Below are 904,226 nucleotides of genomic sequence, written 5' to 3'. Positions count from 1 at the left end.
GCCACGTCCGACTTGAACGATCTCTATCGCCGCGTCATCAACCGCAACAACCGCCTCAAGCGCCTGATCGAGCTGCGCGCGCCCGACATCATCGTGCGCAACGAGAAGCGCATGCTGCAGGAGGCGGTCGACGCCCTGTTCGACAACGGCCGCCGCGGCCGCGTCATCACCGGCGCCAACAAGCGGCCGCTGAAGTCGATCTCGGACATGCTGAAGGGCAAGCAGGGCCGGTTCCGCCAGAACCTGCTGGGCAAGCGCGTCGACTACTCGGGCCGTTCGGTCATCGTGGTGGGCCCGGAGCTGAAGCTCCACCAGTGCGGCCTGCCCAAGAAGATGGCGCTCGAACTGTTCAAGCCGTTCATCTACGCCAAGCTCGACATCAAGGGCATCGCCACCACCATCAAGATGGCGAAGAAGATGGTCGAGAAGGAGCGGCCGGAGGTGTGGGACATCCTCGAAGAGGTGATCCGCGAACATCCGGTCATGCTGAACCGCGCGCCGACCCTGCACCGCCTGGGCATCCAGGCGTTCGAGCCGACGCTGATCGAAGGCAAGGCGATCCAGCTCCACCCGCTGGTCTGCGCCGCCTTCAACGCCGACTTCGACGGCGACCAGATGGCCGTGCACGTCCCCCTGAGCCTCGAGGCCCAGTTGGAAGCGCGCGTCCTCATGATGTCGACCAACAACATCCTGAGCCCCGCCAACGGCAAGCCGATCATCGTGCCGTCGCAGGATATCGTGCTGGGCATCTACTACCTGTCACTGGATCGCCCCAACGAGCCGGGCGAGGGCATGGCCTTCGCCAATCTCAACGAGATCCAGGCCGGCCTCGACAATGGGTCGGTCACCCTGCATTCGCGCATCAAGGCGCGCCTGCACACGGTCGATAGCGAAGGCAAGCCGATCGTCGTCCGGGTCGAGACCACGCCGGGCCGCATGCTGCTGTCCGAGATCCTGCCGCGTCACCCCCAGGTGCCGTTCAGCCTGATCAACAAGCTGCTGACCAAGAAGGACATCTCGACCGTCATCGATATCGTCTACCGCCACTGCGGCCAGAAGGAGACGGTGATTTTCGCCGATCGCCTGATGGCGCTGGGCTTCAACCGCGCCTGCCGCGCCGGCATCTCCTTCGGCAAGGACGACATGGTCGTGCCGAAGGCGAAGGACGCGCTGGTGGCCGCGACCCAGGAGCAGGCCAAGGAGTACGAGCAGCAGTACCTCGACGGCCTGATCACCCAGGGCGAGAAGTACAACAAGGTCATCGACGCCTGGGCCCAGTGCACCGACAAGGTGGCCGACGAGATGATGAAGGAAATCTCGTCGATCGTGATCGACGAGACCACCGGCCGCGTGAAGCCCGTGAACTCCATCTACATGATGGCCCATTCCGGCGCCCGCGGTTCGGCCGCCCAGATGAAGCAGCTCGCCGGCATGCGCGGCCTGATGGCCAAGCCGTCGGGCGAGATCATCGAGACGCCGATCATCTCGAACTTCAAGGAAGGCCTGAGCGTGCTCGAGTACTTCAACTCGACGCACGGCGCCCGCAAGGGCCTGGCCGATACCGCGCTGAAGACCGCGAACTCGGGTTACCTCACCCGTCGCCTGGTCGACGTGGCCCAGGACTGCATCATCATCGAGGATGACTGCGGCACCTCCGAAGGCCTGACCGTGACCGAAGTGGTGGAAGGCGGCGACGTCATCGAGGCCCTGGGCGACCGGATCCTCGGCCGTACCGCGGCCGTCGACATCGTCGACCCGGCGACCTCGGAAGTCATCGTGCCGGCCGGCGACATGATCGTCGAAGACCATATCGACAATGTGAACGCCGCCGGCGTGCAGTCGGTGCTGATCCGTTCGGTGCTCACCTGCGAGTCGGACGGCGGCTGCTGCGCCAAGTGCTATGGCCGTGACCTGGCGCGTGGCACCACGGTGAACATGGGCGAGGCGGTCGGCGTCATCGCGGCGCAGTCGATCGGCGAGCCGGGCACCCAGCTCACCATGCGTACCTTCCACATCGGCGGTGCGGCGCAGTTCTCGGAGCGTAACAGCGTCGAGGCGTCGATCGACGGCACGATCAAGATCACCAACTACCACACGGTGACCGACAGCTCGAAGCGCCTGATCGTGATGGGCCGCAACTGCGAACTCATCCTGACCGACGCCAACGGCCGCGAACGTGCCCGCCATCGCGTGCCCTACGGCGCCCGCCTGTTCTTCGACGACGGTAAGTCCGTGACCAAGGGCGCCAAGCTGGTCGAGTGGGATCCCCGTACCCTGCCGATCATCTCGGAACGCGAAGGCTTTGCCGCCTACATGGACCTGGTGGAAGGCGTCTCGGTCCGCGAGACCACGGACGAGGCCACCGGCATCGCCAACAAGGAAGTCATCGACTGGCGCAGCCAGCCCAAGACCTCCGACCTGCGGCCGCGCATCAGCCTGCGCGACGAGCAGGGCGCTCTGATCCTCCAGCCCAACGGGCTCGAGGCGCGCTACTTCCTCCCCGCAGGCGCCATTCTCTCGATCGAGGACGGCGGCCGCATCCATGCGGGCGACGTGCTGGCGCGTATCCCGCTCGAGTCGGCCAAGACCCGTGACATCACCGGCGGTCTGCCGCGTGTCGCGGAACTGTTCGAGGCACGCCGGCCCAAGGATCACGCGATCATCGCCGAGCGTTCGGGCCGGGTCGAATTCGGCAAGGACTACAAGAACAAGCGCCGCCTGATCCTGCACCCGCTCGATGGCGACACCAGCGAGCCGCAGGAATACCTGATCCCGAAGGGCAAGCACATTGCCGTTCAGGAAGGCGACATCATCCAGAAGGGCGACTACCTGCTGGACGGCAACCCGGCGCCCCACGACATCCTCAAGGTCCTGGGCGTTGAGGCCCTGGCTCGTTATCTCGTGAACGAGATCCAGGACGTCTATCGTCTCCAGGGCGTGAAGATCAACGATAAGCACATCGAGGTGATCGTTCGCCAGATGCTGCAGAAGGTCGAGATCGGGGATTCGGGTGCCACCACCTTCCTGCAGGGCGAGCAGGTCGACCGTGACGAGTTCGAGGAAGAGAACGCGCGCACGATCGCCCTGGGCCTGCGGCCGGCGACCGGCAGCCCCGTGCTGCAGGGCATCACCAAGGCCTCGCTGCAGACCCGCTCCTTCATCTCGGCGGCGTCGTTCCAGGAGACCACCCGCGTGCTGACCGAGGCGGCGACCGCCGGCAAGGTCGACACCCTGGTCGGCCTGAAGGAAAACGTCATCGTCGGCCGCCTGATCCCGGCCGGCACCGGCGCCATGATGAGCCGCCTGAAGGAAGTGGCGCAGACCCGCGACAAGGAAATGGCTGCCCTGGAGAAGAGCGGCCAGGCGATCGGCGACAATTCCGACGCCGCCTGATCGGCTGCACAATCAAGGAAAAGCCCGGGACGGCGACGTCCCGGGCTTTTTTGTTGGCTGGAAGGGCGTCATCCCCGCGAAGGCGGGGATCCACCGCCGGGGCATACTCGAACGGACCCGGCCTGTCACAGCCGTGGATCCCCGCCTTCGCGGGGATGACGGATCGATGTTTCAGCTTGTGGGAGAAAGCGATCTAGAACAGTTTCTTGGCCACGTCCAGAACGCCAGCCAGGCCGCCGGTGGACTCGAGCAGGTTTCCGCTGCTGCTGAACTTGTCGATCATCTGCGGGATCGCCGCGGCCAGACCGCCTGCCGCTGCATCGGTGCTGACGCCAACTTCCTGGGCGAAGCTGCCGACCTTGTCGCCGCCGAAGATCGACAGGATCTGGGACGCGTCGATGCCCTGGTTAGGCCCGTCGCCCAGCCAGGAGCCGACCAGCCCCTGAAGGCCGCCATTGCCGGAAAACCGGCTGACCAGCCCGGCGAGGTCAAGCTTGCCGTCGCCGCCGCCAAGCAGCTTGCCCAGTGCGCCGCCGATGGCGTCGGCATTGACCTGGCTGCCGAAATGCTCCTGCAGCAGCTTGATGCCCAGTTGAATGATGTCCATGCGCCTTGCTCCTCAGGCCCTGATCGCCCTGTCGACCCTATCCGCCGTGGATGACACTCGGATTACCTGTCGTGCTAGTCCAGCAGGCTCACATGGGCCGATACCACGCGCCAGCCGTCCGGGAGGTGGGCCCAGACCTGGGTCTGGCGGCCGCGCTTGCCGGATTTCAGGCGGACATATTCGGTGTTGGCGACGCCGAGGTCCGGGCCGAAGGCGGTGATGCGGGTGTTTTCCAGGCGGCGGGCGAGATCTGCCACGCATCCAGCGCCGCCTGATCGGTCAAGGAAAAGCCCGGAACGGCAACGCCCCGGGCCTTTTCTATCCGGCAGCGTCGTAGCGTCACCCACCCATCGTCATCCCGGCGAAGGCCGGGATCCACTCTGAGGCTAGGTAGGGTCTACCCGTATCGCCAGACCGGTGGATCCCGGCCTTCGCCGGGATGACGCATGAGGTTTCGTCCAAAGTGCGCTATGGCGCCGCGCGGAAAGTGACTTCGCCTACCACCTGAAGGCAGAGAAGGCTATTCGAGTTGACAACCGTATTCAGCGTAGTTGCCTTGGATGAAACTCGCTGCTTCTCCCGAGAGCACGCGCTCTGCCCGTTCACGAATCTCTTTATTGGCGGCGGGCGAGTCCCGTAGGGCTTCCAGCATCGACTTAACCCGAAGGTCTTGGTAGTTGCGATCCATCGGCGGCCACTGCGAGGTCGATAATATCGTCCGGATCAGGGTACCGGCCGCGCGTATTGTTCGGCCTTCGCGCTGAAGGCGGGCGACTAATGCCAGGTAGTCGTCCAGCGATAGGCATTCCGCGACGATAAGGGCGACTTCCTGAGCCTTCTCATCGAGGTCGTCATCGAGGAGTGCGAGGGCGATCGACTCCTTATATTGGTCGGCAATGTCCTGAGCCTGCCTGATCGACCCGACTTCGTAGGCGGGGTTCGTGCCATCACGAAAGGGCGCGATGATGCGGCGGGCAAAGTCAGCTTTCTTGGTCCAAGAGCGGAATTCGTCGTAGCCGCCGGCGATAGAGGGGGCATCGAGGTGCTCAACATAAAAATTCGCGCCAAACGGACCGGCCACGACAAACAAAAGCCCAAGAAGCGCTGCGACTCCGCCAAGTCGGTAGGCCCAGCGCGCAATCTGTGCCATCCCGCGCCTCCTTCTTGTCGTATCTCCTAGGTCACTCCAGCAGGCTCACATGGGCCGATACCACGCGCCAGCCGTCGGGGAGGCGGGCCCAGACCTGGGTCTGGCGGCCGCGCTTGCCGGATTTCAGGCGGACGTATTCGGTGTTGGCGACGCCGAGGTCCGGGCCGAAGGCGGTGATGCGGGTGTTTTCCAGGCGGCGGGCCAGGTCGGACACGTCGCGCGCGCTGCGGTAGTTGGCGATCGCCTCCGGGCCGTAGAGGTTTTCCGTCGGGCCAAAGCGCAAGACCCGCGGGTCGTTCCAGAAGAAGGCGCCCAGGGCCGCCGTGTCATTGGTCATCAAGGCCCGTTCATAGGCCTCGAAGGCGGCCTTGATCTCGGCCACGGCATTGGGGTGGTCGATCCAAAGGTCGTCCGCGGTCGCGGTGGACATGGGAAAGCTCCTACCAGGATCATGCTGCACATTTCGCCAGCATACGTGATTGAAAATTGCGTGCATGCGTAAAAAACAGGCAGAAAATCGATCCGCCGATGTCTGTTGCTGCACCGCACTTTCCCACCAAAACCGAATATTAACAAATAGATAGCCTACTAGAACCGTGGGCGTTGCAGTTGGTCCGCCTTTTGCAGTGCATACAAGGCGGGACAGAGACAGGGGGCCGGGTATGACGATGGCGGTCATTGAGGCGGAGCCGGGCGCGATCCGGATCGATGTGGGGCGCACGGCCCTCGTCATCATCGACATGCAGCGCGACTTCCTCGAACCCGGCGGCTTCGGCGAGACTCTGGGCAACGACGTCTCGCTGCTGGCCAAGGCGATCGGGCCGTGCAAGGCGGTGCTCTCGGCGGCGCGGGCCGCGGGGATGCTGGTCATCCACACGCGGGAAGGCCACCGGCCCGACCTGTCGGATGCGCCGCCGGCCAAGGTCAACCGCGGCAGCCCCAGCCACCGCATCGGTGCGCCGGGGCCCATGGGGCGCATCCTGATCCGCGGCGAGCCCGGCCAGGACATCATCCCCGAACTTTACCCCATCGCCGGCGAGGTCGTGATCGACAAGCCGGGCAAGGGCGCCTTCTACGCAACCGACTTGGGGCTCGTGCTCCAGAACAAGGACATCGACACCCTGCTGGTGTGCGGCGTGACCACCGAGGTCTGCGTCCATACCACGGTGCGCGAGGGCAACGACCGGGGCTTCCGCTGTGTCGTCGTCGGCGATGCCTGCGGCTCCTATTTCCCCGAATTCCACGAGGTTGGCCTGCGCATGGTCAAGGCCCAGGGCGGGATCTTCGGGTGGGTCAGCGATTCGGCGAAGGTGGCGGGTGCGCTGGCGCCGGCCGACGCCGTGGCGGCGGAATAGGGCGAGGGGAGACCACACAGATGACGGCGACGACTAAACCCAAGATCTGGACACCGGGCGACTGGAACGCCTTTTTCGGCTTCGGCACCAATATCCTGGTCAACATGCTGGTGCTGACCGGGCTGCTGCGCTTCGTCCTGAAGATGCCCGACGACATCGTTTTCGGTCGCATCCTGCCCGCCATGGGCCTGATGATGTGCCTGTCGACCGGCTACTATGCCTGGCTGGCCTATCGCCTGGCCCTGAAGACCGGGCGGAGCGATGTTTGCGCGCTGCCCTCGGGCATCAGCGTGCCGCACATGTTCGTGGTCACCTTCGTGATCATGCTGCCCATCGCGCTCACCACCGGCGACCCGGTCAAGGGCTGGGAAGCGGGCCTGACCTGGGTCTTCATCCAGAGCTTCGTGTTGATGGCCGGCGGCTTCGTCGCCCCCATCATCCGCAAGATCACGCCGCGCGCCGCCCTGCTTGGCACGCTCGCCGGCGTCTCGGTCGCCTTCATCTCGATGAAGCCGGCACTCGAGATGTTCATGACCCCGGTGATCGGCCTGGCCTGTTTCGGCGTCATCCTGATGAGCTGGTTCGGCGGCCTGAAATATCCCAAGGGCATCCCGGCCGGCCTAGTCGCGATCATCGTGGGCATGATCATCGCCTGGGGCTCGACCCTGTTCGGCTTCAATTTCGGCGGGCTGACCGGCGAGGGCTTCCTGGGCTCCTTCGCCAACTTCGGCTTCTCGGTGCCGCTGCCGGCCTTCGATCACGTCTTCGGCGGCTTCGAGTTCCTGGGCGTCATCCTGGTCACGGCCATCCCCTTCGGCATCTACGACCTGGTCGAGGCCATGGACAACGTGGAGAGCGCCGAGGTGGCGGGTGACGTCTACCCCACCACCCGCGTGCTCACCGCCGATGGCGTGGTCAGCCTGATCGGCTGCATGATGGGCAATCCCTTCATCAATGCGGTCTATATCGGCCATCCCGGCTGGAAGGCCATGGGCGGGCGCATCGGCTATTCGGCGGCGACCGGCCTGATGGTCATCGCCCTGTCGTGGTTCGGGGTGATCGCCCTGCTGCTGGCCGTGGTGCCGGTGGTCGCGATCTCGCCCATCCTGCTCTATATCGGCATGCTGATCGGGGCCCAGGCGTTCCAGGAAACCCCCAAGTCCCACGCCCCGGCGGTGGTGCTGGCCCTGACCCCGCACCTGGCGGCCTGGGGCAAGCTGCAGATCGACTCGGCACTGGGCGCGGCTGGCACCACGGCGGCGGCGGTCGGCTTCGACAAGCTGGGGACCAACGGCGTGCTCTACCACGGCCTGGAAGTGCTGGGCGGCGGTGCCATCCTGGGCGGCCTGGTCCTGGGGGCGATCGGCGTCTTCATCGTCGAGCGCCAGTTCATGAAGGCGTCGTTCTTCGCCATCGCCGGCGCGGTCCTGAGCTTCTTCGGCTTTATGCATGGCGAGGCCATCGGCATCGCGCAGAGCCCGGCGGTGGTGGTAGGCTACCTGCTGTTCGCGGGTGCCCTGGCCTTGGCCGCCCGCCGGGTCGTGCCAAGTGCGGTGCCGATGGGCAGCCATCACGCGGTGCCGGAGCCGGCGGAGTGAGAGTGACGGAGTAAGAATGACGGCGGATTTCGATCCCGCGCGCCACATCGATGCCTGCGCGGCGCTGCTCGGCCTGACCATTACGGCCGAACAGCGCCCCGGGTATCGCAGTTCCTGACGCTTGCGGCCGCCATGGCCGCCCTGGTCGAGGCGGCGCCCCTGGGCGATGATGTCCTCGACCTTGCCGGCATCTTCTCGCCCATCACCCCGGCCTGAGCATCGTGAGCATCGACCCTTTCGCGCCGGCGCACGCGATCGCCGACCAGGTTCGCCGTGGCCATGTCACCGCCAGCGCCGTGACCCGCCTGTTCCTTGACCGCATCGCGGCCGCCAACGGCAAGCTGAACGCCTTCACCGACGTTCTGGCGGCGCGGGCGCTGGAGACTGCCCGGGCGATCGACGAACGCAAGGCGCGGGGCGAGGCGCTGGGGCCGCTGGCGGGCGTGCCCTTCGCGGTCAAGAACCTGTTCGATGTGGAAGGCCTGCCGACCCGGGCGGGCAGCCTGATCAACCGCGCGCGGGCGCCGGCGACCAGGGATGCCGTGCTGATCGAACGCCTGGCCGCGGCCGACGCCGTGCTGATCGGCGCCTTGAACATGGGCGAATACGCCTATGACTTCACCGGCGAGAATGTCCATGACGGGGCCTGCCGCAACCCTCATGCGCCGGACCATATGGCCGGCGGCTCCTCGTCGGGCTGCGGCGCGGCGACCGGGGGCGGCCTGGCGCCCATTTCCCTGGGCTCCGACACCAACGGCTCGATCCGGGTGCCGTCCTCCCTGTGCGGCACCTTCGGCCTGAAGCCGACCTATGGCCGCCTGCCGCGCAGCCGCAGCTTTCCCTTCTGCGACAGCCTCGATCACCTGGGCCCCTTCGCCCGCTCAGCCCGCGACCTGGCGCTGGCCTATGACCTGATGCAGGGCCACGACCCGCAGGATCACGCCTGTGCCGAGCGCCCGGTCGAGCCGACGCTGCCCGGCCTGGGGCAGGGCATCGACGGCTTGCGCATCGGCGTGCTGGGCGGGCATTTCTCGACCGACGGCATGCCGGTGGCGGCCAAGGCCGTCGCCCTGGTCGCCGCGGCCCTGGGCGCCGGCACCACCGTCGACCTGCCGGGGGCCGAGGCGGGGCGGGCGGCCGCCTTCCTTATTACCAATGCCGAAGGCGCCACCCTGCACCTGGACCGCCTGCGCACCCGGGCCAACGATTTCGATCCCGAAACCCGCGACCGCTTCCTGGCCGGGGCCATGCTGCCCGCGCCCTGGCTGGTCAAGGCCCAGGCGGTGCGGCGCTGGTACGCCGCCCAGGCCGCCCGGCTATTCAAGGACTTCGACCTGCTGATCGCCCCCTCGACGCCCATGCAGGCGCCCCGGATCGGGCAGAAAACCATGGAACTGCGTGGCCGGACGGTACCCGTCCGGCCGATGTTCGGCCTGTTCACCCAGCCGATCTCGGCCATCGGCCTGCCGGTCTGCGCGGTGCCGGTGCCGGGGGCCGATCCCGGCGGCCTGCCGATCGGGGTGCAGGTGATTGCCGCCCCCTGGCGCGAGGATCTGGCCCTGCGCGCGGCGGCTTTCCTGGAGGCCCGGGGCGTGGCAGGGGCCCCGATTCCCGTGCTATAGCGCTCTGCGCGGGGCGCATGGCCTGGGCGGTCTGAAATCAGGAAGGGGGGTCCCTTTCCCCTTGACGACTCGAACCCTCGCCAATATGGTGCGCCCCTCACTCGGACGGCGGTGGTAGGGGTTCAACCTAAACGCGGCGTCGACGAGTATCGAGTACCTGTTACATCGGTCAATGGTTCGCCATTGGCCACGAGATTTGGTCGGCGGCAGCGCCGGGTGCGCTGTTGGCCGGCTTTGTTGCGTGGGGCCGCTCTTTGACATTGTCAGCGGACTTGCGTGGCTTGAACGAGGGAAGAGAAGGCAGGACTGATGCCTACTATCAACCAACTGCTACGCCATCCGCGGCAGAAACCAGCGTTCCGCAACAAGGTGCCGGCGATCACCGGCAACCCGCAGAAGCGTGGTGTTTGCACCCGCGTCTACACCACCACCCCGAAGAAGCCGAACTCGGCGCTTCGCAAGGTGGCGCGCGTGCGCCTGGTCAACGGCTTCGAAGTCACCTCGTACATTCCGGGCGAGGGGCACAACCTCCAAGAACACTCTGTGGTGCTGATCCGCGGCGGTCGCGTTAAGGACTTGCCGGGCGTTCGCTATCACGTCATCCGCGGCGTCCTCGATACCCAGGGCGTTAAGAATCGTAAGCAGCGCCGGTCGAAGTACGGCGCGAAGCGTCCGAAGTAAGGAGAGCCTTCATGTCTCGCCGCCACAGTGCCGAGAAGCGCGAAGTCCTGCCGGATCCCAAGTTCGGCGACATCGTCGTGACGAAGTTCATGAACAGCCTGATGTACGACGGCAAGAAGTCCGCAGCCGAGACGATCGTCTATGGCGCCTTCGACCGTGTGCAGTCCAAGACCGGCCAGGATCCGATCCGCGTGTTCCACGACGCCCTGTCGAACGTCCGCCCGGCGATCGAAGTGCGCAGCCGCCGTGTCGGTGGCGCGACCTACCAGGTCCCCGTCGAAGTCCGCACCGAGCGCAGCCAGGCCCTGGCGATCCGCTGGCTGATCGCCTCGGCGCGCAAGCGTTCCGAGCACACCATGACCGAGCGCCTGTCGGGCGAGCTCATGGATGCCGTGAACAACCGCGGCACCGCCGTGAAGAAGCGCGAAGACACCCACCGCATGGCGGAGGCCAACAAGGCCTTCTCCCATTACCGCTGGTAAGGGGAGCGCGCAGACATGCCTCGCACAACCCCGCTCGAGAAATACCGCAATATCGGCATCATGGCCCATATTGACGCCGGTAAGACCACCACGACCGAGCGCATCCTCTACTACACCGGCCGTTCGCATAAGATCGGCGAAGTGCATGATGGCGCCGCCACCATGGACTGGATGGAGCAGGAGCAGGAACGCGGCATCACCATCACCTCGGCAGCGACCACCTGCTACTGGGGTGAAAACCGCATCAACATCATCGACACCCCCGGCCACGTCGACTTCACCATTGAAGTCGAGCGTTCGCTGCGCGTGCTCGACGGTGCCGTCGCGGTGTTCGACTCGGTTGCCGGCGTCGAGCCGCAGTCCGAGACGGTGTGGCGCCAGGCCGACAAGTATGGCGTGCCGCGCATCTGTTTCGTCAACAAGATGGACCGCACCGGCGCCAACTTCTATCGCTGCGTGGACATGATCATCGACCGCCTGGGCGCCAAGCCGCTGGTGCTGTCGATCCCGGTCGGCTCGGAAGCGGAATACGCCGGCATCGTCGACATCGTGAAGATGAAGGCGATCATCTGGCGCGACGAGAGCCTGGGCGCCAAGTTCGACATCGTCGACATCCCGGCCGACCTGGTCGAGAAGGCGAACGAGTATCGCGCTGCCCTGGTCGACACGGCCGTCGAGCAGGACGATGCCGCCATGGAAGCCTACCTCGAGGGCACCGAGCCCGACGAGGCGACGCTGAAGGCCTGCATCCGCAAGGGCACCATCTCGGGCGTGTTCGTGCCGGTCATCAACGGTTCGGCGTTCAAGAACAAGGGCGTGCAGCCCCTGCTCGACGCCGTCGTCGACTTCCTGCCGTCGCCGCTCGAAGTGCCGGCGATCAAGGGCATCGACGTCAAGACCGGCGAAGAGACCGAGCGTCATTCTTCGGACGAAGAGCCGACCGCCGTGCTCGCGTTCAAGATCATGGACGACCCGTTCGTCGGCACCATCACCTTCTGCCGCATCTATTCGGGCAAGCTCGAAGCCGGCATGAACCTCAGCAATTCGACCAAGGACAAGCGCGAGCGCGTCGGTCGCATGCTGCTGATGCATGCCAACAGCCGTGAAGACGTGAAGGAAGCCTTCGCGGGCGACATCGTCGCCCTGGCCGGCCTGAAGGACACCCGCACCGGCGACACGCTGTGCGATCCCGTCAAGGCCGTCATCCTCGAGAAGATGGAATTCCCCGAGCCCGTCATCGAGCTGTCGATCGAGCCCAAGTCCAAGGCCGACCAGGAGAAGCTGGGCATTGCCCTGTCGAAGCTGGCCGCCGAAGACCCCTCGTTCCGCGTCTCGACCGACAGCGAGTCGGGCCAGACCATCCTGAAGGGCATGGGCGAACTGCACCTGGAAATTAAGGTCGACATCCTGCGCCGCACCTACAAGGTCGACGCGGCGGTCGGCGCTCCCCAGGTGGCTTATCGCGAGACCATCACCAAGCGCGCCGAAGTCGATTACACCCACAAGAAGCAGACCGGTGGTACCGGTCAGTTCGCCCGCGTCAAGCTGGTGTTCGAGCCGCTTCCGCCGGGTGGTGGCCGTGTCTTCGAAAGCTCGGTCGTCGGTGGTTCGGTGCCGCGAGAATTCGTGCCCGGCGTCGAGAAGGGCATTGCCTCGGTCTCGGACAACGGCGTCATCGCCGGCTTCCCGATGATCGACTTCAAGGCCACCCTGATCGACGGCGCCTACCACGACGTCGACTCGTCGGTCCTGGCCTTCGAAATCGCGTCGCGTGCGGCGTTCAAGGAAGGCATGGAGAAGGCGGGGCCGAAGCTGCTCGAGCCGATCATGCGCGTCGAGTGCGTCACGCCTGAAGATTACGTGGGTTCGGTTATCGGCGACTTGAACAGCCGCCGTGGCCAAATCAGCGGCACCGAGACCCGTGGCAATGCCACGGTGATCAATGCGATGGTCCCGCTGGCCAACATGTTTGGGTACATCAACACCCTGCGGTCGATGACCCAGGGGCGTGCGTCGTACTCGATGGTTTTCGATCACTATGAGCCGGTGCCTCAGGCTGTCGCGGACGAAGTCCGCGCCAAGTACGCCTGAGTCAGTCACCGCTAGCGTTACGGAGAGCCGAGATGGCCAAGGAAAGTTTCAAGCGGACGAAGCCGCACTGCAACATCGGGACGATCGGACACGTCGACCATGGCAAGACGTCGCTGACGGCGGCGATCACCAAGGTTCTGGCGGAGTCTGGTGGTGCGACGTTCACGGCGTATGACCAGATCGACAAGGCGCCGGAAGAGCGGGCTCGTGGCATCACGATCTCGACGGCGCACGTCGAGTACGAGACCAAGAACCGGCACTATGCCCACGTCGACTGCCCCGGCCACGCCGACTATGTGAAGAACATGATCACGGGTGCGGCGCAGATGGACGGCGCGATCCTGGTGGTGTCGGCGGCCGACGGCCCGATGCCGCAGACGCGCGAGCACATCCTGCTGGCGCGCCAGGTCGGCGTGCCCTCGCTGGTGGTGTTCCTGAACAAGTGCGACATGGTCGACGACCCGGAACTGCTGGAACTGGTCGAGCTGGAAGTGCGCGAACTGCTCTCGTCCTACCAGTTCCCTGGCGACGACATCCCGGTGGTGAAGGGCTCGGCCCTGTGCGCCTTGAATGACTCGGACAAGAAGCTGGGCCATGACGCGATCATCGAGCTGATGGCGGCGGTGGATGCCTACATCCCGCAGCCCGAGCGTCCCAAGGACCGTCCGTTCCTGATGCCGATCGAAGACGTGTTCTCGATCTCGGGCCGCGGCACCGTGGTGACCGGCCGTATCGAGCGCGGCATCGTGAAGGTGGGCGAGGAAGTCGAGATCGTCGGCCTGAAGGACACCAAGAAGACGACGGTGACCGGCGTCGAGATGTTCCGCAAGCTGCTGGACCAGGGCGAGGCGGGCGACAACGTCGGTGCGCTGCTGCGCGGTGTCGGCCGTGACGACGTCGAGCGCGGCCAGGTCCTGGCCAAGCCGGGCTCGATCACGCCGCACACCAAGTTTAAGGCCGAGGCCTATATCCTGACGAAGGAAGAGGGCGGCCGTCATACGCCGTTCTTCACCAACTATCGTCCGCAGTTCTACTTCCGGACCACGGACGTGACCGGCGTCGTGACCCTGCCCGAGGGTGTCGAGATGGTCATGCCGGGCGACAACGTCGCCATGGAAGTCGAGCTGATCGCGCCGATCGCCATGGACGAAGGCCTGCGTTTCGCGATCCGCGAGGGCGGCCGTACCGTCGGCGCCGGCGTCGTCGCGTCCATCGTGAAGTAAGACGCGGAAGCGTTCGAGGATTTACGCAAATGGACAGCCAAAACATCCGCATCCGCCTCAAGGCGTTCGATCATCGCGTGCTCGACCAGTCGACGAGTGAGATCGTGAACACCGCAAAGCGGACCGGCGCGCGCGTTCGGGGTCCCATCCCCCTGCCGACGCACATTGAAAAGTACACGGTGTTGCGGGGTCCGCACATCGACAAGAAGAGCCGCGAGCAGTTCGAAATTCGGACTCACAAGCGTCTCCTCGACATCGTCGACCCGACGCCGCAGACCGTGGACGCGCTGATGAAGCTCGACCTCGCCGCGGGCGTCGACGTCGAGATCAAGCTCTGAGGGTGATGCCATGCGTTCCGGTGTGATCGCCAAGAAAATCGGGATGACTCGGCTCTTTGCAGCCGACGGTGCCCATGTGCCGGTGACGGTGCTGCAGATCGACAATCTGCAGGTCGTCGCGACCCGCTCGGTCGAGAAGGAAGGCTACACGGCCCTCCAGCTCGGTTCGGGCAAGGCGAAGGTGAAGAATGTGACCAAGCCGCAGCGCGGTCACTATGCCAAGGCAGGTGTCGAGCCGAAGCTGAAGCTGGTCGAATTCCGCGTAACGGAAGATGCCCTGCTGAACGTCGGCGACGAGCTATCGGTCGAGCACTTCGTGCCCGGCCAGAAGATCGACGTGACCGGCGAGAGCAAGGGCAAGGGCTTCCAGGGCGTCATGAAGCGCTGGAACTTCGCCGGCCTGCGCGCCACCCACGGCGTCTCGGTCTCGCACCGCAGCCACGGGTCGACTGGCCAGCGCCAGGACCCCGGCAAGGTGTTCAAGGGCAAGAAGATGGCCGGTCACCTGGGTGCCGAACGGGTCACCGTTCAGAACCTCGAGGTCGCCAAGATCGATAGCGGTCGCGGCCTCATCCTGGTGAAGGGTGCCATCCCCGCGCCAAGGGCTCTTATGTGCTGGTCCGCGACGCCATCAAGGTGAAGCAGGACGGCCTGCCCCTGCCGGGTGGGGTAAAGCAGGCGCCGGCGGCTGAAGCCGCTGCGTCGTCGGAGGGCTGATTGAGATGAAGGCCGACGTCACTACGCTCGACGCCACTGCAGCGGGTTCGATTGAACTCGCTGACGAGGTGTTCGGTCTCGAGCCGCGTGCGGATATCCTGCACCGCATGGTGCTTTGGCAGCTTGCCAAGCGCCAGTCGGGCAATCACCGGATCAAGACGGTGAGCGAGGTTACCGCCACGACCAAGAAGATGTACCGCCAGAAGGGGACGGGTCATGCCCGTCACGGCTCCAAGAAAGTGGGCCAGTTCCGTGGCGGTGCCAAGACCATGGGCCCGGTTGTCCGCAGCCATGCCTTTGACCTGCCCAAGAAGGTTCGCCAGCTCGCGTTGCGCAGCGCCCTCTCGGCCAAGGCCAAGGCCGGCCAACTCGTCGTCCTCGACTCCGCCGCTTTCGAGCAGGCGAAGACCGGCGCGCTGAAGGCCAAGTTCGCCACCCTGGGCTGGACTTCAGTGCTGGTGGTCGACACCGTGCTGAACGAAGGTTTCGCCCTGGCGGCCCGTAACATTCCGCACGTCGACGTCCTGCCGACGGTCGGTGCCAACGTCTACGACATCCTGCGTCGCGAGAAGCTGGTGCTCACCAAGGCCGCCGTCGAAAGCCTGGAGGCGCGCCTGAAATGAGCTCGCTGAAGCATTACGACATCATCCTGTCGCCGGTCATCACTGAGAAGTCGACCCGCGGTTCGGAATTCAACCAGGTTACCTTCAAGGTGCCGCTGACGGCGACCAAGCCCGAGATCCGGGCGGCGGTCGAGTCGCTGTTCCGGGTCAAGGTGACGGCCGTCAACACCATCCGCGTGGAAGGCAAGGAAAAGCGCTTCCGCGGCCGGCTGGGCAAGCGGTCCGATTTCAAGAAGGCAGTCGTCTCCCTGGCCGACGGCCAGACCATCGACGTGACGACGGGGATCTGATCCATGGCGTTGAAGACATTCCGTCCGATCACGCCGTCGCTTCGCGGCACGGTGCTGATCGATCGTTCCGGCCTCTACAAAGGCAAGCCGGTCAAGACTTTGACCGAAGGCTTGAACAAGAACGCCGGGCGCAACAATCACGGCCGCATCACCATGCGGCGCGTGGGTGGCGGCCACAAGAAGGCCTACCGTCTGGTCGACTTCCAGCGGCGCAAGTTCGATGTCCCGGCGACGGTCGAGCGGATCGAATACGATCCCAACCGCACTGCCTTCATCGCGCTGATCCGCTATGAGGACGGCGAGCAGTCGTACATCCTGGCGCCGCAGCGCTTAGGGGTGGGCGACAGCGTCGTCGCCGGCGAAAAGGTCGACGTGAAGCCCGGCAATGCCGCGCCCATGAAGAACCTGCCGATCGGCACCATCGTGCACAACGTCGAGCTGAAGATCGGCAAGGGCGGCGCGATTGCCCGTTCGGCCGGGACCTACGCTCAGATCGTCGGTCGCGACGGCGCCTATTGCATTCTGCGTCTGTCGTCGGGTGAACAGCGTCTGGTCCGTGGCGAGTGCATCGCTTCGGTCGGCGCGGTTTCGAACCCCGACAATCAGAACACCAAGGTCGGCAAGGCAGGCCGTAACCGCTGGCTGGGCATCCGCCCGTCGGTGCGCGGCGTCGCCATGAACCCGATCGATCACCCGCATGGTGGTGGCGAAGGCCGGACTTCCGGTGGTCGTCATCCCGTGACGCCGTGGGGCAAGGGAACCAAAGGCAACAAGACCCGCTCTAACAAGCGGACTGATGCCTTCATCCTGCGCTCGCGTCACGCCAAGAAGTAACGGAGACCGCCGTGACTCGTTCAGTATGGAAAGGTCCGTTCGTCGACGGTTATCTGCTCAAGAAGGCAGAGACCACTCGCGCGTCGGGCCGCAAGGAAGTCATCAAGACCTGGTCGCGCCGCTCGACCATTCTGCCCCAGTTCCTGGGGCTGACGTTCGGCGTGCACAACGGCCACAAGTTCATCCCCGTGTTGGTGAACGAGGACATGGTTGGTCACAAGCTCGGCGAATTCGCGCCGACGCGGACCTTCTATGGCCACGCTGCCGACAAGAAGGCGAAGAGGAAGTAAGGCGATGTCGAAGCCTAAGAATTCTCGTCGCGTGGGCGAAAACGAAGCGGTTGCGATCGGCCGCATGCTGCGCTCGTCGCAGCGCAAGCTGAACCTCGTCGCCGAGCAGATCCGCGGCAAGCCGGTCTCGACCGCGCTGGCCGAGCTCGCCTTTTCCAAGAAGCACATCGCCCGCGATGTGAAGAAGGTCCTGGAGAGCGCGATCGCCAACGCCGAGAACAATCACCAGCTCGACGTCGACACCCTGTTCGTGCAGCAGGCGGCCGTCGGCCGGGCCCTGACGATGCGCCGCTTCCACGCCCGTGCGCGTGGCCGGGCGGCCGGCATCGTCAAGGAATTCTCGAACATCACGGTCGTGGTTCGCGCCCGTGAAGAGGCTGAGGAGAAGGCCTGATGGGTCAGAAGGTTAATCCAATCGGCCTGCGCCTGGGTATCAACCGCACCTGGGATTCGCGCTGGTATGCCGACAAGAAGGACTTCGCCGGGCTGCTGCACGAGGATCTGAAGATCCGTGCCTTCCTGGAGAAGAAGCTCGCCTCGGCCGGCATCGCGAAGGTGGTGATCGAGCGTCCGGCCAAGAAGTGCCGGGTGACGATCCACACCGCCCGTCCGGGCGTGGTCATCGGCAAGAAGGGCGCGGACATCGAGAAGCTCCGCTCCGAGCTCGCCAAGATGACCAAGTCCGAGGTTTCGCTGAACATCGTCGAAATCCGCAAGCCCGAGATCGACGCCAAGCTGATCGCCGAGAACATCGCGCAGCAGCTCGAGCGCCGCGTCGCCTTCCGCCGCGCCATGAAGCGCAGCGTGCAGTCGGCCATGCGTCTGGGCGCCGGCGGCATCCGCATCAACTGCGGCGGCCGTCTGGGCGGCGCGGAAATCGCCCGTATCGAATGGTACCGCGAGGGCCGCGTGCCCCTGCACACCCTGCGTGCGGACATCGATTTCGGCCGCGGCACCGCACACACCGCCATGGGGACCTGTGGCGTGAAGGTGTGGGTGTTCAAGGGCGAGATCCTGGCCCACGATCCGATGGCCCAGGACAAGCGCCTGGCCGAGCAAGCCAACCAGGCGCGCCCCGAGCGCGAGCCGCGCGAGAACCGTGGCGATCGTCGTGATCGCCGTGGCGACCGTGGCGGCCGCGACGCTCCCCCGCGCGATCAGGCGGAGTAATCCACCATGTTGCAGCCGAAACGTACTAAGTTCCGCAAGGCCTTCAAGGGCCGGATCCATGGCAATGCCAAGGGCGGCACGGCGCTGAACTTCGGCGCCTACGGCCTGAAGGCGATGGAACCGGCACGCGTGACGGCGCGGCAGATCGAGGCGGCCCGCCGCGCGATCACCCGCCACATCAAGCGCGCCGGCCGTGTCTGGATCCGCATTTTCCCGGACGTGCCGGTGTCGAAGAAGCCGACCGAAGTGCGCATGGGTAAAGGTAAGGGCGCCCCTGAATTGTGGGTCGCCCGTGTGAAGCCTGGTCGCATCATGTTCGAGATGGACGGCGTCCCGGCCGATCTGGCGCGCGAAGCGTTCCAGCTCGGCGCGGCCAAGCTGCCCATCCTGACCAAGGTCGTGACCCGTCTGGGCGAAGGAGCCTGATCATGGCGAGCGTTAAGCCCGCGGACCTGCGGCTGAAGACGGCCGACGAGCTCGGCGACCGTCTGGCGGTTCTGAAGAAGGAGCAGTTCAACCTGCGCTTCCAGAAGGCCACCGGCCAGCTCGAGAACACCGCGCGTCAGGGTACTGTGCGTCGCGAGATCGCCCAGATCCTGACCGTTTTGAAGGAAAAGGCGGCTGCCTCGGCCTGATGCCGAGGAACGCGCCTTAGGAGAAGCAAGATGCCGAAGCGACTGTTGCAGGGCGTCGTGGTCAGCGACAAGAACGACAAGACTGTCGTCGTGAAGGTCGAACGCCGCGTGCTGCACCCGGTGCTCAAGAAGGTGGTACGCCGGTCGAAGAAGTACCACGCCCATGACGAAGCCAACCGGTTCAAGGTCGGCGATGTCGTGACCATCCAGGAATGCCGTCCGCTGTCGAAGCTGAAGACTTGGGAAGTCGTCGGCGCCGTCGGTCGGGATGGCAAGCCCATCGTTCAGGCCGAAGCCTGAACCCGGGCGATTGAGGAGTAGCGAAACATGATCCAGATGCAGACGAACCTGGACGTGGCCGATAATTCAGGCGCGCGTCGGGTGATGTGCATCAAGGTGCTGGGCGGTGCCAAGCGCCGGTACGCGAGCGTCGGTGACATCATCGTCGTTTCGGTCAAGGAAGCGATCCCCGCGGCCGCGTGAAGAAGGGTGACGTGCATCGCGCCGTCGTCGTTCGCACGGCCAAGGAAGTGCGTCGGGCCGATGGCACGGCGATCCGCTTTGACCACAATGCGGCCGTTCTGATCAACAAGCAGAACGAGCCGATCGGCACCCGTATCTTCGGGCCGGTCGTGCGCGAATTGCGCGCCCGCAATCACATGAAGATCATCAGCCTCGCGCCGGAGGTGCTGTGATGACGAACGTTAATCCCGATCATCAGAAGCTGCGGATCCGCAAGGGCGACAAGGTCGTCGTGCTGACCGGCAAGGACAAGGGCAAGCGCGGCGAAGTCGTGGCTGTTCTGCCGGCCGATGCGCGCGTCGTCGTCGCCGGCGTGAATATCGTCAAGCGTCACACCCGCCAGACCCAGACCACCCAGGGCGGCATCGTCGAGAAGCCCGCGCCGATCCACGTGTCGAACCTCGGTATCGAGGATCCGCGCGACGGCAAGCCGACCCGCGTCGGCTTCAAGGTGCTGGAAGACGGCCGCAAGGTCCGTGTGGCCAAGCGTTCGGGAGATTTGATCGATGGCTGATACCGAGCTCCAGCCGCGCCTGAAGCGGCAGTACAACGACGTCATCCGGGCCAAGCTGAAAGAGCAGTTCGGTTACGGCAACATCATGCAGGTACCGCGCCTGGAAAAGATCGTCATCAACATGGGCGTCGGCGAAGCCGCGACCGATGGCAAGAAGATCCAGGGCGCTGTCGAAAACATGACCGCGATCGCCGGCCAGAAGCCGGTGATCACCCGTTCCACCAAGGCGATCGCCGGCTTCAAGCTGCGCGAAGGGGCCCCGGTGGGCGTGAAGGTCACCCTGCGCGGCGAGCGCATGTACGAATTCCTCGATCGCCTGGTCACCATCGCGCTGCCGCGCGTTCGTGACTTCCGCGGTCTCAACGGGAAGAGCTTCGACGGCCGTGGCAACTACGCCATGGGCCTGAAGGAGCAGATCATTTTCCCGGAAATCAACTACGACAAGGTCGACACCGTTCGCGGCATGGACATTGTCATCTGCACGACGGCCAAGAAGGACGACGAAGCCAAAGCGCTTCTCGCCGCCTTCGAGCTGCCGTTCATCAACTGAGGACAGGCACATGGCGAAGACGAGTGCCATCGAAAAGAACAACCGCCGCGCCAAGCTGGCCGCGCAGCACGCTCCCAAGCGTGCCCGGCTGAAGGCGATCGTGATGGATCAGAGCGTCTCCGACGAGGAGCGTTTTGCGGCGACGTTGAAACTGACTGAAATGCCGCGCAACGGGGCAAAGACCCGCGTGCGGCTGCGTTGCGAAGTCTCGGGGCGGTCCCGCGGCAACTATCGCAAGCTGAAGCTGTCCCGGATCGCGCTGCGTGATCTGGCCTCGAGTGGCCAGATTCCCGGCATGGTCAAGTCGAGCTGGTAAGGAGAACCGCGATGGCACTGAGCGACCCGCTCGGCGATATGCTGACGCGCATCCGCAACGGACAGTCGGCCGGCAAGGCCACCGTGCGAAGCCCCGCGTCGAAGTTGCGTTCCCGCGTTCTTGATGTTCTGGCTGCCGAAGGTTACATCCGCGGCTGGCACGACACGCCCAGCGAAGGCGGCGGCGCGGAAATCGAGATCGAACTCAAGTATCATGAGGGGCTTCCGGTCATTCAGTCGATTGACCGTATTTCCCGCCCCGGTCGCCGCGTTTATTCGTCGATCAAGGATCTGCCGACGTTCCGTAACGGTCTCGGCATCCAGATCCTGTCGACGCCGCGTGGCGTGATGTCGGATGCCGCTGCACGCGCTGCCAATGTTGGTGGCGAAGTGCTGTGCCGCGTATTCTGACCTGACGCGAAGGACGATAGATCATGTCGCGCATCGGCAAAAAGGCAGTGTCCGTACCGTCGGGGGTGAATGTCACCGTCGATGGTCAGGACGTTGCAGTGAAGGGGACGAAGGGGCAGCTCGCGCTGCGCGTCGTCGAGGACATCGTGGTCAAGTTTGAGGACGGCCACATCAGCCTGAAGCCGCGCGAGGATACCAAGCGCGCGCGGATGATGTGGGGCATGAGCCGCACGCTCGTGTCCAACATGGTCAAGGGCGTGACCGAGGGCTTCAAGGTCAATCTCGAGATCAACGGCGTCGGCTATCGCGCCGCGGTTCAGGGTCGCAATCTGAACCTGAACCTCGGCTACAGCCATGACGTGGTGTTCCCGATTCCCGACGGCATCGACATCAAGTGCGAGAAGCCGACCCTGATCGCCATCTCGGGCATCGATGCCCAGCAGGTCGGCCAGGTCGCGGCGGAAATCCGCGAGTGGCGACGGCCGGAGCCCTACAAGGGCAAGGGCATCAAGTATTCGACCGAAACCATCTTCCGCAAGGAAGGTAAGAAGAAGTAATGGCCATGAAGGACACCTTCGAGCGGCGCAAGGAGCGGACCCGCATCCGCCTGCGCAAACTGTCGAGCGGCCGGCCACGCCTCAGCGTGTTCCGCTCCTCGCAGCACATCTATGCGCAGATCATCGACGACGCCTCGGGCAAGACCGTCGCGGCGGCGTCGACGATCGACAAGGAGCTGAAGGGTCAGCTCAAGACCGGCGCGGACCAGGAAGCGGCCAAGGCGGTCGGTCTTCTGGTCGCCAAGCGCGCCAAGGAAGCGGGTATCGGCCAGGTCGTGTTCGACCGCGGCGGCTACCTCTATCACGGCCGTGTAAAGGCGCTTGCCGACGGAGCCCGCGAGGGCGGCCTCGAGTTCTGAGCGCCGAAGGAAGGACATAAGACATGGCACGGCACAATGAAGGCGATCGCCAGCAGGCTGACGAACTCGTCGACAAGCTGGTCCACATCAACCGCGTCGCCAAGGTGGTGAAGGGCGGCCGGCGCTTCGGTTTCGCGGCGCTCGTCGTCGTCGGCGACCGCAAGGGCCGGGTCGGCTTCGGCCACGGCAAGGCGCGCGAGGTTCCCGAGGCGATCCGCAAGGCGACGGAAGCGGCCAAGCGCAAGCTGATCCGCGTCCACCTGCGCGAGGGCCGCACCCTGCATCACGACATCGAGGGCCGTCACGGCGCCGGTCGCGTGGTGCTGCGCGCCGCCCCCCGGGCACCGGCATCATCGCCGGCGGCCCGATGCGCGCCGTCTTCGAGACCCTGGGCGTGCATGACGTGGTCACCAAGTCGCTGGGTTCGTCGAACCCGCACAACATGGTGCGCGCCACGTTCGACGCCCTGCAGAACAGCCTGTCGCCCCGTTCGGTGGCGGCGAAGCGCGGCAAGCGCGTCGCCGACCTCGTCGGCCAGGGCCGTCGCGGCGATGCCGACGCGGCCGAAGCCCAGCCGGAGTGATGTAAGATGAGCGCCAAGGTCAAGCTTACTCAGATCAACAGCCCGATCCGCCGCCCGAAGTACCAGGAAGCGACGCTGATCGGTCTGGGCCTGAACAAGCTGCATCGTGTGAGCGTGCTGGAGGATACCCCTTCGGTCCGCGGCATGATCGAGAAGGTCAAGCATCTCGTGAAGGTCGAAGCGGCCGAATAACGGCCGTTTCGAAACCGCAGAGGTTGAGGATTTCGAAATGAAACTGACAGACATTGCCGACAATCCCGGGTCGCGTCCTGCGCGGATGCGCGTCGGCCGCGGTATCGGTTCGGGCAAGGGCAAGACCTCCGGCCGTGGCGTGAAGGGCCAGAAGGCGCGCTCCGGCGTGGCCATCAAGGGCTTCGAGGGCGGCCAGATGCCGATCCATCGCCGGTTGCCCAAGGGCGGGTTCGTGAACCTGTTCCGCACGGAATACCTGGCGGTCAACCTGGGCAAGATCCAGGCCGCGGTCGAGGCCGGCCGCCTGGCTGCTGGCGAGACCGTGACCGTGGCGCGCCTGGCGGAAGCCGGCGTGCTGGGCACCCGTCGCGGCATGCCCGTGCGCCTGCTGGCGCAGGGCACCCTGACCACCAACCTGACGATCGAAGTCGACGCGGCGTCGGCCAAGGCGGTCGAAGCGGTGGAAGCCGCCGGCGGCAAGGTTGCCATCATTGCCAAGCGCGAAGTGCCGCGCAAGGAAGGCAAGAAGGTCGCGCGCCGCAAGGCGCAGATCGCGAAGCGCGAAGCCCGGGAAGCGGCGCGCGCCTGACGACGAAACCGAACCCGCGGACCAGGCACCTTGGCCTTTAGTGGCGAGGCGTTTGGTCACGCGGGTTTTCGTCCCTCGTATGCGTAAAGTCCGGCCTCGGGCGCAGCCCTGACGGCGGCTTTTAGGAGAACTGCGATGGCATCCGCGGCCGAACAGCTCGCAGCGAACCTTTCCTGGAGCTCGTTTTCCAAGGCGACGGAGCTCAAGCGCCGGCTGTGGTTCACGCTGGGCGCGTTGATCGTCTATCGCCTGGGGACCTATATTCCGATTCCGGGTGTCGACCCTGGGGCTCTTGCCGCGATCTTCGCGCAGAACCAGGGCGGCATTCTTGGCATGTTCGACGTGTTCGCAGGCGGTGCGCTGGGGCGCATGACGATTTTCGCCCTGAACATCATGCCTTACATCACCGCCTCGATCATCGTCCAACTCCTCACCACGGTGTCTCCCACCATGGAGGCGCTGAAGAAGGAAGGCGAGGCGGGGCGCAAGAAGCTCAACCAGTACACGCGCTACGGCACCGTGTTCCTGGCCCTCATCCAGGCCTACGGCATTGCCGTGGGGCTCGAGGGCATGAGCGCCAACGGCCGCGGCGCCGTGCTCGACCCGGGCCTGGGCTTCCGCATCGAGGCCGTGATCACCCTGACCGGCGGCACCGTGTTCCTGATGTGGCTGGGCGAGCAGATCACCTCGCGCGGGGTCGGCAACGGCATTTCGCTGATCATTTTCGCCGGTATCGTCGCGGCCCTGCCGACCGCGCTGGTCAAGACCCTGGAACTGGGCCGGACCGGCGCCATCTCGGCCTTCGTCATCGTCGCCATCCTGCTGCTGGTGGTCGTGGTCGTCGCCTTCATCGTGTTCTTCGAGCGCGCCCAGCGGCGGATCCTGGTCCAGTACCCCAAGCGCCAGGTGGGTAACAAGGTGTTCGGCGGCGAGTCCTCGCACATGCCGCTGAAGCTGAACACCGCGGGCGTCATCCCGCCGATCTTCGCCTCGTCGCTGCTGCTGCTGCCGACCACGGTTGTGAATTTCGCCGGGACCGGCGGGCCGGAATGGCTGCAGACCGTCACCCGCCTGCTGGCCCATGGGCAGCCGCTCTATATGGCGCTCTACATCGGCGGCATCGTGTTCTTCTGCTTCTTCTATACCGCGATCGTCTTCAACCCGACCGAGACCGCCGAAAACCTGCGCAAATACGGCGGCTTCATCCCGGGGATCAAGCCGGGCATCCGCACCGCCAATCATCTGGACCATATCCTGACCCGCCTCACGGTGGTCGGTGCGGCCTATCTGTCGGCGGTCTGCATCCTGCCCGAGATCCTGATCACCCAGTACTCGGTGCCGTTCTATTTCGGCGGCACCTCGCTCCTGATCGTGGTGAGCGTGACCATGGACACGGTCGCCCAGATCCAGAGCCACCTTCTGGCACACCAGTACGAGGGCCTGATCCGCAAGTCGAAGTTGAAGGGCAGGGGCAAATGAATCTGATTCTGCTGGGGCCGCCAGGGGCCGGCAAGGGCACCCAGGCACAGCGTCTGGAGCGTGCCAGGGGGCTGGTACAGCTTTCGACCGGCGACATGCTGCGCGCGGCCGTTGCTGCCGGTACCGACGTGGGCCGTAAGGCCAAGGCGGTGATGGAGGCGGGCCAACTCGTTTCCGACGATATCGTGGTCGGCATCATCGCCGACCGGATTGCCCAGGACGATTGCAAGGGTGGCTTCATCCTGGACGGCTTCCCGCGCACCGTGGCCCAGGCCGAAGCCCTGGACAGCATGCTGGCCACGCGCGGCTTGGCGCTCGACGCCGTCATCGAAATGCAGGTCGACGACGAGGTCCTGGTCGAGCGCGTGTCGGGCCGCTACACCTGCGCCAAGTGCAATGCCGGCTATCACGACAAGTTCCAGCAGCCCAAGGTGGCCGGGGTTTGCGACATCTGCGGCTCGACCAACTTCAAGCGCCGGGCCGACGACAATGCCGAGACGGTGCGCAGCCGCCTGGAAGCCTTCCACGCCCAGACGGCGCCGCTGCTGCCCTACTACCGGGCGCGCGGCGTGCTGCGCACGGTCGACGGCATGGCCCCCATCGACGACGTGACTCGCCAAATCGAGCGAGAACTCGACGTCGTGGCGGCTTGAGTGATTGACATGGACCTGCCGACTCATATAATCCGCCCTTCTCGTCGGCAGGGCATGCTCTGCGGCGCGCTTGTCGTTTGCGCGTCCGCCTGGCAGGCGTCGGGCGAACAAGTTCTGGTTTCGACGAAACGTTTGGCACGAAGAGGTTAGCGGTGGCTCGTATCGCAGGCGTCAACATTCCGACCAATAAGCGGGTCGAGATTGCTTTGACCTATATCCATGGCATTGGTCAGCAGAAGGCCAAGGAGATCGTGACGAAGGTCGGCATCGCCGACGGCCGCCGGGTCAACCAGCTTTCTGAATCCGAGGTCAGCCAGATCCGTGAAGTGATCGATCGCGACTATCTGGTCGAGGGCGATCTGCGGCGCGAAGTGGCGATGAACATCAAGCGGTTGATGGACCTGGGCTGCTACCGCGGCCTGCGTCACCGCCGTGGGCTGCCGGTGCATGGCCAGCGCACCCACACCAACGCGCGGACCCGCAAGGGCCCGGCGAAGCCGATCGCGGGCAAGAAGAAGTAATTCGGGTGGGGCGCGCCGGTCGCGCCCCGTCCCCTGAGACAACACGGGCGCCGGGCGCCCTGGAGAGGTTATTGAGATGGCGGTTGAAAAGGCACGGGTGAAGCGCCGCGAGCGCAAGAACATCACCTCGGGCGTGGCGCATGTGAACGCCAGCTTCAACAACACGATGATCACCATCACCGACGCGCAGGGCAACGCGATTTCGTGGTCCTCGGCCGGGACGATGGGCTTCAAGGGCAGCCGCAAGTCGACCCCCTATGCCGCGCAGGTCGCCGCCGAAGACGCTGGCCGCAAGGCGCAGGAACACGGCGTGCGCATCCTCGAGGTCGAGGTGACCGGTCCGGGTTCGGGCCGCGAGTCGGCCCTGCGCGCCTTGCAGGCGGTCGGTTTCCAGATCACGTCGATCCGCGACGTGACCCCGATCCCGCACAACGGCTGCCGTCCGCCCAAGCGTCGCCGCGTCTGAATAGCATTGAGCCCGTGCCGCTCGTGGCGGCACGGCATTCCGCCCCGCCGGTATGGACTGGCCGGGGCGTGGGGTAGGGCACCCTATTTTGCCGATGGTGTCAGGGGATCCGATGATCCGACGCCGCCGGCAAGCCAAGGATGAGGTCGAAGACGTGATTCAGGACAACTGGAAGAACCTCAAGAAGGCCGAGATCGAAGTGGTCGGCGGCGATGATCCCAAGCGGTTCGCGACTGTCGTCGCGCAGCCGCTGGAGCGCGGCTTCGGCCTGACGCTGGGCAACTCGCTGCGCCGGATCCTGCTGTCGTCGCTGCAGGGTGCTGCCGTGACCGCGGTGAAGATCGACGGCGTTTTGCACGAGTTCTCGTCGATCCCGGGCGTTCGCGAGGACGTGACCGACATCATCCTGAACATCAAGCAGATCGCCCTGCGCATGCATGTCGAAGGCGCGCGCCGCATGACCCTGAAGGCCCAGGGCCCGGGCGAGGTGACCGCCGGCCAGATCACCGTGCCGTCGGACATCGAGATCCTGAACCCCGACCTGGTGCTGTGCTCGCTCGACGACGGCGCCAAGATCCACATGGAATTCACGGTGCAGAATGGCAAGGGTTACGTCCCGGCCGACCGCAACCGTCCCGAGGACGCCCCGATCGGCCTGATCCCGGTCGACAGCCTCTATAGCCCCGTCCGCAAGGTCGCCTACCGGGTCGAGAACACCCGCGAGGGCCAGAACCTCGAACTCGACAAGCTGGTGATGCAGGTCGAGACCAATGGCGCGATCGAGCCCGACCGCGCGGTCGCGATCGCCGCCCGCATCCTGCAGGACCAGCTCCAGCGCTTCATCTCCTTCGAGGAGCCGCGCCAGGAGATCCGCGAGTCGACCCCGCTCGAGCCCAAGTTCAACCGCAACCTGCTGCGCAAGGTCGACGAGCTGGAACTCAGCGTCCGTTCGGCGAACTGCCTGAAGAACGACAACATCGTCTACATCGGTGACCTGATCCAGAAGTCCGAGGCGGAAATGCTCCGCACCCCGAACTTCGGCCGCAAGTCGCTGAACGAGATCAAGGAAGTTCTGGCGCAGATGGGCCTGCACCTGGGCATGGAAGTGCCCGACTGGCCGCCTGAGAACATCGAGGAGCTCGCCAAGCGCCTCGAAGAGAACAATTTCTGAGGCTGGCCCACAAGGCTCGCCCTACTGGATAGAGAAACGGGAGAGGTCCCATGCGTCATCGCGTTGCCCGAGTGAAGCTCGGCATGGACAATTCGCACCGCCGCGCCGTGTTTGCGAACATGGCTGCGTCGTTGCTCAAGCACGAGCAGATCACCACGACGCTGCCGCGCGCCAAGGCGCTGCGGCCGTATGTCGAGAAGCTGATCACGCTCGGCAAGCGCGGTGGCCTGCATGCCAAGCGCCAGGCGCTGGCCCATCTGTACGACGAGAAGACGGTCGGCAAGCTGTTCGAGGTCATCGGGCCGCGCTACGCCAACCGCGCCGGCGGCTATACCCGCGTGCTGAAGGCCGGCTTCCGCCGGGGCGATGCCGCGGCGCTGGCGGTGATCGAACTGGTCGACCGCGACATCTCGGCCAAGGGCCTGGACTCGGGCCCGGTGCAGGTCGCCGACGACACCGAGGAATAAACGGGCTTGCCCCTTGGGCATAGTTTCGACACGGATTGAGGGCAGCCTTTCGGCTGCCCTCTTTTCATTTGGGGATCGATCGTGCTGATGGCCTTGCGCAGAACAAATGCCCTCTCCGCCGCTTGCGGGGGAGAGGGAGGGGACCCGTCGCGAAGCGATGGGGAGGGTGAGGTGGTGGCAGGGACTGCCGCCGCCCTTCGCCGCCGACCCACCTCACCCAACCCTCTCCCCCCTGAAGGGCGGAGAGGGCTTGCCGCGGCGCTGGTCGCGGCCTGTCTGTTCACGGCACCGGCAGTGGCCGAGGAAGTCGCCGTGCCCTCGTCGCAGGAACAGGTCCAGCTCAGCTTCGCCCCCGTGGTGAAGGGGGTAACCCCGGCGGTGGTGAACATCTTCACCCGCAAGACCGTCAGTGTGCGCAACCCGATGATGGACGATCCGCTGCTGCGCCGGTTCTTCGGCGATCGCGGCATGGGCGTGCCGCGCGAGCGGGTCGAGAATTCGCTGGGCTCGGGCGTGATCGTCGGCAGCGACGGCACCATCGTCACCAACAACCATGTCATCGAAGGCGCCGACGAGATCACCGTCGCCCTGTCTGACGGCCGGGAATACGAAGCCAAGCTGCAGATAGCCGATCCGCGCACCGACTTGGCCGTGCTGAAGATCGACTCGGGCAAGGAGAGCCTGCCGATCCTGACCCTGGCGGACTCCGACGCGGTCGAAGTGGGCGACCTTGTGCTGGCCATCGGCAACCCCTTCGGTGTCGGCCAGACGGTAACCTCCGGCATCGTCTCGGCCGTGGCGCGGACCCAGGTCGGCGTATCCGACTATCGCTTCTTCATCCAGACCGATGCCGCCATCAACCCGGGCAATTCGGGCGGTGCGCTGGTCGACCTCAAGGGCCGGCTGGTCGGCATCAATTCCTCGATCTATTCGCGTGACGGCGGCTCGCTGGGCATCGGCTTCGCCATCCCCTCGGCCATGGTGAAGAGCGTGATCGCGGCGGCGCGCAGCGGCGGCCGCATCATCCGGCCGTGGCTGGGCGCCGGCGGCCAGCCCGTCACCCCTGATCTCGCGACCGGCCTGGGCCTTGACCGGCCGCGCGGCGTCCTGATCAACAGCATCGTCGACGGCGGCCCGGCCGCCAAGGGCGGCATCCAGGTGGGCGACGTCATCCTGCAGATCGACGGCCACGCGGTAACCGACGAGGATGCCCTGGCCTTCCGCTTGGCGACCCACGACGTCGGCGGCAACATCACCCTGGGGATTTGGCGCAAGGGCAAGGCGCTGGACGTCACGGTGCCCCTGGAAGCGCCGCCCGAGAAGCCGGCCCGCGACACCCGCGTGATCGAGGGGCGCAATCCCTTCACCGGGGCCACCGTGGTCAACCTGTCGCCGGCGGTGGCGGAGGAACTGGGCCGCATCTTCAGCGGAACCGGGGTGGTCATCGCCGAGATCGCCGGCGGCGCCCCGGCCGACCGCGTCGGCTTCAAGGTGGGCGACCACATCCTGAAGCTCAACGATGTCGACATCAACAGCACCAAGGAACTGGCCGAGGTGATCGCGGCGCCGTCGCGCGCCTGGCGCATCACGATCGAGCGCGGCGGCCGCGAAATCTCGACCGTCCTGCCCCGATGAGCGACCTGTTCGAGGCGGCCGGCCTGGGTCCCAAACCCAAGGGTGCGGCCGGCGAACCGGCGGCGGTCGACGACCGCGCCCGGCCGCTGGCCGACCGCCTGCGCCCGGCCCGCCTCGAGGATGTCGTCGGCCAGGATCACCTGGTCGGGCCCGACAGCCCGCTGGGCCGGATGATCCGCGCGGGACGCCTGTCGTCCCTGATCCTGTGGGGGCCGCCCGGCACCGGCAAGACCACCATCGCGCGCCTGCTGGCGGCCGCGGCGGGTTACGACTACGAGCAGATCTCGGCGATCTTCTCCGGCGTCGCCGACCTCAAGAAGGTGTTCGAGGCCGCCCGCCAGCGCCGGCGCATGGGCCGGCGCACCCTGCTGTTCGTCGACGAGATCCATCGTTTCAACCGGGCCCAGCAGGACGGCTTCCTGCCTTTCGTCGAGGACGGTACCGTGGTGCTGGTGGGGGCGACGACCGAGAATCCGTCCTTCGAGCTGAATGCAGCGCTGCTCTCCCGCGCCCAGGTGCTGGTCCTCAACCGCCTGGAAGCGCCGGCCCTGGAACTGCTGCTGGCCCGGGCCGAAGCCTTGCTGGGCAAGCCGTTGCCGCTGACGCCGCCGGCCCGCGCCGCCCTGCTCGACATGGCCGACGGCGATGGCCGCTACCTGTTGAACCTGGCCGAGGAACTGCTGACCCTGGAGGTTACCGATGCCCTCGACATCGAAGGCCTGACCGAGATCGTCCAGCGCCGCGCGCCGCTCTACGACAAGGCACAGGAAGGCCACTACAACCTCATCTCGGCCCTGCACAAATCGATGCGCGGTTCGGACGTCGATGCCGCCCTCTACTGGTATGCGCGCATGCTGGCGGGCGGCGAGGGGCCGCTCTATATCGCCAGGCGCCTGGTGCGCTTCGCGGTGGAGGATATTGGCATCGCCGACCCCCAGGCCCTGGTGGTCGCCAATGCCGCCAAGGACGCCTACGACTTCCTCGGCAGTCCCGAGGGCGAACTGGCCATCGCCAATGCCGTGATCTACCTGGCGACGGCACCCAAATCGAATGCGGCCTATACCGCCTACAAGGGGGCCGTGGCGGCGGCGCGCGAGACCGGCAGCCTGATGCCGCCCAAGCACATCCTGAATGCGCCGACCCGGATGATGAAGGACATGGGCTATGGCGCCGGCTATGCCTATGACCACGACACCGCCGACAATTTCTCCGGCCAGGACTATTTCCCGGAATCGATGGAACGCCAAAAGTTCTATGATCCCAAGGGGCTGGGTTTCGAATCCGAAATCAACCGCCGCCTGGAGCGCTGGGCCGACCTGCGCCGCAAACGCCGGGAAGAGAAGTAGGCGTATTGGGCGGGCACAAAGGCTTTCCACATGGTGAGCCTGTCGAACCACGCAACCAGCTTCGTCCCAAGTAGCCCTCTCCGCCCTTCAGGGGGGAGAGGGTTGGGTGAGGTGGGTGGTCGGCATAAAGCGGGATCTTTTCCATCGACCACCTCACCCTCCCACCGCTTCGCGGCGGGCCCCTCCCTCTCCCCCGCAAGCGGCGGAGAGGGGAAGCAAAGGCGCTGTGCGTCCTTCGACAGGCTCAGGATGAGGCGAGTCTTTGTGGCAGAAAGGCTTTCCTCATGGTGAGCCTGTCGAACCACGCAACCAATTTCGTCCCAAGTAGCCCTCTCCGCCCTTCAGGGGGAGAGGGTTGGGTGAGGTGGGTGGTCGGCATAAAGCGTGATCTTTTCCATCGACCACCTCACCCTCCCATTGCTGGCACAACGGGCCTCCCTCTCCGACGCCAAGCGGCGGAGAGGGGAAGCAAAGCTGCTCTGTTGTCGTCATCCCAGCGAAAGCCGATCAGCAGCCGCTGGCACAGGTGCTGTGCGTCCTTCGACATGCTCACCATGAGGCGAGTCTTTTTGGCAAAAAGATTCTCCTCATGGTGAGCCTGTCGAACCACGCAACATGGTTGATCCCATGTAGCTCTCGCCGCCCTTCTGGGGGTGCGGTGGACAGGAACCGGCATAGGATGAGACCTGTCCCTCCGACAGCCTCACCACGTCAATATGATTGAACAATGGATTTTGTCTCGAAGCAGTCGAAGCAAAGGAAGACGTAGATCATGCCGCAATCGGCAATCACGAACTCATCGTTGATTGAGTCCAACTGGGCATAGAAGGTCATCCTTTTCCCGCAGGTGCATTTCGGTACTTCGTCTGCCTGCAAGAATTGGGGCTTGCCGCCGAGTTGGTGGCGATGACCGATATCTTTGCCTGCCCATTTGAAGGGCGGTAGCGCACCGGCCTCCGCATCGAGCGGGAGGGGCTTGAGCCTGAATGGCGGGATTTCACGCATGACCGGCCTCTCGGGTAACGCAAATGCGCCTCCCTGGAAGTTATCCGACACAGCGCTTCGAGGCGATAGGGCCGCCGATTATGCCGCGCGGACGCGGGTGATGAAGCGGTCGACTTCCTGTTCCAGCATGGCCGATTGGCGGGCGAGGTCGGCGGCGGCGTCCAGGACCCCGCCGGCGCTGTGGCCGGTCTCGGTCGCGGCGGTCTGAACCGTGACGATGGTGCCCGAAACCTGGGCGGTGCCCTGGGCGGCCTCGGCGACGTTGCGGGCGATTTCGGCCGTGGCGGCACCTTGCTGTTCGACCGCGCCGGCGATGCCGGTGGCGATCTCGCTGATGGTGCCGATGGTGCGGCTGATGCTGCCGATGGCGGTGACGGCCTGGTCGGTCTGGGCCTGGATCATCTGGACCTTGGCGCCGATCTCCTCGGTCGCCTTGGCGGTCTGGTTGGCCAGGTTCTTCACCTCGGCGGCGACCACGGCGAAGCCCTTGCCGGCCTCGCCCGCCCGGGCGGCCTCGATCGTCGCGTTGAGCGCCAGCAGGTTGGTCTGGTTGGCGATCGCGGTGATCAACTGCACCACGGCGCCGATCTCGTTGGCCGACAGGGCCAGGCTGCGCACCGTCTCGTTGGTGCTGTCGGCCTCGCGCACAGCCAGCGACGCGGTCTGCGCGGACTGTGACACGCGCCGGGCGATTTCGCGCACCGAGGCTGACAGTTCCTCGGCCGCGGTGGCCACGGTCTGGACATTGACCGTCGCCTGTTCGGCCGCCGCGGCAACGATGCTGGCCTGATGGCTGGTGCCGTCGGCGGTGTCGGACATCTGTGCGGCACTGGCCTGCAATTCGCCGGCCGCGGACGAGACGGCGTCGACCACACCCTTCACCGTCGCTTCGAAGGCCTGGGCCAAAGCTTCCATTTCATGCCGTCGCTGCCGTTCGGCCTGCTGGCGCTGGCGGGTCTCGGCGTCATGGCGGGCAGCCTCGGCGGCATGTTCGGCCTCGCGCTGGCGCTCGCGCTCGGCCTCGGCGGCCAGACGCAGGCGCTCGCTTTCCGCGGCCAGGCGGGTGTTCTGGAGGCCGGCCTCCTTGAAGACCTGGACCGCCTTGGCCATGTCGCCGATCTCGTCCCGGCGCTCGCGCGAGGGGATCTCGACCGCATGGTCGCCGGTCGCCAGGCGTCCCATGACCGCGACCATGCGGCGCAGCGGCCCGGCGACACCGCGCCCGGTCCACAGGCCCGCCCCCAGGATCAGCAGGGTGGAAGCCGCCAGGGCAAGAATCATCAGCAGTTTCAAGCGGTCCAGGCTGGCGAAGACCTGGGTCGCATCGACCCGGATCATCGACGACCAGCCCAGCCCCGGAAAGCGGTTGGCGCCTTCGGCATGGGCAAAGCCGACGATTTGCCCGCTGTCCACGACGGCACCGCCTTCGCCGCCGATCGCCCGCGCCACGGCCGCGTCACCCGACAGATCGCGCTTGCCCACCACCGCGGGGTCGCGGACGTAGGTGCCGCCGGTGCGGGCAGGGGTATAGTCGATGATGACGCGGCCTTGAGCGTCGACCATGGTCAGCTCGGCCGACGGCAGGCCGTCCTGGGCCAGATGCTTGTAGAATTCCTCGACCGAGCCTTCGACGAAGGACAGGTTGGCGAAGTTGATCCAGGCGCCGATGATCGGCGTGCCCGGCGGCCGGAACGGGGCGGCGAAGATCAGGGAATAGCCGTCGCCCTTGGTGACGGCGGCGACTTCCGGCACGAAGGCGGGGCCTTCGACATAGGTGCCGGTCAGGCCGTCGCGCCCTTCCAGGAACCGGCGCTGGGTCACGCCCTTGAACCAGCTCGCCTCGGCGAAACTCTTGCCCAGCAGGCCCAGCGTGTCGATGTCCTCACCCTTGGCGTTGCGGGTGTTGACCCCGATCACCGTGCCTTCGGTATCGACCAGCAGCATCAGGTCGTAGATGCCGTAGGCCTGGACATAGCCATTGATGGCGTCGGTCAGCGGGTTGCCCATCTCGGCATTGCCCCAGTTGTCGGCATCATAGGCGGCGGTGTTGAGGCCGAAGGCCTGGACGTCGCCATAGCGCTCGGCCAGGGTGCGATCGACCGCGTCGGTCATCTCGCTGGCCAGGTTGCGGAAGCGGCCGTAGAGGGCGGCGCGGGAATCGCCTTCGCCGGAAAGATAGATCGCGAACAGCACGGCTGCCGGCACGAGCCCGAAGGCGGACAGAAGCAAAATCAACTTGCGCTGAATGGACATGGGGCGCTTTCTTCCCTGCGTTTGGGCAAGGTTGCCGTCCAAGAGTAAATTTCGGGTAACCTTGGTCCTCCTGTTTGGGATGGCGGCGAGGTTTCTTTTGATGTGGGGTAGCTATGTCGCCGTGGCGGTCGGTGGCGCGATCGGATCGGTGGCGCGCCTGGGTGTCACGCGGCTGTGCCAGGCCTTGTTCGGGGCGGGGTTTCCGTGGGGCACCTTTGCCGTGAATCTGCTGGGCTGTACCGCCATGGGCGTGCTGGCCGGCCTGCTGGTCGAGCGGCCGGCCGACGATCCCTGGCGGCTGTTCCTGCTGACCGGCATCCTGGGCGGCTTCACCACCTTTTCGGCCTTCTCGCTCGATGCCTACAGCCTGTGGACCCGGGGTGAAACCATGGCCGCAGCAGGCTATGTCCTGGGGTCGGTATTTCTTTCTCTGGTTGGGGTCGTCGCGGGTTCGTCCTCAGCCGGCCATGGGTAGCGGCATGAGCAGCGTCGAGATTCGCAAGGTCGAAGCGGCCGACACCGAAATGCGGCTGGACCGCTGGTTCAAGCGGCACTTCCCCGCCTTGAGCCATGGCCGTCTGGAGAAATTGTTGCGGACCGGCCAGATCCGGGTCAACGGCGGGCGGGTGAAGGCGGCCGATCACGTCGCGACCGGCGACGAGATTCGCGTGCCGCCCCTGGGCGAGGCGCCCAAGCCCGGCAGGGAGACCGCCGCCGCCAAGGGCATGTCGCCCAAGGTGCTGGAGATTGCCGAGGCGCTGCGCCGGGCGATCATCCACCGCGACCAGGACGTCATCGTCGTCAACAAGCCGGCCGGCCTTGCCGTGCAGGGCGGCAGCGGCCTGGACGATGCCCATCTCGATGCGGCCCTCGATGGCCTGATCTTCGACGGGACCGAGCGGCCGCGCATCGTCCATCGTCTCGACAAGGATACCTCGGGCGTGCTGGTGCTGGCGCGCACCCGCCTGGCCGCGGCGGCCCTGACCAAGTCGTTTCGGGCGCGCGACGCGGTCAAGACCTATTGGGCACTGACCGCCGGCACCCCTAAGCCGATGCGCGGCAAGATCGACCTGGCCCTGATGAAGGACGGCCCGTCGGGGCATGAGAAGATGCGCACGGTGTTGGCGCAGGACCGCGAGGAAGATGACGACGCCAAGAAGGCGGTAACCTATTACGCCGTGGTCGAACATGCCGCCCAGAAGGTGGCCTGGATAGCCATGCGGCCGCTGACCGGGCGCACCCACCAGCTGCGCGCCCATGCGGCGTTCCTGGGCACCCCGATCGTGGGCGACGGCAAGTATGGCGGGGCCGAGGCGTTCCTGACCGGCGGGGTCAGCCGCAAGCTGCATCTCCATGCCCGGTCGATCGACATCGCCCATCCCGCCGGCGGCCGGCTGCGGGTGAAGGCACCCCTGGCGCCCCACATGGCCGAGAGTTTCAAGATGTTCGGCTTCGAGGAGCGGGACGGCGACGACGTGTTCGCGGAATTGGATGAATGAAACGCTTCTGGAAGCAGGCGGTGGTGGTCGAGCAGGCGGACGGGTTCGCGGTGGCCCTGGATGGCAAGCCCATGCGCACCCCGGCCAAGCGCTTGCTGATCGTGCCCAAGCGGCCGCTGGCCGAGGCGATCGCCGGTGAATGGGATGCGCTGGGGCCGGAATTCGACCCCCAGGTGCTGATCCTGACCCGCTTTGCCAATACCGCGATCGACCGGGTGCAGGACCTGCGTGACGAGGTCGTGGAGGAACTGACCGGCTGGGGCGGTTCCGACCTTGTCTGCTACCGCGTCGAGGTGCCGCTCGAATTGGCGCGGCGCCAGGCCGCGTGCTGGGACCCGGTGATCGAATGGGCGCGGGGCCGCTTCGACATTCACCTGAAGGTGACGACCGGCCTGATGCCCGTGCGCCAGCCAGACGAGGTGGCCGAACGCCTGCGCGCGGCCCTGGCCTGGCGCCCGGATGCCGATCTGGCGGCCCTGCACACCATGGTCAGCATGCTGGGCTCGCTGCTGCTGGGCCTGGCCGTGGCGGAAGGGTTCCTGAGCCTCGAGGACGCCTGGACGGCGAGCCGGGTGGACGAAGACCACCAGGCCGCCCAGTGGGGGGCCGACAGCGAGGCCGAAGCCCGTACCGCCAAGATGAAGGCGGAGCTGGAGGCGGCCCATCGCTTCCTGATCCTGGCGGCCGCCTGAGCCCGTGGAAGCCGCGTTTTCCTGAGTGCGGCAGATCGCGCGCGCCCGGGCGGCGCCAAATCGCGTCCAATACCCCTATCCGATGGACTGGAACCTCGCGCGGAATGGTGATAGGAGACCCCGGTCCTTCGCGTCTGCGGTAGAAGGCTTGGGCCGCCTGCCGCAGGTTCACACCGTCTTGTTTTAAGACGTCATTTAATTGGACCGAGTCGCCGCTGCCGTCGCGGTGCGGCTCCAGGGGGTCTGATGCATCATATTCTGCGCCAGCTTGAGAAGAAGCGTGAGGAAGCCCGCCAAGGCGGCGGTTCCAAGCGCGTCGAAGCCCAGCATTCCAAGGGCAAGCTGACCGCCCGCGAGCGCATCGAACTGCTGCTCGACGCGGAATCCTTCGAAGAATACGACATGTTCGTCGAGCACCGCTGTGCCGACTTCGGCATGGACGAGCAGAAGATCGCCGGCGACGGCGTGGTGACCGGCTGGGGCACCATCAACGGCCGCCAGGTCTTCGTGTTCAGCCAGGACTTCACCGTGTTCGGCGGCTCGCTGTCCGAATCCCATGCCGAGAAGATCTGCAAGATCATGGACATGGCCATGAAGGTCGGGGCCCCGGTGATCGGCATCAACGATTCGGGCGGCGCCCGCATCCAGGAAGGCGTCGCCTCCCTGGCCGGCTATGCCGAGGTGTTCCTGCGCAATGTCGACGCCTCGGGCGTGGTGCCGCAGATCTCGCTGATCATGGGGCCCTGCGCCGGCGGTGCCGTGTACTCGCCGGCCATGACCGACTTCATCTTCATGGTGAAGGACAGTTCCTACATGTTCGTCACCGGCCCCGACGTGGTGAAGACGGTGACCCAGGAAGTGGTGACCCAGGAAGAGCTGGGCGGCGCCGTGACCCACACCGCCAAGTCCTCGGTCGCCGACAATGCCTTCGAGAACGATATCGAGGCGATCCACGAGACCCGCCGCCTGTTCGACTTCCTGCCCCTGTCGAACAAGGAAAAGCCGCCGACCCGTCCGGTCTATGACGAGCCCGGGCGGCTGGAGACGAGCCTGGACACGCTGGTGCCGGCCAACCCGAACAAGCCCTATGACATGAAGGAACTGATCCTGAAGATCGTCGACGAGGGCGATTTCTTCGAGATCCAGCCGGCCTATGCCAAGAACATCATCACCGGTTTTGCCCGCATGGAAGGCAGCACGGTGGGCGTGGTCGCCAACCAGCCGATGGTGCTGGCCGGTTGCCTGGACATCGACAGCAGCCGCAAGGCCGCGCGCTTCGTGCGCTTTTGCAATGCCTTCAACATTCCGATCCTGACCCTGGTCGACGTCCCCGGCTTCCTGCCCGGCACGGCGCAGGAATACGGCGGCATCATCAAGCACGGCGCCAAGCTCCTGTTCGCCTATGCCCAGGCGACGGTGCCCAAGGTCACCGTCATCACCCGCAAGGCCTATGGCGGCGCCTATGACGTCATGAGTTCCAAGCACCTGCGCGGCGACGTCAACTATGCCTGGCCGACCGCGGAAATCGCCGTGATGGGCGCCAAGGGCGCGGTCGAGATCATCTTCCGCACCGAGATCGGCGACGACGAGAAGATCGCGGCGCGCACCGCCGAATACGCAGCCAATTTCGCCAGCCCCTTCAAGGCGGCGAACCGCGGCTTCATCGACGAGGTGATCATGCCTCATTCGACCCGCCGTCGTGTGGCGCGGGCCTTTGCGATGCTCCGGAACAAGGACGTCGCAACGCCCGCGAAGAAGCACGACAACATTCCGCTCTGACGACGGCTGGTGAGTAAACAGATGTTCAAGAAGATCCTGATCGCCAATCGTGGCGAAATCGCCTGCCGCGTCATCAAGACCGCGCGCAAAATGGGCATCAAGACCGTGGCGGTCTATTCCGACGCCGACGCCGATGCCCTGCACGTGGAAATGGCCGACGAGGCGGTGCATGTCGGCGCGCCGCCGGCCGCCGAGTCCTACCTGATCATCGACAAGATCGTGAAGGCCTGCCTGGACACGGGGGCCGAGGCGGTCCACCCGGGTTACGGCTTCCTGTCCGAGAAGGCGGCCTTCTGCGCCGAGTTGGAGAAGCACGGCATCGCCTTCATCGGCCCCAATGTGCGCGCCATCGGCGCCATGGGCGACAAGATCGAGAGCAAGAAGCTGGCTGCCGCGGCCGGCGTCAGCACCGTGCCGGGTTACCTGGGCGTCATCAAGGATACCGACGAGGCGGTGAAGATCGCCGGCGAGATCGGCTTCCCCGTGATGATCAAGGCCTCCGCCGGCGGCGGCGGCAAGGGCATGCGCATCGCCTGGAACGAGGCGGAGACCCGCGAGGGCTTCCAGTCCGCGACCAACGAAGCGCGCTCGTCCTTCGCCGACGACCGGGTGTTCATCGAGAAATTCGTCACCTCGCCGCGCCACATCGAGATCCAGGTGCTGGGCGACAAGCACGACAACATCATCTATGTGAACGAGCGCGAATGCTCGATCCAGCGCCGCAACCAGAAGGTGATCGAGGAGGCCCCGAGCCCGTTCCTGGACGAGGCCACCCGCAAGGCCATGGGCGAGCAGGCCGTGGCGCTGGCGCGCGAGGTCGGCTACGACAGCGCCGGCACGGTCGAATTCATCGTCGACGACAAGCGCAACTTCTACTTCCTGGAAATGAACACCCGCCTGCAGGTGGAACATCCGGTGACCGAGCTGATCACCGGCATCGACCTGGTCGAGCAGATGATCCGCGTCGCCGCCGGCGAGGTCCTGTCGATCAAGCAGTCGGACGTGGGCATCAACGGCTGGGCCATCGAGTCCCGCGTCTATGCCGAGGATCCGATGCGCGGCTTCCTGCCCTCGATCGGCCGCCTCACCCATTATGCCCCGCCCGCCGAAGGGCCGGACGGCAACGGCGCCGTGGTGCGTAACGATACCGGTGTCTTCGCGGGCGCCGAGATCTCGATGTACTACGACCCGATGATCGCCAAGCTGTGCACCCATGCGGCAACGCGCGAGGCGGCGATCGATGCCCAGCGCACGGCGCTCGATGCCTTCTACATCCGCGGCATCAGCCACAACATCAGCTTCGTCTCGGCGGTGCTGGGCCATGCCCGCTTCCGCTCGGGCAATATCACCACCGGCTTCATCGCCGAGGAATTCCCCGACGGCTTCCATGGCGCGACGGTGGACGCCGAGGCGCTGGACGCCCTGACCGCGGTGGCGGTGGCCCTGCATCGGCGCACCCAGGAGCGCGAGACCCAGATCTCGGGCCAGATCCCGTTCCACGGTCGCAAGCTGCAGAAGAAGTACGTGGTCAAGGTCGGCGATGATATCCGCGATGTTGCGGTCGACCTGACCGTCGGCGGCTACAACGTCATCCACCAGGGCAAGAAGCTGGCCATCCGCACCGACTGGAATCCCGGTGCCAAGCTGCTGCGGGCAACGGTGAACGAGCGGCCGGTGACGGTGCAGGTCGAGGCCAAGGGTGACGGCTTCCGCCTGTTCCATGCCGGTGCCGAGGTCGTCGCCGTGGTGCGCACGCCGCGCGCCGCGGAACTGGCCAAGCTGATGCCGGTGAAGCTGCCGCCCGACACCTCGAAGTTCCTGCTCTGCCCCATGCCGGGCCTGATCGTCTCGATCAACGTGGTCGAGGGCGAAGAGGTCAAGGCCGGCCAGACCCTGGCCGTGGTCGAAGCCATGAAGATGGAAAACGTCCTGAAGGCCGAACGCGACGGCACCGTGGCCAAGATCAAGGGCAAGAAGGGCGACAGCTTCTCGGTCGACCAGGTCATCCTCGAGTTCGAGTGAACCCGGAACCCTCTCCGCCCTGAAGGGTGGAGAGGGTAACCGATGGGGTGATAGCATGGAAACGCTACGCCTGATCATCCACGGCCGCGTGCAGGGTGTCGGCTACCGCGCCTGGGCGGTGGGCGAGGCAAGGCGCCTGGGGCTGGCCGGCTGGGTCCGCAACCGGCGCGACGGCACGGTCGAACTGCTGGCCAGCGGCCCGGCCGAGGCCGTGGCGACGCTCGTCGAACGTTGCCGCCACGGGCCTGCCTTTGCCGACGTGATCAGGATCGACCAGGTCCCGGCCGACGCCCCGGCGGGGCCGGGCTTCCAGCAGGTGCCGACGGCCTGACGCCGGCCGCCCCGACGCCCCAGGATTTGACCAGGGCGTAGATCGCCGGGATCACCACCAGGGTAAGCACGACGGACGACGCCATGCCCCCGATCATCGGCACCGCGATGCGTTGCATCACCTTTGAACCGGTGCCGTGCGCCCACAGCAGCGGCAGGAGACCGGCGAGGATCGCGGCGACGGTCATGGCTTTCGGCCTGACCCGTTCGACCGCGCCCTCGATCACGGCGGCATGGACATCCTCGCGCGTCAGCCGCATGCCCTCGGCCTGGCGCCGTTCGCGGATGGCGCCCAGCGCATTGTCCAGGTAGATCAGCATGACCACGCCGGTCTGCGCCGCAACGCCGGCCAGGGCGATGAAGCCGACCGCCACCGCGACGCTCATGTTGAAGCCCAGCCAGGCCATCAGCCACAACCCGCCGACCAGCGAGAAGGGCACCGAGAGCATGACGATCAGCGTCTCGGTCAGGCGCCCGAAATTGAGGTACAGCAGCACGAAAATGATCGCCAGGGTGACCGGCACCACGATCGTCAGGCGGGCTTGTGCCCGTTCGAGATACTCGAACTGGCCGCTCCACTCGATCCGGTACCCCGGCGGCAGGTGCAGGCGGTCCGCCACCGCCCGGCGGGCTTCCCGCACATAGCCGCCGATATCGCGCCCGCGCATGTCGATAAAGACATAGGCGGCGAGCTGGGCATTCTCGGTACGGATGGTCGAAGGCCCCTGAGCGGTTTCCAGGCGTGCCACGGCCCCCAGCGGGATCTTCAACCCCGACGCGCCTTCGACCAGCACCTCGGTAGCGATGGCCGACGGGTCCGAGCGCAGGTCGCGGGGGTAGCGGACATTGACGGTGAAGCGCCGTCGCCCTTCTACCGTGGTCGCCACGGTCTCGCCCCCCAGGGCCGAGCGGATCGTGTCCTGGAACTGTTCGATGGACACGCCGTAGCGTGCCAGCGCCTCGCGGTCGGGCACGATGTCGAGGTAATAGGCGCCGGTGACCCGTTCGGCAAAGGCGCTGGTGGTGCCCGGCACCTCGCGCACGATCGCCTCGACTTGGCCGGCCAGGCGTTCGATCTCGCCCAGGTCCTGGCCATAGATCTTCACCCCCACCGGCGTGCGGATGCCGGTCGAAAGCATGTCGATGCGGGCGCTGATCGGCATGGTCCAGGCATTGCTCACGCCCGGGAAGGTGACAGCCCGGTTCATTTCGTCGATCAGGGCGTCCAGGGTCATGCCCGGCCGCCATTCGCTTTCCGGTTTCAGGGTGATCACGGTCTCGGTCATCTCCATGGGCGCCGGGTCGGTGGCGGTATTGGCCCGGCCGGCCTTGCCGAGGACCGAGGCGACCTCGGGGAAACCCGCCAGGATACGGTCCTGGGTTTGCAGCAACTGGCTCGCCGCGGTGATCGAGATGCCCGGCAAGGTTACCGGCATGAACAGGAGGGTGCCTTCGTTCAGCTTGGGCATGAACTCGCTGCCGATCTGGCGCAGCGGCACGATGGCGGTTGCCATGACCAGCAGGGCGAGCACGATCGTCAGCCCCTTGACGCGCAGCACCGTGGCGATGATCGGCCGGTAGAGCCAGATCAGGGCCCGGTTGATCGGGTTGCGCCGTTCGGGAAGGATGCGCCCGCGCACGAACAGCACCATGAGGGCGGGGACCAGGGTCACCGACAGGAAGGCCGCCGCCGCCATGGCGAAGGTCTTGGTGAAGGCGAGCGGGCGGAATAGCCGGCCCTCCTGGGCTTCGAGCGTAAACACCGGCAGGAACGAGACGGTGATGATGAGCAGGCTGAAGAACAGGGCCGGGCCCACTTCCGCCGCGGCGCGGACCAGGACCTGGAGACGGGGCTCGTCCGGGCTGCGCTCGAGCTGCTTGTGGGCATTCTCGATCATCACGATCGCCGCATCCACCATGGCGCCGATGGCGATCGCAATGCCGCCCAGGCTCATGATGTTCGAACTCACCCCCAGCAGGCGCATGACCAGGAAGGCGATCAGCACCCCCACCGGCAGCATCAGGATCGCCACCAGGGCGCTTCGGACATGCAGCAGGAAGATCAGGCAGACCAGCGCCACCACGGCGCTTTCCTCGATCAGGGTCCGCCGCAGGGTGTCGATCGCCCGCTCGATCAGTTCCGAGCGGTCGTAGACCGGGGTGATTACCGTCCCCGGCGGGAGGCTCGCCTTGGCATCTTCGAGCTTGGCCTTCACCCGCCTGATGACGTCGAGTGCGTTCTCGCCGTCGCGCTGGATCACGATGCCGCTGACCGCTTCGCCCTGGCCGTTCAACTCGGCGACGCCGCGGCGCTCGTCGGGGCCCAGTTCGACCCGCGCGACATCCCGCACAAACACCGGCGTGCCGTTCACCGCCTTGAGCATCACCCGTTCGAGGTCGGCCAGGCCGGTGACATAGCCGCGCCCGCGCAGGATGAATTCGGTCTCGGCCATCTCGATTACACGGCCGCCGGTCTCGTTGCTGCTGGCACGCACCGCATCGCGCACCTCGGCCAGGGTCAGGCCATAGCTGCGCAGGCGCACGGGATCGACCACGATCTGATACTGGCGGACGTAACCGCCCACGCTCGCCACTTCGGCAACGCCCGGCGTGGCGGCGAGGCGGTAGCGCAGGTCCCAATCCTGCAAGGCACGCAGCTCGACCAGCGATTCCCGGTCGCTCTGGACGACATACTGATAGATCCAGCCCACCCCGGTGGCATCCGGGCCCAGCGTCGGCGTCACGTCGGCGGGCAGCTTCGCGGCCACGCCGTTGAGGTATTCGAGCACCCGGCTGCGCGCCCAATAGATGTCGGTGCCGTCCTCGAAGACGATATAGACGAAGGACACGCCGAAATAGGAGAAGCCGCGCACCGCCTTGGATCTGGGCACGCTGAGCAGCGCCGTGGTCAGGGGATAGGTGACCTGGTCTTCGATCACCTGGGGCGATTGGCCCGGCATCTCGGTATAGACGATGACCTGGGTGTCGGAGAGGTCGGGAATGGCGTCGAGCGGTGTCGAGCGCACCGCCCAGATGCCGGCGCCGACGGCAAAGGCGGTGACGAACAGCACCAGGAACAGGTTGCGGCTGGACCAGGCGACCAGGCGGGCGATCATGGCCTGGCCTCCGGCGCGCTGCCGGCGGAGAAGGCCGCCAGCGCCGCCTTGATGTTGCTCTCGGCATCGATCAGGAAGTTGGCGCCGACGACCACGCGCTCCCCGCCGGCGAGGCCGGTAAGAACCTCGATGTAACCCTCGCTGCGCCGGCCGGTGCGGATCTCGGTCGGGCGGAAGCTGCCGGGGCCGGTCTCGACGAAGACCAGCTTGCGCCGGCCGCTGTCGATGACTGCTGAATCCGGCACGGCAACAGCGTCGCCGCCCAGGATCGCCGTGATCTCCGCGGTTGCCAGCATGCCGCCGCGCAGGCGGCCTTGCTGGTTGTCGAGGGTGATGCGAACCCGCACGGTTCGGGTTTCGCTGTCGAGTGCCGGATAGATGCGGTCGACCCGGCCCTTGAAGGCCTCGCCGGGATAGGCGGTGACGGCGATGGTGGCATCGGCCCCCTCGCGCAGGACCGAGATATCCTGTTCGAAGACGTCGATCATCACCGTGACGACAGACAGATCGGCGATGGTGAAGAGGGGATCGCCCGGGCGGAACATCATGCCTTCCAGCGCGGCCTTCTCCAGCACCGTGCCTGACGCCGGCGCCGGGATGGTGATCGTCCGCTGGATGCGGCCGGAGATCCGCAGCCGTTCGACCTGCGCCTCCGACAGCCCCAGGCTGATCAGCCGCAGGCGGCCGCCGTCGAGGTCTTCCGGCCGGTCGCCCGTGATCGCCAGCAGGTAGTTGGCCTGTGCCCGCTGCAGTTCGGGACTGTAGACGTCCATCAGCGGCTCGCCCTGGGCGACATCGCGGCCGGTCTCGTTGACATGGAGCCGTTCGACCCAGCCCTCGACCCTGGGGGTCACCATGGCCATGCGCCGCTCGTCGGGCTCGATAGTCGCGACCGACCGGATGGTCCGCACCATCGGCCGACGCACCACGGGCTCGGTGCGAACCCCCAGGGTCTGGATCCGGGCCGGGCTGACCGTGACGCTGCCGGCATCGTTCGCCTCGTCGGCATAGACCGGCAGGTAATCCATGCCCATCGAGTCCTTCTTGGGCTCGTAGGAGATGTCGGGCAGGCCCATGGGGTTGCGGTAGTAGAGGATCTTGCGCTCGCCTGGCGCAGGGGGACCGCCGAGCGCGACCTCGACGCCGGCCGGTTCGTCGAGCAGGGCCACCCGGCCGAGGGCCAGGAACGCGGGCAGGTCCGGCTTGCCGGCGCCGGCCCAGAAGCCGCCGGCCACACTTACAGCGGCGAGCACCGCGGCGCCCGGAACGAGCAGGAACTTACGCATGGCGCGCAGCCATGACAGATGACCGCGTCATGCGGCCCATTGCGGTAAACATCGCCTTTTCCTCACCGGGAGTGCCGGCCGTGGCCGGGCGCTCAGGCTTCACCCGCGAACGGCGCCCCCAAGAAGAAGCCGTCCGGCTGCATGCCCCTCGAGAGGGGCCGGGAGCACCTGCAATTGCAGGCGCTCGCTCTCAGGCGAGGTGGATGGGCGGAAAGATCGCGGGCTCGATGGCGCGCCCCGCCATGGTTGCCTGAAGGTCGGCGAACCAGGCCCGGGACCAGGCAACATTCGCCACGGCGGCCGTGACCGGCACCGGCAGGGACGCCGGCGCCAGGGCGCAGCCGAGCAGCGGCACGCACAGGGCCATGTCGGCCTTGCCTTGCCGGCACGGCATCCCGTCGCCCGTGGCCGGCATGCTCATCGCCATGTCGCAAGGCGCGGCCGCGGACATGGCGAGCGGCATCGCCTGGGCCATCGTTCCGCCCAGGAACGAGACGACACAGACCAGGGTCAGCAGGCGTTTGAAAAGTGCGACGGCCATCTTCCAGCATTACCGCAAGCGCGGGGTGCCTTCAACAGCCTCCCGCGACGGGCTCCGCCGCCTCGGGCGATCAGGGCGCCTTTTCGAATTCCGTGTCGACCACGATCTCGATCGGGTCGACGAAGAATTGGTTGAGGCCATAGTCCTGCGGGTTGATCGTCGCCCGCGCCTGCACGCCCATGCGATAGGCGCCGCCGAACCAGGGGCCGGCGCCGATCAGGGTGACATCGAAGGTGACCGGCCTGGTCTTGCCCATCAGGGTGAAATTGCCGTCGACCTGGCCGTGGGCGGCGTCGGTCTGGCGGAAGGCGGTGGCGACGAAGGTGGCTTGCGGGTGGGCCTGCGCGTTCAGGTATTTTTCGCCGGCCAGTTCCTTGGCGAAGCCTTCGACATTGCTGGTGATCGAGGCGGTCTCGACCGCAATCGACAGGGTCGACTTGGCGACCGCCTTGGGATCCCAGTTCAGGGTTCCCTTCACCCGGTCGAAGCGAAAGACGCTGCGGGAGAAACCCAGGTGCGAAACATAGGCCATGACGCCCGCATGGGCGGGATCCAGGGCATAGGTGCCGGCCACCGCGAGGGTACCGTCCTTCTCGCCATGGGGCAGGGGGCCGGGCGGCGGTTGCGGGGCATCGGTCTGCGCGAGGGCGCCGCCGGCAAGGGATTGTACCAGGGCCAGGGCCAGCAGGGCGGTGCGGAGGCGGTTGCTCGAAATCAACATCTGCTTGCTTCCTGTCATTGCGCCGATTGGACAAGGTAGGCGTCGAGTCGGTCGAAGGTGCTGCCCCAGCCGCCCCGGTGGCCGTCGCGTTCGCCGATCGACTGGAACGGCACCTGGCGGAAGTGCATGTGGGTCTTGCCGTCCTGTTCGGTGAAGGTCACGGTCACCTGGGTTTCCAGGCCGCGCTCGCCTTCCTCCTCCCAGACGAAGCTGAAAACCAGGCGTTCGGGGGGCTTCACCTCGTGGAACAGGCCGTGTTGCCACAGTTCTCGCCCGTCGGCGGTGGAGCGCAGGCAGCAGCGCCAGGCGCCGCCGGGCCGCACATCCAGTTCCAGGTGGGTGGCCGGGTAGTCGACCGGCCCCCACCAGCGCACGGCATGGGCCGGATCGGTCCACAGCTTGAAAACCAGGGCCCGAGGGGCGGCGAAGGTGCGCTCCATGACCAGTTCACGGTCGGACGTCGGCGCGGGTGCGGGGCGGGAAGACGAGGCGGTCATGGCACGCGATCCTTGTTCAGGCGTCTTTCTCGCAGTTGATCATCCAGGGCGTGCCGAAGCGGTCGGTCACCATGCCGAAGCGGAACGCCCAGAAGGTTTGTTGCAGCGGCATGCCCACGTTGCCGTCCTGCGCCAGCTCGGCGAACACCCGCTCGGCTTCCGCCGCCTTGTCGATCGTCAGCGAGACCGAGAAGCCCTGCATGGGCTTGAAATATTCGGGCGGGGCATCGGAGCCCATCAGCACGAAATCACCCACCGACAGGGCGACATGCATGATCTTGTCGCGCCAGCCGGGCGCGGTCTGATCGGCCATGGGCGAGGCGCCGTGGGTCATCATCATCTCGATCTTGCCGCCCAGGGCCTTCTCGTAGAATTCGAAGGCCGCTTTGCAGTCGCCGCCGAAGCTCAGGTATGGGTTGATCTTCATGACTGTCTCCCTTGATTTCTGGCTCGGGTTCAGTTGCCGCTGCTGCCGGGCTCGCCCTTTTGCAGGTCCAGCAGGTAGTCGTCGAGGCGATCGAAGCTCTGCTCCCAGAAGCGGCGATAATGCTCCAGCCAGCCGGCGACGTCGCGCAGGGGGCCGGCCTGCAGGCGGCAGGGGCGCCATTGCGCCGCCCGGCCCCTGGTGATCAGGCCGGCCCGCTCGAGCACCTTCAGGTGCTTCGAGATCGCCGGCAGGCTCATCTCGAAGGGCCCCGCCAATTCCGTCACGGTGGTCTCGCCCTGGGCGAGACGCGCCAGGATCGCGCGCCGCGTGGGATCGGCGAGGGCCGAGAGGGTGGTGCTGAGGCGGTCGACAGACATGTTGCAATAAACCGTTCGGTTAACTAACCTGTTGGCTAAATACGGCAACGCCAAGCCATGGTCAAGCCCGGCGTGTCCAGGTGAGGCAGATTATCGACCACGGAGGAAACCCATGGAAACGCATCGGATCGTCTCGCGCGATGCCTGGCTCACCGCGCGCCGGGAGCTGCTGGCCAGGGAAAAAGAACTGACCCGGCAGCGCGACGCGCTGAATTCTGCGCGGCGCAAGCTGCCCGTGGTCGAGATCGACAAGGATTACATCTTCGACGGGCCCCGGGGGCCGGTGCGGCTGCTCGACCTGTTCGACGGCCGCCGGCAGCTCATCACCTATCATTTCATGTTCGATCCGGGGCCGCCGCCGGCCGGCCGGTCAGGCGCGCCCTGGGACGAGGGCTGTCCCAGCTGCTCCTACCTCGCCGACAGCATCGGCCATCTGTCGCACCTGCATGCGCGCGACACGTCCCTGGTGCTGGTGTCGCGGGCGCCACTGGCCAAGATCGCCCCGTTCAAAGCGCGCATGGGCTGGGGCGTGCCCTGGGTCTCGTCCTTCGGCAGCGATTTCAACTACGATTTCCACGTCACCACCGACGAGGCGGTGGCCCCGGTCGAGTATAATTTCCAGGACAAGGCGACCCTGGTCGCCAAGGGCGAGACCTATCACCTGGCCGGCGAGCAGCCGGGCGTCAGTGCCTTCCTGCGCGACGGCACGCGCGTCTTCCACGCCTATTCAAGCTATGGCCGCGGCCTGGACCTGCTGCTGGGCACCTATAACTGGCTGGATCTCACGCCGCTGGGCCGGCAGGAAGGCTTCGACGGGATGCCCGATGCCGAGAACCACGGCATGGCCTGGACCCGGCATCACGACAAATATGCTGACGAAGGCGCGTCCTGCTGCGGCGCCTAAGGTGGTGCTACCCCGGCCGCGGCTGGGCCGGGGTAGGTTCGGGTTACTTCTTCTTTGGCCCTGCAGGGGCGGCAGCCGCCTTGGCGAAGGGCGACGGGGCCGCCGCTTCCTTGGCCTTTTCCTTCTTGGGCTTCTTCACTTCTTTGTTGCTGCGCATCTGACCTTTGGCCATGACGGTATGCTCCGGTTGAATGGTGGCCGCGAACGGCACGGTCCAGCATAACGCCGATCAGGCCCGGCTGCGCGGGCAAAAGCGGGCCGTTCTAGCGCCGGCCGGCGATGTCCACGGTCACCCGGGCGCGGTCCAGGGCGCGGGCCAGGGGGCCCTCGGGCGGGGCATCGGTGATAAGGCGCGAGATCTGCGACCAGCCGGCATAGATCGACAGGGCCGTGCGGTCGAACTTGGTGTGGTCGGCGACGATGGTTACCTCGGCCGCGCGGTCGACCATGGCGTGGTAGACCGCCGCCGCATCGACATCGGCGTCGTTGGGGCCGTCGACGGTCAGGCCGGTGGCGCCCAGGATGGCGTGGTTGGCGTGGAAGCCGCGCAGATAGTCCAGCGTCTCGGCCCCGAAGACGCAGCCCTCGCGGCCGTTGTAACGGCCGGGGCACATGATCACGGTGATGGTCGGGTTGGCGGCCAGCACCGTGGCCACGCCGAAGGAATGGGTGATCACCACCAGGTCCTTGCGCTCGGCCGCCAGGCGGCGGGCGACATGGGTGGTGGTGGCGCCGCCGCCGATCAGCAGGGCATCGGCATGGGCGACATGGCGGGCGGTGGCGGCGGCGATCGACTCGCGTTCCGCCACCATCAGGCGGTGCCGCTCGGCAATCGCCGGTTCCGGCTCGAAGCCGCGCACGGCGCCGCCATAGGTGCGGTTGATCAGGCCGCGGGCCTCGAGTTCGTCCAGGTCGCGGCGGATGGTCTCGGTCGAGACCGACAGGTCCTCGGCCAGTTCCGAGACGCGCAGGGTGGGGGTGGCGCGCAGTTCGGCGACGATCCGCTCCTGCCGCGCCGCCTTGGACAGGCGCACCCTGGTCAGCGGCGCATCATCTTCCATCACCTGCCCCCTGGAGCAGCCCCGAATCGCGGGCGATATCGAGGATGGTATAGCGATCGCGGATGTCGCGCGCGTCGTGAACCGCCCGGGCATAGAAGGCGTCGGGGACATGGATCGCCGATGGCACGCGCGGGGCGCCGGCCGCCTGCAGGGCGCGGTCGATCTCCGCCCGGGGCCGTGCCACCGCGGCCAGCCTGGCGCGGATCTCGGGCCAGTCGGACCCCAGGCGGGCATTGAGCGCCTGGGCCTTTGCCGCGTCCACCTGCTTGCCCTGGTATTCGGCCCAGCAACTGGCGCCCAGGGCCTCGCCATAGCGGTGGATGAAATCGGCCCGGGTCTCGGTCGACGGGCGCAGGACCGGCGCGTCGCCCGCCAGCAGGCGTTCCTGCAGGCCGGCGATGGTCAGGGTGGTAACGGCGATGTGCTCGCCGTGCAGGCTCTCGCCCCAGGCCGGATCGCCCAGCATGTCGATATAGTGGCTGATCAGGTGCTCGCCCTGGCTGGCCGGGTTGGAGGAGCCGGCGATGACCATGCCGAAGCCCGACAGCACCAGGGTGCGGGCCAGGGCGGCCAGCGCCGCGCGGTCGCCAGCGCCGATGCCCGCCGCCTTGTCGAACAGCGGCGGCTCGTCCTGCGCCAGCAGGGCGAAGGGGGCCTGGCGATAGGGCCGGTCGAGCAGCAGGTGGCTCAGCAGCCAGTCGAATTGCGCGGTCGCCCGGCACACGGAATCGCCCAGGCCCGCGCGGGCCAGGCGCGGTGGTGCCGCGGCCAGCACGTCGAGGTCGAGGAAGATCGCCACCGGCGCGGTCGAGGGCAGGCTCTTCTTGTGGCCATGGACGGTGATGGCGGCATTGGCGGAACCATAGCCGTTCATCGACAAAGCGGTGCCGAACACGGCATAGGGCCGGGCGCTGTGATGGGCGACATGCTTGGCCAGGTCGCTGACGGTGCCGCCGCCCACGGCGATCAGGCCGGCGGCACCGGCGGCGCCGGCCTCGACCCGGGCCACGGCGGCCTCGTCGGCATGGGGTGGGGCGTCGAAGATCACCGGGCGCAGCGTGTAACCCGCCGCCTCCAGCCTGCCCGCAACCTTCTGGCCCATGGCGGCCCAGCAATTGGCATCGCTGACGAGGCACAAGTCGCGCGGCATGCCGGCACGCTCGAGGAGGGACGCGGCATAGACGCCCAGGCCGCTGGCGATGAGCACCTGGCGGGTGGAGACCGACAGGGTGCCGGGGCCGTCCGGGTCGCTGAGCCGGCCGTCGAGCAGGCGGTCGAGGACGGAGAGGGTCATGGCCAACGCGCCTTAAACAGCGGATCCAGGTGATCGAACAGGCGCCGAGCCCGGGCCCGGGCGGCGCGGTAGGCGGGGACATCGGCCGCGACGGGCTGGACGGTCTCGACCACCCGGTTGACCAGCCGGGCGCCGGCCTCGATCGAGGGCAGGGCCCCGCAGGCGACGCCGGCCAGGACAGCGGCGCCCAGGGCGGCGCACTCGACCTCCGCCACCAGATCGACCGGGCGGTTGGCGACGGTGGCGCGGATCTGCGCCCACAGCCGCGACCTGGCCCCGCCGCCGGCCAGGCGGATGCGGCCGGTGGGCACGCCCAGGGCATCCAGGCGGTCGACCACATCGGCCATGGCAAAGGCGATGCCTTCGAGGGTGGCGCGGGCCAGGTGGCCGCGGCCGTGCATGGGGGCCAGGCCATAGATGGCGCCGCGCGCCTCGGGCAGCCAGCGCGGCGTCATGGCGCCCGACAGCGTGGGCAGGACGACGACCCCCTCGCTGCCCGGCGGCACCAGGGCAGCGGCGATATCCAGCCCCTCGCCGTCGGCGAAGCCTAAGAGATCGCACGCCCACAGGATGGCGCCGCCCGACAGCCAGCCGGGATTCTCGATGAAATAGCGCCCGCCCGGAAAGCCGTGGGTCTCGACCATGGCGGCGTCGTCCAGCACCGGCCGGTCGGCGATGGCACCCACCACCTCGGCCGTGCCGATGCAGACCACGACGGTGCCGGGCGTGACCGCGCCGGCGCCGATCGGGTTGGCGAAGTCGTCGCCCGTACCCACCGCCACGGGCAGGCCCTGGGCCAGGCCGCACAGGGCGGCACCGCGGGCGGTGAGGTGACCGGCCAGGGCAGCGGCGTCGTCCAGCGCGGGCAGGGCGGCCGCCTCGATCGCAAAGGCCCGCAGCAGGTCGTCGTCCCAGGCCCGGCTCTCCAGGCCATAGACCATGGAGGTGGAGGCCAGGGCGTGATCCATCACCGCCCGGCCGGTGAGCTGTTCGACCAGGAAGCTGACCGGCTGGTGGAAGCGGGCCAGGCGGTGACCCGGCGCGTGACGCTTCATGTGGCGGATCTTGGCCGCCATGTGGCCGGGATCGGCGACCACGCCGGCACGCCGACGCACCATCTCGCCGTCGATGCCGCCCAGGGCATCGGTCGCCCGGCGATCCATCCAGATCATCGCCCGGCCCAGGGGCTCGCCGGCACGGTCGACGCCGACGCAGCCGTCGAGCTGGCCGGTCACGGCCAGGGCGAGGACGTCCGCGGGCATGGCCCCGGCCTGGTTCAGCGCGGCGGCGATCGCGGGTGCCAGGGCGGCCAGCCAGTCCTCGGGATTCTGTTCGGCCGCGGCGGGGCCGGGGTGGAAGGTGGGATAGGGGACGGCCGCGGTTGCCCGCAGGCGCAGGCTGGTGGCGTCGACCGCCGCAACCTTCAGGCTTTGGGTTCCAAGATCGATCCCGAGCAGGATCACCGCCGGCCCCCGGCCCGTTGCGGCGTGCCTTGGGCGACGGCCCGGCAATCGGCCTCGATCGCGCGCAGCTGCGACAGCAGCGAGCCCATGGTCGGGGCATAGCCGCCGTTGAAGGCGGCGGTGCCGACCGTGAAGGCATCGGCCCCGGCGGCGGCGATGTCACGGATGCGCGCGGCGGAATCGACATTGCCGGCGACGATCAGCCGGCCGTTCGCGCCCAGCCCCTGGCGGGCGGCGGTGATCAGGGCCAGGGGATCGGCCTCGGTCGCGCGGTAGGCCAGCAGGTCGGCCCCGGCACAGCCCCGGGCGACGAAGCCGGCGCAATGGGTGGCGACGAGGTCAGGTGTCCCGTCCAGCCTGGTCGGGTGCCCGTGCGGGCGGCCGGGGAAGGGGTAATAGGCCATGCCCGATGGCGCGATGATCGCCATGATCGCCTCGACATCGGTCCCGCCCAGCAGGCAGTCGATGCCCAGGCTCACCGCATTGCGTGCCGATGCCAGGCAGGCCTCGGGCGTGGTGCTGACCACCTCGAGATAGACGGTGGCGCCGTCGGCCTTCAGGCGCTGTGTCAGCTTGGCCAGGATGGCGGGTTCCACCCCCACATCCTTGAAGCCGACGTGGCGCAGGCCCAGCGGCCGGATCTCCTCGGCCAGCGCCAGGCAGTCCTCGACCGTACGGTCCTGGCGGGTCAGCATGAAGATGAAATCCATTGGCGCGAATCCTGGGGCCGTTGGCGCGTTGCCGCCGTTATATGTTGTAAGTTAAAAACCGAATGTTGGATCGTCAACATTTTGGTTGGCAAATACCACAAATGAATGTTGGAGCTGCCCATGCCCTCCTGGAAGACCGCCTATCGCTCGCTCTATTACCAGGGGGCGCCGGCACCGGATGATCCGGTGCTGGAGCAGGGCAAACTCGCCCTGCTGGTGATCGACGTCCAGAACACCTATCTGGAGCGGCCGGACCCCAGCGGTTTGAGTGGTGAGGAACTGGACCGCTATCACGCCTGGACACCGTTTCACGAACGTATGCAGGGGGTCGCGATTCCCGCCATCGCCCGCTTGATCGCCCGCTTTCGCGAGGGGGCCACGAGGTGCTGTTCGCCCGCATCGCCTGTCTGGGCACCGATGGTCGCGACCGCTCGCTCAGCCAGAAGAAGCCCGGCTGGAACAATCTGCTGCTGCCCAAGGACGCGCTTGCGTCGCAGATCGTGCCGGCACTGGCCCCCCTCGGCGACGAGATCGTGGTGACCAAGACCACCGACAGCGCCCTGACCGGCACCAACCTGCGCCTGATCCTGAACAACCTGGGCATTGTCCACGTCGTCTGCGCCGGCATCTTCACCGATCAGTGCATCTCCTCGACCGTGCGCAGCCTGGCCGACGAAAGCTTCGACGTGATCGTGGTCGAGGATGGCTGCGCCGCCGCCAGCGAGGCGCTGCACACGGCGGAACTCGAGATCATCAACATGATCTACTGCCACGTGATGAGCGCGGATGAGCTGATCGGGTATCTGCCCTGATGGATACCTCCGGCGTCATCCCGGCGAAGGCCGGGATCCATTGCGACATCGCGCGCTGCCCCAGAATGGATCCCGGCCTTCGCCGGGATGACGATCGTGGTTACGCTGCCTTCTTCGCCGCCTGCATGATCTCCTTGGCGCGGGGCATGGCCGCCTCGAAGCGCTCCAGGATCTCGGTGACCAGGCCGGGGGAGGCCAGCACGCCGGGCTTGAACTGCAGCACGCGCGGGTCGAGCGAGGAGAAGATCGCCCAGATGCCGTTCTCGTAGAGCGCGCGCGAGACGAACTTGGCGCCTTCGGGATGGTCGAACTCCAGGCCCATGATCAGGCCGCGCTTGCGGATGCCGGTGAAGAAATCGCCGTGGCGGGTGCGGATATCGGCAAGCCCTGCGTCGAAGGCGGCCGAGGCCGCCGCGACATTGGCGACCACTTCCGGCCGCTGGCAGATCTCCAGCACCTTCAGCGCCACGATGCAGCCGATCTCGCCGCCGCCGCCGGTCGACATATGGGCAAAGCCGTCCTCGTTCAGCCAGCCGCCGGCCTTGTCCGACACCAGCACCACGCCCAGCGGGTAAAGCCCGCCGCCGATACCCTTGGCCGAGACCAGGATGTCCGGCTCGACACCGTAACCGGTGATGCCCCACAGGGTGCCGGTGCGCATCAGGCCGGTCTGCACCTCGTCGCAGATATAGAGGCTGCCGAAACGCTCGCACAAGGCCTTCACGGCGGGTAGGTAGCCCTGCGCCGGCATGGGGAAGCCATAGGTCGCCGGGATCGTCTCCATGATCACCGCGGCCACGTCGCCGCCCGCCAGGGCCGCTTCCATGGCGCCCAGGTCGTTGAACGGCACCTGGATGAACTCGTCCGGCCGGTCGGCCAGGAAGATCTTGGAGAAGCGGTCGTCGCCGGTGCAGACGGCAAGACCCGTGTGGCCGTGATAGGCCTTGATCACGCTGACGATCTTGCGCCGCTTTGTGGCGTGGCGGGCGGTCTTCAGGGCGATGTCGATCGCCTCGCCACCGCCCGAGCCATAGATGGTGTGGCAGGGCGAGAAGGGCACGGTACCCGCCAGCACCTCGGCCAGGGCGGTGCGGGCGAGTGCGGGGAAATGATGGTTGCCCATGTCGAAATGGTCGAGGCCGGCCTTCAGGGTGGCAACCAGCTCGGCATTGCGATGGCCCAGGTTATAGGTGCCGCCGTTCAGGTGCACGTCGATCAGGCGGTGGCCCGACATGTCCCACAGGAAATAGTCCTCGCGCTTGTCGATCACCAGGTCGACGCCCAGGTCCTGCCAGAACTGGGTCTTGCCCGGGTTCCAGTAGGTCTTGGACTTCTCGATCATTTCCGCCTTGGAGGCGTATTTGAAGAAGCCGTAGTCGAACATCTCGAGGTCTCCTAGGCGGCGCGGCGCCGCCTGACGATCAGCATGACGAGGCCGCCCAGGCCCAGGACGCAGACGGCGCCCAGCGTGCTCATGGTGCCGAGCGTGGGCACCATGGGCGTGTAGCCGGCGACCATCTTGGCGTAGAGCCATTCGGGCACGGTCGAATCGGCGCCGGTGGTATAGAGCGAGAGCGGGAAATTGCCCCAGGACAGCAGGAAGGCGAACAGCCCGCCCGACCAGATGCCCGGCCACAGGATCGGCAAGGTTACCTCGCGCAGCACCTGGAGGCGGGTGGCGCCCAGGTCGAAGGCGGCCTCCTCGACCGTCGCATCGAAGCCATAGACCTGGATCGCCATCACCAGCGTCACCACCGGCACGATCCACACCAGATGGGCGATGATCGCGGTGTGCCAGCTCATGGGCAGGCCGACGGCGTTGAACCACAGCAGCAGGGCGAGGCCCAGCACCGGCTGGGGAAAGAAGATCGGCAGCAGCACGATCTTCTGGTAGAGCCGGCGGCCGCGCCAGTTGTAGCGGGCGAAGGCCAGCGCCCCGAAGAAGCCCAGCACCACGGCGACCGCGGTCACGCACAGCGCCACCGCGACGGAGGTTTGCACCAGCATGCCGATCTCGATCGAATCGAGGGTCTTCTGCCACCAGTCGAGCGACCATTCGCGCACCGGGAACTGGAAGTAGCGCGATTTGGAGAACGAAGCGAAGACGCCGCAGGCGACCGGCAGGTAGATGACCACGGCGACGAACAGGGTCCAGGCCCAGATCAGGCCGTCGCGGCGGCGGCGGGCCTGGCGCAGGGCGCCCATCACTTGCGCCCCAGGATGCGGTCGAGGTCGAGCTTGGAGAGCGCGAACAAGGTCACGGCGCCGATGATGACCATCAGGATGACGGCCAGCGCCGAGCCCAGCGGCCAATTCTGCGAATAGGTGAAGGCGATCTCGATATCGTGGGTGACGACGATGATCGACTGGCCGCCCAGCACCTTGGCCTCGGCCACGGCGCCGACCGCCAGCACGAAGGTCAGCAGCATGCCGATGAGCAGGCCCGGCATGGCCAGCGGCAGTTCGACCTCGCGCCAGACCTGGAAGCGGCTGGCGCCCAGGTCCTTGGCGGCATCCATGACGTCACGCGGCACCAGCGACAGGCCCAGTACCATGGGAAACAGCATGAACGGCAAGTAGCTGTAGACCATGCCGAACATGATCATGCCGGGCGTGAACAGGACATCGGGCCCGCCACCGCCCAGGACCTTCAGGCTGCCGTCCAGCACACCGTTCTTGATGAAGAACAGCACCCAGCCGTAGAGGCGGACATTCTCGGAGATGAACAGCGGGAAGACGAAGGCGATCGAGACCAGGCCCGACCAGCGGCCGAAGACATGCACCAGGCCATAGGCGATGGGATAGCAGACCAGGGCCAGCACCGCGACGGTGAAGAAGGCGAAGGCCAGGGACCAGGCAAAGGACATCCACACCGTGTTGGCCGGATCGAAGATCGCTGCGTAGTTCTCGATCGAGAAGCTGGTGAAGGCATCGAAGCTGCGGGGGCTGGCCAGGGAGAAGCCGACGACCGACAGCAGGGGCGCGGCAAAGCCGACAAGCAGCAGGATCAGCACCGGCAGCGAACAGCGGGCACCCAGCGACAGCAGCCACAGCCGGCGCTCGTGGCGGGGGCGAGCGGGGGCGAGGGCCTGGACCGCCATCGCCTCAGTCCGTCACGAAGATGGCATCGGCCGCGTTCCAGCCGACCAGCGCCATGCCCTGCGCGGGCAAGCGCCGCCGCGGCTGCTCGACCAGCAGGGTCTTGGTCTGGGTGCGCACCTGGTACTGCATGCGCGAGCCCAGGGAATACTCGTTGTAGACGGTACCGGTTACGTGGTTGTCGGTCTCGCCGGCGGTGGCGATCAGGCGCAGGAACTCCGGGCGGATGACCAGGGTGCCGGGCACCTGGGGCGCACCGGGCGGGGCCTTGAAGATGCCCGGCAGGTCGACCCCCTGGAACAGGCCGGGGCCGATGGGGTTGACGTCGATCGTGTTCACCTCGCCCATGAATTCGGCGACGAAGCGATTGCTGGGCCGGCTGTAGATTTCCTCAGGCGTGCCGACCTGGACCACCGAGCCGGCACGCATCACGCCGATCCGGTCGGACATCACCATCGCCTCCTCCAGGCTGTGGGTGATGTAGAGGAAGGTCTTGCCGGTTTCCCGGTGCAGGTCCTTCAACTCCTTCTCCAGGGTCTTGCGCAGCTTGTAGTCGATCGCCGACAGGGGCTCGTCGAACAGCAGGATTTCCGGGTCGTAGGCGAAGGCCCGGGCCAGGGCCACGCGCTGGCGCTCGCCACCCGAACACTTCATCACGTTCTTGCCGTAGTAGCTCTCGGGCAGGCGCACCATGCGCATCAGATCGAGCGCCCGGGCCTTGCGGGTGGCGGCATCGATGCCCTTCATCTTCAGGGCGAACTCGATGTTCTGGCCGACCGATTTGTGCGGGAACAGGGCCAGGGACTGGAATACCAGACAGGTCGGCCGGCGATTGGCCGGCATGTCGTTGAGCCGTTCGCCGCGCAGCAGGATGTCGCCGCCACTGGGCACCTCCATGCCCGCCAGCATGCGCAGCAGGGTGGTCTTGCCCGAGCCCGACGGGCCGACGATGGTGAAGAATTCGCCGGCCATGACGCGCAGGTCGGTCGGCGCCACCGCGACGAAATTCTCGAAGACCTTGGTGACACCGATCAGTTCGAGGAGGAGTTCGCTGCGTGGCCGGGACGCGGCATCGATCGCCTTTTCCGAAAACACCGCGTTCATGCCCAACCTCGCATAGGCCTGCCTCGCTACTCAGATACACTACCCTAATTCGTCATGGCCGGGCGAAGTCCCGGCCATCCACGTCGGCAAGCTGCCTAAACATCGACGGGCTTGGCTCGTCCCGACGTGGATGCCCGGGACAAGCCCGGGCATGACGGTTGGGGGGTGTTACCCCCGCGCCCGCTTGGCGGCAGTCATCAGGTCCAGGGCCTTGTCGTAGTCGGGCACGATGTCGTATTCGATCGACCGGGCCATTTCCTCTTCCAGGCTGTCCCACTGGATGGCATCGAGCTCTTCCTTGGTGAACAGCTTGAAGCACTCGGGATTGCCCATCTGGGCCACCGGGTTGAAGGTGCCCTCGGCGAAGGCGACGGTGTGGGCGACATCGGGGGCCTGGACATAGGCCAGGAAGTCGGCGGCCCGGGGCGACAGTTCCGGATTGTTCACGGTCGAGGTGACCTCGATCCAGGAAATGCCGCCCTTGCCCCCCATCGGGCCCTTGGCGGGCGTGATGCCACGAAGATTGGGATGCCCGTCGGCCCGGGCCGGCGAGACCGAATAGGTGCCACCGGTCAGGTGCAGGTCGATCTCTCCCGAGATCAGCGCCTGGTTCATGGTGGCGATGTCGCCGATCAGCTTGGCGCCCTTGAAGACCTTCTTGGCGGTGGTCTCGAACAGGGTAAGCTCTTCGGCCGTATGCACCTTGAACGGGTCCATCCCGGCGATCACGAAGATATTGAAGACGTTCCAGTCGTCCGATTCCAGGATGCCGTACTTGCCTTCCAGCGCCTTGTCGTTGAACAGGTCCCAGCCCACATCCTCGGCGCTCTTGCGGCTGACCTTGTCGGTGTTCACCACGAAGCTGTAGGGCCCGAAGCGCTGACACATGCCGAGCAACTCCTTGCCGTCGTCGCTCATGGCCCATTTATAGGGCGGCTTGAAGTCGGGCATCATCTTCTCGAAGAACGGCTCGAACCGGGCCTTGTCCAGCGGCTTGATCAGCTTTTCCGGGTACATGACCTTGCGCGCCCAGGGATTGTTCACGTTGATCAGGTCCCAGACCTTGATCTCGCCTGCGCGCAGGCGGTTGATCATCGTGGGGTCGTTGGTCAACGATTCCGCCTTGACCGTTGCCCCGCTCGAGCCACGGAACGGGTCGAGGACCTGGGCCGAGTTGTAACCTTCCCAGCACAGGATGTTCAGTTCCTTCTCACGCGCCGCAAAGGCCGCGCGCGATGTCGCCATCGGCCCGCCCAAGGCCAGGGCGCCGGCCCCCATCAAGTGAAGGACGTCGCGCCGCGAAAATTGCGTCATGCCCATTGCTCCCCGTTTCATGGGCCCCCGCGCCATGGTCGATAGGGCCGCTCCGCCAGTCCCGTCGGCTGCTAAGTCCCACACTATATGTGGTACTTGCCGCAATGATTGGCGAGGTTAAACGGATTTGTGTGGGCTTTACAACATGAAATGACGACTTCATGATGGAAGTCACAGAGTTTGGGCGGGAGTGGCGATGCCTGGGGAATATGGCGACGCGGTGCTGGCGGACCTCGACGCCATGGTGCGCGACGGCCTTCACCGCTGGGGCCTGTCACCCGGCGCCAGCATCAGGCTCCTGAACATTTCCGAGAACGCGACCTATCGGATCGACGACGGCACCCGCTGCATGGTCCTGCGCCTGCACCGCCTGGGCTATCGCACGGTGCCGGAGATCGAATCCGAACTGCACTGGATCCAGGCCCTGCGCGCCGGCGCGGTGGTCGAGACGCCGGCGCCGATCCCCGCCGCCGACGGCCGACTGGTGCAGTCCCTGCCATCGCCCGGCGGCCTGCCCTCGCGCTTCGCCGTCGGCTTCGAACTGGTGCCGGGGGCGGAACCGGCCCAGGGCGCCGATCTGGTCGACTGGTTCCGTATCCTAGGCCGCCTGACCGCGGCCATGCACGGCCATACCAAGGCCTGGACGCCGCCGCCGGGCTTCACCCGCAAGGCCTGGGATTTCGCGGCGATCTTTGGGCCCGAGCCGATCTGGGGCGACTGGCGGTCGGGCCTGGGGCTGGACGATGCCGGCCGGGCCCTGGCGGCCCGGGCGGTCGATGTGATCGAACGGCGCTTGCTCGCCTTCGGCAGGGGGCGGGACCGCTTCGGCCTTATCCATGCCGACCTGCGTCTGGCCAACCTGCTGGTCGACGGCGCCCATCTGCGGGTGATCGATTTCGACGATTGCGGCTTTGGCTGGTACGCCCATGATTTCGCTACCGCGGTCAGCTTCTTCGAGCACGAGCCGATCGTGCCTGAACTGATGGATGCCTGGGTCGGCGGCTATCGCGGGCGTGCCCATCTCAGTGCCGAGGACGAGGCCGAACTGCCGATGTTCGTCATGCTGCGCCGCCTGATGCTGGTCGCCTGGGTCGCCTCCCACGCCGAGACGCCGACCGCGCAAGCCATGGGCACCGCCTATACGCAGGGCGCGCTCGACATGGCGGAGAATTTCCTGGCCCGGTTCGGATGATGGATCAAAACCCTCTCCTCCTGGGAGGAGAGGGTTGGGTGAGGAGGGGGGCGAGCGCGCACTGCCCCCGACCACCTCACCCTCCCGTCGCTGACGCGACGGGCCCCTCCCTCTCCCCCGCAAGCGGCGGAGAGGGGTTACGCAACTGTTGGAAACGAGGCCTACCCATGTTCAATTCACTCGCCGGCCGCAGCGTCATCGTCACCGGGGGCAGCAAGGGCATCGGGAAGGGTATTGCCGCGCGCTTTGCCGCCGTCGGCGCCAAGGTGCTGGTGGTCTCGCGCAAGCTGGGCGAGGCGCAGGCGGCCGCCAAGGCGATCGGCGGGACAGCCCAGGGCTTCGCTGCCGACCTGTCGACGCCTGAAGGCGCCGATGCCATGGCGGCGGCGGCGATCGCCGCCCATGGCGGCATCGACATCCTGTGCGCCAATGCCGGCATCTTCCCGGCGGCCAAGCTGGGGGTGATGACGGCGGCCGATTTCGACCATGTCATCGGCACCAACCTGCGCAGCACCTTTCTCTGCGTCTCGGCCTGCCTGCCGGCGCTGAAGGCGGCGGGCAAGGGGCGCATCGTCGTGACCTCGTCGATCACGGGGCCGATCACCGGCTATCCCGGCTGGTCGCACTATGGCGCCTCCAAGGCCGGGCAACTGGGCTTCGTGCGCACCGCGGCGATCGAGCTGGCGCCCTATGGCATCACCATCAACGCGGTCATGCCGGGCAATATCAAGACCGAGGGGCTGGATGGCCTAGGCCCCGACTATTTCGCCAAGATGGAAGCCTCGATCCCCATGCGCCGCCTGGGCGGGGTCGAGGACATCGCCAATGCGGCGCTGTTCTTTGCGACCGATGAGGCCGGCTACATCACCGGCCAGAACCTGGTGATCGACGGCGGCCAGGTGCTGCCGGAGTCGATGATGGCCCTGGATGAAATGGACGCGGTATGAGTCCGCTGGCGTTTCGTTAGACGAAAGTCCTAGGCATTGCCTCGAAAAATTTATCGCGCGATGGCTGGACAATCCAAGGGCAGGGGCTCTAGCCTGACTTGGACGTTCCGTTCGCATCTGCGTAACAGATGCGGGCCAAGGGGGTGATCTTGGGGATGGCGTAGTTCCGGCACGCCCGGCGATCGAGGCGTGCAATGTGGTCAAGGCCTTCGCCGGAGGCACTCGGGCGCTCGACCAGGTGTCGCTGTCCATCCGGCGGAATGAGTTCTTCACCCTTCTCGGCCCTCGGGCTGCGGCAAGACCACGCTGCTGCGCCTGATCGCCGGCTTCGAACAGCCGACCGAGGGCGAGATCCTGCTCGACGGCGAGCAGATCGAGCACCTGCCGCCGTTCCAGCGCCCCGTGAACACCGTCTTCCAATCCTATGCCCTGTTCCCGCACATGACCGTGGGCCAGAACATCGCCTTCGGCCTGGAAATGCAGCGTGTCCCGCGCGACGAGATCAAGAAGCGCGTCGCCGAAATGCTGGGCCTGGTCAAGCTGGTCGGCTTCGAGCACCGCAAGGCCGACCAGATGTCGGGCGGGCAGCAGCAGCGCGTGGCCCTGGCCCGCGCATTGGCCAACCGGCCCAAGGTGCTGCTGCTCGACGAACCGCTCTCCGCGCTCGACTTGAAGCTGCGCAAGGAAATGCAGATCGAGCTCAAGCGCCTGCAGACCGAGACCGGCATCACCTTCGTCTTCGTCACCCACGACCAGGAAGAAGCCCTGACCATGTCGGACCGCATCGCGGTCATGTCGGCGGGCAAGGTGCTGCAGGTCGGCACCCCGCGCGAAATCTACGAGACGCCCGAACACCGCTTCGTCGCCGACTTCATCGGCGAGACCGACTTCATCAATGCGACGGTCGAGGCCAATGACGCGGGCGTCGCCCGCTTCCGCCTGACCTCGGGTGCCGTCATCGCCGGCACGGCGCCGGTGGAGGTGCCGCCCGGCACGGCCATCGTCGTCTCGACCAGGCCCGAGCGCCTGTCCTTCGATGCCCTGCCGGGGATGCGATCCTGGAAGGCACGATCGAAACGGTGGTCTATTTCGGCACCGACACGACCTTCCACGTGGTGCTGGACGACGGCGGCGGCCGCATCCGGGTGCGCGAGCAGAACCTGCCCGGTGCGCCCTTCGCCCATGCCCAGGGCGACCGGGTCAAGGTGGCGGTGCCCGCCGCCGCGATCCGGGCCTTCACGGATTGAGCGGGCGGGGGCGGGGACGATGATCGGATACTTCCGCCGCTCTCCGGCCGCCAGGCGGGCGGCACTGATCACCCCCGGGGCGGGCCTGATCTTCGTCTTCATGGTCCTGCCGCTAGGCCTGATGCTGATCTACTCGTTTCTGGAACGGGCAACCTATGGCGGCGTGATCTGGACCCTGTCCTTCGACAGCTACATCCAGTTCCTGTTCGACCACGACCTCGACGACAGCCTGATCTTCAACGATGCCTATCTGCAGATCTATGGCCGCTCGTTCTTCCTGGCCGGGGTGACCACGGCGATCTGCCTCCTGATCGGCTTTCCCACCGCGCTCTACATGGCGCAGCAGGAGAAATCGCGGCGCGACCTGCTGGTGTTCCTGGTCACCATCCCGTTCTGGACCAACCTGCTGGTCCGCACCTATGCCTGGATCCTGCTGCTGCGGCGCGAGGGGCTGGTCGACAGTGCCCTGCAGGGCATCGGCCTCACCGATGGGCCGCTGGGCCTGCTCTATACCGACACCGCCAACCTGATCGGACTGGTCTATTCCTTCCTGCCCTTCATGGTGCTGCCGATTTATTCGAGCCTGGAGAAACTGGATTTCCGCCTGGTCGAGGCCGCCTACGACCTGGGCGCCAACAAGTTGACCGCCCTGCGCCGGATCGTCATTCCCCTGTCCATGCCGGGGATCGCGGCGGGCTCGATCCTGGTGCTGGTGCCCTGCCTGGGTGCCTATGTGACGCCCGAGGTGCTGGGCGGCGGCAAGGCCTTGATGATCGGCAACCTGATCCAGCAGCAGTTCGGCGCCTCGCAGAACTGGCCCTTCGGCGCCGCCCTGTCGTTTGCGCTGCTGGCGATCGTGATGCTGGCGCTGATGGCCTATTCCCTGCGCTATGGCCGCGCCGCCGTGACGGAGGGCCGCTGACATGGCGACCAACACGCTGCGGCGGTTTCCCGGGGCCGGCCTGACCGCGCTGGCCTTTTTCATTTTCCTCTATTTGCCGATCATCGTGCTCATCGGCCTGTCGTTCAATTCGGGCCGTTCGGCGACGATCTGGGAAGGCTTCACCTTCGACTGGTATTACCGGGTGATGGACAATCCCGACATCCTGCGCGCGGCCCAGAATTCGCTGGTGGTCGCAACCGTCGCGACCATCTTCTCGACCATCGTCGCGACCGCGGCGGCACTGGGCATGGACCGCGCCCGCTTCAGGGGCCAGAACGCCATAACCTCGCTGATTGCCTTTCCGCTGATCGTGCCGGAAATCGTCACCGCGGTTGCGTCGCTGATCTTCTTCATCTCGATCGGCCTGTCGATCGGGTTGTTCACCGTCATGCTGGCCCATGTGGTGTTCTGCATCCCCTTCGCCTATCTGCCGATCAAGGCGCGGCTGGACGGCATGCCGCCGGCCTACCGCGAGGCCGCGGCCGATCTCTACGCCAATGAATGGCGAACCTTCACCCGGGTCACCCTGCCCTTGCTGTGGCCGGGCGTCATCGCCGGCGCCATGCTGGCCTTCATCACCAGCCTCGACGATTTCGTGATCACCTATTTCGTCGCCGGGCCGGGCGCGTCGACCCTGCCCATCTACATCTTCACCAGCCTGCGTATCGGCATCTCGCCCGAGGTCAACGCGATCTCGGCCCTGATGCTGGTTGTGTCCATCGCGTTCGTGTCGCTTTCGGCCTGGCTCGGCCGGCGTTCCGCGCGTTCGGCCGACTGAAGCCCCCACCTCGTTCCCAAGGAGATCTGGTCATGACGCTAAGCTTGTTGAAACGCATCGCCGGCCCCGCGCTGATCGCGGCCATGGCCGTCGCGGCCCCGCTCGCCGCCCAGGCCAAGGAACTCGTGCTCTACAACTGGACGGATTACATCCCGCCCGACCTGCTCAAGCGCTTCACCGCCGAGACGGGCATCGCCGTCACCCTTGACCAGTACGATTCGAACGAAACCCTGCTGGCCAAGCTGAAGGCCGGCGGCACCGGCTACGACGTGATCGTGCCGTCGGACTACATGATCAAGATCATGATCGACGAGAAGCTGCTGCAGGAAATCGACACCCCGTCGATGCCCAACTTCAAATATGTCGAAGGGCCGCTGAAGACCCCCTATTACGATCCGGGGCGCAAGTATTCCTCGCCCTACATGTACGGCACCACGTCCTTTGCCTATGACACGGCGGCGGCGCCCAAGCTCGAGGATAGCTGGAAGGAATTCTTCGAGCCGCGGGAGGAGTTGCGCGGCAAGATCGGCGCCATGAACGACATGGTCGAGATGATCAACAATGCCTCGCGCTATGTCGGCGTGCCGCTGTGCAGCGAGAACCCGGCCGAGATGAAGAAGGTGCAGGAACTGCTCTTGAAGCAGAAGCCCTTCGTCGCCCTCTATAATTCCGATGGCATCATCGAGCGCATGACCGCCAAGGAAGTGGTGCTGCACATGCAGTGGAACGGCGGCGCCCACCGGGTGAAGGCCGACCTGCCCACCGTCACCTATGTCTACCCCAAGGAAGGCATGAGCCTGTGGGCCGACAACCTGGCGATCCCGGTCGGCGCCAAGAATGTCGAGGAAGCCAAGATCTTCATCAACTGGATGCTGGAGCCCAAGAACATCGCCGAGGCCTCCAACTTCACCGGTTACATGAGCCCGATCACCGCCTCGTCGGAGTTCCTCGAGCCGACGATGAAGACCGATCCGGCGGTGGTGCCGCCCGAAGGCGCCGACAAGCTCTTCGTCATGGCGGCGCCCTGCAGTGCCAAGGCCAAGGAACTGATGGACAAGGTCTGGACCAACGTGAAGAAGTAACCGGGTAGTCCCTCTCCGCCGCTTGCGGGGGAGAGGGAAGGGGCCCGTCGCGAAGCGATGGGAAGGGTGAGGTGGTGGCCGGTAACAGGCGTGCTTTATGCCGACGACCCACCTCACCCAACCCTCTCCCCCCTGAAGGGCGGAGAGGGCTTTGCTGTAAAGGCCTATGGCTGTGACCGATACGCTGACCATCGCCCTGTGGGCGACCAATCTGGAACCGGCGCTGGCCTCGCTCGACGACTGGGTGGCGGGTGTCGAGACCATGCTGGTACGGGCGGCGGGCGACGGTGCTGCCCTGCTGGTCATGCCCGAATATGCCTGCGCCCAATGGCTGGGCTTTGCCCCTGCCCTGGCGGCTGCCGCTGAAATTCCGTGGCTGGCGGCGCAGGAGGCGGCGGCGATTGCCCTGCTGAAGCCCCTGGTGGCGCGCCATGGCGTCGCCCTGGTCGCGGGTACGATCCCCCATGACGGCGGCGATGGGCGCTACACCAACCGCGCCCATATCCTCCATCCCGACGGCCGCCACATCACCCAGGACAAGCTGGCGCTGACGCCCGGCGAACGTGATCCCGCCGCCTGGTGCCTCGCCCCCGGCGCGGCGCTTAAGGTGCAGCGGATCGGGCCGTGGCGCTTTGCCGTGGTGATCTGCCTCGACATCGAGTTGCCGGCCCTGTCCAGCCGGCTGGCGATCCTCGACCTCGATTTCGTCGTGGTGCCGTCGATGACCCGGCTTGCCTCGGGCAATGCCCGGGTCTTCGGCTGCGCCAAGGCGCGGGCGGTCGAATTGATGACCGTGGTTGCCGCCGTCGGCTGCATCGGCGAGCGGCCCACCGGCGGCCTGCCCCATGCCAACACTTCGGGTGCCGCGATCTACCTGCCCTGCGAGGAAGCGCTGGGTTACCTGGGCCTCGGCCCGGCCACGCGGATCGGCGACAAGGCCGACGGATTGGGCCCCTATCTTCTCTGCCAGGATCTGCCGCTGGGCTTTGTGCGCGGCTTGCGCCGGGCCGGGGCCGAGGTCTGGCCCGGCGCCTGGAACGCGGCGCATCTTGTCATCGAGGACTTGCCATGAAGACGATCTACACCGCCGACCACAATCTGCACCACGCCGCCTACGAGCTGATCGGCGGGCAGATGACCCCGGCCTTCGAATGCCCGCGCCGCGCCGAAATCGTGCTGGAGCAGGTGACGGCGGCCGGGCTGGGGCCAGTGATCGAGCCGACCCGCATGGGCATCGCCGCCGCGGCCAAGGTTCACGACCCGCGCTTCATCGCCTTTCTCGAGCAGGCCTGGCCGGCCTGGTTGGCGGAGCATGGCGACAGCGACGCCCTGCCCATGACCTGGCCCGCGCGCTCGCTGCGCCAGATCGAGCCCGACTCGATCGACGGCAAGCTGGGCTTCTACTCCTTCGATGCCGGCTGCGCCTTGACCCGCGGTTCGTTCACGGCGATCACCTCGGCGGTCGAGGTGGCGCTGACCGGGGTCGACCTGATTGCGGCCGGCGAACGGGCGGCCTTCTCCCTGTGCCGGCCGCCGGGCCATCATGCGACCGCAGACCAGATGGGCGGCTACTGCTACCTCAACAATGCGGCGATCGCGGCCCAGGTGCTGGTCGAGGCTGGCGCCCGGGTGGCGATCCTCGATGTCGACTATCATCACGGCAACGGCACCCAGGCGATCTTCTATGGCCGCCCCGACGTACTGTTCACTTCGATCCATGGCCACCCCCGGCAGGAGTATCCCTATTTCCTGGGCTATGCCGACGAGCACGGGGCCGGCCAGGGCGAGGGGGCGAACCTGAACCTGCCGCTGGTCTGGGGCTCGGCCTGGGATGCCTATGGCCCGGCGCTGGATGCCGCCTGCGAGAAGATCACTGCCTTCGGCGCCGACACGGTCGTGGTCTCCCTGGGCCTCGACACCTTCGAGGAAGACCCGATCTCGAAATTCAAGCTGAAGTCGCCCGACTATCTGCGCATGGGCGAGCGGATCGCCGGGCTGGGCCTCAAGACCCTGTTCATCTTCGAGGGCGGCTATGCGGTCGAGGCGCTGGGGGTCAATACGGCCAATGTGCTGACCGGTTTCGAGGGGGCCTGACCACCCCAGATTACGAGTAAACCCGTATTCCAGCTCATATCATGACGGGTACGCCGGCTCTGGGATTGCGCTAGAAACCCAACCTTTCCGCCACTCTCCGGCCCTGGCCGGCCAACCCCCGCTGGCGCCAGGAACCCGAGTTCACATTTACATTCGCGGCCGTCACCCTTGTGACCAAGAAATCCCGATAACGGGGATCCAGGGTTACAGGGGGAGAGCGCATGAAGGCGGTGGCGGTAACGCTGGCCGGGCTGTTGGCCTTGGCTGTCGCGGGCGGGGCACAGGCAAAGGTTTCACAGGCCGAGGCCGACCGGCTGGACAAGGACCTGACGCCCCTGGGCGGCATCCGCGCCGGCAATGCCGACGGCTCGATCCCGGCCTGGGACGGCGGCCTGACCGCGCCGCCGGCGAGTTACGTGCCGGGCAAGCACATGACCAATCCCTACCCGGACGACAAGCCGAAGTTCACCATCACCGGGGCCAATGCCGAGCAGTACAAAGACAAGCTGACCGCCGGGCAACTGGCCCTGCTGAAGCTCTATGCGACCTACAAGCTGCCGGTCTACCAGACCAGGCGCTCGTGCGCGCTGCCCGAGCGGGTCTACGAGGCCAACAAGAAGAACGCCGTCACGGCGACCATGACCGAGGACAACAACGGCCTGAACGATGCCCTGCTGGGCAACCCGTTCCCGATCCCCAAGGCCGGCGTCGAGGTGATCTGGAACCACCGGCTGCACTACCGCGGCTTCAAGTTCCGCCGCTATTTCGCCGGCGCCCTGGTGGCCCGCGACGGCAGCTTCGACATGGTGAGGGGGCGCGACTTCGGCATCATCCACTATTCGGGGCCGGGCCTGACCGAGGTGGGTGACGTCAGCGATATCAAGCAGCTCAAGAACATCTTCGTCTCCTACCTCAATTTCATCACCTATCCGCCCAAGGCGGCGGGTGCCATCGTGCTGGTGCTCGACACCATCAATGCCAAGGAACTGCCGCGCCAGGCCTGGATCTACAATCCCGGCACCCGCCGCGTGCTGAAGGCCCCGGACATCTCCTACGACAACCCGGCGCCGCAGACCGACGGCCTGGCCCCGGCCGACACCTTCGACATGTATAACGGCGCGACCGACCGCTACACCTTCGACCTGAAGCCGATGCGCGAGGTCTACATGGGTTACAACGCCTATGAGCTGAATTCGCCCGCGCACAAGTACAAGGAACTGCTTATCCCCAATCACCTGAACCAGGATTTTGCCCGCTACGAACTGCACCGGGCCTTCGTGGTCGATGCCAAGCTGAAAGAGGGGACACGCCACATCTACGGCCGGCGCACCTTCTTCGTCGACGAGGACGGCTTCAACATCTCGCTGGTCGACATCTACGACACGCGCGGCGCCTTGTGGCGGGTGCAGGACGGGCCGGTGCTGAACTACTACGAGGTGCCGCTCTGCTCGTCGGCGGTGGAAATCTCCCACGACCTGCAATCGGGCAAATACTTGGTGTTCGGCCTGAAGGGCGAGGAAAAGCCCAGCGAGAGCAAGCCCTCGGGCATCGACAATTCAATGTTCACGCCGGATGCGATCAGGCGCATGGGCCAGCAGTAAGCCGATCGTCAGCATCGGCAAGGGGGGGATTGCCCATGAAGATCAGGTTGCCCGCTGTTCAGCGGCGTGGCCGGCGTGGGCGGCTGTCCGCGTCGCACGCCTCGGTCATCGTTCTTTCCGCCGCCCTGCTGGGCGGGACCGCCGCCGCCTATGATTTCGAGATGGGCGAGGAAGTCACCGGGTCGATCGTCACCACGCTGTCGGTCGGCTTGCAGGTGCGCATGGCCGATCGCGACCCGCGCAACGTCGGCTTCTACAACGGCGGCAGGGCGACGGCGGCGGATGCCGACGACGGCGACCTGAACTACGACAAGTACGATCTGACGTCACAGGTTACATCGGTCAGTTCCGAGCTGCGCCTGAAGTGGCGCAACTACTTCGCCACGGTCAGCGGCACGGCCTTCTTCGACTCGATCGCCGCCCGCAACGACCTGGCGGAAAACGGCCCCGAGGAACGCCCCTACAATGGCCGCTACTCGCCGACCGGCAAGGACGAGGCGGAATGGGATGCCGAGTTCCGCGAATACTACGTGGGTGGCAACTTCACCGTCTTCGACCGCAATCTCGCGGTGAAGGTGGGCAGCCAGATCCTGAACTGGGGCGAGGCGCTGTTCACCCTGAACGGCATCTCGGTGATCAATGGCCTGGACGTGATCAAGATCCTCACCCCCGGCGCCGAGCTGAAGGATGCACTGATCCCGGTGCCGATGCTCAAGCTGGACTATGAAGTCGCCGAAGGCCTCACCGCCGAGGCCTTCGTCGGCTTCGGCTTCGAGCCGGCGCGCCTGCCGGCCTGCGGCGCCTTCATGAGCTTCAACGACAATGTCTGCGAAGGCTCGACCGGCACCTCGGTCTATACCGATTTCGGCGACCGCCGCGCCTACACCGTGGGGCGCGATAACTTTGCCGATTACAACAATCCGGCCCCGCCCTACGGCACCGGGCCGCAGGCGATCTCGGTGGGGATTCCCCTGGAGGAGCTGGACGATCCCGCGACCACCGACTGGGGCGCCTCGCTGCGCTATTTCTCGCCCGACCTCAACAATACCGAGTTCCAGTTCTACTACGTCAAGTATCGCAGCCGGCTGCCCTCGGCCTATTTCAAGGCGCCGGAGCACTATGCCGAGGGTACCGGCCAGAGCAATTTTCTCCAGGCATCGCAGAGCGTGCTGGGCACGGCGCTCGCCCAACTGGGCCTGGAAGGGCAGCAGCAGGTGATGGCCGCGCTGGAAGCCCTGGCACCCGGTTTCCAGTCCAGCGGCGACCTGCTGACCGACCTGCTCAGCCCGGCGCTGGCGCCGGTCACCGCCCAGCTTTTCGATCCGTCGCTGGGCACGCTGCCGCGCAGCGTCGTGTTCGAGAACATGGACCACAGCAAGATCTATCAATACTACCCCGACGATATACAGATGCTGGGCTTTGCCTTCAGCACCACCGAGAATTACAGCGGCATCGCCATCAACGGCGAGATCTCGTTCAAGCACGATGTGCCGGTGCTGATCGCCGCGCCGATCTTCTTCGGCCTGGCGCTGGACCAGTTGGGCGGCGTGCCGATCGACCAGGGCACGGCCCAGGCGCAATTGCCGCTGGGGCCGCTGTCCTTGAACAATTTCGGCGTGGCGCCCTATATCGAAGGGCCGGACCCTTACAAGTTCGACGACCAGTTCATTCCCGGGCGCATCATCCGTGCCGACGAGCGTCACGACGTCTGGCAGGCGGCGCTGCGCTTCACCAAGATCTTCGGCGGCACCGATCTGATTACGATGCTCAGCGGGGCGACCCAGGTCATCGGCCTGATCGAGTTCGGCGGGCTGCATGTCGACCTGAACGACGGCACGCCCTATGCGGCCTATGGCCAGAACGGCTTCTCGGGCTTCTACAGCCGGCCGGTGCTGGTCGCCGGGCAACAGGTCTCGCCGGCGGTGCCGGCAACCGCGCTGGGCCCGCCGTTCAATCCCACCGGCCGCCTGCCCACCGAGTGGTCGGGCGGGGTCCAGGGCATCTTCTTCTTCGACTATCCCGACCTGATCGACGGGGTGAAGCTGACGCCGTCCTTCGCCTTTTCCCACGGCCTGGTCGGCATCACGCCGGCGCCCCTGCCGGGCTTCACCAAGGGCATGACCTCGATCCTGGTGGGCCTCAAGGCGGAGTTTTCGCAACGGTTCTCGGTTAGCGCCAGCTACTTCAAATCGTTCGGCGCGGGCGGCGGTCCCGGCGGCTCGCGCAATCCCTTCATCGACCGCGACTTCGTCGGTGTCGCGGCAACCTATCAGTTCTAGGCCGGCATCCCCTCGGTGGCGTTGCCGACCATGATGCGGACGATGAAATCGGCGATGGTCTCTTCGACATCGCGCCGCTTGAGGTGAGGGGGGCAATGCAGCACCGCTTCGATGATCGAGGCCCGGGCCATCACCATGATCACGAAGGTCGCCGCCTCGGGCCGGGCGAAACGCATGCGGTTGCCCACCGAGGCATAGGAGCGGACGGACAGGGCCAGCAAGGTGGGTGGCAAGGCCTGGATGGCCGGGATCTGGGCCGCGAAGGGAATCCCTTCCAGGATGAGCTGCACCTGGGCCCGGTGGCGATCGACGACATCGAACAAGGTCGAGACGATGGCCAGGGCCGCCGCCGCGATCTCGTGCTGGACCGAGGCGTCGAGGGCGGCGCCCACCTCCGCCACCATCTCGTCGACCCAGGCTGCAACCACCTGGGTCACGATCGCTTCCTTGTTGGGGAAGTACTGGTAGAGCGAGCCGATGCCCACCCCGGCGCGGTCGGCGATGCGGTTGGTGGTGACGCTCTCGTAGGGCATGGTCACCAGCAATTGCGACGCTGCTTCGACGATCGCATCGACCGTCGCCAAGGCCCGGCGCTGGACCGGGCGCTTTTTCATGTCGAGATCGATGGCCTTGGCCAAGTGGCGTCTCCACGACGAGCTTTATGCGAGCCTACAAGATAAGATGCTCGCATTATAGCTTAATCGTGAGAGTGTCGGGCTCGATAGCAAATAAAAATGTCACTACGGCGATGCCCTTGTTTCCGCTGTTGTGGGCGAAATCGACACGTCTACAGTATCTCTACACCGTCATTCCGGCGAAAGCCGGAATCCATGGGCTTGGCGCGCGGATTGTGTGTCGCCATGCTGGATCACCGTCCCAGTCCCGCACGGCAATGGATTCCGGCTTTCGCCGGAATGACGCGCGAAGGTGATGACGCACGAGGGTCGTGCGGCCAAGACGTGGCTGCGGCGACGTCGCTGATTTCTAGCGTTCGTCGGGAGACCATGGCGGGGGCCAGGCCTTGCCGAACAGTTCTGTATCCGCCTCGTCGGCTGCCCGGTTGAGCGCCAGTTCCGAGCCGCCGTCGACGGCAAAGCTCTGCCCGGTCACCCAGGCGGCATCGGCGAGATAGCGCACCGCCTCTGCCACCTCGGACGGCTCGCCGGGGCGGCCCAGGGGGATCAGCTCGTGAGCACGCTCCTGCATGATCCTTGCGCCGAACATGGATTGCACGCCGGCCGCCCGCGTCATGCCCGGGCGGATGGCATTGACGCGCACGCCCAGCCGCGCACATTCCTTGGCGGCCCCCCGCACCAGCGCTTCCAGCCCGCTCTTGGCCGAACAATAGGGGGTCAGGTGCGTCGACGGCAGGCTGGCGCAGACCGACGAGATGCAAATGACGCTGCCGCCGCCGGTCATCAGCGGAATGCCGTAACGCAGGGCGATGAAGGCACTGGTCAGATTACGGTCGATGACTTGGCGGAAACTGTCGATATCGTGCAGCAGCAGGGGTTTCAGGCCCAGGCTGCCGCCGACCGTGGCGACGATGATGTCGAGCCGGCCCTGGAGGGCATGGGCCGCGGCCAGGGCGCGTTCGACATCGTGGACGTCGCCGGCATCGCCGGCGCAGATCTCGACCCTGGCCCCGGGATGGGCAGCCAGCAGGGTGGCCCGGGTGGCTTCCAGTTCCGCCTCGCGCCTGGCCATCAGCAGCACGGCGGCCCCATCGCGCAGCAGGCGCCCGGCGCAAGCCGAGCCGATGCCGCCGCTGCCGCCGGTGATGAAGGCCGTGCGGCCCGCGAGGGATGATTGACCGGTCATGACGCCCGCCCTGGCTTAAGGTTCCAGGCATCAGACTCGGGCATCGACCTGATGGCGGCATCCCCCGCGTGGACTAGCGCCGCCCGGCCTGGGCGGGTTGGATGCGACGAAAACGGCGAGCGGGTGGCAATTCTGGTGCTAGGAGCGTCGATGCCGGGGCCAATCGGGGCGTTGCGGCGGCGTTGTGCCTTGTTCACTGTCCCATTGCTCGATCAGCTTGCTCAATGCCGCGGGGAGCGGCTGCGCCTTCAGGTTGTCGAAGTATTGCCGCAGCAGCAGGGTAAGCCGCGCGTCGCCGGCGGGCGCTTTGGATCGGGGCGGCGATGCGCCTGAGAATCTCGTTCGAATACGCAACAAAACCTCCTCGCCGGTCACGTTGCCACGCTGCTGCCGATGTTTCCGAAAACCCTGCCGGCAAGTGTGTCACTCCGTGCGTTGCATGACGGCAAATCCTCGTCCCACACCCGGGTATTCAACCCGATAACGCGCCGGCGGCCTTTTGGGTCCGCGGGCGAATAATGCAGGACTACGCGGGCGGTGTATCGACAGGCATTACGATACCGCGCGTCGTTCCATCCCGTTTTTCGATCGCCCGTGGTGCGCCGCAGCGAGCCGGGCAGGGAACCAATCGGTGCGCAGCTCATTGTATTCTGCGTGGCGCCGCCGATGGCCCACACCTCGTGCGCGAGATTTCTGTGCAGGAGAGTCGATCGTCGACTGAACGGGCGATTGCGAAAAGTCCTATGAGCCGCGGTTAGCGGCTCCTTCGAGGTGCTTCCCTCGACAACCCGAACGGGAGGACCAATGACAACGGACCCATTCAACTGGCGAACGGAGATCATTCGGGTGATGCCCCCCTTGCGGGCATTTGCGCGTTCGCTGGCCAAAAATCTGGCCCATGCCGACGACCTGGTCCAGGATACGCTGACCAAGGCCTGGGCCAAACGACAGCAATTCGAGCCGGGCACCAATCTGCAGGCCTGGTTGTTCACGATTCTGCGCAACACCTTCTACACCAATGTTCGCCGCCGGCGCTGGGAGGTGGAGGATGTCGACGATCTCCAGGCGGCTAAGTTGACCGTAGGGCCGCGGCAGGAATGGAGCCTTGCCCTGCGCGCGCTGGAGCGGGCCATTCAGCGCCTGCCCCCCGAACAGCGCGAAGTGCTGATCCTGATCGTCGGCGCCGGTGTAACATATGACGAGGCCGCGCGGATCTGCGATTGCGCCGTCGGCACGATCAAGAGCCGGCTGGCCCGGGCGCGTGCCCGCCTGGCCGGCCTGATGGAAATGGAGTCGGTGACGGATCTGGGGGCGATATCGCCCATGGCCGCCGCCGAGTGACCCCTGAAGGTGGGCCGGGTCGCAAGATCCGGCCCGTTTCGGTTTTGTGCCTCACCCCCTTGACAGGCCGCTTTACAAGGGGTTGAAGCGAGCCGCCGCCCCACCATATGGACGGCGCAGCATGAACAGGACCGAGGCGTGAAATGGCGGTAGAGGCAAAGGCGGCTGAAGGCGTCGAAACCCGTGGCTTTGAAGCGGAAGTGGCGCGGCTTCTGCACCTGATGGTGCATTCGGTCTATTCCGAGAAGGAAATCTTCCTCCGCGAGCTGATCTCCAATGCCTCCGACGCCTGCGACCGTTTGCGCTATGCCGCCCTGACCGAACCGGCGCTGACCGCCGATGACCCGGGCTTCCGGGTCGAACTCGCGATCGACAAGGACGGCCGCCGCCTGACCATCGCCGACAACGGCATCGGCATGAGCCATGACGAGCTGGTCGCCAATTTAGGCACGATCGCCCGCTCGGGCACCTCCGCCTTTGTCGAGCAGCTCTCGGGCGACGAATCCAAGGACGTCAACCTGATCGGCCGCTTCGGCGTCGGCTTCTATTCCGTGTTCATGGTCGCCTCGTCGGTCGAGGTGGTCTCGCGCAAGGCGGGCAGCCCCGAGGCCTGGAGCTGGACCTCGGACGGGGCCGGCACCTATGCCATGCGTCACGCCGTCCGCGAGGGCCGCGGCACCACCATCACCCTGACCCTGCGCACAGGCGAGGATGAATTCCTCGACGCCTGGCGCCTGAAGAAGATCGTCAAGACCTATTCCGATCATATCGCCCTGCCCGTGATCCTGAAGGGCGAGGGCGAGGAGGGGGCGGACGAGACGCTGAATGCCGCCTCCGCCCTGTGGACAAGGCCCAAGGCGGAGATCACGCCCGAGCAGTACGGCGAATTCTATCGCCACGTCGGCCATGCCATGGACGAGCCCTGGGCCACCGTTCATTGGAAGGCCGAGGGCACGATCGAATACACCGGCCTGCTGTTCATCCCCACCAACCGGCCCTTCGACCTGTTCGATCCCAAGCGGGAATCGCGGCTTAAGCTCTATGTCCGGCGCGTCTTCATCACCGACAATTGCGAAGCCCTGCTGCCCGGCTATCTGCGCTTTGTCCGCGGCGTCGTCGATTCGGCCGACCTGCCCTTGAACATCTCGCGTGAGATGCTGCAGGAAAGCGCCCTGACCGCCAAGATCCGCGCCGGCCTGATCAAGAAGATCCTGTCCGAGCTCGACAAGCGCGCCGCCGACGCCGAGGCCTACAAGGCGTTCTGGGATGCGTTCGGCGCCGTGCTGAAGGAAGGCCTCTACGAGGATTTCGAACGGCGCGAGCAGGTCCTGAAACTGGCCCGCTTCCGCACCACCAAGTCGGGCGAGGGCGTGATCAGTCTGGCCGACTATGTCGCCCGCATGCGGCCCAACCAGACCGCGATCCATTTCATCACCGGCGATGCGGCCGGAGTCGGCCATTCGCCGCAACTCGAGGCCTTCAAGGCGCGCGATATCGAAGTCCTGCTGCTGACCGACCCGATCGACGATTTCTGGACCGGGGTGGGCCTGGATTTCGACGGCAAGCCGTTCCAGTCGGTCACCCGCGGCGACATCGACCTGTCGCTGATCCCCGAGGCGGCGGGCGGGACACAGGCCGAGGCCGCGCCGGACGCCGACATCGCCACCCTGATCGCCGCGGCCAAGCTGGCCCTGGGCGAGCAGGTGAAGGATGTCCGCGTCTCCAAGCGCCTGACCGACAGCCCGGTCTGCCTGGTGGCCGACAGCGGCGACATGGACATGCACCTGGCCCGCCTGCTGCGCGCCCACAAGGGCGCCGATGCGGCTGGCGCCAAGGCCGTGCGCATCCTGGAAATCAACCCGCGCCACCCGCTGGTCAAGGCCCTGGCCGAACGGGCGACCCGGCCCGGCGCCACCGACGCCCTGGAGGACGCCGCCCACCTGCTGCTCGACCAGGCGCGCATCATCGAAGGCGAGGGGCCAAGCGATCCCGTCGCCTTCGCCCGCCGCCTGTCGGACGTGATGGTGCGCGCGGTGGCCTGAGCCTCGCGGGTTTCAGGCCAGCAGGAAGCCGCTGGCGTCGAGGGCGATCGCGCCAAGCAGGACGATGGTCAGGGGATAATCCTCATGCCAGGTCGATCCCTTGATGATCGTATTGCCCCCTTCGGCGTAGTAGCGAAGCTCGCCGACCGCGCCGCTGAATTCGGCATTGCCGATCCAGGCGAAATTCTCGTGCGAGCCGCCGATCCCGTCCATCGCGTTGGGGGCCGTCAAATCGATCTTGTCGTAGCCCTTCTCAAAATCTGTAATCGTATCGATATCATAGATCCAGGCTTCCTGCCCGATATCGGCCCCGAACACGAAGATGTCGCGCCCGGTCCCGCCCGTCATCCTATCGTCGCCGCGGTTGCCCTCGATCGTGTCGCGGCCGCCGCGGCCGTCCAGAATGTCGTTGCCACCGCCACCGCCCAGGTAGTTGTTGGCGCCGTTGCCAAAGAGCGTGTCGTTGCCGTCTGTGCCGGTCAGGCCCTCGATATTGACGAATGTGTCGTAGTTTCGGGTGACGAACGCACCGGAATCCTGCCCCAGTTTCTGGGCCCCCTGATGGCCAGGTCCACCGTCGCGCCAAGGGCACCGCCCAGGAAGGCGATATCAAAGCCGGTGCCGCCGTCCAGGCGGTCCCGGCCTTGCCCGCCGCACAGAACGTCGTCGCCGGCGCCGCCCATGAATGTGTAGTCGCTGTCGAGCAGGTAGTAGGCCTGGATCTTGTCGTTTCCTGACCCGCCGATGATCTTTTCGACATAGTTCACCTTCACGACCTCGCTGCCGAACTTGAGCGTCGCGTAGTAAAAATCGATGCCTTTGGTGAGGGTTGAGAGGTCGAGCGTGTCGATGCCGGCCCCACCGTCGAGCGTGTCGCGCCCGGTGGGAACGCTAAAGATATCATCTCCGGCCCCGCCGAACAGCTTGTCGCCGCCCAGGCCGCCGTTCAGCACATCGTTGCCGTCGTCGCCATAGATCTTGTCGTTGCCGCTGCCACCGTCGATACGGTCGGCCCCGCCCAGGCCGTGAATCGTGTCGATGCCTTCCTTGCCATCAATGATATCGATCGCAGAAATGCCGAGGATGTAGTCGTCGGCCGATCGGCCGACCTGCGTCAAGGTTTGCGCCGTATCATTCCATGACCAGGAGGCAATATTGCTGGCGTCGTTCGCGTTGCTGCCGTACATCGCGGCAACGGCCTGCAAATCGAAGGGACCGAGGCTCGAATCCTCGCCATTGTAACTCATGACCGTATGCCTGGTGTCGTCGAGGGACGCGGCAAGGGTCTTGCTGTTGTAGTCGCTGGCTTCGAACGGATGCTTCAGGCCGATGGCGTGACCGATCTCATGCAACAGCACGTGCATGAGGTAATCCCGGTCCTGGAAGTCCGTATTCCGCAGATCCCTGGACAGGAAAACATCGCTGCCGACCGGATGTACGCTCAGCGAGCCGTCGAGGCCCCCGGCGATATCGGGATAGTAGGCATAGGCCGCGGCGTCGGAGGCGCCGACAAGATCGAAATCCAGCCAGTTGAAGGTAATGTCGCCCTTGCCGACCTTCGTCTCGATGAAGGTGATACCGCTGGCATCGCCCCAGGCCTTAAGGGCTGCGCGGGCAAAAGTGATCTCCGCGCTGTTGAAAGCCGCCCAGGTGTATGCGGCACCGGGGTCGGTGAGTTTCACCTCGTCAGTGACAGTCGTCGGAAATGAATAGGTGACGAATACCGGGGCGCCCGTTGCCAGGGTTCGTGCTTTTGCATTCAGCGTATAGCCGGACAGGAGTGCGCTATAGTCCCGGACTTCGCTCATGATATTCCCCGCCTGTGCCCAGTCTGGCACTGGTTATGGTAGTTTTCTGGCTGGCGGAATACAATCCTGGATCATGTCGGCTTCGGCTCGCGCCGGTCCCCTTCAGATAATGGAAACCTTCAGCGCTCGGCTGTGTTTAATTTCACATTCTCGCGGGGGCGAGGCTTGGGGACTCGACAATGCTCTGGCGATTTCTGCCGGTTTTGTTCGCCGGCGTCGTGCTGGGCGGCTGCACCACCTGGGTGAAACCGGGCGCGACCGATCTGGACCGCGAGCGCGATTCCAGTGCCTGCGAAGTCGACTCCTACAATCACTATCCGCCGCGCCTGCGCCAGGTGCTGGTCGAACCGGCCCATTGGGAGCCGATGGTCGAGGACTGCTACACCGACAAGAAAGGCCGGCGCCGCTGCACCCGCAGCGGCGGCTATTTCGTGCCCAACCGCTATGGCACGGCGGACGAGAACGACGCCCCGCGCCGGTCCGTCTACGAGGCCTGCATGTACAAATACGGCTGGCAGAAGGAGTAGCTCAGCCCTTTATCGGCGTAGCCGTGGCCAGCCTGGCCAGATCCGGCCGCGGGATGGCCAGCGCGCTGTCCCCCGCAATCACCTCTTCCAGGGCCAGGGCGACCTCCAGCACCTTTCGGTCCGATCCCCGCGGGCCGATGATCTGGAGGCCGAAGGGCAGGCCGTCGGCGCCCAGGCCGCAGGGCAGGCAGCAGGCGCAGGCCTCCATCATGGTGACGCCGTAAGTGATGGCCAGCCAGGTCATGTAGGTGGGCATCTCCCGGCCCTCGACCTGGGTGGGATACCATTGCGCGTGGGGGAAGGCGGCGACGCTGGTGGCGGGCGCGATCAGCACGTCGAAGTCATCGAAGAAATGATTGAAGTGGCGGTAGAGCCGGGTCTGCCGGGCAAAGGCCGCCGCGATCTGCTCCACCCCAGGGCCATGCCGCGGGTGGTGTTGTCGCGCATGTTCGGGCCCAGGCGGTCGGGCGAATGCTTCAGGTAGTGGCCATAGCCGCCGACCATGAACAGGGCCCGCAGGGTCTCGAACACCTCGTGCACGCCCGACAGGTTGGGCTGGGCCTCCGCCGCATGGGCGAAATGGGGCCACAGCCGGGCCACGCGGTCGGCAAAGCTGCTGCGGTTGGCGGGATCGACGGCCGCGATCCCGAGGTCACTCGAGAAGGCGACGCGGGTGGCGCCCAGGTCCGCCGGGGTCAGCGGCTTGAGCAGGCCGGGATCGAGCAGGCCGGAGAAGGGATCGTCAAGGCCGTGCCCGGCCATCGCCCCCAGCAGCAGATGGGCGTCGGTCACGTTGCGCGCCATCGGCCCGTCGACCGCGAAGGGCGACAGGCCCGTCACCTTGGTCTCGTCCGGGATCACGCCGGGCGAGGGGCGGAAGCCGACCACGCCGCAGAAGGCCGACGGCGTGCGCAGGCTGCCGCCGAAATCGGAACCCGACGCCAGGGGCACCATGCCGGTTGCCAAGACCACCGCCGAGCCGCCCGACGAGCCGCCGCTGGTGAGCACGGGATCATAGGGGTTGCCGGTGGGGCCGAAAACGGCATTGCGGGTATTGCCGCCGGCGCCGAATTCCGGGGTGTTGGTCTTGCCCACCACGATGGCGCCGGCCCGGCGGATCGACGCCACCGCGCACTCGTCCTGCTTGGGCACATTGTCGGCGAACATCACGCTGCCGAAGGTGGTCAGGATATCGGCGGTCGAACTCAGGTCCTTGATGCCGATGGGCAGGCCGTGCAGGGCCCCAAGGCCTCGCCCCGCGTGACCGCCGCCTCCGCCGCCTTTGCCTCGATCAAGGCCCGCTCGAAACTGCGCGTGACCATGGCATTGACGGCGTGATCGACCGCCTCGATCCGGGCGATGCAAGCCTGCGCCAGTTCCACCGGCGAGATCTGGCGTGTGGCGATCAGGCGGCGCAGGTCGATAGCACTCAGGTCACACAGGTTCGCCATGGACGCCTCCTTTCGACAACAGGTCGAGATAGGTTTTCAGGATCAGGTTGGGCCGCCCGCCCTTGCGGGTGACGACGCGGAATTCGGTCAGGTAGCGGTATTGGCCCGGGCGGACCGCGCGCATGCGCCCCTGGTCGACCCAGAGCTGGGCATAGTGGGTGGGCAGGTAGCCGATGTAGCGTCCGGTCAGGATCAGGAAGGCCACGCCTTCGCGGTCGGTCGCGGTCGCCGTGTTGTTCAGCGGCTGATGCAGGGCGCGCGCCTCCAGGGTCTGGGCATAGATCGGCGCGACGGCCTCGGCGCCGGCGATGGTCTCGTCGCTGATGCCACGGTCGGCCCGCTTGAACAGGGGGTGGCCCAGCCCGCAATAGAGCAGGGATTCCTCGTCGTAGAGCGGGCGGTAGTCGAGACCGGGCAGGTTGCGCAGGGCCGGCGTCACGCCGATGTGCAGGCGCCCGTCCAGCACGCCCAGCTCGATCTCGTTGGGCGGGATCATGCGGATGTTCACCTGCACGTCCGGCCCCACGGCCTTGAGCCCGCGCAGGGCCTCGGTCACGTTCATGCGCGGCATGGTCACCAGGTTGTCGATGATGCCGATGTCGAGCGCACCGCGCAGCCTGGCGTGCAGGGTGTTCACCTCGGTGCGGAAATTTTCCAGGGAGGCGAGCAGGCGCAGGGAGGCGTCGTGCACCTGGCGGCCCTCGTCGGTCAGCGAGAAGCCGGCCCGGCCGCGCTGGCACAGGCGCAGGCCCAGGCGCTTTTCCAGATCCGCCATGTGCATGCTGATGGCGGCGCGGCCGATGTTCAGCTCGACCTCGGCCGCGGTGAAGCCGCCGCAATCGACCACGGTCTTGAACACCCGCAGCAGGCGGATGTCGACATCGCCGATCGGCCCGACCTGGACAGGGCGCCTGCGCGGCATGGGTCAAGATTCCTTGAACTGAATATAAGACAATATGGATATGAGCAACGTAAGCGCAGGCGCATGCTTCAGGCAACAGCGATCGCAAATTCCGTGGAGTACGCTCATGCCGCTTTTCGAACCGGCCCAGGCGGCTGGTCTCAGCCGTGACGAGCTTGAAGCCTATTGGATGCCCTTCACCGCCAATCGGGAGTTCAAGGACAACCCGCGCATGATCGTGGCCGCCGAGGGCAGCCACTATATCGATGCCAAGGGCCGCCGGATCTATGACAGCCTGTCGGGCCTGTGGTGCACCGGCTCGGGCCACCGCCGGCGCGAGATCATCGACGCGGTCTCCAAACAGATTGCCGAACTCGACTACGCCCCCGGCTTCCAGTTCAGCCACCCGGGCGCTTTCAAGCTGGCCAACAAGGTGGCGGGCATGATGCCGGCCGGCCTCGATTATGTCTTCTTCACCGGCTCGGGCTCGGAATCCGCCGATACCTCGCTCAAGATGGCGCGGGCCTATTGGCGCCTGAAGGGCCAGCCGGAGAAGACCAAGCTGATCGGCCGGGTGAAGGGCTACCACGGCGTCAACTTCGGCGGCGTCTCGCTGGGCGGCATCGGCGGCAACCGCAAGCTCTATGGCACCCTGCTCGATACCGATCACCTGCCCCACACCCTGATCAAGGAGAACGCCTTCTCCAAGGGCATGCCCGAGAAGGGCGCCGAACTGGCCGATGCGCTCGAGGAACTTGTGGCATTGCACGACGCCTCGAACATCGCCGCGGTGATCGTCGAGCCGTTCTCGGGCTCGGCCGGCGTCATCGTGCCGCCCAAGGGCTATCTCCAGCGCCTGCGCGCGCTGTGCGACAAGCATAACATCCTGCTGATCTTCGACGAGGTCATCACCGGCTTCGGCCGCACCGGCCATGCCTTCGGCGCCAATGCCTTCGGCGTGACGCCCGACATCATGAACATCGCCAAGGGCCTGACCAACGGCACCGTGCCCATGGGCGCCGTGGTCGCGTCGAAGGAAATCTACGACACCTTCATGGCCAAGGGCGGGCACGAGTACCTGGTCGAATTCACCCATGGCTATACCTATTCGGGCCACCCGGTTGCCTGCGCCGCCGGCCTTGCCGCCATGGAGATCTTCGAGAAGGACAGGATGGCCGAACGCGCGGCCCAGCTCGGCGCCTATTTCGAGGAGGCGATCCACGGGTTGAAGGGCCTCAAATATGTCACCGACATCCGCAATTTCGGCCTGGCCGGCGCGCTTCAGATCGAAAGCGCGCCCGGCGAGCCGGCACGGCGGCCGTGGGAAATTTCCATGAAGTGCTGGGAAGCGGGTTACTATGTCCGCTATGGCGGCGACACGATCCAGCTTGCCCCGCCCTTCATCTCGGAACACGAGGATATCGACGGGCTGATGAACGTGCTGGGTGACGCCATCACCAGTCTGAATTGAGGGTTCGATGGCGTTCGACTGTACCATCCCTGCCGTGCCGAGCGTGCAGCAGGACGATGACGATGTCCGCATCACCCGCTGGGATTTCCAGCCCGGCGCGGTGACCGGCTGGCACGAGCACGGCTGGCCCTATTTCGTGGTCATGCTGATGGCCGGCACCCTGCGCATCCACAACGGCGAGACGGTCAGCGACGTGCCGCTGGCCCAGGGCCAGGCCTACAAGCGCCCGGCGGGCATCCGCCACGACGTGATGAACGGCTCCCAGCACCCGATCGCCTTCGTCGAGATCGAGATCAAGCGGCCCGAGGCGGTGTTCCATTCGGCGGTCGCATAACCTATATCGTCATCCCGGCGAAGGCCGGGATCCACTGTCGTGGAACACTGGGACAGACCCGTATCGCCACCGCCGTGGATCCCGGCCTTCGCCGGGATGACGATCGATATCTATCGGCCCAGCCGATCCTTGATGCCCAGCCCGGCATAGGCGGCGCGCAGGTAGGTCTGGCGCAGGGCGGGGAAGGGGAAGCGGGGAATGGGCTGCGCGATCGGCGCCGGCAGGTCCAGCTTCTGGCCGGCCAGGCGCCGGCCGATCAGGCTGCCGCCCAGGGAACCCATGGCGACGCCGTTGCCGTGAAAGGCCAGCAGGTAGTGGACGCTGCCGTCCTCGGTCGTGCCCAGGTGGGGCAGCAGGTCGAAGGACAGGTCGGTCAGGCCGCGCCAGAAATGGCTGATCTCGACCCCGCGCCACACCGGAAACATCCGGCCCAGATCACCGATCAATTGCGCCCGCATCGCCGCCTGCGCCGCCGGGGTGGCCGAGATGCCGCCGCGGGCGCCGAACATCATCCGGCCGTCGGGCAGCAGGCGGAAGTAATGCAGCAGGTTGCGGGTGTCGGCGCACATGGTCAGGCTGTCGAAGCCCTGGGCGGCGCGCTCCGGCGCGGTCAGCGGGCGGGTCGTGATGATGTTGGTCAGCACCGGCAGCAGCCGGCCGCTGAAGTCCGGGTGCAAGGCATCGCGGGTGAAGCCGGCGGTGGCGACCACCACCCGGTCGGCCAGGACCGATCCCTTGGGCGTCGCCAGACGATGGCGCCGGCCTTCGCGGGTCCACTGCACCACCGGGCTTTGCCCGTGCAGACGGGCGCCCGCCGCCTGGGCCAGGCGGGCCAGGCCGTGGACATATTTCAGCGGGTGGAGGGGGAAGCCCAGCGGCTCCAGCAGGGCGCCATGCGCCTCGGCGCTGTTCAGGCCGCGCGCGCGCAAGGCCTCTTTGGGGACGATTTCACAGGTTACACCGAACAGCTCGCGGTAGAGCGCGGCATCGGCCACGAAATCGGCGGCGGCGCGGGGATGGTGGGCCAGCCTGGCCTCGCCGTCGGGGCCTATGTCGGCGTCGATGGCATTGTCGCGCAGCAGGCTGCGGACATGCTCGATCGCCGCCACCTGCAGGCGGAAGAAGCCCTGTGCCTCGGCCAGGCCGAAGCGCTTGATGATGGCCGACCAGGGCAGCTTGGACGAGCCCAGGCAGCAGAAGCCACCGTTGCGCCCCGACGCGCCCCAGCCGATGGCGGCGGCATCCAGCACCAGGGCGCTGGTCTTGGCCTCGCGCCCCAGGGTCAGGGCGGCGTTGAGGCCGGTGTAACCGCCGCCGATGATGGCGACATCGGTGGTGACATCGCCGTCGAGCGGCGGCGCCGCAGGCCCCAGTCCCGCCGAGGCCGCCCACCAACTATCCACCGGGCGGTCATAGGCATGGATCGAAGGGTGATGCAGATCGCTCAGTGGACAACTCCCGTACCGTCACCCACCGCGCTGAAGCCGGCCCAGAACAGCGGGTGCGACCACTCTAGCGGGCCGGCGCCGTCGATCAAGGCCAGTTGCGCGCGCCGCAGCGCCTCGGCCCCGCCGGTGCCCTCGGCCGAGGGGTGGAACAGCCGGGTCATCAGGGCCGCGGTGGAGGCGTCGGGCACCGGCCAGTGCGACACCACCAGGCGCCGCGCCCCGGCATAGAAGAAGGCGCGGGCCAGGCCCGACAGCGCCTCGCCGCCGTTCTTGCCGTCGGTGCCGCCGGTATTGCAGGCCGACAGCACGACGAGATCGGCATCCAGCTTCAGGTCGAGAATGTCGCTGAGCTTGAGCAGCGCACTGTCGGCCCCGCCGGCCTGGTTCGGCGTGACCAGCAGCGCCGGCTCGGCAAAGCAGCGGATCTCGCTGGCCAGCACGGCATGGGTGGCGAAATAGACGATGCGGTAATCGCTCAGCGGGCTGCCGGTGACCGCCGCCTTGGTAAAGCTGTCGCCCAGTTTCAGGGCGCCGCTGCCGGCCCCGACCAGGTTGGCGACCCCGCGCAATTCCGCGGCGGTGCCGGGCAGGGGGCCCAGGGCGCCGAGAACCTTGCGGTCGCGCGCGCAGCCGGCAGGCAGGTCCGAAAACAGGCCGGCGACGTCGCGCGGTGGTTGGTAGTTGCCAAAGCCGATCATCGGCTGGGTGCCCCCCGATACCGCCGTCGCCCGGCGCAGATCGGCAAAGGCGCGCACCGACGGCACCACCGCCAGGGCGTGGTGGCGGACCAGCCAGTCGACCCCGCGGTAGTCGCCGCCGGCAACGCTGGTGCCGTCGCGCACCAGGATCCCCAGGGGGATGCTGGCCAGCGGCCCGTTGGCACTGGTGACCAGGGTTTCGACCCCGTCGAGATCGGCCTGGGCCGGGCCGAACAGGGCGGTGTAGAGACCGTGCGCGGTATCGACGGGGAAACGCGGCAGCTTGCCGTCCCTGGTCGGTATCGTGGCCTTGCGCAGGGTGATGATGGCATCGCCCAGGGCCTTGTCGCCGGCGTCGATGCGCCAGACCCGCAGGCGGTCGGCCCGCACCAGGAAGCCATAGGTCGCATTCTCGGCCGAGGCGAAGGCCACCAGGGCCTCGTCCGGTTTCAGGATGCCCTGCAACTCGGCCGCGGTAACCGGGGTGGCCAGAAGCTGGCGGTAGCCCGACGAGGCCGCCTGCACCTGCTCGTCGAGCTGGCGGCCCTGCGCCTCGGTGGCGGTCAACTGGTCGCGCAGGCCGGCGATCGCCTTGGTGTCGCGCAGGTCGACGGGCACGGCCAGGGCCCGGTTCAGGCTGGCGACCAGGCTGTAACGCTTGCGATCGTTCTCCTGCTGGGCGCGGATGACCGCCCCGACGGCCTGGTCGCCCGCGGCCAGGCGCGCGGTCGCCAGGCTGACGGTGCGGCTGGTCACGCCCGAGCGCATCAACTGCATGGCCTCGAACATTTCGACCGACAGGGCCGCGCGCTTGTCGGGTTCGGCCGTTGCCACCGCCTCGGCCACGTCGAGGAACCCGACGAGTTCCCGCGGGCGGATTTCGGCATTGCGCGCCTTCAGGATGGCAAAGCCCTGGCGATAGGACTCGATCGCCGCCGTCGCCTCGCCATTGGCGTAGAGGCTGCGCCCCAGCCCCAGCCGGGCCAGGCCCTCGGGCACGGACTGGGGCAGGATGTTCACCCAGATGCGCACCGCTTCGCCTTGCAGGGCCACGGCGGTCCCGGCGTTGCCCTGGGCCCGGGCGATGGTCGCCCGGGTTTCCAGGAATTGCGGCAACCACCACGGGGGCGCCGTGCGGTTGTTGCGGGCGATGGCGATGGCTTCATCGGCGGTGCGCGCGGCGGCGTCGAGATCGCCCTGGCGCAGATAGAGCGCTGCCTGGGTGTGCAGGCTTTGCGCCACATCGACCGCCAGAACGGCCGCGGAAACGCCGCCGTAGGCGATCAGGTCGTTGCCTTCGGCGGCGCTGCCCAGGGCCGCGCCCGGCGGCAGGCCCGCCTCGCGCTCGGCCAGGCGGCGGCGTTCGGCGGTCGCCTTCTCGGCAAAGGTGATGGCGATGGCGAGCTTGCCCTGGTTGGCCGCGTCGATCGCCCGGTAGCTGAGCAGGCGCGGCAGATCGCCGGGATTGATGCTTTCCGCCGCCAGGCGCTGCGCCTCGTCGAGCAGGGGCGCGGCCTCGTCATAGCGGCCCTGGTTGGACAGTTCCAAGGCCACGTGCATCAGCGGATCGGCGGCGCTGGGGTCGTCGTTGCCGATCGCCTCGGCCTGGGCCAGCAGGGCCCGGCGATAGGCTTCCTCCGATGCGGCGAAGTCCTGCACCGTGTCCTTGTACTGGGCGTCGGCCATGGCGGTGTAGTAGGTGTCGATGGTATTGGCCCCGGTCAGGGGCCGCCCGGTCGCCGCGCGGACCATGGCGATGGCACGGGACTCGGCGGTCTGGCCGCCCAGCGTGCCGCGGCCCAGGGCCGCCAGGACCGCCTGCTCGACCACCGGCAAGGCGGCGGGAATGCCGTCGGCCAGGAACAACCGGTCGCCGCTGGTAATCGCCAGGGCCATGGTCGGGAAACCGCCATTGATCAGCCGGCAAGCCATCAGCACGCCCGGCAGGTCGCCGGCGAAGGTGGAGGCCTGGGGGTCGGCGCAGCGCATCCGGCCGTTCAACTCCTCGCGCCAGGGCCCGCCGGCGATGGCCGCGGCCGCGTCGCCGCTGGTCGCGACCAGGCGGGCCGAAGGCTGCGCCCAGGTCCCGCAATGGATCTCGTAGCGTGACTCCGACCCGCCGGCTGCCTTGCGGGTTACCGTGCAGCTTTCCCCGACCAGGTTGTTGCCGGCGGTGCGCGGCTCGCCGGTGGTGAAGTCGCCGCCGCCCGCACAGCCCGCCAGCAGCAGCGCGGCGAGGACCAGAAGATGGCGCCCGGTCATTGCGCTTTCTCCTCCTCGGCGGGGGCGGATTCGTCGAGATCGAGTCGCCACAGGGCATCCTTGCCGGTGTTGGAGAAGACGAAGCGGGGATCGTCGATGAAGGCGTCGCCGGCGGCGACGATCAGCGGCGGCGCGGAGAGGACCAGCACCAGCGGTGGATCGGGCAGGTGGAAATCGATCTCGCTGCGCGGGATATCGTCGATCGAGAAGCAGCCCACGGCCATGACGCAGCCGTTGAACAGATAGGTATCGGCGATGCCGTCCGGCCGCAGGACCGCCCGCGCCGCATCCGATCCGCTGGCGCCGCCAATGGTGCCGCCCATGGTGGCCGAGCCGGTGACATGGAACACGGTCAGCGAGGTGAAGGCGACGTCGAGCCCCGTGATCGAGGCTTCGCCCGCGTCGATGATCACGTCGTTGCCGGTGACGGGACCGTCGAGCAGGATGTCGCCGGCGGTCGAGGTCAGGATATTGGTGTTGAGGGTGACCGACGGGGCCGACAGGGTGAGGGCGCCGATGGTCGTGAACGAACCGCCGTTGGTACGATAGAGGTCCCCCGTCAGCAGGATGGTCGGCGCGCGGTAGAACTGCGGCCCGAAGGTGGTGACGGACGGCGGATCGATGGCATTGCCGGCGGTCAGGCTGAAGCCCGCCAGGGGCTCTTCCTGGCCGACCTCGCCCAGGATGGTGATGTCGCCGCCGGCATTGAACGTGGCGAGGCCGCGCAGGCCGTCGCCGCCGTCCGAGCCGCTGTCGATGGTGCCGGTAATCGTCAGGTCGTCCGCGGCATCGATGCCGACCTCCCCGACCAGGAACAGGTCGCCCTCGACGGCGATGTCCCCGGCTTCGCTGTCGTAGTCGCCGACGGCCATGAGTATCGAGGCGGCCGTATAGCGCTGGTCGCCGGTCGTATGGACCCCGGCCTCGAGCCCGATCTCGCCGGCCGCGTCAACCTCGAGGCTGCCCAGCCGGCGATTGCCGCCCACCTCCCCCAGCAGGCTGACCGAACTGTCGCTGGAGCTGATGTCCAGGTCGGCGGGTGCGGCGGCATCGTCATCGGTGTCGAGGGTGCCGGCGATGGTGACCGTATCGGTGGCACTGATGCTCGTCGCCCCGGCGACGGTGGTGTCGCCCGACAGCAACAGGCCGCCGCCGGCACTATAGGTCGATCCGGTCAGGGCGATGTCGGGTGCTCGTACGATCAGGTCCCCGTTGACGGCGATATCGGCTAGGAAGGCGTTGACGTCGCCGTCCACCGTGAGGTCGCCCAACCGGCGGGTCTGGCCGACCGGTGCATTCAGCACCACGCCGCTGTTTTCCGAGGTGATGGCGAGGTTGGGGGCCCCCGCGGCGGCGGGCGAGCGGTCGATCGAGCCGGTGATGATCACCGCGCCGGCGCCTGTCAGGTCGGTATCCTGGGTGATGCCGACCGCGCCGGTGAGCTTCAATTCCGTGCCGGCGGTGTAGGTGCTGCCGTTCAGCTCGATTGCCTCGGCGATCAGGGTGATCTCGTCGCTCGAGGTAATGCTGGCGGTGGCAAGCGTGGTTGCCGCCGTCGCCCTCAGGCCGTCGATCGCCGTGGTGCCGCCGACGATACCGGCGAAGGCAACGCTGCCGGCCTGCGCGGTGACGGTCAGGCTGTCGCCGCCGCCGGCGGCGGCATCGACGGTACTGCTGAACGAGGCCGAGTCCCCGGCGGTGATCGTGACCGGCCCCTCGATCGTCGCCGGGCCGACAACGGCCACATTGCCGGTATCGCTGTCGTAGTCGCCCGCCAGGGCGACGCCGGCACCGGCAAAGCGCTGGTTGCCGACAGTGTTGGCGCCGGCGACCGTGACCTGGTCGCCCGCGGTCAGCGAAACCGACGCCAGCCGGGCGACGCCGCCGATCACGCCCCGGACCGTGACATCGCCCGTGCTGCCGGCGGTTGCCGTCAGGCGGGCGATCGCCGCACCGGCGGCGTTGATCGTGCGGGTGAACAGGATCGAGCCATCGGCATCGACGGTGGTGACCCCGTCCAGCGTCGCGGCGCCGCTGACGGTGAAGTCGCCGCCGGCGTCATAGGTCTCGCCATTGAGGGCGACGGCCGGGCCGGTATAGGTCTGGCTGCCATTGGTCCGGGCATCCTGCACGGCGATCGAGGTCGCGGCATTGACGGCCAGGACATCGATGGCCTCGGAAGCGCCGATCGGGCCGGTAACCTCGACGCCGGCCTCGTTCGAGGTGATGGTCAGGTCGGTGCCGTCGCCGTTGATGCTGCCGTCGATCAGGACGGCGTCGTCGGCCTCGATCAGCGTGTCGTTGCCAAGCTCGACCGCGCCGGCGAAGGTCAGCAGGCCACCTGCGATATAGCGGCTGCCCGTCAGGTCGATGACCGGTGCGGCCAGGCTGATGAAGTCGCGTGTCGTGATGTCGGCGGCGCTGATTTGCGTCGCGGCGGTCGCTGTCACGCTGTTCGGCGCCTGGGTGTCGCCGATCGCCCCCGTGAAGGTGATGCCGCCATTCTCGGCGGTGACGACAAGGCTGTGGCCAGGCCCCGTCGCGGCATCGATCGTCGCGCTGAAGCTGACATTGTCGGCGGCGGTCACGCTCACCGGGCCGGTGATGGTGGCGGGGCCGACCACGTCGATGTCGCCGCCGTCGGCGTCATAGGCCCCGGCCAGCAGGACCGAGGCACCGGCATAGCGCTGGTCGCCCCTGGTGTTGGCGCCGACGGTCGAAACCTCGCCGCCCAGGGCGGTGAGGTTGACCGAGCCCAGGCGGTTGATGCCGCCGATCACGCCTTCGACCGTCACGTCGCCGGCCAAGCCGGCGGTGGCGACCAGGCTGCCCAGGCCGGCCTCGCGATCGATCGTGCCGGTGAACAGGATCGAGCCGCCGGCATCGACCGTCGTCACCCCGTCCAGGCGCGTGGTGCCGTCGACGGTGACGTCGCCGCCGGCGTCGTAAGTGGCCCCGCGCAGGGTGACGAGGGGGGCGGTGAAGCTCTGGTCGACGATGGTGGTGGCATCGCCGACGTCGATATCGGTCGCCGCCGTCACCACCAGATTGTCGGGGGCGAGCGTGCCGCCGATATTCCCGGTGACCAGGACATTGGCGGTGGTCGACTCCAGGGTCACGTCGATGCCGAAATCGGCGCCGCTGGAACGGTCGATGTTGCCGTCGACGGTCAGGGCATCATTGGCCGTGATTTCCGTGTCGACCAGCATTTCGACATCGCCAGTGACATCCAGCGCGCCGCCGATGGTGAACTGACCGCCGATCAGGTCGACCAGCGGCGCCGTCACGGTGACATCGCCCAGTGTATTGATGCCGCTGAACACGGCCTCGGCGCTGGCGGTGACCGTCAGGGTGTCGAACGGCGTGGTGCCGCCGATGTCGCGGAAGAAGCCCGCCCGGCCGCCGCGGGCGATCACCGTCAGGGTCTCGTCGCCCGTCACCCCGTTGACGGTGCCGGCGAATTCGGCGTTCGTTCCCGCATCCACGGTGACGTCGCCGTTGATGATGTTCGTGCCGGCCGAGGCGCTGTCGAAGGCGCCGGCCGAACTGACGTAGTCGCCGGCGCCGAAGTCGACGACCGGGGCAAAATAGACCTGGTCGCTCGACGTGCGCACGCCGGCGACCTCGATGCGGGTACCCCCGTGGCGCGGAAGCTGCTGAGTGGTGCGGTACTCCCGATCGGGCCGGCGATGAAGACGCCACCGAGGGAGCCGACCAATTCGAGCTTGGAATCGAAGGTGAATGGGGACGCATCAACCGGGCCGGTCATGCCGACAGAAACCGCTGCCGTCATGTTTGTCGCGCGATTGATCAGGGCGGGGCCGTTGACGCCGATGCTGCCGCCCGTGGTCGAGATACTAGCAGCGAAGAAGTTGGTACCGCCCAGCTTGGTGGTGAAGCCGATGTCATCCTGGCCTGTGATCGCGATGCCCTGTACGGCCGAACCCGCCAGGATATCGCCGGTGCCGAAGCTGCCCACGGTGGTGAACTGGGTTTCGACGGGCAGGTTCAGGGGCGGCGTGGCGACATCGAACTGCAGGATCACGTCGCTGTCGCCGCCGGCCAGGCCGGCGCCGGTGTTGATCACCGAACGGCTGGTGATCGTCAGGTCGTCGGCGGTGGCGAAGGCGTCGATGTCGGCCTGGTCGTACATGGCGTTGACGCCGCCCACCGTCACGCCGACGGTGGTGTTCTGGCCGCGGAAATAGGCCATGAAGGTGACGTCGTCGCCCTGGGTGGTGCCATTGATGCTCAGTTCCCCGTCGGGGCCCAGCGCGATGTTGAAATCATTCCCCGCTGTCAGGCTGGCGGTGTCTTCGATGAAGATGCCCTTGGCGCGGGCGTAGAGGTTGATGTCGTGGGCATCGGCGGTCACCGTCCCGGCATCGGACGAGCCGATGGAGATTGCATCGTACTCCAGCGACAACAGGCTGTCGGCCAGGCCGTCGAGCAGCGTATTGCCGGCAAAGCTGCCGTCGGTCGCGTCGATGCGCGCCTCGCCGAAACCGGCGCGGCCCTGGGCGACGAAGCGGTGGAAGCCCTGGATCGTGGTCTGCGTCGGGCCGCCGATGTCGAGGCTGTCGCTGAAGATGACGATGTCGTCCACGGTCATCGTGACATCGGCGCCCTGGCCGATCTGGGTCCGGCCGACCGACTGCTCGAAGCTGATGGTGCCGTCGGGCGCGGTGGTGGTCCGGCCGATCCGCAAGCTGTCGGCTGTAATCTGGACCGGGGCATCGGCACCGATCAGCACCTCGGGCGGCGAGGCGGACGTGGTCAGCGTGGGGGCCAGGCCGATCTGGATCGCGTCGGCGACGATCTTGGTATCGACTGCGCTGCCCAGGCGGATGCTGGCGCTTGAATCGTCGCCGGTGAACAGGTTCAGGGTGCCGACGCGCAGGTCGGTCGGGATCGCGGCGACGCCGCCGGATGGCTCGCCGACCAGGATCAGGTTTTGCGCGAAGACGGTGAAGGTGAGATCGGCATTGCCCATGGTCGTGGCATTGAAGCCGCCGCCGATGCCGACCGTCGTCGTGTCCGCCAGCCGGCCCAATTGCAGGGTGTCGACGGTCGAGAAGTCGAAGGCGAGCAACTCGTCGGTGAAGAAATTGAGGCCCGCGCCGGGAACGGCGGGGTTCATGAAGACGCCCTGCCCCGGGCCCCTGACAGGACGACGGTCGGCGCCCTGATGGTGTTGGGGAAGGTATCGCCACTGTCGCTGGCCGCAAGGCTCAGATTGCTCGAGGCGATGGTCAGGACGGCGGGCGTGCCGTCGGCGCCGTCGCGCACGTCGATCGAGGCCAGTTCGCCCGTGACGAAGCTGGGATCGAATTCGTCGCCGCCGCTGCTCACCGCCGGGGCGATCGCGTCGAAGAAGGCGCCGGCCGGCAGGTCCAGGCCGCCCAGGCCCAGGGGGCCGAGATCGACATCGGCGACCGAGCGGGCGGCGATATCGATGGTGCCGTCGACCTCGATCACGTTGCCGTGGGCATAGATGGTCGCGGCACCGCCATTGACGGTCGAAAAATCGCCCGAGAAGAACACCCGGCCGCCGCTGTCGCCGACATAGGAGGCATCGGCCACCAGGAAGATATCGCCGCCGTCGGCGGTGACGTCGCCGATATTGATGTCGCGGGTCACGCTGGGTGGCGTGCCGGCCGGTGCCTCGGCGATCTGCAGGTCGAGGATCAGCAGGCCTTGTTTGTTGGTGATGCCAAAGCCGTTGTTGAGCGAGATGCCGGCATTGGCCTCCAGGCTCAAGGTCGCCTGGCCGTCGCCGCCGGTACTGCCGACGGCGGTGTCGAGATCGGCCAGCAGCGTGATCGTGCCGGTGCCGGGCCCCGCCGCCGTGGTCGTGATCGAGACATCGGTACTGCCGTTCAGGCTGGCGGCGATCGCCGCGACATCGACGAAGGATTCGCCGGCGCCTGCGTCGGCGGGATTGCCGGAGATCACGACATCGGTCGGATCGAGCAGCCAGTTGCCCGCCAGGCCCAGGGGCGCGCCGGCGTCGACCCGGCCGCGGGAGACGGTCAGCGTGCCAAGGGACGAGGTTTCGACAAAGCCGCCGTTGCCCCCGCCGAACCGCCCCGGGCGGTGGCAAGGCCATCGAAGACCGTCGAGCGATCGGACCAGACGATGATCGAGCCGCCGTCGCCCTTGTCCCTGGCCGAAACGTTGATGGTCGCCCCCTGGGCAACCGAGGCGACCTGCGCATGGGGTGTCGTGCCGCCGCCCTTCTTGTCGCCGCCGATCCGCACCTTGCCGCCGCCGGCACTGCCCGAGGCATCGACCTTGGCGCTCGAGGTCAGCGCCACCGTGGCACCGGTAACCTCGATCGTGCCGCCCTTGGTGCCGGCCGCGGCACCCGAGGCATCGAGCGTGCCGGAGACCACGGTGGTGCCCTCGCCGCCCGACAGCACGATGGTGCCGCCCTCCAGGCCGACGCTCTGCGCGGTGATCACCCCGCTCATGTCGATGGCCTTGTCGACCACCGAGGCGGCCTGGCCGGCACTGAGGATGACGGTGCCGCCGGCGGCATCGATGGTGCCCGAATTGCTGACCTGGGGGTTGCCGGGGGTGCGGTTGACCGGCTGGCCGGTATCGAAGGAAATCAGGCCGTCGCCGGCGAGATCGACGGTAAAGGTCTCGGCACTGCCCAGGGCCACTGTGCCCAGTTTCGCGTTGATGACGTGGTTATTTTCGACGGTCGGTCCGACCAGGACGGCGAGGCCCTGATCGGCCGCGGTGATCAGGCCGTTGTTGATCACCTTGGCATCGGGATTGCCGGTCGGCCGATCGAAGTGATAGATGCCGTCGAGGAATTTCTTGTCATCGATGTCGGTGGTGGTGGCGACCAGGCCGCCGACGTTCACCTTGGCCCCGGCGCCGATCATCACGCCGTTCTGGTTGATCAGGAACACGTTGCCGTTAGCGGTCAAGGTGCCGTTGATCATCGAGGCTTCGCTGCCGGTGACACGGTTCAGCGCCACGGCATTGGCATTGGGCTGGACGAAGGTCGTCGTCTCGCCTGAATCGATCGAGAAGCCTTCCCAGTTGATGACGGCGCGGTTGCTGGTCTGGTTGATCGTGGTGGTGCCCGGCGCGGCGGTGATGGTGGCGCTGCCGCCCACCACCGTGCCGCCCGTGGGGTTGGCCCGCGCGGTCGGCGGGGCGGCAAGGGTTACCACCAGGCCCAGGGCCGTGGTCGCGAGCAGCCGGATCTTGGCGGACGGGCTCATGTGCAGGTTCAACATCGTTGCCTCCCCGTTCCGCCTAGAAGCTGCTGACTAGCCGGAAGTACACCGCCGGCTGGCGTCCGGCATCCTCGCCCTCGCGATCTGACCGGTCGCGCGTCAGCGGCTTCGCCACCTCGATCTCGGCCAAGGCGATCTCGGCGATATAGAGGCGCACGCCCGCGCCGGCCGAGGTCAAGGCGTCCGAGTCCGCTTCGCCGCTGGCTTCGTCGTTCCAGACCTGGCCCGCGTCGTAGAAGGCGTAAAGCTGGTAGGGCAGGTTGAAGCGGCCCTGCTCGGTGGTTTCGTCGATCACGCCGCTGAACTGCAACTCGATGGTGCCGGCCAGGGCATTGTCACCGGCCAGTTCGCCCGGGGCATAGCCGCGGCCGAAACGATAGCCGCCCAGGCGGAATTCCTCGTCCGCCAGCAAGGGGCCGTCGGATAATTGCCCCGCCGCCGCCAGATAGAGATCGAGCGAGCCGAAATCGAAGCTGACCAGGTGTTGCAGGCGCGAGAGCTCCAGCGTCGCCTTGGTGAAGCTGCCATCGGCGCCCGCACGCGACAGGTTGGAATCGCTGTCCTTGGAGGCGCCGAACAGATCGAGCCCGGCGTGAAGCCCCAGGGTGGCCCGGGTGACGCCCGCCAGGCTGTCGCGGAATTCGCCCTCCAGCGTGCCACGCAGCACCCGCAGGCGATCTTCGGTGATCGGGGCATCCAGGGCCGCATCGTCTTCGTCCAGGTAGTCGAAGGCGACCGCGCCGGTCAGCGACAGGCGCCGGCTGCGCAGGATGGGGTAGGACAACGACAGGCCGAACCGGGTGGCCTCCGTCTCGACGTCGGCGACGCTCAACGCCTCGCCCGGCTGGCCGACGGCGTAGGAGGCGTAGGCGCGCAGGCGCAGGCCATCCTCGTTCAAGGTCGTCTCGCCCGAGAGCTGGGCCAGGCGTTGCTCGTCGTCGAGCAGGCTGTCGTTGAACAGGCTGGAAAACACCACCAGCTCCAGCCGCTCGGCCAGCGGCGTGAAGCTGTTCATGCCGGCGCCCAGGGTAAGGCCCCAGGGCCCCAGGAATTCCGACCCGCGATTGTCGATGGCGGCGAAACCGTCGAAGGCCTTGCGCACCACCTCGATCGTCAACTGGCTGGCGCCGCGCTCGCCGGCAACCGGGCTCAGCGTGCCGCGCGCGGTCAGGCCCGGCAGGTCGTTGATCAGGAGGAGCTGGCGTTCGACGGTGTCGAGCCGGGCCGGGCCGCCGTCGGTGACACGCTTCGCCATCGCCTCGACCAGGTCGCGGCTGCCGCCGGTATCGCCGATGACCGAGACCGTCTTGATATAGCCCTCGACCACGGTCAGGCGCACGCGGCCGCCGTCGATGCGCTGGGCTGGCACCACCACGCGGGTGAGGAAATAGCCGTCGTCGCGATAGTGCGCCTCGATCGCCGCGGCGATCGCGAAGATTTCGGCCAAGGAAACCGTGGTGCCGATCTTTTCGGCATAGAATGGGGCGAGTTGTTCGGGCGTGTAGACCGTGCCGCTGTCGATGTCGAGGCCGGCCAGGCTGAAGGTCACGCTTTCGGCCCCCGCCGGCGGGGCGCCTGCCGGGGCCGGCGCCAATTCAAGCCCGGGCGCTGCCGGGGCGGGCGGCGGCGTCAAGGCTTCGGGGGCAACGTCGGGGCGCGCCGAACTGGGCAGTGGCGGGGTCTGTGCCCAGGCCGGCGACGCCAGGGCAGCCAGCGCCATCACGCCTGCTGCCATCGCCGCTTTCGATCGGCGTCGCGCGGGGCGGGTCAGGTCACCCGATGTGCCCATGCGGCCGAAAGAACGGCACCATACGGATATCGCCATTACGCCCCCCTCGGCGGCACGCGGCGATTGTTACGCCCGCCGTGCCGTCAGAGTCTCAAGCCCTGCAATCGCTTGCCGTTTATCCCCCGGCAGCGGCCGCAGGGTAGCATCATCGCGAACGGGAAAGAACCCACCGCGTGGCCTGGACCGGGCCGGCCGACGCGCGATCTCGCAGGCTGAAATCTGCCTGATCGGAAGGGGCGGGAATATCCTTCACATGAAGGATCGGGCGCAAACAACCCTGGCAGGCAGGCACGGCGGTCAGAAATCCGCCGGGTTGGGCACGGCCTCGCGGAAGCGGGCGCGCAGATCGGCCAGGGTCTGCTCGGAGACGCCGAGCTGGCGGGCGCCGAACAGGGCGGCCGACGGGGTAAAGCCCAGATAGGCCTGCATCTCGTTGATCACCAGGGGTTCGTTCTTGGTGTCGTAGCCGGCCTTGTCGAGGAAGCGGGTGAACAGCTTGCGCTCGGCGGCGCTCAGGCCATTGCGCCAGAAATCGTCGCAGGCGGCGCGGAAGAACACCTGGGTGAAGAATTCGCCGTGCGCCATTTCGTGGCGCAGGATGTCGCGGCGCAACTCGATCGCCTTGTCCTCGTCGGTGGCGATGCCGGCGACGCTGATCACGGCCTGGACCGGCTCCCCGGCGCTGAAGCCCTTGTCGGCCACCCGCAGCACCTTCTGCTTCAGCAGGATTTCCAGCACCTCGCCCTCGGCCACGGTGATGCCCACCCCTTCCGCCAGGGTGAAGAAGCGCGCCAGCGCGGTGCCGTCATAGTCGTGGCCGCCGTAATAGGTGTCGTAGTTCTTGCCGGCAGCGCTGATCAGCCCGCGCAACTCGCTGTCGCTCAGCACCCGGTCGTGCGGCGCATCCTTCTTCTCGGTCAGGGCCGCGACCCGGTTCAAGGCCACGGCCTGGGCGTGCAGGGACGGGAAATCCAGGATCAGCACCCGCGGGTTGTGCGCGGCACGGTAGACCGTCAGCTTTGTCGGCTGGTTGGTGGCGATCTGTTCCAGGGTCGCGCGCGGGATGGCGGCGGGCGTGGCCGTGGGCGGCGGCGCGATGATGGTCGCCGGGGTCGGCGGGGTTGCGGGCTCGGGCGCTGGTGTCGGCGCCAGATCGGGCAGGGCGGCCGATCCCTCCGGCCCGATCGTCGTGAAGGGATCGGGGGCCGCCGTCGGCACCGGGGGCGGCGCCGGCGTGGGCGCCGCGGCGGCGACCGACGGGGACGGCTGGCCGGCCAGGCCCCGGCTTGGGCCTGATTGGGCATCGAGCCAGAACAGCCCGCCCACCAGCAGGCCGGCCACCCCGGCACCCAGGAAACCCCACAGCACGCCGTGGCCGCGGTTGGCGCGGCGGCGCGGCGGCCGGTCGGCGGTCACGGGCAGGCGCCGCGCCATTTCTATCCCCCCAGCCTTGCCAGGGCTTGTATCGCTTTGGCGTTCCCCTGGGCGGCGGCCTTGCGATACCAGGCCTTGGCTGTCGCCCGGTCGGCGGGGACCCCGCCCAGGCCCTTTTCATAGATGATTCCGAGGTTGTATTGGGCCGAGGCGACATTGTCGTCGCTGGCGCGTCGGAACCACTCGAGGGCGGTCCGTTCGTCTTTCTCGACGCCCTTGCCAAGAAAATAGAGCAAGCCCAAATCGCTCTTGGCGACCGCGTGGCCGCTCTCTGCGGCGATGCGCAACTGCTCGAAGCCTGCGTTATCGTCGCCGGCGGCGACATAGGCGCGGCCGAGTTGGAAGCGGAAGCGCACGACTTCGGGGAAGTCGTGCACGGCCTTCTTGCAGGCGTCCACGGCCCGGGCGCTTTCGATCGCTTTGGGATCGGCGATGCCGGCGATCGGCTGGCCGGCTTCCCTGGCTCGCTCGCGGTCTTCCGGATCGGCGGCCAGCCGGTCGCAGACGGTCACCGGCACGATCACCTCCGCCGGCGGCGGGGGCGGGGGCGGCGGCGATACTGGCGGCGGCGGCGGTGAAACCGGCGGCGGCGGCGGGCTGGGCAGGTCGGGCAGAGTCGGTGGCGGCGGCGGTGATGCCGGCGGCGGTGGCGGCGACACTGGGGGCGGCGGTGGCAGAACCGGCGGCGGTGGCGGCGATACCGGCGGTGGCGAAACCGGCGGCGGTGGTGGCGGCGATACAGGGGGTGGCGGCGGCGGTGGCGGCGACACTGGGGGCGATACCGGGGGCGGTGGCGGGCTGGGCGTGTCGGGCAGGGCCGGCGGCGGGGGCGGGCCGTTGGCGACCACGGTGGTCTTGCCGAACAGCAGTTCGGGCTTCACCACGGCGACCGTGCCGACGCCGCCGGCCGCGATCACCAGGAGGCCCAGCCCGGCCCACAGGGCAACCCGGCTGGCGCCGCTCTTGGGCGTCGCAGCGGCGGACTTGCTCTTGGTCGTCTTGGTAGGCACGCCGATGATCGGCGGCGGCTTGGCATCACCCGCCGCGCGGGTGATCTCGGCCTCGACCAGTTCGCGCATCGATTGCGGGCGCTGGGCGGGATCGGGCGCCAGCATGGCACCGATCTCGTCCCGCAACGCCGCCGGCAGGGCCGAAAGGTCGGGCACCGCGCCGCGCTTGGCCACCGCGGTCTGCAGCGAGAAACCCATGTCCAGCTTTTGGCCCAGGGCGCCGGCGGCCAGCACCAGGGCCAGGCTGTAGATGTCCGACCGGCCGTCGACCTGGCCGCCGTAAAGCCCGAACTGCTCGGGCGCGACATAGGAATACTTGCCGGCGAACTGGTCGCCCACCACGGTCTTCTCGGTCGGGTCGGACAGCTTGGCGATGCCGAAATCGATGATCTTGGGATGGTCGATCTGGCCGTGTTCGAAGATCACATTGTCGGGCGACAGGTCGCGGTGGAAGACGCCTTCCTCGTGGGCGACGGCCAGCGCCTCGGCGGCGCGGCGCTTGACCATGCGCACTTCGTCGACGGTCAGCGGGCGCTCGCGCATGACATGGCCCAGCGACGGCCCGTCGACATATTCCATCACCAGGTAGGTGCGGCCCTGCTCGTCGCGGAACAGGCCGTCGTAGGAGACGATGCCGCGGTGATGGATCCGGCGCAGGGTGATCGCCTCGCGCCGGAACAGCTCGACCACGTCGGGCACGCTGGCCAACTCAGGCCGGATGATCTTGATCGCGTGTTCGGTACCCAGCGTGTCGTGGCGGGCGCGATAGACCTCGCCCATGCCGCCGCGTGCCAGGAAGGCGATGATGCGATAGGTATGACCCAGCACCGTGCCCGGGCCAGCGCCGAACCCCGTCGGGCGCCGCCGGCGGCACCGGCCGGCCGCCGGTCACCTCGGTGGGTGGTTCATCCTTGTCCGCCGCCATGCCCCTGGATCCGTTCCTAGTCGATCAGGCCGAGATGGCGCCAGATTCGCCGCCGGTCGGCAACCATGGCGGCCAGGCGCTCGGTCGGGTTTGCTGCCGCCTGGCCGCCGCCCGCCGTCTCGAGTTCGCCGGGGTCGGCAAGATCGGCCAGTGCCTGGACCAGCCCGGCATCATCCAGGTTCGGCAGATTGTTGAGCAGGGCCACGGCGATCAGGTCGACCGGGGCCATATAGCCGGCGTTGCGCACCGCCGGCACGGCGACCGGCACGCCAAAGCGGGTCGCCAGTTCGGGGATGCGCTGGGCCGCCCGGCTGTTGATCCTGCGGCAGCGCGCCACCATGGCGGCGTCCGTGATCGGCGCCGCGGCTGCCACGCGCCTGGTGGCGAGCAGCACGCCCACCGCCTCGGCCATGGATTTGGGCGGCTGGCCGGGCCAGCCGGGCTGCCGCAACAATTCGCCCAGCGTCATCGGCCCCTGCTCGGCCAGGGCCTCGATGATCGGCTTGAAGATCTCCTCGGGCAGGGTGACCAGGCCCTCGGGCGCGCCGAAGCGATAGGGAAACTCCGCGGTATCGCCGGACAGTGCCAACGGCACCGAGGCCAGGCCCGCCTCCTGCTCGCGCGGCGACAGGCGGCGCAGGCCCTTGACGTGGATGTCGGCCCGGAATGTCCGCACGCGGCAATAGTCGCGCAGCGTCTCGGCCACCACCGGGTCGGCGACCGCCCCGATGATCTCGGCCTGGGTCGGGGTGACGAAGAACTTGTCGAACATGTCGATCGCACGGGCGGCGCCGACGTATTCCAGCTTGGCCCCGGCGAAGTCGCGGGCGACGTCGGCGAAGAACAGCGGCCGCCAGTAGCGGTTCAGGTATTCGTGGGCGACGTAGCTGGGATTGTGGTCCTCTTCGAACAATTGCTTGGCCAGTTCGTTGCCGGCCAGGTGCACCGCGCCGGCATCGAACAGGCGCTTCATCATCTGGAAGCCTTCCGCCATGCGCTGGACCGGGGGCCGGCGCTCAGGCCCGCCACCTCGGACAGCAGGCGCTGGATGGCAAAGCCGCTGCCCCAGCCCGGCATGGCGTTGTAGCTGGTATAGACCAGGCCGCCGGGATTGAGCTTGGTCGCCAGCAGGCGGATGATCGCCTCCTGGTTCTCGCGGCTGATCCAGCTATAGACGCCGTGCATGGTTACATAGTCGAAATTGGGCAGGGCAGGGCCGCGGCCGGCGGCGAGGTCGTCGAAGCTTGCCTCGTGGAACGAGACGTTGTCGATGCCAAGGCCGGCGGCGAAATCGCGCGCGCGGGCAACCTGGGCCGGCATGAAGTCGATGGCGTGGACGTCGATGTCGGGATTGGTCGCGGCAATCATCGTCGCCGTCATGCCCTGGCCGGCGCCCAGCTCGCAATAGCTGATGCGGCCGTGGGGCATCGGCGGTTCCACAGCGTGCAGCAGGGCCATCAGGTCGAGATGGTTAGGCCCCTGCTCGGGATAGCAGGCGGTGACGTATTCGATGCTGGTGACGTAGCCGGCGGACCAGTCGGACATGGGAATGGTTCCTTACACCGCGTCGAGATCGAAGATCGCGTCGTCGGGATCATGCGAAAAGGGCGTGCTGGCCAGCCAGCCGTTCCAGCCCAGCCGGCTTTCCCCGGCCAGGACGGGCGACGGCACTTGCGTACGGTCCAGCGACAATTGCAGGTCGAAGCCGAAGTCGGGCCCGACGGCCAGGCGGGTGATGTCGGTCAGGGCCTTTACCTTGGGCCCGTCGGGCAGCCAGCTTCGGAAAGCGTCATAGGTGAGCGGCCCGATGCGGATGCGGAACCGCCCCTGGACATCGACCACCTGCACCCGGCCACCGCATCGAGCCCCAGGCGGCAGAAGGTGCCGTCGGGATTGGCGCGGGTGGGCAGGCGGCTTTGCTCGTCGACCGGGATCGGGATGACGTTGCGCACGAAGGGAATGATCTCGACCGCGGTCTCGAAAATATTCGACAGCATGGCCGACAGGGCCACCAGCGGCATCTGCCGGCGCGACAGGAAGCCGGCGTGATGGATCGCCATCTCGTCGGGCACGGCCAGCCGGTCTTCCAGGAACGGGCTGCCCAGGCCGATCATCGCCTTCAGCGCGATGGTGACGTTGTCGGTCTCGCCCGCCTCGCGCGCCTCATAGGCCAGCGGCAGGCGGTACTTGCGGGCCGAACGCACGAAGTGCGAGACGAAGCGGTGCAGAAACAGGTCGAGGAAGGCGTGGTAGGCGGGCTGGCGGCCGCGCTCGGCCTGGATCGCCATTTCGGCATAGGCCGGGGGCAGGGCGCCGGAGACGCCGTCCAGGGTCATCGCCTCGACGGTCAGGCGCGGCGGCAGGCCATCGGCAAAGCCCGCGATCTCGCCGGCCGGGAAGGCGACACCGACGGCGCCGGAAAACCGCACCGGCTCCAGCCTGGGGTCGCCGTCCTGGCCGATCAGGGTTTGCCCGGCCAGGCGCGGGTCGTCCTGGGCAGCCTCGCGCGCCGCCCGCTCGAGCAGGCGCACCGCCTGGACGAGCGAAAATTCCTCGGGCGCCTGGCGCAGCGCCGCGATCACACTAGCGGCTTCAGTCCTGCCCGCGGCGGCCATTTTTTGAGTATCCGGTCTTGTCCCTTCACCGCGACGGTGAGGCGGGTGAAGGCGTTGATCGAGGCATAGAGGCCGAAGAAGCGGTCGAGCACGCAGGCGAGCAGGAAGGCCCCGCCGCCACCCAACTGGTTCTCGCCAGATCCAGGCGAACGTCAATGCCGCGGCAGAAGGCGGCGACCCCGCCGCCGTCGGGCGCGCGCGCCGTGCCCCGGCTCGACGTGATATTGGCGATGGCATCGATCAGGGCCGAGGTTTCGCGGCTGTCCTTGAGATCGTAGAGCTTCAGGATCTCGCGCAGGGCGTCCGCCCTTCCAGGGCATCGGTCAGCGACAGGTGATTGAGCAGCAGGTGCGAGACCAGCCGCCAGCGCCCCAGCTTGCCCAGTTGCGGCCGCAAGGGGGGGTGTGCGCGGTCAGCAGGGCCAGCGACTGCACCCCGGCGGTGTTCTTGGCCAGTTGCAGGCGCGGCCGGCCGGTGCCGAAGGGCAGTTGCGGCGGCAGGTCGCGATTGAACGCCAGGACCTTGACCGAGGTGGTCCAGGCGGCCGGGGCGTTGGTCTCGAACGCGGGCGAGACCAGGCCCAGGAACACCTCGCTGCCGCCGACGCTCTCGGCGCCGGGCGACGGGTGGTGTGCCAATAGGATTGCGCCTTGAGCCCCAGCCCGTGGCGGATCGAATAGAACGGCTCGACCTCGACCTCTTCGCCCGCCGGGCTGGTCAGGCGTACCTGCTCGACGGCATAGATCTCCAGGCCCCGGGCGCGCCGGGCGTCGGGCACGATGCGGTACTCGAAGCTCCGCTCGGCCAGGTGGATCGGCTCGGCCCGCATGGGGAACAGGTTGACGATGGGGGTGCAGCCCAGGGCGAAGCTGTCGCCCGAAACCGTGCGCTCCAGCTCGGTCACGCTGCGCGACAGGTAGATGAAGACTTCCAGCTTGTTGCCGGCGCCGACCAGGGTCTTGCGCTCGATATGGTCGAGGTCGAAGAACAGGAATTTCTCGGGGAAGGCGAACAGTTCCGAGAGCAGGCGGTAGCCGATGAAGGAGCGGTTGGGATAGGGCAGCAGGCCCTCGTCGGGCTCGAAGCCCACCGGCCGCAGGGCATCGGTGTCCAGGATCACCGGGTTGGGGTCGTTCACGCCGTCGGCCAGCGCGATCGACAGGGTCGAGGTGAACAGCAGCTCATAAAGCGCCTGTGCCACCTGGGTGGTGCCACGCAGGTGGAAGCGCAGGCGCGACAGGTCGAGCTTGTCGAAGGTCAGGTCCGGCTGCGTGGTCTTCAAGGTCAGGCGCAGGACCGAGGCGGCGCCGGCACCGCGCGGGTTGGCCGGGGCGTTGATCGGCCGGCCGGTCAGGGTGACCGCCTCGATCCTGATCGGGTGCAGGGTGACGGGATAGGCGGTGCGGAAGCGGCACTCGCCCTCCCTCATGCCCTCGACCGTTTCGATCTCGGTGCCCGCGCCCAGCGTCAGGCTGGCCCCCAGGTCGTCGGACGGGCGCACCTGGGCGATCGCCAGCGACGGGATGGGCGAGATCAGGTGCGGGTAGAGCACGCCCAGCAGGCTGTCGGTCAGTTCGGGGAATTCATCGTCCAGCTTCAGGCGGACGCGGGCGGCGAGATAGGCGAAGGCCTGGATCAGCCGTTCGACATGGGGGTCGGCCACGGCATCGGCCGAGACGCGCAGGCGCCCGGCCTCCTTGGGGTGGGCTTCGGCAAACTCCCCCGCCAGGCGGCGGATGTGCTGCAGTTCGCGATTGAAGTAGGGAAGCAGGTCGTCACTCATGCTCGTTCTCGACGACCGCGAAGGTCCGCGTGGCCGACTCGAGCACGGAATCGAGGACGATCGGCTCGGGTGCCGGATCGGCATACATCATGGCGTTGACGCGGATGCGGAAGGTCCGGTCGGCGGTATCGTCCTGGCCGGTAATCTCCACCGATACGCTTTCAAAGCGCGGCTCGAAGCGGCGGATGGCCTCTTCGATCGCCCGGCGCAGCGCCTCGATCCGGGTTTGCGAATCGAAGGTGCCGGCGGTGAAATCGGGAATGCCGAAATTGATCAGCGAGGCTTCCAGCTCGGCCAGGTCCGGCGCCCAGGAGCGACAACGCTGGCGGGCATTGAGCAGCACTTCGAGGTCGCGGCGGACCGCGGCCTTCAATTCCCGCAGCGAGGCGCCGCGGGTCCGCACGACCTCGCCACTGCCGGTTGCCGGCTCGACCAGGCGGTCGAGCACGGAAATCGTCAGCGGCTGGTCGATGTAGGTGGCGTCGCTCACGCGGCCGCCTCTTGGGTCAACTCGATGACGCCCAGGTCCATCGCCGCCACGGCATCGTCGCCGATCAGGAAGGTGCGCTGGCCGACCCCGCGCACCGGCGTGCCGTCGCCGCCCAGCCAGTCGCTGGCCCGGCCCAGGCGCACGGCCGGGGTCGCCGGGGCATCCTTGGGCGGGACATAGAGCGTAGGGATGAACACCTCGCCCTCCGGCCCGTCCTTCACCGCCAGCAGGGCGCGGCGGAACAGGAGGTCGCGGGCCCGCTCGGGCGCATGGAACTCGATCCGTATCACCCGCTCGATCGCCACCCAATAGCACTTGCCGGTCGAGGTCAGCACTTCCAGCGTGCCGCCCAGGATATCGTCGAGATCGCGCCAGTCCTCGAACGGCGTATCGTCATGGGTGCCGGCGACGCGCGGGCTCTCGGCCGCGGCCAGGGTGGCCTGGGCGGCGGCAAGATCGCCGGCGCGCGCTTCCGCCAGCGCCCGCAGCCGGGCCGACAGATGGGCCGGCGGCTCGCCCAGCAGTTCGGGCACGCGCCCGGCGTTCCACACCTCGTGGCGGGTGATCTCGGCGCGGATGATCTGGCGGAGCAGGGCCAGCGGCATGGCCGCCTTGGGCTCCTGCGTGGTCAAGACGTCGAGCTGCTTGTCGGCCCGGGCATAGTCGCCGGCGAAGCACAGCAGCTCGGACAGGAACACCCGCTCGCCGACTTCGGCCGGCTTGGCCTTGACGATGGCGACCTGGGCTGCGACGGCGGCCTCGATATCGCCGGCATCGAAGGCATCCTGCGCGGCCGTCCTCAAATTCGCCATGGTCTTGTCTCCTGGTCTTATGGGTCTGTCAGGCTGCCTGGCCCGAGGGAAGCGCCGTCACCAGGCGGAAGGTCGACAGCACTTCATCGAGCTGGAAATGCGGCTGCAGGTGAATGACGCAGTGGAAGTCGCCCGGGCGCCCGGGCAGTTCGCTGACCTCGACCCGGCCGTCGCGCAAGGGATAGCGCGCGCGCGTCTCGGCCGGCAGGTCGGTGGTGGCGGTGGTGTAGCGGGTCAGCCAGTTCGCGAGGTAGCGCTCGCAATCCTCGGGCGTCATGAAGCCGCCGATCTTGTCCCTGGTGATCACCTTCAGATAGTGGGCGAAGCGGGAAATGCACAGCATCGACTGGACCATGGCCGACAGCCGGGCATTGGTCGTCGCCAGGGTCTCGCGATAGGTCTTGGCCAGTTGGGTCGACTGGTTCGACTGGAACACCGAATAGCCGGTATAGGCGGCGCGCTTCAAGGGGATGAAGCCCAGTTCCGCCAGTTCCCGCTCCATGATGTCGCCGATCGCCACTTCCATCGACGGCTTGGGCGCCACGCCCGGCCGGTCGGTAGGGAAATATTCGACGTTCAATTCGGTGACCAGGCCGCCGGCCTCGCCGTCGCGGTCGGCGCCGCGGATGTCGCCGAACCAGTTGTAGTTGGCATAGGCGCGGATCACCACGGCGGCAAAGGCAAACCCGGCACTGCCCCACAGGTAGCTACTGGCGTTCAGCGTCGAGGCTTCTTCCTTGTAACGGAAATTGTCCCGCCTCGAACCGTCGTCGCGATGGGGCAGGCGCATCAGGATGCGGGGCATGGCGACGGCGATGAAGCGCGCATCGTCGGTGTCGCGGAAGGCGCGCCAGCGGGTGTATTCCGGCTGGGCGAAGCCGGCGGTCAGATCGGTCGCCAGGCCTAGGTCGCGGAAGGTGTCGACGCCGAACAGGGCGGGCGCCGCCGAAAAGATGAACGGACAGAACGAGGCCGCGGCAACACCCGAGAGGTGGCGCAGTACGGTAATGTCGTCGGTTGCCTGGCCGGGGCGGGGGCGGTGGCTGATCTCGTGGTCGACCAGCATCAGGCCGAACGGCTCGCCACCCGGCATGCCGAATTCCTGGGTATAGACCTTGTCGAACATCCGGCTCTGGTCGAAATCCGCGGCCTGGTCGGCGTCGCGGCCGATCTCGTGCCAGCCGATCGACAGGATGCGCACCTTGATGCCCTTGTGCCCGGTCGCATTGTCGACCGTGAAGGCCGTCCCGCGCCACAGGCCCTCCAGCCGCTGGAAGGCCGGGTTGTGAAGGATGGCATCGACCATCTGGCCCAGCAGGGCGTCGATCGCCGCGACATCGCGGTCGATCCGGGCGGCGAGGCGCTTGGCGCTGCCGGCGATATCATCCGCCACCGTGGGCCCGTACCAGGCGACCAGGGCCTCGGCCAGGTCGCCTTCGACCAGCCATTCGGCGAGGCGACGGGCTTCGCGCCCGTGCGTCTCGCCGAACCAGCCGGCAGACAGCGCCGGGACCCCGGTGCCGAGCACGATTTCGCGTAGGCTCGGCTCCGGCGTCGTCGGCATCAGGCACTCCCGCGGCGGCTCAGGTGCCGACCTGCGGGATACGCGCGACCATGCGCATGGAGGTGGTGAGTTCCTCCATCTGCAGCCAGGGGCGCATGTAGGCGACCGCGTTGTAGGAGCCGGGCTTGCCCGGGATCTCCTTGACCTCGACCCGGGCCTCGCGCAGCGGGAAGCGGGCCTTGGCCTCGGGCGAGGCGCCTTCGCTGGCGTTGGTGTAGTTGCTGATCCAGCGGTTGAGCCAGGTCTCGCAATCGGACGCTTCCATGAACGAGCCGATCTTGTCGCGCGCCATCACCTTCAGGAAGTGGGCGAAGCGGCAGGTCGCCATGTTGTAGGGCAGGCGGGCCATGATCGAGGCGTTGGCGGTCGCGTCCGGCCGGTCGTACTTCTTGGGCCGCTGGGCGGTCTGCGCGCCGAAGAACACGGCGAAGTCCGTGCCCTTGTAGTGACACAGGGGCAGGAAGCCGCACTTCGACAGTTCCGCTTCGCGGCGGTCGTGGATGGCGATTTCGGTGGGGCACTTCTGGTCGGGATCGCCGTCGTCCGAAATCACGTTGTGGGTGGGCAGGCCCTCGACCTTGCCACCGCCTTCGGCGCCACGGATCGTGGTGCAGAAGCCGTTTTCGGCAAAGGCGGTGGTCATGCGCACGCCCATGGCATAGGCCGCGTTCATCCAGCAGTACTGGTCGTGGTCCATCGCCTTGGCGTTGCCGCGGGCGTCGAACGGGGCCTCCTCATAGGTGAACTCGTCGATCGTCTTGGTCGTCGTGCCATAGGGCAGGCGGGCCAGGACGCGCGGCAGGACGAGGGAGACGAAGCGGCTGTCTTCCGAATCCCGGAAACCGCGCCACTTCGAGTACTCGGTCGAGTCGAAGATCTTTTCCAGATCCCGCGGCTTGGACAGTTCCTGATAGCTGTCGAAGCCGAACATCTTGGGCCCGGCCGCCGAGACGAACGGGGCAAAGGCCGCGGCCGCCACGTTGGAGGTCAGCGACAGCAGCTCGATGTCCTCGGGGTGGTTGGTGAATTCGTAGTCGCCCAGCAGCAGGCCGTAAGGCTCGCCGCCCGGGGTGCCGAACTCGTTCTCGTAGATCTTCTTGAACAGGCCCGACTGGTCGAACTCGACCGCCTTGGTCAGATCCTTGTACAGATCGCGCTTGGTCGCGTTCAGCATGCGGATCTTCAGCGAGGTGCCGGTTTCGCTGTTCATGACCAGATAGTTCAAGCCACGCCACGAGCCTTCCAGCTTCAGGAAGTCGGGGGCGTGCATGATCTCGGCGAGCTGGGCCGAGAGCATGGCGTCGAGCTTGCCGATCGCCTGGTTGAAGGTGACCGTCAGGTTCTTCGAGAAGGTGACGGTACCCTTGAGCGCCTGTTCCGTGAGGTTACGGATCAATTGCTCGGCCTCGGAACGCTCGGTCTGCTTGGTCGCTGAAATCGCCTGGTCCAGCAGGCTGACCTCTTGCGTTGCTGCGCCGGCTACGGCGCCTTGAGCTTCTGCTTCAGCCATCACGCATTCCCCTTGTCGCCAAGTTCCTTGGACAGCTGGTCGAGTTCGCTCTGGTTCTGCAGAACTTTCTCGAGCAGGCCTTCGAGGTCTGCCGACCGGTCGGCCTTGGCCATCAGGTCGCGCAGCTTGTTGCGGGTTTCGAGCAGGGCCTTCAGTGCCGGCACCTGCTCGACGATCGAACCGGGTTCGAAATCGGTCATCGAGTTGAACTTGAGACCGACGGACATTTGCCCGCCCTCCTCGGTCAGCTTGTTGTCGACCTTGAGGTTCAGGGCCGGGGCGAGACGCGCCATGACATCGTTGAAGTTGTCACGGTCGATGGTGATGAACTTGCGCTCGGCCAACGGCGCCAGCGGCTTCTCGGGATTGCCCGAGAAATCGCCCATGACGCCGACGACGAAGGGCAGTTCCCGTTCGACCATCGCCCCGCCGGTTTCCACTTCGTACTTGATGTGGACGCGCGGCTTGCGTACCCGCTCGAGCTTTTCATTGATGCTTGCCATGGTGACCTCCCGATCTCCTGTTCAAGAAACAGACTCTGCCAATGCTTGACGTGGCCCGCGCGGCGCGGTGCAGCGCGATCGACGTGGTGCTTCGGACCTTGTGGCGCCCTGTGCCGCAGCGCAGTGACGGTGATCACGTTCGCGGCAACTGACGGGGCGCTGAATGCTCTAAGCAAACTCAATAACTGCTGCTGCCGTCCCCGCTGGGATCCGGCAGCTTGAAGCCCGCATGGGCGAAGAACTGCTTACGCACGCTGTCGTCGCTCAACAGCTCGGCCATCAGCTCAGGCAAGCTCAGACGAGCACGGCGCACCGCATCCTGCAAGGTATAGGAAAGGACCGAGTGCGGCTCGGTCCGGCGGAAGAAGTCAGCGATCTGTTGCAGCGCGCCCAAGGCCGCCTCGCGGTTCTTCAAGGCATCGCCCGAGGCCAGCGAAAATCCCCCGCCGCCGCCCGCGCCCACGGCCGCCTCGCCACCGGCCTGGGTACCGGCATCGCCCGTCTCGGCTGGCGGCGGGGGCAGGACGTTGCGCCCCAGACTTCGGGTGGTTTCCTGCAATTGCTGCAGAAATTCCCGCAAGCGCGAAAACGAGGGGGCGGCCGAGCCGGCCTTCTCGGTCAGGATGGTGTCGAGTTCGGCGACCGCCGCCAGCGCCTCGGTGGTCCCGGCGATCAGGTCCAGGAAAAAGGCGACCGGGGTCGCATTCCCGCTCTGTTCGATGGTCTCGATCGTCAAGGCACCTTCGGCGATACGCTTGTCGCGTATCTCGGCCGGTTTTTGTGCAAGTGCGAAGGCGTTTTCGTGCTGCCACACGGCATAGCTGATGCCGGTGGATGCCTTGGTGATCGTCAGGCGCCGCAGCGGCGCGAACAAGGTGCCCTCGGCGCTTTCGCCGTTGAGCTGGGCGATCGGCCGGACCATTTCGTACTGGTCGCCGTCCTCGGCGGGCGGAAAGGTGGCCGGCCAGAAGCTGGTGACCAGGCCCGATATCAGGCGGAAACCGTGGGCCAGCCCCGGCAGGCCATTGGCGCGCAGCAGCGCCTCGCTCAGCCACGCCGCGAGTTCCAGATCCTTCGACTTGGTGGCGATCAGATTAGGCACCTGATCGAGGATGATCTTCCATTCGGGCACAAGGCCGGTCTCGACCTCGGACTCGTCCAGCCCCTCGCGCCGCCGCTCCGCCTGGGTGGCGGTCTTGCGGGCGTCACGCAGGTTGCGGATGGGCGCGGTCGGGGATTCGTCGGCACGCAGATCAACACCCGACGGGGCTTCTCCCTCGATCGGTACCAGCATGGCCCCCAGGTCGGGCAAAGCTTCCATGACGACCGTCCCCCCAATCGCCCCACGAACGGGGGCAGACGTTAACACAGGTGCCTGGCCGGTAACAGCGCCAACAGCCCTGGCACCGACCGGCAATGCCCGCCGATTCAATGGCTTCGCGCAGCCCGGTAGCGGCAGAACCCGGGGCGATGCGCGCCCGGCAGCCAAGTTAACGATCTGCCGTTTGCCTGCCTGTGACGAATGACACAGTGTGTACCATTGGCGCCTACGGTCACAAGATCGGGCTGCCGTCTGCCGCTATGGCATTGATCGCACTAGGTTAGGGGCGCGGCGACATCCGGGGTATCCTTCGAATGAAGGATGCGTGCCCGCAGAATTTTGCAGTAGCTTGCCGTGCGTAACCTGCCTAGGCTGCTGCCGATCAAGCGTCTCAAATTCGGGCGCTGGCATGTCGCGGCAGCGAACAGAAATTGCTGCGCCGCCGCAATATTTGCCGCGCCGGCAGTTCGGGGGGACAGAATGGCGGGGATCGACCTACGCGCGCTCATCAGCAAGCTTGACGACACCTGCCGCCGCGCCCTCGAGGGGGCGGCGGGCCTGGCCATGTCGCGCAGCCATTATGATGTCGAGATCGAGCACTGGCTGATCAAGCTGCTCGAAGTGCCCGACAGCGACCTGACGCTGCTGGTTCAGCGCTTCGAACTCGACCCCGCGCGCCTGACCGCCGAACTCAACCGCGTTCTTGACAAATTCAAGACAGGCGGCAGCCGGGCACCGGCCCTGTCCCAGCACGTCGTGACCCTGGCGCGCGAGGCCTGGACGACGGCGTCGCTCCAGCTCGGGGCCAACCTGGTGCGTTCGGGCCATCTGCTGATCGCGTTGTTATCTGATGAATCACTGATCGGCTTCGCGCGTGACGTGTCGCAGTCGCTGGCCAAGATCCCGGTCGAGGTGCTGCGGCGCGAACTCGACACCCTGACCCAGGGCGGCGCCGAGACGCGCGCGTCGGCGGGCGGCGGTGGCGGCGGTGGTGCTGCCGGTGGCGACGGTACCCCGGCCATGGGCAGCGGCAAGACGCCGGCGCTGGACCAGTTCACCATCAACCTGACCGAACGGGCGAGGGCCGGCAAGATCGACCCGGTGCTGGGCCGTGACGCCGAGATACGCCAGGTGGTCGACATCCTGACCCGGCGGCGCCAGAACAACCCGATCCTCACCGGCGAGGCCGGCGTGGGCAAGACCGCGGTGGTCGAGGGCTTTGCCCTGAAGATCGCCACGGGCGACGTGCCCCCGGCCATCCAGGGGGTCGAGGTGCGCACCCTCGATCTGGGCCTGCTGCAGGCCGGGGCCGGGGTGAAGGGCGAATTCGAGAATCGCCTCAAGCAGGTGATCGAGGAGGTCAAATCCTCGCCCACGCCGATCATCATCTTCATCGACGAAGCCCATACGCTGATCGGGGCGGGTGGCCAGGCCGGCCAGGGCGATGCCGCCAACCTGCTGAAACCGGCCCTGGCCCGTGGCGAGCTGCGCACCATCGCGGCGACGACCTGGGCCGAATACAAGAAATATTTCGAGCGTGACGCCGCTCTGGCCCGCCGCTTCCAGGTGGTCAAGGTCGAAGAGCCCAACGAATTGACCGCCTGCGCCATGATCCGCGGCCTGGTCGGCACCCTGGAGAAGCACCACAAGGTGCGGATTCTGGAAGAAGCCGTGGTCGATGCCGTGCGCCTGTCGCACCGCTACATCGCCGGCCGGCAGCTTCCCGACAAGGCGGTCAGCCTGATCGACACCGCCTGTGCCCGCGTCGCCATGAGCCAGAACGCGATTCCCGCCGCGATCGAGGATCGGCGCCGGGTGATCGAGCTGACCGGGGTCGAGATTTCGATCCTGGAGCGCGAATCGCTGTCGGGGGCCGACCATGCCGAGACCCTGGGCAAGCTCAAGCTGCGCCGGGACCAGGCGGCCGAGGACCTCAAGACGCTGGAGGCCCAGTGGGAAGAGGAAAAGACCCTCGTCCCCGAAATCCGCCGCCTGCGCGAGGAAATCGAGAAGCTGGGCGCGGACGGCGGCGAGGCCGCGGCCCCGTTGCGCGAGCAGTTGCTGGCAGCCGAAGGCAAGCTCAAGGCCCTGCAGGGCGAGCGTCCGCTGCTGAAACCAGTGGTCGACGGCCAGGCCATCGCCGAGGTGGTGGCGGCCTGGACCGGGATTCCCGTGGGCCGCATGGTCGCCAACGAGATCCAGGCAGTCATGAAGCTGGAGCAGCGCCTGCAAGAGCGCGTGATCGGCCAGGATCATGCCTTGAAGGCGATCGCCCAGGCGATCCAGACCTCGCGCGCCAAGCTGACCGACCCGCGCAAGCCGATCGGCGTCTTCCTGATGGCCGGCACCTCGGGCGTCGGCAAGACCGAGACGGCGCTGACCCTGGCGGAAGCGCTCTATGGCGGCGAACAGAATGTGACCGTCATCAACATGTCCGAATTCAAGGAGGAGCATAAGGTCTCCCTCCTGATGGGCTCACCGCCCGGCTATGTCGGCTATGGCGAGGGCGGCGTGCTGACCGAGGCGGTGCGGCGCAAGCCCTATTCGGTGGTCTTGCTGGACGAGATGGAAAAGGCCCATCCCGGTGTCCAGGACGTGTTCTACCAGGTCTTCGACAAGGGCCAGTTGAAGGACGGCGAAGGCCGCGACATCGACTTCAAGAACACCGTCGTGATCATGACCTCGAACGCCGGTACCGAAACGATTTCAAAGCTTTGCGCCGATCCCGAGACCATGCCCGATCCGGAAGGCCTGGCCGAGGCGGTGAAGCCCGAACTGCTCAAATTCTTCAAGCCGGCGTTCCTGGGCCGCTGCACCGTGGTGACCTATTACCCGCTGGCCGACGATATCCTGCGCAAGATCATCGAGCTGCAGATCGGCCGCATCCGCCGCCGGGTCGAGGACAACTACGGCGCCGTGTTCAGCTATGTGCCCGAACTGGTCGATCACATTGCAGTGCGCTGCAAGGATCCGGCCTCGGGCGCACGCAATATCGAGAATATCCTGTCGCGCGGGCTGCTGCCGGACCTCTCCGCGCGCCTGCTGGCGCGCATGGGTGAAGGGGCCCCAGTCGAAGCGGTTCGCGTCGGGTTGGATGGTAATGGCGGGTTCCAGTTCGACATCACTTGAAACCGTGACTGGCGTCACAGCCCTGAAACGCCGGGGGGACTAAATACTAGGGGCGACGAAGGGGACTGGTTCCGCACCCAAATACAGGAACGGTCCTTGAGTTCGCGGCGATGCCGTCCCGGCGCCGCCGAGTTCATCCAGAGGCGATCGGCCAAGTTACAGGGACGACGGAGGATAAAATGGCGCTGTACATGAAATTCGACCCCATCAAGGGTGACGTTACTGAAATCAACCACAAGGACTGGCTGTTGATCCAGGCGATCAGCAACGGCTTCTCCCGCTACCTGACCAGCGCGGTCGGTGCCGGTCAGAACCGCGAAGGCTCGACCCCTGATTTCCAGGACGTGCACATCACCCGGACGACCGACAAGGCGACCCCGGAACTGATGAAGCTCGCCCTTGACGGCGGTCGCGGCAAGGAAGTGATCTTCGAGTTCACCACTTCCGACCAGACGCCCTTCGTGTACTACCAGATCAAGCTGTTCGACGTGATGATCTCGTCCTATCAGCAGTCTGCCGCGGGCGGTGGTGCCGGTAACATCCCGACCGACAGCATTGCGCTGAACTTCCGCAAGTTCGAAGCGAAGTACATCCAGCGCAAGACTGACGGTTCGCCGGGCGAATCCAAGCTCGCCGGCTACGACCTGTCGACGGCGAAGGCGCACCTCTGACGCGCCGGACGGCAGCGGCCCGATCGTGGCGACAGGATCGGGCCCTCGTCTTTAAGTCAGTGTAATGCTTCCCGGCGCAGCCTCGGCTGCGCCGGGGCCCTTTCAGCCGGTACGCCGCGCGCCGAGGGATCCATTGGAGGCCACCATGTTCCGCAGCAAGTCCTTTCTGAACCGGGGTATCGCAGCCTTGCCGCTGTGTTTGCTGTTGGGCGCCGGTGCCGGCGCGCAGTCGCGAGTCGACATGCGTGGCGTGGATCCGTCGCAGTGCGACGTCTACCTGGCGATCGGCCGGGCGCTGCCGCCCGAATGCCAGAGCGCCGCCCCCTCGACCGGGGTCACCACCCGCGGCCTGGGCCTCGATATCGAGGAAGGCGGGGCGCCGGGCACCGCGGCCGGGGTTGCCCCGCCGGCGGGCGGCACGCACACCCCGCCCGATGTGAAGGAAGGCGTCTTCACCCTGCAATTCGCCCTGAATTCGTCGGTGCTGACGCCGCAGGCCCGCGCCGTGCTCGACAAGGTCGCGGTGGTCATGAACGACCCGGCCAGCGCCGGCGCCAAGTTCGTCGTCAAGGGCTTCACCGATGCCAGCGGCTCGGGCGAGACCAACATGCAGCTCTCCATGGCCAGGGCCCGGGCAGCGCGCGACTATCTGGTCACGGTGCGCGGCGTCGCGGCCGCGTCGATCACGGCCGAGGGTTACGGCGAGACGCAACTGCTTTCGGGGATCGGGCCGAATTCGCCCTGGCACCGTCGGGTCGAGATTCTGGCCGATTTCCGCGGCTGATCGCGGGGACGTGAATCATGAGCGCGCGTGACGACGCCAAAGAGGCCGAGCGACCGTTCCGCCTGACCACGCCGCTGGGCAAGGATACCTTGATCGGGGTCGGCCTGTCCGGCCGCGAGGCGGTGTCCGAGCCCTATCATTTCCGCATCGAAGTGGTCTCGAAGCGCGACGATATCAAACCCAGCGACCTGCTGGGCAAGCCCTTCGGCTTCGAGGCCAAGATGGCCGCCGGCCGCCAGTTCCACGGCCTGGTCAAGAGTGTCGCCCCCGGCATGATGGCCGACCGGCAATTCAGGGCCTATTCGGTCGAGATCGTGCCGTGGTTCTGGTTCCTGAAGCTGACCAACGACTGCCGGGTGTTCCAGAAGCAGACGGTGAAGCAGATCCTGGAAAAGGTGTTCGGCGACTCGGGCTTCAAGGACTATGACCTCTCGGGTATCAAGGGCACGCACCCCAAGCGCGAATACTGCGTGCAGTACCGCGAGAGCGATTTCGACTTCGCCTCCCGCCTGATGGAGGAGGAGGGGATCCACTATCATTTCGAGCATTCGGCGGGCAGCCACAAGATGATCGTGGCCGATTCCAACGATGCCTTCGGCACGGTTGCCGACCCCAAGAAGCCGCTGACCGGGGCGACCCGGGAATGGCTGGGGTTGCAGTCGTTCCGCACCGAGGGCGAATACCGCCCGACCAAATATGTCCAGACCGACTACAATTACGAGACCCCTAGCCAGTCGCTGGAAACCAATGCCCCCACCCTGGCCGACCTGCCGGGCAGCCCGGTCTACGAGATTTTCGACTTCCCCGGCCTCTACCCGGTGAAAGCCGATGGCGAGGCGCTGACCAAGCTGCGCATGGAAGCCGAGGAGTCGGCCCAGGCCGGCGCCTGGGGCGACGGCGGTGCGCCCGACCTCTATGCCGGCGGTTCCTTCGAGATCGATGGCGACATGGCCGGTGCCTCGGGGCGCAAATGGGTGGTGGCCGAGATCGAGCATGCCGGCAGCGACCGCAGCCTGTTCGGCTCGCTGGGCGCCGGCTCGACCACGACCTATTCCAATCGCTTCAAGGCCTTCTCCAAGGCGGTGCCGTTCCGCCCGCCGCGCAGGACGCAGCAGCCGGCCATCGCCAGCATCCAGACCGCGGTGGTGGTCGGCCCGGCGGGCGAGGAAATCAACGTCGACAAGATGGGCCGGGTCCTGGTCCAGTTCCACTGGGACCGCTACGGCGACCGCAAGGGCTCGACCTCGTGCTGGGTGCGCGTGGCCCAGCCCTGGGCCGGCAACAAGTGGGGTACGGTGTTCACGCCGCGCATCGGCGATGAGGTGGTGGTCAGCTTCATCGAGGGCAACCCCGACCGGCCGCTGATCACCGGCAGCGTCTACAATGCCGAACGCATGCCGCCCTATTCCCTGCCCGACGAGAAGACCAAGACCGGCATCCGCACCCGCTCCAGCAAGGGCGGTGGTGCTGCCGATTTCAACGAGCTGACCTTCGACGACAAGAAGGGCCAGGAACAGGTCTATTTCCACGCCCAAAAGGACATGGAGCGCAAGGTCGAGAACGACGAGAAGATCGACGTCGACAACGACCAGACCGTGACCATCGGCAACAACCAGAAGATCACGGTCGAGAAGGCCAATCGCGAGATCAAGGTCGAGAAGGGCAACCAGAAGACCGAGATCAGCATGGGCAACCTGTCGATCAAGGTCTCCATGGGCAACATGGATACCAAGATCGACCTGGGCAAGCAGGACACCGAGGCGTTGCAGTCGATCGAGATGAAGGTCGGCCAGTCGAGCGTGAAGCTCGACCAGACCGGCGTCACCATCAAGGGCATGATGATCACGATCGAGGGCCAGGTGATGGTCCAGACCAAGGCACCCATGGTGCAAGCCCAGGCGGATGCGGTTCACATCGTGAAGGGTGGTATCGTCCTCATCAACTGACGGGACGGCACGAACGAGGGGTTTTGAGGGAATGACGGCGGCGACACTGGCCAAGATCGCGACGCTGCGCAGCGGCGACATCGCGCGCCGGTATCAGCCCAGCGAGCGGGTGATCAAGGCGTTGCAGGCGGCACCGACGGCCGATGGCGCGGTGCGGGCCCTGCTCGACGGGGATTCGCCGGAGGCGACGATCGAATTGCTGGCCCATGCCCTGCCCAAGCGCGAGGCCCTGTGGTGGGCGGCGACCTGCGTGCGCGAACGCCTGCCCGACCCCGCGCCCAAGGGCGAGGTGCAGATGCTCGACGCCGCCGAGGAATGGGTGCGCAAGCCGACCGACGAGGCGCGCCGCGCCACCTATGCGCTGGCCACCGCGAACGGCATGGACAGCCCCGCCGGGGTGGTCGCGGCCGGGGTGTTTTTCGCCGGCGACAGCCTGGCGCCCGCGGGTCAGCAGGCGGTACCGCCGCCGGGCCACCTCGTCGGTGTCATGGTTTCGAATGCGTTGAGATTGTCGGCCGTGCGCCGCGAGCCGGAACAGGCCCGCCAGTGGCTGGCCCGTTTCGTGGAGATCGGCGTCGATATCGCGTCTGGCGGCTCGGGCCGCAAGCGCGAGGCTTGAGAGGAAAGGAACCGGCCATGCCGCCCGCTTCCCGTGTCGGAGATATGCATGTGTGCCCGATGGTGACACCGGGCGTACCGCCGATCCCCCACGTCGGTGGGCCGATCCTGCCGCCCTGCGCGGTGACCGTGATCACCGCGATGATGCCCCAGGCGCGCGTCACCGACATGTGCCTGTGCGTCGGGCCGCCCGACATCATCGTGCTGGGCAGTTTCACCGTGCTGGTGAACAGCCTGCCGGCGGCGCGGATCGGCGATATGACGGCCCATGGCGGCACCATCGTTTTGGGTGCGCCGACTGTAATCATTGGCGGTTGAGGAATTCATGCCCCTGGTCCTGACCTTTACCGGAACACCACCCGACGGGTTGCCGCCACGCTATGTGGTGCCGCCGTCGGGGGCTGCGATCGGTCGGGGCCAGGCCAATGACTTCGTCCTGCCCGACCCCGAGCAGAAACTCTCGCGCCGTCATTGCGAGGTCCGGCCCGAGCGCGGCGGCTGGCTGCTGTTCGACAATTCGACCAACGGCACCTTCCTGAACGACCAGCCCGAGCGGCTGGACCCGCGGGTGCCGGTGCTGCTGCAGAACGGCGATTCGATCATCCTGGGCGGCTATGTCCTGGTGGTGGTGATCGAGCCCGATCCGGTGGCCGAACCCGACTATCCCATGCCGGTCGAACAGGCCGCCGCCGACCTGAATGCCGGCCGCTTCGATGATTTCGATCGCTTGCGCAACGATCCCGGCGGTGGCGCCGGCCCGGTCGACGATCCTTTTGCTGCCTTCGACATCGAACCGCCGCCTGGCGGTGGCAGTGCGCCGCCATCGGATTTCCGCCTGGACAGCGCCGTGTCCCAGGACCCGCCGCCGTCGCGCCAGTCCGACCTCTACCAGGTGGGCCGCGTCGATCCGGCCGCCGATTTTTCGGCCGAGACGGAAGATCCCTTCGCCGCCTTCGATCTCGAGGCGCCGCCGCCCGGCAGCGGCGCCCAGGCCGATCACGCCGATCACGGCGCGGTCCAGTTCAAGCCGCCGCCCGCCCGCCGCGACGTCATCCCGAAGATTGGCTGGACCAGCCCGAACCGGTCTCCCCGCCAGTCTCCCCGCCTGTCGCCCAGCCCATCACCGCCGCGGTGTCGGTGCCGGGCGGCGGCCGCGACGACAACGGCTTCGATGCGGTGGACGAGGCGCCGCCCCTGCCGCCGCCGACACCGGTGTCGCCGGTGGTGCCGCCGGTCTTGAGCCACGCCGGTCCCGTGGCGGATGCGGGCGACGCCCTGGCCGTCTTCCTCGCCGGCGCCGGCATGACGGCAGCCGATCGGCCCGGCGGCGAGTCGACTGTGGCGATCCAGCTTGCCGGGCAGATTTTCCGCGTGCTGGTCGAGGGCGCCCGCGACCTGATCCAGACCAGGGCCAAGCTCAAGAACGAATTCCGCATCGAGCAGACGATGATCGGCCAGGCCAACAACAACCCGCTGAAGTTCGCGGTGACCTTGGAGGAGGCGCTGGCGGCCATGCTGCAGCCGCCGCGCCAGGGCTATCTGGGGCCGGTCGAGGCGGCGCGCGAGGTCTTCGCCGACCTGCAAGCCCACGAGATCGCGGTCATGGTGGCCTTGCAGACGGCGATGAAATCGGTCCTCAAGCGCCTGGACCCGGCCACGATCAAGACCAAGGTCGATGGCGAGGGCGGCGGCTTCTCGATTGGCGGGGGCAAGAAGAACAAATACTGGGAACTCTACGAGGTCCTGTTCGGCGAGGTCGTCGGTGGCCTCGACGAGGATTTTGATAAGATATTCGGGCGCGCTTTTGCTGCGGCCTATGAAGACCAGATCCGGCGGCTCTGATTCTCGTAATCGGGGGGCGCCTCGCGGGAGTGGATAGATGGGGTGGAACGACAAGGTCGTCTGGTCGGAGGGGATGTTCCTCCGGACCCAGCATTTCCAGCAGTTCGATCGCTATGTCGAACGGCTGGTGCGTGGCCGGGTCGACGGCTTGCGGCCCCATGCCTGGGGCCTGACCGAGTTCGCACTGAACCGCGACATGCTGAAGACCGGGCGGCTGGCGCTGATCAATGCCGCCGGCGTGTTCGAGGACGGCACGCCCTTCGCCATCCCCGACGAGGCCGATCACCCGGCCCCGCTGGAAGTGACCGAGAGCGTGCGCAACCAGGCGGTATTCCTGGCCATCCCGCTGCGCCAGCCGGGCGCCCCGGAATTCACCCTCGATCCCAAGGCCGAGACCCCGGCACGCTATGCCGCCCATGAATTCGAGGCGACCGATGCCATCCACGGGGCGCCGGGCATCGCCGGCCTGAACGTCGGCCGGCCACGCCTGCGCTACCTGCTCGAATCCGATGACCGTGCGGGTTACGCCTGCATCGGCCTCACCCGCATCGTCGAGGTCCAGGCCGACAAGCGCATCGTCATCGACGAGCGCTTCATCCCGCCGGTGCTGGCCTGTGCCGCCTCGCCGCAACTGATCGGCTTCGTTACAGAGATTTTAGGCCTGCTGCACACGAGGGGTGAGGCCCTGGCGGCCCGTGCCTCGGCTTCCGGCACCCGGGCCGGCGTCGGGCAGTTGTCGGATTTCCTGCTGCTGCAGATCGTCAATCGTTACGAGCCGCTGTTTGCCCATTATGGCGCCGGCAACCTGATGCACCCCGAGACCTTCTACATGACCGGGCTGGAGCTGGCCGGCGAACTGGCGACCTTCACCGCGGCGGCCAAGCGCCCGCCGACCTTCCCGACCTATCGCCACGAGGATCTGCAGCGCACCTTCCACGCCCTGATGACCGAGTTGCGCCAGTCGCTGTCGGCGGTGCTGGAACAGACCGCGATCAACATCCCGCTGCAGGAGCGCAAATGGGGCATGCGGGTCGGCGTCATCGCCGACAAGAGCCTGCTCAAGACCGCGACCTTCTGCCTGAGCGTGAAGGCCGACATGCCGCCCGAGGTGCTGCGCCGCAACTTCCCCAGCCAGGTGAAGATCGGCCCGGTCGAACAGATCCGCGAGCTGGTGAACGTGCAGTTGGGCGGCATCGGTGCCCGGCCCCTGCCGGTCGCCCCGCGCGAAGTGCCGTATCATGCCGGTGCCAGCTATTTCGAGCTCGATCGTTCCAGCCCGTACTTCGGCCAGCTCGCCACCTCGGGTGGCATCGCCATCCATCTCGCCGGCGATTTCCCGCAGGTGGCGATGGAACTCTGGGCGATCAAGGCGTGAGCCGGTAGGGGGGAGGCGCCGCCATGGCCGACAAGGACAATCCCTTCGCTGAACCGGGCGACGAAGAACGCACCCAGATTCAGCCGATGCCCGGCGGCCGGCAGCCCGATACGGTCGCGCCGCAAACCCCGCGCCCCGGCGTGCCGCCCCAGCAGCCCTATCAGCAGCAGCCCTATCCGCCCCAGCCCGGCGGCCGCCCGATGCCGGGCGGCGGCGCGCCGCTGGCCGGCCGCGGGGCACCGCTCGCCGGCGGTCCCATGGCGGGTGCGCCGGGGGCGCCGCCGCCGGCCGATCCCGATGCCCCGCGCGAGGTGGTGGCGACGGGCATGAATCCGCTGGTCGCCGCCGCCTCGCCGGTGCTGGGCCTGTGCACCAGGGTGCGCGGTGCCGCCCGGCAATCGGACGTCGACGGCCTGCACGCCCGCACCATCGACGCGATCCGGCAGTTCGAGGTCGGCGCCCGTCAGACCGGGTTGCAGCCCGATGCCCTGTCGGCCGCGCATTACGCCCTGTGCGCGACGATCGACGACCTGGTGCTGTCGACGCCCTGGGGCGGGCACGGGGCCTGGGCGCGCCGCTCGATGATCTCGATCTTCCACAACGAGGTGACGGGCGGCGAGCGCTTCTACGACATCCTGCGCCGCTGCGAGCGTGATCCGGGCCGTTTCATCGACGTGCTGGAACTGATGTATGTCTGCCTGTCCTTGGGCTTCGAGGGCGAGATGCGGGTGCTGCCGCGCGGCGCCTCGGAACATGCCAAGATCCGTGAGGGCCTCTATGCCCTGATCCGCCGCATCCGCGGCGAGGTCGAGCCGGAAGTCTCGCCCCATTGGAAGGGCCTGGACGCGTCGGATGCCACCATCCGCGGCGCGATTCCGCCCTGGGTAATCGCCGCCGGCGCGCTGCTGTTCCTAGGGCTTTCCTATTTCGGCCTGTCCTTCGTGCTGAACGGCCAGACCGATCGTGCCCTGGCCTCGATTGCCGAGATGTCGCCGACCGCGCCCACCCGCATCGTGCGGCCCGAGCCGGTCCGGCCGCCGCCCCCGCCACCCCCGCCGCCGCCGGCGAACGTGGAAAGCCGGGCCGAGGTCATCGCCCGCTTTCTCGAGCCCGAGATCAGGGAAGGCATCGTCGAGGTGGTGGAGACCGCCCAGGCGATCCGCGTCACCCTGCGCTCGGCCAAGGCGCGGGGCATGTTCGCCTCGGCCAAGGCCGACCTGCTGGAAGCCTATGTGCCGATCGTCGACCGGGTCGCCAAGGCCCTGGCGACCGAGCCCGGCGACATCATCATCGAAGGCCACACCGACGCCGACCGCCTGACCCGGCCGCCCTACAACAACAACTATAACCTCTCACGGGCCAGGGCCGAGGGGGTGCGCGACATCCTGGTGGGCCACGGCGTCGATGCCGCGCGCATCACCATCATCGGCAAGGGGCCGGACCAGCCGGTCGCGCCCAACGACACGCCGGAGAACAAGGAACGCAACCGCCGCATCGAGATCATCCTCAAAAAAGTCCAGCAGGAGTAGCGGGCCGTGTTGAAGCGCATCCTCACCTCGACCTGGCTGTGGACCCTGTTCGGCATCATCCTGCTGTCGATCTTCGCCTGGGTGCTGGGCCCCTATATCGATATCGGCGGCGTGCGCCCGCTGGGCAGCGAGATCAATATTCTCGCCATGTCCTTCGCCCTGACCCTGATCTGGGGTGCCTACTACGGCATCCAGTACCGGGCCTTTCTGATCGCCGAGAAAAAGCTCGAGAAGGGCCTGACCGAGGAGGGGGGCGAGGCCGCCGCGGCCGATGGTGCCTCCGCCAAGGGCAAGGGCAAGACCAAGGGCGCCGCCTCGAACGCCGAAGTGCAGATGCTCAAGGGCCGTTTCGAGGAAGCCCTGGCCCTGCTGAAGAAATCGGCTGCGGCCGAGGGGCGGGGACGCCACTATCTCTACGAATTGCCCTGGTACGCGATCATCGGGCCGCCCGGCTCGGGCAAGACCACGGCCCTGGTGAATTCCGGCCTGCGCTTCCCGCTGGCCGACAAGCTGCAGGATGGCCGGCCGGGCGCGGTCGCGGGCATCGGCGGGACCCGCGCCTGCGACTGGTGGTTCACCGACGAAGCGGTGCTGATCGATACCGCCGGGCGTTACACCACCCAGGACAGCGACAGCGCCGCCGATGCCAAGGCCTGGAGCGGCTTCCTCGACCTCCTTAAAAAGAACCGCCCACGCCAGCCGATCAACGGCGTGATCGTCGCCATCGGCATCCTCGACCTGCTGTCGGCCACCCATGACGAACGCCTGGCCCATGCCGCCGCCGTCCGCGCCCGCATCGCCGAACTGCACGACCGGCTGAACACGCGCATGCCGGTCTATGTCCTGTTCACCAAGGCCGACCTGCTGGCCGGCTTCGTCGAATATTTCGACGAGTTGGGCAAGACCGAGCGCGAACAGGTGCTGGGCTTCACGCTGCCGCTCGATACCGGCAAGGGCGAGGCGGCGGTGACCGGCTTCTCGGGCGAACTCGACTTGCTTGTGGCGCGCCTCAACGAGCGCATGGTCGACCGCCTCCAGGCCGAGCGTGACATCGAACGCCGCACCCTGGCCTATGGTTTCCCCAGCCAGCTCGCCTCGATGAAGGACACCTGCCGGGAATTCCTGGAATCGATCTTCCTGCCCACCAGGTTCGAGGAGCGCCCGCTGCTGCGCGGCGTCTATTTCACCTCGGGCACGCAAAGCGGCACGCCGTTCGACCGGCTGGCCGCCGCCATGGCCGCCCAGTTCGGCGTCGACCGCCAGCGCCTGCCGGCCTTCACCGGCCCGGGCCGCAGCTACTTCCTCAACCGCCTGATGCGGGTGGTCATGTTCAACGAGGCGGGCCTGGTGGGCCAGGACGCCAAGTCGGAACGCCGGCGCAAATGGACGGCGCGCATCGTCTATGGCCTGACCGGCCTCGTCACGGTCACCCTGCTGGGGGCCTGGGCGCTCTCCTACATGAACAACCGCAAGCTGGTCGCCGAATATGACGCCGCGATCGCGGCCTATAATGAAACGTCAAAAAGCGTCGACCTCACTGTGGTCGACGAGCCGACGGCCGAACAGAACATGAGCCGTCTCCTCGACCTGCTGAACCGGCTGCGCGCGCTGTCGGGTCTCGACGTGGCGGGCCAGGCGACGCCGATCACCTATGGCTTCGGCCTCTACCAGGGCGAGGCCCTGCGCGAGCAGGCCAACGAGGCCTATCACCGTGCCCTGGAAGGCGCGTTCCGGCCGCGCCTGCTGCTGATCCTGGAGAAGCGCCTGCGCGAGTCGATGAACGACCCGGAAGCGCTCTATGCCGTGCTGAAAGCCTACCGGGTATTGGCCGGCACCGGCCCGTCCGATCCCAAGCTGATCCACGACACCTTCGATGCCTATTGGAAGAAGACCTATGCCGGGGCGCAGTACCAGGACGCGGTAACCCGTCTCGTTGCCCATGCCGATTCGCTGATGGAACGGCCCTTGGGCGCCGTCACGGAGAACACCGACCTGACCCAGCAGGCGGGCGACGTGCTGACGCGCGAGCCCCTGGCCAAGCGCATCTATTTCCGCATCAAGCAGGCCAGCGCCGTCACCCAACTGCCGTTCTGGAAGCTGGGCGACAAGGGCGGGCGGCTGCTCGACGATGTCTACGACACCTTTGCCGGCAACCCGCCGTCCAAGGTGACCATGCCCGGCTTCTACACCTATGACGGCTTCTACAAGGTCTTCCTCACCCTGGTGCCCAAATATGTCCGCGAGGCGACGGCCGATAGCTGGGTGATCGGCCTGCCGGTGGAAACCGCGCAATCGCCGGCCGCACTGGCCAAGCTCGAGGGCGAAGTCGTCGCCCAGTACGAGGACGAGTTCATCGCCAAGTGGGACGAGCTGCTGCGCGGCCTGCGGCTGAAGCCGCTGGACGGCGGCAGCGACGCGGTGGTGCCGATCCTGGCCAAGATGTCGGCGCCCGACAGCCCGATGAAGCTGGTGACCGCGGCGGTTGCCAAGGAAACCGACCTGGGGTTGGTGCCGCCGGCGCCGGCCGCGGCACCCGCCGGCGGCATCCCCGGCGCCCCGCCGCTGCCCGACGCTTCCGCCCTGCCGACCGAGGGCGTGGCAGGCCAGGCGGCCGGCGCCGTGGGCGGCCTGCTGGGCACGCCGACGGTCGGCCCGGCCGACGGGCCCAAGCCCGGCGAACGGGTCAGCGATCATTTCCGCTTCCTGCGCGACCAGGTCAAGGCCGGCCCCGGTGGTGTTGCGCCGGTGGACGAAGCCATTGCCGGCCTCAAGGAACTGTTCGACCAGCTCAACCAGTTGCGGGCCGGCGGCGGCAGTGCGTCGGGCGGTGCCGCCGCCGCCCAGCAGGTGCAGATCCTGGCCGATCGCCTGGGCCCGCCCCTGTCGAACTGGCTGTCGGCGGCGGCGGCCGGCGGCCAGGCGGCCCAGGTCTCGACCACCAGGGCCCAGATCAACGAAAGCTGGAGCGCCACGGTCGTCAACCGCTGCACCACCGCGCTCAAGAACAAGTATCCGTTCACGCCCGGCGCCTCGACCGATGTCCCGGTCAGCGATTTCCAGGCCCTGTTCGCGCCCAACGGCCTGATCGACGGTTTCTTCAAGCAGAACCTGGCCGGTTACGTCGATACCGCCGGGTCGACCTGGGCCCTGAAGCAGGGGGCGGCGCAAAACTTAGGCATTGCCGCCACCACATTGGCTCAGTTCCGTTCGGCCGCAAGGATCCGTGATGCCTTCTCGCCCGCGGGCCAGGGCTTGCAGTTCCAGTACACCGTTGAGCCGATCGCGCTCGACCCATCGGTCGCCGAGGCCAAGCTGGAGATCGACGGCGTGGCCATGACCTATAACGGCAGCGCGGGGCGGCCGACGATCCTGACCTGGCCGGCGGCGATGGGTGGTGGTTTCGCCCAATTGACCCTGACCCCGGCCAGCCTGGATCCGGCCCTGCCGGCGATCCCGGAGACGATCAGTGCGCAAGGATCGTGGGCCGCCTTCCGCCTGTTCGACAAGGCGTCCATGTCGGGATCGGGCGACAACCCGACCCGGACCTTGCGCTTCACCGTCGGCGGGCGTTTCGTCAGCTACCGAATTACCGCGAGCGGCAGCCTTTATCCCTTCAAGCTTCCCGATATCAGGAGCTTCAAGTGCCCCTCGAGCCTGTGATCGTCCCAGGTTCCCAGGTCGAACCGGCGCCCGCCGCGCCGGCCGTAACGTCTGACGTCGTGCCGGCCGAGGAGGGCCGGCCGCCGCCCATCGCAGGCCTTTATGGCAAGCTGCCGGCGCGCGGGGATTTCGTGGAACGCCGGTTGTCGAGCCAATTCATCGATCGCTGGGACCGCTTCCTCAACGAAGGCATGGTTGCCGCGTCGGGGGTTCTGGGGGAACGCTTTACCGATCTTTATCTGGTCAGCCCGTTCTGGCGCTTTGCCTTGGGCGCAGGGGTCGCCGGGGATGGCACGGTGGTCGGCGTCTTCGCCCCAGCGTCGACCGGGTCGGGCGCTATTTCCCCCTGACCATCGCCACCGAACTGCCGGCGCAGACCAGCCCGCTGGCCGCCCTGGCCGCCGCCGAATCCTGGCTGCCCGGGGCCGAGGCGCTGATCTTCGATGCCCTGGGCCCCGAGGGCAGCTTCGAGGCGCTGGATGAGGGCGTGGCGGCCCTGGCGGTTACGGAACCGCCCCCGCCGGCGCCGAGTAATCATTTCATTCCCGCCGTCAGCCTGTCGCAGGCCCTGGCGGTTCTGCTGCCGCTGCCCCCCGTCGCGGCGCTGTTCTGGACCCTGGGGTCCGCCACCATGTCCCCCGGCATGATAACCTTCGGCGATTTGCCGGCGGCGGCGCGTTTTGCCGCCTTTCTCGATGGCGCCTGGGAGGGCACGTCATGACGGGGCTGGTCACTGTTTCGGCCGGGGCCAGCCACGTCGGCTGCCGGCGCAAGCTGAACGAGGACGCCTATCTGGTGCGTCCGGAAGCGGGCATGTGGGCGGTGTGCGACGGGGTCGGCGGCCATGACGCGGGCGAGGTCGCCAGCAGCAGCATCGTCGCCTCCCTCGCCGCCCTGACCCCGCCGCCCAGCGCCAGCGCCCTGCTGGCCGAGGTGCGCGCCGCGGTCACCCGGGTGAATTCGCAATTGCGCTACAAGGCCGGGCCGGACCGCACCATCGCCTCGACTGCCGCCGTCCTGCTCGCCTTCGGCGATCATTTCGCCTGCCTGTGGGCGGGCGATTCCCGGGTCTACCGCCTGCGCGGCGACCAACTCGAACAGGTGTCGCGCGACCACAGCCTGGTCCAGGAGATGGTCGACAAGGGCATGATCACGCCCGAGCAGGCCGAACACCACCCGCGCGGCAATGTGGTGACGCGGGCGGTGGGCGCCGCCGACCGGGTGATGCTGGACAAGGTGAACGACCGCATCCAGCCCGGCGACATCTTCCTGCTGTGCTCGGACGGGCTCAGCAAGGTGGTGGAGGCGGCGCACATCGTCGCCGCCCTGGCCGAACACCCGGTCGATGTCGCGGTCAACAAGCTGATCGACCTGGCCCTGGAGGCCGGCGCCCCGGACAATGTCACCGTGGTCGCCGTGACCTTCCGCGATGCCAGCACCGAAGAGACGATCCGGCCGGCCTCGGCCGCCTGAGACGGGGCATGGCACCGGCGTGGTGCGTCCTTCGAGACGGGCGCTATGCGCCCTCCTCAGGATGAGGACAGTCTTTTTGCCATAACAATTTTCCTCATCCTGAGGAGGCCCGCAGGGCCGTCTCGAAGGACGCACGATAGGCGTGCGGCTACCCACGGCCTCTTGTATGGTCGTCGGCCCATGGACCTTCTGCCCATCGACGATGTCCTGCCCTCGCTGCTCGACGCCCTGGCGCGCGAGCGGGCGGTGGTGCTCGAGGCGCCCACGGGCGCCGGCAAGACCACGCGCGTACCCTTGGCGCTGCTGGAGGCCGGCTGGGCCAAGGGCCAGCGCATCATCATGCTGGAGCCGCGGCGCCTGGCGGCCCGGGCCGCCGCGCGGCGGATGGCCCAGCAACTGGGCGAAAATGTCGGCGAGACGGTCGGCTACCGCGTGCGCTTCGATACCCAGGTTGGCCCCAAGACCCGGATCGAGGTCGTCACCGACGGCCTGTTCACCCGCCTGATCGCCGACGACCCCGGCCTTGAGGGGGTCGTGGCCGTCCTGTTCGACGAATTCCACGAGCGCAGCCTCGATGCCGATTTAGGCCTGGCCTTCGCCCTCGAAGCCCAGGAGGCGCTGCGGCCGGACCTGAAACTGCTGGTGATGTCGGCGACCCTGGACGGCGACGCGGTTGCGGCCCTGCTGGGCGGCGCGCCGGTGATCCGCTCGCAAGGCCGGGCCTATCCGGTGACGGTCGAATGGCTGGAACGGCGGGAGGAGGGACCGGTCGAACCCCTGGTCGCCCGCGCCGTGCGGCAGGCCCTGGCCAAGGCGCAAGGCGACATCCTGGCCTTCCTGCCGGGCAAGGCCGAGATCGAGCGCAGCGCGGCCCTGATCGAGGACGGCCTGCCGCCCGGCGTCGTCCTGCACCGGCTGCACGGCGACCTGGATCTGGCGGTGCAGGACCGTGCCCTGGCGCGGGCGCCGGCGGGCACGCGCAAGGTGGTGCTGGCGACCAATATCGCCGAGACCAGCCTGACCATCGAGGGTGTGACCGTGGTCGTCGATTCCGGTATCGCCCGGATCGGCGCCTTCGATCCCGGCACCGGCATGGGCAGGCTTGTCACCACCCGCATCTCGCAAGCCTCGGCCGAACAGCGGCGCGGCCGCGCCGGGCGGCTCAGCCCCGGCCTGTGCCTGCGCCTGTGGACGCAGGCGGAACACCGCGCCCTGCTGCCCCACACGCCGCCCGAGATCGCCCGCGCCGACATGGCGCCGGTCGCCCTCGACCTGGCCCTGTGGGGCGTCGAGCGTCCAGGCGACCTGCGCCTGCTCGATATGCCCAACGCCGGCGCCTTTGCCCAGGCACGCGGCCTGTTGCAGGGCCTGGGCGCGCTCGACGCGCAGGGCCGCGTGACCGATCACGGCCGCGCCATCGCCCGCCTGGGCGCCCATCCGCGCCTGGGCCACCTGATGATCGAGGGCCGCCGCCTGGGGCTGGGCGCCATGGCGGCAAGGCTCGCCGCCCTGATCGAAGGGCGCGATCCGGTGAAACGCGGGCGTGACCAGCGGGACGGCGACCTTGTGCTGCGCTTGGACGCGCTCTCGGGGCGGGGCGGCAATGACGTCGATCGCGGCCTGGTCCGTCAGCTGGCCCAGGCCGCGGCGCAATGGTGCCGGCGCCTCAAGATCGATGCCAGGGCGCCCGACGACCGGGCGGCACTGGGCCGGCTGGTGGCGCTGGCCTATCCTGAGCGGGTGGCGCGCCGGCGGCCGGGTGGCGGCGGGCTCTACCTGATGGCCTCGGGCCAGGGGGCGAAGCTCGACCCCGGCGAGCCCTTGGCAGCCCAGGAATGGCTGGCGATCGCCAGCCTGGACGGTGCCCGTCGCGACGGCCGCGTCTATCTCGCCGCCGTGCTGGACCACGCGCTGGTCGAGGAAATCTTCGCCGATGATATTGCGACCGAGGCGGCGGTCGCCTTCGATGCCACGGTGGGCGGCGTGCGGGCTCGCCGTCGCCGCCTGCTGGGGGCCATCGTCCTGGATGACACGCTCTGGCCCGACCCGCCGCGCGACGCCGTTGCCGCGGCCCTGGTCGAGGCTATCCGGGCCCGGGGCCTCGATTGCCTGGATTGGTCGCCGGCCGCGCGCTCCCTGCTGGCGCGCGTCCGCTTCCTCCACGCCCAGGACGCGGCGCGCTGGCCGGACTGGTCGGCGGCTGCCTTGCTGGCGGGCCTGGAGACCTGGGCAGGCCCCTATCTGGACGGGGTGACCAGGCTCGACGCGGTGCGCCGGCTGGATCTCGAGGCGATCTTAAGCGGCAGCCTCGACTGGCCGCAGCGCCAGGCCCTGGAAGCCGAAGCCCCCAGCCACCTCACCGTGCCGTCGGGCAACCGCCATGCGCTGGACTACGGCGACGGCACCGCCCCGGTGCTGGCGGTCAAGCTGCAGGAAATGTTCGGGGCGCAGGTGACACCCACCGTGGCCAGGGGGCGGGTGCCCGTCACCCTGCACCTGCTGTCGCCGGCCGGGCGGCCGGTGCAGGTGACGCAGGACCTGGTCAGCTTCTGGGCCAACGGCTATGGCGCGGTCCGCTCGGACCTGCGCGGGCGCTACCCCAAGCATCCGTGGCCGGAAGATCCCCTGACCGCCGTGGCCACCGCCAAGACCAAGCGCCACCTGCCGCCGGCCTGATGCCCTCCCACCCCGGGCGGGATGGGAGGGCAAGGGCTCAGTCGGTCAGGTTGGTGGTGTAGGACTTGCCGTCCGCGCCCGTGTCGACCTCCGAGAACCCCTTGGTCTCGAAGCCGCGGCGCTCGCAATTCTCGTTGCCGCGGATGGTGAACTCGGCCTGCTTGACGCAGAAATTCGAGTCGCCGCTCCAGCCGCTGCCGTCGGGATGCTCGGCATAGACATAGACGTAGCGGACCTTCAGCGGCCCCTTGATCAGGTCCGCGCACTTGCCGGCCTCGACATTCCACCAACCCTCGGAGACCCAGACGCCGTCCTCGACGCCGTTAGCGGTCTTGTCGTCGTAATAACCGACCGCGACCGAGGTGGTCAGCTTGGTCTTGTTGCAAACCTTGTATTCGGCGAAGGCGGGCGCCGCCGCCAGTGCCACGCCCGTGGCCATCAGTGTCGCAATCGCGACCGCTCCGATGCGCATTCTTGCTCTCCCCCTCATTGACGTTCATGGGATGAACGTCAGTAGACCACACTGCCCCATTCCCCAGATATGATCGGCGACACACCACGGCACAATCGCCGCGTCCGAGCGGGCCATGCGTCAGCTTATGGACCGTCGATATTTGCCGTCAAGCGGCCGTCGCTGGTCGGCCGGGACAATATTGCCCGAGCATGCCATGATCATGGAAATTCGTTGCTGGATCGGGCACATAGCAGGGTGTGTAAGCGTCAACCATGGGGTGTGGAACCTTGTCGCGACGAATGTTACAGAGAATCACCGGCCCCCTGGCGCTGACGGCGGTCCTCGCGGCAGCACCGCTGGCCTGGGCCCAGGGCGGGTTTCTGGGCGGCATGTCGGGAAGCGGGGCCAAGCCGGCCCCGGCGCCCGAGGTTGAGCCGGCCCCCGAACCGGCGCCGCCGCCGCCGGCTGCTCCCCCGTCGGCCGGCCCCCCGCCGGCCACCACCCCCATCAAGCCCGATCGCTCGACGGGTTTCGTCGGCTCGTGGCGGGGCGTCTATACCTGCGCCCAGGGCAAGACCGGTGTCGATCTCGATATCACGCCGCCCTCGGGCGGGACGATCGGCGGGATCGTCCATTTCTATGCCATGCGCGGCAATCCGGGCGTGCCCTCGGGCAGCTTCAGCGTGTCGGGTGCGGCCCCACAGCCGGGCGACCGCTATCTGTCGCTGTACCCGGAGGCCTGGATCGAGCGGCCGCCGGGCTATGTCATGGTGGGCGTCGATCTCGAGGTGACGACCGACGGCAAGGCCATGGGCGGCCGGATCACCGGTGCCCCGGGCTGCACCACGGTCATTCTGGCGCGCCAATAGGGGTTCAGTTCGCGTGCTTTGCCGCTTCGCGGGCGAAGGCGCGGGCGCCCACGGCCATGTCCATGCCCTTGGTCTGGTCGGTGTCGATCTCGGCCGATTCGATGCCGATGATCGCCCATCGGCCGTCGATCAGCGCCAGGTCAGGGCCGCCCGAGTCGCCCTGCACGCTGCCGCAATCGTGGCCGAAGGTATTGTCGTCCCAGGCCTCGATCACGGTGCAGCCGCGGCGGATGGTGACCCGGTCGCCGTCCTCCTCGCCATAGCCGATCTGGACGAAGACGCGGGTCCCGCCGCTATAGGCTTTCAGCGCCGAGCGGTCGAAGCCGGCCACCGGCACGATGCCGGTGACATCGCCGACATCCCGGTCCAGTTCCAGGATCGCCCAGTCGAGGCCGTCGATCTCGTTGGTGTCGTTGAAGCGGTCGAGGTTGAAGCTGGGCGGGACGAAAGCCTCGACGATTTCGGCCTCGATCACGTCGCCGTTGTCGCCATGGCCGGCCATGAAGCTGTCGGGCGTGCGGACGTTGCCGTAATGGTCGAAGACGCAGTGCGCCGCGGTCAGGACGGCGCGCCGGCCGATGACCGTGCCGGTGCAGAAACTGTCGGGCGAGTCGACCACGCCGATGGCGGCCAGCGGCAGGGGGACGGCGTCGACCTGGCCTTCGGGCTGGGGCCGGGCGCGCTGGTCGGGCCGGCCGGCCGGCGGGGCGCCGCGCCCGGGAAACTTCGGCAGCGGTGCCTGGTCGATTGCCGGCGCCGCCCCCCAGCCGGCCCCGCGGGACCCGCGTTCATCGGCCTGGACCGGTGCCATCAGGCCAAGAACCAGGATCAGTGCCAGGGAAGTCGACCGAGCGCGCATGGACCTCAATCCGCGTGACGCAATCAGAAAATCATGGGCGGCATGTGCCGTCTATGATCGCCGCCACACCCAAGGGCTTGCGGCGCAGGAGCCTAGTCCCCAAGATCAACCCTTCAACGGCGCCACCAGATGCGCCATGACATAAGGGGAAAAGCCCATGGAACGCAGTGTAATCGATCGGCGTATCCTGCTCGGCGCCGGGGCCGGCCTTGTCACCCTTGGCGTGCTGGGCCTGCGCGGTGCCCGGGCCGAGACCTTCGTGAACATCCTCACCGGGGGCACATCGGGCGCCTATTACCCGATCGGCGTCGCCCTGGCCGGGGCGATCGACAAGACCGTCGCCGGCGCCAAGAGCAGCGTCCAGGCGACCAAGGCCTCGGTCGAGAACCTTAATCTGCTGCAGAAGGGCCAGGGGGAAATCGGCTTCACCCTGGCCGATTCCGCGAGCCAGGCCTTTGCCGGCAATGAGGAGGCGGGGTTCAAGGCCAAGCTCGACAAGCTGCGCCTGATCGCCGCCATCTATTCCAACTATGTCCAGATCGTCGCCAGCGCCGAGAGCGGGGTCAAGACTCTGGCCGACCTGAAGGGCAAGCGGATTTCGGTCGGCGCGCCCAAGTCGGGCACGGAGTTGAACGCCCGCGCCATCCTGAAGGCGGCCGGGCTCACATACGAGGATTTCGCCAAGGTCGAATATCTCGCTTTCGCGGAATCGGTCGACCTGATGAAGAACCGCCAGATCGACGTCACCCTGCAATCGGCCGGCCTGGGTGTCGGCTCGATCAAGGATCTTGCCGCCTCGATCGCGATCGTGGTGGTGCCGGTGCCGGCCGATATCGTGGCCAAGGTCGGTGACCCGGCCTATCAGGCGGCGGAGATTCCGGCCGGCACCTATACCGGGCAGGACGCGGCCGTGCCCACGGCGTCGATCCAGAACCTGCTGGTGAGCCACGACGGCGTCTCGGAAGACCTCGCCTACGGCATGACCTCGGCGCTCTACGGCAACCTTGAGATGCTGGCGGCCGCCCATGCCGCGGCCAAGGGCATCAAGCTCGACGCCAATGCCGCCAAGGGCCCGCTGCCGCTGCATCCGGGCGCCCTGAAGTTCTTCAAGGAGAAGGGGTTCGCGTGACCGAGGCATCGGCTGAACGGGATAAGGGCGGCGGCGACCTCCACATCGTCGATCGCGAGAACCCGGCAGCGGGGCACGGCACGCTCGGGGGAAGGCGGCACTGGCGGCGGCTGCCATCGGTGTCGCCTTCTCCTTGTTCCAGATCTGGACCGCGGCGCTCAGCCCGATCTCCAGCCTCGCCCTGCGTTCCATCCATGTCGGCTTCCTGCTGCTGCTGGTGTTCCTGCTGTTCGGCTGGACGCCGCAGGCCGGCGGCGAGCGCAAGGTGCCGTGGTACGACTGGGGTTTCGGCATCCTGGGCTTCGCCCTGGGGTTCTATCACCTGGTGTTCGAGCATGACCTGATCATCCGCTCGGGCGATCCGATCCCGGCCGACATCGTCGCCGGCTGCCTGACCCTCGTGCTGATCTTCGAGGCCTCGCGGCGGATCATGGGGCTGGCCCTGCCGATCATGTGCGGCGTGTTCATCCCCTATGCCCTGCTGGGCCCGCACCTGCCCTTCGGCCTCGCCCATCGCGGCTTCACCTTCGAGCAGGTGGTCGATCAGCTCTACCTGGGCACCGAAGGCATCTACGGCACGCCGACCTTCGTGTCGGCGACCTATATCTTCCTGTTCGTGCTGTTCGGTGCCTTCCTCGAACATGCCGGCATGATCAAGCTGTTCAACGACGTCTCCATGGGCCTGGTCGGGCGGGCCAAGGGCGGGCCGGCCAAGGTGGCGGTGATCTCCTCGGGGCTGATGGGCACGATCAACGGCTCGGGCGTCGCCAATGTGCTGACGGTGGGGCAGTTCACCATCCCGTTGATGACCCGCTTCGGCTATCGCCCGGCCTTTGCCGGCGCCGTGGAGGCCACGGCGTCGATGGGCGGGCAGATCATGCCGCCGGTGATGGGGGCCGTCGCCTTCATCATGGCCGAGACCTTGGGGGTGGCCTATGCCGAAATCGCCACCGCGGCGATCATCCCGGCGATCCTCTACTATGCTTCCGCCTTCTGGATGGTGCACCTGGAGGCGGGCAAGCAGAACCTGCGGGGCTTGAGCGGGGCCGAGATCCCCAGCGTGCTGGCCGCCCTGCGCAAGGGCTGGTACCTGCTGCTGCCGCTGGCGGCCCTGGTCACCTTGCTCTTTTCCGGTTACACGCCGCTGTTTGCCGGCGTCATCGGCCTGTTCGCCACGGTGGCCCTGATCCTGGGGCAGTCGGTGGCCAAGGGGGCGCTGGGCAACATGATCCAGCGCGTCGCGTTCTGGATCAGCCTGGGCCTGCTGGCCGGCTGGGCGGTGGAACAGGGGGTGGCGGCGGAGGCGGTCGGCGGCATCGCCATTCTGGTTCTGGGCCTTGCCGCCTTTGCCCTGCGCGACGGCCGGGCGACCTTGGCGCTGATCCTCAGCAGCCTGGCCGATGGTGCGCGCAATGCCCTGGGCGTGGGCGTCGCCTGCGCCCTGGTGGGCGTGCTGATCGGCGTCACCACCCTGACCGGCATCGCGTCGAGCCTGGCGGGCAGCATCGTGGCGCTGTCGGGCGGCAACCTGTTCTTCGCCCTGGTGCTGACCATGATCGCCTGCCTGGTGCTGGGCACCGGCCTGCCGACCATCCCCAACTACATCATCACCTCGTCGATCGCCGCCCCCGCCCTGCTGCAGATGGGCGTGCCGCCGATCGCCTCGCACATGTTCTGCTTCTATTTCGGCATCATGGCCGACCTGACGCCGCCGGTGGCGCTCGCCGCCCTGGCGGCATCCTCGATCGCCAAGGCGGGACATATGGAGATCGGCTGGATCGCCACGCGTATCGCCCTGGCCGGCTATGTCGTGCCCTTCATGGCGGTCTATGACACCGCCCTGCTGCTGCAGACCACGGACCCGGTCGCCATCGCCTATGCCAGCGTGCGGGCGCTGGTGGCCATCGGCCTGTGGGGCGGCGTTGCCATCGGTTACTTCTTCACGCGTGTGCCGGTGTGGCAGATGCCGATCGCCATCGGCGGCGCCCTGGGCCTGATCCTGTCCAGCCCGCTGACCGACGAGATCGGCTTTGCCCTGGCGGCTGTGTTCATCGTGCTGCAGGTCATGGCGGCACGGCGGGCCGCGCCGCCGATGGCGCGGGCATGAGCCGGGCCTTCGTCCGCGAGGACGACACCGCCACGGGCGATGCCGAGCGTCCGCCGGTCGCGCCCCATCGCATCACCCCATCCGGCCTTCAGGCGTTACAAGCCCGCCGGCTGGCATTGGAAGGCGCCGAGGGGATGGAGGCGGAGAACGAGCGATCCCGCCTCGATGCCCTGATTCAGGTGGCCGACGTCGTTCCCGCCCTGACCGTGCCGCCCGAGACGGCGCGTTTCGGTGCTCGCGTGGTCGCGGTCGACGAGGATGACGAGGAACTGGCCGTGACCCTGGTCGGCGAGCACGAGGCGGATCCGGCGGCGGGCAAGATCAACTATCTGTCGCCCCTGGGCCGGGCCCTGATCGGGGCCGCGATCGGCGACACGGTGATCTGGCAGCGCCCGGCCGGAGCCCGCGGCCTGGAAATCATCGACCTGACCCTGCCGTCGGCGTGATGGCCGCCGTCCTGTGCATCGCCCTGCTCAGCGGCACGGTGATGGCCCGGCTGGAGGTTGCTGATTTCACCCTGAGCTGGCGCCATTCGATCGAAAAGATCGAATGGCAGGAGGATTGGCACCTGGACCCCGCCGGCCTCGAGCTGGTCCGGGCCAGGGTTCGCGGCTCGGGCGCCGGCATGGACCCGCCGGCCGATGCCGCAGCGATCGACGGCTGGTGGCAGTACGATCCGCATCTGGCCCCGGTGGCCCGGCTGACGCTGGCCCGCTCGGGCATGGTTCCCGATCATCTCCTGTGCATTGCCGGCGAGTGCCGGCCGCTCGGCACCGTGGCCGGTAATGTCGCCGATGACGTTCCGCTGGTGCTGTCGCCTTGCGGGGCCGGCCCATGACCGCGACGGGCTGTTTCCCTTGCATCGGTTTTCGCGCAGGCTTGGCGCCAGCAGAAAGGTAAAGTCATGAGCGAAGGGACCGAAGCACAAGTCTTGGCGGCCAATCGCGCCTTCTATGCCGCCTTTCACCGGCGCGATGCCCGCGCCATGGCGGCCTTGTGGGCGGTGCGAGCGCCGGTTGCCTGCATCCACCCCGGCTGGCCGCCGCTGACCGACCGCGAGATGGTGCTGAAATCCTGGGCCGACATCCTGCGCAACCCGGCCTCGCCCAAGATCCAGCCGCGCGGCGAACAGGCCATGATCCTGGGGCCTTCCACCGCCATGGTGATCCTGGTCGAGGTGATCGACGACCAGGCCCTGGCGGCGACCAATGTCTTCGTGCGCGAAGACGGCGACTGGCGCCTGGTCCACCACCAGGCCAGCCCCCTGGCCGGCACGCTGGAGGCCGGCGGCCCCGAGATCGAGGCGGACGACGAGGAAGACACGCCGCCCAGCACGCTGCTGCATTAGGCGGCTATGCCGGGCGGAACGTCGTCTTGTGCCCGAACCCCGCCTGTGCCGCCTCCAGGCGCAGCGGCACGGTGATATAGGTCCCGCCGGCCCAGCGTGCGACCTGGTCGGCGAAATTGGCGCTGCCGAACCAGCCGTCCTGGCCGCCCAGCAGCAGGAACTGGTTGGCATCCGGGTCGCCCAGGTCGGAGATATGGCGCGCGGCGGCACCGAAGCCGGCCCAGTGCGCCTTGTCGGAGAGGCCGTGGGCCGCCTTGTTCACGGTGTCGTTGCAGCCGGCGGCGGGGATGTCGGGCGCGCCGAAATATTTGCCGATCCGGGGCAGGGCCCCCAGGGCATGGCGCAAGCGCAGGCGGTGCACCTGGCCCCAGCGCGGATCCCGGGGCCAGCGGCGTGCCAGGCGCGCCAGGGCCTTGTCCAAGGCCCGTGCCAGAATTTCCGGCGGCAGGGCTTCGAGGTCGGCCTGGATCAGCGGGCGGGCGCGGCGAACCGCGTCGTAGGGACTGAGCGCCGATCGCTTCCACAGGGTGAACACGGTCCGCGCCAGAAGGAATTCGAAGGCCGTGGCGCCCGCCGATTCTGCGCCATAGCAACCGTCCCATTGGGCCAGCAGGGCGACGATCCGCTGTTGCGGCGCCGGCCTTGGCGCCTTGCCCAGGCCGGCCAGCAACAGGTCGCGCAGGGGCAGGGCCGGCGCATGATCGACGTCCTGCTGCAAGGCAGCCAGATCGCCCGGCGTGATCGGTCCCCCGCCGCCCAGCAGCAGGCGCAGGCGCGCAATCCGGTCGTCGGGCGCATAGAACAGGCCCACCCCCTCGGCGCCGGCCGGCGGCCGGTCGTTGGCGGAGGCGACGTAGCCCGCCGCCGGGTCGCATCGCACCGGCAGGTCGGCGCTGGTCAGCCGGTCCGCCGGGTCCCAGGGCTGTCGCCAGGGCACAACCAGGTCGTGCCCGAGGCTGCGGCGCTGCCGCGGCACGTGGGTGGCCAGCAACTGGCCCACCCGGCCGTCGACACCGGCGAAGGTCAGGTTCAGGCCGGGCACGGCGATGCCCTCGACGGCCCGGCTGAACTCGTCAAAGTTACGCGCCCGGGCGACGCCTAGCATGGCGCTGAGTTCGTCAGTCGGCTGATGGCCGATCCAGCGCAGGGCCAGCGGCCGGTCATGCCGCAGCATTCGGCCGTCCGAGACGATCGGCCCCAGCGGGCAGCGGCGCAGGCGCAGCGTCCTGGTGCCGCCGCCGCGCACCTTGATCGTCTCGTGCCGGGTCGAGATCTGCCCGGCGGGCAGGCCGGCGAGATCGAACAGGTCGCTGGTCTGGGCATAGAGATTGGTGCCGCCCCAGGCGATCCAGCGGTTGCGGCCGACCGGCATGAACGGGATGCCGGGCATCATCAGGCCGACGGCCTGGGTCTGCGGCGAATGCAGCCCGGCGATCAGGCACGGATTGGGCAGGCCGATGGCCAGGTGCGGGTCGCTGGCGATCAGGGCGCCGGCGCCGCCGCTGCGACCCGCGGCGACGGCGACCGAATTGCTGCCGCCGCGGGCGAGCGCTGCCAGTGCCTGCTCGGTCAGGCTGGCCGGCTGGTTGCTCAACCCCGCTGCCGCCCCGCCGGCGACCAGGCGTTGCCACAGCGCGGCCCAGGCGGCGGGGGGCATGGACGCCCTGGCGCGCAGCAGGCGGCCCCAGGCAACCCAACTGGCATCCACGGCCATCAGCCGGGCATGGGTGAACAGGTCGACCAGGCTCCAGGGCTCGCGCGCGAGGCCCAGGATGGCGAATTCGGGCGGCAGTTCGGCGACCTTGGCGAGGTAATGATTGTAACCCGCGACGAAGCCTTCGGCCCAGTCGCGGGTCGCCTGCGGCAGGGTGTCGATGATTGCCGGCACCGCGCGGCCCAACTCCAGCAGGCGGAGGCTGCGGTCCATCTCGATGCCCAGGGGGCGATCATCTCCGCAACCCGGCCCAGGGCGACCCGGCGCATGATCTCGATCTGGCCCAGGCGCAGGTGGGCGTGGACAAGGCCCAGGCCCACGGCCAGGTCGCGATCGGACTGCGCCTCGATGAAGGGGATCTGGTGCTCGTCCCAGTGGATGGTCAGGGGGGCTGCGAGCGGGGCATCCGCCGGCATGGCCGCCAGCCGCTCCGGCATCGACACAGGCCGGGGCGGCTTTCGCAGCATGGTGCGTCCCACAACCCCCAAGGCGACCAGGGTGCCCCATAATTTGTCGATCACGCGGTCCTCCGGAAAGCGGTGCCTGCCCGGACCTGGGATTGTTTCCTGTGATCGACCGGGTCTTGCGCAGCCTGAGATCAGGCCACGGTCTGGTTACACCACTTCCGCCGGCTCGAGGCGGCAAGGGGTGCCATTGCCCTGTTCGACCTGAATTGTGACATGACCGATACGGAACAGGCGCGCCAAATCATCGGCAATTTGCCCCAGAAATTGATCGTCCATGGGAATAGCCCGCCTGATCAGATGGACGGTCGGCCAGCTGCTATGCGCAGCACGGCCGCTGGGGCGGAAATGACGATCAGCAGCGGTATCTTTCCAAAAAAATTCGTCAAATTGACTGCTATATTGGCTCCGACTCAACACGTGGTCGCGCAGAATATGTTCTTTCCCTTATTCGATATTGAGCCAGAGGTGCTCATGGCGGACGACCCCCGCATTGGATGCGATATCCAGCGGCCGGTCGCGCGCAGTGTCGAGACCCAGCAAACGGTCATGCTCCATACGACCCTGCTATGCATTGACGAGACGGATCGAGTCTTTGAATTCTCATTTGGCATTGTCGTCATCTCGGACGACGACACGATGGAGACGTTCGAAACCCAGGATCCGCTTATGAGCCGTCCATATTTGCCGGACGAAATCCGGTCCAAGGTTATGGATCTTGTACTCTTGGATCTGGTTTATATGGTGCGGCGATTTAGACCACAGCACATCATTCGCGTTCGAAAGATCAATAACGGGCCTCCAAAAACTGACGGAAAGCACAATCTTATAAGTGAAGTGTTGACGGGAATGGATTACCCCGTTGAAGAAACCTTCGTTGACAAATTGGGCCGCAAAACGTGGTATCATACGCTCCATTCGGATGATGAAGCGTAGCGATGGAGGTGACGGTGAGCGCGAAGAAGGCGACGTTCGACCCCCGCAAACACGACAGCAAGCTTGTGTTTGCAGGGAAGCGAAGCGTGGATCCGCGCATCGTGGCTAAGGTGCGCGGGAAGTCCAAATTCTATGATGACCGGCTAGCGGCACGGCAGGAGCTTGATAGCATCCTGCACAAGAAGGCCGCTGAATAAGAGCTGCGTGTGGGAGATCGAGAAGAACGAGGCCGCCTCCGGGCGGCCTTTTTCATGCGGCAACGTTTGCGCCTCAGCCCATTCTGGGCCCCGCCGCTTCAATCTTGCGGCGGTGGTCCGCAATGATCTGCGGCAGCCAGGTATCGTGAAACCCGATCATCGGTGCGGGCCTCACACCACCTCGGCCGGCTCCAGCCGGCAAGGGTCACCGTTTCCTGCCTCGATCTGAATGGTGACATGGCCGATGCGGAAACGGCCATGGAGTTCGTCGGCGACCTTGCCCAGAAAGAGGTCGTCGACAGCGTGGCCGGGCCGCACCAGGTGGGCGGTCAGGGCGGTTTCAGTGGTGCTCATGGCCCAGATGTGCAGGTCGTGGACGGCGGTGACGCCGGGCAGGGCGGCGAGATGGGCTTTGACCGCCTGCTCGTCGATGCCGGCTGGTACCGCGTCGAGGGCGAGGTCGATCGATTCCCTGAGCAGGCCCCAGGTGCCCAGCACGATCACCAGGGCTATCCCTAAGCTGACCAGCGGGTCGAGCCACAGCCAGCCGGTCGCCATCATGGCGAAGCCAGCGACGACCACGCCCAGGGAGACGGCGGCATCGGCTGCCATGTGCAGATAGGCGCCGCGGATGTTGATGTCACCCTTGCGGCCGCGGGCAAAGAGCAGGGCCGTGCCCAGGTTGATGGCGATGCCGATGGCGGCGACCACGATCACCGTCGTCTCGGCCACCGGGGCCGGGTTGTCCAGCCGGCGCACGGCCTCGAACACGATGGCGCCGACGGCGATCAGCAGCAGCACGGCATTGGTCAGCGAGGCCAGGATCGAACTGCGCTTCATGCCGTAGGTCCGCCGCGCCGAAGGGCGGCGCCTGGCCAGCGTCGCGGCGATCCAGGCGATGACCAGGCCCAACACGTCCGACAGGTTGTGGCCGGCGTCGGCAACCAGGGCGAGCGAGCCCGCGATCAGGCCGTAGGCGGCCTCGACGATGACGAAGCCCAGGTTGAGCGAAATGCCGATGGCGAAAGCCCGGCCGAAGTCCGCCGGAGCATGGCTGTGGCCATGGCCACCGTGGCTATGGTCGTGATGATCGTGCCCATGGTCATGATCGTGGTGATCATGGCCGTGATGCGCGTGATCATGGTGACCGTCGGCCATCTCAACTCGCCATGACGTAGCGACCGTCCTGGTAGATCAGGGGGCGATTTCGCCATGCAGGCGAACCTCGTCCACCCGGCCGACGAAGATCGTGTGGGTGCCGTAGAGCATGAGGGCGTCGACCCGGCAGAACAGGTTGGCCTGGGCATCGACCAGATAGGGCACGCCCTGGTCGTTCTGCGCCCACTCGCCGGCGCTGAAGCGCGCCGCGCCGGTCAGCTTGCCGCCGAAGGCGCTGGCCACGTCGGCGTGGCCGCTGTGCAGCAGGTTGATGCAGAAGCGGGTGCCCGTCGCCATCACCGGGTGCAGGCTGGCCGATTGGTTGACGCACACGAGCAGCGCCGGCGGGTTGGTGGTGACCGAGGTCACGGCGGTGGCGGTCATGCCGTGACGCTCGTCCGCATTGCCTGTGGTGACCACGGTGACCGTGGCCGCCAGGCGCCGCATCGCGGCCTTGAAGGCAGCGGCAAGTTCGGCGGGAACCGTCTCTTCCAGGGCCGGGGTGGCGGGCAGGGCGCAGGTGTCGGTCATCGCAGGCAAATCCTCGAACTGATGCGGCGCCAAAACCTTGCGCGAGCCGCACCTGGAGCGAAATAGAGCCGATCTTGGGCCATCTGGGCAAGTGTGCATCGTCTGCTTGCAGGGGATGCACTGTCCCTTGCCATCTTCTATCCGCAGGGGTGTGATAGCTTTCCAGGAGAGCGAGGCGCCATGATCTGGAAGCCTGGCCCAGACCGCCGGGGGAAGGAACTTGGCAGAAATCGGGTACGATCTGCTCGGGGCAGGTTTCGAAGATCGCGTCCACCCGCCGGCCAAGGTGGCGGTGACCCTGGATCTCCTGACGGCTGCGGGAATCCCGGCGCAGGAGGTTCTGCGCGGCACCGGCATCGCCGTTGACGACCTGGCGTCGCCGTCGACACGGATTTCCCTCAGCCAGTTGATGTCCTGTTACGGCAATGCCATGCGCCTGTCCCACGATCCGCTGCTGGCCTTCCGCATCGGCTCGAAGATCCATATTTCGGCCTATGGCATGTATGGCTACGCCATGCTGTGCAGCACCAACACCCGGCGCACCATGGAATTCGCCGCCCGGTATCACCTGCTGGCGACACCGGCGACCAGCATCTCGTTTGCCGAGCGTGACGGGACGGCGCTGTGGACGATCGAGCCGGTGCCCCACCCCCGGCTCGACCCGCCGCTCTATGCCTTCGTGGCCGAGCTGCAGATGGGCATCCATCTGTCGCTCCACCGCGACATCATCGGCGAGCAATTCACCCCCGCGACATCGGCCTTGCCTGCCCCGCGCCGGCGGGACCCCCAACGCTCTCGACAGCGGTGGGGTGCCTGGTGCGCTACGGCCAGCCGACGAATACCCTGGCCTATGATGCAAGCTGGCTGGACGTGCCGCCGCCGCTGGGCAACCGGCAGACCTATGCCACCCTGATCCCGCTGTGCGACGACCTGCTGGCGGATCTGATGCAGCGCCAGGGCATCGCCGGCAAGGTGCGGTCGATCCTGCTCCAGGATCTCAGCAACCCGCCCGGCCTCGAGGCAACGGCAGGGGCGCTGAAGATGCCGGCGCGCTCGATGCGCCGGCAGCTCGGCCTTCAAGGCACGACGTTCCAGAAAGTGCTGGACGAAGCGCGCTCCCAGATCGCCGCCAAATACCTGCGCACCACCGCCATGACGGTCGAGGATATCGCCGCCGCGCTGGGCTTCAGCGATGCCGCCAATTTCCGCCAAGCGTTCCGCCGCTGGACCAGCCGGTCGCCGCGCGACTTCCGCGCCACCCCCGACATGGCGGCCGTCCCGCACCTCCAGGGCGCCGCTGGCCAGATACAACCCTAAAAGACGCCGGTCGGCACCTTTCTGGGCCCGCCCGAAACCGGCAATTTGGCGTCAGGTAAGCGATGGCCGGCAAGCCTCGCCCTTCAACACCAAAAGAAACGGCAACGACCATGATCAAACGGAAACGCCCAGCCCCCGCGCCCGACGACGACACGCCGGAGCGGGCATCGCGCCACACCCTGGCGCTCAACCCGCTCATCAACCTGCGCCCCGAGGATTTCGTCCAGGGCGCCAAGGCGATCCTCAAGGCAGTCGCCGCCAACCCGGCGATCGCCGGCCGCCAGGCCGGGCGCTTTGCCGGTGACTTGCGCAAGGTCATCGGCGGGAAGTCGGACAAGGCGCCCGCCTCGGGCGACAAGCGCTTCGCCGACAAGACCTGGACCGCCAGCCCGCTGCATCGCCGCCTGATGCAGGGCTATTTCGCCATGGGCGACGCCGTCGGCGGTTTTGTCGAACAGACCAGCCTCTCCGATCTCGACAAGAGCCGGGCGCAACTCGTCACGACCATGCTGATCGATGCCGTCGCCCCGACCAACGGCCTGCTGACCAATCCCGCCGCCCTGCGGCAGGCCCTGGACACGGGCGGCGTCAGCGTGTGGGAAGGCGCCAAGAATTTCGCCCGCGACCTGGCCAAGAATCGCGGCCTGCCCTCGCAGGTCGACCTGACCGCCTTCAAGGTCGGCGAAAACCTGGCCAATACCCCCGGCGCCGTGGTGTTCAAGAACCAGTTGATCGAGGTGATCCAGTACGGCTCGCTGAGCGAGACGGTCAAACAGCGCCCGCTGGTGATCGTGCCGCCGCAGATCAACAAATATTATGCCGTCGACCTCTCGCCCGATAAGAGCATGGTGCGCTACCTGCTCTCCAGCGGCATCCAGACCTTCTGCGTCTCGTGGCGCAATCCCACCGCGGCCGAGCGCGACTGGGGACTGGATACCTACGTCGCCGCCCTCGACGAGGCGATCGACGCGGTGTGCGAGATCACCGGCAGCCCTGATGTAACCTTGATGGGCTCGTGCTCGGGCGGGATCACCGCGGCCTCCTACGCGGCCACCCTCGCGGCGCGCCGGCAGGCAAAGGTGAAGAACATCGTGCTGGCGGTCTGCGTGCTGAACTACCAGACGATGGGCGATTCGACCCTGGGCGTGCTGATCACGCCGCAGACGGTCGCGGCCGCCAAGAAGGCCTCGAGCCTGCGCGGCGTGCTGGACGGCCATGACCTGGCGCGGATGTTCGCCTGGATGCGGCCCAACGACCTCATCTGGAACTACTGGGTGAACAATTACCTGATGGGTAACAAGCCGCCGGCCTTCGACATCCTGTACTGGAATGCCGACACCACCAGGCTGCCGGCCCGGCTGCATGCCGACTATCTGGATTTCTATTTCTCCAACCCCTTCGTCAATGCCGGTGCGCTGACGCTGAACGGCGCGGCCGTCGACATGGGCAAGGTCGAGGCCGACAGCTATGTCGTCGCCGGCGTAACGGATCACATTACGCCGTGGAAATCCGTGTTCCAGACTGCCAAGATCCTGGGCGAGAAGACCACCTTCATCCTCTCGAACAGCGGCCATCTGCAAAGCCTGCTGAACCCGCCGACCAACCCCAAGGCCTCGTTCTCGACCGGCACGATCGCGCACAAGGATGCCGACCAGTTCCTGGCCGATGCCGAGCGCCGTGGCGGAAGCTGGTGGCTGCACTGGCGGGAATGGCTCGAGACCAGGTCGCGCGAGACGGTCGCGGCGCCGTCGCGGCTGGGCAGTGACGCACACCCGGCCACGACACCGGCACCGGGGACCTATGTCTACGAGAAATAGCCTGTGCTGCCGATGGCGCGGGCACGATAAAGGAAAGGCGGGGCGGCGTGGACGATGTAGCAGCGGGTGAAAGCGAAATCGAGGTTCGCGAAATCGACGTGGGCGGCCAGAAGCTGTGTGTCGCCGTCAAGGAGGGGGCATCCGGCCAGCCCCCTCTGCTGCTGTTCAACGGCATCGGCGCCAATTGGGAATTGGCCCGGCCGTTCCTGAATGCCCTGACCGGGCGGACGGCGATCATCTTCGATGTCCCCGGCATCGGCAAATCGCCGCTGCCCCTTTTGCCCTATCGCCCGTGCAGCATCGCCAGCCTGGGCGCGCGGATCGTCCAAAGGCTGGGATTTGACCGGGTCGATGCCGCCGGCGTGTCCTGGGGCGGGGGGTGGCCCAGGAATTCGCCTTCAACCATGCCCGGTTGTGCCGCCGGCTGGTGCTGGCGGCAACCTCGCCCGGCGTCCTGATGGTGCCGGGGTCGCTCTCGACGATGCTCAAGCTCGTCACGCCGCGGCGCTACTACGACAGGGATTACCTGCGCCGCAATGCCGCCAAGATCTATGGCGGCGCCTTTGGCCGGGATCTGGGCCTGGTCGACCAGCATTTTCAGGGGATGACCGGCACCGGCGGGCTCGGCTATGCCTTGCAATTGCTGGCCATGAGCGGCTGGACCAGCCTGCCCTGGCTGCCCCTGATCAGGCAGCCGACGCTGGTGCTGATGGGCAGCGACGATCAACTGGTGCGGCCCATCAACGGCCGGATCCTGGCCTCGCTCATCCCCCGGGCGCACCTGGAGATGATCGAGGACGGGCACATGTTCATCGTTTCGCGGCCGCAGGAGACCGCCGCGGTCATCGAAGCGTTCCTGTCCCGGCCCTGACAGCCCCATTGGCGCGGGAATCCTCGGTTAGTCCGGTTAGACGATGTAGCCCCCGACCCCGGCGACCATCATCCGCCACAACAGTTAAAGGCCGGCGGTGTTGGCGTCGGCAGGGGACCGGAAAGATCGAGGACTGGCTATGGACGGTAGCAGCGAAGCTGAAATCATCGCAATCGTGCCGACGGCGGAGGAAATCCTGCGGCGGGCGCGGGCGTTGATCCCGGCCCTTAAGGCGCGCGCCGAGGAATCCGGCCGGCAGCGCCGTCTCCCGGCGGAAACCATCGCCGAAATGCAGGCCGCCGGCCTGTTCCGGGTGCTTCAGCCCAAGCGCTGGGGCGGCTACGAGATGCATCCCAATGTCTTCTACGACGTGCTGATGGCGCTGGCCGAGGGCGACATGTCGGCCGCCTGGTGCTACGGCGTGATCGGCTGCCACAACTGGCAGATGGCGCTGTTCGACGATCAGGCGGGGCAGGATGTCTGGGGCAAGGATACCTCTGTCCTGATCTCGTCCACCTACATGATGACGGGCAAGGCCATGCCGGTCGAAGGTGGTTACACCTTCAACGGCCGCTGGCGCTTTTCGAGCGGTTGCGAGCATTGCGACTGGATTTTCTTAGGGGGCCTGGTCGACCCTGAGTCGGGCAACCTGGACGCCCGCACCTTCCTGTTGCCGCGCAAGGACTACGAGATCGTCGATACCTGGGACACTCATGGCCTGCGCGGCACCGGCAGCCACGACATCGTGGTGAAGAACGTCTTCGTGCCGGAATATCGCACCCACAAGATGGCCGACGGGCTGATGTGCAACAGCCCGGGCAATGCGATCAACACGGCCTCGTTGTTCCGCATGCCGTTTGCCCAGATCTTCATCCGCTCGGTCTCGACCGCGGCGATCGGCGCCCTGCAGGCGATGCTGGACGCCTTCCTGGAATATGGTGCCAAGCGCACCACGGTGACCGGTGCCAAGACCGCGGAAGACGGTTCGGCCCAGCTCGTCTGTGCCGAGACGGTGGCCGCGATCGACGAGATGAAGCTGGTTCTGCGCCGCAACATGGACGTGATGTACGACCAGGCGGCACGCGGCGAATTCACCGAAATCCCGCAGCGCATGATGTATCGCTTCCAGTCGGCCGAAGTGCCCGAGCGCTGCTCGAACCTGGCTCAGCGCCTGTTCAAGGCCGGCGGCGGCGCCGCGGTGTTCCACAGCAAGCCCTTCGCGCGAATTTTCGCCGACATTTCCACCGCGCGGGCCCATGCGGCCAACCAGATGGACTCGATCGGCCGCAACTGGGGTGGGGTGATGTTGGGGCTCGACAACACCGACTTCTTCATCTGATCCTCGCCCCTGTTCGAACCATGTGATGGGCCGCCCGCAAGGTGCGGCCCCGGATAGCGGGCCTTTAATGCAGCCGATGCAGTATCACTCCCTCAAGGTCGCCGAGGTCATCACCGAGACCCCGGATGCGAAGTCGATCGTCTTCGCGGTGCCGGCCGACCTGCACGAGCGTTTCGCCTACAAGCCCGGGCAGTTCCTGACCCTGCGCATCGGCGACGCGGAAGGCCATGTCGCGCGCTGCTACTCCCTGGCCTCCTCGCCCTTCACCGGCGAGGCGCCCAAGGTTTCGGTCAAGCGGGTGAACGGCGGCATCGGTTCCAACTGGATCTGCGACCACCTGAATGTCGGCGACACGGTCGAGGTGCTGCCCCCGGCCGGCGTGTTTGTGCCCAAGAACCTCGATCGCGACCTGATGCTGTTCGCCGGCGGCAGCGGCGTCACCCCGGTCATGTCGATCCTGAAATCCGCCCTGCTCAAGGGCAGGGCCAAGATCGCCTTCGTCTATGCCAACCGCGACGAGCGTTCGGTTATTTTCGCGCAGGAGCTGCGCGATCTGGCGGCGCGCCACGCCGACCGTCTCACCGTGCTGCACTGGCTGGAAAGCGTGCAGGGCCTGCCGACGGTCGAGCAGCTCGCCGGGCTGGTGAAGCCTTATGCGGCGACGCACGAAGCCTTCATCTGCGGCCCGGCACCGTTCATGGACGGTGTCGTGGCGGCCCTGCAAAGCCTGAAGGTCGAGCGTTCGCGCATCCATCTGGAGAAGTTCATCTCGCTCGACGGCGATCCGGTCGCCATCGTCGCCGCGATCGAGGCGGAAGCGGCCGCGTCGCCCGAGGGCCAGCCGCACACCGCGGTCGAAGTCCTGCTGGACGGCGCCACCCACACGGTCGACTGGCCGGCCTCACGCCACCTGCTCGACGTGCTGCTCGAGGCCGGCGTCGATGCGCCCTATTCCTGCCGGATGGGCAGTTGCAGTGCCTGCATGTGCAAGCTCGAAGAGGGCGACATCCGCATGTCCAAGAACAGCATCCTGGACAAGAACGACCTGGCCGAAGGCTGGATCCTGGCCTGCCAGTCGCTGCCGCTGACGCCCAAGGTCAAGGTCAGCTTCCCGGAATAAATCTCCCCTCCGCCCGCTTGCGGGGGGAGGGGTTGGGGGAGGTGGGTCGGGCCGCTTCGCGCTGTCGACGCCCTGCCCGGCGACCTCCTCACCCAACCCTCTCCTCCCTCGGAGGAGAGGGCTTATTTCCCCGTAATCCAAGTGGACGATGATCGTTTTGACCTTTCGTCTAGGGTCCTAGAGACGAGAGGGGTAACGAGCCCCGAGTAATGTCCGGGAGGGCAGCGTGCACATCCGTGAGTTGGGTTACGTCGTCGTCGGGTCGACCGACAAGGAAAAATGGCGGCAGTTCGCGACTGAAGTGCTGGGCCTCATGGCGATCGATGCGCCCGATGGCCGCCTGCACCTGAAGATGGACAGCCGTCAGTTCCGCTTCCTGATCCTGCCCGCCGAGCAGGACGGCCTGATCGCCTCGGGCTGGGAATTGCAGGACGAGCCGGCCTTCACGGCGGCCCGGGACCACCTGGTCGCTGCCGGCGTGGCGGTCGAGGATGGCAGCGCCGAGGACGCCGCCATCCGCCATGTCCAGGCCTTTTTCAGCTTCCAGGATCCGGTCGGCAACCGCCACGAGGTCTACTGGGGCCCGATTTCCGATTTCGGCCGCTTCATCTCGCCCATCGGCGTCTCGGGCTTCGTGACCGAGGGCATGGGCCTGGGCCATGTCGTGCTGCCGGCCATGGGCGAATTCGATGCCGCGCACCAGTTCTGGACGCAGGTCGGTGGCTTCGGCCTGTCCGACATTCTGAAGATCTCGATGGCGCCGGGCATGCCGCCCATGCGCATCCAGTTCTATCACTGCAACCCGCGCCAGCATTCGTTGGCCCTGGCCGAAATGCCCAGCCCCGCCGGCTGCATCCACGTCATGATCGAGGTCAACAGCCTCGACGAGGTCGGCCGTGCGCTCGACCGGGTTTCTGCACACCAGGTGCCGGTATTGATGGGCCTGGGACGGCATGTGAACGACGACATGGTGTCGTTCTACATCTTCACGCCCGGCGGCTTTGCCCTGGAATACGGCTGGGGCGGGGTGGTCAAGGACTGGACCAATCACCAGGCCTTCGAAACCACCTTGCCCAGCCATTGGGGCCACCGCCTGGGCGGTTGAAAGCTCGGGCCATGCCGGCCTTTGGGCCGGCACGGTGGACGGGAAGTGGCGGCACGCACCGGTCATTCGAGCCTCGGCCGGCGGCGTCCACGCTTCCCGTTCCATCCATTACCGCCAGTTTTGTACGAACGCTGCTTGGGTTGGGCCGGTCAAGGCGATAAGCATTAGCAAAAGCCGGGCGCGCAGGCGCACCGGCGGGGCCAGCGCAAAGCCGCAGCCCACACGGGGAGAGGACTTAGGGTAGATGGCCAATCGCGCGCTCGGAATCTTGATGGCGGTCTTTGTGGCCGTCGTCGCTGCCTATGCCTTCTATCCCCGGTCTCTGCCTGAATTCCCGGCCACCGCGACCCAGGCCGACCGGCTGCGCATCAACGGCCTGGCCATGGCCGGCCAGCGGATCGTCGCCGTCGGCGAAAGCGGCCATATCCTGGTCAGCGACGATCGCGCGGCCAGCTGGCGCGATGCCAAGGTCAACGGCAATGCCGAGGTGGCTCGGGTCGAGCAGACCCTGACCCAGGTCGCCTTCGTCGACGATCGGATCGCCCTGGCGGTCGGCCACGACGGCCTGATCCTGCGCAGCGAGGATCGCGGCGACACCTGGGCGCCGGTGCGCTTCGAGAAGGAATATTCCGATCCGCTGTTTTCGATCTGCGCCGGCCAGAACGGCCAGGTCTTCGTCTCGGGCAGTTTCGGCCGCCTGCTGGTGTCGCGCGATGCCGGCAAGAGCTTCGAGGCCGTGCCGATCGACCTGCCCGACGGGCCGCACCTGAACGCGGTCTCCTGTTCGTCCCAGGACGGGCGCATGATGGCGGCGGGCGAGATGGCGCAGGCCCAGCGCTCGCCGGACGGCGGCCAGACCTGGACGCCGATGAAGATCGACTACAACGGCTCGCTCTACGGCGTGGTGCGCCTGTCGGATGCCCGCTGGGTCATCTACGGCATGCTGGGCCATGTTTTCCGCAGCGAGGATTTCGGCGCCACCTGGGGCGAGGTTGCGACCGGGACCGAGGCATCGTTCTTCGGCCATGTCCTGCTGGCCGACGGCAAGCTGGTCCTGCTGGGCCAGGGCGGCACGGTGATGGTGTCGGCCGACGGCGGGGCCACCTTCCGCATTGAACGTTCGGGCGGGCGCGAGGCCTTCGTGGCCGGTGTCGAACTGGCGCCGGGGCGCCTCCTGACCGGCGGCGAAAAAGGCATTTCCGAGATTACCCTGGGCCGGCCGGTGGCCGCCTTGGCAGGGGGGCAGTAAGATGGCGACCACGACCCACAGCGCATCCCTCTCGCAACGCCTGGTCGAGACCTGTTCGAACCTGCTGCTGCGCTTCCGCGTTCTGGTGGTGGCCCTGGCGATCGCGATCACCGGCTTCCTGGGCTACGAGGCGCGCAACGTCCAGCTCGACCCGGGCTTCATCAAGCTGATCCCGTTCGATCACCCCTTCATGCAGGCCTTCGCCAAATACGCCCTGATCTTCCCCGGCCATAACCGGGTGGTGCTGAACATTCACTGGAAGGGTGAGGGCGATCTCTACAACAAGGAATTCATGACCGCGATGGGCAACCTCGCCAACGAGGTCTACTTCATTCCCCATGTCGATCGCACCCGTGTAACCTCGATCTTCTCGCCCAGCCAGCGCTATACCAAGATCACCGAGGAAGGCTTCGTCGGCGCTCCGATCATCCCCGAGACCTTCAACGCGACGCCGGCCGAACTCGACCAGGTCCGCCGCAACGTGGGCGACGCCGGCATCATCGGCCGCCTGGTCGGCAACGACGGCCGCGACGCCATGATCATGTTCGAGATCCAGGAGAACGTCGCGGGCGAGCGTATCCAGGTCAATTACTACGAGCTGGCGCACAAGCTCGACGAGATGCGCGCCAAGTACGAGAACCAGAACATCGAGGTCAACGTCATCGGCTTCGTCATGATCGTCGGCTCGATCGTCGACGGCCTGCTGGGCGTCATGGCCTTCTTCCTGATCTCGTTCGCGATCACCGGCCTGCTGCTGTACCTCTACTGCCGCTCGGTGAAGCTCACCTTCCTGTCGCTGGCGGTCGCCCTGCTGCCGGTGATCTGGCTGGGCGGCCTGCTGCCCATGGTCGGCGCCGGCATCGATCCGATCTCGATCCTGGTGCCGTTCCTGATCTTCTCGATCGGCGTCAGCCATGCCGTGCAGATGACCAATGCCTGGAAGCAGGCGTCGCTGGCTGGGGCCGAACCGGTCGAGGCCTCGCGCCAGGCCTTCCAGCAACTGTTCGTGCCCGGCGCCCTGGCCCTGATCACCAACGGCCTGGGCTTCCTGGTGATCATGCGCATCCAGATCGACATCGTGCGCGAACTGGGCATGACCGCCTCGATGGGCGTGATGCTGATGATCGCGACCAACAAGCTGATCCTGCCTGTGCTGCTGTCCTATACCAGCCTCGAGAAATCGGCAAAGCGGGGTGCCCACACGGTCGACGACGGCGAAGACGTGCGGCGCTCGTGGTGGATGCTCTCGCGCCTTGCCCTGCGCAAGCCCGCCGCCATCGCCTTCGCCATCGCCGCCGTGCTGTCGGTCTTCGCCGCCATCGATGCCCGCGGCCTGAAGACCGGCGACGTCGGCCAGGGTGCGCCCGAGCTGTGGCCGGGCGACCGCTACAATGTCGACAACGGCGCGATCCTGTCGCGTTACGACATCGGCACCGACATCCTGACCGTGATCGTCGAGACCACGGGCTTCAACGAGGCCTGCCTCGACCATTCGGTGATGACGGCGGTCGATCGCTTCGACCTGTTCGCCCGGGGCATCTCGGGCGTGCAGTCGGTGCTGACCGTGCCGGCCATCGGCAAGATGGTCATCGCCGGCATGAACGAGGGCAACCCGCGCTGGGCCAACCTGCCGCGCGATTCCAATGGGCTCGCGGTCGGCGGCTATGGCTACAATCCCGACATCGGCCTGAACACCGAAGGCTGCAAGGCCATGAAGGTCGATATCTTCCTGAAGAACCACGACGGCGCCCTGGTCGCCCATGTGGTCGAGGAGATCCAGAAGTTCATCGCCGGCGACCAGACGCCCAACGTCGCCTTCCGCATGGCCAGCGGCAATATCGGCGTGATCGCGGCCACCAACCAGGCGGTCGAGGAGGCCGAGCTGGAAATGCTGCTGTCGATCTTCGGCGCGATCTCGCTGCTGTGCTTCCTGACCTTCCGGTCGTGGGAGGCGGTGGTCTGCATCATCGTGCCGCTGACCATCGTCTCGATCTTCTGCAACGCGCTGATGGCCAAGCTCGGCATCGGGCTCAAGGTCTCGACCCTGCCGGTGATCGCGCTCGGCGTGGGCGTGGGCGTCGACTACGGCATCTACATCTACGAGCGGATGATCCACCAGATGCGCCACGAGGGGCAGGGCGTGCGCCAGGCCTTCTACGAGGCCATGAAGCAGCGCGGCACCTGCGCCCTGTTCACCGCCGTCACCATGGCGGTGGGCGTCGGCACCTGGGCTTTCTCGGCGCTGAAGTTCCAGGCCGACATGGGCTTGCTGCTGTCCTTCATGTTCCTGGTGAATGTGCTGGGGGCGATTTTCCTGCTCCCCGCCCTGGCCGCCTGGCTGCTGCCGGAAAAGGGCTTCGCCAAGGAAAAAGCGGGTGCGGCGGCGGCCGATGCGGCCATCGTGTCGGGCCGTTAACCATGAATAGGAACGGCGGATTTCCACGGGTTTGGGCTGCCTAGTCTGTACGGACCATGCGGGCCGTCGCCCCTCGGGCGATGTTCAACCCAAGTCGGGGACAACCCGAAATCCAGTGGAGGGAAGGCGTGAGCGAGAAGACGGCGATACCGGTCGGCAAGTACCTGGAACTCGAGGCGGGGCGCAAGCTGCACTACCACGAGGCCGGCACGCGCAGCGCGGCCAAGCCGACCATCCTCTTCCTGCATGGCTCAGGCCCCGGTGCGAGCGGTTACTCCAATTTCAAGGGCAACATGCCCGCGGTGGCCGGCGCCGGCTTCCATGCCCTGGTGCCCGACTACCTGGGCTACGGCCTGTCGTCCAAGCCCGAGGACCTGGAATATTCGACCGACCTGCATGTCGCCGCCATCAAGGCGCTGCTCGACAGCCTCGGCATCACCAAGGTCGTGCCGGTGGGCAATTCGCTGGGCGGCGCAATCGCCCTGCAGTTCACCCTGACCTATCCCGACATGGTGCCCAAGCTGGTGCTGATGGCGCCGGGCGGCCTGCAGGAACCCCAGGAATACGCCTTCACCATGGCCGGCGTGCTGCGGATGATGCAGTTCATCTCGACCCGGCCCTACGAGCTCGACGGCTTCAAGGATCTCCTCGCCCATCTCGTGCATGACCCGCGCCACGTTACCGACGAGGCGGTCGCCGAGCGCTGGCCGGTGGCGTTGGAGCAGCCCATGGGCGTCTACGCCACCATGAAGGTCGGCGTCTATGCCGATCGCCTGGGCGAGATCAAGTGCCCGGTGCTGGCCTTTTGGGGCAGCCACGACAAGTTCCTGCCGGTGGCCCATGCCCAGATCCTGCTGGAGCGTGTCCCGCAGGCCAAGGTGATCATCTCCAACCAGTGCGGCCACTGGGTGATGATCGAGGACCGTGACTACTTCAACAGTGAGATCCTGGCGTTCCTGGCCAGGGATGTGGCTTAAGCGCGTACCCGTCGGAGCCGTGCCGGGGTGGCGGATATTCGCCACCATGGTGCAAAAAGTCTCTTGGCAGAAGAGACCAACGGCGACTTGATCGAGCGATAAAGGGGCAGCGCCGGCACAGCGGCGCGCCTGACGCCGCCAAAGGTGCGGCACAAATCGGGGGCGAAGGTCACATGGCAAGCAAGGGGTATCGCTTAGGCGACAGGCGGTTGCGGCAATCGGTGAGCCAGGTCGCGCTGCGCGCCAGCGTCATCGCCGGCGTCCTGGCCGGCACCACCTCGGCCCTGTCGGAGGTCTATGATTTCGACAGCGGCGCGCAACTGTCGGTCAATGTGACCACGACCTACCAGGCCGGTATCCGGGCCGAGGATGCGAGCCCGCGCTCGTTCTCGCCCGACACCGATGCGGCCTATATCGTCCTGGTGCCGCAAGTGCCGTTCCTCCAGCCCTACTATCAGTCGACCAACACGCCGCGCAGTTACAATTTCGACGATCCCAACCGGAACTTCGAGAAGGGCGACTTCTTCACCAACGGCTTCAGCGCCCTGGCCGAGGCGAACTTCAAATACGAAGACTACGGCTTCAAGCTGAGCGGCAACGGCTACTACGATTTCGTCTATCACATGGCGAACTCGAACGAGGTCGACTATCCCGACGGCATCAACAAGAGGGGCGGCGCCGCCGATCATTTCCCCGGCCAGACGCGTTATGCCAACGGCGGCCGCTTCCGCCTGCTCGACGCCTTCGCCTATGGCACCTTCGACGTCTTCGATACCTCGCTCAGCGTTCGCGTCGGCAACCAGGTGGTGGCCTGGGGCGAAAGCCTGTTCTTCGGCAATATCTCGCTGTCCCAGGCGGTGGTGGATACCACGAGGGCCAATACCCCGGGTGCCGAGGTGAAGGACATCCTCCTGCCCATACCCCAGGCGTCGGTCAACTGGGGCTTGACCGACCGGCTCAGCGTGGTCGCCTATTATCAGCCCGACTGGGATTACAACCAGCTCGACGGGGTGGGGAGCTATTTCAGCCGCGCCGACCTGATCGGGCCGGGGTCGGAATTCGCCTATGGCTCGACCAATCCCTTCCCCGACATCATCGGCCACTACGCCAATGCCTGCACGCTCAGCGCCTCGATCCCGGAGTGTACCCAACTCGGCCTGCCGGCGCAGGTCTCGCAGATCCTGTCCGATATCATCAGCAACAATCTGGCCGGCATCGGCGATCCCGCGACCGGCCGTTTCGACATCAACTACATGGGCGAGAAGAAGCCCAACAACACGGGGCAGTTCGGCGTCGGCTTCACTTATGCGGTGACCGACGGCCTCAACACCGGCTTCTACTTCCTGAAATATCACGAGAAGAATCCGCTGCCGGTCTTTGATATCTCCCATGTCCAGACCGATCCGACGCGGGCGAGCACGGTCGGCAGCGCTCTCATCCAGGCCTGCGGTGTGCTGGGCATCTGCGGCAACCTGGAACAGCAGATAGCCGATGGCGCCGACGCCGTGGTCGCTGTCATGGCGCCCCTTTATCTGCCCTACAACTACGTCGCCAAATATTTCGAGGACGTAAAGCTCTATGGCGCCAGCGCCTCGACCTCGATCGGGCCGATCAATTTCGGCTTCGACTTCGCCTATCGCCAGGATGCCCCCATGCTGGTCGACGGCAATATTTCCGGCATTACCGCGCCCCAGCCGGTACTGGGCGACGTGATCCAGGCCAATCTCAACGGCCTCTACGTCGGCGGCGCCTCGGATTTCTGGGATTCGATCACCGTGGTCTTCGAGGTCAGCTACAACCGGGTGATCGACCACGAGACGCTCTATCTCTACGACGTCAACGGTCAGCCCCTGAAGGACGGCCAGGGCAACAACATCAACAAGTTCGACGAGCTGACCAACGACACCAGTTCCTGGGGCTATCAGGGCATCGTCGAGCTCGGCTATACCGACATCTTCCCGGGCGGCTGGGACATGTCGGTTCCCATCATCTTCGGCCAGGCGATCGGTACGCCGGCCTACAACGGCTCGCTGGGCGCCTTGACCGGCAACGGCGATGTGCGCCTCGCCAGCGGAGTCAAGTTCCGCTACCTGAACAATCTGGAACTGTCGGTCATGTACAGCGCCTTTCTCGGTTCCTATCACCGCACCGAGCGGCCCCTGGCCGACCGCGACTATGTCGTCGCCACCGTCAAATACACGTTCTGAGAACAGAAAACATACAAGGAGGATAGCGATGGATCGCAGGACTTTCGTCAAGGGTGTCGGTGCCGCCGCGCTCGTCGCCGCCGCCGGCCCCCGCCTTGGCTGGGCCAAGGCGACAGCCGACGAGATCGCCAAGCTCGGCACGTCGCTGACCCCGGTCGGCGCCGTCAAGGAAGGCAATGCCGACGGTTCCATCGTGCCCTGGGCCGGCAAGTGGCTGGGCACGCCGGACGGCGTTTCCTTCGCCGGCACGGGCAAGCCGCTGGTCAGCCCCTATGCCGGCGACAAGCCCCTGTTCACCATCACCGCGCAGAACTACAAGCAGTATGCCGACAAGCTGTCGGCCGGCCAGCAGGCGATGTTCGAGAAATACGGGGCGACGTTCAAGATGAACGTCTACCCGTGCCATCGCGATTTCCGCTTCTCGGACTGGACGCACGAACAGTACAAGCTGAACGCCCAGAACGCGGAACTCACCCCCAGCGGCGAGGGGGTGACCAACGTGTTGGGCGGCTGCGCCTTCCCGTTCCCCAAGTCGGGCCTGGAGTCGATCTGGTCCTCGATCACGGCGCCCAAGGCTTTCACCGAGCGCGGCACCTATGACGAGGCGGTGGTCTACCCCGACGGCAACATCGCCTGGGGCGGCCAGCAGTGGGACATCTATGCGCCGCCTTTCGACCCGAATGTGCAGCGCTCCACCGGGGTCATCGAATCCGCCTTCCTGTTCCGCTCGACCACCAAGCCCGAACGCGAGCGCGGCACCATTACCCTGGTACGCGAATGGTGGGACTTCGAGAAGAGCCCCACCCAGTCCTATCAGTACATCCCGGGCACCCGCCGGGTGAAGCAGGTGCCGGAAGTGGCCGGCGACTATCCGCTCGGGCCGGGCGGCTTCCACACCGTGGACGACACCCGCCTTTGGACCCAGTCGCCCCGGCGCTATGACTGGGAACTGGTGGGCAAGAAGGAATTCTATGTCCCCTACAACAACTACGAGGTCGACAGCCCGGATATCAAGTACAAGGACCTGCTGGGCAAGTCGCACCTCAACCCGGAATTCGTGCGCTGGGAACTGCACCGCGTCTGGGTGCTGAAGGCCAAGCTGAAACCCGGCATCCGCCACATCTATGCCGCCCGCACCCTCTATGTCGAGGAGGATTCGGGCCAGCCCCTGATGGCCGACATGTACGACGCGCGTCAGCAGCTCTACCGCTTTGCGCTCAACACCGTGTCCTACGACTATGCGGCGCAGGTCTTCGTCACCCGCATCACCTGCTATCACGACCTGATCTCGGGCGCCTACATGGCCGACCGCCTCACCAACGAGGTGTCGGACAAACCCAAGTTCAACCAGGGCGGCCGCAAGCTCTCCGATTACACGGCCGAGGAGCTGAAGCGCAAGGGCGTTTAATCACATAGATCTTCCCGGGATCCCGGCTTCGGGATCCCGGGTGCAGACACAACTCGCATCGTCATCCCGGCGAAGGCCGGGATCCACTGTCGTGGAGCACTGGGGCAGACCCGTATTGCCATAGCCGTGGATCCCGGCCTTCGCCGGGATGACGACAGGGTCCCTGTAGAGAGTAGGCGCGATGGACCAGAGCAAGATTGAAGAGCTGGGGCTGGAACTTTACACGGCGCTGATCGGGCGCCGGACCTTGTCGCCGCTGACCGATCGCGGCCTGGGCCTGACGGTCGACGATGCCTACGCCATCCAGACCGAATTCGTCGGCCGCCGCCTGGTCGGGGCGAACAAGATCGTGGGCAAGAAGATCGGCGTCACCTCGCGCCCGGTGCAGTCGATGCTGGGCGTGACCCAGCCCGATTTCGGCATCCTCCTGGCCGACATGATCGTGCCCGAGCGTGGCGACATTCCCATGTCGGCCATGATCCAGCCCCGGGCCGAGGGCGAGATCGCCTTCGTGCTGAAGCGTGACCTGATCGGTCCCGGAATCACCAATGCCCAGGTCCTCCAAGCGACCGAAGGCGTGATGGCCTGCCTGGAGATCGTCGATTCCCGCATCACTGACTGGAAGATCAAGATCGAGGACACGGTGGCCGACAATGCCTCGTGCGGGGTCTTCGTGCTGGGCGACCGCTTGGTCTCGCCCGAAAGTCTCGATCTGGCCCTGGCCGGCATGGTGATCACCAGGAACGGCCGCATCGTCGGCACCGGGGCCGGGGCGGCGACGCTCGATTCGCCGGTCAATGCCGTGGCCTGGCTGGCCAACACCCTGGGCGCCAAGGGCATCCCGCTGAAGGCCGGCGAGGTCATCCTCTCGGGCTCGCTCGCCGCCCTGATCCCGGTCGTGGCCGGGGATGCGATCGGCGTGACGATCCAGGGCATCGGCACCTGCCACTGCAATTTCGTGGCCTGAGGAAGAACGATGAGCGAGCAGGATTTCGCCGGCCGGGTCGCGCTCGTCACCGGCGGGGCCTCCGGCATCGGCTTTGCGACAGCGCAGGCCTTCGTTGCCCGCGGCGGTGCGGCCGTCATCGCCGACATCAACGAATCCCTCGCAAAGCGCCGGGCCGACGCCTTGGGGGAACGGACCATAGCGGTCGTGCTCGACGTGGCGAGCGAGCCCGGCTGGGTCGCCGCGATCGAGGCGACGAAGGGCGCCTTCGGCGGGCTGGACGTGGTGGTGAATGCCGCCGGCGTCGCTCACACCTCCAGCGTCGCCATCACCGATCTCGAAGATTGGAACCGCGTCGTCGGCATCAACCAGACCGGCACCTTCCTCGGCTGCAAGCACGGGATGCTGGCGATCGCCGAGACCGGGCGGGGCGGCGCCATCGTCAACATCTCGTCGGTCCAGGGGGTTCACGCCCACGCGGCCAGCCTGGTCTACAACACGACCAAGGCCGCGGTGCGCATGATCTCCAAGTCCGTGGCCCTGTCGGGGGCCCTGTTCCGGCCGTCCATCCGCTGCAACACGGTCATCCCCGGCTATGTCGACACGCCGATCCTGGACCCGGTGGCGGAAATGTTCGGCGGGCGCGAGGCGCTGGTCGCCGGCATGTCCAGGGACGTGCCCCTGGGCAGGCTGATCGAAGCGCGGGAGATCGCCGAGGCGATCCTGTTCCTGGCCTCGGAGCGGGCCGCCATGATCACGGGCACGGAAATCGTGGTAGACGGCGGCCTGACGGTGCCGATGCACATCACCTATGCCCAGGCGATGTAACTGCGGATTTCCCTTTCCGGATTGTTCGCGAGCGTGAACGGAGAATTCGTGCCCCGGGCCTTCTGCATGGCCGGCCAAGGGCTTAGGGTCTAGGGCATGAGCAAGCCGCCGAAGTGCGGCGGTGCAACGATATGGAGGACGAGATGGACCGGTATCTGGTGATTTCGGGCGATGGCCATGCGGGTCTGCCGCCGGAAGGGTATCGGGATTATCTCGAAGCCAAGTACCACGCCGAATTCGACGAGCGTCTGCCCAAGGAAATCGCCTTCCGGGCGATGATGGAAGAAAAGCTGCTGGTCAGGGAATTCAACGAAAACTGGCGCGCCGCCTGCGGCAACGACATCTACGGCGTCTGGGACAGCGTGATCCGCGACAAGGTGCTGGACGGTGACGGCGTCGCCGCCGAGGTCCTGTTCCCCGACGGCATCACCGAGCGCAATGCCCCGCCCTTCGGCGCCGATGTCGGCCTGCGCTGCCTGGGCGCCGACCCCGAACTGCTGTGGGCGGGCGCCCATGCCCACAACCGCTGGATGGTCGATTTCGTCGCCATGTCGCCGCTGCGCCGCATCGGCCTGGCCGTGATCCCGGTCGTCTTCGACATCGACAAGGCGGTTGCCGAGATCAAGTGGGCGCACAAGAGCGGCTTGAAGGGCGTCATGTTCCCCTGCATGACCGATGGCTTCGATCCCTACAACCACCCCAAGTACGATCCGGTGTGGGCGGTCTGCGAGGACCTGAACATGGGCATCCACTTCCATTCGGGTGCTGCCCCGCCGATGGCGCCGGTGCCGGGCGCGATTGGGACCTTCCTGATGGAATACCCGTTCTGGATGACCCGCTCGATGTGGCAGATGATCTTCGGCGAAGTGTTCGAGCGCTTCCCCAGGCTCAAGGTCATCTACACCGAAGGCAGCGAGTTCTGGTTTACCTGGATGATCAAGATGATGGACATCCGGGCCAGCGTGAAACATACGAGCGGCAAGCTGGGCGATTTCCGCGCCAAGCTGACCATGCCGCCGTCGGGCTATTTCAACCGCAATATGTGGGTCGTGGCCTCGGCCCTGGCCGACCGCGACACCACCATCGCCTGCCAGGAACTGGGCCTTAGCCGGGTCATCTGGGGCTCGGACTACCCGCATCCGGAAGGCTGCTGGCCCAAGACCCAGGCCAAGATGCTGGACAGCTTAGGCGGCTTGCCGGAAGCGGATCTGGAGCAGATCTTCTGGAAGTCGGCAGCCGACGTCTACGATCTGGACCTGCCCGCGCTCAACAAGATCGCTGCCAAGATCGGCCCGCAGAAGCAGTGGCTGGCCACCCGGCAAGCGGCGGAATGAGGTGCGCGTGAGAGGGTGACGGCCATGGCCGGCACAACCATACCCGGCTGCGTCATCGCCGCGGCGGCTCGCTGGCCCGAGCGCGCGGCGATCGAGGACGGCGGCGCAGTCTTGAGCTTCGCGGCGCTCGAGACGGCCCGCCGCACCGCCGCGCGTGCCTTCATCGCTGCTGGGATCGAGCCGGGCGACCGGGTCGCCATCTGGGCGCCCAACATGGCGGAATGGATCGTCGCTACCGTCGGCCTGCAATCGGTCGGCGGGGTGATGGTGCCGCTGAACACCCGCTTCAAGGGCAAGGAAGCGGCGCAGATCCTGCGCGCCAGCCGCGCCCGCCTGCTGTTCGCCGTGCGCGGCTTCCTCGATTTCGACTACCCCGCGATGCTGGCGGGCGAGGATGTGCCGGACCTGGAGCGCATCGTCATCCTGCGCGGGGAGGTCGGCGCCGATCTCTCCTGGGCCGATTTCCTGGGCGGGGCCGAGATGGTGGACGAGGGCACGGCCGAGGCCCGCTACGAGGCGGTGCGGCCGCAAGACCCGTCCGACATGCTCTTCACCTCGGGCACCACGGGCCTGCCCAAGGGCGTGGTCTCCACCCATGCCCAGAACGTGGCGACGGTCGAGACCTGGGCCGGCGTGGTCGGCCTGGCACCCGACGACCGCTACCTGGTGGTCAATCCCTTCTTCCACTCCTTCGGTTACAAGGCCGGCTGGCTGGCCTGCCTGATCGCCGGCTGCACCTGCCTGCCCGAACCGGTGTTCGAGGTCGGCCGGATTCTCACCCGGATCGAGATCGACAGGGTCAGTGTGCTGCCCGGCGCCCCCACCCTCTACCAGTCGATCCTGGGCGAGGGCAGCTTCCGCACCCGCGATCTCTCGTCCCTGCGCCTGGCCGTGACTGGGGCTGCGGTAGTGCCGGTCGAGCTGATCGAGCGGATGTTCAGCGAGCTGAAGTTCGAGACCGTGCTGACCGCCTATGGCCTGACCGAGGCGCCGGTGGTGACCATGTGCGTGCGCGATGACAGCCCGCAGACCATTGCCAATACCTGCGGCCGGCCGATCCCCGGGATCGAGCTGGCCTGTATCGACGAGGCGGGCCATCCGGTTCCCGCCGGCACCGCGGGCGAGGTGGTGGTGCGCGGCTTCAATGTCATGGCCGGTTACTTCGAGAACGAAGCGGCCACGCGCGAGGCGATCGATTCGCAAGGTTGGCTGCACACCGGCGATGTCGGCGTGGTCGACGAACGCGGCTACCTCAAGATCACCGATCGCAAGAAGGACATGTTCATCGTCGGCGGCTTCAACTGCTATCCCGCCGAGATCGAGAACATCATCCTCAGCCGGCGCGATGTCGCCCAGGCCGCCGTCATCGGCGTGCCCGACGCCCGCATGGGCGAGGTTGCCAAGGCGATCCTGGTGCCGGCCAAGGGGGCGGCGATCGACGCGGCGGAATTCATCACCTGGTGCCGGGCGAACATGGCGAACTACAAGGCGCCGCGCTTCGTCGAGGTGCGGGACAGCCTGCCGCTGAATGCCAGCGGCAAGGTCCAGAAATTCATGTTGCGGTAACCTTGGCCGTTCAACCGGCAGGGTGTGGGAGCAAGGTATGGACAAGCGGTTGAGCGTTGCCGACATCGTCGCGAACCTGCGCAGCGGCATGACCTTAGGCGTCGGCGGCTGGGGCGCCCGGCGCAAGCCCATGGCCGTGGTGCGCGAGATCCTGCGCACCGACATCACGGACCTGACCGTGGTCTCCTACGGCGGCCCCGATGTCGGCCTGCTGGCCGCGGCGGGCAAGATCAGGAAGCTGGTCTTCGGCTTCGTCACGCTCGACTCGATCCCGCTCGACAATCATTTCCGCAGCGCCCGCCAGGCGGGTGCGTTCGAGACCTTCGAAATCGACGAGGGCATGCTGCAATGGGGCCTGCGCGCCGCCGCTATGCGCCTGCCCTTCCTGCCCAGCCGGGCGGGCATCGGCAGCGATGTCGAGCGCCTGCATCCGGACTTGAAGACCGTCCGCTCCCCCTATGACGACGGTGAACTGCTGATCGCCGTGCCGGCCCTGACCCTCGACGCCGCCATCGTCCACGTGAACGCCGCCGACAAGCTGGGCAACACCATCGTGACGGCCCCGATCCCTTCTTCGACGAATGGTTCTGCCGCGCCGCCGACAAGGCCTATGTCACCACTGACCGGCTGGTCAGCACGGCCGCGTTGGGCGGCCTGAGCCCCTTGCGCCATTCCCTGGTCGAGCGGAGCTGCATCACCGGCGTCGCCCACGTACCCTTCGGCGCCCACCCGACGTCGAGCGGCCCGGACTACGGCTTCGACCTGAAGCACCTGAAGGATTACAACGAGGCCGCCAATGTCGAAGGCGGTTTCGCCGCCTGGCGCGCCCGCTTCATCGACGGCATCAGCCACGACGACTACCTGGCCGCGGCCGGTGGCGCTGAGAAGCTGGCCACGCTGCCCCTGCCGGTGTTCTGAGGGAGAACGGACATGACCTATACCCTCGCAGAACTGTGCATCACCGCTGCGGCCGAGGCCTGGCGCGGCAATGGCGAAGTGCTGGCGTCCGGCATCGGCCTGATCCCGCGCTTGGGTGCAAGCCTCGCCAAGGCGACCTTCGCGCCCGAATTGATGATGACTGATGGCGAGGCCTACCTGGTCGAGGAGCCGGTGCCGGTGGGCAAGCGTGGTGGCTACGTACCCAAGGCCGAAGGCTGGATGCCCTATGCCCGCGTCTTCGACGTCGTCTACCGCGGCCACCGCCATGCCATGACCGGGCCGGTGCAGATCGACCGCTATGGCCAGCAGAACATCAGCTTCGTCGGCAAGGACGCGAAAAAGCCCAAGGCCATGCTGCTGGGCGTGCGCGGCATTCCCGGCAACACCGCCAACCACATCAATTCGATGTTCGTGCCCAATCATTCGACCCGCGTCTTCGTCGAGGGCGAGGTCGACATGGTGTCGGGGGTCGGCCACAACGCCGCCCGCTTCACGGACGGCCGTTCCGACCGTTTCCTCGATCTGCGCCTGATCGTGACCGACCTGGCCGTGCTAGACTTCCTAGGGACAAACAAGGCGATCCGGGTTCGCCACCTGCATCCCGGCATCAGCTTCGAGCAGGTCCAGGCCGCCACCGGCTTCCCGCTCGAAGGCAAGGCGACGGCGACCCAGACCCCGGCACCCACGGCAGAACAGCTCGAGGTGATCCGCACGGTCCTGGATCCCCATAATATCCGCGCGACGGCCTTCAAGGACGACCCGCCCGGCGACCGGAGGGAAGCGGCATGAGCGACAAGGCAGCCAGCGGCCGCGACCCGGTCGAGATCGTCTACGAAACGCAAGAACCGGTGCATTACAAGGTCGAGGATGGCGTCGCCACCCTGACCATGGACCGGGTGCGCTTCAACAATGTCCAGAACAGCCAGATGACCTACGCGCTCGACGCCGCCTTCCGCAAGGCGGCGGACGACGACGCGGTGAAGGTCATCGTGCTGGCCGGGGCGGGCAAGCATTTCTCCGCCGGCCACGACATCGGCACGCCCGGCCGCGACATCAACAAGACGTTCGACCGCGTGCATCTGTGGTGGGACCATGTCGAGCGCGAGGGCGGCGAGAAACTGTTCGTGCGCGAGCAGGAAGTGTATCTCGGCATGTGCCGGCGCTGGCGCGACATCCCCAAGCCGACCATCGCGATGGTCCAGGGCGCCTGCGTCGCCGGCGGCCTGATGCTGGCCTGGGTCTGCGACCTGATCGTCGCCGCCGACGATGCCTTCTTCGCCGATCCGGTGGTGCGCATGGGCATCCCCGGCGTCGAATACTTCGCCCATGTCCACGAACTGAACGCCCGCATCGCCAAGGAGTTTCTGTTCCTGGGCGAGCGCATGTCGGCCGAGCGCGCCTATCAGATGGGCATGGTCAACCGCGTGGTGCCCCGCGCCTCGCTCGAAGAGGAGACCTATGGCATCGCCAAGCGCATCGCGGCGATGCCGCGCATGGGCCTGGCCCTGGCCAAGCAGGTGGTCAACCACATCGAGGATCTCCAGGGCAAGCGCGCCGGCATGGACAACGCCTTCGGCTATCACCACTTCGCCCACGCCCACAACCAGCTCGTCCAGGGCGACACGCTGGCCGGCTACGACGGCAAGGCCATGGCCAAGTCGCAGAAGAAAGCGGCGGAGGGGGCGGAATGACAAGCTCCCTCGTCATCCCGGCGCAGGCCGGGATCCATTCTGGGCCAGCGCGCGATGTCGCAATGGATCCCGGCCTTCGCCGGGATGACGACAGGGGGAGACGCGCATGACCCATCCCGCGCTCTCCACCCCGCTCACCGAGCGCCTCGGCTGCACCTACCCGATCCTGCAAACCGCCATGGGCTGGGTCGCGACGCCGAAGCTGGTCGCCGCGACCTGCAACGCGGGCGGTTTCGGCTTCCTGGCCGGGGCGGTGATCCCGGCCGAGCAGATCGAAGAGGAAATCCTCAAGGTCAAGGCGCTGACCGACAAGCCCTTCGGCCTGAACCTGCACATGTTCCTGCCCGGCGCCGACCACATGCTGGACATGGCGATCAAGCACGGCCTGCGGGCCGTCTCTTATTCCCGCTCGCCCTCGGCGGCGCTGGTCTCCAAGCTCAAGGATGCGGGCCTCGTCTGCATCCCGACCGTCGGTGCGGTGAAACATGCCGTGGCGGCGGTGAAAATGGGCGCCGACATGGTCACCGTGCAGGGTGGCGAGGGCGGCGGGCACACCGGCTCGGTCCCCACCTCCCTGCTGGTGCCCCAGGTGCTGGACGCGGTGAAGGTGCCGGTGGTGGCCGCCGGCGGCTTCCGCGATGGGCGCGGCCTGGTCGCGGCCCTGGCCTATGGGGCGGCGGGCATCGCCATGGGCACCCGTTTCCTGATGACCAGCGACAGCCCGGTGCCCCGTGCCACGCTGGAGCGATACCTCACCAGCGAGGTCACCAATATCATCGTCTCGACCCGGGTCGACGGCGCGCCCATGCGCATGATCCTGAACGAGACCCTGGGGCGGCTGGAACAGGCCGGGCCGCTCTCGCGCCTGATCACCGCGCTGAAATCAGGCCTCGCCTTCCGCAAGCATGCGGGCCTGGGGATCGTCGAGATGCTGAAATCGGCGCTGGCCAATGCCCGCGCCAACAAGCTGACCCTGACCGAGACCATGATGGCGGCCAATTCGCCCATGCTGATCCAGCGCTCCATGGTCGAGGGCCACCCTAGCGAGGGCGTGCTGCCCTCGGGCCAGGTCGCCGGCCTGATCCGCGACCTGCCCAGCGCAGCGGAAGTGATCGACAGCATCATCGCCCAGGCCGAAGCCCGCCTGGCGGCATTGAATCCAGGCGCGCGCGCCGTCGCCGCGGCCCAGTGAGGTAACCCCATGGAATTCACCTACACCGTCACGAACCGCGTCGCCGAGATCGTGATGAACCAGCCGCCGGTCAACGCCTTCAACTCGACCGGCTGGTTCAATCTGGCCCGGACCATCCGCGCCGCCGGCGAGGATGCAGGCGTCAGCGTCCTCATCCTGCGGGCCGAAGGCCGCGGTTTCTGCGCCGGCGTCGACATCAAGGAACTGGCCAAGGATGGCAGCAAGATCGTCGCCGTCAACAAGGGCTGCTACGAGAGCTTCGAGGCGGTGCACCGCTGCAAGGTGCCGGTGATCGCGGCAACCCACGGCTTCGTGCTGGGCGGTGGCATCGGCCTGTCGGGCGCGGCCGATATCATCATCGCGTCGGAAGACAGCTATTTCGGCCTGCCTGAGATCGACCGCGGCGCCATGGGCGGCGCCTCCCATTTCCTGCGCATGCTGCCGCTGCAGAAGGTGCGCCGCCTGTTCTACACCGGCGAATCGATCACCGCGGCCGAGATGGCGAAATGGGGCGCGATCGAGGAGGTGGTGCCGCGCGACAAGCTGGTCGAGGCCGCCTGGGCGCTCGCCGCCAAGATCGCGGGCAAGAGCCCCAAGGCCCTGCGCCTGGCCAAGGAAGCCCTGAACGGCATCGAGCCCGTGGATATCGAGCGCAACTACCGCTTCGAGCAGGGCTTCACCCTGGAACTCTATACGTCGCCCGACAGCCAGGAAGCGCGCGACGCTTTCGTCGAGAAGCGCGACGCCAAGTTCGGGTAAGGCCATGGACCTGACCTATACGCCGGGCCAGCAGGCCTTCCGGGCGGACGTCCGGGCCTGGATGGCGGCGAACGTGCCGGCGCACAAGCTCAAATCCTACGACACGCGCGAAGGCTTCGAGGAGCATCGGGCCTGGGAGCGGACCTTGAACGAGGGCCGCTATGCCATGATCACCTGGCCGGAGATCCTGGGCGGGCGCGGCGCCAACCTGATCGAATGGCTGATCTTCGAGGAGGAATACTACCGCGCCGGCGCGCCCGGCCGGGTGAACCAGAACGGCATCTTCCTGCTGGGCCCGACCCTGATGGAATACGGCACGCCGGAGCAGAAGGCGCGCTTCCTGCCGCGCATGGCGGCGGGCGAGGATATCTGGGCGCAGGGCTGGTCGGAACCGGGTGCGGGCAGCGACATGGCGGCGATCCGCACCAAGGCGGTGCGCGACGGCGATCATTACGTCATCAACGGCCAGAAAACCTGGTCGACCAGGGCGGCTTTCGCCGACTGGTGCTTCGGCCTGTTCCGCACCGATCCCAATTCCGAGCGCCATCACGGCATGAGCTTCATCCTGCTGCCGCTCGATACGCCGGGCATCACAAGGCGCCCGATCCCGCAGCTCGACGGCGAGCCGGGCTTTGCCGAACTGTTCTTCGACGATGTCCGCGTGCCGGTGGAAAATCGCTTAGGCGGCGAGGGCGAAGGCTGGAATATCGCCATGGCGACGGCCGGCTTCGAGCGCGGCCTGATGCTGCGCTCGCCCGCGCGGTTCCAGGAAACGGCGAAGCGCCTGGTCACGCTCTATCGCCGGCACCAGGCGAAAGTCTCGCCCGCGGTGGGCGAGGCGGTGCTGAAGGCCTGGATGGACGCGGAGGCCTATTGCCTCAACACCTACATGACCGCCAGCCGCCTGATGGCCGGCGGCAAGATCGGCCAGGAAGCGAGCCTCAACAAGATCTTCTGGTCCGAACTCGACCGCTCGATGCACGAGACCGCCCTGTCGATCCTGGGCGCCCGCGCCGAATTGCTGGCCAACGGTGTCGACGACCCGGACGAGGCGACGCGCTGGCTGAAAGGCTTCCTGTTCTCGCTGGCCGGGCCGATCTATGCCGGCACCAACGAGATCCAGCGCAACGTCATCGCCGAACGCCTGCTGAAGCTGCCACGATGATCGAGCCCCCGCCGACACCGCTGCCCGCTCTCCCTCTCCGCCGCTTGCGGGGGAGAGGGAAGGGGCCCATCGCGCCAGCGATGGGAAGGGTGAGGTGGTCGCGGGGCCAGGCCTCGCCCTACGCCGTCCACCCACCTCACCCCACCCTCTCCCCCTGAAGGGCGGAGAGGGCTACCAAGCTGAGAGGCTCGGGGAGTACGCCATGAATTTCGCCTTCACCGCCGACCAGTTGCTGTTCCGCGACACCGTCCGCGACTTCCTCGCGGCGGAATGCACCCCCGCCGATGTCCGCACCCTGGCGGCGGGCGAGGGGCGTTCCGCGGCCCGCTGGGGCAAGCTGGCCGAACTGGGCCTGACCGGCCTGACCGTGCCGGAAGCCCAAGGGGGCCTGGGCCTCACCCTGGTTGATCTCGTGCTGATCGCCGAGGAAGCGGGGCGGGCCGCGCTGCCCGAACCGCTGATCGACCAGATCGGCATCGTCGTGCCCCTGCTGGCGCGCTTTACCCATCGGCCGGAGGTCGCCGCCGTCCTGGAGGGCATCGCGGCGGGCACGGTGACGGTGGCGGTGGGGCATCCGGCCGATCCATACGTCGCCGATGCCGCCGATGCCGATTGGCTGCTGCTGGGCCGGGACGATGCCCTGCACCTGGTGCCGCGCGGTAAAGTCACGCTAACGCAGGAGGTCAGCGTCGATCCCCTGCGGCACATCGCGGCGGTCGCGTGGGCGCCCGACAATACGACCTTGCTGGGCGAGGGACTTGACGACCTGCTGGACCATGGCGCGCTCTGCGCCTCCGCCCAGGCGCTGGGCCTGGCCCAGGCCATGGTCGAGCTGGCGGCGGACTATGCCCGCACGCGCAGCCAGTTCGGCAAGCCGATCGGCTCGTTCCAGGCGGTAAAGCATCATCTGGCCAGCGTCCAGGTGGCGATCGAATTCGCCAAGGCGCCGGTCTACAAGGCGGCCTTTTCGCTCGCCCAGGGCCTGCCCCGGGCGGCGCGCGACATCGCCCACGGCCGGATCGCGGCGATCGACGCCGCGGCAGCGGCCGCGCGCACGGCGATCCAGGTGTTCGGCGCCATGGGCTATACCTACGAGGTCGACCTGCACTTCTTCATGAAACGCGCCTGGGCCCTGGCCGGGGTCTGGGGCGACCGGCACTTTCACGTTAGCCGCCTTCAGCATCTGGTCCTTTCGGACGATGCGCCGACCGGTGCCGATGCCACTTTTGGCCCCAAGTAGATCTGAGGAAACGTACCATGGCCGAGGCTTATATCATCGATGCCGTCCGCACGCCGGTCGGGCGCCGCAACGGCAGCCTGTCCAAGATGCACCCCGCCGATATTGGCGCCCATGTGCTGAGCGCGCTGATGGACCGCACCGGCATCGACCCGGCGGCCGTGGAAGACGTGGTCATGGGCTGTCTCGACACCATCGGGCCCCAGGCAGGCGACATCGCCCGTACCTGCTGGCTGGCCGCCGGCCTGCCTGAGGAGGTGCCCGGCACCACCGTGGATCGGCAATGCGGCTCGTCCCAGCAGGCGGTGCATTTTGCGGCGCAAGGGGTGATGAGCGGCACCCAGGACCTGGTGGTCGCCGCCGGCGTCCAGAACATGAGCCAGATCCCGATTTCCGCCGCCATGCTGGTGGCCGACCGCTATGGCTATACCGATCCGTTCTCGACGTCCGTCGGCTGGCAGAAGCGCTATCCGGGCGAGGAGATCAGCCAGTTCCGCGCCGCCGAGATGATCGCCGAGAAGTGGCAGTGCAGCCGCGAGGAAATGGAGCGCTTTGCCCTGACCTCGCACCAGCGCGCCGCCGCTGCCATCACAGCCGGCCTGTTCGACGGCGAGATCGCGCCCGTGGGCGACTTCGCCCGCGACGAGACGGCGCGTCCCGACACCAGCCTGGAAAAAATGGCGACCCTGAAGACCTTGACGCCCGGCGGCCGGCTCCACGCCGGTGTCTCGTCGCAGATCTCCGACGGCGCCGCCGCGGTCCTGATCGCCTCGGAACGGGCGGTGAAGGAACACAACCTCAAGCCCCGCGCCCGCATCCATCACATGAGCGTGCGCGGCGCCGATCCGGTGTGGATGTTGACCGCGCCGATTCCGGCCACTGCCTATGCCCTGAAAAAGGCCGGCATGACCATCGGCGATATCGACCTGGTCGAGATCAACGAGGCCTTCGCCAGCGTCGTCCTGGCCTGGATGAAGGAAACCGGCTGCCCCCACGAGAAGGTGAACGTCCACGGCGGCGCCATCGCGCTGGGCCATCCCCTGGGCGCCACCGGCTGCCGGCTGATGACCACCCTGCTCAACACCATGGAGCGCAACGGGGCGCGTTACGGGTTGCAGACCATGTGCGAAGGCGGCGGCCAGGCTAATGTCACCATCATCGAGCGCCTGAACTGAGATGATCTGCGAAAACCGTATCGTCGTCGTTACCGGGGGCGCCCGCGGCTTGGGCCGTGAATATGCGCTGGAATTCGCCCGCCAGGGTGCCCAGGTGGTGGTCAACGACCTGGGGGTTTCCCGCGATGGCACCGGCGGCGGCTCGGAAGCGGCCGATGCCCTGGTGGACGAGATCCGGGCCCTGGGCGGCCAGGCGGTCGCCAACTACGACGATGTCGCCGATTGGGACGGTGCCGGTCGCATCGTCAACACCGCGATCGAGGCCTTCGGCGGCCTGGACGTGGTGGTAAACAACGCCGGCTTCCTGCGCGATCGCATGTTCGTCAATGCAACGGTGGAGGAATGGGACGCGGTGATCCGCGTCCACCTGCGCGGCCATTTCTGCGTCTCCAACCATGCCTGCCGGTTCTGGCGCGAACGCCAGAAGGCGGGTGCGCCGGTCGATGCCCGCATCATCAACACCTCCTCGGGCGCCGGCCTGCAAGGCTCGATCGCACAATCGGTCTACTCCGCGGCCAAGGGCGGCATCGCCTCGCTCACCCTGGTCCAGGCGGCGGAGCTGCGCCGCTACGGCATCACCGCCAACGCCCTGGCCCCGGCGGCGCGTACCCGCATGACGGAGGAAGCCTTCGCCGCGGCGATGGCCAAGCCGGAGCAGGGCTTCGACGCGAACGCGCCTGAAAACGTGGCGCCGCTCGTGGTCTGGCTGGGCTCGGCGCACTCGGCCCATGTAACGGGTAAGGTGTTCGAGGTCGCCGGCGGCAGGATCTCCATCGCCGACGGCTGGCGCGAAGGCCCGGTCGTCGACAAGGGCGCCCGCTGGGACCCCGCGGAAGTGGGCGCGGCGGTAGACGGCCTGCTCGCCCGCGAAGTCCCGGCGCAGAAGGTCTACGGGACCTAAACGATAATCCCTCTCCGCCGCAGGCGGGGGAGAGGGAAGGGGCCCGTCGCGCAGCGATGGGAAGGGTGAGGTGGTCGCGGGGCCGGGGGAGCTCTATGCCGGCCACCTCCTCACCCAACCCTCTCCTCCGGGGGAGGAGAGGGCTTTTGACAAGAGAGGCTTGGAACACGGTGAATTTCGCGCCGACCGACGACCAGGTTCTGATCCGCGAGGCGGCACGTGGCTGGCTATCCCAGCATGTGCCGATGGCGGCGGTGCGTCGGGACATGGCGAGCGACACCGGCTTCGATGCCGGCCTGTGGCGCGTGGCCGCGGCGGAGATGGGCTGGGCCGGGTTGATCGTGCCGGAAGAACAGGGCGGGTCGGGCCTCGGCTTCGTCGAACTGGCGATCCTGATGGAGGAGATGGGCCGCGCACTCTATCCCTCGCCCTTCGAGGCGACGGTGGTGCTGGCGGCCAATGCCCTGCTGGCGCTGGGGACGGACCGCTATCTGGAGCGGATCGCGGCGGGTGAATTGACCGCCACCCTGGCCGGCCCCAATGCGCAAGGCCAGGTCGAATACACGCGCGATGGCGAGGATTACATCCTCTCCGGCACCCTGCGCCATGTCCCCGACGGGGCACGGGCCGATCTGATCCTGGTGGCCGCGACATCGGGCGACGGCGTGGTCAGCCTGTTCGGCGTCGAGGGTGATGCCGCCGGTCTCGTCCGCCGCGCCCTGCCGACCATGGACCAGACCCGCCGCCTGGGCGAGTTGCAATTCGACGACCTGCGCTTGTCCGCCGATGCCTGCCTGGGCGAGGCGTCGGCGGCGCTGGCTCTGGCGCTGGACCGGGCGGCGGCGATGCTGGCGGCCTGGGCGGTGGGGGCGGCGGAACGCTGCCTGGAGATGACCGTCGACTATACCAAGGGCCGGGTGCAGTTCGGCCGGCCGGTCGCCAGCTTCCAGGCGGTGAAGCACCAGGCGGCCGACATGCTGGTGGCGGTCGAGACATCCCGCTCCGCAGCCTTCTGGGCGGCCTGCGTGGCGGACGAGACCGGGCACAACGGCGACCGCCAAGCCTTGTCGCGGGCGGCCTCGGCGGCCAAGGCCTGGTGCGGCCGGGCCTATTTCGAGTGCGCGGCCATGGCGATCCAGCTTCACGGCGGCGTCGGCTTCACCTGGGAATACGACGTCCACCTCTATTTCAAGAATGCCCGCGCGCTGGAGCAGGCGCTGGGCGATCCCGCCTATCACCGCGAACGGGTCGCACGCCTGATCGGCCTCGACGATCTGGCGGAGGCGGCGCAATGAAACTCGCCTTCAGTGCCGACGACGAGAAATTCCGCGCGCAGATCGCCGGCTGGATGGCCGATAACCTCACCGGTCGCTTCGAGGTCCTGAAAAATCGGGGCGGGCCGGGCGACGAGCACGCCTATTTCGACCTGCGCTGCGAATGGGAAAAGCATTTAGGCGCCGCCGGCTGGACCGGCGTGGGCTGGCCCCAGGCGGCGGGCGGGCGCGGCGCGCCCCTGTCCCACCAGGTGATCTTCTACGAGGAATATGCCCGTGCCGGCGGCCCGGCCGCGTCGGCCATATCGGCGAGGGCCTGGCCGGCCCGACCATCATCGCCTTCGGGACGGAGACACAGAAGCAGCGGTTCCTGCCGCCGATCCTGAAAGGCGACGAACTGTGGTGCCAGGGCTATTCGGAACCCAATGCCGGTTCCGACCTGGCCAATGTCCGCACCCGTGCGCGCCTGGTCGGCGACCGCTGGGTGATCGACGGCCAGAAGGTCTGGACCTCGCTGGCCCATGTCTCCGACTGGTGCTTCGTCATTGCCCGGACGGAGGAGGGCAGCCAGCAGCATCGTGGCCTCTCCTACCTGCTGGTGCCCATGCGCCAGAAAGGCATCACCGTGCGCCCGATCCAGCAGATGACGGGCACCAGCGAATTCAACGAAGTCTTCTTCGACGGGGCGGAAACCGCGGCGGAAAACATCGTCGGCCAGCCTGGCGAAGGCTGGAAGGTCGCCATGGGCACGCTCGCCTTCGAGCGCGGCGCCTCGACGCTGGGCCAGCAGATGGCCTTCCACAATCAACTGGCGCAGGTGATCGCCATCGCCAGGCGCAACGGCAAGGCGCGCGATCCCCTGATCCGCCAGCGCCTGGCGGAGGCCTGGATCGGCCTCCAGATCATGCGGGCAAACGCTCTGCGCATGCTCTCGCAAGCAGACAAGCCGGAACTCCCGCGCGAGGCCTATGTCTCCAAGCTCTATTGGGCGACCTGGCATCGCGATCTGGGCAAGCTCGCCATGGACGTGCTGGGGCCGGAGGCGGAAATCGCGGACGCGGGGGATTACGCCCTGACGCCCCTGCAGCAATTGTTCCTGTTCACCAGGTCCGACACGATCTATGCCGGGACCAATGAAATCCAGCGCAACATCATCGCCGAACGCGCCCTGGGGATGCCCCGGGAAGCGCGCGGCTGAAGGTATTTGAGATCATGGCCGTGCCACCTCCCGCCTATCCGCCCGCCCACGGCCTGCTCAAGGGCAAGACCGTGCTGATCACGGCTGCCGCGGGCACCGGCATCGGCTTTTCCACCGCCAAGCGCTGCGCCGAGGAAGGTGCGGCGATCTTCATTTCAGACGTGCACGAACGCCGCCTGGGCGAGGCGGTCGCCAAGATCGAGGCGGAAACCGGCGTCAAAGCCTTCTCGCATCTGTGCAACGTCACCAAGGAGGATCAAGTCCGCGCCCTGGTCGCCGCCGCGGTCGAGCAGATGGGCCATGTCGATGTCCTGGTCAACAATGCCGGGCTGGGCGGCTCCGCCCCCCTGGTCGAGATGACCGACGAGCAGTGGAATATCGTCATGGACGTCACCTTGACCGGCACCTTCCGCATGATGCGCGCGATGCTGCCGCACATGATGGAGCGCAAGGCCGGCATCATCGTCAACAATGCTTCCGTGCTCGGCTGGCGGGCACAGAAGTTGCAGTCACACTATGCGGCGGCGAAGGCCGGGGTCATGGCGCTCACACGCTGCGCTGCGGTAGAAGCGGCCGAGTACGGCGTTCGCATCAATGCGGTTTCCCCAGTCTGGCGATGCACGAGTTCCTGAACCGGGTCACCAGCGACGAGTTGCTGACCCAGTTGACGTCGCGTGAAGCTTATGGTCGAGCGGCCGAGACCTGGGAAATAGCCAATGTGATCGTGTTTTTAGCTAGCGAATACGCCACTTACATGACGGGCGAAGTGGTGGCAGTTTCTAGTCAGCGCGCTTGACGAAGCCCGTCAAACGTCATAACCCCAAGCGTCGTTCTGTGGAGGAGAGAGACAATGGCTACTTTGGAAGAAATCACTGAGCAGATGAAGACCCGCGTCGGCGACAACTCGGGCCTCGGCGCGAGCGTCAAGTTCGACTTCAAGGGCGAAGGCATCGTCTACGTCGATGGCAAGTCGACCCCGAACACCGTGTCGAACGAAGACAAGCCGGCCGACTGCACCATCAAGATCGCCAAGGACGACTTCGTCGCCCTGGGCGATGGCAAGCTCAACCCGACCACCGCCTTCATGATGGGCAAGCTCAAGGTCGAGGGCAACATGGGCGTCGCCATGAAGCTGCAGACGATCTTCAAGTGATCGCCTGACGCCTGAAGCGTCCGATTGAAGGCCGCCGCGGTTTCCGTGGCGGCCTTTTTTCTTGGGCTTTGATCCGAGGTCAGGCGCCGGGCTGCCAGGGGTTGTGCAACGTCACGCCGAAGACCTCGAAGTCCTTGGTGTTGCGAGTGGCAACCGCCAGCCCACGGGAGATCGCCGTGGCGGCGATCAGCGCATCCAGCGGATCGGCCGGTCTGCCTTGCGCATCTGCCGCCGCTCGCAACCGGCCTGCAGCCTCCGCCAGGTGGCGATCGAGATCGATGATGCGCGGGCCGAAGCGGGCGCTGATCTGGGCTGTCCAAACCAGCAGTTTCGAACGTTGCACCGGGTCGGGCGCGCGCTCGGCACCGTAGGTCAATTCGTGCAGGCTGATGACGCTGAGCCACAGATCCGTTTGGTTGCGCAGATACGCGACCACGCTGGGCGATGGCCTGGGCCTGACGAGTTCGGATACCACATTGGTATCGACCAGCATGCCTGTCATGCCGCCGCCGTGTCGTCGTCAGTGGCGAAAGGATCACCCCGGCGCGATTTGCGCGACGGCAGATCCATGGCGATGCCCTTGGGCGCGCTATCGACCAGGAATTGCCCTAGATGAACCCCCTCGAGGTCCTGGCTGTAGGCCGCGGCCGAGATTACCACGCACGGATCCTGCGTGCCGATGACCTGCGGCTTGCCGGACCGAGCCAGCCGAAGCACTTCCGACAGCTTGGATTTGGCATCTTGTACCGACCACATCGTGCATTTCCTCATCTGGTCCAGACCAGTCTAGTATGTCCGTTGCCTTCTCGCAAGAGGTTGCCCGTCCGTTTGGATGTGGCGCGCGTGATCCGTCCCGGCTATCAGGGGGGCGGGAGGACACGCCAATGACCCCTTGGGACGGCGTGCATGAATTCGTGCATGTGGTCGAAATCGGCTCGTTCACGCGCGCGGCGGATGTGCTGGGCGTGTCGAAGTCCTTCATTTCGAAACAGGTCACCGACCTCGAGAATCGCCTGGGCGTCCGTTTGCTGCAACGCACAACGAGACAGGTCTCGCTGACGCCCGAGGGCGAGGTGTTCTACCGCCATTGCCGCGAGATGGCCGACGCCTTCACCCGGGCCCAGGGCCAGGTCTCGGAAATGCAGGAGAAGCCCACCGGCCTGCTGCGCATCGCCTTGAACAATACCTACGGCGTCGAATTCATGGCGACCTCGGTCGCCGAATTTGCCTCGACCTACGACAAGCTGACCGTCGAGGTCGTCACCTCGCTGACCGACAGCGACCTGGTGGGCGATTCCTATGACGTCATCATCCGCTATGGCCAGCAGGAGGATTCGAGCCTCTACGCCCGGCCGATCGGCCACCAGTCCTTCTGCCTGTGTGCGACCCCCGCCTATTTCAAGAAGCATGGCCGGCCCAAGAACCTGGCCGACCTGAAGGAACACAACTGCCTGACCAACCGCACGGGTTACTGGCAGTTCAACTCGGCCGGCGGCACCATGAAGGTGCGGGTCAACGGCACCTGGAAGTGCGACGACGGCTCCGGCATCCTCGCCGCCGCCCGCTGCGGCCTGGGGCTGGCACAGTTGCCCGTGGTCTTCGTGCGCAAGGAGCTGCGCACCGGGCAACTGGTCGCGCTGGACGAGGACTGGACCTTCTACGACCGCGACGTCTGGGTCGTCTATGGTCACAAGCAGAACCTGTCCCTGAAGGTCCAGCTCCTGCTCAACTTCCTGACCCAGCGCTTCGAGAAGATGCAGCAGCGGCCCCAGCGCTTCGTCCTGCCCGCCGAATGGCAGGATTTCGAGTGAGCCGATGGCGTGAGAACAATTGCCCCCTGATGCAATTTCCTTGGACGGTGGCGGTTTGGTTTGATTCCAAACCGGAGGCAATTTCTCAATCTCTTCAGGTGTATCGGCTGCAGCATCATGGTTAACCTTCTCGCCGGCTGAGGGGTGGCGCATAACACGGCCGCCCGCATACGGAGGCGATCGTGACAGTAATTTCGGGCACGACGGGCGACGACCGTCTGGTGGGTGGCGCTGCGGCGGATCAGATCGACGGCCTTGAAGGCAACGATCAGCTCTATGGCAAGGATGGCAACGACACGCTGACCGGCGGGTTGGGCGCCGATCACCTCGACGGCGGCACGGGTGCCGATGCCATGTCCGGCGGGGCCGGCGACGATACCTATGCGGTCGATCACAGCGTGGACGCGGTCCACGAACTGGCCGGCGAAGGCGCCGACAGCGTCACCGCCAGCATCAACTGGATCTTGACCGCCGGTGCCGAGGTGGAACGCCTGGTGGTGGGCGGCACGGCCGCGATCAGCCTGACCGGCAACGAATTCGCCAATTCGATCTATGGCAACGACGCCGTCAATACGCTGAAGGGCGAGGCCGGCCAGGACATGCTCTATGGCCGCGACGGCAACGATCGCCTGTTCGGCGGCGCCGACAGCGACCGGCTCTCCGGCGATGCGGGCGACGACCGGCTGGACGGCGGCACGGGCGCCGACACCATGACGGGCGGCGACGGCGACGATGCCTATGTCGTGGACGATGCCGGCGACGTGGTGAAGGAAGCGGTGGGCGGCGGCACCAATGACGTTGCCACCGTCTCGGCCGCCAACTGGACCTTGAGCTCGGGCAGCGAGGTCGAGCGGGTGGTCGCGGCCACCGGCGGCGGCGCGATCAACCTGACCGGCAACACCCTGAACAACCGCCTGTTCGGCAACAGCGATGCCAACACCCTGAACGGTGCCGCGGGCGACGACATCCTGTTCGGCCGCGACGGCAACGACACCCTGGTGGGCGGTACCGGCAACGACATTCTCTACGGCGATGCCGGGGTCGACAGCATGACCGGCGGCGCCGGCGACGATTTCTATAATGTCGACGATGCAGCCGATAGCGTGGTCGAGGCTTCGGGCCAGGGCAACGACACGCTGGCCAGCACCGTCACCTATACACTGGCGGCAGGTGCGTCGATCGAGACCCTGAACGCGCAGGGGACCGACGACATCGACCTGACCGGCAACGAGATCGCCAACACGATCCTGGGCAATGCCGGCGCCAACGTGCTGACCGGCGCGGGCGGCGACGACCTGATCCATGCCGCGGCCGGCGATACCGCCCAGGGCGGCATCGGCATCGACAGCCTGATCGTCGCCCAGAACGGCGAGGCACTGGACCTCAGCGCGCTCGCCGCCATCGGCGGGATGGAACAGGTCGACCTGCGCACCCAGGGCAACAATGCCCTGACCCTGGATTCCGCTGACGGCGCCGGCTTCACCGGCGGGACGATCCGCATCCGCGGCGACGCGGGCGACAGTGTCGCCTCCAGCGATGCCGACTGGATCCTGGTGGGCACCGAGACGGTGGGCGGCGTCGACGTCACCCGCTTCGAGAAGGACGGCACCACCCTGCTGGTCGATGTCGGCGTGGACACCACGGGCATCCAGCTTTTAATCGTCGACTATGATCTGCGCGGCGGCGGGGCGGAGGCGCTGGATGTCGACGCGGCGACGGCCGGCGCTGCGCCCAACGGCGAGTTGCGCATCCAGGGCGATGCCGACGACGCCGTGACCACCAGCGATGCCAACTGGGTGGCGGGCGGCCAGGTGCTGCTGGACGGCGTGCTGGTCAACCGCTTCGTCAACGGCACCGCCACCCTGCTCGTCGATGCGGTGGTGGATACCTCGGGCATTCAGACCGTGCCCGTCTTCGGGGCCGACGTCGCCGGGCGCCAGGTGATCGACCTCACCAGCCTGCCCGGGGATCGCGGTTTCATTATTCAGGGCGATGCACCCAATGACGCGGCCGGCTACAGCGTCTCGTCCGCCGGCGATATCAACGGCGACGGCTACGGTGACCTGATCGTCGGCGCGCGTGCCAACGACGACGGCGGTGACCTGGCGGGTGCCGCCTATGTCGTGTTCGGGACGAACAGCGGCTTTGGCGTGGATGTGGGCGGGCGCCAGGTGATCGACCTCGATACCCTCTCGGCCGCCCAGGGCTTCGTCATCCAAGGCGACGCCAATACGGATTTCGCCGGTTGGAGCGTTTCATCCGCCGGCGACGTCAACGGCGACGGCTACGACGACCTGATCGTCGGCGCGCCGCGGGGCGACGACGGCGGCGCCGACGCGGGCGAGGCCTATGTGCTATTCGGCGGCGCCGGCACCTTCGGTAGCGATGTCGGCGGCCGCCAAGTGATCGACCTGACCGGCCTCTCGGCCGCCCAGGGCTTCGTCATCCAGGGCGACCTGGGGGCCGACAGCACCGGCTACAGCGTCTCGTCCGCCGGCGACGTCAACGGTGACGGCCTGATGGACCTGATCGTCGGGGCGCCCGGCGGGATCTCCGCGCCCGGCCAGACCTTTGTCCTGTTCGGCACCACCGGCAGCTTCGGCGTGGACGTCGGCGGCCGGCAGGTGATCGACTTGACCACGCTGTCCGCCGCCCAGGGCTTCATCGTCACAGGCGATGCCGCGGGGGACCGGTCGGGGGAGCGCGTCTCGTCGGCGGGCGACGTGAACGGCGACGGCTATGATGACCTCATCATCGGTACCCCCGCCGGCGACGACGGCGGCACCGGTTCGGGCGAGGCCTATGTGCTGTTCGGCACGGGGGCCGGCTTCGGCAGCGACGTGGGCGGCCGCCAGGTGCTCGGCCTGACGACGCTCAGCGCGGCGGAGGGCTTCATCATCCAGGGCGACGCGGCGGGCGATGCTACCGGCTACAGCGTGTCGTCGGCGGGCGACATCAACGGCGACGGGCTCGCGGACCTGGTCGTCGGCGCTCTCCTGGGCGACGACGGCGGCGACCTGGCGGGCGAGGCCTATGTGGTATTCGGCACGACCGCCGGCTTCGGCACGGACGTGGGCGGCCGGCAGGTGCTCGATCTGACCACGCTCTCCGCGGCTGAAGGGTTCATCATCCAGGGCGACGCGGCCCTCGACTATGCGGGCTACAGCGTCTCTGCCGCCGGCGATATCAATGGCGACGGCATCGGCGACCTGATCGTCAGCGCCCGCGGCGAAGACGGCGGCACCTATGCCGGCGAAGCCTATGTCTTGTTCGGCACGACCGCGGGCTTCGGCGTGGACGTGGGCGGCCGCCAGGTGGTGGACCTGACCACGCTGTCGGCGGCCGAAGGCTTCGTCATCCAGGGCGACGAAGCTTATGACTATGCCGGGCACAGTGTCTCGGCGGCCGGCGACATCAATGGCGACGGCTTTGCCGATATCATCGTCGGCGCGCCCGACGGTGATGACGGCGCCGAGGATGCGGGCGAGGGCTATGTGATCTTCGGCGGGCCGGCCGGCTTCGACCTGCCGCAGATCGTGGGTGACGGCGGCGCCAATTCCCTGTCGGGCACGACGGCGTCCGAGCGCTTCATCGGCGGCGGCGGCGACGATATCCTGGGTGACAGCGCCATCGGTGGCGACACGCTGACCGGCGGTGCCGACGTCTTCCTGGGCGGTGCCGGCAACGACTTCATCGATATCGGCATCGGCAGCTTCTTCCGGGTCGACGGCGGCACCGGCAGCGACACGCTGAAGACCCTGGCCGACCTGGACTTGACCCAGCTCGACGATGTCATGATCAAGGGCATCGAGGTCATCGAGATGACCAACAACGGCGGCGCCCGCACCCTGACCATGGATGCGCTGGACGTGCTGGGCTTCGAGGCGTCGAACCAGAACGTGCTGGGCACGACCAACGACAATGTCCTGATCGTCCGCGGCGAATCCGACGATACCCTGGCCCTGACCGGCTTCGGCGCCGCGACCAGCACCGTCTCCTTCGGCGGCATCGACTACGATCTTTATGAAATCGACGGCAAGGTGGTCCTGGCGGTCGACACCGAGTTCACGGTGACCGGTGTCACACCGGCCGATCCCTATGACCTCAGCGGCGGGGGGCCGGCACGCTCGAGGTCGACGTGGCCGAAGCCGCCGCAGCGCCCGATGGCGAGCTGCGCATCAAGGGCGATGCCGACGATGCCGTGACCACCAGCGATACCGGCTGGCTGGCGGCCGGCCAGGTCCTGCTGGAAGGCGAATTGGTCAACCGCTTCGTCAACGGCGCCGCCACCCTGCTGATCGATGCGGAGGTCGACACCTCGGGCATCCAGACCGTGCCCACCTTCGGTGCGACAGTGAATGCCGGCGGCTTCGACCGCCAGGTGATTGATGTCGTCACGCTGTCGGCGGCCCGGGGCTTCGTCATCCGCGGCGACGGGCCGGACAATGACACCGGTTACAGTGCGGCGATCGCGGGCGACGTGAACGGCGACGGCTTCACCGACATGATCGTCGGCGCCTTCAGGAACAGCACCGTTGCCCCCTCGGCGGGCGAGGCCTTTGTGGTGTTCGGCTCGGGCAGCGGCTTTGGCACCGATGTGGGCGGCCGCCAGGTGGTCGACACCGCCACCCTGTCCGCGGCTCAGGGCTTCGTCATGCTGGGTGCCGCCACCTCGGACGGCGCCGGCTGGAGCGTCTCGTCGGGCGGCGACATCAATGGCGACGGCCTGGACGACCTTGTCGTCGGTGGAGTCAATGTCGATGACGGCGGCGCCGACGCGGGTGCTGCCTATGTCGTCTTCGGCACCGCCGGGACCTTCGGCACCGCGGTCGGCGGCCGCCAGGTGATCAACTTCGCCACGCTCTCGGCGGCCCAGGGCTTCATCGTCCAGGGCGATACGGCGGGCGACCAGGCCGGCTTCAGCGTCGCCTCGGCCGGCGACATCAATGGTGACGGCATCACCGACCTGATCGTCGGTGCCCATGTGGGCGATGACGGCGGCTTCAACGCGGGCGAGGCCTATGTGGTCTTCGGCACCACCGCGGGCTTCGGCATCAACGTCAGCGGCCGCCAGGTGCTGGACCTCACCAGCCTGAGCGCGGCCCAGGGCTTCATCATCCAGGGTGACAGCGCGGTCGATTACGCGGGCGAGAGCGTCGCCTCGGCCGGCGACATCAACGGCGACGGTTTCGACGACCTCATCGTCGGCGCCCGCAAGGGTGACGACGGCGGCACCGATGCGGGCGAGGCCTATGTGCTCTTCGGCGGCGCCGGCACCTTCGGCACCGATGTCGGCGGCCGCCAGGTGATCGACCTGACCACGCTGAGTGCTGCCCAGGGCTTCGTCATCCAGGGCGACACGGCGGGCGACGATACCGGCCGTCGGGTCTCCTCGGCCGGCGACGTGAACGGCGACGGCATCACCGACCTTATCGTCGGCGCCACCAACGGCGATGACGGCGGCAACGGCGCCGGCGAGGCCTATGTGATCTTCGGCACCACCGCGGGCTTCGGCACCGATGTCGGCGGCCGCCAAGTGATCGACCTGACCACGCTGAGCGCGGCGCAGGGCTTCATCATCCAGGGCGATGCGGACTTCGACGGGGCCGGCCGCGCCGTCTCCACGGCCGGCGACGTGAACGGCGACGGTTACGGCGACCTGATCGTAGGCGCCCCGGCCGGCGACGACGGCGGCAACATCGCGGGCGAGGCCTATGTGATCTTCGGCACCGCCGACGGTTTCGGCGTCGATGTCGGCGGCCGCCAGGTGATCGACTTGGCCGCGCTGACCGCGTCCGAAGGCTTCATCATCCAGGGCGAATACGGCGACCTTGCCGGCCGCAGCATCACCTCCGGGGCGACATCAACGGCGACGGCTTCGACGATCTCATGGTCGGGGCCGAATCCAACTTCGACGAGGATGCGCCCGGCCAGGCCTATGTCATCTACGGCGGCCCGGCCGGCTTCAGCCTGCCCCAGATCGCCGGCACCGCCGGTGCCAACACCCTGACCGGCAGCAGCCAGTCGGAGCGCCTGATCGGCGGGGGCGGCGACGATATTCTGACCGGCAACGGCGGCGCCGACGTCTACCTGGGCGGCAGTGGCGGCGACACCATCTTCATCGGCACGGGCAGCTTCTTCCGCATCGATGGCGGGACCGGCGAAGACAGCCTGCTCACCAACGGCAACCTGGACTTCACCCTGATCGACGATGCCGCGATGAAGAGCATCGAGGCCATCGACGTCACCGGCAACGGCGCCCAGGCGCTGGTGTTCTCGGCCAGCGACGTGCTCGCCATCGAGGCGTCGAACAACAATCCCCTGGGCTCCGGCCTCTACAATGTCCTGTTCCTGGCGGGCGACGCGGCCGACACCCTGCACCTGACCGGCGGGCTGGTCGACACCGGCACCGACTTCAACTTCGGCCCGCTGAGCTTCGATCTCTATGCCGTCAACGGCCACGTCGTGCTGGCGGTCCAGAGCGAGTTCGCGCTGGTGTGACGGACCGGGACACCGATCCGCGCTAGGGGCGCGGATCGGCCGGGGCGGTCACCTCGTAGATGCCTTCATCGAGGCATTCGTTGAAGAAGCGCTGGGTCTCGATGTCGAGCTCGGCCAGCAGCCCGCCATAGATCGGCCCCTGCAGGGCGCCCGGGCGGAGAATATAATTGCCGTCCTCGCGCCGGTCGATGATCCCCAACTCGACCAGGCGTTTCAGCTTGCGGCGCACGGTTTCGCGCGGCAGGCCGGTGGCCTCGGCGACTCCCAGGCCCTTGATGCCGATCTGGCGCTCCGCCCCGACCAGTGTCGACAGCGAGCGGAACTGGTCCTTGAACGCGGGGTCGCGCAGCAGGGCATCGATGCCGACAAGCCCCACCGCCTCGGCGATGACCGCCAGTTCCAGATCGCCGCCGAACAGTGCCATCTTGCGCTGGCAGACATTCAGGAAGTAGCGAATGCAGGCGACGGCGAAGAGGCGCGAATTGTCAATTCCCTGTGGCCGGTCGATATGCGGTGTCAATATTCCCTCTCCTGACGCGCGGGTGTTCGTGGCTCTGAAAGTCGCTTTACGGGCGCCTGTTTGACAAGGGCAATCGTCGGTGGGTGCCGGGACGAGGCATCGATCCGGTTGTGGTGGTCCTGGCAAACCGCGTGCTGGTATGGTCCATCGGATTTGTCGAGCGGAGGATCGATGTCGGTAGCTGAAACCACGGCGGCAACGCCAGCGCCACGGGCGCCGGCCTTCGAGATCAGCACGTCGCGCCAGTTCTCGGCCTGGCTGGCCGAGGTGGGCGCCTCGCTGGCCTTCACCACCTACCAGGCGGGCAAGCTGTTCTTCATCGGCCTGAAGCCTGACGGCAAGCTGTGGGTGCACGAGCGCACCTTCGAACGCTGCATGGGTCTGGCGGCGTCGGACAACGGCCTCCTGATGGCCAATCTGTGGCAGCTCTGGCGCTTCGAGAATACCTTGTCCGCCGGCCAGCGGACGGCCGAGGGCGGCGACCGCCTGTTCGTGCCCAAGGTCGCCTGGGTGACCGGCGACCTCGACGTTCACGATGTCGCCTTCGACGGCGAGGGGCGGCCCATCTTCGTCAACACCCTGTTCTCCTGCCTCGCCACGGTCAGCGAGACGGCGAGCTTCGTGCCTTTGTGGCGGCCGAAATTCGTCTCAAAGCTGGCGGCCGAGGACCGCTGCCACCTGAACGGCCTGGCGATGGCGCAGGGCAAGCCGGCCTATGTCACCGCGGTCGGGCCGACCGACGTGGCCGATGCCTGGCGCGACCACCGGGCCGGCGGCGGGATTGCCATCGACGTGGCCAGCGACGAGATCGTGGCCGCGGGCCTTTCCATGCCCCATTCGCCGCGCGTCCATGACGGGCGGCTGTGGCTGCTCAATTCCGGTGCTGGCGAGTTCGGCCATGTCGACCTGGCCACGGGGAAATTCGAGCCGGTCTGCTTCCTGCCCGGCTATGGCCGCGGCCTGGCCTTCCAAGGCCGCTTCGCCGTGATCGGCCTGTCGAAGTCGCGCAACCGGACCTTCTCGGGGCTGCCGCTCGATGCCGCCCTGGCCGAGAAAAAGGCCGAGCCGCGCTGCGGCCTGTTCGTGGTGGATATGGTGACGGGGGACATTGTCCACTGGCTGCGCATCGAGGGCATCGTCGAGGAACTCTACGATGTGGTGATCCTGCCCAAGGCGAAAATGCCGGCCGCCATCGGCGTCAAGTCGGACGAGATCCGCCGCGTGATCTCGATCGGGTGAGTGGCCGGTAATCGTCATCCCGGCGAAGGCCGGGATCCATTCTGGGGCAGCGCGCGGCGTCTCAATGGATTCCGGCCTTCGCCGGAATGACGGCTCTGGCTGGATGACTACCAGGCAATCGCGTGGAAGAAGGAACCTGAGGCATTGCCCCGGGCGGTGCCGCCCTCGGCCACCGGCTTGCCCTCGGCATCCTCCAGGGCAAAGAGCGGGGCATCGTCGCCGGTGGTCAGCACCCGGGCATAGTGGAATTCATGCCCGCGCAATAAGGTCCCCTGGGGACCCAGCGGCGAGGCGCGCAGGCTGCGCGCCAGGCGGTAGCCCAGGTGCAGCTTGCGCTGGGAGAAATCGGTTTCCAGGCCCAGCAGGCCGGCCATGGCGTGGCGCGTGCCCGCGGCATCGATCAGCCCCTGGCCCAGCACCATGTAGCCGCCGCATTCGCCGTGTACCGGCCGGCCTTGGGCAAATCGGCGTAGGCCGTCGAGAAAGTGTGTGTTGCCGGTCAGCTTGCCGGCATGAAGCTCGGGGTAGCCGCCGGGCAGCCAGGCCAGGTCGGCGCCGGGGTCCGGCGCCTCGTCGGCCAGGGGCGAGAAGGGCAGGATTTCCGCCCCCGCCGCGCGCCAGCCGGTTGCCAAATGAGGATAGAGGAACGAGAAGGCATCGTCCCTCGCCAGTGCAATGCGCTGCGCCGGCGGGCGAATGTCGACCGCTTCCTTGGCCAGGGCGTGTTCTACCGCCAGGGCGCGGATGGCGCCCAGATCGCAGGCCGCGCCGATCGCCTGCGCCAGCGTATCGAGGTGGGCGTCCAGCGCCGGCACCTCGCCGGCCTGGACCAGCCCTAAGTGCCGCTCCTCGAACACCGGCATGGCGTCGCGCCGCAGGACTCCCAGGGTGGGCAGGTCGATCTGGGTCAAGGCCGTGCTGATCAGCCTGGCATGGCGATCGCTGGCGACCCGGTTCAGGATCACGCCGGCCACGCCCACGTCCGTGCGCATGCGGGCAAAGCCCAGCGCCGTCGCCGCCGCCGATTGCGCCTGGCCCGAGACATCCAGCACCAGGATCACCGGCCAGCCCAGATGGGCGGCGAGATCGGCGGTGGCGCCGTGGCCGGCGGCCCCGGGCCTGGCACCACCGTCGAACAAGCCCATGGAGCCCTCGGTGATGGACAGATCACTGCCCTGCGCCTGGGTGGCGAGGAACTCGATCAGGGGCCAGCCCATGGCCCAGCTATCCAGGTTGAAGCCCGGCCGGCCGGTCGCCACGCCGTGGAAGGCCGGATCGATGTAGTCGGGGCCGTTCTTGAACGCCTGCACTTTCAACCCGGCGCGGGCATAGGCGCGCATGAGCCCGAGGGCGACGGTGGTCTTGCCGGCGCCGGAGCGGGGGGCCGCGACAATCAATCCGGGGGCATTCTGGGCGGGGGCAGGCTCATCGCCCCATGCTATAAGCGCGGCCATGAGCGAGGCCAAGCCCCCATTGCGTTACGGCTGGACCACCGGCGCCTGCGCCGCGGCGGCGGCCAAGGCGGCTTTCACCGGCCTGCTCACCGGCGACTTCCCCGATCCGGTCGAAATCACCCTGCCCAAGGGCCAGCGCCCGGCCTTCGCCCTGGCCACCACGGCCCTTGCCGACGGGGCGGCCACGGTTGGCATCGTCAAGGATGCAGGCGACGATCCCGATGTGACCCACGGCGCCCTGATCCGCTCCACCGTGCGCCTGGGCCCGGCCGGCACGGGCGTGCAGTTCAAGGCGGGGCCGGGCGTGGGCATGGTCACCCGCCCCGGCCTGCCAGTGCCGCCGGGCGAACCGGCGATCAACCCCATGCCCCGGGCGATGATCCAGGCCGCGATCGCGCAGGTCGCGGCAGCCCACGGCATGGCCGGCGACGTGATCGTCGAGGTCTCGGTCGAGGGCGGCGAGAAGCTGGCGCTGAAAACCTTGAACCCGCGCCTTGGCATCGTCGGCGGCATCTCGATCCTGGGAACCACGGGCATCGTCGTGCCCTTCTCCTGCTCGGCCTGGATCCATTCGATCCATCGCGGCATCGACGTCGCCCGTGCTGCCGGCCTCAATCATGTCGCCGGCGCCACCGGCTCGACCTCGGAGGCGGCGGTGGCAGCGCTCTATGGCCTCAGCGAGGTGGCCCTGATCGACATGGGCGATTTCGTCGGTGGCATGCTGAAATACCTCCGCCGCCACCCGGTCGACCGCGTCACCGTCGCCGGCGGCTTCGCCAAGATGACCAAGCTGGGCCAGGGCCTGCTCGACCTCCATTCCCGCAGCGGCGCCGTCGACCTCGACTGGCTGGCCGGCCAGGTCCGCGTGGCGGGCGGGGACGAGGCGCTGGCCACGGCGGTGGCAGGCGCCAACACCGCGCTCGAGGCCCTGTCCCTGTGTCAAGCCGCCGGCATCGACATCGCCGCGACCGTCGCCCAGGCTGCCCGCCGCACCGCCGCCGCCGTGGTCGAAGGTCACCCCGTCACCGTCGACATCGCCGTCTTCGACCGCGACGGAAAGTTACTAGCACAGGCCTGAAAGCCCTCTCCGCCGCTTGCGGGGGAGAGGGAGGGGACCCGGCGCGTGAGCGTCGGGGAGGGTGAGGTGGTGGGTCGTGCCAGAGCGCACTCTATGCCACGGACCTCCTCACCCAACCCTCTCCTCCCGCGGAGGAGAGGGCTCTTGTAGTTACTCGCCGCGTCCGCGGAACCGGCGCTGATAGCCGGCGTCGTAAAGGGCGCTGTTGCGAAAATCGCTGGCGGTCAGCACCGGGCCGACCAGGATCAGGGCGGTGCGCTCCATCGGGTTCGCGGCAACCTCGGCCTCGATCGTCGCCAGCGTGCCGCGCACGATGCGCTCGTCGGGCCAGCTGGCGCGGTAGACCACGGCGACAGGGCAATCGGGGCCGTAATGAGGCATCAGGTCGGCCACCACCTGGTCCAGGACATGGACCGACAGGTGCAGCGCCAAGGTCGCCCCGGTGGCGGCGAAGGCCGACAGCTTCTCGCGCGGCGGCATGGCTGAGGCGCGGCCCGAGGTCCGGGTCAGCACCACCGATTGGGTCACTTCCGGCAGGGTCAGCTCGCGGCCCAGGGCAGCGGCGGCGGCGGCGAAGGACGGCACGCCGGGCGTCACGTCATAGGCGATGCCCAGTTCGTCCAGCCGGCGCAACTGCTCGCCCATGGCGCTCCAGATCGACAGGTCGCCCGAATGCAGGCGGGCGACATCCTGGCCCGCGTCAGTCGCCTTCACGCAGGCTGCGATGATCTCGTCCAGCGACAGCGGCGCGCTATCGATGATGGTGGCGCCCGGCGGGCAATGGGCCAGGATGCCGGGGTTGATCAGCGACCCGGCATAGAGGCAGACGGGCGAGGCGGCGATCAGGTCGCGCCCGCGCAAGGTGATCAGGTCGGGCGCGCCGGGGCCGGCCCCGATGAAATGGATGGTCACGGCTCAGGCTCCATGGGCCAGGGCGCAGGTGGCCCGGGCATTGGCGATGCGCGGCACGATCAGGCGGGCACCGAAGCCGGCCCCGGCCAGGGCCGCCGCCTCGGCCACGGATTCAAGCCCGGTCAGGCGCTTCACGCAGGCCGAACGCATCGAGATGCTGGCGGTTACCGCTTCGAGTGCTGGTTGCGAGAACAGGCGCAGGGGCAGGCCCAGCGCCGCCGCCGCCTGGGCCAGGCCGGCCTCGTTGGCCTTGAGGTCCGCGCTGGCCAGCAGGTCGATGCTCTCGATCCCCGCATCGGCCATGGCCTCGCGCAGCAGGGCGAGGATGTCTTCCGCCGGGCAATCCTTGCGGCAGCCGATACCGGCGACGATCATGGTTTCACCACGCTCCATTGGGTGATGGTCATGGCCGGGCGAAAACCGTGCAGCCGGCCGATCGCCTCCAGCCGCTCGATCCCGATGCGGGTGAGCGTCCCGCCCAGCCGGGCACAGGCCGCGATCAGCACGGCATCGCTCTCCACCGTGACACTGTTGGCGACCAGCCGACCGCCGCTGCGCAACCCCGCCCAGGCGGCATCGACCACGCCGTCCCCGGTGACGCCGCCGCCGATAAACACGGCATCGGGTGCGGGCAAGCCCTCCAGGCCCTCCGGCGCGGCGGCGGTGACCAGTTCCAATCGCGGCACGCCCAGCCGGGCGGCATTGCGCGCGGCCCGCGCTGATCGTTCGGCATTGGCCTCGACGCCGATGGCCCGCATCGAGGGGTGGCGCAACAGCCATTCGATGGCGACCGAGCCCGAACCGCAGCCGATGTCCCACAGCAATTCGCCGCCACGGGGGCTGAGGCTGGACAGGGTAACCGAACGGATTTCGCGCTTGGTGATCTGGCCGTCGTGCTCGAACAGATCATCGTCCAGGCCGGTGCCGAGCGGGATCACCAGCGCGCCGGGACCGGCCACGACCTCGATCGCCAGCAGGTTCAAGGGCGCGATGTCGTCCTCGACGAAATCGGCCGCGGTGGTCCGGTTCTGGCGCTCCATGGGCCCGCCCAGGGCTTCGAGCACATGCAGGATCGACGGGCCGAAGCCGCGCGCCCGCAGGGCCGCCGCGACCAGGCCCGGAGTCGCCGCATCGGCCGACAGGGCGATCAGGCGGCTGCCGGGCTGCAGCAAGGGAAACAGCGGCTCGAGCGGCCGGCCGCACAGGCTGACCGTGGTCACCGACGCCTGGGGCCAGCCTAGCCGGGCGCAGGCGAGCGCTACCGATGAGGGGGCGGGCAGGGTCAGGGTCTCCTCGACGGGCACATGGCGCAGCAAGGTGGCGCCCACACCATAGAAATGCGGGTCGCCGGAGGCCAGCACCACCACCGCTTCGCCCCGGCGGGCGAGAATCGCCGGGATGCCTTGGGCCATCGGGCTGGGCCAGGCCATGGACTCGCCTCTGATCGCCGGCCCCGCCAGGGCAAGGTGGCGCGCGCCGCCGACCACCAGGGTGGCGGTTTCGATCAGGTCGCGGGCGGCGGGCGAGAGGCCCTCGACACCGTCTTCGCCGATCCCGATGATGCGCAGCCAGGGTGTCATGCGGGTGACTTTAGGCGATGGCGGCGTTGAAGGTACTGATTCTGGGCGGCACGACCGAGGCCTCGGCCCTGGCCCGCCTGCTGGCGGGTGATGCGCGCTTCGACGCCACCCTGTCCTATGCCGGCCGCACCAGGGCGCCGGTGGCCCAGCCCATCCCCTGGCGCGTCGGCGGCTTCGGCGGCCCGGCGGGCCTCGCCGATTACCTGCGGGGCGAGGGGATCGAGGCCCTGGTCGATGCCACCCATCCCTTTGCCCAGCGCATGTCCTGGAACGCGGCCGAGGCAGCGGCGATCACCGGCGTTCCGCTCCTGGCCCTGCGCCGCGGCCCCTGGACCGTGCAGCCGGGCGACCGCTGGCTGCCAGTCGCCGACATGGCCGCCGCTGCCCAGGCGATCGGCGAGGCCCCGCGCCGGGTCTTCCTGACCGTCGGCCAGCAGGAACTCGCCCCCTTCAAGGCGACCGCTCAGCATATCTATCTCATCCGCAGCGTCGATCCCCCTGCGCCCGAAACCCTGCCGCCCCAGGCGGAAGTGTTCACCGCCCGCGGCCCCTTCGAGGCGACCGCCGAACAGGCCCTGCTGACCGACCATGCCATCGAGGTGATCGTCACCAAGAATTCCGGCGGCAGCGCCACGGCAGCGAAGCTCGCCGCCGCCCGCGCCCTGGGCCTGCCGGTAATCATGGTCGACCGCCCCAGGGTACCCGAGGTCGAGGCGGTCGAAACCGCAGAAGCGGCGCTGGATTGGCTTATCTCCATCCGTCATCCCGGCGAAGGCCGGGATCCATTGTGACGTCGCGCGCTGCCCCGGAATGGATCCCGGCCTGCGCCGGGATGACGACGGTGGGGGCGTTGGCGCACGCATCACATCGCCCGCCGGGGCGTGTAGACCACCGGGTTCCCCGCCCGGGGATCAGGCGGGTGTCGGCGGTGCCGATCATCACCAGGGTGCGCATGTCGGCCTGCTCGGGCCTGGCATCGGCGATCGTGCCGATCACGATCTTCTCGTCAGGCCGGGTCACGGCGGTGGCAAAGATCACCGGCGTGGTCGCAGGCAGCAGGGGCCGCAGCAGGTCGAAGGCCGCGCCCAACTGCCAGGGCCGGGCCTTGGAAATCGGGTTGTAGAGCGCGATGACGAACCCCGCCTGGGCCACCGCCGCCAGCCGCCGGGTGATGACCTCCCAGGGTTTCAGATTGTCCGAAAGCGAAATCGCGCAGAAATCATGGCCCAGCGGCGCGCCCACCCGGGCCGCGGCCGCGAACATGGCGGATATGCCGGGCAGCACCTGGATGTCCAACGCCGCCCATTCGGGCGGGCCGTTCTCCACCGCCTCGAATACCGCACTCGCCATGCCGAAAACACCAGCATCGCCGCCCGAGACCATCGCCACCTGATGGCCCTGTTCGGCCAGCACCAGGGCATGGCGCGCCCGGTCCAGTTCCACCCGGTTGTCGCTGCCGTGCCGGCGCAGGCCCTCGCGCTCGGGCACCCGCGCGACATAGGGAAAATAGCCCAGGATATCGGTTGCCAGGGCCAGTGCCGCCGAAACTTCTGGCGTCACCTGGGTCTCGCTGCCCGGCCCCAGGCCCAATATCCACAGCTTGCCCGTCATCGCGCCCGCTGCCGGCCTGGCACCAGGACCAGGGCGAAATAGGGCGCCACCGCCTCGGTCATCTCGCTCAGCGCCATGATGCGCTCTTCAGCCATGGTGCCGCGCTCGACATAGATCGCCCGCTCGGCCAGGCCGGCAGTGGCGAGGGCCGCCCGGATCTTGGGCAGGTTGCGGCCCACCTTCATGATCACGGCGGCATCCGCCCCGGCGAGGCGTGCCGCCATCGCCTCGGCCGACAGGGTGCCGGGCAGCACGGTCAGCACGTCGTCGCCATGGGTGATGGGGGCGTGCGCCCTGGTCCAGCAGCCGCCCATGCCGGTAATGCCGGGGATTACCTCGGTCTTGTGGGCCTGGCGCAGGCGGTCGAACAGGTACATGAACGAGCCGTAGAAGAACGGATCGCCCTCGCAGATCACTGCCACGTCCTGGCCGGCGATAAGCCGCTCGCCCACCTGGATCGCCGCCGCGTCATAGAACAGGCCGATTTCGGCCAGATAGCGCGGGTCTTCCAGCGACAGTTCGGTGGTGAAGGGATATTCCAGGCGCAGCAGCTCCGCCGCCGGGTTCAGGTGGCCGTCGGCGATCTGGCGGGCATGGCCGGGCCGCCCCGCCTTGCAGAAGAAGGCGATGACCGGGGCGGCGCCAATGATCCGCGCCGCCTTCAGGGTCATCAATTCCGGGTCGCCCGGGCCGATGCCCACGCCATAGAGAGTGCCGCCCATCATTCCGCCTCGCTGCCCAGGGCGTTCACGGCGGCCACCGTCATGGCGCTGCCGCCGCGCCGGCCGGGCAGGGTGACATAGGGCAACTGCCCATGCCTTGCCAAGGCTTCCTTGGATTCAGCCGCCCCGACGAAGCCCACCGGCAGGCCGATCACCGCCGCCGGCCTTGGCGCCCCGGCGTCGACCAGTTCCAGCAGGCGGAACAGGGCGGTGGGGGCATTGCCGATGGCGACCACCGCGCCGCCCATCCGCTCGCCCCACAGGTCGAGCGCCGCAGCCGAGCGGGTATTGCCGATTTGCGCAGCCAGGGCGGGTACGCGCGGGTCGTCCAGCAGGCAGATGATCTCGTTCCTGGCCGGCAGCCGCGCCTTGGTGATGCCGTTGGCCACCATCTTGGCATCGCACAGGATGGGCGCGCCGGCCTGCAGCGCCGCCTTGGCGCTGTCGGTGAAATCGGCCGAGAAGACCACGTCGGGCGCGATCTCCACCATGCCGCAGGCGTGGATCATCCGCACCACCACCTTCTCCTGCGCCGGGGTGAAACCATCCAACCGCGCCTCGCGCCGGATGGTGGCAAAGGACTCGGCATAGATGGCAGGGCCGTCGTGGATATAGTCATAGCGGGTGGTCATAAAACGCGGCTTTCAAGAAGCGATGTCAGCAAGTCCCCGGCCTCTTCCATGGAAAGGCCGGTGGCGAGCGGGGCGCCATCGGCCCGCCCGCCCAGGATCAGGTCATAGAGCCCGCCGCGCCCGGTCAGCACCGCTGTGGCGGGGTTCGGGTGGGCACAGCCCTTGGGGCAGCCCGACAGGTGCAGCGTGGCGCCCGCGGGCACCAGGTCCATATGGGCGGCCCAGGCGGCATCGGCCCTGGTCGGCACGCTGCCATTGGGGCAGCCCGGCTTGCCGGTACAAGCGACGATGCGCAGGCGCGGGTCGGCGGCATCGGTGACCAGGCCCAGCCGCCGTGCCCCCTCGATCAGGGCCGGGACATCGCCCCGGATCGCGATCGCCCGCCAGGGGCACAGGTGCAGCATGCTGTCGCCCGCCAGATCCGCCAGCCGGGCCAGGTCGCGCACGGTGATCTGGCCGAACGGCAAGCCGACGACCACCGCGCCATGGTCCGGCAGGGCACCGATGGCTGGGATCGCCCGCTTGGTGTCGTTGGGTGCCGGTTCTAGGCCGGCAAAGGCGAAAACGCGGTTTGCGTCCACCTGGCGCATGCGCCGTGCCGGGGGCGCCTCGCGGAGAAAGGCGCGCGCGAGGCGCAGGGCTACTTCACTACCGTCATCCCGGCGAAGGCCGGGATCCATTGTGACGTCGCGCGCTGCCCCGGAATGGATCCCGGCCTTCGCCGGGATGACGATTGTGTTGGAGTCGAGGTCGACGGTGACGTCCGCCGTATCCAGGGCAATCGGCAAGCCACCGTCGCCGGTGACGGCGAAGCCGAACTTAGGCGGCAACGCCTGGAACACCGGATCGGCCGCCAGGCCCGCCTCGATCGCTTTTGCAACCGACAGCGCCCGTTCGCCGGCCAGCGGGGCGACCATCACGCTGCGGATCTGCTCGACGGCCACCGCCGCGACGCCCAGTCCCCGCGCCACCACCAGCGACGCGAAATCGGCGATGGCCTCGCGGCGGAAGCCGCGGAACTGGATGTTCGAGCGCCCAGTCAGGTCGACCAGGCCATTGCCCGCCGCGGCCCCCGCCAGCGCCCGGACATCACCGGCGCTCAGGCGCGAGCCCGGCGGTTTCACGCGCACGATCCAGCCGTCGCCCGATTCCATCGGGGTCCCTAAGCTCGGGCACCAGCCCTTGACCAGGGTCGCGGTCATGCCGCACCCCCCAGCCTGGCGGCGACCGCGTTGCGCCGGGGCTGCCACAGGCCGCGGCGCACGGCCTCGGCAAAGCGCTGCTCCATGGCGCGGCGGGCGTCGGGATTGGCGCTGTTCAGGAAGCCGTCCACCCGCTCGTCGCCGATGGTGGCGTCGAACAGCAGGTCGAACTGCCGGTCCAGCCGGTCGGGCAGGGTGGCGGCGAAGGCGAACAAGGGCTCCACCGTGCGGGCGATTTCCGCCGCCCCGCGATAGCCGTGCGCCATCATGCCCACGATCCAGGCCGGGTTCGCCGCCCGCCCGCGCACGATCCGGGTGACTTCCTCGATTACGCCGCGGGTCTTGGGGGTGTCCGGCGCGGTGGTGTCGGCATGGTAGAGCGCCGGCACATTGCCCAGGCTGGCCGCCGCGGCGGCAAAGCCGCCGGCATGGACGGCAACATCCAGGCTTTCGAAAATATCGATCTCGGGATTGTCGTGGACATGGACGAAACCATCCGCCCCCGCCACCCGCTGGGCGAAACCGGCCGCATCCGCCGTGCCGTCCAGGTCGCGGCCGAAGGCGGCGGTGGAGGCGGCGAGATAGTCACGGCCGAGGTCCGCGCGGGTCTGCCAGTCGCCGTGCTCGACCCGTTGGGTGACGCCGCTGCCATAGGCGCCGGGGGCGGCGCCATAGATGCGGGTGGTGGCGCGGCGGAAATCATCGCCGTCTAGATCGCGGGTCAGGGCCGCCAGCGGGTTCCACTCGGCCGTCTCGTCGCGCCTTGCGATGGCTTGCACCGCCTGGTCGAACAGGGTGATCTGCGCCTCGAAGGCATCGCGGAACAGGCCTGAAATGCGCAAGGTAACATCGACGCGCGGCCGGTCGATCTCGGCGATGGTCAGGATTTCGATGCCGGTCACCCGGGCGGAGCCGTGGTCCCAGACCGGCCGCGCGCCCATCAGCACCAGGGCCAGGGCCAGTTCCTCGCCGCCGGTGCGCATGGTGGCGCTGCCCCACAGGTCCAGGACCAGCGACCGGGGCCAATCGCCGTGATCCTGCAGGTGCCGGCGCAACAGGTCCTCGGCCGCCTTCTGTGCCAGCACCAGGGCCGACCGGCTGGGCACGGCGCGCGGATCGATGGCATAGAGGTTGCGGCCCGTCGGCAGCACGTCGGCCCGGCCCCTGGTCGGCGCGCCGGCCGGGCCGGGGGCAATGAAACGGCCGTCCAGCGCGGCCAGCAGGGCCGCCGCCTCGCCCGGTGCCGAGCGGTCCAGGTCTGCCCCCAGGGCCTCGCGGTCACTGCCTGGGCAGGAGCGGATCAGGGCATCCAGCAACGATTCCCGTCGTTCGGGCGTCGGCGCCTGGCCGAAGATGTGCAGGCCCTCGCGGATCTGGAGATCCTTGACATCGCACAGATAGGCATCGAGGCGGGCCAGCGCCGTATCCTCGTCCATCTCACGTGTGACGCCGCTTTCCTCCAGCAGGCCGGTGGCACCGGCGCGGTCGAGGATTTCGCGCTTCAAGATCGCGGTGCGCCGGCGGTCCAGGCCGTCGGCGGCGGCGAATTCGTCGACCAGGCGGTCGAGTTCGGTCACCGCGCCATGGCTGCCCGCGGCACGCAGGGGCGGGGTCAGGTGGCCGATGGTGACGGCGCCCAGGCGGCGCTTGGCGGCCGCGGCCTCGCCTGGGTTGTTGACGATGAAGGGATAGATCACCGGCAGGCCGCCGACCAAGGCGGCCGGGTAGCAGGCGGGCGACAGCGCCACCGCCTTGCCGGGCAGCCATTCCAGGGTGCCATGGGTCCCTAAATGGATCATGGCATCGATCCGTTCCACCAGCCGCAGCCACAGGTAAAACGCGACATAGGCATGGCGCGGCGGCAGGTCGGGATCATGGAACGTCGCCTTGCGCTGCGCACTGCGCCCGCGATCGGGCTGGATCGCGACGATCACGTTCCCCAAGCGGGCAAAACGGCAGGTGAGTTCCGCCTCGGTGGGCTCGCCCCAGGCGGCCAGCACACGCGCCTGTGCTGTTTGGGGTAACATCGCAAACAGGCGGCGATAGTCATCGAGGTTCAAGATCGCTTGCGGCGGGTCCTGGGTCAGCGGCTCGACCAGTTCCGCCTCATGGGTATCGTAACCGGCCTCGTGCAACAGGCGCAGGATCGACGCGGTGGAGGCGATGGCGTCCAGGCCCACCGCATGGGCGACCTGCCCGGCGGCCCCGGGGTAATCGGACAGGACCAGGGCCAGGCGCCGCTCTTCCCGCGCCCTGCGCCCAAGCCTGGCCCAGCCAACGGCGCGGTCGGCCACCAGGGCGATCCCATCGGCATCCGGTGCATGGATCGTGCGGGCGCCGGCCTCTTCCTTGAAGGAAATGCTTCCGGCCAGCAGGCGCCCGTCCAGTTCCGGCAGCACCACCTGCATGGCCAGGTCGCTTTGGGCGAGCCCCCGGGCGGAAGCCGCCCAGGCCGGCTTGGTGCTGCCCGCCAGCGTCACCTGCAGCACCGGCACCCCGGCAGCATCGAGCGGCGAGGCCTGATTGTCCAGCCGGGCGGAAAAGGCCGTGGCGTTGACGATCACCGCCGGCCGGGTGTCGCGCAGGTGCCCGGCGATGAACGCGGTACAGGTCGCGTCCTTCAAGCTGGCGACATAATAAGCCCGAACGCCCAAGCCCCGCGCCCGCAACGCCGCCGCCAGGGCGTGAATCGGCGCGATGTCGTCGGCCAGCAAATGCGCCCGATAAAAGACGATCGCCACCCACCCGTCATTCCGGCGAAGGCCGGAATCCATTGCGACATCGCGTGCTGCCCCAGAATGGATCCCGGCCTTCGCCGGGATGACGGGTGGGAGGGGGAGTTCGCCACACAGCGGCAGCGGCGCCGGCTCGCCGGCCGGCATCTCTCCCCGGCCGCCGAGATATGCCATGAGTTCCACCGCCAGGCGCATGTTCGCCGCGCCGCCATGGCGGAAGCAGCCATCCAGCTTGTCGACGATCTCGGCCGGCGCAGTTGAGAGCGCCGCCAGCCGCTCGTCCGGCCGCCCGTCGCCGGGGATCAGTACCAGTGCCACACCCCGCTTGCGCGCCAGCCCGGCCAGTTCCTCCGCCCCGTAACGCCAATAGTCCAGCCCGCCCAGCAGGCGCACGACGATGGCCCGGGCGTGGGCGGCGGTCTTCTCCAGGTAGAGGTCGACCGACAGGGGATGGCGCAGGCGGGCGAGACTCGCGGTCTGCACCGGCGTGCCGACGAAGGCGGCAAGGTCGCTGTCGGTGAAGGACAGGAACAGCAGGTCCGCGGGCGCATGGTCGAGGTCGACGGCGGCATCCGCCTCGTCCAGGCCATGGGTCTCGCGAACCAGGATGTGCATGTCAGGCCTTCAGCGCTGCTTCGATGCCGGCCCGGTCCAGGCCGCGCTCGCCGATCACCACGATGCGGCTGATGCGCGCCTCCTCCGGGTTCCAGGCCCGCTCGAACTGGTGGCGGAAGCGGTTGCCCACGCCCTGGACCAGCAGGCGCAGCGGCTTGCCCGCCACGGCGGCGAAGCCCTTCATGCGCAGCACGCCGAAACGTTCGGCCGTGGCGGCCAGACGGGCGACGAAACCGTCGGCATCGGCGGCGGGGGCGAGATCGACCACGAAGCTTTCGAAATCGTCATGCTCGTGCGCGCCGTCTTCCGCGTCGTGGTGCGACGGGCGGCTGGCCAGGTCGTTCTCCGCCTTGGCATCCAGGCCCAGCAGGACGTTGAGATCGACCCGGCATTCCTGGGTGCTGACCATGCGCGGCCGCCGCGTGCCGGCCTCGCCGATGCGGATCTTCAGCTCGCTGATCACCTCGGCCGAGAGCAGGTCGGCCTTGTTCACCAGGATCAGGTCGGCGGCATTCACCTGGTCCTCGAACACCTCGGCCAGCGGGTTGTCGTGGTCGAGGGAGGGGTCCGCCGCCGCCTGGGCGGCCAGGGCAGCGGGATCGTCGGCAAAGCGGCCGTCGGCCACCGCCGGGCCGTCCACCACCGCGATCACCCCGTCGACGGTGACGCGCGAGCGGATCGCCGGCCAGTCGAAGGCTTTCAGAAGCGGTTTCGGCAGGGCCAGGCCGGAGGTTTCGATCAGGATGTGCTGCGGCGGGTTTTCCCGGTTCAGCAAGGCTTCCATCGTGGGCACGAAATCATCGGCCACGGTGCAGCACAGGCAGCCGTTGGCGAGTTCCACGATGTTCTCCTCAGGGCAGACATCGATGCCGCAGCCGCGCAGCAGGTCGCCGTCGACGCCGACCTCGCCGAATTCATTGACGATGACCGCGATGCGCCGGCCTTGCGCATTCTCCAGCACATGGCGCACCAGGGTGGTCTTGCCGGCACCCAGGAAGCCGGTGACGACGGTGACGGGAATCTTGGGTGAGGTCAGGTTCATTGCGCGGCATCCTTGAAGACGGGGGCCAGTGCCGGGACACGGGCGATGATGTTGTGGTGGAGCGAGGCCGGCCTCCCTGAGCGCAGCACGATGCCGGCACCCGAGGCGCCATAGGCGCGGGCATAGGCGATCAGGTCGGCGGCGTGATCGGCGGTAAGCTCGCCGACGATGTAGGACCATTTGCCGGCTTGCGAGAGCACGGCGGTGCAGGCCCGCTCGCAACTGGCCAGGCACACCACGGGGTTCAAATGACAGGCGGCGTCCGCTTCGGCCGCGAGCAGGTCGGCCACCGCCTGCGCCAGCAACTCGCCGGGGCGAGGTGCATCATCCGCCAATTCCCCGGCCGGGCGGCAGGTGGTGCAGATGTGCAGTGTCGGCAGATCGCTCAAAGACCGGACCCCTTCAGGCGCGTCAATCACCGGGGGCAAGGTCTGGCACGGGCCGGCATGGCCGATGCCCGGCACCCGAACACCGGGTGCCGCCGCCGCCAGGGCACCCCGCCCGGCGATCGGAAAAGCAGTGGGACGGCAGGTCTCCTGGCTCGCGGATCGTCGCCATCGCGTCGCCTTCCCGGGCTCACCCAGTGGCATCCTGACGCGCGGCTGGCCGCCTACAGTTGCGGGGGCAGTTGCGGAATGGGGCCTTTGGGACCCGCCACCGCATTCCCTTTTCACCATGCCGCAAGGCACGGACCGTCGCCCTTTGAGTATGTCGCGCCGCCCTGCCTGTCAATCATGGTCGCCGATCGCCGCCTTGCGGGCGGCGCGGCATTCATGCTTTTCATGGGGTCATGACCGATTCCATGACCCCTGATGAGGCCGAACGCCACCGCGCCAAGATGGCCAGGCGCAAGGCCGTGCAGGACGCGGAAGTGGCGTCCAAGACCCTGGAGAAGGGCCTGCTGATCGTCAACACCGGCCCTGGCAAGGGCAAGTCGACGGCGGCCTTTGGCCTCGCCCTGCGCATGATCGGCCATGGCCGCAAGGTGGGCGTGGTGCAGTTCATCAAGGGCGCCTGGGCGACCGGCGAACGCACCACCTTCGAGCGTTTCGGCGACCTTGTTGAATGGCACAGCATGGGCGAGGGCTTCACCTGGGAAACCCAGGACAAGGCCCGCGACATCGCCGCCGCGGCCAAGGCCTGGGACAAGGTTCTGGCCATGCTGGCCGATCCCTCCTTCTCGCTGCTGGTGCTGGACGAGCTCAACATCGCCCTGCGCTATGACTATCTGGATCTGGGCCAGGTGGTCGCTGCGCTGAGCAACCGGCGCGCCGGCCTGCACGTCGTGGTCACCGGCCGCAATGCCAAGCCCGAGTTGATCGCCGCGGCCGACCTGGTGACCGAGATGGGCCAGGTGAAGCATCACTTCGCGGCAGGCGTGAAGGCGCAGGCGGGCATCGAATTCTGATGGCCGCCCGGGCGATCATGTTCCAGGGCACCGGCTCCAACGTCGGCAAGTCCCTGCTGGTGGCAGGGCTGGCCCGGGCCTGCGTGAAGCGCGGCCTGGTCGTGCGGCCGTTCAAGCCGCAGAACATGTCCAACAATGCGGCCGTCACGCCCGACGGCGGCGAGATCGGCCGGGCCCAGGCCCTGCAGGCCCGCGCCGCCGGCATCGCTCCCTCAGTCCACATGAACCCGGTGCTGCTGAAACCGCAAAGCGAGACCGGCGCCCAGATCGTGGTCCAGGGCAGGGTCTTCGGCAACGCCGGCGCGCGGGATTACCAGGCCCGCAAGTGCGACCTGCTGCCCCATGTCCTCGATTCCTTCGGGCGGATGAAGGCGCAGGCCGACATCGTCCTGGTCGAGGGGGCGGGCAGCGCGTCGGAGGTCAACCTGCGCGCCCACGACATCGCCAACATGGGCTTTGCCCGGGCCGCCGACGTGCCCGTGGTGCTGATCGGCGACATCGACCGGGGCGGCGTCATCGCCGCCCTGGTCGGCACCCACACGGTGATCGAGCCGGACGATGCCCGCCAGATCGTCGGCTTCATCGTCAACCGGATGCGCGGCGATCCCACCCTGTTTGCCAGCGGCATGGAGTTCATCGCCCAGCGTACCGGCTGGGCGGCCCTGGGCCTGGTGCCCTTCTTCGACGGCGCCCGGGCCCTGCCGGCGGAAGATGCCTATGACCTCGCCGAACGCCCCCAACGGGCGGGCGGCAGCTTGCGCATCGTGGTGCCGGTCTTGCCACGCATCGCCAATTTCGACGACCTCGATCCCCTGGGTGCCGAGCCGGGCGTCACTCTGGTCATGGCGGAACCGGGCAAGCCCCTGCCGCCGGCCGACCTGATCGTGCTGCCGGGATCGAAGGCCACGATCGCCGACCTGGCGGCCTTGCGTGCTTGGGGCTGGGACATCGACATCCTGGCCCATCACCGCCAGGGCCGGCCGGTGCTGGGCCTGTGCGGCGGCTATCAGATCCTGGGGCGCTCCATCGCCGATCCCGACGGCATCGAGGGCCCGGCCGGCGCGGTGGCTGGCCTGGGCCTGCTCGAGGTCGACACCGTGCTGACCGCCGACAAGCGCTTGGTCGAGGTGCAGGGCCACAGCCTGGCCGACGGCAAGCCGTTCCACGGCTACGAAATGCACATGGGCCGCACCGATGGTCCGGACACGGCGCGTGCGGTCGTGGCCTTCGCCGACGGCCGCCGTGACGGCGCCGCCTCGGCCGACGGCCTGGTCACCGGTACCTATGTCCACGGCTTGTTCGCCGACGACGCCCAGCGCGCCGCCTGGCTCACCCGCTTAGGGAGCACGGCCTCGGGCCTTGATCACGGCCACCTGATCGAGGCCACCCTCGACGCGCTTGCGGCGCACCTGGAAAAGCACATCGACATCGACCGGCTGCTGACCCTGGCCCGGTAACCTCCGTCGTCATCCCGGCGAAGGCCGGGATCCATTCTGGGGCAGCGCGCGATGTCGCAATGGATTCCGGCCTTCGCCGGAATGACGATTAGGGCAATGACGGTTTGGGTTACGCCGCCTTGGCCGTAGCCGTCCGCAAGACGTCGAGGTAACCGGGCGCCCGCGTGATCGCACCCCGTTCCACCATCAGCCGGTGCATCTTCGGCAGCTTGTGATAGGCGACCGAGGGCATCAGGTGGTGTTCCAGGTGATAGTTCACATTGATCGGCGCCACCGTCAGGCGGGCTAGCACGCCGGCCCGTGTCGTGCGGGTGTTGCGCAGCGGGTGGTCGGACATTTCCGTGCAGGCATGTTCGGCGATCGAGCGCACCCGGATGAACAGGCTGTAGGTGGTCAGGTAGGCCGCGATCCAGGCCAGGTACAGCCAGGCATGGCCGGTGGCCGCCAGCACCCCGAACAGGGCGAGGTTGGTCAGCACCATGCCGTACATGTTGCGCGCACCTTCACGGGCATAGTCGGTCCAGCGGCGGCCGTCGCGCGGGCGGTACTTGGCCCCGCCCGAGACGGTGTAGGTAATCACCCCGATATCCATCAGGATCAGGCCGTAGACCCGCTTGATGCCGGTCTGGCCGGTCAGGTCGCGGGTGAATTTGCGCCGCAGTGAGGCGCGGGTGGTGGGGAAGGGCAGCACCAGGCTCAGGTCCGGATCCAGCGCGTCGCCGGTGTGGGAATGGTGCTGGACGTGATGCTTGCGGTAGCGTTCGACATCGGACCAGACCGGGGCGGCGCACAGCCAGCGGCCGACGATATCGTTGAGGCGCCGGGTCTTGAACAGGCTGTAGTGGGCGGCCTCGTGCATCAGGATCGACAGCGCCAGTTGCCGCCCGCCCAGCACGATCAGGGCCAGCAGGAAGGTCGCCGGGTTGGGCCACCACGCCAGCGCCGCGAAGGCCAGGGCAACGATGCCCCAGGTCGAGGCGACCGCCCACCAGCCGGCCAGGTCCGACTTGGCGGCGAAGCCGCGCACCTCCTCAGGGGTGAAGACATCGGTCAGCTTGAAACGGGCGGTGGTCATGTCGCTCTTCCGGTCGATCTAGTGGGCCAGGGGGACTGGCAGGGGTTGGGGGGCGGCCGGCGTCATGTCGCGCGAGGCGAAGAAGCGCTGCCAGATGGCGCGGCCGGCCTGCTCGAACTGGCGCACGGCGGCGACGAAGCCATGGCGCTCATCCACGTCAACCAAGGGCTCGGGCAGCAGCGGGTCGAACACCACCTGGCGGATCGCCCGGCTGCCCAGCAGGAACGCCTCGCGTGCCGCCACGTCCGGCTCCAGCTCGCCGGCAGCGTCGAGCCAGCGTTTCAGGTGCTGGCGGGTCTGCCGGTAGGAGGCGGTCAGGGCCTGGCCATCCCACAATGCGCGGGCGCGTCCCTCGCGCGCGGCGTCGAACTCATTGGCCAGGAAGATATTGGCCGCCGGCTCCAGGCCCAGGACATGCAGGCGCTTTCGGATCGCCTCGATCCCGCCGGCCAGGCTGTCCGGGCGAATGTGCAGGCCGCGCTCCAGCTCCTCGAAGCCCAGCATGTGGAAGGCCCTCGTGCGGGCCCGCAGGGCGACCCGGTCGCTGCGCCCCAGGGCGGCGCAATGCACGGCGATATAGCCGCCCGCCCAGGGCCGCACGCGGGCCTCGGCCTCGCGCCAGGTGGCGACATCGCCGGCCAGTTCCACCGCCTGTTCGCCTAGCCGGTAGGAGCCGCGCCCCGCGCCCTCGATCAGCCCGGCCGACGACAGCCGCACCAGGGCGACGCGCACATTGCTCTGCGCGATATCGAACAGGGAACAGGCCTGGATCGCGTCCTGCGCCGACAAGGGGGCGCCGCGGGCGGCCAGCAGCAGCTCCAGAATCAGATTTTTCGGTTTCGGCGGCGCAGACACATTACGACCTTGAGCATTTCCGGTATTCTATATGTAATGATACATCATAAAACATAAGTTGCCGTCAAGTGTAATGAACGGTGACGGAGGGAGCGTCGCGTGGAAACCTTGAACACCATGACCTATGAGCGCACCGGCCGGGTGGCGCGGATCACCCTGAACCGGCCGGCGCGGGGCAACGGCATCACCCTGGAGCTGCCGCGCGAACTCGCCGCCTGCGTCGAGCGGGCGAACCTGGATCCCGAGGTTCACGTCATCGCCCTGTCGGGCAACGGCAGCGGCTTTTGCGGCGGCTACGACCTGGTCGAAAGCGCCGAGACCATGCTGGATCCCGCGCGGCTGAGCACGGTGCCCACCGGCTCCCCTATCGATCCCCTGGTCACCATGGAAAACCACCGCCCGGACGGGGTGTGGGACCCCATGGTCGACTACGCCATGATGAGCCGGAACGTCCGCGGCTTCATGAGCCTGTTCCACAGCGACAAGCCGACCTTATGCAAGGTCCACGGCTTCTGCGTCGCCGGCGGCACCGACATGGCGCTGTGCTCCGACCTACTGGTGATCGCCGACGATGCCAAGATCGGCTACCCGCCGGCCCGCGTCTGGGGCTCGCCCACCACCTCGGTCTGGGCCTACCGGATCGGCATCGAGAAGGCCAAGCGCCTGCTCTTCACCGGCGACTGCCTGTCGGGCAAGGAGGCCAGGGAATGGGGCCTGGCGATCGAATCCGCGCCGCCCGACAAGCTGGACGAACGCTTCGAGATCCTGGTCGCGCGGGTGGCGCGCATGCCCGTCAACCAGCTCATGATGATGAAGCTGCTGGTCAACCAGACCATCACCGGCCAGGGCCTGGCCGGCACCCAGGTGCTGGGCACGGTGTTCGATGGCATCACCCGCCACACCAAGGAAGGCTATGCCTTCCAGCAGCGGGCGGCGGAGGCGGGGTTCCGCCAGGCGGTACGCGAGCGCGACGAGCCCTTCGGCGATTTCGGCCTGTCGTCCTTCAAGGGGTGAAGCCATGCGCAATATCAACAGCTACAAGGACCTGGCGGGCGACATCGCCGGCCGCTACCGCGCCACCCCGACCGAGGGATTGGGCGGACTCGATCCGCTGCAGGTCGACGCCGACTTCGCCCATCTGAAGGCCGAAGGCTATGTCATCCTCCGCGGCCTGCTCGATGCCGAGGCCCTGGACCGGATCCGCGCCGCGGTCGATCCGCTGCTGCGCCTGACCGGCCGCAACAATTTCGAGGGGATGAAGACCCAGCGCCTCTACGACGTGCTGTCCAAGACCATGGCCCTGAACGGCCTGATCGAGCATCCCCGCGTGCTGGCCCTGATGGACCGGATGCTGGCACCCAACTACCTGCTGTCGCAGACGCAAGCGATCAACATCCTGCCTGGCGAGGCGGCACAGATGCTGCACACCGACGACAGTTTCTATCTGGCACCGCGCCCCCGCCCGCCGCTGGGCATGGCGACGATCTGGGCGATCGACGAATTCACGGCCGACAACGGCGCCACCGTCGTCATCCCGCGCAGCCACCTATGGGGCGACGACCGCGAGCCGCGGCGTGAAGACACGATCCCCTGCGTGATGCCGGCGGGTTCCGTCGTCCTGTTCATGGGCACCCTGTGGCATGGCGGCGGCGCCAATGCGACGGACAAGCCGCGCTTGGCGGTGACCAGCCAGTATTGCCAGCCGTGGCTGCGCCAGCAGGAAAACTACACCCTGGGGGTCTCCAGGGAGGTGGCCGGCAGTTGCCGGAAAACATCCTGCGCATGATCGGCTACAGCATCCACCCGCCCTTCATCGGCATGGTCAACGGCATGCACCCCAAACGGTTACTGGAATAGGGACGCGGGAATGGGGCAAATTAATTTCGTCTTTCCGATCATCGGATCTTGACCAAACGGTCAGGTTTTGATCAGCTTCGACAAACGGGGAAATTCAGGAACGGTACGGGGCGAGGTTTTCCACGCAGTGGAGGGGTGACCATGGCAGGGACCAGCGGGGTGCAGGGCGCATGTCCCAAGAGCACCAACCACGGCGACATCTTCCCCGACCTGCACCGGCCCTTGAGCGCCCATGAGGCGATCGTCGACGCCGAACGCTGCTACTTCTGCTACGACGCGCCCTGTGCCACGGCCTGTCCCACCTCGATCGACATCCCGCTGTTCATCCGCCAGATCTCGACCGGCAACGACCTGGGCGCCGCCCAGACCATCCTGTCCCAGAACATCATGGGCGCCATGTGCGCCCGGGTCTGCCCCACCGAACAATTGTGCGAGGAGGCCTGTGTCCGTAACAGCCCGGCCGAGGAACAGCCGGTGCGCATCGGCCTGCTCCAGCGCCACGCCACCGACCGCCTGTTCGCCGACGGCCGCCAGCTCTTCACCCAAGGCGCGCCGACGGGCCGGCGGGTCGCCGTGGTCGGCGCCGGGCCGGCGGGCCTGGCCTGCGCCCATGCCCTGGCGGTGATGGGCCATGTCGTGACCGTGTTCGAGGCGCGGGAGAAATCGGGCGGCCTCAACGAATACGGCATCGCCGCCTACAAGGCGCTCGACGCCATCGCCCAGCGGGAGGTCGACTATATCTTGGGCGTTGGCGGCATCGCGGTGGAACACGGCAAGCGCCTGGGCCGGGATATCACGCTCGACGAATTGCGCGGCGATTTCGACGCGGTGTTTTTAGGCGTGGGCCTGGGCGGCGTGAACGGCCTCGGGCTTCCCGGCGAAGACCTGGCCGGTGTCGTCGATGCCGTCGATTTCATCGCCCGCCTGCGCCAGGCCGACGACCTGGGTGCCCTCGAGGTCGGCCGCCATGTCGTGGTCATCGGCGGCGGCATGACCGCGATCGATGTCGCCGTCCAGGCCCGCCTGCTGGGGGCCGAAGACGTCACCATCGTCTACCGCCGGGGCCAGGGCGAGATGAAAGCCAGCCCCTATGAGCAGGAGGTGGCGCGCACCCGCGACGTCCGCATCAAATGCTGGGGCCGCCCCGCGCGCCTGTTGGGCGAGGGCGGCAAGGTGACCGGCGTCGAATTCGAATACACACGAGACGCGGGGGGCAGGCTGGCCGGCACCGGCGAGTTCTTCACCCTAGGCGCCGACCAGGTGTTCAAGGCCGTGGGCCAGGCCTTCCTGCGCGACGAGGCGGCAACCCTGGCCCTCGACAGCGGCCGCATCAAGGTCGACGCCACCCGCGCCACCTCGCTGCCCGGGGTCTTCGCCGGCGGCGACTGCATCGCCGGCGGCCAGGACCTGACCGTGGCGGCGGTCGAGGACGGCAAGGTGGCGGCCCGCGCCATCGACCAATATCTGCGCGCCTGAAGGGGAGATCACGCCATGGCCAGTCTCGTCTCCACCTTCGCCGGCATCAAGTCGCCCAACCCGTTCTGGCTCGCCTCGGCCCCGCCCACCGACAAGGCCTATAACGTCGTCCGCGCCTACAAGGACGGCTGGGGTGGCGTGGTCTGGAAAACCTTGGGCGAAGCCGGCCCGCCCGTGGTCAATGTGAACGGCCCGCGTTACGGTGCCATCCACGGGCCCGACCGCCGCGTGCTGGGCTTCAACAATATCGAGCTGATCACCGACCGCCCCCTGGAGGTGAACCTGCGCGAGATCAAGCAGGTGAAGCGCGACTGGCCCGACCGGGCCCTGGTCGTCTCCCTGATGGTGCCGTGCGAGGAGGAAAGCTGGAAAGCCATCCTCCGCGATGTCGAAGAGACCGAGGCCGACGGTGTCGAACTGAACTTCGGCTGTCCCCATGGCATGTCGGAACGTGGCATGGGCTCTGCCGTCGGCCAGGTGCCCGAATATGTCGAAATGGTCACCCGCTGGTGCAAGCAGCACAGCCGGATGCCGGTGATCGTGAAGCTGACCCCAATATCGCCGACATCCGCGGCCCGGCCCGCGCAGCCAGGCGCGGCGGGGCCGATGCGGTCTCGCTGATCAACACCATCAATTCGATCGTCGGCGTCGACCTCGACACCATGGTCGCGGTGCCGGCGACCGACGGCAAGGCAACCCACGGCGGCTATTGCGGCCCGGCGGTGAAGCCCATCGCCCTCAACATGGTGGCGGAGATCGCCCGCGATCCGCAAACCCGCGGCCTGCCGATCTCGGGCATCGGCGGCATCACCACCTGGCGCGACGCGGCCGAGTTCATGGCCCTGGGCTCGGGCAATGTCCAGGTCTGCACCGCCGCCATGGTCTACGGCTTCCGCATCGTCCAGGAAATGATCACCGGCCTGTCGGCCTGGATGGACGGCAAGGGTCACAGCAGCATCGATGATTTCGTCGCCGGCGCGGTGCCCAACCTGACCGACTGGCAGTACCTGAACCTGGATTATGCCGTGAAGGCGCGCATCGACCAGGACCAGTGCATCAAATGCGGCCGCTGCCACATCGCCTGCGAGGATACCTCGCACCAGGCGATCACGGCCATGGTCGATGGCCAGCGCCAGTTCCAGGTGATCGACGAGGAATGCGTGGGCTGCAACCTGTGCGTCAACGTCTGCCCGATCGAGGGCTGCATCACCCTGGAGCCGGTGATGGGCCTCGACGTCCGCACCGGGCGCCAGGCGGGCCTGAGCTACAGCAACTGGACCACGCACCCCAACAACCCCAATGCCAGGGCGGCGGAGTGACTTGTCTCCCCAACCGTCATTCCGGCGAAGGCCGGAATCCATTGAGACGTCGCGCGCTGCCCCGGAATGGATCCCGGCCTTCGCCGGGATGACGGTAGCGGGGCGCGAAACCTGTTGCCAGCAACCTGACCAGGCGGTCAACTTGACGCTGTTGGATTGAGGAGCGAAAGCATGGCCGACAATCGCAATCTCTCGATCAATGGCGACCGTCTGTGGGAAAGCCTGATGGAGATGGCCAAGATCGGCGCGACGCCCAAGGGCGGCGTCTGCCGCTTGGCCTTGACCGACCTCGACAAGCAGGGCCGCAACCTGTTCGTGGATTGGTGCCGCGCGGCCGGCTGTACCATCTCGGTCGATAAGATGGGCAACATCTTCGCCCGCCGCCCCGGCCGCAACAATGACCTGCCCCCGGTGATCACCGGCAGCCACCTGGACAGCCAGCCGACCGGCGGGCGCTTCGACGGCGTCTACGGTGTCCTCGCCGGCCTTGAAGTGGTGCGCAGCCTGAACGACCTGGGTTACGAGACCGAACACCCGGTCGAGGTCGCGGTGTGGACCAACGAGGAAGGCTCGCGCTTCGCCCCGGCCATGGTCGCCTCGGGTGTCTTCGCCGGCGTCTTCGATCTCGACTACGGCCTCTCCCGGGCCGATACGGAAGGCAAGACGATGGGCCAGGAACTGGCCCGCATCGGCTATGCCGGCGAGGCGCCGGTGGGCGGCCGCCCGGTCCATGCCTATTTCGAGGCCCATATCGAACAGGGCCCGATCCTGGAGGCCGAGGGCAAGACCATCGGCGTGGTCACCGACGCGCAGGGCCAGCGCTGGTACGAACTGACCATCACCGGCGTTGAATCCCACGCCGGCCCCACCCCCATGACCAGACGCAAGGATGCCCTGCTGGGGGCGGCGCGCATCGTCGACCTGGTGAACAAGGTGGGGCTGGCCAATGCCCCGCGCGCCTGCGCCACCGTGGGCATGATGCAGGTCTATCCCAATTCCAGGAACGTGATCCCCGGCAGGGTGTTCATGACCATCGACTTCCGCCACCCGGAAGACGCGGTGCTGGCCGGCATGGACCAGGCGATGCGCGAAGGCGTGGCCAGGATCTGCGGCGAAATCGGCCTGGATGTCCAAATCGAGCAGATTTTCTACTACAAGCCCGTGCATTTCGACGACGACTGCATCGAAGCGGTGCGCAAGGGCGTGGCCGAACATGGCTTCGCGGCGCGAGACATGGTGTCGGGGGCAGGGCATGATGCCTGCTATCTCGCCCGTGTGGCGCCGACGGCCATGATCTTCATCCCCTGTATCGATGGCATCAGTCACAACGAGATCGAGGACGCGACCCCCGAATGGGTCGCCGCCGGCGGCCAGGTGCTGCTGCGCGCCATCCTCGAGAAGGCGGGCCAGGCGAATTGAGTCTGCCGGGGCAGGGGGCGGCAATGGCGGGAATGGCCCTGAGAATGACGCAAACCCTGGCGCCAAGCCCCAAGGCGGTGGTGGATATCGAGGGGCTGTCGCTGACTTTTCAGACCAATGACGGCCCGGTCTATGCCCTGTCCAACGTCGATCTGCGTATCGCCCAGGGTGATTTCGTCTCCTTCATCGGGCCGTCGGGCTGCGGCAAAACCACCCTGCTGCGGGTCATCGCCGATCTCGAGAAGGCGACATCGGGCAAGATTTCGGTCAATGGCCTCAGCCCCCAGGAAGCCCGGCAGAAGCGGGCCTACGGCTATGTCTTCCAGGCCCCGGCGCTCTATCCGTGGCGCACCATCGAACGCAACGTGACCCTGCCGCTGGAGATCATGGGATTGCCGGCGGCCGAGCGGAAGGAGCGGGCCAGGCGCTATCTCGACCTGGTCAACTTGAGCGGCTTCGAGCGGAAATTTCCCTGGCAACTGTCAGGCGGCATGCAGCAGCGCGCCTCGATCGCCCGGGCCCTGTGCTTCGAGCCCGACCTGCTGCTGATGGACGAGCCGTTCGGCGCCCTGGACGAGATCGTCCGCGACCATCTGAACGAGCAATTGCTGGGCCTGTGGGACAAGACCGGCAAGACCGTGGTCTTCGTCACCCATTCGATCCCCGAGGCGGTGTTCCTGTCGACCCGCATCGTCGTCATGTCGCCGCGCCCGGGCCGCATCATCGACGTGATCGAGAGCCATTTCCCGCGCGGCCGCGGCCTCGACATCCGCGAGACGCCGGAGTTCCTGAAAATCGCCCACCGCGTTCGCGAAGGCCTGCGGGCCGGTCACGCCTACGAGGATTGAGCGCGATGGCGGCGGCGATCACGGCACCGGGACTGCGCGGCATTTCGGCCGGCGATGCCGTGCCGGTGGCGGTGGTTTCACTCGGCCTGCTGGTCCTGTGGTACGCCGCGGCGGTGTGGCTGAATGCCGACCTGCAGATCGATGCCTTCGCTCGCCAGGGGGCGGACTGGACCACCGGCGACCTGATCGCCGGCACCTGGGCCCAGGAACGCCCGCTGTTACCCGCCCCCCACCAGGTGGCGGCGGAGATGTGGGCGACCATCGTCGATACTGCCATCACGTCGAAGCGCAGCCTCGTCTATCACGGCTGGGTGACGCTCTCCTCGACCCTGCTGGGCTTTGCCGCCGGTACGCTGCTGGGCATCGTGCTGGCGGTAGGCATCGTCCATGTCCGGGCGCTGGAGAAAAGCCTGCTGCCCTGGATCATCGCCTCCCAGACCATCCCGATCCTGGCGATCGCGCCCATGGTCATCGTGGTGCTGGGCGCCGTGGGTCTCAAGGGCCTGATCCCCAAGGCGGTGATCTCGACCTATCTGTGCTTCTTTCCCGTGGTCATCGGCATGGTCAAGGGCCTGCGTGCGCCGGACCTTTTGCAGATGGACCTGATGCGTACCTACAACGCCTCGGGCGCGCAGACCTTTTTCAAGCTGCGCTGGCCCACCGCGCTGCCCTTCCTGTTTGCAAGCCTCAAGGTTGCCATCGCCATCAGCCTGGTGGGCGCCATCATCGCCGAACTGCCCACCGGCGCCCAGGCCGGCCTGGGTGCCCGCCTGCTGGCCGGTTCCTACTATGGCCAGACCATCCAGATCTGGTCCGCCCTGATCACCGCCGCCCTGCTGGCCGCCGCGCTGGTCGCGCTGATGAGCCTGATCGAGCGTGCGGTGCTGCGGGCCATGGGAGGGCGGCCATGAAGACCCTGCGGGCCGCTGTCGCCTTCCTGCTCTTCGCCCTGGCCGGGGCGATCGTGGCGCTGTTCAGCGTTCACACCGGGCCGGACGTCTGGCCCTTCAGTTCAGGCCTGTGGCTGTCGGTGCTGGTGCTCACCGTCATCGCCTGGCAGGGCCTGAGCACGCTCGCCGCCTTCCGCAGCCGCAATGCGCGTCACCAGCGCCTGGCCGACCTGGCGGTGCCCGCCATCTTCGGCCTGTGGCTGGTCTTCCTGTGGGAGGTGGTGACGGTGGGGGCCAATGTGCCCCAGGTCCTGTTGCCGTCGCCGGGCCTGATCGTGGCGCGGCTCTTCACCTCGGCCGATGTCCTGCTGGCCGATTTCCGGCAGACCTTCCTGCAGGCGGTCCTGGCCGGTTACGCCCTGGGCTGCCTGGGCGGCTTCCTGGTCGCCATCCTGGCCGACCGGGTGCCGTTCCTCAAGCGCGGCCTGTTGCCCCTGGGCAATCTCGCCAGCGCCCTGCCGATCGTGGGCGTCGCCCCGATCATGGTCATGTGGTTCGGCTTCGACTGGCCGTCCAAGGCGGCGGTGGTGGTCATCATGACCTTCTTCCCCATGCTGGTGAACACGGTCGCGGGCCTCGCCGCCGCCAGCGTGCAGGAGCGCGAATTGCTCGACACCTATGCCGCGTCCTATTGGCAGAGCCTGGTCAGCTTGCGCCTGCCCGCCGCCATGCCCTTCATCTTCAATGCGCTGAAGATCAACTCGACCCTGGCCCTGATCGGCGCCATCGTGGCGGAGTTCTTCGGCACGCCCATCGTCGGCATGGGCTTTCGCATCTCGACCGAGGTCGGGCGCATGAACCTCGACATGGTGTGGGCTGAAATCGTCCTCGCCGCCGTCGCCGGGTCCGCCTTCTACGGCCTGGTCGCGATGGCGGAGCGGCGGCTTACCTTCTGGCATCCATCCTATCGGCAACGGGGAGTTTAGGCATGAAACGGTTGATCGCGGGGGCGGCCATTCTGGCCATGGGGTTGACGGCGGGCGTGGCCCAGGCCGCCGACAAGGTGACCCTCCAGCTCAAGTGGGTGACCCAGGCGCAGTTCGCCGGCTATTACGTCGCCAAGGACAAGGGCCTGTACGAGGCCGCCGGCCTCGACGTCACCATCAATCCCGGCGGCCCGGACATTGCGCCGCCCCAGATCATCGCCGGCGGCGGCGCCGACGTGATCATCGACTGGATGCCCTCGGCGCTCGCCTCGCGCGAGAAGGGCGTGCCCCTGGTCAATATCGCCCAGCCGTTCAAACGCTCGGGCATGATGCTGACCTGTCGCAAGGAAACCGGCATCAAGACCCCGGCCGACTTCCCCGGCAAGACCCTGGGCGTCTGGTTCTACGGCAACGAATATCCGTTCCTGTCCTGGATGGCCAAGCTCGGCATCCCCACCACCGGTGGCCCCAAGGGCGTTACGGTCTTGAAGCAGGGCTTCAACGTCGATCCGTTGCTGCAGAAGCAGGCCGACTGCATCTCGACCATGACCTATAACGAGTACTGGCAGATCATCGAGGCCGGGGTGAAGCCCGAGGAGCTGATCGTCTTCAAATACGAGGACGAGGGCGTCGCGACCCTGGAAGACGGCCTCTATGTGCTCGAGAGCAAGCTCAAGGACCCGGCCTTCGTCGACACCATGGCCCGCTTCGTCAAGGCCAGCATGGCCGGCTGGGAATGGGCGCGCCAGCACCCGGCGGAGGCGGCCAAGATCGTCCTCGACAACGACGCGACCGGGGCCCAGACCGAAGGGCACCAGGTCACCATGATGGAGGAGATCAACAAGCTGACCGCGGGTTCCACCGGTGCCCTGGACCCGGCCGATTACGAGCGCACGGTGAAGACCCTGCTCTCGGGCGGTTCCGACCCGGTGATCACCAAGGCCCCGAAGGCGCCTGGAGCCACGCGGTGACGGACAAGATGTAAAACCTTTTGCGTCATCCCGGCGAAAGCCGGGATCTCGTGACCAGAAGGTACCGAGCATGTCACTACAAGATCCCGGATAGCCGCTGCGCGGTTTCCGGGATGACGAGGATGGGAGACCAGACCATGACGCTGTTGATCAAGGGCGGTACTGTCGTCAATGCCGACTTCACCCTGCGCGCCGACGTGCTGATCGACGGCGACAAGATCACCGCCGTCGGCCCTGACCTCGACGCGCCTACGGGGGCGGAGGTGCTGGACGCCGGCGGTGCCCTGGTCATGCCCGGCGGCATCGACCCCCACACCCACATGGAACTGCCCTTCATGGGCACGGTGGCGTCGGAGGATTTCTTTTCCGGCACCACGGCGGGGGCGGTGGGCGGCACCACCATGATCATCGATTTCGTCATCCCCAGCCCCAGGCAGGATGTGATGGAGGCCTATCACACCTGGCGCGGCTGGGCGCAGAAGGCCGCCACCGACTACAGCTTCCACGTCGCCATCACCTGGTGGGACGAGAGCGTCAAGGCGGCCATGGGCACGCTGACCCGCGACCATGGCGTCAACAGCTTCAAGCACTTCATGGCCTACAAGGGCGCCATTATGTGCGACGACGAGGTGCTGGTGAATTCCTTCACCCGCGCCCGCGACCTGGGCGCCATCTGCACCGTCCATGCCGAGAACGGCGAATTGGTCGCCCACCTGCAAAAGGAGCTCCTGGCCAAGGGCATCACCGGGCCGGAGGGACATCCCCAGTCCCGCCCCACGGCGGTGGAAGGCGAGGCGGCGGACCGGGCCATCCGCATCGCCCAGGTGCTGAACGTCCCGCTCTACATCGTGCACAATTCCTGCATCGAGTCGCTCCAGGCGATTACCCGCGCCCGCAACGACGGCCAGCGCGTGTTCGGCGAGGTGCTGGCCGGCCACCTGCTGGTCGATGACAGCGTCTATCGCCATCCAGACTGGGACGTGGCCGCGCACCACGTCATGAGCCCGCCCTTCCGCCCCAAGGCCAACCAGGAGGCGCTGTGGCGCGGCCTGCAGGCCGGCATGCTGCAAACCACGGCGACCGACCACTGCTGCTTCTGCACGCCGCAGAAGCGCATGGGCCACAACAATTTCACCCAGATCCCCAACGGCACCGGCGGGGTCGAGGACCGCATGCATGTGCTGTGGCATCACGGCGTCAACACCGGCCGCCTGACACCCAGCGAGTTCGTCGCCATCACCTCGGCCAATGCCGCCAAGATCTTCAACATCTACCCGCGCAAGGGCGTGGTGGCCGTGGGCGCCGATGCCGACGTGGTGATCTGGGACCCCGCGCGCCAGCGCACCATCTCCAAGAACACCCACCACCAGAACATCGACTACAACATCTTCGAAGGCATGACCGTCACCGGCGTGAACACCACGACGATCAGCCAAGGCCGGGTGGTCTACCACGACGGCGACATCCGCACGGTGCGCGGCGCCGGCCGCTATGTGAACCGGCCCACGTTCCCCTCCTATTTCGATGCGGTGAAGCGGGTGGCCGAGGTCAACGCGCCGTCAGCGGTCGATCGGATGGGGGTTTGAAGGGCACGCCCTATCCGTCATCCCGGCGCAGGCCGGGATCCATCGTGATCGAGATCGAGATCGCGGGCGAGCCTGCACCGATATGGCTCGCTTGCTCCCCCAATGGATCCCGGCCTGCGCCGGGATGACGTTTTGCGAGGAGTTGGCAGACTCACCCCCATCCGCCAAGATGTCCTGAGGGAACGCTGAGGGGAGCGCGATGGGCGCATTGCGGGGCTTCGTCCGCGGGGCGGAGCGGTTGAACGGTGCCGTCGGCAGCGTTCTGTCCTGGGCGACACTGGGCTGCGTCCTGATCTGCTTTTCCGTCGCTTTCCTGCGCTACTTCGCGGGCCTGGGCTATATCTGGCTGCAGGAACTCTATGTCTGGCTCCATGCCCTGGTGTTCCTGGTCGGCGCGGGCTTCACCTATCAGCTCGGCGGCCATGTCCGGGTCGACATCTTCTATCGCGGCGCCGGCCCGCGCGGCCGTGCCTGGCTCGACCTGTTCGGCGTCGTCGTCTTCCTGTTGCCCTGGCTCGCGGTGATCACCGGTGCCTCCTGGCGCTTCTTCGTCGCATCCTATGCCGTGGGCGAACACTCGCCCCAGCCGGGCGGCATGCCCGGCCTGTGGGTGCTCAAGGGCTCGCTCTTCGTCTTTTGCGTCCTGGTCGGCTTGCAGGGTCTGGTGGTCATCGCCCGCTCCCTGCTGGTGCTGAAAGGCGACCTCGCCTATGCCACCCGCCTGGAAGGCGAAGAGGTGGCGCCATGACCCCCATGAGATCGGCGAGGTTCTCGCCGTCCTCCTGTTCCTGTCGACCATCGGCGTGGTCATGCTGGGCTTTCCCGTGGCCTTCACGCTGGGCGGCACGGCGGTGCTGTTCGCCCTGCTGGGCGAGGCCTTCGGCGCCTTCAATTTCGACTTGTCGAGCCTGGCGGAGCGTTATTTCGGCACCATGACCAACGAGGTTCTGGTCGCCGTGCCCCTGTTCGTCTTCATGGGCGTGGTGCTGGAACGCTCCGGCGTGGCCGAGCAATTGCTGATCGCCATGGGCCGCCTGTTCGGGCGCCTGCGCGGCGGCCTGGGCGTTTCCGTGGTGATCGTCGGTGCGCTGCTGGCCGCCTCGACCGGCATCGTCGGCGCCACCGTGGTCACCATGGGCCTGCTCAGCCTGCCGGCCATGCTGCGTGCCGGCTACGATCCCAAGCTCGCCACCGGCGTCATCTGCGCGTCGGGCACCTTGGGCCAGATCATCCCGCCCTCGACGGTGCTGATCTTCATTGGCGACATCCTGCAAGGCGCCAATGCCACGGCCCAGATGGCCAAGGGCAACTACGCGCCCGATCCCGTCTCGGTCGGGCAGTTGTTCGCCGGCGCCTTGATCCCCGGTGTCATGCTCGCCGTGCTCTACCTGCTCTGGGTGCTGTTCAAAGCCTGGATCAGCCCCAAGTCGGCACCGGCGCTCGAGCCTGACATGCTGGCCTCGACCAGCGGCCGTGGCGTGGTGCTGGAGGCATTGATCGCGCTGGTCGCGCCGATCCTGCTGATCCTGGCGGTGCTGGGCTCGATCATGGCCTCGATCGCCACGCCGACCGAATCCGCCTCGGTCGGGGCCGTCGGCGCGATGATCCTGGCGCGGGTCAACGGCACCTTCGATTTCGCCCGGCTGCGCGCGGTGATGCGCTCGACCCTGACCATCTCGTCCATGGTCTTCGTCGTGCTGATGGGCGCCTCGGCCTTCAGCCTGGTGTTCCGGGGCCTGGGCGGCGACACGCTGGTCGAACAGGTCCTGGGCGATCTGCCGGGCGGCGCCTTCGGGGCGATCTTCGCCGTGATGCTGGTGATGTTCATCTTGGGCTTCTTCATCGACACCTTCGAGATCATCTTCATCGTGGTGCCGATCGCCGGCCCGGTCCTGCTGGGCTTCGACATCAGCCCGGTGTGGCTGGGCGTGCTGATGGGCGTGAACCTGCAGACCTCGTTCCTGACCCCGCCCTTCGGCTTTGCCCTGTTCTACCTGCGCGGCATCGCACCGGCCTCGGTGCGGACCTCGGATATCTACCGCGGCATCGTGCCCTTCGTGGCGATCCAGGTGGTGGCCATGGGCGTGGTCTGGGCCATGCCGGCGCTGGCCACCTGGCTGCCCGCCCAGGTCTTCGCCGCCCGCACGCTGGACGCCGACGGCAACGCCCGCCCGGCCATGTCGAGCGAGGACGCCCTGAAGGGCTTCATGAACGATTTCGATGGCGACCCCGCCGATGCGGGGCAGTGAGGCTGTCCATCCCCCCGTCATTCCGGCGAAGGCCGGAATCCATGGATGAGGCGCGCGGGTCCTGGGTGGTGTATTCCCGACGGCTATCCCGCGCTCCATGGGAATGGATTCCGGCCTTCGCCGGAATGACGAAATTGGTTACTCGACATATTTGTACGCCAGTGCCCGGGCGTTGGTCATCGCCTGCTCGCCGATGCGGGTATAGGCGCTCAGCGGTGCCCGATACTTCAGGTAGGATTCGAAGATCTTCTTGCCCACGGCATCGGCCTTGTCGCGTTCCTCGGCCAGCAACTCGCCCGAGGCATTGCCCAGCGCCACCATCAGCTCGTTGGGCACGCGGCTGACCTTGGTGCCCTTGGCGATCAGGTTCGCCAGGGCCTCGCCGTTGCGTAAGCTGTATTCGGCCCACTGGTCGTCATAGGCGGCCTGGGCGGCAGCAGCGACGATCGCCTGGAGATCCTTGGGCAATTCCTCGTACAGCTTCTTGTTGATCAGCAGTTCGAGCGCCGCGCTCGGCTCCTGGAAGCCCGGGCCGTAGTAATATTCGGCGACCTGGTTGAGGCCCAGGGCCTGGTCGTTGTAGGGCCCGACCCATTCGGCGGCATCGACCGTGCCGTTCTGCAAGGCCTGGAAGATCTCGCCGCCCGGCAGGCCGACGACGGTTGCCCCCAGGCGTTTCACCACCTCGCCGCCCAGGCCCGGCATGCGCACCTTCAGGCCCTTGTAGTCGTCGGCGGTCTTCAGTTCCTTGCGGTACCAGCCCAGCATCTGGGTGCCGGTATTGCCGGCCAGGAACGGCTTCAGGCCGAAGCCGGCGTAGAGCTCGTCCCACAGGGCCTGGCCGCCGCCGTAATTGACCCAGCCCGACATCTCGTTGGCGGTCAGGCCGAAGGGCACGGCGGTGAAGAAGGGCGCCTGCCGGTGCTTGCCGATGTGATAGTAGGATGCGTCATGGCCCATTTCGGCCTTGCCCTCGGCCACCGCCGAGAAGCATTCCAGCGCCGGCACGATCTCGCCCGCGGCATAGACCTTTACCGTCAGGCGTCCACCCGACATGTCGGTGATGCGCTGGGCCAGGCGCTCGGCCCCGGTGCCGACCCCGGGCAGGCCCTTGGGCCACGAGGTCACCATCTTCCATTCGCGCTTGTCCTGCGCGATGGCAGGGCTCGGGAAACTGGACGCGACGCCGGCCGCGGCCGCAGCCCCCCCAGGGCGGCCGTCTTCAGGAAGCGGCGGCGCTTCACGTCCATGCGAACCTTCATCTCACTATTTCCCCGTTGCAGGCGATCAGTCCGTCGCCTTGATCTCCAGCGGCCTCCAGCCATCCGGGCCCAGGCCCTCCAGCGGCTGATAGCGCGCCTTATAGACCATTTTGCGGCAGCCCTCGATCCAGTAGCCGAGATAGACGTAAGGCAGGCCCAGTTGCCTGGCCCGCTCGATCTGGCCCAGCACCATCATGCTGCCCAGGGAACGGCCGGCATCGTCGGGGTTGAAGAAACTGTAGACCAGGGACAGGCCATCGCCCAGCCGATCCACCAGGCAGGCGCCGTAAAGTCTGCCCGCGCCGTTGCGATATTCGGCGATGTGGGTGTCGATCGGGCTGTCCTCGATCATCGCCGCGTAATCCAGGGCGTCCATCTCGACCATGCCGCCGCCGGGGTGGCGGGCCTCGAGATAGTGGCGCAACAGGCCGAATTGTTCCTCGGTGGCGAAGGGCGGCGCCTGGCTCAGGGTCAGGTCGATGTTGCGGGCGATGATCTTGCGCATGCTGCGCGTCGGCTGGAAGCGGTCGACCGGAACCCGCACGGACACGCAGGCCTGGCAACCCTCGCACGCGGGCTTGTAGGCGATGCCCTGGCTGCGGCGAAAGCCGGCATGGGTCAGGGCATCGTTGAGGGCAATCGGGTCGTCACCGGTCAGACGCGTGAAGACCTTGCGTTCCAGGCGGCCGGGCAAATAGGGGCAGGGCGCCGGAACGGTCACGAAGAAGTACGGAAAACGAACCGTCGAATGCTCGGTCAAGGAAAGTCGATCTTTCTTCTGGTCTGACCGCATGATTCCACGTCCCTTTGGTGGTCCAAGTCAATGCACACTGTGAGGCTCAGGTGGGATTGGCGATCACGATCATGAATTGCTCGCCCCCCTGCGGCTCCCAGCCCTCGCCGAGCTGGTCGGCCAGGAAGCCGATGCAGGTATTGGCCTGATACTGGTGATCGGCGCGAATTTCCTCGCTCATATCCTCGGCAAACAGGCCGCGGACCCAGACCTGAAGCTCGGTCTCGCCGTTCTTCATGCCGATCGCCCATTCGATTCCCGGCTGGCTGGGGCCATCGTCGACATGGAAATGGGCATGGAAGGCGTCGGTCACGCGAAACATCCAGCCGTCATCGGACATGGCAGTTCTCCGGCGGTCGCGCTTGACGGGACGGGGGTGCCCCGGCGAGCTTGAGCCCATGACAGGATATGAGCCCTCGTATTACGCCGCCACCGCAAACCCAAGTCCCGATCGCCCCGCGCTGATGGGCCGGGCCTCTGCCGATGTCGCCATTGTTGGTGCCGGCTATACCGGCCTCTCGGCCGCCTTGGAACTGGCCGAGCGCGGCTACCGCGTGATCGTGCTCGAGGCGGAAAAAGTCGGCTGGGGCGCCTCGGGGCGCAACGGCGGCCAGATGCTGAACGGGCTGAACCCCGGCATGGGCACGGTCGAGAAGCTGGCAGGGGAGAGCGCCGCCAGGGCCCTGTGGCAGATGACGGTCGAGGCGACCGATATCGTCCGGGCTCGCATCCAGCGCCACGGCATTTCCTGCGATTGGGAAGAAGGCTACGTCCACGCCGCGACCAAGCCCAGCCACTTGGCGGCCATGGTGGAAGACAACGCCATAATGGCGGCCAGGTACGGCTATGGCGCGTCCCGGGTGCTCGACCGCGCCGAGCTGGCCCGCCATGTGCGATCCGACCGGTTCCATGGCGGCACCTTCGACCCTCAGTGTGGCCACCTGCATCCCCTGAATTATGCCCTGGGCCTGGCCGCCGCCGCGGAAGCGGCGGGGGTGGTGATCCACGAGCACAGCCGGGCGACCGCCATCGTCGACGGGCCGCGCCCGCTGCTGCGCACCGCGACGGGCGAGGTCGACTGCGCCCATCTGATCCTGGCCGCCAATGCCTATGTGGGCGGGCTCGCGCCCAAGGTGGCCGACACTATCATGCCGGTGGCGACCTTCATCATCGCGACCGAGCCGCTGGGCCTCGAGGCCGCCGCCGCGCTGCTGCCGTCCAATGCCTGCATCTCGGATTCGAATTTCGTGCTCGACTATTTCCGCCGCTCGGCCGATCACCGCATCCTGTTCGGCGGCGGTGCCGCCTATTCCGGCCGGCCGGCACCCAACCAGCCGGCCTTGATGCGCCGCCGTCTGGCCAAGACCTTTCCCAGCTTGGCCGAGGTGAAGATCGAGCATTTCTGGGGTGGCCTGGTCGACATCACCATGAACCGCCTGCCCGATTTCGGGCGCCTGGCGCCCAATGTCTATTACGCCCAGGGCTTCTCGGGCCATGGCATCGCGCTGACCAACCTGGCGGGCAAGCTGCTGGGCGAGGCGATCGCCGGCCAGGCCGAGCGCTTCGACGTCTTCGCGAAGCTGCCGCACGCACCCTTCCCGGGGGTAAGTACCTGCGCACCCCGATGCTGGTCGCCGCCATGCTGTGGTTCAGGCTGCGGGACCTGCTGTCGTAGCGCTGCGTCGGCGCTGTGCGTCCTTCGAGACGGGCGCTTCGCACCCTCCTCAGGATGAGGAAAATCTTTGTGGCATAAAGACTCTCCTCATCCTGAGGAGCCACCAAAGGTGGCGTCTCGAAGGACGCACCATGCTGCCCCAGGTGGCTAACCGCCTGTGACTGGCGGAAAGATCGCAACCTCGTCGTGGGGGGCGACGGCGGTTTCGGGCGTGGCGAAATCCTGGTTGACCGCGATGCGGATCGCCGAACGGTCGGCCAGGGCAGCCGCGTGACCCGCACTGCGGGCTTCCAGCAGGTCGAGCAGGGCGCCGACGGTGCCGACAGCGGCCGGCAGGGCGAATTCCTCTTCCGGCACGCCCACGCGCTCGCGGACCCAGGCGAAATAGAGCACGCGCATCTCAGGCAGACCCCGCCATGTGCTTCAGGCCCACGCGCAGATAGTCGTAGCCGGTGATGATGGTCAGGATCGCCGCCAGCCACAGGGCATAGAAGCCGATCTCGACGCTGGGGATGGCCGCGGGCGAGGCGCTGCCCACCATCAGGAAGCCCAGCGCGAACATCTGCACCGTGGTCTTCCACTTGGCCAGTTTCGAGGTCGGCAGGCTCACCCGCAACTCGGCCAGGAACTCGCGCAGGCCCGAGACCAGGATCTCGCGGCACAGGATGATCACCGCGGCGACCACGGCCAGGCCGGTGATCTGCGCCGTCGCCACCAGCATCAGGATGGCCGAGGAGACCAGCAGCTTGTCGGCCACGGGATCGAGGAAGCGGCCCAGGGCCGAGACCTGGTTCCAGGCCCGTGCCAGATAGCCGTCGAAGTAATCGGTGATGCTGGCGGTGACGAACAGCCCGAAGGTCACCCAGTTGGCGGCCGGGAAATCCAGGAAGAAGGCGGCGACCATGGCCGGGATCACCACGATCCGGAACAGGGTGAGGAGGTTGGGCAAATTCGTGATCATGATCGGGCGGGCATCATCCTTTTTCGTGGAAGTGATCGTATACGAGCTTTGCGACGGTTTTCGAGATTCCTGGGACTTTTTCGAGGTCGCTCAGCCCGGCCCGCGCCACCGCCTTGGCCGAGCCGAAATGGTGCAGCAGGGCGCGCTTGCGCGCCGGCCCGATGCCGCCCACCTCGTCGAGCGCCGAGCGGACCGCCTCCTTGCCGCGTTTGGCCCGGTGGGTGCCGATGGCGAAGCGGTGGGCCTCGTCGCGCAGGCGCTGGAGGAAATAGAGCACGGGCGAGCGCTGTTCCAGGATGAACTCGCCCTTGCCCTCCATGAAGAAGCGCTCGCGCCCGGCGTTGCGGTCGGGTCCCTTGGCGATGGCGACCAGGGGCACGTCGTCCACCCCCAGTTCGCGCATGATGCCCAGGGCGGCGCTCAACTGCCCGGCGCCGCCGTCGATCACCACCAGGTCGGGCCAGGCGCTGTCGGTCGCGCTGCGGTCGGGGTCCTCGTCGACCAGGCGCTTGAAGCGCCTGGTCAGCACCTCGCGCATCATGCCGAAGTCGTCGCCCGGGGTGATGCTCTCGTCCTTGATGTTGAATTTGCGATAGGCGTTCTTCATGAAGCCTTCGGGCCCGGCCACGATCATCCCGCCCACCGCATTGGTGCCCATGACGTGGCTGTTGTCATAGACCTCGATGCGCCTGGGCGGCGCCTCCAGCCCGAAGGCATCGGCGACCGCGGCCAGCAGGCGGCCCTGGCCCGAGGTTTCGGCCAGGCGCCGGCCCAGGGCCTCGCGGGCATTGGTGATGGCGTGATCGACCAGGTCGCGCTTGGCGCCGCGCCGCGGCTCGGCGATTTCGACCTTGTGCCCGGCGTGGGCCGACAGCGCCTCGGCCAGCAGGTCGAGTTCGTCGACCGGGCCGTCGACCAGGATCAGGCGCGGCGGCGGGCGGTCGTCATAGAACTGGGCCAGGAACGCGGCGCGGATCGCCGGCGCTTCGTCGGCCTTGTCGATGCGCGGGAAATAGGCGCGGTTGCCCCAGTTCTGCCCGGCGCGGAAAAAGAACACCTGGACGCAGGCCTGGCCGCCGTCGACATGCAGGGCGACGACATCCGCTTCCTCGACCGCATCGGTATTGATGTCCTGGTGGGCCTGGATCGCGGTCAATGCCCGGATGCGGTCGCGGAACATGGCCGCGCGCTCGTAATCGAGCGCTTCCGCCGCGGCTGTCATCTGGGCGGAGAGGTCGCGCTGGATGGCCTGGCTGCGCCCGCCCAGGAAGGCCTCGGCCTGCTCGATCAGGCCGTCGTATTCCGCGCGGCCGACCAGGCCGACGCAGGGCCCCGAGCAGCGCTTGATTTGATACAGCAGGCAGGGCCGGCTGCGATTCTCGAACACCGAATCGCTGCACGAGCGCAACAGGAAGGCGCGCTGCAGGGCGTTCAGCGTGCGGGTGACCGCGCCGGCCGAGGCGAAGGGGCCGAAATAGCTGCCCTTCTCGCCCCGTGCGCCGCGATGCTTGCCAAGCCTTGCCCAGGCATGGCCCTTGGCGATCAGGATATAGGGGAACGACTTGTCGTCGCGCAGCAGCACGTTGTAACGCGGTTTGAGGCGCTTGATCAGATTGGCCTCGAGCAGCAGCGCCTCGACCTCCGTATGCGTAACCACCACCTCCAGATGGGTGGTCTCGGCGACCATGCGGGCAATGCGGTTCGACGGATGCACGCCGTTGGCGTATTGCGCCACACGACGCTTCAGATTACGCGCCTTGCCGACATAGAGCACCTCGCCGCCGGCATCGAGCATGCGGTAGACACCGGGCCCGTTGCTCAAGGTCGCCAGGTGGGCGCGGATCACGGCGCGGCCGCGTTGATCGCCCGGCCGGGCGGCGCCCGACTCGGGGGCCTGGGGGGCGAGGGGCCGGAATCGTCAATCATGAGTCATTGGACCCAGTTTGGTTGGAGCAGAAATACGAATGCGGTGTGGCAAACTGATTGCTGCGATTGCAAATCGGGCAAATTTCTGTGTGCAGCGCACCATGATGACAGTCGCCTCAGCCGCGGATTCCCTGGGCAAATGCCCGATTCGTGGGCCCCTGGTGAAATACTGTCGACATCGTTCTGACACTTTCCACGGATGCTGTGGAAAACCCTGTGGGCAAGTGTTCGGTCAACCTCGCTCCCCGCGCAATTGCTGGCCTCGGGCGTCCTTGCCCATTTTTTATGCACGCATTCTCTATATCAATAAAATCAATGACTTACGACGAACACCCTTGTCACTAGTGATTCATATGGCGAAAATTTCCCTTGACGCAGGATCGCCCACGGCGCAGGCCGGGCCTGTGAACAAAAGGCGTCTGCGCGGGCGGCGGATCGGGATGGAAAACCGCCGGTTTCGCCGCATTCGCCCGGCCAAGGCCGCCCGTCTGCACCCGATCAGAGGGGTGTTTCCGGGTTCGGCGCCCGCAGACGGACGATCTCGATACCGGCCGCATCCGCCCCGCGGATCGCGCCGGGTTTCTCGACCCGAATGCGCACCGCGTGAACCCTGGCATCGCTCAAGAGACGCTCGGCGAGGCATTCCGCCAGGCGTTCCACCAGGTTGAAATGCCCTGTCGCGACAATGTCCCGTACCTCGTTGGAAGCCCACTCGTAACACACGACCTTCTTGTGATCGTCGCCGGCGGCACGCGGGTCGTCCACGGCCAGGTCGAGGTCGATACGGACGATCTGGCGGCGGCCCTTCTCATGCGCCCAGACCCCGATCTCGGCCTCGACCACCAGGCCGCGCACGAAAAGGTGGGCCAGGCCCTGCTGCGCATCGGCAAAGCCGACGGGGGTTACAAAACTCTTGGTCATCGGCGGCGGGCCTCGGGGGTTGACATGCGGGCAGGGCGGCGGCTCAGCGCCGGGGTCTCATTTTCGGGCCGCGGGAGCCTGGACGGCCGCCGCTGGAACGGCCCTTGGGCGCCACCCGTTCCGCGATCTGGTGCGGCCGGGCGGTCGGGTCGCGGGCGATCTCCAGTTCGGTCGCCTCCAGGCGCCTGATCTCGTCGCGCAGGCGGGCTGCCTCCTCGAATTCGAGGTCGGCGGCGGCGGTGCGCATGCGCTTGTCGAGGTCGGCCAGGTGGGTCTTCAGGTTGTTACCCACCAGGTTGCGGCGGTCGTCGCCCAGGTCGACCGTCGTATGGTCGGCCTCGTAGACCGATTCGAGAATGTCGCCGATCGACTTGCGGATCGATTCAGGGGTGATGCCGTGTTCGAGATTGAACGAGCGCTGCTTCTCGCGCCGGCGATCGGTCTCTTCCATCGCCCGGCGCATGGACTCGGTGATCTTGTCGGCATAGAGGATGACCCGGCCGTCGAGATTGCGGGCGGCGCGGCCGATGGTCTGGATCAGCGAGGTTTCCGAACGCAGGAAGCCTTCCTTGTCGGCGTCCAGAATGGCGACCAGGGCGCATTCGGGAATATCCAGGCCCTCGCGCAGCAGGTTGATGCCGATCAGCACATCGAACGTGCCCAGGCGCAGGTCGCGCAGGATCTCGATCCGCTCCAGGGTCTCGATGTCGGAGTGCATGTAGCGGACCTTGATCCCCGCTTCGTGCATGTATTCGGTCAGATCCTCGGCCATGCGCTTGGTCAGGGTGGTGACCAGCACGCGGTAGCCCTTGGCGGTGACGGCGCGGCATTCGGCGACCAGGTCGTCCACCTGTTTCTCGACCGGGCGGATGAACACCGGCGGGTCGATCAGGCCGGTGGGGCGGATCACCTGCTCGACGAAGACGCCGCCGGTTTGTTCGATCTCCCATTTGCCGGGGTGGCCGAGACGAAGACGCTTTGCGGGCGCATCGCTTCCCATTCGGCGAATTTCAGCGGCCGGTTGTCGATGCACGAGGGCAGGCGGAAGCCGTACTCGGCCAGGACCGACTTGCGCCGGTTGTCGCCCCGTTCCATGCCGCCGATCTGGGGCACCGTGACATGGCTCTCGTCGACCACCACCAGGGCATTGTCGGGCAGGTATTCGAACAGGGTCGGCGGCGGCTCGCCCGGCCGGCGCCCGGTCAAATAGCGGGAATAGTTCTCGATCCCGGCGCAGGCGCCGGTCGCCTCCATCATCTCGATGTCGAAGGTGGTGCGCTGTTCCAACCGCTCGGCCTCCAGCAGGCGGCCATCGCGGCGCAATTCGTCCAGCCGGTGGATCAGCTCGACCTTGATCGACTTGACCGCCTGGGTCAGGGTCGGCCGCGGCGTCACATAGTGACTGTTGGCATAGACCTTGATCGCGTCCAGCGGATCGGTCTTCTCCCCGGTCAGGGGATCGAACTCGGCGATGCCGTCGACATCGTCGCCGAACAGGGTGATGCGCCAGGCCCGGTCCTCGTAGTGGGCGGGGAAGATCTCGATATTGTCGCCGCGCACCCGGAAGGTGCCGCGCTGGAAGGCGGCGTCGTTGCGCTTGTAGTGCAGGGCGACCAGGTTGCGCAGCAGGTCCGAGCGGTCGATGGTCTGGCCCAGTTTCACGCTCAAGGTCATGGCCGAATAGGTCTCGACCGAGCCGATGCCATAGATGCAGCTCACCGAGGCGACGATGATGACGTCGTCGCGTTCCAGCAGGGCGCGGGTGGCCGAGTGGCGCATGCGGTCGATCTGCGCGTTGACCGACGATTCCTTCTCGATATAGGTGTCGGTCCGCGGCACGTAGGCCTCGGGCTGGTAGTAGTCGTAATACGAGACGAAATATTCGACCGCGTTGTCGGGGAAGAAGGACTTCATCTCGCCGTACAACTGGGCGGCCAGGGTCTTGTTGGGTGCCAGCACCAGGGTCGGGCGCTGGGTGCGCTCGATGACATGGGCCATGGTGAAGGTCTTGCCCGAGCCGGTGACGCCCAGCAGCACCTGGTCGCGCTCGCCGGCATCGACGGCGGCGACAAGCTCTTCGATCGCCGCCGGCTGGTCGCCCGCCGGGACATAGTCCGAGACGAGCTTGAAGCGCCGGCCGCCCTCGGATTTCTCGGGTCGGTCAGGGCGGTGCGGCACCCAGGCCGCAAGATCGGCGACGGTCGGGGCGTCAATCGATGTTGCCATGCCCTGTTTATAGGGCGCCCGCCGCCCGCCCGCCAGAGCCGGGCGCAGGGGCCGGGCATCCACACGGTGCAGGGCTCATGCTGCCAAAATCGGGCCGCTATTGCCGGGCATCCAGCCGGCGCAGGGCTCCCGGCCAGGCGAGAATGCGTTCGTCTGCGGTCATCAGGACCGCGTCATGGGCGAGGGCGGTCGCCACCAGGAAGCGATCGGCGGGATCGCCGTGCATGTTTTCAAGCTGTGCCGATGCGATAGCGATCGTGCCGGTAAGGGGGAGCTCTTCGAGACCGAGACCCAAAGCCGCCTGGCGCCATGCCAGAACCGTCGGCAGCAGCTTCAATCGATTCTTGGTGTCGAGCAATGCGGCCTCCCAAAAGGTCACCGCACTCACCGCCAGTTGCTCGTTGTCCAGGGCGGCATCGAGTGCCAGTCGAGACTTCGGCCCGAGTTGATCGATGCCTTGGGTCCACCAGATGAGAACGTGGGTGTCGAGAAGAATCATCAGTCGGGCAGCAATTCCCAGCCCGCATCCTCAATTGGCGACACGATATCGCCCAAGATGACAGCGGTGCCCTTCATGGAACCGAATAGCGATTTCCTGGGTTCCGAAGACTGTTTTGTGCCGGCCGAAGGCTCGATCGTCGCGATCTCGGCCTCACCGTCCTTGACGGTCAGCACATCGCCATTCGCGGCCGCCTCGGCGACGAGGCGGTCGAAATCGGCGAGCAGTTCCGTTTTCGAGACGATCTTGTTCATGGCCGCAGCATAGCACGTTTCCGTTGCACGCGGGTGCGCGATGCTTGAAGGGCAGGCGGCGCGGGGCTAGGGTTTGCGCGCGTTTCAATCCTTAAACCCCCTTGGTGTCGTCATGGCCTTCATCGCTACCTCCCTCGCGCGCATCAAGCCGTCGCCGACCATCGCGGTGACCCAGAAGGCGGCCGAGCTGAAGGCGGCAGGCCGCGACGTCATCGGCCTGGGCGCCGGCGAACCCGATTTCCCCACGCCGGACAACATCAAGGCTGCGGGCATCCGTGCCATCGAAGGCAACGACACCAAGTACACCGCGGTGGACGGCACGCCCGCCCTGAAGAAGGCCGTGTGCCTGAAGTTCAAGCGCGAAAACGGCCTCGACTATACGCCCGACCAGGTCCACATCGGCTCGGGCGGCAAGCAGGTGATCTTCAACGCCATGATCGCGACGCTGGATCCCGGCGACGAGGTGATCATTCCGGCACCCTATTGGGTGTCCTATCCCGACATCGTGCTGCTGGCGGGCGGCCATCCGGTGTTCATCGAGACCACGCTCGAATCGGGCTTCAAGGTCACGGCGGCGCAGCTCGAGGCGGCGATAAGCCCTAAGACCAAGTGGATCATGCTGAACTCGCCGTCCAACCCGACGGGCGCCGCCTATAGTTACGACGACCTGAAGCCGCTGACCGATGTGCTGGTCCGTCATCCCCATGTCTGGGTGATGACCGACGACATGTACGAGCACATCGTCTACGACGATTTCAAGTTCGTCACCCCGGCACAGATCGAACCGGCCCTGTATGCCCGCACCCTGACGGTGAACGGCGTCTCCAAGGCCTATTCGATGACCGGCTGGCGCATCGGCTATGCCGCGGGCGACGCGGCCCTGATCAAGGCCATGGCCAAGGTGCAGAGCCAGTCGACCTCCAACCCCTGTTCGATCAGCCAGGCCGCCGCGGTCGAGGCGCTGACCGGGCCGCAGGATTTCATTCCCGTGCGCTCGGACCGCTTCAAGGAGCGGCGCGACCTGGTGGTCTCGATGCTGAACCAGGCCACCGGGCTGAAGTGCCCGCGGCCCGAAGGCGCCTTCTATGTCTATCCCTCCTGTGCCGGGTTGATCGGCAAGAAGACGCCGGACGGCAAGGTGATTGCGACCGACGGCGACTTCGTCACCTATCTGCTGGAATCCGAAGGGGTCGCGGTGGTGCAGGGCGCGGCCTTCGGCCTGTCGCCCTATTTCCGCATCTCCTACGCGACCTCGGACGAGGCGCTGAAGGAGGCCTGTACCCGCATCCAGCGGGCCTGCGCCGCGCTGGTCTGAGAGGCCCGATGAAAATAGCGGTGATCGGGGCCGGCGGGGTCGGCGGTTATTTCGGTGCCAAGCTGATCCAGGCCGGTCACGATCTCGCTTTCGTGGCCAGGGGCGCGCATCTCACGGCCCTGCAGACCCAGGGCCTGAGCGTCGAGGGGGCGGCCGGCGAGTTCACTGTGCGGCCGGTCAGGGCGGTGCGTGATCCGGCCGCCATCGGCCCCTGCGACATCGTCCTCTTTGCCGTGAAAATGTATGACGTCGATGCCGCCTCGGCCCTGATCGGGCCGCTGCTGGGCCCCGACACGCTGGTCCTGACCCTGCAGAACGGCATCGATGCGCCCCATCGCCTGAGCCGCGGCCTGGGCGCGCGGCGGGTGCTGGGCGGGGCGGCCTATATTTCCGCCGTGATCAGCAGGCCGGGCGTGATCCGGCTCGCCGCGCCGAACGCCCGGATCGAATTCGCCCCGGTGGAGGCCAAGCTGGCGCCGCTGGCGGCGGAATTCGCCGATGCCGGCAACAAGGCGGGCTTCACGGTCGATGTCGGCGACAATGTCGATGCCGTGCTGTGGAAGAAATTCTGCATGCTGGCCTCGCTGTCGGGCGTGACCGGCCTGACCCGCAGTGCCGTCGGCCCGATCCGCGACAATCCGGTGACCGCCGCCTTCCTGGCCGACGCGGTGCGGGAGTGTGTAGCCGTGGCCCTGGCCCGCGGCGTCGTGCTGCCCGATGGCCTGGCCGACGGGATCATCAAGACCTTCTCGCGCCTGCCCGCCTTGATGAAGTCGTCGCAGCTCGAAGACCTGGAACGGGGCCGGCCCCTGGAGGTCGAGGATCTGTCCGGGGCGATCGTCCGCCTGGGTGCCGAAAGCGGGGTGCCGACCCCGGTGCATCGGGCAATCCTGGCGGGCCTGATCCTTCATGCCGGGCGGGTGGCATGAGTCCGGAACAGGCCTGGTCTTCGCGAGTTTGTTTAGAAAGATTCTAAACAGCCTTGTCCGGCATTGGCACTTCACCCATATTCGAAAAGACGATCACGAAGGAGCATTCCGATGGCAGCGAAGAAGACCACCAAGGCAACGATAACCCCCGTTCGCCGCAACGAGCCGGGCATCGATATCGGCCTGAGCGACGCGGCCCGGAAAAAGGCGGCGGCGATCCTGACCGGTGTCCTGGCGGATACTTTCGCCGTCTACCTGAAGACCCACAATTACCACTGGAACGTGACCGGCCCGGACTTTCCGCAGCTCCACGCCCTGTTCGACGCCCAGTACAACGAGTTGCACGACGCGATCGACGGCATTGCCGAGCGCATCCGTGCCGTCGGCTACAAGGCGCCGGGCTCGCTGGCGGCCTTTGCCAAGCTCACCTCGATCAAGGAATCGGACAGCGAGCCGGCGGCCGATGAAATGGTCCGCAACCTGCAGCTCGCCAACGAGGAACTGGTGCGCATCCTGCGCAAGGCCGAAACCGAGCTGGGCGAGCTGGGCGACATTTCCTCAGCCGACCTGATGGTCCAGCGGACCACCGCGTCGGAAAAGCACGCCTGGATGCTGCGCTCGATCAACGGCTGAGCCGCGCCGGTAACAGCTTGACGATCCGATCGGGCTCCCGTCGCGTAACTTGTGGCGGGGGCCCGACGAATTTACAAGGGTACCCGCGCTGTAGGAGCTCGCCATGCTGATCCGGATCCGCAAACCCTGGGATGTTCTGCGCGAGTCGGACGCGACGCCCGAGGCGGTGTTCCTCGATCGCCGGCGCCTGATGAAGCTGGCGGCGGCCGGCAGCGTGCTGGCCATGGTCGGTTGTGACGACAAGGCCAGCGGCGCGGCCGAGGCGCCCGCGGTCAGCGACCCTTCGGCGGCTCTTTACCCCGCCAAGCGAAACGAGGGCTATACCCTCGACCGCCCCCTGACCGATGAGAAATGGGCCTCGACCTACAATAATTTCTACGAGTTCGGCAGCGACAAGGGGATCTACGAGGCGGCCCAGAAGCTGAAGGTCCGGCCCTGGACGGTGACGATCGACGGCCTGGTGGCTAAGCCCCTGACGCTGGGCATCGACGACCTCTTCGCCAAGGTCAGTTTCGAGGAGCGTCTGTACCGCCACCGCTGCGTCGAGGCCTGGTCGATGGCGGTGCCCTGGACCGGCTTTCCCCTGAAGAGCCTGCTGGCCCTGGCCGAGCCCCAGTCGGGCGCCAGATACGTCCGCTTCGAGACCTTCAAGGATCCCGATATCGCGCGCGGCCAGCGCCAGGGCCTGTATCCCTGGCCCTATGTCGAGGGTCTCACCATGGCCGAGGCGCAGAACGACTTGGCCTTCCTGGTCAGCGGCGTCTACGGCAAGCCGGCGGCGGCGCAGTTCGGCGCGCCGCTGCGCCTGGCCCTGCCCTGGAAATACGGCTTCAAGTCGATCAAGTCGATCGTCCGCATCACCCTGACCGACGAGCGGCCGCACAGTTTCTGGGAAGCGCTTGGCCCCGACGAATACGGCTTCTGGGCCAATGTGAACCCGCTGGTTTCACACCCGCGCTGGTCGCAGGCTTTCGAGCGGGTCCTGGGCACCGACGAGCGCAAGCCGACCTTGCTGTTCAACGGCTATGGCGACATGGTCGCCGGCCTCTACAAGGGGCTCGAAGCCGAGCCCCTGTATATGTAATCGAGGTCAGCGCCAGATCTGCGCCAGGCGCTCGATGCCGCGGCGGGTCAGCGACAGGCGGCCATAGGCGGCCTGGCTGTCGATGTAGCCGCGCTGCCGGCCATGGCCGATGACGACCTCGAATTCCGCGTCATTGAGGCCCAGTTCGCGGCGGCAGCTTTCGCGGTCGACCAGGCCGTAGGTCTTGCCGCGGGTCACCCGCTGCACGATCACCAGGAGGTCGGTGACGAAGCGGTCAAGCTGGGCGACAGGCAGCATGGCCGGGGCATCCATCATGTTATCGATACGATAGCTGAGGTTCATGATCCTGGTCTCTCACTTGAAGCTGGGCGACGTGCCGGATTGCTTGAGCTGGCCGACGATCTGCGCGGTCAGCGACAAGCCCTCCTTCAGGACGCAGGCAATCTCGTTGGCGAGGACGAAATCGGCCTGCTTGAGTTGCTGGTCGATGAACTTGCGGTTGGCGACGATCATGGTGTCGAGCACGCTGCTCTGGATCTCGCTGCGCATGAATTCGATCTGCTGCAGGGTGGACGACAGCGTGGGCGCCTGATCCGGCGCAAAATCCCATCTCGCCCTTTCGCTCATCGTGCCCCCGCTTAATCCAACAAACCTGCGCTTTCAAAATGGCGTCTAAACAGCCCCGGAATCGATTCATAAAGACTTCAAAATGGGAGGTTGAAGTGGGGGCAAAGTGCCTCTTTCGCTGCCGCCGACAGCGGCGCCAGACGAAAAAATATAGCTATACCAATATATTAAGTGGGGTTGCGTGGGATCGTCGCCGATCGGCCGCGGCTTTCGGTGCCCGGAAAGCATCCAATTTGGAGTAAATGCGCGACAGGTTGCCCCGTCGCGCCTGGAACCGATCAACCACGAGCGGCCTGGGCCGCCTGCGCCTGGGCCTGGCGCGGGTATTTGAGCGCCGCCATCATGTCCTCGACCAGGGCCAGCACGGCCGGTGGCGCGGTCTCGGGCCGGCCGGCATTGAAGGGCGGGGCCGGGGCATATTCGATGCCCAACTGGATCGCCTGGGCGACGGTTTCGCCGGCGAGTTCGGCGGCCACGGTCAGGGCAAAGTCGATGCCGGCCGTAACCCCGCCGCCGGTGATGATCCGGCCGTCGCGGACCACCCGCCCGGGGTCGGGAATGGCACCGAAACTGGGCAGGAGATCGCGCCACGCCCAATGGCAGGCGACACGCTTGCCCGCCAGCAGGCCGGCGGCGCCCAGGATCAGGGACCCCGTGCAAACCGAGGTGACATAGCGCGCATCCGCCCCCAGGCGGGCAACGTCGGCCATGAAGCCGGGATCGTTGATCGCCTCGATGGTGCCCCGGCCGCCGGGCACGCACAGCATGTCGCAGGCGGCGATATCGGCCAGGCGGGCCGTCTGGGCGAAGATCAGGCCGCCTTCCGCGGCGATGTTGCCGCCCGGGGCCGAGGCGACGGTGACCGTGGTGCCCGGCACCTGGGAGAGCACCTGGTGCGGCCCCGTGAAGTCGAGTTGGGTCACATCGGGATAGATCGCGAAGACGATATGGAATGGGCTGGTGGACATCGGCGCCTCCCGGGCTATTGACCGGCTCAGGTTGACGTGTCTAGGCTTTGTCTTGAATGACAATGTTTCCTCTCTTTCTGCCATGACCCGCACCATCGGCCTGCTGATCTTTCCGGATTTCCAGCTCCTCGATGCCGCCGGCCCGATCGCGGCCTTCGAGATCGCTGCGCGCGCCAGCAAGCCGCCGGCCTATCGCCTCGTGGTGATGGCCCGGGCGGCGGGTCCGGTCGCCAGTTCCTCGGGCGTTGCCATGATGGCGAGCGATTTCGCCGCAGCCGGCCCGCTCGACACGCTGATCGTGGCGGGTGGTTGGGGCACCAAGGCGGCGCTCGATTGCGTCGAGACCGACCGCTTCGTGCGCGCGGCGGCGCCCCGGGTGCGGCGCCTGACCAGTGTCTGCTCGGGCGCCTACCTGCTGGCGGCGGCGGGCCTGCTGGACGGCCGGCGCGCCACCACCCATTGGCGGCGGGCGGCGGATTTTGCGCAGCGCTACCCCAAGGTCGTGGTCGAGCCCGACCGCATCTTCGTGCGCGACGGCAATCTTTGGACCTCGGCCGGGATCACCGCCGGCATCGACCTGGCCCTGGCCCTGATCGCCGAAGACCTGGGCGAGGCGGTGGCCAAGCGCACGGCCCAGGAACTGGTGGTCTATCACCGCCGGCCCGGCGGCCAGTCGCAATTCTCGGCTCTGCTCGAGTTGGACCGGCAGGGCAGCCGGTTCGGGCCGCTCTTGGGCTGGGCGCGGGAGCGGCTGGGCGAGCGGTTGTCGGTGGAGTGCCTGGCCGATCGCGCGGCCATGAGCCCGCGCCATTTCGCCCGCGCCTTCACCGCCGAGGTGGGGGTGACCCCGGCCAAGGCGATCGAGCGCCTGCGCCTGGAAGCGGCCCGCGAGCGGGTGGAGGAAGGAACCGTGCCGATCGACCGCATCGCCGTCGATGCCGGCTTTGGCGACTCCGAGCGGATGCGCCGCGCCTTCCTGCGCGCCTTCGGCCAGCCACCCCAGGCATTACGCCGCGCGGCGCGGATCTGAGCACCCGGCAAAAAGGCAAAAAAAAGCCGGGCCCGAGGGCCCGGCAAGTCTTACAGGGAGGCTTCACGTCAAACGATCGTGAAGTTGGTCAGGGGAATGGGGGGCAAACCACCTGACCAGGATGCCGGCACCGGGGGAGGGGTGGCCCGGCATCAAGAGCCACTGCCAAGCAGCGGCGTCGAAACAATAGATAATCTCGCAAGCGCGAAGAGACCATTGCTTTTGAGGGCGGCGGCTGTTGCAGTTTTTGCATGGAGTAGAACTTTAGTAGAAGATCAAGCGGAACAATGGGTTGCGGCAAAATGAGTGGGCAAGCCCGGGCGGTTCCGGGCAGGTGCCTGCGATTTGCGGCGCGGCAGTGCACACAGCCATACCGTGCCGTTCGGGGGCAGGGGCCGTTTACGCCGCTGCCAGTGCCCGCCTTACGGCTTCCGGCTCTTTCTCGACCACCCGCAGCAGGGTACGGGCAGCGCCCGCGGGCTGGCGGCTGCCGCTTTCCCAACCCTGCACCGTCTTGCAGCTTGCGCAGATGGTAACATTTATGGCACCATTTGTCTGAATGGAAGTGCTCGAATATCTCGACGGCCGGGCTCTGAGCCCGTTTGGCATCTGGTTCGATACGCTTGACCCGCAGGCGGCGGCCAAGGTGACGGTAGCCATTACACGCCTTACGCTCGGCAACGATTCCAACGTGAAGGGTGTCGGGGCGGGCGTGCTGGAACTGAAAATCGACTTCGGCCCCGGCTACCAGGTCTATTTCGGCCGGGACGGCGAGCGGCTGGTGATCCTGCTCGCTGGCGGCACAAAGCAACGGCAGCAGCGCGACATCGCTGCCGCGCAAGAGCGCTGGCGGGACTACAAAGACCGCAAGAAAGGCAAGGGGTGAGATGGCACTCACACGGGCATTCAAGGAGACGGTCCAGGCACGCGCGGCACGCGATCCCGTCTTTCAGGCGGCGCTGCTGACGGAAGGCGTCGAAACGCTGCTGGCGGGCGATGTGGACACCGGCAAGGCGATCCTGCGCGACTATATCAACGCCACGGTCGGCTTCGGCCCCCTGGCGACCGCGACCGGCACGCAAGTGAAGAGCCTCATGCGCATGTTCGGCCCGAACGGCAATCCGACGGCCAAGAATCTGATGACTATCATCGGGTATCTGCAACAGGCATCGGGGATCAGCTTGCAGGTACGAAGCCACGGTTGAACCGCCATCTCGTCTCTTGGGTCATCAGTTCTCCTCTTCCAGAACTGTCCCCGATTTAACTGGCTCAGTTTAGGGGTTCACTCCACTCCGATCTGGACTGCACCCCCTCGGTGAGTCAGTCAAATCAGGGACAGTTGGTTGTGACCAAGCCCTCAGGCTGCTGCGCAGCAGCCTGAGGGCTTGACCGGGTTTCGAACTCCACCGGCGAGGTATAGGCCAGCGCCGAGTGGAGCCGTTGCCGATTGTAGACCGCTTCGATGAATTCGCCGATAGCGGCCGTGGCGTGCCCGAGGTCACGGTAGTCGCCGCCGTCGACCTCTTCCTGCTTCAGCGTCTTCATGAAACTCTCGGCCATGGCATTGTCGTAAGGGCAGCCGGCCCGGCTCATGCTGGGCTGGATGCCGTGGGCTTGCAGGCGCTCGATGTAATCACCGCAGGCATATTGGACGCCCCGGTCGGAATGGTGCACCAGCCCGCCGGGAAGCACCTCTCGGCCGTCGAGCGCCATCTGCAAGGCTGCCAGGGCCAGTTCGGCCCGCAGGTGGTCGGCCATCGCCCAGCCCACGACCTTGCGGCTGAAGGCATCGAGCACCACCGCCAGGTAGACGAAGGCCTCGGCCAGCCGGACATAGGTGATGTCGGCCACCCAAAGCTGGTTGACCGCCAGCGGGACCAGCCGGCGCGCCAGGTTCGGCCAGAGCCGCCAGTCGTGTCGGGAGTCCGTCGTCGCCGGCTTGAACGCTGCCTTGCGCAGGCACAGCAGATTGTCCTCGCGCATCAGGCGCACCACGCGCTTGTGGTTGACCGCCCAGCCCTCACGTCGGAGCAGGGCCGTGAGCCGCCGGTAGCCGTAGTGACGGTGGGTCAGCGCCAGGTGCTGAAGCACGTCGCGCAGCGCCGTTTCTTCACGGCCGGGACAGTTCTCGGCCCAGCCCCGGTAGTAGGCGCCACGGCTGACATCGGCCAGGGCACACATCCGCTCGACCGTGGCCGTCACCCCGGCCCCTCGCCTTGCCGGCGCGTCATCGCTTGGATATAGGCGAAGACGCCGTCGCGCCAGGCGCGTCGCTCGCCTGCCGTGACGCCTCGAGATGCCGCAAGGCGTGCTTGAAAAAATCCAGGTCCAGCTGCTGCTGGCCGACCTTGCGCTCGAGCGCGGCGATCTGCCGGCGCGCCTGCTCCAGGTCGCTGGCGCTCGACGCCGGCCCCCGCGCCGCCGCCAGGATCCGCGCCTCCGCCTGCTTCGGCCGTCCCGGTCCCGGGCGCAGCGCCAGTTCACCGCCCGCGCGGAAATGATCCCGCCAGCGGTACAGCAGTCCTCGCTTGATCGACAACTCCCGGGCCAGTGCCGAACCGCTCTCGCCCGCCGCCAATCGTTCAACCACCGCCAGCTTGAAGGCCCGGCTGAACCGCCGCCTCGTCTCTCGGGTCATGCGTTCTCCTCAGCGAGAACTGTCCCCAATTTAACTGACTCAATCTAGGGGTTCACTCCAGATCTGTCCCCAACTGCGCCCTCCCAACTACGCCGCGGTCATTGTGCACCAGTCACCCCGCCCGTCCCAACCGTTCCTGCAGGATCCGTCGAGTAGGCCACATCGGCACCGGTCGCCGGTTCGCCGCATGTTTCGCAGGTCAGGATGGCGACCAACGGGCGGCCGCATGGATTATGTCTGAGGTGGGTGCCTTGGCGGCCGGGTGAAAGCCATCGCTCGCCCCAGGTCAGCATGGCGAGCGGCACGGCATAGAGATCGAACCCCATCTCCGTCAGGCGATACTCGTAGCGTATCGGATTGGTCTGATAGGGCCGTTTGACCAGCGCACCCAAGGTCACAAGGCGATCGAGCCGGCTGGTCAGGATGTTCGGCGCGATGCCCAGGTGTTCGGCGAATTCGCCAAACCGGCGCGTGCCGAGGAAACACTCCCGGATCACCAGCGCGCTCCAGCGATCGCCGACGAATCGCAGGGTGCTGACCATCGGGTTCGCGGCACTCTGATCCAGCAAATCCAGATCCGGCGTCCGCTGCCGCTTCGCCCCGATCAACGCCGAGGAAGCCCGATGCATCGATACCACGCTGACATCGTGGGCCTGGATGGGCTTGGCGCAATGTGCGCAGCACAGCACAGCCCGAAAGGGATGCTGAGGTTCGCGATGGAGCGCGTGAACAGGAGGCGCCGCTTCGCCGAACCATCGTTCGCCCCACCGCATCGCCACGGCCAGACAGGGGAAGAAGTCCCAGCCCCGCGCCGTGAGCACGTACTCCAAGGTCGCGCCGCCACCTTTCAGCGCGCGCCGGTCGAAGAGCTCGCTTCGGGTCAGGATATCGAGGCGGTTGGCAAGAACCTTGCGCGCGATGCCCAGACGCTGCTGGAAATCGTTGAAGCGCGTCGTGCCATGAAACATCGCCTCCTGGAGGATCATCCAGGACCAGGCATCCCCCACCGCCTCCATGGCCCCAAAGATCGGGTCGTGCGGCACCTCGCTCGTCATCGACGTCATGCCCCGATAGCCGCGGGTTCGCGGCTGGCGACAAATGAACACTTGCATAAGGAGACTAAATTTGCCATTAGTTCCCTTACGCAAGTCACAATTGCGAACCACCAAGGGGAACCGCCATGGCCTACGAGAAACTGATTTTCGACCGAAAGGGCGAGGTCACCACCATCACCCTCAACCGCCCGAGCGCGCATAACGCCCTCGACAAGGAACTGTCGGCCGAACTGAACGCGGCAGTGCGGGAGGTTCGGGCCGACCGGGACTGCCGCATCCTCGTCATTCGCGGGGCCGGCGATACCTTCTGTGCCGGTGACGACGTCAAGGAATTCAATGACTGGACCCCTGAAGACCCGTATTGGCAGATCGAGCTTTACCAGGAAACCGTCAACCTCATCGAGGATCTGACGCCGGTCACGATCGCCGCGGTCGACGGTGTCTGCACCGGCGGCGGCCTGGAACTGACGCTGGTTTGCGACTTTGTCATCGCCACCAACCGCACCCGCTGGGGCATGCCGGAGATCGACTGGGACATCACGCCGGGCTGGGGCGGCATCTCCCGCATCTCGCGTTTCGCCGGCCGCCGCAAGGCCAAGGAATGGAACATGATCGGCGCGCTTTTCGACACCGAGACGGCCGAGCGCTACAACCTGGTCAACAAGATCTGCGCGCCCGAGGATCTCGACAAGGAGGTCGCTGCGTTGAGCGAGGTGATGCTGGCCAAGAACCCGATCGCGCTGCGCCGGACCAAGTTCGCGCTCAACAAGAGCGCCGACATGACGGTGCATCAAGCCTTGTCGCTCGAGCGCCCGATCGATCCCTACCCGCCCGCAAAGGCGGGGATCGCCGATTTCCAGAGCAAGGTGGGGCGTGACAAGCGACGCAATCTGTCGAGGGGCTTTTGGCAGGCTTAGAGCCCGACCCGGGGACATCGAGACGCGGGCGAAGCCGAATGGGGCTCAAAAGCCCCATTCGGCGACCTTGCGCAGCATGAAGTCGCGGAACACCGCGATACGCTTGGTGTCGCGCAGTTCTTCGGGATAGACGAAATAGGTGTCGAAGGTGGGGCCGGCATAGTCCGGCAGCACCTGGGTCAGCTTGGTATTGCCGCGCGCCACGTAGTCGGGCAGGGCGGCGACGCCCAGCCCCGACTCGACGGCCAGCATCAGGGCATAGATGTTGTTCACCGTGAAGATCGGCTTGCGCTGCTTCGACAGGTCGGCGGTCTTGTTGAGCAGCCAGTTCACGTCCGCCAGCGGCTGGGGCACGGCCGCGCCGTAGACCAGGATGGCGTGGTTGTCGAGATCCTCGATGCTCTTGGGCGCGCCGTGGCGCTTGATGTAACTGGGTGCGGCATAGAGGTGATTGGTCACCTGCACCAGGCGGCGTTGCACCAGGTCGGCCTGGACGGGGGCGCGGAAGCGGATGGCGATATCGGCCTCGCGCATGCCCAGGTCCAGCTCGTCGTCGTCCAGGATCAGGTGCACCCGGATATCGGGGTAGAGATCCGCGAATTCCTTGATGCGCGGGGTCAGCCACAGCATGCCGAAGCTGACCGTGGTGGTGACGCGCAGTTCGCCGCGTGGCTTGTCCTTGGAATCCGCCAGCATGGCCTCGGCCATGGCCAGCTTGGCAAAGACGTCGTGGGCGGTGCGGAACAGCAACTCGCCCTGTTCGGTCAGGATCAGGCCGCGGGCATGGCGGTGGAACAGCGAGACCTTGAGGCTTTCCTCGAGCGCGCTGATCTGCCGGCTGACCGCCGATTGCGACAGGTTCAGCACTTCGCCCGCATGGGTGAAGCTGCCGGCCTCGGCGACGGCGTGAAAAATTCTGAGCTTGTCCCAATCCATCATCGCGCGTCCCCCTGTCGCGCCCGATCCGCCCGGCGGCTGGTCGTGCCTCGAGGCTTCTCTTGCCTGTTCACTCGGCTGCTGCCGCCTGGGCTTCGTGCTCGTGCTCGCCCAGGAAGCGCTCGGCCTCCAGGGCGGCCATGCAGCCCATGCCGGCGGCGGTTACGGCCTGCCTGAAGATCTTGTCCTTCACGTCACCCGCGGCGAAGACGCCGGGCACGGCGGTTGCCGTCGAGTCCGGCGCGGTCAGCAGATAGCCCTGCTCGTCCATCGGCAGCTTGCCCTTGAACAGCTCGGTCGCCGGCGTGTGACCGATGGCGACGAAGACGCCGTCGGTTGCCAGGTCCGAGATCGCCCCGGTCCCCACATTGCGCAGGCGCACGCCGGTGACGCCCGGCGGATCGTCGCCGCCGACGATCTCGGCAATCTCGCTGTTCCAGGCGACCGAGATCTTGGGATGCGCCAGCAGGCGGTTCTGGTTGGTCTTGTCTGCCCGCAATTCGCCGCGGCGGTGGATCAAGGTCACCTTGGTCGCGTGGTTGGTCAGGTACAGCGCCTCTTCGACCGCCGTGTTGCCGCCGCCCACCACCACGACCTCCTTGCCGCGATAGAAGAAGCCGTCGCAGGTGGCACAGGCCGAGACGCCAAAGCCCTGGAACTGCTGTTCCGACGGCAGGCCCAGCCATTTGGCGCTGGCCCCGGTCGCGATGATCAGGGTGTCGGCCGTGTATTCGGTGCCGGAATCGCCTTTCAGGCGGAACGGACGGCGCGACAGGTCGACCTCGGTGATGATGTCGTCGATCAGGGTGGTGCCGACGTGGCGCGCCTGCGCCTCCATCTGCTCCATCAGCCAGGGGCCCTGGATCACTTCGGCAAAGCCCGGGTAGTTCTCGACCTCGGTGGTGATGGTCAACTGGCCGCCCGGAGTCAGGCCGCGGACCAGCACGGGGTCCAGGCAGGCGCGCGCGGCATAGATCGCCGCGGTGCAGCCCGCCGGACCGGAACCAATGATCAGCACCTTCGCATGGCGGCGCTCGGACATCGTCTACACTCCGAAATTCGATACCCCGGGATCGGGGCCGCCGCCGGCTCCTGGCGGACTGGGCGAGAGAATCGCTTATATGGGACGCTCTGCACAGACTATGATATGCGCTAGCCGCATGGCCCGCCAAGAGGCGCCGCGCGCCTTCCGCGCAATCGCTTGACGGCGGCGGATTCTGGCGTCTAATCCCCCGCGCGTCGACGAAATCTCGACGCATTGGGCAGGCAAAGTGAAATTTTCTTTCGTCCAGCGGTCCTCGGCACAATAATGGCGGTGCCGCAGGGGGAGTTCATGACCAAGGTAAAGCTCGACGACATCGATTTGCAGATCCTCGAGCATTTGCAGGCAGACGGCCGCATGACGAATGTCGATCTGGCCCGCCAAGTCGGGATTTCCGCCCCGCCCTGCCTGCGCCGGGTCCGCGCGCTCGAGGAGTCGGGCTTCATCAAGGGCTACCACGCCGAGGTCGATGCCGAATCGCTGGGCTTCGAGGTCACGGTCTTCGCCATGGTCGGCCTCGCCTCCCAGGCCGAGACCGACCTGGTCGCCTTCGAGGAGCGGGTCCGCGCCATGCCGCTGGTGCGCGAATGCTGGATGCTGAACGGCGAAATCGACTTCATTCTGAAAATCGTCGCCCGCGACCTGGCGGAATTCCAAGGCTTCCTGACCCGCGAGCTGACGCCCGCCCCCAATGTCGCCAGCGTCAAGACCAGCTTCACCATTCGCAACGGCAAGCATGCGCCGGGCGTGCCCTTCGGCCTGTCGCCCCGGCCGCCGCACCGCGGCCGCTGATGTTTCTCGACCGGCTGGAGACGCCGATCGGGCAAGCCCTGCTGGTGACCGATGGCGAGGGGCGCCTGTGTGCCCTCGACTGGGCGGATTACGAGGCGCGCATGGTGCTCCTGCTGTGCCGGCAGGTCGGTCCGGTGGCGATCGAGCCGGGTGCCGCCCCCAAAGCCATCCGCCATGCCCTCGAGCGCTATTTCGCCGGCGACCTGGGCCGGCTCGACACCGTTCCCTACCACCTGGGCGGCACGCCGTTCCAGCGCGAGGTCTGGTCCGCCCTGCGCACCGTCCCGGCAGGCGAAACGCTGACCTACGGCGCGCTCGCCGCCCGCCTCGGCCGGCCCCGGGCCATGCGCGCGGTGGGCCACGCCAATGGTGCCAACCCCATCAGCGTGGTCGTGCCCTGCCACCGCCTGATTGGCGCCGACGGTTCCTTGACCGGCTACGGCGGCGGCATCGCCCGCAAGCGCTGGCTGCTGACCCACGAGGGCGCTGCCCTAAGCGCTTAACCTCCACCGTCATTCCGGCGAAGGCCGGAATCCATTGAGACGTCGCGCGCTGCCCAGGAATGACGGCTGGGTCAGACCCCCAACCGCTCCTGAAGGCGGCGCAGGGCGCGCTCGAATGTGCCGGGATCATCCAGCGCCCGGGTCAGCACCAGTGCGCCCTGGATCGCCAGGACGGTTTCCTCCGCCTGGTCGCGGGCGGTCTCTTGGGCCCGGCCCGCCCGCACCAGGGCCTCGGCGAGCGCCTCGCCCCAGGCCGCGAAATAGGCATTGATGCGCGCTGCGAAGCGATCGCGCACGTCGCTCAGGGCAAAGGCGCCCACCAGGCACACGCGCCGGCCCGAGCGGAAATAAGCGTCGACCGACGTGAACATGTCAGCGATGGCCCGCGCCGGATCGGCCGCCTCGCGCAGGGGGCGATAGACCTGGGCCTCGAACCAGCCGTCGATCTCGTCCAGCACCGCCGCCGCCATTTCCTCTTTCCCGCCGGGGAAGAAGTTGTAGAGGCTGCCCTTGCCCAGGCCGGTGCGGGCCGTAATCAGGGCAAGGCTGGTCCCCTCGAAGCCATGCTCGCGAAAGACTTCGGCCAGGGCGGGAATGACATCGGCGCGTTCGGCGACGGTTTTCGGCATCAAGGCTCCTGTCGGGAATCAGATCAGCGCGCCGTCCTCGTACCTGAAACGATAGGCGGCGTTGTTGAAATCCCGCGCTTCGATACATGCTGGCCTCAACGCAAACTCGCCCGTGAAAATATCTCGCCCGCCCGCCTGCCAGAGGATGTCGCCGTCGGCCGACAGCCGGGAGATCTGCAATTCTCCGTGGCAAATCAGGGCACTATGTGCCGTGGAAAAATGCAGGCCGAAACACATGACGGCATCAGCCTCGACCGCCCGGAGCATTACGAAGGGGTTTAGGGAAAAGCAGGCAATCCTGCTGCCGAGAGCGATATGCAGGCGGTCTCCCCAGACAAGGGCTGAATGTGAATGAATAGGCATCGCTCGATCAACGCCAATAACGACGATGGGATCGCCATCGACGATTATCCCGTAGCTGGCGCGCACCGATCCGTCGCACAGATTGTGCTCGCGTCGATAGGCTCGGGAATTATCGGCCGAACCGAATGAATGCATTGGCTCGTTCACGATCTGGATATCGCCGATGGGGGACGAGAGCGTCAACGGAGCCATAGCGCAAGTCCTTGCCTCGGATTGTTGTCTTTCGGGGTTTGTGCTTGCCCGCTAAAGACCCAACTCGGTCAGGCCGGGATGATCGGCCGGGCGCGGTCCCGCCGGCCACAGGAATTTGCGCTCGGCTTGCGTGATGCGGACATCGTTGATGCTGGCCTCGCGCCGGCGCATCAGGCCCCGTTCGTCGAATTCCCACTGCTCGTTGCCATGGGCGCGGAACCAGTTGCCCGAGTCGTCGTGGTATTCGTACTGGAAGCGCACGGCGATGCGGCTCTCGTGGAAGGCCCACAATTCCTTGATCAGGCGGTAGTCGAGTTCGCGCGCCCATTTGCGGGTCAGCAACTCCACGATGGCCGGGCGGCCCTGGATGAATTCCGCCCGGTTGCGCCAGCGGCTGTCCGGCGTGTAGGCCAGCGAGACCCGGAGCGGATCGCACGTGTTCCAGGCATCCTCGGCCAGGCGGGCCTTCAGCGTGGCGGTCTCGACGGTGAAAGGCGGCAGGGGCGGGCGTTCATCGGCCACGGCGCAGCTCCATGTTTGTACCAATCAGTACATAATTTACTGGTCGGTACAAACATGTCAAGCAAGCAGGTGCGAGCCTGCCGAGAATCAGCCGGCGGCGGTGGTGCTCGCCAGGGCCAGGCTGTGGGTCAGCAGGCTGCCATCACCGACCGGGCCATGGCCGGGCACCACGATGGCCGGGTGGCCGAAACGGCTGACCAGGTTGCCCAGGGCGTTGGGCCAGGTGGCCAGGTCGGCATCCGCCAGGTGGCCCAGGGTGCTGGCACTGGCCGGGCGGACCATGCAGCCGCCGTACAGCAGGTCGACATCCTCGAGATAGACCACCGTGTTGTCGCGGGTGTGGGCGCCACCGGGGTGGAACAGCTCGATCTGGCGGTCGCCGATCTCGAAGGCCATGGCTTCGCCGATCCAGCTTTCGGTCGGCACGGCCAGGCCGCGGCTCATGGCGGCGGCGACCGTGGTTTCGTGCGCCATGCTGCGCTCGCCCCGCCGGTTGATCAGGCCGAGCCCGCCCAGCCGGTCGACATGGGCATGGGTCGCATAGACGAGGAGGGGGGCGCCGCTGGTCAACTGGTCGATCCGCTCGATCAGCAGGGCGGTGTCGGCTTCGGTCCAGGCGGTATCGATCATCAGCGCGCCGTTGCGCCCGACCACGACCAGGCCGTTGGACGGCACCAGGCCGTCGGCGGTCACCGCCCAGGAGGTATGAAGATAGACGCCGTCGGCGATCCGCTCGATGGTCGGGGCCGGGGTCTCATCGGCCGCGCGCAGGGCCTCGGCCGCAGTACCGGCGAGCACGACCCGGCTGGTCAAGGCCGCGCCGACGCAGCACAGGCAGCCGGCCAGAAAGCGCCGCCGCAAGGGCTCGTAATAGGCATCGCCACCATGGCGGACACGCTGTTTCATGGCGATTGCCTCCCCTTAGCCCGGTTGAGAGCGGCCGCAACCTGATCCGCCCATCGGGCGCTGGTCGGGCGAGAATGGGGCAAGATCGTGACGGTGCCGGGGTAAGCACAAAGACAAGCCCTCTCCTCCTGGGAGGAGAGGGTTGGGTGAGGAGGGTGGTCGACATAGGGCGCAGTCTCGCCCGCGACCACCTCACCCTTCCCATTGCTGGCGCAATGGGCCCCTTCCCTCTCCCCCGCAAGCGGCGAAGAGGGATCATGTTGGGGACCGGATCAAAGCGGCGCGGTGGCCGCCTCCAGCCAGGCGTGCGCCTCGCCGTCCACCAGCGGGCCGACCTCGGCCAGCACCCGGGCGTGATAGGCGTTGACCAGCGCCTTCTCGCGGTCGTCGAGCAGGGCGGTGTCGATCAGGCGGCGGTCATAGGGCACTACGGTCAGGGTCTCGAAGCCCAGCATTTCGCGCTCGGCCCCCTGCACATCAGGCAGGCGGGTGACCGCGATCAGGTTTTCGATGCGGATGCCGTAGGCCCCGGTCTTGTAGTAGCCCGGCTCGTTGGAGACGATCATGCCCTGCTGCAGGGCGACGGTGTTGGCGACCTTGGAGATCCGGTGCGGGCCTTCGTGGACGCACAGGAAACTGCCCACGCCATGGCCGGTGCCGTGGTCGTAATCGAGGCCGGCCGCCCACAGCGGCGCGCGCGCCAGCACGTCGAGCTGGCTGCCGGTGGTGCCCTGCGGGAAGCGCGCCGACCCCAGCGCCAGATGACCTTTCAGCACGCGGGTATAGCGGTCGCGGTGCTCCGGGCTGGGCCTGCCGATCGCCATGGTCCGGGTGATGTCGGTCGTGCCGTCGGGATACTGGGCACCGGAATCGAGCAGCAGCAGGTTGCCCGGTTCCAGGGTCTTGGCCGTTGCCGGCGACGCCCGGTAGTGGACGATCGCGCCATTGGCGCCGAAACCGGCGATGGTATCGAAGCTGGGGCCGCGGAAGTGGCCGTGCGCCCGCCGGAACGAGGCCAGGCGGTCCACCACGTCCAGCTCGTCCAGCCTCTCGCCCGCCGCCACGGCACCGTCCAGCCAGGCCAGGAAGCGCACGATGGCGCCGGCGTCGCGGACATGGGCGGCCCTGGTGCCGCGCAGTTCCGCCTGGTTCTTCAGGGCCCGGGGCAGGGCGCAAGGGTCCAGCCCCAGCGAGACCTTGCCGCCTGCCGCCTCGACCCGGTCCGCCAGCCAGGCGGCGCCCGTCGCCTGGTCGATGCGAAGGGTGGTGCCGCCCTGCGCCAGCCTGTCCAGCGTCGGGCCCAGGGCGTCGGGGGTGGCCAGGGTCACCCGGTTGCCGAGATGGGCGCGGGTGGCCGCGGTGATCTTGGCCGGCTCGACGAACAGCCGGACCTGGCCGCCCTCGGCCGTGTCGAGGATGGCAAAGCCCAGGCTGAGCGGGTTGTTGGGCACGTCCAGGCCGCGCACGTTCAAGAGCCAGGCCAGGCCGTCGGGCGCGCTGATCACGGCGGCATCGACACCTTCCGCGGCCAGGCCTGCGGCCAGGCGGGTGATCTTCGACTCGTGTGCCTCGCCCGCGAAGGCCAGCGCGTGGGGGCGCATCACCGACAGGGGCGCCGGCGGCCGGTCGGCCCAGACCGCATCGATCGGGTTGCCGTCGGTCGGGACCAGCCTGGCGCCGACCGCGGCCAGCGCCTTGCTCAGGGACGCGGCGCTGCCGCGGGTGTGCAGCCAGGGATCGTAACCGATGATATCGCCGGCCTTCACCGCGCCGGGCAACCAGGCTGCGGGCGGCTCCTCGATCAGGTGATGGGGTTCGAACAGGGCGATGTCGACCTGGTCGCGCACCTGCAGGGTATAGCGGCCATCGACGAAAATTGCCGCCCGCTCGGCCAGGACCACGGCCATCCCGGCCGAACCGCCGAAGCCGGTCAGCCAGGCCAGGCGCTGGGTGGCGGGCGGGATATATTCGCCCTGGTGCTCGTCGGCCATGGGCACCAGAAAGCCGGTGAGGCCGCGCCGCGCCATCTCCGCGCGCAAGGCGGCGAGACGGGCGGCCGAGGCGGCCTTGCCCGCCTCGATCGAGGCCAGCAGGCGCGGCCGGGCGCTGCCCACCAGGGCGGCGATCGAGGCGATCTCGTCGCCCCGTGCGTCAGGGGCGACTGCCGCGGCGATCTCGTCGGGATTGTCCGACGCGGCGGCTGCCGCGGCGGCGAGCCGATCGGCCAGGGCCTCGGGCGCGTGCAGCCGGCCGGCCAGGCTGCGCAGCGCGGCGGGATCAAAAATGACGTCGGTCAAAAGCTTCATGTGAGCGCCTCATGGCAGGTCGGCGTTAGAGGTATGCGTGTAGTGGGACGATAAAAAGTTTCCAATGCGCCTGGCGCATAGCTCTCCTGTCCGGCCCCCCTGCCTGAAGTCGTGCTGCACTGCCATATTCCTTCTCGACGGTAACGCCAACCAACAGGAGTAACAAATGGCTTACTTGCTGACGGGTACGGCGTCACGGTCGCATGTTGGGCATGGGCTCAATGGCGCTCCTGAGTACACCGCGGATCTGACGCTTGTGACAGCGCGGATTGCACCGCTGGTTGGACTTGGCATTTTCATCTCGGAGGTTCTGATGCTTGTCGCGAAGGGTCCCATGATGGTTGTGCAGGCGCTGAAGAGCTTGATCGCGCGTCAGCGCGTCCATGCCGAGTTGACAGCTCTCGATGACCGCCTCCTTGCCGATATCGGCATCGATCGCGGCCAGATCGACCGCGTCGCCGCCGGCCTGGTCCGGCGTGGTGCTGCTGTGCCGGCGACGGCGAAGGTGGCGATCAATGGTGTGGCGAACGAGAATTCGCCCCGTCATCTCGCGGCCTGAAGCACCCGGTGCATCCGACGATGCACCGAAACATTGTGACGTGATGCCGGTCTGGGCGATCCTGACCTCCCCGCCTCAGCGGGCGAGGGTCAGGGTCGCCCAGCCCTCTTTTACCGTCCGCTCCACCAGGTAGAGGCCGCGCGTCCGATAGGCGGACAGCACCATGGCCTCCTGAGTCGCGAGCAGCCCCGACAGAACCACCACCCCATTGCCCGCCAGGGCGCCCTCGATCTGGGCTGCCAGCAGCATCAGCGGCCGCGCCAGGATGTTGGCGATGATCAGGTCGAAGCGGCCCGCCGCCTTGACCTGCCGCTCGGTCATGCCGTCCGCGGTGGTGTAGAGCGCCGCGTCCCACAGCCCGTTCTTGGCCGCATTGTCCCTGGCGGTTTCGACCGCCACCGGGTCGATATCGGTCGCCCACAGCACGGCGGGATGCCACAATTTCTCGGCCGCCATGGCCAGGATGCCGGAGCCGCAGCCGACATCGATGACCTTGTCGAACCGCCGCCGCCGGGCCAGGCGCTCCAGCGCCAGGACGCAGCCCGAGGTGGTGGCATGGCGGCCGGTCCCGAAGGCGAGGCCCGCCTCGATTTCCAGCGCGATCGCCGAGACCGGCGGGACCTCGGGCGCGTCGGGGCCATGGATCCAGAAGCGGCCAATCGGCAGGGGCTTCAGGATCTTCTGGGTCTCCGACACCCAGTCGACATCGGGCAGCACCCGCCACTCGATCTCAGGCAGGTCGATGCCGGCGATGCCGGCGGCCTGTTCCAGCGCCTGCGCCAGGGCGCCGTCGTCGCCGCCCGGCGCCAGCAGGGCTTCCAACTCCCAGGTGGCGCCGTCGTCGCGGGTGATGCTCGACAGCGCAACCACCACATCCGACAGCATCAGTTCGAACGCCGCCACGGCCTCCGGCGGCAGGATCAGCCGCGCCTCGATCAGGCCTGCGGAGTCGCTCATGCCGGCACCCCAAAATCGTCATCCCGGCGAAGGCCGGGATCCATTCCGGGGCAGCGCGCGATGTCGCAATGGATCCCGGCCTTCGCCGGGATGACGCTGAATGGAGATCTCATGATCCTCACGCCTTGGTGACGAAGCTGGCGATCACCTTCTTCGTCCCCGCTTTCTCGAAATTGATGTCCAGCTTGTTACCGTCGATATGGCTGATGCGGCCATAGCCGAACTTCTGGTGGAACACCCGTTCGCCCGCCTTGAAGTCGCCGCCGGCATCGCTCGACGTCACATAGTCGGCGTTCAGGTCCAGGGTGCGGGGGCCGACGCGCGGGGCCGGGCCGGCGGCCCGGTTCTGCGCCGCCCGCTGGAACCCGGGGCTGAGTCCGCGTGAGCCGAACAGGTCGCTGTCGTTCATCGCCGGGGTGAAACCGCCGCGCTCGGACAGGCCGCCCCACAGGCCGGGCCGGGCCTCCACCTGGGCATGGTCGCCCGGCAGCTCGTCGATGAAGCGCGAGGGGATGGCGCTCTGCCACTGGCCGTAGAGGCGGCGGTTGGCGGCGTGGCTGACGATCGCCTTCTCCCGCGCCCGGGTCAGGCCGACATAGGCCAGGCGGCGCTCCTCTTCGAGGCCAGCCAGGCCGTTCTCGTCCATGCTGCGCTGGCTGGGGAACAGGCCCTCCTCCCAGCCGGGCAGGAAGACCACGGGAAATTCCAGGCCCTTGGCGCCGTGCAGGGTCATCAGGGTGACCATGTCCTGGGTGCCGTCGCCGCGCTCGATCTCCATGACCAACGCGACATGCTCGAGGAAGGCGGTCAGGTTCTCGAAGCCTGCCAGGGCATCGATCAATTCCTTGAGGTTGTCCAGCCGGCCCGGCGCTTCGGCCGACTTGTCGGCCTGCCACATCGCGGTGTAGCCGGATTCGTCCAGAATGGTCTGCGCCAGTTCGGTATGCGGCAGGTCGCCGCCGATGGCGCGCCAGCGCTCGAAGCCGGTCATGAGGTCGCGCAGGGCGCTGCGTGGCCGGGGCTTCATCTCGTCGGTCTCGACGATCAGGCCGGCGGCCCGGTGCAGCGAGATGCCCCGGCCGCGCGCCAGGACGTGCAACTGCTGGATCGTAGCGTCGCCCAGGCCGCGCTTGGGGACATTGACGATGCGCTCGAAGGCCAGGTCGTCGTCGGGCTGCACGGTGACGCGGAAATAGGCCAGGGCATCGCGGATTTCCTGGCGCTCGTAGAAGCGTGGGCCGCCGATCACCCGGTAGGGCAGGCCGACCGCGACGAAGCGCTCCTCGAAGGCGCGGGTCTGGGCGCCGGCGCGTACCAGGATCGCCATCTCGGCCAGCTTGCGGCCATGGCCGCGCATGCCCTCGATCGCGTCCGAGATGCCGCGCGCCTCTTCCTCGCCGTCCCAATAGCCGGTGACCTGGACCTTCTCGCCCAACGCGTCCTCGGTCCACAGGGTCTTGCCCAGGCGCCCCTCGTTGGCCTTGATCAGGCCGGACGCCGCCCCCAGGATATGCCCGGTCGAGCGATAATTGCGCTCCAATCGGATCACCTTGGCACCGGGAAAGTCACTCTCGAAACGCAGGATGTTGCCCACCTCGGCGCCACGCCAGCCGTATATCGACTGATCGTCATCGCCGACACAGCAGACGTTACGCCAGCGCTGGGCCAGCAGGCGCAGCCACAGGTATTGGGCGACGTTGGTGTCCTGGTATTCGTCGACCAGGATGTATTTGAAGCGCCGCTGCCACTGTGCCAGGATCTCGGGCTCGCGCTGGAAGATCGTGATGTTGTGCAGCAGCAGGTCGCCGAAATCGGCGGCGTTGAGGGTCGCCAGGCGTTCCTGGTAGGCGGTGTAGAGTTCCCTGCCCCGGCCGTCGGCGAAGCTGTGGTTGTCTTCCGGGTTCAGCCTGTCGGGGGTGAGGCCACGGTTCTTCCAGCGGTCGATCAGGCCGGCCAGGGCACGGGGCGGGTTGCGCTTCTCGTCCAGGCCCGCGGCACTGATCAACTGCTTGAGCAGGCGCAACTGGTCGTCGGCGTCCAGGATGGTGAAATTGGGTTTGAGGCCCACCAGCTCGGCATGGCGGCGCAGGATGCGCGCGGCGATCGAATGGAAGGTCCCCAGCCAGGACAGGCCGTCGGCCACGCCGCCGATCAGTTGCGCGATGCGGTGCTGCATCTCGCGCGCCGCCTTGTTGGTGAAGGTCACCGACAGGATCTGGCCCGGCCAGGACTTGCCGGTGCCGAGCAGGTGGGCGATGCGCGTGGTCAGCACCCTTGTCTTGCCGGTGCCCGCCCCGGCCAGCACCAGCACGGGGCCGTCGGTCGCCTCGACCGCGGCGCGCTGCTGCGGGTTCAGGCCCTCGAGATAGAACGGCTCCAGGATCGGCGCCGGGGCGCCGGGCGCCGCCGACGGCTCGGTGTCATCCCAGTTGGCGGGATCGAACGGATCATTGCTCATGGCGGCTGACGCTCAGGCCGCCGCAGGCTTGCGCAGGCGGATGTTCCGGCCGAGGCCGTCGGGCAGGGGCAGGGCGCCGTGATCCTCGGCGATCTGCGCGAACAGGGCCTGTTGCTGCGGCGGCATGGCGGCGGACCGGCGGTCTTCCAGGTCGACATGCAGGGCGACCTGTTCCGAGGTCGCGGCCAGGAAGCCCAGTTCCGCGTGCCGCATCTCGACGAAATAGTGCAGCCGCTTGGCGTCGTGGTCGATCAGCTGGAAGGTGAAGGCCAGGGGGTCGCCCTGAGTCACTTCCTGCAGATAGCGGACATGGGCCTCGAGCACGAAGAACGAGTGATTCGAGCGTGCGACATAATCCTTGCCGCAGTCGAAGCGGTCAAAGACCCGGTCCAGCGCTTGATCGAACGCCAGCACGTAATAGGCGACATTCATGTGGCCGTTGTAGTCGATCCATTCGGGCAGAACGACGGCCTGGCCGCAATCCAGGGGAGCTTCAAATGACATGGGCCGGATCATAGAGGGTCGGCGCAGGGGTGGGAAGGGTGCGAGCGGAGCTTGATCCGGAACCCAATGGCCGTCACGGTGTTTCTCGATTTACCATCAGAACCGGAGAATGCGGCCATGCAACGCAATCTTGCTAAAGGGCTCGCCGCCCGCGTGCTCGCCTTGGCGATTGGCGCTTCCAGCCTGGCGCTCGCGCCGGCGATGCTCGACCTCACCGCGGCCTATGCCAAGGGCGGCGGCAATGGTGGCGGTGGCGGAAACGGCGGCGGCGGAAACGGCGGTGGTCATGGCGGCGGTCACGGCGGGGGCCACGGTGCCGCGGCCGATGCCGGGGGCCGCGGCTTGGGCCACGACAAGGCCGCGGTGGCCGACAGCAGTCGCGGCAGCGCCAAAGCGGTCGGTGCCAAGGAAACCGCCGACGCCCGCGTGCGTAGCAAGGCGCTGACCGACGCCGCCCGCACCTATGCCAGTGCCAGCGAGTTGGGTCCCCTCAACGCCGCCCATGCCTCTCTTACGGCCTTCGAGCACGCAGCCCCGAATTCGACCGTCGGGCGCATCGCCAGCTACGATGCCGCCCGTCAACGGGCACTCAGCCTCGTCGACCCGGTGGATCGGCGCCGGGCGCTTCGCTTGGCCGAGCGACGCTTGGCCCTGGATTTCGACCGGACCTTGACCCGTGCCGAAATCAATGCGGTGAACGCGATCCTGGACGACAAGCGCTGACCGGCCGGGCAGCCGGGCAAAGCGCCCGGCTGCCGAAGCCCCGCCTTGTCTCAGCGGCCTAGGATATCGGCCCGCCGTAGAAGAAGCGCTCGTCGACGATCTTGCCGTCCTTGACGGTATAGACGCCCAACTCGTCCATCTTCATGCGCTGGCCGTCCTTCGGCGTGAAATCCATCAGGAAGCGCACGGCGAACTCGTGGCCGAAAACGTAGGGCCCTTCGACCTTAACCTCGTGGATGGTGTTGTTGGCGTACCACCACTGGCCCTTGGCCTCGACCGCCTGGCGGCCCTTGACCTCGGCCATGTCGCCCGGCATCGGCTCGCGGCTGACCACGTCGTCGGACCAGTACTTGGCCCCGGCTTCGTCGAACTCACCCTTGGCGCACATCTCGGTAAAGGCCTTCGCCACTGCCTGTGTGTCCATCGTCGCCTCCCGCTGGTTTGATTTTGCCGGCCATCATAGCGCCGGGAGGTGACAAGCCCAAGAAAAGGGGGACAAAATTGATCAGGGCAGCCAGGGCCCCGCGTTGATATCATCGAGCAATGGAGATGACGATGGCGACGCTGACAATCCGCCTGCCCGACGACCAGCACGCCCGCCTCAAGGCGATGGCGGAGCGGCGAGGGCTCAGCCTCAACAAGCTCGTAGAGGAATGGAGCACCCGCGGCATCGCCGAGTTCGACGTCGAGACCAGGTTCATGGCCTTGGCTGCCCGTGGCGACAAGGCTGCGGGGTTGGCCCTTCTGGATCGGCTCGATGCGCATTTCGCGCCTGGCTCTTCGACCTCCAAAGGCTGAAAACGGGCGCCGGAAAAACCCGGCGCGGACGTTTCATCTGCGTGAGGGCTGATTCACTGGCACAGGAATCGGTCATGATGTCGAAGAAACTTGCTTTCGCCTTTGCCTTCGGCCTGCTGACGGCCGGGGCCGCGACCGCCGCCCAGGCGCGCGACATCGTCATCTACGAGGCGCCGCCGCCGCCCCGCGTCGAAGTCGTGCCGCAGGTGCACGAGCGCGAGATCTGGGAGCCCGGCCACTGGGCCCGGCGGCACCACGACTGGGCCTGGATCCCCGGCCGCATCCTGGTGGTCGATCAGCCGGGCCGTCATTGGGAGCCCGGCCATTGGGATCCGCGGCCGCGCGGCTGGATCTGGATCGAAGGGCACTGGAACTGATCCTGCCCGCCCGTCTGGCCAAATCGTGACGGCGGTCACGGAACTGCGCAGGCCCCCAGACCATTGATTTCCCGGTTCGGTCCCGGCGTGACGCATGACATTGGCACGCCGGGGCCGGTTTGTTAGCGTCCATGCCGACGCTTGCTTGTATAGAAGCAGCGTCGGGGGGCGATGCGAGGGGGATCCGGCAAGAGGCCGGTGGCCACCTTCGCGCCGCCTGAACCGCCAAGCCGGGATCGTCGTTCATGTCCACACCCACGCCGCCCGCCACCCCCGAAACCGCGCCCCCGGCCCCGGCGCGTGCCTCCCGCTGGTGGTTACTGCCGGCCGGCGTCGCCGTGGCCCTGGTGTTTCTGGCCCTGGGTGTCTGGCTGGGCTGGGCCCTGCTGGCCGACAAGCTGGACGGCATGGAAGGCCGCGCCAGCCTGATCGACGAAGGCCGCACGCGCGAGGAAATCGCCCTCCAGCGCGCCAACAACGAGGCCTTGGAAAAGCGCATCGCCGAGGCCAGGAAGGTCCTGGAAAGCGACGTCTGCACCCTGGAGAATCCGTTCGGCAGCCTGCCGCCGCTGCCCGAATCATCCGCCCCGCCGCCCGAGGCGGTGCCCACCCCGCCGGGCGGGCAGGCGTTCGAAGGCACGCTGATGGACCTGATCGACAGCGCCACGGTGTTGGTCCTGGGGCCGTCGCAAGGCAATGTCGAAATCGGTTCGGGCTTCTTTGTTGCGCCCGGCATCGTCGTCACCAACAGCCATGTCATCGCCAGCGTCAGCCCCGATTCGATCTATGTCTCGTCCAAGCCCCTGGGCGGGGCCAAGAAGGCGACCCTGATCGCCACCACCAATGCGACCCAGCCGGGCCAGGTCGATTTCGCGGTGCTGAAGGTCGACGGCGCCCCGGCCTCGATCCAGCCCCTGTCGCTGACCACCACGGTCGCCAAGCTGGACCATGTGGTCGCCGCGGGCTTCCCCGGCATCATCATCGAGGGCGACCAGAATTTTCAGCGCCTGCTGCAGCAGGGCGATGCCTCGGCCATCCCCGAGCTGGCGGTCACCAGCGGCGAGGTTTCGGTGCTGCAGAATCTCGAGGGCAATGTCCCGGTGGTGGTGCATACCGCTGGCATCTCGCCCGGCAATTCCGGTGGGCCGCTGGTCGATCGCTGCGGCCGGGTGGTGGGGGTGAACACCTTCCTGCGGGTCGAGGCCAGCCAGGCGGTGCGGGTGAACTACGCCCTGGCCAGTTCTGCCCTGATCCAGTTCCTGAAATCCAAGAACATCGCCTTCAACGAGCTGACCGGCCGCTGCGTGCCCGCGAACCCGCCGCCCGACCGGCCCGGCCAGGCCCCGGGCGCTACCCCCGGCGCGACGCCGCCCGCCGGCGGGGCCACGCCCGCGCCGGGTGGCGCGGCCGGCGGTGGCGCCGCCAGCCCCGCGACGCCCGCGCCCTCGAAGTAAGGCCGGGTGATGACCAGCCAACTCGTCGCCACCACGCGGGCCGGGCAGGTCCATGCCCTGGGGGCGGGCGGCCAGCCTGTCACCCTGGCCTACGACCAGATCGCGCAATACCTGCGGCGCAACCTGTCGCCCGACCATGCCGCCCTGCTGGCCGAGCCGAATTTCGACCCCGGCCGCGGCCAGATCGACTGGTATGCCCCCGGCGACGGCCCGGTCCGCCGCCTGATCGACTTGGGCCCCGAGGAACGGGCGCCGATCGAAGACCGGCTGGCCACCCTTTCGGGCGAGATCCGGGTCAAGGGCGAGGCGCTGGCCGCCTCGCGCGATTCGGGCGAGCGCCTGATGGGCCAGATGCTGGCCTCGGCCCTGGAAATCCCGTCGCCCGAACATGTCCTGGTGGTGGGTGACAAGCCGGTGCTGACCGGCTGGGGCAATGTCACGGAAGGGGTGGGGGCTGCCCGCGGCGTGCTGACCCGCTTCCGCAAGGGCGTGGTGCCGCCGCCGGCGCCGCCCCTGCCGCCGACGCCGCCGGTCGCCCCGGTGATCGTGGCGCCGCCGCCGCCGCCCGGCCGGTTCCCCTGGTGGCTGGCCGCCCTGTTCGCGCTTTTGTTGCTGCTCGCCGTGCTGCTGTGGTGGCTGTGGCCGCGCATCCTGGCGTTCTTCGTGATCCCTGAGCCGGTCTGCGGCATCAATCCCGATGAGATCGCCCTGATCGAGGAACGCGACGCCGAGGCGGCGCGGGAAGCCGTGCTGCAGCGGGAATTGGCCGATCTGGAACGCCGGATCGCGGAAAAGCGCCTGGCCTGCGAGCCGCCGCCCCCCCCGCCACCTCCGCCACCCCACCACCGCCACCGCCACCACCGCCACCACCGCCGCCACCCCCGCCGGTGCCGCCACCCCCACCGCCGCCTCCACCACCCCCGCCGCCTCCGCCCCCACCGCCGCGGACCGAAGACGACCGCCGGGTCGAACGTGACGGCGGCCAGCAAGGCAAGATGCAGGTGATTCTGGCCTGGGACGACGCCAACGACGTCGATGTCCACGTGGTCTGCCCCAACGGCACGCGGATCTATTGGGACCATCCCAACGGCTGCGGCGGCGACCTGGACATCGACCACAACCGCTATGACGACCGGGTGATCATGGATCCGGTCGAGAACGTGGTGTGGCTGGACGATCCGCCGCCGGGCCAGTATCGGATCGAGGTGCAATTGCCCAAATCGCGCGGCATTCCGCGCTCGCACTACCGCATCACCCTGCGGCGCGCGGGCAAGCCGGACCAGGTCTTTGAAGGCTCCGTCGATCAGGCACGCAACCGCAACGACACCAAGATCGTTCATGTCTTCAATGTGCCGTGATGCGGAAATCTCCTGGCCGTCATCCCGGCGAAGGCCGGGATCCACGGTCGAGCCTGGTCGGATGGTTCCGGGTACGCCCCGCCGGTGGATCCCCGCCTTCGCGGGGATGACGGGGTGGAAGGGCCATCATCCCGCCAAGGATGGCCAGCCCGCGGTTCCATGTTACAAATGCGGCCCTTAGGGCGGACAACGGTTCTGATGCGATGCTGAAACGCCTGACTACGTTCCGCCGGCTGGTAAGCCTGGTGCCGTCCAGCGGCCTGCAGTTCCTCGACTTCGGCTTCGATGCCGAAGCCTTGCCCAAGATCAACCGCGCCTTCTGGGAAGAACCCGTGGCCGGCGCCGCCCTGTCCCAGGACGGGCGCCAGCAGGTGGTCCTGCGTTGCCTGGTGCCCGACGAGGGCGAAGACGGCGGCCTGGTCGATCCCAAGACCGGCACCCGCCCGCCCCAGGAGGCGATCTACGAGCTCAATCGCCAGAAGGGCCTGGAGACGTTCCTGGGCCGCTGGGTGCCGCTGCCCTATCTGCGGGTGAAGGCCAAATCGGGCGACGGCGACGATCTCTACGATACCGGCCCCAGCAACTGGGCGCGCCTGCGCGTGGTCGAACTGCCCGAGCGTGACCGCGAAGGCTACACCCACCGCGCCACCTTGATCTTCGACACCGCCCTGGCCAACCGCATGCCCGGGCGGCCCTATGTCATGCCCAGCCCGACCGATGCGACCGAGGAGCAGGAATTCGCCCTGGTCGCCGACGACGACAAGAATGCCTGGTTCCTGGAAGAGGCCTGGGTCGACCAGTGGCTGGACGAGAGTTTCCGCGAATTCAAGCAGGCCCAGCGCCCCGGCCGGCCCTTGCGCGAAGACGACTTTCCCCATGCCTGCGAGCATTGGGCGCGCTACCTGACCTTCCTCGCGGTGATCGAGGAAGCGGCGTTCATGCCGCGCATCCGCCTGATCGACACCCTGTCCGACGCCGGCCGCCATGTGCCGGTCGAGGTCGACCTGGTGCTCGATATCGGCAATTCGCGCACCTGCGGCATCCTGATGGAGTCCCATGCCGACGACCGCATGGACCTGAACGATTCCTATGTCCTGGAACTGCGTGACCTCGCCCGTCCCGAACAGGCCTACGGCAAGCCATTTGAAAGCCGGGTGGAATTCGCCCGGGCCAGTTTCGGCAAGGACGCGGTCTCGCGCCGTTCCGGCCGGGCCAACGCCTTCTGGTGGCCCAGCCCCGTGCGCATCGGGCCCGAGTCCATGCGCCTGGCCGGCGATGCCCTGGGCAACGAGGGGGCGACCGGCCTGTCCAGCCCCAAGCGTTACCTGTGGGATACCCGGCCGCTGGCGCAAGGCTGGCGCTTCAACGGTGTCGGCCCCGACGGTGTGACGACCGAGCCGCCGGTGTCGGGCCCGGTCATGGGCCTGATGACCGAGGACGGCGAAGTGCTGCGGCAACTGCCGGGGGCCAGGGCCAGCCGGCGGTACGCGCCAAGTTCTCGCGTTCCGGCATCTACAGCCTGATGCTGACCGAGATCCTGTTCCAGGCCATCGCCATGATCAACGCGCCGGAAATCCGCCTGGCGCGCCGTCACGGCGACGTGCCGCGCCGCCTGCGCCGGATCGTGCTGACCATGCCGCCCGCCATGCCCGTGGCCGAACAGCGGATCATGCGCCGCCGGGCCGAGGGTGCGGTCAAGCTGGTGTGGGATTTGATGGGTCTCGCCGCGGTCGACGGCAAGCTGCCGCGCGAGCCCGCCGTGGTCTTGAATCTCGACGAGGCCTCGGGCACCCAGCTCGTCTATCTCTATACCGAGATCACCCAGAAATTCCGTGGCGACTACGGCGCCTTCTTCGGCCTGAAAGGCAAGCTCCGCGCGGCCGAGGGCTTCGGGCCGGAGCCGGCCCTGCGCATCGCCTCGATCGACATCGGCGGCGGCACCACCGACCTGATCGTGACCACCTACACGGTGGAGGGGCAGCGGGCGATCAACCCGACACAGAATTTCCGCGAAGGCTTCAAGCTGGCCGGCGACGATATCCTGGCGGCCGTGGTCGAACGCCACATCCTGCCGGCGATTTCCAAAAGCCTGAACGCGGCGGGCATCGGCGATCCCCGGGCCATGCTGCGCAAGCTGTTCTCGGGCAACCGCGGCTCGGAGACCGAGTTGGAACGCCACCTGCGCCGGCAGTTCGTGACGCAAGTGCTGGAACCGGCCGGGTTGTCCCTGCTCCATGCCTACGAGCAGGGCGGGGCGGGGCCGCAGGCCGGGGTCGAGGTCAAGCGCCTGGACGCCCTGTGGGACAAGAGCCTGCCGCCCTCGGGCCGGGTGCTGGAGTTCTTCACGGACGAGGCGCACGAGCACGGCGCCACCGGCTTCGATATCGCCAGCGTACCGGTCGAGATCGATCTCAGCGCGATCGAGGCCACGGCGCTGGGCGTGATCGGCCAGACCCTGGCGGATCTGGCCGAGATCATCCACGCCTATGATTGCGACATCCTGCTGCTGTCGGGCCGGCCGTCGCGCCTGCCGGCGATCATGAAGGTGATGCTGGCCAAGCTGCCGGTGATGCCCGACCGCATCGTGCCCATGCACCAGTACGGGGTCGGCACCTGGTATCCGTTCCGCGACGTCAATGCCCGCATCGAAGACCCCAAGACCGCGGCCGCCGTGGGCGCCATGCTGTGCGGCCTGGCCGAGGGCCATCTCGAGGCCTTCCTGATGCGCACCTCGCGCCTCGCCATGAAATCGACCGCGCGCTTCTTCGGCGAGATGGAGATTTCGGGCCAAATCAGGCGGCGCAACGTCTTCCTGGCCGATCCCACCTTGAACGCCAAGACCGGCGAGGGCGGCGGCGAGAGCTTCGTACTGAACTTCTACGCCCCGATCTTCATCGGCTTCCGCCAGCTCGACCTGGAACGCTGGCCGGCGACGCCGCTCTACTACCTCGAATTTACCAACCCCTCGGCCACCGCCGGCATGGCGCTGCCGTTGAAGGTGACGATCGAGCGGGCCGAGGTCGACATCGACCACATGGAACGCTGGGAAGAATTCCGCATCACCGAGATCGAGGATGCGGATGGCAATTCCCGGCGTGGCCAGGTGAGCCTGCGCCTGCAGACGCTGAAATCGGCCCAAGGCTATTGGCGCGATACCGGCGTCTTGAACGTGATGTGAGAGACGGGTCATGACCATCGACCAACAGGCCGAAAACGAGAAGGTCCGCGTCCTGGCCGCCAATACCACGCAGGCGGCCCTGGGCGCGCTCGACTGGTTCGGCGCCAATCCGGACAAGCTGCGCCAGGACGAGGCGGCGCTGCGCCGCGACTTCCGCCGTTACGTGGTGGGCGCGCGCAAGCTGGAGGTGGCGGCGACGCGGCCCATGTGCGTCTCGGTCTTCGGGCCCAGCCAGGCCGGCAAGTCCTATCTGATCTCGGCCCTGGCGCGCAAGGGCACCGATCGCCTGATGGCGGTGTTCGAGGATCGCGAGCTGGATTTCGTCGCCGAGCTGAACCCGGAAGGCGGGCAGGAGGCGACGGGCGTCGTCACCCGCTTCACCATGAAAGGCCGGCCGGCGCCCAAGGGCAAGCCGGTCGCCCTGCGCCTGCTGTCGCAGACCGATGTCGTCAAGATCATCGGCAATGCCTACTATTCGGACTTCAACCTGGAAGACGAGGAGCCGCCGGGCCCGCGCGAACTGGCCGAGCTCATCACCAAACTCGAGCCCCGCGCCGCCGCCGGGCCGGTCGATATCCTGACCCCTGAGGATATCTACGACCTGCAGGAATATTTCGAGAAATACTTCAAGCCCCAGGCGGGCATCCGGGCGCTGGCCGCCAGCTATTGGGCGCGGGCGGCGGAACTGGCGCCGCGCCTGGGCCTGACCGACCGGGCGGAACTGTTCGCCGCGATCTGGAATTTCATCCCTGATTTCACCAGGCTCTACCTGCGCCTCGCCCAGGGGCTGGAGCGCCTGGGCCATGCCGGCGAGGCCTGGGTGGGGATCGAGGCCCTGGTGCCGCGCGAAACCTCGATCATCGACGTGCGCACCTTGGGCGAACTGGGCCAGGACAATGCGGCCGCCGGCACCCTGACCCTGGTCACCAAGGACGGCCGCCAGGCCCAGCTTGCCCGGTCGGAGGTAACCGCGCTGATTGCCGAGCTGACCATCGTCATGCGCGATCAGCCCTGGCCCTTCTTCGATCACACCGACCTGCTCGATTTCCCCGGCGCCCGCAGCCGCGAGAATTTCCCCGATCCGCGCGGCTTCCTGGAACAGGCGGGCGCCCTGCGCTCGGTCTATCTGCGCGGCAAGGTCGCCTATCTGTTCGAGCGTTATTGCGCCGAGCGGGAATTGACCGCCATGCTCTTGTGCATCGGCCCGTCCAACCAGGAAGTCCGCACCCTGCCGGCCATGGTGAAGGACTGGATCGACGCCACCCATGGCGCCAGCCCGCAGGAACGCGAGCGGCAGGAAAATGCCCTGTTCCTGATCCTGACCAAGTTCGACCAGGAATTCGAGGAGAAGGCGGGCCAGGCGGCCTCGACCGAGGGGCGCTGGACGATCCGCCTCAACGCGTCCCTGCTCGATTTCTTCGGCAAGGCCCACGACTGGCCGCGCAACTGGACGCCGGGCAAGCCCTTCGACAATACCTATTGGCTGCGCAACCCCAATTTCGTCGCCAAGCACATCCTCGATTACGGTGCGGACGGCGGCGAGGCGGGCATCCGCCCGTCGGAGGCCGAACGCATCGCCCGCGCCAAGTCGGAATTCCTCTCGAACGAAGCGGCGCGCGCCCATTTCCGCGACCCCGAGAAGGCCTGGGACGAGGCGTTCCGCCTGAACGACGGCGGCATCTCCTATCTCGCCGCCTCGCTGGCGCCGGTGTGCAACCCGGCGATCAAGCGCCGCCAGATCGAGGAACAGTTGCGCTCCCTGCGCCACGCCATGAGCGAACGCCTGGGCCGCTACCATGTCTCGGGCGACCTGGCCGAGGAATTGGAGAAGCGCCGCGCCGCCGCCCGGGCCTGCGGCCGCCGGTTGGTCGCCTGCGCCGGCGACCAGAAGTTCGGCCTGCTGCTGCGCGCCCTGCATATCCGGCCCGAAGCGCTGATCGACCTCTATTACCGGGTCGAGTCCAATGCCCCGGCCGAGGCCGACGCGCCGGCCGGGGCCAAATCGGCGAACGGGGGGCGGCCCTGGGCCGGCGGCCGGATGCGCAGTCGATGATGGATGCGCTGTTCGGCGACAGCCCGGTGGACGAAGCCAAGACCCCGGTGCGCCAGCAGGCGCGCGACCAGGCGGAACGCTTCGCCGATGCCGCTCTGGAACACTGGATGGAACAGGTCCACGCCCTGGCCGACAACGGCCCGCTGCGCGACGACCTGGGCCTGGACGGCGATGCCGCCAATACCCTGGTCGAGGAACTGGGCATCGGTGCCCGGCGCCTGGACATCGCCGGCACGATCGCGGCCGAGGTGCGCCGCCTGGCGGCCTACCGCGCCAAGCTGGGCGAGGCGGTGGCCAAGCCGGTGGCCGTGGCCGAGACGGCGATCAACGCCTATGTCAACCACCTGGGTTTCGACATCCGCCCGCCGGCGGAGCGGCCGGTCAACCGCTCGACCGGCAAGCCCCTGTTCGCGCCCCGGCCGGTGGCCGGCGCCTATCCCGCCCTGGCCGAGGAACCCGCGGCCTATGACCAGGCTTTCTATGTCGACTGGATCGCCGGCTTCATGGGCCTGACCGAAGAGAACGTCGCGTTCAAGGATGGCGAGGCGGTCGATGTCGAGGCCAATGCCCGCCTGGGCGGCTTGATCAGGACGTTGACGTAATGGCCGGGCCGCAGATCCGCATCGTCGAAGACAAGGCCCAGGTCGACGGCGGCTGGGCGATCGTCATCGTCGACCGCATCGGCCAGTATCTGGGCGACGGCACCATCGGCATCCGGCGCCTGGGCTATGACGCCAGCCACCTCTCGCCCGCCGGCTGGCGGGTCGCCGACGCGAGGCTGCCGGCCGAACGCTGGGAACTGCGCGACGGCGCCCTGCATCTCTACCTCGGCCCCGACGTCACGGAATTCCTGACACCCGACGATCATGTAACCGTCGATGTCCAGGGCATCGCCGGCCAGGCGACCGTGGCCTGGCCGTCGATCACGCCGCATTATGGCGGCAAGACCCAGTTCCGCAGCTTCGCCCGAAGCGTCGCCCCACCGCCGCCGCCCCCGCCGCCGGTGGGGAAGAGCCGACGGTGATGGTGCCCTTGCCGCCGCCGCCCCCGCCGGTGGTGGAGCCCGTGCGCGAGGAAGAAACCATCCGGCCCGAACGTATGGTCGATGCGCCGGCCCCGCCCCAGCGCCTGAATCTGGGCTGGCTGGGACCGTTGCTGTGGTCGCTGCTGTGCCTGGCGATCGGTGCCGCGGCCTGGTCCAACAAGGCGCCGACGCTGGAGATCGCGCTGCCCGGGCGCGTGACCCCGGGTACCCCGCCATCGCTGCCGCCCGTTCCACCAACGCTGCCCGAGGTGCCGACGTTGCCGGCGCCGCCGCCGCCCAGTCCGCCGACCCCCAGCCCGCCGACCCCCAGCCCGCCAGCCCCGCAAGGCGATCTCAGCATCGTCGACATCGTGCGCCAGGCGGCGAGCGCCCAGGAAATCTACGACTGGGCGCACAAGTTCCGCGACAAGGGCGATTTCCAGGGCATGTTGCTGCTGCTGGAAAACGCGGCCGAACGCGGTCATGGCCAGGCCATGTTCGAGATCGCCCAGCTCTACGATCCCGCCACCTTCATCGCCGGCAAGCCGTTCTCCAAGGCCAACCCGAACAGGCGGCGAAATTCTATCGCAAGGCCGAGGCCGCGGGGGTCCTGGAAGCCAAGGCGGCCCTGGCCACCCTGAAACCCGTGATCGAGAAACTGGCCGCTGCCGGCGATGCCCAAGCCAAGGCGGCCCTCGCCACCTACTGGCCCCGGGATCGCCGCCATGAGCCATCTTTTCCCGTCATTCCGGCGAAGGCCGGAATCCATTGCGACGATCGCGCGCTGCCCCAGAATGGATTCCGGCCTTCGCCGGAATGACGATTTGTGGCGCGTTCTGAGTGCTCTCCTGGTTGCGCTCGCTGTTTTGTTCTCCGCCACCGTCCCGGCCTTTGCCCGCGACCCCCTGCTGATCGAGGGCAAGAAGACGCTGTTCCAGCGGGTGCTGGCCAGGCCCGGTGCCGTGCTGCTGCATGATCCGGCGACGGCCGGCGGCGGCCAGCCGGTCGCGGCCTTTACCGTCTATTACGTCTATGGCCGGCAGTCGGCGGGCGGAGTCGACCTGGTGCAGGTCGGGCGCAACAGCCGGGGCGACGTCGATGGTTATATCCGCGCCGACCAGGTGATCGACTGGAAGCAGAGCCTGACCGTCGCCTTCGCCAACCCGGCAGCGCGCGAACGGGTGCTGTTCCTCAAGGACAAGGACGCCGCCGCCAGGCTGATGGCGGCGCCCACCAGGGCCACTGATGCCCGCACCATGCGCGACGCCGCGATCGGCGACCGGCTGCCGGCCGACAGCCCGGTGCTGGCGATCGAACCGCCGACCTTCGTCGATGTGACCAAGCAGTTCTACCTGCTGCCGATCCTCAGCACCGATTCCGTGCTGACCGACGACGGCTTCGCCGCGCGCCTGCTGGAGGTTGCCTCGGTCCCCGCGACCAAGACGCCGCTGCCCGGCACCGGCCAGGCACCCCCGGCGGTCGACCCGGCCGACGCCTTGCGTAACTTCAAGGTCGGCATCACCGTGGTGATCGACAATTCGACCTCGATGCAGCCGCATATCGAGCGCACGCGCGAGGCGGTTCGGCGCATCTACGACAAGATCAAGGGCACGCCCTTTGCCGACAACGTCCGCTTCGGCGTCGTCGGCTTTCGCGACAACGCCAAGGTGACACCGGCCCTGGGCTATGTCTCGCGGGTGTTCTCGCCCCTGTCGATCGACACCAGGCCGGAGGAGACGCTGGCCGCGCTCGATGCGATGAAGGCGGCGGATGTCTCCAGCCCCAATTTCTACGAAGACAGTTTCGCGGGCATCAAGACCGCGATCGACAGCATGGATTGGGCGCCTTTCGGCGGCCGCTACATCGTCCTGATCACCGATGCCGGCAGCCGCGCCGGCAACGACCCCTTGAGCGAGACCGGCCTGGGGCCGGCGCAGCTCAATCAATTGGCACACAGCAAAGGCATCGCCACCTTCGCCCTGCACCTGCTGACCCAGGCCGGCGTCAACGACCATGCAAGGGCCAAGGCGCAGTACGAGGAACTGACCCGGTTCCCCGGCGCCGGCAGCCTCTACTACGGTGTCCCTGGCGGCAGTGCCGAGGCGCTGGGCAGTGTGGTTGACCTGCTGGTCGACGACCTGACCCGCCAGGCCGAGGCGGCGGTGGCCGCCGCCGGTGGGACGGCAAGCCCCGCGCCGCCGCCCACGCCGCCGGCGCCCAGCGGCAATGCCCTGTCGGACCAGAGCCAGATCGTCGGCTATGCCATGCGCCTGGCCTATCTGGGCCGGGTGCAGGGACGCGGGCGCCTGACGTGTTCAAGGCCTGGACCTCGGACCGCGACACCACCAATCCCACCTTGCCCGCGCTCGACGTGCGCGTGCTCCTCACCAAGAACCAGCTCTCGGATCTCGCCGCGGCCTTGAAGGTGATCCTGGAGAAGGGCGAGCAGAGCCGGCTTTCCCCGCAGGATTTCTTCGGCCAGCTCCGCTCCGCCGCCGCCGCCATGGCGCGCGATCCCTCCCAGGTGCGCACTGTCGGCAACCTGGGCGATCTCATGGGCGAATATATCCAGGACCTGCCCTATCGCAGCCAGATCTTAGGCCTGGGCGAGGCCGAATGGCTGGCCATGGGTCCGTCCGCCCAGCGCGAGATCCTCGACACGGTCGAGGCCAAGCTGCGGCTCTATGCCGAATACGATGCCTCCAGCCAGTTGTGGGTCTCCTTCGGCGAGGGGGCGGCGCCCGGCGACAGCTATTTCCCGGTCCCGCTCGAGGCCTTGCCGTAATGGGTTTGATCGCCGCCGCCGGCGTCAGCCATCGCTGGCAGGCGGAAGGGCGGCACTACGCCGTCGAGCTCGAGCGGCTGGACCTCGAGCCCGGCGCCCGGATCGCCCTGACCGGGCCGTCCGGTGTGGGCAAGAGCACGCTGATCGACCTGCTGGCCCTGGCCCTGAAGCCCGACACCGCCAGGCGTTTCACCCTGACCATCGCCGGCGAGGCGATCGACCTTGCCGCGCTGTGGCGCCACGGCGCCCGCGGGCGCGAGGCCCTGGCCGGGCTGCGGGCCCGGATCATCGGCTATGTGCCGCAGACCGGCGGCCTGCTGCCCTATCTCAGCGTCGAAGCCAACATCGCGCTGACCCAGGACCTGTCGCGCCGGCCCGATCGCGCCCGCATCCTGGCCCTGGCGCAGCGCCTGGAAATTGACGAACTGCTGGCGCGCAAGCCGGCCAGCCTGTCGGTGGGCCAGCGCCAGCGCGTCGCCATCGCCCGGGCACTCGCCCACAAGCCGCTGATCGTGCTGGCCGACGAGCCGACTGCCTCAGTCGATCCGGTGCGTGCGGCGGCGATCCTGGGCCTGCTGTTCGAGGCCACCACCGAGGCGGGCGCCGCCCTGATCATCGCCAGTCACGATGCCGAGGGCCTGGCCGCCTATCGGCCCACCCGCCTGGCGCCGACGGTAACCCAGGTCGAAGCCGGCACCAGGGCGGTGTTCGCGCCATGTTGAGCCTGCGCCTCGCCCTGGCCGACCTGTGGCACGAGCGTGGTCTCGCCGCCTGCTTCATCGTGGCGCTGGCCGCGATCATGGCGCCCTTGCTGGTCCTGCTGGGGCTGAAGACCGGGGTCATCGACAGCCTGCGCACGCAACTGCTGGAAGACCCCCGCATTCGCGAGATCTCCTCGCTCGGCAACCGTACCATCTCGGCCGAAGAGATCGACGTCCTGGGCAAGGTGGACGGCATCGTCTTCATTGTCGCCCGGACCCGGCAACTGGCGGCCACCGCCAACCTGGCCCGCGCCGACGGCACCGGCGCCCTGACCGCAGAATTGATCGCGACAGGGCCGGGCGATCCCTTGATCGCCCCGTTGGCGGCACCCGCCGGCGACGACCGGCTGATCCTGTCCAGCACCGCCGCCCAGCGCCTGGGCCTGAAGGCCGGCGACACCATGCGTCTCGTCGTCCAGCGCAAGCTCGATGACAATATCGAGGGCAAGAGCCTGACCGTGACGGTCGAGGGCATCGCCGGCCCCGCCGCCTTCGGCCGCGACGGGGCCTTCGTCTCGCTCGGCCTGCTCGAAGCGCTGGAGGACTACCGCGACGGCCGGCCGGTGCCGCGCCTGGGCTGGGACGGCCCCAGTACCCCGGCCAGGCGCGCCTATGCCGGTTTCCGCGCGGTGGCGCGCGGGGTCGAGGATGTGGCCCCCGCGGCCGCGGCGATCGAGGCCAAGGGCTATACCGTCACCACCCGGGCCGACGAGATCCAGACCGTGCTCAGCCTCGACCGCAATCTCAGCGCCATGTTCACGATCGTCGCCGTCATCGGCGGCGTCGGCTTCGCGCTCAGCTTAGGGTCAAGCCTGATCGGCCATGTCGCCCGCAAGCGGGGTGAGCTGTCCTTGCTGCGCCTGATGGGCCTCTCGTTGCGCGGCATGGCGGGTTTCCCGCTGTTCCAGGCGGTGGCGATCGCGCTGGGCGGCTGCGCGGTCGCGGTCGGGGTCTTCTTTGGCGCGGCGGCGGTGATCAACAGCACCTTCTCGACCGGCCTGCCCGGCGGCGAAGCGCTGTGCCGGCTGGCGCCCGCGCAGATCGGCATGGTGGCGGGCCTCGCGATCGTAACGGCGATCGTCTCGGCCCTCGCCGCCGGCATTTCGGCATCCCGCATCGAACCGGGGGAGGGCATCCGCCATGGTTAGATCTCGGCTATCCTCCTCACCCAACCCTCTCCTCCTCGAAGGAGGAGAGGACTCAAAGCTCCCCTCCGCCCCTAGGAGGGAGGGGCTGGGGGAGGTGGGTCGCTGGCTACTCGCGGCGCTGTTCGTCCTGGTCGGCTTCCCCGCCCTGGCCCAGACCCCGCCCACCTGGGACGAGAAGAACTGGAACCCCAAGGCGGCGGACGGCGACATCGTCATGCCCATGCCGTGCGGCGGGCGCATGGTGTTCCGCACCGTCGAAACCCCCACCGGCGACGGCAGCAGCGGGCCGCTCGACGATCGCCAGGTGACCTTGGGCATCACCGATCCCGAGACCGATTATATCGAGCACAGCCGCAAGGATTACCTGGCCGGCGGCCTCACCAGCCGCGACGGGCGGCGGCAATTCCTGATCGGCAAATACGAGGTCACGGCCGACCAGTATGCCGCGGTGATGACCGAGCAATGCCCGGTACCGGCCGCCGCCGGCCGGCTGCCCCAGGTGAACCTGTCCTGGTACGACGCCACGAACTTTGCCGAACGCTATACCGAATGGCTGCTGCAGCATGCCAAGGGCACGCTGCCCCGGCAGGGCGACACCACCGCCTTCCTGCGCCTGCCGACCGAAGCGGAATGGGAATATGCCGCGCGCGGCGGCACCGCCGTCTCCGAATCCGATTTCCGCGCCCGCACCTTTCCGGCGCCCGACGGGATCGAGGCCTATGCCTGGGTCGATGGCCCACGCTCGGCCGACGGGCAGTTGCGGCCCGTGGGCCTGCTGAAACCCAACCCGCTGGGCCTCTACGACGTGCTGGGCAATGCCGCCGAATGGGTGCTGGAGCCCTACCGGCTGGTGCGGGTCGCCCGGCTGCACGGCCAGGCCGGCGGGCAGATCGCCCGGGGCGGCGACTTCCGCACCGCGGGCGGGCGCCTGCGCTCGTCCCTGCGGGTGGAGATCCCGCCCTTCGATCCGGCCACGGGCAAGGCCACCCGCCTGCCCACCATCGGCCTGCGCCTGGTGGTCTCGGCCCCGGTCTCGGCCAGCCTGGCGCGGATCGACGCCCTGCGCGCCGCCTTTGCCGCGATCGAGAAGGGGCGGGCGGGGGAGACCGACCCGCTCGACCTGCTCTCGCGCCTGGCCGAGGAATCGACCGATCCCGATACCAGGCGCGCGGTCGAGGCGATCGCCCAGGCCCTGACCACGGAACGCACAGCACGGGACGAGGCCGATGCCCGTTCGGCCAAGTCGGCGATCTACGCGGCCGCCACCATGATCCGTTCGATCCGCGACCTCGACCGGCGCTTGGGCCCGGTCAAGGCGCGCTGGGAACTGGCCGAGAAGACGCGGTCGCAGAACCCGGCCGATGCGGACGAGTGGAAAACCCTGTACGACTCCACCCAGCAGGCCCTGGACATCTCGAAACGCGCCTACCGCGACATCCTGGTGCAGACCGCCGACGACTACGATGCTGCCCGGCTGGCCAAGGCGCGCGACGTGCTGGTGGCGGAGTTCGAGGCCCAGGGCTTGCCCAGTTTCGTGCGCTTCGCCAAGCTGTTTGTGGCTCAGGTCACAGACTATGCCAAGACCAGGCGGGATGATGATGCCGGCTGGTACCGTCAGTTGGTAGAGTGACGGCCGCGGAACCGGATCCCGGCGGCATGGTTTATAGAGCGGGCCAATCAGTTCCGGCCCCTGAGGAGGATTGGATGCTTCGGCGGGTCACGCGCCCCACGCTTCGTTTCGGCACGGTCGTGCTGCTGGTCGGCGCGCTGGGCTTGGGCGGTTGCGTATCCAACAGCTACAGCCTGGGCGGCAGCGACTATGACGAGCCGCTGACCCCGGCCCAGGCGGCCCTGCGCGACCAGACCGACCGCTTCAACGAGACGGTCGGCACCGGCGTTGCCGCCGGCGCGATCCTGGGCGCCCTGCTGGGCGCGGCCGTCGACTCCGATGACCGGGGCCGGGGGCGGCGATCGGCGCGCTGGCCGGCGGTGCCCTGGGCGGCGTCTCGGGCTATTACATCGCGACCGAGAACGAGAGCTATGCCAATACCGAGCAGGCGCTGGACGCCCGCATCGCCGCGGCCCAGCGCGAGGCCGACAGCTACCGCAAGATCGCCTCGTCCTCGGCCCGGGTCGCGGCCGATAATCGCCAGCGCCTGATCCAGCTCGAGCAGCAGTATCGCAACGGCCAGATCTCGGGCAAGCAGTACCGCGACCGCACCGCCTCGATGCAGGACGACCTGCGCCTGATGGACGAGGCGCTGGCCAATGCCAACGACGTGCGCCAGAAGATCGGCCAGGATGCCGGCTATGCCGGTGGCTATGGCCGCCAGTCGCTCAACCAGTCCGGCGCCGACATTGGCCGTTCCGCCGCCCAGATCGCGCGCAGCCGCGACGAACTGGCCCGTGCCCTGGCCGCGGCCCCCGACGCCTGATCATGAAACACCTCCTGCTCCTCACCGCGGCCGGCCTGCTGCTGACGGCTTGTGCCCGCGACCCCAACCCCGGCAGTGCCGGCTATTTCTCCGGCCTGGGCAACCTGCTGGACGGCACCTATGACGACCGGGTGGCCCAGCGCGAAGCCCAGGCGACCAGTTCCGAACAGATGGCCCAGCAGATGCAGGCCCGGGCCGCCGCCGCGGCCACCGATGCCCGGCGGACCCAGGCCGATGTCGCGGCGGTGGAGGCCCGCAACCGCAAGCAGAAGGCGGAACTGGCCCGGCTCGACGCCTCCTACCGGCGGGCGCTCGCCGACCGCAATGCCAAGCAGGCCGAACTCGATGCGGCCAAGGCCCGCCTGGAAGACGCCCGCCGCCGCCAGGCGCAACTGGAAGCCAGCCCGCCGGCCGATCCGGCCGAACAGGCCCGCCTGCAGGCGGAACTCGATGCTGAACTTCGGGCTTTGGACGATATGATCCTGCGGTCGACCAGACCGGAGTGAGTTCATGGCCAAGCAGTTTCCGCGTATCGAGCCCGGCCACCGCGACTTCATCACGCGCCAGCGGGTGTTCTTTACCGCCTCGGCCACCGCCGACAGCCGGGTGAATATCTCGCCCAAGGGGCTCGATGCCCTGCGGGTGATCGACGACAGCACGGTCGCCTATCTGGACCATACCGGCAGCGGCAACGAGGCTTCGGCCCATCTCAAGGCGGATGGCCGCCTCACCATCATGCTCTGCGCCTTCGAAGGGCCGCCCCTGATCCTGCGGCTCTATGGCCGTGGCACTGTGCTGCTGCGCGGCACGTCCGGTTACGGCGAGCTGCTGGGCGCGCATTTCGGCGGCGAGGAACCCGCGGGGCACGCCAGATCGTGCGCCTGGATATCGACCTGGTGCAGACCTCCTGCGGTTACGGCGTGCCCCTGTTCGACTATCAGGCCGAACGCCCCTCGCTGCCGCGTTGGGCCGAGACCAAAGGCGCCGACGGCCTGGCCGCCTATCGCCGCGAAAAGAACGCGCTCAGCCTGGACGGCCTGCCGACGGGCATGTTCGACGAGGTGTAAGAAATTCCCTCTCCGCCGCTTGCGGGGGAGAGGGAGGGGCCCATCGCGTCAGCGATGGGAGGGTGAGGTGGTGGATCGGGACAGATCACGCCCTACGCCTTCGACCCACCTCACCCTGCCCTCTCCCCCTGAAGGGCGGAGAGGGTTCCAAAACGAAAAAGGGAGGATGCATCGCATCCTCCCTTTTTCTTCAGGCTGTGAAGCCTGCGATCAAGCCGCTCTGGCCTGCGGGCCGGCGTTGCCGCCGAAGGCACGGGCGTGGTGGTTCAGGCGGAACAGGCGCTCGGGCGTGTCGCTCGAGACGCGGCCGTCGTCCAGGCGGTAGACCACCACATGGGCGATACGGCCGGCATTACGGCCCTGCATGGTCGCGAAGTCGATCACGGTACCCAACTGCTCGCCCCACAGGCCGGGGACGGTGATCCGCTCGCCAACGCGGAAACCCCAATGTTCGTTGATCATCAGTAGTCTCCCTATCAATCAGATGCAGATGGTGTTCAGCGGCGCGAAGCCGTTGAAGTTCACCGACGAATAGCTGGTGGTGTAGGCACCGGTGGCCAGGATCTCGATCTTGTCGCCGATCTGCAGGGCAACCGGCAGCTCGTAGTTGGTCTTCTCGTAGAGAATGTCGGCCGAGTCGCAGGTCGGGCCGGCCAGCACCACGGGGGCGGTGGCGCCACCGTCGTGCGGGGTGTGCAGGCGGTACTTGATCGCCTCGTCCATGGTCTCGGCGAGGCCGGAGAACTTGCCCACGTCCAGGTAGATCCAGCGCTTGTCTTCGCCGGCTTCCTTCTGCGAGATCAACACGACCTCGGTCTGCAGGATCCCGGCGTCGCCCACCATGCTGCGGCCCGGCTCGATGATGATGTCGGGGATCGCATTGCCGAAATGGGTGCGCACGGCCTCCATCACCGCGTCGGCATAGGCCTCCAGCGGCGGCACGTCGGCGCGGTACCTGGCGGGGAAACCACCGCCCAGGTTGATCATCTTCAGTTCCACGTCCCGCTCGCGCAGGATCGAGAACAGCCGGGCGACGCCGCCCACGGCCTTGTCCCACTGGCCGAGGTTGGTCTGCTGCGAGCCGACATGGAACGAGATGCCATAGGGGTCGAGACCGAAATCGCGGGCCTTGACCATCAGGTCGGCGGCCATCGCCGGCGCGCAGCCGAACTTGCGCGACAGCGGCCATTCGGCGCCTTCGCACTCGACCAGGACGCGGCAGAACACGCGCGAACCGGGGGCCGAACGGGCGATCTTTTCCAGCTCGGCGTCGGAGTCGAAGGCGAACAGGCGAACACCCAGGGCATAGGCGGCCGCGATGTCGGTTTCCTTCTTGATCGTGTTGCCGAAGGAGACCATGGCCGGATCGGCGCCTTCGCCCAGAACCAGTTCGATCTCACCGCGGCTGGCGGTGTCGAAGCAGGAGCCGAGCGTGGCAAGACGCGACACGACCTGCGGCATCGGGTTGGCCTTCACGGCGTAGAAGATCTTCGCCGCCGGCAGCAGCCGGGCCAGGTTGCGGTAGTTGTCCTCGATCACGTCCAGATCGACCACCAGGCAAGGGGTGGCAGGGCGGCGTTCGTCGAGGAAGCGACGGATCTTCTCGGTCATTGTCGTGGACCCCAGGTGTGCCGCATTTCCATGCGGCCCAAAGCAAAAGACGGATTTTGGTGGTTCGGAGGTGCGGTCGGCCCGAAGGGGCCGGGTGCCGGAAGTCAGTCCGGCGCCCGCATACTCGAGCGGGGGGCCCTGAAGCCGCAAGCCACGGCCAGTACCTGCCGGCCTCCCATCATCTGGGCGGCCGCCTGGAGGCGGGTGTATCGGGGGCTGTGCCTGCCTTGCGGCCTTCACGGTCCAACATGTTGGTTCCCTCTCGGGTTTCGGGGCGAGCCCGGAAATTCCAAAAAGGACGCCTAACGTCGTTGCTGTACCACCGTGGGCCAAGGGCACGTGCGGGTGCGTCTTCGCGGCGAGATATAGGGCAAAATCCCAGGGGTGCAACAAAAAATTTGTGACCGTTTCGCCCTAATTGCGCGCTGTGTGCGCAAAGTCACTTAATCAAGTCTTAAGGCATTCCAAACCAAGCAGAAATAGTCGGTTTTGGGGACCCCGTCCGCGCGCCTCAACAGCATCGAACTGCCGTTGCGAGACCAGCGGAAACTAAGCCTTTCCGCGCCGTCGTCGGGCCAGCGCAGACTGATTCGATGGCTCCCCAGGGACTTCTCGCAGCACTCCTCCTGGCCGCAGCCGGCGACGCAGCAGCCCCAGGGCTTCGCAGGGTCGGCAAGGCAGGCATGCAATTTCTCGGGCAATAGAACCTCGGCCGTGGGGCTGCCCAGGCTCCGGACCGCGCCGTCGGCTTCGATCGCCAGCAGGGTCACGGCCCTGAATCGGTCGGCGATGGCGGCCTGCGCCGCATCGTGGGGCAGGGTTTGCGACAACTGCCGCATATCCTCGTCGCCCATGGGCCAGCTCATCAGATAGGCGCGCCGGGGTGTCCCCAGGAAGGCGTGCTTGTAGTACTTGGGGCCGGTCAGGACATCGGCGTCGCCGCAGGCGATGACCCCGGTCGTCACGCAGTCGGGGCACAGCGCGCCGATCCGCTCGACCAGGGCCGGGGCCAGGTGCAGCCGCTCGGCGGCGAGCGCGGGCCGGGCCAGCGTCAGCAACCCCATGATCGCGAAAAGCATTCGGGCAGCGGCAAGCGGGCGCATCATCACTTGGCCTCAATCGGGCGTATAAGTCTCACCATGCTACGCCAAATTCGCCTGACCTTCCTGTTCCTGTCGCTGTTGGGCGTCCTGGCGCTTGCCGCCGTGGCACCGCTGCGGCCGGCCCAGGCGGCGGTCAAGACCGAGAATGCGACCGTCGAACTGGTCGCCGACCGCCCCGCCGTGCCGGGCGGCACCGTGACGGTTGCGCTGCGCCTGGTCGCCAAGCCCCGCTGGCATACCTATTGGCAGAACCCGGGCGATACCGGCCTGCCCACCACGATCGCCTGGACCCTGCCGGAAGGTGTTACCGCCGGGCCGATCCAATGGCCGTTCCCCAGCGCCCTGCCGGTCGGCCCGTTCGTCAACTACGGTTACGAGGGCGAGGTCTGGCTGCTGACCGAGATTGCCGTGCCGGCAGGGTTCACCGGCGCTACCCTGTCCTTGAAGGCCCGGGCGGACTGGCTGATCTGCGAACAGATCTGCGTGCCCGAAGGCGCCGACCTCGACCTTGCGGTGCCGGTCCTGGCGCCGGGAACGGCGGCCGAACCCGATTCCCGTGTCGCCCTGGGTTTCGAGCGCAGCCGGGCCGCCCTGCCGCTGCCGCTGGCGGCACCCGTCATCGCCAGCCGGGCAGGGGACAGGCTCGAACTCCTCCTGCCGGGGGATCTCAAAGTGGCCTCGGCCCGCTTCTTTCCCTTTGCCGACGACGTGGTGATCGCCGCCCAACCGCAGCCCTTCGCCGACGGCCGCCTGGAGGTGGCCCTCGAGAAGACTTTCAAGGGCGACCGGCTGGCCGGCATCGTCGTGGTCGAAAGCGACGGCTGGCGCCGGGCCTACATCGTCGACCAGGCCTTGAGCATGGTGGCGGGCGCCGCCATGGCGGCCGAGCCGGCGGCGCCCATCGGCCTGCCGCTGGCCCTGCTGTTCGCCTTCCTGGGCGGGATCATCCTGAACCTGATGCCCTGCGTCCTGCCGGTCCTGTCGATCAAGGCAATGGCCTTTGCCGGTCGCGACAACCCCGCCGCCGTGCGGGCCGACGGCCTGGCCTATACCGCGGGGATCCTGGCCTGTTTCGGCGTCCTGGCCGCGCTGCTGATCGGCTTGCGCGCCGGGGGCGAGTTGATCGGCTGGGGCTTCCAGTTGCAGTCGCCGCTGGTCGTCGGCCTGCTCACCTACCTGTTCTTCGTCTTAGGATTGTGGATGCTCGACGTCGTTGCCCTGGGCGGCGGTGTCGCGGGGCTGGGCGATGGCCTGGCCCGGCGCGGCGGCATCGCCGGCTCGTTCGGCACCGGCCTGCTGGCGGCCGTGGTGGCGACGCCCTGCACGGCGCCGTTCATGGGCGCGGCCCTGGGTTTTGCCCTGGTCCAGCCGCCGGTGGTGGCGCTGGCGGTCTTCATGAGCCTGGGCCTGGGGATGGCCTTGCCCTTCCTGATCTTGAGCTTCGTGCCGGCCCTGGCCCGCCGCCTGCCCAAGCCGGGCCAGTGGATGGTGCGGCTGAAAAAGCTGCTGGCCTTCCCCCTCTTCGGCTCGGTCGTGTGGCTGCTCTGGGTCTTGGCCGTGCAGGCCGGGCCCATGGCGGTGGCAGCCGCCGGCGCCGGCCTTGTCCTGCTGGCCTTCGGCGCCTTCATGGCACGGGAATTCGCCGGTCCTGGCGGCCGGCTGACGGCGCTGGCCGCCATCATCGTCGCCATCGGCCTCGCGGCCCTGCCGTCGCCGCGCAGCGACGGGGACGGGCTGGCCGCCCAGGCCGGTGCCGAAGCCTACAGTCCCGAGCGCCTGGCGGCGCTGCGGGCGGAAGGCCGCGCCGTGTTCGTCAACCTGACGGCGGCCTGGTGCATCACCTGCCTGGTGAACGAGCGGGTGGCCCTGGACCGGCCGGCCGTGACCCAGGCCCTGCGCGACGGCAAGGTCACCTATCTGCTGGGCGACTGGACCAACCGGGACCCGGCGATTACCCGGTTGCTGGCGGAACACGGCCGTCCGGGCGTGCCGCTCTATCTGTTCTATCCCCCGGGCGGCGGCGCGGCGCGGGTACTGCCCCAGCTCTTGACCGAGGGGGTGGTTCTCGAGGCGCTGGCTCAACCCTGATCGTCGTCGTCGCGGCGATGGCCGTCCAGGCGCTTGGCCTCCAGGGCCTTTTGGGCGGCACTTTGTTTCTTCTCCTGGGCGGTGCGGCCGAACTGGATCCGATTCTCGGCCGCGGTCGCCTGCGCCTCGGCACGGGCCTTGGCTTTGCGGGCGCGGCGTAAATTGACGATTTCGGCCATGTGGCGGTTCCCGTTGTCACCGATGGGCGGCTAAACTGCTGGCGATAGAATTGGATGGAGGCGGGGCTTGCGCAAGCTTCTGATCGGTGTGGGGCTCTTCGTCGGGCTGGTTGTCGGCCTGGGCTTTGCCGCGCCGCTGCTTGTCGACCTCAACGACCAGAAGCCACGTATCGTCGCCCTGATCGAGGAGGCCACCGGCCACAAGGTGACCCTGGGCGGCGACATCCAGTTCAGCCTGCTGCCCGCCCCGGCGATGTCGGTGCGCGATATCCGCGTCGACGGCACCGGCACCGATGCCGCGACCCTGGCGACGGTCGACGCGCTGGACCTGCGTCTCAGCTTGTTGCCCTTGCTGGGGGGCAATATCGAGGTCGCGGAGGTGCGCCTGTCGCGGCCGACGGTGGTCATCACCGATCAACCCGGTCCGGGGCGCCCCGATGCCGCCCCGCCCGCGACGGGGGCCGCCCCGCCCGCCACCGCGCCGGCCGCGATTGCGGTGCAACGGGTGGTGATCGAGGAAGGCACGGTCGAATACCGTCCCGCCGGTGCCCCGCCGGTCAAGATCGAAGCGATCGAGGCCAGCCTGTCGGCCCCCACGTTCGCCGGTCCGTTCACCGCCACCGGCGGGGCCAGCGTGCGCGGCATGCCCGTGGCGCTGGACCTTGCTGTCGGCCGCCTGGTGCCGGGGCAGCCGATCGGCGTCGATGTCCGGGTCAGCCTCGCGGAAGCGACGCTGAAGCTGGCCGGCACGCTGACCCTCGAGCAAAAGGGGCCGGCCTTCGCCGGCAAGCTGGCGCTCAATGCCGACGATGCGGCCGCCGCGCTGGCCCTGGCGGGGGTCGATCTGCCGCTGAAGGCACCGCTGGCCGTCGAGGGGACGGTGGCGGCCTCCGCGACGGCGATCGCGGTCGACCAGATGGCGGTGGCTCTGGGCGAATCCCGGGGCACCGGCAGCCTGATACTGAACCTCGAGCCCGGCCTGTCGGGCTCCCTGAAACTGCGCCTGCCGCGCCTCGACGGCGATGCCCTGCTGGCTGCCGTCGCCCCCTCGGGCAGTGGGGCCGCGCCCAGTGCCATGCCACCGACCGCACCGGCCGGCAGCGTTGCCCTGCCTGCCGACCTGGCCTTTACCCTCGATCTTGGCGTCGATGTCATCCAATGGTCCGGCGGGATCGTGCAGAAGGCGGCCCTGCTCGCGACGCTCGAGAACGGGCGCGTTACCCTCTCCACCGTCAGCGCGGTGCTGCCGGGGGGGACGGATGTCGGGGTCTCCGGCGCTGTCTTCGCGCAGGACGGCCGGCTGGTTCTCGACGGCACCGTCGATGTTGCATCGGACAACCCCCGCGCCCTGGCCGACTGGCTGAAGGTAACGCCCCAGGGGCTGCCGTCCGACCGCCTGACCCGGCTGGGCCTGACCGCGAAGGTGAAGGGTGGCGCGGCCGGCGTCGATCTCAGCAACCTGGTCCTGCGCCTGGACGGCATCAGTGCCCGGGGCAGTGCCGGTTGGCGCCCCGGCCCTCGGCCCTCGGCCTCACTGGCGCTGGCGGTCGATCGCCTGAACGTGGATGCCTATCTCCCGGCCGCCGCCCCGGCGACGCCGCCGGACAAGAACCCCTTGGCGGAAATCGGCGCCGGCGGCGGGGCGCCCAGCCTCGACCCCGGCCTGGATGTCGCCCTCAGCTTCACCGCGGGACAATTGACGGTGCGCGGCGCCGACCTGCGGCGGGTCGAGCTGGACGGCACGCTGACCGGCGGTTCGCTGCGCCTCGCCCAACTGTCGATCGGCGACTACAGCGGGCTCAGCCTGACGGCCAGCGGCACGCTGGGACTCGCGGCCGGCGCCCCCGATGCCAATCTGGCCTTCAAGGTCGCGGCCCCTTCGATTGCCCCGGTGCTGGTGCTAGCCGGCGTCGATCCGTGGGCCGGGGCGGGGCAGATGGGCAAGGTGACGATCGAAGGCACCCTGGCCGGCCGGCCGGAAGCGCCGGTGATCGACGCCGCTGTCGCCGTCGGCGAAACCCGCCTGTCGTTGAGCGGGCCGATCGGGGCGGTCGCCAAGCCGGACCTCGACCTCAAAGGCAATCTGGCGGCGCCCGAGCTGGTGGCCTTTGCCCGCCAGCTCGGCGCCGACCCGCCGGCGAACGGGGCCGGGCTGGGGCCGATCGACCTGGCGCTCTCGATCAAGGGCACGCCGGCCGCGGCGGATGTGGCGGCGAAGGGCAAAGTGGGGCCGGCCTCGGTCGACCTGTCGGCCGGCCTGAAGGGCGATGACCTGGTGCTCAAGGGCCAGGTCAGCGGCGAGGCCGCGGCCGTGATGCTGACCAGGCTGGGCCTGTCGGGGCCGTTGTCCGGTCCCCTGTCGGTGCAGGTCGATGCGGCGCGCAAGGGCAATGTTATCCAGCTCGTTACCTTCAACGGCGGCGTGGGGGCCACCCGCTTCGATGCCACGGGCACCATTACGACGGGGGCCAGGACCCGGGTCGACGGCCGCCTGTCCGCGACCTATCTCGACCTCGCCCTGTTCAGCGGCGGCGGTGGCCAGGCGGGGACGGCCGGTGGCGGTGCGGGTAGCGGCCGGGCCAGTTCGCGCTGGTCGACCAAGCCCATCGACCTGGCGGCGCTGCGCTCCCTGGACGGCGGCATCGATATCCAGGTCGAGCGTCTGGTCAGCGGCAGCCTGACCTTGGCCGGCCTTTCCGGCCGCCTCGAGGCGGCGGGCGGGCGGGTCACGTTGGCCAACTTCAAGGCATCGATGAGCCCGGGCGACATGGCGGCCTCGGTCACGCTGGACGGCACCGGGTCGACCCTGGCCCTGACGGTGGCTTTCCGGGGAACAGGCTTCGACCTCGACGCGTTGACCGGGCGGAAAGGCAACGAGTCCGGTCTTTCGGGTACCGGCGAGGTGACGTTGAACGTGACGGGACAGGGGCGCAGCGAGTTTGAACTGGTGTCCAGCCTGAAGGGGCAGGGCGGCATCGTCGCCACGGCGGGCAAGATTCACGGCCTCGACCTGCTGACCCTGTCGGAGGGCTTGAAGACGGTGAACCAGCCCGGTGACATCCTCAATCGCCTGGCCAAGGCGATCAAGGTCGGCAGCACCAACTACCGGCGCATCGCCACCGACCTGGTGATCGAGCGCGGCGTGGCCAAGCTCGCCAACATGACCTCGGATGTCGACGGCGGCACGATCGGCGGCGACGGCACGATCGACCTGCCGGCCTGGACGACGCGCCTGCGCCTGGGCGTGAAACTGATCGACCCGGCGGACCTGCCGGCCCTGGGCCTGGATATTTCCGGCCCCATCGACAACCCCAATGCCGAGGTGAAGACCCGCGACATCGAGAATTACTATCTGAGCAAGTTCATCGGCTCGAAATTGCCGGGCCTGGGTGGCGGGTCCGGCAGCAACAGTGATCCCGGCAAGGCGGTCCTCGACCAGATTCTGAAGGGTATCGGCGGCGGTAATTGAGACCGCTGCCCAAGGAGTAGTCATGGTCAAGCAATTGACGGTACAGCACACCACCCGTTACACCTACGCCAAGCCGGTGACCCTGGGCACGCACCGCCTGATGATGCGCCCGCGCGACAGCCACGACCTGCGCCTGGTCGACGCCACGCTGACCCTGTCGCCGCCGGGCGCGGTGCGGTGGATTCACGATGTCTTTGGCAACTCGGTGGCGCTGGTGGATTTCGCCGATCCCACCAGCGAGCTGACGATCGAAAGCGTCCTGGAAATCGACCGATATCCCTATGTCCCGCCGCGCCTCGATCTCGACCCCGACGCCCTGACCTATCCCTTCATCTATTCGCCCGATGATCGCCGCGACCTAGGCCCCCTGTGCGAGAACCACTATCCCGATCCCAAGGGCCGCCTGGCGGAATGGGTGAACGGCTTCGTGATGGCCAAGGGCACCGACACGCTGGCGCTGCTGGCCGACATCAATGGCGGCATCAAGGACGGTTTCGCCTACCAGACCAGGATCGTGGAGGGCACGCAAACCCCGATCGAGACACTGGAGCTGGGCAGCGGCACCTGCCGGGATTTTGCCCTGCTGATGATCGAAAGCGCACGGCTGCTGGGGTTCGGCGCCCGCTTCGTCTCGGGCTATCTCTATGATCCAGCCCTCGACGCCGGCGCCGACGAGGTCGTCGTGCAGGGGGCCGGGGCCACCCATGCCTGGGTCGAGGTCTACCTGCCCGGCACCGGCTGGGTCGAATACGACCCGACCAACGGCCTGATCGGCAGCGAGGCGCTGATCCGCGTCGCCGTCACCCGCGACGCCGCACAGGCGGTGCCCATCATCGGCAGTTTCGTGGGCGACACTGGTGATTACCTGGGGATGACGGTCGAGGTCTCGGTGACCAGCGGCAGCCGCCAGCCGGCCCGCGTGCCGGTGCTTCAGCCGGCCTGATCGTCCCGGCCGGGCAGCCGCCCGGCCCGGGCGGCGGCCAGCAGGGTCTGGCGGATGGCGCTGGAGAGGTTGGTTTCGCCGTCGCGCGCGGCATCGATATCGGTCACCACCATGTTGACGGTGCGGCCTTCGATGCGCGCGAGATCGGCCAGCGCCGACCAGAAGGAATCCTCCAGGCTGACCGATGTGCGGTGCCCGGCGATTTCGATCGAGCGCTTCTGCATGGGGCCTAACCTTCTCCGCCAGGGCCGATCATGGTCCGCGCATCGACCAGGACATCGAAGCGCTCTGCCGAGATCAGCCCCAGTTCAAGGGCGGCCTCGCGCAGCGTCTGTTCATGGGCATGGGCGTGCTTGGCGATCTTGGCGGCGTTGTCATAGCCGATCTCGGGGGCCAGCGCGGTCACCAGCATCAGCGAGCGCTGCACCGATTCATCCAGCCGCCGCTGGTTGGCCAGCGCCCCGGTGACGCAGCGATCGGCGAAGGAACGCGCGGCATCGCCCAGCAGGGCGATGGACTGCAACAGGGCGGCCGCGATCACCGGCTTGAACACATTGAGCTCGAAATGGCCCTGGGTCGCGGCAAAGGCGATGGTGGCGTGATTGCCGATCACCCGCGTCGCCACCATGGTCAGGGCTTCGGCCTGGGTCGGATTCACCTTGCCCGGCATGATCGACGAGCCCGGCTCGTTTTCCGGCAGCGACAACTCGCCGAGCCCTGAGCGCGGGCCCGAGCCCATCAGGCGGATGTCGCTGGCGATCTTGAAGCAGGCAATGGCCGCAACCTCGATCGCGGCCGACAGGGCCGCCGCCGGCTCGTGCCCGGCCAGGGCGGCGAATTTGTCGGGCGCGGGGCGGAAGGGGATGCTGGTGACCTTGGCAATCTCGGCCGCCACCTTCTCGTCGAAGCCGGCGGGCGCGTTCAGGCCGGTGCCCACGGCGGTGCCACCCTGGGCGAGGTCCAGGATCCCGTCCAGGGCATGTTCGACGCCGCGAATGGCAAAGGCGACCTGTGCGGCATAGCCGCCGAATTCCTGGCCGAGTGTCAGGGGCACGGCATCCTGCAAATGGGTCCGCCCCATCTTGACGATGGCGGCCCATTCCTCGGCCTTGGCGTGCAGCGCCTTGTGCAGGTGGTGCAGCCCGGGCAGCAGGCGGTGCGTCACCTGCTCGGCTGCCGCGATGTGGATCGCGGTCGGGAAGCAGTCGTTGGACGACTGGCCCTGGTTCACATGGTCGTTGGGATGCACCGGTGCCTTGGCCCCGCGCGGGGCGCCCAGCATCTCGTTGGCGCGGTTGGCGACGACCTCGTTCACATTCATGTTGGTCTGGGTGCCCGAGCCGGTCTGCCAGATCACCAGGGGGAATTCGGCCGCGTGCTTGCCTTCGGCCACTTCCTCGGCCGCTTCGGCGATGGCGGCGGCAAGATCGGAATCGACCTTGCCCAGGGTGCAGTTGACCCGAACCGCGGCGATCTTGATCAGGGCCAGGGCCCGGATGATGGCGGCGGGGATGCGCTCTTCCGGACCGCCGATGGGAAAGTTCTCGATGCTGCGCTGGGTATTGGCGCCCCAAAGCCGGTCCGCCGGCACCTCGATCGGGCCGAAACTGTCTTTTTCGGTGCGGGTCTCGCCCATACCTTCCTCCATATGGATGGTGTCACGGTAGCGTTCATAAGCGACGCTGTGATGTCAGCAAAGAAGGGTAAACCCATGACGCGGCATGTGCAGATCGTCTTGTCCAATCCCGTCGAGACGGCCCGAGAGGCGGAATTCAACGATTGGTACACCAATCAGCACATTCCCGACCTGATGACTCTGCCCGGCTTCGTCCGGGCCCAGCGGTTTCGCCTGGCCAATAGTTTCCGCGATCCCCGGGGCGGGCCGACCTGGCGCTATATGGTCTATTACGAACTCGATACCCCGGACCTGGGGCAGATGCTCACTGACCTGGTCGATGCCCACAGCGACGGCCGCATCACGGTCAGCGACGTGCTCCACAACGAAACCCTGACCGCCCTGGTCTACAGCCCGGTGGCCCCCTTCCATGGCGAGGCGGGCCGGCGCCGGCAGATCTTCGTCGCCCTGTCCAATCCAAGCGAAGGCCGGGAGGACGACTTCAACATCTGGTACGACAACCAGCATGTCCCCGACGTGGTCTCGATCCCGGGGTTCAAGGGGGCCGAGCGCTTCAAGCTGGCAATCCCCTTCCTCGACCCGCTGGCCGGCGGCCAATACCTGGCGATCTACGACGTCGACACCGACGATATCGACGCGCTGGCGGCCCTGGTGCGCGAGAATGCCGTGACCGGCAAGACGGTGATGTCCGATGCGATCGACATGAAGACGCTGACCGCCCTGTTCTTCGAACCGGTGGGCGGAGTCATCACGCCGCTGTAATTCAAGTACCCCCCTCCGCCCGCTTGCGGGGGGAGGGGTTGGGGGAGGTGGGTCAGGCCGCTTCGAGATGCCGGTGCTTTGCCCCCGCAACCTCCTCACCCAACCCTCTCCTCCCTCGGAGGAGAGGGCTTTTCGCGTTACATCAGATTGGCGAAGAAGTCGTTGCCCTTGTCGTCGACGACGATGAAGGCGGGGAAATTCTCGACTTCGATCTTCCACACCGCTTCCATGCCCAGTTCCGGGTATTCCAGAACCTCGACCTTGCGGATGCAGTTCTGGGCCAGGATCGCGGCCGGCCCGCCGATCGAGCCCAGATAGAAGCCGCCGTGCGCCTTGCAGGCGTCGGTGACCTGCTTGGAGCGGTTGCCCTTGGCCAGCATGACCATGGAACCGCCGGCGGCCTGGAACTGGTCGACGTAACTGTCCATGCGCCCCGCCGTGGTCGGGCCGAAGGAACCCGAGGCATAACCCGTCGGCGTCTTGGCGGGACCCGCGTAGTAGACCGGGTGGTCCTTGGCGTATTGCGGCAGGCCTTGCCCCGCATCCAGCCGCTCCTTGAGTTTTGCATGGGCGATGTCGCGGGCGACGATCATCGGGCCCGTGAGCGACAGGCGCGTGCGGATCGGATAGCCGCTCAGCGTCTTCAGGATGTCCGCCATGGGGCGGTTCAGGTCGATCTGCACGACCTCGCCCTCGAGGTCTTCATGGCCGACTTCGGGCAGGTACTTGGCGGGATCGGTCTCGAGCTGTTCCAGGAACACGCCGTCGCGGGTGATCTTGCCCAGGATCTGCCGGTCGGCCGAGCACGAGACGCCGATGCCGACGGGACATGAGGCGCCGTGGCGGGGCAGGCGGATGACACGCACGTCGTGGCAGAAATACTTGCCGCCGAACTGGGCGCCGATGCCGGTCATCTGGGTCAGCTTGTGGATCTGCGCTTCCATCGCCCGGTCGCGGAAGGCGCGGCCCTGGGCGTTGCCGGTCTCGGGCAGGTCGTCGAGGTAGCGGCACGACGCGAGTTTCACGGTCTTCAGGGTCAGCTCGGCCGAGGTGCCGCCGATGACGATCGCCAAGTGATAGGGTGGGCAGGCCGAGGTGCCCAGGGTCTTGATCTTGGCCTCGACGAATTTCAGCAGGGAGGCCGGGTTCAGCAGGGCCTTGGTCTCCTGGTAGAGATAGGTCTTGTTGGCCGAGCCGCCGCCCTTGGCGACGAAGAGGAAATTGTACTCGTCGCCCGGGGTCGCATAGAGGTCGATCTGGGCGGGCAGGTTGTTGCCGGTGTTGGCCTCCTTGAACATGTCGAGGGGGCCATCTGGCTGTAGCGCAGGTTGGTCTCGGTATAGGTGCGGGCTATCCCAGAGGAGATCGCCGCCTCGTCCTCGCCGTCGGTCCAGACATACTGGCCGCGCTTGGCCATCACGATCGCCGTTCCCGTATCCTGGCACGAGGGCAGCACCATGCCGGCGGCGACATTGGCGTTCTTGAGCAACTCCAGCGCCACGAAGCGGTCGTTGGGCGACGCCTCCGGGTCGTCCAGGATCAGCTTGAGCTGGGCCAGGTGGCCGGGGCGCAGCAGGTGCGAGACATCGCGGTAGGCCTGGAAGGTCAGTTTTTCGATCGCTTCGGGCGCCACTTCGAGAATGCGCTTGCCGCCGACCACGATTTCCTTGACGCCGTCGCCGGTCAGTTTCTTCCAGGTCGTCTCGGTGTGGTGGGCCGGGTCGTGTTCGAACATTTCCTGATAGGCGAACGCCGTCATGGCCGGGACCTCTGCGATCAAATAGGGTTGGGCGCGGACCCAGGGGCCCGCACCGGCGCGTAAAGACACGCTTATTTCTTGCGGAATGCGTCCAGCGTCAAGACTTCGCCGCGCTTCTCGCCGGCCGGCGGCTCGGCCGGCTTGTCCTCGCCCTTGGACGCGGTTTCGGTTTCGGCGGGCTTGGACGTCACCAGCGGGGTCGGCTCGGTGGTGGTGCGGGCCGATGCCGGGGTGGCGCTGATGGCGGGGCGTACGGTCTGGGCATCGCCCTGGTTGGGCTGAAACTGCAGGCCGAATTGCACGGAAGGGTCGAAGAAGCCGGTCATGGCGGCATAGGGGATGACCAGCCGCTCAGGCATCTTGTTGAAGTTGAGCTGCACCTCGAAGCCGGTGTCCGACACCTTCAGGCCCCAATACTGGTGCTGCAGGATGATGGTCATCTCGTCGGGATAGCGGTCGCGCAGGTGTTCGGGAATGTCGACGCCGTCGGCCCCGGTCTTGAACGACAGGTACAGGTGGTGGTTGCCGGGCAGGCCCTGCGTCGCCACACGGGTCAGCGCCTGACGCACCACGCCGCGCAGCGCGTCCTGCACCATGCCGCCGTAATTCATATAATCCTTGGCCATGCCACCAGACTCGTCGTCATACCGTGATCAACATCATACGAGCGTATCGTCTCAACCCGTACAGTCAATCATAGTGGCCTTGGGGCGAGGGGGCAAACATGGTCGATGTGCATCGCCAAATGGGGGCAAAACTGCCGTCGCCCTGGGCCGGGGCCGTGATCGGTCTGTTCACGGGGCTGATCAGCGCGGCCGCGAGTTTAGGCTTGACCACTGGCGAGACCCAATTCGAACTGCTGACCCTGCTGCCGGGCATCGGTTTTGGCATCGCCTTCGCCGCCTTTCTGCTGGGGCAGCGGCTGGTGGGCCCTGGTGGCGCCGTCGCCATTGCCCTGGCCAATGCGCTGGGCAATTTCGTGGCGATGCGTCTGGCCATGGCCATTGCCGACGTGCTCGATGATCCCATCGGCCTGTTCGAGGGCAGCCTGATGATCGGCCTGCCCGCGGGCCTGGTCGGCGGCGGGCTGGCGGCGCTGGTGTTCGGCCGGGTGATCGGCGTGGGCCGGCCCTGGCAGCCGGTCGTGGTGGGCGTGGTGCTCGGCCCCCTGGGGCCGCTATCGTTGACGATCGACGCGCTGATCCCCTTCTTCGGCCTGTGGCAGGCCGGTTTCGGCGCGGCGCTGATCTGGACGCTGCACGCAGCAAGGACAAGGACGACAGCATGAATGTTCAGGTAACCGCGCGACCCTTCGGCTTTCCTCACGAAGGCGCGCTCGATCCGGCAAGGGTCGCCTTGCTGGTGATCGACCTTCAGGTCGATTTCCTCGGTCTCGACGGCTACTTCGCCCGCATGGGCTACGACCCGGCGCCCTTGCGCGCCATCCTGCCCGCGATGAACAGCGTGATCGAGGCTGCCCGCGCCGCCGGCTGCCTGATCGTCCACACGCGCCAGGGCTACCGCCACGACCTGGCCGACCTGACGCCCTACGAGCAATGGCGCCGCCGCCGGTCGGGCATGGCAGGCACCACCGCCCTGGTGCGCGGCCACCCCGGTTTCGAGATCGTGCCGGAAATCTCGGTGGCTCCCCAGGACGTGATCGTCGACAAGACCGCCAACAGCGCCTTCACCTATACCGACCTCGATCATATCCTGCGCGCCCGCGGCATCACCCACCTGATGTTCACCGGCTGCACCACCGACGTCTGCGTCCACACCACCCTGCGCGAAGCCGCCGACCGTAACTACCAGTGCCTGCTGATCGAGGACGCCTGCGCCAGCGGCGACGCCTATGCCCACGCGGCCGCTGTCTACATGACCACGATCGAGGACGGCCTGTTCGGCGTGGTGGCAGACGCGGCCGCCGTGGTCGCGGGGTTGAAGGGCGCCCGAGGTTAGGCGCCGGCCTGCCATGTTGCCGCGAATTTCGGCGCGACCTTTTCGAGCAGGGTCACGATCTCGGCAACACTCATCGGCTTGCGTTTCAAGCGCGCCGACTGGGCCTGGAGGGCTTTGCGCAGCAGATTCGGCGTGTCGGTCAGCAGCCTCGAGAGAAAGTCGTCGGGTGTCACGGCAAGGATCCCATGGGGCAGGCGCGCAAAGTCCTTGATGTTGGAGGTTACGATCAGATCAGCCTTGCCGGCGACGGCGCAGGCTGCCACATGGCGATCTTTGGGATGGTTGTGCATCCGGCCGACAAGTGCCTCGTAGCCCGTGACACGGGCATCTTCGAAATGTGCGTCGAGGTTCCGCCGCAGGGCAATGGCACCGTCGGGCGTCATCCGCTGGGCCTTGACGAGATTGCGTATTGCTTCATCCAGGATCGCGGCGCTCCACAAGGGCTGAAAGCATCCCTCGACGGCGGCCGACAACAACGTGTCTCGCAGGGGCAGAGGGTAGAGAACATCGGCGTCGAGGACGGCGCGGATCGTGGAAACAGTCATTCTCCCCATCGTGGTTCCGCATCGCCTTGGTTGCGTTTATAGCGAATATTGGCTATGGTGCCGGTCAGGCCGCTTTCTGCTCACCTGACAGGAACAGTCTTCTCATGGCTGATCAATCAAAAGTTGCATACCCTGGCGATCGTCGCGCGGCCGCGCAGTTGTCCACCCTGCTTCGCGAGCGGGAGGGAGGGCGCGAAGTTTCCGTGGTGACCAGCGCTGGGGAGCAGGTGGCCCTTACGCCGGCCTTGCTGGATTTGCTCGCCCAGGCGGCGGGGATCATGGCCGATGGCGCGGATGTCGCGGTCTTCGCCCATGAGGTGCTGCTGACCAGTCAACAGGCCGCCGATCTGTTGAACGTCTCGCGCCAGTACATGGTCCGCCTGCTGGAAAGGGGGATATCCCTTCGAGCAAGGTTGGCACGCATCGGCGCGTCCGTGCCGAAGACCTGGCGAACTATCGACAGCGCCGAGACGAAGGACGTCATGCGGCTCTCGCGGCGTTGACCGATCAGGCGCAAGCAGATGGTGGTTACGACGCCCCGGCGACGTTTGGACCACGCCGCCGGAATTAACGAGGCCTTGAAGCCACTTTCTGGGTTACAGCAGGAAATCGGAGACGGCGAGGGCGTGGGCGGCGTCGATGCCGGCCAGGGTGATCGCGAAATCCGCCGTCCCGTCGCCGTTGATGTCGCCCGAGACCGTGGCGGAATCCGTGCCGTAGGCGATGCGCAATTCGCCCCGGTTGCCGCCGAAGGCCGCCGTGTTGATGAAGCTGAAGGACTGGTCGCCGGCCAGCACCGTGTTGGCATCGATCGCCGTCACGTCGATCTTGTCGTGATGCGAGCGGTGGAAGTCGGTGATGAGGTCCTGCGCCGAAACCGCGCTGTCGGCTGCCGCGACATAGATGAAGAGGTCGGCGCCCGTGCCGCCGATCAGCGTATCCAGGCCGGCCCCGCCGGTGAGCAGGTCGTTGCCGATATCGCCGTCGAGCGTGTCGTTCCCGCCCAGTGCGCTCAAGGCATCGTTGCCCTGCCCGCCGTCGAGCAGGTTGACCCCTGCCGAGCCGGTAATCGTATCGGCAAGGTCGCTGCCCAGGACGTTCTCGAAACGGGCGATGGTATCGCTGATCGCATCGCCGCCGGTCGCCGTGTTCAGCCGGATGTCGATGGTGACGGCGTCGGCCGACTGGCGATAGTCCAGCGTGTCGATTCCGGTGCCACCATCCAGGTTGTCGGCGCCGGCGGCGCCGATGATCACGTCGTTGCCGGCGCCGCCGATGATGATGTCGTTGCCCGTCCCGCCATCGAAAATGAACTGGCCGCCGTTCGCCGCCGGCGCCGTCGCCGACAGGAAGTCGACCCCGGAGTCGCCATTGACGAGGATCTGGTCCCCAGCCTCGGCATGCGTGATCGCGACCGCCGCCGCCAGGCCCAGCGCGATCACCCCGCCGCCCTCCGCGCCCAGTTCGACGACGTCGTCGCCCACGGTGCCGTTGATCGTGATCCGGTCCACCTGGCCGTCGCCCAGCGCGCCGCCGGGGGTGGCCGCAAGGTCGATCGCAACCCTGGTCACGTCAGTTCCCGCGAGGTCATCGACCGTGACCGTATCCGGGCCGCCCAGAAGGGTGAGGGCGACCGTCTCGATGTCATCGATATCCAGGATCGCGCCTGCGTTGTCGTCCTGGACGACGACCCGTCCGCCATTGGCAAACAGGCCGAAGGCCTGGGCCGGCGCCGACCCGCCGAGGTCGAGCTGGTCGGCGCCGGCCTGGCCTTCGACCGTGTCAACGCCGTCGCCCACCGACCAGGCGAAACGGTCGTTGCCGGCACCCAGGAAGGCCAGGTCGTTGCCGCGCTTGCCGGTCACGATATCGTCGCCGTCCCCGCCCAGCAGGAGGTCGCCGCCGCCGCCGCCGGTCAGGGTATCGTTGTCGGCCCCGCCGTCGAGGGTCAGCGCGATGGCGCTGGCGGTGAGCGAGGCCGCATCGAGCGTATCGGCACCACCCAGGCCGTTGACCACCAGCCGGTCGATCGCCTCGGCATGGCTGACGGTGATCGAAGCCGCAAGGCCTTCGGCGACGGCCGTGCCGTTGTTGCCGTGCAGGTCGACCGTATCGTCGCCCGCCGAGCCGTTGGCGATCACCGTGTCGGCCAGCCCATCGCCGGCCGAGCCGCCGATCGTGCCCGCGAGATCGATGGCAACCTGCGTCACATCCGTGCCGCTCAGGTCGTTGATCACGGTGCTGTCGGTACCGCCCAGCGCGTGCACGGCGATCCGCTCGATATCGTTCATGTCCATGATGATGTTGCCGATATCGCGGAACAGGCGGACGCGGCCACCGTTGGCGGCGATGTCGATGTTCTCGTTGGCGGCGCTGGCGAAGAAATCGAGTGTGTCGGTGCCGTCCTGGCCTTCCACAATGTCGCTGCCGTCGCCCGGATCCCAGTGGAAGACATCATTGCCAGCACCCAGCAGGGCAACGTCATTGCCCTGCTGGCCATCGATGAAATCGTTACCATCACCGCCCAGGATCACATCGGCGCCGTTGCCGGCCAGGATCGTATCGTCGCCGGCACCGCCGTCGATGGTCAGGCTGATGAGTGCGGCAAGGTTGCCGGCGGCGCTTATCAGGTCGCCGCCGCCGCCGGCGTCGAGCACGAGGCGCTCGGTCGTGCCGATATCCAGGCTGAACGGGGCCGCATCGACCCGGTCAAAACGCACCCTCGTGCCGTTGGCGGTGATCGTGAAGCTCTCCGCCCCGTCGCCGCCGTTGACCTCGGCCGTGTCGGCGCCGTCGCCGCCTTCCATCAGGTCGGTGCCGTCGCCGGGGTTCCAGATCATGCGGTCGGTGCCGGCCAGGCCGAAGAGCTGGTCGCTGCCGCCGCCGCCCACTAGCACGTCGTTGTCGTCGCCGCCGAACAGTTGGTCGGCGCCCCCGCCACCGGTCAGGGTGTCATCCCCCGCACCGCCGTCGAGGATCAGCGCCATGGCACTGGCGGCGAGCGAGGCGGCGTTCAGCGTATCCGCCCCGCCCAGGCCGTTGACGATGATCCGGTCCGCCGCCTCGGCGTGGGCGACGGTGATCGAGTAGGCGAGGCCTTCGACGATGGCCGTGCCGTTGCTGCCGCGCAGGCTGACGGCATCGTCGCCGGCCGTAACATTGGCAATGACGGTATCGATCTGACCGTCGCCGGCCGTGCCGCCGATGGTGCCCGCGAGATCGATGGTGAGTTGGGTTATATCGGTGCCGCTCAGGTCGTTGATCACGGTGGTGTCGACGCCGCCCAGCGCGTGCTGGGTGATCCGCTCGACATCGTTCATGTCCATGGTGATGTTGGCGATATCACGGAACAGGCGGACGCGGCCGCCGTTGGCGGCGATGTCGATGTTCTCGTTGGCGGCACTGGCGAAGAAGTCGAGCGTGTCGGTGCCGTCCTGACCCTCGACCGTGTCGCTGCTATCGCCCGGACTCCAGGTGAAGACATCGTTGCCGGCCCCCATCAGGGCGACATCGGTGCCCTGCCGGCCACTGATCAGGTCGTTACCGTCGCCGCCCAACAGAATGTCGGCGCCGGCGCTGCCGATCAGCGTGTCGTTGCCGGTGCCGCCGTCCAGGAGCAGGGAGGTGTTGCCACCGGGCAGGGCCGCCGCCGTGACGGTGTCGCTGCCGGCGCCGGCTCTGATGGTCAGGCCGTCGATCGCCTCCGAATGAGCGATGGTGACCAGCGCCGACAGGCCGGCGACGCTGAGCGTGCCGCCGCTGCCGGCGACCGAGATCGTATCGTTCCGCGTGGTGCCGTCGATGGTCACCTGGTCGGCCAGGCCGTCCGCCGCCGTACCGCCCGAGGCCGCAAGCTCGATCACCACTTGGGCGACGGGCGTGGCGGAGAGGACCCCGACCGCGATCGTATCGTTGCCGCCAAGGGCATCGATGTTGATCGTCTCGACGTCGAGCAGGTCCATCGTGATCGCGCCGATGTCGCGGGTGATCAGGGTGCGCCTGCCATCGGCCGAAATGGCGATATTCTCGTTGCCGTTGGAGGCGTTGAAGTCGAGGGCATCGACGCCGTCCTCCCCCTCGACCGCGTCGCTGCCGTCGCCCGGATTCCAGACGAAGCGGTCGTCGCCGGCACCCAGCAGGGCATGGTCGTTGCCCTGGACACCGGTCACCACATCGTTGCCGTCGCCGCCGATCAGCAGGTCGGCGCCGTTGCCGCCGGCCAGCGTATCGTTGCCGGCGCCGCCGTCGATGGTCAGGCCGATGAGCGCGGCGAGGTTGCCGCTGGCGGTCACGCTGTCGTCGCCGCCATTGGCATGGACGACGAGATTTTCGGTCGTGCCGATATCGAGGGCGAAGGGCGCGGGATCGACCCGGTCGAAGCGCACCCGCGTGCCGTTCGCCGTGATCACGAAAACCTCGGCGCCGTTGCCGCCGTTGACCTCGGCCGTGTCGGTGCCGAGACCGCCCTCGAACAGGTCGGTATCGTCGCCGGGGTTCCAGATCATGCGGTCGTTGCCGCCCTCGCCGAAGAGCTGGTCGTCGGCGTCGCCGCCGGTCAGGGTGTCGTTGCCGTCACCGCCGAACAGCAGGTCGAAGCCGCCCTTGCCCAGCAGGATGTCGTTGCCGCTGTCGCCAAGGAGCGTGTCGCTGCCGCTGCCGCCGGCCTCGGTATCATGGCCGCTGCCGGCCACCAGGGTGGCCCGGGGCAGGGCGCCATTGGATTCGTCCAGCGCGACGGTGTCGTTGCCGACGAGGCCGGATACCTCGATCAGGGCGGTATTGGCCACGGTGGGCGTGCCGCCGGTCACCACGATGGCGCCGCCGTTGACCAGGATAACGCCGGCGGCGTCGCGGCTGATGGTGATGCTGTCTGCCGCCGACCCGCCGGTCACGGTGAGGACGCCGGATGCGGGGTCGAACGAGGCGGTGGTCATCGTTGCGTCCTTCGGTTTGTCGTTGACCCAGTCCTGGAACGCCGTGCCTACCGGATTTTGAGGCCGGGATTTTCATCCCGCCCTTTCGCGGCGACAAGGGACAATGCAAGTGCAGGCAGCCGTTCACCTGTCTTGACGGCAACCAGGCGAATGATGGATGGTGCGCGCATGATCCGCTGTTACGCCCGACACATCACGTTGAAAAAAGTCCCCTTGCCGGGGCCTTGGATCTTCGCGTGCCCTAAAGGCAGCGCATACGGATCGAGTTGGACCCCGCCGGTTGGACGGGGTCTTTTTTTGTCCTGTCTCCGGCTTTTTCAAGGAGATGGACATCATGGAAACCAATCAGACGGCGTTGCAGGGCCTGTGGCTGCCGCTCGTCACCCCGTTCCGCGACGGCGCGCTGGACGAGGTCTCGCTGCGCCGCCTGGTGCGGCATTTCGCATGCGAGCCGGTCGACGGCTTGATCCTGGGCGCCACCACCGGCGAGGGTCTGACCCTGGAGGAGGCCGAGGCCGAACGCCTGATCAGGGTCACGGCGGATGAACTGGCCGCGATCGGCCGGCGCCTGCCCTTGTACCTGGGCCTTTCGGGCAGCGACACCCGCAAGGGCGTGAAGGCGCTGGCGCGCACCGCCACCTGGGGCGCGGACGGCTACCTGATCGCCTGCCCCTATTATACGCGGCCCTCGCAGCAGGGTTTGGTGGCCCATTTCGAGGCCCTGGCCGACAGCACGCAGCGGCCGATCCTGATCTACAACATTCCCTATCGCACCGGCGTCAACCTGGGCAACGAGGCGATGCTGGCGCTGGCAGGCCATGCGAACATCGCCGGCGTCAAGGATTGCTGTGCCGATCCGGCCCAGTCCTTCGACCTGATGCGCCGCAAGCCGGCGGGTTTTGCCGTGCTGACCGGCGAGGATGCCTTCTTCTATGGGGCGCTGACCCAGGGGGCCGACGGCGGCATCCTGGCCTCCGCCCATGTCGAAACGCGGGCTTTCGTCGAGGTCCGGGACAGGCTGGCGCGCGGCGACCAGGCCGGGGCCCTGTCGGCCTGGCACCGCCTCTGCGACCTGCCGCGCCTGCTCTTCGCCGAGCCCAGCCCGTCGCCCATCAAGCACTGGCTGTGGCGGGCCGGGCTGATCGACAGCCCGGAAGTGCGCCTGCCCATGACCCCGGTCAGCGACACGCTCGCCGCCCGGATCGACCAGGCCGTCGGCGCGGCGAAGGCCGGCGCACACCGAAGTCCCACCACTTGAACAACCTCGGTAGTGCTGTCGGAATGGAAAAGGAGCCTGGCGCTTCAATCGCCAATGCTAGTGACCGAATGCCGTTGAGGCCGGCTTTGCGGCTTAGCAGGGTGGTCCGCCACAGCAGAGGGCAGATACTTCTGAGTTATTTCTTGATCCAAGATCAAGTTTTTGCCAACATCCACGTGGATGCTGCTAAGGATGCACCATGGCTAAACCGAGTGAGGGGCACAAACGGAACCTGCAGCACGGTGTGTGGGCTGAGGAAATCTGGATACGAGAATTTTTCAGTCACTACCGGACTGAGAATATCTTCAGGTTCCATGCAGGCGACCTTAACGGGGTCTCGATCACACGGATAGTTGAGGCACTTTCGTGTGGGTCCGTGGTTTCCTCAGAGAAGTGTGAAGACGGTCCTGGGGTGGTTTGCATATTGGCGCATCTCTCAGACGACGATCTCGTAGAGGTCACCGTCTACTTTGATGCCGGCAGCATGGTGCTGGAAATACAGATGGCGAAGACAATTAAGGGAGTCGGGCAGTGAACCAGATGCAGAGTGATACTGCGTGTGGTCCTGTTGTGGATCGGGACTACAGCGAAGTGCTCGGGACACCCTTCAAGGTCATCCTGGCCAATGGTGTCACCGAATACTTCGACTCACACTCCAAAAAAATGAAAATGGAGATTAAAGATGTGCCCGGCCTCATCGCTGCTATTGTGCAGTCAAGGGCCGTTCATCCGAGGAAGCTTTCGGGCGATGATCTAAAATTTATAAGGTCTGCACTTCATATGAAGTCGTGGGAGGTCGCGTCTGCTGTCGAACTTTCGGCCGAACATTATAGTCGGTGTGAAGCAGGTGTTAAAATAATGTCATCTGATAAAGAAAAGTTCTACCGGATGTTTGTTTTCCTTGCTTCATGGTACAAGGACAAAGGAGCCAAGAGAATTTCTGCGAAGAAAATTCTTGAAACTACCCAAGATCCTTCGTCGCATCATGAGGCTAGTGAGGCTATTTCGGCATTCGGGAAAATATTCTTTGGTTTGAAGCTTAATAGTGTTTACCCGGTTGACGAGGAGCTTGTGCTTCATTTTTATAGAAATGCTCGCCCGCCAGAATGTCCGACATGTACTGATGACGAGAAATGGCAAAAAACAGCCGCCTGAATACAAGGCCCCTCGTGCTGATCGGCGCGAGGGGTGCTCGGTGTTGTTATCCCGGGCCAAGTCAATAGTCCTGTCGATTTTGCTAGCTACAACGGTGCCAGCGGCGATGATGCCGGCGTCATCATCGAGCCCGTACTTATCCTGAGCACAATCAAGTAATAGCGAGAGAGCCGAAACCTGGGATCGCGCAGCGGCTATTCGAAGGCGCCTAGGGGACCGACGGTTGCTCTTCGCTGAGCCCAGCCCGTCGCCCATCAAGCACTGGCTGTGGCGGGCCGGGCTGATCGACAGCCCCGAGGTGCGCCTGCCCATGACCCCGGTCAGCGACACGCTCGCCGCCCGGATCGACCAGGCCGTCGCCGCGGCCTACCGATTGCCAGCATCGACTTGACGGCCAGGCAAAGTGACGGTCATGTCTGCGAACAGGTGGCGATCAGCTCTCCGGATCGAACAATGGGGCGCCTCATGAGCAACGACACGGCCAGCTTCACCGGCAATATCCCGCAGGAATATGACCGGGGCCTAGGCCCCGCGATCTTCGTGGACTATGCCGCCGACATGGCGCAGCGTCTCGCCACCCTGGCGCCGCCACCCGCCCGCGTGCTGGAACTGGCGGCCGGCACCGGCATCGTCACCCGCCGGCTGCGCGACGCGCTGCCGCCCGCCACGGCCCTGACGGCCACCGACCTCAACCCGCCGATGCTCGATGTTGCCCGCGCCCGCTTTCGGCCCGGCGAGGCGGTGGATTTCCAGCCCGCCGACGCGACCGACCTGCCGTTCGGCGACGCCACCTTCGATGCCGTCGTGTGCCAGTTCGGGGTCATGTTCTTCCCCGACAAGGACCGTTCGTACCGCGAGGTCCACCGCGTCCTGGCGCCCGGCGGCCGTTACCTGTTCAGCGTCTGGGATTCGCACCGGCACAATCCCTACGGCCGGATCGCGCACGAGGTCGTCGGCAGTTTCTTCCCGGCCGATCCGCCGCGCTTCTATCAGGTGCCGTTCGGCTATCACGCCATCGACCCGATCAAGGAAGCCCTGATCGGTGCGGGCTTCGGCGAGATCAAGGTCCACGTGGTCGCGCTGAAAAAGGAAATCCCGGACGTTGCCGCTTTCGCGCGCGGCCTGGTCTATGGCAATCCGACGATCGAGGAAATCCGCACCCGCGGCGGCGCCCAGCCCGACCAGATCGTCAGCGCCCTGGCCAAGGCCCTGTGGCGCGAGTTCGCCGCACCGGGCTGGATGCCGCTCCAGGCCATCGTGTTCGACATGGTCAGGCCCTAGCCGGGTGGCCCCTTACATCTTGAACGCCTGCAATTGCTGGGCGCCCCGTTCCCCCAGCATGTAGTCGATCTTGGGCAGGCGGCGCAGCGTATCCGACACGTTGTCGGACCAGGCGATGGCGATGTCGTCGTCTTCGAGGGTCACGTCACCGATCCTGCCGTCGGCCGTCGGCGGGTTGCGATTGGCCGGGGCCGTCGTGAAACCGCGGGCCGAGCCGCGTTCAGGCAGGTAGACGAATTCCTTGGTCGGCCCGACTTCGAAGCGCCACCAGCCGATCAGCCATTTGGGCGCCTTCCGCCCCAGTTTCATCAGGATCTCGATGTCGACCCAGCCCTGGAGCTTGCTGGGGTCCCAGGTCTGCTGCTTGCGTTTGACGATGTCGAAACCCTTGGTGTAGTCGACACCCGGGCCGCCCTGGCCGGATTCCGCCGTGTTCCACAGGTCGCCGACGAAATCGAGCGAGACGCCGATATGGAAAGTCAGTGGCCTGAAGACATCGCCGTAGCCGGGTCGCTTGCCGCTGCTGGCCGGGATCCAGGCGTCACCCATGCCGGCGTCCTTGAGTTTCTTCTCGATGTCGAACTGGCTGAGCGCGATCGGCGCGCCGATAGCGATGCCCACCTGGCCGGCCAGGCCATTGCAGGTTGTCGTGGTGGGAAGTCCCTTCGTGCTCTGTGGCGGAACGGCATTCCGCCGCTTCGCCTTTTCGACGTCTTCGGCCTTCCAGCGCTCCTGCAGCCAGGTATGCGACGAGCCGGTCAGCGTCGTGAACAGCGCGCCCGTGCTGCCATTGGAGGTCACGGGCACATCGGCCGGCAACTGGTCGAGAAGCGTCTTGGCCTTTGCGCGAACATCAACCATGCGTCATTCCCCCGGTATTGACGACGATCAGAACGCCAACCTGTTAGCCAATCTCATACCACATTGCTCGATTGGGCGGTGAACGGCCGCTAGACCCGCCCGCCGGCGTGCCGCATGAACAGGGCAAAGCCCAGGCACGCCACCGCGATGACCAGGGGCAGGCCGTGCATGGTGGCACCGATCACCGCACCGGTCAGAATCGGGCCGGCAAAGGCACCCAGGCCCCAGGTGATGCCGGTAACCGCATAGATCCCGACCAGCTCGGTGCCCTGGTAGCGGCCGCCCAGCACGGTGATGATCAGGCCGTAGATGCCGACGAACAGCCCGCCCCACAGGAACATCACCGGATAGGCCGTGTAGGGATTGGCCAGGGCCAGCGGCCAGCACAGGGCGCCCAGGCCGGTGATCACCGCCAGGACCAGGGCCAGGCGCATCCGGTCGGTCTTGTCGCCCAGCCAGCCGATGGGCAGGGGCAGCACGATGGCCCCCACCATCATGGCCGAGATCAGGCTGGCGCCCTGGGTCTCGCTCCAGTCGAGGCTGACGGCATAAAGCGCGAGGAAGGAGAAGCAGGCGGTCTCGATCGCGGCGTTCAGCGCGGTCACCACGGCGGTGACCGGGGCCAGCCTGAAATAGCCCCAGGGGTTGCGCTGCGGCCCTTCGGCAAAGACCGGCGCCACCACGCGGGGCGAGACGATCAGGCCGATCGCGGCGAGGGCGAGGCCGGCGCCGACGAAATAGGCGGTCGGGCCATCGGTGCCGATCACGCTCAGGATCAGCGGCCCCAGGGCGAAGCCCAGGGACATCGAGGCGATGTAGCTGGCCATGGCCCGGCCCCGGCTGCGCTCGTCGCTGAGCTCATTCACCCAGGTCTCGGAGATGACGAACAGCACGTCCGAGGCCGCGCCCATGACGAAGCGCAAGGGAAACCACAGCCAGATCGCCGGCATCAGGGGCAGGGCGGTCAGCACCGCCGCCCCCGTCGCCAGCGCGCCCACGATCATCGCCCGCGGCCCCAGGCGCGTGACCAGGCGCGGCAGGGTGAGCGCGATCGCCAGCACGCCCAGGGCATGCATGGCGGCATTGGCGCCGATCATGGTGTCGGACACGCCGCGCCGGGCAAGGTCCAGCGCGATCATGGCGGCGCTCAAGGAATAGGTCAGGCCGAACATGGCCGCGACGGTGACGGCGGCGGCCTGCGACAGCAGCCGGGTGCCCGGCGCCAGGGCGGGTGCCACCTGTTCAGCCATGGGATCCTGCCGGCCTGTCTCGTTCATGCAACTGGGGTAGGATGACCTAACACGCTACAATCACGGCCGACAGGGGGCTGGTTGCGGGCTTTGTTACCCAAGGAACAGGCCGCCCGGGTGCCAAGCGCCTATACCAAGGCGGCGAGACCGATTGGGACGAGGACAATGACCGCAAACAAATTCGATTGCCGGGGCAACCCGGTTTCCAATGCCACCCAGGCAGCGGTCGAGGGCCTCGACCGCGCCATCGACAAGCTGCGCCTCTATCAGGCCGATCCGCTGTTCGAGGTCGACGCCGTGCTGGCCGACCATCCCGACCTGGCGATGGGCCACGCGTTCCGCGCCGGCCTGCTGGCGACCACGGCCGACAAGGCGTTCGAGCCGGAACTGGCCAAGTCGGTCGCGGCGGCAGAGGCCCTGATGCCCGGCGCCAACGAGCGCGAGCGCGGCCACATCCAGGCAGTCGGCGCCTGGCTGAGCGGCGATGTCGAGGCGGCGACCGAGCACTGGGGCCGCACGGCCATGGCCTATCCGCGCGACTTGACCGCGGTGCAACTGGCCCAGGTGACCGATTTCTTCCTGGGTTATTCCACCATGCTGCGCGACCGCGTCGCCCGGGTGCTGCCCCACTGGGACACCTCGGTACCGGGCTACGGCTCGATCCTGGGCATGCATGCCTTCGGCCTGGAAGAGGCGGGCGACTACGCCCAGGCCGAGGCGGCCGGCCGCGAATGCGTGGAGCGCGACCCGCGCGATGCCTGGGGCGTCCATGCGGTGGCCCATGTCATGGAGATGCAGGGCCGCGCCCACGAGGGCATCGACTGGCTCGCCGGCACGGCAGCCGCCTGGACCGGGCCGGCCGGGCTGTTCTCCTATCACAACTGGTGGCACAAGGCGCTCTTCCATCTGGACCTGGGCGAGACGCAAGCCGCGCTCACCCTGTTCGACGAGCAGATTTCAGCCGGCGGCTTCGGCCAGGCGCTGGAACTGGTGGACGGTGCCGCCCTGCTGTGGCGGATCGCGGCCCTGGGCCATGACGTCGGCAATCGCTGGACCCTGGTGCACGACAATTGGGCCGCCCGGGCCGATGACGGCTTCTATGCCTTCAACGACATGCACGTGATGATGGCGGCGGCGGCGACCGGCGACGACGCCATGGCCCACCGGGTGGTGGCCGCGGTCAGGCGCGCGGCGGCCGGCAGCGGCACCAACGCGATGATGAGCCGCGAGGTGGGCCTGCCCGCCGTGCTGGGCCTGGCCGCCTTCGGCCTGGGCGAATACGCCGCCGCCCTCGACCTGCTGCTGCCCTTGCGGGGCAAGGCCAACCGCTTTGGCGGCAGCCATGCCCAGCGCGACGTCATCGCCTGGACCGCAACCGAGGCGGCGGTGCGCCTGGGCGACCGGGCCCTGGCCGACGCCCTGATCGCCGAACGCCTGGCCGCCAAGCCGCAAAGCCCGCTCAACCGTTTGTGGCAGAGCCGCGCTTCCGGACTGGCGGTGGCGGCCTGAGATTGGTGAAGTGGGGGGCTTCTGTTGCCCGGTGCCCCCCGTACCGCGCTTGCCTAACTAATTAGGCAGCGAGCGCCATTTCGTTGTCGTTGGCACTTGTGGTTTTGACCCGATAACGGCGGTATCATGCCGGGCGAAAGAGCATCCCTTTACTACGCACGTCGATCCTGTTTCGCCCCCAGCATCTACCGACCAGCCTGGCAGCCGATCGGTACATGGTGGAGGCGCCGGGTACCGCCCCCGGGTCCGTAACGTCTATTCCGAACTTCGTTTATCGCCATAGTCGGTTACCCGACGCCTCAACATATAGGGTATCCCGGGCCGGATTTGAAGCTAGGATCGCTATAAAGCGATTCGAGAGATTCAGTCATGACGCCCGACCAGAAGGCTGAGATAGACGCCCTGCGCGCCCAAAGCTTCACCACCCGCCGCGCGACGGTGCCGGCCCTGGAAGAAATCCTCTACGACGTCATCCCGGTTCTCGACCACGGTTTCATCCGCGTCATCGACTATATGGGCGACGATGCCGCGGTGGTGCAGGCCGCCCGCGTCTCCTACGGCAAGGGCACCAAGAAGGTGCGCGAGGATGCAGGGCTGATCGCCTACCTCATGCGCCATCGCCATTCGACGCCGTTCGAAATGTGCGAGATCAAGTTCCACGTGAAGCTGCCGATCTTCGTCGCGCGCCAGTGGATCCGCCACCGCACCGCCAACGTGAACGAATATTCCGCGCGCTATTCGATCCTCGACCGGGAATTCTATGTGCCCAAGCCGGAGCATATGGCGGCGCAGTCGGCCTCCAACCGCCAGGGCCGCGGCGACGTGCTGCCGGCCGACAAGGCGGCGGCGGTGATGAAGCTGCTGCGCGACGATGCCGAGCGGTCCTACGACCACTACCTGGAAATGCTGGGCACCGGCGACGAACGCTCGGAGGAGGATCGCGGCCTCGCTGCCGCGGCCGAGACGGTCGCGGTTACGGGCCTGGCGCGCGAGCTGGCGCGCATGAACCTGTCGTTGAACTTCTATACCCAATGGTACTGGAAGACCGACCTGCACAATTTCATGCACTTCCTGTCGCTGCGCGCCGATCCCCACGCCCAGTACGAGATCCGCGTCTATGCCGAAGCCATGGCCGACGTGCTGGCGCGCTGGGTGCCCGCGACCCATGACGCCTTCACCAACTATCGCCTGGGCGGCGCCTTGCTCTCGGCCAAGGCGCTGGCCGTGGTGAAGGCCATGCTGGACGGCCAGGCGGTGGACAAGACCGCCAGCGGCATGTCGGCGCGCGAGTGGGCGGAAGTGATGGCAACGCTGGGACGGTAGGGATACGCTGGAACTAAGCCCTCTCCTCCTGGGAGGAGAGGGTTGGGTGAGGAGGGATGTCGGCGTATAACGCGATCTGTTCCCACCACCACCTCACCCTCCCGTTGCTGGCGCAACGGGCCCCTCCCTCTCCCCCGCAAGCGGCGGAGAGGGGGTTATTGAGCTGGCAGTACCAACGCCGGATCGAGCTGGGTGCCGTACCAGGCGACGCCGAAGTGCAAATGCGGGCCGGTAACCCGGCCGGTGGCGCCGATGGCGCCGATCACGGTCTCGGTGGTGACCGCGTCTCCCGCCTTCACGTCGACCCGCGAGAGGTGGGCATAGAGCGTCTGCACGCCTGTGCCATGATCGATGATGATCGTGCCGCCGGTGAAGTAGAGGTCCTTCTGTGCCAGTACCACCACGCCGGCGACCGCGGCATGGACCGGCGTGCCGGTGGGCTGGGCCACGTCCAGCCCCAGGTGCGGCTGGCGCGGCTGGCCGTTGAGGATGCGCTGGCTGCCGTAGACGCCGGAGATGCGGCCCTTGGCGGGCCAGGCAAAGCCGGCCTCCCATTCGAAGGCGGCGCGGTCGGTGGCGCGGGCGGCAGCGATTTGCGCACGTTCCTCCTTGATGCGGGCGAGCGTCGCCTCGTCGGGCGTCACCTGCTTGTCCGGCAGGCCGTCGATACGCTGAACGTCCCATTCGCCTTTGGCGACCGTCTGGCGCACGGTTTCGTGCCCGCCGCCGGGCAAGGTGATGTCCAGGACCGCATCACCCTCGAAATCGCGCCCCAGCCCGAAGGCGAAGCGCCCGTCCGGCGCCACGCGCAGGGTGCGGTCGGCAAAGCGAACCGTGGCCGCCGGTTCGGTCCGGCCGATCACGAGCGCCCCCTGGCGGAAGCTGCCCTCGAAGCGGGTGTCGGCGAGGGCGGGCGTTGCCAGGAACAGGATGGCGCCCAAGCTGAACAGTTTCACGAGCATGAATCACCGTCATCCCGGCGCAGGCCGGGATCCATTGCGACATCGCGCGCTGCCCCAGAATGGATCCCGGCCTTCGCCGGGATGACGAGGAGGTGGGAGGGCATCAAGCCTTCGCCGCCGCCCGTTTCAGCGCCGCTTCGGGCGAGGCGTAGGGTTCCTGCAACTCGACCGACCAATAGCGCAGGTCTTCGAGCGGGATGCGCACGCCGGTGACGGCGCAGATCACGTAGGAGCCGGGCCACAGCACTTTGAACTGGCCGTGGTCGTAGAGAAGTTTGGCCGGGGCGGCGCTGTCCATGGGTCTGCCTCGTCAGATCAAGCTGCCCTGTTCGGGCGGGGTGTCGTCGCTGCGCGCCTTGGCGCGGCGCTTGAGGGCGGGGGCCTCGCTGGTGGCGATCGCGGCCACCCGGCCGTCGGCGAATTCGATGTCCAGCACGTCGCCAGCCCCCACGCTGGCCGCCTTGGTCGTCAACTCGCCGGCTCGGCGCACCACGGCATAGCCGCGCGAGAGGACGCGCTGGTAGCTGAGGCTTTCCAGCAACTGGCCGGGGGCGGTCAGGCGCTGGGCGGCATTGTCCAGCCGGCGCAGGGCCGCGGGCGCCAGGCGCTGGGTGACCTGGGTCAGGCGCTCGCTCTTCTGGCGGATCTCGCTGAGCAGGACGTTGGGGCGCAGGCCGCCGGCCGCCTCGGCCAGGTCGCGCCGGCGTTCGGCCGTAAGGCCCAGCAGGGCGCGGGGCAGGCGTTCGCCCAGGTCGTCCAGGCGCTGTTCCGCCGGCTCGATCAGGGTGCGGGGATGGCGCAGGCCGCGAGCGAGGCCGTCCAGCCGGGTCTCGCGCTCGGCCACCAGGCGGCGGGCGCCCTGGCGGCCGCGGCTGCCGTATTCCTCCACCCGGTCCAGCAGTTCGGCCCGCACCGGCACGGCCATTTCCGCCGCCGCCGTGGGCGTGGGCGCGCGCCGGTCCGAGGCGAAGTCGATCAGGGTGGTGTCGGTCTCGTGGCCGACGGCGGAAATCAGGGGGATGCGGCTCTCGGCCGCCGCCCGCACCACGATCTCCTCGTTGAAGGCCCAGAGGTCTTCCAGACTCCCGCCGCCGCGCGCCACGATCAGCAGGTCGGGCCGGGGCACCCGGCCGCCCGGCCGGATTGCATTGAAGCCGCGGATGGCGGTGGCGACCTGCTCCGCCGCCCCTTCGCCCTGCACGGCCACGGGCCAGACCAGGACATGGCGGGGGAAGCGATCGGCCAAGCGGTGCAGGATGTCGCGGATCACCGCACCGGTGGGCGAGGTGACGACGCCGATGACGTCGGGCAGGAAGGGCAGGACCTTCTTGCGCTCGGGCGAAAACAGGCCCTCAGCGGTCAGCTTGCGCTTGCGCTCCTCCAGCAGGGCCATCAGGGCGCCGGCCCCGGCAGGCTCGAGGGCTTCGACCACGATCTGGTATTTCGAGCGGCCGGGATAGGTGGTCAGGCGGCCGACCGCCACCACTTCCAAGCCGTCCTCGGGCCGGAATTTCAGTTTCGAGGCGACGCCGCGCCAGGCGACGCCGTCCAGCACCGCATCGGCGTCCTTCAGGGCGAAATAGAGATGGCCTGACGAGTGCCGCTTCACGCCGGACAATTCGCCGCGCACCCGGACCAGGGCGAATCGGTCCTCGACCGTGCGCTTCAGCAGGTTGGACAGTTCCGAGACCGAGAATTCCGGCAGGTTGGGCGCGGTCGCGGGGTTTGCAGTGTCTTCCATACTCATTCCGGCATGATACAAGCGGGCCCGAAAGTTGGGCCCAAAGAAAGTTGCTCGAGGTGTTTAGGCGATGAACGTTCTGGTGATCGGTGGCGGTGGCCGCGAACATGCCCTGTGTTGGGCCTTGGCGAAATCACCTTCTGTCGGCCGTCTGTTCTGCGCGCCGGGCAATGGTGGCATTGCCCAGGTCGCCACCTGCATCGCCCTGGACTTCAAGGACACCGAACGGGTGCTGGCCCTGATCCGCTCGGAAAAGATCGGCTTCGTGGTGGTCGGGCCCGAGGCGCCGCTGGTCTTCGGCCTGGTCGACAAGCTGATCGAGAAGGGCATCAAGGTCTTCGGCCCCACCGCCGCCGCCGCCCAGCTCGAAGGTTCCAAGGGCTTCACCAAGGACCTGTGCGCTCGCCACGACATTCCCACGGCCGCCTATGGCCGCTTCCATGGCCGTGATGCGGCGCTCACGTATCTGGCCAAGCAGTCGGTCCCCATCGTCATCAAGGCGGACGGGCTGGCGGCCGGCAAGGGCGTGGTCATCGCCACCTCCATGGCCGAAGCGGTCGAGGCGGTGAACGACTGCTTTGCCGGGCGCTTCGGCTCGGCCGGGTCGGAAATCGTCATCGAGGAATTCCTGGCGGGGGAGGAGGCCAGCTTCTTCGCCATCGCCGACGGCCGCCACGTGGTCGCCCTGGGCAGCGCCCAGGACCACAAGCGCGCCTTCGACGGTGATACCGGCCCCAATACCGGCGGCATGGGCGCGGTCGCGCCGTCGCCCCTGATGACGCAAGCCATGGTCGACGAGGTCATGGCCCGCATCATCGTCCCCACCGTGAAGGCGATGGCGGCCGAGGGGCGGCCGTTCAAGGGCGTGCTCTATGCCGGCCTGATGCTGACGGCCACAGGCCCGCAACTGATCGAATACAATGTCCGCTTCGGCGATCCTGAAGCCCAGGTCCTGATGGCGCGCCTGAAGTCCGACCTGCTGCCCGTGCTGGTCGCCGCGGCCGACGGCGTGCTCGACAAGCTCGACATCGAATGGGACGACCGCCCGGCGGTGACCGTGGTCATGGCCACCAACGGCTATCCCGGCGATCTGGCCAAGGGCGGCGAGATTCGCGGGTTGGCGGCGGCCGCGGCCAGCGACCCGGACGTGCTGGTGTTCCATGCCGCGACCAAGGCGGCGGGCGATCATTTCGTGCCCAACGGTGGCCGGGTGCTGAACATCACTGCCCTGGGGGAGACGATCGACGTCGCGCGCGCCAAGGCCTATGCCGCCATCGCCCATGTCGATTGGCCGGGCGGCTTCTTCCGCCGGGATATCGCGCTCAAGGCGATCGCAGCCGAGGCTTGATGAAGCCGATGTGATTTCCGACTATGCCCCGTCTTGCGAACGGGCTAAGGGCGGATCCTTCGGGCTTGAATGAAAGACCCGCACAGAACGGGATAGTGGGAGACGAGCACAATGGTTGTCATGGCGGCTGGTGATCAGGGCAGCGAGGCAGGGGCCGTGCGCGAGGCGCACCGTTTTGACGAAGGGCGGCTGGCCGAATACCTGAAGGGCGCCGTGCCGGGCTTTGCCGGGCCGCTGACCGTGACCCAGTTCAAGGGCGGCCAGTCCAACCCCACTTTCCTGCTGGCCACACCGGCCAGGCGCTACGTCCTGCGCAAGAAGCCGCCGGGCAAGCTGCTCGCCTCCGCCCACCAGATCGAGCGCGAATACAAGGTGATCGAGGCCCTGGCCAAGACCGACGTGCCGGTCGCCGAAGCCGTCCTTCTTTGCGAGGACCCGGAGGTCATCGGCACCGCCTTCTACGTCATGGGCCATGTCGACGGCCGGGTGCTGCGCGATCCCCAATTGCCGGGCATGACCCGCGACGAGCGCGCGGCGATCTATGATTCGATGAACGATGTCATGGCGCGCATGCACAAGGTCGACGTCAATGCCGTGGGCCTGGGCGATTTCGGCAAGCCCGGCAATTATTTCGACCGCCAGATCGGCCGCTGGTCCAAGCAGTACGAAGCGGCCAAGACCGACGACGTGGCGCCGATGGACGCCCTGATGGCCTGGCTGCCGGCGAACATCCCGCCGGGCGACCAGGTCACCATCGCCCATGGCGACTACCGCCTGGAAAACACCATCTGCCATCCGACGCAGCCGCGCATCCTGGCGGTGCTGGACTGGGAACTGGCCACCCTGGGCCACCCGCTGGCCGATGTCGCCTACAACTGCATGCCCTATCACATTGCCGATCCGACCATGGGCAATCTGATGAATGTCGACTTTGCCGCGACCGGCATCCCGACCGAGGCGGAATACCTGGCCGCCTATTGCCAGCGCACGGGCCGTGACGGCATTCCCAGTTGGGAATTCTATCTCGCCTTCGCGATGTTCCGCCTCGCCTCGATCGCCCAGGGCGTCTACAAGCGCGGCCTGGACGGCAATGCCAGTTCGGAAAAGGCCATCATGTACGGCGCCGTCGCCCGCTTCCTGGCGGAACTCGCCTGCGGGACCCTGGCAAAGGCCGGCGTCAAGCTCTGACCCTAAACCGTTGAGCCCGGGACGCCGGGCTCAATTTGTTCTACTGTACGTCCTCTGGATCCGGCCTGGGATTTGCCCAGGGCCGGTCCGAAGGAGGCCGAATGGCCACGCTGACCGGTACCGACGGCTCGGATTCGATCACCGGCACCCCGGAAGACGACGAGATCTTCGCCGGCCCTGACTCCGGGCCGTTCGCGGCCAATGCGTCCGGCGCAGGCGCGGGTGACGATTTTCTCTACGGCCTGGGAGGCAACGACAAGCTTTTCGCCGGCGAGGGCAACGACTATGCCGACGGCGGCGAGGGCAACGACTTTCTCTACGGCGACTTCATCAACGAATACCCGCATGACGGGGGTGACGATTTTCTGTTCGGCGGCGCCGGAACCGACCGGCTGCAAGGCGGCGCCGGCGACGACATCCTCGAAGGCGGCGCCGGCAACGATTTCATCGTCGGCGGCCCGCCCAGCGCCAACAGCAGGGTGTTCTACGACACGGCGCGCTATGCCACGGCGACCAGCGGCGTCGTGGTCGATCTCAGGATCACCACGGCGCAGAATACCGTCGGGGCGGGGACCGACACGATCACCGGCGTGCTCAACCTCACCGGGTCGTCCTTCGACGATATCCTGACCGGCAACAACAGCTCCAACACGTTGATCGGCGGGCTCGGCAATGATGTGCTCGACGGCCAGGGCGGCAACGACACGGTCAGTTACACCGACGCCGGCGGCGGCATCAATGGCGTCAATGTCAATCTGGCGCTCGCCGGGGCGCAGAACACCGGCACTGCCGGGATCGATACCCTGATCGGCATCGAGCATCTCATCGGCTCGGCCTACAACGACAACCTCACGGGCAACGACGTCGGCAACAGAATCGATGCAGGTGCCGGCAGCGACACGCTCAACGGCGCCGGCGGCAACGACCGGCTGGACGGCGGCGGCGATGCGGACAGCCTGGCGGGTGGAACCGGTGACGACACCTACATCCTCGCCGATGTCTATCTCAGCTTCAGCTTCGACACGGTGACCGAGAATGCCGGCGCCGGCACCGACACGGTCGAGGTCAGGCGCGTCGGCAAGGTGGGCAGCTACACATTGGGAGCGAACGTCGAAAACGGTCGCGTTGCCGGCAGCGGTGCGTTCAACCTGTTCGGCAACGATCTCGGCAACTCGCTGACCGGCAACGCCGTCGCCAATCTGCTCGATGGCGGTGCCGGGAATGACGGCCTGTTCGGCGGCGACGGGGCCGACGTTCTGACCGGTGGTCTCGGCGACGATGACTTGAACGGCGGCGCCGGCTTGGCCCAGGGCGGGGATACGGCCAGCTATGCCTCGGCTGCCGGTGCCGTCACGGTCGATCTCGGCCTTGCGGTTTACCAGGACACGGGCGGCGCCGGCATCGACAGGCTCGTCAACATGGAGAACCTCACCGGTTCCGCCTTCGACGACACGCTGATCGGCAACAACTTGGCCAACAAGTTCGACGGCGGCGGCGGTGTCGATCTGGTGAGTTACGCGGGCGGCGCCACCGGCGCCGTGGTCTATCTCGACGGCACCGGCACCAACGACCGCGACGCCCTGGGCGACAGCTTCGTCAATGTCGAGAATATCATCGGCAGCGCCGCCAAGGCCGACCGGCTGATCGGCGACGGTGCGAACAACGGCTTCACCGGCCTGGGCGGCAACGACCGGCTCGACGGCGGCGACGGCAAGGACAATCTCGACGGCGGCGACGGCGACGACGTCCTGTTGGGCCGGGCCGGCGCCGACCAGGTCACCGGCGGCCTCGGCGCCGACATCTTCGCCTTCGTCGAAAAACCCTCTGCTGCCGGCGGCCACGACCGGGTGATGGATTTCGAGCACGGCATCGACCAGCTCCAGGTCGACGCCTCCCAGTTCCAGGGCGGGCTCGTGGCCGGCGGCACCGTGACCCTGCGCACGGGCAGTGACCCCGGCACGGTGGGGCTGGCCGGCGGCACCTTCCTCTACGACACCGACGACGGCTATCTGCGCTACGACATGGACGGCGCCGGGGCGGCGTCGGCGGTCCTGCTTTGGGTCCTGCAAGGCGTGCCCAGCCTGACGGCGAGCGATTTCCTGATCGTTGCCTGAGCCGGGTGCGCCCGTAGGATGTCGGCGGCAGGACTTTGACTGCAAATTGTTGTAGCCTGCCGCCGCCAAGAAAAGTTCGGCTTGGCCGAACGCAGGGAAAGCTGATCGGGTGCGGCGGCAGGCGCCGCAGCCGGATTTCTGCGTCGTCTCCATTCATTTGGCCGACCGCCCACGGCGGTTCGGGGGGAGACCATGGCGAAGATTTTTGGTACCGACGGGGACGACATCCGCTCAGGCACGAGCGTTGGCGACACCATGTATGGCGGCCCCGACACCAATGTCTTTGGTGATGAGGCGGGCAATGACAGCCTGAGCGGCGCCGGCGGCGACGATTTTATTCACGGCATCGGCGGCGACGACCTTTTGGACGGTGGCGCCAACAATGACAGGCTCTATGGCGGCCTGGGCGACGACGTTGTCTATGGCGGCGACGGCAACGACATCGTCAATGGCGGCCGAGGTGCCAATGGCGTCGCTGATTTCTACGTCAATGATGGCAGGGACTATCTTAACGGCGGCGACGGCGACGACATCGTCGTCGGGCGCAATGGCGACGACATCCTGGATGGTGGCCCAGGCAATGACGCGATCTATGGCGGAGATCAGGGCACCGACACCTCAGGCAACGAATTTGGCCGCAACGACCTGGTGACCTACGCCTGGGCGCCAAGTGCCGTCTTTGTGGACCTGGCGCTGACCGATTGGCAGAACACCGGCGGTGGCGGCATCGACCTGCTGATCAGCATCGAGAAAGCCGTTGGTTCCGCCTTCGGTGATATCCTCAAGAGCGGCAGCAGCCCGTCGCGCAATGGTTACGTCGAGGGTCTGGGGGGTGACGATGTCCTGATCGGCGGTTCCGGCGACGACGTGCTGGACGGTGGCGCCGGGGCTGACACGCTGTGGGGCGAGGGCGGCGGCGCCGATACCTTCATCCTGCTGGATGTTCATCCAACCGGCCCGGGCGGCTCTTATGTCTATGACACGGTGATCGAGACAGCCGGCAGCACTCATCGCGATGTCGTCCAGATTGCACGGGTCGAAGGATCGGCCGTCAGCAGCTATGTCCTCCCGGCCAACATCGAGGATGGCAAGGATGTAGGCACCGGCGCTTTCGATCTGACAGGCAACGGCCTTGGCAATCGATTGACCGGGGGACAGGGCGTCAATTTGCTGACCGGCGGCCTTGGCAACGATACAATTGAAGGGGGATTGGCCAAGGATGTCTTGATTGGTGGTGTCGGTGACGACACCTACGTCCTCAGGGATGTCAATCCGATCGATCCGCTCATCAACAGATTCGTCTATGACGCGGTCGTTGAAAATCCGGGGGAGGGCTTTGACGAGGTCATCATTTTCCGTGCCGGCGGCGTCAGTGCTTATACCTTGGCGGCCGGCGTTGAAATGGGCGATTACCGGGGATCGGGCAATTTCAACCTGCGGGGCAATGATCTCGACAATCGGCTTTTGGGCAATTTGAATGTCGATACGCTCGAGGGCGGCGCGGGCAATGATTGGCTTTTGGGTTATTCCGATTCGGACATCCTGATCGGCGGCGCGGGCAATGATCACCTTGACGGCGGCGGCAACGCCAGTGGCGGCGGCGACACCGCCAGCTATGCCGATGCAACAAGTGGCATTACGGTTGGTCTCGGGATCGCAACGGCACAAGATACGGGCGGCGCGGGCGTCGACACGCTGATCGGCATCGAGAACCTGACTGGTTCCTCGTTCGGCGATGTGCTCAGCGGCGACGCGGCAGCCAACAGGTTCGATGGCGGTGCGGGCATCGACCTGGTCAGCTATGCCGGAGGGGGCAGCGGCGCGGTCGTCTATCTCGACGGCTCGGGAACCAACGACCGCGATGCGCTGGGCGACAGCTTCGCCGGCATCGAGAATCTCATCGGCAGCGCCCTCAGGTCGGACCGGCTGGTCGGCGACAGTGCCGACAATGTGCTGACCGGCCTGGGCGGCGCCGATCGGCTGGACGGCGGTGGCGGCCGGGACAAGCTGGACGGCGGCGAGGGCGACGACGTGCTTCTGGGGCGGACGGGGGCTGACCAGCTGACCGGCGCCGCCGGCGCCGATATCTTCGCCATCGTCGACAAGCTGCCGGCGGCCGGCGAGCACGACCGCGTCATGGATTTCCAGTCCGGTATCGACCTGCTGCAAGTCGATGCCTCCCAATTCGGCTGGGGCCTGGTCGCCGGCGGCCCGGTCGATCTGGTCATGGGCAGCACCCCCGATCCCTCCGGCCACACCGACGGCGTCTTTCTCTACGACACCGACGATGGCTACCTGCGCTATGATATGGACGGCAGCGGCGCCTCGTCGGCGGTCCTGCTTTGGGTGTTGCAGGGTGCGCCGGTGATCTCGGTCACCGATTTCCTCATCGTTGCGTGAGGAAGGCGGCCAGGGCCAGGCGCAGTTCGGCGACCAGCGGGGCCACGGCGGTTTCCTGCTGGATGGCTGCCCAATAGGCGACGACGCGGGGGTGCGTCCTCAGCAGGTCGGGCGCCACCTGTTCCAGGAACTGCACGGTGAACAGCAGGATCGGCACCAGGGCGCAGTCGGCGGTCGAAAAGCCGCCGTCGACCGCCGTGCCGGCGGTGCCGATGAAGGCTTCCAACTGGTCGAGGCCGTAAGCCAGCTCCTCGACCTTCCGGGAAATCACCGCCGGATCGCGCCGGGGCGAGCCCATCTGGGTGAACAGCGCGGCCAGCGCCGGATAGACATAGAGATCGCCGATGCGGGCGAGCAGCCGCGCCATCGCCCGGCCTTCCGCGCTTGCGGGGCGCAGCGGCGGCTCGGGGAAGCGGTCTTCCAGATATTCGACGATCACCTCGGATTCAGGCAGCACCAGCCGGCCGTCGACCAGGCAGGGCACCTTGGCGGTGGGGTTGATCGCCTGGAAGTCGGCCGGCGGGTTTTCGATATCGAGCTCGATGCCCTTCCTGGCCGCATACAGGCGAACCCGGGCGCCATAGGGCGACAATGTCGAATCGTAGAGTTTCAAGATGCACCCCCTGGATAGGGGCGAAGCTTACGTCGGCCGGATCTGCCTTGCACGGGCGCCTTGCGTCCTTCGAGACGGGCGCTTCGCACCCTCCTCAGGATGAGGAAAATCATTATGGCACAAAGACTTGCCTCATCCTGAGGAGCCCCGCAGGGGCGTCTCGAAGGACGCACCACGTCTCCCCGGGGCTCCTTACTCCGCCGCTTCGTTCAGGACCGGATAGTCCGTGTAGCCCTCCGCGCCGCCGCCGTAGAGCGTCTCGCGCACGACCTGGTTGAGCGGCGCGTCGGTGCGCAGGCGCTCGACCAGGTCGGGATTGGCGATGAAGGGCTTGCCGAAGGCGATCAGGTCGGCGTGGTCGGCGGCCAGGGTTTGCTCGGCAAGCGCTTTGTCATAGCCGTTGTTGGCGATATAGGCGCCGCGGAAGCGCTTGCGCAGGGCAGCGAAATCATAGGGCTGGCCATGGTCGCGGGCGCCGCCGGTGGCACCCTCGATAATATGGATATAGACGAGGCCGCGGGCATCCAGGCCGTCGACCACGGCGTTGAACAGGGCGGTGGGGTTGCTGTCGGCGATATCGTTGGCCGGGCTCACGGGACCAAGCCGGATGCCGACGCGTTCCGCGCCCCACACGGCGGTCACCGCGTCCACCACCTCGAACAGGAAGCGGGTGCGGTTGGCGATCGGGCCGCCATAGGCATCCTCGCGCTTGTTGCTCGAATCACGCAGGAACTGGTCGATCAGATAGCCATTGGCGGCATGGATCTCGACCCCGTCGAAGCCGGCCTTCAGGGCCAGCCGGGCGGCCTCGCCATAGGCCTGGACGATGCCGGGGATCTCGGCCAGGTCGAGGGCGCGGGGCTGCGAGACTTCGACGAAGCCGCCGTTCAAAAAGGTCTTGGTCTTGGCGCGGATGGCGGAAGGAGCGACCGGCGCGCCGCCGCCCGGCTGGAACGCCGTGTGCGAGATGCGGCCGACATGCCAGAGCTGCAGGTAGATGCGCCCGCCGGCGGCGTGGACGGCGTCGGTGACCTTGCGCCAGCCGGCCGCCTGTTCCTCGCTGTGGATGCCGGGCGTGGCGTCATAGCCCTGGCCTTCCGGCATCACCTGGGTCGCCTCGGCGATGATCAGGCCGGCACTGGCGCGCTGGGCATAGTACTTTGCCATCAGCTCGGTCGGCACGTTGCCGGGGCCGGCGCGGTCGCGCGTCAGCGGCGCCATGACGATTCGGTTGGGCAGGTCGATCGCGGCCAGGCGATACGGCGAGAACAGGCGGGAACTCCAGGTCATCGGCGTCACTCTCGCAAGATAAGGGATTTGTCTTACGATGGGCGCCGCATCCGGGGGGAGCAAGGCCGCCCCGGGCATGCTCCCCCGCGCCGGGCGCAGACATGGCAGGTCAGCGCACCCTTGACGGAACGTCGCCCGAGGGCTAGAAAGCCCGTCTTCCGCGGGGGGTATCGCCTCCTGTGACACGTAACTATTGCGCGAAGCAAATGGAGATTCTCATGGCTCGGCGCTGCGAACTGACCGGCAAGGGCGTTCTCGTTGGCAACAACGTCAGCCATGCCAACAACAAGACCCGAACTCGCTTCCTGCCGAATCTGGTCAATGTGTCGCTGATCAGCGAGTCGCTGAACCAGTCGATCCGCTTCCGCATTTCGGCCAACGCCCTGCGCTCGGTCGAACACAACGGCGGCCTGGACCGCTTCCTGCTGCGCGCCCGCGACACCGAACTGTCGCTGAAGGCCCGCCGCCTGAAGAAGCTGGTCGAGAAGCGTGCCGACACCGCAGCCGCGGCGGCCTGAGGGCTCCAAGCCCGTGACTGTCGTGGCGCGCCGCGACCGGGGATTTTTCCTCGGCGCGATTGCCGCCATGACCGTGGTCGTCGTCGCCTCGAATATCGCGGTTCAGTACCCGTTCGAGCCGTTCGGCCTGGCCGACTGGCTCACCTGGGGTGCCTTCACCTATCCGCTGTCCTTCTTCGTCACCGATCTGACCAACCGGCAGATCGGCGCCCGGGGCGCCCGCCTCGTGGTCTATGTCGGCTTTTTCGTGGCCGTCATCCTGTCGGCGCTGCTGGCCGAGCCCCGCATCGCCGCCGCCTCCGGTCTGGCCTTCCTGGTCGGGCAATTGCTGGACGTCACCGTGTTCAACCGCCTGCGCCGGCAAAGCTGGTGGCGCGCGCCCCTGGTCGCCTCGGCGCTGGGCTCGGTGGTCGATACAGCGGTGTTTTTCACCGCCGCCTTCGCCCTGACCGGCCTGCCCTGGCTTGGCTGGGCTGCCGGCGACCTCGCCGTGAAGCTGATCTTCGCGCTGGGCCTGCTGGCCCCCTTCCGCCTGTTCATCGCCTACGCCCGGCAGCCCCGGGCCGCTTGAGCACGGTGCGCAAAGCCCTCTCCGCCCTTCAGGGGGAGAGGGTTGGGTGAGGTGGGTTGGTGGCGTAGAGCGAGATCTGGCCCAGGCCACCACCTCACCCTCCCATCGCTGACGCGGCGGGCCCCTCCCTCTCCCCCGCAAGCGGCGGAGAGGGGAGCTACGGCAGCTTGAATTCCATCAGCAGGGTGCGCTGGACGGCACTGAAATTGTCATCGGACAGGATGACGGCGTATTGCCCGCCCTTGGCGTCCTGCCAGACCCCCAGGGCCTCGAAATTGTCGACGGTGAGATTGGCCGGGATCTGGGCCAGTTCGCGGCTGTGGATGGGCTTGGCGCCGTCGAGCGCGGCGGCGTCGATGATCGACAGCCGGGCGCCCGGGCCGCCGGCCACGGTATAGCGCCGCTCCAGCAGCAGGAGGTCGCCTGAGGGCAGCCGCTTGAGGTCGGTCGGCTTGAGGATGCCGATCGCGTCCAGGCGCAGGGTGCGCGGCTGCGCCGCCGCAGGGCCGCCGAAGATCCAGCCGGTATGGTGCCCCTTGCCGTCGGGCAATTCCTCGGCAAAGCCGACGAGGCTGCCGTCGGGCAGGGCCTCGAGCGCTTCCAGGCCGCCGTTGGATTCGGCCGCGGTCAGCGCGGCGGGGGTGTCGATCGGCACCGGCACGCCCAGCAGGGCATCGCCACCGTCGCGCGCGGCCGGGTAGTGCCAGACCCGGTGCTGGCGCTCGAAGGCCACGGCGATGCCGCCGTCGGGCATCACCGCCATGCCCTCGGCATCGGCGGCTTCCTTGTCGCCGGCGATCGGCTTGCCGTCGGGGCCGGCGAGTGCGGCCAGATCGACCTCCATCAAGCCCACGATGCGGCCGTCCTGCCGGGCGATGGTCGCGGTCATGCGCCAGCCGATATCGGAAATCGCCGTCAGGTGGCTGCCGTCCGCACTGATCACCATGGCCGACCAGCCGCCGAAGCGCTGATCCGGCGACAGCAGCGAGACGCCGCCGGCATAGGTCAGCTTGCCGACGGTTTCGCGCTCGGGCCGGTCGGGATCCAGCCGCACCGCCGCGGCATCGATCGGAATCGGATCGGCCAGGGCCGGGCCGGCAAGGGCCAGCGCCAGCAGCGCTACCCCGAAATATCCCTCAACGCCGCGCAGCAGCACGCCCACGTCCCTTCGCCGGTGCCTGCTGATCGTCGAACAGGGAGGCCAGTTGTTCCATCATGGCGCCGCCCAACTGCTCGGCCTCGACGATGGTCACGGCGCGGCGGTAGTAACGGGTGACGTCATGGCCGATGCCGATCGCGATCAGCTCGACCGGCGAACGGGTCTCGATCCAGTCGATGACCTGGCGCAGGTGCTTCTCCAGGTACGAGCCGGAATTGACCGACAGGGTCGAATCATCGACCGGCGCACCATCCGAGATCACCATCAGGATGCGACGCTGCTCGTCCCTGGCGATCAGGCGGTTGTGGGCCCACAGTAGGGCCTCGCCGTCGATGTTCTCCTTCAGCAAGCCCTCGCGCATCATCAGGCCTAAGTTCTTGCGGGCCCGGCGCCAGGGCGCATCGGCATTCTTGTAGACGATATGGCGCAGGTCGTTCAGGCGGCCGGGCTGCGGCGGCTTGCCGTCCTTGAGCCAGCGCTCCCGGCTCTGCCCACCCTTCCAGGCGCGGGTGGTGAAGCCTAAGATCTCGACCTTGACCGAGCAGCGCTCGAGCGTGCGCGCCAGGATGTCGGCACAGGTCGCCGCCACCGTGATCGGCCGGCCGCGCATCGAACCTGAATTGTCGATCAGCAGGGTGACGACCGTGTCGCGGAAATCCGTGTCGGTCTCGTGCTTGAAGGACAGCGGGTGCATGGGATCGGTGACGACGCGCGAAAGGCGCGCGGCGTCCAGGATGCCCTCGTCGAGATCGAACACCCACGAGCGGTTCTGCTTGGCCATCAGGCGGCGCTGCAGGCGGTTGGCGAGTTTGGAGACGACGCCCTGCAAGGACAGGAGCTGCTGGTCGAGATAGGCGCGCAGGCGCGTCATCTCGTCGGCGTCGCACAGGTCCTCGGCCTCGGTTTCCTCGTCGAATTCGGTGGTGAAGGCGCGGTAGGGCGGCTCGCCCGGCTCGTTGGTGATCGGGCCGTTGGGCCGCCAGGGCCGCATGGCTTCCGAGGAATCGTCGCCCTCGGCCCCGTCCATGTCGTCTTCGGAATCGACGTGGACGGCGGTCTCGGTCGAATCGTCGGCGCTGGGGTCGTCGGATTCGACCATTTCGGTGCTCGAGCCTTCGGGGGCGACGCCGTCGCCCTGGTTCTCGTCGCCGTCGCCTTCCTGGTCGTTCTCGTCCTCGCTGTCGTCCTTGTCCTCGTTCTCCTCGGGTTCGGCGCCCATGTCCTCGGACAGGCCGAGGTCGGCGATCAGCTTGCGCGAGGCACGGGCAAAGGCGGCCTGGTCGCCCTGCACGGCGGCCAGCCGGTCGAGGTCGCGGCCGCCCTTCTCGTCGATCCAGTCGCGCCACAGGTCGACCATCTTGGTCGCGGAGTCGGGCGGCCGGCTGCCGGTCAGGCGCTCGCGCACCATCAGGGCGACTGCCTCCGACAAGGGCGCGTCGGCGCGTTCGGTGATGCGGGCATAACCCCGCGCCTTGCAGCGCTCTTCCAGCATGGCGCCCAGGTTGCCGGCGACGCCCAGCATGTCGTTGGCCCCGATCGACTCGCAGCGCGCCTGTTCGACCGCGTCGAACACGGCCCGGGCGGTGGTGCCTTCGGGCACGAACTGGCCGTGCAGCTTGTCGTCGTGGTGGCGCAGGCGCAGGGCCATCGAGTCGGCCTGGCCACGCACCTGGGCGACCTCGGCCGGCGTCAGCTCGCGCGAGGGCAGGGGTAGTCGCGCGGCCGCGCCTGGGCTGGCGGCGGCACCCGACACGCCGGCAAAGCCGCTGCCGGGGCGGCGGCATTGGGGCGATTGCTCATCCCCTCGGCGCCGAAGGCGACGGTCAGCTCGGTCTTCTCGGCAATCGCGCGCATGGTCGCGGCGACGGCGCGCTTGAAGGGTTCGACAGGACTCTCGGGCCTGGACATCGAAGGATCAGGACATGCGGATGTTGGCGGCGGACTCGGGCAGTTCCTTACCGAAGCAGCGCTGGTAGTACTCGGCCACCGTCGCCCGTTCGACCTCGTCGCACTTGTTGAGGAAGGTCACCCGGAAGGCGAAGGCGATATCGTTGAAGATGCGCGCATTCTCGGCCCAGGTGATCACGGTGCGGGGCGACATCACGGTCGAGATGTCGCCGGCGATGAAGCCCGCGCGCGACAACTCGGCGACGCCGACCATGGCGTTGATCGACTTGCGCCCTTCCGCCGTGTCGAAGCTGGGCGACTTTGCCAGGACGATCGCCACTTCCTGCTCCTTGGGCAGGTAGTTGAGCGTCACCACGATGTTCCAGCGGTCCATCTGGCCCTGGTTGATCTGCTGGGTGCCGTGATAGAGGCCGGTGGTGTCGCCCAGGCCGACCGTGTTGGCGGTCGAGAACAGGCGGAAGCCCGGGTGCGGGCGGATGACGCGGTTCTGGTCCAGCAGGGTCAGGCGGCCTTCGACTTCCAGCACGCGCTGGATCACGAACATCACGTCGGGCCGGCCGGCGTCGTATTCGTCGAACACCAGGGCGGTCGGGCTTTGCAGGGCCCAGGGCAGGATGCCTTCGCGGAACTCGGTGACCTGGCGGCCTTCCTTCAGCACGATCGCATCCTTGCCCACCAGGTCGATGCGGCTGATGTGGCTGTCCAGGTTGATGCGGATGCAGGGCCAGTTCAGGCGCGCCGCCACCTGCTCGATATGGGTCGACTTGCCGGTGCCGTGATAGCCCTGGATCATGACGCGCCGGTTATAGGCAAAGCCCGCGAGCACGGCCAAGGTGGTCTCGCGATCGAAGCGATAGCTCTCGTCGACGTCGGGAACATATTCGTTCGCCGTCGAGAAGGCAGGCACTTCGAGGTCGCTGTCGATCCCGAACAACTGGCGCGCCGACACCTTGATGTCGGGCATGCCTTCGCGGGGCGCAGCGGTGGCGGTTGCAGTCATGTTCGATCCTACTCGCGGGCTTAAATACCGGTTACCTGGTTGCTTCCTCACGCATGAAGCCCTTGGTGCGCAGGTGCCGATAGGCATCGATCACTTCGCGCAGCCGGGCTTCGGCGGACTTGTCCCCGCCGTTGCGATCAGGATGGTAGCGTTTCACAAGCGCCTTGTAGCGCGACTTGACGTCCGGGGCACTGACGCCGGCGTCAAGTTCCAGCACGGCCAGGGCATGCTTGTCTTCGGGCGAGATGCGGCGGGCTTCCGGCACGGCGCCCGCCTTGGCCTTGCCGTCGAAGCGATAGCCGGCCTCGCCCAGCAGGTCGAAGGGGTCATGGTGGCTGGCCGTGTCGCCGTTGTTGGCGCGGCTGCCGGCCGAGCGCTCGCCCAGGCGCCAGGTCGGCCGCTGCCAGGTGGAGTTCTGGCTCTGATAGCGTTCGATCTCGTCCTGGCCCATGCCGTCGAACCAGTTCCACGACTTGTTGTATTCCCGGACATGATCGAGGCAGAACCACAGCGGCTCGTCGGCCGGATCGCGGGAGCGCGGCGCCCGGTATTCGCCCGGGCAAGCGCAACCGTCCGCTGCGCAGACGCGCAGCGCCGGGGTTTCGCGGGGGCCGTTCGCGGCCCGGCGCGGATATGCGCTTTCCTTCCGGGACATTCAGGGATTATGGGTGCGGCGCAAACGTGAAACAAGCGCGGCCGGCAGGTGATATGTCGACGCGGCGTCAGGACGGGAATTCCCAATGCGCATGGCCGATCGAATCCGCGAAAAACTCGAGCAGGCGCTGGCGCCGACCCTTGTCGAAGTGGTCGACGATTCCGCCCGTCATGCAGGTCACGCCGGCCACCGCGAGGCAGGCGAGACCCATTTCAACATCAAGGTCGTCTCGGCCGCCTTCGCCGGCCAGGGCCGGGTCGCCCGCCATCGCCAGGTCAACGCCCTGCTGGCCCAGGAATTCGCCGACGGTCTGCATGCCCTGCAACTGACGCTGCTGGCGCCGGGGGAGCGTTAACACCGTGACGGATGAACATTTTGGCAGGACTGCCTTTGCTTGCATCCGGGCCGCTCGGCTATAGACGGGCGGCCCAATCCAGGGGATCGAGACGACATCATGGACTTCGTAGGCACCAACAATAACGACACCAAGCAAGGCACCATCGACCCCGATACCTTCGACATGACCCAAGGCGGCGTCGACACGGTCAACGGCAACGGGGGCGACGACAAAATCGATTTCGGCGCCACCTTGATGGCTGCCGACAAGGTCAACGGCGGCGACGGCGTCGACACGCTGACCCTGAAGGGCGATTACGGCGCCGGTCTGACGTTCAATTCGACCACGGTTCGCTTTGTCGAAAAGCTCGAAATGACCACGGGCTTTTCCTACGACATCACGACCAGCAACAACACGGTCGCCGCCGGCCAGGCGATGACGGTCAGCGCCTATGGCGTGGGCTTCGGCGGCACGGGCCATTACCTGCATTTCAACGGTTCGGCCGAGACCGACGGCGGCTTCAATGTCTCCGACTCCTACGGCGACGACATCCTGATCGGCGGCCAGGGCGCCGACGCCATGTCGATGTCCTATGGCGGCACGGACTTTGTCGACGGCCAGGGCGGTAACGACGTTCTGGTGGCCGAGAACAATTTCGGCGCGGGCGACGTGTTCGACGGCGGCGCCGGGTCGGACGTCGTCTACTTCCGCGGGGTGCAGCCGGCGACCGTCCAGCTCACCGGCGCCAATTTCAAGAATGTCGAAACACTGAACGTTACCGGCGACTTCGGCGCCTCCTTCCAGGCGGCCGACAGCCTGCTGGCCGCTGGGCAGATGCTGAATATCGACGTCCGTTCGCTGGCTCCCGGCCTCTCGGTGGTCTTCAACGGCTCCCAGGAGACGGACGGCTGGTTCGACTTCTATGACGGCGCCGGCAACGAGGTCTTCACCGGCGGCCAGTCGGGCGACCTGTTCCGCGCCGGCTATTCGGGCAGCGACTATTTCTCCGGCCTGGGCGGGGACGACTCCTTCTATTTCAACGGCGGGCTCGACGCCTCGGACCTGGTCTACGGCGGCAGCGGCTATGACACGCTGGATCTCACCGGCGACTATAGTGCCGGCGTCTATTTCGCCGACGACGGCCTGGCCGGGCTCGAACGGGTGGTGCTGCGGTCGGGCTTCACCTACAAGCTCTTCTTAGCCGACGGCAACCTGAACACGGGCGAATCCCTGCTGGTCAGCGTTTCCAGCGCCCTGGGATCCGGCAATTACGCCTACATCGACGCCAGCGCCGAAACCGATGCCGCCTACACCATGTATGACAGCGCCGGCAACGACACGCTGATCGGCGGCGGCGGCAACGATGTCTTCTGGCTGCTCGAAGGCGGCAAGGACAAGGTGGTCGGCGGCGGCGGCAGCGACACGTTCGTCGTCGACGGCCCCTTGAGCAGCGGCGACAGCTACAACGGCGGCACGGGGATCGACACGCTCACCATCTACAACGCCGATGGGCCGGCGGTGGTCAACCTGACGCTCGGCAAGTTCAGCATCGGCGGGGTGCAGGGCGGCACTCTCACGCAAATCGAAAACATCAGCGGTTCGTCCTTCGACGACACGCTGACCGGCAACAACGCGGCCAACTATGTGACGGGCGGCCTGGGGGCCGACACGATTTCGGGCGGCCAGGGCCTCGACTGGCTGCGCGGCGAGGACGGCAACGACACCATCAACGGCGATGCCGGGGCCGATGCCCTGGAAGGCGGCGAGGGCAACGATACGCTGGACGGCGGCACCCAGAACGACAGCCTGTCGGGCGGCAACGGGACCGATACGCTGACAGGCGGTGCCGGCAACGACACGCTCCACGGCGGTCTGATGAACGACCAATTGTTCGGCGGCCTCGATCTCGACGCCCTGTTCGGCGACGAGGGCCACGACCGGATCGACGGCGGCGCCGGCAACGACACGCTGCAGGGCGATGCCGGCCGCGATACCTTCGTCTTCGCGACGGGCACGGGCGTGGATACGGTGAAGGACTTCACCAACAACTACGACTACCTGGACTTCACGGGCAGCGTCGCGAATTCCTTCGCCGACATCCAGTCGCACATGTCGCAGGTCGGGGCCGATGTGGTGATCGCTTTCGGGACCGACAAGTTCATCCTGCAAGGCGTGAACCTGGGCGTGCTCGACGCGAGTGACTTCCTGTTCTGACGCCCGCCACGGGGGTATTTGCCGGCGGCACAACTTTTTTGATGTGCCGTCTGCCACTTGTGCCATGATGCTGGCCATGCCGATCGAGCGCGGCGAGGCAGGCATGCAGGTGCGCAACGTCAGAATTCAGGGCCGGCGGACGAGTATCCGTCTCGAACCCACCTTGTGGGAGGCGGTCGAGGAAATCTGCCATCGCGAGCAGGTCGATCTCGCCGGCCTGTGCGAGCGGGTTTCGGCCGGGGCGCGCGGCGGCAATTTCACCTCCGCCCTGCGCTGCTGGGTGGTCGACTACTACCGCCGCCGGCCGGCGCGTGCCGCGGAATAGGGCGGGGCCGGCCTCATCCCCGCGCCGCCCGGTAAATCGCGCCGCGCTCCGCCTCGGTCAGTTCCAACTCGGCCAGTTCCTCGTCGAGCAGGATCGGGTAGCCGCTGAGGTTCAGCAGCGCCAGCGCCCATTGCTTGTCCGGCGCCGCGCCAGGCGGCGGCGCCACCAGCAGCGGCCCGCCTTTCGGGAACGACCTCATGCCCTGGCCCTTGCCGTCGGGCTTGCGGAACCAGATCTCCAGCCGGTTCTGCCGGCGCACCGCCCGCTCGATGGCAACGATGGCCGGCCGGGGGGCCGCGGCGGCCTTGACGAGCGCGCCCTTGCCGGTGGCAAACCAGACGAGCAGCGCCAACAGGGGCATCAGCGTGAGCAGAGCCGTGGGGATGGCGATGTCGACGATGCGATCGTCCTGCTGGACGGCGCGCTCGGTCATCACCCGGCTGGGGTCTTGCGGATCGTAGAGAACGCTCGGGGCGAAGACGAGCGGCGGCGCGCCCGGCAGATAGACGCTCGCCTCGCGCTCGCCGCCGCCATGCTCGGGCCGGACGGCATAGCGGATGTCGTAATCGCAGCCGCGCGGGGTATCGCCGCTGACACCGCGCCGCGACAGGCAGCTTCCTTCCGCGTTCAGTACCTCGGCCGTAACACCGCGCTCGCGCAGGTCGGCCCGAAGCGACCAGCGCTGCAGCGTCGAATTGCCATACCAGACCAGGGGCAGGAACAGCAGCAGGGCGCCGACCAGCATCAGCCTGCGGCGCCGGACGTCGGCTGCCACCACCTTGATCGCGATGGGCCGCTTGGGAAACGCCTGAACGACAGGTACGTCACTCATGCGTGGCCCCCCGGCTTGCATTTTGCGGCGACAAATCCTAACGCGCCCGCCGCAGCCTTACAAGGCAGCGCGACAACGCCTCAGGCCGCCTTCAGGACGGCATCTACAGCCTCGATCGGCACGTCCTGGGTGATGAAGGCATCACCGATGCCGCGGGCCAGGATGAAGGTCAGCTTGCCGTCCAGCACCTTCTTGTCCTGCGCCATGTGGCCGATCAGGGCCGCCGGTGCCAGAGCCGGGCCCAGGCCGGCGGCGCCTTCGATATCGGCCGGGGCGGTGGGCAGGCCGACGGCGGCCATGTGGCGGCGCGCCCGCACGGCATCCTGGCCCGGGCACAGGCCCAGCCGCACCGAGAGGTCGAAGGCCAGGCGCATGCCGATGGCAACGCCTTCGCCGTGCAGCAGGCGCGGGCCGAAGCCGGTCGCCGCTTCCAGCGCGTGGCCGAAGGTGTGGCCCAGGTTCAGCAGGGCTCGCTCGCCGGTCTCGCGCTCGTCGGCGGCGACGATGCGGGCCTTGGCCACGACCGAGCGGCGCACCGCCTCGATGCGCGCGGGCCGGTCGCCGTCGACCAGGGCGGGGCCGTGCACTTCCAGCCAGTCGAAGAAATCGGCGTCGCCCAGCAGGCCGTACTTCACCACCTCGGCATAGCCGGCCAGCAATTCGCGCCGGGGCAGGGTTTCGAGCAGGGCGATGTCGGCCAGCACCAGGCGCGGCTGGTGGAAGGCACCGACCAGGTTCTTGCCGTGGCTGGTGTTGATGCCGGTCTTGCCGCCCACCGAACTGTCGACCTGGGCCAGCATGGTGGTCGGCACCTGCACGAAATCGACGCCGCGCTTGGCGATCGACGCGGCGAAACCCGCCAGGTCACCGATCACACCGCCGCCCAGCGCCACGACGGCGTCGCGCCGCTCGATCCGGGCATCGAGCAGATGCGCCATCAGCCGTTCCAGCATGGCGAAGGACTTGCTGCCCTCGCCGGCCGGCAGGACGATGGCCTGGTGGCGCACGCCGGCACCGTCGAGGCTGGCCTGGGCCTTGGCCAGATGCAGCGGGGCGACATGCTCGTCGGTGACGATCAGGGCCCGGCCGCGCGGAAACAGCTCGCGCACCCCGGCGCCCAGCCGCTCGACCACGCCGGCGCCGATGAAGATGTCGTAGGCGCGCTCGCCCAGGGCGACAGGAACGCGGACAGTCTCGCTCATGATGGGGTTCCCGGTGTGCCGCGGCGCAGCGATGCGATCTTCTCGATCACGGCCTCGACCACCTGCTCGTGGGGCCCGTCCAGGCTCTCGACGGTCAGGTCCGCCTGGGCATAGACGGGATAGCGCGAGGAGATCAGCCGCTCGAGGATCTCGCGCGGATCGCCGCGTTTCAGGAGCGGGCGGTTGTTGCGTTTCTTCACCCGCTTCAGCAGGACATCGAGATCGGCGCGCAGCCAGATCGAGGTGGCGGCGGCCTTGATCGCGGTGCGGGTCTCGGGGTCCATGAAGGCGCCGCCGCCGGTCGCCAGGATATGGGGCGAATGGTCGGCCAGCAGGCGGGCGATGACCCGGCGCTCGCCGTCGCGGAAGGCGGCTTCGCCGTGGCGTTCGAAGATCTCGTCGATGGAGCAGCCGGCGGCGGCCTCGATTTCGGTGTCGGCATCGATGAAGGGCACGTGCAGGCGCTGCGCCAGCCGCCGGCCGATCGAACTCTTGCCGGCGCCCATCAGGCCGACCAGCACGACGGTGCGGTCGAGGGGGAAGGGCGGGGGTGCCGGGTGAGGGGCATCGTTGAATTGAAGATCGTCGTCCACGGCGCGGAATGTGCCCCGTGGGCGCCGATCTTTCAAGCCGTGCCCTTATGGGCCCAGGCCCTTGTGATGCGCAGGCGCGGCTCCTAGAGTGCCTGCATCTTGTCGGCGGGGCGATGGATTCGCGCGGCGCAACAGCGACGCGAACGATCCGCACCCCGCCATAATCCTGCCCAGGGCCATACATATTCTCGCGCCATGCCGAAATTGATCATCATCTTGACCGGGGTCGTGCTCGCCGCTGTGGTGGGTGGCGCGATCTACCTCGCGACCTTCGATCCTCCCATTCAGCGGGAGCGGGTGGAACAGGTTCTGCCCAATGACCGGTTCCCGGAGTAGGGGCCACCCCCTCCGTCGCCTTCTCGCGACCACCGCCGTCGCGCTACTGCCTTTTGCGGCACAGGCCCAGTCGCCGCCTGCCGCCGGGCCGCTGAGCCTGCTGCCGCCGGTGCTGGACCCGGCCTCGCCGGCCGGCCAGCCGCCGGTGCCGATCCCGGACGTGCCGATGCCCATCGCCGGCGGGCCGATCGAACTGACCCCGCCCGGCATGATCGATCCCACGCCCAGCATCAGCCGCCCGGGCGGCCAGCCCGGGGCGCTGGGCACGCCGCTCTACGGCACCGATCCGCGCGGTGCCGCCTTGCCCGGTGCCATCGAGATGGTGCCCCTCGATCCGCCTGCGGTGGCGGCAATGACCGAGCCGCTGCCGCTGCCCGTCGTTCCGGGCGGGGAGGTTTTCGGCCGCACCCTGTGGCTGAACGCCGACAAGGCCCTGGTCGAGCAATTGGTGCCGCGCCTGCCGGCCCCGGCGCGCAGCACGGTGGCCCGTGATCTGACGCGCCGTCTGTTGACCGTCGAGATGCCGTTTTCGTCGGTGCGCGCCGAATCGGTCCAGCGCCTGGCCAAGGCCGGCGAGGCCGAGGCGCTGGGTGCGCTGGCGCAAGCCGGCCTGGCCAAGCTGCCGATCGACGCGCTGAGTGCCGTGGTCGACGGTCTCGCCGCCCTGTCCGACCGTCAGCGCCTGTGCACCGCCGGCCTGGACCGCCTGGACGGCGAGGCCGGCCGGCAGGTCGACGTGCTGCGCGCCGTGGCCCTGTGCCGGGCGACCAACGGCGATTCGGCCGGGGCCCAGATCGCGCTGGAACTGGCGCGGGAACGCGGCAACGTCCCCGAGGGCTTCGGGCAATTGATCGCCGGCCTGACCGGCGGGCAACGGCCGCCGGCCGCCGTGGTCGATGCCGCCGACACGCTGAGCCTGTGGGCGGCCGAGGCGCAGGGCATCGCCCTGACCGCTGACGGCTACAAGGCGATGGCGCCGCTCAACTTGGCCTTGCTGGCTCGCGCGACCGGGCCGCTGGAAGATCGGCTTGCCGCCGCCGAACGGGGCGAGGCGGTGGGTATCGTGCCGGCGTTCACCTTGGCCGAACTCTACTCGACCGGGCCGACGCCGACGGGCGCGGTGGCGGGCCTGGCGCCGTCGCTGCGGCGGGCCTCGTTGCACCGGGCGGTGGTCGAGGCCTCGGGCCCGGCGGTGCGCGCCCAGGCCGTGGCCACCCTGATCGAGGCCGGCGCGGGCGAGGAACTGTCCGGCACCCTGGCCCGGGTCGAGGCCCAGGCCATCACCGATGTTGCCGGCCAGTCGCTGCCGCCGCCCATCGGGGCGGCCCTGGCCCGGGCCGCCCTGTGGGCCGGCGACGAGGCCGCCGCCCTGGCCCAGATCATGCGCCTGGGCCAGGCCGCGGGCGGTCGGCCCGCCAAGGCGGTTACCCTGCTCTGGCTCCATCAGGCGATTCTCAGCGGCAGCGGCGGCAAGCCGCCGCCCGGCGGGGTCGACGGCTTCATCGAGGCGACCAGCGGCGGGGCGGCCGGCGCGCGCCGGCTGGCCATCGCCGCGGCCCTGCTCGACGGCCTCAACCTGCCTGTCCCGGCCAAGCTGGCCGATGCCGGGCGCGCGGGCTATGACGGCAGCGCCAAGGTACCCGAAGGGGTCAGCCGGCAGCTTGAGGACATGATCCTGTCCAGCCGGCGCGGCGAGGCCATTGCCATCGTCCTGGTCATCCTGGGCGACCGGCCGCTGTCGGCCGTCGGGCCGGCGGAACTGAATGTCGCGGTGACCAGCCTGCGCCGGGTCGGCCTGGACGGCGAAGCGACGGCGCTCGCCATCGAGGCCGCGCTCGCGGCCGGCCTGTGAGCACGCCGGCACGCCGTCGCGGCCGGCCGCCCAAGGCCGCGCCATCGCTGGGCGAGGCCGACAGCCTGATCGAGACTTTCCTCGAAATGATGACGGCGGAACGCAACGCCGCCGCCAATACCATCGCCAGCTACCGCCGGGACCTGGCCGACTATGCCGGCTTCCTTGTCCGCCAGGGGCGCACCTTGGGGCAAGCGGCGCCTGAGGATGTCGAAGCCTATTTCGCCAGTGTCGAGGGCCGGGGCCTGAAGCCCGCCACGGCGGCGCGGCGGCTGTCGGCCCTGCGCCAGTTTCATCGCTTCGTGCTGGCCGACGGCGTGCGCACCGACGATCCCACCAGCCGGATCGAGGCGCCGCGCCGCGGCCGCCGGCTGCCCAAGTACCTGAGCGAGGAGGAGGTCGAGGCCTTGCTGCAGGCGGCGGTCAAGGGCATCGAGACGGCCGCCGGCCTGTCGCGCCAGCGCCGCGCCCTGCGCCAACTGGCCCTGGTCGAAATGCTTTATGCCACCGGCCTGCGGGTGAGCGAACTGGTCGGCCTGCCGCTGGCAGCCCTCGCGCACGATCCCCGCTTCGCCCTGGTGCGGGGCAAGGGCGGGCGGGAGCGCCTGGTGCCGCTGTCGCAGCCGGCCCGGGCAGCACTCAGCCGCTGGCTGGAGGTGCGCCCCGCCGCCTTGCTGCCCAAACAGGCGAAATGGCTGTTTCCGGCCGGCACCGCCACCGGCCACATGACCCGCCAGCACTTCGCGCAGGGCATGAAGGCCCTGGCCATCGAGGCGGGGATCGAGCCCGAGCGGGTCTCGCCCCACGTCCTGCGCCATGCCTTTGCCAGCCACCTGCTGGCCCACGGGGCGGATTTGCGTGTGGTCCAGACGCTTTTGGGCCATGCCGACATCTCGACCACGGAAATTTACACCCATGTGCTCGACGAGAAGCTCAGGACCCTCGTCAACCGGCACCATCCGATGGCAAAATTGCCGCGCCGCACAAATTGAGCCCGCGGCGCGCGTTGACAAGCTCGGCACTGCTTTCTAGGGTCGCGCGCCGCCACCGGAGACGCCTGATGAGCTTCAAGATCGTCGAACAAGCCCCCGCCCGCCTGAACCGCTGTGAACTCGCCGTCCCCGGCTCGAGCACGCACATGTTCGAAAAGGCGGCGAAATCGGCCGCCGACGTGATTTTCCTCGACCTCGAGGATGCGGTCGCCCCCGACGACAAGCCCAAGGCGCGCGAGAACATCATCCAGGCCCTGCACGACGTGGACTGGGGCGACAAGACCATCGCCGTGCGCATCAACGGCCTCGACACCCACTATGCCTACAAGGACATCGTGGAAGTGGTCGAGCGGGGCGGCGAGCGCCTGGACCTGATCATGATCCCCAAGGTCGGCACCGCGTCGGACGTCTATGCCGTCGACATGATGCTGACCCAGATCGAGGCGGCGATCGGCCGCAAGAAGAAGATCGGCCTGGAGCACATCATCGAAACCGCGCTCGGCATGCAGAACATCCACGAGATCGCGGCCGCTTCCAAGCGCAACGAGTCGCTGCATTTCGGTGTTGCCGACTATGCCGCCTCGACCCGGGCGCAGACCACCCAGATCGGCGGCCCCAACCCGGGCTATGCCGTGCTGACCGACCCGGACGAGGCGGGCGAGCGCTTCCGCCACTGGGGCGACATGTGGCACTACGCCATCGCCCGCATGGTGGTGGCGGCCCGCGCCAACGGCCTGCGCCCGATCGACGGCCCCTTCGGCGACTATTCCGACTCGGACGGCTACCGCGCCCAGGCCTTGCGCGCCGCCGTTCTGGGCTGCGAAGGCAAGTGGGCCATCCATCCCAAGCAGATCCCGGTTGCGAATGAGGTCTTCACGCCGCCTGAAAAGGAAGTTACCAAGGCGCGGCGCATCCTCGAAGCCATGGCCCAGGCCCAGGCCGAGGGCAAGGGCGCGGTGTCGCTGGACGGCAAGCTGATCGATCTCGCGTCGATCCGCCAGGCGCAGGCACTGGTCACCCAGGCGGATCGTATCGCCAACAAGTAGGCAGAGCCCGGTTCAGGGGGCTGGTGGGGCAAGGGAAGAGGTCGGTCAATGGTTACGTTCCTCGACTTCGAGAAGCCGATTGCGGAACTCGAGGCGAAGATCAAGGAACTGCAGGCCATGCCGGCGACGCAGGGCATTTCGATCGCCGAGGATGTCGCTCGGCTCGAGGTGAAGGCCGACCTGCTGCTGCGCCAGACCTACGGCAAGCTTTCCGCCTGGCAGAAGACCCAGGTGGCGCGGCATCAGTCGCGCCCGCGCTTCAACGATTATGTCCGCATGCTGATCGAGGATTTCGTGCCGCTGGCGGGCGACCGGGCCTTCGGCGACGACAAGGCGATCCTGGGCGGCATGGGCCGCTTCCGCGGCCGCCCCGTGGTGGTCATCGGCCATGAAAAGGGCTCGGACACCGAAGGCCGCCTGCGCCACAACTTCGGCATGGCCAAGCCCGAGGGCTACCGCAAGGCGATCCGCCTGATGGACCTGGCCGACCGCTTCGGCATGGCCGTCATCACCCTGATCGACACCCCGGGCGCCTTTCCCGGCGTCGAGGCCGAGGCGCGCGGCCAGTCGGAAGCCATCGCCCGCTCGACCGAGCAATGCCTGCGCGTGGGTGTGCCCAATGTCGCGGTGATCGTGGGCGAGGGCGGCTCGGGCGGCGCGGTCGCGCTGGCCACGGCCAACCGCGTGCTGATGCTCGAACACGCGGTCTATTCGGTGATCTCGCCCGAAGGCTGTGCCTCAATCCTGTGGCGCTCGGCCGAAAAGGCCCAGGACGCCGCCGCGGCCCTGAAACTCACGGCCCAGGACCTGATCCGCCTGGGCGTCATCGACGCCGTGGTCTCGGAGCCTCTGGGCGGTGCCCAGCGCGACCCCAAGGCGGCGATCGCCTCGGTCGGCCACGCCATCTCGACCGCGCTCGACGAATTCAAGGGCAAGGACGCCGCCACCATCCGCCGCGAACGCCGCGAGAAATTCCTGGCGCTCGGCCGCACCGCGATCATCTGACCTCCTGTAATCCAAAACGTCATTCCGGCGAAGGCCGGAATCCATTGGGACATCTCGCGCTGGCCCAGAATGGATCCCGGCCTTCGCCGGGATGACGATCAAGGTGGTTTCCTCCTTTGCCCGGCCCTGCCATCCTTCGCCCAAGACCCGCGCATGACGGGTCAAGGACGGGGGAGCGGGATGCGGCAGCGGAAATTCTGGGGCTGGGGCTTTGCCGACGAGGGGGCGAGCGAGGCGGAGGTCGGGATGCTGGCGGGCCTGGCCGCACAGCGTTTCGGGGTCGACAGCTTGGGCGTCGTGCCGCCGCCGGCGCCTGAAGAAATCTCGCTGGGCCGGCCGCGGGTCCAGGTGCCGGCGTCGCTGGCCGGCATCGTCACCGCTGATCATCACGCGCGGCTGGTGCACGCCCTGGGGCGTTCCTTCCCCGATCAGGTGAAGCCGTTCCTGCGCGATTTCACGACGGCGCCCGACCTGGTCGCCTTCCCGCGTGACGAGGCCGATATCGCCGCCCTGATGGACTGGGCCGGGGCGCAGGATGTGGCCCTGATCCCGTTCGGCGGTGGCTCCAGCGTGGTGGGTGGGGTTACACCGCCCGGCGACCGCGCAGCACTCAGCCTCGACATGGGGCGGCTGGACAGGATCCGCGAGATCGACCGCACCAGCCGTGCCGCGCTGATCGAGGGCGGCATGTTCGGCCCGGCGCTGGAGGCGGGCCTGAAGCCCCATGGCCTGACCCTGCGCCATTTTCCCCAGAGCTTCGAATTCTCCACCCTGGGCGGCTGGATCGTGACGCGTTCCGGCGGCCACTACGCCACCGGTCCCACCCATATCGAGGAATTCGTCGAGGCCGTCACCCTGGTGACGCCGGCGGGCCGGATCGAGACCAGGCGCCTGCCGGCCTCGGGCGCCGGCCCCGACACCAATCGCTGGGTCGCCGGGTCGGAAGGGGCTTTCGGCATTCTCGCCAGCGCCTGGATGCGCCTGCAGGATATCCCCAAGCAGCGCCTCGGCACCTCGATCGCCTTCGACGGTTTCCATCGTGGCGCCGAGGCGATCCGGGAGATCGTGCAGGCCGGATTCCAGCCGGCTAATTGCCGCCTGATCGATGCCGGCGAAGCGTTGGCCACCTTCGCCGGCGACGGCAGCGCCGACCTGCTGGTGCTGGGCTTCGAAAGCGCCGGTGCCCCGCTCGATGCGCTGATGGCCGGCGCGCTCGAGATCTGCCGTGCCCATGGCGGCCGCTTTGCGCCGCCCAAGGCTTCGAGCACCGGCGGCCAGCGCGAGGGGGCGGCCGGGGCATGGCGCAACGCCTTCCTGCGGGCGCCCTATTACCGCGAGGTGCTGGTCGCCCGCGGGGTCATGGTCGACACGTTCGAGACCGCGATCACCTGGGACCGCTTCGACGATTTTGTCGACACGGTGAAGGCCCGGGTGCGCGACGCAATCCTCAGGGTTACGGGCCGGCCGGGGCAGGTGACCTGCCGCCTGACCCATGTCTATGCCGATGGCGCCGCGCCCTATTTCACTTTCTACGGCCTCGGCCGTGGGGATCTGGCCGATCTGATCGGCCAATGGCAGGTGGTGAAGCAGGCGGCCTCCGATGCCCTGATCGAGCTGGGCGGCACGATCACCCATCACCATGCGGTGGGGCGCGATCACGCGGCGCATTATGCCCGCGAGGTGCCGGGCCTGGCCGTCGCGGCGCTTCAGGCGGTCAAGCGCCGGCTCGATCCCAAGGGCATCATGAATCCCGGGGTTCTGCTGCCGGGGTGATGTCGAGGTAGAGGCCCTGGGCCTCGGGCGCCGGGCCGCGGCGCACGCCCAGGCCCAGCACGCGCACGACGCGGACCTGGGGCAGGAAACCCAGGGTCAGCACGTCGCCGATCCGGATCGCCTGATGGGCCTTCAGGGCCGGCTGGCCGTTCAGGCGCACCCGCCCGCGTTCGGCATGATCGGCGCCCAGGCCGCGCGTCTTCACGAAACGCGCGTGCCACAGCCATTTGTCGAGGCGGAGCGAAGGCCCCGCGCCGTCAGCCATCAGCGGCCGAGTTTTTCGCGCAGGGCGGCCAGGGCCGCGAAGGGCGAATCGGGATCGATCTTCACCGGTGCGGGATCGGGCCGGCGGGGGCGATTGTTGTCCCGGTGCGGTTGGCCCTGATGCTGGGGCTTGGGCCCGGCATGCCGGCCGTTGCCGCCGTCGGGCCGCCCGCCCTCGTGCCGTCCACCTTCGTGCCGCCCGCCGTCGGCCCGCTTGGTTTCGTGCTGCTGGGCACCGTCCTGCTGGGGCCGACCCGGCTTGGGTCCGTGCTTGTGCTTGCCGCCGCGGCGACGGCCCTCGCGCGGCGGGCGCTGGCCCTCGGGGCAGGGGCGGGCGCAGCAACATCGGTGGCCGCGACCTCGCTCGCGGCAACGGGAGCGGCGGCATCGACCTCGCCGGCGGTTTCGACAGGGGCGGCGTCGCCCGGCGCCGGCTCGGCCGCCGTGGTTTCGCTCGGGGCGGCTTCGCCCTCCGCCGGCGGGGCGGCACCCTCAAGCGGGGCGGCCGCGTCGGCCGGTGTCGGGGCGGCAGCGGGCTTGGCTGCCGGGCGTGGGCGACCCTTGCGGCCGCGCACACGGTAGCGCACGGCGCCGTCTTCCAGGGTCAGCTTCTCATAGCCCAGCGCACGCATGACGGCGACGAACTCGTCGTTCGAGCAGCCGACAAGCCCGGTCAATTCGCCGGTCGGCGTGATCGCATCCTCGCCCTGGCGGTCGCGCAGGGTCTGGTCCAGGCGCTCCAGCATGTCGATGCGGATGGCCTTGGCGCCGCAGCGGCGGAAGCCGGCAACGGTCAGCCATTCGTCCGGCGTCTGGCCGTCGAGCAGATAGGCGACATGGCCCGCCGGCGGCGGGGTCACCGAACCCTGGCCCAGCAGCACGGCGCGCAAGCTCAGCTTGAGCTGGGTGGCCTCGGGCTTCAGCAGGCCCGGCAGATAGATCGTCAGCTTGCCGAATTTGACGCCCAGGCGGCGCAGTTCGGCCCGCGCGGGCTGGGGCAGGGCGTCGAGTTCGCCGGCAATGTCGCGCCGGGGAATGGCGCCCAGGGCTTCGCTCAGGCGGAAGGCCAGGCCGCGGGCGGGGCCGGGCAGTTCCTCGGCCGATTGCAGCTTGGTCAGGGCGCCCAGCACGGTCTCGACCCGGGTTGCCACGAACCGCTCCAGCCGGTGCAGCACGCGGTCGCGCTGCGCCCCGTCCAGCAGTTCATGGGGCAGCAGGTGAACCCGCGGGTGCAGGGCGTCGCGTCCCGGCACCAGCCGGGCCAGGACATTTCCATCCCAGACGATCCGCCCTTCGGGGTCGAGCTTGAAGACCTCGTCGCCGGCGGCTTCGAGTTCGTCGGTGCGGCGGGTCACTTCAGGGCCGAGGGCGCGGTTCGCGGCCGCCAGCACTGCCTTCCCGTCGACGCCTTCCGCATCGGGGTCGGGGATGAATTTCAGTCCAGACATGCGTCCCACATACTCCCCTTCGACCAGCACGTCACCTGCGGAGTCGACAGCCCCCAACAACTCGGCCTCGCCGGCGAGGCTCCGGATCAGTGCCGAGGACCGCCGATCGACGAAGCGCTGGGTCAACCGCTCGTGCAGCGCGTCCGACAGGCGATCCTCGATTGAACGAGCCTGGTCCTGGATTGGTTCCGGCGCATCCAGCCAATCGCCGCGATAGGCGACGAAAGTCCAGGTGCGGATATAGGCGAGCCTGGTCGCCAGGGTATCGATATCGCCCTGGGTATCGTCCAGGCGGTTCAACTGCTCCTCGACCCAGGCCTGGGGCAGGCGGCCGTCCTGGGCCAGGTGGCGGAAGATGCGGCCCAGCAGGCGGACATGGACATCGGCCATGGTCTTGCGGAAATCAGGGATCTGGCAGACCTGCCACAGCAACTCGACCCGGGCGCGGCCGACCACCAGGGGCGCCAGTTCCTCGTCCGTGCCCAGGGCCTTCAGGGTCGACTGGTCGTCGGCGTCCTTCACCCGCATCAGGCCGGGCAGCGGCGGCATCCGCTCCAGGGTGCGGAGCAGGGCCGCGACGCTGGAGAAATCGAGATCGGACGAGCGCCACTGCAACTGCCGCACCGGCTCGAAGCGGTGCTCCTCGACCCGGATCACCACGTCGGGGTCCAGTTGCTCGGTGCCGGCGGTGGTGCCGAAGGTGCCGTCGCGCATGTGGCGGCCGGCGCGGCCGGCGATCTGGGCCACCTCGCCCGGCGTCAGCGGCCGGTGGCGCTTGCCGTCGAACTTGTCCAGGCTGGCGAAGGCGACGTGATCGACGCCGAGGTTGAGCCCCATGCCGATGGCGTCGGTCGCGACCAGATAGTCGACCTCGCCCGCCTCGAACATGGCGACCTGGGCATTGCGGGTGCGCGGGCTCAAGGCGCCCAGCACCACCGCCGCCCCGCCGCGCTGGCGCCGCACGGCCTCAGCCAGGGCGTAGACCTCGTTGGCCGAGAAGGCGACGATGGCCGAGCGCCGCGGCAGCCGCGCCAGCTTGCGGTAGCCGGCATGGGTCAGGGTGGACAGGCGCGGCCTGGTGATGAAGGTGGCCTCGGGGATCAGGCGCTTGATCACCGGGCGCATGGTCTCCGAGCCTAGAAACAGGGTTTCCGACACCCCGCGGGCATGGAGCAGGCGGTCGGTGAAGACATGGCCGCGCTCCAGGTCGGTGGCGAGCTGGATCTCGTCGACCGCCAGGAACTCGAACAGCCGGTCCTTGGGCATGGCCTCGACGGTCGCCACGAAATAGCGCGCCTCGCGGCCGATGATCTTTTCCTCGCCGGTGATCAGCGCGGCGGCGGCCTCGCCCTTCAGCCGCACCACCCGGTCATAGACCTCGCGCGCCAAAAGGCGCAGCGGCAGGCCGATGATGCCGGTGCGATGGGCCAGCATCCGCTCGATGGCGAAATGGGTCTTGCCGGTGTTGGTGGGGCCCAGAACGGCCGTAACCCGCCCCTGGGCGACCACGGAGGTGGTCGAGCGGGCAGCATGACTCGGGCGTTCTGACATAACCTGCCCAACATCGGGCGGCCGCGGCGGAATCTCAAGGCCTTTGCGCTCGGCCGGGGCGCTGCTCCCTCCATTGAGGGCGTTGCATCCAGGGCACGATCAGGGCGCGGTCTTCGCGGCGCGCCGCAAGAACGGTGACGCGGCGAGAGGGAATGTGGTTCTATCGCTTTAAGGGAAGTGCCGGTGACAATACCCGTTTGCGGGAAGAGGGAAGCGTGTTGCGAGTGTCGAGAATATTCCTTGCGTTCCTCTTGCTGTTGCTCGGCGCTTGTCAGTCCGGCCGCCCGTTTTCGCCGCCCAGTGCGGGCGATCTCCAGCTTGGCCGCACCACCGAAGCGGAGGTTCGCCAGCGCTTCGGCGAGCCGACCCGGATCGCCCGCCAGGTGACGCCCAAGGCGACGGAGACGGCGCTGCCTGCTGGCGGTACGCCATTCGATCCGGTCATGCTCGAGGGCAGCTATGCGCTGCTGACCTATGCTCTCGACAATGCGCCACAGGTCAGGATGCTTGGCGGTGACCCGAAGGCAAAGAGCCTGCGCCTGCTGTTCCTGGACAATGTCCTCATCGATTACATGTTCATGAGCAGTTTTGACGCCGACGCATCGGACTTCGACGAAAGCCGCATCCCCGACATCGTGAAAGGGCAGACCATCGAGGCGCAGGTGGTGAGCCTGCTTGGCCCGCCTGCCGGCAAGGGCATTTTTCCCATTGTGCGCGACCCGGGAACGCACGTGCTTCACTACGGCTTTCACCGTATCGACACGGGCTTCTTCGTCTGGGACACCACGGTCGAAAACAAGCAGGCGGATGTCCTGATCGACGCCCGCGGCTTCGTTGTCGACTATCGCGCGACAGGGCTTGCGCCGGTGCCGGCCGGTCCTGGTCAGCCGCCCAACCCGCAACCCAAATGATTCGACGACAATCCAGGGGTTCTTCCATGCGTGCTGTCTTCTTCGTTTTGGCCGCCTGCCTGCTTGCGGCCTGTTCCAGCGGCCGCGATTTCGCGAGGCCGACGATGGCGACGATCAGCCCCGGCGTGGCGACGGAACAGAGCGTCGTCGGCCAGTTCGGTACCCCTCAACAACGTCGCCAGCAGATCGCGCCAGTGCCCAGTCCGGAACAGGTAGCGACGGCGCGTTCGGGCTTCGATTCGATGCCGGTCGAAGGAGCCTATGTTCGCCTGGACTACGACTATTCGAAATCCGACGGGTTCGGCGGGACCAGCCACAAGAATCTGTTTTTCATCTTTTGGAACGACCGGCTTGTCGCCTACGACCTCATCAGCGACATGGAGGGTGCCTCGACCAAATTCGACGAAAGCCGAATCGCCGCGCTTCGGCGTGGGGTGACCACCAAGCAGCAGGTGATCGAGCTGCTCGGGGAACCGTCCGGCCAGGCGATCTACCCGATGGTCAAGGACAAGGGCAATCAGCTCCTGAGCTACAGCTTCGTCGGGATCGGCCGGAGCCAGTTCTATACCGGCCAGCGCGACATCAGCATCTCGTTCCTGCAGGTGCTGATCGGGCCGGACGGCAAGGTGGTGGATTTCCAGTCGAAGTCGGAGGTGAAGACCTTGACGCCCCAACCGTCCCCCGCCCCCACGTTCATGCCACTTTTCATTCCGACGAAATAATCGGCGGCCGGGGCCGGCATCTCAGAGACTGTTTCGAAAGGTTCGTTTCGGTCTGCGGTTGGGTGACCCGGCCGAGCAGATTGCGTGGTTCGACAGGCTCACCATGAGGAAAGTCTTTTTGCCACAAAGATTGTCCCCATCCTGAGCCTGTCGAAGGACGTACAACGTCTCTGCAAGGTACGGCTTTTGAAACAGTCTCTCAGGGCTTTCAGGCTGGCTGGCGATCCTTCCGAATCATGGCGGCGAGAGGTGGAATCAGGCCTTTTCGGCCGCAACCACCCTCTGCACGGCCGGGCGGTCGGCCATGCGCTGGCGATGTTCCAGGATCTTCGGCGTCTTGGCCGGGTCGACCCCGTCGCCCTCCATCCAGTTGCCGAGCGTGAACAGGTAAGGGTCGGCGATCGTGTAGGTCTCCCCCATCACCCACGGCCCCTTGAACATTTCCCGCTCGATCAGGGCAAAGCTCGCCCCCACGGTTTCCGGCACCTTGCGCTTCATATCGGCGATGGCGATGGGGTCGTCGGCCCAGCGGGTGCCGCGCACCCTGTGGGCGTGGTTCACGTGGACGGTCGAGGCCAGGTAGCCGTTGAACGCCTGGATGCGGGCGAAGGCGAAGGGGTCGTCCAGCGGGGCGAGCTTTGCCGCGGGAAAGCTTTGCGCGATATAGGCCAGGATCGCCACGTTCTCGGTCAGCACGCCCTGGCCAGTGACCAGCGCCGGGACCCGGCCCTTGGGGTTGATCGCCAGGTATTCGGGCTTGGTCTGCTCGGCTTCCCTGAAGTTCAGGCGCACCGCCTCGTAATCGGCGCCGGCCTCTTCAAGCGCGATGTGACAGGCCAGGGCACAGGTGCCTGGGGCATAGAACAGCTTGAGCATCTCGATCTACCCCATGTTACGCGCCGATTCCTAGCCAAGTCTGCCCCGCATTACCCCTCCAAAATACGCGGGGCTCGCACGCGATTTTGGTCGTGCGGAGTCCCGCCATGGATTGAGGCTCGTTTGAGCCACAATTCCTGGTTATCGTTTGGCGGGGTCGTTGGGAGGCAGGCATGATCCGTTGGCTGTCGGGCGTGGTGGGCCTTGTCGTCGGCCTAGGTACGGCCGATCTGCGAGCGGAGGTCTACCCCCTCGATTTTCGCCTGCCTGTCCCGGCCGAGCTGGTGCTGGGTCAGACGACCGAGGCGGATGTCATCCGGCTCTATGGCCGGGCAGACAAGATACAACGCATCGTGCTGGCCTATCCGGTCGACCAGTTCCTGTCGCCGCTTGACGTCGCGAGCGGGGACCGCCCGCTCTCGATGTTTCGTTACCGGCACGAAGGCCAGTACGAATCCCTCGGCATCCTTTACTTGAAGACGGCCGACTATCTCTTCCTGGACGGGAAGCTGATCGATTACACATTTCAGAGCAGCTTCAAGGGCGAGGCGATCACCTTCGATCCCCTTCGCCTTGAATCGGTGGTCAAGGGTAAGACCACGGAAGCCGAAATCGTCGCTCTTATGGGTCCCCCGACCGGAATGGGCATCTATCCCGCTGTCCGTGATCCTGGCTTCCGCGTCCTGCACTACCGGATGCCTGCACGGACCGAACTTCCGCTTCAGGCCCCTGCCTCAAGCATGCCAACCATCTTCGCCGATCTGCTGATAGATCGGGACGGAAAGCTGCGCGAAATCCGCGTCGAGACGACGCACATCCCGCGCGAGCGGCTTCCAAGTTTCGATGACGAACACGAGCTTCCCTGGTGAGGCACCCTCAACGAGGTAACCGAATGCGCCTTGTCCTCGTCGTCTTTTTCGCCCTGGCCGGCTGCCAGGCGGGCAAGGATTTCGCGCCGCCGGATCCCACGCGCCTCACCCTCGATGTGACGACGGAGACCCAGGTGGTTGCAGTCACGGGAACGCCCGGTGCGCGGGCTGAGCGCATCCTGCCAGAACCGACCGCGCAGCAGCTTGTCGAGGTGAAGACCGCCTTCGATTCCGTCCCTGTGGCTGGCGCCTACCGCCGCATCGGCTACTATCATGATGCCAGCGGTATTCGTTCGCGGACCGTCAAGAAGGCCTATTTCACGTTTTGGAATGGCGTACTGGTTGAGTATTCTTACGAAGCCAGCACCCCCGGCTTGGCCGCGAGCTTTGCGCAAAACAGGGTGGCGGAACTGAAGCGTGGTGTCACGACACGGTCGGATCTGATCAACCTGTTTGGGCAGCCGACAGGCGAGGCCACCTACCCGATGATCCGGGACCGGGGCAGCCGGCTGCTGTCCTACAGTTACTGGGGCTATGCCGATCAGGCATCCGGGGAAGTGGTCGGGGGCGGCAGTTTCACCCGGCGGACCTTGGAGGTCCTCCTTGGCGAAGACGGCAAAGTGACGGCCTTCCGCTACAAGTCCGATGTCACCTCTAGCTTCATGACACCCTGGGAGGTGCGGCGCTAAAGTCGGGATTGGCCGTGACCCTTTGGAACAGGACCGGGCCCACGGTGAGAAGCCCGGGCGCCCAGGTCCGGGAAACCTCCAGGCAGCGGCCCTGTTCATGGCCTCCCCGACCGCCAAAGCTCTTGCTTCATTTTCCAGACAAAAAAGCCGTATCGCCCATAGAGGATGTTCTCAGAATCTTTGGGGAGCCGTCAGGGTATTCTGTTTTCCCGATCCTTCGATCTTCATCCCGCAATAATCGACGGACCGGATCCAGACAATAACGGCTGGATCCGGTGGTAGACCGTCGGGCTGGCCTTCATCAGAAGTTCCAGGAGAGGCTGACCGAGCCGAATTCGGAATTGCCGGACTGGCCCTCGAACTCCTTGGTTCGGAGAACATAGCTGTAGGTCAGGCGGGTCGAGCCGACGAAGACCGAGGCGCCGGCCTGGAGGTCGCCGACCAGGATCTTCTTGTCGATATCAGGCGCGTAGCCGGGATAGTTGTTGGCGTCGAGGAACTTGTCGATCGCCACGGCCCGGCCTTCGACACCCGCGAACAGGTACCAGCCGAAGCCGTCGCGCTTGTCGTAAAAGCCCGACCCGGCCAGCGCCGGGCGGATGCGCGGCGCGCCGAAGTCCGAGCTCAGGTTCTGGCCGAAGCGGAACATGGCGCCGGCACCGGCATAGGTCGAGACATTGCCCAGCGACACGGTCACGCTGGGGGTGACGTCGACGCCCAGGTCCCAGCCGGTCACCAGCAGGCTTTGGGCGCGCCATTTGCGGTCGAACACCAGGTTGATGCCCGGCTCATCCTTGATCTGGTAATCCCAGCCTTCGGCGTTGTCGTCCTTGATGACGCGGTGGACATTGTTCTGCACCTCCTCGCCCAGGGCCGAAGGGCCGACCACGCCGACCTGCAGCTCGATGGTGTTGAGTTCCTTCTCGCTGTAGGACACCAGCGACATGGCGCCGAACAGGAAGGCCGCATAGGGGCGATCCTTGGGATCGGGAATCCGCGTGTCGGTGTCCTGGGGGGTGTAGATCGTCTGGCCCAGCGACAGGCCCCAGCGGATCTGCGAGTCGGCACCCAGGAAGTACGAGGCGGCGTCGGCCACGGCGCCCAGGGTTGCCGGCGGCGCCGACGAGGACAGCCACGACAATTGCAACCCATTAGTGTAGTAGCGGTCGGTGCCCGCGAAAATGTCGTTTTCCCACTGGAGGGAGAAGGTGCCGTTGGGATCGCGCGGGGCAGCGTCCCAGCCCGCATTGGCCGGCACCGGGGTGGCCGGCGGTGGCGTTGTGCCGGTGCCATCCTGGGCCCAGGCACCCGATCCCCAGGCACCGGTGGCCACCATGGCGGCCAGGGCGACGCGACGTCCGGTCTTGTTGCAAAGCGGCATGCTACATCCTCACGAGAGACAAATCCGAAAGGGAAAGCGCCCTGCGGACAGATTTGTTCCGGCTTATACCGCACTGCGGCTCGATTGACTTGGGGCCTTGTGAGACCCTATTACGACAATGGATTTCGATGTTTGCGACAGACGGACGTGGCAGGGGTGGCGGGCGATGGTTGACTTTCCCAAGCGGAGCCTCGAGGACTGGCAGGCGCTGACGGCCAAGGAGCTGGGCGGCAAGGAGGCCGACAGCCTCACCTGGAACACGCCTGAAGGCATCCCTGTGAAGCCGCTCTACACCCAGGCCGATGTCGAGGGCCTGGAAACCGCCGATACGCTGCCGGGCTTTGCCCCTTTACCCGCGGCGTGCGCGCCTCGATGTTTGCCAACCGGCCCTGGACCATTCGGCAATACGCCGGCTTCTCCACCGCCGAGGCCTCCAACGCCTTCTACCGCAAGAACCTGGCGGCCGGGCAGATGGGCCTGTCCATCGCCTTCGACCTCGCCACCCACCGCGGCTATGACAGCGACCACCCCCGCGTCACCGGCGACGTCGGCAAGGCCGGTGTCGCGATCGACAGTGTCGAGGATATGAAAATCCTGTTCGACGGCATCCCGCTCGACAAGATGTCGGTCTCCATGACCATGAACGGCGCCGTGCTGCCCTGCCTCGCCAATTATATCGTGGCGGCCGAGGAGCAGGGGGTTTCCCAGGACAAGCTATCGGGCACCATCCAGAACGACATCCTCAAGGAGTTCATGGTCCGCAACACCTATATCTATCCGCCCGAACCCTCGATGCGGATCATCGCGGACATCATCGCCTACACGTCGCGCAACATGCCGAAGTTCAACTCGATCTCGATCTCTGGCTATCACATGCAGGAAGCCGGGGCGACCCAGGTCCAGGAACTGGCCTATACCCTGGCCGACGGCCTGGAATATGTCCGCGCCGCCCTGTCCAAGGGCCTGGACATCGACGAATTCGCCGGCCGCCTGTCGTTCTTCTTTGCCATCGGCATGAATTTCTTCATGGAAGTGGCCAAGCTGCGCGCCGCCCGCTTCCTGTGGGCCGAGCTGATGGCGCCGTTCAAGCCGAAGAAGCCTTCGAGCCTGATGATGCGCACCCATTGCCAGACCTCGGGCGTCTCACTCACCGAGCAGGACCCCTACAACAACGTGGTGCGCACGGCCTATGAGGCGATGGCGGCGGTGCTGGGCGGGACCCAGTCGCTGCACACCAATTCGCTCGACGAGGCGATCGCCCTGCCGACCGAATTCTCGGCCCGCATCGCCCGCAACACCCAGTTGATCCTGGCGGAGGAGACTGGCGTCACCCACGTGGTCGATCCGCTGGGCGGCTCCTACTATGTCGAGGCGCTGACCGCCGATCTGGTGCGCGAGGCGCGCAAGCTGATCGAGGAGGTCGAGGCGATCGGCGGCATGACCAAGGCGGTGGAAACCGGCCTGCCCAAGCTGCGCATCGAGGAGTCGGCTGCCCGCCGCCAGGCCGCGGTCGACCGTGGCGACGAGGTGGTGGTCGGCGTCAACAAGTACCGCCTGCCCGACGAGGCCCCGGTCGACATCCTGGATGTCGACAATGTCGCCGTGCGCCTGTCCCAGATCGAACGGCTGAACAAGATCCGCGCCACCCGCGACGAGGCCAAGCTCCAGGCGACGCTCGACGCCCTGACCCAGGGGCCATGAACAACGAGGCCAACCTGCTGGCCCTGGCGGTCGACGCGGCACGCGCCCGGGCCACGGTGGGCGAGATTTCCGATGCGCTCGAGGCGGTCTTCACCCGTCACCGCGCGGTGATCCGCTCGATCTCCGGCGTCTATGGCGCGGCTTACGAGGGCGACGAGGGCTTCGACCGCATCCGCAAGGATGTCGCCGCCTTTGCCCGCGAAGAAGGCCGCCGGCCGCGCATGCTGGTCGCCAAGATGGGCCAGGACGGCCACGACCGCGGCGCCAAGGTGATCGCCACCGCCTTTGCCGACATCGGCTTCGACGTCGACGTCGGCGCCCTGTTCCAGACCCCGGCGGAAGTGGCGCGCGACGCGATCGAGAACGACGTCCACGTCATCGGTGTCTCGTCCCAGGCGGCCGGCCACAAGACCCTGGTGCCGGAACTGATCAATGAGCTGAAGGCGGCCGGCGCCGGCGACGTGCTGGTGGTCTGCGGCGGCGTGATCCCGGCCCAGGACTATGATTTCCTCTACAAGGCCGGCGTCGCCGCGATCTACGGCCCGGGCACCAACATCCCGGCCGCCGCGGCCGAGATCATGTCGATCATCGCCAAGAAGCGCGAAGCGGCGTGAGCGGTAGCGATAGCAGGGAGTGTGCTCCCCGCTATCGTGCGTGCTCCTCGATCCAGCCTGCGTAGCGCGAAACCCGGGTATAGACTCCCGGATACCCCTTGACGGCACAATGGCCGGGAAGGCCGAAGCTTACTAGGCCGACCAGCGTGGGGGATAAGTTCCCTCGCTGAACACTCCTCCTCCGCTATCACCGTTGCAGGTGTCGACATCATCCCCGCCCGCGCAAACCATGTTGATGGATATTTTGCCCTTGTACCCTTCAAGGTTAGCGCAGGTGGAGAGCGGCTGTACTTCGATATCGGCATACAAAAGATCCTGGCTGGCCTGTCCGTCGTCCGTAATGCCCCAGCCTACCGCCCGGATGATCTGCTGCGGGGCGAGAAGTGTCTCGTCAGTTGTCGGCGTACTGATTTGGATCGGGCCAATATGGTCGTCGAAGACCACAGGTGATGCCAATTCCAGCAACGCGATGTCATGGTCGAGCGGGATGATCTCTTTCTTCCACCGATTGTGGGGATGATCCTGCGGATTGGCAGCAAGGGTGTATTGCGTCCCAACTGGCGCTGGCCGACGGCGATCATTAGGCTAGTTACCGGAACAAGGCGCCGCTGACGATAAGTGTCATAGACGCAGTGAGCGGCCGTCAGGATCCACCGATCGCTGATCAACGCGCCACCGCAGAACACGCCTTCCGCAGGATTCCTGTAAGACGTTCCGATCAGTGCCACCTGCCAGGGAAACTGCCCCGCATCGCACTGCCTAAAGGGGCAATGATCCGGCCGGGCGAGTCAATGCCGGCTAGCGTATCGCCGAGCTTGTCGATCATGGCGGAGGAGCCACGGAAAACCTGTGCATCGCCCACGCTGGTGGCCGTCAGTGCATCGGGCTGAGCCGGGTCCAGTCTCTCTAATCCTGGCGGGTTCCCATGGACGACGATAGTATTCCGGTCGACGCGATCAACGGTCCAGGGCTCTGGTGTTTGGGCCTGAGCTGCGAGGGGAAACAGTGCCAGGGCGACCATGGCAAAGTTACGTAGGCACATGATACTTCCCCTGTCATGCGAGCGGGCGGGACTGGTTGTATTCAGCACTTCTCAAGAGCGTCGAGGGCGGCCTTAAGTGTGTCGGAAATCTGCTTGAGGCGCGCGGCCGCCAGGATTGCATCGTTGATGGTCTCATTTGGAGCAGGCTGTGCCCCTGCGATGAGGCTTCTTGCACCGTTATCTCCTGAGCTGTCGTCTGTCGTTTCAGTAGGCGGCTTCGAGGGTAATTGTGCCTGGAACGCCGCGGTTACGTCTTGGTAGTTAAACCTTCCGCTGATTGCAGCCTCCCTCGTCGTTGTAGTCAGCTTGGCGATTTCAATTGATACCCGGGAAGGCGCTTGGTCCAGCCGGAACACGACATCACGGCCGGCGGCCAGAGCGGTCTCAAGCTGGGACGTCGCGGTCTTTAGCAATTTGGCATCTGCCGCCGGGTTGCTATCCAGCCGTTTCAGATCGGCCATGAGGTACTCGGCCTGTTGGATTTCGGCGTCGATGTCGCTGCCGCGGGCAAAGTTTGCAATTCCGCCCGTCGTGACTTCAGCACATTGGAATCTTTTTGCCGCGCCCTCGTAGATTGCCGCCCGTTCCAATGGTCCGAGATATGTACGGGCTCCGGTGAGAAAGCCGGCGCCCGATGCGAGGGCTAGCGGGACGGCGCCTTCACCGCCGAAAGCCACCGTCGCCAGGGAGCCGATCGCCAAGCCCAAGATCGGGATATCGAGCAGGCCCGAGCCGCGGCGGAGGGTGTCCGCCGAGTCTAGGAGCGCATCCTGGCCGATCACCAAACTCTTGGAGGCCTGTATCTGCCATTTGATGAAATGCTCATTTCTTTCGAGCGGCGTTGCGGTGACGTCGCTGGTGTACTGATCGGCTGCCACTGCCAAGCCTCTGGCGACGCAATCCACGGGCAGTGGCGCGGGATCGAAGAAGTCGAAGCCCCGTGATTTGATCTGACTTGCATTCTCACCACAGGAGGTCTCGCCGCTCACCTGATCCAGCCGAGCCGCCCGACAGCCGGCCAGAGCAATCGATAGTGATACTACAAAGAGCGGAGCAGACCATTTTAGAGTATTGCACATAAATTATCCCCCAAGATTGTTTATGCAAAGCAGAGTATAAAAAATGGGGAATTATATAAATCAATACTTTTTTTGAGAGCCCTCTCCTGGAACCGCCGCGGATTGAGCTGCCGAAATCATCCTGATTGTCGTGGGGAGCGGCGGCAGGATGAATGAGGCGGGACCGCCCCGACAATGGCGAGGTGGAACGAACCCTGATGGCAGCGGTAGAGCAGACAAGCAGAGCTGGCGACTGCGGTCGTTGCCAGCGGCCGACCGCACGGGCGATAGGGCATCGGCGGCGGGAAGGCAGGTGCATTGACTGGCACCATAAACATGCCAATATGAGTGCGGCCAATGGCTGAGAAGCGCAAATCGACACACAGCCTCGCGGCCTTCAAAGCGGCTGTTGTGGCGGGGAAGGTCGAGATGACAACGGCCGCCGTGAAAGGTGGCCTTGATATCAGTTTCGATACGGCTGCCATCAGCGGCGTTCTGGGCAAGCTGACGGCCAAGCATTTCTTCAAGTCGGTGAATACGTTCAACGACCCGAAAAGATGGATGGATGTCTATCATTTCCAAAACAGTATCGAATTGACGATCTACATCAAATTCGTCGATGAAAACGACCCTGCAACGACGACGGAATTCGTCCTGACCTCGTTCAAGGAGAAGTGACATGCAGGCCACGAGAATTCATCCGGAAACCGGCGCGGTCTTGACCCGCGGCGAAAGGCCGGTCGTGGTCCGCTGGGCTGGCGAGGAGAAGACCGTGATGCTGCCCGGGTGGTACCCGAGCGACGACGGCGACGGTTTGCATTCGATGGTGGATCTGGCGGTGACCGACGCGGTGTTGCGGGAATTGAAGGCCAAGGTCGCCGCTGAGGTTACCGCTGTGCGAAAGGCGCTGAAACTGAGCCAGCGCAAAGCTGGTGAACTGCTTGGCGGCGGCGCCCGCGCCTTTCAGAAATATGAAAAGGGCGAAGTCGCGCCGGCCCTTTCCATGTGGCATCTGCTCAAGCTGTTGAAGGCCAATCCGGCGCAACTGGCGTTGCTGGTCAAGCCCAAGCCCCGCCAAGCCGCATCAGCGCGGCGCCACGCCGCCTGATGGAAGGGGCCGTGCCGCCCCGAACTTGTGCGGCGCAGCACCGATGTCTGGACCGACCGGGGGTGGTGTGGCTTACTAGCGATGTTCACCATGTTGCGTGCGTATCCTCAATGCCTGTTGACCGCGGGGGGCGGTAAGGCTCGATGGATCGTCTGGATCTCTATCTGCTGAAACCCACCCGCTATGACGACCTGGGCTATCCGGTCCAGTGGTGGCGGTCGCTGATTCCGTCCAATTCGCTCGCCTGCGTCGCCGGCATCGTGCAGGACGCCATCGACCGGCAGGTGCTGGGGGCGGACGTGCAGATCCGCTCGGTGGTGATCGACGAAGTGAACGCCAAGATCGATCCGGCCAGGATCATCCGCGAAACCAGGCGCGCGGGCGCCCGGCTGCTGGTGTTCCTGGTCGGCGTGCAGTCGAACCAGTTCCCCCGCGCGGTCGACCTTGCCCGGCCGTTCTGCGCCGCCGGTGTCCAGGTCTGCGTCGGCGGCTTCCATGTCTCGGGCATTCTCTCGATGCTGAAGGACCTGCCGCCGGACCTGATCGAGGCGCAGGCCATGGGCCTGTCCTTCTTCGCCGGGGAGGCGGAGGACGGGCGCATCGACGAGGTCATCCGCGACGGCTATGCGGGCGCGCTCAAGCCGATCTACAACCATGTGAAGGACCAGCCCAACCTGGCCGGCGCGCCCCTGCCGCTGCTGCCGCCGGCCGAGATCGCCCGCAACATGAGCGGTTATACCAGCTTCGATTTAGGGAGAGGCTGCCCGTTCGAATGTTCCTTCTGCACCATCATCAACGTCCAGGGCCGCAAGAGCCGCTTCCGCACGCCCGACGACCTGGAAGCGATCATCCGCACCAATGCCGCCAACGGCATCCACAAATTCTTCCTGACCGACGACAATTTCGCCCGCAACCGCAACTGGGAGGCCTTCGCCGACCGCCTGATCGCGCTGCGCGAGGAGGGGCTGAAGGCGCATCTGGTGATCCAGGTCGACACGCTGGCCCACAAGATCCCGCGCTTCATCGACAAATGCTTCGCCGCCGGCGCCGACCAGATCTTCATCGGCCTGGAGAACATCAATTCCGACAGCCTGGAGGGGGCCAAGAAGCGCCAGAACCGGGTCGAGGATTACCGCGAGATGTTCCTGGCCTGGAAGCAGCATGCCGTCGTGATCATCTGCGGTTACATCATCGGCTTTCCCAACGACACCAAGGAATCGATCCTGCACGACATTGCGGTGATCAAGCAGCAGTTTCCGGTCGATTGCCTGTACCTGAACTATCTCACCCCGCTGCCGGGCTGCGAGGATCACCGCAAGCTTCACGAGGCCGGGGCGTGGATGGACCCGGACATGGGCAAGTACGACCTCAATCACCGCGTCACCCACCACCCCCGCATGTCCGATGCCGAGTGGGAGGAGGCCTATGTCGCCGCCCATCGCAGCTTCTATAGCTGGGAGCACATGAACACGGTGATGAAGCGCATGGTCGCCTTGCGCTCCCACAAGCCGCGGATGACGGTCAACCGCCTGCTGGGCTACCGCGAGGCGGTGCGCATCGAAGGCGTCGCCAAGCTCGAGAGCGGCGTCTTGCGCATCCGCCGTCGGCAGCAGCGCCGTCATGGGCTGCCCGTCGAGACGCCGCTGGTGTTCTATCCCAAGCACTGGTTCAAGACAGGTTCGGCGCTGGCCCGCATGTTGCTGACCCATACGCGGCTGAACCTGATGATGCGCCATGCCCGGCGCGCAAAGGACCGCCTCGCCTATACCGATGCCGCCATCTCGATGGATCACGCGGCGGAGAGCAACGACGCCTTCATCGCCGAGACCCGGGTCACCAGCTATGCCGACCGCCGCATCCACGCCGCCAAGGCGCATGCCGGCGCAAGGGACTAGCAGGCGAACTACTTGCGGTCGCGCATGGATGACAGGGCTTCCTCGAGCACCCGGCGAACGCGGTCGGCGGCCGTGGAATCGATCGTCCCGACGTCGAGGAAAAGGTCGAAGCCGGGGCTGCGCTCGCTGTAGATCGCCGCATGCCGGGCTTTGTCGCGCGCCTGGATCGCGTAGGGGACCACCGGGTGCGAAATCCCCTTCAGGGTGATGGGCTCCAAGGCCGTGCCATCGACCTCGTTGCTGACCAGCATATAGGTCTCGTAACCGGCTACGATGCCGCCTGGTTGCGCGATCGACTGCAGCCGGGCGGCGAGATTGGCTTCCGCACCGATGATCGTGTAGTCCATGCGATCGTCGCTGCCGAAATTGCCGACGTTACAATAGCCGGTATTGATGCCGATGCGGATCTGGAACGGTTCCTCGATGCCCTGGTTGCGCCACTTGGCATTCAGGTCGGTCAGGCGCGCCTGCATTTCAAAGCTCATGGCCAGGCACGCCCGGGCATCCTCGACCACGCCGCGTGTCGCAGGATCGCCGAAGAAAATGAGGATGGCATCGCCAATGAACTTGTTGACTGTGCCGCCGTGCCTGGCCGCGATCGTCGACATTTCGGTCAGGTATTCGTTCAGCAGCGCGGTCAAATCTTCGGGCTGAAGCCGCTCGGTCGTCGCGGTGAAGTTGACGATATCCGAGAAGAAGATCGTCAACTTCTTGCGCTCGGTCGAGATGGTGACGTCCTTCTCGCCGCTGAAGATGCTGAGGTAGTGCTGCGGCGAGAGGTATTTGGCGATTTTCCTGGAGACCGTCAGCAGGAAGGCGTTGGTCCGTCCCAGTTCCTGATTGACCGCCTGGATGATCCTGGCCTGATGGCGCTGCTGGACGATGAAGGTGACCCCGATGATGGTCACCAGCGCGAAGTAACCGATCAGATACTTGAAGGCCAGGATGTTGGCCGCGATCGGCTGTTGGATCGTAACCTCCTCGATGCCGCGCACATCGCCCACCTTCCAGTCGCGCTTGGGGCTGTCGGGATGACTGTTGTGGCAACTGACGCAGCCGGCAGCCATGATGATCGGCGTGACCAGGCGGACATTGCGGTTGAAGATCGAGCCTGAAACCTCGTTGGTATCCGCCTTGGGATCGGCGCGCAGGATGGCCAGGGCCTGGCGCTCGAAATCGTCGAACTGATGGGGGCCCGGTTGGCAAAGGGCCAATCGGAGAAGAAGCGGAACTTCAGGCTGCCGTTGGCGTCGCTGATGACGTCGCTCAGCTCCAGCGACAGGGTCGCGGGGATCGGGATGGCGCCGGGGACCGTGGCGTAATTGGGCAGGACGCTGGTCGGGGTATCGTGGGCCGCGAGAATGCGGCCGACCACATTGGTGGCGTAGTAGCCGCGCACACTGTCGATCATCGAGGTGAAGGCGTGGGCCTGATCGCGCAGCGAGCGGTCCGAGAGATCGCGGAGATCAAGCCATACGGCGATCGGCAGGCCGGCCAGGATGATCAGCAGAAAGCCGACGCTGACCGAGATGTGGCGGGCCAGATAGCCGGGGATGCGTTGGGTCAGGGCGCGTCGTGGGTTTTCCGGGGGCCGTGCGTCGGCTTCCGGTTGTGCCTCATCGACAAGCTCGACCATACAGCACTCCCCCTAAGCCTTCGGGATTGTGCTCGTCGCGATGCAGGGGCACAAGGTGGCTTCACCCGCCCATCTTGTCGCGATCGGGCGGCGGCAGCACCGAGGCCGCGTCTTCCAGGCTGTCGGTCTTGGTGACGCCGTGGGCAATGAGCTGGGCGATGATCACGCCGTAGTCGGAGGTGACCTGCACCCTGACCGGGATCGGCCGGGGCAGGCCGTCGAAGCGGGCGAACCAGATATCGAGTTCGTTGGGAAATTTCTTGGCGTTCTGGCGCTCCCAGTCGGGATCGAAGCCTTTCACCCGGCGATAGCGGATGACGCAATGGGTGGCTTCCCCTGAAAAGAAGCGCTCGTCCTGGGCTTGGATCTGCGTCGGCCCGCGGTTCTCGAAGGCGACGTCATAGCGGCGGCGGCCATCGAAGACCTTGAACTCGCGGGTGCAGATATCGGCCCCGTCGCCGCTGCCGGTGGCCAGGATCGCGGCACTGGCCGGATCGATGGTGCCCAGCAGGAATTCAGGCTCGACCGGGCGGCGGTTGTCGTCGGCATTCTGGGGCTCGACGCTCACGTTGCTGGGCCCGGTCTTGTCGAAGGTGACGTTGATCGAGCGTTTGCTGCCGATGTCGCCGTCATAGCGGGTCTGGTACAGCATGGGCCGGGCGTCGCGATCGGCAGCGGTGAAGCGGCCGTCGACCCGGCTCATCATGCGGGCCTCGAACAGGCTCTCCCACAGGCCGACGGTGCGGGCCAGGCCATCCATGCGATAGCGCTCGCCGTCGATCGTGGTCTTGGTGTCGACCTCGACGACGGGCAGGCCGCCGACGAAGACGCGGTAGGTGAGGTCGACCCGGTCGGCGCCGGCCGCCTGGGCGGCACCGCCCAGCAGGATCGCAAAGGCGCCCGCCACGGTGGCGGTGGTCAGGTGACGAACGATACGCATGGTTCATCCCTCTCGATGACGCCGCGCGGGGCTTTGCCTGCGGCGTCTGCCCTGATAAATCCAAGAGATGATTGCAGGTTCCGGGCTGATCGGCCAGTCGCCGCCGATCCGCGCGGAGACGGCCCCGGTCTGTGTGGGCCACGCCCTATGCATGGTTGCTATCGAGATAGAAGAGTGCGACCGTGGGGTGTGCCGAGAGCGGTGGCCGATGCGAGCGTCGTGGGGGAAATCAGTCGGAAAGCGTCTGTCGGCGATCGCCTGCCTGATGCTGACGGCCGTGGCTATGAGCGGCTGTTTTACGACGGCGTTGATTCACCGCTCTGTCTGTTGCGAAGCTTCGAACGACGATTTTCGCGCGGTCGTGGAGGTATCGGTCGAAGGCCCGGATGGTCTGCGCTCGGTGAGCGTGGACTTGGTTGCCAGCCGCAAAACCATTCCGAATGGGATGTATGGCGTTGCCGACAAATGGACTTACGACAGCGAGTGGGTCGATATCCCTCTCACGGGGGACATGTCTGTCGCTGTGCCTCTAGACATAGATCCGGCCCGAATGGCGAAATCGGAAATAGGCGAGGTCTATGATGTCGAAACCCTGGATATAGCCGTCACGACATCATCCGTAACTCGCGAATTCTTGTTCCCGGGCTGGCATTGTCCGGCGAATTTTCCCGTCAAGGGTTGCAAGGCGAAGCTTGCCATAAAGAAGGTCGAAGGGCCAATGCTTGGGTGGCTCCACGACCGTCAGTTTACACCTCCCGTCTATCCCTTCGCGCAGCGCGATCCCGGCTCCACCGACATGGCGGTGGTGGTCAGCCTGAGATTCGATGTGTGTGAAAAGAGCCAGTGGCAACAGGTAGAAAGCATCCATTCAAGAATATCGCCGGCGGGCCAACCGAAATATATCGCCGTGAGTCGTGATGAATTGGACATGCTGGCTTCCGTATGCGACTTCGGTACGAATTTCCCAAATTCTGCGCATGGCCCCAGAAAATTCAATTATGGAAGGGATGTTCTTGAAGGGAAATATGGCGCCTCTTATCTGGGAGAGGGGATTTGGTCGGTTACAAATCGCGATGAGATTTTGCGATTCGTCGACATGAGTGATATTGCTGCCGAATCCCAGGCGCCGGGCGCAAGCATGAGTAACGGTTCGATCGTCGAGATATTGTTGCCAGACCATCCAGTTTCCTTAACCTATCCGATAGGATATCCGCCCAAATACTTCGTAATTTATGATCCGGCTGGCGGCCTCTATATCTTGGATTCGGCTGTGAAGCATTTCGCCTGGGAGCTTCTGAGTTCTATGCCCAAGCCGCGACGGGCGGCTGCAGCGGAGCGGTAGGCCAATGGCTCTCGCTGCGCGGGGCTTTGCCTGCGGCGTCTGCCCTGATAAATCCGTAACATGATTGCAGGTTCCAGCCCCGCCGGCCAGAAGGCGCCGATCTCCCACCACACTGCGTCGCTTGCCGATGGCATTCTGGCCGGACAGCGCCGCGCCCTGGCCCGGGCGATCACCCTGGTCGAATCGACCAGGGCCGATCACCGCGCCCAGGCCTCGCGCCTGCTCGAACGGCTGCTGCCGGCCACGGGCAGGTCGATCCGCGTCGGCTTCTCGGGCCCGCCCGGGGTGGGCAAGTCGACCTTCATCGAGGCTTTCGGCACCCATCTGGTGCGGGCCGGGCACAAGGTGGCCGTGCTGGCGGTCGATCCGTCGTCCAGCCTCTCGGGCGGTTCGATCCTGGGCGACAAGACGCGGATGGAAACCCTGGCGCGGGAGGCCAATGCCTTCATCCGGCCCAGCCCCTCCAGCGGTACCCTGGGCGGGGTTACCCGGCGCACCCGCGAGGCCATGCTGCTGCTCGAGGCGGCCGGCTTCGACGTCGTCTTCATCGAGACCGTGGGGGTGGGCCAGTCGGAAACCGCGGTGGCCGACATGGTCGACCTGTTCGTGCTGCTGGCCAGCCCGGCGGGCGGCGACGATCTCCAGGGCATCAAGCGCGGCATCATGGAACTGGCCGACCTGCTGGTGGTGACCAAGGCCGACGGCGACCTGGCCCAGCCGGCCCAGCGCGCCGCGGCGGAACTGCGCGCGGCCCTGCACCTGATGCGGCCCAAGGTTTCGTGCTGGCGGCCCAAGGTGCTGACCGTGTCCTCGGTCGCGGCCAGGGGCCTGGACGAGGTCTGGGCTGTGATCGGCGAATTTCGCGCGGCCATGGACGGTGCGGGCGAACTGGCGCGGATGCGCGCCGAACAGGCCCGTGCCGCCCTGTGGCGCGAAATCGAGGATGGCCTGGTGACGGCCTTGAAGGACAATCCCGCGGTCGCCGCCGAAGCGCCGGCGCTGGAGGCCGCCGTGGTCAGCGGGGCCACCACGCCGACCCTGGCGGCCGAGCGGCTGCTGACGGTATTCCTGGGCCGCCCGGTGCGGCCGGATTGACGGGTGAGGGCGATGTATTCGATCGGCAAGGAATTCGAGCCATTCGTCGAACGGCAACTGGCCGCCGGCCGCCACGGCACGGTGACCGACCTGGTCCATGCCGCCCTGCGCCTGCTCGAAGATCACGAGCGGCGCTTTGCCGTGCTGGACGAGGCGGTGGTGCAGGGCATGGGCGATGCCGCGGCCGGCTCGGTCGAGGCGCTCGATCCGGCGTGCGAGGCCCTGCTGGCCGAACTGGCGGCCATGCCGGCCGCGAAGGCCGCGCCGTGACCGTCATCCTCTCCGCCCAGGCCTGGGCCGGCGTGCGTGCGGTGGCCCGCGAGATCGCCCAGCGCAACAAGATCCGCGCCTACAGCTTCGTCATCGAATTCCAGGACAAGCTGCGCGAGATCGCCGCCGATCCGCACGCCTTCCCGGTCACCGCGCGCTACCAGGGCTCGGAGATCCGCCGCGCCAACTACGCCCGCTGCCTGATCCTTTACCGGGTGCAGCCCGCGGGCATCACCGTCGTCACCTTCCTGGAAGACACCGACGATTACGACCGGCTGCTGTTCCCAATTTAAGTAGCCCTCTCCGCCCTTCAGGGGGAGAGGGTTGGGTGAGGTGGGTCGGCGGCGTAGAGTTCGCTCGTTCCCGACCCACCACCTCACCCTCCCCATCGCGTACCGCGACGGGTCCCCTCCCTCTCCCCGCGAGCGGCGGAGAGGGAAATGACAGGTTACTCCGCCGCCTTGGCCATGTGGCGGGCCAGTTGCTTGCCCAGTTCCAGCTTGGCGATCTGGGCGCGGTGGACCTCGTCGGGGCCGTCGGCCAGGCGCAACGTCCGGATCCCGGCATAGGCATGGGCCAGGCCGGCGTCGGTGGTGACGCCGGCGCCGCCCCAGGCCTGGATGGCATCGTCGATCACCTTCAGCGCCATCTTGGGCGCCGCCACCTTGATCATGGCGATCTCGGCCCGGGCCACCTTGTTGCCCACCGTGTCCATCATCCAGGCCGCCTTCAGGGTCAGCAGGCGGGCCATGTCGATGGAGATGCGGGCGTCGGCGATGCGCTCGTGCCAGACCGACTGGTGCGCCACCGGCTTGCCGAAGGCGACGCGGGTGGCCAGGCGCTCGCACATCTTCTCCAGCGCCCGTTCGGCTGCCCCGATGGTGCGCATGCAGTGGTGGATGCGGCCGGGGCCCAGGCGCCCTTGCGCGATCTCGAAGCCGCGGCCTTCGCCTAAGATGATGTTCTCGACCGGCACGCGGACATTCTCGAACAGGATCTGGGCATGGCCGTGGGGCGCATCGTCATAGCCGAAGACGGGCAGGAAGCGCTCGATGGTGATGCCGGGCGTGCCGGGTTCCACCAGGACCTGGGACTGCTGGCCGTGACGATCGGCGTCGCGATTGGTCTTGCCCATCAGGATGTAGATCTTGCAGCGCGGGTCCATGGCGCCCGACGACCACCACTTGCGGCCGTTGATGACATAGGTCTCGCCGTCGCGGCGGATGTCGCATTCGATGTTGGTGGCGTCGGACGAGGCCACCGCCGGCTCGGTCATCAGGAAGGCCGAGCGGATCTTGCCGTCGAGCAGCGGCACCATGTATTTGCGCTTCTGCTCCTCGGTGCCATAGCGCTCCAGCACTTCCATGTTGCCGGTATCGGGGGCGGCGCAGTTGAACACCTCGGCCGCGAAGCCCACCCGGCCCATGATCTCGCACAGGGGCGCGTATTCGACGTTCTTGAGACCGGCACCGCGCTCGCTCTCGGGCAGGAACAGGTTCCACAGGCCGGCCGCCTTGGCCTTGTCCTTCAATTCCTCGATGATCGCGGGGACCTGCCAGCGCTCGACCCCGAAGGCGTTCATCTGGGCGTGATAGGTCGCCTCGTTGGGATAGACGTATTTGTCCATGAAGGCCTGGACCCGTTCCATCAGGTCCAGGGTCTTGGGCGAATAGGCGAAATCCATGTCTGTCTCTCCCGCTGGCTTGTTGTTTTGGCGGCAGTCTAGCCGCCCGCCTCAGCGGATGCAGCGGATTTCGACGCTTGCGTTCAAAGTGTACGAGGCCACCGACGCGCGCTCATTCACGCTCGGCCTCGCGGCGGCGCTCGGCGATGAACTCATCCACGATATTGCGATCTGGGCCGACCAGCGCCCGGCAGTGCGCCTGCAATCGGGCGATCGCCGCCGCTCTCGTTTCGTCGTCCGTGGCTGCGGCCACGCGATTCGTGCCTGGCTCTTTAGTACCTTAACTATCGCGACTGGACACGATGACGCTCCTTTTCCGAGTAGGTGCGGAGGAGATGCCCTTAAAACTACCGCTTCTGGCGGAAAAAGTCCCGCAACAGGTCACCAGCCGCTTCCGCGCCGATGCCGTCGTAGAGTTCTGGCGCGTGGTGGCAGGTGGGTTGGCTGAAAAAGCGCGGGCCGTGGGCGACGGCGCCGCCCTTGGGGTCGTCGGCGCCGTAGTAGAGGCGGCGGATGCGGGCGAACGAGATCGCGCCGGCGCACATGGCGCAGGGCTCCAGGGTCACGTAGAGATCGCAGCCGGCCAGCCGCTCCTGGCCCAGGCCCTGGGCGGCGGCGCGGATGGCGAGGATTTCGGCATGGGCGGTGGGGTCGTTCAATTCGCGTGTGCGATTGCCGGCGCGGGCGACGATCCGCCGCTCGGCGTCGGTGATGACACAGCCTACGGGCACCTCGCCACGGGCGGCGGCGGCCTGGGCCTCGAGCAGGGCGGTTTCCATCGGCGTCTTGGTCATGGCGCGCAGAAAATACACGACTATGATCCGCCCATGTCGAGAAACGAGAAATCACCCAACCCTGCCCCCGCCGCGGACAAGTCCGAGGGCGAACGCATTGCCAAATACCTGGCCCGGGCCGGGGTCTGCTCCCGGCGCGATGCCGAGCAGATGATCGTCGCGGGCAAGGTCGCCGTCGACGGCGTCACCCTGGCCAGTCCCGCCTTCAAGGTGACCGGCGCGGAACGGATCACGGTCGACGGCCGGGTCATCGGCGCGCCCCAGCGGCCCAAGATGTGGCGCTTCCACAAGCCGCGCGGCCTAGTGGTCAGCCACAAGGACGAGATGGGCCGGCCCACGGTGTTCGATTTCCTGAAAGACGCGGGCCTGCCCCGGGTGATCTCCATCGGCCGCCTCGACCTCAATTCCGAAGGCCTGCTGCTGCTGACCAACGACGGCGAGTTGGCGCGCAGGCTGGAACTGCCCAGCACCGCCTGGGTGCGCCGCTACAAGGTGCGGGTGGCGGGCGAGATCGATCCCAACCGCCTGGAAGCCCTGAAGCACGGCATCACCGTCGACGGTGTCCGCTACGGCGCGATCGAGGTCGAGATCGACCGGGTCGGCGGCCTCAACGGCTGGCTTTATGTCTCGCTGACCGAGGGCAAGAACCGCGAAATCCGCCGGGTGCTGGAGCACCTGGGCCTGTCGGTGAACCGGTTGCAGCGCGTCTCCTACGGCCCCTTCGATATCGACCGGCTGGCGCCGGGCGACATCGTGCCGATCGGCCAGCCCCATGTGGATGCCCTGCTGCGCGGTGACGAGGTCTTCCTCGACAAGCCGCCGCCCAAGGCGCCGAAGAAGCCCCGCCGCGACGAAGCGGTCGAGCCGCCGCCGCGCGAGCAGGTGCCGCCCCGTCGTGACGGACCGCGTGCCGCGTTCGGCAAGGCGGGGACACGCCCACCGGCCGGTGCCCCGTCTCCCCGGGGCCGGGCATCGCGCCCGGACGAGGAATTGCGCCCCTTCAGCAAGGCGGGAAAGCGGCCCGCCGTTGGCGCGGCGGCACCCCAGCGCGAGACCGAATACAAGATGGGACCGCCGGGCCGGGCCAAGGGCCGCCCGGGCGGCGCGCCACCGGCGCCGGATCGGGCCGGCGGCCGGCCGGCATCCCGGCCGCCGCGGGATGACGCCCCGCGCGCCAAGGCCGCGCCCAAGGATCGGGTACCCAGGCAGGGCGAGGAGCGGCCGGTGTCGGACCGCCCCACCGGCCGGCTGAGTTCCCGTCCCGCAAGCGGGGCGACCCAGCCGCGCCACAGCCCGGACCAGAAGGCGCCGCCTGCCGCGGCCGGGCGGGCCAGCGCGCGGTTGAGTTCCCGCCCGGCAAAGCCCGAGGCCGAGCGCAAACCGGCACCGGCACCCAAGGGAGCGCCATCGCGGCCCGGGGCCAAGCCGGGAACGCGGCCCTCGGGGGGTGCTGCGGCGCCGAAGGGGCGCGGCAATGCGAATCGTCGCCGGCCGTAATCGCGGCCGTATCCTGGCAACGCCCGAGGATCGCGGCGTCCGCCCCTCCAGCGACCGTCTGCGCGAAGCAGTGTTCAGCATCCTCGCCTCGCGCAATCCGCCCCTGCCGCAGGACGCGGTGGTGCTCGACGTCTTCGCCGGCACCGGGGCGATGGGCCTGGAGGCCCTGTCGCGCGGGGCGGTCCAGGTGACTTTCATCGAGAAGGATGCGGCCGCCCTGCGCCTGGTCGCCGAGAACATCGGCCGGGTGAAGGGCGAGGCGGCGTGCAAGGCGATCAACCGCGATGCGACCGATCCCGGCGTGCCGCCCGCCGGCAGGCCTGCGGCTGATCTCGTGTTCCTCGATCCGCCCTACGGCAAGGGCCTGTGCGAGGCGGCACTCGCGGCGCTGGCGGCGCGGGGCTGGCTCAAGCCCGATGCGCTGGTCGTCGCCGAGCATGACGGCCAGGAAGACCCGGCGTGGCCGGCGGGCTTTGTGGTGCTGGACCGTCGGCGTTACGGCAAGGCGGCGGTGACGTTTCTGATGCGGGGATGACTCAGCCCCAGGCGCCGGTGTCCTTCACCACCACGGCGAAGCCGTCGGCCAGCTCGGTCAGGGCGGTCTGGCGGACCGTCTCGGCCGCGACCACGCCGCCCAGCGGGTTGGGCAGGTCGCGGGTGGCGGTCGCATCGGCTACCACGGTGACGCGGTAGCCGTATTGCTCGGCCGCGGCGCGGGCGGTGGCCGAGACGCAGAGATGGGTCATGTTGCCCGCGATGATCAGTTCCGAACGGCCGGTCGCCTTCACCTTGGCGTCGAGTTCGGTGCCGATGAAGGCATTGGCGAAGGCCTTGCGCAGGACCGGTTCATGGCCCTGCGGGGCAACCTCGGCCAGCAGGTCGATGTTGCGCGTGGCGGGGTTGAACAGGGGGCCGCCGTCGGCCTCGGCATGGACGATGTGGATCACGGGCACGCCGTTGCGTCTGGCCAGTTCCAGCAGTTTTGCCGCTTCGCCTGCTGCCTCGCGCACCTTGTCCAGGGGCAGGGCGCCGTCGAGATATTCCCGCTGGATATCGATCAGCACCAGGGCCGACTGTGCGAGCGGCGAGGGGTGGCCAGGGGCGCCGACCAGTTGCAGCAGCGATTGCGGTTTCGTCATGTGCCGTACTCCTTAACGCCGACCGAACAGGCGTTCCACATCGGCGAGCTTCAGCTCGACATAGGTGGGACGGCCATGATTGCACTGGCCGGAATGGGGCGTCGCCTCCATCTCGCGCAGCAGGGCATCCATCTCAGGATAGGTGAGGCGGCGGCCGGCGCGCACCGCCGAATGGCAGGCCAGGGTGCCGCAGACGTGCGCCAGTTTTTCGTCCAGCGCGAAGGCATCGCCCAGCTCGGCGATCTCGTCGCCCAAGTCGCGGATCAGGCCCGGCACGTCGAGCTTGCCCAGCAGGGCGGGGACTTCGCGCACCACCACGGCGCCGTGGCCGAAGGCTTCGACCACCAGGCCTAAGCGCGCCAGGTCGTCGGCCTTGGCGGCGATGCGGGCGGCGGCGCCGTCGTCGAGCTCGACCACCTCGGGGAGCAGCAGCACCTGGCGCCGCACCCCGCCATCGGCCGCCATTGCCTTCTTCATGCGCTCGTAGACCAGGCGTTCGTGGGCGGCATGCTGATCGACCAGGACCAGGCCGTCGCGCGTCTCGGCCACGATATAGGTCAGGTGCAACTGCCCGCGGGGTACGCCCAGGGGCCGGTCGATGTCGTCGTCCTCATGCGCCACGGCGGTGGTGGCGACGCCCGGGTTGGCATCCATCGGCGCCTGGAAGGCATAGGCGGCGGTGCGCTCGGCCAGGCTCGACCGGGCCGGCGCGGTGAAGCCGTTGCCGAAGGGCAGGGCATAGCTGGGCCGGGAAAGCTCGGTCGGCCGGAACGCGCCCAGGGCGGCACCGGCGACCGTGGTCGAGGCGCGGTGGCCGGCCGCGCCCAGGGCATGGCGCAGGGCGCCGACGATCAGGCCGCGCACCAGGCCGGGGTCGCGGAAGCGCACCTCGGCCTTGGCCGGGTGGACGTTCACGTCGACGCTGCGGCCGTCGATCTCCAGGTACAGGGCGACGGCGGGGTGGCGGTCGCGCGCCAGGAAATCGGCATAGGCCCCGCGCACGGCCCCGGTCAGCAGCTTGTCCTTCACCGGCCGGCCGTTGACGAACAGGTACTGATGGGCGGCGGTCGCCCGGGCATAGGTCGGCAGGCTGGCAAAGCCGGTGAGGCGGATGCCCTCGCGGTCGGCCGCGATGGCCAGGGCATTGTCGGCGAAATCGCGCCCGATCACGGCGGCGATGCGGTTGCGCCGGGCGGTCTCGGCATCCAGGGTATTCTCGGCCGTCACCCGCAAGGCCGTGCGATTGCCGTCCGACAGCGAGAAGGCGACCTGCGGGTGGGACAGCGCCAGCCGGCGCATGACATCGGCGATGGCCTGGAACTCGGCCTGTTCGGATTTGAGGAATTTCAGGCGCGCCGGCGTCGCATAGAACAGGTCGTGGACTTCGACCCTGGTGCCGGCATTGATCGCCGCCGGTTCTATTGGCTGGACGCGCCCGCCGTCGACCCGGATCGCCCAGGCCTGAGCGCTGCCGCGCGCCCGGCTGACGATCTCCAGCCGGGCGACCGAGCCGATCGAGGGCAGGGCCTCGCCACGGAAGCCGAAACTGGCGATCGCTTCCAGGTCGTCGTCGGGCAGTTTGGAGGTGGCGTGGCGCTCGACCGCCAGGGCCAGTTCGTCGGCATCCATGCCGAAGCCGTCGTCGGCGACACGGATCAGGCCGCGGCCGCCGCCTTCGACCACGACATCGACACGGGCGGCCCCGGCATCGAGGGCATTCTCGGCCAGTTCCTTGACGGCGCTGGCCGGCCGCTCGACGACTTCGCCGGCAGCGATACGGTTGACGGTCGACTCGGAGAGGCGGCGGATACGCATGGGGCCATCATGCCCCATGCGCGGTGCCGATGGCAGTCAGAGCGTGTTGTTGCTCAGATACTGGCGGGTCAGGATCTTGCCGTCCTCGACCGCGGGCTGGTCGAACGGGTCGACCGCCAGCAATTCAGACGCGATCAGGGTCTCGAGCGTGAAGTGCATGAACAGCCAGCCCAGCGCCGCCTCGTCGAGGTGGGGGATGGTCAGGCGGCGCACCGGGCGCTTGAACTTGACCAGGGTGTCGCCGGTGGCGCGGGCCTGGGCGGCGACGATGTCGCCGATATGCCGCCCGGCCAGGAAGGCCAGGGACGGATCGTCGGCCAGGTCGGCGCGCAGCAAGGGGCCCTGGCCCTGGGTGGCCAGGTCGACGACGGTATAGAGCTTGTCGTCCGGGCCATCGAGGTAGAGCTGCAACTGGCTGTGCTGGTCGACCGGGCCGACCGCGGTGATCGGCGTCGTGCCCTTGCCGTGCTTGCCGAGCGATTCGGCCCACAACTGCCGCCACCAGGCGGCCAGGCGCTCCAGCCGGTCGGCATAGGCGAGCATGACGGTCTGGTCGAGGCCGGCATCGTCGGCGGCGACCGAGACCGCGGCGCCCACCGCGGCGGGGGCGTCAGTGGGGTCCTGCGCCTGCAGATTGGCTTCCAGTGCCGCGGCAGCGCCGCGGCGCAGGGCGCGCGCATCCAGCCCCAGGATCAGCGCCGGCAGGGTGCCGATCACCGAGAGCACGGCATAGCGGCCGCCCAGGTTGGGATCATGGTCGAGGATCTGGGCGCCATAGCGGGTGGCCAGGCGGCGCAGCAGGTTGTTGCCCGGCTCGGTCACCACGGTCAGCTTGGCGCCCAGCTTGGCGCCGGCAAAGCCGGCCTTTTCCAGGGCGTCGATCACCACCAGCAATTGCGCGATGGTCTCGGCCGTCGACCCCGACTTGGACGCGATCAGGAAATGGGTGCGCGTCAGGTCGATCGAGCCCAGGGCGGCGGCGAGGCCCACCGGGTCGAGATTGTCGAGGAAGCCCAGGCGCGGCCGGTCGGCCGGGCCGCCGAAAGGCGTCTGCACCAGTTGGGCGATGGCCTGCGGGCCCAGCGACGAGCCGCCCGTGCCCAGCAGCACGACATGATCGGCCGTGGCCGCGATGCGGGCCGCCACGGCTTCCTGTTCGGCCAGGTCGTCGGTGCGATAGGGGATCGAGAAGTGCGGCAGCGTGCCGCGGGCCGCCTGGTCGCGGAACTTGGCCAGCGCGGCCGGCGTCTCGCTCAGGCGCTTGGCGATCTGCTCGCCCGTGAGGCGGCCGATGCGGCATTCCTCGATCGACTGGCGGAACGGATCGGCCACCTTGGCGGCCTTCGCGGCGGCGGCGACGATGCTCATGGCGCCACCGTCACGGCGTCGACGAGCCTTGGGGAAAGCACGAAGCAGGGGATTGCGCGAACCCGGACGAAGATTGAGCGCGACGTCGATAAGGGCCATTAGGGCTCTCGAAGGTGACCATGTGCCGATTGCACACGATCAGAAAACACCTTCGAGTAGTCCCGGTTCCCCGCGCTTGATTTGCGGCGTGTCGCCGCTGGTCGCCGGCAGGCCCTGGTTGGCGTTCTGGCGCAGGCGCTGGGCCTCGGCCGGGGCGTCGACCACGATGTCGGTCGGGTCGGTCTGGATGCCCAGCACGGCCTGGGCGAAGCTGTTGCTCTTCTCGACCAGGGCGCCCGATTCCCGGTTCAGGGTGGCGCGGATGTCCGGCTCGGCATTGGCCGCGCCGGCGCGGCTGAGGAACAGGGTTTCCAGCGAGCCCGGGGCCATGCCGGCGCCGGTGCCGACCGGCGCGCCGGCGGCCGGGCCGGTCGCCAGCGAGGCGCCGAACACGGCTTCCGAGGCGGCGCGTTCGGGATTGGCCTGCTGGGTCGGCGGGGCGCCCGGCTCGGGCGGGCGCAGGCTGTAGTCGGGCGGCATGACCAGCGGGGCCTGGGTCACCACCGAGAATTCGTCCGGCGCGGTGCGCGACAGGCCCATCTGGGCGCGAATGTCGCCGCCGCCGTCGCAGGCCGCGAGCAGCAGGCCGGCGGCGGCCACGCCGGTGAGCGCCAGGGCGCGGCGGCCATTGGTGCGGATGATCAGGCTCATCTTCACTGCTCCTTTAGCGACGGGGCGACCTTGGCGCCGCCGCGGAAGGCATCGAGCAACAGGAAACCGACGCCGATGGTAATCGCGGCGTCGGCAATGTTGAACGCCCAGAAATGAAAACCGAAGAGGTGGAAGTCGAAGAAATCGGCCACCGCCCCGTAAACCACGCGATCATACGCATTGCCCAGGGCGCCGCCAGCCACGAAAGCCAGGCCGGTGACCGCGATCCTGGCGGCATTGCGCCACATCCAGGCAATGAGGACCAACGCGACCACGACGGCAAAGCCGGTCAGCAGGTAGCGCCCGGCAGCGTCGCCCTGCTGGAACAAGCCGAAGCTGACGCCGCGGTTCCACACCATGACCAGATTGAAGAAATCGGTCACCGTGATCGCATCCTGCCCGTCCAGCCGGCCGATCAGCGCTTCCTTCGAGACGCGGTCGGCGACCAGGGTCAGGGCCAGCAGGATCAGCCCCAGGCCCCGATGCCGCACGGCGCCGGCCTCAGCCATGGGCGACGACCCCATAGCAGCGGTGGCACAGGCCGGGATGATCGGCATGGGCGCCGACCTCGGGCAGGACCATCCAGCAGCGGACGCATTTCTCGCCCGTCGCATTGCGCGGCACCACCGCGACGCCCGGCACGTCGGGCAGGCGGAAGGCACCGTCCGGCCCCGGGCCGGCGGCCAGTTCCAGGCCTGAGGTGATCAACAGCTCGGCCATGTCGACCGACTGGGCCAGCGCCAGCAGGCCGGCATCCTCGATATGCACCACCGGGTTGGCCTGCAGGCTGGCGCCGATCCGCTTCTCGCGCCGTTCCACTTCCAGGGCGCCGGTGATCACCCGGCGCAGGTCGCGCAGGCGCTCCCACTTGGCGGCCAGGGCGTCGTCGGCCCATGTCGCCGGGATGGGGGCGAATTCGTGCAGGTGGATGCTCTCGCCCTCGTCGTCGGGGAAGCGGGTCAGCCAGGCTTCCTCGGTGGTGAAGCACAGCACCGGGGCGGCCCAGGTGGTGAGGCAGGTGAACAGCGTGTCGAGCACGGTGCGCACGGCGCGGCGGCGGATCGAATCCGTCGCGTCGCAATAGAGCGCGTCCTTGCGCACGTCGAAATAGAAGGCCGAGAGGTCGGAGATGCAGAATTCCGCCAGCGCGGTGAAGGCGCGGTGGAATTCGTACTCGCCGTAGCCCGCCCGGATGTCGCGGTCGAGCTCGCTCAACCGGTGCAGGACCCAGCGGTCCAGCTCGGGCATCGCCTCGGCGGGGAGTTTCTCGGCCGCGGTGAAGCCCGCGATATTGCCCAGCACGTAACGGATCGTGTTGCGCAGCTTGCGATAGATCTCGACCTTAGCCTTCAGGATGTCGTTGTCGATCTTCAGGTCTTCCGAGAAGTCCGACGTCGCCACCCACAGGCGCAGGATATCGGCGCCGTTCTGGTCGATCACGTTCTGCGGCGCGATGGTGTTGCCCAGCGACTTGGACATCTTGCGGCCCTGGCCGTCGACCACGAAGCCGTGGGTGACGACCGCGTCGTAAGGCGCCCGGCCGCGGGTGCCGCAGGCCTCCAGCAGGGAGGAATGGAACCAGCCGCGATGCTGGTCCGAGCCCTCAAGGTACAGCGAGGCCGGCCACATCAGCTCTTCCCGCTCTTCCAGCACGAAGGCGTGGGTGGAACCCGAATCGAACCAGACGTCGAGAATGTCGGTGACCTGCTCGTAATCCGCCGGGTCGTAACCCTGCCCCAAGAACCGTTCCGGCTTGCTGGCGAACCAGGCATCCGCCCCTTCGGCCTGCACCGCCTCGACGATGCGTTCGTTGACTTGCCCGTCGCGCAGCGGCTCGCTGGTCGCCTTGTTCACGAACACGGTGATGGGCACGCCCCAGGCGCGCTGGCGCGAGATCACCCAGTCGGGCCGGCTGGCGATCATGGCATGGATGCGGTTGCGCCCGACGCCGGGCACCCACTGGGTCTCGTCGATCGCGGCCAGGGCCTTGTCGCGCAGGCCGTTGGTGGTCATCGAGATGAACCACTGCGGGGTGGCGCGGAAGATCACCGGCGCCTTGGAGCGCCAGGAATGCGGGTAGGAATGGGTGAGCCGGCCGCGGCTGAGCAGCCCGCCGGCCTCGTCGATCGCCTCGCACACGGCACCGTTGGCGTCGCCGTCCTTGCCGTTGGCGCGCAGCACCCGGCGGCCGGCGAACAGCGGCACATGGGGGGCATAGACGCCGTCCGGCCCGACATATTCGGGCACTTCCAGGCCATGCTTGCGGCCCAGCTCGAAATCGTCCGGGCCGTGGGCCGGCGCCATGTGGACGAAGCCGGTGCCGGTATCCATGGTGACGAAATCGCCCGCCAGCACCGGCACGTCGAAGTCATAGCCTTGCCCGCGCAGCGGATGGGCGCAGATGGCGTGGCCGGCGATCTCGGCGCCCGCCAGGCGCGCCTCGACCGCGTAATCGGTGATGCCGGTATCGCGCAGGACCTGGGCCAGCAGCGGTTCCGCCAGCACCAGCGATTCGCCGACCTTGGCGCGGCTGGCATCGGTCACATCGGTCACCTTGATGCGGACATAGTGCGCCTCGGCCCCGGCGGCGATGCCGCGGTTGGCCGGCATGGTCCAGGGCGTGGTGGTCCAGATCACGATCGCGGCCCCCAGCAGCGCCGCGGGGCCCGAGACCACGGGGAAGCGGACATGGATCGTGGTCGAGGTATGGTCGTGATATTCGATCTCGGCCTCGGCCAGGGCGGTCTCCTCGACCACCGACCACATCACCGGCTTGGCCCCGCGATAGAGGCCGCCGTTCATCAGGAACTTCAGGCACTCCTGAACGATCCTGGCCTCGGCCGGATAGGCCATGGTGGTATAGGGGTTCGACCAGTCGCCCTCGACGCCCAGACGCCGGAACTCCGCCTTCTGCACGCCGATCCAGTGTTCGGCAAAGTCGCGGCATTCCTGGCGGAATTCGACCACGGGCACGGCGTTCTTGGACTTGCCGGCGGCCCTGTACTTCTCCTCGATCTTCCATTCGATCGGCAGGCCGTGACAATCCCAGCCCGGCACATAGGGCGCGTCCTTGCCCATCATCGACTGGCTGCGGTTGATCACATCCTTCAGGATCTTGTTCAGCGCCGTGCCGATGTGGATGTTGCCGTTGGCATAGGGCGGGCCATCGTGCAGGACGAATTTCTCGCGGCCCTTGCGGCTGGCGCGCAGCTTCCCGTAGATGTCGAGCCGGTCCCAGCGTTCAATCAGCGCCGGTTCTTTCCGCGTCAGCCCGGCCTTCATCTCAAAGCCGGTCTCGGGCAGAAAAACGGTCGCTTTGTAATCGGTGCTCATCGCGGGAACGGGCCAAAATGTAAGGGGCAAGCAAAGGTTCGTGGTTGTATCAGGCTGTTTCCAGCCCGTCCAGCCATGGGGCCGCCGCGAATCCGCCCCTCGATACCCCGTCATTCCGGCGCAGGCCGGAATCCATTGGGACGTCGCGCGCTGCCCCAGAATGGATCCCGGCCTGCGCCGGGATGACGGCGGGGGCTCACAGGCCGGGAGTCCTACCGCCGCCGCGCGATGAAAATCGCCACCAGCCCGGCCACGGCCAGCAAGGCGCCGCGCCAGATCCACGGTGTCTGCGAGATCATGAAGCTGCTCTCCGGCCAAGGGATATAGCCGCTGCCCTGGCCCATCCACAGCCCACCCATGAGCAGGGCGAGGATGCCGATGACGAGCAGGATGGTCTTTGCGATCTTCACGACGCGGCCCTTTCCATGGACGATGGCCGCCACCTTAGCACCGGGAGCGACGTCATGGCGGGCCAGAACAAGACGGGCAAAGTTGGGGCGGGCAAGATCAGGGTGGGCATCGGCGGCTGGACCTTCGAGCCCTGGCGCGGCGTCTTCTACCCCGACGACCTCACGCAAAAGCGCGAACTCGAATACGCCTCGCGCCGGCTGACCTCGATCGAGATCAACGGCACCTATTATTCCAGCTTCAAGCCCGACACCTGGGCCAAATGGCGCGACGAGACGCCCGACGGCTTCGTCTTCGCGGTGAAGGCCTCGCGCTTCACCACCAACCGCCGGGTGCTGGCCGACGCCGCCGAATCGGTGGGGAAATTCGTGGGCCAGGGCCTGAGCGAACTGGGCGACAAGCTCGGCCCCATCAACTGGCAGTTCATGGCGACCAAGAAGTTCGACCCCGCCGACTTCGGCGCCTTCCTCTCCCTCCTGCCCAGGGAGCAGGACGGCCTCCCCCTGCGCCACGCCGTGGAGGTGCGCAGCCCCACCTTCCAGACCCAGGAATTCTACGACCTCGCCCACCGCCACAATGTGGCGATCGTCTATGCCAAGGACGAAGACTTCCCCGAAATCGACCAACCCACCGCCGATTTCACCTACGCCCGCTTCATGTCCAGCCACGAGGACCTGCCCAGCGGGGTGACCGATGCGGAACTGGCGGGGTACACGAAGCAGGCCAAGGCCTGGGCGAAGCGGGGGGACGTGTTCGCCTATTTCATCGCCGGGGCGAAGGTGCGCAACCCGGCGGCGGCGATGGCGCTGATTGAGAAGGTGGGGTGAGGGGATGGGGGCAACCATGGCTTGGTCGATCGATCTTGCACTAAGACGACGGCCCTTGGCCGAGAGTGGTCCTTCCATAGAGCTTGGTCTCACAGCTGCTCAGCGCCCAAGAACGGACATTGATGTCAGTTCAGACAGTGAGCCGTCCATATGCTGCCCCTACTATCCGCCGGTGCGGACACGCTGATGCGTCCTCAAGTCCTCTAGCTGAACGCGGCTGGTTTGCAGCGAACGTCGCAGTTGCTGGAAAATGGGTTGCACGCCGCTAGGGTCACGGATTGTTACTACGAGGCTGAAAGGTACACCTTCGATCGGGAACGGCGCTTCGGCCCGTCTGAGCGCAGACACCTCAATGCGCCACTCTGAGCTTTCGCCAGCACCAACGGCGGCAAAGCGCGTCCTATAGCGCTTGGTAGGCCACCACTTCAGACCTTGCTTGATCAGTTCCTTTTCTGGCACTGGCTGCTTTGAGGTTTTGGGCAGAAAGCACTGCTCAAACCGATCATGGAAACTGGGGCTTCCGTCCTTGCAGTTCTCCAATTGGCGCTGTTGTAGCTTGGCATCCAGATTGATCCGCACGAACTCGGCGCCAAACGCCCGATCAACCGGCGGTTCATACACAAGCGTCGCGGTCGCTTCCCCAAGGCAGGCGCCGGTACTTGGATCGACAAGGGCCTGCGGCCACTGAAAGGGAAAACGCAGAACTTTCGGGCGCTTCTCGTCGTCCGGAAGGCGGCTCGTGAATACCAAAGTGATCGAGCTGTCATCCGTGAGGAGCATCTGCGATGTCGGACAGGGCACCCCGAAACCAACGAACTGACGCGCCAGATGTGCGAGCCGCTTGTCCTGGAGCGCCTCCGGTGTGAAACAGTTGTGGATCAACAGAGCGCGCAAGGCATGGCTAGGCATCCGCCCTTCAATTCGGCTTTCCAGCGAAGCCAAGGACTTGGCGACCAGGGGAGCTGCGAAGCTGGTGCCACAGTCGGACATTAGCGCCCCGTCCGGAGCCAGCGAAACCAAGCCGTGGTGGCCACTTGGACCTGCGCCGTCGTTGCCCCCGTAGTGCGCCACATCAGGCTTGCAACCGACCCGCAAGCCAGGCCCTCGGCGCGTGTAAGTGGTCGGTAGTCCTTCGTTGTGAACCGTGCAACCAGGTGGGTTCAGAGCCCCAACGGAAATAGCCCGATAGCTTTCTGTCGGCTTGTGGATAGTGTCCGGCTCGACCCTGGCCGCGAAATACTTAATCGCGTCGATGGGCTTTTTCGGCCAAGGAGCGCGGCGCTCGCTTCCGTCGAGATTGCCAGCCGAGTTGACAATGACCACATCATGTTTGGCCGCGATCTCGTCCATGCGCGCGGCATAATAGCTGTAGTGGTCAGGCTCCACCGCGCTGACAGCGTTGATGCTCAGGTTAAAGACGCGAACGCCATGGCTCTCCGACGCCTCCTTGATCGCCTGATCCATCTCGTGAAGGAAATCGATGAAGCCACCTGGATAAGTGCTCATAAAGTCGCCCTGCGGGAAGAGCGCAAGATCAACCAATTCACAACCGTCGTCCTCGAGTCCTGGAATTGCAGGGTTCAAGGCCTTGGCGCCGACCAGCAGCCCCCCTACAAAGGAGCCATGTTCGCCGTCGACTTCGGTTTCGTCCAGATAGTCGTGTCTGCCGATCACCCAGTCGTGGAGTGCAGGGCCAAGACCAGTGTCGATCACGCCTATTTTTGGGTAATTGACCTCGGGGTTAGGCACTGGAACCGCAGGGGTTCGAGAAAGAGGGGCGCTGTCAGCGGTGGACAGTTCAAGCCGGAGCGGTAATGAAATTCGCCGGACTGCCGGATGGCTAGCCAAGTGCTGCAAGGCCTGCTCGTGACGAGCAGGATTGGGGTCGATCTCGACGGGAAGCCCCTCGTTGCTCGGTGCGCTGACGAGCCTTGCCACATCCTGGCTAAGCGTCAGACGCAAGGCTAAGGGTAGTTCACCACCCGCCGCAGGCATGGGCCAAGCAACAACGCCAGCGCCAAGTTGACTGAACAGGCTCTGAACACTTTCGGCGAGGCGACCACGGCTGCGTCCAGTGCGACGTTGGGCCAACACCGGGTTCTCGAACAACTCGACAATGTAGAAGCCGCCAGTCCTCGGATCCGAGAGCCAACTTACAGCCGTCTTCGCGTCGAAATCGCGCTTGGCTATGGGGTCGGGAAGGCTCACGTCCTCGATCGCACCGACATCCGACCTGACCTTTGACGGCTGAGCGCGCACCTTTCCATCGCGGCCTTCCACCCAGTTGGTGGTCAACTCGGCTTCGGCAACCACGTTGATCAGGCCGCCGATATTCTTCGCACTAGCCAAGTAGAACAACTCGCCAAGTCCCGCAGCCCCCACGCATGGAAACTCCGAAGGGACGAACATCGATCGAATGGGACGGTGTGACTTGGCGAGCGCCTCCTCGCGAAGACGCACCTTGATGTAGCCTTGGCCATCAACGCCGACTTTCTCTAGCGTTTTAGAAACCTCTGACAACCGGCCGGCCAACTTGGCCTTATGCTTAGCAAACGCCGCATCACGCCCAGCAAAAAAGTCGAACGGCGGCCCGGACCGGCCTGGCTCCGGGGCGGTAATATAGTCGTTGTCATTGAGGACGATCTGAACCGGATTGTTTTCCGCCATCTACATCCCGGCAACTAAGCCGGCTCCTCCCGCATCCACCGGCTGATTGTGCCCTGATCACGACCGAGCAAATGCGCAACCGTTGACTGGGTGAACTTTCCGTCCTCGCTGGTCAGCAGCGCGCGGGCTAGGCTCTTAGGATCATCACGCAGCGTTCCAAGCCGCGAGCGATCTTCCAATTTGGCACTGGTAATATAGTAGCGCTGCAATGCAGCCAGGATGTCCTGAGGATCCAGTTTGCCGCGTTGTTCGCCCGTCTTCTGTAGGACGCTGTAACGCTTGATGGCGTTTACCATTGACCTGACCTCGGCGCCCGTAGCGCCCTCAGAGGCCCACGAGAGCAAGTCCACGCCGCTATCCTGCACCGAAAGAGGCCGCAGGAAGCCGGCGATGAGCCGCTCGCGCTCGTCAGGCGGCGGCAAAGGCATTTCGATTTTCACCTCGAAGCGTCGCCAAATCGCTGGGTCGAGGAGGTTTGGGTGGTTGGTGATGGCAATCGTCAAGCCAAGGTCCGCGCGCGTATCGAGACATTGCAGCAATGTGTTCACTACCCGCTTAATCTCTCCGACTTCCTGCGGGTCGTCCCGCAGCTTTGCAAGCGCGTCGAATTCGTCGAGTAGCAACACGCAACGGTATCGGTTCGCAAACTCAAACAAGGCACCGATATTGCGCGCTGTGGTGCCAAGGAATGAACTCATCATGCCGTCGAGCCGGGCGAGTACTACTGGCAGCCCAAGTCTTGTGGCGATGTACATGGCGGTCACGGTCTTGCCGGTGCCGGGTTCTCCGAAGATCAGGCAAGACTGGGTCGGCGCCACCCCTAAAGTGCGTAGTTCGTCGTAGTCGACCCACTCCTGGAGCAAACTGTCCAAGGCACTTTGCAAGTCTGGCGTCAGGACTGGTGGCGGAGTTTCGCTCCCAGGATCCATGATAATCTGGGCCAACGGGGAACTGCTCTCGCGATCGTGGGGCGGGTTAACGGAATTAGTGAGCCGCTCGCCAACGGCGGCGCGCGAGAGTTCGACCTTGCTAGGCTGCAGCGCGAGCGATTGCTGCTGAGCCTCAAGGAGGCGGTCTAGGCTCTCGGCCGATTCGGCGTCCCCAGCCTTCTTCAGCCGCTCAAGCAGCCTCTCGACCTGTTTGCGGAACTTGTCGTCCTGCGTCGCCAAGCCGACGCGGCAAAGCGACTGAATGACCGCAAAATGCTCCATGGGCATGCAAACCTCTAACAAATTCATGCGAATTTATGGCATATTCATGCGCAATAGCAAGAAAAATATGCACTTTGCCCCCTGGGGATGCGCTTCAGTATTGAGCCGCCTGACGGTATCTTGCTCGGACCGCCATCGAAATTTGCGGAGACACAGTATGCGAGGATTCCGGGAAGATTCCCGGGACACAGCATGTATCTCACTGCTCATCCCACAGCCGCTTCGGATTTCCACACAGCAGTTCGTCGATCAGCCGCTCCCGCTCCGTCACTAGGCCATAAGCGGTCAAGCCCCGATCCTCCACCGCCCCACCATCCCCGCCCGCCGCCAGCCGCCGCTCGGCCACCGCGGCAGCCCGCGCCTCGATCATCGCTTCCAGCGGTTGGTTGGGCACCAGCGCGTAGACCAGGGTGCAGTTCATGGCTTGGGCCGCCTCGCGCAGGGAGTTCAGGGTGATGCGGCCTTCGGTTTCGGCTTTTTCGAGGGCCGGGATGCGGGGTTGGGAGACGCCCAAGCGTGCGGCAAACTGCCCCGTGGTCATGCCCAGGGCTTCGCGCACCGCCTTGACCCAGCCGCGGGGCGGGCGGGCCAGGGCTTCACTGCCGCGAAGCGCGGAAAGGCGCTGGTCCAGGGCGCGGCGGGCGAGAACATGGCTTTTCATGATAATCTTTGGGTTATTGGTTTGGCCGAAAAAATAACCCATGGATTATGGGCGGGCAACTTTTCGATAACTTTTGGATTATCGTCTGGCCGGTTTCCGGCGGCTTGAGGGGGCGCCCGTCACGGCCCCCCGCCGCCGCACCTTCACCCCTGGCGCTGCCGGTGCTATCCCTAGCCATCGCCCCTCCCTCCTGATCAGCCAAAGGGCGGCCTCCTGGCCGATTGAACCATGCGCCGTCATCGCCGAGCCAAGATCGTCGCCACCGTCGGGCCGGCGAGCAATTCGCCGGCGATGCTGAAAGCGCTGTTCCTGGCGGGGGTCGATACTTTCCGCCTGAACTTCAGCCACGGCACCCACGAGGATCACGCCAAGGTCCACGCCGCCATCCGCGCGCTGGAACAGGAGACGGGGCGGCCCATCGGTATCCTGCAGGATCTCCAGGGCCCCAAGATCCGCGTCGGCACGATCAAGGACGGCAAGATCGAGGTCGAGGCCGGCGAGACCATCCGCTTCGTCCTGGCGGGGGCGGAGGGCGACAGGTCGGCCATCCCGCTGCCGCACCCGGAAATCTTCGCGGCGGTGGCGCCGGGCCACGACCTGCTGATCGACGACGGCCGCGTGCGCGTGCGCGTGACCGGCTTGGGAAGCGATTTCATCGAGGCGCGCGTCATCGTCGGCGGGGTGATTTCCAACCGCAAGGGCGTGAACCTGCCCGGTACCATGCTGAACCTGTCGCCCTTGACCGTGAAGGACCGGGCCGATCTCGCCTTCGGCCTGGAACTGGGGGTCGACTGGGTGGCGCTGTCCTTCGTGCAGAAGCCCAGCGACATGATCGAGGCGCGCGGGTTGATCGGCGAGCGGGCCGGGCTGGTCGCCAAGATCGAGAAGCCCCAGGCCCTGGCCCATATCGAGGATATCATTCTGCTCTCGGACGCGGTCATGGTGGCGCGCGGCGATCTGGGGGTCGAGATCCCGCACGAGGATGTGCCGGGCCGGCAGAAGGAGCTGGTGCGGGCCTGCCGCCTGGCCGTGAAGCCGGTGATCGTGGCGACACAGATGCTCGATTCGATGGTCGCGGCGCCCACGCCCACCAGGGCGGAGGCTTCGGACGTGGCCACCGCCATCTATGACGGCGCCGATGCGGTCATGCTGTCGGCCGAATCGGCGGCCGGGCGCTACCCGGTCGAGGCGGTCGAGATGATGGACCGCATCATCCGCAGCACCGAACAGCACAAGCTGTATCATTCGATCGTCGCCGTCTCGCAGCCGGATGTGGAGCACACCCCGCCCCACGCTGTCGCCGCCGCCGCGGCCGACCTGGCGGTGGCGATCCAGTGCCCCGCCATCGTCGCCTATACCTCGAGCGGGACGACCGCGGCGCGCATCGCCCGCAAGCGCCCGGCCGTGCCGATCCTGGCGATCACGCCCAGCGAGAAGGTGTCGCGCCGCCTGTGCCTGCTGTGGGGCGCGCACTCCGTCCTGGCCGACAATGTCCACACCTACGAGGAAATGGTCGAGCAGGCGGCGGCCCGCGCAAGGGTCGAGGAATTCGCCAAGCCGATGGACCTGATCGTGGTCGTCGCCGGCATCCCCTTCGCCCAGGCGGGGACCACCAACAACCTGCGCGTGGTGCAGGTCGGCGCCTGATCGGCATCGTGCGTCCTTCGAGACGCCACGCTTCGCATGGCTCCTCAGGATGAGGAAAGTCTTTTTGCCATTAAGATTTTCCTCATCCTGAGGAGGCCCGAAGGGCCGTCTCGAAGGACGCAGGGCGTCTCCGCAAGGAACGCGCTAAGGCCGCCCCGGCCGGGTCACCACATAGGCGCCGCAGGCAGCCAGGCCGGCGGCGACGGCCACGGCCAGCAGGGGGGCGGGGTGGACGCCCAGCCAGAACAGGCAAAAGCCCAGCACCATGCCGGCGCAGGCGGCGATCTTGGCCCGGCGCGGGATGGCACGGTAGTCGCGCCAGTCGCGCAGCAGGCCGCCGAAGCGGGGATGGTTCAGCAGCCAGGCTTCCAGCCGGGGCGAGGAGCGGGCGAAGCACCAGCCGGCCATGATCAGGAAGATCGTGGTCGGCATCAGCGGCAGGAAGGCGCCGATCACGCCCAGGGCAACCATGACGAGCCCCGCGGCAAGCCAGATCGCCTGTTTCACCTTGTCCGTGTGCTGAGCCACCGCAACCGTCCCGGCCAGAGAACGCGCCACCCTCATGAAAGCGGAAAACGGCCCGGCCGCGCCAATCATTTTAGCCGATGGCGATCAGGCCAGGGCGCCGCCCGTGCCATAGAGGGCGCGCATTTCCTTGAAGGAGATCAGGCGGCGCTGGCTCTCGTCCCACAGGGTCAGGCGCACGCACTTCAAGCTCTGCCACAGGGTCAGGCGCGAGACATTGTTGGGCTCGGGATGGTCGCGCAGCACTTCGGGCAGGCGGTAATAGGGGATCCGGCTCGAGAGGTGGTGGACATGGTGCATGCCGATATTGGCGGTGAACCAGCGCAGGATCCGCGGCAGGACGTAGTAGGAACTGCCGTGCAGCGCCGCGTCGTAGAAATTCCAGTTCTCGCTGCCCGACCAGTGGGTGCCCTCGAACTGGTGCTGGACATAGAACAGCCAGACCCCGGCCGCCGCCCCCAGCAGCACGACCGGCAGGTGCACCATCAGCAGGGCCGCCGGCCCCAGGGTCCAGACGATCAGGCCGGTGCCCACGGCGATCGCCAGGTTCGTCGCCATGGCCGACAGCCACGGCGTCCAGCCCTTGCGCATGAAGCCCAGGGGCACCCGGCTTTGCAGGATGAAGAGGTAGATGGGCCCCAAGCCGAACAGCACCGCCGGGTTGCGGTACAGGCGATAGGCAAAGCGGCCCCAGCGCGAGCGGGCCTGGTATTCCCGCACGGTCAGGGTATCGACATCGCCGATGCCGCGCCGGTCCAGGTTGCCGGCGGTGGCATGGTGGATGGCATGGGCGCGGCGCCACACGTCGTAGGGGGTCAAGGTCAGCACGCTGATGACGCGGCCGGTCCAGTTGTTGCCGGCGGTATTGGGGAAGAAGGCGCCATGGCCGCAATCGTGCTGGATCATGAACAGGCGCACCAGCAGGCCCGCGGTCGGCGGCAGCAGCAGGGCATAGAGCCAGTATTGCTCGAAATCGACGGCCAGCAGCATCGCCACCCAGGCCAGGGCGAAGGGCACCACGGTGATCACCAGCTCGAAGGTGCCGCGCCAGGGGCTGGCCTGGCGATAGGCGTTCAGCTTGGCGATCCAGCTTTCGGGTTCGGTTTTCGGGGTCTTGGCTTCGACTGCCGGCATGGCCGCCTCTCCGTCTCTCAGCGCACCTGGATCGCGCGTCGTGGGCGGATCTTCGATGTTCAGGGGGTAAATTCGCAGCGCCCCAATAATGCGCCGAAGTGTCTAAAATTGGATGAACGGCGTCGGCCGACTTGGGATCAATACGCGCGGCGGACAGTAAGCTGTTTGTCGCGCGAAAGCACGATCGTTACTTGGGCGGGCTTGCGACAAATTACGCGGTCAGCCAGTCCGTCGCCTCGATCGTGCCCCACAGGGCGACGCCGCCCACGGCGAACAGCACCAGCGCCGCGGCCAGGCTCAGTGCCAGCAGCACGCCGTCCTCCTCGAGATAGGCGAAGGCGACCAGGATGATGGTCAGGCCCACCGGCACGTTGCTCAAGGGGATGGGCACGAACAGGCCCAGGCCCAGCAGCAGGACGACCACGCCGATCACCCGCTTGGTGGCCTGGAACGGCGTCGGCCAGCGCGGCCGCACGAAGCGTTCGAGCCAGCGCAGCGCCGGGATTAGGCGCGCCAGCAGGGCGGCCAGCTTGTCGGTCGGCACCGGGCGCTGGCTCAGTCGGCGCGGGAAGATCGGCCCGGGATCGGCCCGGATCATCTGGAAGGCGGGCACCGCCAGCAGCAGCCCGGCGACGGGCGAGAGCAGCGGCAGCATGCCGCACACCCCCAGCAGCAGCAGGATGATGCCGAACGAGCGCGGGCGAAGCTGGTTCATCAGCCAGGCAATGGTGACGTCGCCGGCGGGGGCCTCGCTGATCAGCCGCTCCAGGATGGTGGAGGTCGGGGTGTGCGGCCCGGTGCCGGGCGCGGTCGGCGCGCTCATCGCTGCTCCTGGCTGTCCCGCGGGCTACCGGCCTGCGAGCATCTGCCTTGCGGTCGCGCTGTCGGCGGCGATCTGGGCCTTCAATTCGTCGAGGCCGGCGAATTTGCGCTCGGCCCGCACATGGCCGATCAGGCGCACCTCGATGGTGCGGCCGTAGAGATCCTCGGCGAAATCGAACAGGTGGGCTTCCAGGTTCACATCCTCTTTGCCGAAGGTCGGCCGGCGGCCGATGTTGGCGACCCCGCCCACCGTGCGGCCGTCGTCCAGCACCGCCTCGATCGTATAGACGCCGAGCGCCGGGCGCAGGTAGTCGCCCATGGCGACATTGGCGGTGGGAAAGCCGATGGTGCGGCCGCGCTGGTCGCCCTGCATCACCGTGCCGGTGATCGACCAGGGGCGGCCCAGTTGCGCGGTCGCCGACTTGATATTGCCGGTCTCCAGCGCGCGGCGGATGCCGCTGGAGGAATAGCTTTCGCCCGGGCTGCAGTCGTTGTCGCCGATGGGGTCGACCACGGTCAGGCCGAAGCCCTCGATCTCGGCCATGTGGCGCAGCAGGGGGACATCGCCGCCCCGGCCCCGGCCAAAGCAGAAGTCGAAGCCGATGACGATGTGCACGACGCGCAGCCGGTCCACCAGCAGGTCGATGACGAAATCCGCCGCCAGCATGTTGGAAAGCTGCTCGTCGAACGGCTGCACCACCATCACGTCGAGGCCGCAGGCGGCAAACAGGCGCGCCTTGTCGGCCAGCGGCGTCAGGCGGAAGGGCGGGGTGTCGGGGCGGAAGAACTGCCGGGGGTGCGGCTCGAAGGTCATCACCCCGGCCGGCGCGCCCATGGGCGCCGCGATCTGCTGGACCCGGGCGATCAGGCTCTGGTGGCCGCGATGCACGCCGTCGAAATTGCCGAGCGCCAGCACCGCCCCCTGGGCCGGGGGCGGGATGTCGTCGCGAAGATCAACGGTAAGCACGACTGCTTGAGGGATCAGGCGGCCACGGGCCGGCCGGGCACCATGATCGTGGCTTCACCCTCGACCACCACCTTGCCGCGCACGGTGCAGGTGGTGGCGAAGACGGCGCGCTTCTTGTTGGGGTCGAGCTCGATCACCTTGGCTTCGGCCACCACGGTGTCGCCGATCTTCACCGGCGCCTTGAACTTCAGGGTCTGGCCGACATAGACGGCACCCGGGCCGGGCAGCTTGGTGCCCAGCACGGCGGAGATCAGCCCGGCCGACAGCATGCCGTGGGCGATGCGCTCCTTGAACGGGGTGGTCGCGGCATATTCGGCGTCCAGGTGCACCGGGTTGGTGTCGCCCGAGACGCCGGCGAACATCAGGATGTCGGCTTCCGACACGGTCTTGGAGAAGCGGGCGGCCTGCCCGATGGTGAGGTCTTCGAAATAGATGCCCTGATACTGCGACATCATCCGCCCTTCATCTGCGTGTGCTCAAGGTGGGCGACCTTAATGGCGCCATAGGGCGGGTGCAAGGGCGGCCCCGCCTCACGCGCCGATATCGCGAAGCACGCCCTCGATTGCGTCGCGGTAATCGCGCGGCAGGACCCGCCGTCCCCATTGCGCCAGCCGCTTCCAGCGGCTGAGAGGGACACCGAGATCGGCCAACATCTCGTCGATGTTTCGAATGGAGAACGGGATGACGCTGGTTCCGCGGGCGTGATTGCCGTTGGTCCGAGCTTTCATGTATGCGAGTTCGAGAGCGACCTGCTCTCGCCGCTGCTCGACTGGCGGGAGTTGTAGCGCACCTGCCAGATACGCGGCGGTCCATACTGCGCCGATTTCGGCGTTGATGGTGCTGAACACAGACGAGTTGTAGCCGCAGAACGTCAGGTTCGGAACATCGTGCGGCAGAATCCGCCGGAACAACTCGAAGTTGCCGTCTTCATCATGGATGTTTACCGCCCCATCGAGAAACGGCACGGCCTGTTCGAATCCGGTCGCGGCGACAACTAGGTCAGCAGGAATGACTGCTCCGTCGTCGAGTTGTGCATTTCGCCCGGCGCCCAATGAGACGACTGCTCTGTCACGTTTGACGACAATAGCACCGGAGCGAACAGACTGAATGAAGCCGTCCGACATCATGCTGCTGGTGCTTTGGCCGATGTCCTCGAACCGTCCATCCGGTATCAAGCCCACATCACCGAGATGCTGGTCCGCGATCGTCAAGCGGCGGATGAGGGACCACGCCGGCCGGAAGACGCCGGGGTGAGCGAACATCGTTTCCGTCATGCGAGTCATTGCGATGTCTTCAATGTCTCGGCCCAGCATCCGCTTGGAACCCTTCCACAAGAGGCGCCGCGCAACGATCGTCACCGAGTCAGCGACCGTCGAGAGGGAGACAGCAACGTCGCACGCAGACTTGCCGTAGCCGACCACGATCACGTTCCGGCCGCGCGCCTCGTCCAGCGTCAGGCGCTGCGATGGCGCCTTGACGATGCCGCCAGACGCAGCGTAGGTGTCGGCGCCTGGCCACTGTAGAATCCGCGGCACGGAGAAGACTCCGTTGGCGACAACGAGGTGGTCTATACCGTGATTCTCGCCGGCTTCGGTCGTCAGCGTCCAACCGTCGGCGGTTGGCGCAGCATGCGCGATGCCCGTGCTCAACTTCAGGCTGTCAGCGAGGTCGAAGCGCTCGACATACGCCGCGATGTGAGACTGCCATTGCGCGGCTGACGGGAAGTCGGGCCATGAGCTCGGCGGCTCGTGATCGGTGAACGTATAGGTGTGACGGGTGTTTTGGGTCTTCAGGCCTGGATAGTGCCTCATCGTACTCCACACACCACCGACGTCAGGCGTTCGGTCGAAGGTCAAGACCTCATGGCCGACACGCCGCAACACTTTGGTCGCGACGAGTCCTGCAATGCCGGCTCCGACAACACCAATTCGCGCGGATCGAGTACCAGCCGCTGCCCTGCGCATCGATCGTCCGTTCAGCCTTTCCGGAGCATCGGGCAGCCCCGCTCGGTACGGAGGAAGCCTTCCAGCTCACATTTACCGGCACCTAGCGTCTCGTATCCGACATAATAGGCACGGATTTCAGCAATCTTCCCATCCCTGAACAAATACCATTCAGCGCCACGGATGGCCGGCGAGATGATGCCAAGGCGGTCCGGCAGCGGTGGCAACGGGGTCGAACCCCCCGCGAACAGTTTACCGTTTCTCAAGCATCAGCGGCGACGATCACCCTCAGTCGCCGCATCCGCGGCCCATGTTCGTGACAAAGCACAGGACCAGAAGCACATGTCCGTCGACCTGCAAATGCCGATCCTGATCGTCGACGACTACAAGACGATGCTGCGCATTATCCGCAACCTGCTGAAGCAGCTCGGCTTCGATAATGTCGACGAAGCCACCGACGGGCAGCAGGCGCTGTCCCGCCTGAAGGCCAAGCCCTACAGCCTGGTGATCTCGGACTGGAACATGGAGCCGATGACCGGCTACGACCTGCTCAAGGAAGTCCGTGCCGACGACCAGCTCAAGAAGACGCCGTTCATCATGATCACGGCGGAATCGAAGACGGAAAACGTCATCGCGGCCAAGCAGGCGGGCGTGAACAACTACATCGTCAAGCCGTTCAACGCCGAGACGCTCAAGACCAAGATGCGCGCCGTCCTGGGCGATTTCTGATGCTGGCCGACGCCCTCCATACCAAGGTCGGCGATCTGGTCGATCACCTGCGCAACACCCGGGCGACGCCGCCCAGCCTGGTCGACATCGCGGCGGTGACCGAGGTGCTGATCGGCACCATGCAGGCCTATTTCCGCTCGATCGACACCGAGATCTACCGGGAATTCCGCAATCTCTCTGACTATATCGCCCGGGCGCGGGGCGAGATCGCCTCGCTGCGTCCCAGCGACCTGAAGAACGAGCGGCTGCCGCGCGCCGGGCGCGAACTCGAGGCCATCGTCCGCTCGACCGAGGATGCGACCAACACCATCATGGCCGCGGCCGAGGCGATCATGGCCAGCGACCCGGCCCCGGCCGTGAGCGAGCGCTGCATGGAAATCTTCGAGGCCTGCTCGTTCCAGGACATCACCGGCCAGCGCATTTCCAAGGTGGTCGAAACCCTGACCTATATCGAGGACCGGGTCGCGCGCCTGAAAGACGCCCTGGGCGCCGAGCATGATGCACCGCCCCCGGAGGCCCCGCCCACCGGCGACCGCGCCCTGCTGAACGGCCCCGCCCTCGAGGGCGAGGGCATCGCCCAGGACGAGGTCGACCGCCTGATGGGGACCCCGGCGCCGGCCAAGCCCCAGGCCAGCCAGGCCGATATCGACGCGCTGTTCGACTGATCCCGCCGCCTCGACTATCCTTGGCGTCTTCTGGCCGGGGAGAATCGGGTGGCGGTTGATTTGACGGGCGTTTCGGAAACGCTGCTGATCCCGCTCTATGCCCAGTGGCGCGAGAACCGTCGCCGCCGGCCGGTCCTGCAGGACCCCAAGGTGGACGAGATCGTCGAGCGCCTAGGGGTCAGCTTCGCCAAATTCATGCCCAGCGCGGTCGAGCGCATCCTGATCGTGCTGCGCAAGAAGATCATCGACCGGCTGGTCGCCGATCACCTGCGCCGCCACGCCGGCCGCGCCGCGGTGATCAACCTGGGCTGCGGCCTGTGCAGCCGCTTCGACCGCCTCGACGACGGCAAGGTGACCTGGATCGACATCGACCTCGCCGCGGTCGAGCCGATCTGGCACGAGGCCTTTGCCGGTCACGACAGCCGGCGCCGCTTCGTGCGCGGCTCGGTCGAGCAGGCCGACCTGTTCGACACGCTGGCGGTGCCCCAGGGCGGGGTGCCCATCGTCATCCTCGAAGGCGTCTCGATGTATCTGTCGGAAGACAAGATGCGCGACCTGGCCGCTCGCATCGCCGCGCGCTTCCCCGGCGCCACCTTCGTCTTCGACATTCTCGCCTCGTGGATCGCCCGCGGCTCGGCCCTCTATCCCTCGATCGCGGTCACCGGCGCCCGCTTCACCTGGGGCCTGGACAAGCCCAAAACGGTCGAGTCCTGGGGCCCGGGCTGGCGCCTGATCGAGGATGTCTCGCTGGCCCGCCACCTCAACGCCGTCTATGGCCCGCTGGGCTGGCTCGGCCGCCTGAACCCGGTGCTGCGCAGCGCCTACCGGGTCCTGGCGCTGAAGCTCGGCCGCTAAAAGCCCTCTCCGCCCTTTGGGGGGCAGAGGGAACTACCACCTGAACCGATCGATCGCGGCGGTTACGTGGATGCCGTGGCTGTCGAGCACCTGGCCAAGCCGTGCCCCGTCCGGCGGGTCGTTCCACAGGTCGGCATGGACGCCGCCGGTCACCAGGATCGCGGGGATGCCTTGGGCATTGGCGCCGGGAATATCGGTCTCGATCCCGTCGCCGATGGCGATGGTGTCGGCCGGCAAGGTGCCCAGGATCGCCAGGGAGCGGTCATAGACGGAAGGATAGGGCTTGCCGTGCCAGTCGACCCGGCCGCCCAGGGCCTCGTACAGCTTGGCCACAGCCCCGGCGCAGGGAATGACCTTGTCGCCGCGCATGACGATGCGATCGGGATTGGCGCAGACCAGGGTCAGGCCGCGGGCCTGGCAGGCTTCGAGCTGGTCGCGGTAGGTCTCGGCCGTCTCGGTATCGTCGTCGAACAGGCCGGTGCAGACGATCAGGTCCGCCGCCTCGGCCGTCTCGACCAGGTCCATCTGAAGGCCGTCGAACAGGGGCCGGTCGCGCTCGGGGCCGATGTGCAGGACGGCGCCCAGGCCCTGCGCCTCGAGCGCCGTGCGCGCCGCATCGCCCGAGGTCACCACGGCATCATAGAGGTTGCGCGGCACGCCCAACCGGTCCAGTTGCAGATAGACCAAACTCGAGGGGCGCGGGGCGTTGGAAAGCATGACCACGCGGCCGCCCTTCGCCTTGAACCGGGTCAGTGCATCGAGGGCCTCGGGAAAGGCGGCGATCCCGTTGTGGACCACGCCCCACAGGTCGACGACGGCGCCCTCGGGCTTCTCGAGCAGGGGGGCGAGGTGATCGACAATCGTTACAACAGGCATGCTTCAGTCGTCCTTGGCGACCCGGCGCGCCAGCATCAGTTTCAGTTCGGCCAGTTCCTTCAGGGTTTCACCGTGGCTGCGGCGCAGAAGGTCTATTTCGGCCAGGAAATCGGCGCGGTCGCCGGCGCGCAGGAACAGCACATGGCCCTGCAGGGCCGCGAAGAAGACGCCGATCCCCACCACCGTCCCGTTGACACCCGGCCACAGGTCGTGGGTGGCAAAGCCGGCCGCGGCGGCGACCAGGGCATAGGAGATGATGGCCAGGATCTGGATGGACAGGGGCATCGGGGTCACATGGGTTGGGTATGGGCGCGCTTGGCAAGATGGCGCCAATGATAGCGGAACAAGGCGCCGGGGCGGCGGGCGATCGGCCCGTCCTCGGCAATGCGGGTCCAGCGGGCCAGGGCATCCTCGGCCACCGTCCAGGCAGCCTGGCCGACCTGGGACAGCAGATGGCGCCGTTCGGCGGCAGGCCTGTCGGCCGCCGCCGCGCGGGCACGCTCGATTTCGGCCATCAGGGCCACTTCCAGCGCGTCGCGGGCAGGGGCATAGAGCGCCAGCCGGCTGCCGTGATCCTGGATCACCGCGCGGTGCAGCCGCTCCTGCCGCCACCACAGGCACGCGCCGTCCGCCCGGTCGGTCGGCGCCGGCTCGGCGACGGGCAGGCCGGTCTCGATGAAGAAGGGCCGGAACAGGGCGGTGCAGGGGGCCGAGCCGCCGGTGGCCCAGATTTCGCTCAAGGCGCGGTCCAGGGCGGCGACCAGGCTCATGGTGGTCTGCGCGGCGCGGCGCGCCGGTCCGTGGCCGCCATGGGCGCAGATGCTGGACGGCAGCAGGCCGTCCGGGCGCCAGCCGGCACGATGGCCGCGCGGCCCGTGGTCGCGCAGCACGCCCATCAGGTCGCGCAGATGGACCGAGCCCTTGGCGGCCTGGGCGTCGATCAGGCCGCGGGCCCGGCAGGCGCGCTGGCGACCGCGCGCGGCAAAACTCCTGAACGGGTCGGCGAAGGCGCGGGCGAAGTCGAACGGGGCGTCGGCCCTGGCCCAGCCGCGCTCGACGGCAAAGGCCTTGGCATTGCCCGACAGGCGTTCGAAGCGGCCATGAATCGAATAGGCGTTGGAGATCGCCCGCGCACCGGTCACCCGTTCCACCGCCCAATGCTGGCCGGCCGTCTCCACCACGAAGGCATCGCGGCTGTCGGCGATCAGGAAGGCGCTGTCATAGTGGAAGGGCCGGCTGTGGCCGCCATCGGCACCCTGGCCATAGCGCTCGACCAAGGTGGTGATCACGGCGACCGCGGATTCGGCCGAGCGGGCGCGCTCGAGGCCCAGGCGCACCAGGTCCATGCCCGACAGGGCAGGGGCGGCGTCCTTGGCCGGCCTGACGCGCGAGAACACCGCCTCGTTGCCGATCGCCAGGCCATGTTCGTTCACGCCCATTTCGGCGCCCCACATCCAGTAGGGGCGGCAGATCAGGACGGCGGCGGTCTCATAGACCTCGGGCAGGCTCAGATAGGTGGCGTGCAGCATCGCACCGGGCGCCGCGCGGCGCCGCCGATGGACTTCAATGACCTGTGCTTCGCTGCCCTCACGGTCGCTGTTCTTGGCGAACAGCATGGCGCCGCCTGAGACCGCGGGCGGCACGACCATGGTGTCGCACATGCTGCCTTCTCCTTATGGGCTTGAAATAGCAGGAGGGAGCCCCCCTTTCTATGGTGGCGAGGCCCAATCCGGGAGGATGTCATGGCAAATGCACACGATTTCAGTTTTCCAGGGATCGACGGCGGGGAAATCCGCCTGAGAGATTTCGCCGGCAAGCCGGTCCTGGTGGTCAATACCGCTTCGGCCTGCGGGCTGACGCCGCAATACGCGGGGCTCGAAGCCCTGTGGAAGAAGTACGGCGGCGAGGGCCTGGTGGTCCTGGGCGTGCCGGCCAACGACTTCGGCGCCCAGGAGCCGGGGACCGAGGCCGAGATCAAGACCTTCTGCGAAACCCGCTTCGCGGTCGACTTCCCCATGGCCGCCAAGCAGCCGGTGATCGGCGGCAGTGCCCATCCCTTCTATGCCTGGGCGGCGGCGGAACTGGGCGAGGCGGGCACGCCCAAATGGAATTTCCACAAGTACCTGATCGCGCCCGACGGCACGCTCGCTGCCTCGTTCGGCTCGCGCACGGCGCCTGAGGCACCCGAAGTGGTCGAGGCGATCGAGGCGGCCTTGGCGACCCCCACCGCTTGATGCTTAATGCCGCGGTCGGCGCCGATCGGCGCCCGGCCCAGATTCCCAAGGAGAGATCCCATGACGATCCAGGTTGGCGATAGCGTTCCCGAAGCCACCTTCATGACCATGACCGACAAGGGCCCGGCGCCGGTGCCCTCGGCCGAGCTGTTCGGCGGCAAGACCGTGGTGCTGTTCGGCCTGCCCGGTGCCTTCACCCCCACCTGTTCGGCCAAGCATGTGCCGGGCTTCGTCGGTCAGGCCGATGCCCTGAAGGCCAAGGGTGTCGACACCATCGCCTGCATCTCGGTCAACGACGCCTTCGTGATGGGCGCCTGGGGCAAGGACCAGAAGGTCGAGGACAAGGTCCTGATGCTGGCCGACGGCAATGCCGACTTCACCAGGAAGGCCGGCCTCGACCTCGACCTGGCCGGCTTCGGCATGGGCACCCGCTCCAAGCGCTATGCCGTCGTGGTGAAGGACGGCAAGGTCGCCGCCCTGGCGATCGAGCCCAACCCCTCGGCGCTCGACGTCTCGTCGGCCGAAGCGGTGCTGAAGCTGCTGTAAGGAAAAGCCCTCTCCGCCCTTTGGGGGAGAGGGTTGGGTGAGGTGGGTCGGCGGCGTAGAACGCGTTCTGTCCCGGCCACCACCTCACCCTCCCGCTGCTTGGCAGCAGCGGGCCCCTCCCTCTCCCCCGCAAGCGGCGGAGAGGTGTGACTGGAAAGGCTTCCCATGAACCTCAGAGAGTATCAGGCCTTCACGCCGACCACGGCGGTCTATCCGGCCGAGCGCGAGCTCGAATATCTGGCGCTGGGCCTGGCCAGCGAGGCGGGCGAGGTGGCCGGGGTGGTCAAGAAGTGGATCCGCGACGGCGCTGCACCGCCCGTGGTCGCGGACAAGATCGCGGCAGAACTGGGCGACGTCTGCTGGTACCTGGCGCAGTTGTGCAATGCCACCGGTCTCGATCTCGAAGCCGTCTTCGCCGCCAATATGAAGAAACTCCAGGACCGCAAGGCGCGCGGCGTGATCGCCGGTTCGGGCGACAATCGCTGAGCGCGAGCCGCCGCCGCCGGCTTCAACGGAAACCGTATTTTAACGACTCCCGCGCTACAGCGTAACGCGGCGAGACCGGCGCGCTGCCCAAGCCTTGGGCAATTAACCAAGCGTTAGCCATACCCCCGCCGAAGCGGTTCGGAAAGACCGCTATTCGCCTGAAAAACGGGTGGTCTTACGGCTGAATCTGTCGCCGTTCCGAGGCAGATTGAACCCACATCGGCGGTTCAAGCCGTTCAGACTTTCCCAGTAGGAGTAATTGCCATGATCGCAGTGCGCGCGGTCGGGAACGGGATGTTTTTGTCTTCATCGGCGGCGGCCTTGCTCGTCGCTGCCTTCGCCACTGCCGCTGCCGATACCGCGCGGGCGCAGGCCGACGCCCCCGATCTGCAGGCCGCCGTGCTGGCGTCCCTGACGGTGCCAGCACAAGCGCCGGCCCAGGTCACCGCGACCGCCGGCGAGGATCCCACCGACGACAGGGGAACCCTGTCGCTGCAATGGGAGAATGACCAGTTCGGCGGCAATACCGATCAGCACTATACCAACGGCCTGCGCGCCAGCTATCTGCTGTCCTCGCACGATACGCCGGTGGCGGTGGTGGAGATCGCGCGCGGCCTGCCGTTCTTTCCCGAGGAGGGCGATGTCCGGCTGGGCTTCTCGATCGGCCAGAGCATCTTCACGCCCCATCACGGCGAGGTCTGGCGCCATGTCAACAAGGGGCGGCCCTTTGCCGGCTGGCTCTATGGCGGGGTGCAACTGACCAACGATACCGGCAAGCAGCTCGACGGTTTCGAGATCCAACTGGGTGTGGTCGGGCCCAGCGCCGGCGCCGAGGCGGTGCAGGACTTCTATCACGATACGACCGGGTCCAATCGGTTTCGCGGCTGGGATTACCAGCTCAGCGACGAACTGGGCGTGGTCGTGGCCTACGAGCGCAAATGGCGCCTGATGGCGGAGCGGGCACCCGGCGACTTAGGCATCGCCTTCGAGCCGTCGGTGGGGGCGGCGATCGGCAACGTCTTCACCTATGCGGCGGTCGGCGGCATGCTCAAGGTCGGCAGCGACGTTTCCAGCGATTGGGGCCCGCCCCGGGTTCGCCCGGCCCTGTCGGGTACCGGCGCCTTCAAGCCGGTCGACGATTTCGAGTGGTACGTCTTCGCCGGGGTCGAGGGCCGCGCCGTGGCCCGCAACATCTTCCTCGACGGCAATACCTTCTCGGACAGCCAGCACGTCGACAAGAAGACCCTGGTCGCCGATTTCCAGGCCGGTGCGGTCGTTACCATCGGCAAGGTCCGGCTGACCTATACCCAGGTCTACCGGACCGAGGAATATGTCGGCCAGAAGAAGCGCGACCTGTTCGGCGTCCTCTCGGCATCGTTCAGGCTCTAGGCCCGGCCTCGATCCGCGGGATTTTGTCGCGGATTCAGGCCTGTGCTAGCTTGCCGTCCCAGGGCGGCCGCCCCATCGTCTCGATTCGGCCGCCCGGGCTGGATCGGAGGCATCGGTGAGAGTCTTTCTGGCGGCCGTCGCGGCACTGATGCTGCTGGTGGCGGTTGGCGGCGGCGAGCTGGCGGCCCAGCCGGCGGCGGCAACCACCGACTATCACCAGCGCGTGCTGGCCAACGGCCTCACCGTCCTCAGCGCCCCCGACCAGGACACGGCCACTGTTACCGTCCAGGTCTGGTATCGGGTCGGCTCGAAGGACGACCCGCAGGGCCGCTCGGGCTTTGCCCATCTGTTCGAGCACATGATGTTCAAGGCCTCGCGCAACCTGCCCGACGGCATGCTCGACCAGTTGACCGAGGATGTGGGCGGCACCAACAACGCCCAGACCTGGAACGACTTCACCGATTACTACGCGGTCGTCCCGGCCAACCACCTGGAACGCATCCTGTTCGCCGAGGCCGATCGCATGGCCTCGCTGGTGATCGACGAGGCGACCTTCAACGCCGAGCGCAACGTGGTGAAGGAGGAGTACCGCGAGCGCATTCTGGCCGATCCCTATGGCGCGCTGTTCGGCCTCTACATGTCGCAGGAGAGTTTCCGAGGGCATCCCTATGGCAGGCCCAGCATCGGTTCGATCGTGGACCTCGATGCCGCCACCCTGGACGAGGTGCGGCGGTTCCACGCCACGTTCTATCGCCCCGACAATGCCGTCCTGGTGATCGCGGGCCGCTTCGACCCGGCGCAACTGGACGCGCTGGTCGATCGCTATTTCGCCCCGATCGCCAGGCCCGCGCGGCCGATTCCGGCCAATGATGCGCCCGTGCCGGTGCGCACCGCAGCCTCGGTATCGACCTATTACGCCCCCAACCTGCCGTTTCCCGCGACGGTCCTCTCCTATCCCGCGCCGGGCTACGGCGATCCCGACCGGCCGGCGCTCAGCGTGCTGAACGCCATTCTCTCGGCCGGCGGCTCGTCGCGCCTCTACAACCACCTCGTCTACGAGCAAAAGCTGGCCAACAGCGCCAGCGCGAGCCTGCAAACCATGCGCCTGGGCGGCTGGTTCGCGCTGGTCGCGGTGATGACCGGCGGCCATACGGTCGCGGAAGGGGAGGCGGCGCTGGCGGTGGAAGTGCAGCGCCTGCGCGACGAACCGGTGACCCCCGCGGAACTGGACGAGGCCAAGAACGAATTGATCGCCTCGATCCTGCGCAACCAGGAAACCGCGGTCGACCGGGCCTTCCAGCTCGGCTATTCGACGATGATGACCGACGATCCGGCCTATGGCGACGGCGAGACCGCGCGCCTGAGCGCCGTGACCGCCGCCGACGTGCAGCGCGTGGCGCGAAAATACCTGGTCGACAGCCAGCGCGTCACCCTGCGCTACCTCGACGAGAGCAGCCGCGCGGGCCAGGCGGCGACACCCCCACCTGGCCGGGCCGTGATCACCCTGAGTGACCTGGATGCGACGGCCCCGGTGGTCACGCTGGCGCCCCCGGCGTCCCGTCTCCCCCTGCCGCCGGCGGGGCCGGTGGTGGCGGTGCCGACACCCGACGTGGTCAGCCGGACCCTGGACAACGGCCTGCGCATCGTCGTGGCGCCCTCGTCCCGGGTGCCGCTGGCCTCGGCCTGGATGGTATTCGACGCCGGCAGCAGCTTCGATCCGGCCGACAAGGCGGGCCTCGCCATGCTGGTGGCGGAACTGGTGACGACCAGCACGACCGACAAGCCGGCGCCGGTCCTGGCCGCCCAGACCGAACAATTGGGCGCGGTGGTCGGGGCCGAGACCAATTCGGATTTCGCCTATGTCTATGCCAATGCGCCGGTCGGCGTCTTCGAGCAGAGCCTGGACCTGATGACGCAGATGATCCGCAGCCCGGCCCTGGGCGCGGACGATCTCGCGCTGTCGCGGTCACAGGCGATCGACGGGGTGCAGTGGGCGCGGACCGATCCCGGCATGGTAACCCACTTGGTTCTGAAGCGGCTGCTGTACGGCACCGGCCGCTACGGTGCCTCGACCGACGGCACGGCCCAGTCGCTGGCACGCATCGGCCGCGACGATGTCGTGGCCTTCTATCGCGCGCATTGGCGGCCCGCGACCGCCACCCTGATCTTTGTCGGCGACATCGAACCCGATCGGGCCTTTGCCCTGGCCCAGCGCAATTTCGGCGATTGGCATGATACGCAGGCCGTGGCGGCGCCGCCGGCGGTCGATCCGCAGCCGGGCCCGCGGGTGGTGGTGGTCGATCAGCCCGGGGCGGGGCAGGCGGCGGTGATGGCCGGGGTACCCGCGGTCAAATACAACGACGACAGCTATTATCCCCTGCTGGTCACCAGCGCGATCCTGGGCGGCGGCACCGGCGCCCGCCTGAACAAGGCGATCCGGATCGAGCGCGGCCTGTCCTATGGCGCCTGGGCTTCCCTGGCCTCGGGCAGTGCCGGCGGCTCGCTTTCCGCCTATGCCCAGACCCGCAACGATGCCGCGGCCGAAGTCTCGACCCTGATGCTGGGGGAATTCGCGCGGCTGGCGGAAAGCCCGGTGCCGCAGGCCGAGATCGACGCGCGCACCGAACCGCTGATCGGCGGTTTCGCCCGCAGCCTGGAAACCGCCGACGGCCTGGGCGGTACGCTGGCCGCCATGGTGTTCTATGGCCGGCCCCTGAGCGAACTGGCCGATTACGCGCCCAAGATCAGGGCGGTTACCCCGGCCCAGATCCAGGAAGCCGCCCGCCGCTTCTTCGGACAAGACCGCATCGACCTGGTCTTCTACGGCGATGCCAAGGCCTTCATCGAACCGCTCAAGGCCCGCTACCCCAAGCTGACCCTGATCCCGGCCGACAAGCTCGATCTGGACGGCAAGGTCGCGCCTTGAGGGATGGGGCGGTAGGAGTCCCTACCGCCGCGGCGTGGCGGCGCGGGCGATTTCGTCGACGCGTTCGTTCAGGGGATCGCCATTGTGGCCCTTGACCCAGCGCCAGTCGATCTTGTGGCCGGCGGTGGCGGCGTCCAGGCGGCGCCACAGGTCCTCGTTCTTCACCGGCTTCTTGTCGGCGGTCTTCCAGCCGTTGCGCTTCCACCCCAGGATCCACTTGGTGATGCCGTCCATCACATAGCGGCTGTCGGTGAACAGGCGCACGCTCGATGGCTTCTTCAAGGCCTCCAGCGCCGCGATCGCGCCCATCAGTTCCATGCGGTTGTTGGTGGTCGCCGCCTCGCCGCCCGAAAGTTCCTTCTCGGTGCCGCGCCAGCGCATGATGGCGCCCCAGCCGCCGGGGCCGGGGTTGCCGGAACAGGCGCCGTCGGTGTGGATCTCGATCAGCTCGGCGGTGTCAGGCGCTGGTGATGCCATAGGTCTCGGGTCCTGACGCCTGGGCGTGAAAACGCAGCTTGTTGAGATACTCGATCGGGTCCTTGGGCCGCACCAGGGCGCCGGGCACCTGGTTCAGCCAGTCGTAGAGGCGGGTCAGCAGGAAACGCAGCGCCGCGCCGCGGGCCAGCACCGGCACCGCCGCGGCCTCCGCCACCGACAGCGGCCGCGCCGCCGTATAGCCGCGCGACAGGGCCATCGCCTTGGTCGCGTTGAAGGCGCCGTCCGGCTCGAAACACCAGGCATTCAGGCAGATCGCCAGGTCGTAGGCATAGAAATCATTGCAGGCGAAATAGAAGTCGATGATGCCGGAGACGTCGTCGCCGATGCAGAAGACATTGTCGGTGAACAGGTCGGCATGGATCACGCCGCGCGGCAGATCGGCCGGCCAATGGGATTCGAGGAAGGCCAGTTCGTCGGCGATGGTCCGGCCCAAGCCGTCGCGCACCGAGTCGGCCCGGGTGACGCAATCGGCCACCAGGCGACGCCAGCCGGCCAGGGACAGGGCATTCTCGCGCGTCAGGGCAAAGCCGCGCCCGGCCTCGTGCAGGCCGGCCAGGGCGGTGCCCACGCTGGCGCATTGTTTCACCGTCGGCCGGCGTGGCGACATGCCGGTCAGGAACGAGACGATCACCGCCGGCCGTCCGGCCAGGCGGCGCAGGGCGCGGCCGTCGATGCCATGGATCGGCGTGGGGCAGGACAGGCCGGCCAGGGCCAGGTGATCCATCAGGCCGATGAAGAAGGGCAGGTCGGCCTCGGCCACGCGCTTCTCGAACAAGGTCAGGATGAAGCGGCCGCGCGTCGTCTCCAGCAGGAAGTTGGAATTCTCCACGCCTTCGGCAATGCCCTTCATGGAGAGCACTTCGCCCAGGTTATATTCGGTCAGGAACTGGGCGAGCGCGTCGTCGTCGACATCGGTATAGACGGCCATCAGGGGCTACTCAGGCGGACAACGCGCGCGGCAGTTTGAACTGGATGTGCTCCTCGGTCACCGTCACCAATTCGACCGTGACGGCGAAACGCGCGCGGAAACCGTCGATCAGCGCCTCGACCAGGCTTTCGGGGGCGGAGGCGCCGGCGGTGATGCCCACCACCTTGGCCCCTGCCACCTGGTTCCAGTCGAGTTCGCCGACATGCTGGATGCGCAGGGCTTTCTGGGCGCCGGCACGGGCGCCGACCTCGACCAGACGGACGGAATTGGACGAATTGGGTGCGCCGATCACGATCAGCGCGTCGCAGCGCGGCGCGATCGCCTTCACCGCCTGCTGGCGGTTGGTGGTGGCATAGCAGATGTCTTCCTTGTGCGGCGCCCGGACTTCGGGGAAGCGCTGCTGCAAGGCGGTGACGATGCTGGCGGTATCGTCGACCGACAGGGTGGTCTGGGTGATGAAGGCCAGGCGGCCGGGGTCGGCCGGGGTGAGCCGCGCCACATCGTCGACGGTTTCGACCAGGGTGATCGCCCCTTCGGGCAGTTGCCCCATGGTGCCGACCACTTCCGGGTGGCCGGCGTGGCCGATCATCAGCAGGTGCATGCCCTGCTCGTGCAGCCGCTCGGCCTCGACATGAACCTTGGAGACCAGCGGGCAGGTGGCATCGAGATAGAACAGGCCGCGCCGCGCGGCTTCCGCCGGCACCACCTTGGGCACCCCATGGGCCGAGAATACCACCCGGGCGTCGGCCGGCACCTCGTCCAATTCCTCGACGAAGACGGCGCCCTTGGCTTCCAGTGATTCGACGACGGTGCGGTTGTGGACGATCTCGTGGCGCACATAGATCGGCGGGCCGAACCGCTCCAATGCCAGTTCGACGATCTGAATCGCCCGGTCCACCCCGGCGCAAAAGCCGCGCGGCGCCGCCAAAAGGATGGTCAAGGGGGGCTTGCTGCTGCCGTCCATCAGGGTTTCCGGGATCGCCATGGGGTCGCCTTGTGCCCGCCCGGCTGCTTGTCTAGAGTGCGGCCGGCGGCGCCTGTATCCGCGCCGCACCATAATCCGTCAGGCCTGCGAAAGGGAAGCAAAGTGATGGGCATTGTGCCGCAAAGGTTCAGCCAGGCCGCCGCCGTCGCCCTGCTCGCCACCGTCCTGCTGGCCGGCTGCTCGTCGAGCAAGGAAGCCGAGACCGCCAAGGCCGAGTGCCCGGCCATGTCGGTCCTGAGCGATGCCGCCAGCCTGCAGCAGTTCCGCGACGGCCCCGGCCGCACCCCCGACGACGTGGTCTACGACGTCGAGGTGCTGGACGCCAAGCTGCTGTGCGACGGCCCGCAGGGCGGCCAGGTGACGGCCCAGGTCGGCCTGTCGATCTATGTCCGCAAGGGCCCGGCCGGCAAAGGCCTGACCGAGGTCACCGTGCCCTATTTCGTCACCGTGACCGAAACCAACACCCGGGTCCTCAGCCGCGCCACCTACAACAGCCAGGTGGAATTCGGCAATGGCAAGTCGAGCGGCGGCGTGATCGAAAACGTGACCGTGACGGTGCCGCTGGAAGGCAAGTCGCCTTATGCCTTCGAGGTGCTCACGGGGATTCAGCTCACCCCCGCCCAATTCGCCGAAAGCCGCAAGCGCCGGGGACGGTAGACGCCCAAGCTTGGGGCTGGCGCCGCCCCGCGGCCGTGCTATCTCTCGGTGAAAACCGGGAGGAGACGGGTAATGGCCTATGAGGCGTTCGAACTGACGGTCAAGGATCATGTCGCGCATCTGGCGCTGAACCGGCCGGGCAAGCTCAACACCATGATCCCGGCCTTCTGGACCGAGATCGTCGAGATCTTCAAGACGCTGGAGCAGGATCCTACGGTCCGGGCCGCGGTCATCTCGTCGACCGGCCGCCACTTCACCGCCGGCATGGACCTGTCGGTATTCACCAGCCTGGTGCCGGCCACGGGCGACCAGGGCCGCCTGCGCGAGCAACTCCGCCGTATCGTGCTGACCATCCAGGAATGTTTCAACGTCATCGAGAAGGCGCGCTTTCCGGTGCTGGCGGCGATCCAGGGCGGCTGCATCGGCGGTGGGGTCGACATGGTGACGGCCTGCGACATGCGCTATTGCAGCGCCGACGCCTTCTTCCAGGTGGCCGAGATCAATATCGGCATGACCGCCGATGTCGGCACGCTGCAACGCCTGCCGCATGTGCTGCCGTCGGGCATGGTGCGGGAATTGGCCTATACCGGCCGGCGCCTGTCGGCCCGGCAGGCCCTGGCCTTCGGCCTCGTCAACGAGGTGTTCGAGACGCATGATGCGCTGGTCGACGGCGTGTTGGCGATCGCGGCGGAAATCGCGGGGCACAGCCCGCTGGCCGTGGCCGGCACCAAGGAGATGCTGAACTACGCCCGCGACCATTCGGTGAGCGACAGCCTGAACTATATCGCGACCTGGAATGCGGCGATGTTCATCGGCAACGACATGGCGGAGGCTTTCGCGGCCAAGGCGGCGAAACGGCCCCCGGTCTACGAGGACCTGCAGCCGGTGACCGGGCGCCTGTTCGGCTAGGGGATGGAGGCAACCATGCGAAGCCCGGCCGGCCTGTCGACGATTGTCGCCGTTCTCGCCATGGCATCGACGGCGCATGCGGATACCGCCACCGCGGTGATGACGCCGACCATGACTGTCGCGGCCAACTGCATCGTCACCGCCAGCGATCTCGATTTCGGCGCCTACAACCCGTTGGCGCCGGCGCCGGGCGACGCCGCGACCACCTTGCAGGTGACCTGCACCAATACCACGACCTATGCGGTGAAGCTGGGGCTGGGGACCGGGGCCGGGGCGACGTTTGCCCAGCGCCGGATGACCGGACTGACCTTTACCACCCAGACGCTGATCTATTCCCTCTACACCGATGCGGGACGCTCGCAATTGTGGGGCGACGGAACGGGCGGCTCCGGCACCGCCGCCGGGACGGGAAGCGGCACGGCCCAGACTCTGACCGTCTACGGGCGGATCCCGATCGGCCAGTTTCCCCGCGTCGACAGCTACAAGGATACGGTCAACGTCACGATCAATTATTGAATGGCCGATCCTGGATGGGCTGTATGTCCCCGGCCATCCGAATAGATGAACGGTGCTGTCAGCCTATTCGGGACTCTATTGCGGACTTTACCCGATTTTAACTTTATGCGCAGAGGCTGCGGAAAGGTGGCTGGGCATGCCGTCATTGGCGGCCTGGGCTACACTATGGGAGACTAAGCGCATGCGTTCGGCATCAGCGGTTATCGGGGCCTTGGGCCTCGCAGCCTTGGCGATCGGCGCGGCCCAGGCGGCCAGCGACCACGCCGGTCCAAGCTTCCAGGTCACGGCCTCGGTGGCGGCGTCCTGCAGCACGTCGATCGGGAACCTGGCCTTCGGCGCCTATGACCCGGGGTCGGCCCGCAGCGGTTCGACCACCCTGGTGGTGACCTGCACCAATGGCACCGCCTACCGGGTCGGCGCCGATGAAGGCGTCAACGGCGCTTCGGTGACCACGCGCCAGATGGAGTTGACCACCGGCACCGACCTGCTGGCCTACTCGCTGACGATCGGCACCAATGGCGGCTCCCATCTGGGCAGCAACTGGGGCAACGACACGACGGGCGGCACGGACACGGTCGACGGTACGGGCACCGGTGCCGCGGTCAACGTCACGATCAACGGCTCGGTTGCTGCAGCGCAGTATGTGGCCCCCGGCAGCTATGCCGACACCGTGACGGTCACGGTCTGGTATTGATGTAACCGGCACATCCTCTAACCTTCCATCGGGGATGCCGTTCGAGGAGGGGATGTGATGAGTCGGTTGTGGCGCCTGCCGCTGGTGCAATGGCTTGCCGCCCTTGTCCTTTGCGGCGCTGCCTTCGCCAGCCACCCGGCCTCGGCCAGTTCGATTCAGGTCTCGCCGGTGCGGGTGGAGCTTTCGGGCGATCAGCCGGTCATGGCGATCTATGTCACCAACAACGGCCCCGCCGCGCTGCTCGTCCAGGCCAGCGTGATGAGCTGGGCCCAGGCAGCGGGCGAGGATGAATATGCCGCCACGCGCGACGTGCTGGTCAACCCGCCCCAGTTCCGTCTGGAACCCGGCCAGCAGCAGCTTGTCCGCTTTGGTCTCGCCAATCGCCAGATCCTGGGGCCGAACGAGGGCAGCTATCGTGCCTTCCTCCAGGAAGTCCCCGAAACCCCGCCGCAGGGCGCAACGGCGCTGCAAACCGTCCTGCGCATCTCGGTGCCTGTCTTCATTGCCCCCAACGGCGGTGCCCGGCCGGGCGGTGCGTGGGCGGCCGCCAAACAGGGCGGCAGTGTCGTGTTGCGTTTCCAAAACACCGGTAATATCCACCTGCAGCTGGGCAAGATGCGCGTCGTCGACGGCGAGCGGACCCTGGCAACGATCGAGGTTGGGGGCTATGTCCTGCCGGGACAGACACGCGACTGGCCGCTCGCCGGGGTCGGCTCGCTGCCGGCCGGGGCCAAGATCGCCGCCGAAAGCGATCAGGGCGGCGTCGAGCAGGTCATCGGCGGGCATTGAGCGATTGTCCGCCGCCAGGGCCGCCGTGCTTCTGGCCGCGTTGGCCATGCAGCCCGGCCTGTCCCGGGCACAGCAACCGCTGCCGGCCGGCGACGGTGCGGCAGCGGACGAGACCCTGTTCGTCGGCTTCGAGATCAATGGCCGGCCCAGCGACCTGGCCGCGGTGGTGCGCCGCCGGGGGGGCGACTACCTGATCCGCGATGCGGACCTGGCCGCCCTGCGCCTCAATATCCCCGATGGTGTGGCGCTCGAAATCGATGGCGATGTCTATCGGCTGTTGTCGGCGTTGCAGCCGATGGCCGTATCGCTGGACGAGGGGCGGCAGGTCTTGCTCTTGAGCCTGCCCCAGACGGCCATGCAGGCGACCAGCGTGAACTTCGGCCGTGGCCCGCTGGTACCGCCCACCAGCCGCGACTGGTCCTTGTTCCTCAATTACGATGCGGCACTTGCCACCACCGAGACCTACGCGCTGGGCAGCGGCGCGGTCGAGGGAGTACTGTCCGGCCCCTACGGCTCGCTGACCAACAGCGGGTTGGGGCGGATGCGGCTGGATGGCGGGATCGGGGGCGGGGCGCGCAGTGGCGATACCCAATCCACCGACAGCGCGGTACGTCTCGAGAGCACTTATACCTACGACAATCCCGACAACCTGACCCGGCTGCGGGTGGGCGATTCCGTTTCCGGCTATTCGAGTTTTGCCCAGCAGGTCCGCTTCGGCGGCATCCAGTTCTCGACCGATTTCAACCTGCGTCCCGGGCAGTACAAGTTCGGCGCCCCGGGCCTGGCCGGTTACCTCGACAACGACGCGTCGGTGGCGCTCTACGTCGATAATGTCTTGCGTTACACGGGCAGCCTGCCGGCCGGCCCGTTCTCGTTCAACGATCTGCCGGTTACCACCGGGGCGGGCGAGACGCGCCTGGTGGTGCGCGACCTGCTGGGGCGTGAGCAGGTCATCACCTCGTCCTACTATGTCAGCGGCGACGCGCTGGCGGCCGGGACGCAGGAATATTCCTACGAGCTGGGTGCCCTGCGCGACGACTATGGCCGCCGCAGCTTCGACTATGGCGACGCCTTCCTGTCGGGCACCCACCGGCTGGGACTGACCGATTGGCTGACCGCCGAGGTACATGGCGAGCTGCAGGCCGACCGCTACCAGCTCGGCGGGGGGCCGTGCTGATCCTGCCCCGTATCGGCCAGCTCTCGGGAACCTATGCGATATCGCAAAGCGATCGCTTCGGCGACGGCTGGCTGTGGAATGTCGGCTTTCAGCGCCTGGGCAGCATCGGCTCGGTCTCGGGCGTGTGGGAACGGGCAAGCGAGAATTTCACCCAGATGGACGCCAACCCGGCGGAGCCTGACGACCGCCGCCTGATCGGGCGCGCCCAGGCCAATGTCGGGGTCAATCTGGGCACCCTGGGCAGCCTGTCGGTGGGCTATGGCCGGCTGCGCTTTTCCGATGGATCGCTGCCCACGGTTTCAACCGCCACCTATGCCGTGCGCTTGACCGATCGCACCACGCTCAGCCTGATCGCGGCGGAATCTCAGCCCAACGATGTCGGCAACAGCGATGATCAGCGCACGCTCGCCTTGCTGTGGACGACGGTGTTCGGCTCTCGCCGCAGCGCCACGGCCCAGGTCGGTCACGACAATACCGGCACCTATGGCAGCGTCGACCTGCGCCAGCAGCGCGACGGCCTCTACGGCTTCGACTACGAGCTTCGCGCCGACCTGGGCAACGGCGACCTGCTCGACCGCGGCATCGGCCGGGTCGACTGGACCACGCCGCACGGCGCCTTCGATGCGACGGCCAGCATCGACGGCGACCAGTATGGGCTGCAGCTCGCGGCCTCGGGCGGGGTTGTCGCCGCGGGTGGCGGCGTCTTCGCCACCGAACAGATCCATGACAGTGTTTCGGTCGTCACGGTGCCGGGCTACGGCGATGTCACGGTCTATCGCGACAACCAGGCGGTGGGCAAGACCGATGCCGACGGCCGTTTGCTGATCCCCAATGTCCGCGCCTATGAACAGAACGACGTGCGCCTTGAACCGCGCGACCTGCCGATCGATGCCACGGTCGATTCCGACCGGGTGCTGATCGTGCCGCGCTCGCGCGGGGCGGTGGTGGCGCGGTTCCCGGTCAAGCGCCAGTCCAGCGCCATCGTGATCGTCAAGCGCGCCGACGGCACCTGGCCGCCGGCCGGCGCCGAGGTGACGTTCGAGGGCGGCGTCGACGCCTCCTTCACCGGCTATGACGGCGAGGTTTTCATCTCGGATCTGTCGCAGGCGGTGGCGGGCAGCATCGCCTTCGGCGGTGGAACCTGCCGCTTCACGGCCCCGGCCAAGCCTGCGGACTCCGAAGCCCTGCCCAAGCTCGGGCCGGTGACCTGCGTGGAGGGGCCGCCATGAGCCTGCACGCCCTCAAGCGGCTGGCCGGTTTCGCGATCCTGTGCGCGGGTGCGCTGCTGTTCCAGGCGCGTGACGCCCAAGCGATCATCTGCGGCCTGCTGACCACCTGCACCTGCACGCTCTCGACGGCCAGCAGCCTGAATTTTGGCGCCTATGACCCGTTCTCCCAGACCGATGCGACAGTCGGCGGGACCATAACGGTCGCCTGCCAGGCAACCGGCATCCTCTCGACCAGCTTCCCCTACACCCTCAGCCTCAATGCGGGCATCAATTCGAGTTCCAGTTTCACGCCGCGCAAGCTGAAGCTCACGACCGGCAGCACGCTGGCCAACTACAATATTTTCAAGGACACCGCCGGTACGCAGATTCTGGGCAACGGGACCTCGTCGACATCGACGGTGACCGGCACCTGCGACATCGGCTCCATCCTCATCCTGGGAAAATCCGCCTGCAGCATCGTCCACAATTTCTACGGCCGCGTTTTCTATGGCCAGACGAGCCTGGTGCCAGGCACCTATAACGACACTCTCACCTGGACCTTGAGCTACTGATCATGACCGCGGCCCGCCTGCTCGCCATTCTCTTCATCGTCGGGGTGCCGCTTGCCGGCGCGCTGGGCGACGAGGTGATCGGCCCGCGTGACCGGTTGTCGGCCGGCAGTGCCGTCGACGGGATCGACCAGGCGGTGCGTTTTCGCGCCACCACCTTCAGGGTCACGGCCGAGGTGGCGCCGCGCTGCGGGGTCTCGGCCGATGTGACGACCGGCCAGTTCGCCGGCCTGGGGGTCGACTGCTCGTCGAGTGTCGCCTGCCTCGCCACCGTGGCGGTGGTACCCAGCGCGCAGGTGGGCAACGGCGCCCACGCCGCCACGCGTCACACCGCCTGCCGCTTCACCCAAGTGGTCGCGCTGGCCTCGGCCGTCCGCGGCGAGCCGATGACGGTGCTGGTGGACTTCTGAGCCTCAGGCCCTGACCTTGTCGCCCTTGGGGTCGTAGAACGGCTCCAGCGAAACGCGGGCCGGGAACCGCTCCGTCGCGATTTCCAGCTCGTAGCTGCCCGACAGGACATGGCCACGGTCGACCCCGGCGGCATCGCGGACATAGCCGTAACCCACTGCGTGGCCCACGGTATAGCCGAAGCCGCCGCTGGAAAGCCAGCCCACCCGCGCGCCGTTGCGATAGATGGTCTCGCGGCCCAGCAGCACGGCGCGCGGGTCGTCGACGGCAAAGCCGGCCATCAGGCGGGGCAGGGGCTTGTCCTTCGCCGCAATCAGGGCCTCGCGCCCCAGGAAGGGAATGCCGGATTTGAGCTTCACCGCCCAGCCCAGGCCGGCCATCTGCGGCGAGTGGTCGGGCCCGATGTCCGAGCCCCAGGCGCGGTAGCCCTTCTCCAGGCGCAGGGTTTCCAGCGCGCGGTAGCCGGCATCGACCAGGCCCTGGTCGGCGCCGGCCCTGGTCAACGCCTCGTAGACGGTCACCGCGAATTCGGCGGGCACATGCAGCTCCCACCCCAATTCGCCGACATAGGTGATACGGATCGCCAGCACCGGCGCGCCGGCGATGCGGATTTCCCGCACGCAAGCAAAGGGGAAGCCGGCATTCGAGACATCGTCCTGCGTGATCTTTTCCAGGATGCGGCGGGCGTTGGGGCCCATCAGTACCAGGGTCGCATAGGCCGAGGTGACCTCGACCAGGGTCGCGTCCAGCCCGGCCGGGATATTGCTGCGGATCCAGTCGAAATCGTGGGTAACGAAGCCCGTGCCGGTGACGACGTAATAGCGGTCAGGGCCCAGCCTGGCGACGGTCAGGTCGCATTCGATGCCGCCCCTGGCGTTCAGCATCTGGGTATAGATCACCTTGCCCACCGGCTTGGCGACATCGTTGGCAGCGATCCACGACAGCGCGGCTTCCGCCCCGTGGCCCACCAGCATGGCCTTGGCGAAACTGGTCTGGTCGAACAGCACGGCCGCCTCCCGCGCCGCCTTGTGCTCGCGCCCCACCGCCGCAAACCAGTTGGGCCGGGTGAAGGAATATTCGTCCCCGGGCACCTCGCCGGGGCCGGCGTACCAGTTGGGCCGCTCGAAGCCCATCTTCTCGCCGAAGCAGGCGCCTTTGGCCTTCAGGATCTCGTAAAGCGGGGAGCGGCGCAGCGGCCGGCACGAGCGATACTCCTCCGCCGGCCAGGCGATGGTGTAGTGCTTGCCATAGGCTTCCAGCGTGCGGTTGCGCACGAAATCCGTGTCCAGGTGGTTGCGGCCGAAGCGGCGGATGTCGACCGGCCACAGGTCGTAGGGCGGCTCGCCGTCCGCCACCCATTCGGCCAGCGCCATGCCGGCCCCGCCGGCCGAGGCGATGCCGAAGGCATTGAAGCCGGCGCCCACGAACAGGCCCTTGCGCTCCGGCGCCTCGCCGATCATCCAGTTGCCGTCGGGCGTGAAGCTTTCCAGCCCGTTGATCATCTGCTTGACGCCGACCGTGCTCAGCGCCGGCACCCGGCCCAGGGCCAGTTCCATCAAGGGCTCGAAATGGTCGAAATCGTCGTCGAGCAGGCGGAACGCGAAGTCGTCGGGCGCGCTTTCGCCCTTCCAGGGGATCGGGTTGGCCTCGTAACCGCCCATGACCAGGCCGCCGACTTCCTCCTTGTAGTAGGTGAGACGGTCGGGATCGCGCAGGGTGGGCAGGCTGCCGGTGACGCCGGCGATCGTCTCGGTCATCAGGTACTGGTGATGAACCGGGGCCAGCGGCACGTTGACCCCGGCCCTGGCGGCCAATGTGCGGGTCCACAGGCCGCAGCACAGCACGACCTTCTCCGTGCGGATGGTGCCCTGGTCGGTGACCAGGCCCGCCACCCGTTCGTTCTCGATCACGAAATCCTGGGCCGACACGCCTTCGACCAGCTTGGCCCCGGCCATGCGGGCCCCCTTGGCCAGGGCCTGGGTGATGTCGGACGGGCTGGCCTGGCCGTCGGTCGGCAGGAAGGCGGCGCCGACCAGGTCGTCGATGGTCATCAGCGGCCACAGGTCCAGCGCTTCCTTAGGCGACAGCAGGTGCATCTCCAGGCCGAAGCTGCGCGCCGTGGTGGCCTGGCGCTTGACCTCGATCCAGCGATCCTGGTTGCAGGCCAGGCGCAGGCCGCCGTTCATCTTCCAGCCCGTGGCCTGGCCGGTCTCCGCTTCCAGCTTACGGTAGAGATCGACGGAATAGCCCAGCAGGCGGGTGATGTTGGCGCTGGTACGCAATTGCCCGACCAGGCCCGCCGCATGCCAGGTCGAGCCGGCGGTGAGCTGGTGGCGCTCGATCAGCAGCACCTCGATCCCGCGCTTGGCCAGGTGATAGGCGGTGGAACAGCCGACGATGCCACCCCCGACGACGACGACCTTGGCACTCGAGGGCAACAAACTCATGACTTGTCCATTTCCGTGAAGCTGCCCCAGGCAGCATTGAACCGGGCAAGGTTCTCGGCCGTGTAGGCGACATAATCGAAGGCGAGGGTGGAATGAAGCTCGGACACCATGCTCCACATCGCCTCGCGCAGCAGCGAGGCGCATTGCACGGCGCGCAGGCGCCGACGCAGGTCGTCGCCGGGCGGGCGGGCGAAATAGCGGGTCAGCATGGCCTCGTCGTCGGCGGCGCTGAAGCCGTTGTTGGACGACAGGCCGCCCAGATCGAACAAGGGCGTGTTGAAGCCGGCATAGTCCCAGTCGACCAGCCACAGCCGCCGGCCGTCATCGATGAAATTGGCCGCCAGCAGGTCGTTGTGGCCGAAGACGAGCTCGATCGCCCCGACTGCTGCTTCCAGCATCGCCGCCTTGTGCAGCAGGGCCGGCAATTCGCCCAGCAGGCGGTGGCCGCCGTCGCGCAGGGTGTGGCCATAGTCGCGCACGACGTGGAAGACGTTGAACGACAGCACCGGCCCGCGCAGATGCTGCGGAATCTCGCGATGGGTGCGGGCGACCAGGTCCAGGCAATCGTCCCGCCGGGCCCTGACCATGGCGGCATCGAAGGTCTGCCCCTCGATGAATTCCAGCACCAGGAGGCCCGGCGCCGTCGCCAGCACCTGGGGCGAGATCCCGGCGGCGGCGGCGGCAATGCTCGCCGCGTGCTCATTGAAGCGCATGATGCCATGCACGGGAATATCCCCGCCCACCCGCACCACGGCGCGCCGCGCCCGATCCTTAACCACGTAGTTGCGATTGGTGATGCCGCCCGACAGCGGCCTGATCTCGATCGGCCCCTGCCACAGGAGAAGGCGATGGATCGCGTCTTCGGGCGAGGCCTGATCGGATTGGCTCATCCGGCCAACCCCAGGAAAACGGTCAGGGCGCGGTCCAGACGCTTGATGTCCTGATCGGAAAGGCGTCCGACATGTCGGCCCAATTTGGATTTGGGAACGGTCGTGGCCTTGTCGGCCATCACGCGTGAACTGAGCCGCAGGCCGTTGCTTTCGGATGGCTCCACGGTCAAGCGGAACAAGGGCAAATCCGTTTGGTCGGTGGTAAAGGGACAGATCGTTACTGAATCAAGCTGATCGAAATTGGCGCTTTGAATGATCACCACCGGCCTCGGCTTGCCGGCATAGTCGGCACCGCCGGCAATCGTCCAAATCTCGCCGCGGGCGATCAAAATTTCAGTTCGGAGATGGAATCAACGAAGGCCTGATCATCTTCGGCATGCGGGCTCTGCGCCGCCAGGATCGACTGTCGCCGCGCCTCGGCGATGAATTCGGGCGAGCGCACGTCGGGGACCCAGATCTGCACCGGGCGCAGGCCCTGCGCGCGCAGGCGCTCGCGGTAAGCCTTCACCTTTTCCCGGGTGGTCTTGCGGCTGGTGGCCGACATCCGTGCCTCCATCATCGATTACATGTAACTTATGTCCGGTGGCCGCCACACGCAATCCCCTCTTGACCAACACCCCCGGAAACCGCCAAGGTGCTGGCATGATGACCTACTCGATTGGGCTCCTCCTCGGCCGACTTATCTGACCGGCGCTGTCAAGCGTCGGATAGGGCTTTTTGTCCTCAAGTCGTGCCAATCCCGATCGTAGAGTTTTCTTCCATGTTTGATGATCACTGTATGCCGCAAGCCGGCCATCACGCCTTGGGTGTCGTTTCGCGTTCGCTCGCACGACTTATCCCGGCTGTGGCGCGCAAGCCCGCGCCGCCGCAGCCGCAAGCCTGATCGAACCCGCCAAACGACACACTGATTTCAAGGATTTCCCCCATGCCGACGATGCCGATCGAAAAATACAGGGCGTTCCAGCAGATCGACCTGCCCAACCGGACCTGGCCGTCCAAGACCATCACCAAGGCGCCCCTGTGGTGTTCGGTCGACCTGCGCGACGGCAACCAGGCCCTGATCGAGCCCATGGGGCACGAGCGGAAATTGCGCATGTTCCGCGCCCTGGTGGCCATGGGCTTCAAGGAGATCGAGGTGGGCTTCCCCTCGGCCTCGCAGACCGATTTCGACTTCACCCGCTTCCTGATCGAGGAAGGCGAGATCCCCGACGGCGTCACCATCCAGGTGCTGACCCAGGCGCGCGAGGAACTGATCACCCGCACCTTCGAATCGATCAAGGGCGCCAAGCGGGCGGTCGTCCACCTCTACAATTCGACCTCCACCTTGCAGCGCCGGGTGGTCTTCGGCCTGGACCGCGAGGGCATCAAGGACATCGCCGTCCAGGGCACGAAGGTGGTCAAGCGGCTGGTCTCCACGGTGCCTGAGACCGAGATCGTCCTGGAATACTCGCCCGAGAGCTTCACCGGCACCGAACTGGACTTCGCCAAGGATGTCTGCGAGGCGGTGATGGATGTCTGGCAGCCCACGGCGAGCAAGCCGATGATCATCAACCTGCCGGCGACGGTCGAGATGGCGACGCCCAACATCTATGCCGACCAGATCGAATGGTTCGCCCGCAATGTGAAGTGGCGCGAGCGCTACCTCTTGTCGCTGCACCCGCACAACGACCGCGGCACCGGCGTCGCCGCGGCCGAACTGGGCGTGATGGCCGGCGCCGACCGGGTGGAAGGCACCCTGTTCGGCAATGGCGAGCGCACCGGCAATGTCGACGTGGTGAACCTGGCGCTCAACATGTTCACCCAAGGGGTCGACCCCGAACTGGTGATCGACGATATCGACGAGTTGCGCCGCACCGCCGAATATTGCAACCAGTTGCCGGTCCACCCGCGCCATCCCTATGCCGGCGACCTGGTGTTCACCGCCTTTTCGGGCAGCCACCAGGATGCGATCAAGAAGGGTTTCGCCGCCCGCCGGTCGCAGAACGACGTGGTCTGGGAAGTGCCCTACCTGCCTATCGACCCGGAAGACCTGGGCCGTTCCTACGAGGCGGTGATCCGCGTGAACTCCCAGTCCGGCAAGGGCGGCGTCGCCTACCTGCTGGAGGAAGACTACGGCCTGCACCTGCCGCGCAAGCTGCAGATCGAGTTCAGCCGAGTGGTTCAGAACTTCACCGACACCACCGGCAAGGAAGTCTCGGCCAAGGACCTGTTCGACATGTTCCGCAAGGAATATCTCGAGGCCCGCTACCCGCTGGAATTCGTCGATCACGTGACCCTGCCCGACAGCCACGCGACCGAGAAACGCACCATGACCAGCCATGTGAAGCTCTACGGATCGTCCAAGGAGGTGCACGGCCACGGCACCGGCCCGATCGACGCCTTCTGCGACAGCCTGGCCAAGGAACTGGGCATCGCCCTGGAAGTGGTCGATTACAGCCAGCACGCGGTGGGCAAGGGCGCCGACGCCGAAGCGGTGACCTATGTCGAGATGAAGGGTTCGGGCACCGCCACCCTGTTCGGCGTGGGCCGCGACCGCAACGTCACCGTCGCCTCGCTGAAAGCCGTCGCCAGCGCCGCCAACCGCCTGCACGCCCAGGCGGCCGGCGCCAGCGTCGCCGCGAAGTAGGCAATGTAACCCCCTCCGCCCAAACGGGGGGAGGGGGATTGCACCGGCACCCTGCGTCCTTCGAGACGGCCCTTTGGGCCTCCTCAGGATGAGGAGAATCTTTATGGCAAAAAGACTTTCCTCATCCTGAGGAGCCATGCGAAGCGTGGCGTCTCGAAGGACGCACCGCGCCTGTCCAAGGAGCGGTCAGGTCCCCGTCTCGGTCCCGCTCGCGAACGGCAGGCCTTCGTCGGCCCAGCCGGTCATGCCCCCGATCATGATCTTCACCGGCCGGCCCAGCGCGGCCAGGGCGAGCGCGCCGCGGTCGGCGCCGTTGCAGTGCGGGCCGGCACAATAGGTGACGAAGACGGTCTCGGCCGGCCAGGCCGCCAGGCGCCGCTCGTCGATGTCGCGGTGGGGCAGGCTGACCGCGCCCGGCACATGGGCCTTGGCATAGGCGGCGCGGCCACGGACATCGAGCAGCACGAAATCCGGCAGCCCCCGGCGCAGGGACTCATGCACATCCCAGCAGTCGGTCTCCAGGCTCAGGCGGCGGCGGAAATGCTCGAGGGCGGCTTGCGGGGCGGCGGCGGGTGTTTCGGTGACCAGGCTCGGCATGGTGATCCTCGCAGAAGGCGGGGCGATCATCGCCCGGCGCAGGAAATGCTGGTAGGCGGCAGGATTGACACCTATCGTCAAGATCATGCCAAAACACCCGCCCAACCGCCTGGTCGTCACCCTTGCCTATGATGGCCTGTGTACCTTCGAATTCGGCGTCGCGGTCGAAGTCTTCGGCCTGGCCCGGCCGGAGATAGGGGACGACTGGTATCGCTTCGCGGTGGCCGGCGTGGACGATGGGCCGATGCGGGCCACGGGCGGGGTGCGCATCCTGGCCGACGGCGGGCTGGACCTGCTGGCCCAGGCGGGCACGATCATCGTGCCGGGCTGGCGCGGGGCAGCGGTAACGGTGCCGGCGGCCCTGATCGCGGCGCTGGCGGCCGCCAGGGCGCGGGGTGCGCGGATCCTGTCGATCTGTTCGGGCGTCTTCGTGCTGGCGGCGGCGGGCCTGCTGGACGGCGGCCGGGCGACCACCCACTGGCGCTATGCCGGGCTCCTGGCCGCGCGCTATCCGGCCATCACCGTCGATGCCGACGTGCTCTATGTCGACAACGGCCAGATCCTGACTTCGGCCGGCAGCGCCGCGGGCATCGACCTGTGCCTGCATCTGGTGCGGCGGGATTTCGGCGCCGAGATCGCCAACAAGGTCGCCCGGCGCCTGGTGGTGCCGCCGCACCGTGACGGCGGCCAGGCGCAGTTCATCGAACGGCCGGTGCCCCGGCCGGCCGAGGGCGCGCGCCTGGCCCCGCTGCTGGACCGGGTGCGGCAACGGCTGGACCGCGCACATTCCATTGCCGCCCTGGCCGCCGAGGCGGGCATGAGTGTCCGCACCTTCCTGCGCCGCTTCGGCGAGGTGACCGGCTCGACCCCGGGCGAATGGCTGCTGGCCGAGCGGCTGCGCCATGCCCGCGACCTGCTCGAGGCGGGCGACAGTTCGATCGAGGCGATCGCCCAGGCATGCGGCTTCGGGGCGGCTGCCACGCTCCGGCATCATTTCCGGCAGCGGCTGGGCACCACGCCTTCGGCCTATCGTGCCCGTTTCGCGGTTGGTGACAGCGGGAACCTCGAGGCCCCGGGTTCGTTAGAATTGTAAGCGTCGCTTGCCCCGATGGGGGCGCGACCCTACCTTTAAGGACATGGATGCACCCCGATTCCGGGGCCACCGGCGCACGGCCACGTGCGCAAGGAGCAGGGTCATGGCCAAGTATCGTTTAGCGGCCGCCGTCTGTGCGGCCTTGTCGCTGTCGCTGGGATCCTTCGCGTCGATCGCGCTCGCCCAGACCACAAGCCCGGAGGATGACCGGCCGCCACTGCTGTCGGCCCCGCCGCCGCCGGAAGAGGCGCCCACGGGCGCTGCCGCCGCGGCCCGCCGCACGCCGGGTGCTGCCGGTCAGCCCGAGCCGGGCACCCAGACCGATTTCTTCACCGACGCCTTCACCCAGTATCCGCCCGAAGTGGTGCCGCCCGGCGCCACCCAGCGCCCGGTCACCACCGAGGGCTCGTCGGCGATCAAGTGATGACCCGCGGCATCAGCTCACAGGCTTGATGCCGCAGCCCTTCAGGACGATCCGGGTGATCGTGCGCGTTGCCGTCTCGAAATCGGCATCGCTCAATTTCTTGCGGCCCAGCACCGCGGTCATCTGGGCCGCGAAATCGGCATAGGTCTGGGTCGCCGCCCAGACCAGGAAGAAGAAGTGATGGGCCGGCACCGGGTCCATCTTGCCCTGTGCCGCCCAGCGCTCCAGCACGCCCGCCTTGGCCTCGACCCAGGGCTTCAGGTCCGCCTCCAGGAAGGGCTTGAGGATCGGGGCGCCCCGGATGATCTCGATCGCGAAGATGCGTGAGGCCAGCGGGCGTTTGCGCGAATAGACCAGCTTGCGCCTGATGTAGTCGGTCAGGGCCACCGCCGGGTCGTCGTCCTGGGTGATGTCGCCGAAGGCCTTCAGCCACAATTCGACGATGCCGGCGACCACGGCGCGATAGATCGCCTCCTTGGTGCCGAAATAATAGTGGACGTTGGACTTGGCGAGGCCCGCGGCCTCGGCGATCTGGGCCGTGGTGGCGCCGTCGAAGCCGCGTTCGGCAAAGACCTTTTCCGCCGCGGCGATGATGCGCAGCCGGTTGCGTTCGCGAATGCGCCCGCCGCGCGGGCCGTCGCCGTTGGCCGCCTCGATCTCCACCGTCTGCTCCATGCCACCTCGCCGTGCCGCACCACCATGGCTATCGAATGCGAGGACGCTTGGGAAGACAAGCACGGCTGATCGCCGGGCGGCGAAAACCTGACCGAACGGACAGACCGGTTGCAATCGCGCCCGCTTGCCTCGAACCTGATCGCCGTGCCTGATCTGTGCCCGCGTGTCCCGCAAGGAAGAGAGATGAGTGTCGACCTGCTGATCCGCAACGCCACCCTGCCCGACGGGCGCACCGGGCTGGATATCGCCATCGAGAAGGGCCGCATCGTCGCCGTCGAGGCCGGCATCGCGGCGGCGGCGGGCAGGGTCGTCGATGCCGCCGGCTGGCTGGTGACGCCGCCCTTCGTCGACAGCCATTTCCACATGGATTCGACGCTCAGCCTGGGCAATCCCCGCCTGAACCAGAGCGGCACCCTGCTGGAAGGCATCGCCATCTGGGGCGAACTCAAGCCGTATCTCACCGTCGAGGCGATCAAGGCCAATGCGCGCGAATTCTGCAACTGGGCGATCGCCCGGGGCACGCTCGCCATCCGCAGCCATGTCGACATCTGCGACGACCGCCTGCTGGCCGTCGACGCCCTGCTCGAGATCCGCGAGGAGCTGCGGCCCTATATCGACCTGCAACTGGTGGCGTTCCCCAGGACGGCTACCTGCGCTATGCCCGCTCGCCCGAGAACCTGAAGCGCGCGCTCGACAAGGGCGTCGACGTGGTGGGCGGCATCCCGCATTTCGAACGCACCCAGGCCGATGGCGCGGCCAGTGTTGCCGCCCTTTGCGAGATCGCCGCCGACCGCGGCCTGATGGTCGACATGCATTGCGACGAGTCGGACGATCCCTGGTCGCGCCATGTCGAGAGCCTCGCGGCCGAGACGACGCGCCTGGGGTTGCAGGGCCGGGTCACCGGCTCGCACCTCACCTCCATGCATTCCATGGACAATTACTATGTCAGCAAGCTGATCGGCCTGATGGCGGAGGCGCGGCTGAACGTCATCGCCAACCCGCTGATCAACATCACCTTGCAGGGCCGCCACGATACATATCCCAAGCGCCGGGGCATGACCCGGGTGAAGGAATTGATGGCGGCCGGCCTCAACGTCGCCTGCGGCCACGACTGCGTGATGGATCCCTGGTATGCCATGGGTTCCCACGACATGCTGGAAGTGGCCAATGTCGGCCTCCACGTCGGCCAGATGACCGGCGTTGGCGAAATGCAGGCGATGTTCCAGTCGGTCACCGCCAACGGCGCCCGCACCCTGAACCTCGACGGCTATGGCCTCGACGTCGGCTGCCACGGCGACCTGGTGGTGCTCCAGGCGCGCAACCCGATCGAGGCCCTGCGCCTGAAACCCGCCCGTCTATGGGTTGTGCGCCGCGGGCGCGTCATCGCCCAGACCCCGCCGGTCGAGGCAACGGTGCACCTGGGCAACGAAACCGTGAAGGTCGATTTCACACGCCCTCTCTGACTCGTCATCCCGGCGAAGGCCGGGATCCATTGCCCTGGCAGGCGTCGTGGCTGGTCTCAGGTCTCGCTGCACATCCATGGATCCCGGCCTTCGCCGGGATGACGCATGGGGCGGGCATCAGGGCAGGGCGACTCTCCCTGGATATCTTATTGAAGGCGCCCGGTTGGCGACTGGCACTCGCGGGCACCCAAGTCGCACGCCGGATCATCGGGAAACCGCCCGGCCTTGTCGGGCCAATGCACTTGAAGGCAACTGAACTGTCGGGGTGTAAGTCCCTGCGAGGCGGCGAACCAGATGGCCCAGCCCAGGTGCTCCCGGTAAAGAGACGGCGAGAATTCCACGAGCCGCACCGGCCCGCGTTCAAGTACCTGATCAAGCTGAACGCCGGGGGCCGGCACTTGCCCCTTGCTCTTGAGCTCTGCCACCGCGTTGTTGATGACCTGCCCCAAATACTCCGTGCGAAGGCCGAAGCAGATCAACTCAGGCCAGCCAAAGGTAACAGCCAAGCCGACAGTGTAGGCGAAGGGAGGTAAATTCGGGTCGTCGTTCTCCCCTGAAATGATCAGTTTGACCTGCCAGCCCACCCGCTTGACCGTGTCGATTACATCTTGCTCGGCTCTGTCGAATTCCTGAGTCACAGGCCAGCCCCTTTTCCACCCTGGGATGGTGCCTTTGCACCCCTAGAACAAATGCCCGATCCAGCCTGACATGGCGTCCCACGAGATGACGCTCATGTAGACCAGGAAGCTGATCGCGGCGATGCCGCCGACGACGCCGATCAGGGTCATCAGGCCATCCTGTTCGATCAGGCCGAGCGCCAGGAACACGATGGCGATCGACAGGGGAATGTTGGTGAAGGGGATGGGGCTTGCCAGCATCAGGCCGAGCGTCGCGACCAGCAGGCCGACGAGGCGTTCCTGGGTCCAGCCGGTGAGGAAGGCCAGGCGGGGTTTCAGCACCCGCTCCAGGCGGGTGACGACGCCCAGGCTGCCGCGCACCACCCGCTGCAGGTCGCCGGTCAGGATCGAGCGCCGCCGGACCCGCTGCGGCAACCAGGGCCGGGGCAGGCCGATGGCCATCTGCAGGGCGATGAAGGCGATGGGAAAGCCGGCGATGGCCGAGAGGCCGGGCGGCGTGATCGGCAGGGTGGTGGGCAGGGCCAGCAGCAGGATCAGCAGGCCGAAGCCGCGTTCGGCCAGGGGATCGACGATCTCGCCGATCGAAATGCGCTCGCCCGAATAGCCGAAGGCGAGGGTGACCAGGGCTTCCGCCGCGGTCGGCTCGCGCAGGGTGTGCTTGTCCTTGTGACGCGCCACGAAGCCTCGCTTGAGCAACTAACTATGGTCGAGCCGGCGCGCCAGCCGGCGTTCGCGGTGGACCGAGACCGACAGGATCAGGCCCACGCCGATCATCAGGGTCATGGTCGCCGAGCCGCCGTAGGAGACCAGCGGCAAGGGAATGCCCACCACCGGGATCAGGCCCATGACCATGGAGAGGTTGATGAAGACATAGAGGAATAATTGGGTACCGATGCCCAGCGCGACAAGGCGCCCGAACTGGTGACGTGAACCAAGCCCGATCGCCAGGGCATAGCCGAAGACGCAGACGTAGAGCAGGATCAGCAGCAAGCCGCCGATCATGCCGAATTCCTCGGCCAGTTGCGGGAAGATGAAGTCGGTATGCACCTCGGGGACAAAGCGCAACTGGCTTTGCGTCCCCAGCAGGTAGCCCTTGCCGAACACCCCGCCCGAGCCCAGCGCGATCATCGATTGCAGGATGTTGTAGCCGGCGCCCAGCGGATCGGCTTCCGGGTTGAGGAAGGTCAGCACCCGGCGGCGCTGGTAGTCGTGCAGGAATTCCCAGGCAACGGGCAGGGCGCCGATGCCCGCCGCGATGATGATGCCGAATTTCCACAGGCGCACCCCGGCCAGGAAGAAGATCGCGCCCGAGCCCAGCAACAGCAGGCTCGCGGTGCCTAAGTTGGGCTGCTTCAGCACCAGCGCGACCGGCAGCAGGACCATGAGCAGGGGCACGATCAGCACCGTCGGCCGGCCGATCTGTTCGGGCATGACGCCGTGGAAATAGCGGGCGAGGGCCAGCACCAGGGCCAGTTTCATGATCTCGGAGGGCTGGATCTGGAAAAACCCCAGGTCGATCCAGCGTTGCGCGCCCATGCCGATCGAGCCCATCACCTCGACGCCGACCAGGCCCGCCAGGGTCACGCCGTACAGCACATAGGCGTAGCGGGCATAGAGCGAGACGTCGATCACGGCGACCACGACCATGACGCCCAGGCCGACGACGAAGCGCGCCAACTGCCGCCCCGCCCAGGGATCCCACTTGCCGCCGGCGCTGGAATAGAGCATGGCGACGCCGATCGCCGCGATGGCGATCACCAGCAGCACGAGGCCCCAGTTGATCGACAGGAGGCGCGTCCCCAGGGACGGGTTTTCGTCGCGGCTCGAATAGAAGCTCAACGCTCGGGTCTCGAAATCATGGTGTGCAGATGCCCCGTTCTAGCCCGGAACAGGCGCCAGGGCAAAGGCGCTCACGCGCGCCGGAATACCGCAGCGATGAGCAGCCAGGCCCAGCCGACCAGCATCAGGGTGCCGCCGATCGGGGCGACCAGCCCCAGGCGCAGGTCGGCCAGCGCGATGCCGTAGAGGGCGGCGGCAAAGAGCAGGGCGCCGGCGGCCAGGCAGAAGGGTGCCGCGGCCCAGACCCAGCCCTTGTCGACCAGCCGCAGGCCTGCTACCGCCGCCGCCCCGTGGATCATCTGGTAGAGGCTGGCGGTGCCGACCAGGGCCAGGGCCTCGGGCGTGGCGGTCGCTTTCAGGGCATGGGCGGCAAAGGCGCCGAGCCCCACGCCCACCAGGCCGTCGAGTGCCGCGATGACAAGGGTGAGGCGGTACAAGGCACCCTTCAGGCGACCGCCATGGCGCCGGCGAAGGCATCGGCCAGGACGTTGGCGATCCTGGCCCGGCTGTTGTCCGAGGTCAGCAGCTTTTCGTCGGCGACATTCGACAGGAAGCCGGTCTCGATCAGCAGGGCCGGCACGTCGGGCACCTTGAGCACGGCGAAATTGGCGGAACGGCGCGGGTTGTCGAGCAGGCGCAGCTTGGCGCCGGCGGTCCGCACGATGTGCGCCTTGCGCGCCAGCGCGGTGTTCAGGGAGTGGCGCCGGGTCAGGTCGAACAGGATCGCGGCCACTTCCGGGTCGGCGACGCCGATGTCGATGCCGTGGATCAGGTCGGCGGCGTTTTCCCGGTCGGCGATGGCCGCGGCGAGGCCGTCCGACGCCTTTTCCGACAGGGTATAGGCCGACAGGCCGCGGGCATCGGGGTTGGGCGCCGAATCGGCGTGGATCGAGACGAACAGGTCGGCCTGCACGCGCTGGGCGACGGCAGCACGTTCCTGCAGGGGCACGAAGACGTCCTTGCGCCGGGTCAGGACCACGCGGTAGGTGCCGCCGGCCTCGATCCGGGCGGCGATGCGCCGGGCCAGGTCAAGCGTGATGGTTTTCTCGAAGGCGCCGCTGGGGCCGATGGCGCCGGGGTCGCGGCCGCCGTGGCCGGGGTCGAGCACGATGATCGGCCGCTGGTCGATGGGCGTGGTCGCCGCCGGCGCCTTGGGCTTGCGGCCCGGCATGGGCACGCCGCCCGCCAGTTTCGCGGCAAGCGCGTCCCCCGCCCCAGCCGACAGCAGAAAGGGGAGCGATAGGCCAAGTTTCAAGACCGAGCGACGATCCACCGACGGGAACTCCGCAGCACGACGAAGAACAGGCCACCCCCGATTTCCCCATCGGCCCGATGCCTGCTCCAAGCCTGCGAAAATGCCAAAGAAATCACAGTAAATCAAGAAGTTGTCGCGATTCACTCAGATTCCGATCGAAGCCAGGTTCCATGCTGCACTGCCAAATTGCGGATTTCATTGTGAAATTCGCCCTGGCGTTCTTGACAGCGGCAGGGGCGAAGCCTAAGTCTGCGCGGTCCGCTGGCACTCGCCACTGAGGAGTGCTAGCAACGCGGCCCCCATAGGCCTTTGTCTACATCCGGAGGAGGTTTCCATGAAGTTTCGGCCGTTGCACGATCGCGTCGTCGTCCGTCGCATCGAAGGCGAAGAGAAGACCAAGGGCGGGATCATCATCCCCGACACCGCCAAGGAAAAGCCGCAGGAAGGCGAAGTGATCGCCGTCGGCGCTGGCGCCCGCAACGAGAACGGCGAAGTCGTGCCGCTCGAAGTGAAGGCCGGCGACCGCATCCTGTTCGGCAAGTGGTCGGGCACCGAGATCAAGCTGGAAGGCGAAGACCTGCTGATCATGAAGGAATCGGACATCCTCGGGATCATCGTCGCCACGAAGGCCGGCAAGAAGGCCGCCTGATCTACGCCCCGGCATTAGAATTCAAGGAGTAAGCCAATGGCTGCCAAGGAAATTCGCTTCAATACCGATGCGCGCGCCAAGATGCTGCGCGGCGTCGAGATCCTCGCCGATGCGGTGAAGGTCACGCTCGGCCCCAAGGGTCGCAACGTCGTCATCGAGAAGTCGTTCGGCGCCCCGCGCATCACCAAGGACGGTGTGACGGTCGCCAAGGAAATCGAACTCGCCGACAAGTTCGAGAACATGGGCGCCCAGATGGTGCGCGAAGTGGCCTCGAAGACCAACGACATCGCCGGTGACGGCACCACCACCGCCACCGTGCTGGCCGCCGCGATCGTGCGCGAAGGCTGCAAGGGCGTTGCCGCCGGCATGAACCCGATGGATCTGAAGCGCGGCATCGACCTCGCGGTCGAGGCCGTCGTCGCCGACGTCAAGAAGCAGTCCAAGAAGATCGCCGGCTCGGCCGAGATCGCCCAGGTCGGCACCATCTCTGCCAATGGCGAGAAGGAAATTGGCGCAATGATCGCCAAGGCCATGGAGAAGGTCGGCAAGGAAGGCGTGATCACGGTCGAGGAGGCCAAGGGCCTCGACACCGAACTCGACGTCGTCGAGGGCATGCAGTTCGATCGCGGCTACCTGTCGCCGTACTTCGTGACCAATGCCGAGAAGATGACCGTCGAACTCGACAACCCCTTCATCCTGCTGCACGAGAAGAAGCTCTCGGGCTTGCAGGCGATGCTCCCCGTCCTCGAGGCGGTGGTGCAGTCGGGCCGTCCGCTGCTGATCATCGCGGAAGACGTCGAAGGCGAAGCGCTGGCCACCCTGGTGGTCAACAAGCTGCGCGGCGGCCTGAAGGTCGCGGCGGTGAAGGCGCCTGGCTTCGGCGATCGCCGCAAGGCGATGCTGGAAGACATCTCGATCCTGACCGGTGGCCAGGTCATCTCGGAAGACCTCGGCATCAAGCTCGAGAACGTCAACCTGAAGATGCTCGGCTCGGCCAAGAAGGTGTCGATCGACAAGGAAAACACCACGATCGTCGACGGCGCCGGCAAGAAGGATCAGATCCTCGGCCGTTGCAACCAGATCCGTGCCCAGGTCGAAGAGACCTCGTCGGATTACGACCGCGAGAAGCTGCAGGAACGTCTGGCGAAGCTCGCCGGCGGCGTTGCGGTGATCAAGGTCGGCGGTTCGACCGAAGTCGAGGTGAAGGAGCGCAAGGATCGCGTTGACGACGCGCTGCATGCGACCCGCGCCGCGGTCGAAGAAGGCATCGTCCCGGGCGGCGGTTCGGCCCTGCTGTACGCGTCGCGTGCTCTGGACAAGGTCGTCGTCGCGAACGAGGACCAGCGTCACGGCGTCGACATCATCCGTCGCGCCCTGCTGGCCCCGGTCCGTCAGATCGCCGAGAACGCCGGCAAGGACGGCGCGGTGATCTCGGGCAAGCTGCTCGAGCTCAAGGACAACAAGCAGGGCTACGACGCCCAGACGGACGTCTACACCGACATGGTGAAGGCCGGCATCATCGACCCGACCAAGGTCGTTCGTACCGCCCTGCAGGACGCCGCTTCGGTCGCCGGCCTGCTGATCACCACCGAGGCGATGATCGCTGATCGTCCCGAGAAGAAGGCCCAGCAGATGCCGGGCGGCGGCGGCATGGGCGACATGGGTGGCATGGACTTCTGATCCAGCCACACAAGTCTGCAGCCAAAGAGACGGGGTCGGCGCAAGCCGGCCCCGTTTTTCTTTGTGCGCACGGGTGGCGTGATGGCCGGATATGCTATCACTCGGTCAGTGCTGGCATCGGGAATTGCTTCATGAACAAGACGCGCCTCGGCATTGTTGCCGTCCTGGTCCTGGGGCGATCGGCCTCGCCGGCTGGCTCCTGTCGGGCAGCGGCGAGGCGCCGCGGGTCGCGGTGCTGAACTGCGACACGATCCGCGCCGATCTCGATGCCGTGATCGCCAAATTGGCGCCCGACCGCAAGGTGACGGTCTCGGGCCTCGAATGCACGCAAACCCGCCTGGCGCTGGCCGAACTGCGCCTGATGCCGGCCGATGTCTCGCTCGATGCCTCGACCATCACGCTGACCGGCCTCGTCCTGACCGGGCTCGACATCGAAAACATCAAGGCGTTCCTGGCCCCGGCCGCGCCGGGGACAGCGGCGCCGGATCGTCTTTCCCTGGCCGGCGAAATCACGGCGGCCAAGGTGCGCTTCGAGGGTGCTGCCAGCAGCGTTGCCTTCGATGATGCGCATGTGGCCGGGATCAGCGGCCGGCCACTGGCACAGGAAGGCACCCTGCGCGACTGGCTGAGCGCCCTGGCGTTCGACAGCGCCGCCGCCCGGGAAGTGCAACTCGATCCGCCGGGCACGACCCAGCCGACCGTCAGCTTCCACGCCGTCGCCGTTTCGGCCTTCGACGGTGCCAGGGTCGGCAGGATCGACCTCCATGGCTGGGCCTCGGCGGCACCCGACGGCTCCGTCCGCGTGGGCTGCGACCGCGCGACCTACGATGGCATCAGTGCCAGTTCCCTGGCCCTCATGACCGGCTATGGGCCCGATATGCCGGCCTCGACGCCCGAGCAGATCCAGGCTGACCCGAAAGCAGCCTTGGGCGAGATGGCCCGGATGCTCGAAGCCATGGGCAAGGATGTTTCGGTCGATCAGGCGAGCGGCGAAAACTGCGTCATCTCGGGCAAGACCCCGGCTGCTGCCTTCGACGGCAAGATCGCCAAGTGGACCGTCACCAGGCAGGTCGGGATCAGCTTTGCGCAGATGGCCTATGAAGGGTCCGAATTCACCATCCGGCCCGGCGACGAGAAGATCGTCGTCACCCTGGGCCGCTTTGCGATGTCCGGCGTGGATCTCGGCGGGTTCTTCAAGCCCTGGGCCGACGGAACCGGCATGGCGCCCGATTTCGGCGGCTTCCGTGTCGAAGGTTATGAACTGGCGGATCTCGCGGTCGCCCGGGAGGGGCTGCCGCCGGTGAAGCTGGGAAGTTTCGTCGTCAAGGGCAGCGACTATGTCGACAATATCGCGTCGGCCGGCTCGGTGCGGCTGTCGGGCTTCGTCTTTCCGATCGCGATCATCGACTCGCAAGAAGCCCGCCGGCCGCTTGCCGACCTCGGCTACGACGAGATCAAGCTGGACGCCAACATCGCCTACACCTACGACCACAAGACCAAGTCGCTGGAAATGAAGCAGTTCGAGATTGCCCAGGCGGACGGCGGCACATTTTCCCTGACGTTCAAATTCGTCGACTACGACATCAAGGCCCTTTACGAGGCCATGAGCGCCATGCGGCCGCCGTTATCCCTGGCCGGCGCCAAGCTGGAGGCGCTGACCGCCAGCTACGAGGACCATTCGCTGTTCGGCCGCCTCATCAAGGTCATGGCGGGGGAGCAGGGTATCTCGCCCGAGGATCTGGTTGCCCAGACTCAGGAAGACCTCGCCAATGCCTCCCTGTCGGCGCCGGGGCCGATCACCAAGGCAGCCGTAACCGAGGTGACGCGCTTCTTCGCCGACCCCAAGCGCATCGTGCTGACCCTGGCCCCGACCCGGATCGCCACCTTTGCCGAGATCGGCGGCCGGATCGAAGACATGGAGGGGCTCGCCAAGCTGTTGGGCCTGAACGTCAAGGCGGACTGAGCGTGCCGCTCGCCGCCGGGGTGCGCAGCGACAGGCCCTCCCAGATCCCGACCGCGACCAGGACCACGGTGGTGGCGGCGCTGAGCAGCAGCGGCGAGGTGAAGAAACCGGCGGGAACGAGCAGGGCGAGCAGGCCCAGCCCGACCAGGTGCGACAGCGGCAGGTTCGGGGCGCTCAGGCGCTTGAACAGCATGTTGCCCAGCAGGTAGAGCGCCGGCCCGCCGATCACCACCGCGGTTACGCCCGGCTCGCCATGGCCCGTGGGATGGGCCAGGACGAATTCGTCCGCCACCGCCGTCACGATGATGCCCGCGACCAGCAGCAGGTGGATATAGGTATAGCCCAGCCGGGCGATGCGGCCGGGATCCTCGGCGCTGGCGATATGGTGGCTGCCGCGTTCGGCGCCGATGTTGAAGTAGATCCACCACATGGCGACGCTGCCGATGAAGGAGGCCAGAAAGGCGCTGATCGTGACCGGATCGGCTGCCAGCTCGGCAAAGGTGGCGCCGGTCACCAGGATCGATTCCCCCAGCGCGATGATCACGAACAGGGCGCAGCGCTCGGCCAGGTGCCCGCCCTCGACGTCCCAGTCGCTGGTCATGGAACGGCCCAGGCCCGGAACCCTGAAGCCCTGGGACGGCCCGGCATATTCGATCGCCAGCGCCACCACCCACAGGGCCAGCCGCGTCTCGCCTTCGGCCAGGCCGCCGGCAAGCCACACGGCACCGGACACGGCCAGCCAGATCGAGATACGCTGAAAGTTACGGAAATTGCCCGGGCTGTGCGGCTTCAGCGCCCACAGCATGAACAGGCTGCGGCCAAGCTGCATGGCGACATAGGCGCCGGCAAAGAGCAGGCCGCGCGCCTCGAAGGCTTCCGGCAACGAGGTCGACAGCAGCAGGCCGGCCAGCATCAGGCCGAACAGCATCAGCCGGACGGCGGGCTTGTCGGGATCGAGCCAGTTGGTGACCCAGGAGGTGTAGATCCACACCCACCAGACCGCCATCAGCAGCAGCGCCGTCTCGAGCGCGCCCAACGGGGTGAAATGCTTCAGCAGCGAATGGGAAAGCTGCGTCACGGCGAACACGAAAACCAGGTCGAAGAACAGCTCGACGAAGGTCACCCGGCCATGTTCGTGCGGCTTGCGCTGGCGCAGTACGCTGGAATGCTCGCCTGATCTGCCCATTACCCACCCCGATCGCCTAACCCTTGGTGGTGCAATGGTAATCAGCCGGGCGGGGCGGTGCACCGCGTAAATCGTGCAGGCCCCGTGCAACCCGGATCAGGGATGCCGTGTTTCTCCACTGCATGGCTACAATAATCGGCGGCCGACGATCGTTCCGGCTGCCTATCGAGGGCCATTGTCCAGGAGGACAAGAAGATGGCACTGCATCGGGTGAAGGTGTTGAGGGGCGGCATTGCCGCCGCGGCCTTGGCACTTATGCTTGGCGGTTGTGTCGCCTATCCGGTGGATAGCGGGTCGCGGTACTATAGCCGGCCGTCGACATCCTATTACTCGGCACCAGCCCCGCGCTATTACTCGGCACCGGCGCCGCGCTATTATTATGCGCCCGCCCGCCCGCGCCATTACGACAGCTACCACCGTTACGACCGGCGCGACGACGATGACGACCGCCGCCGTTATCGGCGCTACACCGACGACGACCGTCGCCGCCACGATCGCGACGACGACGACCGCTCGCCCTACTATCGCTATCGCTACGACAAGAACCATTGACGCCTTTTGACCCCGGCATATTGCCGGGGAATGAAACCTCCGTCGCTGCCGGGGCGTTGTCCTTTCAGAAGCCCGACGAGCCTTTGCCCCGGCAAAGGTCCGTCGGTGCAATTTCGGAGGACAGGCAGATGAAACGACTACAGGCCAAAATCATCGGCGGCGGCCTGGCCGCGATCGCCCTGGCGGCCGCCCTCGCCGGTTGTGCCCAAAGACGTGTCGAGCAGGTCGACGCCGGCGGGCGAGCCTATTATTCAGGCAGCACCGATCCGACCTACTATGGCGAACCGACCTACTATCCGGTGCGCACGGTACCTGCGCGCGCCGTGCCCGCCTATACGCCACCCGGATACTATGTCGTCCCGTCGTATTACGCGCCCACCCCGGCGCCGGCGCCAACGGGTGTCTACTATGTGCCGGCGGCGCCGCCAACGCGCTACTACGACGCCGCGATCCCCGATGATCGCTACTACTACCGCAGTCCCGACGATGGCCGCTGGTACGTGAGCTACGACTCCACCCGCTTCCAGCGGGGCAAGGACGACCGGTAGCGAACCTTAAGGCGTTGCGGCGCGTTGAATCCGATGAGTATGGATCGGAGGACGAAAAATGACCGGATTGAGGCCAAGAATTCTGGCCGGTGCTTTGCTCGCCGCCGTCGCGCCGCTCGGCGGCTGCATCGTGTTCCCGGGGACAGCGGGCCGGACTACTATGCGGGTTCCGGTCCCGCCTATTATAACTACTACCCGCCGCCTTACTATCAGGAGCGCCCGGAGCAGTATCCGCGGGAACGCTGAGCGTTATAGGATGGAATCGAGCGGCACCGGGCGCCCGATGAAATAGCCCTGTGCCTTGTCGACGCCCATTTCCCGCACGATGGCCAGGGTTTCGGCATCCTCGATGAATTCCGCGACCGTGGTCGCGCCGAACCGGTGGCCCAGGTCGTTGATCGCCTCGACGATCGTGCGGTCGGCCATGCTGGTCTTGAGCTGGCGGATGAAATTGCCGTCGATCTTGATCTGGTCGACCGGAAACTGCCGCAGATAGGGGAACGAACTGAGGCCCGAGCCGAAATCGTCGAGCGTGATGCTGCAATCGGCGGCCCGCGCGGCCGAAACGAACTGGCTTGCCGCCTGCAGGTTGTTGATCAGGGCGGTTTCCGTGATCTCGAAATGCAACCGCCCGGGCGCCAGGCCCGAGGCGTGCAATTCCGTCTGCATGAAGGGCCACAGCGAGGGATCGTTCAGCGAATTGGCCGACAGGTTGATCGCCAGGGCCAGGTCGTGCGCCCCGCGCAGCCGCGGGCCGTAGTCGCGCAACAGGGTGCGCACCACCCAGCGATCGACGTCGCCCATGAGGTCGTAGCGCTCGGCGGCGGGGATGAAGCCGCCCGGCGCGATCATCTCGCCGGCTTCGTTCTCCAGCCGGAGCAGGATCTCGTAGTAGGGCCGGCGCCGCCCGTCCTGGCGCAGATCGAGGATTTCCTGGGCAAACAGGCGGAAGCGGTTGGCCGTGATCGCCGCGCGGATGCCGGCGGCGACATGAATGTCCTGGTGGTGACGCTTGGCATCACTTTCACCCGGGCGGTAGAGCGAGACCCGGTTCCGGCCGGCGGATTTGGCGGCATAGCAGGCGACGTCGGCCTGGCTCATCAGGTCGCCCAGGGTCGCGGTGGGCGAGATTTCGCAGATGCCGATGCTGGCCCCCGGGGTATAGATCTTCTCGTCCCAGACGAAGGACATCGCCCCGATCGCCTCGACCAGCTTGTTGCCGATCCCTTCGGCCTGCTCGATCGCGCAGTCGGCCAGGATGACGGCAAATTCATCGCCGCCCAGGCGTGCCGTCAGGTCGCCGGTGCGGACATTGGCGCGGATGGTTCTGGCCACCTCGCGCAGCAGGACATCGCCGGCGGCGTGGCCGGCGCTGTCGTTGATCACCTTGAAGCGGTCGAGATCGATGAAGCACAGGCTGTGTGCACGGTTCTGCTGGCTCGCCTGCTGGCAGGCCGCGGTCAGCCCCTGTTCCAGGGCCTTGCGATTGGGCAGCCCGGTCAGGGCATCGTGCAATGCCGAATGTTCCAGTTCGCGCTGCAGGGTCTTGGCCTTGGTGACATCCTGGAACACCAGGACCGAACCGATGATGTCGCCCGATGCCTTGCGGATCGGGGCGGCGGAATCCTGAATGCTGCGGCGTTCGCCGTTGCGCGCGATCAAGACCAGGTCGCCGTTGATGTAGTAGGGGGCCAGGCTGCGCAGGCAGGCTTCGACCGGGCTGGGGGCGGGCTTGTCCGTACCCTGTTCGACCAGCCTGAAGACGTCGGTCAACGGCCGCCCCGAGGCCTCGGCCATCAGCCATCCGGTCAGTTGTTCGGCGATCGGATTCATGAAGGTCACGCGCTGCTCGGCATCGGTGCACATGACGGCGTCGCCGATCGAATAGAGCGTCGTGCGCAGCCGCTCCTTTTCCTCGTACAGGGCTTCGGTCAGGGAGCGTTGCTCGTCCTCGGCCTGCTTGCGCTTGTCGATGTCCTCGATCTGCGAAATGAAATAGAGCGGCACCCTCGAACGCGGATCGCGCATGATCGACACGGCGAGCAGGGCCCAGATGATGCTGCCGTCCTTGCGGATATAGCGCTTCTCCATCCGGTAGCTGTCGATTTCGCCGGCAATGACGCGCCCGACCTCGTTCAAATCCGAGGCGAGGTCGTCTGGATGGGTGATCGCCTGGAATGTCGTGTGAAGCAGCTCGTCCGGGCTGTAGCCGAGCATCTCGCAGAGCGATCGATTGACCCGGTTCCAGGAACCGTCGAGGCCGACCAGCGCCATGCCGATGGCCGAATTGTCCATGGCGTTGCGGAAGCGCGCCTCGCTCTTGCGCAGGGCATGCTGGTCGACCCGCTGGCGGCCGATCACCAGGGCGACACAGAACGCCGGCAGGATCGCCAGCCCGGCCGAGAGTTGCAGCGATGTCCCCAGAAAGCCTGCCTGGCCGGCCACGCTGATGATGTTTCCCGTCAGGCCGGTGGCGATGACCGTGCTGATCTTGATCAGGGCGAGCAGGGCGATCGCCAGGGCATTCAGGCGCAGCGCCATGAACACCAGGGGCAGGGCCACCACGGCCAGCGGATAGTGCAGGTGGGCCAGGGCGTAGTTGACCAGCGGTACCGACAGCAGGGCAAAGGCCAGCGCTTCCCATTTCCGGCTGCCTTCGAGCATTTCCTGCCAGGCGGCTTTCGAGGCCGCGACGGCCAGGGGCAGGGCCATCAGGGCGCCCGTGCTGCTGCCGCTCCACCACGGCCACCAGCTCAAGGTGAAACCGGCCTGCCCTCTCAGGGCGAGAAACAGGGAGCCGCAGGTCGCGCCGACGGCGGCGGCCGCCAGCGCGATGCTGATCAGGATGAAGTAGGAGGCGGGGGTCGCTATGCGTTGCCCGATCGGGCTGAGCCAGTTCAGCAGGGTGATGGCCAACGCGATCTCGATCAGGTTGGCGGCGGAAAGGCCCAGGGCCAGTACGATATCGGCACCGGTGACGAGGTTCGCGGCCGTGGCGGCGAGGAATATGCCGCCCAGGAGATAGCGGCCATGCCAGGCCGGGTTGCGCCAGACCAGCCCGATGACGACGGCATTGCCCAGCCACAGGTTGGCGATCTCGCCCACCTGCAATCGCGACAGGGCGATGCAGGCCACCGCCAGGATGAAATAGAGCCAGGCGACGATGGCGCCTTGCCTGACATGGCTGTTCGCCGATGCCGCCGCCAGCGCCGGAGAAGGCTGGGCGGGGTGGGGCCAGATCCTGTCGCCGGCCGCGATCGGCGCGGCGGCGATCTCGCGGGCCTCGACGCGTTGTGTCGCGGGAGCGGTCACGACAAAGCCTGCTGCCGGCGACAACGCAGTCCGGCGTGGGCGCTGCACGCTTGGGACTTGGTTGGGTCTGCCGGCTTCTTGGGGGCCATGGTCGCCTTGTCACGCACGAGCGGTGAGGGGATAGGTGGCCAATTATGACGGTCCGCAGCCTTAAGCTTCAGTTAATCGGCCGCCGGCCTGTCCTTCACCGGCCCGTCGCCGGTATTCGTTGGGCTGCAGGCCGGTCCATTTCTTGAAGGCGCGGTGGAACGAGCTGGGGTCGGCGAAGCCCAGTTCCTCGGCGATGGCGGCGACGCTTTGCTGCCCGCGGCCCAGGCAGCGCACGGCATGGTCGCGGCGCAGGCTGTCCTTGATCGACTGATAGCTCTGGCCCTCGCCGTCCAGGCGCCGGCGCAGGGTGGAGGGGGACATGTGGAGGGTGCCAGCCAGGCTGTCGAAATCGGGCCAGGCCGTGGGCAGGCTTGCCCGCAGGAGGCGGCGCACCCGCACGGTCAGGCTGTCGTTGGAGCGGTACTTGACCAGGATGTTGGCGGGTGCCTTGCGCAGGAAGGCCTTTACCTCGGGCGTCGAACGCTTGACCGGCAGGTCGAGGAAGGCCGCGTCGAAGACGATGCGGGTACGGGCCCGGCCAAAGCGCAGGTCATGGGTGAACAGGGTCTGGTAGTCGTCGATGTAATCCGGCGCCGGACAGCGGAAATCGGCGGCGATGATGGGGATGCGCCGGCCGGCCAGCCAGCAGGTCAGCCCATGCAGGATCAGCCAGAAGGTACAATAGGTGAAGGCGCGGCGCGGGGCGCCCGGCTCGGCCAGGACGACCTCGGCCCGGTCGCCTTCGCGGGTGACCTGGCCCTGCATGTCGTCGAGCACCGCGCCCAGGAAACGCAGCGCCCGGCCTAAGCCCTGGCCAACGGTCTGGGCCTGGGCCACGGCGTGGGTCATCAAGGTGAAGCTGCCGGGCTTCATCCGATGGCTGTCCATGCCGAAGAATTCGTCGTCCATGGCCCGCACCAGGCCCAGCCACAAGGCGCCGTAGTGGGCGGCCGGCACGCGGGCGGCGGGGTCTGCCATCAGGGCCGGCTCGATCCCCGCCGCGGCCAGCAGGGCGTCCGTGTCCAGCCCGCGGCGGCGCGGCTCCACCAGGGCCTCCTCGATGAGGCGCACGGAGATCGTGCCGCGCAGCATGCCGGTTCACCTTCCCGATTCGTTCAATCGACCCATGTTGCAAAATCGATCGGGCAATTTGGAGCCTGCTGCCATTGTAGCTTGGCCGCAATGGGGTTAACCCCAGGGCAAGGGCCAGGAAACGACCGCGGAAAAGGGTAAGGCGCGATGAAGCGACCATATGAAACCGTTGCGAAGGCTTTCACCGTGTCCGCGCTGGAAGCCGAACTCGGCATCGACCCGAAGGCGGGCATGAATGCCTGCATCGAATGCTGCGACCGCCACGACCAGGGCGCGCTTGCCCTGCACTGGGAAGGCCGCGACGGCGCCAGCGCCGATTACAGCTTCGGCCAGCTCAAGGCGCTGTCGGCCAAATTCGCCAATTTCCTGGTCGCCCAGGGGGTGAAGCCGGGCGACCGCATCTCGGGCCTGCTGCCGCGCACACCCGAACTGCTGATCACGATCCTGGGCACCTGGCGCGCCGGCGCGGTCTATCAGCCGCTGTTCACCGCCTTCGGCCCCAAGGCGATCGAGCATCGGGTGGCCAGCGCGCAGAGCCGCCTGGTGGTTACGGATGCAACCAATCGGGGCAAGCTGGACGAGGTCAAGGATTGCCCGCCAGTCGTGACCATCACCGACGACCTGCGCGCCGGCGATTTCGACTTCAAGGCGGCGCTGGCCGGCCAATCGGCCGAATTCACGCCGGTCCTGCGCGGTGCCGACGATGCCTTCTTGATGATGTTCACCTCGGGCACCACGGGCCTGCCCAAGGGTGTGCCGGTGCCGCTGAAGGCGATCTTGAGCTTCATCGTCTACATGCGCGACGCCGTCGGTCTGCGGCCGGACGACAAGTTCTGGAACATTGCCGATCCCGGCTGGGCCTACGGCCTCTACTACGCGGTTACCGGGCCGCTGGCCATGGGCCATGCCACCACCTTCTATGACGGTTCGTTCACGGTCGAGAGCACCTATGGCCTGATCAAGAAGCTGGGCATCACCAACCTGGCCGGCTCGCCCACCGCCTACCGCCTGCTGATCGCGGCCGGGCCACAGGCCGCCGCCGCGGTGAAGGGCCAGTTGCGGGCGGTGAGCAGCGCCGGCGAGCCGCTGAACCCCGAAGTGATCCGCTGGTTCGCCGAACATCTGGCAGCGCCGATCCATGATCACTACGGCCAGACCGAACTGGGCATGGTGGTGAACAACCACCACGAGCTCGAGCATCCGATCCGCCTAGGGTCCGCCGGCCTCGCCATGCTGGGCTACCGTGTCTGCGTGCTCGACGAGGCCAACCGGGAACTGCCGCCGGGCCAGCCGGGTATCCTCGCCGTCGACCGCTCGAAGTCGCCGCTGTTCTGGTTCCCCGGTTATCTGAACCAGGAAACCCCGTCCTTCGTCGGCCACTATTACCGGACCGGCGACACGGTCGAACTGAACGATGACGGCAGCATCAGCTTCGTCGGCCGCTCGGACGACATCATCACCTCGGCCGGTTACCGCATCGGTCCCTTCGATGTCGAAAGCGCCCTGATCGAACACGCGGCGGTGGTCGAAGCCGCGGTGGTGGGCAAGCCCGATCCCGAGCGCACCGAGATCGTCAAGGCCTTCGTCGTGCTCGCCAAGGGTTACGAGCCGACGCCGCAACTGGCCGAGGAACTCCAGCAGTTCGTCCGCCGCCGGCTCTCCACCCATGCCTATCCGCGCGAGGTCGAATTCGTCACCGACCTGCCCAAGACGCCCAGTGGCAAGGTCCAGCGTTTCATCCTGCGCAACCAGGAAGTGGCCAAGGCGAGTGCCGCCTGATTAATCCCTCTCCGCCGCTTGCGGGGGAGAGGGAAGGGGCCCGTCGCGTCAGCGATGGGAAGGGTGAGGTGGTTCCGGGGCAGCGCGGCGCTCTTCGGGACCACCCACCTCACCCAACCCACTCCCCCCTGAAGGGCGGAGAGGGCTACCAAGTCGAAGGAACAGTGAAGAATGCAGATCGCAGGTAACACTTTCATTGTCACCGGCGGCAGCTCGGGCCTGGGCGCCGCCACTGCCCGCATGGTCGTCGCGGGCGGCGGCAATGCCGTCATCGCCGACGTCAACGACAGCGGTCTGGCGGTCGAACTTGGCGAACGCGCGGTTTTCGTGCGCACCGACGTGACCAGCGAGGGCGATGCTCAAGCTGTGGTTGATACCGCAATCTCCCGCTTCGGTACCCTCCACGGCCTCGCCAACTGCGCCGGTATCGTCATCGGCGAGAAGGTCGTGGGCAAGGCCGCGCCCCATCGCCTGGACAGCTTCGCCAAGGTCATCGGCGTCAACCTGATCGGCGCCTTCAACATGATCCGCGTTGCCGCCCAGGCGATGTCGACGGGTGTTGCGGGCGAAGACGGCGAGCGTGGCGTGATCGTCAACACCGCCTCGATCGCCGCCTTCGACGGCCAGATCGGCCAGGCCGCCTACGCCGCCTCCAAGGCGGGCGTGGCCGGCATGACCCTGCCGATCGCGCGTGAACTGGCGCGTTCCGGCATCCGCGTCGTCACCATCGCGCCGGGCACCTTCGAGACCCCGATGATGGCCGGCATGGCGCCCGAGGTGCGGGAATCCCTGGGCAGGCTGGTGCCGTTCCCCTCGCGCCTCGGCGTGCCGGCGGAATTCGCCGCCCTGGTCAAGCACATCTGCGAGAACCGCATGCTGAACGGCGAGGTCATCCGCCTGGACGGTGCCCTGCGCATGGCCGCCAAGTAACCTGGAAGGACAACACCATGGCTGAAGATCCCATCGTCATCGTCGGTGCCGCGCGCACGCCCATGGGCGGCTTTCAGGGCGACCTGAAGGACATGACCGCGGCCCAGATGGGCGCCGCCTCGATCAAGGCGGCGGTGGAGCGCGCGGGCCTTGCCCTCGATACCGTCCAGGAAGTGGTGTTCGGCTGCGTCCTGCCGGCGGGGCAGGGCCAGGCCCCGGCCCGCCAGGCAGCACTGGGTGCCGGGCTGCCGCTGTCGGCCGGCTCGACCACGGTCAACAAGATGTGCGGCTCGGGCATGAAGGCGGCCATGTTCGCCCATGACCTGCTGGTCGCCGGCAGCGCCGATGTGGTGGTGGCCGGCGGCATGGAAAGCATGACCAACGCGCCCTATCTGCTGGAAAAGGCGCGCGCCGGCCTGCGCATGGGCCATGCCAAGGTGATGGACCACATGTTCCTCGATGGGCTCGAGGATGCCTATGACAAGGGCCGCCTGATGGGCACCTTCGCCGAGGATTGCGCGCAGGCCTATCAGTTCTCGCGCGAGGCGCAAGACGCCTATGCGATCGAATCCCTGACGCGGGCGCAGAAGGCCATCGGCGACGGCAGCTTCGCCAAGGAAATCGTCCCGGTTACGTCCGGTTCGGGCAAGGCGGCCCGCGAAATCTCCCTGGACGAACAGCCGCCCAAGGCCAAGCTCGACAAGATCCCCACGCTCAAGCCGGCCTTCCGCGAGGGCGGCACGGTGACGGCCGCCAATGCCAGTTCGATCTCCGACGGCGCCGCCGCCCTGGTCCTGCTGCGTCAGTCGGAAGCCGAGCGCCGCGGCCTGACCCCGATCGCGGCGATCCGCGGCCATGCTACCCATGCCCAGGCGCCCAGCCTGTTCGCGACCGCGCCGATCGGCGCCATCGAAAAACTCTACGACCGCACCGGCTGGTCGAAGGCGGATGTCGATCTCTTCGAGATCAACGAGGCTTTCGCGGTCGTCGCCATGGCCGCCATCCGCGATCTGGGGCTGGACCCTGCCACGGTGAACGTCCACGGCGGCGCCTGCGCCCTGGGCCATCCCATCGGCGCCTCGGGGGCCCGCATCATCGTGACCTTGCTCGCCGCGCTGGAGAAATACGGCCTGCGCAAAGGCGTCGCGTCGCTGTGCATCGGCGGCGGCGAGGCCACCGCGCTGGCGGTCGAGCGGTTGAATTGAGGCAGAACCGATGATCCTCAGCCAAGAACAGGTCCAGATCCGCGACGCCGCCCGGGCCTTCGCCCAGGGCAGCCTGGCACCCTTTGCCGCGCAATGGGACCGCGACCATCGCTTCCCTGCCGAAGCGCTCAAAGAGATGGGCGAACTGGGTTTCCTCGGCATGCTGGTGCCCGAAGAATGGGGCGGCGCCGATACCGGCCAGGTCGCCTATGCCCTGGCGCTGGAGGAGATCGCGGCGGGCTGCGGCGCCGTCTCCACGATCATGAGCGTGCACAATTCCGTGGGCTGCATGCCGATCTACAAATTCGGCAACGACGACCAGAAGGAACGCTTCCTCAGGCCACTAGCCGCCGGCCAGAAGATCGGCGCCTTCGCCCTGACCGAACCCCAGGCCGGCTCGGACGCCTCCAGCCTGAAGACCCGTGCCCACCGGGATGGTGATCACTACATCCTGTCGGGCACCAAGCAGTTCATTACCTCGGGCAAGAATGCCGGCGTTGTGATCACCTTTGCCGTGACCGACCCGGCGGCCGGCAAGCGCGGCATCTCGGCCCTCATCGTGCCGACCGACCTGCCCGGTTACCAGGTCGCCCGGGTCGAGGACAAGCTGGGCCAGCATGCCTCCGACACCTGCCAGATCAGCTTCGACGACATGCGCCTGCCCGCCGACCTGTTGCTGGGCGAGGAGGGCGAGGGCTATCGCATCGCCCTCTCGAACCTGGAAGGCGGGCGCATCGGCATCGCCTCGCAGGCCGTGGGCATGGCCCGTGCCGCCTTCGAGGCCGCCCGCGACTATGCCCGCGAACGGGTGGCCTTCGGCAAGCCGATCATCGAGCATCAGGCGGTCGCCTTCCGCCTCGCCGACATGGCGACCCAGATCGCCGCCGCCCGCCTGATGGTGCACCACGCGGCCAGCTTGCGCGAAGCCGGCCAGCCCTGCCTGACCGAAGCCTCCCAGGCCAAGCTCTTCGCCTCGGAAATGGCCGAGAAGGTCTGCTCCGACGCGATCCAGACCCTGGGCGGCTATGGCTACTTGGCCGATTTCCCGGTCGAGCGCATCTACCGCGATGTCCGCGTCTGCCAGATCTACGAAGGCACCAGCGATGTCCAGCGCATGGTGATCTCGCGCAGCCTGTGATTTTTGCCATCAGGATTGGCCTCATCCTGAGCCTGTCGAAGGACGCGCCACGAGCCTGCCAAACATCTGGCAGCGTCCTTGCGCTCGACCTATGCGGCGAATAAATCTCCCTTTCACCGCAGAATATGCGGCGATTGTCGACACTACCCTGGCAGGGGGCATCCATGACCGTCACGATCTATCACAACACCAAGTGCAGCACGTCGCGGGCGGCGCTGGCGGTGCTGCGCGACAAGGGTGTCGAGCCGGTGGTGGTCGAGTACCTCAAGACCCCGCCCAGCCGGGCCGACCTGGGCCGGCTGGCCAAGGCAGCGGGGGCGCGGGAGTTGCTGCGGGCCAAGGAACCGCTGGCCAAGGAACTGGGCCTCACCGATCCCAAGGCCAGCGACACCAGGATTCTGGACGCCATCGCCGCCAACCCGGTCCTGCTCAACCGCCCGATCGTCGCCGGCCCCAGGGGCGTGGTGGCGGCGCGGCCGCCCGAACGGGCGCTGGAAATCCTGTGATCCGTCAAGGATTCCTTCAGCATTTTCCCCGATGCTGGCGCGGTGATTGACGCCGTGACGGCATTGCGGGAACAGGTCTATGAGCGCGCCGGCTGAGGTTCATTTCGAGGTTTCGGTCCTGGATGGCAACGGCGACTGGCAGGTCGTCGAGATTCAGACCGACGAAGTCGCTGCCCGGGCGGTTGCCAAGGATCTGCTGGCCAAGGGCGGCATTGCCGGGGTCCGGGTGGCGATGGAAAGCTTCAACGGCGACACCCAGCGCTTCCACGGCCGCCTGCTGTGGGAAACCCAGGTCCAGCGCCCTCGCCATCCCGCGTCGATCTATCAGGCCGCGAAAGCGCCGGCCGCCGCCGCGCCGATCAAGAACATCCGCGATTTCGCGCCCGGCACCCGTCGCCCCGTTCCCGTGCGCTCCTCCTGGTGGCGCCGCCTGCTCGGCCTGGGGCCGGCCACGCGCTAGCCGCTTCAGGCGCTTTTCGTCAGCAGGGCCAGCAGGCCGCCCAGCAAGGCGGTCGGCGTCGGCGGACAGCCGGGGATATGGATGTCCACGGGGATGACGGCGCCAACCCCGCCCACGCAGGCATAGCTGTCGGCAAACAGGCCGCCGTCACGCGCGCAGGCGCCGGCCGCGACCACCCATTTGGGCCCCGGTGTCGCGTCATAGGTGCGCTGGAGCGCTTCCCGCATGTTCCTGGTCACCGGGCCCGTCACCAGCAGCACGTCGGCATGGCGGGGCGAGGCGACGAAGCGCAGCCCGAACCGTTCCAGGTCGTAGAAGGCGTTGCCCAGGGCGTGAATTTCAAGCTCGCAGCCGTTGCACGAACCGGCATCGACCTGACGGATGGACAGGCTGCGGCCCAGGCGGGCGCGCGCGGCCCGGTCGACCCGGGTCGCGAGTTCGGCCAGCGCCACCGTGTCGGCCTGGGGCGCGGGTTCGGTGAACGGGGCCTTGATCAGGCTTTCGAGCAGCAGCTTCTGCATGGCGCGGCGCCTAGAGATCGTGCCCTGAATAAGAGCAGTTGAAGGATTTGTTGCAAAGGGGGAAGTCGGCGACGATGTTGCCCTCGATCGCGGCCTCCAGCAGCGGCCACTGGAACCATGACGGATCGCGCAGGTGGCAGCGCCCGACGCGGGCCCCGGCATCCAGGCGGACCCAGGCCAGGATATCGCCGCGGAACCCTTCGACGAGGCCCACGCCTTCACTCGGTCCGTCAACCTCGGCCAGCGGGATGCGCGTCAGCCCGTCGGGCGGCAGGGCCTTCAGGATCTGGCCGACCAGGGCGAGGCTTTGTTCGACCTCGCGGATGCGGATCCAGACCCGGGCATTGACGTCGCCTTCGCGCAACACCGGCACCTCGAAGCGCAAGCCGTCGTAGGGCGGGTAGGCGAGCTGCCGGCGGGCATCGAAGGCCAGGCCCGAGGCCCGCCCGACATAGCCGCCGCAGCCGTATTGTCGCGCCAGGGCGGGGCGGACGATGCCGGTGCCGACCGTCCGGTCCTGCAGCGAGGCCTTGTTGTCATAGAGCTTGACCAGGGCCGGAAAAGCCTTGGTCGCGACATCGATCAGGTTACGGATGGGCGTGGTGTCCAACGGGCCGGGGGCGACCTCGACGCCGCCGGGCACGACGCGGTCCATCATCAGGCGATGGCCGAAGCAGGCATTCGCCGCGCGCAGGACCTGCTCCCTTAGCACGCCGCAGTGGGCCAGCATCAGGGCGAAGGCGGCATCGTTGCAGATCGCCCCGATATCGCCGAAGTGGTTGGCCAGGCGTTCGAGTTCGGCCATCAGGGCCCGCAGCCAGACGGCGCGCTCGGGCACGGTTGCGCCCAGGGCGGCCTCGACGGCGCGGGCGAGGGCCCAGGCGTAGGCGACAGTGCTGTCGCCCGAGGTGCGGCCGGCGAGCCGGGCCGCGCGCTCGATCGACGCCCCCGTCATCAGCGCTTCGATGCCCTTGTGGACATAGCCCAGGCGCTGTTCCAGCCGGACCACGGCCTCGCCGTTGGCGGTGAAGCGGAAATGCCCGGGCTCGATGATCCCGGCATGGACCGGGCCGACCGGGATCTGGTGCAGGCCCTCGCCGTCGGCGGTCAGGAAGGCGTAGGGCGGCACCTCGGTCGCGGCGGGCAGGCGTTGGCCCAGGGGATGGCGCAGGTCCCAGCGGCCGTGGTCCAGCCAGGGCCGCGCATCGGGCGCCGCCGTCGCGGCCAGGCCGGTGAGATCGCACAGGGCACGCTCCAGGCGGCTGGCCGGCGGATGATATTGCGCGACCGAGGGAAAGGTCCCGTCCGGGCAGGCGAGGCTGGCCACCGCCGGCAGGCCCGCGGCCTCGTCCAGCAACGCCATGTGTACCGCCGCCGGCTCGCCCCACAGGCCCAGCAGGCGCCAGTGCCCCTCGTGCAGCCCGGCGCCGAGCGCCTGCCACAGCGGCGCGTCCACGATCCGGCGGGGGTAGGGCCGGTGCGCCTCGACCAGGTGGCCGCCGGCGATGGTATCGAGCAATGTCGCCATGGCATCTCCCTCCCGCGCCTAGCCCAGCATCCGCGCGACGTGCTGGAACCATTCGACCAGCGGCGGCGGCAGGTAGATGCCGGCGGTGAAGACCAGGGCGAGATGGGCCGCCAGGGGCAGATAGGACGCCTCCACCCGGGCATTGTTGCCGCTGGGCTCCCCGAAGGCCAGGCCGTGGAGGCGCAGCATCAGCGCGCCGAACGCGACCAGCAGGCCCAGGACCAGCGGCAGGGCCAGCAGCGGCTCGCGGGCGAAGGTCGAACTGACCACCAGGAACTCGCTCATGAAGATGCCCATGGGCGGCATGCCGGCGATCGCCACCACGCCCAGCACCAGGCCCCAGCCCAGCAGCGGATGGGTGACGGTCAGGCCCCGGATGTCGGCGATCTTCTGCGAACCCTTGGCCTGGGCGATATGGCCGACGGCGAAGAAGATCGCCGATTTGGTCAGGCTGTGCATGGTCATGTGCAGCAGGCCGGCAAAATTGGCCAGCGGGCCGCCGATGCCGAAGGCGAAGGCGATGATGCCCATGTGCTCGATCGACGAATAGGCGAACATCCGCTTGATGTCGCGGCGGCGATACAGCATGAAGCCGGCAAAGATCACCGAGGTCAGCCCCATGGTAACCAGCAGCGGCCCGGGCGCCAGCGCCCCGGGATTGCCGGCCAGCAGCAGCTTGAAGCGCAGCACGGCATAGAGGGCGACATTCAGCAAAAGGCCCGACAGCACGGCCGAAATGGGCGTCGGGCCCTCGGCATGGGCATCCGGCAGCCAGGCATGGAGCGGTGCCAGGCCGACCTTGGTGCCGTAGCCCAGCAGCAGGAACACGAAGGCGACATTGAGCAGGGCCGGGTCGAAGGCCGCGACCTTGGCCATCAGCGAGGTCCAGACCATGCCGTCGAAACCCTCGCCCACCACCGGTCGCGCGGCCATGTAGACCAGGATGGTGCCGAACAGGGCCAGTGCGATGCCGACGCTGCCCAGCATGAAATATTTCCACGCCGCCTCGATCGCCTCATGGGTGCGATAGATGCCGACCATCAGCACCGTGGTCAGCGTCGCCATCTCGATCGCCACCCACATCAGGCCGATATTGTTGGCGATCAGGGCCAGGTTCATGGCGAACAGCAGCACCTGGTACATGGCATGGTAGAAGCGCAGGTGCAGGGGCGTCAGCCGGCCGGTCTCGATCTCGTGGGCGATGTAACTTGCACTGAACGCGCTGGTGGTGAAGCCGACGAAGGTGTTGAGGACGACAAAGACGATGTTGAGGTCGTCCACCAGGATATAGGGGGTCGGCGCCGGCTTCTCGCCCAGCAGCGAGAGCGCCGCGGCCAGGGTGAGCAGGGCCGAGAGCACGTTGAGCCGCGCCGAGAGGCGGTAGCCCGGCAGCACCACCAAAAGGGCAGCGGTAACCGCGGGAACCCCCAGGATCAGGCCGATGGCATCGACCGGCAGCCCGTTCATTGGCGCTCCCCCCGGAACCGGTCGAGGGCATTGACGTCGACGGTGTCGAAGCGCTCGCGGATGCGGAACAGGAAGATCCCGATGACGATGAAGGCCACCAGTACCGAGAAGGCGACGGAGATCTCGACCACCAGCGGCATGCCCTTGGCGCCGGTTGCGGCCAGGATCAGGCCGTTTTCCAGCGACATGAAGCCGACCACCTGGCTGACCGCGTTGCGCCTGCTCACCATCATGAGAAAGCCCAGCAGCACCACCGACAGGGCGAAGGCGAGATCCTCGCGCGCCAGGGGGTCGGCGTCGGGCGTTACGCGCAGCATCACCACCATCGACAGGGCGACCAGCGCGATGCCCGCCAGCATGGTCGGCCCGACGCTGACCGCGGTCTCGATCTCGCGGTGGATGCCCAGTCGGGCGACGATCCGGTGCAGCGCCACGGGGATGACGATCGCCTTGAACACCAGGGCGATGCCGGCGGTGATGTAGAGGTGCGGCGCATCCTGGCCGTAGGCTTGCCAGGCGACCGACAGGGCGAGGAGGACCGCCTGCAGGGCAAAGGCGTTCAGCAGGGCATAGAGGCGGTCCTGGTAGAGCAGCATGAAGCTGCCCAGCACCAGGCCGCCGGCGAGAAGGTGGGCGACGTCAAATACGAAACCACCCATCAGAGGCTCCGTGAAACGAACAGCAGCAAGGTGCCGAGCAGGCCGAGCATGAGCGCCACGCCCAGGAAGTCGGGCACGCGGAAGACCCGCATCTTGGCGATCGAGGTCTCGAACACGGCCAGCAGGAAGCCGCCGACCGCGAGCTTGGCGACATAGAGGGCGGCACCGGCGAGCAGGGCGCCCAGCGTGGCCCCGGCGGGCGCCAGGCCCCAGGGCACGAAGACGCAGGCGATGAGCGAGACATAGAGCAGCAGCTTCAGCGCGGCGGCGAGTTCGATCACCGCCAGGTGGCGGCCGGAATATTCCAGCACCATGGCCTCGTGAACCATGGTGAGTTCCAGGTGGGTTGCCGGGTTGTCGATGGGGATGCGGGCATTTTCGGCGATGGCTACCAGGATCAGCGCGATCAGGGCAAGGCCCAGCGAGACGCGCAAGCCGATCGTGGGCGACAGCATGACGCCGGCCACGGTGGAAAGCTGGGTCGAACCGGCCAGCAGCGCCAGGGTGAACACGATCATGATCATCGCCGGCTCGGCCAGCGAGGCGATCATCACCTCGCGGCTGGAACCGATGCCGCCGAAGCTGGTGCCCACGTCCATGCCCGCCAGCGCCAGGAAGAAGCGGGCGCTGCCCAGGAGCGCGGTGATCGCGATGAGATCGGCCGTCCAACTGAACATGAGGCCGGTGGCGAAGGTCGGGATCAGGGCCGCCGCGACCCAGGTCCCCGCAAAGATCAGATAGGGGATGATGCGGAACAGCCACGAGGCATTGTGCGCCAGCACGACTTCCTTGCGCATGAGCCGGATGAGATCGCGGTAAGGCTGGAGCAGGGGCGGGCCGCGGCGGCGCAGGAAGCGGGCCTTCACCTTGCGCACGAAGCCGGTGAGCAGCGGCGCCAGCAGCAGGACCAGGGTCATCTGCGTGCCCTGAATAAGGAGATCCGCGATCATGGCCAGATCGCCAGCATGAGCAGCAGGGAGATGAGCGCGAAGAACACCAGGCTGAGATAGCGGCGAATGGTGAGGAACTGGAGATGGTTCAGGCGCTCGGCCAGGAAGGCAACCGCCCTGGCGATCGGCGTATAGATCAGCTCCCAGGCGAAATCGCGCAACTCGACCGTGAAGCGCGCCGGCCGCAGGTCGCCGGGCGGCGGCATGTCGACCGTCTCGCGCGCGCCGAATACCGACGAGCCGAAGACCCGGCGGATCGGTTGGGCGAAGCTGCTGGCGGTGTACTGCGTTGCCGGATCGGCATTGGGAAAGCCGCAGTCCCAGGCCGGCGCGCGGCGCACGGCGCGCGAGGCCAGGCGGTGAATGACGAAGGCCGCGATGGAGGCCGAGGCGGCGATGAAGACGAGGACCAGCAGGCCGTTGTAGGAACTGCGGCTCTCCATCACCGGCACGATCGAGAGCCAGGCATCGCCGAGTTGCCGCGGCATGCGCTCGCCCACCAGGCCCTGCACCACCGGGGCAAGGCCGTCGATCACCAGGCCCGGCAGCAGGCCCGCGATGACGCACAAGGCGGCCAGAATGAACATGGCCGACAGCGACCAGCGATCGACCTCGCGGGCGGCGGCGGCCACCGGGCTGCGCGCGCGGCCCAGGAAGGTGATCCCGAAGACCCGCACGAAACAGGCCGCCGCCAGGGCGGCGGACAGGGCCAGCAGCGCCCCCACCGCCGGCACCATCAGCTTCAGGCCCCACTGGGAGAGTTCGGGGCTGAGCAAGATCGCCTGGAACGCCAGCCATTCCGAGGCGAAACCGTTGAGCGGCGGCAGCGCCGAGATGGCCATGCAGGCGACCAGGCAGGCGATGCTGGTCGCGGGCATGCGGTGAATCAGGCCGCCCAGGCGCCCCAGGTGGCGCTCGCCGGTGGCGCTCAGCACGGCGCCGGCGCCGAAGAACAGGATGCTCTTGAACTGGGCGTGGTTGAAGACGTGGAACAGGGCGGCGGTCAGGGCGAGCGCGCCGGCCGCCGGCAGGCCGTTGGCGTCGAAGGCCAGCGCCAGGCCCAGCCCGACGAAGACGAGGCCGATGTTCTCGATCGTGCTGTAGGCCAGCACGCGCTTGAGGTCGTCCTGCATCAGGGCATAGAGCACGCCCAGGACCGCGGTCGCGCCGCCCACGGCGAGGACCGGCACCCCCCACCACCATGCCGTCGGGCCGAGCAGGTCGAAGACGATGCGCACGAAGCCATAGACCGCAACCTTGGTCATGACCCCGCTCATCAGGGCCGAGACATGGCTGGGCGCGGCCGGGTGCGCCAGGGGCAGCCAGACATGCAGCGGCACGAGGCCGGCCTTCGAGCCGGTGCCGAGCAGGACAAGGCCGAGCACGAGACCGGCCAGGACGGGCGGCGGGTGGGCGGCGCGCATGGTGTCGAAGGCATAGCCGCCCTCGGGCCCGGCCAGCAGGCCGAAGGCCAGCAGCAGGGCCAGCGTGCCGAAACTGGCCATCAGGATATAGACGAAGCCCGCGCGGGCATTGCCCGCTTCGCGGTGATGCGCCATGACCAGCGCCCAGGACGACAGCGACATGAACTCCCAGGACAGCAGGAAGGCGAAGGCGTCGTCCGCCAGCACCACGAGATTCATGCCCGCCAGGAAGGCCGGGAAGAACGGCAGCACCCGCTGCGGCTCGTGCTCATGGGCGCCATAGCCGATGCCGTAGAGGCTGGCGGCCGCGCCACCCAGGTTGACCACCACAAGGAAGAAGGCGGCCAGGGCGTCGAGCCGGAAATGGGCACCCAGCCAGGGCAGGCCGACGGGCAGGGTCACCTGGCTCGGCCCGCTCGCGAGGGCAAGGAGCGCCACGCCAAGCCCGGTCGCGGTAACAACCAGGGTGGCGCCATAGACGAGGCGCGTGGCCGCGCTCATGCGCCCGCAGGCGACCGCCAGCACCGAGACGGCGAGAAGCCCCGCCACACAGCCCAGCGCGGCGATCACGGGCACGGCGTCACCGCGTGGATGCCGGCGCAGCCCTCGACGGCGAGGGCGACGGCGACCCGGCATCGGCGGTCTTGAGGCGCACGCCGCGGCCGCCGCCATGGCTGACGGCATCGCCGTCGATCAGCTCGATGCCGGCCGCATTCAGGGCGCCGACCAGTTTCATGAGCGAGTCGACATTGCCCCGGACCACGCCGTCGCTCGCTTCCATGCGCTGGATGGTCGGCACGGAAAGCCCCGACAGCCCGGCAAGGCCACGTTGGTCGATCCCCAGAAGGGCGCGGGCGGCGCGAAGTTGAGAGGCGGTGATCATCGACCCTCCGACACAAGCAGAATTCGACTATCCGTGTCGATTCTTAGGCTCAGTGCGGAGGGATTTCAACGATGTAATTTGATGTATAAAACATCACTTGTCAGGCGAAGGCGCTGACTATGGCATCCTGGCGCCTTATTTCTCGGGCGGCGGCTGGGTCTGCAGGGCCAGGGCGTGCAACTCGCCGCCCATGGCGCCGCGCAGGGCCTGATAGACCATCTGGTGCTGCTGGACCCGGCTCTTGCCCTTGAAGGCGGACGAGACGACCTGGGCGGCATAGTGGTCGCCGTCGCCGCGCAGATCCTCGATCGTTACCTTGGCATCGGGAAAAGCCGCTTCGATCAGGCTCTTGATCCGCCCCGCTTCCATCGGCATTCGAGTCTCTCCAGGCTTGCTGACCAGGCATCACGCTACAGTATCGCCCGGGCGCTCTCAACGAGTGCCGGTTCCTTGACCTCGTCGGTGATGATGGTGAAGCCGGCGAGGACATTGGCGCCGAAGCTGTTGCTGAGCGGCACGTCCGAGGCATCGCGCCCGCGCGCCATCAGGATGCGGCCGATGCGCGGCCTGTTGTGGCGGGCGTCGACCGTGTACCAGCGGCCGCCCAGGTAGACGTCGATCCAGGCGCTGAAGTCGCCGGGGTTTACGTCGGGCGGCACGCCGATGTCGCCCAGGTAGCCGGTGCAATAGCGCGACGGGATGTTCATGCAGCGAATCAGGGTCACCGCCAAGTGGGCATAGTCGCGGCAGACGCCGACCCGTTCCTGGAAGGCATCGAAGGCCGAGCGGGTGGACCGCGCCTGCATGTAGTCGAAGCGGATATGGCCGTGGACGAAGTCGAGGATGGCCTTCACCCGGGGCCAGCCCAGCGGCGTCTTGCCGAAGGTCGCCCAGGCGAAATCCGACAGCTTGTCGGTCTCGCAATAGCGGCTGCCCAGGAGGTAGACGATGGTCTCGTCGGGCAGGTCCTGCACGGCGATCTGCGGCGCGTCATAGGGGATGTAGTCCAGCTGGCCGCTGTCGGTGATCAGGGTCCGGCCCGACAGTTTCAGCCGGCCCTTGGGGGCATGGATGCGGGCGCAGCGGTTGCCGAAACCGTCATAATAATAGTGTACAGGCAGTAGCGGGCTGGTGTGCATCTCGTCGGGTTCGAGCAGGTCGCCCATGCGCGAGGCATGGACGCTGAGCATCAGGACCATCGGCGTCGGCTGCGGCAGGTCGTAGCTGATCTCGTAGCCGAGGCGGATCTTCATCGGTCAGTCCCTTTCGTTCGGTCGCTCGCAAAGACCGAACGCCAGGGACGACCCGATGGGTCCTTCGAGACGGCGGATTCAGGCTTGTTGGGCCATGTAGGCCGGCAGCCAACCCTCGTGGGCGGCACGCATGTCGGCCAGTGTAGCCTTATTCGCGCCGTCGATGGTGAGAGAATTACCGCCCGTGGTGCCCAAAACGCTGACCGGCACGCCGGCAGCGCGGGCGCGGTCGATCACGCTCTCCACCCGGTCGGGCGTGAGACCCAGGACATAGCGGCCCTGATCCTCGCCGAACCAGAAGGCGTGAAGCTGGCCGGCGCCGTCCGGCGTGGCCAGGGTGGCGCCCTCGTTGCCCGCCAGGGCCATTTCAGCGACCGCGACCAGCAGGCCGCCATCGGCGACGTCGTGGCAGGTAACCACCTCGCCCGCCTGGATCAGGCCGCGCACGAAGTCGCCGTTGCGCTTCTCGACGGCCAGATCCACCGGCGGCGGGGCACCGTCTTCACGGCCGGCGATTTCGCGCAGGTAGATCGAGGCGCCCAGCCAGCCGGCCGTCTCGCCGACCAGCACGATGGTCTCGGCCGGTGCCTTGAAGCGGACCGAGGCGAAGCGGTGGTAGTCGTTCAGCAGGCCGATGCCGCCGATCGCCGGCGTCGGCTGCACACCGGCGCCCATGGTCTCGTTGTAGAGCGAGACATTGCCCGAGACGACGGGGTAGTCGAGCGCGCGGCAGGCCGCGGCGATGCCTTCGATGGCGCCCACGAACTGGCCCATGATCTCGGGCCGCTGCGGGTTGCCGAAATTCATGCAGTCGGTGATCGCGAGCGGCGTGCCGCCGACCGCGGTGATGTTGCGCCAGGTCTCGGCCACCGCCTGCTTGCCGCCCTCGACCGGGTCGGCGAAGACATAGCGCGGGGTGCAGTCGGTGGTGACGGCCAGGCCCTTGTGGGTCTCGCGGATGCGCACCATGGCGGCGTCGCCGCCGGGCCGCACCACGGTGTCGCCGCCGACCAGATGGTCGTACTGCTCGATGATCCAGCGCTTGGAACACAGGTCGGGCGTGCCCAGCAGCTTGACCAGGGTGTCCCCTAAGTCGCGGCTGGCCGGCACGTCCTCGGCCGCGATCGCCGCCGACTTGGGCGTCGGCACCCAGGGGCGGTCATACATCGGCGCCCGCTCGGTCAGCGGCTCGACCGGGATGTCGCCCACCACGTCGCCCTTGTGGCGCAGCACCAGGTGGCCGGTATCGGTAACCTTGCCGATCACGGCAAAGGCCAAGCCCCATTTCTCGAAGATCGCCAGGGCTTCCTGCTCGCGCCCGGGCTTGAGGATCATCAGCATGCGTTCCTGGCTTTCCGAGAGCATCATCTCGTAGGCCGTCATGCCGGTTTCGCGCTGGGGCACGTCGTCGAGGGTCAGTTCCAGGCCGACACCGCCCTTGGAGGCCATCTCGACCGAGGACGAGGTGAGGCCGGCGGCGCCCATGTCCTGGATCGCGACGATCGAATCGCCCGCCATCAGTTCGAGGCAGGCTTCCAGCAGCAGTTTTTCGACGAAGGGGTCGCCCACCTGCACGGTCGGGCGCTTCTCTTCCGAGTTCTCGTCGAATTCGGCGCTGGCCATGGTGGCGCCGTGGATGCCGTCGCGCCCGGTCTTGGAGCCGACATAGACCACGGAATTGCCGATGCCCGCCGCCGCCGAATAAAAAATCTTGTTCGTCTGAGCGAGACCGACGGTCATGGCATTGACCAGGATGTTGCCGTCATAGGCCGGATGGAAGGTGCATTCGCCGCCGACGTTGGGAATGCCCATGCAATTGCCGTAACCGCCGATGCCGGCGACCACGCCCGAGACCAAGTGCCGGGTCTTGGGGTGTTCCGGGCTGCCGAAGCGCAGGGGATCGAGGATCGCGATCGGCCTGGCACCCATGGTGAAGACGTCGCGCAGGATGCCGCCGACCCCGGTCGCGGCGCCCTGGTAGGGCTCGATGTAACTGGGGTGGTTGTGGCTTTCCATCTTGAAGACGGCGGCCAGGCCATCGCCCAGGTCGACCACGCCGGCATTCTCGCCGGGGCCGCAGATGACCTGCGGGCCGGTGGTCGGCAGCTTCTTCAGGTGGATGCGCGAGGATTTGTAGGAACAATGCTCGGACCACATGACCGAGAAGATGCCCAGTTCGGTCAGGTTGGGTTCGCGCCCCATGATATCCAGGACGCGGGCATATTCGTCGGGGGCCAAGCCATGCTCGGCGACGATCTCTGGCGTAATCTCGGTCATTACGGAAGGGCCTTGACGAGGCTTTCGAACAGGATGGCGCCATCGGTCCCGCCGATCACGTCTTCCGTCATGTTCTCAGGGTGAGGCATCAGGCCCAGCACGTTGCGGGTCTCGTTGAAGACACCGGCGATATTGCGCGAGGCCCCGTTGGGCGAGGAGTCGGGCGTGATCTGGCCAGCCGGATCGCAGTAGCGGAAGGCGACGAGGCCTTCGCCTTCCAGGCGATCGAGCGTCGTGTCATCCGCGAAATAGTTCCCCTCGGCATGGGCGACCGGCACGCGGATGACCTGGCCCGGCTGGTACAGCGAGGTGAAGGCGGCGTTGGTCGCCTCGACCCGCAGGTGCACGTCGCGGCAGACGAATTTCAGCGAGGCGTTGCGCATCAAGGTGCCCGGCACCAGGCCGGCCTCGGCCAGGATCTGGAAGCCGTTGCAGATGCCGATCACGGCACCGCCGCGGGCGGCATGGTCCTTGACCGCGCGCATGATCGGCGAGAGCGCCGACATGGCGCCGCAGCGCAGATAGTCGCCATAGGAGAAGCCGCCGGGCAGCACGACCAGGTCGGTGCCCTCGGGCAGGTCGGTGTCACCGTGCCAGACATAGCTGGCGGGGCGGTGCGCGGCCCGTTCGATGGCCAGCGCCACATCGCGCTCGCGGTTCGATCCGGGGAAGACGACGACGGCCGCCTTCATGGTTACACCAGCTCGATCGAGTAGTTTTCGATCACCGTGTTGGCCAGCAGCTTCTCGCACATCGCCTTGACCGCTGCCTGTGCCTTGGCGGCGTCGGTCTCGGCCAGTTCGAGTTCGAGGTATTTGCCCTGCCGGACATCTTCGACACCGCCAAAGCCCAGCGAGGCTAGGGCGCCGGCGATCGCCTTGCCCTGGGGATCGAGAACGCCGTGTTTCAGCGTGACGTGGACGCGCGCCTTCACTGGATCACCTGTTCGTTGCTTTAAGCTCTGAATCGTCATCCCGGAAACCGCGACAGCGGTTATCCGGGATCTCGTCGGGACGGGCGCAGGTGCTTTTTCGTCACAAGATCCCGGCTCGAGGCCGGGACGACGCCTTCCCTTTACACCTACCTACTGCATCACCTCGGGCCTTTCATGTCGCGGGGGCCGCCTTCGGGGAGAATCCCCAGGCGACGCGCCACTTCCTGATAGGCCTCTTCCGAGCCGCCGAGGTCGCGACGGAAGCGGTCCTTGTCCAGCTTCTCGTTGGTGCGGATGTCCCACAGGCGGCAATTGTCCGGGCTGATCTCGTCGGCCAGGATGATGCGCATCTCGTCGTTCTGCCACAGCCGGCCGAATTCGACCTTGAAGTCGACCAGGCGGATGCCGACGCCTAAGAACAGGCCGATCAGGAAATCGTTGATCCGCAGCGCCAGGGCCATGACGTCGTCGATGTCCTGGGGCGAGGCCCAGCCGAAGGCGGTGATATGCTCTTCGGTCACCATCGGGTCGTTGAGCTCGTCGGCCTTGTAGAAGAACTCGACGATCGAACGGGGCAGTTGCGTGCCCTCGGGAATCCCGAGTCGGGTCGAGATCGAGCCGGCGGCGACATTGCGCACCACGACCTCGAGCGGAATGATCTCCACTTCCTTGATCAACTGCTCGCGCATGTTCAGCCGCCGGACGAAATGCGTCGGCACGCCGATCTCGTTGAGCAAGGTCATGATATATTCGGAGATGCGATTGTTGATCACGCCCTTACCCGTGATCGTCCCCTTCTTCTGATTGTTGAAGGCGGTCGCATCGTCTTTGAAATATTGCACCAGGGTGCCAGGCTCGGGCCCTTCGTAAAGGATCTTCGCCTTGCCCTCGTAAATCTGCTTGCGGCGGCTCATGGGTGATTAAGTCCTCTGGCGGGGCCAGATCGAGAAAACGAAGCCGGCGCGGTCAAGCCCATAGGGCTCCGCGCGAAGCGGGACCATACAGGATGGTCCCCGATAAACAATCCGCCCATGAAAGCCCGGGCGCGGCCGATCGCCCCTTGCCAAGAAGGCCGCTGATCCCCTTATATCCGGGCAAGATTTCGCTACTTCAGGGGATGCGTAATGGTCGATTTCAAGGATCGCGAAACCGGCTTCGAGGCCAAGTTCGCCCATGACGAGGACAAGCGATTCCGCGCCGTCGCCCGGCGCAACAAGCTCCTCGGCCTGTGGGCTGCCGGCAAGCTCGGCATGTCCGGAGATGCCGCCGAGGCCTATGCCAAGGAAGTGATCGTCGCGGATTTCGTCGAGGCCGGTGACGAGGACGTCGTCCGCAAGGTTCTGGCCGACTTTGTCGGCAAGGGCCTGGATCTGACGGACCGCCACATTCGGGCCGAGATCGAGCTGCTGAACAACAAAGTCCTGTCCGAGATCGAGTAGGAACCCCGGCGATGGCGACGATTTCCATCGCGCTCGAGCCGCCCGATCAGCCCGATGTGCTGGCGCTGATTCGGGCCCTCGACGATTTCCACGCCGGCCTCTACCCGGCCGACAGCAATCATTTCCTGGATGTCGAGAGCATGAAGGGGCCGGCGGTCTCCTTCGTGGTCGCGCGCCTGGATGGGGCGGCGGTGGGCTGCGGCGCCTTGCTGCGTGACCCCCGTGGCTTCGGCGAGATCAAGCGCATGTATCTGACGCCGGACGCCCGGGGCCAGGGCATCGGCCGCAAGATTCTGGACCGGCTGATCGCCCTGGCCGAGGAAGCCGGCCTTGCCCCGCTTCGGCTGGAGACCGGCATCCACAACCTCGAGGCGCTCAGCCTCTATCGCTCGCTCGGTTTTGCCGAGCGGGGGCCGTTCGGCGATTACGCGCCGGATCCCAACAGCGTGTTCCTGGAGCGGCGCGGCTAAAGCCCGCGCCGGACATCAACGCAGCGGCCTGCCCTCAGCGATTCGGGGAACGCGGCTCGTCGGCCACGATGACGACGCCGGTGCAGGCGCCGGTGCCGCCGCTGCTGGCGGCCTGAACCAGGCGGAAACAGCGCTTAGGGGCAGGTTCGGTAGTGGTGGTCTCGGCCGGTCGCGAAGCAGTCTGCTCGGGCGCGGTGGCTTGGATAGCGGGGCTCATGATGGAACTCGTTTGCCTTTGTTGGACGGTATCGTCCGGACAAGAATGCAACATTCCGCGTTTGGGATCCGTGATCTGAATCACATCGGGGTGTGTTGTGGCATTTTTGTCACGGGTTCGGGGGCCGCAGGCCATGCACCCGACGCAGCCTGCCATCTGCGTCCCCGGCATTATCGGGTTGCCGGGCCTCGGCTAAGCTTGGCCCATGACCAGCCCTGTATCGACGCTTGAAGCCGCCCCGCCCGTGGGGCGCCTTGTCATCTTTGCCATGGCGATCGCTTGCGGCATCGCCGTCGCCAACCTCTACTACAGCCAGCCGCTGCTGGGCCTGATCGCCGCCGACCTGGGCTTGAGCGAGGGGGCCGTCGGCATCGTGCCGATGGCGACCCAGATCGGCTATGCGCTGGGATTGTTCCTGCTGGTGCCCCTGGGCGACATGCTCGATCGCCGCCGGCTGATCCTGATCCAGGCGGGTGCGCTGACCCTGGCGCTGGTCGGGGTTGCCCTGTCGCCCAATCTCGTGGTGCTGATCGTCGGTTCGGTAGCCATCGGCATCGCCTCGTCCATCGCCCAGCAGATCATTCCCTTTGCCGCGGAACTGGCCGACGACGGCAGCCGGGGCCGGGTGGTCGGCGTGGTGATGAGCGGCCTGCTGGCCGGCATTCTGCTGGCCCGGGTCTTTTCCGGCCTGGTCGGGGAACATTTCGGCTGGCGCACCACCTATTGGCTGGCGGCGCTGCTGACCATCGGCCTGGGCGTCATGCTGGGGCGGATATTGCCCAGGGGCCGTGCCCGTCCCGACACGCGCTATCTGGCCCTGCTCGCCTCGATCGGTGCGGTGGCAAGGCGCAACCCGCTGCTGATCAAATCGGCCGTCGTCCAGTCGACCCTGTTCTGGGGCTTCTCGGTGTTCTGGTCGACCCTGGCGCTCTACCTCGCCAGCCCGCGCTTCCTGCTGGGGGCCGATGTCGCCGGGCTGTTCGGCATCCTGGCGCTGGTCGGTGTGTTCGCCGCCCCATTGCCGGGCGCCTGGCCGATACCCGTGGCCCGGCGGTGACCATCGGCGCCGGTGTCGCACTGGTGGCCGTGGGTTTCCTCGATTTCGCCCTGCTGCCCAACCTGACGGGCCTCATCATCGGCGTGATCGTGATCGATTTCGGGGTTCAGCTCTCGATGGTCTCGCACCAAGCGCGGATCTTCGCCCTGGAACCGGCGGCCCGCAGCCGCATCAACACGGTCTTCATGACCGCGCTGTTTTCGGTCGGGGCCATGGGCTCGGGTGCCGCCAGCATCGCCTGGGTGAACGGCGGCTGGCTGGCGGTGTCGCTACTGGGGCTGGGTGCTGCGTTGCTGGGCCTCGCCGTACACTTGTTGTGGCATCCGCGCCGCTAGGCCGGCTCGCGGCCGGCGTGTGGAACTGGACCTGGCCTGCAACTTTCGGCATGATGCTGCCGCTCAGCCGCAAGGCTGCAACAACAGGCGGGTATAATCGCCGTATGTGCTGCATAGCGTTCGGGGGACACATGCCGGCTTTTCCGTCCACGATCGATCTGGCTGCCCTGAACGGCTCTGACGGCTTCGCCCTTGTCGGGCCTGGCGACTATCAGGCGGAATTCAACGGCGACCATGTGGCCGGCGTCGGCGATATCAACGGCGACGGTTTCGATGATGTCCTGTCCGGCGCCACCCGCGTCGGCGCCTGGTACGACGGCGCCGTGCAACTCATCCGGGGCACGGACGCGCCGCATCCGGCCCTGGGCAGCCTGGGCGGCTTCGAATTCGTCCCCGAAGGCGGCGAGTACGAATATTTCGGTCGCGTCCAGGGGGCAGGCGATGTCAACGGCGACGGCTTCGCCGATTTCATCGCCAGTGGGGGCGGCGGCACCCTTTACTATACGCCGGCGAACTATGTCGTCTTCGGCTCGGATGGGGCGTTGCCCTACAGTCTGGTGACTGTCAACGGCACCAACGGCTTCAAGGTGCAGGACGGCACGGTCAGCGCCGCGGGCGACGTCAATGGCGACGGCTTCAGCGACCTGTTCCTGGGCACCAGCGTCGTCTTCGGCAAGGCCGGCGGCTTCACTGAATTCGTCGATGCCACGGGCCTTGATGGCACCAACGGCTTTGCGCTGACCGGCGTCGTCGGCCCTTACACCTCTGCGGGCGACGTCAACGGCGACGGCTTCGGCGACCTCATCATCGGCAACAGCCAGGCCGACACCAACGGCACCAATTCGGGCGAGGCCTATCTCGTCTTCGGCAAGGCCGGCGGCTTCGCGGCCAGCTTCGACCCGGCCACGGTTGATGGCACGACGGGCTTCAAGATCGTCGGCGCGGCAGCCGGCGACATGGCCGGCAGGTCGGTCGCCTCGGCGGGCGACGTGAACGGCGATGGCTTCGACGATATCGTGGTCTTTGCCTCGGGCGCGGCCACCTCCTATGTCGTGTTCGGCAAGGCTTCCGGTTTCGGTGCCGGCATCAATCTCGCCTCGATCAACGGCACCAACGGCTTCCGCATCACCGGCTCGACCACGACCGCCAAAGCCGCCGGCGACCTGAACGGCGACGGCCTGGGAGACCTCGTCCTGAACAGCGGCCATGTCGTGTTCGGCCAGGCCGGCTTCACGGTTCCCGACATCGACGTCAGCACCCTCGACGGCACCAATGGCTTTTCTGTCGTCGGCACGGGGATCGACATCAGAAGCTGGAACTTCACCGCTGCTGGCGACATCAACGGCGACGGCTTCGACGATCTCGCCGTCGGCACGCCTTTCGCCGATGATCCGGCCGGCGAGTACAGCTACGCACAATATCCCAATGCCGTGGGCATGGTCTTCTTCATCTTCGGCCACGTCGGCCCGGCGCAGAACTGGGTGGGTACCTCGGCCAATGAGCTGCATGTCGGCAGCGGCGACGACGACATCCTGAACGGCGCCGGCGGCAAGGACCACCTCAAAGGCATCGGCGGTGACGACACCCTGATCGGCGGCCCCGGCGGCGACATCCTCGACGGCGGCGAGGGTATCGACACGGCCTCTTTCGTGGGCGCCCTGGGCGGTGTGAACGTGCAGCTTCTGACGGGAGGCGCGACCGGACCCGGCATCGGCAACGACACGCTGTTCAGCATCGAGAATGTGATCGGCAGCCAATTCGACGACTTCATCATCGGCAGCTTCGGCAACAACCGCTTGGACGGCGGGGCTGGCGCCGACCTGATGGACGCGTCCCTCGGGGACGATACCTATGTCGTCGACAATGTCGGCGACACCCTGGGCGAAGACCCCAACGAGGGCAACGATACGGTGGAGACGAGGTTGGCCGCGCTGACGCTTTTCGCCAACGTGGAAAACCTCACCTATGTCGGCTCGGGCAATTTCAGCGCCACCGGCAACAAGCTGGCGAACAACATCGAAGGCGGCAGCGGCGACGACGCCTTGAACGGCAGCCTGGGTAATGACGTCCTGTACGGCGGCGCTGGCCATGACGAGCTGAACGGGGGCCGTGGCACGGATACGCTGCACGGCGGCACGGGCGACGATACCTATATCGTGGATCATCCAGGCGATGTGGTCGAAGAGGCGGTTGGCGAGGGCCTCGACACCGTCGAGACGACGCTGAACTACACCCTGGGCGACAATGTGGATGCCCTGCTGCTGCGTGGCACCGGCGCGTTGTCGGGCACCGGCAACGGGCTTGCGAACACCTTGACGGGTAATGCCGCCAATAACACGCTGAGCGGCCTCGGCGGCGATGACACCCTGCTGGGCAAGGGCGGCAACGACAAGCTGCTGGGCGCCGAGGGGGCCGATCTGCTCGATGGCGGCACCGGCGACGACAGCATGCGCGGCGGCCTGGGCGACGACACCTATGTCGTCGACTCCGTGGGGGACGTGGCCAGCGAGGCCAACGGCGGCGGCGTCGACACGGTGCGGACCAGCGTGTCGTTCACCTTGGGCTCGGGCCTCGACAACCTGATCATCACCACGTCACAGGCGGCAAACGGGACCGGCAACAATCTGGCCAACATCCTGACCGGCGGCAACGGGGCCAATGTCCTGACCGGCGGCGGCGGCAACGATACCCTGACCGGGGACAGCGGCGCCGATACCTTCGTCTTCGGCACCGGCTTCGGCCATGACCGGATCACCGATTTCGCCGCCAACGACCTGATCAGGTTCGAGGACGGCTTGTTCACCGATTTCGCCGATGTCATGGCCCATGCCAGCCAATCGGGGGCCGATGTGGTGATCGACCACGCTCACGCCCACACGATCACGATCGAAAACTATGTGCTCGGCAACCTGAACGCCGGCGACTTCCTGTTTGCGTAAACCGCGGACTGCTTACCATCGTGGGGTACCGGAGTCGCCCGGCACCCCACGATAGTATATAGTGGCCCTGCTGCTACCTGTTCCCGGGGGAGGGACGAATGCCAGCCTTTGCAGAGACCTTCGACCTCGCCGATCTCGACGGCGAAAACGGTTTCCACCTTGTCAGCGAAGCCGGCAGTTACAATTTCGGTTACTCGATCGCCACCCTGGGCGACGTCAATGGCGACGGCTTTGATGACATTGCCGTCAATTCCTTCGACGGGCCAACCATCTTGCTCGGGGGGCAGGGGCCATTCGCGCCGTCGACCACCGTCAGCAACGAATTTCCTTTCGAAACCCGCACGGCCACGCTGCCCGACGATCTCACCGAGTATGAGAGCTGGATCGTGGGGATCGGCGACGTCAACGGCGACGGCTTCGCCGATTTCGACCACCATGCCTTCTACGCAACGGAAACCTACTACGAATACGAATACGGCGATTCCTGGACAGAAATATTCTTCCATGACTACGGCCGCATCCAGTATGGCGGCGGCAGCGCGGCGACGACCGGCAAGCGCTTCGGCGACCGCGGCCTGGAGGACGTCGACCCATCGTGGCTGGTGCCGCTCGGCGATGTGAACGGCGACGGCTTTGACGATGTCGTCGTCTATGTCCAGGACGGCTCCCACCCCAAGGTGGTCTTTGGCAGTGCCACGGGCCTTCCCGACAATGTGAACCGCGGCAGCGCCCCGAGCCTCGCCTTCACGGGGGCGTCGCCCTTTGAAATCAATGGGGCTGGCGACGTCAACGGCGACGGGATCACCGACGTGGTGGTGGGCGTCAGCGATTCCAGCGGCGTCGACCACTATGTGGTCTACGGCGGCGCGGGCCTCGCGCCCGGATTCTTCGACCTCACGTCTCTTGACGGCACCAACGGCTTCAAGCTGACCGATGCGAGGACCGTCGGTACGGTCGGCGACGTCGACGGCGATGGGCTGGACGACCTCGTCGTCAGCATGTCGGGCCGGACGAGCAGCGATCCGTATTATGTCGTCTATGGCCGGGCGGCCGGCCCCGCCGCGATCGACGCGAGTGCCGTGGACGGCAGCGATGGCTTCCAGATCGTCAATGCCGGCACGCGCTGGGTAGGCCGGGCCGGCGACATCAATGCCGACGGTCTGGACGATTTCCTGATCGGCAATGATTACGTGGTCTTCGGGCGGGCGGATGTCGGCACGGGGGGCCTCGATGCCACCAGCGTCGACGGCGACAATGGCTTCCAGATCGTGGCCACAGGCATAGACACCACCAGCAGCTGGGGCGGCTTGATCGTCCAGGCCGCGGGCGACGTGAACGGCGATGGGGTCGACGACCTCGTCGCCGGCACGCGGCTGGAAAACTCGGTCCACGTCATCCTGGGCCATGCGGCGTCAGCCGTGAACTGGGTCGGTACCTCGGCCCGCGAAAACCATGGCGGCAGCCCGGAGAACGACGTCCTGAACGGGGCCGGCGGCAACGACTACCTCCGGGGCTGGGCGGTGACGACCTGCTGATCGGCGGCGGCGGCGGCGACCTTCTCGACGGCGGCGCCGGCAACGACACGGTCGGCTTCGGCAATACCATCAATGCCGCCACCGTCGATCTTGCCGCGGGGACGTCGTCGGGCCACACCCTGGGCAACGACACGCTCGTCGGCATCGAGAACGTCATGGGCACGAACGGGGCCGACGACATCAGCGGCGACGGCGGCGACAACCGCCTCGACGGCGGCCTGGGTGCCGACCGCCTGACGGGGCGCCTGGGCAACGATACCTATGTCGTCGACAATGTGGGCGATGTGGTGGTGGAGACGCGGAACGCCGGCCACGACACGGTGCTGACCTCGCTCCATGCCTATGTCCTGGGGGCCGAGCTGGAGGACCTGACGTTCGTGGGCACGGGCAATCTCGACGCGACCGGCAACACCCTGGCCAATGTCATGACCGGCGGTGCGGGTGACGACGATCTGAATGGCGGGCGCGGCACCGACACGCTGCGCGGCGGCCTGGGCAACGACACCTATGTCGTCGATCATCCAAGCGACGTGGTGGAGGAGGCGGCGGATGCCGGCTTCGACACGGTCGAGACCACGCTGAACTACGCGCTGGGCGCCAATGTCGAGGGTCTGCTGCTGCGCGGTACCGCTGCCTTGTCCGGCACCGGCAACAGCCTTGCCAACACGCTTACCGGCAACGGCGCCAACAACACGCTCGAAGGCCTCGGCGGCGACGACACGCTGCTGGGCAAGGGCGGCAGCGACAAGCTGCTGGGCGGTGACGGGGCCGACTGGCTGGACGGCGGCACCGGCGACGACAACCTGCGCGGCGGCCTGGGCAACGATACCTATGTCGTGGACTCCGTGACCGACCTGGTCTCGGAAGCCAACGGCGACGGTGTCGACACGTTGCGGACCAGTGTCTCCTACACCCTGGGCTCGGGCCTGGAGAACCTGATCGTCACCACGTCGCAGGCGGTGACGGTCACCGGCAACAGCTTGGCCAATGTGATGACCGGCAGCAACGGTGCGAGCACCCTGGCCGGCCTGCGTGGCAACGATATCCTGACCGGCGGCGGCGGGGCGGACACCTTCGTGTTCGGCGCCAACTTCGGCAAAGACACGATCACCGATTTTGCCTCGGCCGACGTGATCAGTTTCCAGGATGGCTTGTTCACCGACTTCACGGATGTGGTGATGCATGCCGTCCAGGTCGGGTCGGATGTCGTGATCACCTACAACACGGCCAATACCATCACGCTTCAAGACTATGGGGTGGGCCTGCTGAACTCCGGCGACTTCCTGTTCGCGTAACCACCAATGTCATGGGTGCCGACGACCCTGTACTTTGCCAATGGAGATATCCTTGTGACGCAGGCCTACTGGAGTTCCACCGGAGGTCCATCCGCCGACCATATTGAAGGCGGCTCGGGTGATGACGTCCTGAATGGCGCGGGCGGCAATGACGAACTCGAGGGATGGGGCGGCAATGACACGCTGATCGGTGGTGCCGGCGGCGACAGGCTTTATGGCGGCGACGGGATCGATACGGCCAGCTATGCGGCCTCGTCCGCGGGGGTGACCGTCAACCTGACAACAAGCCGGGCCACCGGCCATGGCCTGGGCAATGACTACCTGCACAGCATTGAAAACGTCATCGGCACGCAGGGGGCTGACGACATCACCGGCGATGGTTTGGCGAACACGCTGGATGGTGGTGTGGGCGACGATCATCTCAAGGGCCTGGGCGGCAACGATATCCTGATCGGCGGCCTGGGCTCGGACAGGCTGGATGGCGGTGATGGTGCCGACACGGCCAGTTATGCCAATGCCTCGAGCCCTGTCACCGTCAATCTGCTGACGGGCACGGCAACCGGTGACGGTTCGGGCACCGATACGCTGATCAGCGTCGAGAATGTGACCGGCACCGTCGGTGCCGACGATATTACCGGCGATGCGGCCGCCAATCGCCTGGAAGGCAGGGGCGGGGCCGATTTCCTGCGTGGCGGCCTTGGCGATGACACCTATGTGATCAACGACCTCCGGGCCACGATCGTCGAAGCGCCCGGCGGTGGCATCGACACGGTGCTGACCGCGCTGTCGACCTACACGCTGGGCGCCGGTGTCGAGAACCTCACCCATATCGAGACCGCCTATCTCTCCTATTTGCGCGGGACCGGCAACGAGCTCGCGAATGTCATCACGGGGGCAAACAGTACTGAATGGGGCGACGTCCTGACGGGCGCCGGCGGCGATGACGATCTCAGGGGCCTGGCCGGCGACGACATGCTGATCGGCGGTTCAGGCGGTGACCGGTTGGATGGCGGCGATGACTATGACACCGCCAGTTTCGCGACCGGCTCGGGCGGTGTCGTCGTCAATCTCGTGACCGGCAAGGCAAGTGGCCGTGGCCTGGGCAATGACACGCTGATCCGGATCGAGAATGTGATCGGCACCAGCGGTGCCGACGACATCACCGGCCACAATGGCGCCAACCGCCTGGATGGCGGGGCGGGGGCCGACATCCTGCGGGGCGGCCTGGGCAAGGACACCTATGTCGTCGACGATGCGGGCGACGCCGTGATCGAGGCGCGCGACGCCGGGGTCGACACGGTGCAGGCCAAGCTGGCCGCCTACACGCTGAGCGCCGACGTGGAAAATCTCGCCTACATCGGGACGGGCAGCTTCGTCGGCGGCGGCAATGGCCTCGCCAATCTCATCACCGGCGGTGCCGGGGCGGACAGGTTGAGGGGTGGGGACGGCGACGACGAGCTGCGGGGCCTGGGGGGTGACGACAGTCTGGCCGGCGATGCGGGCGATGACCGGCTGGACGGCGGCGATGGGATCGACACGGCCAGTTATGAGGCGGCCTCGGCCGGTGTCACCGTCAATCTGGCCACTGGCAAGGCAAGTGGCCAGGGCAACGACACGCTGATCCGCATCGAAAACGTGATCGGTACCAGCGGTGCCGATGTGATCACCGGTGATGCACGCGACAACCGGCTGGATGGCGGCGCCGGCAACGATATTCTGCGCGGCGGCCGGGGCAATGACACCTATGTCGTCAATGCCGCGAATGACGTCGTTTCGGAGGCCGATGGCGATGGCATCGACACGGTGCGGGCCAATGCGTCCTGGACCCTGGGCTCGGGCGTCGAGAATCTGGTCCTCACCGCCGCCTGGGCGAACGGTACGGGCAACAGCCTGGCCAACAAGCTGGTGGGCGGTGACGGGGCCAATGTCCTGACCGGGCTGCGCGGCAACGACACGTTGATAGGTGGCAATGGCGCGGACACTTTTGTCTTCGGCACTAGTTTCGGCCGCGACCGGATCACGGACTTTGCCGACAATGATATGATCCGAATGCAGGATGGCCTGTTCACAAGCTTCGCCGATGTGCAGGCTCACGCGGCTCAGGTGGGGGTGGATATTGTCATTACCTTGGACAGCGCCAATATCATTACCATCCACAACTATGCGCTGGCCAACATGAACGCCGGCGACTTCCTGTTCGCGTAACCATCGCTCGGCTGCTGCCGGGTCCGGGGGAACTGATGCCAGACTTTCCAGCGCAGTTCGACGTGGTCGTTCTGGACGGCAGCAATGGTTTTCGCCTGATTGGCGGCGGAACCTATGATCATGGCGGCAGCGGCTATTCGGTGGCCGGACTGGGCGACATCAACGGCGACGGTTTCGACGATGTCGCCATCGTAGCCCCCTTCGCGGAAGGCTGGTCGCAATACACCATCGGCACGGTGAATGTCTTCGAGGGCAGGGCTTCGCCTGCGGCTGACATCTATCTGTGGGACGGCGGGCCAAGTTTCATGGGCCGCTATGAGGAGAACTTCGGCCAGCGCGTCGCGGGTCTGGGCGATATCAACGGCGATGGCTTCGCCGATTTCATGATCGAAGGCTCTGGCTCCTACTACCAGATCGATGTGACCGATCCCTATTCCTATGTCTGGGTCGACGTGCCGCATACCTATGTCATCTATGGCGGTGGGGACCACCTGACCGGCGGCACCACCTCCGACTATTCAGGCTTTGCGGCGGCAGGCGATGTGAACGGCGATGGGTTCGCGGATGTCACCGTGGGCACCAGCACGATCGTGTTCGGCAGCGCCACGGGTATTCCCGATGATGTCGCGCCGGCCACGATTGATGCCGCCACGGGCCTGAAGGTGACCGGGGCGACGTTCCGTTCGATCGATGCCGCCGGTGATGTCGATGGCGATGGCTTCGGCGACGTCGTCGCTCGTGACGACAATAACGATGCCTATGTCGTTTTCGGCCGCGCCCTGGGCGGCAGCGTCGATGTCGGGCAGTTGAACGGTGCCGATGGATTCAAGCTGGACCTGCCAGTCGGCGACCTCAGGGCTGTTGTTTCCCTGGGGGACGTCAATGGTGATGGGCTGGACGATGTCGCCCTTGATGCCATGATCCAGGGACCGCAGGCCGTACCAATCATCTACGTCGTCTTTGGCCGGGCGGACGGCGTCGCCAGCGTGGACCCCTCGGCGCTGGACGGCACCAATGGCTTTTCGGTGCTTGGCGGCAACACCCTCGTCGCTGCGGCGGGCGATCTCAATGGTGACACGCTGGCCGACCTGATCGTCAGTGGACGATATGTGATTTTCGGCCGTTCCGACGCCATCCCCGCCAGTGTAAATGTCGGCGCGCTGAACGGCAGCAATGGGTTTGAAGTCATCGCGGCGGGTCTTCACAACCTTCAGGGTGCGGGCGATGTGAATGGCGATGGCATCGGCGATCTCGCGGCCGGTACCCCTGGAACGCCGACCCTCTCGATCCGAGCTGGACGCCGGGGGTTACGCACATCATCTTCGGCCAGGTCGGACCGGCGCAGAATTGGACAGGCTCGGCCAGCGATGATTTCCACGTCGGCAGCGGTGTGGATGACGTCCTCGACGGCGCCGGCGGCAAGGATCACCTGCGCGGCGTGGGCGGCAACGACCTGCTGACCGGCGGGCCGGGCGGTGACATCCTGGATGGCGGCGAGGGTGATGACACCGTCAGCTTCGCCGGGTCCACGCGCGGCGTGGTCGCCGATCTGGTGGCCGGCACGGCCACGGGGCCGGGCCTGGGCAACGACACGCTCATCAGCATCGAGAACATCATCGGCACGGCCGGGGCCGACGATTTGAGCGGCACCGACGGCGACAACCGCATCGACGGCGGCCTGGGTGCCGACCGCATGGCGGGCCGCCTGGGCAACGATACCTATGTCGTCGACGACGCGGGCGATGTGGTGGTCGAGGCGCCGGGCGCCGGCACCGACACGGTCGAGACGACCCTGGCCGCCTACAAGCTGGGCAACGACGTGGAAAACCTCGTCTATGTCGGCACCGGCAATTTCATCGGCACCGGCAGTGTGGGCGTAAACCTCCTGGTCGGTGGGGACGGCGACGACACGCTGAACGGCGGCTTCCGCCACGACACGCTGCGGGGCGGCCTGGGCAACGATACCTATATCGTCGACGAGGACACGGTGGAGGAGGCGGCCGATGCCGGCTACGACACCGTGGAGGCCACCTACGACATCGTCCTGGGCGACAATCTCGAAGCGCTGCTGTTCCGCGGCACGCGTGCCAACGTCGGCACCGGCAACGCCCTCGACAATGTGATGACCGACAACGGCGCCGCCGGCGAGTTGAACGGCGAGGCGGGCAATGACCAGTTGTTCGGCCGCGCCGGCAACGACATCATGCGGGCGGGCACCGGCAACGACCTGCTGGACGGCGGCACCGGCGACGACTTCATGCGCGGCAGCGAGGGCGACGATACCTATATCGTCGATACCCTCGGCGATGTCGTCACCGAAGCCCATGGCGATGGCTACGACACGGTGCGAAGCGCGGTCTCCTTCACCCTGTCGGGCGGGTTCGAGGAACTGATCATCACCACCCGCAGCGCCGCCAACGGCACCGGAAATAACCTAGAGAATTACATCCAGGGCGGCGGTGGGGCCAATGTGTTGCAGGGCCTCACCGGGGATGATCACCTGGTAGGTGGTAGCGGGAATGACACGCTGGACGGCGGCACCGGCATCGACTGGATGACGGGCGGTGCCGGCAACGATAGCTACGTCGTCGACAATGCGTCGGATGTGGTTGACGAGGGCAGCTTTGCCGGTGGCCCGGTTTCCGGCTCGGGCAACGACACTGTCCAGACGACGCTTCAGGCCTATTCGCTTTCGGCCGTTTACGGAAGCGCGAGCGGCACGCCGGGAACCTCGACCAACGATATCGAAAACCTGGTCCTGCTCGGCACCCGCAACAGCACCGCCACCGGCAATGCGCTCAACAACCACCTGACCGGCAATGTCGGCAACAATACGCTGACCGGCCTGGGCGGGGCGGATACGCTGACCGGCGGCGTGGGGCGCGACACCTTCGTCTTCGGCGCCGGCTTCGGCAAGGACACGATCACCGATTTCGAGGCCGATGACGTCATCCGTTTCCAGGACGGCCTCTTCGCCGGCTTCGCCGATATCATGGCCCATGCCGTGCAGTCGGACACCGCGGTGGTGATTACTTGGAGCGCCGGCAACAAACTCACCTTGGCCGATACGCTGCTGGGTGATCTTCAGTCGGACGATTTCTTGTTCGCGTAACCTCGAAGAACTCGGCGCGCCCTTTGAAACCCTCGTCATCCCGGCCTTGAGCCGGGATCTTGCGACGGTTCAAGCACCGAGAACACCGACGCCAAGATCCCGGATCTGCGCTTCGCTCCGTCCGGGATGACGATGTGGGAAGGGGGCTATGCCTCGCCGAACACCCGCCTGAAGATCGTATCGACATGCTTGGTGTGGTAGCCGAGGTCGAACAGGCTCTCGAGCTTCGCGTCCGACAGGGCGTCGGTCACCTTGGGGTCGGCCTTCAGGAAATCGAGGAAGGCGCCCTCGCCGCGCCACACTCGCATGGCGTTCTCCTGGACGATGCGGTAGCTGTCCTCGCGGGAAACGCCCTTCTGGGTCAGCGCCAGGAGGACGCGCTGGGAATGCACCACGCCGCCCAGGCGGTCCAGGTTCTTTTGCATGTTCTCAGGATAGATCACCAGCCCGTCCATCAGGCCGGTCAGGCGCGCCAGGGCGAAATCCAGGTGCACGGTCGCATCGGGGCCGATGCCGCGCTCGACCGACGAGTGGGAAATGTCGCGCTCGTGCCACAGGGCGACGTTTTCCATCGCCGGCACCACGGCGGAGCGCACCAGGCGGGCGAGGCCGGTCAGGTTTTCCGAGAGCACGGGGTTGCGCTTGTGCGGCATGGCCGACGAGCCCTTCTGCCCCTTGGTGAAGGCCTCCTCGGCTTCCAGCACTTCGGTGCGCTGCAAGTGGCGGACCTCGGTCGCCAGGCGCTCGATCGAGGAGGCGACGACGGCCAGGGCGGCGAAGAAGGCGGCATGGCGGTCGCGTGGGATGACCTGGGTCGAGACTGGCTCGACGCTCAGCCCCATCTTTTCCGCGACATAGGCTTCGACGCTGGGGTCGACATTGGCGAAGGTGCCGACCGCGCCGGAAATGGCACAGGTGGCGACTTCCGCCCGCGCCGCGACCAGGCGGGCGCGGCCGCGGGCAAACTCGGCATAGGCCTGGGCCATCTTCAGGCCGAAGGTGATCGGCTCGGCATGAATGCCGTGGCTGCGGCCGATGCAGACCGTGTCCTTGTGCTCGAGGGCCCGGCGCTTGAGCACCGTGAGCAGGGCATCGATATCCTCGATCAGGATGTCGGCGGCACGCGACAGTTGCACGGCGAGGCAGGTATCCAGCACGTCGGACGAGGTCATGCCCTGGTGCATGAAGCGGGCCTCGGGCCCGACATGTTCGGCAACCGAGGTCAGGAAGGCGATGACGTCATGCTTGACCTCGCGCTCGATCTCGTCGATCCGCGCGACGTCGAAGGCGCCGCGTTCCCAGATCGCCTTGGCGGCTTCCGCGGGGACGATGCCCAGCGGCACCATGGCGTCGGCGGCATGGGCCTCGATCTCGAACCAGATGCGGTAGCGCGCCTCCGGGGTCCAGAGATCGGCCATTTTCGCACGGGAATAGCGGGGGATCATGTGTCGGTGCCTGAGAATGAGCTTTTGATCCGCCGTCACTAGCGACAGAGACAGGCCAAGGCAAGCAGGACATGAGCGGCCTGCGCCAGACGGATGACGGTGGAGGCCGCCGGTTCAAGCTGATAGCCTTGCCTGATGCCGACACTGATCCCCAAGACGCCGGTCCAACAGCGCGTCCTCGCCAACTTTCAGCAGCAGAATTTCCTCGGCCTGATTGGCGCCGAACTGACCCTGGTCGAGCCGGGGCGGGTGGTGATCGAAATGCCCTTCGATCCCAAGTTGACCCAGCAGCATCAGGCACTTCACGCCGGGGTGACCTCGACCATCGCCGATACCGCCGCCGGCTATGCCGCGCTGACCACCATGCCCGAAGGGGCGGACGTCATGACCATCGAATTCAAGGTCAACCTGATGGCGCCGGGCCGCGGCGTGCGGTTCAAGGCCGATGCCAGGGCCGTGCGTACCGGGCGCACGGTGACCGTGGTCGAGGCGCGGGTCTCGGCCCTGCAGGAAAGCGGCATCTGGGTCGAGACCGCCAGTTTCCTGGGCACCATGATCTGCCTGATGCCGAAGTAGGGCCGAGCCCTACAGTTTCCGCCGCAGGGTCAGGGCGGTGAGGGCCACGATCAGCAGCATGGCGGTGGCCTGCGTCAGCCCGATCCACCAGGGGGTGCCCTCGAACCAGCCAGTGGGCAGGTCCGGTTGGGCCCGGGCCGCGGTGGCGCCCAGGAAGGTGGCGAGGGTGGCGAGGGTGGCGAGAGCCGGAACCATTCTGGTCATGGCGGCCTCCAACAGTGATGAACGCTCAATCATGAACGCGGCGGCCATGGGCCGGCATTGATCTGGATCAGCGCTGGCCGGCGGTCGGCGCCAGTGCGACGTCTTCCCCGGCACCGGATTGATCCGCCTCCAAGCGCAGGCGGGCAGGCAGCCAGATCAATGCCGCCGGCACCTCGATGGCATCGGGCCGCATCGCAAGGTCGACCAGGGTGCCGTCGAAATCGAGAAAGAAGGCGGCGCGATCGGGTGGAGGCAGTAACCGTTCGAGATCGCCCGTCACGCCGCGTCCCCCGCCGGCTGGCCCAACCGGACGGATGGGGGCGGGACGAGGGCGATGGCTCTTGGACGATGGGCATGGCTGCCTCCATTCGATCAGGTGCAGGGCTGGTACGACGTACCCCCTGCGGCAACGCTTCAGCCCCGACCTGGGGTCCGCCGGGCGCGCTGCACGCTGGAATGGGACCGGGTCACAATCCCGGCCGATGAGCGGGCCAGTCTGGCCCAACCGAGCGGCGATTGCAAAGCGGTAGGAAAATCAATGAGTTAGAGTGGAGTGGACGTGGCAGACGCCGCCGCCACTCCCCTCCGCCCGCTTGCGGGGGGAGGGGCTGGGGGAGGTGGGTCGGGCCGCCTCGAGATGCCGGTATTTTGTCCCCTCGACCTCCTCACCCAACCCTCTCCTCCCGCGGAGGAGAGGGCTTTGTGCGGCGCCGATTCAGTTAAAGCAGCCCCAGGCTCTTGAAGCTGGCGTGGCCCTGGCGGCCGATTACCAGGTGGTCGTGCAGGGCGATTCCCACGGTCTTGAGGGCGGCGGCAAGGTCCTTGGTCATCTCGATGTCGGCGCGGCTGGGGCTGGGGTCGCCCGAGGGGTGGTTGTGGACCAGGATCACGGCCGAGGCGACATGGTCGAGCGCCCGCTTCACCACCTCGCGGATGTAGAGCGGCGCCTGGTCGACCGTGCCCTTGCCGTGAACCTCGTCGGCCATCAGGACATTCTTGCGGTCGAGATAGAGGACGTAGACCTCTTCGCGCGCCTCGCGCGCCAGGCGGGCCTTGCAATAGTCAAGCAGGGCGGTCCAGGACGAGATCACCGGCCGCTTGGCGACGTCGGCCTTCAGCAGGCGCAGGGCGGCCTCCTGCACCACTTTCAGCGCGGTCGGGGCGATCTCGCCCATGCCGTCCATGGCCTCGATCTGGTCCAGCGGCGCCGCGATCACCCCGGCGAAGGAGCCGAAGCGGGCAATCAGGTCCTTGGCCAGGGGCTTCACGTCCCGGCGCGGGATCGCCAGGGAGAGCAGGATTTCCAGGATCTCGTAATCCGGCATGCCCTGGCCGCCGGCCTCCCGGAACCGGGCGCGCAGGCGCGCCCGGTGGCCGTGGTAGTGCGGAACCTCCGCCGGCTCAGACGGCATAGGGCGGCTTGGTCAGGCCGGCCGGGGAAGTGGTGAAGATTTCGACGCCGGTGTCGGTCACGCCCACCGAATGCTCGAACTGGGCCGAGAGCGAGCGGTCGCGCGTTACCGCAGTCCAGCCGTCGGCCATCATGCGCACGTCGGGCTTGCCGATGTTGATCATCGGCTCGACCGTGAAGAACATGCCGGCCTCAAGCATCGGGCCCGAGCCGGGCCGGCCGTAGTGCAGCACGTTGGGGGCATCGTGGAACACGCGGCCCAGGCCGTGGCCGCAGAAGTCGCGCACCACCGACAGGCCGAAGCCCTCGGCATGTTTCTGGATCGCCGCACCGATGTCGCCGAAGGTGGCGCCGGGGCGGATCACCTCGATGCCCTTCATCATGGAATCATAGGTGACGTCGATCAGGCGGCGCGCCTTCACCGGCAGGTCGCCGACCGGATAGGTGCGGTTGGTGTCGCCGTGCCAGCCGTTCAGGATCACGGTCACGTCGATATTCAGGATATCGCCGTCCTTCAGGCTCTTCTCGCCCGGGATGCCGTGGCAGATGACATGGTTCACCGAGGTGCAGATCGAGCGGGGGAAGCCGCGATACTGATAGGGCGCCGGCCAGGCGCCATGGTCGAGAATGAATTCCCGCGCCACATCGTCCAGCTTGGCGGTCAGCGCGCCGGGCTTCACCAGGGGCGTGAGCATGTCCAGGCATTCGGCGGCAAGCCTGCCCGCCGCCCGCATGCCGTCGAAATCGGCCGCGCCGTGGATCTTGATCTTCTCCGTCCGGCGATTCACATAGGCGTCGACTTCTTCCATCACCGGCGCCTGCGCTGTCCTGTTCATTGGTGTTCCAGGGATAGGGTCATTCCAGGGATATGGGTATGGGGTGGCCCAGCGCAATGCCGTCCAGCCCGACACTGCAAACATAGCACAGCGCCTCGACGCCGCGCGCCATGGCTTTTTTGAATGCCAGGGCATAGGCCGGGTCGATATCGGCGGCCAGGGCAAGGCGGTCGCAGTCGGTCCGCTGCACCAGGTAGAGCATGACGGCCCGCCGGCCTGCCGCCGCCGCGTCGCCCAACTCCTCCAGGTGCTTGGTGCCCCTGGCGGTGACGCTGTCGGGGAATTCGGCCAGGCCCGGGCGGCGGCTCAAGGTCACGTTCTTGACCTCGACCAGGCAATCCGGGCGCCCGCGACTGTCCGACAGCAACAGGTCGATGCGGCTGTTGCGGCCATAGGCCACTTCCCGGGCGTGGCGGTCATAGCCGGCGAGGGCCGCGATCTGCCCGGCCGCCAGCGCCTCGGCGACGAGGGCGTTGGGCAGGCTGGTGTCGAGGCCGACCAGGCCGCCGTCGATCTCCACCAGCCGCCACGACCAGCGCAGCTTGCGCGCAGGGTTTTTGGCGGCGGCCAGCCAGACCCGGGCGCCCGGCGGGCACAGGCCCATCATCGAACCGGGATTGGCGCAATGCGCCACCACGACCTCGCTTGTGCCATCCAGGATGACGTCGGCGAGGAAGCGCTTGTAACGACGGACCAGGCGCGCGGGGACCAGTGGACTCTCAAACTTCAACGAGGCAGACCATCCCAAAAATGCGTCATCCCGGACGAAGCGCAGCGCAGATCCGGGATCTTGCGACCAGTGTTTCCGATGCATAAGCGTCACAAGATCCCGGCTCAAGGCCGGGATGACGAGTTTTCAAAAGGCGAGCCCTACTTGACGCCCATTCCGGCCAGCAGCTTGGCCAGCACGGGCTTGGTGAATTGGTTGTCGGTGCCGGCCACCGCGACGATGGCGGTGCCGCGTTCAGGCAGGCAGTAGATCGCGGCTAGTATATCGGGATCGGCCGTGCCGAAGACCGAGAGCGGCGATTCCGGCAGAGCCTTCAGGCCGGCGTCCGAGATGGCTTTCTTGCCCGCCGCCTTGCACTGGTCGAGCGTGGTGCCCGCCGCCAGCGGGGCCTCGTTCATGCTGAGGCCGGTGGCCCAGGCGGGTGCGGCGGCGAACAGGAAAGCGGCGGCGGCCCAAAGGGCGAATGTCTTCTGGCGCAACATGGTTTCCCCCTGACGTTGCGGCGGGAACCATAGCACGTCCGCCGACGCTCAAAAATGAGCTTGCGCACAGCAGCGATCGTATTCCGTGGTGTCGTGGGCGCAGAAGATCGCGATTTCCTTGCCCTTGGTGCGGTTGAGCTGGCGCAGGCGTTCCTGGTTGCGCTTGCGGGTCGCGCTGATCGTGTCGGTCACGCGCTGGAAGAAGCGCAGGCCCGGCGGCGTGTAGGCTTCCTCCGCGACCGAGCCATGGAAGAAATAGGCATCGCCCGCATGCAGCAGCCAGCCCTCGGGTGTGTTAACGGCGACGCCGCAGTGGCCCGCGGTGTGGCCGTGCAGCGGGACCAGCAGGACCTCGGCATCGCTGTACACCAGGGCGCGCACGCCATCGAAGCCGAACCATGTCTCGCCGGTGGCATCGTAGAGCTGCCAGTCCGGGCCGTGGGCCCATTGGCCGGGGATGTAGCGGCTCTTGGCCTGGATCGACTTGCGCGCCATGGCCGCCTCGTGCTCGCGGGCATGGACATGCACCTTGGCCTTGGGGAAATCGCCCAGGCCCCCGGCGTGATCCAGGTCCATATGGGTCAGCACGATGTGGCGGACATCGTCGGCGGAAAAGCCCAGGGCCTTCACCTGGGCGACGGCCGTCTCGGCCGGGTCCAGCTTTGCGCCCAGAACCTTCACGAAAGCGCCGCCCAAGCGCTTGGGATCGGCAATGTCGCCGGTGCCGATGCCGGTATCGACCAGCACCAGCCCGTCATCGGTCTCGATCAGCAGGACGTGGCAGACCATGCGTGCCCGCTCGAACAGGCCGCCGGTGCCGCGGATCAGCTTGGCCCCGATCGGGCACATGGTGGCGGCATTGAGGTGATGGACACGCATCGTCGGCTTTCCCCCGCAGTCGGTGCCGGGATGATAGCCGGCTTCACCCGCCGAGCGACTGGGCTTTGCGCAGAACCGGGAACAGGCGCATCCACAACAGGGCCACCAGGACGGTGCCGACGCCGCCGACGATGCCGGCCGGGACCGCGCCGATCAGGCCGGCCACCATGCCGGATTCGAACTCGCCCAATTGGTTCGAGGTGCCGATGAACAGGGAATTGACCGCGTTCACCCGGCCGCGCATCTCGTCCGGGGTCGAGAGTTGCACCAGTGAGTTGCGAATCACCACGCTGACATTGTCGGCCGCCCCCAGCACGAACAGGGCGGCGATCGACAGGGCGAGATTCTGTGAGGCCGAGAACACGATGGTGGCAAGGCCGAAGACGATGACCGAGGCGAACATCTTGGCGCCCACCTGATCGCCCAGGGGTACCCGCACCAGCGCGAAGGACATGGCCAGCGCACCCACCGCCGGGGCGGAGCGCAGCAGGCCCAGGCCCCAGGGGCCGGTGTGGAGGATATCGCTGGCAAAGATCGGCAGCAGGGCGGTGACGCCGCCCAGCAGGACCGCAAACAGGTCCAGCGAGATGGTGCCCAGTACCAGGGGCTGGTTGCGGATGAAGGTAACCCCTGAGAAGACCGAGCGCAGGGTAACCGGCTCGCGCCGGGGCGGGGTGCGCTCCAGCCGCAGGGCGGCCATGGACAGGCTGGCGCCCAGGAACAGCAGGGCCGAGAGGGCCATCGGCACCTCGACCCCGGCGGCATAGAGCAGGCCGCCCAGCGACGGGCCGACGATGGTCGCCGTCTGCATCGCCGACGACGACACCGCCAGCGCCTTGGGCAGCAGGGCGGCGGGCATCAGGCCCGGCAGCAGGGCGGAATTGGTCGGGTGCTCGAAGGCGCGCGCCGCGCCGATCGCGGCAAGCCCGGCGAAAATGCCGGTGACGCCCAGCCAGCCGCCCCATTCGCCCAGCAGCAGCAGGGCCATGGTCAGGGCCTCCACCAGTTGGCAGACGAAGACGATGCGCCGCCGGTCGAAGCGGTCGGCGACATGGCCGACGACGAAGGTCAGGGTGACCATGGGCAGGAACTGGAACAGCCCGGCCAGGCCCAATTGGTAGGCGCTGCCGGTCTTCTCGTAGACCAGCCAGCCGATCGTTACGGAAGCGATCTGGAAGGCAAGGGAGGAGAGGACGCGCGAGGTCCAGAACAGCCTGAACGACCGGTGCCTGAGCAGGCGATCGGATTCGATGGGAATATCGGCCACGGTGGACGGGAACCTCGCGCAGGGCGTCGCGACGCTAGCACGGGTCCGCCATCCCTTGAATCCGTCCGCTGCTCAAGGCCCCATGCGCCTGTGCCGGGGCTCAGGCCGTCTTCTGCCGGGCCTCCTGGCCGAAGGAGGAGAGGCCCAGCGCGCCCTCGGGCAGTTTTATCTCGCCGGCTTCCAGCTTGCGGCGCAGGTAATTGAAGGTCTGTGCGGTCTGGGCGAACAGGTGCTCGCCGGCGCTCAGGCCCACCCGCATCGGCTGGCCGTCCTTCACGAAGCGGGGCAGCGGCGCCACATGGGTGTGATAGTCGACATTGAAGAACAGGGGGAAGGAATAGCGCTCCTCCTTCACCTTGCGCACCCGGTGCGAGGTCGCCACGAATTCGCCGTTGGTCCAGGTTTCCAGCATGTCGCCGACATTGACGATGAAGGCGCCCGGCACCGGCGGCGCGTCGATCCAGGTTCCCGCGCCGTTCATCACCTCGAGGCCCGGCTTGGTCGCCAGCAGCAGGGTGAAGACCTCGTAATCGGTATGGGCGCCGATCCCCAGGCGGTCCTCCGCCGTGGGGTTGAACGGGTAGTGGACCAGGCGCAACTGGCTGGGCGGCTTGGTCACATGGGCACGGAACACCGCCGGTTCCTCGCCCAGCGCGATCGCAAAGCCGTCGAGCAGGTCGAGGCCCAGCGCGAAGATGGCCTGGTAATAGGCGCTGACCGCCTCGGCGAAGCCGGGCAGGGGCGGCCACTGGTTGGGGCCCAGGAAGGGATTGCCGGCGACATAGTCGGGATCGTCGTGGGCCAAGTCGATCGAGAGGTCATAGGCCTCCTTGATGTCGGCCGGGTTGCCGTAGAAGCCTTCCTCGCCCTCGGGCACATAGCCGCGGTGGTTGGTGGAGTTGCCGATGTAGACCTTCATCTTCTCGGCCAGGGGCAGGGCGAAGAAGCGCTCGCTCGCCCTCAGCAGGCCGTCGATCAGGGCGGGGTCGAGGCCGTGGCCGGTGACATAAAGGAACCCGACTTCACGGGCGGCGGTCCCCAGCGCCTGCGCCACGCGGGCACGGGCGTCGGCATCGCCGGACCGCAGGCCCGCGATGTCGACGATCGGGATATGGGCGAAATCGCCGGGGACGGCCATGCAATTATTCCTCAACAATCGTCATCCCGGCCTTGAGCCGGGATCTCGTGACCAGAAGCCAATCCCCCCGAGATCCCGGATCTGCGCTGCGCTCCGTCCGGGATGACGAGGGAAGTATGGTGTTACAATTTCCCTTCGGCGGCGAGCGCCGTGAAGGTGTCGTCGTAGCGCAGCTTGACGTTCTTGGGATCGCCCAGGATCTTGCCGCCGGGGATTTCGATGCCCACCACGTCAGGGCTCGCGGCACCGTTGCCCAGCAGGCCGTGGTCGAACGAGAATTTCGAGACCAGGGCCAGGCTTTCCGCCAGGGTGGGCGCGCGCAGGGCCTCCAGCGCCGCCTGCGGCGTGTAGTACATGTGCGTGGTGGCAAGCTGGGTCTTGAAGCCCGGCACGTCCGTGCCCGAGGCCTTGGCCATGTATTCCAGGATCTCGGTGCTGGTCGCATCGCCCTTCTGGAGCAGCGCCAGGGTCTCGTACCAGGCGCCGGCCAGCACCTTGCCCAGGGCCGGGTTCTCCTTCAGGGTCGCGGTGTTCACGGTGACGATGTCGAGGATCTCGCCCGGGATCTTCTCCGAGGCGAAGACGGTGGTCGACTCCATCTTCTCGATATCGCTCAGGCCCGGCTTCCAGGCCACCAGCGCCTGCACGTCAGGGGTGGTGAAGGCGGCGACGAAGTCGGCGTCGGAGATGTTGACGGTCTTCACGTCCTGCTCGCTCAGGCCTATCGACTGCAGCGCGCGGGCCAGCAGATAGTGCGAGACCGAAAACTGCACGACATGGACGGTCATGCCCTTGATGTCGGCCAGGGTCTTGCCCTTGCCCTTGATCACCAGGCCGTCGTTGCCGGCGGAATAGTCGCCCAGGATAACCACCGAGGTATCGACGCCGCCGGCGGCGGGGATGGTCAGCGAGTCCATGCTGGCGGCCAGCACGCCGTCGAACTGGCCGGCGGTGTACTGATTCATCGACTCGATGTAGTCGTTGACCTGCACCATTTCGACCTTGATGCCGTACTTGTCGGCCCACTTCTTGACGATGCCCTTCTCCTGGGCATAGGCCCAGGGCATGAAACCGGCATAGATCGTCCAGGCCACCTTGAACTCGGTCCTGGGCGCGGCATGGGCCCAGCCCGGCAGCAGGGTCAGGCTAAACATCAGGGCAACCGCCAGGGCGGCTAGGCGTCGGAACATTTAACGTCTCCTCGTGACAGATCAGCGGGACAGGGCCGTGGCGCGCGGCAGGGTGAAGGCTAGCAAGTCGTCGAAGGCGCCCTGGAGGGTCTCGACCCGCCAAGTCCGCGTCGCGGCGGTGCCATCGGGGGCGGTATCCAGGGTGACGAGGTCTCCCGGCCCGCCCGCCGCCATGGGGTTCAAGTCGGCGCCTTCCCGGAAGGGCAGGCTCGAATGGCGGATGGTCCAGCCGTCGGGGCCGATGTCGCCGAAGGATAGTTCGCAATCGACCAGAGCCCGTGCGGTGTCGAGATCGGCCGCGGCCTCGACCGCGTCGCCCAGGCTGGGCAGGTCGGGCAGGGCCAGCGCCCGGTCGCGGGCATACATGAAGCGTGGGCCCGAGCGCACGATGAAGCCGCGCCGGCCGTCCTGGGTGTTGGCCAGGCGCGCCGCCGCACAGGGCGCCGTGGCGGCGGCGTCGCGGTGCCAATGCTCGATATAGGGCAGGTCGCGGCCTTCCTCGACCAGGGTATCGCCCTCGAACCGCAGGCTCCCGGCGTCGGAATAGACCGCCTGGGGCTGGAAATCGATCAGCCGCTGCCATTCGAAATGGCTGCCATCGAAGACGAGTTCGCCGGCAAAGCCTTCCTGGCCCGCCAGCCAGCGGAGCTGATCGGCATCGAGGTCCGCCAGCCCGGCCACGCCGGCGAAGTCGGGCCGGCCGGCGGCCTGGCGCAGATCGATATAGAAACCGGGCCCCTGGAGCCAGCGCACCGCGGTCGTGGTGTCACGCCGGCCGTCTGGCCAAGCGATCAGCGAGCGCTGCCACAAACCTTTTAGCGATGCGATCGTCGGCACTCTTGGCTCCAGTGTCGGGTCCCCTCACTCAACGATGCTGGGCAATGTTGCATTGCGGTAGGGGGTAGTTGTCAATGGTGGTCATAGATTTGACCTATGACCTTCGACTGCCGCCCCTCCCTTTCCGTTCGGGTTCGAAGCCCTATAATGCGGCGTCATGACCCCATCAACCGACTCGCCCCCCCGGATCTATACGGCCGCCCTTGCGATCATCGGCAACGAGATCCTCTCGGGCCGGACCCAGGATGCCAACCTCAACCACCTGGCCAAGACCTTGAACGGCTGGGGCGTGGAAATGCGCGAGGCGCGGGTGGTGCCGGATATCGAGAGCGAGATCGTCGCCGCCATCAATGCCCTGCGGGCGCGCTACGACTATGTCTTCACCACCGGCGGCATCGGCCCGACCCACGACGACATCACCGCGGATTCGATCGCCAAGGCCTTCGGCCTGCCGCTGGTCGAGCATCCGGCGGCGATCGCCCTGCTGGAACACTACTACCCGCCGGGCGAGCTGACCGTGGTGCGCCGGCGCATGGCCCGGGTGCCCGAGGGCGCCGACCTGATCGAAAACCCGATCTCCAAGGCGCCGGGCTTCAAGATAGAGAATGTCTTCGTGCTGGCCGGCGTGCCCTCGATCATGCGCGCGCAGTTGCAGGGCGCGCGCGCGTTCATTGCCGGCGGGCGCAGCGTGCTGTCGCGCACCGTCTCGGTGCTGGTGGGCGAGAGCAAGATCGCCGAGCTGCTGGAGACGGCGCAGGGGCAGTTCCCCGATGTCGACATGGGCAGCTATCCGTTTTTCAAGCGCAACGCCCTGGGCACCGCCCTGGTGCTGCGCGGCCGCGAGGAGGCCCGGCTCGAGGCGGCCTACGACGTGCTGGTGGGCGCGCTGAGCGCGGCGGGGATCGAAGGGCACCCCGGCGAACTGCCCGATTGAGTGGCCGGCCTGCGACATTCGCGGCTTTTGTGACGGCCGTCGCAACTAGGTGGGGGCGCCTGGGTTATACTGGATCGGTACGGTGCGGCCCGGGGCGGGCGCGCCGGCCGCGCTCAAGGAGATTGACGTGAAGAAAGCTGTCGCCGTCCTCATGACCTTTGCCATGGCAGGCTGTGCCTCGGGCTATCGGCCGGTGATCGACCCGCAGACCTCCAAGGCCCCGCCGGGCTATTACGACCGAGACATCGCCTACTGCCAGAACCTGGCCGACCAGGTGCCGACCGGCAACGAAATGGCCTCGAACGCGCTGGGGGGTGCCGCGCTGGGCGCCATCGCCGGCGGCATCATCGGTTCGTTCTCGGGCAATTTCGGCTCGGGCCTCGCGGCCGGCGCCGGTCTGGGCGCCGCGGGCGGCGCCGCGCGCGGCGGCGTCTCGGCCGAGGCCGAGAAGCGCCGGGTGATCGACAACTGCATGCGCAACCGCGGCTATTCGGTGTTGAGCTGAGGGCTGCGGACAGTATCCAGGCGTGCTAGAAGGCGGACCGGCCGACGGGCGTTCCCCGTTCCGGCTGGCCTCCCGATCCTGGCCCGCTTGGCGGAATTGGTAGACGCAAGCGACTTAAAATCGCTCGACTCATGTCGTGCCGGTTCGATTCCGGCAGCGGGCACCATCGGGAGGAGGGCGCCAATGGAACACAGATCGCTGATCCTGGGATTGATCGGCCTGGGGCTTGCCGCCACCGGCCTCGCCGGCTGCGCCAATCCCCGTGCCGAGGCGGCGGCCCAGGCGCAGACCAGCCTGGTCGGCCTGCGCAAGGCCGATCTCCTGTCGTGCGCCGGGGCGCCGGCGGCGGCCATGCAGGCCAATCCGGGGGAAGAAGTGCTGACCTATGAAAGCCGCAAGGTCAGCGGCTATGCCTCGGGCCCCAGCTTCGGCCTGGGCTTCTTCGGCGGCGGCGGCAATGTCGGCTATGGCCTGGGCCTGCCGCTGGGCGGCAGTTCCTATGTCGACGACGACAATTGCCGGGCCAGCTTCACCATCCGCAACGGCGCGGTGACCCGGATCGTCTACGGCGGCTCGGATGCCAGCTACACCAGCCGTCTGGCCCAGTGCTACCAGATCGTCGAGAACTGCCTGCCGCGCGGTTGAGGGCTGCGAGGCTCCAGACGCAAGGAAGCCCGGCCGGAGGGGGACGGCCGGGCTTCGCGGTACTTTTGGGGCTGCAGGCCGTCGGGGCTTGAGGGGGGAAGACGACCTGCGTGTACCGCGCCTCGTCTGCGAGGCCATGTCTGCCGCCTAGCCATAGGCGACGTATTGGTGGAACGGCCCGGCCGGCAGGAAGTTCCGAAAAAATTGATGACACCTCCGTGACGCGCGCGCCGGTGTGATCCCGCTCACATAGGGGCTCGAGGCATCCGTGCTGTGATCCGCGCCCCAATTATGCCGGGTTTCTGGCATGCTCTGCCGCGTTCGCGGAGGAGCGGGGGCGATTCCGCCAATTGACGAGGGGCATATGAAAAAGGCCTGGACCTTTCTGAAACAGCTTTGGGCCTTGACCGCGCCTTATTTCAAGTCCGAAGAAAAATGGAAGGCTCTCAGCCTTCTGGGTGTCATCATCGGCCTGAACCTGTTCCTGGTCTACCTGACCGTCGTCCAGAATTCCTGGTATCGGCGCTTCTATGATGCGCTGGAACAGCGCGACCAGCCGGCATTCTGGTCCGAAATCCTCTTCTTTTCGGGTCTTGCGGCGATCTTTATCAGCGTCGCGGTGTTGCAGTTGGCACTGAACCTCAAGCTTCAGATCAATTGGCGCGAATGGCTGACCAAGCGCTATCTCGGAGAATGGATGGAGGCGCGGTCCTATTACCGGCTTCAACTGGCTGACTACGGCACCGACAACCCCGACCAACGCATCGCGGAAGACCTGCGCGAGTTCGTGTCGTCGACACTGGGGCTCACCCTTGGCCTGATGAACTCCGTCGTAAGCTTTGTGTCGTTCGCCGGGATCCTCTGGACCCTTTCGGGTAATTTCCCGCTGGGTATCGCCGGCTACGAATTCCAGGTCCCGGGCTCCATGCTCTGGGTTGCAGTCATTTACTGCCTGGTCGGCTCGTTGATCACCCACTTCATCGGGCGTCCTTTGGTCAGTCTCAATTTTCGCCAGGAAAAGGTCGAGGCGAACTTTCGCTATGACCTGGTTCGCTTCCGCGAAAATGCCGAAGGCGTCGCCCTCTATGCAGGCGAGCGCAGCGAACAGAAGCACCTCCTTGGCCGCTTCGGCGACATTCACGACAATTGGAACGCGATCATTCGCCGGCGCATGAAGTTGCAGACGTTCGTTTCCGGCTTCAATCAGGCCGTGGTCGTCTTTCCGTTCCTGATGGGGGTGGGACAGCTTTTCTCGGGCGCCATCCAATTGGGTGGATTGATGCAGATCGTTTCCGCCTTCGGGCGGGTCCAGGACGCCTTGTCCTGGTTTGTAGACGCCTACACCGCGCTTGCGTCATGGACCGCAAATATTCAGCGTCTGACCAGCTTCCGTGCGGCGATCGATCGGGCCAAGGCGCTTTCGGAAGACGTCATTCACGATGCTGCCGATGCCGGCTCGACGGACTTCAAGGTCGAGGATCTCGCCTTGTCGCTGCCTGACGGCACGCCCCTGCTGAACGCTTCGTTCCGGCTGAAAGCCGGGGAGGATGCCTTGATCACAGGCCCGTCGGGTTCGGGCAAGTCGACCTTGTTCCGGGCGATCGCCGGCATCTGGCCCTTTGGCAAGGGGCATATCCATATGCCCGCCTCGCTACCCTCGCAGCGCGTCCTGTTCCTGCCGCAGAAACCCTATGTGCCGGTCGGCACCCTGCGTGCTGCTGTAACCTATCCAGCCCTCGAGGGATCGATCGATGACGCGACCCTTCGTCGGGCCCTGGCCGACGCCAGCCTTTCCGGCCTGGTCGACCAGTTGGACGAGGAGGACAACTGGCAGATGCGCCTGTCGGGCGGTGAACTTCAGCGTTTGGCCGTGGCTCGCGCCCTGGCGCAGAAGCCCCATTGGCTGTTCCTGGACGAGGCCACCTCGGCGATGGACGAAGGGATGGAGCGGGATCTCTACGCGATCCTGAAAGAGCGTCTGCCCGACACCACGATCATCTCGATCGGCCACCGCTCCAGCCTCAAGGCCTTCCACCAGCGTGAGATCAATCTGGCGACCACCGGCGATGGGGTCAGCACCATCGCTGCCGAATAAGCCCGGCCGCGCGCCGCTACAGCCCGCGGGCGGCGGCGCGTTCGGCCAGGGCGACCATTTCGGGGTTGCGCCAGTAGCGGACCTTGGCGATCTCGCCCCGGATGGCCGTGGCGAAGCCGGTGCACATGCGGATCCCGGCCGGGGACAGCGGCGCGGGGTTTTCCAGCCTGGCGGCCATGATGACCTGGGTGTGGCGGCTGGTCGGTTGCAGGTCGGCGGCGATCGAGCGGCCGACGGCCTGGGCCAGATCCTCGATCCGTTCCAGATGGGCAAAGCGGTCGGCGAGATTGTCGTCGGCCTCGCCGTCCAGCCGGGTCGCCCGGTGGACAGCGAATTCGATGTCGGAGGCGGCCCGGTCGCGCCAGGTCGTGAACTGGCCGATGGGCAGGCCGGTCGGCAGCAGGGCGGCGCGCAGGCGGGCGATCAGGGTGACGATGAGGCGGACGTCGTCATCGTCGATCGCGGCGTCGTGGCGATGGTTCAGCGCCGCCGAAAACCGGTGGGCGACACGTTCGAAAGCGGTGCGGGCCAGGGCGGCGGCACAGTCCATCACCGCGTCGCGCAGCACCGGCATCAGGGCCGGGGCATCGACCAGGCCGGCCCGCCGGATGGCGCCGACTTCTGCCTCGAGGTGCTGGGTCAGGGTGATCAGCCGGGTGCGGATGGCGTCGCTGAGGCTCAGCGGCAGATCCTCGCGCCGCTCCTGTGGCGCGGCCACCGCCAGGGTCTGGGCGAAGGCGCGCAGGTGATTGGCGAAGTGGGCGACCAGGGCGCCGCCGACGCGGCCGTTGCCCCGCTCGCCCCGCCGGCGCAGGTAAGCCGCGACCCCGGCATAGGCGGACAGGCGGTTGAGCGCGGCCAGGGGCAGCGCCTCGGCCGCGGCCGCGGGCAGGCCGGCGGCCTTCAGGGCGCCGGCGATCTCGCTGGTGCCGGCGGCCAGCGCCGCACCGACGGTCTCGCTATCGGCACTGGTCTTCAGCCGCGGCAGATAGCCAGCCAGGGCCGGGGTGAGGACCGGCGCCGCCATCAGGGCCTCGATGAAATCGGCCAGCAGGCCGAGGCCCATCGGCGGCAAGGGGCCGGCATCGATCGGCGCGATCCGGGCATGCTCGCGGTCGCGCAGGTTATTGGCCGCTTCCAGGAATTTCTCGCCCAGGTGCCGGTCGGCCAGGATACGGCCCAGGCTTTCGATCGTCGCCAGGCGCAGGCGCTCGCGCACGGCCACCGCCGCCGGCTCGGCCATCGCCGCATCGATCAACTGGTTCTGGCACAGGCGGTCGAGGGTCTGGGTGACCTCCAGCGCCAGGTCCGGGAAGGCGCGGCGCGCCAGGGCCTGCCAGATGCCGCCGATGTCGGCCCGCGAAAAGGCGTAGGCGACGTGGGCTTGGTCTTCCGCGCCCAGGGTCTCGCCGACCAGCATGGACTCGACCAGGCTGGTGAACAGGCGGCGCGCGCGCTGCGGCCGCAGGCGGTTCAGGCGGTCGACCAGCGCCCGGCGGATGGGCGCCACCTTGCTCTCGGCCTCCCCCTCCTGGGGCAGGCCGGCCAGCAATTGGGCCGCCTTGTCGGGCGCCAGGGAATCGGCAAGGGACGTCGCCTTGGCGATCGGGTCTTCCGGCTGATCCCTGGTGTTTCCGCTCATGATCGCAAGTATTTAGAGGGATTGGTTAACGTCTGGTTCCCGTGTCATGCTAGGCTCGAAGGCCATTCGAGCCGTCAAATCCTCGGGGGAGGGCTTCCATGAGATCCGGTAATCCGACGCTGCGTGAAACCACTTTTACCAATGCCGCCACGAAGGCCGTGGCCGCCGGCATGGGCGCCGTGCCCGCAGTGCCGAGGCGATGAGCCTGAACGGCACCGTCAACAAGACCGGCATCCTGCTGCTCGCGGTGATCGCGCCGGCGGTCTACGTCTGGTACGCCTTCGCCAACGCGATCGCGATCCAGGACGAGGCGCGCATCGGCCTGCTGACCGGCACCATGATCGGTGCGGCCATTGTGGGCCTGGTGGTCGGCCTTGTCACCAGCTTCAAGCCGACCTGGGCCGGCGTTAGCGCGCCGATCTACGCCGTTGCCGAAGGCATCTTCCTGGGCGGCATCTCGCTGCTGTTTGAACTGCAATATCCCGGCATCGTGCTGCAGGCGGTGATGCTGACCATCGGCGTCTTCGGCGTGCTGCTGTTCTGCTACCGCTCGGGCCTGATCAAGGCGACCGAGAATTTCAAGCTGATGGTGGTCTCGGCCACCGGTGCCATCGCCCTGGTCTATCTCGTCAACATCGTGATGATGATGTTCGGCACCCGCATCCCCATGATCCATGAGGGCGGCACCATGGGCATCATCTTCAGCCTGATCGTGGTCGCCATCGCCGCGCTCAACCTGGTGCTCGATTTCGATTTCATCGAAAAGGGCGTCGAGGTCGGCGCGCCCAAGTACATGGAATGGTACGCCGCCTTCGGCCTGCTGGTGACCCTGGTCTGGCTGTACCTGGAGATCCTGCGCCTGCTGGCGAAGATGCGTTCCAGCAATTGAGCGGGGCGGGGCATTGAGCGTTTCGATCGTCAAGCTGGGCCTGTGCAACGGCCCCGGCGAGGAAGGTGCGCCGGCGCACGTCCTCGCCGGGTCGCCGGCCACCCGCCTGTGGAACGAACATGCCGACAAGACCGGCAAGTTCTTTGCCGGCATCTGGACCTCGACCGTCGGCAGTTGGACGGTCGACTACAGCGAGGAAGAGGTCTGCACCATCCTCGAAGGCCGGGTCCGCCTGGCCGCGCAGGACGGCACCGCCCAGGAATTCGGCCCGGGCGACAGTTTCGTCATCCCCAGCGGTTTCAAGGGCACCTGGGCCACGATCGAGCCGGTGAAGAAGGTCTATACGATCTACGAACCGTAGCTCGTCATCCCGGACAAGCGCAGCGCAGATCCGGGATCTCGGGACCAGTATTCTCGGCGCCTGACCATCACAAGATCCCGGCTCTGCGGCCGGGATGACGATGTATGGGACTCACCGATCCAACGTCTTGTGCAGGTTGACGAAGGCCTGGGCGAACATCGGGTAGATCAACTGCTGGATCAGCCAGCCGGTGAAGGGCAGGCGGCCGTCGAAGGTGACGGTGTATTCCAACCTCGTGCCCTCGACCACGTCGGAGAAGCGCATGATGCCGACATGGTTCTTGATCGGGCCGCCGCCGATCACCCGGTATTCATAGCGCTCGTAGGGCGCAAACACCGTGACCTGCTCGACCACCGGCGGAAAGGGGCCCATCTTCACGTGCCGGATCGAGCCCAGCCCGTCGGGCCAGTCGGGATCGGTGGAGGGCCTGGCATTGGTGCTCTTGCCGGGGAACATGGCGCCCATGCTCTCGTGCCCGGCACACAGGCGGAAGACCGCCTCGCGCGGGGCCTTGAAGACATGATCGAAATGCATCGCGTTGCGCGCCATTGCCGTCCCCGGTCGGTTTCCGGCTAAAGTTACGGGGCGGGCAGGGCTGTCGCCTCTGCCAAACGGACGAGGTGCCAATCCCCATGGCAAGTGCGCGACCATGAAAGTCTCGCTCGGCGCAGCACTGGCGCTGGCGTCGGCCGCGCTGTTCGGTGCCAGCACGCCGGCGGCCAAGCTGCTGCTGGGCGATGGCCTCGACCCCTGGCTGCTGGCGGGGCTGCTCTACCTGGGCGCCGGGCTGGGCCTGGGCGCCGTGGCCGGGGTTCGGCACCTCTCCGGCCGGGCCGCGGGCGAGGCACCGCTGGCGTGGCGGGACCTGCCGTGGCTGGGTCTCGTCTGCCTGGCGGGCGGGGTGATCGGGCCGCTGTTGCTCATGCTGGGGCTCGCCCGCATCTCGGCCTCGAGTGCCGCCCTGCTGCTCAATCTCGAAGGTGTCGCGACGCTGGCCATCGCCTGGGTCGTGTTCAGGGAGAATGTCGACCGCCGCCTGGTGCTGGGCGCGGCCGCGATCCTGGGCGGGGCGGTGCTGCTGTCCTGGCGCGACGGGCCGGTCGATGCCGGCCTGGGCGCGCTGCTGGTTGCCGGCGCCTGCCTGGCCTGGGGCATCGACAACAACCTCACCCGCAAGCTCTCCGCCTCGGACCCGGTGCAGATCGTGGCGGTGAAGGGCCTGGTCGCCGGCGGCGTCAACCTGGCCCTGGCTTTGACCGCGGGGCCGGGCTGCCGTCCCCCGGCCTGATCGCCGGCGCCGGCCTGGTCGGGCTGTTCGGCTATGGTGTAAGTTTGGTCCTGTTCGTGCTGGCGCTGCGCCATCTGGGCACGGCCCGGACCGGGGCCTATTTCTCGACCGCCCCGTTCCTGGGGACGCTGCTGGCCCTATGGTTGTTCGACGAAGCGGTGACCTTGCCGTTCGTGGCTGCCGCCGCGCTGATGGCGATCGGCCTCTATCTCCATCTGGCGGAGCGCCACGAGCACGATCACGCCCACGAACCGCTGGCGCATGCGCATCGCCACAGCCATGACGCCCATCACCAGCACGACCACGCCGCCGACGATCCGCCGGGCGAGCCGCACAGCCATCATCACCAGCACCGGCCGCTGGTCCACCGGCACCCGCATTATCCCGATCTGCACCATCGCCACGGCCATATCGGCCACCGCTGACGGTCAGCCCCGCAGGTGGCTCCTGACGGCGTCGAACACGCGCTCGAACATCGGCGCGGTCAGGCGGCCGGTATTGGTGTTGTAACGCGAGCAGTGATAGCTGTCGAACAGGGTGACCGTGTCCAGGCAGTGAACGGCGCCGTGGCCGAAGCCGGCGGCGGATGCCTTGTGGCCCAGCGCGCTCAAGGTCGCGCCATGGGCGACACGGCCCAGGGCGACGATGGCGCGCAGGTCGGCCATCGCCGCGATCTCGCGCGCCAGATGGGGGCGGCAGGCAGCGATCTCGCTGCCCGTCGGCTTGTTGCCCGGCGGCAGGCAGCGCACCGCATTGGTTACCCGGCAACCCTCCAGCGCCAGGTCGTCGTCGCCGTCGGCCGCATAGGTGCCGGTGGCAAAGCCTGCCTTGCGCAGGGTGGCATAGAGGAAGCCGCCCGCATCGTCACCGGTGAAGGGCCGGCCGGTGCGGTTGGCGCCCTTGAGGCCGGGGGCGAGGCCGACCACCAGCACCCGGGCCTCGATCGGCCCGAAGGCGGCGACGGGGGCGTTGTGCCAGCCGGGCTGGTCATGGCGCAACTGGCGGCGCAAGGCCGCCAGCCGGGGGCACAGCGGGCAGTTTGCCGGCGGCTCGACGCCCTTGGTCAGCGGCGGCCCACCAGGCCGGGCGGCAGGGCGTTGCCGGTGTCGTCCTCGGCGATCATGATGCGCTCGCGCTGGTTCTGCTCGCGGATCGCCGGGTCGCGCATGATCGAGGGGGCAAGATCGGTCAGTTCGAGGAAACTGTCGGCCTGGCGGCGCAATTCGTCGGCGATCATCGGCGGGCTGGAGCGCACGGTCGAGACCACGGTGACGCGCACGCCGCGCATCTGCATCGCCTCGACCACGCGGCGATAGCCGCCGTCGCCCGAGAACAGCACGGCATGATCCAGCCGGGGGCTCAGGTCCAGCATGTCGCAGGCCAGTTCGATGTCCATGCTGCCCTTGATCCGCCGGCGCCCCTGGGCATCGGTGAATTCCTTGGCCGGCTTGGTGACGACCATATAGCCGTTGTAGTCCAGCCAATCGACCAGCGGCCGGATCGGCGAATATTCCTCGCCCTCCAGCAGGGCGGTGTAGTAGTAGGCGCGCACCAGGTGGCCGCGCTTGCCGAACTCGGTCAGCAGGCGGCGGTAGTCGATGTCGAAGCCCAGGTTACGAGCCGCCGAAAACAGGTTGGCGCCGTCGATGAACAGCGCCAGGCGCTCGTCAGCATAGAAAGTCATGAGTGAAATGGTCCTTGGAAAAATGGTCGCGCGATCAAATCCAGCCATGTTGCATGACTGTTTCACTATTCTAGGTCAAGTGTCCCAGCCTGAGAAGACGGCGTGTCCATGATCCTGGTCGGGCTGGGCGCCAATCTCCCCGATGCCCAGGGCCGCGGCCCGCGCGAGACCGTGACCGCGGCGATCGCGGCCCTGGCCGCGGCCCCGGCCTGCACCTGGTCGCCACCTCGCGGCTGTGGGAAAGCGCGCCGGTCCCGGTCTCGGACCAGCCCTGGTTCGTGAACGCCGTGGCCCGGGTCGAGACCAGCCTTTCGCCGCAAGCCCTGCTCGAGCGCCTGCACGCGATCGAGGCCGGCTTCGGCCGGGTCCGCCGCATCCGCTGGGAGGCGCGCGTCCTCGACCTCGACCTGCTGGCTTACGGCGACCTGGCCTGCGGCGGCGAGCAACTGGCCGGTCTCACCTTGCCCCACCCGCGCATCGCCGAACGCGCCTTCGTCCTGCGCCCCCTGTCGGACATCGCCCCCGCCTGGCGCCACCCGGTCACCGGCGAAGACCTCGCCACCATGGTGGCGCGGCTCGATGCGACGCAGGTGTGCCGGCCGGTCGCGGATTAACCCGCCTTGCGCTTGCCTTCCCGCACATAGATCGTCTTCGAGCGGCCGTCAGGGTTGGGGCGCTGGTCCAGCTCGAACAGGCCGATCGCCGGGACCAGTTCGCCCAGGCGCTTGTAGCCGTAGTTGCGGGGGTCGAATTCCGGGGCCTGCTTGCCGATGAAGCTGCCGATGGCGCCCAGGGGCGCCCAGCCGTCGTCGCCCGCGGTGGCATTCAGGGCTTCGCGGAACAGGTGTACCAGCTTGGCGTCGCGCTTCAGGGCGGCGGCCACCTTGGCCGGGGCGGGCGGTTCCTCGTCGGGTTCGGGCGCGCGCAGGACTTCGACGAAGATGAATTTGTCGCAGGCAGCGACCAGCGAGGCCGGTGTCTTGCGCTCGCCGAAGCCGTAGACGGTCTGGCCTGCTTCGCGCAGGCGCGAGGCCAGGCGGGTGAAGTCGCTGTCGCTGGAAATCAGGCAGAAACCGTCGAAGCGGCCGGTATAGAGCAGGTCCATGGCATCGATGATCAAGGCGCTGTCGGTCGCGTTCTTGCCGACGGTATAGCGGAACTGCTGCATCGGCTGGATCGCGTGCTGGATCAGGACATCCTTCCAGCCCTTCAGGTTGGGCTGGGTCCAGTCGCCGTAGATGCGCTTGACGCTGGCGACACCATATTTGGCGATTTCCGCCAGCAGCGCCTCGGCCAGGGAAGGCTGGGCATTGTCGGCGTCGATCAGGACCGCCAGTTTGGCCTGCTGGATGCTCATGGGATGGGTCCTGGTGCCTGCTTCAAAGGACAATCCTACCCCCGCAAGATACGCAGGGGCGAGCCCCCGTCACCAAATGTTGCGTTTGCGGCGTCAACTCCCTATGTTCACTGTCCGCTTTAAATTCTACGGGAGTTGCCGCGTATGGCTCGCGTCACCGTTGAAGACTGTGTTTTGAAGGTTCCCAACCGGTTCGAGCTCGTTCTGCTCGCCGGTCATCGCGCTCGCGGCATCTCCGCCGGGGCGCCGCTGACCGTGGCGCGCGACAACGACAAGAACCCCGTCGTCGCCCTGCGCGAAATCGCCGACGAGACGATCCCGGTGAAGAACCTGCGCGATAATCTGGTCGGCTCGCTCCAGCATCATGTCGAGCGCGACGAGCCCGTCGAAGACGACATGCCTCGCCTGATGGCCGGGCATGAGGCCGGGCTCGATGGGATGAATTCCGAGGCGTATGCTGATTCGATGTCCGATCTGGCGGCGGAACTCGATGCGGCTCTCGGTGGCGAAGACGAAGGCGACGAAGAATAAGGCGGCCGCGCCTCTGACGCTGGGCCGCCGCGACCGCGCGCGGCCCGTTGCCCGCCGTGATCGGCGGGGCCTATCGCCCAAGGGTACCCGCCCGTGATCCGCCAATACGAACTGGTCGAGCGGGTCCGCGCCTACGACACCCACGCGGACGAAAACCTGCTCAATCGTGCCTATGTCTTCTCGATGAAGGCGCACGGCAGCCAGAAGCGTGCCTCGGGCGATCCCTACTTTTCCCATCCCCTCGAAGTCGCCGGCATCCTGACCGAGATGAAGCTGGACGGCGACACGATTGTCACCGCCCTGCTGCATGACACGCTCGAAGACACGATCGCCACCTACGAGGAGATCGAGAAGCTCTTCGGCTCCAAGATCGCCCAGCTCGTCGACGGCGTGACCAAGCTCTCGAAGCTGGAACGCCCGGCGTCGGAATCCGCGAGGCAAGCCGAGAATTTCCGCAAGCTGCTGGTGGCGATGTCGAACGACATTCGCGTCCTGCTGGTCAAGCTGGCCGACCGCCTGCACAACATGCGCACCCTGGGCTTCATCAAGGATCCCGAGAAGCGCAAGCGCATCGCCGTCGAGACGATGGAGATCTATGCGCCGCTGGCCGAGCGCATCGGCATGCAGGACATGAAGGAGGAGCTCGAGGACCTCGCCTTCGCCCAGATCAACCCGGATGCCCGTGAAGGCATCATCGCGCGCCTGGGCTTCCTGCGCTCCCAGGGCGGGCGGCTGATCCCCAAGGTTTCGGAGCAATTGCGCCGCACCCTGGTCGCCGCCGATATCGAATGCACGATCCTGGGGCGGGAAAAGCGGCCGTTCTCGATCTGGCGCAAGATGGAGAACAAGAACATCTCCTTCGAGCAGCTCTCCGACATCATGGCCTTCCGCATCGTCGTGGCCGATATCGGCGAATGCTACCGGGCGCTGGGCGTCATTCACGGCGCCTATCCGATGGTGCCGGGCCGCTTCAAGGATTACATCTCGACGCCCAAGCGTAACGGCTACCGCTCGCTGCATTCGACGGTGATCGGGCCCGAGCGGCAGAAGATCGAAGTCCAGATCCGCACCAGCGAAATGCAGGAGGTGGCGGAACTGGGCGTCGCCGCGCACTGGCGCTACAAGCAGGTGCCCGCCGGCGCCAACGGCGCGACCGTCCCGGCGCCGACCGACGGCATGCAGTACCGCTGGCTGCGCGAACTGCTCGAGATCCTGGAACACGCCTCGACACCGGAGGAGTTTCTCGAGCACACCAAGCTCGAAATGTTCCAGGACCAGGTGTTCAGCTTCACCCCCAAGGGCGACCTGATCGCCCTGCCGCGGGGGCGACGCCGCTCGACTTCGCCTATGCCGTCCATACCTCGGTCGGCCATACCTGCGTGGGCGCCAAGATCAACGGCCGGCTGCAGCCGCTGCGCACCGTGCTGCAGAACGGCGACCAGGTCGAGATCGTCCGCTCGAAGGCGCAGACGCCCAGCCCCGACTGGGAGCACCTGGTGGTCACCGGCCATGCCCGCTCGGCCATCCGGCGCTATCTGCGCGGCCAGCAGCGCGACCAATATCTGGCGCTGGGCAAGGAAATCGTCGCCAAGGCCTTCCAGCAGGGCGGCCACGAGGCGACCGAAAAGGCGCTCGAAGCCGTCATCAAGAATTTTCGCCAGAAGTCGATCGACGATCTCTATGTCGCGGTCGGCCAGGGCCTGGTCACCGGTCGTTCGGTGGTCGAGGCGGTGTTCCCGGGCGAGAAGCTGAAGGAGCAGGCCAAGGTCGTGCCCATCGGCCGGGCCAAGGCCAAGGCAGGTGCAGCCAAGGGCGTGCCGATCAAGGGCCTGATCCCGGGCATGGCGATCCACTATGCCGGCTGCTGCCACCCGCTGCCGGGCGACCGCATCGTCGGCATCGTCTCGACCGGGCGCGGCGTCACCGTGCATTCGATCGACTGCAAGATGCTGGAGCAGTACAACGACCAGCCCGAGCGCTGGCTGGATCTTGCCTGGTCGGACGATCAGGTGGACGGGCCCCATACCGGCCGCATTTCGGCGGTAGCCTCCAACGAACCCGGATCCCTGTCGACGGTGGCCAATGTCATCGCCAAGAACCACGGCAACGTGATCAACCTGAAATTCACCGACCGCACCACCGATTTCGTCGAGATGATGATCGACATCGAGGTGCGCGACCTGAAGCATTTGACCTCGATCGTCGCCGCCCTGCGGGCCAATCCGGCGGTCAGCTCGGTCGAGCGGGCGAGGGGTTAGTTTACTTAGCGACGAAGGCAGTGCGGCCCACCTCCCCCGACCCCTCCCCCCAAAGGGCGGAGGGGGATCAGAGCCCTCTCCTCCTGGGAGGAGAGGGTTGGGTGAGGAGGGAAACACCGGCATCAAGGGTTAGCGGAATGGACAAGGCACAGGTACTCGACGAGTTTCGCGCGGCGCAGGCGCTGCTCGAGGGCCATTTCATCCTCACCTCGGGCCTGCGCAGCCCGATGTACCTGCAATGCGCCCGTGTCCTGATGGATCCGGAGCGGGCCGAGCGGTTGTGCAACGCCCTGGCCGACAAGGTCCATGCCGCTGTTGGTAACGGCATCGATCTCGTGGTCTCGCCGGCCATGGGCGGTGTCGTGGTCGGCTACGAGATGGGACGGCAACTGGGCGTGCCGGCGATCTTCGTCGAACGGGTCGACGGCAAGTTCGCCCTGCGCCGCGGCTTTGACATTCCCGAGGGCGCTCGCGTGCTGATGGTCGAGGATGTGGTGACCACCGGTCTTTCATCCCGCGAATGTATCGCCGTGATCGAGGAATTGGGTGGCAAGGTCGTCGCCGGTGCTTCGCTGGTCGACCGTTCCGATGGCAAGGCCGATATCGGCGTGCCCCTGGTGGCGCTGGTGCGCCTTTCCGTCCCCGCCTATCCGGCGGATCAATTGCCGCCCGACCTGGCTGCGATCCGGCGATCAAGCCGGGCAGTCGCGGCCTGAAATAATCGCGAGGTTGCCCATGACCAAGGCCCTGCTGCCACTTCGTCTCGGCGTGAACATCGATCATGTCGCCACCATCCGCAACGCGCGCGGCGGCCGGCACCCCGATCCGGTGCGGGCGGCCCGCCTGGCGGCGGCGGCCGGGGCCGACGGCATCACCGCCCATCTGCGCGAAGACCGGCGCCATATTTCCGACGACGACATTTCGCGCCTGGCGCGCGAGATCGACCTGCCGCTGAACCTGGAAATGGCCGCGACCGACGAGATGCTGGCGATCGCGCTGGCCCATCATCCCCATGCCTGTTGCCTGGTGCCGGAAAAGCGCGAGGAGAAGACCACCGAGGGCGGCCTCGACGTCGCCGCCAGCCACCGGGTGCTGGCCCCGTTCATCCGTGCCCTCAGGGAAGCCAGGATCCGCGTCTCCCTGTTCGTCGACCCCGAGGAAGTACAGTTGGCGGTGGCCAAGGCCCTGGGCGCCGACATCGTCGAACTGCACACCGGCGCCTATTGCGAGGTCGAGGGGGCGGCCCGGGCCGGCGAACTGGCGCGCCTGGTCAAGGCGGCCGAGGTCGCCGAGCGCCTGGGCCTGGAATGCCACGCCGGCCACGGCCTGGCCTTCGACACGGTGAAGCCGGTGGCGGCGATCGCGACCATCGTCGAGCTCAACATCGGCCATTTCCTGGTCGGCGAGGCGATTTTCACCGGGCTCGATGCTTCGATCCGCCGCATGCGCGCCCTGATGGACGAGGCCCGGGGCGAGGCGGGGATCGCCGCGTGATCCTGGGCCTGGGTTCCGACCTGGTCGACATCCGGCGGATCGAGAAGACGCTGGCGCGGTTCGGCGAGCGCTTTATCGAGCGCATCTTCACCGAGACCGAACGGGGCAAGGCCGAACGCCGCCTGCGCACCCGTGTGGCCACCTATGCCAAGCGCTTCGCCGCCAAGGAAGCCTGCGCCAAGGCCCTGGGCACCGGCTTCAATCGCGGCGTGTTCTGGCGCGACCTAGGCGTCGTCAACCTGCCCGGCGGCAAGCCGACGCTGTTGCTGACCGGCGGTGCCCTGGACCGGCTGAAGGCCATTACCCCCAAGGGCATGCGGGCCGTGATCGACCTGACCATTACCGACGAGCCGCCGCTGGCCAGTGCCGTGGTCATCATTTCCGCCTTGCCCCTCGACGGCGGGCAGGGGTGAGTCCCGGGCCTGGCAACCGCCGGCCCAGTTGACATTGCACGGTCGCCTCGGCTTGATGCCCCGGCATTTCTGGAGATGGTGCGTGGCGAGTTTCGAGGAAGACGTGATGAAAAAGGCCGGCCGGTCCTCGTTCTGGGAGACGGTCCGTACCGTCATCTATGCGGTTTTGATTGCCATCGTGATCCGCACCACCTTGTTCGAGCCGTTCAATATCCCGTCGGAATCGATGCGGCCCACGCTCGAGGTCGGCGACTACCTGTTCGTCTCCAAATATTCCTACGGTTATTCCCGCTACTCGATCCCCCTGGGCCTGCCCCTGTTCGAAGGCCGGATCATCGAAAACGCGCCCGAGCGCGGCGATGTCGTCGTCTTCCGCAAGCCCAGCGAACCCAATGTCGACTACATCAAGCGCATCGTCGGCCTGCCGGGCGACAAGATCCAGGTCACGGGCGGCGTGCTCATCGTCAACGGCACCCCGGTGAAGCGCGAGCGCATCGAAGACTATATCGAGGCCTTCCCGGGCGGTGGCGTGCGCCGGATCGAGCAGTTCCGGGAGACGCTGCCCAGCGGCAAGACCTACATCACCTTCAACCTGACCGACGCCAACACGCTGGACAATACCGGCGTCTACGAGGTGCCGGCGGGCCATTATTTCGCCATGGGCGACAACCGCGACAACTCGATCGACAGCCGGGTCAATCCCAAGGAGAACGGCGTCGGCTTCATTCCGGCCGAAAACCTGATCGGCCGGGCCGAGGTGATCTTCTTCTCGACCGATGGCACGGCCGGCCTGTTCGAACCCTGGAAGTGGTTCGGCGCGATCCGCTACGGTCGCCTGCTGCAAGTGATCCGGTGAGCGCCAACGACCTTCTGAGCAGGGCGCTGGGCCATCAGTTTGCCGATCCCGTCCTGTTGCAACGGGCCTTGACCCACAAGAGCGCCGGCACCGAAAATTCGAACGAACGCCTCGAGTTCCTGGGCGACCGGGTGTTGGGCATGGTCGTCGCCGAAACCCTCTATGCCGCCCATCCCGGGTGGGACGAGGGGACGCTGGCGGTTCGCCTGAACGGCCTGGTCCGGCGCGAGACGCTGGCCCAGATCGCCGGCGACATCGACCTGGGCCGCCACCTTCGCCTGGCCAAGGGCGAGGAGGAGCAGGGCGGCCGGGCCAAGCCGGCCATCCTTGCCGACGCGATGGAAGCGGTGATCGCCGCCGTCTATCTCGACGGCGGGCTGGCCGCGGCCCGCGGTGTCGTCGGCCGATTGTGGGTGGATTACCTGGCCAATCGCCTGACCCCGCCCAAGGATGCCAAGACGGCCTTGCAGGAATGGGCGGTCGGCCGCGGCCTGGGCCAGCCCCGCTATGAACTGGTGACCCGGTCCGGCCCCGACCACGCCCCGATCTTTGCCGTCGCCGCCGTGCTGCCGGCGGGCGAGCGGGGCGAGGGCCGGGGACCGTCGAAGCGTGTCGCCGAACAGGAGGCGGCCCAGCGGCTGCTGGATGCCTTGAAGGGGGAGCCATGACCACCGAGCCGACCGAAAGCGCGCCTCTTGGCGGCCCTGCCGCGGGCGGCCCCACCAAGGCGGGCTTCGTCGCCATCGTCGGGCCGACCAATGTCGGCAAGTCGACCCTGACCAATCGCCTGGTGGGGGCCAAGGTCTCGATCGTCACCCAGAAGGTGCAGACGACGCGCACCCGCGTCACCGGCATCGCCACCCGCGGCGCTTCGCAGATCGTCTTCGTCGATACCCCGGCGTCTTCGCGCCGCGCCGCCGCCTGGACCGGGCGATGGTGGCGGCCGCCTGGTCGGGGGCGGCGGACGCCGACCTGGTGGTCATGGTGGTCGATGTCGAGCGCGGCATCGACGACGGCGTCGAGGCCTTGCTCAAGGGCCTGAAGGGGGCGGGCGCAAGGTCCTGCTGGCGCTCAACAAGATCGACCTGGTGAAACGCGAGACGTTGCTGGTGCTGGCCCAGGAGCTGAACACCCGCATGGATTTCGATGCGACCTTCATGATCTCGGCCCAGGGCGGCAGCGGCTGCGACGACCTGCTGGCGGCGATCGAGGCGCGCCTGCCCGAAGGGCCCTGGCTGTTCCCGGAAGATCAGCTCTCGGACCTGCCCGAGCGGATGCTGGCGGCCGAGATCACGCGCGAGAAGATCTACCTGCGCCTGCACGAGGAACTGCCCTATTCGATCCACGTCGAAACCGAATCCTGGAAAAGCCAGAAGGACGGTTCGGCCAAGATCGAGCAGGTGATCTATGTCGAGCGCGACGGCCAGAAGGCGATCGTCCTGGGCAAGGGCGGCCAGACGGTGAAGATCATCGGCAGCATGGCGCGCGAGGAGATGGAAAAGCTCTTCGGCCACCGCATCCACCTGTTCCTGTTCGTCAAGGTGCGCGCCAAATGGGCCGACGACCGCGAACGCTACAAGGCCATGGGCCTCGACTGGCAGGAGTGAGGGGCGGGCGTCGGCATGCCACCCCTCTTCACCATCGGCCATTCCAATCACGGCATCGAGACGTTCCTCGATCTCCTGATCCGCCAGGGTGTGACCGTCTTGGCCGACGTGCGCTCGCATCCGGTCTCGCGCTTTGCCCCGCACTTCTCGAAGGATCGCCTGCGGGCCAGCTTGGGCGCGGCGGGCATCGGTTACCTTTGGTTGGGCGAGGGCTTTGGCGCCCGGCCCAGGGACCCCGCCTGCTTTGAGGCGGGGATCGCCCGGCATGCCTTGATTGCTGCCCATCCGGCCTTTGCGGTGGCCAAGGCGGCGCTGGTCGGCGCGGCCGGGGCGGGGGCCACCGTGTGCCTGATGTGCGCCGAACGCGACCCGCTCGGGTGCCATCGCACCGCCCTGGTCAGCCGCCGCCTGCGCCCCGACTTTGCCGACATCCGCCATATCCATGGCGATGGCACGGTCGAGGACAACGCCGCCTTCGAGGCCCGGCTGGTGGCGCAGGATGATGCCGGCGGGATCGGCGACCTGTTCGCCGACAGCCCGATCGAAGCCGCCTATGACCGGCAATCGGCGACGATGGCGTGGCGCGGCCACCGATAAAATTTTGTCAGGCGATAAAACCTGTTGACGCGATGGGGCGAAGCTGACATTTATGTCAGTAACAAATGTCGCCGTGTCGCAAAATGGGCCTCACGGACAAACGATCAAGGGACGCGACCATGGCCAGCCTGACCACGATTACCCCGCGCAATATCCTGTTCAAGGTCGACGGCACCAAGGAATTGTGGTGCGCCGGGGATCCGGTCCGGACCGCGTTCTTCGACGGCATGTCGATCATGTTCCCGAGGGCGAGAAGTTCTTCATGGACGCCGTCCGCGACAATTCGGGCGAGATCACCGACCCCGTGATGAAGGCCGAGATCCAGGGCTTCACCACCCAGGAAGCGATCCACAGCCGCGAACACCTGCGCTACAACCGCATGGTGACCCAGCGCGCCGGGGCCGTGGTGACCCGCCTGGAAGAGGGCGTGAAAAACCGTATCGCCTTTGCCAACAAGATGCTGAGTCCCAAGCGCCGGCTGGCGGTGACCGTGGCGTTGGAACATTTCACGGCGATCCTGGCCGACTACCTGATGAAGAACCCCAAGACGCTCGAGGGTGCCGACCCGGAGATGGCGCGCCTGTGGCTGTGGCATGCGATCGAGGAGAACGAGCACAAGGCCGTGGCCTTCGACGTCTTCAAGTCGGTTGCCCCGGGCTTGCGCGGCTACCTGCTGCGCACCCGCACCATGCTGCTGGTCACCATGACCTTCAGCTTCTTCATGTTCCAGCACGTCGCCTTGATCCTGAAGGCCGACGGCCACAGCAATTTCCGCAACTGGATGCGGCTTATTGCCCTGTTCTGGGGGCTGCGCGGGGTCATCACGCGCACCGCGCTGCCCTGGTTCGACTTCTTCCGTCCCGGTTTCCATCCCTGGGACCATGACAATCGCGCCTTGCTGGAGACCCAGCGCGCCGTACTGCAGGCGGCCTGACGGCCAGCAGGCCTGCCGGCGGAGGAGGGAAGAGGGCGGTGCCGGTGGCACCGCCCTCTACCTTTTGTTAACCACTTGTCCCCGTGCTCTGCTATTAAGACAGGCATGTGGGGACAATCGTGATCGGCGCGATGGAAGCTTTGGCGTCGCAGTTTTGGGGTGTCGGACTGGTGGTGGTGGCGGTCGCCGCCTTGATCCTGTTCTGGGGGATCGCCCGCCGGCCCGATTTCATTCGCCTGCCGCGCAGCCGGCGCTTTCGCCGGGTGATCGCCCCGGGATTGAGCGTCGCCGTTGCGATCAACCGCCTGCGGCGGCTGGGGCGGCCCTATCAACTCTACCAGGTCGACGAGGCGCGCGGCGTCCTGGTGATCATGGACGGGCCGACCCTCGTTTCGCTGGGCAACTTCTATCCGCTCTATATCGATCCCACGGTCCAGGGCGTGCAGATCCAATGCTCGGTCGTGCCCAGGATCCCGATTCCCGGCCTGACCGGCGCCCGCCGCCTAGCCACGATCCAGCGCGCCGTCGCCCACGCCCTGGACGGCATCGCGGTCTGAACGGCTGCCCTACAGCTTGCGCAGGGCGACCGACTCGACCCGGTGATTCTCGCCCTTGCGCAGGATCAGGTCGGCGCGGAAGCGGGCCGTGCGGATGTTCTCGATCAGGTTGCGCTCGTTGATGCGGGTCCAGATCGACAGGGCGGTTTCCCGTGCCTCCTGGTCGGACAGGTTGGCATAGCGCTGGAAATAGGCGCCGGGGTTGCGGAACGCCGTCTGCCGGAAACTGAGGAAGCGCGCGACATACCATTCGCGGATCATCTCGGTCTCGGCGTCGACATAGATCGAATAGTCGAAGAAGTCCGAGGCGAAGATGACGTCGTCCAGGCCGGGCGCGGTATTCACCTGGAGCACGTTCAAGCCCTCGACGATCAGGATGTCGGGCTGGTCGATCTCCTGGAATTCGGTGGGCACGATATCGTAGGTGATATGGCTATAGACCGGTGCCTTGGCGCGGCGCTTGCCCGCCTTCACGTCGGCCAGGAAGCTGAGCAGGGTTCGCACGTCATAGCTTTCGGGAAAGCCCTTGCGTTCCATCAGGCCGCGTTCGGCCAGCACCCTGTTGGGGTGCAGGAAGCCGTCGGTCGAGATCAGCGAGACGTTGGGATGGCCCGGCCAGCGCGCCAGCAGCGAACGCAGGATACGGGCCGAGGTGCTCTTGCCCACGGAAACCGAGCCGGCCAGGCCGATGATATAGGGCACCTTGGCCTGCGCCGTGCCGAGGAACCGGAAGGTCGAGCGGTAAAGCTCGATGGTGGCGCTGACGTGCAGGTTGAGCAGGCGCGACAGCGGCAGGTAGATATCGGCCACTTCCTCGAGCGAGATCATCTCGTCGGCACCGCGCAGGCGGACCAGATCCTCCTGCGACAAGGTCAGCGGTGTATCTGCCCGCAGACCGCGCCATTCCTCTCGACCAAACAGCGTAAACCGCTGTTCGATCGAAGGCTTCAACTTGCCATCGGGCATGCCCAACCCTCGCGAACCCAGGAACCCTCACGCAATTCCGGGACGTCGATCGGCCTGAACTACCGCGGCGCGCCCTCGATTTTCGTCCTGATACCACGGGGGTAACCAGGGCAAAAGCCCGCAGCGCAAGATATTTGTCGCTTTGGCGTCATCGGCGTATCAACAAAATTGTCGATGTCGGCGGAACGCGGTCGGGCATCGATCATTTCTTATCCCAGACGGGCAAACGCGGCATGCCTGCCCCGGACCGTCGACGGAGATTTCACATGCACAAGCGTGGACTGCGCGTCGTGGGCGGCACCCTGGTGTCGCTGGCGTTGATCGGCTTTGCCCAGATCGCTTCGGCGCAGGAAGCCGGGGGCTCGCTGGGGGTGCGCGTGCAAGGCCCGCTGGGCCTGGGCGTCGACGTCGATGCCGACACCTATGCCTCCAGCCGGCAGCGCGGCGGTTATTATGTCCCCGATGCCTATCAGGATTATGACCGGTCGTACCAGGACGATGACCGGCCCTACGCCGGTCGCCCGCGTGAACGCCAGCCTCTGGTCGGCGGGATCGTCGACAGTGCCCTGGGCCTCGCCGGTGCCACGACGGGCGCCGCCCTGGACACGGCGGGCGTGGCCAGTCATGGCGCTCTGGGCCTGGCAGACGGCATCGTCGATTCGTTGCTGGGCTCGCGCTGATCGCGCCCTAGCGCTGCGGGTATTCGAGCTGGAGTGCCACGAAATTGCTGGTCGCCGCGCCATAGCGCGCGGCGATGGCTGCCAAGGCGGCGTCGATCGCGCTACCGGGCGTGCCGTGAAGGGCGAGGTGGTGGCGGTCGGGTTCGGTCTCCGCCGTGGTTTCGAGGACGAGACCCCGGCGGCTCCGCACACTTGCCGTTCCTTGGGTCGCAATGGCGCTCGAGCGGTAGGTGCGCGACCAGGCATCGGCGGTCAGCGCCAGCACAATCTCGTCGACGCCATCGGCGACCGGAACCCCCACCGTTTCATGATCCCAGACCGCCAGCCAGTTCCAGGCCGCCGTCCCCATCCGGCCGGCCGTCAGCGTAAACGCGGCGGTCTTGTGTGCCGGTGCCCAGGCGGCGACACCCAGTCGCCCGGCCGTGGCGGCTGCGGCGTCGTGGCCCGCGATCGCTTCGATCAGGGCCAATGATGCCGGGATGGAGGCGCTGACGCCGGTTGTCGTCATCACACCGGCTTCGGCGACATAACGGCGGTCACGGACCCAGGCCGTGCCCGGATAGGCCTGCGCGATCCCTTCCAGCGCATGCCAATGCGTGGTCGCGGCCTTGCCGTCGAGCAGCCCGGCCCCGGCCGCGACCCAGGCCCCCTCGCAGATGGCGACGATGGTGGCGCCCTTGTCGTGCTGGCCGCGCAGCCAGGCGCGCAGGATTTCGTTATCGGGATCGTGCAGCGCCGGCACGATGACGATGTCGGCCCCGGCCGGCTGGGCGGCGTCGAAGGCGGCCAGGGTCATGTCGGCGCGCGCCGTCAGGGCGGGCATCAGCGCGATCGGGCCGGCGCCGGTCGATAGCGCGACGACATCGGCCACGCCCGATTCCTTCAGCACGCCGTAGGGGACGATGAAATCGGTCGTCTCGGTGCCGGCATTGTCGGCCGCCACGGCCACCAGCGGGCGCGTCCGGCCGGCCTTGGGTGGCGGCAAGGCCAGCGACTGGGCGGGGCGCAAGGCGGCGGCCTGGGCGGCGGCCGTGGGCGGGTTCTGAGGCGACAGGACACCCGTGGCGGCCAGCCCGATCCCGGCCGCCGCGGCCGCGATCAATCCAACCCAGAACCGTCGCATGATCTGTCTCCGCCAAGCCGTGCGTCCGCCGGTGAAGATGGGTGCTGAATCTTTTGGCCGAAATGTCAAAGATCCCGCGTTTTCAGCCAAGCGTGACATTACTGATCGGCCGCCCGTGATCGCCTAGACTGGGACCGGCGCTGCGGTGGAGGCGGGTTTGGAGTGGCATGATGCGGGGGTGGTGCTGTCGTCGCGGCCCTTGGGCGAGCGTGATGCCGTCGTCACCCTGCTGACCCGCGATCACGGCCGCCACCCGGGCCTGGTGCGGGGCGGGGCAGGGCGGCGCATGACGCCGGTCCTCCAGGCAGGCAACGAGGTGCAGGTACAGTGGCGGGCGCGTCTGTCCGATCATCTGGGCAGCTTCACGCTGGAATTGCTGCGCCCGCGGGCGGCGGCGGTGCTCGATTCGGCGCGGCGGCTGGCCGCCTTGAGCGCCGTCTGCGCCCTGGTCGAACAGTGCCTGCCGGAACGCGAGCCCCATGCCAGGCTATTCGACGGCCTGGCCGTGGTCTTCGACGTGATCGAGGCCGATGGCCCCTGGGCGCCGCTGATGGTGCGCTTCGAGGTCGAACTGCTGGCCGAATTGGGCTTTGGCCTGGACCTGGCCAACTGCGCGGTGACCGGCTCGCCCGACGACCTCACCCATGTCTCGCCGCGCACCGGCCGGGCGGTCAGCGCCCGCGCGGCCGAGCCTTACGGCGACCGTTTGCTGCGCCTGCCCCGCTTCCTGCTGGGCGCCCAGGCAGGCAATGACTACCCTGCCGAGGTGGCCGACGGCTTCGCCCTGACCGGCCATTTCATCGAGCGCCACATCCTGGGGCCGCAGGGACGCAATCTGCCCCCGGCCAGGGCGCGGCTGTTGAACCTGCTGTTGGGGTGAATCACTTCGTCTGCTAGGTTCCGGCCATGACCGACATGACTTTCGATCCGGGCGAGATTCGCGACGTTTCGCTGTCCAGCGCCCTGGGCGAGCGCTATCTGGCCTACGCCCTTTCGACCATCATGGCCCGTTCGCTGCCCGACGTGCGCGACGGCCTGAAGCCCGTCCACCGGCGCCTGCTCTATGCCATGCGCCAGCTCAAGCTGGACCCCAAGTCGGGCTACAAGAAATCGGCCCGCGTGGTCGGCGACGTGATCGGCAAATACCATCCCCACGGCGACCAGTCGGTCTATGACGCGCTGGTGCGCCTGGCCCAGGATTTCGCCGTCCGCTATCCCCTGATCGACGGCCAGGGCAATTTTGGCAATGTCGACGGCGATAACCCGGCGGCCATGCGCTATACCGAGGCGCGCCTGACCCGCGTCGCCGAACTGTTGATGCAGGACATCGACGACGACACCGTCGATTTCCGCCCGACCTATGACGGCGAGGAGAAGGAGCCGGTGGTCATGCCGGGCGCCTTCCCGAACCTGCTGGCCAACGGCGCCCAGGGCATCGCGGTGGGCATGGCGACAGCGATCCCGCCGCACAACGTGGCCGAACTGTGCGCCGCGATCCAGTTGCTGATCGCCAGGCCCGAGGCTTCGATCGACGAGATCGTCGCCCTGGTGCCGGGGCCGGACTTTCCCACCGGGGGCATTCTGGTCGAATCCCCCTCTGCCATTCGCGAAGCCTACGCAACAGGTCGCGGTTCGTTCCGGGTTCGTGCCCGCTGGCACCAGGAAGACCAGGGCCGTGGTACCTGGAATGTCGTGGTCACCGAGATCCCCTACCAGGTGCCCAAATCGCGCCTGATCGAGAAGATCGCCGAACTGATCGAGCAGAAGAAGCTGCCCATGCTCGAAGACGTGCGCGACGAGTCGACCGACGACGTCCGCGTGGTGCTGGTGCCGCGCAGCCGCACGGTGGCGCCTGAAATGCTGATGGAAGGGCTGTTCAAGCTCTCGGACCTCGAGGTCCGCGCCCAGCTCAACCTCAACGTCATCGACAAGGGCCAGATGCCGCGGGTGATGAGCCTGAAGGAAGCCCTTCAGTGCTTCATCGACCACCGCATCGAGGTGGTGGTGCGACGGGCCAATTTCCGCCTCGCCGAGATCACCCACCGGCTGGAGATCCTGGGCGGCTACCTGATCGCCTATCTCAACCTCGACGAGGTGATCGCCATCATCCGCGAGGAGGAACAGCCCAAGCCCGCGCTGATGAAGCGCTTCGAGCTGAGCGACGTCCAGGCCGAGGCGATCCTCAACATGCGCCTGCGCTCCCTGCGCAAGCTCGAGGAATTCGAGATCCGCAAGGAATTCGACGGCCTGACCAAGGAGCGCGCGGCGCTGGAAAAACTGGTGGCCGAACCCGCCCTCCAGCGCAAGGCGGTGGCCAAGGCGGTCGGCGAAATCGGCAAGGAATTCGGCGAGGACACGCCGCTGGGCAAGCGCCGCACCAGCTTTGCCGAGGCGCCCCAGGCGATGGACCTGCCCTCGACCGCCTTCATCGAACGCGAGCCCATCACCGTGGTCTGCTCCTCCAAGGGCTGGATCCGGGCGCTGAAGGGCCATGTCGACAGCGACGCCGACGTGCGCTTCAAGGAAGGTGACCATGGCCGTTTCATGGTCAAGGCCGAGACCACCGACAAGCTGCTCGTCTTCGCCACCAACGGCCGCTTCTTCACACTGGGCGGCGACAAGCTGCCGGGCGGGCGCGGCCATGGCGAGCCGATCCGCCTGATGGTCGACCTCGCCAACGACCAGGATATCGTCGCCATCTTCGTCCACAAGCCGGGGCGCAAGCTGCTGCTGGCGGCCAGCGACGGCAAGGGTTTCATCGTGGCGGAAGACGAGGTCATCGCCCAGACCCGGGCCGGCAAGCAGGTGATGACCCCGGGCGAAGGCGCCGAGGCGATGATCTGCACCGTGGTCGAGGGCGACCATGTCGCCGTCGTGGGCGAGAACCGCAAGCTGCTGGTCTTCCCGCTGGCCGAGGTGCCGGAGCTGGCCCGCGGCCGCGGTGTCACCTTGCAGAAGTACAAGGACGGCGGCCTGGCCGACACCAAGGTGTTCACCTTGGCCGCGGGCCTGTCCTGGCCCTACGGCACCGGCACCAAGGTCGAGACCAACCTGGCCGACTGGATGGGCACGCGGGCCGGCGCCGGCCGCCTGGCACCGCGCGGTTTCCCCAAGGCTAACCGGTTCTCGTGAGGAGCCAGGCTCTTCGGCAGCGCTACTGCACCGCTATGTCCGCTTCTGCGACCGCGCCCCAGAAGGCATAGCGCAGGCGGTAGCGCCCGCCGGCGGTGAGGCTGTCGCCCGGCACTTCGATGCGGTCGCGTGCCACCAGGATTTCGCCCGGGCGCAGGGTCGATTCGGCGACGACCTGGGCGCAGATGGCCGGCTCCTTGGACAGCAGGACCTGGTTGGCGCGGTCGACGATTTCCCAGGCCACGACATCGCAGGCCGTCGGCACCGACAGCAGGGCGTCGAGGTTGCCGTCGTTGCTGAGCTTGGCCTCGATCGCCAGGGTCACGGTGCCGGGCACCTTGGGCAGCAGCGAGGGCGTGCGCAGCGACAGGTTGATCCCCGGCGGGGCGGAGCGCGGCCGCACCCGGCTCGGGGCGGGCGGGGCCGCGGCTGGCGGTGGGGGCGCCGTGGCGGCCAGGCGGTCCTCGACCGGGGCGGGGCTCGTCAGCGGGGCGGGGGCGGGGACCGCCGCCGCCGTGGCCGGTGCCGGCGACAGGGTGACCGGCTTGGGCGCGGGCCGGCGCGTGGGCATCACCGGCGGCTGCTGCGGGACGGCCGCTGCCGGTGTAATGCTGGCGGCCGGCGCGCCTGGTTCTTCCAGGGCACAGCCGGCCATGGCCAGGAGCAAGACCAATCCATAAAGAGGCGTGACGCGATCCATGGCGACAAGGGAACGTGCCGCCGGTTGCGGGTCAAGACCCATTGTGCAGCGCGGTTGCTCAGGTCGCCTGTCCAGCCTCGAAACCCGCGCGCTGGATGGCCTGGGCGACCAGATTGGCGTCGACGCCGTCGGCAAAGCTGACCTCGCCGGCCGCCAGATCAACCTTCGGGCCGGCATTGGGGGCGACGGTGCCCACCGCCCGCTCCACCGCCTTGGCGCAGCCGCCGCAGGTCATGCCGGTCACTTTCATCGTTTGCATCGCTCAGAACTCCGTTGCGCTCGCCCACGAAGATGGGGTTTCCCATCGTGGGAAGGTCAAGAGTGGAAATTTCCGCTTGACCTTCCCATCTTTGGAAGGTGTCCGCTGAGGCCATAGGTAATCGAGGCATGACATGACCACGGCGAGCATCACCCTGAAGATCGACGGCATGACCTGTGCTGCCTGCGTGTCGCGAATCGAGAAATCGCTGGCGGCTGTCCCCGGGGTTGCCCGGGCCGACGTCAACCTGGCGACGGAAACCGCCCGGGTGGAGGGCTCGAGCGACAAGACGGCCCTGGTCGCCGCGGTCGAGGCCACGGGTTATGGTGCCCGGGTGGTGGCGGATGCCTTCGACCCGGCCCTGGAGACCGGGGCCGGTGCCCCGCGCCTGGCCGAGGTCGCGGCCGCGGTGCTCCTGACCTTGCCGCTGGTCCTGCCGATGTTGCTGGCGCCGTTCGATCTCGGCCTGATGCTGCCCGGCTGGTGGCAACTGGCCCTGGCCAGCATCGTCCAACTGGGCCTGGGCTGGCGCTTCTATGTTCATGGCTACAGGGCCCTGCGCGCCGGGGCCGGCAACATGGACCTGCTGGTGGCGCTGGGCACCACCGCGGCCTATGGCTTGAGCCTTTACCTGCTGCTGACCCACGGCGACCATCACCTCTATTTCGAGGCCTCGGCCGCGGTCATCACCCTGGTCCTGCTGGGCAAGCACCTGGAGGCCCGGGCCAAGCGCGAGACGGGGGCGGCCCTGCGCGCCCTGGCCGCCCTGCGGCCGGACCGCGCGCTCCGCCTCGATGCTGCCGGCAACGAGGTCGAGGTCGCGGCCGACGAGTTGCGGCCGGGCGATCTGGTGGTCGTGCGTGCGGGCGCGCGCCTGCCGGCCGATGGCACGGTGCAAGCGGGGGCGAGCGCCGTCGACGAGGCCCTGCTGACCGGGGAGAGCCTGCCGGTGCCCAAGCACCCCGGCGACACGGTCGTGGGCGGCGCGGTGAACGGCGAGGGGCGACTGGTGGTGCGGGTCGGCGCGATCGGCGAGCAGGCCTTCCTGGGCAGCGTCATGCGCATGGTGGCCGCGGCACAGGGGGCCAAGCCGCCGATCCAGCGCCTGGTCGACCGGATCTCCGCGATCTTCGTGCCCGTGGTGGTGGTCATCGCCCTGGCTGCCATGCTGGCCTGGCTCGTCGCCGGTGCCTCTGCCGAGGACGCCATCATCCACGGCGTGGCGGTGCTGGTGATCGCCTGCCCCTGCGCCCTGGGCCTGGCGACGCCGGCCGCCTTGATGGTCGGCACTGGCCTGGCCGCGCGCAACGGCATCCTGATCCGCGACCCGGCGGCCCTGGAGGCGGCGCGGCAGGTCGATGTGGTGGTGTTCGACAAGACCGGCACCCTGACCCAGGGCAAGCCGCGCCTGGTGGCGGTCGAAGCCGCGGACGAGGCGCATGCGCTGGCCATCGCCGCCGCCTTGCAGGCCAGCAGCAGCCATCCGCTGGCCCGGGCCCTGATCGAGGCCGCCGAGGCGCGCAACCTCAAGATCCCCAAGGTTGCGGAAGGGCGCGACCTGTCGGGGCGCGGCGTCACCGGCACGGTCGAAGGCGCCGACTATCTGCTGGGCAGCGAGCGCGCCGCCCTGGAGGCGGGCATTCCTGCCGCCGCGCCGCTGCGGCCCGGCGCCAGCGAGAGCGTCCTGGTCCGGCGCGATGCCGCGGGTGCCGTCATGCTGGCGCGCTTCGCCTTCGAGGATGCGCTCCGGCCCGGCAGCGCCGCGGCCATCGCCGAGTTGCATCGGCGCGGCATCGCCACGGCCCTGATCTCGGGCGACCGGCGGGCGGCGGCGCAGGCCATCGCCGGCCGCCTGGGGATCGAACAGGTCGAGGCCGAAGTTTTGCCGGGCGACAAGGCGGCGGCGATCGACCGCTTGCGCGCCGACGGCAAGGTGGTGGCCATGGTCGGCGACGGCCTGAACGATGCCCCGGCCCTGGCCGCGGCCGATCTCGGCATCGCCATGGCGGGCGGTGTCGACGTGGCGATGGCAACCGCCGGCATTACCCTGATGCGGCCCGACCCCCTGCTGGTGCCGGCGGCGCTCGACCTGGCCGCGGCGGTGGCGGCCAAGATCCGCTCCAACCTGTTCTGGGCCTTTGCCTATAATGTCGTCGGCATCCCGCTGGCCGCCCTGGGCCTGCTCTCGCCCATCGTCGCCGGCGTCGCCATGGCGGCCTCCAGTGTCAGCGTGCTGGGCAATGCCCTGCTGCTGCGCCGCTGGCGCGCCCATCTCACGGAGGTTGCCCCATGAATATCGGCCAGGCGGCCGACGCCTCGGGCGTTTCGGCCAAGATGATCCGCCACTATGAGTCGATCGGGCTGCTGGCCGCGGCGCCGCGCAGCGATGCCGGCTATCGCCGCTATCAGCCGCGCGATGTCGAAAGCCTGCGCTTCATTCGCCGGGCCGCGACTTGGGCTTTTCGCTCGAGGCGATCGGCGGCCTGCTGGACCTGTGGCGCGACCGGGGCCGGGCCTCGGCCGAGGTGAAGCAAATGGCCCTCGACCATGTCGCGGCGCTGGAGCGCAAGATCGCGGAACTCCAGGCCATGAGCCGGACGCTGAGCCACCTGGCCGAGGCCTGCCACGGCGACGACCGGCCCGATTGCCCGATCCTGGACGATCTGGCGGGGCAGGGGCCGGGCGGGAATTGCGGCAAACAGTGACGGGCGCCACTTGCCCCGACCCCTGTTTCGCCCAATGCTGAAGCGGCCTTTGGGGGAGGAAGACAATGGCCGCGACGATGCCCGGCAAAAGCTGGGAATACATGATGTTCGTCACCAAGGTCGAATCGAGCGGGATCATCAACCCGGTCGGCCTGGCCCTGGCCAAATGGAAGGGCTGGCGGGGTGCCAACGACGACAGCGGCCGCGATGCCGGCCTTGCCCTGCTCCTGTCGATTTTCTGGGAAGAGTCGCTGTTCAACAATATTCCCCAGACGGGCGCCGGCTCTGCCGTGGGCTTCGGCCAGGTGGAACCGGCCGAGATGTACAAGTTCGACGCCGCTAACGTGAACAGCCCGGATCCCTCCCTGCGTGAAGCGGTGAAGTCGGCCGAGACCCACAACTATCTCGTCTACCACCTGCCCAAGCGGACGAAGGTCGGCAGTCAGACCCGGCTGGCCGCCCCGCTTGGCGACATCACGGCGGCCACGGTCTCCGCGGCCACGCTGCGCCATGTCTACGAGAGCAAGAGCCGGAACATCCAGACCGCGCTCGACGCCTATGCCGGCGTCGGCTTCAAGGGGCAGACGCCCAAGCACCTGGCGACCGACAAGGACCGCCGGGCGATCATCGAGGACTGGCTGGCCTGCGCCAAGGATCTGTTCGAGAAGGGCCTGGTGGTCGACAAGCCCGCCGCCGATCCGGTGCTCGACGCCCTGAACAAGTCGCGGCCCTTTTCGGACATCCGCGCCGCGGTGAAACCCATCCTGTTCCCGGGGCAATAGGGGCTGGGACGGCTGTGGTTGCGTCCTTCGAGACGCCACCTTCGGTGGCTCCTCAGGATGAGGAGAATCTTTATGCCATTAAGATTTTCCTCATCCTGAGGAGGCCCGCAGGGCCGTCTCGAAGGACGCACGATGCCTGTGCAAAATAACTACTTCGTCTCCAGCACATAGCGCCCGTCCCAATCATCGGGCGGCGGTTCCAGGCGGAAGGCGAAGGCGCGGGCGTGATAGAGGGCGGCGACCGGGTCGATCTGCGCCAGTTCGGCAAAGCCCGCCTGGGCGCCTTCGAAATCGCGGGCCAGGAACTTGTCCAGGGCCTGGTCGAAGACGGCGAGTTGCGCCTTGCGCTCCGGCGTAACCTCTCCCGATCGGCCGACCAGCTCGAAGATCGGCACCGCCTGCGACTTGCCCTTCACCACCAGCCGGTCGAGGGTGCGCAGGACGAAGCGATCGCCCAGGTGCTCGGCCGTGGCGCCTGAGACGATCACGCCGGTGCCGTAGTGCTTGTTGGCCCCCTCCAGGCGCGAGGCGAGGTTCACCACGTCGCCGGTGACGGTGTAGTTGAGCCTGGTGCGCGAGCCCATGTTGCCGACGATCGCCTCGCCCGTGGCGATGCCGATGCGGGTGCCCAGCGGCGGCAGGCCGTAGACCGGCCCGATGACCTCCCGATTGAAGGCTTCCAGCGCGGCCTGGGCATCGAGCGCCGCCTGGGCCGCCAGGCGCTCGGCTTCCGCATTGGGCAGGGGTGCGCCCCAGATCGCCATCACCGCGTCGCCGATGAACTTGTCGATATAGCCGTCGTGCTGCTCGATCGCGCTGGTGATCACGGTCAGGTACTGGTTGATCACCTCGATGAAGCGATCAGGCTGGTCGGCCAGCTTCTCGCTGAGCGAGGTGAAACCCACCATGTCCGAGAAGAACACCGTCAGGTCGCGCCGGTCGCCGCCCAGGCGCAGGGCGTCGGGATCCTCCGCCAGGCGCTCGACCATGGCCGGGGCCAGGTAATGGCTGAAGGCGTGGTGGATACGCCGGCGGTCGCTGTCCTCGATTACGAAGCGATAGGCATAGAGCCCGGCGAACAGCACGATGCCCCCGACGGCCATCGACAGGATCGGCAGCACCGTGCCCCCGGTAAAGACGAGCACGGCAACGCCGAAGAGAAGGGCGGTGGCCGCCCCGCCGGCGGCGGCCCCGCCGGCCGGCTTGAGCTGGAAATAGCTCAAGCCCAGGCCCAGGAACCAGGCAAAGCACAAGGCGGCTTCGGCGGGCATGGCCAGGCGGTTCAGCCAGGCCTGCTTGGTGATGGTGTTGATGGCGGCGGCGTGGATCAGCACGCCGGGCATCGAGCTGCGGCTGCCCAGCGGGCGAAAGCGGTCGGGATCGGCGGCGATCTTGCAACGGGCCGGGTCGCCGCTGGTATCGCCTTCGGTCAGGGCGTAACGCTTGGCGGAGCGGAAGCGGTCCTCGATATCCAGGACCTCGCCGATCAGCACGATCTTGCCCTTGAAGGCGCGGGCCATGTAGTCGGTGTCGACGCAGGCATAGATGTCGGCCAGGCTGTAGACGGGAACGTCGCCCGGGCCGGTGTTGAAATTGATCAGGAAATCCTCGTCGGGCACCTTGGCGCCGGCCCGCGCGGCCAGTTCCGCGCCGAAGGAGGGCACGGTGCCGGCCCCGCCTTCCAGGCGGTAGCGGGCGGTATAGGCCCGCACCACGTCATCGGGATCGAAGCGCAGGTTCAGCAGGCGGATATTGCCGTCGCCCTTCACGGCCAGGCGCTGGGCCGGGTGCGGGCGCAGCACCTCCCGCGACAGCCGGGCCTCGCCCAGTACCACCTTGCCCGCCTCGGCGGCCCGGCGCAGGCTGACCAGGAAGGGCCGGTCGCGGCCCGCCAGCATGTCCTGCCGGTCGAGGGTGACGGGGAACACCACGTCGAAGCCCATGGCCACCGCGCCAGCGGCGGTGACGGCGTCCAGCACGGTGGCGAGCTGCGGTGTCCAAGCAACCTTTGGCGTCTCGCCGAAGGGCGGGACGTGATAGGTCTGCTCGTCGATCGCGATCAGCACCACGTCCGACTGTTCGGGCGGGAAGATCGGCCCGAACAGGGCGTGGCGGGCCGGTATCATGAAATCGATGCCCGCCCGGCCCAGAAAGTCGAGCGGGCCCGAGACCGCCAGGGCGGCTAGGATCAGGGCAAGGGCGCCGGAAAGGCCCAGGCGCCGCGCCCAGAGGCGGCGGCGGCGATGCGTCGGTTCACGGCTTGGCAACCGGCACCAGACGATTGGCCAGGGTGTCGGGCACGCTCAAGGTAGGATCGATCGAGAAGCGCGCCTCGCCGATGACGGCACCGCCGGCCCGGATCTCGACCCGGTAGGGCACGTTCGGGGTCAGGCGCGGGGCGCTGGCCGGATATTCGGCATGGCCGTTGTCGCCCTGGCCGGTCCACACCAGTTCCGCCGGCACCTTGCCGATATTGTAGACGCGCACTTCGCCCGCCCCGCCGGCCAGCCAGCGGAACGCCGGCTCGCTGGAACGGATGATGCGGTCTTCCCCTTCGCCGCCCATGACGTCGCCGGTGCCGCGCACGGCGACCGCCCCCGCCTCGGTCGAATCGGGCGCGATCTCGGCCGACGCGGTCTGGCAGTTGGGGTGAGGGTGGGGGTTACCTTGCCGCCTTCGGCCTTGGCACCGCCGGCCTCGAACACCACCTTGCCGCCGACGATCGTCTCGCTGCGGCAACCCGACAGGTAGGAAACCACCAGCTTGCCGTCGGCCCCCAGGTCCACGGTCTGGCCGGCGAAGATGAAGTCCATGAAACTCAGGCCGCTCGCCGGCGCGGTGACATCCTCGACCACCGCGATCGCGTTGGTGCCCAGATGGGCCAGCGGCGCCTGGGCGCGCGCCACATGCAGGGCGGCGCCGGCAAAAGCCATGGCGACGACGGTGCCGACCGCGATAGCCGCGGTGGTGCGCACCGACTTGACCGAGAGCGAATTCATGACAGCCTTCCAATTCTCAAAGGCGCCGAACCCGCTTGAGGATCGGCGACACGAGTGGACGATAGGACGGCGCGCGACGCAAGGCTGTGATCTCGATCACGAGTGATTGAACAGTGCGCGCCGCCCCATTACGCTGCGTCAGGTAAAAGGCCTCAAGGGCGCACCCAGCGCCCAATAAGCAAAATAAGGGAGTTACCCGACATGCCCCGTATCAAGTTCTTGCGCCACGTCGCCGTGGCGCTTGCCGCGCTCGTGGTCGGCCTCGGTGGCCCGCTGGCCTCGGCCCGGGCCGAGAGCCTGCCCGAATTGACGGTGATGGCGCCGGCCAAGCCCGGCGGCGGCTGGGACCAGACCGCCCGGGTCCTGCAGGAAGTGCTGCTGGCGACCGGGGCGGCCAAGACGGTGACGGTCGAGAACGTCGCCGGCGCCGGCGGCACCATCGGCCTCGCCCAGTTCGCCGGCAAGAAGGGCAGCGGCGATGCCCTGATGGTGGGCGGCCTGGTGATGGTGGGCGCGGTGCTGACCAACCAGTCCCCCGTGACGCTCAAGGATGTCACGCCGATCGCCCGCCTGACCGGCGAGTTCGAGGTGATCGTGGTCCCCGCGGCCTCGCCCTTCAAGACCATGGCCGACCTGGTCGCGGCCTTCAAGGCCGACCCCGGCAAGACCACCTGGGCCGGCGGATCGGCCGGCGGCACCGACCAGATCCTGGTCGGCCTGATCGCCAAGGCGGTGGGTGCCGATCCGACCTCGGTCAACTACATCGCCTATTCGGGCGGCGGCGAGGCCTTGGCGGCCCTGCTGGGCAACAAGGTCTCGGCCGGTGTCTCGGGCTATGGCGAATTCGCCGGCCAGATCGCTTCGGGCGAATTGCGTGCCCTGGCGATCTCTTCGCCCGAGCGGGTGGCCAGCATCAACATCCCGACCCTGCGCGAACAGGGCGTGGCGGTCGACCTGGCAAACTGGCGCGCCGTCTTCGCCCCGCCGGGCATTGATGCAGCGCAGCGCACGGCCCTGATCGCGGCCATCGATACGGTGCACAAGAGCACGCAGTGGCAGGACGTGCTGAAGAAGCGCGACTGGACCGATCTCTACCTGTCGGGCGACGACTTCGACAAGTTCCTGGGCGAGGAAGTGGCCAGGGTCGAGACCACGCTGCGCGAGATCGGCTTGGTGCAATGAAGGGCGAAATGATGCCGCCGGCGGGGGAACTCCGCCGGCCATCCATCGCCTGGCCGGAACTCGGCGTCGCCCTGCTGTTTCTCGCAGCGGCGGCGGCGCTGCTGTCGGGCCTGTTCGAGATCAAGGTCCCGCCGATTCACCGCAAGAGCCTGCCCACGGTCATCCCGATGATGGTGATCGGTGCCGTGGCGCTGGTCAGTTTCGGCCTGCTGCTCAAGGCGATCCGCGGCGGCTGGCGCTCGGCCGACGATATGGGCGAGAAGATCGACTGGCCCACCCTGGCCTGGGTGATCGCCGGTATCGTCCTGGGCATCCTGCTCTATCGCCCCGGCGGCTTCATCGTTGCCTCGGTGGTGATGTTCATGGGCGTTGCCCGGGGCTTTGGCTCACGGGCGATCCTGCGCGATCTCGTCATCGCAATCATTCTGGCGGTTGGCGTCTATTACGGCTTTACCACCGGCCTTGGTCTTCCCCTGCCGCAGGGCGTGCTCGCTGGATTGCTCTGAATGGATACTTTCCAACTGCTCGCCAACGGCTTCCTCGTCGCCCTCTCGGCCGAGAACCTGTTGTGGTCGTTCCTGGGCGTGACGCTTGGTACCGCCGTGGGCATCCTGCCCGGCATCGGGCCGGCGCTGACCGTTGCCCTGTTGCTGCCGGTGACCGCCAAGCTGGACCCGACCGGTGCCTTCATCATGTTCGGCGGCATCTACTACGGCGCCATGTACGGCTCCTCCACCACCTCGATCCTGATCAACACGCCGGGCGAGTCCGGTTCGATCATCACGGCGATCGAGGGCAACCTGATGGCACGGGCGGGCAGGGGCGCGGCGGCCTTGGCCACCGCCGCCATCGGCTCGTTCGTCGCCGGTACGCTCGCCACCATCGCGCTGTCCTTCGCCGCCCCCTTTGCGGTCAAACTGGCCGTCTCGTTCGGTCCGGCCGACTATTTCGCCCTGATCGTGCTGGCCTTCCTGACCGTCACCGCGGTGCTGGGCAATTCGATCCTGCGCGGCCTGGCCAGCCTGTGCTTAGGGTTGGCCATGGGACTCGTCGGTATCGACAGCCTGACCGGCACCTCGCGCTTTACCGCCGGGGTTCCGGAACTGCTGGACGGCATCGACGTGGTCGTCGTCGCGGTCGGCCTGTTTGCCGTGGGCGAGGCCTTCTACCTTGCAGCCCGCGCCTCCTTGCGGGTCGAGGAGATCGTACCGATCCGCGGCTCGATGTGGATGACGCGCGAGGAATGGGGACGCAGTTGGAAACCCTGGCTGCGCGGCACCGCCCTGGGCTTTCCGCTGGGCACCCTGCCGGCCGGCGGCACCGAGATCCCGACCTTCCTGTCCTACCTGATCGAGAAGAAGCTGTCCAAGAGACCTGAGGAATTCGGCAAGGGCGCGATCGAGGGCGTGGCCGGGCCGGAAGCGGCGAACAATGCCGCCGTGGCCGGCGTGCTGGTGCCCCTGCTGGCGCTGGGCCTGCCCACCTCGGCGACGGCCGCGATCCTGCTGGCCGCGTTCCAGCAGTACAATCTCCAGCCCGGGCCGCTGCTGTTCGAGAACGGCGGGCCGCTGGTGTGGGGCCTGATCGCCAGCCTCTACATCGGCAATGTGATGCTGCTGGTCCTGAACCTGCCCCTGGCCGGCCTGTGGGTGCGCCTGTTGCACATCCCGCGTCCCATCCTCTATGGCTCGATCGTCATCTTCGCCACCTTGGGCGTCTACAGCGTCAACCAGTCGGTGTTCGACCTGTGGCTGCTGCTGGCGATTGGCATCGTCGGTTTCCTGCTGCGCTGGTTCGATTTCCCCATCGCGCCGGTGATCGTGGGCTTGATCCTGGGCCCCATGGCCGAAGAACAGTTCCGCCGCGCGCTGCAGATGACCCAGGGCGACATGAGCGTGTTCCTGACCGAGCCGATCTCGGCCTCGATCCTGACCATCGCCGTACTGGCGATCGTGGTGCCGCCGATCTGGCGCCGGGTCAGGCGCTGAGGCCGGTGAAACGCCGGTCGTAACCTGCCCCTGACGCCGCCTTCGCCCCTTGCGCGAAGGCGGCGAAGGTCTGCGCCACCACGGCCTCGTCGATATCGCGGGTGATGAAGACGATGCGGCTGCGCCGGTCGTCGCCCGGCCACGCCGGCAGTTCAACCGCCGGATGGAACAGGTGCTGGACGCCGTGAATGGCGACCGGGCGCTCGTGCCCGGCCAGGTTCACGATCCCCTTGATGCGCAGCAGGTTCTCGCCCCGGAAGCTGGTCAGCACATTGAGCCAGGATTCGAAGGCCAGCGGCTCGATCGGCTCGTCGACCACGAAGCAGAAGGCGCGGATGTGATCGTCGTGCCTGTTCACATCTTCATGATGCTGGTGATGATGATGATCATGACCATGGTCGTGATCGTCGCCGTGGTGATGCTGAAGATAGGCCTCCTCGCGCAGCCACCCGGCGACATCGATGGTTTTGGTCGCGGGATCGTACAGGCCGACATTGAGGATCGCCACCGGATCCAGCACGCCGTGCGCCACCTTGATCCGCGGCGCGGCGGGATTGAGTGCCGCCAGCCGACGTTCCAGCAGCGCAAGCGTCTCAGGCGCCGCCAGGTCGCCCTTGGTCAGCAGGAGGCGGTCGGCCACCGCCGCCTGCTTCACCGCCTCGGCATGGGCGTCCAGGGTGGCAAGGCCCAGGACGCTGTCGACCGTGGTCACCACGCCGTCCAGGCGATAGCGCGCCGCGACCACGGGATCGCTCATCAGCGTGTGGATGATCGGGGCGGGGTCGGCCAGGCCGGTGGTCTCGATCACCACCCGGTCGAATTCCGGCACCTCGCCGCGCACCCGTTGCAGGAACAGCCGGCGCAGGGCCTCGATCAGGTCGCCCTTCACCGTGCAGCACAGGCAGCCCGACTTGAGCAGGACCATCTCGTCCTTGGCCGACTCGACCAGGTCGTGGTCCAGCCCGATCTCGCCGAACTCGTTGATGATCACGGCGGTGCGCGCCATGCCCGGCGAACGCAGCAGGCCGTTCAGCACGGTGGTCTTGCCGCTGCCCAGGAAGCCGGTCAGCAGGGTGACGGGGATGCCGGCATCGCCGGAAGGGGTGGGGGCGGGAATGTTGCTCATCATTGATGTGATAATATAACATTCCCGCCCCGGCAAGCGGGCGAGGTCAGACCAGGACGAAGTCCGTGTCGCTCAGGCCGGCGGGACGGGCGGTGCCAAAGCTCGCGAAGAGGGTAAGCGCCTCCGTGTCGCCGTCGTGGAAATAGAGGCGGCCGGTATTGGTCTGATAGAACAGGACGTCGCCGGAAAGGCCCTGGGACGAGGTGCCGTTGACCACGGTGACCGGGCCGACGGCCAGGCCGAAGCCTGTGGCGTTGAGGTCGATCTTGTCGATCCCGGCTTCCCAGTCGCCAATGGCATCGGCGCCCGAGCCCGGTGAGTCGAACACGAAGTGGTCGGCACCGGCCCCGCCATACAGATAGTCCTTGCCGGCCCCGCCATTGAGGATGTCGGCCCCGTCCATGCCCTTCAGGCGATCGACCCCGATCCCACCGTTCAGCACATTGTCGGCGCCGTTGCCGGTGATGACATTGTCGAAACCGTTGCCGTCGCCCTGCACGGCAGTGCCGGTCAGGAACAGGTTCTCGAGCTCGGCACCGTCCAGCGAATAGGAGACGGCGGCATAGACCCGGTCGCTGCCTTCGCCGGCCGCTTCGGTGACGATGTCGCCGGCATCGTCGACGAAGTAGGTATCGTCGCCCAGCCCGCCGGCCATGCTGTCGGCGCCGACACCGCCATCCAGGCGGTCGTTGCCCTCGTTACCGGTCAGCGTGTCGGTGCCGTCGTCACCCTTCAGGACGTCGTTGCCGACGCCGCCGGTAAGATTGTCGGTGCCCACGCCGCCCAGCAGGGTATCGGCGCCGTCACCGCCATTCAGCAGGTCATCGCCGTCCAGGCCGTAAAGCCGGTTGTCGCCGGCATTCCCGGTAAGGCTATCGGCAAAGTTGGAGCCGATCACGTTTTCGATGCTGCTCAAGGTGTCGCCCTGGGCGTCGCCGCCCGATGCGGTGCTCAAGCCCAGATCGACGGTCACCCCGACGCTCGAGGCGCTGTATAGAATCATGTCCAGGCCGTCGCCGCCGATCAACTGGTCGCCGCCGGCGCCGCCGGTCAGGCGATCGTCGCCCAGGCCGCCGTTCAGCCCGTTGTTGGCGCTGGTGCCGCCCAGGACGTCGTTGAAACCGGAGCCGACAAGGTTGGTGATATCGGTCAGCTGGTCGCTTTGGGCGTCGCCGCCCTGGCCGACAACAGTGGTACCGGTGCTAAGGTCGATCTGAACGCCCGCCGACGAGGTATCGTACACTGCGGTGTTGGTGCCCGCCCCGCCATTGAGGATATCGGCACCCGCGCCGCCAATCAGAACATCGTCGCCGCCGACGCCATTCAGCGTGTCATCGCCGCCCAGGCCTTGCAGAGAATTGCTGTTCGCGTCGCCGGTGATGACATCGATAAAGGCCGAACCGACCACATTTTCGATGCCGGTCAGGGTGTCACCCTGGGCATCGCCGCCCAATCCGGTGCCCGTTGTCAGGTTGACCGTCACCCCGGAAGGCGAAAAGCCGTAGAGTGCGCTGTCGAGAAAGGCGCCGCCTTGCAGGGAGTCGGCCCCGGCCCCGCCGGTGAGCAGATCGAGGCCGGCGCCGCCGAGGAGGATGTCGTTGCCGCCGCCGCCATTCAGCGTGTCGTCACCGCCCTGGCCGTTCATCGTGTTGGCGGCAGCCGAGCCGGTCAGGGTGTCGCCGCCGGTGTTGGAGCCGATCAGGTTGACGATACCTACCAGGTAATCGCCCTGGGCGTCGCCCCCGAAGCCCTGGCTTGCACCGTTCAACTGAATATTGATGCCGAGCCTCGGCAAGGTCTGGCTGATAAGGACGCTGAGGTCGATCGTCACCCCGTCCACCGAGGTGGTGTAGTCCGCGGCATCGATCCCCGAGAGGGTTATGATCCCGGCCGCGTTGAGAAGCCCGCCGATGATGACGTCGCCGCCGGCGCCGCCGCGGATGACGTCGTCGCCCGACCAGCCGATGGCGATATCGTCGCCGCCAAGGGCGTCGACGAAGTCGTTTCCGATGCCCTGCACCGGCCCGATGATCAGGTCGGGGATGACCTCGGCGCTGTTGCTGCCGGTGAAAGTCGCCATGGGAGACTCCTTCTGGATTTCCGGTTGGCGTCACTGGCGACAGCGACGGCCGTGGCCTCGTTTGGGCACGATATGCAACCATCGATTTGGAAGTAGGGCCAGACCAACATTATTTTTGGGTCCAGGCCTTCGGCAGTTCCGCCAGGAAGACCGGCCGATATCGGTCGTGTCCGGCTCAGACCAGGATAAAGTCCCCGGACGCCAGGCTGGCTGGATGGTCGCCGCCCAGGTTGGCAAAGCGAATCAAGCTGTCGGTCTCGCCATCGTGGAAGTAGAGGCGGCCGGTACTCGTCTGGTAGAACAGGACATCGCCGACAAGCCCGTGGGCCGAGGTTCCGTTGACCACGGTGACCGGGCCGGCGGCAAGGCCGAAGGCAGCCGCATCGAGCGCGATCTTGTCGATGCCGGCCTCCCAGTCGCCGATGGTGTCGGCGCCCGTGCCCGGCGTATCGAACACGAAGCTGTCGGCGCCATCGCCGCCGAAGAGATTGTCGTCGCCGGCCCCGCCATCGATGACATCGGCGCCGGCCAGGCCCTTGAGGCGATCGGCCCCATCGCCGCCGTTCAGGACATTGTCGGCATCGTTGCCCGAGAGCACATTGTTGAAGTCGTTGCCGTCGCCCTGGATCGCGCTGCCGGTCAGGATCAGGGTCTCGACCTCGCGGCCTTCCAGCGAATAGGAGACCGAGGCGTAGATCCGGTCTTCGCCCGCGCCGGCGAGTTCGGTAACCAAGTCGCCGGCATCGTCGACATAGTAAGTGTCCGCGCCGTCGCCGCCGGCCATGATGTCGGCGCCGCTGCCGCCCTCGAGGCGGTCACGGCCGTCGCCACCCGTCAGCGTGTCATCGCCGGCGTCTCCCTTCAGGACGTCGTCGCCGACGCCCCCGGTGACCTGGTCGGACCCGTCGCCGCCCAGCAGGACATCCGCGCCCTCGCTGCCGTCCATCACGTCGTCGCCGCCCAGGCCGTAGAGGCGGTTGCCGTGGCTGTCGCCTGTCAGCCCGTCCGCCAGGTCGGAGCCGGTGACGTTTTCGATCCCGCTCAAGCTGTCGCCCTGGGCATCACCGCCCGACAGGGTGCCGAGGCCAAGGTCGATGATCACCCCGGCCGATGAATCCCGGTACTGCGCCGTGTCGAGGCCAAGGCCGCCGATCAACTGGTCGGCGCCCGCCCCGCCGACGAGGACGTCGTCGCCGTCGCCGCCGGTCAGGATATTGGCATTGCCGTCGCCGACCAGCGTGTCCGCGAAGGCCGATCCCGTCAGGTTCTCGAACCCGCTCAAGGCATCGCCCTGGGCGTCGCCGCCGAAGCCGGTGCCGTCGATGACGACATAGATCCCGGCCGCGGAGCCGCTGTAACTGGCCGTATCGCTGCCTGCCCCGCCCGCCAGCGTATCGGTGCCCGCGCCGCCCGTGATGACATTGTCGTCGCTATCGCCCGTCAGCGTGTCGGCGAAGCCCGAGCCGGTCAGATTCTCGATTCCCGTCAGGATATCGCCGCTGGCGTAACCGGCAGAGGCTTGCACCCCGGTCAGCGCAAGGTCGACCGTAACCCCGTCGGTGGAACGGCTGTAGGAGATGGTATCGGTTCCATTGCCGCCGTCCAGGGTCTCGGCATTGGCGCTGACGATCAGGGTGTCGTCGCCGCCGTTGGCGAGAACGACCTGCACATCGCCCAGCACGTAGAAACTGTCGTCAAAATCCGTACCACGGATCTCTTCGAAGCTGCCTCCTGCACCCGGCCAGTAACGGGCGATCTGTAGGCCCGTGGCCAGGGCCAGGATCGCGGCTTCAGAACCCGGGGGCGCGTCGACCAGCGCAATGCCTTGGGTGTAGGCGGAATAATCCAGGAGGTCATAGCCGTCGTAGGCGACGTAGAGGTTGCCGTCGCCTGCACCGATGAAGATGTCGTCGCCTTGAAAGGCGTACATGACGTCGCCCGGCTGATAGGGCGTGTCGATGTAGCCGGCCGGCGCTACTTGCCCGTCACCCAGGGGATGAAAGAACTCATTTCCGTCGGTCCCAAAGATGGCAACAGGCACACCACTCTCCATCCCGGTGGGGCCGCGGTGGCCCTGAACCGGATGAAGGGTAAGGGAGTGCTAGATCGCCCACAATGGGGATGATTGCCCCCGTACCGGGAATTTTCCGCCTGTGTCCCTATCGGCACGGAAGCGGCAAGCCGCTTCCGTGCCGCAAAGGTGTGATCAGACCAGGACGAAGTCGCCCGCGTCCAGGCTGGCCGGACGGTCGCTGCCCAGGCTGGCGAAACGGGTCAGCGTATCGGCGTCGCCGTCGTGGAAGAAGATACGGCCGGTGTTGGTCTGGTAGAAGAACACGTCGCCCACCAGGCCCACGGCCGAGGTGCCGTTGACCACGGTCACCGGGCCGGCGGCAAGGCCGAAGACATCGGCATCGAGAGCGATCTTGTCGGGGCCGCTCTCCCAGTCGCCGATCGTGGTGGTGCCGGCACCCAGCGAGGAGAACTCGAAGGTATCGGCGCCAAGGCCGCCCAGGACGCGATTGTTGCCAATGCCGGCGTCGATCAGGTCGTTGCCGTCCATGCCCTTGATGCGGTCGACGCCGCCGGCGCCGGTCAGCACATTGTCGAGTTCGTTGCCGACGATCGTGTTGTTGAACTCGTTGCCGTTGCCGTCGGTCGCCGAGCCCCTCAGGACCAGGATCTCCACCGCGCTGTTGCCCAGGGAATAGCTGACCGAGGCATAGACGCGGTCGGTACCTTCGCCGACGAATTCGATCACCGTGTCGCCGGCATCGTCGACGAAGTAGATGTCGGAGCCGGTGCCGCCGGTCATGGTGTCGTTGCCGCCGCCGCCGACCAGGCGGTCGCGGCCGTCGCCACCCGACAACCCGTCATCGCCTTCGTCGCCCTTGAGGGCGTCATCGCCGGCACCGCCGGACAAGGCATCCGCGCCGAAACCGCCCAGCAGCACATCCTTGCCGCCTTGCCCGTCGAGCACGTCACTGCCGCCTTCGCCATAGAGGCGGTTGGCGACGCTCGATCCTTTGATCGCATCGTCGAAGGAAGAGCCGATGACATTCTCGATGCTGGTGATGATATCGCCTGCGGCATCGCCGAGGGCGGCGGCACCGGTGCTCAGGTCGATCGCGACGCCCGCCGACGAGCCTTCATAGGAAATGGTGTCGATGCCGCTGCCGCCGTTCAGCGTGTCGCCGCCGACGCCGCCATGCAGGGTGTCGTCGCCCAGGCCGCCGATCAGCGTGTTCGCCAGGGTGTTGCCGCCCAGTTGGTCGTCGAAGTCGGAGCCGGTCAGGTTGGTAATGCCGGCCAGCTTGTCGCCCTGGGCGTCACCGCCCGAGCCGACGGTCGTATTGGTGAGTTCGACCAGGATGCCGCCGAGATCGAGAACGAAATTGTTCACGGTGCCCAGATCGACGATCACGCGCTTGGAAGAATCCACATAGGTGGCGGTGTCGAGGCCGGTGACCGTCAGGGTCCCGACGTGGCCGGCGATGTTGATGATGCCGCCGATCAGCGTGTCCACACCGGATCCGCCGTTCAGGACGTCGTTGCCTGTCCAGCCGACGAGCGTGTCGTTGCCGGCCAGGCCGTTCATCGTGTCATTGCCCAAGGCGAACAAGGTGTCGGGCAGGAGTGCCGGGATTAAGTCGTTGCCTGCCGTTCCATTGAAGGTTGCCATGCAAGTCTCCTATTTCGAAAAATGCCGTGTCGTGACGAACCCTGCACCATTACCGGGTATTGTCGGCCGTCACTGGGTCAGGGCCCGGTAACGCCCTGCTTGACGAAACTGCTTTGGAGCCCGAGCGCTCGATACCCTGACGCGCCACAGATCGGCCCCGATTCGGCTATGCGGTGCTAAGGCCAAGTGAGATTTCTGCTGTAAGACACTCTTTTGTGGTGTCTTCCTCGTCCGTGGGGAATTGAGGGGGTTTTCCCGCCGTGCCGCGGAGCGGTGTGACGAACAGATCGGCCCGACGGCCGGCGGTTCCTCTCCCGCGTTCCGGCGACGAGCGGGCGGTCGTCGCGCACAAGACCCCTACAGTTCCCTGATTCCGGACGAAACCCTCATGTAAACGATAGCAACAAATCCGAGATGGATTGTTCAAACTGATTCCGAATTGGTTGGAAGCCCGCTCGATTGCTCCCTTTCCAAGGCAAATGCGCCCAGTTGGGTGGCAGTCGAATTCGTGCGGCACTCGAGTAATCTCGCGCGCGACTTCGGCCTGGCTGTTAACCATAAATATGCAGCGGCCGTGCGGCCAGATTCAGCCTCGGCAACCTGGGGCGACCCAAGGGCGCTGCCGCCCTTTGCGCCGAGGCATGCGGTGACGATTCGGCGAGAATCGACCGAGAATACAGCCTATGGCTGCGCCCGCATCGCCGATACCGTAGAGATCTCCGACCCTGTAGCGATTCAGATCGTCAGCGCGAACGGGCGTTCATCGGCGGTATCTTGTTACCCCATCCGGCTCTGCATCCGCTCGACCAGGGCGGGCCAGCGGCGCAGCGAGATGAAATGGGCGATGGCGGCGGTCATGAGACCGCGCTTGTGCCATTCCAGCACCGTCTCGTCGGAGAGTTTGCGGAACTTTTCCTCGTCGATCACCTGGAAACCGCCCAGGGCATAGCGGCGGCCCTTGCGGTCGGTCAGGTCGATGGTGCGGGGACGCAGCAGGTCCATCTTCACCAGCAACTCGCCGAAGGCGCGAGTGGCGAGCAATTGTTTCTGATAGGCCTCGCAAAAGGCGAGCGCGGTCTTGGCGAATTCGCTCGCCTGGCCCTGCTCGTCGAACACGGCCTGGCCGGCGGTGCCGCCCTCGACCACGTTGGCGGCGGCGCGGTCGATGCACAGGGTCAGGCGATCGTTGTCGGGCAGTTCCACGAAGATGAAGGGATAGCGGCGGACATAGGCCGGCACCGGCAGGCCGGGCAGCCAGCGGCCCTTGAGGTCCAGGAACAGGTTCTCGTTGTCGCGCAGGCCCAGAATGGCGACGGCGGACGGCGACGGCCCGGCGGTGAAGACGATCGGGTAGGCCCCGGCGCAGTCGAGGAATTCCTCGGCGACCAGGGGGACCGAATTCGACTTGGCGGCGAATTTCAGGTTGTCCGCCGGCAACACCCTGAGGCTGGCATGCAGGCTGGGGTTCAGCACCTCGGGCCTGGAATAGAACAGGGGCAGGAGGGGGGCGTCTTGCTTGGCGGTCTCGCTCACGGTCACGGTCTCGACTCTGTGCTGATTTCCTGGGATCGGGCGCCACTATAGGGGGCGTGGCTACACTCTGCCAGTGGCGGAAAGCCGGTCCAGATCGCGACGCAGCAAGGCCAGGTTGCGGCTGTTCACCCGGTAGAGGATGTCGGCATAGTCGCCGATCACCGGCACCAGGCCCAGTAACAGATCGATGACAACATTGGCCGCCATGCGCCAGATCGTGCGCCGCCGGGCGCCCAGGCGGGCCCCTTCGACGACGATGCCCGCGGCGATGACGGCGCAGATCACATCGCCGGCCACCGGGATCAGGCCGATCAGGCCGTCGAGGCCGATCGGCTTGGCGACCAGGGGCAGGGTCCAGCGCGCCTCGAGCAGCCGGGCCAGGCGCTCCAGGCGTCGCAGCCGCCGCTCGGTGCGGTCAGTCTGGGCGACGGTCATCGGGCAGGTCCGGCGAGCCGACCACCCAGCCCGAGGGCAGGGCCGGATCGTCGGCCTGGGGTTTGCGCAGCAGCGACAGGGCGATCGAGCCGAAGACCAGGACCGCGGTGGCGATCAGGGCATATTCGGTGGGCACGGCATGGCCGCCCAGGATGCCGTTGGCAATCATCTTCGCCCCCACCAGCACCAGCACCAGCGCCAGCGCATATTTCAGATAGTGGAAGCGATGGACGACGCCCGCCAGGGCAAAGTAGAGCGCGCGCAGCCCTAAGATGGCGAAGACATTGGCGGTGAAGACGATGAACGGGTCCTGCGACACCGCCAGGATGGCCGGGATCGAGTCGACCGCGAAGACCAGGTCCGACGCCTCGACCACGACCAGCGCCAGGAACAGCGGGGTGGCGAGCAGGGCGCCATTGCGGCGCACGAAGAAGCGTTCGCCCTCGTAATCCGGCGTCACGCGCAGGCGGCGCTTGACGAAGCCGATCAGCCGGTTGTTGGCCAGGTCCGGCTTGGCATCGGCCGCTTTCAGCATCTTAAGGCCGGTGATGACCAGGAAGCCGCCGAAAACGTAGATCAGCCAGTCGAAGTTGGCGATCAACTCGACGCCGGCGAAGATCAGCACGGCGCGCATGGCCAGGGCGCCCAGGATGCCCCACAACAGAACCCGGTGCTGCAAGGACGCCGGCACGGCGAAGTGGGTGAAGATCAGGACGAAGACGAAGATGTTGTCGATCGACAGGCTTTTCTCGATCAGGAAGCCGGTCAGGAAGGCCCAGCCGTCGGCCTCGCCCCGGAAATAGAACACGCCGCCGGCGAAGATCAGCGCCAGGGTGACGTAGAACAGGCTGGTCCACAGCGCCTCGGACACGCGAACCTCGCGCGGCTTGCGGTGGACGACGCCCAGATCGAAGGCGATCAGCGCGAAGACGAAGACGAGAAAGCCGAGCCAGGCCCAGATGGACGTTTCCACTGCGGGAACCCTCCAGATGTCGCGGCGGCCACAGGGCCGTCCGGCAGGTGAAGAATCCGACATCGCAGCGACCGTCGCTGCCAGAGGGGCCCGGACCCAGAACAGCCATAGAGATGGTGCGGTGTCGTATTGTTGCAAGGGACGGGTCATCGCCCGGCTGGAAAAAGCCGCCAAAAGCATCCATATTCAATTCATGAATCGTACTGGCGAAAAACCATCGACCAAGTCTGGAGCGGAAAAGCTCGGACGGTATCGCATTGTGACAGCGCGACAGGCAGCCAATGCGGGGCCGGACGAACTCGTGCTGGTCGAACCGGTGCTGAGGCCCTCACCGGCGCGGCGTAAGCTGATCCGCGAAGCGGTGGAGGCCGCGGTGGCGCAGCGACTCGATGCCGCGAAAGCAGGCTGAGCAGGCCGATAAGGCCGAGGTTTTTCTCAACTGTCCATTCGACGGGGCGTATGAGCCGATCTCTCGTGCCATCATCTTCGTGGTGATGGCGCTTGGTTACAAACTGCGCTCCGCGCGCGAAGTTGAAAATTCCGCGCAATCTCGTCTAGCCAAGATCAACTCGATCATTCGTCAATGCCATTTCGGCATTCACGATATCAGCAGGGCGGGCGCTGACCCGGCCTCGGGGCTTGCGCGGTTTAATATGCCGCTGGAGCTTGGCCTATTTCTTGGTGCCAGAGAATTTGGCTCCGGGCGCCAAAAGGAAAAGGTCGCCCTTGTGCTTGATAGCGAGCCCTACCGTTACCAGAAGTTCATTTCGGATCTGGCGGGGTCCGATATTCAAGCCCATGGCGACTCGCCCGAGCGGGCAATCAAGGCAGTAAGGAACTGGCTGGCAACCAATGGTGGCCGGACCCCGATCGGCGGCGAGGCGCTGTGTGATCGTTACCAGATTTTTCATAAGATTGATTTGCCGTTGACTCAGAAACATCTGTCTCTGGTGGATGAGGATATGACGTTTACCGACTACGTCTTGATTGTCCGAGACTGGTTGGAGGCTTTCGAGCCAACGGAGCAAGACGGTCCTTCCGCGACCTAAGGATAAGCGGCCTTGCATCCCAGCAGGTTTTGATATTAAGAATGCCTCGCAAGATAAACTGGACCTGCAACCGCGCCGGTGGGGCCGGCCGTGCGGGACCTGAAGGAGGCATTCGAATGATCGGCAAGCGCTGGGTGGCGGTGGCAATGGCCGGGGCCATGGCCTTGGGGGTGTCGGCGGTGGCTGTTGCCAAGACCGACAAGAAGGCCGTGATCAAGACCTATGAGGACATTGCCGAGGCGACCTATGGCGACGCGCTGACCGAGGCCAAGGCCTTGCAGGCGGCGATAGACAAGCTGATCGCCGCGCCGTCGGCCGAAACGCTGGCGGCCGCGCGCCAGGCCTGGATCGCCGCTCGCCCGGCCTACCAGCAGACCGAGGTCTACCGCTTCGGCAATGCCATCGTCGACGACTGGGAAGGCAAGGTGAATGCCTGGCCGCTCGACGAGGGCCTGATCGACTATGTCGCGGAAAGCTATGGCAAGGAATCGGATGCCAATCCGTTCTATGCCGCCAATGTGATCGCCAATACCCAGATCAAGGCCGGCGGCGAGACCATCGACGCCACCGTGATCAATACCGACCTGCTGCAGAAGCTGCAGGAAGTGGGCGGCGTCGAGTCCAATGTCGCCATCGGTTACCACGCGATCGAATTCCTGCTCTGGGGTCAGGACCTGAACGGCACCGGCCCGGGCGCCGGCAACCGTCCCTTCACCGATTACGCCCAGGGCGATGCCTGCACCAACGGCCATTGCGACCGGCGTGGCGCCTACCTCAAGGCGGCGACCGAACTGCTGGTCTCGGACTTGGCCTGGATGGTCGCGCAGTGGGCGCCCGGCGGCGATGCCCGCAAGCAGCTCGAGGAAAAGGGCGAGGGTGGCGGCATCACCACGATCCTCACCGGCCTGGGCAGCCTGTCTTACGGTGAACTCGGCGGCGAGCGCATGAAGCTGGGCCTGCTGCTGCACGACCCGGAGGAGGAGCATGACTGCTTCTCGGACAATACCTTCAATTCGCACTATAACGATGTGATCGGCATGGTTTCGGTCTATCACGCCAGCTACACCGGCCTGGACGGCAAGAAGGTGACGGGCCCCTCGCTGGCCGCCCTGGTCAAGGAAACCGATCCCAAGCTGGCCGCGGAAGTGGAGGCCAAGCTGGCCGCCACGGTTGCCGCCTTCACCGCGATGAAGGCCCGGGGCGAGACCAAGGAAGCCTACGACCAGATGATCGGCGCCGACAATGCCGAGGGCAATGCGGTGGTGCAGAAGGCGATCGACGGTCTGGTCGACCAGACCAAGTCGTTCGAGCGTATCGTCGCGGCCCTGAAGCTGAAGCCGGTGGAATTCGAAGGCTCGGACAGCCTGGACGACCCGTCGAAGGTCTTCCAGTAAGCTCCGACCGCGTTCTACGATGATGGCGGGGCCGGCATTGCCGGCCCCGTCGGGCCTTGAGAGATTGCTTCGAAAGATTCCCTCGTCATCCCGGACGGAGCGGAGCGTAGATCCGGGATCTTGCGACCAGGGTTTCCGGTGCCCGGGCGTCACGAGATCCCGGCTCGAGGCCGGGATGGCGAGGTTTCAATTAGTCTTGAGTGTTGCGGCATGTTCGTCTTCAAGCGCATGGCGATATGTTTGAGCTTTGTCGGGTTCTTCATCAGTGAAGCGCTGGCGCAGGACGACACTGCCCGCATTGCCGCGGTGACGGCACCCGTGACCAGCTTCGACAAGGCCGAGCCCTTCGAGGAAAATTCGGCTGGGGCGGCAACGTCATCAGATGCAGCCGGGGCCAATGCCTTCATCCTGCCGTCGGCGAACATGGCCTTCGCGCGGCGCATGGATTTCGAACTGGGCAATGCCCTGTTCATGAAACTGTGGGCGTCCTCGCCCAGTTCGACCACGGCCTCCGACGGGCTGGGCCCGCTCTACAACGCCCGTTCGTGCCAGAGTTGCCATCTCAAGGATGGCCGCGGCGTGGTGCCGGCACCGGGCCAGCCGGCGGTATCCCTGTTCCTGCGCCTCAGCGTGCCGCCGCGCACCCCTGCCGAGGAAGCCTTGCTCCGCGCGGGTGAGGTGAACGAACTGCCCGAGCCGACCTATGGCATCCAGTTGCAGAATTTCGCCGTGACCGGCATCGCGCCCGAGGGGCGCATGACCGTCGCCTACCAGGAAGTGCCGATCACCCTGGGCGATGGCGAGATCGTCTCGCTGCGCCGGCCCAGCTATGGCGTGGCCGCCTTGCAATACGGGCCGATGGCGCCCGACGTGATGCTCTCGCCCCGAGTAGCACCGCCGATGATCGGCCTGGGGCTGCTGGAGGCGATCCCGGCCGAGGCCATCCTCGCCCACGCCGATCCCGACGATCGTGACGGCGACGGCATCTCCGGCCGGCCCAACCGGGTCGGGCCGGAGCGCCGCCTGGGGCGGTTCGGCTGGAAGGCCGGGCAGCCTGACGTCGCCTTGCAGACCGCCCATGCCTTTGCTGGCGACCTGGGCCTGTCGACGCCGCTGGTCGGCCGGTCCCACGGCGATTGCATGCCGGCGCAGGCCCAATGCCTGGCGGCGGCAACCGGCGACGATCCGGCGGCCGGCATCGAGGTCACGACGCCGATGTTCGACCTGGCGGTGTTCTATGCCCGCAACCTGGCGGTGCCGGCGCGGCGCGGCGCCGGCGACGCGCAGGTGCTGGCCGGCAAGAAGCTGTTCTATGAGATCGGCTGCATCTCGTGCCATGTGCCGAAATTCGTTACCGCGCGTGACGATGCGGCGCCCGAACAATCGTTCCAGCTGATCTGGCCCTACAGCGACCTGCTGCTGCACGACATGGGCGACGGCCTGGCCGACAACCGGCCCGAGGGCGCGGCAAATGGCCGCGAATGGCGCACGCCGCCCCTATGGGCCATCGGCTTGACCGCCCAGGTCAGCGGCCGTACCGAATTCCTTCACGACGGACGGGCACGCAGCCTGCTCGAAGCAATCCTGTGGCACGGCGGCGAAGGGCAGCGCAGCCGTGACGCGGTGGTGGGCCTGTCCCGGGCGCAACGCGAGAGCCTGATCGACTTCCTCAATTCACTGTAATGGAGCGCGTCCATGCGCGACTGGTTGAAAGCCCTGAGCCTCGTCGGCCTGATCGCCGGCGTCCCGCTTGCCCATGCCCAGGAAGAAGGCGAGGGGGAGGTCCCGGTCCTGACCGATGCGGACCAGGCCGCGCTGGCGGTGATGAACGCGGCCATCATCAACGGCCACATCCTGCCCGCCTATCGCGCCTTCGCCGCCGGCGGTGCCGCCCTGGCCGCGGCGGCCAAGGCCTATTGCACGGCGCCCGATGCCGCGGGCCTGACCAAGCTGCGCGCCGCCTTCGGCGATGCCTCCGATGGCTGGCAGGGGGTGCAGCATCTGCGCTTTGGCCCGTCGGAACTGTTCATGCGCTCATCGCGCCTGTTCTTCTGGCCCGATCCGCGCGACAGCGTGGGGCGGCAATTGAACGATCTGCTGGTCAAGAACGATGCGGCGGCCTTCACCCCGGCCAATCTCGCCAAGCAAAGCGTGTCGGTGCAAGGGCTGCCGGCCCTGGAACGCCTGCTGTTCGGCGACGAAGCGGCGACCCTGCAATGTGCGGCGATCCAGGGCATTGCCGACAATATCGCAGGCCTGACCGCCGACCTGGCCACCGATTGGACGGCGGCGCCCATCGACTATGCCCGGATCCTTCTGGCCCCCGGGCCGGACAACGAGCGCTATCGCAGCCCGTCCGAAGTGACGATGGAACTGTTCAAGTCGCTGCATCTCGCGGTCGAGGTGGTGGCCGACCGCAAGCTGACCAAGGCGCTGGGCGAGAATGCCGCCGCGGCGCGCCCGCGCCTGCTGGAACAATGGCGCAGCGGCCGCCCGCTGCGGAACCTCGAGCTCGACCTCGCCGCGGCCAAGGCGCTGTGGGGCAGCGGCATGTCCGCCGTGGTCAAGCAGCGCAACGCCCCGCTTGCCGCCCTGGTCGACAAGGCCCTGGCCCAGACCATTGCCAGCGCCGGTGCGATAACGCCGCCGCTGGAAACCGCCCTGGCCGATCCGGCGCGGCGCGCGGCGGTCGAGACCGTGGTGAACGAGGCGGTGGCCCTGAAATCGATCATCGCCCAGCAATTGGCGCCGGTGCTGGGCATTCCCCTGGGCTTCAACGCCCTGGATGGTGACTGACATGGTGATGGGTGGGATCTCGCGCCGCGCCGCCATGGGCTGGGCGGCGGGCGCCGTCGCCGTGCTCGGCGGCCGGTTCGGCCGCCGCGCGCTGGCGGCGCCGTCGCCCCTGTGGATCGGGACGCGTCTCACGGCCGACGGCAAATCCTTTGCCACGGCCTTCGATGCGGCGGGCGCGGCGGCCGTCGACATCGCCCTGCCGGCGCGGGGCCACGGCATCGCTGTTGCCCCCGACCAGCGCACCGCGGTCGTGCTGGCTCGCCGCCCGGGTTTGTTCGCCTTCGCCGTGTCGCTGCCGGGCGGCGCCGTCACCCATCGCTTCGAGCCGGGGGCGGGGCGACACTTCTGCGGTCACGGCCTCTATGCCCGGGGCGGCGCCCTGTTCCTGGCGACCGAAACCGACTGGGAGGGCGAACGCGGCCTGATCGGTGTCTATGACGTCGCCGCCGGCTATCGCCGCGTGGGCGAATGGGAGACCGGCGGCCTCGATCCTCACGATGTGCGCCTGCTGCCGGACGGCGCGCGAATCGTCGTCGCCAATGGCGGCATCCTGACCCATCCCGATGCCCCGGGGCCAAGCTGAATCTCGACGAGATGGATTCGTCGCTGTCGGTCATCGATGTCGCGAGCGGGCAGATCGTGCGCCAGCATCGCCTGGACCCGGCGCTGTTCCAGCTTTCCATCCGCCATCTGGTGGTCGGCCGCGACGGGACGGTGGCCTTCATCATGCAGTACGAGGGCGCGTCGGACGAACTGGTCCCCCTGGGCGGGCTGCTGCGGCCCTCGGGCGAGGTGACCCTGCTCGACATGCCGCGCGACGGCCTGGCCGACCTGCGCAACTATTGCGGCAGCGGTGCCGTGGACGCCGCAGGCGAGACCTTCGGCATGACCAGCCCGCGGGGCGGCCATGCCGCCTTCTTCCGCTTTGCCGACGGCCGGTTCCTGGGCAGCGTCGGCCTGTCCGACGTCTGCCCCATCGCCGCCGACCCTGCCGGTGCCGGCCGCTTCTACCTGGGCGGCGGCCACGGCGGGATCGAGCGGGTTACCCCGGAAAGCGGCAGCGTCGAGGCCCTGGCCTCGGACCTCGCCCGCAAATCCCTGTGGGACAATCACATGGCGGTGGCGATACCGGCCTGAGGCGGCGGAAACGCCGTGCGTCCTTCGACAGGCTCAGGATGAGGGGAGTCTTTGTGGCACAAAGATTTTCCTCATGGTGAGCCTGTCGAACCACGCAAGTTGCCGATCCCGGCTCAGCGCCAGCCGGCGCGGTCGAGCAGTTTTACCGCGGCGCCGTTGTTCTCGCCCAGCTTGGCGATGGGCAGGGTGTCGCCCTTGAAGGGGCCGAACTGCTGCACCACCGACGAGGGGGCGACGCCGGCGACCACGGGGAATTCGTTGTTGGCCTCGGCGAAGATGGCTTGCGCCTCGGGGCTTGCCAGATATTCCAGGAACTTGATGGCCGCCTCCTTGTGCGGGGCGTGAACGGTGACGCCGGCACCCGAGACGTTGATGTGGGTGCCGAAGCCGTCCTGGTCGGGGAAGAACAGGCCGACCTTCTCCACCACCGCCTTGTCCTCGGGCTTGTCCGAGGCGACGATGCGCGCGAAGTAGTAGTGGTTCACGATCGCCACATCGGCCTCGCCGGCGGCCACAGCCTTGACCTGGTCGGTATCGCCGCCCTTGGGCTGGCGGGCGAAGTTGGCGACGATGCCCTTGGCCCAGGCTTCGGTCTTCTCCTCACCCAGGTGGGCGATCAGGGCGGCGGTCATCGACTGGACATATTCGTTGCTGGACGAGCGCGATAGGACGCGGCCCTTCCATTCCGGCGCCGTGAGCGCCTCATAGGTCGAAAGCTGCTCGGGCTTCACCTTGTCTCTGTTGTAGACGATCACCCGGGCCCGGGTGGCAAAGGCGTACCACAGGCCGGTCGGCTCGTGCAACTGCGCCGGGATCACCTTTTTCAGATGGTCGGAGGTGACGGGCTGGAACAGGCCGGCCTCCTGCGCGCGCCACAGGTTGGCGGCGTCGGTCGTGATGAAGATGTCGGCCGGGCTGTTCTGGCCCTCCAGCTTGATCCGCTCGACCAGTTCGGCCGCCTTGCCCTGGATCAGGTTGACGGTGATGCCCGTCTCCTCCTTGAACTTGCCGAACAGCACGTCGTCGGACGGATAGTGGCGCGAGGAGTAGATGTTCAATTCCTCGGCCAGGGCGGGGGTGGCGGCAAGGCCCAGCCCTAAGGCGAGTCCGGCGATAAGGCGGCGCATGGAAGTCTCCCTGAGAAGTCGCGCTATTGCGACTAGGTTGCAATAGCGATCGCAATATGGTGGGAGACTGGTGGCCTTTCAAGCTCTCTCGGCGGTGCGCGGCAAAAGGCGTCAGTCGCCGAAAAAGCCGACTTGAATCCCTTCGGGAATGCGTGACTTCTTCGGGCCGCTGCGCAGTGAGGCCAGCGACCAGTCTACCCGGTTACGCAGGATGGCGTTGATCGCCTGAAGGTTACCGCGGTGGGTATAATAGACCCAGTGGTCGAGGATACCGGTTGGATCGTCGCCCAAGATGCTCACCTGCCGGTTCTTGAGCAACCACTTGGCGAGTTCGCCGCTGTCGAGCTGCAGATCGATCCAGCGCGGCTGGCCGACCGGCGCTTCGAGGCCATTGTGGCCGATAACCTGGGTGCTGGGGCCGAGGGTCTTGGGGCCAAGTTCTCGGCCATCAGGTCAAGCACTGAATTCTCGCGGCTGCCCAGATTGTAGACCATGGGACCTGTGCCGACATCCCAGCCATTGGTGTTGGCGGTCGCGAGCAGCCGCCCGTTGGTCAAGCGCGCCTCCGACGTATATTCTGAGCCACCCATAATGATGACGCGGCCGATCCGTCCGAGGACCGGCAGATTGTATTTGGCCATGCGCGACAGGGCGCGGATGACCAGGGCCGATCCCAGACTGTGGCAAACGATATCGATGGGCGTTGCCTTGATCTTAGGGATGCCGGCGATTACGCGTGCCAGGGCGTCGAGTGCTGCGACGAACGGCCAGGAGGACTCGTCGGCGTAGCCATAGGCCGCCCGATAGTGCAGGCGGCCCTCGTTGAGCAGGGTAGGCAGGAAGCCTGGCCAGCTATACCAGCCGAAGGGCACGACCAAGCCACCACCTCCCTGGTCGTCGGCGGCAAAGCCCAGGTGTGCCGGCCAACCGGTCGAGTGATGCCGGGTTTCATTGGAAGGGTTGCCAGCGAGGAAGTGGAAGATCCGCTGATGAGGATTGTCAGCGTCGTGGTAGGACTCGACCAGGGCCTCCTGCGGCCGGAACATGAAGCCGTTGACCAGGACCGCAATCGGCGCGCCCGCTTTCGCCTTGGCCACCAGCGGCGGGATCAGGTTTGCCAGGGCCTGGTCAAGGATGGCCGATTGATGGGGCGGTGCCTGTTCCACCGACTGCGTAGGATGAGCGAATGTCGCGATGGCGCCGCTGCCGCGATCGAGGTCGAAAGGCTCGGGATCCAATACGCCGTCGAGCTTTCCCCCGCCGGGGACCACATAGAGGCGAGACCGCATGGCGGTCAGTCTTAGGATCGACACGTGGCACTCCCCCGCTTCGTTTTCAGGTTGCGTGATAGTGCCTCATTAGCGCTTTGGCTGCCAGCCCCCGCCATTGCGGTCGCCGGGGCCGTGGGCTAAAAGGACGCTCATTCCGATCAGGCGCGCACGATTTCGCGAAGGGCATGCCCATGGCTTCGTACCAGTACGTTTATGTGATGAAGGACCTGTCCAAGACTTTCCCGGGCGGGAAGCAGGTCTTGAAGAATGTCTGGCTGTCGTTCCTGCCGGGCGCGAAGATCGGCGTGCTGGGCGGCAACGGCGCCGGCAAGTCGACCCTGATGAAGATCATGGCCGGCATCGACAGCGAGTTTCAGGGCGAGGCCTGGCCGGCTGACGGCGTGAGGGTCGGCTATCTGTCGCAGGAGCCGCACCTGGATCCCAAGCTCGACGTGCTGGGCAACGTCATGCTGGGGGTCAAGGCAACCAAGGACCTGCTCGACGAGTTCGAGGCCGTCTCGGCCCGCTTCGGCGAGGAACTGACCGACGACGAAATGGACCAGCTCATCACGCGCCAGGCCGAGCTGCAGGAGCTGATCGATTCCAAGGATGCCTGGGAACTTCAGCGCTATGTCGAAATCGCCATGGACGCGCTGCGCTGTCCGCCGGGCGATTCCGAAGTGACCACCTTGTCGGGTGGCGAGCGCCGCCGGGTGGCCCTGTGCCGCTTGCTGCTCGAGAAGCCCGACATGCTGCTGCTCGACGAACCGACCAACCATCTGGACGCGGAATCGATCGCCTGGCTGGAACACTTCCTGGAGAAATATCCGGGCACCGTGGTGGCGGTCACCCACGACCGCTACTTCCTCGACAATGTCGCCGGCTGGATCCTCGAGATGGACCGTGGCCAGTGCCTGCCCTTCGAGGGCAATTACACCGGCTGGATGGAGCACAAGCGCAAGCGCCAGGAAATCGAGAAGAACCAGGAAGAATCGCGCCAGAAGGCGATCGAGCGCGAGCTGGAGTGGATCCGGGCCAGCCCGCGTGCCCGCCAGGCCAAGTCCAAGGCGCGCATCACCGCCTTCGATCAATTGGTGGCGCAGCAGGGCGACCGCGACATCGGCCGCAGCACCATCGTCATCCCGCCCGGCCCCCGCCTGGGCGGCCTGGTGGTCGAGGCCAAGAAGATCAGCAAGGCCTTCGGCGACCGCCTGCTGATCGACGACCTGTCGTTCAACCTGCCGCCGGGTGGCATCGTCGGCATCATCGGGCCCAACGGGGCGGGCAAGACCACCTTGTTCAAGATGATCACCGCCGTCGAGAAGCCCGACAGCGGCGAGTTCCGCCTGGGCGACACCGTCGTGCTGGGCTATGTCGACCAGTCGCGCGACACGCTCGACCCCACCAAGACCGTGTGGGAGGAAGTTTCGGGCGGCTACGAGATGCTGACCATCGGCAAGCGCGAAATCCAGAGCCGCGCCTATCTGGGCAGCTTCAACTTCCGCGGCGTCGACCAGCAGAAGAAGGTCGGCATGCTGTCGGGCGGCGAGCGTAACCGCGTGCATCTCGCCAAGATGCTCAAGTCGCAGTCGAACTTCCTGCTCCTCGACGAACCGACCAACGACCTCGACGTCGATACCCTGCGTGCCCTGGAAGAGGCGCTGCTCGACTTTGCCGGCTGCGCCATGGTGATCTCCCACGATCGCTATTTCCTTGACCGCATCGCCACCCACATCATGGCCTTCGAGGGCGACAGCCACGTCGAATGGTTCGAGGGCAACTACCAGGAATACGAGGCGGATCGCCATCGCCGGCTCGGCACCGACGCCGACCAGCCGCACCGCATCAAGTACAAGCCGCTGTCGCGCGGCTGACGCTTAGGCGCAAGGCGACCAAGCACACATATCGTCATGGCCGGGCTTGTCCCGGCCATCCACGTCGGGCCGCTTGTAACTATTCTCGACCAGTTTACGTCGTCTCTACGTGGATGCCCGGACAAGCCCGGGCATGACGGTGAGGGGATGGCTTGGCTTCAACGCAGCAGCGGGATGATCAGCGGCACCAGGGCCGCCGTGGCCAGGGCGTTCAACCCCAGGCCGATCGCGGCGAAGCTGCCGGCGAGCTGACTGTCCTGGAAGGCGCGGGCGGTGCCCATGCCGTGGGAGGTGACGCCGATGGCGAGGCCGCGCGCCCGGTCGTCGACCAGGCCGAAGCGGGCCAGCAGCGGAAAGATCAGCATCGAGCCGGGAATGCCGGTGGCCGAGACCAGGGCCGCGGCCAGCGACGGGATGCCGCCGATCCGCTCGGCGATGGCCATGGCCACCGGCGTGGTGGTCGAGCGCGGCGCCAGCGACATGGTGACCTCGTCCGTCGCCCCCAGAAGCTGGGCGATGACCACGCCGCTGACGATGGCGACGACCGATCCCGCCAGCAGGGCGGCGACGGTGGGCAGGGCGGCGCGCCTGATGATGTGGCGATTGTGGAACAGCGGCACGGCCAGTGCCACCGTTGCCGGCCCCAGCAGGAAATGGACGAACTGCGCACCCTCGAAATAGGTGTCGTAGGGGGTCTGGGTGACCAGCAGCAGGGTGATCAGCATGATCACGGCGAGCAGGGTCGGGTTGGCGATCTGCCGCCTGCCCGTACGCTCGAAAATGAACATGCCGAGCGTGCCCGCGAACAAGGTCGCAAACAGCCACAGCAGCGGCGAGGCGGCAAGATAGACCCACAGATCGGTCATGCCCGCACACCCTTTTCCGTCAGGCGGCTGACCCAGGTGAAGACGAAGGCCGTGGTCAGGCTGGTGGCGACGATGCCGCCCAGCGAGGCGGCCAGGATCGCCAGCCATTGCCCGGCCAGGCGATCGATATGGGCAATGATGCCGACCATGGCCGGCACGAACAGCAGCAGGAGATATTGCAGCAGGCCCTGCGCGACCCGCTCGGTCTGCGCCGGCACCTTTCCGGCGACCAGAAGCCCGGCCAACAGGTAGGTCATGCCGATGACGGGGCCGGGGAAGGGCAGGTGGAGGAGGTGGACGGTCAGCTCACCGGCGAGCTGACACCCGAGCAGAAGCGTAAAAGAGGCGATCATCAGGCACCCGGGCGGCTTGGGAGCAAGACTCTAGGAGAGCCCAGCTGCCGCCCGGTATGCAAAATCTGCTGCATGGGGACTTGCCGCCGAATGACAGTCCACGCCCGCCGCTCCTCTCCAGCGCCGGCCATGGCCTCACAATCGCCTGGTTGGCAGTATGCGACTAAAAATAGAATCATATTGATGAATATGATCTAAGGGATTATTCGTATGATAATTTCTCTTTAAGAATGTGTGCGTTGATTTCAGTCGCATTGTCCCGGAAGGCAATCGGAGCCGGCCGCGAGGTGTTCTCGTTGGCGGGGTGTGCAATCGGAAAAATCCCGCCGTTGACTCCGTTTGATTGGAATTGCCTGCGATGTTGCCGGGAGCTGTGGCGGATGACGGTCAGTATTCCTGGTTCGGCAAACGAAGGAGAAGGCGGCAGTGTCCCAACCATTTTCGGAGGTGAGCCTGGAGGCGATCGTTGGACTAGTCCTGTCGGTCAGTATCGCGTCGGAGCGTCTGGTCGAGATCATCAAGAGCATGATCCCCTGGCTCAATCAGATGCATGCGGACGCGGCCGTCGAAGGCCGGCGGAGGGCCTCCCTACAGGTTCTGGCGGTTGTGTCGGGGGTGGCGACGGCCTTTCTGGCGGAGCCAATCCTGGCTCCGAGCCTTGGAAATATGGAAAACCATCTTGTCGGCATCATAGCGATCGGCTTGCTGGCAAGCGGCGGCTCCGGGTTCTGGAACGTCATCCTGACCTATCTACTGCAGTTGAAGGACCTAAAGAAGCTGCAGGTAAGCGAAAGCAGACCAGCTATGGAGGGCTACCCGGATCCAATCATGGGCGGGGAGCAGGTGACTTCGAACGAATGCTATGACGTGGGAGAAAGATGAGATGGCATGGCGCGTTGCGAAGAGCCTTCTTCAACTCCGCGAGCAGATTAACGAAAGTGCCCCCGATCGCAGCAAGGCGAGCGACGGTACCATCGGTGACGCGGCGCATGCATCCCACCAGTCCGATCACAATCCATGGATTCAGGATGGCGGTATCGGGGTGGTAACGGCGATTGATATCACCAACGATCCGTCAGGCAAATGTGATGCCGAGAGAATCGTTCAGGCGCTCGTTCAAAGCCGCGATCTGCGGATCAAATACATCATCTGGAATCGGAGAATTATCAGCGCCTCCGTCCAGCCGTGGGTGTGGCGTGACTACAGCGGCAAGAACCCGCACACGCAGCATTTCCACCTTTCGGTAGTGCGCGACAAAACCTTGTTCGACTCGACGAATTCGAAGTGGTCGATCTCGTCAACGGGTCCTTAGCGGTAGCTTCCGGCGGTTCAGAACATTCTTTTTGGGCGAATGCAAATCTGGGGAGAGGCCAGTTGTCTAACGTGGATCTGGTTTCTGCCATTGGCCGCTGGACGACGGCGTTCGTGGCGGTCGTTGGTGCCGGCCAAGCACTGACGACTTGGATTGACGGGCGTGTTGCTGTCCAGCAGGAGGCCGCTCGCGCTGCCGCTCAGGCGGAGGCGCAACTGACAGAGCAATTCTTCGCAATGGCCTTCAAGGACGATGTCGGAATCGATGAGCGCGCGATGCTGTTGAGCGCCTTGGCAACCCTGCCCCATCATCCGCTGAAGACCTGGGCTCAAGATCGCTATGACAAGGATATGAAGCTCCTCAACAAATATTTCGACATCTATCAAAGGCAGGCCGAGGCGGCGGCAATTCAGGATGCGGCAGAGCGTGAGATTGCCGCGAAGAAAGCCGAGATTGAAGAACTCACTCTCGAAATGGAAAGAAATAGGGAAAACCCCGCATCGCTGACGGAATTGAAGAACAAGAGGAATGCCGCGACAAAGGCCCTCGCCCAACTCGAGGCCGCACGATCCGTCGCGGCGGCCAACAGTCAGATGCCGCCGATAACACTTCTCGAGGCTTCGCGTTCGGGCGTGCCTGTTCCGCCGCTGAAGGGAGCCGTTATAGATATTGTATCGGAAAGTACTACCGTCGAGCTTCTGAAGAAGATTGCGCCGGCCACGGCCGCGGAAGGAATCGAATTGCACCTCCCCTATCTGCAATCGGCCTTCAAGGAGTTTTCGATCGCCGATGAATCGACGGTTGCCGCTGTCCTCGCCGAGATCGCCTACGAGACCCACTGGTTCTCGATGCTGGAGGAGCCGGATCCCGCTACTGAGCGTTACGAGGGGCGAATCGAGCTTGGAAATACGCAGGCGGGAGACGGGCTTCGGTTCAAGGCGCGTGGATACATCCCTATTGTCGGCAGAGCAGCCTATACGAGGATGAGCGCGCGCCTGGGGCTCGGTCAATTGCTGACCCTCTCGCCCGAGGAGGTTGTGAGGCCCGAAATTGCCGCTCGAATAGCGGTGGCCTTTTTCAAGGACCAGGAGAGTAGTCTCAACCCGTATCTGGAAAGGGATGATCTGTCCGGCTTTCATCGGGCGGTGACAGGAGGGGCGACGGGGGCGGAAGAGGTCGCCGAAATCTATCGCAAGATTGTAGAGGCACTTCCCGCCCGCCCTGCTGACTACCGCGTTTTCGTACAATTCGCCGGCTCCATCGACCGGGACAAGATTCGCGAGATGATGCGGAGCTTGTCCGATCTGGGATGGAATGTGCAAGGCACCGCCGCCGGGGGAGAGCGAACTGAAGCCGCGCTGGGTACGGGTGAGGTGCGCTACAGCCGGACGAAGGACAAACGGGCCGCTGAAGAACTGGCGAGGCAGGTCCAGCAGCAGGGAGTCACCATGCGCGATATCAAGGCGGTGCTCGTCAGTTCGATCCACCTCGGCACGCTGGAGGTCTGGGTCAGCACAAAATAGCAGAGCCTTGGCCTGGCAGGCAGCCGGCTCTTCCCCGCCATGCTACTCCGAGCACACGAAGCAGGTGACGCCGCTGGGAATCAACCTGGAATCCGAGCTGAGATTGGCGCGGATCTGGCCGCCCGCCTCGTAGGAACCGTTGTCGAAGATCGCCTCGAAGGTCTGCTCTTCCGAGCGGCCGTCGGGGCTGACCAGACGCAGCCGGTAGTTCACGGTCGAGCAGCGCTTGTCGGTCGAGGTGATCTGCAGCAGGTAGGCGACGTCGGCGCCATAGGCATCGCGCCGGCGGCCGACGTCGGTGACCTGGACATTGGCGGTGCAGGCGCCCTGGGCGATCGCGCATTCGCAGGGCCGGTCGGGCACCGTGCTCTGGCTCGGGGCCGGCTGAGCACCCGGATAGGTGGTGGTCGGGGCTTGCGGAATGAAGGGTGCTTCGGCCGGCTGCTGTGCCAGCGCCGGGCCGGTGCAGGCAAGGGCGGCCATGGTCATCAGCGCAAGACGCATCGAAGTCTCCCAAAAGTACCCGGCATCGGGGCCCCCAGCGTAAGGCCCCGTTGTTTTAACGCCCCGGCACGGGCCGGGGTTCCTGGCCGCGCCGATGCTAGCCCAAGGCGGGGGCGGGGCGAAAGGGCGGGGTCGCCCCGGTCTATTCGACCAGGGCGCCGTGGCAGTGCTTGAACTTCTTGCCCGAGCCGCAAGGGCAGACCGCGTTGCGCGAAATCTTGCCCCAGCTTGAAGGATCGCGCGGGTTGAAGCCGGCGGCACTGCGGTTGACGACGGGGGCCTGGCGCGGCGCCGGGGCGGGGGCCGCCTCGCTCTCGATGCCATCAGGGTCGGGGTGGACCGCTTCGAGCCGGGCGGGCTCGACGCGGGCGAACTGCTGCTCCACTTCCTGCGGCGGCTGCTCGACCCGGACCTCGACATGGGCGAGGACGCGGGTGACCTCCTCGTTGACGTGATCGAGCATGGCCTCGTAGAGGTTGAACGCCTCCTGCTGGTATTCGCGCAAGGGGTCGCGCTGGCCATAGGCGCGCAGGCCGATCGCCTGGCGCAGGTAGTCGAGTTGGAGCAGGTGCTCCTTCCAGCACTGGTCGAGGATCTGGAGCAGGATGCTCTTCTCGATCATGCGCATGATCTCGGGGCCGAAGCGGGTCGCCTTGGCCGCCATGTAGCGGTCGACCTCGTCGGTCAGGCGGTGGCGGATCTCGTCCTCGGCGATGCCTTCCTCGGCCGCCCAGGCGCCAACCGGCAGCTCCAGGCCGAAGATGCGCTGGACCGCCTCCTCGAGCCCCTTGGCATTCCAGGCTTCGGCATAGGAATTGGCCGGGATGTGCTCGGCCACCAGGTTGTTGACGGTATGCTCGCGCATCGACGCCGTGATATCGGCCACGTCGCTGCTGCGCATGAATTCGATCCGCTGCTCGTAGATCGACTTGCGCTGCTGGTTCATGACGTCGTCATAGCGCAAGACGTTCTTGCGGATATCGAAGTTGCGGGCCTCGACCTTCTGCTGTGCCTTCTCCAGGGCCTTGTTCACCCAGGGATGGATGATCGCTTCGCCTTCCTTGAGGCCCAGGCGCTGCAGCATGCGGCTCAGGTTCTCCGAGCCGAAGATGCGCATCAGGTCGTCTTCGAGGCTCAGGAAGAACTTCGAGCCGCCGGGATCGCCCTGGCGGCCGGCGCGGCCGCGCAACTGGTTGTCGATGCGCCGGCTCTCGTGCCGTTCGGTGCCGATGATGTAGAGACCGCCGGCCGCCAGCACGATTTCCTTGTCCTTGGCATGCCGGGCCTTGAGTTCGGCCGCCTTGGCGTCACGCTCGGCGCCTTCGGGCATGGCGGCCAGCTCGTCTTCCAGCAGCATGGTGAGATTGCCGCCGAGCTGGATGTCGGTGCCGCGGCCGGCCATGTTGGTGGCGATGGTGACGGCGCCGGGCCGGCCGGCCTGGGCCACGATATGGGCTTCCTGCTCGTGGAAGCGGGCATTGAGGACGCGGTGGGGCACCTTCTTCTTGGTCAGGTGCTCGGACAGCATTTCGGACTTCTCGATCGAGACCGTGCCGACCAGCACCGGCTGCTGGCGGGTGCTGCACTCGGCGATCAGGGTCACGATGGCGTCGAACTTCTCGCGCATCGAGAGGTAGACCTCGTCGTCGAGGTCCTTGCGCTTCACGCCTACATTGGTCGGGATTTCCAGCACGTCGAGCTTGTAGATCTCGCCGAATTCGGCCGCCTCGGTCGCCGCGGTGCCGGTCATGCCCGACAGTTTGGGGTAGAGGCGGAAATAATTCTGGAAGGTGATCGAGGCCAGGGTCTGGTTCTCGTTCTGGACCGTCACATGTTCCTTGGCTTCCAGGGCCTGGTGCAGGCCCTCGGAATAGCGCCGGCCGGTCATCATGCGGCCGGTGAATTCGTCGATGATGATGACCTTGTCGTCCTTCACCACATAGTCGCGGTCGCGCCGGAAGATGATGTGCGCGCGCACGGCCTGGTGCAGGTGGTGGACGATGGTGACGTTGTCGATATCGTAGAGATTCTCGGACTTGAGCAGCCCGGCCTCGAGCAGCAGCTTCTCGAACTTGTCCTGGCCCTCCTCCGAGAGCGAGACCGTGCGCTGCTTCTCGTCCTTCTCGTAGTCGGGCTCTTCGAGCTGCGGCATCAGCAGGTCGATGCGGCGATAGAGGTCGGAATTGTCTTCCGTCGGCCCTGAGATGATCAGCGGCGTGCGCGCTTCGTCGATCAGGATCGAGTCGACCTCGTCGACGATCGCGTAGTTGAAGGGCCGCTGAACCATCTGGTCCAGGCGGTACTTCATGTTGTCGCGCAGATAGTCGAAGCCGAATTCGTTGTTGGTGCCGTAGGTCACGTCGCAGGCATAGGCCTGGCGGCGTTCCTCGTCGGTCAGGTCGTGGACGATGACGCCGGTGGTCAGGCCCAGGGCGCCATAGACCTTGCCCATCCAGCCGGCGTCGCGCGCGGCCAGATAGTCATTCACGGTGATGACGTGGACGCCCTTGCCTTCCAGGGCGTTGAGATAGGCCGCCAGGGTGGCGACCAGGGTCTTGCCTTCACCGGTGCGCATTTCCGAGATCTTGCCGGAATGCAGCACCATGCCGCCGATCAGCTGGACGTCGAAATGACGCTGGCCCAAGGCCCGCTTGGCCGCCTCGCGCACGGTCGCGAAGGCTTCCACCAGCAGGTCGTCCAGGCTTTCGCCGGCGGCCAGGCGAGCCTGGAACTTGTCGGTCTGGCCTTTCAGTTCAGCATCGGAAAGCGTTGCGATCTGGGGTTCCAAAGCATTGATCGCCTCGACCCGGCCGCGCAATTGCTTGACGGTACGATCGTTGGCGCTGCCGAACAGACGTTTGGCGAGCGAGCCGAAACCGAGCATGAGCAACCTTCTTCTGCCGCGCGGGCCAATCCAGGGGCTGCCGCAGGCGTTTGAGGGTAAAAGCGAGTGCGAACACCCGCACAAAGTCATTTTCGCGGCCGCGGTGATGCGGTCGCAAGGCATGGGACAGATAAGGCTCGCCCAAAGGGATGTCAACGAGCGCCGGTTCGCTGCCACACGGCTGCCTGAATCTGGGGCGAGTTTGCCCGCAAGCCTGGATCAGGGCCTGCCCCTGCGGCGTCGTAGACGGCTTGCGGACCGTCGCACGAAGCCCCATGATCCGCGCCACTTTCGCTTGCCGCGGGCTCGTCTGCCCGGTCCCAACCTGGGGTAATCATGTCTCGCCTGACGATTCCTTGCCTCCTCGCTGTCGCCCTGGCTGCCGCCCTACCGGCCCTTGCCGAGGAGGCCAGGCCGGCCGCCCCGCCGGCCCCCGCCGCGGCAACCCCGGCCCCCGCCGCGACGGCGGCGACCCCGGCCGCCGACGATCCGGTCGTGGCCAAGGTCGGCGACGAGGAAATCCACCGTTCCGAGGTGGCGGAGGCCTACAAGACTCTGCCCGAGCAGTTCGCCCAGATCCCGCTGGACGCGATATTTTCAGACCTGCTGAATCAACTGGTCGACCGCAAGATCATCGCCCTGGCCGCCAAGAAGGCCGGCCTCGAGACCGATCCCGAGGTTGCCGCCAAGGTCGAGCTGCTGAAGGAGCGGATCCTCGAGGAAGTCTATGTGAGCCGTACCATCGAGGCGGCCATCAACGACGCCACGCTGAAGGCGAAATACGACCAGATCCTGGCCCAGAACCCGCCCGAGGAAGAGGTTCACGCCCGCCATATCCTGGTCGAGTCGGAAGAAGAGGCCAAGAAACTGAAGGCGGAGCTCGACAAGGGCGCCGACTTCGCCGAACTCGCCAACAAGAACTCGAAGGATTCCCGCGACGGCTCGGGCGGCGACCTCGGCTATTTCACCCGTGACCGCATGGTGCCGGAGTTCGCCGAAGCCGCCTTCGCGGCCGAAAAGGGCAAGGTCGTCGGCCCGATCAAGACCCAGTTCGGCTGGCACCTGATCCTGGTGGTCGACAAGCGCAAGGCCGAGCCGCCGCCGTTCGACCAGGTCAAGGCCCAGCTCAAGGACATGGTCACCCAGGAACTGACCACCGCCAAGATCGAGGAACTGAAGAAGGGGATTCCGGTTCAGATCATGAACGCCGACGGTTCGACGCCACGCCCCCAGATCGCGCCGGCCCCGGCGCCCGCGCAGTAGTTCCCGCCATCATCATCAGCCAAACCCGAGGAGACCATATCCATGGCCGGGGGTAAGTCCCATCCTGTGTCGCCGCTCGCACCTGAAGGCATGCCCGAGCTGCCGGCGATCGCGGGCATCGAAGTCGGTGCCGTCGAAGCCGGGGTGCGCTACAAGGGCCGCACCGACCTGATGATGATGCGCTTTGCGCCGGGTACCGTGGCGGCGGGCGTCTTCACCACGTCGAAATGTGCCTCGGCGCCGGTCGACTGGTGCCGCTCGATCCTGGGCAAGGGCGGCGCCCGCGCCCTGATCGTCAATTCCGGCAACGCCAATGCCTTCACCGGCAAGGCCGGGGCCGCTGCTGCCAAGACCACGGCGGTGGCCGCCGCCAAGCTGGTCGGCTGCAAGGCCGACGCGGTGTTCCTGGCCTCGACCGGTGTAATCGGCGAGGTTCTGCCGGCCGAGAAGGTGACGGCCGCCCTGCCGCGCCTGGCGACCACGCTGAAGCCCGACCGCTGGGCCGAAGCGGCGCGCGCCATCATGACCACCGACACCTTCCCCAAGGCGGCGGTGCGCAAGACCGATATCGACGGCAAGCCGGTGACCATCGTCGGCATCGCCAAGGGCTCGGGCATGATCGCTCCCGACATGGCGACCATGCTGTCTTTCGTCGCGACCGACGCGACCCTGCCCGCCGACGTGCTTCAGGCCTTGCTGGCCAAGGCGGTGGACAAGTCGTTCAACGCCATCACCGTCGACGGCGATACCTCGACCTCGGATACCCTGCTCGCCTTCGCCACCGGCAAGGGCACGACCCACAAGGCCGTGACCAAGGCGACCGATACCCATCTGCGCAATTTCAAGGCGGCCTTCGAAGACCTGCTGATCGAACTGGCCCAGCTGGTGGCCAAGGACGGCGAGGGCGCGCAGAAATTCGTCACCATCACCGTGACTGGCGCCCAGAACCAGAAGGCCGCGCGCAAGATCGCCCTGACCATCGCCAATTCGCCCCTGGTCAAGACTGCGATCGCCGGCGCGGACGCCAATTGGGGCCGGGTCGTGATGGCCGTGGGCAAGGCCGGCGAAAAGGCCGACCGCGACAAGCTGGCGATCAAGCTGGGCGGGCGCCTGGTGGCCGAGAAGGGCGCCGTGCATCCCAAGCACGACGATGCCGCGGCGACCGAGCACTTCAAGGGCAATGACGTGAAGATCGAGGTCGACGTCGGGGTCGGCACCGGCAGCGCCACGGTGTGGACCTGCGACCTGACCCACGGCTACATCGACATCAATGCGGACTACCGTAGCTGATTTGGGGATCGTGGCACTGCGTCCGCTGCGGGCGGACGACAGTGCCGCGATCGCGGCGCAGGTGTCCGATTTCGAGGTTGCGCGCTGGACCGCGCGCATTCCCCATCCCTATCCGCCCGGCGCCGCCGATGCCTTCCTGCTGGACGCGGCCGCCACCGATGCCGCCGGGGCGACCTTGCACCGCGCCGTCACCCGGGCCGGCGACGACAGTCTGGTCGGCATCGTCAGCCTGGTGATGATCCGCCCGGGGGTTGCCGAACTGGGCTATTGGGTGGGCCGGGTGGCCTGGGGCCAGGGCATTGCGGGCGCGGCGGCGGCGGCGATGATCGGCATCGCCCGCGACCAGGGCATCTACCGCCTGCTGGGCAAGGTGATGGACGGCAATCCGCGCAGCATGGCGGTTCTGGCCCGCCAGGGCTTCGTCACCGATCACGAGGCGCCGCCGGAAGAGGTTGTGCGTGACGGCCAGCGGACGCTTCTGCACAGTTTCGTGCTGGATCTCACCGCCGGGGGGCAGGGGGCATGACCCGCATCGTTCTGGTAACCGCCGTGGTCCTGGTCGATCCCGATCGCCGGGTACTGCTGGCCCAGCGCCCCAAGGGCAAGTCGATGGCCGGCCTATGGGAATTTCCCGGCGGCAAGGTCGAGGCCGGCGAGAGCCCCGAGGCGACCTTGATGCGCGAACTGGACGAGGAACTGGGCATCGTGGTGCGCGAGCCGTGCCTGGCGCCGCTCACCTTCGCCAGCCACGCCTATGAGACCTTCCACCTGCTGATGCCGGTCTATGTCTGCCGCAAGTGGGAAGGCGTGCCACAGCCGCTCGAACATGCCGAACTTGCCTGGGTCAATCGCATGAAACTGGGCGACTATCCCATGCCCCCGGCAGACCTGCCCCTGATCTCGGTCATCCAGGACCGGATCTGACAACAGAGAGATCGCCATGTCCCTTTCCATGTACCAGGCCTCGGTCCCCGTCTTCACCCGGATCCTGGGCAACCTGTCGAAGATCCTCGACAAGGCCGCGGCCTTTGCCGACCTGCGCGGCATCGAACCGTCGGTTCTGATCACCGACCGGCTGGCGCCCGACATGCTGCCCCTGTCGCGCCAGGTGCAGATCGCCGCCGACAGCGCCCTGCGGGGATGTGCCCGGCTGGCGGGGGTCGATTTCCCCAGCAACCCCGATGTCGAGACGACCTTTGGCGAATTGCAGGAACGGCTGGCGAAGACCCTGGCCTTCCTGGCAACCCTGTCGGCGGGGCAGATCGACGGGGGCGAGGAAAGGGTGGTGATGTTGCCGATGCGCGGCGGCGAGGTGACCTTCACCGGCCAGACCTTCCTGCTGAACTTCGCGCTGCCGAACTTCTATTTCCACGTTACGACCGCCTATCTGATCCTGCGTCACAACGGGGTCGAGATCGGCAAGGCGGATTACATCGGCGGGCTCTGAGCCATCCGGCGCGTCAAGGGTTGACTCTGAAGGCCAATCCCCGATCTGTGGCAGGGGCTTGGCCTTCAGGAGATGCTTGAATGTTCGATGCAAAATCACTGCTCGACCGGGTGCTCGGCTCGGACCTCGGCCGTCAGGCCGCCGGCCTGGGCGGGCAAGCCAGGGACAGGCTGGACGGCATGAGCGGCAGCGGCGGCTTTGCCAGCGGTGCCGCGGCCGGCGGCATCCTCGGCCTGCTGCTGGGCTCCCGCGGCGGTCGCGGCCTGCTGGGCGATGTGGCCAGGATCGGCGGCACCGCCGCGGTCGGCTACCTTGCCTACAAGGCCTATCGCAACTGGCGTGACGGCGCCGCCCCGGCGCCGGGCGAGCAGGCGCAGGTGCCGCCCCCGGAATTCCGCGCCGATGCGCTCTCGTCGAGCGACGGCAAGCCGTTCACCCTGGCCCTGATCACCTCGATGGTGGCGGCGGCCAAGGCGGACGGCCACGTCGACGCGACCGAGCAGCAGCGCCTGTTCGGCGAAATCGAGCGCCTGGGCCTGGGGTCGGAAGAAAAGGCCTTTGTCCTCGACTTGCTGGCGCGCCCGATCTCGCTCGACGAAGTCGCCCGCACCGCCTCGACCGAGGAACAGGGGGCCGAGCTCTACCTGGCCGCGCGCCTAGTGATCGAACCCGACCAGCCGGCCGAAAAAGCCTTCCTCGAAGGCTTGGCCGCGCGCCTGAAGCTGCCGGCCGGCCTTGCCGCCCATCTCGACACCCAGGTCGTCTCCGCCACCGTCAAGACCTAGGCGGCGGCCATTGGGTTGTCTGCCGCGATGTTTTCCCAGATGTCAGCGCGATCCCGCTCTGCCTCCGGCGTCCATATGACGATCACGTCTGGTCAAGGATCCGGGTGCGCTTGGCGGCGAATGCTGCTTCGACCTCGGCATCCGGCCTGCCGTGGCCGGCTTTCATCGAGGCGCGGCCGGCCTCGACCTTGCGCCGCAGGTAGTCGTCGTATTCGCGGGCTTGGCGACGCTGCTCGATATAGCTGCGCATCAGTTCGCGCATGATCTGGGACGCTGGCCGGTCTTCGCCAGCAGCTTCGGCCATGAACTGGGCACGCAACTCGGGTTCGAGCTTCATCGTGAAGACGGCTTCCTTCGACATACGCGGCCCTTCCACGACAGAATATACTGACGATATATATACGTTGTTGGCACTTTCCTGCATAGAGGCCGTCAGCGGCCGGGCTTCTCGCCGGTGCCTACCTCGACGGTGCCCAGGGCGTCGGCCAGGCGGCTCTTGGCCGAGCCGGGGCGCTTGGGCACCGGTTGATCGGGCCCCGGCGCCCAGCCGGTCAAGGTGACGATCTCGAAGGTCGCCGGGATGCGGCCGTCGGCCAGCGCAAAGCGCGCCTGATATTCCTCGGCCAGGGCGAGCAGGGTCTCCCGGCGCAGGGGCTTGCGCCGGCGGGCGGCCAGGGCATTGGCCTCGCCCATGCCTTTCAGGTCGCGCATCAGGGCGAAGACATCCGCATAGGTAACGGTAATGGTCTCCAGGTCGACCACCGGCATGGCAAAGCCGGCCCGCTGCATCAAGCCCGCCGCATCGCGCAGGTCTACGAAGGGCGAGACGTGCAGCGACGCGGCACCTTCGACGCGCGCCTCCGCGGCCAGGAAGGCCTGGCGCAACTCGATCAAGGTGCCGCCGCCGATCAGCGACGCCATGAACAGCCCGTCGGGCTTCAGCACATCGCGGATCTGGATCAGGGTGCCCGGCAGGTCGTTCACCCAATGCAGCGAGCCGGCCGACAGCACCAGGTCGAAACTCTGGTCGGCGAAAGGCAGCCATTCCTCGTCCGCCACCAGGCGCAGGCCCGGCGCCCGGGCCACCAGGTGCTGGGACAGGTCGGTTGAGACCAGCCCCGTGCCACGCCCGCCGGCGGCGACGAGGCGGCCCAGGGCGCCGTCATGCGCCCCCAGGTCGAGGATCAGGGGGAACTGCCGGTTGATGTCGTCCAGCCGCTCGGCCAGGCGCAGGGCGATCTCCTCGAACAGGAAGCCATGCCGGCCCAGGGTCGCGGCGGCGCGCTCGCGGTGGCGCGCCACGGCCCGGCGATCGAACACCAGCATGTCGTTGGGGGCAGGGGGGGCGGGGGCGCGTGGCGTCATGGTCCTGATATGGCATGACTGCGGCGCGATCGCGAGCGCCAAGGGAGTGCCATGCCAGGACCGTGACGCCGGCCGCACAGCAAACTCGCCAGTTCTTTCGATCGCGCTTAGACTGAAAATACAGCCGCGTTGTAAGGGGTTTGGCGATGAATGCTCGCGAATCGCGCGAAGAGCCGAGGCCGGTAACAGCCAGTCCGGCCGTCCTGGACACGGATCGCTATCTACGCGGTATGGAGCGGTTGCTTCACGCGGTACAGGAGCTGTCCCTGGCCCGCACCTTGCCGGATGTCCAGGTCATCGTTCGCACCGTGGCCCGAGACCTCACCGGTTGCGACGGTGCCACCTTCGTCCTGCGCGACGGCCCCTATTGCCACTACGCCGACGAGGATGCCATCGAACCGTTGTGGAAGGGCAAGCGCTTTCCCCAGGAAATCTGCATCAGCGGCTGGGTGATGACGAACAAGTCGCCGGTCGTCATTCCCGACATTTTCGCCGACGAGCGCATTCCCCAGGAAGCCTACCGCCCGACCTTCGTCAAGAGCCTGGCCATGGTGCCCATTCGCACCCTCGACCCGATCGGGGCGATCGGCAACTACTGGGCCGACCATCGCCAGCCATCCGCCGAGGATCTGCGGCTGTTGCAGGCGCTGGCGGACTCGACCTCGATCGCCATGGAGAATGTCCAGGTCTATGCCGAGCTCGAGCAGCGGGTGCAGGAACGCACCCTGGCGCTGGCCCGGGCCAACCAGGAGATCGAAATCCTGTCGGTTACCGACGAACTGACCGGGCTGCACAATCGCCGCGGCTTCTACAAGCTGGCCGAGGAGGTCCTGAGCAGCGGGCAGCGCTGCCTGCTGGCCTTCATCGATGTCGATGGCCTGAAGCGGGTGAACGACACGCTGGGCCACGCCGCCGGCGACGCGCTGATCATCGGCGTGGCCGAGACCCTGCGCCAGGGGTTCCGGCGCAGCGACATCATCGCGCGCATGGGCGGCGACGAGTTCTGCGTCCTCGCCATCGACCCGGTGGCCGGGGCCGACGAACTGCGGGCCGCGTTCCAGGCGCGCATCGACGACTTCAATGCCCGCTCGAACGCGCCCTACCGGCTTTCCGCCAGCATCGGCATGATCGAGCCGAGCGCCGCCGATGCCGGCACGCTCGATCGCCTGATCGCCGAGGCGGACAAGCTCATGTACAGTGAAAAACAAGGCAAGCGGCGCCGGCATTGACCTTCGAGCCGGCCGGGAGCGGGGCGTGAACGCAGGCGGCTGGGGGCGGATCGCGGTTCGGGGGGCAACGGCCTTCCTCGATTTCCTGTTGCCGCCGGTCTGCGTCGCCTGCGACCAGCCGGTCGATGCGCCGGGCCGCCTGTGCGCCGCCTGCTGGCCCGCCGTCTCGTTCATCACCGATCCGCGCTGCACCTGCTGCGGCCTGCCGTTCGAGCTGCCGGTCGGCGAGGGGGCCCTGTGCGGTGCCTGCGTGGCCGCTCCGCCGCGGTTCACCAGGGCCCGGGCCGCGGCCCGCTATGTCGGGCCGGTGCGCGACCTGATCCTGCGCTTCAAGCACGGCGATCGCCTGGACCTGACCCCGGCGCTGGCGCGCTGGCTGGTGCAGGCCGGCGGCGATTGCCTCGACGGCGCCGACGCGCTGGTGCCGGTGCCGCTGCATTGGCGCCGTCGCCTGGGCCGGCGCTACAACCAGTCGGCCGAACTGGCGCGGGCCGTGGGCGGGCTGGCGGCTGTTCCGGTCCTCACCCAGGCGCTGGTGCGCCGGCGCGCGACGCCCAGCCAGGGCCGGCTGGGCCGCCTTGCCCGCCTGCGCAACGTGGCCCATGCCTTCGAGGTGCCGGTGGCCGCGGCCGTGGCCGGCAAGCACCTGGTCCTGATCGACGATGTCATGACCACCGGGGCGACGGTGGATGCCTGCGCCCGCAAGCTGCTCGCCGCCGGGGCGGCCCGGGTCGATGTCCTGACGGTGGCGCGGGTCATACATGCCGGTGAAGGCTCTTGAGGATCTTTCCGCATTGCACCACGTTTGTGATTGGGAATAGCCGGAGTATCCACCGTGACCGACGTCACCATCTACACCACCATGATCTGCCCCTATTGCTACCGGGCGAAGCAATTGCTGCAGAAGAAGGGCGTCGACTACACCGAGATCGACGTTTCCATGGACGCCGCCAAGCGGGCCGAGATGACGCAGAAGGCCGGGGGCCGCCGCACCGTGCCGCAGATCTTTGTCGGCGCCACCCATGTGGGTGGCTGCGATGACCTCTATGCGCTTGATCAGGCAGGCAAGCTGGATACGCTCCTGGCATCTGCCTGAGCCCGGAGCCTGCCCATGACCACGTTGCGTGTCGCCTGCGTTCAGATCACGGCCGGCCGCGACGTTGCCGCCAATATCGAGACGGTCTCGGGCCTCATCCGCCAGGCCGCCGCGGCCGGCGCCAAGCTGATCGCCACGCCCGAGATGACCTCGCTGATGGAGCGGGACAAGCGCGCGATGCGGCCCAAGATCCGGGTCGAGCAGGATGACCTGGCCCTGGCCGCGCTGCGCAAGCTGGCGCAGGAACTGGGCGTCCACCTGCTGATCGGCTCCCTGCCGATCGACGCGGGCGAGGATCGCCTGGCCAACCGGGCCTTCCTGATCGACCCCGGGGGGAGATCAAGGCGCGCTACGACAAGATCCACATGTTCGACGTCGACCTGCCGGGCGGCGAGAGCTTCCGCGAAAGCGCTGCCTATCGCCCGGGCGAGGAAGCCGTGGTGGCCGATGTCGACGGGGCCAGGCTGGGCCTGACCATCTGCTACGACATCCGCTTTGCCGCCCTCTATCGCCGGCTGGCCCAGGCCGGTGCCCAGATCATCGCGACACCGGCCGCCTTCACCAGGATCACCGGCGAGGCGCACTGGCACATCCTGCAGCGGGCCCGCGCGATCGAGACCGGTTGCTTCATCATCGCCCCGGCCCAGACCGGCACCCACGAAGACGGCCGCCAGACCTTCGGCCATGCCCTGATCATCGACCCCTGGGGTGTGGTCCTGGCCGATGCCGGGACCGAGCCCGGATTCATCGTGGCCGACCTGGACCTGTCCGCGGTCGAAGCGGTGCGGGGCAAGATCCCGGCCCTGAAGCACGACCGGGCGTTCGTCGGGCCATGATCCGCCTCAGTCTTCTCGCCACCGTGATCCTGCTGGGCACGGTGCCGGCGGCCAACGCCTTCGACTGCGCCAAGGCCACCACCGCGATCGAGCGGACGATCTGCGCCAATCCGGCGGTCAAGGCCGCCGACGACGCCATGGGCGAGGCCTATGCCGCCCTGCGCAGCCGTCAGGACGAGGCGCAACGCGCGGCGTTGAAGGGCGACCAGGTCGACTGGCTGAAGCGGCGCGAGAACCTGTGCCTCAATTACGGCGACAAGGCCCCGCCACCGGCCGATCCCGCTTGCCTGCGGCGTGAGACCGAGCGGCGCACCCGCCTGCTCAGCGGCACTCCGGAATACGCCGGGCCTGGCGCCCCCAGCTTCGCACCCGTGTTCTATCGCAAGGTGGACGAAGGCCGGCAGATCGAGATCTCCCTGGTCTGGCCCCAGGTGGACGGCCCCGGCATGGGACCGCTGAATGGCCTGGTCGCGCGCGCAACCTCAGGCGGCGAGGTGAACCGCGACGCGGTCGAGGGCCCCTATGGCAACACCATGGGCTACCGCATCGGCTATGCCTCGGACCGGCTGATCTCGATTGCCTTCGACGGCTACGAATTCACCGGCGGTGCTCATGGCATGGGCTATGCCAGTGCCGTGAACTACCTGCCCCAGGCCGGCCGCGCCCTGCAACTCGACGATGTTCTCGATGCCCGCGGCAAGGCGGCCCTGATCCCGCTGTGCCGGGCCTCGATCGCCGCCGAGAAGCGCGCCCGCGCAGTGCCCGAGGAACTGATCGACTCTTCCATGAGCGACGAGGCGCTGGCCGACAGCATCAATTCGATATCCGCCTGGAGCTTCGGCCAAGATGGCGCCCAGATTCACTACGACGCTTATGCCCTGGGCTCCTACGCCGAGGGCGCCTACGACTGCGCCGTCTCCTGGGCCGATCTGAAGGGTATCGTGAAATGGGGTGCGCCCCTGCCGTTCTAAGTGGGCTTCGCTGGGTGGGTGCTCTTTTGATCATCGCCGCGGGTGCTGGCACTGCCTGCGCCGCGGACTGTGCCCCGGCGGCAACTCTGGTCGACAGGGCGATTTGTGCCGATCCGCAGGCAAGGAAGGCGGAGGAGGAACTGGACCGTGCCTATGCGGCCCTTGCCGGTCGCCTGGGTGAGACTCAGCGTGCCGCCCTGCAGGGTGACCAGGCGGTCTGGCTCGAGCGGCGGCAGCGCTGCACCAATTACCGCGAGGACACCGAAATTGTTGATGATGTCTGCGTCGTGCGCGAAACGGGCGAGCGGATACGGTTGTTGAGGGGCGAGCCGGAATTCAGCGGCCCGGATGCCCCGCGGTTTCTGCCGGTATTTTACTATCGGAAGGCGCCGGAGGTTTTGATCTCGATGGCTTGGCCCAATGCTGACGGGCCGGGGATGGCGCCCTTCAACGAACTTCTGAACAAGTCTACTGCGGAGATGAAAGTACTGCCTGGTGTGGTCGACGGGCCTTATAGCCTTGATGAGGTGCCCGCGCTCGAAATGGTCGAACGCTATCGCATCCAACATGCCTCGGCCCGATTGATCTCCGTCATTTTCAGCGGTTACGAAGACACCGGCGGGGCCCACGCTTTCGGCAGCTACTATTCGGTGAATTACCTGCCGGTCGAGGGGCGGCCGCTGTGCCTCGACGACGTCGTCGATCCCGAGGCCCTGGCCCGGCTGGTACCGATCTGCCGGGCGGATATCCTCGCCGAACGGGAACGCCGCGGCGACGGGCCTTGGGAGGCGGAGCCTGCTGTCAGGGATGGCTTCATTTCGGGCGCCATCATCGAGATCGGCGGTTGGTCCTTCGATCGCGACGGCGCGGTCATCCGCTACAATTACGACAGCTACGGGCGGGATGGCTATGACTGCCGGATCCCCTGGGCGGAGCTCAAGGCTGTGGCAAAAATGAACGCCCCGCTGCCGTTCGAGTGATCGGCGGCGGTTAACCCCTTGTCAAAGCGACACGTGTTAGTCACATCAAGATCATGATCGTCTATGACCTAAGCTGTGCGCAGGCTCATGTCTTCGAGGCATGGTTCAAGGACAGCGCCACCTTCGAGAAGCAGCAGAAGCAGGGCAAGGTCGCTTGCCCGGTCTGCGGGTCAGCCAAGATCGTGCGCGGGCCGCAGGCGACCAATATCGCCACCGGCGTCAGCCGGGAGAAATCGGTCAAGGCCGCCGAAAAGCAGGCCGAGGTGCGTGCCGCGCTGAAGGAAATCCGCCAGAAGGTCGAACAGAACTGCGACTACGTCGGCCCGAATTTCGCCGAGGAAGCGCGCAAGATCCACTATGGCGAGACGCAGGCGCGCGGCATCTACGGCGAAACCACGGCCGAGGAAGCCAAGGCGCTGGACGATGAAGGCGTGCCGGTGGCGCGCATTCCCTGGATCGAGCGCGAAGACGCTTGACTGGAGGTCGGCGCCGACCACCTCCCCCAACCCCCTCCCCCTGAAGGCGGAGGGGGCTTGATGAACCCTCTCCTCCTGGGAGGAGAGGGCAGGGTGAGGAGGGATCCTCGCTCTCAGGCGAACTTCACCTGCAGGATTTCATAGGATTTGTGGCCGCCGGGGGTGGTCACCTCGATGGCGTCGCCGATGGTTTTGCCGATCATGGCGCGGGCCACGGGGGAGGAGACCGAGAGCCGGCCTTCCTTCACATTCGCCTCGTCGACGCCGACGATCTGGAACACCTGTTCCTCGTCCGTGTCGGTGTCGACCAGGGTGATGACCGCGCCGAACTTCACCACCGTACCGGACAATTTGCTGACATCGATCACCTGGGCGCGGGAGATCTTGTCCTCGAGCTCGATCACGCGGGTTTCGATGAAGCTCTGCTTTTCCTTGGCGGCGTGATACTCGGCGTTTTCCGACAGGTCGCCGTGTTCGCGCGCCGCCGAAATGGCCTGGATCACCGCCGGGCGGTCCACCTGCTTCAGCCGCTTCAATTCGGCCTCGAGGGCTTCATAGCCCCCGGCCGTCATGGGCACTTTTTCCATCGCCCCTCTACCCGAAAATAAGGCCAGCCCCGGAACTGGGGGGCTACCAGAGCCACACGATACCCCGCCGGCCGTTCCAGGCCGGCCGGGCATCGGTGGGCACTAAGTGTAGGATTGCAGCGGGGCTACTTCAAGCCGACCGAGGCGCAAGGCCGCGATCGCTTTTACCACCGCGTTCGCCCCCGCGGTGGTCGTGTAGTAGGGAATCTTCAAGGTCAGGGCCGTGCGGCGGATCTCGAACGAGTCGGCGATCGATTTCGACCCTTCCGTGGTGTTCATCATCATGGCGATTTCGCCGTTTTTCATCGAATCGACGATGTGCGGCCGGCCTTCCAGCACCTTGTTCACCCGCGTGCTGGGGACGCCGTTCTCCTCGAAGAAGCCGGCGGTGCCGCGCGTCGCGATGATCTCGAAGCCCATTGCGACCAATTGGCGCGCCGGCTCGAGCAGGGCATCCTTGTCGGCGTTGCGCACCGAAATGAACACCTTGCCCGACTGCGGCAGCCTGGTGCCCGAGGCGAGCTGCGACTTGGCGAAGGCCAGTTCGAAATTGCGGTCGAGGCCCATGACCTCGCCCGTCGACTTCATCTCCGGCCCCAGCAGGATGTCGACGCCGGGGAAGCGGGCGAAGGGGAAGACCGATTCCTTCACCGCGACATGGGCCAGCTTGCGCTGCACCAGGCCGAAACTGGCCAGCGACTCGCCGGCCATGATGCGCGAGGCAATCTTGGCGACAGGAATCCCAACGGCCTTGGCGACGAAGGGCACGGTGCGCGAGGCGCGCGGGTTGACCTCCAGGACGAAGATCTCCTCGCCCTGGATCGCGAACTGCACGTTCATCAGGCCGACGACGCCCAGCGCCTTGGCCATCTTCTCGGTCTGCGCGCGCAGCTCGGCGACGGTCGCCTCGCTCAGGGAATAGGGCGGCAGCGAACAGGCGCTGTCGCCCGAATGGATGCCGGCCTCCTCGATATGCTCCATTATGCCGGCGACGAACACGCTCTCGCCGTCGGCCAGGGCGTCGACGTCGACCTCGGTCGCCTTGTTCAGGTAGCCGTCGATCAGCACCGGGTTGCGGCCCGAGACCACCACCGCCTCGGTCATGTAGCGGTTGAGGCCGGCGATATCGCGCACGATCTCCATGGCCCGGCCGCCCAGGACATAGGACGGGCGGATGACCACGGGGAAGCCGATCTGCTCGACCACCGCGCGGGCCTGTTCGGCCGAGGTGGCGATGCCGTTGCGCGGCTGCCTGAGGCCCAGGCGCTTCAGCAGGACCTGGAACCGCTCGCGGTCCTCGGCCATGTCGATGGCGTCGGGCGAGGTCCCCAGGATCGGGATGCCGGCTTCTTCCAGGGCGTGGGATAGCTTCAGCGGCGTCTGGCCGCCGAACTGGACGATGACGCCGTGCAGGGTGCCGTTGGCCTTCTCGGTCTCGATCAGTTCCAGCACGTCTTCCGCGGTCAGCGGCTCGAAATACAGCCGGTCCGAGGTGTCGTAGTCGGTCGACACGGTCTCGGGGTTGCAGTTGACCATGATGGTCTCATAGCCCGCCTCGGTCAGGGCGTAGCAGGCATGGACGCAGCAATAGTCGAACTCGATGCCCTGGCCGATCCGGTTGGGGCCGCCGCCCAGGATGACGACCTTCTTCGCCTGTGTCGGCTGGGATTCGCACTCGGGCGCGCCCATGTCGGCCGACTCGTAGGTCGAATACATGTAGGGCGTGCGGCTGTCGAATTCGCCGGCGCAGGTATCGATGCGCTTGAACACCGGGCGCACGCCGGCGGCGCGACGCGCGGCGCGCACCACCTTCTCGGTCGAGCCGGTCAGCTTGGCGATGCGCTTGTCGGAGAAGCCCATGGCCTTGATCCGGCGCCACGCCGGCGCCGAGGCCGGCATGCCCGCCGCCGCGATCGCGGCCTCTTCCTTCACGATCGCCTCGATCTCGCGCAGGAACCAGGGGTCCATGCGGGTAATCTCGGCGATCTCCTCGACGCTCATCCCGACGCGGAAGCCGTCGGCGACGACGACCATGCGGTCGGGCACCGGCTTGCCCAGTTCGACCTCGATCGCGTCGCGGTCGCCATGCAGCCGCTCGACCGGATCGAAGCCCGACAGGCCGGTTTCCATGCTGCGCAGGGCCTTCTGCACCGACTCGGCAAAGGTCCGGCCGATCGCCATGACCTCGCCCACCGATTTCATCGCGGTGGTCAGCAGCGCCTCGGCGCCCTTGAACTTCTCGAAGGTGAAGCGCGGGATCTTGGTGACGACGTAATCGATGGTCGGCTCGAACGAGGCCGGTGTCACGCCGGTGATATCGTTCATCAGCTCGTCGAGCGTGTAGCCGATGGCGAGCTTGGCGGCGATCTTGGCGATCGGGAAGCCGGTCGCCTTGGAGGCCAGGGCGGACGAGCGCGAGACGCGCGGGTTCATCTCGATCACGACCATGCGGCCGTCGGCCGGGTTGATCGCGAACTGCACGTTCGAGCCCCCGGTCTCGACCCCGATCTCGCGCAGGACCGCGATCGAGGCGTTGCGCATGATCTGGTATTCTTTGTCGGTCAGGGTCAGCGCCGGCGCCACCGTGATCGAGTCGCCCGTGTGGATGCCCATCGGGTCGATATTCTCGATGGAACAGATGATGATGCAGTTGTCCGCCTTGTCGCGGACGACCTCCATCTCGTATTCCTTCCAGCCGGCGACCGATTCCTCGATCAGGACTTCGGTGGTGGGCGAGGCGTCCAGGCCCGACGTGACGATGCGGTCGAATTCCTCGCGGGTATAGGCAATGCCGCCGCCGGTGCCGCCCAACGTGAACGACGGGCGGATGACCGCGGGCAGGCCGATCTCGGCCACCGCCTGCGCCGCTTCGGCATGCGAATGGGCAACGCGCGAACGCGGCGATTCCAGGCCCAGCCGGTCCATCGCCTCGCGGAACCGCAGGCGATCCTCGGCCATCTCGATGGCTTCGCGGTTGGCGCCGATCAGCTCGACGTTGAACTTGGCCAGGGTGCCGTCATCGGCCAGCGCCATGGCGGTATTGAGCGCGGTCTGCCCGCCCATGGTGGGCAGCAGGGCGTCGGGCCGTTCCTTCTCGATGATCTTGGCGACGATCTCGGGCGTGATCGGCTCGATATAGGTGGCGTCGGCCTGGCCGGGGTCGGTCATGATCGTCGCCGGGTTCGAGTTCACCAGGACGACGCGGTAACCTTCGGCCTTCAGCGCCTTGCAGGCCTGGGTGCCGGAATAATCGAATTCACAGGCCTGACCGATGACGATCGGGCCGGCACCGATGATGAGGATCGAGCTGATATCGGTGCGTTTAGGCATGGGCCTTCACAAGGTCGATGAAGCGGTCAAACAGATAGTGGCTGTCTTCGGGGCCGGGCGAGGCTTCCGGGTGGTACTGCACCGAGAACACCGGCCGGTCCAGCATGCGCAGGCCCTCGTTGGTGCCGTCGAAGAGCGAGACGTGAGTCTCCTCGGCATTGTTGGGCAGGGTTTCGGGCATCACCACGAAGCCGTGGTTCTGGCTGGTGATCTCGACCTTGCCGGTGGTCAGGTCCTTCACCGGGTGGTTCGCCCCGCGATGGCCCTGGTGCATCTTCTTCGTCTTGGCGCCTAAGGCCAGCGCCAGCATCTGGTGGCCCAGGCAGATGCCGAACACCGGCTTGCCGGTGTCGATCAGGGCGCGGATGGTCGGCACCGCATAGGTGCCGGTCGCGGCCGGATCGCCCGGGCCATTCGACAGGAACACGCCGTCGGGCTTCAGCCGCAGGATGTCGTCGGCCGGCATGTCGCCGGGGACCACCGTCACCCTGGCGCCGGCCGCGGCCAGGCAACGCAGGATGTTACGTTTGACGCCATAGTCGACGGCGACGATGTGGAACTGCGGCGCGGTCTGGCGGCCATAGCCCTTGCCCAGCGACCACAGGCTCTCGTCCCAGCTATAGGACTGGCGGCAGAACACTTCCTTGGCGAGGTCGAGGCCTTCGAGGCCGGGGAAGGCGGCGGCCTTGGCCTTCAGCGCCTCCAGGTCGAACTTGCCGTCGGGGGCGTGGGCGACGATGCCGTTGGGGGCACCCTGGGCGCGGATCAGGCGGGTCAGGCGGCGCGTGTCGATGCCGGCGATGCCGACCAAGCCGCGCCGCGTCAGCCAGGCGTCCAGATGGCTGGCGGCGCGCCAGCTCGACGGCTCGGTGATGGCGCTGCGCAGGATCAGGCCGCGGGCGGCGTTGCCGGTCGATTCGAGATCCTCGAAATTCGTGCCGACATTGCCCACATGGGGGAAGGTGAAGGTGATGATCTGGCCGGCATAGGACGGATCGGTGAGGATCTCCTGGTAGCCGGTCATGGAGGTGTTGAAGCAAACCTCGCCGACCGCGTCGCCGGTGGCGCCCAGGCCCTGACCCCAAAGGGTGGTGCCGTCGGCGAGCACGATGACTCCGGTGGCCTTGCCGCCGAACGCCGTCACGGCATCCAGGCGCGCGTCGTCAGGAATGCCGCCCCGCGCGTGGTGCGGGGGCATCGTGTCTGGCGTCGTGGGCATCGGGGAACTCCGCGGCAGGGGATACCTGCCGGTCAAACCGGGCGGACCATAAAGCTGTGACAGTTTCCCGTCAAGCCATGGGGCCGATTTGAAATCCCCATTTTGCTCAACGGCTTATGGTCAGTGCATGGCAGGTGCGCTAATGTGCGCGGCCCGGAGGTAGAGACAATGCTGCGTGAGAAATTGAGCGAGGCCCTGAAGGACGCCATGCGCGCCAAGGACATGGCCCGCGTGACCACCATCCGCATGACCCTGGCGGCGATCAAGGACCGCGACATCGCGGCCCGCACCGATGGCCCCGACGGCGGCGTGGGCGAGGCGGAAATCGTGACCGTGCTGCAGAAGCTGGTGAAGCAGCGCCGCGATTCGATCGAGGCCTACGAGAAGGGCAACCGCATCGACCTGGCCGACAAGGAACGGGCCGAAATCGCCATCATCGAAAGCTTCCTGCCGCAGCAGATGGGCGAGGACGAGGCGAAGGCCGCGATCGCCGCGGTGGTGGCCGAATTGGGCGCCGCGGGCATGAAGGACATGGGCCGGGTGATGGCCGCCCTGCGCGAGCGTCACGGCGGCGTGATGGACTTCGGCAAGGCCAGCCCCTGGGTGAAGGCCGCCCTTAGCTGATTACCATCGTTTGACGAGATCTCGGCGCACGCGCCGGGATCACTCTTTCCCACGGAGAAACAGTCCCTTTACGAAGGTCAGGGTTTTTTCGGAACACCGATTAACCAACGTTAATAGGCCCGAAACGGACACGGCGTCCGTAGACCTTCTTCCAAGGACCTGTTCATGAAGAAAGCCGCTTTCCTCGCCGCCGCGCTGTTTCTCGCGCCGCTGACCGCTGTCGCCCAGGACATGACCCCGCCGGCCGCCATGCCCGCCGGCACCTACAAGGTGGACCCGACCCACGCCAGTCTGATCTTCAAGATCAACCATTTCGGCCTGTCGAACTATGCCGCCCGCTTCAAGAGCTTCGACGCCGCGATCGAGTTCGATCCCAAGGACGTGACCAAGAGCAAGGTCACCGCCAAGATCAAGGTGCCCTCGCTGGAGACCGACTTCCCCAACCCGGAAAAGCTCGACTTCAACAAGGAACTGTCGGGCGAGGAAAAGTGGCTGAACGACGGGAAGTTCCCGACCATCGGCTTCGTTTCGACCAGGCTGGAGTTGACCGGCGCGACCACCGGCAAGATGCATGGCGACCTGACCATGCTGGGCGTGACCAAGCCGGTCGTCCTCGATGTCACCTTCAACGGCGGCTATGCCAAGCACCCGGTGTCGGGCCAGCCCATCATGGGCTTTTCCGCGACCGGCAGCCTGAAGCGTTCGGACTGGGGTCTCACGACCTTCCTCCCGGCGCTGGGCGATGAGGTCAGCTTCGCCATCGAGGCCGAATTCCCCAAGGCGAACTGACGCTGCCATGACCGATGCGTCCGACCGCTATACCAGCGTCGCCATCACCCTGCACTGGGTGATGGCGATCGCCTTCTTCCTGATGCTGGGCAGCGGTTTCGCCATGGCTTACGGCGACCTGTCCCAGGCCCTGAAATTCAGGATGTTCCAGTGGCACAAGTCGCTGGGCGTGCTGTTGCTGCTGACCTTCGCCCTGCGCCTTGGCTGGCGCCTGTTCAACCGGCCGCCGGTGCTGCCGCCCAGTCTGCAAGGATTGCAGCGGCTGGCGGCCAAGGGCGGGCACTGGCTGTTGTACCTGTGCATGATCGCCCTGCCGGTCAGCGGCTGGGTCATGGTTTCGGCCTCGGTCTATGGCCTGCCGACCATCGTCTTCGGCTGGTTCGAATGGCCCCATATTCCGGGCCTCGCCGGTGACGAGGCGGTCAGCGACGGTGCCAAGACCGCCCATTTCTGGCTGGCGCTGCTGTTCGCCCTGGCGATCGCCGGCCACATCGGCGCCGTGATCAAGCATTTCATTGTCGAGCGTGAAAACTTCATGGCCCGGATCTGGTGGACCGGGAAAGGGACCACACGATGAAACAGTATCTGGCCGGCCTGCTGCTGGCCCTGGCCGTCGCCGCCCCGGCCTTGGCCAAGACCTACAGCGTCGACTACAGCGCCAGCACGGTGGCTTTCGCCGGCACCCATGCGAGCGGGCCGTTTACCGGCAAGTTCGGTGCCTGGCAGGCCGAAATCGACTTCGATCCGGCCAGCCTTGCCCCCAGCCGGCTGAAGGTCAGCTTCGATCCCGCCAGCGCCACCACCGGCAATGCCATGTATGACGGGACGCTGCCGCAGGCGGACTGGTTCGATGTCGCCCGCTTCCCGGCCGCGACCTTCACCTCGACCGCGATCGCGGCCAATGCCGACGGCAGCTACACGGCGACCGGGCAACTGACGATTCGCGACGTGACTCGCGAGATCAGCTTTCCCTTCACCCTCAGCGGGCTGGACAAGGCACCGGTGAAGGCGACCGCGACATTCCCGCTGGACCGCCTGGCCTTCAACCTGGGGGCAAAGTCCGATCCCAAGGCGGAATGGGTCGGCCAGCAGATCCAGATCACCATCGACCTGGTCGCCAGCCCCAACAGTTAGCGCGTGCTTGCAGGGCCAATGGCGGGGCATCATTATCCCTCGCCTTTGCCCCGGCCGCCGCCGGGGGTGCGAGCCGGGGCGCCGATGTCCGACGACGTCACCAACGAGATCAAGAATCGCCTGCTGCTGTCGACCATCGTCGGCCGGCGGACCAAGATCACGCGCAAGGGGCGGGGCGATTTCATGGCGCTGTGCCCGTTCCACAGCGAGAAATCACCCTCCTTCCATGTCATGGACGACCGGGGCGCCTATTATTGCTTCGGCTGCGGCGAGAAGGGCGATGTCTTCAGCTTCGTCCAGAAGACCGAGAACCTGAGCTTCCGCGAAGCGCTGGAGAAGCTGGCGGGCGAGGCCGGGGTGCAATTGCCCGCCGCCAACCCGGAAGCCAAGGCCCAGGCGGAAAAGCGCCAGACCCTGCACGAGGTGCTGGAAGCGGCTTGCACCTGGTACGAGGCGCAGTTGAAGACCGGGGCCGGGCAGGCGGCTCGCGACTATTTCGCCCGCCGGGGCTTGAGCGCCGCCACCATTAAGAAATTCCGGCTGGGATTCGCCCCTGCTGCCAACACGCAATTGAAGGACGCGCTGATCGCCCGCGGCATCAAGGACGAGATGCTGGTCGAGGCCGGCCTGGTCCGCCGCCCGGACGACGGCCGGGCCACCTACGATTATTTCCGCGACCGGGTGACCTTCCCGATCATGGACCCGCGCGGCCGGGTCATTGCCTTCGGCGCCCGCACCATGGGAGATGCCGAGCCCAAGTACCTGAACTCGCCCGAGACCGCCCTGTTCAAGAAGGGCGAAACCCTGTTCAACCTCCACCATGCCCGCGACCCCGCCTATAAGGCCGGCCGTGTCGTGGTGTGCGAAGGCTATATGGATGTCATCGCGCTGGACCAGGCGGGCATCCCCGAAGCCGTGGCGCCCCTGGGCACCGCGCTGACCGAGCCGCAGATCGAGGCGCTGTGGCGGGTGGCGCCCGAGCCGACCCTGTGCTTCGACGGCGATGCCGCCGGCCAGCGGGCGGCCAGCCGGGCGCTGGACCGGGCCCTGGCGATTCTCAAACCCGGCCATTCCCTGCGCTTCCTGACCCTGCCCGACAAGCTCGACCCTGACGAGTTGATCCGCCGCGACGGCACGGCAGCCATGCGGGCGCTGCTGGAAGGGGCCGTGCCGCTGATCGAATACCTGTGGTCGCGCGAACTCGCCGCCGCGGATTTCGCGACGCCTGAGCGGCGCGCCGCCTTCGAGGCGCGCATCGGCCAATTGAGCCGCGACATCACCGATACCCGGGTTCAGGCCTATTACCGGGACGATCTGCGCGCCCGCCTGCGCGCCCTGATGCAGCCGGTCCGGCCGGCCCGGCAACGCCAGCAAAACCGCGGCCCCGGCCGCCCCGGCGAGCGTCGGCCATGGCATGACGCGCCGCTGGGGGCGACGCAGGCATTGCGTGCGAATCAGATGGCGCGCGGGCAGGATATGGGGGTGGCGCGGGTGGAAGGGCTGCTGGTGCTGACCCTCCTCCGCCATCCGAGGTTGCTCAACCATGTGGAGCATGAGGTGATGGACCTGCACCTCACCTCGCCCCTGCTTGACAGGCTCCGGGGCGAGCTTCTACGAATGCCGGTTGGCGGCGCGGACCTTGACAGCGAGGCAGTCAAAGGCCACTTAGGCGCTGTGGGCATGGCCGACACGGTCGCCTCACTCGAACAGGATTCATTTCTGCGCACGGTCGAATTCACAAGGACCGAAGCTGCGCTTGATCTTGTCGAGGAAGGCTGGCGGCACGTTTTGGCCTCTCACCGCAGGCAAACAGCACTGAGAGCGGAGCTGAACGAAGCGAAGGCAAGTTACGAAGCTTCGCCCACGGATGCTGGAATACAGCGGATCCAGGCGATCAGGGATGAATTGACCCGCATCGAAGCCCAGGTGACCTCCGCCGGGGCCGAGGGCGGGTTTTCGGCGTAGGCACGCCGAGGTGAAATCTTGTTCAGGCGGCGGCTGCGATCTAGCGGCGCCGGCCTAAGGGGCTAACGGCATGGCGAGCAAGAACGCGGAAGCAGCAAACAGCGAAGAAGCCCGTGAAGAGTCGGCGGACGGTCCGCTGCTCGATACCGCCGGCCAGGCGGTGAAGCGCATGATCGCCCGCGCCAAAGAGCGCGGCTATGTCACCTACGACGAAATCAACGCCGTCCTGCCGCAGGAGCAGGTTTCCTCGGAGCAGATCGAGGACATCATGTCCATGCTCTCCGAGATGGGCGTGAACGTCATCGACGGCGAAGAGACCGAGGACGCCGAACGCGCCAACGCGCCCAAGGAAGAGGGGGCCGAGGAAGAGGGCAGCGGCTTCACCCCCGCCGCGGCCGAAGAGCTCGATCGGACCGACGACCCGGTGCGCATGTACCTGCGCGAGATGGGCTCGGTCGAGCTTCTGTCGCGCGAGGGCGAAATCGCCATCGCCAAGCGCATCGAGGCCGGTCGCGAGACCATGATCGACGGGCTGTGCGAAAGCCCGCTGACCTTCCAGGCCATGATCGGCTGGCGCGACGAATTGCTGGCCGGCAAGATCCTGCTGCGCGACGTCATCGATCTGGATGCGACCTATGGCGCCGGCCCCGAAGCCGTCGCCGATCCCGCCGCCGTGCCGGCCGTGCCCGCCGAGGAGGCCGAGGCCGACCCGGACGCCGAGCCCGAAATGCCGGCCAACGGCGAGGGCGAGGACGAAGAGGACGAAGGCGGCATCTCGCTTGCCGCCATGGAACAGGCGCTGCAGCCGGTCGTGCTCGAAATCTTCGACAAGATCGCCGTCGCCCACAAGAAATACGCCAAGCTGCAGGAAAGCCGCCTGGCCGCCGCCATGGGCAATGGCGAGGAGCCGGCCAACACGGCCGAGAAGCGCTTCCAGAAGCTGAAGGCCGAACTGGTCGAGCTGATGAAGTCGATCCACCTGAACAACGGGCGGATCGAGGCGCTGGTCGACCAGCTCTATGGCATGAACCGCCGCCTGATCGGCCTGGAAGGCCGCCTGCTGCGCCTGGCCGAGAAGTACAAGGTCCAGCGCGAGAGCTTCCTCCAGCACTACATGACCCACGAGCTGATCCCCAACTGGCTCGAAAAGGTCGGCGGCCTGCCGGGCAAGGGCTGGAAGGATTTCGCCAAGGCCGAAGTACCCGAGATCGAGAAGATCCGCGGCGGCATCGCCGGTGTCGCGACCGAGGCCGGCCTGACCATTCCGGAGTTCCGCCGCATCGTCACCACGGTGCAGAAGGGCGAACGCGAGGCCCGCCAGGCCAAGAAGGAAATGGTCGAGGCCAACCTGCGCCTGGTGATCTCGATCGCCAAGAAGTACACCAACCGCGGCCTGCAGTTCCTGGACCTGATCCAGGAGGGCAACATCGGCCTGATGAAGGCGGTCGACAAGTTCGAGTACCGCCGCGGCTACAAGTTCTCGACCTACGCCACCTGGTGGATCCGCCAGGCGATCACCCGCTCGATCGCCGACCAGGCCCGCACCATCCGCATCCCGGTGCACATGATCGAGACGATCAACAAGCTGGTGCGCACCTCGCGCCAGATGCTGCACGAGATCGGCCGCGAGCCGACCCCTGAGGAACTGGCCGAGAAGCTGGGCATGCCGCTCGAGAAGGTGCGCAAGGTCCTGAAGATCGCCAAGGAGCCGATTTCCTTGGAGACCCCGATCGGCGACGAGGAAGACAGCCACCTGGGCGACTTCATCGAGGATAAGAACGCGGTCCTGCCCCTCGATGCGGCGATCCAGTCCAACCTGCGCGAGACCACCACGCGGGTCCTGGCCAGCCTGACCCCGCGCGAGGAGCGTGTGCTGCGCATGCGTTTCGGCATCGGCATGAACACCGACCACACCCTGGAAGAAGTCGGCCAGCAGTTCTCGGTCACCCGCGAACGCATCCGCCAGATCGAAGCCAAGGCCCTGCGCAAGCTCAAGCACCCCAGCCGCTCGCGCAAACTGCGCAGCTTCCTGGACAATTGAGTTCGCACCATCGCTGAATTGATGACGGCCGCCGGCAACCCCGGCGGCCGTCTCTATATGGGGCCGGTTCTCCGGTCAGGCGTCGGCGATCACCTGGAGCGCGGCCTGCCCGCCCTTCACCGCCTTCACCGACAAGCGGCGATCGAGCGTCGCGAGGCGGCCGCCATGGGCAACGGTGAGGGCCAGCAGATAGCTGTCGGTGACCTGCGCCGACGTCAGCACCTGGGTGGCGTCCACGTGATCGTCCGCGACCAGGCTGATGTCGTCGGGCCAGAAGACGTGGCCGGGCAGCGTTCGGAGCTGGGCGACGATGGCGGCGACTGCCGCGGGAGAACCGGGCGAATTGGGGTATTTGGGGTGACCGGCGATGCGGATGACGCCGTTCTCGGTCAGCGGGCAGGTCGCCCAGGAAGCCCGCCCTTCCTTCTCGAACCAGCGATGTGCCGCATCATGGCCGACATGGCTCGGATCGATCAAGGCGATGAGGACATTGACGTCCAGCAGAAACGTCACGGCAATTCGTCACGCAGCGTATTGACGATATCGAGTGTGACGACCGCTTGAGTGTCGCGCACCGGCAGAAGGGGAATGCCATTGCGGACGGCCGGCGCCTGGGGCCGATGGAGCGCACGGCGCGCCAGATCGGACACGACTTCGCCGATGCTCTTGTGCTGCTGCCGGGCGATTGCTTTGGCGGCGATCAGCACATCATCGTCTATGGCGAGGGTCGTCCGCACAATGGAAGCTCCGCCTGCGCATCAATCATCACGCATCAAATAGCCGGTTCGGGCGCAAATTGCAACAAACCGGACTGTCGTTGCCCTGACGGACGTACCTACGCAGGATCTGTTTCGAAGAGATGGCCGTGGTTTACCACTCGAAGATTACCCTCGGTGCTTCGGTGCCGGGGGAATTCCTCTTCGGACTCCGCCAGTCTCAAAAATATTGCACTGCCGCAAAGCACTGGACAGTTGCCGCTGGGCGGGCCATCGTCCCGGCCCGAACGTGATCGGCAAACCCAGGGGTTAACGGTGCGGCAGCTCATCGACGGTTATCGGCGCTTCCGGGGCAATCACTGGCCGGAGTACCGCGACCTCTACCGCGAACTGTCCCGCTATGGCCAGAAGCCGCCGACCCTGATCATCGCCTGTTCCGACAGCCGGGTCGATCCCGGCTCGATCTTCGATGCCCAGCCGGGCGAGATCTTCGTGGTGCGCAACGTCGCCAACCTGGTGCCGCCTTACGAGGAGGGCGACGGCCTGCACGGCACCTCGGCGGCGATCGAATTCGCGGTCAAGGTGCTCAACGTCGACATGATCCTGGTGCTGGGCCACGGCGATTGCGGCGGCGTCTCGGCCGCGCTGAAGGGCGATCCGCTGGGCGATTCCGAGTTCCTGGCCAAGTGGATCGAATTGATCAACCCGGCGCGCGCCAAGCTCGCCCATCTCGACCCCGCCGATCCGGCCGCCAAGGAGGCGCTGGAGTGCGAGTCGATCAAGCTGTCGATCGAGCGGCTGATGACCTTCCCCTTCGTGGCCGCGGCGGTCGCCGCCGGCGGCCTGGTCCTGGAGGGCGCGCGCTTCCGCGTCTTCGACGGCCGCCTGGAGTGGCTGGACAAGACGACAGGCGAATTTTCCCGGGTCGAGTAGGGCTTGGGCGCGCAAGGCTTGGCAGGGGGCGGCGCCTCCTGCTAAACCTCGCAGCCCGGTGGGCCTGTAGCTCAATGGTTAGAGCCGGCCGCTCATAACGGTCTGGTTGCAGGTTCGAGTCCTGCCAGGCCCACCACGCATTCTCCGGCGAACAAGCCGCCGGGTTCCGTGATCGCAGCAGTTACCACAATCGCGGGGCAGCGCCGTCCCTCCGGGGCCGTCTGCGTTGCGCCTGAACGGCAACCATTTCCGGTCGTTCCACGACCATTTGCGCACGCTCTTGCCGGAAGGCGCGAAGTACTGTGAATTTTTTTTGAAACTCAGAAGGATGTTCATCATTTGACTCGCCCTGCCGAGGCATTCGACGGCAGAAAGCGAGCGAAGCTCAGGCTTCGATTGTCATTTAATTGAAACATAAATAACAATGAACACTTCTCGTTGCCAGATATTAACGGACCTGCCAGGGGTGTGCTGAATGGACATGGCGCTCGCAGGTAGCGAGCCGAGGCTCACGGTCGATCTGGCTGCGCTGCTGCTCGACCGCGATTTGCTGGCGGCCGAAACGCTGGTTCGCGCCCGTCTCGTCCAGGCCGAAACGAGAGAACCCCTGGATGCGGTGCTCACCAGGCTCGGCATGATCTCCGAGGATAACCTGGCCCGCGCCGTCGCGGTCGCGCTGGATCTGCCCCTGGCGGGCCCTGCCGAGTTTCCCCGCGCCGCCCTGGCCGCCGATCGGCTCTCGCCGCGGTTTTTGCGCCGGGTCCGCGCCCTGCCGTTGCGCGAAACCGACACAGGCGTGGACGTCGCCTTCGTCGATCCGTTCGACGACTATCCCCGGGCAGCCCTGGCTTTTGCGCTGGAGCGGCCGGTGCGCCCCTTTGTGGCGCGGGCCGGCGATGTCGAACAGGCGATCGACCGGCTCTACGGGGCGGCGGAGGACAGGGCGGCCGAAACCGGCGACGAGGCGGCTGACGACGCCGATGTCGAACGCATGCGCGACCTGGCCAGCGACGCCCCGGTGGTGCGGGTCGTCAACAGCCTGATCATGCGCGCGGTCGAGGCGCGCGCCTCGGACATCCACCTCGAACCGACCGAGGACGGCCTGAAGCTGCGCCTGCGCGTCGATGGCGCGCTGATCGAGCGGGACATGCTGCCGGCGGCGATGAAGAACAGCGTGGTCTCGCGCATCAAGGTGATGTCGAACCTCGATATCGCGGAACGGCGCCTGCCCCAGGACGGCCGCCTGCGGCTGGCGGTGCGAGGCCAGGAGATCGATTTCCGCGTCGCCACCTCGCCGGTCATCCACGGCGAAAGCGTGGTCTTGCGCATTCTGGACCGCTCGCACCTGTCGCTGGACTTCGTCGCGCTGGGCTTTACCGACGACCTGCTCGACCCCTGGCTGAAGATCCTGCGCCGGCCCCACGGCATCGTCCTGGTCACCGGGCCGACCGGCAGCGGCAAGACCACCACGCTGTACGCCTCGCTGGCGGCGCTCAACACGGCCGACCGCAAGATCCTGACCATCGAGGATCCGATCGAATACCGCCTGCCCGGCATCAGCCAGACCCAGGTGAAGCACAAGATCGGCCTGAGTTTCGCCGCGTCCCTGCGCTCGTTCCTGCGCCAGGATCCCGACGTCATGATGGTCGGTGAAATCCGCGATCTCGAGACCGTGCAGGTCGCCATCCAGGCCGCCCTGACCGGCCATACGATCCTGTCGACCCTGCACACGAACGACGCCCCCAGCGCGGTCACCCGCCTGCTCGACATGGGGGCCGAACCCTATCTCATCGCCTCCACCCTCAACGCGGTTCTGGCCCAGCGCCTGGTGCGGCGCCTGTGCCCCGTGTGCCGCGAACCCTACCACCCGACGGCGGAGGCGCTGGCGGCCCTGGGCCTCGAGGCGGTCATGGAGCCGGGCGTCACCTTCCACCGGGCGGTGGGCTGCGAGGCCTGCGGCGGCAGCGGGTTCCGCGGCCGCCTCGCCGTACTCGAACTGCTGCCGATGAGCGAGACGGTTGCCCGCTTGGTCCTGGCGCGGGCCGAGGCGCGGGAAATCGCCCGCGTCGCCGTGGCCGAGGGGATGCGCCCGATGCTGGCCGACGGCCTGGCCAAGGTCGCGGCCGGCCTGACCACGGTCGACGAGGTGCTGCGCGTCACGCGGGAGGGGGCGTGATGAAGACCTTCCGCTACCGCGCCATCGTGCCTGCCACCGGCGAAATCCGCGTGGGCACGGTCGAAGGCCGCGACCGCGACGCCGTGGTCGAAACCCTGCGGGTCGCCGGGCTGGTCACCATCGAGGCCGCCGAGGGCGGCGCGCGCGCAGCCGGGCCGGTGCAGGTGCGGGTGAGTGGCGCCCTGCGCAAGGCCCTGCCCGATGTCATCGGCCAGATCGCCGTCCTGCTGGAGGCGGGCCTGCCGCTGGACCGGGCGCTGGCGATCACGGCCGACAACACGCGCGAGGCCGGTCTGGCCACCGCGGTCCAGGCCCTGCGCGAACGGGTCAAGGGCGGTACGCCGCTGGCCCGCGCCATGGCGGAGGCGGGCGGGTTGTTCTCGCCCATGGCGATCGCCCTGGCCGAGGCCGGCGAGACCAGCGGGCAACTGGGCCCGACCCTGTCCCGCCTTGCCGCCTCGCTGGAGCGGCAGGAAGCATTGCGCCAGACCGTGCGGTCGGCGCTGTTCTATCCGGCCATGCTGCTGGTGGTTGCCGTGGGCGTCATCCTCATCATGCTGCTGGTCGTGGTGCCGCAGTTCGAGACCCTGTTCGCCGACCTGGGCGGCAACCTGCCGCCGATGACCGCGATCGTCGTCGGCATCAGCCAGTTCGTCCGCGCCTATGGCCTGGTCGCCCTGCTCGGCGGCGCGGCGGCGCTCGTGCTGGTCTACCGCTGGTTCCGGCGGCCGGAGATGCGCGCGATCATCGATCGCCGCATCCTGCGCGTGCCGCTGTTCGGCCGCCTGGTGGTCGAGGCCGAGACGGCGCGCTTCTCGCGCACCCTGGGCGCGCTGGTCGACAGCGGCGTGGCCCTGCCGGTGGCCCTGGCGATCGCCGCCCGCACCTTCGCCAACAGTCACATGGCGGGCGCGGTCCACCGCGTCGTGGCCGGGCTGCACGAGGGCGGCGGCCTGGCCGGGCCGCTGGCCGCCACCGGGGTGTTCCCGCGCCTGGCGATCGGCTTCCTGCGCACCGGCGAGGAGACCGCGCAACTGGGGTCGATGCTGGGCCGTCTCGCCGACGTCCTCGACCGCGAGGTGCGCAACACCACGCAACGCCTCATCACCCTGATGACCCCGCTCCTGACCGTGGTTCTGGGCGTCATCGTCGCCGGCGTCATCGCCGCCATCATGTCCGCCATTCTTGGCGTCAACGATCTGGCCCTGCAATCATGACCCTCAATGCCCGCCGCCGTCGCGCCCAAGCCGGCTTCACCTTGATCGAACTGCTCGTCGTCCTGGCGATCCTGGGGCTGCTGGCGGCCGTCGTCGGGCCGCAGGTGCTGAAGTACCTGGGCTCGTCGCGCACCCAGACCGCCAAGGTCCAGGTGCAGAACATCACCGCCAGCCTGGAACTCTACCGCCTCGATGTCGGCCGCTACCCCTCGCAGCAGGACGGCCTGGCCGCCCTGGTGGCAGCGCCCAAGGCGGCGCCGGGATGGAACGGCCCCTACCTGCGCCGGGCCGAAGCCCTGCGTGATCCTTGGGGTAACAGCTACCTCTACAAGGTGCCGGGCGAGCACGGCGAGGTCGACGTCTATTCCCTGGGCAACGATGCCGCCCCGGGCGGGGCGGGCGAGGCGCAAGATGTCGGCAACTGGTGAACGCGGCGCCACCCTGATCGAGGCCATGGTGGCGCTGGCCATCCTGGCGCTGGTCGGCACGATCATGTTTCCGGCAGTGGAACGCGGCTATGCCCAGCTCGAGCTGCGCCGCGCGACCGAGCGCCTGTCCGCCGACCTGCGCCTGGCCCGTGCGCAGGCCCTGCAGAGCGGCCGGCCGGTCGCCCTGACGCTTGCGGCCGACGGCACCAGCTATGCGGTGGCCGCGCTCGGCTCGCGCCGGGTAATCGCAAGCATTACCTACGGGGGCAGCCCGCAGATCGTCTTTTTCGGCGACGGTTCGACCACGGGCGGGCTGGTCACCGTTGCCGGCCGCGGTCGCCATGCCGAGGTCGCGGTCGACCCGGTAACCGGCGCGCTGGGCGCCCGGGGCTGTGATGGGAACCGGGCAGCGGCACGGCCAAGCGGGCATGGGCCTGATGGAGGTCCTGGTCGCGCTCGGCATCGTGGGGGCTGGCCTGGGGGTGCTGTTCAACGTGGTGGGCGACAGTGCCCTGCGGGCGCGGCACGGCGCCGACAAGCAGGCGGCCTTGGTGGTGGCCCGCTCGCAGATCGCCGCGGCCGGGATCGCCTATCCGCTCGACGGGCGGGTGGTCAACGGCCTGGCCGGGCCGCTGGCCTATTCGATCGAATCCCGCCCCTACGGCGACGATGCCGCCAGCGAGGCGGGCACGCTGTGGCTGGTGACGGTATCGGTGCGGGCCCGCGCCGGCGGTCCGGCACTCGCGGAATTGAGGAGTCTGCGTCTTGCGCCGCCGTAACGCCGACCATCAGCGCGGGGTCTCGCTGGTCGAGAGCATCGTGTCGCTGGCGCTGCTGGCCTTCCTGGCGCTGCTGATGCTCCAGGGCCTCGCCGCCGGCCAGAACGTCTGGCGCGGTGCCGCCGCGCGGGCGGCGACGGCTGAGTCGATCGAGGGCGCACAGGCCGTGCTGCGCGAACGCCTTGCCCGCGTCTACCCGGCCACGCGCTACGACGCGCCGCTGCCCTATCCTGATTTCGACGGGACGGCGACCGCGCTGGGCTTCAACGCGCCCTTGCCCGAGGCGGCCGGGCCGGGGGCGACGCAGCGCTATGTCCTGTCGGTGGGGCCGGGGGGCGACCTGACGCTGGCCGGCCACAGCGACCTTTGGGGACGGGCCGACGGGCCGGCGGTGGAGCAGGTTCTGCTGCGCGGCGTGCAGGGGCTGGACATCGCCTATCTGCCTGCCGGCGAGGCGACCGCCGGCGTCTGGACCGACCGTTGGTTCAAGGAGCCGGCACTGCCGGCCCTGGTCAAGCTGCGCGTCCGCTTCCCGCCCGGCGATCAGCGCTGGTGGCCCGATCTTCTGGTTCATCCCATGGCGACGACCGACGGGGACTGTGTCCTCGATGACGGCGGCGCCCGCTGCGCGGGGCGTGGCTGATGGACGTCAAGGCCATCCTCAACATGGACATGGCGTCGCTGGGGCAGGCGTTGCAGCGCGGCCTCGCCTGGTGGCTGGCCGAATTGCGCGGCCTGATGCCACGGCGCTGGCGCGAACGGTCGCAGGGCCGCAGGCTGTTTGCCTCCCTCGACGGCGACCATCTGGCGGTCCATCGGCGCACGGCCCAGGGCTGGCGATCGGTCGCCCCGGTGCCGGCGGGGAAGCTGGACGGCGCGGTCTTCGTGCTGCCGCCCGCCACCGCCCTGGTGGGCGAGTTCGACTACCCGGTCCCCTCCGAGGCCGAACTGTACCGGATGGTCGCGCTCGATCTCGATCGCCTGACACCGTTCCGCGCGGACGAGGTGGTGTTCGACGTCGAGGTGCTGGGCGAGGCGCCGGCCAAGGGAGTCATGCGGCACATCGCGGTCGCGGTCGTGCGGCGCACCGTGCTGGCGCAGATCCTGGCCAAGCTTCACGGGCTGGGCTTCCGGCCCACCGCCATCGGCCTGGCCGCGGACGACGGCCGCCTGCGCTTCGATTTCGCCCGGCGCCTGCACGGCGCCAACCCGCGCCGGGGCGGCATGCTGGGCCGGGCCCTGCGCCTGGCCGTGCCGGCGTTGCTGGTGCTCAACCTGGGGCTCTTGATCCTGCGCGAACAGCTTGCCGTGGAGAGCCTGCGCGAGGCGGTGGAAAGCCAGCGCCTGCAGGTCCAGTTGATCGAGCGCCTGCGCAAGCGCGTCGAACTCGAGGAAGCGCGGCGCGTAGACATTCTCGACCGCCGGGGCCGTCAATCGCCCTTGCCGGTCATGGATGCGGTGACCACGGCGCTGCCCGACGGCGTCTGGGTGACGCTGCTGGACTGGAACGGCGTCGAACTGCGCCTGTCCGGCATGGCATCGGCCGGCGCCGATCTGCCATCGCTGTTGAGCGCGACCGGCCGCCTGCGCAACGTCAGGCCTGCCGACGGCGCGGCCGGCGGCGAGGGCGCCTTCAGCGTTATTGCCACCGCGGTGACGACACCATGAAGCCGTTGTCGCCGCGGGAGCGCCGCCTCATCGCCGTCGGCCTCGCCGTGGCGGCGGTCGTCCTCGTGCTGGGGTTCGTGGTTCAGCCGATCGTCGAGGGTTTTGTCGATCGCGCCAGCGCGCGCGAGGATCTCGAGGCTGAATATCAGCGCAACGCCCGCATTCTCGACGGGGCCGTCACCTGGCGCGAGCTGGCCTCCCGCCAGGCCGAGACGATGCCCAATTTCGCGCTCGTCGCCGACGACGCCGCAAGCGCGCTGAACATCCTGCAAACGCGGCTGAGCGACGTGCTGTCGCAGGAAGGCGGCACCATCCGGTCGGTCGGGGAACGCGAGGCATCGCGCGCCGACAGGGTCGGCGTCGGTGCGGACGCCGAGATGACGCTGCCACAACTCTATCGCAGCCTGGCACGGCTCGAGCATGAGGATCCCTATGTCCTGGTTGAATCCCTCGCTATCGCGGCAGTCCGTGAGGGTGGAACCGACGGCGCCAACCGCCTCTCGGTCCGCCTCGAAATCTCCGCGCCCATCCTGGTTCGCCCGCCTGAAGCCGGCGAAGCGCCGGGGACCGCGCCGGCCGCGCCTGTTCGAGATGGTGGCTAGCATCCTCATGCTCGGACTTGTCGCCTTGCAACTGACCCTCCCCGTGGCCGACGACCTGCCGCCGGTGGCACCGCAGGCGGTGCGCCGGCCGGTGCTCGTCAATCCGCCCCAGAGCGCTGATTTTCCCGGCATCCTGGAGCGCCCGCTGTTCGACCCCGACCGCCGGCCGGACGCCGGCGCGGCGCCGGCCGACGACATGGCGCGCTATACGCTGCTGGGCATCGGCACCGCGGCCGGTGCGGCCACGGCCCTGCTGGTCACCCCGGAGGGGACCGCCCTGCGCATCCTGCCGGGGCAGGCCGTCGGCGACTGGGAAGTGACGGCGATCGAGCCGGGCCGGGTGGTGCTGTCACGCGGTGACGAGCGCCTGGAGTTACGCCTGGGCAATGCGCCGCCGGCTGCGCCCGGCGAGAGTGAAAAGGTCGTGCCGTGAAGAGTATCGCCTTGCGTCGCCTGACCGCCGCCCTCGTCCTGCTGCTGCTGGCGGGCTGCGAAACGGCCTCCGATCAGCCGCCGCGGACCCAGGTGCAGGGTGCGACGGTGGTAGGGTCGACGACCCCCTTGACCCCGCCGCTGCCAAGCTATCGCCCGCCGGATCGGCCAGCGGACGGGGTGCCCACGGGAACGCGCAGCCGGATCGTCCGGGGCACCGAGACCTTCATGGCCGAGGCGCCGCCGGCGGCAGCGCCGACGCCGGGCGGCGATGTCAGCCTGAATTTCACCAATGCCGAAGTGCGCGACGTGGCCAAGGCGGTGCTGGGCGACATTCTGGGGCTGACTTATGCCGTCGATCCGGCGGCGGAAGGGCAGATCACCATCGAGACCGCGCGGCCGATCAGCCGGGACCAGGTGCTGAGCACCTTCGAGGTCAGCCTCCAGGCAGCCCGGCTGGGCCTGGTGCGCGAGGGCAATCTCTATACCGTGGTGCCCGTCGGCGATGCCCAGCGGCAGACCGGGCTGGTCGGGGCGGGCCAGGCCGGGTTCGGCACCGAGGCGATCGCGCTGCGCTATGTCAGTGCCGATGAACTCAAGAAGCTGCTCGATCCCCTGATCCCCACCGGGGCGATCGTCCAGACCGACCCGGCACGCAACATCCTGTTCATCTCCGGCAGTTCGACCGACCGGCGCAACCTGCGCGACCTGGCGGGGCAGTTCGATGTCGACTGGCTGCGGGGCGTGTCCTTCGCGCTGATCGTGCCGCAATGGACCAACAGCCGGAACCTGGTCGAGCAACTGACCCAGTTGCTCAATGCCGAAGGGGTGCCCACCGCCGGTACCGTTCGCTTCGTGCCGATCCAGCAGGTCAACGGCATCCTGGCGATCTCGACCCGGGCCGCCTACCTCGACCGGGTCCGCAGCCTGGTCGAGATGCTCGACCGGGAAGCCCAGGGTTCCAGGCGGCGCCTGTTCGTCTACCGGGTGCAGAATGGCCGTGCCGCCGACCTGGCCAAGGTCCTGACCTCGGCCTTCGGCGGGGAGAGCGGCAAGCCGTCGAGCAGCACGCCGCCGCCGGCCGGCCTCGCCAACGCCGGCGGCCAGGACATCGCGACCCCCGGCGCCGCCGTCGAAGACGGCTCCTTGCCGGCACCGCCCGCCATGCCGACGATCGAGGGCCAGTCCGCGACCGGCACCTCGATGACCCTCGACCTGGGCGAGGCCGAGGAGCCGATCAAGATCACTGCCGACGAAACCACCAATACCATCGTCGTCTATGCCAAGCCGCAGCAGTACGAGATCATTGCCGATGCCCTGCGCCGGCTGGATATCCTGCCGCTCCAGGTCATGATCGAGTCCGCGGTGACCGAGGTGACGCTGAACGAGGAACTGCGCTATGGCGTGCAGTGGTTCTTCAGCACGGGCAACAGCAGCTTCTCGCTCAGCGAAATCGCCACCGGCGCGGTCAGCCAGGTGTTTCCCGGCTTCTCCTACCTGCTGACCAACGGCGACACCATCGCCGCCGTGCTCAACGCCCTGTCGGGCATCACCAACATCAACGTCGTGTCGGCCCCCAAGCTTCTGGTGCTGAACAACCAGACCGCGACGCTGCAGGTCGGCGACGAGGTGCCGATCGCGACCCAGTCGGCGGTCAGCACGGACAATCCCGATGCGCCCATCGTGAACTCGATCGAGTACCGCAACACCGGTGTCATCCTGAAGATTACGCCGCGGGTGAACGACAACGGCGTGGTCCTGCTCGACATCGCCCAGGAGGTCAGCAATGTCGTGGAGACGACCACTTCGGACCTCGATTCGCCCACCATTCAGCAGCGCCGCATCGCCAGTTCCGTCGCCGTGCAGGACGGCCAGACCATCGCCCTGGGCGGCCTCATCACCGAGAACCGGCAGGACGGCAATTCCGGCATTCCCGTGCTCAAGGACATCCCGTTCCTGGGCCCGCTGTTCGGCACCACCGAGCGCAAGCGCGACCGCACCGAACTGCTGATCCTGCTGACCCCCGGGTGATCCGCAACGCCGCCGATGCCCGCAAGATCACCGACGAACTGCGCGAGAAGATCCGCGGGGTGGAACCCTTGCCGCCGCCCAAGGACCCGGCGCCGTGAACCCGAAAGGCACCCGCCAGCGCGGCTTTGCGTTGCCGGCGGCGGTTGCCGGGATCGGGATTTTTGCCTTGGTCGCGGTCAGTATCCTGGAATGGGGCAGGGGCACCACGGCCCTGCTGCGCGGGCAGGCAAGCCAGGCGCGGCTGGAAGCGGCCGCCGACGCCGGCCTGATGCTGGCCATCCACGGCCTCGGTATCGACGACCGGGCCAGGCGCTGGCCGATCGGCGGGCCGCCGCGGACGCTCGGCTTCGACGGTGTCGCCGTCACGGTCACGGTCGAGGACGAGCGCGGCAAGGTCCCCATCAACGCGGTGGATACCGAGATCATCCGCGCGCTTCTGGCTCATGCCGGCGCCGACGGCCAGAAGCTCGACGAGCTGACGGACGCGGTCGAAGACTGGATCGACGAGGACGACCGGCCGCGCCTCCATGGCGCCGAGCGCGAAGACTACGCGGCCCGGGGCATCGTGCCGCGCAACGGCGGCTTTCGCTCGGTCGACGAGATCGCCCTGGTGCGCGGCATGGATCCTGCCATCTTTGCGGCGATCGCGCCCCTGGTCACCCTGGTGCCGCGGGCCGATGTCGGCGTGATCGACGGGCGCCACGCCAGCGCCGCGGTGCTCGAGATCATGGCCGGCACCGGCCCCGATAGTATCGCGCTGATCGGCCGCCAGCGCGAGGAGCAGGGCCAACAGGTCGCCATCGCCCTGCCCGACAATGAACCGCTGGCCCTGCAACTGGTCACGATCCGGGTAAGCGCCAGACTGGGCCCCGACGCCGGCCTGACGCGGGCGACCATCGTGGAGTTCACGGGCGATCGGCGCCGGCCGTATTGGATCCGCTCGTATCGGTAGGGGCCGTCCCGCGGAACACACCCGGGCCGAACAGCGCCGTGGCCTTGCCCGCGACCCGGCTGATGTAGCGTCCCGCCCGTTCGGCATTGTTGGGCGCGTGATAGCAGCCGACGCCTTGCCAGAAGTCGCCCCGGCGCTGGATGCAATCCGCTAGGATCCAGGTGCCGACTGCGATATTGGTGCAGGGCTTCGAGCGCAAGGCGGCCTCGGCCGTTGCCTGGTCGACACCCCAGCCTTGCGCCAGCGGCGCCAGCCAAAGGCTGTTCACCTGCATGGGGCCGATGTCGTAGCTGCCGTTGTCGTTGGGGCTGACCGCGTCCGTCCGGCCGCCCTCGGCCGCCAGCACGGCATAGATCCCGGCAGGCGGCACGCCATAGAGCTGCGAGGCGTTCATCACGCAGGCCATGATCAAGGGGGTGAAGTCCATGCCGAAACCTGTCGAGGCCTGCCTGCGCGGGCGGATGGTATCATCATGCCGCAACGGGCAGGGTGCAATCTGCGGCCGGCCCCCACGAAACTGACACAACGACAGCCGCTCAAATGCCCGAACTATGCAATTTGGTCAGTTTCAACCTCGTGACGGTTCGGGATCTGGGCGCGGCGCTGCCACCGTGGGCGGGCTGGGTGAGCGCTGTTCTGTGGGGCCTGATCATCGGCAGCTTCGCGACCGTCGCGGTCGAACGCTGGCCGGCCATCATCGAAGGCCGCATGGCGGCATCGGCATTGTGGTTCCCGGGCTCGCGCTGTCCGCCCTGCGGCCGCCCGCTCGGCCCGGTGCAGCGCCTGCCGCTGGTCGGCTGGCTCGTGCTGAAGGGGCGGTGCCGCTGCGGCAAGGCGCCGATCCCGCTGCGCTATCCCCTGCTCGAGATCGGCGGCGGCCTGGTGATGGGCGCGATGGTCGCGATGGCGCCCGGGCCGCTCGACCACACCCTGCTGATGAGCGTTGTCGCCGCCTTCCTCTACCTCGCCGCGGTCGTCGATGCGCGCAGCGGCTATCTGCCCGATGCCTTGACCTTGGGGTTGCTGTGGCTGGGCCTGCTCGCGGCGGCCTTTGCCCCCTGCGGCGTGCTGGCGATCGGGGCGGCGGAGGCGGTCCTGGGGGCGGGGGTGGGCTTTCTGCTCATGGCCGCGGTCGCGGGTGCCGGGCGCCTTGTCCTGGGGCGGGAGGCCCTGGCCCGCGGGGATTGGAAACTGGTCGCGGCGATCGGGGCCTGGGGTGGCATCGAGGCCGTTACCCTGGCGATCCTGTTCGGCGCCCTGGCGGCCCTTGCCCTGTCGCCGTGGCTTCGCCGATTTCACGTGGCGGAGGCGGACGTGGGCCATGCGGCGGGCATCCCGCTCGGGCCGGGGCTGGCCCTGGCAGCCCTGCCGATCATCGTGCTGGGGCTCACGCCCGGGCAGATGTTCAACTGATCCCGCGCGGGGCTGGCACTGCGACGATGGATCGCCGACACTGGGATGTGACCTGAGGGATGGGAATTCCTGTGCCTGCGACCCGCCGCACTTTCGTGGCCACGGCCATTGCCGCCGCCTTCCTGCCCGCCGTGCGTGCGCGGGCGCAGGATAACCCGGCGACCCTCGCCATCCCGCGGCCGGAATTCCCCTGGTGGCTGGAGCGGCACCGGCAAAAGCTGCGGGAACTGGCGCAGGCAAAGCCCCGGCTGATCTTCATCGGCGACTCGATCGTTCACGACTTCGAGCTCGGCAGCCCTTACCCGCAATACGATTTTCTCTCCCTGTGGCAGCGCTACTATGGCGATCGCAACGCGGTGAACCTGGGCTTCAACGGCGATTCCACGGCGAATGTCCTGTGGCGCCTGGCCAATGGCGAGATGGCGGGGATTGCGCCGGCCGTTGCCGTGCTGCTGATCGGCACCAACAACACCGTCCAGGGCCAGACCGCGGAACAGACGCAGGCCGGCATCGATGCCGTGATCGCGACGCTGCGCACAGGGCTGCCGGCGACCAGGGTGCTGGTGGTCGGGATCCTGCCCAGCGGCGTCTCGCCGCTCAAGTCCGCGGCGGATGGCGCGGTCAACGCCTACCTTGCGGACAAGTACGCCGCGGCGCGCGATGTAACCTTTGTCGATGCCAGCTTCGGCTTCCTCAAGGACGGCCAGGTGGATGTCGGCCTGTTCATGGACCCGCGCAATACGCCGCCCGGCCCGGCGATCCATCCCGATGCCTTCGCCCAAGCCCGCCTGGCCGAGGTGATCGAGCCCGCCTTGGCGCGCCTGCTGGGCGACCGGGCCAAGCCCGGCACGCTTACGGTGCCTTAGCCGCCAGGTCGCCGTCCCATGACTGTTCGGCCGCCGCGGCCGGCGCATCGATCACCCGCTCGGGTATTTCCCAGATGACGATGGCGGGCGGGGTATCGCGGAAGGCGGCATTGGCGAAATAGGCCCGCGCGGCGCCGTCGAAACCGGCGCCGTCCCGGGCCATGTCGCCCACGGGCACGCCCAGCGCGGCGGCCAGGAAGCCGATGAAATTGGCATTGCGCGAAAAGGAACTGCCGATCATCACCACCGGCGGGCCGGGCGCATCGCCCAGCAAATCGTCGCCGCCGAGGCTGGGCTGGACGATATTGGTCGAGGCCGCGACATCGCCCGCCGGGCGGAAGCCGGCCGGCACGTCGCCGAGCCCGGCCAGGCGGATCAGGTCGCCGATCCGCTCGACGGGGGCGCCCGGTGTCAGCGTGGCTTCGCCCGCCCGCGGGGGGGCTCGCCCTGAGGAGACGAGGCGGGTGGCAATGGCTTGCGCCGCGGCGCGGGCGCCCCGTTCGTTCCAATGGGTGTCCGTGCGGTAATAGCGCTCGCCGTCGAGCGGGCGCAGGGCCGCGGCAAGGTCGGCGGTTTCGACGCCGCGGGCGGTCAGCAGGGCATTGAAGCCGGCCAGCCGGTCGTCCAGTATCGCGGGCCGGGCCAACCCGCACAGATGCCGGCTCTCGATCCGGCTCTTGTCCGGCGCCACGGCGATGACCAGGCCGATCCCCCGGGCGCGCAACTGTGTCGCCACGCGGGCCACGAGGTCGGCGCGCCGGGCCATGGCTTGCGCCGGGTCGGCATGGATTTCCAGCTCCTCGCGCAGGAACAGCCAGCCGTCGCAGCCGCGCCGGACCGCCGCCCCCAGGTCGCCCACCGCAAGCCAGTCGATCGCACGCGCGGCCTGCGCCAGGGTCGCACCGGCCAGCAGGTCGTCGTTCAGAAGCCGCGACAGCTCCCCGGTGGTGCGCCCCGCCGCGACATCGGCCAGCGTGGCGCGTTTCAGCAAGGCCCCGCCCTGGGGCGACAGCAGGCTCGACAGGCCGGAGATCAGGCCGGCGACCAGGACCAGGGCGAGAACGAGGCCGGGCAGCGGCCCCGTCTCGCGATTTTCACTGCCCTTTTCGCTCAACGCGTCGCCTCCCTAGAACTGGAAGTAGAGGAAGGGCACCGTCTCGTGCCCTTCGAGCACGGCCAGCGCGTAGATGAAGCTGGCAACCGGCCACAGCGCCTGCCACCAGCGCGGCAGGGCCAGGCCGCCGCCTGGCAGGCGCGCCGCCAGGGCAGGCCACCAGACCGTCGCCAGGCCCAGGCACAGCCACAGCACGACGACCGGGTGAAGCGCCAGCGACAGTTGGGCGCTGAGGCCGATCCCGTGCAGGCCGAACTGGCCCATCAGCATGGTCTGCGCCGCCGACCAGTCGCTGGCCCGGAACAGGGTCCAGGCGACCAGCACCACCGCCATGGTCAGCGGGTAGGAAAGCAGGTTCGGCAGGCGGACGCCGCGATTGGCCGCCAGGCGTTCCACGACCAGGGCCAGGCCGTGCAGCAGGCCCCAGGCGACGAAGGTCCAGGCGGCGCCGTGCCACAGGCCGCCGATGGCCATGGTCAGGATCAGGTTGAGATAGGTCCGCGCCTTGCCCGCCCGATTGCCGCCCAGGGCGATGTAGAGATAGTCGCGCAGCCAGCCCGACAGGCTGATGTGCCAGCGGCGCCAGAAGTCCTGGATGCTGGTGGCGAGATAGGGATGGTTGAAATTCTCGGGGAAATGAAAGCCCAGCATCAGGCCCAGGCCGATGGCCATGGCGCTGTAACCGGCGAAGTCGAAATAGAGCTGCAGCGCATAGGCCCCGGTGCCGACCCAGGCATCGGCCAGGCTCGGGCGGCTCAGGGTGAAGGCGGCATCGACCAGCGGCGCCAGCGAATCCGCGATCAGCACCTTCATCGCAAAGCCGATCATGAAACGCCGCGCGCCCGTCGAGAACCCGCTGAAATCGAGGCGGCGCGACGCCAGTTCCTTGTCGACCCAGCGATAGCGGATCACCGGGCCGGCGACCAACTGGCTGAACATGGCGATGTAGACGCCGAAGGCGACCAGGCTGGGCTCGGCCTTCACCACGCCGCGCCGGATGTCGTAGAGATAGGAGATGGCGTGCAGGATGTAGAACGACAGGCCGATCGGCAGGATGACCGGATCCCAGGCGATGTGTCCGGCGTCGAGCAGGGAAAGGCCGTCGTTGGCCGTGCCGATCGCCAAGTTGGCGTATTTGAACCAGGCAAGCAGGGCAAGGTTGACGGCAGCACCCCAGGCTAGCAGGCGCTGCTTGCCCTGGTCGGTGGGTGCGGCTTCGATCGCCCGGCCGAAGGCAAAGCCGACCAGGGTCACGCCCCACAGCAGCAGCAGGAAGACCGGCTTCCACCAGCCGTAGAAGACCCAGCTCGCCAGCAGCAGGACGAGGTTGCGGCCTCGGCCCGGCGTCGCCAGATAGGCGATGAAGAACAGGGGCAGAAACAGCGTCAGGAATTCGACGGACGCAAAGACCATGATGGCGTCCCTTGCCGTCAGTACCGGGCGCGCTCGTCCTGGCCACCGATCAGGACATGCCCGCCTGCCCCGTCGGGGACCACGACCACGCTGTAACGCTTGCCGGCTTCCAGCAGACCCAGGTCCAGCACGCCGCCAGCGGCGGCCTCGCCACAGCCGGCCTCGATGAGCGCCGCTACCGGGTTGACTGATCGCCGCGCCAGTTGCCCCGGGGCCACCGCGCTGAACACCACGGTCTTCTTGGCCCCGGCGCGCATGACGCCGCCGGCGCAGCCCGGATCCGCGTTGAGGAAGGCGATATCGGCCTTCAGGGCATTGAAGTCCTGCGGCTGGTCGCGCAGCACCAGGCTGGCGGCATCGTCCAGCACGGCGATGGTGACGAACTCATCGGGCAGAAGCGTTACCGAGACCTCGGCCGTCTTGCCCGCCACGGCCAGCGTTGCCGTCAGTTCCTGCCGGGCCGGGACGGCCTGGAAGCGGCCGATCATGCCGGTCCCCAGCGCCAGGGCGCCGCTGCCGCCGGCGGTGATGGCGACATCCGCCCGGGCGGCGTTGACGAACCGGACATAGCCCGAGATCACGTCCGGGCCGGTGTCGTAGAGCTTGGTCTGTTCCTCGGCCGCGGCCAGCCCGCCGAGGGCGAAGAGGCCCAGGCACGCGCCGGTGGCCAGGTGTCGCAGCTTCACCATGGTTCGGCCCCCGTCGCCGGCGTGGCCGCCCCTGGCGGCGGTGCCGCAGGGGCCGCGGTCACGGCCTTGGTGATGCCCGCCGCCCAGGCCTTGTAACCGATGGCATTCAGGTGCTGGCCGTCGATGGTCTTCCACTCGCCCGGCCTGGCAAAGCCGGTCGAATCGATATAGCGGCAGGGGGCGACCACCTGCGACAGATAGTCGGACAATTGCTTGACCTTGTCATAGGTCTTGCCGAAGCTGCCGCCCTCGGTGCCCCAGGGCGGGCCGACCCAGTCGCATGAGACACTGGCCGACTTGATTTCGCCGGTCAGTGAACTCACCTGGTCCCAGATCCAGGCCTTGGGGAAATCCGCCTGCTTGTAGGCGCCCATGGTGTCGCCCATGACGATGATGATGCGGCCGGGTTTATACTTGGCGATCAGTTCATGGGCATTCCAGACCGGCACCGCCGGGCCTTCCTCGAGCTTCTGCGGCGCGCCGGCAAGGCGCGAGGCGCGGCCGCAGTCGGTCGTGTGGGGGACCAGGAAATCCGTCGGGGTGGTGCCGCAGGCGCCGAAGGAATAGACGGTCGCCCCCTGGGCGGTCAGCGCCTGGTGCAACTCGTCGATCAGGTAGTTCTTGTGAACCATGTGGCTGTCGCCGATGACGAGAACCACCAGTCCGGCCAGGAGGGCGCTCATGTTGCGGTGTCCTTCAACGGTATCGGCCCTGCTCGGCGGCGGCGAGCGCGGCCAGCAGGGAAAGCATTGTCGAATAATAGCTATCGGTCGCCGGCAGGTCGGTCGTTGCGATCGCCGGCGTGCCAAGCGCCAGCAGTTGCACCATGACGTAGCCGCGCGGGCCGGGGTAATCGGCCACCTGCCCGTTGCGCAGGTCGACCCAGCCCGGCAGCGGCTTGCCCTGGGCATTGAGGCCCGACCAGAATTGCGTGAAGGGGGCCAGCATCTCGGCCCGGCCTTCGCCACCCCAGACCAGGTAGAGCGGGATGCGCACCGCATCGAAGCCGAAGCGGGGCGGCGGTGTCGCGGTGGCGGCCAGCGATCCGTCCACGCCCAGGCGCAGCCAGTCGGGATTGAGGCCGAAGCGGCCGAACCGGGCATCGAGCAGCAGGGCGAGACCGTCGCTGATCAGGACATCCCAGCCGCCGGCGGGATCGGCCTTGGCGAAATCCTTGAGCGCCGGGAAAATCAGGTAGGAGAGATTGAGCGTGACACCGTTGTCGTCGCTGAAGCCGTCCAGCCCGGGCAGCAGCACCGTGCGCCCCGCCACCCGGCGGACCAGGTTGTCGTGGATGCTTGCGCGGATTTCCGCCGAGGCGGCGGCATAGGCGGGGACACTCCATTGCCCGGCGGCCCGCGACAGGGCCCAGGCGATCATGATGTCGCCATCGGTGGCATTGTTCGGATCGGCGACGGGCGGATTGGCCGCGGGATCGTATTTCCACGAGAACAGGCGGCGGTCGGCACGCGCCAGGTGCTGCGCGGTCCAGGACCACAGCAAATCGAAGGTCGCCCGGTCGTCCATGGCCACGGCGGCCACCATGGCATAGCCCTGGCCTTCGGAATGGCTGATCCCGCCGTTGTCGGCATCGACCACCCGCCCGTCGGCCTGGACCAGCCGCGCCTTGGCCTCGCCCCAGGTGGTGGCGTCGAGCGCCATGGCCCGCGGGCCCAGCCACAGGGTCATGACGGCAGCGATGGCGAGCAGGAGGCGCAAGGGCGGTCCTAGCGGCCGTAGCGCAGGTGCAAGGGTTCGGCCCGTTCGCCGACCAGCGAGACGGCGAGGTGCGAAGGCCCCTGCTGCGCCGCGAACCATTCGGTATAGAGGCCTTCGAGCAGCGGCACCGATGCCCGGCCCCAGGTGCCGCCGGTGTCCTCGGCAAAGCCGGTGGGCGTTGCGCCATGCACGATGCCGACATCGCCGGTGCCTTCGCGCAGGCGCACCCAGCCCCAATCGAGATCGGCCCATTTGGCGTTCATCGCCGCTTCCAGTTCCTCGAGCGTGGCAACCTGCGGCAGCGGCAGCGCGCGTGCCATGTTGGTGCCGACCTCGCGCAGGAAGGCATCCGCGTCGCCGTCCTCGGCATTGTCATAGAGCGTGCGCGCCAGTGCCGCGACGAAGGCGCGCCACTGGAGGCTGGCATGCCGGCCGGCGTGATAGGCGAGCGACCGTCCCGGTGCCTCGGCGAGCAGGTGGTCCATGGCATGTTTCGACATCTGCAACATCCCTAATCGACAAATTGGTAGCGCAAGAAGACTTTCCCGCTCGACTCGCTGTAATCGCCAAAATTACTGAAGCTGAGCGAGCCGCCGACCGTGGTCGCCGGCGTCAGGGCATATTCGAAGCCGCCCTGGGCGCTGACGCCAAAGCCGCTCTCTGACGATTCCGCATAGGCCGTCGGGATGTCGTTGCCGGGATTGGCGGCCGCGTTGGCTTGCAGGCTGGCCTGCAGGTCCGGATCATTGGGGAAATAGGGTGCCGCCTCCTGCCGGAAGTTCTGGTAGCCCACCGCCCCGCCGATGTTGTAGGTCCACTTTTTCACCGTCGCGCGATAGTCGACGGGAATGGCGATGGCGAAATAGTTCTGCGGGCTGAAGTAGCCGCCGTGGCCCAGGGTGAACTGGCTCAGGTTCTTGTCGAAGTTGAGGTAGCTCAGCGCCACGCCGACCTGCAGCCGCGAGGTTTCGGTCCGGTAGGGGCGCAGATAGGCGCCGAAATCGGCGCTCCAGGCCGCGTTGTCGGCGACATTGGTGCCGTCATAGACGTGGTAGCCGACCGAACCATAGGCGCCGCCTTCCGCCACGTCGTAGGACAGGCCGATCTCGCCGCCGGTGCGCATGACGCCGCCCCATTCCTTGCCCGACAGCGGATCGCGGGTGCCGGCATAGGATAGAACACTGTCCGTTACCGCACGGCGATCCGCCGTCAGGCGCAGGCGCAGGGCATCGGTCAGGGCCGGCTGCCACTGAATGCCGCCTTGCAGGGACTCGAGCTGGAAGCCCAGCGGCGTGGTGCCGACATCCACCTTGACGTCGGCGATCGCATAGCTGGCGGAAAGGCCGAGGCCGGTATCGGTCTGGTCGGCGGGGCGAAGCGGCCTTGCCGGGGCCAGCAGCGGGTTGGTGCCGAACCGTTTCGCGCCGCCCAGATCGGGCTTGCCCGCGGCGACGTGGACGGGGTTGGCCTGCACGGTCAGGCGGCCGGTATTGGCCGGCGAGAAGGTGAAGGAGGTGGTGTTGTCCAGCTCGAACAGGCGCCCCAGGCCGACCTCGCCATCCCGGTAGCGGAAGCCGAGATCGGCATAGGCGACGGGGGCCACCTCGCGCTGCAATTCGCCCAGGGCGGTGCCGATGTCGCGGGCCAGCGGGTCGCTGACGGGCGGGGCGCCGGGCGCGCCGAAAGCCACCTGGCGGGTGGGGCGCGCCGGGGCCCCGGCCGGGGTCAGGGCCTGCACCGGGGTGATGCCCGGGCTGTAGACCGGGGCCGGCGCGGTGCCGAACTGGTTCACGGTGGTCTGGCCCGAACTGGCGCCGGGCGTGGCACCCGTGTTGGCGGCCGGCAGGTAGACCATTGCATCTGCCTGCGCGGTCGGCGCCGGTGCCGCGGCAACGGGGGCTGCCTGGCCCGGGTCCAGCCGGCTGCGGAAGGGGTTGGGGGCCAGCCCGGGTGCCGACGGGGGGGCGGGGATCCTGCCGGCGGCGCAACCATATCGGTTTCGGCGATGCCCAGCTCTTGCGCTCGCAGGCTGCGGGCGTGTTCCAGCGCCTCGATCGCCCCGCCGGTATCGCCTTCCGCCCGGGCCAGTTGGCCGGCGACGAAATAGGTCTGCGCGGTCGGCTGGCCGCCGTCGAGCAGCGGATCCAGCAATTCGTGGGCGCGGCCGTAGTCGCCGCTGGCGATGGCGACATTGGTCGCCTGCAGCACCATGGTCTGATTGTTGGGCATGCGCGCCATCAGGCCGTCGTAGAGCGATGTCGCTTCCGGGTACATCTTGCCGGCGGCATACAGATTGGCCAGTTCCGCCAGCAGGACGGGGTCGTTGGGGTCGCTGCGCAGGGCCTGGGCCAGCAGGTCGTAGGCGGGCGCCAGCTTGCCTTCCAGGCGCAGTTGGCCGGCCCGTTGCACGGTCATGCTGTTGCGCAGGTCCTGAAGCCCGCGCTGGTCGCTGGGACTCTTGACCAGGGGCTGAAGCTGGATCAGCAGGGCGCCGGCCTCGGCGTCGTTGCCGCTGCGGGCGAGCACCGCGGCCAGGGCCGCATAGTCCGACACCTGGCCGCCCGCCGGGATCCCCTTGGCCAATTCGGTGCGGGCGAGGGCCAGCGCCGCCTCGGTATCGCCCATGTCGTACAGGGCCGAAGCCAGCTCGCCCCGCGTTGCCGGGGACAGGTCGCCGCGCGCGGCAAGCGAGCGCATGGCGGCGATCGCCTGGGTGCGGTTGCCGCCGTCGAAGGCGGCGCGCGCCTGGGCGATCGTGTGGCGCACGGTGATCTCGCGCGCAAAGGCTGTAATCGCCGGCGTCCGCTGCGGGCCGGGAATCCGATTGACCTGGGCGATCGCCTCCTGGAAGCGATTCTGGTCGACCGCGAACAGGGCGGCGGCATAAAGCGCATCGGCGCCGGGCGCAGCAGGCGCGGTCAGCGGCGCCATCAAGCCCTGGGCCTGGGCGCTGTCGCCCTGGCGCAGCAGAAAGCGGGCATAGGACAGCCTGACCCAGGGGTTGCCGGCATCCGTCGCCAGGGCCTTCTGGTAGACCGCCGAGGCGGCGTCGGGCTGGCCGGCCAGCGCCAGCCGTTCGGCCTCGCTGCGATAGCGTCCGGCCTCCGCTGCGTCGACACCGCCTTCGAAGCGGGCGCGGTCCTGGGCCGGGATGCGCGCGGCCAGGGCATTGGCCTCGGCCACCTTGTTCTGCCGGATCAGCACGCCGTAGAGGCCCAGCAAGGCCTGGCGACTGCCGGGGTTGCCTTGCAGGACCTGGCGATAGACCTTCTCGGCCTCGGCGTCCTTGCCCTGCTTCGCCAGGGCATCGCCCAGCAGGGCCAGGGCATTCCGGCGATCCTTGTTGCCGCCGTAGGCGATCGGCCGCAGCAATTGTTCGGCGCGGGCGGGGTGGCCCGCCTTCATCGCCGCGACCGCCGACTGATAGGTCACCAGGAAGGCGGCCGAGTCGTAGGCTTGCGCAAATTCTGCCCGGCGGTCGGGTGCCGCGGCGATCGCCTGCTTCAGCAAGGCCAGGGCATCGCCCGGCCGGCCCTGGCGCAGCCGCAGGCTGGCCAGGCTGGCCAGGGCATTGGCATTGCCGGGGTCGAGCCGCAGCGCGGTGTCGAGGTAATCTTCGGCTTCCCCAAGCTTGCCGGCATTAATGGCGGCCAGGCCCAGCATGAAGGCATGCTCGGTCGTATCGGCCGTGACCGGGGCCGTCAGCTTCCGGTAGGCTGCTGCCACTTCCGCATCGTCGGGATAGGCCTTGAGATAGTCCTCGTAGAGGCCGGCTTCGCCTGCCTGCGCCTCGAGCCACAGCAGGCCCGAGCGCCAGAACTTCAGCGCCGTCTCGTCCCGCCCGGCATAGCGCGCCAACAGGGCGATGCCCTCGCGGCGGGTGACCTCGCGGTAGGTCAGGACCTGGCCATAGGCGATCTGGATGCCGGCGTCGTTGGGTGCCCGGCGGGCCATGCTGGCCAGGCCGTCCCGGGCGATCTGCCAGCCGCGTTCGGTGCCGGCGACGGTCATATAGTATTCGTAGGCGAACTCCAGCGGCGGCGGCAGGTTGCCGAAGGCCTGCTGGTAGACTTGGCCCGCCTGTTCCGCCTTGCCGACCGCGGCAAGGCTGCGTGCCTGGGCGATCAGGCCGGGCGAGATCACGCCCCGGTTGATGGCCAGGCGCAGCCGTTCGGTGCGCGGGTCCGCCGGGGCCAGGGCTGCCAGCCTGGCCAGATGCCGGTTTGCCTGTTCGACCTGCCCCCCTCGGCGGCGATCAGCCCGGCCTGGAACAGCGCGTCGAGATTGGCGGGGTCGACCGACAGCGCCTGGTCGACCGCCTTCTGGGCCATCTCGTTGCGCCCGCGCTGGCGCCAGAAGGTCACTTGTTCCAGCAATTGCTCGACCGTCTGCGCATTGGCGGCAGGTTTTGCAGGCGCCGGCACCGCTGCCGCGGCCGGGGCAGGCGATGCGGCAGGTGCGACAGGGGCAGGGGCGGCCGGCGCCGTGTCCGACAGGAACATCGGGATCTCGCTGCCGGCCGCCGGCTGGGCGCCGGCCGTGTCGGCGGCAGCCAGCAGCATCAGCCCGGCGACGAGATTGGCCTGAACGATCCCCCGGTCACGCTTTGCCATGTCTAGCCCCTCGGGTGGCGCAGGCGCCGGCGGGCCAGCGACCGCAGCGCCGCATAGACCGGGACGGTCAGCAACAGCATCGCCACCAGGATGACGGCGATCATCAGCAGCGGGCGATCGCTCAGGAACCACCGGACATGGGTGAAGAAGGGCAGGTCGCCGCGCCAGAAGGTCTCGCCCGCGCTGTAGCTCGTGTAGCCGTCGCTGCCCAGGATGGCGAGATCGCCGCCGATGCGGGCGTTCTGCTCGGTGTCGCGAAGGCCGTAGGCCACGGCCGGGAGGGCGGCGGGGCTGGCTGCCAGGACGGCGACGACGACGCGGTCGGCGGCGTAGGGCGAGCGGAAGCTGAGCATGCCGGTGAAATTGTTGGGCTCGACCAGAACCCTGTCCGCCTGGCCGCCGCCGGTGCTGTCTTCGCCGCCGTCGAAGTAGGTGAAGAGGCGGTCGAGCGCGCCCGTGGCCTTGACCCGCAGCATGTCGCCCTCGATCTGGAACGGGGCATTGGTCATCAGGCCGCCCAGCGACCCGGCAAAGGCGGTCGAGCCGATGATCAGGACGTCGCGGCCCAGCATGCGGCTGACATCCTTGGTGTTGCGCAGGATGGTCAGCTTGGTCGCAATGTTGCCGGTCGCATCCGCGGCCCGGCCCATCAGCACCAGGAAGGTCTCGATTTCCGGCGCCGTCGCCTGCTCCCTCAAGATGACCACGGTTTCCGAGAGGTCGGCCAGGCGGGTGAACGGATAGCCGGCCCCGGCAAAGAAGCCCAGATTGGGGAACCGCGCAAAGTGATGGATGTCCGAGAAATCGACGGTCGAATCAGGATCGATCGACGTGCGCACATCGTTCGGCAGGTAACCTTGGCATTCGCCCCGCTTGTTCGATTTCAGGTCGAACAGAAACTGCAGTTGGTTCTGGCCGAAAACCTCGTAGGGCGGGATATTGACCGTCGCCTCGTTCTCGATGAAATCGGTGCCGACGGCGTCGCGAATCCGGTCGAGGTCGCTGGGCTGCGTGGTCGGGAAGGACTTCAGGAATTTGCCGTTGACCGCCACGTCGAGGCGGGAGAGGTCGCGGTCCAGCCATTCCCCGTCGGGATAGCGATAGCGAAGCTGCAAGGGGATGCCGTCCTTGCCCCAGGTGAAGAGGTCGGGCGCCGACCTGAAATTGGCCGCGAGCACGCCGGAATACAGCCCCAGGCCCTGCAACAGCGGCGGCTCGACGAATTCGCCCAGCTTCACCGGGCGGTCGGACGGGATCCAGCGCGTGGCGTCGTAGGGTACCCGCGGCAGCAACTGGGGCATGCCGACGGCGGCGGACGGGCCGCTGAGCGCCTGGCTGCCGATCCCCAGCGTATAGGCGGCGGCCTGCAACTCGTCGCCGTTGCGGCCCAGGACCATCAGCAGCTTGTGATCGGGATCGGCCGGGTTGGGCGTTACCGCCAGGGTCGGGCCCTTGATCTCGGGCAGGGTCAGGCCCGGAATGGCATCGCCCGGCGTCGCCAGGACCACCGCGTGGCCCTCGGGCATGTGGTCATGGACGACGGGGAAGCCGAAGCCGCGCTGGCCGGCGCGCGAGCCGAAATAGCCGGCCACGGCCGCCGCTGCCCGCAAGGTTTCGGCCGAGGGCTTGCCGGCCATGACGAACGGCAGCGACAGCGGCCTGGTATCGCCCAGGTCGAAGAACGGCGCCGGCAGGCTGGCCAGGTCGTCCTGCTGGGGCAGGCGCTGGACCGTCAGTTCCAGCATCGAGTTCACATTGCTGACCACGCCCCACAGGGTCGAATGCAGGGGATCTTCGCATTCGCGGGTGTAGTGCGCGATGAACTGGAGGTTCAGCTTGCTTTCGGGCAGGAACAGCGCCGGATTGATCGGCAGTTCGACGGTAACCCCGCCCGACCGCTCCTTGATCAGTTGAATGGAACCCGTGAGTTCGCCATTGATGAAAATCGACAGGTGGCTCAGTTCGGGGATCAGCGCAGGCGAATAGCCCAGGGCCAGGGTCATCTTCGCCGCGGTCACGACCTCGTCGCGGCGCAGGCTGACCGGCAGCCAGGCCTCGCCATGGACACCGATCAGGCGCAGCGGGCCGCTCGCCCCCAGATCCTTCAGGCTCAGCACCAGCTTACGGGTGGCGCCCTGGGCCGCGGGGGCCTGATCGAGCAGGGCCGGCGGGGTCGGGGCCGCCGCCGCCGCGGGGGGCGGCTCGATCGTGGCGGGCGCCGTTTGCGCCCTGGCATCATGCACGACACCGGGAAGGAGGCCGCCCAGCGCGAGGAAGAGGGCGGCGATAACCGCCACGGTCGGCGACGAGGGATAATTCTTTCGCCGCGTGAACAGGCTCAGGAGCACGCGGGCGATCAGGACCAGCGAATGGAACACCGGCGGCGGCACCATCGTCGCCTGGGACGGGGTCCAGGCATCGGACCGGCCCAGCACCGATTTGACCAGTTCGCGCCGCTGGTAGAGCGGCATGTCGCTGAAATGCAGGCCGATATTGCCGCCATTGCCGCGCCGGGCGACCACGACGGGGAAGATCTCGCTCGCTTCGCCGCAGGGCAACTCGACATCGGTAATCGTCGCCTCGCCCAGGGAAACGCCTTGCGGCAATACGACGGCCACCCCGCCCATCGACAGGTTTTCGGTCTCGCAAGCCAACGTGTGTCCATCCTCGAGAAAGATTGTCGCGGGTTGTCGGGAGTCGACCCTGAAGGCCCGGCGGATCTGGCGGGCCTCGCGCCCGACGGCGATCGCGCAAAGCAGGATGACGAGGCTGAAGACCGCCCACACGACGTTGAGCGCCACGGACAGCCAGTCGACTCCGAAGGTCGCGGGGAAGGCCAGCTTGACGAAGCCGAAGGCGCTGCCCAGGACCAGGAGCGTGGCGACGACCATGTGCGGCCGCAGGATCCGGGCATCGAAATAATCGTCGGGCAGCAGGCCGCCCTTGTTGGTGACGTTGAACTTGCCGGCGCGCGGGTCCAGGAAGGTCCGGATCGTGATGCCCGCCAGGTGGAAGGCGAGCACGGTCTCGTAGATCTCGCCCCAGAAGGTCAGGCGCTGGCGGCCCTGGATGCGCCGCGTGGTCATCACCGAATGGAAGAGATGCGGGATGGCATAGGCGACCAGGCTGGCGGCGCTGGCGGTGATCAGGCTCTCGCCCAGCAGCAGGTAGACCAGCGGCGCGGTCAGGAACACGATGCGTGGCAGGCCGAACTGGAAATGCAGCATGGCGCTGAGATAGCAGAGCCGCTGGGCCCAGGTCAGGCCCGGCCCGAACAGCGGGTTGTCGCGGCGCAGGATCTGCGTCATGCCGCGGGCCCAGCGCATCCGCTGGCCGATATGAATGGCCAGGCGCTCGGTTGCCAGGCCGGCGGCGAGGCGGATGTTGAGATAGGCGGTGTTCCAGCCGCGCCGCTGCAATTTCAGCGCGGTGTGGGCGTCTTCGGTGACGGTTTCGGTGGCAAAGCCGCCGATTTCGTCCAGCGCGCCGCGCCGCAAGAGTGCGCACGAGCCGCAGAAGAAGGCGGCGTTCCACAGGTCGTTGCCTTCCTGCACCGGGCCGTAGAACAGCTCCCCCTCGTTGGGCATGTGGTGGCCGGCCTTCAGGTTGCGCTCGAAGGGATCCGGCGAATAGAAATGGTGCGGCGTCTGGATCAGGGCCAGGCGGGGATCTTCCAGAAACCATCCCGCGGTCAACTGAAGGAAGGCCCGGGTGGCCACGTGATCGCAATCGAAGATCGCGATCAGCTCGCCCGAGGTTTCCTGCATGGCATTGTTCAGGTTGCCGGCCTTGGCGTGCAGGTTGTCCGGCCGGATGATGTAGCCCACGCCGGCCTCCGCCGCGAATTCGCGGAACTCCTCGCGGCGGCCGTCGTCCAGCAGGAAGACCTTCATCTTGTCCGCGGGTAGTCGATCGACAGGGCGCCCAGGACGGTATCGCGGACGATCGCCAGGCTTTCGTTATAGGTGGGGACGAAGATATCGACGGTGGGCCAGGCCTCCGGCGGCTCGTGGAGCGGGCGGATGGGGCGTGCCAGCGGCCAGATCGTGTGCAGGAAGCCGAAGAACAGCATCAGCCAGGCATAAAGCTCGGCCAGATAGAGGCTGATCCCGAAGATCCACCCGACAACGCCGGTGAAGCCCAGCGTCTCGGTCGTGCGCCAGTAGATGTAGCGGCTGGAAATGGCGAGGGCGAGCAGCGACAGGAAGATGGTGGCCCAGCGCGCGTGGACCTGCCGGAACGATATGAGCAGCACCATGGTGACGGCGGCGAACAGCAATTGGTGTTCGAGCGACAGCGGGGTCGTGACGATCAGGGCGCCCAGGGCAAGGCCGGCCAGCGTCAGCAATGCCAGCAGGGCCTGCCGCGCCAGATCGCGCATCAGGCCCCTGTGCTTCGCGCCCGCACTGTCTTCGCTGCCGTGGTGCGACGCCATCAGTTATGCCCCGTGTTTGCCCGGGGCACGGTTTCGTGATCGGGGAACAGCATCCGGTCGAGCCGCTGCGCGATGGTCGCGATGTCCTGCGCCGCGCCGGCATGGGCGGCGTAGGCGAACACGCTTTCCTGCTGTGCGACCGCCTCGGCCAGCGACTCGTCCTGGCGCACTGTCCCCAGGAGGGCGGCCGCGGCCCGTTGACGAACGAAGGCGGCGACATCCCGGTTCAGCCGCCGCCGCAGGTCGATCTGGTTCAGAATCAATTGCGGCGGCCGGCGGTCCCGGCGGGCCGGTTGTTCGGCCTCGAGCACCCGCGGCAGTAGCGCCAGCGACGTGGCATCGCTGAGCAGCAGGGCAATGCGCAGATCCGCCAGTGTTTCCAGGGCCTCGAGCGCCGGCGTCGGCCCGGGCGCGGTGTCGGCCAGGATGATGCCGTCGCGCTCCGCCAGGATGGCGCCCAGATGGTTGCGCAGGAAGCCGGCGCCGTCGGCGACCAGGGCATTCTCCAGCGCGCGCCGCTGCGCGGCATCCGCAGTGCCATAGGGCAGCAGCCGGATGCCGTCCGCCACGGCCACGATGTTGCGGCGCCAATCGGCCGTCTCGACGGCGCGGGCGACATAACCTGACCGGTTCTTGAGGGCCAGGCCGAAATGCAGTTGCAAGGCATTCTGCACGTCGAAGTCGATCAGCGTCACCTGTCGCCCCTGGCGCGCCAGGGCGACGCCCAGATTGGCGACCAGTGTCGTCTTGCCGACACCCCCCTTGGGCGATGAGACGACGATCAGCGGCATCTAGCCCAGTCTCTTGAACAGTTGTGCCAGGGCGGTGCCGGTGGTGGCGGGGGCTTCTTCCACGGGGGCGCGCGCTTGAACATGGCGCGGAGACGCTCCGGCCGGGCATGGAGGCGATCGCCAACCAGCGGCGGCGCGTTGTCCAACTGGACGACCGCGTGCTCGGTATGCGCCATCGGCAATTCTTCGGTGGTGACGATTTCCAGATCCGAATCGATTTCTTCCGGCAGCGCCGGTTCGCCGTCGTCGGGCGCGGCGTCGATCGCCTCGAACAGCTTCCAGCCGGCACGGGCCTCGTTCGGCATGGGGGCTGCCTCGAAGTTCAGGTACTTGACGTCGCCCGCCCCCACCCGCGCCAGCAGGATCGCCGCGTCATCAACCTTCTTCATGACTCACCTCGATTCCCCCTCAAAATGGTTCAGAAATTTCCGGCGGAGTTTGATTCAGCTCAATTCAGGTCGTCGTCTTGAATTTAAGAGGTCTGCATCAATCGTAGGGATACCGCTAAAAACCTCATGTTTCGTTAAGATTTTGCGGCCAGACGGCGGATTCCAGGCGGAATTCCGGTGTCTAGCGAAATCGCTCCCGAAATGGAGGATTGGTTTGCGGCAAAATACAGCCGAAGATTGTTCTGCAGGCGGCCGGCCGTCTTGAATTGGCGTGGCTGGTACCACCGCGAGAATCACCGGGCGGTCGGACCGGCCGGGTGAGTCGCCGGCGCTAGGCGCGGTTGTCCGCCCTCATGGGCACGCGGCGGCCGCCCAGGGCATAGGCGAGGCAGGCCATGGCCACGAGGGTCAGCAGGGCGGCGAACAGGAAGGCGGCGCCGGGCAGGTGGAGGGGCGCATCGGGGGCGGCGAAGTAGCTGAAGATCGCGGCGCCCAGCAAGGTGCCGGCGATCGCGCCCAGGCTGGTGGTGGCGGTGATGGTGCCCTGCAACTGGCCCTGTTCGCCCTTGGACACGGCGCGGGTGATGATGGCCTGGGCGGCCGGCCCGGTGATCACAGCGACGACGATCAGGCCGGTGACGGCATAGATGTGCCAGCCCTGGGTCGCCTGGGAATAGCCGATGCAGGCGGCGACGGTGCAGGCCAGGCCCAGCAGCATGGCCGCCGGTTCACCGATCCGGCGAATGGCGGCCGGGGCCACCACCACTTGCGACAGGGCCGAGGCGACCCCGAGGAAGGCGAGCGACAGGCCGGTCTCGCCCGGCCCCCAGCCCAGTTGCATGGCTGTGAACAGCACCCAGGTCGCCTGCACCGCCGATTGCGCCAGCATGTAGCAGAAGATCGCCCCCAGCAGCCCGGTGATCAGGCGCGAGCGCCGCCAGCCGATCAGGCCGGCCAGGGGATTGAGCGCGCCTAAGGTGAAGGGGCGGCGCAGCGCCGGCGCCAGGCTTTCCGGCAGCACGACCAGGCCCCACAGGAAATTGAGCGCGGTGAGACCGGCCGCGACCCAGAAGGGCACCCGGGGGCCCAAGTCGCCCAGCATGCCGCCCAGGGCCGGGCCTAGCACAAACCCTAGGCCGAACATGGCCCCGGCCAGGCCGAAGGCCTTGGCGCGGTGCTCGGGCGGGGTGACATCGGCGACATAGGCGCTGGCCGCCGCCGCATTGGCACCGCAGGCCCCGGCCAGCGCGCGCGCCACCATCAGCAGCCACAGCGAGCCCGCGGTGGCGGCCACCACCTGGTCCAGGGCGGCGCCGGCCAGGGCCAGCAGGATCACCGGCCGGCGGCCGAAGCGATCCGACAGGCGGCCGATCACCGGCGCACACAGGAACAGCATCGCGGCATAGAGCGCCACCAGTATCCCGAAGGCATTACCCGCCGCCGCCGGCCCTTGCCCCAGCAGTCTTTCGACCAGATGGGGCAGCACCGGCACGATCAGGCCGAAGCCCATGGCATCGAGCAGGATGGTCACCAGGATGAAGCCCATGGGGCGCGTCATGACGATGCCCCCTCGGCCGGAACCTCCATGGGCAGCCAGCGCGAGCGCCGCCGGCCGCGCAGCTTGTCGACGGCGAGATAGACCACCGGCGTCGTATAGATCGTCACGACCTGGGCCAGCAGCAGGCCGCCGACGATGGCGATCCCCAGCGGCTGGCGCATCTCCGAGCCGGCGCCGACGCCGATCGCCAACGGCAGGGCGCCGAACACGGCGGCCAGCGTGGTCATGGTGATGGGGCGGAAGCGCAGGCGGGCGGCACGGGCGATCGCCTCGCGCGGGGCAAGGCCCAGTTCGCGTTCGGCGACCAGGGCGAAATCGACCATCATGATGGCGTTCTTCTTCACGATGCCGATCAGCAGGATCAACCCGATCACCGCGATCAGCGAGAATTCGACGCCGGTCACCATTAAGGCGACCAGCGCCCCGATGCCGGACGACGGGATGGTCGACAGGATGGTCAAGGGATGGGCATAGCTCTCGTAGAGGATGCCCAGCACCAGATAGACCGCGACGATGGCACCCAGCAGGATCCACACCTGGGTGGCGATCGCATCCGCTGCTGCCTTGGCATCGCCCGCGAAGCTGCCGGTGATGTCGGGCGGCAGGCCGGCCTCCTGCGCCGTACGTTCGATCAGGGCCATGGCGCTGCCGATGGGCAGGCCGGGTGCGGTGTTGAAGCCGATGGTGATGGCCGGCAACTGCCCCTGGTGATTGATCTGGGCCGGGGTCAACCCTTGCGCCTGTGTGGTGACCACCGACAGGGGCACCGGCGTGCCCGACGCGGTGGGCACGAACAGTTGCGCCAGCGCCGTGGGATCGGTCTGGTAACGCGGGTCGACCTCCAGCACCACCTTGAACTGGTCGAACTCAGTATAGACCGTGGCGATCTGGCGTTGGCCGAAGGCGTCATAGAGGATCTGGTCGATGGTCTGGGGCGAGACGCCGAGGCGCGCGGCCGTCACCCGGTCGACGTCCAGGTGCGCGCGCAGGCCGTTGGCATCCTGGTCGGTCGAGACATCGGCCAGGTCGGGCAGGGCGCGCAGCTTCTCGCGCATGATCTCCACCCAGTGGGCCAGCTTGTCGATGTCGGCGCCTTGGAGGGTATACTGATAGCGCGCCTTGCCCGCCCGCCCGCCGACGCCGAAATCATCGACCAGCGACAGATAGGTATCGATACCCTGGATGCGCGCCAGTTGCGGGCGCAGCCGCTCGATCACCTGGTCGGCCGGGAGGCGCTGCTTCAGCGGCTTCAGGTTGATGGTGATATTGCCATTCTTCAGCGAATTCCACAGGCCGACGCCGACGAAGGAACTGACCGTCTCCACCGCCGGATCGGCCAGCAGCACGCGGGTCACCGCCGCCTGCCGCTCACTCATCGCCTCGAAGGAGATGTCCGCCGGGGCATCGGTGACGGCGCGGATCACGCCGGTATCCTGCTTAGGGAGAAACCCCTTGGGCACTGCCGCGAACAGCACCATGACCACGACCACGGTCAAGCCGACCACGCCCAGCATCAGGCGCGGCCGGGCCAGCGCCCAGTCCAGGCTGGCGCCGTAAGCCTCGGTGGTGGCAGCGATCGCCCGCTCGATGGCGCGGCCGATCCGCCCCTCGGGCCGTTGCAGGTCCTGCCTTGTCAGCAGCCGGCCGCACAGCATCGGCGTCAGGGTCAGTGAGATGATCGCCGACAGGGCGATGGCGACCGCGAGCGTCACGCCGAATTCGCGGAAGAAGCGGCCCAGCACGTCGGGCATGAACAGGATCGGGATCAGGGCGGCGAGCAGCGAGACGGTGAGCGAGATCACCGTGAAGGTGATCTGCCGGGCACCGCGCAGGGCTGCCTGCAGCGGCGTCTCGCCCTGTTCGATCAGGCGCACCACATTCTCGATCATCACGATGGTGTCGTCGACGATGAAGCCCACGGCGATGATCAGGGCCATGATCGAGAGATTGTCCAGGCTGTAGCCCGCCACATACATGACCGCGAAGGTGCCGGCGATGGCGACCGGAATGGTCACGCTGGGGATCACGGTCGCCCAGAACCGGCGCAGGAACAGGGCGATGACCATCACCACCAGGGCGGTAGTCAGCAGCATGGTCAATTGCAGGTCGGTGATGCCGGCGCGGATGGTGCGGGTGCGGTTGGCCACGACATGGACTTTGATCGCCGGCGGCAGCCAGGTTTCCACCTGGGCCAGCGCCGCCTTCACCCGGTCGACCACGTCGATCGTGTTGGCGCCGGGCTGTTTGCGCACCTCGATCAGTACCGCGCGCTCGCCGTTCAGCCAGGAACCGACCTTCACGTTGCTGACCGCGCTGCTGACCGTGGCGATGTCGCCCAGGCGCACGGGGGCGCCGCCGCGCCAGGCGATGATCTGGCGGCTGAACTCGGCCGCGGTCATCAACTGGTCGTTGCCGGTCACCGTGATGCTCTGGTCCGGCCCGTCCAGGCTGCCCTTGGGGCCGGCGGCGGTCGCCCCGGCGATGGCCAGGCGCACATCCTCCAGGGTCAGGCCCAGGCTGGCCAGGGCGGCGGGGTTGACCTGGACGCGGATCGCCGTCTTGTCGGCCCCGCTGATCTCGACCCGCGAGACGCCCTGGATCTGTGAGAGGCGCTGCGACAGCAGCTTGTCGGCGTAATCATAGACCTCGCTGGCCGGCAGCGCGTCGCTGGACAGGGCCAGGGTGATCACCGGGAAGACGTTGGGATTGGCCTTGATATAGATCGGCGGCGAGGGCAGGTCGGTCGGCAGGCTGGAGGCGGCGGCATCCAGCGCCGCCTGGACGTCGCGGGCGACGCCGTCGATATCGCGGGCGATGTCGAACTGGGCGACGATGGTGGTGCCACCCACGGCATTGATCGAGGTCAGCTCGGTCAGGCCGGCGATGACACCCAACTGCCGCTCGATCGGCGTCGCCACGGCCGCCGCCATGGTGTCGGGGCTGGCGCCGGGCAGGCTGGCGCGCACCACGATCGTGGGGAGGTCGACGATCGGCATGGTCGACACCGGCAGGTGCAGATAGGCGGCGGCACCCAGCAGCATCACGCCTATGGTCAGCAGCATGGTTGCCACCGGCCGGCGGATGAAGGGCGCCGAAATGCTCATGGCCTATTCCGCCGCCGGTGCCGGGCGGGCAAAGGTCCGGTCGACCCGCCGCTGCAGCCGGTCGAAGGCGAGGTAGATCACCGGCGTGGTGTAGAGGCTCAGGAACTGGCTGACGATCAGCCCGCCGACGATGGCGATCCCCATGGGCGTGCGCAGTTCGGCGCCTGCCCCGGTGCCGAAGGCCAGGGGCAGGGCGCCCAGCAGGGCGGCCATGGTGGTCATCATGATCGGGCGGAAGCGCAGGCGGCAGGCCTGGTAGATCGCCTCGGCCGGGGCCAAGCCCTGGTTGCGTTGCGCGTCCAGGGCGAAGTCGATCATCATGATCGCATTCTTCTTCACGATGCCGATCAGCAGGATGATGCCGATCAGCGAGATCACGCTGAGCTCATGGCCCCCCACGATCAGCGCCAGCAGGGCGCCGATGCCGGCCGACGGCAGGGTGGAGAGGATGGTGATCGGGTGGATGTAGCTCTCGTAGAGGATGCCCAGCACGATATAGACGGTGATGATCGCCGCCAGGATCAGGATGCCCTCGTTAGCGCGGGAATAGCCGAACTCGGCCGCGCTGCCCAGGAAGCTGGTCGCGACCGAGGCCGGCAGGCCGATCGCCGCCTCCGCCTCGTGGATCGCCGCCGTCGCCTCGCCCAGCGAGACGCCTGGCGGCACATTGAAGGACAGGGTGACGGCCGGGAACAGGCCGTGATGCATCAGGGCCAGCGGCGCGCTCTTCAATTCAAAGCGGATGAAGGACGACAGGGGCACGAGATCGCCCAGGGCGGATTTCACATGCAGGTTGCCAAAGGCCTGGGCATCGTCGCGAAAGCGCAGATCGACCTCCAGGATCACATGATACTGGTTGGTCTGGGTATAGATCGTCGCGATCTGGCGCTGGCCGAAGGCGTCATAGAGCGCGTCGTTGATGGTGCGGATGCCTACCCCTAAGCGCGCTGCCGCGTCGCGGTCGATCGCGAGGACCGCCTGCAAGCCGCCGCCCTGGGCGTCCGACGCCACATCGGCCAGGGCCGGGGAACGCGCCATGGCCGCCAGCAGCTTGCCCGACCAGGCGGCCAGTTCCACCGGATCGGCGCTTTGCAGCAGGTACTGGTACTGGGTGCGGGAATAGGCGCTGCCGATGGCGATTTCCTGGGCCGATTGCAGGTACAGCTCGATGCCATGGATGCCGGCCACCGCCGCCTTCAGGCGCAGGGCCACCGCATCGGCATTGGCGCTGCGCTGCTCGACCGGTTTCAGGTTGATGTAGAGTCGGCCGGCATTGCCGGTGGTGTTGATCGTGCCCGTGCCGACGAAGGAACTGACCGCGACCACATCGGGGTCGCGGCGGATGATTTCGGCAATCTCCTGCTGCTTGGCCGCCATGGCGGCAAAAGAAATGTCGGGCGCCGCATCGGTCACGCCGACGATCAGGCTGGTGTCCTGCTGCGGCAGGAAGCCCTTGGGCACCACGACGTAGAGCGCGACGGTGGCGAGCACGGTCGCCACGGTGAAGGCCAGCATCGGCCGCTGGTGGCGCAGCACCCAGCGCAGGCTGCGCTCGTAGTGCCACAGGATGCGGTCGAACTGGGCCTCGCTCCAGCGCGCGACGGCGCCGGGCGGGTGCTCCTCGGCGCGGGGTTTCAGCAGGCGGGCGCACATCATCGGCGTCAGGGTCAGCGAGACCACGGCGGAGATCGCCACGGCGGCCGACAGGGTGATGGCGAATTCGTGGAACAGGCGCCCGACCACGCCTTCCATCAGCAGCAGCGGGATGAACACCGCGATCAGCGAGACGGTGAGCGAGACGATGGTGAAGCCGATCTGGCGCGCCCCCTTCAAGGCGGCGGCGACCGGCGTCTCGCCCGCCTCGATATGGCGCACGATGTTCTCGATCATCACGATGGCATCGTCGACCACGAAGCCGGTGGCGATGGCGAGTGCCATCAGCGACAGGTTGTCGAGGGTGAAGCCCGCCAGGGCCATGATGCCGAAAGTGGCGATCAGCGAGACCGGCAGGGTGACGCTGGGGATGACCGTCGCCCACAGCCGGCGCAGGAACAGGAAGATCACCAGGACCACGAGCACGGTGGACAGCAGCAGGGTGAATTCCATGTCGTGGATCGAGGCGCGGATGGTCTGCGTCCGGTCGGTCAGCACGGTCAGCTTCACCGCCGGCGGCAGGCTGGCCTGCAACCGGGGCAGCAGGGCATGGATGGCGTCCACCACAGCGATCACGTTGGCGCCGGGCTGGCGCTGGATGTTCAGGATCACGGCCGGCTTGCCGTCGTACCAGCCGGCCAGGCGGTCGTTCTCCACCCCGTCGACCACGCCGGCCACATCCATCAGGCGCACGGGCGCGCCGTTGCGATGGGCGATGATCTGCTGGCGATAGGCTTCCGCATCCAGCAACTGGTCGTTGGCGCTGATCTGGAACGACTGGCGCGGCCCGTCCAGGGCGCCCTTGGGCATGTCGACGGTGGCGGCCTGCACCGCCTGGCGCACATCGTCCAGCGACAGGCCCAGGCCGGCCAGGGCGGCCGGGTTCACCTGAAGCCTCACCGCCGCCTTCTGCCCGCCCTCGATGGTGACCAGGCCGACGCCCTCGACCTGGGAGAGTTTCTGCACCACCACTGTGTCGGCGAAATCATTGATCGCGCGCAACGGCAGCTCGTCCGAGGTCATGGCCAGGATCAGCACCGGCGTGTCGGCCGGGTTCACCTTGCTGTAGGTCGGGCGGTTGGGCATCAGGTCCAGCGGCAGCAGGCCCGAGGCGCCGTTGATCTGGGCCTGGACATCCTGGGCCGCGGCATCGATGTCGCGCGAGAGGTTGAATTGCAGGGTGATCTGGCTGGTGCCGAAGGAACTGACCGAATTCATCGAGGTCAGGCCGGCGATCTGGCCCAGTTGATGCTCCAGCGGCGTGGTGATCAGCGAGGCCATGATGTCGGGCGCGGCACCCGGCAGGCGCGAGGTCACCTGGATCGTGGGGAAATCCACCGCGGGCAGGGAGGTGACCGGCAGCAGCCGGTAACCGAGCAGGCCCAGCAGCACGATCCCGACCATGATCAAGGTGGTCGCGATCGGCCGCAGGATGAAGGGCCGGGAGAATTCCATTTGTTCCTGCTCAGGCCCCGGCGGCGGGGGCGGTCATGCTGCCCGGTTGCAGCTTGTACTGGCCGTCGATCACGACCCGTTGCCCGGCTTCCAGTCCGGCCTGGATCAGGGCCTGGCCATCCTGGATCTGCAACACGGTGACCGGCCGCATCTGCGCCGTCTGGTCGCGGGCGATGACCCAGGCATAGGTGCCGTTGGGGCCGTGCTGCACGGCCGTCGCCGGCACGGTCAGGCCTTCATGGACCGCGACTTGCAGCCGGGCATTCACGAACTGGCCGGGCCACAGGCGGTGATCGGCATTGGCAAAGCTCGCTTTCAGCTTGACCGTGCCCGTGGCCTGGTCGATCTGGTTGTCGACCAGGTCGAGGCGGCCCTGGGCCAACTGGGTCGAATTGTCCTTGGCAAAGGCATAGACCGTCAGCGGGCCGCGCGCGGTCCCACCCGTGATCACCGGCAGGTGGTCGGCGTTCAGGGTGAAGACCACCGAGATCGGCGTGAACTGGGTCACGGTCACGATCGGGCTGGTATCGGCGGCGTGGACGACATTGCCGACATCGATCTGGCGAATACCCGTGCGGCCATCGATGGGGGAGCGGACGGTGGTGTAATCGAGCTGGGTGCGGGCATAGTCGACCTGGGCCTGGTCCGCGGCCACCAGGGCCTCGAACTGGGCGACACTGGCCCGCTGGGTGTCGACCGATTGGCGCGAGGCGAAGTCCTTGAGCTGGATCAGGCGGTTCAACTGGGCCTTGGCATCGACCAGTTGCGCCTTGTCGCGCAGCAGGTTGGCCGCCATCTGCTTGAGGTTGGCCTCGAACGGCCGCGGGTCGACCATGACCAGGACATCGCCGGCCTTGACCTCCTGGCCCTCGCGGAAGCGCACTTCCAGGATCTGGCCGTCGACCCGGCTGCGGATCTGCACCGTGTTCGATGCCTGGACCGTGCCGATGCCGTCGAGATAGATCGGCACGGTCTTGATGGTGACCAGGCTCACCACCACCGGCACGGCAACCTCGGCGGTGCCCGGCTGGGCCGGGGCCGACGCCCCGCGCAGCAGGAGGAACGCCACCAGTACCACGGCGCCCAGGCCGGCGCCGATCACGACGCGGCGGGAGCGCCAGAGGGAGGAGATCTCAGCCACCGGCAGCCTCGGCCGCGAAGGCGGGATAGGCGGGCGCGGGCGGGGCCTCGCGGGCCGGCGACAGCAGGCCCCAGTCGGCCAGTTGCCGGATGGCATTGTCGATGCCCCGTTCGGCGGCGACCTGCACGCCCACTTCCGCTGCACGCTTGATCATCATCGGCTCGCGTGCCTTGGCGATGGCCTTGGCCATCTGGGTGGGTGTCACGGTCTTGCGGTCGAGATAGGGCGGGGCGGTGCCCAGCCGCTGCAAGCGGTCGGACCAGAAGGCCTGTTCGGTGATGAAGGGCATGATCACGGAAGGAATGCCGGCGCGCGCCGCCGCCGTGGTGGTGCCGGCGCCGCCGTGGTGGACGGCGACCTCGCAGCGGGGGAACAGCCAGTCGTGCGGGGCCTGCTGCAGGATGAAGATGTTCTCGTCCCTGGCTGCCTCGTCGGCCTTCATGCCGCCCCAGCCGGTGGCCAGGATGGCCCGGCAGCCGACCTGTTTCACGGCCTCCAGGACGATGCGGGTGATCCGCTCGGCATCATTGCTCAGCATGCTGCCGAAACCGATATAGACCGGCTTGGGCCCGGCGTCGAGGAAACGGGTCAGGTCCTCGGGCGGCTGCCATTCGTCGGCCTCGTCCAGGAACCAATAGCCGGTGACGCGCTGGTTGTCGGTCCAGTCGCGCGAATGGGGCAGGATCACCGCGCTGTAACCATACAGCACCCGCCGGCGCGTCTCCGGCCCGCCGTAGTAGGGCCCGCGCCAGCTATAGGGGGCAAGCCCCAGGTCCTTGCGCAGGATGCCGTTGATCGCCGGGCTCAAGACCTTCCAGGTGAACATGCGCAGGGCATGGTAGAGGCCCAGGTTGACGATGCCCGGGATCTTGAACTTGGGCGGCGGCAGCATCATCGGCGGGATGTCGCTGCACGGCGTCATCGGCTGCAACTGCGCCTGCACGCAGGGAATGCCCAGCGCGTCGGAGAGCGAGGCCACCAGGATGGTGGCCGGCCCGGCGCCGATCAGCAGCTCCGCGCCAGCCGCCGCCGCCCGGCCTTCCTCGGCCCAGTGGGAGGCCATCTCCGACAGGTGACCGCGCATGATCCTGGCCACCTTGACCACGTTCATGCCGTTGTTGATCATCTCAGGGTCCGAGAGCATCAGCTTCTCGTAATCGGCGGTCAGCGGCGCGAATTCCAGCCCTGCCCGGGTCACCAGGCCCTGGAAATTGGCGCTGGTCGCCAGGCGCACCTGGTGGCCGGCGCGCTTGAGGCCGCGGCCCAGCGCGCTGAACGGGCGGATGTCGCCCTGGGTGCCGATGGCGAAGATGGTTATGCGCATGATGCGATCTCGCTATCACAAAAGCCCTCTCCGCCCTTCAGGGGGGAGAGGGTTGGGTGAGGTGGGTTGGCGGCGTGGGGCGTGGTCCGGCCCGACCACCACCTCACCCTTCCCATTGCTTCGCAACGGGCCCCTTCCCTCTCCCCCGTAAACGGCGGAGAGGGAATATTTCCTGCGGACCTCACGCCGTCACCAGGTCTTTGGTGGTTGCCTGGGTGTGCGCCAGGGCGGCGGCGACGATCGGGCCGATCTTGGCCAGGACCGGCGGCTCCATCATCGCCTGGTGATGGCAGGCGATTTCGTGCAGGTCGATGGCACCGGCGATGTGGCTGCTCCAGGCATGGGCCTGGTGATGCAGGATCGAGTCGAGATCGGCGCCCTTGCCCTCGGTCGCGCGGATGAAGGTGACGTCGATGTCGATCCGGCCGGGGTGAAGCCGCGGGCCAGGCGCATGTTGTTCTCGATCACCGCGCTGATGCAGGCGAACAGGTCCTTGTGCTTGCGCTGCATGTCCTGGACCACCGGGATCGCGAAGACGTCGTATTGCGCGCAGATGAAGTCCGCCAGGGCCGCCATGGTCAGCGGTGCCTCGCCCAGCTCGGCCTTGTCGTAACCAAGGAAGCTCAGGGCGCTCGTCACCTGGGCCGCCTCGCCGGGTTCCTCGTCCAGTTGCGTCACGAAGGGATAGGCGTCGAGCAGGCCCAGGAACGCGACCGCCTCGCCGCCGTCGCGCAGGCGGCGGGCGATTTCGTGGGCGACGAGGCCGCCGAAGGACCAGCCCAGCAGATGATAGGGGCCGTGCGGCTGCACGCCGCGGATCAGGCCCAGGTAATTCTGGGCGATCGCCTCGACGCTTTGCGGCAGGGCTTCGAAGCGCGTCAGGCCATGGGATTGCAGGGCATAGAGCGGCCGGTCGGCCCCCAGATAGCGCAGCAGGCCGGCATAGCCCCAGCCCAGGCCCAGCACCGGGTGGATGCAGAACAGCGGGGCCGCGCCGCCGCCGGCCTTGACCGGCAGCAGGGGGTGAAGGGATCGCTCTCGTTGCTCTTCTCCAGGTGCTCGGCCAGGCCTGCGATGGTCGGCGTGCCGAACACCGCGCCCAGCGGGATCTCGAAGGAGAAGCGGCTGCGCAGGGCGGCGATCATGCGGGCGGCGGCGAGTGAATCGCCGCCCAGGTCGAACAGGCTGTCGTGAATGCCCACCCGCTCCAGGCCGAAGGTCTCGGCCCACAGCGAGGCGAGGATTTCCTCGGTCGGGGTGCGTGGGGCGACATAGCCCGAGGTCTGCTGCCATTGCGGGGCCGGCAGGGCGCCGCGGTCCAGCTTGCCGTTGCCGTTGACCGGCAGGGCATCGAGGCTGACGAAAGCCGCCGGGATCATATAGTCGGGCAGGCTGCGTTCCAGGTGGCGGCGCAACTCGCTGCCGTCGGCGGTCTCACCGGCCGCCGGCACGACATAGGCGACCAGGCGCTTGTCGCCATTGGTCTCCTCGCGCAGGACGACGACCGCCTGGGCGACCTGCGGATGGGTCAGCAGGGTGGCTTCGATCTCGCCGGCTTCCACGCGGAAGCCGCGGATCTTGATCTGGAAATCGCTGCGCCCCAGGAATTCCAGGACGCCGTCGCCGCGCCAGCGGGCGAGGTCGCCGGTGCGATACAGGCGGCCATCGCCGAAGGGATTGGCCAGGAACCGCTCGGCCGTCAGATCGGGCCGGTTCAGGTAACCGTCCGCGACACCAGCACCGCCGATGTAGAGGTCGCCCGGCACGCCCACGGGCACGGGGTTCATGGCGCGGTCCAGGACATAGACCTGGGTGTTCCAGATCGGCCGGCCGATCGGCGGGCTGTCGAGATCGTCGCCGTCCAACTCCATCAGGGTCGACCAGATGGTGGTTTCGGTCGGGCCGTAGAGGTTCACCACCTTGTGGCCCAGGCGGCGCATGGCGCGCGCCAGCGTGCCGGGTAGGGCCTCGCCGCCGACCAGCGGGCGCAGGCCGCGCAGGGTGTCGCCATGGTCGGCCAGCAGGGCCTGCCACAGGGACGGCGTCGCCTGCATGATCGTGGCGCCGGTCCTGGTGATCAGCCCGGCCAGTGCGGCCGGGTCGCGGACGGTATCCCTGGTGGCGATCACCACCTGGGCCCCGGTCAGCAGCGGCAGGAACAGTTCCAGGGCAGCGATGTCGAAGGCGATCGTGGTCACCGCCACCAGGCGGTCCTGCGCACTCAGTTTCAGCATCGCCTGCATCGAGAGCAGGAAATTGGTCAAGGCGCGGTGCGGCAGCACCACCCCCTTGGGCCGCCCGGTGGATCCCGAGGTGTAGATGACATAGGCCGGCAGGTCCGCGGTCAGCGGGGCTAGGCGGTCCGCGTCGGTCGGGTTGACCGTATTGCCGGCAAAGACGTACTGGTCGAGCAGCAGGACGGCGGCGATCACCGGCGGCAGGGTCGGCGCGATCCCCGTGGTGGTCAGCAACAGGGCCGGCCGGGCGTCTTCCAGGGTCAGCGCCAGCCGGGCAGCGGGCGCCCCGGGATCCAGCGGCAGATAGGCGGCGCCGGTCTTCAGAATGGCCAGCAGGGCGATCACCAGGCGCTCGCCCCTGGGCAGGGCCACGGCCACCAGGCTGCCCGGGCCGATGCCCCGGCCGATCAGCGCATAGGCCAACTGGTTGGCCTGTTCATTGAGCGTGCGATAGGTCAGCGCCCGCTCGCCGGAAACCACCGCCACGGCGCCGGGATTTGCCGCGACCTGGGCCTGGAACAGGGTCGTCCAGGGGCGGTCCGGCACCTCCTGGGTGGTCTCGTTCCACAGCCGCAGCACATTGCGGCGTTCCTGCGGATCGAGCAGATCGATCTCGCCGATCGGCTTGGTGGGATCCGCCAGGACCGATTCGATCAGCCGCAGCAGCCGGTGCTGGTGCTCGGCCAGTTCGGCATGGCTGTAGAGGCCGGGATTGGCATCGAAATCGATGCGCAGGCCCTGGCCGTCGTCCCGGTCGTAGATGAAGATGGTCAAGTCTTCGACCGAGCCGTTGGACAGGTTGTGCGCGGTCGAGGGCAGGCCGGCAAAGCGCAGGTCGTAGTCGAAGGGTTCGATATTCACGCCGACCCAGGAAATCTGCTGGTCCTGGCGCAGCAGGCCCAGATCCTTGCGCAGATCCTCGTAGCGGTACTGCTGGTGGCGCAGGGCCCCCATCAGCACGCTGCCCACCTGCGGGATCAACTGGGCCAGGGTCAGTTCGGGCGCCATCTTCAGGCGGATGGCGACCGCATTGGCCATCATGCCCGGAATGCGCCGCATCACACCGCTGGTGCGCCCGGTGACCGGCATGCCGAACACCAGGTCGTCGGCCCCGGTCAGGCGGAAGATATAGGCCGCGAGCAGCGAGATCAGGGTCTGCGGCAAGGTGCCCGAGGCCTGCTTGGCAATCTCGTGCAGGCGCACCGTGCTGGCCGGCGACAGCCGGGCCGTGGCGCGCAGCAGCCCGCCGGTCGGCGTGCCGCGGCGCTTGGCCAGCGAAATCGCTTCCGGCAGGTTGGCCAGGCGCTCGCGCCAGTATTCACGGTCCTTCTCCAGCCGGGGCGAGGCGCGGTAGCCGGCCTCGCTCTCGACGATGGTGGCGAAACGCCCAAGGGTGCAGGGCTCGGGCTCGCGGCCTTCCACTAGGGCGCTGTAGATCTCGGCCATGCGCCGGGCCAGCAGCCCGCCGCCGAACCCGTCCAGCACGATGTGGTGGCAGCGGTGATACCAGAAGAATTGCTCGGGCCCGGCCTTGAACAGCGCGACCTTCCACAACGGATCGTGGGCCAGGTCCACCGGGCGGCCCAGTTCCGCCATCATCCAGGCTTGCGCGACGGCGCGCGGGTCGGCCTCGGCACTGATGTCGAAATAGGGGATCTCGCCGGTGAAATGGGGCTCGATCACCTGGCGCGGGGTGTTGTCGATATCGACGATGCGGGTGCGGGTGGTTTCCGCCTCGTCGGCCAGTTGGCGCAGGGCGGCCAGGAACAGGGGCACGTCGAGCGCGCCGTGGATCTCGATATATTCCGCGATGTTGAAGACGGAATCGGGCGGTGCGATCTTCTGGCTGACCCACATGCCGCGCTGGGGGACGGAGACGGGCAGGATCTGCGCCACCGGACCTTCCGCCGCCGCCTCGCGGGGAGCATCGACAATGCGGATGCCCGCGGCTTTGACACGCTGCATATCGCTCATGGCTGAACTCCGATCGGTTGGATGTGAGTCCGTCCAAGCATTTCCGCCCCCCTGGTAGCCGGCCGTTTCGCCCGCCAGCCGTTCCATCGCGCGCCGTCTTCGGCGTCGTCTTGCCGCTCCATGACCCGAAGGGTCCGGAGCGGAGTCGTTGCGGCCAGCGCCATGGCATAGCCGGGTAATGCGTCAACGGCGTGAAGCGACCAGGCCTCGCCGCCGGGCACCGCGGCCGGCGGGCGCAGCAGGCCGGCCGGGCCTTCGGGTCGACGGCGACCTCGAACTGGTCGAGCGGCAGCGACAGGCCCAGGCCGCAGGCCTTCACATAGGCCTCCTTGGAAACCCAGCAGCGATAGAAGGCCTGGGGCCGCAGCCGGTCCGGGCAGGCCGCCAGGGCCGCCTGTTCGCCGGTCGAAAAGAAGCTCGAGGCAACCTCGGCCACCGCGACGGCGGGGCGGATTTCCTCGATATCGAGGCCGACGGGCAGGCGCGAGACGGCGATCGCCATCTGGCCGCCGGAGCGCGAGAAGCTGAACTCGATCCCGCCCGAACTTTCTGCAGTCGGCTTGCCAAAACAACCATATTGAAAGCGAATATTTGCACTAGAAGTGCCGATATAATCGGCCAGGGTCACCCGCAGGAAGGCGCGGCCCTGGAGGAATTTTTTTCGATCGGATATGAAATGAAATTGATTTGCGCGGGTTATTTCATCATGACTGCAAATAAGAGAAAGCTCGGCGACAGTCAAATCGAACGACTTAAAGCTCGATATCCAAAGATGAACATCTCCTGGATCGACGCGCATGACTTTCTTCCGACATGGTACGCCAAGCAACCGGCGCAAAAGCACAGGGAATACTGAAGGGAAGAAAACACAACCCCCGCCAGTTGAGCAGCGGGCCCATTCAGGTAACCCCATTTCCGGGTGGTATTTCGACCCAGAGTGCATTCATTTTGGTGGCTTATGCTGCAGATTGAGCCGTTATGGTGTCATCGCGGCGCGCATGCGATACCCGATTTCCGCGCTGCAGCAAGCGGAGCGGCGGCGCCGGCCCCAGGTCAAGGGGCACAACCCTCGTTCGTCATGGCCGGGCGCAGTCCCGGCCATCCACGTCGCCAAGCTGCCTATACCGTCGACGGATGTGGCTCGTCCCGACGTGGATACCCGGCACAAGGCCGGGCATGACGATTGGGGGGAGTGCGCAGGCGAGCCCCCGGTCAGTTCGACCAGTAGATATACGCGTCGTCGGCCTGCCAGGGCTGATTCAGGGGATGGTCGAGCGCGACGGGGGCCTCGATCAGCGCCGGCCACAGGGGTGCCACCTGCTCCTTTTCGAACCCGGCAATCATGGCCTTCAACTCGGCGACCTTCGCCGGCTGGGCCGGGGCCAGGTTCTGCCGTTCTGCCGGATCGTCCTTGAGGTCGTAGAGCCAATCCTGATTGGGGGTTTGCGTCACCTGCAGTTTCCAGTCGCCGGCCTGCACCACCCAATAGGGGCCGGAGCGCCAGAACAGGCGGTCGTGCGGGCGGCCGCTGCGGCTGCCGGTCAGGAACGGCAGCAGGTCGACGCCGTCGATCGTCCGGTCGGCCGGCAGGGCGGCGCCGGCGGCGCTGGCGGCGGTGGCAAAGATGTCGAAATGGCTGATCGGCGCGGCAAAGGTGGCACCGGCCGGCAGAACCCCGGGCCAGCGCATGAAGAAGGGCACCCGCACGCCGCCTTCGAAGAAGGTCGCCTTCCAGCCGCGATAGGGCCGGTTCAGGTCGTCGAGCCCGACATAATGCGCGCCGCCATTGTCGCTGGTGAAGACGACCAGCGTGTTCCTGTCCAGGCCCTGGGCCTTCAGGGCCTCGAGCACGCGGCCGACATTGCGGTCGAGCGAGCGGATCATCGCGGCATAGACGCGCAGGGTGTGATCCTCGATCTGCGGCAGGGCGTCGTAGTCCTCCCTGGTCGCCTGCAGCGGCGTGTGCGGGGCGTTATAGGCCAGGTACATGAAGAACGGCCGGTTGCGGTTGGCCGCGATCGCCTTGATCGCCTCGTCGGTCAGGTAATCGGTCATGTGGCCCTTGGGCCGGAACATGTCGCTGCCGTTGTAGCGCACGCCGTAGGGCAGGGCGGCCCACAGGAAGCGGTCGATGGGATCGAAATCCTGCTTTGCGTTGACCACGTCCGGGTCGTTCTTGTCCATGAACAGCGAGGCGCCGGAATAGAAGCCCAGGGATTCGTCGAAGCCGTGCGCCTCCGGGCGGTATTGCGGGGTCTCGCCCAGGTGCCACTTGCCCAGATGGATGGTGTGATAGCCGGCACCTTGCAGCAGCTTGCCGATGGTGATCTCGCTGACCGGCAGCCCCTGCTCCTCGAAGGGCGGCACGGAGGCTTCGCGCTCGGCGTGATAGATCGGGTGTTGCGGCGCCTCGCTGTCGAAATGGCCGACCAGACGGGAAAACTCGACCGGCGTCGGCGTGAATTCGAAGCCGAACCGCGTGGGATAGCGCCCAGTCATGATCGCCGCCCGCGACGGGGCACAGGTGGCGTTACCGGCATAGCCGGCGGGGAAGTTCACCCCGTCACGGCCGATCTGGTCGATATTGGGCGTCTTGACCGCGCCGTGGGCGGTGCCGCCGCCGTAGAAGCTGACATCGTTGAAGCCCAGGTCATCGGCCAGGATGACGATGATGTTGGGGCGGGCCGGCGCGCCCGCGGGGGGCGCGGTGGGTCCTTGCGCCCAGGCGACATCGTGATTGGGTCCGACATGGGGGGCAAGCCAGGGAATGACCAGCAGGGTGATCCCGTCGCGCCCGCCGAGCGCAAAGAAGGCCACCGTCCCGAGCGCCACGAAGGCCGCGATGCCGATGGCAAGTTTCTTGATCATGGCAGGGGACTTTCGCTGGGCGTGGAAGCAAGACGTTCCTGGCGGAACACGGTGCGGAAGCCGATGTGGGAGGCGCCGCTATCAGGGGCGGCGTCGGTGCGGGCGGCCGGCCGGAAGCGGTAGCAGAAGCTGTCGGAACACAGGAACGAGCCGCCCTTGATCACACGGGCGCCGGTGCCGCCATCCGCGGTGGAGAGGTCCCTGGTCCACTGCCAGACATTGCCGGCCATGTCGTAGAGGCCGTAGCCGTTGGCCGGGAAACAGCCGACGGGCGAAGGGCGGGCGGTGAAACCGTCAGTGCCATCGTCCTGCAATGGAAAGAGGCCCTGCCAGGTGTTGGCCCGGGCGCGGCCCTGGCCGGGCGGGGCCTCGCCCCAGGCATAGCGGGCATCCCCGATGCCGCCGCGCGCGGCAAACTCCCACTCGGCCTCGGTCGGCAGGTCGCGGCCCAGCCAATGGGCATAGGCCAGGGCATCATCGTAGGCGACATGGACCACCGGCAACTGGTCGAGGCCGGCGATCGAACTGCCCGGGCCCAGCGGATGGCGCCAGTCGGCACCCGGCACCAGCCGCCACCACTGGCCGGGATCGTTGAGATCGACCGATTTCCGGGCCCCGACGAAGACCAGCGAGGCAGGCGCGGCCCCGCGCTCCGCCAGGGTGACGTAACCTGTCGCGGCAACGAAGGCGGCGAACTGGCCGTTGGTGACATCGGTCTGGTCGATCCAGAAGCCTGCCACCGAAACGGCGCGCGGCGGCCCTTCCTCGGGCAGCATGGGCTGGGCCCCATGATCATGGAACCGCCGTCGAGCCTGATCATGCCGGCCCAGGGCGTCGCCGGATCGGGCGTCGCCAGCCTGGCCAGACAGCGCGTGACGGGGGGATCACCCCCGCCTGGGGCCCGCAGGCGGCCAGTACCATCACGGCGGCCAGGGATGCCAGGCGCCACATTTCAGAGGTTCGCCGCGGCATCGATCATGGCGGCCTCGATCCGCCACAGGCGGTCCTGGCCCCAGGTCGAAACCTCGCCGAAGCGCAGCGACGGCACGCCCCACAGGCCCAGGTCGATCATCGCCTGGCGATTCACCTCGGCCGTGCCACGCCAGGCATCGCTGGCCATGGCGGGCCGCGCGACCGCCCAGTCGAGGCCGGCCCGCTCGACGATCTGGCGCAGGCCCTTGTCGCTGGCCGCGTCGATGCCGTCGGCAAAGACGCCCGAGAGGAAGGACAGGGCAAAGTCCTGCCCGGCGCCGGGGCCTTGCCCGACGGCGTGGTGCAGGATGGCCAGGCCGCGTTCGACCGCCTTGCCCAGCGGGTCGACGATCCGGCCGAAGGGCAGGCCCTCGCTGACCGCTTCGCGCTTGGTATCGCGCACGATATACAGGCGCTTTGCCGCCGGCACCGGCAGCCCGCGCGTAACCATCGGCAGGACGAAGCGCAGGCGCAGTTCGGCACCATAGTGCGCCGCCAGGGCATAGACCCGCGGCAGCACGATGTAGCTGTAGGGCGAGCGGAACGAGAAGAAGAGTTCCAGCGGGCGGCCGGCCAGGCGTCCGGCCAGTTCGGGCATCAGGCGCAGGCGGGTGCGTGGAAACTGCGGCGAAGGTCCGCCGTCGCGGCGGCGGGCATCCAGGCCGTCCAGCCGCGACTCCAGGTAATGCAGCCGGTCGAGGCCCCAGTACCATTCGCCGGCATAGTGGAAGGTGGCACCCAGGTAGTGGCCCAGTTCCTGGCGCAGGGCGTCGCCGGCGCGCAGGCTCTCGGTGGGGTCGGCCGCCGGTGCGGCCACCGCCGCGCCGCCCCAGGTGGCAGCGGTGATGGCGGCCGCGTCGGCGACGAACCGGCCCTCTGCTATCGCGGCGGCCAGCTTGCCGGCGGCCTCGTGTGCTTGCGCCGGTGCGGGCGGCCGGCCGAAATCCTGCCCGGCCAGGCCCAGGTGGCCGGCGAGATCGGCCGCATCCCGCCTGGCGAAGGTCTCCAGCATCCGGCGTTCGGGGGCTGCCCAGTCGGGTGGCGGCGGCACCAGATGCGGCACGATCTCGACGCCGGCGCGGGCGGCGAGGGCGGGCAGCGCGCCGGCCGCCAGCAGCGAATAGGGATCCTCCACCTGATGGAAGTAGTGGATCTCGTGGGGGCGGCCCCGGCGCGCGCGCAATTTTTCCGCCCGGCCGGCCCGGCGGGCGCGCAGGCGCTCGCTGGTGATCAGGGTCGAGACGACGGGGGCGATGACACTGCGAAGCGACATGGGCCGGCTCACATCAGGCTGTCGGTGTCGATCGCGTCGCTGCCCTTGGGCAGCGAGATCATCGTGCCGTCACGGGCGATGGCGGCAGGGCCGTTATAGGCGTCGCTTACCCCTTCCAGGAACAGGCCGTGCAGCAGGGGGGTCGGCAGCGGCGGCACGATATGGACGAACAGCAGGTAGCGCACACCGGCGCGCTGGGCGATCGCCGCCGCTTCGGCCGGCGAGGTGTGGTAGGTCAGGATGTCCTTCATGATCTGGGCGAAGTTGGCGCGCCCGGCCGCCGCGGCGGCATCGCTCATGGTCATGATCAGGTTGCGCGCCAGGGCCTCGTGGGCCAGCAGGTCGACGCCCTTGGAGAATTTCTCGACATTCGGGTTGGCCTTGGTATCGCCGCTGATCACCAGGCTGCGGCCGCCGTAGTCGAAGCGATAGCCGACTGCCGGCTCGATCGGGGAATGGTCGACATGGAAGGCGGTGATCTTCACCCCGTCCTGCTCGTAGACGACGACACCCTGGTCGCCCTGCGGGGCCGCGAAGGGCATGGCGGTGCCGCCGTTGCCCTCGGGCGGGACCAGGGTGGCGCCGTGGTGCGCGGTGCGATAGGTCGCGTCCAGGGCATAGGCCTCGTTGAAGCCCGCGACCACCCGCTCCACCCCTGGCGGGCCATAGACCGGCGTCGGCTGCTGGTGGGCGGCGGTGGCCCAGCGCAGCATCAAGGTCTCGCCCAGGCCGTCGATATGATCGGAATGGAAATGGGTCAGCAGCACGGCGTCGAGGCCACCCAGGCGGAAGCCCATGCGCGTCAGGTTGCGGGCGCCGTTGGTGCCGGCGTCGACCATGAAGCTGTGCTTGCCCGCCACCACCAGCATGCAGGGGCCCGAGCGGACGGCGTCGGGCATCGGCCCGGCCGCGCCGCACACGACCAGATGAAGGCCGTCGGGCAGTTCGGCACCGCGATCGGCCGCGAAATTGGCCCGGGCGACACGCTCGGCCACCATCAGCATGATCTGGTTGCCCCAGACGAGGTAGATACCGGTGACGACGACCGCCAGGCCGACCAGGACAAACAAAAGCCTGCGCAGAATCTTCACGATCAACTCCTCGATCAGCGTGTCCCCAGGGAACGCAGGGCGTCCGGGGTGAAATTGTCGGGGTTCACCTCGGCCTTCCAATCGGGCATCTTTTCCTCGTTGGTCATGACCGCGGCGAGGTAGCGTGCCGATTGCAGGTCGTTGCTGATCTCCAGCGCCGTCCCGCAGAACGGCACGTCGTAGGAATTGACCACCGGCGCTTCCTGGAAGCGCCAGACGGCGCCGCGCGTGTCGTACAGGGTGGCGGCGGCGAAGGACCAGCTATCCTCGTCCTGGAAGAACACCCGCCGGGCATAGACGTGGCGGGCGCCCGGCTTCAAGGTCGCCTCGACCACATGCACCCGGTGCCGCTCGTAACGCATGGCATCCTGGTTGATGTGCTGGCCGGTCAGCAGCTCCTTGTAGGGCATCAGCTTGGCGCGGTAGGCGTTGTAGCCGATGATCGCCTCCTGGTCGCCCAGGTGCTTGAAGCTGTAGCGCTCGGGCGAGCCGTTCATCATGTCGAACTGGTCGACTGTCCCCAGGCCGTCGGCATTGGTGCCGGGCGCGTCGAAGGCCAGGTCGGGCGCCCGCAGCACGCGCCTGGTGCCGGGATTGTACTGCCAGGCCTGGCGCGGGCCGACATCGTCGTTGATGTTGTCATAGACCAGGGTGATCTGGCCCGACAGGCGCGCCGGGGCCGTCGTGGTCGCCATATAGGTGATCCAGACATTGTTCAGCTTGGCGATCGTGTCGATATCGCCCGGCGCCTTCAGGCCCGGCCCCATCAGGTGGATGATGCCCTCGTCGCGCACCTTGACCAGCTTGTAGTCGCCGGTGCGCGAGACCGCGGCCAGGGCGAAATTGCGCCGGAAGGTGAAGCCGCCGCGTGGCCGCAGGCGATGGTTCCAGAACATCTCGATGCCGCTCGCCGCCATCGGGAAGGGGATGCCGATGGTGCCGTCCAGCAGGCCGTTGCCGCTGGCGCTCAGCTTGGCGATCTCGGCATTCTTTTTGGTGCCGTCGTACACCTTCTGGACATTGGCGCAGGAACGGTGGCTGGGATAGACCGGCACCTTGTAGCTGGGATAAAGCCGCAGCATCTCCTGCTGCCCTGCCGGCAGCAGTGCCGCATAGGCGGCGGCATTGGCCGCGGTGATGGTGACGGTCGGGGCCTCGCCCGCGAAGGGGTCGACCAGCGGGCCGCCTGGCTTGTAGCCGGCGGGCGGCGTGGTGATGCCGCCGTCCCAGGCCGGGATGGAACCGTCGGCATTGCCGGCCTTGATCGCCCCCATGGGGGTCAGGTCGCGGCCCAGCCGGCCGGGGTCGCCGGCATGGGCCGTGGCGGCCAGCAGCAGCGTGCCCAGGAAGACAGGAAGGATCGGCGTCATGGCGTGGTTCTTTCCCGGGGCATCAGAATTGATAGCTGAGCGAGACGCCGACGAAGTCGCGGTCGGACGTGATGTTCTGCCGCCCGCCGCCGAACGACATGGCGTAGTTCACCTGCAGGCGCCAATCGATCAGGTAGTCGAACTGCACGAAGAAATTGAGACTGTTGACGTGCTCGACGAAGCCGCCGGGCAGGGGCGTGTTGCCGCCCAGGCCGATGGTGTGGGCAAAGCCCGTGGTGAGGTTCAGGTTGGGCATCACGTCGGGATAGGCGACCTGCAACAAGGTGGTGAGGCCGCCCGACCAGGCGGTGGCATAGTCTTCCTTGAACTTCAGCCCATCCTCGGGCTGGCCCGTGCCCGGCGTGCGATAGGTGCCCGGCGCGTCATAGGCCAGCACCGAGGCATCGGGGATATCGACGTGGATCAGGCCGGCCTCGGCCACCAGGGTGCCGCCGGCGGCACCCAGCAGGCGGGGGATGAGGTCGGTCTGGGTGAAAAACTGGGTCGCGCGCAGGATGAAGGTGAGGACATCGTGCGGCCGCCCGGTCGAGGATACCAGGCCCGGCCGGTTGACGTTGGTGCCCAGTTGCGTCGGCCCCGCCAGCGGCAGTTCGGATAGGCCATTGATGAAATCGCTGATGACCGTGGTCTCCTCGACCACCACCGGCACGTCCAGCTTGTAGGAAACCTCGCCGTTCAGGGCGGTGCCCGTCGCCTCGAGCTTGGTGTTGAAGCTGACGCCGAAGGCATCGATGCCGGTCGGATAGGTATTGACCACCTTGCTGTTGCGGGCATTGGCCTGCAGCGGCGCCAAGGGGGAGAGGCCGGGCAACTGGCCGATGATGTCCTGCAGGGGCGAGCCGCCGCCGGCACCCACGCCGCCTTCGGGAATGAAGGGGCTAAGCAGGGCGGGTACGCCGGGCGGTAGGCGCTGGTAGTCGCTGCCGCTGGGCGCCGTGAACACCGGCACCGGCGTCCGGCTGGTGTAACGGATGTAGTACAGGCCGAATTCGGTATCGTTCAGCGCGGGCGAGTAGTAACGCAGGGCGGCGCCGAAATTCTCCCAGGCGTCGTCGGGCCGCTCGTCCTCGTGGCGGGGGATCGACAGCAAGGTGCCGTCGGGCGCCATGTCGTCATAGTCGCCGCCCACACCCACGCCCCGGCCGCCCTGGCCGACGAAGTCGTTGGTCGAGAAATAGGTGCCCGGCACTTCGAGGCGGAACGGGCGGAACTTGAACTGGTAGAAGGCCTCGGCGCTCAACCCGTCGCCCAGGTTGTAGCTGGCGAACAGGGCCGGCACCGGGATCAGGGCGTCGCGCAGTTCCGCGCCGGGGACGCGGATCTTGGCGACATCCAGCGGATTGATGACGTTGATGCCGTTCTGCGTCACCAGTGCCTCGCCCCAGATGATGGTCTGCTGGCCCAGGCGGACATTCAGCGTGCTGCCGAAAACCTGGAAGCTGCCCTTCACATAGGCGTCCTGCAATTCGATGGTCTTGGCCGCGGCGTCGCGCGCCGTGGGCGCCAGCGCGCCGCGATAGTCGCGCGTCGCCGGGCCGTTCACCGCCAGGTCGTTGTTATCCAGTATGGCATCGTAAAGCGCCGTGCCGCGGACATAGACGCCGAAGTTCGCCCATGTCGCGGTCAATTCGCTGCTGACGCGGGCCGGGGTCGAGACGACATCGCCCTTGTCGAAGTTCAGGTTGCCGTCATCGGTGTTGCAGCTCGTGGTCGGGTATTGCCCGCCGTTGGCGACGCAGACATTGCGCGGGCTGCGGTCTTCCATCCGCATCTGCGCGCCCACCGAAAGCGAGGTCACCAGGGTTACCGCCACATCGCCGAACTCGGCCTCGTAAGCCCCCGCCGCCAGCGGCGCCAGGGCGCACCCGCCCATGACGCCCACCACGGCCCGCCAGCCCGTTCCCCGCCCCATATCGCCTCTCCCCGGAGGTGCCCGGCATTTTAATGCCTTTCATTTAATCGTGGACATTAATGGAATCCATCACCCGGCGCAAGCCGAACTGCATCCGGGCTTGATCTTGTTAATGGGAGTCATTAGGTTCGGTAAATCGCAAGGCGACGATGTGATTTGGGGGAAGCGATGAGCAAGGCCGGCGCCCGCGACGCGATCCTGGCAAGCGCGCTGAAGCTGTTCGGCGAACGCGGCTTCGACGGCGTGCGCACGGCGGAGATCCTCGATGCCGCCGGGCAGAAGAACCAGACCGCGCTGCAATACCACTTCGGCTCACGCGAGGGGCTCTACAAGGCCATCCTCAATCAGCACCTGAAGCAGATCGATGTCCGGCGCCTGGCGATCATCAATCCGCGCGGCCTGGCCGACCCCCGGCCCAGCTTCGTCACCTGCCTGCGCGGCATGATCGATCCCTTGATCGACGAGGTGGGGGAGGGCGACGGGGGCGTGGCCTATCTGCGCTTCCTGCGCCAGTTCACCTCGCGTCCCGGCTTCAATATCGTCGAGGTCTCGCGCGCCCTGAAGTTCCCGGGCATGAGCCTGCTCATCACCTGTGTCGACGCTCACCTGGCGCCGATGCCGGCACCGCGCCGCTCCTTCACCATCAGCCTGATGCTGCAGGTCTCGATCGCCATGCTGGCGACCTGGAAGCTCGAACATCCCGAACAGTTCGATCGCGCGTCCTTCGTCGCCGCCGCCGTCGGGACCTGCAAGGCGATCCATCGCAGCCTGGTCCATGTGCCGGTGCCGGTCGCGGCGGCCCGGATCAAACGCAACGCCGTCTAGAAAATCCACGGCAGCGCCCATGAGCGGTGCGGCCGGCCAACGCGAGGGGGGATGATGCTTAAACTCTACGGGGCCCTGGCCTCGCCCTATTCGATGAAGGTGCGGGCGGCCTTGCGCTGGCTGCACTTGCCGCACGTCTGGGTGCCGATGGGCATGGAACATGCCGAGGTCATGAACCGCATCAAGCCGGCGGTCATCCCGATCGTCGAATATCCCGACGGCCGCCTGGCCAACGATTCAACCCCGCTGCTGCTCGAGTTCAGCGCGGCGGCACCGGCGCGCAGCCTGCTGCCGGAAGACCCGCTGCTCCGTTTCCTGGTGCTGTTGATCGAGGATTTCGCCGACGAATGGCTGACCAAGGTGATGTTCCACTATCGCTGGGCGGCCGAGGAAGACCAGCGGGTGATGAGCAAGGCGATCATCTATGACCGCCTGCGCGGCAACGGCCTCGACCTGATCGGCCTGGCCGCCCAGCAGTTCCGCGATCGCCAGGTGGGCCGCATGACCCTGGTCGGCTGCGGCCCTGAACATGCGCCCCAGATCGCCGCGACCTACGCCCGCGTGCTGGCCCTGCTCGAGGCGATGGTGCCCGACCGCGCCTTCCTGTTTGGTTCGCGCCCGTCGCTGGCCGATTTCGGCCTGTTCGGGCAACTGTCGCAACTGGCCGTGGATCCCACCTCTTGTGCGATCATGCGCCGGGATGCGCCCTTGACCTGGCGCTGGCTGATGCTGGTCGACGATGCCGCGGGCCTCGACGGGGAATGGCTGTCCGCCGACGAGGCGGGGGAGGATCCGGCGATCGCCGGCCTGCTCGGCCTGGTGGCGGAGGTCTATCTGCCCTTCCTCGCCGCCAATGCCGCCGCGATCGAGGCCGGGGCAGCCGATTTTGCCGTGAAGGTCTTAGGGCAGGTGCATCGCCAGCCGGTGTTCCGCTACCAGGCCAAGTGCCTGGCCTCCCTGAAGGCGGCCTTCGCCGGCCTCGATGCCGCGGTACAGGACCGCGTCCGGGCGCTGCTGGGCCGCCCTGCCACCGCCATTCTGGGCGCCTGAGAGGAATTGCCATGATCGATCTTTACACCGCACCCACCCCCAACGGCTGGAAGGCCTCGATCACCCTCGAGGAACTGGGCCTGCCCTATACGGTGCACCCCGTCAACATCATGGCGGGCGAGCAGAAGACGCCGGCGTTCCTGGCGATCAATCCCAACGGCCGCATCCCGGCCATCGTCGATCGTGACGCCGGTGATTTCGCGGTCTTCGAATCCGGCGCCCTGATGCTCTATCTGGCCGAGAAGACCGGCCGCCTGCTGCCGGCCGAGACCAAGGCCCGCTCGCGGGTCATCCAATGGCTGATGTTCCAGATGGGCGGCGTCGGCCCGATGATGGGGCAGGCCAATGTCTTCTTCCGTTACCTGCCGGAGAAGATCCAGGTCGCCATCGACCGCTACCAGGGCGAGACCCGGCGCCTGCTCACCGTGCTCGATACCCAACTCGCCCGAAACGAGTTCCTGGCCGGCGACTATTCGATCGCCGATATCGCCAATTTCTCCTGGGCCCGGATCCACGCCTGGGCTGGGGTGAGCATCGACGGCCTGCCGTCGCTGCAGCGCTGGCTGGCGGCGATCGAGGCGCGCCCGGCGGTGGAACGCGGCCTGAAAGTGCCGGTCGATATCTCTGCCCTGTTCAAGAGCGACGAGGCGCAGAAGACCTTCGCGGAAAATGCCCGCACCATCGTGAATACGGGGGACAAGGCATGAGCCGGGCCACCGCCCCCTACGTCGTCTACGGTGCCCCGCCGTCGCTCTATACCGGCAAGACCAGGTCCTACATGCGCAAGATGGGCCTGCCCTATGTCGAACGGCTGCCCTCCGATCCGGCCTATGCGGAACGGGTGATGCCGGCGGTGGGCAAGCTGTGGCTGCCGGTCCTCGAGGCGCCGGACGGCACCCTGGTGCAGGACACGACCCAGATCATCGACTACCTGGAAGCCTGCGAGCCGGTGGCAAGCTGCTATCCGGCCGGGCCGCGACAGTTGGTCGCTGCCCTGCTGATCGAGCTCTACGGTGACGAGGGCCTGACCCGTCAGGCGATGCATTTCCGCTGGAGCTTCCCCGACTACAACGGCCGCTTCATGGCCATGAATATCGGCCGCCTGTTCAGCCCCACGGCCAGCGAGGACGAGGCCAGGGCGGTCGCCGCCGGCACCATGCGCCATCTTGCCGGCTACCTGCCGGCAATCGGCGTGACGCCGGAGACGATCCCGGTGGTCGAGGCGCAGTATTTTGACCTCCTGGCTGTACTCGACGCGCATTTCCTGCACCATCCCTACCTGTTCGGCGGCCGGCCCTCGATCGGCGACTTCGGCCTGATGGGACCCCTCTACGCCCATCTGGGCCGCGATCCCTATCCGGCCATGCTGATGGCCAAGCATGCCGACCGGGTTCAGCGCTGGGTGGAACGCATGAACGCGCAAGAGATCGACAGCCCGGAATTTCCAGGCCTGGCCCCGGCCTTCCTGGCCGGTGACGAGATCCCGCAAAGCTTGCAGGCCTTGCTGGCCCTGGTCGCCCGCGACTATCTGCCCGAACTGCAGCAGAGCGTCGCCATGCTGAACGACTGGCTGACGGTCAACGCGGTCGAGGAAGGCGCCCCCATCGTCCCGCCCGGCACCCGCAACACCCTGGGGACGATCGCCCCCGTCATCCGTGGCGTGCCGCACCCCCAGCGAATGCGCCATTATCCCTTGTGGATGCTCCAGCGTGTCACCGACGCCTACGACCGGCTCGCCGCGCCCGACCGCCAGGCGGTCGATGCGCTGTTCGCCGGCGTGGGCCTCGGGGACCTGCCGCGCCTGCGGACCACGCGACGGATCGAGCGTCGCAATCACCAGGAAGTATGGGGCGCGCCGGTCGAGAGCCGTTGAGCGCCCGGCCAGCCCCATTTCGGTGTGAACTCGGCCTTGCGAGTAGCGATATCGCTGCGCGGTTCTGTGGTAATCTGCTAGGGGATCGTCCTGAACGTGAATTCAAACGGGGGCACGGAACGTGCGGCCAGTTCGTCAAATGGCGCTTGTCGGCCTTGTTATCCGGCACGCGCCCTCCGCCAGCGTAGCCATTCTGCTTTCGAGCTTTTTCGTCAATCTGCTGACGCTCGTAAGCCCGCTCTACATGTTGCAGGTCTATGACCGCGTCCTGCCCAGCCGCAGCGAGGAGACCCTGCTGCTCCTGACGATCCTCATCTGCGGCCTGCTGGCCGTGATGACCATGCTCGACCGGGCCCGCTCGCGCATCCTCAACCGGATCGCCCTGCGTGTGACCGTGGACATGTCGGTAAAGGCCTTCGATTCCGCCTTCCGCCGCAACCTGCGGCGGCCGACCGGCGGTGTCGCGGCCCGTCTCTCCGCCGATGTCGACATGGTTCGGCAGTTTCTGTCGGGCCCGGGCGTCCCGGCCTTCATCGACCTGCCCTGGGCGCCCTTGTTCATCGTTGCCGCCTATCTGATGGCTCCCCTCATCGGCCACCTCACCCTGGGCGCGGCGGTCATCCTGCTGGCCCTGACCGCCCTGTCGGAGATTGCCTCGCGCAAGCCGACGCAGGCCGGCGCCATGCACGGTGTGAAAGCGTCGTCCTTTGCCGAGACCAGCCTGTCCAATGCCCAGACCATTTCCGCCATGGGCATGCTGCCGGCGGTACGTGAACGCTGGTACAAGGCGTTCGAGGATGCCCTGGCGTTCCAGATGCAGGCCGCCGACCGGGCGGCGACCCTCAGCTCCATCTCCCGTTATGTCCGTATCACGGTACAGAGCGTGGTCCTGGGCGCCGGCGCCTGGCTGGCGATCGAACAACTCATCACGCCGGGCGCGATGATCGCGGGCTCGATCATCCTGGGCCGGGGCCTCGCCCCGATCGAGCAGGTGGTCGGTGCCTGGCGCGGCTTTGCCGGTGCCCGGGCCGCCTATGGCCGGATCCAGGGCCTGATCGAGGAATTTCCTCCGTCCAAGACCGGCGGCGTGACCTTGCCGGCGCCGCTGGGGGCGATTGCCCTGGAAGGCGTGGTGATCGCGGCCCCGGAAAGCGGGCAGCCGATCATCAAGGGGGTTACCCTGGCCATTCCGGCTGGCCAGACCGTCGGCATTGTCGGGCCCAGCGGGGCCGGCAAGTCGACCCTGGCGCGGGCGCTGGTCGGTGCCACCATTGCCGATCGCGGCACGGTGCGGGTCGATGGTGCCTCGATGAAGGACTGGCCATCCGAGATCCTGGGCAAGCATGTCGGTTACCTGCCGCAGGAGGTGGAACTGTTCGACGGCACGGTGGCCGAGAACATCGCCCGCTTCGGCACGCTCGATTCCGAAAAGATCGTGCGCGCCGCCAAGATGGCCGCGGTCCACGACCTGATCCTGCAATTGCCGCAAGGCTATGAAACGCCGATCGGTGCCGCCGGCCGGGTCTTGTCCGGCGGCCAGCGCCAGCGCATCGCCCTGGCGCGGGCGCTTTACGATGATCCGGTTCTGCTGGTTCTCGACGAGCCCAATGCCAATCTGGATACCGATGGCGAGGCGGCCCTGGTGCAGGCCCTGCGCCAATTGCGCCTGCGCCGGGCGACGGTGGTGCTGATCAGTCACCGGGTTTCCCTGATCGGCCTGATGGAGCGGATCGTGGTCATGCGTGACGGCACCATCGAAACCCACGGCCCGGCCGAGGAGGTCATCGCCAAGCTGCAAGGCAAGGTTGCTCCCGCTGCCCAGCCGGCCATGGCCCGGGCATGAGCGCTCCCGCCGCAATCCCCGCCGGGCTGGCGGGCACCGTCCGGCCGCCGCTGCACCGCAGCCTGGGCGGGCCGATCCTGTGGATCTATGCCGTCGTCGTGCTGGGCCTGGGCGGCTTTACCTTCTGGGCGGCCTCGGCCCCGCTGTTTGGTGGCGCCATGATGCCCGGTCGGGTGGCGGTCGACACCAATCGCCAGTCGGTGCAGCACCTCGAGGGCGGCATCATCGACGAGATCCTGGTGCGCGACGGCAGCGTCGTCGCTGCCGGCGATCTCCTGATCCGCCTGCACGATGTGCGCGCCCAGGCCAATCTGCAGGTGCTGCGCGACCGCCTTCATGCCTCGCTGGCCCAGCGGGCGCGGCTGTTGGCCGAACGCGACCATGCCGAGACGATCGAGTTCCCCGATCGCCTGCTGGCCCAGGCGACCGACCCGGTGGTGGCCGAGCAGATCCGGTCGCAGCAGATTGCCTTCACCAGCCGGCGCGATACCCGGGAAGGCCAGGTGTCGATCCTGTTGCAGCGGATCGAGCAGTTGGGGCGCCAGCGCGAGGGCCTGGTAGCCCAGCAAAAATCCATCGACCTGCAACTGGCGACGGTGCAGAAGGAACTGGCCGGGGTCCGCCGCCTGTTCGCCGAAGGCCTGGCGGCGCAGACGCGCCTGCTGGCCCTCGAACGGACCGCGGCCGATCTGGCCGGACGCCGCGGCCAGGTGATCTCGGAGATTGCCCGCAACGACGTCGCGGTGGGCGAGGCGCGTTTGCAGATCGATCAGGTCGGCAATACCTTCAACAGCGACGTGGTGCAGGACCTCGAAAAGGTCGAGCGCGAGATCGCCGAGATCGACGAGCAGATTTCCGCGGCCCAGGACCAGGCGGATCGCACCGAAATCCGGGCGCCGGTCGGCGGCGTTGTCGTCGGCATGACCATCCACACCCGCAACGGCGTGGTGGCGCCGGGTGCCCGGCTGATGGACATCGTGCCGCAGAACCAGCCCCTGGTGATCGAGGCCTTCGTCAGCCCCACCGACGTCGACAAGGTCATCACCGGCGAGGAAGCCGAGATCCGCTTCACGACCTTCAGCGCCCGCAAGACCCCGTCGGTCTTCGGTGCGGTCAGCATCGTGTCGGCGGATGTCCTCAACGACGACAAGGAACAACAGGCGTTCTATCTCGCGCGCATCACGGTGCCCGAGGATGAGATTGCCCGGCTGGGCGGGGTGCGCCTGCTGCCAGGGATGCCGGTCGAGGTGATCGTCCGCACCGACGAGCGCACCGCCCTCGACTATCTGATCCGGCCGATGATCGACATGCTGACCCGTTCGTTCAAAGAGGACTGAGGATGTTCCGCTTTCGCGGCATGGTTCTTGCCGCCGTTCTATCGCTCGCGGCGATCGCCGCCGCCGGTGCCGCGCGGGCGGAAACGCTGACCGAGGCGCTGGTCTCGGCCTACAACACCAACCCGCAACTGGCGGCGGCGCGTGCCAGCCTGCGCGTGACCGATGAAGACCTGGCCGAGGCGTTGTCGGGTTTTCGTCCCCTCATCGAACTCCAGGGTTCGAACGCGAACACCATCGGCAGGGTTCAGCAAGGCCGTGCCACTTCCCGTGAGCCGGTCAGCGGCCAGGCGCAGATCGTCCAGCCCTTGTTCCCCTTGAGCGGCTTTGCCGCCGTCAATAGCGCCGACGCCAGGATCGAGGTCGGGCGGGCCAGCCTGGCCGCGGTCGAACAGCAGGTGTTCGTCGCCGTCGTCGCCGCTTATGTCGACGTGATCAGGGACGAGGCGCTGGTGGCGATCACGCGCGATATCGCCGCCAGCCTGCTGCGCGAACTGGAAAGCAACAAGCGGCGTTTCGAGGAAGGCGACATCTCGCAGACCGATATCGCGCTGACCCAGACCCGGCTGTCGCAGGTCCAGGCCGATCAGGTCACCGCCGAACAGAATTTGCGCCGGTCGCGCAGCGCCTACGAGGAAGTGGTCGGCCATCCGCCGATGGACTTGGCCAACCCGGGCCTGCCGCCGTCGTTGCCCGCGACCAGGGAGGCTGCGACCGCGGTGGCGATCGACGGCAACCCGGGCTTGTTGCAGGCACGGCGCAACGAAGAACTCGCCAGGGTGGATATCGACCGCGCCCTGGCCGGGTTCGCGCCGACGCTCAATCTGGTCGGCTCCGGCCTCTATGCCGAGAATCAGTCCTTCGACGGCGAGCAGGAGGAGCAATATTCGTTGCAGTTGCAGCTTCGCGTGCCGTTGTACGAGGGCGGCGCCACGCAGTCGCGGGTCCGCCGCGCCAAGGAATTGTGGAGCCAGCGCCGGGCCGAGACGATCACGACGGAACGCGCCACGGTACGCCAGGTCGCCGACGCCTTCGATGCCCTGACCACCACCAAGGATGTCATCAGGTACGCGCAGGAAGGCGTCGATGCCGCAAGGGAGGCCTTGGACGGTGTGCGCAAGGAAGCAGTGGAAGGCTTCCGCACCACCTTCGACACCCTGCAAAGCGAACAGAATCTCCTCGACGCCCAACGCCGCCTGAAGATCGCCGAACGCAACGAGCTGTTCGCGGGCTGGCAGTTGCTGGCCGCGATCGGCGCGTTCAATGCCAAGGAGACCGGCCTGGAGACGAAGATCTACGATCCCAAGCCCCATGCCGACGAGGCCTGGGGGGTGGGCGGCGCATTCTCGATCGCACCGCTGGACGGCGACCCGGTGCCGCAACCCACTTCGACAGCGCCGGGTGTCCTGATCCCGGCCGAGGCCGGGCGGGCGGCGGCACCGGCGGCGCCGGCCGAGCCCCCGGCGCCGGACTTCTGGGACGAACTCTTCGGAAGCCCGGCGGAAGAGCCGCAGGCCGCCGTGCCCGTCGCGGCGCCGGCTCCTGCGCCGGCGGCCGCACCGGACGAGACGGGCGGCAATTTCTGGACCGACGTGCTGGGCATCCCGGCGGACGAAATCCAGCCGCCCTGATCCTCCCGCCCTGATCGTCACTGGGCCAGCACGGCCACCGTGGCATCGACCAGCCGGCGGGTCTTGTCGTTGATCAGCTGCTGTCGCGCCGCCTCGTCCGGCTGCTCCAGTTCCAGGTCCATCTCGGTCATCGCCAGGGCGTGGAAGATCATGCCCAGGCACAGCGACAGCCGCTCGCTGCATTCCCCGGCCGGCAGGTCGGCGCGAAGCTCGCGGTAGCGCCGGCGGGCGAGGCTGACCCCCTGGATCAGTTCCAGCGGCAGCTTCAGGCGGCGGAAGCTCTGGTCGGTGAAATACTGCAGCAGGAAACGGACGTAATAATTGCCCTCGGGCCGCGGCAGCAGTTCGCGCGCCAAGGGTTCGATCAGCACCCGGGCAATGCCGCGAATATCCAGCGCGCCGGCCTGGTCCAGGGCCGCGTACAAGGCCATGCGCCGTTCGTTGATCGCGCCCATGCGCAGCGAGAAGACATCGAGCAGCAGGTCGTCAAAGGACTTGTAATGATAGGTCACCACGGCGGCGTTGCGCTGGCCCGCCTCCTTCTGGACCATGCGCTGGCTGACATTGGCAAAGCCGCGCTGGCCCAGCAGTTTCTCGGCGGCAAGGATCAGCTTGCGCTTGGTCGCCTCGGCCCGGCCCAGGCCGGCCTCGGCATTGCCGGCCGGCACCGGTCGCGATCGGCTCTTGGTGGCGCTATCGGTCATGCGGGGGCCTCGGACGAAAGGGCAGGAGTTCAAAAGCCCAGGGCACAGCCATCCTTGCGCTGGTCGCAATCATTGCATCATACGCCCCTGCCAAGACCGATCCAGATCGCTGGCATACGCTTGCCGGTGGTTTTATTGGAACGCCGCTTCGAGAAAGCCGCGCAGCTTGCGTGAATGCAGCCGCTCGGGCGCCATGGCCCGCAGCTTCTTCATGGCCAGCATGCCGATGTCCAGGTGCTGGTTCACCTGCCGGCGATAGAAGGCGCTGGCCATGCCCGGCAGCTTCAACTCGCCGTGCAAGGGCTTGTCCGAGACGCACAGCAAGGTGCCGTAGGGCACGCGGAAGCGGAAACCGTTGGCGGCGATGGTGGCCGATTCCATGTCCAGGGCGATCGCCCGCGATTGCGAGAAGCGCTGCACCGGCTCACGGTGATCACGCAGTTCCCAGTTGCGGTTGTCGATGGTCGCGACCGTGCCGGTGCGCATGATGCGCTTCAGCTCCCAGCCCTCCAGCCCGGTGACCTCGGCCACCGCCTGTTCCAGGGCGACCTGGATTTCGGCCAGCGGCGGCACCGGCACCCAGGTCGGCAGGTCGGCGTCCAGCACATGGTCTTCGCGCACGTAACCATGGGCGAGCACATAGTCGCCCAGCTTCTGCGAATTCTGCAGGCCGGCGCAATGGCCCAGCATCATCCAGGCGTGGGGGCGCAGGACGGCGATATGGTCGGTCGCGGTCTTGGCATTCGACGGCCCGACGCCGATGTTGACCAGGGTGATGCCGGAATTGTCGGGCCGCACCAGGTGATAGGCCGGCATCTGCGGCAGCAGGGGCGGCGGCAGGCCCACGGCGGCGCCGTCGCCCGCCCGGGTGACGACATTGCCGGGTTCGACGAAGGCCGTGTATTCGCCGTCGCCGCTGGCCATCAGGGCGCGGGCCCGGGCGGTGAATTCGTCGACATAGAACTGGTAGTTGGTGAACAGCACGAAGTTCTGGAAATGCACCGGCGAGGTGGCGGTGTAGTGACGCAGCCGGTGCAGCGAGTAATCCACCCGCGGCGCCGTGAACGGCGCCAGCGGCAGCGGTGCACCGAAGGGGAACTGCAAGGTGCCATTGACGATGGCATCGTCGGTGATCGACAGGTCGGGCACATCGAAGACATCGCGCAACGGGCGGGGCAGGGCCTCGGCCACGGCACCTTCCACATGGGCGCCTTCGGGCAGGGCGAAGTGCAGGGGGATGGGCACCTCGCTCTCGCTCACCTCGACCGGCATGCCGTGATTGCCGACCAGCAGCGCAAGCTGCTCGGTCAGGTAATTGCGGAACAGGTCGGGCTGGGAGATCGTCGTCTCGTAGACGCCCGGCGCCGGGACATGGCCATAGGACAGGCGCGAGTCGACCTGGCCGAAACTGGTCGTGGTAAAGCGCAACTGGGGATAGCAGGCGCGAACCCGGCCCTGCGGCACCTCGCCCTTCAGGAAGGCCTCGAAATAGCCGCGGATGAAGGCGGTATTGCGGGCGTAGATCGCTTCGAGCCGGGCCACCGCCGCCGCGGCATCGGTGAATTCGCCAAGCTCGATGGGTTCGGGCGAAATGCACACTGCCGGACTGATTCTGTCGTTCATCGTCGGGACCCTCGCCAACCCGCTTTAGGCTGCGGGCCGCGACAGGTCAATCATCGTCCGGCGTTCAGGCCTGCTTGGGCTTCAGCAAGTCCAATGCCTTGAGGGCGAGGGGATCAAGGCCTTCACCCCCAGTGGCCTCATGGGCAAGGATGGCCTTGCGCATCCGGGGATCCCAGAATTTTGCCATATGGTCGGCGATCCCGGCCGGCGCCTTGGCCTCGCCCTGGGCCTTGAAGAAGGCGGCGATCTGGTTGGCCATGTAGACGAGCTTTTCAGCCTGCATGGCAAGGCCCTCCAAAACGGCGGTCATCCCGGCGAAGGCCGGGATCCATTGCGACATCGCGCGCTGCCCCAGAATGGATCCCGGCCTGCGCCGGGATGACGGTCAGCAAACTTGATTTTCTACTCCCCTCCGCCCGCTTGGCAGGCGAGGGGTTGGGGGAGGTGGGTCGGGCCGTCTCGAGATGCCGGCATTTTGCCCCCACGACCTCCTCACCCAACCCTCTCCTCCCGTGGAGGAGAGGGCTTTGTGTAGCGGGGCCGGGGAGCTTAACCATCCCGATCACTCCGCCGCGTCCCGGCCCGGGATGATCCGGCGGGCCTGCGCCGAATGCTCGCGGTATTGCTCCTGCCAGTCGGTCGGGCCGTTGGAGGGCGAGACCTGCACCGCGGTCACCTTGTATTCGGGGCAGTTGGTGGCCCAGTCGGAGAATTCGCTGGTGATGACATTGGCCTGGGTGTCGGGGTGGTGGAAGGTGGTGTAGACCACGCCCGGTGCCACGCGGTCGGTGATCAGCGCGCGCAGGGAGGTCTCGCCCGAGCGGCTTTGCAGCTTCACCCAGTCGCCCTCCTTCACCCCACGCTGCTCGGCGTCGTGGGGGTGGATCTCCAGGCGGTCCTCGCCGTGCCAGACCACGTTCTGGGTCCGCCGGGTCTGGGCGCCGACATTGTACTGGCTGAGAATACGGCCGGTGGTCAGCAGCAGGGGGAAGCGCGGGCCGGTCTTCTCGTCCGTGGGCACATATTCGGTGATGACGAACTTGCCCTTGCCGCCGGCAAAGCCGCCGATGTGCATCACCGGCGTGCCTTCCGGCGCCTTCTCGTTGCACGGCCATTGCACCGAGCCCAATTCGTCGAGCTTGGCATAGGAGACGCCGGCGAAGCTGGGCGTGGTGGCCGCGATCTCGTCCATGATCTGCGACGGATGGGCATAGTCCATCCTCATGCCCATGGCCCGGGCCAGGGCCTGCGTCACTTCCCAGTCGGCCAGGCCGTTCTTCGGGCTCATCACCTTGCGCACGCGGTTGATGCGCCGCTCGGCATTGGTGAAGGTGCCGTCCTTCTCCAGGAAGCTCGAACCCGGCAGGAAGACGTGGGCATAGTCCGCGGTCTCGTTCAGGAACAGGTCGTGGACGACGATGCATTCCATCGCGCTGAGCGCCGCGGTGACGTGGGTCGTGTTGGGGTCGGACTGGACGATGTCCTCGCCCTGGATGTACATGCCCATGAAAGTGCCTTCGAGGGCGGCATCGAACATGTTGGGAATGCGCAGGCCCGGCTCGTTGTTGAGCGTAACCCCCCACAGCTTCTCGAAGATGTCACGGGTGGCATCGTCCGAGATGTGGCGGTAGCCGGGCAGCTCATGCGGGAACGAGCCCATGTCGCAGGCGCCCTGGACATTGTTCTGGCCGCGCAGCGGGTTCACGCCGACACCCTCGCGGCCGATGTTGCCGGTCGCCATTGCCAGGTTGGCGATCGCCATCACGGTGGTCGAGCCCTGGCTGTGCTCGGTTACCCCTAAGCCGTAATAGATCGCGCCGTTGCCGCCGGTGGCAAACAGCCGCGCGGCCTGGCGGATCTCGTCGGCCGGCACGCCCGACAGCTTCTCGACCTCTTCCGGGCCGTGGCGCGGGTCGGAGACGAAGGCGGCCCAATCCTGGAATTCCGACCAATCGCAGCGCTCGCGCACGAAGGCCTCGTCGACCAGGCCTTCCGTCACCACGACATGGGCCAGCGCGGTGACGACCGCGACATTGGTGCCGGGGCGCAGGGGCAGGTGGTGCGCCGCCTCGACATGGGGCGTGCGCACCAGGTCGATGCGCCGGGGATCGACGATGATCAGCTTGGCACCCTGGCGCAGGCGCTTTTTCAGGCGCGAGGCGAACACCGGGTGGCCGTCGGTCGGGTTGGCGCCGATGATCATGACCACGTCGGCATGTTCGACCGAGTCGAAATCCTGGGTGCCGGCCGAGGTGCCGAAAGTGGTCTTCAGGCCATAGCCGGTGGGCGAATGGCAGACCCGGGCGCAGGTATCGACATTGTTGTTGCCGAAGCCCGCCCGGATCAGCTTCTGAACCAGGTAGGTCTCCTCGTTGGTGCAGCGTGACGAGGTGATGCCGCCGATCGATTCCTTGCCGTACTTGGCCTGGATGCGCTTGAACTCGGCGGCGACATGAGCGAAGGCCTCGTCCCAGGTCACTTCCTGCCAGGGATCGGTGATCTTGGCCCGCACCATCGGGTTCAGGATCCGCTCCTTGTGGGTCGCGTAACCCCAGGCGAAGCGGCCCTTGACGCAGGAATGGCCGCGATTGGCCTTGCCGTCCTTGAACGGCACCATGCGGACCAGTTCCTCGCCCCGCATCTCGGCCTTGAAGGTGCAGCCCACCCCGCAATAGGCGCAGGTGGTGACCACGGAATGCTCCGGCTGGCCGATCTCGATCACCGATTTCTCGGTCAAGGTCGCGGTCGGGCAGGCCTGGACGCAGGCCCCGCACGAAACGCACTCGGAATCGAGGAACTGCTCGTGCATGCCGGGCGACACCCGGCTCTCGAAACCGCGCGCCTCGATGGTCAGGGCAAAGGTGCCCTGGACTTCCTCGCAGGCCCGCACGCAGCGCGAACAGACGATGCACTTGGACGGGTCGTAGTCGAAATAGGGGTTGGACGTATCCTTGGTCATGCCCAGGTGATTGTCGCCGGCATAGCCGTAGCGCACGTCGCGCAGGCCGACCGCGCCGGCCATGTCCTGCAATTCGCAGTCGCCATTGGCGGCACAGGTCAGGCAGTCGAGCGGATGGTCGGAGATATAGAGTTCCATCACGCCCTTGCGCAGACGCTTCAGGCGATCGGTCTGGGTGCGCACCACCATGCCGTCCATGACCGGCGTGGTGCACGAGGCCGGGGTGCCGTTGCGGCCCTCGATCTCGACCAGGCACATGCGGCACGACCCGAAAGCCTCGACCATGTCGGTCGCGCACAGCTTGGGGATCTTGGTGCCCATCTCCTTGGCGGCACGCATGATCGAGGTACCGGCCGGCACTGTCACGGCGTTGCCGTCGATGGTCAGGTGGACGGTGGCCTGGGCCTTCGAGGCCGGCGTGCCGTAGTCGATTTCTTCGACGAGGGACATGGGCTGTCTCCTTACTCGGCGGCCTGGGCGCGGGGTGGCGCCACGAAGTCGTCGGGAAAATGGTTGATCGCGCTCATCACCGGATAGGGCGTGAAACCGCCCAGGGCGCAGAGCGAACCGAATTTCATGGTGTTGCACAGGTCTTCGAGCAGGGCCAGATTGGCCGCCGGCTCGATCCCGGCCATGATCTTGTCCACCGTCTCGGCCCCGCGGGTCGAGCCGATGCGGCAGGGCGTGCACTTGCCGCAGCTCTCGATCGCGCAGAATTCCATGGCGAAGCGGGCCTGTTTAGCCATCTGCACCGTGTCGTCGAATACCACCACGCCGCCGTGGCCGATCAGGCCGTCGCGGGCGGCAAAGGCTTCGTAGTCGAACGGCGTGTCGAACAGGGCCGGGGGAAAATAGGCGCCCAGCGGGCCGCCTACCTGCACCGCCTTCACCGGCCGGCCGGTGGCCGTGCCGCCGCCGATCTCCTCGACCAGGTCGCCCAGCGTCACGCCAAAGCCGACCTCGTAGAGCCCGCCATGACGGATGTTGCCGGCCAGTTGGATCGGCATGGTCCCGCGCGACCGGCCCATGCCGACGGCGGCGTAGGCTTCCGCGCCCTGGTCCAGGATGAAGGGGACCGAGGCCAGCGAGATCACGTTGTTGATCACGGTCGGCTTGCCGAACAGGCCCTGGTGGGCGGGCAGGGGCGGCTTGGCGCGGACCTGGCCGCGCTTGCCCTCCAGGCTCTCCAGCAGGGCGGTTTCCTCGCCGCAGACATAGGCGCCGGCGCCGACCCGCACTTCCATGTCATAGGCCCGGCCGCTGCCCAGCACGTCCGGCCCCAGGATGCCGGCCGCGCGGGCGATCTCCAGCGCCTGGTTCATCACCGCGATGGCATGGGGATATTCCGACCGGGTGTAGATGTAACCCTTGGTGGCGCCCACGGCGAGGCCGGCGATGGCCATGCCCTCGATCAGAACGAAGGGATCGCCCTCCATCAGCATGCGGTCGGCGAAGGTGCCGCTGTCGCCCTCGTCGGCATTGGCGACGATGTATTTCTGGGCGCCCCTGGCGTCCATCACCGTCTTCCACTTGATGCCGGTGGGAAAGCCCGCCCCGCCGCGCCCGCGCAGGCCCGACCGGGTGACCTCCGCGACGATTTCCGCCGGCGTCATCGCCACCGCCCGCGCCAGGCCTTTGAGGCCGTCATGGGCGCGGTAGTCGTCCAGCGACAGGGGATCGGTGATGCCGCAGCGGGCGAAGGTGAAACGGGTCTGGCGCTTCAGGAAGGGGATCTCTTCCGTCAGGCCAAGGCTGTCGCCGCGGCCCTGCGACAGGCCCTGCTCGAACAGGCCGGGGATGTCACGGGCCTGCACCGGGCCATAGGCGACACGGCCCGCCAGGGTCTCCACCTCGACCAGGGGTTCCAGCCAGTAGAGCCCGCGCGAGCCGTTGCGCACCAGGCGAACGCTGATACCCCGGGCTGCGGCTTCCTTGGTGATCGCCGCCGCCACCGCGTCGGCGCCGACGGCCAGCGCCCCGGCGTCGCGGGGGACGTAGATGGTGACGGTCATCGCGCCACCTCCGCCACGATCGCATCGGCGGCGTCGCTGTCCAGCCGGCCGATCAATTGCCCGTCGACCATGGCCGAGGGGGCGCAGGCGCACAGGCCCAGGCAATAGGTCGCCTCGAGGGTTACCCGGCCATCGGGCGAGGTCTCGCCCCAGCCGACACCCAGTTGGCTTGCCAGGCGCGCGGCAACGGCCTCGCCGCCCATCGACTGGCAGGCCTCGGCCCGGCAGACCTTGACCACGTGGCGCCCGGCCGGCGCCTCGCGGAAATCGTGATAGAAGGTGACGACGCCGTGGATCTCGGCGCGCGAGCGGTTCAATGCCTCGGCCACCATGGGCACGGCAGCCTCGGGCACATGGCCAAAGCGCTCCTGCAGGCCATGCAGCATGGGCAGTGCCGCGCCCTCCATGTGAGCGTAGTGCTCGATGACCTCGGCAATGCGCTCGGCATTGACCAATCCCGCCTGGGGCATTGACTCTCCAGCCTCAACTTGACGCTTCCGACCCCTAGGCTGGGTTGATCAGCCATTGAGATCAAGGGGGTAAAACGCGTGTTGCGATAGAACGCCTCTATCGATCCTGCCGGGCCTTCAGGCTGGCGGCCAATTCGGGTGTCCATCTTGCGCTGGTATTTTTGATCAGAAAGATTAACGCCAGAATATCACCGCCCACGGCGATCACGGTGAGGACGGCGGCAAGGACGACATCGACCATGTCGCCCGTGAACAGCACCAGCCAGATGACCAGCGGCACGGCGATGATCGAGGCGATGAAGGCGCCCAGCAGCACCCAGCCCATGGGCCACACCGGCAGCACCACGACCTTGCCCCGCGAGTGCGCGCCGGCCCGGTGCCAGGGTGACCCCGGCAGGTTTTCGTCACCGGGCTTCAGGATCAGGAACCAGGGTGTCTGCTGGGTCATGGGATGTCCCCCTATCACGCCGTCGAGGATAACAGATGGATCAGCACTGTGCGTCCTTCGAGACGCCGTCTTCGACGGCTCCTCAGGATGAGGTAAGTCTTTAATGTCAAAAAGATTTTCCTCATCCTGAGGAGGCCCGGAGGGCCGTCTCGAAGGACGCACCGTATCGATGCCATTACCCCACGTCGTCATCGGGAATGGTCGGCGCGATCACCTGGGCCTGGTGCACCAGGGCGGCGGTCAAGGGCGTCATCGGCTCGCGGTGCGGCACCACCAGGCCGATGGTATGGGCGGCATCGGGGCTGATGATGGGGATCGAGCGCACATGATCGGGCAGCCCCAGGGCATCCGCCAGCTTGGCCGGCATGACGCTGGCCCATTGGCCGGTGCGGACATGGGCAAAGAGCACGATCATCGAATTGGACTCGAGTGTGGGCGAGGGGACGCTGCCTGCCGCGCGCAGCAGGCGGTCGATGATGCGCCGGTTCTGCATGTCGGGGGTCAGCAGGCACAGCGGCACCTGGCCGACCTCGGCCCAGGTGACCCGTTCGCGGTCGCCCAGGGCCGCGTTCGGGGCGGTCAGCAGGCGGTAGTGCTCGTCATAGAGCGGCACGGTGGTGACCCGGCCCAGCGGCTCGTTGTCGAGGTAGGTGAGGCCGGCGTCGATCTCCAGGTTTTCCAGCAGGCCCAGGACCTCGACCGAGGTGCGCGACAGGATGGTGAAATTCACCTTCGGGTACAGCGCCCGGAACGGCGTGGTCAGCAGGGGCACCATCGGCAGGGCGGTGGGGATCGCCGCGATCTTGATGTGGCCGGCCAGGCCCTGCTTCATCGCCGCGACCTCCTGGAACATGGCCCGGGAATCGGCCACCAGCCGGCGCGCCCATTCCAGCACGCGCTCGCCCTCGGGCGTGAAGCCCTGGAAGCGCGAGCCACGCTGCACCAGCAGGACGCCCAATTCGCCCTCGATCTGCTTCAACCCCGCCGACAAGGTCGGCTGGGTGACGCCGCAGGCCTCGGCGGCACGGCCGAAGTGGCGTTCCCGCGACAGGGCGAGAAGAAATTCCAGCTTGTTGATCATCAGCCCTGCCGGCGGTGTCTTCGCCATTTCGCACTGTCTCGTGCGAAACTATAAGGGCGCGCAGCCAAGCTGGAAGTCTCCATGTCGATTCCCCTCACGCTCGTCCTGGGCGGCGCCCGATCGGGCAAGAGCCGCTATGCCGAGGGTTTGGTCACCGCCGGCCCGGCGCCCTGGGTCTATGTCGCCACGGCCCAGGCCTTTGACGACGAGATGGTGGCGCGCATCGCCCGGCATCGGGCCGATCGTGCCGACGGCTGGCAGACGGTCGAGGCCCCGCTCGACCTGGCGGGCGCGCTCGATGCCGCGCCTGCCGGGGCCACGGTCCTGGTCGATTGCCTCACCCTCTGGCTCACCAACCTGATGCTGGGTGAGCACGGTATCACGGCGGCCATCGAAGCCCTGGAAGCGGCGCTCGACCGCCGCGCGGCGCCGGTGGTGCTGGTCGCCAACGAGGTGGGGCTGGGCATCGTGCCCGACAACGCCCTGGCCCGCGCCTTCCGCGACGAGGCGGGGCGCCTGAATCAACGCCTGGCCGCGCGCGCCGGCAGGGTTCTGTTCCTGGCGGCCGGCCTGCCTCTTACGCTGAAGTGACGGCCGGGTTTCGCATTTGCGTTACCGGCCCCTGGCAGGGTAGAAGAGCGGACAAGCCAAGACACCCTTCACTGTTCGGACAGGCCATGAAGTTCCTTTTGCGCGCCTTGACCTGGTGGCACGATTCGACCCTGGGGACCGCCTGGTTCACCAGCCGCAAGGGCGAGGCCGTCGGCAAGGACGATCAGGGCAACAAATATTACCGCGAGCGTGGCGGCGATCGCCGCTGGGTGATCTACAACGGCGAGATCGATGCCACCCGCATCCCGCCGGAATGGCATGCCTGGCTCCATGGTATGAGCGCGCTGCCGCCCTCGGAACAGCCGCTGCCGGTGAAGACCTGGGAAAAGCCGCACCAGCCCAACCTGACCGGTACGGCCGCGGCCTACCACCCCCCGGGAGCCTGGCGACCGCGGGTCATCGCGCCCGCGCCACCGGCGACTACGAGCCCTGGACGCCGGTCTGATCGGCCTCGAATCCGCCGCAAAGCCGAGGGAAGTTCAAGTCCATGAGTTCGAACCTGGTCGAAACCCTGATTGGCGCCGTCGTCATCGGCGTGGCCGCGGTGTTTCTCATTTTCGCCTATACCAATGTCGGCGCCAGGACCGGTGGCGGTTACGATGTGGTGGCGCGCTTCGATCGGGTTGACGGCCTGCCGACCGGGGCCGACGTGCGCATCAGCGGCATCAAGGTCGGCAGCGTGACCGCCCAGCTCCTGGACCCCAAGACCTACCGCGCCACCGTCCACCTCAGCATCTCCGCCGGCATCGAACTGCCTGACGACAGCTCGGCCAAGATCGCCTCGGAGGGCCTGCTGGGCGGCGCCTATATCGCGATCGAGCCGGGCGGCAGCGACAAGCCGCTGCAGGCCGGCGGCGAGATCAAATACACGCAGAGCTCGGTCGACCTGATGGGGCTGATCAGCCGTGCCGTCTTCGGTTCGGCCGACGGCAGCAACGCCGGCGGCGGCAGCCCGGCCCCGGCGCCGGCCAACCCCTAAGGCATCATTGTGCGCAGCAGGCGGCCGACGACCACCTTTGCCCTGGTGACGGCGATTGCGCTGCTGGGCGCCGGTTCCGGCTGGGCACAGGCCCCGGCACCGGGCGATGCCGCGCCGCCGGCCGAACCGGTCGAGCCTGCCGACCCGGCCCCGCCGGTCGAGGATGTCCCCAGCGACGCCGAGGTGCCGCCCCCGCCGCCGCCCGCCGCCGGCGGCGTCGCCGTCCCCGTGCTGCCCGCTACGCCCGGCCGCGTCGTCGGCGTCGTGCTGCAGGGCCTGGACAAGGTCACCGCCCGTATCTCGACGATCGAGGTGCCGCTCGACGGCACGGCGACCTTCGGGACCCTGACGATCCGCGTGCGCAAATGCGTGATCCCGCCGCCCGACGAGAAGCCCGAGGCTTCGGCCTTCCTGGAAATCGCCGATACCCCGCCCGGCCAGCCGGCGGTCGCCGTCTTTTCCGGCTGGATGTTCGCGTCGAGCCCGGCCTTGTCGGCGCTCGAGCATCCGGTCTATGACGTCTGGGTCACCGCCTGCAAGACCGCGGCCCCCGGCAGTCCCTGAGGCATCGCGAAGAACTCGCCGGGCGAACCGCCGACGGCGTCGGCCAGGCGTTTGCGATAGGTCTCGCGCGGGACCTCGACCGCGCCGAAGCGCATCAGGTGGCTGGTGACGAACTGGGTATCGAGCAGGCGAAAACCGCCGACCTGCAGGCGCGCCACCAGATGCACCAGCGCGACCTTCGAGGCATCGGTCTCGCGGCTGAACATGCTCTCGCCGAAGAAGGCGGCGCCCAGCCGCACGCCGTAGAGCCCGCCCACCAGGCGGCCGTCGAGGCGGGTTTCCACGCTGTGGGCATGGCCCTGTTCATAGAGCGCCTCGTACATGGCGCGAATGCGGTGGCTGATCCAGGTCGACCGGCGCCCGGGGCCGAGGCCGCGCAAGCGGCGATGACCGCGGCAAAGTCACGATCAATGGTGACCTGGAACTGGTCGCTGCGCACCACCTTGGCCAGGCTGCGCGGGATATGGAAACGGTCGAGCGGCAGGACGCCGCGCCAATCGGGATCGACCCAGAACAGCTCCTGATCCTTGACGTGGTCCGCCATCGGGAAGATGCCGGCGGCATAGGCACGCAGCAATAGGGCGGGGGTGAGTTCTGTCATCGGCCGCAAGCGTAGCGGAGCCCTTGTCGCATTTACAGCCGAAGGATGCCGCAGGACCCACCAGGGCGGCCCGTTGGGTTGAGGCCATCGGACAGTGGCGTACAATGTCGGACATTGTCTGACGCTTTAGACCAGCGAAGGAAGTCGGTCGCAATGTCCAGTTCCCGCTTCTCTTTGCGCCTTGATCCTGACCTTAAGGCGTGGCTCGAGCGCGAGGCCGAACGGCAGGACCGCTCGGCCGCCTGGATCGCCACGCAGGCGATCGAGAATCTGCGGGCCAGCACGGAAGCTAAGCGCCAGATGGCCAAAGACGCCGTCGCGAAGGCCGACGAAGGCATGTTCGTGTCGCAAGGGGCCGTTCACCGGTGGATGGAAAGCTGGGACACCCCTGGTGAAGTGCCGGCGCCCAAGCCCGCCATCTCGCTGAAGCGCCGTTGACGGATGGAAGTTGTCTACCTCGACACCGCCCTTGAGGATATGGGCTGGTTCCGCCGCTATTACGCGGCTGTCTTTCTGGAAGGCCGAGGCAACGCGCGCGGGCAACTTGAGGAGAAAAGAGATGAACACCGAAAGGGCGACTACCGACAGCAAGCCAAGCATTTCACGTCGGAGACTTCGCCTAGGCGTCTCTGCTGCGGCCGCAAGCGATTTGGCAGCCGCCCAAAATCGGATCCGCGCAGCCATCGTTCGCACAGATGTAGCTACCTTGCCGCCCTACGGAAATTCCACGCTCCCGTCCGGTGTCCGCTCCCGCATTGTCACCAACATCAATGGTCTTGCGATGCACGTACTAGAAGCCGGTTTTGAGACCAAGGAACGCCAGTGTATCCTGCTCCTGCATGGCTTCCCGGAGCTCGCCTACAGTTGGCGCAAGGTAATGCCGCCTTTGGCCGCCGCCGGGTATCACGTCGTTGCCCCCGATCAACGGGGCTATGGACGCACCACGGGGTGGGATGACGCGTATGATGGCGATCTCGACTCGTTTCGCATTCCGAACCTTGTCAGAGATGCATTGGGATTAACTTCGGCACTGGGCTATCGCTCCGTGGCCGCGGTTGTTGGACATGACTACGGTTCACCAGTCGCGGCATATTGCGCAATTATCCGCCCCGACGTGTTCCGTTCGGTAGCCCTGATGAGCGCCCCATTTGGTGGCTCGCCTCCACTACCGTTCAATACGGCCGATACAACGGCACCGGCCGTTGCGCCCGCTGCCTCAAAAATCTTTGAAGACCTCGCAAAGCTAGACCGACCGCGAAAGCACTATCAACAATATTTCCGAACACGCGAGGCCAATGAAAATATGTGGAGAGCCCCGCAAGGAATCCACGCTTTCATGCGCGCATATTATCATTTCAAGAGCGCCGATTGGAAAAAAAACCAGCCGTTCAAACTAACCGCGTTCACGGCCAGCGAGCTGGCAAAAATGCCCACCTATTACATTATGGATCTCGGGAAAGGGATGGCTGAGACGGTTGCAGAAGAAATGCCATCAGCTCAAGAAATCGACTCATGCAAGTGGCTCACCGAGGGCGAATTGGACGTGTACGCTCGCGAATTTGGTCGGACCGGATTTCAGGGTGGACTGCAATGGTATCGCTGCGCTGAAGGCAAATACACGGCGGAGCTCGAGATGTTTTCGGGCCGTACGATCGATGTGCCCGCTTGCTACATTGCTGGCAAGAGCGATTGGGGTATCTACCAAAATCCGGGTGCCTTCGAGAGAATGCAAACCGTGGCGTGTACTCGTTGGCGGAGCACTAATCTGGTTGATGGTGCCGGACATTGGGTACAGCAGGAGCAGCCGGAGGAGGTCAGCCGCTTGCTTCTACAATTTTTGCAGGGATGAGGACTCCGGGTCAATCGCGTCAGTTGCCGGGCCCTCGGCGTTGGTCTGGTCTACCAGCGTTCGCTTCGGGCGGATATCGCACCGCCCGAAACCGACGAGGGTTGAGCCTGCGCCTCACTCCGCCTTGGTGGTGCGGGCGATGAATTGTTCCAGCCAGTGGATGTGATAGTCGCCGTTCTGGAAGTCGGGCTCGCCGATCAGGCGCTGGTGCAGCGGGATCGTCGTCTCAATGCCGCCCACGACATATTCGTCCAGCGCCCGGCGCAGCCGCATCAGGCATTCGTTGCGGGTCTTGCCGTGGACGATCAGCTTGCCGATCAGGCTGTCGTAATAGGGCGGGATGCGATAGCCGGTATAGGCGGCCGAATCGATGCGCACGCCGGGGCCGCCGGGCGGGTGATAGTCCAGGATCTGGCCGGGCGACGGGGTGAAGGTCACCGGGTTCTCGGCGTTGATCCGGCACTCGATGGCGTGGCCGGCGAATTCGATATCGCTCTGGCTGAACGACAGGGGCGCGCCGGCGGCGATCCGGATCTGCTCGCGCACCACGTCGATGCCGGTTACTGCCTCGGTGATCGGGTGTTCGACCTGCAGGCGCGTGTTCATTTCGATGAAGTAGAACTCGCCGTTCTCGTACAGGAACTCGACGGTTCCCACGCCCAGATAGCCCAGCTTACGCATGGCGTCGGCGACGACATTGCCGATGCGGTTGCGCTCGTCGACGTTCAGGGCGGGCGAGGGGGCTTCCTCCAGCACCTTCTGGTGGCGGCGCTGCAGCGAGCAGTCGCGCTCGCCCAGATGCACGACATTGCCGAAGCTGTCGGCGATCACCTGGATCTCGATGTGCCGGGGCTGCCCTAAGTACTTCTCGATATAGACCGCGTCGTCGCCGAAGGCCGCCTTGGCCTCGGACCGCGCGGTCGACAGGGCGACGGCCAGTTCGTCGACGCTGCGCGCGACCTTCATGCCGCGGCCGCCGCCGCCCGAGGCCGCCTTGATCAGGACCGGGAAGCCGATCTCCCTGGCGATCTCGATCGCCTGTTCCTCGGTGGTCACGCCGCCTTCCGAGCCCGGCACCACGGGGATGCCCAGTTCCTTGGCCGTCTTCTTGGCGACGATCTTGTCGCCCATGACGCGGATGTGCTCGGGCTTGGGGCCGATGAAAGTGATGCCGTGCTCGCCCACGATCTGGGCGAAGTTGGCATTTTCCGACAGGAAGCCGTAGCCGGGGTGGATGGCGTCGGTATTGGTGATCTCGGCCGCCGAGATCAGCGCCGGGATGTTCAGGTAGCTCTTGTTCGACGGCGGCGGGCCGATGCACACGCTCTCGTCGGCCAGGCGGACATGCATGGCATCGGCGTCGGCGGTCGAATGGACCGCCACCGTCGAGATGCCCATTTCCTTGCAGGCCCGATGGATCCGCAAGGCGATCTCGCCACGGTTGGCGATCATGACTTTATCGAACATGGGGTGTCCTCAACCTCACTCGAGGATCACGAGGATCTCGCCATATTCCACGGGCTGGCCGTTGGCCACCGCGACCTTGACCACGGTCCCGGCCTGGGGCGCGGGAATCGGGTTCATGGTCTTCATGGCCTCGACGATCAGCAGGGTCTGGCCCTTCGAGACCCGGTCACCCGGCTTGATGAAATCGGGTGCGCCGGGTTCGGGCGCCGTATAGGCGGTGCCGACCATGGGCGAGGTCACCGGCGTGCCGGCGGGCTGGGCCGGCGGATTGCCCGCCCCGGTCGAGGCCGCGACCGCGGCGGCAGGCGCCATGGCGGCAACCGGCGCACCGGCGATGACCGTCACCTGGCGGGCGACACGGATGGAACGGCCATTTTCACTGACCTCGATTTCGGTCAGATCGGCTTCTGCCAACAACTCGGCCAGCTCGCGGATAAGCGTCTTGTCGAGCGACATTTTCGCCATCAAAAGGAATCTCCGATTTTAATCCGGCGTGTGGTGCCGGTTAGTTCCGTGGGGGCGGATCCTGGCCGATCAAACCCTTCACTGCCTCCAGAGCCAGCAGATAACCCTGAACGCCGAGGCCACATATCACACCCTTTGCTGCAAGTGCGATATAAGAGTGATGCCGGAAGGCCTCGCGCTGGAAGATGTTGCTCAGATGTACCTCGATGGCCGGTACTTCGGACGCCAGCAGCGCATCCATCAGGGCGATCGAGGTGTGGGTGAAGGCGCCGGCATTGATGATGATTCCCGCCGCGCGGCCGCGCGCGGCATGGATCCAGTCGATCAGCTCACCTTCATGATTTGATTGGTGAAATTCGACCTCGAGGCCGAAGCTTTCGCCCCAGGCTTCGACCATGGCCTTGATCCCGGCAAGGGTGTCGCGGCCATAGATGTGGGGTTCCCGGAGTCCCAACAGGTTGAGGTTGGGTCCATTCAGCACCAGAACGATCGGCCGCATCGCCCCCCCGGCTTGTTAGTGGCAAGTCCGCCGGGAATCGCCATGCCCGCGGCGATGGCACCTTACAGCCAGCGGCCAGCAGGTGCAAACCCGGCAGTTGCCGCCTCAATCGGCCGGGACCGGCACCCGCCGGTGGCGCTCGAGCACCTTGTCGATCAACTGGGACAGGGCAGCGAAGTCCACCGGCTTGGAAATGTAATCGTCCATGCCGGCTTCGATATAGCGCTCGCGGTCGCCCCGCATGGCGTGGGCGGTAACGGCGATGATCGGCACGGCGCCGAAGGGATGCGGCAGCTTGCGGATATGCGACGTCGCCTCGATGCCGTCCATTTCCGGCATGCGGACATCCATCAGGATCAGATCGTAGGTCTCGTTGCCCGCGCGTTCGACGGCCTCGACCCCGTTGTTGGCCACGGTGACGCGATGCCCGGTGCCGCCGAGCCGTGCCACCATCAATTTCTGGTTATAGGGGTGATCCTCGGCGATCAGGATTCTCAACGGGCCGGTCGCGGCGGGGGCGAACGCCTGGCGCGAGGGAGCGCCGGCGGCGGTGTTCTCCGGGAACGCTTCGACCTGAACCATGTCGAACGGCAAGGTTGCCCAGAAGGTCGACCCCCGGCCCGCCTGGCTGGTTACGCCGATGTCGCCGCCCATCAGCCCGGCGATTTCCCGGCAGATCGCCAGGCCCAGGCCCGACCCGCCATAGGTGCGGGCGATGGCCGCATCGGCCTGCTCGAACTTGCGGAACAGGCGACCCTGTACCTCCTCGTCGATGCCGATGCCGGAATCCTTTATCTCGAAGCGCAGCAGCACCTTGGGGCCGATGCCGGTCTCGCGCTTCACCCGCAGAGCGACGAAACCGGCCGAGGTGAACTTGACCGCGTTCGAGACCAGGTTGACCAGGATCTGCCGCAGCCGATCGGGGTCGCCGACGAGTTGGTGGATGCCGCGCAGATCCTTGGAAACGAAGAAATCCAGGCCCTTGCGCTGGGCCTGGGTCTCCCAGATCGCGGCGATCCCGTCCAGCACGTCGACCGGGTCGAACGGCCGATCGTAGAGCTCGAAACGCCCGGCCTCGATCTTGGACAGATCCAGGAGGTTGTTGAGCAAGGTCATCAAGGTCTCGCCCGAATTCTGCACCGCCTCGGCATAGCTGCGCTGTTCGGTGCTCAGGGGCGTGTCCAGCAGCAATCCGGTCATGCCCAGGATGCCGTTCATGGGGGTGCGCAGTTCATGGCTCATGGTGGCCAGGAAGTTGGACTTGGCCCGGTTGGCCTCCTCCGCCTGCCGGGCCGAGGTCACCGCCTCGATCGCGCGAATGCGTTCGGTGATGTCGCGAATGATGCCGACGAACAGCTTCTCGCCCTCGGCGAATGTCTCGCCGACCGACAGTTCCATGGGGAAGGTGGTGCCATCCTTGCGCTGCCCGACCACCTCGCGGCCGATGCCGATGATCTTGCGCTGCCCGGTGTTGTGGTAGTTGTCCAGGTAGGCATCATGTTCAGCACGGTAGGGGGCGGGCATGAGCATGCGCACGTTGTTGCCGATCACCTCCTCGGCGGTATAGCCGAACAGGCGCTGGCAGGCCGGGTTGTAGATCCGCACAAGGCCCTGGTCGTCGATGATCATCACGCCGTCGACCGCGGTATTGATGAGCGCGCGCATGGTTTCTTCCGAGGTGCGCAGGGCTTCCTCGGCCTTCTTGCGCTCGGAAATGTCGCGGATGATGCCGACATAGAGCTTGGCGCCGTCGGCCACGGCCTCGCCCACCGACAGCTCCATGGGGAAGGTCGAGCCGTCCTTGCGCTGCCCCATCACCTCGCGGCCGATGCCGATGATCTTGCGCACGCCGCTGGTGCGGTAGTTGTGGAGGTAGCCGTCGTGCTCGCTGCGATAGGGCGCCGGCATCAGCATGCGGACGTTGTGGCCGATGGTCTCGGCCGCCGGGTAGCCGAACAACTTCTCGCACGCAACGTTATACAGTTGGATCAGCCCGTTCTCGTCGATGATGACGATGCCGTCGACGGCAGTATCGATGACTGCTTTCAGTTGTATGGCGTTGCGTTCCACGGGTTCCAGCGGCCGCTTGGGCCGTCCCTGCTGTCGGCGATGGGTAAGCTATGCGTTCTACCTCACGACAGCGTCGCCGAAAGACCTGACCGGAAGGTTAACTCGGGCGGCGGGATCGCTTATATGTGGCGCCAGGAGTCGATAGGGGCGCAGCAGATGATGAATATCACGGTCAACGGCGACGCGATGGCGTTGGATGGGCCGGTGACGGTTGCCGGGCTGATCGGGCACCTGGGCCTGGACCAGGTCAAGGTGGCGGTGGAGCGGAATCTGGAAATCGTGCCGCGCTCGACCTTTGCCGCGGTCGAACTGGCCGAGGGCGACCGCCTGGAAATCGTGCATTTCATCGGTGGCGGCAACCTGTCCGTCGCCGCCGATCAGGACAGCTTCGTGGTCGCCGGGCGCCGCTTTAGCTCGCGCCTGCTGGTCGGCACCGGCAAGTACAAGGATTTCGACGAGACAAGAGCCGCGATCGAGGCATCGGGCGCCGAAATCGTCACGGTCGCCGTGCGCCGGGTCAACCTGGCGACGCCGGGGGCGCCCATGCTGGTCGACTACCTGGACCCGCGTGTCTACACCTTCCTGCCCAACACGGCCGGCTGCTATACCGCCGACGAGGCGGTGCGAACCCTGCGCCTGGCGCGCGAGGCCGGCGGCTGGAAACTGGTGAAGCTCGAGGTGCTGGGCAACATCAAGACCCTCTATCCCAACATGGTCGAGACCCTGGCGGCCGCGCAAACCCTGGTCGCCGAGGGCTTCGACGTGATGGTCTACTGTTCCGACGACCCGATCATGGCCAAGCGCCTGGAGGAGATCGGCTGCTGCGCGATCATGCCCCTGGCGGCGCCGATCGGCTCGGGCCTGGGGGTGCAGAACCCGGTCGGCATCCGCCTCATCATCGAGGAGGCCAAGGTGCCGGTGCTGGTCGATGCCGGCGTCGGCACGGCATCCGATGCGGCGGTCGCCATGGAACTGGGCTGCGACGGCGTCCTGATGAACACGGCCATCGCCGAGGCCAAGGACCCGATCCTGATGGCCCGGGCCATGAAGGCCGCGGTCGAAGCCGGCCGCCTGGCCTACCGCGCCGGCCGCATGCCCAAGAAGCTCTACGCCGACCCGTCGTCGCCTTTGGCGGGGTTGATTTGATAGCTTTTGGGACTGGGGCGGCAGGTTTGCGTGGTTCGACAGGCTCACCATGAGGAGAGTCTTTATGCCAAAAAAAGCTTCCTCATCCTGAGCCTGTCGAAGGACGCAAGGCGGATCTGCCAGCCCGGCAGCCCGGCAATCAGCACCCCGTCCAGACCGGCTCGCGCTTGTCGATGAAGGCGCCGACGCCTTCCTGGGCGTCGCGGGCCAGCATGTTCTGGGTCATCACCGCCGAGGCGTATTCATAGGCGGCCGACGTGGTCTTGCCCGCCTGGGTATAGAAGGCTTCCTTGCCGATCTTCAGGGTGAGGGGGGATTTGCCGGCGATCTTCGCGGCCAGGGCCATGATCGCCGCGTCGAGCTCGCCCGATGGTACCGCATGGTTGATCAGGCCGTAGCGCTGCGCCGTGGCGGCATCGATCGCCTCGCCGGTCAGCAGCATTTCCATCGCCTGCTTGGCCCCCACGTTGCGCGTCAGCGCCACCATCGGGGTCGAGCAGAACAGGCCGATATTGACGCCCGGCGTGGCGAATTTGGCGTTATCCGCGGCGATCGCCAGGTCGGCGGTGGCGACGAGCTGGCAACCGGCGGCGGTGGCCATGGCATGGACCCGGGCAATGATCGGCTGGCGCAGCGACTGCATGCGCAGCATCAAGCTGCTGCAGCGGGCAAAGACCGCGGCCAGCGCCGCGCCGTCGCGGCCGATGGCGCGCAATTCCTTGAGATCATGACCGGCGCAGAATGCCGGCCCTTCCGCCGCCAGGACCACGACCTTGACGGCATGATCGGCGTCCACCGTATCGAGCGCCTCGATCAGCGCCGCCATCATCGCCATGGACAGGGCATTGCGCGAGGCTGGCCGGCTCATGGTCAAGGTGGTGATGCCGCCGGCATCGTGGCGCGTCACCAGGGGTGATTCTACCGCTGCATTCATTGCATAAGCCTCCCTTATCGCTTTTGACCTTGGCGGCACGATCCGCATCGGGCAAGGCTTAGCGCCTGTTCGCTCACAGTGGAATTAGCCGATGATCGATCTTTACACCGCCAAGACGCCCAACGGCCGCAAGGTCTCGATCATGCTCGACGAATGCGGGCTGCCTTACGAGGTGCATTCGATCGATCTTGGCCAGAACGAACAGTTCAAGCCGGAATTCCTCGCCATGAACCCCAACAACAAGATCCCCGTGATCAAGGACCGGGACAATGGCCAGGTGGTCTTCGAATCGGGCGCCATCCTGATCTATCTGGGCGAGAAGACCGGCAAGTTCCTGAGCCCCTCGGGCCCGGCGCGGGCCGCCCAGCTCGAATGGCTGTTTTTCCAGATGGCCTCGATCGGGCCGATGATGGGCCAGCTGTTCCATTTCCGGAACTATCAGGGCGAGCCCCAGGTCTATGCGGTCGAGCGGTTCACCAATGAGGTGGCCCGCATCTTCAACGTGCTGGAAAGCCGCCTGTCCCAGGTGCCCTACCTGGGCGGGGACGACTATTCGATCGCCGATATCGCGGCCTTCCCCTGGACCAAGCTGGGCGGCTTCCTGGGGGTCGACATGGACGGGCTGAAGGGCGTGTCGGCCTGGCTGGAGCGGGTATACGCCCGCCCGGCGGTGCAGAGTGGTATCAACGTACCGGCCTGAGGGCGCCCTATAGAAATCAACCACTTGGGCAGCGGTATTATAATACCGTTGCGATAAGTGGCTGATTTTGTTGACGCCAAGGCGCTTGATTTCGCGCCGCTACTCTGTCTATATGCCGGCCTCCCGCCGGGCCTGCGCCCGGCTACACGAGGTTTGGTATAAATGAAGACCTTTTCCGCAAAGCCTGCGGAGGTAACGAAGAAGTGGGTGCTGATCGACGCCGAGGGTCTCGTCGTCGGCCGTCTCGCCTCGATCGTCGCCAACCGCCTGCGTGGCAAGCACCTTGCCACCTTCACGCCCCATGTCGACATGGGCGACAACGTCATCGTGATCAACGCCGACAAGGTCGCGTTCACGGGCCGCAAGCGTGAGAACCGCGAATTCCATTGGCACACCGGCCATCCCGGCGGCATCAAGTCCCGCACCATGGGCCAGATCCTCGACGGCAAGCATCCCGAGCGGGTGCTGGTGAAGGCCGTGGAGCGCATGGTCCCCCGTGGCCCGCTGGGGCGCCAGCAGATGTCCAATCTGCGCGTCTATGCCGGTACCGCTCATCCCCATGCCGGTTCGCAGCCCGAAGTCCTGGACGTCGGCGCCCTGAACCCGAAGAACAAGAGGTAAGCCATGGCCGAGAACCAGGCTCCCCATCAGTCCCCGCGCACGCTCCAGGATCTGCGCACCCTGACCACCGGTCAGGCCGCGGCCCGTCCCGCCGACAGCAAGCTCGAGGCCAAGAAGGCCGTCGACGCCAAGGGTCGCACCTATGCCACCGGCAAGCGCAAGGACGCGGTCGCCCGCGTCTGGGTGAAGCGCGGCACTGGCAAGGTCACGGTCAACGGCCGCGACATCCAGACCTACTTCGCCCGTTCGGTCCTGCGCATGCTGCTGAACCAGCCGTTCCAGGTGACCAACCGCGTCGGCCAGTACGACATCGAAGCCACCGTCTCGGGCGGCGGCTTGTCGGGCCAGGCGGGCGCTGTCCGTCACGGCGTCTCCAAGGCCCTGACCTACCAGGAGCCGGAACTGCGCGGCGTGCTGAAGGCCGGCGGCTTCCTGACCCGCGACAGCCGCACCGTCGAGCGTAAGAAGTACGGCAAGGCCAAGGCCCGCCGCAGCTTCCAGTTCTCGAAGCGCTGACCGGCCGCAAGGCTCATCCGATCAAGGCCCGGCAGGCAACTGCCGGGCCTTTTTCATGGCCGCGGGTGCCGGCCGCGGCGGATGGTGGCGATGTCGTCGAGAATCTCGAATTTCGAGCCCGCGAGGAGTCCACGGAAGCCGGGGAAGGTGTAATCGTCAGGGATCTCTTCACAAATGGCTTCGGCTGCCTCGATCTCGCCCAGCAAAAGATGGCATTCAGCCTGCATCAGCGCCGGGTACGACTCGAACCAGCCGGTATGGTCGAGAGCCGAAACGGCTTTCCAAGCCTCAATCGCCTCGCGCCAGCGCCGCAATTCCATCAGTAGCCGGCCGCGTGACGAGTAATCGCCCGCAGCCGGTGCGCCGGCACGCAAGCGGATGGCACGATCCCGATCCGCGAGCGCGCTCATGGGATCCTTTTTCATCGAAAGAAGAATTGACCGCGCAGAGTAACCATTTGCGTCGGTTGGATTGTCGTTGCAGTAGCCATCGCAAATAATCAAAGCTTCATCGTACAGTTTTGTCTCGCGGGCAGAGCGCAATGCGCGATCAAGCACCGGCACGATAGAATATGGAAAAGACATTGCGAGTTCCCTGATGAAGGCGCGTCATCCCCGCGAAGGCGGGGATCCACCGCAGGGGCATGCTGGAGCGGACCCGGCCTGTCACAACAGTGGATCCCCGCCTTCGCGGGATGACGTATCGATGTTTTTGCCTTTCGGAAAACAGATCCGGAACAAAGATAGAACCTGTGAGCCAGGATAGCAATCTTTAGGTGTATTCAGCGGATTGCTCCCTTGATGATAGAGCGCGCTATCCTGAGTGGGGCGCGTGGCGTTCCGCCGAGACGCCATCTCCATCCGGCTGAGTGATCTTCATCACCTTTTGTGGCGCTCTCCCCTTATTCCCGCGCCCGATTTCGCCTAGACTTCGCCTCAATCACAGGGGTAGGGGCACAAAATGACCAAGCCGAATGTTGTCGACGCCGCCGTCGGGGCTACCGCGAACTGCTGGCGCATGTGAACGACTGGGTAAAGGTGGCGATCGTGCCGGCCCTGATCGGCGGTGTCATCGCGATCGTCGGTACCTATGTCGCCGGCCTCATCGGCGGCTTTGTGGGCTCGCTCGTGGGGATCGTGTTCTCGCTGGCCGCGGGGGCCTTCGCCTATTGCGTCAATATTGCCTGGTTTCGGGCGGTCAACTCGGGCTTTACCCGGGTGGCCATGGTCCTGCCCCTGGCGCCGTCGGCCAGCGAGCGGCTGTTCCTGATCTGGGCGCTGGGCATCGGCATCCTGCCGGGCGCCGTGGTCAGCCTGCTGGTCGGTGCCGGCGATGGCGGGGCCAGCGCCGGCGCGGTCGCCGGCATGGGGCTGGTCGGCCTGATCGTCAGCATCGCCATCATCATCATCGCTGTCCGGCTGTCCTTCTTCTTCGAGGATCTGGCCCTGGGCAAGATCACCACCCCGGCACCAGCTTCAATGCGACCGCACCCTATTTCGGCAGTATCGTGGGCAGTGTCATCCTCATCATCATCCCGATCGTGATCGTGATGATGATCGTGGGCCTGATTCTGAGCCCGCTGATCGTCAGCCTCGGCATCGTCGGCCTGGCGATCTTCCAGTTGATCGCGGTGCTGGTCGGGGCGATCGGGGCGGCGCTGATGGCCTCGGTCGTGAATGCCTATTACACCGCCACTTGACGTAACAGCGATCTGAAAGGGGAGATCTTCATGTTCGACATCAACACCTGGCTGCGCTTCGACGAGTTCATCACGCCGAAAGTGGTCAAGTTCTTCTACTTCATCGGCCTGGTGCTGGTGGTGCTGGGCTTCCTCTTCACCCTGGTGACCGGCCTCGGCATCACGGGCATGGGCTTCAGCCTGCTGACGCTGGTGCTGGCCTTCGTCTACCTCGTCCTGGGGATCATCGGCGTGCGCATCGGCAGCGAAATGGTGCTGCTGGCCTTCGAGACCTTCCGCCGCCTGGGCGAAATCCGCGACCGCCTGCCGCCGCGCTGACGAAAAAGGGCCCGGGGTTTGCCCGGGCCCTTTCGTCGCGGGAACCGCCGCGTCTCAGCCGACGCGGATGTTCTTGAACTGCCAGGGGTCGCTGGGGTCCAGGTCTTCGGGGAACAGTTCGGCCCGGTGGTCGAGCGGGGTCCAGTCGGTGAAGGCGCCCACGCGCGGCCCCCAGTATTCGCCGGCGATCTCCAGGCAGCGGCGGAAGTCCATGTCCTCGGGCTCGACGATGCCGACGTGCGGGTTCTCGATCGCCCAGACTACGCCGGCCAGCACCGACGAGGTCACCTGCAGCGAGGTCGCGCTGTTGTAGGGGGCGAGATCGCGCGCGGTCTCGATGTCGAGCTGCGAGCCCAGCCAGTAGGCACCCTTGGCGTGGCCGGCGAGCAGGACACCCAACTCGTCGATACCGGAGATGATCTCGTCCGACATCAGGCGCCTGGTGGCCTGCATCTGCCAGTTCTTGCCGGCGATTTCGTGGACCGAGAGCACGGCATCGTCGCAGGGGTGATAGGCATAGTGGCAGGTCGGCCGGTAGGTGACCTTGCCGGCTTCCTCGACGGTCAGGAAATCAGAGAGCGAGATCGCCTCCGAATGGGTGATCAGGAAGCCGTGGAAGGGGCCTTCCTTGGGCGTCCAGGTGCGCACCCGGACCGAGGCGCCGGGGCGATGCAGATAGATCGCGGCACCCTTGCCGATCTCGTGGCGGCCACCGTCGATGGGGAAATGCCGCTCGTGCGTGCCCCAGCCCAGTTCGGCCGGCTGGCAGCCTTCGCCGACGAAGCCGTCGATCGACCAGGTGTTGACGAATTCGCCGATCGCCTTGGGAATATTGGCCTTCTGGGTGTCGCGCTCGGCCACGTGGATGACCTTCACGCCCAACTTCTGGGCCAGCAGGCCCCAGCCGGCGCGGTCCTTGGGGGTCGACGGGGGCGCCGGTGGCGGCGGCAATGTCGAGCAGGCCCTGCTTGACCAGGTGGCTGACATGGCCGGGATTGGCGCCGTGGGTCAGCACGGCGGTCGGCCCGCCGGGCGCGAACCTGGCCTTCAGGGCCAGCGCCCCCTCGCGCAGGCCGTAGTTCGAGCGGGCCGAGGCGCTGAGCGAGGTATCGGTATAGCCGCCCAGCCAGGGCTCGATGCAGGTATCGAGATAGAGCGCGCCGCGCTCGTGTGCCAGTTCGATCAGGGCCAGCGACGAAACGTCGACCGACAGGTTCAGCAGAAAATCGCCTTCGCCGATCATCGGCTCCAGCACGCTGCGGTAATTGTCGCGGGTCAGGATCTCCTGCAGGAAGGTGACGTCCATCGCGTCGGCGATCTTCTCGCCGTGATCCTCGGCGGTGACGATGGTGATGCGGTCCTTGGGCATGTCGATGTGGCGCAGCAGCAGGGGCAGCACGCCTTGGCCGATTGATCCAAATCCCACGATCACGAGCCGGCCGGCAAAGGCGACGTGCTTCTTCTGGTGGTCCATGGGGGTAGTTCTCCTAAATCTCGAACGTATCGCGCGAAGGCTATACTCGGTAACGGCCTTGAATGTAAGGCCGCCCTTGGGCAGGGGAGGTATCGAAGGCTCGATTCTGAACAGGGCGACGTTGAAATGGGCGCCGACCAAGAGAAGCGTGGCGCTGGCATAGAAGAATACCAGGACCACGACAATGGAGCCGAGGCTGCCATATGTGACGCTGTAGTTACCGAGATTTCGCAGGAACAGCGAGAATAGGCTGGCGAGGCCGATCCAGCCCAATGTTGTCAAGGCGGCACCGGGCAGGATAAGGCGGAATTTCAAATGCCGCGCCGGCAGCAGCCAGTGCATGAAGACCAGCGAGGCCAGGACCATGAAGGTGCCCGTGCCATAGCGGGCGACATCCCACAGGGGCCGGCCCCAGGATTTGGGCGCATAGGGCTTGACCAGCCAGTCCCACACCTGCGGCCCCAGGATGACGGCGAAGGACAGCCCGATCATGACCACGGCGCCCAGCAGCACCAGGCCCAGTTGCAGGGCCGAGACGCCGACGAAGCCGCGATGCTCGACGGCGCCGTAAGCCCGGTTGAGGGCCACGCGCAGGGCGGCGATGCCGTTCGAGGCCGTCCACAGGGCAACCACCAGGCCGATGGTCAGGATGTCCGACTTGGCGCCGGACGACAGCACCTGGCGCACGGCCGGCGCCAGCGGCTTGGCGACATCCTCGGGCAGGAGCGCGAACAGCGTCTGCACGGCGCGTTCGGCACTGTGGCCGGTGCCCAGCTCGCCGCCCAGGGCGGCCAGGGCCATCAGGAAGGGAAACAGCGACAACAGGCCGGTGAAGGCGATATAGGCCGCCAGATGGGTCGCATCCTCGCGGCTGCCCCTGGCAATGGCGCGCACCAGGGCCCGATGACCCTGCCGCCCATGATCAGGGGGGCGAGGATCACGCGCAGGACGGGCCCAAGTCGGGCTGGGGAGGGGGGCGGGCCGCTGCGGCCGGCCTCGATCTCGACATCGGCCATGGTTTCCCATGATTGCCGGGCCGACGGACCCGCGGTCAAGCCCGCAAGTGCCGCTGCGACGCTAACGCGGCATTAACCGCGCCGGGGCAACCTTGGTGCGGAACCATAAAGGCAGCATGGCATGGCGCGAGCAGCGACCCGGGAGAGCGAACTCCAGGCGAAAACCAAGGCGGCGGGCGAAGGGCGGCAGTTCGTCACCATGACTGTCGACGGGCAGCAATTCGGCCTGCCGATTCTCGACGTCCACGATATCGTGGTGCCCGAGAAGATCACCCGCGTGCCGCTGGCCGCCCGCGAGGTCGCCGGCCTGATCAACCTGCGCGGCAAGATCGTCACCGCCATCGACATGCGCGAGGTGCTGCGCCTGCCGCCCGGCCCCGTTGGCGCCAAGCGGGTGGGTGTCACCGTCAGCCACCGCGGTGAGACCTACACCCTGCTGGTCGACGCGGTCGGCGAGGTGATCGAGCCTTCGGGTGACGCCTTCGAAGCCAACCCGCCCACGCTCGATGCCCGCTGGCGCCACCTGGCCGACGGGGTCTACCGCCTGGAACACGGCCTGCTGATCGTGCTCAAGATCGATCGCATCATGATGACCGAGGGCTGACCACCCCGCCCCGGGTGCCCTGTGGACGGGTGCCCTGTGAACGGGTGCCCTGTGGACCTGGGACAACCCGCTGCGCTATTCTGGCCCGGCACAGGGGCAGGGAGCGGGGATGCCGAAGTACAACAGGATTGAGGTTGGTGATCCGGCGCCATCGTTCCGCCAGGCCTCGACCAGCAACCCGGCCTATAATTTCAATACCGCGGCGGGGCGCTACCTCGTGCTGTGCTTCCACGGCTCGGCCGCCGATGCCCGCGGTGCCCAGGCCATGGCCATCCTCACCCGCCACCGCGCCCTGTTCGATGACGAGAAGGTCGCCTTCTTCGGCATCAGCGTCGATGCCCAGGACCAGGCCAAGGCGCGCGTCGCCGAAAGCCTGCCGGGCATCCGCTTCATCTGGGATTTCGATGCCTCGGTCAGCCGGCTTTACGGGGCGGCGCCGGTCGATGCCGAGGGCAGTTCCATCTCGCTGCGGCGCCTGTGGGTGATTGTCGATCCCACCTTGCGGGTGCGGGCGATCGTGCCCTTCCGCGAGGACGGCGGCGACGGCGACGAGGTGGCGGCCTATCTTGCCGCGCTGCCGCCGGTCGACCGCTTCGCCGGCATCACCCTGCAGGCCCCGATCCTCTTCCTGCCCGACGTGTTCGAGCCAGACCTGTGCCGCCAACTGGTCGATCTCTACGAGAGCCACGGCGGCGAGGAATCGGGCTTCATGCGCGAGGAGGGCGGCAAGACCGTCCTGGTGACCGATTTCGGCCACAAGCGGCGCAGCGACTATACGATCGAGAGCGAGGAACTGCGCCAGCTGCTCCAGCGCAAGGTCGTGCGCCGCATCGTGCCTGAAATCCAGAAGGTGCACCAGTTCACGGTAACCCGCATGGAGCGCTACCTGATCGGTTGCTACGACAGCGTGACCGCCGGTCACTTCCGCCCGCACCGCGACAACACCACCAAGGGCACCGCCCATCGCCGCTTCGCGGTCTCGATCAACCTGAATGCCGATTTCGAGGGCGGCGAGATCAGCTTCCCCGAATATGGCCCGCGCTCGTTCAAGCCGCCGCCCGGCGGCGCCGTGATCTTCTCCTGCTCGCTGCTCCACGCCGTCTCGCCCATGCGCGCCGGCAAGCGCTATGCCTTCCTGCCGTTCCTCTACGACGAGGCGGCGGCGGCCCTGCGCGAGGCCAACAACAAGTTCCTGGACGAGGCCGTGGGGGCCTATCGGCCCTAGAAGGCCGCGGTGCAGGCTGTTTGTGACGGTGCTCACAGTATTTGTCGCACTTCCAGTGCAGGCTCAATAGGGTGGGGCTGCCGGCCAACGCGCGACCGCGACGGTGAAGAGCCAAGCATCTGGGGGGAGCCGCGATGACGGTCAGCTACATCTATAACGGGCAGCCGATGACCGGGACGGCGAATGACGATTTCGTCATCGCCTACAAGGGGTCGACCGGCACCGACAACAATACGGTCAACGCCGGCAGCGGCGACGACTGGGTGATGGGCGACAGCAGCGACACCTGGATCCCCAACGCGTCCTACCTGAATGGCTCCATCGCCACCGCCTTCAACCTGGAAACGCTGACCAGCACCTGGACACCTCGGAAAATCCGCTGTTTGGCGACAGCAGCATTCCCCATACCACGGCGATCGTCGAATCGACGATCGGCCAGAGCGAATTCTTCAGGGTCGCGATCGGCGCGGGCGAGACGATCAGGGTCGACCTCGACTTTGCCAGCAACACGCCGATCGGCACCACGCGCGACCTGGTCGTGGAACTGCAGAGCGCCGGCGGCACTATCCTGCTGACGGCGGACGACAGCCTGGTGACCGACGGCGGCCTGGGCTCGTTCCCCGGCAGCCCGGGCAGTGCGTCGTCCTACGACCCTACCTCACCTATACGGCAACAGCGGCGGGGATCTACTACATCAATGTCCGCCCCTTCGGCGGCGGGCCGGGCTCGACCTTCACCGACAACAGCAACTTCATCCTCGATGTCTCGGTGTCAGGCCACGCGACCAACGCGACCAATCCGGTCATGGGGGCCGACACGCTCAACGGCGACGCCGGCGACGATGCGCTGTTCGGCCAGGGCGGCGCCGACATCATCAACGGCGGTGACGGCAACGACCTGATCGATGGCGGCTCGGGCATCGACGCGGTCAACGGCGGTGCCGACAACGATACGCTTTATGGCGGCGAGGGCACCGAGGAGACGGTCCACGGCGACGCCGGCGACGACATCCTTCACTCGGGCGGCGAGGGGCATTATTACGGCGATGCGGGCGACGACCTCGTCTATGCCGGGCTGACCGCCGGGGTGAACGAATTCCTGGACGGCGGCACCGGCAGCGACACGGTGAATACGACCACCTGGAACGGCACCTATGTCGTCGACCTCGCGGCCGGCACCACCAACTTCGACGAGAGCTTCACCAATTTCGAGAATGTCGTCACCGGCAACGGCGCCGACACCATCACCGGCACCGACGGCGACAATGTCATTCGCACCCAGGGCGGCATCGATAGCGTCAATGCGGGCGACGGCGACGACACGGTCGCCGGGGGCGGGGCCGGCGACACGCTCAACGGCGGCAACGGCATCGACACGCTGGACTACGCCACCAGCACCGGCGCGGTCACCATTCTTCTCGCCAGCAACAGCGCATCGGGCGGCGATGCGGCCGGCGACATCATCTCCAGTTTCGAGAATGTGATCGGTTCCGTCCTCAGCGACGTGCTGACCGGCGACAGCAACGCCAATGTGCTGGCTGGCGGCGCCGGCGGCGATACGCTGGACGGCGCGGACGGCATCGACACGCTGGATTACAGCCGAAGCAGTACCGGAGTCACGGTCGACCTCGCGGCCGGCACGGCGGCCGGCGGCGAGGCCACCGGCGACGCCATCTCGAATTTCGAGAATCTGATCGGATCCAATGCGGGCGACACGCTGACCGGCGACAGCAACGCCAACAATCTGGCGGGCGGTGACGGCAACGACGCGCTGGACGGTGGGGCCGGGGCCGATACGCTGGTGGGCGGCGGGGGCGACGATACCTACATCGTCAACCACATTGGGGATACCGTGACCGAAAGCGCCGGCCAGGGTATCGACGAGGTTCGCTCGAACCTCGCCTTTACCCTGGGGGCCAATCTCGAGAACCTGATCCTGACCGGTGCCTCGGTCATCAAGGGGACCGGCAACGCGGCCGACAACGAGATCACCGGCAACGGTGCCGCCAATACCCTCACCGGCGAGAGCGGCGACGACACGCTGGACGGCAACGGCGGCAACGACACGCTGGTGGGCGGCCTGGGTAACGATACCTATTACATCGATCTCGGCGACAACATGACCGAGAAGAGCGGCGAGGGCGCGGACACGGTGATGTCCAGGCTAGACAGCTTCACCCTTGCCAATAATTTCGAGAACCTGACCTATGCCGGTGCCGGCGATTTCACCGGTACGGGCAACAGCGCGGCCAACGTGGTCCGCGGCGACGACGGCAACGACACGCTGTCGGGCGGGCGCGGGGCCGATACGCTGATCGGCGGCCTGGGCGATGACACCTATACGGTCGACAACCCGGGCGACGTGGTGGACGAGACGGGCGGGGGCGGCATCGACACGGTGCGCACCTCGGCCAGTCACACGCTGGAGGCGGGGATCGAAAACCTGGTCCAGCTCGGCTCCGTCACCACCACGGGCACGGGCAACGGCCTTGCCAACACCATGACCGGCAACAATATCGCCAACCGTCTGAACGGCATGGGTGGCGACGATACCATCATCGGCGGCAACGGCGCCGATACGCTGAAGGGCGGCGACGACAACGACACGGTGACCGGCGGCGGCGACAACGACCTGCTGATGGGCGAGGCCGGCAACGACGTGATCGACGGCGGCACCGGCGACGACGACATGCGCGGCGGCACGGGCGACGATACCTATGTCGTCAACAGCGTCACCGACGTGGTGAGCGAGGCGGGCGGCGGCGGCATGGACACGGTGCAGAGCATCGTCGCCTGGACCCTGGCCAGCGGTATCGAGAACCTGGTCATCACCACGTCCCAATCGGTTGCCGGCACCGGCAATGCCGGCGACAACACGATCACCGGCGGCGCCGGGGCCAATACCCTGTCGGGCCTGGGCGGGGTGGATGTCATCAACGGCAGCGGCGGGGCCGACACGATCAACGGCGGGGCTGGGGCCGACATGTTGACCGGCGGCACCGGCAACGACCTGTTCATCTTCGCCGCCGGCCAGGCCAATGGCGACACCGTGCTGGACTTCGACGGCAACGGCGCCTCGACGGGCGACAGGCTCCGCTTCACGGGCTTTGGCACGGAGGCGGCGGGCGCCACCTTCATCCAGCTCGACGCCACCAACTGGCAGGTCACCTCGGCCAATGGTGCCATCACCGAGGTCATCACCTTCGCCAATGCCGCCCCCGTCCACACCGAAGACTATGTCTTTGTCTGAGCTTGCCCCTCGGCATCGGCGGCGAAGACATAGCGGCGGTAGATGAAGCCCAGGGCCAGCAGGAACACGCCAAGGCCCAGGAAGGAAAAGACGCGCAGCAGGCCGGTGAGGCCTGACATGTCGACCAGGAACACCTTGCCGACGACGAGCACCAGGACCCCTAGCGAGGCATAGCGCAGCACCGTGCTGCCGGTGAAGATCCCGGCCAGCAGCAGGGCCGCGCCGAACACCAGCCACACCACCGAATAGGTGTAGAGCTCGGCATCGGTGATGCCGCCGTCGGTCAGGCGGCTTTGCGCAAAATTGAACCAGTGGCGGATCTCGTAGGACAGCAGGGCGAAGCTCTGCACCAGGGCGGTTACACCGGCGATCGCGGCGCCGCGCCGCGCGCCCATCCGCCCCAGCATCCAGGTGGCGACGGCGGCCAGCAGCGCGGTCAGGCCGAAGCCGACCAGCAGGCCGTTGAAGATCGGCGTGGTGCCGATGCTGCCGTCGGCGAACAGCGTGTCGAACCAAACCGTCTGGCCCAGCACCGCCAGGGCGACGGCGCAGCCGCCGATCACCTGCCAGCCCCACACCAGGACCGGCGCCGGGCGCTGCCAGGCGGCATAGATCAGGCTGCACGCCAGGGCGCCCCAGGACACCGCCATCCAGCCCCGTTCCATCACGCCATAGCGTTCCTGGCCCAGGCCGTCGGGGTTGAAAATGGCGCGCACCTCCATGGTCAGCAGCAGGAAGGCGAAGGCCAGGACGCTGGCCTCGACGAACAGCACCAGGGCGTCGACCGCGGTCCGCCGCAGCAGCCGCGCCGTCACCCAATAGGTGGCGATCGGCACGCCGTAACCGTACAGGACCCAGCTCACGAAGGGATTGGCGCCGACCTCGTAGTCGAGGACATAGGGGTTGAAGACCAGCCTGATGGTGACGGTGACGGCCAGCAGCCCGGCCAGCCAGCGCAGGATCTTCAGGTCCAGTTTCCAGGCGATCCAGGCGACCAGCGGCAATTCGATGGCATAGCTCATGGTCACCCATTCGCGGCGCAATTCCAGCGGTACGGCCAGGCTCACGAAGAAGGTCACCGCCACGGCGAAGAAGCCCAGCGCCTCGCCGGCGCCGGCCATGGCGTGGCGATAGCGGGCGAGCCGTTCGGCGGCGACCAGGAACGGCAGGGCCAGCAGCACGCTGATCAGGCCCCAGGGCAGCACGACGGTCGATTCCCACAAGGTTGCGACCACGATGCCGAAATGCAGCAGGGCCGCGAGGCCCGACAGCGCTGCCCAGAAGCCCGGCCGCAGGGCGCCCCACACCAGGGCGAAGGCCCCGGCGCTGGTCAGCCCCGCCACCACCAGTGCGGTCCAGGCGAAATAGGCGTGATCGGCCAGCCCCAAGGTGGTTCGCCAGTCGAGGAAGGTCCCCAGGCTGGCCAGCACCGGCAGGACGGCGACGTAGGTGAAGCTTGGGATATAGCGGGCGGCCCAGAACAGCAGCGCCCCATGCAACACCAGCAAGGCCCAGGCCGGCGCCGCAAATTCCGCCTGGGCGACCGAGGTCGCGACCAGCAGCGCGGTCAGCCCCGCCATGGACCAGACCAGGGTCTGCACCGGGTCGACGGCGTCCTCGTCCGGCGTGTCGGCCAGGTGCAGCCGGTGCCAGGTGGCCCAGATGAAAGCGCCCGTCACGCCCAGCAGGTAGGCCGCCGCGGCCAGGGGCATGTCGGCGTCGCGCCCAGGAACGAACACGGCCAACGGCCAGACCGTGGCGCCGCCCAGCACGAACCAGCCCAGCCACCACCAGCCGCGATGGCGCACCACCACCAGCACGCCGATGGTCAAGGCCAGCAGATAACCGAACAGCAGCCACGGCCCGGTGGTTCCCTGGCCCAGGATCAGTGGCGCCGCCGTGCCGCCCACCAGGCCCAGCAGCGCTACGAACGGCCCCTGGCGCAGCGACAGCGAGACGGCCAGCGCGGTCAACCCGGCCGCCACGAGCATCGCAAAGGCCGGGTCGAGAAGCTGGTAGAGGCCCACGGCGGCAAACAGGGCCGCGAACAGCACGGCGACGCCGGCGGCCGAGACGGCCTGGGCAATGCGCGGGTCGCGCCGCTGCAGCCATTCGCCCGCGATCAGCATGACCATGCCCAGGATGCCGGCCAGGGTGACGCGCACCGGCGGCTCGAGATAGCCCTGGTCGATCGAATACTTGACCAGGAAAATGCCGGCGAGTGCGACTGCCAGTGCGCCCACCCAGGCAAAGGCCCGGCTGCCCAGGCGCTGTTCCAGCGTCTCCCGGGGCGGGATCGGGGTGATCGGTGCCGGCACCGCCGTCGGCCGGGGCGGGTCGATCAAGATCGGCGCTTGCGTCACGACGATCTCGACCGGCGGCGGCGCCTCGACGGGCGGGGTTGCCACTGTGGGTGTGCCTTGCGGGGCGAGTGCCTTGACCGTTGCCCGCAATTGCTCCAGCTCGCGCCGCAGGGTCGAGGTCCGCGTCAGCGCCATGATGGCGATCACCGGCACGCCCAGCAGGAAGAAGCCGGCCAGCAGGACCAACAGCGCGAAACCGTCATCCATCAGAATTCTTCTCGATCAGGGCTTAACCGCTACAAACCGTAGCCTGTTGGTGTGTTGGCCCTTCGACAGGCTCAGGATGAGGGGGAGTCTTCGTGGCAAAAAGATTTTCCTCATGGTGAGCCTGTCGAACCACGCAACCTCTTTGGCCAGGGCCCAAGCTCTACCGCCCCTCGCGCAGCCAGGCGCCGACCAGCAGGCCCAGCACCAGGAGCAGGGCCAGCACCGCGGGCAGCAGCGAGACCTGGGTGACCGCGGTTACCTCGTAGGCGCCGTTCTGGCGCAGGCCGATCCAGCTTGCCCCGGCGGCGGGCCGGTCGGGGCGGACGCGGCGCAGATCGGGCATGCCCTCGCCCGAGATGAAGCGGGTGCTGCCGTCGCTGGCCTCCGCCAGGGGGTCGATGACGCCCAAGGTGGCGCGGACATCGGCCATCTCCCGGCCGCCGACCTCGCCGACCGCCACCGTGACCACCCGCGTGCCGTCCGAGACCCGCCACAGGCCGGGTTCCTCGGCGCCGACGCTGGCGGTGGCGACGCCGTCCGGGTGATCCTCCAGTGGAATGGTCCGCCGCGCGCCCGACGGGCTCTCGACCTCGACCGGCGGCGGCTGGGGTTTCAGGCTGCGCCGTTCGATCTCGATGCGGCCCTGGTGGGCATAGGCGCGCAGCCGCTCCTCTTCCAGGTCCGGCTCCTGCATCGACCAATGGGCGATCCGGCGCAGCAACTCCGCCTGCGGCCCGCCGCCCTCGAAGCCGCGCTGCCACAGCCAGGCCTCGTCGGAAGCCAGCAGCGCCACGCGGCCCTTGCCGACCCGGTCGAGGATCAGCAGCGGCCGCCCCTGCGCGCCGGTCATGACCACATTGCCCGAGCGGGCCTCGATGTCCGACATGCGCAGCCAGCGGCCCCAGCCGGCTTCCTCGCCCGGCTTGCCGGCATTGGGCAGCAGGGCGGTAACGGGGTGGCGCCGGCCTTCGGGCGTCAGCGCCGGGCGAAAGGCCTGGGTCAGGTCGGGGCCGCGGGGCCGGGCCGGCAGGATCGGCGCCAGCGCGCTTTCATAAAGGCTCAAGGGGGCGTCGGCCTCGGGGCTGGCGGCGATCATCAGGGCGCCGCCGTTTTCGACATAGGTCACGACATTGGCCAGGTAGTTCGCGGGCAGGATGCCGCGCTGGCGGTAGCGGTCGAAAATCACCAGGTCGAATTCGCCGATCTTCTCCTCGAACAACTCCCGGGTCGGGAAGGCGATCAGAGACAGTTCGACCACGGGGGTCGCATCCTGCTTCTGCGGCGGGCGCAGGATGGTGAAATGGACCAGGTCGACCGATGGGTCGGACTTCAGGATGTTGCGCCAGGCCCGCTCGCCCATGTGCGGCTCGCCCGAGACCAGGAGCACGCGCAGGCGGTCGCGGATGCCGTTGATGGTGACCACGGCATCGTTGTTCACCGGGGTCAGTTCGGCCGGGCCGGCCTCGACCGAGATTTCCAGCACATTGGGCCCGCGCTTGTCGGGCGTAACCACCAGCACCACCGGCTCGCCCACCGGCACGCGCCGCGCCACGGGGATGCCGCCGTCGGCCGCCAGGGTGACCGTGGCCTGGGCGCCGTCGGCCGGGCGTTCACCCGGTTCGCCGTCGTCGACCCGGATGCGGATCGGCACCGGCTTGCCCACCACGGCATAGGAGGGCGCCTCCAGCACGGTCAGGCGGCGGTCGCGCTCGCCCGGCTGGCCGGTCGCCAGCAGGTGGAAGGGCGCCGTGGTGATCGCGCCTGCGGCGGCCATGGTCTCGGGCGGCGGCACGTCGGCGGCCCGCCCGTCCGACAGCAGGATCACCCCGGCGAAACGGTCGCGCGGAATGTCGCCCAGCGCCTGCTGGATGGTCGAGACCACCGGCGTCCCGCGCTGGTCCGAGCCGATCTGCACCTCGCGGACCTCGACATCCGGCAGGCGGGCCAGACGTTCGCGCAAGGTGGCCAGGGCCGCGTCGGTTTCCGCGGTGCGCGTGCCGATGCGCTGGCTGGCCGAGCGGTCGATCGCGATCAGCGCGATGTCGCTCAGGCCCTTGCGGGTTTCCTCGCTGACGATCGGGTTGATCAGCACGGCGAGCAGGGCGGCGACCAGGCACAGGCGTGCCCAAGCACCGCGGCTGCGCCGCCACAGGGCGAGGCCGGACAGGGCCAGGGCAGCGCCGCCCAGGATGGCGATCAGCCACCAGGCGACGAGGGGGGCGGTTTCGAAGCCGATGCTCATTGGCCCAGCCGCTCCAGCAGGGCAGGCACATGGACCTGGTCGGCCTTGTAGTTGCCGGTCAGGGCATACATGACCAGGTTCACGCCGAAGCGCAGGGCCAGTTCGCGCTGGCGGCTGCCGCCCGGCTCCAGCGCCGCCAGGGGCCGGCCCTGGGCGTCGATCGCCCAGGCCGCGGCCCAGTCGTTGGGCCCGATGACATAGCCTGACACGCCATCGTTCTCAGGGCTGGCATTGGCCTCGATCCAGATCGGCCCGCCGTCGTAGCGGCCGGGGAAGTTCTGCATCAGGTAGAAGGACTTGGTCAGCACGTGGTCGGGCGGCAGGGGGGTGAGCGCCGGCACGTCGAGCTGCGCCAGCGCCTCGCGCAGGGCCTGCTCGCCCGGTGCGGAGGAAACGAAGCCGGGCACCACGGCGGCGCCCTGGCTGGCATCGCGGGTATCGAACAGGACCACGCCGCCCGCCTTGATATAGCCGTCGATGCGCGCGATCGCGACCGCTGAGGGGTGTAGCCCGGCACCATCGGCCAGTAGATGACCGGATAGAAGGCGAGGTCGTCGGCCTCGAGATTCAAGGCCACGGGATCGCCCGGCTCGACCGAGGTGCGCTGGGTCAGGGCCAGCGACAGGCCGCGCAGGCCGGCCTCGCTCATGTCGTCGGCGGCGGCATCGCCGGTCACCACATAGGCCAGGCGGATCGTGCCTGCCGCTTCCGCCGCCTCGACCGCCAGGGCCGGCCGCGCCGGGGCCACCACGGTCAGGCCACCGGCCAGCAGGACGGCCGCGGCGGCAGCACCGACCAGCCGGCCCGACAGGCGCAGGGCGACCATCAGATCGACCAGGGCCAGGATCAGCGCCGCCACGATCAGGGCCGGCCCAGCGGCGTCGCCGGCTCGGTCTGCGGCAGGGTGACGGTGACGCCGGGATGGCCGGGCAGCGGCGCCAGGGCGTCCAGTGCCGGCTTCAGGTTCAAGGCCCGGCGCGCCGACGGGTCGCCGTAGAAACCAGGCGGGTTGCGCGGGGTCGGCTGCGCCGCCTCGATCGCGGCCGAGGCGATGGGCCCGGCCCCCGGCAGCGGGCTGCCCAGGCGGCCGCGGCCGTCGAGGCTGGCCAGCGGGGCAGGCTGCGGTCGGCGCCGGTGCCGACTGCCTCGCCTTCCGACAGATTGACGATCCGCCGCAGCATGTCGACGAACAGGCCCGACAGTGCCAGGTTCGACCAGGCATTGTTGGCCGAGGTATGGATCAGCACGATCAGCCCGGCGCCGCGCTTGGCCCCGGTGATCAGGGGCGTGCCATCGGCCAGCCGGGCCCAGGTGCGGTCGTCGAGTTCCAGCGAAGGCTCGGCCAGGACCTGGCGATAGACCCGCACCTCGGGTTGGGTATCAGGCCGGCGAAGGGCGACTCCGGGGCGAAGGGGGCGATCGGCGCCGGCTGCGTCCACGACAGGGCGCCCCCTAAGCTGCGGTCGCCGCGGCGAATGTGCACCGGCACCAGATCGTCGGCCGAGGCGGCAAAGCGCGGCCCGGCAAAGCGCAGCAGCAGGCCGCCCTTGGTGATGAATTCTTCCAGAGCCGGGCGCTGGGCCGCCGGGATCTGGCCGACATCGGCCAGCACGATCACCGAGGGCGGCGCTTTCAGCAGGTCGGCCAGGGGGGCGGTGCGGACATCGGCGAAGGGCTTCAGCGCCCGCTCCAGATAGAAGGCCTCGGAGACCAGCGGCCGCACTTCCTCGTCGCCGCCCTCGAAGGCCAGGCCCACCACCCGCCGGCGCCAGCGCCCGTCGAGCAGGCGCACGGCGCCGGCCGAGTTTTCCTCCGCGATGTCGATCCGGGTGATCTGGTTGCGCAACTCGGGCGGCAGCTCGATGGTCGCGACGGCGCCCTTGGCATCGGCGCCGATGGCCAGGACGCTGCGGCCCAGCACCTGGCCGTTCTCGTTGCGGGCGATCACGCTGAGGCGGCGCGGCCCGTCGGCCAGGGCCCGGCCGACTTCGAGATCCAGGCCGCTGTCCTTCACCACCGGCGTCCCCAGCGCAAAGGCCGCGGTGCCGGGGCCGAGGTCGAGGCGGGTTACCGGCCCGAAGCCGGTCACCTTGTCGGCAAAGGCCGCGGCATTGCCTTCGTCGAGGCCGTCGGCCAGCCACAGGGTCTCGGTCACCGCCCCGGCGGGCAGGCGCTCGAGGGCCGCCAGCGCCGCCTTGCGGTCGATGGCCCAGGGCCGGGGTTCGAGCGAGGCCAGCCGGCCTTTGAGTTCCGAATAGGGCATCAGCGGCGGGGCCGCCGCCGGGCCGTCGCCCTGCGGCGCGGTGGTCAGCAGGCGGACCGGCCGGCCGGCCTGTTCGGCGGCGGCGACATGGGGGGCGATCGCGGCCATCCGCTCGGACCAGCGCGAGGCCGCGGCCCAGCCGTCGTCGACCACGATCAGCAGGGGGCCGCTGCCGGCGGCCAGTTTCACCGGGTTCAGGACTGGCCCGGCCAGGCCGACGATCACCAGCGCGGCCAGGGCCAGGCGCAGCAGGATCAGCCACCAGGGCGTGCGCTCGGGCGTTTCCTGCCGCTGCACCAGGTCCAGCAGCAGGCGCATGGCGGGGAAATTGATCTGGCGCGGGGCCGGCGGCGTCAACCGCACCAGCCACCAGATCACGGGCAGGGTCGCCAGCGCCAGCAGCAGCCAGGGATAGGCAAAGCCGATGATGCCAAGGCCCGGCATCAACGCCTCCCCAGGTCGGCCAGACCTAAGAACAAGGCCAGCAGGGCGGCCTCGGCCGGCCGGTCGGTGCGATGATGGATCACGGTCCAGCCGCTGCGCCGGGCGATATCCTCGACGCTTTGGCGATGATCGGCCATGCGGGTGCGGTAGGCCTCGGCCAGGGATTCCGTCCGCCCCACCAGCAGCGTGCCCTCGGCCTCGGGCCCGACGAAGCGGTTGCGGCCGGCATAGGGGAAGTCGATCTCGGCCGGGTCCAGCACCTGCACCAGGTGGCCGGCGATGCCCCGGGCGGCAAAGCCTTCGACGATCGCCTCGATTTCCGCCTCGGGCCGCAGCAGGTCGCCCAGGATGACGATGCGGCAATCGCGCGGCAGTTCGGTGATGGGCGGCAGGCTCTCCAGCGCGCCGCCGGGCAGGGCCAGTTCATTGGCCAGCGTCATCAGGAAATGGCGCCCGGCATGGCCCAGGGCATGGCGGCCCAGCAGGCCCACCCGTTCGCCGGCGCGCAGCAGCAGCGAGGCCAGCGCCAGCCCCAGCAGGGCGGCCCGGTCGGCCTTGGTGGGCAGGACACGGGTCGAGGCGAAAGCCATCGACGCGGAACGGTCGACCCATAGCCAGACGCTCTGCGCCGCCTCCCACTCCCGTTCGCGCACGAAGACGCGCGCAGCGCGGGCCGACTGGCGCCAGTCGATGTCGCGGATCTCGTCGCCGGGGCGATAGGGGCGGAACTGCCAGAAACTGTCGCCCATCCCTACGCGCCGGCGCCCGTGTACGCCCTGGGCGACGGTCGAGGCCACCCGCTCGGCCGCGACCAGCAACGGCGGCAGGCCGGCACCAAGGGCTTCGCCTTGAAGCGCGGAAACAGGCACTGGTGATCAGCCTCCGATCAACGCAACGGTTCCACCAACCGGTCGACCACATGGGCGATGGTGACACCTTCGGCCCGCGCCGTGAAGGACAGGGCCATGCGGTGGCGCAGCACCGGCGCGGCCAGGGCGATCACATCGTCCTTGGAAGGCGCCAGGCGGCCATCCATCAGGGCGCGCGCCCGGCTGGCCAGCATCAGGGCCTGGGCCGCGCGCGGGCCGGGGCCCCAGGCGATCAGCTTGCCCAGGTCCGGGCGGCCTTCCGGGCCGGGCCGGGCCGAGCGGACCAGGTTCAGGATCCCCTCGATCACCGACTCGCCCACCGGCACCCGGCGCACCAGGGCTTGTGCCGCGGCCAGCTCGTCGGCCGACAGCACCGGCCGGGCGACCGGCTGGTTGGCGCCGGTGGTGGCGATCAGCATCCGCTTCTCGGCGTCGCGGTCGGGATAGTCGACGTCGATTTCCAGCAGGAAGCGGTCGAGCTGGGCCTCGGGCAGGGGATAGGTACCCTCCTGCTCCAGCGGGTTCTGGGTCGCCAGGACATGGAACGGCTGGGGCAGCTTGTGGCGGTGGCCGGCGATCGAAACCTCGCCCTCCTGCATCGCCTGCAGCAGGGCCGACTGGGTGCGCGGGCTGGCACGGTTGATCTCGTCGGCCATCAGCAACTGGCAGAACACCGGGCCGCGGACGAAGCGGAACGAGCGCTTGCCGTCCTCGGCCTCTTCCAGGACCTCGGAACCCACGATATCGGCCGGCATCAGGTCGGGCGTGAACTGGATCCGCCGCTCATCGAGGCCCAGGACCACGCCCAGGGTCTCGACCAGGCGGGTCTTGGCCAGGCCGGGCACGCCGACCAGCAGGCCGTGGCCGCCGGCCAGCAGGGTGACCAGGGTCTGCTCGATCACGCTCTCCTGGCCGAACACGACGTCGCCGATCGCCGCCTTCAGCTTCGAGAGCTTTTCGCCCAAACGGTCGATTTCCTGGACGAGGGCTTCGTCCGTTGCGCTGACGTTCGCCATCTTGCTCACTATATTGAGTTCGTTCGGGTAGAAGGCTAACCCGAAAGATGGCGGCGTCACCACCACGCTGTGACCCCGGTTGGCAAGGGACGGAAATGAACGACACGCCGGCGCAGGTACCCGATGCCCAAGGCCTGGCCCAGGCCGCAGCGGCCGCAGGCAAGGCGGCGCGCGGCCTGCCGCCCATCCACCTATGGAATCCGCCGTTCTGCGGCGACATGGACATCGAAATCCGCCGTGACGGTTCCTGGCACTACATGAAATCGCCGATCGGGCGGATCGCGCTGGTGCGCCTGTTCTCGACCATTCTCAAGCGTGAGGCCGACGGCCACTACTACCTGGTGACGCCGGTCGAGAAGGTGCGCATCCGCGTGGTCGATGCGCCCTTCCTGGTGGTGGGAGCGGAAATCGAAGGGGCAGGGGAGGCCCAGGTGATTCGCCTGCGCACCAATGTGGACGACCAGATGGCGATCGACGAGGCTCACCCCCTGCGGGTGGAGATCGACGCGGCAACCGGCGAGCCTTCGCCCTATGTGCGGGTCCGGGACCAATTGGATGGCTTGATCAACCGCGCGGTGTTTTATGACTTGGTGAACGCGGCCGAGGAGCAGGTCGGCCCGGAAGGCGCGCCGGTGCTGGGCGTGTGGTCGTCGGGCCGGTTCTGGCCGATCGGGCGGCTCGATGGCCGCGACATGGGGGGACAGGCAGCGTGATGCGTTCAGCAATCGAGGCGCGGCTGCGGCACACGCTGGACGATCCCCAGCTCAGCGATCCCGTCGATCCCGCGATCGGCGACTTCGATCTCAACCCGGGCATGCGCCAGTTCGTGCCCGCCGGCCGAAGCTTGCGCCGTGCCGCCGTGCTGGTCCCCATCATCGACCGGCCCGAAGGCCTGAGCGTTCTGCTGACCAGGCGGACCGAGCATCTGTCGAGCCACGCCGGCCAGATCAGCTTCCCCGGCGGCCGGATCGACCCTGAAGACGCGGGCCCGGTCGAAGCCGCCTTGCGCGAGGCGCAGGAAGAGATCGGCCTCGATCCCGGTTTCGTCACCATCGCCGGCTTCCTCGACGGCTATGAAACCGGTACCGGCTATCATGTAACGCCGGTGGTGGGCTTCCTGCGGCCCGGATTCGCGCTCACGCCTAACCCGGACGAGGTGGCGGCGGCCTTCGAGGTGCCGCTGGAATTCCTCATGAACCCCAAGAACCGCGAGCGTCACAGCCGCGACTACAACGGTGCCACCCGCTACTTCTACGCCATGCCCTTCGGCGAGCATTACATCTGGGGCGCGACCGCCGGCATGATCGTCAACCTGGCCATGCGCCTGGGCTTTACCGAAGAGATGGGGCAGGGCTGACATGGCGCGCATCGTCCTGCTCTATCTCATCGCCTTCGCCTTGCCTTTCATCGCCTATCTGTTCTGGCTGCGGTGGGAGCGGTGGCGGGCGGAGCTGCCGCCGGAAAAGCGGCCCTTGCCCTGGATCCCGCTGGCCAGCGTCGGTGTCTTCCTGGTGATCGTCGTGACCCTGGGCGAGTCCTTCCTGCGCGGCGACGATGCCAACGGCCGCTATGTGCCCGCGCATATCGAGGACGGCAAGCTGGTGCCCGGCCGGATCGAGGCGCCGCCCCATGAGCGATGGCCCGGCGAGCGATGGCCCGACCGTGGCCCCGCTCAGGCTGCCCGAAGGCGGCTGGCGCGAGGCGCGCTGGACCCGGGCCGTCGTCGCGGCCTTGACCGGCGACGGCCAGCGTGTGCGCTTCGTCGGCGGTTGCGTGCGCGATGCCTTGCTGGGGCTGGAGCCCTTCGACGTCGACATCGCCACCCCCGACACGCCGCAGACGGTGATGGCCCTGGCCAGGCGCGCCGGCCTTCACGTGGTGCCCACCGGCATCGACCACGGCACGGTGACGGTCATCGCCGATCACCATCCGCTGGAAGTCACCACCCTGCGCCGCGACGTGGAGACCGACGGGCGCCATGCCGTCGTGGCCTTCACCGACGACTGGGCGGCCGATGCCGCCCGGCGCGACTTCACCATCAATGCGCTCTATGCCGATCCCGACGGCACCTTGTTCGACCCGGTGGGCGGCCACCACGATCTGCTTGCCGGCCGCGTGCGCTTCATCGGCGATCCCGCTGCACGCCTAGCCGAGGATTATCTGCGCGCCCTGCGCTTCTTCCGCTTCCATGCCCGCTTCGCCCAGGGCCCGGCGGATGGTGCGGCCGTGGCGGCGATCCGCGCCGCCCGCGATCGGCTCGACCGCCTGTCGAGCGAACGGGTGCGGGCGGAGCTGTTCAAGATCCTGGCCCTGCCCCAGGCGGTGGCTACCATCGCCCTGATGATCGAGGTGGGCGTGCTGCCGGCGCTGTTGCCTGCCGCCCGCAACCAGGCGCGCCTTGCCCGGTTGATCGCCGCCGGGGATGGCGGCGATGCCCTGCTGCGCCTGGCCAGCCTGCTGCCCGACCGGCCGGGGGCGGGCCGCGAGGTCGCCGAGCGCCTCAAAATGTCGAATGCCGACCGCGACCGGCTGTGCGCGGCGCTCGACCCGCTTGCCCCCGACCCCGACCTGCGGCGCCTGATCCATCGCGCCGGCCGCCGCCGGGCGGTCGACCGGGCCCTGCTCGACGCCCAGCCCGATCTCGCCCGCCGGCTGGATATCATCAAGGTTCCAGCCTTCCCCCTGCGCGGGGCCGATCTGGTGAAGCTCGGCGTTCCCGCCGGCCCGGCCATGGGCGAACTGCTGGCCGCCGTCGAGGCCTGGTGGCTGGACGGCGGCCTGGCGGCCGATCACGATGCCTGCCTGGCCGAGGCCAGGCGCCGCCTGAACGGATAGGCCATCTGCCCGCCATAGCCGGCCGGCACATCGTCCGGGCTGATCCCGACCTCGTCGGCACCCAGTGGCGCCGGGCGTTCCTCGAAGGTACCGAACAACCGGTCCCAGATCATGAAGACCTCGCCGAAATTCACTTCCGCTTGCGTATAGTCGCGCTTGTGGTGGAAACGGTGAACCTCGGCGGTGCCGAGCCAGCGGCGCAGCGGCCCCACGGTGTAGTCGAGATTGGCATGCTGGAACGCCAGGTGGACCGCGGTCAGCGCCAGCCAGGCGGCGATCGCCGCGACGGGTGCGCCCAGCCCCAGGCAAAGGCTGATCCCAGGCCCCGCCATTATCAGGGCATGCAGCGGATGCCGCCGCTCGCCGTTCAGCCAGTACAGCCGCCGCGGCGCGTGATGGATGGCGTGGAAGCGCCACAGCCAGGGCACCCGGTGACTGATCCGGTGCACGGTGTAGAGCCCGAAGTCGATGACCAGCCCGACCAGCAGGATCTGAACGGCCAGGGGCAGGGCGAGGGGCCACAGCCCGGCGCTGCCGGTCACGGCGACGACCAGGCCCAGGGTGGCGGCGCTGCCATGCAACACCGACAGGTTCACCGCGTTGTGGGCGAGGTCTGCCTTCAGGTCGCCCTGGTCTGCCGCCCAGGCGACGTGATGCGGCGCCAGCCGTTCCAGCCCGGCGACGGCCGCGATGCCGGCCAGGGAGACCGCGACCATCCACGGCCAATAGGGCAGTCCCGCGCGGGTGATGGCGATGATCGCCGCGGCACTGATCCCGACCACCAGCGGATAGGCGGCCCAGCGAATGATTGTCCTGCCCATCGAAACCTCCATGACCCGACATGGACGGTACTGTGGGGCCGGGATCAGGCCGGCGGCTTGAACGAAACCGTTCGCTGGCGATCGAACAGGCTGGACGGGGAAATGCCGAAGGTCGCCCGCATGGTGCGGGTCAGGTGCGCCTGGTCGGCAAAGCCGGCGCCATGGGCCGCCCGGGTCAGATCCTCGCCGTTCAGCGCCAGGCCGATCGCCGCCTGCAGCCGCTGCCACTTCAGCCAACTGCGCAACTGCATGCCGCTCTCGGCCCGGAACAGGCGGCCCAGCCGATCGACGGACAGATCCAGCGCCCGGGCCAGGTCGCGCGGCCGCCACACCGGCTCATCGAGGGCGGCCGCCATCACCGCCTGGACCCGGGCGACCGTGCCCGCCGGCCCTCGGCCGCCGGCGGGCGACAGCACGGGAAAGGCCGCCGCCGCGACCGCCCAGGCCCGCAACGGTCCCGCCTGGCGCTGCATGGCGGCCAGGCGCTCCCCGACCGTGTCATCGAGCGTGCCGATCCGCCCGGCCAGCAACGCGCCCACCGCCTGGCCGGCGCTGCTGTCGGGATCGAGATAGGCCAGCATCACGGGCCGGCTGGTCGGCGCCAGCCGGTGGCGAAGGTCGGCCGGGATGGCCAGAGCGGCGCCGACGGTGGCGCCGCAATCGGCGGTCACCTCGATCCCGCCGCCGGCGCAGATCTGGATGGCGTGATGGCTGTGGGCGTGCTGGTCGCCGGCCAGGCCGTGGAACAGGGCGACCCCGTCGCCCAGGCGGATCTCCCCGGCCCAGCCCTGCATCCCGCTCATGACGGCACCTCGTTCAAGCCGGCTGCCTCGGGTGGCGGCCCGCTGTTGCCCTGGCTATGGTGGCTCGAGGAAATCGGAACGGGCAAGCACATGCAGTTTTCGTCACGGGTCGAGCGTCTGGGCGGCAAGGGCGCCGCGGCCTGGAACATTCATTTTCGCGGTGTCGCGGCCCTGCGTGCCGGCGAGGAAGTGATTCTGCTCTCGGTCGGCGATCCCGATTTCGACGTGGCCCCCAACATCGCCAATGCGCTGAAGGCCTCGCTCGACGCCGGCGACACCCACTATGCCGATATCGCCGGCAATCCCGAACTGCGTGCATCGGTCGCCCGCTATCACGAAAGCCTGACCGGCCAGAAGGTCGGCCCGGAAAACGTCCTGATCGTGGCGGGCGCGCAGAGCGGGATGTTCGCCTCAGCCCAGGTGCTGCTCGGTCCCGGCGACGCGGTCATCGTGCCGTCGCCCCGCTATGTCACCTACGAGGCGCTGTTCGGCGCTGCCGGGGCGGAGATCATCGACGTGCCCCTGCGGCCCGAAAACGGCTTCCACCTCGACCCGGCCGACCTCGCCGCGGCACTGCGCCCCAATGCCCGCGGCATCGTCCTGACCACGCCCAACAACCCGACCGGCACGGTGATGCGCCGCGACGAGGTCGAAGCGGTGGCCGAGATCGCCAGGCGCCACGACCTGTGGGTGCTGACCGACGAGGTCTATGCCAGGCTCGCCCATGAAGGCCCGCACATCAGCCCGGCCGGCCTGCCCGGCATGGCCGAGCGCGCGGTGACCGTGTGCAGCCTGTCCAAGTCCCACGCCATGACCGGCTTCCGCATCGGCTGGGTGGTGGGGCCGGTCAATTTCATCGAGCACCTGACCCGCCTGGTGCTGTGCATGGTCTACGGCAGCCCGCCCTTCATCCAGGCCGCGGCGATCGAGGCGATCGAGGGCGACCAGTCGGCCCAGGAAACCATGGCCGCCGCCTACAAGGCCCGCGGCCGCCTGGTGTTCGAGCGCCTGAACCAGAGCCCGCACCTCAAATGCCACCGCCCCGAGGGCGGCATGTTCGTCATGGTCGACGTCCGCCCCTCAGGGGTCAGCGCCGAGGAATTCTCCGAACACCTGTTCGTCGAGGAAAAGGTCACCGCCCTTGTCGGCGACGCCTTCGGCCCCGAAGCCGCCGGCCACCTGCGCCTGAGCATGACCTATGACCTGCCGGTGCTGGAGGAAGCCTGCCGCCGGATCCTCAAGGTGGCGGAGCGGCACGGGCGGGGGTAGAGGCGCGACGGCATCTCCCCACCGTCATTCCGGCGAAGGCCGGAATCCATTGTTGTGCAGGGCCGGGGCGGCGAACCAGTGGCGCGGCACAGTTCTCGTCTACCTCGGCCATGTATTTCGGCCCTTGCCGGGATGACGGTGGAGGGTTGGGCTGCACCCCTTCAGTGAGTCATGCAAACCAGGGACAGTGATGCCGATGACGTCTATTCATCTACTGCCTGTCGGGCCTTCGTGATGCGAAGCAACCCAGCCCCGATGGACTGGACTCGACCATCTCCAAATCGCGGATAAGAGCGAGCATCTTCTTGGGAAGCATCGATCGGAAATAGACTTTGCGTCCATTCACATAGCCAAAGACTGTCATATCGTCGTCAGGCGGACCAAAGTAGCGACCAAAAAAGATCTCCTGACGGATGTTATTGGCGCCGTGAAAGATAATGCCCCAGCGGACACCGGGATATCCGTTGCCGCCCTCGATAGGAGTCTCGGCTTGGAGAACCTCGATCAAGCGTGCCCATTCAAAAGTATTCTCTCGCAATTCCACTCGGCAGCCTATTTGGATCAAGCCATCGGGGTGCAGCACCGATCGGGTCTCTATACCGGCATCCAGGTGGAAAATGGTGGCACTGGAGAGATTACCTGATGCGATTTGCGCCATGATCTCGGTGTAGTCTTCAACCGAACTGGCCACAGCTGGATATTGGCCAACAGAACACACAAAGAAAAAGAGTCCGAGGGCAATCAATCGCATTGCGGCCAAAGTCCATCGCACGAGATTTTCCCCTGCGGTCGTCATCGTGATTTGGCGGCCGACAACATTTTTGCTTCCACTGCCACCAGAATTTCCTGCATCGAGCGCGAACTGATGTCGCCTTCAAGCGCTTCGGTGACGAGCACCTGCATCGCGCCGATCTGTTCCGCCCGCTGCTGGTCCCGCCTGATCAAATCGCGGACATAGTCGCTGGCATTGCTGTAGCGCCCGGTCCGGGCTTGGGCTTCGACCCAATCCTTCATGGCGTCGGGCAGCGAGACATTCATCGTGGCCATGGCGCACCTCCGCACTCACAAACACGCAATATTAGCAAACTTTGGCAATTTTTGGCAAAGCGAGATTGAGAGCCGGTGCTGGGGGAAGCCCGCCGGCGGATTCTCCGGGTGGCGGAGCGGCCTTACTGCGGTGCTGGTGGCGAAAGGCGCTTCGCTTCCGCTTCCAGGACGCGGTCGACGAGGAAGTAGATGCTGAACTGCTTGCCGTCTTCATCCTGCACGTCGATCTGGTCGTAGCTGTGGCCGTCCAGGTGCATCAGGGCCTGCTGCTTGGCGGTAAGACCCAGGATACGCATCAGGCTGTATTCCTCGTCCACGGAGATGACCGTGTAGGCGGTGGCCGGGGTTCGGCCGTCGCCGGTGCGGATCGAGTCGATCAGGCCCTTGGCGATCTTGAAATGCGCGGCCGCCTTGGCCTCGTCGCCAAGCTGCCGGTAGGAGATGTCGCTGATCACATGGGCGTCGATGTTGACGAAGGCCTTCTCGATGACGATTGCCGCCTTGGCAAGGGCGCCGTTCCAATCGCCGGCGCTGAAGGCTTTGAACATCTCCTGCCGCAGGCCCATGGTGATCAGGCCGGTCAGGTCGAATTCGGCGCTCTCCGAATAGGCAAAGCGCAGCGCCTGCCAATCGACTGGCTGCTCGCCCTTTTGCGCTGCCGCGACCATCGCCTTGTAGCGATCGGTCGCCGCATCTGCCGCCTGGGCACCGGCCGACGGCAGCAGAAGGACAAACAGCAGCAGGAACAGGCGGATCATGATGGCGCTCGATGTCGTGTCAGGCGTGCTTGAGCCTAGCCTGCGCACGCGCGCCGCGAAACGTGATTCCAGGGCCTCCCTGCACTGAAATGACACGCGCTTTCGGTGGCGAAGTACTGACCGCCACAATGCCACGCAACACCTTCCCGCTCTCCTGCCGGCCGGACAGCGGGAGAGTCGTGATGGGTCTCATCTTGGGGCTGGCGTGGGCCGGGCTGCCGCCTGTCGCGCGTGACGTGTTGACCTTCGGGCTGAAGGAGGCTTGGGCCTGCCTGTATGGCGGGCTGATGCTGGCCCTGCTGGTGGCGACCTATCTGTTCTTTCCGGCCGATGCCCCTCTCGCCCGCTACGATTTCCTGTTCCTGGGCGCCCTGGGGATCCAGGCCGCGCTGCTGGTCTTCAAGCTGGAGACCTTGGACGAAGCCAAGGTCATCTTCTGTTTCCACGCGGTGGGCACGGCGATGGAACTGTTCAAGACGGCCGCCGGCTCGTGGGTCTATCCCGAGGCGGCGATCTTTCGCTTAGGGAGCGTGCCGCTGTTCTCAGGCTTCATGTACGCCGCCGTCGGCAGCTATATCGCCCGGGCCTGGCGCCTCTTCGACCTGCGCTTCCACCGCTATCCGCCGCGCTGGGCGACGGTGACGCTGGCGGTTGCGATCTATGTCAACTTCTTCACCCATCACTACACGGTGGACCTTCGCCTGGGCCTGTTCGCGGCCAGCGCCGCCGCCTTCGGCCGAACCACGGTCTTCTTCACCGCCCACAGAACACACCGCCTGCCGCTGATCCTCGGCCTGGTCCTGGTGGCGCTGTTCATCTGGTTTGCCGAGAACATCGGCACCTTCACCGGCGCCTGGCTCTACCCCAACCAGCACGGCACCTGGCGGCCGGTCGGCGTCGCCAAGCTGGGCTCCTGGTACCTCTTGATGATCATCAGCTTCGTCCTGGTCTCGCTCGTTCACCGGCCCGGGCAGGTTACAGCGGCGGGGCCCGGATGTTGTCGACCAGGCAGTTGAGTGCCGCGTGGTATTCGCGCTGCCGCTGACGGGCTTCGCGCAGAATCGTCTCGAATTCAGGGATTGATGCATCAAAAACGGGTAGAGTTTCCCGCGCGTTCACAAAGGCTGGATTGTAGATTTGAGGTTCTTCGTCACTGGAACCGCTATTTGCCGACACGCCGCGAAATTCTGCCGCTTTTGACTGGCCTCTCACTTGCCTCCTGCGCAGCCGTTGGCTTGCCGGAACGGGAAGCGGTCGACGAGACGCCGCTGCCGGGAAGCGGTGTCGTCTATCTGTTCGACGGTTTGACTTTGCCGGGCGACACCTATTTCACCTCTGGCACCTACCGGATCACGCAAATGATCCGCGCCCGAGGGGTGCGCGCGCAGATCGACTATACGACCGATTGGGAAGAGGTGACCGAGCGCCTGCTCCGCGCCGATCCCGGCGCCTCGAAGCTGCCCATCGCCCTGTTCGGCTATTCTTCCGGGGCCGGCTCGGCCGCCCAGATGGCCCGCCGCCTGGGCGAGAACGGCATTCTGGTGCAGACCTTGGTGGTCATCGAGGCGGCCTTTACCCAGTACGTGCCGGGCAATGTCGCCCGTGCCGTGCATCTCTATGGCTCCGACAGCCTGTTTTCCTTTGCGAGCCCGATCGAGCCCGCCCCTGATTTCCACGGCTCCCTGGAGAATGTGCCGCTGTCGGAGCGGTTGGCGGCCGGCGCCGAGTTCGATCATTGGAGCTTCAGCCGATCCGAGGTGGTTCACACCATGGTCGTCGACGAATTGCTCGACAGTAGCGGCGTGCGCCGGCGCTGGCCGCCGGCCTAGGGCCACTTCACCTCGGGCGGGAGCGACATCAAGATCGCCTCGACATTGCCGCCGGTTTTCAGGCCGAAGGTGGTGCCGCGGTCGTAGAGCAGGTTGAACTCGACATAGCGGCCGCGCTTCACCAGTTGGGCTTCGCGCTGCTCGACTGTCCAGGCCCTGTCCATGTGGCGCGCGACCAGCCTGGGATAGACCTCGAGGAAGGCTTCGCCCACGGCGCGGGTGAAGGCGAAGTCGGCCTCCCCGTCGCCGCTGTCGAGATTGTCGTAGAAGATGCCGCCGACGCCGCGGGCCTCGCCCCTATGCGGCAGGAAGAAATACTCGTCGCACCATTTCTTGAAGCGGGCGTAGTAGTCGGCGCCATGGGCATCGCAGGCCCGGCGCAGGGCGTCGTGGAAATCGGCGGTGTCGCCTTCGTCGGGGAAGGTCGGGGTCAGGTCGCCGCCGCCGCCGAACCAGCCGATCTGGGTCTCGATCCGCCTGGTGTTCATGTGGGCGGCCGGCACCAGGGGCGAGCAGGGGTGGGCGACCAGGCTGATGCCGCTGGCCCAGAACTGGCCGCTCTCGCCAGCACCGGCGATGTTCTTGGCGAATTCGGGGCTGAACTGGCCCTCGACGGTCGAGACGTTGACGCCGATCTTCTCGAACACCCGGCCGTGCATGATCGACATGACCCCGCCGCCGCCGCCCGGCCGCGTCCAGGCCTTGCGCACGAAGCGGCCGGCGGGCCGGTCGGCGAACTGGCCGGCATGGGCACCTTCCAGGGCTTCGAAGGCGGCGCACAGGCGGTCGCGCAGATCCTCGAACCAGAGGCGGGCGCGGGTCTTCAGGTCTTGGGTCATCATTCACTCAGGCAGGAGGGCGGTCTGGCGCAGGGCCTCGTGCAGGACCATGGCGGCAGCGACCGCCACGTTCAAGCTGCGCGCACCGGGAACCAGCCCTAAGCGCAGGCGCGCGGCGGCCAGGGCGTGGACTTCGTCCGGCACTCCGGCGCTCTCTCTCCCCACCATCAGCGTGTCGCCGGGCTGGAAGGCAAAGCGGTGCGGGGCAATCTCGCCCTTGGTGGTGAGCAGGATCAGGCGCGAGCCGGCCCGGGCGCGGGCGGTCTCGAAGGCGGCGAAATCGTCGTGCCGGCGAATCGCGGCCAGCGCCAGGTAATCCATGCCGGCGCGGCGCAGCGAGGTATTCGAGAAGGTGAAGCCGCACGGTTCGATCACGTCGACGGCGACGCCCAGGCAGGCGCCTAAGCGGATCAGGGTGCCGGCGTTCTGCGGGATGTCCGGGCAGTAGAGGGCGAGGCGCATGGTCCGGGGTCTCGAAAGGCGCGGAAAATCTCATGTTCAGGGCGCCGGTGGATAGGCGCGGCCGATCGTGCGGCACTGTGTCACAAGACTTGGGGTGCTGGACAATCAGCATTTTGGATGCCACTAAGAGGGCGGATTTCTCACAGGATTCAGAGGGTCTTTACCAATGGCGACGTCCAGCTCAGCCAGCCCCGGCGCACATGGGGGGCAGGCCACCCGACGCGACTTTCTGTTCGTGGCGACGGCGGGTCTCGGCGCGGTCGCGGCCGGTGCCGTCGTATGGCCGCTGATCGACAACCTCAACCCGTCTGCCGACGTGCTCGCCCTGTCGTCGATCGAGGAAGACCTGTCCAAGATCGCCGAAGGCCAGAGCATCACGGTGAAATGGCGCGGCAAGCCGGTCTTCATCCGTCACCGGACGGAAAAGGAGATCAAGGAAGCCGAGGAAGTGCCGATGTCGGAACTGCGTGATCCGCAGACCGACGACCAGCGGGTCAAGGAAGGGCACAAGCAGTGGCTCGTCATGGTCGGCGTCTGCACCCACCTGGGCTGCATTCCGCTGGGCGAGCAGGGCGACTATGACGGCTGGTTCTGCCCCTGCCATGGTTCGCACTACGACTCGGCCGGCCGCATTCGCAAGGGCCCCGCGCCGCTGAACCTGGCGATCCCCGACTATCAATTCCTGTCCGACACCAAGATCAAGATCGGCTGAGGGCGACCGCGATGAGCTCATCAACCCCCTATCAGACCAACAGCAAGATCGTGAAGTGGATCGAGGCGCGCCTGCCGATCATCTCCACGATCGAGGGCGCCCTGGTCACCTATCCCGCCCCGCGCAACCTGAACTACTGGTGGAGCTTCGGCTCGCTGTCCGGCTTCATGCTGGTGGCCCAGCTCGTCACCGGCATCATCCTGGCGATGCACTATACGCCCGAGACGACGCTGGCGTTCTCGTCGGTCGAGCACATCATGCGCGACGTGAACTATGGCTGGCTGCTGCGCTATGCCCATGCCAACGGCGCCTCGATGTTCTTCATCGTGGTCTATGTCCACATCTTCCGCGGCCTGTACTTCGGCTCGTACAAGTCCCCGCGCGAGCTGCTGTGGTGGCTGGGCGTGATCATCCTGGTCTTGATGATGGGCACGGCCTTCATGGGCTACGTCCTGCCCTGGGGCCAGATGTCCTTCTGGGGCGCCACCGTGATCACCAACATCTTCGGCGCCGTGCCGCTGATCGGCGGCGACATCGTGACCCTGCTGTGGGGCGGCTTCTCGGTCGACAACCCGACCCTGAACCGCTTCTTCTCGCTGCACTACCTGCTGCCGTTCCTGATCGTCGCCGTGGTGTTCCTGCACCTGTGGGCGCTGCACACCTCGAAATCGAACAACCCGCTGGGCATCGAGATCAAGGGCGAACAGGACACGATCCCGTTCCATCCCTACTACACCGCCAAGGACCTGTTCGGCGTGGGCGTGTTCCTGATGCTCTTCGCCTTCTTCGTCTTCTTCATGCCCAACCACCTGGGTCACCCGGACAACTACATTCCGGCCAACCCGCTCTCGACCCCGGCGCATATCGTGCCCGAATGGTACTTCCTGCCGTTCTACGCGATCCTGCGCGCGGTGCCGGACAAGCTGGGCGGCGTCATCGCCATGGGCGGCGCCATCGCGATCGTCCTGTTCATGCCCTACCTCGATTTCTCGAAGGTGCGCTCGGCCCGCTTCCGCCCGATCTACAAGCAGGCGTTCTGGCTGTTCCTGATCGACTGCCTGATCCTGGGTTACATCGGCGCCATGCCGGCCGAAGGCATCTACATCCACATCGGCCGGATCGCCACCGTCTATTACTTCGCCCACTTCCTGATCTTCGTGCCCCTGATCTCCTGGTACGAGAAGCCGCTGCCGGTGCCGGAATCGATCGCCAAGGCGGTGTTGGGTGGCGCGGGCACGCCGGCTGGCGCCGTCGCATCGCCCGAGAAGCACGGCTGAGGGGGAGAAACATGATGCGTTCGATCACCAAGCTGGGCGCCGCCGCCCTGTTGGCCCTCGGCCTCGGTACCGGTGTCGCGGCCGCCTCGGAAGGCGGGGCGATCCCCCACGAGAGCTGGAGCTTCAGCGGGGCTTTCGGGACCTTCGACCGGGCGGCCCTGCAGCGCGGCTATCAGGTCTACAAGGAGGTCTGCGCCGCCTGCCACTCGATGCAGTACATCGCCTTCCGCAACCTCACCGACATCGGCTTCTCCGAGGCCGAGGTGAAGGCGCTGGCAGCGCAGTACGAATACCCGGCCCTGGACGAGAGCGGCGAGCCGATCACCCGCAAGGGCCTGCCCTCCGACCATTTCGTCTCGCCCTACGCCAACGAACTGGCGGCCAAGGCCGCCAACGGCGGCGCCATTCCCCCGGACCTGTCGCTGATGGCCAAGGCACGCGCCGGCGGGCCGGATTACATCCACGCCATCCTGACCGGCTATGTCGAGCCGCCGCAGGGCTTCGTGCTGAACCCCGGCTCGAACTTCAACGCTCATTTCCCCGGGCAGCAGATCGCGATGCCCAAGCCGCTGAACGACGATCAGGTCACCTATGCCGACGGCACCAAGGCGACGGTCGAGCAGATGTCCCGCGACGTTTCGACCTTCCTGATGTGGACGGCGGAGCCCAAGCTGGAAGAACGCAAGAACATCGGCGTCAAGGTCATGGGCTTCCTCGGCATCCTGACCGTGTTCCTGTACCTGTCCTATCGCCGGGTGCGCCGCAAGGTGCATGGCCACTGAGCCGCAGCCTGATCAGTAACCATCGAACGGGGAGGCCACTGGCCTCCCCGTTTCGTTATCACTGCTTCGCGGCCTGGCGCAGCGCCGTCAGGCTGGAGCGGGTGGAAATCACCTCGATGCCCAGTTTCAGGCACAGCAGGGCGGGCTTGCCCGCCGCCACCGCCGCCAGGGCCGCGTCCAGGGCGGGGGCGAATTCGGCAGTCGCCGCCACCGTCGCACCGAAGGCGCCGTAAGCCTCGGCCAGGGCCGCGAAGTCCGGGTTGGCGAGGTCGGTCGCCACCACCCGGTCGGGATAGTGGCGTTCCTGGTGCATGCGGATGGTGCCGTAGGAACCGTTGTCGACCACCACGATCAGCGGGGCCGCGCCATGGCGGATGGCGGTGGCGATTTCCTGGCCGGTCATCATGAAGCCGCCGTCACCGACGAAGCACACCACCGGGCGCCCACCCTTGCAGTCGATCGCGGCGGCAACCGCCGCCGGCACCGCGTAACCCATGGCGCCGTTGGTCGGTGCAAGCTGGGTCTTGGGGACCCGGTAACGCCAGAAGCGCTGCAGCCAGCCCGAGAAGTTGCCGGCGTCGTTGACCATCACCGCGTCGGGCGGCAACACGCGCGCGAACAGCGCCATGACCGCGTTCATGTCCAGCGGGCCGGGGCAGGGATCGGGCACCTGGCTTGCCTCGTAGTCGGCCCGCGCGGCGCGGCTCCAATCGGCCCAGGGCAGATAGGGCGGGACGGGCAGGGCGGCCGCGGCAGCCGCGAATTCGGCCATGCCGGCATTGATCGCCAGCGCCGGGCGATAGACCCGGCCCAGCTCCAGCGCATCGGCATGAACATGGACCAGCGGCATCTGCGGCACGGGAATGTTCAGCAGGCTGTAGCCCTGGGTCGCCAGTTCCGACAGGCGGGTGCCCACGGCGATGACGAGGTCCGCCTCTTTGACGCGGGCGATCAGGCGCCGGTCGACCGAGGTGCCCAACTCGCCGACATAGATGGGCAAGTCGTTGTCGACGATGTCCTGGCGGCGGAAGGAGCAGGCAGCGGGCAGGTTCCAGGCCGTGGCGAAGCGGGCGATGTCCGCCGTCGCCGCCGCCTGCCAGCCACCGCCGCCGACGATCAGCAGGGGACGTTTGGCGGCCGCGATCCGCAAGGCCAGATCGGCCATGGCGGCGGCCGGCGGCGTCGCCTGCACGGGCGTGGCCACCGGGGCGTCGGGTGCCTCCACCAGGTCGGTCAGCATGTCCTCGGGCAGGGAGATGGCGACTGGGCCGGGGCGGCCGCTGGTGGCGACCTGGAAGGCGCGGGCGATCAGTTCGGGCAGGCGGGCCGCGTCGTCGACCTCCACCGCCCATTTGGTGTTCCAGCCATAGAGCTGTTCCACCTCGAATTCCTGGAAGGCCTCGCGATGGCGCATGTCGCGGCCCACCTGGCCGATCAGCAGGATCATCGGCGTCGAGTCCTGGGCGGCCGTGTGCACGCCGATGGCGGCGTTGCAGGCACCAGGCCCCCGGGTGACGAAGCAGATGCCGACCTCGCCGGTCAGCTTGGCATGGGCCTCGGCCATGAAGGCGGCGCCGCCCTCGTGGCGGCAGACCACGGTCTCGATCGCATGGCCATGGTCGTAGAGCGCGTCGAGGGCGGCCAGATAGCTTTCGCCCGGCACCAGGAAGACGCGGCGCACCCCCTGCACCAGCAACTGGTCGACCAGTACCTCGCCACCGCTTCGCTTTGCCATGATCGCCTTCTTGGAACCGCTGAACCGGGCGGCATTCTAGGCACAGGGCGGCGCTTGTGCTCTATTTTGTCGGGCATGGCAGATCGGCGCGGCATGAGATGGCAGGACACGGTTTTCCCCTTCACCGGCGCGGCCTGCTGGGCCTTGGCGTCCTGGCCCTGCTCAGGCCTGCCACGGGCTGGGCGGAACCGGCCCTGCCCGCGCAGGACCTCAAGATGATCGGCAAGGCCAAGGTGGTGGAGGTGGTCGACGGCGATACCGTGCGCCTCGACAATCGCGAGCAGGTTCGCCTGGTCGGCACCCAGGCGCCCAAGCTGCCGCTCGACCGGCCCAACTTCAAGAAGTGGCCCTTCGCTGACGAATCCAAGGCCCGGCTCGAAGCGCTCTGCCTGGGCCGCAGCGTCACCCTCCATGCCGGCGGTGCCGAGCGGGATCGCCACGGCCGTGTGCTCGCCCATCTGGCCTGCGACGGGGTCTGGCTGCAGGGCGCGATGATCGAGGGCGGCTTTGCCCGGGTCTATACCTTCAAGGACAACCGCGCCCTGGCGGACCGCATGCTGCCGCTCGAGGCTTCGGCCCGGACCGACAAGCGCGGCTTGTGGGCCGATGCCACCTATCGCGTCCGCCGGGCCGACGATCCCACCCTGATCGAAGCGGTGGACGGCATTCCCGGCTACCTGATCGTGCAGGGCAAGGTGCGCAAGGTGGGCAGCGCCGGCGGCCGCTGGTTCCTGAATTTCGGCGCCGATCGAACAAGCGACTTCACCGCGACCGTCGCCCCCGACGATGCCGAGGCCTTCGCCGGGGTGGACCTTGCCGGTTACGCCGATCGCGTCCTTCAAGTTCGCGGCTGGCTCGAGGCGCGCAACGGCCCCTCGATGGACCTCACCCACCCCGAGCAGATCGAGATCGTCGCGCGGGACTAGGCTTCGAGCCAATCGGCCAATTCACCGTCGGGCGTGAAGCAGGCGGCGTGCAGCTTGCCGCCGAAACCGCAACCGCCATCGATGGTGGCGCGCCGGTCGCCCATGGCGACGCCGGCACCGGTACGGTCGAAGCCGCGGACGATCAGGCGGAAATTGCCGTAGGTCGTGTTGGGCGTGTCGAAGCAGGCGCTGCCGCCCCACCAGAAGGTGTCGCGCTGCTCGCTCAAGGGGCGGCCGGTATCGAGGCCTGCATTGACGAACAGCAGCCCGTCGCTGGAGGTCGCGGCATAGCGGCGCAGGCTGGACAGGATCTCGTCATGGCCGGGGCGGCCGTGGATCGCCTGCAACAGGCGATTGGTCCAGCGGGTGATGGCCAGGGCCCCGTCGCGGCAATGGCCGAAGCCGGTGTCGGGATCGATGCCGTAGCTGCGGATGGTGGCGCCCACGCCCTGGCTGAGCACCCAGTGCAGCACCTCGCGCGGGTTGGGCGCGAACTGGAGCTGCGCCAGCTTCACCCACATTTCCTCCTGCGCCCCGCGCAGGTGGATCACATCCCAGGGTTCGGCGCCGGGCAGGGACAGGGCATGGCGCCGGAAGGCGAGGACTTCGTCGATGGTTTCGATCGCGCGGGCGCCGTGACCGATCATGTTGCCGAGGTAGACGAAGCGGTCGCCGGTGACGATCCTGCCGGCAAGCTGGTCGTGAACGGCGATCAGCCGGTTCAGATCGGCGTGGATGGCGCCCAGGCACCAGACCCGGCGGGCCCGGTCGATCCGGCCGTAAATCTCGCTATGTGCGCCCGCCATCACCGCCATGGTGTCTTCCCGAACGCTTGATCCGCGTGCCACCCCGGAAATCGTCGAACCAGAATCGCCAAAAGCCGATTCTCTGCGGAAAGAATACCACGATTGGGTTTGTCTTCGATGGCGGACCACTATCTGTGGGGGCCAATAATGAAAAAAGGCAGGCCGAAGCCTGCCTTTTCATGCGCCGGGGGCGGCCGCGGTATCAGGCCGCGCGCAGAACCTTTTCCAGGCGCTGCACGGCCGCATCCTCGTCGATCTTCTCGACGGCGGCGACCTCGCGGGCCAGGCGATCGAGCGCCGCCTCGTAGATCTGGCGCTCGCTGTAGGACTGCTCGGGCTGGCCGGCGTTGCGGTGCAGGTCGCGCACCACCTCGGCGATCGAGACCGGGTCGCCGGAATTGATCTTGGCCTCGTACTCCTGGGCGCGGCGGCTCCACATGGTGCGCTTCACGCGCGCGCGGCCCTTCAGCACGCCCAGGGCGGCCTTCATCTTGTCCGGGCTCGACAGCTTGCGCATGCCGACCGCATGGGCCTTACCGAAGGGAACGCGCAGGGTCATCTTGTCCTTGTCGAAGACGATGACGAACAGTTCGAGTTCGATACCGGAAATCGTTTGGGCCTCGACGGCCACGATTTTGCCGACACCGTGCGCCGGGTAGACAATGTGATCCCCGACAGCATACTCGGTCTGCGTCTTCTTCTTCGCGATGACAGCCATTTGTTCGTCCCATCCTTAGACGTTAGACAGTTTACCAGCGTCCGGTCGAAGTCGTCGGACCTCGAGCCGTCGTGGCAAACACCTGAGCCCTTAGGCGATGCAGGATTTCCAGGCCCGGCCAATTGCCTGACCGGGCCTGGAAATCCTGCCACTTGAAGCCTCAAAACCTGCCGGCGAGCGCCGCCATTCGGGTTGAATGGGCAGCATCCCCGCAGGGACCGGCCGACATGATTATTTGTATCATGCGGCGCGGCGAAAATGAAGCCGCTGTCACATTAAGTCTTGACAGGGGACCGCAAAAATTTCAGCCGAAGGCTCCGCGCCAGGGCCTAAGCTATTGATTGAAATATACGAATCAGGATCACGGGGCGTATTGCCGCGTAGCCATGCGCGGCCGCCATGGCGCAACGCCGGCCATGCAGGCCTGGCATAACGGCAAAAGTCACGATTCCAGCCTCGTCATCCCGGCGAAGGCCGGAAATGACGAGGCAGGGGACACCATGAGCGTGGCGTCGAGGTCAGACACCCTTGCCGGGGTTGGGCGAGAAGTGCTTGTCCAGCTTGTCGGCAACGCCCTTCCACTCGTCGGCATCGGGCGGCGCGTCCAGCTTGCGGGTGAGATTGGGCCACTGGCTGGCGTAGTCGCGATTGAAGCTCGCCCATTTTTCCATGCCGTCCTCGGTGTCGGGCAGGATCGCCTCGGCCGGGCATTCAGGCTCGCACACGCCGCAATCGATACATTCGTCGGGATTGATGACGAGCATATTCTCGCCTTCGTAAAAACAATCCACCGGGCACACTTCGACGCAGTCGGTGTACTTGCACTTGATGCAGGCTTCGGTGACCACGTAGGTCATGGTTAAATTCTCCTCCTGGGCCACAGGCCCGCGGAACGTTCGGCCGTCGGGGGCGTCAGCTGTCGAGGCCTAAGCGCCGACGCACCCTCTTTCGCGCGGCACCGCTCGACTTGTCATCGACATAGATCAAGCCGGCGATGCGCCGCATCAGGTTGGCTTCCAGGTTGTGTTCGATGCCGTCGGCATAGACCACTTCCCACAGCCATTCCATCAGCTTTTCGCGGTCCTCGAACGGCATCGTGTCCTTCACGACGCGGGTGAACCGCAGAAGCTGAGTTGACTCCGCCTGGGCCGCGGAGGCCGTCGCGATCAATTGCCGCGCCTGCTCCGGCCCCAGGCCGAACTGCCGGATCAGAATGCCTTCGATCGCCGCGCGCTCTACCTCGTCAATGTGGTCATCCATCGACGCGGCATCAAGCAGCAACGCCGCCGCAGCGATCCGCAATTCGCTCGCGGCATCTGGCGACGCCGTCTCGCGCACAAGGAAAGACTTCAGTAAATCCAGCACGCGCCTGCGTAACACGCGGCCTGGATTACAACAACCCTTTGCAGTTTACGGGATTGTACGCCGTTGTTGGTGCCATAGAAAAAGGCCCGGCACACGGGGTGCCGGGCCTTTCAGGGTCGTTCAGGTCTTCAGTTCAGCTTGGTCGCGACCGAGCTGATGGTCTCGTCGACCAGGCGGGCCTTGGCCGCACCATCGAGCCTGCTCGCGATCAACTCGTGAGCGGCGGCGATGGCCGCGTCGGCTGCCGCGCGGCGAACCTCGGCCAGGGCATTGGCCTCGGCCTGGGCGATCTTGGCCTTGCCGACTTCGACCCGGCGGGCGAGGGCGGCTTCCAAATCGGCCTCGGCCTTCTTGGCCAGTGCCTCGGCAACTGCCTTGGCTTCGACGACGATCGCCTCGGCTTCCTTGTCGGCGTTCTTGGTCGCTTCGCGATACTTGGCCAGGGCTGCCTGCGCTTCCGCCTTCAGCTTGGCCGCGGCATCGAGATCCGCCTTGATCTTGGCCGAACGCTCGTCCAGCGCCTTGCCCAGCAGGCCCGGCACCTTGTAGTAGGCGATCATGCCCACGAAGAGCAGGAAGCCGACGGCAACCCAGGTTTCAGGATTGGACAGGATTTCTTCCATCACAATCTCCGTCAGTGGGTACGGCTGAGCGCGGCATCGACCGCGCTGCCGGCAATGGCTTCGTCGACGCTGAGGCCGGCGATCTTGGCGGCAATGGCGCGCGAGGTTTCGATGGCGATGCCTCGAACCTCGGCCATGGCAGCCTCCTTGGTGGCGCGGATGCGCCCCTCGGCGGCCTTCGCCTCCTCGTTCAGCTTGGCCTCGAGTTCGGCCTTGCGCACGGCGACCGCGGCTTCGATCTTGGCCCGGGCCTCGGCGGCGATGGCATTGGCACGGTTACGTGCCTCGGCCAGCGCCTTGTCGTAGGCCGCGATCGCTGCCTGGGCTTCGTCCTTCAGGCTGGCCGCCAGCGCGAAGTCGCCTTCGATCTTGGCCTGGCGGCCTTCGATCGTGCCCTTCAGCTTGGGCAGCACCAGGGTGCTGAGCAAGATCAGGAGCAGGGTGAAGGTGACGACGAGCCAGAAGATCTGCGGCGGGAAGTCCTCGAAGCGGAGCTGAGGCATGCCCTTCTTCGCAGCTCCCTCCGCCGCCTCGGCCAACGCCGTGGAGACGGAGCCGAGCGCGAAGCACGCGCCTAACAATATGTGCCGCATGATCCTGGTTCCTATCCCGGATGGATTGAGCCGGGATCAGCCGAACAGGACGAGCAGGCCGATCAGCAGCGAGAAGATGCCCAGCGCTTCGGTCAGGGCGACGCCCAGCAGCAGGTTCGGGAACACCTTGGGGGCCGCGGCCGGGTTGCGCAGGGCGCCGGCGACGAAGTTGCCGAACAGGGTGCCGAGGCCGATGCCCACGCCGCCGAGGCCGAGGGTCGCGAGGCCAGCGCCGATCATCTTGGCAGCATCGAGTTCCATGGAAGAATTCCTTCTAGAGTAGGGAGCGTGAGTGCTCGTTTAGGGGTGATTAGTGGTGGGGTGAAGCGCGTCGTTCAGGTAGATGCAGGTCAGGATCGTGAAGATATAGGCCTGCAGGAACGCGATCAGAACTTCGAGCGCGGTCAAGGCAACCACGAAGACCAGGGGCGCCACACCGAAGAGGCCCAGCGCCACGACGAAGCCCGCGAAGACCTTCAAGGTGGTGTGGCCCGCCATCATGTTGGCGAAGAGACGAACCGAGAGGCTGACCGGACGGGTGAGGTAGGACAGCACTTCGATGAAGATCAGCAGGGGCGCCAGCCACATCGGCACGCCCGAGGGCAGGAACACGTGCAGGAAACCAAAGCCGTGCTTCACGAAACCCAGCACCGTGATGGCGATGATGATCACCAGCGCCATGGTGGCAGTCACCGCCAGATGGCTGGTGAAGGTGAAGGAATAGGGCACCATGCCCAGCATGTTCGCGGCCAGCACGAACACGAAGATGGTGAAGATGAAGGGGAAGTATTTCAGCCCCTGGGTGCCGGCGGTATCCTTGATCAGGTTGGCGATGAACTCGTAGGAGAGTTCGGCCACCGACTGGAGCCGGCCCGGGACGATCGCGGCGCGCGACGTCGCAAGCATCATGAAGCCCGTGACCAGGACGACGGCGATCACCATCCACATGGCGGAGTTGGTGAACGAGATGTCCACGCCGCCGATGTTCAGGTCGACGAGTCTTACGATCTCGAACTGATGAAGGGGGCCATGCGCTTCGCCGCCAGCGGCCATGTCGAACCTCGAATGTCAGCCACGCTTTAAATCACTGTCCTCATCGGCCTGCGCATCGGCTTCCGCTTGCATGCGGCGCACGACACGGATCACGTTCAACATCCCGGCCGCGGCGCCCAGGAAGAAAAACGTCACCATCAGCCACGGTCTTGTCCCGAACCATCGGTCCAGAGCCCACCCGATCAACCCGCCGACGACGAATCCAGAACTGAATTCGACGCCGAGACGCATGGCCGATCCGTAAGCGCTCGACGTCGGCGGCGGCGTTTCCCGTTCCGGCGGACCGACAACGGTGTCACGCGCCTCCTTAAGACGGCGGTCAAGATCGGCTAGGGATGGTAGCGGATCGTCAGCCATGGTCCTAAAGCTACTCTTCTTGAGAGACTCAAAGCGAGTGCCAAAGGGCCACACCAAACCCAGCGCCTCAACCCCCAGCCAAGGCGCGCGCAGAGTATGTGCGGCGTGCATCCTCGTCAAGGCACAAAAGCCCTGGGTCAAGTCTTTGATATCTCAACAAAAAGTAGGGGAGAGGCAAGGTGCCGCAGGCCGACTCGCGCCGCACTGCGGCAAGGGGACGGGCACAACCCTGGTGGGTCCTCCCGTACCGTGCCTTGAAAACGCCGCCGTCGTCCCGGCGCAGGCCGGGATCCATGGCCCCGGCAGCGAGATATTCAGGGGAAATCTCCATCCGCCCGCCAATGGATTCCGGCCTGCGCCGGAATGGCGGTTGGGGGTGACCTCGGCGGGTCTACTCCGCCGCCAATAATTCCGGCGTGCGGGACAGGTCGACCGAGACGAGCTGGCTGACGCCGGGTTCGGACATGGTGACGCCGAACAGGCGGTCCATGCGCTGCATGGTCAGGCCGTGGTGGGTGACGACCAGGAAGCGGGTGCCCGTCTCCTTGGCCACCTCGTCGACCAGGTCGCAGAAGCGCACGACATTGGCATCGTCCAGCGGCGCGTCCACTTCGTCGAGCACGCAGATCGGCGAGGGGTTGACCATGAACACGGCGAAGATCAGCGACAGCGCGGTCAGCGCCTGCTCGCCGCCCGACAGCAGCGAGAGCACCTGCAATTTCTTGCCCGGCGGCGAGGCGAAGATTTCCAGCCCGGCCTCGAGCGGGTCCTCGGACTCGGTCAGCGCCAGATAGGCCCGGCCGCCGCCGAACAGGCGGGTGAACAGGCTGGTGAAATGCTGGTTCACCTGCTCGAAGGCGGCCAGCAGGCGCTCCCGGCCCTCGCGGTTGAGCGAGCCGATCGAGGCGCGCAGCTTGGCGATCGCGGCGACCAGGTCTTCCCGCTCGGCGGTCATCGAGCCGATGGTGCCTTCGATTTCTTCCGATTCCTGCTCGGCTCGCAGGTTCACCGGGCCGATGCCGTCACGCTCGCGCCGCAGCCGGTCGAGGCGGGCCTCGAGTTCGGCCAGGACGGGCAGAGGATCGCCTTCGTCCAGGTCGGCCTGGCCTAAGATTTCCTCGGGCTTGCAGTCGAGTTCCTCGAGCACGCGCTCGGCCAGTTCGCGGCGGCGGATCTGGGCCTGCTCGACGCCGGCCTCGGCCCGGACGCGGGCTTCGCGCCGGCTGCCGGCCTCGCTCTCGGCGGCGCGGGCGTTGCGGCGGGACTCGGTCAGGCCGCGCTCGGCCTGGGCCAGGGCGTCGGCCGCGGCGCGGCGGGCCAGTTCCGCCGCTTCGATCCGGTCGGCCAGGGCGGCAGCCGCGTCGTGCAATTCCTCGGGCCGGCCGGCCAGTTCCTCGCGTTCTTCCTCGGCGATCGTCCGGCGTTCCACGAGTTGGCTCATCTGGCGTTCGGCCGATTCCGCGCGCCGGCTCCAGGCCTGGAGTTCGGCGGTGACATCGGCCAGGCGCTTGCGCCGCGCCTCGACCTCGCGCTTCAGGCCGTCGCGGGCGGCGCGGGCCTGCGACTGGGCGGCGCGCAGGGCCTCGACCTCGCGCAGCAGGTGGGCGCGCAGTTCCTCGAGCTGGAGGCGGGCCGGCAATTCGGCCTGTGCCGCCTGCGCCTTGTCGCGGGCGCCGGCAACCTCGGCGATATCGCGGGCAATCCGCTCGGCGGATTCGGCCAGGGCATTGGCGCGGGCCTCGCGGGCGGCGGCCTCGCGGCCGGCGCGGGCTTCCTCCTCGCGGGCGCGGTTCAGGCTGTCATTGGCCTCGCGCACCCGGCGGCGGGTTTCCATTTCGCTCGCCTGGGCCACTTGTGCCGCATTGCGCGCGGCCTCGAAGCCGAAGCGAGCCTCGGCGGCGACGGCCTCCAGGGTCTGGCGCTCGGCCGCCAGTTCCTTCAAGCGGTTGCGCTGGGCGAGGCGGATGGCGGCGGCGGTCGGTGCCTCGGCGGCGGCGGTGAAGCCGTCCCAGCGCCAGACGTCGCCCTCGCGGCTGACCAGCATCTGGCCGGGGGCCAGGCTTGCATGCAGGGCCTTGCCGGCGGTCTTGTCGACCACGCCGATTTGGGCCAAGCGGCGCGACAGGGCGGCGGGGGCCAGGACATAGTCCGACAAGGGGGCCACGCCGGCCGGCAGGGCGGGGGCCTGGTCATAATCGGGCAGGGTGGCCCAGTGGACCGGGGCGGCCTCGTCGGCCGGCACCGAGAGATCGTCGCCCAAGGCGGCGCCCAGGGCGGTCTCGAAGCCCTTCTCGACCGCCAGGGCATCGACCACCGGCGGCCACAGGCTGCCGGCATCGGCCGCCAGCAGGCTGGCCAGGGCCTTTTCCTCGGCGGCGATCTTGCCGGCGGCGGCTTCCGCCAGGCGCAGGGCCTCACGGGATTCCGATTCCGTGGTGTGGGCCTGGGCGCGCGCCGCTTCGGCGTCGGCCACGGCGTCCTCGGCTGCCTCCAGGGCGGCCTGGGCGATCTCGACCTTCTCGGTCAGGTCGGCCAGGGCGACCGCGCGGGCGCGTTCCTCGGCGATGCGCTGGGCATCCTGGTCGAGCTGGCCGCGGGCCTGGGTCAGGCGTTCCAGCCGCCCCATCAGGTCGCGCAACTCGCGCTCGAGGCTGTGGCGGCGGGCCTCGACGGCGGCCAGGTCGCGATTGGCCTTGTCGAGTTCGGCCTCGCGCGCCTGCAACTGCTCGGCGGCGGCAACGACGGCGGCTTCGGCCGCCTCGGCGTCCAGGCCGGAATCCTCCTCGGCGGCGACAAGTCCCTCGCGCTCGATCGACAGCCGCTCCAGCGCCGCGCGGGCGTCGGTCAGCAGGGTCTCCTCGCGCACGCCGTCGCGCATAATGGTTTCGATCGCGGCGGCCAGGCGGGCCAGGGCCTCGCGCGCGCGCTTTTCCTCCAGCGCCAGGCCGTCGCGCTCGACCACCAGGCGGTGCAGGGCCTGGGCGGTTTCGGCTTCCGCCTCGCGCAGCGGGTTGATCTGGTCGGCGACGGCGTTTTCCTGGTTGACCGTGTGGGTGGCGAATTCGGTCGCCGCCGCCACCGCCGCCTGGGCCGCGGTCAGGTCGGCGCGGGCGGCCTGCAGGGCGGCCTCAGCATCCAGCCATTTCAGGTGCAGGACGACGGCCTCGCCCTTGCGGATCTGGCCCTGAACGTTGCGGTAGCGGGTGGCCTGGCGCGACTGGCGCTTCAAGGCATTCAACTGGTTGGTCAACTGCCCCATCACGTCGTCGACGCGGACCAGGTTGCCTTCCGCCGCCTTCAAGCGCAGTTCGGCCTCGTGGCGCCTGGAATGCAGGCCGGCGATGCCGGCGGCCTCTTCCAGGATGGCGCGGCGGTCGCGCGCCTTGGAATTGATGATCGCGCCGATGCGGCCCTGACCCACCAGGGCGGGGGAGCGGGCACCGACCGAGGCATCGGCGAACAGCAGGTGGACGTCGCGGGCGCGGACTTCCTTGCCGTTGATGCGATAGGCGCTGCCGGCCTCGCGCTCGATCCGGCGCGAGATTTCGAGTTCGGCATGGTCGTTGAAGGCGACCGGCGCCAAGCGTTGCGAATTGTCGAGGACGAGGGAGACTTCGGCCAGGTTGCGGGACGGGCGGGTCGACGTGCCGGCAAAGATCACGTCGTCCATTTCCGAGCCACGGATCAGCTTGGCCGAGGTTTCGCCCATGACCCAACGCAGGGCTTCGAGGAGGTTGGACTTGCCGCAACCGTTCGGGCCGACGATGCCGGTCATGCCGGGGTGGATGACCATTTCCGTCGGATCGACGAAGGACTTAAAGCCCGACAGCCGCAGTTTTGAGAACTGGACCATTGCCCCCTCGATTGTCTGTCACGGCCTGCCTCAGTCGGGCAGGCCGTTGTCCTTCAGGAACTTGGTGAATTCTTCGATGGTCAACGCACCGGACGCGACCTTGGTCCCGATCACGAAGCTGGGCGTCGACTCGATCTTGAAGTCGCGCTCGGCATTGAAGCGCGACTGCGCGACCTTGTTCTTCAGGGCCTCGTCGGCCAGGCAGGCGTCGGCTTGGCCATCGCCGACACCGGCCAGCTTCACCGTCTGCTTCAGGGCGGCGATCGGATCGGCTGCGCGGGCCCAGGTCGCCTGGGAGCGGAACAGCAGTTCGATCAGCGGCTCGACCCGCTCAGCGCCGGCGCATTGGGCCAGCATGGAAGCCCGCAGGGCGACCCCGTCGAGCGGGAAATCGCGATAGACGAACCGGATCTTGCCGGTGTCGATGAACTGCTTCTTGACCTCGGCGAAGGTCGTGGTCGCGAAGTGGGCGCAATGCGGGCAGGTCATCGAGGCATATTCGATGACCGTGACCTTGGCATCGGGCGAGCCCAGGACGAAGGCGCCGTCAACCGCGGCAGCGGGGACAGCAGCCGGCGGCGGGCTTGCCGGGGCGGGCGCCGCCGCGGGGGCGGCCGGGGCCTGGCCGGTCGCGGCCGGCTTCTTCTCGAGCAGGCCGAGGCGATCCACGGCCAGCCAGCCAAGGCCACCCACGGCCACGATGCCGGCGCCGGTCAGGATCGTACGTCGCGTATTCATTCTGTAATCTCACCACAAGATGTTGGGGGTCGTAAAGGCAGATGATTTGTTGACACGCTAGATATAGGCGTCGCCGTCATCGCTCGGCGAGGGCTCGGGCGCGGATTGCCTGGCCCAGGGCAGACAGGGCGGCGCGCAAATGATCGTCGGTGATTGTGGCCACCATGCGGTCGATCGCCGCTTTCTCCTCGGCCGGCAGGGGCGGCAGGGGCGGGCGGGGGCGCTTGCGCGGCGGCAAGCGGCCGCGGGAGATTTTAAGCCGGGCCGTGGCCTGGAAACCGCAGAAGCTGTTCACCTTCTCGATGATCTGGGGTTCCAGGTGCTGCAGCTCCAGGGCCAGCGGCCCTTCGACTCGGACCTCCAGGGTACCGCCCTGATTCTCGCCGCGATCAAACTTCAGCCGTTCCGGCAGGGTGCAGTCGGCCAGGCGCTCGCCCACGATCAGGGGCCAATGGGTAATGATCTCGGCCGCCGCAAAGCCGCGCTTTCCGGTCACGCTGCGCAGCAGGGCGGGCAGGCGCGCGGCGGCACGCTCGGTCCGAAACCGCCGTTGCGCCGAAGGTTCGAAGGTCTTGGTTGATCGCCCGCTCATTGCGCCACTCTAATGGGCCGATGCCGCCCGTCGATTCCGAATTCGCCTTTGACCTTCCGGTTCCCGCGTCCAGGCCCCGCAGCGGCCTCGCCGCGGCCTTGCTCGCCTGGTACGACGGCCATCGCCGCCGCCTGCCGTGGCGCGCCGATCCCGGCGTCGCGGCCGACCCTTACCGGGTCTGGCTGTCCGAGATCATGCTGCAACAGACCACGGTGGCAACCGTCCTCTCGCGCTTCGGGCGCTTTCTCGACCGCTTCCCGACGGTGATCGCGCTCGCCAACGCCCCGATCGAGGATGTTTTGGCGGAATGGGCCGGCCTTGGCTACTACGCCCGCGCCCGCAACCTCCATGCCTGCGCCCGCGCCGTGGCGGCCAAGGGCGGGCGCTTTCCCGACACGGTCGAGGGCCTGGCCAAGCTGCCGGGCATCGGCGGCTATACCGCCGGCGCCATCGGCGCCATTGCCTTCGGCCGCCCCGTGGCCGCGGTCGACGGCAATGTCGAGCGGGTGGTGAGCCGGCTCTACCGGATTGCCGAGTCGATGCCCCAGGCCAAGCCGGAAATCCGCGACCTGGCGCAAAGCCTGGTGCCGGCCGACCGGCCGGGCGACTTCGCCCAAGCCATGATGGACCTGGGCGCCACGATCTGCCTGCCGCGTGGGCCCCTGTGCGGCCGCTGCCCGGTCGCGCGCTGGTGCGACGGTGCGGCGACAGGGGATGCCGCCCTCTACCCGGTCAAGGCCGAGAAGGCCGAGCGGCCGACCCGCCTGGGCACCGCCTATGTCGCCATCCGCGGTCGCGACGGCGCCGTGCTGCTGCGCCGCCGGCCCCCACGGGCCTGCTGGGCGGCATGATGGAAGTGCCCGGCACGATCTGGACGGAAGGTGCCGCACCCGCCGGCACCCCGCCGTGCCCGGCCGACTGGCGCGCCCTGCCCAAGCCGGTGGAACACACCTTCACCCATTTCCACCTGATCCTGGGGGTTGAAGTGGCCAAGGTGGCGGACTTCGCCGTGGCCGGGGAATGGCACCGGCCGGCCCACCTGCCCGATGTCGGGCTGCCCACCGTATTCATGAAAGTGTTGCGCGCGGCGAATATATTGTAGGGCCTCGCCCCATGATATGGTGCGACGGCGAAGAAGCGGAGTTGAGACAGTGACCAAGGCAGCAGGCAGTGCGAGCGTGTTCATCGACGGCGAGGCCGGCACCACCGGGCTTGGCATCCGTGACCGCCTGCGCGACGTGCCTGGTATCACCGTCCGGAGTATCGACAATGACAAGCGCAAGGACCCCGCCGCCCGCAAGGAACTGATGGCGCAGGTCGATGCAGTGGTGCTGTGCCTGCCCGACGACGCCGCCAAGGAATCCGTCGCCCTGGCGGCCGAATTGGGCGATGCCGCGCCGCGCATCCTCGATGCCTCGACCGCGCACCGGGTGGCGCCCGGCTGGGTCTACGGCTTTCCAGAGATGGCGCCGGAACAGGCGGCGGCGATCGCCGCGTCGCGTCACGTCACCAATCCCGGCTGTTATCCCACCGGTGCCATCGCGCTGTTGAAGCCGCTGGTCGAGGCGGGCGTGCTGCCGGCCGACTATCCCATCGCCGTTCATGCCGTCTCGGGCTATTCGGGCGGCGGCAAGTCGATGATCGAGGATTACGAGGCGCACCGGGCGCCGGCCTTCGAACTCTACGGCCTGACCCTCGAGCACAAGCATGTGCCCGAGATCCACAATTACACCGGGCTGGTCCGGCGGCCGATCTTCATCCCCTCGGTCGGCACCTTCCGCCAGGGTATGCTGGTGACGGTGGCGCTGCATCTCGACCTGTTGGCGGGCGCGCCCAAGCCGGGCGACCTGGAAGCCCTGCTCGCCGCCTATTTCCAGGGTAGCGACCTGGTCAGCGTGCAGCCCGCCGCCGACCTCAAGGGCCGGATCGAGCCCGAGGCCCTGAACGATACCGACCGCCTGGAACTGCGCGTGTTCGGCAACGAGGCGCGCGGCCAGGCCCTGCTGGTCGCCCGCCTCGACAATCTGGGCAAGGGCGCCTCGGGTGCCGCGGTGCAGAACCTGAAGGTCATGCTGGGCCTGAGCAAGGGTGCCCGCGCGGCGGCGTAACCTGAAGCCCCCTAGTAGTCGTCATCCCGGACTTGATCCGGGATCCATCGGCATGGCAGGCGAAAAGCCGGGGAAATGGGCTGGTGCGTGGTCCCGGCCCTGCATCGACATGGATCCCGGATCAAGTCCGGGATGACGGTGGAGGCGGAGCGCTAAGCCTTCTCCGCCTGGGCCAGCATGGCAGGCACGATCAGCCGGTGGAACGGCAGCACCGCCGTCAGGTAGATCCTGCCCAGCAGGTTGTGCGGGCGGACCAGGGTCGTCACGGTGACGCGCTGGCGGCCTGGACCCAGCCCGGCGACGACGACCGCGACGCGGAAATCCAGGTGCCTGTCGTCGAGGCCCAGCACCACCTGATCGGCGGCCTGGCTCAACACCGGGAAGAAGCCGACCTTGGGCCCACGCGCATCGCCCCCGGTCTTCAGGCCCAGCGGCGCCACGATGCCGTTGCGCAAGGCCATCAGCCAGCGGATCCAGCCGGGCGACCGGCCCATGACACGGGCGGCCGCGGTCCCGGCGTCGAGATCGTGGCCACCGATGACAGCGGTAAAGGCATCGGCGAAGCTGGCCCCGGGCAACAGGGGCCGGAGGCTGGATTCAGGTGGCACCGATTGAATGCGCATGCGGGCGTCTCCTTCGGCCGAAGGCCCCCATCAGGCGCCCCTGGCAAGGCCACCCGCAATCACCCAAATCATCGCTGCGGCAGCTAGCCGCGCTCAAGGATTGATCACCGCAGCGGGCGTGCCGCGGCGGGCGCGCCCCTCAGGAGGCCTTCCGTCGACAGGTCTTCATCGATGTCAGGCCAATGGATGCCGTAGCCGCCGCCGGCAATCTCGAAGCGGGCGCGCTGCTCGGGCGTCGCGTCGAACAGGCGCGGATACCAGACGAGCGGCACGGAAATCGTCCGGCCGTCCATCAGGTCGACGACAAGGCGATCGGTGTCGACGCGCACGCCGAGAACCCGAATGTCACTCGCCGTTGCTGAAATGGCCATGCCACGCCTCCAACAACATCGCCCGATGGTGCCGAACCATTTCGAGCATTTCCCTCAAAGTCCGCGCGTCGAAGCCGAGATTGCGCGCCAGGGCAGGTATTTCAAGCCAATATTTCGCCGATGAGCCGCCCTTGTCGATATGAACATGCGGTGGCTCGTTGGGCTCATGGCTGTAGAAATAGAACCGATAGCCGTTGAGGCGAAGCACGGTTGGCATCGGCTTCGCCCCAACGGCCTAGTGCGCCGCGCCCAGTTCGGCGCGCAGGCGGCTGCGGTAGAAGTCGATCGGCACCAGGCTGCCCTGGTGTTCGAAGTGCCAGAAGGTCCAGCCGTTGCAGGCTGGCGCCCCCTGGACATGGGCGCCGACCCGGTGGATCGAGCCTGTGGCGTCGCCGGTGACCAGGCTGCCGTCGGCGCGGACCTTGGCGCCCCAGCGGCGGCGCTGGTCGAACAGCATGGTGCCGGGGCGGATCAGGCCGCGTTCCACCACATGGCCGAAGGGGATGCGCGGTTCGTCGCGCTTGGACCTTGTGACCGACAGGGGAGCATCGTCGCCCACCTCGATCGCCTCGATCCGCGCCCTGGCGACGCCCGCATAGGTTTCGTCGCGTTCCAGGCCGATGAAGTGGCGGCCCAGGCGCTTGGCCACGGCGCCGGTGGTGCCGGTGCCGAAGAAGGGATCGACCACCACGTCACCTGGATGGGTGCAGCCGACCAGGACGCGGTAGAGCAGGGCCTCCGGCTTCTGGGTCGGATGCGCCTTGTTACCGTCGTCGCCCTTCAGCCGCTCGCCCCCGGCGCAGATCGGCAGCAGCCAGTCCGAGCGCATCTGCAGGTCGTCGTTCAGGGTCTTCAGGGCATCGTAATTGAAGGTATAGGTCTTCTGCGCCTCGTTGCGGGCGGCCCAGATCAAGGTCTCGTGGGCATTGGTGAAGCGCCGGCCGCGGAAATTGGGCATCGGGTTCGACTTGCGCCAGATCACGTCGTTCAGCATCCAGAACCCCAGGTCCTGCAAGGCCACGCCGACGCGGAAGATGTTGTGATAGGAGCCGATCACCCAGATCGCCCCGGTATCCTTCAGGATGCGCCGCGCCTCGAACAACCAGGCGCGGGTGAAGCGATCGTATTCGGCATAGGATTCCGCCGTGCTGCCGCCGTCGGCGAAGCGGTCCCAGGCATCGTCGACGCCGTCGACCACCGACTGGTCCGGCCGGCGCAGGGTGCCGGCGCGGGTGCCCTTGTCCAGCATCAGGTTGTAGGGCGGATCGGCGAAGACCAGATCGACCGACTTGTCGGGCAGGCCGCGTATCAATTCGATGCAGTCACCCACCAGCACCTGGTCGAGCGGCAGTTCCAGTTTCGCCACGTTGCGCATCATCCAGCCCCAAATCACATCGAGGGCATCCTGATTCGCGCGAGGAATCACGTCAATAGTCCTTGTGAATCAATGTTTTAATGGGACTAAATGATGTGCGGTGGAAGCTTGTGGGCCCAAGCCGTTGTAGGGCCTGCTGATGTTCAGGCGTGCCATAGCCCATGTGGCGGGCAAAGCCGTAGCCGGGAAACCGCGCATCGGCCGTCGTCATGATCCGGTCGCGATGCACCTTGGCGACGATCGAGGCGGCCGCGATCGACAGGGACAGGGCGTCGCCCTTGACCAGGGTCGCGACCGTGCAGGGCAGGGCCGGCTTGCGGTTGCCGTCGACGATGGCATGGGCTGGCGCGAGCGGCAGGGCCTCGACCGCGCGGCGCATGGCGAGCAAAGTGGCCTGCAGGATGTTGAGGCGGTCGATCTCCTCGACGCTGGCCTCGCCGATGCCGACATGGGCGAGCGAGAGGATCTGCTCGAACAGTTTCTCGCGGGCGGCCGGGCGCAGCTTCTTGGAATCGGTGATGCCTGGGGGCACGCGCACGCCGGCCGGCCAGATCACCGCGCCGGCGGCGACCGGCCCGGCCCAGGGGCCGCGCCCGGCCTCGTCGATGCCGCAGACGATGCCGCCATGGGCGATCTCGCGGCTGAGGTCCGGGGCGGGGGCAATCGGCATGGCTCTTCGATAAAGCGCCGATGCCGCCTTATCAAGGGCCCTGCCGAGGCGTACACTGCGGCCTTCGCATCGGGGGAGGCGACCATGCCCGGCATCGACTGGCTGATCCGCGGTACGCAGATTTCCGTGTGTAACTGTGATTGGGGCTGTCCCTGTCAGTTCAATGCCCTGCCGACCAAGGGTCATTGCCGGGGCGCCGCCTGCTACCAGATCGACGAGGGGCATTTCGGCGACGTCTCGCTGGCCGACACGCGCTTCGCCGTGATCTTTGCCTGGCCCGGGCCGATCCACCTGGGCAAGGGGACGGGCCAGCTCATCATCGATCGCCGTGCCGATGCGCGGCAGCGCGAAGCCCTGATGAAGATTGCGGCGGGCGAGGAAACCGAACCCTTCGCCACCATCTTCAACGTCATGACGGCGATGACCGAGACTTTTCTCGAGCCGGTCTTTGCCGACGTCACCTTCGAATCCGATCCCGAGGCCTGTATCGGCCGCTTCTCGGTCCCCGGCCTGATCGAGGTGAAGGCAGAGCCGATCCGCAACCCGGTCACCGGGGCGACCCATCGCGCCCGGGTGGTCATGGCCGACAGCTTTGAATTTGCGCAAGCCGAATTCGCCAGTTCGGCGGTGAAGGCGTTCGGGACGATCAAGCACGACTGGGACGTGGGCCACGCCCATTTCGCCCCGGTGAACATGACGGGGCAGGGCCTCGTCCGCTGATCCGTCCGCCGTGGCGGGCGCGCTCGAGGCGCTGCTGCGGCGCGACCGGCTGATCGTCGCCCTTGCCATCGCCCTGGTTACGGCGCTGGCCTGGGCCTATCTTCTCTCGGGCGCCGGCATGGGCGCCTCGGGCCTCGAGATGACGGCCATGAGCGGCTGGTTGCCGGGGGCCGCCATGGCCATGCCCGCGCCGCCCTGGACGCCGGCCTACGGGCTCATCGTCTTTGCCATGTGGTGGGTGATGATGGTCGGCATGATGCTGCCCTCGGCCGCCCCCATGCTGCTGATCCACGCGGCCTATGGCCGGCGCCGGCAGGTTGCGCCGACCGTGATCTTCGCGGCCGGCTATCTCGCCATCTGGGGCGTCGCCAGCCTGGGCGCCGTGCTGCTGCAATGGGCGCTGACCGGTGTCGGCCTGATGGACGGCATGATGCAGGTCTCGAACGGGGCGGTGGCGGGGCTGCTGCTGATCGCCGCCGGGATCTATCAGCTCACCCCGGCCAAGGCGGCCTGCCTGGGCCATTGCCAGGCCCCCTTCACCTTCCTGCAGCGCCACAGCCGGCCCGGCCGCCTGGGTGCCTTCCGCATGGGGGTGGAGCACGGGCTCTACTGCCTTGGCTGCTGCTGGGGCCTGATGCTGTTGCTGTTTGTCGGCGGGGCGATGAACCTGGTCTGGGTCGCGGGGCTGGCGGTGCTGGTGCTGATCGAGAAACTGGCGCATCTGCGCTGGCTTGGGCGGGCGATCGGCGTAATCCTGTGCCTTGGCGGTCTTGCCGTGGTGGCGGCGCCTTGATTGCGGCGTCGAGGTTGCGTGCATGTCCCTGCCTGATCGAATTCCCTATTGGACCCGGGGCGAGCCGCGCACCAATTTCGGCGACTACCTGACCGAGCTGCTCTATGACGGCCTGTTTCGCGGCCGGACCGACTGGATCGACGGCGAAATCCACCTGATCGGCAGCGTGATCTCCGACCTCTATGTCGAGGCGGCGCGGGCCGCCGGCCATCGCCGCATCGTCTATTGGGGTTGCGGCCTGCGCCATCCCCACGACCTTGCGCCGGCGAACCGCAAGGCGGCCAAATTCTGCGGCGTGCGCGGCCTGCTGACCCGGGCCGTGCTGGGCCTGCCGCGAACCACGCCGATCGGCGATCCCGGCCTGTTGCTGCCACGTTTCTACCGGCCGGCGCCGGCGCCGGATTTCGCCGGCAAGGCCCTGTGCATCCGCCATGTCGGCACCAGCATGAGCGATGCCGCCCTGCTGAAGCAGACCGGGGCGGACGTCGTGCTCAGCCCCTGGATCAGCCCCGACCGGGCCGCCTGCCATCGCCTGATCGATGCCATCGCCGCCGCCGACTTCGTGCTGACCGCCTCCTTGCACGGCGCCGTCGTCGCCCATGCCTACGGCGTGCCCTTCGCCTATCTCAACGACCGCAAGATCGACGTGCCGTTCAAATGGGCGGATTTTTCCAGCTCGATCGGCTTTGAATGCGATTTCGTCTCGACGGTGAAGGAGGGGCGCAAGCACCATGCCCGCAACGCCCGGCAACGCCCGGCGTTACTGACCCTGGATGCCCTGGTGGCGGCCGCGCCGCTGAAGCCGGCCTAGTCGCCGAACAGGGCCATCTGATCGTCACGCTCGAGCGGCCGGCGGAATTTGGTGATGTCCAGCGGCCGGCGCGAGATGTCCAGTCCCAGGCGGGCGGTGGCCAGGCGGAAGCGCTGGGCGATCAGGTCGGCATAGGGCCCGGTGCCGCGCTGGCGCAGGCCGAAGGTCGAGTCGTAAGCCTTGCCGCCGCGCATGTCGCGGATCAGGGCCATCACCCGGCCGGCCCGCTCCGGCACCGCCGCCGCCAGCCATTCCTGGAACAGGTCCTTGATCTCCAGGGGCAGGCGCAGCATGACATAGCCGGCGATGGTGGCGCCGGCCTTGGCCGCCGCCTCGAGGATCGCCTCCATCTCATGATCGTTGAGCCCGGGGATCATCGGCGCGGTCATCACGCCCACCGGCACGCCGGCGGCGCTCAAGGCCTTGATGGTTTCCAGCCGCTTCTCTGGGGTGGCCGCGCGCGGTTCCATCCGGCGGGCCAGGCGGCGATCCAGCGTGGTGACCGACAGCGCCACCTTGGCCAGGTTGAGCCTGGCCATGCGCCCCAGGATATCGATATCCCGCTGCACCAGGGCCGACTTGGTGACGATGGTCAGCGGGTGGTTCCAGCGCTCCAGCACCTCCAGGATGCCGCGCGTGATGCGCAGCTTCTTCTCCACCGGCTGATAGGGATCGGTGTTGGTGCCCATGGCGATGGGCCGGCAGGCATAGGACCTGGCGCCCAGTTCCCCCTCCAGCAGGCGGGCGGCGTCGGGCTTGGCCAGGATGCGGGATTCGAAATCGATGCCGGGGGAAAAGCCCAGATAGGCGTGGGTGGGCCGGGCAAAGCAATAGGTGCAGCCGTGCTCGCAACCCCGGTAGGGATTGATCGAGCGATCGAAGGAAATATCCGGGCTGTCGTTGCGGGTGATGATGGTGCGCGACTTGTCGGTCTGCACCCGCGTCTCGATGCGCGGCGCCGGCTCGTCGCCCTGGCCCCAGCCGTCATCGAAGGCGACCGCGTCGAAGCGCTCGAAGCGGCCGTTGGCATTGGACAGGGTACCCCGGCCACCCCGGGCGGCGGCATCGACCTTGGCCGTGCCTTCCTGCCGGCCCGCCGTTTCCGCCGTCTCCTCCAGGCGCACGGTGACAGGCCGGGGCACGATCCGCCCGGATCCGTTCTTCGCCTTGGGTGCGCGTCCATCGACCATAGCCGCAGCCTAGCAGGAAAAGAACAAATAGGGAACGATTGTTGGCGGGCCTTCCACTCCCAGTACGCACCACGCTCAACCGTCATGGCCGGGCGAAGTCCCACGGCTGTCCGGTTAAGGAAATCGGGTTGTTTCAAGGCATATGCGTACCACTCTCAATCGTCATGACCGGGCTTGTCCCGGTCATCCACGTCGGGACGAGCCACCTTCGTTGAAGAAAGAAGCAGCTTGCCGACGTGGATGGCCGGGACTTCGCCCGGCCATGACGAGTTAGGGTGGTGAGGATGGAAAGAAAACCACCCGAAGGAAGTGGCCTCCCGCGCCCGATTTCCTTAACCGGACAGCCGTGGGCGAAGTCCCGGCCATCCACGTCGGCAAGCTGCTTCTTCCGTCAACGGACGTGCACTGTCCCGACGTGGATGCCCGGCACGAGGCCGGGCATGACGAGTTTGGGTGGTGGGGATGGAAGGGAAACGCCCTGGCCTTCAGGGTTCATTTTCTCAGCCCGCTGCCGGATCCAGGATGTCCTTGAAGCCCGAGGGGGCGTGGGGGCCGACGATCAGTTGCTCGAGCACGCCGCGGCCTTGGCCGATGCTGCCGTCGGGCCGGGTCATGGTCGCGGTGACGAAGGCCTGGATATGCAGGTGGGGCGGGAAATAGCCGGTTACCTCGGCCAGCTTCAGCACCTCATGGCCGATCGCCAGCGGCCCCTTGTTGCCGCCGTGCGGCCATTCCGGGTGACCGTAGCCCAGGCCCATCATGTAGAAGTGGAACTTCGGGGTGAGGTCGATCCGCGTCTCGCCGCCGCCACGGTGGCGATAGAACAGCGACGCCTTGGCGGCGTGGCGCGAGCCGGGGATGAAGCTGACCGCGGCATGGCTGCTGGCCATCTCCTTGGCCTCGCCGCCGTCGAGGGGCTGGATCACGGCATTGTTGTTCCAGGCCTCGCCCTGGGCATCGTCGTTGACGTGGAACAGGGTGCTGCAATCGCCGAAGTTCAGCGGCGCCCACAGCCAGTAGAACTGGAAGGGGGCGGGCGGGGCGAATTCCTGCAGGTCGGGCGCGCCGATCGGGCGCACGCCCCAACTGCGGTCGCGGGTGCCGGTGAAGCGGTCGGGCGAAATCTCGATGCGCCTGCCGGCGACCTCGACCCAGCCCTCGTAGCGCCCGCTCTGGGTCAGGCGGGTCAGGTCCATGAAGGTGCGCGGGCCGATCCGATGGGTAAAGCGCGGCTCCTTCAGGGGCCTGGCCCGACAGTGGAACTCGAGGTCGGCGCGCAGGCCGGACTCGTTGCCGTCGACCGCGATGCGCAGGACTTCCAGGGGCTTCACCACCTCGATGGCGATCGGGCCGACATGGGTATCCAGCCGTTCCATGTTGAGGTGGCGCGAGGCGTGCAGGTTGTGCTGCACCCCGTCGACCACGACGCAGAACGAGGCATCGATGATGTTGAGGTGCGGGTAGACGCCCAGGGCGGCGGCGAAGAAGACCGCGCCATCGTCGCTGTAACCGTTGAAGAAATAGCGGTCGTAGAAGTTGCGGTCCGTGCCGGCGAAGGCGATCGGTTCCGGCGTCTGGTGGATCGGGTAGTCGTCGGCCTTGGTAAGCATGGGAACCTCGATTAGGGGGACAGGAGGGAGAGGGCGCCCAGCGTCTCGATCTGGTCGGCGTGCCGGTGCAGCATGGTCAGGAACATCGCGTCGCCCCGCGCTGTCTGCTCGACCAGGATCGCCGCGGCGAAGGCCATCTGGAGCCCTGAGAAGCTGAACCAGCGGTAGTCGCGCCACAGGGCGTCGAACGGGTAGTCGGTGATCCCCGCTTCCCTCAAGCGGGTGTGATAGTGGCGGACCAGTTGTTCCTCGTGGCGGCGGCGGTCGGCCTCGACCAGGCCCGCCCCCAGGAAATAGGCGACATCGTTGGCCGGCCCGCTCAGGCTCAAGGTCTGCCAGTCGACCACGGCCAAGGGCCGGTGGCGGCCGCCGAACAGCATGTTGTCCAGGCGGAAGTCGCCGTGGCTGAGGCATTTCGGGCCGCGGTAGCCTTCCGCCCAGAGGGCCAAGCCGGCGACGAAGGCATCGCCGATCGCCGCCGCCCGGGGCGAGACGCGGTCGCCGTAGCGATCCTTGAACTGCGGCCACAGGGCGGCCATGAAATCAGGCGTGATCATCGGCGGCGGCGCCGCGCTGGTGAATTGCAGCCAGGGATAGGTGTCGAGCATCGGATCGTTCCAGTGGCTGGCATGCAGGACCGCCGCCGCATCCATGGCCAGTTCCGCCTGTGCCAGCGTGCAGCCCGCGAGCTGGTCGCCCTGGACTGCCGGCGCCATGTCCTCCATCAGCAGGGTGACTCGGTCGGTCGCCTCGTCGTAGTCGCTGTAGAACAGGCCCGGCGCGATGCGGGCGGCACTGCCGGCGAAGGTGTCGTAGAAGCGGTATTCGCGCTCGTAGAGGCCCAGCACCTTGCCGGCCATGCGGTTCTTCTCGTCCTGCGACTGGAACTTGCCCACCAGGGTTTGGGGCAGGCCGGCGTGGTTCTGCCGGAAGCCCAGGCTGTAGCGGACATTGGTGCCGACCTGGCCGGTGCCGATCGCCCGGGCCTCGACCGCGGTCACGTCGGCGGCCGGTCCCCTGTGGGCGAACAGCGTGTTGAACCAGTCCGGCCCCAGGGCCAGCGGCGCGTCCACGAAGGGCGGGCGAGGCGGCGCGGCCGCCTTGCCGGCGGCATTCTCCTTGACCATGACGTCTCCCCGACATGCCGCCTACCGGCGATCTCATCTATGCCAGTGAGTATTCAGTCATTGATAATATTGTCAATGGGATTAGACTCAGGGGCATGATCCGCGCTATCGAGAAGACCCGCCGTGCGCCACAGCTCCAGCCCAGCGAGCGGCGGGAGCAATTGATGGACTGCGCCCTGGCGGTCTTCGCCGAACGCGGCATCGGCGGCGCCCGCCATGCCCGGATTGCCCAGGTCGCCGGGGTGGCGACGCCGACCGTGTTCACCTATTTCCCGACCCGCGACGACCTGGTCGCCAGCGTCCTGGCCGAGGTTCACCGCCGTACGGTGGGCATGCTGCGCGAACGCGCGGCCACGGCCGCCACGGCGCGGGGCAAGCTGGAGGCGATCCTGGCCGCCGTGGTCGAATTCGCCGCCGCCGGGCCGGATGTGCTGAAGGTCTATCTCGACTGGACCACCTCGTCGGACGGCGCGGTGCGGACCCAGTTCCTGACTTCGCTGGAGGAGACGCTGGACGTCTTCCGCGCCATCGTCAGGGCAGGTGCGGGGGGCGGCGAGTTCAAGCCGTCGATCGATGTCGAGGACGCCGCCCATTTCATCTTCGGCGCCTGCCACATGATCGCCCAGATGAACTTCCTGGGCAGCCCCCGCCACCGCATCCGCATGTTCGCCGCTACCATGGCCGAGGCGGTCTTTGCCATGGGGGCCTAGCGCATGGCGCTCGCCCCCAGCGCGCCCACGGTCTCGGCCACCAGGCGCGCCACCGTCTCCATGTCGTCGTAGGGCGTATAGGCCAGCCCCAGCCGCGCCACTACCAGCCGGGCCGAGGGAACGATCACCACATACTGGCCGAAGGAACCGCGGGCCATGTAGGCGTCGGCCGGCAGGCCGAAGCCGAGGCGGATCCGCGCACCGTCGCTGTCGCCCCGATTGGTCCAGAAGCCCGCGCCATAGCCGTAGGTCTCGCTGCCCGGCGTCAGGGTGGCGGAATAGTCGGCCCAGCCCGCGGGCAGGATGCGGTCGCCCCCTGCCATGCCGTCGTCGAGGAAGAGCTGGCCCAGGCGGGCCCAGGCGCGGGCGGGGGCGAACATGTGGCTCGATCCGATGGGCGTGCCGGTCGCATCGAATTCCAGGGTGACATGCTGCATCCCCAGCTTGTCGAACAACTCCCGCCTGGCAAAGCCGATCACCGCGGCGGCATCGCCGCCCACCTGGTCGCGGATGATGCGCGACAGCAGCAGGGTGTTGCCGTCGGCATAACGCCACGCCGGGCCGGTGCGCGGCGCGGCCATGGCAAAGCCCGCCATGTCGCGTTCGACGAACAGCATCTGGGTCGATCGATCGAAAATGGAGGTGAAGCCGGCGTGAACAGAATCCCCGATGTCGAGCCCGCTGGCCATGCGCAGCAGGTTGTCGATCGAGATGGTGTGCCTCGGGTCGGCCGGATCGGCCCAGGCCGCGACGGGGGCGGGGCCGTTCACGCTCAACTTGCCCTGGCGCACCAGGATGCCGATCAGGGCATTGGTCACCGACTTGGTCATCGACCAGCCGGCGATCGGCGTGTCGACGCCATAGCCCGGGGCATAGCGCTCGGCCACGATCTTGCCGTCATGCAGGATCACCACCGCCTTGGTCCAGCGATGAGGGGCCTCGGCCGTCTCCGCGAAAACATGGTCGAGAGCCGCCGTCAGGCGCGGGTCGGTGGGGGCGGTCGCCGCCGGCGCGGCTGGCGCCGGTGCCTCGATATCGACCGCCGGCGCCGGCGGGCCGTGGCTGATCAGGCAGCCGAGCTGGCCGCGATAGACCGCCTCGCTGGTCCCCAGCCCGGCGAATGTCGCACTTACCTTGGTGTGCTCGTAATCGATCTCGCGGCCGAACAGGAAGCCGATCGGGCCGCCGCTGGGCGCGATCGCCTGCTGGTAGAATTCGTCCGGGTCGAGCTTGGAGACGAAGACCGCGGAGCAGAGCTGATGGCTGACAAAGCCGGTGGCCGTCCCCACCGCCCGGTCGATATCCGAGGCGCAGGCCGCAACGGCCGCGAGCAGGGCCGCGGTGGCGGCGAGGGCGATGACGCGCTTGGATCGAGGCAAGATGGCTCTCCTTGGGCAAGTGGTGCCTCAGGAGCTAAACCGCCGTGCCGCGGCCTTCACGCCGATTTCGAAAGCGGCCTCGCCGAAACTGAAACCGCCTCGCCGATTCCGGAATCGGCCGGTGCCCGGCGGTATTCCGTGGGCGTGACGCCGGTTTCCGCCTTGAAGGCGCGGTTGAACGGGCCCAGCGAGCCGAAACCCGCATCGAGGGCGATGGTCAGGATCGGCACCGCCGCCTGGGCGGGATCGGCGAGTGCTGCCTTGGCCTCGGCGATGCGATGGCCGTTCAGGAAACTGTTGAAGTTGCGGTGGCCCAGGCCCTGGTTGATCAGGCGGCGCAGGCGGTATTCGGGGATGCCCAGGCGCTCGGCCAGGTCGCCGATGGTCAGCGCCTCCTGGCGATAGATGCGGTCCACCGCCATGGCCCGTTCCAGGGCTACGATCAGCCGCTGGTCGCCGCCGTCGATCGCCGGTGGCGGTACGGGGATCTGCGCCTGGGCGGCGGGAAACAGGGCCTCGCCCGGGCCGACCCCCAGCAGGGACCAGGCGACGCCGCCCGCGATCACCGCCAGGCCGCCGGCTGCGATCACGCTGGTCAGCAGGGGGGCGGCATCATAAGAGCCGAGCAGATTGGCGGCCGCGTTCAGGCCGATATAGCTGGCCGAGGCGGCGACGATGAAGACCCGCAGACGCCGGCGCGGCTCGACCAGGTCCGCCCGCCAGTCCGCCACCGTCTGCCACACCGCAAGGGCGGCAAAGCCGAAGGCGGTCAAGGTCAGGGCCGCGGCGGCGATCCGCTTTTGCTCGGGATCGAGCACCAGGGCGCAGGTCGAGCCCAGCACGACGACCCCGAGCCACACCGCCCCGTGGCGGCGGCGCAGGCGGAAACCGTCATCGAACAGGGCGCAGGCAAACAGCCAGAACACCACATTGTTGCCGGCGGCGATCATCAGCAGCGGCAGGCCCCACCAGCCCATGTGGCCATGGAAGCTGGCAGCCGAGGCGATGGCATAGGTGGCGGTGCCGGCGGCGAAGAAGGCGCCCAGGCGGGCCGCCGCGACCCTGCCGTGATCGCGCAGCAGGAGGCTCGCCACCAACAGCAAGACCAGGCAGACGCCGCCCCTGATCAGCAGGTCGACCGCGCCGAGGGAAAGCTCGTTCATCTCAGGCTGCCTGCCGCCTGGCCCGGTCGAGGCCGCGGCCGATCTCGAGCACCAGGCCGCGCAGCCAGATCGAGCCGGGATCGACCTGGGCGCGGGTGGGATGGAACATGAACTCCTCGTAGGTGCCGGGGTCGACCGGCGGGGCCACCGCGATCAGGTTCAGGGGTGTTGCCAGCATTTCGATCAGGCGGCGCGGCACGAAGGCGGCGAGGTCGGTACGGGCGGCGATATGCAGGGCCTGCAGGTAATTGGGTACGACCAGGGCGATGCGGCGTTCCAGGCGTTCCTCGCGCAGCCAGAGGTCGATCGGGTCCTCCCGCTGGCCGCGGCCGATGACGGCGATCTGCGGCGCCGCCAGGAAGCTGTCGAGCTGGGCGAGCTGGTTGCCCAGGGGGTGATCGCGCCGCACCGCCAGGGCCTCGGTGTCGGCGAACAGGCGCTGGCGGTGAAAACCGGCGAAGGCATCCGCCGTGCAGCCCACCACCAGGTCGGTCTGGCGGGCCAGGTCCGCGGTCATGCTAGCCGGGCCGCGCCACGGCGCCACGTCCAGCCGCACGCCGGGCGCCTGGATTGCCACCTTGTCGATCAGGCCGGGCAGCAGCAGGTCGATGACATGGTCGGGCATCATCAGGGTAAAGCGGCGATGGCTGGTTGCCGGCTCGAAGCCTTCGGTCGCGAACAGGCCGCGCACCTGTTCCAGCGCCTGGGCCAGCGGCGTGCGCAAGGATTGCGCCCGCGGCGTCAGTTCCATCCGCGCCCCCACCCGCACCAGCAGGGGATCGTCCAGCAATTCCCGCAGGCGCCGCAGGGCATGGCTCATGGCCGGCTGCGACAGCCCCACCCGCGCCGCCGCCCGGCCGACGCTGGCCTGGGCCAGCAGGGCATCGAGGGCGACGAGCAGGTTGAGGTCGAGGGCGGATAAATTCATGGGGCGAATTTACATTATACCCCCTATCGATTGGAAGAATGATCGCCGTTGCCCGAGGATCCGCCCATCCCCAAGGAGGCGGCGATCATGACAGCGACCGACAACAAGCAACTGATGCAAGCGATCTTCGACGACCTGGCGCAGGGAAACTCGAAAGCTTTCGTCGCCGCCATGGCCGACGATTTCCGGTGGACCATCATGGGGACGACGAAATGGTCCAGGACTTTCGAGGGCAAGGAGGCGGTCTTGGGCGATCTGCTCAAATCGCTCCGCGCGGTCATCCCCGACAGGATCAGGACCATCGCCGACCGCTTCATCGCCGATGGCGACCATGTGGTGGTCCTGGCTCACGGCCAGAACCTGACAAAGGCAGGCGTGCCCTACAACAACCGCTATTGCTATGTCTTCCGCCTGGCCGAGGGCCGCTTGCGTGAGCTGACCGAGTACCTGGACACCGAGCTGGTTACCAAGGCGCTGGGCGACCCGGCCGAGGCCGCATAGAACAAGACATCCTCCCCGTCATTCCGGCGAAGGCCGGAATCCATGGCTGGGACAGCGCGACCTATCCGGTTGCAACTCCTGCTGCACGACGATGGATTCCGGCCTTCGCCGGAATGACGAGGGGGCGTTAAGCAGTCTCCTCGACCTCGATCATGCGAATCATCAGGTCGCGCAGGTCCGTTGCCAGCATCCCGCCGGGATCCTTGACGAAGGCGGGTCGGGCAGCGGCGCTCGCGGGGTCGCCGGCATCGATCCAGTCGGCCGCCCAGACGGCTTCGCCGGTGGCATCCCGGGCATCCCGTGCGAGATCCCAGGCGGCCATGGCCGCCGCCCGATCCTGTGGTGAGCCAAAGCCCGCCTCGCCGGCCGCCTGGGCCGCCGCGGTCCTCGCGGCCTCGGCCTCGGCCTGGACGGCGAGGAGCACCCCGCGCATCGCGGCGACCTGGGCCATTCTGTTGATCTCGGGCAGGCCGGCCAGCCGGTCGGCCTCGACGATCAGGCCGGCCCGGCGAAGGGCGGCCGGCACATAGGACCGGACCAGCCAGTCCACCGCCACCATGGCGCGGCGCTCGGTGAGCCCGTCGGTGCCGGCGGTGCCGACAAAGCGCGGGATCAGCGGCAGCAGCAAGGCGTTGCGCAGCGCGTCCGGCAACGCGTCGTTCCAGGCCCGGCCGAAGGATGCCAGGGTCGGGCAGACACAGGCGGGGCTGTCCGACCACGGCTCGCCCGCGACATAGGCCACGGCCTCCATCGCGCACCATTCCCGTGCCGTATTCGCCGCCCGCTTGCCCATCCGCAGGCTGGCTACCTCGGCCAGGCGCTCGGTAGTGATCGGGGACATTGTCAGTCCCACCAGAGGTTCCACCAGTCGTTTTGCATCAGATACACCGCGTAGTCTTCTATCGGACCAGGCCCCTGATTCACCACGTCAGGGCAGAAGACATGGATTTCCCGGGCGAGAGCCATTGCTTCGCTCTCGTCGCGTGGCCGACAGTGGACGAGAATGTCCATCCTATCGTTACTTGCGCAGACCAACTCAGCGCCAAGCCGCTTGTGCCACGACCGCAAAGCGGCAACTTGGTATTCGGGTTGGGGGTAGGCGTCCCACCCGCCCAACCTCAGAAAGGCGGGAACCGCCGCCATTTCTTTTGCTGGGATCAAGAGGATATGAACCCTCGGATAGTAGTTGCCGCGATAGTCCGCGATGATCATCGGCCCCGGCACGGCGTGCGCTTCCCCAGGGGAGGGGTACGCCGGCGCCTGGAGGATCGGGACGGACTCCAGCATGCGTCGCATTTGGTCGCTGCCTGGTGCCGGAATGCCGCCGTTGCGTATTCCCTCTTCCCATTTGGCTTTGAACAGGGGCTGCAATTCCTCTAGCGCGGCTTCGGCTTGGGCCTCCGCCTCGGCAAGGTGGTCGATCAAGCTTTGCGGATGGCGCAGCGATGTTGCCGCCATGAGAATTGACTCGGGCGATCCCGCCGACGAGCGAGCAAACTGCTCCGCGACTCGGTCCAGTGCTTCGTCATCACCGATGATGACGGGATAGGCGCGGCCCTCGTCGCGCAACTGTTGCCAGCGCCCGAAGGCTTCGCGTCCGGTCGTTTCCACGCGCTCGAAGGGCAATGCTGCTACCAGGCGGGCATAGGCCGCCGCGATCTCGGCCTGTATCTCCTCGGGATCACGCGGTTGTGCCATGGCCCTTCTGCCCCCAAGCCAGCGGGACTGGCCAAAGCCGGCAAGGCTGATACCCAATCCACTCAAGGATCGCAGGAAGGTGCGCCGCTGCATCGGTGGTCACCGCCAGCATTTGTCCAGCCCCGAGTTTACGCCTCTTCCGGCCCGCGGAAATAGGGTTCGACCTTGCCTTTGAGCTTCATGGTCATGGGGTTGCCGTGGCGGTCCTTGGCGGCGCCGGCGACGACGCGGATCCAGCCTTCCGAGACCGAATATTCGTCCACATTGGTCTTCTCGGCGCCGTTGAAGCGGATGCCGACGCCGCGCTTCAGCACCGCCTCGTCATAGAAGGGGCTGCTGGGATTGGTGGACAGGCGGTCGGGCAGGGTGTCGCTCATCTTCAGGAACCATTCGGCGGATTTGGGAACTTACGGGGCGTAGTAATAGCCGCCCGCCGCCCGAATGCCAAATCCGCCCCGGTTCCCAGGCGCCGGGCGAGGCTTGCGAACGAGAAAGCCTCGATCGGCAGGCTGCTTTCGCCGGTGGTGGCGAGGTCGGCCAGGATTTCGCCCACCACGCTGGCGAATTTGAAGCCGTGGCCCGAACAGGGCGAGGCGACGATGACGCTGGGGTCCGAGGGCAGGCGGTCGATCAGGAAATCGTCGCCCGGCAGCATGGTATAGCGGCAGGTGGCGTAGCCGACCGATACGCCGGCCGCGGCCGGCACCCGCCGGGCGATGAAGTCTTCGAGCAGGGCGCGGTCGGCCTCGTTCACCGGGGCATTGGGCGCCTCGGGATCGATCACCTCGCGGAAATGGGCGTGCTTGCCCACTTTCACGCCGTCGCGGCCGATCACGGGGAAGCCGAAAAAGGAGCCGGCCTCGCCCTCGTCGCGCAGGAAGCCGGGCATGCGGCCCAGGGCGGTGTTGAGCCCGTCGCGCGGCTGGAACCAGCCGACCACGACGCGGATGGGCACGGCGATCTGGTCGAGTTCAGGCACCAGGCCGGCGATATAGGAGCCGGTGGCGACCACCACGGTGCGGGCGCGGTAGCGGGCCTGGTCGGTCGCCACGGCCATCCCGCCGTCGCTAGGTGTGATGCCCAGCACCCGTTCGTTGAAGTGCAGCATGGCGCCGTCGGCACCCGCCACGCGCAGGGCCGCCAGGGTCGCCGCCTCGGGCCGCAGGAAGCCGCCCTCGGGTTCCAGTACCGCGACCTCGTCGGCATCGAGCTGGAACGCCGGATAGCGCCGCGCCGCCTGGGCCTGGTCCAGCAGGTCGTAGGGCAGGTTATGCAGCTTGCAGGCGGCGATGGTGCCGTCGACGATGTGGCAGCCGGGCTTGCCGATCTGCAACACGCCGGTGATGGTCAGCAGGTCTTCGCGCACCCGCGCTTCCAGGTCGCGCCAGTTGCGGTAGGCGCGGTGGAGCAGGGGGACATAGGCCGGGTCCTCGAAATAGCCCAGGCGGATCAGCCGGCTGTCGCCGTGGGACGAGCCGCGATCATGCAGGGGGCCGAAACGCTCGATGCCGATCACCTTGATGCCGCGGGCCGCCAGGTGGGCCACCGCCTGCGCCCCCATGGCGCCCAGGCCGATCACCGCGACGTCGAATTGCTGTTCAGTCATGGCCCAAGTCCGTGTGGCGGACCAGGTCGCGAGCGCGTTCCATGTCGCCGGCCAGCGGCCGGTCGTCGGCGTAAGGCGCGACGGCACTGCGCATCAGGCGATAGACCGCATCGGTACCAGGCGCCCGGCGCGCCGCGGTCGCCTGCAATTCATAGGCCTGGGCCGTCGCCAGCAGTTCCAGCCCCAAAATCCGCTCGGCATTGTCGAGGATTTCCAGCGCCTTGAAGGCGGCCGGTGTCGCGTGACACAGGTGGTCCTCCTGGAGGCCCGAGGTGACGCCGCCGTCCAGGCTGGCCGGGGCGGCCAGGCGGCGGTTCTGGGCGACCAGCGACACGGCGGTGTACTGCGCGATCATGAAGCCCGAACAGGCGCCGCCGTCGGCCGCCAGGAAGGCGGGCAGGCCACTGACCAGCGGGTTCACCAGCCGGTCCAGGCGCCGTTCCGACATGGCGGCGACCTCGGCGATCGCGATCCCCAGGTTGTCCATCGCCAGGCCGATCGCGGCGCCCATGGCATGGGCTTGCGAAAAGACCTCCGGTGCCTGCGGCGTGCCGGCGACCAGCGGGTTGTCGGTCACCGCCGCCAGTTCGCGGTCGACCACCGCGGCGGCGTGATCGAAGGTGTCGCGGGCGGCGCCGTGAACATGGGGCACGGCGCGCAGGCTGATTGCATCCTGGGTGCGCTTGCCCACCGCCGCCGCCAGGATCTCGCTGCCCTCGATCAACGCCCGCAGGCGCTCCCCCACCGTCAGCAGGCCGGGGGAGGCGCGTAAGGTCAGCGACTTGGCGGCATAGGCGGCAGGCTGGCCGTGCAGGTTCTCGAAACTCATCGCGGCGGCGGCATCGGCCCAGTCGAGCAGGCGCCGGCTGCGCGCCAGCACCAGGGACGCAAGGCCGGTCGCGCAGGGCGTGCCGTTCACCAGGCTCAAGCCTTCCTTGGCCTCCAGCACCAGCGGTGCCAGGCCCAGCGCTTTCAGGGCATCGCCGCCGGTCACCCGCGCGCCCTGGTGGATCGCGGTGCCCTCGCCGATCAGCACCAGGCCGATATGGGCCATGTGGGTGAGGTAACCGACCGAACCGCGCCCGGGAACTTCCGGCGAACAGTCGCCGGCCAGCAGGGCCAGCATCTGCTCGACCACCGCAAGGCGCACGCCGGAATGGCCATGGGCGAAATTGTTGACTTGGGCGGCGATGATCGCCCGCGTCTCGGCGGTGCCCAGCGGATCGCCGACACCGCAGGCGTGGCTCATCAGCAGGTTGCGCGACAATTCCCGCTGTTTGGGAATGTCCACCACCACGTCGCACAGGGCACCGACGCCGGTGTTGACGCCGTAAGCGCGGATCTGGCGCGCGACGATGGTCTCGACGATCGTCCGGGCCTGGCCGATGCGGGCACGGGCGGCGGGCGACAGGGTGAGGCGTGCCCCTTGCGCGACGGCGGCGACATCGCGCCAGTTGAGGCTGGCGTCGCGTTCTATGTCGGTCATGGGATCAGGCTTGCGCGACAGGCTGGTGATTGATGCCTGAGATGAACTGGCGGAAGCGTTCGGACTGGCAATTGGTAAACAGTTCCTCCGGCGGCCCTTCCGCCTCGACCACGCCCTTGTGCAGGAACATGACGCGGTTCGAGACATTGCGGGCAAAGCTCATCTCGTGGGTGACCACCAGCATGGTGCGGCCTTCCTCGGCCAGGGCCCGCATCACCTTCAGCACTTCGCCCACCAATTCGGGGTCCAGCGCCGAGGTCGGCTCGTCGAACAGCATGACCTTGGGATTCATGGCCAGCGCCCGGGCGATCGCGGCCCGCTGCTGCTGGCCGCCCGACATATGGGCCGGGTAGTAGTTGCGCTTGTCGGCGATGCCGACCTTGGCCAGCAGCGCCTCCGCCTCGTCGATGCACTCGGCGCGCGGGCGCTTCAGGACGCGGGTCGGCCCCAGGATCAGGTTTTCCAGAATGGTCAGGTGGGACCACAGATTGAAGCTCTGGAAGACCATGGCGAGTTCGGAACGGATGCGGTCGACCTGGCGGTGATCGGCGGGTTCCTGCTTGCCGTTGCGCAAGGTGCGCATCTTCAAGGTCTCGCCGGCCACCACGATCTCGCCGTGGTCGGGCGTCTCCAGCAGGTTGATGCAGCGCAGGAAGGTGCTCTTGCCCGAGCCGCTGGCACCCAGGATCGAGATCACGTCGCCTTCATGGGCGGTCAGGGAAATGCCTTTCAGCACTTCCATCTCGCCGAAGGTCTTGCGGATGCCGGTAACGGAAAGGGCTTCGATCGGATTGGCCATGATATGTCCCTCTCGGTCAGCCGACGATGGTCGGCCGCGGCTGGGCGGCTTGGGGCATGCTGCGCAGGTGGGGCGACAGCCGGTATTCGATCAGCGCGATGATGCGCGCGATCACGAAGTTCAGGATCAGGTAGATCGCTGCCGCGCACAGGAACACTTCCATGGTGCGGTAGGTCTGCGAGATCAGGCGCTGGGCGACACCGGTGACTTCCCACACGGTGACCAGGCTGGCCAGCGCCGTCGACTTCACCATCAGGATGATCTCGGTCGAATAGGCGGGCAGGGCCTGGCGCACGGCGATGGGCGCGATGATGTGGCGCAGCAGCCGGAAGCCGGAGAGGCCGCAGGCCCGGCCCGCCTCGATCTGCTGCCCCGGCACGGCCATCAACCCGCCGCGGAAGATCTCCGCCGCGTAACCGGCCGTGCACAGGGCCAGCCCGATGACGGCGCAGGCGAAGGGCTCGCGCAGCACGGGCCAGACGAAGCTCTGCCGGATCACCGGGAACTGGCTCAGGCCGTAGTAGATCAGGAACATCTGGATCAGCAGGGGCGAGCCGCGGAACACGAAGATATAGCCCCGTGCCAGGTTACGCAGGACCCGGTTGTCGCTGACCCGCATCCAGGTCAGGCCCATGGCCAGGAGTGCGCCGAGGGAGACCGAGAGGACGAACAGCTCCAGGGTGGTCGGCAGGGCCGCCAGCAGCTTGAGCATGGTCGAGGCGAGGAAATCGAAATCCCACATGGTCTATGCCCCCCGTCCGATGCTGCTGCGGAAGGTCTTGGCCACGCGCCGCTCGGCGGTGTCGAAGACCCGGCCCGACAGGCTGGTGAGGATCAGGTAGAGCACGCCGCCCGCGATATAGAAGACGAAATACTGCTTGGTGGAACCGGCGGCGACCTGGGTGGTGCGCATCAGTTCGGCCAGGCCGGTGACCGAGATCAGGGCCGAGTCCTTGAGGCTCAGCTGCAGCACGTTGCCCAGGCCCGGCAGGGCGAAGCGCAGCACCTGGGGCACGACGATATGGCGGAAGCGCGAGAGTTTCGGCATGCCGATGGAGCGTGCCGCCTCGATCTCGCCCTTGGCGACGCTCAGGTAAGCGCCGCGGAACACTTCGGCCTGATAGGCGCCCGAGATGATGCCCACCGCCAGCGCGCCGGCGAGGAACGAGGGCAGGCCCAGGAACCCCTCGATGCCGAGCAGCGAACCCGCCTGGGTGACCAGGGCCGAGCCGCCGAAATAGATCAGGTAGATCACCAGGAGCTCGGGCACGCCGCGGAAGATCGTGGTGTAGGCGTCGCCGATGAAGCGGGCGGGCAGGTTCTTCGACAGCTTGGCCCAGGCGACCAGGGAGCCGAACACGGCGCCGATGGCGAGGGCCGCGAGGGTGACCAGGGTCGTGGTCAGCGTCGCCAGCAGCAGGACGGCACCCCATCCCCGCTCGCCGAAGCCGAACATTGCAATCGTGTCCATGCCACCCCCTCAACCCTAAAGGAAGGGGCTTGCCGCGCGGGGCGGCAAGCCCACCGGTTAAGCGTGCTTGGTTTACGGGCTGACGTCGACCTTCAGCCACTTCAGGCTGAGGCGCTTCACGGTGCCGTCGGCGATGGCGGCGGCGATGGCGGGGTCGAACAGGGCCTTCAGTTCCGGGTCGCTCTTGCGGATGCCGAAGCCTTCGCCTTCGCCCCAGATGGCGCCGCCGATTTCCGGGCCGGCCAGGGCCATGTCGGCATTGTCGGGCTTGGCAATCGCGCCGGCGAGATAGGTGGTGTCGTCGAAGGCGAGGTCGATGCGGCCGGCCATCAGGTCGAGGTCACGCTCGGCCGAGGTCTTGTATTCGCGGACGTCGGCGATGTCCTTGAAGTTGTCGTAGATGAACTTGGTGTAGATGGTCGCGGCCTGGAGGCCGATGGTCTTGCCCTTGATCGCTGCGCGCAGGGCATCGACCGTCGCCTTGTCATGGGCGGCGTCGCCGGTCAGCTTCACGTGGGTGCCGGTGCCCGCCAGGTTGGCGAGGTCGCCGGACTTCAGCGCCGCGAAGCCGGCCGAGGTGGCGGCATAGGGGGCGGTGAAGGCGATGACTTCCTTGCGCTCGGGCGTGATCGACAGGGCGTCCATGATCATGTCGAACTTGCCGGCGTTCAGGCTGGTGATCATGCCGTCCCAGTCCTGCGGGATCAGCTTGCACTCGATCTTGATGCGGGCACAAAGATCCTTGACCAGTTCGACCTCGAACCCGTCGAGGGTGCCGTCGGGACGGGTCAGGTTCCAGGGCTCGTAGGCGCCCTCGGTCGCGATGGTAACGGACTTCCATTCCTTGGCCTGGGCCATGCCGGTGGCGGAAAGGACAGCCGCCAGCGCCAGGGCGCCAACGGAGAGAATGCTGCGTCGATGCATGTCGGATCCCCTTAGAGAAGATTGATTGAGCTTAATGCCACGTCCCTGCTGCCAGCTATTCCCCGTTGGTCAGCCTACGGCCGCGCCTGTTCGGTCGGCCGATCTCGATGCATGATGTATATGGAACCCTAGATAAGTTTTCTCTGGCGCACAAGCGGAAAAAGCCAAAGAATGGGCAAAATTCGAGTCTGCTGAAAGGTTGAGCACGATGCCGAAATCCCAGGCACGCCCCCAGGCGGACGCTCTGCCCGTCACCCTTCCGGCGCCGGCGGCGCTGCCGTCGGGGGCGCCGCTTTACGCCAGCGTGAAGCGGATGATCCTGGCCCGCATCCACAGCGGCGAATGGGCGCCGGGCACGAGGGTGCCGTCGGAAAACGAGTTGGTCGCCGAATTCGGGGTCAGCAAGATGACCGCCAACCGCGCTCTGCGCGAGTTGGGCAGCGAAGGCGTGCTGGTGCGCATCCAGGGCTCGGGCTCCTTCGTGGCCGAGCGCAAGGGCCATTCGGCGCTGTTCGAGGTGCGCAACATCGCCGAGGAGATCGTCGAACGCGGCCACAGCCATTCGGCCCTTGTCGTGCTTTTGCAGGTCGAAGCGGCCTCGCCGGAGGTGTCGGACGCGCTGGAACTGCCGATCGGCGCCCGGGTGTTCCACTCGGTGGTGCTGCACCACGAGAACGAGGTGCCGGTGCAGGTCGAGGATCGTTTCGTCAACCCGGCCGCGGCGCCCGAATACCTGGGCCAGGATTTCACCCGCATCACCCCCAATGCCTACCTTACCCGGGTGGCGCCGCTCGCCGTGGCCGAGCATGTGGTGGAGGCGGTGCTGCCCCAGCCGTGGGAGTGCAAGCTGCTGGCCATCGCCCGCTCCGAACCCTGCCTCATGATCAGGCGGCGGACCTGGTCCGGCGCCACCACCGTGACCGCCGTGCGCCTGCTGTGCCCCGGCAGCCGCTACCGGTTGGAAGGTCGTTTCAACGAGCGGGCGGGTTGAGCAAAGTCCCCTATACTTCCATATGGAACTAACTTGAATTACGTCATTCCGGCGAAGGCCGGAATCCATTGGGATGCGAGGGGAGACTTTGCCGGACAAGCGCCGCACCCTCTGCAATGGATTCCGGCCTTCGCCGGAATGACGAGGGAGGCTGATCAGCCGCCCCGTCTCAGGACCAGCCTGAAGCAACACCCCTGCGCCGCCTCGACGCAATCGATGGTCGATCGGCTGGCGGCGAGCAGGGAGCGGGCGATGGGCAGGCCTAGGCCGGTGCCACCCTGGGCCCGGCGGGTGGTGAAGAAGGGCTCGAACAGGCGGGCGCGGTCGCCCGGCGCGATGCCGCTGCCGTCGTCGGCCACCAGCAGGGTGACGGCCTCGGGCGCCACCAGGGCCGAAAGCCGTACCCGGTGCGCGCCGGCCTGCCGGCTGTTCTCGATCAGGGTGGTCACCACCGCCTCGAGGACATCCGCCGGCACCGCGACCGGCGGCAGGGGGCCTCGAGGTCCAGGTCGATGGCGAGGCCGGCCGTGCGCATGGCATCGGCCACCCGGTGCAGGGGCGGGGCCGGATCGGCCGGCGGGGTGGCGGTCACGCTCGCCATGTCGGCCCGGGCCAGCGCCAGCAGGCGGCCGACCAGGTGGGACAGGCGCTCGGCATCGGCGTTGGCATTGGCCAGGAAGCGCCGGCGATCCTCCTCGCTCATGCTGCCGCCGTGGTCCTCGAGCAGTTCCAGCGCCCCCTTGATGCCGGCCAGCGGCGTCTTGAATTCGTGGCTGACCGCGCTGGCGAAATCGCGCAGATAGCGCGAGCGGCGATCGATCTGCCCGGCCATCTGGCGGAAATTCTCGAACAGGGCGCGGATCTCGACGGTCGCCGTGGCGGGTGTCGCCGGCACCTCGATGCCGCCGGCGCCGATGTGCTCGCTCGCCCGGCTCAATTGCTCGATCGGCTTGGTGATGGTGCGCGACAGCACGCCGGCAATGCCGATGATGGCGACGAAGACCAGGCCGAAGCCCAGCAGGATCTTGTTGAGATCGTCATAGATTCCGCGGAACAGCGCGCGGGGCGAGCGCGACAGCAGCAGGACCCCCACCACCTGGTCGCGGATCCTGATCGGATAGGCGTAGTGCACGCGGATGGCCGCCGCCCGGCTCAGGGCCTCGAAGGTGTAACGCTGCTGGTAATTGCCGCGCCGGCGCAACACGGTCTCGGGGGTGCCCGCCAGCGCCGCCGCGACTTCCGGCAGCCCGGCATAGGAGCGGCCGAAATCGTCGCGCCCGAAGACCACGATGCCCGCGCGGTCGAGGATGCGGACCGAGGCCAGCGTGGTCAGCGTCGTCGCCTCGACGATGGGGGCGACCGTCGCCGCCGCCGCCGCGGCCTTGGGGTCGGGCGGGCTCGAGGTCACCACCGAGGGCGGCCGTTCGGGCAGGATCGCCATGGTGTTGAGGTCGATGGTCAGGGGCTGGAGGGAATAGGGCCGCTCCTCGCCCGGCCGCGGGGCTTGCGCCCGGGGCGCGCCGTCCGGCCAGGCCTGCTGGAAGGCGGCGCTCAAGGCGGCGGCCTGGGCGATCAGTTCGGCCTCGGTCTGGCGCACCAGGACATTCTCGTAGACGCGCAGGAAGACGGCGCTCAAGGCCGGCATCAGGGCGGTGAACAGCAACACGCCCAGCAGGATCGAGCGCAGGCGCAGGGCAGGCCAGCGCGCCTTGATCCAATTCTTTGTCGCGGTGATCAAGGCGCACCAATTCTCACCGTCATGCCCGGGCTTGTCCCGGGCATCCACGTCGGGACGAGCCACATCCGTTGACGGAAGAGGCAGCGTGGCGACGTGGATGGCCGGGACTTCGCCCGGCCATGACGGGAGGGGGCGGGGAGCGTGTAATGCAAGGTTGGCGTGATCAATCGGCCGGCCCCAGGCAGGCGCCGATGCGATAGCCGATGCCGGCCCGGGTCTCGATCACATCGAGGGCGCCGAGCCCCGCGAACTTCCGGCGGATGTGGCGGATGTGGCTGTCCACCGTGCGGTCGGTGATGGCAAAGCCGGGCCCGTGCAGCCGGTCGATGATCTCGTCGCGGGCAAAGACCTTGTTGGGCGTGGCGGCCAGGACGTGCAGCAACTGGAATTCGGTCGCGGTCAGGCTGACCTTGGTGCCGGCCCAGCTCGCCTGCCAGCCGTCGGGATCGAGGCTCAGGCGGCCGTGGCTGCGTGCCTTGGCCGGTGCCTCGGGCGCCCGCTGGCCGTTCGACCGTTTCAGGATGGCGCCCACCCGCGCCACCACTTCGCGCGGCGAGAAGGGTTTTACCACGTAATCGTCGGCGCCCATTTCCAGGCCCAGCACGCGGTCGATCTCGTCATCGCGCGACGACAGGAACAGCACCGGCACCGCGCTCGCCGCGCGCAGGCGGCGGCACACCTCCAGCCCATCCATGCGCGGCATGTTGATGTCCAGGATGATCAGGTCCGGGTTGTGGCTGCGCGCCTTGGCCAGGGCGGCGTCGCCGTCCTCGGCCTCGACCGTCGCCATCCCGGCCTTGGCCAGGGCGAAGGCGAGGAGTTCGCGGATATGCGGGTCGTCGTCGGCGATCAGGACGGTGTGGGGCATGGTCTTCATGACTGTCACCCTGGCAGAGCCGATGTCAAAGCTGTTGTGGCGGGGATCACAGGCAAGGGTCACAGCCGGCCACCTCCCCCTGTTCGCCGACGGCGGCGATGGCCGCGTCGAGGCGGCGGGCATTGCGGAAGGTCCAGCGGTGCCAGTCGGCCTGGTCCAGGGTCAGGCGGCGCATGATGGTGGCGCGAAGGGCGGTCACCTCGGCCTTGGTTTCGGGGGAGAGGTTTTCGCGTTCCAGTTCGATCAGCGGCAACAGGGCCGAAGAGCCCAATCTGTGCAGATAGCAAAGGTCGAGCGCCGCGCCAGTGCCGGCGACTTCCCTGTTATGGCGGACGTTGTAGCTGGCAACCACGTTGCCCAGATCGACGACGATGCAGCCTACCAACACGGCGAGGACGGCCACGGCATTGGCGTTGATCAGCCAGGCGGTGCTGCGCCGGCGCCAGATGCGCCAGCAGATCAGCACCAGGCCGACCGCCACCAGGCCCATCCAGATCAGGGCCGCCAGGCGCAAGGCTGTCAGCGAGAAGGCGTCGACGTAGTTCAGCGTGCGTTCGATGCTGAAGCCGACCAGCACGACATTCTGCCCGATCCACAGATAGACCAGCCGGCGCAGCAGCCGGTTCGCCGCCAGGGGCGAGCCGGGCCGCAGGGCGGCCAGCACGAAGACCGCGGCCAGCAGCGCCGTGGCGATCAGCGGGTAGGCGCCGCGGTGGGCATAGGTCGCCAGGGTCAGGTTGCCGGGCAGGGGCGCCCCGCTCCACAGATAGGCGACGTCCAGCGTATTCTGCAGCGCGAACAGGGCATTGAAGGCGATCAGCGACAGGGTGACCGAGGCGATCGAGACCCCGGGGATGGCCGACGGTGGCCGCTGTTCGGCCGGTGGCGCGGCCGCCAGCCGCAGCAGGTGGCCGGGCCGCAGCACGCCCCAGACCACGGCCCCGGTCAGCGCCCAAAAGCCGACTCGCACCGGCGTTATGCCGCGGAGCAGGGCACCGGGATCGAGGCTGGCCAGCCTGTCGCGGATCACCGGGTTGGCGCTGGCGAACAGGGCCAGGAACAGGCCGGTGCCCGCCACCGGCAGGGCCAGCAGGGGCACCAGGCGGCGCAGGCCCACGGGCACCCGGCGCCACGCCCGGGTCCACACCACGGCATCGCCCGCAAGGCGAAGCAGGCCCGAGAAGGGATGGACAGCCAGGCGGCAACTCCAGGCCCAGGCATCGTCGAAGGCGCCCGCGCGCGGCAGCAGCACCGCCAGGGCCAGTGCCGCCCAGACCAGGAGGAAGGCCAGGGTGCCGGGATCGTCGATCAGGGTGAGGGCCAGCAGGCCTGCGGCCGCCAGGGCCGCCACCGATGGCCGGCCGGCGAGCACGCCGGGCCGGGCGATCACCACCGCCAGGACCCAGGCGAGCGAGAACAGCCCCGCCGTCCAGCCCACGCCCTGGCCGAAGAACAGGACATCGGCCAGGACCACCAGGGCCAGGGCGCAGGCGGCCTTGGTGAGAAAGCTGCGGCGGCCCGGCGGGTGCAGGCCGGCGGCGCTGAAGACGGAAATCTGCATGGGACACGGTCCTCCTGTCGGGAGGATCAATGCCGCCACCAGGTTCAGGGGTGATCGCCGGCCGGCATCGAGTCCGTGTCGGGACCGTGCAGATTCCGTGCAGGCGACGCCACGTCCAGGTTACGCGGCAAGCGGGCCAGCCATCATTTCTCCTGGACCTTGAAGATGCCCTCATTGAAACAGGCATTCAGGAAGGCAATGGACTCGCTCTCGATTTCAGTCAGGGGCGCCCGTCTCTCCTGGCTTCCTGATCGGGGCGGCGGCACGACGAATTTGCCGTCCTCCCGCCGTTGCAGAAATTCCAGTTCAACCAGGCGCAGCAGTTTCCGGCGCACAGTTTCGCGGGGAAGGCCGGTTGCTTGGGCAATTTCCATCGTCGTCACGCCGCACTGGCGCGCGACGGCCCCGGCTGTCGGCGGCTCGATGTTTGCCAGCATGACGGTCTGGGCGATGATCGCCATTTCAATGTCGCCGTGGAATGCCTCTTGTTCTATGCGGCAGATGCGCAGGAAGTAGCGCAGGATGGCGGCCACGAAGAGGCGGGAGCGGTCCTGGTCCTGGTTGCGCTCGGCATGGATCTTCGACATGGCGCGCCCCGCGCATCAAGCTGGCCGTCCAGCGGTTCCTTTCAGATCTTTGCATTAATCGCACGGCTTGACCGCGCCTTGGTGCTCAAATTGGGCGGCAAGGCCGGCCTTCCCGGCACGATGATCCCGTCAGCCGCCTTTGGCCTTGAAGACGCCGTCATCGATGCAGCCATTGATGAAGCGGAGGGTCTCCGCTTCCAGGGTGCCGATGAAACCCTGGCTCACCTGCGTCTGAATGGCGCGAGACTGCATGACATACTCGCCGTCGTCCCGCTTGATGACGATGTCGAGCTTGATCAGACGCTGCAGCTTGCGCCGTACCGTCTCGCGCGGCAGCCCGGTCGCCTCGGCGATCGACATGAGATTGACCCCGCGCTGGCGTTCAACGCCGACGACCGTGGACATCGAGCGGAATTCCTCCTTGAACTTGGGATCGCGCAGCAAGGCCTCGATCGCCGAAATCGCGACGGCCTGGGCGATGATCGCCATTTCCATGTCGCCACGGAACACCTGCAATTCCACCCGGCAGATACGCAGGAAGTAGCGGAGGAAGGCCGCCACGAAGAGGCGGGAATTGTCCTGCGCCTGGTTCAGTTCCAGATATGTCTTGGGCATCGATCCTCGGCACCGGATGAATGGGCAGTTTGATGTTGATCGCCCAAAGCCTGGCATAGCGCAACTGCCCACACCCCCGACGGCACAGGTCCAGCCGGTATTTTCGGCCTTCGGAATGTCAGGAACGGTGCATTATTCACTGTCGACCCACATGTTTCAGGCCCCGCCGTGACCGACCATCGCCTCTATGCACCCGCCGTCGCCCGCAATCGCGAGCCGATTCTCGACGTGTTGCGGGCGGTCCTGCCGGCACACGGTACCGTGCTGGAAATCGCCAGTGGCACGGGCGAGCATGTGGTTCATTTCGCCCGTCATCTGCCCCATCTGACCTTCCAGCCGTCCGATCCCGATCAGGATGCGCTGCACAGCATCGCTGCCTGGTCGGCCGAGTCGGTCTGCGGCAACATCCTGCCGCCGGTCCTGCTCGATGCGGCAGCGCCGCCCTGGCCGGTCGCGGCCGCGCAGGCGATCATCTGCATCAACATGATCCATATCTCGCCCTGGGCGGCCACGGTCGGCCTGATGCGCGGTGCCGCGGCCCTGCTGCCGGCCGGTGCGCCGCTCTACCTCTACGGACCCTACAGGCAGGGCGGCGCTCATACTGCGCCCAGCAACCAGGCGTTCGACGACAGCCTGCGGGCGCGCGATCCGCGCTGGGGCGTCCGGGACCTGGGCGATGTCGCGGGGCTGGCGGCCGACGCGGGCTTTGGCGCACCGACAGTGATTCAGATGCCGGCAAACAATCTCAGCATGTTTTTTGTCCGAGATATTGCGCGTGCCGGTTAATGTTTTTGAAATGTGTCTGGCCGAAGCTCTGCCGCACGGTTTGGGAGAGCCGGCATGGACGCATTTCTGCAATTTCTGTTCGGTTCGGCCAGTTTTCTGCCGCACGGCTACTGCCTGCTATGGCAGCCGGGACTGCTGCTGCTGCACGCGGGATCGGACGTCGTCATCGCGCTGGCCTATTTCTCGATACCGATTGCGCTCTATGTCTTCCAGCGGCGCCGGGCCGACCTTCAGTTCAAATCCGTCTTCATTCTGTTCGCCCTGTTCATCACGGCTTGCGGCACCACCCATGTCGTCGGTCTGCTGACGCTGTGGTATCCGGCCTATGGGCTGGACGGCATCGTGAAGGCCGCGACGGCCCTGATCTCGGCGGCGACGGCGCTGGTGGTGTGGCGGGTCCTGCCCCAGGCGCTGGCGCTGCCCAGCCCGGAAATGTTGCGCCGGGCGAACGCCCGGCTCGAGGCCGAAATCCAACACCGCAACGAGATCGAAGCCCAGCTTGCGATGGCCGCCACCACGCTCAAGCACCGCAACGAAGAGCTTGAAGCGGCCCGGCAGTCGGCCGAGGAGGCCAATGCGGCGAAGTCCGCGTTTCTCGCCTCCATGAGCCACGAGCTGCGGACCCCGATGAATTCGATCATCGGCTTTGCCGAATTGCTGGCGACCGCACCGGGCGATGAGATCTCGGCCCGCGGCCGCGGCTTTGCCGAGATGATCGGGCGCAGCGGCGCTCACCTCCTGCTGCTGATCAACGATGTGCTCGACCTGGTCAAAATCGAGGCCAAGCAGGTCCGGTTCTCCCTGGAACTGGTCGATCTGAGCGAAACGCTGGATCAGCTTCGGCAGATGCTGGGCGAGCAGGCCGCCTCGCGCGACGTGGTCTTGGCCGATTGGGACATCCCGCCGGACTTCCATGTCCGGGCCGACCGCGGCCGGCTGCTGCAGATCCTGCTCAACCTGGCTTCGAACGGCGTGAAGTACAACCGGCCCGGCGGCAACCTCCGCGTCGTCGCCGAGCGGCTGGACGCGACCATGGCGAAGATCAGCGTCATCGACACCGGCAACGGCATTTCCAGCCGCCGCCAGTCGGGCGTCTTCCAGCCGTTCAACCGGCTCGGTGCCGACAGCGGGCCGATCGAGGGCACCGGCATCGGCCTCACCATTGCCAGGGAACTCGTCACCCAGATGGGCGGGCAAATCGGCTTTGAAAGCGTCGAGGGCCAGGGCTCGACCTTCTGGATCACGCTGCCGCTCGAGGTGCCGCGCCGCCGCCCGGTCGACGCGGCGAGCCCGCGGGCCTTGCCCGACATACCCGAGCAGACCGTCCTCTACATCGAGGATGCACCGGCCAACCGCCAACTGCTGTCGGCCTTCCTCGCCCGCATCCCCGCGGTCACCTTGATCGAGGCGGAAAACGGTGCCAGGGGGATTGTGGCGGCGCGCGCGCTCGAACCCGATCTGATCCTGCTCGACCTGCACCTTCCCGACATGGATGGCTTCGAGATCCTGCGCCGCCTGCGGGGGGATCCCGATACGGCCTCGATCCGGGTTGTCGCCATGTCGGCCGACGCCATGAAGGAGACGGTCGCCGCGGCCCTGGCGGCCGGGTTCGACGACTTCCTGAGCAAGCCCTTCGCCTGGAACGACATCGCGCAGATTTTGGCGGCCCACCGCAAAGCCGAGCGCCGCGAGAGGGCCGACACCGGGCTGCCGCCGATCGTCGACACGGCGCGCCTGGCGGCGCTGAAAGCGGCGATCGATCCCGAGGCGATCCGCGCGTTGCTGGCCGGGTTCGGCACCACCCTGCAACCGTCCATCGAGCGGTTGCGGCAGGCGGCGGCCAACGACGATCACGCCACGGCGGCCGAAGTGGCGCACGAGATCAAGGGCGTGGCAGCCAATCTCGGGCTCGCGAGGCTGTCCGCCCTGGCGCAGGCGATCCACGGCCGGGCCGCGGCGGGCCAGTCGAGCCGGGAGGCGGCCCTGGGCCTGGCCGAGACCTTCCGCCAGACGGTTTCCGCCCTGGCCGATCTCGATCCGCGCGGGGCTGTCGGCTGACGGGTTACAGCCGCGGCAGCAGCTCGATGAAGTTGCAGGGGCGGAAGCGGATATCGAGCTGGGATTTGAGGATGTCGTCCCAGGCATCGCGGCAGGCCGAAGGCGAGCCGGGCACGGCGAACAGCAAGGTCTTGCCCGCGATGCCGGCACAGGCGCGCGACTGGATGGTCGAGGTGCCGATCTTGGCGTAGGAGAGCCAGCGGAACAGCTCGCCGAAACCCTCGACTTCCTTTTCCCACACCGCGCGGAAGGCTTCCGGGGTGACGTCGCGGGCGGTGATGCCGGTGCCGCCGGTGGCGATCACCACCTCGATGCCCGGATCGGCGATCCAGGCGCGCAACTGCCCCTCGATGGCGGGGCGGTCGTCGGTGACGATGGTGCGGGCGGCCAAGGTGTGGCCGGCGTCGGTCAGGCGCTGCACCAGCGTGTCGCCCGACCGGTCGTCGGCGGCGACACGGGTGTCGGAGACGGTCAGGATCGCGATATTGACAGGGCGGAAGCTTCGGGTCTCATCAACCGGCATAACGGCGCAAACTCGTGCGGATCGCTTCGCGATCCTGGGGGACATAGATCGGCCAGGCGCCGCTGGCGGCGGCGTCGAGCGTTTCCAAAGTCTGCCCCAGGCGGGCCTGGTAAATCCAGAAGTTCGCGAGGATGCGCTCGATGAACAGCCGGGTCTCGCCGGCCGGGATGCTCTCGATGAACAGCAGCGGGTCGCCGTTGAACTTGACCTCTTCCAGCCACTTCTGGGCATTGCCCGGCCCGGCATTGTAGGCGGCGGCGACCAGGAACAGGTTGTTCCCGATCGAGCCGTCTTCCATCAGCATCTCGAGATAGGCTTGGCCCAGGCTCAGGTTGGTGCCGGGATCGGTCAGGCCGCTCATCTTGGACCCCAGATCGATGCCGCGGCGATTGGCGACGATGCGCGCGGTGCCGGGCATCAACTGCATCAGGCCCATGGCGCCCACCGGGCTGCGGGCATGGGTATTGAAGCCCGATTCCTGCTTGGCGAAGGCAAAGAGCAGGGCGCGGTCAACGCGCAGGCCGTCGCCCGGGCGCCAGGCCGGCACCGGATAGCGGCCGCTGCCGTGGGCGTCGGGATCGACCAGACCCAGGCGGGCGGACAGCGCATCGACGCCTGAGGTTTCAGTCGGCGACAGGCGCGCCCGCACCAGGCCCAGTTCCGCGCTGGCCAGGTCGACCTGGCCGATGGCGGCCAGGGCCGCGGCCCGCTGCACGGCGATGTCGGTCGCCAGGGCGGTCAGGGTGCGGCTGTCGATCTCGCCCAGTTCCGGGGTCGCGGTGATGTCGCGGCCCAGCAGGCGGATCGCCATCAGGCCGTAAAAGGTGTTGGGGTAGCTGGCTGCCAGGGTCAGGTGATCGAGCACCCGTTCTGGCCGGCCCGACACCAGATCGGCCCGTGCCGCCCAGAAGGCCGCGGCCGAAACCACCCAGACCGAGACATTGTCGGCCTCGGCCAGGGCGGCGAAATGGATGCCGGCGCGGGCCGGATCGCCCAGCCGCCAGGCGGCTAGGCCGGCGGTCCAATCGGCCATGGGCACGATCGCGCGCGAGCGGTCGGCGACCGCGGCGGCCATGTCATAGGCCGACTGGTCGTCGCCCATGCGGTAGAAGTGATAGGCGATGTCGCCCCGGGCGATTTCCAGTTCGTCGGGGTCGAGACGCCCGCCCACCTTCGGCTCGTCCAGCAACTGGGCGGCCTGGTCGGGCCGGTCGGCGCGCAGGGCGGCGGCGATGCGCGGCGCGATGGCCCGGGTGCGGGCCTGGCCGGGCCGGCCCCGCGGCTCGGCCGGCATGATGTCGAGCGGGGCCTCGAACAGGCCCAGGATGCGGACATTGGCGTTGCGCAGATAGGGGCGGGCGGTGCCGTCGCCGGCGCCCGACGGATTGCCCGCCGCGGCCAGCGCCTCGATGTCCTCAAGGCCCGGCAGGTCGGCGTAGGCGGTCAGCCAGTCGGCCAGTTCGCTCTGCTCGGCTTGGTAGCGCGCCTGGTCCAGATAGCGTTCGCGCAGCAGATGGCCGACCAGCATCAGGTCGTTCAAGCCGGCGATCTGACGGTCGGCCTCGGTGTAGTCGCCCTGGCGCTGGGCGGCAAAGGCGGCGCGATAGTGCGCCAGATCCTGGGCGGAAAGGGGATGCAGCGGGGCGACGGCGGTGGGGGCGGTCGGCGCGGTGTCAATCGCCGGCGACTCGTCGGCACGAGCCACGGTCGGCGGACAAACGGCCCCGGCGACGCCCAACGCAGCGATCAACGCGACGCCAGCAACCCGACCGAAAAAATCCAAACGACTGCCCCGCGGAAGTGCTTCCCGCATGAACCCCGATCCCCCAATACCCCTTAGCCCGGATCAAGGTAGTCCAACACCGTCATTCCGCCAAGCGTGCAAGCAACCGCATTAGATGCAATGCCGGCGGTGTACTGCAGGTTTGTCGGGTCAGCTCGCCAGCGCCGTCTGTGTTCCCGCCACCGGTGCCGGATTGGAGAACACCAGCGAGCCGTCGTCGAGCGAGCCGAACTTCAGGGTGACGATGTCGAGGGCGTAGTTCTGGTAGAGCTTCCACGGCCGCTTCGAGCCCTGTTTGGGGAACTTTTCCAGCGCCCGCTGGACATAGCCGGAGGTGAAGTTGATGAAGGCTTCCGGGGTCACCTCGGGGTCGGTGATCTTGGGCGTGGCCTGGCGATAGCCGGTGCGGTCCAGGTGGTTGATCAGGCGGCAGACGTATTCCGACGTCAGGTCCGCCTTCAAGGTCCACGAGGCATTGGTATAGCCGAAGGCGATGGCCATGTTTGGCACGTCGCTGAGCATCAGGCCCTTGTAGTTCATCGCCTTGGAGACTTCACGGCGGACGCCGTCGACGGTGACCTCCAAGCCGCCCAGGAATTTGAGATCCAGGCCGGTCGCGGTGACGATGAGGTCGGCCTCGAGTTCTTCGCCCGACTTCAGCTTGATGCCCTTTGGCGTGAAGGTCTCGATATGGTCGGTCGCGACCGAGGCCCGGCCGCTGCGCAGGGCCGTGAACAGGTCGCCGTCGGGCACCAGGCACACGCGCTGGTCCCAGGGGTTATAGCTGGGCGTGAAGTGCTTGCTCACGTCGAAATTGGGGCCGAGCTGCTTGCGCACCAGGTCGATCAGCGTCTTCTTCACCCGGGCCGGCCGCCGCCGCGACAGTTGGTAGAAGAACATGGTCAGCAGCACGTTCTTCCACCGGGTGATGCCGTAAGCCAGCATCGCCGGCAGCCAGCGGCGCATCCAGTTGGCCATGCCGTCCTCCGCCGGGCGGGTGACGATATAGGTGGGCGAGCGCTGCAGCATGGTGACATGGCCGGCGGTCTTGGCCATTTCGGGCACCAGGGTCACCGCCGTGGCGCCCGAGCCGATCACCACCACCCGCTTGCCGGCATAGTCGATGTCGGGGGTCCATTTCTGCGGATGGACGATGCGCCCGCCGAACTGCTCGATGCCCGGAAAGTCCGGCGTATAGCCCTTTTCGTAATTGTAGTAGCCGCTGCACATGTAGAGGAAATTGCAGGTGAAGCGCACGATCTCGCCACCCCGCTCGGCCTCCACCGTCCAGGCCGCGGCATCGGACGACCAGTCGGCGCGCTTGACCATCAGGCCGAAGCGGATGTTCTTGCGGATGCCGCCGTCGTCCAGCACCTGGTTGAGGTAGTTCATGATCGACGGGCCGTCGGCGATGGCCTTGGCCTCGGTCCAGGGCTTGAACGAGAAACCCAGCGTGTACATGTCGGAGTCCGAGCGGATCCCGGGGTAGCGGAAGAGGTCCCAGGTGCCGCCGATGCTGTCGCGGCCTTCGAGGATGGCATAGGTCTTGTTGGGGCAATTTTCCTTCAGGTGATGCGCCGCGCCGATGCCGGAAAGCCCGGCGCCAACGATCAGCACGTCGAAATGTTCGGTTGCCATTCTCTCCTCCGCGCGGCCGCACCGCTTCTTCTGTAGGCAGATTGACTTGTTGTCACATTCGCCGCCAGCAGAAAATTTTGTCGGTCGACAAGTCTTTGGGCGAGCGGATTTTTTCGTCAGCCCCTGTCGGCATCGACCATACTCGTTCGTCCTGGTGAGAGAGAACCCGAGGAAAGCGGCCCCATGCTCTATGCCATCCTTTGCTACAACGTCGAAGATGTCGTCGGCGCCTGGTCCAAGGACGAGGACGACGCGGTCATGGCCCGGCTGGCCGCGGTCCAGCAGAAGCTGGTCAAGCAAGGCCGGCTGGGGCCGGTCGCCCGGCTGCTGCCCACCACCGCCGCGACGACCCTGCGCAAGAGCCCCGAGCCCCTGGTGATCGACGGCCCCTTCGCCGAGACCAAGGAGCAGTTGCTGGGCTTCTACGTGGTCGATTGCGCCTCCCTCGATCAGGCCCTGGAAACCGCCAGGGAGCTGGCCGTGGCAAATCCGGGCCTGGGCTCCTACGAGATCCGGCCGATCGGCTATTTCACGGCAGGGGCCGTCCCGGCATGACCGACCTGGCCTGGATCGACGCGGCCCTGACCTCGGCCCGTCCCCAGGCCATGGGGCCTTGCTGCGCTATTTCCGCGACCTGGACACGGCCGAGGAAGCCTTTCAGGAAGCCTGCCTGCGGGCCTTGAAGAACTGGCCCCAGAACGGGCCGCCGCGCGACACCACCGCCTGGCTGATCTTTGTCGGGCGCAACGCGGCGCTCGACACGGTGCGCCGGCGGGCCAGGCAGGCCCCGCTGCCAGCCGAGGAACTGCTCTCCGATCTTGATGATGTCGAGGCGGACCTGGCCGAGCGGCTGGACGGGGCCGACTACCGCGACGACGTGCTGCGCCTGCTGTTCGTCTGCTGCCACCCCGAACTGCCCGCGACCCAGCAGATCGCCTTGGCCCTGCGCGTCGTCTCGGGGTTGACGGTCAAGCAGATCGCCCGCGCCTTCCTGGTGGGCGAGAGCGCGATGGAGCAGCGCATCACCCGGGCCAAGAGCCGCATCGCCCAGGCCGATGTCCCGTTCGAGGCGCCCGGCGCGGTCGAACGGTCGGAACGCCTGGGCGTGGTCGCGGCCATGATCTACCTGGTGTTCAACGAAGGCTATTCGGCGACGGGGGCGGAGGCCGATCACCGCCGGCCCCTGTGCGACGAGGCGATCCGCCTCGCCCGCCTGCTGCTGCGGCTGTTCCCGGCCGAGCCCGAGATCATGGGCCTGACGGCCCTGATGTTCCTGCAGCATGCGCGCAGCGCGGCCCGGCTGGACGCCGACGGTGCCATCGTGCTGCTGGAAGACCAGGACCGCCGCCGCTGGAACCCGCAGATGATCGCCGAGGGCCTGGCCCTGATCGACAAGGCGGTGCGCCACCGCCGCCCCGGCATCTACCAGGTGCAGGCGGCGATCGCCGCCCTTCACGCCCGGGCCGCCCGGCCGGCGGAGACCGACTGGGTCCAGATCGACCTGCTCTATGCGACACTGGAGCGGTTGCAGCCGTCGCCCGTGGTCACGCTGAACCGCTCGGTCGCCACCGCCAAGGTGCAGGGGCCGGCTGCTGCGCTGGCGATGATCGAGCCGCTGGAGGCGCGGCTGGGCGGCTATTTCCATTTCCACGGGGCCAGGGGGGCCTATCTGCTCGCGCTCGGCCGTGGCCGGGAGGCGCGCTGCGCCTTCGACCGCGCGATCGCCCTGGCCACCACCCCGGCCGAGGCCGCCCACATCCGCCTTCATCTCGATCGTCTCGCCAAGGACAGCGCCCCGGCCGAGGCGGGCGGATAAAAAGTTCCGGGCGATGTCGGATCACCGCCTGCTGCCCCGTCCTTGGGGTGTCTGCAACGGAGAGGACGCATGACCATGGATATCCCACACGTCAAGCTCACCGGCGTCGTGCCCTATATCAATCTCGAGGGCGCGGGCGCCGCCTCGGCCTTCTACCAGAAGGCCTTCGGGGCCGAGGAACTGGTGCGCCTGCCGGCCCAGGACGGCAAGCGGGTGATGCATTGCTGCCTGAAGATCAACAGCGGCCACCTGATGATCAGCGACTGCTTCCCCGAGCACGGCATCACCTATCAGCGCTCCGGCAGCTACACCATGCACCTGCAGGTGTCCGACATCGACGCCGCGTTCCAGCGGGCGGTCGACGCGGGCGCCGAGGTGACCCTGCCGGTTCAACTGATGTTCTGGGGCGATCGCTACGGCCAATTGCGCGACCCCTTCGGCGTCACCTGGTCCCTGGGCCAGACCGTCGACGCAGCCTGATCGTAGGAGAGACCAATGCTCAAGGTAATCGGTATCATCGCCCTGGTTCTGGTGGTCGTCGTCGCCGGCCTGCTGATCTTCGCGGCGACCAAGCCCGATAGTTTCCGCATCGAGCGCACCGCCAGCATCAAGGCGCCGCCCGAGAAGATCTTCGCCCTGATCAACGATCTCCATCAGTGGACCCGCTGGTCGCCCTACGAGAAGATCGACCCGGCGCTGAAGCGCACCTATGGCGGTGCCGAGGCCGGCAAGGGGGCAACCTATGAATGGAGCGGCAACAAGAACGTCGGCTCCGGCCGCATGGAGATCCTGGACACCCAGGTTCCTTCGCGGATCCTGATCAAGCTCGACTTCATGACACCCTTCGAGGGCCACCACACGGCGGAATTCACCCTGGTGCCCACGGGCGAGACGACCAGCGTCACCTGGGCCATGTACGGGACGCACCCCTTCCTCGGCAAGGTCATCGGCATCTTCTTCAACATGGACAAGATGGTCGGCGGCCAGTTCGAAGAGGGCCTCGCCAACCTCAAGGCGGCGGTGGAGTAACGCGAGGCTGGCAGGGCCGTCGTGCGTCCTTCGAGACGGCCCTGCGGGCGTTCTTAAGGCATGAGGAGATTTGTTTTGGCACAAAGATTCCCCTCATCCTGAGGAGCCGTCGAAGACGGCGTCTCGAAGGACGCACGATATGACTCCAGGCCTGTTCGCAGGGGGCTTGGCTAAGCTAAAGGCGACGGAGTAGGGACGCTTCCATTCGTCAAACAGATCGGCGTGACTGCCGCTTTGCGATGATCTCGTCCGCCTCGATCATGGCGGCGCGGGTTTCCGCGTTCGGGACCTTCAATTCAAGGGGCAAGGCCTGATCGACGACGACCCGACGAAGAAAAAGGCGCACGGCATCGGACATGGACAGGCCGATCGCGTTCAGGGCCGCGGTCGCCCGTTCCTTGGTCTCGTTGGCCACCCGGATATGCAGTATGGAATTATGAGCCGCCATCTCATGCCTCCAGTTGCAGTTTCACCGCCAGGAGGTCGCGCCAGGCGTCGCGCTTGGCCTCGGGCTGGCGCAGCAGATAGGCGGGGTGGAAGGTCGGCATGGCGGGGATGCCGCCCCAGTCGTGCCAGCGGCCGCGCAACCGGGTGATGCCCTCGCTGGTGCCGAGCAGGGTCGAGGCCGGGGTGGCACCCAGGAGGACGATCACTTTCGGCTTCGAGAGCTCGATCAGGCGTTCGACGAAGGGTTTGCAGGTGGCGGTTTCCACCGGGTCGGGCTTGCGGTTGCCCGGCGGGCGCCAGAACAGGATGTTGGCGATATAGGCATCCCGCGCGCGGTCGCGGCCGATCGCCTTCAGCATGCGGTCCAGCAATTGCCCCGCGCGGCCGACGAAGGGGCGGCCCAGGCGGTCCTCGTCGGCGCCCGGCGCCTCGCCGATCAGCATCAACTCGGCCCCGGCGACGCCGTCGGCGATCACCGTGTTCATGGCCCCCGGTTTCAACGGGCAACCGTCAAAGGCGCGAATCGCTGCCTCCAGGCTTGCGATGTCGGGGCAGTCGGCGGCGATTTCCCGGGCCGATGCCACCACCGCGGCATCGTTGGGCGCCGCTGCCGCCGGGGCGGCCGCGGGGCGCTTCGCCCCTAAAAGACCCAATGTGGGGGCAGCCGCGGACGCAGGGGCACGCTGGGCCGGCACAGGCGCGGCCGGCCTTGGATTTTGCTGCTTGGAGGCCTCGAAACGGTCGATCGCGGCGTCGCCGATGACTTCATCGACGCCGACCGACAGATACCATTCGAGGATTGCCCCGGAATCTGCGAATTGACGCATGGATTGACAATAGCACGCACGATATGTTCCCGCTTCATATGACACGACACCCCAAGTCAGGCCAGTGGCGCGGGGAACTGGAGAGAGGTTCATGGAACGCGAGGCGATGGAGTTCGATGTAGTGATCGTTGGCGCAGGCCCGGCTGGCCTGTCGGCGGCGATCCGGTTCAAGCAGCTCTGCGCCGAGCAAGGCAAGGACTATACGGTCTGCGTCATCGAGAAGGGGTCGGAAGTCGGTGCCCACATCCTGTCGGGCGCCGTGCTCGACCCCAAGGCGCTGAACGAACTCCTTCCCGACTGGCAGGAGCGCAACGCGCCCATCACCGTGCCGGTGGTTGAGGATCGCTGGCTGGTCCTGACCGAAAAAAAATCGATGAAGCTGCCCGGCTTCATCATGCCCGGCTTCATGCACAACCATGGCAACTACATCGTCAGCTTAGGCAATGTCTGCCGCTGGCTCGCCACCCAGGCGGAGGAGATGGGGGTGGAGATCTACCCCGGCTTCGCCGCCGCCGAAGTGCTCTATCATGAAGACGGCTCGGTCAAGGGCGTCGCCACCGGCGACATGGGGGTGGGCCGCGACGGCCACCACAAGGACAGCTACACCCCGGGCGTGGAACTCCACGCCAAGTACACCTTCTTCGCGGAAGGCGTGCGCGGCAGCCTGTCCAAGGTGCTGATCGACAAGTTCAACCTGCGCGAAGGCCGCCAGCCCCAGACCTATGGCCTGGGCGTCAAGGAGCTGTGGCAGATCGATCCGGCCAAGCACAAGGAAGGCCTGGTGGTCCATGCCCAGGGCTGGCCCCTGGACCGCAAGACCGCCGGCGGCGCCTTCCTCTACCACCTGGACGACAACCAGGTGGCGGTCGGCTATGTCGTCGCCCTGGATTACTGGAACCCGTATCTGTCGCCGTTCGAGGAATTCCAGCGCTTCAAGACCCACCCGGACATTCGCGGCTTCTTCGAAGGCGGCAAGCGCATCGCCTATGGCGCCCGCGCCATCAACGAAGGCGGCTTCCAGTCGATCCCCAAGCTGACCTTCCCCGGCGGCGTGCTGATCGGCTGCTCGGCCGGCTTCGTCAACGTGCCGCGCATCAAGGGCAGCCACAATGCCATGAAGACCGGCATGCTGGCCGCCGAAGCCGCCTTCGACGCGCTCGAGGCCGGGCATGCGGGCCATGACGAGCTGGTCGACTATGCCAACAAGTTCTCGACCAGTTGGGTCCACAAGGAACTGTTCACCGTCCGCAACGTCCGGCCGGCGCTGAAATGGGGCACCATCAAGGGCACCATCTACGGCGGCTTCGACATGTGGATGAGCCACCTGCACCTGCCGCTGCCCTGGACGCTGGGTCACCACCCGGACAATGCCAGCCTGGTGCAGGCCAAGGACGCGCCGAAGATCGAATACCCCAAGCCCGACGGCAAGATCAGCTTCGATCGCCTGTCCTCCGTGTTCCTGTCCAACACGAATCACGAGGAAGACCAGCCGATCCACCTGACGCTGAAGGATGCGTCGGTGCCGATCGCCATCAACCTGGCGCAATACGATGCCCCCGAGCAGCGTTATTGCCCGGCCGGCGTCTACGAAATCGTGCGCAATGCCGACGGCGGCGATCCGCGGTTGCAGATCAACGCCCAGAATTGCGTCCATTGCAAAACCTGCGACATCAAGGATCCGACCCAGAACATCAATTGGGTGGTGCCCGAAGGCGGCGGCGGGCCGAATTATCCCAATATGTGACCGGCCTTAGCCCGCGCCGCCGCCACGCGGCGGTGCTGGCTGAAGTCAGTTTATCTGTCGGCTTAACCTTGGAACTGTCGCGTCCGCGCTCGAAGGGCTAAATTGTCCATCATGAAACGCAGTTCCAGCTTTGCCCGTCGCGGCCACCGCCGTTCGTTCCCCCTGGCCTTCGCCGTCGGCCTGCTCGTCTCGGGCTGCGGCATGCCGGGCGAGGCCAACACCGAGTCTGCGGCCAAGGCCAGCGATCTGTCGACCATCAAGGTCCGCACCCTGTCGGGTTCCTACCTTGCCGCCCGCTATGCCCACGGCACCCAGGATTCGGCGGGGTCGGCGATGTTCTACGACGGCGCCCTGAGCCTCGATCCGGGCAACACCAACCTGCGCCGCCAGGTGTTGAGGTCGGCGCTGCTGGCCGGCAACTATATCGGTGCGACCAACCACGCCGAGGTCGTCGCCCGGCTGGAGCGCAGCGACCCGCTGGCGCCCCTGATCACCGCCATTGCGGAAATGCGCACCGGCCGCTTCGCCGAAGCGCGCAAGCGCCTGGAAAGCCTGCCGACCAATACCGCGCTCGATGTCGTCGGGCCGATCATGGTCGCCTGGGCGATCCAGGGTGCGGGCGATACCGACGGCGCCCTGGCTGCGCTGGCCAAGCTGGATGACAACCCGGGCGTTGCGCCGTTCCGCCTCTACCATAGCGCCTTGATCGCCGCCCTGGGCGGCCGCGAGAAGATCGCCCGGGATTCCTTCGCCGCCTTGCGGGCGTCGGCCGGCGGCGGCTGGATCCGCTCGATCCTGGCCGAAGGCGCCTTTCTCGAAGGGATCGGCGACAAGGCGTCCGCCGTCACGCTGTATCGCAGCGCGGTGCGTGCCGGTTCGGCCAATCCCGGCCTGATCGAAGCCGCCAAGCGGCTGGAGCGGGGCGAAGCGCCGACGCCGATGGTTTCCTCCGCCTCGGAAGGGGTCGCCGAGGTGATGTACGGCATCGCCAGCCTGCTGGCGCAGGAGAAGGCGAACGAGCCGGTCCTGGTCTATCTGCGGCTGGCGCTGATGGCCCGTCCGGTGTTCCCCGAGGCGCAGATTCTGCTGGCCGAGGCCTTCGACGATGTCGGGGACAAGGGCCAGGCCACGGCCCTGTTCCGCGCCGTGCCCGAGACCTCGCCGCTGCACTCGATGGCCGAGATCCGCTATGTCCTGCTGCTGGCCAACGGCGGCGACACGGCAGAGGCCTTGGCCCTGCTCGACCGGCGCATCGAGGCCGATCCGGTGGATATCGAAGCGCTGGTGACCAAGGGCGACATCCTGCGCCAGGGCGAGAAATTCGCCGACGCGGCGGATGCCTACACGGACGCGCTCGATGCCATCGGCACCCTCGACGCGCGCCACTGGACGATCCTGTTCTCGCGCGGCATCTGCCTGGAGCGGCTCAAGCGCTGGGAAGCGGCCGAGGCCGACCTGCTGAAGGCCCTGGAACTGCAACCGGACCAGCCCAGTGTCCTCAACTACCTGGCCTATTCCTGGATCGAGCAGGGGCGTAATCTGAAGCGTGCCGAAGACATGGTGTCCAAGGCCGTGGCGAGCAAGCCCGACGACGGTTACATCGTCGACAGCCTGGGCTGGGTCTATTTCCGCCAGGGCCGCTTCCCCGATGCTGTCGCCCAGCTCGAGAAGGCGGTGGAATTGCGGCCGGGCGATCCCACGATCAACGATCACCTGGGCGATGCCTACTGGGCCGTGGGGCGCAAGCTCGAGGCTGAATTCCAGTGGCGCACAGCGATCGCCCTCAAGCCGGACGACGACCAGCTTCCGCTGATCGAGGCCAAGCTCGAAAAGGGCCTGCCGCCCGAGATGCTGGTTCCCGGTGTTGATTGAAGCCGCGGCCGCGTCCCGCGAGGCGGCGCCGGCCAAGCTCAATCTCTATCTCCATGTCACCGGCCGCCGGCCGGACGGCTATCACCTGCTCGAGTCGCTGGTCGCTTTCGCCGACATCGGCGATGTGATCACCGCCGTGGCGGCACCGCCGGGCGTCCTCGACCTGACGACGACCGGGCCCTTCGCCACGGCGATCGACGGGCCGGCCCAGGACAACCTGGTGCTGCGCGCGGCCCGCGGCATGGTCGCCGCCGTCGGCGGTGGCCAGGGCGCGCGCCTCACCCTCGACAAGCGCCTGCCGGTGGCCTCGGGCCTGGGCGGCGGCTCGGCCGATGCCGCCGCCGCCATCCGGGCCCTGGAGGCCCTGTGGCACCGGCGCGTGCCCGCCGCCGATCGCCAAGTGCTGGCCGTTGCCCTGGGGGCCGACGTGCCGGTTTGCTTGAGCGGGCAGGCGGCGCACATGGCCGGGATCGGCGAGGTGGTGACGCCGCTGGCGACGGCGGTGCCGACGCTGGGCCTCGTCCTGGTCAATGCCGGCGTGGCGCTGTCGACGCCGGCGGTGTTTGCGGCGCTGGCCGGCCGCTTCGGCCCGGCCGATCGGCTGGACCCGGTGCCGGCCGACGCAGATAGCTTCGTCGCCGCCCTGCGCCGGCGCCGCAACGACCTGCAGGCGCCTGCCATGGCCCTGTGCCCGGCGGTTGCGCAGGTGCTGGACCTGCTGGCGACGACACCGGAGATCCGCCTGGCGCGGATGAGCGGCTCGGGCGCCACCTGTTACGGCCTCTATCCCGATCGCGCGGCTGCCGCTGCCGCGGCGGGGGCGATCAGCGCGGCCCGACCGGATTGGTGGGTCAGGGACGGTGCCTTGTCGGGCGGGCAGGGGGCACCTCGTGCGTAACCAGCACCTGTCGCGTATCCTGCTTGTGGCGGTCGCCCTGATGCTGACGCTCGGCGCCTGTGCCGGTCGCGGCGGCACGCTCGCCGACAGCAACCTGTCGGATATCGAATTGACCTGGATGCGGGCGATGGTCGCCCTGCCGCCCGGGATCGAGGGGGGCGATGTCAGCCTGCGGCGCATGGCCGATGTCCTGGCCAAGCCGCCCCAGGTGAGCCGGCCGCTGGCCACCGTGCTCTATCTCCACGGCTGCACGGGCCTGGGTGACCTCACGATCCTGAAGACCCTGGCCCAGGCCGGCTATGCGGTGATCGCGCCCGATTCGATGGCCCGCCGCTACCGGCCGCTGCAATGCGATCCGGCCACCGGCCGGGGCGGCTTCAATCTTTTCGTCTATGACTTCCGGCAGACCGAGCTGGCCTTTGCCGTCCACAATATCCCGAGGCTCCCCTGGGCCGATGGCAGCAACCTGTTCCTGCTGGGCGGCAGCGAAGGCGGCGTGGCGGCGGCGCTCTATCGCGGGGACGCCTTCCGCGGCCGCATCATCACCGCCTGGACCTGCCATGGCGCACCCATCGTCGCCGGCCTGGCGTCGCCGCCGATGGAGCCGGTGCTGAGCATCGTCAGCGTCGACGATCCCTGGTACGCCGAAGGTGCCGCGGTGGGCCAGACCGGCGATTGCGGCGCCTACATGACCGGCCGGCCCAATGCCCGCTCGATCGTCCTGCCGGCGGGCGAGGGCCATGCCGTCCTGTCGAGCCAGATGTCCCGGCAGGCGATCCTGGAATTCCTGGCGAGTTGGTCCGCACGCTAAGCAAAGCCGGCCAAAATGACGGGCGCCGCCAGCAGACATAGTTAAAAATTGGTTTACGCCGCCCGTTTTCCGCAAATCAATTCTTAAGTCGCGGGGACCAGACTTGCCAGGTGGGCATCCCAGACCGGACGCCCAGCGAAATCGGGCAAGTCGGTCTCATGAATTTACTGCGCGACATTCGAAATGTGGTGGCCCCGCCGCGGCTGGGCGATCTGTTGCTCGCGCACGGCTGGGTCACCCCCGACGACCTTTCCGAGGCCCTGACCCTGCAGGCCCGGGCGGCCGCGCCCGGCGAGCGCATCGGCGATATTCTGGTCCGCCGCGGCCGGCTGAGCGCCGGGCGCCTCGACGCCGTCCTCGCCGAGCAGACACGCATGGCCGCCTTCGCCGCGACCCTGACGGCCTTGCTGGCCGCTGCCGTCCCCGCGCCGGCCCTGGCAGCGTCGGACGGCGTGCTCGGCCGCTCGTCCACGGCCAGCGCAGGGATAACCCTGGTCATTCCCGATCGCAACGCAGCCGCGGGCGTTGCGACCCCGGTATCGTCGAGATCGTCGAGCCCCTGCCTCGATGGAGCCGTCGCCGCGGCCCTGGGCCGCACGCCGGGTGCTGGAACCCGCGTGCGCAGCGACCCGGCGGGCTGCACGACGGACGCGCGCCTGAGCCTGAAGCCCGGCCCGAGCCCCGCCGCGGGCCTGGTCGTCCTCGAGCCCGAGTAACGCCGGAAGGGTCAGTAGCGGTTGTTGAGAATCTTGCCGGCGACCTCGACGCGCCACTCCGCCGGCGTGTCGTAGGGCAGTTCCAGCCGCCAGTCGTTGCCCGCATAGAGCCGCCGGCTCGGCAGTTCCCGGCAGTTGCCGCCCGCGGCGTCGCATTGGCGGCCGTCGAACAGCAGCGCGTTGCTGTTGCCGTGGTTCTCGAGGAACAAGGTCCGGCCGTTGCGCCTTGCCGCCACCTCGGCCCGGGGGGCGGGCGGCAGGGCGATGACCAGGATATTATAGGCAACCAGCACCTTGAGCGCCGAGCCCTCGGCACTGGTCTCGCCCACCATCGGCCGGAACGCGACGCGCCACACCCGCTCGCGGTCGGTCGGCGCCTCCAGAAGGCTGAGGCGCACGAGCCGCCGTGCCCCGGGCTCGATCACCCGGCGGGTCGGGCTGACCAGCAGGCCGAGATCGTGGGGATTGGCACGCTCGACGCGCTCCTCCCTGTCCGTCCCCGGGCCAGGACCTCGCGCGGCTCGACCTGAAGATAGAGGTTCTCCTCGCCGGTATTGGTCACCTCGATGTCTTCCCGGGGCAGGGCCCCGGGCTGGAACTCGACCACGACCTCGTTGAGCGCCATCTGGGCGCGCGCGCCGTCGGTGCCGATCTGCCCGGCGAGGGCGACGAGGACGATGAGGAGGGCGGGGCGGCGCAGCATGGCTCGGGCTCACTCGGATCGGCAGGGCAGGGTGCCCAGTTCGACGAAATCCTGCTCGGGCGGCAGGGGCGGCAGGGTAATGCGGCAGATTCCGCCGGCCGCCGGCGCCAGGATCAGCTCGGTGGCGTCGGCCCCGAGCTCGACCTGGAAATAGCCCGCGGCATCGGTGAAGGCCGCGGGTTGCAGGGCCGGAATGCGCGCGTTGGCGAGGGGGCCCCCCCGGGCGTCGTCGCCTGGCCGAAGAGCGAGACGAAACGGGCCGCATTCCATTGAAGCGTCGTCACGTTGCCGGGGTAGAGCGTGACCCGGCGGGGCGAGGCGTCGTAGTCGACGAGCCCGCCGCTCTTCTGGACGATCCTGACGTCATAGCTCTTGTAGGGCTCCAGCGGCAGCACCAGCCTGGCGCCGGCGGCAACCTCGGCCCGCGGCTGCTCGTCGATCAGGACCCGGTAGACGGTGTCCGGCCGGCCGGACACGGCGACGATGACGGCGCTGCCGCGCACCTCGTTGCCGCCCCAGGCGAGCGCATCGGGATCGCCCACGACATTGACGAAGAGGTTGCCGGCATAGCGGGTGCCGCCGTCGGTCTCGTGCGCGATCTCGGCGTCGACCCGGCCTTTCGGCCCCTGGTAGTCGAGCCCGGCCGAGACTTCCGTGCGCCGGCTGTCGGCCGCCGTGGCGGCTGACAGGTCCAGCCGCTCGCCGGCAGCCTGCGCGGTGTGCCAGATCGCCTGGGCGCGCCCGAAGGGGCCGCTGCTGCTGTCCCCCTGCTCGTCGCCGGCGACGGCGCCCGACCAGCCGGCCTCGCTGGTCACGTCGATGTCCCCGTCGCCCCACGAGAGGCGTAGCTGCGCAAAGACGAACTGCTGTTCCTCGGTTGCCGTGGCCTGGGCGGAGAGGTCGAGGCGCAGCGCGCCGTCGCTGAACAGCGGCCAGAACACGATCGGCCCGGCGGCATAGGTCTCGACGTCGTCGGCCCCGGCGAGATAGAGCGCGCGCAGCCCCAGGTGCGGCCCGTCTTCGAAATGATAGTCGAGCGCCAGGTTGACCTGGGTTGCCGCGCCGCCCGCGTCGAAGAGATCGTCCGGGTCGCGGAGGATGAAGCTCAGGTCGTCGTCGGTGTCTTGCGCGGCCCTGCGCCGGGGCGCCTCGCCGCCCCAGATCCGCCGGATGGAACCGCTGTAGCTGAAAGGGCCGTTGTCGCCGCGCGCGGCCAGGCCCAGGCCGTAGACGCCGTCCGTGCTGGCGAAGGAGTCGAGCTGCAGTTGCACTTGCTGTAACTGATAGTAGAACAGGCCGCCGATGCCCTGCTGCCGGCTGCCGACGACGAGGTCGCCGCCCAGGGCGAAGGAATCGGACAGGCGATAGCGCGTGGCGGCGTGGACGAACGGCGTGCCGCCCGCCTCGGGCGTCAGCGAGATGTCGTCGTCCGCCAGCACGCCGGCGTCCAGTTCCCAGAACGGCAGGCCCGCGGGCGGAATCGCCGCGTTCTTCACGAAGAAGCGGGTTTCCTCGCGCACGTTGCCCTGGGTCACGACGCGCAGGGTCACGAGATAGGCGCCATCCGGCAGGTCGCGGGTTTCGAGTTCCCGCGTGCCGGCCTCGTAACTCCGCGCGCTCAGGAGGCGCCCCTCGCGATAGACCTCGACCTGGCCGCGCGAGGCGAGAAACACCGAGAGGCGGCTGCCGCTGGCCTGGTCCGCATCGCGCAGCGTGTCGAGCGTGGTGGTGAGCCCGGCGCCCAGGAAGCGCCGCTCGCCCAGGAGCGGCATCAGCGTGGTCCGGTAAAGGCCCGCTTCGCCGCGCCAGCGCTCGTGATCATATTGAACCTCGAGCCGGTCCAGGGCGCCGCCTTGTTGTGAATCGGCGGCCGTGTCGGCGATCAGGCGGGCAGCCCCCAGGCTCAGCAACGAGAAGGAGCGCACGGAGGTCCGCGAGCCGGCCAGGTCGTCCTCGCCGCTCGACGCCGCCGCCGCGAAAGACTGCACGAAGCCCGGCCGGTCGGCGGGCGCCGGCAGATATTGGCCGCCGGCTGCCGTGCCGCGATAGGAGATGGCCAGGAAGAGCGTCGCCCGGAAGCGGTCGGCGTCGAAGATGACGCTGGCGACCGTGGGCTCGAGCACGCCGCAGCCGGGTACCGGGGCCACCCCGCACAGCCGCTCCGCATGGGTCTCGAGGTCGCCGCTCAGCGCCGCGGTCACCGCCTCGCGCTCCGCGAGGCCGGGCACGGCCCCGGCGAGTGCTGCCGGATCGGCGAAGCGGATGGCGCCCGGCCGGAAGGTTGCGGCGAAGGCGCCAATCGGCTCGCCGTCATAGATCACGTCGACCAGTGCGTCCTGCGGCTGCCGCAGGTCGTCGAAGCCGGGGGGCGGCGCGGTCTGGATGATCTCCGCGGCACGCGCCGGCCCGTGCGGCGGCAGACAGGCCGCCATCCAGAGGGCGAGCAGTGTTGCGGCGCGCTTACTGTGGGGACACGGTGAGGATGAGCGTGCCTGCATACTGTCCGGCGGGGGCCTGGGCGAGGTCGGATTCGAGGAAGCGGATGCGCAATCGTTCGGGCGTTCCCTGCCCGGCCAGGCAATTGTTGAACTGCGCGGGCGAGCGTTCGGCGCCACGCAGGCCGGTCAGGGTACTGTTGGGGCCGGGCACCTCGCGCCAGCCCGAGCCGTCGTTGAAGGAGAGCGAAAAGGGCAGGCTGACCACGCCGTTCACGACCGCGAAGTGCTGGCCGACGGCGGCGCCGCCCGCAAGAAGGTCATAAGTACCGCCGCCCGGGCCGGTGCGCCGGACACAGAGGCGAATGTCCCGCTCCAGGTCGCCTGCGCCGGGCCAGGTTCCAAAGGCCACATCCGACAGGCCCGCGATCTGGGCGGACTGCCCCAGGACGATACCGGCCGTGGGGCCGGCAAGGAGAGCCGCGGCGAGGGCGGAGGCGAGAAGCCGCCCCGCCATCGCTCACTGCGGCTCGACGAGCAGGGTCAAGGTCCCCGTATAGTTGTCCGCCGGCGCTTCGCTCAGCACGGCTTCGGTGACGTCGACCAGGACGCGGGCGTTCAATTGGGCGCCGCCGCGGCAGGTCGGGTTAGTGAAGCTGCCGCCAAGCCCAGTGAGCGGGGTGCCGGCGGTCAATGCCGTGCCGGAGGTGGCACCGGCCGTCGTCGCCCATTGGACATTGTAGGGCACGGCGTCGCCGGTACTGAAGCCGGTCAGTTCGAAGGCGCTGCCGGTGCCGTCGCCGCTGGCGGTCACGTTGTAGCCGCCGGTATTGGAGAAGATGCAGACATCGTCGCCGCCGGCCAGGGCCGTGCCGCTGAAGGTGCCGAGGTTGATGTCGTCGAGGGCGCTGATGCGGACTAGGTTGGGTGCCGCCAGGGTGATCACCAGGGACCCGGTCGACGTCGGCCCGAGGCTGCCCTGGGTCGCGGCGAAAGCAGCCACTGGCGCCGCCGCGAGGGACAACGCGAGGGCGAGGCGGTGGATGCTACTCATGGGCGGTCTCCTCCCTGCAAAAACAACTGCCAACTACTTCGCGGCTTCGCGTTTTAGTATTGATCCCGCAATTTGTTCGTGTATTCCAGATAATATCCTTAAGAAATCGTAAATTGACGGCGATTGGCGGTCAACGGAAATTCCGTCCCAAATGCGTAACGAGTGAGGTGTCCGGGACCAGGATGGCAGCAGCCGGGGTGAAAAAAGTCCGGCGAGGGGCATGCGGTCCAGCAGTGGGCAGGTCACCTGTTTGAGCCCAGGCCGGATCGTACTATCCTGCCGGAGGCTGGGCGGCACCGCCCACAAAGAGGATGTCTGGACCATGCAGGACAAGATCGAGATCGGCGACCAGGCCTTCCTCAAGGACGGTGGCGAAGAGTTCGGCTCTGTTCGTGGCGTCCACAAGGGCGGCATCGTGCTCCATGTCGAGAACGGCGGCGAGTTCGAGGTGCCGTTCACGGCAGTGAAGGCCGTGCACTACGGCAAGGTCATCTTCCACGCCGGCAAGCTCGACGAGCGCCTGCGCCAGGCCATCGGCCACGCCCATGATGCCGAACAGTGAGGGGGACGGCCACCGTCCCCGGGGCCTGGGCGCACCAAGTCAAAGCAGGAAATCGGTCGCCGACAGGCTGTATTCGCCGCGCAGGCAAAGATCGAAGTCCGCGCTGCCGTCGCCGCCCACGTCGGCATAGATGAATGTGCTGCCATTCCGGTGGGTGATGATCAATTCGCCCGCCGCGCCGTGGAACTGATCGGCGATGGTGAAGCCCTGATCGCCGCTGGCCACGCCGTCGGCGTCGATGCCACTCAGGTCGATCTGATCCTCGCCGATGCTGAAGTCCAGGATGATGTCGCTGCCCTGGCCGCCGGACCTGGAGTCCGCGACGGAGTCGTAGTCGAAGCGGTCGGCCCCTTGACCGCCGGCGAGGTGGTCGCGGCCCAGGCCACCGTTCAGCACATCGGCGCCTTGGCCGCCATCCAGCCGGTCGCTGCCGCCATTGCCGAAGAGATGGCTGCGTCCGGCGTTGCCGGTGATGAAGTCGTCGAGATCGCTGCCTGTCCCCGACAGCAACCTGTTGCCGACAAGGATGAGATGTTCGATCGGTCCTTGAAGCTCGAAGCTCGCGTAGGCGCGCACGGTATCCCTGCCGCCGTCGGCAAGCTCGGTCACCACGTCGTCGCTGGCGTCGACCACGTAGACGTCGTCGCCGCTGCCGCCGACCATCCGGTCGGCACCTTCGCCACCGTCCAGGAGATCCCGGCCCGCGCCGCCATCGAGCCTGTCTGAATCGGCGCCACCATAGAGCCGGTCATTGCCCGCTTCGCCGTGCAGCGTGTCCTTCTCGCCGAAGCCGAAAAGCCTGTCATTGCCCCGACCGGCGTCGATCATCTCGCTGGCGTCACCGCCGATGAAGAGGTCGTCACCGCCCAGGTTGAACAGGCGGAAATCGTCCGCCGTCGTCTCTGTCTGTGCGGCCGCGATCAGCGACGAGATGTGGATGGTTATGCCGGATATCTCGAAGATCACCTTTCCGGTGGTGGAATCCGTTGCCGAGTAGCCGGTGATCAGGCCGCTGATGGGATTGCCGTCGCTGTCATGCCGAAGGCCGATGCCACGGAATTCGATTTCCGGTGAGTGGGACCGGAGGACCACAAACCCATCTTTCGGGCCGGGACTGGGCGGAACAGTTTCCAGAAATGAGACCGCAACCCCGGAGAATTGCGTCTCGGCCAAGTCCGCGTGGGTGAGCGTAAACCCGCTGGCCGATGCGGCCTCCACCGTGCCGTTCAGGATGAACGGAAGGTCGAAGAATTCGGGGATGATGGGGGGCGAGGGAGGAATTTCGCCGGGCGTACCGGGCGCGCCATTGATTTCGAGATTCAGCGGCTGGGTCAGGATGGAGGTCGGCTGGCTGACGATCTTGACCACTTTTCCCCCGGCGGCGCGAAGCACTCTGTTATGGAGATGAAGCACCCGTCAGCAATCTGTACGAGCAGTATTCGCTGGATATATCGCATTTGGAAGTGTTCCGATACGGGTGATTTCTCCCTTGTGACCCCACCCGGCGCGCCCTAGCTTTCCTGCCAAATGGGCGGGGGAGAGAGCGCTCGATGATCGACTTGGCTGCCTTCTGGCAGGAGCTTTACGCGCGGCCTGATTTCTGGGGCTTCGTTAGCATCCCCGTGGTCGCCGCGGTGGTCACCTGGGTCCATGTCTGGATGGCAATCCAGATGGTCTTCTATCCCATCGAATTCGCCGGCTACCGGCCGCTGTACCTGGGCTGGCAGGGCATCATCCCGCGCAAGGCCGAGAAGATGGCCGGCATCGTCGTCGACAAGACCCTGGCGAAGCTGGGCTCGGTCGGCGATTTCCTGATGCAGATGGAGCCGGAGTTGATCGCCGGCTATGTCGCCAACGCCATCACCCAGCGGATCGAGGAAATCGTCGACGAGACGATGGAGGAGCAGAACAAGGTCCTGTGGCAGAACCTGCCCCGGATGGTGCGCAACCGGGTCTATGCCCATGTCCGCGACAAGCTGCCCGACGTGATGCTCGAGATGATGATGGAGATCATGGGCGAGGTCGACAATCTGGTCGACATCCGCGACATGGTGGTGAAGCAGATCGCCGCCGACCGCAGCCTGATGGTGCGCCTGTTCCAGGAGGTGGGGAACAAGGAATTCAAGTTCATCGTCAATGTCAGCTTCTGGATCGGCCTGGGCTTCGGCTTCGTCCAGATGGCGCTGTTCTATTTCATCCCCGCCCACTGGATGCTGCCGGGTTACGCGGCGGCCCTGGGCCTGATCACCAACTGGGTGGCGCTGGCCATGGTGTTCCGGCCGCTGAACCCGGTGAAGGTCGGCCCGTTCCGCGTCCAGGGCCTGTTCCTGCGACGCCAGAACGAGGTCGCCGACAAATTCGCCGAACTGACCGCGGGCGAGATGCTCACCATCGGCCGCATCACCCGCGAGATCATCACCGGCAAGTATTCGAGCCGCACCAAGTCTATCGTCAAGCGGCGCATCGCGCCCATCCTGGAATCCCCGGTCGCCCGCGCCACCATGCAGCTCACCTTGGGCGCCGAAGCCTACGCGGCGATGAAATCGAGCATCGCCGAACGCTCCGCCGACCTGGCGCTGGAGCCCATGGAGGACGAGAAGTTCAACCGGGAACGCGCGGCATTGCTGGCCAAAAAGCTGGCCGAGCGCATCCGTGCCCTGCCGGCATCGGAATTCCAGGACATGCTGCGCCCGGCCTTCCAGGAGGATGAGTGGATCCTGCTGGTGCTGGGCGCGGTGACCGGCCTCGCTGCCGGCACGGCGCAGTTACTCGTGGGATTCTCGTAACCGAATGGCTCCCTCTCCGCCGCTTGCGGGGGAGAGGGAAGGGGCCCATCGCGTCAGCGATGGGAAGGGAGAGGTGGTGGTCAGGGCAGGCGCTGTGCGCCACAGACCTCCTCACCCAACCCTCTCCTCCCTCGGAGGAGAGGGCTTTTCAGGTTACAGCGACGGCCGTACCTGGGCCCAGGGTGCTTCCGTCTCCAATTGCGCGGCCAGGCGCAGCAGGCCGGCCTCGTCGCCCAGGCGGCCGGCGAATTGCACGGCGCGGGGCAGGCCCTGGGCGTCGAGGCCGCAGGGAATCGACATGGCCGGCTGGCCGGTCATGTTCTGCAGGCCGGTATAGGCCGAATAGCGGCCGATCGCCGCGACGAAGACGTCGAGGTCGGCCGGCGAGAGCGACAGCAGGCCGATCGGCGGCGGCGCCTCGGGCAGCAGCGGCGAGAGGATGAAGTCGTAATCGCCCTCGTCATAGAACCGCGCCATCTGGCGCCCGGCCAGATGGATCGCGGCGATGCCGTCGAGATAGGCGGTGGCCGGTTCGATGTGGCCGCCTTCGGCCATGAAGCCGGTCACCGGCTCCAGCAGGTCGGCGGCCGAGGCGCGGTGGATGGCAGCCAGGCGCTGGGCCACCGTGCGCGCCAGGCTGGCCGAGATGATGCTGCGCTGGGCGGCACTCAGGGCCGGGCCGTCCACCGGCAGCCGCTTCACCTCGATGATGTCGTGGCCCAGGCGCCTCAGCAGGCCGGCCATGAAGTCGACCGCCTCGAGGGCAGGGGCCTCCAGCGGCGTCGGGTTCATCGCTTCCAGGCACAAGGCGATGCGCAGGCGCCCGACGGGCGCGCCCACTTCCGACAGGTAGTAGCGGGCCGGGGCCGGGGCGACATAGGGATCGCCATGGACGAAGGGCGAGGTGACGTCCAGCAGGGCGGCGGCATCGCGCACGCTGTGGCCCACGGCGTGGACGGTGGACATGCCGCCCCAGCCTTCGCCCGCGTCCGGCCCCATGGTGTTGCGGGCGCGGCTGGGCTTCAGGCCGAACAGGTGGCAGGCCGCCGCGGGAATGCGGATCGAGCCGCCGCCGTCCGAGGCATGGGCCAGCGGGATGATCCCCGCCGCGACCGCCGCCGAGGCCCCGCCCGAGGAGCCGCCCGAGGTGCGCGACAGGTCGTAGGGGTTGCGGGTGATGCCGTGGACCTGGTTTTCCGTGGTCGAGGTGATGCCGAACTCGGGCGAGGTGGTGCGCCCGAACAGGACGAAGCCGGCGGCGCGCAAACGCGCCACCAGGGTGCTGTCGTGATCGCAGACGAAGCCGTCGTAGAGGCGGCTGCCGTTGGTCAGCGGCCAGCCCGTGACATGGGCGTTCAGATCCTTGATCAGCATCGGCACGCCGGCGAAGGGCCCCTTGGGCAGGCCCTGGGCGATGGCCTGGCGGGCCTCGGCCTCCACCAGGTGGAAGACCGCGTTGATCCTGGGGTTGACCGCGGCCACCCGGGCCAGGGCAAGGGTCAGCAAATCGTCGGGGGTGGTCTCGCCGGCAGCGACAAGGGCCGCGAGGCCGAGGGCATCGTGGGAAGCGTAAGCATCGGCACTGAGCATTTTCTTGTTTTTCCGTCAGTTGGTGAGGGCGGGGATGACCTGGTCGCCGGGCAGTACGTTACCTCGGCCGCCCAGGCGGCCCTTGGCGCAATAGTCCGAGGATTTGAGCGTACACTGGGTGAAGTAGAACAGCAGTTCGTCGCCGTCGCGCCGCACCTCCAGGCAGTCGGTAAAACCAAAGGCGATCTTGTGCGGGTGGATGCAGTAGAGGTCGCCCTCGACCCACCAGTCGCCCGTGTCGGTGCGCTCGTAGGTGTCCATGCGCTGCTTGTCATGGTCGAAGTAGCGCACTGAACCGTAGATATCGAGTTCGCCATCGGGATGGTGGAAGCCGCGCGCCGTCGAGTCATAGACCCCGACCACGGAATCGACCGTGTTGTTGTCGAACAACTGGCGGATTTCGGCCCCGGTGAGCGGCGTGCCGCGCTTGGGCGGCTCGGCCGCCAGGGCCGGGCAGGCCGCCAGCAACGCCAATGTCGCCGCCAGGGGCCACACGCTGGCACCCATGATTTCCTCCCTGAACCCGCCGGGCGGCTCTGCGGCCGCCGCTTGTTCGCGGGAACCCAAGCTTGGCGCAGGCGTTGCGTATAGGCAACGACTTCAAATCACCCCGGAACTGTCGTCGATCGGCCATTGGGCGTGTGTTCAGTTGTGTTAGGTGATGTCCCCATGAGGCACGTGATGCTGCGACGACGAACCCTTTGCCTGCCCGGACCCCTGGCCCGGACCGCAGGCGTGCGCGTGACGCACAGGATTTGACGGTGCAGGGCGGGCCCATTGTCGGCCGCCGGCACGATCTGTTCACGGGCTCTTGTGCCCAATCGACTAGTGAAGCCTCATGACCACGTTGATGCTGGAACGGCCGGAAGACGGCCCCGCCATAGAAACCCTGATCGATACGGCCTTTGGTGCCGAACGCTTCAAGAAGACGGTCTACAAGTTCCGCGACGGCGTGCCGCCCATCCCGGCCCTGTGCTTCGTCGCCTATGACGTGGGCAAGCTGGTCGGCTCCCTGCGCTTCTGGCCGATCCTGGTCAACGGCGATACCGAGGCGATCCTGCTCGGCCCCCTGGCCGTCGATCCCGCCCGGCGGGGCGAGGGGATCGGCGTCGCCCTGATGTGGCACGGCCTGGCCGAGGCCCAGCGCCAGGGCCACCGCATCGTCATCCTGGTGGGTGACTACGACTACTACGCCAAGTTCGGCTTCCGGCGCGAACCGTGCGACCGCCTGGACCTGCCCGGCTGGGTCGACCGCAAGCGCTTCCTTGCCCGGGGCCTGGTGCCGGGTGCGGTCGACAACCTGTCGGGCATGATCGAGAAGTGGGTGCCCGAGGCCGAACGCCGCAAAGACGTCGCGTAACCCTGGTTAACCAAACGGTAGGGCCGCGGCGGTTAGAGTTTCGGTCGTTGGTCCTTCCGTCCGGGGAGCTATGGCGCCGTGCCTGACCGTACTTGTAATTGCTTGGCATGACGACGGGCCTGCGCCTTCGGGTGGTCCTGCTTGCCCTGGCGGCGGTCGTGCCGTTGCTGGCGCTGCTCTTCGCCGGCAGCGTCGCCGACCGGCGGCTGGCGCTCGACGCCGCCCGCAGCCGGGTCGCTGAACTTGCCGCGCGGGGTGCCGGCGAGCAGGCCGAAGTCCTCAGGGATACCCGCCTGCTGCTGGGGCTGCTCGCCACCATGCCGGCCGTGGCCGAGGCTGTTCCCGGGACCTGCCACGAGACCCTGAAGGCGATCGCCGGTGCCCGGCCGCAATTTGCCACCATGGGCGTCATCGGCATCGATCGCACCCTCCTCTGTCACAGCCTGATCACCGAGCAGCGTCCCGGTTTCGGTACCGAATTGTTCACCCGGGTGACCGCCCCCGATGCGCCCGGCTTCGTGGTCGGCGGGCTGGTGATGAGCAAGACCACCGGCAAGCCTACGATCGTTGCCGCCAGTCCCCTGCCACTCCCCGGCGGCACGGGCATGATCTTCATCAGCATCAATCTGGAATGGCTTTCGCAACTCGCGGGCCAGGCCATCGACAGCCCCGACCAGACTGTCCTGGTGATGGAGCCGCAGTCGGGTGCCGTGCTGGCGCGCTCGCCCGATAGCGCCCGCTGGGTCGGCCGGACGGTTCCCGACGAAGCGCTGGCCCGCCTTCTCGCCGCACAGCCCCAGGGCGGCATCGCCAGGATTCGCGACCTCGACGGTGTCGAGCGGATCTTCGGCTTCGCCCCGCTGCCCGACGGGTTTTCCGGCGCGGTGCTGGCGGTCGGCCTGTCCCGCGCCGCCGTGCTTGCCGGCGCCGACCAGCGGATGATGATCGGCCTCGGCCTGGCCCTGGCGGTCAGCCTGGGGGCCACGATTCTGGCGTGGTGGCTGGGCGATCGTTTCCTGGTCAGGCCCATTGCCGCCCTCGGCCGGGCTGCCAGGCGCTTTGGCGGCGGCGATTTCACGGCGCGGGCGAACCTGTCGTCCTGGCATGCGGCGGAACTCCTGGCCCTCGACCGCACCCTGGCCGACATGGCGGGGGCCCTGGCGGCGGCGCAGGAGAAACTGTCGGACAGCGAGGCGCGCTACCGCCTGCTGGCCGAGAATTCGACCGACATGATCTTCCGCCTCGATCTCGATTTCGTGCGCCGTTACGTGTCTCCCGCCAGCCGCGAGATCCTGGGCTACGCGCCCGAGGAGCTGATGGGGATCAGGCCGGTCAACCAGGTCCACCCCGATGATGCGGCACGGGTCGAGGCGGTGTTCCGCCAGGTGGCTGCCGGGCGCGACCGGGCCTCGGTGGCCAATCGCATCCGCCACCGCGACGGCCGCTGGATCTGGGTCGAGGCCGAGTTGCGGCTGGTGCGCGACCCGGTGACGGGCCAGCCCGCGGCGCTCCTGGGCGCATTGCGCGACATCTCCGACCGCAAGGCGGCCGAGGCGGCGCTGAAAGACAGCGAGGAACGCTACCGCCTGCTGGCCGACAATGCGACCGACATGATCATGCGCCTGGGCACTGATTTTCACTGCTTCTACGTCTCGCCGGCGATCCGCGATCTCCTGGGCTACGACCCGGTCGACATCGAGGGCACGGACCTGCGCGCCATCCTCTGTCCCGACGATCTGCCGGCGATCGAGGCGGTGCTCGCGTCGCCCGATGCGGATCATGGCCGCGCCAGCGTGCGCTGCCGTGGCCGGCGCGTGGACGGCTCCTACGTCTGGGTCGAGGCCAACGTGCGCAGGCTGGCCGAGGGCCAAGGCTATCTCGCGGTGGTGCGCGACATCACCCGTGCCAAGGCCGCCGAGGCGCAGATCGCCGAGGCCAACGACCGCCTGGCCAAGGCCAACCAGATGCTCGAGGCCTGGGCGCTCGAAGACGCCCTGACCGGCCTCGCCAATCGGCGGCACTTCGACGGCGCGCTCGACCGCGAATTCCGCCGGGCGATCAGGGCGGGGAATTCGCTGGCGCTGATCATGATCGATGTCGACTATTTCAAGGCCTACAACGACTACTACGGCCACCCGGCGGGCGACACCTGCCTGCGCGCCGTCAGCCAGTGCGTGCTGCGCATGATCGAGCGTCCCGGCGACATTGCCGCGCGCTATGGCGGGGAGGAAATCGTGGTCCTGCTGCCCGGGACCGATGCCATGGGCGCCCAGGCGGTGGCCGAGAAGATCAGGCTGGCGGTGCGCGAACTGGCCATCCGCCATGGTGGCGATCCCAGCGGCTTCCTCGCGGTCAGTGCCGGTGTCGCCGCCATGCTCCCGCTCAAGGGCCAGCATCGCTCGTCCGATCTCGTCGGCCAGGCCGACCGGGCGCTCTATGCCGCCAAGCTCGCGGGGCGCAACCGCATCGTCGTCGACTCGGTGGACGACGAGCCGGCCAAGGGCGACCTCTTCGGCTGAGCCGGCTTTCGCCGAACCCGCCCTGCTATGCGCAGGGGCTTTTCAGGCGCCCCGCAGCCGTGCCAAGAATGAGCGGTCAGTCGGCTTATTCGACGTCACGCGAGGGAAGCTCATCATGTCCAATCACCTCAAATTCTACATCGACGGCGCCTGGGTCGATCCCATTACCCCCGCCACCCTCGACGTGATCAACCCGGCGACCGAGGAGCCCTATACCAAGATCTCGGTCGGCAATGCCGACGACGTGAATCGCGCGGTGGCCGCCGCCAAGGCTGCCTTCCCCAGCTACACCAAGACCACCAAGGCCGAGCGTCTGGCCTTCCTCGAGCGCCTGCTCGAAGTCTACAATGCGCGCTACGAGGACATCGCCCAGGCGGTGACGCAGGAGATGGGCGCGCCGCTCTCGTTTGCCCGCGCGGCCCAGGCCTGGGCCGGCCAGGTCCACCTGGAAGCGACCATCAAGGCACTCCGGGAATACGAGTTCGAACATGCCCGGGGCAAGACCCGCATGGTCAAGGAAGGCATCGGCGTCGTCGGCCTGATCACGCCGTGGAACTGGCCGCTCAACCAGATCGTCTGCAAGGTGGCGCCAGCGCTCGCCGCCGGCTGCACCATGGTGCTGAAACCCTCGGAAATCGCGCCGATCAGCGGCATCGTCTTTGCCGAGATCGTCGATGCGATCGGCCTGCCCAAGGGCGTGTTCAACCTGGTGAACGGCGACGGGCCCTCGGTCGGCCAGGTCATCGCCTCGCACCCCGATGTCGACATGGTCTCCTTCACCGGCTCGACCCGCGCCGGCATCATCGTCGCCAAGTCGGCTGCCGACACGGTGAAGCGCGTGGCCCAGGAACTGGGCGGCAAGTCGGCCAACATCATCCTGCCCGACGCCGACCTCGCCGATGCTGTCACCCAGGGCGTGGGCGCCTGCTTCGGCAATTCCGGCCAGTCCTGTGATGCGCCCACCCGCATGTTCGTGCCGGCGGCTGCCCATGCCCAGGCCCTGGCGGTTGCCAAGGCCGCGGCCGAGACCCACAAGGTCGGCGACCCCAATGCCGAGGATACGGTGCTGGGCCCGGTGGTCAGTCAGGTGCAGTACGACAAGATCCAGCGCCTGATCAAATCCGGCATCGACGAGGGGGCGACCCTGGTCACCGGCGGCCTGGGCCGGCCCGACGGCCTCAACCGCGGCTACTACGTCCGCCCGACCATCTTCGGCGACGTGAAGCACGAGATGACCATCTCGCGCGAAGAGATCTTCGGCCCGGTGCTGTCGATCCTGCCTTATGAGTCGGAAGACGAGGCGATCGCCAAGGCCAACGACACGGTCTATGGCCTGGCCGCCTATGTCCAGTCCAAGGACCTCGCCCACGCCCGCGAAGTGGCGCGCGAGCTGCGTGCCGGCACGGTCAACATCAACTATCCGGATTGGGATACGCATTCGGCCTTCGGTGGTTACAAACAGTCCGGCAACGGCCGCGAATACGCCGACTGGGGCATCCACGACTTCCTGGAGCTCAAGAGCATCGTGGGCTACGGGGAGTAATCTTGCCGGAAACAGCGCAGGACCGGTTTGCAGGCCGGTCCTGCGTCCTTCGACAGGCTCAGGATGAGGAAAGCCTTTATGGCAAAAAGATTGTCCTCATGGTGAGCCTGTCGAACCACGCACTCTCGATTTCCAAGCGTCATTCCAGCGAAAGCTGGAATCCATGTCGGCAACACTCTGGATCAGAATGGATTCCAGCTTTCGCTGGAATGACGGCAAGAAGGCGGAATTGGTGTACCAGCGGCGGCGACGCCTGTCGCGTGGACTTCGAGCAGTATCACTGAGGAGATTGTGATGGCCGACCATTCTGCCGTGCGCAACCCTAACCGGCCGCCGACCCATCCGGGAGAGGCGATCGAGGATATTCTCCTCGATGTCAAGCTGCCCAAGGCAGAGATCGCCCGCCTGCTCGGCATCTCGCGGCAGCACCTCTACGATATCATCGCCATGCGCAAGCCGGTCTCGCCGACGGTGGCGGTGCGCCTGGGCAAGCTCTTCGGCGACGGCCCTGGCATCTGGATCCGCATGCAGGCCGCCCACGACACCTGGCATGCCGAGCGCGATGTCGACGTCAGCGGTATCCCGACCATTCGGGCGGCGTGAGGTTCTCTTCCTGAATCTGGGCACCACTCTCAATCGTCATGACCGGGCTTGTCCCGGTCATCGCTTGTCCCGGTCATCCACGTCGGGACGAGCCACATCTGTTGACGGCATAGGCAGCTTGGCGACGTGGATGGCCGGGACTTCGCCCGGCCATGACGACGAGAGGCGTGTTCAGGCATGAACGTAATCCATGAGATATCAAATCCCGGACACCCATGGGCTTTCGCCGGAATGACGGGGGAGGGGGTTACCGCCCCTCCCAACTGCCCACCACCCGGTAGATCGCTTTCACCCGGTCGGCTTCGATCGGGATGTCCCGCATCACCGGGCTGAACTCCCTCAGCATCAGCATGTCGTCCGACTGGCGCACGAACTGCTTCACGTAAGCCTCGTGGTCGCCCAGTTCGACGACGACGAAGCAGCCTTTCACCGGGGGCAGGTTGGGGTTGATGAAGAGGAGGTCGCCGGCCTGGTATTTGGGCTCCATCGAGTCGCCCACGGCGTAGACGGCGAAGGCGTTGCCCACGCCGTCGAGCTGGGCCGGGCGGAAGACGTGTTCGAGCGCGTTGCCCTGGTCGACGAACAGGGCGTTGGCGCCGCCCCGCGCCGCCCCGCAGACGGGCAGGTCGCGCGCCGGCATGCCGCCGGGGCCGGTGGCCCAGGGCCGGAGGGGGCCGACGGCGTGGGCGCGGGGCCGGGTTCGGGCGGCAGCAGGTCCTTGGGCTCGCAGTTCAGGGCGCGGGCCAGGCGCAGCATCCAGTCCACGGTCAGGCGGCGTTCGCCCCGTTCGAGCTTGACGATCTGCGAGCGGCCGGTTTCCGCCCGCTCCGCCAGTTGGTCCTGGGTCAGGCCCGCGCGGCGGCGCAATTCGGCCAGACGGTTCTGCACAAGAGTGCTCCCATTACGTGTCAGTGTTTTATACAACATTTGCCCGGATTGGGCAAATAGTTCTTGAAATGTTCTCTTTTAACCCTATCCTTTGCCGATCAGGCGACGGGGAGGGATGCGGATGTGGACGGCGGAAATGGTTGAACTGCGCCTGGAGGAAGCCGCCGACACCCTGCGCCGCCTACCCGATGCCGAGGCACGGTTTCGCCTCGGCCTGCGTTCCGCTTGGCCCGAAGTGGTGCGCGACGCGGTCACCGCCTATGGCGCCGACGGGCCCAAGGTGAGCCTGGGGCCGCCCAGCCCCGGCGCCATCGATCGGCTGGAGGCGACCATCGACTGGCTGCGCTGGCTGAGCGAGCCGCAGCGGCGCATCGCCTGGGCCCTGGCCAGCGGCATTTCGGTGGCCAAGCTCGCGCGCCTGATCGGCTGCCATCGCAACACGGTGGCCAACCGCCAGGCCGCCGCCCTGCGCATCGTCGCGGACCACCTGAATGAGGGGGCGCCGTCTCTCGCGGGCCTTGCCAAGGATGGGCCGGGCCGCCACCCTTGATGGCGCGGAAACGGGGCGAGGGCGCAATGGTACCAGTGGAGAACTTGGCCCTGCTCGAGGAAATCCTCGACACTTGGCGCGGCCAGATCGGCGGCGACTTCACGGCCTATCGCAATCACGTCTACCGCATGGCGAATTTCTGCTTCGCCCTGCGCGACTGTAATGGGGAAGATCGCGACAAGATCGCGATCGCCGGCGCGTTCCACGACATCGGCATCTGGTCGGACGGCACCTTCGACTATCTGCCGCCGTCGGTCCGCCGCGCCCGCGACTATCTGCAGGCGACCGGGCGCGAGGCCTGGGCCGCCGAGATCGAGCTGATGGTCGACATGCACCACAAGCTCAAGGCCTATGCGGACGACCGCTATCCCCTGGTCGAGGTCTTCCGCAAGGCGGACCTGGTCGACGTGTCGCTGGGGCTGGTCACCTTCGGCGTGCCGCGCCGCTTCATCCGCGAGGTGAAGCGCGCCTTTCCCAACACCGGCTTCCACAAGCGCCTGGTGCAGCTCACCGGCGGCTGGCTGGCCAAGCATCCGATCAGCCCGCCACCGTTCTTCAAGTGGTGAAGGGGTAACAGACCAGCCGTCATCCCGGCGAAGGCCGGGATCCATCGGCGTGCAAGGGGGCCTGAAAACCAGTATCGCGCGATAGGTTGCGCGTGCCATTCCAATGGATCCGGGCCTTCGCCGGGATGACACTGATGGGGTTGCAAGCTGCGGCGCGAACTGTTCCGTCAGAATGCGCTCGCCCACAAATCGCCGTCATCCCGGCGAAGGCCGGGATCCACCGATGGGCAAGGGCTGGAACCGAAACCAGGATCTCGGCGCCGTCCGGGCCTGCCATTTCCGTGGATCCCCGCCTTCGCGGGGATGACGGCTGAGAGGTTACATCGGCCGGCGATGGCCTTGATCAAGGCGCGAACTGTTCCGTCAGGATGTGCTCGCCGAGCGCGCCGCCGAGATCGAACAGCAGTTGCAGGCCGATTCAGGTGCGCGGTTGTTATCCTCAGCATTACGCCAAAGTGTAGCGTGTGGCAGCAATGTCAGCGCATAGTCCGCGAACGTATGCGTGCGAGATGGACATAGTAAGTTAGTCCACACGAAAACAGGAAGAAGCCCAAAACGGCATAAGCTGTATTCCAGCCAGGGTCTTTCAATGAGATGACGAAAGCGAAGATCGATGCGGCGGTCATGAAAAGAGAACTGCCTAAAAGATAGTACAACCGCCTCTTTGTGATCTTTCGTGCCTGGTCCTCAATGGCCTCGTTGATCGACATTCTTATTGCCGTTTCCTCAAGCCCTTGTGTTAAGCGTCTCATAAAAATCGCCGAAATCGCAATAAAGATAACAAAAATTGCGCTGATGATCGTTATTGCGATGTCTAGATCAAGAGCCGACAACAGAATGAATTGGGCAATAAGCCAAGCGACAAAGGCTACAAACCATCGCTTGATCGCAGTCTCTATTCGTATCTTGTTCTCGGGCGTGACGAGATAGCCTTTGCCAAGTCTCCCAGCAGGCGGAAAAAAATACGTCTGCCCCGCTACAGACCTGAAAAAAATCTGCGACTGGTTTTTGACAAAGGACATCAGGTTCCCTCTCTGAAAACATTCTACTTAAGAGGGTAGTTTTGTCCACTGGCTTGGGATCTACGGCGCGAACTGTTCCGTCAGGATGCGTTCGCCCAGCGCGCCGCCGGGGTCGAACAGGAGTTGCAGGTCGATCTCGCGGTCTTCACTGATCTCGACCTCGATGATGTTGCGCACTTCCTTGTTGTCGGCGACCGCCGAGACCGGGCGCTTGTCGGCTTCCAGCACTTCCAGGCGCACCTGCGCCTCCTGCTGCAGCAGGGCGCCGCGCCAGCGCCGGGGGCGGAAGGCGCTGATCGGGGTGAGCGCCAGGACGCCGGTATTGAGCGGCAGGATCGGGCCGTGGGCCGAGAGGTTGTAGGCGGTGCTGCCGGCCGGGGTGGAGAGCAGGATGCCGTCGCAGGTGAGCGAATCGAGGCGCATGCGGCCGTCGACGAAGATGCGGATGCGGGCCGCCTGGTGGGTCTCGCGGAACAGCGAGACCTCGTTGATCGCCAGGGCCTCGCTGATCCGGCCGTTGCGGCCGTGCGCGCGCATGCGCAAAGGGTGCAGCACGGAGGATTCGGCGACCGCGAGGCGCACCAGCAGGTCGTCCTCGGCGTAAGGGTTCATCAGGAACCCCAGGGTGCCCTGGTTCATGCCGTAGATCGGCAGGCGCAGGTCGGCGAAGGTGCCGCCCATCATCTGGTGCAGGCAATGCAGCATCAGGCCGTCGCCGCCCAGGGCCACGATCACGTCGGCATTGTCGCCCGCCTCGCCATAGCGGTCGCGCAGGCGCCGCAGCGCCGCCTGGGCTTCCTTCGCGTCCGACGCGATGAAGGTGATGCGTTCGCGAGCCATGACCGATTACAAGGGGGAAGGGGACGGATGGGCAGGGGGCATACGGGATCAGCCGCCGGTGGTGCTCATGTGGCGGGCAACGGCCGGCCGGGCGCCGGGGCGGTCGATGACGAAGTCGTGGCCCTTGGGCTTGCGGGCGATGGCTTCGTCGAGTGCCGCATCGATGTCGCCGCCGCCGCGCAGCACCGCGCGCAGGTCGGCCGAATCCTCCTGGCCTAAGCACATGTAGAGGGTGCCGGTGCAGGTCAGGCGCACGCGGTTGCAGGTCTCGCAGAAATTGTGGGTCAACGGCGTGATGAAGCCGATGCGCCGCCCGGTCTCGGTCACATGGACATAGCGTGCCGGGCCGCCGGTGCGGTGGCCGCTCTCGCTCATGGCATAGCGCTGGGCCAGACGCGCCCGGACCTGGGTCAGGGGCAGGTAGTGATCGGTGCGGTCGCCGTCGATGTCGCCCAGCGGCATGGTCTCGATGAAGGTGATGTCCATGCCCTGCCCATGGGCCCAGTCGACCAGCGGGATCAGTTGATCCTCGTTGATGCCCTTCAGCGCCACGGTGTTGATCTTCACCGCGATGCCGGCATCCTGGGCGGCACGAATGCCGTCGAGCACGACGCCTAGGTCGCCCCGGCGGGTGATCGCCTTGAAGGCAGCGGGATCCAGCGTGTCGACGCTGACATTGATGCGCTTCACCCCCGCCGCCGCCAGTTCGGGCGCGAACAGGGCCAGGCGGCTGCCGTTGGTGGTCAGGGTCAGTTCGTCGAGGTCGCCTGACCGTAGGTGGCGGGAGAGGCCGCGGATCAGGTCCATCAGGCCGCGGCGCACCAGGGGCTCGCCCCCGGTCAGGCGCAGGCGGCGCAGGCCCGGCGGATGAAGGCCGAGCACAGCCGGTCCAGCTCGTCATAGGTCAGCAGGTCGGCCTTGGGCAGGAAGGTCATTTCCTCGGCCATGCAATACTGGCAGCGGAAATCGCAGCGATCGGTGACCGAAACGCGCAGATAGGTGATGGTCCGCTGGAACGGATCGATCAGCGGGGTCACAGGGGCCTTCGGCCGGTTCTGGGCGCCATCCATAGGCGATATATAGGCACGATTGCGCCGCCGTCACCATCGCTTGCCGCGCATGGCGGCCCTTGACCCCGCTCGCCCCAGCGCGAACCATCCAGGCCGCACAAGAAACGGGCGGGGGAATCATGGGCGGCCGGCATCTTCTGGCGATCGATCAGGGCACGACATCGACCAGGGCGATCCTGTTCGGCGAGGATGGCAGCCCGCGTTTCGAGGCCCGCCGGGAATTGCGCCAGATCTACCCGGCGCAGGGCTGGGTCGAGCATGACGGCGAGGAAATCTGGACCGCCACCCTGGAGGTGGCGCGCGAGGTGCTGGGCGCCAGCGGCATTTCCGCCCGCGAAGTGGCCGCCATCGGCATCACCAACCAGCGCGAGACCACGTGCGTGTGGGAACGGCGCACCGGCCGCCTGTTGCACCACGCCATCGTCTGGCAGGACCGGCGCACGGCCGAGACCTGCGCCCGCCTGCGGGCCGCGGGGGCGGAGGCGATGGTTGCGGCCAAGACCGGCCTGCTCATCGATCCTTATTTCTCCGGCACCAAGCTCGCCTGGATCCTCGACCATGTGCCCGAGGCGCGGCATCTGGCGGCGCGGGGGGAGCTGGCCTTCGGCACCATCGACAGCTTCCTACTGTGGCGCCTGACCGGCGGCCGGGTCCACGCGACCGACGCGACCAATGCCGCCCGCACCCTGCTGTTCGACATCAACACCCAGAAATGGGACCAGGGCCTGCTGGACCTGATCGACGTGCCGGCCAATGTCCTGCCGGAAGTGCGCGATTGCGCCGGGGATTTCGGCGAGACGGAACCCGGCCTGTTCGGCGCGGCGATTGCCATCCGCGGCATTGCCGGCGACCAGCAGTCGGCCGCGATCGGCCAGGCCTGCTTCGCGCCCGGCTCGATCAAGGCGACCTACGGCACCGGCTGTTTCGTCCTGGTGAATACCGGTGATGCACCCATCGCTTCGCATCACCGCCTGCTCTCGACCGTGGCCCTGCGGCAGGCGGGGCGGCCGAGCTTCGCCCTGGAAGGCTCGATCTTCGTGGCCGGGGCGGCGGTGCAGTGGCTGCGCGACGGCCTGCGCCTGTTCAAGGGCGCGGCCGAGACCGAGGCGCTGGCAAGGGCGGCCCGGCCCGATTCCGCCGTCTACATGGTGCCGGCCTTCACCGGTCTGGGCGCCCCGCACTGGAACCCGGATGCCCGGGGCGCGATCCTGGGGCTGACCCGTGATACCGGCATCGCCGAGATCGTGCGGGCAACCCTGGAGGCCATCGCCTTCCAGACCCGCGACCTGATCGAGGCGATCGGCAACGACCTGGCCGAGCAGGGCCGGCCGCGCCCGGCGTCCCTGCGGGTCGATGGCGGCATGGTGGTGAACGACTGGGCCATGCAGTTCCTGGCCGACATGCTGGGCATTCCCGTGGAACGGCCCAAGGTGACCGAGACCACCGCCCTGGGGGCCGCCTTCCTGGCCGGGTTGGGGGCGGGGATCTATAAATCCACCGACGACCTGGCCCGCACCTGGGCGCTGGACCGCCGTTTCGAGCCGCGCATGAGCGCGCCTGAACGGGCCGACCGCTGGGCTGGCTGGCAGCAGGCGGTGGCGCGGGTGGTGTCGCGGCCCTAGGGCCGTTCGACGCGTCATCCCTTTGGTGGCGTTGCTTCCGCGCGTCATTCCAGCCATATGATGCGGTTGTGGCAATACCGAGGAGCGGATGCAGGCGAGCGCAAGGCGTGGCCGCCCCCTGATCTGGCGCGTCAGACGGAAGCCTCGGGTGGAGGAGCCGTCGCTGGCGGACAGCCCGGTGATCGAACTGATGCGGGCGCGGCAGGCGGCCGGTTCCAAGCCCGGCGCCCGGCAGGATGCCTATCGCCTCGCCGTGGTCATCGAGGGCGGCGGCATGCGGGGCGTGGTCGCCGGCGGCATGGTTTCGGCCCTCGAGGTCCTGGGGCTGCTCGACACCATCGATGCGGTCTACGGCACCTCGGCCGGGGCCTGCGCCGGGGCCTATCTGCTGGCCGGCCAGGCGCTGGACGGCACCCGCATCTTCTACGAGGACATCAACAACAAGGCCTTCCTGCGCTTCGGCCGCGCCCTGATCGGCCGGCCGGTGATGAACACGGATTATCTGATCGACAACGTGATCGGCGAGATCCGCGCGCTCGATGCCGAACGGGTGATCGCCTCGCCGATTCCCCTGGTCATGATGGCGACCGACGTGGCGACCGGCGCCGCCGTCGGCTTGCGGGGGTTTCGCAATCGCGCCGCCGTCCTCAACAGCCTGCGGGCCAGCACCAGGCTGCCCATGGTCGGTGGCCGGCCGGTCCCCGGCGCCGACGGCCGGCTGCTGGTCGATGGCGCCCTGTCGGCCCCGATCCCGGTGGCCCTGGCGGCGGCGGAGGGGGCGACTCACCTCCTGGTGCTGTCGACCCGGCCCGATGTCTCGGGCCTCGATGGCGGGCCCAGCCGGTCCTGGTTCGCGCGCCTGCTGGCCCGCCGCGTCTCGCCGGCGGTGGCCGCCGCCTATCTCGCCCGGCCGCAGCTCTACCTCAAGCTGGCCGCCAGCCTGCTCGACGCGCATCTGCCGGGGCCGGGCAACCCCCATCTCGCCGTGATCCGCCCGGCGCGGCCGCTGCGCGAAATCGGCAAGGTCGAGCGGCGGCGGGTCCGGCTGTTGCGCGGCGCCTCGGCCGGCTGGTCGGCCATTGCGACGCTGTTCGGTGACGAGACGGACTCGCCCTTCGCCGACCTGCCGCCGCTTCGCCTGCGACAGCGGATGCGTATGGGCATTCCGTTGTATGGTCGGCGTCGCCAGGAATAATCGCGGGTTGCATGGTGATCAGACGCAGACGGGTATTGTTCATCAGCGGTTTCGATCCGCGCGGGCCGCGCCACTATTACGAGCTGTGGCGGGAGGAAGCGCCCAAGGCCGCCGCGACCGCCGGCCCCGGCACCGCCTACCATCTGGGGCCGCCCCGGCGGCATGGCGGGCAAGTGTTCGAGTGGACCCTCACCGGCGAGACCCGGGTCGGCGGCGAGACCGTGGCGACCGAGACCCGGTTCGAGTTCCTGCGCTGGGACGACGTGGTCCGCCGCATGTGGCCGCGGCCGGACTGGTCGATCGTGCGCAGCACGGCGACCACCCTGTGGTGGGGTGTCCGCTACGGCTATTTCAGGCGCATCTTCAAGATCAGGCACTGGTACCTGCTGAATATCCTCGAGCCGGTGTCGACGGTCCTGCTGATCCTCCTGGGGCTGCCGGCGGCGATCTTGCTCCTGCTGTCGCTGGGCCTGTGGGCCGCCGAAGTCGAGGTGCTGTTCGCCCTTGCCGGCGCGCCGCTGGGGCTCTTCGCGTTCAAGCCCATGCTGCGCTGGCTGCAACGGACCAGCAGCGTGCTGTGGCGGATACAGCTCAGCAACTTCTATGCCTGGCAGATCGCCGGCCAGCTTCCCTATCTCGACGCCAAGCTCGATGCCCTGGCGGCGCGGATCGCCGATGCAGCGCGCGAGGGCGGCGTGGACGAGCTCCTGGTCATCGGCCACAGCGTCGGCACGACCCTGGCCATTTCAGCCCTGGGCCGCGCCCTGGCCAGGCGACCGGAGGATTTCGCCGGCGTGCCCCGCCTTGCCTTCGCCACCTTGGGCTCGATGACGCCGCTGCTGGCGCTCGAACCGCGCTCGGCCTGGTTCCGCGATGAAATCGCGCGCATCGCGCTTGATCCGGCCGTGACCTGGGTCGACATCACCGCCGCCTACGACGTGGCTTGTTTCCCCCGGATCGACCCCCTGGAACTGATCGGCCGCGAGCGCCCGCCCGGGGCGCCGGTCAGCCCGAAGCTGGTCTCGCCGCGCTTCCATGTCCTGTTCGGCAAGGAAGGCTATGCCGCGTTGAAGCAGGATCGCTACCAGATGCATACGCAATACCTGATGGCGACGCCGCGCCTGGGCCGTTGCGACTTCTTTGCCATGGTCGCCGGGCCGCTTGCGCTGGCCGAACGCTTTGCCGACACTGCGCCCGACAGGGCCGAGGCCCCGGAGTAGACAGATGGCCGGCTTCCGCCCGCCCAAACCGGAACCCAAGCCAGGCGGCGCGCCGTTCTGGCGGGTGTTGCCCATGTGGCTGCGCGACGGCCTGTCGGTCCTGTCCGACAAGGCCTACACCATGAAGATGGGGCAGGTGCGGATGCCGACCCGCACCTTCTACATGCTGAACGACCCGCCCCTGGTGCGCCGCGTCCTGGCCGAGAGGGCCGACAACTATCCCAAGGACGAGGTGCTGGGCTTCATGCTGCGGCGCCTGATGGGCGACAGCATCTTCACCTCCAACGGCGCCACCTGGAAGCGCCAGCGCGGCATGATGAATCCGGCCTTCGAGGCGGCGCGGGTGAAGGACGTCTTCGCCCAGATGCTGGACGCCACGCGTGACATGGCGGCACGCCTCGACACCGTCGCCGACGGCCGCCCCTACACGATCGATGTCGAGACCACGCACGTTACCGCCGACATCATCCTGCGGACGATCTTCTCCTCGACCATGGAGCAGGGCGCGGCCGAACGGGTCTTCGCCGCCTTCAACGAGTTCCAGGAAATCGCCTTTGCCCACGGCATGCTGCGCATCTTCCGCCTGCCCACCTTCCTGTCGCCCCGCCACGCCCGCGCCGGCCGCGCCGCGCGCGAGATCCGCGGCCTGCTGGAGCCGATGATCCGCGCGCGGCTGGAGCGCATCGCCAGGGGCGAGGCGGTGCCGGCGCGCGATATCCTGGCGGCGATGCTCGAGGCGCGTGACCCCACCGATGGCACGCCCTTCAGCTTCGAGGAGCTTTACGAGCAGGTCGCCATGCTGTTCCTGGCCGGGCACGAAACCTCGGCCAGCGCGCTGGGCTGGACGCTCTACCTGATTGCCAAGCAGCCCGAGGTCCAGGCGCGGCTGCTGGCCGAGGTGACGGCCGTCCTGGGCGACCGGCAACCGGTCTTCAGCGACCTGCGCGGCCTGGAATATACCCGCGCGGTGTTCCGCGAAGCCCTGCGCCTCTACCCGCCCGTCGCCTTCATCGCGCGCACGCCGATCGAGGGCGAATGCCTGCGGGGCAAGGATGTGAAGCCCGGCTCGATCATCTTCGTCTCGCCCTGGATGCTTCATCGCAACCGCAATCATTGGGACGCGCCCGACGAATTCGACGCCGATCGCTTCGAGACCGAGCGCGGCGCCGAGGCGGCGCGCTGCGCCTATCTGCCGTTCAGCATGGGGCCGCGCGTCTGCCTTGGCGCCGCCTTTGCCTTGCAGGAAGCGACCTTGATCCTGGCGACCCTGATCCGGCGCTATCGCTTCGAGGCCGAGCCGGGCCACGAGCCACAGCCGGTGGCGCGGCTGACCTTGCGCTCGGCCAACGGCATCGTGCTGCGTCTCACCCGGCGCAATGCCGACGCCCAGGCCGCCGCCGAATGATCGGTGGCGAGGAAGGGTGCTGATGATTGCCGAGATCATCGCCTGGGCCGGCGGCGCGCTGGGCTTGATCAGCGCCGTCGTCACGCTCGTGACGGCCCATGTGATGTGCCGGCGGGTGCCGGCGCTGGTCGAGCCGGTGACGGCGCGGGCCGTGATGATCGTTCCCGCGACCGGTGATTTGCCGCGGCTGGCGGCCTTCCACGATGCCCTGCTGGCCCAACGCTGCCGGCCAGCGCGGATCGTCTTTGCCGTCGAGTCCGTCGACGACCCGGCCTATGCGCGGCTGCTGGCGCTGGTGGCGTCGAGTCCCTTTTCGATCGATGTGGTGGTGGCGGGGGAGGCGACGGCATCCAGCCAGAAATGCCGCAACCAGGCGTCCGCCCTGCGCCTGTTCGGCCAGAGCGAACCCTATGTGGTGCTGGCCGACATCGACATTCTGCCCCCGCCCGACTGGCTGGGCCATCTGCTGCGGCCGCTCACCCGCGATGTGGCCGATGTCGTCACCGGTTACCGCTGGACGATGCCGGCCGATGCCCGCCCGGCCACCGTCCTGGGGACCTGGATCGACCGGTCGGTCGCAGGGCTGCCCAAGCCCAACGACGGCTGGCTCGCCTGGGGCGGCTCGATTGCCCTGCGCCGGGACGCGGTCGAGCGGCTGGGCCTGCCCGATCTGTTCGAGCGCGAAATTTCCGACGACCTTTCCCTGGCCAAGGCGGCGCGGCGTGCCGGGGCCCGGGTGATCTTCCGGCGCTCGGTCCTGCTGCCGACGCCGGTCGCGCATAGTTTCGCGTCGCTGATCGCCTTCGGGCAGCGGCAATATCAGATGTTCCTGTTCTATCAATGGCCGCTGTGGCTGGCCGCGGCGGTGACGGTGGTGGCCAACCTGTTCGGTTCGGTCGCGCTGCTGTGGCTGGCCTTCCACTCGCCCGCCGGCCTCGCGGCCTATGCTCTCTCGCTGATCATGATCGCTGCCGCCGACCAGCGGCGGCGATCGATGGCGCGCCGGGCGGGGATTGCCCCTGTCGGCGGCGTTGTCGAGGTAATCCTGCGCTTCATGCCGCTGTTGCTGCCGGTCATCCACCTCCTGCATCTGGCGGCCATCGTGCTCAGCCTCGATCGCCGCAAGGTGGTCTGGGGCCATTGCGTCTACCGCATGCGGGGCGGGCGCGTTACGGGGATCGAGCGGCGGCGCTGGTCGTCTATCGTATCGTCCGATGCCAGGGGAGACTGAGGAATGGCCGAATACACGCTCTATTGCTTCGCCCAATCGGGTAACGCCTACAAGCCGGCCCTGTTCCTGGAACTGGCCGGGGCGGACTGGTCCCCGCGCTTCGTCGATTTCTTCAATGGTGAGGCCCGCACCCCGGAATACCAGGCGGTCAATGTGATGGCCGAGGTGCCGGTGCTGGAACACGGGGCTGTGCGCCTGTCGCAGTCGGGCGTCATCCTCGACTACCTGGTCGAGACGCTGGGCCGCTTCGGCTGGCGGGACGACGCGGAACGGCGCGAGATCCTGCGCTGGATCCTGTTCGACAATCACAAGTTCACCTCCTATATCGCGACCTATCGCTTCCTCTTGAACTTCGCGCCCAAGCCGGCCGCGCCGGAGGTGCTCGACTTCCTCAAGGGCCGGGTGCGGGCGGCGGCCAAGGTTCTGGACAGCCATCTGGGCGGGCGCGACTGGGTGGTGGGCGACGGCCTCACGATCGCCGACCTGTCGCTGGCCGGCTATGTCTTCTTCGACACGGAATTCGGCGTCGACTGGAACCATGAGTTCCCGTCGATCGGCGCCTGGGTGCAACGGATCAAGGCCCTGCCGGGCTGGAAGCATCCTTACGACCTGATGCCGGGGCACCCGCTGAAGAAGGCCTGACACCCATGACCCAGCCCGCCATCAGCCGTTTCCCGGTGCCCGAAATCGCCGACCTGCCGCAGGACATTCGCGAGCGCATTCTCGCGGTGCAGGAAAAGTCCGGCTTCGTGCCCAATGTTTTCCTGGTGCTGGCGCGCCGGCCCGATGAATTCCGGGCCTTCTTTGCCTATCACGACGCCCTGATGGACAAGCCCGGCAACCTGACCAAGGCCGAGCGCGAGATGATCGTGGTCGCCACCAGCAATGCCAACCAGTGCCAGTATTGCGTGATCGCCCATGGTGCCATCCTGCGGATCCGCGCCAAGAATCCGCTGATTGCCGACCAGGTCGCGATCAATTACCGCAAGGCCGACATCACGGCGCGGCAGAAGGCCATGCTGGACTTCGCCATGAAGGTGGCGCTCGAGGCCTATGCGGTGGGCGACGACGAGATTGCCGCGTTGAAGGCGCACGGCTTCAGCGACGAGGATGCCTGGGATATCACCGCGATCGCGGCGTTCTTCGCCCTGTCGAACCGCCTGGCCAATGTCACCAGCATGCGCCCCAACGACGAATTTTTTACGTTGGGGCGGTAGTACGAAACCCCAGTCGTCATCCCCGCGAAGACGGGGATCCACCACGGTGGCAATACGGGTCTGTTCCAGTGCTCCATGACCGTGGATCCCCGCCTTCGCGGGGATGACGGTAGAGGTTAGGCGTTCAGCTCATCCCGCCTGGTCCCCGGCACTTCCAGGATGAGGTCGGCGCCATAGGCCTTGGCCGGGGTCTGGTAGCCGATGGGGGCGTCGCCGGCCAGCACGCGGCCGACGATCAGCAGCGCGGTTTCGACGGTCAGGGCATAGGGTTCGGGGGTTTCCAGCCGGCTGCGCACCAGGGCACCGGTGCTGTCGCGCGCCTTGGCCAGGACGGTGGCGCGGGCGGTGTTGCGGATGTCTTCGCCGGGGCCGGCGGGCATCAGGTTGATGGCGCGTTTCAGCACCGCCTGCCCGGGCCTGGACCCCAGCAATTTGCGCAGGAACTTCGGCATGCCCATCATCCGCGCCATTTCCGGCGTTTCGCGGAAGAACACCTCGATGTCGGGAATGCTGGTCGAGTGATAGGCGGTGGCGACGTCGCCCCAGGAGATGCCGATCACCGGCTCGGGCCCGGCACCGAAATCGAGCGTCTTCCGGGGGATCTCGTCGATCTCCACGATGCGGCCGCCCTTGCGGATGGCGGTGCCCTTGCCCAGGGCCTCGACCGAGGTCTTGGCCGTGCCGCGCGACATGTTCGAGAGGCCGTTCATGGCCAGGGTCAGCGTGGTGGCCGAGGGCAGGCGGTTCTTGACATGCAGGGCCATGCAGTCGGACGGCACGACGTCGAAGCCGACACCGGGCATCAGCATGACCCCGGCGGTGCGGGCCGCGGCGTCGCGGGCGGCGCAGGCCTCGAACACCTCGATCTCGCCGGTGATGTCGAGATAGTGGACGCCCTTGCGCAGGCAGGCCTCGACCATCGGTTTGCTGGTGGCGGAAAAGGGGCCGGCGACATGCAGCACCACGCGGATGCCCGCCAGGGCCTCGTCGAGCTTGGCCGGGTCGTCGAGCCCGACCGCGAGGTAAGGCAGGCCCAGCGGCGTCGCCACGGCCGCCACGGCCTCGTTCGAGCGCCCGGCCAGGAGCATGTCCAGGCCCTGCGCCTTGGCCCTCTGCGCGATCAGGCGGCCGGTATAGCCGGTGGCGCCGTAAAGCAGGATCCGGCCATCGCTCATGGTGCTCTCCTCATATCTTCTTGACCCTGGGCCCAAGGGCGCCCGAAGAATAGCGCCTGCGCGGAGGGCGTCCATGGGCGTTAACGAAAATAGTCTTCACGGCCGCTGCCTGTGCGGCGCGGTCGGCTTCCAGGTGAGCGGCCCCTTCGGGCGCGAGACGGTGTGCCATTGCGCCCAGTGCCGGCGCTGGCACGGCGCGCCCGGCCCCTATACCAGCGCCCGGCGCCGGGACATGGTCTTCAGCAACGAGCGCGGCTTGGCCTGGTACAGGTCCAGCACCGCCGCCCGCCGCGGCTTCTGCCGGGAATGCGGCTCGTCCCTGTTCTGGGAGCGGGCGGGCGACGAGCAGGTCAGCATCGCCATCGGCTGTTTGGACGAACCCACCGGCCTTGCCGCCCGGCATCATATCTTCGTCGCGTTCAAGGGTGACTCCTACGATATCAAGGATGATCTGCCGCAATGGCCCGACGGCAATATCGTCGACTAGTCCCGGTTCCTTAAAGCCCCAAGGTTTCAGACATGAGCATCGATCCCAACGAACTCGCCCCCCATACCGAGATCCCCGATCTCGAAGCCGGCGTGCGCCTCGAATTCTCGCCTTCGGGCCTCGCCGTCGTAACCCTGGCCAAGCCCGAGAAGCACAATTGCTTCGACGAACTCACCATCGACCGCCTCTCGACCATCTTCTACGACCTGGGCCGCCAGGACGGCGTGCGCGCCCTGATGATCCGGGCCGAAGGGGCGAGCTTCTCGGCCGGCGGCGACATCGCCTGGATGCGCCGCCAGGCAACCCAGCTCTATGACGAGAACCTGGCCGATGCCCGCGGCCTGGCGGTCATGTTCGCCCGCCTGGACCGCCTGCCGATCCCCACCATCGCCCTGGTCGACGGCCCGGCCTATGGCGGCGGGGTCGGGGTCGTCGCCTGTTGCGATATCGCCCTGGGCACGCCGCGCGCGGCCTTTGCCTTGTCGGAGGCCAAGATCGGCCTGATGCCAGCCACCATCGCGCCTTATGTCATGCGGGCGATCGGTGCCCGCAATTGCCGGCGTTACTTCCAGACCACCGAACGCTTCGATGCCGCCGACGCCTATCGCATGGGCCTGTTGAGCGAGCTGCTGCCCGACGCCGCAGCGGCCGAGCATCGGGCAGACAGGGTGATCGAGGCGATCTTCGCCGCAGCCCCCGGCGCGGTCGCCCGGGGCAAGAGCCTGGTTGCCGAACTCGAAGGCATGGCTTTCGACGACGACATGGGCGAGTTGACGGCGGTGGCGATCGCCAAACGCCGGGCCACGGAAGAAGCCAAGGAAGGCCTGTCGGCTTTTCTCGAGAAGCGGCGTCCGGCCTGGCTGGCCTGACCGTCGAGAGGGCTGGGGGCAGAAAACGGCATGGCCTATCGACTGACGCTGAAACAGCGCCGCGCCCTCGACCGCCTGGCCAATTCGTCGCTGGCCCGCGCCTTGACCTTGCCGGTGGAGGGGCGGGCGCTGAAAGGCCGGGCGATCGCAAATCGCCTGCGCATCGAATCCGCGCGCTGGGCCGTCGCCTTCGCCATCGGCCCGGCGCTGATCTTCTCGATCCTGTACCTGATCGGGCTGGCGGAAGGGCAGCCGCCGGCAAGCTTCCTGGCGCCGGTCGGCGGCCTGTGGTTCGTCGCGGGGCTGCTGGCGGGCTCGGCGCTGCTGGGGGCGATCCTGGGGCGGCGCACGGCGGCCGGGCTTTACCGCGATGTCGAGATGCAGCAGGCCGATGCGCCGGATTTCTTCCACGCCGATGTCAACGGGCTGCGGGTGACCGGGCCCAATGGGTTTCGCCTCGAAGGCCCGTGGGCCCGCTGGGCGGTGACCGGCCTTGCCACCTATCCCGACGAAGGCCGGGCGCGCGGCGTGGGGCGGCTGGTGGTCCTGCGCTCGCTCACCCTGGCGCTCGATGCCGACGGGCGGCGGGCGGTCACCCTCGATCCGCTGCTGCTCGATCGCGGTGCTGCGCTGTGTGCCGTGGTGGTGCGCGCGCTCGACCGGGCCGGCGCGTTCGCGCTATAGACCTTTTCGGTTACACCGCGACGTTATCGATCAGCCGGGTCTGCCCGACCAGGGCGGCGACCAGCAGGCGGGCCGGGCGGTCCGCCCGGGCCAGCGGCTCGAGGGTTTGCGCATCGGCCAGGTCGAGATACTGGATCTCGCGGAATCCGGCTTTCAGCAACTGGCTGCGGCCGGCATCAAGGATCGGGGCCGCGTCGCCGCCGCCCTTGAGCTGTGCCGCCACCAACTGCAGGGTCGCGGGCAGCGAGGCGGCGATCGCCCGATCCTCGGGCGAGAGATAGGCGTTGCGCGACGACATCGCCAGGCCGTCGGCCTCGCGCACGGTCGGCCCGGGCAGGATCTCGACGCCCAGGTCGAGATCGGCCGCCAGGCGCTTCACCACGAGCAGTTGCTGATAGTCCTTCTCGCCGAACACGGCGACGTCGGGCCGCACCTGGTTCAGCAGCTTGGCGACGATGGTCGCGACGCCGGCAAAATGGGTGGGGCGGAAGACGCCGTCCAGCCGCCTGGTGACGACATCGACGACGACCGTGGTCGCGGCCTCCGCGGGATACATCTCCTCGACCACCGGCGCATAGAGCAGGTCGACGCCGAAGGCCGCGAGCTTGGCGGCGTCCGCCATCTCCTGGCGCGGATACTTGGTGAAGTCCTCGTGCGGGGCGAACTGGGTGGGGTTGACGAAGATCGAAACCACCACGCGATCGGCGCGCGACCGGGCCAGTTCGACCAGCGACAGATGGCCGGCGTGCAAGGCGCCCATGGTCGGCACGAAGCCGATGCGAAGGCCCGCGGTGCGCCACGACTGGACGGTCTGGCGCAGCGCGGCGATGGAGCGCGCGGCCGGCAGCGGCAGGGTTTCGGCGTCTGACATGCGGGCGCTTCCTCGAGAGGCTTCAGGCATTCTTGTTCAGTCAAATCGGTTGGCGAGTATGCCAGTCGTCGCGACGAGTCAATCGTTCACTGCATTAACCTTGTCATTGCTCGACTGGCGGATTTTACGCCGATGCCTCTCGACTCGCCGGGCCGCGGGCTTTGGCGCGATGGCAAATACTTGCGCGTCGTTGCTGGCGATCGTGTGTTGTGCGCTTTGACTTGAGCGCGCAAGCCAGGGTATCCGCGGCTGTCAAAGTTGGCGCATGACGAACGACTGTAGAAAGCATCTACGATTATTCGCAGTGCGTGTATACTTTGCGTTGCCGTGACCTGATTCGGAATCGACATGCGCCAGTACAAGGCCGGGGTCAGTCCCAAAACCAAGATCGCCGCCGATGCGGCAACGGCCACCACTGTCGATTTCATATTTGATACCATACTGGTTACTTCGTTTTCAAGTACGTTTTTGCAGATCTCCACGCCCTGTCGCGCAAATGTTTCGCGTCGCGGGAGACGTGATGAGGTCCGTCCGCGCAAGCGGGCGGTAAGAGCTGGCTCCATGTGGTGTGGCCGCCACCCAAGCCAGAAACAACAGCGGCCACTGTTGGCTGACCATCAGGCGAAGATCGCCGGTGGTTCGCCGAGCCTCGTCCAAAACGACTGACGGAGTGAAACCGATCATGGCAAAGACCACTGAGAAAAAGCCGGCCAAAGCCCCGGCGAAGAAAGCCGCTGCTGCGAAGCCCGCCGCCGCTGCCAAGCCGGCAGCCAAGGCGAAGCCCGCGGCCAAGCCGGCCAAGGCTGCTGCGGCCAAGCCGGCCGCGGCGAAGAAGCCTGCCGCTGCGGCGAAGCCCGCTGCCGCGAAGAAGCCTGCCGCGGCTGCCAAGCCCGCCGCTGCTGCCAAGAAGCCGGCGCTGAAGGTCGTGGCGGCGAAGCCCGCGGCGGCGAAGAAGCCTGCTGCTGTCAAGAAGCCTGCGGCCGCGAAGCCGGTGAAGGCGGCGGCCGCTGCGGCGGCCAAGCCGGCGGCGAAGTCGAAGCCGGCCAAGAAGGCAAAGTAATCTTACTTTGCAAGTACGGCGGGGACCCAAAGTCCCCGCCGTCTTTTTTTGTCCAGGCGGGAGCGGCGATCGGACCGGCAGCGCGCGTCCTTCGAGACGCCACGCTTCGCATGGCTCCTCAGGATGAGGAGAGTCTTTATGCCAAAACAAATCTCCTCATCCTGAGGAGGCCCGGAGGGCCGTCTCGAAGGACGCACAACGCCGATGCCAGCCCCCTAGCGCGGATCGATCGCCGTGCTCGACGTAATGGGGGCGATGGCACCGAAGTGCCTGGCCAGGCGGCGGTGACGGTGATGGAAGAGGGCGCGCACGAGCACCCGGGCGAGGGGGCCGGTGCCGGGCACCCGGGGCACGAAGGCCAGGTGATCGACGACACGGGTGCCCCCGGCGGCATCGTGCAGGTGACGGTCGTGATGCCAGGCCGTCATCAGGCCCATGGTCGAGCGTTCGGCGAAATACTCGCCAGGCTCGATGGCGCCAAAGCCGATATGGTCGTAGTCGACGGGCAGGATGCCGAACAGGCGCAACCAACTGCGGAACAGCGGCTGGCCGGTCGCCAGCTCAGGCGTCAGGGCCGGCACTTCCGGCGGGGCGCTCATCGACAGGATCGGGCCGAGTTCGTCGTTCACGCCCTCGAAGCTCGCAATGCGTGCCCAGACGGCCGCGCGGGGCGCCGCGACGGCTGAAGAGACGGTGACATGGTGGAAACGTGCCGGCATGGTCCATACCCTAGCAGAGGCGCGCCGCCAGGCCCTTCAAGGGATTTCCGATTGCCGAATCATTGACGGCCGCAGGCCCCGGCCCGACGATTGACTATTCTTACGACTCGGACGGTTATCCATGAGCAGCGGGCGGCGGGCACATATCATCGTCCTCGGCAACGAGAAGGGCGGTTCGGGCAAATCGACCAGTGCCATGCACCTGGTTGCCGCCCTGCTGGAGCAGGGGCGCAAGGTCGCCACCATCGATCTCGACGGCCGCCAGCGGACCCTGACCCGCTATCTCGACAACCGCGCCAAGGCGGTATCGGAAGGGGTCAACCTGCTGATGCCGTCCTACGCCGTGGTCACGCGCAGCGAGATCCCGGATTTCCAGGCCGCCCAGGCCGACGAGCGCACCCGCTTCCTGACCGTGCTGGAAGACTACGTCGATGCCAACGATGTCGTGATCATCGACTGTCCCGGTTCCGACAGCTTCATGTCGCGCCTGGCCCATGGTTGCGCCGACACGCTGCTGACCCCGATGAACGACAGTTTCATCGATCTCGACCTGATCGCCGGGTCGATCCCCATGACCACACGATCCTAGGGCCCAGCCTCTATTCCGAACTGGTGTGGGAGATGCGCAAGCGCCGGGCCCGCACCGGCGGCACCATCGACTGGCTGGTCATGCGCAACCGCGTCAGCCATCTCGACGCCCGCAACAAGCGCCGCGTCTCCGAGGTTCTGGCGCGCCTGGCCAAGCGCATCGGCTTCCGGGTCGTCGCCGGCCTGTCCGAGCGGGTGACCTACCGCGAATTGTTCCTCCAGGGCCTGACCATGCTCGACCTGGGGCGCACCGGCTCGACCCTCAGCATGTCCGAGGTTGCCGCCCGCCAGGAGGTCCGCACCCTGGTCGCCTCGCTCGACCTGCCGCCGGTCGACCGGGCCGCCGCACCGCTGGTCAGCGCCGCCGAATAGGTTGACGAAGCCTCCGCTGCCCTTCAGGGCGGAGGGGGTTGGGCGAGGGGGCTTGCACCGCCATCGCGGCCATCCTCCTCACCCCAGCCCTCTCCTCCTCGAAGGAGGAGAGGGAGGTCGCGGGGACTTCGCCTTAACTGACACGTTGCTTTGCCTAGTCCCGCGTGGCATCTAGCCGGGCGTGGACGGTCCTTCACGAATTCGAGTTTTCCCGATCATGACAATCAAGATCCGCAAGGCCGTGTTTCCCGTCGGCGGCTTGGGCACGCGCTTCCTGCCCGCGACCAAGGCCATGCCGAAAGAAATGCTCCCGGTGGTCGACAAGCCGCTGATCCACTACGCCCTGGAAGAGGCACGGGCGGCGGGCTGCGAACATTTCATTTTCGTGACCAGCCGCGGCAAAACCGCCCTGGAAGACCATTTCGACAAGCATTTCGAGCTGGAAGAGACTCTGGCCCGCCGCGGCAAGACCGCCGAACTCGAGGCACTGCGCGCCTGGCAGCCCAAGCTGGGGCAGGTTTCCTATGTCCGCCAGCCCGAGGCCCTGGGGCTGGGCCATGCGGTGCTGTGCGCCAAGGAACTGGTGGGTGACGAGCCCTTCGCGGTGATCCTGCCCGACGACCTGGTGCTGGCCGACCGGCCCTGCCTGGCCCAGATGGCCGAAGCCTATGCCCTTGTCGGCGGCAACATGTTCGGCGTCATGGACGTGCCGCGCGAGCACACCTCGCGCTACGGCATTCTGGCCCCGGGCAAGACGCAGGGCCGCCTGACCGAGGTCAAGGGCCTGGTCGAGAAGCCCAAGCCCGAGGTGGCGCCGTCCACGCTCTCGGTGATCGGCCGCTACATTCTGTCGCCCAAGGTCTTCGGCCACCTGGAAACCCAGGAGCGCGGCGCCGGCGGTGAAATCCAACTGACCGATGCCCTGGCCAAGATGATCGGCGAGGTGCCGTTCCACGGCTTCGCCTATGACGGTACGCGCTTCGACTGCGGCGACAAGATCGGCTTCCTGGAGGCCAACATCGCTTTTGCCCTGGCACGCGGCGACATTGGTCCTAAGCTCGCGCCGTTCCTGAAGAAGACCGCTGCCGCGCTCTGAAAGCTTGAGAGGTTGTCATGCGGGTGACGATGGTTGGCACGGGCTATGTCGGTCTGGTGTCTGGTGCCTGTTTTTCCGAGTTCGGTCACTCCGTTATCTGCGTCGACAAGGACCCGGCCAAGATCGAGGCCCTGAAGCGGGGTGAAATCCCGATCTTCGAACCCGGCCTCGACAAGCTGGTGGCCGAGAATGCCGCCGCCGGCCGCCTGTCCTTCACCACCGAGCTGGGCCCCGCGGTGCAGGGCGCCGACGCCGTGTTCATCGCCGTGGGTACGCCCAGCCGCCGCGGCGACGGCCATGCCGACCTGTCCTACGTCTATGCCGCGGCCGAGGAAATCGCCGCCGCCCTGACCGGCTATACCGTGATCGTGACCAAGTCGACCGTGCCCGTGGGCACCGGTGCCGAGGTCGAGCGGCGCATCCGCGCGGTGCGGCCGGACCTGGCCTTCGATGTCGCCTCGAACCCTGAATTCCTGCGCGAAGGCAACGCGATCGAGGATTTCCGCCGGCCCGACCGGGTGGTGGTGGGGCCCAGAGCGACCGCGCCCGCGCCGTCATGCGCCAGCTCTACCGCCCGCTGTTCCTGCTCGAGACGCCGTTCGTCTTCACCTCGCGCGAGACCTCGGAACTGATCAAATACGCCGCCAACGCCTTCCTGGCGACCAAGATCACCTTCATCAACGAGATGGCGGACCTGTGCGAGAAGGTCGGCGCCGACGTCTCCGACGTGGCCCGCGGCATCGGCCTCGACGGCCGCATCGGGCGCAAGTTCCTGCACGCGGGGCCGGGCTTCGGCGGCTCGTGCTTCCCCAAGGATACCCTGGCCCTGGTGCGCACCGCGCGCGATTACGGCACCCCCAGCCGCATCGTCGAGGCGGTGGTGGCGGTCAACGACGACCGCAAGATCGCCATGGCCGACCGGGTGATCGCGGCAGCAGGCGGCGACCTTGCGGGCAAGACCGTGGCCGTGCTGGGCGTCGCCTTCAAGCCCAATACCGACGACATGCGCGACGCCCCGTCGCTGGAAATCCTGCCGCGCCTGATTGCGGCCGGCGCCAAGGTTCGGGCCTTCGATCCCGAAGCCATGACCAACGCCGCGGCGATGATTGCGGGCGTCGAATGGGTGAAGGATGCCTATGCCACCCTGCCCGGTGCCGACGTCCTGGTGATCATCACCGAATGGAACGAATTCCGTGCCCTCGACCTTGCCCGCGTGAAGGCCGCCCTGGCCCAGCCGGTGATCGTCGACCTGCGTAACATCTATCGTCCCGACGAAATGGCCGAGGCCGGCTTCGACTACTATTCCATCGGCCGGTCCGCCACCGTTCCAGCTTGAAGCATAGCGAGGTTTCCATGACCCAGGCGCATCAGTTCCACAAGTCGATCCTGCGCGAATACGATATTCGTGGCGTCGTGGGCGAGACCTTGCACGAGGCTGATGCCCGCGCCCTGGGCCGGGTTTTCGCGACGGCGATCGGCCGCGCGGCGGGCACGGCCAACCCCACCATCGCCGTCGGCCGCGACGGCCGCGTGTCCTCGCCCGGCATGGCGGCGGCGCTGGTCGAAGGCCTGGTTTCGGCCGGGGCGCAGGTCGTGCGCATCGGCACCGGCCCCACGCCGATGCTGTATTTCGCGGCGACCACGCTGGAGACCGACGGCGGCATCATGGTCACCGGCAGCCATAACCCGCCGCATCACAACGGCTTCAAGATGATGAAGGGCAAGAAGTCCTTTTTCGGGCCGCAGATCCAGGAACTGGGTCGCCTGTCTTCGGCCGGCGACCTCGTCGTGGGGGCTGGTTCGGTCACCGACAAGGATGTCTCGGGCGATTACGTCGCGCGCCTGCTGGCCGAGGCGGTCGACAACGACCTTGGGATCGGCTGGGATCCGGGCAACGGTGCCGCCGGTGCCGTGCTGGGGCGTATCGTCGCCGGTCTCAAGGGCCGCCACTTCGTGATCAACGAAGAAGTCGACGGCACCTTCCCGAACCATCACCCCGACCCGACCGAGCCCCACAACCTGGAACAGTTGCAGGCCCTGGTGGCCAAGGAAAAGCTCGACATCGGCATCGCCTTCGACGGCGACGCCGACCGTATCGGCGCGATCGACGAGAAGGGCCGGATCATCTGGGGCGATCAGTTGCTGGCGATCCTGGCGATCGACGTGCTGGCCGAGCGGCCGGGGCGACCATCATCGCCGACGTCAAGGCCAGCCAGGTGCTGTTCGACGAGATCGCCCGCCTGGGCGGCAAGCCCTTGATGTGGAAGACCGGCCATTCGCTGGTCAAGACCAAGATGATCGAGACCGGCTCGCCGCTGGCCGGCGAGATGTCCGGCCATATCTTCTTCGCCGACCGGTTCTATGGCTTCGACGATGCCCTCTATGCCGCCCTGCGCCTGATCAAGGCGGTGGTCAAGGCGGGCATTTCGCTGGCCGATCTGCGCGATCGCCTGCCCGACACGGTGAACACGCCGGAATTGCGCTTCGAGGTGCCCGAGGAGCAGAAATTCGCCATCGTCGAGACGGTGAAGGCCAAGCTCGCCGCCGACGGGGCCGAGGTCGACGACACCGACGGCGTGCGCGTGAAGACCCCCGCCGGCTGGTGGCTGCTGCGCGCCTCCAACACCCAGGCGGTGCTGGTCGCTCGGGCGGAGGGCCACGATGTCGCCGCGCTGGACGGGCTCAAGGCCTCGCTCATCGCGGCCCTGACCGCGGCGGGCGTGAAGCCCCCGAAGATCTGAGCGCGCCGGGCCCGGGCGGACGTTTCGGCCGCGGCCGAAGTTTGACCTGGTGATCGGATGGCGGCCGCGGGCTATGCTGCGGCCATGTCCATGATCGCCTCGGGCAACACCGTGGCCGAAGTCGCCGCCCTGATCGGCGACGTGGCCCGGGCCAACATCCTCCTCGCCCTGATGGACGGGCGGGCCTTGACCGCGGGCGAACTGGCCTGGGCCGCGGGGGTCGGCGCCTCCACCACCAGCGGCCATCTGGCCAAGCTGGCGGAGGCCCATCTGATCGCCCTGGAGAAGCAGGGGCGCCATCGCTACTACCGGCTGGCCTCGGTCCAGGTTGCCGAGGCCCTGGAAGCCCTGACGGCGCTGACCGCGGCCGGGCCCAGGCGCCATCGTCCGGCCGGCCCGCGGGACGAGGCCCTGCGCCTGGCCCGCACCTGCTACGACCACCTGGCCGGGCGCCTGGGGATCGCGCTGGCGGATGCGCTGCAGGCGCGCGGACATGTGATCCTGGCCGATGGCGCCGGCATGGTGACCGAGGCGGGCAGCGCCTTCCTGGCCAGTTTCGGGATCGACCTGGCGCAGCCTTGCCAGGGCACCCGGCCGCTGTGCCGGACCTGCCTCGACTGGAGCGAACGGCGCGCGCATCTGGGCGGTCGTTTGGGCGCTGCCCTTTGCACGCGCTGCTTCGAGCTGGGCTGGATCGCCCGGGTCAAGGACGGCCGCGCCCTGGCGATCACGCCTGGCGGGCGCCAGGGCTTCGCCGAGATCTTCGGCGTTACGCTATCTTGATCTGGCGCGGCGCCGCCGCATCGAGCGCTTCGAACCGGGCCGGCCGGCCGTAGAAGCGGGTGGCCAGCGAGGTCACCCGGACAGCGTCGCCGGTAGTATGGAAGCGCACCTGGCCTGGTTCGCCGGCCCCGGCGAATTCCGGATGCCGGGACAGGTAGGCCCCCAGGCTCTTCGCCGTGATGTCGGGCTGCGACAGGATTTCGACCCCTGCGGGCAGGGCGGCGGCGAACAGTTCCGCCACCAGCGGATAGTGGGTGCAGCCCAGGATCACCGAACTGGGCGCCGCGCCCTCCAGCCGGCGCATCAGCAGGGCGGTATAGCGGCGGACGGCGCGGGCCAGGATGTCACGCGGGGCATCGCGTTCGATCAGGTCGACCAGGACGGGGCAGGCCTGCTGGACCACGGTCACTTCCGGCGCGCGGGAGCCGATTTCGCGGGCGAAGGCGTCGCTGCGCACGGTGTGCCGGGTGGCGAAGACGGCCACGGTGCGGGCCTCGCCATGGGGCCGGCGGGTGGTCACGTCGGCCATCCAGGGCACGCCGGTGACGGCCTCGACCATGGGCACCAGCACGCCCAGGACGCGGCGCTGGGGATGGTGGGCCGGCAGCCAATGATGTTGCAGCCGCCGCAGGCCGGTGGCCGCCGCGGTATTGCAGGCGATCACCACCAGCCGGCAGCCCAGCGCGAACAGCCGTTCCAGCGAGGCCAGGGTCAGGTGATAGATCTCGTCGGGTTCGCGATTGCCGTAGGGGGCATGGCCGTGGTCGCCCAGATAGGTGAAGGCCTGCCCCGGAAATTCGCGCACCAGCGCCTTGAGGACGGTCAGGCCGCCGTGACCGGAATCGAAGACGCCGATCACGGCCTAGTTGGTGGTGCCGGCCATCGCGCTGGCGGCCACGGTCGACGGCACCTTCAAGGCGATGCAGGAAACCGATTTCTCGCGCAGCTTCAGGCACGCCTGGCGGGCCGAGGTCTCGGTCAGGCCGACGAAGCGGGCGCGATAGATCGTGCCCTTGTCGTCGGTGCCCTGGTGCACCGCCATGCGGGCGGCATTGAGCATCGAGGGGGCGATCTTGGCGGCATCGTTGAGATGGTCGATCGCCGCGTCCTGGCGGCGGAAGGCACCGATCTGAACGCCCCAGGTCTCGCCGGCGGTGGCGCGCTGATGGGCCTCCGCGACCTGGGCTTCCAGCGTGCCGGGAGCAGGCTTGGCGGGTGCCGGTTTTGCCGGCGCGGGCTTGGCGGCGGCCACGGCAGCCGGCGCGGCCGGGCGGGGTGCCGGCGCAGCGGGGGCGGCGGCGACCGGTGCCGGGACGGCAGTCGCCGCGGGGGTGGCAACAGGGGCAGGCACGGCGGCGGCCGGGCGGGTCATCGGCGCGGCCGGCGGGGCGGCATAGGCGATTTCGCTCTCGTCTTCGGCGCTGCTGTCGACCTCGGCGATCTTGGCGTCGAGCGCGGCGGCGGCCAGGGCGACATCGGCCGGGGCAGGGGGCGCCGGGGCGGGTGCTGCCGGCCTGGCCGCGGCGACGGCGATCGGCTTGGGGGCCTGGACCGCGTTGGGGCGGATGGTCTCGCCGCCGGCGACGAGCATTTCCGGCCTTGCCTCGATGCGGGCGAAGGCGGCATCGAGCAGTTCGATCATGTGGTCGTCGCGGGCCCGCGCCGACGAGCCGCCGAAAATGGCGCCCACCAGATGGTGCCCGTCGCGTTCCACCGAAACCACCAGGTTGAAGCCCGAGGCCTTGATGTAACCGGTCTTGATCCCATTGGTGCCTTCGTAGCGGCCCAGCATGCGATTGTGGTTGCGGATCACCTTGCCGCCATAGCGCCAGTCCACCGTGGCGAAATAGGGGTAGTAATCGGCATGATCACGCATCAGCGCCAGGCCCAGCCTGGTCATGTCGGCGGCGTTGGTAACCTGGCCGGGATCAGGCAGGCCGTTGGCATTGCGGAACACGGTGGCGCTCATGCCCAGTTCGCGGGCACGCGAGGTCATGCGCCGGGCGAAGGCACCTTCCGAGCCGGCGATCGCTTCGGCCAGCGCGACCGACATGTCGTTGGCCGACAGGGTGATCAGCGCCATGATCGCATCCTTGACCGCGATGGTCTTGCCGGCGCCGATGCCCAGCTTGGTCGGCGGGCGTGACGCGGCCTCGGCCGACACGGTGATGCGTTGATCGAGGCTCAGGCTGCCGGCCTTGATGGCGTCGAAGGTCAGGTACAGCGTCATCATCTTGGTCAGGGACGCCGGATGGGTCTGCGCGGTCGGGCTGTCCGACAGGATGACCCGGCCGGTATCGGCATCGACGATGACCACGGCATACTGGGGTGCCGCGCCGGCGGCATTGCTCGCCGCCACGCCTGCCGTCGCGATCGCCAGGGCGACGAGCAAGGCCGGCCTGTTGCGTCCCCGGTGCCGGCTACCCGTCCGACCCAGATGCGACCAGAGCAGGGCAATACCCGCAACGGCCCTCGACAGCGCACCTCTCATTTGGTTCGCCCCTACGGAAAATGAACAGCCCATTCGAACGATACGGTTGGATCGGAAGTTTGTCCATAGAATCTGATGCTTGCAGCTTTGATTTGATCCTGCGACTCAGGTGCCTGCGGTAAGTGGCGGTCACAAGGCGGCCGCGGCGGCAAAGCTTGGCGCCGGCGCCCGGCTGGGGCATGCTCGTCGGCGGCAGCGTGGAGTCGCCGGCATGACCATCGCGAATGGGATCACAATCCTGGTGATCGGGGTTTCGACCGTGCTGGGCGGCTGCATGGCCCAGGGCCCGGTGGACCTCAACCTGGGCCGGATCCCCACTTGGCTGAGCTATCTCTCCGGCGACGATGTGAAGGCGGCCTGCGAGGCCGGCGGCCCCGACCGTATCCGTTTCGTCTACAACGCGGTGTGGACCGAGCAGGTGCGCGCCTACGACCTGAAGGTCACCGACTACGGCGCGCAGATGGACGAGCACGTCTGGGGCCCTGGCGTCCTGCTGGCGGCCACGGCGCAAGGCCCCCAGATCTCGGCCGACAAGGCCAGTGTGGGCATCAGCAAGGCCCGGCTCGAGGCGCTCGAAGGTGCGATGGCCGCCGACGGCGTCGACGGCCCGGCCCCGCGCGGCGAATTCCTCCGTTCGGACAATTTCTATTGGGTGGTGGCGCGCTGCCGGCAGGGCCGCTTCCACTTCAACGCCTTTCAGGCACCGGATGCCCGCTTCGCCGCCCTGACCTTTCCGCGCCACCTGTTCGACGCCGACCTGACCGGCATTGCCATCAATCCGCCGCGCCCCCTCGACCTTCCGCTGCTGGAGAGCGGCTACGGGCACGACTCCGACCAGCGCCCGTTCACCGCCCAGGTGAGCGCCAACGGCCTCGACATTCCCCGGTTTTTCTAGGCCCGCCGGGCCGGATCGTCATTTTGCTGCAATGCAACAAAATGCCTTGACAATGATCAGAAAACGCCCAAATTAGCGCCATAGTTATTGCGTTGCGGCATCGAGCAAACGCGCTGAAGGAACCTTGGATGCGGGGCTTTCGGCAAGGTGGCTACGGTGTCAGGGCGGTGCGCGACCGCACTGCGTTGGCGGGCCGGCGGCTTTCGACAGCAGCCGACCCGATCCACGAAGCACCATAGTGAACGAGGAACTACCATGGCCACCAAGACCAAGAGCGTCAAACCGGAGACTACCGAAATGACCACCACCACTGAAACCGCGACCGAGACCTTCAAGGCCACTGCCGAGCAGGTCAAGGGTAAGATGGAGCAGGCGCTGAAGACCTTCGAAGAGGCCGGCTCGCTCTCCAAGGACACCTACGAGGCGTTCGTCTCGTCCTTCAACATCACCGTCAAGGGCGTCGAAAGCGTCACCACCGAGACCGCGGCCTATGCCAAGAAGGCGGTCGAGGATCTGGTTGCGGTGTCCAAGGCCGTGGTCGGCGCCAAGAGCCTGCGCGAAGTCGTCGACCTGCAGAACGATTTCACCAAGTCGGCTTTCGATGCCTTCCTCGCCTACACCAACAAGGTCGGCGAGATGACCGTGACCCTGACCCAGTCCGCGGTCGAGCCGGTCAGCCGTCAGCTGGGCGTTGCCTTCAAGAAGTTCGCCACCCCGGTCGCCTGACCGGTCGTGCGAAGCGCGGGGGAGTTCGACCGCCCCCGCGTCGTCTGGAGTGCTTAGCGTATCCTCCCCGAGAATGCCGGCATGGGCGACCATGCCGGCATTTTTGTTGGCGGGCCCCGCTCCGGGTTAAGTAAGTCGTTATGCCAAAAAGATTTTCCTCATCCTGAGGAGGCCCGAAGGGCCGTCTCGAAGGACGCAGGATGTTCCTGCCATGTCCTCAGTCGGCCAGGACGAAGACGTAGTATTTGCGGATCGTCTCCAGGACTTCCCAGGTTCCCTTGGTGCCCGGTTCGACGATGAAGATGTCGCCGGCCCGCAGGTGAACCGGGTCCCGGCCCTCGGCGGTGATCACGCAGTGGCCCTCGAGCAGGTGGCAGTATTCCCAGGAATCGTAGTCGATCGCCCAGGTGCCGGGGGTCGATTGCCAGGTTCCCATCAGCTTCTTGCCGTCGGCCGAGGCATAGCCGTTGAGCGTGACGGTCTGCGGGGTGCCGGCAATGGCCGTGCCGGGCCAGGGGGCGTCAACTTCCGCGATGGGCTTGGCGCTGCGATGGGTGAAGATGGCGGGGCTCATGGGCCTGTCCTTTGAGATGGGCCGGCCAGTCTGAACCCCGGCCGGCGTCGCCGCTTGCCGGTTTGCGATAAATTTCCCGCTTTGGCGGCGCGCCATGAAAAGAATTCGGGTTAGGCTGGTCAAACCGCCGCTTCATCCCCATGTGATTGCTAGTATCCTGAGCATCATGAAGACATATCGCCCCACGACCCCACTGCCGTCCCCCGACCTTCCAGGCGAACCGCATGCCGGCGGCGCGGCCGGGCCTGTGCACGCGACGGGCGGGGGCCAGGATGGCGACGGCGGCAACCAGACCGGGCTTCTGACGCGGACGCTGCCCAAGACGGCACGCCCGTCCCTCTACCGGGTGCTTCTCCTGAACGACGACTACACCCCCATGGAGTTCGTCGTTCACATCCTCGAGCGGTTCTTCCACAAGAATCTGGAAGAGGCGACACAGATCATGCTTCACGTGCATCAGAAGGGCGTCGGCGTCTGCGGCATTTTCACCTACGAGGTCGCGGAGACGAAAGTCACGCAAGTGGTGGATTTCGCCCGTCGACACCAGCATCCCCTTCAATGCACGATGGAGAAGGAATAGGCGCGAGGCACGAGTCTTTCCGTCCTTGTCGCCTGTCGACCCTCCGATGAGGGTCGAAGCTGGTGGCCGCCCCGTTGGCGGTCGGCGTGAGCCCGGAGGTGTGCCTTGCCGTCCTTTTCGCGCAGCCTCGAAAAGTCCCTTCACCGGGCACTGGCCCTCGCCAACGAGCGCCAGCATGAATTCGCCACCCTCGAGCATCTTCTGCTCGCCCTGATCGACGATTCCGACGCGGCGGCCGTGATGCGTGCCTGCAACGTCGATCTCGACGTCTTGCGGCGCCAGCTCGTCGGCTACCTGGATACCGAGCTCGAGGGCCTGGTCGTCGAAAGCGACGAGGATGCCAAGCCGACCACCGGCTTCCAGCGGGTGATCCAGCGCGCCGTCATCCATGTCCAATCCTCGGGCCGCGACCAGGTCACCGGGGCCAATGTGCTGGTCGCGATCTTCGGCGAGCGCGAAAGCCATGCCGCCTATTTCCTGCAGGAGCAGGACATGACCCGGCTGGACGCGGTCAGTTACATCAGCCACGGCGTCGCCAAACGTCCCGGCCACGGCGAAAGCCGCCCGGTGCGCGGCGCCGAGGAAGACAACAGCGAGGCGCCCGGCGCCCAGCGCCGCCCGCCCGAGGGCGGCAGCGCCCCGCGCAAGGGCGAGGCGCTGGCCGCCTATGCCGTCAACCTCAACCGCAAGGCGGCCGACGGCAAGATCGACCCGGTGATCGGCCGCGAGCCGGAAATCGAGCGCACGATCCAGATCCTGTGCCGCCGGCAGAAGAACAACCCGCTGCTGGTGGGCGATCCGGGCGTGGGCAAGACCGCGATCGCCGAAGGCCTGGCGCTGAAGATCGTCGAGGGCGACGTGCCCGAGGTGCTGTTCAACGCGGTGATCTATTCGCTCGACATGGGCACCCTGCTGGCCGGCACCCGCTACCGCGGCGATTTCGAAGAACGCCTGAAGGCGGTGATCAGCGAGATCGAGCAGACGCCGGGCGCCATCCTGTTCATCGACGAGATCCACACCGTGATCGGCGCCGGCGCCACCTCCGGCGGGTCGATGGATGCCTCCAACCTGCTCAAGCCCGCCCTGGCCCAGGGTTCCCTGCGCTGCATCGGCTCGACCACCTACAAGGAGTTCCGCTCGTACTTCGAAAAGGACCGCGCCCTGTTGCGCCGGTTCCAGAAGATCGACGTGAACGAACCCTCGGTGCCGGACTCGATCAAGATCCTCAAAGGACTCAAGCCCTATTTCGAGGAGCACCACCAGGTCCGTTACACCAACGACGCGATCAAGGCGGCGGTGGAACTGGCGGCCAAGTACATCAACGACCGCAAGCTGCCCGACAAGGCGATCGACGTGATCGACGAGTCCGGCGCCGCCCAGATGCTGCTGCCCCCGGCCCGCCGGCGCAAGACCATCGGGGTGAAGGAGATCGAGGCGGTGGTCGCCAAGATCGCGCGCATTCCCCCCAAATCGGTCTCGAAAGATGACCGCGCCCTGCTGCGCAACCTGGAGACCGAACTCCAGCGCGTCGTCTACGGCCAGGATGCGGCGATCAACGCGCTGGCGGCGGCGATCAAGCTGGCCCGCGCCGGCCTGCGCGAGGGCGAGAAGCCGATCGGCTCCTATCTCTTCTCCGGGCCCACCGGGGTGGGCAAGACCGAGGTCGCCCGCCAGCTCGCCAAGATCATGGGCGTCGAGCTGATCCGCTTCGACATGTCGGAATACATGGAACGCCACACGGTCTCGCGCCTGATCGGCGCGCCGCCGGGCTATGTCGGCTTCGACCAGGGCGGCCTGCTGACCGACGCGGTCGACCAGCATCCGCACTGCGTGCTCCTGCTCGACGAGATCGAGAAGGCGCACCCTGACCTGTTCAACATCCTGTTGCAGGTCATGGACCACGGCAAGCTGACCGATCACAACGGCAAGAAGATCGACTTCCGCAATGTCGTGCTGATCATGACCACCAATGCCGGGGCCTCGGAAGCGGCCAAGACGGCGATTGGTTTCGGCCGGACGACGAATTTCGGCGCCGACGAGGATGCGATCAAGCGCCTGTTCACGCCGGAGTTCCGCAACCGTCTCGACGCCGTGGTGCCCTTCGGCGGCCTGACGCCGGAGATCATCGCCAAGGTCGTGGACAAGTTCATCGCCGAACTGGAATTCCAGCTCGGCGACCGCGGCGTGGAAATCACGGTCAGCCAGGCCGCGCGCACGCATCTGGCGACCACCGGCTTCGATCCGCTCTTCGGGGCCCGGCCGCTGGCCCGGGTGATCGCCGAGAAGGTCAAGAAGCCGCTGGCCGACGACCTGCTGTTCGGCAAGCTGGCCCGCGGCGGCACGGTCCACGTCGATCTCAAGGACGGCGAACTGATCTTCGAGATCGAGGCGGCCAAGCGTCCGCACCCGACGGAAGACGACGGCGACGCCGAGCGTACGCCCGAGTTGACGCACTGAGTCCGTCCCCACCCGTGCAACCGCGCCCAAGTGGTTGCACGGGAACGACTTTAAAGAGGGAACGTCGATCCATCGCCGGGCGTTGAGCCGTCATGGGGATCGACACTGCCTTGTCGCAGCGTCTCTTGATTCATCTCAAAGCGTCCCGGCCGCGGATTGACCACGGTCGGAGCGCATCGTCGATGGGGAGCCGTCATGGCCAGGAATCAACTGCCGAACTACTGGGTCCTTCTTGCCGATGGCCATCATGCCCGGCTGCTGGAAGGCGGGCGCCCGTTCGATAGCCTGACCGGGGTCGACGGCGGCGTGATCGAGCCGAGCGACGGCGCTCATGCCTATGCCCATGACATCATGAGCGACCGGCCGGGCCGGTCGTTCAACTCGGCCGACTCGCGGCGCTCGGCCATGGAGCCGCAGACCGATCCCCAGCGCCTGGAGAAGACCCGCTTCGCCCAGAAGCTGGCCGCCATTCTCGACGCCGGGGCGACGGCCCAGCGCTTCGAACGCCTGATCATCGCGGCGCCCGCACCGGTCCTGGGCGATCTGCGCCATTCCCTGGGGCCGGCCGCCAGGGACAAGGTCGTGGCCGAGATCGACAAGGATCTGGTGAAGACCCCGTCGACCGACCTGGGCCGGCACCTGCTGAACGCCATCGGCTTCTAGGAAGACGAACCCCGATCAGCCCGGCAGTGGTGTGCCGGTGTTGACCGCCAGTTGGGCCTCGAACGCCCGCTTGTAGGCGGGCCGCGCTTCGCCGCGGGCGAGATAGGCGGCCAGGTTCGGATAGTCGTCCAGAATGCCCGATGATTTCAGCCTGAGCAGTACCGACACCATCATCAGGTCGCCCGCGCTGAACCCACCGTCGAGCCAGTCGGCATCGCGCAGGCGCGCGGAAAGTTGCTTCAACCGGTCGCGGATGCGGTCCTCGACCAGCGGCAGGCGCTCCTTGCTCCAGGGCCTGTCGCCCTCCACGATCTTGGCGATGGTGAGTTCGAGGATCGGCGGCTCCACCGTGTTGAGCGCGGCAAACATCCATGTGATCGCGCGCGCCCGGGCATCGGCATCGTCCGGCAGCAGGCCCGCGTGGCGCTCGGCGATATGGAACACGATCGAGCCTGTCTCGAACAGGGCGAGAGCGCCTTCCTCATAGGTCGGGATCTGGCCGAAAGGATGAAGCGCCAGATGCGCGGGTTCCTTCATCGCCCGAAACGAAACAAGGCGAACCTCATAGGGCTGGCCGACTTCTTCAAGCGCCCAGCGCACGCGCGTATCACGCGCCAGCCCCTTGCCGCCGTCGGGTGACCGTTCAAAGGCGGTGATGGTGATGGTCATCGTGGCGTTCTTCCTTGGCGAACATCGGGGCGAACAAACGCCAAGGTCCCGACGCTACGTTGTCTCGCGAATGCGGTCAATTTGTGCCGGGTGGCGCCGCCCCGATTGTCGTGGCATTCTCGGCGCAGCTTAAGAGCGTGAGTCTGGGGCATGCCATTCATCCTCATCAGCCTGCTGCTGCAGGTAACGGTCGTCATCCACATCATCCGCACCGGCCGCGACCGGATCTGGATCTATGTCGTGGTCCTGCTGCCGATGGCGGGGATCATGGCTTATCTGGTGGCCGAACTCCTGCCGGAGATGCTGGGCTCGCGCACGGCGCGGAACCTGAAGCGCGATGCGATCAAGAAGGTCGATCCGGGGCGCGACCTGCGCGCCCGGCTCGATGCCCTGGAGGGGGCCGACACGGTCGACAATCGCCGCTACGTGGCCGAGGAATACCTGCGCCTGCGGCAATTCGACGATGCCCTGAAAATGTATCGGTCGGCCTTGAGCGGCATCCACGGTGACGATACGGCGCTGCTAATGGGGGCGGCGAGGGCGGCCGATGGTGCCGGCCGCGCGGTCGAGGTGCTGGAACTGCTCGACCATCTGCGGACGACCAACCCCTCGTTCCAATCGGCCGAGGCGCACCTGCTCTATGCCAAGGCACTGGAGTCGCTGGGCCGCGAGGACGAAGCCCTGACGGAATATGCAACGCTCGTCACCTACGCCCCGGGCGAGGAGGCACGCTGCCGCTATGCCCTGCTCATGCAGCGGCAGGGTTCGGACATTGCCGCCAAGGCCTTGTTCGGCGAGATCATCGCCCGCTCGAATCGCGCCGACAGCCGCTACCGCGCCGCCGAGAAGGAGTGGATCGACATCGCCAAACGGCAAGGCACGGCCTGATCCCTCTGCCGTCATTCCGGCGTAGGGCCGTGAGTGTCCGGTGCGCACCACCCTTGATCGTCATGCACGGGCTTGTGCCGCGGCTGTCCGGACAAGGGAAAAGGGGCGTGGGAGGCCACTTCTTTCGGGCGGTTTCCTTCCATCCTCACCATCCTCACCATCCTAACTCGTCATGGCCGGGCGAAGTCCCGGCCATCCACGTCGCCAAGCTGCCTCTTCTCTCAACAGATGTGGCTCGTCCCGACGTGGATGACCGGGACAAGCCCGGTCATGACGATATGGGTTACGCTTGGCGCTGATCGTCGCTCACCCCACCTGCTCGGCCGCGGTCGCGCCGTTCTCCAGCCGCAGGTCGAACGCGGTGGCGCCGGCCTGGGCCAGTAGCCGGGCCAGCGGCGTGCTGTGGGTGATCACCCAGACCTGGGTCGAGGCGGCGGCATAGAGGATCAGGTCGGTCAACGGGCCGGTCAGGTCCGGGTGCAGGCTCTGGTCAGGCTCGTTCAGCACCAGCAGCGGCGGCGGCCGGGGCGAGAGCAGGGCGGCGACCAGGCACAGGTAACGCAAGGTGCCGTCCGACAGTTCGCGGGCGGCGAAGGCACGGGGAAAGCCCTGCTGGAACAGGTGCGTGTCGAATTGGCCCCGGCCGAAGTCGATCCCAAGCCGGGCTCCGGGAAAGGCTCGGTCGACGGCCGTCGTCAGGCCGTCACGATCGCCGATCTCGATGATGGTCTGGAATGCAGCAGCGAGGTCGTGACCGTCGGTCGACAGCACCGGTGTGCGGGTGCCGATCTGGGCCGAGCGAATAGGTGAACCGGCATCGGTGCGGAAATGATGATAGAAGCGCCAGCCCGCCATTTCGCGCTGGACGCCGGCGATCTCGGGATAGAGGTGCGGTTCGCGCAATTGGGCAAGGGCGGCTTCTTGCGGTTCCAGGACGACGGGATAGGTCGTCTTGCTGCCGCCTTTGGTCCGCATCCAGGCACTGGGGCCCTTGCGCTCAAGAAGCGTGAGGGTACGCATGCCGTCGATGGCGGCAAGTTCCTCCACCTTCACCTCGGGGTCGAGTTGGAACGCTTGCCCGGTTGGAATCGGTACGCCGCACGCGACCTTGTATCGCCATGCATCGCACTCGACGTCCACGATCAGCCGCCGCGGCTCGTCTTTCTTCCAATCCCCCGCCCACAGGGCGGAGGGCATGCCGCCGTCTTCGACCATGGTGGGCGCCAGGTTGCCGCGTGCCGCAGCCGCCGCCAGCGTCAGGGCCCGGTACAGGTTCGACTTGCCCGCACCATTGGCGCCGGTCACCACGGTCAGGGCACCCGGCTCGATCTCGACGTCGCGCAGCGAGCGATAGTTGCGGACGCGGAAACGCCGGATCATCGGCCGCTACATGTCGGACAGGATGCCGCGAACCTTTTGCGCCTCGCCGGCCAGGGCGGTGTGGTCGCCCGCGCGCTGGCCGTGGTTGGTGGCCAGCACGCCGTCGCCGAAGCGCCGGGGCAGGATGTGCATGTGGAAATGGAACACCGTCTGGCCGGCGGCCGGGCCGTTGGCCTGGAACAGGTTCACGCCGTCGGGGCCGAAGGCCTTGGCGATGGCGATCGCCACCTTGCGCGTGGTGGTCATGACCGGCCCCAGCAGGGCGTCGGTCATGGCGAAGAGGTCGGGGTGGTGGTCCTTGGGGATGACCAGGGCATGGCCCGGGCTCAACGGAAAGATATCCATGAAAGCCAGGGTGTGCTCGTCCTCATAGACCTTGTGACAGGGCAGGACGCCGTCGACGATCTTGCAGAAGATGCACTCTGGTTCGCGCAGTTTGTGGGCGGGGCCGGCCATAACGATTCTCCCTGTCGATCGTCATGGCCAGCTTACGCGGGGGGCGGGTGCCGCCGCAATCAGGCGGCGTTGGGGGTGGGCAGGGACAGCCGCAGGATCTTCCAGGTCGTGGTGCCGAACTGCCGGCCCAGCGAATGGCTGTTGTAGGCCAGGCCATAGCGGGCGCACAGGGCCTGGACGCGCGGCGCCACTTCCGGGTAGCGGTTGGAAGGCATGTCGGGGAACAGGTGGTGTTCGATCTGGTGGCTGAGGTTGCCCGACATGATGTGGAACAGCTTGCCGCCGGTGATGTTGCACGAGCCCAGCAACTGCCGGACATACCACTTCGCCCGGGTCTCGTTCTCGACCTGCTCGACGGTGAACACCTGCGAGCCGGCGGGGAAGTGGCCGCAGAAGATGATCATGTAGGACCAGACGTTGCGGATGATGTTGGCGGTGAAATTGGCGCCCAGGACATAGAGGAAGAACGGCCCGGCCAGCAGCGGATAGGCGAGGTAGTCCTTGCCCACCTGGCGCACCACCTTGCGGCCGATGCCCTTCAGGGTGGGCAGGGCTTCCTTCCAGGTCTTCTCGCCCGCGATCAGCCGTTCGGCCTCGACATCATGGAGCGCGACGCCCCAGTCGAAGAATAGGCCCAGCAGGGTGTTGTAGAGCATCTGGGGCAGGTACTTGGGCGACCATGCTTGCGCCTCGCTGACGCGCAGGATGCCGTAGCCGACGTCGCGGTCCTTGCCGATCACATTGGTCCAGGTGTGATGCATCACATTATGCGAATGCTTCCACTGGTCGGACGGGCAGACCGTGTCCCATTCCCAGGAGCTGGACTGGATTTCCGGGTCGCGCATCCAGTCCCACTGGGCATGCATGACATTGTGGCCGATCTCCATGTTCTCCAGGATCTTGGCGGTCCCCAGCATCAGGGTGCCGAGCGTGATCACACCCAGGAAGGCGGGCCAGGTCGCCAGGGCATGGCCCCAATAGGGCAGCAGGCCGAGGCTGGCATAGATCACGATCCGGCCGCCCAGGGCCAGCCAGCGCTGGACCTTGATCACCCGCCGGATGTAGGCGGCGTCGCGGTCGCCGCGGCTGGTCATGACCTCTTCGTAGATATGGTCGAGTTCGCGGCCGAATTCGTCGATTTCGGTATCGTTCAGGTGAACCGGGAGAGACATTTGTCGATCCTTCCGTTCGGGATTAGAGGGCGAGGGCAACGTCGCCGCAGGCGGCGCTGACGCAGACTTGAACCTTGTCGCCGGGCTCGTCGATCAGGGCGCCGGTGCGCAGGTCGCGGACACAGCCCGAGACCAGCACCGCGTCGCAACCGTGGCAGATGCCCATGCGGCAACCGTGGGCGGGGTTGAGGCCGGCGGCTTCCGCCACCCGCAGCAGCGGCGTGTGGCCATCGGCATCCGTCTCGCATTTGCTGGTGGTGAAGCTGACATGGCCGCCGGCGGCATCGGCCGGGACCGGCGCCAGGACCGCCTGGAACCGTTCCAGATGCAGGTGGCGGGCGCGGCCGGCCTGGTTCCAGTGGCTTTCCACGGCGCCCAGCAGGGCGGCGGGGCCGCAACCCCAGACGTCGCGTTCCGCCCAGTCGGGGCACAGCTCGGCAAGCTGCTCGGCGCTGAAGTGGCGGCGCTGCGACAGTTCCGCGCCCAGCTCGCGGGTGTGAACCAGTTTCAGCTTGTAGCCGGGATGGGCGGCGGCGAGGGCTTTCAGCTCGTTGCCGAAGATCACGTCATAGGCGTGGGGGGCATAGTGGATGTGGGTCACGTCCGGCATCCGGCCCAGGGCGGCGTAGGAGCGCAGCATGGCCATCACCGGGGTGATGCCGCTGCCCGCCGTGATGAACAGGGGCCGCACCGGCATCGCCTCGGGCAGGACGAATTCGCCCTGGGGCAGGCCGATGGGCAGGTAGTCGCCCGGCTTGATCTGGCGCACCAGGTGGCGCGAGACCCGGCCGCCGTCGACCGCCTTCACCGTGATGGTGATGCACTCGTCGCCGCGCTCGGGCGCTGAGGAGATCGAATAGGTGCGGGTATGGCGCAGGCCGTCGATGCTGGCGCCCACCCGGATGAACTGCCCGGCCCGGTGGCTGCGCCAGCCGCGGCCCGGCCGCAGGGTCAGGGTGCGGGCATCGGCGGTCTCGTCCCACACCGATTCGACCCGCGCCTGCAGGCGGTGGGTGGTCCACAACGGGTTGACCAGTTCCAGATAGTGGGAGGGGCGCAAGGGGGTCGCGAACAGCCCGGCGAGGTCGAGGAGGCGGGCTTTCAAGCTATTGGCTTCTTGTTGCATGGGCAGCATTCCATGAATGTGAACATGTGTGCACTTTGACAGCGGCCACGACCAATGTCAACATGTGTTCACGTAATGCGTAAAACCTCAGGTGCCGCCGTGAAACCCGCAGAAACCATCGAGCACAGTCACCTCGACGCGCCCACCGAGCGCGGCCAGCGCACGCGCCGGGCGCTCGCCAACGCGGCGCTGGAGTTGATGCAGGAGGGGCGCAGCTTCGATTCGCTCAGCCTGCGCGAGGTGACCAAGCGGGCCGGCATCGTGCCCGCGGCCTTCTACCGCCACTTCAAGGACATGGAGGAACTGGGCCTCGCCATCGTCGACGAATGCGGCCGGGGCCTGCGCGGCATGCTGCGCGAGGTGCGCCAGGTGGGCATGCCGACGGAGGATATCGTTCGCCGCTCGATCCTGATCTTCAAAAGCTATGTCGAGGCCAACCCGCAATATTTCCGCGTCGCCGCCGATCGCCACGGCCGCTCGCCCATGATGCGCGAGGCGGTGCGCCACGAGGTCGACCGGTTCATCGACGAGATGGTGGGCGACGTCACCGCCATGGGCACCCTCAACCACCTCTCGCCCAGGACCTTGCGCAATGTCTGCGACCTGGTGGTCAACACCATGCTGAACGCCGCGATCGAGATTCTGGACCTGGCCCATGAGGATCCGTCGATCGGCCAGGCGCGGATCGAGGTCTTCGTCCAGCAGTTGCTGATCCTCTTCGTCGGCGCTGCCGCCTGGCAGGAGCGGTGACGGGCTTCCATCCAACGAACGGAAAAGCGTTCTAACTGCCGTCCTCGTGGCGGTAGGGGACGTGCTCTTCCAGGATCGCGGCCTCGCTCGCCACGGCGGCACGCTCGCGCTTCAGGTAGTCGGCGACGGCACGCCTGAAACCGGGATCGGCGATCCAGTGCAGGGAATAGGTCGGGCTTGGGACATAGCCGCGCGCCAGCTTGTGCTCGCCCTGGGCGCCGGCCTCCACCTTCGCCAAGCCGCGTTCGATCGCGAAATCGATCGCCCGGTAGTAGCAGACCTCGAAATGCAGGAAGGGGTGATCCTCGGTGGCGCCCCAGTTGCGGCCATAGAGCGTGTCGGTCCCGATCAGGTTCAAGGCGCCGGCGATGAACCGCCCCTCGCGCCGGGCCAGGACCAGCAGCACCTTGTCCGCCATGGTCTCGTGCAGGTGGCGGAAGAAGTCGCGGTTGAGGTAGGGGCTGCCCCATTTATGCGCGGCGGTGGCGAGGTAGCAGCGGTTGAAGGCATCCCAATGTTCCGGCCGCAGGGCGTCGCCGGTCAGCGACAGCACCTCGATCGCGCCGTCCTGCACGGCATCGCGCCGTTCGCGCTTCATCTGCTTGCGCTTGCGCGAGGTCAGCGCGCCCAGGAAATCGTCGAAACGGCTGTAACCGCGGTTTTCCCAGTGAAACTGCTGGTCGATCCGCTGCAGCAGGCCCAGCTCGCCGAGGCGCTGCCATTCGCCCTCCTGCGCGAAGGTGATGTGCAGGGACGAGATATTGTTGCTTTCGGCGATCTGGATGGCCCCGCGCAGCAAGGCGCTCTCGACCGACGGCCGATCGGCTTGCGGATGGACCAGGAAGCGCGGGCCGGTCACCGGGGTGAAGGGCACGCTCGACTGAAGCTTGGGGTAATAGCGCCCGCCGGCCCGCTCATAGGCCTGGGCCCAGCCATGGTCGAAGACATATTCGCCATAGGAATGGTTCTTCAGGTACAGCGGCATGATGCCGATGACGGTGCCGTCGGCCCGGCGCATGACCAGGTGATGCGGTGCCCAGCCCTTGGCCGCCGTGGCGCAGCCCGAGCTTTCCGCGCAAGCGAAGAATTCATGGGAGACGAAGGGGTTGTCCGGGCCGGCGCAGGCGTTCCAGGCAGCGGCCGCGATCAGGCCCGCGCCCTTCACCACCTCGATCTCGACCATATCGCCGTCTGCTGACATGCCCCGAAAGTGGCGCCAGACTTGCCGCCTGCCAAGGGGCCTTGGCACACTGCACCCATGAAATTCACGACCCGTCCCCTGGTTCTGGCCGACCTGGCCGCCATCCCGTCACTCGCCCAGGCGGCCATCCCGCCCGCCTTCGATCACGAGAGCTTGACCGACGAGCAGCGGGCGGAGAATGCCCGTATCACCGCCTCGGCCAGTGCGGCCTGCGCCGACCCTGGACGCACGGTCCTGGTGGCGGCGGACGAGGCGGGGCGCCTGGCCGGCTTCGTCATCGTGGACCACAGCGATCCCGGCCTGCCCGAACTGGACTGGCTGATCGTCGCCCCGCATGCGCAAGGGAAGGGGGCCGCCGATTGCCTGATGCAGGCGGTGATCCGGGACGATGTGCCGATGAAGCTGGGCGTTATCCACTACAACGCCCGGGCCATCGCCTTCTACGAAAGATGGGGCTTCCGCGACACCGGCCGCATCGCCGGCACCCACAAGATACCGCGCAAGCTGATGATCCGCGAGCCGGGGTGAGGCAGTACCATCCTGCGTCCTTCGAGACGGGCGCTTCGCGCCCTCCTCAGGATGAGGAGAATCTTAGTGGCATAAAGATTCTCCTCATCCTGAGGAGCCACCAAAGGTGGCGTCTCGAAGGACGCACGATGCCGTTCCAAGTTCAGCGCCCGCCGCCGACGTCCAGGATGGCGCCGGTGATGTAACTGGCGGCGGGAGAGAGCAGGAAGGCCACCGCCTCGGCCACTTCCTGCGGCAAACCAGCCCGGCCCATGGGGATCAGCGGGGCCATGCGGGCAGGGCGGCCGGGGTCGCCGGCGCTGCCGTGCAGGTCGCTTGCCACCAGGCCGGGGGCGACGGCGTTCACGCGGATGCCCTCGCGTGCCACCTCGCGCGCCAGGCCAACGGTGAAACTGTCGACGGCGCCCTTGGTCGCGGCGTAGTGCACCCATTCGCCCGCACCGCCGGTATCGGCAGCGCGCGAGGAGATGTTGACGATCACGCCGCCTTGTCCCCCGCGGGCGGTCGACAGGCGGCGCACCGCCTCGCGGGCGCAGATCATCGCGCCGGTGACGTTCACCGCCAGCACGCGGGCGATCATCGCGGCGTCGAGATCGGCCACCGCGCGGAAGCCGCCGGTGATCCCGGCATTGTTGACCAGGCCGGCGAGAGGGCCGAGGGCCGACTCCGCGTCGTTGAACAGGCGCACCACCGCCGCCTCGTCGGCGACATCGGCTTCGATCGCCACCGCCCGGCCGCCCGCCCGGGTGATGGCGGCAACCACCTCGGCCGCTGCCGCGTGCCCGCTGGCGTAGTTCACCGCCACGGCAAAACCGTCGGCCGCGGCACGGCGGCAGATGGCGGCGCCGATGCCCCGGCTGCCACCGGTGACGATCAGCGTGCCCCGGCTCATGGCCGGAAGCCTTCGAAGATGATGTTGTCGGCGTGGTCGCCGGCGCGCTTGCGGTCGGCCGGGGTGCGCACGGTCCAGGTCAGCAGGGGCAGGCCCTGTTTGCGGGCGCGGGTGGTGGCACGGCTGGGCAGGGCGCGGACATCATAGGCGATGAAATGCGGCCGGCTGATGCGGTTGAACAGCAGATGGGTCAGCAGCCATTTCTGATAGGGCTTCAGCGGTTCCTGGTCGTCCATGCGATAATCCATGGAGATCTGCCCGCGCGGCACCAGCGGCGCGTGGGCGCGGAACCAGCCCATGGAGAAGGGGTTGAACGACTGCACCGCATAGCGCCCGCGATAGGGCTGCAAGACCTCGGCCGTCGCCGCCTCCAGCGGCCCGACCTTGCCCCGGGCGGCCTTCACCTCGACCAGGATCGGCACCCGGCCCGCCACCAGCGCCAGCACCTCGGCCAGGGTGGGGATTCTCTCGGCCGTCTTGGCCAAGGTGATCTCGGCCAGTTCGGCCGCCGGCCGGGCATCGACCCGGCCCTTGTGCGCGGTCATGCGGTCCAGCGTGTCGTCGTGGAACACCATGGGGACGCCGTCCGCCGAGACCTGGATGTCCAGTTCAAGGGCATAGCCGCCTTGCGCCGCGGCGGCGAAGGCGGCCAGGCTGTTTTCAGGGATCCCGGCCCTGGCATCATGCAGGCCGCGATGGGCCACGGGCAGGGAACGGAGCCAGTCGGTGGTCATGAGATGATCTTTACGGGGGATGATCTTTATGGGGCAAGCCGGTCTTCGGCCAGGACCGAGCCGGTGGCATAACGGTGAAGGTACCAGATGATCGCCGCCGCCTGGACGAAGATGCCGACAGCGGTTGCACTGAGCAGAATCCCCAGGCCGAAGACGGCGGCACACTGGCCGACGCTGCGGCTGATATGGCGGCGATGCGCGGCGGTGAACGGATCGTCCTGATCGAATTGCCGCGCCTGCCGCCAGGCGACGAGCGCCCCCAGCCCAAGGGTGACGATCGCCAGCCACATCCAGCGATAGGCCCGGGTGACCTCCTCCGTCCCCTCAGGCATCGGCAGCATCAGGCAAACTCGATGATGACATCGACCTCGACCGCGGCGCCCAAGGGCAAGGCGTTGGTGCCGACGGCGCTGCGGGCATGGCGCCCGGCCTCGCCGAACACTTCCACCATCAGGTCCGAAGCGCCGTTGGCGACCTTGGGCTGGTCGGTGAAGCCGGCGGCGCAGGCGATGAAGGCGCCGATCTTGGCCACCCGCGTCACCCGGTCCAGGTCGCCCAGGGCCGCCTTGGCCTGGGCGATCAGGTTGACGGCACAGGTTCGCGCCGCGGCGTAACCGGCCTCGACCGAGATATCCTGGCCCAGGGTGCCCTTGACCAGGCCGTCGGCGTTCAGTGGCAGTTGACCCGAAATGAACAGGAGGTTGCCGACGATGGTGAAGGGCACGTAATTGGCCACCGGCGCCACGGGGGTGGGCAGGGTCAGCCCGAGTTGCGCCAGGCGGGCATCGACTTTACCGGTCATGTCACTCTCACTTCGTCAGTCGGGGCGGCCCAGCGGCTGCTGTTGGGTGATGCAATGGATGTTGCCGCCGCCCAGCAGGATCTCCCGCCCGGGCACGGCGATGATGCGGCGGTCGGGGAACAGGCCGGCGACGATCGCCTGGGCCTGGGCATCGGTCTTGGGGTCGAGCAGGGGCATGACCACCACGCCGTTGCCGATATAGAAATTCACGTAAGACCCTGCCAGGCGATGGCCGCCGCTGCGTTCCTGGCCGCCGCTCGCGTCCATGTCCAGGCTCCAGTCGTCGACGGTCGATGCCTCGTCGGCCGTCGCATACAGCGGCCCGGGCGAGGGCAGCTTGACGATCTCGAAGCTGCGTCCCCGGGCATCCCGTGCCTTCGACAGGCGGTCGAAGGCATCCTTGGAAATCGCATATTGCGGATCCTCGGGATCGTCGCACCAGGTCAGCGCCACCACGCCGGGCTTCACGAAGCAGGCGAGGTTGTCGATATGGCCGTCTGTTTCGTCCAAGTATACGCCGGGGCCCAGCCAGACCACGGTCTCGACGTTGAGGTAATCCTTCAGATGCCGCTCGATCGCGCCGCGCGACAGCTCGGGGTTACGGTTGGGGTTGAGCAGGCATTCCTCGGTGGTCAGCACCGTGCCCTGGCCGTCGACATGGATCGAGCCGCCTTCCAGCACCAGGGGCGCGCGGTAGCGCGGCGTGCGCTCGACCTCGAGGATCTTGGCAGCGATCAGCTCGTCCTGGTCGTGAGGGGAATAGAGCCCGCCCCAGGCGTTGAAGCCCCAGTCCACCCCGCGCAGGCGGCCCTTGTCGTCGGTCACGAAGCTGGGGCCGACATCGCGGCACCAGCTATCGTTGCTGGCGGCTTCGATCACGCGAACCGGGGCGGGCAACTGGCGCCGGGCGTTGACGAATTGCGCCGCCGAGGCCAGCACGGTCACCGGCTCGCCCTGCGCGATGGCGCCGGCGACCGCGGCAAAGGCCTTTTGTGCCGGCTTGGCGCCCGCGCGCCAGTTGTCGGTCCGCTCGGGCCAGATCAGCCAGCAGCCCTGGTGCGGCTCGAATTCGCCCGGCATGCGGAAGCCATCGGCCCGCGGTGTCGACGACAATGTCAGCGCCATTCCACTCTCCCCGTCGGCGCCATCCTGCCGTCCGCCTTGTGCGCGGGCAAGCGGGCTGCGTCGATGGGGGGCATGCGCACCGGCATACCGCCGGGGGCAGGCGGCCGCTCAGAGACGGCGCAGGAAGAAGTAGCCCGTTCTGTTCTCGCCTTTGCGGTCCATCGCGCCCACCACCAGCTTGTCGCTGACCTTGCGGAAGTGGTCGAAGATCGGATGGTCGTCATAGATCATGGTCGCCGTGACCGAGCCGCGGTAGTGCATGGCGCGAAGCCGGGCACTGCCCAGGATCTTGTTGGCGAAGCGCTTGCCGTCGGGGTCGCGGCAGACGATCGGGTCGACGTGCTCGGCATCGTGGAAGGCCTTGCCGGCCCAGTTGATGGCCAGAAGCTGGGCTTCGGCCTCGTGCCCGGTATTGAAGGTGCCGCCCTCCCAGTCGCCCAGCATGAATGCCGCCTCGACCGGTTCCAGGCGGTCGAAGAGGGCATCCAGGGCCTGGGCATCCGGCGGCTGGTCGCTTGCGAGGATGGCCTCGAACAACGCAGTGGCATTCGTCATCTTGTTCCTCCCGTTTGAGGCAGGTTATAAATCGTTGTTCTAAATTTGTAAATCGGTATTTTAATTACTGCGCCGGCCCGGGACGCGGGCCACAATCGGCGCTGCCAGGACAGACGGATGGTTGCAGGCATGCTCAACGACGGCCCGCTGAAAGACGGAGATACCAGGGATCTCATCAAGCGGACCGCGCTGGTGCTGTTTGCCCGCGATGGCCTTGAAGGGGTCTCGATCCGCGATATCGTCCGCGCGGCGGGGCAGAAGAATACCGGCTCGGTGCACTATTATTTTGCCAGCAAGGAAGCCCTTGCGCGTGAACTTGCCGGCGAGATCGCGCAGATCATTGATACCCACCGGCACCGCCGGATCGACGCCATGGAAGCCGCCGGCGGCCCGCGTGCCGTCCGCGACGTGTTGGACATCCTGATCCGCCTGCCGCACGAGGAGCCCGGCGACCTGGGCTTCGACACCGACATGGCGGCATTCGTCGACATGATGATGGCCAAGCACCCCGACCTGATCTTCGAGGGCATTCATGTCGAGCTGGGGCTGGCGACGCGCCGTTGCCTCGCGCACCTTCGGCACATGCTTCCCGCACTGCCATCGCCGCTGATGGAGCAGCGGTTTCGTTTTGCCATCCTCTATGCCTTTTCGATCCTGTCGTCGCGGCGTTCGGTCGGCCAGCGGCCCGATCTCTGGCCGCCGCGCTGGACCGAAGAGGTTGCGCGCCAGAATCTGCTCGACACGCTCGAGGGCCTGCTGCGCCAGCCGGCATCGCCCGAAACCATGGCCGCGCTGGCACCCGCGCCCAAGCGGCCCTCACGGAAACGCTGAGCCGTGCGCCGGGTCTTGCTGCTGGTCTGCCTCCTTGGGTATCCGGCGGCCGCGCAGGAAATGTCGCCGGCCCCAAGGAGACCTGCGAAGCCAAACGCACCTGCGACCAGATGCGCGACTGCGACGAGGCGCGGTTCTATTACAAGCAGTGTGGCGGCAGCGTCTTGGACCGGGACGGCGACGGGATCCCGTGCGAAGACCTCTGCGGCTTCAAATCGACGACGTGATGGGGCACACTCCGCCCCGCGCAACCAAGGAGCGGACCGATGCGAAACGTGACCGTGGCAGCAACCCAGATGGCGTGCGACTGGGACACTGTCGGCAATATCGCAAGGGCCGAGGGCCTGGTGCGCGCGGCGGCGGCCCAGGGCGCGCAGATCATCCTGATCCAGGAACTGTTCGAGACGCCTTACTTTTGCCAGGACCAGATTCATGATTTCTTCGATCTGGCCCAGCCGTTCGACGATAACCCGCTGATCGCCCACTTTGCCCGCCTGGCGGCGGAATTGCAGGTCGTGCTGCCGGTCTCGTATTTCGAGCGGGCGGGCCAGGCCTTCTACAATTCGGTCGCGGTGGTCGACGCCGACGGCGCGGTGCTGGGCAATTACCGCAAGAGCCATATTCCCGACGGCCCCGGCTATACCGAGAAATTCTATTTCTCGCCCGGCGATACCGGTTTCCGGGTGTGGGATACCCGCTATGCCCGTATTGGCGTTGGCATCTGCTGGGATCAGTGGTTCCCCGAAAGCGCCCGCTCCATGGCCCTGCTGGGGGCGGAGATCCTGTTCTACCCGACGGCGATCGGCACCGAACCGCATGATTCCACGCTCGATTCCTCGGCCCATTGGCAGCGGGTGATGCAGGGCCACGCCGGCGCCAACCTGATGCCGCTGGTCGCCTCTAACCGAATCGGGACCGAGCCCGGCAAGCGCAATACCCAGATCACCTTCTACGGCTCGTCCTTCATCGCCGATCCGACCGGCGCCAAGGTGGCGGAGGCCGACAAGGCGACGCAAACCGTGCTGACCGCCACCTTCGACCTGGATGCCACGGCGCACCAGCGCCGTTCCTGGGGCGTGTTCCGCGATCGCCGGCCCGAGCTCTATGACGTCCTGCTTTCCCTCGATGGGGAGCATCCCCATGCCGCGGCCGCCTATTGACGGTGCGCTGACTTGAAAGCCCTGATCGCGGGGGCGGCATCGGCGGCCTGACCACCGCCCTGTGCCTGATCCAGGCCGGTATCGAGGTCGAACTGCTGGAACAGTCGGCGGCCTTTGCCGAGGTTGGCGCGGGCCTCCAGATCAGCCCCAACGGCATGCGCGTGCTCAAGGCGCTGGACCTCGATGCCGCCGTGGCGTCCTACGCTTTCGCGCCCCGGCAGATCGAGATGCGCCTGGGCAGAGCGGCCGCCAGATCTTCACCGTGCCGCTGGAGGGTGCCGCCGTGGCACGCTACGGCGCGCCCTACCTGCACCTGCACCGGGCCGACCTGCTCGAGGTGCTGGTCCGGGCCCTGATCGCGCGGGCACCCCAGGCCGTGCGGACCAGCGCCAAGGTCACCGACTACCGCCTCGACGGCACCGGCGTCGTGGCCCGCCTGGCGACCGGCGGCGAGGTCACCGGCGATATCCTGATCGGCGCGGACGGCATCCATTCCGCGGTCAGGGCGCAGATGCTGGGCCCCGACGCCCCGCGGTTCACCGGCAATGTCGCCTGGCGGCTGGTGGTCCCGGCCGAGGGACTGCGCGACCTCGTGCCGCCGTCGGCCTGCATCTGGGCCGGGCCGGGGCGCCATGCCGTCACCTACTATCTGCGCCGGGGCGAATTGGTGAATTTCGTCGGCGTGGTCGAGCAATCGTCCTGGCAGCAGGAATCCTGGACAGCCGAGGGCGACAAGACCGAACTCGCCGCCGATTTCGCCGGCTGGCACGATACCTTGCAGCAGATCATCGCGCGGGCCGGCGCCTGCCATCGCCGCGCCCTGTTCGATCGCGCGCCCCTGGCCCGCTGGAGCGAGGGCCCGGTGACCCTGCTGGGCGACGCCTGCCACCCCATGCTGCCCTTCCTGGCCCAGGGCGCGGTCATGGCGATCGAGGATGCCTGGGTCCTGTCGCGCTGCCTCGCCGCCCAGCCGCAGGATGCCGTCGTGGCCCTGCAACGCTACGCGATCCTGCGCCAGCCGCGCACCGCCAGGGTCCAGCTCGGCGCCCGCGCCAATGCCCGGCATTTCCATGTGCGCAGCAAGGCCGGCCAATTGGTCAAATACGGGGCCCTGTGGCTGGGTGCCCGGGTGATGCCGTCGAAGGTCCATGCCCGCCAGGACTGGATTTACGGCTGCGACGTGACGGCGCAAAACTACTAGGCCCTGCCGCCACGAATCCCGTCACGACAAGGCCTGCAAGCCGGCGCGCAGGATTTTTGCGTCGCCTTGCGACAACAGCCGGTCGGCGTCCTCATGGGTGCTTTGCCAGATCGGCAGCGCGGCGTGCAGCAGCTTGCCCCCGGCCGGCGTCAGCGTCAGCAGGCGCCCGCGCCGGTCGGCCGGATCGACCATGGTCGCCACCAGCCCGCGCCGCTCGAGCGGCTTGAGGTTGGCGGTCAGGGTAGTGCGATCCATCGCCAGGAAGGCCGCGACCGACCCGATCGACGGCGGGGAGGGGCGGTTGAGCGACATCAGCAGCGAGAACTGCCCGCTGGTCAGGCCGGCCGGCCGAAGCGCCTCGTCGAAGCGGCGCGCCAGGGTACGGGCCGCCCGCTGGGTGGCCAGGCACAGGCAATGATCGCGGACATGAAGCGTGGTTTCGAAGGGAACCGCATCGGGCTTTGACATGGCGTAATTATGTTGATATCAACCTATTTCGTCAAGGCCCTAACCAACAAGGAGAAAAGCCATGGCCTATGTGGAAGGATTCGTCGTCGCGGTGCCCGCCGCCAACAAGGAAGCCTATCGCAAGCATGCCGCCGATGCGGCATCGCTGTTCAAGGCCTTCGGCGCCACCCGCATGGTCGAAAACTGGGGCGACAACGTGCCCGACGGCAAGATCACCGACTTCAAGGGTGCGGTGAAGGCCAAGGAGGACGAGGTCATCGTCTTCTCCTGGCTCGAATATCCCGACAAGGCGGTGCGCGACGCGGCCATCGAGAAGATGATGAGCGACCCGCGCATGGCGGCGATGGGCGCGGCGATGCCCTTCGACGGCCAGCGGATGATCTTCGGCGGCTTCACCGTCATCATCGACGAGGGCCCCCGGGGCAAGATGGGCTATGTCGATGGCGCCCTGATCCCGGTGCCGGCCGGGAACAAGGATGCCTATCGGGCCCGGGCGGCCGAGACCGCGGCCGTCTTCAAGGAATATGGCGCAACCCGTGTCGTCGAGGCCTGGGGCGACGATGTCCCTGACGGCAAGGTCACCGACTACAAGGGCGCGGTGAAGGCCACGGGCGACGAGAAGGTGGTCTATGCCTGGATCGAGTGGCCGTCGAAGGCCGTTCGCGACGCCGGCTGGCCCAAGGTATTTGCCGACCCGCGCATGCACCCGCAGAGTGTTCCCTACGACGGCACCCGCATGATTCACGGCGGCTTTGCCCCGCTCCTGGATGCCTGACGTCTGGACCTGCGCCGAATGACACGACGGCCACATGCACCTGCGGGACCGCCTATGTCCTCACCGCAAGGACCGGGTCAAATGCTCGAAGGGAGCCCCGCCCCGGCTGACGTTCCGGTTGTTCCCGAGTTGCGTTGCCGGTCAGGCGTGTCGCCGGCCCGGCGACACGCCTCCAGACCATCAGGCGGCGTAGCGGGCGGCCGGCTTGCCGTTCATGAGAACGCCGACCAGCTTCTGGCGCGCGGCCTGGAAGCTCTCCCAATCCGCCACCTCGGGCAGGGACGGAATGACGAACTGTTCTTCGCGGTCGAAGCCCTTCAGGGCGGCGGCGGCCAGATCCTGCAAGGTCATGACCGCGGCTTCGGGCAAATTGCTGACCGCGAGGCCGGCGCTGTCCCAGAAATCGGTGGCGACCGCCGGCGGGGCCAGGACCTGGACGAGCACGCCCTTGCCCGCCACCTCGGCCTGCAAGGCCTGCGAGAAGGCCACCACATAGGCCTTGGCCGCAGCATAGACGCCAAGCGCCGCCAGGGGATGGAAGGCCAGGACCGAGGCGACGTTCACGATCACGCCGGCACCGTGGCGCACAAGGCCCGGCAACACCGCGCGGGTCAGGCGGGTCAGCGCGGTGACGTTGACCGCGATGGTCTCGTCGAGCGACTGGTCGCTGGCCGTTTCGAAGGCGCCGTAATTGGCGACGCCGGCATTGTTGACCAGGACAGTGATGGCGGCGTCCCTGCTCAGCCGCGCCTCGACCCGGGCGAGATCGGCCGGCTTGGACAGGTCGGCGACGACAACCTCCACCTTGACGCCGGTCTTGGCCCGGATCCGGGCGGCAACCGCGTCGAGCCGGTCCTGGCGCCGGGCGACAAGGACGAGGTCATGGCCGCGCTCGGCGAGGCCCTGGGCATAGAGCGCGCCGATGCCAGAGGAGGCGCCGGTGACGACGGCCGTGCCGGCGGGGGAGATTTGGGACATTTCAGGCTCCGGATTTCAGTGGCATATCATGTTAGTGGTATATACCTGTTTCAATAAATGGCATATGCCACCATATAGTCAAGTGACCCTTCGTTGATTATGTTTGGCCCAAGGGGCGGGACGGCCGCCCCGAACCGGAAAGCGAGACGTCAAGTGAAACCGGCGCACCTGCCCGATCCCAGCTTCTGCAACAACGCCGTCCTGCGGCGGGCGACGCGGCAGATGGGCCAGCTCTACGACGATGTGCTGGCGCCCTGCGGCCTGCGCGGGCCGCAATTCGGACTGATGGTGCAGAGCCGCTTCATGCAGGAACCGACCATGCGCGAAATGGCGCAGGCGCTGGTCATGGACCTGTCGGCCCTGGGCCATTCGCTGAAGCCGCTGGTGCGCGACGGCCTGGTCGAACTGGTCGCCGATCCCCGCGACCGGCGGGCCAAGCGGGTGACCCTGACCAGGTTGGGCGGTGAAAAGCTCGATGAAGCGATGCGTCTTTGGCGCGTCGCCCAGGATCGTTTCGAGGCCGCCTTCGGCGTTGAACGCGCTGCCGAATTACGCGCGACCCTGGCCTTCGTCGCCTCGCCTGAATTCAGCGAGGCCTTTCTTGGGAGCACCAATTGATCGCGGAAACGCTTTCTTGGTGCTCTGGCTCAATTGGTTAGGTGGATAGCTGCTCGGCTGTTTCAGTCATTGGTGCGCGGATATTTGGCTCCACGAGAACCTGTTCCAACAGGCCAATCATGGCGGTGCCTAGATCCTCGGGGGTTCTAATCGTCGTGCAGGTAGCGTAATAGCGACTGACGTCGAAGCTGATCCCGAGTGCTGCAATTTTGATGTCGGTACTTGCTTCAACTGTACTCACAGTCTGACGAAGATGCCTGTCTAGAATTTCCAGGTCATTCGAAGCCAAGGTGGAGTCATCAACAGGTGCGCCGTCTGAGATTACCACGAGTATTTTTCGCGTCTTAGGGCATGCTCTCAATCGGTCGACGGCCCACTCGATCGCCTCGCCATCTACATTCTCTTTGAGAAGGTTGGGACGCAGCATCAGCCTGAAAGAACTTCCGAAATGGAGTTGCGTGTCGCTCGACCGATGGATGATATGCAGGAGATCGCAAAGTCGTCCCGGCTGTGACGGGCGCCTAGTCCAAAGCCATCGCGCACGCGATTTGCCTCCTCTCCAACTGAGTGTCGTGAAGCCGAGCACTTCAACCGCAATGCTCGAGAATGCGAATAAAATCGGTGGCGACCTCCGCCGCAGCGGCCGCAAGCAGAATGCTCTGACCTTTCATCGACCCCGAATGATCGACCAGAATCGTCACAACCGTGTCTGACCTTGCCTTGTCACTTAAGGCGTTCCTGACGTGGTTCGATGCCTCAAGGGCGGCCAACTGAGCTTTGGTTCGCCACTCAGACAATGCGCCGTCGAATGTCCTGCAAGCTTTGTCGAAATGAATGCGATCGATCGCGGAAAGTCCCCCGAGAACAGTGTCGAGTTGGTCGGCCGGGACGATCTTGTCGTGTGCTCGTGTAAATATCCGATAAGGGGCATGCTCGTCCGGAGACGGCGCCTGTGGATGCAGCCACCGCCGCAACTTTGCCATCATATGTTGCATAAGGGGAAGTTACGCTACTGAGATGACTGATTCCAGCTCCATGTCGTCGGATTGACCATCCTCCAACGAGAGCCAACCCACTATGCCGCCCTCGCCAGCCTGTCCTGGTCGCAGAAGTCGGCGATGGTGCGGGCCAGCGCCTGGGCTGCCGTCGGTGCGCCGTCGCGCAGGTTGAGGTGCAGTTCCGTGGGCGGGACGGCGGGCAGGCCGTCGCGCAGGCTCGGTATCCGATGATCGTCGCGCACCGTCGCCGCTTCCTGCAGGGCGATGCCCAGGCCGCCGGCGATGGCCGCCTGCACGCCCATCAGGTTGGGGCTTTCATAGGCGATGCGCCAGCGCCGCCCGCTGGCTTCCAGCGCCCGGATCGCCCGGTCGCGGTAGATGCAGCCGGGCAGGAAGGTGACCAGGGGCAGGGGATCGGCCTGGGCGAGGTCCAGGTCGCGACTGGCGATCCAGACCAGGCGTTCGGGCCAGGCGGCGAAGGCCGGGCCGGCATTGGGCTCGCGCTTGGCCAGGACCAGGTCGTAGAGGCCGCGCGCCAAGCCGTCGCGCAAGGCAACCGAGAGGTCGCAGCGCACTTCCAGGCGGACCGCCGGCTGGGCCCGGGCGAAGCGGGCGATGACGCCGGTCAGGGCATTGATCGCGAAATCCTCCGGGATGCCGAGACGGACCGAGGCGGGGGCGGGGCCTTTGCCCAGGGCATCCTGCGCCTCGCCGGCCAGGGCCAGCATGCGGCGGGCATAGCCGATCAGGGTCTCGCCCGCCTCGGTCAGTTGAACGGCGCGCCGGTCGCGCTCGAACAGCGGCTTGCCCACCGCCGCCTCCAGCCGCTTGATCTGCTGGCTGACAGTCGACTGGGTGCGGTTCACCCGCTCGCCCGCCCGGGTGAAGCCGCCGGCATCGACGACCGAGACGAAGCTGCGCAGAAGGTCGAGGTCGAACATGGCGGAAGCCTTGTTATTCGATTTTCCGATGATGCTCATGTTAACATCTAATTTCCAAATGGACCAGCCGGTGCCTATGGTCTCCCTGCCGTGTGACCGGCGAGGAACGAGGCGATGATGGTGGTGGCAGCGCAGCGCGCGAACCGGGTACGGGCCCTGATCAGCGACCGCTGGATGGAAATCCTGCTGGTCGGCCTGTTCTGCCTGCTGTGGAGTTCGGCCTTCGCCCCGGCCAAGATTGCCCTGAGCGACTGTCCGCCGCTGATCCTGCTGGCGGTGCGCTTCCTGGTCGCCGGGGTCATCTGCCTGGGCCTGGCGCGCCGCTTCGGCGAGGCCGGGGGTGCCACCTGGCGCCAGATCGGCGCCCTGGGCCTGCTCGGCCTCTTCAACAATGCGATCTACCTGGGGTTTTCCTGGGTGGGCATGACCACGGTCTCGTCGGGCTTTGCCGCGGTGCTGATCAGCGCCAACCCGCTGCTCACCGCGCTGGTCGCCGTGCCGGTCCTGGGCGAGCGGCTGACCACGCGCAAGATCGCCGGCCTGGTACTGGGCCTGATCGGCGTGGGCATCGTGCTGCGCTCGCGCCTGGGCGGCGGCATCGAGGATGCCGGTGGCACCCTGTTGCTGTTGGGCGGGCTGATCTCGCTGGTGACGGGCACCGTGCTCTACAAGCGCCTGGCGCCGCCGGTTGGCCCCTGGACCGGCAACGGCATCCAGTTGCTGGCCGCGGGCCTCGCCCTGCTGCCGCTGGCGTTGGGCTTCGAGGACCTGGGCCATATCCGCTATACCCTGCCCATGCTGGCCAGCATGGCCTGGATGGTGCTGGGCGTGTCGGTCGGCGGCTATTTCCTGTGGTTCAAGATCCTGGCGCGGCGCAGCGCCACCGCCGCCAGCAGCCTGCATTTCCTGATGCCGCCGCTGGGCCTGGCCTTCGGCTGGGTGATCGTGGGCGAGGGCGTGCCGCTGCTCGACCTGATCGGCATCGCGCCGATCGCGGCCGGCATCGCGCTGGTCACCCGCGCCCCTCGGCCCTGAAGCGGCGCTTGGGCGCAGGGGCCGGCGCGCCCAGGCGGGTGCGCAGGGTCAGCAGGATGACGGTCAGCACCTCGATCAGGCGCGGGCCGGCCAGCGGGCCGTCGACCTTGGTTGCGCTGTCGAAATGAACATGGCGGTCGGCCGCCAGGACATGATGATCCGCGGCACCGGGATCGACGGTTTCGAGCAGGTTCTGCCAGCGCCGGCGGGCCTCGCGATCCTCGGCTGAATAGGGCAGGCCGCCCAGGTCCGCGCTCAGCCGCAGCATGGCCTCAGGGCCGCCCGAATCCTCGATTTCCCCCTCGAAGCGAACGCCGGCGAGGGCGAAGCGGAAGCGACCGCCTGCGGCTTTTACAGTCTCTGGCGTGGACAAAGCGGGGCATCTCCTATACTGGCAGGGCATGGCCAGGGGGGTCGGATTTTGCGATCACGCCCCCATATCCCCCTAGTCGAGCCCACCGCGCTTAAAAGAGCCTTAATCAAAAATGACAGTTACGCGATCCGGGCGCCCGGCGCCGCAAACGGCGCCCCGCCGCACCGGCTGGCAGACCTTGAAACTGTTCCTGCCCTACCTGTGGCCGCAAGGCCGCCGGGATCTGCGCCTGCGCGTGGTCTATGCCATGGGCTTCCTGGTCCTGGGCAAGGTCGCCAATGTCATCGTGCCCTATTTCTACAAGGGTGCGATCGACCTGCTGTCGGTCAAGGCGACGGTCATCACCATCCCCGTGCTGATGATCATTTCCTATGCCCTGGCCCGGATCAGCGCCCAGGGCTTTGCCGAGTTGCGCGACAGCGTGTTTTCGCGCGTCGGCCAGAACGCGGTGCGGCGCTTGGGGCTAACCACCTTCGAGCATCTCCATCGCCTGTCGATGCGCTTCCACCTGGACCGGCGCACCGGCGGCCTCAACCGGGTGATCGAGCGCGGCACCAAGGGCATCGAGCTCCTGTTGCGCTTCACCCTGTTCAACATCGCGCCGACGATCCTGGAGATCCTGTTCGTCGTCATCCTGCTGGCGACGGGCTTCGGCTGGCCGATGGTCGCGGCCATGCTGGTCACCATCGTCGCCTATATCACCTTCACCTATTTCGTCTCGGAGAGCCGCATCAAGTACCGGCGCGAGATGAACACCCAGGATACCGACGCCAACACCAAGGCGGTCGACAGCCTGCTGAACTACGAGACGGTGAAATATTTCTCGAACGAGGCGCACGAGGCGGTGCGCTTCGACAAGGCCCTGGAGAAATACGAAAAGGCCGCGGTCAAGAGCCAGGGCACCCTGTCGTTCCTCAATACCGGACAGTCGGTGATCATGGCCCTGGGCCTGGCTGCGGTGATGTATATCGCCGGCAGCGGCGTGGCCGCCGGGACCATGACGGTGGGCGACTTCGTGCTGGTCAACACCTTCCTGATCCAGCTCTACATCCCCTTGAACATGCTGGGTTTCGTCTACCGCGAGATCAAGCAGGCGGTGATCGACATGGAAGCCATGTTCGAGGTCATGGATGTCGAGGAGGAAGTCCAGGACCGGCCCGGTGCCAGGCCGCTGGCGATCACGGGCGGCGAGGTGCGCTTCGAGAACGTCGAGTTCCGCTATGACGCCCGCCGCGGCATTTTGAAGAATGTCAGCTTCACCGTGGCGCCGGGCAGCACGATCGCCGTGGTCGGCCCGTCGGGCGCCGGCAAGTCGACCATCAGCCGCATCCTGTTCCGCTTCTACGATATCGAGGCCGGCAGCGTGACCATCGACGGCCAGGATATCCGCGACGTCACCCAGGCGACCCTGCGCAAGGCGATCGGCATCGTGCCCCAGGATACCGTGTTGTTCAACGACACCATCCGTTACAACATCCGCTATGGCCGGCCCGGTGCCAGTGACGCGGAAGTCGAGGAAGCGGCGCGCCTGGCGCGCATCCACGATTTCATCGTCTCCCTGCCCGATGGCTACGACAGCATGGTGGGCGAGCGCGGCCTGAAACTCTCGGGCGGCGAGAAGCAGCGGGTGGCGATTGCCCGCACCATCCTGAAGAACCCGCCGATCCTGCTGCTTGACGAGGCGACCTCGGCCCTCGACACCCAGACCGAGAAGGAAATCCAGGCGAGCCTCAAGGAAATCGCGCGCGGCCGCACCGCCTTGATCATCGCCCACCGCCTGTCGACCGTGGTCGACGCCGACCAGATCCTGGTGCTGGACAAGGGCCAGATCGTCGAACGCGGCACCCATGACGACCTGCTCGAACTGGGCGGCCAATATGCTCTGATGTGGCAGCGCCAGCTCGAGGCGGTTGAGGCGGAAGCCAAACTGGCCGAGGTTCGGGCCGAAGGCCTCGATCCGGGGACGGTTCGCATCTCGGCCGTGGCCGAGTAGGCACCGGCCTCGGATCAGTGTATTGCGTGGTTCGACAGACCTGCCCGGCACAGGAGACATAGACTTGGATATTCTGGCTTCGATCCGCTCGATCATTCACCCCCTGCACCGCGAGGGGGTACGCTTCGTCGCCATTTTCGCTGTCGCCACCCTGATCCTGTTCCTGCTCTGGCGGCCCTTGGGCTGGCTGGGCGTGATCTTGACCCTGTGGTGCGTCTATTTCTTCCGCGATCCCGCCCGCGCCACCCCGACGCGGGCCGGCCTCGTGGTGTCGCCCGCCGACGGCAAGGTGGTCGCGACCGGGCTGGTCGTGCCCTCGGCCGAACTGGGCCTGGGCGCCACGCCGCGGGCCAAGGTCTCGATCTTCATGAATGTCTTCGACGTTCACGTGAACCGCGCCCCGGCCGCCGGCACGGTCGACCGGGTGATCTACCACCCCGGCAAATTCCTCAACGCCGCCGAGGACAAGGCCAGCGACGAGAACGAGCGCAACGGCCTGCGCCTGATTCTCGACGACGGCCGTGACTTGGGCGTCGTCCAGATCGCGGGCCTGGTCGCCCGGCGTATCGTCTGCGATGTCGGCCCCGGCCGTCACCTCGCCACGGGCGAGCGCTTCGGCATCATCCGCTTCGGCAGCCGCCTGGATGTCTACCTGCCCATCGGCATCGTGCCGCTGGTGGCGGTGGGCCAGCGCGCGGTGGCTGGCGAAACCGTGCTCGCCGACTTCCAGGTGATGGAAGGCGCGCGCCAGGCCGTAATCGGCTAGGCTCAGGCCGGGACCAAGGAGTTCGCGCCATGGCAGACTGGCAGCCCGGCCCGGGCGAGGGGGGCGGTTTCCGCCGCCGGCGCCGCTTGCGCATCCGCCTGCGCGAGGGCAGCCGCCTCAACCGCCTGCCGGCGCGCAGCCTGCTGCCCAATATCCTGACCACCCTGGCCCTGTGTTCGGGGCTGACCTCGATCCGCTTCGCGCTCGAGGGCAAGTTCGAACTGGCGGTCGCGGCGATCATGCTCGCCGGCCTGTTCGACGGCATGGACGGTCGCGTGGCACGACTGCTGAAGGGCACCTCGCGCTTTGGCGCCGAACTCGACTCGCTGTCGGATTTCCTCTCCTTCGGCGTTGCCCCGGTGGTGCTGCTCTACCTCTGGGCGCTGCAGGATTTCTCCGGCCTGGGCTGGATCGCCGCCATGTCGCACGCCGTGTGCTGCGCCCTGCGGCTGGCGCGCTTCAATGTCGCGATCGACGATCCCGACAAGCCGGTCTGGGCCTCCAATTTCTTCACCGGCGTGCCCTCGCCCGCCGGGGCGGGCCTTGTCCTCCTGCCGGTGGTGCTCAGCTTCAGCCTAGGCGATGTTCCCTTCCGTTCGCCCTATCTGGTCTCGGTGGTGGCGATCGGTGTGGCTTTCCTGATGGTCAGCCGCCTGCCCACCCCGTCGTTCAAGCGCATCAAGATCCACCGCGACTGGGTCCTGCCGACCCTGGTCTTCGTCGGCATCGGCACCGCGGTGGCCTTGTCCTATCCCTGGCAGGTATTGGGCGCCATGATCCTGGCCTATGCCCTGACCATCCCCTTCGGGCCCTGGTCCTACAAGCGCGCCGAACGCCGCGCGGCCGAACGCGCGGCGGCGGATGTCGTGGTGGCGGAAGAAACCCCTAAGGTCTGAACCTCCCTCTCCGCCGCAGGCGGGGGAGAGGGAAGGGGCCCGTCGCGTCAGCGATGGGAAGGGTGAGGTGGTGGACGGGCCGAGCGAGCTCTACGCCGCCGACCCACCTCACCCCACCCTCTCCCCCCTGAAGGGCGGAGAGGGCTTTATGTTACTCGGCCGGTTGCGCGACCTTGCCGCGCCGGATGCCCCAGCGTTGCAGCCGCGGGCCCCAGCTTGCGCGCAGGCGCAGGGGCAGGGCCAGCAGGCAGGGGGTGACCACCAGGGTCAGTACCGTGGCGAAGGCGAGACCGAAGGCCACCGCCGTGGCCAGCTGGATCCACCATTGGGCGGCCGGCGCGCCGATCATCACCTCGCGGCTGAACACGTCGATGGTCAGGCCCAGCGCCATCGGCAGGATGCCGATGATGGTGGTGAAGGTGGTCAGCAGCACCGGGCGCATGCGCTGGGCGCCGGTGCGCAGGATCGCCTCGTAGGGTTCCATGCCGCGGCCGCGCAGCTCCTTGTAGGTGTCGATCAGCACCACGTTATGGGCGACCACCACGCCGGCCAGCGAGATCACGCCGATGCCGGTCATCACCACCGAGAACAACTGCCCGGTGATCAGCAGCCCGGCGAAGACGCCGATGGTCGACAGGGCCACGGCCGAGAGGATCACGAAGGTCGAATAGAAGCTGTTGAACTGGGTGATCAGGATCACCGCCATCAGGAACAGGCCGATGAAGAAGGCCTTGCCCAGGAAGGCCGCCGCCGCCGCGGTTTCCTCGTCCTGGCCGCGGAAGCGGACCTCGACCCGCGGGTCGAAGGACTGGGCGGCCATCCAGGCCTTGATCTCGCGCACCTTGTCGTCGGGCAGGACGCCCGCCGCCGTGTTGGCCTGGATCGAGATCACGCGCTTGGCGTCGATGTGCTTGATCTTGCCGATCTTGGGTTCGGCGACGCGCTCGACGAAGCTCGAAATCGGCACCTGGCCCATCGCCGTCTGCAGGCGCAACTGGTCGAAGGCATCGAGATTGCGCAGGGATTGCGGGAAGCGGACGCGGATGTCGATTTCCTCGTCGGCATCGTCGGGCCGGTATTCGCCGATCTTGATGCCGTTGGTGACGAGCTGCACGGCATTGCCGACCGAGGTGATATCCGCGCCGAAGCGCCCGGCCTGGGCGCGGTCGACCCGGATCACCCAGTCGATGCCGGGCAGGGGCCGCGAATCCTCGATGTCGATGAGACCGGTGACGGTGCCCAGGTAGTTACGGATACGGTCGGCGACCTCCGGCAGGGCGGAGGGGTCGGTCGCGGCCAGTTCGATCTGCACCGCCTTGCCCACCGGCGGGCCGACGTCGGGCAGGCGGGTTTCCACCTGGAGGCCGGCGATCGTGGCGGTGCGCTCGCGGATTTCCGCCAGGATCTGTGCGGCCGGGCGCCGGTGGTCCCATTCGGTGAATTCGACGGTAATATTGCCGATGGTATCGGGCGCCGCCTCGGCACCCTGGGGCGGGTCGCCCACCGTGGTATTGGTCAAGGCGATGCCGTCGACCGCCAGCACCTGCGCCTCGACTTCGCGCATCAAGGTGTCGCGTTCATAGATCGACAGGTTGCCGCGGGCATGGACCAGGACGATGGCGCGTTCCGGCTCCACCTCGGGAAAGAACTGCACGCCCTTGCCCTGGGCGCCGTAGAGCATCTGCACGCCGATCAAGGTGGCAATGCAGGCCAGCAGGATCTTGCCGGGATGATGCAGGGCGCGGTCCAGCACGCGGGAATACCAGCCGGTGAAGCCGGGCAGGCTGCGCACGTCGCCGCGCTCGGTCACGCCGATGAAATGCTCGGTCTTGGCATCGGTGGCGCCGGGCTTGCCGAACATGGCGCCCAGCACGGGGATGAACATCAGCGCGATCAGGATCGAACCCAGCAGGGTAACGATCAGGGTCAACGGGATATAGGACATGAACTTGCCGGTGACGCCGGGCCAGAACAGCAGGGGCACGAAGACGATGGCGGTGGTCAGCGTGGTGGTGACCACGGGCCACGCCATGCGCTTGGCCGCTACCGCATAGGCCTCGCGCCGCGGCATGCCCTCGGTCATCTTGCGATCGGCATATTCGACGACGATGACGCCGCCGTCGACGACCATGCCCACCACCAGGATCATCGAGAACATGACCAGCATGTTCAAGGTGATGCCCATGGCCGACAGCAGGATCAGGCCCAGCAGAAACGAGCCGGGAATGGTCAGGCTGACCAGGGCGGCCGAGCGCCCGCCCAGCGAGCCGACGACCACGACCAGGACCAGGAAGATCGCGATCAGGACGGAATTTTCCAGATCCGTCAGCATGCCCTTGATCTCTTTCGAGGCATCCTGGGCATAGGAGATGTTGACCGTCGCGGGTAACTGGTCGCGGGTCGCCTCGACGATCGCCTTCACCTTGTCGACGGTATCGATGATGTTCTTGCCGGCGCGCTTCTTCACCTCGATGGTCAGGGCCGGCTTGCCGTCGACCCGGGCAAAGGTCTCGGGGTCCTTGAAGGTGCGGCGCACGTCGGTGATATCACGCAGGGTTACCACGCCGTCGCCGTTGACCTTGACCGGCAGGGAGAGCACATCCTCGGCATTCTCGAACAGGCCAGGCACCTTGACCGAGAAGCGCCCGGTGCCGGTATCCAGCGCCCCGGCCGCGACCAGCCGGTTGTTCATGTTGACGACGCTGACCAGTTCGGTCTGGCTGATCTGGTAGGATTCAAGCTTCAGGGGATCGACCACCACCTCCAGCAACTCGTCGCGCTTGCCGACGATATCGGCCGACATCACTTCCGGCAGGGCCTCGAAGGCATCTTCATAGCGCTGGGCGATGGCGAGCAGGGTGCGCTCGGGCGCATCGCCCGACAGGGTTACATAGAGCACCGGGAACAGCGAGATGCTGACCTGGGTGACGATCGGCTCCTCGGTATCGTCGGGCAGTTTGGGCTTGGCCTGGTCGACCTTCTCGCGCACGTCTGCCAGGGCCTTGTCGCCGTTGAAGCCGGCATCGAACTCCAGCAGGACATAGGCGAAGCCTTCGCCCGCTTCCGATGACATCTTCTTGATGCCTTCGATCGAGCGCAGCTCTTTCTCCATGGGCTTCAGCAGCAGGCGCTCGCCGTCCTCGGGGCTGATGCCCTCGTGGATCAGGTTCACATAGATATAGGGAATGGCGACGTCGGGCTGGGCCTCGCGCGGGATCGAGGCATAGGTCGAGATGCCGGTGACCGCCAGCAGGAACAGCATGCTGAGGATGGTGCGCGGATAGCGCAGGCACCATTCGATCAGGGCATTCATGACGTCTGGCCATCCTCAAAAGACGCCTCGACCTTCTGGCCCGGATTGACATAGTCCTGGCCCACGGTGATCACGGTGACCTTGTCGGGCAGGCCGGTGATCCATACTCCGGCGTCGTCGCTGCCGATGATCTGAACCGGCTGGAAGGCCACGACATTCTCGGCATCGACGGTCTTCAGGCCGATGACGCCGTTGGGGTTGAGGTTGAGGATGGCGGGCGAGACGTGGTGCGCCGGCAGCGGCGACGTGGGCAGGCGGATCTCGGTGGTCACCCCCGATTTCAGCGCGGCGTCGGCATTGGCGACCTCGACCTCGACCCGGAAGGTGCGGGTCTGCGGATCGGCATTGCTGCCGATGAAGCGGACCTTGCCCTCGACCGTCTGGCCGGTGATCAGGCGCGCCGCGGCCGGGCTGCCCAGGGTGATCTCGTCCACCTCGCGCTCGGCCACCTGGCCCACGATCAGCATGGGGTTGACGTCGACGATGATGGCGCAGGCGGTGTCCGAGCCGGGGCCCATGACATCGCCTTCCTTGGCCGGGGTATCCTCGATCACGCCGTCGAAGGGTGCCTTGATCTCGGTATCCGCCAGTTCCAGCGTCACCCGTTTCACCCGGGAGCGGGCGGCGTCCAGGTTGGCCTGGGCTTCGGCCAGCTTGTTGCGCGTGCCATAGCCGCTGTCCTGCAGCCTGGCCGCGGCATTGTATTCCACCTCGCGCTGGCGCAGTTCAGCCTGGGCCTCGACCAGGGCGGTCTGGCGGTCGCGCACCGACAGGCGGCAGATGACCTCGCCGGCCTTCACGGCAGAGCCGCGCTGCACCAGGATCTCGCCGACCTGGCCCGCCACCTCGGCCTTGAGGCTGACCATGCGCAGGGCCTCGGTCCGGCCGCGCACGATCACCGTGCCGGTATAGGTCTCGGCCGCGATCTTGCGCACGCGCACGGCGGGCAGGCGGGCAGGGGCCGCTTGGGCGCGTTCGGATTCCGGCGTGGCCTTGGCGCTCTCGACGGGCAGGCTGCCCGAGGCCAGCCACAGGGACATGGCGGCGGCGAGGCCCGCGGCGATCAGGTAGGATTTGCGCATGGTCGGTACTCCTAGGCCGTCGCAGCGCCAAGGCGCGCCGGGGTGGTGTCGTCGATCAGGTGGCGGTTGGCTTCCATGTAGGCGATCGCCGCCCTGGTGGTGGCCAGGCCCAGGCCGATGGTGAACTGCATGTTCGGGATTCGGGTGTGGGGCGATTGCGCGGTCTCGTTCAGGAAATCGATCGCCTTGCGGCATTCCGCGATCCGCTCGTCGACATAAGCATCGGCGATGCCGCCGGGCAGCAGGTGGGCGAAGATCATGGCGATCAGGAATTCCGAGCGGACATGGTCCGGGGCCACGCCGCGGCTGAGTTCCTGGATGAAATAGGCCCGGCCCCGCTCGGTGATCGAATAGACCTTCTTGTCCGGCCGGCCTTCCTGCGCCTCGGCCCGGCCGTGGACGAAGCCTTCCTCGGCCAGCCGGGTCAGGGCGGGATAGATCGAGCCGAACGAGGCATCGAAGACGCCGGCGAAGCAGCCGTCCTCGAACAGCTTTTTGATTTCGTAGCCCGTGGCCTCGCCAAAGGTGAGCAGGCCCAGGCAGACGGTACGGATATCCATGCCCCTCGCATCCCGGAAATATATCAAACCGATATATGACGGAGCGATATATGATCTCGCGCCTGCGAGATGTCAAAGCGCTTTCGCCGATTGCACTGCGACATGACGTTCGGGGTTTTAGGGCGGCGCCACTAATTGGCGGTTACCGGTGCGTTTCTTGGTTAAATTCACCCAAAATTGAATTGAATGTGGAGGCGCCCCCGCATATCGTTCGAGTGCTCCCCAAAGCGCGGGTCGCCATGGTCGGTGGGTGCCGGCGTTTGTGTTCATTGCGTCTATGGGTAGCGTCCGACAAAGCATTTGCGTCGCCGTGGTCGAACGGTGCGCCTCTCAAGGTCTGATCCAGTGCCGAACAACGTCAAAGCGCGTGTCAAGTGGTTCAACAGCATGAAGGGCTTCGGTTTCGTTGCCCCGAACGATGGCTCCCCTGACGCCTTTCTTCATGTCTCCGTCCTCAGCTCTGCCGGTTATGGCGATCTCCCTGATGGTGCGGAACTTACCGTCGACATTGGCGAAGGCCCCCGCGGACCCCAGGTCCAGCGTCTGATCGAAGTGGTCGGCGTCGAGCCTGGTTCGGCCCCGCCGCACCGCGCGCCCTTCGGCGACCGTGGCGGCTTCGGCGATCGCGGCGGCGACCGTGGCGGCTTTGGCGGCCGTGAGCGCTCGGGCGGCTTCGGCGGCGACCGTGGCGGCTTCGGCGGCGGCGGTGATCGCGGCGGCTTTGGCGATCGTCCGCGCAGCGGCGGCTTCGGCGGTGGCGCCGGCGGCGGCGGCTTTGGCGGCGGCGGTGATCGTGGCGGCTTCGGCGGTGGTGCCGGTGCCGGTGGCGACCGCGGCGGCTTCAACCAGGCCCCGATCGCGGCGCCGGCCTCGGACGCCGACACCATCAGCGGCACCGTGAAGTGGTTCAAGCCAGAATCCGGCTTTGGCTTCATCGTGGCCGACGACGGCGGCAAGGATGTCTTCATCCACAAGAGCGTGCTGCGCCGTTGCGGCCTGATGGAACTCCAGGCCCAGCAGCGCGTGAAGTTCACCGTGCAGATGGCCCAGAAGGGCCGCGAGGCGACCTGGATCGCCACGCTCTGATCGGCTGACGCCTAACAGATCGAAGGCCGGACGGGTAACCGTCCGGCCTTTTCATTTGGAAGCGGTACCGGCCACGGGCGGCGCGATCAGGTCCCGGCCGGCCAGGTCGGGCAGGCTGATGGCACCGTCGCCGTTGGCATCGAGGAAGGCGAAATGGCTGATCGCGGCCTTGTTCGCCTCCCGCCCGTCGACCACGCCGTCGCGGTTGCGGTCGGTCCGCCTGAAGGTCGCCTCGATCGCCTTGGCATTGGCGGCCCCGGGGCCAGCGTCGCCTGCATCGCCGTCACTTCCTTCAGCGACAGCACACCATCGGCATTGCTGTCGGCCTGGGCGAACAGCCGGTCGACGAACTGGTCGGCCTCGCCCTGGTCGATCTTGCCGTCAGCATTGCGGTCGACCGCGACGAACAGGATACGCAGGCCGATGGGGACGGTATCGCCGCCGCCGGGTGGTGCTACGGCGAGGGCCGCGCCGGGCAGCAGTGCTGCCGCCAGCAGGGCGAGGTGTCGAGCGGTGTTCATCATGATGTAGCGACCATCGGCGCCGATCGGCGGGCGGTCAAGATGGCGGGTGATTCAGGCGGAAGCGGGGCCTAGGCGCCCCGCAACTGCCGGGCCCGGACCAGCAGGTAGAAGGCGAAACCGGTGGCGACACCCGGCACCACGCCCAGCACCAGGGCAATCCAGCCGTGGCGCACGCCCCTGGCGGTCGCCTCGTGGATCACCCACACCGCCAGCACTGCCCAGCAGGTCAGCACGTCCAGCGAATAACCCGATGAATAGGGGTTCACGAAACCCTGCGCCGCGGCGCCGACGATGTCGGGATTTTCGATCAGCGGCGGGACCACCACGATCGCGAAGGCGGCGGCAAAGCCCAGGCCCAGGGCAATCAGCAAAGCCCGAAAAAGTCCGCTCGACATATTTCCCCTGGCCTCTCTTCCGCTGTTGCCTGATCGCGGACTCGTGCTAAAAACATGACAAATAATCATAAAAGTACAAGGGAGAAGCGCGTATGTTTGACTATGTGATCGTCGGCGCCGGTTCGGCGGGTTGTGTCCTGGCCCATCGCCTGTCGGCCGATCCCACCGTCAAAGTCGCCTTGCTCGAGGCCGGCAGCCGCGACTGGAATCCGTTTATCCATATGCCCACGGGCATGAAGGTCCTGGTCGGCGGCAAGTCGGTCAACTGGCACTTCGAGACCGAACCGCAGCAGCACATGGGTGGCCGCCGCCTGTTCTGGCCGCGCGGCAAGGTGCTGGGCGGATCTTCCGCGATCAACGGCATGGTCTATATCCGAGGCCACCGCTCGGACTACGACAGTTGGGCCCAGTCGGGCTGCCGCGGCTGGTCGTGGGACGAGGTGCTGCCCTATTTTACCCGCTCGGAACACAACGAACGGCTCAGCGATCAATTCCACGGCCAGGGCGGCCCCTTGAACGTGCAGGACTTCGCCCAGCCCAACCCGCTGGTCGACGTCTTCATCAAGGCGGGTGTCGAGGCCGGCCTGCCGCACACGCCGGACTTCAATGACGGCGAGCATCTGCAGGGCGTCGGCACCTATCAGCGCACCTGCAAGAACAATCGCCGCTGGTCGACCGCACGCGCCTTCCTGGGGGCATCCGAAGGCCGCACCAACCTGACCGTCATCACCAAGGCGCAGGCGACCAGGGTGATTACCAAGGCCGGTCGCGCCACGGGTGTCGAGATCATGCGGGCCGGCAAGCGCGAAGTGATCGGCGCCTCACGCGAGGTCATCCTGGCGGGCGGCGCGGTCAATTCGCCCCAGCTCCTGTTGCTCTCCGGCATCGGCCCGGCCAACGACCTGCATGGCCTCGGCATCCCGGTGGTGCAGGACCTGCCCGGCGTCGGCCGGAACCTGCAGGATCACTTAGGCATCGGCCTCTACTACGAATGCCCGGCCAAGGTTTCCTATGACGAACTGATGACGCCCTGGGGCCAGATCTCCACGCTCGCCCGCTACTGGTTCACCCGCAAGGGTGCCGGCGCCAGCCATGGCTTCGAATCCGGCGGCTATGCCTCGTCGCGGCCGGGCCTGGAGGCGCCGGACCTGCAATTCTTCTATCTCTCCAGCCTGGCGGTGGATCACGGCCGCCAGCATCTGGGCGGCAAGGGCTCGCAGCTCGACTTCTACCCGGTGCGGCCGTCGTCACGCGGCCATATCGGCCTGCATTCCGCCGATCCGCTGGCCCACCCGCTGATCCAGCCCAATTATCTGGAAGCCGCCGACGACCTGGAAGTGATGGTCGAGAGCATCCTGATCGGCCGCGAGATCTTTGCCGCCAAGGCCTTCGACGGCTACCGCGGCAGGGAAGTCCGCCCCGGCCCCGATTGTTCCAGCCGCGAGGCGATCCGCACCTATATCCGCACCAAGGCCGAGACCGCCTATCACCCGGTGGGCACCGCCAGGATGGGCACCGACCCCATGGCGGTGGTCTCGCCCGACCTGAAGGTACACGGGCTGGACGGCCTGCGCGTGGTCGACGCCTCGATCATGCCCACCGTGGTCTCGGGCAACACCAACGCGCCCACCATCATGATCGCCGAAAAGGCTTCGGACATGATCTTAGGGTCAGGCCTGCCCATGCGCGCGGCTGCCGAGTAACTAGAACAATGTCATCCCGGCGGAGGCCGGGATCCATTGGACTGCCGGGGAGACGTTTCCGGGAAACCTCCCTTGCCCCCGCAATGGATCCCGGCCTGCGCCGGGATGACGGGCGTCAGTGGTTACTTCGCCCCCTGGGCGTCGCGCAGGCGCTTGTAGAAGGTGCTCAGCGCCTCGGTGACCGGGCCGGGCCTGCCCGTGCCGATCGGGTGGGCGTCGAAGCGGGTGGCGGGGGTGACGCCGCCGAAGGTGCCGGTGACGAAGGCCTCGTCCGCGTCCGCCACTTCGCTCAAGGTGAAATCGCGCTCGTCCAGGGGCAGGTTGTTGGCCCGGGCGAGGTCGATCACATGCTCGCGGGTGATGCCGTTGAAGCAGTAAAGCCCTTTGGACGTGCTGATCCGGCCCTTCTTCACCATGAAGAAGTTGGTGGCGTTGCAGCTCGAGACGAAGCCGTTGGGATCGAGCATCAGGGCTTCGTCGGCACCGGCCTTGATGGCGTGGTTGAGCGCGATGATTAGGTTCAGGCGCGAATGGCTGTTCAGGCGCATGTCGAACATGTCGGCCGGGGTGCAGCGGATCGGCACCGAGGCCAGGTGCAGGCCGCGCTCGAACAGGGCGGGCGAGGGCTCCTTCCATTCGGCGACGATGACCAGGGTCGCTGGGCCCACGGTCATGCGCGGGTCCTGGTTCGGCGTCTTCTTCAGGCCGCGGGTGACCATCAGGCGGATGTGCACGCCATCGATCATGCTGTTGGCCAGGATCGTCTCGTAGAGTGCCGCGGCCAGTTCCTCGCGGCTGCGGCCAATGTGGAGGTCGATTGCCCGGGCGCCGGAGAACAGGCGGTCCAGGTGCCGCTCCATGAAGGCGACGCGGCCGCGGATCAGGCGGAAACCTTCCCACACCCCGTCGCCCAGCACGAAGCCCGCATCGAACACCGACACCATCGCCTCGGCACGCGGCACCAGCCGGCCGTTGACGTGGACAAGAACGGACGCATTGCGGGGATCGTCGGCGTAGGACTGGCTGCCGATGGACATGCTCTCAAACTCCGGGGACCAGGCGGGATGTATCGAGGCGACGATAGAACGGCGCGGCGCGCGGGGTAAGGGTTTGATGGCCAGGCCATTCGCGGAAGGCGGACCCCAGGTGGTTAAGCTGACACCATGCTTTCGCCAAAACGTAACAATATCAAGCATGGCATATCGCAAATGAATACGCAGATTGAATCGATCGACCTGCGGTTGACTTTATTTCAGCGGGTGTGCGATGTCTGGATGTCGGTTAAGCGGCGGGTTCAGGTCGGCGGCTGAAGGCGGGATATCATGGCAATCAAATACGGCACTGATGGCTCTGACTACATTTCCGGGAGCGAAAGCAGCGATTCGCTTTACGGCTATGCCGCGGGCTCGCCCGGCACCGACACTGGTGGGGATTCCATCTATGGCTATGGCGGCAACGACGCTATCGAAGGCGGCGGCGGCGATGACTTCATCGATGGTGGCAACGGCAACGACACGCTGAAAGGTGGCACGGGCGACGACTTCCTTAGTGCCGGTTCCGGGGTGGCCGACCGGGTGGATGGCGGTGACGGGTATGACCGGGCAGCTTTCGATCGCTCTGGCGCCAGCGCCGGCTTCACGCTCGATGCCACCGATGGCGTAACGGTGGTCGGCATCGAGTACCTTCGGGTCTATGGCGGTTCGGGCAACGATACGATCATCGGCGGCGACGAGGCGGACTACTTCTCCGGCGGCGCTGGCAACAATCATCTCGCCGGCGGCGGCGGCAACGACGAACTCTATGGCGATAGCGGCGACGACACGCTGGAGGGTGGCGCGGGCAGCGACGCGCTCAACGCCGGGAGCGGCTTGGGCGACCGGGTGGACGGTGGCGATGGCTTCGATACCGCCGTCTTCAGCCGCGTGTTCGACACCGCCGGCTTCACGCTGGATGCCACCGATGGGGTAACGGTCGTCGGTATCGAGGCGCTCACGGTCTACGGCGGCGCCGGTGGTGACAGGATCACCGGCGGCGACGGGAACGACTATTTCAACGGCAACGGCGGCAACGACATCCTCTCAGGCGGCGCGGGCGGCGACACGCTCAACGGCGGCGACGGCAACGACCAGTTGAAGGGTGGCGCGGGGAACGACACGCTCAACGCCGGGGCGGGGCTGGGTGATCGCGTGGACGGCGGCGAGGGGTACGATACAGCTTCATTCGACCGATCCTTTACCAGTGTCGGTTTTACCCTGGATGCCACGGCCGGGGTAACCATCGTCAGTATCGAGTCCCTCAGCGTCTATGGCAGTTCAGGCGATGACAGCATCAAGGGCGGCGACGAGGATGATTATTTCCGCGGCAACGGCGGCGACGATGTTCTTACTGCCGGCGCGGGCAACGACAGCCTCTACGGCGGAGATGGTAACGACACGCTGAAAGGCGGTACCGGCGACGACAGGATCAACGCCGGGTCTGGCCTGGGCGACCGGGTGGACGGCGGCGATGGTAACGATACCGCCATCTTCGAACGCTCGAATGAGAGCGCCGGCTTCACACTGGATGCCACCGATGGAACCTCGGTCGTTGGCGTCGAGGCCCTGACGGTCTATGGCGGCGCCGGCAACGACAAGATCACCGGCGGGGACGGGAATGACTCCTTCTCCGGCGGCGGTGGAAACGACAGCCTTGTCGGCGGTGGGGGGAACGACAGTCTCAGCGGCGGGGCCGGCAACGACCTGCTGAAAGGGGGCGACGGCGACGACAATCTCAATGCCGACAGTGGCGAGGCCGACCGTGTAAACGGGGGCGATGGCGACGATGACGCAACCTTTTATCGGATGTCCGACACGGCGGGCTTCACGCTCGATGCTACCGACGGCGTGACAGTCGTCAGTATCGAGCATCTCTCGGTCTATGCAGGCACCGGCAACGACACGATCGTGGGTGGTGCCGAGTCCGATTATTTCGTTGGCAGTGGCGGCGATGACATCCTCATCGGCGGTGCCGGCAACGATAGCCTTGCCGGCGACTCCGGCAACGATCTGCTGAAGGGTGGCGCCGGGGACGACTGGCTCAATGCCGGGACCGGCCTGGGGGACCGGGTCAATGGCGGGGCCGGTCACGACAGGGCCATCTTTGATCGGCAATCCGAGAGTGTCGGCTTCTGGCTGGATGCCACGGATGGGGTGACCGCCGTCAGCATCGAGTCCTTGACGGTGTATGGCGGCGCAGGCAGCGACAGGGTCGTGGGCACTGCCGGGAATGACAGCCTTTACGGGCGCGACGGCGACGACACGCTGATCGGGGGTGCAGGCGACGACGATCTCAATGCTGGGGCCGGCGCGCACGACCGGGTGGATGGTGGCGACGGTTTCGATACCGCCGTTTTCGAGCGGTGGGACATGCGTACCAGCTTCACGCTCGCCATCAATGACGGCGTGACCAATATCGGCATCGAGGCTCTGACCGTCTATGCCGGTTATGGAAACGACCGGATCACGGGCGGCGATGGGGCGGACACGCTAATTGGATACGGCGGCAACGACACGCTGACAGGTGGCGCGGGGAACGATACTCTCGGCGGTGGGGATGGCGACGATACGCTGAAAGGCGGCGCGGGTGACGACGATCTCGATGCCGGGGATGGCCTCAATGAGCGGCTCGATGGCGGCGATGGTTTCGATACTGCCCTCTTCGACCGCTGGACCCGGACAACAGGCTTCACCCTGGATGCAACTGATGGGGTGACGGCCGTCGGCATCGAGGAAATTACAGTCTATGGCGGCTTGGGCGACGATACGATCATCGGCGGCGCGGGAGACGACACCTTTTATGGTAGCGGCGGCAGCGATCTGCTGAAGGGCGGCGGCGGAAATGACTATCTGAGCGTCGGAGATGGTCTGGATGATCGGGTGGACGGCGGTGACGGTTTCGATACCGCCGTCTTCTACGGCGGGAGCCAGGCCGCAGGATTCACCCTGGATGCCGCCGATGGGGTGACGGTGGTCGGCGTCGAGTCCCTTATTGTCTACGGCGGCGTGGGAACTGACACGATCACCGGGGGTGATTGGGCCGACCGTTTCAGCGGCTACGGTGGTGACGATCTTCTCATCGGCGGCGCGGGCAGCGATAGTCTCGACGGCGGGGCCGGCAACGACACTCTGCAAGGTGGCGCCGGAGACGACTATCTCTCTGCCGGGTACGGTTCGGCTGACCGGGTGGACGGTGGTGACGGTTTCGATACCGCCGTCTTGTTCCGCTCGAACGAGACATCAGGGATTAACTTCGATGCCACCGATGGAGTGACGGTGGTAGGCATCGAAGAACTCATGGTCTACAGCGGCTCGGGCAACGACAATCTCACGGGCGGCGACGAAATTGATTCCTTCTTCGGTGGCAGCGGCGACGATACCCTTGCTGGCGGGGCCGGAAATGATCGTCTCTACGGTGACACGGGCAACGACGTGCTTAAAGGTGGCGCCGGTGACGACTATCTCAGCACCGGGGGTGAGGTGGGTGATCGTGTGGACGGCGGCGAGGGTTTCGACACCGCTGTCTTTTTCCGCTGGAATCTCACCTCAGGCTTTACCCTGGATGCCACTGATGGGGTGACCGTCATCGGCATTGAGGCCCTTTCGGTCTATGGCGGCTCTGGCGACGATACGATCACGGGCGGGGCCGAGGATGACATCTTCTCCGGCGGCTCGGGCGACGATGTCCTGACGGGCGGCGATGGCGACGACATTTTGGATGTCGGCGACGGTGCCAACGACTGGGCGGATGGCGGTGCGGGTAATGATACCGCGGGGTTCGATTGGTCGAACCGTGCGGTCGGATTTACTTTCAACGTCAACAACGATGCGCCCTTTACCGGCATCGAGACCTTGATCGTCGAAGGTGGTCTCGGCAACGACTCGATGACCGGCGGGGGCGAGGCCGACCGGTTCTATGGTAACGGCGGCAAAGACTTGCTGAGAGGCGGCGCCGGCGACGACTACCTCGATGTCGGCTCGGGCGCGGGCGACCGGGTAAGCGGCGGCAGTGGTGACGATACCGCCGTCTTCGACCGGTCGAACGACATCGCCGGCTTCACGCTGGATGCCACCGATGGGGTGACAGTCAGCAGCATCGAGAATCTGGAAGTCCATGGTGGCCGGGGCAACGATACGATTGTCGGCGGTGCCGAAGCCGACACCTTCTACGGCGGCATGGGAGACGACGTCCTGATCGGCGGCGCCGGCGACGACATGCTCAACCTGGGCGACGGTGCTCATGATTGGGCGGATGGCGGCGCCGGGAGTGATACCGTGGTGTTGGAATGGTGGGACCGGACGGTTGGTTTCACCTTCAACGCCAATGCCGACGTACCCTTCACCGGGATCGAAACGGTGATCGTCCAGGGTGGGCACGGCGCCGACACCATGACGGGCGGTGCAGGGGCCGATCAGTTTTTCGGTAATGGCGGCGACGACCTGCTGCGGGGCGGGGCGGGTGACGATTATCTCAACGCCGGCAACGGTGCAGGCGACCGGGTGAGTGGGGGGACCGGCATCGACACCGCCGTGTTCGATCGCCGGATCGACACTGCCGGCTTCGCCTTCGATACGACCGACGGGACAACGGTGAGCAGCATCGAGTATCTGGAGGTCTATGGCGGTATCGGCGACGACGCGATCGTCGGCGGGGCTGAAGACAGCATCCTCTCCGGCGGCGGCGGCGACGACGTCCTGACCGGGGGCGCTGGCAACGACATTTTCATGGTCAGCGCGGGTTTGGGTGACAGCGACACGGTGGTTGATTTCGATGGCAAGGGGGCGGCCGATGGCGACACGCTCAGGTTCATCGGCTTCGGCACGCTGGAAAGTGGCGCGAGCCTCGTCCAGTTGAACGCCACGCAATGGCGCGTGACCTCGGGCGATGGCGATGTCTCAGGGATCGTCACCTTCAGCAACGCCGCCGGCATTGAAGCCACGGATTTTGCCTTCGTCGTGCCGGAAGAATCCCCGTTCAGTTCCCTGCTTGTTGCCTAGCCGGCGCTGGGTGCGTAGCCCTCAACTGCCCGCCGCCAGCCGGTGCGCATAGAGCCGCCGGTAGAACGGCGCGGCCCGCTCGATCAGGGCCTCGTGCCCCGGCGGCGGGGCCTTGGGTGGCGCGGGCGGGGTGAAGCCGGTGGAGGCTTCGACCGCGGCATACCAGTGCGGGGCCCAGACGCCGTCGCTGGCGCGCCGGCCGGGCGGCCAGGCCAGCATGGCCTCGTCGAAGGGGATATCCACGGCCCGGCACAGGGCAGCCAGCATGGCGCGCGGATCGGCCTGGACGTCGCGGCCGTCGATCACCGGCGGGGCATGGCCCAGGCGGTCGGCGGCGCGGTCGAAGATTTCCGCCTGCTCGGCCACGCCGATATCGGCCAGGGTGACGGTCGCGCGCTTCTCGAGGTACGAGGCGATCACCTCGGCCGGGTCGCGGATCAGGAAGCAGTTGGTGACCTGGGCAAGCCAGTCCCGCCCCATCTGCGGCAGCAGGTGATGGGTCATGTGCTTCTGGTAGTGGATCGTCCGGCCGCTGCCGACCGGCCCCTGCGTGAGGGTGTCGACGACCTTGCGCCAGTCGCATTCCATGGCTGCGATAATCGCATCCCGGCCGGGGTGGTCGAGACCGGTTTGCTTGAGATAGAAACCATAGAGCGGCTCGTCGACCACCACGGCGTCGGGCCGGTTCTCGAAGGCCCGCATCATCGCGGTTGATATATTGCGCGGGCCGGACCACATGGCGAGGCGAAGCGGCTGTTGCGGCGAGCGTGTCTGGGTCAATTCGGGTCGCTGGGCAGTGAGGTTGGTGACGGCGGAGTATCGCCGGATTCGGCCGTGTCTCCACATAATTCAACCCAACGCCCTTGGGCATCAGGTATCGTCCGCGCCATGCAGCCCATCCTGTCCGTCGCCCCAATTCTCTCGGTCTCGAAGGTGTCGAAGACCTATGCCTCGGGCTTCCAGGCGCTGAAGCAGGTCGACCTCGCGATCAAGCCGGGCGAGATCTTTGCCCTGCTGGGCCCAACGGCGCCGGCAAGACCACGCTGATCAGCATCATCTGCGGCCTGGTCAAGGCCAGCACCGGCCATGTGGTGGCCGACGGTCACGACATCGTCGCCGACTATCGGGCCGCCCGCGCCAAGATCGGCCTGGTGCCCCAGGAACTGACCACCGATTCCTTTGAATCGGTCTGGGCCACGGTCAGCTTCAGCCGCGGCCTGTTCGGCAAGCCGGCCAACCCGGCCTTTATCGAGAAGGTGCTGCGCGACCTCTCGCTGTGGGACAAGAAGGACAGCAAGATCATGACCCTGTCGGGGGGCATGAAGCGCCGGGTGATGATCGCCAAGGCCCTGTCCCACGAACCGCGCATCCTGTTTCTGGACGAGCCCACCGCCGGCGTCGATGTCGAGCTGCGCCGCGACATGTGGAACATGGTCCGCGCCCTGCGCGAGACCGGCGTCACCGTGATCCTGACCACCCACTACATCGACGAGGCCGAGGAAATGGCCGACCGCATCGGGGTGATCAACAAGGGCGAGATCATCCTGGTCGAGGACAAGGCCGAGCTGATGCGCAAGCTGGGGCGCAAGCAGTTGACCCTGCAACTGCAAAGCCCGCTGGCGCGGATCCCTGAAAGCCTGGCCGGCTTCAAGCTCGACCTGGCCGGCACCGGCGCGGAGCTGGTCTACACCTACGACACCCAGGGCGAGCGCACGGGCATCACCGCCCTGCTGGCCGCCATCGGCGAGGCCGGCATCCGCTTCAAGGACCTGCAGACCAGCCAGAGCTCGCTGGAAGAAATCTTCGTCAACCTGGTGAGGGAACAGCGATGAACCTCCACGCTGTCCGCGCGATCTATCTGTTCGAGATGGCGCGCACCTGGCGCACCCTGATGCAGAGCATCTTCTCGCCGGTGATCTCCACCTCGCTCTATTTCGTGGTCTTCGGCTCGGCCATCGGCTCGCGCATCACCGAGGTGAACGGCGTGCCCTACGGCGCCTTCATCGTGCCCGGCCTGATCATGCTGTCGCTGATGACGGAGAGCGTGTCCAACGCCTCCTTCGGGATCTACTTCCCCAAGTTCACCGGCACCATCTACGAGGTGCTGTCGGCCCCGGTTTCCGCGACGGAAGTCGTGCTCGCCTATGTCGGGGCGGCGGCCAGCAAGTCGATCATCTTAGGGACCATCATCCTGGCCACCGCCAGCCTGTTCGTGCCCCTGCATATCGAGCATCCGCTGTGGCTGGTGTTGTTCCTGCTGCTGACGGCGCTCAGCTTCAGCCTGTTCGGCTTCATCATCGGCATCTGGGCCAACGGTTTCGAGCAGTTGCAGTTCATTCCCATGCTGATCATCACGCCGCTGACCTTCCTGGGCGGCAGCTTCTATTCGATCGACATGCTGCCGGATTTCTGGCGCACGGTCAGCCTGTTCAACCCCGTGGTCTACCTGATCAGCGGCTTCCGCTGGAGCTTCTTTGGCGCCGCCGATGTCGATGTCGCCATCAGTTTAGGCATGACCCTGGTCTTCCTCGCGGCCGACCTGATCATCATCGGTTGGATCTTCAAGACCGGCTACCGCCTGAAGAACTGACCGCCCGCCTCGGCAAGGGTGAGGCTTGCGTGCAACACATGGGTCTATCGCGCCACACCAGGGAACCACATCGACGGTGCGGACATTTGGTTCATCACGAGTGCGCGGAAAACCGTCTCGCGCAACAACTGGTGGACCAAAAATAATGGGGCAGCGAATCCTGGTGGTCGAGGACGAGGCATTCATCGCCTTCTTTCTCGACACCGTCCTGACCGAAGCGGGCTACGAGGTGATCGGCCCGGTTGACGACGCCCTCTCGGCGATGCGTGTCGCGGCCGAGGAGCGCCCGGACCTTGCCCTGATGGATATCCGCCTGAAGGGCGAACTCGACGGCGTCACCGCCACCCGCCACCTGGTGGAAATCCTGGGCGTGCCCGTCGTGGTGGTCAGCGCCAACGCCTCCCAGGCGATTGACAGCCTGCGTTCCTTGACCAACTACATCCTGGGCAAGCCGGTTGCCTCGGAAGAACTCGTCAGCACCGTGCGCGAGGCGCTTGCCGCCTGAGGCCAGGCGCCTATCCTCGTCGGCACCAAAAAATGGGGGCCGACGTGATCAAACTGGTCTACTGCATCCGCAAGCGCACGGATCTTCCCGCCGAAGAGTTTCGCAAGTACTGGCTGGAACAGCACGGGCCGCTGGTGCGCAGCGTCGCGGCGCAGATCAACGCGGCCAAATATGTCCAGAGCCACACGGTCGAACCCGGCCTGAACGGTGTCCTCCAGCAATCCCGCGGCCTGGCCGAGCCCTATGACGGCATCACCGAGGTCTGGTGGGAGGATGTCGCCGATCTCCATGCCGCCATGGCCACGGCAGAGGGCCGCGCCGCCATGGGCCGCCTGGTCGACGACGAATCAAAATTCATCGATTTCGCCCATTCCCGCGTCTTCATGACCGAGGAACAGGTCATTTTCGACTGATGGCGCCCGGGCACTCCCCTCCGCCCGCTTGGCAGGCGAGGGGCTGGGGGAGGTGGGTCGGGCCGTCTCGAGATGCCGGTGTTTTGCCTCGACGACCTCCTCACCCAACCCTCTCCTCCCGCGGAGGAGAGGGCTTAAACTGACCAAATCCTGCGCAGGAAACTTGACCGGTTGGTCAATTTTTGATCAGGCTGTTGGCGGACCCTGGGGGCATGGTCACGCGGCAAGCGCTTCCGCGCCCTTGGCATAGTCCTTGCTCGAACAGGCTCGCGGCCGGTGGAATGCCGGCGGCGGCAGATGCATTGAGGGTGCCTGATCATGGCCTTGATCCAGACGGGGAACGGTGCGCGGGCGATGGCCTCCACGGGGCTTTCTGCCCAGACGGTTCCCTTCACGGAAATCCCCATCATCGATTTCGCCCCGATGGCCGGCGGCGGTGACGCCGCGCGTGAGGCTGTCGGCCTGGCCGTGCGCGAGGCCTGCATCAAGGTCGGCTTCTTCTATGCCAGGAACAGTGGCGTGAGCCCCGCGACGGTGGCCGAGACCTATCGGGCGGCGCGCAATTTCTTCGCCCTGCCGCTGGCGACCAAGCAGGCGATCCACATCGGCCAGTCGACCAACCACCGCGGCTATGTCCCCCTGCTGGAGGAGAACACCGATCCCACGGCCCGGGGCGACCTGCACGAGGCCTTCGACATGGCGCTGGAAGTACCGGCCGACGACGCGGACGTGCTGGCCGGCCAATCGCTCTACGGCCCCAATGTGTGGCCCGATGGCCCGCCTGGTTTCCGCGCGGCGATGAATGCCTACTACGCGGAAATCTACCAGTTCGGCCGCAAGATCTTCCGCGCCTTCGCCATCGCCCTGGACCTGGGCGAATACTATTTCGAGCCGCACATCACCAAGCCCACGGCCCAACTGCGCGTGCTGCATTATCCAAGCCAGGATGGCCCGGTGGACGACCGCCAGATCGGCATCGGTGCCCATTCCGACTATGAATGCTTCACCATCCTGTCGCAGGAAGACGTGCCCGCCCTGCAACTGCTGAACAGCGCCGGGCAGTGGGTTCACGCCCCGCCGATCCCCGACACCTTCATCGTCAACGTCGGCGACATGATGGCCCGCTGGACCAACGACATCTTCAAGTCGACGGTGCACCGCGCGATCAACCGCTCGGGCCGCGAGCGCTATTCGATCCCGTTCTTCTTCGGGCCGAATTTTACCACGCCGGTCGAGGTCTTCCCGACCTGCGCCGGCCCCGGCAACCCGGCCAAATACCCGCCGACCACCGCCGGGCAATACATCCTGTCGCGCTTCGACGAGACCTTCGCCTACCGCAAGAAACCGGCCGAACCGGCCTGACCCGCAACGCCGCCACCAGCAGGGGATGCATATGAGTGCCTTTGGTCGTTACCTCAATCCCACCCGCCGGGGCGTCCTGGCCACCGGCGTCGGGCTTGCCGCCCTGGTTGCCGGCATGCCCGCGGCCAAGGCCTTCGAACTGAAGGGCAAGCCCAAGATCGCCTTCATCTATGCCTCGACCATCAAGGACGGCGGCTGGAACGAGGCCATGGACGCCGCGCGCAAGAAGGTCGAGGCGGACCTGGGGCTCACCATCGCCACGTCGGAAAGCATCCCGGAGGAGGCAACGGCGTTCCGCTCGGCGGTGGATCTTTATGTGAAGCGCGGCTTCAACATCATCGTCGGCACCTCCTACGGTTACAGCGATCCGATCGCGGAGGCGGCCAAGGCCTATCCGGAAGTGGCTTTCCTCAATGCCTCGGGCACCACCAACGGCGCCAACCTGGAGAGTTTCTACGCCCGCACCTACGAGGCCTGGTACCTGGCCGGCATGGCGGCGGGGGCGGTGACCGGCGGCAAGGTCGGCATGCTGGGCGGCTTCCCCGTCGGCGTCGTCAACTGGGACCTGAACGCCTTCCTGCGCGGCGCCCGCGCCATGAAGGCCGATGCCCAGATGATCGGCATCTATACCAATTCCTGGTGGGACCCGGTGAAGGAAGGCCAGGTCGCCGAGGCCATGCTGGACCAGGGCGCCGATGTCATCGCCACCGACCTCAGCGCGGCTTCCGCCCTCAACGCGGCCGAGAAGCGCGGCAAGTATGCCGTGGGCTACCAGATCGACATGGCCGCCTATGCCCCCAACGGCATCCTGACCTCGGTCGTCTTCAAGTGGGAAAACTACCTGGCCCCTACGCTCAAGAACATCATCGCCGGCACCTGGAAGCCCGAGGAATACGGCGCCTTCGTCGGCCTCGCCACCAAGACCGTCGACCTGACGGCCTTCAGCGCCAAGCTCCCGCCGGAAGCCCTGGCCAAGATCGAGGCGGCGCGCAAGGCGATCGAGGCCGGCACCTTGACCCCGTTCGACGGCCCGGTGACCAAGCAGGACGGCAGCGTGGCCGTGCCCGCGGGCGAGAAGATGACCGACGAGGCGCTGTGGGCCATGGACTACTTCGTCGAGGGCGCCATCGGCACCATGCCGGCGGCCGCGAAGTAACGGGCGGCGATGCAGCCTGCCCTGTCCGGTGGGGCCGAGCGGCCCCACCGCCTGCGTCCCGCCCTGTCGCTGACACGCATCACCAAGAGTTTCGGCGAGCGCAAGGTGCTGGACGAGGCCGCCTTCACCGTGCGCTGGGGCGAGGTCCATGCCCTGCTGGGCGAGAACGGCGCCGGCAAGTCGACGATCATGAATGTCGCCACCGGCGTCTATGCCGCCGACGCAGGGGAAGTGGCGGTCGACGAGCAGGAGATCGCCATCCGCGGTCCGGCCGATGCGGCCAGGGCCGGCATCGGCATGGTGCACCAGCATTTCCGCCTGGTGAATTGCTTCTCCGTCGCCGAGAACATCCTGCTCGCCGCCGGCAATCTGGTGCCCGGCGTCACCAACCTGCGCAGCGCCGCCAAGGCGGTGGAGGCCAAGGGCCGCGAGGTGGGCCTCACCGTGCGTGCCAATGCCCGGATCGACGACCTGTCGGTGGCAGAACGCCAGCGCGTGGAAATTCTCAAGGTGCTGATCCTGGGCGCCCGGATCGTCATCCTCGACGAGCCCACCGCCGTGCTGACCGATGACGAGGCCAGGTCGCTGCTGGTCTTCGTGCGCCGGCTGGCCCAGGCGGGCTGTGCCGTGGTGCTGATCACCCACAAGCTGCGCGAGGTACTGGACCACAGCGACCGGGTCACGGTGATGCGCCAGGGCAGGACCGTCCTGGCCGATGCGCAGACCGTGGGCCTGGATGCCGGCGAACTTGCGCGCCAGATGGTCGGCGACCGCGTCGCCCGGGTCACCCCGGTGACCGCGGCGCCCGGTGCCGACCGCCTGACCCTGCGTAACCTCACCGTGCCGCGCCGTGACGGTACCCTTGGGATCGAGGGTGTGAGCCTCACCCTGCGGGCGGGCGAAATTCTCGGCATCGCCGGCGTGGGCGGCAACGGCCAGCAGCAACTGGCCGACGGCCTGATCGGCCTCGACCGCGTCACTGCCGGCGAGGCCCTGATCGGGACCGACGATATTACCCACCTCTCCGTGGCGCAGCGGCGGGCGCGGGGCCTGCGCATCATCCCTCCGACCGCTTCGCCAGTGGCCTGGTGGGCGACCTGACGGTGGCGGAAAACCTGGGCCTCACCATGCTGCGCCAGAGCGGCCTGAACCGGGGCTTCCTGATCGACCGGGCGGCGCTGCGCAAGCGGGCCGAGGCGGCGATCGCGGCCTACAGCATCGCCGGGGCGGCGCCCAACCGGACCAGCCGCCTGCTCTCGGGCGGCAATGCCCAGAAGCTGATCCTGGCGCGCGAGATCGACCCGGACCTGACCGTGCTGGTCGCCCATTCGCCCACCCGCGGCCTGGACGTGAAGGCCTGCCTGTTCGTGCACCAGGCGATCAAGGCCTGTGTCGAGGCCGGTGCCGCCTGCCTGCTGATCAGCGAGGATCTGGAGGAGGTGCTGTCGCTCTCCACCCGGGTCGCGGTGATGTGCGCCGGGCGGATCGCCGGGGAAATGCCTGTGGGCGAGGCGACGCCGGAGCGGATCGGCAAATTGATGATGGGCCATGTTTGAACGGATCTCCCTGGTCCGGCGCCAGGATGTGCCGCTCGCCACCAGGCTGGCGACATTCGCCGGCGGCCTGGCCGTCGGCATCGGCCTGTCCGCCCTGCTGCTGTGGTTTGCCGGGGTGCCGGGCGATGCCCTGGTCGATGAATTGTTCGTCCAGGTGTTCCTCTCGTCCGACGGCCTGGCCCAGACCGTGACCGGTGCCGCGCCGTTGATCCTGGTCGGCCTGTCGTCGGCCTTTGCCACGCGGGTACGCTTCTGGAACATCGGCATCGAGGGGCAATTGTGGTGGGGTGCCATCGCCGCCGCCGCCATCGGCATCTACGACATCGGCCCGCCGGTGCTGCGCCCCGTGCTCATGCTGCTGGCCGCCTGCCTGGCCGGCGCAGCCTGGATCGGCCTGCCCCTGTGGCTCAAGGTGCGTTACAGCATTTCCGAGACGGTGCTGACCCTGCTCTTGACCAACATCGCCTTCCTGTTCGTGCAGCACCTGCTGTTCGGCGCCTGGAAGGACCCGGCCACCGGCTTTCCGGTCTCGCCCCAGATGCAGCCGGCCGAGCAACTGGCCAAATTCGGCTGGGGCAATGTCGGGCTGAGCATCGTCATCGCCCTGGCCGTTGCCCTCCTCCTTTGGTTGCTGATCGATCGCAGCCGGCTGGGCATCTATGCCAGGGCGGTGGGCCTGAACGCGACCACGGCCAAGGCGACCGGCCTGCCGGTGACCATGACGATTACCATGCTGGTGCTGCTGTCGGGTGCCCTGTCGGGCCTGGCGGGCGGACTGGCCGTGGCGGCCACCGAATACCGCCTGACCCAGTTCCTGGGCGGCAACTATACCTTCAGCGGCATCGTCATCGGCTTCCTGGCGCGCACCCACCCCCTGGGCGTGGTGGTCGCGGCCTTCTGCGTCGCCGGCATGTTCACCGCCGGCTCCTCGCTCAAGGTGTTCTATTCCCTGTCGGATGCGGTGGTGGTGCTGATCGAGGGCATCATCTTGATGAGCCTGCTCGCCGCCCAGTTCTTCGCCACCTACAAGGTGGCGCTCGCCCGGCGGAGCGTCGCGGCATGACCGAATTTCTCGTGAGCTGGCTGGCCAGCACGCCGACCTTCGCCATTCCCATCATGATCGCCTGCGTCGGCCTGATCGTCAGCGAGCGGGCAGGGGTGCTGAACCTGGGTGCCGAGGGCCTGATGGCGGTGGGCGCCATGATGGCCGTGATGGTGACCTTGCGCTCGGGCCATCCCTGGGCCGGCATCATCGCCGGCGTCGGCGCCGGCATGGGCCTGTCCCTGCTGTTCGGCCTGGCGGTCGTGGTGCTGCGCGCCGACCAGATCCTGGCCGGCCTCGCCACGGTCGCCATGGGGGCGGGCCTGTCGGGCCTGATCGGGCGCGACTATGTCCACGAGACGGTGCCGGGCCTCGACAAGATCACCGTCCCGGGCCTGAGCGACCTGCCTGTCGTCGGCCCCATCCTGTTCAACCAGGATCCGCTCGCCTATTTCGCCGTCGGCCTGGCGCTGGCGGCCTGGTGGCTCCTGATGCGCACCCGTTTCGGCCTGCGCCTGCGCGCGGTGGGCGAGGATCCGGCGGCCGCCGACGTCGCCGGCGTCGACGTCCAGATGATGCAACTGGGCGCGGTCCTGGCCTCGGGCGCCGCCTGCGGCCTGGCCGGGGCCTATCTGTCGGTGGTGGCGAGCCAGGTCTGGGTCGAGAACATGGTGGCCGGGCGGGGCTGGATCGCCATCGGCCTGGTCATCTTCGCGCGCTGGAATCCCTCACGCGCCATTTTGGGCGCCCTGGTCTTCGGCGGCGCCGATGCCCTGCTGCCGCGCCTGCTGGCGACCGGCGCCGATGTGCCCAGCTACCTGATGATGATGTTGCCCTATGCCCTGACCATTCTGGTCCTGGCCCTGCCTGCCCTGTTTAAGGTCGGCCGCGGGGCCGAGCCGGAAAACCTGGGCAAACCCTACCTGCGGCAGGACCGGCGCTGAATCCTTAGCCGTCATTCCGGCGAAGGCCGGAATCCATTGCGACATCGCGCGCTGCCCCCGAATGGATCCCGGCCTGCGCCGGGATGACGGCCTAACTTGCGATCGCCGCCCGCACCACGTCGATGATGCGGTCCTGCACGTCCGTCCCCAGATAGGGGTGCATCGGCAGGCTCAGCACCTTGCCTGCCAGTTTCTCCGACATCGGCACGCCGCCGGGGCCAGACGGGAAGTGCTTGTAGCCTTCCTGGTGGGACAGCGGGATCGGGTAGTAGATGGCCGTGGGCACGCCGGCCTTCTGGCAGGCGGCGGCGACCTTGTTGCGGTCTTCCAGCAGCAGCGTGTATTGGGCCCAGACGCTGGTCGCCCCGGCGCTCACGCGGGGCACCACGGCAACGTCGGCCAGCGCTTCGTTGTAGCGCTGGGCGACGCGGTCGCGCGCCTCGATCTCGTCGGGGAATATCTTCAGCTTCTCGAGCAGCACCGCGGCCTGGATCGTATCCAGCCGGCCGTTGATGCCGATGCGGACATTCTCGTACTTGTCGCGCCCTTGCCCATGGATGCGCAGCGAGCGCAGGATCTCGATCAACTCGTCGTCATCGGTGAACACCGCGCCGCCGTCGCCGTAGCAGCCCAGCGGCTTGGCCGGGAAGAAGCTGGTCGAGGTCGCCAGGCCATAGGTGCCGACCGACCGGTTGTGCAATTTGGCGCCAAAGCTCTGCGCCGCGTCCGACATCAGCCACAGGCCGTTCACCTCGGCCACGGGCATGATGGCAGTATAGTCGGCCGGCTGGCCGAACAGGTCGACCGGGATCACGCCCACCGGGTTGAGGCCGGCCTCGCGGGCCCAGGCGATCGACCTGGCCAGGTGCGCCGGGTCCATGTTGAAACTGTCTTCCAGTACGTCGACGAAGACCGCCGTGGCGCCGACCCAGGCCACCACTTCGGCCGTGGCGACGAAGGTGAAGGCCGGCACGAAGACGGCATCGCCGGGCTTCACCCCCTTGGCCATCAGCACCAGGGCCAGGGCATCGGTGCCGTTGGCGCAGGTAAGGGTATGCCTGGCGCCGCAGAAGGCCGAGAGCTGGCGTTCCAGTTCGGTGACTTCCGGCCCCATGATATAGGCGCCGTGGTTGACCACCTTCAGGATCGCCTCGTCGACGGCGCTGCCCATGCGCGCGCGCTGGGTCTTCAGGTCGATGAACGGGATCGGGGCGGTGGTCATGATCGCGGCCTTTGGAGTCGAGGGGGGTGCCGAAGCTCAAGGTGAAGGGTTTGGCCGATCAGGCCCGCCGCTGCAAGCGCCACCCGCGCATGGCTGCCTTTGATTGGCCAAAGAGTCGCGCCAGGATGGCCTTCACCATGATCCATACATTCCCCCTTCGTCCGCTGGTCTTGGCAATCCTTTTGGCCGCTTGGGCACCGGTGTCATTTGCCCAAGCCTGGAAGGCCCCATGGTCGGTTTCGGGCTTCACGGTTGACATCAATCGCGGTTCCCTGCCGGACGGGCAGGAGCAAGCTGCGCTGCGCTTCACCCGCCCGGACGGTAAGGTCGCGGCCGAGTTTCCGGGTGAAAGCCGCTTCGACAACTGGGCTTTCATCACCGATGAAATACGGTTGCCTGGCATGACGGAGCCGATCGCGGCTTTCGTCCGCTCTTCCGGCGGCATTCACTGCTGTCTCACCATAGAGACGTTTCGTTTGGGGCGACGCCCACCAGGCTCGCGGCCAGTCCGCCGCAGGGAGGGGAAATCGCAACGATTGTCGAAACCTCATCGGGCTGGATAGTGCCATCCTATGATATGAGCTATGCCTTTGGTATCCATGGAGATTTCGACACCGCGCCCCATCCCCTGGTTTATTGGCGCCTGACCCCATCCGGCTTCGCGACCGCGCCCGAGCTTCAAAAGGTCGGTGCTGACGGCTTGCCCGCCCTATTCGCTCAGTGCCGCTCGACCGGCCGGGACGAGTACGGCAATCCATCCTGTGGCGAGTATGTCTTCCAACCGCGGACGGACGAGGCCCTGATCGCCTCCATCACGCGGGAGGTCTCGGTCCAAGCCAGCGCCGATCCCGACGCCATCTTTCGCTACCCATTTGCCGATGCGATCGCGGGCATTGCCGAAGGCCGTGCAGCCCTGGTGTTCGACGCTTTGGCAAAGGCCAAGGCACCACCGGCCGTGGCCCGTCGCTTGGTCCAGACCGTTGCGGCGCGCCGCTATTGGCCGGAGATTCTGGCCCTTAACGGAGTCGAGGCAATGTTGACGCCGCTGGCTAGTGATGGCCACGCTGTCGGTGCCGCTATTGCGGGCGACCGGCCGCTGCTCCCGTTGGGCCGCTACGGCGGGCCAACTTTGGGCTTTGTCGACTTGGCCTGCAACAGCGACGGCCATGTGCGCTTGCTCGATGCCTTCGGCGGTGGTCTTGGCGAACTGACAATGATCGGCTGTCCGCGTGTCGAGGTGCCTAACTCTCTCCTATTCAACGAGGCCGCGACTGGCGAAGCTTGGCCTGCCGCCGTGGTCGCGACCGGTCAGGACGGCGGCCGGGGCATCGTCGCGATCACCGCGCAAGGCGGCCTGGTCGTGCCGCTCGACGACGACACGATCGAGGTCGCGGGCTTCACCGATGAAGACAAGGACGGCAAGGCCGAGACGGTCGATCTCGTGTCAGGCGACCGCCGCGCCTCGTGCCCCCTGACCGACGTCGCCGCCGCCATGGGCTGCATCGACCAGTTCCCGGCGGCGGAGTGAGGGTGCCTATGTTACGGCAGCTCCTCTTGGGTCAACTGTGCCTGTGGCTCGTGACCCTCGTCGGCGGCGTTGCTGACGCACAAACCGACCGGGCTATCCGTCAATGGCAGGCAGGGGAGTATATGATCGACGCCTATCTGGATGATGATCGTTCGTCCGCCTGGAGCCAACTAGACGAGATCGATCCGAGCATCCCCTTAAATTTGCGTTTCTCGCGACCGGACGGGAGCGTGGCCGCGATCATTCGCGGCGATCCGCAGGCATCAGTCGCCTACTGGGAACTGCTGGCGGACAATATTCGATTGTCTGGAACTGACGACCGATTCGTTGCCTTCGGTCATTTTGAAGGGGGCAACTGCTGCGGCCGCGTCGAAGTGTTCCGTCTTGGGGAAACACCACACCTCTTTGCATCGACGCCGTGGAATAGAGGTGAACGAGAAGCCATCGTTAAAACAGCCCATGGATGGGTGGCCACCACCATCGACTCAAGCATGGATCGTAACGCCTTCCGGGGACATCCCGGCACGACACTTACCCTGATGCAGTGGCGGTTGACGGCGGCTGGTTTCGTCATCGCACCGGAATTGGGCAAGGCAAGCTCGGATGGCACCTCGGAACTTTCCAAGCAGTGTGAGATGGTCGGCGGGTGGCACGGGCCTCGTTGCAGCGACTATTTCGGTCCCGGCATGACGGACGGCGAAATGGCCGATCAGATCCGGGCAACGGTCGCTCGTGCCAAGGGGGATGGCAGAGAGATCCTGGAACGGCTGCCCAACGATGTTGTCGCGGCGATAGGCAGCGGGCGGGCCTCCCGGGTGTTTGACAGCCTGGCTGCTGCCGGTGCACCGCCGATGGTTTCGCGCGTGCTGGCGCAGCTCTATTTGCAAAGTCCGTACTGGCCTGAGGTTGTGAAACTCAACAGCCTGGCGACAATGTTGGGGCCCCTGACCAGCAATACGCCGGTCATCGCAGAGGCGATTGCGCGGGACCGGTTGCTATGGCCCTTGAGCGTGCTTGGCGGGCCGGTCCTTGGTTTGCTTGAGCAAACATGCGGTCCGGTTGAAAGCCGCCAGCGGCTTCTCGACGCGGATGGTGGTGAACTTGCGTCGTCGGTCGCCGCCGGCTGCCCGAGGATTCAGGCAACCACTCGTCCCGACGACGTGGCCGGCGCCATGGCGGTCCATTCGGATGGCCGGCGAGACTTGTTCATACTCACGCGACAGGGTGGCCTCGTGATCCACCGTGACGGGAAAGGGTGGCTGTCGCTGGTCGACAACGATCAGGACGGTAGGGCAGACGAGATCCATATCTATGCCGACAAAAAGATCTACTCCTGCCCATTGACCGATGCCGCCGGCACCATGGACTGCGTCGATCAGTTCCGGGCCGCGGAGTGATCAGCGGATTGCCGGCTATGATCAAATCTCGGTGTGACAGATTTTGGGCAGTCGTATGGTCGGCGACTGCGCTAAACACACAAGGTTTGAAACGTAATGCAGTGGAACAAGCTCGTCCCGGAACTGGTCGTTGCCGATATAACAAAGAGCCTTCATTTCTGGACGTCGTTGCTCGGATTTCAGGTCGCCTATGATCGCCCCGACGAGGGGTTCGCCTATCTGGACCTCGACGGCGCGCAAATCATGCTCGAACAGCGTGATCCCCGTAGTGGGCAGTGGCTGACCGGCATACTCGAAGCCCCCTTGGGCAGGGGCATCAATTTCCAGATCGAGGTCGGCGCGGTAGGCCCGATCATCCAGCGCCTGACCGGCGCCGGATGGCCATTGTTCCGTCCTTGCGCCGAAGCCTGGTATCGCGCCGGCACCGTCGAGGTCGGGCAGCGTCAGTTTCTTGTTCAAGATCCCGACGGCTATCTCATCCGACTGGCCGAATATCTGGGTGAACGCCCGCTCTAGCACCCCGTGCCTTCAAGAGACTGTTTCGTTAGGTGCGACGGCCGAACAGATTGCGTGGTTCGACAGGCTCACCATGAGGAAAGTCTGTTTGCCACAAAGATTCTCCTCATCCTGAGCCTGTCGAAGGACGCACGGCGTCTCTGCCAGGCACAACTTTGACGAGGTTGGGTGGAGAGGATGGCAGGAAAACGCCCGCATGATCAGGGCAGGGAGTTGCGGATCACCACGAAGACCTGCTGGGACGCGCCGCGGGTGTTGTAGAGCTTGGCGCCGTCCCATTTGAAGACCTTCTTGCCGATCTCGCCGGGCTTGCGGCCGACGTTGCCGCCGATCGTGTGGATGCCGTCACTGTCGACCGCCACGACGATGTCGCTGTGGCTGAAGTAGTTGGCGCTCTTGGCCGCCGCGTCATAGTCCATCGGCGACAGGTCGGGCCGGTTCATGCCCAGGATGTCGCCGGGGATGACCTGGCCCTTGATAAGCCGGAGGCCGCAGAAGCTGGCGTCCTGTTTCTTGGCCAGATAGTCGTTGATCGTGCGGTAGATGTAGAAAGCGTGCAGCGAACTGTAAGGGAAAGCCGCGCCCGCCCCCGCCAGATGCACCATGTAGGAGACGAAGGCCGCCGACCAGGCGAAGTCCGAACTGCCGTCGCGCTCGGCCAGGTTCAGGAAGGCCCAGTATTCCCCGATCCGCTGCTTCAGCGGCGAGGCATTCTCCAGCACCCCGCGGTACTTGGCGAATTCGGCATTGGTCTTGGCGACCAGCTTGTCGGCGAAGGATCCCATCAGCCTGCCTCTCCCTGGGATCATTCAATCACAAGGCGCGCGGGCGGCAAAACACTGCCGAAGGGCGCCATCCGGGCGCATGATCGGCGTGGCTGCCGATGACGGGGGGATTTGATGGATCAGAAGCTTTCCATGCTGCTCACCTTTACCGGCGGCTATGTCGACACATCGGGGTTCCTGGCCTTGCACGGGCTGTTGGCGGCTCACGTTACCGGCAACTTCATCACCTTTGGCGCGGCCCTGGCACAGGGGACTGCGGTCCCGGATTCCAAGTTGATTGCCGTGCCGGTCTTTTGCCTGGCGGTGGTTGGCGCACGGCTGCTGGGCGATCGGCTCGCGGCCCGGCGGATGCCCGTGCTGCGCTCGATGCTGATGGTGGAAACCCTGCTGCTGGCAATCGCGGCCGGAGTGGCCCTGTGGTCCGGAACCTTTGCCACGGCCGACGCCTGGCCGGCCCTGCTGACCGGCGTTTCGCTGGTCGCGGCCATGGCGGTCCAGACGGCAGCCCACCGGGTTCACCTGGCCGGTACCCCGATGACGACCGCGGTCACGGTCACGACGACGCAGGTCATGATCGATCTGACCGACCTGCTGCGCGGCTGGTCACCCGAGGCGGACGCAGCCTCGCGGGCGCGCTTGTACCGCTCGCTGGGCAGTCTGGTCGCTTATGCCGGGGGTTGCCTTGCCGCTGCCGGGGCTTTCACGGCGGGGGGCAGCTGGGGGCTTGTCCTGCCGCCCCTGGTGATCCTCGTCGCCGCGGGGCTGCCGGCCGCCCGCCTCGACGGCAAGCGACACTGACCGTTCAAGGTCGTGGGCCGTGGGCGGCGAAATAGTGCTGGAGCGCGATCGCCGCGGCGACGGTGGCGTTGAGGGATTCGACCGCGCCCGTGGTCGGGATGCCCAGGCGGGTGAGGGCAAGGCTGACCGGCAGGCCCTGGCCTTCCTCGCCCAGGACCAGGCGCAGGTCGCGCGGCCAGGGGAAGCGGCCGATGTCCTCGCCGCTGCCGTCCAGCGACACGATCGGGCCGCCGGCACCGGCCACCGCCGCCCAGTTCCGGGCCCGGGCAACGGCGAGCGTCAGGACCGCGTTGGCGCCGGCGCGCAGGGCGCGCGGGTGATAGGGATGGGCGGCATCGGGCAGAAGGACCAGCCGGGCTGCGCCAAAGGCCGCGGCACTGCGCATCACCGCGCCCAGGTTGCCGGGATCGCCCAGGGCGCAGACCAGTTCAAGGCCCTGGGGCGGGGCGGCCAGGTCGACCACCGGCATGTCCGGCACGCTGCCCACCAGCAGGGGCAGGTGGGTGCCCGAGACGTCGAGCCGTTCGAACAGCGGCCGGGCCAGGATGTGGCGGGTTACATGAGCGGGCAGGAGCGGTTCGATCGCCTGCAGCGCCGGCGTATCGGGGGCCAGCACCGCGGTGAAGCGGTCGGGCGCGGCGCTCAAGGCCTCGGGCACGGTCTTGCGCCCGGCCAGCAGGAAGGCGCCCTGCTTCTTGATGCCGCGACCGTCGAGCAGGCGCTCCCAGGCGCGGAAGCGGTCGTTGTTCTCGCTGTCGATATTGATGACGTGGCCGGCCATCTCAAATCGTCATCTGGGCGCCGAGCTCGATCACCCGCTCGGACGGGATCTGGAAGAACTCGGTCGCGTCGGAGGCGTTGCGGGCCAGCGAGATATAGAGCCGGTCCTGCCACAGGGGCATGCCGCCCTTGGCCGCCATGCCTGCCCGCAGCGACCGCCGCCCTAAGAAGAACGAGGTGTTCATGATGTCGTATTTGAGGCCCAGCTTGCGTGCCGCGGCCAGGGCCTTGGGCAGGTTCGGGCTCTCCATGTAACCGTAGGATACCTGCATCATCATCATCCGCTGGGACAGCGAATGCACGCTGACCCGATCGTCGGGGTCGACATGGGGGTCCTGGGCCACCTGGATGGTCACGATCACGTTCTGCTCGTGCAGCACCTTGTTGTGCTTGAGATTGTGCATCAGGGCGACCGGCGCGACATTGGGCGTCGAGGTCAGGAACATGGCGGTGCCGGGCACCTGGTGCGGGTGGCTCTTGTCCAGCATGGCCACGACGTCGAGCAGGGGCAGGCTGTCGCGCTTGGCCTTCTCGGACAGGATGTGGGTGCCGCGCACCCAGGTGAACATGATCAGGGCCAGGCTGGCGCCCAGCACCAGGGGCATCCAGCCGCCCTCGGCCACTTTCAGCAGGTTGGCGCCCAAGAAGGTCAGGTCGATGATCAGCAACGGGATCATGACCGCCAGCACGGCGATCAGCGGCCAGCCCCAGCGCTTGCGCATGATCACGAACATCAGCGCGGCGGTGACGACCATGGTGCCGGTGACGGCGATGCCATAGGCCGAGGCGAGGTTGCTGGACGACTGGAAGGTCAGCACCAGCAGGATGACGGCGATCATCAGCAGCCGGTTCACCCGCGGCAGGAAGATCTGGCCGGCATGCTCGTCCGAGGTATGGCGGATTTCCATGCGCGGCAGGATGCCGAGCTGGATAGCCTGGCGCGACAACGAAAAGGCACCGGTGATCACGGCCTGGGAGGCGATGACCGTCGCCGCGGTGGCCAGCAGCACCATGGGCAGCAGTGCCCATTCGGGCACCAGCAGGAAGAACGGGTTTTCCAGCGCTTCCGGGTTGCTCAGCACCAGGGCGCCCTGGCCCAGGTAGTTCAGGGTCAGCGCCGGGAACACCAGGGCCGTCCAGGCCAGGCGGATGGGCTTGCGGCCGAAATGGCCGAGGTCGGCGTAAAGCGCCTCGGCCCCGGTCACCGCCAGCAGCACCGAGCCCAGGGCGATGACGCCCACGGTGCGGTGTTCCAGCAGGAAATCGACGGCATAGTAGGGGTTGAAGGCGAGCAGGATTTCCGGCTGGTCGGCGATATGGATCAGGCCGGCCGCGGCCATGGCCAGGAACCACACGGCCATGATCGGGCCGAACAGGGTCGCGACGCTGGCGGTGCCCCGGCTTTGCACGACGAACAGGCAGATGATGATGCCGACGGTCATGGGCAGGATGTAGCTGTCGAAGGCGGGGGTGATCAGCTTCACGCCCTCGATCGCCGACAGCACCGAGATGGCGGGCGTGATGACGGCATCACCATAGAACAGCGACGCCCCGATGACGCCCAGCACGAAGACGAAGCCGGTGCGCCCGGCCAGGGCCCGCCGGGCCAGCGACATCAGCGACAGCACGCCGCCCTCGCCGTTGTTGTCGGCGCGCAGCACCAGGATCACGTATTTCAGGGTCACCATCAGGATCAGCGACCACAGGATCAGCGACAGCACGCCCAGCACCATGGCCTGGGTCACCGGCTCCAGCGAGGCGGTGTGATGCAGCGCCTCGCGGAAGGCGTAGAGCGGGCTGGTGCCGATGTCGCCATAGACCACGCCGACGCTGCCCAGTGCCAGCGACCACAGGCGGACACGCTTGGCCTCGCCGCCTTCGCCCGTGCTGCCGTGTGCCATGGGCTTATCCGTCGCGGCGTTGCTCATCGCGTGCTCCGCATCATCTGGATGAGGTCTGGAGGTGGATCATGAGGGGCCATCTCGCGACCGCATAGCCTGTTCTGCACCGCAGCGCAAATTAGCGCTGCAAAATCGGCCCCGCTCAACCCTCGATCTCTTCGCGCAGCATCTCGAGGGTCAGCCACTCTTCCTCGGCGGAAGCCAGTTCGCCCTGCGCGGCTTCGAGCCGGCTGACGGTCGCCTGAAAGGCCTTGGGATCGCGCGAAAACAGGGCGCCGTCGTGGAGCTTGCCCTGCAAGGCGGCGATTTCCTGGGTCAAGGCTTCCATGCGCTTGGGCAGGGCCCCCAGGGCGTGCTTGTCCTTGAACGACAGCTTGCGCTTGGCGGCGGCGCGCGGCGCAGCCTCGACGCCCGCCTCCGCCGCCTTGGGCGCGGTGGCGGCCGCCTCGCGGGCTTCGACGCCGTGCCCGCGCTGCATGATCATGTCGCTGTAGCCGCCGGCATATTCGGTCCAGCGTCCCGGGCCCTCGTAGGCCAGGATCGAGGTGGCCGTCCGGTCCAGGAAGTCGCGATCATGGCTGACCAGCAGCACCGTGCCGGCGTAATCGGCGATCATCTCCTCGAGCAGGTCGAGGGTTTCCAGGTCGAGATCGTTGGTCGGCTCGTCCAGCACCAGCAGGTTCGACGGCTTGGCCAGGGCGCGCGCCAGCATCAGCCGGCCGCGCTCGCCGCCCGACAGCACGCCGACGGGCGTGCGCGCCTGTTCGGGCGGAAACAGGAAATCCTTCATGTAGCTGACGACATGCTTGTACTGGCCGCCGACCAGCACCTGGTCGCTGCCGCCGCCGGTCAGCACGTCGGCGAGCGGGGTCGCCGGGTCCAAGTCCTCGCGCTTCTGGTCCAGGGTGACCATCGCCAGGTTGGTGCCCAGCCGCACGACGCCCTTGTCGGGCGGCATCGCCCCGGTCAGCAGGTTGATCAGGGTGGTCTTGCCGGCGCCGTTGGGCCCGACGATACCCAGCCGGTCATTGCGGCGCAGGCGCAGCGACAGCTCGGTGACCATGGGCCGCGCGCCGTAGTTCTTCGAGATCACCTTGGCCTCGATCACCAGCTTGCCCGAGGTTTCGACCTCGCCGACCGTCAGGCGCACGTTGCCGGTTGCCCGGCGGCCCTCGCGCCGGTCCTGGCGCAGGCTGTGCAGGTCGCCCAGGCGGCGCATGTTGCGCTTGCGCCGGCCCGATACGCCGTGGCGCAGCCAGTCCAGCTCGGCGACGATCTTGCGGTCCAGCTTGTGGCGGTCACGCTCTTCCTGTTCGAGGACGGCGTCGCGCCATTCCTCGAAGGCGCCAAAGCCGCGGTCGGTGCGCCGGGCGATGCCGCGGTCGAGCCACACCGTGGCCCGCGACAGGCTGGTCAGGAAGCGGCGGTCATGGCTGATCAGCACCAGGGCCGAGCGGTAGCGCCGCAACTCGTCCTCCAGCCATTCGATGGCCGGCAGGTCCAGGTGGTTGGTCGGCTCGTCGAGCAGCAGGATGTCGGGCTCGGGCGCCAGGGTGCGGGCCAGGGCGGCGCGGCGAATCTCGCCGCCCGACAGGCCGGCGGGATTCTCTTCGCCGGTCATGCCCAGCGCTTCCAGGAGGGAGCGGGCGCGATGGTGATCGTCACCCTCGGCCAGCCCCGCCTCGACATAGGCCAGCGTGGTGGCAAAGCCCGAGAGGTCGGGCTCCTGGGGCAGGTAGCGGATGGTGACGCCGGTCTGCACGATGCGCTTGCCGCCATCGGGCTCGATCAGGCCGGCGGCGATTTTGAGCAGGGTCGACTTGCCCGAGCCGTTGCGCCCGACCAGGCACAGCCGTTCGCCTTCGCCGACGATCAGTTCGGCGCCATCGATAACCGGCTGGCCGCCGTAGCCGACATGAATGTCGCTGAGGGTGAGAAGGGGAGCTGCCATGATGTGGTGGCGTTCAATAGCCGCCCGCGTGGCCAAGATCAACCCGCGCCGGGCGCGCATGCCCCCGCCGCTTAAATGACAGTACTATTGACCTATCTGTGAAGATGTCGTTCATTACGAAAACGAGCCACAAGGATTTTCGATCATGACTGCCGGCACTATCAATTGGACAGAAAGTTTCGCAAGCCGCGCCGCGCGCATGAATGCGTCGGAAATTCGCGAGCTGCTGAAACTGCTCGATCAGCCCGACGTGATCTCCTTCGCTGGTGGTATTCCCGATCCGGCATTGTTTCCAGCACAAGCAATTTCAGAAGCTTACACGTCAGTGCTGATAGATAAGGTGAAGTCGGCCCAGGCCCTGCAATATTCGGTCAGCGAAGGCTACCTGCCGCTGCGCCGCTGGATCGCCGGGCAGATGGCCAGGCAGGGCGTGCCCTGCACCGAGGCCAACGTCATGATCACCGCCGGGTCGCAGCAGGGCCTGGACTTCATCGGCAAGCTGTTCCTATCGCCGGGGGACACGGCGCTGGTGACCGCGCCGACCTATCTGGGCGCCTTGCAGGCCTTCAACGCCTACGAGCCGCGTTACGACCGCCTGACCCTGGAGGGCGGCAACCGCACGCCCGAGAGCTACCGCCTGGCGGCGGCCGAAAGGGGCGGGCGCGTCGGCCTGGCCTATCTGGTGCCCGACTTCTCCAACCCCACCGGCGAGACCGTGCCCCTGGCCGCGCGCCAGGGCCTGCTCGATCTGGCCGCGGCGCTCGACACGGTGGTGATCGAGGATGCCGCCTATCAGGCGCTGCGTTACGACGGGACCCCGGTGCCCTCGCTGCTGGCCCTCGACGTCGAGCGGTCGGGGGGCATCGAGCGGACCCGGACGCTGTTCTGCGGCACCTTCTCCAAGACCCTGGCGCCGGCGCTGCGGGTTGGCTGGGTCTGCGGTGCCGCCGAGGTCATCGCCAAGCTGGTGCTGGTCAAGCAGGCCGCCGACCTGCACTGCGCCACCATCAACCAGATGGTCATGCACGAGGTTGCCGAGAAGGTGTTCGAGCCGCAGGTGGCGCGCATCCGCGAGGCCTATCGCCAGCGCCGCGACCTGATGCTGGCGGCGCTGGCGCGCCACATGCCGGCAGGGGTCTCGTGGACCCGGCCGGAAGGCGGCATGTTCGTCTGGGTGACCCTGCCGGCGCATATTGACGGCGCGGCCTTGCTGGCCCGTGCGGTGGGGGAATGCCGCGTCGCCTTCGTGCCCGGCAAGGCCTTCTACGGCGAGGGCGCCGTGGGCAACAAGCTGCGGCTCAGTTATTCCTTGTCGAACGAGGCCGCCATCAACGAGGGGATCGCGCGCCTGGGCGGGCTGATCGGTTCGCTGGCCGCGGCCGCCTGATTCGACCAATCGGCGTTTCCGCACTGGATTCATTGTGTTAGCCGCGGCGGCTCACCCGCCGCGGCTGTGCCTGTAGAGGCCTGCCTCAGGGAAAAGCGCCGATTTGGTTCTTTGGCCGTTCCGGGTCTTTCGCCAGCCGTACCGTTTCGGTCGGATCGGCAGCATGACGCAAGGGTCGGCCGCCAGGGGGCCGATTTCGGCGGCTATTCCACGGCCGGCTTTGACTTGCTGCATCGCAGCATAGATCTGCCTTTTACCGGCCCTCTTCACCGAGGAGCCAGTAAAATCCGTGAAGAACATTGGGCATTCGGCGACGAGGTGTACGCCGCCATCTAGTCGTTTCTGGGGTCTCGACTGTCGCGGCCGCCCGATCCCATGCCGCGCCGCACAGCAGCATTAACCATGCTCGCCATTGTTGCAGCCCCGCTCCCGCAAAAGCTTCTCGTCGCCGAAGCGGGTGCGGGAAGCAACAAGCAAGAAAACATGTGGATCGCTGCCGGTCAGATGAATTCAAAATGGCGAAATGTGCGCGCAAATCGGGCGGACTATCCCATCAATTTGACTGAAATCGTCGGCGCATTTGCAAGCGTTTCGCGCAATGTTTGGGCGCCTCGCAGGTCACGCCGCCTTTTTGGGATTGCTAAAACAATCGAACCCATTTGGTGACACAGAACCAGCGGACAGGGGATTTCGAGTTCTGGGGAACGAACAGTTATGAACATTCGCGCGATTCTTTCGTCGACGGCGCTCGTTTCGACCATGGCGATGGCGACGTTCGCGGCCTCGCAGGATACCACCCAGCCTGACGCCACCCAGGAAGCCGTCGCGGTTTCGGGCGAGCAGTTCGGCTATAGCGGCAAGGCGGTCGCCGAGACCAACGGCCAGCTTTCCATCTTCGGCGGCCAGGACGAGAACGGCGGCCTCTACGGCGGCGCCCCCAGCCTGACCATTCCCCTGGGCGACAGCCTGGGCCTGCAGATCGACGGTATCGCGGGCTTCGTCGCCGACGAAGTGGGCTTTGCCGGCGGCGCGGCGCAACTGTTCTACCGCGACCCGCAGAAGGGCCTGATCGGCGTCGCCGGCGGCGGCTACTACATCGAAGGCGACTCGCAGTATGCGGTGTCGGCGATCGGCGAATACTACCTCGAGACCGTGACCCTCGAAGCGACGGTCGGCTACCTCACCGGCGACATCATCGACGGCGAAGTCTACGGCCGCGTCGGCCTGTCGATCTACACCAACCCCAACCTGCGCATCGGCGCCGGCCTGACCTACTACGAGACCGCCGAGCTGGGCGGCGATGTGACGGTCGAAGCCCTGCTGACCGATGTCCCGGGCCTTGCCCTGTTCGCCACCGGCGCCTTCGACGATGCCGGCGCGCTGGGCTATGGCGGTGTCCGCTTCTACTTCAACAGCGGCACCAACCTGATGGATACGGACCGGGCCAAGCAGGCGGCGGAGCCGACCCTGATCGGCATGCACCGCAACCTCGGCCGCCAGAACTTCTTCCTCAGCGACCCGACCGGCTTTGGCCTGCGCCAGATCAGCCGCGCCGGCGGCGCCAAGACCGGCGGTGACCCGTTCGGCGACATCACCCCGCCGCCGCCGCCGCCGCCCCCGGGCAGCGTCAGCCATGGCCTGATCGATACCGTGCAGAACACGGTCGACGGCCTCCTGGGCAATTCGCCGCTGGCGCCGGTGGACGGCCTGGTCGACACGCTGGTCGACCCGATCACCGGTGCCCTGTCGCCGGTCACCGATCCCCTGAACGACCTGACCGACACCGAAACCGGCCCCCTCGGCCCGCTGACGGGCGGCGTCGACACTCTTATCGACGCCCTGTCGCCGGTTCTCGATCCGCTGGCCGCCGCCCTGAGCGGTGGTGCTGCCCCGACCGATGCGCTGCCGCTCGGCTCGTTGACCTCGGCGCTGGAAGGCACGCCGCTGGCACCGCTGGGCGATGCCCTGTCGGGCGGCCTGCCGACCGATGCGCTGTCGCTCGACACGCTGACCTCGGCCCTGGAAGGCACACCATTGGCGCCGCTGGGCGATGCCCTGTCGGGCCTGCCGATCCCGGGTGCCAGTGGTGGCGACAGCAGCAACCCGCTGGCCGGCGTGCCGGTGCTGGGCGATGTGGTCGGTACCCTGATGGATGCCGCCGGCGGCGGCCTGCCGATCCCGGGTGCGGGCGGCGACAGCAGCAACCCGCTGGCCGGCGTGCCGGTGCTGGGTGACGTGGTCGGTACCCTGATGGATGCCGCCGGTGGCGGCCTGCCGATCCCGGGTGCGGGCGGTGGCGACAGTCCGCTGGCCAGCATCCCGGTGGTTGGCGACCTGCTCGGCGGCCTGCCGATCCCCGGTGTTGGCGGCGATACCGGCAGCAACCCGCTGGCCGGCATTCCGGTCCTCGGCGATCTGGCGGCTGCCATTCCGTCCAATCCGTCGCTCTCGGGCGGCCTGATCGACAATGTCCAGAACACCGTCGACGGCCTGCTGGTCGATACCCCGCTGGTGCCGGTCGCCGACGGCGTCACCACCCTGGTCGACCCGGTGACTGGTGCGCTGGCGCCGCTGACCGGCCCGCTGAACGATGCGACCGAGGTGCCCGACGGCCCGGGCGCGCCGCTGACGCAGGTCGTCGATGCCCTGGTGGGGACGCAGGCGGGCGCCCTCGATCCGGTGCTGGATGCGGTCCATGACCTGCTCTCGGGGCAGGTGCCTTCGCTGCCGGGTGCCGGCGGCGGCGACAGCCCGCTGGCCAGCATTCCGGTCCTGGGCGATGCCCTCGGCAGCTTGCCGATCCCTGCTCTGCCGATCCCCGGCCTGCCGGGCGCCGGCGGCGGCGACAACCCGCTGGCCGGCGTGCCGGTCCTGGGCGACCTGGTCGGCACCCTGTCGGGCGCGGCCTCGGGCGGCCTGCCCATCCCGGGCCTGCCGGGCGCTGGCGGCGACAGCCCGCTGACCGGCATTCCGGTGCTGGGCGACCTGGCCGGCACCCTGACCAGCCTGCCGTCCGCGCTCAGCGGCCTGGCCGGCGGCGGCCTGCCCCTGCCGATCTGATCGCAGGCATCGACCGATCAAAGGGCGGCTTCGGCCGCCCTTTTAATTTGTCTTCGCGGAACTTCGAGAAAAATGGCGGTACCGGCCAGGCCGGCACCGCCAGGCGGCGCCGTGGCGACCCCGCGGCGCAGCGTGCATAAGGGCTGACACGCGAGGGGCTTTATAACTCGATCTACGAAAGTTTGTCGACCGTCAAAACCGCGACGCTGAGAGAATTTCACCGATATCGGCGCAGTCGCGGTGCAAAATGCTCACGCTTCCGGGCGCGGAATGAGGCGCGCGAGGGTGACCAGCAGTTCCTCGATCGTCATGGCCTGGCCCGAGAAGATGTCGCGCAGGTGGGGCAGGGCGAAGTTGATCGCCGAAACCCCGACCATGGCCGAGAAGAAGATGCTGACCGGAACGGCCGCCAGCACGCCGAAGCGCTGGGCGGCCTCCAACTGCCGGGAAACGTCGGCGACGATGCCGTCGAGGAAGTTGTCGGCGATCCAGGCCAGGCGCTCGCCGCCCGCCGGTGCCTCGCTGAACACGATCTGGATGTGCTCGGGATGGCTGAGGGCGAAGGAGGCATAGCCCGCGACGACGCGGGTCATGTTCATGGCCGCTTCGGCGGCATTGGCCGGCGGGTCCATGCTCCGGATGTCGGGGAAGGACTCGAAGATCGCGGAAACGGCCGCCTGCCACAATTCCAGCTTGGTGCTGAAGTGATAGCCCAGGTGGCCCAGTTCGATGCCGGTCTTGGCCGCGATCGCCCGCAACGAGGCCCCGGCATAGCTTTTCGTGGCAAATTCCTCGATGGCCGATTCCAGGATGGCGCTGCGCAGGGCCAGCGTCCGCTCCTCGCGGTCGGTCGCCGGCCGCGGCTTGGCCTTGAGCCGCCTCGGTCGCCTGGCTGGTTGGCTTTTTTCGGTCATTGCGTTCGGTCTCGGTCATGCACGCAGAATCGCCGGTGGCTCGGCCATAGTTTGTGCCTGCAAGGCATTTACCATCGATGCCCGGCCAAGGGAAACCGCCGCTTCTGCGGGGCAGATTTGACGAACGTCGAAGATTGTTGAACGATCGACAAGACAGGGGCCCGTCAGGGGCCACTTATGCCGACTCGGGCCCCGGGGCGGACCGGTTGCCGGGCAATTGACGTCGGTGGTTACACGCGGTGATCCTTCTCCTAGGCCTGATGGTGGCGGCGATCATTCCCGTGATTGCCCAGGTGGTGCTGTTCGGCGGCTTGCCGCTGCCCCGGCCATTGGGTGGTGCCATGCCCTCGCTGGTGTCGGCCCATGGCGGCGCCATCGGCGAGCGCATCGGCCGGCTGTCGCTCGAGGTGACAGGGCCGGTGCATGACATTGCCCTGGTGCTGGGCCCGGCCGATATCGCCCGGCAGGTGACCGAGGCCTTCCATCGTGACCGCGAGGCCATCGTCGACCGGATCGCCCGCGGCCAACTCGGCCTGTTGTGGGCGACACTGCCCGGTGCCGTGAAGGCGCAGATCGAAGGCTATTTCGCCCGTGCCGTGCCCATGGTCATCGACCGGGCGATTGCCGAGATCATCGAGGCGATCGAGGACCTGGTCGATGTGCCCGGCATGCTGTCGCGGTATTTCGCCCGCCGGCACGATCATCTGGCCAACATGGTCGAGACCGTCGCCGCGCCGGCGTTCCGGGTTCTGCGCTATGCCTTTCCGGCCGTGCTGGCCTTGCCGCTGGTGATCCTGGAACTGGCGGCGCCAGCGTCGCTGGCGCCGGTAGTGGGTGCCGCGACGGGCTTCATCGCCTCGCTGGGGGCGATGACCTGGATGTTCGAGCCGCCGCCGGCCCGTTGGCGCGAGCGGATGCCGTCCTGGATGATCACGCCGCTGCTGCCCGAACGCCCGATGATCACCGGGCTCTATGCCGATACCGTCGCCAATGACGTGTTCAAGATCGAGGCGGTGATCGACGAGCTGATCGCCGGCAGCGGCGCGCGAGCCACCCGCGCCATCATCGAACGCCGGGTGGCCGCCATCTTCGCGCGCATGCCGGGGCGGCCGATGCTGTCCCTGATCATCCCGCCCAGCGCGATGGAGGGGATGCAGGCCGCGGCGACCGCCGAACTCCTGGCCTTGCTGCCCCGGGCCATGGCCGAGCCGGTTTTCGCGCAGCGTTGCGCCGCGCGTCTCTACGCCCATGTGACGGCCCGCTTCGATGCCTTGGACGAGGCGCGTTTCCTGGGCGTCCAGCGGGGGATCCTGCGCGGCGAGTTGCCCCTGCTGCATGCGCTGACCGCGGGGGCGTTCCTGCTGGTGGGGCTCGTCGCGGCGTTTCCGTGATTACCCGAGTAGCCAATGATCCCAAATGCGTCGTTACTGCACTGGTCACGCCGCGCAAGGGTGTGAATAATCAAAACGGGCGCCCAGCACCAAGAAGCGCCGGACAGGGTAGGGGAGAGGCATGGGCCTGGGCGAATTCTTTGCCGAGCTTTACGCTCGGCCGGACTTTTGGGGGTTCGTCAGCATTCCGGTCGTGGCCGCGGTCGTCACCTGGGCGCATGTCTGGATGGCGATCAAGATGGTCTTCTATCCCATCCATTTCGTCGGCGTGTTGCCGCCCTACCTCGGCTGGCAGGGCGTGGTGCCGCGCAAGGGCCGCAAGATGTCGACCATCCTGGTCGACAAGACCCTGGCCAAGATCGGCACGCTCAGCGATTTCATGCGCCAGATGGAGCCTGACAAGATCTCCGAGCAGGTCTCCAAGGTGGTCGCCGCCCGCATCGAGGATTATGTCGACGACCTGATGGGCGAGCAGAGCCCGGTCCTGTGGGCGAACCTGCCGCGTCTCATCCGCAACCGCGTCTATAACCATGCCCGCGCCCAGCTCTCGCGCGTGATGGGCGAGCTGATGGACGACATCATCAACAATGTCGAGGACCTGGTCGATATCCGCGAGATGATCGGCAATCAGGTCGAGTTGGACCGTGGCCTGGTGGTGCGCATGTTCGTCGAGGTCGGCGCCAAGGAGCTGGATTTCGTCGTCCGCATCAGCTTCTGGATCGGCCTGGTCTTCGGCCTGCTGCAGATGGTGCTGTTCTACTTCATCCCGGCGCACTGGCTGCTGCCGGCCTATGCGGCGATCCTGGGCTTCCTGACCAACTGGATCGCGCTTTCCATGGTATTCCGGCCCTTGCATCCCCTGAAGATCGGGCCGTGGAAATTCCAGGGCGTGTTCCTGACCCGCCAGGCCGAAATCGCCGACAAGTTCGCCGAACTCGCGGCCACCGAAATGCTGACCATCGGCGCCATCACCCGCGAGATCCTGGTGGGCAAGCACGCCGGCCGGACCAAGATCCTGATCAAGCGGCACCTGGCGCCGATGCTCGAATCGCCGGTGGTGCGCACCACCCTGCAGCTTGCCATGGGACCTGACGGCTATGCCGGGCTGAAGACCTCGATCGCCGAGAAGTCGCCGGCCATGGCACTGGAACCGCTGGAGGATGTGGCCTTCAACAAGGACCGGGCGAAATTCCTCGCCCGCTTCCTGGCCGCGCGGACCAGGCTGCTGTCGCCCGAGGAGTTCCAGGACCTGCTGCGGCCGGCCTTCCAGGAAGACGAATGGATCTTCTTCGTCCTGGGGGCAGTGACCGGCTTTGCCGCCGGTTCGGCCCAGTTGGCGCTGGGCTTCCAGTGACGGGGGCCGCCGTCACCGTCCCGGCGTGACACGAGGCCTGCCGCCGGTTATGGATGAGCCGACGCGGGGCCGGGCCCGGCGTCGGCGCAAATCACTTGGGGCGGCGGGGCCGCCCGATCACGGCAGAGGGCTCCCTTGTCCACGCGCGCGAGCGATGACCACAGCCCGGCCGCCTTCGGCCGCATCGCGATCATCGGTGCCGGTGCCTGGGGCACGGCCCTGGCCCTGGCGGCGCTGCGGGCGGGGCGCCAGGTCGTGCTGTGGGCCCGCGAGGCCGCCGTTCTGGAATCGGTGGCGCGCGACCGCACCAATCCCTTCATGGCAGGCATCACCCTGCCGCCGGCCGTTGCGGTCACGGGCGCGCTCGAACAGGCATTGGCCGGCGCCGATCTGGTGCTGCTGACCACGCCGTCGCAGCATCTGCGTGCCATGGCCGGGCAGTGCGAGGGGCTGCTGGCGCCCGGCGTGCCGGTGGTGATCTGCGCCAAGGGGGTCGAGGCCGAAACCGGCCTGCTGATGAGCGAGGTCGTCGCCGCGGCCATGCCGGGCCGGCCCCAGGCGGTGCTGTCCGGCCCGACCTTTGCCGCCGAGGTCGCGCGCGACCTGCCGACGGCGGTGACCGTCGCCGCGGCGGGCGGCACCTTCGACAGCAGCCACCTGGCCGCCCGGGTGGCCGTGACCTTCGCCACCACAAGGTTCCGGCCCTATCTCGCCGACGATGTGATCGGGGTCGAGATCGGCGGCGCCGTGAAGAACGTGATCGCCATCGCCTGCGGGATTGCTCAAGGCCGGGCCCTGGGCAGCAATGCCCGTGCCACCCTGATCACCCGCGGCCTGGCCGAGCTGACGCGCCTGGCCGTGGCGCTGGGCGCCCGGGCCGACACCTTGAGCGGCCTGGCGGGGGTGGGCGATCTGGTGCTGACCTGCTCCAGCGAGCAGTCGCGCAACTTCTCCTACGGCAAGGCCCTGGGCGAGGGGCGCAACCCCAGGCTGGACGAGGGCGGGCCGGTGGTGGAGGGGGCGGTCAATGCCGCCTCGGTCGTCGCCCTGGCCGGGCGCCTGGGCATCGACATGCCCATCTGCGAGGCGGTGGACAGCGTGCTGCGCGGGGCCTCGCTCGACCGGGTCATGATGGGCCTGATGACCTCGGGCCTGCGCCCCGAACCGCTGGCCGCCGAAGATCAGGTCCGGATCCCCCATCCGGCCAGCCGCGAGGATTGAGAGCAGCACCGCCGCGCCCGGGCGCGGCGGTGCCGGTGGTTCAGGCGCCCAGCGGGTCGGGGCCGTATTGATTGGGGCCGACCGTACCGCGCAGGAAGCCGTTCTCGACCAGGGCCCAGATGACGCCGACGATCGGGATCAGGATGATCAGCACCCACCAGCCGCTCTTGCCGCGGTCGTGCCAGCGCTTGATGGCGATCGCCAGCCCCGGCCACAGGAAGACCAGCCCGACGATGCCGAACACCGTCATGGCGGCCGGGCTCATGGTGCTCATGTCGGCTTGGACGCTGTAGCTGGTGGCGGTGGTGGTTTCCACCATCTCCACGCCCAGGGCCTTCATCAGGACGAAAAGCAGCACCCACTGGGCGACGGCAAGGCCGATCGCACTCAGCCACCAGGGCAGCCGGTTGAGGCGGCCCGAAAACGAGAACAGCACTGTGCCTAGGCTCATGATTCCCCTCCCCTTATTTGTTGAGTACAGGCCCGCGCCCGAACCTCTGGCCGATCGGGCACGCACTATCATCCCGATCATTGCCCGAGGATTTGCAAGGGAAATGTCGTGGCGGCGTGACGGCAGCCACAGCCATGATCGATATTCAGGGAGAGGGACGCGCTGGCTGGGGGACCTGGATTCGAACCAGAGCTACCGGTGTCAGAGACCGGGTCAACCGGTTGATTTATAAGGGTTTTTTTGCAGGCAGAAGCGGCATTTTTGGGAGGCTTTGGCCAACTAGATGTGCCGAGGATGGGCCCCGGGGAGAGCACCCCAGGGCCCGATTCGGCCGGTGGCGTTAGCAGCGCCAGCGGCAGCCGAGCGGTACGCGAGTGAGTACGACCCGGCCGGACCAGCGCATTATCTCGTGCGCCCGCCGTCCTGTCAAAACGTGATTCACCTTTCGCGTCCCGCCCGCCTGGGCGAGTAACTGACTTGACATATCCGACCACCTTATTTGGACGCGACGAATCGGACTTCAAGCGCAAGCGCAGCCGCTTGCTGTGGTCAGCAAAGAAGGCCAGGTGCCTCGGCCTGATCGGCAAGGGCTCACTCGTAAGTCTCATGGGCCTAGTGGAGCTTCTTCGACCCGAGACCGACCTCCGGGTTGTTGTTTATCGCTCCCGATTCGGCCGCCGGCACGGGGTAACGGCGGGCACCGTAGGCCGGCATCTGGCCGCCCTGGATGCCGCCGGCTTCATCACGCGGCAATCGACCGGCCGGGCGGTCGCCGTCGATCTGGGGCCTCTCTATCAGCGCATCGACGCCCTTTTCGCACGGCCTGAGGCCACCTCCGAAGAGGCCAATTCGCACGACCAGAAAGCGCAAAAGTGCGCTGGCCATACCACTACTAAGGAAACAAGCTTTGAGCCTTCTGTAGATCCTTTGACAGGGAGCACCCCGAGACCGCCGGGCCTCAATAACGCCGACCGCGGCCAGCCCGCACCTCTGTCGGCCGTCGTGATCGCCACCTTAGTGCCCGAATTTTCCGAGGCGGGGGAAGGCACGGCCACTTGGTCGAGTCTTTGTCGGGCGTCTCGTGCGATTGGTGCGATGGTCGGCCTATCTGCCCCGACTATAAGCGGACTCGCTGCCCTACATGGCGAGCGCGGCCTCGTCGCAGTTATTGCTGTGATCGCGTCCCGTCTTCGACGAGGGGCCGTGCGGCGGCCGAATGCGTACGCCGCTGGCCTGCTCGCCAAAGGCCAGACCGCGCGGCCCTGGGCCAGCCTGCATGCGGAGATCGGAAGGGCGAGGGGGGCGCTGCCGACCCGACCAAGTTCCACGGTCTCGCCGCCGCCGATGGTCTCCAACGTCCAGGGGCCGGCCTTCTTTCGATCGGCAGGGGGTGGGCGGGCGCTTCTAGCTTCACTGGCGGGGCATTTGTAACCGTGTGGGGTATCCTAGGGCCCCAAGGCCGCGCAGACGCGCCGCCGGCGCTAAGGGCCCGCCGGGCCCTCGCGCGGTCAAGGCCAAGCCCTTCGGGCGGTCCTCCCCATGCTCGGCCTTCGGCCTGCGCGTGGGTCCGGGCCGGCTTTGACCTTGCTACCCCCTGCTCTCGCCGAGGGCAGGGTTGTAGTTGGACTACAACCCATACGTAACTTAGGAGATTACTATGCTAGTGCGGATCAGGTCCTATTCCAGATCCTATTCGAGGAAGATACCGGCTGCGACCGACGAAGGTATTCGGCGTCTCGCCCACTTGTGTGCAAAGCTCGACGATGAATCCATGATCGGCGGGTTCCGGCCGCCGGGTCCGCCGCTGCCGCCAGATATCATCAAGCTCACCCGCGCTGAGGCGCGAGCCGAGCTGCGGGCTGCCGGACAAGCCGCAGACGCGGTCGGCGGCATGGACGCGATGCACGACCTCGGCAGAAAGATTCAGCGCTACTACCGATGGACGGCTAACTGCCTAAATCTCCAGTGGGACCGAATCGGCGACTGGATGCATTAGGTAATGGCTACAAGTCTCATGGCGGTGCCGGGGAGAAATCGCCGGCACCACTCAAGAATTATCGGCCGGGTAAGACGGTGTCGGCGTCGAATAGCACCTGATCTGTACTCGCATAGACGAAGCACGAAGAGTCCTCACAATTCTCAATCGCTTTCGTCTTCGCCTGATTGCTATTGCCAAAGCCAAAAGAATAGCCCCAAGCGCCGTAAGGACTTATTGCAAGAGCCTTATATATTTGGCTGTCGGGATATCCGGACTTAATTTTCTGGCGCGCGCGTTCGCTGATAAATGGTATTTGATCCGGATCCAGGTCGCCCCCAAATTTAAACGTCTGGGGCTCCAAAGGGTATGGAGATCCAACCGTAAAATTCAGATTCCCATCGATCGCTGCAATAAAGCAGGTCTTCTTCGATTTAAATTGGCAGCGTTGAAGGACATTCTTTCTTGCGTCATCCGTTGTCCAGCCCCAATCTTCATCGTGCGATTGAGCGTCCCAGCGCATTCCATCTTCGGATATTGCTAAATGATAGTCATGTCGGCTCGATGCGCCCAGGTATTTTGTGTAACTAGCCTTTACTTCCTCGCGCGCAGCTGGGCCGAGCATCACGAGCTTTGAGACCCAATCTGTGTTTTGGATCGGCTCGGCCATCGCCGGACTGGCAGCGGGAACAAGCATTGCAAGCAAAAAGAATAAATTCCTCAACAGAGCCTCCTATGAGTGTTCTGTTAACTCTCAACAACCAAAACTGGCGTGTCAATCGCCTGTTTTCGCCATCGCATTGAACGGCGGGCGAGCGCTGACAGGGATCTGCAACAACAAATCTTCGCGGCCTTGCCCGCGGCCGATCGAAAACGAGGCCGTGCGCGCTCGAATCCTCTGTTTCAGTTCGTCGATGGCAGCCTCCCAGCCAGGTGGCGTAGGGCTGAGTTTCCAGGGGAGCCAGGCGGGAAGGGCAGCGGAGGGGCTGGCGATCAGCCAATCATCGCCAGCCCGGCGATAGGTGACCCAGAGCGCGGACACGGCCGGTCACCAGCGATCGCTGAGGAATCGAACCACCACCGTCGTTGAGCTGGAAGGATCCACGAGGGTGAACGGCGCGCCGGCGTCACCCAGGCCGGTGAACCCGCCGGGGCATGAAAGCCTAGGCGTCTCGCCGATGGCCCGCGTCAGCCGACCGCCGCACCTGACCCCACTCGCCGGCCAATCCAAAACGTAGGCAAAGCCGGGACCCAAAACCTCTCCATTTTTCGAGTCCCAGAAAACCTGCGCTTTTGACTGCGCGGCGCTGCCGTTGATTGTAATCTCAACGGGCACGGTCGCAAATCGTCCACCCCATTCCCGGCGACCCAGGTCGCCCGGAATAACTTGGGTCGAGTATGATCTGACCTGGCCCTCGCTAAGGTCGATGGCGCGGATCATGCGGGCGGCGCCCGCGCCGGCCGGGGCCGACCAAATCGTCGAGCACATGGACTTGGCGGCGCTACCTTCGCAAAAATCGTCACCCTCAAACCACCAGCCGGCGACGGTCTTCGAACCGTCGGCGGCCGAGGTCCACGCGACGCCAACAGGATCATAAAAAATGACCGCGTCGACCTTGCCCGAGAGCCCCCAGGCGACAGTATTGCCGATCCAAGCCGCCGTGATCTGAGAGCGCGTCATTTTCGCGAACCCTAGGTTTTCGAGCCCTTGGTCGGACAGACGAACTCCAATCCTATCGATGCGCAGCGGCGACCCGGGCACGAGTGGAACGTCGGCGCATGCCGCCTGGGAACCAAGAATAGCTGTAATTAGTAATGCGGCTTCTGCTTTCATCGCCAAATCCTCCGTAGATGAAGATATACTAACGCTATCTAGGCCTAAGAATGTGATTATCATCACAATTCAAGCCTAAATACTCAGTATTTGTTATGTACTAGATACCCATCAGCGTAGTACGTGTGATCGCCGTCCAAGATCAAATTGTAAACTGTTCTGTTCGGCTCATCGATATCGTGTGGGTCGATAGATTTGACTACTACCCATTCTTCCATTTGACCGATCGTCACCAGCCAGTCGCCGACCTTCATTTTTGTGACAAATACCGCCGGATTTTCTTCAGCGGTTGCGCCGGGGTCAACGGAGACCCAACCGCCGGCATCCATGAATGGGTGTTCGGCTGTGAAAAATCCGGGTCCGCCATTCAGGCCGTAAAGCAGGCGCCCGCCCAAAGTCGGCCTTTCGATAGCAATAACCTGGCTCGTTCCTTTTTGACTTTTCACCCGATCGCCAGTGCGAATGGCGGAAATCGGTTTTGTTGAGCCATCGGCCAAAGTAATCTCGGTCTCGCCTGAAAAGCAGCTCACGGCGCCGCCGTTCGGATCCCCGGCGCCGCCGGTGCCGCTGCCACCACCACCGACCCCGTGACCGACTCCGGCGGCGGAGCCAACGCCGTTCGGCGACGAGTCGCTCATATTACCCTCACCTGGGCTATCGGTTGTCCCGTCGCCTGTTGTATCCCGGCTTCCTTTGGCCTCGCCGCCATGCCCGCCGCCGGCGCTCGGCGCGATATAGGCGACGTCGCAAGGGCAGGAATACGTGGTCCGCACCACTGTCCACGGCGACCGCCCGGTTTCGACCCAGCGGCCGGTAACAACATCCTGCGTTTCAGTCACAGTCTGTTCCGAGTGGCGGGTCACACCACGGTGATCAGTATCCTTGCCGCATCCGCGAATAGCATATTCGCAGCTAAAAACTTGGCGTGTAACCGTGTTCGTCCGGGTTTTCAGCGGCACGCAAGCGCCGGTTGTTGGATCCTGCGCAGAGCCGGCGGGACACGAGTCATCGACGCATGTTGCTCCTGGCTCCGGCTCGCTCGACCAACTCCCCGAGGGCAGGCAACTGTAAACGGCATTGCCAGTGGTCGGCTGGACGAGATCAAAAACGCGTGACCGGCTGTTAGGTTCGGTGGTCGACGAGAGGGGCGCCGAGCAGCGCTTGCCATCGACTTCCCAGGTCCGTTGCGTCGCCGGACAACTGAAATCCGTAGCCGGACCACAGGATCCGACGACGGATTTCAGCGACCATTCACCATTCGTACACTGAAACTCCGCTCTCGACGACCCCAGCCCGGTCACGCTGAGTGTTCCTCGCTCGTTTTTGTATCCGAGCATCACGTCAACACCACAAATTGATGCCCTTTGCGGTGGACAACAGGCCGTCAGCGTCGCCTTTGCGGCGGGGGAATTGCCCGGCGAGGAATAACCGGCAGTCGGGTCTTTTTCATGTCCCGCCGGCACGCCTGTGAACGCCCGCCACTCGCTCGCTGTTTTAAACGGTGCGAAGAGCGCGGCGCCGGGGAGTCGTGCTGCACGTCGATCCGACGGCAGACGTCATGAGCAAAGACAAAAAGTGATTCTCCGGCCTTGACCCGGCCTTTTTCCGGCGGGGCCTTCGTCGGGTCATCCCGCCCCGTGGCAGTATCGCTCTCCGGGTCAAATCCCGGCAGGCTGAACATGATGTCGGCGGGCGAGGCGGGCGCAATCGTGACCAGGGGCGTACTGCCACCGGAACCTGCTGCCTGCAAAGGATGTGGTGTGACAGCCAGCAAGGCGGCGGCTGACACCAGCATTTGATGCCTATTCATCGGAGGACGCCTCCATTGGCTGGGCGACTGGGTGGGATGCGAGGCTTTCCAGCTCAGCGACGATCGGCGCGACCGACTTTCGATCCTCCGGGCGCGACACAAATCGGGTGCTGGTGAGTAGACTGAGCGCGAAGCGGGCCGCCCCATGATCCGCCCGAGCGGCAGCGATCAGGGCGCCCCGGCGACGATTTTCCCGCGGGCAGCCTCTGCTCTCGATTTTTCGGTCAGCCGATCGATCTCCCGTCGTAGTTCGGCTATTTTCTGGTCCGGCGTTTTCATCGGGTCACCTCAATTTCGCGTTCCTTTTCGAGATTTTGGGAAGCCGCCGGAAATGGCAAGTGTCTGTCGCTTTTCGGAAAGGTGAATCACCTTTCCGTGCATCGATAGCCACATCGATCGAGCGATTATCCCCCAGAATCGTGAATCACTATTTGCCCGCCTCGGCTGTTGACTTCCCCGGCATTTATGGCGGCTGATCCACACGACGTAGTTATCTTCATCACGAGCTCGCAAGATGGAAAAACCCGGAACGGCGCGGTTATGGGGGAAGCGAGCTTCCCCCGGGATTTTGGCTTGCGCCCAAATCTCCACGCCAGGGGTCTACGCCCCTGGACCCAGCGACGCGGAGCGTCGCATTGGGGCCAGCCCCAAACCCCGGCGGCAGGGGTTCCACCCCTCCTGCACCCACCCCGCCTCGGAGGGGGCTTCCCCTCACCCCGCGCGGCAGGGGCTTCGCCCCTCCGCAACCCACCCCGGTCAATGAGGTCGGCGGATGGGCGAGGGGCATTTCCGGCTTTCCCTTCAAAAGCTCCATCGAGCCGGTGGGCGCGGTCGATTACAGCAGGGTGCGCGGGTCTGTCATTCCTTGGTCGCGATGGCGGCCTACCGGTCCGGATCTCGCCTTCACGACCTAGAGGTCGGTGAGATCGAAGACTATCGGCGCCGACAGCGAGGAGTGGTTGACGCGGAAATCCTGCTGCCGGAGACCGCGCCGGCCTGGGCTTGTGACCGGGAAAAATTGTGGAACGCCGTCGCGCAGGTCGAGAAGCGGCGCGGGGCCGTTTTGGGCTACGAGTTCGTCCTGAGCCTGCCACACGAGATTGGGGAAAACAGCGACGCGTCTAGGGACCTTGTGCGGGGGTGGGTAAAGACCAATTTGGTCGATCGTCATGGGGTCGCTGCGGACGTGGCCTGGCACCGGCCTGGTCATGAGGGCGATGATCGAAATTGGCACTGCCATGTCATGGTGTCCGACAGAAAATTTGCAGGTCAGGCCTGGGCGACCAAGCAAGGGAGTCGCGCCGATGGTGAACTCGGCTCAACGGGCGAGCTGCGGCGGTGGCGGCTGAGTTGGGCCGAGTCTTGTAATCAGGCACTGGTCAAAATCGGGTCACCAACTCGTGTCGATCATCGCAGTCGGCGCGACCGCGGGTTGCCCGCTGAAACGGCTCAACTGCGCGAGGGCAAGGCACGCCACATGGCGCGGCGCGGGGTCGAGTCCGACCGAGATCGTCAAGTCACAGCTCGGCTCCGTGCCATCCGACTTGGGTCGTCGCTCAGCGCCCTCACCAGCGCGCTGGTCTCTGAATCACAAGGGCAGCCCCTTGCGGAATATCGGGTCGGGCAGGATATCGCACGGACGATCGCCGCCGCGATCATTCCAAAGAAAATCGAGCCGCCGAATACCGTTTTCCGAGGCGGTCATGAGCCTGATGAACGCGCAATGGTCAACGCCCGGCTTGAGCAAAGGCGCCGAGACGACCTTGCCAGGCGGCAGGCGGCGCGCGGACTCCGGGCCAAAAAACCAACCACGCATGGCCCCCGTGGCCGTGTTCGTTGAGGCGCGTTGCGCCCTTTCCAACCGGCAAGCATCCACTGAGAGAAGGAACCAGGTAATGAGCAAATTAGGGAAAATGACCGCGGAATTGCTGGAAAAATTCGGCGGGCGCAGGACCTTAAACAGCGCCGGAAAGCACAGCTGGACGGGGGCCACATGGGTCACGGCCTACGACCAGAAAATTGCGCTTCTCGCGGTCCTTTTGGACGCGTTTGGTGACAATGGGCCTCACGAAAGCCGCCGAAAACTGTGGGCAGGTGACGGCGGGTTGCCCGAGAAATTTAAGAAATTGCAGTCCTACCAAACCAGCGGCGCGGCGACACAAGACCTGGTCAATTCCGCCATTTTGCTGGCCCACGACCAAGTCCATTTTATCTACAGCTGTTGTGACCTGCTGGATATCGCTACCCGACTTCTGGCTGCGGACATGGGGTTGGTCAACCTCGATCTTACTTTCGATCCAGCGTTCTTGGCCGCAGTTCGCGCCACCATCTCATCGGGAAAAGGAGATGGTGGCGAGGGCAGTGACGACGGTGGGAAGCCGGATCGCGAGCGTGAGTGACAAAACCGACTTAAAGTTCCGCTGGCCCGCAATTAAGGGACCTCCAGTGGCCGCCAGGTCGTGACGCCGTCTTCGTGAATGTTTCATCCGGCCCACGATTTGCGGACCTCCAGTGGATTTCAGTCGCGCACCGACAGCATTCTGATGTTTCATCTGGCCCACGATTTGCGGACCTCTCAAGGAGAGTAGAAGGAGAATAGTCGGCGTCGAGGCCGACTGTCCAGGGTCATCTGGCCCAGTTTCGGACCACCCGAGGAAGGGCGGAGCGGGGATAAACGATAGGGGGCGTCGTGCTGATCGCGATCGACGAGCAATGAACCCAGTCGGCGGTGGTGCTGGGTTGGTGACAAATAATCGCAAGTAATCGAGCGATGCGCCAGCCCGACGCTGGCATGTATACAATGCCCCGAATTCTGTGCGCCCGTCGGCGGGGCGTGCGAGGTCTTAAAATTGACTTCCCCGGATTTTCCATAATGTACGTTCGGCGACCGGGCACCGTCCAACTGTGGCGGCGGCCTCGGTTCCCATGCAATTATGAGCGATCGCGGATCTTGCTCAAACACGGGCCCAATGATGCTCCCTGGTGCACCGAGCCTCGAATTTCTCCTGATGCAATTTAGGACCGCTCCGGGCCTTTACCTCTTGGGGGCGGGCGCCTCGGCGGGTACAGCTCCTCTTGGTAGGGCATTCTGGACAGCGCCACCGCTGGATTTCTTGCGTAATCTCGGCGGGCTTTCTGTCGCCGAGCCAACTCACTCCCCGTTAACAAAAGGAATTGTCAATAATTCAAGCAACATAACGCCATTCGAGGTATTCCCAGATAGGGAAATTCGTTTTGGTTATGATAATTTACTATTTTTGGAAATAATAAAAAGAATTCCGAATTTTTATACCCGTCTATTATTAAAAAATCGCCTTGCAAAAGCTAATTTCATCAATAGGAAAAGTGATAGTTACAGTGTTTTTCGGCTATTTTCCCCATCATTTATTGCAAATTACAATCACGATGGATTGGCGTCAAGATTGTGTGGGCGACGCCATCGAGTACTTGATATGCATGGAACTATTGAGCGGGAGTTCGGGTCACCAAAAATCGAAGACCTGATAGAAAGTGTCCGTGATGAGCATTTACCAGATTTGTCAGACGATATTCTCATGGGCGTTCCAGAAACTTGGGCAGATCAGAATCTAGCTTTACGGTTATTGGAAATTAGCCGAACCGTTCCAGCATTTATCGCAATCATCGGCTACAGCTTTGCGCGGAATAGAGATGCTCACGATGATCACGTTTCCCTGGCATGCTTTCAGAGCCGCTTTAGGGGCTTTCAAGGGAATGTTTATGTGATCGATCCTGAACCTGAGTACCTCCGAAATCTCCTGTCAGATTCGCTTAAATCTAACAATATTTTCCCAGTTCGGGCCTATTGGAATGTTCTATCTCACGCAATTTTTGAGTCATCGCGGGCCACAGGCAAGAGTAAATCCTTGAATTTCATTCACGAAGAACTTCTAGATTCCCATGGAAGTGGAATTAGTTTTCCCATCGACCGAAAATGGTAAGGTTGTCTTCAACGGATTTCCATATATTTGGGTATTTTGTTTGCGCGAAAATGTGCGAGCACAATCATATTTTTATCCGGTAATCCAATTTATCCGGTATAATTAAAAACCGGATGAATTGGATTATCCAGTATGCCAGTTATCGTTGTTGCCAGCCCAAAGGGTGGGGCTGGGAAAAGCACCACAGCCATCCTACTTGCAACGGAGCTCGCTATCGCTGGCGCCAGTGTAACTGTCCTCGATTGCGACCCAAACAAGAGTGTCACTATATGGGCCAGCAAAGCTCCGCTCCCTGACGGAATCGATGTCATCGATGACGTAACGGAGGCCACGGTGATCAAGACGATCAAGAAGGTGGATGGGGATGGCAAGGTGGTTGTCGTTGACCTGGAAGGGGTGGCGTCCCGTCTTGTTAGCCGAGCGATAAGCCAAGCCGATCTCGTTGTCGTTCCGATGCGGCCGACGAGTCTAGATGCCTCGATCGGGATCAGGGCGCTTGCACTGATTCGAGAGGAAGAGGAAGCCCTTGGCAGGGCGATCAGGTCAGCGGTCGTCTTCACCATGACAAAGGCTGTTAGATCGAGGGCGCACACCGGCCTCGAGCAAAGCTTAGCCGGGCAGGGGGTGGACGTAATTTCACCCGAGCTAATGGAGCGCGGCGCTTTTGCAGCCCTGTTCCAATTCGGTGGCGATCTTCGCTCGATGCCACCTCAGGGCAACCAGGCGGGGGCCATCGAGAACGCCGCCGGCTTTGCTCACGCCGTTTATCAGCGCCTCTTGCAAGAACACTAATCCGATTATTATAATTACCGGATAATTATATTAATCGGATAACAGTATGAGCAGTAACCCATTCACGGTTGATTTAAAGGGGCTGAAAACGAGGCCGAAGGCCGAGGGCGCAGCGATCGAGAAGGCCGCGGATGTTGCCGGCGACGCCCACGGCTTTACGACCAGAGAACCAGGCCGACGAGGACGATTGCCTAGCCCTCGAACCGGACAAATTCATGCCAAGACACTGCCCGGAGTTGCCGACGAAATAGCAAACGAAGCACGGGCGCGAGGCACTACGCAGGGAGTGATTATTGAGGAGGCATGGGCTGTCTGGAAGGAGCTTCGCGGGCGATAACCTCGGATGGGCGGCCAAATGGCATAGGGATCTATCCCTCGTTGAGGGTAGAGAGATGCGCGAACTGTGATTCACGATTCTGCGCGGCCATGAGTCGCTGGCGTTTCGGTTCCGGATGGCAATTCTGGACCTATGAGTATCGGTCTTACCGCCCGGCAGAAGCGTGCGCTCAAGGATATCATTGAGGTCCTTGCGGAGGCTGCGACTCCTATTGGGGCGGTATCGCTTTCGAGAGATGGTACTTTGAGGGTCGAGGCCGGCAGCGCGTCCAGCCTGGACCACTCGGAATCCAACAGCGATTTATCAAGATGGATGTCTGACCATGGATTTCAGGGGGATTAACACCGTCAAGAAGAGGCTCGCTGACGGTACAGAGAAAATTTACTATTACGCCAGAAAAGGTGGGCCCAGGTTAAGAGGCGAGCCGGGAACGGTTGAATTCGAAAATTCATATTTCGAATCAAATAGGATAATTGAGGTCAAGAAGACTCCTGTTATTTTACTTGATTTGCTAAACAAATACCAACGGCTCCCAGAGTTTAAGAATCTCAAACCCAACACCCGCGAAAGCTATTTACTACAGGTGCGACGGATAGAGACGAAATTTGGGTCAATGCCGGTGACGGGCAAATTGGCGGCCGCCCGAAAGGCCTTCAAGAGATACCGGGCAGAGCTTGCCGAAAAACATCCACAGCAGGCCGATCTCTGGTGGTCGCTTCTACGGCGCGTGTTTTCGGTGGCCTTGAACGAGGGTTGGATCCGTGAGCAGCCGAATCCCTGTAAGGGAGGTGGCAAATTTGCGACCGGTTCTCGGGCTCAGCTAATTTGGTCCGACGCCGAAATTTCAACTTTTCTGTCTCTCGCCCCGCCCCAATTCCATCTGGCGCTACTTTTGGCCCTGCACACAGGGCAACGGCAAGGTGATTTGTTGGCTTTGCGATGGGCGGCCTATGACGACACCTGTCTCCAGCTCGTCCAACAAAAAAGCGTCTCGAAGGCAAGGCAGAATACCGAGGTGCGGCTCCGAATCACCGTCGCCAAGGCCCTCAAACCCGCTCTCGATGCGGCCCGATCGGCGGCTGAAGCCGCCGACCCCATCCTACTTCGGGGCCCGATTCTAGTGAATTCCCGTGGCAAACCCTGGACCGCCTACGGGTTCCGGGCAGCCTGGCGGGCGGCGGTTAAAAGGGCAGGAATTGCCAACCTCCGATTCCACGATTTGCGCGGCACAGCGGTCGTGCGGCTGGCCCGAGCGGGTTGCACCGTTCCGGAGATTTGCGCAGTCACTGGCCATAGCCTCAGCCACGCTCGGTCGATCCTCGAGAAGCACTATCTTGGTTTTGACTCGCAAGTGGGTGCCGCGGCGATCGCTAAGTTGAATCGGGCTCAGCGGACCCTAAAGGTTGTACCAAAAGAGGCCGTCCCGATAGGGCGGGCTCGGTGGGCGCTGGTGACAGCCAGAGACTTGGAAAGAATGGTTTGGAGCGGCCCACTGACCGATCTCGGCAAAGAGTTCGGCATTTCGGACGTGGCAATTTCTAAGCGCGCGCGGGCGGTCGGCATACCGCTGCCAGGCAGAGGCTTCTGGCGGAAGGTTGCAACCGGTGCCCTGCCTCATCCGGCCGGCGTTCCCGCCGATTCTAAAACACTTGCCAACCGCCGCCCAACTAAGGCAGCTTGAAGGTCCTGCGTGCGACGAAACCCGCGGAAAGCTTGGCTGGGGGACCTGGATTCGAACCAGAGCTACCGGTGTCAGAGACCGGGGTTCTACCGCTAAACTATCCCCCAGCGGGATGCGGCGCGCGAGGCCGGGAACATAGTCGCGGTGCCCTGGGCTGTCAACCACGGCGGAAGGGCAATTTTAGGCGGGGCGGGGCCGGAAAGCTCAGCCGACGATGTGGTAGCCGCCGTCGATGTAATGGACACCGCCGGTGATGTTGGCGGCCTCGTCGCTGGCCAGGAAGGCTGCATAGGCGCCGACATCGTCGACATCCGCCAGGTGGTGGGTGGGCGCGCGTTCGGCCGCCCGCGCCATCAGTTCGTCGAAATGGTCGATGCCCGACGCCGCCCGTGTCTTCAAGGGGCCGGGCGACAGCGCATGCACCCGGATCCCCTTGGGGCCGAGTTCCGCCGCCATGTAGCGGCTGGCCGATTCGAGTGCCGCCTTGACTGGCCCCATGATGTTGTAGTGCTCGACGACCTTTTCGGCGCCGAAGTAGGAGACGGTCATGCAGGTGCCGCCGGCGGGCATCAGCGGCTCGGCCCGCTGCACCATGCGGATGAAGGAATGGACCGAGGTGTCCATCGCCGTGGTAAAGCCGCCGCGCGAGCAATCGACGACGCGGCCGTGGAGGTCCGGCTTGGGACAGAAGGCGACGGCGTGCAGGCAGATGTCGATCCGGCCCCACAGGTGCTCGATCTCGTCGAACACCCGGCCGAATTCGCCGTCCTCCTGCACGTCCAGGGGCAGCACGATTTTGGCACCCAACGCCTCCGCGGCGGGGCGGACATGGGGCTCCGCCTTGGCATTCTGGAAGGTGACGGCGAGATCGGCGCCCTGGGCGCGGAAGGCCTTGGCGCAGCCAAAGGCGATCGAGGACTCATTGGCGATGCCGACCACCAGTGCCTTCTTCCCGACCAGCGAAAACATGACGAGCCTCAAGCGTAAACACGGCCGGCACCATAGGGCCGATTCGTGACGCTATCGGGTCGGCCGCGCCTTTAGTCCAGAGTCTGGCGATAGCGGTTGAGGGCGACCACGGTCACAACGACCAGGATCGCCAGCATCGGCCAGGCATTGGCCGAAACCTCGGCAAAGCCGTTGCCGCGCAGCATGACGCCGCGCACCACCCGCAGGAAATGGGTCAGCGGCAGGCATTCGCCGATCGCCTGGGCCCACGACGGCATGCCGCGGAAGGGGAACATGAAGCCCGAGAGCAGGATCGACGGCAGGAAGAAGAAGAACGACATCTGCATCGCCTGGAGCTGGTTGCGCGCCACCGTCGAGAAGGTGAAGCCGATGCACAGGTTGGTGGCGATGAACAGCATCACGGCGATGATCAGGGCTGGGAACGAGCCGGTCATCGGCACCCCGAACAGGCCGCGCGCGGCGATCAGCACGACCGAGACCTGAATCGCCCCCATGCCGATGGGCGGCAGGATCTTGCCCGTCATCACCTCGATCGGCCGCACCGGCATGGCGAGGAGGTTTTCCATGGTGCCGCGCTCGCGTTCGCGGGTCATGGCCATGGCGGTGGTAATCACCATGGTCATGGTCAGGATCACCCCGATCAGGCCGGGCACGATATTGTACTGGGTGATGCCGTCGGGGTTGAAGCGGCGGTGGACGACAAATTCGAAGGGCGGCGGGCGGTCGTCCGTCGCGACCGTGGTGCCGGCCAGGTCGCCCTGGTCGTGGCGCAGGGCCTCGGTTCCGATACGCGCCAGGGCGGCGATGGCATTGCCGGTGGCGGAGGGGTCGCTGGCATCGGCCTCGATCAGCAGTTGCGGGGTCTCGCCGCGCAGCAGGGTGCGCTCGAAGCCCGCCGGGATCGTCACTGCGAATTGTACCCGGCCCAGTTCCAGGGCGCGGTCGACCTGCGCCCGGCTGGCTGCCTCTTCCTCCAGCTTGAAGTAACCGGAATTGCGCAGGGCGCTGAGGATACTGCGGGCATGGGGGCCGTCCTCGGCCACATGGACGATGGTGGGCAGGCCCTTGGGGTCGTTGTTGATGGCAAAGCCGAACAGGGCGAGCTGCATGATCGGGATGCCGATCAGCAGGGCAAAGGTCAGGCGGTCGCGCCGCATCTGAATGAATTCCTTCACCACCATGGCGGCGAGGCGGGCACGGGAAATGCCGAAGGAATGGAGGAAGGTCGTCATGAGAAATTGTCCTGTGCCCCGCCCATCAGCAGGATGAAGACATCTTCCAGCGACGGGGCATCCGCGCTGATGTGGACCCCCGGCGTGCCATTCACCACGCTGTCCAGCGTGGCTTTCAGGGCGGCCCCGTCGCGGCCCGAGACGTGGAGCACGGTGCCGAAGGGGGCGACCTGGTCGACGCCGGGCGCGCCTTCCAGCAGCCTGGCCAGGGCGCCCATGCCGGGGCCCGACAGGGCGAAGGTGGTCAGGCCGGCGGCGGCCACGACCTCGTCCACCGTGCCCTCGGTCAGCAGCTTGCCATAGGCGATGTAGGCGATGCGGTGGCAGCGTTCCGCCTCGTCCATGTAATGGGTCGAGACCAGCACGGTCATGCCCTCGGCCGCGAGGAGATGGATCTGGTCCCAGAAATCGCGCCGCGCCTTGGGGTCGACGCCGGCGGTGGGCTCGTCCAGCAGCAGCAGGCGCGGCTCGTGCATGATGCAGGCGGCCAGCGCCAGGCGCTGCTTCCAGCCGCCCGACAGCGAGCCCGCGAGCTGGTTGCGGCGGTTGGCCAGCCCCAGGCGTTCCAGCGTCTCGGCGACGCGCTGCGCCCGGCGGTCGAGGTCATAGATGCGGGCGACGAAGCTCAGGTTCTCCTCGATCGTCAGGTCTTCGTAGAAGCTGAACTTCTGCGTCATATAGCCGACCTGGCGCTTGATCGCATCGCTCTGCGCCAGCACGTCCAGGCCCAGACACGTGCCGCGTCCCTCGTCGGGCACCAGCAGGCCGCACAGCATGCGGATGGTGGTGGTCTTGCCGCTGCCGTTGGGGCCGAGGAAGCCCATGATCTCGCCGGTCTTGACCTTGACCGAGACGTGATCGACCACCGTGCGCTCGCCAAAGCGCTTGGTCAGATCGGTGACATCGATGGCGAGCGGGGTGGTCATGGCGCGCCGATCGTCACGTCGAGCGGCTGGCCGGGGCGCAGGCGCGTGGCCCCGGCGCTCTGCCGCGCCTCGACCAGGTAGACGAAGGTCTCCCGGTTGGTGACGGTATAGACCGTCGGCGGGGTGAATTCCTCCTTGGGCGCCACATAGGTGACGCGGGCGGCGAGATCGCCGGGACAGCCGTCGCAGGCAAGGCGCACCGTGTCGCCCGGGGCGACCTTGGGCAGCAGGGTTTCGGGCAGGAAGAAGCGGATCTTGGTGCCGTCGTCGGGCAGCAGGGTCAGCACCGGGGCCCCGGCCGCGACCACTTCGCCGGGGTCGCGGATGGTCTCGCTGACGATGCCGGCCACCGGCGCCGTTACCTGCCGTTCGGCCAGTTGCCACTCGGCATCGGCCAGCGTCGCACTGGCTGCGGCGACTGCCGCGCGTGCCGCCAGGATGCGGTCGTCGCGGGCGCCCAGGGTGGCGGTGTCGCGCTGGGCTTCCAGGGCCTCGAGGCGGGCCTGGGCCTGCTCGACCGTCGCCTGGGCCTTGTCCAGGCCCTGACGGCTGGCGACCTGGGTCGCGGTCAGGCGCTGGGTGCGCGCCAACTCGATGCGGGCGAGATCGAGGGCCGAGCGCGCCTCGGCGATCTGGGCGTCGATCGCGGCGACTTCCGTGGGCCGGCTGCCTTTCAGGCTGTCGGCCAGATCGGCCTGGGCCTGGGCGAGGCTGGCGGCGGCCTGGTCGCGGCTGGCTGTGGCCGCCGTCGCGTCCAGCGCGAACAGGGCGTCGCCAGCCTTCACCACGTCGCCGCGGTTCACCGGGCGCGCGGTCAGGCGGCCGCCGGCGGTGGCGGCGACAGTGACGAAATCACCCTCGGCATAGCCCTGGACCGTAACCTGGCCGCCGTTGTCGCCGCAGCCGGCAAGGATCAGGGCAAGCAGGACGAAAGGGGACAGGGTGCGGGTCATGGGCGTGCCTCCCGGGCCAGCGCGGCAAGGCCGCGGGCGAGAACCTGGGCGTGGGTCTGGATCAGCGCGGCGACATCCAAGGCTTCTTCGTCGAAGGCCGAGAAGGTGGTCTTCCAGATGGCGCTGAGCAGCAGGGGCGCCACGGTCAGCTTGGTGACGATGCGCGGATCGATATCGGGCAACTCGCCGGTGGCGACTCCCTTGGCATAGAGGCGGGAGAACAGCGCCTCGCCCCGGGCGATCACCTCGAAGCGGTAGAAGCGCGCGATCTCGGGAAAATTCCCCGCCTCCGAGATGATCAGCTTGGGAAACACCGCCAACTCGCCCGCCACCCGCTGGCCGACCTCCTGGATCAGGCGCTGGAACAAGGGCGCGATCGGCCCATCATAGGCATCGGCGATGGCCTCGATCGCCTCGAAGCGCGGCAGGATGGCCTGGCGGATCAGGGCCTCGAACACCGCCTGCTTGGACGGGAAATAGAGATAGACCGTGCCCTTGGTGACCCCGGCGCGCTGGGCGATGTCCTCGATCCGCGCCGCGGCGAAACCCTTCTCGACGAAGACGCCCAGGGCGGCATCGAGGATTTCCGACGGCCGCGCATCCTTGCGCCGGCGCCAGCGCGGCTCGGTGAAGGGATCGGGATGGAGGCGGCTTCGGGCCATGATGTGTCGCGATGTTAATAACTGACTGGTCATTTATTTACTGCAAATCAGAGGAGACGGCAAGAGCGGTCTGGAGGAGTGGGAGTTCATGTTGCGTCCGGGCGCCGGCCCGTGAACAATCCCCGGCAATGAGGGGGATCAGCCAGGCATGATCGAGGTCGAGGGGCTTTGCTTCGAATATCCGGCCAAGCGGGCGCTGGACCAGGTCGGCTTCCGCATCGAGCCGGGCACCGTGACGGCGCTGGTGGGCCCCAACGGGGCGGGCAAGACCACCTTGCTGCGCTGCCTCGCCACCCTGGAGGTGCCCTATGCCGGCGCCATCCGCTTAGGCGGCATCGATGCCGCGGCCGAGCCGCGCACGGCGCGCCGCCTGCTGGGCTTCCTCGACGAATTCTTCGGTCTCTATGACGATCTGACCGTGCTGCAATGCCTGCGCTATTGGGCCGGGGCGCACGGGATCGAGGGCGACACGGTGCCGGTGGCCAAGGATGCCGCTGCCAAGCTGGGCCTGGCCGACCGCCTGGGCGAGCGGGCCGGCAGCCTGTCGCGCGGCCTGCGCCAGCGCCTGGCGATCGCCCAGGCCATCATCCACCGCCCGCGCATCCTGCTGATGGACGAGCCGGCCTCGGGCCTCGACCCCGAGGCGCGGGCGAGCCTGGCCGAGCTGATCCTGTCGCTCCAGGCGCAGGGGATGACGATCATCGTCTCGTCCCACATCCTGGCGGAACTCGAGGATTACTCGTCCCACATGCTGATCGTGGATCAGGGGCGGATCGTCGATCATGCCCCCTTGCGCGGTGCCCATCGGGCCGGGCAGGCGGCTGCCTCGCGCCATCTGCGCCTGGTCCTGGCGGCGGGTGCCGATCGCCTTCTGGACGCACTGGGGGAATGCCCGGCGTTACCGATCCCAAGGTCGGCGAGGCCGGGGCGGTCTTCGACTTCGCCGGCGATCTCGTCGCCCAGTCGCTGCTGCTGCGGCAATTGATCGAGCAGGGCTTTATCGTCGCCGGCCTGGCCGAGGAGCATGGCAGCCTGCAGGACCGCTATCTCGAGAAGGTGAAGGCGGCACGGCCATGATGCTTCTTAACCCCGAACTGCGCCGCAACCTGTGGCTCGAACTCTCGACCCAGCGCTTGATCGCCATGCCGGCGGTCCTGTTCCTGCTGTTCATGATGGGCTGGACCTGGGACCAGCAGGCGGCGGTGGCCCAGACCGCCATGGTCGTCTGCTGGGCCATCCTGGTGTTTTGGGGCAGCCGCATGGCCTGCGACAGTGTCGTCTCCGAGGTCCAGGGCCGCACCTGGGATGGCCAGCGTCTCTCCGGCATCGGGCCCAGCGCCATGACCCTGGGCAAGCTGCTGGGCGGCACGGTCTATTCCTGGTATGGCGCGGCCATCTGCTTAGGCGCCGTGCTCGCCTCGGGCGGCGTGCCGGGTGACGACCTGGCGCCGGTCAGGCTGGTCGTCACCGGCCTGTTTGCCCATTCGATCGCGCTGTGGTTCGGCCTGATCCAGTTGCGCCTGCAATCGGGTGTCCGCCGTTTCCAGGTGACCTTCGCCCAGATCGTGGCGATCCTCGCCTCGTTCCAGTTCCTGCCCCTGGTGGTGGGCTTCGAGTTCGAGATCAACTGGTACGGCATCGTGTTCCAGCCCAAGCTGTTCGCCCTGCTGGTCACCGCGCTCTTTGCGCTCTGGGGCTGGATCGGCTGCTACCGCCTGATGCGGGCCGAGTTGCAGTATCGCAGCCGGCCGCTGGTCTGGCTGCTGTTCCTGGTCTTCCTGGTGGTCTTCTTCAACGGCTTCACCAACCGCCTGCCCGAGATCACCGACAGCCTGGCCTTCGGGGATGCCTTCGTCGAGGCCGGCTTGAGCTTTCATGTCCTGGTCATGGCGACCTGGGCCGCCGGCTTCCTCGAACCCAAGAGCATCGTGCGCCTGCGCCGGCTTCTGGGGCGCCTGACCGCCGGCGACTGGCAGGGCGCCTTCGCCGACATGCCGCCCTGGGTGGCGGGCCTGCCCGTCATCATCGCGGTCGGCGTCGCCACGGTCGCCCAGATGCCGGAAGGCGGCCGGGTCGCGGCCCAGCTTGTGGCCACCTTCCTGTTCCTGCTGCGCGACATGGCCCTGGTCTACTATGTCGTGCTGGGGCCGCGGATGCGCCGCGGCCACCTGGCTGCCCTGGTCTATCTGATCGTGCTCTATGTCGTCGTTCCCGCGATCCTGGCCGGGGCCGGCGGCGTCAGGCTGCTGCCGCTGTTCGCGCCCATGGCCGGGGCCGACCTGTTCCTGGGGCTGATCGGCCCGGCCGCGCAACTGATCGGCATCGGCTTCCTGCTCTCGACCCGCTTCACCAGGCCCTCGGTGCAACCGTGACCGCCTGGCGCAACTGGTCGGGCCTGCACCAGGCCAACCCGGCCGTCATCTTCTCACCGGTCGAGGAGACCGGCATCGTCGCCGCGGTGCGCGAGGCCAAGGCCCGGGGCCTGACCTTGCGCGTGGTCGGCAGCGGCCATTCCTTCACCCCCCTGTGCGTAACCGACAGCGCCCATATCAGCCTTGCCGGCCACAGCGGCGTGGTCGCGGTCGAGGGTGAACAGGCGACGGTGAAGGCCGGCACCACGATCAGGGCGTTAGGCCCCTTGCTGCGCGAAAGGGGCTTGAGCCTCGCCAACCAGGGCGACATCGATGCCCAGGCCATTGCCGGTGCCATCGGCACCGGCACCCATGGCACGGGGGTCGGCCTGGGCAGCATCGCGTCCCAGGCAACCGCCCTGCGCCTGGTGACCGCCAGCGGCGACATCGTGTCGTGCAGCGCCACGGTCGAGAGCGACGTCTTCAACGCCGCCCGTGTCGCCATGGGCTCGATGGGCATTCTCTCCGAGGTGACACTCGCCTGCCGTCCCGCCTATACGCTGCACGAGCGCCAGCGCGGCATGGCCCTCGACGAGGTGCTGGCGACGTTCCCGGATTTCGCGCAGGCGCATCGTCACGCGGAATTCTTCTGGTTCCCGCTCTCCCAGGCGGCCGTGGTGAAAACCCTGGACCCGACCGATGCCCCGGTCTCCAAGGCCCTTGCCCTGCATCACTTCAAGACCTCGGTGGTGGAGAACGGCGCCCTGTGGGCTTTCGCCCAGGCTTCGCGCCTGATCCCGGCGCTCACCGGCCCGCTGGCCCGGCTCTCGGCCGCGGCCGGCAGCAGCGAGAAGATCGACTATGCCGAGCGCACTTTCCCCTCCAGCCGCTCGGTCCGCTTCAACGAGATGGAATATGCGGTGCCGGCACAGGCCGGCCTGGAGTGCATCGCCGAGATCCGCGCCTGGTTCCAGCGCACGGGGACCAGGATCTACTTCCCCATCGAGTTCCGCTACGTCGCCGCCGACGACATCTGGCTCAGCCCCTTCGAGGGCCGCGACTGCGCTGCCATCGCCGTCCACCGCCTGGCTGGCGAGGACTTCACCGCCTATTTCGCGGCGATGGAAGCCATCTTCCGCAACCACCAGGGCCGCCCCCACTGGGGCAAGCTCCACACCCTGAAAGCGGCGGACCTCGCAGCGCTCTATCCCCACTGGCACGACTTCCAAACCGTCCGCCGCCGGCTGGACCCTGACGGCCTGTTCCTCAACGACTATCTGCGCGACCTGTTCGAGGAGTAGGCCCCGTAGTCACCACCGTCATTCCGGCGGAGGCCGGAATCCATTTCGGGCCAGCGCGCGCTTCATCAAAATAGATTCCGGCCTTCGCCAGAATGACGAGAGAAGGGGAGGATGGCGATGAAATGGCTGGCGATATCAGTGGGCTTGCTTGCCTGTCTTGTCACGGCACACGCCAATGCGAAGGGCGCGCTCACCTTCGATCGTTGCAAGGTCTATTTTGGTGACAGTCCGCAGATACCCGCCGAACTGAAGAGTTATCTGCGGGCGATGCCGCATGATGCCGTCGAGGTCTGCTCGCACTTCGTATTTCCTGGCGGATACTCCTATGAAGTCAGGTCGGAGGTGATGAGGGCGCCGAGCGACGTCTGCTTGTTCACCGAGCGCTTCATGTTCCGCGACGGCAAGGGCGGATGGAAGGATGAGCCCGACAAGAAATTGGTCGTGGCAACCGAAAGGGTCTGGACCTACATGACGATAGCGGATGGTCCGTGCCCCCGCCAGGATTCTGCGGACTACGTGGCTACAAGAGATACACCGCCAGAGATATTCGTCGATGTGGTGAAATACTGGTATGACTTGGTAACGGCTCCTGAACGGCATAAGGCGTTCATGGCCGGGATGAATTCGCGATATCAGCCGGACTTTTCTGACGAATTTCCTGCCTACCTAAGCCAGGTGACGGCGGAAAACTATTGGGAATTTGTGGGCGGCGTTGGTGTGGGATCGGACCCGCGCTATGGTGTCTCCCAAGTCTATTTGGGTCTTACCCGGGATGGGGCATTACTTTCGAGTACCGAGAAGGCCTGCTCGCTGCAACAGAGCTGCATATGACTATGGAGTGAAGGCACCTTGGTCAATTTCTGACCGTCCGTTCGAGGGATATACTGTATAACCTCAAACGTCATTCCGGCGAAGGCCGGAATCCATTCTGGGCCAGCACGCGCTTCATCAAAATGGATTCCGGCCTTCGCCGGAATGACGAGTGGACGAGTGTTGGTAACCACATACGACTAGTTCACTTCGAGGTGGAGTGCAGGTGGGGCAATGCCAAAGACGATTATCTTCTGCTCGGATCCAATTGATCCAAAGGTCGCAGATGCCGCATTTCAGCGGGAGGCTGACGCAGCGACGGCGCTTGGCGTTTCGCATCTGCTGATCGACCACGAGGCGTTGGATCATCGTCACGACACCAAGGCTGCACTACGACGCCTTCGCGTCGACGGCCCGATCGAGGCTATCTACCGCGGCTGGATGTTGAGGGTGGAAGACTACGCGTTGCTGTACGATGCGCTGGAAGCGAAGGAAGTCCGCCTCGTCAATTCGCCCGATCAGTATGCAGCGTGCCATTGGGGGCCGGTGGCCTATCCTCATGTGGCGCCTTGGATGGCGCCGACTGCATGGATTGCCGGCGACGAGATGGATGACGACCAAGCGCTGGCATACACGCTGGCAGCGTTCGGCGATGGCCCCGTGGTTCTGAAGGACTGGGTAAAATCGCAGGCTGCGGGTTATTGGGAGGAAGCCTGCTTCATCCCGTCAGCGAGCGATCTTGCGGGGGCGAAGCGAGTGATCTCTCGTTTCCGGGAACTCCAGGGTAATTCTCTGGTCGGTGGGTTGGTATTTCGTGCCTGGCGTGAGCTCGCCCATATCGGCGACGAGGTCATGGAATGGCGGGTATTTGCGTTCGACGGTCACCCGGTCGGTTGTTGGCCAAGGATCACCGGTATGATTGGCGATGGCCCGCCAAAGGAAATTGTCGAAGCTGTCTGCGCTGCCTTGCCAAGTCATTTCGCGACGGCCGACTTTGCACGCCTCGCCAGTGGCGGATGGCTCCTTTTGGAAGTAGGTGACGGTCAAGTTTCAGGCCTGCCTGAAGTTGCTGACCCGCAACACCTGCTCAACGCGATTCTCGGTGTGAGCCCATTGCGCTGAGACATCTCCCCACGTCATTCCGGCGAAGGCCGGAATCCATTCCGGGCCAGCACGCGCTTCATCAAAATGGATTCGGCCTTCGCCGGAATGACGGCTGGGGGATCAGTCGGTAGTCTTCGGGGTTACGGGCAACACGTTGCCGGAGGCGAAGACAGCGTCCATTCTGCTGCGGTCGTAGTCGAGCAGCCAGCCCTGGAACTGGCGATAGAGCGGCCGTAATGTATCGGGTTCCAGGGCGACAACGTCCATGCCGCGGTCGTCATAGACATGGGCGATGACCTTGCGGTCCGGATCGACCAGGTAAATCTTGAACGCGCTCGCCTGCGGCTTGACGTCTATCTCGCCTGACACCGCACACCATGTCAGCTTGTCGACCTCATGGGCGGGAAGGGGCGGCGTGAGATACCAGCGTCGATAGGTCCCGTCGTCATGGTCGTCCTGGATAACGTCTCCTGCGGGTTTCAGCACGCCGACATCAAATCCCGCTGCTTTCAGGGCGGCGATGCCCTTTCGTTCGGCGTTGCCCCAGGCCGGTCCGCCATACTGGCTGATCAGTGCGACCGGGTCCGTCGGCGCAAACACCGCCCTGATGATCGCCCGGGCGCGGTCGATCGAATGCAGAAAACGGGGAATACGGTCGATCTGATAGTGCCAGTCTTGATCACTGCCCAGCCTGAGGCGAAGGCCGACCTCGAAGGCATAGAACAGGGCGTGGGACAGTTCGGGCTTGCCGAACAGGCCCGCGATCTCGGCTATGGTCGTGTTGCCGGGCACCCGGCCTACCCGTGCTCATGCCCGCAGGGCACGAAGGTCGCCGCCTCGACCAGGGCGCCATCCTCCGCCTTGCGGAAGAAGCAGGTGCGGGTGCCGGTGTGGCAGGCGGGGCCGGTCTGGTCGACCAGGAGCAGGATCGTGTCGCCGTCGCAGTCGACGCGCAGCTCGCGCAGCACCTGGACATGGCCGGAGGTGTCGCCCTTGCGCCACAGGCCGGCGCGCGAGCGCGACCAGTAGGTGACGCGGCCGGTATTCAAGGTCTCGGCCAGGGATTGCGCATTCATCCAGGCCATCATCAGGACCTCGCCGCTGTCGTGGGCTTGGGCGATGGCGGGCACGAGGCCGCGTTCGTCGAATTTCACGGCGGCGAGGATTTGGGCGATGGCGGTGGCGGTCATGATCGGCTCTGGTGTTATAATATCACGTCGGTTCTAGCATCCTGGGGCCCAAGCGGTATAGTCGTATCCGATGACCCACGCCCATGATCACGACCACGACCATTGCGTCAGCGACGCCTTGACCAGGGCGGAGGCGCTGTGTGCGACGCGCGGCGCCAAGCTGACGGACCTGCGCCGCCAGGTGTTCGAACTGGTGCTGGAAAGCCATCGGCCCGCGGGGGCCTATGACCTGGTCGCCCGGCTGGGCGAGGTGGGCGGCAAGCCGGTGGCGCCGCAGACCGTCTACCGCGCGCTGGATTTCCTGATGGAGCAGGGGCTGGTCCACCGCATCGCCTCGCTCAATGCCTTTGTCGGCTGCAGCCATCCCGATACCAGCCATGCCGGCCAGTTCCTGATCTGCACCCGCTGCCGGGAAGTGGCGGAACTGGGCGATCCCGGCGCCGTCGGCATGCTGGCCGCCCGCGCGGCCGAGCGTGGTTTCAGTGTCCAGTCGACCTCGGTCGAACTGACCGGGATCTGCGCCGCCTGCCGGTCGGCGGGCTAGAGCGGCCGTTCGGGCGCGATGTCCTCGAGCCTTTTGCCCGCGGTCTCGGCATGGCGAGCAGCACGACAAGGGCGGTGAGCGGCGCCAGGGCCAGCACCCAGATGGTCGCCGTGGAGGCGCTGCCGGCAAGCTCCAGCAGGGCGCCCTGGGCCCACAGGCCGCCGGCCGCCGAGACCGACCAGATGAGCGAGCGGCCGGCCGAGGCGGTGGCCCGGCTCGAGGTCGGGAACAATTCGGTGCTGAGCGCCGACAAGGTTACATCGACGCAGAAATAGGTGAAGATCGCCCCGACCCAGGCCGCCGGCACGATCGCGCCGCTGCCGCCGTAGAAGACGGCGAACAGGGCAGGGCTGATCAGGGCCGCCGCGGTCAGCACGGCCCGGCGGCCCAGCCGGTCGGCCAGGCGCCCGCCGGCCAGGTTGCCCAGCATGGCGACGGCGCCGCCGGTGAGGTAGAGCAGCGAGACCGCCGCCGGGCTGTAGCCCTCGTCGACCTGCAGGTGCTTGGAGACATAGAGCAGCGACGGCGCCAGGGCGAAGGCGACGGGCGCCGCCGCCGCCGCCAGGATCGCCACACGAACCGGATGCGCCCTGGCCAGGGCGAGCAGCGGCGCCAGGCTGGAGGCCGGCGGCCCGCTGTCGCGGTACTGGGCGAAGCGTGCCGTCTCGGTCAGGCGGCGGCGCAGGAAGGCGAGGGCCAGCAGCGGCACCGCGGCCAGGAAATAGAGGCTGCGCCAGCCATGGGGTAGGATATCGACCATGCCGAACATCAAGGCCGCCACGCCGTGACCCATGGAGCCCAGGGCACCCAGGGCGCCGATCGCCCAGCCGCGCACCCGGCTGTCCAATTCCTCGGCCACGACCACGACCGAGAGCATCTCCTCGGCCCCGATGAAGCTGCGGGCCGAGATCTGGCAGATCACAAAGCTGGTCGGGTCGGGGGCGAAGGCGGTCGCCAGGTTGGAGAGGGCGACGCCGACGATGGTGATCATCAGCATGCGCCGCCGGCCGTGGCGATCGGCCAGCATGGCGAGGGCAAAGGCCGGCAGCACGCCGATGCGGATCAGCGCGGTGACGTTGCCGATCTCGCCCTCGCCGATGCCCAGCGAGGCCTGGATGCGCGGCAGGGCCAGGCCGAACACCCCCAGGTCGTACTGGTTGATCAAAAAGGCGACGCCCACCAGCAGCAGCACCTGCCACTGCCGGGGCGGCAGCGCGATCGGCGGCCTCGTCAGCCGCGCCAGGCCGCGCCGCGGTGGCGCCGCATCGGTCATGTGGCGGCGGCCATCCTGGCAAAGCCGGCGTCGAGATCGGCGATCAGGTCATCGATATCCTCGAGCCCGGCATGGAAGCGCAGCAGCGGGCCCGGCTCGGTCCAGGGGGTCACGACGCGGATCTTCTCGGGGTGCTGGGGCACGCACAGGCTCTCATAGCCGCCCCAGGACCAGCCCATGCCGAACAATTCGAGGTGGTCGAGGAAGGCGGCGAGGGCGGCGCGCGGCACCGGGTGCAGCACCGCCCCGAACAGGCCCGAGGCACCGATGAAGTCCCGCTTCCATAAAGCATGACCCGGATCGTCGGGCAGGGCGGGGTGCAGCACCCGCTTCACCTCGGGCCGGCCCTGGAGATAGCGGGCCAGGCCTAGGCCGGTTTCCTGGTGGCGTTCCAGGCGAACGCCTATGGTACGCAGGCCCCGCTGGGCCAGGTACATGTCGTCGGGCCCGGTCCAAACGCCCATGTCACCGGCGGTCTGCTTGATGCGCGGGAGGGTTTCGGCGTTACCGCAGATGGTGCCGATCAGGGCATCGGAATGGCCGACGATATATTTGGTCGCCGCCTGCAACGAGATGTCGACGCCGAGCGTGAGCGGCTTGAAATAGAAGGGCGAGGCCCAGGTATTGTCGATCACCGTGGTGACGGGATGGCCCGCCGCCTTGGCCGCGGCGACGATCGCCGGCACATCCTGGACCTCGAAGGTCAGGGACCCCGGGCTTTCCATGAAGATCACCGTGGTGTTGGGCCTGATCAGGGCGGCGATGCCGGCGCCGATCAGCGGATCGTAATAGGTGGTCTCTATCCCTAAGCGCTTGAGCACCCCCTCGCACAGCCCGCGCGACGGGGCATAGCAGGAATCGACCATCAGCAGGTGATCGCCGGCTTTCAGCAGGGCCAGCAGGGTGGTCGCCACCGCCGAGAGGCCGGACGGGGTGATCTGGCAGCCGTCCGCCCCCTCGAGGGCGGCGACCGCCTCGCTCAAGGTGAAGCTGGTGGGCGACCCGCGCCGACCATAGGTCATGCGCCGTGGATCGGGCGAGGGGCGCTGGGCCGCCTCCAGGGCGTCCAGGGTCGGGAACAGGACGGTCGAGAGGTGATAGACGGGCGGGTTCACCGCGCCGTGGAAATCCGCGGGCCGGCGGCCCAGGTGAACGACGTCGGTATCGGGGCGATGTTTGCGCGACAAGAAAAGCTCCTCGAAGATCTCGCTTGCCCACCTCCCCCCCCTCCCCCCGGAGGGCGGAGGGGAGAAGAGCCCTCTCCTTAAGGCGAGGAGAGGGTTGGGTGAGGAGGCGGGTGCCGAAGCTGCTTGCCATTGATAGCGCATCCGCACGCAGGCTGTCGCTGCCCTGGTTTTGGGCATTTGGCGCGCCGCCCAAAGAACAGGCGCAATTAGGAAAGAATGCGCTGCGGCGCACAAAATCTGACCGTCCCCGCTTGGCAAGGCGCGCAAATGACTGTTAGCGTGTGCGCCGAGGCTTGCACAAAGGCGACAATGCCGGGCGGCCCAATAGACCTGACAAGGGGCTTCTAGAATGACCAAGCTTAGCCTGCTCACGATCGGCGCGGTGCTCGCGGTCGGTACGGTGACCGCGGCTCACGCCGGCACGCTCGACGACGTGAAGAAGAAGGGCTTCGTCCAATGCGGCGTCTCGCCGGCGCTGGCGGGCTTTGCGGCGCCCGACGACAAGGGCGTCTACAAGGGCATCGACGTCGATGTCTGCCACGCTGTCGCGGCGGCGATCTTTGGCGATGCGGAAAAGGTGAAGTTCACCCCGCTGACCGCCAAGGAACGTTTCACCGCCCTGCAGTCGGGTGAAGTCGACCTGCTCTCGCGCAACACCACCTGGACGCTGGCCCGCGATTCGTCGCAAGGCTTCGATTTCGTCGGCGTTACCTACTACGACGGCCAGGGCCTGCTGGTGAAGAAATCCCTGGGTGTCGACAGCGCCAAGAAGCTCGACGGCGCCACGGTCTGCACCGAAACCGGCACCACCACCGAGCTGAACCTGGCCGATTACTTCCGCACCAACAACCTCAAATACACCGTGGTCGCCTTCGGCTCGAACAACGAAGCGGTCGCCGCTTTCGAGTCCGGCCGTTGCGACGCCTACACCACGGATGCCTCGGGTCTCTATGCCACGCGCATCAAGCTGGCCGATCCGGCCGGCGCGATCGTGCTGCCCGAAATCATCTCCAAGGAGCCGCTGGGGCCGGCCGTGCGGCACGGCGACAACCAGTGGGGCGATGTGGTTCGCTGGTCGCTCTATGCCATGGTCGAGGCCGAGGAATATGGTGTGACCAAGGCCAATGTCGACGAGATCAAGGCCAAGGCCGACGCCAATCCCGAGATCAAGCGCCTGCTTGGTGTCGAAGGCGAACTCGGCAAGGGCCTGGGGCTCGACAACGCCTGGGCCTACAACATCATCAAGCAGGTCGGCAACTACGGCGAGATCTTCGACAGCAATGTCGGTGCCGGCTCGCCGCTGGGCATTGCCCGCGGCTTGAACGCGTTGTGGACCCAGGGCGGCCTGCAGTACGCGCCTCCGTTCCGTTGATCGTCTAAGGCGGTGGGATGCCTGGCATCCCGCCGCCGTTGCTTCACGCGACATCACGCGACGAGGAACCTGGATGACGTCTTCTTCCAGCCGCCCGGCGGCGAAGCCTTCCGGTGTACGGCCGTGGCGCGACCCGCAGGTCATCGCCATCGTGTCGCAGATCGTTCTTCTTGCCCTCGTCCTCGGCGTCGGCTGGTATCTGTTCCAGAACGTCCAGGACAACCTGCGCCGCCAGAATGTCGCGACCGGGTTTGATTTCCTGGATCGCAGCGCCAGTTTCGACATCGTCCAGAACCTGATCAGCTACGACTCCGGCTCGACCTACGGGCGGATGTTCCTGATCGCGGTCTTGAACACCTTGCTGGTCAGTGCCATCGGCATCGTCCTCGCCACCCTGATCGGGTTCATCGTCGGCATCGCCCGGCTCTCGAACAATTGGCTGGTGGCCAAGGTGGCGACCGTCTACGTCGAAGTCATGCGCAATGTGCCGCTGCTGCTGCATATCGCCTTCTGGTACGTGTCGGTGCTCAAGGCGCTGCCGGTCGTCCGGGACAGCATCTCGATCGAAAACACCTTCTACCTCAATCAGCGCGGGATCACCTTTCCCGGGCCGGTCCTGGAGTCGGCGTTCCTGCCGTTCATCATCGCCGTGGTCCTGGCTTTCGTTGCCGCCATCGCGGTCCGCATCTGGGCCCACAAGCGCCACATGGACACGGGCAGGTCTTTCCCCGCCTTCTGGACCGCGCTGGGCCTGATCATCGGCCTGCCGCTGCTCACCTATCTGTTCGCCGGCGACCCGGTTTCCTGGGAGATGCCGGCCAAGGGCACCTTCAATATCGCCGGCGGTGTCACCATCATTCCCGAGTTGGCCGCCCTGGCCATCGCGCTCAGCCTCTATACCGCTTCCTTCATCGCCGAAATCGTGCGCGCCGGCATTCAGTCGGTGGGCAAGGGGCAAAGCGAAGCGGCCCATTCGCTGGGCATACGGCACGGCACGACGCTGCGCCTGGTGGTCATTCCCCAGGCGTTGCGCGTGATCATTCCGCCGCTCACCAGCCAGTACCTGAACCTGCTGAAGAATTCCTCGCTGGGGGCGGCGATCGGCTATCCCGAACTGGTCGCGGTGATGACCGGCACAGTGAACAGCCAGACCAACCAGGCGGTCGAGGCGATCGCCCTGGCGATGGCGGTCTACCTCACCGTCAGCTTGCTGATTTCCGCCGGGATGAATTGGTATAACGCGCGCAAAGCGCTGGTCGAGCGGTGAGGGCGCAGCCATGAGCGACATCACCAACCCGCCCGTCATTTTCACCCCGACCCCGGCCGAGCCGCCGCCGGCCTCGACCGTCGGCGTGATCGGCTGGATCCGGCGCAACCTGGTCTCGAGCTGGTTCAACGCGATCCTCAGCGCCCTGGTGCTATACATCCTGGTCATCACCATCCCCAAGTTCCTCGATTGGGCGATCTTCAGCTCGGTCATCTCGGGCACCGACAACAGCGCCTGCGCGGGGCCGAGGGTGCCTGCTGGACCTTCATCAAGATGCGCATGGGCCAGATCATCTATGGCACCTACCCCGAGATGGAGCGTTGGCGGCCGGACATCGTCTTCTTCCTGGGCCTTGGTTCCTTGCTGGCGATCCTGCCCAAGACGCCCCTGCGCCGGCCGCTGGTCCTGTTCCTGCTCTTCGTCTGGCCGGTGCTGGCCTTCGTGCTGCTGGTCGGCGGCACCTACTACCTGCCGTTCATCGAGATGCTCGGCCTTGCCGACCCGGTGGCGATCTTCTCGCTGCCCTTCGTCTCGACCGACAGTTGGGGCGGGCTGCTGGTAACCCTGGTGGTGGCGGTTACCGGCATCACGGCATCGTTCCCGCTGGGCATCATCCTCGCCCTGGCAAGGCGCTCGAACATGCCGGTCGCCAAGTCGGTCGCCGTGGTCTTCATCGAGACGGTGCGCGGCGTGCCGCTGATCTCGATCCTGTTCATGTCGTCGGTCATGCTGCCCCTGTTCCTGCCGCCGGGGAACAACGTCGACAAGCTGCTGCGCGCCCTGGTCGGCGTGGCACTGTTCTCGGCGGCCTACATGGCCGAGGTGATCCGCGGCGGCCTGCAGGCGATCCCCAAGGGCCAGTACGAGGCGGGCAAGGCGCTGGGCCTGGGCTATTGGAAGTCGACGCGGCTGATCATCCTGCCCCAGGCGCTGAAACTGGTCATTCCGGGTATCGTGAACAGCTTCATCTCGCTGTTCAAGGATACCACCCTGGTATCGATCATCGGTCTGCGCGACCTCTTCAACGTTCTCGACGATGGCGCCAAGGATGCCAGTTGGCTGGGCCGGGACGTCGAGGCTTACGTCTTCGCCGCGCTGATGTTCGGCGTATTCTGTTTTGCGATGTCGCGTGTCTCCATGCGGATCGAACGTCGCCTCGACACCGGCCATCGCAAGTAAGGGAGCACCGCAGATGAGCACTCAAACCGCGACCGCCACACCGCCTGTATCCGACAAGCTCGCCATCGAACTGGTCGACGTGAACAAGTGGTACGGGGAGTTCCACGTCCTGCGGAACATCAACCTCAGCGTCTACCGGGGCGAACGCATCGTCATCTGCGGGCCCTCGGGCTCGGGCAAGTCGACCATGATCCGCTGCATCAACCGGCTGGAAGAACACCAGAAGGGCAAGATCGTCGTCGACAATATCGAGCTCACCAACGACCTCAAGAAGATCGACGAGATCCGCCGCGAGGTCGGCATGGTGTTCCAGCACTTCAACCTGTTCCCGCACCTGACCGTCTTGCAGAACTGCACGCTGGCCCCCATCTGGGTGCGCGGCATGCCCAAGAAGGACGCCGAAGAAATCGCGATGAAATACCTGAAGCGGGTGCGCATCCCCGAGCAGGCGAACAAGTTCCCCGGCCAGCTTTCAGGCGGCCAGCAGCAGCGCGTGGCGATCGCCCGCTCGCTGTGCATGAACCCCAAGATCATGCTGTTCGACGAGCCGACCTCGGCGCTCGACCCGGAAATGGTCAAGGAAGTGCTCGACACCATGGTCAGCCTCGCGGAAGAGGGCATGACCATGCTGTGCGTGACCCACGAAATGGGCTTTGCCCGCCAGGTGGCGAACCGGGTGATCTTCATGGACCGCGGCGAGATCGTGGAACAGAACGAACCCAACGAATTCTTCGCCAATCCCAGGAGCGACCGCACCCGTCTCTTCCTGTCGCAGATCCTGCACTGAGCGGCACCCCGCTACCTTCCAAGTTCGTCATGACCGGGCTTGTCCCGGTCATCCACGTGAACTCGGTGAGGTCGGTGTCCGCGTGGATGGCCGGGACAAGCCCGGCCATAACGATTAAGAGTGGTGTGGACCTGGGCGAGGGGGCGTAGCCGGTCACGGCCAGACCGTCGCCTCTTGCGCGAATTTCGAGCTGCTGGCGCGCACCACGCAGAAGCGGTGGCCCGTCGGCGCCTCCATCACGCACCAGGTGTGAATGCGCTTCACCACCTTGGCGCCGATGCCCAGCAGGCGTTCGACCTCGGCCTCGACATTGTCGGTCTCGATATCCAGGTGGACCCGGCTGTCGTGCTCCACGCGCTGGACTTCGATGTTGATGTCGTTGGGGTCTTCGCGGTGGAACGGGATGTAACCCGAATCTTCCGGGTCGCCACTCGAGCGATTGGGCTCCAGCCCCAGGGCCCGGCCCCAGAAGGTCGCGGCACCGTCCAGGTCGTCGGTACGGCAGTCGATGATGAAGCCTGCCAGGCGGCTGCGATGCATCGGTCTCTCCCGGGTCAGGTGAGGCCCCTCAAGCCGGGGCCCAGTGGCCAAACGAGGCGTTCGCGGGTGGCATAGGGCGCAAAGCCGAAGCGCTGATAGAGGATCAGGGCCTTGGGATGGTCCAGCGTGCAGGTATCGACCGTGACGCGCTGCGGGCCGCGCTCCCAGGCAAGCTGGATCGCCTGGTCGAGCAGGAACGGCCCCAGCCGGCGGCCGATGAAATCGGGCGCGATGCCGAACAGGCCGAGGTCGACGCGCTGGCCGCCGTCCAGGGCGACCAGCTCGAAGAAGCCTGCCGGTGCGCCTTTCAGGGACAGCACGTAAAGCGCATAGCCCGGGGCGGCCAGATGCTGGGCGAGACGCTGATCATCCCAGCGGCGCCGGTCCACCCACATCCAGTCGCGCCCGACATAGTGATACAGCCAGCGGAAATAGGCCACCGGCGGTTCCTCGACCCGGATCAGGGCATGGGCATCGAGCGGGGGCGGTGCCCGCCGGGGCGAGGGGCGCGCCGTCATCTCCAGGTAGGTGATGCGGCTCTCCGCCACCGGGCCGGACGTTTCCGTCCAGTCCGCCGGCGGCAGCTCGCTGGCGGGCGTGGTCATCAGACCTCGACCGGGGCATCCTCGCGTGCGCCCCATTCGGCCCAGGAGCCGTCGTAGAGCGAGACGCTGCGGGCGCCGATCTCGTGCAGGGCCAGCATGACGATGGCCGCCGTCACACCCGAGCCGCAACTGCACACCACCGCCTTGTTGGGGTCGATGCCGGCGGCCTCGATCTTGGCGCGCAGGGCGGGCTTGTCGAGGAAGACGCCGGTCACGGGATCGAGCAATTCGGTCGAGGGCAGGTTGACCGAGCCGGGGATGTGGCCGCGCTTCAGGCCCGGCCGCGGTTCGGGCACCGCGCCGGTGAAACGTGCGGCACTGCGCGCATCCACCACCTGTTCGCGGTGGCTGACGAGGTTGGCCCGCACCTGGTCGTAGCTGCGCAGCAGCATGGTGTTCTGGCGCGCGGTGAAGTGGCGTTCGCGCGGGGCCGGCGGCAGGTCGTCGAGCGGGCGGCCCTCGGCCTTCCATCTGGCGATGCCGCCGTCCAGCACCATGACATCGTCGTGGCCGAAAGCCCTGAACATCCACCACACGCGGGCCGCGGCGAAGGGCGCGCCGCCGTCATAGACGACGATGCGATTGCCGTCGCCCAGGCCCATCTTGCGCACGCGCGAGGCGAATTTCTCGAGCGGCGGCAGCATGTGGGGCAGGGGCGAGGTCAGGTCGGCGATCTCGTCGATGTCGAAGAACGCCGCGCCGGGGATGTGACCCTCGCGGTATTCGGCCTTGGGGTCGCGATTGGCATCGGGCAGGTACCAGGAGGCATCGATCACCCGCACGTCGGGTGCACTCAGATGCTCGGCGAGCCACGCAGTCGAAACGAGTCCGGTCGCATTGGGCATTGGATCGGTGCTCCGCAGTCACAGCCAGTCGGGCGTCGGCAGGTTCCGCGCCTTGAGGAATTCCGGGTTGAACATCTTGCTTTGGTAGCGGGTGCCGTAGTCGCACAGGATGGTGACGATCGTGTGACCCGGCCCCAGCTCCCGGGCCAGGCGAATGGCCCCGGCGACATTGACGCCGGACGAGCCGCCCAGGCACAGGCCTTCGTGCTTGAGCAGGTCGAAGCAGATCGGCAGCGATTCCTCGTCGGGAATCTGGAAGGCGACGTCGACCGGCACGCCCTCGAGGTTGGCGGTGATGCGGCCCTGGCCGATGCCCTCGGTGATCGAGGTGCCTTCGGCCTTCAATTCGCCGGTCTTGTAGTAGCTGTAGAGGGCGGCCCCCGGCGGATCGGCCAGGGCGATCACCACTTTGCTGTTCTGTTCCTTGAGGTATAGCGCCACGCCGCCCAGCGTCCCGCCCGAGCCGACGGCGCTGACGAAACCGTCGATCCTGCCGGCGGTGTCTGCCCAGATCTCCGGCCCGGTGGTCTCGTAATGGCCGCGGCGGTTGGCGACGTTGTCGAACTGGTTGGCCCAGATCGCGCCGTTGGGCTCGCCCGCCGCGATCTCCTCGGCCAGGCGGCCCGAGTATTTCACATAGTTCATGGGGTTGGCGTAGGGCACGGCCGGCACCAGGCGAAGGTCGGCGCCGCACAGGCGCAGCATATCCTTCTTTTCCTGGGACTGGGTCTCGGGCATCACGATGACCGTGCGGTAGCCCAGGGCGTTGCCGACCAGGGCGAGGCCGATGCCGGTATTGCCGGCCGTGCCCTCGACGATGACGCCGCCAGGGCGCAACAGGCCGCGCTCCTCGGCATCGCGCACGATGGCCAGCGCCGCGCGGTCCTTGACCGAGCCGCCGGGATTGAGGAACTCGGCCTTGCCGAGGATCTCGCAGCCGGTCGCCTGCGAGGCGGCGTGCAGGCGGATCAGCGGTGTGTTGCCGATGGTGTCGATGAAATCTTTGCGAATCGCCATGGGGAGGGGTCGATCTGGGGGTTTTTTGAATGTTGCAGCGACCCTAGCGGCGCCTGCCCACCGGTTCAAGCCCAGCGGCGCCGCAGATCGGCCCGATGGAGCGCCAGCCAGTACAGGGCCACCAGGGCGGAAAGGGCCCGCAGGGTGCCGCTTGCCGCCATGGCCAGGGCCTCGTCGACCGCGATCACCCGCACGCGGATATCCTCGCTTTCGTCCGCCGCGCCGTGGACGCCGCCATCGACACCGGCAAGATTGCAGCAGCCCACGAAGATGGTGGTCAGTTCCTTCAGGCCGCCGGGCGAGGGATAGCCGATGCCGGCGCGCGCAAGCGCGGTCAATTCGATGTTCGCTTCTTCCCGGGCCTCGCGGGCCGCCGCCACGTCGGCGGCTTCCCCGTCTTCGGCGCGGCCGGCGATGGCTTCCAGCAGCCAGGGTTCCTCGTCCATCAGATAGGGCGCGATGCGGAACTGCTCGACCAGCAGGATCGAATCGGTCCTGGGATCGTAGGGCAGGACCACCGAGGCGGCGCCCAGTTCCAGCACGTCGCGGCTCACCTCGGCGCTCAATCCGCCGCGGAACAGCGAGTGCCGCAGGCGCAGGACGGATTTTGGATAAAAACCCTTATGCACGGTCTCGTAGGACAGGATCTGGACCGTTCGTTCCATCATCGCCTCTCACAAAAACAAAAGCACTTTCAATGGATTATAGGGAGACTTCAGGTTCTTTGGAACCAACCCCTGAACCTGCTGTTGATTTCCCATGGAATACGCGGGGCCTGCCTCGTGACATCCAAAGTGGTTAAGGAGACTACCATGTATCAGTCCAAGACCTTTGCCGCCTTGGCTCTGGCCGGCGCACTCGGCCTGGGCGCTTGCTCCGGCCTCAATCATCAGGAACGGCGGGCGGTGACCGGCGGTGCCATCGGTGCCGGCGGCGGTGCGCTGGTGGGTGCCTTGACCGGCGGCAGCGCCCTGACCGGCGCACTGATCGGTGGCGGTGCCGGTGCCGCGATCGGTGCCCTGACCGCGGACGATGACGACTACAAGCGCCGCCGTTGATCCGACCCGATCACAAAACCGCAAGCCCCGCCTCCGTCAAGGAGGCGGGGCTTTTTGCCGCCGGGGCCCGGTGATCCCAACGAGATCGATTTCTTCGGTAGCGCGCATGGCCCTCATGCGGCGCCTCACGTTCCCATCCCCCTTGAAGTTGCTCCGCCGTTTGCCGTATGCGTGTTTCTCTCACTGGTAGCATGCAGCACAGGAAAACAATAAGAATGAATAGCAAAGCGTATGCGGCGCTTGCCCGTTACTCGGCAGTGCTCGAGCAATTGGACGCCGGCAGCGTCGCGACGCTTTATCAGGTGATGGACCCGCGTATCCGTTTCAGGGATCCCTTCAGCGAGGTGATGGGCATCGATCGGGTGCAGCTCATCTTCGCCAAGCTCTTCGCCGATTGCTCAGGCATCCGCTTCAAGGTCACCGAACGCTTTGCCAACGGCTCGCAGGGTATCATGGTCTGGACCATGTCCTATCAACTGCGCCGCTGGCCCAAGCGGGATCCCTGGGTCATCAACGGCCTCAGCCAGGTCAGTTTCGATCCGGTGACCGGCCTTGCCGTCCAGCACGTCGATCACTGGGATGCCGGCCAGTTCTATTAACGGCTGCCGCTCCTGGGCTGGATTCTCCGCATCGTCAAACGCCGGATCGAAACCCTGTAGTCCGTTTCACTGATGATCTGCCCCGCCGCCGCGGCGTAAGGCCGCCGATCAGCCCTTCGCGGCGGCCGCCTCGGCCGCCGCGGCCCGGCGCGCCAGCTTGCGTTCCATCAAGGCCCGAAGCTTGGCATGGCGTTCGCGGGTGATCGGGTAGTTCCAGATGATCCAGACCGAGAGCAGGCGCAGGATCGGCGGCACCACCGCGAACAGCACGGTCAGGGCAGCGAGCGCGCTGGCCGGGTTGGTCCGGCCGTCGGCGATGAAGCCATAGTAGCCCAGCAGCGGCAGGGTGATGCCGGCCGCGATCCCGCCGGCCAGCTTGGTCACCATGTTCCACAGCGCGAAATAGAGCCCGGCGCGCTGCTGGCCCGAACGGATCGAATCGATATCGACCACGTCGGCCTGCATCGAGGCGGCCAGGATCTGGTCGCAGCCCAGGCTGAACCCGGTCAGCACCGAGATCACCCCGAAGATCCAGACGTCGCCGACGCCCAGGAACGGCGTGATCAGGAAGATCAGCGCCGACGAGATCATCGAGAAGGCCCAGGTCCGGTGCTTGCCGAAGCGCTCGGCCAGCCGCATCCAGACCGGCACCGCAACGATGCCGGAGATGAAATAGGTCAGCAGCAGATAGGGCCCCGAGGTGCCGGCGCCCAGGACATATTTCACATAGAAGAAGAACAGGGTGGCGACCATCGCCTGGGCGGTCGCGTTCAGCAGGAAGGCGCTGATCAGGCGGGCAAAGGGGCCGTTCTTGCGGATGGCATCGAAGCCCGCGCGCCAGCTATGGACATGGGGGCTGGCGATGACCGCCGGTTCGGGCACCTTCCAGAACAGCAGGCCGATGGCAATCGGCAGGCCGACGATGACGAAGACGGCAATCGCCGCCAGGGTGGCGCCCTGGCCCTCGTAACCCATGGATTTGAGGACGGTCGGCACCGAGGCGGCCAGCACCGTGCCGATCAGCAGGAACAGTTCGCGGATGCCGGCGACCCTGGTGCGTTCGTCGAAGTCGCCAGTCAGCTCGGCGCCCCAGGCGGCATAGGGCACGATGACCATGGTCCAGCTCGCATAGAGCACGATCATCCAGAACAGGAAGTAGCGCCAGGTGATGGTCTCGGGCGGCAGGAAGGTGTGCCAGATGGCAACGATCAGCAGGATCGTGCCGACGAACAACCAGGGCCGCCGCCGCCCCAGCGGGTGTGGAAGCGGTCGGAGATCGTCCCGAAGGTGGGATCGAACAGCGCATCGGCCAGGCGCACCGCAAACAGGATGCCGCCCACCGCCTCGGGGTGGATGCCCCGCTCTTCGGTATAGAAAGGCACGAGGTACAGAAGAAGGGGAATGCCGACCGAGGTCAGGGCCAGGGCGGGCAGACCGTAGAGCCAAACCTGCAAGGCCGGGAGACGAGACTTGAGTGAATCAACCACGCTCTAGTGCTACCTGCATCACATGGATGGGTCCGGGCCCGAAGTCGTGCCGCAGGCATTGCTTCATCGCCGTCCCATTCTTGGTGTTCCTGCACGGCGCGCGGCTGTGAGGTGGCTCACACGTCGCAAGAAATGGAGCGGGATTATGGCCAGTGTTGCCAAAGCCAGCAAGGCGAACATGCCGCCCAGATATTAGCCCTTGGAAAGTGCGACTTGCATCACGTCGATCGATCCGGTGCGAAATCCCGCCTCGCAATAGGTCAGGTAGTAGTTCCACAGCCGGCGGAAGCGTTCGTCGAAGCCCAGGGGCGGATGCGGGTCCAGGCCGCCTCGAAGCGATCGCGCCAAAGCTGCAAGGTCATCGCATAGTCGAGGCCGTGGGTGCTGCGGCCGCGCTCGTGCAGGCGGCGGCGGCGGCCACCTTGGTGAATTCGCTCGGGCTGGGCAGCATGCCGCCGGGGAAGACGTATTTCTGGATGAAATCGACCCCCCGCCGATATTTCGCGAAATGCCGGTCGGCGATGGTGATCACCTGCAGGCCGGCCACGCCGCCCGGCTTCAACCGGTCGCGGAGGCAGCCGAAATAGGTCGGCCAATAGCGCTCGCCCACCGCCTCGAACATTTCGATCGAGGCGATCTTGTCGAACTGGCCCGTAACGTCGCGGTAGTCGGTCAGGCGGACCTCGACCGGTCGGCCAGGCCGGCCTCGAAGATGCGCTTGGCGGCAAAGGCGTGCTGTTCGGCCGAAATGGTGATCGAGGTGACCTTGGCGCCGTGCTGCTTGGCCGCGCGCTCGGCAAAGCCGCCCCAGCCGCAACCGACCTCCAGCACATGCTCGCCGGGCTGCAGGGCGATCTTGCCGGCCAGGAGGTCGTACTTGGCATTCTGGGCTTGTGCCAGATCTTGCCCCGGCTGCTCGAACACGGCGGCGGAATAGGTCATGGTCGGGTCGAGCCATTCGCCGTAGAAGCGATTTCCCAGGTCGTAGTGATGGGCGATATTGCGCCGGCTGCCCGCCTTGGAATTGCGATTGAAGAAATGGCCGATCCGGCTCAACGCCCGGGCCCAGGGCTTGCCGTTCCAGATCTCTTCCAGCATCGCCTCGTTGACGTTCAAGACGCCGAGCAGGGCAGCAAGATCGGGCGTCTCCCATTCGCCGTCCAGATAGCTTCGGCAAAGCCCAGGCCGCCGCGCAGCAGCAGGCGCCGCGACAGCCCCTGGTCGCGCATGATGAAATCGACGCTCGGCCCGGGCGTGCGGCCGCGCAGGGCGACCGTCGGGCCCTCGGGCAGGGTGACCAGGATCGTGCCGTATTCGAGGCGGCGGGCGAGGTGCAGCACCAGCCGTGTCCAGCGGGTCAAGCCGGGCAGGTTCAGCGCCTGGTCAAGTTCGACGATGCCGTGATTGGCGGTTTCCGGGGCGCGATCGGTGGTCGACGACAAGCTCATGAACGTGCTCCGGGGTCGGGGCTTCGGGTTTGGGATGATAGGGCGCACCCTTCAGCCAAAGGCGCAGGGCTTGCCAGTGAATCGCGGCAAACACTTTAAGCGTCATCAACGGGTGGCCAAGAATGGCACGGGCGAGTGACAGATCGGTGAAAGGACGGCGCCGGCCGTCCAGGGTGGCGAGCAGCAGCCGGCCATCCGCGTCGTGCGCGTCGATGGCCACCCGCAGCGTCTCGCCGGGGCGGTTCAGGCGGAAGCATAGTCCGCGGCCATGGCGATGAAGGGCGAGACGTAGAAGCCCTTGGCAGCGTGCTGGCGAATCGTGGCCTCATTGCGATCGGCAACCGCCATGGCATAGGCGTGCTGGCCGCCGAAGGTGTTCTTCACCTCGTAGACGATGGCGCCCAGGCGGCCGTCGCTGGCGAAACAGTAGTAGACCGTCAGCGGATCGAACACGAAGCCCCACAGGCGCGGAAAGCACAGGATGTCGATCGGCCCGCCGGCCAGCCCGCCAAGACCTGCGGCCAGCAATTGCGCTTCGACCCAGGGGCGCAGGGGTGCGCCGTCGCGGGGGCCATGGTCGCGGTCGTGGAACGACAGGACATTGAAGCGATTCCACGAGAACAGGCGCGACCGGCGCGCGGTCTCCCCCAGGCTGTCGAGATCCAGCAGCAGCGAAAAGACACGGTAGCGGAAGGCATGGCGCACGGGCCGCCAGCGGCCGTGGAACACGCGGCCCAGGTAGAGCGCGGCGGATGGGCGGGTGGCGGCGGCGGGCGGCATGGTCACTCCGCCGCGAGCCGGCGTTCGGCTGCCCAGGCCGGCGGCGCGTCCAGCGCATTGGCGACGGCGATCGCGGCACGCAGGCCGTCCTCGTGAAAGCCGTTGCCGCAATAGCTGCCGGCGAACCAGACGCGGTTGGCGCCCTGGATCTCGGCCAGGCGACGCTGGGCGGCGATGGCGGCGGCGTCGAACATCGGATGCTCGTAGTCGAAGCGGGCGAACACCAGATCTTCCCGCAGGTTGCGCGGCGGATTCAAGGACACGAACAGGGGCCGGTCGTGATCGATGTTCTGCAGCCGGTTCATCCAGTAGCAGAGCGAGACCGTGCGGCACTCGTCCCGGCGATCGGCCCGCGAGGAGAGGTAGTTCCAGCTCGACCAGATGGCGCGGCGCCTGGGCATCAGCGTCGGGTCGCGATGCAGCACCGCGTGATTGCCGGCATAGCGGAAGGCGCCCAACAGGCGCCGTTCGGCGTCAGTGGGTGTGGCCAACAGTTTCAGCGCCTGGTCGCCATGGGTCGCCAGCACCACCTCGTCGAAGCGGTCCTGGTGACCGCCGGCATCACGCAGCGTAACCCCGAAGGCATCGCGTTCGATCGCCACCACGGGGCAGGCGAGGCGCACCCGGGCGCCCAAGGCCGCTGCGATCCTGTTCACATAGCGCTGGCTGCCGCCCCGCACCGTGCGCCACTGGTGACGATCGTCGAGGCCGCGCAGCAGCGCGTGGTTGTTGAAGAAACGGATGAAGCTGGCAGCCGGAAAGGCCATCATGTCGGCCGCCGGGGTCGACCAGATCGCCGCGCCCATGGGCAACAGGTAGTCGCGCCTGAAAGCGTCGCCATAGCGGCCGCGGGCGATATAGTCGCCCAGGCTCAGGTCGCCCAGGCCGCCGGTGCCCAGGTCGATCGCGGCCTGGCGATTGAAGCGCGCGATGTCGCGCAGCATGCCCAGGAAACGGGGACGTGCCAGGTTGCGCTTCTGCGCGAACACGGTACGCAGATTGTCGCCCGCCCATTCCAGCGCCCCGTCACCGGCGGAGACCGAGAAGCTCATGTTGCTCGCGTCGGTCTCGACCCCCAGGTCGGCGAACAGGCGCGCGAGTTCGGGGTAATTGACCTCGTTATAGACGATGAAGCCGGTATCGACGGCGATCCCGGCCCCGTCGTAATCGACCGTGACGGTGTTGGCGTGGCCGCCCAGGCGGGCGTCCTTCTCGTAGACCACGACGTCGTGGCGATCTTTCAGGAAATAGGCGGCGGCAAGGCCGGCAATGCCGGTGCCGACCACGGCGATGCGCCTGGGGCCTGCCATGCCGCCGTCATGGGCCCGGCCACGATCGATGATGGGGAAACTGGCGTCTGCTGGCATCTCGATGTCACGTGCGTGTTCAAACGCTATACGCGCAGCAATGCGGGATGGATTTGCCTGGGGCTATCCCGCGACTCTACGACAGCTTGCCGACCTGGGTGTTCGTGCTCATGGCAGCGGGCCGGTCGGTCGCAATCCCGTTCATCGGCTGAGCAGGATGGCCAGGCCCGCCGCCAGCAAGATCACCACGAAGAAGCCGATGAAGGCCAACCGCAAGCGCTTCAGATAGGGCTGCGCCTGGTCGGTGAACAGGTCGGGCCGGGTCAGCACCCGGCTGGTGACCAGCAAGCCCAGCAGGGAGGTCTCGGGCCGGCGATGTTGCAGGGCCTGGAGCATCGAGACCACGGCGAGCAGCCACAGGCCGCCGGCAGCCAGGGCAATCGCGGTGATCAGCAGGGTATCCAGCCAGTTCATGGCCAGCAGGATAGCGCGACCGCGAGAAAGCGAAAGGACGGACCACAGAACCGGCGATCAGGCCTGTTCGTCCGGTTCGTCGCTGCCTTCCAGTTTTGTCCGCAGCGCCGTGACGACGCGGTGGACGGTCTCCATGTCCTTGATCGAGAGGCCGTCCGAGAGGTGGTTGATCCAAGGCGCCTGCAAGCGCATGGCCGCCTCGAAGGCGCGTTTTCCCTTGTCGGTCAGCACGACGAGCTGCGCCCGCCGGTGGTGCGGGTTGGCCTCAAAGGCGACGAACCCGTCCTTGTGCAGATCGTTGACGATCCGCTGCACGTTCTGGCGATTGGCACCTAAGTCGCGGGCGAGCCACGCCACCGGCTGGGGGCGCCCGGCGGCGGTGATGGCGCCCAGGATCTGCCAGCGCGCGCTGGTCAAGCCCAGGCCGGCAACCAGCCGGTCGCCCGCGGCGAGCATGCGGCTGTTCAGCCGGAACAGGTCGAGGACGAGATCGCTCAAGGCATCGCCGGCCGGGGTTCGCTTGGTAGCGCGCATTGGTCATCCTGCAGCGTTATTGACATCATGATGTCGATTCAGTATAGGTATATAATACCATATTGACACGATGATGCCAATTAGACGGAGCCAGCCATGTCCCTGATACGCCCCCTCGATCCTGCCTTTCCGATCGAACGCCAGGTCGCGATCGATGCCGCCGCCGTCGTCCTGGTGAACGTCTTCACGCTCGACAAGGCCGACGAGCAGACCTTCCTCCGGGTGTGGCAGGACGATGCGGCATTCATGAAGCAGCAGCCGGGCTTCATCTCGACCCAGCTTCACCGCGCCATCGGCGAAAGCCCGACCTATCTCAACTATGCGATCTGGGAATCGACGGCCGCCTTCCGGGCCGCCTTCACCCATCCGGCATTCCGGGCAAAACTCTCCGCCTATCCGCCCTCGGCAATTGCCTCGCCGCACCTGTTCCAGAAGCTCGCAGTCCCGGGCATCTGCGTCGCCTAGAGCCGCTCTCCGAAAAGCTGACGATTGAGGGTGGGTTGCGGACATGGCGATGCAATCGCCACCGGAGTTCCTTCATCGATTGAGGGTGGTGGGCGAGCAGGCGCGGTAATCTGGCGCTAGAAGATCAGGTTTTTGAGCTGACGGGCACTATCGACGATCCGACGAATGACGACGACGTTTTCGGCTTCCCGGTCTTCGTAGATGATCCACCAGCGCATCACGGCCGTGAAGCGAAGGATTCTCCCGTCAGGTGCCTTTCGGCGCGCTCCCATGCCTGGCATGGCAGTCAGAAGATCGATGCGGTGGAAGATTTCGCCGCGGATGCGGGCAGCCCTGAGGGCACCATCCTTGCTGCGAATGTACTCTTCGATCTCGTCGAGGTCAGCCTCGGCCGCCGAAAGAAACTTCAATCGCCGCTGCGTCATACACAGAAAACTGCGCTCAGGTTTGTGTGGTGTAGCGGCGGCGATACTTCTCGGCGAAGTAGTCATGGAGCTCCGCAGCAGTACCTTCGCGGTATTCCCCACGGGCGAGCTGCTCGTCCCCTTCGCGCAGGGTTTCCATCAGGGCGTCTTGGTTACGCTCCAACCAAACGTCGAGGTCAGCGCCGGTAGGTGCGGGCCCGAAATCCTGCTCGAGGTCGCCGGCGTCGAGACGGCGCTCCAACGCATCGAGCGCTTCTCGAATCTTGGCGATTTCCTGTCGGGCCGTCGTGGTCATGATCCAATCATACCCGGTGCCTGTCGGCGGTCAAATTGGCTTAGATGGTATTGGTGATGTGATTGTCGCGGCCCGGCGGGCAAGGGCAAGGGACTGACCGCGTCGATTGCTGCCCCGATTGCCCCAAAACGCATCAGGGGTCAGGGATTGCTTCCTGACCCCTGATCAATCTGGCTCCCCGGGCCGGATTCGAACCAGCGACCAACCGGTTAACAGCCGGTTGCTCTACCACTGAGCTACCGAGGAACAGCCGGCTTGCCGGCTAAGCTCGTTTCCGCCACTGCGGAAGGCGCGCTTTATACACCGCGATTCGACGCGATGCCAAGCGCATTTAATCCCTGGAGGCGACGGCCGGAATCGAACCGGCATACACGGATTTGCAGTCCGCTGCGTAACCATTCCGCCACGTCGCCGTTTCGGGAAGACGGGCGATATACCAGAGCAGCCGGACCCGCGCAACCAAGCAGCGGCCGGCGGCGCGACTATTTCAGGTCGTGCTGCCGGGCAAAGGTCGCTTCATCCAGGCGGCTGCCGCGCGCATCGATGATCTCGATATCCCAGAAGTTCTGGTCGCGCAGCTCGCGGGCCTTCTTCAGGGCCGCGATTGCGTCTTCGCGCTTCAGCGCGATTGCCCCGATCGTGTTGCAGGCAACGATGCTGTATCCCAAGGCGGGCCTCCCTTGTTTTGCGGCCCATTCTACAAGAAGAAGGACGGCGATGCGAAGCGCCATCGACGGTCGTGCAACAGAATTGACGCATTGCACCAAGGGCGCTTTCGGGCGCGTTGTCAGGCGCCGGGCGACCTCGTATAAGTCCTTGGAGCCCATCACCCAATCGGATCACATCAATGGCAGATTTCCTCGCCCTCCGGCGCCTGATGCTGGAGAGCCAGATCAAGCCGAACCGGGTCACCGATACCCGCGTGCACGAGGCGATCTTCGCCGTGCCGCGCGAGCGCTTCGTGCCCGAGCTTCTGAAATCCGTCGCCTATGTCGACGAAGACATCAGCCTGGGCGGCGGCCGCTACCTGATCGAGCCGCGGGTCTTTGCCCGCATGCTTCAGGAAGCCGGCATCGCCGGCCATGAAAAGGTGCTCGATGTGGGCAGCGGCACCGGCTACACCGCCGCCGTGCTCGGCCATCTCGCGGCCGACGTGGTGGCCCTGGAAGCCGCGGCCGACCTGGCAACCCAGGCCCGCGCGACCCTGGCCGAACTGGGCCTGGTCAATGTCGCGGTGGTCGCGGGCGACCTGGCCAAGGGCCATGCCGCCGGCCAGCCCTACAACGTGATCCTGATCGAGGCGTCGGTCCCGGACGTGCCGCCGGCCTTGTTCGAGCAACTGGCGGAAGGCGGCCGCCTGATCGCCGTGCTGCGTGACGGCCCCATGGGGGTCGCCACCTTGTTCACCAAGGCGGGCGGCATCGTCGGCCGCCGGCCCCTGTTCGACGCCGCGACCCCCATCCTGCCGGGCTTCGAGCGCGCGCCCGCCTTCGTTTTCTGAAGGCGCGCGCGATGAGCGAGATCGAACTCCCGGTCGAAGCGCTGGCGGCCAGGCTCGAGGCGGGCGAGACGCCGATGATTCTCGACGTGCGCGAGCCGTGGGAATTCGAGATCTGCCATCTGGACGGCGCCGTGAACGTGCCGCTGGGCACCCTGGAGCGCGGGGTGGACCCGGCCGAACTGGCCGATGGCCGGACGGTGGTGGTGGTTTGCCATCACGGGGCCCGCAGCCTGCGGGCGACCTTGTGGCTGCGCTCGAAGGGTGTCGAGGGGGCGATCAACCTGACCGGCGGCATCGATCGCTGGGCCGGCGTCGTCGACCCTGGAATGGCGCGTTATTGATCCCCATCATATAATGCGCGTCGGCCATGCGTTGCCCGAGTTGTCAGGGTGGCGGCGCGACTATAGGTTTGTGCGGCAATTACCCTCGCGACGCGCCTGCGTGTCGTGCCGGTTCAAGGTCGGGACGGTGAAGATGGCCAAGCGTTTGGTGAGCCTCGTTGCAATCATGGCAATCAGCGGCGTGGTGCCCGCCTGGGCCGAATCGCTGCCTGAAGCCCTGTCGACGGCCTATGCGACCAACCCGACGCTGGAGGCGCAGCGCGCCGCCCTGCGCGCGACCGACGAGGAAATCGCCAAGGCCCTGTCGGGCTGGCGGCCCACGGTGGTGATCAACGGGGCGGGTGGTTACGCCTCGGTGGACTCCAGGACCCCCTCAACGAACCCCTCACGGGTGCGCCGATAACGGCGAAGCGTTCAGAAGACCTCAACCCTTGGTCCGTTTCGCTGCAAGGTTCGCAGCCGCTTTATCGCGGCGGTCGAACCGTGGCCGAAACCAGTGCCGCCGACAACCAGATCCAGGCCGGTCGCGGCCAGTTGAACTCCGTTGAACAGAGCGTGCTGCTGGCGGTCGTCCAGGCCTATGTCAACGTCATCACCAACCAGGCGGTGGTGGAGTTGAACGAGAAGAACGTCGAAGTGCTGCGTCGCGAACTGGAAGCCAGCCAGGATCGCTTCCGTGTCGGCGAAGTGACCCGCACCGACGTCGCCCAGTCCGAAGCGCGTCTGGCGGAATCCGTGTCGCAGCTCGAAGTTTCGAAGGCCGATCTCGACGGGGCACGGCAGGCCTACGAGCGCGTCGTGGGCAATGCGCCGGGTACACTCGCGGCCCTGCCTTCGCTGCCGCCGCTGCCGCCGACCGCTGAAGAAGCTCGGGCCATTGCCGTGGCAGAGAATCCTGACCTTATCACGGCGCGTTATGTTGAATTAGCGGCCCGCGACGGCATCGACGTTGCCATCAGCACGATTCTGCCCCAGGTGGATCTGGTGGCCGAATTATCGCGGGCCGAAGAACAGAGCACCAATGGATCGCGCACGGATCAAGCGGCCTTGCAGGTCCAGGTGACCGTGCCGCTGTACCAGTCCGGCGCCGAATACGCCACCATCCGCCAGAACCAGCAAACCGCCAGCCAGCGCCTGTCGCAGGTCTCCGAGACCCAGCGCACGGTGATCGAGTCGGCCTCGAACGCTTTCGACCAGCTCGAAGCGGCGCGGGCCGTGATCGTCTCGCAGAAGCAGGCGGTCGCCGCCAACAGCCTAGCGCTGGAAGGCGTGCGGCAGGAATCCTCGGTCGGCTCGCGCACCGTGCTCGATGTCTTGAACGCCGAACAGGAATTGCTCAATTCCCAGGTCGCCCTGGTGCGGGCCCAGGGCGACGAATATATCGCCGCCTTCACCTTGCTGTCCGCCGTGGGCCGCCTGACCGCCCAGAACCTGAATCTGTCGGGCGACCGCTACGATCCCGTGAAGCACTATGACGAGAGCCGCGGCCGCTGGTTCGGCTTCGATTGATGACACGCCGTTGACAGAAAACGCGCCCGCCTCTTTCTTTCGGTGGGTGCGTGCCGTAGCTTGGGCGGTCGCTGGGGACGCCTGAGCGGCGGGGATTAAGAGATGACGGATGAGTTGAAGCGGGAAGGCGAGGGCGCAAAGGGTGCCGCCGACCCGACCATGGAAGAGATTCTGGCCTCGATTCGGCGGATCATCGCCGAAGACGGCGACGGTCGGCCCGAGGGGGCCGCCACCGATGCCGAGCCGGCCGGCGATGCCCCTAGAGACGCTCCGAGGGACGCGCCCAGGGACACCCCCGGCGAAATCCTCGACCTGACCGAGATGGTGGCCGACGACGGCAGCGTCGTCTCGCTGAGCCCCCATCCCGAACCCGATACGCCTGCCGACGCCCCCTTCGCCGGTCCGGCGCTGGTGCCGGATCCGGCACCCCTGCAGAATTTCGTGGCGGAAGACGATGAAGACGAGCCCGTCCCGCCGATGCTCTTGAACGAGAAGGACAGCCCGATGTCCGGTGCCGTGCCGCCCGCTGAACGCCTGGTATCGGAAACGATCGCAAGCCAGGCCCGCAATGCCTTTGCCCAGGTCGCCCAGGCCAGCCGGCCGCCGGCCGGGACGCGCCGCGCGGACGGCGACGCCCGCTCGGTCGAGGAGGTGGTCGAGGACCTGCTGCGGCCGATGCTCAAGGATTGGCTGGATACCCACCTGGCCGGGATCGTCGAGCGTTGCGTGGCCGAGGAACTGGCGCGCATTTCCGGGCGCGATCCCAACCTCTGAATCCTGGGGCGTCACGCCCCGCCGCATTGCGCCGGCCGCGCCGACAAGGCGTGGCGGCTGCGCTATCGAGATACGTCATGCTTAAGAAGACCTACGACCCCGCCGCCGTCGAACCCCGCCTCTATGCCCAGTGGGAGGCCTCGGGCGCCTTCGGCGTGGGCAAGCGCACCGGTGGTGAGCCCTACACCATCGTGATCCCGCCGCCCAACGTCACCGGCAGCCTGCACATGGGCCACGCCCTGAACAACACGCTGCAAGACATTTTGGTGCGCCTGCAGCGGATGCGCGGGCGTGACGTGCTGTGGCAGCCGGGTACCGACCATGCCGGCATCGCCACCCAGATGGTGGTGGAACGCCAACTGGCCCAATCGGGCGAGAACCGCTCGCGCCGGGACCTCGGCCGCGCAGAATTCATCAAGCGCGTCTGGGCCTGGAAGGAAGTCTCGGGCGGTACCATCACCGGCCAGTTGCGCCGGCTGGGGGCGTCGTGCGACTGGAGCCGCGAACGCTTCACCATGGACGAGGGCCTGAGCGCCGCGGTGCGCAAGGTCTTCGTCACCCTGTACCGCGACGGCCTGCTCTACAAGGACAAGCGCCTGGTCAACTGGGACCCGCAGCTTCTCACCGCGATTTCCGACCTCGAGGTCGAGAGCCGCGAGGTGAAGGGCCACCTCTGGCACATCCGCTATCCCATCGAAGGCACCGACGACTTCGTCACCGTGGCGACGACGCGGCCCGAAACCATGCTGGGCGACAGCGGCATCGCCGTCCATCCCGACGACGAGCGCTACCGCCACCTGGTCGGCAAGTTCGCCATCCTGCCCCTGGTCGGCCGGCGCATCCCCATCGTCGCCGACAGCTATTCCGACCCCGAGAAGGGCACCGGCGCCGTCAAGATCACGCCGGCCCATGATTTCAACGATTTCGAGGTCGGCAAGCGCCACAACCTCGAACAGATCTCGATCCTCGACATCCATGGCAGGATCGTCACCGACGAGGCGGTGCCGGCGGCCTATCGCGGCCTCGATCGCTTCGACGCCCGCAAGCAGATCGTCGCCGACCTGGAAGCCCAGGAATATCTGGTCGAGGTCAAGGACCACGTCCTGATGCAGCCTTTCGGCGACCGCTCGGGCGTGGTCATCGAACCCCTGCTGACCGATCAGTGGTATGTCGATGCCAGGACCCTGGCCCGGCCCGCCATCGCGGCCGTGGAAAGCGGCGAGACCACGTTCGTTCCCAAGAACTGGGACAAGACCTATTTCGAGTGGATGAACAACATCCAGCCCTGGTGCGTCTCGCGCCAGCTCTGGTGGGGCCACCAGATCCCGGCCTGGTACGGTCCCGACAACCATGTCTTCGTCGAGGAGACCGAGGCCGAGGCGGTAGCAGCGGCCAAGGCCCACTATGGCCGTGACGTGGCGCTCATCCGCGACGAGGATGTGCTCGACACCTGGTTCTCCTCCGCCCTGTGGCCGTTCTCGACCCTGGGCTGGCCGGAACAGACCGATATCCTGAAGCGTCACTACAAGACCGATATCCTGGTGACCGGCTTCGACATCATCTTCTTCTGGGTTGCCCGGATGATGATGATGGGCCTGCACTTCATGAAGGAAGTGCCGTTCCACACGGTCTATATCCACGCCCTGGTGCGTGACGAGAAGGGCCAGAAGATGTCCAAGTCGAAGGGGAACGTCATCGATCCCCTCGACCTGATCGACAAATACGGCGCCGATGCCCTGCGCTTCACCCTGACGGCCATGGCCGCCCAGGGCCGCGACATCAAGCTTAGCACCCAGCGGGTCGAGGGCTACCGCAACTTCGCCACCAAGCTGTGGAATGCCGCGCGTTTCTGCGAGATGAACGAATGCCGCATCGCGCCCGGCTTCGAGCCCAAGGCGGCGACAGGCACCATCAATCGCTGGCTACTGGGCGAGGCGGAACGGGTGACCGCGGCGCTGAACGAGGCGCTCGACGGCTATCGCTTCAACGAGGCGGCGGCGGCGATCTATCAGTTCGTCTGGGGCACCTTCTGCGACTGGTATCTGGAACTGATCAAGCCCGTGCTGAACGGCGAGGACGACGCGGCCAAGGCCGAAACCCGCGCCACCGCGGCCCATGTCTTCGACCGCATCCTGGTCCTGTTGCACCCCTTCATGCCCTTCATCACCGAAGAACTGTGGGCCCAGACCGCGGAAGGCGCCGGCATCGCGCGGCCGAGTACCCTGATCCTGGCCGACTGGCCCCAGGTCGACCGCAGCCTGATCGATCCGGCCGCCGACGGGGAAGTCGAATGGGTGATCCGCCTGATCTCGGAGATCCGCGCCCTGCGCGCGGAATCGAATGTCCCGGCCGGGGCGAAGCTGAACCTGGCGCTGGTCGGCGCCGACGACGGCGTCACCGCGCGGGTCGGCCGCCACCGCGATCTGATCCAGCGCCTGGCCCGGCTGGAGGCGATCGACTTTGTCGCCGCCGCGCCCAAGGGTTCGGTCCAGCTCGTCATCGAGGGGTCACCGCGGCCCTGCCGCTGGGCGATGTCATCGACCTGGCGGCCGAGCGCAAGCGCCTGGAGAAGGAGATCGCCAAGGCCGACCAGGAACTGGCCAAGATCGCGGCCAAGCTGGGCAATGCGGCCTTCATCGCCAAGGCCGCGCCGGAAGTGATCGAGGAACAGCGCGAACGCCAGGACGAGACCGCGCGGGCGCGCGCCAAGCTGGTCGAAGCCCTGGCCCGCCTCACCGCGAGCAGCTGAGCTGGGGATCCATCTCGCAGGCGCGCCGTGCGTCCTTCGAGACGGCCCTTCGGGCCTCCTCAGGATGAGGAAAATCTTTATGGCACAAAGACTTGCCTCATCCTGAGGAGCCATGCGAAGCGTGGCGTCTCGAAGGACGCACAACGCCTCCCCAATCCGCCTACCAGAACCGGCTCGGTAACGGAAAATAAAGGCTCTGCGGCGCAGGCTGTCCCGTTCGATTTTTTCCTGTTGCTTCGGTCGGGGAGCCTGCGCATGTCGTTCGTCGCGAGGGGGCCGCGGCAGGAGTTTGTGTCGGTGGCGCCCCGGGCGCTGCTGGTCTGTATCCTGTGTGTTTTGGGCGCGGTTCTCTCCTTGATGATCCTAGATCGCCTGCTGGTGGTCGCCGGGATCCTGCCGGATGAGACGGTGCAGGATCCGGCCGCCGCCGCGCAGATGAGGGTCAGCATCGATTTCTGGAAGCGGGCCCAGTCCGGCCTGCTGGGGCTCGTCGCACTCGCCGTTCTCTATTTCCTGCTGGGCTGCCGCCACAACCTGCCGGCCCTGGGAGTCAGCGACGCCGTCTGGCCGGTGCTGACCGCCGCCGTGCTGTGGTGCCTGCCGGTGATCAATCTGTTTTTCGCCACCTTGCTGCTGCGCGAGGCCTGGCGGGCCAGCGATCCCTTCCGGGCGCAATCGCTGTTCGTGAACTGGCGCCAGTCGCCTTCCACCGCCGTGGCCGGCGTCTGGCTGGCGGCGACCGTCGCGGCCCTGGCCCTGACCTTCCTGCCCCTGCTGGGGTGGTGCCGCGGGGACGGGGGCTGATGGCGCCCGAGGTCGTCGGCAGCGTCGCCGAGGTGCTGTGGCTGATGTCCTACAGCTCGATCGCCCTGGTCGTCTCGGGCATTTCCCGGCGGCAGGACCTGCGCGCCGCCCGCGCCGACGTCGCCGCCCTGCCGGCCTGGGCCCGCAGTTAGAGGCCTATTCCGCCACCGCCGCCGTCTTCCACGGCGTGGGCGCCGGCACGGGGCAGGGGCCTTCCACGTCGATGGTGGTGAAATCCGCCGGGCCGACCACTTCGAGATATTCCATGTCCGGCGAGTAATCGAACAGGTAGTGGGTGATGCCGGGGCGCTGGTGGACGCAGTCGCCGGCCGAGACCAGCGTCTCCTTGTCCTCGTACATGAAGCGCGCCCAGCCCTTCAGCATGATCACGATATGGAAATCGGCCTTGTGGCGGTGCCAGCCCGTACCCTCTTGCGGCGGCTCGTTGGCGCGCACCAGTTGGGCGATGACCTTGCCGCCGGTGGCGGCGGCGATGCCTAAGTCGCGATACTGGAAGAAATCGCGCAGGCCCTCGCCGACGAACGGCGTATCGCCCGGCTTCACATGAGAGAAAGTGTTCTCGTCTGACATGGCACGCTCCTACCGACGCCGGCGGACAACAGGCTCACGTTCTCGGGTGCCATCGGTCGGACAGGCCGCGGCGGCGTCGGGCAGGACCCGTCGCCGATGGCTTGAGCGATCAGTGTTGCTGATTATGCTGCACTGCGCAAACCGGTATCTCGCGCCCGCCGCAGAAATTTGCCCCCGGGAACCGGTCGGATCCCCGGGGGCAGGGTCGTTACAGGGTGCTCATGCCGCCGTCGATCACCAGTTCCGCGCCGACGGTGAAGGCCGACTCGTCGGAGGCCAGGAAGACCACGGCCTTGGCGATCTCGCCGGGTTCGCCGAAGCGGCCCGCGGGGATCTGGGACTTGATGTAGTCCGCGGTCTTCTGCAGATCGTCGTTGGACATGCCGAGCTTGCCGTAGAGCGGGGTCGAAATCGGCCCGGGGCTGACCGCGTTCACCCGGATGCCGCGGCCGATCAACTCGCCCGAGAAGGTCCGCGCCAGCGAGATCAGGCCGGCCTTGCTGGCGGCATAGACGCTGGAATTGGGCATGCCGATATTGGCGTTGATCGAGGTGTTCAGCACGATCGAGGCGGGTTTGGCCAGGATCGGCAAAAGCGCCTGGAGCAGGAAATAGGGGCCCTTCAGGTTCACCGCGATGGTGCGGTCGAAACCTGCCTCGTCCCAGGCCTCGATCGGTTTCAACTGGGCGATGCCGGCGTTGATGAAGACCGCGTCGAGCTGGCCGAAGGCCTCGCCGACCGCCTGGGCCAGCCTTTTCTGGTCGGCCACGCTGCCGGCGTCGCCCTGGAGGACCAGGGCATCGCTGCCTAGGATCTCGCGGGCCTTGGCGATGGTCTCCGGGTTGGTGCCGGTGACCGCGACGCGGGCCCCCTCGGCGATGAATTGCTGCGCGGTTTCCAGGCCGATGCCGCTGGTCCCGCCGGTGATCAGGGCGCGCTTGCCGATAAGACGGTTCATGATTCTGCTCCTTCGATTTCTGGGGTTACTTGAGGAAGTTGACGAGAGCGGGGATGACGAGTGCGGGCGCCTCGTCGATCAGCCAGTGGCCCGAGCCGGGGATGATCACACCCTCGACATTCTGGGCGACCAGCCTGGTCTGATCGATCAGGACGGTGCCGCTGGCCTTCTCGCCGGTCAGGACCAGGACCGGCATGGTCAGCTTGGTTTCAGCAAGTGCTGCAAAATCGGCGGCGTCCTTCTCGAAGTTGCGGAAGTATTCAAAGCCCGCCTTCATGCCGCCCGGCTGGGCATAGGCCGCGGCATAGACCTGCCGGTCCTCTTCCGAGACCGAATGCTTGGGATCGGCGGCGAAGTCGTTCCAGAAGTGCTCGAAGTAGATCCGCTCGCGGCCGGCGACCAGGGCCAGCGGGGTGGGGCCGTAGAAGTGGAAGTGCCACAGGTCGCGCAGCAGCCAGACATCCTTCCAGTTGCCGATGCCGGGCAGGAAGGCATCCATCAGGACCAGGCGCTCGGTCGCTTGCGGGAATTGGGCGGCGAAGGCATAGGCGACCATCAGGCCGATGTCGTGGCCGACCACCTGCACCTTGTCGAAGCCGAGCTGGGTGACCAGGTCGTGGATGTCGACCGCCAAGGTCTTCTTGTCGTAGCCGCCCTCGGGCTTGGCCGAGGCACCGGCGCCGCGCAGGTCGGGCACGATCACCGTGTGGTTCTTGGCCAGCAAGGGCATCAGGGGCGTCCACATGTGGCTGGTCTGGGCATAGCCGTGGAGCAGGACGATAGCGCTGCCCTGGCCGCCGATCGCGTAGTGGATGCGGGTGCCGTTCACCTCCGCATCGGCTTCCCGGAAGCCGGCGGGGACCTTGCCGGTGGCGGCGAAGACGGGCGCCGCGGCGAGGGTGAGGGCGGCAGCGCCGGCCAGCAGGCTGCGGCGGGAAGGGGTCAGGTCGTTGATCATTTGAAGTCTCCTGTCCGAATGAGGCTCGGCGCTGCGGTGCCGATGGGCAGAAGGTATTGTTCATTTTATACTGGATCGATGGTGCAGAACTGATTTAGTAGTTCAGCTTTTATGAATGATCGGTGATGGATCGGCTGCGCGCCTACGAAATCTTCGCGACCGTCGTCTCGACGGGCGGCTTTGCCCGCGCGGCGGAGGCTCTGAACACCTCGCCGGCCAACGTCACCCGTTATGTCAGCGAGCTCGAGGCCTATCTCGGCACGCGCCTGCTGAACCGCACCTCGCGGCGCGTCTCGCTCACCGAGGGCGGCCAGGCGCTGTACGAGCGCAGCAAATCGATCCTGGACGATGTGGCCGAGACCGAGGCACTGGTCTCGGCCGCCACCCTGCGGCCCCAGGGCCGGCTGCGGGTCAACGCGCCGCTCAGCTTCGGCGTCCTGCACCTGGCGCCGCTGTGGCCGCGGTTCTTGGATCGCTACCCGGCGGTGGAACTCGACGTGGCGCTGTTCGACCGGGTGGTCGACATCGTCGACGAGGGCTTCGACCTCGCCATCCGGATTTCGCGCGCCGGCTCCACCACCCATATCGCCCGCCGGCTCGCCGTCTCGCGCAACATCGTCTGCGCCTCGCCCGGCTATCTGGCCCGTCATGGCACGCCTATGGTGCCGGACGACCTGCGCGGCCACGCTTGCGTCGGCTATACCTACGCTTCGACCGGGGACGAATGGCATCTCCTGGACGCGGTCGGC

General features: G+C 67.0%; 869 protein-coding genes, 5 tRNA genes, 1 other RNA gene, 40 pseudogenes and 1 riboswitch (2 of these 916 running past the window's edge). Of the genes and pseudogenes, 491 read left to right on the top strand and 424 right to left on the bottom strand.

Annotated features, from left to right (window positions below; genetic code table 11):
• A protein-coding gene (gene rpoC, locus D3874_RS16425; protein WP_119779046.1) for a DNA-directed RNA polymerase subunit beta' crosses the window boundary here: on the top strand, positions 1-3,393 show its 3' portion. The gene continues 786 nt to the left of window position 1, outside the view; 3,393 of the gene's 4,179 nt are visible here — the last part of the coding sequence; its start codon lies beyond the left edge, outside the window; the stop codon is at positions 3,391-3,393.
• Positions 3,394-3,586: 193 nt separating this feature from the next.
• On the opposite strand, the gene D3874_RS16420 is transcribed toward rpoC, so the two are convergent.
• The 4 genes from D3874_RS16420 to hpxZ all read right to left on the bottom strand — a co-directional run bounded on the left by D3874_RS16420 (position 3,587) and on the right by hpxZ (position 5,580).
• A complete protein-coding gene (locus D3874_RS16420) occupies positions 3,587-4,000 on the bottom strand; it encodes a YidB family protein (protein ID WP_119779045.1) in 414 nt (137 codons plus the stop codon).
• A 74-nt stretch (positions 4,001-4,074) separates the two neighbouring features.
• Positions 4,075-4,257 (bottom strand): AtzH-like domain-containing protein, encoded by a 183-nt coding sequence (locus D3874_RS16415; RefSeq protein ID WP_233559977.1) that lies wholly within the window; start codon positions 4,255-4,257, stop codon positions 4,075-4,077.
• A 263-nt stretch (positions 4,258-4,520) separates the two neighbouring features.
• Entirely contained in the window at positions 4,521-5,150 is a 630-nt protein-coding gene (locus D3874_RS16410; protein WP_147385693.1) for a hypothetical protein, read from the bottom strand.
• Between the two features lie 31 nt (positions 5,151-5,181).
• Positions 5,182-5,580 carry an oxalurate catabolism protein HpxZ gene (gene hpxZ / locus D3874_RS16405; protein ID WP_119779042.1) on the bottom strand — a complete coding sequence of 133 codons (399 nt, stop codon included), beginning with the start codon at positions 5,578-5,580 and terminating at the stop codon, positions 5,182-5,184.
• 238 nt (positions 5,581-5,818) lie between these two features.
• On the opposite strand from hpxZ, the gene D3874_RS16400 reads away from it, so the two are divergent.
• The 36 genes and pseudogenes from D3874_RS16400 to D3874_RS16220 all read left to right on the top strand — a co-directional run bounded on the left by D3874_RS16400 (position 5,819) and on the right by D3874_RS16220 (position 31,429).
• A complete protein-coding gene (locus D3874_RS16400) occupies positions 5,819-6,505 on the top strand; it encodes a cysteine hydrolase family protein (protein WP_119779041.1) in 687 nt (228 codons plus the stop codon).
• A gap of 20 nt (positions 6,506-6,525) precedes the next feature.
• Positions 6,526-8,103, top strand: a complete 1,578-nt coding sequence (locus D3874_RS16395) for a regulator (RefSeq protein ID WP_119779040.1) — start codon at positions 6,526-6,528, stop codon at positions 8,101-8,103.
• A 221-nt stretch (positions 8,104-8,324) separates the two neighbouring features.
• The gene (locus D3874_RS16385) at positions 8,325-9,725 is read left to right on the top strand and encodes an AtzE family amidohydrolase (protein ID WP_233559976.1); all 1,401 of its coding nucleotides are present in this window, start codon (positions 8,325-8,327) and stop codon (positions 9,723-9,725) included.
• 309 nt (positions 9,726-10,034) lie between these two features.
• The gene (rpsL, locus tag D3874_RS16380) at positions 10,035-10,406 is read left to right on the top strand and encodes a 30S ribosomal protein S12 (RefSeq protein ID WP_119779037.1); all 372 of its coding nucleotides are present in this window, start codon (positions 10,035-10,037) and stop codon (positions 10,404-10,406) included.
• A gap of 11 nt (positions 10,407-10,417) precedes the next feature.
• Positions 10,418-10,888: a 30S ribosomal protein S7 gene (rpsG, locus tag D3874_RS16375; RefSeq protein WP_119779036.1), complete on the top strand. Its 471-nt coding sequence runs from the start codon at positions 10,418-10,420 to the stop codon at positions 10,886-10,888.
• Positions 10,889-10,903: 15 nt separating this feature from the next.
• Positions 10,904-12,979 (top strand): elongation factor G, encoded by a 2,076-nt coding sequence (gene fusA / locus D3874_RS16370; protein WP_119779035.1) that lies wholly within the window; start codon positions 10,904-10,906, stop codon positions 12,977-12,979.
• A gap of 32 nt (positions 12,980-13,011) precedes the next feature.
• Positions 13,012-14,202, top strand: a complete 1,191-nt coding sequence (tuf, locus tag D3874_RS16365) for an elongation factor Tu (RefSeq protein WP_119779034.1) — start codon at positions 13,012-13,014, stop codon at positions 14,200-14,202.
• A gap of 29 nt (positions 14,203-14,231) precedes the next feature.
• Positions 14,232-14,540, top strand: a complete 309-nt coding sequence (gene rpsJ, locus D3874_RS16360; RefSeq protein WP_119779033.1) for a 30S ribosomal protein S10 — start codon at positions 14,232-14,234, stop codon at positions 14,538-14,540.
• A 10-nt stretch (positions 14,541-14,550) separates the two neighbouring features.
• Positions 14,551-15,257, top strand: a pseudogene (rplC, locus tag D3874_RS16355) (50S ribosomal protein L3).
• A gap of 5 nt (positions 15,258-15,262) precedes the next feature.
• On the top strand, positions 15,263-15,880 hold the full coding sequence (rplD, locus tag D3874_RS16350; protein ID WP_119779032.1) for a 50S ribosomal protein L4: 618 nt from the start codon (positions 15,263-15,265) through the stop codon (positions 15,878-15,880).
• On the top strand, positions 15,877-16,170 hold the full coding sequence (locus tag D3874_RS16345; RefSeq protein ID WP_119779031.1) for a 50S ribosomal protein L23: 294 nt from the start codon (positions 15,877-15,879) through the stop codon (positions 16,168-16,170). The genes rplD and D3874_RS16345 overlap by 4 nt, the downstream gene beginning before the upstream one ends.
• A gap of 3 nt (positions 16,171-16,173) precedes the next feature.
• Entirely contained in the window at positions 16,174-17,004 is an 831-nt protein-coding gene (gene rplB / locus D3874_RS16340; RefSeq protein ID WP_119779030.1) for a 50S ribosomal protein L2, read from the top strand.
• An 11-nt stretch (positions 17,005-17,015) separates the two neighbouring features.
• Positions 17,016-17,294, top strand: a complete 279-nt coding sequence (rpsS, locus tag D3874_RS16335; protein WP_119779029.1) for a 30S ribosomal protein S19 — start codon at positions 17,016-17,018, stop codon at positions 17,292-17,294.
• Between the two features lie 4 nt (positions 17,295-17,298).
• The gene (rplV, locus tag D3874_RS16330) at positions 17,299-17,688 is read left to right on the top strand and encodes a 50S ribosomal protein L22 (protein ID WP_119779028.1); all 390 of its coding nucleotides are present in this window, start codon (positions 17,299-17,301) and stop codon (positions 17,686-17,688) included.
• Positions 17,688-18,362: pseudogene (rpsC, locus tag D3874_RS16325) on the top strand (30S ribosomal protein S3); the annotation flags it as partial. The gene rplV and the pseudogene rpsC, both read left to right, overlap by 1 nt.
• 108 nt (positions 18,363-18,470) lie before the next feature.
• Positions 18,471-18,890, top strand: a complete 420-nt coding sequence (gene rplP, locus D3874_RS16320) for a 50S ribosomal protein L16 (RefSeq protein ID WP_119779026.1) — start codon at positions 18,471-18,473, stop codon at positions 18,888-18,890.
• 2 nt (positions 18,891-18,892) lie between these two features.
• Positions 18,893-19,099 (top strand): 50S ribosomal protein L29, encoded by a 207-nt coding sequence (rpmC, locus tag D3874_RS16315; RefSeq protein ID WP_119779025.1) that lies wholly within the window; start codon positions 18,893-18,895, stop codon positions 19,097-19,099.
• Between the two features lie 30 nt (positions 19,100-19,129).
• Positions 19,130-19,399 carry a 30S ribosomal protein S17 gene (gene rpsQ, locus D3874_RS16310; protein ID WP_119779024.1) on the top strand — a complete coding sequence of 90 codons (270 nt, stop codon included), beginning with the start codon at positions 19,130-19,132 and terminating at the stop codon, positions 19,397-19,399.
• A gap of 27 nt (positions 19,400-19,426) precedes the next feature.
• Positions 19,427-19,794 (top strand): annotated as a pseudogene (gene rplN / locus D3874_RS16305) (50S ribosomal protein L14).
• Positions 19,794-20,135, top strand: coding sequence for a 50S ribosomal protein L24 (gene rplX, locus D3874_RS16300; protein ID WP_119779023.1), 342 nt, complete (start codon positions 19,794-19,796; stop codon positions 20,133-20,135). Before rplN ends, rplX begins: the two are co-directional and overlap by 1 nt.
• Positions 20,128-20,685 carry a 50S ribosomal protein L5 gene (gene rplE, locus D3874_RS16295; protein WP_119779022.1) on the top strand — a complete coding sequence of 186 codons (558 nt, stop codon included), beginning with the start codon at positions 20,128-20,130 and terminating at the stop codon, positions 20,683-20,685. The genes rplX and rplE overlap by 8 nt, the downstream gene beginning before the upstream one ends.
• 10 nt (positions 20,686-20,695) lie before the next feature.
• Complete coding sequence (gene rpsN, locus D3874_RS16290) at positions 20,696-21,001, top strand: 30S ribosomal protein S14 (RefSeq protein ID WP_119779021.1); 306 nt, start codon at positions 20,696-20,698, stop codon at positions 20,999-21,001.
• Between the two features lie 11 nt (positions 21,002-21,012).
• Complete coding sequence (gene rpsH / locus D3874_RS16285; RefSeq protein ID WP_119779020.1) at positions 21,013-21,411, top strand: 30S ribosomal protein S8; 399 nt, start codon at positions 21,013-21,015, stop codon at positions 21,409-21,411.
• Between the two features lie 23 nt (positions 21,412-21,434).
• A complete protein-coding gene (rplF, locus tag D3874_RS16280; protein ID WP_119779019.1) occupies positions 21,435-21,968 on the top strand; it encodes a 50S ribosomal protein L6 in 534 nt (177 codons plus the stop codon).
• A 5-nt stretch (positions 21,969-21,973) separates the two neighbouring features.
• A complete protein-coding gene (gene rplR / locus D3874_RS16275) occupies positions 21,974-22,327 on the top strand; it encodes a 50S ribosomal protein L18 (protein ID WP_408899968.1) in 354 nt (117 codons plus the stop codon).
• Between the two features lie 23 nt (positions 22,328-22,350).
• Positions 22,351-22,910 (top strand): annotated as a pseudogene (gene rpsE, locus D3874_RS16270) (30S ribosomal protein S5).
• 6 nt (positions 22,911-22,916) lie between these two features.
• Positions 22,917-23,102: a 50S ribosomal protein L30 gene (gene rpmD, locus D3874_RS16265; RefSeq protein WP_119779017.1), complete on the top strand. Its 186-nt coding sequence runs from the start codon at positions 22,917-22,919 to the stop codon at positions 23,100-23,102.
• 37 nt (positions 23,103-23,139) lie between these two features.
• Positions 23,140-23,607: pseudogene (gene rplO, locus D3874_RS16260) on the top strand (50S ribosomal protein L15); the annotation flags it as partial.
• Between the two features lie 219 nt (positions 23,608-23,826).
• A complete protein-coding gene (secY, locus tag D3874_RS16255) occupies positions 23,827-25,170 on the top strand; it encodes a preprotein translocase subunit SecY (protein WP_119779015.1) in 1,344 nt (447 codons plus the stop codon).
• Positions 25,167-25,823, top strand: a complete 657-nt coding sequence (locus D3874_RS16250; RefSeq protein ID WP_119779014.1) for an adenylate kinase — start codon at positions 25,167-25,169, stop codon at positions 25,821-25,823. Before secY ends, D3874_RS16250 begins: the two co-directional genes overlap by 4 nt.
• 152 nt (positions 25,824-25,975) lie before the next feature.
• Positions 25,976-26,344: a 30S ribosomal protein S13 gene (rpsM, locus tag D3874_RS16245; protein WP_119779013.1), complete on the top strand. Its 369-nt coding sequence runs from the start codon at positions 25,976-25,978 to the stop codon at positions 26,342-26,344.
• A 76-nt stretch (positions 26,345-26,420) separates the two neighbouring features.
• Positions 26,421-26,810, top strand: coding sequence for a 30S ribosomal protein S11 (gene rpsK / locus D3874_RS16240; protein ID WP_119779012.1), 390 nt, complete (start codon positions 26,421-26,423; stop codon positions 26,808-26,810).
• Between the two features lie 112 nt (positions 26,811-26,922).
• Positions 26,923-27,981, top strand: coding sequence for a DNA-directed RNA polymerase subunit alpha (locus tag D3874_RS16235; RefSeq protein WP_456306419.1), 1,059 nt, complete (start codon positions 26,923-26,925; stop codon positions 27,979-27,981).
• A gap of 50 nt (positions 27,982-28,031) precedes the next feature.
• Positions 28,032-28,448 carry a 50S ribosomal protein L17 gene (gene rplQ, locus D3874_RS16230; protein WP_119779011.1) on the top strand — a complete coding sequence of 139 codons (417 nt, stop codon included), beginning with the start codon at positions 28,032-28,034 and terminating at the stop codon, positions 28,446-28,448.
• A 294-nt stretch (positions 28,449-28,742) separates the two neighbouring features.
• Entirely contained in the window at positions 28,743-30,083 is a 1,341-nt protein-coding gene (locus tag D3874_RS16225; RefSeq protein WP_233559975.1) for a DegQ family serine endoprotease, read from the top strand.
• Positions 30,080-31,429 carry a replication-associated recombination protein A gene (locus tag D3874_RS16220; RefSeq protein ID WP_119779009.1) on the top strand — a complete coding sequence of 450 codons (1,350 nt, stop codon included), beginning with the start codon at positions 30,080-30,082 and terminating at the stop codon, positions 31,427-31,429. The genes D3874_RS16225 and D3874_RS16220 overlap by 4 nt, the downstream gene beginning before the upstream one ends.
• Before the next feature lie 711 nt (positions 31,430-32,140).
• Here the strand turns inward: D3874_RS16220 and D3874_RS16215 are convergent.
• Both D3874_RS16215 and D3874_RS16210 read right to left on the bottom strand, forming a co-directional pair.
• A complete protein-coding gene (locus D3874_RS16215; RefSeq protein ID WP_147385692.1) occupies positions 32,141-32,434 on the bottom strand; it encodes a YwqG family protein in 294 nt (97 codons plus the stop codon).
• A gap of 78 nt (positions 32,435-32,512) precedes the next feature.
• Positions 32,513-34,687, bottom strand: a complete 2,175-nt coding sequence (locus tag D3874_RS16210) for a methyl-accepting chemotaxis protein (RefSeq protein ID WP_119779007.1) — start codon at positions 34,685-34,687, stop codon at positions 32,513-32,515.
• Positions 34,688-34,787: 100 nt separating this feature from the next.
• Between D3874_RS16210 and crcB the strand changes: the two genes are divergently transcribed.
• The 6 genes from crcB to D3874_RS16180 all read left to right on the top strand — a co-directional run bounded on the left by crcB (position 34,788) and on the right by D3874_RS16180 (position 41,010).
• Complete coding sequence (gene crcB / locus D3874_RS16205; protein ID WP_119779006.1) at positions 34,788-35,162, top strand: fluoride efflux transporter CrcB; 375 nt, start codon at positions 34,788-34,790, stop codon at positions 35,160-35,162.
• A 4-nt stretch (positions 35,163-35,166) separates the two neighbouring features.
• Positions 35,167-36,186 (top strand): RluA family pseudouridine synthase, encoded by a 1,020-nt coding sequence (locus D3874_RS16200; RefSeq protein WP_119779005.1) that lies wholly within the window; start codon positions 35,167-35,169, stop codon positions 36,184-36,186.
• Complete coding sequence (locus tag D3874_RS16195; RefSeq protein ID WP_119779004.1) at positions 36,183-36,878, top strand: ATP12 family chaperone protein; 696 nt, start codon at positions 36,183-36,185, stop codon at positions 36,876-36,878. The genes D3874_RS16200 and D3874_RS16195 overlap by 4 nt, the downstream gene beginning before the upstream one ends.
• A 246-nt stretch (positions 36,879-37,124) precedes the next feature.
• Entirely contained in the window at positions 37,125-38,657 is a 1,533-nt protein-coding gene (locus D3874_RS16190) for an acyl-CoA carboxylase subunit beta (RefSeq protein WP_119779003.1), read from the top strand.
• Between the two features lie 21 nt (positions 38,658-38,678).
• Complete coding sequence (locus tag D3874_RS16185; protein ID WP_119779002.1) at positions 38,679-40,679, top strand: acetyl-CoA carboxylase biotin carboxylase subunit; 2,001 nt, start codon at positions 38,679-38,681, stop codon at positions 40,677-40,679.
• A gap of 55 nt (positions 40,680-40,734) precedes the next feature.
• Entirely contained in the window at positions 40,735-41,010 is a 276-nt protein-coding gene (locus D3874_RS16180) for an acylphosphatase (protein WP_119779001.1), read from the top strand.
• Here D3874_RS16180 and D3874_RS16175 read toward each other — a convergent pair.
• The 7 genes from D3874_RS16175 to D3874_RS16145 all read right to left on the bottom strand — a co-directional run bounded on the left by D3874_RS16175 (position 40,943) and on the right by D3874_RS16145 (position 47,974).
• Positions 40,943-44,125, bottom strand: coding sequence for an efflux RND transporter permease subunit (locus tag D3874_RS16175; RefSeq protein ID WP_119779000.1), 3,183 nt, complete (start codon positions 44,123-44,125; stop codon positions 40,943-40,945). The two genes, D3874_RS16180 and D3874_RS16175, sit on opposite strands and share 68 nt — an antisense overlap.
• A complete protein-coding gene (locus tag D3874_RS16170) occupies positions 44,122-45,411 on the bottom strand; it encodes an efflux RND transporter periplasmic adaptor subunit (protein ID WP_119778999.1) in 1,290 nt (429 codons plus the stop codon). The genes D3874_RS16175 and D3874_RS16170 overlap by 4 nt, the downstream gene beginning before the upstream one ends.
• Positions 45,412-45,601: 190 nt before the next feature.
• Complete coding sequence (locus D3874_RS16165; RefSeq protein WP_119778998.1) at positions 45,602-45,952, bottom strand: hypothetical protein; 351 nt, start codon at positions 45,950-45,952, stop codon at positions 45,602-45,604.
• A 70-nt stretch (positions 45,953-46,022) separates the two neighbouring features.
• On the bottom strand, positions 46,023-46,673 hold the full coding sequence (locus D3874_RS16160) for a YceI family protein (protein ID WP_158596066.1): 651 nt from the start codon (positions 46,671-46,673) through the stop codon (positions 46,023-46,025).
• Between the two features lie 14 nt (positions 46,674-46,687).
• The gene (locus tag D3874_RS16155; RefSeq protein WP_119778996.1) at positions 46,688-47,170 is read right to left on the bottom strand and encodes an SRPBCC family protein; all 483 of its coding nucleotides are present in this window, start codon (positions 47,168-47,170) and stop codon (positions 46,688-46,690) included.
• Positions 47,171-47,186: 16 nt separating this feature from the next.
• Positions 47,187-47,597, bottom strand: a complete 411-nt coding sequence (locus D3874_RS16150; protein ID WP_119778995.1) for a VOC family protein — start codon at positions 47,595-47,597, stop codon at positions 47,187-47,189.
• 29 nt (positions 47,598-47,626) lie between these two features.
• Positions 47,627-47,974: an ArsR/SmtB family transcription factor gene (locus tag D3874_RS16145; RefSeq protein WP_119778994.1), complete on the bottom strand. Its 348-nt coding sequence runs from the start codon at positions 47,972-47,974 to the stop codon at positions 47,627-47,629.
• A gap of 112 nt (positions 47,975-48,086) precedes the next feature.
• On the opposite strand from D3874_RS16145, the gene D3874_RS16140 reads away from it, so the two are divergent.
• Entirely contained in the window at positions 48,087-48,878 is a 792-nt protein-coding gene (locus D3874_RS16140; protein WP_119778993.1) for a DUF899 domain-containing protein, read from the top strand.
• Between the two features lie 43 nt (positions 48,879-48,921).
• Here the strand turns inward: D3874_RS16140 and D3874_RS28600 are convergent, their stop codons facing one another.
• The 5 genes from D3874_RS28600 to D3874_RS16120 are packed head-to-tail and all read right to left on the bottom strand — an operon-like array spanning position 48,922 to position 53,406.
• The gene (locus D3874_RS28600) at positions 48,922-49,089 is read right to left on the bottom strand and encodes a hypothetical protein (RefSeq protein ID WP_158596065.1); all 168 of its coding nucleotides are present in this window, start codon (positions 49,087-49,089) and stop codon (positions 48,922-48,924) included.
• A gap of 52 nt (positions 49,090-49,141) precedes the next feature.
• Positions 49,142-49,939, bottom strand: a complete 798-nt coding sequence (locus D3874_RS16135; protein ID WP_119778992.1) for a DeoR/GlpR family DNA-binding transcription regulator — start codon at positions 49,937-49,939, stop codon at positions 49,142-49,144.
• Positions 49,929-51,233: an iron-containing alcohol dehydrogenase gene (locus tag D3874_RS16130; RefSeq protein WP_119778991.1), complete on the bottom strand. Its 1,305-nt coding sequence runs from the start codon at positions 51,231-51,233 to the stop codon at positions 49,929-49,931. Before D3874_RS16130 ends, D3874_RS16135 begins: the two co-directional genes overlap by 11 nt.
• Positions 51,230-52,696, bottom strand: a complete 1,467-nt coding sequence (locus D3874_RS16125) for a xylulokinase (protein WP_158596064.1) — start codon at positions 52,694-52,696, stop codon at positions 51,230-51,232. The genes D3874_RS16130 and D3874_RS16125 overlap by 4 nt, the downstream gene beginning before the upstream one ends.
• Positions 52,693-53,406 carry a hypothetical protein gene (locus tag D3874_RS16120; RefSeq protein WP_119778989.1) on the bottom strand — a complete coding sequence of 238 codons (714 nt, stop codon included), beginning with the start codon at positions 53,404-53,406 and terminating at the stop codon, positions 52,693-52,695. The genes D3874_RS16125 and D3874_RS16120 overlap by 4 nt, the downstream gene beginning before the upstream one ends.
• Before the next feature lie 383 nt (positions 53,407-53,789).
• On the opposite strand from D3874_RS16120, the gene D3874_RS30490 reads away from it, so the two are divergent.
• A complete protein-coding gene (locus D3874_RS30490; protein ID WP_233559974.1) occupies positions 53,790-54,218 on the top strand; it encodes a cysteine hydrolase family protein in 429 nt (142 codons plus the stop codon).
• A gap of 100 nt (positions 54,219-54,318) precedes the next feature.
• Here the strand turns inward: D3874_RS30490 and D3874_RS16110 are convergent, their stop codons facing one another.
• From D3874_RS16110 to D3874_RS16090, 5 genes are all read right to left on the bottom strand, one after another.
• The gene (locus tag D3874_RS16110; RefSeq protein WP_119778988.1) at positions 54,319-55,602 is read right to left on the bottom strand and encodes a class-III pyridoxal-phosphate-dependent aminotransferase; all 1,284 of its coding nucleotides are present in this window, start codon (positions 55,600-55,602) and stop codon (positions 54,319-54,321) included.
• A gap of 11 nt (positions 55,603-55,613) precedes the next feature.
• Positions 55,614-56,423 (bottom strand): ABC transporter permease, encoded by an 810-nt coding sequence (locus D3874_RS16105; RefSeq protein ID WP_119778987.1) that lies wholly within the window; start codon positions 56,421-56,423, stop codon positions 55,614-55,616.
• Positions 56,423-57,319, bottom strand: a complete 897-nt coding sequence (locus tag D3874_RS16100) for an ABC transporter permease (RefSeq protein WP_119778986.1) — start codon at positions 57,317-57,319, stop codon at positions 56,423-56,425. Before D3874_RS16100 ends, D3874_RS16105 begins: the two co-directional genes overlap by 1 nt.
• A gap of 4 nt (positions 57,320-57,323) precedes the next feature.
• Positions 57,324-58,421, bottom strand: a complete 1,098-nt coding sequence (locus D3874_RS16095; protein WP_119778985.1) for an ABC transporter ATP-binding protein — start codon at positions 58,419-58,421, stop codon at positions 57,324-57,326.
• 168 nt (positions 58,422-58,589) lie between these two features.
• Positions 58,590-59,735 (bottom strand): ABC transporter substrate-binding protein, encoded by a 1,146-nt coding sequence (locus tag D3874_RS16090; protein WP_119782326.1) that lies wholly within the window; start codon positions 59,733-59,735, stop codon positions 58,590-58,592.
• 196 nt (positions 59,736-59,931) lie between these two features.
• Here D3874_RS16090 and D3874_RS16085 point away from each other — a divergent pair, with 196 nt between their 5' ends.
• The 9 genes from D3874_RS16085 to D3874_RS16040 all read left to right on the top strand — a co-directional run bounded on the left by D3874_RS16085 (position 59,932) and on the right by D3874_RS16040 (position 71,898).
• Positions 59,932-60,927, top strand: coding sequence for a phosphotransferase enzyme family protein (locus tag D3874_RS16085; protein WP_119778984.1), 996 nt, complete (start codon positions 59,932-59,934; stop codon positions 60,925-60,927).
• 167 nt (positions 60,928-61,094) lie between these two features.
• On the top strand, positions 61,095-61,874 hold the full coding sequence (gene fabG / locus D3874_RS16080; RefSeq protein ID WP_119778983.1) for a 3-oxoacyl-ACP reductase FabG: 780 nt from the start codon (positions 61,095-61,097) through the stop codon (positions 61,872-61,874).
• A gap of 306 nt (positions 61,875-62,180) precedes the next feature.
• On the top strand, positions 62,181-64,043 hold the full coding sequence (locus D3874_RS32480) for an ATP-binding cassette domain-containing protein (RefSeq protein WP_456306450.1): 1,863 nt from the start codon (positions 62,181-62,183) through the stop codon (positions 64,041-64,043).
• 1 nt (position 64,044) lies between these two features.
• Complete coding sequence (locus D3874_RS16065) at positions 64,045-64,842, top strand: ABC transporter permease (RefSeq protein WP_119778981.1); 798 nt, start codon at positions 64,045-64,047, stop codon at positions 64,840-64,842.
• A gap of 32 nt (positions 64,843-64,874) precedes the next feature.
• Positions 64,875-65,924, top strand: a complete 1,050-nt coding sequence (locus D3874_RS16060; RefSeq protein ID WP_199699098.1) for an extracellular solute-binding protein — start codon at positions 64,875-64,877, stop codon at positions 65,922-65,924.
• Between the two features lie 166 nt (positions 65,925-66,090).
• Positions 66,091-66,996, top strand: a complete 906-nt coding sequence (locus D3874_RS16055) for a nitrilase-related carbon-nitrogen hydrolase (protein ID WP_119778979.1) — start codon at positions 66,091-66,093, stop codon at positions 66,994-66,996.
• Positions 66,993-68,018: a histone deacetylase family protein gene (locus tag D3874_RS16050; protein WP_119778978.1), complete on the top strand. Its 1,026-nt coding sequence runs from the start codon at positions 66,993-66,995 to the stop codon at positions 68,016-68,018. Before D3874_RS16055 ends, D3874_RS16050 begins: the two co-directional genes overlap by 4 nt.
• A gap of 221 nt (positions 68,019-68,239) precedes the next feature.
• Complete coding sequence (locus tag D3874_RS16045) at positions 68,240-69,619, top strand: DUF1329 domain-containing protein (protein ID WP_119778977.1); 1,380 nt, start codon at positions 68,240-68,242, stop codon at positions 69,617-69,619.
• Between the two features lie 35 nt (positions 69,620-69,654).
• Positions 69,655-71,898, top strand: coding sequence for a DUF1302 domain-containing protein (locus D3874_RS16040; protein ID WP_119778976.1), 2,244 nt, complete (start codon positions 69,655-69,657; stop codon positions 71,896-71,898).
• Here D3874_RS16040 and D3874_RS16035 read toward each other — a convergent pair.
• The 3 genes from D3874_RS16035 to D3874_RS28060 all read right to left on the bottom strand — a co-directional run bounded on the left by D3874_RS16035 (position 71,895) and on the right by D3874_RS28060 (position 74,094).
• Positions 71,895-72,536 carry a TetR/AcrR family transcriptional regulator gene (locus D3874_RS16035; protein WP_119778975.1) on the bottom strand — a complete coding sequence of 214 codons (642 nt, stop codon included), beginning with the start codon at positions 72,534-72,536 and terminating at the stop codon, positions 71,895-71,897. The genes D3874_RS16040 and D3874_RS16035 overlap by 4 nt on opposite strands.
• A gap of 346 nt (positions 72,537-72,882) precedes the next feature.
• Positions 72,883-73,719: an SDR family NAD(P)-dependent oxidoreductase gene (locus tag D3874_RS16030; protein ID WP_119778974.1), complete on the bottom strand. Its 837-nt coding sequence runs from the start codon at positions 73,717-73,719 to the stop codon at positions 72,883-72,885.
• A gap of 138 nt (positions 73,720-73,857) precedes the next feature.
• Entirely contained in the window at positions 73,858-74,094 is a 237-nt protein-coding gene (locus tag D3874_RS28060; protein ID WP_147385691.1) for a hypothetical protein, read from the bottom strand.
• A gap of 429 nt (positions 74,095-74,523) precedes the next feature.
• Here D3874_RS28060 and D3874_RS16025 point away from each other — a divergent pair, with 429 nt between their 5' ends.
• Entirely contained in the window at positions 74,524-75,060 is a 537-nt protein-coding gene (locus D3874_RS16025) for a sigma-70 family RNA polymerase sigma factor (RefSeq protein ID WP_119778973.1), read from the top strand.
• 143 nt (positions 75,061-75,203) lie between these two features.
• Complete coding sequence (gene htpG, locus D3874_RS16020) at positions 75,204-77,102, top strand: molecular chaperone HtpG (protein ID WP_119778972.1); 1,899 nt, start codon at positions 75,204-75,206, stop codon at positions 77,100-77,102.
• A 12-nt stretch (positions 77,103-77,114) separates the two neighbouring features.
• Here htpG and D3874_RS16015 read toward each other — a convergent pair whose 3' ends face one another.
• Positions 77,115-77,585, bottom strand: a complete 471-nt coding sequence (locus D3874_RS16015; protein WP_233560220.1) for a M10 family metallopeptidase C-terminal domain-containing protein — start codon at positions 77,583-77,585, stop codon at positions 77,115-77,117.
• On the bottom strand, positions 77,582-78,910 hold the full coding sequence (locus D3874_RS16010; RefSeq protein WP_119778970.1) for a matrixin family metalloprotease: 1,329 nt from the start codon (positions 78,908-78,910) through the stop codon (positions 77,582-77,584). Before D3874_RS16010 ends, D3874_RS16015 begins: the two co-directional genes overlap by 4 nt.
• Before the next feature lie 179 nt (positions 78,911-79,089).
• Here D3874_RS16010 and D3874_RS16005 point away from each other — a divergent pair, with 179 nt between their 5' ends.
• Positions 79,090-79,437, top strand: coding sequence for a hypothetical protein (locus D3874_RS16005; protein WP_119778969.1), 348 nt, complete (start codon positions 79,090-79,092; stop codon positions 79,435-79,437).
• 1 nt (position 79,438) lies between these two features.
• On the opposite strand, the gene D3874_RS30480 is transcribed toward D3874_RS16005, so the two are convergent.
• From D3874_RS30480 to D3874_RS15995, 4 genes are read right to left on the bottom strand one after another with little or no spacing between them, the layout of a single operon-like run.
• Entirely contained in the window at positions 79,439-79,849 is a 411-nt protein-coding gene (locus D3874_RS30480; protein ID WP_233559972.1) for an amidase family protein, read from the bottom strand.
• Entirely contained in the window at positions 79,765-80,646 is an 882-nt protein-coding gene (locus tag D3874_RS16000; protein WP_338016756.1) for an amidase family protein, read from the bottom strand. The genes D3874_RS30480 and D3874_RS16000 overlap by 85 nt, the downstream gene beginning before the upstream one ends.
• On the bottom strand, positions 80,643-80,888 hold the full coding sequence (locus tag D3874_RS31630) for a hypothetical protein (RefSeq protein WP_338016770.1): 246 nt from the start codon (positions 80,886-80,888) through the stop codon (positions 80,643-80,645). The genes D3874_RS16000 and D3874_RS31630 overlap by 4 nt, the downstream gene beginning before the upstream one ends.
• On the bottom strand, positions 80,872-81,810 hold the full coding sequence (locus D3874_RS15995) for a LysR family transcriptional regulator (protein ID WP_119778968.1): 939 nt from the start codon (positions 81,808-81,810) through the stop codon (positions 80,872-80,874). Before D3874_RS15995 ends, D3874_RS31630 begins: the two co-directional genes overlap by 17 nt.
• A 106-nt stretch (positions 81,811-81,916) precedes the next feature.
• On the opposite strand from D3874_RS15995, the gene D3874_RS15990 reads away from it, so the two are divergent.
• Positions 81,917-83,260: an aspartate aminotransferase family protein gene (locus D3874_RS15990; protein ID WP_119778967.1), complete on the top strand. Its 1,344-nt coding sequence runs from the start codon at positions 81,917-81,919 to the stop codon at positions 83,258-83,260.
• 7 nt (positions 83,261-83,267) lie between these two features.
• Positions 83,268-83,594, top strand: a complete 327-nt coding sequence (locus D3874_RS15985) for a cupin domain-containing protein (protein ID WP_119778966.1) — start codon at positions 83,268-83,270, stop codon at positions 83,592-83,594.
• A gap of 110 nt (positions 83,595-83,704) precedes the next feature.
• Here D3874_RS15985 and D3874_RS15980 read toward each other — a convergent pair whose 3' ends face one another.
• The 19 genes and pseudogenes from D3874_RS15980 to tssA all read right to left on the bottom strand — a co-directional run bounded on the left by D3874_RS15980 (position 83,705) and on the right by tssA (position 111,014).
• Positions 83,705-84,997, bottom strand: a complete 1,293-nt coding sequence (locus D3874_RS15980; RefSeq protein WP_158596063.1) for an NAD(P)/FAD-dependent oxidoreductase — start codon at positions 84,995-84,997, stop codon at positions 83,705-83,707.
• A gap of 41 nt (positions 84,998-85,038) precedes the next feature.
• Positions 85,039-88,002, bottom strand: coding sequence for a CHAT domain-containing protein (locus tag D3874_RS15975; protein ID WP_119778964.1), 2,964 nt, complete (start codon positions 88,000-88,002; stop codon positions 85,039-85,041).
• On the bottom strand, positions 87,999-91,616 hold the full coding sequence (locus tag D3874_RS15970; protein ID WP_119778963.1) for a beta strand repeat-containing protein: 3,618 nt from the start codon (positions 91,614-91,616) through the stop codon (positions 87,999-88,001). Before D3874_RS15970 ends, D3874_RS15975 begins: the two co-directional genes overlap by 4 nt.
• Positions 91,617-93,138: 1,522 nt before the next feature.
• Positions 93,139-93,957, bottom strand: a complete 819-nt coding sequence (locus D3874_RS15965) for a hypothetical protein (protein WP_119778962.1) — start codon at positions 93,955-93,957, stop codon at positions 93,139-93,141.
• Between the two features lie 77 nt (positions 93,958-94,034).
• Positions 94,035-95,258 (bottom strand): two-partner secretion domain-containing protein, encoded by a 1,224-nt coding sequence (locus D3874_RS15960; RefSeq protein WP_119778961.1) that lies wholly within the window; start codon positions 95,256-95,258, stop codon positions 94,035-94,037.
• A gap of 19 nt (positions 95,259-95,277) precedes the next feature.
• Positions 95,278-96,993, bottom strand: coding sequence for a ShlB/FhaC/HecB family hemolysin secretion/activation protein (locus D3874_RS15955; RefSeq protein WP_158596062.1), 1,716 nt, complete (start codon positions 96,991-96,993; stop codon positions 95,278-95,280).
• Positions 96,994-97,344: 351 nt separating this feature from the next.
• Complete coding sequence (locus D3874_RS15950; protein WP_119778959.1) at positions 97,345-98,481, bottom strand: hypothetical protein; 1,137 nt, start codon at positions 98,479-98,481, stop codon at positions 97,345-97,347.
• 2 nt (positions 98,482-98,483) lie between these two features.
• On the bottom strand, positions 98,484-100,319 hold the full coding sequence (locus D3874_RS15945; protein WP_119778958.1) for a serine/threonine-protein kinase: 1,836 nt from the start codon (positions 100,317-100,319) through the stop codon (positions 98,484-98,486).
• Between the two features lie 113 nt (positions 100,320-100,432).
• Positions 100,433-101,410: a methyltransferase regulatory domain-containing protein gene (locus D3874_RS15940; protein WP_119778957.1), complete on the bottom strand. Its 978-nt coding sequence runs from the start codon at positions 101,408-101,410 to the stop codon at positions 100,433-100,435.
• On the bottom strand, positions 101,389-101,961 hold the full coding sequence (locus D3874_RS15935; RefSeq protein ID WP_119778956.1) for a class I SAM-dependent methyltransferase: 573 nt from the start codon (positions 101,959-101,961) through the stop codon (positions 101,389-101,391). The genes D3874_RS15940 and D3874_RS15935 overlap by 22 nt, the downstream gene beginning before the upstream one ends.
• A gap of 12 nt (positions 101,962-101,973) precedes the next feature.
• Positions 101,974-103,031 (bottom strand): annotated as a pseudogene (tssG, locus tag D3874_RS15925) (type VI secretion system baseplate subunit TssG).
• A pseudogene (locus D3874_RS31245) lies at positions 102,995-103,317 on the bottom strand (type VI secretion system baseplate subunit TssF). Before D3874_RS31245 ends, tssG begins: the two co-directional pseudogenes overlap by 37 nt.
• Before the next feature lie 166 nt (positions 103,318-103,483).
• Positions 103,484-104,814: pseudogene (gene tssF, locus D3874_RS15920) on the bottom strand (type VI secretion system baseplate subunit TssF); the annotation flags it as partial.
• On the bottom strand, positions 104,807-105,304 hold the full coding sequence (gene tssE / locus D3874_RS28595) for a type VI secretion system baseplate subunit TssE (RefSeq protein ID WP_158596059.1): 498 nt from the start codon (positions 105,302-105,304) through the stop codon (positions 104,807-104,809). The pseudogene tssF and the gene tssE, both read right to left, overlap by 8 nt.
• Positions 105,301-106,116 (bottom strand): type VI secretion system accessory protein TagJ, encoded by an 816-nt coding sequence (locus D3874_RS15910; protein WP_119778953.1) that lies wholly within the window; start codon positions 106,114-106,116, stop codon positions 105,301-105,303. The genes tssE and D3874_RS15910 overlap by 4 nt, the downstream gene beginning before the upstream one ends.
• A 28-nt stretch (positions 106,117-106,144) precedes the next feature.
• Positions 106,145-107,680, bottom strand: a complete 1,536-nt coding sequence (gene tssC / locus D3874_RS15905) for a type VI secretion system contractile sheath large subunit (RefSeq protein WP_119778952.1) — start codon at positions 107,678-107,680, stop codon at positions 106,145-106,147.
• A 19-nt stretch (positions 107,681-107,699) separates the two neighbouring features.
• Positions 107,700-109,190: a type VI secretion system contractile sheath large subunit gene (gene tssC / locus D3874_RS15900; protein WP_119778951.1), complete on the bottom strand. Its 1,491-nt coding sequence runs from the start codon at positions 109,188-109,190 to the stop codon at positions 107,700-107,702.
• Entirely contained in the window at positions 109,190-109,693 is a 504-nt protein-coding gene (gene tssB, locus D3874_RS15895; RefSeq protein ID WP_119778950.1) for a type VI secretion system contractile sheath small subunit, read from the bottom strand. Before tssB ends, tssC (D3874_RS15900) begins: the two co-directional genes overlap by 1 nt.
• A gap of 178 nt (positions 109,694-109,871) precedes the next feature.
• On the bottom strand, positions 109,872-111,014 hold the full coding sequence (gene tssA, locus D3874_RS15890; protein WP_119778949.1) for a type VI secretion system protein TssA: 1,143 nt from the start codon (positions 111,012-111,014) through the stop codon (positions 109,872-109,874).
• Positions 111,015-111,494: 480 nt separating this feature from the next.
• On the opposite strand from tssA, the gene tssH reads away from it, so the two are divergent.
• From tssH to hrpB, 15 genes and pseudogenes are all read left to right on the top strand, one after another.
• The gene (tssH, locus tag D3874_RS15885) at positions 111,495-114,143 is read left to right on the top strand and encodes a type VI secretion system ATPase TssH (protein ID WP_119778948.1); all 2,649 of its coding nucleotides are present in this window, start codon (positions 111,495-111,497) and stop codon (positions 114,141-114,143) included.
• Between the two features lie 179 nt (positions 114,144-114,322).
• Positions 114,323-114,814: an Hcp family type VI secretion system effector gene (locus tag D3874_RS15880; protein ID WP_158596058.1), complete on the top strand. Its 492-nt coding sequence runs from the start codon at positions 114,323-114,325 to the stop codon at positions 114,812-114,814.
• Between the two features lie 145 nt (positions 114,815-114,959).
• On the top strand, positions 114,960-115,598 hold the full coding sequence (locus tag D3874_RS15875) for an OmpA family protein (protein WP_147385689.1): 639 nt from the start codon (positions 114,960-114,962) through the stop codon (positions 115,596-115,598).
• 17 nt (positions 115,599-115,615) lie between these two features.
• Entirely contained in the window at positions 115,616-117,544 is a 1,929-nt protein-coding gene (locus tag D3874_RS15870) for a type VI secretion system Vgr family protein (protein ID WP_119778945.1), read from the top strand.
• A 31-nt stretch (positions 117,545-117,575) separates the two neighbouring features.
• Positions 117,576-118,163 (top strand): DUF6931 family protein, encoded by a 588-nt coding sequence (locus D3874_RS15865; protein WP_119778944.1) that lies wholly within the window; start codon positions 117,576-117,578, stop codon positions 118,161-118,163.
• Between the two features lie 59 nt (positions 118,164-118,222).
• Positions 118,223-118,480 carry a PAAR domain-containing protein gene (locus D3874_RS15860; RefSeq protein ID WP_233559971.1) on the top strand — a complete coding sequence of 86 codons (258 nt, stop codon included), beginning with the start codon at positions 118,223-118,225 and terminating at the stop codon, positions 118,478-118,480.
• A 7-nt stretch (positions 118,481-118,487) separates the two neighbouring features.
• A pseudogene (locus D3874_RS30475) lies at positions 118,488-118,760 on the top strand (FHA domain-containing protein); the annotation flags it as partial.
• 224 nt (positions 118,761-118,984) lie between these two features.
• Positions 118,985-120,004, top strand: a complete 1,020-nt coding sequence (tagH, locus tag D3874_RS15850) for a type VI secretion system-associated FHA domain protein TagH (RefSeq protein ID WP_338016755.1) — start codon at positions 118,985-118,987, stop codon at positions 120,002-120,004.
• A gap of 37 nt (positions 120,005-120,041) precedes the next feature.
• Entirely contained in the window at positions 120,042-121,379 is a 1,338-nt protein-coding gene (gene tssK / locus D3874_RS15845) for a type VI secretion system baseplate subunit TssK (RefSeq protein WP_119778940.1), read from the top strand.
• A 23-nt stretch (positions 121,380-121,402) separates the two neighbouring features.
• Positions 121,403-122,908 carry a type IVB secretion system protein IcmH/DotU gene (icmH, locus tag D3874_RS15840; RefSeq protein ID WP_119778939.1) on the top strand — a complete coding sequence of 502 codons (1,506 nt, stop codon included), beginning with the start codon at positions 121,403-121,405 and terminating at the stop codon, positions 122,906-122,908.
• 6 nt (positions 122,909-122,914) lie between these two features.
• On the top strand, positions 122,915-126,568 hold the full coding sequence (tssM, locus tag D3874_RS15835; protein ID WP_119778938.1) for a type VI secretion system membrane subunit TssM: 3,654 nt from the start codon (positions 122,915-122,917) through the stop codon (positions 126,566-126,568).
• A pseudogene (gene tagF / locus D3874_RS30470) lies at positions 126,550-127,007 on the top strand (type VI secretion system-associated protein TagF); the annotation flags it as partial. The gene tssM and the pseudogene tagF, both read left to right, overlap by 19 nt.
• 48 nt (positions 127,008-127,055) lie before the next feature.
• Positions 127,056-127,289 (top strand): hypothetical protein, encoded by a 234-nt coding sequence (locus tag D3874_RS30465; RefSeq protein WP_233559969.1) that lies wholly within the window; start codon positions 127,056-127,058, stop codon positions 127,287-127,289.
• A complete protein-coding gene (locus tag D3874_RS15825) occupies positions 127,286-128,041 on the top strand; it encodes a PP2C family protein-serine/threonine phosphatase (protein ID WP_119778936.1) in 756 nt (251 codons plus the stop codon). The genes D3874_RS30465 and D3874_RS15825 overlap by 4 nt, the downstream gene beginning before the upstream one ends.
• A gap of 180 nt (positions 128,042-128,221) precedes the next feature.
• Complete coding sequence (hrpB, locus tag D3874_RS15820; RefSeq protein ID WP_119778935.1) at positions 128,222-130,717, top strand: ATP-dependent helicase HrpB; 2,496 nt, start codon at positions 128,222-128,224, stop codon at positions 130,715-130,717.
• A gap of 37 nt (positions 130,718-130,754) precedes the next feature.
• On the opposite strand, the gene D3874_RS15815 is transcribed toward hrpB, so the two are convergent.
• A complete protein-coding gene (locus D3874_RS15815; RefSeq protein WP_158596057.1) occupies positions 130,755-131,189 on the bottom strand; it encodes a DUF1036 domain-containing protein in 435 nt (144 codons plus the stop codon).
• 281 nt (positions 131,190-131,470) lie between these two features.
• Between D3874_RS15815 and D3874_RS15810 the strand changes: the two genes are divergently transcribed.
• Complete coding sequence (locus D3874_RS15810; protein ID WP_119778933.1) at positions 131,471-132,040, top strand: hypothetical protein; 570 nt, start codon at positions 131,471-131,473, stop codon at positions 132,038-132,040.
• Positions 132,041-132,044: 4 nt separating this feature from the next.
• On the opposite strand, the gene D3874_RS15805 is transcribed toward D3874_RS15810, so the two are convergent.
• A complete protein-coding gene (locus D3874_RS15805) occupies positions 132,045-132,899 on the bottom strand; it encodes a trypsin-like serine peptidase (RefSeq protein WP_119778932.1) in 855 nt (284 codons plus the stop codon).
• 157 nt (positions 132,900-133,056) lie between these two features.
• Here D3874_RS15805 and D3874_RS15800 point away from each other — a divergent pair, with 157 nt between their 5' ends.
• The 5 genes from D3874_RS15800 to D3874_RS15780 all read left to right on the top strand — a co-directional run bounded on the left by D3874_RS15800 (position 133,057) and on the right by D3874_RS15780 (position 137,483).
• Entirely contained in the window at positions 133,057-134,028 is a 972-nt protein-coding gene (locus D3874_RS15800) for a TAXI family TRAP transporter solute-binding subunit (RefSeq protein WP_119778931.1), read from the top strand.
• 100 nt (positions 134,029-134,128) lie between these two features.
• A complete protein-coding gene (locus tag D3874_RS15795) occupies positions 134,129-136,135 on the top strand; it encodes a TRAP transporter permease (RefSeq protein ID WP_119778930.1) in 2,007 nt (668 codons plus the stop codon).
• Positions 136,132-136,581, top strand: a complete 450-nt coding sequence (locus tag D3874_RS15790; RefSeq protein WP_119778929.1) for a GreA/GreB family elongation factor — start codon at positions 136,132-136,134, stop codon at positions 136,579-136,581. The genes D3874_RS15795 and D3874_RS15790 overlap by 4 nt, the downstream gene beginning before the upstream one ends.
• A complete protein-coding gene (locus D3874_RS15785; protein WP_119778928.1) occupies positions 136,581-136,973 on the top strand; it encodes a DUF1850 domain-containing protein in 393 nt (130 codons plus the stop codon). The genes D3874_RS15790 and D3874_RS15785 overlap by 1 nt, the downstream gene beginning before the upstream one ends.
• Before the next feature lie 66 nt (positions 136,974-137,039).
• A complete protein-coding gene (locus tag D3874_RS15780; RefSeq protein WP_119778927.1) occupies positions 137,040-137,483 on the top strand; it encodes a nuclear transport factor 2 family protein in 444 nt (147 codons plus the stop codon).
• A 4-nt stretch (positions 137,484-137,487) separates the two neighbouring features.
• On the opposite strand, the pseudogene D3874_RS30460 reads toward D3874_RS15780, so the two are convergent.
• Positions 137,488-139,613 (bottom strand): annotated as a pseudogene (locus tag D3874_RS30460) (penicillin acylase family protein).
• 264 nt (positions 139,614-139,877) lie between these two features.
• Between D3874_RS30460 and D3874_RS15765 the strand changes: the two are divergent.
• Both D3874_RS15765 and D3874_RS15760 read left to right on the top strand, forming a co-directional pair.
• Positions 139,878-140,597 carry a hypothetical protein gene (locus D3874_RS15765; protein ID WP_147385687.1) on the top strand — a complete coding sequence of 240 codons (720 nt, stop codon included), beginning with the start codon at positions 139,878-139,880 and terminating at the stop codon, positions 140,595-140,597.
• 14 nt (positions 140,598-140,611) lie between these two features.
• Positions 140,612-140,794 carry a hypothetical protein gene (locus D3874_RS15760; protein ID WP_147385686.1) on the top strand — a complete coding sequence of 61 codons (183 nt, stop codon included), beginning with the start codon at positions 140,612-140,614 and terminating at the stop codon, positions 140,792-140,794.
• Positions 140,795-140,965: 171 nt separating this feature from the next.
• Here the strand turns inward: D3874_RS15760 and D3874_RS15755 are convergent, their stop codons facing one another.
• Positions 140,966-141,952, bottom strand: coding sequence for a cation diffusion facilitator family transporter (locus D3874_RS15755; RefSeq protein WP_119778922.1), 987 nt, complete (start codon positions 141,950-141,952; stop codon positions 140,966-140,968).
• Positions 141,953-141,988: 36 nt separating this feature from the next.
• Positions 141,989-142,483, bottom strand: coding sequence for a flavin reductase family protein (locus tag D3874_RS15750; RefSeq protein WP_199699096.1), 495 nt, complete (start codon positions 142,481-142,483; stop codon positions 141,989-141,991).
• Between the two features lie 220 nt (positions 142,484-142,703).
• Between D3874_RS15750 and D3874_RS30455 the strand changes: the two genes are divergently transcribed.
• From D3874_RS30455 to D3874_RS15610, 33 genes are all read left to right on the top strand, one after another.
• Positions 142,704-143,396: an AraC family transcriptional regulator ligand-binding domain-containing protein gene (locus tag D3874_RS30455; protein WP_233559967.1), complete on the top strand. Its 693-nt coding sequence runs from the start codon at positions 142,704-142,706 to the stop codon at positions 143,394-143,396.
• Entirely contained in the window at positions 143,300-143,800 is a 501-nt protein-coding gene (locus D3874_RS15745; protein WP_233559966.1) for a helix-turn-helix transcriptional regulator, read from the top strand. Before D3874_RS30455 ends, D3874_RS15745 begins: the two co-directional genes overlap by 97 nt.
• A gap of 110 nt (positions 143,801-143,910) precedes the next feature.
• Entirely contained in the window at positions 143,911-145,617 is a 1,707-nt protein-coding gene (locus D3874_RS15740) for an alpha/beta fold hydrolase (protein ID WP_199699095.1), read from the top strand.
• Positions 145,618-145,664: 47 nt separating this feature from the next.
• Positions 145,665-146,075 carry an alpha/beta fold hydrolase gene (locus D3874_RS29390; protein WP_199699094.1) on the top strand — a complete coding sequence of 137 codons (411 nt, stop codon included), beginning with the start codon at positions 145,665-145,667 and terminating at the stop codon, positions 146,073-146,075.
• Positions 145,997-146,488 carry an alpha/beta fold hydrolase gene (locus tag D3874_RS29385; RefSeq protein ID WP_199699093.1) on the top strand — a complete coding sequence of 164 codons (492 nt, stop codon included), beginning with the start codon at positions 145,997-145,999 and terminating at the stop codon, positions 146,486-146,488. The genes D3874_RS29390 and D3874_RS29385 overlap by 79 nt, the downstream gene beginning before the upstream one ends.
• A 139-nt stretch (positions 146,489-146,627) precedes the next feature.
• Positions 146,628-147,827 (top strand): acyl-CoA dehydrogenase family protein, encoded by a 1,200-nt coding sequence (locus tag D3874_RS15730; protein WP_119778919.1) that lies wholly within the window; start codon positions 146,628-146,630, stop codon positions 147,825-147,827.
• A gap of 76 nt (positions 147,828-147,903) precedes the next feature.
• Positions 147,904-148,947, top strand: a complete 1,044-nt coding sequence (locus D3874_RS15725; RefSeq protein ID WP_119778918.1) for a ferredoxin--NADP reductase — start codon at positions 147,904-147,906, stop codon at positions 148,945-148,947.
• A 226-nt stretch (positions 148,948-149,173) separates the two neighbouring features.
• A complete protein-coding gene (locus D3874_RS15720; protein ID WP_119778917.1) occupies positions 149,174-150,052 on the top strand; it encodes a VOC family protein in 879 nt (292 codons plus the stop codon).
• 271 nt (positions 150,053-150,323) lie between these two features.
• Positions 150,324-151,301, top strand: a complete 978-nt coding sequence (locus D3874_RS15715; protein ID WP_158596056.1) for a WD40/YVTN/BNR-like repeat-containing protein — start codon at positions 150,324-150,326, stop codon at positions 151,299-151,301.
• Between the two features lies 1 nt (position 151,302).
• The gene (locus tag D3874_RS15710; protein ID WP_119778915.1) at positions 151,303-153,717 is read left to right on the top strand and encodes an efflux RND transporter permease subunit; all 2,415 of its coding nucleotides are present in this window, start codon (positions 151,303-151,305) and stop codon (positions 153,715-153,717) included.
• A gap of 128 nt (positions 153,718-153,845) precedes the next feature.
• A complete protein-coding gene (locus tag D3874_RS15705; protein ID WP_199699091.1) occupies positions 153,846-154,694 on the top strand; it encodes an alpha/beta fold hydrolase in 849 nt (282 codons plus the stop codon).
• A gap of 173 nt (positions 154,695-154,867) precedes the next feature.
• Positions 154,868-156,901 carry a DUF1302 domain-containing protein gene (locus tag D3874_RS15700; RefSeq protein WP_119778914.1) on the top strand — a complete coding sequence of 678 codons (2,034 nt, stop codon included), beginning with the start codon at positions 154,868-154,870 and terminating at the stop codon, positions 156,899-156,901.
• A 28-nt stretch (positions 156,902-156,929) separates the two neighbouring features.
• Positions 156,930-158,309, top strand: coding sequence for a DUF1329 domain-containing protein (locus tag D3874_RS15695; protein ID WP_158596055.1), 1,380 nt, complete (start codon positions 156,930-156,932; stop codon positions 158,307-158,309).
• Between the two features lie 181 nt (positions 158,310-158,490).
• Entirely contained in the window at positions 158,491-159,276 is a 786-nt protein-coding gene (locus D3874_RS15690; RefSeq protein WP_119778912.1) for a fumarylacetoacetate hydrolase family protein, read from the top strand.
• A gap of 9 nt (positions 159,277-159,285) precedes the next feature.
• A complete protein-coding gene (locus tag D3874_RS15685) occupies positions 159,286-160,083 on the top strand; it encodes an SDR family NAD(P)-dependent oxidoreductase (RefSeq protein WP_119778911.1) in 798 nt (265 codons plus the stop codon).
• Between the two features lie 143 nt (positions 160,084-160,226).
• A complete protein-coding gene (locus D3874_RS15680) occupies positions 160,227-161,417 on the top strand; it encodes an amidohydrolase family protein (RefSeq protein WP_119782323.1) in 1,191 nt (396 codons plus the stop codon).
• A gap of 24 nt (positions 161,418-161,441) precedes the next feature.
• On the top strand, positions 161,442-162,983 hold the full coding sequence (locus tag D3874_RS15675) for a FadD3 family acyl-CoA ligase (RefSeq protein WP_119778910.1): 1,542 nt from the start codon (positions 161,442-161,444) through the stop codon (positions 162,981-162,983).
• A 37-nt stretch (positions 162,984-163,020) separates the two neighbouring features.
• Positions 163,021-163,641, top strand: coding sequence for a CoA transferase subunit A (locus D3874_RS15670; protein ID WP_199699090.1), 621 nt, complete (start codon positions 163,021-163,023; stop codon positions 163,639-163,641).
• Positions 163,629-163,901, top strand: coding sequence for a hypothetical protein (locus tag D3874_RS29380; protein WP_199699089.1), 273 nt, complete (start codon positions 163,629-163,631; stop codon positions 163,899-163,901). Before D3874_RS15670 ends, D3874_RS29380 begins: the two co-directional genes overlap by 13 nt.
• Before the next feature lie 12 nt (positions 163,902-163,913).
• Positions 163,914-164,711, top strand: a complete 798-nt coding sequence (locus tag D3874_RS15665) for a CoA-transferase subunit beta (protein ID WP_119778909.1) — start codon at positions 163,914-163,916, stop codon at positions 164,709-164,711.
• Positions 164,708-165,613, top strand: a complete 906-nt coding sequence (locus tag D3874_RS15660) for an enoyl-CoA hydratase (RefSeq protein ID WP_119778908.1) — start codon at positions 164,708-164,710, stop codon at positions 165,611-165,613. Before D3874_RS15665 ends, D3874_RS15660 begins: the two co-directional genes overlap by 4 nt.
• 106 nt (positions 165,614-165,719) lie before the next feature.
• Positions 165,720-166,805, top strand: a complete 1,086-nt coding sequence (locus D3874_RS15655) for an NAD(P)H-dependent flavin oxidoreductase (RefSeq protein ID WP_119778907.1) — start codon at positions 165,720-165,722, stop codon at positions 166,803-166,805.
• A 9-nt stretch (positions 166,806-166,814) separates the two neighbouring features.
• Positions 166,815-167,564 (top strand): enoyl-CoA hydratase family protein, encoded by a 750-nt coding sequence (locus tag D3874_RS15650; protein ID WP_119778906.1) that lies wholly within the window; start codon positions 166,815-166,817, stop codon positions 167,562-167,564.
• A gap of 4 nt (positions 167,565-167,568) precedes the next feature.
• Positions 167,569-168,729: an acyl-CoA dehydrogenase gene (locus D3874_RS15645; protein WP_119778905.1), complete on the top strand. Its 1,161-nt coding sequence runs from the start codon at positions 167,569-167,571 to the stop codon at positions 168,727-168,729.
• Positions 168,730-168,931: 202 nt separating this feature from the next.
• On the top strand, positions 168,932-169,969 hold the full coding sequence (locus D3874_RS15640) for an acyl-CoA dehydrogenase family protein (RefSeq protein WP_119778904.1): 1,038 nt from the start codon (positions 168,932-168,934) through the stop codon (positions 169,967-169,969).
• A 17-nt stretch (positions 169,970-169,986) separates the two neighbouring features.
• Entirely contained in the window at positions 169,987-171,141 is a 1,155-nt protein-coding gene (locus tag D3874_RS15635) for an acetyl-CoA C-acetyltransferase (protein WP_119778903.1), read from the top strand.
• 1 nt (position 171,142) lies between these two features.
• Entirely contained in the window at positions 171,143-172,042 is a 900-nt protein-coding gene (locus D3874_RS15630; protein WP_119778902.1) for an SDR family oxidoreductase, read from the top strand.
• A 146-nt stretch (positions 172,043-172,188) separates the two neighbouring features.
• A complete protein-coding gene (locus D3874_RS15625) occupies positions 172,189-173,337 on the top strand; it encodes an acyl-CoA dehydrogenase family protein (protein WP_199699088.1) in 1,149 nt (382 codons plus the stop codon).
• Complete coding sequence (locus D3874_RS30450; RefSeq protein WP_233559965.1) at positions 173,334-173,702, top strand: acyl-CoA dehydrogenase family protein; 369 nt, start codon at positions 173,334-173,336, stop codon at positions 173,700-173,702. Before D3874_RS15625 ends, D3874_RS30450 begins: the two co-directional genes overlap by 4 nt.
• Positions 173,585-174,514 carry an acyl-CoA dehydrogenase family protein gene (locus D3874_RS15620; RefSeq protein WP_233560218.1) on the top strand — a complete coding sequence of 310 codons (930 nt, stop codon included), beginning with the start codon at positions 173,585-173,587 and terminating at the stop codon, positions 174,512-174,514. Before D3874_RS30450 ends, D3874_RS15620 begins: the two co-directional genes overlap by 118 nt.
• A gap of 14 nt (positions 174,515-174,528) precedes the next feature.
• Entirely contained in the window at positions 174,529-175,146 is a 618-nt protein-coding gene (locus D3874_RS15615) for an SDR family NAD(P)-dependent oxidoreductase (protein WP_199699086.1), read from the top strand.
• A complete protein-coding gene (locus D3874_RS31240) occupies positions 175,131-175,310 on the top strand; it encodes an SDR family oxidoreductase (protein WP_199699085.1) in 180 nt (59 codons plus the stop codon). The genes D3874_RS15615 and D3874_RS31240 overlap by 16 nt, the downstream gene beginning before the upstream one ends.
• 54 nt (positions 175,311-175,364) lie before the next feature.
• On the top strand, positions 175,365-175,667 hold the full coding sequence (locus tag D3874_RS15610) for an SCP2 sterol-binding domain-containing protein (protein ID WP_119778900.1): 303 nt from the start codon (positions 175,365-175,367) through the stop codon (positions 175,665-175,667).
• A 79-nt stretch (positions 175,668-175,746) separates the two neighbouring features.
• Here the strand turns inward: D3874_RS15610 and D3874_RS15605 are convergent, their stop codons facing one another.
• Positions 175,747-176,160, bottom strand: a complete 414-nt coding sequence (locus D3874_RS15605) for a type II toxin-antitoxin system VapC family toxin (RefSeq protein ID WP_158596054.1) — start codon at positions 176,158-176,160, stop codon at positions 175,747-175,749.
• 5 nt (positions 176,161-176,165) lie between these two features.
• Positions 176,166-176,423 carry a type II toxin-antitoxin system Phd/YefM family antitoxin gene (locus D3874_RS15600; protein WP_119778898.1) on the bottom strand — a complete coding sequence of 86 codons (258 nt, stop codon included), beginning with the start codon at positions 176,421-176,423 and terminating at the stop codon, positions 176,166-176,168.
• Positions 176,424-176,551: 128 nt separating this feature from the next.
• Between D3874_RS15600 and D3874_RS15595 the strand changes: the two genes are divergently transcribed.
• The 4 genes and pseudogenes from D3874_RS15595 (at position 176,552) to D3874_RS30440 (ending at position 183,979) form a co-directional block, all read left to right on the top strand.
• Complete coding sequence (locus tag D3874_RS15595; RefSeq protein ID WP_158596053.1) at positions 176,552-177,478, top strand: LysR family transcriptional regulator; 927 nt, start codon at positions 176,552-176,554, stop codon at positions 177,476-177,478.
• A 182-nt stretch (positions 177,479-177,660) separates the two neighbouring features.
• Complete coding sequence (locus D3874_RS15590) at positions 177,661-181,683, top strand: beta strand repeat-containing protein (protein WP_158596052.1); 4,023 nt, start codon at positions 177,661-177,663, stop codon at positions 181,681-181,683.
• Positions 181,617-183,188: pseudogene (locus tag D3874_RS30445) on the top strand (integrin alpha); the annotation flags it as partial. The gene D3874_RS15590 and the pseudogene D3874_RS30445, both read left to right, overlap by 67 nt.
• Before the next feature lie 179 nt (positions 183,189-183,367).
• On the top strand, positions 183,368-183,979 hold the full coding sequence (locus tag D3874_RS30440) for a calcium-binding protein (RefSeq protein ID WP_119778895.1): 612 nt from the start codon (positions 183,368-183,370) through the stop codon (positions 183,977-183,979).
• 22 nt (positions 183,980-184,001) lie between these two features.
• On the opposite strand, the gene D3874_RS29370 is transcribed toward D3874_RS30440, so the two are convergent.
• On the bottom strand, positions 184,002-184,499 hold the full coding sequence (locus D3874_RS29370; RefSeq protein ID WP_199699084.1) for a replication/maintenance protein RepL: 498 nt from the start codon (positions 184,497-184,499) through the stop codon (positions 184,002-184,004).
• Between the two features lie 171 nt (positions 184,500-184,670).
• Here D3874_RS29370 and D3874_RS15570 point away from each other — a divergent pair, with 171 nt between their 5' ends.
• Positions 184,671-185,738, top strand: a complete 1,068-nt coding sequence (locus D3874_RS15570) for a TIGR03032 family protein (RefSeq protein ID WP_119778894.1) — start codon at positions 184,671-184,673, stop codon at positions 185,736-185,738.
• Positions 185,739-185,845: 107 nt separating this feature from the next.
• Here the strand turns inward: D3874_RS15570 and D3874_RS15565 are convergent, their stop codons facing one another.
• Positions 185,846-187,135 carry a cobyrinate a,c-diamide synthase gene (locus tag D3874_RS15565; RefSeq protein ID WP_338016726.1) on the bottom strand — a complete coding sequence of 430 codons (1,290 nt, stop codon included), beginning with the start codon at positions 187,133-187,135 and terminating at the stop codon, positions 185,846-185,848.
• 55 nt (positions 187,136-187,190) lie between these two features.
• Here D3874_RS15565 and D3874_RS15560 point away from each other — a divergent pair, with 55 nt between their 5' ends.
• Complete coding sequence (locus tag D3874_RS15560; protein ID WP_119778892.1) at positions 187,191-188,270, top strand: cobalt-precorrin-5B (C(1))-methyltransferase; 1,080 nt, start codon at positions 187,191-187,193, stop codon at positions 188,268-188,270.
• 150 nt (positions 188,271-188,420) lie between these two features.
• Here D3874_RS15560 and cobM read toward each other — a convergent pair whose 3' ends face one another.
• Genes cobM through cbiE form a run of 3 tightly spaced genes read right to left on the bottom strand, consistent with a single transcriptional unit; the run spans position 188,421 to position 190,762 of the window.
• Positions 188,421-189,182, bottom strand: a complete 762-nt coding sequence (cobM, locus tag D3874_RS15555; RefSeq protein ID WP_119778891.1) for a precorrin-4 C(11)-methyltransferase — start codon at positions 189,180-189,182, stop codon at positions 188,421-188,423.
• A 3-nt stretch (positions 189,183-189,185) separates the two neighbouring features.
• Positions 189,186-189,557, bottom strand: coding sequence for a cobalamin biosynthesis protein (locus tag D3874_RS15550; protein ID WP_233559964.1), 372 nt, complete (start codon positions 189,555-189,557; stop codon positions 189,186-189,188).
• Positions 189,554-190,762 (bottom strand): precorrin-6y C5,15-methyltransferase (decarboxylating) subunit CbiE, encoded by a 1,209-nt coding sequence (cbiE, locus tag D3874_RS15545; RefSeq protein ID WP_119778889.1) that lies wholly within the window; start codon positions 190,760-190,762, stop codon positions 189,554-189,556. The genes D3874_RS15550 and cbiE overlap by 4 nt, the downstream gene beginning before the upstream one ends.
• Before the next feature lie 26 nt (positions 190,763-190,788).
• Between cbiE and D3874_RS15540 the strand changes: the two genes are divergently transcribed.
• Entirely contained in the window at positions 190,789-191,553 is a 765-nt protein-coding gene (locus D3874_RS15540; protein WP_119782321.1) for a cobalt-precorrin-6A reductase, read from the top strand.
• Here D3874_RS15540 and cobJ read toward each other — a convergent pair.
• Genes cobJ through D3874_RS15505 form a run of 7 tightly spaced genes read right to left on the bottom strand, consistent with a single transcriptional unit; the run spans position 191,510 to position 199,710 of the window.
• The gene (cobJ, locus tag D3874_RS15535; protein WP_119778888.1) at positions 191,510-192,373 is read right to left on the bottom strand and encodes a precorrin-3B C(17)-methyltransferase; all 864 of its coding nucleotides are present in this window, start codon (positions 192,371-192,373) and stop codon (positions 191,510-191,512) included. The two genes, D3874_RS15540 and cobJ, sit on opposite strands and share 44 nt — an antisense overlap.
• Entirely contained in the window at positions 192,370-193,098 is a 729-nt protein-coding gene (locus D3874_RS15530; RefSeq protein WP_199699083.1) for a precorrin-2 C(20)-methyltransferase, read from the bottom strand. Before D3874_RS15530 ends, cobJ begins: the two co-directional genes overlap by 4 nt.
• Positions 193,095-193,727 carry a precorrin-8X methylmutase gene (locus tag D3874_RS15525; protein ID WP_119778886.1) on the bottom strand — a complete coding sequence of 211 codons (633 nt, stop codon included), beginning with the start codon at positions 193,725-193,727 and terminating at the stop codon, positions 193,095-193,097. The genes D3874_RS15530 and D3874_RS15525 overlap by 4 nt, the downstream gene beginning before the upstream one ends.
• Entirely contained in the window at positions 193,724-194,929 is a 1,206-nt protein-coding gene (locus tag D3874_RS15520) for a precorrin-3B synthase (RefSeq protein ID WP_119778885.1), read from the bottom strand. The genes D3874_RS15525 and D3874_RS15520 overlap by 4 nt, the downstream gene beginning before the upstream one ends.
• Positions 194,926-198,279 (bottom strand): cobaltochelatase subunit CobN, encoded by a 3,354-nt coding sequence (cobN, locus tag D3874_RS15515; RefSeq protein WP_119778884.1) that lies wholly within the window; start codon positions 198,277-198,279, stop codon positions 194,926-194,928. Before cobN ends, D3874_RS15520 begins: the two co-directional genes overlap by 4 nt.
• A gap of 1 nt (position 198,280) precedes the next feature.
• On the bottom strand, positions 198,281-199,321 hold the full coding sequence (gene cobW / locus D3874_RS15510; protein WP_119778883.1) for a cobalamin biosynthesis protein CobW: 1,041 nt from the start codon (positions 199,319-199,321) through the stop codon (positions 198,281-198,283).
• On the bottom strand, positions 199,318-199,710 hold the full coding sequence (locus D3874_RS15505; RefSeq protein WP_158596051.1) for a DUF1636 family protein: 393 nt from the start codon (positions 199,708-199,710) through the stop codon (positions 199,318-199,320). The genes cobW and D3874_RS15505 overlap by 4 nt, the downstream gene beginning before the upstream one ends.
• A 120-nt stretch (positions 199,711-199,830) precedes the next feature.
• Positions 199,831-200,033, bottom strand: a riboswitch (cobalamin riboswitch).
• A 78-nt stretch (positions 200,034-200,111) separates the two neighbouring features.
• On the opposite strand from D3874_RS15505, the gene cobO reads away from it, so the two are divergent.
• Both cobO and D3874_RS15495 read left to right on the top strand, forming a co-directional pair.
• Positions 200,112-200,729: a cob(I)yrinic acid a,c-diamide adenosyltransferase gene (cobO, locus tag D3874_RS15500; RefSeq protein ID WP_119778882.1), complete on the top strand. Its 618-nt coding sequence runs from the start codon at positions 200,112-200,114 to the stop codon at positions 200,727-200,729.
• On the top strand, positions 200,729-202,186 hold the full coding sequence (locus tag D3874_RS15495) for a cobyric acid synthase (RefSeq protein ID WP_199699081.1): 1,458 nt from the start codon (positions 200,729-200,731) through the stop codon (positions 202,184-202,186). The genes cobO and D3874_RS15495 overlap by 1 nt, the downstream gene beginning before the upstream one ends.
• 109 nt (positions 202,187-202,295) lie before the next feature.
• Here the strand turns inward: D3874_RS15495 and D3874_RS15490 are convergent, their stop codons facing one another.
• Together D3874_RS15490 and D3874_RS15485 are read right to left on the bottom strand one after the other, a co-directional pair.
• Positions 202,296-203,261 (bottom strand): fatty acid desaturase family protein, encoded by a 966-nt coding sequence (locus D3874_RS15490; RefSeq protein WP_119778881.1) that lies wholly within the window; start codon positions 203,259-203,261, stop codon positions 202,296-202,298.
• An 18-nt stretch (positions 203,262-203,279) separates the two neighbouring features.
• Complete coding sequence (locus tag D3874_RS15485) at positions 203,280-204,116, bottom strand: PaaX family transcriptional regulator C-terminal domain-containing protein (protein WP_119778880.1); 837 nt, start codon at positions 204,114-204,116, stop codon at positions 203,280-203,282.
• A gap of 99 nt (positions 204,117-204,215) precedes the next feature.
• Here D3874_RS15485 and D3874_RS15480 point away from each other — a divergent pair, with 99 nt between their 5' ends.
• The 12 genes and pseudogenes from D3874_RS15480 (at position 204,216) to D3874_RS15420 (ending at position 217,717) form a co-directional block, all read left to right on the top strand.
• The gene (locus D3874_RS15480; RefSeq protein ID WP_119778879.1) at positions 204,216-205,130 is read left to right on the top strand and encodes a crotonase/enoyl-CoA hydratase family protein; all 915 of its coding nucleotides are present in this window, start codon (positions 204,216-204,218) and stop codon (positions 205,128-205,130) included.
• Positions 205,131-205,134: 4 nt separating this feature from the next.
• Positions 205,135-205,902 carry a phytanoyl-CoA dioxygenase family protein gene (locus D3874_RS15475; RefSeq protein WP_199699080.1) on the top strand — a complete coding sequence of 256 codons (768 nt, stop codon included), beginning with the start codon at positions 205,135-205,137 and terminating at the stop codon, positions 205,900-205,902.
• Positions 205,903-206,114: 212 nt separating this feature from the next.
• Positions 206,115-207,449 carry an NAD(P)-dependent oxidoreductase gene (locus D3874_RS15470; protein ID WP_119778878.1) on the top strand — a complete coding sequence of 445 codons (1,335 nt, stop codon included), beginning with the start codon at positions 206,115-206,117 and terminating at the stop codon, positions 207,447-207,449.
• Positions 207,450-207,464: 15 nt separating this feature from the next.
• A pseudogene (gene preA, locus D3874_RS15465) lies at positions 207,465-208,768 on the top strand (NAD-dependent dihydropyrimidine dehydrogenase subunit PreA).
• A gap of 171 nt (positions 208,769-208,939) precedes the next feature.
• On the top strand, positions 208,940-210,187 hold the full coding sequence (locus D3874_RS15460) for a Zn-dependent hydrolase (RefSeq protein WP_119778877.1): 1,248 nt from the start codon (positions 208,940-208,942) through the stop codon (positions 210,185-210,187).
• A gap of 44 nt (positions 210,188-210,231) precedes the next feature.
• On the top strand, positions 210,232-211,035 hold the full coding sequence (locus D3874_RS15455; protein WP_199699079.1) for an ABC transporter ATP-binding protein: 804 nt from the start codon (positions 210,232-210,234) through the stop codon (positions 211,033-211,035).
• Between the two features lie 5 nt (positions 211,036-211,040).
• The gene (locus tag D3874_RS15450; protein ID WP_119778875.1) at positions 211,041-211,946 is read left to right on the top strand and encodes an ABC transporter permease; all 906 of its coding nucleotides are present in this window, start codon (positions 211,041-211,043) and stop codon (positions 211,944-211,946) included.
• Entirely contained in the window at positions 211,943-212,911 is a 969-nt protein-coding gene (locus D3874_RS15445; RefSeq protein ID WP_119778874.1) for an ABC transporter permease, read from the top strand. Before D3874_RS15450 ends, D3874_RS15445 begins: the two co-directional genes overlap by 4 nt.
• A gap of 2 nt (positions 212,912-212,913) precedes the next feature.
• Entirely contained in the window at positions 212,914-213,882 is a 969-nt protein-coding gene (locus D3874_RS15440) for an ABC transporter substrate-binding protein (RefSeq protein WP_119778873.1), read from the top strand.
• A gap of 137 nt (positions 213,883-214,019) precedes the next feature.
• Complete coding sequence (hydA, locus tag D3874_RS15435; protein ID WP_119778872.1) at positions 214,020-215,468, top strand: dihydropyrimidinase; 1,449 nt, start codon at positions 214,020-214,022, stop codon at positions 215,466-215,468.
• Between the two features lie 199 nt (positions 215,469-215,667).
• Complete coding sequence (locus D3874_RS15425) at positions 215,668-216,216, top strand: TRAP transporter small permease subunit (protein ID WP_199699078.1); 549 nt, start codon at positions 215,668-215,670, stop codon at positions 216,214-216,216.
• A complete protein-coding gene (locus tag D3874_RS15420) occupies positions 216,179-217,717 on the top strand; it encodes a TRAP transporter large permease (protein WP_119778869.1) in 1,539 nt (512 codons plus the stop codon). Before D3874_RS15425 ends, D3874_RS15420 begins: the two co-directional genes overlap by 38 nt.
• A 138-nt stretch (positions 217,718-217,855) precedes the next feature.
• Here D3874_RS15420 and D3874_RS15415 read toward each other — a convergent pair whose 3' ends face one another.
• The 3 genes from D3874_RS15415 to D3874_RS15405 all read right to left on the bottom strand — a co-directional run bounded on the left by D3874_RS15415 (position 217,856) and on the right by D3874_RS15405 (position 220,112).
• Positions 217,856-218,848, bottom strand: a complete 993-nt coding sequence (locus D3874_RS15415) for a TRAP transporter substrate-binding protein (RefSeq protein ID WP_233559963.1) — start codon at positions 218,846-218,848, stop codon at positions 217,856-217,858.
• A gap of 156 nt (positions 218,849-219,004) precedes the next feature.
• Positions 219,005-219,739 (bottom strand): arginyltransferase, encoded by a 735-nt coding sequence (locus D3874_RS15410; protein ID WP_233559962.1) that lies wholly within the window; start codon positions 219,737-219,739, stop codon positions 219,005-219,007.
• 79 nt (positions 219,740-219,818) lie between these two features.
• Positions 219,819-220,112, bottom strand: a complete 294-nt coding sequence (locus tag D3874_RS15405; protein WP_147385685.1) for a hypothetical protein — start codon at positions 220,110-220,112, stop codon at positions 219,819-219,821.
• Between the two features lie 58 nt (positions 220,113-220,170).
• On the opposite strand from D3874_RS15405, the gene D3874_RS15400 reads away from it, so the two are divergent.
• On the top strand, positions 220,171-221,505 hold the full coding sequence (locus tag D3874_RS15400; RefSeq protein ID WP_233559961.1) for an NAD(P)/FAD-dependent oxidoreductase: 1,335 nt from the start codon (positions 220,171-220,173) through the stop codon (positions 221,503-221,505).
• 89 nt (positions 221,506-221,594) lie between these two features.
• Here the strand turns inward: D3874_RS15400 and moaD are convergent, their stop codons facing one another.
• The 7 genes and pseudogenes from moaD to D3874_RS15365 all read right to left on the bottom strand — a co-directional run bounded on the left by moaD (position 221,595) and on the right by D3874_RS15365 (position 228,234).
• Positions 221,595-221,846, bottom strand: a complete 252-nt coding sequence (gene moaD / locus D3874_RS15395; RefSeq protein ID WP_119778866.1) for a molybdopterin converting factor subunit 1 — start codon at positions 221,844-221,846, stop codon at positions 221,595-221,597.
• Position 221,847: 1 nt separating this feature from the next.
• Positions 221,848-222,408, bottom strand: coding sequence for a CDP-diacylglycerol--glycerol-3-phosphate 3-phosphatidyltransferase (gene pgsA, locus D3874_RS15390; RefSeq protein WP_119778865.1), 561 nt, complete (start codon positions 222,406-222,408; stop codon positions 221,848-221,850).
• A gap of 13 nt (positions 222,409-222,421) precedes the next feature.
• Positions 222,422-224,254 (bottom strand): excinuclease ABC subunit UvrC, encoded by a 1,833-nt coding sequence (uvrC, locus tag D3874_RS15385; protein WP_119778864.1) that lies wholly within the window; start codon positions 224,252-224,254, stop codon positions 222,422-222,424.
• A gap of 578 nt (positions 224,255-224,832) precedes the next feature.
• Entirely contained in the window at positions 224,833-225,255 is a 423-nt protein-coding gene (gene folB / locus D3874_RS15380) for a dihydroneopterin aldolase (protein WP_119778863.1), read from the bottom strand.
• Between the two features lie 43 nt (positions 225,256-225,298).
• Positions 225,299-227,481, bottom strand: a pseudogene (gene uvrB, locus D3874_RS15375) (excinuclease ABC subunit UvrB).
• A 97-nt stretch (positions 227,482-227,578) separates the two neighbouring features.
• Positions 227,579-227,980 (bottom strand): type II toxin-antitoxin system VapC family toxin, encoded by a 402-nt coding sequence (locus D3874_RS15370; RefSeq protein WP_119778862.1) that lies wholly within the window; start codon positions 227,978-227,980, stop codon positions 227,579-227,581.
• Entirely contained in the window at positions 227,980-228,234 is a 255-nt protein-coding gene (locus D3874_RS15365) for a hypothetical protein (protein WP_119778861.1), read from the bottom strand. The genes D3874_RS15370 and D3874_RS15365 overlap by 1 nt, the downstream gene beginning before the upstream one ends.
• A gap of 112 nt (positions 228,235-228,346) precedes the next feature.
• Here D3874_RS15365 and D3874_RS15360 point away from each other — a divergent pair, with 112 nt between their 5' ends.
• From D3874_RS15360 to msrP, 4 genes are all read left to right on the top strand, one after another.
• Positions 228,347-229,549: a pyridoxal phosphate-dependent aminotransferase gene (locus D3874_RS15360; RefSeq protein ID WP_119778860.1), complete on the top strand. Its 1,203-nt coding sequence runs from the start codon at positions 228,347-228,349 to the stop codon at positions 229,547-229,549.
• An 8-nt stretch (positions 229,550-229,557) separates the two neighbouring features.
• The gene (locus D3874_RS15355) at positions 229,558-230,478 is read left to right on the top strand and encodes a ketopantoate reductase family protein (RefSeq protein ID WP_119778859.1); all 921 of its coding nucleotides are present in this window, start codon (positions 229,558-229,560) and stop codon (positions 230,476-230,478) included.
• A 111-nt stretch (positions 230,479-230,589) separates the two neighbouring features.
• On the top strand, positions 230,590-231,111 hold the full coding sequence (locus D3874_RS15350; protein ID WP_119778858.1) for a Dps family protein: 522 nt from the start codon (positions 230,590-230,592) through the stop codon (positions 231,109-231,111).
• A gap of 103 nt (positions 231,112-231,214) precedes the next feature.
• Positions 231,215-232,195 (top strand): protein-methionine-sulfoxide reductase catalytic subunit MsrP, encoded by a 981-nt coding sequence (gene msrP, locus D3874_RS15345; protein ID WP_119778857.1) that lies wholly within the window; start codon positions 231,215-231,217, stop codon positions 232,193-232,195.
• Positions 232,196-232,201: 6 nt separating this feature from the next.
• Here the strand turns inward: msrP and D3874_RS15340 are convergent, their stop codons facing one another.
• From D3874_RS15340 to D3874_RS15330, 3 genes are all read right to left on the bottom strand, one after another.
• On the bottom strand, positions 232,202-232,498 hold the full coding sequence (locus tag D3874_RS15340) for a hypothetical protein (protein WP_119778856.1): 297 nt from the start codon (positions 232,496-232,498) through the stop codon (positions 232,202-232,204).
• Between the two features lie 12 nt (positions 232,499-232,510).
• Positions 232,511-232,783: a hypothetical protein gene (locus D3874_RS15335; protein WP_119778855.1), complete on the bottom strand. Its 273-nt coding sequence runs from the start codon at positions 232,781-232,783 to the stop codon at positions 232,511-232,513.
• Positions 232,784-233,061: 278 nt separating this feature from the next.
• Positions 233,062-233,751, bottom strand: coding sequence for a DJ-1/PfpI family protein (locus D3874_RS15330; RefSeq protein ID WP_119778854.1), 690 nt, complete (start codon positions 233,749-233,751; stop codon positions 233,062-233,064).
• 82 nt (positions 233,752-233,833) lie between these two features.
• On the opposite strand from D3874_RS15330, the gene D3874_RS15325 reads away from it, so the two are divergent.
• The 3 genes from D3874_RS15325 (at position 233,834) to D3874_RS15310 (ending at position 235,986) form a co-directional block, all read left to right on the top strand.
• Positions 233,834-234,781 carry a GlxA family transcriptional regulator gene (locus D3874_RS15325; RefSeq protein ID WP_119778853.1) on the top strand — a complete coding sequence of 316 codons (948 nt, stop codon included), beginning with the start codon at positions 233,834-233,836 and terminating at the stop codon, positions 234,779-234,781.
• 559 nt (positions 234,782-235,340) lie between these two features.
• On the top strand, positions 235,341-235,667 hold the full coding sequence (locus D3874_RS15315) for a type II toxin-antitoxin system RelE/ParE family toxin (protein ID WP_119778851.1): 327 nt from the start codon (positions 235,341-235,343) through the stop codon (positions 235,665-235,667).
• A 1-nt stretch (position 235,668) separates the two neighbouring features.
• Positions 235,669-235,986, top strand: coding sequence for a transcriptional regulator (locus tag D3874_RS15310; RefSeq protein WP_119778850.1), 318 nt, complete (start codon positions 235,669-235,671; stop codon positions 235,984-235,986).
• A gap of 124 nt (positions 235,987-236,110) precedes the next feature.
• Here D3874_RS15310 and D3874_RS15305 read toward each other — a convergent pair whose 3' ends face one another.
• The 3 genes from D3874_RS15305 to D3874_RS15295 all read right to left on the bottom strand — a co-directional run bounded on the left by D3874_RS15305 (position 236,111) and on the right by D3874_RS15295 (position 238,483).
• On the bottom strand, positions 236,111-236,983 hold the full coding sequence (locus D3874_RS15305) for an IS3 family transposase (protein WP_119775655.1): 873 nt from the start codon (positions 236,981-236,983) through the stop codon (positions 236,111-236,113).
• Between the two features lie 25 nt (positions 236,984-237,008).
• Positions 237,009-237,419, bottom strand: coding sequence for a helix-turn-helix domain-containing protein (locus D3874_RS15300; protein WP_119775657.1), 411 nt, complete (start codon positions 237,417-237,419; stop codon positions 237,009-237,011).
• 98 nt (positions 237,420-237,517) lie between these two features.
• Entirely contained in the window at positions 237,518-238,483 is a 966-nt protein-coding gene (locus tag D3874_RS15295; protein ID WP_158596050.1) for a winged helix-turn-helix transcriptional regulator, read from the bottom strand.
• A gap of 116 nt (positions 238,484-238,599) precedes the next feature.
• On the opposite strand from D3874_RS15295, the gene D3874_RS15290 reads away from it, so the two are divergent.
• A complete protein-coding gene (locus D3874_RS15290; protein ID WP_119778848.1) occupies positions 238,600-239,391 on the top strand; it encodes an enoyl-CoA hydratase/isomerase family protein in 792 nt (263 codons plus the stop codon).
• Between the two features lie 45 nt (positions 239,392-239,436).
• Here D3874_RS15290 and D3874_RS15285 read toward each other — a convergent pair whose 3' ends face one another.
• On the bottom strand, positions 239,437-240,327 hold the full coding sequence (locus D3874_RS15285; protein ID WP_119782318.1) for a LysR family transcriptional regulator: 891 nt from the start codon (positions 240,325-240,327) through the stop codon (positions 239,437-239,439).
• Positions 240,328-240,397: 70 nt separating this feature from the next.
• Positions 240,398-241,369, bottom strand: a complete 972-nt coding sequence (gene trxB, locus D3874_RS15280) for a thioredoxin-disulfide reductase (RefSeq protein WP_119778847.1) — start codon at positions 241,367-241,369, stop codon at positions 240,398-240,400.
• 291 nt (positions 241,370-241,660) lie between these two features.
• Between trxB and D3874_RS15275 the strand changes: the two genes are divergently transcribed.
• Together D3874_RS15275 and D3874_RS15270 are read left to right on the top strand one after the other, a co-directional pair.
• Complete coding sequence (locus D3874_RS15275; RefSeq protein WP_119782317.1) at positions 241,661-242,161, top strand: Lrp/AsnC family transcriptional regulator; 501 nt, start codon at positions 241,661-241,663, stop codon at positions 242,159-242,161.
• Positions 242,161-242,664 (top strand): methylated-DNA--[protein]-cysteine S-methyltransferase, encoded by a 504-nt coding sequence (locus D3874_RS15270; RefSeq protein ID WP_119778846.1) that lies wholly within the window; start codon positions 242,161-242,163, stop codon positions 242,662-242,664. The genes D3874_RS15275 and D3874_RS15270 overlap by 1 nt, the downstream gene beginning before the upstream one ends.
• Before the next feature lie 71 nt (positions 242,665-242,735).
• On the opposite strand, the gene D3874_RS15265 is transcribed toward D3874_RS15270, so the two are convergent.
• The 5 genes from D3874_RS15265 to D3874_RS15245 form a co-directional block, all read right to left on the bottom strand.
• The gene (locus D3874_RS15265; protein ID WP_119778845.1) at positions 242,736-243,293 is read right to left on the bottom strand and encodes a TetR/AcrR family transcriptional regulator; all 558 of its coding nucleotides are present in this window, start codon (positions 243,291-243,293) and stop codon (positions 242,736-242,738) included.
• Between the two features lie 18 nt (positions 243,294-243,311).
• Entirely contained in the window at positions 243,312-243,848 is a 537-nt protein-coding gene (locus D3874_RS28055) for a hypothetical protein (protein WP_147385684.1), read from the bottom strand.
• 51 nt (positions 243,849-243,899) lie between these two features.
• Entirely contained in the window at positions 243,900-244,370 is a 471-nt protein-coding gene (locus tag D3874_RS15255; protein ID WP_119778843.1) for a nuclear transport factor 2 family protein, read from the bottom strand.
• 87 nt (positions 244,371-244,457) lie between these two features.
• The gene (gene bla / locus D3874_RS15250) at positions 244,458-245,276 is read right to left on the bottom strand and encodes a subclass B1 metallo-beta-lactamase (protein WP_119778842.1); all 819 of its coding nucleotides are present in this window, start codon (positions 245,274-245,276) and stop codon (positions 244,458-244,460) included.
• Between the two features lie 272 nt (positions 245,277-245,548).
• Entirely contained in the window at positions 245,549-247,582 is a 2,034-nt protein-coding gene (locus tag D3874_RS15245; protein ID WP_119778841.1) for an aminopeptidase P family protein, read from the bottom strand.
• A gap of 166 nt (positions 247,583-247,748) precedes the next feature.
• On the opposite strand from D3874_RS15245, the gene D3874_RS30435 reads away from it, so the two are divergent.
• Positions 247,749-248,141: a DUF1127 domain-containing protein gene (locus D3874_RS30435; RefSeq protein ID WP_233559960.1), complete on the top strand. Its 393-nt coding sequence runs from the start codon at positions 247,749-247,751 to the stop codon at positions 248,139-248,141.
• Positions 248,142-248,216: 75 nt separating this feature from the next.
• On the opposite strand, the gene D3874_RS15235 is transcribed toward D3874_RS30435, so the two are convergent.
• The 3 genes from D3874_RS15235 to D3874_RS15225 form a co-directional block, all read right to left on the bottom strand.
• A complete protein-coding gene (locus D3874_RS15235) occupies positions 248,217-249,098 on the bottom strand; it encodes a 50S ribosomal protein L11 methyltransferase (RefSeq protein WP_119778840.1) in 882 nt (293 codons plus the stop codon).
• Between the two features lie 118 nt (positions 249,099-249,216).
• Positions 249,217-251,556: an ATP-dependent helicase gene (locus D3874_RS15230; protein WP_119778839.1), complete on the bottom strand. Its 2,340-nt coding sequence runs from the start codon at positions 251,554-251,556 to the stop codon at positions 249,217-249,219.
• A gap of 12 nt (positions 251,557-251,568) precedes the next feature.
• Complete coding sequence (locus tag D3874_RS15225; RefSeq protein ID WP_119778838.1) at positions 251,569-252,060, bottom strand: thioesterase family protein; 492 nt, start codon at positions 252,058-252,060, stop codon at positions 251,569-251,571.
• Between the two features lie 66 nt (positions 252,061-252,126).
• Here D3874_RS15225 and D3874_RS31235 point away from each other — a divergent pair, with 66 nt between their 5' ends.
• A complete protein-coding gene (locus D3874_RS31235) occupies positions 252,127-252,783 on the top strand; it encodes a Holotricin-3 precursor (protein ID WP_158596049.1) in 657 nt (218 codons plus the stop codon).
• A 58-nt stretch (positions 252,784-252,841) separates the two neighbouring features.
• On the opposite strand, the gene D3874_RS15215 is transcribed toward D3874_RS31235, so the two are convergent.
• Complete coding sequence (locus D3874_RS15215; RefSeq protein ID WP_119778836.1) at positions 252,842-253,207, bottom strand: nuclear transport factor 2 family protein; 366 nt, start codon at positions 253,205-253,207, stop codon at positions 252,842-252,844.
• A 131-nt stretch (positions 253,208-253,338) separates the two neighbouring features.
• On the opposite strand from D3874_RS15215, the gene D3874_RS15210 reads away from it, so the two are divergent.
• From D3874_RS15210 to D3874_RS30415, 21 genes and pseudogenes are all read left to right on the top strand, one after another.
• Complete coding sequence (locus D3874_RS15210) at positions 253,339-253,581, top strand: toxin-antitoxin system HicB family antitoxin (protein ID WP_119782315.1); 243 nt, start codon at positions 253,339-253,341, stop codon at positions 253,579-253,581.
• Positions 253,582-253,655: 74 nt separating this feature from the next.
• On the top strand, positions 253,656-253,958 hold the full coding sequence (locus D3874_RS28585; RefSeq protein ID WP_158596048.1) for a YXWGXW repeat-containing protein: 303 nt from the start codon (positions 253,656-253,658) through the stop codon (positions 253,956-253,958).
• A gap of 245 nt (positions 253,959-254,203) precedes the next feature.
• Positions 254,204-255,412 (top strand): S1 family peptidase, encoded by a 1,209-nt coding sequence (locus D3874_RS15200; RefSeq protein WP_119778835.1) that lies wholly within the window; start codon positions 254,204-254,206, stop codon positions 255,410-255,412.
• Between the two features lie 9 nt (positions 255,413-255,421).
• Entirely contained in the window at positions 255,422-256,417 is a 996-nt protein-coding gene (locus D3874_RS15195; protein WP_119778834.1) for a hypothetical protein, read from the top strand.
• On the top strand, positions 256,408-256,770 hold the full coding sequence (locus tag D3874_RS15190) for a hypothetical protein (RefSeq protein ID WP_119778833.1): 363 nt from the start codon (positions 256,408-256,410) through the stop codon (positions 256,768-256,770). Before D3874_RS15195 ends, D3874_RS15190 begins: the two co-directional genes overlap by 10 nt.
• A 140-nt stretch (positions 256,771-256,910) precedes the next feature.
• Positions 256,911-259,948 (top strand): annotated as a pseudogene (locus tag D3874_RS32050) (virulence factor SrfB).
• A 10-nt stretch (positions 259,949-259,958) separates the two neighbouring features.
• Positions 259,959-262,001, top strand: a complete 2,043-nt coding sequence (locus tag D3874_RS15180; RefSeq protein ID WP_119778831.1) for a virulence factor SrfC family protein — start codon at positions 259,959-259,961, stop codon at positions 261,999-262,001.
• Positions 261,998-262,603 carry a virulence factor SrfC family protein gene (locus D3874_RS31230; protein WP_119778830.1) on the top strand — a complete coding sequence of 202 codons (606 nt, stop codon included), beginning with the start codon at positions 261,998-262,000 and terminating at the stop codon, positions 262,601-262,603. Before D3874_RS15180 ends, D3874_RS31230 begins: the two co-directional genes overlap by 4 nt.
• A complete protein-coding gene (locus D3874_RS15170) occupies positions 262,603-263,025 on the top strand; it encodes a hypothetical protein (RefSeq protein WP_119778829.1) in 423 nt (140 codons plus the stop codon). The genes D3874_RS31230 and D3874_RS15170 overlap by 1 nt, the downstream gene beginning before the upstream one ends.
• Positions 263,022-263,666 (top strand): hypothetical protein, encoded by a 645-nt coding sequence (locus tag D3874_RS15165; protein ID WP_147385682.1) that lies wholly within the window; start codon positions 263,022-263,024, stop codon positions 263,664-263,666. The genes D3874_RS15170 and D3874_RS15165 overlap by 4 nt, the downstream gene beginning before the upstream one ends.
• Positions 263,667-263,671: 5 nt before the next feature.
• On the top strand, positions 263,672-263,845 hold the full coding sequence (locus D3874_RS28580) for a hypothetical protein (protein WP_158596046.1): 174 nt from the start codon (positions 263,672-263,674) through the stop codon (positions 263,843-263,845).
• 4 nt (positions 263,846-263,849) lie between these two features.
• Positions 263,850-265,448 (top strand): vWA domain-containing protein, encoded by a 1,599-nt coding sequence (locus D3874_RS15160; protein WP_158596045.1) that lies wholly within the window; start codon positions 263,850-263,852, stop codon positions 265,446-265,448.
• Positions 265,403-265,810, top strand: a complete 408-nt coding sequence (locus D3874_RS15155; protein ID WP_158596044.1) for a hypothetical protein — start codon at positions 265,403-265,405, stop codon at positions 265,808-265,810. The genes D3874_RS15160 and D3874_RS15155 overlap by 46 nt, the downstream gene beginning before the upstream one ends.
• Positions 265,810-266,532 (top strand): ABC transporter ATP-binding protein, encoded by a 723-nt coding sequence (locus D3874_RS15150; RefSeq protein WP_119778825.1) that lies wholly within the window; start codon positions 265,810-265,812, stop codon positions 266,530-266,532. The genes D3874_RS15155 and D3874_RS15150 overlap by 1 nt, the downstream gene beginning before the upstream one ends.
• Complete coding sequence (locus D3874_RS15145) at positions 266,526-267,719, top strand: ABC transporter permease (protein WP_119778824.1); 1,194 nt, start codon at positions 266,526-266,528, stop codon at positions 267,717-267,719. The genes D3874_RS15150 and D3874_RS15145 overlap by 7 nt, the downstream gene beginning before the upstream one ends.
• A gap of 94 nt (positions 267,720-267,813) precedes the next feature.
• Positions 267,814-269,349, top strand: coding sequence for a formylglycine-generating enzyme family protein (locus D3874_RS15140; RefSeq protein WP_158596043.1), 1,536 nt, complete (start codon positions 267,814-267,816; stop codon positions 269,347-269,349).
• Positions 269,350-269,423: 74 nt separating this feature from the next.
• A complete protein-coding gene (locus D3874_RS28050) occupies positions 269,424-269,879 on the top strand; it encodes a hypothetical protein (protein WP_147385680.1) in 456 nt (151 codons plus the stop codon).
• Between the two features lie 68 nt (positions 269,880-269,947).
• Positions 269,948-270,154, top strand: coding sequence for a hypothetical protein (locus D3874_RS15135; RefSeq protein WP_119778822.1), 207 nt, complete (start codon positions 269,948-269,950; stop codon positions 270,152-270,154).
• A gap of 2 nt (positions 270,155-270,156) precedes the next feature.
• A complete protein-coding gene (locus D3874_RS15130; protein ID WP_119778821.1) occupies positions 270,157-270,660 on the top strand; it encodes an HlyD family secretion protein in 504 nt (167 codons plus the stop codon).
• Positions 270,661-270,664: 4 nt separating this feature from the next.
• Positions 270,665-270,940: pseudogene (locus D3874_RS32045) on the top strand (pyridoxamine 5'-phosphate oxidase family protein); the annotation flags it as partial.
• An 89-nt stretch (positions 270,941-271,029) separates the two neighbouring features.
• Entirely contained in the window at positions 271,030-271,221 is a 192-nt protein-coding gene (locus tag D3874_RS30415) for a hypothetical protein (RefSeq protein ID WP_233559957.1), read from the top strand.
• Between the two features lie 210 nt (positions 271,222-271,431).
• Here D3874_RS30415 and D3874_RS15120 read toward each other — a convergent pair whose 3' ends face one another.
• From D3874_RS15120 to D3874_RS15110, 3 genes are all read right to left on the bottom strand, one after another.
• Positions 271,432-271,683 carry a hypothetical protein gene (locus D3874_RS15120; protein WP_119778820.1) on the bottom strand — a complete coding sequence of 84 codons (252 nt, stop codon included), beginning with the start codon at positions 271,681-271,683 and terminating at the stop codon, positions 271,432-271,434.
• Between the two features lie 18 nt (positions 271,684-271,701).
• Positions 271,702-272,832: a type III PLP-dependent enzyme gene (locus D3874_RS15115; protein WP_119778819.1), complete on the bottom strand. Its 1,131-nt coding sequence runs from the start codon at positions 272,830-272,832 to the stop codon at positions 271,702-271,704.
• 443 nt (positions 272,833-273,275) lie between these two features.
• Positions 273,276-273,911, bottom strand: a complete 636-nt coding sequence (locus tag D3874_RS15110; RefSeq protein ID WP_147385679.1) for a hypothetical protein — start codon at positions 273,909-273,911, stop codon at positions 273,276-273,278.
• A gap of 60 nt (positions 273,912-273,971) precedes the next feature.
• Between D3874_RS15110 and D3874_RS15105 the strand changes: the two genes are divergently transcribed.
• Positions 273,972-276,023: a protein-disulfide reductase DsbD family protein gene (locus D3874_RS15105; RefSeq protein ID WP_119778817.1), complete on the top strand. Its 2,052-nt coding sequence runs from the start codon at positions 273,972-273,974 to the stop codon at positions 276,021-276,023.
• Here D3874_RS15105 and D3874_RS15100 read toward each other — a convergent pair.
• On the bottom strand, positions 276,014-276,202 hold the full coding sequence (locus tag D3874_RS15100; RefSeq protein WP_119778816.1) for a DUF4169 family protein: 189 nt from the start codon (positions 276,200-276,202) through the stop codon (positions 276,014-276,016). The genes D3874_RS15105 and D3874_RS15100 overlap by 10 nt on opposite strands.
• 67 nt (positions 276,203-276,269) lie before the next feature.
• Here D3874_RS15100 and D3874_RS15095 point away from each other — a divergent pair, with 67 nt between their 5' ends.
• Together D3874_RS15095 and D3874_RS15090 are read left to right on the top strand one after the other, a co-directional pair.
• A complete protein-coding gene (locus D3874_RS15095) occupies positions 276,270-279,671 on the top strand; it encodes an AsmA family protein (RefSeq protein WP_119778815.1) in 3,402 nt (1,133 codons plus the stop codon).
• Positions 279,672-279,693: 22 nt separating this feature from the next.
• A complete protein-coding gene (locus D3874_RS15090) occupies positions 279,694-280,614 on the top strand; it encodes a transglutaminase family protein (RefSeq protein WP_119778814.1) in 921 nt (306 codons plus the stop codon).
• On the opposite strand, the gene D3874_RS15085 is transcribed toward D3874_RS15090, so the two are convergent.
• The gene (locus tag D3874_RS15085; RefSeq protein WP_119778813.1) at positions 280,602-280,838 is read right to left on the bottom strand and encodes a ribbon-helix-helix domain-containing protein; all 237 of its coding nucleotides are present in this window, start codon (positions 280,836-280,838) and stop codon (positions 280,602-280,604) included. The two genes, D3874_RS15090 and D3874_RS15085, sit on opposite strands and share 13 nt — an antisense overlap.
• 5 nt (positions 280,839-280,843) lie before the next feature.
• Complete coding sequence (gene fumC, locus D3874_RS15080) at positions 280,844-282,250, bottom strand: class II fumarate hydratase (RefSeq protein ID WP_119778812.1); 1,407 nt, start codon at positions 282,248-282,250, stop codon at positions 280,844-280,846.
• Between the two features lie 75 nt (positions 282,251-282,325).
• Here fumC and D3874_RS15075 point away from each other — a divergent pair, with 75 nt between their 5' ends.
• Positions 282,326-283,012 (top strand): DUF4286 family protein, encoded by a 687-nt coding sequence (locus D3874_RS15075; RefSeq protein ID WP_119778811.1) that lies wholly within the window; start codon positions 282,326-282,328, stop codon positions 283,010-283,012.
• A 137-nt stretch (positions 283,013-283,149) separates the two neighbouring features.
• Here D3874_RS15075 and D3874_RS15070 read toward each other — a convergent pair.
• Positions 283,150-284,771: pseudogene (locus tag D3874_RS15070) on the bottom strand (fumarate hydratase).
• Between the two features lie 71 nt (positions 284,772-284,842).
• Positions 284,843-285,397: an SspB family protein gene (locus D3874_RS15065; RefSeq protein WP_119778810.1), complete on the bottom strand. Its 555-nt coding sequence runs from the start codon at positions 285,395-285,397 to the stop codon at positions 284,843-284,845.
• A 98-nt stretch (positions 285,398-285,495) separates the two neighbouring features.
• Between D3874_RS15065 and D3874_RS15060 the strand changes: the two genes are divergently transcribed.
• Together D3874_RS15060 and D3874_RS15055 are read left to right on the top strand one after the other, a co-directional pair.
• Entirely contained in the window at positions 285,496-286,059 is a 564-nt protein-coding gene (locus D3874_RS15060) for a hypothetical protein (RefSeq protein ID WP_119778809.1), read from the top strand.
• A complete protein-coding gene (locus D3874_RS15055) occupies positions 286,056-286,730 on the top strand; it encodes a cysteine hydrolase family protein (RefSeq protein ID WP_119778808.1) in 675 nt (224 codons plus the stop codon). Before D3874_RS15060 ends, D3874_RS15055 begins: the two co-directional genes overlap by 4 nt.
• Here the strand turns inward: D3874_RS15055 and D3874_RS15050 are convergent.
• Entirely contained in the window at positions 286,727-287,275 is a 549-nt protein-coding gene (locus D3874_RS15050) for a PIN domain-containing protein (RefSeq protein WP_119778807.1), read from the bottom strand. The two genes, D3874_RS15055 and D3874_RS15050, sit on opposite strands and share 4 nt — an antisense overlap.
• A 104-nt stretch (positions 287,276-287,379) precedes the next feature.
• Between D3874_RS15050 and D3874_RS15045 the strand changes: the two genes are divergently transcribed.
• Positions 287,380-287,778 (top strand): hypothetical protein, encoded by a 399-nt coding sequence (locus tag D3874_RS15045; protein ID WP_147385678.1) that lies wholly within the window; start codon positions 287,380-287,382, stop codon positions 287,776-287,778.
• 93 nt (positions 287,779-287,871) lie between these two features.
• On the opposite strand, the gene D3874_RS30410 is transcribed toward D3874_RS15045, so the two are convergent.
• Positions 287,872-292,209 (bottom strand): calcium-binding protein, encoded by a 4,338-nt coding sequence (locus D3874_RS30410; protein WP_119778805.1) that lies wholly within the window; start codon positions 292,207-292,209, stop codon positions 287,872-287,874.
• A 334-nt stretch (positions 292,210-292,543) separates the two neighbouring features.
• Between D3874_RS30410 and dapA the strand changes: the two genes are divergently transcribed.
• From dapA to D3874_RS15020, 5 genes are all read left to right on the top strand, one after another.
• A complete protein-coding gene (gene dapA, locus D3874_RS15035) occupies positions 292,544-293,467 on the top strand; it encodes a 4-hydroxy-tetrahydrodipicolinate synthase (protein ID WP_119782313.1) in 924 nt (307 codons plus the stop codon).
• Positions 293,468-293,666: 199 nt separating this feature from the next.
• Positions 293,667-294,002 (top strand): hypothetical protein, encoded by a 336-nt coding sequence (locus D3874_RS15030; protein ID WP_119778804.1) that lies wholly within the window; start codon positions 293,667-293,669, stop codon positions 294,000-294,002.
• Complete coding sequence (locus D3874_RS28045) at positions 293,999-294,622, top strand: hypothetical protein (protein ID WP_147385677.1); 624 nt, start codon at positions 293,999-294,001, stop codon at positions 294,620-294,622. Before D3874_RS15030 ends, D3874_RS28045 begins: the two co-directional genes overlap by 4 nt.
• A 223-nt stretch (positions 294,623-294,845) precedes the next feature.
• Entirely contained in the window at positions 294,846-295,013 is a 168-nt protein-coding gene (locus D3874_RS15025) for a hypothetical protein (protein WP_199699076.1), read from the top strand.
• Positions 295,014-295,087: 74 nt separating this feature from the next.
• A complete protein-coding gene (locus tag D3874_RS15020; protein ID WP_119778803.1) occupies positions 295,088-295,903 on the top strand; it encodes a class I SAM-dependent methyltransferase in 816 nt (271 codons plus the stop codon).
• 12 nt (positions 295,904-295,915) lie between these two features.
• Here the strand turns inward: D3874_RS15020 and D3874_RS15015 are convergent, their stop codons facing one another.
• Complete coding sequence (locus D3874_RS15015; RefSeq protein ID WP_119778802.1) at positions 295,916-296,764, bottom strand: hypothetical protein; 849 nt, start codon at positions 296,762-296,764, stop codon at positions 295,916-295,918.
• An 89-nt stretch (positions 296,765-296,853) separates the two neighbouring features.
• Positions 296,854-298,014, bottom strand: a complete 1,161-nt coding sequence (locus D3874_RS15010) for an MFS transporter (RefSeq protein ID WP_119782312.1) — start codon at positions 298,012-298,014, stop codon at positions 296,854-296,856.
• Between the two features lie 165 nt (positions 298,015-298,179).
• Between D3874_RS15010 and D3874_RS15005 the strand changes: the two genes are divergently transcribed.
• A complete protein-coding gene (locus tag D3874_RS15005) occupies positions 298,180-299,523 on the top strand; it encodes a tetratricopeptide repeat protein (protein WP_119778801.1) in 1,344 nt (447 codons plus the stop codon).
• 9 nt (positions 299,524-299,532) lie between these two features.
• Here the strand turns inward: D3874_RS15005 and ssrA are convergent.
• Positions 299,533-299,859, bottom strand: a transfer-messenger RNA (tmRNA) gene (gene ssrA / locus D3874_RS15000).
• A gap of 33 nt (positions 299,860-299,892) precedes the next feature.
• Here ssrA and thyX point away from each other — a divergent pair.
• A complete protein-coding gene (thyX, locus tag D3874_RS14995; protein WP_119778800.1) occupies positions 299,893-300,846 on the top strand; it encodes an FAD-dependent thymidylate synthase in 954 nt (317 codons plus the stop codon).
• 155 nt (positions 300,847-301,001) lie between these two features.
• Here the strand turns inward: thyX and D3874_RS14990 are convergent, their stop codons facing one another.
• The 3 genes from D3874_RS14990 to xseA form a co-directional block, all read right to left on the bottom strand.
• Positions 301,002-301,808 carry a M23 family metallopeptidase gene (locus D3874_RS14990; RefSeq protein WP_119778799.1) on the bottom strand — a complete coding sequence of 269 codons (807 nt, stop codon included), beginning with the start codon at positions 301,806-301,808 and terminating at the stop codon, positions 301,002-301,004.
• Positions 301,809-301,911: 103 nt separating this feature from the next.
• A complete protein-coding gene (locus D3874_RS14985; protein ID WP_119778798.1) occupies positions 301,912-302,106 on the bottom strand; it encodes a DUF2093 domain-containing protein in 195 nt (64 codons plus the stop codon).
• A gap of 12 nt (positions 302,107-302,118) precedes the next feature.
• A complete protein-coding gene (xseA, locus tag D3874_RS14980) occupies positions 302,119-303,549 on the bottom strand; it encodes an exodeoxyribonuclease VII large subunit (RefSeq protein ID WP_233559956.1) in 1,431 nt (476 codons plus the stop codon).
• A 70-nt stretch (positions 303,550-303,619) separates the two neighbouring features.
• Here xseA and purD point away from each other — a divergent pair, with 70 nt between their 5' ends.
• From purD to D3874_RS31225, 4 genes are all read left to right on the top strand, one after another.
• Positions 303,620-304,897: a phosphoribosylamine--glycine ligase gene (gene purD / locus D3874_RS14975; protein WP_119778796.1), complete on the top strand. Its 1,278-nt coding sequence runs from the start codon at positions 303,620-303,622 to the stop codon at positions 304,895-304,897.
• 120 nt (positions 304,898-305,017) lie between these two features.
• The gene (locus tag D3874_RS14970; RefSeq protein WP_119778795.1) at positions 305,018-306,085 is read left to right on the top strand and encodes a phosphotransferase; all 1,068 of its coding nucleotides are present in this window, start codon (positions 305,018-305,020) and stop codon (positions 306,083-306,085) included.
• 101 nt (positions 306,086-306,186) lie between these two features.
• On the top strand, positions 306,187-308,199 hold the full coding sequence (locus D3874_RS14965) for a beta strand repeat-containing protein (protein WP_119778794.1): 2,013 nt from the start codon (positions 306,187-306,189) through the stop codon (positions 308,197-308,199).
• A gap of 192 nt (positions 308,200-308,391) precedes the next feature.
• Positions 308,392-310,599, top strand: a complete 2,208-nt coding sequence (locus D3874_RS31225) for a calcium-binding protein (protein WP_119778793.1) — start codon at positions 308,392-308,394, stop codon at positions 310,597-310,599.
• Here the strand turns inward: D3874_RS31225 and D3874_RS14955 are convergent.
• Positions 310,586-311,212, bottom strand: coding sequence for a glutathione S-transferase family protein (locus D3874_RS14955; protein ID WP_158596042.1), 627 nt, complete (start codon positions 311,210-311,212; stop codon positions 310,586-310,588). The genes D3874_RS31225 and D3874_RS14955 overlap by 14 nt on opposite strands.
• A 192-nt stretch (positions 311,213-311,404) precedes the next feature.
• Positions 311,405-312,502: an alkene reductase gene (locus D3874_RS14950; protein WP_119778791.1), complete on the bottom strand. Its 1,098-nt coding sequence runs from the start codon at positions 312,500-312,502 to the stop codon at positions 311,405-311,407.
• 218 nt (positions 312,503-312,720) lie between these two features.
• Here D3874_RS14950 and rpmB point away from each other — a divergent pair, with 218 nt between their 5' ends.
• Together rpmB and D3874_RS14940 are read left to right on the top strand one after the other, a co-directional pair.
• Positions 312,721-313,020: a 50S ribosomal protein L28 gene (rpmB, locus tag D3874_RS14945; protein WP_119782311.1), complete on the top strand. Its 300-nt coding sequence runs from the start codon at positions 312,721-312,723 to the stop codon at positions 313,018-313,020.
• A 13-nt stretch (positions 313,021-313,033) separates the two neighbouring features.
• On the top strand, positions 313,034-313,591 hold the full coding sequence (locus D3874_RS14940; RefSeq protein ID WP_338016725.1) for a VUT family protein: 558 nt from the start codon (positions 313,034-313,036) through the stop codon (positions 313,589-313,591).
• 157 nt (positions 313,592-313,748) lie between these two features.
• On the opposite strand, the gene D3874_RS14935 is transcribed toward D3874_RS14940, so the two are convergent.
• Genes D3874_RS14935 through D3874_RS14920 form a run of 5 tightly spaced genes read right to left on the bottom strand, consistent with a single transcriptional unit; the run spans position 313,749 to position 318,313 of the window.
• Positions 313,749-314,753, bottom strand: a complete 1,005-nt coding sequence (locus D3874_RS14935) for an esterase-like activity of phytase family protein (RefSeq protein WP_119778789.1) — start codon at positions 314,751-314,753, stop codon at positions 313,749-313,751.
• Complete coding sequence (gene cobT / locus D3874_RS14930; RefSeq protein WP_199699075.1) at positions 314,728-316,503, bottom strand: cobaltochelatase subunit CobT; 1,776 nt, start codon at positions 316,501-316,503, stop codon at positions 314,728-314,730. The genes D3874_RS14935 and cobT overlap by 26 nt, the downstream gene beginning before the upstream one ends.
• Positions 316,440-316,658 carry a hypothetical protein gene (locus tag D3874_RS32040; RefSeq protein ID WP_199699074.1) on the bottom strand — a complete coding sequence of 73 codons (219 nt, stop codon included), beginning with the start codon at positions 316,656-316,658 and terminating at the stop codon, positions 316,440-316,442. Before D3874_RS32040 ends, cobT begins: the two co-directional genes overlap by 64 nt.
• Before the next feature lie 7 nt (positions 316,659-316,665).
• A complete protein-coding gene (gene cobS / locus D3874_RS14925) occupies positions 316,666-317,658 on the bottom strand; it encodes a cobaltochelatase subunit CobS (RefSeq protein WP_199699073.1) in 993 nt (330 codons plus the stop codon).
• 31 nt (positions 317,659-317,689) lie between these two features.
• Positions 317,690-318,313, bottom strand: a complete 624-nt coding sequence (locus tag D3874_RS14920; protein ID WP_119778787.1) for a J domain-containing protein — start codon at positions 318,311-318,313, stop codon at positions 317,690-317,692.
• Positions 318,314-318,404: 91 nt separating this feature from the next.
• On the opposite strand from D3874_RS14920, the gene D3874_RS14915 reads away from it, so the two are divergent.
• The 3 genes from D3874_RS14915 to D3874_RS14905 all read left to right on the top strand — a co-directional run bounded on the left by D3874_RS14915 (position 318,405) and on the right by D3874_RS14905 (position 321,189).
• The gene (locus tag D3874_RS14915; RefSeq protein ID WP_408899967.1) at positions 318,405-318,668 is read left to right on the top strand and encodes a BolA family protein; all 264 of its coding nucleotides are present in this window, start codon (positions 318,405-318,407) and stop codon (positions 318,666-318,668) included.
• A 99-nt stretch (positions 318,669-318,767) separates the two neighbouring features.
• Positions 318,768-320,864 carry a calcium-binding protein gene (locus D3874_RS14910; RefSeq protein ID WP_119778785.1) on the top strand — a complete coding sequence of 699 codons (2,097 nt, stop codon included), beginning with the start codon at positions 318,768-318,770 and terminating at the stop codon, positions 320,862-320,864.
• Between the two features lie 76 nt (positions 320,865-320,940).
• The gene (locus tag D3874_RS14905; RefSeq protein WP_158596041.1) at positions 320,941-321,189 is read left to right on the top strand and encodes a ribbon-helix-helix domain-containing protein; all 249 of its coding nucleotides are present in this window, start codon (positions 320,941-320,943) and stop codon (positions 321,187-321,189) included.
• A gap of 13 nt (positions 321,190-321,202) precedes the next feature.
• Here D3874_RS14905 and D3874_RS14900 read toward each other — a convergent pair whose 3' ends face one another.
• The 3 genes from D3874_RS14900 to D3874_RS14890 form a co-directional block, all read right to left on the bottom strand.
• The gene (locus D3874_RS14900) at positions 321,203-322,021 is read right to left on the bottom strand and encodes a hypothetical protein (RefSeq protein WP_119778783.1); all 819 of its coding nucleotides are present in this window, start codon (positions 322,019-322,021) and stop codon (positions 321,203-321,205) included.
• Between the two features lie 80 nt (positions 322,022-322,101).
• Positions 322,102-323,223, bottom strand: coding sequence for a 3-dehydroquinate synthase (gene aroB / locus D3874_RS14895; RefSeq protein WP_119778782.1), 1,122 nt, complete (start codon positions 323,221-323,223; stop codon positions 322,102-322,104).
• Complete coding sequence (locus tag D3874_RS14890; RefSeq protein ID WP_274380587.1) at positions 323,220-323,816, bottom strand: shikimate kinase; 597 nt, start codon at positions 323,814-323,816, stop codon at positions 323,220-323,222. The genes aroB and D3874_RS14890 overlap by 4 nt, the downstream gene beginning before the upstream one ends.
• A gap of 316 nt (positions 323,817-324,132) precedes the next feature.
• Between D3874_RS14890 and D3874_RS14885 the strand changes: the two genes are divergently transcribed.
• From D3874_RS14885 to D3874_RS14865, 5 genes are all read left to right on the top strand, one after another.
• Positions 324,133-326,004, top strand: a complete 1,872-nt coding sequence (locus tag D3874_RS14885) for a hypothetical protein (protein ID WP_119778781.1) — start codon at positions 324,133-324,135, stop codon at positions 326,002-326,004.
• 47 nt (positions 326,005-326,051) lie between these two features.
• Positions 326,052-326,996, top strand: a complete 945-nt coding sequence (locus tag D3874_RS14880) for a site-specific tyrosine recombinase XerD (RefSeq protein WP_456306449.1) — start codon at positions 326,052-326,054, stop codon at positions 326,994-326,996.
• Positions 326,997-327,064: 68 nt separating this feature from the next.
• Positions 327,065-328,042 (top strand): HpcH/HpaI aldolase/citrate lyase family protein, encoded by a 978-nt coding sequence (locus tag D3874_RS14875; RefSeq protein WP_119778780.1) that lies wholly within the window; start codon positions 327,065-327,067, stop codon positions 328,040-328,042.
• A gap of 48 nt (positions 328,043-328,090) precedes the next feature.
• Positions 328,091-329,047, top strand: a complete 957-nt coding sequence (locus D3874_RS14870; protein WP_119778779.1) for an acetyl-CoA carboxylase carboxyltransferase subunit alpha — start codon at positions 328,091-328,093, stop codon at positions 329,045-329,047.
• Between the two features lie 180 nt (positions 329,048-329,227).
• A complete protein-coding gene (locus D3874_RS14865) occupies positions 329,228-330,820 on the top strand; it encodes an FAD-binding oxidoreductase (protein WP_119778778.1) in 1,593 nt (530 codons plus the stop codon).
• Here the strand turns inward: D3874_RS14865 and D3874_RS14860 are convergent.
• Both D3874_RS14860 and D3874_RS14855 read right to left on the bottom strand, forming a co-directional pair.
• Positions 330,789-331,085: an RNA-binding S4 domain-containing protein gene (locus tag D3874_RS14860; RefSeq protein WP_119778777.1), complete on the bottom strand. Its 297-nt coding sequence runs from the start codon at positions 331,083-331,085 to the stop codon at positions 330,789-330,791. The two genes, D3874_RS14865 and D3874_RS14860, sit on opposite strands and share 32 nt — an antisense overlap.
• Before the next feature lie 61 nt (positions 331,086-331,146).
• Positions 331,147-334,083 (bottom strand): helicase-related protein, encoded by a 2,937-nt coding sequence (locus tag D3874_RS14855; RefSeq protein ID WP_119778776.1) that lies wholly within the window; start codon positions 334,081-334,083, stop codon positions 331,147-331,149.
• A gap of 152 nt (positions 334,084-334,235) precedes the next feature.
• On the opposite strand from D3874_RS14855, the gene D3874_RS14850 reads away from it, so the two are divergent.
• Complete coding sequence (locus tag D3874_RS14850) at positions 334,236-334,994, top strand: hypothetical protein (protein WP_147385676.1); 759 nt, start codon at positions 334,236-334,238, stop codon at positions 334,992-334,994.
• A 26-nt stretch (positions 334,995-335,020) separates the two neighbouring features.
• Positions 335,021-335,716, top strand: coding sequence for a hypothetical protein (locus D3874_RS14845; RefSeq protein WP_119778774.1), 696 nt, complete (start codon positions 335,021-335,023; stop codon positions 335,714-335,716).
• Positions 335,717-335,971: 255 nt separating this feature from the next.
• On the opposite strand, the gene D3874_RS14840 is transcribed toward D3874_RS14845, so the two are convergent.
• Positions 335,972-336,592 carry a glutathione S-transferase family protein gene (locus D3874_RS14840; protein ID WP_119778773.1) on the bottom strand — a complete coding sequence of 207 codons (621 nt, stop codon included), beginning with the start codon at positions 336,590-336,592 and terminating at the stop codon, positions 335,972-335,974.
• A 173-nt stretch (positions 336,593-336,765) separates the two neighbouring features.
• Between D3874_RS14840 and D3874_RS14835 the strand changes: the two genes are divergently transcribed.
• Both D3874_RS14835 and D3874_RS14830 read left to right on the top strand, forming a co-directional pair.
• A complete protein-coding gene (locus D3874_RS14835; protein ID WP_119778772.1) occupies positions 336,766-337,461 on the top strand; it encodes a hypothetical protein in 696 nt (231 codons plus the stop codon).
• Between the two features lie 23 nt (positions 337,462-337,484).
• Positions 337,485-338,150: a hypothetical protein gene (locus tag D3874_RS14830; protein ID WP_119778771.1), complete on the top strand. Its 666-nt coding sequence runs from the start codon at positions 337,485-337,487 to the stop codon at positions 338,148-338,150.
• Between the two features lie 301 nt (positions 338,151-338,451).
• On the opposite strand, the gene D3874_RS14825 is transcribed toward D3874_RS14830, so the two are convergent.
• Entirely contained in the window at positions 338,452-339,531 is a 1,080-nt protein-coding gene (locus D3874_RS14825) for a lipid A deacylase LpxR family protein (protein ID WP_119778770.1), read from the bottom strand.
• Between the two features lie 336 nt (positions 339,532-339,867).
• On the opposite strand from D3874_RS14825, the pseudogene scpA reads away from it, so the two are divergent.
• Both scpA and D3874_RS32470 read left to right on the top strand, forming a co-directional pair.
• A pseudogene (scpA, locus tag D3874_RS32475) lies at positions 339,868-341,232 on the top strand (methylmalonyl-CoA mutase); the annotation flags it as partial.
• Positions 341,229-341,846, top strand: a complete 618-nt coding sequence (locus D3874_RS32470; protein ID WP_456306418.1) for a cobalamin-dependent protein — start codon at positions 341,229-341,231, stop codon at positions 341,844-341,846. The pseudogene scpA and the gene D3874_RS32470, both read left to right, overlap by 4 nt.
• A 31-nt stretch (positions 341,847-341,877) precedes the next feature.
• On the opposite strand, the gene D3874_RS32035 is transcribed toward D3874_RS32470, so the two are convergent.
• The 4 genes and pseudogenes from D3874_RS32035 to D3874_RS14795 form a co-directional block, all read right to left on the bottom strand.
• On the bottom strand, positions 341,878-341,991 hold the full coding sequence (locus D3874_RS32035; RefSeq protein WP_119782308.1) for a trypsin-like serine protease: 114 nt from the start codon (positions 341,989-341,991) through the stop codon (positions 341,878-341,880).
• Positions 341,979-342,350, bottom strand: a pseudogene (locus D3874_RS14810) (trypsin-like serine protease); the annotation flags it as partial. The gene D3874_RS32035 and the pseudogene D3874_RS14810, both read right to left, overlap by 13 nt.
• Before the next feature lie 56 nt (positions 342,351-342,406).
• Positions 342,407-342,595, bottom strand: a pseudogene (locus tag D3874_RS32030) (trypsin-like serine protease); the annotation flags it as partial.
• 334 nt (positions 342,596-342,929) lie between these two features.
• Entirely contained in the window at positions 342,930-343,877 is a 948-nt protein-coding gene (locus D3874_RS14795; protein WP_147385675.1) for a hypothetical protein, read from the bottom strand.
• Between the two features lie 426 nt (positions 343,878-344,303).
• Here D3874_RS14795 and D3874_RS14790 point away from each other — a divergent pair, with 426 nt between their 5' ends.
• From D3874_RS14790 to D3874_RS14780, 3 genes are all read left to right on the top strand, one after another.
• Positions 344,304-344,624, top strand: coding sequence for a type II toxin-antitoxin system MqsR family toxin (locus tag D3874_RS14790; RefSeq protein WP_119778765.1), 321 nt, complete (start codon positions 344,304-344,306; stop codon positions 344,622-344,624).
• 1 nt (position 344,625) lies between these two features.
• Entirely contained in the window at positions 344,626-345,054 is a 429-nt protein-coding gene (locus tag D3874_RS14785) for a type II TA system antitoxin MqsA family protein (RefSeq protein ID WP_119778764.1), read from the top strand.
• Positions 345,055-345,197: 143 nt separating this feature from the next.
• Positions 345,198-346,949 carry a B12-binding domain-containing radical SAM protein gene (locus D3874_RS14780; RefSeq protein ID WP_199699072.1) on the top strand — a complete coding sequence of 584 codons (1,752 nt, stop codon included), beginning with the start codon at positions 345,198-345,200 and terminating at the stop codon, positions 346,947-346,949.
• A gap of 8 nt (positions 346,950-346,957) precedes the next feature.
• Here the strand turns inward: D3874_RS14780 and D3874_RS14775 are convergent, their stop codons facing one another.
• Entirely contained in the window at positions 346,958-348,163 is a 1,206-nt protein-coding gene (locus D3874_RS14775; protein WP_199699071.1) for an adenylate/guanylate cyclase domain-containing protein, read from the bottom strand.
• Positions 348,164-348,646: 483 nt separating this feature from the next.
• A complete protein-coding gene (locus D3874_RS14770) occupies positions 348,647-349,525 on the bottom strand; it encodes a DUF3108 domain-containing protein (RefSeq protein WP_119778763.1) in 879 nt (292 codons plus the stop codon).
• Between the two features lie 67 nt (positions 349,526-349,592).
• Between D3874_RS14770 and D3874_RS14765 the strand changes: the two genes are divergently transcribed.
• From D3874_RS14765 to D3874_RS14750, 4 genes are read left to right on the top strand one after another with little or no spacing between them, the layout of a single operon-like run.
• A complete protein-coding gene (locus D3874_RS14765; RefSeq protein ID WP_119778762.1) occupies positions 349,593-350,867 on the top strand; it encodes a hypothetical protein in 1,275 nt (424 codons plus the stop codon).
• 60 nt (positions 350,868-350,927) lie between these two features.
• Complete coding sequence (meaB, locus tag D3874_RS14760) at positions 350,928-351,962, top strand: methylmalonyl Co-A mutase-associated GTPase MeaB (protein ID WP_119778761.1); 1,035 nt, start codon at positions 350,928-350,930, stop codon at positions 351,960-351,962.
• A gap of 12 nt (positions 351,963-351,974) precedes the next feature.
• A complete protein-coding gene (locus D3874_RS14755; protein WP_119778760.1) occupies positions 351,975-352,232 on the top strand; it encodes a type II toxin-antitoxin system ParD family antitoxin in 258 nt (85 codons plus the stop codon).
• Positions 352,229-352,525: a type II toxin-antitoxin system RelE/ParE family toxin gene (locus D3874_RS14750; RefSeq protein ID WP_119778759.1), complete on the top strand. Its 297-nt coding sequence runs from the start codon at positions 352,229-352,231 to the stop codon at positions 352,523-352,525. The genes D3874_RS14755 and D3874_RS14750 overlap by 4 nt, the downstream gene beginning before the upstream one ends.
• 155 nt (positions 352,526-352,680) lie before the next feature.
• On the opposite strand, the gene D3874_RS14745 is transcribed toward D3874_RS14750, so the two are convergent.
• The 3 genes from D3874_RS14745 to D3874_RS14740 all read right to left on the bottom strand — a co-directional run bounded on the left by D3874_RS14745 (position 352,681) and on the right by D3874_RS14740 (position 354,728).
• Positions 352,681-353,916, bottom strand: coding sequence for an acyl-CoA dehydrogenase family protein (locus D3874_RS14745; RefSeq protein WP_119778758.1), 1,236 nt, complete (start codon positions 353,914-353,916; stop codon positions 352,681-352,683).
• Between the two features lie 112 nt (positions 353,917-354,028).
• A complete protein-coding gene (locus tag D3874_RS28575; protein ID WP_158596040.1) occupies positions 354,029-354,169 on the bottom strand; it encodes a hypothetical protein in 141 nt (46 codons plus the stop codon).
• Positions 354,170-354,263: 94 nt separating this feature from the next.
• On the bottom strand, positions 354,264-354,728 hold the full coding sequence (locus tag D3874_RS14740) for a nucleoside deaminase (RefSeq protein WP_456306417.1): 465 nt from the start codon (positions 354,726-354,728) through the stop codon (positions 354,264-354,266).
• Positions 354,729-354,743: 15 nt separating this feature from the next.
• On the opposite strand from D3874_RS14740, the gene D3874_RS31215 reads away from it, so the two are divergent.
• Positions 354,744-356,207 carry a pseudouridine synthase gene (locus D3874_RS31215; protein WP_119778757.1) on the top strand — a complete coding sequence of 488 codons (1,464 nt, stop codon included), beginning with the start codon at positions 354,744-354,746 and terminating at the stop codon, positions 356,205-356,207.
• A complete protein-coding gene (rsmD, locus tag D3874_RS14730) occupies positions 356,185-356,742 on the top strand; it encodes a 16S rRNA (guanine(966)-N(2))-methyltransferase RsmD (protein WP_119778756.1) in 558 nt (185 codons plus the stop codon). The genes D3874_RS31215 and rsmD overlap by 23 nt, the downstream gene beginning before the upstream one ends.
• 1 nt (position 356,743) lies before the next feature.
• On the opposite strand, the gene D3874_RS14725 is transcribed toward rsmD, so the two are convergent.
• The 7 genes from D3874_RS14725 to D3874_RS28570 form a co-directional block, all read right to left on the bottom strand.
• On the bottom strand, positions 356,744-357,346 hold the full coding sequence (locus D3874_RS14725) for a cysteine hydrolase family protein (RefSeq protein ID WP_119778755.1): 603 nt from the start codon (positions 357,344-357,346) through the stop codon (positions 356,744-356,746).
• Positions 357,347-357,358: 12 nt separating this feature from the next.
• A complete protein-coding gene (gene mutL / locus D3874_RS14720; RefSeq protein ID WP_119778754.1) occupies positions 357,359-359,161 on the bottom strand; it encodes a DNA mismatch repair endonuclease MutL in 1,803 nt (600 codons plus the stop codon).
• Between the two features lie 36 nt (positions 359,162-359,197).
• Positions 359,198-360,529 (bottom strand): glucose-6-phosphate isomerase, encoded by a 1,332-nt coding sequence (locus tag D3874_RS14715; RefSeq protein ID WP_119778753.1) that lies wholly within the window; start codon positions 360,527-360,529, stop codon positions 359,198-359,200.
• Between the two features lie 138 nt (positions 360,530-360,667).
• The gene (locus tag D3874_RS14710) at positions 360,668-361,279 is read right to left on the bottom strand and encodes a DUF3035 domain-containing protein (RefSeq protein ID WP_119778752.1); all 612 of its coding nucleotides are present in this window, start codon (positions 361,277-361,279) and stop codon (positions 360,668-360,670) included.
• A gap of 2 nt (positions 361,280-361,281) precedes the next feature.
• Positions 361,282-361,788, bottom strand: a complete 507-nt coding sequence (lspA, locus tag D3874_RS14705; RefSeq protein WP_119782306.1) for a signal peptidase II — start codon at positions 361,786-361,788, stop codon at positions 361,282-361,284.
• Complete coding sequence (gene ileS, locus D3874_RS14700; RefSeq protein WP_119778751.1) at positions 361,781-364,612, bottom strand: isoleucine--tRNA ligase; 2,832 nt, start codon at positions 364,610-364,612, stop codon at positions 361,781-361,783. The genes lspA and ileS overlap by 8 nt, the downstream gene beginning before the upstream one ends.
• Positions 364,613-364,824: 212 nt before the next feature.
• Positions 364,825-365,055, bottom strand: coding sequence for a hypothetical protein (locus D3874_RS28570; RefSeq protein ID WP_119778750.1), 231 nt, complete (start codon positions 365,053-365,055; stop codon positions 364,825-364,827).
• Between the two features lie 21 nt (positions 365,056-365,076).
• Here D3874_RS28570 and D3874_RS14690 point away from each other — a divergent pair, with 21 nt between their 5' ends.
• Positions 365,077-365,847, top strand: a complete 771-nt coding sequence (locus D3874_RS14690) for a DUF72 domain-containing protein (protein WP_119778749.1) — start codon at positions 365,077-365,079, stop codon at positions 365,845-365,847.
• Between the two features lie 162 nt (positions 365,848-366,009).
• Here D3874_RS14690 and D3874_RS14685 read toward each other — a convergent pair whose 3' ends face one another.
• The 3 genes from D3874_RS14685 to D3874_RS14675 all read right to left on the bottom strand — a co-directional run bounded on the left by D3874_RS14685 (position 366,010) and on the right by D3874_RS14675 (position 370,386).
• Positions 366,010-368,514: a S8 family peptidase gene (locus D3874_RS14685; RefSeq protein ID WP_119778748.1), complete on the bottom strand. Its 2,505-nt coding sequence runs from the start codon at positions 368,512-368,514 to the stop codon at positions 366,010-366,012.
• Between the two features lie 14 nt (positions 368,515-368,528).
• Positions 368,529-369,731 (bottom strand): AAA family ATPase, encoded by a 1,203-nt coding sequence (locus D3874_RS14680; RefSeq protein WP_199699070.1) that lies wholly within the window; start codon positions 369,729-369,731, stop codon positions 368,529-368,531.
• A 193-nt stretch (positions 369,732-369,924) separates the two neighbouring features.
• A complete protein-coding gene (locus D3874_RS14675; protein ID WP_119782304.1) occupies positions 369,925-370,386 on the bottom strand; it encodes a mobile mystery protein A in 462 nt (153 codons plus the stop codon).
• A 228-nt stretch (positions 370,387-370,614) separates the two neighbouring features.
• Here D3874_RS14675 and pyk point away from each other — a divergent pair, with 228 nt between their 5' ends.
• The gene (gene pyk, locus D3874_RS14670; RefSeq protein ID WP_119778747.1) at positions 370,615-372,033 is read left to right on the top strand and encodes a pyruvate kinase; all 1,419 of its coding nucleotides are present in this window, start codon (positions 370,615-370,617) and stop codon (positions 372,031-372,033) included.
• A 144-nt stretch (positions 372,034-372,177) separates the two neighbouring features.
• Here pyk and D3874_RS14665 read toward each other — a convergent pair whose 3' ends face one another.
• From D3874_RS14665 to D3874_RS14640, 6 genes are all read right to left on the bottom strand, one after another.
• Complete coding sequence (locus tag D3874_RS14665) at positions 372,178-372,561, bottom strand: YbaN family protein (RefSeq protein ID WP_199699069.1); 384 nt, start codon at positions 372,559-372,561, stop codon at positions 372,178-372,180.
• Between the two features lie 84 nt (positions 372,562-372,645).
• On the bottom strand, positions 372,646-373,692 hold the full coding sequence (locus D3874_RS14660) for a fatty acid desaturase (RefSeq protein WP_119778745.1): 1,047 nt from the start codon (positions 373,690-373,692) through the stop codon (positions 372,646-372,648).
• A 211-nt stretch (positions 373,693-373,903) separates the two neighbouring features.
• Positions 373,904-374,515 carry an exopolysaccharide biosynthesis protein gene (locus D3874_RS14655; RefSeq protein WP_119778744.1) on the bottom strand — a complete coding sequence of 204 codons (612 nt, stop codon included), beginning with the start codon at positions 374,513-374,515 and terminating at the stop codon, positions 373,904-373,906.
• A 24-nt stretch (positions 374,516-374,539) separates the two neighbouring features.
• A complete protein-coding gene (locus tag D3874_RS14650) occupies positions 374,540-375,481 on the bottom strand; it encodes a bifunctional riboflavin kinase/FAD synthetase (RefSeq protein WP_119778743.1) in 942 nt (313 codons plus the stop codon).
• A 14-nt stretch (positions 375,482-375,495) separates the two neighbouring features.
• The gene (locus tag D3874_RS14645; protein ID WP_119778742.1) at positions 375,496-375,936 is read right to left on the bottom strand and encodes a MaoC family dehydratase; all 441 of its coding nucleotides are present in this window, start codon (positions 375,934-375,936) and stop codon (positions 375,496-375,498) included.
• 75 nt (positions 375,937-376,011) lie between these two features.
• Positions 376,012-377,445, bottom strand: coding sequence for a flavin-containing monooxygenase (locus tag D3874_RS14640; RefSeq protein WP_119778741.1), 1,434 nt, complete (start codon positions 377,443-377,445; stop codon positions 376,012-376,014).
• Between the two features lie 321 nt (positions 377,446-377,766).
• On the opposite strand from D3874_RS14640, the gene D3874_RS14635 reads away from it, so the two are divergent.
• The 3 genes from D3874_RS14635 to D3874_RS14625 are packed head-to-tail and all read left to right on the top strand — an operon-like array spanning position 377,767 to position 379,673.
• Complete coding sequence (locus D3874_RS14635; protein WP_119778740.1) at positions 377,767-378,153, top strand: response regulator; 387 nt, start codon at positions 377,767-377,769, stop codon at positions 378,151-378,153.
• Complete coding sequence (locus tag D3874_RS14630) at positions 378,153-378,818, top strand: protein phosphatase CheZ (protein WP_119778739.1); 666 nt, start codon at positions 378,153-378,155, stop codon at positions 378,816-378,818. The genes D3874_RS14635 and D3874_RS14630 overlap by 1 nt, the downstream gene beginning before the upstream one ends.
• A gap of 48 nt (positions 378,819-378,866) precedes the next feature.
• Entirely contained in the window at positions 378,867-379,673 is an 807-nt protein-coding gene (locus D3874_RS14625; protein ID WP_158596039.1) for a class I SAM-dependent methyltransferase, read from the top strand.
• A gap of 33 nt (positions 379,674-379,706) precedes the next feature.
• On the opposite strand, the gene D3874_RS14620 is transcribed toward D3874_RS14625, so the two are convergent.
• From D3874_RS14620 to D3874_RS14610, 3 genes are read right to left on the bottom strand one after another with little or no spacing between them, the layout of a single operon-like run.
• Complete coding sequence (locus tag D3874_RS14620; RefSeq protein WP_119778737.1) at positions 379,707-380,549, bottom strand: TIGR01459 family HAD-type hydrolase; 843 nt, start codon at positions 380,547-380,549, stop codon at positions 379,707-379,709.
• 3 nt (positions 380,550-380,552) lie between these two features.
• On the bottom strand, positions 380,553-380,834 hold the full coding sequence (locus tag D3874_RS14615; protein ID WP_119778736.1) for a hypothetical protein: 282 nt from the start codon (positions 380,832-380,834) through the stop codon (positions 380,553-380,555).
• A 5-nt stretch (positions 380,835-380,839) separates the two neighbouring features.
• On the bottom strand, positions 380,840-382,210 hold the full coding sequence (locus D3874_RS14610) for a C69 family dipeptidase (RefSeq protein ID WP_119778735.1): 1,371 nt from the start codon (positions 382,208-382,210) through the stop codon (positions 380,840-380,842).
• Positions 382,211-382,291: 81 nt separating this feature from the next.
• Here D3874_RS14610 and D3874_RS14605 point away from each other — a divergent pair, with 81 nt between their 5' ends.
• From D3874_RS14605 to D3874_RS14585, 5 genes are all read left to right on the top strand, one after another.
• The gene (locus D3874_RS14605; protein ID WP_119778734.1) at positions 382,292-382,783 is read left to right on the top strand and encodes a glutathione peroxidase; all 492 of its coding nucleotides are present in this window, start codon (positions 382,292-382,294) and stop codon (positions 382,781-382,783) included.
• Between the two features lie 60 nt (positions 382,784-382,843).
• Complete coding sequence (locus D3874_RS14600; protein WP_119778733.1) at positions 382,844-383,329, top strand: peroxiredoxin; 486 nt, start codon at positions 382,844-382,846, stop codon at positions 383,327-383,329.
• Positions 383,330-383,494: 165 nt separating this feature from the next.
• On the top strand, positions 383,495-383,815 hold the full coding sequence (locus D3874_RS14595) for a nucleoside triphosphate pyrophosphohydrolase family protein (protein WP_119778732.1): 321 nt from the start codon (positions 383,495-383,497) through the stop codon (positions 383,813-383,815).
• A gap of 264 nt (positions 383,816-384,079) precedes the next feature.
• Complete coding sequence (locus tag D3874_RS14590) at positions 384,080-385,204, top strand: lipid A deacylase LpxR family protein (RefSeq protein ID WP_233559954.1); 1,125 nt, start codon at positions 384,080-384,082, stop codon at positions 385,202-385,204.
• A 115-nt stretch (positions 385,205-385,319) separates the two neighbouring features.
• Complete coding sequence (locus tag D3874_RS14585; RefSeq protein ID WP_147385674.1) at positions 385,320-388,130, top strand: M16 family metallopeptidase; 2,811 nt, start codon at positions 385,320-385,322, stop codon at positions 388,128-388,130.
• Positions 388,131-388,151: 21 nt separating this feature from the next.
• On the opposite strand, the gene rnhA is transcribed toward D3874_RS14585, so the two are convergent.
• Genes rnhA through ispH form a run of 3 tightly spaced genes read right to left on the bottom strand, consistent with a single transcriptional unit; the run spans position 388,152 to position 390,541 of the window.
• A complete protein-coding gene (gene rnhA, locus D3874_RS14580; RefSeq protein ID WP_119778729.1) occupies positions 388,152-388,607 on the bottom strand; it encodes a ribonuclease HI in 456 nt (151 codons plus the stop codon).
• On the bottom strand, positions 388,588-389,556 hold the full coding sequence (locus D3874_RS14575; RefSeq protein WP_119778728.1) for a homoserine kinase: 969 nt from the start codon (positions 389,554-389,556) through the stop codon (positions 388,588-388,590). Before D3874_RS14575 ends, rnhA begins: the two co-directional genes overlap by 20 nt.
• Before the next feature lie 10 nt (positions 389,557-389,566).
• Positions 389,567-390,541 (bottom strand): 4-hydroxy-3-methylbut-2-enyl diphosphate reductase, encoded by a 975-nt coding sequence (gene ispH / locus D3874_RS14570; RefSeq protein WP_233559953.1) that lies wholly within the window; start codon positions 390,539-390,541, stop codon positions 389,567-389,569.
• 105 nt (positions 390,542-390,646) lie between these two features.
• On the opposite strand from ispH, the gene D3874_RS14565 reads away from it, so the two are divergent.
• From D3874_RS14565 to D3874_RS14525, 9 genes are all read left to right on the top strand, one after another.
• Entirely contained in the window at positions 390,647-391,198 is a 552-nt protein-coding gene (locus D3874_RS14565; protein WP_119778727.1) for a hypothetical protein, read from the top strand.
• Positions 391,199-391,270: 72 nt separating this feature from the next.
• The gene (locus D3874_RS14560) at positions 391,271-392,107 is read left to right on the top strand and encodes a crotonase/enoyl-CoA hydratase family protein (protein ID WP_119778726.1); all 837 of its coding nucleotides are present in this window, start codon (positions 391,271-391,273) and stop codon (positions 392,105-392,107) included.
• Positions 392,108-392,122: 15 nt separating this feature from the next.
• Positions 392,123-392,623 carry a Csu type fimbrial protein gene (locus D3874_RS14555; RefSeq protein WP_199699068.1) on the top strand — a complete coding sequence of 167 codons (501 nt, stop codon included), beginning with the start codon at positions 392,123-392,125 and terminating at the stop codon, positions 392,621-392,623.
• Between the two features lie 181 nt (positions 392,624-392,804).
• A complete protein-coding gene (locus D3874_RS14550; RefSeq protein WP_158596038.1) occupies positions 392,805-393,317 on the top strand; it encodes a Csu type fimbrial protein in 513 nt (170 codons plus the stop codon).
• Positions 393,318-393,374: 57 nt separating this feature from the next.
• Positions 393,375-394,106 (top strand): fimbrial biogenesis chaperone, encoded by a 732-nt coding sequence (locus D3874_RS14545; RefSeq protein WP_119778723.1) that lies wholly within the window; start codon positions 393,375-393,377, stop codon positions 394,104-394,106.
• Between the two features lie 4 nt (positions 394,107-394,110).
• Positions 394,111-395,283: a fimbria/pilus outer membrane usher protein gene (locus D3874_RS14540; protein WP_158596037.1), complete on the top strand. Its 1,173-nt coding sequence runs from the start codon at positions 394,111-394,113 to the stop codon at positions 395,281-395,283.
• Positions 395,277-396,512, top strand: coding sequence for a fimbria/pilus outer membrane usher protein (locus D3874_RS14535; RefSeq protein WP_119778721.1), 1,236 nt, complete (start codon positions 395,277-395,279; stop codon positions 396,510-396,512). Before D3874_RS14540 ends, D3874_RS14535 begins: the two co-directional genes overlap by 7 nt.
• Positions 396,509-397,063, top strand: coding sequence for a Csu type fimbrial protein (locus D3874_RS14530; RefSeq protein ID WP_119778720.1), 555 nt, complete (start codon positions 396,509-396,511; stop codon positions 397,061-397,063). The genes D3874_RS14535 and D3874_RS14530 overlap by 4 nt, the downstream gene beginning before the upstream one ends.
• 2 nt (positions 397,064-397,065) lie before the next feature.
• The gene (locus D3874_RS14525) at positions 397,066-397,470 is read left to right on the top strand and encodes a hypothetical protein (RefSeq protein WP_119778719.1); all 405 of its coding nucleotides are present in this window, start codon (positions 397,066-397,068) and stop codon (positions 397,468-397,470) included.
• Between the two features lie 3 nt (positions 397,471-397,473).
• Here D3874_RS14525 and D3874_RS14520 read toward each other — a convergent pair whose 3' ends face one another.
• From D3874_RS14520 to D3874_RS14505, 4 genes are read right to left on the bottom strand one after another with little or no spacing between them, the layout of a single operon-like run.
• Complete coding sequence (locus tag D3874_RS14520) at positions 397,474-399,915, bottom strand: GcvT family protein (protein ID WP_119778718.1); 2,442 nt, start codon at positions 399,913-399,915, stop codon at positions 397,474-397,476.
• Entirely contained in the window at positions 399,912-400,805 is an 894-nt protein-coding gene (locus D3874_RS14515; RefSeq protein WP_119778717.1) for a choline kinase family protein, read from the bottom strand. The genes D3874_RS14520 and D3874_RS14515 overlap by 4 nt, the downstream gene beginning before the upstream one ends.
• A complete protein-coding gene (locus D3874_RS14510) occupies positions 400,802-401,134 on the bottom strand; it encodes a type II toxin-antitoxin system PemK/MazF family toxin (RefSeq protein ID WP_233559952.1) in 333 nt (110 codons plus the stop codon). The genes D3874_RS14515 and D3874_RS14510 overlap by 4 nt, the downstream gene beginning before the upstream one ends.
• Positions 401,131-401,349, bottom strand: coding sequence for an antitoxin MazE family protein (locus D3874_RS14505; RefSeq protein WP_119778716.1), 219 nt, complete (start codon positions 401,347-401,349; stop codon positions 401,131-401,133). Before D3874_RS14505 ends, D3874_RS14510 begins: the two co-directional genes overlap by 4 nt.
• 381 nt (positions 401,350-401,730) lie before the next feature.
• Here D3874_RS14505 and leuA point away from each other — a divergent pair, with 381 nt between their 5' ends.
• Positions 401,731-403,431 carry a 2-isopropylmalate synthase gene (leuA, locus tag D3874_RS14500; RefSeq protein WP_119778715.1) on the top strand — a complete coding sequence of 567 codons (1,701 nt, stop codon included), beginning with the start codon at positions 401,731-401,733 and terminating at the stop codon, positions 403,429-403,431.
• A 186-nt stretch (positions 403,432-403,617) separates the two neighbouring features.
• Here the strand turns inward: leuA and D3874_RS14495 are convergent, their stop codons facing one another.
• Positions 403,618-404,115, bottom strand: a complete 498-nt coding sequence (locus D3874_RS14495; protein WP_338016724.1) for a rhodanese-like domain-containing protein — start codon at positions 404,113-404,115, stop codon at positions 403,618-403,620.
• On the opposite strand from D3874_RS14495, the gene ftrA reads away from it, so the two are divergent.
• Both ftrA and D3874_RS14485 read left to right on the top strand, forming a co-directional pair.
• Positions 404,114-405,121, top strand: a complete 1,008-nt coding sequence (gene ftrA, locus D3874_RS14490; RefSeq protein WP_119778714.1) for a transcriptional regulator FtrA — start codon at positions 404,114-404,116, stop codon at positions 405,119-405,121. The genes D3874_RS14495 and ftrA overlap by 2 nt on opposite strands.
• A gap of 103 nt (positions 405,122-405,224) precedes the next feature.
• Entirely contained in the window at positions 405,225-405,545 is a 321-nt protein-coding gene (locus tag D3874_RS14485) for a hypothetical protein (protein ID WP_147385673.1), read from the top strand.
• 12 nt (positions 405,546-405,557) lie between these two features.
• Here the strand turns inward: D3874_RS14485 and D3874_RS14480 are convergent, their stop codons facing one another.
• Positions 405,558-406,220 carry a TetR/AcrR family transcriptional regulator gene (locus D3874_RS14480; RefSeq protein WP_119778712.1) on the bottom strand — a complete coding sequence of 221 codons (663 nt, stop codon included), beginning with the start codon at positions 406,218-406,220 and terminating at the stop codon, positions 405,558-405,560.
• Between the two features lie 183 nt (positions 406,221-406,403).
• Between D3874_RS14480 and D3874_RS32465 the strand changes: the two genes are divergently transcribed.
• Together D3874_RS32465 and D3874_RS32460 are read left to right on the top strand one after the other, a co-directional pair.
• Positions 406,404-406,901 carry an amidohydrolase family protein gene (locus D3874_RS32465; protein ID WP_456306416.1) on the top strand — a complete coding sequence of 166 codons (498 nt, stop codon included), beginning with the start codon at positions 406,404-406,406 and terminating at the stop codon, positions 406,899-406,901.
• Complete coding sequence (locus D3874_RS32460; RefSeq protein ID WP_456306448.1) at positions 406,871-407,683, top strand: cytosine deaminase; 813 nt, start codon at positions 406,871-406,873, stop codon at positions 407,681-407,683. The genes D3874_RS32465 and D3874_RS32460 overlap by 31 nt, the downstream gene beginning before the upstream one ends.
• A gap of 146 nt (positions 407,684-407,829) precedes the next feature.
• Here D3874_RS32460 and D3874_RS14470 read toward each other — a convergent pair whose 3' ends face one another.
• The 5 genes from D3874_RS14470 to D3874_RS14450 form a co-directional block, all read right to left on the bottom strand.
• Positions 407,830-408,321, bottom strand: a complete 492-nt coding sequence (locus D3874_RS14470; RefSeq protein ID WP_158596036.1) for a DUF4262 domain-containing protein — start codon at positions 408,319-408,321, stop codon at positions 407,830-407,832.
• A gap of 42 nt (positions 408,322-408,363) precedes the next feature.
• Complete coding sequence (locus D3874_RS14465; RefSeq protein WP_158596035.1) at positions 408,364-408,999, bottom strand: exopolysaccharide biosynthesis protein; 636 nt, start codon at positions 408,997-408,999, stop codon at positions 408,364-408,366.
• Positions 409,000-409,017: 18 nt separating this feature from the next.
• Positions 409,018-410,160: a rod shape-determining protein RodA gene (rodA, locus tag D3874_RS14460; RefSeq protein ID WP_119778709.1), complete on the bottom strand. Its 1,143-nt coding sequence runs from the start codon at positions 410,158-410,160 to the stop codon at positions 409,018-409,020.
• A 71-nt stretch (positions 410,161-410,231) separates the two neighbouring features.
• Positions 410,232-410,597 (bottom strand): DUF423 domain-containing protein, encoded by a 366-nt coding sequence (locus D3874_RS14455; protein ID WP_119778708.1) that lies wholly within the window; start codon positions 410,595-410,597, stop codon positions 410,232-410,234.
• Between the two features lie 8 nt (positions 410,598-410,605).
• The gene (locus tag D3874_RS14450; protein ID WP_233559951.1) at positions 410,606-411,331 is read right to left on the bottom strand and encodes an N-acetylmuramoyl-L-alanine amidase family protein; all 726 of its coding nucleotides are present in this window, start codon (positions 411,329-411,331) and stop codon (positions 410,606-410,608) included.
• Positions 411,332-411,749: 418 nt separating this feature from the next.
• Here D3874_RS14450 and groES point away from each other — a divergent pair, with 418 nt between their 5' ends.
• From groES to D3874_RS14435, 3 genes are all read left to right on the top strand, one after another.
• Positions 411,750-412,064 (top strand): co-chaperone GroES, encoded by a 315-nt coding sequence (gene groES / locus D3874_RS14445; RefSeq protein WP_119778706.1) that lies wholly within the window; start codon positions 411,750-411,752, stop codon positions 412,062-412,064.
• Positions 412,065-412,100: 36 nt separating this feature from the next.
• Positions 412,101-413,744, top strand: a complete 1,644-nt coding sequence (groL, locus tag D3874_RS14440; RefSeq protein WP_119778705.1) for a chaperonin GroEL — start codon at positions 412,101-412,103, stop codon at positions 413,742-413,744.
• 124 nt (positions 413,745-413,868) lie between these two features.
• Positions 413,869-415,707: a hypothetical protein gene (locus D3874_RS14435; RefSeq protein ID WP_147385672.1), complete on the top strand. Its 1,839-nt coding sequence runs from the start codon at positions 413,869-413,871 to the stop codon at positions 415,705-415,707.
• On the opposite strand, the gene D3874_RS14430 is transcribed toward D3874_RS14435, so the two are convergent.
• Positions 415,694-416,893 (bottom strand): low temperature requirement protein A, encoded by a 1,200-nt coding sequence (locus tag D3874_RS14430; protein WP_119778703.1) that lies wholly within the window; start codon positions 416,891-416,893, stop codon positions 415,694-415,696. The two genes, D3874_RS14435 and D3874_RS14430, sit on opposite strands and share 14 nt — an antisense overlap.
• Positions 416,894-417,088: 195 nt before the next feature.
• On the opposite strand from D3874_RS14430, the gene D3874_RS14425 reads away from it, so the two are divergent.
• Together D3874_RS14425 and D3874_RS14420 are read left to right on the top strand one after the other, a co-directional pair.
• On the top strand, positions 417,089-417,445 hold the full coding sequence (locus tag D3874_RS14425) for a hypothetical protein (RefSeq protein WP_119778702.1): 357 nt from the start codon (positions 417,089-417,091) through the stop codon (positions 417,443-417,445).
• Between the two features lie 128 nt (positions 417,446-417,573).
• Positions 417,574-417,993, top strand: a complete 420-nt coding sequence (locus tag D3874_RS14420) for a hypothetical protein (RefSeq protein ID WP_119778701.1) — start codon at positions 417,574-417,576, stop codon at positions 417,991-417,993.
• A 249-nt stretch (positions 417,994-418,242) separates the two neighbouring features.
• Here the strand turns inward: D3874_RS14420 and D3874_RS14415 are convergent, their stop codons facing one another.
• Both D3874_RS14415 and D3874_RS14410 read right to left on the bottom strand, forming a co-directional pair.
• Positions 418,243-421,305, bottom strand: a complete 3,063-nt coding sequence (locus tag D3874_RS14415; RefSeq protein WP_199699067.1) for an EAL domain-containing protein — start codon at positions 421,303-421,305, stop codon at positions 418,243-418,245.
• A gap of 150 nt (positions 421,306-421,455) precedes the next feature.
• Positions 421,456-422,487 carry an AraC family transcriptional regulator gene (locus D3874_RS14410; protein ID WP_119778700.1) on the bottom strand — a complete coding sequence of 344 codons (1,032 nt, stop codon included), beginning with the start codon at positions 422,485-422,487 and terminating at the stop codon, positions 421,456-421,458.
• Positions 422,488-422,634: 147 nt separating this feature from the next.
• On the opposite strand from D3874_RS14410, the gene D3874_RS14405 reads away from it, so the two are divergent.
• The 6 genes from D3874_RS14405 (at position 422,635) to D3874_RS14380 (ending at position 428,505) form a co-directional block, all read left to right on the top strand.
• Positions 422,635-424,266, top strand: coding sequence for an AMP-binding protein (locus D3874_RS14405; RefSeq protein WP_119778699.1), 1,632 nt, complete (start codon positions 422,635-422,637; stop codon positions 424,264-424,266).
• 171 nt (positions 424,267-424,437) lie between these two features.
• The gene (locus D3874_RS14400; RefSeq protein ID WP_119778698.1) at positions 424,438-425,196 is read left to right on the top strand and encodes an SDR family NAD(P)-dependent oxidoreductase; all 759 of its coding nucleotides are present in this window, start codon (positions 424,438-424,440) and stop codon (positions 425,194-425,196) included.
• Between the two features lie 17 nt (positions 425,197-425,213).
• Positions 425,214-426,401: an acetyl-CoA C-acyltransferase gene (locus D3874_RS14395; protein ID WP_119778697.1), complete on the top strand. Its 1,188-nt coding sequence runs from the start codon at positions 425,214-425,216 to the stop codon at positions 426,399-426,401.
• A gap of 10 nt (positions 426,402-426,411) precedes the next feature.
• Positions 426,412-427,539, top strand: coding sequence for an acyl-CoA dehydrogenase family protein (locus D3874_RS14390; protein WP_119778696.1), 1,128 nt, complete (start codon positions 426,412-426,414; stop codon positions 427,537-427,539).
• Positions 427,540-427,703: 164 nt separating this feature from the next.
• Positions 427,704-428,045 carry an arsenate reductase (glutaredoxin) gene (arsC, locus tag D3874_RS14385; RefSeq protein WP_119778695.1) on the top strand — a complete coding sequence of 114 codons (342 nt, stop codon included), beginning with the start codon at positions 427,704-427,706 and terminating at the stop codon, positions 428,043-428,045.
• Positions 428,046-428,124: 79 nt separating this feature from the next.
• Entirely contained in the window at positions 428,125-428,505 is a 381-nt protein-coding gene (locus tag D3874_RS14380) for a hypothetical protein (RefSeq protein ID WP_119778694.1), read from the top strand.
• A 5-nt stretch (positions 428,506-428,510) separates the two neighbouring features.
• On the opposite strand, the gene D3874_RS14375 is transcribed toward D3874_RS14380, so the two are convergent.
• The 13 genes from D3874_RS14375 to purC all read right to left on the bottom strand — a co-directional run bounded on the left by D3874_RS14375 (position 428,511) and on the right by purC (position 441,315).
• Positions 428,511-429,026 carry an NADH-quinone oxidoreductase subunit B family protein gene (locus tag D3874_RS14375; RefSeq protein WP_119778693.1) on the bottom strand — a complete coding sequence of 172 codons (516 nt, stop codon included), beginning with the start codon at positions 429,024-429,026 and terminating at the stop codon, positions 428,511-428,513.
• 10 nt (positions 429,027-429,036) lie between these two features.
• Positions 429,037-430,554: a hydrogenase large subunit gene (locus D3874_RS14370; protein ID WP_119778692.1), complete on the bottom strand. Its 1,518-nt coding sequence runs from the start codon at positions 430,552-430,554 to the stop codon at positions 429,037-429,039.
• An 18-nt stretch (positions 430,555-430,572) separates the two neighbouring features.
• Complete coding sequence (locus tag D3874_RS14365; protein ID WP_119778691.1) at positions 430,573-432,021, bottom strand: hydrogenase 4 subunit F; 1,449 nt, start codon at positions 432,019-432,021, stop codon at positions 430,573-430,575.
• Positions 432,018-432,680: a hydrogenase-4 component E gene (locus D3874_RS14360; RefSeq protein WP_119778690.1), complete on the bottom strand. Its 663-nt coding sequence runs from the start codon at positions 432,678-432,680 to the stop codon at positions 432,018-432,020. Before D3874_RS14360 ends, D3874_RS14365 begins: the two co-directional genes overlap by 4 nt.
• The gene (locus D3874_RS14355; RefSeq protein WP_456306415.1) at positions 432,680-433,630 is read right to left on the bottom strand and encodes a respiratory chain complex I subunit 1 family protein; all 951 of its coding nucleotides are present in this window, start codon (positions 433,628-433,630) and stop codon (positions 432,680-432,682) included. Before D3874_RS14355 ends, D3874_RS14360 begins: the two co-directional genes overlap by 1 nt.
• Entirely contained in the window at positions 433,627-435,630 is a 2,004-nt protein-coding gene (gene hyfB / locus D3874_RS14350) for a hydrogenase 4 subunit B (protein WP_233559950.1), read from the bottom strand. The genes D3874_RS14355 and hyfB overlap by 4 nt, the downstream gene beginning before the upstream one ends.
• Before the next feature lie 4 nt (positions 435,631-435,634).
• Positions 435,635-435,937: a helix-turn-helix domain-containing protein gene (locus D3874_RS14345; RefSeq protein WP_119778688.1), complete on the bottom strand. Its 303-nt coding sequence runs from the start codon at positions 435,935-435,937 to the stop codon at positions 435,635-435,637.
• Between the two features lie 135 nt (positions 435,938-436,072).
• Positions 436,073-436,312, bottom strand: a complete 240-nt coding sequence (locus D3874_RS14340; protein ID WP_119778687.1) for a BolA family protein — start codon at positions 436,310-436,312, stop codon at positions 436,073-436,075.
• A 35-nt stretch (positions 436,313-436,347) separates the two neighbouring features.
• On the bottom strand, positions 436,348-437,190 hold the full coding sequence (locus D3874_RS14335; RefSeq protein ID WP_119778686.1) for a transglutaminase-like domain-containing protein: 843 nt from the start codon (positions 437,188-437,190) through the stop codon (positions 436,348-436,350).
• 78 nt (positions 437,191-437,268) lie between these two features.
• Entirely contained in the window at positions 437,269-439,467 is a 2,199-nt protein-coding gene (gene purL / locus D3874_RS14330) for a phosphoribosylformylglycinamidine synthase subunit PurL (RefSeq protein ID WP_119778685.1), read from the bottom strand.
• Positions 439,467-440,159 carry a phosphoribosylformylglycinamidine synthase subunit PurQ gene (gene purQ / locus D3874_RS14325; RefSeq protein ID WP_119778684.1) on the bottom strand — a complete coding sequence of 231 codons (693 nt, stop codon included), beginning with the start codon at positions 440,157-440,159 and terminating at the stop codon, positions 439,467-439,469. Before purQ ends, purL begins: the two co-directional genes overlap by 1 nt.
• Before the next feature lie 2 nt (positions 440,160-440,161).
• Complete coding sequence (gene purS, locus D3874_RS14320) at positions 440,162-440,401, bottom strand: phosphoribosylformylglycinamidine synthase subunit PurS (RefSeq protein ID WP_119778683.1); 240 nt, start codon at positions 440,399-440,401, stop codon at positions 440,162-440,164.
• A gap of 158 nt (positions 440,402-440,559) precedes the next feature.
• The gene (gene purC / locus D3874_RS14315) at positions 440,560-441,315 is read right to left on the bottom strand and encodes a phosphoribosylaminoimidazolesuccinocarboxamide synthase (RefSeq protein ID WP_119778682.1); all 756 of its coding nucleotides are present in this window, start codon (positions 441,313-441,315) and stop codon (positions 440,560-440,562) included.
• A 210-nt stretch (positions 441,316-441,525) separates the two neighbouring features.
• On the opposite strand from purC, the gene D3874_RS14310 reads away from it, so the two are divergent.
• Both D3874_RS14310 and D3874_RS14305 read left to right on the top strand, forming a co-directional pair.
• Positions 441,526-441,840 carry a DUF1476 domain-containing protein gene (locus tag D3874_RS14310; RefSeq protein WP_119778681.1) on the top strand — a complete coding sequence of 105 codons (315 nt, stop codon included), beginning with the start codon at positions 441,526-441,528 and terminating at the stop codon, positions 441,838-441,840.
• A gap of 11 nt (positions 441,841-441,851) precedes the next feature.
• The gene (locus D3874_RS14305; RefSeq protein ID WP_119778680.1) at positions 441,852-442,310 is read left to right on the top strand and encodes a GNAT family N-acetyltransferase; all 459 of its coding nucleotides are present in this window, start codon (positions 441,852-441,854) and stop codon (positions 442,308-442,310) included.
• Between the two features lie 34 nt (positions 442,311-442,344).
• Here the strand turns inward: D3874_RS14305 and D3874_RS28035 are convergent, their stop codons facing one another.
• The gene (locus D3874_RS28035; protein ID WP_147385671.1) at positions 442,345-442,527 is read right to left on the bottom strand and encodes a hypothetical protein; all 183 of its coding nucleotides are present in this window, start codon (positions 442,525-442,527) and stop codon (positions 442,345-442,347) included.
• Between the two features lie 205 nt (positions 442,528-442,732).
• Here D3874_RS28035 and D3874_RS14300 point away from each other — a divergent pair, with 205 nt between their 5' ends.
• The 8 genes from D3874_RS14300 (at position 442,733) to D3874_RS14270 (ending at position 455,005) form a co-directional block, all read left to right on the top strand.
• Entirely contained in the window at positions 442,733-443,584 is an 852-nt protein-coding gene (locus tag D3874_RS14300; protein ID WP_233559949.1) for an MFS transporter, read from the top strand.
• The gene (locus D3874_RS30390; RefSeq protein WP_233559948.1) at positions 443,581-443,919 is read left to right on the top strand and encodes an MFS transporter; all 339 of its coding nucleotides are present in this window, start codon (positions 443,581-443,583) and stop codon (positions 443,917-443,919) included. Before D3874_RS14300 ends, D3874_RS30390 begins: the two co-directional genes overlap by 4 nt.
• A gap of 131 nt (positions 443,920-444,050) precedes the next feature.
• On the top strand, positions 444,051-446,858 hold the full coding sequence (locus D3874_RS31210) for a beta strand repeat-containing protein (RefSeq protein ID WP_158596033.1): 2,808 nt from the start codon (positions 444,051-444,053) through the stop codon (positions 446,856-446,858).
• 98 nt (positions 446,859-446,956) lie between these two features.
• On the top strand, positions 446,957-448,393 hold the full coding sequence (locus D3874_RS14290; RefSeq protein WP_119778678.1) for an integrin alpha: 1,437 nt from the start codon (positions 446,957-446,959) through the stop codon (positions 448,391-448,393).
• Between the two features lie 155 nt (positions 448,394-448,548).
• Positions 448,549-449,688 (top strand): calcium-binding protein, encoded by a 1,140-nt coding sequence (locus tag D3874_RS14285; RefSeq protein WP_119778677.1) that lies wholly within the window; start codon positions 448,549-448,551, stop codon positions 449,686-449,688.
• A 54-nt stretch (positions 449,689-449,742) separates the two neighbouring features.
• Positions 449,743-451,893, top strand: a complete 2,151-nt coding sequence (locus tag D3874_RS14280; RefSeq protein ID WP_158596031.1) for a beta strand repeat-containing protein — start codon at positions 449,743-449,745, stop codon at positions 451,891-451,893.
• Positions 451,894-451,928: 35 nt separating this feature from the next.
• Positions 451,929-453,353, top strand: a complete 1,425-nt coding sequence (locus D3874_RS14275; RefSeq protein ID WP_119778675.1) for an integrin alpha — start codon at positions 451,929-451,931, stop codon at positions 453,351-453,353.
• The gene (locus D3874_RS14270) at positions 453,284-455,005 is read left to right on the top strand and encodes a calcium-binding protein (RefSeq protein ID WP_119778674.1); all 1,722 of its coding nucleotides are present in this window, start codon (positions 453,284-453,286) and stop codon (positions 455,003-455,005) included. Before D3874_RS14275 ends, D3874_RS14270 begins: the two co-directional genes overlap by 70 nt.
• A gap of 146 nt (positions 455,006-455,151) precedes the next feature.
• Here the strand turns inward: D3874_RS14270 and purB are convergent, their stop codons facing one another.
• Positions 455,152-456,450 carry an adenylosuccinate lyase gene (purB, locus tag D3874_RS14265; RefSeq protein WP_119778673.1) on the bottom strand — a complete coding sequence of 433 codons (1,299 nt, stop codon included), beginning with the start codon at positions 456,448-456,450 and terminating at the stop codon, positions 455,152-455,154.
• 135 nt (positions 456,451-456,585) lie between these two features.
• Between purB and D3874_RS14260 the strand changes: the two genes are divergently transcribed.
• Positions 456,586-457,026 (top strand): PaaI family thioesterase, encoded by a 441-nt coding sequence (locus D3874_RS14260; RefSeq protein ID WP_119778672.1) that lies wholly within the window; start codon positions 456,586-456,588, stop codon positions 457,024-457,026.
• A gap of 9 nt (positions 457,027-457,035) precedes the next feature.
• Here the strand turns inward: D3874_RS14260 and D3874_RS14255 are convergent, their stop codons facing one another.
• The 11 genes from D3874_RS14255 to D3874_RS14205 all read right to left on the bottom strand — a co-directional run bounded on the left by D3874_RS14255 (position 457,036) and on the right by D3874_RS14205 (position 466,000).
• The gene (locus tag D3874_RS14255; RefSeq protein ID WP_147385670.1) at positions 457,036-457,230 is read right to left on the bottom strand and encodes a hypothetical protein; all 195 of its coding nucleotides are present in this window, start codon (positions 457,228-457,230) and stop codon (positions 457,036-457,038) included.
• A 67-nt stretch (positions 457,231-457,297) separates the two neighbouring features.
• Positions 457,298-457,510 (bottom strand): hypothetical protein, encoded by a 213-nt coding sequence (locus tag D3874_RS29300; RefSeq protein WP_199699066.1) that lies wholly within the window; start codon positions 457,508-457,510, stop codon positions 457,298-457,300.
• A gap of 439 nt (positions 457,511-457,949) precedes the next feature.
• Positions 457,950-458,642: a RadC family protein gene (radC, locus tag D3874_RS14245; RefSeq protein WP_119778670.1), complete on the bottom strand. Its 693-nt coding sequence runs from the start codon at positions 458,640-458,642 to the stop codon at positions 457,950-457,952.
• Positions 458,632-459,450, bottom strand: a complete 819-nt coding sequence (gene map, locus D3874_RS14240; protein ID WP_119778669.1) for a type I methionyl aminopeptidase — start codon at positions 459,448-459,450, stop codon at positions 458,632-458,634. The genes radC and map overlap by 11 nt, the downstream gene beginning before the upstream one ends.
• A 46-nt stretch (positions 459,451-459,496) precedes the next feature.
• On the bottom strand, positions 459,497-460,207 hold the full coding sequence (gene sfsA / locus D3874_RS14235) for a DNA/RNA nuclease SfsA (protein ID WP_119778668.1): 711 nt from the start codon (positions 460,205-460,207) through the stop codon (positions 459,497-459,499).
• A gap of 140 nt (positions 460,208-460,347) precedes the next feature.
• The gene (locus D3874_RS14230) at positions 460,348-460,689 is read right to left on the bottom strand and encodes a hypothetical protein (protein WP_119778667.1); all 342 of its coding nucleotides are present in this window, start codon (positions 460,687-460,689) and stop codon (positions 460,348-460,350) included.
• 48 nt (positions 460,690-460,737) lie between these two features.
• Positions 460,738-461,568, bottom strand: a complete 831-nt coding sequence (locus D3874_RS14225; RefSeq protein WP_119778666.1) for an MBL fold metallo-hydrolase — start codon at positions 461,566-461,568, stop codon at positions 460,738-460,740.
• A 43-nt stretch (positions 461,569-461,611) separates the two neighbouring features.
• Complete coding sequence (locus tag D3874_RS14220) at positions 461,612-462,835, bottom strand: MFS transporter (RefSeq protein ID WP_233559947.1); 1,224 nt, start codon at positions 462,833-462,835, stop codon at positions 461,612-461,614.
• A 100-nt stretch (positions 462,836-462,935) separates the two neighbouring features.
• Complete coding sequence (locus D3874_RS14215; protein ID WP_119778665.1) at positions 462,936-463,973, bottom strand: isopenicillin N synthase family dioxygenase; 1,038 nt, start codon at positions 463,971-463,973, stop codon at positions 462,936-462,938.
• Positions 463,974-464,095: 122 nt separating this feature from the next.
• Positions 464,096-465,163 (bottom strand): putative urea ABC transporter substrate-binding protein, encoded by a 1,068-nt coding sequence (locus tag D3874_RS14210; protein WP_119778664.1) that lies wholly within the window; start codon positions 465,161-465,163, stop codon positions 464,096-464,098.
• 21 nt (positions 465,164-465,184) lie between these two features.
• Positions 465,185-466,000, bottom strand: coding sequence for a hypothetical protein (locus tag D3874_RS14205; RefSeq protein ID WP_147385669.1), 816 nt, complete (start codon positions 465,998-466,000; stop codon positions 465,185-465,187).
• Positions 466,001-466,157: 157 nt separating this feature from the next.
• Between D3874_RS14205 and D3874_RS14200 the strand changes: the two genes are divergently transcribed.
• The 5 genes from D3874_RS14200 (at position 466,158) to D3874_RS14180 (ending at position 470,179) form a co-directional block, all read left to right on the top strand.
• Positions 466,158-466,934, top strand: coding sequence for a competence/damage-inducible protein A (locus tag D3874_RS14200; RefSeq protein ID WP_119778662.1), 777 nt, complete (start codon positions 466,158-466,160; stop codon positions 466,932-466,934).
• Between the two features lie 127 nt (positions 466,935-467,061).
• Positions 467,062-467,439: a hypothetical protein gene (locus tag D3874_RS14195; protein ID WP_147385668.1), complete on the top strand. Its 378-nt coding sequence runs from the start codon at positions 467,062-467,064 to the stop codon at positions 467,437-467,439.
• 81 nt (positions 467,440-467,520) lie between these two features.
• Positions 467,521-467,605, top strand: a tRNA-Leu gene (locus D3874_RS14190).
• A 17-nt stretch (positions 467,606-467,622) separates the two neighbouring features.
• Positions 467,623-468,084, top strand: coding sequence for a hypothetical protein (locus tag D3874_RS14185; protein ID WP_119778660.1), 462 nt, complete (start codon positions 467,623-467,625; stop codon positions 468,082-468,084).
• A gap of 364 nt (positions 468,085-468,448) precedes the next feature.
• Positions 468,449-470,179 (top strand): ABC transporter ATP-binding protein/permease, encoded by a 1,731-nt coding sequence (locus D3874_RS14180; protein WP_119778659.1) that lies wholly within the window; start codon positions 468,449-468,451, stop codon positions 470,177-470,179.
• Positions 470,180-470,195: 16 nt separating this feature from the next.
• Here D3874_RS14180 and D3874_RS14175 read toward each other — a convergent pair whose 3' ends face one another.
• Positions 470,196-471,821: a hypothetical protein gene (locus D3874_RS14175; RefSeq protein WP_119778658.1), complete on the bottom strand. Its 1,626-nt coding sequence runs from the start codon at positions 471,819-471,821 to the stop codon at positions 470,196-470,198.
• 187 nt (positions 471,822-472,008) lie between these two features.
• On the opposite strand from D3874_RS14175, the pseudogene D3874_RS14170 reads away from it, so the two are divergent.
• Positions 472,009-472,710, top strand: a pseudogene (locus D3874_RS14170) (Bax inhibitor-1/YccA family protein); the annotation flags it as partial.
• A 13-nt stretch (positions 472,711-472,723) separates the two neighbouring features.
• Positions 472,724-473,071: a cupin domain-containing protein gene (locus D3874_RS14165; protein WP_199699064.1), complete on the top strand. Its 348-nt coding sequence runs from the start codon at positions 472,724-472,726 to the stop codon at positions 473,069-473,071.
• 111 nt (positions 473,072-473,182) lie between these two features.
• Here D3874_RS14165 and D3874_RS14160 read toward each other — a convergent pair whose 3' ends face one another.
• The gene (locus D3874_RS14160) at positions 473,183-473,620 is read right to left on the bottom strand and encodes an SRPBCC family protein (protein WP_158596029.1); all 438 of its coding nucleotides are present in this window, start codon (positions 473,618-473,620) and stop codon (positions 473,183-473,185) included.
• 100 nt (positions 473,621-473,720) lie between these two features.
• Between D3874_RS14160 and D3874_RS32455 the strand changes: the two genes are divergently transcribed.
• Together D3874_RS32455 and D3874_RS32450 are read left to right on the top strand one after the other, a co-directional pair.
• Positions 473,721-474,359, top strand: coding sequence for a DMT family transporter (locus D3874_RS32455; RefSeq protein ID WP_456306414.1), 639 nt, complete (start codon positions 473,721-473,723; stop codon positions 474,357-474,359).
• A 44-nt stretch (positions 474,360-474,403) separates the two neighbouring features.
• On the top strand, positions 474,404-474,784 hold the full coding sequence (locus tag D3874_RS32450; RefSeq protein ID WP_456306413.1) for a hypothetical protein: 381 nt from the start codon (positions 474,404-474,406) through the stop codon (positions 474,782-474,784).
• 3 nt (positions 474,785-474,787) lie between these two features.
• Here D3874_RS32450 and D3874_RS14150 read toward each other — a convergent pair whose 3' ends face one another.
• Both D3874_RS14150 and D3874_RS14145 read right to left on the bottom strand, forming a co-directional pair.
• Positions 474,788-475,369, bottom strand: coding sequence for a uracil-DNA glycosylase (locus D3874_RS14150; protein ID WP_233559946.1), 582 nt, complete (start codon positions 475,367-475,369; stop codon positions 474,788-474,790).
• Between the two features lie 53 nt (positions 475,370-475,422).
• Positions 475,423-476,043 (bottom strand): LabA-like NYN domain-containing protein, encoded by a 621-nt coding sequence (locus D3874_RS14145; protein ID WP_119778656.1) that lies wholly within the window; start codon positions 476,041-476,043, stop codon positions 475,423-475,425.
• 102 nt (positions 476,044-476,145) lie between these two features.
• Between D3874_RS14145 and D3874_RS30370 the strand changes: the two genes are divergently transcribed.
• Both D3874_RS30370 and folK read left to right on the top strand, forming a co-directional pair.
• Entirely contained in the window at positions 476,146-476,325 is a 180-nt protein-coding gene (locus tag D3874_RS30370) for a hypothetical protein (protein ID WP_233559945.1), read from the top strand.
• Entirely contained in the window at positions 476,253-476,657 is a 405-nt protein-coding gene (folK, locus tag D3874_RS14140; protein WP_338016753.1) for a 2-amino-4-hydroxy-6-hydroxymethyldihydropteridine diphosphokinase, read from the top strand. The genes D3874_RS30370 and folK overlap by 73 nt, the downstream gene beginning before the upstream one ends.
• On the opposite strand, the gene D3874_RS14135 is transcribed toward folK, so the two are convergent.
• On the bottom strand, positions 476,654-477,400 hold the full coding sequence (locus D3874_RS14135) for an NYN domain-containing protein (RefSeq protein WP_119778655.1): 747 nt from the start codon (positions 477,398-477,400) through the stop codon (positions 476,654-476,656). The genes folK and D3874_RS14135 overlap by 4 nt on opposite strands.
• Before the next feature lie 144 nt (positions 477,401-477,544).
• On the opposite strand from D3874_RS14135, the gene rpoZ reads away from it, so the two are divergent.
• From rpoZ to D3874_RS14085, 13 genes and pseudogenes are all read left to right on the top strand, one after another.
• Positions 477,545-477,931, top strand: coding sequence for a DNA-directed RNA polymerase subunit omega (gene rpoZ, locus D3874_RS14130; protein WP_119778654.1), 387 nt, complete (start codon positions 477,545-477,547; stop codon positions 477,929-477,931).
• Between the two features lie 183 nt (positions 477,932-478,114).
• Positions 478,115-478,999, top strand: a pseudogene (locus D3874_RS32445) (RelA/SpoT family protein); the annotation flags it as partial.
• 44 nt (positions 479,000-479,043) lie between these two features.
• Positions 479,044-480,189 carry a RelA/SpoT AH/RIS domain-containing protein gene (locus D3874_RS32440; protein WP_456306447.1) on the top strand — a complete coding sequence of 382 codons (1,146 nt, stop codon included), beginning with the start codon at positions 479,044-479,046 and terminating at the stop codon, positions 480,187-480,189.
• 137 nt (positions 480,190-480,326) lie between these two features.
• A complete protein-coding gene (gene pyrE, locus D3874_RS14120; RefSeq protein ID WP_119778653.1) occupies positions 480,327-480,905 on the top strand; it encodes an orotate phosphoribosyltransferase in 579 nt (192 codons plus the stop codon).
• 19 nt (positions 480,906-480,924) lie between these two features.
• The gene (locus tag D3874_RS14115; RefSeq protein ID WP_119778652.1) at positions 480,925-481,683 is read left to right on the top strand and encodes a pyridoxine 5'-phosphate synthase; all 759 of its coding nucleotides are present in this window, start codon (positions 480,925-480,927) and stop codon (positions 481,681-481,683) included.
• Positions 481,680-482,096 (top strand): holo-ACP synthase, encoded by a 417-nt coding sequence (gene acpS, locus D3874_RS14110; RefSeq protein WP_119778651.1) that lies wholly within the window; start codon positions 481,680-481,682, stop codon positions 482,094-482,096. Before D3874_RS14115 ends, acpS begins: the two co-directional genes overlap by 4 nt.
• Before the next feature lie 82 nt (positions 482,097-482,178).
• Positions 482,179-482,952 carry a signal peptidase I gene (gene lepB / locus D3874_RS30365; RefSeq protein WP_456306412.1) on the top strand — a complete coding sequence of 258 codons (774 nt, stop codon included), beginning with the start codon at positions 482,179-482,181 and terminating at the stop codon, positions 482,950-482,952.
• Positions 482,949-483,620, top strand: coding sequence for a ribonuclease III (gene rnc / locus D3874_RS30360; protein WP_233559944.1), 672 nt, complete (start codon positions 482,949-482,951; stop codon positions 483,618-483,620). Before lepB ends, rnc begins: the two co-directional genes overlap by 4 nt.
• Positions 483,617-484,559, top strand: a pseudogene (gene era, locus D3874_RS30355) (GTPase Era). Before rnc ends, era begins: the two are co-directional and overlap by 4 nt.
• A 15-nt stretch (positions 484,560-484,574) precedes the next feature.
• Entirely contained in the window at positions 484,575-485,156 is a 582-nt protein-coding gene (locus tag D3874_RS14095; RefSeq protein ID WP_119778650.1) for a DUF488 domain-containing protein, read from the top strand.
• A gap of 119 nt (positions 485,157-485,275) precedes the next feature.
• Positions 485,276-485,464 (top strand): hypothetical protein, encoded by a 189-nt coding sequence (locus D3874_RS28565; RefSeq protein WP_158596027.1) that lies wholly within the window; start codon positions 485,276-485,278, stop codon positions 485,462-485,464.
• Positions 485,419-486,090, top strand: coding sequence for a metal-dependent hydrolase (locus D3874_RS14090; RefSeq protein ID WP_158596025.1), 672 nt, complete (start codon positions 485,419-485,421; stop codon positions 486,088-486,090). The genes D3874_RS28565 and D3874_RS14090 overlap by 46 nt, the downstream gene beginning before the upstream one ends.
• Before the next feature lie 119 nt (positions 486,091-486,209).
• Positions 486,210-486,647: a hypothetical protein gene (locus D3874_RS14085; RefSeq protein ID WP_119778648.1), complete on the top strand. Its 438-nt coding sequence runs from the start codon at positions 486,210-486,212 to the stop codon at positions 486,645-486,647.
• Positions 486,648-486,656: 9 nt separating this feature from the next.
• Here the strand turns inward: D3874_RS14085 and coaA are convergent, their stop codons facing one another.
• On the bottom strand, positions 486,657-487,613 hold the full coding sequence (coaA, locus tag D3874_RS14080; protein ID WP_119778647.1) for a type I pantothenate kinase: 957 nt from the start codon (positions 487,611-487,613) through the stop codon (positions 486,657-486,659).
• Positions 487,614-487,879: 266 nt separating this feature from the next.
• On the opposite strand from coaA, the gene D3874_RS14075 reads away from it, so the two are divergent.
• Positions 487,880-488,293 (top strand): hypothetical protein, encoded by a 414-nt coding sequence (locus D3874_RS14075; protein WP_119778646.1) that lies wholly within the window; start codon positions 487,880-487,882, stop codon positions 488,291-488,293.
• A gap of 7 nt (positions 488,294-488,300) precedes the next feature.
• Here D3874_RS14075 and D3874_RS14070 read toward each other — a convergent pair whose 3' ends face one another.
• On the bottom strand, positions 488,301-489,416 hold the full coding sequence (locus tag D3874_RS14070) for a DJ-1/PfpI family protein (protein ID WP_119778645.1): 1,116 nt from the start codon (positions 489,414-489,416) through the stop codon (positions 488,301-488,303).
• Between the two features lie 157 nt (positions 489,417-489,573).
• Between D3874_RS14070 and recO the strand changes: the two genes are divergently transcribed.
• Together recO and parC are read left to right on the top strand one after the other, a co-directional pair.
• Positions 489,574-490,296 carry a DNA repair protein RecO gene (gene recO / locus D3874_RS14065; protein WP_119778644.1) on the top strand — a complete coding sequence of 241 codons (723 nt, stop codon included), beginning with the start codon at positions 489,574-489,576 and terminating at the stop codon, positions 490,294-490,296.
• Between the two features lie 35 nt (positions 490,297-490,331).
• Entirely contained in the window at positions 490,332-492,548 is a 2,217-nt protein-coding gene (parC, locus tag D3874_RS14060; RefSeq protein ID WP_456306446.1) for a DNA topoisomerase IV subunit A, read from the top strand.
• A gap of 22 nt (positions 492,549-492,570) precedes the next feature.
• Here the strand turns inward: parC and D3874_RS14055 are convergent, their stop codons facing one another.
• On the bottom strand, positions 492,571-493,215 hold the full coding sequence (locus D3874_RS14055) for a hypothetical protein (RefSeq protein WP_147385667.1): 645 nt from the start codon (positions 493,213-493,215) through the stop codon (positions 492,571-492,573).
• A 91-nt stretch (positions 493,216-493,306) separates the two neighbouring features.
• The gene (locus tag D3874_RS14050; RefSeq protein WP_119778641.1) at positions 493,307-493,507 is read right to left on the bottom strand and encodes a heavy-metal-associated domain-containing protein; all 201 of its coding nucleotides are present in this window, start codon (positions 493,505-493,507) and stop codon (positions 493,307-493,309) included.
• A 133-nt stretch (positions 493,508-493,640) separates the two neighbouring features.
• On the opposite strand from D3874_RS14050, the gene D3874_RS14045 reads away from it, so the two are divergent.
• The 4 genes from D3874_RS14045 to D3874_RS14035 all read left to right on the top strand — a co-directional run bounded on the left by D3874_RS14045 (position 493,641) and on the right by D3874_RS14035 (position 496,994).
• Positions 493,641-495,800: a heavy metal translocating P-type ATPase gene (locus tag D3874_RS14045; protein ID WP_119778640.1), complete on the top strand. Its 2,160-nt coding sequence runs from the start codon at positions 493,641-493,643 to the stop codon at positions 495,798-495,800.
• Positions 495,797-496,036, top strand: coding sequence for a MerR family DNA-binding transcriptional regulator (locus tag D3874_RS32435; protein ID WP_338016723.1), 240 nt, complete (start codon positions 495,797-495,799; stop codon positions 496,034-496,036). The genes D3874_RS14045 and D3874_RS32435 overlap by 4 nt, the downstream gene beginning before the upstream one ends.
• Positions 495,961-496,212, top strand: a complete 252-nt coding sequence (locus D3874_RS32430) for a MerR family DNA-binding protein (protein ID WP_338016722.1) — start codon at positions 495,961-495,963, stop codon at positions 496,210-496,212. Before D3874_RS32435 ends, D3874_RS32430 begins: the two co-directional genes overlap by 76 nt.
• A 65-nt stretch (positions 496,213-496,277) precedes the next feature.
• Positions 496,278-496,994: a hypothetical protein gene (locus D3874_RS14035; RefSeq protein WP_119778639.1), complete on the top strand. Its 717-nt coding sequence runs from the start codon at positions 496,278-496,280 to the stop codon at positions 496,992-496,994.
• Between the two features lie 149 nt (positions 496,995-497,143).
• On the opposite strand, the gene D3874_RS14030 is transcribed toward D3874_RS14035, so the two are convergent.
• A complete protein-coding gene (locus tag D3874_RS14030; RefSeq protein ID WP_119778638.1) occupies positions 497,144-499,261 on the bottom strand; it encodes an adenylate/guanylate cyclase domain-containing protein in 2,118 nt (705 codons plus the stop codon).
• Positions 499,248-499,580, bottom strand: a complete 333-nt coding sequence (locus tag D3874_RS14025; RefSeq protein WP_119778637.1) for a hypothetical protein — start codon at positions 499,578-499,580, stop codon at positions 499,248-499,250. The genes D3874_RS14030 and D3874_RS14025 overlap by 14 nt, the downstream gene beginning before the upstream one ends.
• Before the next feature lie 225 nt (positions 499,581-499,805).
• On the opposite strand from D3874_RS14025, the gene D3874_RS14020 reads away from it, so the two are divergent.
• The 4 genes from D3874_RS14020 to D3874_RS14005 all read left to right on the top strand — a co-directional run bounded on the left by D3874_RS14020 (position 499,806) and on the right by D3874_RS14005 (position 503,163).
• A complete protein-coding gene (locus D3874_RS14020; protein ID WP_119778636.1) occupies positions 499,806-500,099 on the top strand; it encodes a hypothetical protein in 294 nt (97 codons plus the stop codon).
• A gap of 95 nt (positions 500,100-500,194) precedes the next feature.
• Positions 500,195-501,175 (top strand): Bug family tripartite tricarboxylate transporter substrate binding protein, encoded by a 981-nt coding sequence (locus D3874_RS14015; RefSeq protein WP_119778635.1) that lies wholly within the window; start codon positions 500,195-500,197, stop codon positions 501,173-501,175.
• 8 nt (positions 501,176-501,183) lie between these two features.
• Entirely contained in the window at positions 501,184-501,681 is a 498-nt protein-coding gene (locus D3874_RS14010; RefSeq protein WP_158596023.1) for a tripartite tricarboxylate transporter TctB family protein, read from the top strand.
• A complete protein-coding gene (locus D3874_RS14005; protein ID WP_119778633.1) occupies positions 501,682-503,163 on the top strand; it encodes a tripartite tricarboxylate transporter permease in 1,482 nt (493 codons plus the stop codon). It begins immediately after the preceding gene.
• On the opposite strand, the gene D3874_RS14000 is transcribed toward D3874_RS14005, so the two are convergent.
• The 7 genes from D3874_RS14000 to D3874_RS13970 form a co-directional block, all read right to left on the bottom strand.
• Positions 503,153-504,289, bottom strand: a complete 1,137-nt coding sequence (locus tag D3874_RS14000) for a CobW family GTP-binding protein (protein WP_119782294.1) — start codon at positions 504,287-504,289, stop codon at positions 503,153-503,155. The two genes, D3874_RS14005 and D3874_RS14000, sit on opposite strands and share 11 nt — an antisense overlap.
• 46 nt (positions 504,290-504,335) lie before the next feature.
• Positions 504,336-506,369 (bottom strand): calcium-binding protein, encoded by a 2,034-nt coding sequence (locus D3874_RS13995; protein ID WP_119778632.1) that lies wholly within the window; start codon positions 506,367-506,369, stop codon positions 504,336-504,338.
• 175 nt (positions 506,370-506,544) lie between these two features.
• Positions 506,545-508,410, bottom strand: coding sequence for a calcium-binding protein (locus tag D3874_RS13990; protein ID WP_158596021.1), 1,866 nt, complete (start codon positions 508,408-508,410; stop codon positions 506,545-506,547).
• 165 nt (positions 508,411-508,575) lie between these two features.
• Entirely contained in the window at positions 508,576-510,051 is a 1,476-nt protein-coding gene (locus D3874_RS13985; RefSeq protein WP_119778630.1) for a calcium-binding protein, read from the bottom strand.
• Between the two features lie 777 nt (positions 510,052-510,828).
• Positions 510,829-511,584, bottom strand: coding sequence for a SapC family protein (locus D3874_RS13980; protein ID WP_158596019.1), 756 nt, complete (start codon positions 511,582-511,584; stop codon positions 510,829-510,831).
• Positions 511,585-511,644: 60 nt separating this feature from the next.
• Entirely contained in the window at positions 511,645-512,019 is a 375-nt protein-coding gene (locus tag D3874_RS13975) for a DUF4112 domain-containing protein (RefSeq protein WP_119778628.1), read from the bottom strand.
• On the bottom strand, positions 512,000-512,992 hold the full coding sequence (locus D3874_RS13970) for a TerC family protein (protein WP_233559943.1): 993 nt from the start codon (positions 512,990-512,992) through the stop codon (positions 512,000-512,002). Before D3874_RS13970 ends, D3874_RS13975 begins: the two co-directional genes overlap by 20 nt.
• On the opposite strand from D3874_RS13970, the gene D3874_RS28030 reads away from it, so the two are divergent.
• From D3874_RS28030 to D3874_RS31200, 7 genes are all read left to right on the top strand, one after another.
• Complete coding sequence (locus tag D3874_RS28030) at positions 512,979-513,401, top strand: hypothetical protein (protein WP_199699340.1); 423 nt, start codon at positions 512,979-512,981, stop codon at positions 513,399-513,401. The two genes, D3874_RS13970 and D3874_RS28030, sit on opposite strands and share 14 nt — an antisense overlap.
• Positions 513,382-514,041: a hypothetical protein gene (locus tag D3874_RS13965; RefSeq protein ID WP_119778626.1), complete on the top strand. Its 660-nt coding sequence runs from the start codon at positions 513,382-513,384 to the stop codon at positions 514,039-514,041. Before D3874_RS28030 ends, D3874_RS13965 begins: the two co-directional genes overlap by 20 nt.
• A gap of 116 nt (positions 514,042-514,157) precedes the next feature.
• Positions 514,158-515,435 (top strand): imelysin family protein, encoded by a 1,278-nt coding sequence (locus D3874_RS13960; protein WP_119778625.1) that lies wholly within the window; start codon positions 514,158-514,160, stop codon positions 515,433-515,435.
• 210 nt (positions 515,436-515,645) lie between these two features.
• The gene (locus tag D3874_RS13955) at positions 515,646-517,118 is read left to right on the top strand and encodes a di-heme oxidoreductase family protein (protein ID WP_119778624.1); all 1,473 of its coding nucleotides are present in this window, start codon (positions 515,646-515,648) and stop codon (positions 517,116-517,118) included.
• Between the two features lie 12 nt (positions 517,119-517,130).
• The gene (locus D3874_RS13950; RefSeq protein WP_119778623.1) at positions 517,131-518,231 is read left to right on the top strand and encodes an imelysin family protein; all 1,101 of its coding nucleotides are present in this window, start codon (positions 517,131-517,133) and stop codon (positions 518,229-518,231) included.
• A gap of 1 nt (position 518,232) precedes the next feature.
• A complete protein-coding gene (locus D3874_RS31205; RefSeq protein WP_158596017.1) occupies positions 518,233-518,814 on the top strand; it encodes a DUF1513 domain-containing protein in 582 nt (193 codons plus the stop codon).
• An 11-nt stretch (positions 518,815-518,825) separates the two neighbouring features.
• Positions 518,826-519,368: a DUF1513 domain-containing protein gene (locus D3874_RS31200; protein WP_158596015.1), complete on the top strand. Its 543-nt coding sequence runs from the start codon at positions 518,826-518,828 to the stop codon at positions 519,366-519,368.
• A 113-nt stretch (positions 519,369-519,481) separates the two neighbouring features.
• On the opposite strand, the gene D3874_RS13935 is transcribed toward D3874_RS31200, so the two are convergent.
• From D3874_RS13935 to D3874_RS13925, 3 genes are all read right to left on the bottom strand, one after another.
• Positions 519,482-520,495: a Fe(3+) ABC transporter substrate-binding protein gene (locus D3874_RS13935; RefSeq protein WP_119778620.1), complete on the bottom strand. Its 1,014-nt coding sequence runs from the start codon at positions 520,493-520,495 to the stop codon at positions 519,482-519,484.
• Between the two features lie 111 nt (positions 520,496-520,606).
• Positions 520,607-520,786 carry a hypothetical protein gene (locus D3874_RS13930; protein WP_147385665.1) on the bottom strand — a complete coding sequence of 60 codons (180 nt, stop codon included), beginning with the start codon at positions 520,784-520,786 and terminating at the stop codon, positions 520,607-520,609.
• Positions 520,787-520,791: 5 nt separating this feature from the next.
• Positions 520,792-521,766 carry an alpha/beta hydrolase gene (locus tag D3874_RS13925; RefSeq protein ID WP_147385664.1) on the bottom strand — a complete coding sequence of 325 codons (975 nt, stop codon included), beginning with the start codon at positions 521,764-521,766 and terminating at the stop codon, positions 520,792-520,794.
• A gap of 191 nt (positions 521,767-521,957) precedes the next feature.
• On the opposite strand from D3874_RS13925, the gene ettA reads away from it, so the two are divergent.
• On the top strand, positions 521,958-523,640 hold the full coding sequence (ettA, locus tag D3874_RS13920) for an energy-dependent translational throttle protein EttA (protein ID WP_119782293.1): 1,683 nt from the start codon (positions 521,958-521,960) through the stop codon (positions 523,638-523,640).
• A 158-nt stretch (positions 523,641-523,798) separates the two neighbouring features.
• Here ettA and D3874_RS13915 read toward each other — a convergent pair whose 3' ends face one another.
• Together D3874_RS13915 and D3874_RS13910 are read right to left on the bottom strand one after the other, a co-directional pair.
• Positions 523,799-524,506 (bottom strand): LrgB family protein, encoded by a 708-nt coding sequence (locus D3874_RS13915; protein ID WP_119778617.1) that lies wholly within the window; start codon positions 524,504-524,506, stop codon positions 523,799-523,801.
• Positions 524,503-524,859: a CidA/LrgA family protein gene (locus D3874_RS13910; protein WP_119778616.1), complete on the bottom strand. Its 357-nt coding sequence runs from the start codon at positions 524,857-524,859 to the stop codon at positions 524,503-524,505. Before D3874_RS13910 ends, D3874_RS13915 begins: the two co-directional genes overlap by 4 nt.
• 426 nt (positions 524,860-525,285) lie before the next feature.
• Between D3874_RS13910 and D3874_RS13905 the strand changes: the two genes are divergently transcribed.
• Genes D3874_RS13905 through D3874_RS13895 form a run of 3 tightly spaced genes read left to right on the top strand, consistent with a single transcriptional unit; the run spans position 525,286 to position 527,694 of the window.
• On the top strand, positions 525,286-525,741 hold the full coding sequence (locus D3874_RS13905) for a hypothetical protein (protein WP_199699061.1): 456 nt from the start codon (positions 525,286-525,288) through the stop codon (positions 525,739-525,741).
• Between the two features lies 1 nt (position 525,742).
• Complete coding sequence (locus D3874_RS13900) at positions 525,743-526,171, top strand: hypothetical protein (RefSeq protein ID WP_119782292.1); 429 nt, start codon at positions 525,743-525,745, stop codon at positions 526,169-526,171.
• Entirely contained in the window at positions 526,144-527,694 is a 1,551-nt protein-coding gene (locus D3874_RS13895) for a glycoside hydrolase family 19 protein (RefSeq protein WP_147385663.1), read from the top strand. The genes D3874_RS13900 and D3874_RS13895 overlap by 28 nt, the downstream gene beginning before the upstream one ends.
• A gap of 42 nt (positions 527,695-527,736) precedes the next feature.
• Here D3874_RS13895 and D3874_RS13890 read toward each other — a convergent pair whose 3' ends face one another.
• The gene (locus D3874_RS13890; RefSeq protein WP_147385662.1) at positions 527,737-528,198 is read right to left on the bottom strand and encodes a hypothetical protein; all 462 of its coding nucleotides are present in this window, start codon (positions 528,196-528,198) and stop codon (positions 527,737-527,739) included.
• Between the two features lie 142 nt (positions 528,199-528,340).
• Complete coding sequence (gene secA / locus D3874_RS13885; protein WP_119778612.1) at positions 528,341-531,082, bottom strand: preprotein translocase subunit SecA; 2,742 nt, start codon at positions 531,080-531,082, stop codon at positions 528,341-528,343.
• Between the two features lie 336 nt (positions 531,083-531,418).
• Here secA and D3874_RS13875 point away from each other — a divergent pair, with 336 nt between their 5' ends.
• From D3874_RS13875 to D3874_RS13850, 6 genes are all read left to right on the top strand, one after another.
• Positions 531,419-532,345 (top strand): peptidylprolyl isomerase, encoded by a 927-nt coding sequence (locus D3874_RS13875; RefSeq protein WP_158596013.1) that lies wholly within the window; start codon positions 531,419-531,421, stop codon positions 532,343-532,345.
• A gap of 42 nt (positions 532,346-532,387) precedes the next feature.
• The gene (gene argJ, locus D3874_RS13870) at positions 532,388-533,635 is read left to right on the top strand and encodes a bifunctional glutamate N-acetyltransferase/amino-acid acetyltransferase ArgJ (RefSeq protein WP_119778609.1); all 1,248 of its coding nucleotides are present in this window, start codon (positions 532,388-532,390) and stop codon (positions 533,633-533,635) included.
• A gap of 10 nt (positions 533,636-533,645) precedes the next feature.
• A complete protein-coding gene (locus D3874_RS13865) occupies positions 533,646-534,161 on the top strand; it encodes a GNAT family N-acetyltransferase (protein WP_158596011.1) in 516 nt (171 codons plus the stop codon).
• Positions 534,158-534,559: a (deoxy)nucleoside triphosphate pyrophosphohydrolase gene (locus tag D3874_RS13860; protein WP_119778607.1), complete on the top strand. Its 402-nt coding sequence runs from the start codon at positions 534,158-534,160 to the stop codon at positions 534,557-534,559. The genes D3874_RS13865 and D3874_RS13860 overlap by 4 nt, the downstream gene beginning before the upstream one ends.
• Before the next feature lie 16 nt (positions 534,560-534,575).
• Complete coding sequence (locus D3874_RS13855; protein WP_119778606.1) at positions 534,576-535,082, top strand: DUF1993 domain-containing protein; 507 nt, start codon at positions 534,576-534,578, stop codon at positions 535,080-535,082.
• An 80-nt stretch (positions 535,083-535,162) separates the two neighbouring features.
• Positions 535,163-535,867 (top strand): tellurite resistance TerB family protein, encoded by a 705-nt coding sequence (locus tag D3874_RS13850; protein WP_119778605.1) that lies wholly within the window; start codon positions 535,163-535,165, stop codon positions 535,865-535,867.
• A gap of 82 nt (positions 535,868-535,949) precedes the next feature.
• Here the strand turns inward: D3874_RS13850 and D3874_RS13840 are convergent, their stop codons facing one another.
• Together D3874_RS13840 and D3874_RS13835 are read right to left on the bottom strand one after the other, a co-directional pair.
• A complete protein-coding gene (locus D3874_RS13840) occupies positions 535,950-536,228 on the bottom strand; it encodes a CopG family ribbon-helix-helix protein (protein WP_119778604.1) in 279 nt (92 codons plus the stop codon).
• A 71-nt stretch (positions 536,229-536,299) separates the two neighbouring features.
• Positions 536,300-537,232, bottom strand: a complete 933-nt coding sequence (locus tag D3874_RS13835; protein ID WP_119778603.1) for a methyltransferase domain-containing protein — start codon at positions 537,230-537,232, stop codon at positions 536,300-536,302.
• 230 nt (positions 537,233-537,462) lie between these two features.
• Between D3874_RS13835 and D3874_RS13830 the strand changes: the two genes are divergently transcribed.
• The 7 genes and pseudogenes from D3874_RS13830 to D3874_RS13800 all read left to right on the top strand — a co-directional run bounded on the left by D3874_RS13830 (position 537,463) and on the right by D3874_RS13800 (position 542,820).
• Positions 537,463-538,461 carry a sensor domain-containing diguanylate cyclase gene (locus D3874_RS13830; protein WP_199699060.1) on the top strand — a complete coding sequence of 333 codons (999 nt, stop codon included), beginning with the start codon at positions 537,463-537,465 and terminating at the stop codon, positions 538,459-538,461.
• Between the two features lie 25 nt (positions 538,462-538,486).
• Positions 538,487-539,242 (top strand): ComF family protein, encoded by a 756-nt coding sequence (locus D3874_RS13825; RefSeq protein WP_233559942.1) that lies wholly within the window; start codon positions 538,487-538,489, stop codon positions 539,240-539,242.
• 54 nt (positions 539,243-539,296) lie between these two features.
• Positions 539,297-539,557, top strand: a complete 261-nt coding sequence (gene grxC, locus D3874_RS13820) for a glutaredoxin 3 (RefSeq protein WP_119778602.1) — start codon at positions 539,297-539,299, stop codon at positions 539,555-539,557.
• Between the two features lie 15 nt (positions 539,558-539,572).
• A pseudogene (locus D3874_RS32020) lies at positions 539,573-540,393 on the top strand (carbon-nitrogen hydrolase family protein).
• A complete protein-coding gene (locus D3874_RS13810; protein WP_119778601.1) occupies positions 540,390-541,364 on the top strand; it encodes a lysozyme inhibitor LprI family protein in 975 nt (324 codons plus the stop codon). The pseudogene D3874_RS32020 and the gene D3874_RS13810 overlap by 4 nt, the downstream one beginning before the upstream one ends.
• 26 nt (positions 541,365-541,390) lie before the next feature.
• Positions 541,391-542,344, top strand: a complete 954-nt coding sequence (locus D3874_RS13805) for a lysozyme inhibitor LprI family protein (protein WP_158596009.1) — start codon at positions 541,391-541,393, stop codon at positions 542,342-542,344.
• Positions 542,345-542,397: 53 nt separating this feature from the next.
• Positions 542,398-542,820 carry a DUF1178 family protein gene (locus D3874_RS13800; RefSeq protein WP_119778599.1) on the top strand — a complete coding sequence of 141 codons (423 nt, stop codon included), beginning with the start codon at positions 542,398-542,400 and terminating at the stop codon, positions 542,818-542,820.
• A 113-nt stretch (positions 542,821-542,933) separates the two neighbouring features.
• Here the strand turns inward: D3874_RS13800 and greA are convergent, their stop codons facing one another.
• From greA to carA, 3 genes are all read right to left on the bottom strand, one after another.
• A complete protein-coding gene (greA, locus tag D3874_RS13795) occupies positions 542,934-543,407 on the bottom strand; it encodes a transcription elongation factor GreA (RefSeq protein ID WP_119778598.1) in 474 nt (157 codons plus the stop codon).
• A 102-nt stretch (positions 543,408-543,509) separates the two neighbouring features.
• Entirely contained in the window at positions 543,510-546,737 is a 3,228-nt protein-coding gene (gene carB / locus D3874_RS13790) for a carbamoyl-phosphate synthase large subunit (RefSeq protein WP_119778597.1), read from the bottom strand.
• A complete protein-coding gene (gene carA, locus D3874_RS13785; protein ID WP_233559941.1) occupies positions 546,730-547,956 on the bottom strand; it encodes a glutamine-hydrolyzing carbamoyl-phosphate synthase small subunit in 1,227 nt (408 codons plus the stop codon). The genes carB and carA overlap by 8 nt, the downstream gene beginning before the upstream one ends.
• 168 nt (positions 547,957-548,124) lie before the next feature.
• Here carA and D3874_RS13780 point away from each other — a divergent pair, with 168 nt between their 5' ends.
• The 6 genes from D3874_RS13780 (at position 548,125) to rpoD (ending at position 554,509) form a co-directional block, all read left to right on the top strand.
• Positions 548,125-548,580, top strand: coding sequence for a GatB/YqeY domain-containing protein (locus tag D3874_RS13780; protein ID WP_119778595.1), 456 nt, complete (start codon positions 548,125-548,127; stop codon positions 548,578-548,580).
• Between the two features lie 165 nt (positions 548,581-548,745).
• Positions 548,746-549,369 carry a YceI family protein gene (locus D3874_RS13775; protein WP_119778594.1) on the top strand — a complete coding sequence of 208 codons (624 nt, stop codon included), beginning with the start codon at positions 548,746-548,748 and terminating at the stop codon, positions 549,367-549,369.
• Between the two features lie 7 nt (positions 549,370-549,376).
• Positions 549,377-549,946, top strand: a complete 570-nt coding sequence (locus tag D3874_RS13770; protein WP_158596007.1) for a cytochrome b — start codon at positions 549,377-549,379, stop codon at positions 549,944-549,946.
• Positions 549,943-550,503, top strand: a complete 561-nt coding sequence (locus D3874_RS13765) for a YceI family protein (protein WP_119778592.1) — start codon at positions 549,943-549,945, stop codon at positions 550,501-550,503. The genes D3874_RS13770 and D3874_RS13765 overlap by 4 nt, the downstream gene beginning before the upstream one ends.
• 84 nt (positions 550,504-550,587) lie before the next feature.
• Positions 550,588-552,468 (top strand): DNA primase, encoded by a 1,881-nt coding sequence (gene dnaG / locus D3874_RS13760; RefSeq protein ID WP_158596005.1) that lies wholly within the window; start codon positions 550,588-550,590, stop codon positions 552,466-552,468.
• A 70-nt stretch (positions 552,469-552,538) separates the two neighbouring features.
• Positions 552,539-554,509 carry an RNA polymerase sigma factor RpoD gene (rpoD, locus tag D3874_RS13755; protein ID WP_119778590.1) on the top strand — a complete coding sequence of 657 codons (1,971 nt, stop codon included), beginning with the start codon at positions 552,539-552,541 and terminating at the stop codon, positions 554,507-554,509.
• Positions 554,510-554,584: 75 nt separating this feature from the next.
• On the opposite strand, the gene D3874_RS13750 is transcribed toward rpoD, so the two are convergent.
• Both D3874_RS13750 and D3874_RS13745 read right to left on the bottom strand, forming a co-directional pair.
• Positions 554,585-555,022, bottom strand: a complete 438-nt coding sequence (locus D3874_RS13750; RefSeq protein ID WP_119778589.1) for a TA system VapC family ribonuclease toxin — start codon at positions 555,020-555,022, stop codon at positions 554,585-554,587.
• The gene (locus D3874_RS13745) at positions 555,019-555,246 is read right to left on the bottom strand and encodes a CopG family transcriptional regulator (RefSeq protein ID WP_119778588.1); all 228 of its coding nucleotides are present in this window, start codon (positions 555,244-555,246) and stop codon (positions 555,019-555,021) included. The genes D3874_RS13750 and D3874_RS13745 overlap by 4 nt, the downstream gene beginning before the upstream one ends.
• Before the next feature lie 294 nt (positions 555,247-555,540).
• Here D3874_RS13745 and D3874_RS13740 point away from each other — a divergent pair, with 294 nt between their 5' ends.
• The 13 genes and pseudogenes from D3874_RS13740 to D3874_RS13685 all read left to right on the top strand — a co-directional run bounded on the left by D3874_RS13740 (position 555,541) and on the right by D3874_RS13685 (position 566,443).
• A complete protein-coding gene (locus D3874_RS13740) occupies positions 555,541-556,158 on the top strand; it encodes a carbonic anhydrase (protein ID WP_119778587.1) in 618 nt (205 codons plus the stop codon).
• 60 nt (positions 556,159-556,218) lie between these two features.
• A tRNA-Ile gene (locus tag D3874_RS13735) sits at positions 556,219-556,294 on the top strand.
• A 339-nt stretch (positions 556,295-556,633) separates the two neighbouring features.
• Positions 556,634-558,334 (top strand): GspE/PulE family protein, encoded by a 1,701-nt coding sequence (locus D3874_RS13730; RefSeq protein WP_199699059.1) that lies wholly within the window; start codon positions 556,634-556,636, stop codon positions 558,332-558,334.
• Positions 558,334-559,551, top strand: a complete 1,218-nt coding sequence (locus tag D3874_RS13725; protein ID WP_119778586.1) for a type II secretion system F family protein — start codon at positions 558,334-558,336, stop codon at positions 559,549-559,551. The genes D3874_RS13730 and D3874_RS13725 overlap by 1 nt, the downstream gene beginning before the upstream one ends.
• Positions 559,548-559,979, top strand: a complete 432-nt coding sequence (gene gspG, locus D3874_RS13720) for a type II secretion system major pseudopilin GspG (RefSeq protein WP_119778585.1) — start codon at positions 559,548-559,550, stop codon at positions 559,977-559,979. Before D3874_RS13725 ends, gspG begins: the two co-directional genes overlap by 4 nt.
• Positions 559,930-560,331, top strand: a pseudogene (locus D3874_RS32015) (GspH/FimT family pseudopilin); the annotation flags it as partial. The gene gspG and the pseudogene D3874_RS32015, both read left to right, overlap by 50 nt.
• A 43-nt stretch (positions 560,332-560,374) precedes the next feature.
• Entirely contained in the window at positions 560,375-560,758 is a 384-nt protein-coding gene (locus tag D3874_RS30345; RefSeq protein WP_233559940.1) for a type II secretion system protein, read from the top strand.
• The gene (locus tag D3874_RS13710) at positions 560,745-561,401 is read left to right on the top strand and encodes a prepilin-type N-terminal cleavage/methylation domain-containing protein (protein WP_119778583.1); all 657 of its coding nucleotides are present in this window, start codon (positions 560,745-560,747) and stop codon (positions 561,399-561,401) included. The genes D3874_RS30345 and D3874_RS13710 overlap by 14 nt, the downstream gene beginning before the upstream one ends.
• Positions 561,401-562,426, top strand: coding sequence for a PilN domain-containing protein (locus D3874_RS13705; protein WP_119778582.1), 1,026 nt, complete (start codon positions 561,401-561,403; stop codon positions 562,424-562,426). Before D3874_RS13710 ends, D3874_RS13705 begins: the two co-directional genes overlap by 1 nt.
• Positions 562,423-563,028 (top strand): type II secretion system protein GspM, encoded by a 606-nt coding sequence (gene gspM, locus D3874_RS13700; RefSeq protein ID WP_119778581.1) that lies wholly within the window; start codon positions 562,423-562,425, stop codon positions 563,026-563,028. The genes D3874_RS13705 and gspM overlap by 4 nt, the downstream gene beginning before the upstream one ends.
• A gap of 7 nt (positions 563,029-563,035) precedes the next feature.
• Complete coding sequence (locus D3874_RS13695; RefSeq protein ID WP_119778580.1) at positions 563,036-563,461, top strand: hypothetical protein; 426 nt, start codon at positions 563,036-563,038, stop codon at positions 563,459-563,461.
• Positions 563,458-565,491 carry a type II secretion system secretin GspD gene (gspD, locus tag D3874_RS13690; RefSeq protein WP_147385661.1) on the top strand — a complete coding sequence of 678 codons (2,034 nt, stop codon included), beginning with the start codon at positions 563,458-563,460 and terminating at the stop codon, positions 565,489-565,491. The genes D3874_RS13695 and gspD overlap by 4 nt, the downstream gene beginning before the upstream one ends.
• Positions 565,492-565,585: 94 nt before the next feature.
• On the top strand, positions 565,586-566,443 hold the full coding sequence (locus D3874_RS13685; RefSeq protein WP_119778578.1) for a type II secretion system minor pseudopilin: 858 nt from the start codon (positions 565,586-565,588) through the stop codon (positions 566,441-566,443).
• Here D3874_RS13685 and D3874_RS13680 read toward each other — a convergent pair.
• Positions 566,397-566,870, bottom strand: coding sequence for a lytic transglycosylase domain-containing protein (locus tag D3874_RS13680; protein WP_147385660.1), 474 nt, complete (start codon positions 566,868-566,870; stop codon positions 566,397-566,399). The genes D3874_RS13685 and D3874_RS13680 overlap by 47 nt on opposite strands.
• A 197-nt stretch (positions 566,871-567,067) precedes the next feature.
• On the opposite strand from D3874_RS13680, the gene D3874_RS13675 reads away from it, so the two are divergent.
• Both D3874_RS13675 and D3874_RS13670 read left to right on the top strand, forming a co-directional pair.
• On the top strand, positions 567,068-567,856 hold the full coding sequence (locus D3874_RS13675; RefSeq protein WP_158596001.1) for a prepilin peptidase: 789 nt from the start codon (positions 567,068-567,070) through the stop codon (positions 567,854-567,856).
• Between the two features lie 71 nt (positions 567,857-567,927).
• A complete protein-coding gene (locus D3874_RS13670) occupies positions 567,928-568,722 on the top strand; it encodes a GDSL-type esterase/lipase family protein (protein WP_158595999.1) in 795 nt (264 codons plus the stop codon).
• Here D3874_RS13670 and D3874_RS13665 read toward each other — a convergent pair.
• From D3874_RS13665 to D3874_RS13535, 27 genes and pseudogenes are all read right to left on the bottom strand, one after another.
• A complete protein-coding gene (locus tag D3874_RS13665) occupies positions 568,709-569,836 on the bottom strand; it encodes an alginate O-acetyltransferase AlgX-related protein (protein WP_119778574.1) in 1,128 nt (375 codons plus the stop codon). The two genes, D3874_RS13670 and D3874_RS13665, sit on opposite strands and share 14 nt — an antisense overlap.
• 12 nt (positions 569,837-569,848) lie before the next feature.
• Positions 569,849-571,249: an MBOAT family O-acyltransferase gene (locus tag D3874_RS13660; protein ID WP_119778573.1), complete on the bottom strand. Its 1,401-nt coding sequence runs from the start codon at positions 571,247-571,249 to the stop codon at positions 569,849-569,851.
• A 17-nt stretch (positions 571,250-571,266) separates the two neighbouring features.
• A complete protein-coding gene (locus D3874_RS13655; protein ID WP_119778572.1) occupies positions 571,267-571,938 on the bottom strand; it encodes an alginate O-acetyltransferase AlgF in 672 nt (223 codons plus the stop codon).
• A complete protein-coding gene (locus D3874_RS13650; protein WP_119778571.1) occupies positions 571,932-572,621 on the bottom strand; it encodes an SGNH/GDSL hydrolase family protein in 690 nt (229 codons plus the stop codon). Before D3874_RS13650 ends, D3874_RS13655 begins: the two co-directional genes overlap by 7 nt.
• 13 nt (positions 572,622-572,634) lie before the next feature.
• On the bottom strand, positions 572,635-573,657 hold the full coding sequence (locus D3874_RS13645) for a glycosyl hydrolase family 8 (RefSeq protein WP_199699057.1): 1,023 nt from the start codon (positions 573,655-573,657) through the stop codon (positions 572,635-572,637).
• An 8-nt stretch (positions 573,658-573,665) separates the two neighbouring features.
• Positions 573,666-574,157: a cellulose biosynthesis protein BcsD gene (gene bcsD, locus D3874_RS13640; protein ID WP_199699056.1), complete on the bottom strand. Its 492-nt coding sequence runs from the start codon at positions 574,155-574,157 to the stop codon at positions 573,666-573,668.
• Positions 574,158-574,168: 11 nt separating this feature from the next.
• Positions 574,169-575,512 (bottom strand): cellulose synthase subunit BcsC-related outer membrane protein, encoded by a 1,344-nt coding sequence (locus tag D3874_RS13635; RefSeq protein ID WP_119778570.1) that lies wholly within the window; start codon positions 575,510-575,512, stop codon positions 574,169-574,171.
• A complete protein-coding gene (locus D3874_RS13630; protein ID WP_119778569.1) occupies positions 575,446-577,800 on the bottom strand; it encodes a tetratricopeptide repeat protein in 2,355 nt (784 codons plus the stop codon). Before D3874_RS13630 ends, D3874_RS13635 begins: the two co-directional genes overlap by 67 nt.
• Entirely contained in the window at positions 577,797-578,270 is a 474-nt protein-coding gene (locus D3874_RS29285; RefSeq protein ID WP_199699055.1) for a hypothetical protein, read from the bottom strand. The genes D3874_RS13630 and D3874_RS29285 overlap by 4 nt, the downstream gene beginning before the upstream one ends.
• Before the next feature lie 2 nt (positions 578,271-578,272).
• Positions 578,273-582,163, bottom strand: a complete 3,891-nt coding sequence (locus D3874_RS13620; RefSeq protein WP_119778568.1) for a cellulose biosynthesis cyclic di-GMP-binding regulatory protein BcsB — start codon at positions 582,161-582,163, stop codon at positions 578,273-578,275.
• Positions 582,160-582,705: a hypothetical protein gene (locus tag D3874_RS13615; RefSeq protein ID WP_119778567.1), complete on the bottom strand. Its 546-nt coding sequence runs from the start codon at positions 582,703-582,705 to the stop codon at positions 582,160-582,162. Before D3874_RS13615 ends, D3874_RS13620 begins: the two co-directional genes overlap by 4 nt.
• A complete protein-coding gene (gene bcsQ, locus D3874_RS13610; protein WP_119778566.1) occupies positions 582,705-583,496 on the bottom strand; it encodes a cellulose biosynthesis protein BcsQ in 792 nt (263 codons plus the stop codon). The genes D3874_RS13615 and bcsQ overlap by 1 nt, the downstream gene beginning before the upstream one ends.
• Complete coding sequence (locus D3874_RS13605; protein WP_119778565.1) at positions 583,487-583,885, bottom strand: hypothetical protein; 399 nt, start codon at positions 583,883-583,885, stop codon at positions 583,487-583,489. Before D3874_RS13605 ends, bcsQ begins: the two co-directional genes overlap by 10 nt.
• A 331-nt stretch (positions 583,886-584,216) precedes the next feature.
• Entirely contained in the window at positions 584,217-585,443 is a 1,227-nt protein-coding gene (locus D3874_RS13600) for an MFS transporter (RefSeq protein ID WP_119778564.1), read from the bottom strand.
• Positions 585,440-588,547 carry an efflux RND transporter permease subunit gene (locus D3874_RS13595; RefSeq protein WP_119778563.1) on the bottom strand — a complete coding sequence of 1,036 codons (3,108 nt, stop codon included), beginning with the start codon at positions 588,545-588,547 and terminating at the stop codon, positions 585,440-585,442. Before D3874_RS13595 ends, D3874_RS13600 begins: the two co-directional genes overlap by 4 nt.
• Before the next feature lie 3 nt (positions 588,548-588,550).
• Positions 588,551-591,655, bottom strand: a complete 3,105-nt coding sequence (locus D3874_RS13590) for a multidrug efflux RND transporter permease subunit (protein ID WP_119778562.1) — start codon at positions 591,653-591,655, stop codon at positions 588,551-588,553.
• Between the two features lie 10 nt (positions 591,656-591,665).
• A complete protein-coding gene (locus tag D3874_RS13585) occupies positions 591,666-592,796 on the bottom strand; it encodes an efflux RND transporter periplasmic adaptor subunit (protein ID WP_158595997.1) in 1,131 nt (376 codons plus the stop codon).
• Positions 592,789-594,120: a glycosyltransferase gene (locus D3874_RS13580; RefSeq protein ID WP_119778560.1), complete on the bottom strand. Its 1,332-nt coding sequence runs from the start codon at positions 594,118-594,120 to the stop codon at positions 592,789-592,791. Before D3874_RS13580 ends, D3874_RS13585 begins: the two co-directional genes overlap by 8 nt.
• A 273-nt stretch (positions 594,121-594,393) precedes the next feature.
• Complete coding sequence (locus tag D3874_RS13575) at positions 594,394-595,086, bottom strand: thioesterase domain-containing protein (protein WP_158595995.1); 693 nt, start codon at positions 595,084-595,086, stop codon at positions 594,394-594,396.
• Positions 594,999-598,331 carry a non-ribosomal peptide synthetase gene (locus D3874_RS13570; protein WP_158595993.1) on the bottom strand — a complete coding sequence of 1,111 codons (3,333 nt, stop codon included), beginning with the start codon at positions 598,329-598,331 and terminating at the stop codon, positions 594,999-595,001. The genes D3874_RS13575 and D3874_RS13570 overlap by 88 nt, the downstream gene beginning before the upstream one ends.
• 298 nt (positions 598,332-598,629) lie before the next feature.
• Positions 598,630-598,833: pseudogene (locus D3874_RS32010) on the bottom strand (4'-phosphopantetheinyl transferase family protein); the annotation flags it as partial.
• A 710-nt stretch (positions 598,834-599,543) separates the two neighbouring features.
• On the bottom strand, positions 599,544-601,199 hold the full coding sequence (locus D3874_RS13560; protein ID WP_119778558.1) for a sulfatase-like hydrolase/transferase: 1,656 nt from the start codon (positions 601,197-601,199) through the stop codon (positions 599,544-599,546).
• Positions 601,196-601,975: a formylglycine-generating enzyme family protein gene (locus tag D3874_RS13555; protein ID WP_119778557.1), complete on the bottom strand. Its 780-nt coding sequence runs from the start codon at positions 601,973-601,975 to the stop codon at positions 601,196-601,198. Before D3874_RS13555 ends, D3874_RS13560 begins: the two co-directional genes overlap by 4 nt.
• A 176-nt stretch (positions 601,976-602,151) precedes the next feature.
• Positions 602,152-603,444: a DsbA family protein gene (locus D3874_RS13550; RefSeq protein ID WP_119778556.1), complete on the bottom strand. Its 1,293-nt coding sequence runs from the start codon at positions 603,442-603,444 to the stop codon at positions 602,152-602,154.
• An 8-nt stretch (positions 603,445-603,452) separates the two neighbouring features.
• Positions 603,453-604,535, bottom strand: a complete 1,083-nt coding sequence (locus tag D3874_RS13545; RefSeq protein ID WP_199699054.1) for an MBL fold metallo-hydrolase — start codon at positions 604,533-604,535, stop codon at positions 603,453-603,455.
• Between the two features lie 14 nt (positions 604,536-604,549).
• Positions 604,550-605,905, bottom strand: coding sequence for a DUF1329 domain-containing protein (locus D3874_RS13540; RefSeq protein ID WP_119778555.1), 1,356 nt, complete (start codon positions 605,903-605,905; stop codon positions 604,550-604,552).
• 22 nt (positions 605,906-605,927) lie between these two features.
• Positions 605,928-607,838, bottom strand: a complete 1,911-nt coding sequence (locus D3874_RS13535; protein ID WP_119778554.1) for a DUF1302 domain-containing protein — start codon at positions 607,836-607,838, stop codon at positions 605,928-605,930.
• Positions 607,839-608,006: 168 nt separating this feature from the next.
• On the opposite strand from D3874_RS13535, the gene D3874_RS13530 reads away from it, so the two are divergent.
• From D3874_RS13530 to D3874_RS13500, 7 genes are all read left to right on the top strand, one after another.
• The gene (locus tag D3874_RS13530) at positions 608,007-608,663 is read left to right on the top strand and encodes a TetR/AcrR family transcriptional regulator (RefSeq protein ID WP_119778553.1); all 657 of its coding nucleotides are present in this window, start codon (positions 608,007-608,009) and stop codon (positions 608,661-608,663) included.
• Between the two features lie 54 nt (positions 608,664-608,717).
• Positions 608,718-609,713: a glutathione S-transferase family protein gene (locus D3874_RS13525; protein ID WP_199699053.1), complete on the top strand. Its 996-nt coding sequence runs from the start codon at positions 608,718-608,720 to the stop codon at positions 609,711-609,713.
• A gap of 11 nt (positions 609,714-609,724) precedes the next feature.
• Entirely contained in the window at positions 609,725-610,420 is a 696-nt protein-coding gene (locus tag D3874_RS13520; protein ID WP_119778551.1) for a glutathione S-transferase family protein, read from the top strand.
• A complete protein-coding gene (locus D3874_RS13515) occupies positions 610,417-611,586 on the top strand; it encodes a glutathione S-transferase family protein (protein ID WP_119778550.1) in 1,170 nt (389 codons plus the stop codon). Before D3874_RS13520 ends, D3874_RS13515 begins: the two co-directional genes overlap by 4 nt.
• A 139-nt stretch (positions 611,587-611,725) precedes the next feature.
• Positions 611,726-613,429, top strand: a complete 1,704-nt coding sequence (locus tag D3874_RS13510; protein WP_119778549.1) for a type I secretion system permease/ATPase — start codon at positions 611,726-611,728, stop codon at positions 613,427-613,429.
• On the top strand, positions 613,426-614,766 hold the full coding sequence (locus D3874_RS13505; RefSeq protein ID WP_119778548.1) for an HlyD family type I secretion periplasmic adaptor subunit: 1,341 nt from the start codon (positions 613,426-613,428) through the stop codon (positions 614,764-614,766). The genes D3874_RS13510 and D3874_RS13505 overlap by 4 nt, the downstream gene beginning before the upstream one ends.
• A gap of 2 nt (positions 614,767-614,768) precedes the next feature.
• Entirely contained in the window at positions 614,769-616,394 is a 1,626-nt protein-coding gene (locus tag D3874_RS13500; RefSeq protein ID WP_119778547.1) for a TolC family outer membrane protein, read from the top strand.
• Between the two features lie 17 nt (positions 616,395-616,411).
• Here the strand turns inward: D3874_RS13500 and D3874_RS13495 are convergent, their stop codons facing one another.
• The 8 genes from D3874_RS13495 to D3874_RS13460 form a co-directional block, all read right to left on the bottom strand.
• Complete coding sequence (locus D3874_RS13495) at positions 616,412-617,098, bottom strand: TetR/AcrR family transcriptional regulator (RefSeq protein WP_119778546.1); 687 nt, start codon at positions 617,096-617,098, stop codon at positions 616,412-616,414.
• 132 nt (positions 617,099-617,230) lie between these two features.
• On the bottom strand, positions 617,231-618,721 hold the full coding sequence (locus D3874_RS13490) for an AMP nucleosidase (protein WP_119778545.1): 1,491 nt from the start codon (positions 618,719-618,721) through the stop codon (positions 617,231-617,233).
• 64 nt (positions 618,722-618,785) lie between these two features.
• Positions 618,786-619,061 carry a formate dehydrogenase subunit delta gene (locus D3874_RS13485; protein WP_233559938.1) on the bottom strand — a complete coding sequence of 92 codons (276 nt, stop codon included), beginning with the start codon at positions 619,059-619,061 and terminating at the stop codon, positions 618,786-618,788.
• A gap of 222 nt (positions 619,062-619,283) precedes the next feature.
• A complete protein-coding gene (fdhF, locus tag D3874_RS13480) occupies positions 619,284-622,130 on the bottom strand; it encodes a formate dehydrogenase subunit alpha (RefSeq protein WP_119778544.1) in 2,847 nt (948 codons plus the stop codon).
• 11 nt (positions 622,131-622,141) lie between these two features.
• Positions 622,142-623,692, bottom strand: coding sequence for an NADH-ubiquinone oxidoreductase-F iron-sulfur binding region domain-containing protein (locus D3874_RS13475; protein WP_119778543.1), 1,551 nt, complete (start codon positions 623,690-623,692; stop codon positions 622,142-622,144).
• Positions 623,689-624,162: a formate dehydrogenase subunit gamma gene (locus tag D3874_RS13470; protein WP_119778542.1), complete on the bottom strand. Its 474-nt coding sequence runs from the start codon at positions 624,160-624,162 to the stop codon at positions 623,689-623,691. The genes D3874_RS13475 and D3874_RS13470 overlap by 4 nt, the downstream gene beginning before the upstream one ends.
• Before the next feature lie 97 nt (positions 624,163-624,259).
• Positions 624,260-624,610: a hypothetical protein gene (locus D3874_RS13465; RefSeq protein ID WP_119778541.1), complete on the bottom strand. Its 351-nt coding sequence runs from the start codon at positions 624,608-624,610 to the stop codon at positions 624,260-624,262.
• Between the two features lie 175 nt (positions 624,611-624,785).
• Complete coding sequence (locus tag D3874_RS13460) at positions 624,786-625,718, bottom strand: LysR family transcriptional regulator (RefSeq protein WP_338016719.1); 933 nt, start codon at positions 625,716-625,718, stop codon at positions 624,786-624,788.
• 54 nt (positions 625,719-625,772) lie between these two features.
• On the opposite strand from D3874_RS13460, the gene cobU reads away from it, so the two are divergent.
• From cobU to D3874_RS13440, 4 genes are all read left to right on the top strand, one after another.
• Positions 625,773-626,282, top strand: a complete 510-nt coding sequence (cobU, locus tag D3874_RS13455; RefSeq protein ID WP_119778539.1) for a bifunctional adenosylcobinamide kinase/adenosylcobinamide-phosphate guanylyltransferase — start codon at positions 625,773-625,775, stop codon at positions 626,280-626,282.
• An 86-nt stretch (positions 626,283-626,368) separates the two neighbouring features.
• Positions 626,369-626,794 carry an NADH:ubiquinone oxidoreductase subunit NDUFA12 gene (locus tag D3874_RS13450; RefSeq protein ID WP_338016718.1) on the top strand — a complete coding sequence of 142 codons (426 nt, stop codon included), beginning with the start codon at positions 626,369-626,371 and terminating at the stop codon, positions 626,792-626,794.
• The gene (gene mlaD, locus D3874_RS13445) at positions 626,791-627,282 is read left to right on the top strand and encodes an outer membrane lipid asymmetry maintenance protein MlaD (protein WP_119778538.1); all 492 of its coding nucleotides are present in this window, start codon (positions 626,791-626,793) and stop codon (positions 627,280-627,282) included. The genes D3874_RS13450 and mlaD overlap by 4 nt, the downstream gene beginning before the upstream one ends.
• A gap of 9 nt (positions 627,283-627,291) precedes the next feature.
• The gene (locus tag D3874_RS13440) at positions 627,292-627,846 is read left to right on the top strand and encodes a DUF2155 domain-containing protein (protein WP_233559937.1); all 555 of its coding nucleotides are present in this window, start codon (positions 627,292-627,294) and stop codon (positions 627,844-627,846) included.
• Here D3874_RS13440 and aat read toward each other — a convergent pair.
• Positions 627,795-628,447: pseudogene (gene aat, locus D3874_RS13435) on the bottom strand (leucyl/phenylalanyl-tRNA--protein transferase). The gene D3874_RS13440 and the pseudogene aat overlap by 52 nt on opposite strands.
• Before the next feature lie 153 nt (positions 628,448-628,600).
• On the opposite strand from aat, the gene D3874_RS13430 reads away from it, so the two are divergent.
• Positions 628,601-628,885: a CopG family ribbon-helix-helix protein gene (locus D3874_RS13430; protein ID WP_119778537.1), complete on the top strand. Its 285-nt coding sequence runs from the start codon at positions 628,601-628,603 to the stop codon at positions 628,883-628,885.
• Positions 628,886-629,006: 121 nt separating this feature from the next.
• The gene (locus D3874_RS13425) at positions 629,007-630,296 is read left to right on the top strand and encodes an alpha/beta hydrolase (protein WP_119782282.1); all 1,290 of its coding nucleotides are present in this window, start codon (positions 629,007-629,009) and stop codon (positions 630,294-630,296) included.
• Positions 630,297-630,410: 114 nt separating this feature from the next.
• On the opposite strand, the gene accC is transcribed toward D3874_RS13425, so the two are convergent.
• From accC to D3874_RS13405, 4 genes are all read right to left on the bottom strand, one after another.
• A complete protein-coding gene (gene accC / locus D3874_RS13420) occupies positions 630,411-631,763 on the bottom strand; it encodes an acetyl-CoA carboxylase biotin carboxylase subunit (protein WP_119778536.1) in 1,353 nt (450 codons plus the stop codon).
• Between the two features lie 15 nt (positions 631,764-631,778).
• Positions 631,779-632,228, bottom strand: a complete 450-nt coding sequence (accB, locus tag D3874_RS13415; protein ID WP_199699052.1) for an acetyl-CoA carboxylase biotin carboxyl carrier protein — start codon at positions 632,226-632,228, stop codon at positions 631,779-631,781.
• A 40-nt stretch (positions 632,229-632,268) separates the two neighbouring features.
• Positions 632,269-632,727: a type II 3-dehydroquinate dehydratase gene (gene aroQ, locus D3874_RS13410; RefSeq protein ID WP_119778534.1), complete on the bottom strand. Its 459-nt coding sequence runs from the start codon at positions 632,725-632,727 to the stop codon at positions 632,269-632,271.
• Between the two features lie 105 nt (positions 632,728-632,832).
• Positions 632,833-634,797, bottom strand: a complete 1,965-nt coding sequence (locus D3874_RS13405; protein WP_119778533.1) for a PAS domain S-box protein — start codon at positions 634,795-634,797, stop codon at positions 632,833-632,835.
• Positions 634,798-634,953: 156 nt separating this feature from the next.
• Between D3874_RS13405 and thiS the strand changes: the two genes are divergently transcribed.
• Entirely contained in the window at positions 634,954-635,943 is a 990-nt protein-coding gene (gene thiS / locus D3874_RS13400) for a sulfur carrier protein ThiS (protein ID WP_456306411.1), read from the top strand.
• Between the two features lie 139 nt (positions 635,944-636,082).
• Here the strand turns inward: thiS and D3874_RS13395 are convergent, their stop codons facing one another.
• The gene (locus tag D3874_RS13395; protein ID WP_119778532.1) at positions 636,083-636,877 is read right to left on the bottom strand and encodes an enoyl-CoA hydratase; all 795 of its coding nucleotides are present in this window, start codon (positions 636,875-636,877) and stop codon (positions 636,083-636,085) included.
• Between the two features lie 91 nt (positions 636,878-636,968).
• Between D3874_RS13395 and D3874_RS13390 the strand changes: the two genes are divergently transcribed.
• The 3 genes from D3874_RS13390 to rpsI all read left to right on the top strand — a co-directional run bounded on the left by D3874_RS13390 (position 636,969) and on the right by rpsI (position 638,714).
• Positions 636,969-637,577 carry a glutathione S-transferase family protein gene (locus tag D3874_RS13390; protein WP_119778531.1) on the top strand — a complete coding sequence of 203 codons (609 nt, stop codon included), beginning with the start codon at positions 636,969-636,971 and terminating at the stop codon, positions 637,575-637,577.
• 162 nt (positions 637,578-637,739) lie between these two features.
• A complete protein-coding gene (gene rplM, locus D3874_RS13385) occupies positions 637,740-638,198 on the top strand; it encodes a 50S ribosomal protein L13 (protein ID WP_119778530.1) in 459 nt (152 codons plus the stop codon).
• A gap of 3 nt (positions 638,199-638,201) precedes the next feature.
• Positions 638,202-638,714, top strand: a complete 513-nt coding sequence (gene rpsI / locus D3874_RS13380; protein WP_119778529.1) for a 30S ribosomal protein S9 — start codon at positions 638,202-638,204, stop codon at positions 638,712-638,714.
• Between the two features lie 53 nt (positions 638,715-638,767).
• Here the strand turns inward: rpsI and D3874_RS13375 are convergent, their stop codons facing one another.
• Positions 638,768-639,298, bottom strand: a complete 531-nt coding sequence (locus tag D3874_RS13375) for a hypothetical protein (RefSeq protein WP_147385658.1) — start codon at positions 639,296-639,298, stop codon at positions 638,768-638,770.
• Positions 639,299-639,733: 435 nt separating this feature from the next.
• Between D3874_RS13375 and D3874_RS13370 the strand changes: the two genes are divergently transcribed.
• Genes D3874_RS13370 through D3874_RS13365 form a run of 3 tightly spaced genes read left to right on the top strand, consistent with a single transcriptional unit; the run spans position 639,734 to position 640,731 of the window.
• Positions 639,734-640,258: a hypothetical protein gene (locus tag D3874_RS13370; RefSeq protein WP_119778527.1), complete on the top strand. Its 525-nt coding sequence runs from the start codon at positions 639,734-639,736 to the stop codon at positions 640,256-640,258.
• Positions 640,222-640,413 (top strand): hypothetical protein, encoded by a 192-nt coding sequence (locus tag D3874_RS28025; RefSeq protein ID WP_147385657.1) that lies wholly within the window; start codon positions 640,222-640,224, stop codon positions 640,411-640,413. Before D3874_RS13370 ends, D3874_RS28025 begins: the two co-directional genes overlap by 37 nt.
• Before the next feature lie 30 nt (positions 640,414-640,443).
• Positions 640,444-640,731, top strand: a complete 288-nt coding sequence (locus tag D3874_RS13365; RefSeq protein WP_119778526.1) for a DUF4282 domain-containing protein — start codon at positions 640,444-640,446, stop codon at positions 640,729-640,731.
• Between the two features lie 54 nt (positions 640,732-640,785).
• On the opposite strand, the gene D3874_RS13360 is transcribed toward D3874_RS13365, so the two are convergent.
• The gene (locus D3874_RS13360) at positions 640,786-641,718 is read right to left on the bottom strand and encodes a saccharopine dehydrogenase C-terminal domain-containing protein (protein ID WP_456306410.1); all 933 of its coding nucleotides are present in this window, start codon (positions 641,716-641,718) and stop codon (positions 640,786-640,788) included.
• 85 nt (positions 641,719-641,803) lie between these two features.
• Positions 641,804-643,231, bottom strand: a pseudogene (locus tag D3874_RS32425) (YhjD/YihY/BrkB family envelope integrity protein); the annotation flags it as partial.
• Between the two features lie 111 nt (positions 643,232-643,342).
• Here D3874_RS32425 and D3874_RS13350 point away from each other — a divergent pair.
• The 4 genes from D3874_RS13350 to D3874_RS13335 all read left to right on the top strand — a co-directional run bounded on the left by D3874_RS13350 (position 643,343) and on the right by D3874_RS13335 (position 648,299).
• On the top strand, positions 643,343-643,825 hold the full coding sequence (locus tag D3874_RS13350) for a chemotaxis protein CheW (protein ID WP_119778525.1): 483 nt from the start codon (positions 643,343-643,345) through the stop codon (positions 643,823-643,825).
• Between the two features lie 109 nt (positions 643,826-643,934).
• A complete protein-coding gene (locus tag D3874_RS13345; RefSeq protein ID WP_119778524.1) occupies positions 643,935-645,050 on the top strand; it encodes a 2OG-Fe(II) oxygenase in 1,116 nt (371 codons plus the stop codon).
• Positions 645,051-645,184: 134 nt separating this feature from the next.
• Entirely contained in the window at positions 645,185-645,625 is a 441-nt protein-coding gene (locus D3874_RS28020) for a hypothetical protein (RefSeq protein WP_147385656.1), read from the top strand.
• Between the two features lie 193 nt (positions 645,626-645,818).
• A complete protein-coding gene (locus tag D3874_RS13335; protein ID WP_147385655.1) occupies positions 645,819-648,299 on the top strand; it encodes a calcium-binding protein in 2,481 nt (826 codons plus the stop codon).
• On the opposite strand, the gene D3874_RS13330 is transcribed toward D3874_RS13335, so the two are convergent.
• The 7 genes and pseudogenes from D3874_RS13330 to D3874_RS13310 form a co-directional block, all read right to left on the bottom strand.
• Positions 648,284-650,869, bottom strand: a complete 2,586-nt coding sequence (locus tag D3874_RS13330) for a DUF2339 domain-containing protein (RefSeq protein ID WP_119778521.1) — start codon at positions 650,867-650,869, stop codon at positions 648,284-648,286. The two genes, D3874_RS13335 and D3874_RS13330, sit on opposite strands and share 16 nt — an antisense overlap.
• A gap of 160 nt (positions 650,870-651,029) precedes the next feature.
• Complete coding sequence (locus D3874_RS13325) at positions 651,030-653,111, bottom strand: hypothetical protein (RefSeq protein ID WP_119778520.1); 2,082 nt, start codon at positions 653,109-653,111, stop codon at positions 651,030-651,032.
• Positions 653,108-653,760, bottom strand: a pseudogene (locus D3874_RS30330) (DUF4159 domain-containing protein). Before D3874_RS30330 ends, D3874_RS13325 begins: the two are co-directional and overlap by 4 nt.
• Before the next feature lie 316 nt (positions 653,761-654,076).
• A complete protein-coding gene (locus D3874_RS30325; RefSeq protein WP_233559936.1) occupies positions 654,077-654,478 on the bottom strand; it encodes a hypothetical protein in 402 nt (133 codons plus the stop codon).
• Positions 654,391-655,818, bottom strand: a complete 1,428-nt coding sequence (locus D3874_RS30320) for a BatA domain-containing protein (protein WP_233559935.1) — start codon at positions 655,816-655,818, stop codon at positions 654,391-654,393. Before D3874_RS30320 ends, D3874_RS30325 begins: the two co-directional genes overlap by 88 nt.
• Complete coding sequence (locus tag D3874_RS13315; RefSeq protein WP_119778519.1) at positions 655,818-656,687, bottom strand: DUF58 domain-containing protein; 870 nt, start codon at positions 656,685-656,687, stop codon at positions 655,818-655,820. Before D3874_RS13315 ends, D3874_RS30320 begins: the two co-directional genes overlap by 1 nt.
• Positions 656,688-656,704: 17 nt before the next feature.
• Positions 656,705-657,703: an AAA family ATPase gene (locus tag D3874_RS13310; protein WP_119782280.1), complete on the bottom strand. Its 999-nt coding sequence runs from the start codon at positions 657,701-657,703 to the stop codon at positions 656,705-656,707.
• A 95-nt stretch (positions 657,704-657,798) separates the two neighbouring features.
• On the opposite strand from D3874_RS13310, the gene D3874_RS13305 reads away from it, so the two are divergent.
• From D3874_RS13305 to D3874_RS13290, 4 genes and pseudogenes are all read left to right on the top strand, one after another.
• Positions 657,799-658,416 (top strand): DUF1285 domain-containing protein, encoded by a 618-nt coding sequence (locus D3874_RS13305; protein WP_119778518.1) that lies wholly within the window; start codon positions 657,799-657,801, stop codon positions 658,414-658,416.
• Positions 658,416-659,060, top strand: coding sequence for a CoA pyrophosphatase (locus D3874_RS13300; protein ID WP_119778517.1), 645 nt, complete (start codon positions 658,416-658,418; stop codon positions 659,058-659,060). Before D3874_RS13305 ends, D3874_RS13300 begins: the two co-directional genes overlap by 1 nt.
• Before the next feature lies 1 nt (position 659,061).
• Positions 659,062-659,304: pseudogene (locus tag D3874_RS32005) on the top strand (DUF6111 family protein); the annotation flags it as partial.
• A gap of 28 nt (positions 659,305-659,332) precedes the next feature.
• Positions 659,333-660,538, top strand: coding sequence for a CCA tRNA nucleotidyltransferase (locus tag D3874_RS13290; protein ID WP_119778515.1), 1,206 nt, complete (start codon positions 659,333-659,335; stop codon positions 660,536-660,538).
• On the opposite strand, the gene D3874_RS13285 is transcribed toward D3874_RS13290, so the two are convergent.
• Positions 660,493-661,359: a sterol desaturase family protein gene (locus tag D3874_RS13285; protein WP_199699051.1), complete on the bottom strand. Its 867-nt coding sequence runs from the start codon at positions 661,357-661,359 to the stop codon at positions 660,493-660,495. The two genes, D3874_RS13290 and D3874_RS13285, sit on opposite strands and share 46 nt — an antisense overlap.
• A gap of 44 nt (positions 661,360-661,403) precedes the next feature.
• The gene (locus D3874_RS13280; RefSeq protein WP_147385654.1) at positions 661,404-662,162 is read right to left on the bottom strand and encodes an AraC family transcriptional regulator; all 759 of its coding nucleotides are present in this window, start codon (positions 662,160-662,162) and stop codon (positions 661,404-661,406) included.
• On the opposite strand from D3874_RS13280, the gene D3874_RS13275 reads away from it, so the two are divergent.
• A complete protein-coding gene (locus D3874_RS13275; protein WP_199699050.1) occupies positions 662,067-663,431 on the top strand; it encodes a pyridoxal phosphate-dependent aminotransferase in 1,365 nt (454 codons plus the stop codon). The genes D3874_RS13280 and D3874_RS13275 overlap by 96 nt on opposite strands.
• Before the next feature lie 211 nt (positions 663,432-663,642).
• Here D3874_RS13275 and D3874_RS13270 read toward each other — a convergent pair whose 3' ends face one another.
• The 3 genes from D3874_RS13270 to D3874_RS13260 all read right to left on the bottom strand — a co-directional run bounded on the left by D3874_RS13270 (position 663,643) and on the right by D3874_RS13260 (position 665,236).
• Positions 663,643-664,227, bottom strand: coding sequence for a hypothetical protein (locus D3874_RS13270; RefSeq protein ID WP_147385653.1), 585 nt, complete (start codon positions 664,225-664,227; stop codon positions 663,643-663,645).
• Positions 664,224-664,478, bottom strand: coding sequence for a type II toxin-antitoxin system ParD family antitoxin (locus D3874_RS13265; protein ID WP_119778511.1), 255 nt, complete (start codon positions 664,476-664,478; stop codon positions 664,224-664,226). The genes D3874_RS13270 and D3874_RS13265 overlap by 4 nt, the downstream gene beginning before the upstream one ends.
• 122 nt (positions 664,479-664,600) lie before the next feature.
• Entirely contained in the window at positions 664,601-665,236 is a 636-nt protein-coding gene (locus D3874_RS13260) for a DUF4919 domain-containing protein (RefSeq protein WP_119778510.1), read from the bottom strand.
• A gap of 182 nt (positions 665,237-665,418) precedes the next feature.
• Here D3874_RS13260 and D3874_RS13255 point away from each other — a divergent pair, with 182 nt between their 5' ends.
• Entirely contained in the window at positions 665,419-666,252 is an 834-nt protein-coding gene (locus D3874_RS13255; RefSeq protein ID WP_119778509.1) for a DUF817 domain-containing protein, read from the top strand.
• A 219-nt stretch (positions 666,253-666,471) separates the two neighbouring features.
• Positions 666,472-667,065 (top strand): alpha/beta hydrolase family protein, encoded by a 594-nt coding sequence (locus D3874_RS13250; RefSeq protein WP_119778508.1) that lies wholly within the window; start codon positions 666,472-666,474, stop codon positions 667,063-667,065.
• Here D3874_RS13250 and hemF read toward each other — a convergent pair.
• Positions 667,062-667,904, bottom strand: a complete 843-nt coding sequence (gene hemF, locus D3874_RS13245; RefSeq protein WP_233559934.1) for an oxygen-dependent coproporphyrinogen oxidase — start codon at positions 667,902-667,904, stop codon at positions 667,062-667,064. The genes D3874_RS13250 and hemF overlap by 4 nt on opposite strands.
• Positions 667,905-667,907: 3 nt before the next feature.
• Positions 667,908-668,366 carry a tRNA (cytidine(34)-2'-O)-methyltransferase gene (locus tag D3874_RS13240; RefSeq protein WP_119778506.1) on the bottom strand — a complete coding sequence of 153 codons (459 nt, stop codon included), beginning with the start codon at positions 668,364-668,366 and terminating at the stop codon, positions 667,908-667,910.
• A gap of 166 nt (positions 668,367-668,532) precedes the next feature.
• Between D3874_RS13240 and petA the strand changes: the two genes are divergently transcribed.
• The 3 genes from petA to D3874_RS13225 are packed head-to-tail and all read left to right on the top strand — an operon-like array spanning position 668,533 to position 671,137.
• Positions 668,533-669,078 carry a ubiquinol-cytochrome c reductase iron-sulfur subunit gene (gene petA / locus D3874_RS13235; RefSeq protein WP_119778505.1) on the top strand — a complete coding sequence of 182 codons (546 nt, stop codon included), beginning with the start codon at positions 668,533-668,535 and terminating at the stop codon, positions 669,076-669,078.
• 11 nt (positions 669,079-669,089) lie between these two features.
• Entirely contained in the window at positions 669,090-670,355 is a 1,266-nt protein-coding gene (locus tag D3874_RS13230; protein WP_119778504.1) for a cytochrome b, read from the top strand.
• Between the two features lie 11 nt (positions 670,356-670,366).
• On the top strand, positions 670,367-671,137 hold the full coding sequence (locus D3874_RS13225; RefSeq protein ID WP_119778503.1) for a cytochrome c1: 771 nt from the start codon (positions 670,367-670,369) through the stop codon (positions 671,135-671,137).
• Positions 671,138-671,195: 58 nt separating this feature from the next.
• Here the strand turns inward: D3874_RS13225 and D3874_RS13220 are convergent, their stop codons facing one another.
• Positions 671,196-672,872, bottom strand: coding sequence for a thiamine pyrophosphate-binding protein (locus D3874_RS13220; protein ID WP_119778502.1), 1,677 nt, complete (start codon positions 672,870-672,872; stop codon positions 671,196-671,198).
• Positions 672,873-672,970: 98 nt separating this feature from the next.
• On the opposite strand from D3874_RS13220, the gene D3874_RS13215 reads away from it, so the two are divergent.
• Positions 672,971-673,798 (top strand): thermonuclease family protein, encoded by an 828-nt coding sequence (locus D3874_RS13215; protein ID WP_119778501.1) that lies wholly within the window; start codon positions 672,971-672,973, stop codon positions 673,796-673,798.
• On the opposite strand, the gene D3874_RS13210 is transcribed toward D3874_RS13215, so the two are convergent.
• The 12 genes from D3874_RS13210 to D3874_RS13155 all read right to left on the bottom strand — a co-directional run bounded on the left by D3874_RS13210 (position 673,795) and on the right by D3874_RS13155 (position 684,496).
• The gene (locus tag D3874_RS13210; RefSeq protein WP_233559933.1) at positions 673,795-674,613 is read right to left on the bottom strand and encodes a hypothetical protein; all 819 of its coding nucleotides are present in this window, start codon (positions 674,611-674,613) and stop codon (positions 673,795-673,797) included. The genes D3874_RS13215 and D3874_RS13210 overlap by 4 nt on opposite strands.
• Positions 674,614-674,806: 193 nt before the next feature.
• Positions 674,807-675,322 (bottom strand): CarD family transcriptional regulator, encoded by a 516-nt coding sequence (locus D3874_RS13205; RefSeq protein WP_119778500.1) that lies wholly within the window; start codon positions 675,320-675,322, stop codon positions 674,807-674,809.
• Positions 675,323-675,840: 518 nt separating this feature from the next.
• Entirely contained in the window at positions 675,841-676,179 is a 339-nt protein-coding gene (fdxA, locus tag D3874_RS13200) for a ferredoxin FdxA (RefSeq protein WP_119778499.1), read from the bottom strand.
• 55 nt (positions 676,180-676,234) lie between these two features.
• Positions 676,235-676,687 carry a tellurite resistance TerB family protein gene (locus tag D3874_RS13195; protein WP_158595991.1) on the bottom strand — a complete coding sequence of 151 codons (453 nt, stop codon included), beginning with the start codon at positions 676,685-676,687 and terminating at the stop codon, positions 676,235-676,237.
• Between the two features lie 128 nt (positions 676,688-676,815).
• Complete coding sequence (locus D3874_RS13190) at positions 676,816-677,310, bottom strand: F0F1 ATP synthase subunit B family protein (protein WP_119778497.1); 495 nt, start codon at positions 677,308-677,310, stop codon at positions 676,816-676,818.
• Between the two features lie 11 nt (positions 677,311-677,321).
• Positions 677,322-677,813, bottom strand: coding sequence for a F0F1 ATP synthase subunit B family protein (locus D3874_RS13185; RefSeq protein ID WP_158595989.1), 492 nt, complete (start codon positions 677,811-677,813; stop codon positions 677,322-677,324).
• A gap of 126 nt (positions 677,814-677,939) precedes the next feature.
• Positions 677,940-678,164: a F0F1 ATP synthase subunit C gene (locus D3874_RS13180; protein ID WP_119778495.1), complete on the bottom strand. Its 225-nt coding sequence runs from the start codon at positions 678,162-678,164 to the stop codon at positions 677,940-677,942.
• Between the two features lie 39 nt (positions 678,165-678,203).
• On the bottom strand, positions 678,204-678,956 hold the full coding sequence (locus D3874_RS13175) for a F0F1 ATP synthase subunit A (RefSeq protein WP_119778494.1): 753 nt from the start codon (positions 678,954-678,956) through the stop codon (positions 678,204-678,206).
• A 15-nt stretch (positions 678,957-678,971) separates the two neighbouring features.
• Positions 678,972-679,313, bottom strand: coding sequence for an AtpZ/AtpI family protein (locus tag D3874_RS13170; protein ID WP_119782277.1), 342 nt, complete (start codon positions 679,311-679,313; stop codon positions 678,972-678,974).
• 391 nt (positions 679,314-679,704) lie between these two features.
• Entirely contained in the window at positions 679,705-683,166 is a 3,462-nt protein-coding gene (gene smc, locus D3874_RS13165) for a chromosome segregation protein SMC (RefSeq protein WP_119778493.1), read from the bottom strand.
• A gap of 30 nt (positions 683,167-683,196) precedes the next feature.
• Entirely contained in the window at positions 683,197-683,904 is a 708-nt protein-coding gene (locus tag D3874_RS13160; RefSeq protein WP_119778492.1) for a DsbA family protein, read from the bottom strand.
• A gap of 76 nt (positions 683,905-683,980) precedes the next feature.
• Positions 683,981-684,496 (bottom strand): DUF721 domain-containing protein, encoded by a 516-nt coding sequence (locus D3874_RS13155; protein ID WP_119778491.1) that lies wholly within the window; start codon positions 684,494-684,496, stop codon positions 683,981-683,983.
• Positions 684,497-684,516: 20 nt separating this feature from the next.
• Between D3874_RS13155 and mutY the strand changes: the two genes are divergently transcribed.
• The 3 genes from mutY to argC are packed head-to-tail and all read left to right on the top strand — an operon-like array spanning position 684,517 to position 686,604.
• Positions 684,517-685,347 (top strand): A/G-specific adenine glycosylase, encoded by an 831-nt coding sequence (gene mutY, locus D3874_RS13150; RefSeq protein WP_338016717.1) that lies wholly within the window; start codon positions 684,517-684,519, stop codon positions 685,345-685,347.
• Positions 685,344-685,598 (top strand): HhH-GPD family protein, encoded by a 255-nt coding sequence (locus D3874_RS31605; protein WP_338016716.1) that lies wholly within the window; start codon positions 685,344-685,346, stop codon positions 685,596-685,598. Before mutY ends, D3874_RS31605 begins: the two co-directional genes overlap by 4 nt.
• 49 nt (positions 685,599-685,647) lie before the next feature.
• The gene (gene argC, locus D3874_RS13145; protein ID WP_233559932.1) at positions 685,648-686,604 is read left to right on the top strand and encodes an N-acetyl-gamma-glutamyl-phosphate reductase; all 957 of its coding nucleotides are present in this window, start codon (positions 685,648-685,650) and stop codon (positions 686,602-686,604) included.
• 152 nt (positions 686,605-686,756) lie between these two features.
• Here argC and D3874_RS13140 read toward each other — a convergent pair whose 3' ends face one another.
• From D3874_RS13140 to D3874_RS13120, 5 genes are all read right to left on the bottom strand, one after another.
• Complete coding sequence (locus D3874_RS13140) at positions 686,757-687,227, bottom strand: DUF2867 domain-containing protein (protein WP_119778489.1); 471 nt, start codon at positions 687,225-687,227, stop codon at positions 686,757-686,759.
• A 104-nt stretch (positions 687,228-687,331) separates the two neighbouring features.
• Positions 687,332-687,598 carry a DUF2442 domain-containing protein gene (locus D3874_RS13135; protein ID WP_119778488.1) on the bottom strand — a complete coding sequence of 89 codons (267 nt, stop codon included), beginning with the start codon at positions 687,596-687,598 and terminating at the stop codon, positions 687,332-687,334.
• Positions 687,573-687,815: a DUF4160 domain-containing protein gene (locus D3874_RS13130; RefSeq protein ID WP_119778487.1), complete on the bottom strand. Its 243-nt coding sequence runs from the start codon at positions 687,813-687,815 to the stop codon at positions 687,573-687,575. The genes D3874_RS13135 and D3874_RS13130 overlap by 26 nt, the downstream gene beginning before the upstream one ends.
• Before the next feature lie 18 nt (positions 687,816-687,833).
• Positions 687,834-688,973: a site-specific DNA-methyltransferase gene (locus D3874_RS13125; protein ID WP_119782276.1), complete on the bottom strand. Its 1,140-nt coding sequence runs from the start codon at positions 688,971-688,973 to the stop codon at positions 687,834-687,836.
• A gap of 52 nt (positions 688,974-689,025) precedes the next feature.
• Positions 689,026-689,643, bottom strand: a complete 618-nt coding sequence (locus tag D3874_RS13120) for a ribonuclease HII (protein WP_119778486.1) — start codon at positions 689,641-689,643, stop codon at positions 689,026-689,028.
• Between the two features lie 84 nt (positions 689,644-689,727).
• Between D3874_RS13120 and D3874_RS13115 the strand changes: the two genes are divergently transcribed.
• From D3874_RS13115 to D3874_RS13105, 3 genes are read left to right on the top strand one after another with little or no spacing between them, the layout of a single operon-like run.
• Complete coding sequence (locus D3874_RS13115) at positions 689,728-690,363, top strand: DUF1326 domain-containing protein (protein ID WP_119778485.1); 636 nt, start codon at positions 689,728-689,730, stop codon at positions 690,361-690,363.
• A 10-nt stretch (positions 690,364-690,373) separates the two neighbouring features.
• Positions 690,374-691,156 (top strand): DUF2182 domain-containing protein, encoded by a 783-nt coding sequence (locus D3874_RS13110; RefSeq protein ID WP_119778484.1) that lies wholly within the window; start codon positions 690,374-690,376, stop codon positions 691,154-691,156.
• 22 nt (positions 691,157-691,178) lie between these two features.
• Positions 691,179-691,967: a polysaccharide pyruvyl transferase family protein gene (locus tag D3874_RS13105; protein WP_119778483.1), complete on the top strand. Its 789-nt coding sequence runs from the start codon at positions 691,179-691,181 to the stop codon at positions 691,965-691,967.
• Here the strand turns inward: D3874_RS13105 and D3874_RS13100 are convergent.
• From D3874_RS13100 to D3874_RS13090, 3 genes are all read right to left on the bottom strand, one after another.
• Complete coding sequence (locus D3874_RS13100; RefSeq protein ID WP_338016715.1) at positions 691,964-693,109, bottom strand: PA0069 family radical SAM protein; 1,146 nt, start codon at positions 693,107-693,109, stop codon at positions 691,964-691,966. The two genes, D3874_RS13105 and D3874_RS13100, sit on opposite strands and share 4 nt — an antisense overlap.
• A 548-nt stretch (positions 693,110-693,657) precedes the next feature.
• Positions 693,658-694,767, bottom strand: a complete 1,110-nt coding sequence (locus tag D3874_RS13095) for a hypothetical protein (protein ID WP_119778481.1) — start codon at positions 694,765-694,767, stop codon at positions 693,658-693,660.
• 11 nt (positions 694,768-694,778) lie between these two features.
• Complete coding sequence (locus D3874_RS13090) at positions 694,779-695,894, bottom strand: phosphotransferase (protein WP_119778480.1); 1,116 nt, start codon at positions 695,892-695,894, stop codon at positions 694,779-694,781.
• Between the two features lie 95 nt (positions 695,895-695,989).
• On the opposite strand from D3874_RS13090, the gene D3874_RS13085 reads away from it, so the two are divergent.
• Positions 695,990-696,604, top strand: a complete 615-nt coding sequence (locus D3874_RS13085) for a TetR/AcrR family transcriptional regulator (RefSeq protein ID WP_158595987.1) — start codon at positions 695,990-695,992, stop codon at positions 696,602-696,604.
• Here the strand turns inward: D3874_RS13085 and D3874_RS13080 are convergent.
• The 3 genes from D3874_RS13080 to D3874_RS13070 are packed head-to-tail and all read right to left on the bottom strand — an operon-like array spanning position 696,601 to position 700,074.
• Entirely contained in the window at positions 696,601-697,983 is a 1,383-nt protein-coding gene (locus D3874_RS13080; protein WP_119778478.1) for a serine hydrolase domain-containing protein, read from the bottom strand. The genes D3874_RS13085 and D3874_RS13080 overlap by 4 nt on opposite strands.
• A gap of 56 nt (positions 697,984-698,039) precedes the next feature.
• On the bottom strand, positions 698,040-699,146 hold the full coding sequence (locus D3874_RS13075) for a helix-turn-helix domain-containing protein (RefSeq protein ID WP_119778477.1): 1,107 nt from the start codon (positions 699,144-699,146) through the stop codon (positions 698,040-698,042).
• Between the two features lies 1 nt (position 699,147).
• On the bottom strand, positions 699,148-700,074 hold the full coding sequence (locus tag D3874_RS13070) for a LysR family transcriptional regulator (protein ID WP_119778476.1): 927 nt from the start codon (positions 700,072-700,074) through the stop codon (positions 699,148-699,150).
• A gap of 87 nt (positions 700,075-700,161) precedes the next feature.
• On the opposite strand from D3874_RS13070, the gene D3874_RS13065 reads away from it, so the two are divergent.
• Positions 700,162-700,575, top strand: a complete 414-nt coding sequence (locus tag D3874_RS13065; protein ID WP_119782275.1) for a nuclear transport factor 2 family protein — start codon at positions 700,162-700,164, stop codon at positions 700,573-700,575.
• A gap of 127 nt (positions 700,576-700,702) precedes the next feature.
• Here D3874_RS13065 and D3874_RS13060 read toward each other — a convergent pair whose 3' ends face one another.
• From D3874_RS13060 to D3874_RS13020, 9 genes are all read right to left on the bottom strand, one after another.
• Positions 700,703-701,416 carry a hypothetical protein gene (locus D3874_RS13060; protein WP_119778475.1) on the bottom strand — a complete coding sequence of 238 codons (714 nt, stop codon included), beginning with the start codon at positions 701,414-701,416 and terminating at the stop codon, positions 700,703-700,705.
• 2 nt (positions 701,417-701,418) lie between these two features.
• A complete protein-coding gene (locus D3874_RS13055; protein ID WP_119778474.1) occupies positions 701,419-702,366 on the bottom strand; it encodes a DUF4253 domain-containing protein in 948 nt (315 codons plus the stop codon).
• A gap of 35 nt (positions 702,367-702,401) precedes the next feature.
• Positions 702,402-702,650, bottom strand: coding sequence for a DUF3297 family protein (locus D3874_RS13050; RefSeq protein WP_119778473.1), 249 nt, complete (start codon positions 702,648-702,650; stop codon positions 702,402-702,404).
• 2 nt (positions 702,651-702,652) lie between these two features.
• The gene (gene solA / locus D3874_RS13045) at positions 702,653-703,879 is read right to left on the bottom strand and encodes an N-methyl-L-tryptophan oxidase (protein WP_119778472.1); all 1,227 of its coding nucleotides are present in this window, start codon (positions 703,877-703,879) and stop codon (positions 702,653-702,655) included.
• Positions 703,872-705,365 (bottom strand): HAL/PAL/TAL family ammonia-lyase, encoded by a 1,494-nt coding sequence (locus D3874_RS13040; RefSeq protein ID WP_119778471.1) that lies wholly within the window; start codon positions 705,363-705,365, stop codon positions 703,872-703,874. The genes solA and D3874_RS13040 overlap by 8 nt, the downstream gene beginning before the upstream one ends.
• 4 nt (positions 705,366-705,369) lie before the next feature.
• Positions 705,370-706,164, bottom strand: a complete 795-nt coding sequence (locus D3874_RS13035; RefSeq protein WP_119778470.1) for an ABC transporter ATP-binding protein — start codon at positions 706,162-706,164, stop codon at positions 705,370-705,372.
• Positions 706,165-706,180: 16 nt separating this feature from the next.
• Positions 706,181-706,906 carry an ABC transporter permease gene (locus D3874_RS13030; protein WP_119778469.1) on the bottom strand — a complete coding sequence of 242 codons (726 nt, stop codon included), beginning with the start codon at positions 706,904-706,906 and terminating at the stop codon, positions 706,181-706,183.
• Positions 706,907-706,909: 3 nt separating this feature from the next.
• Positions 706,910-707,635 carry an ABC transporter permease gene (locus D3874_RS13025; protein ID WP_119778468.1) on the bottom strand — a complete coding sequence of 242 codons (726 nt, stop codon included), beginning with the start codon at positions 707,633-707,635 and terminating at the stop codon, positions 706,910-706,912.
• 72 nt (positions 707,636-707,707) lie between these two features.
• Positions 707,708-708,559: a transporter substrate-binding domain-containing protein gene (locus tag D3874_RS13020; protein WP_119778467.1), complete on the bottom strand. Its 852-nt coding sequence runs from the start codon at positions 708,557-708,559 to the stop codon at positions 707,708-707,710.
• A gap of 208 nt (positions 708,560-708,767) precedes the next feature.
• Between D3874_RS13020 and hutC the strand changes: the two genes are divergently transcribed.
• Positions 708,768-709,550 carry a histidine utilization repressor gene (hutC, locus tag D3874_RS13015; protein ID WP_119778466.1) on the top strand — a complete coding sequence of 261 codons (783 nt, stop codon included), beginning with the start codon at positions 708,768-708,770 and terminating at the stop codon, positions 709,548-709,550.
• A gap of 155 nt (positions 709,551-709,705) precedes the next feature.
• On the opposite strand, the gene D3874_RS29280 is transcribed toward hutC, so the two are convergent.
• The 6 genes from D3874_RS29280 to D3874_RS12990 all read right to left on the bottom strand — a co-directional run bounded on the left by D3874_RS29280 (position 709,706) and on the right by D3874_RS12990 (position 714,928).
• A complete protein-coding gene (locus tag D3874_RS29280) occupies positions 709,706-709,999 on the bottom strand; it encodes an ATP-binding protein (RefSeq protein WP_199699049.1) in 294 nt (97 codons plus the stop codon).
• Positions 709,996-711,288, bottom strand: coding sequence for a histidine kinase dimerization/phospho-acceptor domain-containing protein (locus D3874_RS13010; RefSeq protein ID WP_199699048.1), 1,293 nt, complete (start codon positions 711,286-711,288; stop codon positions 709,996-709,998). The genes D3874_RS29280 and D3874_RS13010 overlap by 4 nt, the downstream gene beginning before the upstream one ends.
• 163 nt (positions 711,289-711,451) lie before the next feature.
• Complete coding sequence (locus D3874_RS13005) at positions 711,452-712,165, bottom strand: response regulator transcription factor (protein ID WP_233559931.1); 714 nt, start codon at positions 712,163-712,165, stop codon at positions 711,452-711,454.
• 46 nt (positions 712,166-712,211) lie between these two features.
• Complete coding sequence (locus D3874_RS13000; protein ID WP_119778465.1) at positions 712,212-713,726, bottom strand: DUF4153 domain-containing protein; 1,515 nt, start codon at positions 713,724-713,726, stop codon at positions 712,212-712,214.
• A gap of 143 nt (positions 713,727-713,869) precedes the next feature.
• Complete coding sequence (locus D3874_RS12995) at positions 713,870-714,313, bottom strand: helix-turn-helix domain-containing protein (RefSeq protein ID WP_119778464.1); 444 nt, start codon at positions 714,311-714,313, stop codon at positions 713,870-713,872.
• Between the two features lie 129 nt (positions 714,314-714,442).
• The gene (locus D3874_RS12990; RefSeq protein ID WP_119778463.1) at positions 714,443-714,928 is read right to left on the bottom strand and encodes a helix-turn-helix domain-containing protein; all 486 of its coding nucleotides are present in this window, start codon (positions 714,926-714,928) and stop codon (positions 714,443-714,445) included.
• 168 nt (positions 714,929-715,096) lie between these two features.
• Here D3874_RS12990 and D3874_RS12985 point away from each other — a divergent pair, with 168 nt between their 5' ends.
• Positions 715,097-715,714: a DUF938 domain-containing protein gene (locus tag D3874_RS12985; protein WP_119778462.1), complete on the top strand. Its 618-nt coding sequence runs from the start codon at positions 715,097-715,099 to the stop codon at positions 715,712-715,714.
• Positions 715,715-715,768: 54 nt separating this feature from the next.
• Entirely contained in the window at positions 715,769-717,772 is a 2,004-nt protein-coding gene (locus D3874_RS12980; protein WP_119778461.1) for an ATP-binding protein, read from the top strand.
• 4 nt (positions 717,773-717,776) lie between these two features.
• Here the strand turns inward: D3874_RS12980 and moaB are convergent, their stop codons facing one another.
• The 3 genes from moaB to D3874_RS12965 form a co-directional block, all read right to left on the bottom strand.
• Entirely contained in the window at positions 717,777-718,295 is a 519-nt protein-coding gene (moaB, locus tag D3874_RS12975; RefSeq protein ID WP_119778460.1) for a molybdenum cofactor biosynthesis protein B, read from the bottom strand.
• Positions 718,285-720,000 (bottom strand): lytic transglycosylase domain-containing protein, encoded by a 1,716-nt coding sequence (locus tag D3874_RS31195; RefSeq protein WP_147385652.1) that lies wholly within the window; start codon positions 719,998-720,000, stop codon positions 718,285-718,287. The genes moaB and D3874_RS31195 overlap by 11 nt, the downstream gene beginning before the upstream one ends.
• Before the next feature lie 228 nt (positions 720,001-720,228).
• Positions 720,229-721,716: a flavin-containing monooxygenase gene (locus tag D3874_RS12965; RefSeq protein ID WP_119778458.1), complete on the bottom strand. Its 1,488-nt coding sequence runs from the start codon at positions 721,714-721,716 to the stop codon at positions 720,229-720,231.
• A gap of 183 nt (positions 721,717-721,899) precedes the next feature.
• Between D3874_RS12965 and D3874_RS12960 the strand changes: the two genes are divergently transcribed.
• The 4 genes from D3874_RS12960 (at position 721,900) to D3874_RS12945 (ending at position 724,561) form a co-directional block, all read left to right on the top strand.
• Positions 721,900-722,271 carry a YciI family protein gene (locus tag D3874_RS12960; RefSeq protein WP_119778457.1) on the top strand — a complete coding sequence of 124 codons (372 nt, stop codon included), beginning with the start codon at positions 721,900-721,902 and terminating at the stop codon, positions 722,269-722,271.
• Between the two features lie 58 nt (positions 722,272-722,329).
• Positions 722,330-723,532, top strand: a complete 1,203-nt coding sequence (locus D3874_RS12955) for an RNA polymerase sigma factor (RefSeq protein ID WP_199699047.1) — start codon at positions 722,330-722,332, stop codon at positions 723,530-723,532.
• A 69-nt stretch (positions 723,533-723,601) separates the two neighbouring features.
• Positions 723,602-724,012, top strand: a complete 411-nt coding sequence (locus D3874_RS12950; protein ID WP_119775154.1) for a VOC family protein — start codon at positions 723,602-723,604, stop codon at positions 724,010-724,012.
• A gap of 15 nt (positions 724,013-724,027) precedes the next feature.
• Positions 724,028-724,561: an SRPBCC family protein gene (locus D3874_RS12945; protein WP_119775156.1), complete on the top strand. Its 534-nt coding sequence runs from the start codon at positions 724,028-724,030 to the stop codon at positions 724,559-724,561.
• Between the two features lie 208 nt (positions 724,562-724,769).
• Here the strand turns inward: D3874_RS12945 and D3874_RS12940 are convergent, their stop codons facing one another.
• Both D3874_RS12940 and D3874_RS12935 read right to left on the bottom strand, forming a co-directional pair.
• Positions 724,770-725,009, bottom strand: a complete 240-nt coding sequence (locus D3874_RS12940; RefSeq protein WP_119778456.1) for a type II toxin-antitoxin system RelB/DinJ family antitoxin — start codon at positions 725,007-725,009, stop codon at positions 724,770-724,772.
• A 1-nt stretch (position 725,010) separates the two neighbouring features.
• Positions 725,011-725,835 carry a uracil-DNA glycosylase gene (locus D3874_RS12935; protein ID WP_119778455.1) on the bottom strand — a complete coding sequence of 275 codons (825 nt, stop codon included), beginning with the start codon at positions 725,833-725,835 and terminating at the stop codon, positions 725,011-725,013.
• Between the two features lie 91 nt (positions 725,836-725,926).
• Between D3874_RS12935 and D3874_RS12930 the strand changes: the two genes are divergently transcribed.
• From D3874_RS12930 to D3874_RS12910, 5 genes are all read left to right on the top strand, one after another.
• Entirely contained in the window at positions 725,927-727,579 is a 1,653-nt protein-coding gene (locus tag D3874_RS12930) for an electron transfer flavoprotein-ubiquinone oxidoreductase (protein WP_119778454.1), read from the top strand.
• A 111-nt stretch (positions 727,580-727,690) separates the two neighbouring features.
• Positions 727,691-729,451: a tetratricopeptide repeat protein gene (locus D3874_RS12925; RefSeq protein ID WP_119778453.1), complete on the top strand. Its 1,761-nt coding sequence runs from the start codon at positions 727,691-727,693 to the stop codon at positions 729,449-729,451.
• Complete coding sequence (locus D3874_RS12920) at positions 729,441-730,349, top strand: 4-(cytidine 5'-diphospho)-2-C-methyl-D-erythritol kinase (protein WP_233559930.1); 909 nt, start codon at positions 729,441-729,443, stop codon at positions 730,347-730,349. Before D3874_RS12925 ends, D3874_RS12920 begins: the two co-directional genes overlap by 11 nt.
• Complete coding sequence (locus D3874_RS12915) at positions 730,342-731,160, top strand: dienelactone hydrolase family protein (RefSeq protein WP_147385651.1); 819 nt, start codon at positions 730,342-730,344, stop codon at positions 731,158-731,160. The genes D3874_RS12920 and D3874_RS12915 overlap by 8 nt, the downstream gene beginning before the upstream one ends.
• Before the next feature lie 158 nt (positions 731,161-731,318).
• Positions 731,319-731,876: a hypothetical protein gene (locus tag D3874_RS12910; protein ID WP_119778451.1), complete on the top strand. Its 558-nt coding sequence runs from the start codon at positions 731,319-731,321 to the stop codon at positions 731,874-731,876.
• An 11-nt stretch (positions 731,877-731,887) separates the two neighbouring features.
• Here the strand turns inward: D3874_RS12910 and D3874_RS12905 are convergent, their stop codons facing one another.
• From D3874_RS12905 to D3874_RS12885, 5 genes are all read right to left on the bottom strand, one after another.
• Entirely contained in the window at positions 731,888-732,274 is a 387-nt protein-coding gene (locus D3874_RS12905) for a fimbrial biogenesis chaperone (protein WP_147385650.1), read from the bottom strand.
• A 23-nt stretch (positions 732,275-732,297) separates the two neighbouring features.
• Entirely contained in the window at positions 732,298-732,579 is a 282-nt protein-coding gene (locus D3874_RS12900) for a hypothetical protein (RefSeq protein ID WP_119778449.1), read from the bottom strand.
• Positions 732,580-732,692: 113 nt separating this feature from the next.
• Positions 732,693-735,011: a TcfC E-set like domain-containing protein gene (locus tag D3874_RS12895; protein ID WP_158595985.1), complete on the bottom strand. Its 2,319-nt coding sequence runs from the start codon at positions 735,009-735,011 to the stop codon at positions 732,693-732,695.
• 28 nt (positions 735,012-735,039) lie between these two features.
• On the bottom strand, positions 735,040-735,531 hold the full coding sequence (locus tag D3874_RS12890; protein ID WP_119778447.1) for a hypothetical protein: 492 nt from the start codon (positions 735,529-735,531) through the stop codon (positions 735,040-735,042).
• A gap of 3 nt (positions 735,532-735,534) precedes the next feature.
• Positions 735,535-736,068, bottom strand: coding sequence for a hypothetical protein (locus D3874_RS12885; RefSeq protein WP_147385649.1), 534 nt, complete (start codon positions 736,066-736,068; stop codon positions 735,535-735,537).
• A gap of 322 nt (positions 736,069-736,390) precedes the next feature.
• On the opposite strand from D3874_RS12885, the gene D3874_RS12880 reads away from it, so the two are divergent.
• Entirely contained in the window at positions 736,391-736,630 is a 240-nt protein-coding gene (locus tag D3874_RS12880) for a hypothetical protein (protein WP_119778445.1), read from the top strand.
• Positions 736,631-736,669: 39 nt separating this feature from the next.
• Here the strand turns inward: D3874_RS12880 and D3874_RS12875 are convergent, their stop codons facing one another.
• Positions 736,670-737,998: a calcium-binding protein gene (locus D3874_RS12875; protein ID WP_119778444.1), complete on the bottom strand. Its 1,329-nt coding sequence runs from the start codon at positions 737,996-737,998 to the stop codon at positions 736,670-736,672.
• A 182-nt stretch (positions 737,999-738,180) separates the two neighbouring features.
• Between D3874_RS12875 and D3874_RS12870 the strand changes: the two genes are divergently transcribed.
• Complete coding sequence (locus D3874_RS12870; protein WP_119778443.1) at positions 738,181-739,416, top strand: DUF445 domain-containing protein; 1,236 nt, start codon at positions 738,181-738,183, stop codon at positions 739,414-739,416.
• 153 nt (positions 739,417-739,569) lie between these two features.
• Here D3874_RS12870 and D3874_RS12865 read toward each other — a convergent pair whose 3' ends face one another.
• Together D3874_RS12865 and D3874_RS12860 are read right to left on the bottom strand one after the other, a co-directional pair.
• Complete coding sequence (locus D3874_RS12865; protein WP_119778442.1) at positions 739,570-741,006, bottom strand: amidase; 1,437 nt, start codon at positions 741,004-741,006, stop codon at positions 739,570-739,572.
• A gap of 15 nt (positions 741,007-741,021) precedes the next feature.
• On the bottom strand, positions 741,022-741,513 hold the full coding sequence (locus D3874_RS12860) for a hypothetical protein (protein WP_147385648.1): 492 nt from the start codon (positions 741,511-741,513) through the stop codon (positions 741,022-741,024).
• Between the two features lie 331 nt (positions 741,514-741,844).
• Between D3874_RS12860 and D3874_RS12855 the strand changes: the two genes are divergently transcribed.
• From D3874_RS12855 to D3874_RS12840, 4 genes are all read left to right on the top strand, one after another.
• A complete protein-coding gene (locus D3874_RS12855) occupies positions 741,845-742,366 on the top strand; it encodes a GNAT family N-acetyltransferase (RefSeq protein WP_119778440.1) in 522 nt (173 codons plus the stop codon).
• A gap of 107 nt (positions 742,367-742,473) precedes the next feature.
• A complete protein-coding gene (locus D3874_RS12850) occupies positions 742,474-744,885 on the top strand; it encodes a PAS domain S-box protein (RefSeq protein WP_119778439.1) in 2,412 nt (803 codons plus the stop codon).
• A gap of 115 nt (positions 744,886-745,000) precedes the next feature.
• Positions 745,001-746,428: an aldehyde dehydrogenase family protein gene (locus tag D3874_RS12845; RefSeq protein WP_119778438.1), complete on the top strand. Its 1,428-nt coding sequence runs from the start codon at positions 745,001-745,003 to the stop codon at positions 746,426-746,428.
• Between the two features lie 294 nt (positions 746,429-746,722).
• Positions 746,723-747,031, top strand: coding sequence for a HigA family addiction module antitoxin (locus D3874_RS12840; RefSeq protein ID WP_119778437.1), 309 nt, complete (start codon positions 746,723-746,725; stop codon positions 747,029-747,031).
• Between the two features lie 247 nt (positions 747,032-747,278).
• Here D3874_RS12840 and D3874_RS30310 read toward each other — a convergent pair whose 3' ends face one another.
• Both D3874_RS30310 and D3874_RS32000 read right to left on the bottom strand, forming a co-directional pair.
• Complete coding sequence (locus tag D3874_RS30310) at positions 747,279-747,671, bottom strand: S24 family peptidase (protein ID WP_119778436.1); 393 nt, start codon at positions 747,669-747,671, stop codon at positions 747,279-747,281.
• A gap of 71 nt (positions 747,672-747,742) precedes the next feature.
• Positions 747,743-747,958: pseudogene (locus D3874_RS32000) on the bottom strand (helix-turn-helix transcriptional regulator); the annotation flags it as partial.
• Positions 747,959-748,055: 97 nt separating this feature from the next.
• Here D3874_RS32000 and D3874_RS12825 point away from each other — a divergent pair.
• On the top strand, positions 748,056-748,469 hold the full coding sequence (locus D3874_RS12825) for a DUF6362 family protein (RefSeq protein ID WP_147385646.1): 414 nt from the start codon (positions 748,056-748,058) through the stop codon (positions 748,467-748,469).
• A 26-nt stretch (positions 748,470-748,495) separates the two neighbouring features.
• Positions 748,496-749,035: an HD domain-containing protein gene (locus D3874_RS12820; protein ID WP_119778434.1), complete on the top strand. Its 540-nt coding sequence runs from the start codon at positions 748,496-748,498 to the stop codon at positions 749,033-749,035.
• A 476-nt stretch (positions 749,036-749,511) separates the two neighbouring features.
• On the opposite strand, the gene D3874_RS12815 is transcribed toward D3874_RS12820, so the two are convergent.
• The 3 genes and pseudogenes from D3874_RS12815 to moaA form a co-directional block, all read right to left on the bottom strand.
• Positions 749,512-750,057 (bottom strand): hypothetical protein, encoded by a 546-nt coding sequence (locus D3874_RS12815; RefSeq protein WP_119778433.1) that lies wholly within the window; start codon positions 750,055-750,057, stop codon positions 749,512-749,514.
• Between the two features lie 60 nt (positions 750,058-750,117).
• The gene (locus tag D3874_RS12810; protein ID WP_119778432.1) at positions 750,118-750,897 is read right to left on the bottom strand and encodes an NAD kinase; all 780 of its coding nucleotides are present in this window, start codon (positions 750,895-750,897) and stop codon (positions 750,118-750,120) included.
• A gap of 48 nt (positions 750,898-750,945) precedes the next feature.
• Positions 750,946-751,967, bottom strand: a pseudogene (moaA, locus tag D3874_RS12805) (GTP 3',8-cyclase MoaA).
• Between the two features lie 119 nt (positions 751,968-752,086).
• On the opposite strand from moaA, the gene glpK reads away from it, so the two are divergent.
• The 7 genes from glpK to D3874_RS12770 all read left to right on the top strand — a co-directional run bounded on the left by glpK (position 752,087) and on the right by D3874_RS12770 (position 759,857).
• Complete coding sequence (glpK, locus tag D3874_RS12800) at positions 752,087-753,589, top strand: glycerol kinase GlpK (RefSeq protein ID WP_119778431.1); 1,503 nt, start codon at positions 752,087-752,089, stop codon at positions 753,587-753,589.
• A 148-nt stretch (positions 753,590-753,737) separates the two neighbouring features.
• Positions 753,738-754,784, top strand: a complete 1,047-nt coding sequence (locus D3874_RS12795; RefSeq protein ID WP_158595979.1) for a patatin-like phospholipase family protein — start codon at positions 753,738-753,740, stop codon at positions 754,782-754,784.
• An 11-nt stretch (positions 754,785-754,795) separates the two neighbouring features.
• A complete protein-coding gene (locus tag D3874_RS12790) occupies positions 754,796-756,004 on the top strand; it encodes a hypothetical protein (RefSeq protein WP_147385645.1) in 1,209 nt (402 codons plus the stop codon).
• A gap of 4 nt (positions 756,005-756,008) precedes the next feature.
• Positions 756,009-757,409 (top strand): cytochrome P450, encoded by a 1,401-nt coding sequence (locus D3874_RS12785; RefSeq protein WP_199699046.1) that lies wholly within the window; start codon positions 756,009-756,011, stop codon positions 757,407-757,409.
• Between the two features lie 22 nt (positions 757,410-757,431).
• Positions 757,432-758,640 (top strand): glycosyltransferase family 2 protein, encoded by a 1,209-nt coding sequence (locus D3874_RS12780; protein ID WP_158595977.1) that lies wholly within the window; start codon positions 757,432-757,434, stop codon positions 758,638-758,640.
• Between the two features lie 3 nt (positions 758,641-758,643).
• Positions 758,644-759,282 carry a glutathione S-transferase family protein gene (locus D3874_RS12775; RefSeq protein WP_119778427.1) on the top strand — a complete coding sequence of 213 codons (639 nt, stop codon included), beginning with the start codon at positions 758,644-758,646 and terminating at the stop codon, positions 759,280-759,282.
• Positions 759,283-759,287: 5 nt separating this feature from the next.
• Positions 759,288-759,857, top strand: coding sequence for a peroxidase-related enzyme (locus D3874_RS12770; RefSeq protein ID WP_119778426.1), 570 nt, complete (start codon positions 759,288-759,290; stop codon positions 759,855-759,857).
• Positions 759,858-759,973: 116 nt separating this feature from the next.
• On the opposite strand, the gene D3874_RS12765 is transcribed toward D3874_RS12770, so the two are convergent.
• Positions 759,974-761,032: a saccharopine dehydrogenase family protein gene (locus D3874_RS12765; RefSeq protein WP_119778425.1), complete on the bottom strand. Its 1,059-nt coding sequence runs from the start codon at positions 761,030-761,032 to the stop codon at positions 759,974-759,976.
• A 73-nt stretch (positions 761,033-761,105) separates the two neighbouring features.
• Here D3874_RS12765 and D3874_RS12760 point away from each other — a divergent pair, with 73 nt between their 5' ends.
• The 3 genes from D3874_RS12760 to D3874_RS12750 are packed head-to-tail and all read left to right on the top strand — an operon-like array spanning position 761,106 to position 763,072.
• The gene (locus D3874_RS12760; RefSeq protein ID WP_119778424.1) at positions 761,106-761,519 is read left to right on the top strand and encodes a GFA family protein; all 414 of its coding nucleotides are present in this window, start codon (positions 761,106-761,108) and stop codon (positions 761,517-761,519) included.
• A gap of 32 nt (positions 761,520-761,551) precedes the next feature.
• Complete coding sequence (locus tag D3874_RS12755; RefSeq protein ID WP_119778423.1) at positions 761,552-762,388, top strand: enoyl-CoA hydratase-related protein; 837 nt, start codon at positions 761,552-761,554, stop codon at positions 762,386-762,388.
• 30 nt (positions 762,389-762,418) lie between these two features.
• Positions 762,419-763,072, top strand: a complete 654-nt coding sequence (locus D3874_RS12750; RefSeq protein WP_119778422.1) for a hypothetical protein — start codon at positions 762,419-762,421, stop codon at positions 763,070-763,072.
• Positions 763,073-763,082: 10 nt separating this feature from the next.
• Here D3874_RS12750 and panC read toward each other — a convergent pair whose 3' ends face one another.
• The gene (gene panC / locus D3874_RS12745; protein WP_119778421.1) at positions 763,083-763,943 is read right to left on the bottom strand and encodes a pantoate--beta-alanine ligase; all 861 of its coding nucleotides are present in this window, start codon (positions 763,941-763,943) and stop codon (positions 763,083-763,085) included.
• A gap of 348 nt (positions 763,944-764,291) precedes the next feature.
• Between panC and D3874_RS28010 the strand changes: the two genes are divergently transcribed.
• Together D3874_RS28010 and D3874_RS12740 are read left to right on the top strand one after the other, a co-directional pair.
• Positions 764,292-764,609, top strand: coding sequence for a hypothetical protein (locus tag D3874_RS28010; RefSeq protein WP_147385644.1), 318 nt, complete (start codon positions 764,292-764,294; stop codon positions 764,607-764,609).
• Positions 764,610-764,625: 16 nt separating this feature from the next.
• Positions 764,626-765,003, top strand: coding sequence for a hypothetical protein (locus D3874_RS12740; RefSeq protein ID WP_199699045.1), 378 nt, complete (start codon positions 764,626-764,628; stop codon positions 765,001-765,003).
• 215 nt (positions 765,004-765,218) lie between these two features.
• Here the strand turns inward: D3874_RS12740 and D3874_RS12735 are convergent, their stop codons facing one another.
• Positions 765,219-765,722: an SRPBCC family protein gene (locus tag D3874_RS12735; RefSeq protein WP_119778420.1), complete on the bottom strand. Its 504-nt coding sequence runs from the start codon at positions 765,720-765,722 to the stop codon at positions 765,219-765,221.
• Between the two features lie 121 nt (positions 765,723-765,843).
• On the opposite strand from D3874_RS12735, the pseudogene D3874_RS31995 reads away from it, so the two are divergent.
• The 5 genes and pseudogenes from D3874_RS31995 to D3874_RS12710 all read left to right on the top strand — a co-directional run bounded on the left by D3874_RS31995 (position 765,844) and on the right by D3874_RS12710 (position 771,302).
• Positions 765,844-766,682, top strand: a pseudogene (locus D3874_RS31995) (division plane positioning ATPase MipZ).
• A 217-nt stretch (positions 766,683-766,899) separates the two neighbouring features.
• Positions 766,900-767,778: a UTP--glucose-1-phosphate uridylyltransferase GalU gene (gene galU, locus D3874_RS12725; protein ID WP_119778419.1), complete on the top strand. Its 879-nt coding sequence runs from the start codon at positions 766,900-766,902 to the stop codon at positions 767,776-767,778.
• Positions 767,779-767,795: 17 nt separating this feature from the next.
• Positions 767,796-769,114, top strand: a pseudogene (locus D3874_RS12720) (UDP-glucose dehydrogenase family protein).
• Between the two features lie 17 nt (positions 769,115-769,131).
• Positions 769,132-770,519 (top strand): annotated as a pseudogene (gene pgmG, locus D3874_RS12715) (phosphoglucomutase/phosphomannomutase PgmG).
• A gap of 57 nt (positions 770,520-770,576) precedes the next feature.
• The gene (locus D3874_RS12710) at positions 770,577-771,302 is read left to right on the top strand and encodes an ArsR/SmtB family transcription factor (RefSeq protein WP_233559929.1); all 726 of its coding nucleotides are present in this window, start codon (positions 770,577-770,579) and stop codon (positions 771,300-771,302) included.
• Here D3874_RS12710 and D3874_RS12705 read toward each other — a convergent pair.
• Together D3874_RS12705 and D3874_RS12700 are read right to left on the bottom strand one after the other, a co-directional pair.
• Entirely contained in the window at positions 771,289-772,161 is an 873-nt protein-coding gene (locus D3874_RS12705; RefSeq protein WP_119778418.1) for a glutamate racemase, read from the bottom strand. The genes D3874_RS12710 and D3874_RS12705 overlap by 14 nt on opposite strands.
• A 3-nt stretch (positions 772,162-772,164) precedes the next feature.
• The gene (locus D3874_RS12700; RefSeq protein WP_158595975.1) at positions 772,165-773,694 is read right to left on the bottom strand and encodes a D-alanyl-D-alanine carboxypeptidase family protein; all 1,530 of its coding nucleotides are present in this window, start codon (positions 773,692-773,694) and stop codon (positions 772,165-772,167) included.
• A gap of 310 nt (positions 773,695-774,004) precedes the next feature.
• On the opposite strand from D3874_RS12700, the gene D3874_RS12695 reads away from it, so the two are divergent.
• Together D3874_RS12695 and D3874_RS12690 are read left to right on the top strand one after the other, a co-directional pair.
• Positions 774,005-774,688 carry a hypothetical protein gene (locus D3874_RS12695; protein WP_119778416.1) on the top strand — a complete coding sequence of 228 codons (684 nt, stop codon included), beginning with the start codon at positions 774,005-774,007 and terminating at the stop codon, positions 774,686-774,688.
• A 297-nt stretch (positions 774,689-774,985) separates the two neighbouring features.
• A complete protein-coding gene (locus D3874_RS12690) occupies positions 774,986-775,414 on the top strand; it encodes a phasin family protein (RefSeq protein WP_158595974.1) in 429 nt (142 codons plus the stop codon).
• Between the two features lie 217 nt (positions 775,415-775,631).
• Here the strand turns inward: D3874_RS12690 and D3874_RS12685 are convergent, their stop codons facing one another.
• Positions 775,632-775,988 carry a cupin domain-containing protein gene (locus D3874_RS12685; RefSeq protein ID WP_119778414.1) on the bottom strand — a complete coding sequence of 119 codons (357 nt, stop codon included), beginning with the start codon at positions 775,986-775,988 and terminating at the stop codon, positions 775,632-775,634.
• Between the two features lie 166 nt (positions 775,989-776,154).
• Between D3874_RS12685 and clpS the strand changes: the two genes are divergently transcribed.
• The 3 genes from clpS (at position 776,155) to D3874_RS12670 (ending at position 779,688) form a co-directional block, all read left to right on the top strand.
• The gene (clpS, locus tag D3874_RS12680) at positions 776,155-776,568 is read left to right on the top strand and encodes an ATP-dependent Clp protease adapter ClpS (RefSeq protein ID WP_119782270.1); all 414 of its coding nucleotides are present in this window, start codon (positions 776,155-776,157) and stop codon (positions 776,566-776,568) included.
• A 105-nt stretch (positions 776,569-776,673) separates the two neighbouring features.
• On the top strand, positions 776,674-779,025 hold the full coding sequence (clpA, locus tag D3874_RS12675) for an ATP-dependent Clp protease ATP-binding subunit ClpA (protein ID WP_119778413.1): 2,352 nt from the start codon (positions 776,674-776,676) through the stop codon (positions 779,023-779,025).
• A 195-nt stretch (positions 779,026-779,220) separates the two neighbouring features.
• Positions 779,221-779,688, top strand: coding sequence for a host attachment protein (locus tag D3874_RS12670; RefSeq protein ID WP_119778412.1), 468 nt, complete (start codon positions 779,221-779,223; stop codon positions 779,686-779,688).
• A 15-nt stretch (positions 779,689-779,703) separates the two neighbouring features.
• On the opposite strand, the gene D3874_RS12665 is transcribed toward D3874_RS12670, so the two are convergent.
• Positions 779,704-780,357 (bottom strand): glutathione S-transferase family protein, encoded by a 654-nt coding sequence (locus D3874_RS12665; RefSeq protein ID WP_119778411.1) that lies wholly within the window; start codon positions 780,355-780,357, stop codon positions 779,704-779,706.
• Positions 780,358-780,507: 150 nt separating this feature from the next.
• Between D3874_RS12665 and D3874_RS12660 the strand changes: the two genes are divergently transcribed.
• Complete coding sequence (locus D3874_RS12660) at positions 780,508-781,245, top strand: hypothetical protein (RefSeq protein ID WP_119778410.1); 738 nt, start codon at positions 780,508-780,510, stop codon at positions 781,243-781,245.
• A 306-nt stretch (positions 781,246-781,551) separates the two neighbouring features.
• Here the strand turns inward: D3874_RS12660 and D3874_RS12655 are convergent, their stop codons facing one another.
• From D3874_RS12655 to D3874_RS12640, 4 genes are read right to left on the bottom strand one after another with little or no spacing between them, the layout of a single operon-like run.
• A complete protein-coding gene (locus tag D3874_RS12655; RefSeq protein ID WP_119778409.1) occupies positions 781,552-782,625 on the bottom strand; it encodes an AAA family ATPase in 1,074 nt (357 codons plus the stop codon).
• Positions 782,626-782,631: 6 nt separating this feature from the next.
• The gene (locus D3874_RS12650; RefSeq protein ID WP_119778408.1) at positions 782,632-783,081 is read right to left on the bottom strand and encodes an HIT family protein; all 450 of its coding nucleotides are present in this window, start codon (positions 783,079-783,081) and stop codon (positions 782,632-782,634) included.
• Positions 783,082-783,140: 59 nt separating this feature from the next.
• Positions 783,141-784,253 carry a fatty acid desaturase family protein gene (locus D3874_RS12645; protein WP_119778407.1) on the bottom strand — a complete coding sequence of 371 codons (1,113 nt, stop codon included), beginning with the start codon at positions 784,251-784,253 and terminating at the stop codon, positions 783,141-783,143.
• A gap of 22 nt (positions 784,254-784,275) precedes the next feature.
• Positions 784,276-785,358: a ferredoxin reductase gene (locus D3874_RS12640; protein ID WP_199699044.1), complete on the bottom strand. Its 1,083-nt coding sequence runs from the start codon at positions 785,356-785,358 to the stop codon at positions 784,276-784,278.
• 120 nt (positions 785,359-785,478) lie between these two features.
• Between D3874_RS12640 and D3874_RS12635 the strand changes: the two genes are divergently transcribed.
• A complete protein-coding gene (locus D3874_RS12635; protein ID WP_158595972.1) occupies positions 785,479-786,129 on the top strand; it encodes a TetR family transcriptional regulator in 651 nt (216 codons plus the stop codon).
• A 31-nt stretch (positions 786,130-786,160) separates the two neighbouring features.
• Here D3874_RS12635 and D3874_RS12630 read toward each other — a convergent pair whose 3' ends face one another.
• Positions 786,161-787,312: a GNAT family N-acetyltransferase gene (locus D3874_RS12630; protein ID WP_233559928.1), complete on the bottom strand. Its 1,152-nt coding sequence runs from the start codon at positions 787,310-787,312 to the stop codon at positions 786,161-786,163.
• A 75-nt stretch (positions 787,313-787,387) separates the two neighbouring features.
• On the opposite strand from D3874_RS12630, the gene D3874_RS12625 reads away from it, so the two are divergent.
• Complete coding sequence (locus tag D3874_RS12625) at positions 787,388-787,858, top strand: GNAT family N-acetyltransferase (RefSeq protein WP_119778403.1); 471 nt, start codon at positions 787,388-787,390, stop codon at positions 787,856-787,858.
• A 142-nt stretch (positions 787,859-788,000) separates the two neighbouring features.
• Here D3874_RS12625 and D3874_RS12620 read toward each other — a convergent pair whose 3' ends face one another.
• The 6 genes from D3874_RS12620 to D3874_RS12595 form a co-directional block, all read right to left on the bottom strand.
• On the bottom strand, positions 788,001-788,750 hold the full coding sequence (locus D3874_RS12620) for an SDR family oxidoreductase (protein ID WP_119778402.1): 750 nt from the start codon (positions 788,748-788,750) through the stop codon (positions 788,001-788,003).
• Entirely contained in the window at positions 788,747-789,484 is a 738-nt protein-coding gene (locus D3874_RS12615; RefSeq protein ID WP_119778401.1) for a glycerophosphodiester phosphodiesterase family protein, read from the bottom strand. Before D3874_RS12615 ends, D3874_RS12620 begins: the two co-directional genes overlap by 4 nt.
• A gap of 26 nt (positions 789,485-789,510) precedes the next feature.
• The gene (locus tag D3874_RS12610; protein ID WP_119778400.1) at positions 789,511-789,825 is read right to left on the bottom strand and encodes a hypothetical protein; all 315 of its coding nucleotides are present in this window, start codon (positions 789,823-789,825) and stop codon (positions 789,511-789,513) included.
• Complete coding sequence (locus D3874_RS12605; protein ID WP_119778399.1) at positions 789,825-790,286, bottom strand: RidA family protein; 462 nt, start codon at positions 790,284-790,286, stop codon at positions 789,825-789,827. The genes D3874_RS12610 and D3874_RS12605 overlap by 1 nt, the downstream gene beginning before the upstream one ends.
• 15 nt (positions 790,287-790,301) lie before the next feature.
• Entirely contained in the window at positions 790,302-791,411 is a 1,110-nt protein-coding gene (gene aguA / locus D3874_RS12600; protein WP_119778398.1) for an agmatine deiminase, read from the bottom strand.
• A gap of 108 nt (positions 791,412-791,519) precedes the next feature.
• Positions 791,520-791,966, bottom strand: coding sequence for a DUF4334 domain-containing protein (locus tag D3874_RS12595; RefSeq protein WP_119778397.1), 447 nt, complete (start codon positions 791,964-791,966; stop codon positions 791,520-791,522).
• 117 nt (positions 791,967-792,083) lie between these two features.
• Between D3874_RS12595 and D3874_RS12590 the strand changes: the two genes are divergently transcribed.
• Genes D3874_RS12590 through D3874_RS12575 form a run of 5 tightly spaced genes read left to right on the top strand, consistent with a single transcriptional unit; the run spans position 792,084 to position 795,158 of the window.
• Positions 792,084-792,797, top strand: a complete 714-nt coding sequence (locus tag D3874_RS12590; protein ID WP_119778396.1) for a TetR/AcrR family transcriptional regulator — start codon at positions 792,084-792,086, stop codon at positions 792,795-792,797.
• Positions 792,737-793,024: an excalibur calcium-binding domain-containing protein gene (locus D3874_RS31990; protein ID WP_408899990.1), complete on the top strand. Its 288-nt coding sequence runs from the start codon at positions 792,737-792,739 to the stop codon at positions 793,022-793,024. The genes D3874_RS12590 and D3874_RS31990 overlap by 61 nt, the downstream gene beginning before the upstream one ends.
• A 39-nt stretch (positions 793,025-793,063) precedes the next feature.
• Positions 793,064-793,957 carry an N-carbamoylputrescine amidase gene (gene aguB / locus D3874_RS12580; protein WP_119778394.1) on the top strand — a complete coding sequence of 298 codons (894 nt, stop codon included), beginning with the start codon at positions 793,064-793,066 and terminating at the stop codon, positions 793,955-793,957.
• A gap of 38 nt (positions 793,958-793,995) precedes the next feature.
• A complete protein-coding gene (locus D3874_RS31985; RefSeq protein WP_199699293.1) occupies positions 793,996-794,313 on the top strand; it encodes an FAD-dependent oxidoreductase in 318 nt (105 codons plus the stop codon).
• On the top strand, positions 794,241-795,158 hold the full coding sequence (locus D3874_RS12575; protein WP_199699043.1) for an FAD-dependent monooxygenase: 918 nt from the start codon (positions 794,241-794,243) through the stop codon (positions 795,156-795,158). Before D3874_RS31985 ends, D3874_RS12575 begins: the two co-directional genes overlap by 73 nt.
• 21 nt (positions 795,159-795,179) lie before the next feature.
• Here D3874_RS12575 and D3874_RS12570 read toward each other — a convergent pair whose 3' ends face one another.
• Positions 795,180-795,626: a MarR family winged helix-turn-helix transcriptional regulator gene (locus D3874_RS12570; protein ID WP_119778393.1), complete on the bottom strand. Its 447-nt coding sequence runs from the start codon at positions 795,624-795,626 to the stop codon at positions 795,180-795,182.
• A gap of 61 nt (positions 795,627-795,687) precedes the next feature.
• Here D3874_RS12570 and D3874_RS30305 point away from each other — a divergent pair, with 61 nt between their 5' ends.
• On the top strand, positions 795,688-796,401 hold the full coding sequence (locus tag D3874_RS30305; protein WP_119778392.1) for a DUF1428 domain-containing protein: 714 nt from the start codon (positions 795,688-795,690) through the stop codon (positions 796,399-796,401).
• A gap of 180 nt (positions 796,402-796,581) precedes the next feature.
• On the opposite strand, the gene D3874_RS12560 is transcribed toward D3874_RS30305, so the two are convergent.
• Positions 796,582-797,379, bottom strand: coding sequence for an SDR family NAD(P)-dependent oxidoreductase (locus D3874_RS12560; RefSeq protein ID WP_119778391.1), 798 nt, complete (start codon positions 797,377-797,379; stop codon positions 796,582-796,584).
• Positions 797,380-797,532: 153 nt separating this feature from the next.
• On the opposite strand from D3874_RS12560, the gene D3874_RS12555 reads away from it, so the two are divergent.
• Positions 797,533-797,997 (top strand): MarR family winged helix-turn-helix transcriptional regulator, encoded by a 465-nt coding sequence (locus D3874_RS12555; RefSeq protein WP_199699042.1) that lies wholly within the window; start codon positions 797,533-797,535, stop codon positions 797,995-797,997.
• Between the two features lie 37 nt (positions 797,998-798,034).
• On the opposite strand, the gene D3874_RS12550 is transcribed toward D3874_RS12555, so the two are convergent.
• The 3 genes from D3874_RS12550 to D3874_RS12540 form a co-directional block, all read right to left on the bottom strand.
• The gene (locus D3874_RS12550; RefSeq protein ID WP_158595970.1) at positions 798,035-798,583 is read right to left on the bottom strand and encodes a cobaltochelatase CobT-related protein; all 549 of its coding nucleotides are present in this window, start codon (positions 798,581-798,583) and stop codon (positions 798,035-798,037) included.
• A gap of 1 nt (position 798,584) precedes the next feature.
• The gene (locus D3874_RS31190) at positions 798,585-798,971 is read right to left on the bottom strand and encodes a cobaltochelatase CobT-related protein (protein WP_158595968.1); all 387 of its coding nucleotides are present in this window, start codon (positions 798,969-798,971) and stop codon (positions 798,585-798,587) included.
• Positions 798,972-799,072: 101 nt separating this feature from the next.
• Entirely contained in the window at positions 799,073-799,975 is a 903-nt protein-coding gene (locus D3874_RS12540) for a LysR substrate-binding domain-containing protein (protein WP_199699041.1), read from the bottom strand.
• Positions 799,976-800,050: 75 nt separating this feature from the next.
• On the opposite strand from D3874_RS12540, the gene D3874_RS12535 reads away from it, so the two are divergent.
• Complete coding sequence (locus tag D3874_RS12535; protein WP_199699040.1) at positions 800,051-800,971, top strand: DMT family transporter; 921 nt, start codon at positions 800,051-800,053, stop codon at positions 800,969-800,971.
• Here D3874_RS12535 and D3874_RS12530 read toward each other — a convergent pair.
• Positions 800,949-801,344, bottom strand: a complete 396-nt coding sequence (locus tag D3874_RS12530) for a hypothetical protein (protein WP_147385643.1) — start codon at positions 801,342-801,344, stop codon at positions 800,949-800,951. The two genes, D3874_RS12535 and D3874_RS12530, sit on opposite strands and share 23 nt — an antisense overlap.
• A 112-nt stretch (positions 801,345-801,456) precedes the next feature.
• On the opposite strand from D3874_RS12530, the gene D3874_RS12525 reads away from it, so the two are divergent.
• The 3 genes from D3874_RS12525 (at position 801,457) to pssA (ending at position 804,999) form a co-directional block, all read left to right on the top strand.
• Positions 801,457-803,337 (top strand): ABCB family ABC transporter ATP-binding protein/permease, encoded by a 1,881-nt coding sequence (locus D3874_RS12525; RefSeq protein WP_119778385.1) that lies wholly within the window; start codon positions 801,457-801,459, stop codon positions 803,335-803,337.
• A gap of 64 nt (positions 803,338-803,401) precedes the next feature.
• Positions 803,402-804,103: a phosphatidylserine decarboxylase gene (locus tag D3874_RS12520; protein ID WP_119778384.1), complete on the top strand. Its 702-nt coding sequence runs from the start codon at positions 803,402-803,404 to the stop codon at positions 804,101-804,103.
• A 29-nt stretch (positions 804,104-804,132) separates the two neighbouring features.
• Complete coding sequence (gene pssA, locus D3874_RS12515) at positions 804,133-804,999, top strand: CDP-diacylglycerol--serine O-phosphatidyltransferase (RefSeq protein ID WP_119778383.1); 867 nt, start codon at positions 804,133-804,135, stop codon at positions 804,997-804,999.
• 151 nt (positions 805,000-805,150) lie between these two features.
• Here pssA and D3874_RS12510 read toward each other — a convergent pair whose 3' ends face one another.
• Genes D3874_RS12510 through D3874_RS12500 form a run of 3 tightly spaced genes read right to left on the bottom strand, consistent with a single transcriptional unit; the run spans position 805,151 to position 809,954 of the window.
• On the bottom strand, positions 805,151-808,312 hold the full coding sequence (locus D3874_RS12510; RefSeq protein WP_119778382.1) for an efflux RND transporter permease subunit: 3,162 nt from the start codon (positions 808,310-808,312) through the stop codon (positions 805,151-805,153).
• Positions 808,309-809,394, bottom strand: coding sequence for an efflux RND transporter periplasmic adaptor subunit (locus D3874_RS12505; protein ID WP_158595967.1), 1,086 nt, complete (start codon positions 809,392-809,394; stop codon positions 808,309-808,311). The genes D3874_RS12510 and D3874_RS12505 overlap by 4 nt, the downstream gene beginning before the upstream one ends.
• An 11-nt stretch (positions 809,395-809,405) precedes the next feature.
• Positions 809,406-809,954, bottom strand: coding sequence for a PadR family transcriptional regulator (locus tag D3874_RS12500; protein ID WP_119778380.1), 549 nt, complete (start codon positions 809,952-809,954; stop codon positions 809,406-809,408).
• 321 nt (positions 809,955-810,275) lie between these two features.
• On the opposite strand from D3874_RS12500, the gene D3874_RS12495 reads away from it, so the two are divergent.
• Complete coding sequence (locus D3874_RS12495) at positions 810,276-811,040, top strand: cold-shock protein (protein ID WP_338016712.1); 765 nt, start codon at positions 810,276-810,278, stop codon at positions 811,038-811,040.
• Positions 811,041-811,091: 51 nt separating this feature from the next.
• Here the strand turns inward: D3874_RS12495 and D3874_RS31980 are convergent, their stop codons facing one another.
• The 3 genes and pseudogenes from D3874_RS31980 to D3874_RS12485 form a co-directional block, all read right to left on the bottom strand.
• Positions 811,092-811,277 carry a hypothetical protein gene (locus D3874_RS31980; protein ID WP_408899989.1) on the bottom strand — a complete coding sequence of 62 codons (186 nt, stop codon included), beginning with the start codon at positions 811,275-811,277 and terminating at the stop codon, positions 811,092-811,094.
• A 50-nt stretch (positions 811,278-811,327) separates the two neighbouring features.
• Positions 811,328-811,561 (bottom strand): annotated as a pseudogene (locus D3874_RS31975) (hypothetical protein); the annotation flags it as partial.
• Positions 811,562-811,632: 71 nt separating this feature from the next.
• Positions 811,633-811,959 carry a DUF2834 domain-containing protein gene (locus tag D3874_RS12485; RefSeq protein WP_119778378.1) on the bottom strand — a complete coding sequence of 109 codons (327 nt, stop codon included), beginning with the start codon at positions 811,957-811,959 and terminating at the stop codon, positions 811,633-811,635.
• Between the two features lie 92 nt (positions 811,960-812,051).
• On the opposite strand from D3874_RS12485, the gene D3874_RS12480 reads away from it, so the two are divergent.
• On the top strand, positions 812,052-813,662 hold the full coding sequence (locus D3874_RS12480) for a GMC family oxidoreductase (protein ID WP_119778377.1): 1,611 nt from the start codon (positions 812,052-812,054) through the stop codon (positions 813,660-813,662).
• 122 nt (positions 813,663-813,784) lie between these two features.
• On the opposite strand, the gene D3874_RS12475 is transcribed toward D3874_RS12480, so the two are convergent.
• Positions 813,785-814,699 carry an aminotransferase class IV gene (locus D3874_RS12475; RefSeq protein WP_119778376.1) on the bottom strand — a complete coding sequence of 305 codons (915 nt, stop codon included), beginning with the start codon at positions 814,697-814,699 and terminating at the stop codon, positions 813,785-813,787.
• A 285-nt stretch (positions 814,700-814,984) separates the two neighbouring features.
• Here D3874_RS12475 and D3874_RS12470 point away from each other — a divergent pair, with 285 nt between their 5' ends.
• Positions 814,985-819,694, top strand: a complete 4,710-nt coding sequence (locus D3874_RS12470; protein WP_119778375.1) for a beta strand repeat-containing protein — start codon at positions 814,985-814,987, stop codon at positions 819,692-819,694.
• 21 nt (positions 819,695-819,715) lie between these two features.
• On the opposite strand, the gene D3874_RS12465 is transcribed toward D3874_RS12470, so the two are convergent.
• Positions 819,716-820,474 carry a sulfotransferase-like domain-containing protein gene (locus D3874_RS12465; RefSeq protein WP_199699039.1) on the bottom strand — a complete coding sequence of 253 codons (759 nt, stop codon included), beginning with the start codon at positions 820,472-820,474 and terminating at the stop codon, positions 819,716-819,718.
• Between the two features lie 108 nt (positions 820,475-820,582).
• On the opposite strand from D3874_RS12465, the gene D3874_RS30290 reads away from it, so the two are divergent.
• From D3874_RS30290 to D3874_RS12420, 11 genes are all read left to right on the top strand, one after another.
• Positions 820,583-820,741, top strand: coding sequence for a hypothetical protein (locus tag D3874_RS30290; protein WP_233560319.1), 159 nt, complete (start codon positions 820,583-820,585; stop codon positions 820,739-820,741).
• Entirely contained in the window at positions 820,738-821,526 is a 789-nt protein-coding gene (locus tag D3874_RS12460) for an ABC transporter ATP-binding protein (RefSeq protein WP_233560200.1), read from the top strand. The genes D3874_RS30290 and D3874_RS12460 overlap by 4 nt, the downstream gene beginning before the upstream one ends.
• On the top strand, positions 821,523-822,284 hold the full coding sequence (locus D3874_RS12455; protein WP_119778373.1) for an ABC transporter permease: 762 nt from the start codon (positions 821,523-821,525) through the stop codon (positions 822,282-822,284). Before D3874_RS12460 ends, D3874_RS12455 begins: the two co-directional genes overlap by 4 nt.
• Positions 822,285-822,429: 145 nt before the next feature.
• Positions 822,430-822,789 carry a response regulator gene (locus D3874_RS12450; protein ID WP_119778372.1) on the top strand — a complete coding sequence of 120 codons (360 nt, stop codon included), beginning with the start codon at positions 822,430-822,432 and terminating at the stop codon, positions 822,787-822,789.
• Positions 822,790-822,833: 44 nt separating this feature from the next.
• A complete protein-coding gene (locus tag D3874_RS12445; RefSeq protein WP_158595965.1) occupies positions 822,834-823,202 on the top strand; it encodes an EthD domain-containing protein in 369 nt (122 codons plus the stop codon).
• A gap of 318 nt (positions 823,203-823,520) precedes the next feature.
• Positions 823,521-824,564: an isopenicillin N synthase family dioxygenase gene (locus D3874_RS12440; RefSeq protein WP_119778370.1), complete on the top strand. Its 1,044-nt coding sequence runs from the start codon at positions 823,521-823,523 to the stop codon at positions 824,562-824,564.
• A gap of 31 nt (positions 824,565-824,595) precedes the next feature.
• Positions 824,596-825,720 (top strand): BMP family ABC transporter substrate-binding protein, encoded by a 1,125-nt coding sequence (locus tag D3874_RS12435; protein WP_199699038.1) that lies wholly within the window; start codon positions 824,596-824,598, stop codon positions 825,718-825,720.
• A 9-nt stretch (positions 825,721-825,729) separates the two neighbouring features.
• Positions 825,730-826,821: an ATP-binding cassette domain-containing protein gene (locus D3874_RS12430; protein ID WP_199699037.1), complete on the top strand. Its 1,092-nt coding sequence runs from the start codon at positions 825,730-825,732 to the stop codon at positions 826,819-826,821.
• Complete coding sequence (locus D3874_RS29260) at positions 826,809-827,276, top strand: ATP-binding cassette domain-containing protein (protein WP_199699036.1); 468 nt, start codon at positions 826,809-826,811, stop codon at positions 827,274-827,276. The genes D3874_RS12430 and D3874_RS29260 overlap by 13 nt, the downstream gene beginning before the upstream one ends.
• Positions 827,269-828,339, top strand: a complete 1,071-nt coding sequence (locus D3874_RS12425) for an ABC transporter permease (RefSeq protein WP_119778368.1) — start codon at positions 827,269-827,271, stop codon at positions 828,337-828,339. Before D3874_RS29260 ends, D3874_RS12425 begins: the two co-directional genes overlap by 8 nt.
• Positions 828,336-829,262 (top strand): ABC transporter permease, encoded by a 927-nt coding sequence (locus D3874_RS12420; RefSeq protein WP_119778367.1) that lies wholly within the window; start codon positions 828,336-828,338, stop codon positions 829,260-829,262. Before D3874_RS12425 ends, D3874_RS12420 begins: the two co-directional genes overlap by 4 nt.
• A 91-nt stretch (positions 829,263-829,353) precedes the next feature.
• On the opposite strand, the gene D3874_RS12415 is transcribed toward D3874_RS12420, so the two are convergent.
• Complete coding sequence (locus D3874_RS12415; RefSeq protein ID WP_119778366.1) at positions 829,354-830,484, bottom strand: DegT/DnrJ/EryC1/StrS family aminotransferase; 1,131 nt, start codon at positions 830,482-830,484, stop codon at positions 829,354-829,356.
• A 26-nt stretch (positions 830,485-830,510) separates the two neighbouring features.
• Between D3874_RS12415 and D3874_RS28005 the strand changes: the two genes are divergently transcribed.
• From D3874_RS28005 to D3874_RS12400, 4 genes are all read left to right on the top strand, one after another.
• A complete protein-coding gene (locus tag D3874_RS28005; protein ID WP_147385642.1) occupies positions 830,511-831,047 on the top strand; it encodes a hypothetical protein in 537 nt (178 codons plus the stop codon).
• Positions 831,048-831,061: 14 nt separating this feature from the next.
• A complete protein-coding gene (locus D3874_RS12410; RefSeq protein ID WP_119778365.1) occupies positions 831,062-832,012 on the top strand; it encodes a hypothetical protein in 951 nt (316 codons plus the stop codon).
• A gap of 122 nt (positions 832,013-832,134) precedes the next feature.
• On the top strand, positions 832,135-833,409 hold the full coding sequence (locus D3874_RS12405; protein WP_147385641.1) for a hypothetical protein: 1,275 nt from the start codon (positions 832,135-832,137) through the stop codon (positions 833,407-833,409).
• A 96-nt stretch (positions 833,410-833,505) separates the two neighbouring features.
• Positions 833,506-833,925: a bleomycin resistance protein gene (locus tag D3874_RS12400; protein ID WP_119778363.1), complete on the top strand. Its 420-nt coding sequence runs from the start codon at positions 833,506-833,508 to the stop codon at positions 833,923-833,925.
• A gap of 200 nt (positions 833,926-834,125) precedes the next feature.
• Here D3874_RS12400 and D3874_RS12395 read toward each other — a convergent pair whose 3' ends face one another.
• Positions 834,126-834,710, bottom strand: a complete 585-nt coding sequence (locus D3874_RS12395; protein WP_158595964.1) for a DUF2272 domain-containing protein — start codon at positions 834,708-834,710, stop codon at positions 834,126-834,128.
• 114 nt (positions 834,711-834,824) lie between these two features.
• Here D3874_RS12395 and D3874_RS12390 point away from each other — a divergent pair, with 114 nt between their 5' ends.
• Positions 834,825-835,508 carry a DUF1275 family protein gene (locus tag D3874_RS12390; protein ID WP_119778361.1) on the top strand — a complete coding sequence of 228 codons (684 nt, stop codon included), beginning with the start codon at positions 834,825-834,827 and terminating at the stop codon, positions 835,506-835,508.
• A 4-nt stretch (positions 835,509-835,512) separates the two neighbouring features.
• Here D3874_RS12390 and D3874_RS12385 read toward each other — a convergent pair whose 3' ends face one another.
• The 3 genes from D3874_RS12385 to D3874_RS12375 all read right to left on the bottom strand — a co-directional run bounded on the left by D3874_RS12385 (position 835,513) and on the right by D3874_RS12375 (position 840,140).
• Positions 835,513-836,289, bottom strand: a complete 777-nt coding sequence (locus D3874_RS12385) for a TrmH family RNA methyltransferase (RefSeq protein ID WP_119778360.1) — start codon at positions 836,287-836,289, stop codon at positions 835,513-835,515.
• Position 836,290: 1 nt separating this feature from the next.
• Positions 836,291-838,189 (bottom strand): potassium transporter Kup, encoded by a 1,899-nt coding sequence (locus D3874_RS12380; protein ID WP_199699035.1) that lies wholly within the window; start codon positions 838,187-838,189, stop codon positions 836,291-836,293.
• Between the two features lie 142 nt (positions 838,190-838,331).
• On the bottom strand, positions 838,332-840,140 hold the full coding sequence (locus D3874_RS12375) for an ABC-F family ATP-binding cassette domain-containing protein (protein ID WP_119782267.1): 1,809 nt from the start codon (positions 840,138-840,140) through the stop codon (positions 838,332-838,334).
• Between the two features lie 145 nt (positions 840,141-840,285).
• Here D3874_RS12375 and D3874_RS12370 point away from each other — a divergent pair, with 145 nt between their 5' ends.
• The 3 genes from D3874_RS12370 to D3874_RS12360 all read left to right on the top strand — a co-directional run bounded on the left by D3874_RS12370 (position 840,286) and on the right by D3874_RS12360 (position 844,587).
• On the top strand, positions 840,286-841,527 hold the full coding sequence (locus tag D3874_RS12370) for an aminotransferase-like domain-containing protein (RefSeq protein ID WP_119778358.1): 1,242 nt from the start codon (positions 840,286-840,288) through the stop codon (positions 841,525-841,527).
• A gap of 402 nt (positions 841,528-841,929) precedes the next feature.
• Positions 841,930-842,193: a hypothetical protein gene (locus D3874_RS28000; RefSeq protein ID WP_147385640.1), complete on the top strand. Its 264-nt coding sequence runs from the start codon at positions 841,930-841,932 to the stop codon at positions 842,191-842,193.
• 48 nt (positions 842,194-842,241) lie between these two features.
• Entirely contained in the window at positions 842,242-844,587 is a 2,346-nt protein-coding gene (locus tag D3874_RS12360) for a hypothetical protein (RefSeq protein WP_119778356.1), read from the top strand.
• Positions 844,588-844,838: 251 nt separating this feature from the next.
• On the opposite strand, the gene D3874_RS12355 is transcribed toward D3874_RS12360, so the two are convergent.
• On the bottom strand, positions 844,839-845,501 hold the full coding sequence (locus D3874_RS12355; protein WP_119778355.1) for a TetR/AcrR family transcriptional regulator: 663 nt from the start codon (positions 845,499-845,501) through the stop codon (positions 844,839-844,841).
• A 239-nt stretch (positions 845,502-845,740) separates the two neighbouring features.
• Between D3874_RS12355 and D3874_RS12350 the strand changes: the two genes are divergently transcribed.
• From D3874_RS12350 to D3874_RS12340, 3 genes are all read left to right on the top strand, one after another.
• Positions 845,741-846,892 (top strand): hypothetical protein, encoded by a 1,152-nt coding sequence (locus tag D3874_RS12350; protein WP_119778354.1) that lies wholly within the window; start codon positions 845,741-845,743, stop codon positions 846,890-846,892.
• A gap of 121 nt (positions 846,893-847,013) precedes the next feature.
• The gene (locus tag D3874_RS12345) at positions 847,014-848,246 is read left to right on the top strand and encodes a DUF445 domain-containing protein (RefSeq protein ID WP_119778353.1); all 1,233 of its coding nucleotides are present in this window, start codon (positions 847,014-847,016) and stop codon (positions 848,244-848,246) included.
• Between the two features lie 135 nt (positions 848,247-848,381).
• Positions 848,382-849,467 (top strand): NAD(P)H-dependent glycerol-3-phosphate dehydrogenase, encoded by a 1,086-nt coding sequence (locus D3874_RS12340; RefSeq protein ID WP_119778352.1) that lies wholly within the window; start codon positions 848,382-848,384, stop codon positions 849,465-849,467.
• A 40-nt stretch (positions 849,468-849,507) separates the two neighbouring features.
• Here D3874_RS12340 and D3874_RS12335 read toward each other — a convergent pair whose 3' ends face one another.
• Together D3874_RS12335 and D3874_RS30285 are read right to left on the bottom strand one after the other, a co-directional pair.
• The gene (locus D3874_RS12335) at positions 849,508-849,918 is read right to left on the bottom strand and encodes a DUF805 domain-containing protein (protein ID WP_119778351.1); all 411 of its coding nucleotides are present in this window, start codon (positions 849,916-849,918) and stop codon (positions 849,508-849,510) included.
• A gap of 612 nt (positions 849,919-850,530) precedes the next feature.
• Positions 850,531-850,803 carry a hypothetical protein gene (locus tag D3874_RS30285; protein WP_233559927.1) on the bottom strand — a complete coding sequence of 91 codons (273 nt, stop codon included), beginning with the start codon at positions 850,801-850,803 and terminating at the stop codon, positions 850,531-850,533.
• A gap of 886 nt (positions 850,804-851,689) precedes the next feature.
• Between D3874_RS30285 and D3874_RS12325 the strand changes: the two genes are divergently transcribed.
• Positions 851,690-851,914: a hypothetical protein gene (locus D3874_RS12325; protein ID WP_147385639.1), complete on the top strand. Its 225-nt coding sequence runs from the start codon at positions 851,690-851,692 to the stop codon at positions 851,912-851,914.
• A gap of 58 nt (positions 851,915-851,972) precedes the next feature.
• Here the strand turns inward: D3874_RS12325 and D3874_RS27995 are convergent, their stop codons facing one another.
• From D3874_RS27995 to D3874_RS27985, 5 genes are all read right to left on the bottom strand, one after another.
• A complete protein-coding gene (locus tag D3874_RS27995; protein ID WP_147385638.1) occupies positions 851,973-852,617 on the bottom strand; it encodes a hypothetical protein in 645 nt (214 codons plus the stop codon).
• A 51-nt stretch (positions 852,618-852,668) separates the two neighbouring features.
• The gene (locus tag D3874_RS27990; protein ID WP_147385637.1) at positions 852,669-852,935 is read right to left on the bottom strand and encodes a hypothetical protein; all 267 of its coding nucleotides are present in this window, start codon (positions 852,933-852,935) and stop codon (positions 852,669-852,671) included.
• Between the two features lie 6 nt (positions 852,936-852,941).
• The gene (locus D3874_RS12320; protein WP_147385636.1) at positions 852,942-853,727 is read right to left on the bottom strand and encodes a hypothetical protein; all 786 of its coding nucleotides are present in this window, start codon (positions 853,725-853,727) and stop codon (positions 852,942-852,944) included.
• 83 nt (positions 853,728-853,810) lie between these two features.
• Positions 853,811-854,686, bottom strand: coding sequence for a Hint domain-containing protein (locus D3874_RS12315; protein ID WP_158595963.1), 876 nt, complete (start codon positions 854,684-854,686; stop codon positions 853,811-853,813).
• A gap of 425 nt (positions 854,687-855,111) precedes the next feature.
• Positions 855,112-855,522 (bottom strand): hypothetical protein, encoded by a 411-nt coding sequence (locus tag D3874_RS27985; RefSeq protein WP_147385635.1) that lies wholly within the window; start codon positions 855,520-855,522, stop codon positions 855,112-855,114.
• Positions 855,523-856,309: 787 nt separating this feature from the next.
• Here D3874_RS27985 and D3874_RS12310 point away from each other — a divergent pair.
• The 5 genes from D3874_RS12310 to D3874_RS12290 all read left to right on the top strand — a co-directional run bounded on the left by D3874_RS12310 (position 856,310) and on the right by D3874_RS12290 (position 862,306).
• Positions 856,310-857,377 carry a MobA/MobL family protein gene (locus tag D3874_RS12310; RefSeq protein ID WP_119778346.1) on the top strand — a complete coding sequence of 356 codons (1,068 nt, stop codon included), beginning with the start codon at positions 856,310-856,312 and terminating at the stop codon, positions 857,375-857,377.
• 55 nt (positions 857,378-857,432) lie between these two features.
• Positions 857,433-857,936 carry a hypothetical protein gene (locus D3874_RS12305; protein ID WP_147385634.1) on the top strand — a complete coding sequence of 168 codons (504 nt, stop codon included), beginning with the start codon at positions 857,433-857,435 and terminating at the stop codon, positions 857,934-857,936.
• 609 nt (positions 857,937-858,545) lie between these two features.
• Positions 858,546-859,496 (top strand): hypothetical protein, encoded by a 951-nt coding sequence (locus D3874_RS27980; protein ID WP_147385633.1) that lies wholly within the window; start codon positions 858,546-858,548, stop codon positions 859,494-859,496.
• Positions 859,497-859,628: 132 nt separating this feature from the next.
• Positions 859,629-860,288, top strand: coding sequence for a ParA family protein (locus D3874_RS12300; protein ID WP_119778344.1), 660 nt, complete (start codon positions 859,629-859,631; stop codon positions 860,286-860,288).
• A 659-nt stretch (positions 860,289-860,947) separates the two neighbouring features.
• Positions 860,948-862,306, top strand: a complete 1,359-nt coding sequence (locus tag D3874_RS12290) for a tyrosine-type recombinase/integrase (RefSeq protein ID WP_119778342.1) — start codon at positions 860,948-860,950, stop codon at positions 862,304-862,306.
• A gap of 33 nt (positions 862,307-862,339) precedes the next feature.
• Here the strand turns inward: D3874_RS12290 and D3874_RS12285 are convergent.
• The 6 genes from D3874_RS12285 to D3874_RS12260 all read right to left on the bottom strand — a co-directional run bounded on the left by D3874_RS12285 (position 862,340) and on the right by D3874_RS12260 (position 867,048).
• Positions 862,340-862,413, bottom strand: a tRNA-Gln gene (locus D3874_RS12285).
• Positions 862,414-862,510: 97 nt separating this feature from the next.
• The gene (gene fabI, locus D3874_RS12280; protein ID WP_119778341.1) at positions 862,511-863,275 is read right to left on the bottom strand and encodes an enoyl-ACP reductase FabI; all 765 of its coding nucleotides are present in this window, start codon (positions 863,273-863,275) and stop codon (positions 862,511-862,513) included.
• A 71-nt stretch (positions 863,276-863,346) separates the two neighbouring features.
• The gene (locus D3874_RS12275; protein WP_119778340.1) at positions 863,347-864,507 is read right to left on the bottom strand and encodes an ABC transporter permease; all 1,161 of its coding nucleotides are present in this window, start codon (positions 864,505-864,507) and stop codon (positions 863,347-863,349) included.
• Entirely contained in the window at positions 864,504-865,433 is a 930-nt protein-coding gene (locus D3874_RS12270; RefSeq protein WP_119778339.1) for an ABC transporter ATP-binding protein, read from the bottom strand. Before D3874_RS12270 ends, D3874_RS12275 begins: the two co-directional genes overlap by 4 nt.
• Positions 865,430-866,386 carry an HlyD family secretion protein gene (locus tag D3874_RS12265; protein ID WP_119778338.1) on the bottom strand — a complete coding sequence of 319 codons (957 nt, stop codon included), beginning with the start codon at positions 866,384-866,386 and terminating at the stop codon, positions 865,430-865,432. Before D3874_RS12265 ends, D3874_RS12270 begins: the two co-directional genes overlap by 4 nt.
• Positions 866,383-867,048, bottom strand: a complete 666-nt coding sequence (locus D3874_RS12260) for a TetR/AcrR family transcriptional regulator (protein WP_119778337.1) — start codon at positions 867,046-867,048, stop codon at positions 866,383-866,385. Before D3874_RS12260 ends, D3874_RS12265 begins: the two co-directional genes overlap by 4 nt.
• A 148-nt stretch (positions 867,049-867,196) precedes the next feature.
• Here D3874_RS12260 and D3874_RS12255 point away from each other — a divergent pair, with 148 nt between their 5' ends.
• The 5 genes from D3874_RS12255 (at position 867,197) to D3874_RS12240 (ending at position 872,632) form a co-directional block, all read left to right on the top strand.
• Positions 867,197-868,033 carry an ABC transporter ATP-binding protein gene (locus tag D3874_RS12255; RefSeq protein ID WP_119778336.1) on the top strand — a complete coding sequence of 279 codons (837 nt, stop codon included), beginning with the start codon at positions 867,197-867,199 and terminating at the stop codon, positions 868,031-868,033.
• Between the two features lie 88 nt (positions 868,034-868,121).
• Positions 868,122-869,420, top strand: a complete 1,299-nt coding sequence (locus D3874_RS28550; RefSeq protein WP_158595962.1) for a hypothetical protein — start codon at positions 868,122-868,124, stop codon at positions 869,418-869,420.
• Positions 869,417-870,700 carry a D-arabinono-1,4-lactone oxidase gene (locus tag D3874_RS12250; protein ID WP_158595961.1) on the top strand — a complete coding sequence of 428 codons (1,284 nt, stop codon included), beginning with the start codon at positions 869,417-869,419 and terminating at the stop codon, positions 870,698-870,700. The genes D3874_RS28550 and D3874_RS12250 overlap by 4 nt, the downstream gene beginning before the upstream one ends.
• Positions 870,701-870,817: 117 nt before the next feature.
• A complete protein-coding gene (locus D3874_RS12245) occupies positions 870,818-871,531 on the top strand; it encodes a hypothetical protein (protein WP_147385632.1) in 714 nt (237 codons plus the stop codon).
• Between the two features lie 213 nt (positions 871,532-871,744).
• Complete coding sequence (locus tag D3874_RS12240; RefSeq protein ID WP_119778334.1) at positions 871,745-872,632, top strand: ATP-grasp domain-containing protein; 888 nt, start codon at positions 871,745-871,747, stop codon at positions 872,630-872,632.
• Positions 872,633-872,734: 102 nt separating this feature from the next.
• Here the strand turns inward: D3874_RS12240 and D3874_RS12235 are convergent, their stop codons facing one another.
• Positions 872,735-873,406 (bottom strand): DUF3885 domain-containing protein, encoded by a 672-nt coding sequence (locus D3874_RS12235; RefSeq protein WP_119778333.1) that lies wholly within the window; start codon positions 873,404-873,406, stop codon positions 872,735-872,737.
• Positions 873,407-873,411: 5 nt separating this feature from the next.
• Complete coding sequence (hisI, locus tag D3874_RS12230; RefSeq protein WP_119778332.1) at positions 873,412-873,804, bottom strand: phosphoribosyl-AMP cyclohydrolase; 393 nt, start codon at positions 873,802-873,804, stop codon at positions 873,412-873,414.
• Between the two features lie 70 nt (positions 873,805-873,874).
• Here hisI and D3874_RS12225 point away from each other — a divergent pair, with 70 nt between their 5' ends.
• The gene (locus D3874_RS12225) at positions 873,875-874,348 is read left to right on the top strand and encodes a Fur family transcriptional regulator (protein ID WP_119778331.1); all 474 of its coding nucleotides are present in this window, start codon (positions 873,875-873,877) and stop codon (positions 874,346-874,348) included.
• Here D3874_RS12225 and D3874_RS12220 read toward each other — a convergent pair.
• Together D3874_RS12220 and metC are read right to left on the bottom strand one after the other, a co-directional pair.
• Positions 874,284-875,621, bottom strand: a complete 1,338-nt coding sequence (locus D3874_RS12220) for an MFS transporter (RefSeq protein WP_119778330.1) — start codon at positions 875,619-875,621, stop codon at positions 874,284-874,286. The genes D3874_RS12225 and D3874_RS12220 overlap by 65 nt on opposite strands.
• Entirely contained in the window at positions 875,618-876,808 is a 1,191-nt protein-coding gene (gene metC / locus D3874_RS12215) for a cystathionine beta-lyase (protein ID WP_233559926.1), read from the bottom strand. The genes D3874_RS12220 and metC overlap by 4 nt, the downstream gene beginning before the upstream one ends.
• A 349-nt stretch (positions 876,809-877,157) precedes the next feature.
• Between metC and D3874_RS12210 the strand changes: the two genes are divergently transcribed.
• From D3874_RS12210 to D3874_RS12195, 4 genes are all read left to right on the top strand, one after another.
• Positions 877,158-878,180, top strand: coding sequence for an amino acid ABC transporter substrate-binding protein (locus D3874_RS12210; RefSeq protein WP_119778328.1), 1,023 nt, complete (start codon positions 877,158-877,160; stop codon positions 878,178-878,180).
• 73 nt (positions 878,181-878,253) lie between these two features.
• Positions 878,254-879,447, top strand: coding sequence for an amino acid ABC transporter permease (locus D3874_RS12205; protein WP_119778327.1), 1,194 nt, complete (start codon positions 878,254-878,256; stop codon positions 879,445-879,447).
• A 189-nt stretch (positions 879,448-879,636) separates the two neighbouring features.
• On the top strand, positions 879,637-880,626 hold the full coding sequence (locus tag D3874_RS12200) for an amino acid ABC transporter permease (RefSeq protein ID WP_233559925.1): 990 nt from the start codon (positions 879,637-879,639) through the stop codon (positions 880,624-880,626).
• A gap of 13 nt (positions 880,627-880,639) precedes the next feature.
• On the top strand, positions 880,640-881,413 hold the full coding sequence (locus D3874_RS12195; protein WP_119778326.1) for an amino acid ABC transporter ATP-binding protein: 774 nt from the start codon (positions 880,640-880,642) through the stop codon (positions 881,411-881,413).
• A 153-nt stretch (positions 881,414-881,566) separates the two neighbouring features.
• Here D3874_RS12195 and D3874_RS12190 read toward each other — a convergent pair whose 3' ends face one another.
• The 5 genes from D3874_RS12190 to D3874_RS12170 form a co-directional block, all read right to left on the bottom strand.
• Positions 881,567-881,953 (bottom strand): VOC family protein, encoded by a 387-nt coding sequence (locus tag D3874_RS12190; RefSeq protein ID WP_119778325.1) that lies wholly within the window; start codon positions 881,951-881,953, stop codon positions 881,567-881,569.
• Positions 881,954-881,967: 14 nt separating this feature from the next.
• A complete protein-coding gene (locus tag D3874_RS12185; RefSeq protein WP_158595960.1) occupies positions 881,968-882,558 on the bottom strand; it encodes a GNAT family N-acetyltransferase in 591 nt (196 codons plus the stop codon).
• Positions 882,558-883,403, bottom strand: coding sequence for a 3-mercaptopyruvate sulfurtransferase (gene sseA, locus D3874_RS12180; RefSeq protein WP_119778323.1), 846 nt, complete (start codon positions 883,401-883,403; stop codon positions 882,558-882,560). The genes D3874_RS12185 and sseA overlap by 1 nt, the downstream gene beginning before the upstream one ends.
• 18 nt (positions 883,404-883,421) lie before the next feature.
• Positions 883,422-884,420, bottom strand: a complete 999-nt coding sequence (locus D3874_RS12175; RefSeq protein ID WP_119778322.1) for a cysteine synthase A — start codon at positions 884,418-884,420, stop codon at positions 883,422-883,424.
• A 65-nt stretch (positions 884,421-884,485) separates the two neighbouring features.
• The gene (locus tag D3874_RS12170; protein ID WP_119778321.1) at positions 884,486-885,088 is read right to left on the bottom strand and encodes an NUDIX domain-containing protein; all 603 of its coding nucleotides are present in this window, start codon (positions 885,086-885,088) and stop codon (positions 884,486-884,488) included.
• A 144-nt stretch (positions 885,089-885,232) separates the two neighbouring features.
• Between D3874_RS12170 and D3874_RS12165 the strand changes: the two genes are divergently transcribed.
• Together D3874_RS12165 and D3874_RS12160 are read left to right on the top strand one after the other, a co-directional pair.
• Positions 885,233-885,478: a YMGG-like glycine zipper-containing protein gene (locus D3874_RS12165; RefSeq protein ID WP_119778320.1), complete on the top strand. Its 246-nt coding sequence runs from the start codon at positions 885,233-885,235 to the stop codon at positions 885,476-885,478.
• Between the two features lie 215 nt (positions 885,479-885,693).
• A complete protein-coding gene (locus D3874_RS12160; RefSeq protein WP_158595959.1) occupies positions 885,694-886,077 on the top strand; it encodes a nuclear transport factor 2 family protein in 384 nt (127 codons plus the stop codon).
• Positions 886,078-886,185: 108 nt separating this feature from the next.
• On the opposite strand, the pseudogene D3874_RS12155 reads toward D3874_RS12160, so the two are convergent.
• The 8 genes and pseudogenes from D3874_RS12155 to D3874_RS12130 all read right to left on the bottom strand — a co-directional run bounded on the left by D3874_RS12155 (position 886,186) and on the right by D3874_RS12130 (position 892,107).
• Positions 886,186-887,459 (bottom strand): annotated as a pseudogene (locus tag D3874_RS12155) (MFS transporter).
• 297 nt (positions 887,460-887,756) lie between these two features.
• The gene (locus D3874_RS31185; RefSeq protein WP_199699034.1) at positions 887,757-887,912 is read right to left on the bottom strand and encodes a class I SAM-dependent methyltransferase; all 156 of its coding nucleotides are present in this window, start codon (positions 887,910-887,912) and stop codon (positions 887,757-887,759) included.
• 10 nt (positions 887,913-887,922) lie between these two features.
• A pseudogene (locus tag D3874_RS30280) lies at positions 887,923-888,662 on the bottom strand (class I SAM-dependent methyltransferase).
• A 14-nt stretch (positions 888,663-888,676) separates the two neighbouring features.
• Complete coding sequence (locus D3874_RS29240) at positions 888,677-889,012, bottom strand: hypothetical protein (protein ID WP_199699032.1); 336 nt, start codon at positions 889,010-889,012, stop codon at positions 888,677-888,679.
• A pseudogene (locus D3874_RS31590) lies at positions 888,948-889,792 on the bottom strand (DUF1365 domain-containing protein). The gene D3874_RS29240 and the pseudogene D3874_RS31590 overlap by 65 nt, the downstream one beginning before the upstream one ends.
• 2 nt (positions 889,793-889,794) lie before the next feature.
• Positions 889,795-891,159 carry an NAD(P)/FAD-dependent oxidoreductase gene (locus tag D3874_RS12140; protein WP_233559924.1) on the bottom strand — a complete coding sequence of 455 codons (1,365 nt, stop codon included), beginning with the start codon at positions 891,157-891,159 and terminating at the stop codon, positions 889,795-889,797.
• A gap of 141 nt (positions 891,160-891,300) precedes the next feature.
• Positions 891,301-891,573, bottom strand: a complete 273-nt coding sequence (locus D3874_RS12135) for a hypothetical protein (RefSeq protein WP_119778317.1) — start codon at positions 891,571-891,573, stop codon at positions 891,301-891,303.
• Between the two features lie 57 nt (positions 891,574-891,630).
• On the bottom strand, positions 891,631-892,107 hold the full coding sequence (locus D3874_RS12130) for a MarR family winged helix-turn-helix transcriptional regulator (protein WP_119778316.1): 477 nt from the start codon (positions 892,105-892,107) through the stop codon (positions 891,631-891,633).
• A 96-nt stretch (positions 892,108-892,203) separates the two neighbouring features.
• Here D3874_RS12130 and D3874_RS12125 point away from each other — a divergent pair, with 96 nt between their 5' ends.
• Positions 892,204-892,572: an antibiotic biosynthesis monooxygenase family protein gene (locus D3874_RS12125; protein WP_119778315.1), complete on the top strand. Its 369-nt coding sequence runs from the start codon at positions 892,204-892,206 to the stop codon at positions 892,570-892,572.
• A gap of 116 nt (positions 892,573-892,688) precedes the next feature.
• Here D3874_RS12125 and D3874_RS12120 read toward each other — a convergent pair whose 3' ends face one another.
• From D3874_RS12120 to D3874_RS12100, 5 genes are all read right to left on the bottom strand, one after another.
• A complete protein-coding gene (locus D3874_RS12120; protein WP_158595956.1) occupies positions 892,689-892,982 on the bottom strand; it encodes a type II toxin-antitoxin system RelE/ParE family toxin in 294 nt (97 codons plus the stop codon).
• 31 nt (positions 892,983-893,013) lie between these two features.
• On the bottom strand, positions 893,014-893,292 hold the full coding sequence (locus D3874_RS12115) for a hypothetical protein (protein ID WP_119778313.1): 279 nt from the start codon (positions 893,290-893,292) through the stop codon (positions 893,014-893,016).
• Positions 893,293-893,463: 171 nt separating this feature from the next.
• A tRNA-Asn gene (locus D3874_RS12110) sits at positions 893,464-893,538 on the bottom strand.
• Positions 893,539-893,631: 93 nt separating this feature from the next.
• A tRNA-Cys gene (locus D3874_RS12105) sits at positions 893,632-893,705 on the bottom strand.
• 69 nt (positions 893,706-893,774) lie between these two features.
• A complete protein-coding gene (locus D3874_RS12100; RefSeq protein WP_147385631.1) occupies positions 893,775-894,023 on the bottom strand; it encodes a hypothetical protein in 249 nt (82 codons plus the stop codon).
• Positions 894,024-894,139: 116 nt separating this feature from the next.
• On the opposite strand from D3874_RS12100, the gene D3874_RS12095 reads away from it, so the two are divergent.
• The 8 genes and pseudogenes from D3874_RS12095 to D3874_RS28540 all read left to right on the top strand — a co-directional run bounded on the left by D3874_RS12095 (position 894,140) and on the right by D3874_RS28540 (position 901,122).
• On the top strand, positions 894,140-894,793 hold the full coding sequence (locus D3874_RS12095) for a protein-L-isoaspartate O-methyltransferase family protein (protein ID WP_119778311.1): 654 nt from the start codon (positions 894,140-894,142) through the stop codon (positions 894,791-894,793).
• An 11-nt stretch (positions 894,794-894,804) separates the two neighbouring features.
• The gene (locus D3874_RS12090; RefSeq protein ID WP_119778310.1) at positions 894,805-895,134 is read left to right on the top strand and encodes a rhodanese-like domain-containing protein; all 330 of its coding nucleotides are present in this window, start codon (positions 894,805-894,807) and stop codon (positions 895,132-895,134) included.
• Positions 895,135-895,267: 133 nt separating this feature from the next.
• A complete protein-coding gene (locus tag D3874_RS31170; protein ID WP_158595955.1) occupies positions 895,268-895,537 on the top strand; it encodes a TolC family protein in 270 nt (89 codons plus the stop codon).
• On the top strand, positions 895,444-896,643 hold the full coding sequence (locus D3874_RS12080; RefSeq protein ID WP_119778308.1) for a TolC family outer membrane protein: 1,200 nt from the start codon (positions 895,444-895,446) through the stop codon (positions 896,641-896,643). Before D3874_RS31170 ends, D3874_RS12080 begins: the two co-directional genes overlap by 94 nt.
• 102 nt (positions 896,644-896,745) lie before the next feature.
• A complete protein-coding gene (locus D3874_RS12075) occupies positions 896,746-897,417 on the top strand; it encodes a DUF2497 domain-containing protein (RefSeq protein ID WP_119775134.1) in 672 nt (223 codons plus the stop codon).
• Positions 897,418-897,494: 77 nt separating this feature from the next.
• Positions 897,495-900,166: pseudogene (locus D3874_RS12070) on the top strand (valine--tRNA ligase).
• Between the two features lie 255 nt (positions 900,167-900,421).
• The gene (locus D3874_RS12065; protein ID WP_119778307.1) at positions 900,422-900,970 is read left to right on the top strand and encodes a hypothetical protein; all 549 of its coding nucleotides are present in this window, start codon (positions 900,422-900,424) and stop codon (positions 900,968-900,970) included.
• Positions 900,970-901,122: a hypothetical protein gene (locus D3874_RS28540; protein WP_158595954.1), complete on the top strand. Its 153-nt coding sequence runs from the start codon at positions 900,970-900,972 to the stop codon at positions 901,120-901,122. Before D3874_RS12065 ends, D3874_RS28540 begins: the two co-directional genes overlap by 1 nt.
• Before the next feature lie 4 nt (positions 901,123-901,126).
• On the opposite strand, the gene D3874_RS12060 is transcribed toward D3874_RS28540, so the two are convergent.
• The 3 genes from D3874_RS12060 to D3874_RS12050 all read right to left on the bottom strand — a co-directional run bounded on the left by D3874_RS12060 (position 901,127) and on the right by D3874_RS12050 (position 903,477).
• On the bottom strand, positions 901,127-901,561 hold the full coding sequence (locus D3874_RS12060; RefSeq protein WP_119778306.1) for a cupin domain-containing protein: 435 nt from the start codon (positions 901,559-901,561) through the stop codon (positions 901,127-901,129).
• Between the two features lie 208 nt (positions 901,562-901,769).
• Positions 901,770-902,519, bottom strand: coding sequence for an SDR family oxidoreductase (locus D3874_RS12055; RefSeq protein WP_119778305.1), 750 nt, complete (start codon positions 902,517-902,519; stop codon positions 901,770-901,772).
• 25 nt (positions 902,520-902,544) lie between these two features.
• A complete protein-coding gene (locus D3874_RS12050; protein WP_119778304.1) occupies positions 902,545-903,477 on the bottom strand; it encodes an alpha/beta fold hydrolase in 933 nt (310 codons plus the stop codon).
• Between the two features lie 125 nt (positions 903,478-903,602).
• Here D3874_RS12050 and D3874_RS12045 point away from each other — a divergent pair, with 125 nt between their 5' ends.
• Positions 903,603-904,226, top strand: the 5' portion of a protein-coding gene (locus tag D3874_RS12045) for a LysR family transcriptional regulator (protein ID WP_119778303.1). The gene runs 288 nt beyond the window's last position; 624 of the gene's 912 nt are visible here — the first part of the coding sequence; the start codon lies at positions 903,603-903,605; the stop codon falls past the right edge of the window.

It is taken from the genome of Oleomonas cavernae, assembly GCF_003590945.1.
In the GTDB taxonomy this organism is placed as follows: Bacteria; Pseudomonadota; Alphaproteobacteria; order Zavarziniales; family Zavarziniaceae; genus Zavarzinia; species Zavarzinia cavernae.
This window is presented reverse-complemented; position numbering and strand designations above follow the sequence as displayed.

What these genes read in the sequence shown, in the direction of transcription:
- D3874_RS13070 (WP_119778476.1), bottom strand. Translation starts at nt 700,074, where the DNA reads ATGAATTTATCCGCCCTCGACCTCAACCTGCTCGTCGCCCTCGATGCC.
- D3874_RS14515 (WP_119778717.1), bottom strand. Translation starts at nt 400,805, where the DNA reads ATGAGCCAATCCGATCAGGCCTCGCCCGAAGACGCGATCCATCGCCTT.
- D3874_RS14145 (WP_119778656.1), bottom strand. Translation starts at nt 476,043, where the DNA reads ATGACTTTCTATGCTGACGAGCGCCTGGCGCTGTTCATCGACGGCGCC.
- D3874_RS28035 (WP_147385671.1), bottom strand. Translation starts at nt 442,527, where the DNA reads ATGAGCCCCGCTATCCAAGCCACCGCGCCCGAGCAGACTGCTTCGCGA.
- D3874_RS12475 (WP_119778376.1), bottom strand. Translation starts at nt 814,699, where the DNA reads ATGTCCATCGGCAGCCAGTCCTACGCCGACGATCCCCGCAATGCGTCC.
- D3874_RS12685 (WP_119778414.1), bottom strand. Translation starts at nt 775,988, where the DNA reads ATGAGCCCCGCCATCTTCACCCATCGCAGCGCCAAGCCCATCGCGGAA.
- rpmD (WP_119779017.1), top strand. Translation starts at nt 22,917, where the DNA reads ATGAGCGCCAAGGTCAAGCTTACTCAGATCAACAGCCCGATCCGCCGC.
- D3874_RS12185 (WP_158595960.1), bottom strand. Translation starts at nt 882,558, where the DNA reads ATGACCACGCCCGCCAGCGAGCTGCCGCCGGCGGACTGGACGGAAACG.
- D3874_RS31215 (WP_119778757.1), top strand. Translation starts at nt 354,744, where the DNA reads ATGTCGAGAAACGAGAAATCACCCAACCCTGCCCCCGCCGCGGACAAG.
- D3874_RS15370 (WP_119778862.1), bottom strand. Translation starts at nt 227,980, where the DNA reads ATGATTCTTCTCGACACCCACGTTCTCATCTGGTGGACCCAAGGCATC.
- D3874_RS13695 (WP_119778580.1), top strand. Translation starts at nt 563,036, where the DNA reads ATGCTCGGACTTGTCGCCTTGCAACTGACCCTCCCCGTGGCCGACGAC.
- D3874_RS14615 (WP_119778736.1), bottom strand. Translation starts at nt 380,834, where the DNA reads ATGCCCCTGTCCATCCAGATCCTGGCCATCATCTCCTATGCCCTGGTC.
- D3874_RS13935 (WP_119778620.1), bottom strand. Translation starts at nt 520,495, where the DNA reads ATGCGCCGCCTTATCGCCGGACTCGCCTTAGGGCTGGGCCTTGCCGCC.
- D3874_RS15685 (WP_119778911.1), top strand. Translation starts at nt 159,286, where the DNA reads ATGAGCGAGCAGGATTTCGCCGGCCGGGTCGCGCTCGTCACCGGCGGG.
- D3874_RS15955 (WP_158596062.1), bottom strand. Translation starts at nt 96,993, where the DNA reads ATGGCAGCAGGCGTGATGGCGCTGGCTGCCCTGGCGTCGCCGGCCTGG.
- D3874_RS14920 (WP_119778787.1), bottom strand. Translation starts at nt 318,313, where the DNA reads ATGTCCCGGAAGGAAAGCGCATATCCGCGCCGGGCCGCGAACGGCCCC.
- D3874_RS14560 (WP_119778726.1), top strand. Translation starts at nt 391,271, where the DNA reads ATGGCCTATGAGGCGTTCGAACTGACGGTCAAGGATCATGTCGCGCAT.
- purB (WP_119778673.1), bottom strand. Translation starts at nt 456,450, where the DNA reads ATGATCCCCCGCTATTCCCGTGCGAAAATGGCCGATCTCTGGACCCCG.
- D3874_RS12170 (WP_119778321.1), bottom strand. Translation starts at nt 885,088, where the DNA reads ATGATGGAACGAACGGTCCAGATCCTGTCCTACGAGACCGTGCATAAG.
- D3874_RS15610 (WP_119778900.1), top strand. Translation starts at nt 175,365, where the DNA reads ATGGCTACTTTGGAAGAAATCACTGAGCAGATGAAGACCCGCGTCGGC.
- D3874_RS28020 (WP_147385656.1), top strand. Translation starts at nt 645,185, where the DNA reads ATGACGGTCAGCTACATCTATAACGGGCAGCCGATGACCGGGACGGCG.
- D3874_RS13020 (WP_119778467.1), bottom strand. Translation starts at nt 708,559, where the DNA reads ATGCATCGACGCAGCATTCTCTCCGTTGGCGCCCTGGCGCTGGCGGCT.
- hutC (WP_119778466.1), top strand. Translation starts at nt 708,768, where the DNA reads ATGCCGAAATCCCAGGCACGCCCCCAGGCGGACGCTCTGCCCGTCACC.
- D3874_RS13040 (WP_119778471.1), bottom strand. Translation starts at nt 705,365, where the DNA reads ATGACCGACATAGAACGCGACGCCAGCCTCAACTGGCGCGATGTCGCC.
- clpS (WP_119782270.1), top strand. Translation starts at nt 776,155, where the DNA reads ATGAAGACATATCGCCCCACGACCCCACTGCCGTCCCCCGACCTTCCA.
- aguB (WP_119778394.1), top strand. Translation starts at nt 793,064, where the DNA reads ATGCGAAACGTGACCGTGGCAGCAACCCAGATGGCGTGCGACTGGGAC.
- D3874_RS12630 (WP_233559928.1), bottom strand. Translation starts at nt 787,312, where the DNA reads ATGGTCGAGATCGAGGTGGTGAAGGGCGCGGGCCTGATCGCGGCCGCT.
- D3874_RS12405 (WP_147385641.1), top strand. Translation starts at nt 832,135, where the DNA reads ATGATCGACGCCTATCTGGATGATGATCGTTCGTCCGCCTGGAGCCAA.
- D3874_RS12205 (WP_119778327.1), top strand. Translation starts at nt 878,254, where the DNA reads ATGACGTCTTCTTCCAGCCGCCCGGCGGCGAAGCCTTCCGGTGTACGG.
- D3874_RS13495 (WP_119778546.1), bottom strand. Translation starts at nt 617,098, where the DNA reads ATGACCGATAGCGCCACCAAGAGCCGATCGCGACCGGTGCCGGCCGGC.
- D3874_RS13910 (WP_119778616.1), bottom strand. Translation starts at nt 524,859, where the DNA reads ATGATCGCCTCTTTTACGCTTCTGCTCGGGTGTCAGCTCGCCGGTGAG.
- D3874_RS14785 (WP_119778764.1), top strand. Translation starts at nt 344,626, where the DNA reads ATGCAGGCCACGAGAATTCATCCGGAAACCGGCGCGGTCTTGACCCGC.
- D3874_RS15330 (WP_119778854.1), bottom strand. Translation starts at nt 233,751, where the DNA reads ATGTCCACCAGCCCATTCCATATCGTCTTCGCGATCTATCCCGATGTG.
- D3874_RS12560 (WP_119778391.1), bottom strand. Translation starts at nt 797,379, where the DNA reads ATGTCCCAAATCTCCCCCGCCGGCACGGCCGTCGTCACCGGCGCCTCC.
- D3874_RS30320 (WP_233559935.1), bottom strand. Translation starts at nt 655,818, where the DNA reads ATGCCGGGCCTTGGCATCATCGGCTTTGCCTATCCCTGGCTGCTGCTG.
- D3874_RS15725 (WP_119778918.1), top strand. Translation starts at nt 147,904, where the DNA reads ATGCAGTATCACTCCCTCAAGGTCGCCGAGGTCATCACCGAGACCCCG.
- D3874_RS13185 (WP_158595989.1), bottom strand. Translation starts at nt 677,813, where the DNA reads ATGCCTCAGCTCCGCTTCGAGGACTTCCCGCCGCAGATCTTCTGGCTC.
- D3874_RS13155 (WP_119778491.1), bottom strand. Translation starts at nt 684,496, where the DNA reads ATGAGCGGGCGATCAACCAAGACCTTCGAACCTTCGGCGCAACGGCGG.
- trxB (WP_119778847.1), bottom strand. Translation starts at nt 241,369, where the DNA reads ATGTCCGAGCGCCGCCATGCGAAGGTGCTGATCATTGGTTCCGGTCCG.
- D3874_RS14855 (WP_119778776.1), bottom strand. Translation starts at nt 334,083, where the DNA reads ATGTCAGAACGCCCGAGTCATGCTGCCCGCTCGACCACCTCCGTGGTC.
- D3874_RS14365 (WP_119778691.1), bottom strand. Translation starts at nt 432,021, where the DNA reads ATGAACGGGCTGCCGGTCGATGCCATCGGCCTGATCCTGGGGGTTCCC.
- D3874_RS14045 (WP_119778640.1), top strand. Translation starts at nt 493,641, where the DNA reads ATGACCACGGCGAGCATCACCCTGAAGATCGACGGCATGACCTGTGCT.
- D3874_RS13680 (WP_147385660.1), bottom strand. Translation starts at nt 566,870, where the DNA reads ATGGACTTCACCCCCTTGATCATGGCCTGCGTGATGAACGCCTCGCAG.
- D3874_RS12695 (WP_119778416.1), top strand. Translation starts at nt 774,005, where the DNA reads ATGACCATCGCGAATGGGATCACAATCCTGGTGATCGGGGTTTCGACC.
- D3874_RS16100 (WP_119778986.1), bottom strand. Translation starts at nt 57,319, where the DNA reads ATGGCGGTCCAGGCCCTCGCCCCCGCTCGCCCCCGCCACGAGCGCCGG.
- D3874_RS14285 (WP_119778677.1), top strand. Translation starts at nt 448,549, where the DNA reads ATGGGCACGAACGGGGCCGACGACATCAGCGGCGACGGCGGCGACAAC.
- D3874_RS14410 (WP_119778700.1), bottom strand. Translation starts at nt 422,487, where the DNA reads ATGCTGCGCGGCACGATCTCCGTGCGCCTCATCGAGGAGGCCCTGGTG.
- D3874_RS14620 (WP_119778737.1), bottom strand. Translation starts at nt 380,549, where the DNA reads ATGCCTGTTGTAACGATTGTCGATCACCTCGCCCCCCTGCTCGAGAAG.
- D3874_RS12055 (WP_119778305.1), bottom strand. Translation starts at nt 902,519, where the DNA reads ATGAACCGTCTTATCGGCAAGCGCGCCCTGATCACCGGCGGGACCAGC.
- D3874_RS14830 (WP_119778771.1), top strand. Translation starts at nt 337,485, where the DNA reads ATGCGCCTTGTCCTCGTCGTCTTTTTCGCCCTGGCCGGCTGCCAGGCG.
- groL (WP_119778705.1), top strand. Translation starts at nt 412,101, where the DNA reads ATGGCTGCCAAGGAAATTCGCTTCAATACCGATGCGCGCGCCAAGATG.
- D3874_RS12960 (WP_119778457.1), top strand. Translation starts at nt 721,900, where the DNA reads ATGCTCTATGCCATCCTTTGCTACAACGTCGAAGATGTCGTCGGCGCC.
- D3874_RS16190 (WP_119779003.1), top strand. Translation starts at nt 37,125, where the DNA reads ATGCATCATATTCTGCGCCAGCTTGAGAAGAAGCGTGAGGAAGCCCGC.
- D3874_RS15740 (WP_199699095.1), top strand. Translation starts at nt 143,911, where the DNA reads ATGATCAAACGGAAACGCCCAGCCCCCGCGCCCGACGACGACACGCCG.
- D3874_RS13475 (WP_119778543.1), bottom strand. Translation starts at nt 623,692, where the DNA reads ATGACCGTCACCATCTACGTCCCCCGCGACGCCGGGGCGCTGGCCGTC.
- D3874_RS12390 (WP_119778361.1), top strand. Translation starts at nt 834,825, where the DNA reads ATGGATCAGAAGCTTTCCATGCTGCTCACCTTTACCGGCGGCTATGTC.
- D3874_RS12930 (WP_119778454.1), top strand. Translation starts at nt 725,927, where the DNA reads ATGGAACGCGAGGCGATGGAGTTCGATGTAGTGATCGTTGGCGCAGGC.
- mutL (WP_119778754.1), bottom strand. Translation starts at nt 359,161, where the DNA reads ATGCGTATCCGCCGCCTCTCCGAGTCGACCGTCAACCGTATCGCTGCC.
- D3874_RS13615 (WP_119778567.1), bottom strand. Translation starts at nt 582,705, where the DNA reads ATGGCGTCGCACCACGGCAGCGAAGACAGTGCGGGCGCGAAGCACAGG.
- D3874_RS14885 (WP_119778781.1), top strand. Translation starts at nt 324,133, where the DNA reads ATGACCGGTTCCCGGAGTAGGGGCCACCCCCTCCGTCGCCTTCTCGCG.
- D3874_RS15110 (WP_147385679.1), bottom strand. Translation starts at nt 273,911, where the DNA reads ATGCTTTTCGCGATCATGGGGTTGCTGACGCTGGCCCGGCCCGCGCTC.
- D3874_RS14770 (WP_119778763.1), bottom strand. Translation starts at nt 349,525, where the DNA reads ATGCGTATCGTTCGTCACCTGACCACCGCCACCGTGGCGGGCGCCTTT.
- dnaG (WP_158596005.1), top strand. Translation starts at nt 550,588, where the DNA reads ATGTCCGACGACGTCACCAACGAGATCAAGAATCGCCTGCTGCTGTCG.
- D3874_RS31630 (WP_338016770.1), bottom strand. Translation starts at nt 80,888, where the DNA reads ATGGCGAACCTGTGTGACCTGAGTGCTATCGACCTGCGCCGCCTGATC.
- D3874_RS14375 (WP_119778693.1), bottom strand. Translation starts at nt 429,026, where the DNA reads ATGCAGAAGCTGCTGCTCGAAAGCCTGATCAAGGCCCCGTTCACCGAA.
- D3874_RS12510 (WP_119778382.1), bottom strand. Translation starts at nt 808,312, where the DNA reads ATGAATGCCCTGATCGAATGGTGCCTGCGCTATCCGCGCACCATCCTC.
- D3874_RS15595 (WP_158596053.1), top strand. Translation starts at nt 176,552, where the DNA reads ATGACCCCTTGGGACGGCGTGCATGAATTCGTGCATGTGGTCGAAATC.
- D3874_RS12140 (WP_233559924.1), bottom strand. Translation starts at nt 891,159, where the DNA reads ATGCCAGCAGACGCCAGTTTCCCCATCATCGATCGTGGCCGGGCCCAT.
- D3874_RS13360 (WP_456306410.1), bottom strand. Translation starts at nt 641,718, where the DNA reads ATGTCAGCCACCTGGTCAAGCAGGGCCTGCTCGACATTGCCGCCGCCA.
- D3874_RS14565 (WP_119778727.1), top strand. Translation starts at nt 390,647, where the DNA reads ATGGGCATTGTGCCGCAAAGGTTCAGCCAGGCCGCCGCCGTCGCCCTG.
- D3874_RS16145 (WP_119778994.1), bottom strand. Translation starts at nt 47,974, where the DNA reads ATGTCTGTCGACCGCCTCAGCACCACCCTCTCGGCCCTCGCCGATCCC.
- D3874_RS12470 (WP_119778375.1), top strand. Translation starts at nt 814,985, where the DNA reads ATGGCAATCAAATACGGCACTGATGGCTCTGACTACATTTCCGGGAGC.
- D3874_RS12900 (WP_119778449.1), bottom strand. Translation starts at nt 732,579, where the DNA reads ATGCTGCGCCGCCCCGCCCTCCTCATCGTCCTCGTCGCCCTCGCCGGG.
- D3874_RS15995 (WP_119778968.1), bottom strand. Translation starts at nt 81,810, where the DNA reads ATGCCGCGCAGGCGCCCTGTCCAGGTCGGGCCGATCGGCGATGTCGAC.
- D3874_RS16090 (WP_119782326.1), bottom strand. Translation starts at nt 59,735, where the DNA reads ATGACGCAATTTTCGCGGCGCGACGTCCTTCACTTGATGGGGGCCGGC.
- D3874_RS14255 (WP_147385670.1), bottom strand. Translation starts at nt 457,230, where the DNA reads ATGACCAGAATGGTTCCGGCTCTCGCCACCCTCGCCACCCTCGCCACC.
- D3874_RS13305 (WP_119778518.1), top strand. Translation starts at nt 657,799, where the DNA reads ATGAACGACACGCCGGCGCAGGTACCCGATGCCCAAGGCCTGGCCCAG.
- D3874_RS13310 (WP_119782280.1), bottom strand. Translation starts at nt 657,703, where the DNA reads ATGGCGAACGTCAGCGCAACGGACGAAGCCCTCGTCCAGGAAATCGAC.
- D3874_RS12945 (WP_119775156.1), top strand. Translation starts at nt 724,028, where the DNA reads ATGCTCAAGGTAATCGGTATCATCGCCCTGGTTCTGGTGGTCGTCGTC.
- purL (WP_119778685.1), bottom strand. Translation starts at nt 439,467, where the DNA reads ATGACCGAGATTACGCCAGAGATCGTCGCCGAGCATGGCTTGGCCCCC.
- rpsL (WP_119779037.1), top strand. Translation starts at nt 10,035, where the DNA reads ATGCCTACTATCAACCAACTGCTACGCCATCCGCGGCAGAAACCAGCG.
- D3874_RS12610 (WP_119778400.1), bottom strand. Translation starts at nt 789,825, where the DNA reads ATGCTGCCGATGCCTGAGGGGACGGAGGAGGTCACCCGGGCCTATCGC.
- D3874_RS15405 (WP_147385685.1), bottom strand. Translation starts at nt 220,112, where the DNA reads ATGTCCGATGACGGCTGGATGTTTCGCGTGACCGACGCCTTCCATGCC.
- D3874_RS15600 (WP_119778898.1), bottom strand. Translation starts at nt 176,423, where the DNA reads ATGTGGTCGGTACAAGATGCCAAATCCAAGCTGTCGGAAGTGCTTCGG.
- D3874_RS15570 (WP_119778894.1), top strand. Translation starts at nt 184,671, where the DNA reads ATGTCGGTAGCTGAAACCACGGCGGCAACGCCAGCGCCACGGGCGCCG.
- D3874_RS12850 (WP_119778439.1), top strand. Translation starts at nt 742,474, where the DNA reads ATGACGACGGGCCTGCGCCTTCGGGTGGTCCTGCTTGCCCTGGCGGCG.
- D3874_RS12095 (WP_119778311.1), top strand. Translation starts at nt 894,140, where the DNA reads ATGGCAGATTTCCTCGCCCTCCGGCGCCTGATGCTGGAGAGCCAGATC.
- D3874_RS12360 (WP_119778356.1), top strand. Translation starts at nt 842,242, where the DNA reads ATGAACATTCGCGCGATTCTTTCGTCGACGGCGCTCGTTTCGACCATG.
- D3874_RS28585 (WP_158596048.1), top strand. Translation starts at nt 253,656, where the DNA reads ATGATGTCGAAGAAACTTGCTTTCGCCTTTGCCTTCGGCCTGCTGACG.
- D3874_RS14575 (WP_119778728.1), bottom strand. Translation starts at nt 389,556, where the DNA reads ATGGCCGTCTATACCGATGTCGACGACGACGCGCTCGCCCAGTTCCTG.
- D3874_RS12790 (WP_147385645.1), top strand. Translation starts at nt 754,796, where the DNA reads ATGGTGATCAGACGCAGACGGGTATTGTTCATCAGCGGTTTCGATCCG.
- D3874_RS15525 (WP_119778886.1), bottom strand. Translation starts at nt 193,727, where the DNA reads ATGACCACCCGCTATGACTATATCCACGACGGCCCTGCCATCTATGCC.
- D3874_RS15015 (WP_119778802.1), bottom strand. Translation starts at nt 296,764, where the DNA reads ATGGTTGATGTTCGCGCAAAGGCCAAGACGCTTCTCGACCAGTTGCCG.
- D3874_RS14780 (WP_199699072.1), top strand. Translation starts at nt 345,198, where the DNA reads ATGGATCGTCTGGATCTCTATCTGCTGAAACCCACCCGCTATGACGAC.
- D3874_RS13485 (WP_233559938.1), bottom strand. Translation starts at nt 619,061, where the DNA reads ATGTCGCAATGGATCCCGGCCTTCGCCGGGATGACCGCCGTTTTGGAG.
- D3874_RS15755 (WP_119778922.1), bottom strand. Translation starts at nt 141,952, where the DNA reads ATGGCCGACGGTCACCATGATCACGCGCATCACGGCCATGATCACCAC.
- D3874_RS14405 (WP_119778699.1), top strand. Translation starts at nt 422,635, where the DNA reads ATGAAGCGACCATATGAAACCGTTGCGAAGGCTTTCACCGTGTCCGCG.
- D3874_RS12380 (WP_199699035.1), bottom strand. Translation starts at nt 838,189, where the DNA reads ATGGCACACGGCAGCACGGGCGAAGGCGGCGAGGCCAAGCGTGTCCGC.
- D3874_RS32455 (WP_456306414.1), top strand. Translation starts at nt 473,721, where the DNA reads ATGAAAGTCTCGCTCGGCGCAGCACTGGCGCTGGCGTCGGCCGCGCTG.
- D3874_RS14765 (WP_119778762.1), top strand. Translation starts at nt 349,593, where the DNA reads ATGATTGCAGGTTCCGGGCTGATCGGCCAGTCGCCGCCGATCCGCGCG.
- D3874_RS15360 (WP_119778860.1), top strand. Translation starts at nt 228,347, where the DNA reads ATGGCCTTCATCGCTACCTCCCTCGCGCGCATCAAGCCGTCGCCGACC.
- D3874_RS16195 (WP_119779004.1), top strand. Translation starts at nt 36,183, where the DNA reads ATGAAACGCTTCTGGAAGCAGGCGGTGGTGGTCGAGCAGGCGGACGGG.
- D3874_RS12410 (WP_119778365.1), top strand. Translation starts at nt 831,062, where the DNA reads ATGAGCTATGCCTTTGGTATCCATGGAGATTTCGACACCGCGCCCCAT.
- coaA (WP_119778647.1), bottom strand. Translation starts at nt 487,613, where the DNA reads ATGCCCGATGGCAAGTTGAAGCCTTCGATCGAACAGCGGTTTACGCTG.
- D3874_RS13270 (WP_147385653.1), bottom strand. Translation starts at nt 664,227, where the DNA reads ATGACGACCGCAGGGGAAAATCTCGTGCGATGGACTTTGGCCGCAATG.
- rplP (WP_119779026.1), top strand. Translation starts at nt 18,471, where the DNA reads ATGTTGCAGCCGAAACGTACTAAGTTCCGCAAGGCCTTCAAGGGCCGG.
- D3874_RS12820 (WP_119778434.1), top strand. Translation starts at nt 748,496, where the DNA reads ATGGTACCAGTGGAGAACTTGGCCCTGCTCGAGGAAATCCTCGACACT.
- D3874_RS14745 (WP_119778758.1), bottom strand. Translation starts at nt 353,916, where the DNA reads ATGGATTTCGCCTATTCGCCCAAGACCCTGGACCTGATGGAACGGGTC.
- D3874_RS12175 (WP_119778322.1), bottom strand. Translation starts at nt 884,420, where the DNA reads ATGGCGATTCGCAAAGATTTCATCGACACCATCGGCAACACACCGCTG.
- D3874_RS12440 (WP_119778370.1), top strand. Translation starts at nt 823,521, where the DNA reads ATGGCCTTGATCCAGACGGGGAACGGTGCGCGGGCGATGGCCTCCACG.
- D3874_RS14260 (WP_119778672.1), top strand. Translation starts at nt 456,586, where the DNA reads ATGCCGACACTGATCCCCAAGACGCCGGTCCAACAGCGCGTCCTCGCC.
- D3874_RS12245 (WP_147385632.1), top strand. Translation starts at nt 870,818, where the DNA reads ATGAAATGGCTGGCGATATCAGTGGGCTTGCTTGCCTGTCTTGTCACG.
- fabI (WP_119778341.1), bottom strand. Translation starts at nt 863,275, where the DNA reads ATGTTTTCGCTGGTCGGGAAGAAGGCACTGGTGGTCGGCATCGCCAAT.
- D3874_RS12840 (WP_119778437.1), top strand. Translation starts at nt 746,723, where the DNA reads ATGGCCGACCATTCTGCCGTGCGCAACCCTAACCGGCCGCCGACCCAT.
- D3874_RS15230 (WP_119778839.1), bottom strand. Translation starts at nt 251,556, where the DNA reads ATGAGCAATGATCCGTTCGATCCCGCCAACTGGGATGACACCGAGCCG.
- D3874_RS13125 (WP_119782276.1), bottom strand. Translation starts at nt 688,973, where the DNA reads ATGCGCAACGTGGCGAAACTGGAACTGCCGCTCGACCAGGTGCTGGTG.
- D3874_RS12880 (WP_119778445.1), top strand. Translation starts at nt 736,391, where the DNA reads ATGCAGGACAAGATCGAGATCGGCGACCAGGCCTTCCTCAAGGACGGT.
- rplF (WP_119779019.1), top strand. Translation starts at nt 21,435, where the DNA reads ATGTCGCGCATCGGCAAAAAGGCAGTGTCCGTACCGTCGGGGGTGAAT.
- D3874_RS12995 (WP_119778464.1), bottom strand. Translation starts at nt 714,313, where the DNA reads ATGTCGAAGATCCATGCCGAGCGCAACCAGGACCAGGACCGCTCCCGC.
- D3874_RS13605 (WP_119778565.1), bottom strand. Translation starts at nt 583,885, where the DNA reads ATGAAGAAGGTTGATGACGCGGCGATCCTGCTGGCGCGGGTGGGGGCG.
- D3874_RS14685 (WP_119778748.1), bottom strand. Translation starts at nt 368,514, where the DNA reads ATGGCGGAAAACAATCCGGTTCAGATCGTCCTCAATGACAACGACTAT.
- fusA (WP_119779035.1), top strand. Translation starts at nt 10,904, where the DNA reads ATGCCTCGCACAACCCCGCTCGAGAAATACCGCAATATCGGCATCATG.
- D3874_RS12420 (WP_119778367.1), top strand. Translation starts at nt 828,336, where the DNA reads ATGACCGAATTTCTCGTGAGCTGGCTGGCCAGCACGCCGACCTTCGCC.
- D3874_RS15975 (WP_119778964.1), bottom strand. Translation starts at nt 88,002, where the DNA reads ATGACCGGGCGCCATCTTCTGGTCCTCGCCGCGCTGCTGCTGGCGGGC.
- D3874_RS13960 (WP_119778625.1), top strand. Translation starts at nt 514,158, where the DNA reads ATGATCGGCAAGCGCTGGGTGGCGGTGGCAATGGCCGGGGCCATGGCC.
- fabG (WP_119778983.1), top strand. Translation starts at nt 61,095, where the DNA reads ATGTTCAATTCACTCGCCGGCCGCAGCGTCATCGTCACCGGGGGCAGC.
- D3874_RS13205 (WP_119778500.1), bottom strand. Translation starts at nt 675,322, where the DNA reads ATGGCTGTCATCGCGAAGAAGAAGACGCAGACCGAGTATGCTGTCGGG.
- D3874_RS14520 (WP_119778718.1), bottom strand. Translation starts at nt 399,915, where the DNA reads ATGAGTTTGTTGCCCTCGAGTGCCAAGGTCGTCGTCGTCGGGGGTGGC.
- D3874_RS12430 (WP_199699037.1), top strand. Translation starts at nt 825,730, where the DNA reads ATGCAGCCTGCCCTGTCCGGTGGGGCCGAGCGGCCCCACCGCCTGCGT.
- D3874_RS15990 (WP_119778967.1), top strand. Translation starts at nt 81,917, where the DNA reads ATGCCGCTTTTCGAACCGGCCCAGGCGGCTGGTCTCAGCCGTGACGAG.
- D3874_RS14230 (WP_119778667.1), bottom strand. Translation starts at nt 460,689, where the DNA reads ATGTTGCGCCAGAAGACATTCGCCCTTTGGGCCGCCGCCGCTTTCCTG.
- cobU (WP_119778539.1), top strand. Translation starts at nt 625,773, where the DNA reads ATGTCGATTCCCCTCACGCTCGTCCTGGGCGGCGCCCGATCGGGCAAG.
- pgsA (WP_119778865.1), bottom strand. Translation starts at nt 222,408, where the DNA reads ATGATCACGAATTTGCCCAACCTCCTCACCCTGTTCCGGATCGTGGTG.
- D3874_RS15295 (WP_158596050.1), bottom strand. Translation starts at nt 238,483, where the DNA reads ATGACGTCGATGACGAGCGAGGTGCCGCACGACCCGATCTTTGGGGCC.
- hydA (WP_119778872.1), top strand. Translation starts at nt 214,020, where the DNA reads ATGACGCTGTTGATCAAGGGCGGTACTGTCGTCAATGCCGACTTCACC.
- rplX (WP_119779023.1), top strand. Translation starts at nt 19,794, where the DNA reads ATGACGAACGTTAATCCCGATCATCAGAAGCTGCGGATCCGCAAGGGC.
- D3874_RS14915 (WP_408899967.1), top strand. Translation starts at nt 318,405, where the DNA reads ATGGCCGATCGAATCCGCGAAAAACTCGAGCAGGCGCTGGCGCCGACC.
- D3874_RS14675 (WP_119782304.1), bottom strand. Translation starts at nt 370,386, where the DNA reads ATGAAAAGCCATGTTCTCGCCCGCCGCGCCCTGGACCAGCGCCTTTCC.
- map (WP_119778669.1), bottom strand. Translation starts at nt 459,450, where the DNA reads ATGGAAGAAGTCGACGCCTATGTGAATCGCCGGACGGAGAAGATCAAG.
- cobS (WP_199699073.1), bottom strand. Translation starts at nt 317,658, where the DNA reads ATGACTGCAACCGCCACCGCTGCGCCCCGCGAAGGCATGCCCGACATC.
- D3874_RS15450 (WP_119778875.1), top strand. Translation starts at nt 211,041, where the DNA reads ATGGCGGCGGCGATCACGGCACCGGGACTGCGCGGCATTTCGGCCGGC.
- D3874_RS12160 (WP_158595959.1), top strand. Translation starts at nt 885,694, where the DNA reads ATGAATAGCAAAGCGTATGCGGCGCTTGCCCGTTACTCGGCAGTGCTC.
- D3874_RS13105 (WP_119778483.1), top strand. Translation starts at nt 691,179, where the DNA reads ATGTCCCTGCCTGATCGAATTCCCTATTGGACCCGGGGCGAGCCGCGC.
- D3874_RS14135 (WP_119778655.1), bottom strand. Translation starts at nt 477,400, where the DNA reads ATGAGCATCCAGCAGGCCAAACTGGCGGTCCTGATCGACGCCGACAAT.
- D3874_RS14495 (WP_338016724.1), bottom strand. Translation starts at nt 404,115, where the DNA reads ATGATCTTGACGATAGGTGTCAATCCTGCCGCCTACCAGCATTTCCTG.
- D3874_RS15270 (WP_119778846.1), top strand. Translation starts at nt 242,161, where the DNA reads ATGTTTCTCGACCGGCTGGAGACGCCGATCGGGCAAGCCCTGCTGGTG.
- D3874_RS14420 (WP_119778701.1), top strand. Translation starts at nt 417,574, where the DNA reads ATGAAACGACTACAGGCCAAAATCATCGGCGGCGGCCTGGCCGCGATC.
- D3874_RS15615 (WP_199699086.1), top strand. Translation starts at nt 174,529, where the DNA reads ATGGCCGTGCCACCTCCCGCCTATCCGCCCGCCCACGGCCTGCTCAAG.
- D3874_RS16140 (WP_119778993.1), top strand. Translation starts at nt 48,087, where the DNA reads ATGGAAACGCATCGGATCGTCTCGCGCGATGCCTGGCTCACCGCGCGC.
- D3874_RS15190 (WP_119778833.1), top strand. Translation starts at nt 256,408, where the DNA reads ATGCAGGTGATTCTGGCCTGGGACGACGCCAACGACGTCGATGTCCAC.
- D3874_RS31205 (WP_158596017.1), top strand. Translation starts at nt 518,233, where the DNA reads ATGGTGATGGGTGGGATCTCGCGCCGCGCCGCCATGGGCTGGGCGGCG.
- D3874_RS16065 (WP_119778981.1), top strand. Translation starts at nt 64,045, where the DNA reads ATGGCGACCAACACGCTGCGGCGGTTTCCCGGGGCCGGCCTGACCGCG.
- D3874_RS13775 (WP_119778594.1), top strand. Translation starts at nt 548,746, where the DNA reads ATGAAGAAAGCCGCTTTCCTCGCCGCCGCGCTGTTTCTCGCGCCGCTG.
- D3874_RS14300 (WP_233559949.1), top strand. Translation starts at nt 442,733, where the DNA reads ATGACCAGCCCTGTATCGACGCTTGAAGCCGCCCCGCCCGTGGGGCGC.
- D3874_RS13425 (WP_119782282.1), top strand. Translation starts at nt 629,007, where the DNA reads ATGAACACCGAAAGGGCGACTACCGACAGCAAGCCAAGCATTTCACGT.
- D3874_RS15825 (WP_119778936.1), top strand. Translation starts at nt 127,286, where the DNA reads ATGACGGGGCTGGTCACTGTTTCGGCCGGGGCCAGCCACGTCGGCTGC.
- D3874_RS15130 (WP_119778821.1), top strand. Translation starts at nt 270,157, where the DNA reads ATGAAACACCTCCTGCTCCTCACCGCGGCCGGCCTGCTGCTGACGGCT.
- D3874_RS13115 (WP_119778485.1), top strand. Translation starts at nt 689,728, where the DNA reads ATGCCCGGCATCGACTGGCTGATCCGCGGTACGCAGATTTCCGTGTGT.
- rpoD (WP_119778590.1), top strand. Translation starts at nt 552,539, where the DNA reads ATGGCGAGCAAGAACGCGGAAGCAGCAAACAGCGAAGAAGCCCGTGAA.
- D3874_RS12320 (WP_147385636.1), bottom strand. Translation starts at nt 853,727, where the DNA reads ATGAAAGCAGAAGCCGCATTACTAATTACAGCTATTCTTGGTTCCCAG.
- D3874_RS12950 (WP_119775154.1), top strand. Translation starts at nt 723,602, where the DNA reads ATGACCATGGATATCCCACACGTCAAGCTCACCGGCGTCGTGCCCTAT.
- D3874_RS14075 (WP_119778646.1), top strand. Translation starts at nt 487,880, where the DNA reads ATGCACAAGCGTGGACTGCGCGTCGTGGGCGGCACCCTGGTGTCGCTG.
- D3874_RS12485 (WP_119778378.1), bottom strand. Translation starts at nt 811,959, where the DNA reads ATGTCGAGCGGACTTTTTCGGGCTTTGCTGATTGCCCTGGGCCTGGGC.
- rplQ (WP_119779011.1), top strand. Translation starts at nt 28,032, where the DNA reads ATGCGTCATCGCGTTGCCCGAGTGAAGCTCGGCATGGACAATTCGCAC.
- D3874_RS16410 (WP_147385693.1), bottom strand. Translation starts at nt 5,150, where the DNA reads ATGGCACAGATTGCGCGCTGGGCCTACCGACTTGGCGGAGTCGCAGCG.
- D3874_RS14050 (WP_119778641.1), bottom strand. Translation starts at nt 493,507, where the DNA reads ATGCAAACGATGAAAGTGACCGGCATGACCTGCGGCGGCTGCGCCAAG.
- D3874_RS15870 (WP_119778945.1), top strand. Translation starts at nt 115,616, where the DNA reads ATGAGCGCGCGTGACGACGCCAAAGAGGCCGAGCGACCGTTCCGCCTG.
- D3874_RS12050 (WP_119778304.1), bottom strand. Translation starts at nt 903,477, where the DNA reads ATGATCAACGACCTGACCCCTTCCCGCCGCAGCCTGCTGGCCGGCGCT.
- D3874_RS13855 (WP_119778606.1), top strand. Translation starts at nt 534,576, where the DNA reads ATGTCCCTTTCCATGTACCAGGCCTCGGTCCCCGTCTTCACCCGGATC.
- D3874_RS15645 (WP_119778905.1), top strand. Translation starts at nt 167,569, where the DNA reads ATGGACCTGACCTATACGCCGGGCCAGCAGGCCTTCCGGGCGGACGTC.
- D3874_RS15150 (WP_119778825.1), top strand. Translation starts at nt 265,810, where the DNA reads ATGGGTTTGATCGCCGCCGCCGGCGTCAGCCATCGCTGGCAGGCGGAA.
- hpxZ (WP_119779042.1), bottom strand. Translation starts at nt 5,580, where the DNA reads ATGTCCACCGCGACCGCGGACGACCTTTGGATCGACCACCCCAATGCC.
- D3874_RS14950 (WP_119778791.1), bottom strand. Translation starts at nt 312,502, where the DNA reads ATGACCTGGAGTTCCCGCCTGTTCTCGCCGTATCGCCTGGCCGCGATC.
- D3874_RS15200 (WP_119778835.1), top strand. Translation starts at nt 254,204, where the DNA reads ATGTCCACACCCACGCCGCCCGCCACCCCCGAAACCGCGCCCCCGGCC.
- D3874_RS13650 (WP_119778571.1), bottom strand. Translation starts at nt 572,621, where the DNA reads ATGAGCGCCCTCCTGGCCGGACTGGTGGTTCTCGTCATCGGCGACAGC.
- D3874_RS15105 (WP_119778817.1), top strand. Translation starts at nt 273,972, where the DNA reads ATGCTACGCCAAATTCGCCTGACCTTCCTGTTCCTGTCGCTGTTGGGC.
- icmH (WP_119778939.1), top strand. Translation starts at nt 121,403, where the DNA reads ATGGCCGACAAGGACAATCCCTTCGCTGAACCGGGCGACGAAGAACGC.
- D3874_RS13875 (WP_158596013.1), top strand. Translation starts at nt 531,419, where the DNA reads ATGTCTCGCCTGACGATTCCTTGCCTCCTCGCTGTCGCCCTGGCTGCC.
- D3874_RS16055 (WP_119778979.1), top strand. Translation starts at nt 66,091, where the DNA reads ATGGCTGTGACCGATACGCTGACCATCGCCCTGTGGGCGACCAATCTG.
- D3874_RS32040 (WP_199699074.1), bottom strand. Translation starts at nt 316,658, where the DNA reads ATGTCCAGGCCCGAGAGTCCTGTCGAACCCTTCAAGCGCGCCGTCGCC.
- D3874_RS15700 (WP_119778914.1), top strand. Translation starts at nt 154,868, where the DNA reads ATGGCAAGCAAGGGGTATCGCTTAGGCGACAGGCGGTTGCGGCAATCG.
- tssC (WP_119778952.1), bottom strand. Translation starts at nt 107,680, where the DNA reads ATGCCGACGACGCCGGAGCCGAGCCTACGCGAAATCGTGCTCGGCACC.
- D3874_RS15425 (WP_199699078.1), top strand. Translation starts at nt 215,668, where the DNA reads ATGGGCGCATTGCGGGGCTTCGTCCGCGGGGCGGAGCGGTTGAACGGT.
- D3874_RS27985 (WP_147385635.1), bottom strand. Translation starts at nt 855,522, where the DNA reads ATGCTGGTGTCAGCCGCCGCCTTGCTGGCTGTCACACCACATCCTTTG.
- D3874_RS31230 (WP_119778830.1), top strand. Translation starts at nt 261,998, where the DNA reads ATGATGGATGCGCTGTTCGGCGACAGCCCGGTGGACGAAGCCAAGACC.
- D3874_RS14200 (WP_119778662.1), top strand. Translation starts at nt 466,158, where the DNA reads ATGACCCCATCAACCGACTCGCCCCCCCGGATCTATACGGCCGCCCTT.
- D3874_RS15470 (WP_119778878.1), top strand. Translation starts at nt 206,115, where the DNA reads ATGGCAGGGACCAGCGGGGTGCAGGGCGCATGTCCCAAGAGCACCAAC.
- htpG (WP_119778972.1), top strand. Translation starts at nt 75,204, where the DNA reads ATGGCGGTAGAGGCAAAGGCGGCTGAAGGCGTCGAAACCCGTGGCTTT.
- D3874_RS13705 (WP_119778582.1), top strand. Translation starts at nt 561,401, where the DNA reads ATGGACGTCAAGGCCATCCTCAACATGGACATGGCGTCGCTGGGGCAG.
- D3874_RS12615 (WP_119778401.1), bottom strand. Translation starts at nt 789,484, where the DNA reads ATGACCACCGACTGGCTCCGTTCCCTGCCCGTGGCCCATCGCGGCCTG.
- D3874_RS14590 (WP_233559954.1), top strand. Translation starts at nt 384,080, where the DNA reads ATGATCGCAGTGCGCGCGGTCGGGAACGGGATGTTTTTGTCTTCATCG.
- D3874_RS13180 (WP_119778495.1), bottom strand. Translation starts at nt 678,164, where the DNA reads ATGGAACTCGATGCTGCCAAGATGATCGGCGCTGGCCTCGCGACCCTC.
- D3874_RS12325 (WP_147385639.1), top strand. Translation starts at nt 851,690, where the DNA reads ATGATCGGCGGGTTCCGGCCGCCGGGTCCGCCGCTGCCGCCAGATATC.
- D3874_RS15100 (WP_119778816.1), bottom strand. Translation starts at nt 276,202, where the DNA reads ATGGCCGAAATCGTCAATTTACGCCGCGCCCGCAAAGCCAAGGCCCGT.
- D3874_RS13225 (WP_119778503.1), top strand. Translation starts at nt 670,367, where the DNA reads ATGATGCGTTCGATCACCAAGCTGGGCGCCGCCGCCCTGTTGGCCCTC.
- D3874_RS14115 (WP_119778652.1), top strand. Translation starts at nt 480,925, where the DNA reads ATGACCAAGGCCCTGCTGCCACTTCGTCTCGGCGTGAACATCGATCAT.
- D3874_RS14525 (WP_119778719.1), top strand. Translation starts at nt 397,066, where the DNA reads ATGACCGCGGCCCGCCTGCTCGCCATTCTCTTCATCGTCGGGGTGCCG.
- D3874_RS14335 (WP_119778686.1), bottom strand. Translation starts at nt 437,190, where the DNA reads ATGAAGATCCGCCTCGGCTACGAGATCAGCTACGACCTGCCGCAGCCG.
- cobW (WP_119778883.1), bottom strand. Translation starts at nt 199,321, where the DNA reads ATGAACCTGACCTCACCCAAGATTCCCGTCACCGTCGTCACCGGCTTC.
- tssA (WP_119778949.1), bottom strand. Translation starts at nt 111,014, where the DNA reads ATGGAAGCTTTGCCCGACCTGGGGGCCATGCTGGTACCGATCGAGGGA.
- D3874_RS15245 (WP_119778841.1), bottom strand. Translation starts at nt 247,582, where the DNA reads ATGAAGCTTTTGACCGACGTCATTTTTGATCCCGCCGCGCTGCGCAGC.
- D3874_RS16420 (WP_119779045.1), bottom strand. Translation starts at nt 4,000, where the DNA reads ATGGACATCATTCAACTGGGCATCAAGCTGCTGCAGGAGCATTTCGGC.
- ispH (WP_233559953.1), bottom strand. Translation starts at nt 390,541, where the DNA reads ATGGCGATCCCGGAAACCCTGATGGACGGCAGCAGCAAGCCCCCCTTG.
- D3874_RS12220 (WP_119778330.1), bottom strand. Translation starts at nt 875,621, where the DNA reads ATGACCGATGCGGCGCCACCGCGGCGCGGCCTGGCGCGGCTGACGAGG.
- D3874_RS14715 (WP_119778753.1), bottom strand. Translation starts at nt 360,529, where the DNA reads ATGAGCATCGTCGCCGCCGCCGCGAAGGCCGCCAAGGTGGCCGATCCG.
- D3874_RS15010 (WP_119782312.1), bottom strand. Translation starts at nt 298,014, where the DNA reads ATGGCTGAACAGGTGGCACCCGCCCTGGCGCCGGGCACCCGGCTGCTG.
- cobO (WP_119778882.1), top strand. Translation starts at nt 200,112, where the DNA reads ATGACCGATTCCATGACCCCTGATGAGGCCGAACGCCACCGCGCCAAG.
- D3874_RS15660 (WP_119778908.1), top strand. Translation starts at nt 164,708, where the DNA reads ATGAGCGACAAGGCAGCCAGCGGCCGCGACCCGGTCGAGATCGTCTAC.
- D3874_RS14020 (WP_119778636.1), top strand. Translation starts at nt 499,806, where the DNA reads ATGAAACTCAGGCCGCTCGCCGGCGCGGTGACATCCTCGACCACCGCG.
- D3874_RS14755 (WP_119778760.1), top strand. Translation starts at nt 351,975, where the DNA reads ATGTATTCGATCGGCAAGGAATTCGAGCCATTCGTCGAACGGCAACTG.
- D3874_RS14850 (WP_147385676.1), top strand. Translation starts at nt 334,236, where the DNA reads ATGTGGTTCTATCGCTTTAAGGGAAGTGCCGGTGACAATACCCGTTTG.
- D3874_RS12190 (WP_119778325.1), bottom strand. Translation starts at nt 881,953, where the DNA reads ATGCATCGCAGCCGCCTGGCAGGCTTCATCATCGACTGCCGTACCGAC.
- D3874_RS32470 (WP_456306418.1), top strand. Translation starts at nt 341,229, where the DNA reads ATGAACAACGAGGCCAACCTGCTGGCCCTGGCGGTCGACGCGGCACGC.
- accB (WP_199699052.1), bottom strand. Translation starts at nt 632,228, where the DNA reads ATGGCGAAAATGTCGCTCGACAAGACGCTTATCCGCGAGCTGGCCGAG.
- D3874_RS13000 (WP_119778465.1), bottom strand. Translation starts at nt 713,726, where the DNA reads ATGCAGATTTCCGTCTTCAGCGCCGCCGGCCTGCACCCGCCGGGCCGC.
- D3874_RS15665 (WP_119778909.1), top strand. Translation starts at nt 163,914, where the DNA reads ATGACCTATACCCTCGCAGAACTGTGCATCACCGCTGCGGCCGAGGCC.
- D3874_RS15715 (WP_158596056.1), top strand. Translation starts at nt 150,324, where the DNA reads ATGGCGGTCTTTGTGGCCGTCGTCGCTGCCTATGCCTTCTATCCCCGG.
- D3874_RS15910 (WP_119778953.1), bottom strand. Translation starts at nt 106,116, where the DNA reads ATGGCGAATTTGAGGACGGCCGCGCAGGATGCCTTCGATGCCGGCGAT.
- D3874_RS12375 (WP_119782267.1), bottom strand. Translation starts at nt 840,140, where the DNA reads ATGGCAGCTCCCCTTCTCACCCTCAGCGACATTCATGTCGGCTACGGC.
- D3874_RS12505 (WP_158595967.1), bottom strand. Translation starts at nt 809,394, where the DNA reads ATGCGCAAATCCTACCTGATCGCCGCGGGCCTCGCCGCCGCCATGTCC.
- D3874_RS13285 (WP_199699051.1), bottom strand. Translation starts at nt 661,359, where the DNA reads ATGGGCAGGACAATCATTCGCTGGGCCGCCTATCCGCTGGTGGTCGGG.
- D3874_RS14870 (WP_119778779.1), top strand. Translation starts at nt 328,091, where the DNA reads ATGGTTACGTTCCTCGACTTCGAGAAGCCGATTGCGGAACTCGAGGCG.
- D3874_RS12885 (WP_147385649.1), bottom strand. Translation starts at nt 736,068, where the DNA reads ATGAGTAGCATCCACCGCCTCGCCCTCGCGTTGTCCCTCGCGGCGGCG.
- D3874_RS30410 (WP_119778805.1), bottom strand. Translation starts at nt 292,209, where the DNA reads ATGACCACCGCCTCGTTCGACCCCGCATCCGGCGTCCTCACCGTGACC.
- D3874_RS28055 (WP_147385684.1), bottom strand. Translation starts at nt 243,848, where the DNA reads ATGGCTCCGTTGACGCTCTCGTCCCCCATCGGCGATATCCAGATCGTG.
- D3874_RS13965 (WP_119778626.1), top strand. Translation starts at nt 513,382, where the DNA reads ATGCCGCGAAAGCAGGCTGAGCAGGCCGATAAGGCCGAGGTTTTTCTC.
- ettA (WP_119782293.1), top strand. Translation starts at nt 521,958, where the DNA reads ATGGCTTCGTACCAGTACGTTTATGTGATGAAGGACCTGTCCAAGACT.
- D3874_RS13620 (WP_119778568.1), bottom strand. Translation starts at nt 582,163, where the DNA reads ATGAAGGTCTTCCTGCTGGACGACGGCCGCCGCGAGGAGTTCCGCGAA.
- D3874_RS13325 (WP_119778520.1), bottom strand. Translation starts at nt 653,111, where the DNA reads ATGAGCATCGGCTTCGAAACCGCCCCCCTCGTCGCCTGGTGGCTGATC.
- D3874_RS16025 (WP_119778973.1), top strand. Translation starts at nt 74,524, where the DNA reads ATGACAACGGACCCATTCAACTGGCGAACGGAGATCATTCGGGTGATG.
- D3874_RS13035 (WP_119778470.1), bottom strand. Translation starts at nt 706,164, where the DNA reads ATGGCCAATCCGATCGAAGCCCTTTCCGTTACCGGCATCCGCAAGACC.
- D3874_RS14340 (WP_119778687.1), bottom strand. Translation starts at nt 436,312, where the DNA reads ATGCCGATGGAAGCGGGGCGGATCAAGAGCCTGATCGAAGCGGCTTTT.
- D3874_RS12135 (WP_119778317.1), bottom strand. Translation starts at nt 891,573, where the DNA reads ATGAACTGGCTGGATACCCTGCTGATCACCGCGATTGCCCTGGCTGCC.
- D3874_RS14865 (WP_119778778.1), top strand. Translation starts at nt 329,228, where the DNA reads ATGCGGCAGCGGAAATTCTGGGGCTGGGGCTTTGCCGACGAGGGGGCG.
- D3874_RS15135 (WP_119778822.1), top strand. Translation starts at nt 269,948, where the DNA reads ATGCAGGACGACCTGCGCCTGATGGACGAGGCGCTGGCCAATGCCAAC.
- D3874_RS14910 (WP_119778785.1), top strand. Translation starts at nt 318,768, where the DNA reads ATGGACTTCGTAGGCACCAACAATAACGACACCAAGCAAGGCACCATC.
- D3874_RS16095 (WP_119778985.1), bottom strand. Translation starts at nt 58,421, where the DNA reads ATGAACGCGGTGTTTTCGGAAAAGGCGATCGATGCCGCGTCCCGGCCA.
- D3874_RS14985 (WP_119778798.1), bottom strand. Translation starts at nt 302,106, where the DNA reads ATGGACAGCGCCGCCCCGGCCAAACTTCTCTACGACCACGGCCAGTTC.
- purC (WP_119778682.1), bottom strand. Translation starts at nt 441,315, where the DNA reads ATGAGCCGCCGCAAGCAGATTTACGAGGGCAAGGCGAAGATCCTTTAC.
- D3874_RS15445 (WP_119778874.1), top strand. Translation starts at nt 211,943, where the DNA reads ATGAAGACCCTGCGGGCCGCTGTCGCCTTCCTGCTCTTCGCCCTGGCC.
- D3874_RS15180 (WP_119778831.1), top strand. Translation starts at nt 259,959, where the DNA reads ATGACCATCGACCAACAGGCCGAAAACGAGAAGGTCCGCGTCCTGGCC.
- D3874_RS14480 (WP_119778712.1), bottom strand. Translation starts at nt 406,220, where the DNA reads ATGGAGCAGACGGTGGAGATCGAGGCGGCCAACGGCGACGGCCCGCGC.
- secY (WP_119779015.1), top strand. Translation starts at nt 23,827, where the DNA reads ATGGCATCCGCGGCCGAACAGCTCGCAGCGAACCTTTCCTGGAGCTCG.
- D3874_RS14275 (WP_119778675.1), top strand. Translation starts at nt 451,929, where the DNA reads ATGCCAGACTTTCCAGCGCAGTTCGACGTGGTCGTTCTGGACGGCAGC.
- D3874_RS12755 (WP_119778423.1), top strand. Translation starts at nt 761,552, where the DNA reads ATGAGCATCGATCCCAACGAACTCGCCCCCCATACCGAGATCCCCGAT.
- D3874_RS14010 (WP_158596023.1), top strand. Translation starts at nt 501,184, where the DNA reads ATGATGCCGCCGGCGGGGGAACTCCGCCGGCCATCCATCGCCTGGCCG.
- D3874_RS13280 (WP_147385654.1), bottom strand. Translation starts at nt 662,162, where the DNA reads ATGAGCGGGATGCAGGGCTGGGCCGGGGAGATCCGCCTGGGCGACGGG.
- D3874_RS12785 (WP_199699046.1), top strand. Translation starts at nt 756,009, where the DNA reads ATGGCCGGCTTCCGCCCGCCCAAACCGGAACCCAAGCCAGGCGGCGCG.
- D3874_RS13175 (WP_119778494.1), bottom strand. Translation starts at nt 678,956, where the DNA reads ATGGCCGCTGGCGGCGAAGCGCATGGCCCCCTTCATCAGTTCGAGATC.
- D3874_RS15490 (WP_119778881.1), bottom strand. Translation starts at nt 203,261, where the DNA reads ATGACCACCGCCCGTTTCAAGCTGACCGATGTCTTCACCCCTGAGGAG.
- D3874_RS14360 (WP_119778690.1), bottom strand. Translation starts at nt 432,680, where the DNA reads ATGGGTGGTTTCGTATTTGACGTCGCCCACCTTCTCGCCGGCGGCCTG.
- fumC (WP_119778812.1), bottom strand. Translation starts at nt 282,250, where the DNA reads ATGGGCGAGACCCGCACCGAAAAAGACAGTTTCGGCCCGATCGAGGTG.
- D3874_RS13595 (WP_119778563.1), bottom strand. Translation starts at nt 588,547, where the DNA reads ATGAGCATTTCGGCGCCCTTCATCCGCCGGCCGGTGGCAACCATGCTG.
- rplD (WP_119779032.1), top strand. Translation starts at nt 15,263, where the DNA reads ATGAAGGCCGACGTCACTACGCTCGACGCCACTGCAGCGGGTTCGATT.
- D3874_RS32435 (WP_338016723.1), top strand. Translation starts at nt 495,797, where the DNA reads ATGAATATCGGCCAGGCGGCCGACGCCTCGGGCGTTTCGGCCAAGATG.
- D3874_RS14645 (WP_119778742.1), bottom strand. Translation starts at nt 375,936, where the DNA reads ATGATGTCGCAGTATCAGGGCATCTATTTCGAAGACCTCACCATCGGG.
- D3874_RS12940 (WP_119778456.1), bottom strand. Translation starts at nt 725,009, where the DNA reads ATGGCGGCTCATAATTCCATACTGCATATCCGGGTGGCCAACGAGACC.
- D3874_RS15225 (WP_119778838.1), bottom strand. Translation starts at nt 252,060, where the DNA reads ATGTCATTTGAAGCTCCCCTGGATTGCGGCCAGGCCGTCGTTCTGCCC.
- D3874_RS14400 (WP_119778698.1), top strand. Translation starts at nt 424,438, where the DNA reads ATGCAGATCGCAGGTAACACTTTCATTGTCACCGGCGGCAGCTCGGGC.
- D3874_RS13050 (WP_119778473.1), bottom strand. Translation starts at nt 702,650, where the DNA reads ATGAGCGACACCCTGCCCGACCGCCTGTCCACCAATCCCAGCAGCCCC.
- D3874_RS13140 (WP_119778489.1), bottom strand. Translation starts at nt 687,227, where the DNA reads ATGCGCATTCAATCGGTGCCACCTGAATCCAGCCTCCGGCCCCTGTTG.
- D3874_RS13275 (WP_199699050.1), top strand. Translation starts at nt 662,067, where the DNA reads ATGGCTGTGGGCGTGCTGGTCGCCGGCCAGGCCGTGGAACAGGGCGAC.
- aroB (WP_119778782.1), bottom strand. Translation starts at nt 323,223, where the DNA reads ATGAGCGAGACTGTCCGCGTTCCTGTCGCCCTGGGCGAGCGCGCCTAC.
- carA (WP_233559941.1), bottom strand. Translation starts at nt 547,956, where the DNA reads ATGCCCACGACGCCAGACACGATGCCCCCGCACCACGCGCGGGGCGGC.
- D3874_RS31235 (WP_158596049.1), top strand. Translation starts at nt 252,127, where the DNA reads ATGGCCGTCACGGTGTTTCTCGATTTACCATCAGAACCGGAGAATGCG.
- D3874_RS28010 (WP_147385644.1), top strand. Translation starts at nt 764,292, where the DNA reads ATGCGCCAGTACAAGGCCGGGGTCAGTCCCAAAACCAAGATCGCCGCC.
- D3874_RS12100 (WP_147385631.1), bottom strand. Translation starts at nt 894,023, where the DNA reads ATGGCGCTTCGCATCGCCGTCCTTCTTCTTGTAGAATGGGCCGCAAAA.
- bcsQ (WP_119778566.1), bottom strand. Translation starts at nt 583,496, where the DNA reads ATGCCGCTGATCGTCGTCTCATCGCCCAAGGGGGGTGTCGGCAAGACG.
- D3874_RS12450 (WP_119778372.1), top strand. Translation starts at nt 822,430, where the DNA reads ATGGGGCAGCGAATCCTGGTGGTCGAGGACGAGGCATTCATCGCCTTC.
- D3874_RS13390 (WP_119778531.1), top strand. Translation starts at nt 636,969, where the DNA reads ATGATCGATCTTTACACCGCCAAGACGCCCAACGGCCGCAAGGTCTCG.
- D3874_RS14555 (WP_199699068.1), top strand. Translation starts at nt 392,123, where the DNA reads ATGCGAAGCCCGGCCGGCCTGTCGACGATTGTCGCCGTTCTCGCCATG.
- D3874_RS12825 (WP_147385646.1), top strand. Translation starts at nt 748,056, where the DNA reads ATGGTTGAACTGCGCCTGGAGGAAGCCGCCGACACCCTGCGCCGCCTA.
- carB (WP_119778597.1), bottom strand. Translation starts at nt 546,737, where the DNA reads ATGCCTAAACGCACCGATATCAGCTCGATCCTCATCATCGGTGCCGGC.
- D3874_RS12425 (WP_119778368.1), top strand. Translation starts at nt 827,269, where the DNA reads ATGTTTGAACGGATCTCCCTGGTCCGGCGCCAGGATGTGCCGCTCGCC.
- D3874_RS14790 (WP_119778765.1), top strand. Translation starts at nt 344,304, where the DNA reads ATGGCTGAGAAGCGCAAATCGACACACAGCCTCGCGGCCTTCAAAGCG.
- D3874_RS14160 (WP_158596029.1), bottom strand. Translation starts at nt 473,620, where the DNA reads ATGGCGCGCAACGCGATGCATTTCGATCATGTCTTCAAGGCCCCGCGC.
- D3874_RS30435 (WP_233559960.1), top strand. Translation starts at nt 247,749, where the DNA reads ATGGCTTACTTGCTGACGGGTACGGCGTCACGGTCGCATGTTGGGCAT.
- D3874_RS15605 (WP_158596054.1), bottom strand. Translation starts at nt 176,160, where the DNA reads ATGCTGGTCGATACCAATGTGGTATCCGAACTCGTCAGGCCCAGGCCA.
- D3874_RS16105 (WP_119778987.1), bottom strand. Translation starts at nt 56,423, where the DNA reads ATGGGCGCCCTGCGCCAGGCCCGCCGCCGCCGCGACGGCCTGATCTGG.
- xseA (WP_233559956.1), bottom strand. Translation starts at nt 303,549, where the DNA reads ATGGAAGACACTGCAAACCCCGCGACCGCGCCCAACCTGCCGGAATTC.
- D3874_RS13860 (WP_119778607.1), top strand. Translation starts at nt 534,158, where the DNA reads ATGACCCGCATCGTTCTGGTAACCGCCGTGGTCCTGGTCGATCCCGAT.
- D3874_RS15875 (WP_147385689.1), top strand. Translation starts at nt 114,960, where the DNA reads ATGTTCCGCAGCAAGTCCTTTCTGAACCGGGGTATCGCAGCCTTGCCG.
- mlaD (WP_119778538.1), top strand. Translation starts at nt 626,791, where the DNA reads ATGAGTTCGAACCTGGTCGAAACCCTGATTGGCGCCGTCGTCATCGGC.
- solA (WP_119778472.1), bottom strand. Translation starts at nt 703,879, where the DNA reads ATGACTGAACAGCAATTCGACGTCGCGGTGATCGGCCTGGGCGCCATG.
- D3874_RS13520 (WP_119778551.1), top strand. Translation starts at nt 609,725, where the DNA reads ATGATCGATCTTTACACCGCACCCACCCCCAACGGCTGGAAGGCCTCG.
- D3874_RS31240 (WP_199699085.1), top strand. Translation starts at nt 175,131, where the DNA reads ATGCACGAGTTCCTGAACCGGGTCACCAGCGACGAGTTGCTGACCCAG.
- D3874_RS14430 (WP_119778703.1), bottom strand. Translation starts at nt 416,893, where the DNA reads ATGGGCAGATCAGGCGAGCATTCCAGCGTACTGCGCCAGCGCAAGCCG.
- D3874_RS14425 (WP_119778702.1), top strand. Translation starts at nt 417,089, where the DNA reads ATGGCACTGCATCGGGTGAAGGTGTTGAGGGGCGGCATTGCCGCCGCG.
- D3874_RS14380 (WP_119778694.1), top strand. Translation starts at nt 428,125, where the DNA reads ATGAGCGCGCCGGCTGAGGTTCATTTCGAGGTTTCGGTCCTGGATGGC.
- D3874_RS28000 (WP_147385640.1), top strand. Translation starts at nt 841,930, where the DNA reads ATGCTCGCCATTGTTGCAGCCCCGCTCCCGCAAAAGCTTCTCGTCGCC.
- D3874_RS14660 (WP_119778745.1), bottom strand. Translation starts at nt 373,692, where the DNA reads ATGCCGGCAGTCGAAGCCAAGACCCCGAAAACCGAACCCGAAAGCTGG.
- D3874_RS13365 (WP_119778526.1), top strand. Translation starts at nt 640,444, where the DNA reads ATGTTCGACATCAACACCTGGCTGCGCTTCGACGAGTTCATCACGCCG.
- D3874_RS16220 (WP_119779009.1), top strand. Translation starts at nt 30,080, where the DNA reads ATGAGCGACCTGTTCGAGGCGGCCGGCCTGGGTCCCAAACCCAAGGGT.
- D3874_RS13590 (WP_119778562.1), bottom strand. Translation starts at nt 591,655, where the DNA reads ATGGAATTCTCCCGGCCCTTCATCCTGCGGCCGATCGCGACCACCTTG.
- D3874_RS13030 (WP_119778469.1), bottom strand. Translation starts at nt 706,906, where the DNA reads ATGTGGGATTTCGATTTCCTCGCCTCGACCATGCTCAAGCTGCTGGCG.
- D3874_RS13095 (WP_119778481.1), bottom strand. Translation starts at nt 694,767, where the DNA reads ATGCTTACCAAGGCCGACGACTACCCGATCCACCAGACGCCGGAACCG.
- D3874_RS13085 (WP_158595987.1), top strand. Translation starts at nt 695,990, where the DNA reads ATGATCCGCGCTATCGAGAAGACCCGCCGTGCGCCACAGCTCCAGCCC.
- D3874_RS13915 (WP_119778617.1), bottom strand. Translation starts at nt 524,506, where the DNA reads ATGACCGATCTGTGGGTCTATCTTGCCGCCTCGCCGCTGCTGTGGCTG.
- D3874_RS14505 (WP_119778716.1), bottom strand. Translation starts at nt 401,349, where the DNA reads ATGTCGGCCACCAGCCGCAAGACCACCCGGGAAAAGGTGAAGGCTTAC.
- D3874_RS30305 (WP_119778392.1), top strand. Translation starts at nt 795,688, where the DNA reads ATGGCCTATGTGGAAGGATTCGTCGTCGCGGTGCCCGCCGCCAACAAG.
- petA (WP_119778505.1), top strand. Translation starts at nt 668,533, where the DNA reads ATGGCGACGTCCAGCTCAGCCAGCCCCGGCGCACATGGGGGGCAGGCC.
- D3874_RS13090 (WP_119778480.1), bottom strand. Translation starts at nt 695,894, where the DNA reads ATGGTCAAGGAGAATGCCGCCGGCAAGGCGGCCGCGCCGCCTCGCCCG.
- D3874_RS14970 (WP_119778795.1), top strand. Translation starts at nt 305,018, where the DNA reads ATGGCGGCTGGTGATCAGGGCAGCGAGGCAGGGGCCGTGCGCGAGGCG.
- D3874_RS12335 (WP_119778351.1), bottom strand. Translation starts at nt 849,918, where the DNA reads ATGAGCCTAGGCACAGTGCTGTTCTCGTTTTCGGGCCGCCTCAACCGG.
- D3874_RS13635 (WP_119778570.1), bottom strand. Translation starts at nt 575,512, where the DNA reads ATGGTCTACCTGCCGGCCGCCAACACGGGTGCCACGCCCGGCGCCAGT.
- crcB (WP_119779006.1), top strand. Translation starts at nt 34,788, where the DNA reads ATGTGGGGTAGCTATGTCGCCGTGGCGGTCGGTGGCGCGATCGGATCG.
- D3874_RS14530 (WP_119778720.1), top strand. Translation starts at nt 396,509, where the DNA reads ATGAGCCTGCACGCCCTCAAGCGGCTGGCCGGTTTCGCGATCCTGTGC.
- gspG (WP_119778585.1), top strand. Translation starts at nt 559,548, where the DNA reads ATGACCCTCAATGCCCGCCGCCGTCGCGCCCAAGCCGGCTTCACCTTG.
- D3874_RS14035 (WP_119778639.1), top strand. Translation starts at nt 496,278, where the DNA reads ATGGCCGCGACGATGCCCGGCAAAAGCTGGGAATACATGATGTTCGTC.
- D3874_RS13780 (WP_119778595.1), top strand. Translation starts at nt 548,125, where the DNA reads ATGCTGCGTGAGAAATTGAGCGAGGCCCTGAAGGACGCCATGCGCGCC.
- bla (WP_119778842.1), bottom strand. Translation starts at nt 245,276, where the DNA reads ATGAAACAGCGTGTCCGCCATGGTGGCGATGCCTATTACGAGCCCTTG.
- D3874_RS12750 (WP_119778422.1), top strand. Translation starts at nt 762,419, where the DNA reads ATGGCCTATCGACTGACGCTGAAACAGCGCCGCGCCCTCGACCGCCTG.
- rsmD (WP_119778756.1), top strand. Translation starts at nt 356,185, where the DNA reads ATGCGAATCGTCGCCGGCCGTAATCGCGGCCGTATCCTGGCAACGCCC.
- D3874_RS14485 (WP_147385673.1), top strand. Translation starts at nt 405,225, where the DNA reads ATGGCCAAGTATCGTTTAGCGGCCGCCGTCTGTGCGGCCTTGTCGCTG.
- rplE (WP_119779022.1), top strand. Translation starts at nt 20,128, where the DNA reads ATGGCTGATACCGAGCTCCAGCCGCGCCTGAAGCGGCAGTACAACGAC.
- D3874_RS16110 (WP_119778988.1), bottom strand. Translation starts at nt 55,602, where the DNA reads ATGTTCGACTACGGCTTCTTCAAATACGCCTCCAAGGCGGAAATGATC.
- rnhA (WP_119778729.1), bottom strand. Translation starts at nt 388,607, where the DNA reads ATGGCATCACCAGCGCCTGACACCGCCGAGCTGATCGAGATCCACACC.
- D3874_RS15335 (WP_119778855.1), bottom strand. Translation starts at nt 232,783, where the DNA reads ATGAGCGAAAGGGCGAGATGGGATTTTGCGCCGGATCAGGCGCCCACG.
- D3874_RS12735 (WP_119778420.1), bottom strand. Translation starts at nt 765,722, where the DNA reads ATGCCGGCACGTTTCCACCATGTCACCGTCTCTTCAGCCGTCGCGGCG.
- D3874_RS14185 (WP_119778660.1), top strand. Translation starts at nt 467,623, where the DNA reads ATGGAACACAGATCGCTGATCCTGGGATTGATCGGCCTGGGGCTTGCC.
- D3874_RS14000 (WP_119782294.1), bottom strand. Translation starts at nt 504,289, where the DNA reads ATGAGCAACATTCCCGCCCCCACCCCTTCCGGCGATGCCGGCATCCCC.
- D3874_RS13345 (WP_119778524.1), top strand. Translation starts at nt 643,935, where the DNA reads ATGCCGAAGTACAACAGGATTGAGGTTGGTGATCCGGCGCCATCGTTC.
- D3874_RS12525 (WP_119778385.1), top strand. Translation starts at nt 801,457, where the DNA reads ATGACAGTTACGCGATCCGGGCGCCCGGCGCCGCAAACGGCGCCCCGC.
- D3874_RS15670 (WP_199699090.1), top strand. Translation starts at nt 163,021, where the DNA reads ATGGACAAGCGGTTGAGCGTTGCCGACATCGTCGCGAACCTGCGCAGC.
- D3874_RS14630 (WP_119778739.1), top strand. Translation starts at nt 378,153, where the DNA reads ATGCTGGCCGACGCCCTCCATACCAAGGTCGGCGATCTGGTCGATCAC.
- D3874_RS14090 (WP_158596025.1), top strand. Translation starts at nt 485,419, where the DNA reads ATGGACGCCGTCCGCGACAATTCGGGCGAGATCACCGACCCCGTGATG.
- D3874_RS15310 (WP_119778850.1), top strand. Translation starts at nt 235,669, where the DNA reads ATGGCACTCACACGGGCATTCAAGGAGACGGTCCAGGCACGCGCGGCA.
- D3874_RS15960 (WP_119778961.1), bottom strand. Translation starts at nt 95,258, where the DNA reads ATGTTGAACCTGCACATGAGCCCGTCCGCCAAGATCCGGCTGCTCGCG.
- D3874_RS16135 (WP_119778992.1), bottom strand. Translation starts at nt 49,939, where the DNA reads ATGGAAGATGATGCGCCGCTGACCAGGGTGCGCCTGTCCAAGGCGGCG.
- D3874_RS12255 (WP_119778336.1), top strand. Translation starts at nt 867,197, where the DNA reads ATGATCGAGGTCGAGGGGCTTTGCTTCGAATATCCGGCCAAGCGGGCG.
- D3874_RS31170 (WP_158595955.1), top strand. Translation starts at nt 895,268, where the DNA reads ATGGCCAAGCGTTTGGTGAGCCTCGTTGCAATCATGGCAATCAGCGGC.
- D3874_RS14070 (WP_119778645.1), bottom strand. Translation starts at nt 489,416, where the DNA reads ATGCGACGGTTCTGGGTTGGATTGATCGCGGCCGCGGCGGCCGGGATC.
- D3874_RS14550 (WP_158596038.1), top strand. Translation starts at nt 392,805, where the DNA reads ATGCGTTCGGCATCAGCGGTTATCGGGGCCTTGGGCCTCGCAGCCTTG.
- D3874_RS16175 (WP_119779000.1), bottom strand. Translation starts at nt 44,125, where the DNA reads ATGATCGCCCGCCTGGTCGCCTGGTCCAGCCGCAACCTGTTCCTGGTG.
- D3874_RS12395 (WP_158595964.1), bottom strand. Translation starts at nt 834,710, where the DNA reads ATGGGATCCTTCGCCGACAAGCTGGTCGCCAAGACCAATGCCGAATTC.
- D3874_RS16155 (WP_119778996.1), bottom strand. Translation starts at nt 47,170, where the DNA reads ATGACCGCCTCGTCTTCCCGCCCCGCACCCGCGCCGACGTCCGACCGT.
- argJ (WP_119778609.1), top strand. Translation starts at nt 532,388, where the DNA reads ATGGCCGGGGGTAAGTCCCATCCTGTGTCGCCGCTCGCACCTGAAGGC.
- D3874_RS15075 (WP_119778811.1), top strand. Translation starts at nt 282,326, where the DNA reads ATGACGCGGCATGTGCAGATCGTCTTGTCCAATCCCGTCGAGACGGCC.
- accC (WP_119778536.1), bottom strand. Translation starts at nt 631,763, where the DNA reads ATGTTCGATAAAGTCATGATCGCCAACCGTGGCGAGATCGCCTTGCGG.
- D3874_RS12345 (WP_119778353.1), top strand. Translation starts at nt 847,014, where the DNA reads ATGGGCCTGGGCGAATTCTTTGCCGAGCTTTACGCTCGGCCGGACTTT.
- D3874_RS16040 (WP_119778976.1), top strand. Translation starts at nt 69,655, where the DNA reads ATGAAGATCAGGTTGCCCGCTGTTCAGCGGCGTGGCCGGCGTGGGCGG.
- bcsD (WP_199699056.1), bottom strand. Translation starts at nt 574,157, where the DNA reads ATGTCGAAACATGCCATGGACCACCTGCTCGCCGAGGCACCGGGACGG.
- D3874_RS13600 (WP_119778564.1), bottom strand. Translation starts at nt 585,443, where the DNA reads ATGACGCGCCCCATGGGCTTCATCCTGGTGACCATCCTGCTCGATGCC.
- D3874_RS12275 (WP_119778340.1), bottom strand. Translation starts at nt 864,507, where the DNA reads ATGACGACCTTCCTCCATTCCTTCGGCATTTCCCGTGCCCGCCTCGCC.
- D3874_RS13005 (WP_233559931.1), bottom strand. Translation starts at nt 712,165, where the DNA reads ATGAAGACCATGCCCCACACCGTCCTGATCGCCGACGACGACCCGCAT.
- D3874_RS14015 (WP_119778635.1), top strand. Translation starts at nt 500,195, where the DNA reads ATGCCCCGTATCAAGTTCTTGCGCCACGTCGCCGTGGCGCTTGCCGCG.
- D3874_RS16085 (WP_119778984.1), top strand. Translation starts at nt 59,932, where the DNA reads ATGCCTGGGGAATATGGCGACGCGGTGCTGGCGGACCTCGACGCCATG.
- D3874_RS15815 (WP_158596057.1), bottom strand. Translation starts at nt 131,189, where the DNA reads ATGCGCATCGGAGCGGTCGCGATTGCGACACTGATGGCCACGGGCGTG.
- D3874_RS16120 (WP_119778989.1), bottom strand. Translation starts at nt 53,406, where the DNA reads ATGGATTTCATCTTCATGCTGACCCGCCAGGACCGTACGGTCGAGGAC.
- D3874_RS12890 (WP_119778447.1), bottom strand. Translation starts at nt 735,531, where the DNA reads ATGGCGGGGCGGCTTCTCGCCTCCGCCCTCGCCGCGGCTCTCCTTGCC.
- cbiE (WP_119778889.1), bottom strand. Translation starts at nt 190,762, where the DNA reads ATGACACCCTGGCTGCGCATCATCGGGATCGGCGAAGACGGTGTCGAG.
- D3874_RS13840 (WP_119778604.1), bottom strand. Translation starts at nt 536,228, where the DNA reads ATGTCGAAGGAAGCCGTCTTCACGATGAAGCTCGAACCCGAGTTGCGT.
- D3874_RS14610 (WP_119778735.1), bottom strand. Translation starts at nt 382,210, where the DNA reads ATGTGCGACACCATGGTCGTGCCGCCCGCGGTCTCAGGCGGCGCCATG.
- rpsK (WP_119779012.1), top strand. Translation starts at nt 26,421, where the DNA reads ATGGCGGTTGAAAAGGCACGGGTGAAGCGCCGCGAGCGCAAGAACATC.
- meaB (WP_119778761.1), top strand. Translation starts at nt 350,928, where the DNA reads ATGATTGCAGGTTCCAGCCCCGCCGGCCAGAAGGCGCCGATCTCCCAC.
- D3874_RS27980 (WP_147385633.1), top strand. Translation starts at nt 858,546, where the DNA reads ATGCAATTTAGGACCGCTCCGGGCCTTTACCTCTTGGGGGCGGGCGCC.
- D3874_RS15005 (WP_119778801.1), top strand. Translation starts at nt 298,180, where the DNA reads ATGACCGCAAACAAATTCGATTGCCGGGGCAACCCGGTTTCCAATGCC.
- D3874_RS16395 (WP_119779040.1), top strand. Translation starts at nt 6,526, where the DNA reads ATGACGGCGACGACTAAACCCAAGATCTGGACACCGGGCGACTGGAAC.
- D3874_RS15460 (WP_119778877.1), top strand. Translation starts at nt 208,940, where the DNA reads ATGGCCGACAATCGCAATCTCTCGATCAATGGCGACCGTCTGTGGGAA.
- fdxA (WP_119778499.1), bottom strand. Translation starts at nt 676,179, where the DNA reads ATGACCTACGTGGTCACCGAAGCCTGCATCAAGTGCAAGTACACCGAC.
- D3874_RS13430 (WP_119778537.1), top strand. Translation starts at nt 628,601, where the DNA reads ATGTCCAGTTCCCGCTTCTCTTTGCGCCTTGATCCTGACCTTAAGGCG.
- rpsN (WP_119779021.1), top strand. Translation starts at nt 20,696, where the DNA reads ATGGCGAAGACGAGTGCCATCGAAAAGAACAACCGCCGCGCCAAGCTG.
- D3874_RS13300 (WP_119778517.1), top strand. Translation starts at nt 658,416, where the DNA reads ATGCGTTCAGCAATCGAGGCGCGGCTGCGGCACACGCTGGACGATCCC.
- D3874_RS16170 (WP_119778999.1), bottom strand. Translation starts at nt 45,411, where the DNA reads ATGCGTAAGTTCCTGCTCGTTCCGGGCGCCGCGGTGCTCGCCGCTGTA.
- D3874_RS30290 (WP_233560319.1), top strand. Translation starts at nt 820,583, where the DNA reads ATGCAGCCCATCCTGTCCGTCGCCCCAATTCTCTCGGTCTCGAAGGTG.
- D3874_RS16150 (WP_119778995.1), bottom strand. Translation starts at nt 47,597, where the DNA reads ATGAAGATCAACCCATACCTGAGCTTCGGCGGCGACTGCAAAGCGGCC.
- leuA (WP_119778715.1), top strand. Translation starts at nt 401,731, where the DNA reads ATGCCGACGATGCCGATCGAAAAATACAGGGCGTTCCAGCAGATCGAC.
- D3874_RS12845 (WP_119778438.1), top strand. Translation starts at nt 745,001, where the DNA reads ATGTCCAATCACCTCAAATTCTACATCGACGGCGCCTGGGTCGATCCC.
- D3874_RS13555 (WP_119778557.1), bottom strand. Translation starts at nt 601,975, where the DNA reads ATGCTGCCCGAGGAAGGGCCGCCGCGCGCCGTTTCGGTGGCAGGCTTC.
- D3874_RS16160 (WP_158596066.1), bottom strand. Translation starts at nt 46,673, where the DNA reads ATGTTGATTTCGAGCAACCGCCTCCGCACCGCCCTGCTGGCCCTGGCC.
- D3874_RS14710 (WP_119778752.1), bottom strand. Translation starts at nt 361,279, where the DNA reads ATGAGCCTGATCATCCGCACCAATGGCCGCCGCGCCCTGGCGCTCACC.
- D3874_RS30310 (WP_119778436.1), bottom strand. Translation starts at nt 747,671, where the DNA reads ATGCCGGCGCGCGACCTGCCCGTCTGCGGGGCGGCGCGGGGCGGCGCC.
- D3874_RS15235 (WP_119778840.1), bottom strand. Translation starts at nt 249,098, where the DNA reads ATGAGCGACTCCGCAGGCCTGATCGAGGCGCGGCTGATCCTGCCGCCG.
- D3874_RS14215 (WP_119778665.1), bottom strand. Translation starts at nt 463,973, where the DNA reads ATGGCCGTCCCCGGCGATTTCGCCCATATCCCGATCGTCGACATCGCG.
- D3874_RS15065 (WP_119778810.1), bottom strand. Translation starts at nt 285,397, where the DNA reads ATGGCCAAGGATTATATGAATTACGGCGGCATGGTGCAGGACGCGCTG.
- D3874_RS29285 (WP_199699055.1), bottom strand. Translation starts at nt 578,270, where the DNA reads ATGGCAAAGCGTGACCGGGGGATCGTTCAGGCCAATCTCGTCGCCGGG.
- D3874_RS13190 (WP_119778497.1), bottom strand. Translation starts at nt 677,310, where the DNA reads ATGGAAGAAATCCTGTCCAATCCTGAAACCTGGGTTGCCGTCGGCTTC.
- D3874_RS15455 (WP_199699079.1), top strand. Translation starts at nt 210,232, where the DNA reads ATGACGCAAACCCTGGCGCCAAGCCCCAAGGCGGTGGTGGATATCGAG.
- smc (WP_119778493.1), bottom strand. Translation starts at nt 683,166, where the DNA reads ATGGTCCAGTTCTCAAAACTGCGGCTGTCGGGCTTTAAGTCCTTCGTC.
- D3874_RS13465 (WP_119778541.1), bottom strand. Translation starts at nt 624,610, where the DNA reads ATGACCCAGCAGACACCCTGGTTCCTGATCCTGAAGCCCGGTGACGAA.
- rpsQ (WP_119779024.1), top strand. Translation starts at nt 19,130, where the DNA reads ATGCCGAAGCGACTGTTGCAGGGCGTCGTGGTCAGCGACAAGAACGAC.
- D3874_RS15805 (WP_119778932.1), bottom strand. Translation starts at nt 132,899, where the DNA reads ATGCGCGCTCGGTCGACTTCCCTGGCACTGATCCTGGTTCTTGGCCTG.
- D3874_RS15765 (WP_147385687.1), top strand. Translation starts at nt 139,878, where the DNA reads ATGACCGATACGGAACAGGCGCGCCAAATCATCGGCAATTTGCCCCAG.
- D3874_RS15045 (WP_147385678.1), top strand. Translation starts at nt 287,380, where the DNA reads ATGGCTGATCAATCAAAAGTTGCATACCCTGGCGATCGTCGCGCGGCC.
- D3874_RS12060 (WP_119778306.1), bottom strand. Translation starts at nt 901,561, where the DNA reads ATGTCAGACGAGAACACTTTCTCTCATGTGAAGCCGGGCGATACGCCG.
- D3874_RS13470 (WP_119778542.1), bottom strand. Translation starts at nt 624,162, where the DNA reads ATGCCCCAGGCGGGATTGGTCAATGCCGAGCGCATTGCCGAGGTCATC.
- D3874_RS15730 (WP_119778919.1), top strand. Translation starts at nt 146,628, where the DNA reads ATGGACGGTAGCAGCGAAGCTGAAATCATCGCAATCGTGCCGACGGCG.
- D3874_RS13215 (WP_119778501.1), top strand. Translation starts at nt 672,971, where the DNA reads ATGGCAGGACACGGTTTTCCCCTTCACCGGCGCGGCCTGCTGGGCCTT.
- D3874_RS14210 (WP_119778664.1), bottom strand. Translation starts at nt 465,163, where the DNA reads ATGTTCCGACGCCTAGCCGCCCTGGCGGTTGCCCTGATGTTTAGCCTG.
- cobJ (WP_119778888.1), bottom strand. Translation starts at nt 192,373, where the DNA reads ATGACGGGCAAGCTGTGGATATTGGGCCTGGGGCCGGGCAGCGAGACC.
- hrpB (WP_119778935.1), top strand. Translation starts at nt 128,222, where the DNA reads ATGGACCTTCTGCCCATCGACGATGTCCTGCCCTCGCTGCTCGACGCC.
- D3874_RS14835 (WP_119778772.1), top strand. Translation starts at nt 336,766, where the DNA reads ATGATCCGTTGGCTGTCGGGCGTGGTGGGCCTTGTCGTCGGCCTAGGT.
- tssH (WP_119778948.1), top strand. Translation starts at nt 111,495, where the DNA reads ATGGCGGGGATCGACCTACGCGCGCTCATCAGCAAGCTTGACGACACC.
- D3874_RS12780 (WP_158595977.1), top strand. Translation starts at nt 757,432, where the DNA reads ATGATTGCCGAGATCATCGCCTGGGCCGGCGGCGCGCTGGGCTTGATC.
- D3874_RS12535 (WP_199699040.1), top strand. Translation starts at nt 800,051, where the DNA reads ATGATGGTGGTGGCAGCGCAGCGCGCGAACCGGGTACGGGCCCTGATC.
- D3874_RS14395 (WP_119778697.1), top strand. Translation starts at nt 425,214, where the DNA reads ATGGCTGAAGATCCCATCGTCATCGTCGGTGCCGCGCGCACGCCCATG.
- D3874_RS31225 (WP_119778793.1), top strand. Translation starts at nt 308,392, where the DNA reads ATGGCGAAGATTTTTGGTACCGACGGGGACGACATCCGCTCAGGCACG.
- D3874_RS12650 (WP_119778408.1), bottom strand. Translation starts at nt 783,081, where the DNA reads ATGGCCGGCCCCGCCCACAAACTGCGCGAACCAGAGTGCATCTTCTGC.
- D3874_RS13375 (WP_147385658.1), bottom strand. Translation starts at nt 639,298, where the DNA reads ATGTCTTTTCCATATTCTATCGTGCCGGTGCTTGATCGCGCATTGCGC.
- D3874_RS14180 (WP_119778659.1), top strand. Translation starts at nt 468,449, where the DNA reads ATGAAAAAGGCCTGGACCTTTCTGAAACAGCTTTGGGCCTTGACCGCG.
- D3874_RS12300 (WP_119778344.1), top strand. Translation starts at nt 859,629, where the DNA reads ATGCCAGTTATCGTTGTTGCCAGCCCAAAGGGTGGGGCTGGGAAAAGC.
- D3874_RS15195 (WP_119778834.1), top strand. Translation starts at nt 255,422, where the DNA reads ATGACCAGCCAACTCGTCGCCACCACGCGGGCCGGGCAGGTCCATGCC.
- D3874_RS15115 (WP_119778819.1), bottom strand. Translation starts at nt 272,832, where the DNA reads ATGACCGAGAAGATCCGTCGCTTCCTCGACGAACGCCGCCCTGCCACC.
- D3874_RS13810 (WP_119778601.1), top strand. Translation starts at nt 540,390, where the DNA reads ATGATCCGCCTCAGTCTTCTCGCCACCGTGATCCTGCTGGGCACGGTG.
- D3874_RS14095 (WP_119778650.1), top strand. Translation starts at nt 484,575, where the DNA reads ATGCCACCCCTCTTCACCATCGGCCATTCCAATCACGGCATCGAGACG.
- aguA (WP_119778398.1), bottom strand. Translation starts at nt 791,411, where the DNA reads ATGGCGCTGACATTGTCGTCGACACCGCGGGCCGATGGCTTCCGCATG.
- cobN (WP_119778884.1), bottom strand. Translation starts at nt 198,279, where the DNA reads ATGCACATCCTGGTTCGCGAGACCCATGGCCTGGACGAGGCGGATGCC.
- moaD (WP_119778866.1), bottom strand. Translation starts at nt 221,846, where the DNA reads ATGCGCGTGCTCTATTTCGCCTGGGTCCGCGAGCGCGTGGGCGTGCCG.
- D3874_RS13725 (WP_119778586.1), top strand. Translation starts at nt 558,334, where the DNA reads ATGAAGACCTTCCGCTACCGCGCCATCGTGCCTGCCACCGGCGAAATC.
- D3874_RS13985 (WP_119778630.1), bottom strand. Translation starts at nt 510,051, where the DNA reads ATGGCAACCTTCAATGGAACGGCAGGCAACGACTTAATCCCGGCACTC.
- D3874_RS15265 (WP_119778845.1), bottom strand. Translation starts at nt 243,293, where the DNA reads ATGCCGAAAACCGTCGCCGAACGCGCCGATGTCATTCCCGCCCTGGCC.
- rpmB (WP_119782311.1), top strand. Translation starts at nt 312,721, where the DNA reads ATGGCTCGGCGCTGCGAACTGACCGGCAAGGGCGTTCTCGTTGGCAAC.
- D3874_RS12855 (WP_119778440.1), top strand. Translation starts at nt 741,845, where the DNA reads ATGACCACGTTGATGCTGGAACGGCCGGAAGACGGCCCCGCCATAGAA.
- D3874_RS13770 (WP_158596007.1), top strand. Translation starts at nt 549,377, where the DNA reads ATGACCGATGCGTCCGACCGCTATACCAGCGTCGCCATCACCCTGCAC.
- D3874_RS13535 (WP_119778554.1), bottom strand. Translation starts at nt 607,838, where the DNA reads ATGGGGCGGGGAACGGGCTGGCGGGCCGTGGTGGGCGTCATGGGCGGG.
- D3874_RS15030 (WP_119778804.1), top strand. Translation starts at nt 293,667, where the DNA reads ATGGCTAAACCGAGTGAGGGGCACAAACGGAACCTGCAGCACGGTGTG.
- D3874_RS16215 (WP_147385692.1), bottom strand. Translation starts at nt 32,434, where the DNA reads ATGCGTGAAATCCCGCCATTCAGGCTCAAGCCCCTCCCGCTCGATGCG.
- folB (WP_119778863.1), bottom strand. Translation starts at nt 225,255, where the DNA reads ATGACCAAGAGTTTTGTAACCCCCGTCGGCTTTGCCGATGCGCAGCAG.
- D3874_RS13800 (WP_119778599.1), top strand. Translation starts at nt 542,398, where the DNA reads ATGATCGTCTATGACCTAAGCTGTGCGCAGGCTCATGTCTTCGAGGCA.
- lspA (WP_119782306.1), bottom strand. Translation starts at nt 361,788, where the DNA reads ATGGCTGAGGCCGGCGCCGTGCGGCATCGGGGCCTGGGGCTGATCCTG.
- D3874_RS15325 (WP_119778853.1), top strand. Translation starts at nt 233,834, where the DNA reads ATGACCCGCACCATCGGCCTGCTGATCTTTCCGGATTTCCAGCTCCTC.
- D3874_RS13060 (WP_119778475.1), bottom strand. Translation starts at nt 701,416, where the DNA reads ATGTCCCCGATCACTACCGAGCGCCTGGCCGAGGTAGCCAGCCTGCGG.
- D3874_RS15785 (WP_119778928.1), top strand. Translation starts at nt 136,581, where the DNA reads ATGGCCGCCGTCCTGTGCATCGCCCTGCTCAGCGGCACGGTGATGGCC.
- parC (WP_456306446.1), top strand. Translation starts at nt 490,332, where the DNA reads ATGACTTTCGATCCGGGCGAGATTCGCGACGTTTCGCTGTCCAGCGCC.
- D3874_RS15315 (WP_119778851.1), top strand. Translation starts at nt 235,341, where the DNA reads ATGGAAGTGCTCGAATATCTCGACGGCCGGGCTCTGAGCCCGTTTGGC.
- D3874_RS12355 (WP_119778355.1), bottom strand. Translation starts at nt 845,501, where the DNA reads ATGACCGAAAAAAGCCAACCAGCCAGGCGACCGAGGCGGCTCAAGGCC.
- D3874_RS13330 (WP_119778521.1), bottom strand. Translation starts at nt 650,869, where the DNA reads ATGGATGACGGTTTCGCGCTGTTGGTCCTGCTGGCCGGCTTCTTCCTG.
- pyrE (WP_119778653.1), top strand. Translation starts at nt 480,327, where the DNA reads ATGGACAAGGCACAGGTACTCGACGAGTTTCGCGCGGCGCAGGCGCTG.
- D3874_RS13975 (WP_119778628.1), bottom strand. Translation starts at nt 512,019, where the DNA reads ATGACCGTCGCCCAGACTGACCGCACCGAGCGGCGGCTGCGACGCCTG.
- hisI (WP_119778332.1), bottom strand. Translation starts at nt 873,804, where the DNA reads ATGACCGCCACCGCCATCGCCCAAATCCTCGCCGCCGTGAAATTCGAC.
- D3874_RS13075 (WP_119778477.1), bottom strand. Translation starts at nt 699,146, where the DNA reads ATGAACGAGCTTTCCCTCGGCGCGGTCGACCTGCTGATCAGGGGCGGC.
- D3874_RS15365 (WP_119778861.1), bottom strand. Translation starts at nt 228,234, where the DNA reads ATGAACAAGATCGTCTCGAAAACGGAACTGCTCGCCGATTTCGACCGC.
- D3874_RS16005 (WP_119778969.1), top strand. Translation starts at nt 79,090, where the DNA reads ATGCTCTGGCGATTTCTGCCGGTTTTGTTCGCCGGCGTCGTGCTGGGC.
- D3874_RS16210 (WP_119779007.1), bottom strand. Translation starts at nt 34,687, where the DNA reads ATGTCCATTCAGCGCAAGTTGATTTTGCTTCTGTCCGCCTTCGGGCTC.
- D3874_RS14450 (WP_233559951.1), bottom strand. Translation starts at nt 411,331, where the DNA reads ATGCCGGGCCGCAAGCCCAAGGCGCCGGCGGCGACCACGCCCATCGAC.
- D3874_RS16130 (WP_119778991.1), bottom strand. Translation starts at nt 51,233, where the DNA reads ATGACCCTCTCCGTCCTCGACCGCCTGCTCGACGGCCGGCTCAGCGAC.
- D3874_RS14175 (WP_119778658.1), bottom strand. Translation starts at nt 471,821, where the DNA reads ATGAGCGGAAACACCAGGGATCAGCCGGAAGACCCGATCGCCAAGGCG.
- D3874_RS13395 (WP_119778532.1), bottom strand. Translation starts at nt 636,877, where the DNA reads ATGAATGCAGCGGTAGAATCACCCCTGGTGACGCGCCACGATGCCGGC.
- D3874_RS12075 (WP_119775134.1), top strand. Translation starts at nt 896,746, where the DNA reads ATGACGGATGAGTTGAAGCGGGAAGGCGAGGGCGCAAAGGGTGCCGCC.
- D3874_RS12270 (WP_119778339.1), bottom strand. Translation starts at nt 865,433, where the DNA reads ATGACCACCCCGCTCGCCATCGATGTCACCGATCTGACCAAGCGCTTT.
- D3874_RS15710 (WP_119778915.1), top strand. Translation starts at nt 151,303, where the DNA reads ATGGCGACCACGACCCACAGCGCATCCCTCTCGCAACGCCTGGTCGAG.
- D3874_RS15400 (WP_233559961.1), top strand. Translation starts at nt 220,171, where the DNA reads ATGACAGGATATGAGCCCTCGTATTACGCCGCCACCGCAAACCCAAGT.
- D3874_RS12870 (WP_119778443.1), top strand. Translation starts at nt 738,181, where the DNA reads ATGATCGACTTGGCTGCCTTCTGGCAGGAGCTTTACGCGCGGCCTGAT.
- D3874_RS13515 (WP_119778550.1), top strand. Translation starts at nt 610,417, where the DNA reads ATGAGCCGGGCCACCGCCCCCTACGTCGTCTACGGTGCCCCGCCGTCG.
- mutY (WP_338016717.1), top strand. Translation starts at nt 684,517, where the DNA reads ATGCCGCCCGTCGATTCCGAATTCGCCTTTGACCTTCCGGTTCCCGCG.
- D3874_RS15415 (WP_233559963.1), bottom strand. Translation starts at nt 218,848, where the DNA reads ATGGTGACCTCGTGGCCCAAGGGCCTGCCCGGGGTCGGCACCGGGGCC.
- D3874_RS12065 (WP_119778307.1), top strand. Translation starts at nt 900,422, where the DNA reads ATGTCGTTCGTCGCGAGGGGGCCGCGGCAGGAGTTTGTGTCGGTGGCG.
- hemF (WP_233559934.1), bottom strand. Translation starts at nt 667,904, where the DNA reads ATGACCCAAGACCTGAAGACCCGCGCCCGCCTCTGGTTCGAGGATCTG.
- D3874_RS14310 (WP_119778681.1), top strand. Translation starts at nt 441,526, where the DNA reads ATGGTCGATTTCAAGGATCGCGAAACCGGCTTCGAGGCCAAGTTCGCC.
- D3874_RS13065 (WP_119782275.1), top strand. Translation starts at nt 700,162, where the DNA reads ATGACAGCGACCGACAACAAGCAACTGATGCAAGCGATCTTCGACGAC.
- tssC (WP_119778951.1), bottom strand. Translation starts at nt 109,190, where the DNA reads ATGGCTGAAGCAGAAGCTCAAGGCGCCGTAGCCGGCGCAGCAACGCAA.
- D3874_RS13170 (WP_119782277.1), bottom strand. Translation starts at nt 679,313, where the DNA reads ATGGCTGACGATCCGCTACCATCCCTAGCCGATCTTGACCGCCGTCTT.
- D3874_RS13570 (WP_158595993.1), bottom strand. Translation starts at nt 598,331, where the DNA reads ATGAGCGATATGCAGCGTGTCAAAGCCGCGGGCATCCGCATTGTCGAT.
- D3874_RS12605 (WP_119778399.1), bottom strand. Translation starts at nt 790,286, where the DNA reads ATGACCGGTAAAGTCGATGCCCGCCTGGCGCAACTCGGGCTGACCCTG.
- thyX (WP_119778800.1), top strand. Translation starts at nt 299,893, where the DNA reads ATGACGCCCGACCAGAAGGCTGAGATAGACGCCCTGCGCGCCCAAAGC.
- D3874_RS13580 (WP_119778560.1), bottom strand. Translation starts at nt 594,120, where the DNA reads ATGCGCATAACCATCTTCGCCATCGGCACCCAGGGCGACATCCGCCCG.
- D3874_RS28030 (WP_199699340.1), top strand. Translation starts at nt 512,979, where the DNA reads ATGGACGTTTCCACTGCGGGAACCCTCCAGATGTCGCGGCGGCCACAG.
- D3874_RS12385 (WP_119778360.1), bottom strand. Translation starts at nt 836,289, where the DNA reads ATGGCCGGCCACGTCATCAATATCGACAGCGAGAACAACGACCGCTTC.
- D3874_RS13490 (WP_119778545.1), bottom strand. Translation starts at nt 618,721, where the DNA reads ATGAACGACAGAATCAGTCCGGCAGTGTGCATTTCGCCCGAACCCATC.
- tssB (WP_119778950.1), bottom strand. Translation starts at nt 109,693, where the DNA reads ATGGCAAGCATCAATGAAAAGCTCGAGCGGGTACGCAAGCCGCGCGTC.
- D3874_RS12910 (WP_119778451.1), top strand. Translation starts at nt 731,319, where the DNA reads ATGAATTTACTGCGCGACATTCGAAATGTGGTGGCCCCGCCGCGGCTG.
- D3874_RS13765 (WP_119778592.1), top strand. Translation starts at nt 549,943, where the DNA reads ATGAAACAGTATCTGGCCGGCCTGCTGCTGGCCCTGGCCGTCGCCGCC.
- D3874_RS13260 (WP_119778510.1), bottom strand. Translation starts at nt 665,236, where the DNA reads ATGATCCGCCTGTTCCTGCTGCTGTTTGTCCTTCTGCTGCCGTCGGCC.
- D3874_RS14840 (WP_119778773.1), bottom strand. Translation starts at nt 336,592, where the DNA reads ATGCTCAAGCTGTTCTATGCCCCAGGCACCTGTGCCCTGGCCTGTCAC.
- D3874_RS15085 (WP_119778813.1), bottom strand. Translation starts at nt 280,838, where the DNA reads ATGCAGAAGCGCTCGATCGAAATCGCCGGGCACCGCACATCGGTCAGC.
- D3874_RS12935 (WP_119778455.1), bottom strand. Translation starts at nt 725,835, where the DNA reads ATGCGTCAATTCGCAGATTCCGGGGCAATCCTCGAATGGTATCTGTCG.
- D3874_RS14825 (WP_119778770.1), bottom strand. Translation starts at nt 339,531, where the DNA reads ATGCCGCTTTGCAACAAGACCGGACGTCGCGTCGCCCTGGCCGCCATG.
- D3874_RS15340 (WP_119778856.1), bottom strand. Translation starts at nt 232,498, where the DNA reads ATGAACCTCAGCTATCGTATCGATAACATGATGGATGCCCCGGCCATG.
- D3874_RS12415 (WP_119778366.1), bottom strand. Translation starts at nt 830,484, where the DNA reads ATGACCACCGCCCCGATCCCGTTCATCGACCTGAAGACCCAGCGCGCG.
- D3874_RS12925 (WP_119778453.1), top strand. Translation starts at nt 727,691, where the DNA reads ATGAAACGCAGTTCCAGCTTTGCCCGTCGCGGCCACCGCCGTTCGTTC.
- radC (WP_119778670.1), bottom strand. Translation starts at nt 458,642, where the DNA reads ATGCCGTCTGAGCCGGCGGAGGTTCCGCACTACCACGGCCACCGGGCG.
- rplR (WP_408899968.1), top strand. Translation starts at nt 21,974, where the DNA reads ATGAAGGACACCTTCGAGCGGCGCAAGGAGCGGACCCGCATCCGCCTG.
- ftrA (WP_119778714.1), top strand. Translation starts at nt 404,114, where the DNA reads ATGCCAAAACACCCGCCCAACCGCCTGGTCGTCACCCTTGCCTATGAT.
- D3874_RS15780 (WP_119778927.1), top strand. Translation starts at nt 137,040, where the DNA reads ATGAGCGAAGGGACCGAAGCACAAGTCTTGGCGGCCAATCGCGCCTTC.
- D3874_RS16180 (WP_119779001.1), top strand. Translation starts at nt 40,735, where the DNA reads ATGGAAACGCTACGCCTGATCATCCACGGCCGCGTGCAGGGTGTCGGC.
- D3874_RS12305 (WP_147385634.1), top strand. Translation starts at nt 857,433, where the DNA reads ATGAGCAAATTAGGGAAAATGACCGCGGAATTGCTGGAAAAATTCGGC.
- D3874_RS13655 (WP_119778572.1), bottom strand. Translation starts at nt 571,938, where the DNA reads ATGGTGAAGCTGCGACACCTGGCCACCGGCGCGTGCCTGGGCCTCTTC.
- D3874_RS15560 (WP_119778892.1), top strand. Translation starts at nt 187,191, where the DNA reads ATGAGCGAGGCCAAGCCCCCATTGCGTTACGGCTGGACCACCGGCGCC.
- D3874_RS13210 (WP_233559933.1), bottom strand. Translation starts at nt 674,613, where the DNA reads ATGGCGGTGATGGCGGGCGCACATAGCGAGATTTACGGCCGGATCGAC.
- D3874_RS14860 (WP_119778777.1), bottom strand. Translation starts at nt 331,085, where the DNA reads ATGGCTGACGGCGCGGGGCCTTCGCTCCGCCTCGACAAATGGCTGTGG.
- D3874_RS13130 (WP_119778487.1), bottom strand. Translation starts at nt 687,815, where the DNA reads ATGCCAACCGTGCTTCGCCTCAACGGCTATCGGTTCTATTTCTACAGC.
- D3874_RS12620 (WP_119778402.1), bottom strand. Translation starts at nt 788,750, where the DNA reads ATGAGCCGGGGCACGCTGATCGTCACCGGTGGCAGCCGGGGCATCGGC.
- D3874_RS12500 (WP_119778380.1), bottom strand. Translation starts at nt 809,954, where the DNA reads ATGGATATCCGTACCGTCTGCCTGGGCCTGCTCACCTTTGGCGAGGCC.
- D3874_RS12625 (WP_119778403.1), top strand. Translation starts at nt 787,388, where the DNA reads ATGAAATTCACGACCCGTCCCCTGGTTCTGGCCGACCTGGCCGCCATC.
- D3874_RS15860 (WP_233559971.1), top strand. Translation starts at nt 118,223, where the DNA reads ATGGTGACACCGGGCGTACCGCCGATCCCCCACGTCGGTGGGCCGATC.
- D3874_RS13160 (WP_119778492.1), bottom strand. Translation starts at nt 683,904, where the DNA reads ATGAATACGCGACGTACGATCCTGACCGGCGCCGGCATCGTGGCCGTG.
- D3874_RS15120 (WP_119778820.1), bottom strand. Translation starts at nt 271,683, where the DNA reads ATGATCAACGAACATTGGGGTTTCCGCGTTGGCGAGCGGATCACCGTC.
- msrP (WP_119778857.1), top strand. Translation starts at nt 231,215, where the DNA reads ATGCTGATCCGGATCCGCAAACCCTGGGATGTTCTGCGCGAGTCGGAC.
- D3874_RS12740 (WP_199699045.1), top strand. Translation starts at nt 764,626, where the DNA reads ATGGCAAAGACCACTGAGAAAAAGCCGGCCAAAGCCCCGGCGAAGAAA.
- rplV (WP_119779028.1), top strand. Translation starts at nt 17,299, where the DNA reads ATGTCGAAGCCTAAGAATTCTCGTCGCGTGGGCGAAAACGAAGCGGTT.
- D3874_RS16030 (WP_119778974.1), bottom strand. Translation starts at nt 73,719, where the DNA reads ATGACCGGTCAATCATCCCTCGCGGGCCGCACGGCCTTCATCACCGGC.
- D3874_RS14990 (WP_119778799.1), bottom strand. Translation starts at nt 301,808, where the DNA reads ATGCTCGTGAAACTGTTCAGCTTGGGCGCCATCCTGTTCCTGGCAACG.
- D3874_RS12990 (WP_119778463.1), bottom strand. Translation starts at nt 714,928, where the DNA reads ATGCCCAAGACATATCTGGAACTGAACCAGGCGCAGGACAATTCCCGC.
- D3874_RS14370 (WP_119778692.1), bottom strand. Translation starts at nt 430,554, where the DNA reads ATGGCGACATTGCTCGATACCATCGCCGGCGGCCACCTGGTCGAGGCG.
- D3874_RS12980 (WP_119778461.1), top strand. Translation starts at nt 715,769, where the DNA reads ATGGACGCATTTCTGCAATTTCTGTTCGGTTCGGCCAGTTTTCTGCCG.
- aroQ (WP_119778534.1), bottom strand. Translation starts at nt 632,727, where the DNA reads ATGCGGCCGATCGTTCTGGTGCTGAATGGACCCAACCTCAACCTGTTG.
- D3874_RS28565 (WP_158596027.1), top strand. Translation starts at nt 485,276, where the DNA reads ATGGCCAGCCTGACCACGATTACCCCGCGCAATATCCTGTTCAAGGTC.
- D3874_RS12895 (WP_158595985.1), bottom strand. Translation starts at nt 735,011, where the DNA reads ATGGCGGCCTGTCTGCCGCCGCACGGGCCGGCGCGTGCCGCGGAGATC.
- D3874_RS15170 (WP_119778829.1), top strand. Translation starts at nt 262,603, where the DNA reads ATGGCCGGGCCGCAGATCCGCATCGTCGAAGACAAGGCCCAGGTCGAC.
- rpoZ (WP_119778654.1), top strand. Translation starts at nt 477,545, where the DNA reads ATGGCTCGCGTCACCGTTGAAGACTGTGTTTTGAAGGTTCCCAACCGG.
- D3874_RS12115 (WP_119778313.1), bottom strand. Translation starts at nt 893,292, where the DNA reads ATGACCACGACGGCCCGACAGGAAATCGCCAAGATTCGAGAAGCGCTC.
- D3874_RS14225 (WP_119778666.1), bottom strand. Translation starts at nt 461,568, where the DNA reads ATGCGTGTCCATCACCTCAATGCCGCCACCATGTGCCCGATCGGGGCC.
- D3874_RS13835 (WP_119778603.1), bottom strand. Translation starts at nt 537,232, where the DNA reads ATGACGCCACGCGCCCCCGCCCCCCCTGCCCCCAACGACATGCTGGTG.
- D3874_RS15800 (WP_119778931.1), top strand. Translation starts at nt 133,057, where the DNA reads ATGGAACGCAGTGTAATCGATCGGCGTATCCTGCTCGGCGCCGGGGCC.
- D3874_RS14355 (WP_456306415.1), bottom strand. Translation starts at nt 433,630, where the DNA reads ATGATCGCGGATCTCCTTATTCAGGGCACGCAGATGACCCTGGTCCTG.
- D3874_RS15630 (WP_119778902.1), top strand. Translation starts at nt 171,143, where the DNA reads ATGATCTGCGAAAACCGTATCGTCGTCGTTACCGGGGGCGCCCGCGGC.
- D3874_RS16010 (WP_119778970.1), bottom strand. Translation starts at nt 78,910, where the DNA reads ATGAGCGAAGTCCGGGACTATAGCGCACTCCTGTCCGGCTATACGCTG.
- D3874_RS15880 (WP_158596058.1), top strand. Translation starts at nt 114,323, where the DNA reads ATGGCGCTGTACATGAAATTCGACCCCATCAAGGGTGACGTTACTGAA.
- D3874_RS15475 (WP_199699080.1), top strand. Translation starts at nt 205,135, where the DNA reads ATGCGCAATATCAACAGCTACAAGGACCTGGCGGGCGACATCGCCGGC.
- D3874_RS15935 (WP_119778956.1), bottom strand. Translation starts at nt 101,961, where the DNA reads ATGTCCGACTGGTCCGCCGGCTACGTCACCAGCATCGAATACGTCACC.
- D3874_RS13830 (WP_199699060.1), top strand. Translation starts at nt 537,463, where the DNA reads ATGGAGCGGTTGCTTCACGCGGTACAGGAGCTGTCCCTGGCCCGCACC.
- D3874_RS14390 (WP_119778696.1), top strand. Translation starts at nt 426,412, where the DNA reads ATGATCCTCAGCCAAGAACAGGTCCAGATCCGCGACGCCGCCCGGGCC.
- D3874_RS14600 (WP_119778733.1), top strand. Translation starts at nt 382,844, where the DNA reads ATGACGATCCAGGTTGGCGATAGCGTTCCCGAAGCCACCTTCATGACC.
- D3874_RS15655 (WP_119778907.1), top strand. Translation starts at nt 165,720, where the DNA reads ATGACCCATCCCGCGCTCTCCACCCCGCTCACCGAGCGCCTCGGCTGC.
- dapA (WP_119782313.1), top strand. Translation starts at nt 292,544, where the DNA reads ATGGAAACCAATCAGACGGCGTTGCAGGGCCTGTGGCTGCCGCTCGTC.
- D3874_RS13135 (WP_119778488.1), bottom strand. Translation starts at nt 687,598, where the DNA reads ATGGCCATTTCAGCAACGGCGAGTGACATTCGGGTTCTCGGCGTGCGC.
- D3874_RS31605 (WP_338016716.1), top strand. Translation starts at nt 685,344, where the DNA reads ATGATGGAAGTGCCCGGCACGATCTGGACGGAAGGTGCCGCACCCGCC.
- D3874_RS16235 (WP_456306419.1), top strand. Translation starts at nt 26,923, where the DNA reads ATGATCCGACGCCGCCGGCAAGCCAAGGATGAGGTCGAAGACGTGATT.
- D3874_RS15680 (WP_119782323.1), top strand. Translation starts at nt 160,227, where the DNA reads ATGGACCGGTATCTGGTGATTTCGGGCGATGGCCATGCGGGTCTGCCG.
- D3874_RS13560 (WP_119778558.1), bottom strand. Translation starts at nt 601,199, where the DNA reads ATGATCAAGAAACTTGCCATCGGCATCGCGGCCTTCGTGGCGCTCGGG.
- D3874_RS15300 (WP_119775657.1), bottom strand. Translation starts at nt 237,419, where the DNA reads ATGACCCGAGAGACGAGGCGGCGGTTCAGCCGGGCCTTCAAGCTGGCG.
- D3874_RS16400 (WP_119779041.1), top strand. Translation starts at nt 5,819, where the DNA reads ATGGCGGTCATTGAGGCGGAGCCGGGCGCGATCCGGATCGATGTGGGG.
- D3874_RS15550 (WP_233559964.1), bottom strand. Translation starts at nt 189,557, where the DNA reads ATGATCGTCGCCGGTATCGGCTGCCGCAAGGATTGCCCGGCGGAAGAC.
- D3874_RS13530 (WP_119778553.1), top strand. Translation starts at nt 608,007, where the DNA reads ATGAGCAAGGCCGGCGCCCGCGACGCGATCCTGGCAAGCGCGCTGAAG.
- D3874_RS32465 (WP_456306416.1), top strand. Translation starts at nt 406,404, where the DNA reads ATGAGTGTCGACCTGCTGATCCGCAACGCCACCCTGCCCGACGGGCGC.
- D3874_RS14875 (WP_119778780.1), top strand. Translation starts at nt 327,065, where the DNA reads ATGAGCTTCAAGATCGTCGAACAAGCCCCCGCCCGCCTGAACCGCTGT.
- D3874_RS15210 (WP_119782315.1), top strand. Translation starts at nt 253,339, where the DNA reads ATGGCGACGCTGACAATCCGCCTGCCCGACGACCAGCACGCCCGCCTC.
- D3874_RS12765 (WP_119778425.1), bottom strand. Translation starts at nt 761,032, where the DNA reads ATGAGCGATGGCCGGATCCTGCTTTACGGCGCCACCGGCTATACCGGC.
- thiS (WP_456306411.1), top strand. Translation starts at nt 634,954, where the DNA reads ATGATGAATATCACGGTCAACGGCGACGCGATGGCGTTGGATGGGCCG.
- D3874_RS15640 (WP_119778904.1), top strand. Translation starts at nt 168,932, where the DNA reads ATGAATTTCGCCTTCACCGCCGACCAGTTGCTGTTCCGCGACACCGTC.
- D3874_RS15285 (WP_119782318.1), bottom strand. Translation starts at nt 240,327, where the DNA reads ATGGATTGGGACAAGCTCAGAATTTTTCACGCCGTCGCCGAGGCCGGC.
- groES (WP_119778706.1), top strand. Translation starts at nt 411,750, where the DNA reads ATGAAGTTTCGGCCGTTGCACGATCGCGTCGTCGTCCGTCGCATCGAA.
- D3874_RS12195 (WP_119778326.1), top strand. Translation starts at nt 880,640, where the DNA reads ATGAGCACTCAAACCGCGACCGCCACACCGCCTGTATCCGACAAGCTC.
- D3874_RS12290 (WP_119778342.1), top strand. Translation starts at nt 860,948, where the DNA reads ATGGATTTCAGGGGGATTAACACCGTCAAGAAGAGGCTCGCTGACGGT.
- D3874_RS12965 (WP_119778458.1), bottom strand. Translation starts at nt 721,716, where the DNA reads ATGGCAACCGAACATTTCGACGTGCTGATCGTTGGCGCCGGGCTTTCC.
- fdhF (WP_119778544.1), bottom strand. Translation starts at nt 622,130, where the DNA reads ATGTCCCTCGTCGAAGAAATCGACTACGGCACGCCGGCCTCGAAGGCC.
- D3874_RS13255 (WP_119778509.1), top strand. Translation starts at nt 665,419, where the DNA reads ATGGGTCTCATCTTGGGGCTGGCGTGGGCCGGGCTGCCGCCTGTCGCG.
- D3874_RS15695 (WP_158596055.1), top strand. Translation starts at nt 156,930, where the DNA reads ATGGATCGCAGGACTTTCGTCAAGGGTGTCGGTGCCGCCGCGCTCGTC.
- sseA (WP_119778323.1), bottom strand. Translation starts at nt 883,403, where the DNA reads ATGCCCAATGCGACCGGACTCGTTTCGACTGCGTGGCTCGCCGAGCAT.
- D3874_RS14845 (WP_119778774.1), top strand. Translation starts at nt 335,021, where the DNA reads ATGCGTGCTGTCTTCTTCGTTTTGGCCGCCTGCCTGCTTGCGGCCTGT.
- D3874_RS13995 (WP_119778632.1), bottom strand. Translation starts at nt 506,369, where the DNA reads ATGGCGACTTTCACCGGCAGCAACAGCGCCGAGGTCATCCCCGACCTG.
- D3874_RS13660 (WP_119778573.1), bottom strand. Translation starts at nt 571,249, where the DNA reads ATGGTCTTTGCGTCCGTCGAATTCCTGACGCTGTTTCTGCCCCTGTTC.
- D3874_RS12480 (WP_119778377.1), top strand. Translation starts at nt 812,052, where the DNA reads ATGTTTGACTATGTGATCGTCGGCGCCGGTTCGGCGGGTTGTGTCCTG.
- D3874_RS16045 (WP_119778977.1), top strand. Translation starts at nt 68,240, where the DNA reads ATGAAGGCGGTGGCGGTAACGCTGGCCGGGCTGTTGGCCTTGGCTGTC.
- D3874_RS15940 (WP_119778957.1), bottom strand. Translation starts at nt 101,410, where the DNA reads ATGGCGGAAGGCTTCCAGATGATGAAGCGCCTGTTCGATGCCGGCGCG.
- D3874_RS12310 (WP_119778346.1), top strand. Translation starts at nt 856,310, where the DNA reads ATGGGCGAGGGGCATTTCCGGCTTTCCCTTCAAAAGCTCCATCGAGCC.
- D3874_RS15635 (WP_119778903.1), top strand. Translation starts at nt 169,987, where the DNA reads ATGGCCGAGGCTTATATCATCGATGCCGTCCGCACGCCGGTCGGGCGC.
- D3874_RS16200 (WP_119779005.1), top strand. Translation starts at nt 35,167, where the DNA reads ATGAGCAGCGTCGAGATTCGCAAGGTCGAAGCGGCCGACACCGAAATG.
- D3874_RS12655 (WP_119778409.1), bottom strand. Translation starts at nt 782,625, where the DNA reads ATGATCCGGCGTTTCCGCGTCCGCAACTATCGCTCGCTGCGCGACGTC.
- D3874_RS12165 (WP_119778320.1), top strand. Translation starts at nt 885,233, where the DNA reads ATGTATCAGTCCAAGACCTTTGCCGCCTTGGCTCTGGCCGGCGCACTC.
- tssK (WP_119778940.1), top strand. Translation starts at nt 120,042, where the DNA reads ATGGGGTGGAACGACAAGGTCGTCTGGTCGGAGGGGATGTTCCTCCGG.
- D3874_RS13120 (WP_119778486.1), bottom strand. Translation starts at nt 689,643, where the DNA reads ATGCCGATTGCCCCCGCCCCGGACCTCAGCCGCGAGATCGCCCATGGC.
- purD (WP_119778796.1), top strand. Translation starts at nt 303,620, where the DNA reads ATGAACGTTCTGGTGATCGGTGGCGGTGGCCGCGAACATGCCCTGTGT.
- D3874_RS13890 (WP_147385662.1), bottom strand. Translation starts at nt 528,198, where the DNA reads ATGCGTCTTGCGCTGATGACCATGGCCGCCCTTGCCTGCACCGGCCCG.
- purQ (WP_119778684.1), bottom strand. Translation starts at nt 440,159, where the DNA reads ATGAAGGCGGCCGTCGTCGTCTTCCCCGGATCGAACCGCGAGCGCGAT.
- pssA (WP_119778383.1), top strand. Translation starts at nt 804,133, where the DNA reads ATGGCAGACTGGCAGCCCGGCCCGGGCGAGGGGGGCGGTTTCCGCCGC.
- rpsI (WP_119778529.1), top strand. Translation starts at nt 638,202, where the DNA reads ATGGCCGAGAACCAGGCTCCCCATCAGTCCCCGCGCACGCTCCAGGAT.
- D3874_RS12810 (WP_119778432.1), bottom strand. Translation starts at nt 750,897, where the DNA reads ATGGCTCGCGAACGCATCACCTTCATCGCGTCGGACGCGAAGGAAGCC.
- rplB (WP_119779030.1), top strand. Translation starts at nt 16,174, where the DNA reads ATGGCGTTGAAGACATTCCGTCCGATCACGCCGTCGCTTCGCGGCACG.
- D3874_RS15865 (WP_119778944.1), top strand. Translation starts at nt 117,576, where the DNA reads ATGACGGCGGCGACACTGGCCAAGATCGCGACGCTGCGCAGCGGCGAC.
- D3874_RS16250 (WP_119779014.1), top strand. Translation starts at nt 25,167, where the DNA reads ATGAATCTGATTCTGCTGGGGCCGCCAGGGGCCGGCAAGGGCACCCAG.
- D3874_RS12455 (WP_119778373.1), top strand. Translation starts at nt 821,523, where the DNA reads ATGAACCTCCACGCTGTCCGCGCGATCTATCTGTTCGAGATGGCGCGC.
- glpK (WP_119778431.1), top strand. Translation starts at nt 752,087, where the DNA reads ATGGGCGGCCGGCATCTTCTGGCGATCGATCAGGGCACGACATCGACC.
- D3874_RS12400 (WP_119778363.1), top strand. Translation starts at nt 833,506, where the DNA reads ATGCAGTGGAACAAGCTCGTCCCGGAACTGGTCGTTGCCGATATAACA.
- D3874_RS13950 (WP_119778623.1), top strand. Translation starts at nt 517,131, where the DNA reads ATGCGCGACTGGTTGAAAGCCCTGAGCCTCGTCGGCCTGATCGCCGGC.
- D3874_RS13505 (WP_119778548.1), top strand. Translation starts at nt 613,426, where the DNA reads ATGAGCGCTCCCGCCGCAATCCCCGCCGGGCTGGCGGGCACCGTCCGG.
- D3874_RS13220 (WP_119778502.1), bottom strand. Translation starts at nt 672,872, where the DNA reads ATGGCAAAGCGAAGCGGTGGCGAGGTACTGGTCGACCAGTTGCTGGTG.
- D3874_RS13350 (WP_119778525.1), top strand. Translation starts at nt 643,343, where the DNA reads ATGGCGCGAGCAGCGACCCGGGAGAGCGAACTCCAGGCGAAAACCAAG.
- D3874_RS13540 (WP_119778555.1), bottom strand. Translation starts at nt 605,905, where the DNA reads ATGACGCCGATCCTTCCTGTCTTCCTGGGCACGCTGCTGCTGGCCGCC.
- D3874_RS16060 (WP_199699098.1), top strand. Translation starts at nt 64,875, where the DNA reads ATGACGCTAAGCTTGTTGAAACGCATCGCCGGCCCCGCGCTGATCGCG.
- D3874_RS15055 (WP_119778808.1), top strand. Translation starts at nt 286,056, where the DNA reads ATGAATGTTCAGGTAACCGCGCGACCCTTCGGCTTTCCTCACGAAGGC.
- rpsH (WP_119779020.1), top strand. Translation starts at nt 21,013, where the DNA reads ATGGCACTGAGCGACCCGCTCGGCGATATGCTGACGCGCATCCGCAAC.
- D3874_RS14725 (WP_119778755.1), bottom strand. Translation starts at nt 357,346, where the DNA reads ATGACGAAACCGCAATCGCTGCTGCAACTGGTCGGCGCCCCTGGCCAC.
- D3874_RS14905 (WP_158596041.1), top strand. Translation starts at nt 320,941, where the DNA reads ATGCCGATCGAGCGCGGCGAGGCAGGCATGCAGGTGCGCAACGTCAGA.
- D3874_RS15020 (WP_119778803.1), top strand. Translation starts at nt 295,088, where the DNA reads ATGAGCAACGACACGGCCAGCTTCACCGGCAATATCCCGCAGGAATAT.
- D3874_RS12125 (WP_119778315.1), top strand. Translation starts at nt 892,204, where the DNA reads ATGTCCCTGATACGCCCCCTCGATCCTGCCTTTCCGATCGAACGCCAG.
- D3874_RS12670 (WP_119778412.1), top strand. Translation starts at nt 779,221, where the DNA reads ATGGCCAGGAATCAACTGCCGAACTACTGGGTCCTTCTTGCCGATGGC.
- D3874_RS12130 (WP_119778316.1), bottom strand. Translation starts at nt 892,107, where the DNA reads ATGCGCGCTACCAAGCGAACCCCGGCCGGCGATGCCTTGAGCGATCTC.
- D3874_RS28550 (WP_158595962.1), top strand. Translation starts at nt 868,122, where the DNA reads ATGATGCTTCTTAACCCCGAACTGCGCCGCAACCTGTGGCTCGAACTC.
- D3874_RS12435 (WP_199699038.1), top strand. Translation starts at nt 824,596, where the DNA reads ATGAGTGCCTTTGGTCGTTACCTCAATCCCACCCGCCGGGGCGTCCTG.
- D3874_RS12240 (WP_119778334.1), top strand. Translation starts at nt 871,745, where the DNA reads ATGCCAAAGACGATTATCTTCTGCTCGGATCCAATTGATCCAAAGGTC.
- rplM (WP_119778530.1), top strand. Translation starts at nt 637,740, where the DNA reads ATGAAGACCTTTTCCGCAAAGCCTGCGGAGGTAACGAAGAAGTGGGTG.
- D3874_RS15790 (WP_119778929.1), top strand. Translation starts at nt 136,132, where the DNA reads ATGAGCCGGGCCTTCGTCCGCGAGGACGACACCGCCACGGGCGATGCC.
- D3874_RS16185 (WP_119779002.1), top strand. Translation starts at nt 38,679, where the DNA reads ATGTTCAAGAAGATCCTGATCGCCAATCGTGGCGAAATCGCCTGCCGC.
- D3874_RS15440 (WP_119778873.1), top strand. Translation starts at nt 212,914, where the DNA reads ATGAAACGGTTGATCGCGGGGGCGGCCATTCTGGCCATGGGGTTGACG.
- D3874_RS15050 (WP_119778807.1), bottom strand. Translation starts at nt 287,275, where the DNA reads ATGACTGTTTCCACGATCCGCGCCGTCCTCGACGCCGATGTTCTCTAC.
- D3874_RS12570 (WP_119778393.1), bottom strand. Translation starts at nt 795,626, where the DNA reads ATGTCAAAGCCCGATGCGGTTCCCTTCGAAACCACGCTTCATGTCCGC.
- D3874_RS14965 (WP_119778794.1), top strand. Translation starts at nt 306,187, where the DNA reads ATGGCCACGCTGACCGGTACCGACGGCTCGGATTCGATCACCGGCACC.
- D3874_RS12590 (WP_119778396.1), top strand. Translation starts at nt 792,084, where the DNA reads ATGGTTGCAGGCATGCTCAACGACGGCCCGCTGAAAGACGGAGATACC.
- moaB (WP_119778460.1), bottom strand. Translation starts at nt 718,295, where the DNA reads ATGCCGGTTGATGAGACCCGAAGCTTCCGCCCTGTCAATATCGCGATC.
- D3874_RS15750 (WP_199699096.1), bottom strand. Translation starts at nt 142,483, where the DNA reads ATGACCGACACCTGCGCCCTGCCCGCCACCCCGGCCCTGGAAGAGACG.
- D3874_RS15420 (WP_119778869.1), top strand. Translation starts at nt 216,179, where the DNA reads ATGCCACCCGCCTGGAAGGCGAAGAGGTGGCGCCATGACCCCCATGAG.
- D3874_RS15275 (WP_119782317.1), top strand. Translation starts at nt 241,661, where the DNA reads ATGACCAAGGTAAAGCTCGACGACATCGATTTGCAGATCCTCGAGCAT.
- D3874_RS13290 (WP_119778515.1), top strand. Translation starts at nt 659,333, where the DNA reads ATGAGCGATGGCCCGGCGAGCGATGGCCCGACCGTGGCCCCGCTCAGG.
- D3874_RS13500 (WP_119778547.1), top strand. Translation starts at nt 614,769, where the DNA reads ATGTTCCGCTTTCGCGGCATGGTTCTTGCCGCCGTTCTATCGCTCGCG.
- D3874_RS15060 (WP_119778809.1), top strand. Translation starts at nt 285,496, where the DNA reads ATGGTCGATGTGCATCGCCAAATGGGGGCAAAACTGCCGTCGCCCTGG.
- D3874_RS13850 (WP_119778605.1), top strand. Translation starts at nt 535,163, where the DNA reads ATGTTCGATGCAAAATCACTGCTCGACCGGGTGCTCGGCTCGGACCTC.
- D3874_RS12540 (WP_199699041.1), bottom strand. Translation starts at nt 799,975, where the DNA reads ATGAGCATCATCGGAAAATCGAATAACAAGGCTTCCGCCATGTTCGAC.
- D3874_RS14655 (WP_119778744.1), bottom strand. Translation starts at nt 374,515, where the DNA reads ATGAGCGCGCCGACCGCGCCCGGCACCGGGCCGCACACCCCGACCTCC.
- D3874_RS13525 (WP_199699053.1), top strand. Translation starts at nt 608,718, where the DNA reads ATGCTTAAACTCTACGGGGCCCTGGCCTCGCCCTATTCGATGAAGGTG.
- D3874_RS14640 (WP_119778741.1), bottom strand. Translation starts at nt 377,445, where the DNA reads ATGCGCAGGGCAGCGGCTGGTACTCGATCCGCGCGAATTGGTGTTGTC.
- D3874_RS14345 (WP_119778688.1), bottom strand. Translation starts at nt 435,937, where the DNA reads ATGATCACCGCCTCTCAACTTCGCGCCGCCCGCGCCCTTCTGGGGATC.
- D3874_RS15650 (WP_119778906.1), top strand. Translation starts at nt 166,815, where the DNA reads ATGGAATTCACCTACACCGTCACGAACCGCGTCGCCGAGATCGTGATG.
- D3874_RS12665 (WP_119778411.1), bottom strand. Translation starts at nt 780,357, where the DNA reads ATGACCATCACCATCACCGCCTTTGAACGGTCACCCGACGGCGGCAAG.
- D3874_RS13055 (WP_119778474.1), bottom strand. Translation starts at nt 702,366, where the DNA reads ATGCAGCGGCGCACCTTCCTGCGATCCTTGAGTGGATTGGGTATCAGC.
- D3874_RS12770 (WP_119778426.1), top strand. Translation starts at nt 759,288, where the DNA reads ATGACCCAGCCCGCCATCAGCCGTTTCCCGGTGCCCGAAATCGCCGAC.
- D3874_RS13900 (WP_119782292.1), top strand. Translation starts at nt 525,743, where the DNA reads ATGGCATGGCGCGTTGCGAAGAGCCTTCTTCAACTCCGCGAGCAGATT.
- D3874_RS15290 (WP_119778848.1), top strand. Translation starts at nt 238,600, where the DNA reads ATGGCCTACGAGAAACTGATTTTCGACCGAAAGGGCGAGGTCACCACC.
- D3874_RS12690 (WP_158595974.1), top strand. Translation starts at nt 774,986, where the DNA reads ATGACCACCACCACTGAAACCGCGACCGAGACCTTCAAGGCCACTGCC.
- D3874_RS14595 (WP_119778732.1), top strand. Translation starts at nt 383,495, where the DNA reads ATGAACCTCAGAGAGTATCAGGCCTTCACGCCGACCACGGCGGTCTAT.
- D3874_RS14635 (WP_119778740.1), top strand. Translation starts at nt 377,767, where the DNA reads ATGTCCGTCGACCTGCAAATGCCGATCCTGATCGTCGACGACTACAAG.
- ileS (WP_119778751.1), bottom strand. Translation starts at nt 364,612, where the DNA reads ATGAGCACCGATTACAAAGCGACCGTTTTTCTGCCCGAGACCGGCTTT.
- D3874_RS12370 (WP_119778358.1), top strand. Translation starts at nt 840,286, where the DNA reads ATGACTGCCGGCACTATCAATTGGACAGAAAGTTTCGCAAGCCGCGCC.
- rpsG (WP_119779036.1), top strand. Translation starts at nt 10,418, where the DNA reads ATGTCTCGCCGCCACAGTGCCGAGAAGCGCGAAGTCCTGCCGGATCCC.
- D3874_RS16050 (WP_119778978.1), top strand. Translation starts at nt 66,993, where the DNA reads ATGAAGACGATCTACACCGCCGACCACAATCTGCACCACGCCGCCTAC.
- D3874_RS15810 (WP_119778933.1), top strand. Translation starts at nt 131,471, where the DNA reads ATGTTACAGAGAATCACCGGCCCCCTGGCGCTGACGGCGGTCCTCGCG.
- D3874_RS14900 (WP_119778783.1), bottom strand. Translation starts at nt 322,021, where the DNA reads ATGAGTGACGTACCTGTCGTTCAGGCGTTTCCCAAGCGGCCCATCGCG.
- galU (WP_119778419.1), top strand. Translation starts at nt 766,900, where the DNA reads ATGACAATCAAGATCCGCAAGGCCGTGTTTCCCGTCGGCGGCTTGGGC.
- D3874_RS14005 (WP_119778633.1), top strand. Translation starts at nt 501,682, where the DNA reads ATGGATACTTTCCAACTGCTCGCCAACGGCTTCCTCGTCGCCCTCTCG.
- D3874_RS13265 (WP_119778511.1), bottom strand. Translation starts at nt 664,478, where the DNA reads ATGGCCACGATGAATGTCTCGCTGCCCGACGCCATGAAGGATTGGGTC.
- D3874_RS13955 (WP_119778624.1), top strand. Translation starts at nt 515,646, where the DNA reads ATGTTCGTCTTCAAGCGCATGGCGATATGTTTGAGCTTTGTCGGGTTC.
- D3874_RS14605 (WP_119778734.1), top strand. Translation starts at nt 382,292, where the DNA reads ATGGCAAATGCACACGATTTCAGTTTTCCAGGGATCGACGGCGGGGAA.
- D3874_RS15090 (WP_119778814.1), top strand. Translation starts at nt 279,694, where the DNA reads ATGGTCAAGCAATTGACGGTACAGCACACCACCCGTTACACCTACGCC.
- D3874_RS16345 (WP_119779031.1), top strand. Translation starts at nt 15,877, where the DNA reads ATGAGCTCGCTGAAGCATTACGACATCATCCTGTCGCCGGTCATCACT.
- D3874_RS15495 (WP_199699081.1), top strand. Translation starts at nt 200,729, where the DNA reads ATGGCCGCCCGGGCGATCATGTTCCAGGGCACCGGCTCCAACGTCGGC.
- D3874_RS14305 (WP_119778680.1), top strand. Translation starts at nt 441,852, where the DNA reads ATGGCGACGATTTCCATCGCGCTCGAGCCGCCCGATCAGCCCGATGTG.
- D3874_RS28050 (WP_147385680.1), top strand. Translation starts at nt 269,424, where the DNA reads ATGCTTCGGCGGGTCACGCGCCCCACGCTTCGTTTCGGCACGGTCGTG.
- D3874_RS12645 (WP_119778407.1), bottom strand. Translation starts at nt 784,253, where the DNA reads ATGTCTCTCCCGGTTCACCTGAACGATACCGAAATCGACGAATTCGGC.
- D3874_RS15950 (WP_119778959.1), bottom strand. Translation starts at nt 98,481, where the DNA reads ATGGCGCGGCGCCTGCCCGTGACCGCCGACCGGCCGCCGCGCCGCCGC.
- greA (WP_119778598.1), bottom strand. Translation starts at nt 543,407, where the DNA reads ATGGAAAAAGTGCCCATGACGGCCGGGGGCTATGAAGCCCTCGAGGCC.
- gspM (WP_119778581.1), top strand. Translation starts at nt 562,423, where the DNA reads ATGAAGCCGTTGTCGCCGCGGGAGCGCCGCCTCATCGCCGTCGGCCTC.
- pyk (WP_119778747.1), top strand. Translation starts at nt 370,615, where the DNA reads ATGCGCCGTCATCGCCGAGCCAAGATCGTCGCCACCGTCGGGCCGGCG.
- D3874_RS15530 (WP_199699083.1), bottom strand. Translation starts at nt 193,098, where the DNA reads ATGATGGGCGGCACTCTCTATGGCGTGGGCATCGGCCCGGGCGACCCG.
- D3874_RS14545 (WP_119778723.1), top strand. Translation starts at nt 393,375, where the DNA reads ATGAGTCGGTTGTGGCGCCTGCCGCTGGTGCAATGGCTTGCCGCCCTT.
- D3874_RS12210 (WP_119778328.1), top strand. Translation starts at nt 877,158, where the DNA reads ATGACCAAGCTTAGCCTGCTCACGATCGGCGCGGTGCTCGCGGTCGGT.
- D3874_RS14690 (WP_119778749.1), top strand. Translation starts at nt 365,077, where the DNA reads ATGGCGGGCCAGAACAAGACGGGCAAAGTTGGGGCGGGCAAGATCAGG.
- D3874_RS13510 (WP_119778549.1), top strand. Translation starts at nt 611,726, where the DNA reads ATGGCGCTTGTCGGCCTTGTTATCCGGCACGCGCCCTCCGCCAGCGTA.
- D3874_RS12090 (WP_119778310.1), top strand. Translation starts at nt 894,805, where the DNA reads ATGAGCGAGATCGAACTCCCGGTCGAAGCGCTGGCGGCCAGGCTCGAG.
- D3874_RS12595 (WP_119778397.1), bottom strand. Translation starts at nt 791,966, where the DNA reads ATGACGAATGCCACTGCGTTGTTCGAGGCCATCCTCGCAAGCGACCAG.
- D3874_RS13240 (WP_119778506.1), bottom strand. Translation starts at nt 668,366, where the DNA reads ATGCGCCTCGCCCTCTACTGCCCGGACATCCCGCAGAACGCCGGCACC.
- D3874_RS12660 (WP_119778410.1), top strand. Translation starts at nt 780,508, where the DNA reads ATGCCATTCATCCTCATCAGCCTGCTGCTGCAGGTAACGGTCGTCATC.
- D3874_RS13450 (WP_338016718.1), top strand. Translation starts at nt 626,369, where the DNA reads ATGAAGTTCCTTTTGCGCGCCTTGACCTGGTGGCACGATTCGACCCTG.
- D3874_RS12760 (WP_119778424.1), top strand. Translation starts at nt 761,106, where the DNA reads ATGGGCGTTAACGAAAATAGTCTTCACGGCCGCTGCCTGTGCGGCGCG.
- D3874_RS13230 (WP_119778504.1), top strand. Translation starts at nt 669,090, where the DNA reads ATGAGCTCATCAACCCCCTATCAGACCAACAGCAAGATCGTGAAGTGG.
- D3874_RS30345 (WP_233559940.1), top strand. Translation starts at nt 560,375, where the DNA reads ATGGGAACCGGGCAGCGGCACGGCCAAGCGGGCATGGGCCTGATGGAG.
- D3874_RS15350 (WP_119778858.1), top strand. Translation starts at nt 230,590, where the DNA reads ATGGCAGCGAAGAAGACCACCAAGGCAACGATAACCCCCGTTCGCCGC.
- rpmC (WP_119779025.1), top strand. Translation starts at nt 18,893, where the DNA reads ATGGCGAGCGTTAAGCCCGCGGACCTGCGGCTGAAGACGGCCGACGAG.
- D3874_RS15690 (WP_119778912.1), top strand. Translation starts at nt 158,491, where the DNA reads ATGGACCAGAGCAAGATTGAAGAGCTGGGGCTGGAACTTTACACGGCG.
- D3874_RS28540 (WP_158595954.1), top strand. Translation starts at nt 900,970, where the DNA reads ATGGCGCCCGAGGTCGTCGGCAGCGTCGCCGAGGTGCTGTGGCTGATG.
- D3874_RS29240 (WP_199699032.1), bottom strand. Translation starts at nt 889,012, where the DNA reads ATGAGCTTGTCGTCGACCACCGATCGCGCCCCGGAAACCGCCAATCAC.
- D3874_RS30440 (WP_119778895.1), top strand. Translation starts at nt 183,368, where the DNA reads ATGGTCGGGGCCGAATCCAACTTCGACGAGGATGCGCCCGGCCAGGCC.
- D3874_RS13460 (WP_338016719.1), bottom strand. Translation starts at nt 625,718, where the DNA reads ATGGCGAAGACACCGCCGGCAGGGCTGATGATCAACAAGCTGGAATTT.
- D3874_RS15145 (WP_119778824.1), top strand. Translation starts at nt 266,526, where the DNA reads ATGTTGAGCCTGCGCCTCGCCCTGGCCGACCTGTGGCACGAGCGTGGT.
- D3874_RS16165 (WP_119778998.1), bottom strand. Translation starts at nt 45,952, where the DNA reads ATGGCCGTCGCACTTTTCAAACGCCTGCTGACCCTGGTCTGTGTCGTC.
- D3874_RS31200 (WP_158596015.1), top strand. Translation starts at nt 518,826, where the DNA reads ATGGATTCGTCGCTGTCGGTCATCGATGTCGCGAGCGGGCAGATCGTG.
- D3874_RS12865 (WP_119778442.1), bottom strand. Translation starts at nt 741,006, where the DNA reads ATGCTCAGTGCCGATGCTTACGCTTCCCACGATGCCCTCGGCCTCGCG.
- D3874_RS13025 (WP_119778468.1), bottom strand. Translation starts at nt 707,635, where the DNA reads ATGGACACGATTGCAATGTTCGGCTTCGGCGAGCGGGGATGGGGTGCC.
- D3874_RS12225 (WP_119778331.1), top strand. Translation starts at nt 873,875, where the DNA reads ATGACCCACGCCCATGATCACGACCACGACCATTGCGTCAGCGACGCC.
- D3874_RS13730 (WP_199699059.1), top strand. Translation starts at nt 556,634, where the DNA reads ATGGACATGGCGCTCGCAGGTAGCGAGCCGAGGCTCACGGTCGATCTG.
- tuf (WP_119779034.1), top strand. Translation starts at nt 13,012, where the DNA reads ATGGCCAAGGAAAGTTTCAAGCGGACGAAGCCGCACTGCAACATCGGG.
- D3874_RS31210 (WP_158596033.1), top strand. Translation starts at nt 444,051, where the DNA reads ATGCCGGCTTTTCCGTCCACGATCGATCTGGCTGCCCTGAACGGCTCT.
- D3874_RS12815 (WP_119778433.1), bottom strand. Translation starts at nt 750,057, where the DNA reads ATGTCCTTTGTCAAAAACCAGTCGCAGATTTTTTTCAGGTCTGTAGCG.
- panC (WP_119778421.1), bottom strand. Translation starts at nt 763,943, where the DNA reads ATGTCAGACGCCGAAACCCTGCCGCTGCCGGCCGCGCGCTCCATCGCC.
- rpsJ (WP_119779033.1), top strand. Translation starts at nt 14,232, where the DNA reads ATGGACAGCCAAAACATCCGCATCCGCCTCAAGGCGTTCGATCATCGC.
- D3874_RS15675 (WP_119778910.1), top strand. Translation starts at nt 161,442, where the DNA reads ATGGCCGGCACAACCATACCCGGCTGCGTCATCGCCGCGGCGGCTCGC.
- D3874_RS15215 (WP_119778836.1), bottom strand. Translation starts at nt 253,207, where the DNA reads ATGGACACACAGGCAGTGGCGAAGGCCTTTACCGAGATGTGCGCCAAG.
- D3874_RS12260 (WP_119778337.1), bottom strand. Translation starts at nt 867,048, where the DNA reads ATGGCCCGAAGCCGCCTCCATCCCGATCCCTTCACCGAGCCGCGCTGG.
- D3874_RS15355 (WP_119778859.1), top strand. Translation starts at nt 229,558, where the DNA reads ATGAAAATAGCGGTGATCGGGGCCGGCGGGGTCGGCGGTTATTTCGGT.
- D3874_RS13550 (WP_119778556.1), bottom strand. Translation starts at nt 603,444, where the DNA reads ATGTCGCTTCGCAGTGTCATCGCCCCCGTCGTCTCGACCCTGATCACC.
- D3874_RS30450 (WP_233559965.1), top strand. Translation starts at nt 173,334, where the DNA reads ATGAAACTCGCCTTCAGTGCCGACGACGAGAAATTCCGCGCGCAGATC.
- D3874_RS12860 (WP_147385648.1), bottom strand. Translation starts at nt 741,513, where the DNA reads ATGGGTGCCAGCGTGTGGCCCCTGGCGGCGACATTGGCGTTGCTGGCG.
- D3874_RS15520 (WP_119778885.1), bottom strand. Translation starts at nt 194,929, where the DNA reads ATGACCGCGACCCTGGTCAAGGGCTGGTGCCCGAGCTTAGGGACCCCG.
- D3874_RS14680 (WP_199699070.1), bottom strand. Translation starts at nt 369,731, where the DNA reads ATGCCCATGGAGCATTTTGCGGTCATTCAGTCGCTTTGCCGCGTCGGC.
- D3874_RS14290 (WP_119778678.1), top strand. Translation starts at nt 446,957, where the DNA reads ATGCCAGCCTTTGCAGAGACCTTCGACCTCGCCGATCTCGACGGCGAA.
- D3874_RS30285 (WP_233559927.1), bottom strand. Translation starts at nt 850,803, where the DNA reads ATGGCCAGCGCACTTTTGCGCTTTCTGGTCGTGCGAATTGGCCTCTTC.
- D3874_RS12710 (WP_233559929.1), top strand. Translation starts at nt 770,577, where the DNA reads ATGGCGGCCGCGGGCTATGCTGCGGCCATGTCCATGATCGCCTCGGGC.
- D3874_RS12775 (WP_119778427.1), top strand. Translation starts at nt 758,644, where the DNA reads ATGGCCGAATACACGCTCTATTGCTTCGCCCAATCGGGTAACGCCTAC.
- D3874_RS15985 (WP_119778966.1), top strand. Translation starts at nt 83,268, where the DNA reads ATGGCGTTCGACTGTACCATCCCTGCCGTGCCGAGCGTGCAGCAGGAC.
- arsC (WP_119778695.1), top strand. Translation starts at nt 427,704, where the DNA reads ATGACCGTCACGATCTATCACAACACCAAGTGCAGCACGTCGCGGGCG.
- secA (WP_119778612.1), bottom strand. Translation starts at nt 531,082, where the DNA reads ATGCTCGGTTTCGGCTCGCTCGCCAAACGTCTGTTCGGCAGCGCCAAC.
- D3874_RS12265 (WP_119778338.1), bottom strand. Translation starts at nt 866,386, where the DNA reads ATGACCCGCACCCTGTCCCCTTTCGTCCTGCTTGCCCTGATCCTTGCC.